This window comes from Streptomyces sp. NPDC014891, from assembly GCF_043081085.1.
Taxonomy (GTDB): Bacteria; Actinomycetota; Actinomycetes; order Streptomycetales; family Streptomycetaceae; genus Streptomyces.
In genome coordinates this window covers 56,185-978,930 of record NZ_JBIBWF010000001.1, presented here as the reverse complement: position 1 = coordinate 978,930, position 922,746 = coordinate 56,185, and the positions used below count along the sequence as shown (strand labels likewise).

The 922,746-nt window shown below is 74.1% G+C and carries 755 protein-coding genes, 1 tRNA gene, 7 pseudogenes and 2 riboswitches (1 of these 765 only partly in view); of the genes and pseudogenes, 413 read left to right on the top strand and 350 right to left on the bottom strand.

Translation table 11 applies throughout. The features are described 5' to 3' along the window. Positions 1-83: 83 nt before the first annotated feature. The 3 genes from bioD to bioB all read right to left on the bottom strand — a co-directional run bounded on the left by bioD (position 84) and on the right by bioB (position 3,446). Entirely contained in the window at positions 84-815 is a 732-nt protein-coding gene (gene bioD, locus ACF09E_RS04075) for a dethiobiotin synthase (protein ID WP_392203728.1), read from the bottom strand. Positions 816-886: 71 nt separating this feature from the next. Then, positions 887-2,185: an adenosylmethionine--8-amino-7-oxononanoate transaminase gene (locus ACF09E_RS04070; RefSeq protein WP_392203727.1), complete on the bottom strand. Its 1,299-nt coding sequence runs from the start codon at positions 2,183-2,185 to the stop codon at positions 887-889. Further along, on the bottom strand, positions 2,178-3,446 hold the full coding sequence (bioB, locus tag ACF09E_RS04065) for a biotin synthase BioB (protein WP_392203726.1): 1,269 nt from the start codon (positions 3,444-3,446) through the stop codon (positions 2,178-2,180). Before bioB ends, ACF09E_RS04070 begins: the two co-directional genes overlap by 8 nt. Positions 3,447-3,589: 143 nt before the next feature. Between bioB and ACF09E_RS04060 the strand changes: the two genes are divergently transcribed. Both ACF09E_RS04060 and ACF09E_RS04055 read left to right on the top strand, forming a co-directional pair. Further along, positions 3,590-4,771: an 8-amino-7-oxononanoate synthase gene (locus ACF09E_RS04060; protein ID WP_392203725.1), complete on the top strand. Its 1,182-nt coding sequence runs from the start codon at positions 3,590-3,592 to the stop codon at positions 4,769-4,771. Positions 4,772-4,928: 157 nt separating this feature from the next. Next, entirely contained in the window at positions 4,929-5,366 is a 438-nt protein-coding gene (locus ACF09E_RS04055; protein ID WP_392203724.1) for an ATP-binding protein, read from the top strand. Positions 5,367-5,508: 142 nt separating this feature from the next. Here the strand turns inward: ACF09E_RS04055 and ACF09E_RS04050 are convergent, their stop codons facing one another. The 3 genes from ACF09E_RS04050 to ACF09E_RS04040 all read right to left on the bottom strand — a co-directional run bounded on the left by ACF09E_RS04050 (position 5,509) and on the right by ACF09E_RS04040 (position 7,461). Further along, the gene (locus ACF09E_RS04050; RefSeq protein WP_392203723.1) at positions 5,509-5,985 is read right to left on the bottom strand and encodes a C40 family peptidase; all 477 of its coding nucleotides are present in this window, start codon (positions 5,983-5,985) and stop codon (positions 5,509-5,511) included. A gap of 3 nt (positions 5,986-5,988) precedes the next feature. Next, positions 5,989-6,195, bottom strand: a riboswitch (cyclic di-AMP (ydaO/yuaA leader). A gap of 314 nt (positions 6,196-6,509) precedes the next feature. After that, a complete protein-coding gene (locus ACF09E_RS04045) occupies positions 6,510-6,815 on the bottom strand; it encodes a hypothetical protein (protein WP_392203722.1) in 306 nt (101 codons plus the stop codon). Between the two features lie 7 nt (positions 6,816-6,822). Next, positions 6,823-7,461, bottom strand: a complete 639-nt coding sequence (locus tag ACF09E_RS04040; RefSeq protein WP_392203721.1) for an ATP-dependent Clp protease proteolytic subunit — start codon at positions 7,459-7,461, stop codon at positions 6,823-6,825. A gap of 43 nt (positions 7,462-7,504) precedes the next feature. On the opposite strand from ACF09E_RS04040, the gene ACF09E_RS04035 reads away from it, so the two are divergent. After that, positions 7,505-7,783, top strand: coding sequence for a type II toxin-antitoxin system Phd/YefM family antitoxin (locus ACF09E_RS04035; protein WP_392203720.1), 279 nt, complete (start codon positions 7,505-7,507; stop codon positions 7,781-7,783). A 91-nt stretch (positions 7,784-7,874) separates the two neighbouring features. Here the strand turns inward: ACF09E_RS04035 and ACF09E_RS04030 are convergent, their stop codons facing one another. Then, positions 7,875-8,882: an ABC transporter permease gene (locus tag ACF09E_RS04030; protein WP_392203719.1), complete on the bottom strand. Its 1,008-nt coding sequence runs from the start codon at positions 8,880-8,882 to the stop codon at positions 7,875-7,877. Between the two features lie 104 nt (positions 8,883-8,986). Between ACF09E_RS04030 and ACF09E_RS04025 the strand changes: the two genes are divergently transcribed. From ACF09E_RS04025 to ACF09E_RS03990, 8 genes are all read left to right on the top strand, one after another. Further along, positions 8,987-9,613 (top strand): TetR/AcrR family transcriptional regulator, encoded by a 627-nt coding sequence (locus tag ACF09E_RS04025; RefSeq protein ID WP_392203718.1) that lies wholly within the window; start codon positions 8,987-8,989, stop codon positions 9,611-9,613. A 153-nt stretch (positions 9,614-9,766) separates the two neighbouring features. Further along, positions 9,767-10,069: an urease subunit gamma gene (locus ACF09E_RS04020; protein ID WP_361857021.1), complete on the top strand. Its 303-nt coding sequence runs from the start codon at positions 9,767-9,769 to the stop codon at positions 10,067-10,069. A 13-nt stretch (positions 10,070-10,082) separates the two neighbouring features. Next, on the top strand, positions 10,083-10,460 hold the full coding sequence (locus ACF09E_RS04015) for an urease subunit beta (protein ID WP_392203717.1): 378 nt from the start codon (positions 10,083-10,085) through the stop codon (positions 10,458-10,460). After that, positions 10,453-12,174, top strand: coding sequence for an urease subunit alpha (locus tag ACF09E_RS04010; protein WP_392203716.1), 1,722 nt, complete (start codon positions 10,453-10,455; stop codon positions 12,172-12,174). Before ACF09E_RS04015 ends, ACF09E_RS04010 begins: the two co-directional genes overlap by 8 nt. Continuing rightward, positions 12,174-12,839, top strand: coding sequence for an urease accessory protein UreF (locus ACF09E_RS04005; RefSeq protein WP_392203715.1), 666 nt, complete (start codon positions 12,174-12,176; stop codon positions 12,837-12,839). Before ACF09E_RS04010 ends, ACF09E_RS04005 begins: the two co-directional genes overlap by 1 nt. A 16-nt stretch (positions 12,840-12,855) precedes the next feature. Further along, positions 12,856-13,533, top strand: a complete 678-nt coding sequence (gene ureG, locus ACF09E_RS04000; RefSeq protein ID WP_392203714.1) for an urease accessory protein UreG — start codon at positions 12,856-12,858, stop codon at positions 13,531-13,533. Further along, entirely contained in the window at positions 13,530-14,273 is a 744-nt protein-coding gene (locus ACF09E_RS03995; RefSeq protein ID WP_392203713.1) for an urease accessory protein UreD, read from the top strand. Before ureG ends, ACF09E_RS03995 begins: the two co-directional genes overlap by 4 nt. Before the next feature lie 189 nt (positions 14,274-14,462). Further along, positions 14,463-16,043: an alpha/beta hydrolase gene (locus ACF09E_RS03990; protein WP_392203712.1), complete on the top strand. Its 1,581-nt coding sequence runs from the start codon at positions 14,463-14,465 to the stop codon at positions 16,041-16,043. Between the two features lie 50 nt (positions 16,044-16,093). Here the strand turns inward: ACF09E_RS03990 and ACF09E_RS03985 are convergent, their stop codons facing one another. Further along, entirely contained in the window at positions 16,094-17,131 is a 1,038-nt protein-coding gene (locus ACF09E_RS03985; protein ID WP_392203711.1) for an NAD-dependent epimerase/dehydratase family protein, read from the bottom strand. 99 nt (positions 17,132-17,230) lie between these two features. Beyond that, positions 17,231-17,920, bottom strand: a complete 690-nt coding sequence (locus ACF09E_RS03980) for a lysophospholipid acyltransferase family protein (RefSeq protein ID WP_392203869.1) — start codon at positions 17,918-17,920, stop codon at positions 17,231-17,233. Positions 17,921-17,999: 79 nt separating this feature from the next. Between ACF09E_RS03980 and ACF09E_RS03975 the strand changes: the two genes are divergently transcribed. Continuing rightward, positions 18,000-19,046, top strand: a complete 1,047-nt coding sequence (locus ACF09E_RS03975) for a DUF3048 domain-containing protein (protein WP_392203868.1) — start codon at positions 18,000-18,002, stop codon at positions 19,044-19,046. A gap of 26 nt (positions 19,047-19,072) precedes the next feature. Here the strand turns inward: ACF09E_RS03975 and ACF09E_RS03970 are convergent, their stop codons facing one another. From ACF09E_RS03970 to ACF09E_RS03950, 5 genes are all read right to left on the bottom strand, one after another. Further along, positions 19,073-19,285, bottom strand: coding sequence for a hypothetical protein (locus tag ACF09E_RS03970; RefSeq protein ID WP_392203872.1), 213 nt, complete (start codon positions 19,283-19,285; stop codon positions 19,073-19,075). Positions 19,286-19,469: 184 nt separating this feature from the next. Then, a complete protein-coding gene (locus ACF09E_RS03965; RefSeq protein ID WP_392203710.1) occupies positions 19,470-20,417 on the bottom strand; it encodes a cytochrome c oxidase assembly protein in 948 nt (315 codons plus the stop codon). Positions 20,418-20,532: 115 nt separating this feature from the next. Then, the gene (locus tag ACF09E_RS03960; RefSeq protein WP_361860094.1) at positions 20,533-21,558 is read right to left on the bottom strand and encodes a 6-phosphofructokinase; all 1,026 of its coding nucleotides are present in this window, start codon (positions 21,556-21,558) and stop codon (positions 20,533-20,535) included. A 193-nt stretch (positions 21,559-21,751) separates the two neighbouring features. After that, positions 21,752-22,480, bottom strand: coding sequence for a glutamine amidotransferase (locus ACF09E_RS03955; protein ID WP_361860097.1), 729 nt, complete (start codon positions 22,478-22,480; stop codon positions 21,752-21,754). A gap of 19 nt (positions 22,481-22,499) precedes the next feature. Continuing rightward, positions 22,500-23,747, bottom strand: coding sequence for a MurT ligase domain-containing protein (locus ACF09E_RS03950; protein ID WP_073902087.1), 1,248 nt, complete (start codon positions 23,745-23,747; stop codon positions 22,500-22,502). A 125-nt stretch (positions 23,748-23,872) separates the two neighbouring features. Here ACF09E_RS03950 and def point away from each other — a divergent pair, with 125 nt between their 5' ends. Beyond that, complete coding sequence (def, locus tag ACF09E_RS03945; RefSeq protein ID WP_392203709.1) at positions 23,873-24,433, top strand: peptide deformylase; 561 nt, start codon at positions 23,873-23,875, stop codon at positions 24,431-24,433. Positions 24,434-24,604: 171 nt separating this feature from the next. Here def and ACF09E_RS03940 read toward each other — a convergent pair whose 3' ends face one another. After that, entirely contained in the window at positions 24,605-25,252 is a 648-nt protein-coding gene (locus tag ACF09E_RS03940; protein WP_392203708.1) for a TetR family transcriptional regulator, read from the bottom strand. Positions 25,253-25,413: 161 nt separating this feature from the next. Here ACF09E_RS03940 and ACF09E_RS03935 point away from each other — a divergent pair, with 161 nt between their 5' ends. Beyond that, positions 25,414-26,628, top strand: a complete 1,215-nt coding sequence (locus ACF09E_RS03935) for an acyl-CoA dehydrogenase family protein (RefSeq protein WP_392203707.1) — start codon at positions 25,414-25,416, stop codon at positions 26,626-26,628. A gap of 183 nt (positions 26,629-26,811) precedes the next feature. Further along, positions 26,812-27,246 carry a DUF6221 family protein gene (locus tag ACF09E_RS03930; protein WP_392203706.1) on the top strand — a complete coding sequence of 145 codons (435 nt, stop codon included), beginning with the start codon at positions 26,812-26,814 and terminating at the stop codon, positions 27,244-27,246. Between the two features lie 70 nt (positions 27,247-27,316). Here the strand turns inward: ACF09E_RS03930 and ACF09E_RS03925 are convergent, their stop codons facing one another. Further along, complete coding sequence (locus tag ACF09E_RS03925; RefSeq protein ID WP_361860112.1) at positions 27,317-27,496, bottom strand: hypothetical protein; 180 nt, start codon at positions 27,494-27,496, stop codon at positions 27,317-27,319. 216 nt (positions 27,497-27,712) lie between these two features. Continuing rightward, complete coding sequence (locus ACF09E_RS03920; RefSeq protein WP_392203705.1) at positions 27,713-28,180, bottom strand: VOC family protein; 468 nt, start codon at positions 28,178-28,180, stop codon at positions 27,713-27,715. Between the two features lie 141 nt (positions 28,181-28,321). Here ACF09E_RS03920 and ACF09E_RS03915 point away from each other — a divergent pair, with 141 nt between their 5' ends. Next, the gene (locus ACF09E_RS03915) at positions 28,322-29,695 is read left to right on the top strand and encodes a cytochrome P450 (RefSeq protein WP_392203704.1); all 1,374 of its coding nucleotides are present in this window, start codon (positions 28,322-28,324) and stop codon (positions 29,693-29,695) included. A gap of 69 nt (positions 29,696-29,764) precedes the next feature. On the opposite strand, the gene ACF09E_RS03910 is transcribed toward ACF09E_RS03915, so the two are convergent. The 4 genes from ACF09E_RS03910 to ACF09E_RS03895 all read right to left on the bottom strand — a co-directional run bounded on the left by ACF09E_RS03910 (position 29,765) and on the right by ACF09E_RS03895 (position 34,638). Then, on the bottom strand, positions 29,765-30,973 hold the full coding sequence (locus tag ACF09E_RS03910; RefSeq protein ID WP_392203703.1) for a helix-turn-helix domain-containing protein: 1,209 nt from the start codon (positions 30,971-30,973) through the stop codon (positions 29,765-29,767). Between the two features lie 216 nt (positions 30,974-31,189). Next, the gene (locus ACF09E_RS03905) at positions 31,190-32,134 is read right to left on the bottom strand and encodes a hypothetical protein (RefSeq protein WP_392203702.1); all 945 of its coding nucleotides are present in this window, start codon (positions 32,132-32,134) and stop codon (positions 31,190-31,192) included. A gap of 93 nt (positions 32,135-32,227) precedes the next feature. Next, positions 32,228-33,868, bottom strand: coding sequence for a DUF6801 domain-containing protein (locus tag ACF09E_RS03900; RefSeq protein ID WP_392203701.1), 1,641 nt, complete (start codon positions 33,866-33,868; stop codon positions 32,228-32,230). Between the two features lie 134 nt (positions 33,869-34,002). Next, positions 34,003-34,638: a hypothetical protein gene (locus tag ACF09E_RS03895; protein WP_392203700.1), complete on the bottom strand. Its 636-nt coding sequence runs from the start codon at positions 34,636-34,638 to the stop codon at positions 34,003-34,005. 581 nt (positions 34,639-35,219) lie between these two features. Between ACF09E_RS03895 and ACF09E_RS03890 the strand changes: the two genes are divergently transcribed. From ACF09E_RS03890 to ACF09E_RS03830, 13 genes are read left to right on the top strand one after another with little or no spacing between them, the layout of a single operon-like run. Next, complete coding sequence (locus tag ACF09E_RS03890) at positions 35,220-36,236, top strand: ABC transporter ATP-binding protein (RefSeq protein ID WP_392203699.1); 1,017 nt, start codon at positions 35,220-35,222, stop codon at positions 36,234-36,236. Next, on the top strand, positions 36,233-36,997 hold the full coding sequence (locus ACF09E_RS03885; RefSeq protein WP_030316734.1) for an ABC transporter permease: 765 nt from the start codon (positions 36,233-36,235) through the stop codon (positions 36,995-36,997). Before ACF09E_RS03890 ends, ACF09E_RS03885 begins: the two co-directional genes overlap by 4 nt. A 5-nt stretch (positions 36,998-37,002) precedes the next feature. Then, entirely contained in the window at positions 37,003-37,809 is an 807-nt protein-coding gene (locus tag ACF09E_RS03880; protein ID WP_073902099.1) for an ABC transporter permease, read from the top strand. Between the two features lies 1 nt (position 37,810). Then, a complete protein-coding gene (locus tag ACF09E_RS03875) occupies positions 37,811-39,064 on the top strand; it encodes an MCE family protein (protein WP_392203698.1) in 1,254 nt (417 codons plus the stop codon). Further along, complete coding sequence (locus tag ACF09E_RS03870; RefSeq protein ID WP_392203697.1) at positions 39,061-40,116, top strand: MCE family protein; 1,056 nt, start codon at positions 39,061-39,063, stop codon at positions 40,114-40,116. Before ACF09E_RS03875 ends, ACF09E_RS03870 begins: the two co-directional genes overlap by 4 nt. Next, entirely contained in the window at positions 40,113-41,162 is a 1,050-nt protein-coding gene (locus ACF09E_RS03865) for an MCE family protein (protein WP_392203696.1), read from the top strand. Before ACF09E_RS03870 ends, ACF09E_RS03865 begins: the two co-directional genes overlap by 4 nt. After that, positions 41,159-42,253, top strand: a complete 1,095-nt coding sequence (locus tag ACF09E_RS03860; protein WP_392203695.1) for an MCE family protein — start codon at positions 41,159-41,161, stop codon at positions 42,251-42,253. The genes ACF09E_RS03865 and ACF09E_RS03860 overlap by 4 nt, the downstream gene beginning before the upstream one ends. Beyond that, positions 42,250-43,449 (top strand): MCE family protein, encoded by a 1,200-nt coding sequence (locus ACF09E_RS03855; protein WP_392203694.1) that lies wholly within the window; start codon positions 42,250-42,252, stop codon positions 43,447-43,449. The genes ACF09E_RS03860 and ACF09E_RS03855 overlap by 4 nt, the downstream gene beginning before the upstream one ends. Then, positions 43,446-44,720, top strand: a complete 1,275-nt coding sequence (locus tag ACF09E_RS03850; RefSeq protein WP_392203693.1) for an MCE family protein — start codon at positions 43,446-43,448, stop codon at positions 44,718-44,720. The genes ACF09E_RS03855 and ACF09E_RS03850 overlap by 4 nt, the downstream gene beginning before the upstream one ends. Continuing rightward, positions 44,717-45,232, top strand: coding sequence for a hypothetical protein (locus ACF09E_RS03845; RefSeq protein WP_392203692.1), 516 nt, complete (start codon positions 44,717-44,719; stop codon positions 45,230-45,232). The genes ACF09E_RS03850 and ACF09E_RS03845 overlap by 4 nt, the downstream gene beginning before the upstream one ends. Further along, entirely contained in the window at positions 45,229-46,074 is an 846-nt protein-coding gene (locus ACF09E_RS03840) for a hypothetical protein (RefSeq protein ID WP_392203691.1), read from the top strand. Before ACF09E_RS03845 ends, ACF09E_RS03840 begins: the two co-directional genes overlap by 4 nt. Before the next feature lie 26 nt (positions 46,075-46,100). After that, complete coding sequence (locus ACF09E_RS03835; protein ID WP_361859132.1) at positions 46,101-46,643, top strand: nuclear transport factor 2 family protein; 543 nt, start codon at positions 46,101-46,103, stop codon at positions 46,641-46,643. Positions 46,644-46,689: 46 nt separating this feature from the next. Next, on the top strand, positions 46,690-47,514 hold the full coding sequence (locus ACF09E_RS03830) for a hypothetical protein (protein WP_392203690.1): 825 nt from the start codon (positions 46,690-46,692) through the stop codon (positions 47,512-47,514). Between the two features lie 50 nt (positions 47,515-47,564). On the opposite strand, the gene ACF09E_RS03825 is transcribed toward ACF09E_RS03830, so the two are convergent. Together ACF09E_RS03825 and ACF09E_RS03820 are read right to left on the bottom strand one after the other, a co-directional pair. Continuing rightward, entirely contained in the window at positions 47,565-48,347 is a 783-nt protein-coding gene (locus ACF09E_RS03825; RefSeq protein ID WP_392203689.1) for a putative protein N(5)-glutamine methyltransferase, read from the bottom strand. Beyond that, positions 48,340-48,822, bottom strand: coding sequence for a glutathione peroxidase (locus ACF09E_RS03820; protein WP_361859123.1), 483 nt, complete (start codon positions 48,820-48,822; stop codon positions 48,340-48,342). Before ACF09E_RS03820 ends, ACF09E_RS03825 begins: the two co-directional genes overlap by 8 nt. A 36-nt stretch (positions 48,823-48,858) precedes the next feature. Here ACF09E_RS03820 and ACF09E_RS03815 point away from each other — a divergent pair, with 36 nt between their 5' ends. Next, positions 48,859-49,083, top strand: coding sequence for a DUF6011 domain-containing protein (locus tag ACF09E_RS03815; RefSeq protein ID WP_392203688.1), 225 nt, complete (start codon positions 48,859-48,861; stop codon positions 49,081-49,083). 117 nt (positions 49,084-49,200) lie between these two features. Beyond that, positions 49,201-50,271, top strand: a complete 1,071-nt coding sequence (locus tag ACF09E_RS03810) for an RNA ligase (ATP) (RefSeq protein WP_392203687.1) — start codon at positions 49,201-49,203, stop codon at positions 50,269-50,271. Between the two features lie 46 nt (positions 50,272-50,317). Here the strand turns inward: ACF09E_RS03810 and ACF09E_RS03805 are convergent, their stop codons facing one another. Both ACF09E_RS03805 and ACF09E_RS03800 read right to left on the bottom strand, forming a co-directional pair. Further along, a complete protein-coding gene (locus ACF09E_RS03805) occupies positions 50,318-51,181 on the bottom strand; it encodes an acyl-CoA thioesterase (protein ID WP_392203686.1) in 864 nt (287 codons plus the stop codon). Positions 51,182-51,195: 14 nt separating this feature from the next. After that, positions 51,196-53,769, bottom strand: a complete 2,574-nt coding sequence (locus ACF09E_RS03800; RefSeq protein ID WP_392203685.1) for a DEAD/DEAH box helicase — start codon at positions 53,767-53,769, stop codon at positions 51,196-51,198. A 69-nt stretch (positions 53,770-53,838) separates the two neighbouring features. Between ACF09E_RS03800 and ACF09E_RS03795 the strand changes: the two genes are divergently transcribed. Then, positions 53,839-54,630, top strand: a complete 792-nt coding sequence (locus tag ACF09E_RS03795; protein ID WP_388804770.1) for a metal-dependent hydrolase — start codon at positions 53,839-53,841, stop codon at positions 54,628-54,630. 61 nt (positions 54,631-54,691) lie between these two features. On the opposite strand, the gene ACF09E_RS03790 is transcribed toward ACF09E_RS03795, so the two are convergent. The 5 genes from ACF09E_RS03790 to ACF09E_RS03770 all read right to left on the bottom strand — a co-directional run bounded on the left by ACF09E_RS03790 (position 54,692) and on the right by ACF09E_RS03770 (position 63,578). Continuing rightward, complete coding sequence (locus tag ACF09E_RS03790) at positions 54,692-56,473, bottom strand: ABC transporter ATP-binding protein (protein ID WP_392203684.1); 1,782 nt, start codon at positions 56,471-56,473, stop codon at positions 54,692-54,694. After that, positions 56,470-58,293 carry an ABC transporter transmembrane domain-containing protein gene (locus ACF09E_RS03785; RefSeq protein WP_392203683.1) on the bottom strand — a complete coding sequence of 608 codons (1,824 nt, stop codon included), beginning with the start codon at positions 58,291-58,293 and terminating at the stop codon, positions 56,470-56,472. Before ACF09E_RS03785 ends, ACF09E_RS03790 begins: the two co-directional genes overlap by 4 nt. Positions 58,294-58,526: 233 nt before the next feature. Beyond that, positions 58,527-59,948 (bottom strand): Gfo/Idh/MocA family protein, encoded by a 1,422-nt coding sequence (locus ACF09E_RS03780; protein WP_392203682.1) that lies wholly within the window; start codon positions 59,946-59,948, stop codon positions 58,527-58,529. Between the two features lie 180 nt (positions 59,949-60,128). Next, positions 60,129-63,053, bottom strand: coding sequence for an FAD-binding and (Fe-S)-binding domain-containing protein (locus tag ACF09E_RS03775; protein ID WP_392203681.1), 2,925 nt, complete (start codon positions 63,051-63,053; stop codon positions 60,129-60,131). A 36-nt stretch (positions 63,054-63,089) separates the two neighbouring features. Further along, a complete protein-coding gene (locus tag ACF09E_RS03770) occupies positions 63,090-63,578 on the bottom strand; it encodes a MarR family transcriptional regulator (protein ID WP_361861572.1) in 489 nt (162 codons plus the stop codon). 90 nt (positions 63,579-63,668) lie between these two features. Here ACF09E_RS03770 and ACF09E_RS03765 point away from each other — a divergent pair, with 90 nt between their 5' ends. Together ACF09E_RS03765 and mltG are read left to right on the top strand one after the other, a co-directional pair. After that, positions 63,669-65,552 carry an ABC transporter ATP-binding protein gene (locus tag ACF09E_RS03765; RefSeq protein ID WP_392203680.1) on the top strand — a complete coding sequence of 628 codons (1,884 nt, stop codon included), beginning with the start codon at positions 63,669-63,671 and terminating at the stop codon, positions 65,550-65,552. 304 nt (positions 65,553-65,856) lie between these two features. Then, positions 65,857-66,753: an endolytic transglycosylase MltG gene (mltG, locus tag ACF09E_RS03760; protein WP_392203679.1), complete on the top strand. Its 897-nt coding sequence runs from the start codon at positions 65,857-65,859 to the stop codon at positions 66,751-66,753. Positions 66,754-66,760: 7 nt separating this feature from the next. On the opposite strand, the gene ACF09E_RS03755 is transcribed toward mltG, so the two are convergent. From ACF09E_RS03755 to ACF09E_RS03730, 6 genes are all read right to left on the bottom strand, one after another. Continuing rightward, the gene (locus ACF09E_RS03755; protein WP_392203678.1) at positions 66,761-67,981 is read right to left on the bottom strand and encodes an NAD(P)-binding domain-containing protein; all 1,221 of its coding nucleotides are present in this window, start codon (positions 67,979-67,981) and stop codon (positions 66,761-66,763) included. Positions 67,982-68,060: 79 nt separating this feature from the next. Beyond that, on the bottom strand, positions 68,061-69,272 hold the full coding sequence (locus ACF09E_RS03750) for an LLM class flavin-dependent oxidoreductase (RefSeq protein WP_392203677.1): 1,212 nt from the start codon (positions 69,270-69,272) through the stop codon (positions 68,061-68,063). Further along, the gene (locus ACF09E_RS03745; protein WP_392203676.1) at positions 69,269-70,303 is read right to left on the bottom strand and encodes an ABC transporter substrate-binding protein; all 1,035 of its coding nucleotides are present in this window, start codon (positions 70,301-70,303) and stop codon (positions 69,269-69,271) included. Before ACF09E_RS03745 ends, ACF09E_RS03750 begins: the two co-directional genes overlap by 4 nt. Positions 70,304-70,379: 76 nt before the next feature. After that, on the bottom strand, positions 70,380-71,111 hold the full coding sequence (locus ACF09E_RS03740; RefSeq protein ID WP_392203675.1) for an ABC transporter ATP-binding protein: 732 nt from the start codon (positions 71,109-71,111) through the stop codon (positions 70,380-70,382). Continuing rightward, a complete protein-coding gene (locus tag ACF09E_RS03735; RefSeq protein WP_392203674.1) occupies positions 71,084-71,944 on the bottom strand; it encodes an ABC transporter permease in 861 nt (286 codons plus the stop codon). The genes ACF09E_RS03740 and ACF09E_RS03735 overlap by 28 nt, the downstream gene beginning before the upstream one ends. 204 nt (positions 71,945-72,148) lie before the next feature. Then, positions 72,149-72,232 carry a putative leader peptide gene (locus tag ACF09E_RS03730; protein WP_352027631.1) on the bottom strand — a complete coding sequence of 28 codons (84 nt, stop codon included), beginning with the start codon at positions 72,230-72,232 and terminating at the stop codon, positions 72,149-72,151. 173 nt (positions 72,233-72,405) lie between these two features. Here ACF09E_RS03730 and ACF09E_RS03725 point away from each other — a divergent pair, with 173 nt between their 5' ends. From ACF09E_RS03725 to ACF09E_RS03705, 5 genes are all read left to right on the top strand, one after another. Then, on the top strand, positions 72,406-73,266 hold the full coding sequence (locus tag ACF09E_RS03725) for an ABC transporter ATP-binding protein (protein WP_392203673.1): 861 nt from the start codon (positions 72,406-72,408) through the stop codon (positions 73,264-73,266). Further along, positions 73,263-74,240, top strand: coding sequence for an iron-siderophore ABC transporter substrate-binding protein (locus ACF09E_RS03720; protein ID WP_392203672.1), 978 nt, complete (start codon positions 73,263-73,265; stop codon positions 74,238-74,240). The genes ACF09E_RS03725 and ACF09E_RS03720 overlap by 4 nt, the downstream gene beginning before the upstream one ends. A gap of 4 nt (positions 74,241-74,244) precedes the next feature. Then, entirely contained in the window at positions 74,245-76,314 is a 2,070-nt protein-coding gene (locus ACF09E_RS03715) for an iron ABC transporter permease (protein ID WP_392203671.1), read from the top strand. Between the two features lie 111 nt (positions 76,315-76,425). After that, positions 76,426-76,974, top strand: coding sequence for an FABP family protein (locus ACF09E_RS03710; RefSeq protein ID WP_392203670.1), 549 nt, complete (start codon positions 76,426-76,428; stop codon positions 76,972-76,974). A 4-nt stretch (positions 76,975-76,978) separates the two neighbouring features. After that, a complete protein-coding gene (locus ACF09E_RS03705) occupies positions 76,979-79,081 on the top strand; it encodes a prolyl oligopeptidase family protein (protein WP_392203669.1) in 2,103 nt (700 codons plus the stop codon). Here the strand turns inward: ACF09E_RS03705 and ACF09E_RS03700 are convergent. After that, on the bottom strand, positions 79,029-80,012 hold the full coding sequence (locus ACF09E_RS03700; RefSeq protein WP_392203668.1) for a LuxR family transcriptional regulator: 984 nt from the start codon (positions 80,010-80,012) through the stop codon (positions 79,029-79,031). The genes ACF09E_RS03705 and ACF09E_RS03700 overlap by 53 nt on opposite strands. A 171-nt stretch (positions 80,013-80,183) precedes the next feature. Here ACF09E_RS03700 and ACF09E_RS03695 point away from each other — a divergent pair, with 171 nt between their 5' ends. Further along, complete coding sequence (locus tag ACF09E_RS03695; protein WP_392203667.1) at positions 80,184-81,596, top strand: aminopeptidase P family protein; 1,413 nt, start codon at positions 80,184-80,186, stop codon at positions 81,594-81,596. Between the two features lie 33 nt (positions 81,597-81,629). Here ACF09E_RS03695 and ACF09E_RS03690 read toward each other — a convergent pair whose 3' ends face one another. Continuing rightward, the gene (locus ACF09E_RS03690) at positions 81,630-83,213 is read right to left on the bottom strand and encodes a serine/threonine-protein kinase (protein ID WP_392203666.1); all 1,584 of its coding nucleotides are present in this window, start codon (positions 83,211-83,213) and stop codon (positions 81,630-81,632) included. Between the two features lie 214 nt (positions 83,214-83,427). On the opposite strand from ACF09E_RS03690, the gene ACF09E_RS03685 reads away from it, so the two are divergent. The 6 genes from ACF09E_RS03685 to ACF09E_RS03660 all read left to right on the top strand — a co-directional run bounded on the left by ACF09E_RS03685 (position 83,428) and on the right by ACF09E_RS03660 (position 88,116). After that, the gene (locus ACF09E_RS03685) at positions 83,428-83,844 is read left to right on the top strand and encodes a nuclear transport factor 2 family protein (protein WP_392203665.1); all 417 of its coding nucleotides are present in this window, start codon (positions 83,428-83,430) and stop codon (positions 83,842-83,844) included. A gap of 195 nt (positions 83,845-84,039) precedes the next feature. Further along, positions 84,040-84,495 carry an STAS domain-containing protein gene (locus ACF09E_RS03680; protein WP_392203664.1) on the top strand — a complete coding sequence of 152 codons (456 nt, stop codon included), beginning with the start codon at positions 84,040-84,042 and terminating at the stop codon, positions 84,493-84,495. 21 nt (positions 84,496-84,516) lie between these two features. After that, on the top strand, positions 84,517-85,032 hold the full coding sequence (locus ACF09E_RS03675) for a PadR family transcriptional regulator (protein ID WP_392203663.1): 516 nt from the start codon (positions 84,517-84,519) through the stop codon (positions 85,030-85,032). A 131-nt stretch (positions 85,033-85,163) separates the two neighbouring features. Next, positions 85,164-86,441, top strand: a complete 1,278-nt coding sequence (locus ACF09E_RS03670; RefSeq protein WP_392203662.1) for a DUF2306 domain-containing protein — start codon at positions 85,164-85,166, stop codon at positions 86,439-86,441. After that, positions 86,438-87,370, top strand: coding sequence for a hypothetical protein (locus ACF09E_RS03665; RefSeq protein ID WP_392203661.1), 933 nt, complete (start codon positions 86,438-86,440; stop codon positions 87,368-87,370). Before ACF09E_RS03670 ends, ACF09E_RS03665 begins: the two co-directional genes overlap by 4 nt. A gap of 119 nt (positions 87,371-87,489) precedes the next feature. Then, on the top strand, positions 87,490-88,116 hold the full coding sequence (locus tag ACF09E_RS03660; RefSeq protein WP_392203660.1) for an isochorismatase family protein: 627 nt from the start codon (positions 87,490-87,492) through the stop codon (positions 88,114-88,116). Positions 88,117-88,186: 70 nt separating this feature from the next. On the opposite strand, the gene ACF09E_RS03655 is transcribed toward ACF09E_RS03660, so the two are convergent. Next, complete coding sequence (locus ACF09E_RS03655; protein ID WP_392203659.1) at positions 88,187-89,017, bottom strand: NADPH-dependent F420 reductase; 831 nt, start codon at positions 89,015-89,017, stop codon at positions 88,187-88,189. 86 nt (positions 89,018-89,103) lie between these two features. On the opposite strand from ACF09E_RS03655, the gene ACF09E_RS03650 reads away from it, so the two are divergent. From ACF09E_RS03650 to ACF09E_RS03635, 4 genes are all read left to right on the top strand, one after another. After that, a complete protein-coding gene (locus tag ACF09E_RS03650; RefSeq protein ID WP_392203658.1) occupies positions 89,104-89,451 on the top strand; it encodes an ArsR/SmtB family transcription factor in 348 nt (115 codons plus the stop codon). An 8-nt stretch (positions 89,452-89,459) separates the two neighbouring features. Next, positions 89,460-89,846, top strand: a complete 387-nt coding sequence (locus ACF09E_RS03645; RefSeq protein WP_361860665.1) for an anti-sigma factor antagonist — start codon at positions 89,460-89,462, stop codon at positions 89,844-89,846. A 183-nt stretch (positions 89,847-90,029) separates the two neighbouring features. Then, on the top strand, positions 90,030-90,377 hold the full coding sequence (locus ACF09E_RS03640; RefSeq protein ID WP_392203867.1) for an ArsR/SmtB family transcription factor: 348 nt from the start codon (positions 90,030-90,032) through the stop codon (positions 90,375-90,377). Positions 90,378-90,484: 107 nt separating this feature from the next. Next, complete coding sequence (locus ACF09E_RS03635; protein ID WP_392203657.1) at positions 90,485-90,868, top strand: VOC family protein; 384 nt, start codon at positions 90,485-90,487, stop codon at positions 90,866-90,868. 114 nt (positions 90,869-90,982) lie between these two features. Here ACF09E_RS03635 and ACF09E_RS03630 read toward each other — a convergent pair whose 3' ends face one another. Beyond that, positions 90,983-92,752, bottom strand: a complete 1,770-nt coding sequence (locus tag ACF09E_RS03630) for a serine/threonine-protein kinase (protein ID WP_392203866.1) — start codon at positions 92,750-92,752, stop codon at positions 90,983-90,985. 477 nt (positions 92,753-93,229) lie between these two features. Here ACF09E_RS03630 and ACF09E_RS03625 point away from each other — a divergent pair, with 477 nt between their 5' ends. Then, entirely contained in the window at positions 93,230-95,290 is a 2,061-nt protein-coding gene (locus ACF09E_RS03625; protein ID WP_392203656.1) for a SpoIIE family protein phosphatase, read from the top strand. 63 nt (positions 95,291-95,353) lie between these two features. Here the strand turns inward: ACF09E_RS03625 and ACF09E_RS03620 are convergent. Continuing rightward, positions 95,354-95,521, bottom strand: a pseudogene (locus ACF09E_RS03620) (DinB family protein); the annotation flags it as partial. Further along, positions 95,520-95,999 carry an Lrp/AsnC family transcriptional regulator gene (locus ACF09E_RS03615; RefSeq protein ID WP_392203655.1) on the bottom strand — a complete coding sequence of 160 codons (480 nt, stop codon included), beginning with the start codon at positions 95,997-95,999 and terminating at the stop codon, positions 95,520-95,522. The pseudogene ACF09E_RS03620 and the gene ACF09E_RS03615, both read right to left, overlap by 2 nt. Positions 96,000-96,198: 199 nt before the next feature. Between ACF09E_RS03615 and ACF09E_RS03610 the strand changes: the two genes are divergently transcribed. The 12 genes from ACF09E_RS03610 (at position 96,199) to ACF09E_RS03555 (ending at position 117,982) form a co-directional block, all read left to right on the top strand. Continuing rightward, positions 96,199-97,614, top strand: coding sequence for an FAD-dependent oxidoreductase (locus tag ACF09E_RS03610; protein ID WP_392203654.1), 1,416 nt, complete (start codon positions 96,199-96,201; stop codon positions 97,612-97,614). A gap of 162 nt (positions 97,615-97,776) precedes the next feature. After that, complete coding sequence (locus ACF09E_RS03605) at positions 97,777-98,751, top strand: hypothetical protein (protein WP_392203653.1); 975 nt, start codon at positions 97,777-97,779, stop codon at positions 98,749-98,751. Between the two features lie 372 nt (positions 98,752-99,123). Continuing rightward, positions 99,124-100,542: an extracellular solute-binding protein gene (locus tag ACF09E_RS03600; protein ID WP_392203652.1), complete on the top strand. Its 1,419-nt coding sequence runs from the start codon at positions 99,124-99,126 to the stop codon at positions 100,540-100,542. Between the two features lie 93 nt (positions 100,543-100,635). Continuing rightward, positions 100,636-101,595: a carbohydrate ABC transporter permease gene (locus ACF09E_RS03595; protein WP_392203651.1), complete on the top strand. Its 960-nt coding sequence runs from the start codon at positions 100,636-100,638 to the stop codon at positions 101,593-101,595. Between the two features lie 15 nt (positions 101,596-101,610). Next, positions 101,611-102,486, top strand: a complete 876-nt coding sequence (locus ACF09E_RS03590; protein ID WP_392203650.1) for a carbohydrate ABC transporter permease — start codon at positions 101,611-101,613, stop codon at positions 102,484-102,486. A gap of 109 nt (positions 102,487-102,595) precedes the next feature. Next, positions 102,596-104,200, top strand: a complete 1,605-nt coding sequence (locus ACF09E_RS03585) for a glycoside hydrolase family 13 protein (protein WP_392203649.1) — start codon at positions 102,596-102,598, stop codon at positions 104,198-104,200. 302 nt (positions 104,201-104,502) lie between these two features. Next, positions 104,503-106,530, top strand: a complete 2,028-nt coding sequence (locus tag ACF09E_RS03580) for a glycosyl hydrolase family 28-related protein (RefSeq protein ID WP_392203648.1) — start codon at positions 104,503-104,505, stop codon at positions 106,528-106,530. Positions 106,531-106,670: 140 nt separating this feature from the next. Beyond that, a complete protein-coding gene (locus ACF09E_RS03575) occupies positions 106,671-108,020 on the top strand; it encodes an ABC transporter ATP-binding protein (RefSeq protein ID WP_392203647.1) in 1,350 nt (449 codons plus the stop codon). Between the two features lie 101 nt (positions 108,021-108,121). Next, positions 108,122-109,132, top strand: coding sequence for a LacI family DNA-binding transcriptional regulator (locus tag ACF09E_RS03570; RefSeq protein ID WP_392203646.1), 1,011 nt, complete (start codon positions 108,122-108,124; stop codon positions 109,130-109,132). 400 nt (positions 109,133-109,532) lie between these two features. Beyond that, positions 109,533-112,910, top strand: a complete 3,378-nt coding sequence (locus ACF09E_RS03565) for a CARDB domain-containing protein (RefSeq protein ID WP_392203645.1) — start codon at positions 109,533-109,535, stop codon at positions 112,908-112,910. A gap of 175 nt (positions 112,911-113,085) precedes the next feature. Continuing rightward, positions 113,086-117,372 (top strand): discoidin domain-containing protein, encoded by a 4,287-nt coding sequence (locus ACF09E_RS03560; RefSeq protein ID WP_392203644.1) that lies wholly within the window; start codon positions 113,086-113,088, stop codon positions 117,370-117,372. 118 nt (positions 117,373-117,490) lie between these two features. Further along, the gene (locus tag ACF09E_RS03555) at positions 117,491-117,982 is read left to right on the top strand and encodes a nucleotidyltransferase domain-containing protein (protein WP_392203865.1); all 492 of its coding nucleotides are present in this window, start codon (positions 117,491-117,493) and stop codon (positions 117,980-117,982) included. 51 nt (positions 117,983-118,033) lie between these two features. Here ACF09E_RS03555 and ACF09E_RS03550 read toward each other — a convergent pair whose 3' ends face one another. Then, positions 118,034-118,489: a GNAT family N-acetyltransferase gene (locus ACF09E_RS03550; protein ID WP_392203643.1), complete on the bottom strand. Its 456-nt coding sequence runs from the start codon at positions 118,487-118,489 to the stop codon at positions 118,034-118,036. A gap of 395 nt (positions 118,490-118,884) precedes the next feature. Here ACF09E_RS03550 and ACF09E_RS03545 point away from each other — a divergent pair, with 395 nt between their 5' ends. Both ACF09E_RS03545 and ACF09E_RS03540 read left to right on the top strand, forming a co-directional pair. After that, complete coding sequence (locus ACF09E_RS03545; RefSeq protein ID WP_392203864.1) at positions 118,885-120,378, top strand: FUSC family protein; 1,494 nt, start codon at positions 118,885-118,887, stop codon at positions 120,376-120,378. Positions 120,379-120,518: 140 nt separating this feature from the next. Further along, positions 120,519-121,574 carry a lactonase family protein gene (locus ACF09E_RS03540; protein WP_392203642.1) on the top strand — a complete coding sequence of 352 codons (1,056 nt, stop codon included), beginning with the start codon at positions 120,519-120,521 and terminating at the stop codon, positions 121,572-121,574. Between the two features lie 109 nt (positions 121,575-121,683). Here the strand turns inward: ACF09E_RS03540 and ACF09E_RS03535 are convergent, their stop codons facing one another. Next, positions 121,684-122,607: a sirohydrochlorin chelatase gene (locus tag ACF09E_RS03535; protein ID WP_392203641.1), complete on the bottom strand. Its 924-nt coding sequence runs from the start codon at positions 122,605-122,607 to the stop codon at positions 121,684-121,686. A gap of 150 nt (positions 122,608-122,757) precedes the next feature. Further along, complete coding sequence (locus ACF09E_RS03530) at positions 122,758-123,777, bottom strand: N-acetylglucosamine kinase (RefSeq protein WP_392203640.1); 1,020 nt, start codon at positions 123,775-123,777, stop codon at positions 122,758-122,760. Positions 123,778-123,912: 135 nt separating this feature from the next. On the opposite strand from ACF09E_RS03530, the gene ACF09E_RS03525 reads away from it, so the two are divergent. Continuing rightward, on the top strand, positions 123,913-124,590 hold the full coding sequence (locus ACF09E_RS03525) for a uracil-DNA glycosylase (protein WP_361857815.1): 678 nt from the start codon (positions 123,913-123,915) through the stop codon (positions 124,588-124,590). A gap of 52 nt (positions 124,591-124,642) precedes the next feature. Here ACF09E_RS03525 and ACF09E_RS03520 read toward each other — a convergent pair whose 3' ends face one another. Then, the gene (locus tag ACF09E_RS03520; protein WP_392203639.1) at positions 124,643-125,725 is read right to left on the bottom strand and encodes a WD40/YVTN/BNR-like repeat-containing protein; all 1,083 of its coding nucleotides are present in this window, start codon (positions 125,723-125,725) and stop codon (positions 124,643-124,645) included. 214 nt (positions 125,726-125,939) lie between these two features. After that, positions 125,940-127,025, bottom strand: coding sequence for an NADH:flavin oxidoreductase/NADH oxidase (locus ACF09E_RS03515; RefSeq protein ID WP_392203638.1), 1,086 nt, complete (start codon positions 127,023-127,025; stop codon positions 125,940-125,942). 124 nt (positions 127,026-127,149) lie between these two features. Between ACF09E_RS03515 and ACF09E_RS03510 the strand changes: the two genes are divergently transcribed. Next, positions 127,150-127,521 (top strand): ArsR/SmtB family transcription factor, encoded by a 372-nt coding sequence (locus tag ACF09E_RS03510; protein ID WP_392203637.1) that lies wholly within the window; start codon positions 127,150-127,152, stop codon positions 127,519-127,521. A 234-nt stretch (positions 127,522-127,755) separates the two neighbouring features. Further along, entirely contained in the window at positions 127,756-128,991 is a 1,236-nt protein-coding gene (locus ACF09E_RS03505; protein WP_392203636.1) for a PQQ-binding-like beta-propeller repeat protein, read from the top strand. Positions 128,992-129,056: 65 nt separating this feature from the next. Here ACF09E_RS03505 and ACF09E_RS03500 read toward each other — a convergent pair whose 3' ends face one another. Next, entirely contained in the window at positions 129,057-129,701 is a 645-nt protein-coding gene (locus tag ACF09E_RS03500; RefSeq protein ID WP_392203635.1) for a LysE family translocator, read from the bottom strand. A gap of 304 nt (positions 129,702-130,005) precedes the next feature. Further along, the gene (locus ACF09E_RS03495) at positions 130,006-130,653 is read right to left on the bottom strand and encodes a DUF305 domain-containing protein (protein WP_392203634.1); all 648 of its coding nucleotides are present in this window, start codon (positions 130,651-130,653) and stop codon (positions 130,006-130,008) included. 287 nt (positions 130,654-130,940) lie between these two features. Here ACF09E_RS03495 and ACF09E_RS03490 point away from each other — a divergent pair, with 287 nt between their 5' ends. Then, positions 130,941-132,365: an LVIVD repeat-containing protein gene (locus ACF09E_RS03490; RefSeq protein ID WP_392203633.1), complete on the top strand. Its 1,425-nt coding sequence runs from the start codon at positions 130,941-130,943 to the stop codon at positions 132,363-132,365. Here the strand turns inward: ACF09E_RS03490 and ACF09E_RS03485 are convergent. The 4 genes from ACF09E_RS03485 to ACF09E_RS03470 form a co-directional block, all read right to left on the bottom strand. Further along, a complete protein-coding gene (locus tag ACF09E_RS03485) occupies positions 132,344-133,036 on the bottom strand; it encodes a TetR/AcrR family transcriptional regulator (protein WP_392203632.1) in 693 nt (230 codons plus the stop codon). The genes ACF09E_RS03490 and ACF09E_RS03485 overlap by 22 nt on opposite strands. A 129-nt stretch (positions 133,037-133,165) precedes the next feature. Continuing rightward, positions 133,166-133,849 carry a phosphatase PAP2 family protein gene (locus tag ACF09E_RS03480; protein ID WP_392203631.1) on the bottom strand — a complete coding sequence of 228 codons (684 nt, stop codon included), beginning with the start codon at positions 133,847-133,849 and terminating at the stop codon, positions 133,166-133,168. Between the two features lie 86 nt (positions 133,850-133,935). After that, a complete protein-coding gene (locus ACF09E_RS03475; protein WP_392203630.1) occupies positions 133,936-134,877 on the bottom strand; it encodes a M56 family metallopeptidase in 942 nt (313 codons plus the stop codon). Between the two features lie 121 nt (positions 134,878-134,998). Next, positions 134,999-135,610, bottom strand: a complete 612-nt coding sequence (locus ACF09E_RS03470) for a DUF5134 domain-containing protein (RefSeq protein WP_392203629.1) — start codon at positions 135,608-135,610, stop codon at positions 134,999-135,001. A gap of 170 nt (positions 135,611-135,780) precedes the next feature. On the opposite strand from ACF09E_RS03470, the gene ACF09E_RS03465 reads away from it, so the two are divergent. The 6 genes from ACF09E_RS03465 to ACF09E_RS03440 all read left to right on the top strand — a co-directional run bounded on the left by ACF09E_RS03465 (position 135,781) and on the right by ACF09E_RS03440 (position 141,178). Then, the gene (locus tag ACF09E_RS03465) at positions 135,781-136,332 is read left to right on the top strand and encodes a GNAT family N-acetyltransferase (RefSeq protein ID WP_361863203.1); all 552 of its coding nucleotides are present in this window, start codon (positions 135,781-135,783) and stop codon (positions 136,330-136,332) included. Positions 136,333-136,489: 157 nt separating this feature from the next. Beyond that, a complete protein-coding gene (locus tag ACF09E_RS03460) occupies positions 136,490-137,905 on the top strand; it encodes a DUF6421 family protein (protein ID WP_392203628.1) in 1,416 nt (471 codons plus the stop codon). A gap of 32 nt (positions 137,906-137,937) precedes the next feature. Further along, on the top strand, positions 137,938-138,702 hold the full coding sequence (locus tag ACF09E_RS03455) for an SDR family NAD(P)-dependent oxidoreductase (protein WP_388796456.1): 765 nt from the start codon (positions 137,938-137,940) through the stop codon (positions 138,700-138,702). After that, positions 138,699-139,778 carry a low specificity L-threonine aldolase gene (locus ACF09E_RS03450; protein WP_361860209.1) on the top strand — a complete coding sequence of 360 codons (1,080 nt, stop codon included), beginning with the start codon at positions 138,699-138,701 and terminating at the stop codon, positions 139,776-139,778. The genes ACF09E_RS03455 and ACF09E_RS03450 overlap by 4 nt, the downstream gene beginning before the upstream one ends. A gap of 72 nt (positions 139,779-139,850) precedes the next feature. Next, a complete protein-coding gene (locus ACF09E_RS03445) occupies positions 139,851-140,459 on the top strand; it encodes a transglutaminase family protein (RefSeq protein WP_392203627.1) in 609 nt (202 codons plus the stop codon). Positions 140,460-140,485: 26 nt separating this feature from the next. Continuing rightward, positions 140,486-141,178, top strand: a complete 693-nt coding sequence (locus tag ACF09E_RS03440; RefSeq protein WP_392203626.1) for a B3/4 domain-containing protein — start codon at positions 140,486-140,488, stop codon at positions 141,176-141,178. Between the two features lie 117 nt (positions 141,179-141,295). Here the strand turns inward: ACF09E_RS03440 and ACF09E_RS03435 are convergent, their stop codons facing one another. Further along, positions 141,296-142,018: a lysophospholipid acyltransferase family protein gene (locus ACF09E_RS03435; RefSeq protein ID WP_392203625.1), complete on the bottom strand. Its 723-nt coding sequence runs from the start codon at positions 142,016-142,018 to the stop codon at positions 141,296-141,298. 206 nt (positions 142,019-142,224) lie between these two features. Here ACF09E_RS03435 and ACF09E_RS03430 point away from each other — a divergent pair, with 206 nt between their 5' ends. The 5 genes from ACF09E_RS03430 (at position 142,225) to ACF09E_RS03410 (ending at position 146,775) form a co-directional block, all read left to right on the top strand. Beyond that, positions 142,225-142,584: a TlpA family protein disulfide reductase gene (locus tag ACF09E_RS03430; protein WP_392203624.1), complete on the top strand. Its 360-nt coding sequence runs from the start codon at positions 142,225-142,227 to the stop codon at positions 142,582-142,584. A 197-nt stretch (positions 142,585-142,781) separates the two neighbouring features. After that, the gene (locus ACF09E_RS03425) at positions 142,782-143,312 is read left to right on the top strand and encodes a flavin reductase family protein (protein ID WP_392203623.1); all 531 of its coding nucleotides are present in this window, start codon (positions 142,782-142,784) and stop codon (positions 143,310-143,312) included. Positions 143,313-143,511: 199 nt separating this feature from the next. Then, positions 143,512-144,297 (top strand): electron transfer flavoprotein subunit beta/FixA family protein, encoded by a 786-nt coding sequence (locus tag ACF09E_RS03420; RefSeq protein WP_392203622.1) that lies wholly within the window; start codon positions 143,512-143,514, stop codon positions 144,295-144,297. A 54-nt stretch (positions 144,298-144,351) separates the two neighbouring features. Continuing rightward, positions 144,352-145,314: an electron transfer flavoprotein subunit alpha/FixB family protein gene (locus ACF09E_RS03415; protein WP_392203621.1), complete on the top strand. Its 963-nt coding sequence runs from the start codon at positions 144,352-144,354 to the stop codon at positions 145,312-145,314. Between the two features lie 171 nt (positions 145,315-145,485). Next, positions 145,486-146,775 carry a DUF6986 family protein gene (locus ACF09E_RS03410; RefSeq protein WP_392203620.1) on the top strand — a complete coding sequence of 430 codons (1,290 nt, stop codon included), beginning with the start codon at positions 145,486-145,488 and terminating at the stop codon, positions 146,773-146,775. Positions 146,776-146,824: 49 nt separating this feature from the next. On the opposite strand, the gene ACF09E_RS03405 is transcribed toward ACF09E_RS03410, so the two are convergent. After that, the gene (locus tag ACF09E_RS03405) at positions 146,825-147,859 is read right to left on the bottom strand and encodes a LacI family DNA-binding transcriptional regulator (RefSeq protein ID WP_392203619.1); all 1,035 of its coding nucleotides are present in this window, start codon (positions 147,857-147,859) and stop codon (positions 146,825-146,827) included. A gap of 194 nt (positions 147,860-148,053) precedes the next feature. Between ACF09E_RS03405 and ACF09E_RS03400 the strand changes: the two genes are divergently transcribed. Next, entirely contained in the window at positions 148,054-148,998 is a 945-nt protein-coding gene (locus ACF09E_RS03400; RefSeq protein WP_392203618.1) for an ROK family protein, read from the top strand. A gap of 92 nt (positions 148,999-149,090) precedes the next feature. Here ACF09E_RS03400 and ACF09E_RS03395 read toward each other — a convergent pair whose 3' ends face one another. After that, positions 149,091-149,273: a hypothetical protein gene (locus ACF09E_RS03395; protein WP_148001444.1), complete on the bottom strand. Its 183-nt coding sequence runs from the start codon at positions 149,271-149,273 to the stop codon at positions 149,091-149,093. A 155-nt stretch (positions 149,274-149,428) separates the two neighbouring features. Between ACF09E_RS03395 and ACF09E_RS03390 the strand changes: the two genes are divergently transcribed. After that, positions 149,429-150,463 (top strand): NUDIX domain-containing protein, encoded by a 1,035-nt coding sequence (locus ACF09E_RS03390; protein ID WP_392203617.1) that lies wholly within the window; start codon positions 149,429-149,431, stop codon positions 150,461-150,463. 32 nt (positions 150,464-150,495) lie between these two features. On the opposite strand, the gene ACF09E_RS03385 is transcribed toward ACF09E_RS03390, so the two are convergent. Both ACF09E_RS03385 and ACF09E_RS03380 read right to left on the bottom strand, forming a co-directional pair. After that, a complete protein-coding gene (locus tag ACF09E_RS03385) occupies positions 150,496-151,197 on the bottom strand; it encodes an MBL fold metallo-hydrolase (RefSeq protein ID WP_392203616.1) in 702 nt (233 codons plus the stop codon). An 85-nt stretch (positions 151,198-151,282) separates the two neighbouring features. Further along, complete coding sequence (locus ACF09E_RS03380; RefSeq protein WP_392203615.1) at positions 151,283-152,647, bottom strand: dipeptidase; 1,365 nt, start codon at positions 152,645-152,647, stop codon at positions 151,283-151,285. 333 nt (positions 152,648-152,980) lie between these two features. Here ACF09E_RS03380 and ACF09E_RS03375 point away from each other — a divergent pair, with 333 nt between their 5' ends. Further along, on the top strand, positions 152,981-154,447 hold the full coding sequence (locus tag ACF09E_RS03375; RefSeq protein WP_392203863.1) for a geranylgeranyl reductase family protein: 1,467 nt from the start codon (positions 152,981-152,983) through the stop codon (positions 154,445-154,447). A 97-nt stretch (positions 154,448-154,544) separates the two neighbouring features. On the opposite strand, the gene ACF09E_RS03370 is transcribed toward ACF09E_RS03375, so the two are convergent. Further along, positions 154,545-155,039 (bottom strand): nitroreductase family deazaflavin-dependent oxidoreductase, encoded by a 495-nt coding sequence (locus tag ACF09E_RS03370; RefSeq protein WP_392203614.1) that lies wholly within the window; start codon positions 155,037-155,039, stop codon positions 154,545-154,547. Positions 155,040-155,273: 234 nt separating this feature from the next. On the opposite strand from ACF09E_RS03370, the gene ACF09E_RS03365 reads away from it, so the two are divergent. The 3 genes from ACF09E_RS03365 (at position 155,274) to ACF09E_RS03355 (ending at position 158,051) form a co-directional block, all read left to right on the top strand. After that, positions 155,274-155,969 (top strand): TetR/AcrR family transcriptional regulator, encoded by a 696-nt coding sequence (locus tag ACF09E_RS03365; protein WP_392203613.1) that lies wholly within the window; start codon positions 155,274-155,276, stop codon positions 155,967-155,969. Positions 155,970-156,084: 115 nt separating this feature from the next. After that, positions 156,085-157,389, top strand: a complete 1,305-nt coding sequence (locus tag ACF09E_RS03360) for a sensor histidine kinase (RefSeq protein ID WP_392203612.1) — start codon at positions 156,085-156,087, stop codon at positions 157,387-157,389. Then, positions 157,386-158,051 carry a response regulator gene (locus tag ACF09E_RS03355; protein ID WP_392203611.1) on the top strand — a complete coding sequence of 222 codons (666 nt, stop codon included), beginning with the start codon at positions 157,386-157,388 and terminating at the stop codon, positions 158,049-158,051. The genes ACF09E_RS03360 and ACF09E_RS03355 overlap by 4 nt, the downstream gene beginning before the upstream one ends. Positions 158,052-158,073: 22 nt before the next feature. Here ACF09E_RS03355 and ACF09E_RS03350 read toward each other — a convergent pair whose 3' ends face one another. Next, entirely contained in the window at positions 158,074-159,642 is a 1,569-nt protein-coding gene (locus tag ACF09E_RS03350) for an MFS transporter (protein ID WP_392203610.1), read from the bottom strand. An 87-nt stretch (positions 159,643-159,729) separates the two neighbouring features. On the opposite strand from ACF09E_RS03350, the gene ACF09E_RS03345 reads away from it, so the two are divergent. Beyond that, the gene (locus tag ACF09E_RS03345) at positions 159,730-160,128 is read left to right on the top strand and encodes a MarR family winged helix-turn-helix transcriptional regulator (RefSeq protein WP_392203609.1); all 399 of its coding nucleotides are present in this window, start codon (positions 159,730-159,732) and stop codon (positions 160,126-160,128) included. A gap of 206 nt (positions 160,129-160,334) precedes the next feature. On the opposite strand, the gene ACF09E_RS03340 is transcribed toward ACF09E_RS03345, so the two are convergent. Beyond that, a complete protein-coding gene (locus tag ACF09E_RS03340) occupies positions 160,335-161,561 on the bottom strand; it encodes an MFS transporter (protein ID WP_392203608.1) in 1,227 nt (408 codons plus the stop codon). Positions 161,562-161,846: 285 nt separating this feature from the next. Here ACF09E_RS03340 and ACF09E_RS03335 point away from each other — a divergent pair, with 285 nt between their 5' ends. Continuing rightward, the gene (locus ACF09E_RS03335; RefSeq protein ID WP_392203607.1) at positions 161,847-162,080 is read left to right on the top strand and encodes a hypothetical protein; all 234 of its coding nucleotides are present in this window, start codon (positions 161,847-161,849) and stop codon (positions 162,078-162,080) included. A 665-nt stretch (positions 162,081-162,745) separates the two neighbouring features. Next, positions 162,746-163,972 carry an ROK family protein gene (locus ACF09E_RS03330; RefSeq protein WP_388796508.1) on the top strand — a complete coding sequence of 409 codons (1,227 nt, stop codon included), beginning with the start codon at positions 162,746-162,748 and terminating at the stop codon, positions 163,970-163,972. 19 nt (positions 163,973-163,991) lie between these two features. Here the strand turns inward: ACF09E_RS03330 and ACF09E_RS03325 are convergent, their stop codons facing one another. Next, positions 163,992-164,465 (bottom strand): SRPBCC family protein, encoded by a 474-nt coding sequence (locus tag ACF09E_RS03325; RefSeq protein WP_392203606.1) that lies wholly within the window; start codon positions 164,463-164,465, stop codon positions 163,992-163,994. A gap of 150 nt (positions 164,466-164,615) precedes the next feature. On the opposite strand from ACF09E_RS03325, the gene ACF09E_RS03320 reads away from it, so the two are divergent. Next, positions 164,616-165,386, top strand: a complete 771-nt coding sequence (locus ACF09E_RS03320; RefSeq protein ID WP_392203605.1) for an SAM-dependent methyltransferase — start codon at positions 164,616-164,618, stop codon at positions 165,384-165,386. 46 nt (positions 165,387-165,432) lie between these two features. On the opposite strand, the gene ACF09E_RS03315 is transcribed toward ACF09E_RS03320, so the two are convergent. Continuing rightward, complete coding sequence (locus ACF09E_RS03315) at positions 165,433-166,035, bottom strand: DUF4865 family protein (protein ID WP_392203604.1); 603 nt, start codon at positions 166,033-166,035, stop codon at positions 165,433-165,435. A 54-nt stretch (positions 166,036-166,089) separates the two neighbouring features. Next, positions 166,090-166,674 carry a TetR/AcrR family transcriptional regulator gene (locus ACF09E_RS03310; protein ID WP_392203603.1) on the bottom strand — a complete coding sequence of 195 codons (585 nt, stop codon included), beginning with the start codon at positions 166,672-166,674 and terminating at the stop codon, positions 166,090-166,092. 203 nt (positions 166,675-166,877) lie between these two features. Between ACF09E_RS03310 and ACF09E_RS03305 the strand changes: the two genes are divergently transcribed. Next, entirely contained in the window at positions 166,878-167,177 is a 300-nt protein-coding gene (locus tag ACF09E_RS03305) for an SHOCT domain-containing protein (RefSeq protein WP_392203602.1), read from the top strand. A 195-nt stretch (positions 167,178-167,372) separates the two neighbouring features. Here the strand turns inward: ACF09E_RS03305 and ACF09E_RS03300 are convergent. Both ACF09E_RS03300 and ACF09E_RS03295 read right to left on the bottom strand, forming a co-directional pair. After that, positions 167,373-167,921 (bottom strand): annotated as a pseudogene (locus tag ACF09E_RS03300) (ATP-binding protein); the annotation flags it as partial. A gap of 250 nt (positions 167,922-168,171) precedes the next feature. After that, entirely contained in the window at positions 168,172-168,492 is a 321-nt protein-coding gene (locus ACF09E_RS03295) for a hypothetical protein (RefSeq protein ID WP_392203601.1), read from the bottom strand. A 187-nt stretch (positions 168,493-168,679) separates the two neighbouring features. Here ACF09E_RS03295 and ACF09E_RS03290 point away from each other — a divergent pair, with 187 nt between their 5' ends. Further along, positions 168,680-169,822 carry a PLP-dependent cysteine synthase family protein gene (locus tag ACF09E_RS03290; RefSeq protein ID WP_392203600.1) on the top strand — a complete coding sequence of 381 codons (1,143 nt, stop codon included), beginning with the start codon at positions 168,680-168,682 and terminating at the stop codon, positions 169,820-169,822. Here ACF09E_RS03290 and ACF09E_RS03285 read toward each other — a convergent pair. The 3 genes from ACF09E_RS03285 to ACF09E_RS03275 all read right to left on the bottom strand — a co-directional run bounded on the left by ACF09E_RS03285 (position 169,782) and on the right by ACF09E_RS03275 (position 171,643). Beyond that, positions 169,782-170,282, bottom strand: coding sequence for an SRPBCC family protein (locus tag ACF09E_RS03285; RefSeq protein ID WP_388796531.1), 501 nt, complete (start codon positions 170,280-170,282; stop codon positions 169,782-169,784). The genes ACF09E_RS03290 and ACF09E_RS03285 overlap by 41 nt on opposite strands. 96 nt (positions 170,283-170,378) lie before the next feature. Then, positions 170,379-170,819 carry an SRPBCC family protein gene (locus ACF09E_RS03280; RefSeq protein ID WP_392203599.1) on the bottom strand — a complete coding sequence of 147 codons (441 nt, stop codon included), beginning with the start codon at positions 170,817-170,819 and terminating at the stop codon, positions 170,379-170,381. After that, positions 170,816-171,643 carry a DeoR/GlpR family DNA-binding transcription regulator gene (locus tag ACF09E_RS03275; protein WP_392203598.1) on the bottom strand — a complete coding sequence of 276 codons (828 nt, stop codon included), beginning with the start codon at positions 171,641-171,643 and terminating at the stop codon, positions 170,816-170,818. The genes ACF09E_RS03280 and ACF09E_RS03275 overlap by 4 nt, the downstream gene beginning before the upstream one ends. Before the next feature lie 134 nt (positions 171,644-171,777). Here ACF09E_RS03275 and ACF09E_RS03270 point away from each other — a divergent pair, with 134 nt between their 5' ends. Further along, on the top strand, positions 171,778-174,192 hold the full coding sequence (locus ACF09E_RS03270; protein ID WP_392203597.1) for a hypothetical protein: 2,415 nt from the start codon (positions 171,778-171,780) through the stop codon (positions 174,190-174,192). Here ACF09E_RS03270 and ACF09E_RS03265 read toward each other — a convergent pair. The 4 genes from ACF09E_RS03265 to ACF09E_RS03250 form a co-directional block, all read right to left on the bottom strand. Further along, entirely contained in the window at positions 174,162-176,567 is a 2,406-nt protein-coding gene (locus ACF09E_RS03265; protein ID WP_361856329.1) for a right-handed parallel beta-helix repeat-containing protein, read from the bottom strand. The two genes, ACF09E_RS03270 and ACF09E_RS03265, sit on opposite strands and share 31 nt — an antisense overlap. 606 nt (positions 176,568-177,173) lie before the next feature. Beyond that, complete coding sequence (locus ACF09E_RS03260) at positions 177,174-177,998, bottom strand: MOSC domain-containing protein (RefSeq protein WP_392203596.1); 825 nt, start codon at positions 177,996-177,998, stop codon at positions 177,174-177,176. Between the two features lie 55 nt (positions 177,999-178,053). Continuing rightward, positions 178,054-178,557, bottom strand: a complete 504-nt coding sequence (locus tag ACF09E_RS03255) for a DUF6643 family protein (protein WP_388796552.1) — start codon at positions 178,555-178,557, stop codon at positions 178,054-178,056. 409 nt (positions 178,558-178,966) lie between these two features. Next, a complete protein-coding gene (locus tag ACF09E_RS03250) occupies positions 178,967-180,214 on the bottom strand; it encodes a glycosyltransferase (RefSeq protein ID WP_392203595.1) in 1,248 nt (415 codons plus the stop codon). Positions 180,215-180,272: 58 nt separating this feature from the next. Between ACF09E_RS03250 and ACF09E_RS03245 the strand changes: the two genes are divergently transcribed. From ACF09E_RS03245 to ACF09E_RS03205, 9 genes are all read left to right on the top strand, one after another. Further along, positions 180,273-181,067, top strand: coding sequence for a glutamate racemase (locus ACF09E_RS03245; RefSeq protein WP_388796558.1), 795 nt, complete (start codon positions 180,273-180,275; stop codon positions 181,065-181,067). 349 nt (positions 181,068-181,416) lie between these two features. Continuing rightward, on the top strand, positions 181,417-181,989 hold the full coding sequence (locus tag ACF09E_RS03240; RefSeq protein ID WP_392203594.1) for a hypothetical protein: 573 nt from the start codon (positions 181,417-181,419) through the stop codon (positions 181,987-181,989). 185 nt (positions 181,990-182,174) lie between these two features. Continuing rightward, positions 182,175-183,869 carry an apolipoprotein N-acyltransferase gene (gene lnt, locus ACF09E_RS03235; RefSeq protein ID WP_392203593.1) on the top strand — a complete coding sequence of 565 codons (1,695 nt, stop codon included), beginning with the start codon at positions 182,175-182,177 and terminating at the stop codon, positions 183,867-183,869. Between the two features lie 126 nt (positions 183,870-183,995). Continuing rightward, complete coding sequence (locus tag ACF09E_RS03230; RefSeq protein WP_392203592.1) at positions 183,996-184,478, top strand: NUDIX domain-containing protein; 483 nt, start codon at positions 183,996-183,998, stop codon at positions 184,476-184,478. 179 nt (positions 184,479-184,657) lie between these two features. Next, positions 184,658-186,535, top strand: coding sequence for a helix-turn-helix domain-containing protein (locus ACF09E_RS03225; RefSeq protein ID WP_392203591.1), 1,878 nt, complete (start codon positions 184,658-184,660; stop codon positions 186,533-186,535). A gap of 104 nt (positions 186,536-186,639) precedes the next feature. Beyond that, positions 186,640-187,698: a tRNA (adenosine(37)-N6)-threonylcarbamoyltransferase complex transferase subunit TsaD gene (gene tsaD / locus ACF09E_RS03220; protein WP_392203862.1), complete on the top strand. Its 1,059-nt coding sequence runs from the start codon at positions 186,640-186,642 to the stop codon at positions 187,696-187,698. A gap of 144 nt (positions 187,699-187,842) precedes the next feature. Next, on the top strand, positions 187,843-190,488 hold the full coding sequence (alaS, locus tag ACF09E_RS03215) for an alanine--tRNA ligase (RefSeq protein ID WP_392203590.1): 2,646 nt from the start codon (positions 187,843-187,845) through the stop codon (positions 190,486-190,488). A 181-nt stretch (positions 190,489-190,669) separates the two neighbouring features. Further along, positions 190,670-191,491: a class I SAM-dependent methyltransferase gene (locus ACF09E_RS03210; protein ID WP_392203589.1), complete on the top strand. Its 822-nt coding sequence runs from the start codon at positions 190,670-190,672 to the stop codon at positions 191,489-191,491. Positions 191,492-191,703: 212 nt separating this feature from the next. Continuing rightward, positions 191,704-193,059 (top strand): lamin tail domain-containing protein, encoded by a 1,356-nt coding sequence (locus ACF09E_RS03205; protein ID WP_392203861.1) that lies wholly within the window; start codon positions 191,704-191,706, stop codon positions 193,057-193,059. A gap of 69 nt (positions 193,060-193,128) precedes the next feature. Here the strand turns inward: ACF09E_RS03205 and ACF09E_RS03200 are convergent, their stop codons facing one another. The 6 genes from ACF09E_RS03200 to ACF09E_RS03175 form a co-directional block, all read right to left on the bottom strand. Continuing rightward, entirely contained in the window at positions 193,129-193,791 is a 663-nt protein-coding gene (locus ACF09E_RS03200) for a deoxynucleoside kinase (protein ID WP_392203588.1), read from the bottom strand. Between the two features lie 188 nt (positions 193,792-193,979). Then, positions 193,980-194,546, bottom strand: a complete 567-nt coding sequence (locus ACF09E_RS03195; protein WP_392043818.1) for an antibiotic biosynthesis monooxygenase — start codon at positions 194,544-194,546, stop codon at positions 193,980-193,982. A gap of 151 nt (positions 194,547-194,697) precedes the next feature. After that, entirely contained in the window at positions 194,698-195,219 is a 522-nt protein-coding gene (locus tag ACF09E_RS03190; protein WP_392203587.1) for a diadenosine tetraphosphate hydrolase, read from the bottom strand. A 117-nt stretch (positions 195,220-195,336) separates the two neighbouring features. Next, positions 195,337-195,690 carry a UBP-type zinc finger domain-containing protein gene (locus tag ACF09E_RS03185; protein ID WP_392203586.1) on the bottom strand — a complete coding sequence of 118 codons (354 nt, stop codon included), beginning with the start codon at positions 195,688-195,690 and terminating at the stop codon, positions 195,337-195,339. Continuing rightward, entirely contained in the window at positions 195,687-197,234 is a 1,548-nt protein-coding gene (locus ACF09E_RS03180; protein WP_392203585.1) for an ATP-binding protein, read from the bottom strand. The genes ACF09E_RS03185 and ACF09E_RS03180 overlap by 4 nt, the downstream gene beginning before the upstream one ends. Beyond that, on the bottom strand, positions 197,231-198,907 hold the full coding sequence (locus ACF09E_RS03175; RefSeq protein ID WP_392203584.1) for an FAD-dependent oxidoreductase: 1,677 nt from the start codon (positions 198,905-198,907) through the stop codon (positions 197,231-197,233). The genes ACF09E_RS03180 and ACF09E_RS03175 overlap by 4 nt, the downstream gene beginning before the upstream one ends. A gap of 255 nt (positions 198,908-199,162) precedes the next feature. Between ACF09E_RS03175 and ACF09E_RS03170 the strand changes: the two genes are divergently transcribed. Continuing rightward, on the top strand, positions 199,163-201,049 hold the full coding sequence (locus ACF09E_RS03170) for an AMP-dependent synthetase/ligase (protein WP_392203583.1): 1,887 nt from the start codon (positions 199,163-199,165) through the stop codon (positions 201,047-201,049). A gap of 30 nt (positions 201,050-201,079) precedes the next feature. On the opposite strand, the gene ACF09E_RS03165 is transcribed toward ACF09E_RS03170, so the two are convergent. From ACF09E_RS03165 to ACF09E_RS03135, 7 genes are all read right to left on the bottom strand, one after another. Then, a complete protein-coding gene (locus tag ACF09E_RS03165; RefSeq protein ID WP_392203582.1) occupies positions 201,080-202,486 on the bottom strand; it encodes a M1 family metallopeptidase in 1,407 nt (468 codons plus the stop codon). Between the two features lie 44 nt (positions 202,487-202,530). Continuing rightward, positions 202,531-206,433 carry a Pls/PosA family non-ribosomal peptide synthetase gene (locus tag ACF09E_RS03160; RefSeq protein WP_392203581.1) on the bottom strand — a complete coding sequence of 1,301 codons (3,903 nt, stop codon included), beginning with the start codon at positions 206,431-206,433 and terminating at the stop codon, positions 202,531-202,533. 213 nt (positions 206,434-206,646) lie between these two features. Further along, positions 206,647-207,273 carry a maleylpyruvate isomerase family mycothiol-dependent enzyme gene (locus ACF09E_RS03155; protein WP_392203580.1) on the bottom strand — a complete coding sequence of 209 codons (627 nt, stop codon included), beginning with the start codon at positions 207,271-207,273 and terminating at the stop codon, positions 206,647-206,649. A 66-nt stretch (positions 207,274-207,339) separates the two neighbouring features. Beyond that, a complete protein-coding gene (locus ACF09E_RS03150) occupies positions 207,340-209,652 on the bottom strand; it encodes an alpha-N-acetylglucosaminidase (protein WP_392203579.1) in 2,313 nt (770 codons plus the stop codon). Positions 209,653-209,691: 39 nt separating this feature from the next. Continuing rightward, on the bottom strand, positions 209,692-211,281 hold the full coding sequence (locus ACF09E_RS03145) for an MFS transporter (protein WP_392203578.1): 1,590 nt from the start codon (positions 211,279-211,281) through the stop codon (positions 209,692-209,694). Between the two features lie 206 nt (positions 211,282-211,487). After that, complete coding sequence (locus ACF09E_RS03140) at positions 211,488-213,143, bottom strand: ADP-ribosyltransferase domain-containing protein (RefSeq protein WP_392203577.1); 1,656 nt, start codon at positions 213,141-213,143, stop codon at positions 211,488-211,490. A 139-nt stretch (positions 213,144-213,282) separates the two neighbouring features. Beyond that, positions 213,283-213,951: a macro domain-containing protein gene (locus ACF09E_RS03135; RefSeq protein ID WP_392203576.1), complete on the bottom strand. Its 669-nt coding sequence runs from the start codon at positions 213,949-213,951 to the stop codon at positions 213,283-213,285. 145 nt (positions 213,952-214,096) lie between these two features. On the opposite strand from ACF09E_RS03135, the gene ACF09E_RS03130 reads away from it, so the two are divergent. Both ACF09E_RS03130 and ACF09E_RS03125 read left to right on the top strand, forming a co-directional pair. Beyond that, entirely contained in the window at positions 214,097-214,399 is a 303-nt protein-coding gene (locus tag ACF09E_RS03130) for an ArsR/SmtB family transcription factor (protein ID WP_392203575.1), read from the top strand. Continuing rightward, a complete protein-coding gene (locus ACF09E_RS03125) occupies positions 214,396-214,788 on the top strand; it encodes a VOC family protein (RefSeq protein ID WP_392203574.1) in 393 nt (130 codons plus the stop codon). The genes ACF09E_RS03130 and ACF09E_RS03125 overlap by 4 nt, the downstream gene beginning before the upstream one ends. A gap of 31 nt (positions 214,789-214,819) precedes the next feature. On the opposite strand, the gene ACF09E_RS03120 is transcribed toward ACF09E_RS03125, so the two are convergent. From ACF09E_RS03120 to ACF09E_RS03100, 5 genes are all read right to left on the bottom strand, one after another. Beyond that, the gene (locus tag ACF09E_RS03120) at positions 214,820-215,755 is read right to left on the bottom strand and encodes a sulfite exporter TauE/SafE family protein (protein ID WP_392203573.1); all 936 of its coding nucleotides are present in this window, start codon (positions 215,753-215,755) and stop codon (positions 214,820-214,822) included. Further along, the gene (locus ACF09E_RS03115) at positions 215,752-216,339 is read right to left on the bottom strand and encodes a rhodanese-like domain-containing protein (protein ID WP_392203572.1); all 588 of its coding nucleotides are present in this window, start codon (positions 216,337-216,339) and stop codon (positions 215,752-215,754) included. The genes ACF09E_RS03120 and ACF09E_RS03115 overlap by 4 nt, the downstream gene beginning before the upstream one ends. A 92-nt stretch (positions 216,340-216,431) precedes the next feature. Beyond that, positions 216,432-217,814 (bottom strand): rhodanese-like domain-containing protein, encoded by a 1,383-nt coding sequence (locus ACF09E_RS03110; RefSeq protein WP_392203860.1) that lies wholly within the window; start codon positions 217,812-217,814, stop codon positions 216,432-216,434. Positions 217,815-218,079: 265 nt separating this feature from the next. Continuing rightward, complete coding sequence (locus tag ACF09E_RS03105) at positions 218,080-219,498, bottom strand: choice-of-anchor A family protein (RefSeq protein ID WP_392203571.1); 1,419 nt, start codon at positions 219,496-219,498, stop codon at positions 218,080-218,082. A 63-nt stretch (positions 219,499-219,561) separates the two neighbouring features. Beyond that, a complete protein-coding gene (locus tag ACF09E_RS03100; protein WP_392203570.1) occupies positions 219,562-220,425 on the bottom strand; it encodes a peptidoglycan-binding protein in 864 nt (287 codons plus the stop codon). Between the two features lie 532 nt (positions 220,426-220,957). On the opposite strand from ACF09E_RS03100, the gene ACF09E_RS03095 reads away from it, so the two are divergent. Genes ACF09E_RS03095 through ACF09E_RS03075 form a run of 5 tightly spaced genes read left to right on the top strand, consistent with a single transcriptional unit; the run spans position 220,958 to position 225,274 of the window. Further along, positions 220,958-222,454: a sensor histidine kinase gene (locus ACF09E_RS03095; RefSeq protein WP_392203569.1), complete on the top strand. Its 1,497-nt coding sequence runs from the start codon at positions 220,958-220,960 to the stop codon at positions 222,452-222,454. Between the two features lies 1 nt (position 222,455). After that, positions 222,456-222,863: a roadblock/LC7 domain-containing protein gene (locus ACF09E_RS03090; RefSeq protein ID WP_229312772.1), complete on the top strand. Its 408-nt coding sequence runs from the start codon at positions 222,456-222,458 to the stop codon at positions 222,861-222,863. Next, positions 222,860-223,216: a DUF742 domain-containing protein gene (locus ACF09E_RS03085; protein WP_361858629.1), complete on the top strand. Its 357-nt coding sequence runs from the start codon at positions 222,860-222,862 to the stop codon at positions 223,214-223,216. The genes ACF09E_RS03090 and ACF09E_RS03085 overlap by 4 nt, the downstream gene beginning before the upstream one ends. Then, positions 223,197-223,820, top strand: coding sequence for an ATP/GTP-binding protein (locus ACF09E_RS03080; RefSeq protein WP_361858632.1), 624 nt, complete (start codon positions 223,197-223,199; stop codon positions 223,818-223,820). The genes ACF09E_RS03085 and ACF09E_RS03080 overlap by 20 nt, the downstream gene beginning before the upstream one ends. Further along, the gene (locus ACF09E_RS03075; protein ID WP_392203568.1) at positions 223,817-225,274 is read left to right on the top strand and encodes a cytochrome P450; all 1,458 of its coding nucleotides are present in this window, start codon (positions 223,817-223,819) and stop codon (positions 225,272-225,274) included. Before ACF09E_RS03080 ends, ACF09E_RS03075 begins: the two co-directional genes overlap by 4 nt. 54 nt (positions 225,275-225,328) lie before the next feature. On the opposite strand, the gene ACF09E_RS03070 is transcribed toward ACF09E_RS03075, so the two are convergent. Further along, the gene (locus ACF09E_RS03070) at positions 225,329-226,375 is read right to left on the bottom strand and encodes a hypothetical protein (protein WP_392203567.1); all 1,047 of its coding nucleotides are present in this window, start codon (positions 226,373-226,375) and stop codon (positions 225,329-225,331) included. Positions 226,376-226,722: 347 nt separating this feature from the next. Here ACF09E_RS03070 and ACF09E_RS03065 point away from each other — a divergent pair, with 347 nt between their 5' ends. From ACF09E_RS03065 to ACF09E_RS03055, 3 genes are all read left to right on the top strand, one after another. Beyond that, positions 226,723-227,304 carry a helix-turn-helix domain-containing protein gene (locus tag ACF09E_RS03065; protein ID WP_392203566.1) on the top strand — a complete coding sequence of 194 codons (582 nt, stop codon included), beginning with the start codon at positions 226,723-226,725 and terminating at the stop codon, positions 227,302-227,304. 341 nt (positions 227,305-227,645) lie between these two features. Next, positions 227,646-228,812, top strand: coding sequence for an alanine--tRNA ligase-related protein (locus ACF09E_RS03060; protein ID WP_392203565.1), 1,167 nt, complete (start codon positions 227,646-227,648; stop codon positions 228,810-228,812). Positions 228,813-228,935: 123 nt separating this feature from the next. Next, positions 228,936-229,475 carry a hypothetical protein gene (locus tag ACF09E_RS03055; protein ID WP_392203564.1) on the top strand — a complete coding sequence of 180 codons (540 nt, stop codon included), beginning with the start codon at positions 228,936-228,938 and terminating at the stop codon, positions 229,473-229,475. Between the two features lie 24 nt (positions 229,476-229,499). On the opposite strand, the gene ACF09E_RS03050 is transcribed toward ACF09E_RS03055, so the two are convergent. Further along, on the bottom strand, positions 229,500-229,985 hold the full coding sequence (locus ACF09E_RS03050) for a VOC family protein (protein ID WP_392203563.1): 486 nt from the start codon (positions 229,983-229,985) through the stop codon (positions 229,500-229,502). A gap of 627 nt (positions 229,986-230,612) precedes the next feature. Between ACF09E_RS03050 and ACF09E_RS03045 the strand changes: the two genes are divergently transcribed. From ACF09E_RS03045 to ACF09E_RS03015, 7 genes are all read left to right on the top strand, one after another. Further along, entirely contained in the window at positions 230,613-232,901 is a 2,289-nt protein-coding gene (locus ACF09E_RS03045; protein WP_392203859.1) for a SpoIIE family protein phosphatase, read from the top strand. A 64-nt stretch (positions 232,902-232,965) separates the two neighbouring features. Continuing rightward, complete coding sequence (locus ACF09E_RS03040) at positions 232,966-233,655, top strand: transcriptional regulator (RefSeq protein WP_392203562.1); 690 nt, start codon at positions 232,966-232,968, stop codon at positions 233,653-233,655. Between the two features lie 129 nt (positions 233,656-233,784). After that, the gene (locus tag ACF09E_RS03035) at positions 233,785-234,666 is read left to right on the top strand and encodes a hypothetical protein (RefSeq protein WP_392203561.1); all 882 of its coding nucleotides are present in this window, start codon (positions 233,785-233,787) and stop codon (positions 234,664-234,666) included. A 287-nt stretch (positions 234,667-234,953) separates the two neighbouring features. After that, entirely contained in the window at positions 234,954-238,277 is a 3,324-nt protein-coding gene (locus ACF09E_RS03030) for a type 2 lanthipeptide synthetase LanM family protein (RefSeq protein ID WP_392203560.1), read from the top strand. 171 nt (positions 238,278-238,448) lie between these two features. Continuing rightward, positions 238,449-238,649, top strand: coding sequence for a hypothetical protein (locus ACF09E_RS03025; RefSeq protein ID WP_361859865.1), 201 nt, complete (start codon positions 238,449-238,451; stop codon positions 238,647-238,649). A gap of 71 nt (positions 238,650-238,720) precedes the next feature. Continuing rightward, positions 238,721-241,822, top strand: coding sequence for an AAA family ATPase (locus ACF09E_RS03020; RefSeq protein WP_392203559.1), 3,102 nt, complete (start codon positions 238,721-238,723; stop codon positions 241,820-241,822). Positions 241,823-242,056: 234 nt separating this feature from the next. Continuing rightward, positions 242,057-243,952: a BTAD domain-containing putative transcriptional regulator gene (locus ACF09E_RS03015; RefSeq protein ID WP_392203558.1), complete on the top strand. Its 1,896-nt coding sequence runs from the start codon at positions 242,057-242,059 to the stop codon at positions 243,950-243,952. Positions 243,953-244,018: 66 nt separating this feature from the next. Here ACF09E_RS03015 and ACF09E_RS03010 read toward each other — a convergent pair whose 3' ends face one another. The 6 genes from ACF09E_RS03010 to ACF09E_RS02985 all read right to left on the bottom strand — a co-directional run bounded on the left by ACF09E_RS03010 (position 244,019) and on the right by ACF09E_RS02985 (position 252,166). Further along, the gene (locus ACF09E_RS03010; protein WP_392203557.1) at positions 244,019-246,268 is read right to left on the bottom strand and encodes a prolyl oligopeptidase family protein; all 2,250 of its coding nucleotides are present in this window, start codon (positions 246,266-246,268) and stop codon (positions 244,019-244,021) included. Then, positions 246,265-247,812, bottom strand: coding sequence for an MFS transporter (locus ACF09E_RS03005; protein WP_392203556.1), 1,548 nt, complete (start codon positions 247,810-247,812; stop codon positions 246,265-246,267). Before ACF09E_RS03005 ends, ACF09E_RS03010 begins: the two co-directional genes overlap by 4 nt. After that, positions 247,809-248,741, bottom strand: coding sequence for a DUF6895 family protein (locus tag ACF09E_RS03000; RefSeq protein WP_392203555.1), 933 nt, complete (start codon positions 248,739-248,741; stop codon positions 247,809-247,811). Before ACF09E_RS03000 ends, ACF09E_RS03005 begins: the two co-directional genes overlap by 4 nt. 2 nt (positions 248,742-248,743) lie before the next feature. Beyond that, positions 248,744-249,892, bottom strand: coding sequence for a radical SAM protein (locus ACF09E_RS02995; protein ID WP_392203858.1), 1,149 nt, complete (start codon positions 249,890-249,892; stop codon positions 248,744-248,746). An 86-nt stretch (positions 249,893-249,978) separates the two neighbouring features. Beyond that, positions 249,979-250,989 carry a DUF6895 family protein gene (locus tag ACF09E_RS02990; protein WP_392203554.1) on the bottom strand — a complete coding sequence of 337 codons (1,011 nt, stop codon included), beginning with the start codon at positions 250,987-250,989 and terminating at the stop codon, positions 249,979-249,981. After that, positions 250,961-252,166, bottom strand: a complete 1,206-nt coding sequence (locus tag ACF09E_RS02985) for a glycosyltransferase (protein WP_392203553.1) — start codon at positions 252,164-252,166, stop codon at positions 250,961-250,963. The genes ACF09E_RS02990 and ACF09E_RS02985 overlap by 29 nt, the downstream gene beginning before the upstream one ends. A gap of 615 nt (positions 252,167-252,781) precedes the next feature. Here ACF09E_RS02985 and ACF09E_RS02980 point away from each other — a divergent pair. The 6 genes from ACF09E_RS02980 (at position 252,782) to ACF09E_RS02955 (ending at position 259,817) form a co-directional block, all read left to right on the top strand. Further along, on the top strand, positions 252,782-253,933 hold the full coding sequence (locus ACF09E_RS02980) for a radical SAM protein (protein WP_392203552.1): 1,152 nt from the start codon (positions 252,782-252,784) through the stop codon (positions 253,931-253,933). After that, positions 253,930-254,715 carry an iron-containing redox enzyme family protein gene (locus ACF09E_RS02975; RefSeq protein ID WP_392203551.1) on the top strand — a complete coding sequence of 262 codons (786 nt, stop codon included), beginning with the start codon at positions 253,930-253,932 and terminating at the stop codon, positions 254,713-254,715. Before ACF09E_RS02980 ends, ACF09E_RS02975 begins: the two co-directional genes overlap by 4 nt. Continuing rightward, positions 254,712-254,930 (top strand): aroma-sacti cluster domain-containing protein, encoded by a 219-nt coding sequence (locus tag ACF09E_RS02970; protein ID WP_361863109.1) that lies wholly within the window; start codon positions 254,712-254,714, stop codon positions 254,928-254,930. The genes ACF09E_RS02975 and ACF09E_RS02970 overlap by 4 nt, the downstream gene beginning before the upstream one ends. Positions 254,931-255,029: 99 nt before the next feature. Next, positions 255,030-258,359, top strand: a complete 3,330-nt coding sequence (locus ACF09E_RS02965; protein ID WP_392203550.1) for an adenylate/guanylate cyclase domain-containing protein — start codon at positions 255,030-255,032, stop codon at positions 258,357-258,359. Then, the gene (locus tag ACF09E_RS02960) at positions 258,356-259,207 is read left to right on the top strand and encodes a S8 family serine peptidase (protein ID WP_392203549.1); all 852 of its coding nucleotides are present in this window, start codon (positions 258,356-258,358) and stop codon (positions 259,205-259,207) included. Before ACF09E_RS02965 ends, ACF09E_RS02960 begins: the two co-directional genes overlap by 4 nt. 25 nt (positions 259,208-259,232) lie before the next feature. Beyond that, positions 259,233-259,817: a GAF domain-containing protein gene (locus ACF09E_RS02955; RefSeq protein WP_392203548.1), complete on the top strand. Its 585-nt coding sequence runs from the start codon at positions 259,233-259,235 to the stop codon at positions 259,815-259,817. Between the two features lie 57 nt (positions 259,818-259,874). Here the strand turns inward: ACF09E_RS02955 and katG are convergent, their stop codons facing one another. The 3 genes from katG to ACF09E_RS02940 all read right to left on the bottom strand — a co-directional run bounded on the left by katG (position 259,875) and on the right by ACF09E_RS02940 (position 266,297). Beyond that, complete coding sequence (gene katG / locus ACF09E_RS02950) at positions 259,875-262,034, bottom strand: catalase/peroxidase HPI (RefSeq protein WP_392203857.1); 2,160 nt, start codon at positions 262,032-262,034, stop codon at positions 259,875-259,877. A gap of 337 nt (positions 262,035-262,371) precedes the next feature. Beyond that, complete coding sequence (locus tag ACF09E_RS02945; protein ID WP_392203547.1) at positions 262,372-263,982, bottom strand: DUF4139 domain-containing protein; 1,611 nt, start codon at positions 263,980-263,982, stop codon at positions 262,372-262,374. A gap of 8 nt (positions 263,983-263,990) precedes the next feature. Then, entirely contained in the window at positions 263,991-266,297 is a 2,307-nt protein-coding gene (locus ACF09E_RS02940) for a DUF4139 domain-containing protein (RefSeq protein WP_392203546.1), read from the bottom strand. Positions 266,298-266,509: 212 nt separating this feature from the next. On the opposite strand from ACF09E_RS02940, the gene ACF09E_RS02935 reads away from it, so the two are divergent. Together ACF09E_RS02935 and ACF09E_RS02930 are read left to right on the top strand one after the other, a co-directional pair. Further along, positions 266,510-267,991, top strand: a complete 1,482-nt coding sequence (locus tag ACF09E_RS02935) for a glutamate--cysteine ligase (RefSeq protein WP_392203545.1) — start codon at positions 266,510-266,512, stop codon at positions 267,989-267,991. Positions 267,992-268,027: 36 nt separating this feature from the next. After that, positions 268,028-269,401, top strand: coding sequence for an MFS transporter (locus ACF09E_RS02930; protein ID WP_392203544.1), 1,374 nt, complete (start codon positions 268,028-268,030; stop codon positions 269,399-269,401). A gap of 63 nt (positions 269,402-269,464) precedes the next feature. Here ACF09E_RS02930 and ACF09E_RS02925 read toward each other — a convergent pair whose 3' ends face one another. Beyond that, a complete protein-coding gene (locus ACF09E_RS02925) occupies positions 269,465-270,382 on the bottom strand; it encodes a S1 family peptidase (RefSeq protein WP_392203543.1) in 918 nt (305 codons plus the stop codon). 776 nt (positions 270,383-271,158) lie between these two features. Between ACF09E_RS02925 and ACF09E_RS02920 the strand changes: the two genes are divergently transcribed. The 5 genes from ACF09E_RS02920 to ACF09E_RS02900 all read left to right on the top strand — a co-directional run bounded on the left by ACF09E_RS02920 (position 271,159) and on the right by ACF09E_RS02900 (position 277,352). Next, positions 271,159-272,985 (top strand): glycoside hydrolase family 15 protein, encoded by a 1,827-nt coding sequence (locus ACF09E_RS02920; protein ID WP_392203542.1) that lies wholly within the window; start codon positions 271,159-271,161, stop codon positions 272,983-272,985. Between the two features lie 106 nt (positions 272,986-273,091). Further along, entirely contained in the window at positions 273,092-273,667 is a 576-nt protein-coding gene (locus ACF09E_RS02915) for a PadR family transcriptional regulator (RefSeq protein WP_392203541.1), read from the top strand. 59 nt (positions 273,668-273,726) lie between these two features. After that, a complete protein-coding gene (locus ACF09E_RS02910; RefSeq protein WP_392203540.1) occupies positions 273,727-275,457 on the top strand; it encodes an acyl-CoA dehydrogenase family protein in 1,731 nt (576 codons plus the stop codon). A 188-nt stretch (positions 275,458-275,645) separates the two neighbouring features. Next, positions 275,646-277,136, top strand: coding sequence for a SulP family inorganic anion transporter (locus ACF09E_RS02905; RefSeq protein WP_392203539.1), 1,491 nt, complete (start codon positions 275,646-275,648; stop codon positions 277,134-277,136). A 131-nt stretch (positions 277,137-277,267) separates the two neighbouring features. Next, positions 277,268-277,352 (top strand) — tRNA-Leu (locus ACF09E_RS02900). Between the two features lie 83 nt (positions 277,353-277,435). Here the strand turns inward: ACF09E_RS02900 and ACF09E_RS02895 are convergent. Beyond that, the gene (locus ACF09E_RS02895) at positions 277,436-278,185 is read right to left on the bottom strand and encodes a GntR family transcriptional regulator (protein ID WP_392203538.1); all 750 of its coding nucleotides are present in this window, start codon (positions 278,183-278,185) and stop codon (positions 277,436-277,438) included. 296 nt (positions 278,186-278,481) lie between these two features. Between ACF09E_RS02895 and ACF09E_RS02890 the strand changes: the two genes are divergently transcribed. The 6 genes from ACF09E_RS02890 (at position 278,482) to ACF09E_RS02865 (ending at position 285,122) form a co-directional block, all read left to right on the top strand. Then, positions 278,482-279,600, top strand: a complete 1,119-nt coding sequence (locus tag ACF09E_RS02890) for an ABC transporter substrate-binding protein (protein ID WP_392203856.1) — start codon at positions 278,482-278,484, stop codon at positions 279,598-279,600. Then, the gene (locus ACF09E_RS02885; protein WP_392203537.1) at positions 279,600-280,499 is read left to right on the top strand and encodes an ABC transporter permease; all 900 of its coding nucleotides are present in this window, start codon (positions 279,600-279,602) and stop codon (positions 280,497-280,499) included. The genes ACF09E_RS02890 and ACF09E_RS02885 overlap by 1 nt, the downstream gene beginning before the upstream one ends. Further along, positions 280,487-281,425 carry an ABC transporter permease gene (locus ACF09E_RS02880; protein WP_392203536.1) on the top strand — a complete coding sequence of 313 codons (939 nt, stop codon included), beginning with the start codon at positions 280,487-280,489 and terminating at the stop codon, positions 281,423-281,425. The genes ACF09E_RS02885 and ACF09E_RS02880 overlap by 13 nt, the downstream gene beginning before the upstream one ends. Positions 281,426-281,427: 2 nt before the next feature. Further along, positions 281,428-282,525 carry an ABC transporter ATP-binding protein gene (locus tag ACF09E_RS02875; protein ID WP_392203535.1) on the top strand — a complete coding sequence of 366 codons (1,098 nt, stop codon included), beginning with the start codon at positions 281,428-281,430 and terminating at the stop codon, positions 282,523-282,525. Next, a complete protein-coding gene (locus ACF09E_RS02870; RefSeq protein ID WP_392203534.1) occupies positions 282,522-283,217 on the top strand; it encodes an HAD family hydrolase in 696 nt (231 codons plus the stop codon). The genes ACF09E_RS02875 and ACF09E_RS02870 overlap by 4 nt, the downstream gene beginning before the upstream one ends. Positions 283,218-283,529: 312 nt before the next feature. Next, positions 283,530-285,122, top strand: coding sequence for a TROVE domain-containing protein (locus tag ACF09E_RS02865; protein WP_392203855.1), 1,593 nt, complete (start codon positions 283,530-283,532; stop codon positions 285,120-285,122). Here the strand turns inward: ACF09E_RS02865 and ACF09E_RS02860 are convergent. From ACF09E_RS02860 to rox, 5 genes and pseudogenes are all read right to left on the bottom strand, one after another. Further along, positions 285,085-285,367, bottom strand: a pseudogene (locus ACF09E_RS02860) (DUF6891 domain-containing protein); the annotation flags it as partial. The gene ACF09E_RS02865 and the pseudogene ACF09E_RS02860 overlap by 38 nt on opposite strands. A gap of 14 nt (positions 285,368-285,381) precedes the next feature. Further along, positions 285,382-286,389: a HEAT repeat domain-containing protein gene (locus ACF09E_RS02855; protein WP_392203533.1), complete on the bottom strand. Its 1,008-nt coding sequence runs from the start codon at positions 286,387-286,389 to the stop codon at positions 285,382-285,384. A 3-nt stretch (positions 286,390-286,392) separates the two neighbouring features. Further along, a complete protein-coding gene (locus ACF09E_RS02850; protein ID WP_392203532.1) occupies positions 286,393-287,064 on the bottom strand; it encodes a HEAT repeat domain-containing protein in 672 nt (223 codons plus the stop codon). Positions 287,065-287,174: 110 nt separating this feature from the next. Continuing rightward, positions 287,175-287,870, bottom strand: coding sequence for a 4'-phosphopantetheinyl transferase family protein (locus tag ACF09E_RS02845; RefSeq protein ID WP_392203531.1), 696 nt, complete (start codon positions 287,868-287,870; stop codon positions 287,175-287,177). A gap of 138 nt (positions 287,871-288,008) precedes the next feature. Then, a complete protein-coding gene (gene rox / locus ACF09E_RS02840; protein ID WP_392203530.1) occupies positions 288,009-289,436 on the bottom strand; it encodes a rifampin monooxygenase in 1,428 nt (475 codons plus the stop codon). Positions 289,437-289,822: 386 nt separating this feature from the next. Between rox and ACF09E_RS02835 the strand changes: the two genes are divergently transcribed. Further along, entirely contained in the window at positions 289,823-291,241 is a 1,419-nt protein-coding gene (locus tag ACF09E_RS02835) for an amidase (protein WP_392203529.1), read from the top strand. A gap of 63 nt (positions 291,242-291,304) precedes the next feature. On the opposite strand, the gene ACF09E_RS02830 is transcribed toward ACF09E_RS02835, so the two are convergent. Then, positions 291,305-291,634, bottom strand: a complete 330-nt coding sequence (locus ACF09E_RS02830; protein ID WP_361863393.1) for a plasmid stabilization protein — start codon at positions 291,632-291,634, stop codon at positions 291,305-291,307. A 137-nt stretch (positions 291,635-291,771) separates the two neighbouring features. Continuing rightward, positions 291,772-292,362, bottom strand: coding sequence for a DUF6328 family protein (locus tag ACF09E_RS02825; protein WP_392203528.1), 591 nt, complete (start codon positions 292,360-292,362; stop codon positions 291,772-291,774). Between the two features lie 247 nt (positions 292,363-292,609). Between ACF09E_RS02825 and ACF09E_RS02820 the strand changes: the two genes are divergently transcribed. Continuing rightward, complete coding sequence (locus ACF09E_RS02820) at positions 292,610-293,005, top strand: STAS domain-containing protein (RefSeq protein ID WP_392203527.1); 396 nt, start codon at positions 292,610-292,612, stop codon at positions 293,003-293,005. Between the two features lie 31 nt (positions 293,006-293,036). Further along, entirely contained in the window at positions 293,037-293,594 is a 558-nt protein-coding gene (locus tag ACF09E_RS02815; protein ID WP_392203526.1) for an ATP-binding protein, read from the top strand. A gap of 178 nt (positions 293,595-293,772) precedes the next feature. Here the strand turns inward: ACF09E_RS02815 and ACF09E_RS02810 are convergent, their stop codons facing one another. After that, positions 293,773-294,681, bottom strand: a complete 909-nt coding sequence (locus tag ACF09E_RS02810; RefSeq protein WP_392203525.1) for a SigB/SigF/SigG family RNA polymerase sigma factor — start codon at positions 294,679-294,681, stop codon at positions 293,773-293,775. 202 nt (positions 294,682-294,883) lie between these two features. Between ACF09E_RS02810 and ACF09E_RS02805 the strand changes: the two genes are divergently transcribed. Continuing rightward, positions 294,884-295,318, top strand: a complete 435-nt coding sequence (locus ACF09E_RS02805; RefSeq protein WP_392203524.1) for an ATP-binding protein — start codon at positions 294,884-294,886, stop codon at positions 295,316-295,318. Here ACF09E_RS02805 and ACF09E_RS02800 read toward each other — a convergent pair. After that, complete coding sequence (locus ACF09E_RS02800) at positions 295,312-295,767, bottom strand: STAS domain-containing protein (RefSeq protein WP_392203523.1); 456 nt, start codon at positions 295,765-295,767, stop codon at positions 295,312-295,314. The two genes, ACF09E_RS02805 and ACF09E_RS02800, sit on opposite strands and share 7 nt — an antisense overlap. A gap of 144 nt (positions 295,768-295,911) precedes the next feature. Here ACF09E_RS02800 and ACF09E_RS02795 point away from each other — a divergent pair, with 144 nt between their 5' ends. Continuing rightward, a complete protein-coding gene (locus ACF09E_RS02795) occupies positions 295,912-296,457 on the top strand; it encodes a helix-turn-helix transcriptional regulator (RefSeq protein ID WP_392203522.1) in 546 nt (181 codons plus the stop codon). Between the two features lie 34 nt (positions 296,458-296,491). Here ACF09E_RS02795 and ACF09E_RS02790 read toward each other — a convergent pair whose 3' ends face one another. The 7 genes from ACF09E_RS02790 to ACF09E_RS02760 form a co-directional block, all read right to left on the bottom strand. Continuing rightward, positions 296,492-296,857 (bottom strand): MazG-like family protein, encoded by a 366-nt coding sequence (locus ACF09E_RS02790; RefSeq protein WP_392203521.1) that lies wholly within the window; start codon positions 296,855-296,857, stop codon positions 296,492-296,494. A gap of 78 nt (positions 296,858-296,935) precedes the next feature. Then, positions 296,936-298,306 carry a DEAD/DEAH box helicase gene (locus ACF09E_RS02785; RefSeq protein ID WP_392203854.1) on the bottom strand — a complete coding sequence of 457 codons (1,371 nt, stop codon included), beginning with the start codon at positions 298,304-298,306 and terminating at the stop codon, positions 296,936-296,938. Positions 298,307-298,635: 329 nt separating this feature from the next. Then, positions 298,636-298,839, bottom strand: a complete 204-nt coding sequence (locus ACF09E_RS02780; RefSeq protein WP_015031667.1) for a cold-shock protein — start codon at positions 298,837-298,839, stop codon at positions 298,636-298,638. 214 nt (positions 298,840-299,053) lie between these two features. Continuing rightward, entirely contained in the window at positions 299,054-299,836 is a 783-nt protein-coding gene (locus ACF09E_RS02775; protein WP_392203520.1) for a DUF817 domain-containing protein, read from the bottom strand. 147 nt (positions 299,837-299,983) lie between these two features. After that, positions 299,984-301,429, bottom strand: a complete 1,446-nt coding sequence (locus ACF09E_RS02770) for a glyceraldehyde-3-phosphate dehydrogenase (protein WP_392203519.1) — start codon at positions 301,427-301,429, stop codon at positions 299,984-299,986. 76 nt (positions 301,430-301,505) lie between these two features. Further along, a complete protein-coding gene (locus ACF09E_RS02765; RefSeq protein WP_392203518.1) occupies positions 301,506-302,537 on the bottom strand; it encodes a serine hydrolase domain-containing protein in 1,032 nt (343 codons plus the stop codon). A 119-nt stretch (positions 302,538-302,656) separates the two neighbouring features. Further along, positions 302,657-304,432 carry a VanW family protein gene (locus tag ACF09E_RS02760; protein WP_392203517.1) on the bottom strand — a complete coding sequence of 592 codons (1,776 nt, stop codon included), beginning with the start codon at positions 304,430-304,432 and terminating at the stop codon, positions 302,657-302,659. Positions 304,433-304,611: 179 nt separating this feature from the next. On the opposite strand from ACF09E_RS02760, the gene ACF09E_RS02755 reads away from it, so the two are divergent. The 5 genes from ACF09E_RS02755 to ACF09E_RS02735 all read left to right on the top strand — a co-directional run bounded on the left by ACF09E_RS02755 (position 304,612) and on the right by ACF09E_RS02735 (position 312,606). Then, complete coding sequence (locus ACF09E_RS02755) at positions 304,612-305,373, top strand: IclR family transcriptional regulator (protein WP_392203516.1); 762 nt, start codon at positions 304,612-304,614, stop codon at positions 305,371-305,373. A 45-nt stretch (positions 305,374-305,418) separates the two neighbouring features. After that, entirely contained in the window at positions 305,419-305,748 is a 330-nt protein-coding gene (locus ACF09E_RS02750; RefSeq protein WP_361856927.1) for a putative quinol monooxygenase, read from the top strand. A 189-nt stretch (positions 305,749-305,937) separates the two neighbouring features. Then, a complete protein-coding gene (locus tag ACF09E_RS02745; protein ID WP_392203515.1) occupies positions 305,938-306,972 on the top strand; it encodes a LacI family DNA-binding transcriptional regulator in 1,035 nt (344 codons plus the stop codon). 151 nt (positions 306,973-307,123) lie between these two features. Beyond that, positions 307,124-311,833 carry an aminotransferase class I/II-fold pyridoxal phosphate-dependent enzyme gene (locus tag ACF09E_RS02740; protein WP_392203514.1) on the top strand — a complete coding sequence of 1,570 codons (4,710 nt, stop codon included), beginning with the start codon at positions 307,124-307,126 and terminating at the stop codon, positions 311,831-311,833. Beyond that, entirely contained in the window at positions 311,833-312,606 is a 774-nt protein-coding gene (locus ACF09E_RS02735; protein ID WP_392203513.1) for a class I SAM-dependent methyltransferase, read from the top strand. Before ACF09E_RS02740 ends, ACF09E_RS02735 begins: the two co-directional genes overlap by 1 nt. On the opposite strand, the gene ACF09E_RS02730 is transcribed toward ACF09E_RS02735, so the two are convergent. Both ACF09E_RS02730 and ACF09E_RS02725 read right to left on the bottom strand, forming a co-directional pair. Next, complete coding sequence (locus tag ACF09E_RS02730) at positions 312,585-313,679, bottom strand: glycosyltransferase family 4 protein (protein ID WP_392203512.1); 1,095 nt, start codon at positions 313,677-313,679, stop codon at positions 312,585-312,587. The genes ACF09E_RS02735 and ACF09E_RS02730 overlap by 22 nt on opposite strands. A gap of 515 nt (positions 313,680-314,194) precedes the next feature. After that, positions 314,195-315,007 carry a glycosyltransferase family 2 protein gene (locus ACF09E_RS02725; RefSeq protein ID WP_392203511.1) on the bottom strand — a complete coding sequence of 271 codons (813 nt, stop codon included), beginning with the start codon at positions 315,005-315,007 and terminating at the stop codon, positions 314,195-314,197. Between the two features lie 164 nt (positions 315,008-315,171). On the opposite strand from ACF09E_RS02725, the gene ACF09E_RS02720 reads away from it, so the two are divergent. The 5 genes from ACF09E_RS02720 (at position 315,172) to ACF09E_RS02700 (ending at position 322,558) form a co-directional block, all read left to right on the top strand. After that, positions 315,172-317,013, top strand: coding sequence for a glycoside hydrolase family 15 protein (locus tag ACF09E_RS02720; protein ID WP_392203510.1), 1,842 nt, complete (start codon positions 315,172-315,174; stop codon positions 317,011-317,013). 76 nt (positions 317,014-317,089) lie between these two features. Next, positions 317,090-318,160 carry a phosphatase PAP2 family protein gene (locus ACF09E_RS02715; protein WP_392203509.1) on the top strand — a complete coding sequence of 357 codons (1,071 nt, stop codon included), beginning with the start codon at positions 317,090-317,092 and terminating at the stop codon, positions 318,158-318,160. A 43-nt stretch (positions 318,161-318,203) separates the two neighbouring features. After that, entirely contained in the window at positions 318,204-320,423 is a 2,220-nt protein-coding gene (locus tag ACF09E_RS02710; RefSeq protein WP_392203508.1) for an NADP-dependent isocitrate dehydrogenase, read from the top strand. Positions 320,424-320,553: 130 nt separating this feature from the next. Next, on the top strand, positions 320,554-320,844 hold the full coding sequence (locus tag ACF09E_RS02705; RefSeq protein WP_361860344.1) for a hypothetical protein: 291 nt from the start codon (positions 320,554-320,556) through the stop codon (positions 320,842-320,844). Positions 320,845-320,941: 97 nt separating this feature from the next. Beyond that, positions 320,942-322,558 (top strand): sigma-70 family RNA polymerase sigma factor, encoded by a 1,617-nt coding sequence (locus tag ACF09E_RS02700; protein ID WP_392203507.1) that lies wholly within the window; start codon positions 320,942-320,944, stop codon positions 322,556-322,558. A gap of 21 nt (positions 322,559-322,579) precedes the next feature. On the opposite strand, the gene ACF09E_RS02695 is transcribed toward ACF09E_RS02700, so the two are convergent. From ACF09E_RS02695 to ACF09E_RS02680, 4 genes are all read right to left on the bottom strand, one after another. Continuing rightward, entirely contained in the window at positions 322,580-323,401 is an 822-nt protein-coding gene (locus tag ACF09E_RS02695; protein ID WP_392203506.1) for a CAP domain-containing protein, read from the bottom strand. A gap of 441 nt (positions 323,402-323,842) precedes the next feature. Continuing rightward, complete coding sequence (locus tag ACF09E_RS02690) at positions 323,843-324,715, bottom strand: universal stress protein (protein ID WP_392203505.1); 873 nt, start codon at positions 324,713-324,715, stop codon at positions 323,843-323,845. 157 nt (positions 324,716-324,872) lie between these two features. Then, on the bottom strand, positions 324,873-326,234 hold the full coding sequence (locus ACF09E_RS02685; protein WP_392203504.1) for an acyl-CoA dehydrogenase: 1,362 nt from the start codon (positions 326,232-326,234) through the stop codon (positions 324,873-324,875). A 157-nt stretch (positions 326,235-326,391) separates the two neighbouring features. Beyond that, a complete protein-coding gene (locus ACF09E_RS02680; RefSeq protein WP_361862946.1) occupies positions 326,392-326,847 on the bottom strand; it encodes an Rrf2 family transcriptional regulator in 456 nt (151 codons plus the stop codon). Between the two features lie 431 nt (positions 326,848-327,278). On the opposite strand from ACF09E_RS02680, the gene ACF09E_RS02675 reads away from it, so the two are divergent. Beyond that, positions 327,279-328,139 (top strand): glutathione S-transferase C-terminal domain-containing protein, encoded by an 861-nt coding sequence (locus ACF09E_RS02675; RefSeq protein ID WP_392203503.1) that lies wholly within the window; start codon positions 327,279-327,281, stop codon positions 328,137-328,139. A gap of 78 nt (positions 328,140-328,217) precedes the next feature. Here the strand turns inward: ACF09E_RS02675 and ACF09E_RS02670 are convergent, their stop codons facing one another. Then, positions 328,218-329,255 carry an NAD-dependent epimerase/dehydratase family protein gene (locus ACF09E_RS02670; protein ID WP_392203502.1) on the bottom strand — a complete coding sequence of 346 codons (1,038 nt, stop codon included), beginning with the start codon at positions 329,253-329,255 and terminating at the stop codon, positions 328,218-328,220. A 141-nt stretch (positions 329,256-329,396) separates the two neighbouring features. Between ACF09E_RS02670 and ACF09E_RS02665 the strand changes: the two genes are divergently transcribed. Continuing rightward, the gene (locus ACF09E_RS02665) at positions 329,397-329,639 is read left to right on the top strand and encodes a DUF5133 domain-containing protein (protein ID WP_361862261.1); all 243 of its coding nucleotides are present in this window, start codon (positions 329,397-329,399) and stop codon (positions 329,637-329,639) included. A gap of 142 nt (positions 329,640-329,781) precedes the next feature. Then, positions 329,782-332,160, top strand: coding sequence for an ATP-binding cassette domain-containing protein (locus tag ACF09E_RS02660; protein WP_392203501.1), 2,379 nt, complete (start codon positions 329,782-329,784; stop codon positions 332,158-332,160). A gap of 62 nt (positions 332,161-332,222) precedes the next feature. Here ACF09E_RS02660 and ACF09E_RS02655 read toward each other — a convergent pair whose 3' ends face one another. Continuing rightward, positions 332,223-333,575: a D-alanyl-D-alanine carboxypeptidase family protein gene (locus ACF09E_RS02655; RefSeq protein ID WP_392203500.1), complete on the bottom strand. Its 1,353-nt coding sequence runs from the start codon at positions 333,573-333,575 to the stop codon at positions 332,223-332,225. Positions 333,576-333,905: 330 nt separating this feature from the next. On the opposite strand from ACF09E_RS02655, the gene ACF09E_RS02650 reads away from it, so the two are divergent. Next, positions 333,906-335,828 carry an NAD-binding protein gene (locus ACF09E_RS02650; protein ID WP_392203853.1) on the top strand — a complete coding sequence of 641 codons (1,923 nt, stop codon included), beginning with the start codon at positions 333,906-333,908 and terminating at the stop codon, positions 335,826-335,828. A gap of 240 nt (positions 335,829-336,068) precedes the next feature. Continuing rightward, positions 336,069-337,274 (top strand): cytochrome P450, encoded by a 1,206-nt coding sequence (locus ACF09E_RS02645; RefSeq protein WP_392203852.1) that lies wholly within the window; start codon positions 336,069-336,071, stop codon positions 337,272-337,274. A 42-nt stretch (positions 337,275-337,316) separates the two neighbouring features. Here ACF09E_RS02645 and ACF09E_RS02640 read toward each other — a convergent pair whose 3' ends face one another. The 5 genes from ACF09E_RS02640 to ACF09E_RS02620 all read right to left on the bottom strand — a co-directional run bounded on the left by ACF09E_RS02640 (position 337,317) and on the right by ACF09E_RS02620 (position 342,338). Beyond that, entirely contained in the window at positions 337,317-337,562 is a 246-nt protein-coding gene (locus tag ACF09E_RS02640; protein ID WP_392203499.1) for a hypothetical protein, read from the bottom strand. Between the two features lie 62 nt (positions 337,563-337,624). After that, positions 337,625-338,101, bottom strand: coding sequence for an NUDIX domain-containing protein (locus ACF09E_RS02635; protein ID WP_392203498.1), 477 nt, complete (start codon positions 338,099-338,101; stop codon positions 337,625-337,627). 43 nt (positions 338,102-338,144) lie between these two features. After that, positions 338,145-339,359 carry an FAD-dependent oxidoreductase gene (locus ACF09E_RS02630; protein ID WP_392203497.1) on the bottom strand — a complete coding sequence of 405 codons (1,215 nt, stop codon included), beginning with the start codon at positions 339,357-339,359 and terminating at the stop codon, positions 338,145-338,147. Between the two features lie 40 nt (positions 339,360-339,399). Beyond that, positions 339,400-340,827 carry an FAD-dependent oxidoreductase gene (locus ACF09E_RS02625; RefSeq protein WP_392203496.1) on the bottom strand — a complete coding sequence of 476 codons (1,428 nt, stop codon included), beginning with the start codon at positions 340,825-340,827 and terminating at the stop codon, positions 339,400-339,402. Next, entirely contained in the window at positions 340,824-342,338 is a 1,515-nt protein-coding gene (locus ACF09E_RS02620) for an FGGY family carbohydrate kinase (protein ID WP_392203495.1), read from the bottom strand. Before ACF09E_RS02620 ends, ACF09E_RS02625 begins: the two co-directional genes overlap by 4 nt. A gap of 302 nt (positions 342,339-342,640) precedes the next feature. On the opposite strand from ACF09E_RS02620, the gene ACF09E_RS02615 reads away from it, so the two are divergent. Together ACF09E_RS02615 and ACF09E_RS02610 are read left to right on the top strand one after the other, a co-directional pair. Continuing rightward, a complete protein-coding gene (locus ACF09E_RS02615) occupies positions 342,641-343,615 on the top strand; it encodes a hypothetical protein (RefSeq protein ID WP_392203494.1) in 975 nt (324 codons plus the stop codon). 62 nt (positions 343,616-343,677) lie between these two features. Next, positions 343,678-345,213: an amino acid permease gene (locus ACF09E_RS02610; RefSeq protein WP_361857898.1), complete on the top strand. Its 1,536-nt coding sequence runs from the start codon at positions 343,678-343,680 to the stop codon at positions 345,211-345,213. Between the two features lie 81 nt (positions 345,214-345,294). Here ACF09E_RS02610 and ACF09E_RS02605 read toward each other — a convergent pair whose 3' ends face one another. After that, on the bottom strand, positions 345,295-346,056 hold the full coding sequence (locus ACF09E_RS02605) for a GntR family transcriptional regulator (RefSeq protein WP_392203493.1): 762 nt from the start codon (positions 346,054-346,056) through the stop codon (positions 345,295-345,297). A gap of 184 nt (positions 346,057-346,240) precedes the next feature. On the opposite strand from ACF09E_RS02605, the gene ACF09E_RS02600 reads away from it, so the two are divergent. Further along, on the top strand, positions 346,241-347,581 hold the full coding sequence (locus tag ACF09E_RS02600) for a DUF2252 domain-containing protein (RefSeq protein WP_392203492.1): 1,341 nt from the start codon (positions 346,241-346,243) through the stop codon (positions 347,579-347,581). Positions 347,582-347,637: 56 nt separating this feature from the next. Here ACF09E_RS02600 and ACF09E_RS02595 read toward each other — a convergent pair whose 3' ends face one another. The 10 genes from ACF09E_RS02595 to dhaK all read right to left on the bottom strand — a co-directional run bounded on the left by ACF09E_RS02595 (position 347,638) and on the right by dhaK (position 357,387). Continuing rightward, positions 347,638-349,029 (bottom strand): FAD-dependent oxidoreductase, encoded by a 1,392-nt coding sequence (locus ACF09E_RS02595; protein ID WP_392203491.1) that lies wholly within the window; start codon positions 349,027-349,029, stop codon positions 347,638-347,640. Between the two features lie 101 nt (positions 349,030-349,130). Beyond that, complete coding sequence (locus ACF09E_RS02590; RefSeq protein ID WP_392203490.1) at positions 349,131-349,667, bottom strand: PadR family transcriptional regulator; 537 nt, start codon at positions 349,665-349,667, stop codon at positions 349,131-349,133. Between the two features lie 32 nt (positions 349,668-349,699). Further along, the gene (locus ACF09E_RS02585; RefSeq protein ID WP_392203489.1) at positions 349,700-351,715 is read right to left on the bottom strand and encodes an FAD-dependent oxidoreductase; all 2,016 of its coding nucleotides are present in this window, start codon (positions 351,713-351,715) and stop codon (positions 349,700-349,702) included. 248 nt (positions 351,716-351,963) lie between these two features. Further along, a complete protein-coding gene (locus ACF09E_RS02580) occupies positions 351,964-352,824 on the bottom strand; it encodes an energy-coupling factor ABC transporter ATP-binding protein (RefSeq protein ID WP_392203488.1) in 861 nt (286 codons plus the stop codon). Beyond that, positions 352,821-353,570, bottom strand: a complete 750-nt coding sequence (cbiQ, locus tag ACF09E_RS02575; RefSeq protein WP_392203487.1) for a cobalt ECF transporter T component CbiQ — start codon at positions 353,568-353,570, stop codon at positions 352,821-352,823. Before cbiQ ends, ACF09E_RS02580 begins: the two co-directional genes overlap by 4 nt. A 6-nt stretch (positions 353,571-353,576) precedes the next feature. Continuing rightward, on the bottom strand, positions 353,577-354,095 hold the full coding sequence (locus ACF09E_RS02570; RefSeq protein ID WP_392203486.1) for an energy-coupling factor ABC transporter substrate-binding protein: 519 nt from the start codon (positions 354,093-354,095) through the stop codon (positions 353,577-353,579). Beyond that, complete coding sequence (locus tag ACF09E_RS02565) at positions 354,092-354,790, bottom strand: energy-coupling factor ABC transporter permease (protein ID WP_392203485.1); 699 nt, start codon at positions 354,788-354,790, stop codon at positions 354,092-354,094. Before ACF09E_RS02565 ends, ACF09E_RS02570 begins: the two co-directional genes overlap by 4 nt. A 28-nt stretch (positions 354,791-354,818) precedes the next feature. Then, a riboswitch (cobalamin riboswitch) is annotated at positions 354,819-355,051 on the bottom strand. Between the two features lie 82 nt (positions 355,052-355,133). Beyond that, positions 355,134-355,571, bottom strand: a complete 438-nt coding sequence (locus tag ACF09E_RS02560) for a PTS-dependent dihydroxyacetone kinase phosphotransferase subunit DhaM (RefSeq protein ID WP_392203851.1) — start codon at positions 355,569-355,571, stop codon at positions 355,134-355,136. Between the two features lie 158 nt (positions 355,572-355,729). Beyond that, positions 355,730-356,368: a dihydroxyacetone kinase subunit DhaL gene (gene dhaL / locus ACF09E_RS02555; RefSeq protein WP_392203484.1), complete on the bottom strand. Its 639-nt coding sequence runs from the start codon at positions 356,366-356,368 to the stop codon at positions 355,730-355,732. A gap of 26 nt (positions 356,369-356,394) precedes the next feature. After that, a complete protein-coding gene (gene dhaK / locus ACF09E_RS02550) occupies positions 356,395-357,387 on the bottom strand; it encodes a dihydroxyacetone kinase subunit DhaK (protein WP_392203483.1) in 993 nt (330 codons plus the stop codon). 446 nt (positions 357,388-357,833) lie between these two features. On the opposite strand from dhaK, the gene ACF09E_RS02545 reads away from it, so the two are divergent. From ACF09E_RS02545 to ACF09E_RS02530, 4 genes are all read left to right on the top strand, one after another. Next, complete coding sequence (locus ACF09E_RS02545) at positions 357,834-359,633, top strand: hypothetical protein (protein WP_392203482.1); 1,800 nt, start codon at positions 357,834-357,836, stop codon at positions 359,631-359,633. Between the two features lie 170 nt (positions 359,634-359,803). Further along, on the top strand, positions 359,804-362,884 hold the full coding sequence (locus ACF09E_RS02540; protein ID WP_392203481.1) for a BTAD domain-containing putative transcriptional regulator: 3,081 nt from the start codon (positions 359,804-359,806) through the stop codon (positions 362,882-362,884). A gap of 136 nt (positions 362,885-363,020) precedes the next feature. Continuing rightward, a complete protein-coding gene (locus ACF09E_RS02535) occupies positions 363,021-363,209 on the top strand; it encodes a hypothetical protein (protein WP_392203480.1) in 189 nt (62 codons plus the stop codon). A 97-nt stretch (positions 363,210-363,306) separates the two neighbouring features. Continuing rightward, complete coding sequence (locus tag ACF09E_RS02530; RefSeq protein ID WP_392203479.1) at positions 363,307-365,343, top strand: BTAD domain-containing putative transcriptional regulator; 2,037 nt, start codon at positions 363,307-363,309, stop codon at positions 365,341-365,343. 72 nt (positions 365,344-365,415) lie between these two features. On the opposite strand, the gene ACF09E_RS02525 is transcribed toward ACF09E_RS02530, so the two are convergent. Both ACF09E_RS02525 and ACF09E_RS02520 read right to left on the bottom strand, forming a co-directional pair. Further along, entirely contained in the window at positions 365,416-366,165 is a 750-nt protein-coding gene (locus ACF09E_RS02525) for an ABC transporter permease (protein ID WP_392203478.1), read from the bottom strand. A gap of 2 nt (positions 366,166-366,167) precedes the next feature. Then, entirely contained in the window at positions 366,168-367,133 is a 966-nt protein-coding gene (locus ACF09E_RS02520) for an ABC transporter ATP-binding protein (RefSeq protein ID WP_392203477.1), read from the bottom strand. Positions 367,134-367,217: 84 nt separating this feature from the next. Between ACF09E_RS02520 and ACF09E_RS02515 the strand changes: the two genes are divergently transcribed. Then, on the top strand, positions 367,218-368,441 hold the full coding sequence (locus ACF09E_RS02515) for a sensor histidine kinase (RefSeq protein WP_392203476.1): 1,224 nt from the start codon (positions 367,218-367,220) through the stop codon (positions 368,439-368,441). A 2-nt stretch (positions 368,442-368,443) separates the two neighbouring features. Beyond that, positions 368,444-369,094 (top strand): response regulator, encoded by a 651-nt coding sequence (locus ACF09E_RS02510; RefSeq protein WP_392203850.1) that lies wholly within the window; start codon positions 368,444-368,446, stop codon positions 369,092-369,094. Between the two features lie 146 nt (positions 369,095-369,240). On the opposite strand, the gene ACF09E_RS02505 is transcribed toward ACF09E_RS02510, so the two are convergent. Together ACF09E_RS02505 and ACF09E_RS02500 are read right to left on the bottom strand one after the other, a co-directional pair. Further along, on the bottom strand, positions 369,241-370,284 hold the full coding sequence (locus ACF09E_RS02505; RefSeq protein WP_392203475.1) for an LLM class F420-dependent oxidoreductase: 1,044 nt from the start codon (positions 370,282-370,284) through the stop codon (positions 369,241-369,243). A gap of 65 nt (positions 370,285-370,349) precedes the next feature. Then, positions 370,350-372,038, bottom strand: a complete 1,689-nt coding sequence (locus tag ACF09E_RS02500) for a class I adenylate-forming enzyme family protein (protein WP_392203474.1) — start codon at positions 372,036-372,038, stop codon at positions 370,350-370,352. Between the two features lie 237 nt (positions 372,039-372,275). Here ACF09E_RS02500 and ACF09E_RS02495 point away from each other — a divergent pair, with 237 nt between their 5' ends. Beyond that, on the top strand, positions 372,276-373,415 hold the full coding sequence (locus tag ACF09E_RS02495) for a CaiB/BaiF CoA transferase family protein (protein ID WP_392203473.1): 1,140 nt from the start codon (positions 372,276-372,278) through the stop codon (positions 373,413-373,415). Further along, entirely contained in the window at positions 373,412-374,566 is a 1,155-nt protein-coding gene (locus tag ACF09E_RS02490; RefSeq protein ID WP_392203472.1) for an acyl-CoA dehydrogenase family protein, read from the top strand. Before ACF09E_RS02495 ends, ACF09E_RS02490 begins: the two co-directional genes overlap by 4 nt. 133 nt (positions 374,567-374,699) lie before the next feature. On the opposite strand, the gene ACF09E_RS02485 is transcribed toward ACF09E_RS02490, so the two are convergent. From ACF09E_RS02485 to ACF09E_RS02465, 5 genes are all read right to left on the bottom strand, one after another. Then, positions 374,700-375,728, bottom strand: a complete 1,029-nt coding sequence (locus ACF09E_RS02485; RefSeq protein ID WP_392203471.1) for an ornithine cyclodeaminase — start codon at positions 375,726-375,728, stop codon at positions 374,700-374,702. After that, positions 375,728-376,804: a PLP-dependent cysteine synthase family protein gene (locus tag ACF09E_RS02480; RefSeq protein ID WP_392203470.1), complete on the bottom strand. Its 1,077-nt coding sequence runs from the start codon at positions 376,802-376,804 to the stop codon at positions 375,728-375,730. Before ACF09E_RS02480 ends, ACF09E_RS02485 begins: the two co-directional genes overlap by 1 nt. 5 nt (positions 376,805-376,809) lie before the next feature. Continuing rightward, complete coding sequence (locus ACF09E_RS02475; RefSeq protein ID WP_392203469.1) at positions 376,810-377,712, bottom strand: DUF2236 domain-containing protein; 903 nt, start codon at positions 377,710-377,712, stop codon at positions 376,810-376,812. 54 nt (positions 377,713-377,766) lie between these two features. Continuing rightward, entirely contained in the window at positions 377,767-378,786 is a 1,020-nt protein-coding gene (locus ACF09E_RS02470) for a hypothetical protein (protein ID WP_392203468.1), read from the bottom strand. Between the two features lie 87 nt (positions 378,787-378,873). Beyond that, positions 378,874-380,304, bottom strand: a complete 1,431-nt coding sequence (locus ACF09E_RS02465; protein ID WP_392203467.1) for an aldehyde dehydrogenase family protein — start codon at positions 380,302-380,304, stop codon at positions 378,874-378,876. Positions 380,305-380,563: 259 nt separating this feature from the next. Between ACF09E_RS02465 and ACF09E_RS02460 the strand changes: the two genes are divergently transcribed. From ACF09E_RS02460 to ACF09E_RS02425, 8 genes are all read left to right on the top strand, one after another. Beyond that, positions 380,564-381,340: a thioesterase II family protein gene (locus ACF09E_RS02460; RefSeq protein ID WP_392203466.1), complete on the top strand. Its 777-nt coding sequence runs from the start codon at positions 380,564-380,566 to the stop codon at positions 381,338-381,340. 161 nt (positions 381,341-381,501) lie between these two features. Continuing rightward, complete coding sequence (locus ACF09E_RS02455; protein WP_392203465.1) at positions 381,502-381,786, top strand: phosphopantetheine-binding protein; 285 nt, start codon at positions 381,502-381,504, stop codon at positions 381,784-381,786. Continuing rightward, a complete protein-coding gene (locus ACF09E_RS02450; RefSeq protein WP_392203464.1) occupies positions 381,783-383,186 on the top strand; it encodes a TrpB-like pyridoxal phosphate-dependent enzyme in 1,404 nt (467 codons plus the stop codon). The genes ACF09E_RS02455 and ACF09E_RS02450 overlap by 4 nt, the downstream gene beginning before the upstream one ends. Further along, entirely contained in the window at positions 383,183-384,382 is a 1,200-nt protein-coding gene (locus tag ACF09E_RS02445) for an acyl-CoA dehydrogenase family protein (RefSeq protein ID WP_392203463.1), read from the top strand. The genes ACF09E_RS02450 and ACF09E_RS02445 overlap by 4 nt, the downstream gene beginning before the upstream one ends. Then, positions 384,366-385,958: an amino acid adenylation domain-containing protein gene (locus tag ACF09E_RS02440; protein WP_392203462.1), complete on the top strand. Its 1,593-nt coding sequence runs from the start codon at positions 384,366-384,368 to the stop codon at positions 385,956-385,958. Before ACF09E_RS02445 ends, ACF09E_RS02440 begins: the two co-directional genes overlap by 17 nt. Then, the gene (locus ACF09E_RS02435; protein WP_392203461.1) at positions 385,955-386,773 is read left to right on the top strand and encodes an alpha/beta hydrolase; all 819 of its coding nucleotides are present in this window, start codon (positions 385,955-385,957) and stop codon (positions 386,771-386,773) included. The genes ACF09E_RS02440 and ACF09E_RS02435 overlap by 4 nt, the downstream gene beginning before the upstream one ends. Next, a complete protein-coding gene (locus tag ACF09E_RS02430; RefSeq protein ID WP_392203460.1) occupies positions 386,760-387,617 on the top strand; it encodes an enoyl-CoA hydratase/isomerase family protein in 858 nt (285 codons plus the stop codon). The genes ACF09E_RS02435 and ACF09E_RS02430 overlap by 14 nt, the downstream gene beginning before the upstream one ends. 12 nt (positions 387,618-387,629) lie before the next feature. After that, complete coding sequence (locus ACF09E_RS02425) at positions 387,630-388,562, top strand: TauD/TfdA family dioxygenase (RefSeq protein ID WP_392203459.1); 933 nt, start codon at positions 387,630-387,632, stop codon at positions 388,560-388,562. A gap of 83 nt (positions 388,563-388,645) precedes the next feature. On the opposite strand, the gene ACF09E_RS02420 is transcribed toward ACF09E_RS02425, so the two are convergent. Together ACF09E_RS02420 and ACF09E_RS02415 are read right to left on the bottom strand one after the other, a co-directional pair. Next, entirely contained in the window at positions 388,646-389,890 is a 1,245-nt protein-coding gene (locus tag ACF09E_RS02420; RefSeq protein WP_392203458.1) for a hypothetical protein, read from the bottom strand. Beyond that, positions 389,880-390,947, bottom strand: a complete 1,068-nt coding sequence (locus ACF09E_RS02415; protein WP_392203457.1) for a polyprenyl synthetase family protein — start codon at positions 390,945-390,947, stop codon at positions 389,880-389,882. Before ACF09E_RS02415 ends, ACF09E_RS02420 begins: the two co-directional genes overlap by 11 nt. A 230-nt stretch (positions 390,948-391,177) precedes the next feature. Between ACF09E_RS02415 and ACF09E_RS02410 the strand changes: the two genes are divergently transcribed. The 9 genes from ACF09E_RS02410 to ispG all read left to right on the top strand — a co-directional run bounded on the left by ACF09E_RS02410 (position 391,178) and on the right by ispG (position 433,592). Continuing rightward, complete coding sequence (locus ACF09E_RS02410; protein WP_392203456.1) at positions 391,178-405,400, top strand: amino acid adenylation domain-containing protein; 14,223 nt, start codon at positions 391,178-391,180, stop codon at positions 405,398-405,400. After that, entirely contained in the window at positions 405,397-423,579 is an 18,183-nt protein-coding gene (locus tag ACF09E_RS02405; RefSeq protein ID WP_392203455.1) for a non-ribosomal peptide synthase/polyketide synthase, read from the top strand. The genes ACF09E_RS02410 and ACF09E_RS02405 overlap by 4 nt, the downstream gene beginning before the upstream one ends. Beyond that, entirely contained in the window at positions 423,579-424,823 is a 1,245-nt protein-coding gene (gene ccrA / locus ACF09E_RS02400) for a crotonyl-CoA carboxylase/reductase (protein ID WP_392203454.1), read from the top strand. The genes ACF09E_RS02405 and ccrA overlap by 1 nt, the downstream gene beginning before the upstream one ends. 97 nt (positions 424,824-424,920) lie before the next feature. Beyond that, positions 424,921-425,130, top strand: coding sequence for an MbtH family protein (locus tag ACF09E_RS02395; protein ID WP_392203453.1), 210 nt, complete (start codon positions 424,921-424,923; stop codon positions 425,128-425,130). Positions 425,131-425,134: 4 nt separating this feature from the next. Continuing rightward, positions 425,135-425,758: a 4'-phosphopantetheinyl transferase family protein gene (locus ACF09E_RS02390; protein ID WP_392203452.1), complete on the top strand. Its 624-nt coding sequence runs from the start codon at positions 425,135-425,137 to the stop codon at positions 425,756-425,758. A gap of 47 nt (positions 425,759-425,805) precedes the next feature. Then, positions 425,806-429,534: an ABC transporter ATP-binding protein gene (locus tag ACF09E_RS02385; protein WP_392203451.1), complete on the top strand. Its 3,729-nt coding sequence runs from the start codon at positions 425,806-425,808 to the stop codon at positions 429,532-429,534. Then, complete coding sequence (locus ACF09E_RS02380) at positions 429,531-430,556, top strand: 4-hydroxy-3-methylbut-2-enyl diphosphate reductase (protein ID WP_392203450.1); 1,026 nt, start codon at positions 429,531-429,533, stop codon at positions 430,554-430,556. The genes ACF09E_RS02385 and ACF09E_RS02380 overlap by 4 nt, the downstream gene beginning before the upstream one ends. Before the next feature lie 17 nt (positions 430,557-430,573). Next, on the top strand, positions 430,574-432,394 hold the full coding sequence (locus ACF09E_RS02375; RefSeq protein ID WP_392203449.1) for a 1-deoxy-D-xylulose-5-phosphate synthase: 1,821 nt from the start codon (positions 430,574-430,576) through the stop codon (positions 432,392-432,394). A gap of 40 nt (positions 432,395-432,434) precedes the next feature. After that, the gene (gene ispG, locus ACF09E_RS02370) at positions 432,435-433,592 is read left to right on the top strand and encodes a flavodoxin-dependent (E)-4-hydroxy-3-methylbut-2-enyl-diphosphate synthase (RefSeq protein WP_388796963.1); all 1,158 of its coding nucleotides are present in this window, start codon (positions 432,435-432,437) and stop codon (positions 433,590-433,592) included. Between the two features lie 99 nt (positions 433,593-433,691). Here the strand turns inward: ispG and ACF09E_RS02365 are convergent, their stop codons facing one another. Beyond that, the gene (locus ACF09E_RS02365) at positions 433,692-434,576 is read right to left on the bottom strand and encodes a LysR family transcriptional regulator (protein WP_392203448.1); all 885 of its coding nucleotides are present in this window, start codon (positions 434,574-434,576) and stop codon (positions 433,692-433,694) included. 119 nt (positions 434,577-434,695) lie between these two features. Here ACF09E_RS02365 and ACF09E_RS02360 point away from each other — a divergent pair, with 119 nt between their 5' ends. The 12 genes from ACF09E_RS02360 (at position 434,696) to sbnB (ending at position 449,994) form a co-directional block, all read left to right on the top strand. Beyond that, positions 434,696-435,550: an alpha/beta fold hydrolase gene (locus ACF09E_RS02360; protein WP_392203447.1), complete on the top strand. Its 855-nt coding sequence runs from the start codon at positions 434,696-434,698 to the stop codon at positions 435,548-435,550. A gap of 604 nt (positions 435,551-436,154) precedes the next feature. Then, a complete protein-coding gene (locus ACF09E_RS02355) occupies positions 436,155-437,435 on the top strand; it encodes a condensation domain-containing protein (protein WP_392203446.1) in 1,281 nt (426 codons plus the stop codon). 281 nt (positions 437,436-437,716) lie between these two features. Next, the gene (locus ACF09E_RS02350) at positions 437,717-440,182 is read left to right on the top strand and encodes an ATP-grasp domain-containing protein (RefSeq protein ID WP_392203445.1); all 2,466 of its coding nucleotides are present in this window, start codon (positions 437,717-437,719) and stop codon (positions 440,180-440,182) included. After that, complete coding sequence (locus tag ACF09E_RS02345) at positions 440,179-441,483, top strand: MFS transporter (RefSeq protein ID WP_392203444.1); 1,305 nt, start codon at positions 440,179-440,181, stop codon at positions 441,481-441,483. Before ACF09E_RS02350 ends, ACF09E_RS02345 begins: the two co-directional genes overlap by 4 nt. A 57-nt stretch (positions 441,484-441,540) precedes the next feature. After that, positions 441,541-441,852 carry a hypothetical protein gene (locus tag ACF09E_RS02340; RefSeq protein ID WP_392203443.1) on the top strand — a complete coding sequence of 104 codons (312 nt, stop codon included), beginning with the start codon at positions 441,541-441,543 and terminating at the stop codon, positions 441,850-441,852. Between the two features lie 23 nt (positions 441,853-441,875). Further along, complete coding sequence (locus tag ACF09E_RS02335) at positions 441,876-442,568, top strand: SDR family NAD(P)-dependent oxidoreductase (protein WP_392203442.1); 693 nt, start codon at positions 441,876-441,878, stop codon at positions 442,566-442,568. Beyond that, a complete protein-coding gene (locus ACF09E_RS02330; RefSeq protein ID WP_392203441.1) occupies positions 442,568-443,938 on the top strand; it encodes an AMP-binding protein in 1,371 nt (456 codons plus the stop codon). Before ACF09E_RS02335 ends, ACF09E_RS02330 begins: the two co-directional genes overlap by 1 nt. Further along, a complete protein-coding gene (locus tag ACF09E_RS02325; protein WP_392203440.1) occupies positions 443,931-444,551 on the top strand; it encodes a hypothetical protein in 621 nt (206 codons plus the stop codon). The genes ACF09E_RS02330 and ACF09E_RS02325 overlap by 8 nt, the downstream gene beginning before the upstream one ends. Before the next feature lie 18 nt (positions 444,552-444,569). Next, positions 444,570-446,282: a chloramphenicol-biosynthetic FADH2-dependent halogenase CmlS gene (gene cmlS / locus ACF09E_RS02320; protein WP_392203439.1), complete on the top strand. Its 1,713-nt coding sequence runs from the start codon at positions 444,570-444,572 to the stop codon at positions 446,280-446,282. A 220-nt stretch (positions 446,283-446,502) separates the two neighbouring features. Next, positions 446,503-447,855 carry a cation:proton antiporter gene (locus ACF09E_RS02315; protein WP_392203438.1) on the top strand — a complete coding sequence of 451 codons (1,353 nt, stop codon included), beginning with the start codon at positions 446,503-446,505 and terminating at the stop codon, positions 447,853-447,855. Positions 447,856-448,052: 197 nt separating this feature from the next. Beyond that, positions 448,053-449,018: a 2,3-diaminopropionate biosynthesis protein SbnA gene (gene sbnA, locus ACF09E_RS02310; RefSeq protein WP_392203437.1), complete on the top strand. Its 966-nt coding sequence runs from the start codon at positions 448,053-448,055 to the stop codon at positions 449,016-449,018. After that, positions 449,011-449,994 (top strand): 2,3-diaminopropionate biosynthesis protein SbnB, encoded by a 984-nt coding sequence (gene sbnB, locus ACF09E_RS02305; RefSeq protein ID WP_392203436.1) that lies wholly within the window; start codon positions 449,011-449,013, stop codon positions 449,992-449,994. Before sbnA ends, sbnB begins: the two co-directional genes overlap by 8 nt. Here the strand turns inward: sbnB and ACF09E_RS02300 are convergent. Then, positions 449,984-450,700: a 4'-phosphopantetheinyl transferase gene (locus ACF09E_RS02300; RefSeq protein WP_392203435.1), complete on the bottom strand. Its 717-nt coding sequence runs from the start codon at positions 450,698-450,700 to the stop codon at positions 449,984-449,986. The two genes, sbnB and ACF09E_RS02300, sit on opposite strands and share 11 nt — an antisense overlap. A 36-nt stretch (positions 450,701-450,736) precedes the next feature. Here ACF09E_RS02300 and ACF09E_RS02295 point away from each other — a divergent pair, with 36 nt between their 5' ends. Beyond that, entirely contained in the window at positions 450,737-451,588 is an 852-nt protein-coding gene (locus ACF09E_RS02295) for a metallophosphoesterase family protein (protein ID WP_392203434.1), read from the top strand. A 248-nt stretch (positions 451,589-451,836) separates the two neighbouring features. On the opposite strand, the gene ACF09E_RS02290 is transcribed toward ACF09E_RS02295, so the two are convergent. Continuing rightward, positions 451,837-453,738, bottom strand: coding sequence for an NAD-binding protein (locus ACF09E_RS02290; RefSeq protein WP_392203433.1), 1,902 nt, complete (start codon positions 453,736-453,738; stop codon positions 451,837-451,839). A gap of 247 nt (positions 453,739-453,985) precedes the next feature. Here ACF09E_RS02290 and ACF09E_RS02285 point away from each other — a divergent pair, with 247 nt between their 5' ends. Then, positions 453,986-455,824 carry an APC family permease gene (locus tag ACF09E_RS02285; RefSeq protein ID WP_392203432.1) on the top strand — a complete coding sequence of 613 codons (1,839 nt, stop codon included), beginning with the start codon at positions 453,986-453,988 and terminating at the stop codon, positions 455,822-455,824. Between the two features lie 187 nt (positions 455,825-456,011). Here ACF09E_RS02285 and ACF09E_RS02280 read toward each other — a convergent pair whose 3' ends face one another. Further along, positions 456,012-456,350 (bottom strand): hypothetical protein, encoded by a 339-nt coding sequence (locus tag ACF09E_RS02280; protein WP_392203431.1) that lies wholly within the window; start codon positions 456,348-456,350, stop codon positions 456,012-456,014. Between the two features lie 483 nt (positions 456,351-456,833). Here ACF09E_RS02280 and ACF09E_RS02275 point away from each other — a divergent pair, with 483 nt between their 5' ends. Beyond that, positions 456,834-457,742: a YihY/virulence factor BrkB family protein gene (locus ACF09E_RS02275; protein WP_392203430.1), complete on the top strand. Its 909-nt coding sequence runs from the start codon at positions 456,834-456,836 to the stop codon at positions 457,740-457,742. A gap of 49 nt (positions 457,743-457,791) precedes the next feature. Here ACF09E_RS02275 and ACF09E_RS02270 read toward each other — a convergent pair whose 3' ends face one another. The 3 genes from ACF09E_RS02270 to ACF09E_RS02260 form a co-directional block, all read right to left on the bottom strand. After that, positions 457,792-458,706 carry an SDR family oxidoreductase gene (locus ACF09E_RS02270; RefSeq protein WP_392203429.1) on the bottom strand — a complete coding sequence of 305 codons (915 nt, stop codon included), beginning with the start codon at positions 458,704-458,706 and terminating at the stop codon, positions 457,792-457,794. Positions 458,707-458,770: 64 nt separating this feature from the next. Beyond that, positions 458,771-459,277, bottom strand: a complete 507-nt coding sequence (locus ACF09E_RS02265) for a DUF4383 domain-containing protein (protein ID WP_392203428.1) — start codon at positions 459,275-459,277, stop codon at positions 458,771-458,773. A gap of 86 nt (positions 459,278-459,363) precedes the next feature. Beyond that, positions 459,364-459,585: a hypothetical protein gene (locus ACF09E_RS02260; protein WP_392203427.1), complete on the bottom strand. Its 222-nt coding sequence runs from the start codon at positions 459,583-459,585 to the stop codon at positions 459,364-459,366. A 225-nt stretch (positions 459,586-459,810) separates the two neighbouring features. Here ACF09E_RS02260 and ACF09E_RS02255 point away from each other — a divergent pair, with 225 nt between their 5' ends. Next, positions 459,811-461,931 carry an MMPL family transporter gene (locus ACF09E_RS02255; protein ID WP_392203426.1) on the top strand — a complete coding sequence of 707 codons (2,121 nt, stop codon included), beginning with the start codon at positions 459,811-459,813 and terminating at the stop codon, positions 461,929-461,931. A gap of 62 nt (positions 461,932-461,993) precedes the next feature. Here ACF09E_RS02255 and ACF09E_RS02250 read toward each other — a convergent pair whose 3' ends face one another. Continuing rightward, positions 461,994-462,377 carry a DUF6479 family protein gene (locus ACF09E_RS02250; RefSeq protein ID WP_361850988.1) on the bottom strand — a complete coding sequence of 128 codons (384 nt, stop codon included), beginning with the start codon at positions 462,375-462,377 and terminating at the stop codon, positions 461,994-461,996. A gap of 304 nt (positions 462,378-462,681) precedes the next feature. On the opposite strand from ACF09E_RS02250, the gene ACF09E_RS02245 reads away from it, so the two are divergent. After that, positions 462,682-463,275, top strand: a complete 594-nt coding sequence (locus ACF09E_RS02245; RefSeq protein WP_392203425.1) for an RNA polymerase sigma factor — start codon at positions 462,682-462,684, stop codon at positions 463,273-463,275. On the opposite strand, the gene ACF09E_RS02240 is transcribed toward ACF09E_RS02245, so the two are convergent. After that, the gene (locus ACF09E_RS02240; RefSeq protein WP_392203424.1) at positions 463,232-464,638 is read right to left on the bottom strand and encodes a glycosyltransferase; all 1,407 of its coding nucleotides are present in this window, start codon (positions 464,636-464,638) and stop codon (positions 463,232-463,234) included. The genes ACF09E_RS02245 and ACF09E_RS02240 overlap by 44 nt on opposite strands. 193 nt (positions 464,639-464,831) lie before the next feature. Here ACF09E_RS02240 and ACF09E_RS02235 point away from each other — a divergent pair, with 193 nt between their 5' ends. The 8 genes from ACF09E_RS02235 to ACF09E_RS02200 all read left to right on the top strand — a co-directional run bounded on the left by ACF09E_RS02235 (position 464,832) and on the right by ACF09E_RS02200 (position 476,209). After that, on the top strand, positions 464,832-466,874 hold the full coding sequence (locus ACF09E_RS02235; RefSeq protein WP_392203423.1) for a glycosyltransferase: 2,043 nt from the start codon (positions 464,832-464,834) through the stop codon (positions 466,872-466,874). Between the two features lie 311 nt (positions 466,875-467,185). Continuing rightward, positions 467,186-469,549, top strand: a complete 2,364-nt coding sequence (locus tag ACF09E_RS02230) for a collagenase (RefSeq protein ID WP_392203422.1) — start codon at positions 467,186-467,188, stop codon at positions 469,547-469,549. Between the two features lie 171 nt (positions 469,550-469,720). After that, the gene (locus ACF09E_RS02225; RefSeq protein WP_392203421.1) at positions 469,721-470,878 is read left to right on the top strand and encodes an NAD(P)/FAD-dependent oxidoreductase; all 1,158 of its coding nucleotides are present in this window, start codon (positions 469,721-469,723) and stop codon (positions 470,876-470,878) included. A 32-nt stretch (positions 470,879-470,910) separates the two neighbouring features. Then, positions 470,911-471,225: a (2Fe-2S)-binding protein gene (locus ACF09E_RS02220; protein ID WP_361859149.1), complete on the top strand. Its 315-nt coding sequence runs from the start codon at positions 470,911-470,913 to the stop codon at positions 471,223-471,225. Next, complete coding sequence (locus ACF09E_RS02215) at positions 471,206-472,750, top strand: NAD(P)/FAD-dependent oxidoreductase (RefSeq protein ID WP_392203420.1); 1,545 nt, start codon at positions 471,206-471,208, stop codon at positions 472,748-472,750. The genes ACF09E_RS02220 and ACF09E_RS02215 overlap by 20 nt, the downstream gene beginning before the upstream one ends. Positions 472,751-472,851: 101 nt before the next feature. After that, on the top strand, positions 472,852-473,715 hold the full coding sequence (locus ACF09E_RS02210; RefSeq protein WP_392203849.1) for a dihydrodipicolinate synthase family protein: 864 nt from the start codon (positions 472,852-472,854) through the stop codon (positions 473,713-473,715). A 107-nt stretch (positions 473,716-473,822) separates the two neighbouring features. After that, on the top strand, positions 473,823-474,827 hold the full coding sequence (locus ACF09E_RS02205) for a proline racemase family protein (RefSeq protein ID WP_392203419.1): 1,005 nt from the start codon (positions 473,823-473,825) through the stop codon (positions 474,825-474,827). Next, positions 474,824-476,209, top strand: a complete 1,386-nt coding sequence (locus ACF09E_RS02200) for an aldehyde dehydrogenase family protein (RefSeq protein ID WP_392203418.1) — start codon at positions 474,824-474,826, stop codon at positions 476,207-476,209. The genes ACF09E_RS02205 and ACF09E_RS02200 overlap by 4 nt, the downstream gene beginning before the upstream one ends. A 2-nt stretch (positions 476,210-476,211) precedes the next feature. On the opposite strand, the gene ACF09E_RS02195 is transcribed toward ACF09E_RS02200, so the two are convergent. Further along, entirely contained in the window at positions 476,212-476,919 is a 708-nt protein-coding gene (locus ACF09E_RS02195; protein WP_392203417.1) for a TetR/AcrR family transcriptional regulator, read from the bottom strand. Positions 476,920-477,131: 212 nt separating this feature from the next. Here ACF09E_RS02195 and ACF09E_RS02190 point away from each other — a divergent pair, with 212 nt between their 5' ends. Further along, positions 477,132-478,358 carry a saccharopine dehydrogenase family protein gene (locus tag ACF09E_RS02190; RefSeq protein ID WP_392203416.1) on the top strand — a complete coding sequence of 409 codons (1,227 nt, stop codon included), beginning with the start codon at positions 477,132-477,134 and terminating at the stop codon, positions 478,356-478,358. 97 nt (positions 478,359-478,455) lie between these two features. On the opposite strand, the gene ACF09E_RS02185 is transcribed toward ACF09E_RS02190, so the two are convergent. The 5 genes from ACF09E_RS02185 to ACF09E_RS02165 all read right to left on the bottom strand — a co-directional run bounded on the left by ACF09E_RS02185 (position 478,456) and on the right by ACF09E_RS02165 (position 482,046). Beyond that, complete coding sequence (locus tag ACF09E_RS02185) at positions 478,456-479,046, bottom strand: snapalysin family zinc-dependent metalloprotease (protein WP_392203415.1); 591 nt, start codon at positions 479,044-479,046, stop codon at positions 478,456-478,458. Between the two features lie 287 nt (positions 479,047-479,333). Then, positions 479,334-479,702 carry a PRC-barrel domain-containing protein gene (locus ACF09E_RS02180; RefSeq protein WP_392203414.1) on the bottom strand — a complete coding sequence of 123 codons (369 nt, stop codon included), beginning with the start codon at positions 479,700-479,702 and terminating at the stop codon, positions 479,334-479,336. Positions 479,703-479,888: 186 nt separating this feature from the next. Beyond that, on the bottom strand, positions 479,889-481,082 hold the full coding sequence (locus ACF09E_RS02175) for a hypothetical protein (protein WP_392203413.1): 1,194 nt from the start codon (positions 481,080-481,082) through the stop codon (positions 479,889-479,891). Positions 481,083-481,159: 77 nt separating this feature from the next. Continuing rightward, positions 481,160-481,315, bottom strand: a complete 156-nt coding sequence (locus ACF09E_RS02170) for a DUF6131 family protein (RefSeq protein ID WP_187283895.1) — start codon at positions 481,313-481,315, stop codon at positions 481,160-481,162. Positions 481,316-481,350: 35 nt separating this feature from the next. Further along, positions 481,351-482,046 (bottom strand): nucleotidyltransferase family protein, encoded by a 696-nt coding sequence (locus ACF09E_RS02165; RefSeq protein ID WP_392203412.1) that lies wholly within the window; start codon positions 482,044-482,046, stop codon positions 481,351-481,353. Between the two features lie 167 nt (positions 482,047-482,213). Here ACF09E_RS02165 and ACF09E_RS02160 point away from each other — a divergent pair, with 167 nt between their 5' ends. The 8 genes from ACF09E_RS02160 to ACF09E_RS02125 all read left to right on the top strand — a co-directional run bounded on the left by ACF09E_RS02160 (position 482,214) and on the right by ACF09E_RS02125 (position 486,983). After that, a complete protein-coding gene (locus ACF09E_RS02160; RefSeq protein ID WP_392203411.1) occupies positions 482,214-482,786 on the top strand; it encodes an SRPBCC family protein in 573 nt (190 codons plus the stop codon). A 92-nt stretch (positions 482,787-482,878) separates the two neighbouring features. Then, positions 482,879-483,577, top strand: a complete 699-nt coding sequence (locus ACF09E_RS02155; RefSeq protein ID WP_392203410.1) for an HAD family hydrolase — start codon at positions 482,879-482,881, stop codon at positions 483,575-483,577. Further along, positions 483,574-483,825, top strand: a complete 252-nt coding sequence (locus ACF09E_RS02150) for a hypothetical protein (protein WP_392203409.1) — start codon at positions 483,574-483,576, stop codon at positions 483,823-483,825. Before ACF09E_RS02155 ends, ACF09E_RS02150 begins: the two co-directional genes overlap by 4 nt. An 86-nt stretch (positions 483,826-483,911) precedes the next feature. Continuing rightward, positions 483,912-484,673 carry a metallophosphoesterase gene (locus ACF09E_RS02145; RefSeq protein WP_392203408.1) on the top strand — a complete coding sequence of 254 codons (762 nt, stop codon included), beginning with the start codon at positions 483,912-483,914 and terminating at the stop codon, positions 484,671-484,673. Between the two features lie 77 nt (positions 484,674-484,750). Further along, positions 484,751-485,254 (top strand): hemerythrin domain-containing protein, encoded by a 504-nt coding sequence (locus ACF09E_RS02140; RefSeq protein ID WP_392203407.1) that lies wholly within the window; start codon positions 484,751-484,753, stop codon positions 485,252-485,254. A 115-nt stretch (positions 485,255-485,369) separates the two neighbouring features. Then, positions 485,370-486,071 carry a 2-phosphosulfolactate phosphatase gene (locus ACF09E_RS02135; protein WP_392203406.1) on the top strand — a complete coding sequence of 234 codons (702 nt, stop codon included), beginning with the start codon at positions 485,370-485,372 and terminating at the stop codon, positions 486,069-486,071. 164 nt (positions 486,072-486,235) lie between these two features. After that, a complete protein-coding gene (locus tag ACF09E_RS02130) occupies positions 486,236-486,439 on the top strand; it encodes a cold-shock protein (protein ID WP_030213732.1) in 204 nt (67 codons plus the stop codon). 178 nt (positions 486,440-486,617) lie between these two features. After that, entirely contained in the window at positions 486,618-486,983 is a 366-nt protein-coding gene (locus ACF09E_RS02125; protein WP_392203405.1) for a DUF1801 domain-containing protein, read from the top strand. A gap of 40 nt (positions 486,984-487,023) precedes the next feature. Here the strand turns inward: ACF09E_RS02125 and ACF09E_RS02120 are convergent, their stop codons facing one another. The 3 genes from ACF09E_RS02120 to ACF09E_RS02110 all read right to left on the bottom strand — a co-directional run bounded on the left by ACF09E_RS02120 (position 487,024) and on the right by ACF09E_RS02110 (position 488,967). Next, on the bottom strand, positions 487,024-487,920 hold the full coding sequence (locus tag ACF09E_RS02120) for a LysR family transcriptional regulator (protein ID WP_392203404.1): 897 nt from the start codon (positions 487,918-487,920) through the stop codon (positions 487,024-487,026). After that, on the bottom strand, positions 487,905-488,102 hold the full coding sequence (locus ACF09E_RS02115) for a hypothetical protein (RefSeq protein WP_392203403.1): 198 nt from the start codon (positions 488,100-488,102) through the stop codon (positions 487,905-487,907). Before ACF09E_RS02115 ends, ACF09E_RS02120 begins: the two co-directional genes overlap by 16 nt. A gap of 169 nt (positions 488,103-488,271) precedes the next feature. Next, positions 488,272-488,967, bottom strand: a complete 696-nt coding sequence (locus ACF09E_RS02110) for a type 1 glutamine amidotransferase domain-containing protein (RefSeq protein WP_392203402.1) — start codon at positions 488,965-488,967, stop codon at positions 488,272-488,274. 217 nt (positions 488,968-489,184) lie between these two features. Here ACF09E_RS02110 and ACF09E_RS02105 point away from each other — a divergent pair. From ACF09E_RS02105 to ACF09E_RS02095, 3 genes and pseudogenes are all read left to right on the top strand, one after another. Then, positions 489,185-489,367, top strand: a pseudogene (locus ACF09E_RS02105) (diaminopimelate decarboxylase); the annotation flags it as partial. A gap of 130 nt (positions 489,368-489,497) precedes the next feature. Beyond that, a complete protein-coding gene (locus ACF09E_RS02100; RefSeq protein WP_392203401.1) occupies positions 489,498-490,328 on the top strand; it encodes a maleylpyruvate isomerase family mycothiol-dependent enzyme in 831 nt (276 codons plus the stop codon). Between the two features lie 188 nt (positions 490,329-490,516). Continuing rightward, the gene (locus ACF09E_RS02095) at positions 490,517-490,816 is read left to right on the top strand and encodes a DUF1876 domain-containing protein (protein WP_392203400.1); all 300 of its coding nucleotides are present in this window, start codon (positions 490,517-490,519) and stop codon (positions 490,814-490,816) included. Between the two features lie 147 nt (positions 490,817-490,963). Here ACF09E_RS02095 and ACF09E_RS02090 read toward each other — a convergent pair whose 3' ends face one another. From ACF09E_RS02090 to ACF09E_RS02065, 6 genes are all read right to left on the bottom strand, one after another. Further along, positions 490,964-491,584 (bottom strand): CBS domain-containing protein, encoded by a 621-nt coding sequence (locus ACF09E_RS02090; RefSeq protein ID WP_392203399.1) that lies wholly within the window; start codon positions 491,582-491,584, stop codon positions 490,964-490,966. Positions 491,585-491,726: 142 nt separating this feature from the next. Further along, on the bottom strand, positions 491,727-493,790 hold the full coding sequence (locus ACF09E_RS02085) for a discoidin domain-containing protein (protein ID WP_392203398.1): 2,064 nt from the start codon (positions 493,788-493,790) through the stop codon (positions 491,727-491,729). Between the two features lie 135 nt (positions 493,791-493,925). Next, positions 493,926-494,519 (bottom strand): TetR/AcrR family transcriptional regulator, encoded by a 594-nt coding sequence (locus tag ACF09E_RS02080; protein ID WP_392203397.1) that lies wholly within the window; start codon positions 494,517-494,519, stop codon positions 493,926-493,928. Positions 494,520-494,568: 49 nt separating this feature from the next. Next, positions 494,569-495,147 carry an exonuclease domain-containing protein gene (locus ACF09E_RS02075; protein WP_392203396.1) on the bottom strand — a complete coding sequence of 193 codons (579 nt, stop codon included), beginning with the start codon at positions 495,145-495,147 and terminating at the stop codon, positions 494,569-494,571. A 110-nt stretch (positions 495,148-495,257) separates the two neighbouring features. Continuing rightward, on the bottom strand, positions 495,258-495,929 hold the full coding sequence (locus ACF09E_RS02070; RefSeq protein WP_392203395.1) for a GntR family transcriptional regulator: 672 nt from the start codon (positions 495,927-495,929) through the stop codon (positions 495,258-495,260). Between the two features lie 121 nt (positions 495,930-496,050). Then, positions 496,051-497,250 carry a CaiB/BaiF CoA transferase family protein gene (locus ACF09E_RS02065; RefSeq protein ID WP_392203394.1) on the bottom strand — a complete coding sequence of 400 codons (1,200 nt, stop codon included), beginning with the start codon at positions 497,248-497,250 and terminating at the stop codon, positions 496,051-496,053. A 136-nt stretch (positions 497,251-497,386) separates the two neighbouring features. Between ACF09E_RS02065 and ACF09E_RS02060 the strand changes: the two genes are divergently transcribed. Then, complete coding sequence (locus ACF09E_RS02060) at positions 497,387-498,595, top strand: acyl-CoA dehydrogenase family protein (RefSeq protein WP_392203393.1); 1,209 nt, start codon at positions 497,387-497,389, stop codon at positions 498,593-498,595. A 46-nt stretch (positions 498,596-498,641) separates the two neighbouring features. Here ACF09E_RS02060 and ACF09E_RS02055 read toward each other — a convergent pair whose 3' ends face one another. Beyond that, complete coding sequence (locus ACF09E_RS02055) at positions 498,642-499,145, bottom strand: FBP domain-containing protein (RefSeq protein ID WP_392203392.1); 504 nt, start codon at positions 499,143-499,145, stop codon at positions 498,642-498,644. A gap of 98 nt (positions 499,146-499,243) precedes the next feature. Beyond that, the gene (locus tag ACF09E_RS02050; protein WP_392203391.1) at positions 499,244-500,743 is read right to left on the bottom strand and encodes a DUF6777 domain-containing protein; all 1,500 of its coding nucleotides are present in this window, start codon (positions 500,741-500,743) and stop codon (positions 499,244-499,246) included. Between the two features lie 149 nt (positions 500,744-500,892). On the opposite strand from ACF09E_RS02050, the gene ACF09E_RS02045 reads away from it, so the two are divergent. Further along, entirely contained in the window at positions 500,893-502,230 is a 1,338-nt protein-coding gene (locus ACF09E_RS02045; RefSeq protein ID WP_392203390.1) for a streptophobe family protein, read from the top strand. Between the two features lie 58 nt (positions 502,231-502,288). Here the strand turns inward: ACF09E_RS02045 and ACF09E_RS02040 are convergent, their stop codons facing one another. After that, positions 502,289-502,684, bottom strand: coding sequence for a RidA family protein (locus tag ACF09E_RS02040; protein WP_392203848.1), 396 nt, complete (start codon positions 502,682-502,684; stop codon positions 502,289-502,291). A 156-nt stretch (positions 502,685-502,840) separates the two neighbouring features. Between ACF09E_RS02040 and ACF09E_RS02035 the strand changes: the two genes are divergently transcribed. Beyond that, positions 502,841-503,812 carry a helix-turn-helix transcriptional regulator gene (locus ACF09E_RS02035; RefSeq protein WP_392203389.1) on the top strand — a complete coding sequence of 324 codons (972 nt, stop codon included), beginning with the start codon at positions 502,841-502,843 and terminating at the stop codon, positions 503,810-503,812. 178 nt (positions 503,813-503,990) lie between these two features. Here ACF09E_RS02035 and ACF09E_RS02030 read toward each other — a convergent pair whose 3' ends face one another. Genes ACF09E_RS02030 through ACF09E_RS02020 form a run of 3 tightly spaced genes read right to left on the bottom strand, consistent with a single transcriptional unit; the run spans position 503,991 to position 508,528 of the window. Further along, entirely contained in the window at positions 503,991-504,974 is a 984-nt protein-coding gene (locus tag ACF09E_RS02030; RefSeq protein ID WP_392047920.1) for a serine/threonine-protein kinase, read from the bottom strand. Further along, complete coding sequence (locus ACF09E_RS02025; RefSeq protein WP_392203388.1) at positions 504,974-505,774, bottom strand: hypothetical protein; 801 nt, start codon at positions 505,772-505,774, stop codon at positions 504,974-504,976. The genes ACF09E_RS02030 and ACF09E_RS02025 overlap by 1 nt, the downstream gene beginning before the upstream one ends. Before the next feature lie 24 nt (positions 505,775-505,798). Beyond that, positions 505,799-508,528 carry an FHA domain-containing protein gene (locus ACF09E_RS02020; RefSeq protein ID WP_392203387.1) on the bottom strand — a complete coding sequence of 910 codons (2,730 nt, stop codon included), beginning with the start codon at positions 508,526-508,528 and terminating at the stop codon, positions 505,799-505,801. 103 nt (positions 508,529-508,631) lie between these two features. Here ACF09E_RS02020 and ACF09E_RS02015 point away from each other — a divergent pair, with 103 nt between their 5' ends. Then, on the top strand, positions 508,632-509,306 hold the full coding sequence (locus ACF09E_RS02015) for a TetR/AcrR family transcriptional regulator (protein WP_392203386.1): 675 nt from the start codon (positions 508,632-508,634) through the stop codon (positions 509,304-509,306). Here the strand turns inward: ACF09E_RS02015 and ACF09E_RS02010 are convergent. Further along, positions 509,270-510,082, bottom strand: coding sequence for a class II aldolase/adducin family protein (locus ACF09E_RS02010; RefSeq protein WP_392203385.1), 813 nt, complete (start codon positions 510,080-510,082; stop codon positions 509,270-509,272). The genes ACF09E_RS02015 and ACF09E_RS02010 overlap by 37 nt on opposite strands. 288 nt (positions 510,083-510,370) lie before the next feature. Between ACF09E_RS02010 and ACF09E_RS02005 the strand changes: the two genes are divergently transcribed. Together ACF09E_RS02005 and ACF09E_RS02000 are read left to right on the top strand one after the other, a co-directional pair. Continuing rightward, positions 510,371-511,063, top strand: coding sequence for a ThuA domain-containing protein (locus tag ACF09E_RS02005; protein WP_392203384.1), 693 nt, complete (start codon positions 510,371-510,373; stop codon positions 511,061-511,063). Between the two features lie 178 nt (positions 511,064-511,241). Further along, positions 511,242-512,639 (top strand): NADP-dependent succinic semialdehyde dehydrogenase, encoded by a 1,398-nt coding sequence (locus ACF09E_RS02000; protein WP_392203383.1) that lies wholly within the window; start codon positions 511,242-511,244, stop codon positions 512,637-512,639. Positions 512,640-512,704: 65 nt separating this feature from the next. Here the strand turns inward: ACF09E_RS02000 and ACF09E_RS01995 are convergent, their stop codons facing one another. Both ACF09E_RS01995 and ACF09E_RS01990 read right to left on the bottom strand, forming a co-directional pair. Beyond that, complete coding sequence (locus tag ACF09E_RS01995) at positions 512,705-513,730, bottom strand: PHP domain-containing protein (RefSeq protein ID WP_392203382.1); 1,026 nt, start codon at positions 513,728-513,730, stop codon at positions 512,705-512,707. A 16-nt stretch (positions 513,731-513,746) separates the two neighbouring features. Beyond that, positions 513,747-515,828, bottom strand: coding sequence for a SpoIIE family protein phosphatase (locus tag ACF09E_RS01990; RefSeq protein ID WP_392203381.1), 2,082 nt, complete (start codon positions 515,826-515,828; stop codon positions 513,747-513,749). Between the two features lie 186 nt (positions 515,829-516,014). Between ACF09E_RS01990 and ACF09E_RS01985 the strand changes: the two genes are divergently transcribed. The 5 genes from ACF09E_RS01985 (at position 516,015) to ACF09E_RS01965 (ending at position 523,930) form a co-directional block, all read left to right on the top strand. Beyond that, positions 516,015-519,512: a BTAD domain-containing putative transcriptional regulator gene (locus ACF09E_RS01985; RefSeq protein ID WP_392203380.1), complete on the top strand. Its 3,498-nt coding sequence runs from the start codon at positions 516,015-516,017 to the stop codon at positions 519,510-519,512. A 168-nt stretch (positions 519,513-519,680) separates the two neighbouring features. Then, the gene (locus tag ACF09E_RS01980; RefSeq protein WP_361858592.1) at positions 519,681-519,881 is read left to right on the top strand and encodes a hypothetical protein; all 201 of its coding nucleotides are present in this window, start codon (positions 519,681-519,683) and stop codon (positions 519,879-519,881) included. Between the two features lie 249 nt (positions 519,882-520,130). Further along, positions 520,131-521,321 (top strand): acyl-CoA dehydrogenase family protein, encoded by a 1,191-nt coding sequence (locus tag ACF09E_RS01975; protein WP_392203379.1) that lies wholly within the window; start codon positions 520,131-520,133, stop codon positions 521,319-521,321. A gap of 288 nt (positions 521,322-521,609) precedes the next feature. Beyond that, a complete protein-coding gene (locus tag ACF09E_RS01970; RefSeq protein WP_392203378.1) occupies positions 521,610-522,311 on the top strand; it encodes a DUF485 domain-containing protein in 702 nt (233 codons plus the stop codon). After that, positions 522,308-523,930, top strand: a complete 1,623-nt coding sequence (locus tag ACF09E_RS01965; protein ID WP_392203377.1) for a cation acetate symporter — start codon at positions 522,308-522,310, stop codon at positions 523,928-523,930. Before ACF09E_RS01970 ends, ACF09E_RS01965 begins: the two co-directional genes overlap by 4 nt. Before the next feature lie 87 nt (positions 523,931-524,017). Here ACF09E_RS01965 and ACF09E_RS01960 read toward each other — a convergent pair whose 3' ends face one another. Further along, positions 524,018-524,299, bottom strand: a complete 282-nt coding sequence (locus ACF09E_RS01960) for a pyrimidine/purine nucleoside phosphorylase (protein ID WP_392203376.1) — start codon at positions 524,297-524,299, stop codon at positions 524,018-524,020. Between the two features lie 227 nt (positions 524,300-524,526). On the opposite strand from ACF09E_RS01960, the gene ACF09E_RS01955 reads away from it, so the two are divergent. The 7 genes from ACF09E_RS01955 to ACF09E_RS01925 all read left to right on the top strand — a co-directional run bounded on the left by ACF09E_RS01955 (position 524,527) and on the right by ACF09E_RS01925 (position 534,347). Continuing rightward, positions 524,527-525,897 (top strand): FAD-binding oxidoreductase, encoded by a 1,371-nt coding sequence (locus ACF09E_RS01955; protein ID WP_392203375.1) that lies wholly within the window; start codon positions 524,527-524,529, stop codon positions 525,895-525,897. A gap of 94 nt (positions 525,898-525,991) precedes the next feature. After that, on the top strand, positions 525,992-526,855 hold the full coding sequence (locus ACF09E_RS01950) for an oxygenase MpaB family protein (protein WP_392203374.1): 864 nt from the start codon (positions 525,992-525,994) through the stop codon (positions 526,853-526,855). Positions 526,856-526,881: 26 nt separating this feature from the next. Next, positions 526,882-529,161: a tetratricopeptide repeat protein gene (locus ACF09E_RS01945; protein WP_392203373.1), complete on the top strand. Its 2,280-nt coding sequence runs from the start codon at positions 526,882-526,884 to the stop codon at positions 529,159-529,161. A gap of 130 nt (positions 529,162-529,291) precedes the next feature. Next, positions 529,292-530,872: a phytoene desaturase family protein gene (locus ACF09E_RS01940; protein WP_392203372.1), complete on the top strand. Its 1,581-nt coding sequence runs from the start codon at positions 529,292-529,294 to the stop codon at positions 530,870-530,872. Between the two features lie 291 nt (positions 530,873-531,163). Continuing rightward, positions 531,164-532,198, top strand: a complete 1,035-nt coding sequence (gene tdh, locus ACF09E_RS01935; protein WP_392203371.1) for an L-threonine 3-dehydrogenase — start codon at positions 531,164-531,166, stop codon at positions 532,196-532,198. 3 nt (positions 532,199-532,201) lie between these two features. After that, positions 532,202-533,401, top strand: coding sequence for a glycine C-acetyltransferase (locus ACF09E_RS01930; RefSeq protein WP_392203370.1), 1,200 nt, complete (start codon positions 532,202-532,204; stop codon positions 533,399-533,401). A 37-nt stretch (positions 533,402-533,438) separates the two neighbouring features. Next, the gene (locus tag ACF09E_RS01925; protein ID WP_392203369.1) at positions 533,439-534,347 is read left to right on the top strand and encodes a LysR family transcriptional regulator; all 909 of its coding nucleotides are present in this window, start codon (positions 533,439-533,441) and stop codon (positions 534,345-534,347) included. An 18-nt stretch (positions 534,348-534,365) separates the two neighbouring features. Here the strand turns inward: ACF09E_RS01925 and ACF09E_RS01920 are convergent, their stop codons facing one another. Beyond that, positions 534,366-536,171: a serine hydrolase gene (locus ACF09E_RS01920; protein WP_392203368.1), complete on the bottom strand. Its 1,806-nt coding sequence runs from the start codon at positions 536,169-536,171 to the stop codon at positions 534,366-534,368. A 172-nt stretch (positions 536,172-536,343) separates the two neighbouring features. On the opposite strand from ACF09E_RS01920, the gene ACF09E_RS01915 reads away from it, so the two are divergent. From ACF09E_RS01915 to ACF09E_RS01905, 3 genes are all read left to right on the top strand, one after another. After that, positions 536,344-537,453 (top strand): NAD(P)H-dependent flavin oxidoreductase, encoded by a 1,110-nt coding sequence (locus ACF09E_RS01915; RefSeq protein ID WP_392203367.1) that lies wholly within the window; start codon positions 536,344-536,346, stop codon positions 537,451-537,453. Next, positions 537,450-539,006 (top strand): acyl-CoA synthetase, encoded by a 1,557-nt coding sequence (locus tag ACF09E_RS01910; protein ID WP_392203366.1) that lies wholly within the window; start codon positions 537,450-537,452, stop codon positions 539,004-539,006. The genes ACF09E_RS01915 and ACF09E_RS01910 overlap by 4 nt, the downstream gene beginning before the upstream one ends. A 283-nt stretch (positions 539,007-539,289) precedes the next feature. Continuing rightward, positions 539,290-539,994 (top strand): GNAT family N-acetyltransferase, encoded by a 705-nt coding sequence (locus ACF09E_RS01905; protein WP_392203847.1) that lies wholly within the window; start codon positions 539,290-539,292, stop codon positions 539,992-539,994. A gap of 76 nt (positions 539,995-540,070) precedes the next feature. Here ACF09E_RS01905 and ACF09E_RS01900 read toward each other — a convergent pair whose 3' ends face one another. Beyond that, positions 540,071-540,976 (bottom strand): nitroreductase/quinone reductase family protein, encoded by a 906-nt coding sequence (locus tag ACF09E_RS01900; protein ID WP_392203365.1) that lies wholly within the window; start codon positions 540,974-540,976, stop codon positions 540,071-540,073. Between the two features lie 153 nt (positions 540,977-541,129). Between ACF09E_RS01900 and ACF09E_RS01895 the strand changes: the two genes are divergently transcribed. Together ACF09E_RS01895 and ACF09E_RS01890 are read left to right on the top strand one after the other, a co-directional pair. Then, complete coding sequence (locus ACF09E_RS01895) at positions 541,130-541,534, top strand: MarR family winged helix-turn-helix transcriptional regulator (RefSeq protein ID WP_392203846.1); 405 nt, start codon at positions 541,130-541,132, stop codon at positions 541,532-541,534. A 41-nt stretch (positions 541,535-541,575) separates the two neighbouring features. Then, on the top strand, positions 541,576-542,673 hold the full coding sequence (locus ACF09E_RS01890; protein ID WP_392203364.1) for a calcium:proton antiporter: 1,098 nt from the start codon (positions 541,576-541,578) through the stop codon (positions 542,671-542,673). On the opposite strand, the gene ACF09E_RS01885 is transcribed toward ACF09E_RS01890, so the two are convergent. Beyond that, a complete protein-coding gene (locus tag ACF09E_RS01885) occupies positions 542,663-545,062 on the bottom strand; it encodes a penicillin acylase family protein (RefSeq protein WP_392203363.1) in 2,400 nt (799 codons plus the stop codon). The two genes, ACF09E_RS01890 and ACF09E_RS01885, sit on opposite strands and share 11 nt — an antisense overlap. A 157-nt stretch (positions 545,063-545,219) precedes the next feature. Between ACF09E_RS01885 and ACF09E_RS01880 the strand changes: the two genes are divergently transcribed. Further along, positions 545,220-546,737: a fatty acyl-CoA synthetase gene (locus tag ACF09E_RS01880; RefSeq protein ID WP_392203362.1), complete on the top strand. Its 1,518-nt coding sequence runs from the start codon at positions 545,220-545,222 to the stop codon at positions 546,735-546,737. A gap of 76 nt (positions 546,738-546,813) precedes the next feature. Here ACF09E_RS01880 and paaK read toward each other — a convergent pair whose 3' ends face one another. Then, positions 546,814-548,103, bottom strand: coding sequence for a phenylacetate--CoA ligase PaaK (gene paaK, locus ACF09E_RS01875; protein ID WP_392203361.1), 1,290 nt, complete (start codon positions 548,101-548,103; stop codon positions 546,814-546,816). Between the two features lie 194 nt (positions 548,104-548,297). Between paaK and ACF09E_RS01870 the strand changes: the two genes are divergently transcribed. Both ACF09E_RS01870 and ACF09E_RS01865 read left to right on the top strand, forming a co-directional pair. After that, positions 548,298-549,515: a cytochrome P450 gene (locus ACF09E_RS01870; RefSeq protein ID WP_392203360.1), complete on the top strand. Its 1,218-nt coding sequence runs from the start codon at positions 548,298-548,300 to the stop codon at positions 549,513-549,515. An 87-nt stretch (positions 549,516-549,602) separates the two neighbouring features. After that, entirely contained in the window at positions 549,603-550,376 is a 774-nt protein-coding gene (locus tag ACF09E_RS01865; protein WP_392203359.1) for a GNAT family N-acetyltransferase, read from the top strand. A gap of 18 nt (positions 550,377-550,394) precedes the next feature. On the opposite strand, the gene ACF09E_RS01860 is transcribed toward ACF09E_RS01865, so the two are convergent. Beyond that, positions 550,395-551,210, bottom strand: coding sequence for a pentapeptide repeat-containing protein (locus tag ACF09E_RS01860; RefSeq protein ID WP_392203358.1), 816 nt, complete (start codon positions 551,208-551,210; stop codon positions 550,395-550,397). A gap of 102 nt (positions 551,211-551,312) precedes the next feature. Here ACF09E_RS01860 and ACF09E_RS01855 point away from each other — a divergent pair, with 102 nt between their 5' ends. Then, complete coding sequence (locus ACF09E_RS01855; RefSeq protein ID WP_392203357.1) at positions 551,313-552,833, top strand: alpha/beta fold hydrolase; 1,521 nt, start codon at positions 551,313-551,315, stop codon at positions 552,831-552,833. 184 nt (positions 552,834-553,017) lie between these two features. Beyond that, positions 553,018-553,431, top strand: coding sequence for a VOC family protein (locus ACF09E_RS01850; RefSeq protein WP_392203356.1), 414 nt, complete (start codon positions 553,018-553,020; stop codon positions 553,429-553,431). Between the two features lie 101 nt (positions 553,432-553,532). On the opposite strand, the gene ACF09E_RS01845 is transcribed toward ACF09E_RS01850, so the two are convergent. After that, positions 553,533-555,170 (bottom strand): acyl-CoA synthetase, encoded by a 1,638-nt coding sequence (locus tag ACF09E_RS01845; RefSeq protein WP_392203355.1) that lies wholly within the window; start codon positions 555,168-555,170, stop codon positions 553,533-553,535. A 164-nt stretch (positions 555,171-555,334) separates the two neighbouring features. Between ACF09E_RS01845 and ACF09E_RS01840 the strand changes: the two genes are divergently transcribed. The 8 genes from ACF09E_RS01840 to ACF09E_RS01805 all read left to right on the top strand — a co-directional run bounded on the left by ACF09E_RS01840 (position 555,335) and on the right by ACF09E_RS01805 (position 564,328). Continuing rightward, positions 555,335-556,144 carry a crotonase/enoyl-CoA hydratase family protein gene (locus ACF09E_RS01840; RefSeq protein WP_392203354.1) on the top strand — a complete coding sequence of 270 codons (810 nt, stop codon included), beginning with the start codon at positions 555,335-555,337 and terminating at the stop codon, positions 556,142-556,144. A gap of 58 nt (positions 556,145-556,202) precedes the next feature. Next, positions 556,203-557,156 (top strand): OB-fold domain-containing protein, encoded by a 954-nt coding sequence (locus tag ACF09E_RS01835; RefSeq protein ID WP_392203353.1) that lies wholly within the window; start codon positions 556,203-556,205, stop codon positions 557,154-557,156. Next, positions 557,153-558,220, top strand: coding sequence for a thiolase domain-containing protein (locus tag ACF09E_RS01830; RefSeq protein ID WP_392203352.1), 1,068 nt, complete (start codon positions 557,153-557,155; stop codon positions 558,218-558,220). The genes ACF09E_RS01835 and ACF09E_RS01830 overlap by 4 nt, the downstream gene beginning before the upstream one ends. Then, positions 558,213-559,379, top strand: coding sequence for a thiolase domain-containing protein (locus ACF09E_RS01825; protein WP_388797186.1), 1,167 nt, complete (start codon positions 558,213-558,215; stop codon positions 559,377-559,379). The genes ACF09E_RS01830 and ACF09E_RS01825 overlap by 8 nt, the downstream gene beginning before the upstream one ends. Before the next feature lie 36 nt (positions 559,380-559,415). Then, positions 559,416-559,832, top strand: a complete 417-nt coding sequence (locus ACF09E_RS01820; RefSeq protein ID WP_392203351.1) for an ACT domain-containing protein — start codon at positions 559,416-559,418, stop codon at positions 559,830-559,832. Positions 559,833-560,612: 780 nt separating this feature from the next. After that, the gene (locus ACF09E_RS01815; RefSeq protein WP_392203845.1) at positions 560,613-563,387 is read left to right on the top strand and encodes an ATP-binding protein; all 2,775 of its coding nucleotides are present in this window, start codon (positions 560,613-560,615) and stop codon (positions 563,385-563,387) included. Between the two features lie 56 nt (positions 563,388-563,443). Continuing rightward, complete coding sequence (locus ACF09E_RS01810) at positions 563,444-563,944, top strand: hypothetical protein (RefSeq protein ID WP_388797191.1); 501 nt, start codon at positions 563,444-563,446, stop codon at positions 563,942-563,944. Between the two features lie 18 nt (positions 563,945-563,962). Continuing rightward, positions 563,963-564,328, top strand: a complete 366-nt coding sequence (locus tag ACF09E_RS01805) for a S4 domain-containing protein (RefSeq protein WP_361851320.1) — start codon at positions 563,963-563,965, stop codon at positions 564,326-564,328. 53 nt (positions 564,329-564,381) lie between these two features. Here ACF09E_RS01805 and ACF09E_RS01800 read toward each other — a convergent pair whose 3' ends face one another. The 3 genes from ACF09E_RS01800 to ACF09E_RS01790 all read right to left on the bottom strand — a co-directional run bounded on the left by ACF09E_RS01800 (position 564,382) and on the right by ACF09E_RS01790 (position 570,157). Beyond that, on the bottom strand, positions 564,382-566,580 hold the full coding sequence (locus ACF09E_RS01800; RefSeq protein ID WP_392203350.1) for a germacradienol/geosmin synthase: 2,199 nt from the start codon (positions 566,578-566,580) through the stop codon (positions 564,382-564,384). Positions 566,581-566,739: 159 nt separating this feature from the next. After that, positions 566,740-568,734, bottom strand: coding sequence for an N-acetylmuramoyl-L-alanine amidase (locus ACF09E_RS01795; RefSeq protein ID WP_392203349.1), 1,995 nt, complete (start codon positions 568,732-568,734; stop codon positions 566,740-566,742). 295 nt (positions 568,735-569,029) lie between these two features. Next, entirely contained in the window at positions 569,030-570,157 is a 1,128-nt protein-coding gene (locus ACF09E_RS01790) for an aminoglycoside phosphotransferase family protein (RefSeq protein WP_392203348.1), read from the bottom strand. A gap of 233 nt (positions 570,158-570,390) precedes the next feature. Between ACF09E_RS01790 and ACF09E_RS01785 the strand changes: the two genes are divergently transcribed. After that, positions 570,391-571,884, top strand: a complete 1,494-nt coding sequence (locus ACF09E_RS01785) for a hypothetical protein (protein ID WP_392203347.1) — start codon at positions 570,391-570,393, stop codon at positions 571,882-571,884. Between the two features lie 129 nt (positions 571,885-572,013). Here the strand turns inward: ACF09E_RS01785 and ACF09E_RS01780 are convergent, their stop codons facing one another. Next, entirely contained in the window at positions 572,014-573,492 is a 1,479-nt protein-coding gene (locus tag ACF09E_RS01780) for a PP2C family protein-serine/threonine phosphatase (RefSeq protein ID WP_392203346.1), read from the bottom strand. A gap of 389 nt (positions 573,493-573,881) precedes the next feature. Here ACF09E_RS01780 and ACF09E_RS01775 point away from each other — a divergent pair, with 389 nt between their 5' ends. After that, positions 573,882-575,093: a hypothetical protein gene (locus ACF09E_RS01775; protein ID WP_392203345.1), complete on the top strand. Its 1,212-nt coding sequence runs from the start codon at positions 573,882-573,884 to the stop codon at positions 575,091-575,093. Positions 575,094-575,185: 92 nt separating this feature from the next. Next, entirely contained in the window at positions 575,186-575,695 is a 510-nt protein-coding gene (locus tag ACF09E_RS01770; protein WP_392203344.1) for a GNAT family N-acetyltransferase, read from the top strand. A 16-nt stretch (positions 575,696-575,711) separates the two neighbouring features. Here ACF09E_RS01770 and ACF09E_RS01765 read toward each other — a convergent pair whose 3' ends face one another. Then, the gene (locus tag ACF09E_RS01765; RefSeq protein WP_392203844.1) at positions 575,712-576,263 is read right to left on the bottom strand and encodes a YdeI family protein; all 552 of its coding nucleotides are present in this window, start codon (positions 576,261-576,263) and stop codon (positions 575,712-575,714) included. 287 nt (positions 576,264-576,550) lie between these two features. Between ACF09E_RS01765 and ACF09E_RS01760 the strand changes: the two genes are divergently transcribed. Beyond that, positions 576,551-577,489 (top strand): PfkB family carbohydrate kinase, encoded by a 939-nt coding sequence (locus ACF09E_RS01760; RefSeq protein WP_392203343.1) that lies wholly within the window; start codon positions 576,551-576,553, stop codon positions 577,487-577,489. Here the strand turns inward: ACF09E_RS01760 and ACF09E_RS01755 are convergent. The 3 genes from ACF09E_RS01755 to ACF09E_RS01745 form a co-directional block, all read right to left on the bottom strand. Continuing rightward, positions 577,467-578,756 carry an ATP-binding protein gene (locus tag ACF09E_RS01755; RefSeq protein WP_392203342.1) on the bottom strand — a complete coding sequence of 430 codons (1,290 nt, stop codon included), beginning with the start codon at positions 578,754-578,756 and terminating at the stop codon, positions 577,467-577,469. The genes ACF09E_RS01760 and ACF09E_RS01755 overlap by 23 nt on opposite strands. Positions 578,757-579,091: 335 nt before the next feature. Continuing rightward, a complete protein-coding gene (locus ACF09E_RS01750) occupies positions 579,092-579,445 on the bottom strand; it encodes a DUF805 domain-containing protein (protein ID WP_392203341.1) in 354 nt (117 codons plus the stop codon). A 192-nt stretch (positions 579,446-579,637) separates the two neighbouring features. Continuing rightward, complete coding sequence (locus tag ACF09E_RS01745) at positions 579,638-579,997, bottom strand: SPW repeat protein (RefSeq protein ID WP_361857331.1); 360 nt, start codon at positions 579,995-579,997, stop codon at positions 579,638-579,640. A gap of 365 nt (positions 579,998-580,362) precedes the next feature. On the opposite strand from ACF09E_RS01745, the gene ACF09E_RS01740 reads away from it, so the two are divergent. Next, positions 580,363-580,731: a cupin domain-containing protein gene (locus tag ACF09E_RS01740; protein ID WP_361857329.1), complete on the top strand. Its 369-nt coding sequence runs from the start codon at positions 580,363-580,365 to the stop codon at positions 580,729-580,731. 84 nt (positions 580,732-580,815) lie between these two features. Then, complete coding sequence (locus tag ACF09E_RS01735) at positions 580,816-581,325, top strand: DinB family protein (RefSeq protein WP_392203340.1); 510 nt, start codon at positions 580,816-580,818, stop codon at positions 581,323-581,325. Between the two features lie 216 nt (positions 581,326-581,541). On the opposite strand, the gene ACF09E_RS01730 is transcribed toward ACF09E_RS01735, so the two are convergent. After that, positions 581,542-581,907, bottom strand: coding sequence for a hypothetical protein (locus ACF09E_RS01730; protein WP_392203339.1), 366 nt, complete (start codon positions 581,905-581,907; stop codon positions 581,542-581,544). Between the two features lie 47 nt (positions 581,908-581,954). After that, entirely contained in the window at positions 581,955-582,929 is a 975-nt protein-coding gene (locus ACF09E_RS01725) for a LysR family transcriptional regulator (protein ID WP_392203338.1), read from the bottom strand. A gap of 257 nt (positions 582,930-583,186) precedes the next feature. Here ACF09E_RS01725 and ACF09E_RS01720 point away from each other — a divergent pair, with 257 nt between their 5' ends. After that, the gene (locus ACF09E_RS01720; protein WP_392203337.1) at positions 583,187-584,422 is read left to right on the top strand and encodes an MFS transporter; all 1,236 of its coding nucleotides are present in this window, start codon (positions 583,187-583,189) and stop codon (positions 584,420-584,422) included. A 56-nt stretch (positions 584,423-584,478) separates the two neighbouring features. Further along, positions 584,479-585,993, top strand: coding sequence for a carboxylesterase/lipase family protein (locus ACF09E_RS01715; protein WP_392203336.1), 1,515 nt, complete (start codon positions 584,479-584,481; stop codon positions 585,991-585,993). A 19-nt stretch (positions 585,994-586,012) separates the two neighbouring features. Here the strand turns inward: ACF09E_RS01715 and ACF09E_RS01710 are convergent, their stop codons facing one another. Both ACF09E_RS01710 and ACF09E_RS01705 read right to left on the bottom strand, forming a co-directional pair. Further along, complete coding sequence (locus ACF09E_RS01710) at positions 586,013-586,435, bottom strand: universal stress protein (RefSeq protein WP_361857311.1); 423 nt, start codon at positions 586,433-586,435, stop codon at positions 586,013-586,015. A 1-nt stretch (position 586,436) separates the two neighbouring features. Then, on the bottom strand, positions 586,437-587,936 hold the full coding sequence (locus ACF09E_RS01705; protein ID WP_392203335.1) for an APC family permease: 1,500 nt from the start codon (positions 587,934-587,936) through the stop codon (positions 586,437-586,439). 168 nt (positions 587,937-588,104) lie between these two features. Here ACF09E_RS01705 and ACF09E_RS01700 point away from each other — a divergent pair, with 168 nt between their 5' ends. Further along, positions 588,105-588,806: an RraA family protein gene (locus tag ACF09E_RS01700; RefSeq protein ID WP_392203334.1), complete on the top strand. Its 702-nt coding sequence runs from the start codon at positions 588,105-588,107 to the stop codon at positions 588,804-588,806. 60 nt (positions 588,807-588,866) lie between these two features. Here the strand turns inward: ACF09E_RS01700 and ACF09E_RS01695 are convergent, their stop codons facing one another. Together ACF09E_RS01695 and ACF09E_RS01690 are read right to left on the bottom strand one after the other, a co-directional pair. After that, on the bottom strand, positions 588,867-589,304 hold the full coding sequence (locus ACF09E_RS01695) for an OsmC family protein (protein WP_392203333.1): 438 nt from the start codon (positions 589,302-589,304) through the stop codon (positions 588,867-588,869). Between the two features lie 107 nt (positions 589,305-589,411). Beyond that, positions 589,412-590,155, bottom strand: a complete 744-nt coding sequence (locus tag ACF09E_RS01690) for a type 1 glutamine amidotransferase (RefSeq protein ID WP_392203332.1) — start codon at positions 590,153-590,155, stop codon at positions 589,412-589,414. A 430-nt stretch (positions 590,156-590,585) separates the two neighbouring features. On the opposite strand from ACF09E_RS01690, the gene ACF09E_RS01685 reads away from it, so the two are divergent. After that, positions 590,586-590,984 (top strand): hypothetical protein, encoded by a 399-nt coding sequence (locus ACF09E_RS01685; protein WP_392203331.1) that lies wholly within the window; start codon positions 590,586-590,588, stop codon positions 590,982-590,984. A 68-nt stretch (positions 590,985-591,052) separates the two neighbouring features. On the opposite strand, the gene ACF09E_RS01680 is transcribed toward ACF09E_RS01685, so the two are convergent. Both ACF09E_RS01680 and ACF09E_RS01675 read right to left on the bottom strand, forming a co-directional pair. Continuing rightward, on the bottom strand, positions 591,053-591,898 hold the full coding sequence (locus tag ACF09E_RS01680; protein ID WP_392203330.1) for a hypothetical protein: 846 nt from the start codon (positions 591,896-591,898) through the stop codon (positions 591,053-591,055). Between the two features lie 188 nt (positions 591,899-592,086). Continuing rightward, entirely contained in the window at positions 592,087-592,803 is a 717-nt protein-coding gene (locus ACF09E_RS01675) for a FadR/GntR family transcriptional regulator (protein WP_392203329.1), read from the bottom strand. Positions 592,804-592,935: 132 nt separating this feature from the next. Between ACF09E_RS01675 and leuA the strand changes: the two genes are divergently transcribed. Together leuA and ACF09E_RS01665 are read left to right on the top strand one after the other, a co-directional pair. After that, positions 592,936-594,669 (top strand): 2-isopropylmalate synthase, encoded by a 1,734-nt coding sequence (gene leuA, locus ACF09E_RS01670; RefSeq protein ID WP_392203328.1) that lies wholly within the window; start codon positions 592,936-592,938, stop codon positions 594,667-594,669. A gap of 317 nt (positions 594,670-594,986) precedes the next feature. Continuing rightward, positions 594,987-595,718: pseudogene (locus ACF09E_RS01665) on the top strand (ABC transporter ATP-binding protein); the annotation flags it as partial. A gap of 7 nt (positions 595,719-595,725) precedes the next feature. Here ACF09E_RS01665 and ACF09E_RS01660 read toward each other — a convergent pair. Next, complete coding sequence (locus ACF09E_RS01660; RefSeq protein WP_392203327.1) at positions 595,726-596,100, bottom strand: MerR family transcriptional regulator; 375 nt, start codon at positions 596,098-596,100, stop codon at positions 595,726-595,728. 61 nt (positions 596,101-596,161) lie between these two features. On the opposite strand from ACF09E_RS01660, the gene ACF09E_RS01655 reads away from it, so the two are divergent. Next, the gene (locus tag ACF09E_RS01655) at positions 596,162-597,472 is read left to right on the top strand and encodes an MFS transporter (protein ID WP_392203326.1); all 1,311 of its coding nucleotides are present in this window, start codon (positions 596,162-596,164) and stop codon (positions 597,470-597,472) included. A gap of 74 nt (positions 597,473-597,546) precedes the next feature. On the opposite strand, the gene ACF09E_RS01650 is transcribed toward ACF09E_RS01655, so the two are convergent. Both ACF09E_RS01650 and ACF09E_RS01645 read right to left on the bottom strand, forming a co-directional pair. Further along, positions 597,547-598,386, bottom strand: a complete 840-nt coding sequence (locus tag ACF09E_RS01650) for a hypothetical protein (RefSeq protein WP_392203325.1) — start codon at positions 598,384-598,386, stop codon at positions 597,547-597,549. After that, a complete protein-coding gene (locus tag ACF09E_RS01645) occupies positions 598,386-599,657 on the bottom strand; it encodes a VWA domain-containing protein (RefSeq protein WP_392203324.1) in 1,272 nt (423 codons plus the stop codon). Before ACF09E_RS01645 ends, ACF09E_RS01650 begins: the two co-directional genes overlap by 1 nt. A 127-nt stretch (positions 599,658-599,784) precedes the next feature. Here ACF09E_RS01645 and ACF09E_RS01640 point away from each other — a divergent pair, with 127 nt between their 5' ends. The 8 genes from ACF09E_RS01640 to ACF09E_RS01605 all read left to right on the top strand — a co-directional run bounded on the left by ACF09E_RS01640 (position 599,785) and on the right by ACF09E_RS01605 (position 607,092). Beyond that, the gene (locus ACF09E_RS01640) at positions 599,785-600,840 is read left to right on the top strand and encodes a helix-turn-helix domain-containing protein (protein ID WP_392203323.1); all 1,056 of its coding nucleotides are present in this window, start codon (positions 599,785-599,787) and stop codon (positions 600,838-600,840) included. Between the two features lie 138 nt (positions 600,841-600,978). Next, positions 600,979-601,338, top strand: a complete 360-nt coding sequence (locus ACF09E_RS01635; RefSeq protein ID WP_392203322.1) for a hypothetical protein — start codon at positions 600,979-600,981, stop codon at positions 601,336-601,338. Positions 601,339-601,375: 37 nt separating this feature from the next. Beyond that, a complete protein-coding gene (locus tag ACF09E_RS01630; RefSeq protein WP_392203321.1) occupies positions 601,376-601,915 on the top strand; it encodes an RICIN domain-containing protein in 540 nt (179 codons plus the stop codon). Between the two features lie 137 nt (positions 601,916-602,052). Continuing rightward, complete coding sequence (locus ACF09E_RS01625; protein WP_392203320.1) at positions 602,053-602,499, top strand: hypothetical protein; 447 nt, start codon at positions 602,053-602,055, stop codon at positions 602,497-602,499. A 74-nt stretch (positions 602,500-602,573) separates the two neighbouring features. Continuing rightward, the gene (locus ACF09E_RS01620) at positions 602,574-603,485 is read left to right on the top strand and encodes a hypothetical protein (RefSeq protein ID WP_392203319.1); all 912 of its coding nucleotides are present in this window, start codon (positions 602,574-602,576) and stop codon (positions 603,483-603,485) included. Next, positions 603,486-605,126, top strand: coding sequence for a peptidoglycan-binding protein (locus ACF09E_RS01615; protein WP_392203318.1), 1,641 nt, complete (start codon positions 603,486-603,488; stop codon positions 605,124-605,126). Further along, entirely contained in the window at positions 605,123-605,836 is a 714-nt protein-coding gene (locus tag ACF09E_RS01610; protein WP_392203317.1) for an ABC transporter ATP-binding protein, read from the top strand. Before ACF09E_RS01615 ends, ACF09E_RS01610 begins: the two co-directional genes overlap by 4 nt. After that, on the top strand, positions 605,830-607,092 hold the full coding sequence (locus ACF09E_RS01605; RefSeq protein WP_392203316.1) for an ABC transporter permease: 1,263 nt from the start codon (positions 605,830-605,832) through the stop codon (positions 607,090-607,092). The genes ACF09E_RS01610 and ACF09E_RS01605 overlap by 7 nt, the downstream gene beginning before the upstream one ends. A 49-nt stretch (positions 607,093-607,141) precedes the next feature. Here the strand turns inward: ACF09E_RS01605 and ACF09E_RS01600 are convergent, their stop codons facing one another. From ACF09E_RS01600 to ACF09E_RS01560, 9 genes are all read right to left on the bottom strand, one after another. After that, entirely contained in the window at positions 607,142-607,873 is a 732-nt protein-coding gene (locus ACF09E_RS01600; protein ID WP_392203315.1) for a flavodoxin family protein, read from the bottom strand. 145 nt (positions 607,874-608,018) lie between these two features. After that, positions 608,019-608,822, bottom strand: a complete 804-nt coding sequence (locus tag ACF09E_RS01595; protein ID WP_392203314.1) for an N-formylglutamate amidohydrolase — start codon at positions 608,820-608,822, stop codon at positions 608,019-608,021. A 37-nt stretch (positions 608,823-608,859) separates the two neighbouring features. Continuing rightward, entirely contained in the window at positions 608,860-609,288 is a 429-nt protein-coding gene (locus ACF09E_RS01590) for an ATP-binding protein (protein ID WP_392203313.1), read from the bottom strand. 337 nt (positions 609,289-609,625) lie between these two features. Beyond that, complete coding sequence (gene thpD / locus ACF09E_RS01585) at positions 609,626-610,522, bottom strand: ectoine hydroxylase (RefSeq protein ID WP_392203312.1); 897 nt, start codon at positions 610,520-610,522, stop codon at positions 609,626-609,628. Positions 610,523-610,597: 75 nt separating this feature from the next. Next, on the bottom strand, positions 610,598-611,014 hold the full coding sequence (locus tag ACF09E_RS01580) for an ectoine synthase (RefSeq protein WP_392203311.1): 417 nt from the start codon (positions 611,012-611,014) through the stop codon (positions 610,598-610,600). Positions 611,015-611,065: 51 nt separating this feature from the next. After that, on the bottom strand, positions 611,066-612,331 hold the full coding sequence (ectB, locus tag ACF09E_RS01575; protein ID WP_388798099.1) for a diaminobutyrate--2-oxoglutarate transaminase: 1,266 nt from the start codon (positions 612,329-612,331) through the stop codon (positions 611,066-611,068). A gap of 52 nt (positions 612,332-612,383) precedes the next feature. Continuing rightward, positions 612,384-612,914, bottom strand: coding sequence for a diaminobutyrate acetyltransferase (gene ectA, locus ACF09E_RS01570; protein WP_392203310.1), 531 nt, complete (start codon positions 612,912-612,914; stop codon positions 612,384-612,386). A 365-nt stretch (positions 612,915-613,279) separates the two neighbouring features. Further along, complete coding sequence (locus ACF09E_RS01565; RefSeq protein ID WP_392203309.1) at positions 613,280-614,083, bottom strand: endonuclease I family protein; 804 nt, start codon at positions 614,081-614,083, stop codon at positions 613,280-613,282. Between the two features lie 230 nt (positions 614,084-614,313). Then, entirely contained in the window at positions 614,314-614,778 is a 465-nt protein-coding gene (locus tag ACF09E_RS01560; RefSeq protein WP_392203308.1) for an Lrp/AsnC family transcriptional regulator, read from the bottom strand. A gap of 118 nt (positions 614,779-614,896) precedes the next feature. Between ACF09E_RS01560 and ACF09E_RS01555 the strand changes: the two genes are divergently transcribed. From ACF09E_RS01555 to ACF09E_RS01545, 3 genes are all read left to right on the top strand, one after another. Continuing rightward, positions 614,897-616,000, top strand: coding sequence for an asparaginase (locus ACF09E_RS01555; protein ID WP_392203307.1), 1,104 nt, complete (start codon positions 614,897-614,899; stop codon positions 615,998-616,000). A 187-nt stretch (positions 616,001-616,187) separates the two neighbouring features. Continuing rightward, on the top strand, positions 616,188-616,403 hold the full coding sequence (locus tag ACF09E_RS01550; protein WP_392203306.1) for a hypothetical protein: 216 nt from the start codon (positions 616,188-616,190) through the stop codon (positions 616,401-616,403). Positions 616,404-616,566: 163 nt separating this feature from the next. After that, entirely contained in the window at positions 616,567-618,210 is a 1,644-nt protein-coding gene (locus tag ACF09E_RS01545) for a GMC oxidoreductase (RefSeq protein ID WP_392203305.1), read from the top strand. Between the two features lie 76 nt (positions 618,211-618,286). Here the strand turns inward: ACF09E_RS01545 and ACF09E_RS01540 are convergent, their stop codons facing one another. The 3 genes from ACF09E_RS01540 to ACF09E_RS01530 form a co-directional block, all read right to left on the bottom strand. Beyond that, on the bottom strand, positions 618,287-618,775 hold the full coding sequence (locus ACF09E_RS01540) for a carboxymuconolactone decarboxylase family protein (RefSeq protein ID WP_392203304.1): 489 nt from the start codon (positions 618,773-618,775) through the stop codon (positions 618,287-618,289). Further along, positions 618,772-619,851 (bottom strand): dihydrodipicolinate reductase, encoded by a 1,080-nt coding sequence (locus ACF09E_RS01535; RefSeq protein WP_392203303.1) that lies wholly within the window; start codon positions 619,849-619,851, stop codon positions 618,772-618,774. The genes ACF09E_RS01540 and ACF09E_RS01535 overlap by 4 nt, the downstream gene beginning before the upstream one ends. Positions 619,852-619,944: 93 nt before the next feature. Next, entirely contained in the window at positions 619,945-620,385 is a 441-nt protein-coding gene (locus tag ACF09E_RS01530; protein ID WP_392203302.1) for a GNAT family N-acetyltransferase, read from the bottom strand. A 201-nt stretch (positions 620,386-620,586) separates the two neighbouring features. On the opposite strand from ACF09E_RS01530, the gene ACF09E_RS01525 reads away from it, so the two are divergent. Next, positions 620,587-621,396: a hypothetical protein gene (locus tag ACF09E_RS01525; protein ID WP_392203301.1), complete on the top strand. Its 810-nt coding sequence runs from the start codon at positions 620,587-620,589 to the stop codon at positions 621,394-621,396. 58 nt (positions 621,397-621,454) lie between these two features. Here ACF09E_RS01525 and ACF09E_RS01520 read toward each other — a convergent pair whose 3' ends face one another. Next, entirely contained in the window at positions 621,455-622,837 is a 1,383-nt protein-coding gene (locus tag ACF09E_RS01520) for an NAD(P)/FAD-dependent oxidoreductase (RefSeq protein ID WP_392203300.1), read from the bottom strand. A 241-nt stretch (positions 622,838-623,078) separates the two neighbouring features. Here ACF09E_RS01520 and ACF09E_RS01515 point away from each other — a divergent pair, with 241 nt between their 5' ends. Further along, positions 623,079-623,648: an NADPH-dependent FMN reductase gene (locus ACF09E_RS01515; protein WP_388797286.1), complete on the top strand. Its 570-nt coding sequence runs from the start codon at positions 623,079-623,081 to the stop codon at positions 623,646-623,648. 27 nt (positions 623,649-623,675) lie between these two features. On the opposite strand, the gene ACF09E_RS01510 is transcribed toward ACF09E_RS01515, so the two are convergent. From ACF09E_RS01510 to ACF09E_RS01500, 3 genes are all read right to left on the bottom strand, one after another. Then, positions 623,676-624,854, bottom strand: a complete 1,179-nt coding sequence (locus ACF09E_RS01510) for a YncE family protein (RefSeq protein WP_392203299.1) — start codon at positions 624,852-624,854, stop codon at positions 623,676-623,678. 195 nt (positions 624,855-625,049) lie between these two features. Further along, on the bottom strand, positions 625,050-625,631 hold the full coding sequence (locus ACF09E_RS01505; protein WP_392203298.1) for a dienelactone hydrolase family protein: 582 nt from the start codon (positions 625,629-625,631) through the stop codon (positions 625,050-625,052). 124 nt (positions 625,632-625,755) lie between these two features. Next, on the bottom strand, positions 625,756-626,079 hold the full coding sequence (locus tag ACF09E_RS01500) for a hypothetical protein (RefSeq protein ID WP_392203297.1): 324 nt from the start codon (positions 626,077-626,079) through the stop codon (positions 625,756-625,758). A gap of 191 nt (positions 626,080-626,270) precedes the next feature. Between ACF09E_RS01500 and ACF09E_RS01495 the strand changes: the two genes are divergently transcribed. The 7 genes from ACF09E_RS01495 (at position 626,271) to ACF09E_RS01465 (ending at position 633,027) form a co-directional block, all read left to right on the top strand. Further along, positions 626,271-627,479 (top strand): RNA ligase, encoded by a 1,209-nt coding sequence (locus ACF09E_RS01495; protein ID WP_392203296.1) that lies wholly within the window; start codon positions 626,271-626,273, stop codon positions 627,477-627,479. A gap of 3 nt (positions 627,480-627,482) precedes the next feature. Next, positions 627,483-628,400, top strand: a complete 918-nt coding sequence (locus tag ACF09E_RS01490) for an AAA family ATPase (protein ID WP_392203295.1) — start codon at positions 627,483-627,485, stop codon at positions 628,398-628,400. A gap of 62 nt (positions 628,401-628,462) precedes the next feature. Next, positions 628,463-629,191, top strand: coding sequence for a ribonuclease H (locus ACF09E_RS01485; RefSeq protein WP_392203294.1), 729 nt, complete (start codon positions 628,463-628,465; stop codon positions 629,189-629,191). Between the two features lie 295 nt (positions 629,192-629,486). Continuing rightward, the gene (locus tag ACF09E_RS01480) at positions 629,487-630,170 is read left to right on the top strand and encodes a GNAT family N-acetyltransferase (RefSeq protein ID WP_392203293.1); all 684 of its coding nucleotides are present in this window, start codon (positions 629,487-629,489) and stop codon (positions 630,168-630,170) included. Positions 630,171-630,383: 213 nt separating this feature from the next. Further along, positions 630,384-631,472, top strand: a complete 1,089-nt coding sequence (locus tag ACF09E_RS01475) for an enoyl-CoA hydratase/isomerase family protein (RefSeq protein WP_392203292.1) — start codon at positions 630,384-630,386, stop codon at positions 631,470-631,472. Further along, complete coding sequence (locus tag ACF09E_RS01470; RefSeq protein ID WP_392203291.1) at positions 631,469-632,398, top strand: glutaminase; 930 nt, start codon at positions 631,469-631,471, stop codon at positions 632,396-632,398. Before ACF09E_RS01475 ends, ACF09E_RS01470 begins: the two co-directional genes overlap by 4 nt. Before the next feature lie 161 nt (positions 632,399-632,559). Continuing rightward, positions 632,560-633,027 carry an NUDIX domain-containing protein gene (locus ACF09E_RS01465; protein WP_392203290.1) on the top strand — a complete coding sequence of 156 codons (468 nt, stop codon included), beginning with the start codon at positions 632,560-632,562 and terminating at the stop codon, positions 633,025-633,027. Here ACF09E_RS01465 and ACF09E_RS01460 read toward each other — a convergent pair. The 11 genes from ACF09E_RS01460 to ACF09E_RS01410 all read right to left on the bottom strand — a co-directional run bounded on the left by ACF09E_RS01460 (position 633,012) and on the right by ACF09E_RS01410 (position 646,395). Next, on the bottom strand, positions 633,012-633,788 hold the full coding sequence (locus ACF09E_RS01460) for a class I SAM-dependent methyltransferase (protein ID WP_392203289.1): 777 nt from the start codon (positions 633,786-633,788) through the stop codon (positions 633,012-633,014). The genes ACF09E_RS01465 and ACF09E_RS01460 overlap by 16 nt on opposite strands. 80 nt (positions 633,789-633,868) lie before the next feature. After that, positions 633,869-636,541 carry a LuxR C-terminal-related transcriptional regulator gene (locus ACF09E_RS01455; protein WP_392203288.1) on the bottom strand — a complete coding sequence of 891 codons (2,673 nt, stop codon included), beginning with the start codon at positions 636,539-636,541 and terminating at the stop codon, positions 633,869-633,871. 99 nt (positions 636,542-636,640) lie between these two features. Continuing rightward, positions 636,641-637,528: an alpha/beta hydrolase family protein gene (locus ACF09E_RS01450; protein ID WP_392203287.1), complete on the bottom strand. Its 888-nt coding sequence runs from the start codon at positions 637,526-637,528 to the stop codon at positions 636,641-636,643. Positions 637,529-637,780: 252 nt separating this feature from the next. After that, on the bottom strand, positions 637,781-639,172 hold the full coding sequence (locus ACF09E_RS01445) for an aldehyde dehydrogenase family protein (RefSeq protein ID WP_392203286.1): 1,392 nt from the start codon (positions 639,170-639,172) through the stop codon (positions 637,781-637,783). Positions 639,173-639,204: 32 nt separating this feature from the next. Next, the gene (locus ACF09E_RS01440; protein WP_392203285.1) at positions 639,205-640,983 is read right to left on the bottom strand and encodes an asparagine synthetase B family protein; all 1,779 of its coding nucleotides are present in this window, start codon (positions 640,981-640,983) and stop codon (positions 639,205-639,207) included. Positions 640,984-641,169: 186 nt separating this feature from the next. Continuing rightward, positions 641,170-641,721 (bottom strand): hypothetical protein, encoded by a 552-nt coding sequence (locus ACF09E_RS01435; RefSeq protein ID WP_392203284.1) that lies wholly within the window; start codon positions 641,719-641,721, stop codon positions 641,170-641,172. 43 nt (positions 641,722-641,764) lie between these two features. Continuing rightward, a complete protein-coding gene (locus tag ACF09E_RS01430; RefSeq protein ID WP_392203283.1) occupies positions 641,765-642,688 on the bottom strand; it encodes a hypothetical protein in 924 nt (307 codons plus the stop codon). Further along, a complete protein-coding gene (locus tag ACF09E_RS01425) occupies positions 642,685-643,785 on the bottom strand; it encodes a hypothetical protein (protein WP_392203282.1) in 1,101 nt (366 codons plus the stop codon). The genes ACF09E_RS01430 and ACF09E_RS01425 overlap by 4 nt, the downstream gene beginning before the upstream one ends. Next, entirely contained in the window at positions 643,782-644,831 is a 1,050-nt protein-coding gene (locus tag ACF09E_RS01420; RefSeq protein ID WP_392203281.1) for a hypothetical protein, read from the bottom strand. The genes ACF09E_RS01425 and ACF09E_RS01420 overlap by 4 nt, the downstream gene beginning before the upstream one ends. After that, positions 644,828-645,574 carry a cupin domain-containing protein gene (locus ACF09E_RS01415; protein WP_392203280.1) on the bottom strand — a complete coding sequence of 249 codons (747 nt, stop codon included), beginning with the start codon at positions 645,572-645,574 and terminating at the stop codon, positions 644,828-644,830. Before ACF09E_RS01415 ends, ACF09E_RS01420 begins: the two co-directional genes overlap by 4 nt. Before the next feature lie 146 nt (positions 645,575-645,720). After that, the gene (locus ACF09E_RS01410; RefSeq protein WP_392203279.1) at positions 645,721-646,395 is read right to left on the bottom strand and encodes a lysophospholipid acyltransferase family protein; all 675 of its coding nucleotides are present in this window, start codon (positions 646,393-646,395) and stop codon (positions 645,721-645,723) included. A 65-nt stretch (positions 646,396-646,460) separates the two neighbouring features. On the opposite strand from ACF09E_RS01410, the gene ACF09E_RS01405 reads away from it, so the two are divergent. The 3 genes from ACF09E_RS01405 to secD all read left to right on the top strand — a co-directional run bounded on the left by ACF09E_RS01405 (position 646,461) and on the right by secD (position 649,677). After that, positions 646,461-646,598: a hypothetical protein gene (locus ACF09E_RS01405; protein WP_392203278.1), complete on the top strand. Its 138-nt coding sequence runs from the start codon at positions 646,461-646,463 to the stop codon at positions 646,596-646,598. Between the two features lie 54 nt (positions 646,599-646,652). After that, complete coding sequence (locus ACF09E_RS01400; RefSeq protein ID WP_392203277.1) at positions 646,653-647,150, top strand: hypothetical protein; 498 nt, start codon at positions 646,653-646,655, stop codon at positions 647,148-647,150. A gap of 142 nt (positions 647,151-647,292) precedes the next feature. Continuing rightward, a complete protein-coding gene (secD, locus tag ACF09E_RS01395) occupies positions 647,293-649,677 on the top strand; it encodes a protein translocase subunit SecD (RefSeq protein WP_392203276.1) in 2,385 nt (794 codons plus the stop codon). A gap of 129 nt (positions 649,678-649,806) precedes the next feature. On the opposite strand, the pseudogene mgt reads toward secD, so the two are convergent. After that, a pseudogene (gene mgt / locus ACF09E_RS01390) lies at positions 649,807-651,052 on the bottom strand (macrolide-inactivating glycosyltransferase). 183 nt (positions 651,053-651,235) lie between these two features. Here mgt and ACF09E_RS01385 point away from each other — a divergent pair. From ACF09E_RS01385 to ACF09E_RS01375, 3 genes are all read left to right on the top strand, one after another. Next, positions 651,236-651,946: an NPP1 family protein gene (locus ACF09E_RS01385; protein ID WP_392203843.1), complete on the top strand. Its 711-nt coding sequence runs from the start codon at positions 651,236-651,238 to the stop codon at positions 651,944-651,946. Between the two features lie 167 nt (positions 651,947-652,113). Continuing rightward, the gene (locus tag ACF09E_RS01380; protein WP_392203275.1) at positions 652,114-653,169 is read left to right on the top strand and encodes a hypothetical protein; all 1,056 of its coding nucleotides are present in this window, start codon (positions 652,114-652,116) and stop codon (positions 653,167-653,169) included. 152 nt (positions 653,170-653,321) lie between these two features. Next, positions 653,322-654,506 carry an alpha-hydroxy-acid oxidizing protein gene (locus ACF09E_RS01375; RefSeq protein ID WP_392203274.1) on the top strand — a complete coding sequence of 395 codons (1,185 nt, stop codon included), beginning with the start codon at positions 653,322-653,324 and terminating at the stop codon, positions 654,504-654,506. A 177-nt stretch (positions 654,507-654,683) separates the two neighbouring features. Here ACF09E_RS01375 and ACF09E_RS01370 read toward each other — a convergent pair whose 3' ends face one another. From ACF09E_RS01370 to ACF09E_RS01345, 6 genes are all read right to left on the bottom strand, one after another. Beyond that, on the bottom strand, positions 654,684-655,106 hold the full coding sequence (locus ACF09E_RS01370) for a heme-binding protein (RefSeq protein ID WP_392203273.1): 423 nt from the start codon (positions 655,104-655,106) through the stop codon (positions 654,684-654,686). 106 nt (positions 655,107-655,212) lie between these two features. After that, positions 655,213-656,484: an MFS transporter gene (locus ACF09E_RS01365; protein WP_392203272.1), complete on the bottom strand. Its 1,272-nt coding sequence runs from the start codon at positions 656,482-656,484 to the stop codon at positions 655,213-655,215. A 211-nt stretch (positions 656,485-656,695) separates the two neighbouring features. Continuing rightward, a complete protein-coding gene (locus ACF09E_RS01360; protein ID WP_392203271.1) occupies positions 656,696-660,226 on the bottom strand; it encodes an ATP-binding protein in 3,531 nt (1,176 codons plus the stop codon). A 106-nt stretch (positions 660,227-660,332) separates the two neighbouring features. Next, positions 660,333-661,583, bottom strand: coding sequence for a hypothetical protein (locus ACF09E_RS01355; protein WP_392203270.1), 1,251 nt, complete (start codon positions 661,581-661,583; stop codon positions 660,333-660,335). Further along, on the bottom strand, positions 661,580-664,393 hold the full coding sequence (locus ACF09E_RS01350; RefSeq protein WP_392203842.1) for a dynamin family protein: 2,814 nt from the start codon (positions 664,391-664,393) through the stop codon (positions 661,580-661,582). The genes ACF09E_RS01355 and ACF09E_RS01350 overlap by 4 nt, the downstream gene beginning before the upstream one ends. Positions 664,394-664,550: 157 nt before the next feature. After that, positions 664,551-666,566, bottom strand: coding sequence for a dynamin family protein (locus tag ACF09E_RS01345; RefSeq protein ID WP_392203269.1), 2,016 nt, complete (start codon positions 666,564-666,566; stop codon positions 664,551-664,553). Between the two features lie 129 nt (positions 666,567-666,695). On the opposite strand from ACF09E_RS01345, the gene gvpC reads away from it, so the two are divergent. Beyond that, a complete protein-coding gene (gene gvpC / locus ACF09E_RS01340; RefSeq protein WP_392203841.1) occupies positions 666,696-668,246 on the top strand; it encodes a gas vesicle protein GvpC in 1,551 nt (516 codons plus the stop codon). Between the two features lie 236 nt (positions 668,247-668,482). On the opposite strand, the gene ACF09E_RS01335 is transcribed toward gvpC, so the two are convergent. The 4 genes from ACF09E_RS01335 to ACF09E_RS01320 form a co-directional block, all read right to left on the bottom strand. Beyond that, complete coding sequence (locus tag ACF09E_RS01335) at positions 668,483-669,028, bottom strand: hypothetical protein (RefSeq protein WP_392203268.1); 546 nt, start codon at positions 669,026-669,028, stop codon at positions 668,483-668,485. Continuing rightward, on the bottom strand, positions 669,025-669,816 hold the full coding sequence (locus ACF09E_RS01330) for a hypothetical protein (RefSeq protein ID WP_392203267.1): 792 nt from the start codon (positions 669,814-669,816) through the stop codon (positions 669,025-669,027). The genes ACF09E_RS01335 and ACF09E_RS01330 overlap by 4 nt, the downstream gene beginning before the upstream one ends. 183 nt (positions 669,817-669,999) lie before the next feature. Next, the gene (locus ACF09E_RS01325) at positions 670,000-670,821 is read right to left on the bottom strand and encodes an RNA polymerase sigma factor (protein WP_392203840.1); all 822 of its coding nucleotides are present in this window, start codon (positions 670,819-670,821) and stop codon (positions 670,000-670,002) included. A gap of 277 nt (positions 670,822-671,098) precedes the next feature. Beyond that, entirely contained in the window at positions 671,099-672,283 is a 1,185-nt protein-coding gene (locus ACF09E_RS01320; protein ID WP_392203266.1) for a serine hydrolase domain-containing protein, read from the bottom strand. A 560-nt stretch (positions 672,284-672,843) separates the two neighbouring features. Between ACF09E_RS01320 and ACF09E_RS01315 the strand changes: the two genes are divergently transcribed. The 7 genes from ACF09E_RS01315 (at position 672,844) to ACF09E_RS01285 (ending at position 683,653) form a co-directional block, all read left to right on the top strand. Then, entirely contained in the window at positions 672,844-675,333 is a 2,490-nt protein-coding gene (locus tag ACF09E_RS01315; protein ID WP_392203265.1) for an RICIN domain-containing protein, read from the top strand. Positions 675,334-675,518: 185 nt separating this feature from the next. Further along, positions 675,519-675,953: a hypothetical protein gene (locus tag ACF09E_RS01310; RefSeq protein ID WP_392203264.1), complete on the top strand. Its 435-nt coding sequence runs from the start codon at positions 675,519-675,521 to the stop codon at positions 675,951-675,953. Positions 675,954-676,332: 379 nt separating this feature from the next. Beyond that, positions 676,333-676,836 (top strand): hypothetical protein, encoded by a 504-nt coding sequence (locus tag ACF09E_RS01305; protein WP_392203263.1) that lies wholly within the window; start codon positions 676,333-676,335, stop codon positions 676,834-676,836. Next, on the top strand, positions 676,806-678,230 hold the full coding sequence (locus ACF09E_RS01300; RefSeq protein ID WP_392203262.1) for a hypothetical protein: 1,425 nt from the start codon (positions 676,806-676,808) through the stop codon (positions 678,228-678,230). Before ACF09E_RS01305 ends, ACF09E_RS01300 begins: the two co-directional genes overlap by 31 nt. After that, complete coding sequence (locus tag ACF09E_RS01295) at positions 678,227-679,597, top strand: VWA domain-containing protein (RefSeq protein WP_392203261.1); 1,371 nt, start codon at positions 678,227-678,229, stop codon at positions 679,595-679,597. Before ACF09E_RS01300 ends, ACF09E_RS01295 begins: the two co-directional genes overlap by 4 nt. A 22-nt stretch (positions 679,598-679,619) precedes the next feature. Next, positions 679,620-680,741 (top strand): AAA family ATPase, encoded by a 1,122-nt coding sequence (locus ACF09E_RS01290; protein ID WP_392203260.1) that lies wholly within the window; start codon positions 679,620-679,622, stop codon positions 680,739-680,741. Further along, a complete protein-coding gene (locus ACF09E_RS01285; protein ID WP_392203259.1) occupies positions 680,738-683,653 on the top strand; it encodes a hypothetical protein in 2,916 nt (971 codons plus the stop codon). The genes ACF09E_RS01290 and ACF09E_RS01285 overlap by 4 nt, the downstream gene beginning before the upstream one ends. A 57-nt stretch (positions 683,654-683,710) precedes the next feature. Here the strand turns inward: ACF09E_RS01285 and ACF09E_RS01280 are convergent, their stop codons facing one another. The 3 genes from ACF09E_RS01280 to thpR all read right to left on the bottom strand — a co-directional run bounded on the left by ACF09E_RS01280 (position 683,711) and on the right by thpR (position 687,303). Continuing rightward, entirely contained in the window at positions 683,711-685,027 is a 1,317-nt protein-coding gene (locus ACF09E_RS01280) for a phytase (RefSeq protein ID WP_392203258.1), read from the bottom strand. Positions 685,028-685,535: 508 nt separating this feature from the next. Further along, entirely contained in the window at positions 685,536-686,453 is a 918-nt protein-coding gene (bla, locus tag ACF09E_RS01275; protein ID WP_392203839.1) for a class A beta-lactamase, read from the bottom strand. A gap of 229 nt (positions 686,454-686,682) precedes the next feature. Next, a complete protein-coding gene (thpR, locus tag ACF09E_RS01270) occupies positions 686,683-687,303 on the bottom strand; it encodes an RNA 2',3'-cyclic phosphodiesterase (RefSeq protein ID WP_392203838.1) in 621 nt (206 codons plus the stop codon). A gap of 313 nt (positions 687,304-687,616) precedes the next feature. Here thpR and ACF09E_RS01265 point away from each other — a divergent pair, with 313 nt between their 5' ends. Then, a complete protein-coding gene (locus ACF09E_RS01265; RefSeq protein WP_392203257.1) occupies positions 687,617-688,075 on the top strand; it encodes an SRPBCC family protein in 459 nt (152 codons plus the stop codon). 13 nt (positions 688,076-688,088) lie between these two features. Here the strand turns inward: ACF09E_RS01265 and ACF09E_RS01260 are convergent, their stop codons facing one another. The 3 genes from ACF09E_RS01260 to ACF09E_RS01250 form a co-directional block, all read right to left on the bottom strand. Further along, positions 688,089-688,889 carry a YqjF family protein gene (locus tag ACF09E_RS01260; protein ID WP_392203256.1) on the bottom strand — a complete coding sequence of 267 codons (801 nt, stop codon included), beginning with the start codon at positions 688,887-688,889 and terminating at the stop codon, positions 688,089-688,091. A 114-nt stretch (positions 688,890-689,003) separates the two neighbouring features. Continuing rightward, entirely contained in the window at positions 689,004-690,203 is a 1,200-nt protein-coding gene (locus tag ACF09E_RS01255; protein ID WP_361857525.1) for a S8 family serine peptidase, read from the bottom strand. Between the two features lie 238 nt (positions 690,204-690,441). Then, positions 690,442-703,878 (bottom strand): amino acid adenylation domain-containing protein, encoded by a 13,437-nt coding sequence (locus ACF09E_RS01250; RefSeq protein WP_392203255.1) that lies wholly within the window; start codon positions 703,876-703,878, stop codon positions 690,442-690,444. Positions 703,879-704,318: 440 nt separating this feature from the next. Between ACF09E_RS01250 and ACF09E_RS01245 the strand changes: the two genes are divergently transcribed. Together ACF09E_RS01245 and ACF09E_RS01240 are read left to right on the top strand one after the other, a co-directional pair. Continuing rightward, on the top strand, positions 704,319-704,762 hold the full coding sequence (locus ACF09E_RS01245; protein ID WP_392203254.1) for an SSI family serine proteinase inhibitor: 444 nt from the start codon (positions 704,319-704,321) through the stop codon (positions 704,760-704,762). Positions 704,763-705,213: 451 nt separating this feature from the next. Next, the gene (locus ACF09E_RS01240; protein WP_392203253.1) at positions 705,214-705,999 is read left to right on the top strand and encodes a hypothetical protein; all 786 of its coding nucleotides are present in this window, start codon (positions 705,214-705,216) and stop codon (positions 705,997-705,999) included. An 83-nt stretch (positions 706,000-706,082) separates the two neighbouring features. On the opposite strand, the gene ACF09E_RS01235 is transcribed toward ACF09E_RS01240, so the two are convergent. The 5 genes from ACF09E_RS01235 to ACF09E_RS01215 form a co-directional block, all read right to left on the bottom strand. After that, a complete protein-coding gene (locus tag ACF09E_RS01235; RefSeq protein WP_392203252.1) occupies positions 706,083-707,246 on the bottom strand; it encodes an oxygenase MpaB family protein in 1,164 nt (387 codons plus the stop codon). 36 nt (positions 707,247-707,282) lie between these two features. Further along, complete coding sequence (locus tag ACF09E_RS01230; protein ID WP_392203251.1) at positions 707,283-708,296, bottom strand: polyprenyl synthetase family protein; 1,014 nt, start codon at positions 708,294-708,296, stop codon at positions 707,283-707,285. Positions 708,297-708,327: 31 nt separating this feature from the next. Continuing rightward, entirely contained in the window at positions 708,328-708,606 is a 279-nt protein-coding gene (locus ACF09E_RS01225) for a polyprenyl synthetase (RefSeq protein ID WP_392203250.1), read from the bottom strand. Positions 708,607-708,934: 328 nt separating this feature from the next. Beyond that, positions 708,935-710,938: a HEAT repeat domain-containing protein gene (locus ACF09E_RS01220; RefSeq protein WP_392203249.1), complete on the bottom strand. Its 2,004-nt coding sequence runs from the start codon at positions 710,936-710,938 to the stop codon at positions 708,935-708,937. Between the two features lie 430 nt (positions 710,939-711,368). Beyond that, positions 711,369-714,191: an alpha/beta hydrolase family protein gene (locus ACF09E_RS01215; protein WP_392203248.1), complete on the bottom strand. Its 2,823-nt coding sequence runs from the start codon at positions 714,189-714,191 to the stop codon at positions 711,369-711,371. Positions 714,192-714,694: 503 nt separating this feature from the next. Between ACF09E_RS01215 and ACF09E_RS01210 the strand changes: the two genes are divergently transcribed. Both ACF09E_RS01210 and ACF09E_RS01205 read left to right on the top strand, forming a co-directional pair. Beyond that, the gene (locus ACF09E_RS01210) at positions 714,695-715,348 is read left to right on the top strand and encodes a class I SAM-dependent DNA methyltransferase (RefSeq protein ID WP_392203247.1); all 654 of its coding nucleotides are present in this window, start codon (positions 714,695-714,697) and stop codon (positions 715,346-715,348) included. Positions 715,349-715,357: 9 nt separating this feature from the next. Further along, the gene (locus tag ACF09E_RS01205) at positions 715,358-715,792 is read left to right on the top strand and encodes a VOC family protein (protein ID WP_392203246.1); all 435 of its coding nucleotides are present in this window, start codon (positions 715,358-715,360) and stop codon (positions 715,790-715,792) included. Between the two features lie 77 nt (positions 715,793-715,869). Here the strand turns inward: ACF09E_RS01205 and ACF09E_RS01200 are convergent, their stop codons facing one another. The 5 genes from ACF09E_RS01200 to ACF09E_RS01180 all read right to left on the bottom strand — a co-directional run bounded on the left by ACF09E_RS01200 (position 715,870) and on the right by ACF09E_RS01180 (position 722,255). Beyond that, positions 715,870-716,397 (bottom strand): NUDIX hydrolase family protein, encoded by a 528-nt coding sequence (locus ACF09E_RS01200; RefSeq protein ID WP_361858437.1) that lies wholly within the window; start codon positions 716,395-716,397, stop codon positions 715,870-715,872. Positions 716,398-716,596: 199 nt separating this feature from the next. Beyond that, on the bottom strand, positions 716,597-718,615 hold the full coding sequence (locus ACF09E_RS01195) for an ATP-binding cassette domain-containing protein (RefSeq protein WP_392203245.1): 2,019 nt from the start codon (positions 718,613-718,615) through the stop codon (positions 716,597-716,599). 397 nt (positions 718,616-719,012) lie between these two features. After that, positions 719,013-720,518, bottom strand: coding sequence for a multicopper oxidase family protein (locus ACF09E_RS01190; protein ID WP_392203244.1), 1,506 nt, complete (start codon positions 720,516-720,518; stop codon positions 719,013-719,015). Further along, positions 720,515-720,961 carry a hypothetical protein gene (locus ACF09E_RS01185; protein WP_392203243.1) on the bottom strand — a complete coding sequence of 149 codons (447 nt, stop codon included), beginning with the start codon at positions 720,959-720,961 and terminating at the stop codon, positions 720,515-720,517. The genes ACF09E_RS01190 and ACF09E_RS01185 overlap by 4 nt, the downstream gene beginning before the upstream one ends. A 172-nt stretch (positions 720,962-721,133) precedes the next feature. Beyond that, complete coding sequence (locus tag ACF09E_RS01180; protein ID WP_392203242.1) at positions 721,134-722,255, bottom strand: amidohydrolase family protein; 1,122 nt, start codon at positions 722,253-722,255, stop codon at positions 721,134-721,136. Between the two features lie 82 nt (positions 722,256-722,337). On the opposite strand from ACF09E_RS01180, the gene ACF09E_RS01175 reads away from it, so the two are divergent. Next, positions 722,338-722,880, top strand: coding sequence for a MarR family winged helix-turn-helix transcriptional regulator (locus tag ACF09E_RS01175; protein WP_392203241.1), 543 nt, complete (start codon positions 722,338-722,340; stop codon positions 722,878-722,880). A gap of 166 nt (positions 722,881-723,046) precedes the next feature. Here the strand turns inward: ACF09E_RS01175 and ACF09E_RS01170 are convergent, their stop codons facing one another. Then, entirely contained in the window at positions 723,047-723,418 is a 372-nt protein-coding gene (locus ACF09E_RS01170; RefSeq protein WP_392203240.1) for a DoxX family protein, read from the bottom strand. Positions 723,419-723,598: 180 nt separating this feature from the next. After that, complete coding sequence (locus tag ACF09E_RS01165; RefSeq protein WP_392203239.1) at positions 723,599-726,868, bottom strand: LamG-like jellyroll fold domain-containing protein; 3,270 nt, start codon at positions 726,866-726,868, stop codon at positions 723,599-723,601. Between the two features lie 890 nt (positions 726,869-727,758). Between ACF09E_RS01165 and ACF09E_RS01160 the strand changes: the two genes are divergently transcribed. From ACF09E_RS01160 to ACF09E_RS01135, 6 genes are all read left to right on the top strand, one after another. Next, positions 727,759-728,850, top strand: coding sequence for an ABC transporter substrate-binding protein (locus tag ACF09E_RS01160; protein WP_392203238.1), 1,092 nt, complete (start codon positions 727,759-727,761; stop codon positions 728,848-728,850). Between the two features lie 535 nt (positions 728,851-729,385). Then, positions 729,386-731,122 carry a sugar ABC transporter ATP-binding protein gene (locus ACF09E_RS01155; protein WP_392203237.1) on the top strand — a complete coding sequence of 579 codons (1,737 nt, stop codon included), beginning with the start codon at positions 729,386-729,388 and terminating at the stop codon, positions 731,120-731,122. Beyond that, on the top strand, positions 731,119-732,093 hold the full coding sequence (locus tag ACF09E_RS01150; protein ID WP_392203236.1) for an ABC transporter permease: 975 nt from the start codon (positions 731,119-731,121) through the stop codon (positions 732,091-732,093). The genes ACF09E_RS01155 and ACF09E_RS01150 overlap by 4 nt, the downstream gene beginning before the upstream one ends. Beyond that, on the top strand, positions 732,090-733,139 hold the full coding sequence (locus ACF09E_RS01145; protein WP_388797423.1) for an ABC transporter permease: 1,050 nt from the start codon (positions 732,090-732,092) through the stop codon (positions 733,137-733,139). Before ACF09E_RS01150 ends, ACF09E_RS01145 begins: the two co-directional genes overlap by 4 nt. Positions 733,140-733,317: 178 nt before the next feature. Continuing rightward, positions 733,318-734,418, top strand: coding sequence for a LacI family DNA-binding transcriptional regulator (locus ACF09E_RS01140; protein ID WP_392203235.1), 1,101 nt, complete (start codon positions 733,318-733,320; stop codon positions 734,416-734,418). A 123-nt stretch (positions 734,419-734,541) separates the two neighbouring features. Beyond that, positions 734,542-735,633: an aldose epimerase family protein gene (locus ACF09E_RS01135; protein ID WP_392203234.1), complete on the top strand. Its 1,092-nt coding sequence runs from the start codon at positions 734,542-734,544 to the stop codon at positions 735,631-735,633. Positions 735,634-735,909: 276 nt separating this feature from the next. Here the strand turns inward: ACF09E_RS01135 and ACF09E_RS01130 are convergent, their stop codons facing one another. Continuing rightward, a complete protein-coding gene (locus tag ACF09E_RS01130; RefSeq protein WP_392203233.1) occupies positions 735,910-736,371 on the bottom strand; it encodes a hypothetical protein in 462 nt (153 codons plus the stop codon). A gap of 467 nt (positions 736,372-736,838) precedes the next feature. Here ACF09E_RS01130 and ACF09E_RS01125 point away from each other — a divergent pair, with 467 nt between their 5' ends. The 3 genes from ACF09E_RS01125 to ACF09E_RS01115 all read left to right on the top strand — a co-directional run bounded on the left by ACF09E_RS01125 (position 736,839) and on the right by ACF09E_RS01115 (position 740,019). Next, positions 736,839-737,489 (top strand): DUF4360 domain-containing protein, encoded by a 651-nt coding sequence (locus ACF09E_RS01125; RefSeq protein ID WP_392203232.1) that lies wholly within the window; start codon positions 736,839-736,841, stop codon positions 737,487-737,489. 242 nt (positions 737,490-737,731) lie between these two features. Next, positions 737,732-738,868 (top strand): tetratricopeptide repeat protein, encoded by a 1,137-nt coding sequence (locus ACF09E_RS01120; protein ID WP_392203231.1) that lies wholly within the window; start codon positions 737,732-737,734, stop codon positions 738,866-738,868. A 23-nt stretch (positions 738,869-738,891) separates the two neighbouring features. After that, a complete protein-coding gene (locus ACF09E_RS01115; RefSeq protein WP_392203230.1) occupies positions 738,892-740,019 on the top strand; it encodes a polyprenyl synthetase family protein in 1,128 nt (375 codons plus the stop codon). A 132-nt stretch (positions 740,020-740,151) separates the two neighbouring features. Here ACF09E_RS01115 and ACF09E_RS01110 read toward each other — a convergent pair whose 3' ends face one another. Further along, entirely contained in the window at positions 740,152-740,730 is a 579-nt protein-coding gene (locus tag ACF09E_RS01110) for a CGNR zinc finger domain-containing protein (protein ID WP_392203229.1), read from the bottom strand. Positions 740,731-740,786: 56 nt separating this feature from the next. On the opposite strand from ACF09E_RS01110, the gene ACF09E_RS01105 reads away from it, so the two are divergent. Then, complete coding sequence (locus tag ACF09E_RS01105) at positions 740,787-741,989, top strand: MFS transporter (protein WP_392203228.1); 1,203 nt, start codon at positions 740,787-740,789, stop codon at positions 741,987-741,989. 15 nt (positions 741,990-742,004) lie between these two features. On the opposite strand, the gene ACF09E_RS01100 is transcribed toward ACF09E_RS01105, so the two are convergent. From ACF09E_RS01100 to ACF09E_RS01085, 4 genes are all read right to left on the bottom strand, one after another. Further along, the gene (locus ACF09E_RS01100; protein ID WP_392203837.1) at positions 742,005-742,586 is read right to left on the bottom strand and encodes a SixA phosphatase family protein; all 582 of its coding nucleotides are present in this window, start codon (positions 742,584-742,586) and stop codon (positions 742,005-742,007) included. A 188-nt stretch (positions 742,587-742,774) separates the two neighbouring features. Next, positions 742,775-743,740, bottom strand: coding sequence for an LLM class F420-dependent oxidoreductase (locus tag ACF09E_RS01095; protein WP_392203227.1), 966 nt, complete (start codon positions 743,738-743,740; stop codon positions 742,775-742,777). Between the two features lie 165 nt (positions 743,741-743,905). Then, positions 743,906-744,520: an SRPBCC family protein gene (locus ACF09E_RS01090; protein WP_392203226.1), complete on the bottom strand. Its 615-nt coding sequence runs from the start codon at positions 744,518-744,520 to the stop codon at positions 743,906-743,908. A 98-nt stretch (positions 744,521-744,618) separates the two neighbouring features. After that, complete coding sequence (locus ACF09E_RS01085) at positions 744,619-744,999, bottom strand: STAS domain-containing protein (protein WP_392203225.1); 381 nt, start codon at positions 744,997-744,999, stop codon at positions 744,619-744,621. Between the two features lie 563 nt (positions 745,000-745,562). Between ACF09E_RS01085 and ACF09E_RS01080 the strand changes: the two genes are divergently transcribed. Then, on the top strand, positions 745,563-746,135 hold the full coding sequence (locus ACF09E_RS01080) for a type 1 glutamine amidotransferase domain-containing protein (protein ID WP_392203224.1): 573 nt from the start codon (positions 745,563-745,565) through the stop codon (positions 746,133-746,135). A 136-nt stretch (positions 746,136-746,271) separates the two neighbouring features. Here ACF09E_RS01080 and ACF09E_RS01075 read toward each other — a convergent pair whose 3' ends face one another. The 3 genes from ACF09E_RS01075 to ACF09E_RS01065 all read right to left on the bottom strand — a co-directional run bounded on the left by ACF09E_RS01075 (position 746,272) and on the right by ACF09E_RS01065 (position 749,327). Continuing rightward, positions 746,272-747,567 (bottom strand): cation:proton antiporter, encoded by a 1,296-nt coding sequence (locus tag ACF09E_RS01075; protein WP_392203223.1) that lies wholly within the window; start codon positions 747,565-747,567, stop codon positions 746,272-746,274. A 146-nt stretch (positions 747,568-747,713) separates the two neighbouring features. Next, positions 747,714-748,055: a hypothetical protein gene (locus tag ACF09E_RS01070; RefSeq protein ID WP_392203222.1), complete on the bottom strand. Its 342-nt coding sequence runs from the start codon at positions 748,053-748,055 to the stop codon at positions 747,714-747,716. Positions 748,056-748,136: 81 nt separating this feature from the next. Beyond that, positions 748,137-749,327 carry a zinc-dependent alcohol dehydrogenase gene (locus tag ACF09E_RS01065; RefSeq protein ID WP_392203221.1) on the bottom strand — a complete coding sequence of 397 codons (1,191 nt, stop codon included), beginning with the start codon at positions 749,325-749,327 and terminating at the stop codon, positions 748,137-748,139. Positions 749,328-749,506: 179 nt separating this feature from the next. Between ACF09E_RS01065 and ACF09E_RS01060 the strand changes: the two genes are divergently transcribed. Further along, entirely contained in the window at positions 749,507-750,133 is a 627-nt protein-coding gene (locus tag ACF09E_RS01060; protein ID WP_392203220.1) for a flavodoxin family protein, read from the top strand. 140 nt (positions 750,134-750,273) lie between these two features. Here the strand turns inward: ACF09E_RS01060 and ACF09E_RS01055 are convergent, their stop codons facing one another. Continuing rightward, a complete protein-coding gene (locus ACF09E_RS01055) occupies positions 750,274-751,989 on the bottom strand; it encodes a PP2C family protein-serine/threonine phosphatase (RefSeq protein WP_392203219.1) in 1,716 nt (571 codons plus the stop codon). Between the two features lie 74 nt (positions 751,990-752,063). Then, entirely contained in the window at positions 752,064-752,387 is a 324-nt protein-coding gene (locus ACF09E_RS01050; RefSeq protein WP_392203218.1) for a plasmid stabilization protein, read from the bottom strand. Positions 752,388-752,680: 293 nt separating this feature from the next. Between ACF09E_RS01050 and ACF09E_RS01045 the strand changes: the two genes are divergently transcribed. Further along, positions 752,681-753,367: a HemK2/MTQ2 family protein methyltransferase gene (locus ACF09E_RS01045; RefSeq protein ID WP_392203217.1), complete on the top strand. Its 687-nt coding sequence runs from the start codon at positions 752,681-752,683 to the stop codon at positions 753,365-753,367. 82 nt (positions 753,368-753,449) lie between these two features. Here ACF09E_RS01045 and ACF09E_RS01040 read toward each other — a convergent pair whose 3' ends face one another. Next, positions 753,450-753,701: a DUF6213 family protein gene (locus ACF09E_RS01040; protein WP_392203216.1), complete on the bottom strand. Its 252-nt coding sequence runs from the start codon at positions 753,699-753,701 to the stop codon at positions 753,450-753,452. A gap of 170 nt (positions 753,702-753,871) precedes the next feature. Beyond that, the gene (locus ACF09E_RS01035; RefSeq protein ID WP_392203215.1) at positions 753,872-754,381 is read right to left on the bottom strand and encodes a GNAT family N-acetyltransferase; all 510 of its coding nucleotides are present in this window, start codon (positions 754,379-754,381) and stop codon (positions 753,872-753,874) included. 251 nt (positions 754,382-754,632) lie between these two features. On the opposite strand from ACF09E_RS01035, the gene ACF09E_RS01030 reads away from it, so the two are divergent. Both ACF09E_RS01030 and ACF09E_RS01025 read left to right on the top strand, forming a co-directional pair. Next, entirely contained in the window at positions 754,633-754,881 is a 249-nt protein-coding gene (locus ACF09E_RS01030) for a CDGSH iron-sulfur domain-containing protein (protein ID WP_392203214.1), read from the top strand. Next, complete coding sequence (locus ACF09E_RS01025; protein WP_392203213.1) at positions 754,881-755,912, top strand: iron-containing redox enzyme family protein; 1,032 nt, start codon at positions 754,881-754,883, stop codon at positions 755,910-755,912. The genes ACF09E_RS01030 and ACF09E_RS01025 overlap by 1 nt, the downstream gene beginning before the upstream one ends. Positions 755,913-756,136: 224 nt before the next feature. Here the strand turns inward: ACF09E_RS01025 and ACF09E_RS01020 are convergent, their stop codons facing one another. Together ACF09E_RS01020 and ACF09E_RS01015 are read right to left on the bottom strand one after the other, a co-directional pair. Further along, positions 756,137-756,655: a DUF5709 domain-containing protein gene (locus ACF09E_RS01020; RefSeq protein WP_392203212.1), complete on the bottom strand. Its 519-nt coding sequence runs from the start codon at positions 756,653-756,655 to the stop codon at positions 756,137-756,139. A 95-nt stretch (positions 756,656-756,750) separates the two neighbouring features. Then, positions 756,751-757,707 carry a TIGR03557 family F420-dependent LLM class oxidoreductase gene (locus tag ACF09E_RS01015; RefSeq protein WP_392203211.1) on the bottom strand — a complete coding sequence of 319 codons (957 nt, stop codon included), beginning with the start codon at positions 757,705-757,707 and terminating at the stop codon, positions 756,751-756,753. Between the two features lie 240 nt (positions 757,708-757,947). Between ACF09E_RS01015 and ACF09E_RS01010 the strand changes: the two genes are divergently transcribed. After that, positions 757,948-758,730 carry a VOC family protein gene (locus tag ACF09E_RS01010; RefSeq protein WP_392203836.1) on the top strand — a complete coding sequence of 261 codons (783 nt, stop codon included), beginning with the start codon at positions 757,948-757,950 and terminating at the stop codon, positions 758,728-758,730. A gap of 79 nt (positions 758,731-758,809) precedes the next feature. Beyond that, the gene (locus ACF09E_RS01005) at positions 758,810-758,983 is read left to right on the top strand and encodes a hypothetical protein (protein WP_392203210.1); all 174 of its coding nucleotides are present in this window, start codon (positions 758,810-758,812) and stop codon (positions 758,981-758,983) included. Here the strand turns inward: ACF09E_RS01005 and ACF09E_RS01000 are convergent. Beyond that, entirely contained in the window at positions 758,973-759,929 is a 957-nt protein-coding gene (locus tag ACF09E_RS01000) for a LysR substrate-binding domain-containing protein (RefSeq protein ID WP_392203209.1), read from the bottom strand. The two genes, ACF09E_RS01005 and ACF09E_RS01000, sit on opposite strands and share 11 nt — an antisense overlap. A gap of 186 nt (positions 759,930-760,115) precedes the next feature. Here ACF09E_RS01000 and ACF09E_RS00995 point away from each other — a divergent pair, with 186 nt between their 5' ends. From ACF09E_RS00995 to ACF09E_RS00940, 12 genes are all read left to right on the top strand, one after another. Then, on the top strand, positions 760,116-761,531 hold the full coding sequence (locus ACF09E_RS00995) for a 2-hydroxymuconic semialdehyde dehydrogenase (protein ID WP_392203208.1): 1,416 nt from the start codon (positions 760,116-760,118) through the stop codon (positions 761,529-761,531). Next, the gene (locus ACF09E_RS00990) at positions 761,528-762,343 is read left to right on the top strand and encodes a 2-keto-4-pentenoate hydratase (protein WP_392203207.1); all 816 of its coding nucleotides are present in this window, start codon (positions 761,528-761,530) and stop codon (positions 762,341-762,343) included. Before ACF09E_RS00995 ends, ACF09E_RS00990 begins: the two co-directional genes overlap by 4 nt. Continuing rightward, positions 762,340-763,083, top strand: coding sequence for a 2-keto-4-pentenoate hydratase (locus ACF09E_RS00985; protein ID WP_392203206.1), 744 nt, complete (start codon positions 762,340-762,342; stop codon positions 763,081-763,083). The genes ACF09E_RS00990 and ACF09E_RS00985 overlap by 4 nt, the downstream gene beginning before the upstream one ends. Then, positions 763,080-763,523, top strand: a complete 444-nt coding sequence (locus ACF09E_RS00980; protein WP_392203205.1) for a RidA family protein — start codon at positions 763,080-763,082, stop codon at positions 763,521-763,523. The genes ACF09E_RS00985 and ACF09E_RS00980 overlap by 4 nt, the downstream gene beginning before the upstream one ends. Then, entirely contained in the window at positions 763,520-764,092 is a 573-nt protein-coding gene (locus ACF09E_RS00975) for a 3-hydroxyanthranilate 3,4-dioxygenase (RefSeq protein WP_392203204.1), read from the top strand. Before ACF09E_RS00980 ends, ACF09E_RS00975 begins: the two co-directional genes overlap by 4 nt. Then, a complete protein-coding gene (locus ACF09E_RS00970; RefSeq protein ID WP_392203203.1) occupies positions 764,089-765,111 on the top strand; it encodes an amidohydrolase family protein in 1,023 nt (340 codons plus the stop codon). Before ACF09E_RS00975 ends, ACF09E_RS00970 begins: the two co-directional genes overlap by 4 nt. After that, positions 765,108-766,022 (top strand): acetaldehyde dehydrogenase (acetylating), encoded by a 915-nt coding sequence (locus tag ACF09E_RS00965; protein ID WP_392203202.1) that lies wholly within the window; start codon positions 765,108-765,110, stop codon positions 766,020-766,022. The genes ACF09E_RS00970 and ACF09E_RS00965 overlap by 4 nt, the downstream gene beginning before the upstream one ends. Beyond that, positions 766,019-767,077, top strand: coding sequence for a 4-hydroxy-2-oxovalerate aldolase (gene dmpG, locus ACF09E_RS00960; RefSeq protein WP_392203201.1), 1,059 nt, complete (start codon positions 766,019-766,021; stop codon positions 767,075-767,077). Before ACF09E_RS00965 ends, dmpG begins: the two co-directional genes overlap by 4 nt. Before the next feature lie 97 nt (positions 767,078-767,174). Continuing rightward, positions 767,175-768,431, top strand: coding sequence for a kynureninase (kynU, locus tag ACF09E_RS00955; RefSeq protein ID WP_392203835.1), 1,257 nt, complete (start codon positions 767,175-767,177; stop codon positions 768,429-768,431). Positions 768,432-768,598: 167 nt separating this feature from the next. Further along, positions 768,599-770,365: a hypothetical protein gene (locus ACF09E_RS00950; protein ID WP_392203200.1), complete on the top strand. Its 1,767-nt coding sequence runs from the start codon at positions 768,599-768,601 to the stop codon at positions 770,363-770,365. 95 nt (positions 770,366-770,460) lie between these two features. Next, entirely contained in the window at positions 770,461-771,918 is a 1,458-nt protein-coding gene (locus ACF09E_RS00945; RefSeq protein ID WP_392203199.1) for an amino acid permease, read from the top strand. Positions 771,919-772,208: 290 nt separating this feature from the next. Then, a complete protein-coding gene (locus tag ACF09E_RS00940; RefSeq protein WP_361854505.1) occupies positions 772,209-772,853 on the top strand; it encodes a dihydrofolate reductase family protein in 645 nt (214 codons plus the stop codon). Positions 772,854-772,929: 76 nt separating this feature from the next. On the opposite strand, the gene ACF09E_RS00935 is transcribed toward ACF09E_RS00940, so the two are convergent. Next, the gene (locus ACF09E_RS00935) at positions 772,930-773,187 is read right to left on the bottom strand and encodes a WhiB family transcriptional regulator (protein ID WP_361854508.1); all 258 of its coding nucleotides are present in this window, start codon (positions 773,185-773,187) and stop codon (positions 772,930-772,932) included. A gap of 130 nt (positions 773,188-773,317) precedes the next feature. After that, positions 773,318-774,229, bottom strand: a complete 912-nt coding sequence (locus tag ACF09E_RS00930) for a LysR family transcriptional regulator (RefSeq protein WP_392203198.1) — start codon at positions 774,227-774,229, stop codon at positions 773,318-773,320. Between the two features lie 146 nt (positions 774,230-774,375). Between ACF09E_RS00930 and ACF09E_RS00925 the strand changes: the two genes are divergently transcribed. After that, positions 774,376-775,425 carry a YncE family protein gene (locus ACF09E_RS00925; protein ID WP_392203197.1) on the top strand — a complete coding sequence of 350 codons (1,050 nt, stop codon included), beginning with the start codon at positions 774,376-774,378 and terminating at the stop codon, positions 775,423-775,425. Positions 775,426-775,509: 84 nt separating this feature from the next. Here the strand turns inward: ACF09E_RS00925 and ACF09E_RS00920 are convergent, their stop codons facing one another. Next, complete coding sequence (locus ACF09E_RS00920; RefSeq protein ID WP_392203196.1) at positions 775,510-776,340, bottom strand: alpha/beta fold hydrolase; 831 nt, start codon at positions 776,338-776,340, stop codon at positions 775,510-775,512. A gap of 485 nt (positions 776,341-776,825) precedes the next feature. On the opposite strand from ACF09E_RS00920, the gene ACF09E_RS00915 reads away from it, so the two are divergent. Continuing rightward, complete coding sequence (locus tag ACF09E_RS00915; RefSeq protein WP_392203195.1) at positions 776,826-777,257, top strand: subtilase-type protease inhibitor; 432 nt, start codon at positions 776,826-776,828, stop codon at positions 777,255-777,257. A gap of 194 nt (positions 777,258-777,451) precedes the next feature. Here the strand turns inward: ACF09E_RS00915 and ACF09E_RS00910 are convergent, their stop codons facing one another. From ACF09E_RS00910 to ACF09E_RS00900, 3 genes are all read right to left on the bottom strand, one after another. Next, the gene (locus tag ACF09E_RS00910) at positions 777,452-777,832 is read right to left on the bottom strand and encodes an FKBP-type peptidyl-prolyl cis-trans isomerase (RefSeq protein WP_392203194.1); all 381 of its coding nucleotides are present in this window, start codon (positions 777,830-777,832) and stop codon (positions 777,452-777,454) included. Between the two features lie 186 nt (positions 777,833-778,018). Next, the gene (locus ACF09E_RS00905; protein WP_392203193.1) at positions 778,019-778,789 is read right to left on the bottom strand and encodes a hypothetical protein; all 771 of its coding nucleotides are present in this window, start codon (positions 778,787-778,789) and stop codon (positions 778,019-778,021) included. Then, entirely contained in the window at positions 778,773-780,005 is a 1,233-nt protein-coding gene (locus ACF09E_RS00900) for a hypothetical protein (RefSeq protein WP_392203192.1), read from the bottom strand. Before ACF09E_RS00900 ends, ACF09E_RS00905 begins: the two co-directional genes overlap by 17 nt. A gap of 244 nt (positions 780,006-780,249) precedes the next feature. Between ACF09E_RS00900 and ACF09E_RS00895 the strand changes: the two genes are divergently transcribed. The 3 genes from ACF09E_RS00895 (at position 780,250) to ACF09E_RS00885 (ending at position 782,368) form a co-directional block, all read left to right on the top strand. After that, positions 780,250-780,684: a DUF6228 family protein gene (locus tag ACF09E_RS00895; RefSeq protein ID WP_392203191.1), complete on the top strand. Its 435-nt coding sequence runs from the start codon at positions 780,250-780,252 to the stop codon at positions 780,682-780,684. Between the two features lie 131 nt (positions 780,685-780,815). Beyond that, positions 780,816-781,550, top strand: a complete 735-nt coding sequence (locus tag ACF09E_RS00890) for an SOS response-associated peptidase (RefSeq protein WP_392203190.1) — start codon at positions 780,816-780,818, stop codon at positions 781,548-781,550. 167 nt (positions 781,551-781,717) lie between these two features. Beyond that, positions 781,718-782,368 (top strand): DUF4232 domain-containing protein, encoded by a 651-nt coding sequence (locus ACF09E_RS00885; RefSeq protein ID WP_392203189.1) that lies wholly within the window; start codon positions 781,718-781,720, stop codon positions 782,366-782,368. Positions 782,369-782,412: 44 nt separating this feature from the next. On the opposite strand, the gene ACF09E_RS00880 is transcribed toward ACF09E_RS00885, so the two are convergent. The 7 genes from ACF09E_RS00880 to ACF09E_RS00850 form a co-directional block, all read right to left on the bottom strand. Further along, entirely contained in the window at positions 782,413-783,642 is a 1,230-nt protein-coding gene (locus ACF09E_RS00880) for a PP2C family protein-serine/threonine phosphatase (protein ID WP_392203188.1), read from the bottom strand. 306 nt (positions 783,643-783,948) lie between these two features. Beyond that, positions 783,949-785,190, bottom strand: a complete 1,242-nt coding sequence (locus ACF09E_RS00875) for a cytochrome P450 (protein ID WP_392203187.1) — start codon at positions 785,188-785,190, stop codon at positions 783,949-783,951. Continuing rightward, entirely contained in the window at positions 785,187-786,416 is a 1,230-nt protein-coding gene (locus tag ACF09E_RS00870) for a cytochrome P450 (protein WP_392203186.1), read from the bottom strand. Before ACF09E_RS00870 ends, ACF09E_RS00875 begins: the two co-directional genes overlap by 4 nt. Next, the gene (locus ACF09E_RS00865; protein WP_361854561.1) at positions 786,413-787,045 is read right to left on the bottom strand and encodes an ATP/GTP-binding protein; all 633 of its coding nucleotides are present in this window, start codon (positions 787,043-787,045) and stop codon (positions 786,413-786,415) included. The genes ACF09E_RS00870 and ACF09E_RS00865 overlap by 4 nt, the downstream gene beginning before the upstream one ends. Then, entirely contained in the window at positions 787,026-787,379 is a 354-nt protein-coding gene (locus ACF09E_RS00860) for a DUF742 domain-containing protein (RefSeq protein WP_361854564.1), read from the bottom strand. The genes ACF09E_RS00865 and ACF09E_RS00860 overlap by 20 nt, the downstream gene beginning before the upstream one ends. After that, positions 787,376-787,777, bottom strand: coding sequence for a roadblock/LC7 domain-containing protein (locus tag ACF09E_RS00855; RefSeq protein ID WP_361854567.1), 402 nt, complete (start codon positions 787,775-787,777; stop codon positions 787,376-787,378). The genes ACF09E_RS00860 and ACF09E_RS00855 overlap by 4 nt, the downstream gene beginning before the upstream one ends. After that, positions 787,777-789,393: a sensor histidine kinase gene (locus tag ACF09E_RS00850; RefSeq protein ID WP_392203185.1), complete on the bottom strand. Its 1,617-nt coding sequence runs from the start codon at positions 789,391-789,393 to the stop codon at positions 787,777-787,779. Before ACF09E_RS00850 ends, ACF09E_RS00855 begins: the two co-directional genes overlap by 1 nt. Before the next feature lie 367 nt (positions 789,394-789,760). Between ACF09E_RS00850 and ACF09E_RS00845 the strand changes: the two genes are divergently transcribed. The 6 genes from ACF09E_RS00845 to ACF09E_RS00820 all read left to right on the top strand — a co-directional run bounded on the left by ACF09E_RS00845 (position 789,761) and on the right by ACF09E_RS00820 (position 796,954). Next, positions 789,761-791,260, top strand: a complete 1,500-nt coding sequence (locus tag ACF09E_RS00845) for a DHA2 family efflux MFS transporter permease subunit (protein ID WP_392203184.1) — start codon at positions 789,761-789,763, stop codon at positions 791,258-791,260. 264 nt (positions 791,261-791,524) lie between these two features. After that, a complete protein-coding gene (locus ACF09E_RS00840) occupies positions 791,525-792,877 on the top strand; it encodes a DUF5685 family protein (RefSeq protein ID WP_392203183.1) in 1,353 nt (450 codons plus the stop codon). Positions 792,878-793,145: 268 nt separating this feature from the next. Next, positions 793,146-793,523: a hypothetical protein gene (locus ACF09E_RS00835; protein ID WP_392203182.1), complete on the top strand. Its 378-nt coding sequence runs from the start codon at positions 793,146-793,148 to the stop codon at positions 793,521-793,523. A 69-nt stretch (positions 793,524-793,592) separates the two neighbouring features. After that, on the top strand, positions 793,593-794,174 hold the full coding sequence (locus tag ACF09E_RS00830) for a carbonic anhydrase (protein ID WP_392203181.1): 582 nt from the start codon (positions 793,593-793,595) through the stop codon (positions 794,172-794,174). Beyond that, positions 794,171-795,694 carry a SulP family inorganic anion transporter gene (locus ACF09E_RS00825; protein WP_392203180.1) on the top strand — a complete coding sequence of 508 codons (1,524 nt, stop codon included), beginning with the start codon at positions 794,171-794,173 and terminating at the stop codon, positions 795,692-795,694. Before ACF09E_RS00830 ends, ACF09E_RS00825 begins: the two co-directional genes overlap by 4 nt. 141 nt (positions 795,695-795,835) lie before the next feature. Beyond that, complete coding sequence (locus ACF09E_RS00820) at positions 795,836-796,954, top strand: PP2C family protein-serine/threonine phosphatase (RefSeq protein ID WP_392203179.1); 1,119 nt, start codon at positions 795,836-795,838, stop codon at positions 796,952-796,954. Between the two features lie 87 nt (positions 796,955-797,041). Here ACF09E_RS00820 and ACF09E_RS00815 read toward each other — a convergent pair whose 3' ends face one another. The 3 genes from ACF09E_RS00815 to ACF09E_RS00805 form a co-directional block, all read right to left on the bottom strand. Then, complete coding sequence (locus ACF09E_RS00815; protein ID WP_392203178.1) at positions 797,042-797,563, bottom strand: molybdopterin-dependent oxidoreductase; 522 nt, start codon at positions 797,561-797,563, stop codon at positions 797,042-797,044. A gap of 148 nt (positions 797,564-797,711) precedes the next feature. Further along, positions 797,712-800,519, bottom strand: coding sequence for a molybdopterin-dependent oxidoreductase (locus ACF09E_RS00810; protein WP_392203177.1), 2,808 nt, complete (start codon positions 800,517-800,519; stop codon positions 797,712-797,714). Continuing rightward, positions 800,516-801,352 (bottom strand): FAD binding domain-containing protein, encoded by an 837-nt coding sequence (locus ACF09E_RS00805; protein WP_392203176.1) that lies wholly within the window; start codon positions 801,350-801,352, stop codon positions 800,516-800,518. Before ACF09E_RS00805 ends, ACF09E_RS00810 begins: the two co-directional genes overlap by 4 nt. 225 nt (positions 801,353-801,577) lie before the next feature. Between ACF09E_RS00805 and ACF09E_RS00800 the strand changes: the two genes are divergently transcribed. Beyond that, positions 801,578-803,116 (top strand): PucR family transcriptional regulator, encoded by a 1,539-nt coding sequence (locus ACF09E_RS00800; RefSeq protein ID WP_392203175.1) that lies wholly within the window; start codon positions 801,578-801,580, stop codon positions 803,114-803,116. A gap of 140 nt (positions 803,117-803,256) precedes the next feature. On the opposite strand, the gene ACF09E_RS00795 is transcribed toward ACF09E_RS00800, so the two are convergent. Next, entirely contained in the window at positions 803,257-803,379 is a 123-nt protein-coding gene (locus ACF09E_RS00795) for a hypothetical protein (protein ID WP_361850925.1), read from the bottom strand. After that, a complete protein-coding gene (gene lanKC / locus ACF09E_RS00790; protein WP_392203174.1) occupies positions 803,376-806,084 on the bottom strand; it encodes a class III lanthionine synthetase LanKC in 2,709 nt (902 codons plus the stop codon). Before lanKC ends, ACF09E_RS00795 begins: the two co-directional genes overlap by 4 nt. Before the next feature lie 269 nt (positions 806,085-806,353). Between lanKC and ACF09E_RS00785 the strand changes: the two genes are divergently transcribed. Beyond that, a complete protein-coding gene (locus ACF09E_RS00785; protein ID WP_392203173.1) occupies positions 806,354-806,611 on the top strand; it encodes a hypothetical protein in 258 nt (85 codons plus the stop codon). Positions 806,612-806,669: 58 nt separating this feature from the next. Here the strand turns inward: ACF09E_RS00785 and ACF09E_RS00780 are convergent, their stop codons facing one another. Both ACF09E_RS00780 and ACF09E_RS00775 read right to left on the bottom strand, forming a co-directional pair. Continuing rightward, a complete protein-coding gene (locus ACF09E_RS00780) occupies positions 806,670-806,840 on the bottom strand; it encodes a hypothetical protein (protein ID WP_392203172.1) in 171 nt (56 codons plus the stop codon). Next, positions 806,837-807,265, bottom strand: coding sequence for an STAS domain-containing protein (locus ACF09E_RS00775; RefSeq protein ID WP_392203171.1), 429 nt, complete (start codon positions 807,263-807,265; stop codon positions 806,837-806,839). Before ACF09E_RS00775 ends, ACF09E_RS00780 begins: the two co-directional genes overlap by 4 nt. 297 nt (positions 807,266-807,562) lie before the next feature. Here ACF09E_RS00775 and ACF09E_RS00770 point away from each other — a divergent pair, with 297 nt between their 5' ends. Next, positions 807,563-808,297: a DUF4232 domain-containing protein gene (locus ACF09E_RS00770; protein WP_392203170.1), complete on the top strand. Its 735-nt coding sequence runs from the start codon at positions 807,563-807,565 to the stop codon at positions 808,295-808,297. A gap of 202 nt (positions 808,298-808,499) precedes the next feature. Next, a complete protein-coding gene (locus ACF09E_RS00765; RefSeq protein ID WP_392203834.1) occupies positions 808,500-809,543 on the top strand; it encodes a PP2C family protein-serine/threonine phosphatase in 1,044 nt (347 codons plus the stop codon). Positions 809,544-809,549: 6 nt separating this feature from the next. Here the strand turns inward: ACF09E_RS00765 and ACF09E_RS00760 are convergent, their stop codons facing one another. Then, positions 809,550-810,791 carry a hypothetical protein gene (locus ACF09E_RS00760; RefSeq protein ID WP_392203169.1) on the bottom strand — a complete coding sequence of 414 codons (1,242 nt, stop codon included), beginning with the start codon at positions 810,789-810,791 and terminating at the stop codon, positions 809,550-809,552. Between the two features lie 109 nt (positions 810,792-810,900). Next, the gene (locus ACF09E_RS00755; protein WP_392203168.1) at positions 810,901-812,556 is read right to left on the bottom strand and encodes an endo-1,3-beta-xylanase; all 1,656 of its coding nucleotides are present in this window, start codon (positions 812,554-812,556) and stop codon (positions 810,901-810,903) included. 304 nt (positions 812,557-812,860) lie between these two features. Between ACF09E_RS00755 and ACF09E_RS00750 the strand changes: the two genes are divergently transcribed. The 6 genes from ACF09E_RS00750 (at position 812,861) to ACF09E_RS00725 (ending at position 819,885) form a co-directional block, all read left to right on the top strand. Then, complete coding sequence (locus ACF09E_RS00750) at positions 812,861-814,141, top strand: extracellular solute-binding protein (protein ID WP_392203167.1); 1,281 nt, start codon at positions 812,861-812,863, stop codon at positions 814,139-814,141. A 42-nt stretch (positions 814,142-814,183) separates the two neighbouring features. Beyond that, a complete protein-coding gene (locus tag ACF09E_RS00745) occupies positions 814,184-815,128 on the top strand; it encodes a carbohydrate ABC transporter permease (protein WP_392203166.1) in 945 nt (314 codons plus the stop codon). Between the two features lie 56 nt (positions 815,129-815,184). Continuing rightward, entirely contained in the window at positions 815,185-816,102 is a 918-nt protein-coding gene (locus ACF09E_RS00740) for a carbohydrate ABC transporter permease (RefSeq protein WP_392203165.1), read from the top strand. Between the two features lie 29 nt (positions 816,103-816,131). After that, positions 816,132-817,880, top strand: coding sequence for a family 43 glycosylhydrolase (locus tag ACF09E_RS00735; RefSeq protein ID WP_392203164.1), 1,749 nt, complete (start codon positions 816,132-816,134; stop codon positions 817,878-817,880). 92 nt (positions 817,881-817,972) lie between these two features. Then, entirely contained in the window at positions 817,973-819,148 is a 1,176-nt protein-coding gene (locus ACF09E_RS00730; protein WP_392203163.1) for a LacI family DNA-binding transcriptional regulator, read from the top strand. Further along, positions 819,145-819,885, top strand: a complete 741-nt coding sequence (locus ACF09E_RS00725) for a class I SAM-dependent DNA methyltransferase (protein WP_392203162.1) — start codon at positions 819,145-819,147, stop codon at positions 819,883-819,885. Before ACF09E_RS00730 ends, ACF09E_RS00725 begins: the two co-directional genes overlap by 4 nt. 78 nt (positions 819,886-819,963) lie before the next feature. On the opposite strand, the gene ACF09E_RS00720 is transcribed toward ACF09E_RS00725, so the two are convergent. After that, positions 819,964-820,830 (bottom strand): helix-turn-helix transcriptional regulator, encoded by an 867-nt coding sequence (locus ACF09E_RS00720; RefSeq protein WP_392203161.1) that lies wholly within the window; start codon positions 820,828-820,830, stop codon positions 819,964-819,966. Between the two features lie 141 nt (positions 820,831-820,971). Between ACF09E_RS00720 and ACF09E_RS00715 the strand changes: the two genes are divergently transcribed. Further along, positions 820,972-821,751 carry an NAD(P)H-dependent oxidoreductase gene (locus tag ACF09E_RS00715; RefSeq protein WP_392203160.1) on the top strand — a complete coding sequence of 260 codons (780 nt, stop codon included), beginning with the start codon at positions 820,972-820,974 and terminating at the stop codon, positions 821,749-821,751. A 109-nt stretch (positions 821,752-821,860) separates the two neighbouring features. Here ACF09E_RS00715 and ACF09E_RS00710 read toward each other — a convergent pair whose 3' ends face one another. Both ACF09E_RS00710 and ACF09E_RS00705 read right to left on the bottom strand, forming a co-directional pair. Continuing rightward, entirely contained in the window at positions 821,861-822,301 is a 441-nt protein-coding gene (locus tag ACF09E_RS00710; protein ID WP_392203159.1) for a VOC family protein, read from the bottom strand. 144 nt (positions 822,302-822,445) lie between these two features. Next, a complete protein-coding gene (locus tag ACF09E_RS00705) occupies positions 822,446-823,333 on the bottom strand; it encodes a LysR family transcriptional regulator (RefSeq protein WP_392203158.1) in 888 nt (295 codons plus the stop codon). A 139-nt stretch (positions 823,334-823,472) separates the two neighbouring features. Between ACF09E_RS00705 and mgrA the strand changes: the two genes are divergently transcribed. From mgrA to ACF09E_RS00690, 3 genes are all read left to right on the top strand, one after another. Then, the gene (gene mgrA / locus ACF09E_RS00700) at positions 823,473-824,465 is read left to right on the top strand and encodes an L-glyceraldehyde 3-phosphate reductase (protein ID WP_392203157.1); all 993 of its coding nucleotides are present in this window, start codon (positions 823,473-823,475) and stop codon (positions 824,463-824,465) included. A 114-nt stretch (positions 824,466-824,579) separates the two neighbouring features. Further along, positions 824,580-826,124 carry an acyltransferase gene (locus ACF09E_RS00695; RefSeq protein WP_392203156.1) on the top strand — a complete coding sequence of 515 codons (1,545 nt, stop codon included), beginning with the start codon at positions 824,580-824,582 and terminating at the stop codon, positions 826,122-826,124. Then, the gene (locus ACF09E_RS00690; protein ID WP_392203155.1) at positions 826,124-826,723 is read left to right on the top strand and encodes a hypothetical protein; all 600 of its coding nucleotides are present in this window, start codon (positions 826,124-826,126) and stop codon (positions 826,721-826,723) included. The genes ACF09E_RS00695 and ACF09E_RS00690 overlap by 1 nt, the downstream gene beginning before the upstream one ends. A 318-nt stretch (positions 826,724-827,041) precedes the next feature. Here the strand turns inward: ACF09E_RS00690 and ACF09E_RS00685 are convergent, their stop codons facing one another. Continuing rightward, complete coding sequence (locus tag ACF09E_RS00685; protein WP_392203154.1) at positions 827,042-828,043, bottom strand: GAF domain-containing protein; 1,002 nt, start codon at positions 828,041-828,043, stop codon at positions 827,042-827,044. A 596-nt stretch (positions 828,044-828,639) separates the two neighbouring features. On the opposite strand from ACF09E_RS00685, the gene ACF09E_RS00680 reads away from it, so the two are divergent. The 7 genes from ACF09E_RS00680 (at position 828,640) to ACF09E_RS00650 (ending at position 837,645) form a co-directional block, all read left to right on the top strand. Further along, positions 828,640-830,574, top strand: coding sequence for a beta-ketoacyl synthase N-terminal-like domain-containing protein (locus tag ACF09E_RS00680; protein WP_392203153.1), 1,935 nt, complete (start codon positions 828,640-828,642; stop codon positions 830,572-830,574). Next, a complete protein-coding gene (locus tag ACF09E_RS00675; RefSeq protein WP_392203152.1) occupies positions 830,571-832,100 on the top strand; it encodes an amino acid adenylation domain-containing protein in 1,530 nt (509 codons plus the stop codon). The genes ACF09E_RS00680 and ACF09E_RS00675 overlap by 4 nt, the downstream gene beginning before the upstream one ends. Positions 832,101-832,182: 82 nt before the next feature. Continuing rightward, the gene (locus ACF09E_RS00670; protein WP_392203151.1) at positions 832,183-833,367 is read left to right on the top strand and encodes an NAD(P)/FAD-dependent oxidoreductase; all 1,185 of its coding nucleotides are present in this window, start codon (positions 832,183-832,185) and stop codon (positions 833,365-833,367) included. A 220-nt stretch (positions 833,368-833,587) separates the two neighbouring features. Continuing rightward, on the top strand, positions 833,588-836,236 hold the full coding sequence (locus ACF09E_RS00665; RefSeq protein ID WP_392203150.1) for a nitrate- and nitrite sensing domain-containing protein: 2,649 nt from the start codon (positions 833,588-833,590) through the stop codon (positions 836,234-836,236). A gap of 36 nt (positions 836,237-836,272) precedes the next feature. Further along, complete coding sequence (locus tag ACF09E_RS00660; RefSeq protein WP_392203149.1) at positions 836,273-836,704, top strand: roadblock/LC7 domain-containing protein; 432 nt, start codon at positions 836,273-836,275, stop codon at positions 836,702-836,704. Then, positions 836,697-837,068: a DUF742 domain-containing protein gene (locus tag ACF09E_RS00655; protein WP_361863573.1), complete on the top strand. Its 372-nt coding sequence runs from the start codon at positions 836,697-836,699 to the stop codon at positions 837,066-837,068. The genes ACF09E_RS00660 and ACF09E_RS00655 overlap by 8 nt, the downstream gene beginning before the upstream one ends. Next, positions 837,049-837,645: an ATP/GTP-binding protein gene (locus ACF09E_RS00650; protein WP_361863575.1), complete on the top strand. Its 597-nt coding sequence runs from the start codon at positions 837,049-837,051 to the stop codon at positions 837,643-837,645. The genes ACF09E_RS00655 and ACF09E_RS00650 overlap by 20 nt, the downstream gene beginning before the upstream one ends. A 126-nt stretch (positions 837,646-837,771) precedes the next feature. Here the strand turns inward: ACF09E_RS00650 and ACF09E_RS00645 are convergent, their stop codons facing one another. From ACF09E_RS00645 to ACF09E_RS00620, 6 genes are all read right to left on the bottom strand, one after another. After that, the gene (locus ACF09E_RS00645; RefSeq protein WP_392203148.1) at positions 837,772-839,775 is read right to left on the bottom strand and encodes a hypothetical protein; all 2,004 of its coding nucleotides are present in this window, start codon (positions 839,773-839,775) and stop codon (positions 837,772-837,774) included. A gap of 201 nt (positions 839,776-839,976) precedes the next feature. Then, positions 839,977-841,470 carry an MFS transporter gene (locus ACF09E_RS00640; RefSeq protein ID WP_392203147.1) on the bottom strand — a complete coding sequence of 498 codons (1,494 nt, stop codon included), beginning with the start codon at positions 841,468-841,470 and terminating at the stop codon, positions 839,977-839,979. Positions 841,471-841,515: 45 nt separating this feature from the next. Then, on the bottom strand, positions 841,516-842,745 hold the full coding sequence (locus ACF09E_RS00635) for an aromatic acid exporter family protein (RefSeq protein WP_392203146.1): 1,230 nt from the start codon (positions 842,743-842,745) through the stop codon (positions 841,516-841,518). Between the two features lie 161 nt (positions 842,746-842,906). After that, a complete protein-coding gene (locus tag ACF09E_RS00630) occupies positions 842,907-844,931 on the bottom strand; it encodes a S9 family peptidase (protein WP_392203145.1) in 2,025 nt (674 codons plus the stop codon). Then, on the bottom strand, positions 844,904-846,688 hold the full coding sequence (locus ACF09E_RS00625; protein WP_392203144.1) for an N-acetylglutaminylglutamine amidotransferase: 1,785 nt from the start codon (positions 846,686-846,688) through the stop codon (positions 844,904-844,906). The genes ACF09E_RS00630 and ACF09E_RS00625 overlap by 28 nt, the downstream gene beginning before the upstream one ends. Before the next feature lie 247 nt (positions 846,689-846,935). Continuing rightward, a complete protein-coding gene (locus tag ACF09E_RS00620; RefSeq protein WP_392203143.1) occupies positions 846,936-848,105 on the bottom strand; it encodes a glutamate--cysteine ligase in 1,170 nt (389 codons plus the stop codon). Positions 848,106-848,491: 386 nt separating this feature from the next. Between ACF09E_RS00620 and ACF09E_RS00615 the strand changes: the two genes are divergently transcribed. Further along, entirely contained in the window at positions 848,492-849,337 is an 846-nt protein-coding gene (locus ACF09E_RS00615; RefSeq protein WP_392203142.1) for a class II glutamine amidotransferase, read from the top strand. Positions 849,338-849,352: 15 nt separating this feature from the next. On the opposite strand, the gene ACF09E_RS00610 is transcribed toward ACF09E_RS00615, so the two are convergent. Both ACF09E_RS00610 and ACF09E_RS00605 read right to left on the bottom strand, forming a co-directional pair. Further along, positions 849,353-852,277 (bottom strand): ATP-binding protein, encoded by a 2,925-nt coding sequence (locus ACF09E_RS00610; RefSeq protein ID WP_392203833.1) that lies wholly within the window; start codon positions 852,275-852,277, stop codon positions 849,353-849,355. A gap of 167 nt (positions 852,278-852,444) precedes the next feature. Further along, complete coding sequence (locus ACF09E_RS00605; protein ID WP_392203141.1) at positions 852,445-852,945, bottom strand: hypothetical protein; 501 nt, start codon at positions 852,943-852,945, stop codon at positions 852,445-852,447. 368 nt (positions 852,946-853,313) lie between these two features. Here ACF09E_RS00605 and ACF09E_RS00600 point away from each other — a divergent pair, with 368 nt between their 5' ends. The 4 genes from ACF09E_RS00600 (at position 853,314) to ACF09E_RS00585 (ending at position 856,318) form a co-directional block, all read left to right on the top strand. Then, positions 853,314-854,027 carry a hypothetical protein gene (locus tag ACF09E_RS00600; RefSeq protein ID WP_392203140.1) on the top strand — a complete coding sequence of 238 codons (714 nt, stop codon included), beginning with the start codon at positions 853,314-853,316 and terminating at the stop codon, positions 854,025-854,027. 236 nt (positions 854,028-854,263) lie between these two features. After that, positions 854,264-855,478: a metallophosphoesterase gene (locus tag ACF09E_RS00595; protein WP_392203139.1), complete on the top strand. Its 1,215-nt coding sequence runs from the start codon at positions 854,264-854,266 to the stop codon at positions 855,476-855,478. Between the two features lie 219 nt (positions 855,479-855,697). Further along, positions 855,698-855,871, top strand: coding sequence for a hypothetical protein (locus ACF09E_RS00590; protein WP_392203138.1), 174 nt, complete (start codon positions 855,698-855,700; stop codon positions 855,869-855,871). Between the two features lie 105 nt (positions 855,872-855,976). Next, positions 855,977-856,318 (top strand): DUF5713 family protein, encoded by a 342-nt coding sequence (locus ACF09E_RS00585; RefSeq protein ID WP_392203137.1) that lies wholly within the window; start codon positions 855,977-855,979, stop codon positions 856,316-856,318. A 115-nt stretch (positions 856,319-856,433) separates the two neighbouring features. Here ACF09E_RS00585 and ACF09E_RS00580 read toward each other — a convergent pair whose 3' ends face one another. After that, positions 856,434-857,171 carry a VOC family protein gene (locus tag ACF09E_RS00580; protein ID WP_392203136.1) on the bottom strand — a complete coding sequence of 246 codons (738 nt, stop codon included), beginning with the start codon at positions 857,169-857,171 and terminating at the stop codon, positions 856,434-856,436. 86 nt (positions 857,172-857,257) lie between these two features. Between ACF09E_RS00580 and ACF09E_RS00575 the strand changes: the two genes are divergently transcribed. Next, positions 857,258-857,809 carry a 2'-5' RNA ligase family protein gene (locus ACF09E_RS00575; RefSeq protein WP_392203135.1) on the top strand — a complete coding sequence of 184 codons (552 nt, stop codon included), beginning with the start codon at positions 857,258-857,260 and terminating at the stop codon, positions 857,807-857,809. A gap of 78 nt (positions 857,810-857,887) precedes the next feature. Then, the gene (locus ACF09E_RS00570) at positions 857,888-858,694 is read left to right on the top strand and encodes a hypothetical protein (RefSeq protein ID WP_392203134.1); all 807 of its coding nucleotides are present in this window, start codon (positions 857,888-857,890) and stop codon (positions 858,692-858,694) included. Positions 858,695-859,027: 333 nt separating this feature from the next. Here the strand turns inward: ACF09E_RS00570 and ACF09E_RS00565 are convergent, their stop codons facing one another. The 3 genes from ACF09E_RS00565 to ACF09E_RS00555 form a co-directional block, all read right to left on the bottom strand. Continuing rightward, entirely contained in the window at positions 859,028-859,591 is a 564-nt protein-coding gene (locus tag ACF09E_RS00565; RefSeq protein ID WP_392203133.1) for a HutD family protein, read from the bottom strand. A gap of 97 nt (positions 859,592-859,688) precedes the next feature. Continuing rightward, positions 859,689-860,027: a thioredoxin family protein gene (locus ACF09E_RS00560; RefSeq protein WP_392203132.1), complete on the bottom strand. Its 339-nt coding sequence runs from the start codon at positions 860,025-860,027 to the stop codon at positions 859,689-859,691. A gap of 36 nt (positions 860,028-860,063) precedes the next feature. Next, positions 860,064-861,125, bottom strand: a complete 1,062-nt coding sequence (locus ACF09E_RS00555; RefSeq protein WP_392203131.1) for an alpha/beta hydrolase family protein — start codon at positions 861,123-861,125, stop codon at positions 860,064-860,066. Between the two features lie 148 nt (positions 861,126-861,273). Here ACF09E_RS00555 and ACF09E_RS00550 point away from each other — a divergent pair, with 148 nt between their 5' ends. The 3 genes from ACF09E_RS00550 to ACF09E_RS00540 all read left to right on the top strand — a co-directional run bounded on the left by ACF09E_RS00550 (position 861,274) and on the right by ACF09E_RS00540 (position 864,262). Continuing rightward, complete coding sequence (locus tag ACF09E_RS00550; protein ID WP_392203130.1) at positions 861,274-862,197, top strand: LysR family transcriptional regulator; 924 nt, start codon at positions 861,274-861,276, stop codon at positions 862,195-862,197. A 227-nt stretch (positions 862,198-862,424) separates the two neighbouring features. Then, positions 862,425-863,294, top strand: coding sequence for an endonuclease/exonuclease/phosphatase family protein (locus ACF09E_RS00545; RefSeq protein WP_392203832.1), 870 nt, complete (start codon positions 862,425-862,427; stop codon positions 863,292-863,294). Positions 863,295-863,491: 197 nt separating this feature from the next. After that, on the top strand, positions 863,492-864,262 hold the full coding sequence (locus ACF09E_RS00540; RefSeq protein ID WP_392203129.1) for a GNAT family N-acetyltransferase: 771 nt from the start codon (positions 863,492-863,494) through the stop codon (positions 864,260-864,262). Between the two features lie 64 nt (positions 864,263-864,326). Here ACF09E_RS00540 and ACF09E_RS00535 read toward each other — a convergent pair whose 3' ends face one another. Together ACF09E_RS00535 and ACF09E_RS00530 are read right to left on the bottom strand one after the other, a co-directional pair. After that, positions 864,327-864,875, bottom strand: a complete 549-nt coding sequence (locus ACF09E_RS00535; RefSeq protein ID WP_392203128.1) for a hypothetical protein — start codon at positions 864,873-864,875, stop codon at positions 864,327-864,329. 203 nt (positions 864,876-865,078) lie between these two features. After that, positions 865,079-866,713: an ABC-F family ATP-binding cassette domain-containing protein gene (locus ACF09E_RS00530; protein ID WP_392203127.1), complete on the bottom strand. Its 1,635-nt coding sequence runs from the start codon at positions 866,711-866,713 to the stop codon at positions 865,079-865,081. Between the two features lie 576 nt (positions 866,714-867,289). Between ACF09E_RS00530 and msrA the strand changes: the two genes are divergently transcribed. Together msrA and ACF09E_RS00520 are read left to right on the top strand one after the other, a co-directional pair. Beyond that, positions 867,290-867,808 (top strand): peptide-methionine (S)-S-oxide reductase MsrA, encoded by a 519-nt coding sequence (gene msrA / locus ACF09E_RS00525; RefSeq protein ID WP_392203126.1) that lies wholly within the window; start codon positions 867,290-867,292, stop codon positions 867,806-867,808. Between the two features lie 97 nt (positions 867,809-867,905). Next, the gene (locus ACF09E_RS00520; protein WP_392203125.1) at positions 867,906-868,079 is read left to right on the top strand and encodes a hypothetical protein; all 174 of its coding nucleotides are present in this window, start codon (positions 867,906-867,908) and stop codon (positions 868,077-868,079) included. Positions 868,080-868,184: 105 nt separating this feature from the next. Here ACF09E_RS00520 and ACF09E_RS00515 read toward each other — a convergent pair whose 3' ends face one another. Further along, a complete protein-coding gene (locus ACF09E_RS00515; RefSeq protein ID WP_392203124.1) occupies positions 868,185-868,745 on the bottom strand; it encodes a helix-turn-helix domain-containing protein in 561 nt (186 codons plus the stop codon). A 190-nt stretch (positions 868,746-868,935) separates the two neighbouring features. Here ACF09E_RS00515 and ACF09E_RS00510 point away from each other — a divergent pair, with 190 nt between their 5' ends. Both ACF09E_RS00510 and ACF09E_RS00505 read left to right on the top strand, forming a co-directional pair. After that, on the top strand, positions 868,936-870,060 hold the full coding sequence (locus tag ACF09E_RS00510; protein WP_392203123.1) for an aryl-sulfate sulfotransferase: 1,125 nt from the start codon (positions 868,936-868,938) through the stop codon (positions 870,058-870,060). After that, a complete protein-coding gene (locus ACF09E_RS00505; RefSeq protein ID WP_392203122.1) occupies positions 870,057-871,445 on the top strand; it encodes a uracil-xanthine permease family protein in 1,389 nt (462 codons plus the stop codon). The genes ACF09E_RS00510 and ACF09E_RS00505 overlap by 4 nt, the downstream gene beginning before the upstream one ends. 23 nt (positions 871,446-871,468) lie before the next feature. Here the strand turns inward: ACF09E_RS00505 and ACF09E_RS00500 are convergent, their stop codons facing one another. From ACF09E_RS00500 to ACF09E_RS00485, 4 genes are all read right to left on the bottom strand, one after another. Continuing rightward, positions 871,469-872,017: a rhodanese-like domain-containing protein gene (locus ACF09E_RS00500; protein ID WP_392203121.1), complete on the bottom strand. Its 549-nt coding sequence runs from the start codon at positions 872,015-872,017 to the stop codon at positions 871,469-871,471. Positions 872,018-872,183: 166 nt separating this feature from the next. Beyond that, positions 872,184-872,624, bottom strand: coding sequence for an SRPBCC family protein (locus ACF09E_RS00495; protein ID WP_392203120.1), 441 nt, complete (start codon positions 872,622-872,624; stop codon positions 872,184-872,186). 131 nt (positions 872,625-872,755) lie between these two features. Further along, positions 872,756-874,012, bottom strand: coding sequence for an NAD(P)/FAD-dependent oxidoreductase (locus ACF09E_RS00490; RefSeq protein WP_392203119.1), 1,257 nt, complete (start codon positions 874,010-874,012; stop codon positions 872,756-872,758). 166 nt (positions 874,013-874,178) lie between these two features. Next, positions 874,179-874,751: a GNAT family N-acetyltransferase gene (locus ACF09E_RS00485; protein WP_392203118.1), complete on the bottom strand. Its 573-nt coding sequence runs from the start codon at positions 874,749-874,751 to the stop codon at positions 874,179-874,181. 69 nt (positions 874,752-874,820) lie between these two features. Here ACF09E_RS00485 and ACF09E_RS00480 point away from each other — a divergent pair, with 69 nt between their 5' ends. From ACF09E_RS00480 to ACF09E_RS00465, 4 genes are all read left to right on the top strand, one after another. After that, complete coding sequence (locus ACF09E_RS00480) at positions 874,821-874,991, top strand: hypothetical protein (protein ID WP_392203117.1); 171 nt, start codon at positions 874,821-874,823, stop codon at positions 874,989-874,991. Positions 874,992-875,080: 89 nt separating this feature from the next. Beyond that, positions 875,081-875,575 carry a hypothetical protein gene (locus ACF09E_RS00475; RefSeq protein ID WP_392203116.1) on the top strand — a complete coding sequence of 165 codons (495 nt, stop codon included), beginning with the start codon at positions 875,081-875,083 and terminating at the stop codon, positions 875,573-875,575. Beyond that, positions 875,475-875,996: a TetR family transcriptional regulator gene (locus ACF09E_RS00470; RefSeq protein WP_392203115.1), complete on the top strand. Its 522-nt coding sequence runs from the start codon at positions 875,475-875,477 to the stop codon at positions 875,994-875,996. The genes ACF09E_RS00475 and ACF09E_RS00470 overlap by 101 nt, the downstream gene beginning before the upstream one ends. Positions 875,997-876,111: 115 nt before the next feature. Beyond that, positions 876,112-877,002: an oxygenase MpaB family protein gene (locus tag ACF09E_RS00465; RefSeq protein WP_392203114.1), complete on the top strand. Its 891-nt coding sequence runs from the start codon at positions 876,112-876,114 to the stop codon at positions 877,000-877,002. A gap of 84 nt (positions 877,003-877,086) precedes the next feature. Here the strand turns inward: ACF09E_RS00465 and ACF09E_RS00460 are convergent, their stop codons facing one another. From ACF09E_RS00460 to ACF09E_RS00450, 3 genes are all read right to left on the bottom strand, one after another. Continuing rightward, positions 877,087-877,392, bottom strand: a complete 306-nt coding sequence (locus ACF09E_RS00460) for a WhiB family transcriptional regulator (RefSeq protein ID WP_361848186.1) — start codon at positions 877,390-877,392, stop codon at positions 877,087-877,089. A 243-nt stretch (positions 877,393-877,635) separates the two neighbouring features. Then, positions 877,636-878,910: an MFS transporter gene (locus ACF09E_RS00455; RefSeq protein WP_392203113.1), complete on the bottom strand. Its 1,275-nt coding sequence runs from the start codon at positions 878,908-878,910 to the stop codon at positions 877,636-877,638. 320 nt (positions 878,911-879,230) lie between these two features. Continuing rightward, positions 879,231-879,791 (bottom strand): SMI1/KNR4 family protein, encoded by a 561-nt coding sequence (locus ACF09E_RS00450; protein WP_392203112.1) that lies wholly within the window; start codon positions 879,789-879,791, stop codon positions 879,231-879,233. Between the two features lie 252 nt (positions 879,792-880,043). On the opposite strand from ACF09E_RS00450, the gene ACF09E_RS00445 reads away from it, so the two are divergent. Continuing rightward, entirely contained in the window at positions 880,044-880,853 is an 810-nt protein-coding gene (locus ACF09E_RS00445; RefSeq protein WP_392203111.1) for a hypothetical protein, read from the top strand. Positions 880,854-880,896: 43 nt separating this feature from the next. On the opposite strand, the gene ACF09E_RS00440 is transcribed toward ACF09E_RS00445, so the two are convergent. The 3 genes from ACF09E_RS00440 to ACF09E_RS00430 all read right to left on the bottom strand — a co-directional run bounded on the left by ACF09E_RS00440 (position 880,897) and on the right by ACF09E_RS00430 (position 885,199). Beyond that, positions 880,897-881,646: a pyridoxamine 5'-phosphate oxidase family protein gene (locus ACF09E_RS00440; RefSeq protein WP_392203831.1), complete on the bottom strand. Its 750-nt coding sequence runs from the start codon at positions 881,644-881,646 to the stop codon at positions 880,897-880,899. Positions 881,647-881,735: 89 nt separating this feature from the next. Continuing rightward, positions 881,736-883,130, bottom strand: a complete 1,395-nt coding sequence (locus tag ACF09E_RS00435) for a globin domain-containing protein (protein WP_392203110.1) — start codon at positions 883,128-883,130, stop codon at positions 881,736-881,738. A gap of 374 nt (positions 883,131-883,504) precedes the next feature. Then, positions 883,505-885,199: an alkaline phosphatase D family protein gene (locus ACF09E_RS00430; RefSeq protein WP_392203109.1), complete on the bottom strand. Its 1,695-nt coding sequence runs from the start codon at positions 885,197-885,199 to the stop codon at positions 883,505-883,507. A 229-nt stretch (positions 885,200-885,428) separates the two neighbouring features. On the opposite strand from ACF09E_RS00430, the gene ACF09E_RS00425 reads away from it, so the two are divergent. Continuing rightward, entirely contained in the window at positions 885,429-886,373 is a 945-nt protein-coding gene (locus tag ACF09E_RS00425) for a nucleoside hydrolase (protein ID WP_392203108.1), read from the top strand. Between the two features lie 45 nt (positions 886,374-886,418). Here ACF09E_RS00425 and ACF09E_RS00420 read toward each other — a convergent pair whose 3' ends face one another. Then, positions 886,419-888,383, bottom strand: a complete 1,965-nt coding sequence (locus tag ACF09E_RS00420) for an acyl-CoA dehydrogenase (protein WP_392203107.1) — start codon at positions 888,381-888,383, stop codon at positions 886,419-886,421. 127 nt (positions 888,384-888,510) lie between these two features. Between ACF09E_RS00420 and ACF09E_RS00415 the strand changes: the two genes are divergently transcribed. The 4 genes from ACF09E_RS00415 to ACF09E_RS00400 all read left to right on the top strand — a co-directional run bounded on the left by ACF09E_RS00415 (position 888,511) and on the right by ACF09E_RS00400 (position 891,021). Beyond that, positions 888,511-889,041, top strand: coding sequence for a cytochrome b (locus tag ACF09E_RS00415; RefSeq protein ID WP_392203106.1), 531 nt, complete (start codon positions 888,511-888,513; stop codon positions 889,039-889,041). Between the two features lie 203 nt (positions 889,042-889,244). Beyond that, a complete protein-coding gene (locus ACF09E_RS00410; RefSeq protein WP_392203830.1) occupies positions 889,245-890,150 on the top strand; it encodes an SMP-30/gluconolactonase/LRE family protein in 906 nt (301 codons plus the stop codon). A 121-nt stretch (positions 890,151-890,271) separates the two neighbouring features. Further along, entirely contained in the window at positions 890,272-890,466 is a 195-nt protein-coding gene (locus tag ACF09E_RS00405) for a hypothetical protein (RefSeq protein ID WP_388797813.1), read from the top strand. A gap of 339 nt (positions 890,467-890,805) precedes the next feature. After that, positions 890,806-891,021, top strand: a complete 216-nt coding sequence (locus ACF09E_RS00400; RefSeq protein ID WP_392203105.1) for a DUF6243 family protein — start codon at positions 890,806-890,808, stop codon at positions 891,019-891,021. Between the two features lie 124 nt (positions 891,022-891,145). Here the strand turns inward: ACF09E_RS00400 and ACF09E_RS00395 are convergent, their stop codons facing one another. Together ACF09E_RS00395 and ACF09E_RS00390 are read right to left on the bottom strand one after the other, a co-directional pair. Then, positions 891,146-893,587, bottom strand: a complete 2,442-nt coding sequence (locus ACF09E_RS00395) for an ABC transporter substrate-binding protein (RefSeq protein WP_392203104.1) — start codon at positions 893,585-893,587, stop codon at positions 891,146-891,148. Positions 893,588-893,775: 188 nt separating this feature from the next. Further along, positions 893,776-896,739: an ATP-binding protein gene (locus tag ACF09E_RS00390; protein ID WP_392203103.1), complete on the bottom strand. Its 2,964-nt coding sequence runs from the start codon at positions 896,737-896,739 to the stop codon at positions 893,776-893,778. A 676-nt stretch (positions 896,740-897,415) separates the two neighbouring features. On the opposite strand from ACF09E_RS00390, the gene ACF09E_RS00385 reads away from it, so the two are divergent. Further along, positions 897,416-899,023 (top strand): S8 family peptidase, encoded by a 1,608-nt coding sequence (locus ACF09E_RS00385; protein ID WP_392203102.1) that lies wholly within the window; start codon positions 897,416-897,418, stop codon positions 899,021-899,023. Between the two features lie 186 nt (positions 899,024-899,209). On the opposite strand, the gene ACF09E_RS00380 is transcribed toward ACF09E_RS00385, so the two are convergent. After that, complete coding sequence (locus ACF09E_RS00380; protein ID WP_392203101.1) at positions 899,210-899,779, bottom strand: RICIN domain-containing protein; 570 nt, start codon at positions 899,777-899,779, stop codon at positions 899,210-899,212. Between the two features lie 235 nt (positions 899,780-900,014). After that, positions 900,015-901,022, bottom strand: coding sequence for an ArsR/SmtB family transcription factor (locus ACF09E_RS00375; RefSeq protein WP_392203100.1), 1,008 nt, complete (start codon positions 901,020-901,022; stop codon positions 900,015-900,017). A gap of 240 nt (positions 901,023-901,262) precedes the next feature. Here ACF09E_RS00375 and ACF09E_RS00370 point away from each other — a divergent pair, with 240 nt between their 5' ends. From ACF09E_RS00370 to ACF09E_RS00345, 6 genes are all read left to right on the top strand, one after another. Then, a complete protein-coding gene (locus ACF09E_RS00370; protein ID WP_392203099.1) occupies positions 901,263-901,658 on the top strand; it encodes a hypothetical protein in 396 nt (131 codons plus the stop codon). Between the two features lie 187 nt (positions 901,659-901,845). Then, on the top strand, positions 901,846-902,289 hold the full coding sequence (locus tag ACF09E_RS00365; protein WP_392203098.1) for a hypothetical protein: 444 nt from the start codon (positions 901,846-901,848) through the stop codon (positions 902,287-902,289). Next, a complete protein-coding gene (locus ACF09E_RS00360) occupies positions 902,289-904,352 on the top strand; it encodes a DUF6571 family protein (RefSeq protein ID WP_392203097.1) in 2,064 nt (687 codons plus the stop codon). The genes ACF09E_RS00365 and ACF09E_RS00360 overlap by 1 nt, the downstream gene beginning before the upstream one ends. Next, positions 904,349-904,867: a hypothetical protein gene (locus tag ACF09E_RS00355; RefSeq protein ID WP_392203096.1), complete on the top strand. Its 519-nt coding sequence runs from the start codon at positions 904,349-904,351 to the stop codon at positions 904,865-904,867. Before ACF09E_RS00360 ends, ACF09E_RS00355 begins: the two co-directional genes overlap by 4 nt. 120 nt (positions 904,868-904,987) lie before the next feature. After that, positions 904,988-905,299, top strand: a complete 312-nt coding sequence (locus ACF09E_RS00350) for a hypothetical protein (RefSeq protein ID WP_392203095.1) — start codon at positions 904,988-904,990, stop codon at positions 905,297-905,299. A 62-nt stretch (positions 905,300-905,361) separates the two neighbouring features. Further along, complete coding sequence (locus ACF09E_RS00345; RefSeq protein ID WP_392203094.1) at positions 905,362-906,111, top strand: hypothetical protein; 750 nt, start codon at positions 905,362-905,364, stop codon at positions 906,109-906,111. Positions 906,112-906,141: 30 nt separating this feature from the next. On the opposite strand, the pseudogene ACF09E_RS00340 reads toward ACF09E_RS00345, so the two are convergent. Further along, positions 906,142-906,477 (bottom strand): annotated as a pseudogene (locus ACF09E_RS00340) (response regulator transcription factor); the annotation flags it as partial. Between the two features lie 204 nt (positions 906,478-906,681). On the opposite strand from ACF09E_RS00340, the gene ACF09E_RS00335 reads away from it, so the two are divergent. From ACF09E_RS00335 to ACF09E_RS00325, 3 genes are all read left to right on the top strand, one after another. Beyond that, entirely contained in the window at positions 906,682-907,110 is a 429-nt protein-coding gene (locus ACF09E_RS00335; protein WP_392203093.1) for a VOC family protein, read from the top strand. Positions 907,111-907,390: 280 nt separating this feature from the next. Beyond that, positions 907,391-908,581 carry a cytochrome P450 gene (locus tag ACF09E_RS00330; protein WP_392203092.1) on the top strand — a complete coding sequence of 397 codons (1,191 nt, stop codon included), beginning with the start codon at positions 907,391-907,393 and terminating at the stop codon, positions 908,579-908,581. A gap of 19 nt (positions 908,582-908,600) precedes the next feature. Further along, positions 908,601-908,792 (top strand): ferredoxin, encoded by a 192-nt coding sequence (locus tag ACF09E_RS00325; RefSeq protein WP_148001411.1) that lies wholly within the window; start codon positions 908,601-908,603, stop codon positions 908,790-908,792. Between the two features lie 140 nt (positions 908,793-908,932). Here ACF09E_RS00325 and ACF09E_RS00320 read toward each other — a convergent pair whose 3' ends face one another. Both ACF09E_RS00320 and ACF09E_RS00315 read right to left on the bottom strand, forming a co-directional pair. Then, positions 908,933-909,673: a class I SAM-dependent methyltransferase gene (locus ACF09E_RS00320; protein ID WP_392203091.1), complete on the bottom strand. Its 741-nt coding sequence runs from the start codon at positions 909,671-909,673 to the stop codon at positions 908,933-908,935. Between the two features lie 151 nt (positions 909,674-909,824). Beyond that, on the bottom strand, positions 909,825-911,033 hold the full coding sequence (locus ACF09E_RS00315; RefSeq protein ID WP_392203090.1) for a hypothetical protein: 1,209 nt from the start codon (positions 911,031-911,033) through the stop codon (positions 909,825-909,827). A 204-nt stretch (positions 911,034-911,237) separates the two neighbouring features. Between ACF09E_RS00315 and ACF09E_RS00310 the strand changes: the two genes are divergently transcribed. After that, entirely contained in the window at positions 911,238-911,891 is a 654-nt protein-coding gene (locus tag ACF09E_RS00310; RefSeq protein ID WP_392203089.1) for a CatB-related O-acetyltransferase, read from the top strand. Positions 911,892-911,903: 12 nt separating this feature from the next. Here the strand turns inward: ACF09E_RS00310 and ACF09E_RS00305 are convergent, their stop codons facing one another. Beyond that, positions 911,904-913,331 carry a hypothetical protein gene (locus ACF09E_RS00305; RefSeq protein ID WP_392203088.1) on the bottom strand — a complete coding sequence of 476 codons (1,428 nt, stop codon included), beginning with the start codon at positions 913,329-913,331 and terminating at the stop codon, positions 911,904-911,906. Positions 913,332-913,647: 316 nt separating this feature from the next. On the opposite strand from ACF09E_RS00305, the gene ACF09E_RS00300 reads away from it, so the two are divergent. Further along, a complete protein-coding gene (locus tag ACF09E_RS00300; RefSeq protein WP_392203087.1) occupies positions 913,648-915,477 on the top strand; it encodes an alkyl/aryl-sulfatase in 1,830 nt (609 codons plus the stop codon). 51 nt (positions 915,478-915,528) lie between these two features. Here the strand turns inward: ACF09E_RS00300 and ACF09E_RS00295 are convergent, their stop codons facing one another. The 4 genes from ACF09E_RS00295 to ACF09E_RS00280 all read right to left on the bottom strand — a co-directional run bounded on the left by ACF09E_RS00295 (position 915,529) and on the right by ACF09E_RS00280 (position 920,042). After that, positions 915,529-916,386 (bottom strand): phosphatase PAP2 family protein, encoded by an 858-nt coding sequence (locus ACF09E_RS00295; RefSeq protein ID WP_392203086.1) that lies wholly within the window; start codon positions 916,384-916,386, stop codon positions 915,529-915,531. 64 nt (positions 916,387-916,450) lie between these two features. Next, positions 916,451-917,404, bottom strand: coding sequence for a YihY/virulence factor BrkB family protein (locus tag ACF09E_RS00290; protein WP_392203085.1), 954 nt, complete (start codon positions 917,402-917,404; stop codon positions 916,451-916,453). Further along, complete coding sequence (locus ACF09E_RS00285) at positions 917,404-919,272, bottom strand: diacylglycerol kinase family protein (RefSeq protein WP_392203084.1); 1,869 nt, start codon at positions 919,270-919,272, stop codon at positions 917,404-917,406. The genes ACF09E_RS00290 and ACF09E_RS00285 overlap by 1 nt, the downstream gene beginning before the upstream one ends. Positions 919,273-919,469: 197 nt before the next feature. Further along, positions 919,470-920,042: an HPP family protein gene (locus ACF09E_RS00280; RefSeq protein WP_392203083.1), complete on the bottom strand. Its 573-nt coding sequence runs from the start codon at positions 920,040-920,042 to the stop codon at positions 919,470-919,472. 236 nt (positions 920,043-920,278) lie between these two features. Here ACF09E_RS00280 and ACF09E_RS00275 point away from each other — a divergent pair, with 236 nt between their 5' ends. The 3 genes from ACF09E_RS00275 to ACF09E_RS00265 all read left to right on the top strand — a co-directional run. Continuing rightward, a complete protein-coding gene (locus ACF09E_RS00275; protein WP_392203082.1) occupies positions 920,279-920,551 on the top strand; it encodes a DUF6296 family protein in 273 nt (90 codons plus the stop codon). A 17-nt stretch (positions 920,552-920,568) separates the two neighbouring features. Continuing rightward, positions 920,569-920,877, top strand: a complete 309-nt coding sequence (locus tag ACF09E_RS00270; RefSeq protein ID WP_392203081.1) for a DUF3040 domain-containing protein — start codon at positions 920,569-920,571, stop codon at positions 920,875-920,877. A 213-nt stretch (positions 920,878-921,090) separates the two neighbouring features. After that, positions 921,091-922,746 carry the 5' portion of a phosphoketolase gene (locus tag ACF09E_RS00265; protein WP_392203080.1) on the top strand. 792 nt of this gene lie beyond the right edge of the window, so 1,656 of the gene's 2,448 nt are visible here — the first part of the coding sequence; its start codon is at positions 921,091-921,093; its stop codon lies beyond the right edge, outside the window.

Genomic DNA, 922,746 nt, shown 5'->3' with positions numbered 1-922,746 from the left:
CCACGAGCGGCGTGCGCCGCCGCGGTCCCCGCGGTGCACGCCCGGCGGGGCGCGCCGACGCACCCCGGTCGCGGGCCGGACGCTCAGGCTCCGGGGTACGGCTGCGTGAACCGCTCCCGGAAGGCCTCCCCGTCCCACCTGCCGCCGAGTTCCGGCCCCAGCCAGTCGGCCGCGGCCGCCCGGAAGTCCGAGGGGTCGAGCGAGCCCGACCCCTCCGGCACGGCCCCGAGCAGCGGAGCACCCGCCTCCCTCGGCAGATCCGCCAGGTTGCAGCGCATCGCCAGGTCCGGCGCGTCCGGCCAGCTGCCGATCACCACGCCCAGCTGGGCGATCCCGCGCGCGCGCAGCGCCTCCGCGGTCAGGGTCGCGGAGTTGAGCGTCCCGAGACCGGCCGGGACCACCGTGAGCACCGGTGCGCCGAGCAGCGCGGCGGCGTCGGCGAGGGTGCCGCCGTCCTCGTCGAAGCGGACGAGCAGCCCGCCGGCCCCCTCCACGAGCACCAGGTCGTACTCCCCGGCCAGCTTCCGGGCGGCCTCGGCGACCTCCCCGGGCCCGACCGGGGCGAGCCCCGCCCGCCTGGCGGCCGTCCCCGGGGCCAGCGGCTCCGGGAAGCGCCCCAGTTCGGCGGAGCCCGCCGCGCCCGAGAGCCGGACGACCTCGTCCGCGTCCCCGCGCTCGTCCGGCCCGACGCCGGTCTGCGCGGGCTTGAGGACGGCGACCGTGCGCCCGGCGGCCGTGGCGAGCGCCGCGACCGCGGCCGTGACCACGGTCTTGCCGATCTCGGTTCCGGTACCGCTGACGACGATGATTCCCACTGTTCTCCTCGATCCGGCCGCCGGTCCGTCTGTCCGTTCCCGCGGCCTGTCCGTTCCCGCGGTGCCGGTGGTCAGCCCGCGCTCGCCGCCGCGCACACGGCGGCGCAGATCCGGGCCAGGTCCTCGTCTCCCGTCACGTACGGCGGCATCGTGTAGATCAGGTCGCGGAACGGCCGCAGCCACACGCCCGCCCGCACCGCCGCCGCCGTCGCCGCGGCCATGTCGACGTCGTGGTCGAGCTGGACGACGCCGATCGCGCCGAGCACCCGCACCTCACGGACGCCCGGAAGGCCGGCCGCCGGGGCGAGCCCGGCCCGCAGGCCGGTCTCGATCCGCTTGACCTCGACCTGCCAGTCCCGGGAGAGCAGCAGGTCGATCGAGGCGAGGGCGACGGCCGACGCCAGCGGGTTCCCCATGAACGTCGGCCCGTGCGCCAGGACGGGAACCTCGCCGCGCGAGATCCCGTCGGCCACCCGGCTCGTGCACAGCGTCGCCGCCATCGAGACATAGCCGCCGGTCAGCGCCTTGCCCACGCACATCACATCGGGGGAGACCCCGGCCTGGTCGGCGGCGAAGAGCGTGCCCGTCCGGCCGAAACCGGTCGCGATCTCGTCGAAGACGAGCAGGACGTCATGCGCGTCGCACGCCTCGCGCAGCACCCGGAGGTACGCCGGGTCGTGGAAGCGCATCCCGCCCGCGCCCTGCACGACCGGTTCCACGATCACCGCGGCCAGCTCGTGCGCGTGCTCGGCGATCCGGGTCCGCAGCAGCTCCGCGTACGACTCCTCGTAGGCGGCCGGCGGCGCGTCCACGAAGACCTGCCGCTGGAGCACCCCCGCCCACAGCTCGTGCATCCCGCCCTGCGGGTCGCACACGGACATCGGCTGCCAGGTGTCCCCGTGGTAGCCGCCGCGCCAGGTGAGGAGCCGCTGCTTCCCGGGACGGCCCAGCGAACGCCAGTACTGCAGGCACATCTTGGCCGCGACCTCGACGGAGACCGAGCCCGAGTCGCTGAGGAAGACGTGCCGCAGCGGCTCCGGGGTGATCTCCACGAGCCGCGCGGCGAGCCGGACGGCCGGCTCGTGCGTGAGCCCGCCGAACATGACGTGGCTCATCTTCTCCAGCTGGCCGCGCACCGCCTCGTTGAGCACGGGGTGGTTGTAGCCGTGGACCGCCGACCACCATGAGGACATGCCGTCGACCAGCTCGTCCCGGCCCTCCGCGGGCTCGGCGAGCCGGAGTCGCACGCCGGACGCGGACGCGACGACCAGCGGCTCCGCGCGGCCCGGCATGGGGCCGTACGGATGCCAGACGTGCGCCCGGTCTAGGGCGAGGAGTTCGCCGGTGCCGAGGGGCGCGCCGTCAGGCATTCGGCGCGAGGTCCGTGCCGGCGCCCCGGCGGCGCACGGCCACCAGGTCGGTGCGGGCGTCACCCGCCGAGGCCACGGCGGGCGCCGAGGCCACCGCGGGCGCCGAGGCCTCGGCCGGAGCCGCGTGACCGCCGCAGGGGCCGCAGCCCCCGCCCTCCTCGCCGTGCGGGCCGCAGCCGACCGGGGCCCCGGAGCCGCAGCCGCCCGAGGACGCCGTGCCGCAGCCGTCCGTCGCGCCCGCCGCGGCGAGCGCGTCCGCGCGGTGCTTCGGCAGCGTCGTCGTGCCCGCGCCCTCCACCTCGAAGCCCGCGTCCGCGATCATGTCCAGGTCGGCCTGGCCGGCCTGGCCCTCGCTCGTCAGGTAGTCGCCGAGGAAGATCGAGTTCGCGATGTTCAGCGCCAGCGGCTGCATCGACCGCAGGTGCACCTCGCGACCGCCCGCGATCCGGACCTCGACGTCGGGGCAGACGAACCGCACCATCGCCAGGATCCGCAGACACCGCTGCGGGGTCAGGTTCCACTCCTTGGCGAGCGGCGTCCCCTCGAAGGGGATGAGGAAGTTGACCGGCACCGAGTCGGAGTCGAGCTCGCGCAGCGCGTAGACGACGTCGACGAGGTCCTCGTCCGTCTCGCCCATGCCCGCGATCAGTCCCGAGCAGGCGGACAGACCGGCGGCGTGCGCCTTCTGCACGGTGTCCACCCGGTCGGCGTACGTGTGGGTCTTGGTGATCCCCGCGTACGTCGCCTCGGACGTGTTCAGGTTGTGGTTGTACGCGTCGGCGCCGGCGTCCTTGAGCCGCTCGGCCTGGCCGTCCGAGAGGAGACCGAGGCAGGCGCACACCTCGATGCCCTCGTTCTCCTCCTTGATGGCCTCGATGGTCCTGCCGACCCGCTCGACGTCCCGGTCCGTCGGACCGCGGCCGCTCGCCACCAGGCAGACCCGCTTGGCCCCGCCGGCGACACCCGCGGCGGCGGCACGGGAGGCCTCGTCCGGCTTCAGCCAGGTGTACTTGAGGATCTCGGCCTTCGAGCCGAGCCGCTGCGAGCAGTACGAACAGTCCTCGGGGCACAGGCCCGACTTCAGGTTCACCAGGTAGTTGAGCTTCACCCGTCGCCCGAACCACTGGCGGCGCACCTTCCCGGCCGCCGCCACCACATCGAGCAGTTCGTCGTCGGAGGTCGCCAGGACGGCGAGTGCTTCTTCACGGCTCGGCAGCTCGCGCCGCAGCCCCTTGTCCACCAGCGTGTTCAGCAGGTCCATAAGCGCTGATCCTCGCCTACCGCCCACCCCCGGGCCAAGGAGGAACTGAACAAACGCCCCCGAGAGAGGTGTGTGGATGACCACATCCCGACCTCGGCACCCTGAGGTTAGGGTCTGTGCGCTGCCTACAAAAGGATCGCCGCATGCCACAGGCCGAGGACGCACGGGCCGCGGGCCCCCGCCGCACCGCGTTCGACTGGACCGACGCCGAGGCGCGCCGCCGGGCCGACGCGGGTCTGGTCCGCACCCTGCGGCCGCGGGCCGCCGACTCGGACCTGCTCGACCTGGCGGGCAACGACTACTTGGGCCTCACCCGCCGTCCGGAGGTGACCGGGGCGGCGGCCGAGGCGGCCCGCCGCTGGGGGGCGGGGGCCACCGGCTCCCGGCTGGTCACCGGCACCACCCGGCTGCACACCCGGCTCGAACGGGAACTCGCCGAGTTCTGCGGATTCGAGGCGGCCCTCGTCTTCTCCTCGGGCTACACCGCCAACCTCGCCGCGCTCACCGCGCTCGGCGGCCGGGACTCCCTGATCGTCTCCGACGCGGCCAACCACGCCTCGATCGTCGACGGCTGCCGGCTGGCCCGCGCCGAGACGTCCGTCGTGCCGCACGCCGACCCCGAGGCCGTACGCAAGACCCTCGGCGCGCACCCCGGCCGGCGGGCGCTGGTCGTCAGCGACTCCGTCTTCTCCGTCGACGGCGACAAGGCCCCGCTCGCGGAACTCGCCGAGGCCTGCCGGGCACACGGCGCCGGGCTCCTGGTGGACGACGCCCACGGCTTCGGCGTCCTCGGCGATGGCGGCCGGGGCGCCCTGCACGAGGCCGGACTCGCGGGCGCCGAGGACGTCGTCGCGACCCTGACCCTCTCCAAGTCCCTCGGCAGCCAGGGCGGCGCCGTCCTCGGTCCGGCCCGGGTGATCGAGCACCTGGTGAACGCGGCCCGCACCTTCATCTTCGACACGGGCCTCGCCCCGGCCGCCGTCGCCGGCGCGCTCGCGAGCCTGCGGCTGATCCGGGCCGAACCCGGTCTCGCCGAGCGGGCCCGCACCGTCGCGGCCACCCTGCACCGGCTGCTCACCGAGGCCGGCCTCACGGCGGCCCGGCCCGACGCGGCCGTGGTGTCGGTGCGCGCTCCCTCCCCGGAGGCCGCGCTCGGCTGGGCCGCGTCCTGCCGCGAGCAGGGCCTCTCGGTCGGCTGTTTCCGGCCCCCGTCGGTGCCCGACGGCATCTCGCGGCTGAGGCTCACGGCGCGGGCCGATCTGACGGACGCGCAGATCGACGCGGCGGTGGCGACGGTCCTGCGCACCGCGCCCTCCGCCGGGTAGCGGCCAAGAGCGGTCCCGGGCAGCAGAGTTCACCGCTTCGGGCGACAGATGGGGACATATCTTGGTGGAACGCCGCACGGCGCGGCGCGATCGGTGGCACTCTGACGCGAAGCGCAATCCGGGGCGTTGGCCCCGGTGGGAAAGGGACAGCGTCGCCATGGCAGATCACCAGGAAGCATCCGTCACACTGCCGAGCGATCCCGCCTCGGTCCCCACGGCCCGGCGGTTCGTCGCCGGGGTCCTCGCGGACTGGGGCCTGGACGATGCCGCGGAGATCGCGGACGCCATCCGGCTGATCGTCTCCGAGCTGGCGACCAACGCCGTGCTGCACACCCTGGGCCAGTCGCCGACCTTCACGGTCGACGTCCGCCTGGAGCGCGAGGAGCAGTTGTACATCGGCGTCACGGACAGCCATCCGCGCCGTCCGCGCCGCCTCCCGGCGGCGGTCCAGCAGGACAACGGCCGGGGCATGGTCATCATCCGCGTCCTGGCCGCGGAGGCCGGCGGCCGTCTGTCGGTCACGCCGACGGACGACGGGGGCAAGACGGTCTGGATCACTCTTCCCTGGACCGCGGTCCCGCTGGCCAGCTGTTAGTCCCCTGGCGCGCGGTCCCGCCGACCTGCTGTGAGGAGGAGCCCGGCCCGGACGGCCGGGGTTCCCGGGGTCGTGTTCCGTCGGTCAGGGGCACGGCGGCGCCACCGCACCCCCCCACGGACGAACCGCTACCGCCGCCTGATCAGCGGACGCGGCCGTAGTAGACCTTCGACGACCAGATCCTGTCGAGCTTCACCCAGGAACCCGTCTTGGGCGAGTGCCAGATCTTGCCGCTGCCGGCGTAGATGCCGACGTGGTACACCCTTCCGCCGGAGTGGAAGAAGACCAGGTCCCCCTTCTGCCTGGTGGAGGCGGAGATGTGCCGGGTCTTGTTGTACTGCTGCTGCGCGGTGCGGGGCAGCGACTTGCCCGCCTTCTTGTACGCGTAGAGCGTCAGACCGGAGCAGTCGAACCGGGAGGGCCCGCTGCTTCCGTACCGGTACGGAGCTCCCTTCTTGGACGCGGCGACGCTCAGTGCCTTGTTCGCGTGCGTGGTGGCTGCCTGGGCCTCGGCCGACGCGCCGGGTGCGAACAGCGTGCCGCCGACGGCGGCGAGGGTGAGAGCCGAGACGGCTCCGGCCCGGGACAGCAGGGACGGGACGTGCATCTGCGCAGTCATGCGCAACCCTTCGTCAGCCGCCTGCGAAGGATGACCTGTCGGGTTCGGGCTGGCGAAGATGCCCGGCCGCTGACGCGGCTTCACCCCGAGGGACGATCCCGCTGCCGGAACAGCGCGTACGCCCCGTGAAAATCGGGTCCTCCACTCCTGCCGATCCACTCCTGTCGACCAGACGTCCGGGACAGCGGCAGGACTCGGCGTCCGCCCGGACCGCCCCGCCGCGGTGGCGGGGGCTTGTCGTCGACAGGGATCTTGACCCACAACAGGGCCGAAATCCGAGCTGAAACGGCGATATGTGAGGCTCCTCACGACTGATCCATTCGGGTGGACAGAGCGCCTTTGTGATCTTCGGAGGTAGGGCCGACGAGCCTCGCACCAGCGGCGGAACGCCCCATTCCGCCACATGCGTACACCTGCTGTGCAAGTCACCCGGCACATATGTCGACTCGTCGACTACGCCGAACGGGGGAGCGAATCTGCGGCGTGCGTCGGCCGTCCGGACCTGGACACGACACGCGGTCCTGTCAACTCGCGGGGGTCTGCGGGACGGTGACGCGGCCGGTTCGGCGCTCGCCGTCCAACACCCGCAGGGCGCGCGCCAATGTGTCCGCGTGCACCTCGCTCTCGCCCCGCAGGTGCATCAGCGTCACGGCCCGCAGCAGCGCCTCCGCCCGCCCCACCAGGGCCTGGGCCGCACGCAGGGCGCCGTAGGTGTGCGCGCCCCGGGACGGATTGATCTTTCCGAGCAGGTCGACGACCTCCAGGTAGGCGTCGACGAGTTCCCCCTCGGCGCGGGTCAGCGCGGGCAGCGGCGGCAACTCGGGGACCACGGCCGGGTCACCGGGCCGTGCCGCCGGCGACCGCGCGCCGGCTCGTGATCACGTGGTCCACCATGCCGTACGCGAGCGCCGCCGGGGCGTCCAGCACCGTGAGCCGGTCGAGGTCGGCCTCGACGCGGTCCCGCTCCCGGCCGGTGTGCTCTGCCAGCATCCCCGTCATCAGCGCGCGCAGGCGGAGCAGTTCGCGGGCGTGGATGTCGAGGTCGCTCGGCTGGCCCTGGAGCGGCTCGTCCATCGCGGGCTGGCGGAGCGTCACCCGCGCGCCCGGCAGCATCATGCGCTTGCCCGGGGTGCCGGCGGCGAGCAGTACCGCGGCGGTGGAGACGGCCTGGCCCAGGCAGGTGGTCTCGACGTCGCAGTGGAGCGAGCGCAGCGTGTCGTAGATGGCGGTCATGGAGCTGACCGAGCCGCCGGGAGAGTTGATGTAGAGCGAGACGTCCTGGTCGGGTCCCGCGTGGTCCAGGTAGAGGAGTTGGGCGATGACGTCGTTGGCCGACGTCTCGTCGATCGGCGTCCCGAGGAAGACGATGCGGGATTCGAGGAGCTTCGAGTAGGGGTCGAGGGTCCGGGTTCCGTGGCTGGTGCGCTCGGTGAACTCGGGCAGGACGTGGCGAGCCTCCATGGCGGGTACCTCCATCGGTAAAAAATGTACAGGACGTACAGACCGTAAGATGGGGAGCATGACCTACGAGATCCCGGTGACGCAAGCGAGAGCGGAGCTCGCCGACCTGATCAACCGAGTCGTGTACGGCGGCGAGCGCGTGGTCGTCACCCGCCACGGGAAGCCGCTCGTCGCCCTGGTCTCCGCCGCTGACCTGGAAGAACTCGAAGCGGCCGAGAAGCCCGCCGACGAGCAGGTGATCAGCTCCGTCTCCGCCCTGCACTCCCTCGACTCCGCTACCGGCGAACAGCGTCGCTTCGGCATCGCCGCGCACCACCGCGAGCCCGGCGGCTCCTGACGCTCCGTCCGCGCACGCGGAAGAGCCGCGTGCCCCCGTCCGCTACAGCGGGGGCACGCGGCCGTCTTCTTCGCCCTGCCGGGCGGGCGAGTCAGCCCGCGCGCGCCGGGGCCGGGACCGCCACGGGCGGCTGCTCCACCGGTGCCGGACGGCTGCGCATGCCTCCCGCCACCGTCGCCGCGAGGCCCGCCGCCGCCCAGAGGGCGAGGACGAGCAGCGGGCCGCCCGCCGCCGCGCCGTCGAAGGACGAGACGGACCGGAGGGCCGAACCCGCCGCGCCCGGCGGCAGCCAGCCGCCGATGACCCCCACCGGGTTCGGCAGCAGCTCCGGCGCGCTCGCCACCCCCGAGAACGGGTTGCCGAGCAGGATCATCAGCAGCGCGCCCAGCCCGAGGCCCGGCTTCCCGATCAGCGCCGCGAGCCCCGCGAAGGCCGACCCGATCGCCAGGACGGTGAGGCCCAGGACCCCGGCCTCCGCCCACCAGTTCCCGCCCAGTGCTCCGAGCCAGCTGTGCGCGAGGGCCGTGCCGACGACGCCGGCGAGCGCCGCCGCACCCGCGAGCGCGCCCGCCGCCCGTCCGCCGCGCAGCCCCAGGAGGGTGACGACGACCCCGGCCGCCGCTCCCGCCAGGGCGAGCGGCAGCAGGCTGGAGGAGAGGACGGCCCCCCGCGGGTCGCCCGCCGGGGCCGCGACCACGTCCGTGACCTCGACCGGCGTGCCGCCGGTGGCCTGGGCGGCGAAGGCCTCCCGCAGCAGTCCGGCCACCACGGGGCTCGCCGCGGACGCGGTGAGCAACTCCGTGCCGCCGGGGGTCACGACCACCGCTCCGTATACACGGCGGTCCTCTATCGCGGCGCGTGCCGCGGCCCCGTCCTCGTAGCGGTGGACCTCGAAGGCGCCTTCGTGACGGGCGAGACCGCGCTCCACGGCGGCGGCCGCCGGGGCGGGCCCCGCGACGCCGATCGGCAGGTCGCGGGGCGCCGTACGCGCCGCCGGCCAGGCGAAGGCCCAGAGGGTGAGGGCGACGACGACGGGGATGAGGGCCATCGCCGCGATGGTCCTGCGCCCCGCGCCGAAGGCGGTGGCGTTGGCGGACATGGGGTCCTCGATTCAAAGAGAAGGATCGTTCGTTTTCGAGTGTCCACACTGTCCTGCGGACCCCGGGAGTTGTCAAGAATGAATATTCGTTTTAGGTTCGTGGCATGGCTCGTGTCTCCCAGGAACACCTCGACGCCCGGCGGCGCCAGATCCTCGACGGGGCGGGGCGCTGCTTCGCGCGCAACGGCTTCCACGCCACGTCGATGCAGGACGTGCTGGGCGAGGTCGGCCTGTCGGCCGGCGCCGTCTACCGGTACTTCCGCGGCAAGGACGAGATCATCGCGGCCATCGCGTCCGAGGCGTTCGCCGGGATCCGGGGCGCCTTCGAGGAGGCGTCCCGGACCACCCCGCCCCCCACTCCCGACGTGCTGATCGGCGCGGTCTTCCGGCTCTTCCTGGAGGAGCGGATCGAGGGCGCCGACGGGCAGGCCTTCGCCCGGCTGATCATCCAGGTGTGGACGGAGACCCTGCGCAACGAGCAGCTGGCGAAGACCCTCGGGGACGGGTACCACGGCATGCGGGTCGCCTGGACGGACCTGGTCGCCGTGTACCGCGAGAGCGGCGTCCTCTCCGCCGACGTCCCGGCCGACCACCTGGCCCGCACGCTCATCGCCGTCGTCCAGGGTTTCATCGCCCAGCAGGCCCTCTTCGGGGACGTCTCCGTCGAGGTCCTGGAGGACGGTCTGCGCGGACTGATGGCCATGTCCGTCGATCCGGTCGGACGATCATGAAAGAGCAAAGCCGCAGTTAACGAGCCGGAAAAACTTCCGCCCTAACGTGCAATGTCTGGCCGCGAGCCGCATCTCCGCAGTTCAACAAGGTGTTGACGGTCGGTAGGGTCCGCAGCTGCCGGGTGTCCCGGTCGACGACTGTGAGGTGGAAGAGTGCAACTGAGCCCGCACGAACAGGAACGCCTGCTCATCCATGTGGCCGCCGACGTGGCCGTCAAGCGCCTGGCCCGCGGCGTGCGCCTCAACCACCCCGAGGCCGTCGCCCTGCTCACCTCCCACGTCCTCGAAGGCGCCCGGGACGGCCGTACCGTCGCCGAACTCATGGCCTCGGGACGCAAGGTGCTCACCCGCGACGACGTCATGGAGGGCATCCCCGAGATGATCCACGACGTCCAGGTCGAGGCCACCTTCCCGGACGGCACCAAGCTCGTCACCCTCCACGACCCCATCGTCTGAACGGGCCGCGCAGATGATCCCCGGAGAGATCCTGTACGCGGAGGGACCCGTGACCCTCAACGAGGGCCGCCCCGTCACGCGACTGACCGTGCTCAACGCCGCCGACCGGCCCGTCCAGGTCGGCTCCCACTACCACTTCGCCGAGGTCAACCCCGGCCTGGACTTCGATCGCGCCGCCGCGCACGGCCTGCGGCTGCACATCGCCGCCGGCACCGCGGTCCGCTTCGAGCCGGGCATCCCGGTCGAGGTCGAGCTCGTCCCGCTCGCCGGCCGCCGGATCGTGCCCGGCCTGCGCGGCGCGACCGCGGGCCCGCTCGACCGGACCCCCGCCGGGGCCCGGGGCGACGCGGCCGCCGAGCCTTCCCGAGCCGAGGGGGCCGACCGTGCCTGACCTGCAACGCGCCGTCCACGCCGACCTGTTCGGCCCCACCACCGGCGACCGCATCCGGCTCGCCGACACCGACCTCCTCGTCGAGATCGAGGAGGACCGCAGCGGCGGCCCCGGCCGGGCCGGCGACGAGGCCGTCTTCGGCGGCGGCAAGGTGATCCGCGAGTCGATGGGACAGGCCCGCACCACCCGGGCCGAGGGCGCCCCCGACACGGTGATCACCGGCGCCGTGGTCATCGACCACTGGGGCGTCGTCAAGGCCGACATCGGCATTCGGGACGGCCGGATCACCGCCCTCGGCAAGGCCGGCAACCCCGACACCATGGACGGCGTCCACCCCGACCTCGTGATCGGCCCCGAGACCGAGATCATCGTCGGCAACGGCCGGATCGTCACGGCCGGAGCCGTCGACGCCCATGTCCACTTCATCTCGCCGACCGTCGTCGAGCAGGCCCTCGCCACCGGCGTCACCACCCTCGTCGGCGGCGGAACGGGACCGGCCGAGGGTACCAAGGCCACCACGGTCACCCCCGGCCCCTGGCACACGGCCCGCATGTTCGAGGCCCTGGACGGCTTCCCCGTCAACATCGGCCTGCTCGGCAAGGGCAACACCATGTCCCGGGAGGCCATGCACTCCCAACTGCGCGGCGGGGCCCTGGGGTTCAAGATCCACGAGGACTGGGGGGCGACCCCCGCCGTGATCGACGCCTGCCTCCGGGTGTGCGAGGAGACCGGCGCCCAGCTCGCCATCCACACGGACACCCTCAACGAGGCCGGATTCGTCGGCGACACCCTCGCCGCCATCGCCGGACGGACCGTCCACGCGTACCACACGGAGGGCGCCGGCGGCGGGCACGCGCCCGACATCATCACCGTGGTCTCGGAGCCGTACATCCTGCCCAGCTCCACCAACCCGACCCGGCCGCACACCGTCAACACCATCGAGGAACACCTCGACATGCTGATGGTCTGCCACCACCTCAACCCGGCCGTCCCCGAGGACCTCGCCTTCGCCGAGTCCCGGATCCGGCCCTCCACCATCGCCGCCGAGGACGTCCTGCACGACCTGGGCGCCATCTCGATCATCTCCTCCGACTCCCAGGCCATGGGCCGTATCGGCGAGGTGGTCCTGCGCACCTGGCAGACCGCCCACGTCATGAAGAAGCGCTGCGGAGCCCTGCCCGGGGACGGCCGCGCCGACAACCACCGCGCCCGCCGCTACGTCGCCAAGTACACGATCAACCCGGCCGTCGCCCAGGGCATGGACCACCTCATCGGCTCCGTCGAACCCGGGAAGCTCGCCGACCTGGTGCTCTGGGAACCCGCCTTCTTCGGGGTCAAGCCGCTCAGCGTCCTCAAGGGCGGCCAGATCGCCTACGCCCAGATGGGGGACGCCAACGCCTCCATCCCCACCCCCCAGCCCGTCCTGCCCCGGCCCATGTTCGGCGCGCTCGGCAAGGCCGCGGCGGCCGGCTCGGTCAACTTCGTCGCCCAGGCGGCGATCGAGGACGACCTCGCACAACGCCTGGGCCTGAACAAGGAGTTCACCCCGATCCGCAGCACCCGCCGGGTCTCCAAGTCGGACATGAGGCAGAACGACGCGATGCCCCGGGTCGAGGTCGACGCCGACACCTTCACGGTCACGATCGACGGCGACGCGGTCGAACCCGCACCCGCCGCCGAACTGCCCATGGCCCAGCGTTACTTCCTCTTCTGATGACACAGCGCGCCGCACTCCTCGTGCTCGCCGACGGCCGGTTCCCCGCCGGCGGGCACGCCCACTCCGGCGGTGCCGAGGCCGCGGTCAGGGCCGGCCGCATCCGGGACGCCGCCGGACTGGAGGCCTTCTGCCGCGGCCGGCTGCACACCACCGGCCTCACCTCCGCGGCGCTGGCCGCCGCGGCGGCCCTCGGACTCGACCCGGTCGACCTCGACGCGGCGGCCGACGCCCGCACCCCGTCGCCCGCCCTGCGCACCGCCGCCCGCCGGCTCGGACGCCAGCTGATGCGGGCCGCCCGCGCCGCCTGGCCCTGCGCCGAACTCGACGCGCTCGCCGCCGCGTTCCCGCGCGGCGCCCACCAACCGGTCGTCCTCGGCGTCGCCGCCCGCGCCGCCGGGCTCGGGCCCGAGGACGCCGCCCACTGCGTCGCGTACGAGACGGTCGGCGGCCCCGCCACCGCGGTGGTCCGCCTGCTGGGCCTGGACCCCTTCCAGGCCACCGCCGTCCTCGCCCGCCTCGCCCCCGCCATGGACCTCGTCGCCGAGGAGGCGGCGCGCGCCGCACGGCAGGGCGTCGACGCCCTGCCCGCGGCCTCCGCGCCCCTCCTCGACATCACCGCGGAGCAGCACGCCTCCTGGCCCGTCCGCCTCTTCGCCTCCTGACCCCTGGAGTTCTCCCATGCACCTCGACCACGGCCACACCCACCACGGCGCCGTCTCCGCCGACGCCCACCGCCCCGACGGCACCCGCCGTGCCCTGCGCATCGGCCTCGGCGGACCGGTCGGCTCGGGCAAGACCGCCACCGTCGCCGCCCTCTGCCGGCTCCTGCGCGACACCCTCTCCCTCGCCGTCGTCACCAACGACATCTACACCCGCGAGGACGCCGAGTTCCTGCTCCGCAACGCCGTCCTGCCGCCCGAGCGGATCCAGGCCGTGGAGACCGGGGCCTGCCCCCACACCGCCATCCGCGACGACATCTCCGCCAACCTCGAAGCCGTCGAAGAGCTCGAGGACGCCGTCGGCCCGCTCGACCTCATCCTCGTCGAGTCCGGCGGCGACAACCTCACCGCCACCTTCTCCAAGGGGCTCGTCGACGCCCAGATCTTCGTCATCGACGTGGCCGGCGGCGACGACATCCCGCGCAAGGGCGGCCCCGGCGTCACCACCGCCGACCTCCTCGTCGTCAACAAGACCGACCTCGCCCCCTACGTGGGCTCCGACCTGGAGCGGATGGCGCGCGACGCCAAGGAGCAGCGCGGCGACCTGCCCGTGGCCTTCACCTCGCTGCGCGCCGAGGGCGGCGTCGCCCCGGTCGCCGACTGGGTCAGGGCGCAGCTCGGGGCCTGGACCGCGTGAGCCTGCGCGCCACCGCGCGGCTCACCGCCGACGCCGACGGCGGCCTGCCGCTGCTCGTGAGCGACGGGCCCCTCGCGCTCCGCCGGACCAGGGCCTCCGGCCCGTACACCCGGGTCACCGTCGTCGGCGCGATGAGCGCGCCGCTCGGCGGGGACCGGCTCGCCGTCGAGACCGAGGTGCGGGCCGGGGCGCGGCTCCTCGTCGACTCGGCGGCCGCCACCCTCGCCCTGCCGGGCCGGAGCGCCGAACCCGCCGCGTACGACGTCCGGATCGGCGTCGGGGAGGACGGGGTGCTCCGCTGGCTGCCGGAGCAGGTGGTCTCGGTCCGCGGCTCCGACCTGCGGATGCGGACCGTCGTCGAGCTGGCCGCCACGGCCCGCCTGGTGCTCCGCGAGGAGCAGGTCCTCGGCCGCCACGGGGAGCCGCCCGGCACCCTCGTCACGCGCCTCACCGTCCGGCGTGCCGGGCGGCCCCTCCTGGACCAGGAGCTGGCCTTCGGTCCGGGCGCCCCCGGGGGCTGGGACGGCGGCGCGGTCCTCGGCGGTCATCGGGCCACCGGTCAACTCCTCGTCGTCGACCCGGCCTTCGAGGAGAAGCCGGTCCACCCGCGGCTGATCGGCGAGCACGCCGCCGTCACCCCGCTCGCCGGCCCGGCGGCCCTGGCCACCGCCGTCGCCCCGGACGCCCTGGCGCTGCGGCGCCTGCTCGACGACGCCCTGTCCGAACTCGCCCCGTTCTGAGGCTGTTCGGACGGTCTGTGGCGGTGCGGTGAGGTCACCGCTGAGCGGTACACCGTTCACCGGTTATTGGTTCGGCAAAGAAACACGTGCTCGCCCTTTCATCGGGAGGCTCCCGGACGAAAGGATCCCCCGGACAGCCAACACACAGCGCCGCCACGGGGGGTGGCGCTCCTCCTGGGGGAGTACACGTTGAGACGTACGGCAATGCTCGGCTCGGCCGGCACCCTGATAGCGGGCACGCTCGTCGCGGGCGCGCTCGCGGCCCCGGCGGCGAACGCCGACAGCAACCGCCACCTGCGCGACGCCGAGTCGATCGGTGTCGCCGTCGCCGCGGCGCGCGCCGCCCAGGCGGGCATCGACTGGCAGGACTGTCCGGCCGACTGGGGCCTGGAGAAGCCGATCCAGTGCGGCTGGGTCACCGTCCCCGTCGACTACGCCAAGCCCAACGGTAAGAAGATCAAGATCGCGGTCGACCGGATCAACGCCACCGGCACCCCCTCCGAGCGGCAGGGCGCGCTCCTCTACAACCCCGGCGGCCCCGGCGGCTCCGGCCTGCGCTTCCCGCGCCGGGTCACCACCAAGAACGCCATCTGGGCGGGCGCCGCCAAGGCCTACGACTTCGTCGGCTTCGACCCGCGCGGCGTCGGCAAGTCCGCCCCCATCTCCTGCGTCGACCCCGCCGAGTTCGTCAAGGGCCCCAAGCCCGACCCGGTCCCCGACAGCGAGGCCGACAAGCGCGCGCAGCGCAAGCTCGCCGCCGAGTACGCCCAGGGCTGCGCCGAGAAGAGCGGCGACATGCTGCCCTTCATGACCACGCCCAACACCGCCCGCGACCTCGACGTCATCCGCGCCGCCCTCGGCGAGAAGAAGCTCAACTTCGTCGGCGTCTCCTACGGCACGTACCTGGGCGCGGTCTACGGCACCCTCTTCCCGACCCACGTCCGCCGCATGGTCCTCGACAGCGTCGTGAACCCCTCGACCCGGAAGATCTGGTACGAGGTCAACCTCGACCAGGACATCGCCTTCGAGGGCCGGCTCAAGGACTGGATGACCTGGGTCGCCCGGAACGACGCCACCTACCACCTCGGCGACACCCTCGCCGAGGTCCAGCAGCAGTGGGTGACCCTGCGGGCCGCCGCCAAGAAGGCGCCCCTCGGCGGCAAGGTCGGCCCGGCCGAACTCATCGGCTTCTTCCAGAACGCGCCCTACTACGACTCCATGTGGGCCCCGGTGGCCGAGGCCTGGAGCGCGTACGCCGCGGGCGACCCGCAGCCGCTCATCGACAACGCGGCCTCGGACCCCACCGACACCGCCGGCAACGCCGCCTCGGAGAACGGCAACGCCGTCTACACCGCGGTCGAGTGCGCCGACGCCCCGTGGCCGACCAGCTGGAAGACCTGGGACCGGGACAACAGCCGGCTCCACCGGAAGTACCCCTTCATGACCTGGGCCAACGCATGGATGAACCTGCCGTGCGCCACCTGGTCCGCGCCCCGCCAGCGCCCGACCGAGGTCAAGACCGGCAAGGGCCTGCCGCCGGTGCTCATCGCCCAGTCCGAGCGCGACGCCGCCACCCCGTACGCCGGCGCCGTCGAGCTGCACAAGCGGTTCAAGGGCTCGCGCCTGATCACCGAGCGGGACGCCGGCTCGCACGGCATCACCGGCCTGGTCAACCCCTGCCTCAACACCAAGGTCGAGGCCTACCTGCTGACCGGCAAGCTGGACGCCAGGGACCAGACCTGCGCCCCGCACGCCACCCCGACGCCGTGACCGGCTGACGGCCCGGTGGGGGCGGGACGACCGTCCCGCCCCCACCGGGGTCACCCCCGGGAGGCCAGCCAGGCGTCCTCCGCCGCGTAGTCGAACAGGTCCACCCCGTACTTCGCGAGTCCCGGGAAGGCCTCCCGCCACTCCCGTCCCGCGAGCCGCTCGGTCAGCCACGCGACCGTCTCCGGCAGCGCGTCGGCGTACGACACCACCGGCCGGTACCCCAGCTCCCGCTCCGCCGCAGCCATGTCGTAGACCACGGACCGCGGGGCCGTCCACGGGGTGGCCCCCACGACGTCCCCCGGCGGCGCGCCCTCGATCAGCACCGTCTCGCTCTCGAAGCCCATGACCGCGTCGACCGCCGCCCCGATCTCCGCGACCGTCGGCGCCTCCGGATCCCCGCCGTTGAGCACCCGGCTGCCCGGACTCGCCGCCGCCAGCCGGACGAGCTCCGCGAGGTTGTCCACGTGCACCGGGTGGAACCGGGACGCCCCGCCGTACGCCAGGGGGCGCACCGCCCGCCCGTCGAGGACCCGCTTCACGAACCACAGCTCGCGCGGCCCGGGGGAGTACGGCCCGTGGATCGCGCCGGGCCGCAGCACCGTCGTCGGCAGCGCCGGGCCGGCCGCGAGCACCTCCCGCTCCAGCGCCACCTTCCGCGTGCCGTAGGTGCCGTCGCCGGGCGCCACCGTCCGCCAGTCCTCCGGGATGGGCAGCGGGTAGTCGGGGAAGCCGTCCGGCCGGTCCTGGGTGTCGAAGCTCCGTCCCCGCGCGTCCTCGTAGACGGCGCCGCTGGACACCACCACCGCCGACCCGATCCGGTCCGCGAGCCCCGTCACCTGCCGCCCGTGCCCCGCGTCGTACCCGACGACGTCCACCAGCACGTCGCAGCCCTCGCCCAGTCCGGCCGCGAGCGCGCCGTCCTCGTTCCGGTCGAGCGCCACCGACCGGACCTCGTCCGGCCACCTCGCGTCCCTGCCGCCGCCCCGCGAGGCGGCCGTCACCTCCCAGCCGTCCGCGACGAGCGCCCGCACGGCCGCCCGCCCCACCTGTCCCGACCCACCCAGCACGAACACGGTTCCCTTGGTCATGATCGTGACGCTACGGCCGCCCGGCGCGGCGGCCCAGCGGTTTGCGCCGAGCGCGGATCCGCTCACAGCGTCCGCCGCCCGGGAACCCCGGGCCGCGGCTCAGTCGTCCGCCCGCGGCTCCGCCGCCTTCACGTCGGCCGCGTAGGCGTCCACGTACTCCTGTCCGGACAGCCGGAGGATCTCGTACATGATCTCGTCGGTCACCGCGCGGACCACGGTCCGCTCGCCCGCCGACCCGGCGAAGCGGGAGAAGTCCAGGGGCTCCCCGAACCGGATGGTGACCCGGCGGATCCTCGGCACCACCTTGCCCGGCGGCTGGATCTCGAAGGTCCCCACCATCGCGCAGGGCACCACGGGCACCCCGGCCGTCAGCGCCATCACCGCCACGCCCACCTTGCCCTTGTAGAGCCGGCCGTCGTGCGAGCGGGTCCCCTCCGGGTAGATGCCGAGCAGCTCACCCCGGTCCAGCACCCCGAGCCCCTCCCGGATCGCCGCCTTGCCCGCCTCCTTGCCCGAGCGGTCGACCGGAATCTGCCCGGCCGCCCGGAAGAACGCGGCCGTGAGCCGGCCCTTGATCCCCGGCCCCGTGAAGTACTCCTGCTTCGCAAGGAACGTGATCCGCCGGTCGAGCACCACCGGCATCAGGAAGTGGTCGGAGAAGGACAGATGGTTCCCCGCGACGATCGCGGCCCCTTCTTCCGGGATGTGTTCGAGACCTTCGATCCGCGGCCGGAAGAGCAGCCTCAGCAGCGGTCCCAGCAGTACGTACTTCATCAGGTGGTAGAACACCCGCGACCCCCGTTCGTCGTCCGTCATGCCCGTTGTACGCGCGCACGCGCCCGTGGTCCACTGGTGGGGGAGCGTCATGATGACCGGCGAGCGAGGAATCGGACGCCCCGGCCGCGTCCTCACCGCGCTGCTGTGCGCGGTGGCGGCGGCCGGGCTCTACGGCTGCTCCGACGCGGGACGGCCGGAGCCGTCCCCCACGCCCACGCCCGTACCCGCCACCACCGCGCCGCCGCCCACGACGGCGCCGCCGGCCACGACCCCTCCCGCCGCCTCCGGCCTCTCCCCGTTCACCGGGCTCCCGGCCCGGTCCGCCCCCGTCCTCGCTGTCAAGATCGACAATGTGGCCGCGGCCCGCCCGCACACCGGGCTCGGCGACGCCGACGTCGTCTACGTCGAGCAGGTCGAGGGCGGCGTGACCAGGCTCCTCGCGGTCTACTCCTCCCGCCTGCCCGAGCGCGTCGGACCCGTCCGCAGCGCCCGCGAGTCCGACGTGGAGCTGCTCGCCGCCTTCGGCCGCCCGGTCCTCGGCTACTCGGGCGCCCAGTCCGCCCTCGACCCGCTCCTGCGCGCCGCGCCCCTGGACCCCGTCACCGAGTCCACCAGCCCCGGCGCCTTCCGCCGCTCGGCGGACCGGGCCGCCCCGCACAACCTGTACCTGCGCCCCGGGCGGGCCCTCGACACCGTGGCCGCGCCCCAGGAGGCCCGGGACATCGGCTTCCGCTTCGGCCCCGCCCCGGCCGGCGGCACCGCGGTCCCGGCCGAGACCGTCCGCTACCCGGCCGCCCGCTACACCTTCACCTGGTCCGCCTCCGACCGGACCTGGCGGGTGGCGATGGACGGCCGGCCGGCCCGCGACACCGCCACGGGGCCCCTCGCGCCGTCCACCGTGGTCGTGCAGCACGTCACCGTCCGCCCGTCCCGCTTCCACGACGTCACCGGCGCGGTCTCGCCGTACACCGAGACCGTCGGGAGCGGCACCGCGACGGTCCTGCGCGACGGGCGCGCGTACCCGGCGCGCTGGTCCCGTACGGCGGCGGCGTCGGGCACCGCGTTCACGACCCCGGACGGCGCGCCGCTGGCCTTCGCACCGGGGCAGGTCTGGGTGGTCCTCGCACCGCGCGGCTGACCACGCGGCACCCCGGCCCGACGGGCTCAGGGGCTTGCCGGCCCGGGACCGGCCGGCGGGCGGCGGCGCGGTCCCGCCGAAGCCGCGCTGTCCGACGCGGCGAGGCCGATCGTCGCCACCGCGAGCACCACCGAGCCGAACCAGAGCCATCCGCTGCTGCCGAGCGCGACCGTGTACGCGGTCGTGAGCACCACCGCGGCGCAGGTGAGCACCGCCATCGTCTTCGTGCCACCGGACATGAGTCCGCCCTCCTCCCGACCGAGGTCGTGGAAGCCGTCCAGCCCATCGTGACCCCCCAGGCGGGGCGCGCGCTACTCCCCGGACGCTCCGGCGTGCGCCGGACATGCCGCCGGGCCCGGCTCCGGACCCCGTACGAGGTCCCGCGCCGGGCCCGGAAAGGGGCCGCTCACCGCACGCCGGGCGTCACCGCCGGGCCTGGAGCGAGGCGAGGTACGCGTTGTACGCCTCCAGCTCCTTGTCCCCGTCCCGGTCGGCGGCCCGGTCCTTGCGGACCGCCTGCCGCTGCTCGGAGTGGTACCACTGGTAGACCAGCGCGATCAGCACCAGCACCGACGGGATCTCGCTGAACGCCCAGGCGATGCCGCCGGCCGCGTTCTGGTCGGTGAGCGCGTCGATGCCCAGCGAGGCCGGCGGGTTCTGGTACGCCTTCACCATCGGCTCCGAGGCCATCATCAGAGCGATGCCGAAGAAGGCGTGGAACGGCATGCCCGCGAACAGCTCCAGCATCCGCATCACGTAGCCCGGCCGGTGCGGGCCCGGGTCGACGCCCATGATCGGCCAGAAGAACACCACGCCGACCATCAGGAAGTGCACCATCATGCCGATGTGACCCGGCTTCGAGCCCATCAGGAAGTCGAACAGCGGGGTGAAGTAGAGCCCGTAGAGGCTCGCGATGAACATCGGGATCGTGAAGCCCGGGTGCGTGATCACCTTCATGTACCGGCTGTGCAGCAGCTTCAGGAGCAGCTCGCGCGGGCCGGTCGAGCCGCGGCCCGCCACCGGCAGCGCCCGCAGGGCCAGCGTGACCGGCGCGCCGAGCAGCAGCAGGATCGGCGACAGCATGGAGATCACCATGTGCTGGACCATGTGCACGCTGAACATGACCATGCCGTAGTCGTTGAGCTTGGTGCACATGACGAGCGCGATCGTCAGCACGCCGACCGTGAAGAACACCGTCCGGCTCACCGGCCACGCGTCCCCGCGGCCGCGCAGCCGCGCCACGCCCCAGCCGTACAGACCGAGCGCCGCGAGGCAGCCGATCAGGAAGAAGGGGTCGGGAGAGAACTCCAGCCCCCGTCCCAGCGTGAACGGCGGCAGATCCATGGTCATGCCGTGCCCGCTGTGATCCATCGTGTGCACTCCTGGAGCCCGATTCGCGCTTGTTGTCCGCACCAGACTAGAACCGCCCCCGGCCGCGACTGCGACCGGGGGCGGTGTCGTGCGCGCGCGTCCGCGCGGGTGTGCGTCAGATCACGCACTCGGCCTCTGCGTAGCGGTCGGCGGGGACCGTCTTGAGGCTCTCCACGGCCTGGGCCAGCGGGACCATGGTGATGTCCGTGCCGCGCAGGGCCGTCAGCATGCCGAACTCGCCGCGGTGGGCGGCCTCGACCGCGTGCCAGCCGAAGCGGGTCGCGAGGACGCGGTCGTACGCGGTCGGGGTGCCGCCGCGCTGGACGTGGCCCAGGATCACGGGACGGGCCTCCTTGCCGAGGCGGCGCTCCAGCTCGACGGACAGCTGGTTGGCGATCCCGGTGAACCGCTCGTGGCCGTAGATGTCCGTGCCCGCGGTCTTGAAGTCCATCGAGCCCTCACGGGGCTTGGCGCCCTCGGCGACGACCACGATCGCGAACCGCTTGCCGGCCTCGAACCGCTCGCCCACCCGGGCCGTCAGCTCGTCCATGTCGAAGGGGCGCTCGGGGACGACCACGGCGTGCGCGCCGGCGGCCATGCCGGAGTGCAGCGCTATCCAGCCGGTGTGACGGCCCATGACCTCGACGACCAGGACGCGCTGGTGCGACTCGGCGGTGGTCTTCAGCCGGTCGAGGGCCTCGGTGGCGACGGTCACGGCCGTGTCGAAGCCGAAGGTCACGTCGGTGGAGGCGATGTCGTTGTCGATCGTCTTGGGGACGCCGACGATCGGGAGACCCGCCTCGGAGAGCAGGTTCGCGGCCTTGAGGGTGCCCTCGCCGCCGATCGGGATGATCGCGTCCAGCCCGAGGTCCGCCACGTGGCCGCGGGCGCGCTCGACGCCGTCGACCAGGTGCGCCGGCTGGACCCGCGAGGAGCCGAGGATGGTGCCGCCGCGGGCCAGGATGCCGCCGACCGCTTCGAGGTCGAGCTTGCGGTAGTCGCACTCCAGCAGGCCCTTCCACCCGTCGTGGAAGCCGATGACCTCGTCGCCGTGGTCGACGACGGCGCGGTGCACGACGGATCGGATGACAGCGTTCAGACCGGGGCAGTCTCCGCCGGAGGTGAGCACGCCAATGCGCATAGCCCGAAAACCTTTGCAACGTGGGCCGACTCCCGGACCACGTCGTCCGGCTGGATCCCCGCCACCCTATCGTCGCAGGGTGGCGGGGCCGAACCGGATGTCCGCACAGTGGACAACGTACGTTCGTACGAGAGGCCGCCGGAGCCGTGCGTGCCGCCTCTCCGGGCCCGTCCGGCGCGGGCCGTCCGGACCGCTACGCGGGCTGCGTGGCGGCCGCGATGCGCTCGGCGCGCAGCGCCTCGTACCAGCGGTCGTCCGTCGGCGGCAGCGCGTTCACGTCGAGGGCCAGCTTCAGGAGCAGGTCCGCGATCTGCGGGTTGCGGGCCATGACGGGACCGTGCATGTACGTACCGAAGACGGTGTCGTTGTACGCGCCCTCGGTGCCGTCGCCGGTCCCGTTGCCGTTCCCGAACACCGTCCGCGCGAACGGCCGGGCGGTCGGGCCGAGATGGGTGATGCCCTGGTGGTTCTCGAACCCGGTCAGCTGGGGGAGGCCGAGGCGCGGGTCGATGTCGCCGAGGACGTCGCCGACGCAGCGGGCGCCCTCGCCGCGGGTCGTGGTGACGTCGAGCAGGCCGAGGCCCGGCTGCCGCTCGCCGACGTCGTTGACGAACTCGTGCCCCAGGATCTGGTATCCGGCGCAGACCGAGAAGATGATCGCGCCGTTCGAGGCGGCCCGGGACAGGCCGCCGTCCCGGAGCAGCCGTTCGGCCGCGAGCCGCTGCGGGCGGTCCTCGCCGCCGCCGATCAGGTAGATGTCGCCCGAGGTCGGCACCGGCTGGTCGCTGCGGACGTCGACGCGCTCGACGCTGAGGCCGCGCTGTTCGGCACGGCGCTGGACGACGAGCACGTTGCCCTGGTCGCCGTAGGTGCTGAGCAGGTCCGGGTAGACCCAGACCAGGCGCAGGCTGCTGTCACTCATGCTGCAAGTCCTCTACGGGTCAGTTGCCGACGCGGCGGCGGACGTCCTGGAAGGCGGTGTAGTTGGCGATCAGCTCGATCTGCCCGGGCGGGGCCATCGCGACGGCCTCGTCCAGCGTCTCGCAGACGCGGAAGTCCACACCCGCGACCTCCAGGCGGACCGCGAGGTCCAGCCGGCGGTCGCCGATCACCATGATCGGGTGCCCGGCGAGCCGGCCGTAGTCCACGTCCCACAGCCAGGAGGTGTCCGTGCCGTCGGCGCCGCGGGCGTTGACGGAGAGGATCACCGGGGCCGGCGGTCCGTCGATGAGCGAGAACGTCTCCAGCCAGCCGGCCGGGTTCTTGGCGAGCAGCAGGCGCAGCTCACGGCCCTGGAAGGACACCACGTCGTAGCGTCCGGCGACGGCCTGCACCGCGTACATGCGCTCCAGGGCGACCTGCGGCGGCACCCCGAAGACGGCGGCGACGGCGGCGGAGGTCGCGGCGTTCGCCTTGTTGGCGCGGCCGGGCAGCTGGAGCCGGATCGGCCAGGCGGAGCCGTGCGGGTCGAGCACGTGGTCGCCGCTGAGCGCCCAGCTCGGGGCGGGGCGGCGGAAGCCGCACTCGCCGCAGAACCAGTCGTCGCCCGGGCGCTGCATCACACCGCCGCAGGCGGGGCACGACCAGGCGTCGTCCTTCCACTCCTGGCCGGCGGCGACCCACACCACGTTCGGCGAGGAGGAGGCGGCCCACACGATGAGCGGGTCGTCGGCGTTCGCGACGACGACGGCCTTCGTCCCGTTGAGGCCCTCGCGCCACTTCTCGGCGAGCATCCGGGTCTCGGCGGCGCGGTCGAGCTGGTCGCGGGAGAGGTTGAGCAGCGCGATCACCTTGGGCGTGGTGTCGCGGGCGACGCCGGCCAGGTACTTCTCGTCGACCTCGATGACGCCGTACTTGGAGTCCGAGCCGCCGGCCAGCGCCGAGGTGATGCCCGCGGGCATGTTGGCGCCGAGGGCGTTCGAGACGACCGGGCCGGCGGCGCGCAGGGCCTCCGCGATCAGCCGGGTCGTGGTGGTCTTGCCGTTGGTCGCGGACACCAGGACGACGTCCAGATGCTGGGCGAGCCGGCCGAGGAGGTCGGGGTCGAGCTTCAGCGCCACCTTGCCGCCGATCACCGATCCGCTGCCGCGCCCCGCCGCACGCGACACCGCGGCCGCGGCCCTGCCCGCCGTCACGGCCAGCTTGGCGCGCGGCGACAGCGGCTCTGGATTACCGGGGTGTCCTGACATCGTTCTTGTTCCTCCTTGCGTCGGTCCGGGCTCAGCCTATCGAGATCCGGCCAGCAGCCCGAACAGCGGCACCGTGGTGAGACACCCGAAACAGCCAGGTCACGGCGGACCGTACCCTTACGGCCATGCGAAACCGCCCCATCCCCGGCAGTTCCGGCCTGGTCCGAGCGATGACTCTCCTCGGCGACCCCGTCCTGCACACGCCCTGCGCGCCCGTCACCGACTTCGGGCCCGAACTCGCCCGGCTCGTCGAGGACATGTTCGCCACGATGTACGCGGCGAACGGCGTCGGCCTGGCGGCGAACCAGGTGGGCGTCGGCCTGCGGGTCTTCGTGTACGACTGCCCGGACGACGAGGAGACCCGCCACCTGGGGCACGTCGTGAACCCGCGCCTGGTCGAGGCGGACGGCGACGTCGTGCGGGGCCCCGAGGGCTGCCTCTCCCTGCCGGGGCTCGAAGCCCCGACGCCCCGTTACGACCGGGCGGTGGTCGAGGGGGTGCGCCTGGACGGCACGCCGGTCCGGGTGGAGGGCACGGGCTTCTTCGCCCGCTGCCTCCAGCACGAGGCGGACCATCTGGACGGCGGGGTCTACGCGGACCACGTCACGGGGTGGCGCAAGTCACGTCTGATCCGCGCGGTCCGCAAGCAGCCGTGGGGCGGCGGGGTCGGGGTGCTGGAGACCTGAGGCCCCTGCGGGGCGGCGGTGGCGGAGGCCCGAGGGCCGCGCCCGCAGTGCCCCGGGGTCCGACGGCACCGGCGGGAGTCCGGCCCGGGCCCGAGGGCGGCGTCGCCCCTCGCCGGGCCGGAGCCGAGGGCGGCGTCGCCCCTCGCCGGGCCGGTCCCGGCGAGACGCCCCCTAGAACCCCGGTCCGCCGGGGCGGTCGGACGCCTGGGCGAGGCGGCCCCAGAGGAGGTCGGCCAGGCTGCGCACGAGTTCGGCGCGCGAGCAGGGGCGCTCGCCGAGCCACCAGTCGCCGGCCGCGTGCATCATGCCGACGATGCCGTGCCCCCAGATCCGGGCCTGGGCCTCGGCGCCGGGGCCCAGGTCGATGCGCTCGGCGATGACCTGGCCGAGCTCCTCGCCCATGCGCCGGAGCAGCGGGGCGGAGTGGCGGCCGACGTCGAAACCCTGCTCGGCCTGGTGGGATTCCTCGGCGGGGTGCATGAGGAAGCGGTAGACCTGGGGCATCGCCTCGATCGAGGCGAGGTAGGTGTCGAGGGTGGATTCGACGCGGCGGCGGCGGTCGGACGGCGCGTCGAGGGCGGACCGCAGGGCGGCGAGGAGGGCGTCCGTGTGGCGGATGGCGAGAGCGCGGTAGAGGCCGCCCTTGTCGCCGAAGTGGCGGTAGAGGATCGGCTTGGTGATGCCGGCCTCCGCCGCGATCGCGTTCATGGAGGCCTTGGGGCCGTCCCGGAGCACCACCCGGTCCGCCGCCTCCAGCAGTTCGCGTCGCCGCTGCTCGGCGGGCGTCTGCTGGTCGGTGGTCCGGTGTGCGATGTCCATGTGCGTGTCTCCCCGCCCGTGCGATTCGTGAGGCTGTCGCAACGTAACACCCGGCCGGTGTCCGGTGCCGGTCGGCCGAACCGCTCCACCGCAGGTTGACAGCCCGTACCGACCGGTAACAGACTGGTGTTACCGCAAGTAACGTACTGCTGGGAGGGAATATGGGCGAGTTCACGCTCGAACTCAACGATGACCAGAAGCAGGTCCGCGACTGGCTCCACGGCTTCGCCGCCGACGTGATGCGCCCCGCGGCCGCCGAATGGGACGAGCGTGAGGAGACTCCCTGGCCGATCATCCAGGAAGCGGCGAAGATCGGCATCTACTCGCTCGACTTCTACGCCCAGCAGTTCTTCGACCCCACCGGCCTCGGCATCCCCATGGCCATGGAGGAGCTCTTCTGGGGGGACGCCGGCATCGCCCTCTCCATCGTCGGCACCGGCCTCGCCGCCGTCGGCGTCCTCGCCAACGGCACCGAGGAGCAGATCGGCGCCTGGGTCCCGCAGATGTACGGCGACGCGAACGACGTCAAGGTCGCCGCGTTCTGCTCGTCCGAGCCCGACGCCGGATCGGACGTCGCCTCGATGCGCACCCGCGCGGTCTACGACCAGGCCACCGACGAGTGGGTGCTCAACGGCACCAAGACCTGGGCCACCAACGGCGGCATCGCCAACGTCCACGTGGTCGTCGCGGTCGTCGACCCGGAGCTCGGCTCCAAGGGCCACGCCTCCTTCATCGTGCCCCCGAACACCCCCGGCCTCTCCCAGGGGCAGAAGTTCCAGAAGCACGGCATCCGCGCCTCCCACACCGCCGAGGTCGTCCTGGAGGACGTCCGCGTCCCCGGCCACTGCCTCCTCGGCGGCAAGGAGAAGCTGGACGAGCGGCTGGCCCGGGCCCGCGAGAAGGCGAAGGCCGGCGGCGAGCGCGTCAAGAACGCCGCCATGGCCACCTTCGAGGCCTCCCGCCCGGCGGTCGGCGCCATGGCGGTCGGCACGGCCCGCGCCGCCTACGAGGTCGCCCTCGACTACGCGCGGACCCGCGTCCAGTTCGGCCGCCCGATCATCGAGAACCAGGGCGTCGCCTTCCAGCTCGCCGACATGGCCACCCAGATCGACGCCGCCCGCCTCCTGGTCTGGCGCGCCTCCTGGATGGCGACCGCCGGCAGGCCCTTCACCGCCGCCGAGGGCTCGATGTCCAAGCTGTACGCGAGCGAGGTCGCGAAGAAGGTCACCGCCCAGGCGATCCAGATACTCGGCGGCAACGGCTACACCCGCGAGTACCCGGTGGAGCGCATGCACCGCGACGCGGCCATCTACACGATCTTCGAGGGCACCAGCGAGATCCAGCGCATGGTGATCAGCCGGGCCATCGCCAAGTAGCCGGTCCCACACCGGATCCGGCCCGGTTCCGCACGGCGGGCGCGGCGCCGGCCCGGTCGTGCGGAACGCTCCCGGCGGGCCGGCGGCTGCTCGTACAGTGAGGCCATCCGCCCGCGTCCGCACACCGACGCGGCACCCGTACCCGGCGCGCCGCACCGGGGCGGACGCCATCCGGAGGGTCCCGTGGACGAACTGATCGCCTTCCTCACGGCTCGCTACGACGAGGAGACCGCGGCCGCGGCACGGCTCGGCGACACCGGGGAAGGCCTCCATCCGTGGGAGATCGTCCGGGAGGAGTCCGGGGACGGCGGCGGCCGAGCGTACCTGAGGGTCGCCCGGGCGCGCGTCCTGACGGAGATCCTCGCGAAGCGACAGCTGCTCGCGGCCTCGGCCGTCACCTGCCCGCCCGCGTGCGGCCGGGACGGCGAGCACCTGTTCGGCGGGTCGTGCGCGCTCCGCTGGATGGGACCGGTCGAGGAGGCGGACGGCCGGCGCTGGATCCGGGACGACACGGGCGCCCGGTTCACGGCCCCACCGGTGACGCCGGACTGGACCCTCCGCGTCCTCGCCCTGCCGTACGCCGGGCACCCGGCCTACCGCGCGGAGTGGCGCCCCTAGGGGCCGTCTTGCCGATCAGGCCTGATCAGGCGCCGGGCGCCGCGATCACCCCTGGACCGGTACGGCCCGTCTAGGCGGCGAGCCCCTGGTCCGTCTGCGTCGCCTCGGCCCACGCGGCCACGAGTACCTGATAGATCCGCTGCTCGTCGGCGGTCAGTGCGCGGCGCTGCTCGCCGGCGCGCGCCCACAAGGTGCGGATGGCGTCGTTCAGGGCTTCGGGGCTCGGGGTCTCTCTGTGGCGATCGGACATGCGTACAAGGCTAGGCCCAGGGAGCGGTGAACCGTGCACCATTCGAGCGTGCGTTCCGCCACGCTCCGGCGTTCGGCGGCCCCGTTCCGGCCGTCCGGGGCGGGGTGGCGGGCCGCTCGCCGGCCGCCCCGCGGCACCGCGGGGCGGGCCGGTGGTGTCGGTCACGTGGTGTCCGACACGTCCGCCGCGACTCCCGGCCCGCTCCGGAGGGCGCCCTCAGACCAGGCAGAACTCGTTGCCCTCGGGGTCCTGGAGGACCACCGCGTAGTAGTCCATGCCGTTCGGCTCGTCCATCGTGTACAGGATCGTCGCGCCCAGGGCCGTGAGCCGCGCCACCTCGCCGTCCACCCGCTCCCGGCGCACCGCGAGCGGGACCCCGCGGCCGCCCCCGACCTTCAGGTCCAGGTGGACGCGGTTCTTGACGGTCTTAGGCTCCGGGACGCGCTGGAACCACACCCGGGGACCGGTGCCCGCCGGGTCCACGATGGACTCCGGGAGCTCCCCGGCGTCCCCGCCCAGTTCGTCCTCGGGGACGCCGATCGCCTCCCAGTACGCCCGCCAGGTGGCGTGGCCCTCCGGCGGCGGATCCGGCACGTAGCGCAGGGCCTCCAGCCAGAACGGCACCAGCCGCTGCGGGTCCGCGCAGTCGATCGTCAGTTGCAGGGTCATCTCGGGTCGCTCCATGCGGCGAGCCTCCCAGACGGCACTGACAACCGCCCGGTTCGAGCCGACCGGCCGGATTCGGCCCGCCGTTCGAGCATCCCTACCGGTGGGTCACCCGCTGCGGGACAATCACCCGTCAGGCGACGATCGAGGGGAACGTTCATGGCCACCACCACCGGTACCGAGGCGCCCGAACTCACGGGACTCCCGCTGCTCGGCTCCCTGTTCGACCTCAAGAACGACTCCCTGGGCACCTTCCTCCGCGCCCGCCGGGACCACGGCGACGTCGTGCGGATCTCCGCCGGCCCGCCCGGGATCCGCACCACCGTCTACGGCGTCTTCTCCGCCGCGGGCGCGCAGCAGGTCCTCGCCGGCGAGTCCGCCAACTTCCGCAAGGACAACGCCTTCTACCAGGAGGTCCGGGAGTCCTTCGGCAACGGACTGCTCACCAGCCAGGACGAGGACTACCTCCGCCAGCGCCGGCTCGTCCAGCCCCTCTTCACCCGCCGCCGCGTCGACGGCTACGCCGCCGCCGTCGCCGCGGAGACCACGACCCTCATCGAGGAGTGGCGGGACGCCGGCGCCGGCACCGTCGACGTCCTCCAGGCCATGACGCGCCTCTCCCTGCGCGCCGTCGCCCGCATCCTCTTCGGCACCGACGTCGACGCGGCCGTCGAGATCGTCGAGGACAACTTCCCGGACGTCGGCGCGTACGTCCTGCGCCGCGGCTACTCGCCGCTCAACGTCCCCCGCGACTGGCCCACCCCGGGCAACCGCCGCGCCGCCACCGTCCACCGGGCGCTCTACGAGGTCTGCGACCGCATCATCGCCGAGCGCCGGAGCTCCGGCGGCGCCCCCGGGGACGGACAGGACCTGCTGACCCTCCTCGTCGAGGCCGAGAGCGCCGAGGACGGCAGCTTCGACGCGACCGAACTGCGCGAGCAGGTCCTCGTCTTCCTGCTCGCCGGTCACGAGACCACCGCCACCTCGCTCGGCTTCGCCCTCCACCTGCTCGCCCTCCACCCGGAGGAGCGGAAGCGGGCCCACGAGGAGGTCGACCGCGTGCTGGCCGGCCGCACCCCCGGGGCCGGGGACCTCGACGCGCTGCCGTACGTCACCCGGGTCCTGAAGGAGGCCATGCGGCTCTTCCCGGCCGCCCCGGTCATCGGCCGCCGGGCCGTCGAGGCCACCGTGGTCGGCGGCGTCGCGATCCCGGCGGGCGCGGACGTCATCGTCGCCCCCTGGGTCACGCACCGGCACCCGGACTACTGGGAGGACGCGGAGCGCTTCGACCCCGACCGCTTCACGCCCGAGGCGGAGGCCGCCCGCCCCCGCTACGCCTGGTTCCCCTTCGGCGGAGGCCCGCGGGCCTGCATCGGCCAGCACTTCTCGATGCTGGAGTCGGTGATCGCCCTGGCGATGATCCTCCAGCGCCACGACCTGGAGGCCGTCGACACGGTGGTCCCCGTGGCCCCCGCCATCACCCTCCAGGCAGCGGGCCCGGCCCGCTGCCGCCTCACGCCGAGACGGCCCTGACCGGTGCCGCAGGGGCTGGAAGGTCCCTCCTCGCGCCGCCCGCCGCTCGGCCGGGGGGTCGTCCCCGGTTCAGTCCTTGCGGCGGCCGCCCAGGTGGAGGGCGCGCAGGGCCGCTTCCAGGGCGAAGCGGTGGTCGGGGTCGAGGAGGCGGTCGCCGAAGTGGCTGTCCAGGTTCCGCAGCCGGTAGCGGACCGTCTGGGCGTGGACGCCGAGGAGTTCACCGACCTGTTCGGCGGGCGCCCGGGTGGAGACGTGGACCCGCAGGGTCTCGATCAGCCGGTCGCGCCGGGTCCCGGACAGCTCGTCGAGCGGGGCGAGTTCGCGGCGGGCCAGCTGGTCCACCAGGGCCGGGTCCGCGAGCAGCCACAACGTTGTCAGGTGCTCCTCGCAGTGCACCAGCGGCGCGTCGGCGACCACGCCGTCGTCGATGAGCTGGAGGACCCGGCGGCCCCAGCGGAGGGAGTGGGCGGCCTGCGCCGGCGGCACCGTCAGGCCGACGACGGCCGACGTGCCGGCCAGGGCGGAGCCGAGCATCGCGAGGCGGTCGGCGGTGAGCGGGCCGGGGATCAGCAGGTACGGCTGGGGGAGGCTGAGGTCGGCGAGGACGTCCCGGTCCAGCCCCGCCTGGACGAGCTCGGCGAGCGGCGGACGCAGGGCGACCAGCGTGCACTCGGCGGGGAGCTCCCAGGAAGCGTCCCGGCACAGTTCGGCGATCGTCGCGCGGGGCAGCGGCGGCCCGGCGACGACCAGGTGGAGTAACTGTCTTCGCAGTGCGGCCACATCGGACACCGCGCGGGTCTGCACCATGACGTAGCCCTCGCGCGACAGGGCCTCCAGCTCGTCGACGTACGCGAAGAGGGCGTCCGCGAAGGCGAGGATGAGGGTGGGGGAGAGGTTGTACGTCCGGCCGATGATCTTGGCCCGGCGCAGGGCGACGCGCGCGCCGAGGCGGTAGGCGCCCAGTAACGTGTCGAGGTCGCGGCCCTCGTAGGCCTCCACCCGGCCGAACTTGCGGAGCAGTTCGTCGCGGAGCGCCGAGTTGGTGCCGGGGTCGGCCACCCGTTCCACGAAGGCGGCGAGCGCCTGCTCGACGCCCTGGCGGATCGCGTCCGAGTGCGGCCCGTTGAAGAGGTGGGCGTACACGGGGTAGGTCCGCTGGACCTCCATGCCGATCTCCTTGATGAGGCCGGGTATCTCCGGCCTCATCAGGGCGGCGAACTCCCTGGGGAGCGGTTCGAGCGGTTCACCGATGTCCGGCGACTGGGTGATTGCGGGCATGAACCGATCCCTTGCTCTCCTACGCGACCGGTGGGGGAGCGACGGTGCGGAGCCCAGCCTGGCGTGGTGGGCGCCGCCTTGGTCGTCAGGTGCGTACCAACGTGATCTGCTGAAGCTAGGTCACCTGCTGTGTGCTGTACACACGTTGCGCAAGAGTTGGCGTGCCTAAGGGGTACGCGCTTACCTAGTAGGCCGGGAATCGACCCTGGATGGCTGTTACCGCACGGCTGAGTGCCAGTTCCGGGAGAGGGCCTTGCCGGCGTCGGGGGCGGCGAGACCGGGGGCGAAGAGGCCCGTGAGGTGGGTCTGGGTGTTGTTGAGGGTGAGGCTGTTCTTGCCGGCGGCGGAGGGCAGTCCGGTCTTGAGGTTGACGGCGGCGTCGATCACGCCGAACCAGCCGAGGCCGCAGCCGCTGGCGCCGGGGACGGCGAAGGTCTTGTCGCTCTGGGTGGAGCCGAGGATGTTGAGGCGGCTCATGTCGCCCTCCTCGTTCGGGGAGCCGTCGCCGTTGAAGCGCTCGACGCCGAAGTCGGGCGAGGTGAGGTTGCTCGGGCGCAGGATGATCGGGTTGGTCTTCGTCCCGATGTAGCAGTTGCTCCCGAGGAACGGGTTCTCCAGGCGGATGCGGACCGGGATGGACACGATCGGCTTGTCGGTGAGGACGCCCGCGATCTGGTCGAAGTCCGAGGGCGTGCCGACCGACTCCATGGTGGCGGTGATCTTGTTGAGCTTGGCGTCGGTGAGCTGGCGGCAGATGTCGGTGATGAACGGGATGTCGCTGGGACACATCAGACCGAGGAGGCCGCCGGGGACGTTGGCCGGTGCGGCGATCAGCGCGCCGCCGGCCGGGGCCGCGACCGTGCTGGTGCCGTCCGCGTTCTGGACGACGCCGATCTGCAGGTTGGTGCTGCCGGTCGGCACGGTGGTGTTGCCCAGCTTGATGGAGCCGCTGACGGAGTACGACACGACGCACTGCGGCGAGGTGTCGAGTCCGTCGGACGCCAGCATCGCCGCCGCGTCGACGGGGCAGCGGTTGGACGGCCCCCAACTGCCGTTCAGCTGCGGGGCGGCGGCCGTCGCCGAGCCGATGGAGGCGAAGGCGCCGAGCGCGGTGAGGGCGGCGAGGGTGGCGAGACGGGTCCGGGAGGAGACGAGGGGCATGGCGATGCCTTTCGTTGAGGGGGTGCGGGGCGGGGTGGTGCGGGTGCGGCGGGGTTCGGGGGCGACGGCCCGGGGGTGGCCCGGGCCGTGGTCTCAGCGCTCGGGCTTGGGGACCACGTACGGCTGGCGGTCCGCCGTGCACTGGCCCTCGGTGGGCACCTCCACGCCCACCGCGCAGGTCTGGCCCTGGATCTGGCGGATGTGGTTGCCCGGGCCGGAGATGGCGGCGGTGAGGAGCCGGTCGAGGTTCTCGCCGCCGGCGCCGCAGCCCTTGAACGCGGGGACCGTCACCTCGCCGGTGAGCGGCCCGCCGCTGGTGAGGACGTAGCCGGTGGCGTCGGTGCCGTTGAGCAGCTGGCCCTTGCCGAGCAGGACCAGGTGGTCGCCGGGGTACTTGTCGGGCTGGGGTTCGGGCGAGGCGAGCGGGGTGGCCGTGCGGCAGTCGGGACCGACGTCCAGCGGGGTGCCGTTGACCTCGACGTCGAGCACGCGCAGCACGAGGGGCACCCGGATGTAGGTCTCCGCGATGTTGTCGGGGAAGACCAGGAGGACGTCCGACTCGACGACGAGCGGGCCCGCCTGCTCCAGCACCAGGGTCGCCGTGGTGGGCGCGAAGCCGAAGGTCAGGAAGGTGGACGTGAAGGGCGGGGACTGCTTGCGCCCCTGGTAGAGGAGCGAGCCCTCCGACTTCTGGAGCAGGTGCAGGGTGCCGTCCGGACGGAAGTCGATCACCGGCTCGCCCTGTTCGAGCTGGACGCAGGAGACCGGGATGAGCGAGGCCCCGTCGAGCTTGCGCACGTTGGAGTAGCCGGTGATGTACGCGGAGAGCGAGGTGGACGTCGGCTTCTCGGTGACGCAGGGCGGCGCCTTCGGCCGGACGGCGGGGGCGCCGGGCTTGTCCTCGGCGGCCACGCGCGGGCCCTTGCCGGGGACCGCGGGGGACGCGGGGGCCGGTGCTCCGGTCGTCCCGCGTGCCGTCTCCCGGCCTACCGGGGCCCCCGTCTGCCCGGGGGGCGCGGCGGAGGGCCGGGCCGGGGCGGAGGGCGGGCCCGGGGAGGGGACCGTCGGGGGCGTGCTCGGCGGGCCGGGGCTCGGGGTGCCGCTGGAGCCTGGCGTGACGGGGATCGAGGCGAGCAGCGTCCGGTCCTCCGCGTCGGGTCCGGGGACGCAGCTGACCGCGAGGGACGCCGGACCGGTCGGCGTGCCGTCGGCCTTGCCCGGGGCCAGCCCGACGGTGAGGTTCCCGGCGCGGAGGGTGAGCTCGCCGGGGGTGTCCGTCGTGAGGGCGGGGACGTCGCCGGTGCCGGTGAGGACGAGCGGTCCGTCGCCGGGGACAGGGGTGGGCGGGGCCGTGCCGAGCCAGCCGACGTCGGTGCCGGCGCCGTTCTGGCCCACGCCGACCGTGAGCGCCGTCTCCGCCCGCACGGTGGCGGCTTCGAGGGCGGTGAGTTCGGCCGCGACCGCGGCCGGGAGTTCCAGCGTCGTGCTGACGTCGGCCGCCTCGATCGTCCCGCCGACGGACACCCGGTCGGGCAGGGTCGCCCTGATCCGCACCGTCGCCGGCTGCGGACCCGAGGGCAGGGTGCAGAGGTAGGGGAGCCGGGTGTCGACCTCCTGCGGACCCAGGGCCACGGCCGCCGCGGGGAGGAGGGGGGCGAGTGCCACGAGTGCGGCGATCGCGGCGCCGCGCGTCTGGGCGCGGCCGGGCCGCAGGGCGGCTCGCTGGCCTCTCATCTGGTGCTCCGCTCGGATAGTGCGCGCGGGCGTCGGGTGCGCGGGCGCGAAGGGAGGGAAGTCCGTCGGGGGCGCGGACGGCCCTCGTCCGCCCGGCCGGGGTCGCCGGCCGGACGGACGAGGGCGCGCACTGCTTACGGGTTGGAGCCGACGATCGTCGGGATGGTGGTCGTGTTGGCCACCTTGACGAGGTAGTCGCCCTTGAAGAGCGGCTTGGCGCCGACCGGGACGGCGGAGCCGCAGTTGGTCGAGGAGACGACGGTGAGCTCGCCGGTGACGCTGTTGACCGCCAGCTTGCCGGTCGAGTTGGTGTACGTGCCGGAGGCCTTGCCCGTCACGCGGAAGACGCAGGCGCCGACCGTCACCTTGGCGTCGACGTTGCCGACGTAGCCCTTGGTGACCCCGGTCGCGGCCGTGTAGTCCTGCGCCACCAGGGTCCACGGGGTGGTCGCGACGGTGGTCACGTTGCCCAGGACGCTGGTGCAGGGCGCGCCGGTGGCGCCGAAGGCGATGGCGCTGATGGAGGCGACGGTGGCCGGGTTGCCGGTGGCGCTGGCCATGCTGCCCGAGGCCTTCGAGTTCGTACACGTCATCGCGATGCCGTTGACGCTGAGGACGACGTTGCCGCTGTTGGTCGCGGTGAAGCTGGCGGGCGACGGGTTGACGGTCCAGACCGTCGACGGCACGGCCGAGGCGGGGGCGGCGGCGAGGGCGAACGCGGCGGTGGCCGCCCCGGCGACGACGGCGAGGTTTCTGATCTGCTTCTTCATGGGTCCCGGACTCTCCTTGTGGATTGACCAGCTGAGGGTGCGACCGCGGTGGGGGGAGCGGCCGGCGGCCCGGTATTTCTCGGCCGCGAAACCTGACGTTACTTGCGAGAAACTTAGCTGAACAATGGCGCAGTCCATGATTCTTTTGAGAAGGCTATTCGCCTGTCAAGCGGGTGAGCGGTGGCCGGAATCGCCTTGGTTCCGGGGTGCGTAATGTCGACAATTCTGATCGATCAGGGATGGCTGGAATCAGCAGTGCTCTCCCTGGTGACAAGCGGGGATCGGGAATTGTCTCCGGAATGACAAACACGGGCCCGCTCCGCACCTGTCGCCGAAAACTCCGGATCCGGTATTGCCGGGGGAGGTTACTCGGCCGTAACGTTCCCGGGGCGGCGAACGGAGCCGCAGGTCGGCACAGTCATGTGTCGTCCCGCAGACAAAGAACGACAAGGACTTTGTCTCCGTGGTGACAAAGAGCGGAGCGGATCAAGGATTTTGCGCCACGCCTCTTGTCCAAGTGATCCGCACCGACTTAACGTGCGCCCGCGGCGCACCCCCGACGCACGCTTGCTGGAGGTGGGATGGGAATCGAAGTAGTCGTTGAGGGTCTGACCATGTCCTTCGGCAAGCAGAATATCTGGCAGGACGTGACCCTGACCTTGCCGGCCGGAGAGGTGAGCGTGATGCTCGGCCCCTCCGGTACCGGGAAGACGGTCTTCCTGAAATCACTCATCGGGCTGCTCAAACCCCAGCGGGGCCGCGTTCTCATCAATGGCGTCGACATGGTGAGCAGCCCGGAACGGGACATCTACGAGACCCGGAAACTCTTCGGCCTCATGTTCCAGGACGGTGCCCTCTTCGGCTCCATGACCCTCTTCGACAACATCGCCTTCCCGCTGCGCGAGCACACCCGCAAGCGGGAGTCCGAGATCCGCCGCATCGTGATGGAGCGGATCGAACTCGTCGGCCTGCTGGGCGCGGAGGGGAAGCTCCCCGGCGAGATCAGCGGCGGCATGCGCAAGCGCGCCGGTCTGGCGAGGGCCCTGGTCCTCGACCCGCAGATCGTGCTCTGCGACGAGCCGGACTCCGGCCTCGACCCCGTCCGCACCGCCTACCTCTCACAGCTCCTCATCGACCTCAACGCCCGCATCGACGCGACGATGCTGATCGTCACCCACAACCTGGACATCGCCGCCACGGTCCCCGACAACATGGGGATGTTCTTCCGGCGCAACCTCGTCACCTTCGGCCCCCGCGAGGTCCTCCTCACCAGCGAGGAACCGGTCGTCACCCAGTTCCTGGCCGGCCGCCGCGAAGGACCCATCGGCATGTCCGAGGAGAAGGACGCGGCCCTCCTCGCCGCCGAACTCGACGGCACCGCCGGCCGGCCCGCGGCGCCCCGCGCCATCGTCCCCCAGCTCGAACCGTCCCCCGGCCTCCCGCCCCGCGCCGCCGTGGGGCGCCGCCGGGAGCGCGTCCTCGGCATGCTCGACCGACTGCCGCCCGCCGCCCAGGCCGCCATCCGCGACACCTACGCCAGGGACGACACGGCGTACACCCTGCCCAAGCGGGAGCGGATCACCGGGAGCGGCTCGTGATCACCGGCGCGCTGCGGCAGACCGGCCGGCTCTTCGCCCTCGCCGCCGAGGTCACCCGGGCCGTCTTCCGGCGCCCGTTCCAGTTCCGCGAGTTCGTCGAGCAGTTCTGGTTCGTCGCCAGCGTCACCATCCTGCCCGCCGCGCTCGTCTCCATCCCGTTCGGCGCCGTGATCGCCCTCCAGGTCGGCTCGCTCACCCAGCAGCTGGGTGCCCAGTCGTTCACCGGCGGCGCCAGCGTCCTCGCCGTCATCCAGCAGGCGAGCCCCCTCATCGTCGCCCTCCTGATCGCCGGCGCCGGCGGCTCCGCCATCTGCGCCGACCTCGGCTCCCGCAAGATCCGCGAGGAGCTCGACGCGATGGAGGTCATGGGCGTCTCGCCCGTGCAGCGACTGGTCGTCCCCCGCGTCCTCGCCACCATGGCCGTCGCCGTCCTGCTCAACGGCATGGTCTCCGTCGTCGGCACGCTCGGCGGCTACTTCTTCAACATCATCCTCCAGGGCGGCACCCCCGGCGCCTACCTCTCCAGCTTCTCCGCCCTCGCCCAGCTCCCCGACCTCTACATCAGCGAACTCAAGGCCCTCATCTTCGGGTTCATCGCCGGCATCGTCGCCGCCTACCGGGGACTCAACCCCCGCGGCGGCCCCAAGGGGGTCGGCGACGCCGTCAACCAGTCCGTCGTCATCACCTTCATGCTGCTGTTCTTCGTGAACATGGTGCTGACGGGCATCTACCTGCAGATCGTCCCGCCGAAGGGAGGCTGAGACCGATGGCCTCCCCGTTCGTCTGGCTCGACCGGTCCGGTGACCAGCTCCTGTTCTACGTCAAGGCCCTGCTCTGGGTCCCGCGCACCCTGCGCCGCTACCTCAAGGAGGTGCAACGCCTGCTCGCCGAGGTCGCCTTCGGCTCCGGCGGCCTCGGCGTCATCGGCGGCACCATCGGCGTCATGATCGCGATGACGCTCTTCACCGGGACCGTCGTCGGCCTCCAGGGCTACGCCGCCCTGGAGCAGATCGGCACCGCGGCGTTCACCGGCTTCGTCTCCGCCTACTTCAACACCCGCGAGATCGCCCCGCTCGTCGCGGGGCTCGCCCTCTCCGCCACCGTCGGCGCCGGCTTCACCGCACAGCTCGGCGCCATGCGGATCAACGAGGAGGTCGACGCCCTCGAAGGCATGGGCATCCGCTCCATGCCCTACCTCGTCACCACCCGCATCATCGCCGGAGTCGTCGCCATCGTCCCGCTGTACGCGATCGGCCTCCTCTCCTCCTACCTGGCCTCCCGCTACGTGACGGTCCTGTTCAACGGCCAGTCCCAGGGCACGTACGACCACTACTTCAACCTCTTCCTGTCACCGACCGACGTCCTGCTGTCGGTGCTGAAAGTGCTGATCTTCAGCGTGATGGTGATCGTCGCCCACTGCTACTACGGCTTCCGCGCCTCCGGCGGCCCGGCAGGCGTCGGCATCGCGGTCGGCCGCTCCGTCCGCAACGCCATCGTGCTGATCAGCGTCACCGACTTCTTCCTGTCGCTGGCCCTCTGGGGCGCGACCACGACCGTGAAGGTGGCGGGGTGACATGAGCGACCCACGTGCCGAGACCCTGCGCCGCCGGTTCGCCGGCGTGGTCTTCCTCCTGGTGCCCGCCCTGCTCGCCTGGCTCGCGATCGCCGTCTACGAGAAGGAGTTCACCGACTCCGACCCCGTCGTCGTCGAGACCGGCAGCGTCGGCAACGAGATGCACCTCGGCGCCGAGGTGAAGCTCCGCGGCGTCGTCATCGGCGAGGTCCGCGCCATCGACGCCACCGACGCCGGAGCCCGGCTCACCCTCGCCATGCGCCCCGGCAGCCTCCGCCACGTGCCCTCCGACGTCCGCGCCCAGATGCTCCCCACCACCCTCTTCGGCGAACGGTTCGTCGCCCTCGTACCCCCCGGCGACTCCACCGCCGCCCCCCTCGCACCCGGCGCCGTCATCCCGGAGGACCGCTCCAGCAACGCCGTCGAACTCCAGCAGGTCCTCGACAACGTCCTCCCGCTGCTCACCGCCGTCCAGCCGCAGAAACTGTCGGCGACCCTGTCGGCAGTCTCCCGGGCCCTGGAGGGCCGCGGCGACACGCTCGGCGACACCCTCACCGAACTCGACGCCCACCTGCGCGAGTTCAACCCCCAACTGCCCGCCCTCACCCGCGACCTGAAAGAACTCGTGAAGGTCAGCCACGTCTACGCCGACGCCGCCCCCGACATCGTCACGGCGCTCACCGACTTCACCACCACCAGCGGCACCCTCGCCGAGAAGGAGGCCGACCTCGCCGGCACCCTCGGCGCCACCACCAGGACGGCCCAGGACCTGACCGCCTTCCTGCGCCAGAACAAGGACAACATCATCCGGCTCAGCGCCACCGGCCGGCCCACCCTGGAGCTGCTCGCCGAGTACGCGCCGTCCTTCCCCTGCACCCTGCGCACCCTCGCCCAGTTCGTGCCGGCCATGGACAAGGCCCTCGGCAAGGGCACCGACCAGCCGGGACTGCACGTCGACGTCACCACCGTGCCCTCGCGCGGCGCGTACGTCCCCGGCCGGGACACCCCGTCGTACGGATCCGGCGGCGGCCCGCGCTGCTACCCCGTGCCCTACCTCGGCATCCCGGTGGCCCCCGCCGCACGGGCGGCGGCCGCGGCCGACCAGAACCTCGGCCCCGCCAACTCGCCGCAGGAGAACGACCTCGTCAACGAACTCCTCGCCCCCGCGGCGGGCAAGCGGCCCGGCGACCTCCCGGACTGGAGCAGCACGCTCGTCGGACCGGCGTTCCGCGGCGCGGAGGTGACCCTCGGATGAGCACGCGACCCGCCCACACGCGCCGGCGCGGACTGACCGGCACCGTTCTGAAGTCCCTCGCGTTCGTCCTGGTCACGGCGCTGGCCACCGCGCTCCTCGGCCTCAGCATCGCCAACACCGGCGTCGGCTCCGCCACCCGCTCCTACAAGGCGCTGTTCACCGACGTCACCGGACTCGTCAAGGGCGACTCGGTGCGCATCGCCGGAGTCAAGGTCGGCGAGGTGACCGGCGTACGCGTCGTCGAACGGCGCACCGCGGAGGTCACCTTCTCGGTCCGCGAGGACCGCTCCGTGCCCCGCTCGGCGACCGCCGCCGTCAAGTACCTCAACATGGTCGGGCAGCGCTACGTCTCCCTCGGCCGCGGCAGCGGCGACCTCACCGGCACCCTGCACGACGGGGACACCATCCCCCTCGACCGCACCACCCCCGCCCTCGACCTGACCCTGCTCTTCAACGGGTTCAAGCCCCTCTTCGAGGGACTCTCGCCCGCCGACGTCAACGACCTCGCCGGATCGCTCGTGCAGGTCCTCCAGGGCGAGAGCGGCACCGTCGACAGCCTGCTGCGCCACATCGGCTCCCTGACCCGCACGGTCGCCGCCAAGGACGAGGTGATCGGCCAGGTCGTCACCCACCTCAACACCGTCCTCACCACCCTCAACAACCGCGAGGCCGCCTTCGACGACCTCGTCGTCACCCTCCGGAAACTGGTCACCGGCTTCAACACCGACCGCAAACCCCTCGGCGAGGCCGTCCAGGCCGTCGGCGCCCTCACCACGACGACCGCCGGGCTCTTCCAGGAGGCCCGGGCACCCCTCAAGAAGGACATCCGCGAACTCGGCCGGCTCTCCGGCACCCTCGGCGCCCACACCCCCGCCATCGAGTCCTTCCTGGCCAACACCCCCGCCAAGATGACCGCCCTGGCCCGGCTGTCCTCGTACGGATCGTGGTTCAACCTCTACCTCTGCGAGGCGCGCGTGACCGGCGTGGGAACCTCCGACGGCTCGAAGCCGCCGACCGGGATCGCCGTGACCGAACCGAGGTGCCGCGGATGAGCCCCCGCCCCCGGTTCAAGCCGGCCAAGGAACGCAACCCCGTCGCGGTCGCCGTCGCCGGACTGCTCCTCCTCGCCCTGATCGCCGCCCTGGCGTTCAACGTGGAGCGCCTGCCCCTGGTCGGCGACGACACCACCTACAGCGCCGACTTCTCCGAGGCCGCCGGACTCGACGCAGGCGACGAGGTCCGCATCGCCGGCGTCAAGGTCGGCAAGGTCACCGAGGTCACCCTCGACGGACCCAAGGTCAAGGTGGCGTTCGAGGTCGGCGACGCCTGGGTCGGCGACCGGTCCACCGCCGCCATCGCCATCAAGACCCTCCTCGGCGAGAAGTACCTGGCCCTCGACCCCCTGGGCTCCGAACGACAGGACCCCGGCACCCGCATCCCGCAGTCGCGCACCACGTCCCCGTACGACGTCACCCAGGCCTTCCAGGACCTCAGCGGCACCGTCGACGCCCTCGACACCGCCAAGCTCGCGGAGAGCTTCGAGACGATCTCCGACACCTTCAAGAACTCCCCGCCGCACGTCCGCAACGCCGCCACCGGCCTCTCCGAGCTCTCCCGGTCGGTCTCGAAGCGCGACACCGAACTGGCCCGACTCCTCGCGAACAGCCGGAAGTTCACCAAGACCCTGGAGGACAAGAAGTCCAGCTTCGAGATCCTCATCGAGGACGGCGGCTCCCTGCTCGGCGAACTCCGGCAGCGCCGCGACGCCATCCGCGCCCTCCTCAAGGGAAGCCGGGCGCTCGGCACCGAACTCAGCGGCGTCGTCGCCGACAACGACCGCCAGCTCGGCCCCACCCTCAAGGCCCTCGGCCGGGTCACCGGAGTCCTGGAGCGGAACAGCGGCCGGCTCGACGAGACACTCGCGCTGATCGGCCCGTACTACCGCCTCGTCGGCAACACCCTCGGCAGCGGCCGCTGGTTCGACAGCTACCTGTGCGGCGTGGTGCCCCGCGCCTACCTGCCCGACACCTCGCAGCCCACGACCGGATGCCTGCCGCCGCGACCCAAGGCGACGGCCAAGGGGAGCGGTGAACGATGACCAGTCCCAGAAAGCCCCTCGTCGCCGGCCTGGCCCTCGCGGTGCTCGCCGCCTGCGGCCTCGTCGCCGTCCGCGTCCTCGACGACGAGGGCACCCGGATCACCGCCTGGTTCGACCGGGCGGTCGGCATCTACGCGGGCTCCGACCTGCGGGTCCTCGGCGTGCGCGTCGGCGAGGTCGAGTCCGTGGAACCGCAGGGCACCCGGGTGCGGGTCCGGCTCCTCCTCGACGAGGGCGTCCGCGTCCCCGCCGACGCCCGGGCCCTCGTCGTCGCCCCCAGCATCGTCGCCGACCGGTACGTGCAGCTCAGCCCCGCGTACAGCACCGGCCCGACCCTCTCCGACGGCGCCGAACTGCCCGCCTCCCGCAACCGCACCCCCGTCGAGATCGACCAGCTCTACGACTCCATCACCGAACTGAGCCGGGCCCTCGGCCCGGACGGCGCCAACTCCGCCGGCGCCCTGTCCGAACTCCTCGACACCGGCGCCAGGAACCTCAAGGGCAACGGCGCCTCCATCGGCACCTCCATCAAGGAGTTCGGCAAGGCCGCCAAGACCCTCGACGGCAGCAGCGAGGACCTCTTCACCAGCCTCGGCCAGCTGCAGACCTTCACCACCATGCTCAAGGACAAGGACGGCGACGTCCGCACCGCGCAGGAACGCCTCGACGAGGTCGTCGGCTACTTCGCGGAGAACAAGGACGACCTCGCCGGCGCCCTCAAGGAACTCGGCAGGGCACTCGTCCAGGTCAAGGCGTTCATCAGGGACAACCGCGGCGAGCTCAAGAAGAACGTCGACCGCCTCGTCCCCCTCACCCAGACCCTCGTCGACCAGCGCGCCTCCCTCGCCGAGGCACTCGACGTCGCCCCGCTCGCCGCCGCCAACGTCGTCAACGCCTACAACAAGGACACCCGCACCCTCGACGGCCGGGCCAATCTCAACGAGATCAGCATGGGCGGCTCCCTGCTGCCGCTGCCGGTCGCCGGAGGCTCCGCGTCCACCGGCGGATCCGCCGGGCCGGGCGGCGCGGCCGGACCTGGCGGCCCCACGCCGGACACCTCCGCGCCGGCCGCCGGAGAGGGGGACCGATGAGAGGCCCCACCCCGCGGGCGGCCGGAGCGGCCGCCGCCGGCGCCGTCGTGCTCGGCCTCGGGCTCGCCCTCGTCCTCGGGGCGACCCCCGGAAACCCCTTCCGCTTCGACGGCATCGAGGACCTGCCCCTGCCCGGCGGAGCCGACCTCGGCCCCCACCCGTACACGGTCACCGCGGAACTCGACGACGTCCTCAGCCTCGTGCCGCAGTCCGCGGTCAAGGTCAACGACGTCGCCGTCGGACGCGTCACCGCCATCGAACTCGGCTCCGACAACTGGTCCGCCCGGGTCACCCTGAAGATCAACGGCGACGTCCGGCTGCCCGCCGACGCGGGCGCCCGGCTGGAGCAGTCGAGCCTCCTCGGCGAGAAGTACATCCAGCTCGTCGCCCCGCCGAAGGACGGCGGCGGACGGCTTGCCGACGGCAGCGTCATCCCGCTCGCCCGCACCAGCCGCAACACCGAGGTCGAGGAGGTCTTCGGCGCCCTGTCCCTGCTCCTCAACGGCGGCGGCGTCAACCAGCTCAAGACGATCACCCGCGAACTCAACGCGGCGCTCGGCGGACGCGAACCCGAGGTCCGCTCGATGCTCCGGCGGGTCAACACCCTCGTGAAGACACTCGACGCCCACCGCGGCGACATCACCCGCGCCCTCGACGGCATCAACCGGCTCTCCGCCACCCTCGCCGGCCGCAAGAAGGACGTCGACACCGTCCTCACCGACCTCTCGCCCGGCCTCCGGACGCTGGAGAACCAGCGGGGCTCCCTGCTGACCATGCTGCGCGCCCTGGACACCCTGTCCGGGGTCGCCGTCACCACCATCGACGCGAGCAAGAAGGACATGGTCGCCGACCTCAAGGCACTCGCCCCCACCCTCACGGCACTCGCGGACGCCGGCGCCGACCTGCCCGACTCCCTCCAGGTGCTGCTCACCTACCCCTTCACCGACGAGGTGCTGCGCGGCGTCAAGGGCGACTACCTCAACACCTACCTGCACCTCGCCGCCGCCCCGGGGACCGAGGTGATCCCGCCCCTGATCCCCCGGACCGGCACCACGCCCACCCCGGCGCCCACCCCGTCCGACCCGGCACCGGCCGCCCGCCGCGGAACCGGGCCGGGCAGCGGGACCCCGAGCACCGCCACACCCCTGCCGCTGCCACCGGCGGCCCCGCCGAAGGACGGAGGGCGGTCCCGGTGATCACCCGTACCGTACGGCTCAAGAACCTCGCGTTCCTCGTCGTCGCCGTCCTCGTCCTCGGCTTCGTCGGCGTCCGCTACGCCGACCTCGGCCGCTACGCCGGCATCGCCGACCACTACACCGTGCGGGTCCACCTCGCCCGCACCGGCGGTCTGTTCACCCACTCCGACGTCACCTACCGGGGCGTCTCCGTGGGGCGGGTCGGCGACATCGGCCTCACCGCCGAAGGCGTCGTGGCCGAACTGCGCATCAAGAACTCCGCCCCGCCGATCCCCGCCGACGCACGGGCCGTCGTCGCGGGCCTCTCCGCCGTCGGCGAGCAGTACATCGACCTGCGCCCGGAGAGCGACGGCGGCCCCTACCTCGCCGACGGCGCCCGCATCGAGCAGTCCGACACCCGCGTACCGGCACCCGTCACCGACGTCCTCGCCGGCATGAACGACCTCACCTCCTCCGTCCCCCTGGAGTCCCTCCGCACGGTCGTCGACGAGCTCGGCAAGGCCTTCGAGGGCCACGGCGACGACCTCCAGGTCCTCCTCGACAGCGGCAGCCGCTTCGTCCAGGCCGCCGACACGGCCCTGCCGGCCACCACCCGCCTCATCGAGGACGGCGAGGTGGTCCTGCGCACCCAGGCCGAGGAGAGCCGCGCCATCAGGGACTTCGCCACCGGAGCCCGCACCCTGGCCGCCACCCTCAAGACCTCCGACGCCGACCTGCGCCGCCTCCTCGCCGTCACCCCCGACGCGACCGGACAGGTCAGCGGACTCCTGCGCGATCTCGACCCGAGCCTGGGCGTCGTCCTCGCCAACCTCCTGACCACCTCGGAGATCGCGGTCACCCGGCAGCGCGGCATGGAGGAGCTGTTCGTGAAGTACCCGGCGGCCGTGTCCGCCGGAGCCACCGCCGTCGAGGGAGGCCGCATGAACTTCGGCATGGCCGTCACCTTCTTCAAGCCGCTGCCGTGCACCGCGGGATACGGCGCCACGCGCTACCGCAACGGCCTCGACCTGGGCACCGCGCCCGCCCTCAACACCGGGGCGGCCTGCACGGGCTCCGCCGCGGCGGGGGTCAACGTGCGCGGCTCGGCCCAGGCGCCCAAGGGCGGCCCCGTGCCCGCCCCGGCCCGCCCCGGCTCCCTGCCCTCGGGGGCCGCGGGCGCCACGCGGGGCGCCGGGCAGGCCCTGCCCGGCGCGCTGGCCCTGCCCGGCCAGAACGGCGGGCCGACGGACATGGCGGGGCTCCTCGGCCTGGGCACCGGGAGCGCGCGATGAGGCGGGGCCGGATCCTCGGCGCCGTCGCCCTCGTCGCCGCCCTCGGCTTCTGCGGGACCGGAGCCTGGACCTACGCGCAGGCCCGTGGCGACGAGAGCCTGGCCTTCGGCCGCGAGCGGGACACGGCACTCGCCGAGGGCCGGGACCGCCTCACCGTGCTCCACACCCTCGACGCCTCGACCCGCGAACGCGCCGAGGCCGGCGTCCGGGCCTGGCGCGAGGCCTCGACCGGACCGCTCCGCACCGAACTGGGGCGCACCGCGCCCGCGGTGGGCGCCTCGGCCCGGGCGACGGTCACCGAGGCCGCCGTGACCGCACTCGACGCCCGGGCGGGTACGGCGAAGCTCATCGCGACCGTCCGCGTCGACGTCACCCCGCGCGGCGGCGGCGCGGCGTCCACCGACCGCAAGCGCCTGGAGGCCGTCCTGACGCGCACCGGCGAGGACACCTGGCGGGTCGCGGCGCTGAGTGCCGTCCCCGTCGCCGGAGCGGAGAAGGGGGAGAACGAATGACGCGGCTCCTGCGAAGGTCGGCGACGGCCGGGTCGAGCGGAACGCCGGGAGGGACCCCGGAGGGGACCGAGCGGACGGCGGCCGCGCGTGGCGGCACGGCGGACGGGACGGGCACCGCGGACGACGCCGGCGCGGCGGGCGGGTCCGCGGCCGCCGACGAGCACGAGCACGAGCACGGGGCGGGCGACGGGGCCGCGGCCGACGACACGCCCGGGTCCGGTACGGCGGCCGGGTCCGGAACCGCGGCCGGGTCCGGAACCGCGGACGGGACCGGGGCCGCGGCCGGCGACGGCGAGCCCTCCGCGGGGCGCACCGTCCGCGTCCTCCCCGCCACCTGGCGGCGAGCCGCCCTCGCCGGGGCCGTCGCCGTGCTCCTCCTCGCCGGAAGCGCCTTCTTCTACGGTGCCCACCGGCTGGGCGACACCCCCTCCGCGCGCAACCAGGCGCTCACCGACGCCGGGGCCACCGCCCGGGTCGGCGGTGACGTCGGAGAGGGCCTCGCCCGGATCTTCTCCTACACCCCCGAGAGCAACGACGGCGTCGAGCGCTCCGCCGGGACCGTCCTCGCCGGGCGGGCCGCACGCCAGTACACCGATCTGTTCGCCCAGGTCCGCGCGCGGCTCGTCGAGCAGCGGATCACCCTCGCCACGCAGACCGTCCGCACCGGAGTGATCGAGCTCGACGGTGACCGGGCGCGCCTCCTCGTCTTCCTCGACCAGGTCTCGCGACGGGAGGGACCGGGCCGTGACGGCGGGACGACCACGTCCGCCGCGGCCCAACTCACCGTCACCGCACGGTTCCAGGACGACCGGTGGCTGATCGTCGACATCAAGGCCCGCTGAGCATGAGCGGGAGACGGGAGCACCCCATGACACGCCCGGTCCGCACCCCGGCGGGCAGCCGCCCGGCCCTGGCCGCGGCCCTCGTGCTCGTCCTCGCGGCGGGCGCCTCGGCCGCCTGGGCCGGGCGGGACTGGTACGCCGCGGCCCACGACGACTCCGCCGCGTACGCCGTGCAGCGCGACGAGGCGCTCGCGGCGGGGGAGCAGGCCGTGCAGAACCTGAACACACTGGACCATCGACGCGTGGAGCAGGGCCTCGACCTGTGGGAGTCCTCCACGACCGGGGAACTGCACGAGCAACTGGTCGAGGGGCGCGAGGAGTTCACGGGTCAGGTCCGTACGGCCAGGACGGTGACCACGGCCCGGGTGCTGTCCGGCGCCGTCACGGAACTCGACGACCGGGCGGGGCGGGCCCGGCTGCTCGTCGCCCTGCGCATCACCGTCACGACGGCCGACAGCAAGAGCTCCGACAAGGACAGCCGGATGCTCGGCGAACTCACCCGCACCGACGGCGGCTGGAAGCTCAGCGCGCTGGGGCAGGCCCCCGTGGGCGGTTCGGCGGCCGGCTGACCCGGCCGTACCGAGACCGCCGCCCGCACCCGAAAGGACACGCACGATGCCGACGCCCCGCCACCACCTCAACCGCCAGCGCCGCCGCCAGGCCCTCGCCGACCCTCCGGCATCGGCCCTCCGGTCCCGTACCTCCGCCGGTGTCCTCACGGAACCGGCCCTCCCGGACGGGGAGGAGCCGGAGCAGCGGGAGAAACGGGCGGAGCGACCCGCACGGCGCGGCGCGGACCGGGACGGCGGCCGCGGCGGCCGGAGCAGCGCCGGCCGGGAGACGAGCAGCCGGGAGGACGGTCGCCGGGAGAGGACCGGACCGGAGAGGACCGGCCGGGTCCTGCTCGCCTCCCTGTGCGTCCTGACGCTCCTGCTCGGGGGCTTCGCCGGCTGGGCGTTCAGCCGGGCGGGGGAGCTCCGCGACGACCCCGCGCGCGGCAACACCGCCCTCACGGACGTCGCCCGCACCAGTGAGATCAAGGGCCAGACGGGCGCCGCCGTCGCCGCCCTCTTCTCGTACGACCACGCCGACACCGCCCCCTTCGAACGGGCCGGCCGGACGCTCCTCACCGGCAAGGCCGTCGACCAGCACCGGACGCTGCTCGCCGGGGTGCTCGCCAAGGCGGCCCAGCAGAAGACGGTGATCACGACGACGGTCACCGACAGCGCGGTCGAGCGGATCGACGGCGGCCGCGCCCGTGTCCTCGTCTACGCCGACCAGAGCAGCGTGAGCACGGCCGGCACGCCGGCGAAGGGCAAGGCCGGGGCGGGTGCGAAGAACGGTGACCAGGGGGTCTACGCGGGCGCGATGTTCGCCGTGGACGTCGTCCGCCGCGACGGCCGCTGGCTCGTCGAGAACATCGACACGTTCGGCCGCTGAGCCGCCGAGCGGCCCGGAAGACCGTGCCCCGGCCGGCGCGGCCGGCCCGGTCAGCCCGGCCGGGTCGCGAGGAGCACGGTCGCGTAGAGCTCCTCGCAGCGGAGGATCCGAGGCTCCAGGCCGTGCCCGGCGACCGCCTCGGCCGCCCGCTCCGCCTGCCGCTCGCTCGTCTCCACCAGCAGGCCGCCGCCCGGCGCCAGCCACTCCGGGGCCTCGGCGGCGACGCGGCGCAGCACGTCGAGGCCGTCCGGACCGCCGTCGAGCGTGACGAGCGGCTCGTGGTCGCGGGCCTCGGGGGGCAGCAGTCCGATGTCGCCGGTCGGGACGTACGGGACGTTGGCGACCAGGACCTCGACGCGCCCCCGCAGCTCCGGGGGCAGCGGGGCGAACAGGTCGCCCTCGTGGACCCGGCCGCCGCGCGATTCCACGTTCCGGCGGGCGCACCGCACGGCCGCGGGCTCGATGTCCGAGGCGTGCACCTCGGCGCCCTCGACCCGGTCGAGCAGGACGGCGCCCGCCGCGCCGGAGCCGCAGCACAGGTCGACGCAGACGGCGCCCGGACGGGCCCGCTCCACGGCGTGGCCGATCAGGAACTCCGTACGGCGCCGGGGCACGAACACCCCGGGGTCCACCTCGACGCGCAGCCCGGCGAACTCGGCCCAGCCGACGACGTGCTCCAGCGGCAGGCCCGCGGACCGCCGCTCGACCATGCGGTCGAGCGCGGCGGGGCCGCCCGCCGCCGCGCGCAGCAGCTCCGCCTCCTCCTCGGCGAAGACGCAGCCCGCTGCGCGCAGCCGCTCGACGACCCCGTCGCCGCTCAGGACGTCAGACAAGCCGGGCCTCGATGGCGGAGACGATCTCGGGAGCGCCGGGCTCGGTGCGGGGACGGAAGCGGGTGATCGAGCCGTCGCGACCGATCAGGAACTTCTCGAAGTTCCACTGGACGTCGCCGGCCTCGCCGTCGGCGTCGGCGACCTTGACGAGCTCGGTGTAGAGCGGGTGGCGGTCCTCGCCGTTGACGTCGGTCTTCTCCAGGAGCGGGAAGGAGACGCCGTAGGTCGTGGAGCAGAAGGTCTGGATCTCCTCGGCGCTGCCGGGCTCCTGGCCGGCGAACTGGTTGCAGGGCACGCCGAGCACGGTGAAGCCGCGGTCGCCGTACTCCTTCTGCAGCTGCTCCAGGCCCTCGTACTGCGGGGTCAGACCGCACTTGGAGGCGACGTTCACGACCAGGACCGCGCGGTCGCCGTAGTCGGCAAGGGAGACCGGCTCGCCGGTCAGGGTCTTCAGCGGGATGTCGTACAGGCTCATGGACTGCTCCTCGTCGGAATAGGGTTTGATCTCAGCATGGGAGACGAACCACTGGCAATCTCGATCGATTCCGCACCGGAGGCAGGACCGCGCAGGATCCTGTGCCGGCTGTGCGGCCGGCCCCTGACCGGCGCCGACTCCCGCCGCACCGGTCTGGGGCCCACCTGCGACGCCAAACTGCACCCGCCGGCGCCGGACGTCCGCACCCGCCGCCACGAGGTCGACCAGGACGCGCTCCCCGGCATCGACGAGGAGCTGTAGCGGCACCGCGCCGGAACCGCGTGACGCTAGCAGCCGGAAAACCCGATCGCCCAGCCCTTTCCCGGTCGGCACAGTGGGCCCCGATGAAACCGAAACCCGAGCACCCGGAGTCCTGAGATGTCGACCCTGCGCGTCACCGCCGAAGTCCTGACCGTCCATCCCCATCCGAACGCCGACGCCCTGGAGCTGGCGCAGGTCGGCCTCTACCGCGCCGTCGTCGCCAAGGGCGCGTACCGCACCGGGGACGCCGCCGTCTACATCCCCGAGCAGTCGGTGCTGCCCGCCGCGCTGATCGAGGAGCTGGGACTCACGGGGCGGCTGGCCGGCGGCAAGGCGGACCGGGTCAAGGCGGTACGGCTGCGCGGGGAGCTGTCGCAGGGGATCGTGTGCCGGCCCGGTGCCCTCGCGGAGGTCGACCTGGCGGGGGCCGCGGCCGAGGGGACGGACTTCGCCGAGGTGCTGGGGATCACGAAGTGGGTGCCGCCGATACCGCCGACCATGAGCGGTGACGTGGAGGTCGCGCCCGACCTGCTGCACTGGGTCGACATCGAGAACCTCCAGCGCTACCCGGAGATCTTCGAGCCGGGGGAGCAGGTCGTCCTGACGGAGAAGCTGCACGGCACGGCCTGCCTGCTGACGTACCTCGCCGATGAGGACCGCGTCCAGGTCTCCTCCAAGGGCTTCGGCTCGAAGGGCCTGGCCCTCCAGGAGGACCCGCGCAACCTGTACTGGCGGGCCGTCCACGGCCACGGCCTGCCCGCCGTCGCCGAGCGGCTGGCGAAGCGGCTCGGCGCCCGCAGGGTCGGCCTGTTCGGAGAGGTCTACGGCTCCGGGGTGCAGGACCTGGCGTACGGCGCGGACGCCCGGTCCGAGACCGTCGGCTACGCGCTGTTCGACGTGTCGGCCGAGATCGACGGCCGGGTGGTGTGGCTGGACCCGGCCGAGGTCCTGGAGGCCGGCGAGGTCCCGCTCGTCCCGCGGCTGTACTCCGGTCCGTACGACCTGGACACGGTGCTGGTCCACGCGAGCGGCCGGGAGACCGTCTCGGGGCGGGAGGCGCACCTGCGGGAGGGCGTCGTGATCCGGCCCGCGACCGAGCGGTACAGCCCGGTCCTCGGGGGCCGTGCCATCGCCAAGGCGGTCAGCCCGGCCTACCTGACCCGCAAGGGCGGCACCGAGTACGAGTGACGGTCCGGGCCCGGGTGGTGAGCGGCCGCCCGGGCCCGGGACCGGCTCAGAGCTTGCGGAACAGCCCCTCCTGGACCACCGACACCAGGAGCTGCCCCTCGCGGTCGTAGATCCGGCCCCGGGCGAGTCCGCGGCCGCCCGTCGCGATCGGGGACTCCTGGTCGTACAGGAACCACTCGTCGGCACGGAACGGCCGGTGGAACCACATCGCGTGGTCGAGCGACGCCATGTCGAAGCCGCGCGGGCCCCAGAGCGGCTCGACCGGGATGCGGACCGCGTCGAGGAGCGTCATGTCCGAGGCGTACGTCAGGGCGCAGGTGTGGATCAGCGGGTCGTCGCCGAGCGGCCCCACCGCCCGCATCCACACCGCGCTGCGCGGATCCGCGCCCCTGACCTCGTCCGCGGTCCAGCGCAGCCGGTCCACGTACCGGATGTCGAAGGGCTGCCGGCGGGCCATCCGCTCCAGCGCCTCCGGCAGCGCGCCGAGGTGCTCGCGGATCTCGTCCGCGAGGTTCGGCAGGCTCTCCGGGTCCGTCAGGTGCCGCGGCGGCAGCTGGTGCTCGAAGGCGCCGTCCTCCGGCTTGTGGAAGGAGGCGGTGAGGTTGAAGATCGTCCGGCCCTCCTGGACGGCCGTGACCCGGCGGGTCGTGAACGACCTGCCGTCCCGTACGCGCTCCACCTGGTAGACGATCGGCACCCCCGGCCGCCCCGGCCGCAGGAAGTAGGCGTGCAGCGAGTGCACCGGCCGGTCGCCCTCGGTGGTGCGGCCCGCCGCGACCAGGGCCTGTCCGGCGACCTGCCCGCCGAAGACCCGCTGCAGCGACTCCTGCGGGCTCCGCCCGCGGAAGATGTTGACCTCGATCTGCTCCAGGTCGAGCAGATCGACGAGCCTCTCGGCGGGATTGGTCACGTCCGGTCTCTCCTCTACAGCTGTCCGACGGACGTCACGCGGACGACCGCGCGGCCCTCCTCGTCGGAGGCCGCGAGATCCACCTCCGCGCTGATGCCCCAGTCGTGGTCGTCGTTCGGGTCGGCGAAGGTCTGCCGGACGCGCCACAGGCCGTGGGCCGCGTCCTCCTCGATGGCCAGCAGCTTCGGGCCGCGCGCGTCCGGGCCCGTCCCGAGGTCCTCGTACTCGTCCCAGTAGGCGTCCATCGCCTCGCCCCAGGCGTCCGCGTCCCAGCCGGCCTCGGCGTCCATCTCGCCGAGCGCGGTCAGGTTGTCGAGCGCGGCCAGCTCCACCCGGCGGAACATCGCGTTGCGCACCAGCACGCGGAAGGCGCGGGCGTTGGCGGTGACCGGCTTGACCTGGTCGGCCTTCTCCTGGGCCTCCTCGGCGGTCTGGATCTCCGGATTGGCCAGCTGCTCCCACTCGTCGAGCAGCGAGGAGTCCACCTGGCGGACCATCTCGCCGAGCCAGGCGATCAGGTCCTCCAGGTCCTCGGTCTTGAGGTCGTCGGGGATGGTGTGGTCGAGCGCCTTGTACGCGCTCGCGAGGTAGCGCAGGACGATGCCCTCGGTCCGCGCCAGCTCGTACCAGGAGGTGAACTCCGTGAAGGTCAGCGCCCGTTCGTACATGTCGCGGATGACGGACTTCGGCGACACCGGGTGGTCGCCGACCCACGGGTGTGAGGTCCGGTAGACGTTGTACGCGTGCCAGAGCAGCTCTTCCAGCGGCTTCGGGTACGAGATGTCCTGGAGCCGCTCCATGCGCTCCTCGTACTCGACGCCGTCCGCCTTCATCTGTCCGACGGCCTCGCCGCGGGCCTTGTTCTGCATGGCGGCGAGGATCTGCCGGGGGTCGTCCAGGGTGGACTCGACGACCGAGACCATGTCCAGGGCGTACGAGGGGGACTCCGGGTCGAGCAGGTCGAAGGCGGCCAGCGCGAACGTCGACAGGGGCTGGTTCAGCGCGAAGTCCTGCTGGAGGTCGACCGTGAGACGGATGGTGCGGCCCTCGGCGTCCGGGGTGTCCAGCTGCTCGACGACACCGCCGTCGAGCAGGGAGCGGTAGATCGCGATGGCCCGGCGGATGTGGCGCAGCTGGGCCTTGCGCGGCTCGTGGTTGTCCTCCAGGAGCTTGCGCATGGCCTCGAAGGCGTTGCCCGGGCGGGCGATCACCGACAGCAGCATGATGTTGGTGACCTTGAACCGGGAGGTCAGCGGCTCCGGCTCGGCCTCGATGAGCCGGTCGAAGGTGGTGTCGCTCCAGGCGACGAATCCCTCCGGCGCCTTCTTGCGGACCACCTTGCGGCGCTTCTTCGGGTCGTCGCCGGCCTTGGCGAGCGCCTTCTCGTTCTCGATGACGTGCTCGGGTGCCTGGGCGACCACGTATCCGGCGGTGTCGAAGCCGGCCCGGCCGGCCCGGCCCGCGATCTGGTGGAACTCACGGGCCCGCAGGGTCCGGACCCGGTTGCCGTCGTACTTCGTGAGGGCGGTGAACAGCACCGTGCGGATCGGCACGTTCACGCCCACGCCGAGGGTGTCCGTCCCGCAGATCACCTTGAGGAGACCGGCCTGCGCCAGCTTCTCGACGAGCCGCCGGTACTTAGGCAGCATGCCCGCGTGGTGGACGCCGATGCCGTGGCGGACGTAACGCGAGAGGTTCTGGCCGAACTTGGTGGTGAAGCGGAAGTTGCCGATCAGCTCGGCGATCTTGTCCTTCTCCTCGCGCGTGCACATGTTGATGCTCATCAGCGACTGCGCGCGCTCGACGGCCTGCGCCTGCGTGAAGTGGACGATGTAGACCGGCGCCTGCCTGGTCTCCAGGAGCTCCGTCAGGGTCTCCGTGATCGGGGTGAGCACGTACGAGTAGGAGAGCGGCACCGGACGCGTCGCCGAGCGGACCACCGAGGTCGGCCGGCCCGTGCGCCGGGTGAGGTCCTTCTCGAACATCGACACGTCGCCGAGCGTCGCCGACATGAGGACGAACTGCGCCTGGGGGAGTTCCAGGATCGGGATCTGCCACGCCCAGCCGCGGTCCTGCTCGGCGTAGAAGTGGAACTCGTCCATGACGACCTGGCCGATGTCGGCGTACTTGCCGTCCCGCAGCGCGATCGACGCGAGCACCTCGGCCGTGCAGCAGATCACCGGCGCGTCCGCGTTGACGGAGGCGTCGCCGGTCAGCATGCCGACGTTCTCGGTGCCGAAGATCTTGCACAGGTCGAAGAACTTCTCCGACACCAGCGCCTTGATCGGCGCGGTGTAGAAGGTCACCTGGTCGTTCGCGAGCGCGGTGAAGTGGGCAGCCGCCGCGACCAGCGACTTTCCCGATCCGGTGGGGGTGGAGAGGATCACGTTGGCCCCGGAGACGACCTCGATCAGCGCCTCTTCCTGGGCCGGGTAGAGCGTGATGCCCCGGTCCTCGGCCCAGGAGGAGAAGGCCTCGAAGAGGGCGTCGGGGTCGGCGGTCGGCGGCAGCTGATCGATAAGGGTCACACCCCCATCTTGCCTGGATTCCGACCGGATGAGGGAACCGGCCACCGCTATGAAGATCACGGGCGATAGGCTCGTCCGTCGACCGGTCGTCAACTGGGCGCCGGCAGGGGAGAAACGGGGCGGGCAACCATGATGGGACCGGCGCACTCGCTGTCCGGAGCGGCGGCCTGGCTGGGTGTCGGAGCGGCCGCGGCCGCCTACGACCGACCGATGCCGTGGCCGGTTCTCGTCGTCGGCGCGCTCATCTGCGCGGGGGCGGCCCTCGCCCCCGACCTGGACCACAAGTCGGCGACGATCTCGCGCGCCTTCGGACCGGTCTCGAAGGCCCTGTGCGAGATCGTCGACAAGCTGTCCTACGCCGTCTACAAGGCGACCCGCTCCACCACCGACCCGCGCAGGTCGGGCGGGCACCGGACCCTCACCCACACCTGGCTCTGGGCGGTCCTGATCGGCGGCGGCGCGTCCGCCGCCGCTGTCACCGGCGGCCGCTGGGCGGTCCTCGCGATCCTCTTCGTCCACCTGGTGCTCGCCGTGGAGGGCCTGCTGTGGCGGGCCGCCCGGATGTCGAGCGACGTCCTGGTCTGGCTGCTCGGCGCGACCAGCGCGTGGATCCTGGCGGGCGTCCTCGACCAGCCGGGCAACGGCGCGGACTGGTTCTTCACCGCCCCCGGCCAGGAGTACCTGTGGCTGGGGCTCCCGATCCTGCTCGGCGCCCTGGTCCACGACATCGGCGACGCGCTGACCGTCTCCGGCTGCCCGATCCTGTGGCCGATCCCGGTGGGCCGGAAGCGCTGGTACCCGGTCGGCCCGCCCAAGGCCATGCGCTTCCGGGCCGGCAGCTGGGTGGAGCTGAAGGTCCTGATGCCGGCGTTCATGCTGCTCGGCGGGGTGGGCGGCGCCGCCGCTCTCGGGTTCATCTAGCGCACGGGGGAGGGGCCGCGCCGGTGCTCCGGCGCGGCCCCTCCCCCTGTTCCCCCGTACGTCAGCCGTGCCACGACCGCCACAGCGCGGCGTACGCCCCGTCCGCCGCGACGAGTTCGTCGTGGCTGCCCAGCTCGCTGATCCGGCCGGACTCGACCACCGCGATCAGGTCCGCGTCGTGCGCGGTGTGCAGCCGGTGCGCGATCGCCACGACCGTCCGCCCGTCCAGGACGCGGCCCAGGGAGCGCTCCAGGTGCCGGGCCGCCCGCGGGTCGAGCAGCGAGGTCGCCTCGTCCAGGACCAGGGTGTGCGGATCCGCCAGGACGAGCCGGGCCAGGGCGATCTGCTGGGCCTGAGCCGGGGTCGTCGCACGGCCGCCCGAGCCGACCTCGGTGTCCAGCCCCTCGTCCAGCCCCCGCGCCCAGGACTCCGCGTCCACGGCGGCGAGCGCAGCCCACAACTCGGCGTCCGAGGCGCCCGTCCGGGCCAGCAGCAGGTTGTCCCGGAGGGAGCCCACGAACACGTGGTGCTCCTGGTTCACCAGGGCCACGTGCTCCCGGACCCGCTCGGCCGGCATCCGCGACAGCTCGGCCGCGCCGAGGGTGACGGAACCGGCCCGCGGCCCGTAGATGCCCGCGAGGAGCCGGCCGAGGGTGGACTTGCCGGCGCCGGACGGACCGACGAGGGCCAGCCGGGTGCCGGGCGCCACCTTCAGGGACACCTCGTGCAGGACGTCGACGCCCTCGCGGTAGCCGAACCGGACGTCGTCCGCCCGGACGGCCCGGCCCTCCGGCCGCACCTCGGCGTCGCCCGCCTCCGGCTCGATGTCGCGGACACCGACCAGCCGGGCCAGGGACACCTGCGCGACCTGGAGCTCGTCGTACCAGCGGAGCACGATGCCGATCGGATCGACCAGCATCTGGGAGAGCAGCGCGCCCGTCGTCAGCTGCCCGACGTCGATCCAGCCCTGGAGGACGAAGACACCGCCGAACAGCAGCACCGCGCACAGCACCGTCACATGGGTGAGGTTGACCGCGGGGAACAGCACCGAGCGGAGGAACAGCGTGTACCGCTCCCAGGCCACCCACTCCGAGATGCGCCGGTCGGACAGGGCGATCCGGCGCGCGCCGAGCCGGTGCGACTCGACCGTGCGGCCCGCGTCGACCGTCTCGGCCAGGGCGGCGGCCACGGCGGCGTACCCCGCGGACTCCGAGCGGTAGGCGGCGGGCGCCCGCCGGAAGTACCAGCGGGAGACCACGACGAGCAGGGGCGCGGCGACCAGCGCGGCGAGTGCGAGCGGCGGCGCCGTGACGGCGAGGCCGCCGAGCAGCAGCCCCGCCCACACCACGCCGATGGCCAGCTGGGGCACGGCCTCGCGCATCGCGTTGGACAGCCGGTCCACGTCGGTCGTGATCCGGGAGAGGAGGTCGCCGGTGCCGGCCCGCTCCAGGACGCCCGGCGGCAGGCCGACCGCACGGACCAGGAAGTCCTCCCGCAGGTCGGCCAGCATCTCCTCGCCGAGCATGGCCCCGCGCAGCCGGACCAGCCGGACGAAGACGGTCTGCACGAGCAGCGCGACCGCGAACAGGGCGACCGTGCGCTCCAGATGGAGGTCGCGCGCCCCCGAGGCCAGCCGGTCGACCACCGAGCCCAGCAGGTACGGGCCGGCCATCGAGGCGATCACCGCGACCGCGTTCACCCCGACGAGCAGGGAGAACGCCCGGCGGTGGCGGCGCAGCAGACCGCGCGCGTAGTCGCGGACGGTCGCGTGGGCGGCGACGGGCAGTGTCGTCGCCGTCGTCGGGGCCGCCGGGTCGTACTCCGGAGGCGCCAGGCCGATCATGCCGATTCCCCTTCCAGTGCTTCGAGTGCGTCGGTCGCGTCGAGCGCGCCGGCCGGGGCCGGCACGGCCCGCTCCTCGTCGGTCTCGCGGGTGACGACCGCGCGGTAGCGGGGCTCACGGGCGAGCAGTTCGCGGTGGGTGCCGACGGCGACCGCCTGGCCCTCGTGGACCAGGACGACCCGGTCGGCGCGGTCCAGGAGCAGCGGCGAGGAGGCCAGGACCACCGTGGTCCGGCCCGCCCGCAGGGCGCCGATGCCGCCGGCCACCCGGGCCTCGGTGTGCGCGTCGACCGCCGAGGTGGGCTCGTCGAGGACCAGCACCTCCGGGTCGGTGACCAGCGACCGGGCGAGGGCGAGCCGCTGGCGCTGGCCGCCCGAGAGCGACCGGCCCCGCTCGGTGATGCGGGTGCGCATCGGGTCGCCGTCGGAGTCCGCGGACGCCTGGGCCAGCGCGTCGAGGACGTCGCCGCACTCGGCGGCGGCCAGGGCCCGGTCCGGCGCCACCCCGCCGGAGCGGGGCACGTCCAGGAGCTCCCGGAGGGTGCCCGAGAGCAGGACCGGGTCCTTGTCCTGGACGAGCACCGCCGTGCGGGCGGTGTCCAGCGACAGCTCGTCGAGGGGGACCCCGCCGAGCAGCACCGAGGTGTGGTCGCCGCCCGGGTCCGCCGGGTGCCCGCCGAGCCGGTCGGCCAGCCGCCCGGCCACGTCCGGGTCGCCGCAGACGACCGCGGTGAACCGCCCGGCCGGAGCGAGCAGTCCGGTCAGCGGGTCGTAGAGGTCGCCGGTCGCCGCCGCGTCCCCGTCCGCGGCCGTGGCGGGACCGGTCGTGCGGGTCAGCGCCAGGACCCGGGCGGCCCGCTTCGCGGACGGCCGGGAGAAGGAGAAGGCCATGGCGATCTCCTCGAAGTTGCGCAGCGGGTGGTAGGTCAGGGCGACCGCGCTGTAGACCGTGACCAGTTCCCCGACCGTGATCCGCCCGTCGAGGGCGAGGCGCGCGCCGTACGCGACCACGACGATGAGCAGGATGCCCGGCAGCACGACCTGGATCGCGGAGATCAGCGCCCACATGCGCGCGCTGTGCACGGCCGCCGTGCGGACCTCCTGGGAGGCGGCGCGGTAGCGGCCGAGGAACAGGTCCTCGCCGCCGATGCCGCGCAGCACGCGGAGCCCGGCGACGGTGTCGGAGGCCAGCTCGGTGGCCCGACCCGCCTTCTCCCGCTGGAGGTCGGCCCGGCGCGTGGCGCGGGGGAGCAGCGGCAGGACGGCGAGGGCGAGGACCGGGATGCCGACGGCCACCACGACGCCGAGGGCGGGCTGGTAGACGACGAGGCCGACGCAGATGACGACGAGTACGACGGCGCCCGCGGCGAACCTCGACAGGGCCTCGACGAACCAGCCGATCTTCTCGACGTCGCCGGTGGACACGGCGACGACCTCGCCGGCGGCGACCCGCCGGGTCAGGAGCGAGCCCAGTTCGGCGGTCTTGCGGGAGAGGAGCTGCTGGACCCGGGCCGCGGCCGTGATCCAGTTGGTGACGGCGGTGCGGTGCAGCATCACGTCACCCACCGAGATCGCGGCGCCCAGGACCACCAGCAGCACTCCGGCGAGTCCGAGGCGCCCGCCGTCGCGGTCCACCACCGACTGCACGGCGATGCCCATGCCGAGGGGCAGTCCGGCGATGCCCAGGTGGTGCAGGAGCCCCCACAGCATGGACTTCACCTGCCCGCCGAGCTGCTGACGGCCGAGCCACACGAGGAACCGGGTGCCCGAGCGGACATCGGGGACCCCTGGGTCGGCGAAGGGAAGGTCTCGAATCTGCATGGCGTCCCAGGGTCTCCGGGTCTGGTCTGGGGGAACGCGCGCCGAGGGGGTGCGACGGCGGGGGAAAGCGGTGCAAGGTTCGCGTCTTCCCCCGGGAGCGGCAATCGATTTTCCACAGGGGCGAACAGATCGCGCCATGTCCGCTCACCGTCCTCTGGACCGCACGGGGGCGGTCGGTGCCCGGCCGCGGAGGCCGGGCACCACCCCGTTCGGCGGGACCGGGACCCCGCCCGTCAGGCGGGCTTCACCGAGTCCACGCCCGAGCGGGCCCGCTGCCATGCGCCGCGCGTGAAGTCGGGGATCTCCTGCGGCGCTCCCTGCGCGTTGATCGAGGCGTGGCTGAGCGGCACGGGAGCCGTCCAGGTGGCGGCGTCGTAGACGTCGAAGTCCGGCGGCAGCCCGAGCTGCATGCACTGCATCAGGCGGTAGACCATGAGGTAGTCCATGCCGCCGTGGGCGCCCGGCGGGTCGGCGTGCTCCTTCCAGAGCCAGTGGTCGAACTCGGCCGCGTACGACGAGAAGTCGGCCCACTGGTCGTCCGTGTGGTCCGGCTCCAGGTAGATCCGGGCCGGGTAGTCCTCGAAGACGCCCCGGGTGCCGCCCAGGCTGTTGACCCTGCTGTACGGGTGGGGGGTGGAGACGTCGTGCTCCAGGCGGATGACCCGGCCCAGGGCCGTCTGGACCAGGCTGATCGTCCGGTCGCTCCCGACGTACGTCTCCTTCCAGCTGGGGTCGCCGGCCGGCACGTGCTCGCGGCGGTACTCGGCGAGCCCCAGCGCCGGGGTGCCGAAGCTGCTGATGCTCACCGCCCGGTCGCCCCGGTTGATGTCCATGTACATGGCGACGGGGCCGAAGCCGTGGTTGGGGTAGAGGTCGCCCTTCAGCTGCGTGTGCCACCGCCGGCGCCACGGGCCCTCGTAGTACGTGGGGGAGAACATCAGGGCGCGCAGGTCGTGGTTGTACGCCCCCGCCCCGTGCAGCAGCCGGCCGAACCTCCCGGCGTGCGCCATCCGCAGCACCCGCATCTCGTTCCGGCCGTAGCAGCAGTTCTCCAGCTGCATGCAGTGGCGGCGGGTCTGCTCCGACAGGTCGACGAGTTCCCAGAGTTCGTCGAGGCGCATGGCGACCGGGCACTCGACGCCGACGTGCTTGCCGCCCAGCATCGCCGCGCGGGCGATCGGGAAGTGGGTCTCCCAGGGGGTGGCCACGTACACGAGGTCGAGGTCCGTGCGGGCGCAGAGCTTCTCGAAGTCGTTCTCGCCGTTCGCGTAGACGGCGGGGGCGGGCCGGCCCGCTGCCACGACCGCCGCGGCGGCCTTCTCGGCCTTGTCGCGCACGGGGTCGCAGACGGCGTTCACCCGGACGCCGGGGAGCGAGAGGAAGTGACCGATCATGCCGGCGCCCCGGTTGCCGTAGCCGACGATGCCGACCCGGACGGTGGAGCGGCGTTCGAAGGGGACGCCCGCCATGGTGGCCCCGAGGCGCCGCCGCCCGGCGGCGGGGTCGGCGACCGGCGCGGCGGCCGGAGCGGCCGGGGTACCCGGGGTGGCCGCCTCCGCGGCCGGGGCGCCGAGGGCGCCGAGCGCGAGTCCCGCGCCGGCGGTGGCCCGGAGGACCCCGCGGCGGCTCGGCTCGTGCGGTGGCTGCTCGTTCACGGAACCTCCCGGAGCTGTGGCACGGCTGACTCACGCATCCTGCGACGGGTGATGTTCCGGATCTCGCACCGAGCCGTACCGGGCGCCCACCCTCACCCGAACGTACGAAGGGCCCCTCGCCGCGGGGGCGAGGGGCCCTTCGAGCGCCGGGAACCAGGTGGCGTCGGGACCCGGAGGACGTCAGGGGCGGGTCGCGTGCTCCAGGGCGAGGAGCACCGATGCGTAGCTGCGGCCCGTCGCCCGGTCCATCCCGATCTCGCACATCCGGTTGGCCGAGAGGTGCGCGTCGAAGGGGCGGGCGGTCACCTCGGCGGCCTCCCGGGCCGTCGCCGCGGCCGTCAGCTCCGGGTGCAGCATCCCCCGGTCGCCCGCGAAGGCGCAGCAGCCCGCGTCGGAGGGGACGACGACCTCGTCGGCGCAGGCCCGCGCCAGCTCCGTCAGCCGGTCCTCGTCGCCCAGATGCCGCATCGAGCAGGTCGGATGGACCACGGCGGAGCCCACCCGGCGGCGCACCTCCAGCCGGGGGAGCAGCTCGTCCGCCGCCCACACCAGCGAGTCCACCACCGTCATCCCGGCGTGCAGCGCCCGGTTCTCCTCCGTCAGGTACGGCACGACCTCGTGGGCGATGCCCAGGGTGCACGAGGAGGCGTCCACGAGGAGCGGCAGCGTCCCGCCCGCGGTCCACCCCCAGGCCGCCTCCACGATCCGGTTCGCCATCACCTCGTTGCCCCGCTCGTACCCCTTCGAGTGCCAGATGGTGGCGCAGCAGGTTCCGGTCACGTCGTCGGGGATCCACACCGGCCTCCCGGCGCGGGCCGACAGCGCGACCACGGCCTCCGGCAGCGAGGGGCCGCGCATCCCCTCCGGGTTGCCGAAGATCCGGTTCACACAGGCGGGGTAGTAGACGGCGACGGCCGCGGGGCGGTGGGTGCGGGGCAGCCGCCGGGCCGCCGCGCCGGGGATCTCGGGCAGCCACTCGGGGACGAGGTCCGGGCTGACCGCCCGGCGGGCCAGGCCGGTCACCGAGGCCAGGACCCGGTCGCCGATCCGGTCGGCGGCGGCGACCGCGAGCCGCGCCGAGGCCTCCGCCGCGCGGAAGTTCCTCGCGGCCAGGGCGGCCACCCGCTCCTCGCGCGCGCTGTGCCGCTCGTGCCGGAACTCCTTCATCAGCGCGCCCGTGTCGATGCCGACCGGGCAGGCGAGCTTGCAGGTGGAGTCCCCGGCGCAGGTGTCGACGGCGTCGTAGCCGTAGGACTCCAGGAGCCGGGCCTCCACCGGGGAGCCGGCCCGCTGCCGCATCATCTCCCGGCGCAGCACGATCCGCTGGCGCGGAGTGGTCGTCAGGTCCTGGCTGGGGCAGGTCGGTTCGCAGAAGCCGCACTCGATGCAGGGATCGGCGATCCGCTCCACGGCGGGGATCGTCTTGAGGCCCCGCAGATGGGCGTGCGGGTCGCGGTCCAGGACGATCCGCGGGGCCAGCACCCCGTCGGGGTCGATGGCCTCCTTGACCCGCCACATCAGGTCGGTCGCCTGGGTCCCCCACTCCAGCTCCAGGAACGGGGCGATGTTGCGGCCGGTGGCGTGCTCCGCCTTCAGGGAGCCGTCGAAGCGCTCCACGGTGAGCTTGCAGAACTCGTCCATGAAGGCCGCGTAGCGCTCGACGTCGGCCGGGTCGGCCGCGTCGAAGGCGAGCAGGAAGTGGAGGTTGCCGTGCGCGGCGTGACCCGCGACGGCGGCGTCGAAGCCGTGCCGTGACTGCAGGTCGAGCAGCGACTGGCAGGCCTCCGCCAGCCGGGCCGGGGGAACCGCGAAGTCCTCGGTGATCAGGGTCGTGCCGGAGGGCCGGGAGCCGCCGACCGCCGTCACGAAGGCCTTGCGGGCCTTCCAGTAGCCGGCGATCCGCTTCGGGTCGGTGGTGAAGGCGTTCTCCACGGAGGCCACCGGGGCCACCAGGCGCAGACCGGGGAGGACCTCGTCCGCCGCCCGTTCGTACGCCTCCCGCGCCGCCGCGTCGGGCGCGCGGAACTCGACGAGGAGGGCCGCCGTCTCCTTGGGCAGCTCCGCCCAGTCCGCCGGGACGCCCGCCACGCTCACCGAGGCCCGCAGGGTGTTGCCGTCCATGAGCTCGACGGCCAGCGCGCCGGCCGCGTTGAAGAGGGGTACGGCCTCGGCCGCCGCCGGCAGCGAGGGGAAGAACAGCAGGGCCGAGGACACCTCGCGGTCCAGCGGCAGGGTGTCGAAGACGACCTCGGAGATGAAGCCGAAGGTGCCCTCCGAGCCCACCATGAGGCCCCGCAGGATGCGCACCGGGGTGTCGCCGTCGAGGAAGGCGTCGAGCCGGTAGCCGTTGGTGTTCTTGATCGCGTACTTGGCGCGGATCCGCGCGGTCAGCGCGGGATCGGCCTCGATCTCGGCCTTGAGGCGCATCAGCTCCGCGCAGAGGCGCGGCTCGGCGTGCGCGAGCTCCTCGTCGGCGGCCGGGTCGGCCGTGTCCACCACGGTGCCGCTCGGCAGCACGAAGGTGAGCGAGGAGACGGTCCGGTACGAGTTCCTGGTGGTGCCCGCCGTCATGCCGGAGGCGTTGTTGGCTACGACTCCGCCGATCGTGCAGGCGATCGCGCTGGCCGGGTCGGGGCCGAGGACCCGTCCGTGCGGGGCGAGGGCGGCGTTGGCGCGCACGACGGTGGTGCCGGGGCGGATCCGGGCCCGCGCACCGCCGTCCAGGACCTCGACGCCGGCCCAGTGGCGGCGGACGTCGACCAGGATGTCCTCGCCCTGCGCCTGGCCGTTGAGACTGGTCCCGGCGGCCCGGAAGACCACTTCGCGGCCCTTGCCGTGGGCGTACGACAGGATCGTGGAGATGTCGTCGATGTCCTCGGCGACCACCACGGCCTGCGGGACGAAGCGGTAGGGGCTGGCGTCGGAGGCGTACCGCACGAGGTCCGAGATCTTCGAGAGCACCTTCTCGGCGCCGAGGAGCTCGGTGAGCTCCTCGCGCAGCCGCCTCGGCGTCCCCCGCGCCTGGAGCTCCGGCACGCGGTCCGGGGACGGACTCCGGTTCGCGCCGGGGCGGAGGGCCTGCGGGTTCGGCTCGAACAGCGGCATGTCACGGCTCCGTTTCGCGCGTCCGCGTGCCCGGGGTCAGCAGCCGCCCTCCGGGCCGGGGTCGACCAGGGCGGACAGGAGACCTCCGAGTGCCTCGCGCTGTGCGGCGGTCAATGGAGCAAGGATGTCCTCTGCGGCCGCCCGGCGCGCGCTGCGCAGCTCCCGCAGCGTGGCGCGGCCCGCGTCCGTGAGCTCGATCCGCACGACCCGGCGGTTGCTCGGATCGGGCACCCGCCGCACCCGGTCGACGGCCTCCAGACCGTCGACCAGACTGGTCACCGCACGCGGGACGACCTCCAGGCGGGCGGCGAGGTCGGCCATCCGGGGCGGCTCCCCGAAGTGCGCGACCGTGCGGAGCAGCCTGGACTGGGCGGGTGTGATGCCGACCGGCTCCAGGTGACGCTTCTGGATCCGGTGCAGACGCCGGGTGAGGCGCAGCAGCTGCTCGGCGAGGAGGCCGTCGGCGCCCTCGGTGTCGGGTTCCCCCGAACGGCCGGAGCCGGTCGGAACGGCGGAGGTGCTCATGCGGGAACAATATCAGGACCTCGTTCATTGTGAGTATAGGTAACAATGAGCTAAGCTCTCGACGACATCGCCGAACCCCCGAAGGAGCCCATGCGCCCCCACGACCAGTCCGACTGGACGCCCCCGCCGCGCGACCCCGGCCAGCCCAAGGAGCCCGCGCAGCTGCGGCGCATCCTGCGGCTCTTCCGCCCCTACCGCGCCCGCCTGGTACTCGTCGGCCTCCTGGTCGGCGCCGCCTCGCTGGTCACGGTCGCCTCCCCGTTCCTGCTCAAGGAGATCCTCGACACCGCCATCCCCCAGGGGCGCACCGGGCTGCTCAGCCTGCTCGCCCTCGGCATGATCGCCACCGCGGTGCTGACCAGCGTCTTCGGCGTGCTCCAGACCCTGATCTCCACCACCGTCGGACAGCGCGTCATGCACGACCTGCGCACCGGGGTCTACGAGCAGCTCCAGCGGATGCCGCTCGCGTTCTTCACGCGCACGCGTACCGGCGAGGTCCAGTCCCGCATCGCCAACGACATCGGCGGCATGCAGGCCACCGTGACCTCCACCGCCACCTCCCTCGTCTCCAACCTCACCGCGGTCGTCGCCACCGTCGCCGCGATGCTCGCCCTCGACTGGCGGCTCACCCTCGTCTCGCTGCTCCTGCTCCCGGTCTTCGTGTGGATCAGCCGGCGCGTGGGCGACGAGCGCAAGCGCATCACCACCCAGCGCCAGAAGCAGATGGCGGCCATGGCCGCGACCGTCACCGAGTCCCTCTCGGTCAGCGGCATCCTGCTCGGCCGCACCATGGGCCGCGCCGACTCCCTCACCGCGTCCTTCGCCGAGGAGTCCGAGCGCCTCGTCGACCTGGAGGTGCGCTCCTCCATGGCAGGGCGGTGGCGGATGTCCACCATCGGCATCGTCATGGCGGCCATGCCCGCCCTGATCTACTGGGCCGCCGGCATCGCCCTGGGCTCCGGCGGCGCCGCGATCTCGCTCGGCACCCTCGTCGCCTTCGTCTCGCTCCAGCAGGGCCTCTTCCGTCCCGCGGTCAGCCTGCTCTCCACCGGCGTGCAGATGCAGACCTCCCTCGCGCTCTTCCAGCGCATCTTCGAGTACCTCGACCTGCCCGTGGACATCACGGAGCCCGCCGAGCCCGTCCGCCTCACCCGGATCCGCGGCGAGGTCGGCTTCGAGAAGGTGGAGTTCCGTTACGACCCGGAGGGCACCGGGCGGCCCACCCTGGACGCCGTCGACCTGACCGTGCCCGCCGGGGGCAGCCTGGCCGTCGTCGGCCCCACCGGATCCGGCAAGTCCACCCTCAGCTACCTGGTGCCGCGGCTGTACGACGTCACCGGCGGCCGCGTCACCCTCGACGGGGTCGACGTGCGCGACCTCGACTTCGACACCCTCGCCCGCGCGGTCGGCGTCGTCTCCCAGGAGACGTACCTCTTCCACGCCTCGGTCGCCGACAACCTCCGCTTCGCCAAGCCCGACGCGACCGACGAGGAGATCGAGGCCGCCGCCCGCGCCGCCCAGATCCACGACCACATCGCCTCGCTGCCCGAGGGGTACGACACCCTGGTCGGCGAGCGCGGCTACCGCTTCTCGGGCGGCGAGAAGCAGCGCCTCGCCATCGCCCGCACCATCCTGCGCGACCCGCCCGTCCTCATCCTCGACGAGGCCACCAGTGCCCTCGACACCCGCACGGAGCACGCCGTGCAGCAGGCCGTCGACTCCCTGTCCGCCGGCCGGACCACCGTCACCATCGCCCACCGGCTCTCCACCGTGCGTGACGCCGACCAGATCGTCGTCCTCGACGCGGGCCGGATCGCTGAGCGCGGCACGCACGACGAGCTGCTCGCCCTGGACGGGAAGTACGCGGCCCTCGTGCGGCGGGACGCCCGGAGCGCCGGCGCGGCGACCGGGGCCGCATCCGGGGTCGGTGCCGAACAGACGAACGTGGGAGCGGTTGTTCCCCAGAACGTGTGATCGCTCCGGAATTCGTTGCCCCAGGCACACACGGCGTCGGATGATTGCGGTGCGCGATCGACGGGCTGCAGACCGTCACCGCGCGGTCCCGATCACGCACCGGTCCCACGGTGCACCTGTACGAGGAGAAGCACCACCATGAACGTCATCACCAACCTGCTTGCCGGCGTCCTCCACTTCCTGGGCTGGCTCGTCTGACGATCGCAGTGCCCGGCGCCGCCGGTCCCCCGTCCCAGGGGACCGGCGGCGCCGCCGTGTGCACGGCCTCCCGGGATTCCCGTGCGCGCCGGGTTAGCGTGCGGCCATGACGTACCGGCCGCCGTCCCCGTACGCACCCCCACGCCGCCGCCCCTCCCTCCGCACCCGCCTCCGGCCGTCCCGCCGCCGCCCCCGGCTCACCCGCCGCGGCCGCCTGGCGCTCGTCCTCGGAGTCCTCGTCGCGGTGGCCGCGGGCGTCACCCTCCCGCTGCTCCTGACGCGGGACGAACCGCCCGTCGAGCAGCCCCGTGCCTTCCTCGTCCCCGAGGGCTGGCGCGCCGGCCAGGTCTACACCGCCGTCGACCGGGCGCTCGGCCTGTCCCGCGGCACCGCCCGCACGACCGCGACCGCGCCCGCCACCGCTCTGCCGCTGCCCGCGGCAGCCGGCGGGAACCCCGAGGGCTACCTCTTCCCCGCCACGTATCCCGTGCTCGACGCCACCACCCCTGAGGAACTGCTCCGCTTCATGGTGGACACGGCGGGGAAGCGCTTCGGGACCGACCGGATCGCCCAAGGGGCGCGGGCGCACGGCATGAGCGTGTACGAGACGGTGATCGCGGCCAGCATCGTCCAGGCCGAGGCCGACAACCCGGAGGACATGGCCAAGGTCGCCCGGGTCGTCCACAACCGGCTGGCCCGGGGCATGGCCCTGCAGATGGACTCGACCCTCAACTACGCCCTCGGCCGCAGCACGGTGGACACCTCGCGGGAGGACACCCGTCTCCGGAGCCCCTACAACACGTACGCGCGCAAGGGCCTGCCGCCGACTCCCATCGGCAATCCGGGGGACCAGGCCATGGACGCGGTGCTCCGCCCGGCCGACGGGGACTGGCTCTACTTCGTGACGGTGGCGCCCGGGGACACCCGGTTCACCGCCGACTACGCGGTCCACCGGGCGAACGTCGCCGAGTTCAACGCCAACCGGGGCGCCGAGAAGGGCTGAGCGGGGTTCAGCCGGCGGCCGTCGCCGGAGCGGGCGCCACGGCGCCCCCGGGGTAGGCCGCCGGAGGGGCCGGGGCCGGGGACGGGACCGCCGGAGGCGCCGCCGGGGCGGCCGGCCCGGCCGCTGTCTCGCGGCGCAGCAGACGCCGTACGTCCGAGACCGCCGCCCGCCCGGCCCGGTTGGCGCCGATCGTCGACGCCGAGGGGCCGTACCCCACCAGGTGGACGCGCTCGTCCCGGACGGCGCGGGTGCCCTCCACCCGTATGCCGCCACCCGGCTCGCGCAGCCGCAGCGGGGTGAGGTGGTCGATCGCGGCCCGGAAGCCGGTTGCCCAGAGGATCACGTCCACGTCGACGGTCCGCCCGTCGTCCCAGGCCACCCCGGTCGGCGTGATCCGGTCGAACATCGGGAGGCGGTCGAGGATCCCCCGCGCGCGGGCCGCGCGGATCGCGTCGTTCAGGGGGAGTCCGGTGACCGAGACGACGCTCTTCGGGGGCAGACCCCGCCGCACCCGCTCCTCCACCAGCGCCACGGCGGCCCGTCCCTCCGTCTCCCCGAACGGCCCCTCGCGCCAGACCGGCTCGCGCCGGGTCACCCAGAAGGTCTCGGCGGCGACGTCCGCGATCTCCATGAGGTGCTGGGTGCCCGAGGCCCCACCGCCGACGACGAGGACCCGCAGACCGGTGAACGCCTCGGGGCCGGGGTAGCCCGCGGTGTGGAGCTGCCGTCCGCGGAAGGTCTCCTGGCCCGGATAGCGCGGCCAGAACGGGCGGTCCCAGGTGCCGGTGGCGTTGATCAGGGCACGGGCCGCGTAGGTCCCCTCGGAGGTCTCGACGAGGAGCCGCCCCGCCTCGCCGTCCCGTACGGCCGTGACGTCCACGGGGCGGTGGATCCGCAGGTCGAAGGTCTGCTCGTACGCGTCGAAGTATCCGCCGATCACCTCGGACGAGGGCCGGTCGGGGTCGGCGCCGGTGAGTTCCATGCCGGGCAGCGCGTGCATCCCGTGGACCTTGCCGTACGTGAGCGAGGGCCAGCGGAACTGCCAGGCTCCGCCGGGCCGCGGGGCGTGGTCGAGGACGACGAAGTCCCGGTCCGGTTCCAGTCCGCCGCGCCGCAGGTGGAAGGCGGCCGAGAGTCCGGCCTGCCCCGCGCCGATGACGACGACGTCCACCGGCCTCGGCGGCAGCGCCGCCGTGCCCCCTGCCTCTTCGACCCCGTAATCGTTCACGGTTCTACCAACAGGGGCGGGGGTGCGGATCTTCCCCGCACCCCCGCCCCCGCTCGTCGCCCGGCGAACCGGCTGCCGGCTACCGCCCGCCCGCCACGAGCAGCGGGGCGCCGCCCGGCGCGGAGGCGGGCCGGCCGTTCGCGGCCGGGACCCCGAGCAGCGGGGAGGGGACGGCCGCCGGCAGCAGACCGCGTGCGGCCAGCTCCGGCCGCACGCCTTCGCCGAACCAGTACGCCTCCTCCAGATGGGGGTAGCCGGACAGGACGAAGTGCTCCACGCCCAGGTCGTGGTACTCCTCGATCCGGTCCGCGACCTCGGCATGGCTGCCGACCAGCGCGGTGCCGGCCCCGCCCCGCACGAGCCCGACCCCCGCCCACAGGTTCGGCGAGATCTCCAGCCGGTCGCGGCCCAGGGAGCCGCCCTCGTGCAGGGCCAGCATCCGCTGCTGGCCGACCGACTCGCTGCGGCTCAGGACCTGCTGCGCGGCGGCGATCGTCTCGGCGTCGAGATCGGAGAGGAGCCGGTCGGCCGTCGCCCAGGCCTCGCGCGACGAGTCGCGGGAGATCGTGTGGAGCCGGATCCCGAAGCGGACCGTGCGGCCGCGCTCCGCCGCGAGCTCCCGGATCCAGTCGATCTTCTCCTTCACCTGCCACGGGGGCTCGCCCCAGGTCAGATACACGTCGGCGTGCTCGGCGGCCACCGGACCCGCGGCGGCAGAGGAGCCGCCGAAGAAGATCTCGGGCAGCGGGTCCGGCGGCAGCGCCGTGAGTCCGCCCTCGATCGTGAAGTGCTCGCCCTCGTAGTCGAACGGCCGGCCGCTCCACGCGCCCCGCACGACCGACAGGAACTCCGCCGTGCGCGCGTACCGCCGGTCGTGGTCCAGGTGGTCGCCGAAGCGGCGCTGCTCGGCCGAGTCCCCGCCGGTCACCACGTTCAGCAGGAGCCTGCCGCGGGTGATCCGCTGGTACGTGGACGCCATCTGGGCCGCGAGGACCGGCGAGATCACCCCCGGCCGGAACGCCACCAGGAACTTGAGCCGCTCGGTGTGCTGGGCGAGCGCCACCGTGGTGAGCCAGGCGTCCTCGCACCACGTGCCGGTCGGGGTCAGCACGGCTTCGAAGCCCAGCTGTTCGGCCGCCTTGGCGATCTGGATCAGGTAGTCGATGTCGGGGGCCCGCACCCCGGACACGGCGCGGTCGCGGGTGATCCCGCCGCCCGTGTAGGCGTGCCGGTCGACGAGGGTCCGGCCGTCTCCGCCGGTGGGCAGGAACCAGTTCAGGTGGACGGTCACGAGGAGGCCTTTCCGTAGCTGCGCGCCGGCGTGGTGGACGGCGGCAGGTTCTTGTTGAAACGGGTGTCGACGTAGTCGGCGAAGCGGAACGTGCGGGGGATGAGGCCGAGTTCGGCGAAGGTGTCGGCGATCTTCTGCTCGGAGGCGACGGCCGCGTCGTCGAGGGCGACCGCGATGCGGGTGCCGTTGCTGCGCTTCACGGCCGCCAGCGCCACCTCGTAGGGCAGTCCGGTCTCTTTCGCCCAGACCTTCGCCCAGGCCTCGGGGTGCTCGAACACCCAGTCCTGGGCGCGCCGCAGGCGCTCGACGAAGTCACCGACGGCCTTCGCCTTCTCGGGGTCGGCGAGCGCCGAGGGGGCGGCTACCTGAAAGCCGAGGCCGTTGGTGAGCCCGCGCCCGTCGGCGAGGACCCGGCCCTTGCCGCTCAGCAGCACCTGCGAGGTGTACGGGTCCCAGGTCGCCCAGGCCTCCACCTTGCCGCTGGTGAACGCGGCCAGGGCGTCGGCCGGTTGGAGCAGCGACACCCGGACGTCGTCCGGCTTCAGGCCCGCCTTGCCGAGCGAGGCGACGAGCTGGAAGTGGGCGGAGCTCCCCTGGGCGACGGCGACCCGCTTGCCCTTCAGCTCCGCCACGGAGCGCACGGGCGAGTCCTTAGGGACGAGGATCGCCTCGCCCGCGGAGTCGCCGTGGGTGGCGGCGACCACCGTGATCTTCGAGTCGGCGCCCGCGGCGAACACCGGTGGTGTGTTGCCGACCGATCCGATGTCGACGGCCTTGGCGTTGACCGCCTCCAGGAGGGGTGGTCCCGAGGTGAACGTCGACCAGGTGATCCGGTACGGGAGGTCGTCGAGTTCGCCGGCGGCCCGCAGCAGGGCCTCGGACCCGCCCTTCTGGTCGCCGACGTTCAGGACGAGGGAGCCCTTGCCGTCGGAGTTCGAGGACGAGCCGGCCGCGGAGGCGCCGGAGCAGGCGGAGGCGAGGAGCGCGAGCGGCACGAGCAGTGCCGCGGTGGACAGGCGGAAGGACTTCACGGGGACTCTCCTGGGTGAGGGACGGAAGGGAAGGGAGTGGTGGACCGGACGGTGCGCGTCCTGCGCGGGCCGCGGGTCAGACCGGCTGGGGGGCCGACCGGGTCTCGTGGACGCCGAGTTCGGCGAGCAGCCGGGTGCGGAGCGCGGCCAGGGCGGGATCGCCGGGGGAGCGGGGGCGGTCCAGGTCCACGGTGGTGTCGTAGGCGATGACCCCGTCCCGCATGACCAGGGCGCGGTCCGCCAGTTGGAGGGCCTCGTCCACGTCGTGGGTGACGAGCAGCACCGTGCAGCCGCGCCGCTGCCACAGCTCGGCGACCAGACGCTGCGCCGTGATGCGGGTCAGGGCGTCGAGGGCGCCGAACGGCTCGTCGAGCAGCAGGAGGTCGGGGTCCCGCACCAGGGCGCGAGCGAGGGAGGCCCGTTGGGCCTCGCCGCCGGAGAGGGTCTTCGGCCAGGCGCCCGAGCGGTGGCCGAGGCCGACCTCGGCGAGCGCCTGCTCCGCCACCGCGCGGCCCGGCTTGCCGGGCAGCCCGAGGAGCACGTTGCGCCAGACCCGCTTCCACGGCATGAGGCGCGGCGCCTGGAAGGCGACGGCGCGGCGGCGCGGGACGAGGACGGTGCCGGAGATCTCCCGGTCGAGCCCGGCCAGCACCCGCAGGAGCGTCGACTTGCCGCAGCCGCTGTGACCGAGGAGGGCGGTGAACTGCCCGGCGCCCAGGGTGAGATCGAGCCCGTCGATGACGGGGCGGCCGTCGAAGGACCGGGTGAGGCCCTGGACGGTCACTGCCCGGTGAAGGTCGGTCGCCATTGCAGCAGCAGCCTTTCGAGAGTACGGACGACGGCGTCGGCGAGCAGGCCGAGGAAGGCGTAGACGACGAGGCAGACGACGATCACGTCGGTCCGGAAGAACTCCCGCGCCTGGTTCATGAGGAAGCCGATGCCGGCGTCGGCGTTGATGGACTCCCCGAAGACCAGCGCGAGCCAGGCCGTCGCGAGGGAGTAGCGCAGGCCCGTCATGGCTCCGGGCAGCGCCCCCGGCAGCACCACGTGCCGGACGAGCCCCCAGCGTCCGAGGCCCAGGGACTGCCCGGCCTCGACGAGTTGGGCGTCGACGCCGCGGATGCCGGCGTACACGTTCAGATAGAGGTGGAAGGCGACGCCGAGCGCGATGAGCGCCACCTTGGGGGCCTCCCCGATGCCCAGCCAGATGATGAGGAGCGGGATCAACCCGACCCAGGGCACGGTCCGGAGCATCTGGACGGGGGCGTCGACGAGGTCCTCGCCGAGCCGGGAGAGCCCGGAGACCAGGGCGAGGGTGATGCCGGCGATCCCGCCGATCAGCAGTCCGGCGGCGACGCGCCGCAGGGAGACGCCCATCGCGGTGGGCAGGGTCCCGTCGCCGATGAGCTCGCCGGCGGCGCGGGCGATGGTGCCCGGCGAGGCGAGCGCCTCGGGCGGCAGCACTCCCGTCGCGCTGAGGGTCTGCCACAGGGCGAGGAGCAGGACGGGGCCCACGGTGCGGCGCAGCCAGCGCGGCACGGCGGGGGCGCGGCCGGGACCGCGCTCGGGGGTGAGCGGCTCCAGATCCGGTATAGGCGATATATCGGGCGGAGTGGAGGGAGGGGCGTGGTCGACCGTCATGGCGGGACTCCGGGGGAGTGGGGCGGGAGAGGACGTGGGGGTACGCCTCGGCGACCGCGGGCGGCGCGGGGCGAGCGCGGGCGCGGATGCTCAGGTGGTCGGCGGGGGTACGGCTACGGCGCGCACGCCCCGGCTCCCCGGCGCCCGGCCGTGCGGGCGTGCGGGGTCAGGGGGGTGACGGTGCGTCGGAGGCGTGGAAGGGCGTCAGCGACCGCGGCGACACGCGGCGGAGGCCACCCGCAGCAGGTCGATGTGACCGCGCGTGGTGAGCAGGGCTGTACGCAACATGGCGCGAAGGTAGCGACGCGCGCGCCCCGGGTCAACGGTGTCTCGGAGCGTGGACGTGCCACGACCGCGGAAGGGAAACAAGACAGCGGCGGCAGCTTGGCCGGAATGCGCCTTGCGCCCTCGACCGGAGGCCCCCTTTTGCCTATCGGTAAGGTTAGGCTAACCTCCTCGACGTGCAAGCAGGTGAAGAGACCGACGCGACTCCCCGTCCCCCCGGTCATGAACTCTCGGCCACGGGCGTCACCGTGGCGTACGAAGGCGTCGACGTCGTCCACGACGCCGCCATGACGCTGCGCCCCGGCGAGGTGACGGTCCTCGTCGGACCGAACGGCAGCGGCAAGTCGACGCTGCTCCGCACCCTCGCGCGCCTACAGCCGGCGCGCTCCGCCGCGCTCCTGCTCGACGGGGCCCTGGACGCCCTCGCGCTGAGCCCCCGTGAGTTCTCGCGGCACGTCGCCCTGCTCACCCAGGGACGCCCCACCCCCAGCGGGCTGACCGTCCGCGACCTGGTCGAGTTCGGCCGCTACCCCTACCGGGGACGCTGGGGCCGGGCCGACCCGGGCGGCACGGCCGCCGTGGACCGCGCGCTCGCCATGACGGGCGTCACCGAACTCGCCGAGCGCGGCGCCGAGCACCTCTCCGGGGGCCAGCTCCAGCGCGTCTGGCTCGCCGGCTGCCTCGCCCAGCAGACGGGCGTGCTGCTCCTCGACGAGCCCACCACCTACCTCGACCTGCGCTACCAGGTCGAACTCCTCGACCTCATGCGCGACCTGGCGGACGACCACGGCATCGCCGTGGGCGCCGTCCTCCACGACCTCGACCAGGCGGCGGCCGTCGCCGACCGGATCGTCCTGCTCGACACGGGACGCGTCGTCGCCGACGGCAGCCCCTCGGACGTCCTCACGCCCGAGCGGCTGACCGACACGTACGGCATCCGCATCGAGGTCGACACCGATCCCCTCACCGGCCGGCTCCGCACCCGTGCGCTGGGCCGGCACCACTCGCGAAGCGAAAGGCTCAGCAGCACCTCATGAGACGCCTCCTCCTCACCACGGCGGTCGCCACCACCGCGGCCCTCACCCTCACCGCCTGCGGCACCACCGAGCCCGCCGCCGACGACGCGAAGAAGACCACCGAGCGCATCACCCTCACCGACGCCACCGGCGCCAAGGTGGAGCTCGACGGTCCCGCCAAGAAGGTCATCGGCACCGAGTGGAACGTCGTCGAGCACCTCATCGAGCTCGGCGTCGACCCGGTGGGCGTCTCCGACGTCAAGGGCTACAAGACCTGGGACACCGCCGTCCCGCTGAAGAACGAGCCCAAGGACATCGGCACCCGCGGCGAGCCGAGCATGGAGACCATCGCGGCCCTCAAGCCCGACCTCATCCTCGCCACCTCCGACCTGCCGCCGGCCGCCGTCAAGCAGCTGCGCAAGATCGCCCCGGTCCTGGAGGTGAAGGCCGCCGACGCCGCCGACCCGATCGGCGCCATGACCAAGAACCTCGACCTGATCGCCAAGGCCACCGGCACCACGGACAAGGCCACCGAGCTCAAGAAGCAGTTCGAGGCGAAGCTGGAGGAGGGCCGCAAGGCCCTCGCCGACGCCAAGCTCGCCGGTGCGAAGTACGCCTTCGCCGACGGGTACGTCGTCTCCAACCAGGTCTCCCTCCGCCCCTACACCAGCGGTTCGCTCATCGGCGCCGTCAACGAGAAGCTCGGCCTGAAGAACGCCTGGACGGTCAAGGGCGACCCGGCCTACGGTCTCGGCGCCACCGACGTCGAGGGCCTCACCAAGATCGGCGACGTGCAGTTCGCCTACATCGGCAACGACGGCGACGCCTCCAGCAACCCGTTCACCGGCGTCCTCGCCAAGGACAAGGTCTGGACCTCGCTGCCGTTCGTCAAGAAGGGCAACGTCCACCGCCTGCCCGACGGCGTCTGGATGTTCGGCGGTCCCGGCTCGATGAACAAGTACGTCGACTCCGTCGTCGCCGCCCTGACGAAGTAGCACCATGGCCGTCACCGCAACCACCCCCGCCACCCGTCCGCCGACGGCCCCGTCCCGGACGGGCGCGGCCCCGGTGACGGCCGCTCTCGTCCTCCTCGTCGCCGTCCTCGCGGTCGTGGACCTCACCCAGGGCACGGCCGCGGTCGGCGCCGCCGAGGTCTGGAAGGCGCTCACCGGCCAGGCCGACGCGACGGACGCGTCCGTCGTCGTCGCCTCCCGGCTGCCCCGGATGGCCGCGGGCCTGCTCGTCGGCGCCGTGCTCGGAATGGCCGGCGCCGCCCTCCAGGCCGTCAGCCGCAACGTCCTCGCCTCACCGGACACCCTCTCGGTCAACGCCGGCTCCTACTTCGTCCTCGGACTCGCCTCGGCCACCGGCGTCTCGCTGCCGCTGCTCGCCTCCTCCGGCCTCGCGTTCGTCGGCGGTCTCGCCGCCGCCGCCGTCGTCCTCGGCCTGTCCGGCCTCGGCACCGGCACCGTCCGGCTCGTCCTCGCCGGCAGCGCCCTCACACTCGGCCTGACCGCCGTCACCGAAGGACTCCTGCTGCTGTTCCCCCAGCAGACCGAGGGCATCTACCACTGGAACCAGGGCAGCATCGCCCAGAGCGGCTTCGACGGCGTCCTCCAGATGCTGCCGATCGCCGTCGCCGGCGTCCTCGGACTCCTGCTCCTCGGCCGCCGGATCGACGCCCTCGCCCTCGGCGACGACGCCGCCCGCGGCGTCGGCGTGCCCGTCCGCGCCACCCGGCTCACCGCCGTGGTGCTCGCCGCGCTCCTCTCCACGACCGCGGTCACCCTCGCCGGACCCATCGGCTTCGTCGGACTGTGCGCGCCCGCGCTCGTCCGGCCGCTGGCCCGGCGCTTCCGAGCCTTCGCGCGGACCCGCGGCGGCCTCCCGGTCGCCGGACTCACCGGCGCCGCCCTGGTCCTGGGATCCGACGTCATCCTGCGGGTCCTGGTGCCCGCGGACGTCGCCGTCGCCGTCCCCACGGGCGTCGTCACCAGCGTCGTCGGCGCGGTCTTCCTCATCGTGATGGCGACCCGCACCCGGGACACGGCCGCGGCCTCCGCGCCCGACCGGCTGCGCCTGCGCAGCCGCACCGCCTTCCTCACCACCACCGCCGTCCTGGTCGTCGTCCTCGTAGGCGTCACCGTCGCGGCCCTGCTCCTCGGCGACGCCAAGCTGCTCTTCGGCGACCTCCTCAACTGGGTGCAGGGACAGGCCGGCCGGACCACCGCCTTCGTCCTCGAGACCCGGGTGCCCCGCGTCCTCGCCGCGCTCCTCGCCGGCGCCGCCCTCGCCCTGGCCGGCACCCTCGTCCAGGCCGTCACCCGCAACCCGCTCGCCGAACCCAGCATCCTGGGCGTCTCCGGCGGAGCCGCGCTCGGCGCGGTCCTGCTCGTCACCACCGTGCCCATGGTCGGCTCCTGGGGCGTGGCGGGAGCCGCCTTCGCCGGGGCCGCCGCCAGCTCCGTCCTCGTCTTCGGGCTCGCCGCCAAGGACGGCTTCCGGCAGAACCGGCTCGTCCTCGTCGGCTTCGGCGTCGCGACCGGCGCCGCGGCCCTGATCAGCCTCCTGATCATCCTCACCGACCCGTTCAACGCGACCAAGGCGCTGACCTGGCTCTCGGGCTCCACGTACGGGCGGACGACGCCCGACATCGTCCCCCTCGCCGCCGTCCTGGCCGTGGGCGTCGTCGTCGCGGCCGCCCGCCGCACCGAGCTCGACCTGGTGTCCCTCGACGACGACACCCCGCGGCTCCTCGGCCTGAACCTGGGCCGCGGCCGCCTCGGCTTCCTGGTCCTCTCCGTCCTGCTCACCGCCACCGCCGTCGCCGCCGCCGGAACGATCGGCTTCGTGGGCCTCGTCGCACCCCACGCGGCCCGCGCCCTGGTCGGCCGCCCGCACGCGCGCGTGGTCCCGGTCTCCGTCCTCCTCGGCGCGGTCCTCGTCTGCGCCGCCGACCTGGTGGGCCGCACGGTGATCGCCCCCGCCCAGCTCGGCGCGGGCCTGATGACGGCGGTCATCGGCACGCCGTACTTCCTCTACCTGCTGGTACGGAGCCGGCGCGGCTAGGCCGCGTCATGCCGATCGGGTCGGGCTCACGGGGAGCGCCGCGCCGCCGGACCGGAGGGCGGACGACCTAAGCTGCCCTCCGGCACAGGCCTCGACCCAGGAGTACGCACCATGACCGACCGCGACCGGCAGCACCCGTACCCCGACGCCCTCCGGCCGGACGCGGCGCCGGCCCCGCACGAGCTCCTCGTCCCGGTCGCCGGGCTCCTCGGCACCTGGACCGGCACCGGGACGGGCGGGTACCCGACGCTCGACGAGGACTTCGCGTACGCGCAGCAGGTCACCTTCAGCCACGACGGCCGCCCCTTCCTCCACTACGAGGCGCGCGCCTGGCTGATCGACGCGGACGGCGCCCCGGTTCGCCCCGCGGCCCGGGAGAGCGGCTGGTGGCGCCTCAAGCCCGAGGGCGTCATCGAGGCCCTCATCACCCAGCCCACCGGCATCGCCGAGATCCTGGTCGGCCGCGTCGAGGACGGCGCGATCGACCTCACCACCCACACCGTGGCCCTCGCCCCCACCGCCAAGAACGTCGAGGCCACCCGCCGCCGCTACACCCCGGCGGACGAGGACACCCTGGACTTCGTCCACGACCTGGCCGCGGTGGGACACCGGCTCCAGCACCACCTGTCGGCCCGGCTGCGACGCGAGGACGGGAAGTAGACCCATGCAGAGCCCGAACGACCACGACCCGTACCTGTGGCTGGAGGACGTCTCCGGAGAGGCGGCGCTCGCCTGGGTGGCCGAACGGAACGCCGAGACCGCCGAGGCGGTCTCCGCCGACCCCGGGTTCGCGGGGCTGAAGGCACGCCTGCGCGACGTCCTCGACGCCTCCGACCGGATCCCGTACACCGTGCGGCGCGGCGAGCACCTCTACAACTTCTGGCGCGACGCCGACCACCCGCGCGGAGTCTGGCGGCGGACCACCCTGGAGCGGTACCGCGCGGACGACCCCGAGTGGGAGGTGCTCCTCGACGTCGACGCGCTGGCCGCCGCCGAGGACGAGAAGTGGGTCTGGGACGGCGCCCGGGTCCGCAGGCCGGCCTGCGACCGGGCCCTGGTGCGGCTCTCGAGGGACGGCGGGGACGCCGTCGTCGTGCGCGAGTTCGACCTCGCCGCGAAGGAGTTCACCGCGGACGGCTTCACGCTGCCCGAGGCCAAGACGCGGATCGGCTGGGCCGGAGACGACGCCGTCCTCGTCGGTACGGACCTGGGCCCGGGATCGCTCACCGACTCCGGCTACCCGCGCACCGTCCGCCGCTGGCGCCGCGGCACACCCGTCGAGGACGCGCCCCTCGTCTACGAGGCCGACCCGGCGGACGTGGCCGCCTGGGGCTACCGGGACACGACGCCCGGCTTCGAGCGGGAGTTCGTCGGCCGCTCCCTGGACTTCTACCGCAGCGAGACGTACCTCCTGCGGCCCGACGGCACCCTCGCCCGGATCGACGTGCCCGAGGACGCGAGCGCCTACGCCCACCGCGAGCACCTGATCGTCACCCTCAAGTCCCCGTGGCTCGGGCAGCCGACCGGCTCGCTGCTCGCCTTCGGCTTCGACGCCTTCCTGGCCGGCGACCGCACCCCCGAGGTGCTGTTCACGCCGGACGCCCGGACCGCCCTCGCCGGGCACACCTGGACGCGCCACCACCTCCTCCTGGAGACGATGCGGGACGTCAGCACCCGCATCGAGGTGCTCACCCCCGGAGAGGCCGGCTGGACCCGCGAGCCGCTCGTCGGGGTGCCGCCGCTCTCCGCCGTGAGCATCGTCGACACCGACCCGGACGTCTCCGACGAGTACTTCCTCGACGTGTCCGGCTTCCTCCAGCCCTCCAGCCTCCACCACGGCCGGATCGGCGGCGGCTCCGAGGTCCTCAAGCAGGCCCCGCACCGCTTCGACACCACCGGCCTCACCGTCGACCAGCACTTCGCGACCTCCCGGGACGGCACGCGCGTCCCGTACTTCGTCGTCGGCCCCGACCGCACCGCGGAGCCCGGCCCCGGGCCCACCCTGCTCTACGGCTACGGCGGCTTCGAGGTCTCCCTCACCCCCTTCTACGGCGGGGTGATCGGCCGGGCCTGGCTGGAACGCGGCGGCACCCACGTCATCGCCAACATCCGCGGCGGCGGCGAGTACGGACCCGACTGGCACCAGGCCGCCCTCGGCGCCGAACGCCCGCGCGCCTTCGAGGACTTCGCCGCCGTCGCCGAGGACCTGGTCGCCCGCGGCATCACCACCCCGGCCATGCTGGGCGCCAAGGGAGGCAGCAACGGCGGCCTCCTCATGGGCGCCATGCTGACCCGCCGTCCCGAGCTCTTCGGCGCGATCGTCGCCCAGGTCCCGCTCCTCGACATGACCCGCTTCCACAAGCTCCTCGCGGGCGCCTCCTGGATCGCCGAGTACGGCGACCCGGACGACGAGGCCGACCTCCCCCACCTGCTCGAACTCTCCCCGTACCACCGGATCGCGGCGGACCGGGACTACCCTCCGGTCCTGCTGATGACCTCGACCCGCGACGACCGCGTCCACCCCGGGCACGCCCGGAAGACCGCGGCCCGGCTGCGGGAGCTCGGCCACCGGGTCCTCTTCCACGAGAACACCGGCGGGGGACACGCGGGCGCCGGGGACAACGAACAGGCCGCCCACAACAGCGCGCTCGTGCACACCTACCTGTGGCAGCGGCTCGCGGCGGGCACGACGGCGCCCGCCATCCCCGGACCGCTCACAGCCACCCCGACCGCTGCGCCTGCAGCGCCATCTGGAACCGGCTCGTAGCGCCGAGCCTGGCCATCAGGACCTGCACGCGACGGAAGAGCGTACGACGGCTGACGCCGATCTCCCGGGCGATCACCTCGTCGCCCGCGCCCGCCGCGAGCAGCCGGAGCAGCCGCCGGTCGGCGGGCAGCAGCCCCGCCGGCCGGGCCGAACGCCCGTGGAACGGCAGCGCGTTCTGCCACGCCTGCTCGAACAGCGCGACCAGCGCGGACAGCAGGCCGCAGGGCTGGACCACCAGCATCGTGTTGTACACGTCCGTCTCCCTGATCGACAGGGCGACCAGGGCGTAGGCGTCGTCGATGATCACGAGCTTGACCGGCACCGACGGAAGGACCCGGGCCTGCTCGCCGGCCTCGACGCACGGCTCGATCGAGTGCTCCAGCCGCCCGGGGTGCTCCAGGGACTCCCGCGAGTACACGACCCGCTGGGTCACCCCCCGCGCGAGGGTGGCCAGCGCGTCCTCCGTGGCCCCGACGAGGGGGAAGTACGGCGGCGAGTCGAACTGCCGGATCTGCTCCCGGGCGCTCGCCCACGCCTGCCGCATCCGCAGCCCGATGGCGTCCCCGGTCACGACCTCCACCAGGGGGTCGTGGTACCCGGCGAGCCGCTGCCGCCGGAACGACTCGAACGCGCCCCCGACGGTGATCCGGGACGCGTCCAGCTCGGCCGCCCGCCGCCGCCCGAGGATCTCGAGCCCCGCGGCCGGCGGCACCGGGGCCACCACGTCGGACCCCTCCTCGGCGGCACTGGCGAGACCGCAGTCGACCAGCTCGCGGTACGCCTCGGCCAGCGCCCGCTCCCCGAGCCCGGCCGCATCCCCCACCGCACGCAACGGCGCGGGCCCGCACTCCAGGAGCACCCGGTACACCAGGGAGGCCTCCTCCCCGATCCCCAGCAGCCGCAGCGCCTCACCGAGTCTCTCGTTCGCCATGCCCCGATTATCGACTGCGCCGATCCGGGGCCGGCACCCGCGCCGTGCCCCCGGATGGCCGATTCGTGCCAGTGGCGGTTCTCGGCAACCGGGGCCCCCGGCGGGGAGTACCTTCCGGGGGTCGCCGGACCGCGGCGGTCGAGGAATCCCATCCGGAAGAAGGTGCAGGACGTGGCGAAGGGTCGCAAGAACGGCCTCTACGAAGGCGTCTCCGAGGAGCTCTCCACCCTGATGAGGTCGGGCTGGGCGGACACCGAGCGGCGCGGGCTCGTGCCCGACGAGCAGGCGCCGTACGCGGCCCGCCGGCGCGCGGCGCTCTCCGCGCGCTTCCCCGGCGAGCGGCTCGTCATCCCCTCCGGCAACCTCAAGACCCGCTCCAACGACGACACGTACCCCTTCCGCCCGTACACCGGGTACGTGCACCTGACCGGTGACCAGGCACGCGACGGCGCCCTCGTGCTCGAACCGCGCGCGGACGGCGGCCACGACGCCTACTGCTACCAGCTGCCGCGCGACGGCCGCGACGACGACGAGTTCTGGATCGGCTACACGGCCGAGCTCTGGATGGGCCGCCGCCGCTCGCTCGCGGAGGCCGGGACGGTCCTCGGGCTGCCCTGCCGCGACGTCCGCAAGGCCGCCGAGGACCTGGCCGCCGCCACCGGCGTCCCCACCCGGATCGTCCGCGGCGTCGACCCGGCGCTGGAGGCGGCGGTCACCACGGACGAGGACCGGGACGACGAGCTGGAGGAGGCGCTGTCCGAGCTCCGGCTCGTCAAGGACGCATGGGAGGTCGGCGAGATGCGCAAGGCGGTCGACTCCACCGTGCGCGGGTTCACCGACTGCGTCGGCGAGCTGTCGCGGGCCGTCGCCTCGTCCGAGCGGTGGATCGAGGGCACCTTCTTCCGCCGGGCGCGGCTGGAGGGCAACGCCGTCGGCTACGGCTCCATCTGCGCCGCCGGGGAGCACGCCACGATCATGCACTGGACGGAGAACGACGGCCCGGTCCGGCCCGGCGAACTGCTGCTGCTCGACGCGGGCGTGGAGACCCGCTCCCTCTACACCGCCGACGTGACCCGCACCCTCCCGATCAGCGGCACGTTCACCCCGGTCCAGCGCCGGGTGTACGACGCCGTGTACGAGGCGCAGGAGGCCGGGATGGCCGCGGTCAGGCCGGGGGCGCCGTACCGCGACTTCCACGAGGCCGCCCAGCGCAGTCTGGCGGCGCGGCTCGTGGAGTGGGGCTTCATCGAGGGCCCCGCCGACCGTGCGTACGCGCTGGGCCTCCAGCGCCGCTTCACCATGGCCGGCACCGGGCACATGCTCGGCCTGGACGTCCACGACTGCGCGCAGGCCCGCACGGGGGAGTACGTCGACGCCGTCCTCGTGCCGGGGATGGTGCTCACCGTGGAGCCGGGGCTGTACTTCCAGCCCGACGACCTGACCGTGCCGGAGGAGTGGCGGGGCATCGGCGTCCGGATCGAGGACGACCTGCTCGTCACCGAGGAGGGCCACGAGAACCTGTCGGCGGGCCTTCCGCGCTCCTCGGCCGAGGTCGAGTCGTGGATGGCGCGTTTCGCCGGCTGACCCGGTCCGGGGAGCGGACCGCGGCCCCGGCGGTCAGGGAGAGGCCGTCGAGGTCGCGATCGGCCTGCGGATCTCGGCGCGTATCCTCCGGGTCTCCTCCGCCGCCGCTTCGAGGGGGGCGCTCGGGGTGAACCGGATCGCGACGGTCGAGTTGGGGTCGCCCCAGCCGCACACGGTCTTCGCGTCCACCGTCGTGCAGCGGATGTCGACGTCCGAGCCGGGCGGCCTGATCGTCCGGGGCGGATCGCCGACGGTCTCGCTGCCCGTGACGGTCATCGCGTCCATCAGGCCGTCCCGGTGCTCCTCCGGATCCTTGTACCGTCCGGACGATCCGTACACCTCCACCGTGCGGAACGCGACCCCCTTCTCGGTGCCGGTGCTCGTGACGGTGTAGTCGGCGGAATAGTGCGTCGCCCCCTTCTGGCCCATGTCGTCCGGCAGCGGGTCCGGGGGAAGCCGGGACTCGACGTCGCGCCCGTAGGCGCCGTCGACCATCGATTCGGGCAGCACGAGCTCGTGCGTGGCCGGGGGGAAGGAGCTGTCGTCGTACGCGTAGACGGCGTACCCCGCGCCGCCGAGCACGAGCAGTGCTCCGGCGGCGGCCGCGACGACCCGACCGACGGGCCGCTTGTCCGGAGGAGACCCGGGGACCTCCACCGCTGCTCCCGGGCGGGCCGGGACGGTCGCCGCGCCGGCGAGGCCCCCGGCCGCGACCGGTGCCGCGGCCGACACGGCGGTCGGCGCCGGCGAGGGCGCCGGCGGGGGTGTCGCCGGGGAGACCTCGGTCGCCGGGTGGGCGGCCGCGTCCGGCGCCGGCCCCGCGGTGCTCATCGGGGCGAGGAGGTCCAGCAGTGCCCGGGGAGTGGGCCTTCGCTCCGGGTCCTTGGCCAGGCATGCGGCCGCCACCGGGCGGATGCCCGGCGGCAGCGCCGACAGGTCCGCCGGCTCGTGCACGGCCCGGTACATCAGCATCATGGGGGTGCCCTCCCCGAACGGCTGTCCTCCGGCCGCCGCCACCAGCACCCCGCCCAGCGCGAACACGTCGGCCGCGCCGCCCACTTCGAGCCCCTGGGCCTGCTCGGGAGCAAGGAAGCCGGGGGTGCCGAAGGCTGCCCCGGTGGAGGTCAGCCGGGTCGCCTCCAGTGCCCGGGCGATGCCGAAGTCGAGCACCCGTGGACCGTCTTCGGCCATGATGATGTTGCCGGGCTTGAGGTCGCGATGGATCAGGCCGCACCCGTGGATGGCCTGCAGCGCCTCGGCCAGCGCCGCGCCGAGCAGCCGCAGTCGGGCCTCGTCCATCGGGCCCCGCTCGGCGATCTGCCGGGCGAGCGTCGGCCCCGCGATGTACGCGGTCGCGAGCCAGGGAGCGGTCGCGTCCGGGTCGGCGTCGACCACCTGGGCCGTGTGGAACCCGCCGACCCTGCGGGCGGCGTCGACCTCCGCGCGGAACCGGGCACGGAAGTGCGGATCGGCGGCCAGCTCGGGGCGCGCCACCTTGACCGCCACGGTGCGCCCGCCCCGCGACCGTGCCAGGTACACCGTTCCCATGCCGCCGGAACCCAGTTCGCGCTCCACGGCGTAGTCGCCGATGCGCTCCGGCAGGTCGACGCCGTCCACTCGCCACCCCCTGTGCGGCACGCCCCCGTGGGAATGCCGCGGGCCAGTATGGCCGACCCGCCGCCCGTCGTCACTCGCGGACGATCACGTTTCGGGCGTACGCGGTGGGGCTTCGTACGCGGCGCAGAGGCGGGGGCCTCGGGCCCCTGGACGTCTTCCGGACGATGAGGTTAGCTGCATCTGCACCTAATCAAAAAGTTGCATAGGAGTTGTCATGCATCCCTTCCGCGTCGCCGTCGAGAACCGTGACCACGCCGCCATCGAGGCCCTCCTCGCCGAGGACGTCGTCTTCACCAGCCCGGTGGCCTTCCGTCCGTACCCCGGCAAGGCCATCACCGCGGCGATCCTGCGCGGGGTCATGCGGGTCTTCACCGACTTCGCCTACGTGCGCGAGATCGCCGGCGAGGACGGCCGGGACCACGCCCTGGTCTTCACCGCGAAGGTCGGCGACATGGAGATCAACGGCTGCGACTTCCTCCACTTCGACGAGGACGGGAGGATCGACGACTTCACCGTCATGGTCAGGCCGCTCTCCGCCGCGCAGGCGCTCTCGGCCGCCATGGGCGCCCAGTTCGACCGCATCAAGGCGGAAGCGCTCGCCGAGGCGGGTGCCGACGGGGGCGGGCACTGAGCGGCCGGACCGTGTCCGGGGGCGCCGCCCCCGCACCCCCGGGTGCGCAGACGTACGCACACCGGTCGCCCGTACGAGGGGAAGGGGCGCCCGCATTCACCGATTCAGGTGACAGCGGCCGAGGCGAAACGTCCCTTCCCGGAGAGCGGCGGCCAGGCTCGAAGCGACACACGGAGCCACCCTGTGGAGCACCCGATGCAGCTGATTCCCCGTCATGACCCCTGTCTGGCCGTCCGTTCCATCGGCGGCGTCACCGTCGCCGCCCTCCGGGGCGAACTCGACCTGGTGCTCGTCCGCCATCTGCGGCCCGATCTCGACGCCCTGGTGCGGGAGTCCGACGCCCTGACCGTCGACATCCGGCGCCTCGCCTTCTGCGACGCCACCGGCCTCGGCCTGCTCGCCCAGTGCGCCGCGGGCACCCGCCGGCGCGGAGCGCGCTGGCGGCTGCTCTGCGACCAGCCGCGGATCCTCCGGCTCATCCGCCTGACCGCGCTCGGCGAGGTCCTGTGCCCGGAGAGCGATCCGGTCGGGGTGCTCCCGTTCGCGTGGGAGGAGGGACCGGTGGCCGCGCTGCCGGCGGTCGGCGCCCTCCGCTGGGACCCGGCCGGCCCCCGCCCGTACCGCCCCGGCGCGCGCCGCCCCCTCCCGTAGTCCGCGCGATACCGTCGACGCATGTCTGAAGTCCGCCTGACCACGCCCTCCTTCCTCGTCCTCGGGATCATCGACAAACTGGGCGAGGCCAGCCCGTACGACGTGAAGGTGGAGGCCGCGCGGACCGTGGCGCCGTTCTGGTCGATGCCGCACGCGCAGGTCTACGCCCAGTGCGACCGGCTCCTGGAGGCGGGGCTCCTCTCGGAGGCCAGGCAGCCCGGCGGGCGGAACCGGCGGCTGATGCGGCTCACCGACGAGGGGGCGGCGGCGCTCCGGGGCTGGCTGGCCGACCCCGCCTTCGTGCCGGTCGAGGCCCGCGAGCGCGGCATCCTCAAGCTCTGGTTCGGGGCGAGCCCCGCCGTCCACGCCCCCGTCCAGATCGAGGAGCACCGGCGGACCCTGGACGCGTACGAGGCCCTCGCCGGCGAGGTGGGCGAGCTGCTGACGCGCGGGCAGCGCGAGGCCCTGGAGTTCGGCATCCGGTACGAGCGGATGATGGTCGACTTCTGGGGCTGGGTCGAGGACCGCGAGACCTGATCCCCGTTTCCGCGCCGGGCAGTCGTTACCGACCGGTTGACCCCGGCGGCGCCCCGCCCTACCTTCCTCCATAGTCCAGAAGTGACTATCGCGGCCGGGTGGCACGCGAGGCTGCGGAAGGGGGATGCGCCGTGGGACGTCCGAGGAGCGACACGGGGACCAGGTGGGGGCGGGCGTCCGCGCTCGCCGTGACGGCGGTCTGCCTCGTGTACGCGCCGATCGCCATGACCGAGCTCTGGCCGTACGCCACCCCCGGGGCACCCGCCCTCGGCGAGTGGCTCCTCGGCCGCACGGTCTCCGCGGAGTTCGTGGCCGACGCCGTCCGCGACCGGATGGGGCCGTACACCCGCAGTCTGGTCCCGCTGATCGTCCACTCCGTCCTGGGCGGCCTGCTGATGCTCCTCGGCCCGGTGCAGCTCCTGTCGGCGGTGCGCCGCCGGATCCGTCTGCACCGGGTCCTCGGAACCGTCTTCGCCGTCACCGTGTACGTGTCGATGGGCGGCGCCGCGCTCTACCTCCTGCGCACCCCGCCGGAGGAGGCCTTCAGCGGCGCCTCGTTCTGGATCGTCCTCGCGACGATCCTGGTCGGCACCGTCGGCAGCGTGACCTTCGGGGTCCTCGCCGCCCTGCGCGGCCTCCCGGACCTGCACCAGCGCTGGCTGCTGCTCTGCTACGGCTTCCTGATGACCGCTCCGCTGCTGCGCCTGGAGTGGGGAGCGCTGCCCGCCCTGTACCCCGGACTGCCCCTCCAGGACGTCAACCGCGTCGCGATCATGCACCTCGGTGCCCTCGTCGCCTTCGGCGCGCTGCTGGCGTCGCGTGCCCTCGACCGGCGCACGGACGTCCCCGGCCTGACCGGCACCTGGGCTCCCGGCCCGGTCCTCGCCGCCGCCCACGTCCTCGGCGCCGCGGGCCTGGGATGGATCGCCCACGCGCTGCTCGGCCAGGGGACGCAGGGGCGGCGGATGCTCGTGGCCTACCTCGTCCCGTACGTCCTGATCTACGCCGTCGTCGCGGTCCGGGCGGCACGGGCCCGCGCCCGCGGAGCGGCCTGGGCGCGCGAGGAGTGGCGGCTGCACCTGGCGGCCCAGTGCCTGGCGCCCGCCTTCTCGGCGCTGACCGTGCCGGTCCTGGAGCGGACGATGGGCCTCGACCGGCTCACGTCCCTGATCGCGGGCGTCGGCATCGGCGCCGGGATGCTGTCGTACGCGGCGGTCACGGTGGTGAGCCTGCGGGTGCTGCACGGGCGCGAGGTCCTCAGGCGGCGGGGCGGGTCCGCCGGCCGTCCGGCCGACGCGACGACCGGAGCCCCGGACGACGAGGGCGGCGACGGGACGGCCGTCGGTGCGCGCGCCGGTGCCGGGACTCCCGCCGGTGTCCGCGCCGGCGGGAAGGAGAGCGCCGCATGACCGCGAGGAGGGAGCTGTCGCCCGGGATCGTCGTCCTCGGCGCCGTCGTCGGCGGCGTCAGCCTCGCCACCGGGGCGCTGCTGGCCGTGACCAGCCTGTTCGGCTACGCGGCGGGCGCCTGGGTCTCCCCGGATGCGCTGAGCCCCGGACTCGTCGGGGCGGCGATGGCCGGGGTGGCGCCCGCGCTCCTCAACCTCGGGCGGACCCGCGCCTGGGAGGAGGCACGGAGCCTGGTGCTGCCGACGGTGATCGTGCTGGTCGGCCTGTTCGCCGTGAGTGTGGTGAACGGCCGCTCGCTCCGGGCCGTCGAGGGCGGTCCGCTGTTCGTCGCCCTGTTCAGCCTCGGCTGGGTCGCCGTGCTCGGACTGCTCGCCCTGGGGGCGGTGGGCTGCCTCCTCGCGCAGTACCGGCGGCCGCCGACGTCCTCGGTCGGCCCGACGGCCGGATCCACGGGCGCGCCGGAGCCGACCGGAGTTCCGCTGCCCGGCTGGTCGAAGCCGCCGCTCGCCGTCGTCGGCTCGGGATGGCTCGGCATCGGCGCGGGGCTGCTGGTCCTCCCCGGCTTCTGGGGCGCGCTCGTGCCGTGGACGGTGAACCGGGCGGACGCGCAGGGCCTCGGCGTGTGGGCGCTCGCCCTGGGCGTCGGCGTCCTCGCCGCGCTCGCCGAGGACGATCTGACCCGTATCCGCCCCGCGCTGCGGGCCGTGCCGCTGATCGCGCTCGCCGCGGCCGTCGTCCTCGCGGTCCACTTCCGCTCGGTCGACTGGACCTCGGGTCCGGGCGCCTCCCTCGTCGCCCTCGTCACCGGGCTGCTCACGACCGGCCTCTCGGGTCACTGGCTGCTCGCCCGCGCCGGCCGCCGGGCGGGTGCCGCGCCGTCCGGCACCGGGTCCGAAGCGCCTGCGGCGACCCCGGAGGGCACGGCCTAGGGGGCGCCTTGCCGGCCAGGCCGGATCAGGAACGCGCCCCCCGGGAACGCGCGCTGCCCGAGGGCGGTACGGTCCGAAATCACCTGGCAGCAGGGGCCGGTGGGCGGGATCATGGCCGGATGAGCCAGTACGCCGAGACCGCACCGCCCCCCGGGGAGACCCCGGACCTCCCGCCCGTGGACGCCCTGATCGTGGTGGACGTGCAGGCGGCCTTCGTCACCGGTGACGGGGCGGTGCCCGCGGCCGCGCGGCTCGTCGACCGCACGGCCGACCTCCTCGCGCGCGCCCGCCGGGACGGGGCGCTGGTCGTGCACCTGCAGAACGACGGCGAGCCCGGCGCGGAGGACGAACTCCACACGCCGGGCTGGGAGCTGCACCACCCCGTGGAGCCCGGGCCGAGGGAGCTCGTCATCCGCAAGCCGCACGACGACGGCTTCGAGGAGACCGCGCTGGGCACCGTGCTCGCCGACGCCGGGGTGCGGGCGATCGCCGTCTGCGGCGTGATGTCCGAGATGTGCGTGTACGCCACGGCGCGCACGGCTCTGGCGCGCGACTACCGGGTCGTCGTCCCGCACGACGCCCACGCCACCCAGGACGTGCCGGCGGCGCCCGGCATCAGCGAGGCGGTCCCCGCGGCGACGGTGTCCCGGGTCGCGGCCTACGCCCTGGGCAGCGACGCGGAGACCACCGTGCGGGCCTCCGACGTCACGTTCGCGGCCCCCGTCCCCGCCCCGCCCGTCGGCTGAGACCGGTGGGGGAGCGGGGACGGCAGGGGGCCCGGTGCCGGCCGCCGTATCGCCGCCGGCCGGTGCGCGGTCAGCCGCGGAAACCCTCGGGGCGCTCGGGCGAGGCCTCCGCCAGTGCCTTCACCACGCCGTCCACACCTTCCCGCAGGCCGTAGACGGGGGTGTCGGGCTGCTGGCGCCAGGAGTCGTCGATCCCGCCCGCGTCGACCGAGTCGAAGCCGAGCTCGTCGACGAGGAGCCGCACCTTCTCCTTCGCCGCCGCGTCGTCGCCCGCCACCGGCAGGGCGAGGCGCTCCGGGTCACCCGCCGGGCGCGGCCGGTCCAGGATGTCCTGCGCGTAGGTGCCGTTGAACGCCTTGACGACCGGATGGCCGATCCGCTGCTCGGTCCAGCGGCTCTCCGTCAGGCCCCCGTCCTCGATCGCGGCGATCCGGCCGTCCCGCTCGCGCGGGTAGTAGTTGCCGGTGTCGATGACCGCGAACCCCTCCGCCGCGCCGTCGAGGAACCCGGCCGGGAGGTCGGGGACGTTCTTCAGCGGGACCGTCACGACGACGATCTCGGCGCCTCGCGCGGCCTCCGAGGCGGTGACGGCGCGGGCGCCGGTCTCCTCGACCAGTGCGGCGAGGGTCTCCGGGCCGCGCGAGTTGGCCACGGACACGTCGTGGCCCAGGGTCGTGAGGCGGCGGGTCAGATTGCCGCCGATGTTGCCGGCGCCGATGATGCCGATCTTCATGGTGCTTCCTTCTGTCCGTTCCGGTCTTCCGTCCCGGCTGCCCGCTCCGGTCCTCTGGTGCAGCCACCGCGACCCGGCGTCTGTTCCCGGCGTCGCGGGCCCGTTTCCCGTGCCGTCGGGACCGGACCGTCTCAGAACGTGACATAGGTAAATTGCACAATCCTGCAATTCGATACATCCTGGTCGGGCCGCGCCCGTGGTTGCCCGCCGGACCGCGGCGACCGCCCGCGCACCCCGCGCCCCCGGAGGACACCGTGCCGGTTCCGCTGCACCAGGCCAAGGCCGGGCTCTTCCGCATGCTGGGCCATCCCGTGCGCGTCCGGGTCCTCGAACTGCTGCAGGGCGGACCCCTGCCCGTCCGGGACCTCCTCACCCGGATCGACGTCGAGCCGGCCGCGCTCTCGCAGCAGCTCGCCGTGCTCCGCCGCTCCGGCATCGTGACCGCCACCCGCGAGGGCTCCACCGTCGTGTACGCCCTCGCCGCCGGCGACGTGGCCCCGCTCATGCGGGCCGCCCGGCGGATCCTCGCCGGGATCGCCTCCGCCCCGCCGCCCCAGCGGCCCACCCGTGCCTCCGCAGCGACCGCCGTACGAGAAGGATGACGACGCACATGACCATCGAATGGCGTTACACCGTCCAGCAGGACCTGGGCGTGCTGTCCCTGGCCGGCTTCCTGGGAGCCGACGCCGTGAGCCGGTTCAGCGGGGCCGTGGGCTGGGCGGTCGCCCGCGGCACGGGACCGGTCGTCCTCGACCTGACCCGGCTGCGGGGCTGGTCGGCCGGCGGCCAGGTCGCCGTCGCGCAGGCCGCGCTCCGGCTGCGGGCGGCGGGCCGCGCCCTCGAACTGGCCGCGATACCCGCCGACGGATCCCTGGTCCCGGCGGGCGAGGGACCCCCCGTCCCGATCCACCGCGACCTGGCCGCGGCGCTCGCCGCGCACCGCGACGCGGGCGCCGAGCAGCGGGCCTGGCGCAGCGACGCCTGGCCGACCGCCTGATCCGCACCGCCGACGCCGCGCGCACCGTCCGATTCCGGTCAGGCGGGCATCCGGACGCCGGACGGACCCGGCAGGTTCCGGCCATGATCCGGTCCGGCGCCGTCCCTGGTGGGTTTCCGCCGCGGCAGGGGCGAGGATGGGGCCATGCTGCAGAGTGCCGGGTCGACGTGCGGGGTGGGTGCGATGAGTGTGTCGCTCTACCGATTGAAGGCCGAGTTCTTCAAGACTCTCGGACACCCCGTCCGCATCCGCGTCCTGGAGCTGCTGAGCGAACGCGAGCACGGCGTCGCCGAGATGCTCCGTGACACCGGCGTCGAACCGGCCTATCTCTCCCAGCAGTTGGCCGTACTCCGCCGGGCCGACCTGGTCGTCGCCCGGCGCGAGGGAACCGCCGTGTACTACGCGCTGACGAGCCCTCAGGTGTCCGAACTGCTGCGGACCGCACGGCTGATCCTCTCCGGCGTCCTCGCCGGCCGGGCGGAGCACCTCGACGGCCTGCGGGCCCCGGCGCCCCGGGAGGAGAACCCCTGACGGATCCCGCCCGGCACGCGTACGCGCGGTCCGCGGTGCTCCCGGCCCGCCTCCGGATCAAGCCCCCCGCTTGTCGGCGGGTGGCGGCGTGCGTCACGCTGAGCAGCATGTACGCAGTGGTGCAGAACGTCGCGATCGACTGTACGGATGCCTATGGCCTGGCTCGGTTCTGGAGCGGGGTGACGGGCGGTCCGCTGGACCCGGAGAGCGGACCGGGCTCCCCGGAGACCCAGGTGGAGCTCCCCGACGGGCCGGTCCTCTACTTCCAGCAGGTGCCGGAGGCGAAGACGGTCAAGAACCGTCTCCACCTGTGCCTGCGCCCGACGACCTCGCGCGACGAGGAGGTCGAGCGGCTGCTGGCGCTGGGCGCCACCCTCGCCGCCGACCACCGCGACGCCGACGGCACGGGCTGGGCCGTCCTCGCCGACCCCGAGGGCAACGAGTTCTGCGTCCTCCGCAGCACGTCCGACCGCGCGGCCACCCCCGCCTGAACGGGGACCGCCCGGCCGCGCACCGCCGCCCGGGCCGGGACCGTACGTCCTCCCGCGCGGCGGGGCGGGTTCTCGGCGCGGGCGTCGTCGCGAAGCCGGCGGCGTCCGCGCGGGTCAGTTCTCGCGGGGGTAGGTCGCCGTCACCCGGCCCTTCGCGTCGGCCGTCAGATAGGCGGAGCCGTACCCGTCGGACAGGTAGACGCTCATGCCCGGCTTGGTCCCGAAGACGGACGAGGCGGGGTTGAGCAGGAAGTACCGGCTGGTGGGCTCGTCGATCCCCAGCTCCTTGTCCGCCCGCTTCATCAGGGCCGGCAGGACGTCCCAGTCGAAGTCGTTCAGGTCGACCGGGACCGAGCCGGGGAAGGCCGTGCCCGAGCCCTGGCGGACGGCGGCGTCCTCGCCCCGGTACATGTACCGGTCGTACCGCTTGGTACTGCCCTTGACCACCGACTCGGCGATCGCGTAGTCGGGGTACACGACGAAGCTGGTGACCATGGTCCCGCCGGACGCCTCCTTGATCGCGGCGATGGCGGCCCGGATCCCGGCGGGCGTCAGGAGGTCCTTCTTCACCGGCCCGGAGTCCTCCGACGGCTCCGTCGACGGGGTCGTCCCCGCGGTCGGCGTCGCGGACGCGCCGGGCCCCTGGGCGACCGGGCTCCGGTGCGACGGGGACGTGCCGGTCGGCCCGCTCCCCGGGTCGTCCGGCCGCCAGTCCCACGACAGGGCGGCGACCGGTATCCCCACGGCGAGCACCACGGCCGCGGCCGCCCCCACGACCTTGCCGGTACGCCGGCGCGGGCCGCCGCCGGCCGAGGCGGCGGAGGGCGCCGTCGCGGGGGAGCCCGCGGAGGACGCGAACCCGGCCGGAGGGACGGTCGGCGGAGGCCCGAAGGAGCCCGGGACGCCCTGGGACGGCGACGGGGAGAAGCCCGGAGCCCCGCCCGCGGCCGCCGGAGGGGCCAGATGGAACGAGGTCGTCCCGCCCGCGCCGTACGGCGGCCCCCCGGTCCCCGCGGGGCCGCCGTAGGGTGCCGCGCCGGCGCCGTCCACGGGGGCCGGCGGCCTGTCCCGCACCGACTCCGCATCCCTCGGCGCGACTCCGCCCGCCGCCGGGTCCTGCGCCGCGACCGCCGCGAGCACGCGGTCGAGCTCCGCCGCGTCCGGCCGCGCGTCCGGCTCCCGGACCAGCAGCCGGGCCAGGACGTCCGTGAGCGCGCCGGCCCGCCGCGGCGGCGGCACGTCGTCGGAGAGGACCGCCGCCAGCGTGGCGAGGGTGTTCTCCCGGCGCAGCGGGTGGTGGCCCTCGACCGCCACGTACAGCACCATGCCGAGCGACCACAGGTCGGAGGCCGGACCGGTGCCGCCGCCCCCGCGGATCCGCTCGGGCGACATGTAGTCGGGCGAGCCGATGATCGAGCCCGAGGCGGTCAGGACGGTGTTCTCCTGGATCGCGGCGATCCCGAAGTCGGTGAGCACCGGCCGCCCGTCGGGGCGCAGCAGGACGTTGGGCGGCTTGACGTCGCGGTGCTCGATGCCCCGCTCGTGGGCGGCCCGCAGGGCGGAGAGCAGCTCGCGGCCCAGCACGGCCGCCTCGACCGGGGTCAGCGGGCCGCGGTCGAGCCGGTCCTGGAGCGATCCGCCGGTGACCAGCTCCATCACGAGCCAGGGGTAGGTGCCCTCGCCCGCGTCGACGATGTGGTGGATGGTCACCACGTTCGGGTGGTCGATCCGGGCGAGGGCGCGCGCCTCGCGCAGGACGCGCTCCCGGAGGGTCCGGGCGCCCTCGACGTCGTGCGCCGCGAGCGCGGGGTCCGGCGGCCGCACCTCCTTGACCGCCACGTCACGGTGGAGCGCCAGGTCGCGGGCGCGCCAGACCGTCCCCATCCCACCCCCGCCCAGCCGCTCCACCAGCTCGAAACGACCGTCGATCACTCTGTTCACTCGTACCCCTGTCCCCCGGGCGGCGGGCCGAGGCCCGGTCCCGCCCACTTCGCCGTACTCGTCGACCCGGTGGCGCCCGGGCGGCCCGCAGGACCCCGGTCCGTGGTGCCGTCCCGGCCCCGGGCCGTCCGTGCCACCGCCCGCGGCGCCGGCCACCGCCTCCGCCCCCGGCCGGCACCGGCGGCGGACCCGGCCTCCGTGTCGGCGACGACCGTACCGCCCCGCGCGCGATCCCCGGGCACCGGGCGGCCCGTCCCGTCCCCGGCATCCCCCTCCCACCCGGGCCCCGCGCCGTCCGCACGCGCCGCGCCCGACCCATCGATCGGCCGCACCGGGCAGCGCTCGCCCCCGACTCCTCGGCTAGGGTGATTCGACAGGGAATGCGCCCCCAGGGGCCGGGCCGATGCGTAGGTCGATGCGTTGGAGACTCACGAGCCGTCGAGCAGGGTTCCACAGCCGCCCCGGGCGGCCGTCGGGGACGCGGGCGTGCTCCGCGAGCTGCTCCCGATCGCCCTGTGGCGCGAGGACGCCGAGGGGCGCATCGTCGAGTGGTCGCTCGCCGCGCAGGACCTCCTCGGGCACCGCCCCGAGCACGTGCTCGGACGGCTCGCCACGCCGCTCCTCGTCCCCGACGCCAACCGGGAGCTCGCCGAGCGGCTGACCCTGCGCGTCCAGGCCGGCGAGACGATGGTCGGCACCCTGCCCGTCCGGCACCGCGACGGCCACACGATCGCCATGGAGATGTGGATCGTGCCCGCCGCCGACCCGGCCGGCCGCCCGGGCGCCCTGCTCATCGCGGTGGAGACCTCCGAGGTCCTGCGGATGCGGGAGAACCTCGCGGCGATGGAGAGCCTCTTCACCCAGTCGCCCATCGGGCTTGCCCTGCTCGGCCCCGACCTGCGGTTCCTCCGGGTCAACGACGCGCTGGCCCGGATGAACGGGGTGCCCGCCCCCGAGCACGTGGGCCGCCGCCTCACCGAGGTCGTCCCCGGAGTCAACGCCGCCTCGCTCGAATCCCTGATGCTCCAGGTCATGGAGAGCGGGCACGCCGTCGTCGACGCCCGCCGCGTCGGCCGCACCCCCGCCGACCCCGACCGCGACCACATCTGGTCCTGCTCGTACGCCCCGCTCGTCGACCGCGCCGACCGGCGGTCGCTCGGCCTCATCGCCTCCCTCGTCGACATCACCGAGAGCCAGGAGGCACACACCGAGGTCGAACGGGCCCGCCACCGCTTCGCCCTGCTCGCCGAGGCGGGTGCCCGGATCGGCACGACGCTGGACCTGCGGCGCACGGCGGAGGAGGCGGTCCGCTTCCTCGTGCCGCAGCTGGCCGACTCGGCGGACGTGCAGATGCTGGAGTCCGTCCTCGAACCGGACGACCCGGTCGCGTCCACGCGCGGGGTACTCCGGCGCCTCGCCGCCCGCTTCCCGGACCCCACGGCCCCGACCGCCCTGCTCGTCCCCGGCCAGACCTTCCAGATCCCGCTGGACTCCGTGTACGAGGAGGTCGTCGCCCGGGGACGGCCCACCGACCTCCACACCACCGACATCCCCGAGCTCTTCACCGACCCGCGCACCGAGGCGCTCCGCACCTACTTCGCCACCCGCATCGGCTCGGCCCGCCTCGTCCCCATGGTCGCCCGCGGCCAGGTGCTCGGCTCGGTCACGGTGACCCGGCTGCGCACCCGTGAGCCCTTCGACGCCCAGGACCGCGTCCTCATCGACGAGGTCGTGGCCCGCGCCGCCCTCAACATCGACAACGCCCGCCTCTACACCACCCAGCGGGAGGCCGCCCTCACCCTCCAGCGCAGCCTCACCAACAGCGAGCTGCCCGCCGTCACCGGGCTCGAACTCACCGGCCGCTACCTCCCCGCGAGCGCCCACGACGTCGGCGGCGACTGGTTCGACGTCATCGCGCTGCCCGGCGGCAGGACGGGGCTCGTCATCGGCGACGTCATGGGACACGGCATCCACGCGGCCGCCGTCATGGGCCAACTGCGCACGGCGGTACGCACCCTGGCCCGCCACGACATCCCGCCGGCCGAGATGCTCGGCTCCCTGGACGCCGTCGTCGCCGACATCGGCGAGGACACGATGGCGACCTGCGTGTACGCCGTCCACGACCCGGCCACCGCCGGCTGGGTCATCGCGCGCGCCGGGCACCCGCCGCCGGCCGTGGCCGACCCGGACGGGACGGTCACCTTCCTGCACGGCCGGCCGGGGACCCCGCTGGGCACGGGCGCCCACGACTTCGCCACCCAGGAGGTCGCCCTGGGCGCCGGCGGTCTGCTCGTCCTCTACACGGACGGCCTCATCGAGGCCCGCGACCGCGACCTCGACGAGGGGATGCGCCAGCTCGGCCGCGCGCTGCGGCACCTGGACCGTCCGCTGGACGTGCTGTGCGACGAGATCCTCAAGAGACTCCTGACGGGGCCCGCGCAGGACGACGTGGCGATCCTGATGGCCCGCACCGTCGACTGAACTCCCGCACGGAGTAGCCGAGTCGGCGCCGGTGACGGAGGGACGCCCCGGGGAGGGCCGGGGTCAGTCGCCCACGTGCCGGAGCCGGTACAGCTCGCGCAGGAGGGCGATCTCGGCCCCGTGGTGCAGGAGTTCCTGGTTCACCCACCAGACGGTCTCCAGGAACGGGTCCTCGGGATCACTGCCGTGCGGGTACGTGCAGTGGCCGACGGTGTCGAGCGTCGCGTCGTCAGAGGGGATCCGGACGTCGGCCGACCGACTCGACCAGCGGGAGCAGCCGGTGGGCCACCCGCTCCCGCAGGGCGATCTCGGTTCGGGTGCGGACCACCCCGGGCAGTCGGATCAGGCGCTGGATGACGTCCTCCAGGTGTCCGGCGTCGCGGGCGACCACGCGGGTGAGGAGGTCGCCGCCGCCGGTGATGGAGAAGGCCTCCACGATCTCCGGGACGGCCCCGAGGGCGTCGCCGACCTCGTCGAGGTGCCCCTGGGTGACCTCGACGTGCACGAAGGCGAGCACCGGGTGGCCCAGGGCCGCGGGGGAGAGGACCGGGCCGGTCGCGGTGATCACCCCGTCGCGCTCCAGCCGGTCGATCCTGGCCTGGACGGTGCCCCGTGCCACGCCCAGGATCCGCGCGTACTCCCGCACGCTCGTGCGCGGCTGCTCGATGAGCAGCCGCAGGATCCGGGTGTCGAGCTCGTCCACGGCCATGTTTCAGGGGCCTCCTCTGTGCAGCGGTCCGGTACGGGATACCTGGGTGGTGAATCGTTTCACTCCGGTACGGAACGCGCTCCTCCAGGGTGCCCCGGGCCCACGGGAGTGGCCGGAACGGGACGGCGGCCGGACGCTGGAAGGAGACAGCGGGGGAACGCCGCGTGCCGGCCGCCGGGCACCGCGGAGAGGAGCGATCATGCGACGCGGATCCGGGACCCCGTACGGGATGACGTCGGCGCCGCCGCCCGGCACCCCCCACCCGCCCCCGGACGGCGACCTCGTCGCCGACGTCGCCGTCGTCGGCGCCGGGGTGGCCGGGGTGTGCGCCGCACGGGAGCTGGTCCTGGCCGGGGCCGACGTGGTCCTCCTGGAGGCCGACCGGGTCGCGGCGGGGGTGACCGGGCACGCGTCCGGCGCCCTGACCTCCCTCCACGGCCTCTGCTACGCCCGCCTGCGGCAGCGTCTGGACGTGGAGGCCGCCGCCCTCTACGCCGACGCGCAGGAGGACGCCCTGCGCCGGGCCGTGGGCCTCTGCGCGGACCTCGACGTCGACGCCGACGTCGAACGCAGGCCCGCCTTCACCTGCACCGCCGACGAGGGGCACGCGGCCGGGATCCGGGAGGAGGCGCACGCCGCCGCGGAGGCCGGTCTGAAGGCGACCGCCGTCACGGAGACGGGACTCCCGTTCCCGGTCGCGGCCGCCGTGCGGGTGGAGGACCAGCTGCAGCTCCACCCGCGCCGCCTCCTCCTCGCCCTCGCGGACGACGTCGTCGCGCGCGGCGGACGCCTCCACGAGGGGACGCGGGTCACCGGTCTCCACGACGGCGCCGAATGCCGCCTGGACGTGGCGGGCGGAACCGCGGTCCACGCCCGGGACGTCGTCCTCGCCACCCACTTCCCGCTCCGCTGCCACGGCAGCCTCCTGGTGCGCCTGTCGGTGCGGCGCGAGCTGGTCGTCGCCGCGTCCGTGGACGCGCACCACGCTCCGTACGGCATGTACCTGGCCGTCGACGACGACGGCACCCGTTCGGTGCGGTCGGCCCCGCTGCCGGACGGCAGGCGCCTGCTGATGGTGGCCGGTGAGGCGTCCGAGCCGGGGAGCGGGGCCGTGCGCGAGCGGTACGACCGGCTGGAGGCATGGGCCCGCGGGCGTCTGCCGGGCTTCGCCGAGGCCCCGGAGACCCACCGGTGGGCGGCCCAGGACGTGTACACGCCGGACGGGATGCCCTGCGTGGGCCACGAGCACCCGGACACCCAGCACGTCTTCCTCGCCACCGGCTTCGGCGGCTGGGGCCTCAGCAACGGCATCGCCGCGGGCCCGCTCCTCGCCGCCCACGTGACCGGCGCCCCGCGCCCCGCCTGGACGGAGCTGGTCGACCCGCGCCGCCACCTGCCGGTACGGGAGATCCCCGGCGTGGTCCGCCGCCAGTCCGAGGTGGCGCGCCACTACGCGGCCGGTCGGCGGACGGCCCCGCGCTGCACCCACCGGGGCTGCGAGCTGGGTTTCGACGAGACCGAGGGAACCTGGGAGTGCCCCTGCCACGGCTCGCGGTTCGCGGCCGACGGCAGCGTCCTCCAGGGTCCTGCCACCCGCCCGCTGGACGAGACCTGAGCGACGCCCCGGGCGCCGGCGAGACGGTCCGACGGTCCCGGAGCCCGCACCCTGGGACAGGCCGACCGGTCATCCGCCCGCGAGGGTGATCGGACCGGGCATCCGGCGGAGGCGGCGAGCGGGATCCCCGTCTCCGGGCACGGGCGGCGCAGAGTGGGCCCCGTGGATGTCGAGGAAGTCGCCGAGGAGCTGTACGGGCTGAGGCCGGCGGAGTTCGTGGCCGCGCGGGACACGTACGTCGCCCGGGCGCGCGCGGCCAAGGACGCGCGGGCCGCCAAGGCCGTCGCCGCGCTGCGGCGCCCGTCCATCGCCGCGTGGGCGGCGAACCGGCTGGCGCGGCAGCGGCAGCGGGAGGCCCAGCAGTTCCTCGCCCTGGGGACGACCCTCAGGGAGGCGCACCGGACGCTCGACGCCGAGCAGCTGCGGGCGGCGGGTGCCCAGCGGCAGGAGCTGATCGCCGCGCTCGCCCGCACGGCCGCCGCGCTCGCGGGCGAGGCGGGGCTTTCCGTGAGCGACACGGTGCAGCACGAGATCGAGCAGACCCTGCACGCCGTCCTCGCCGACCGGGACGTGGCCGAGCAGTGGGCGCGGGGGCGGCTCGTCAGGACGCCCGAGGCGGCGGTCGGCTTCCCCGCGGTCGCTCCGGAGGCGGTGCCGCCCCGTCGGCCTCCGGTCCCCCCGTCGGCAGCCGCCTCCGGAGCCGGGACGGCGGGCGGGCGGGCGCAGAAGCGCGACCGCGCGGGGGAGGGCGAGGATGCGGCGGGAGCAGACGGCCGGTCGGCCGCGGGGCGGAAGCCCGCCCGGGGCGAGGACACGCGGCGCCGGCGCGCGCTGGAACGAGCCCGTACGGAGGCGGGGGACGCCGACGGCGAGGTCGCCCGGCGGGAGCGCGAGCTCGCCGGGGCGCGTGAGGCCCGGCAGGCCGCGGTGGAGGAGGCCGACTCCTCGGCCGAGCGGGTCGGCCGGCTGGAGCGCGAGCTGCACGAGGGGCGACGGGCCAGGCAGGAGGCGCGGACGGCGGCCACGGCGGCGGGCAAGGAGGTGACCGCGGCGGAGCACGCCCTGCGGGAGGCCCGCCGGGTCGCCGCCCAGAAGGCCCGTGCGCTCCAGGACCTCGAGCGGCGGGACGAGGCCTGACGGAGCCGGGGGGGAGGCGTCGGGGAGCCGCGGCGGTGGGTCGGCGGTGGTGGGTCGGGTACGTCAAGGTAACGGATGCCTGGAAGAACTTGAAGAGATCTTGCAAATGACGCACTGCATTCCGCAGGTCTCGGTGTGGTGACAACCCAGCGCCCTGGCCGCCCCCGGCCTCACCTCTCGGTGCGCCGGTCCTGCGTGGCATAGGTCCCCACTCCCAACAGCCCGACAGGAACCGGGTTGTCGAGCAATTACGAAATGAGCGCGATATCTTGCGTTCACTTGTTGGGGGTGGTTGAGTGTGCCGCGCCCCACCACGCAGTCGCCGACTCCGGTGAGGCGACCTCCACGTTCTTGCCCGAAGGGGACCACTCGATGAGAAGTGCCAGGCTCCGCCGTACCCGCCGCGCCAGCGCGGTCACCCTCGTCTCCGCGATGACGCTCACCGCTCTCGCCGCCTGCGGCACGAGCAGCAGCGACGACGACGGCGGCGGTACTTCGCAGCAGACCGGCTCGTCCGACGCCTCCGCTCCGCTGGATCCCAAGACCAAGGTGTCCCTCACGATCGACTGCATGCCCCCGGCGGCCAAGGCGGCCGAGCTCAAGGAGTGGAAGGAGGACGTCGCCGAGTTCAACAAGACGTACCCGAACGTCACCATCGAGGGCCGCTCCACCCCCGGTCAGTGCCTGGAGCCGCCGCGCTTCACCGCGATGCTCAAGGCCAAGTCGCAGCCGGACGTCTTCTACACCTACTTCACGGACCTCCCCCAGGTCCTGTCGGAGAACGGCGCCGAGGACATCTCCGCGTACGTGACCGACAAGACGGTCCCGGGACTCAAGGACATCGACCCGAACGTCCTCGGCACCCTCAAGCAGGACGGCAAGCTGTACGGCCTGCCCACCAGCAACTACACGATGGGCCTGCTGATCAACCGCAAGCTCTTCAAGGACGCCGGCCTCGACCCCGACTCCCCGCCGAAGACCTGGGAGGAGGTCCGCGCCGCCGCGAAGAAGATCGCGGGCCTCGGCGAGGGCGTCTCGGGCTTCGGCGAGTACAGCGCCGGCAACACCGGCGGATGGCACTTCACCGCCCAGATGTACAGCCTCGGCGGGGACATCGTCGACGCGAGCGGCAAGAAGGCGGCGTTCAACAACGAGATCGGCAAGCAGATCGCGAAGAACCTCCACGCCATGCGCTGGGAGGACGACAGCATGGGCAAGACCCAGCTGCTCAAGTGGGGCGACCTGCAGAAGCAGATAGCCACCGACAAGCTCGGCATGTTCCTCGCCGCCCCCGACGACATCACGTACATGGTCCAGCAGCTGGGGGCCAAGTACGAGAACTTCGGCATGGGCCCGATCCCCGGCGGCAAGAACACCCTGGCCGGCGGCAACGGCTACATGATCAAGAAGGGCATCTCGCCCGACAAGGTCAAGGCCGGCATCGCCTGGCTCAACTTCAAGTTCACCACCGTCGGCAAGGGACAGTTCGACTGGGCCCGCACCAAGGCCGACAGCCTGCCGGTCGGCCTCCCGCAGCCGAACTTCTGGCTGAACGAGTCCAAGACCGAGGACGACGCCTCCCGCGTCCAGAACGCCACCATGCCGGTCGCCAACTTCAAGGCGTTCATGGACAGCCCCGTCCCCGGCAAGGCCGAGCCGCCGAAGGCCCAGGAGGTCTACAAGGTGCTCGACAACGTGATGTCCGGTCTCCTCACCAACAAGGACGCCGACGTCGACAAGCTCCTGTCGACCGCCGAGACGCAGGTCAACCAGGTCCTGGCCAACCAGTGACGGAACCGGGCGGGGCGGGCGTCCTCCACGCCCGCCCCGCCCGGAACGCCCGACCCGCCGGCAGACCCGGCAGTCCCGTACCGAGGAGCACGCATGTCGGCCCCGAGCCTGACCCCGAGCAAGGCGGCGCGTCCCCGCCACTCCACGCCGCGCCAGCAGGGCCCCGGCGCCCCCGGCGGCGCCTTCGCCAAGAACCTGCGGCGGAACCTCACCGCCCACGGCTTCCTCATCGGCGCCGTCCTCTGCTTCGCCCTGTTCTCCTGGTATCCGATGGTCAGGGAGTTCCTCCTGGCCTTCCAGAAGACCGAGAGCGGCGAGTCCGTCTGGGTCGGACTGGACAACTTCCGCACCGTCTTCAACGATCCGGCCTTCTGGCAGGCCTGGGGCAACACCCTCTGGTACACCGCCCTCGCCCTGGTCCTCGGCTTCGCCGTCCCGTTCGTCCTGGCGATCACCATCAACGAGTTCCGGCACGGCAAGAGCTACCTGCGGCTCCTGGTCTACCTGCCCGTCATGCTCCCGCCGGTCGCCGCGGTCCTGCTCTTCCAGTACCTGTACGACCCGGGCTACGGCCTCCTCAACGAGCTGCTCGCCCTCCTCCACCTGCCCGAGCAGCAGTGGCTCCAGGACGCGGACATCGCGATGTTCTCCCTCGTCCTCGCCTCGACCTGGATGAACATGGGCGGCGCGACCCTGATCTACCTCGCCGCGCTCCAGGGCATCCCGGGCGAGCTGTACGAGGCCGCCGAACTCGACGGCGCCGGCCTGTTCCGCAAGATCTGGCACGTCACGATCCCGCAGACCCGCCTCATCCTCTCGCTGATGCTGCTCATGCAGATCATCGCGACCATGCAGGTCTTCGTCGAGCCGTTCCTGCTCACCGGCGGCGCCGGACCCGAGGGGTCCACCACCACGGTCGTCTACCTCATCTACCAGTACGCCTTCAACTTCAACAACTACGGCGCCGCGGCGGCCCTCGGCCTGCTCCTGCTCGTACTGCTCGCCGGCTTCTCGGCGGCGTACGTCAAGCTCAGCCGCGCCGAGGAAGAGTAGGACCGGGAGACCAGCATGTCCACACGTACGCTCATCTCGCCGGCCGTCCTCGCCAAGAGCCGCGGCAAGCGCCTCTACTGGAGCGCCTTCGCCCTCGTCACCGGCGGCTTCACCCTGGTGTTCCTCGGCCCTCTGTACTGGCTGATATCCAGCGGGTTCAAGGACACCCAGGAGGTCGTCAGGACCCCGCCCAGCCTGGTGCCGGAGAGCTTCACCCCCGAGAACTACAGCCGCGCCTGGGAGGTCATGGACCTGTCCTCGCTGCTGCTCAACACCTTCTACTACGCCTTCGGCGCCCTGGCCTTCCAGCTCGTCCTCGACGTCGCGGCGGCCTACTCGCTCTCCAAACTGCGTCCGGTGCTCGGCAAGGCGATCCTCGGGCTGATGCTCGCCACCCTGATGATCCCGGCGACGGTCCTCGTCGTCCCCCAGTACCTGACCGTCCTCGACGTGCCGATCGTCGAGCGGAACCTGCTCAACACCCCGTGGGCGATCTGGCTGCCGTCCGTCACCAACGCCTTCAACATCTTCCTGCTGAAGCGGTTCTTCGACTCCATCCCGAAGGAACTCCTCGACGCCGCCTCCATGGACGGCGCGAGCCCCATGCGGATCCTGTGGTCGATCGTCCTCCCGATCTCCCGGCCGATCCTCGGCGTGGTGTCGATCTTCGCGGTGGTCGGCGTGTGGAAGGACTTCCTCTGGCCGATGCTCACCCTCCCCGACCCGGCGAAGCAGACCCTCAACGTGGGCATCTACTCGCTCTCCAACGGGGTCCCGGTGAACATCCTCATCGCCGCCCTCACCATCGCGTCCCTCCCGACGCTGCTCGTCTTCCTCGTCTTCCAGCGCAACATCATGGGCGGCCTCACCGCCGGCAGCCTCAAGGGCTGACCCCGCGCCACCGCCCTCCTCCCAAGCCTTCGCCGCCGTCCCGGCCCATCCTGCCCCCGCTCTCCGGGACGGCGGCGAAGAACCCCGACCTGCCCGAAAGGACCGTTCCGTGGCAGCCTCCTCGCCGTCCCGCACCGCCGACTGGTGGCGCGACGCCGTCATCTACCAGGTCTACCCGCGCAGTTTCGCCGACGGCGACGGCGACGGCACCGGAGACCTCGCGGGCGTCCGGGCGAGACTGCCCCACCTCGCCGAACTCGGCGTCGACGCCGTCTGGTTCACCCCCTGGTACGCCTCGCCGATGGTCGACGGCGGCTACGACGTCGCCGACTACCGCGCCATCGACCCCGCCTTCGGCACCCTCGACGAGGCCGAGAAGCTCATCGCCGAAGCCGCCGAACTCGGCCTGCGCGTCATCGTCGACATCGTCCCCAACCACGTCTCCGACCAGCACGCCTGGTTCCGCGCCGCCCTCGCCGCGGGACCCGGCAGCCCCGAACGGTCACGCTTCCACTTCCGGCCCGGCCGCGGCGAGCACGGCGAACTCCCGCCCAACGACTGGCCCTCCCAGTTCTCCGGCACCACCTGGACCCGCGTCCCCGACGGCGAGTGGTACCTCCACCTCTTCACGCCCGAGCAGCCCGACCTCAACTGGTCCCACCCCGACGTGCGCCGCGAGCACGAGGACGTCCTGCGCTTCTGGTTCGAGCGCGGCGTCGCCGGCGTCCGCATCGACTCCGCCGCCCTCCTCACCAAGGACCCCGACCTCCGCGACTTCGTCGAGGGCGTCGACCCCCACCCGTACATCGACCAGGACGAGATCCACGACGTCTACCGCTCCTGGCGCGCGATAGCCGACGCCTACGACGGCGTCTTCGTCGGCGAGGTCTGGCTCCCCGACGCCGAACGCTTCGCCCGCTACCTCCGGCCCGACGAGCTCCACACGGCCTTCAACTTCAACTTCCTCGCCTGCCCCTGGGAGCCGGACCGGCTCCGCCGCACCATCGACGACACCCTCGCCGAGCACGCCCCGGTCCACGCCCCCGCCACCTGGGTGCTCTGCAACCACGACGTCACCCGCACCGCCACCCGCTACGGCCGCACCGACACCGCCTTCGACTTCGCCACCAAGGCCTTCGGCACCCCCACCGACCTGGAACTCGGCACCCGCCGCGCCCGCGCCGCCGCGCTCCTCACCCTGGCCCTGCCCGGCTCCGTCTACCTCTACCAGGGCGAGGAACTCGGCCTGCCCGAGGCCGACGTCCCCCGGGACCGCATCCAGGACCCCATGCACTTCCGCTCCGGCGGCAGCGACCCCGGCCGCGACGGCTGCCGCGTCCCCCTCCCCTGGGAGGCCGAGGCACCCTCGTACGGCTTCGGCGCCGGATCGGACCCGTGGCTCCCGCAGCCCGCCGACTGGGCCCGCTACGCCGTCGACCGGCAGCGCTCCGACACCGACTCCATGCTCACCCTCTACCGCACCGCCCTCGAACTGCGCCGCACCGTACCCGGCTTCGGCGACGGCCCGCTCAGCTGGCTCCCCGCCGGGGACGGCGTCCTCGCCTTCGCCCGCGACCACGGCCTGATCTGCGTCGTCAACCTCTCCCCGGACGCCGCGGAACTCCCCGCCCACTCCGGACTCCTGCTCTCCAGCGGCCCCCTCGCCCCCGACGGCGCCCTCCCCCCGGACACCGCCGCCTGGCTCCGCGCCTGAACCGGGACCGCTCCGGCAGCCCCGCCCCCGCCCCGTCCGCCCGCGGGCGCGGACGGCGGCCCGAGGAAAGACCCCACCGTGCGGCCGAGGCCGCTCAGCCGACTCCGTCGGCCACGGCGCACGGTGGTCGAGGCCGGGACCTGACCCGGCCGTGACGGAAGCCCCGATCCCGTTCCGTGGGGGGCCGGGAGCGGGGCTTCCGTGCGCGCGGCGCACCCTCCCCATCCGGTCGCCGCGTGCCTCGCCCCACCGCGGCGACGCCCGTCCGCCGCGGGTCCCCACCGTCCGAGAAGCGAGCCCAGATGATCCCCAGCCGCGTCCGTCCGCGGGTCCGCGCCGGTGCCAGAGCCACCGCCGTCGCCTGCGCCCTCCTCTGCCTCGGCCAGACGGCCGCCACCACCGCCGGCGCCGCCCCGGGCCCCCGGTCCGGTACGCCCGTCACCACCCGCGCGGCACTCGACCCCGTGCTGGTGGCCGGACGCGGCGCCGACGTCGCCTTCGACGAGCAGGAGGCGGAGAACGCCCGCTCCACCGGCACCGTCATCGGCCCGGACCGCACCCCGTACACCCTCGCCTCGGAGGCCTCCGGCCGGAAGGCGGTCCGGCTCGTCCCCGGCCAGTACGTCGAGTTCACCCTGCCCCGCGCGGCCAACGCCCTGACCGTGCGCTACAGCATCCCCGACGCGGCCGGCGGCGGCGGGATCACCGCCCCGCTGGACGTCTCCGCCGGCCGCGACCGCCGCACGATGACGCTCACCTCGCAGTACTCCTGGCTCTACAACCAGTACCCCTTCACCAACGACCCCGGGGCCGACCTGCTCCACCCGGACTGGTGGCTCGCCGAGTGCTCCTGCGTGCCGGCCGCCACCACGCCCGTGCCCGAGTTCCCCAAGCCCTTCCGCCCCACCCACTTCTACGACGAGCAGCGCCTGCTCCTCGGCACCACCCACCGTGCGGGGGAGAAGATACGGCTCACGGTGCCGGCCGGCAGCCCGGCCGCCTGGACGGTCATCGACCTCCTCGACACCGAGCTGGTCGCCCCGCCGCACGTCGAGCGGGGCGGCGTCGACGTGCGCCTGCTCGGCGCCGACCCCACCGGCCGCCGGGACGCGGCCCCCGCCATCGAGCGGGCCATCGCCCTCGCCCGCCGCCTGGACCGCCCCGTCTACCTCCCGCCGGGCACCTTCCGCGTCGACCGGCACATCGTCGTCGACGACGTCACCCTCGTGGGCGCCGGCAACTGGCACACCGTCCTCAAGGGCCGTCAGGTCACCCTCGCCGAACCCGCCCCCGACGGCTCCCGGCACACCGGCGTCGGCCTCTACGGGAAGCCCGCGGCCGAGGGCGGCAGCCGAAACGTCCACCTGCGCGGGTTCGCCATCGAGGGCGACGTCCGCGAGCGCGTCGACACCGACCAGGTGAACGCCGTCGGCGGGGCCATGAGCGACTCCACCATCGACGGCCTCCACCTCCACCACACCAAGGTGGGCCTCTGGTTCGACGGCCCGATGCGGAACGTGAAGGTCGTGAACAACATCATCACCGACCAGATCGCCGACGCCCTCAACTTCCACACCGGGGTCACCGACTCACTCGTCCGCAACAACTTCATCCGCAACACCGGCGACGACGGCATCGCCCTCTGGTCGGAGAAGACCGCCGACGCCCGCAACACCGTCGCCCGCAACACCGTCCAGTCACCCACCCTCGCCAACGGGATCGCCGTCTACGGCGGAGCCGACACGACCGTCGCCGGCAACCTCGTCGCCGACCCCGTACGCGAGGGCAGCGGACTCCACGCGGGCGCCCGCTTCGGCGCCGAACCCTTCACCGGGACGCTCCGCTTCACCGACAACACCACCGTCCGGGCCGGCACCCTCGACCTCAACTGGCGGATCGGACTCGGGGCCCTCTGGTTCTACGCGCTCGACGGCTCGATCGACGCCGACGTACGGGTCACCGGGGACCACTACCTCGACTCCACCCACAACGCGATCATGCTGGTCAGCGAATACGGCGTGAAGGACCGCTACGGCATCCCGTCGGTCCACTTCAAGGACATCCGCGTCGACGGCACCGGGAACTCCGTGGTCAGCGCCCGTACGGCCGGCTCGGCGACCATCGAGAACGTCGACGCCCGCAACGTCGGAGCCGTCGGGGTCAACAACTGCGGCTCGTTCCACTTCCCCTCCACGGGTTCGGAGTTCACCCTCGCCGACCGCGGCGGCAACGACGGCGGCTGGCTGGCGCCCTGGCTCCTGCCCAACACGATCACCTGCGACGACCGGCCGCCGGTCGTCGCACCCCCGGCGCCCTCGCCCTGGTCCTGACGGCACGGGCGCCGGCGGGGGAGCCCCCGATCCTCCGGTGGGCGCGGCACCGTGCCCGCGCCCACCGCGGCGCCCCCGCCGGCGGCCTCCCAGGACGGGCGGCGCCCCTCCCATCCCACCGACGCCAGGCGGAGGTCCGCATGAGCCGCACCATCACGCTACGGAACGTCAGCAAGAGGTTCCCCGACTCCGGCGCGCCCGTGGTGCGGAACCTCTCGCTCACCGTCGGGCCCGGCGAGTTCCTCGTCCTGCTGGGGCCCTCGGGCTGCGGCAAGTCGACGGTCCTGCGCATGATCGCCGGCCTCGAGGACATCAGCGAGGGCGAGCTGTACCTCGACGACCGGCTCGCGAACCACATGACCGCCCGCGAGCGCGACATCGCCATGGTGTTCCAGAACTTCGCGCTCTACCCCGCCATGACGGCACGCGAGAACATCGGCTTCCCGCTGCGGCTGAAGGACCCCGCGGCCGACCCCGACCCGCGCGTGGTGGCGACCGCCCGGATGCTGTCCGTCGAGGACCTGCTGGACCGAAGACCCGGCCAGATGTCCGGCGGTGAGCGGCAGCGGGTGGCCATGGGGAGGGCGATCTCCCGAAGACCCTCGGTCTTCCTGATGGACGAACCGCTCTCCAGCCTGGACGCCAAGCTCCGCGGTCACCTGCGCGCCGAGATCGCGCGGCTGACCGCGGAGCTCGGCGTGACGACGGTCTACGTCACCCACGACCAGGCGGAGGCGATGTCGCTGGGCGACCGCGTCGCGGTCATCCGCGAAGGGGTCCTCCAGCAGGTCAGTCCGCCCAGGGAGCTGTACGCCCGGCCGGCGAACGTGTTCGTGGCCGCCTTCGTCGGGACTCCGCGCATCAACCTCCTCGAAGGCCTCGTGCACGCCCCGCTCGGCGGGCCCATGCGGCTCGTCCTCGGATCCCAGAGCCTGGCGCTGCCCGAGCCGCTGAGCGTCGACCACCAGTTGCTCCGCATCCAGCAGGGGCTCCGCATCACGGTCGGCCTGCGCCCGGAGGCCGTACGCCTCGCCGCTCCCGGCCGGGCGCGACCGGGCGAGGTGCCGCTGGTCGGTGTCGTGGAGCACGTCGAGTACCAGGGACACGAGGTGCTGGTGCACTTGGACACCGGCTCCCGGCCGGCGTCCGTGGCCGACCTGGAGGCGGCCCGCTCCCGTGCGGCGCCCCGGCGCCGGGGCGATCCGTGGTGGCGCGGGTTCGGCCGGGGCGCGGCCCGGAGGGTGACCGCCCCGGCCGGGCCGCCGCATCCCCGGGCCGAGGAGCGGGACGCGGCCGGCGGTCTCGCGGACGGGGAGCGCCGCGGCCGTGCGCACAGCGACCTGGTGGTGCGGACCGGACCCCAGGGACGGCCGCCGCGGGTGGGTGCCCAGGTCCCGCTGCTGGTGGATCTGGAGCGGCTGTACGTCTTCGACCACCGGGGGGACAGGATCTGTCCCGCGCCGGACGCGCCGGCCACCCTGGGGCGGTGACGGCGGGGTGTCCCGGAGCATCGCACGGTTTGCGCTGACCGGTTTCATCGGTCGTCAGATTGGCGCAATTCTCTTGCGTTGTTTGCGCTAGAGTTGCGTGTATGACGCGACGACTTGCTCAGGTGGCGAAGAAGGTGGGGGTCAGCGAGGCGACGGTGAGCCGTGTCCTCAACGGCAAGCCCGGGGTCTCGGAGGCGACCCGGCGGTCCGTGCTGACGGCGCTCGACGTGCTCGGCTACGAACGGCCGACGCAACTGCGGGGCGAGCGGGCCCGGCTCGTCGGCCTCGTGCTGCCCGAGCTCCAGAACCCGATCTTTCCTGCGTTCGCCGAGGTCATCGGTGGTGCGCTGGCGCAGCAGGGGCTCACCCCGGTGCTCTGCACCCAGACCAAGGGGGGTGTCTCCGAGGCCGACTACGTCGAACTGCTGCTCCAGCAGCAGGTCTCCGGAGTGGTCTTCGCCGGCGGGCTCTTCGCGCAGGCCGACGCCCCGCACGACCACTACTACCGGCTGGCCGAGCGCAGCATCCCCGTCGTCCTCGTCAACGCGTCGATCGAAGGCCTCGACCTGCCCTGCGTCTCCTGCGACGACGCCGTCGCCATCGAGCAGGCCTGGCGGCACCTCGCCTCGCTGGGCCATGAGCGGATCGGCCTGGTGGTGGGCCCGGAGGACCACATTCCGTCGCGCCGCAAGGTGGAGGCCGCCCGCGCGGCCGCCGTGGCGGCCGGCATGCCCTGGTCCGACGACCTCGTCGAGCGGTCGATCTTCTCGCTGGAGGGCGGGCAGGCCGCCACCGCGCGCCTCCTGGCCCGCGGGGTGACCGGCATCGCCTGCGGCAGCGACCCGCTGGCACTCGGCGCGATCAGGGCGGCCCGGCGGCGCGGGCTCTCCGTGCCCGGGGACGTCTCGGTGGTCGGTTTCGACGACTCCGCCCTCATGACCTGCACGGAACCGCCGCTGTCGACGGTCCGTCAGCCGATCGAGGCCATGGGCCGGGCGGCCGTCGACCTGCTCATCGCGCAGATCCGGGGCACGCAGCAGCACCCCGGCGAGCTGCTCTTCGAGCCCGAGCTCGTCGTCCGCGGATCGACCGCCCCGCCGACCCCGCGCTGATCCGCCGGGGCACCGCCCCCGCCCCCTGGATTGATCCTCAACTCGCTTCGTAGCCAACACAACTGACCGCCTCTCACCCGACGGCACCGGTGTCACCGCCCCGCGCGGCTCCGACACCGGTGCCGTCGGCGTTTCCGAAACATGACGGATGTTTGCAAGTGAACGAGGACCGTTGACAAAGTCGTCATCCAGTAGAAACCTTGCGGGCTGACGGCGCAAATGAGTCACAGAGTTACTCAAGAAGATGGCTAGCTGTCATTCGATCCTTGTCGGAGTCATGTCGGGCTCCTGGCGCGTGACCCTGTCGAACTCGTCCGAGCTCCCCGGCCGCGTGCCGCGCCGGGGGACCGCACGCACGGAGACGGGCCACGGGCCACGCCCGCATCGCGGAGAGGTCACCATGAGAGGCATACATCCGAGCAGGCGTCTGGGGGTCGGTCTGCTGACGGCAGGCCTGATCTCCGTAGGACTGCTCCCCGTCCCCGCGCAGGCCGCGGGCGAGACCAACCTCGCCCTCGGCCGCGCGGCGACGGCCGGCGGTGCGAACGGCGGCTACCCGGCCTCCAACGTCACCGACGGCAGCCAGCAGTCCTACTGGGAAGGCCCGTCGGGCTCCTTCCCGCAGTGGGTCCAGGTCGATCTGGGCACCCAGGTCGACCTCGACCGCCTCGCGCTGAAGCTGCCCACCGGCTGGGAGGCGCGCAACCAGTCCCTCGCCGTCCTCGGCAGTGCCGACGGCAGCACCTTCAGCACCATCACCGCGGCCCAGACCCGGTCGTTCACACCGTCCGCCGCCAACACGGTCGCCCTCGACCTGCCCTCCGCGACGGCCCGCTTCGTCCGGGTCCAGGTGGCCTCCAACACGGGCTGGAACGCCGCGCAGCTCTCCGAACTGGAGATCTACGGGGAGGCCGACGGCGGCGACCCGGGCGACCCGCCGCCGGTCACCGGCACCAACCTGGCGCGGAACAAGCCGATCGAGGCCACGTCCACGACGCAGAACTACACCGCCGCCAACGCCAACGACGACAGCACCTCCACCTACTGGGAGTCGGCGGGCCACCCCGCCTCGCTGACCGTCAAGCTGGGCTCGGACGCCGAGGTCGAGGCCGTCGTCGTCAAGCTCAACCCGGACGCCGCCTGGGGACCGCGGACCCAGTCCCTCGAAGTCCTCGGCCGGGCCTCGGCGGCCGGCGGCTTCACCACGCTGAAGGCGCGCGCCGACTACGTCTTCAGCCCCTCGGCCGGGCAGAACACCGTCACCATCCCGGTCACCGGCCGGGTGTCCGACCTGCGGCTCACGGGCTTCTCCAACACCGGCGCCCCGGGCGTCCAGGTGGCGGAGATCCAGGTCCTCGGCAAGGCCGCGCCCGCCCCCGACTTCGTCGTCAACGACCTGACCTGGGAGCCGGTCACCCCGTCCGAGGCGGACGAGGTGACCGCCAAGGTCACCGTCCGCAACGCGGGCACGGCCGCCGCAGCGGCGACGACCGTGAACGTCAGCGCCGAGGGCACGGTCGCGGGATCCGCCCCGGTGCCCGCGCTCGCCGCGGGCCAGTCGACGACCGTGAACGTCCCCATCGGCAAGCGCCCGATGGGCTCCTACACGGTCTCGGCCGCCGTCGACCCGACGGACACGGTGCCCGAGCTCGACAACGGCAACAACAGCCGTACCGCGACGACCAAGCTGACGGTCTCCCAGACCCCCGGCCCGGACCTCACGGTCACCGGCATCACCCCCAACCCGGCCACCCCCGCCGTCGGGGCGCCCGTCTCCTTCACGGTCGCCGTGAAGAACCGCGGCACCTCCGCGGTCCCGGCCGGCAGCGTCACCCGGCTCACGGCGGGGACGACCACCCTGTCGGGCACGACCCCGGCCATCGCCGCCGGCGACACCGCGAACGTCGCCCTCAGCGGCACGTGGACGGCCACCAACGGCGGGGTCACGCTGACGGCGACCGCCGACGCCACCGGCACCGTCGCCGAGACGAACGAGAACAACAACGTCTTCGGCCGCTCCCTCGTCGTGGGGCGCGGCGCGGCCGTCCCGTACACGGAGTACGAGGCGGAGAAGGCCAGTTACCGTGGCTCGCTGCTGTACACCGACTCCACCCGCCCGTTCGGCCACACCAACTACGCCACCGAGTCCTCCGGCCGCGAGTCGGTGCGCCTCAACTCCACGGGCGACTACGTGGAGTTCACCTCCACCAACGCCGCGAACTCCATCATCGTGCGGAACTCCATCCCGGACGCCCCGGGCGGCGGCGGCCAGGAGGCCACGCTCAGCCTCTACGCGAACGGCCAGTTCGTGCGGAAGCTGACGCTCTCCTCCAAGCACAGCTGGCTCTACGGCAACACCGACCAGCCGGAGGGGCTCACCAACACCCCCGGCGGTGACGCGCGGCGGCTCTTCGACGAGTCCAACGCCCTGCTGACCCAGTCCTACCCGGCCGGCACGAAGTTCCGCCTCCAGCGGGACGCGGGCGACACCGCCGCGTTCTACGTCGTCGACCTGATCGACCTGGAGCAGGTCGCCCCGCCGGCCGCCAAGCCCGCCGAGTGCGTCTCGATCACCGAGTACGGGGCCGTCCCCAACGACGGCATCGACGACACCGACGCCCTCCAGCGCGCCGTCACCGCCGACCAGAAGGGCGAGATCCCCTGCGTGTGGATCCCGGCCGGCCAGTGGCGGCAGGAGCAGAAGATCCTCACCGACGACCCGCTGAACCGCGGCACCCACAACCAGGTCGGCATCCGGGACGTCACCATCCGCGGCGCCGGCATGTGGCACTCCCAGCTCTACACGCTGACCCCGCCGCACCTGGCGAACGGCATCAACCACCCGCACGAGGGCAACTTCGGCTTCGACATCGACGACAACACCAAGATCTCGGACATCGCGATCTTCGGCTCGGGCACGATCCGCGGCGGTGACGGCAACGCCGAGGGCGGCGTCGGCCTCAACGGCCGCTTCGGCAAGAACACGAAGATCAGCAACGTCTGGATCGAGCACGCCAACGTCGGCGTCTGGGCGGGCCGCGACTACTCCAACATCCCCGAGCTGTGGGGGCCGGGCGACGGCCTGGAGTTCACCGGCATGCGGATCCGCAACACCTACGCCGACGGCATCAACTTCGCCAACGGAACCCGCAACTCCACCGTCTACGACTCCTCCTTCCGCAACACCGGCGACGACGCCCTCGCGGTGTGGGCCAGCAAGTACGTCAAGGACACCTCCGTCGACGTCGGCCACGACAACCACTTCCGCAACAACACCGTCCAGCTGCCCTGGCGGGCCAACGGCATCGCGGTCTACGGCGGTTACGGCAACACGATCGAGAACAACGTGATCGCCGACACCATGAACTACCCGGGCATCATGCTCGCCACCGACCACGACCCGCTGCCCTTCACCGGGCAGACCCTCATCGCCAACAACGCCCTGTACCGCACGGGCGGCGCGTTCTGGAACGAGGACCAGGAGTTCGGCGCCATCACCCTCTTCGCCCAGGGGCCGGACATCCCGGGCGTGACCATCCGCGACACCGAGATCCACGAGTCGACGTACGACGGCATCCAGTTCAAGACCGGCGGCGGCGCCATGCCGAACGTCAAGGTCACGAACGTCAAGATCGACAAGTCGCTCAACGGCTGCGGAGTCCTCGCCATGAGCGGTGCCCGCGGCAGCGCCACCCTCACGAACGTCACCGTCACGAACTCCGCCAAGGGCGACATCTGCTCGCAGCCCGGCACGCAGTTCGTGTTCAACCAGGGCTGATCCGACCGGCCCCGCGGCAGCGAGGGCCGGCGCCCGACCCCGGCGGGGCACCCGGATCCATGTCCGGGCGCCCCGCCGGCACCCCCGCACCCCCCCGCACGTCCCGCCTTCCACCACCCCCGTGCCGTGCCCGCCCGTACCCCCGGGCGGGCGCGGGACCGAGAAGCGAGGAACGATGAGAACCCCCACCTGGCGATCACGGTGCCTGAGCGCCGCGATCGCGGCCAGCCTGCTGAGCCTGGGAGGCCCCCTGACGGCCGCCCAGGCGGCCGGCGGACCCAACATCGCGCTCGGCGACGCCGCCGCCGCGAGCAGCGCGCAGTCCGGCTACGGCGCCGGCGGCGTCACCGACGGCGACCAGGGCACGTACTGGGAGAGCGCCGGCTCCGGCCTGCCCCAGTGGGTCCAGGCCGACCTCGGCGCCTCCACCCGCGTCGACGAGGTGGTGCTCAAGCTGCCGGCCGGCTGGGAGACCCGGAACCAGACCCTGTCCCTCCAGGGCAGCGCCGACGGCACCAGCTTCAGCACCCTGAAGAGCTCCGCCACCTACACCTTCAGCCCCGGCTCGGCGAACACGGTCACCATCGCCTTCCCGGCGACCCAGGCCCGCTTCGTCCGCGTCAACGTCACCGCCAACAGCGGCTGGCAGGCGGCCCAGCTCTCCGAGCTGGAGGTGCACGCGGCCGAGGGCTCCTCGGCCAACCTGGCCGCGGGCAAGACCCTCACGGCCAGCAGCCACACCGAGGTGTACGCCGCGCCCAACGCCAACGACGGCAACCGGGCCAGCTACTGGGAGAGCGGCAACAACGCCCTGCCGCAATGGCTCCAGGCCGATCTCGGCGCCGCCGTGGCCGTCAACCGCGTCGTCCTGAAGCTGCCGGCCGGCTGGGGCGCCCGCAGCCAGACCCTGAAGATCCAGGGCAGCACCAACGGGACCGCCTTCACCGACCTCTCGGCGTCCCAGGCCCACGCCTTCAACCCGGGCAACGACAACACCGTGACGATCACGCTGGACTCCACCACCACCCGCTACGTGCGGGTCCTGGTGACCGCGAACACCGTCCAGCCCGCCGCGCAGATCTCCGAGCTGGAGGTCTACGGACCCGCCACCGGCGACACCCAGGCCCCGACCGCCCCCGCGAACCTGGCCTACACCCAGCCCGCCACCGGGCAGATCAGGCTCACCTGGAACGCCTCGACCGACAACCAGGGCGTCACCGCGTACGACGTCTACGCCAACAACGTCCTGCTCACCACCGTCGCCGGCGACGTCACGACCTTCACCGACAACCGGCCGGCCGGCCAGACCGTCTCGTACCGGGTCCGGGCGAAGGACGCGGCGGGCAACCAGTCCGGCGACAGCAACACCGTCACCCGTGTCGGCGACGCCGGGGACACCCAGGCCCCGACCGCCCCCGCGAACCTCGGCCTCACCGAGCCCGCGAGCGGCCAGGTCAGGCTGACCTGGACCGCCTCCACCGACGACAAGGGCGTCACGGCCTACGACGTCTACGCGAACAACGTCCTCCGCGGCAGCGTCTCCGGCAGCGTCACCACGTACACGGACACCCAGCCGGCGAGCGCCACCGTCACGTACCACGTGGTGGCCAAGGACGCGGCCGGCAACACCTCCGCGGCCTCCAACAGCGTCACCCGCAACGGCAGCGGCGGAGGCGGCTCCAACCTCTCCGTCGGCAAGGCGATCGAGGCGTCCTCGGCCACGGGCGGCTTCACCGCGGCCAACGCCAACGACAACGACACCGCCACCTACTGGGAGGGCGGCGGCAGCTACCCGCAGACCCTCACCGTCAAGCTCGGCGCCAACGCCGACGTCGACCGGCTCGTGCTGAAGCTCAACCCGGCCCAGGCCTGGCAGTCCCGCACCCAGACCATCGAGGTCCTCGGCCGCGAGCAGAGCGCCACCGGCTTCACCAGCAAGGTCGCGGCCAAGAGCTACGCCTTCGACCCCGCGAGCGCCAACACCGTCACCGTCCCGCTCACCGGGCGCCTCGCGGACGTCCAGCTCAGGTTCACCGCCAACTCCGGCGCCCCGGCGGGCCAGCTCGCCGAGTTCCAGGTGGTCGGCGTCCCCGCGCCCAACCCGGACCTCACCGTCACCGGGCTGTCCACCACGCCCGCCGCCCCGGAAGAGGACGACCCGATCACCGTCTCCGCGGTCGTCCGCAACGACGGCTCCGCGCCCGCATCGGCGAGCCGGGTCGCCGTCCGCCTCGGCGGCACCAAGGTCGCGACCGGGCAGGCCCCGGCCCTGGCCCCCGGAGAGCAGGCCACCGTGCCGGTCTCCGTCGGCGTGCGCGCCGCGGGTACCTACGAGCTGGGCGCCGTCGCGGACGAGGCGGGCGAGGTCCTGGAGCAGAACGAGACCAACAACGCCTACACCCGTCCCACCGCCCTCGTGGTGAAGCCCCTCGCGAGCGCGGACCTCGTCGCCACCTCCGTGACGACCGTCCCGTCCAGCCCGGCCGCCGGGGACTCGGTGACCTTCAAGGTCGCCGTGAAGAACCAGGGCACCGAGGCGACCTCCACCGGCTCCCACGGCGTGACGCTGGAACTGGTCAACGCCCAGGGCGGCGTGGTCAGGACACTGACCGGGGCGCACAGCGGCGCACTCGCGGCCGGCGCGTCGACCGAGGTGAGCCTCGGCACCTGGACCGCCGTGAACGGCTCGTACACCGTCCGCACCGTGCTCGCCGACGACGCGAACGAGCTCCCGGTGAAGCGCGGGAACAACACCCGCACGCAGCCGCTCTTCGTCGGCCGGGGCGCGAACATGCCCTACACGACGTACGAGGCGGAGGACGCCGCCACCGGCGGCGGAGCCTCGGTCGTCGGCCCCAACCGCACCATCGGCGACATCGCCGGCGAGGCGTCGGGCCGCAAGGCCGTCACCCTGGACGCGACCGGCGAGTACGTGGAGTTCACCACGCGCGCGGCCACGAACACCCTGGTCACCCGCTTCTCCATCCCGGACGCCGCGGGCGGCGGCGGGATCGACTCCAGCATCAACGTCTACGTCGACGGCGTGTTCAAGAAGGCCCTGCCGCTCACCTCGAAGTACGCCTGGCTGTACGGGGCCGAGGCCGGCCCCGGCAACGACCCGGGCTCCGGCGCCCCGCGCCACATCTACGACGAGGCGAACCTGATGTTCGGGGAGACGATCCCCGCGGGCAGCAGGATCAGGCTGCAGAAGGACGCCGCCAACACCGCCGCCCACTACGCGATCGACTTCGTCGACCTTGAGCAGGTCGCGCCGGTCGCCAACCCGGACCCGGCCGCCTACACGGTGCCGGCCGGCTTCGGCCACCAGGACGTGCAGAACGCGCTGGACAAGGTCCGGATGGACACCACCGGAAAGCTCGTCGGCGTGTACCTGCCGCCCGGTGACTACCAGACCTCCAGCAAGTTCCAGGTCTACGGCAAGGCGGTCAAGGTCGTCGGCGCCGGCCCCTGGTACACGAAGTTCCACGCGCCCTCGACTCAGGACAACACCGACATCGGCTTCCGCGCCGAAGCCGCGGCGAACGGCTCGCTCTTCAAGGGCTTCGCCTACTTCGGGAACTACGTGACCCGCATCGACGGACCGGGCAAGGTCTTCGACTTCGCGAACGTCGCGGACATCGTCATCGACGACATCTGGAACGAGCACATGGTCTGCCTCTACTGGGGCGCCAACACCGACCGGATGACGATCAAGAACTCGCGGATCCGGAACCTCTTCGCCGACGGCGTCAACATGACCAACGGGTCGACGGACAACCTGGTGTCGAACAACGACGCCCGCGCGACCGGCGACGACAGCTTCGCGCTCTTCTCGGCGATCGACGCCGGCGGCGCGGACATGAAGAACAACGTCTACGAGAACCTCAGCACGACGCTCACCTGGCGCGCCGCGGGCATCGCGGTGTACGGCGGCTACAACAACACCTTCCGCAACATCCACATCGCCGACACCCTGGTGTACTCCGGCATCACCATCTCCTCGCTGGACTTCGGCTACCCGATGAACGGCTTCGGGACCATCCCGACGAACTTCGAGAACATCTCGATCGTCCGGGCCGGCGGTCACTTCTGGGGCAACCAGTCCTTCCCCGGGATCTGGGTCTTCTCCGCCTCGAAGGTCTTCCAGGGGATCCGGGTCAGCCACGTGGACATCGTCGACCCCACCTACAGCGGGATCATGTTCCAGACGAAGTACACCGGCTCGCAGCCCGAGAACCCGGTGAAGGACACCGTGTTCACCGACATCTCCATCACGGGCGCGAAGCGGAGCGGTGACGCCTGGGACGCCAGGTCCGGCATCGGCGTCTGGGCCAACGAGATGCCCGAGCCCGGCCAGGGCCCGGCCGTCGGCGAGGTGACGTTCAACTGCCTGCGCCTCCAGGACAACGCCGAGAACATCCGGAACACGACCAACTTCAAGATCAACATCAACCCCTGCTGAACCGCACCTCCCGAGCACAAGGACACCGGCGCCCCCGCATCCAGCGGCGGGCGCCGGCCCCGTGCCCGCGGTAAACCGCTCGCGGCGCCGCGCGAACCCTCCTAGCCTGCGTCGGATGATGAGCGCTGACGACGTACGAGCCGTCCTGGACCTGCTGCGCCGCGCGGGGGCGGACGTCTGGACCGGCGGGGGATGGGGCGTCGACGCCCTGATCGGCGAGCGGACCCGGGACCACCACGACCTGGACCTGATGCACCGCGAGGACCAGGAGGAGGCCGTGCTGACGGCCCTTCGCGCGGCCGGCTTCGCGGAGACCCTCGACCAGAGGCCCGTCCGCTTCGTCATGACGGCCCCGGACGGGCGCGAGATCGACCTCCACCCGCTGGTCTTCGCCGAGGACGGTTCCGCGGTCCAGGCGTCGCCCGAACCGGGGAAGCCCTTCCCCTACCCGGCCTCTGCCTTCGTGACCGGCACCATCGAGGGCACCCCCGTGCCGTGCCTCTCGGCCGAGCAGCAGGTCTTCTTCCACCAGGGCTACGAGCCCCGGGACCGCGACCTCCACGACATGGCCCGACTGCGCCACGCCTTCGGCATCGCCACGCACTTCTGAACCGGGCGGCTCCGGTCGCGGGCGTCGCCCCGCGCCCGGCCGCCCGCGCCTCTACCCGGCGCGGCCCCCGCACAGGTAGAACAGCTCGGGATCGCCTTCGTCGAGGCCGTGCAGCAGACCGACGGGGCTCCAGCCCGCCCGCCCGAGCAGCCGCTGCATCGGCTGGTTGGAGACGTTGGTCGAGGTGAACAGCTTGGGCGTCGTGCACGAGGCCGCCGCGGCCTCCAGCAGGCGCCGGCCCACCCCGCCGCCACGGGCCGCGGGGGCCACCGTCAGCAGCGTGACGAAGCCGTGCCCGAAGAAGGTGTACTCGACCACGCAGTAGCCCAGCGGGCCCGCGGAGCCCTCCGCCATCGAGGCCAGGCCCTGCCCGCACCACCGGCGGATGCCCGCCCGCCGGTCGGCGTCCCCCTCGGCGGCGATCGTGTCGACCTCCATCAGCGCGTCCGCGTCCGCCGCCACCGCGGGGCGCACGACCACCTCGTCGAGATGCTCCCGGTCTGCCATGGGCGGATTCTGGCACGGGTCGCCGCGGCACGGTGCGGGTCCGCCCGCGGGCGGACGCCGGGGCGCCGCGGCGACGGGGCGGTGCGCCGCGGAGCCGCGGACCGGCGGGCGGGCCGGTGCGTGGGCCAATGGCCCCCGTCCGGTCACCCGAACCGGCGGGTGGCCGGGCCGATGGCCCACCCATCGGCCCGCGAGTTGAGCCGACGTACCCCCTTCGGGCTATCCTCGTAGCCATCACACACCTTCGGCGCCGCGCAGCGCCGTCCGGCGACGAGGCCGGACCGGCCCGCGGTGCCTTCGTCGTGTCCGAGCCCCCACCACCCCCGGGGACGCCCGCACGCGGCGAGGAACACAGATCAAGGGGGGCGGGATTGGCCGCCGTGCGCTCGTACTTCATGGCCCCGGACCCGGGGCTCGTCCGGCTCAGGGTCTCGCTGCGCGCCGTCCTCGGCATCGCGCTCGCCGTCGCCCTGGCCGAGCTGCTCGGCCTCTCCCTCGTCGCCTCGATCACCGCCGGCCTCGCCGCGCTGCTCGCCCTCTTCACGGTCGCCGACCCCACGGTCCGCCGCCAGGCCGTCACCACCGCCCTGCTGCCCGCGGCCGGATTCCCCGTCCTCGCCCTCGCGACCCTCCTGCACGGCACGCCGACGCTCCGCGACGCCGCCTGGCTGCTCGTGATCTTCGCCGGCGTCTACGCCCGCCGCTGGGGCCCGCGCGGCCACGCGCTCGGCATCTTCGCCTTCATGCAGTTCTTCGTCACCCAGTTCCTGCACGCCGTCCCCGCCCAGCTCCCCGAGCTGTACGCGGCCACCGGCGTCGCCCTGGCCGCGGCCGCGGCCGTGCGCTTCGCGCTCTGGCCCATCGAGCGCCGGGTCCCGCCGCCGGCCGTCCCCGCCGCCCTGCCCGGGACCGGCCTCGCCCGGTCCACCACCCGCCAGGCAGTCCAGGTCACGGTCGCCTCGGGGGCCGCCCTCGTCATCGGGCAGTTCCTCTCCGAGGAGCGCTGGTACTGGGCCGTCGGCACCGTCTGGTGGATCTTCGTGAACACCGCCTCGCGCGGCGAGACGCTCGTCCGGGGCTTCCGCCGCGTCCTCGGCACCGTCACCGGCATCGTCGGCGGGTTCCTCGTCGCCGTCCCGCTGGGCGGCACCCCCGTCGCCACCGCCCTGCTGGTCGCCGTGTGCGTGTTCGGCATCTTCTACACGGCCGCCGTGTCCTACAGCTGGATGATCCTCGCGGTCACCGTGATGGCCAGCCTGCTCTACGGCCTCCTGGGCGTCCTCGACGGGCCGCTGCTCCTGCTCCGCGTGGCCGAGACCGTCGCCGGCGCCGTCTGCGCCGGCCTCGCCGTGACCCTGGTCCTCCCCGTGCGCACGCACACCACGAACGACACCTGGATCCAGCGGGCGCTCCTCTGCGTCCGGTCCGCCACCTCGGCCGCCGCCCGGCGCCTGGCCGGCGACGAGGCCGCCGACCCGACCCCGCACGCCGCCGAGCTGGAGGCGCTCCTCGGACGCGTACGGCTCTCGGTCGCCCCGCTGGTCCACCCGCTCACCCCCTTCAGGGGACGCAAGCAGCGGGCCCGCCGCGTGCTCGTGCTCCTGGACGAGGCCGCCCGCGAGGTCCGGGGGCTCGTCTCCGTGGCCGCCGACCCGGACGCCTCCCACGACGCCCGCCTGGCCGCCGCCTGCTGGCGGGTCGAGGCCGCCGTCGAAGCCCTGATCTCCCGCCAGGAGGCCGCGGCCGAGCCGGACGGCCACGTCCGGACCGAGGGCGAGACCCACCCCGGCGCTCCCGCCCTCGCCCACGCGAGGGGCCTCGCCCGGGTGCTCACGGAGCTGGACGCCCCGCTGCGGACCTCGCCGGGCGCGTGGCTGCTGCGCTCCTGACCGGCACGCCCCGCCCCGGCCCCGCCGGCCGGGGCCGCCGGGCCGCCTCCCACCCCACCGCTTTGGTCTAGACCGCCTGCTACCGTCGGCCGCACGCAGGCCGGTCGACCGCGACCGGCCGCGGGGACTGGGGAGGCGCCGTGGGCGACACAGGGACGGTTCAGGACCGGAGCGCGGTACGGGCGTACATCGGCTCCTTCACCTCGGCGGGCGGGCGGGGCGTCCTCGCCGCCGACGTCGACCCGGAGACGGGGGCGCTGACCCTCACCGGCGGCAGCGACGCCGTCGCCGATCCCTCGTTCCTCGCCCTCGCCGGCCCCGTGCTCCACGCCGTGTCCGAGACCGGGGCCGGAGCCGTCGCCGCCTTCGACGTCACCGGGCCGGCGCCCCGGCCGCTCGGCGCCCCCGTCCCCGTCGACGGCGAGGCCCCCACCCACCTCTCCCTCGCCGCCGGGCACCTCCTCACCGCCAACTACACCTCCGGCAGCGTCACCGCCCTGCCGCTGGCGCAGGACGGCACCGCCCGCCCGGCCGCGGCCGTCCTCCGCCACGAGGGCGACGGCCCCGTCACCGCCCGCCAGGCCGGCCCGCACGCCCACCAGGTGCTCCCCGACCCCAGCGGCCGCTGGATCGTCAGCGTGGACCTCGGCACCGACTCCGTGCGGATCTGCGCGCTCGACCCCGCCACCGGAGCCCTCACCCTCCACACCGAGACCCCGCTGCGCCCCGGCACCGGACCGCGCCACCTCGCCTTCCACCCCGCCGGGACGCACGCGTACGTCCTGAACGAGCTGGCGCCCACCCTCACCGTCTGCCGCTGGGACGCCGAGGCCGGCGTCCTCGAACCCCTCGGCGAGACCTCCGTCGTCCCCGAGGGCGCCCCCGGCCCCAGCTACCCCTCCGAGGTCGTCGCCGCCCCCGACGGGCGCTTCCTCTGGGCGGCCGTGCGTGGCGACGACACCCTCGCCGTCCTCGCCCTCGCCCCCGACGGGGCCGCGGCGACCCTCGTGGCCACCGTGCCCTGCGGCGGCACCTGGCCCCGCGACCTGACCCTGGACCCCTCCGGCCGGTACCTGTACGCGGCCAACGAGCGCTCCGGCGACGTGACCTGGTTCGCCCTCGACCCCGAGACGGGCATCCCCGCGCGCGCGGGCTCCGTCGAGGCGCCCGCCGCCTCCTGCGTCGTCCTCGGCTGAGACCGGACCCCGTCCGCCGGGACCGCGCGGTCGACCGGCGAACGCCGAGGGGCCCGTACCGGACATCCGGTGCGGGCCCCTCGGCGTACGGGCGGGGTGGTGGGCGCCCTCAGAGCGAGGACGCGCCCTGCGGCTGCTGCGGCGGGATGCCGAGCGCGGCCGTGTACTGCGAGAGCACGAGCTTGCCGATCGCCGGGTAGGCCCCCAGCGGCTCGGCGGAAGCGCAGCCGGCCTCCTTCGAGGCCTCGTCGAGCAGACCGTCGGCCAGCTCCGGGCCGATGAGGTACGGCGCCAGCGCGAGCTGCTCGGAACCGGCGCCGCGCAGCTGCTCGGCGACGGAGGCGATCGAGCCCTCCTGGTCGAGCGCGGCGGCGATCACCGGCACCGCGAGGCGGGCGGCCAGCAGCATGCCGGTGATGCCCGCGGCCTGGACGGCCTCCTCGCCGCCCACGGTGGCGAGGATGATGCCGTCGGCGGCCGTCGCGACCGTGAAGAGACGGGCGCGGTCCGCGCGGGCCAGACCCGCCTCGGAGAGGCGCACGTGCAGCGCTTCGGCGAGCAGCGGGTGCGGGCCGAGGACGTCGGTGAGCTCGGCGGTGTTGCCGGCGTCCATGACCGCCTGGCGGATGTGCCGCGTCTGCGCGCTGTCCGGACCCGCGAGCAGCGGCACGACGACCGCGGACGGGCCGGTGGGCGCGCTGACCTCGCGGCCGGCGGCCACGGCCAGCTCGTACCGCTCGGTGCGCAGCGTGGCGGCGACCGTCAGGACGGTCGCGAGCGAGGGGAACTCGCTGTCGTCGCCCTCGACGAAGCCGATCAGCGCGTCGAGGCCGGGCAGCTCGGAACGGGCGATGCTCACGACCTCCTCGGCCAGCGAGCGTATGGCGGCGGAGGGCGCGCCGGGCACAGCGAGAACCAGTGCGGGAGCGCCCTCGGGCGCCGCCGCGGGTTCGGGGCGACGGTGCCGCCCGGACTGACGGGGTCGAGGCATTCGTACAGGCAGGCCGGAAGCAGGCCCAGTGGGGGAGCTCATGGCGCCGCATGCTACTGGTTTCGCCGGGGGCGGCGTCGGCTGAGGTACGATCATGCGCCTTCTGCCCCCCTATGTCCCCCTCGGTTCCGTCCGGAATGCGGTCTCCGCACTCGCCGGAGCGCGACGCACCGTCTCCCACCTGGGCGGATGTCAGCGCTCGGGGACGTCCCCGCCGAACAGCCGCAGCAGCGAGGGGTCCTCCGGGAGCCGCAGCGTGCCGGTGGCGAGGGCCGCCGCGAGCCCGACGGCCCCGGCCAGCGGGTCCCCGGCGGGATCCGCGGTCCGGGCCTCCGGAAGCCGCCGGCCGAGCTCCGCCCGCAGCGGTACGAGCAGCGGGTCCCCCAGTCTGAACAGTCCGCCGGTCAGCGCCACCAGGGCACCCGGCCCGGCCGGGCACGCGGCCTCGGCGGCCTCGGCGATGTGCCGGGCGGCCCGCGCCAGGATGTCCGCCGCCACGGGGTCCTCGGCGGCGCACCGGGCCACCTCGGGGGCGAAGGAGGCGAGCACCGCGGGCCGGTCGGTGCGGGGGTAGAGCGCCCCCGGCAGCCCGGCCGCGGGACCGAAGGTCTTCTGCGCCAGGGCGAGCAGGGCCGCCGATCCGCCGCTCCGCCCGTCGTACGCCCGCAGGGCCGCCTCCAGGCCGGCCCGGCCGATCCATGCCCCGCTGCCGCAGTCGCCGAGGAGGTGCCCCCAGCCGTCGGCCCGCCGCCAGGACGCGAGATCCGTGCCGAGCGCGATCATGCCCGTACCGCCCGCGACGACGGCCCCCGGCCGCTGCCCGAGCGCGCCGGCGTAGGCGGTGACGGCGTCGGCCGCCAGTGCGAGCCGACGCACCCCCCAGGCCTCGGCGAAGGCGCCGGGCAGTTCGGCCCGGAGCTCGTCCCCGAGGGTCGCCATCCCGGCGGCCCCGACGGCGACGGCGACGACCGGACGCCCGCGGTGGGACTCCGTCAGGGTGCGCACGGCCGGCAGGACCTGGTCGAGGAGGTGACGGGCGGAGATGCCGGCGGGGCCGGTCCGGACCGGCTCGCGCGAGGAGCGGACGCCGAGCACCGTCCCGTCCGCCGCTCCGGCCAGGGCGATCCGGAGCCCCGACCCCCCGGAGTCGACACCGACGACGAGGGCGTCGGCCGGGCCGGACCCGGAGGCGGCGGAGGGGACTGGGGGCACGGTGCACCGTCCTCGGGCTGTGAGGGGGGTGAGGGGCGTGGGGCGGGAGAGGCGGGGAAGTGGCCGGAGTCTAGGGGGTGCCCCGCGGCCGCGGGCGAACCGGGGTGTCACTGTAGGCCGGTAGAGTGACGGACCGTGACAGCGCGACCTTTGAACGAACTGGTGGAGCCCGGCTGGGCGGAGGCTCTGAGCCCCGTGGCGGGACGCGTGGCGGAGATGGGCGACTTCCTGCGTGCGGAGATCGCCGCGGGCCGCACCTACCTGCCGGCCGGACAGCACGTCCTGCGGGCGTTCCAGCAGCCCTTCGACGACGTGCGGGTCCTGATCGTGGGTCAGGATCCCTATCCGACGCCGGGAATGGCGATCGGACTGAGCTTCGCCGTGGCGCCCGAGGTCCGGCAGCTGCCGGGCAGCCTGGAGAACATCTTCCGGGAGCTGCACACCGACCTCGGGCTGCCCCGGCCGTCGAACGGCGACCTGACGCCCTGGACCCGGCAGGGCGTCCTCCTCCTCAACAGGGCGCTCACCACCGCCCCGCGCAAGCCGGCCGCCCACCGGGGCAAGGGCTGGGAGGAGGTGACCGAGCAGGCGATCCGCGCCCTGGCCGCGCGCGGCAAGCCGCTGGTGTCGATCCTGTGGGGGCGCGACGCGCGCAACGCCCGCCCCCTGCTCGGCAGTCTGCCGGCGATCGAGTCCGCGCACCCGTCCCCCATGTCGGCGGACCGCGGCTTCTTCGGCTCCCGCCCCTTCAGCCGGGCCAACGACCTCCTGCTGGAGCAGGGCGCCCAGCCGGTCGACTGGCGCCTGCCCTGACCTGCCGCGGCCCCTCCGGCGCGGGAGGGGCCGCGGCACATCGGGCGGCGGCTCAGACGACGGCCGCCCGGACGCACAGCACGTCGGGCAGGTGCTCGGCGAGGAGCTGCCAGGTGTCGCCGTCGTCGGCGCTCGCGTACACCTCGCCGTTGCGGTTGCCGAAGTACACGCCCGCCGGATCGGCGTCGTCCGTGCACAGCGCGTCGCGCAGGACGGTGCCGTAGTGGTCGCCCTCGGGCAGCCCCCGGCTCAGCGGCTCCCAGGTGGCTCCGGCGTCGGTCGTGCGGTAGACGCGGCACCGGCGTCCGGCCGGGACCCGGTCGGAGTCCGCGGTGATGGGGAAGACGTAGGCGGTGTCCGGCCGGTGCGGGTGCGCCGCGACCGCGAAGCCGAAGTCCGAGGGCAGCCCCGCGCCGATGTCCGTCCAGGTCGCGCCGGCGTCGTCGCTGCGGAAGACGCCCCAGTGGTTCTGCAGGTAGAGCCGGTCGAGATCGCCGGCATCCTGGGCGATCTTGTGGACGCACTGCCCGAAGACGGGGTTCGGGTCCGGCAGGAACACCGCCGACACCCCCTTGTTGGAGGGCTCCCACGCGTTCCCGCCGTCCTGGGACCGGAACACCCCGGCGGTGGACACGGCGACGGTGACGGCCGACGGGTCGCGCCGGTCGGTGACCACGGTGTGGACGGCCTCGCCGCCGCCGCCCGGCTCCCACGCGGAGCGGGTCGGGTGGTCCCACAGCGGACGGACCAGTTCGAAGGACTCCCCGCCGTCCCCGGAGCGGAAGAGGGCGGCCGGCTCGGTCCCGGCGTACACGACCCCGGGGGAGTGCTCGGGCGCCGGGTGCAGCTGCCAGACGCGCTCCAGGGAGGCGCCGGTGTCCTCGGGGAACTTCACGGCCGGCCGTGCGGGCTCGGTCCAGGTCCTGCCGAGGTCGTCGGAGTGGAAGACGGACGGGCCCCAGTGGGCGCTGTCGCCGCCGACGAGGAGCCGCGGGGCCGGCCCGCGGGTGTCGATGGCGACCGAGTAGACCGCCTGCGCGGGGAAGGCCGGATCGTCGAACTCCCATCGGCCGTCGTGCCTGCGGCCGATGAAGAGTCCCTTGCGGGTGCCTACGGTGAGGAGTACGTCGGGCATGGCTGCCAACCTCCAGGACGCCGTTGTCGCGGACTCCGGCCAGTCTGCACCCGGCCACTGACAACGTCTTCCGGACACTCCCGGATCCCACGGGCGCGAAGCCGCCGGCGACCGCGGGAGCGCCCGCCGCCGACCGCGGGAATACCGGCCCGCCGGCCCCGTGCCCGCCGCCGGCCCCGTGCCCGGCGGCGGGCGCCGTCCTCGGCCGCCGGGCTCAGATCGCCCAGGCGTACTGCGGCGGGGCCTCGTGCGTCGAGGTGCCGAGGTCGCGGGCGGCGCGGCGGGCCCAGGAGGCGTCGCGCAGCAGCTCGCGGCCGAGGAGGACGGCGTCGGCCTCGCCGTTGGCGACGATCTTCTCCGCCTGGTCGCTCTCGGTGATCAGGCCGACGGCGGCCACCGGAAGTCCGGTCTCGGCCTTCACCCGGGCCGCGAAGGGGACCTGGTAGCCCGGGCCGACGGGGATCCGCGCCGGTCCGCCGTTGCCGCCGCTGGAGACGTCGAGGAGGTCGACGCCGTGCTCGCGCAGGAGCGCGGCGAACCGGACGGTCTCGTCGGCGGTCCAGCCCTGCTCGTCCAGCCAGTCGGTGGCCGAGACGCGGAAGAAGACGGGCAGTTCCCCGGGCCACACGGACCGCACGGCGTCGACGACCTCCAGGGCGAACCGGGTCCGGTTCTCGAAGGAGCCGCCGTACGCGTCGGTGCGGTGGTTGCTGTGCGGGGAGAGGAACTCGCCGATCAGGTAGCCGTGGGCGCCGTGCACCTCGACGACCTGGAAGCCGGCGTCCAGCGCGCGGCGGGCGGCGTCCGCGAACTGGGCGGTGATCTCCCGGATCCCGTCGACCGTCAGCTCGGTCGGCACCGGGTGGCCCTCGGCGAAGCGGACGGGGCTCGGTCCGACGGGCTGCCATCCGGGGCCGCCCTCGGGGACCGGTCCGCGGCCCTCCCAGGGGCGCTCGGTCGAGGCCTTGCGCCCGGCGTGTCCGAGCTGGATGCCGGGCACGGTGCCGTGGTCGGCGAGGAAGGAGGCGATCCGGCGCAGGGCCTCGGTCTGGGTGTCGTTCCAGAGGCCGAGGTCCGCCGGGCTGATCCGGCCCTCGGGGGACACGGCGGTCGCCTCGACCAGGATCAGCCCCGTGCCGCCGGTGGCCCGGGAGGCGTAGTGGGCGAAGTGCCAGTCGGTCGCCACGCCCGCGTTCGGTCCGGTCGTCTCCGCCGAGTACTGGCACATGGGCGCCATCCACACCCGGTTGGGGACGGTCAGCGACCGCAGCGTGTAGGGCTCGAAGAGGGCGACGCTCATGACGGACTCCGTTCGGAATGCCTCGTGGGGACGCTAGTACGGTAACCATCGTAGTACGGCATCTGTCAAACTACGAGGGTTCTCGTACAATGACCGGTATCCCGGATGAAGTGGAGCCGCCGCCATGACGACCGCCACCAGCCCTCGCGCCCTGGAGCACCCCCCGCGCGACCGGATACGCCTGGAGGCGGTGCTCCACGCGCTCTCCGACCCGGTGCGGCTGCAGATCGTGCGGGACATGGCGCGCGAGCGCACCGAACTGAGCTGCTCGTACTTCGACCTGCCGGTCACCAAGTCCACGACGACGCACCACTTCCGGGTGCTGCGCGAGGGCGGAGTCATCCGGCAGACGTACCGCGGTACGGCCAAGCTCAACGCCCTGCGCGAGGAGGACCTCGAAGCGCTCTTCCCCGGCCTGCTCGCCACGGTCCTGGCGGCGGCCGTCGCCCAGACCGACCGCGACGCGACGGCCCAAGCCCACGGGAGCGGCGCCTAGGGGGACTTGCCGATCATCGGTCGAGCCGGACGAGGGTGCCGGCCGGCCTGGTCGGACACGGGATTCCGCGGTGTGCTGTATGACTTCGACGGGGTCGAGGTCGTCCGGTGGTGGTCGCCCGCCTACGCTGGTTCAGCCGTCCGCGATCTTCGTGGACGCCGGTGTCGGGGGTGAGTGCTCGTGAACGCGTCACTGCGGAGTCGTCTGCTGCCGATAGGAGCAGCTGTCGGATTGGTGTCGGCTCTTACCGCGTTCGCGTGCTTCGTGCTCTCGTCGGAGGGGTACCTCCCCGGCGACGGCATGTCGCGTGTCTGGGACACCCCGGCGGACCGAGACGTTCCGGATCACGGCAACGCGAGCTGGCTGCACGACGATGTCGTCGCCCGTGCCCGCTTCGACGCCGTCACCGGTTTCGACGTCTCCACCGGCCGTGAACGATGGGAATACGCCGTCCCGGACGTGGCGGAGATCTGCGCCACCAGCGCCACGGCCGACCGCGACGGGATCGTCGTCATAGCCTTCGGGACCGAAAGCGGGACGGGTACCGCGGCCGGCGGCTGCGCCACGGTGGCGGCGATCGACCTCGACACCGGTGAGGAGCTCTGGCGCACCTCGGCCCCCTCCGCCTCCTCCCTGACGGGGAACCATGACCTGGTGGCCGTCGGCGGGGGAGTGGCGGTCGTGCGCGAGACCCGGCCCGACGGGGACACCGCGATCCGTGCCTTCGACGCGACGGCAGGCACGCCGCGATGGACCGCGAAGCTGTCACCGGCCTGCGGACCGCAGGGGGTGGGGGCGAGTGAACACCAGGTCGTCGCGGTGCTGGAGTGCGAGGGGAGCGGTCTGCGGCTCGCCGCGTTCAGCCTCGCGGACGGCACGGCCCGGTGGTCCGTCCCCCTCGACACCCGTCGGCCACTCGCACCGGAGGCGGCGGTGTCGCTGCGCTCGGTCGAGCCGCTGGTCGTCCACGCCGAGGCGCCCCAGGAACGAGGGACTCACGCGTTCTTGGCGTTCGCCTCCGACGGCAAGCCGCGAGGACGGATCGACCTCACGGGAGAGTACGGGGAGATCCAGAAGGACGGTGCCGCGAAGGTCGCCATCGCCGACGACCGGCTCATCGCCGTCGCCGAGTACCCCTACGAGTCCTCCACCCGCGAACAGATCGTCGCGTTCGACCTGGACACCGGAGAGCCGGTCTGGCGCCACGGCCTCGAGCTGAACGACACCGCCGCGCTCCATGAGGGCGCCGGGAGGGTCACGGCGGTTGTCGAACCACCGGGTAAGAAGCGGAGGGACGAGGACCTGTACGTCTTCGACACCCGTACCGGCCAGAAGAGGGACGTCCGCAGCTTCCGCGAGGACGTCGCCCGCTCCTGGCTTCAGGCCCTGTACGTCCATGAGAACGGACTGGTGGTGGCCGTCCGCTGGGGCTCCATGACCAACCCCTTCACGGCGTACAGGACGTGGTGAACCGCGGCGCTGCTCATCGGGAGAACGACGAAGGGGCGGAAGGGCGCATGACCGGCTGTGCCTGCTCAGGCCGAGACCGGTGTACGGGACAGGGCGGTGCGCAGCGCGAAGAAGCCGAGCAGGCCGCCGGCCGCGAACCGCTGGGCGGTCATCACGCGCGGCCGGGCGGCCAGGAATCCTGATACCCGTGCCGCGCCCAGCATGATCAGGCCGTTCACGGTGATGCCCACGATGATCTGCACGGCGCCGAGCTGCAGGAGTTGCGCCCAGTCCGGACCCGCCTGGGGCTCCATGAACTGCGGCAGGAGAGCGGCGTACATGAGAGCGATCTTGGGATTGAGCAGGTTGGTCAGCAGTCCCGTCGAGAACAGCCGGGCATCGGAGACCGGGGGCAGGTCCCGGGCGGGTCCGAAGGGCGAGCGGCCGCCGGGCTTGAGCATCTCCCAGGCCAGATAGGCCAGGTAGGCGGCCCCGGCGAGCTTGACCACGGTGAACGCCGGCGGCACGGCAGCGAACAGCGCGGAGAGTCCCGCGGCCGCGGCCACCAGGTAGCACAGGAATCCCACCGCGGTCCCGCTCAGGCTGACCCAGCCGGCCCTGCGGCCCTGGGTGATCGCGCGGGAGGCGAGGTGGATCATGTTCGGGCCCGGGGTCAGCGCCATGCCGAGTTCGATCAGGGCCACTCCGCCCGCCGCGGTCAGGCTGATCACCGGTCGACTCCCGATCCTTCGCCGTATGCCCTCGAAAAGGGCAGCGCCCGTCCGTGACAGGCGGCTGCGACGCCTCCGTCGTGCCTGCGGCGCCACCCTGAGAGTACGACCCTGCCGTTCGACGCCTTCGCGCGCCCCTCTCTCTCGTGCGCAGTGGGCCAGTGGACCAGTGGACCAGCGGCCCGGCACGCGCTGCGCCAGGGATCGACTCCCGACCGGAGCCCGGGCCCGGCTCGCGGTCACGTGCGACCGCCGGGACCCGAGCGCCCGCGCGCCCGGGGCCCTCCTTCCGTCCCCCGCTTCCCTAGAGGTCCCGCATCCTGCCGATCTCCGCCGTCTGCTGGGCGATCACGTCGTTCGCCATCTCCTCCACGAGGACGTTGTTGCCCTCGCTCAGCACCTCGGCCGCCATCGTCACGGCCCCCTCGTGATGGGTGATCATCAGCTTCAGGAACAGCTCGTCGAAGGCCTTCCCCTTCGTGGCGCCCAGCTGCTTCAGCTGGGCCTCCGTCGCCATCCCCGGCATCGTGTGATGGTCGTGGCCCGCCTGTTCGCGCGGCCCGCCGTTGTTTTTCAGCCAACCTTCCATCGCGCCGATCTCGGGCTTCTGGGCGGCGGCGATCCGCTCTGCCACCTTCTTCACCTGAGGGGAGCCCGCCCGCTCCGGGGCGAGCGCGGTCATGGTCAGGGCCTGCCGGTGGTGCACGATCATCATCTGCGCGTAGGTGAAGTCCGCGCCGTTCGGGCTCTCGTCCGGCAGCAGCCGGGCCGCCTCCTCGGGGGATATCCGCCGGGCCGGTTCACCGGGTCTGCCCGGCGCGACCACCGTCCCCGCCGACTTCCCGGCCTCCGGGCCACCCTTGTCCGGCCCCGACTCGCAGGCGGTCAGGGCGAGTACGGCGACGGCGGACAGGGCCACGGCGACGACGGCACGCTGACGGCGGATCAACAACGCGACCTCCAGATGTTCTTGCGGGGACAGTGACCGTTCCTAGCACTTTTCTCGGGGCTACCGATCAAAAACCTTCATGACGTCTGTGTTGCCATCTGTTGAGATGTGCACGGCAAGGAAGATACTGCCGGGGTCCCACACCCGTTCACAGCTGAACGGACACCCAGGAGGACGGAGTGACTTCGTTGCGTACCCCGCGTACCACGGCCACCACGCGCGACCCGCGTGCCGGGCTCAGACGCCTGGGCGTGGCATCCGCCGCGGCCGGACTATTGGCCACCCTGCTCATGGCGGGCCCCGCCACCGCGACCCCCGACCCCGGCGACGTCCCGGTCCAGGGCAAGGTCTCCTCGGAGCAGGCCGCCGAGGCGCGCTCCGCGATACGGAGCGGTGAGATACCCGGCGTGGACGAGATCGTCCACAGCTCGAACATCGAGCACCTCGCCAACATCCCGAAGGACGCCCTCCCGGGCACCAACTCGGACCTCGCCTTCCAGGGCAGGTACGCCTTCGCCGGCAACTACGACGGCTTCCGGATCTTCGACATCAGCAACCCGAAGTCCCCGAAGACCGTCGCCCAGGTCCTCTGCCCGGGCTCCCAGAACGACATCTCCGTCTCCGGGGACCTGCTCTTCCTTTCCACGGACTCCTCCCGGAGCGACGACTCGTGCGCCAGCACGTCGCAGCCCGCCACGGTCAAGGAGTCCTGGGAGGGCATGAAGATCTTCGACATCAGCGACATCCGCAACCCGCGGTACGTCGCCGCCGTCGAGACCGCGTGCGGTTCGCACACCCACACGCTGGTTCCCAAGAAGCGGGACGTCTACGTCTACGTCTCCTCGTACTCGCCGAACGCCGCCTTCCCGGACTGCCAGCCCCCGCACGACGGCATCTCGGTCATCAAGGTGCCCCGCAAGTCCCCCGAGAGGGCGGCGCTCGTCGGCTTCCCGGTGCTGTTCCCGGGCGAGGGCCCGGACGGCGGCGGCAACCCGGGCGGCCCCACCAACCCGGGCGTCTCCAAGACCACGGGCTGCCACGACATCACCGTGCTGCCGGAGAAGGACCTCGCGGCCGGCGCCTGCATGGGTGACGGCATCCTCTTCGACATCGAGGACCCCGAGCACCCGCGGGTCATCGACCAGGTCCAGGACAACGTGAACTTCGCGTTCTGGCACTCCGCCACCTTCAACCAGAAGGCGAACAAGGTCGTCTTCACCGACGAGCTCGGCGGCGGCGGCGCGGCGACCTGCAACGCCGAGGTCGGCCCGAACCGCGGCGCCGACGGCATCTACGACATCGTCGGCAAGGGCAAGAAGAGCAAGCTCGTCTTCCGCAGCTACTTCAAGATCCCGCGCCACCAGGCCGACACCGAGAACTGCGTCGCCCACAACGGCTCGCTGATCCCGGTCAAGGGCAAGGACCTGATGGTCCAGGCCTGGTACCAGGGCGGCATCTCCGTCTGGGACTTCACCGACTCCCGCAAGCCCAAGGAGATCGCCTACTTCGAGCGCGGCCCGCTGTCCGCCACCACCATCGCCACCGGCGGCTCGTGGTCCGCGTACTACTACAACGGCCACATCTACTCGAACGACATCGCCAAGGGCTTCGACGTGCTGAAGCTCTCCGACCGCCGTACCGACCCCGCGAAGCGGATCCGGATGGACGAGCTCAACGTCCAGACCCAGCCGGACTACTTCGACTTCGACGACTGACCGGAGTCGTGAGCGCCGGCCGTCGCCCGCCGACGGCCGGCTGACGTCCTGACCGCGGGCGCGCCGTCGGGCGGACCCCCGTCCGGCGGTGTGCCCGCCTCCCAGTCCAGGTCGTAGCGGTGGAACAGCTCCGACCGCAGGCGTGCCAGCGGCATCTTGGCGCCCGGGAGCAGCACCGCCACCACCGCCCCCATCAGCAGCGCGCGCAGCATCGGGTAGTCGGTGTCCACGTCCTCGGAGCCGTACCGGGTGACCGTGTCGCGCAGCAGGAACGCCAGGCGCTGCTGCTCCTCGCACTGCACGAACCCCTCGGCCTGCAGGATGCCCGCCATGTGCGTCCGCATCAGGGTGGGCCGCGCCGCCGCCAGCCCCAGGATCGCGTCGATCGCACGCGCCATGCGCTCGCGGCCGTCCTCCGTGCGCGGCTCGCGCTCCAGCGCCTCCTCCAGGGTGAGGTGCATCAGCCGGTGCACCGCCGCCTGCAGGAGCTGCCGCTTGCCGGGGAAGTAGTACGAGATCAGCCCCCGTGCCGAGCCCGCCCGCTCCGCGATGTCGCCGAGCGTGGTCGCCTCGTAGCCGCGCGTGTCGACCAGCTCCACCGTGGCCTGCAGAATGCGCTCCCGCGACCTGCGGCGAAGCTCTTCATTGACCGATGGGCTACGCGGGGACATGCTGGACTCCTGCGTTGACTGGCTGCCAGCCAATATACTCGGCGCATCCCGTCGGCATGCCTGCGTGGCAGACCGCCGGGAATGCCGTCTGTTCTGGGCGACACGGGGGATCGTCCAGAACAGACGGCTTCATCGCGTGTCTCCCATGCTGCTCCCGTCACCAACCGCGTCCCCGGGGCCGGTCCGGGAGAGGCGCCGCTCGTTCCAGCGGTACGTCAGGATCGCCACGGCCACGCAGCACCAGCCGAGCAGCCAGCCCCCGACCACGTCCGAGGGCCAGTGCACGCCCAGGTAGAGCCGGGTCCAGCCGACCCCGAGCACCGAGACGACCGCGGCGGTGGCGAGGGCGCCCCAGCCGCGCCGGTCCTCGCGCCAGTGGAGCGACAGGACCCACAGCAGCAGCCCGCAGGTCACCATGGCCGTCATCGCGTGCCCGGAAGGGAAGGCGGCGAAGCGCGCCGAGTCGACCGGGTCGGTCCACTGCGGCCGGTCCCGTCCCACCAGCGTCTTGAGGCCCTGCTGGAGTCCGACCGCGAGCAGGCTCGTGGCGCCGACCCAGACGGCGAGGCGCCGCTCGTGGCCCCACCACAGCAGCACCACGGCCGCGGCGGCCAGCGCGCGCATCGTCCAGGGGTCCCACACCCAGTCGCTGAGCACGCGGTGCACCCGGGTGAGCCCGGGGTGGGCCACCGCGTCCCGGTGCAGGGCCTCGACCACCGCACGGTCGAAGGAGAGCAGGGGGTCCCAGCCGACGGCGACGAGGGCGAGCAGCAGGAGGGCCAGGACTCCGGAGACCACGGCGGAGGAGCGCATGCGTCGATCCTGCCCGATGGCCGGCTCCCCGCCGTCCTCCGCCCCCGCGCGCGCCGTCGCGCCCGCCCGGACCGGCGGGCCCGCCGTCACCCCTGGCGCAGCGCGCTGAGCGCGGGGACGAAGGCCACGAGCACCGGGACCACCGGCACGAGGGAGGCCGCCGCCGTGAGCCGCAGCCGGCGGCCGGCGGTGAGCCGGGGGGCCGCGGTCAGCAGCCGGTTCACCCGGCGCGGCAGGTCGCCGTACGGTGCCTGGCCGGGGCCGAACACGCCCCGTTCCTCGTTGAGTTCGACCAGGGCCAGGGCGATCGTGAGCCGCCCGAACCGGCGTGAGGCGACATCGTCGGCGGCCAGCTCCACCAGCCGGTGCATCTCCTCGCGGAAGGCCGCGAAGACCGGGATCCCCGGGAATCCGGCGGCCAGCGCCGCCGAGGAGTGCAGCAGCCAGTCGTGCCGGGCGCGCGCGTGTCCCTGCTCGTGCGCCAGGACCGCGTCCAGCTGGCGCCCCTTCAGGCGCCGCAGCGCCGCGGTCGTGATGACCAGCTGGGGCGTGCTCCCCGCGAGCCACCAGGCGTTCGGCCGCTCGCCCTCCAGGACCACGAGGCGCTCGCCGCCCTGCTGCTCGCCGGGGAGCAGGGGCGCGCGGACGAGGAGTTCGCAGCGGCGCTGCCTGCGGCGGGAGCGGGCCTGGCTGAACTCCCGGCCGAGCATGGCCCCGGTCCAGACCCCGCCGGCGGCCAGCGCCACCGCGAGCACGGCGGACCAGGGGCCGGTCGTGCCCAGCTGGTACGCGTCGATGACCGCGCGCGGCGCGGGGGCGAAGATCTGGCCCCGCACGGCCTGCCAGGCGGTCGACGCGCTGAACGTCATGGAGAGCGCGAAGCTCAGCAGCACGGCGCCGACCACGCACTGCCACACCCAGAGGGCCACCACGGGTTCTCGCTCGACCCAGTCCGCCCGGGAGAGCAGCCGGGGGGCCGCGAGGGCGGTCAGGAGGCCGAGCAGGAACAGCGCGAGGGAGACCCACATGCGGCCAGCCTATGAGCGCCGTACTGGTCGGGGGTATGCCCCGGCGCGGCAAGTGACGTACGCCACGGTTTGGTTGGGCCCCGTCGGCTCCTTCGCGGGGTGGCGGGGCGCCGGGTGGGGCTCAGAGCGCCACCAGCATGGCCAGGGTCGCGAGCGCCATCGACAGCCGGCAGGCGAGGGCCAGCTCGGGCCGGGCCGCCCAGGCGGGCCGCGGGCCGGCGTCGCGGGCCGCCGGGACTCCGACCGGCGGGACGCCCGCGCCCGCCGCGCCCGGCGCGGGCACCCCGCCGGGCACGAGCCGCGCGCCCGTGTGCAGCACGTAGACCGTGAAGTAGAGGAGGAGCGCGCCCGTGAGGACGGGGGTGCCGCCCACCCCGCCCGCCGTGTGCCCCGCGTGCGCCCCCGCGCCCGGCGCCGCCATGGACACGGCCATGTAGACCATGGCGAGCGAGCCGACGACGTGGTGCAGATGGTGGCCGCCGCGCCGGACCGCGGCGAGGCCGTGCAGCGCGGCGCCGCCGAACACCGCCGCGTACACCGCCCAGCTCCACTCCGGAGGCGGGAGCGCCGCGGACGGCAGCGCCATCGACGCCATCCCGAAGCCCATCAGCGTCTCGCCGGCCGCCGCCCGCCGCTCCTCCCCGGAGCAGGCGCGCATCCGCAGCAGGCAGGAGAGGCCCGTCACCGCGCAGAGCGCGACCATCAGCCAGCCGGGCAGGGCCGGTCCGTGCACGGCACACCACCCCCTCGACGCCGTCCCCTCCCCGGAGGATGCCCGCGGCCGGTCGGGCGCACCCGGGCGCACGGGCGCGCACAGGCGTACGAGGGGGAGCGAAAGGGCGGGCGTTAGGCTCGGGACGATCGCGTACGGCGATCGTCAGCACCGAGGGGAGCCCCGTTCACATGGACACCGCCACGTCGCAGGAGACCGGCAGGATCAGCTACCGCGAGGCGGTCCTGGACGATGTCCCCGCCCTCGTCCCGCTCGTCGAGTCGGCCTACCGCGGCGACGCCAGCCGGGGCGGCTGGACCACCGAGGCGGACATCCTCCAGGGGCAGCGCACCGACCCCGAGGGCGTGGCGGCCGTGATCACCGCGCCCGACAGCCGGCTCCTGGTCGTCGAGCGCGACGGCGGGATCGTCGCCTGCTGCCAGCTGGAGCACCGCGGCGAGGCCGCCTACTTCGGGATGTTCGCGGTCCGCCCGGAGCTCCAGGGCGCGGGTCTCGGCAAGCAGATCATCGCGGAGGCCGAACGCCGGGTCCGCGAGCTGTGGGGCGCCCGCGAGATGCACATGACGGTGATCTCCGTGCGCGAGGAGCTGATCGCCTGGTACGAGCGCCGCGGCTACCGGCGCACGGGGCGGATGACCCCCTTCCCGTACGGCGACGAGCGCTTCGGCCTGCCCCAGCGCGACGACCTGGAGTTCGAGCTCCTGGTGAAGCCGCTGGGCTGACGAAGGCGACGGAAGAGTGGCTTCCCCCCTGATTGACAGGAAAAACTTCTGTGATCAGGGGGGTCGCACAGGATAATTTCCCTTGCCCCCTCTTGTGGCTGAGAACCGTCCACGGTTACGGTGTCTTAACGCGAGGTTCTCCTGTGGAGGAAGAGGCATGACGGAAATTCTTGTGCAGGACGTGACTGGTGGGGCGATATCCACCGCCGCCCGGGTGATCGACCACCCCGCCTGGCCCGAGCTCAAGAATGCCGTGGAGGAGTTCCGTACCTGGCAGAGCGCGGACGGCTCCATCGACTTCGAGCGCGAGGGCGCGCCCGCCAGGGCCCTGGCCGAGCTGACCCTGGACCGGGTCGCCGCCGCCGTCGAGCAGCTCTCCCCGCTCGTCCCGCACGACGACGCCTACCACCGCGCCCTCGTTGCCGACCTGCGCCAGTGGGCCGCGAGCGGCTTCGCCGTCCCGGACTTCCTGGACTCGCTGCTCGCCTTCCAGCCGGCCGCCGACCGCGTGGACGGGCTCCAGCACCTGGTGCTCTTCCCGATGTACACGCAGAACGGCAACCCCGACCGCAACCTCGAAGCCGTCGTGCTGCGCATGGTCTGGCCGGAGTGGCTCGCCGAGCTGGAGCGCACCCGCTACGACAACCCGCTGTTCTGCGGGATCACCTTCGAGGACTTCACCGCCGGGTACGACACCAACTCGGCCGTCCTCTTCCCGGAGACCATCGCCGTCCGCGAGGCCCCCGAGCGCTTCACCTGGGGCGGGATCTTCTGCGACCGCGAGGCCGCCCGCTTCCGCAAGGTCACCGAGGCCGCCGTCGACACCCTCGGCATCGAGCTGCCCACCGACATCGCCGCGATGATCGACGACCAGGAGCGCTGCGAGAAGGCCTTCGTGCTCTGGGACATGGTCCACGACCGCACCCACAGCCACGGCGACCTGCCCTTCGACCCCTTCATGATCAAGCAGCGCCAGCCGTTCTGGATGTACGGCCTGGAGGAGCTCCGCTGCGACCTCACCGCCTTCAAGGAGGCCGTGAAGCTGGAGGCCGAGGGCAACACCCACGGCCGTGACGTGCAGTACGCGGTGCTCTTCGACCGGATGTTCCGCTTCCCGCTCTCCGGCGACCGCAACCGCAACTACGACGGTCTGGGCGGCCAGCTCCTCTTCGCGTACCTCCACAAGAACGACGTGGTGCGCTGGACGGACAACACCCTCAAGATCGACTGGCAGCGTGCCCCCGAGGTCACCAACCAGCTCTGCGCCGACATCGAGAAGCTCTACCGCGACGGCATCGACCGTCCCAAGCTCGTCCACTGGTTCAAGGCGTACGAGCTCGTCTCCACCTACCTGGCCCCGCACCCGGGCTCGAAGTGGGCCAAGGGCCCCGACGCCCTCGACCTCTCCCTCCCGCCCCGCAAGCTCGTCGACGACGTGCTTCCGGACGAGTTTCCCCTCAGCATGTTCTTCGAGGCCCTCGCCAAGAAGCTGAAGGGCGTGATCGCCGACACGAAGGGGATCACCGCCGCCGGAGTCTCCCGGACCGAGCAGGCCGAGCGGGCCGCCGCGTGAGCGCTCGTACCGACGACACGGAGGAGTCGCCCATGACCGCCAACGGAAACGGCGGGCCGCTCGACGGCGCCGTCATCGCGGTGGCCGGTGCGGCCGGCCCGGCCGGCCGCGCGACCCTGATGCGCCTGGCCGAGGCCGGTGCGACCGTGGTCGGCGCCGACGCCGACCCGGCGCGCCTCGCGGAGGCGGTCGACGCCGCGGGCGAAGCCCACGGCGGCGCCGCCAAGGTCGTCGGCGACACCGTCGACCTGCTCGACCTCGACGCCACCCGCGACTGGGCCGCGAAGACCGAGAAGGAGTTCGGCCGCATCGACGGCCTGGTCCACCTGGTCGGCGGCTGGCGCGGCAGCTCCTCCTTCACGGAGACGGACATCGCGGACTGGGACTTCCTGGAGAAACTCCTCATCCGCACCGTCCAGCACACCTCGCTCGCCTTCCACGACGGTCTGCTGCGGGCCGGCGGCCGAGGCCGGTACGCCCTGGTGAGCCAGGTCGGCGCGCACAAGCCGCTCGCCGGCAACGCCGCGTACAACGCGGGCAAGGCGGCCGCCGAGGCCTGGACGCTCGCGATGGCCGACTCGTTCCGCAAGCTGGGGGGCGACGACGGCCCGCAGGCCGCGGCTGCGATCCTGGTGATCAAGGCATTGGTGCACGACGCCATGCGCGCCGAACGCCCCAACGCGAAGTTCGCGGGCTTCACCGACGTGAAGGACCTGGCCGACGAGATCGCCGGGCTCTGGGACAAGCCCGCCCAGGAAGTGAATGGACAGCGTCTGTGGCTGACCCCCAAGCCGTGACCGCGGCCCTCGGCCCCAGGACCGACGCGCGTCGTCACCACGACCCGTCGGTCCGGGGCTTCGCCAGCGACAACTACGCCGGCGCCCACCCCGAGGTCCTCGCGGCCCTCGCCCTCGCCAACGACGGCCACCAGGTCGCCTACGGCGAGGACCAGTACACCGAGCACCTGCAGCGGGTCATGCACGGCCACTTCGGCCCCACCGCAGAGGCCTTCCCCGTCTTCAACGGCACCGGCGCGAACGTGACCGCCCTCCAGGCGCTCACCGACCGCTGGGGCGCCGTCGTCTGCGCCGAGTCCGCACACATCAACGTGGACGAGGGTGGCGCGCCGGAGCGCATGGGCGGCCTCAAGCTGCTCACCGTGCCCACCCCGGACGGCAAGCTCACCCCCGAGCTCATCGACCGGCAGGCCTGGGGCTGGGAGGACGAGCACCGGGCGATGCCGCAGGTCGTCTCGATCACCCAGAACACCGAGCTGGGCACCGTCTACACGGTGGACGAGATCCGCGCGATCGTCGAGCACTCCCACGCCAAGGGCATGAAGGTGCACCTCGACGGGGCCCGGATAGCCAACGCCGCCGCCTCGCTCGACGTGCCCATGCGCGCCTTCACCAACGCGGTGGGCGTCGACGTCATCTCGTACGGCGGAACGAAGAACGGCATGCTCTTCGGCGAGGCGGTCGTGGTCCTGAACCCCGACGCGGTGAGCCACATGAAGCACCTGCGCAAGCTGTCCATGCAGCTCGCCTCGAAGATGCGCTTCGTGTCGGTGCAGCTGGAGGCCCTCCTCGCGAAGGACCTGTGGCTGCGCAACGCCCGGCACGCCAACGCCATGGCGCAGCGGCTCGCGGCCGGGGTGCGGGAGGTCGACGGGGTGGAGATCCTCTACCCCGTGCAGGCCAACGCGGTCTTCGCCCGCCTGCCGCACGAGGTCACCCGCCGCCTCCAGGAGCGGTTCCGCTTCTACTTCTGGGACGAGGCGGCCGGCGACGTGCGCTGGATGTGCGCCTTCGACACCACCGAGGACGACGTGGACTCCTTCCTCCAGGCGCTGAAGGAGGAGCTGGCCCGCTAGGATCTGCATGAGTATGCGGCCGGATGGAAAGTCATTGACTTCCGTCCGGCCGTCTCCGTACGCTCCCCTCGTATGGAGCGCAGCGAACTCGTCCAGCAGAACCCCGACATCACCGCCTATCTGGCCGCCGGCGAGGCCGTCGACCACGAGCATCCGGCGGTCCGGGCCGTCGCCCGGCGGCTCGCCGAACGCCACCCCGACGCACACGCGTACGCGGAGGCGGCCTACCGGTATGTGCGCGACACGGTCCCGCACTCCGCCGACGCCGACGACCCCCGGGTCACCTGGCGCGCCTCCGACGTCCTGGTGCTGCGCACCGGGATCTGCTACGCCAAGTCGATCGCGTACGCCGCCCTCCTGCGCGCCCACGGCATCCCGGCCGCCCTCTGCTACCAGCGGCTGGCCGAGGACGACGGCTCGCACCCCGTTCTGCACGGCCTCGTGGCCGTCCTGCTGCCGGGGGAGCGCCACTGGGCCCGCCAGGACGTGCGCGGGAACAGGCCCGGCCTGGACGCCCGGTTCTCCCTGGGTGAGGAGCGGCTGGCCTGGACCGTCCGCCCGGAGTGCAACGAAGTGGACTATCCGGTGCTTTACACTGAACCGCCCACGGTCGTGCTGGCTGCGCTGCGCGCCGCGCCGGACCGGCCGTCCCTCTGGCGGACGCTCCCCACCGAGCTCTGACCCCGGACACCAGCGAACGGCGGACCATGACTCCCACGCTCACCGTCTCCGACGAGGTGCGCACCCTCGTGCCCGGCTTCACGGCCCTCGTGGTCGAGGCACACGGCCTGGTCAACGGGCCCGGCGACGAGGTCTCCTCGGCCCTCCTCGACGACGCCGCGCGCCGGCTCGCCGTGCGGCTCGACGGCCGCACCCCGGACCAGGACCCGCACATCGCCGCCTGGCGCGCCGCGTACACCGCGTTCGGCGCCAAGCCCTCCCGCACCCGCAACTCCGCGGAGGCGCTCGCCCGGAGGGCGCTCGCCGACGGCAGACTGCCCCGCATCAACCGCCTCGTCGACGCCTACAACGCGGTGAGCGTCGCCCATCTCGTCCCGGTCGGCGGCGAGGACCTGGGCCGGATCAAGGGCGCCATGCGCCTGGTCCGCGCCGTCGGCGACGAACCCTTCGTCACCGTCGCGGGCGGCGCGGAGACGGTCGAGCACCCCGAGCCCGGGGAGATCGTCTGGTGCGACGACGAGGGCGTGACCTGCCGCCGGTGGAACTGGCGCCAGGGTCCCCGCACCCGCATCGACGACGACACCGTCGACGCCTTCTTCCTCCTGGAGGCGCTGCCTCCGATGACCCGGGACGAGCTCCTGGCGGCGGGCACCGAGCTGGCGGAGTCGCTGGAGCGGCTCAGCCCGGGAGCCCGGATCACCGTCCACGCGCCCCGGTGACGACGCGGCGGGCCGCCCCCGGCGCCGCACCGCCGTCGGCCCGGCACGTCCCTTCCGCCGGTCGCAAGGCGGCCGTGCGTCAGCCGGGACACCGGCCGGTCGGAGGCCCGGCGTGCGTCAGCCGGCGTCCTTGACCTCGGCCGGCGTCGGCGCCGTGCCCCCGAGGTGCGCGGGCACCCACCACGTGTCGTTCGCGTCCTTGGGGCGGACCGGGTAGGCCCGCTGCGCGGCTTCCAGGAGCTCCTGGACGCGCCCGCGCAGCCGCCGGGTGATGGCGCCCGCGTACTGGTCGGCGGGAGCCTCCATGGGCTCGCCGACGCGGATGGTCACCGGGATGTGGCTGCGCTTGAAGTTGCGCGGCCGGCCCTTGGTCCACACCCGCTGCGTGCCCCAGAGCGCCATCGGGACCAGCGGGACCCCGGCCTCCTGGGCGAGTCGCGCCGCACCCGTCTTGAAGGCCTTGAGCGTGAAGGACTGGGAGATGGTCGCCTCGGGGAACACGCCGATGATCTCGCCCGCCTTCAGCGACTCCAGGGCGTGCCGGTAGGCGTGCTCGCCCGCCGAGCGGTCCACCGGGATGTGCTTCATGCCGCGCATCAGCGGCCCCGAGACCTTGTGGCGGAAGACCGAGTCCTTCGCCATGAAGCGCACCAGGCGCTTCTGCGGGAGCGCGGCCAGGCCCGTGAAGATGAAGTCCAGATAGCTGATGTGATTGGAGACGAGCACCGCGCCGCCCGTGCGCGGGATGTGCTCCGAACCCTGCGTGTCGATCTTCAGGTCGAGCGCCTTGAACATCGTCAGAGCGGCGCCGATGACCGGCCGATACACGAGTTCTGCCATCGGAGAGGAACCCTTCTTCTGTGCCTGGGGAGGGTTCTCCCGGCGAAGTTACGCAGCCGTAGGTTTTCGGCTTTGGGCAGATCGTGCCCCATGAGGGCCGCCGAGACCAGCCCAGGCGGCTTCGTACAGGGAGATTCTCGTCACTCGCGGTGGCCATGGCGGGAATCGATCGCCCTCGTGCGACGCTGGACCAGGGGAGACGGCCGATGGAAGAGGGGGCAGGGGTGACCGACACACCCGGAACCGACACACCCGGAACCGACACGCTGGGACCCGAGGTGCTCGGGTCGCCGCTGGGGGAGCGCGCCACCCTCGTCCAGTTCTCCACCGCGTTCTGTCAGCCCTGCCGGGCCACCCGGCGCACGCTCGCCGAGGTCGCCGCGATGGTCCCGGGCGTCGGGCACGTGGAGATCGACGCCGAGGAAAGGCTCGATCTCGTGCGCGGACTCGGCATCGCCAGGACCCCCACCGTCCTCGTCCTGGACCGGCACGGCCGCGTCGTCCGCCGGGCCACCGGACAGCCGCGCCGGGCCGACGTCATCGCGGCCCTCGGGCGGGCGGTCTGACGCGGTGACACTTCTCCCATCATCCGGTACGCACTTGACTGCACGCGGCAACGATCGCCACTCTGACGGGGTGCCCCAAGAACTCCTTCTCTACGGCCGGACCCATGTGGACCTGGCCCGCAACGCGAGCGCGCGCTGTCCGGGCGTCTGACGACCCCCGGACCTCTCTCATGCCGCCCTCGCAGAAGGACAACTCCATGACGGTCACGCCCGATCTCCGACCCGCCGCCGCTCCCACCGTCGGCGCGCCCCGGCAGGCCTCGCCCGATCTGCTCCGCTCCGTCTTCCGCCGGCACGCCGCCGGCGTCGCGGTCGTCACCGCGCACGGGGAGCGCCCCGTCGGCTTCACCGCGACCTCGCTCAACTCCGTCGCCGCCGAACCCCCGCTGCTCTCCTTCGGGGTGGGCACGACCTCCTCCAGCTGGCCGGTGCTCGCCGAGGCCGAGCACATCGGCGTCCACATACTGGGCGAGCACCAGCAGGAGCTCGCGGCCACCTTCGCCCGCAGCGGGGCCGACCGCTTCGGCGCGGGGACGCGCTGGAGCGTGGGGCCCGAGGGCGTTCCGGTGCTCGACGGCGTCCTGGCCTGGCTCGTCTGCCGCGTGGTCGCGCGGGTGCCCGCCGGGGACCACCGGATCGTGATCGCCCAGGCGGTCGCGGGGGACCCGGACGGGGCCGGCCGCCCGCTGCTCTACCATCACGGTCGCTTCAACGCGCTGCGCGACTGAGAGTTCCCGCGCGCGCCGCTCTCCGCGCGTTGGGCAGATCACATCGCTGAGCGCTTGCTTACTGGTAACGGACTGGGTGTACTGGCGAGTAATATTCCGGTCGGGGCGTCCGGCGCCCCGACCGGAAACCCGCCCTTCAGGCGCCTATGCTGCGAGCAACAAGGCAGCCCCGTTATGACGATGCAGTAGGAGAGCCGGCGTGAGCTTGAGGATCGTTGTCTGTGTGAAGTACGTGCCCGACGCGACCGGAGACCGTAAGTTCGCGGACGACCTGACGGTCGACCGCGACGACGTCGACGGTCTGCTGTCGGAGCTCGACGAGTACGCTGTCGAGCAGGCACTGCAGATCGCCGAAGAGGCGGACGACGCCGAGGTCACCGTGCTGACGGTCGGCCCCGAGGACGCCAAGGACGCGCTGCGCAAGGCGCTCTCGATGGGCGCCGACAAGGCCGTCCACGTCGAGGACGACGACCTGCACGGCACCGACGTCATGGGCACCTCGCTGGTGCTCGCCAAGGCGATCGAGAAGACCGGCTACGACATCGTCATCGCCGGCATGGCCTCCACCGACGGCACCATGGGCGTCCTCCCGGCCATCCTCGCCGAGCGCCTGGGCGTCCCGCAGGTCACCCTGCTCTCCGAGGTCTCCGTCGCGGACGGCGTCGTGAAGGGCCGCCGTGACGGCGACACCGCCTCCGAGCAGCTGGAGGCCTCCCTCCCGGCGGTCGTCTCGGTGACCGACCAGTCGGGCGAGGCGCGCTACCCCTCCTTCAAGGGCATCATGGCCGCGAAGAAGAAGCCGGTGGAGTCCCTGGAGCTGGACGACCTGGACATCGACGCGGACGAGGTCGGCCTGGCCGGCGCCTGGACCGCGGTCGACTCCGCCGCCGAGCGTCCGGCGCGCACCGCCGGCACGATCGTCAAGGACGAGGGCGAGGGCGGCAAGCAGCTCGCCGAGTTCCTCGCGGGCCAGAAGTTCATCTAAGGCTCGCGCGAGCCCCTCAGACCGCCCCTTTCGTTCGCAGGAGATTGAAGTCCCATGGCTGAGATTCTCGTCTACGTCGACCACGTCGACGGAGCCGTCCGCAAGCCCACCCTGGAGCTGCTGACCCTCGCCCGCCGCATCGGCGAGCCGGTCGCCGTCGCGCTGGGCAACGGCGCCGCCGACACCGCGCCCGTCCTGGCCGAGCACGGTGCGGTGAAGGTCCTCACGGCCGACGCCCCCGAGTTCACCGACTACCTCGTCGTCCCCAAGGTCGACGCCCTCCAGGCCGCGCACGCGGCCGTCTCCCCGGCGGCGGTGCTCGTCCCGTCCTCCGCCGAGGGCAAGGAGATCGCCGCCCGCCTCGCGGTGCGCATCGGCTCCGGCATCATCACCGACGCCGTCGACCTGGAGGCCGGTGACGAGGGCCCGGTCGCGACGCAGTCCGCGTTCGCCGCCTCCTTCACCACCAAGTCGCGCGTTTCCAAGGGCACGCCGGTCATCACGGTCAAGCCGAACTCGGCTCCCGTCGAGGCCGCCCCGGCCGCCGGCGCCGTCGAGGCCCTCGCGGTCTCCTTCGGCGAGCTGGCCACTGGCACCAAGGTGACCGCGCGCACCCCGCGCGAGTCCACCGGCCGCCCGGAGCTGACCGAGGCCGCGATCGTGGTCTCCGGCGGCCGCGGCGTCAACGGCGCCGAGAACTTCGGCGTCATCGAGGCCCTCGCCGACTCGCTCGGTGCCGCCGTCGGCGCCTCGCGCGCCGCCGTGGACGCCGGCTGGTACCCGCACGCCAACCAGGTCGGCCAGACCGGCAAGTCGGTCTCGCCGCAGCTGTACATCGCCTCCGGCATCTCCGGCGCGATCCAGCACCGCGCGGGCATGCAGACCTCGAAGACGATCGTCGCGATCAACAAGGACGCCGAGGCGCCGATCTTCGACCTCGTCGACTACGGCGTCGTGGGCGACCTCTTCGACGTCGTCCCGCAGCTGACCGCTGAGGTCGAGTCCCGCAAGGGCTGATCTGGCTCCGCAGGGCTGACCTGCGCTTCTGTACGGCCCGGGGGCCGCGTGGTGAGGATCGCCGCGCGGCCCCCGGTCGTTTCGGACAACCATTGACTCAGGTCCCGAGGGGCTACTAACTTCACCATACGGATTGTTGATTCCGTGAAGCGGAAAGATGGAGGATCTGGGATGGGTCAGCAGGAGAAGGTGTCGACGAGCCTCGCGGGCGCGGTCAGCGAGGGCATCAGCGCCTCCCTCGCGGCGGTGGACGCCGAGCTGGACCGGCGCTACCCGGGAGACCCCGGCACCCGCCAGCCCGTTCACACGGTCTACGTCCCCGGAAACCTCTTCGACGCCGGCACCGTCCGCTCCTGGGGCGACCAGGCCCTCGCCGCGCTCGACGAGCACGCCCCCGACGCGGCCTCCTTCGCGGCCGTCCTCGGCCTCTCCGACGCCCTCGCCGAGGACGTCCACGCCCGCGTACGGGCCAAGCTGGAGCGCGAGCCGATCGAGGACCTCCGCGTCGACTTCGAGGACGGCTACGCGGGCGCCGACGAGGACCAGGACGCCGCCCGCGCCGCCCGGCTCATCTCCGAGGCCTACCGGAACGGCACGGCCGCCCCGTACATGGGCATCCGGATGAAGTGCATGGAATCGGCCGTCCGCGACCGGGGCATCCGCACCACCGACGTCTTCCTCACCGGCCTCCTGGAGAACGGCGGCCTGCCCGACGGTCTCGTCCTCACCCTCCCGAAGGTCACCTACCCCGAGCAGGTCTCCGCCTTCGTCCGCCTCCTGGAGGAGTTCGAGAAGGCCCACGGCCTGGACGCCGGACGCCTCGGTTTCGAGATCCAGATCGAGACCAGCCAGTCCATCCTCGCGACCGACGGCACCGCCGCCGTCGCCCGCATGATCGGCGCCGCCGAGGGCCGCGCCACCGGTCTGCACTACGGCACCTTCGACTACAGCGCCTGCCTCGGCGTCTCCGCCGCCTACCAGGCCAGCGACCACCCGGCCGCCGACCACGCCAAGGCGATCATGCAGGTCGCCGCCGCGGGCACCGGCGTACGCGTCTCCGACGGCTCCACCAACGTCCTCCCGGTCGGCTCCACCGAGCACGTCCACGAGGCCTGGCGCCTGCACTACGGCCTCACCCGCCGCGCCCTCGCCCGCGCCTACTACCAGGGCTGGGACATGCACCCGGGGCACATCCCCACCCGCTACGCCGCCGTCTTCGCCTTCTACCGCGAGGGGTTCGAGGCCGCCGCCAAGCGCCTCTCCGCGTACGCCAACCACGCCGGCGGCGACGTCATGGACGAGCCGGCGACGGCCAAGGCGCTCAGCTCCTACCTGCTGCGCGGCATCGACTGCGGCGCCCTCGACACCGCCGAGGTAAACGCCCTCACCGGCATGGACCGGGCCGCCCTCGACCGCTTCGCGGCCCCGCGACGCGGTGACCTGACGGCCTCCGCCGAGTAGTCGCCGCCCCGTCGGGGCCCGCCGCGCCGGCGGCCCCGACGGACCCCGCTCAGCGGGCCGTCGGCGGGATCTCGCCCGAGCCGCGGGCCACCAGCGTCGTGCCGAGCACCACCCGCTCCGGTGCGTCCTCGACCCCGTCCAGGCGCCGGAAGAGGCGCTCCGCCGCCGTCCGGCCGAGGGCCGCCGCGTCCTGGGCGATCACGGTGATGCCGAGCAGGTCGGCCAGCTCCATGTCGTCGAAGCCGACCAGTGCCACCGGCCGCGGATGCCCCGCGAGGGTGCGGACCACCGTCACCATCACCCGGTTGTTGCCCGCGAACAGCGCCGTCACCGGCTCCGCGGCCGCCAGCATGCCCCGTACGGCCGCCGCCACCCGCTCCGGCTCCGTGGAGCCCGGCGAGACCCAGGCCTCGTCGACCGGCAGCCCCGCGTCCTCCATCGCCGAGCGGTAGCCGCGCAGCCGCTCGGACGCGGTGTGGATGCGGGGCCGGTCGCCGATGAAGCCGATCCGGCGGTGGCCGTGCGCGATCAGGTGTGCCACCCCGTCGCGCGCCCCGCCGAAGCTGTCGGACAGCACGGCGTCGACGTCGAGCCGCCCCGCGGGGCGGTCGACGAAGACGGTGGCCACGCCCGCCCTGATCTCGGGCTCCAGGTACCGGTGGTCGTCGCCCGCGGGAATGACGATCAGCCCGTCGACCCGCCGCGCGCAGAGGGCGAGCGCCAGCTCCTGCTCCCGGTCGGGGTCCTCGGCGCTCGAACCGTTGATGAGCAGTGCCCCGTGCGCCCGGGCGACCTCCTCGACCGCCCGGCTGAGCGGCCCGTAGAACGGGTCGGCGAGATCCTCCAGGACCAGACCCACGGTCGCCGTCCTGCCCTTGCGCAGGACCCGCGCACTGTCGTTGCGGCGGAAGCCGAGGATCTCGATGGCCTCCTGGACCCGCCGCTCGGTGTCCGGGGTGACCCCGGCCTCGCCGTTCACCACCCGGGACACCGTCTTCAGACCGACGCCCGCGCGCGCGGCGACGTCCTTCATCGTGGGCCGGTTGCCGTAGCGGTGTTCGGTGCGGCGGGCGATGTCGGCCACGGTGCGCGGTTCCTCCGTCGATGGCGGGTCGTCCGGCCGGAGGGGAGTGGTGCGGCCGGTGGTACGGGGCGTCCGATCGACGCCCTGGCCGCATCATAGGGCCTGGACAACGTTGTCACAGGTGGGGAGAATGGACGGAACGGGACCCGAAGGACCCGGTTCCGCCTCCGCCGCCGACGGGAGACCCCTCGCCCATGCAGACCGATCCCGCCGCGGATCCCGCCGACGGCCTCGTCGTCGCCCTCGACATCGGGGGAACCAAGATCGCCGGCGCCCTGGTCGACGGAACCGGGCGCATCCGCGTCCGCGGCCGGCGGCCCACGCCCGCGCGTGAGGACGGCGAGACGGTGATGGGCGCGGTCGAGGAGGTGCTCGCCGAGCTCGCGGTCTCGCCCCTGTGGGAGTCCGCCGCGGCGGTCGGCATCGGCAGCGCCGGGCCGGTCGACGCGCACCGGGGGACCGTCAGCCCGGTCAACGTGCCCGGCTGGCGCGACTTCCCGCTCGTCGAGCGGGTCCACAAGGCGGCCGGGGGCCGCCCCGTCACCCTGGTCGGCGACGGCGTCGCCATGACGGCGGCCGAGCACTGGCTGGGCGCCGCCCGCGGTCACGACAACGCCCTCTGCCTGGTGGTCTCCACCGGGGTCGGCGGCGGCCTCGTGCTCGACGGCAGACTCCACCCGGGCCCCACCGGAAACGCCGGCCACATCGGCCACATAGCGGTGGACCTGGACGGCGAGCTCTGCGCCTGCGGCGGACGCGGCTGCGTCGAACGCATCGCCGGCGGCCCGCACATCGCCCGCCGCGCCCTGGAGAACGGCTGGCGCCCCGGCCCCGACGGCGACGCCTCGGCGGCCGCCGTGGCCGCGGCCGCGCACGCGGGCGACCCGGTCGCGCGGGCCTCGTTCGAGCGGGCGGCCCAGGCCCTGGCGGCGGGCATCGCCGCGACGGCGACCCTCGTCGAGATCGACATCGCGGTCGTCGGCGGCGGAGTGGCGGGCGCCGGCGAGGTGCTCTTCGCGCCGTTGCGCCGGTTCCTCGCCGCGTACGCCACCCTCGACTTCGTCCGGGACCTGACCGTGGTCCCGGCCCTCACGGGCACCGACGCGGGCCTCCTGGGCGCCGCCGCGGCGGCCTCCTGACCCGGCTCGGGCGCCGGGGGGCTCGACCGGCCGCCCCGGACCCGGCCGCCGGGCCCCACCGCCGCCGCTCGGGCCCGGCCGGACGGCCCGGGTCACTCCTCGCGTACGCGCTCCGGCGTCCGCTGCTCGACGATCACCAGGAAGGTGTCGGACTCCAGGTCCATGACGACCCGGGCCGGCACCCCCTCGTCCCGCCGCGCCCCGGCGAACTCCTCCGCCGGCCAACTGCCCCGCGGGCCGCCGGCCGGAAAGCGCTCCAGAACCCTACGGCTCATGCTCCGCACCCCCTCGTGCTCGACGTTCTCAACGACACCCGCGCGGAAGTGTCACGCACATGCCCACGGGGACGCATATGCCAGGACATGCGTTCGTGGTTTTCGTGGCAGGGTGTTGGGGGCAATCCACAGGGGGCCGTCGAAGAGGGGGAAACGTGATCGTCTGGGTCAACGGTGCGTTCGGCGCGGGGAAGTCCAGCACCGCGCGCGAACTGGTCGATCTGATCCCGAACAGCACGCTGTACGACCCCGAGGTCACCGGCGGGGGCCTGCGCGGCCTCCTCCCGGCCAAGCGGCTCGCCGAGGTCGGGGACTACCAGGACCTGCCGATCTGGCGCCGACTGGTGGTCGACACGGCCGCCGCCCTGCTCGCCGAGGTCGGCGGCGTCCTGGTCGTCCCCATGACCCTGCTGCGCCAGGAGTACCGGGACGAGATCTTCGGCGGGCTGGCCGCCCGCCGCATCGACGTCCGCCATGTGCTGCTCGCCCCGGAGGAAACGATCCTGCGGCAACGGATCGACGGCCGGTCCGAGTACGGCGACCCCGACGTCGACGCCCGGGTCCGCGCGTGGTGCCACGGCCACCTCCAGCCGTACCGGGACGCGCTCGACTGGCTCACCGAGGACGCGTACACCGTCGACACCTCGGCCCTCACAGCGGCCGAGGCCGCCCGGTCCGTCGCCGACGCCGTCCTGGCCGGACGCGCCGCCCCCTGCGGCATCGTCCAGACCCCGGAACCCACCGGCCAGACCGTCGCCGCCGGAGTCCTGCTCTTCGACGACCGGGACCGCTTCCTCCTGGTCGACCCCACGTACAAGCCCGGCTGGGAGTTCCCGGGCGGCGTCGTCGAGACCGGCGAACCCCCGGCCCGCGCCGGGATGCGCGAGGTCGCCGAGGAGATAGGCCACGAACTCGACACCGTGCCCCGCCTCCTGCTGGTCGACTGGGAGCGCCCCCAGCCCCCGGGACACGGCGGGCTCCGGCTCCTCTTCGACGGCGGCACCCTCGGCCCCGCCGACACCGAACGCCTCCGGCTGCCCGGCGCCGAACTCCGCGACTGGCGCTTCGTCACCGAGGAGGAGGCGGCCGACCTCCTGCCCCCCGTCCGCTACCGCCGCCTGCGCTGGGCCCTGCGCGCCCGGGAGCGCGGCACCGTGCTCAACCTGGAGGCCGGGAACCCGGTGGGCTGACGGCCGGCCCGCCGGGTTCCCGCCGGGGGCGGTCAGGCCGCTGCCGTCGCTGCCGCAGCGGTGAGCCGCGCCGCCGTGTCCGAGGTCACCGGCGCACCGTGGCCGCAGCACAGCACCGAGGGCTCCAGCTTCGCCAGCAGCCGCATCGACGCGGCGGCCGCCGCGCGGTCGACGTGGAACACACCGAACATGACGTCCGGCACCGACGCCACCGTGTCCCCGGCGAACAGCACCCCGTGGCGCGGCAGGTGGACGGCGAGGGAGCCGGCGGTGTGGCCCGGCACGTGCACCACCACCGCGCCGTCCCCGAAGTCGAGCACCTCGCCGTCCCGGACCTCCCGGTCCACCCGGGTCGGCGGGGCCTCCGGGACGGTCAGCCCGTGCGCGAAGAGCGGCACCTCCCAGTCCAGGAGGTGCGGCTCCGGCACCGGCGCCTCGCCCCGGATCACCGGCGCGTCGAGGCCGTGTGCGAGGATCTCCGCCCCGTGCCGGTCCGCCAGCTCCTGGGCCGCGCCCACGTGGTCCCGGTGGCAGTGGGTCAGCACGATACGGCGCAGCCGGTCGGGGTCCAGGCCGGCGGACCGTATCGCCGCCGCCGTCTCGTCGGCGGTGCCGGCCCAGCCGGCGTCGATCAGGGTCAGCTCACCGTCGTCCTGCCAGAGGTAGGACTGGCCGACGGAGTGGTCGAGGAGGAGCAGTCGCGGGGTGATCCTGGTCGGTTCGATGGATGCCATACGGCGAACCTACGCATCCGCGCAGGTCCGCCGTGCTCCTCTACGCTCTCCGCGAGCTTCGCCGAACGCTGAACGGCGTCGGGCGTCAGTTCTGCTTCGAGCGCGCGTAGTTGACCAGGAAGTGGGCCTCGGCGACCGAGAGCCGCTCCAGCTCCTCCGGCGACACGGACTCGTTGGGCGCGTGGATCTGCGCCTCCGGCTCGCTCAGACCGATGAGCAGGATCTCCGACTCCGGGTACAGCGAGGCCAGCGTGTTGCACAGCGGGATCGAGCCGCCCATGCCCGCCGTCTGCATCTCCTGGCCGGGGTACGCGACCCGCATCGCCTCGGCCATCGAGGCGTACGCGGGGCTCGACGTGTCCGCCTGGAACGGCTGGCCCTGGCCGACCTGTTCGAGGGAGACCCGGGCGTTCCACGGGGTGTGCTTCTCGATGTGCGCGAAGAGCAGCTTCGTCACCTCGGCCGAGTCCAGGCCCGGCGGCACGCGCAGGCTGATCTGGGCGCGGGCCGACGACGGGATCGACGGGGTCGCCCCGGCCACCGGGTGGCAGTCGATGCCGATGACGGTGACGGCGGGACGCGCCCAGATACGGTCGGCGACCGTCCCGGCGCCCGGCAGCGTCAGCCCGGCGAGGACCTTGGCGTCCTGGCGGAAGTCCTCCTCCGGGTACTGCAGTCCCTCCCACACCTGGTCGCCCGGCAGCCCGTCGATGACGGTCGAGCCGTCCGGGCCGCGCAGCGAGTCCAGGACGCGGATCAGCGCGGCGAGCGCGTCGGGGGCCGCGCCGCCGAACTGACCGGAGTGCAGGTTGCCCTCCAGGGTGTCGATCCCCACCCGGATCATCGTCATGCCGCGCAGGGTCGCGGTCACGGTCGGCAGCCCGACCCGGAAGTTGCCCGCGTCGCCGATCACGATGGCGTCGGAGGCGAGCAGTTCGGGGTGCTGCTCCGCGTACCGCTCCAGGCCTCCGGTGCCCTGCTCCTCGGAACCCTCGACGATCACCTTCACCGTCACGGGGACGCCGCCGTTCGCCTTGAGGGCGCGCAGCGCGAGCAGGTGCAGGATGAAGCCGCCCTTGCAGTCGGCGGTGCCGCGGCCGTACCAGCGGCCGTCCCGCTCGGTCAGCTGGAACGGCGGCGTGAGCCAGGCGGACTCGTCCAGTTTCGGCTGCACGTCGTAGTGCGCGTACAGCAGGACGGTCGGCGCGCCGGCCGGGCCGGGCAGGACGCCGTAGACCGACTGCGAGCCGTCCGGGGTGTCCAGGAGCGCCACGTCCTGGAAGCCCTCCGCGCGCAGCGCGTCGGCGACCCAGTTCGCGGCGCCCTCGCACTCGCTGCGAGGTGCCACGGCCTCGTCCGCCACCGACTCGAAGGCCACCAGCTCCGTGAGCTCGGCCTTGGCCCGGGGCATCAGTGACCGGACGGTCTCGGCGATCGGATTCGAGGTCATGGGCACGCTCCTGGTGGGTGCGACGTTTACGACGTAGGGACGGTGTTCGGCGTAGGTCGTGGTACGGCGAACGCACCGCCGATCCTACGGCGCGGGCCTCTGGCTACCGCGCCGTAGGATGCGTCAGGAGCAGACCACCGGTCGGATCAGGAGCAGAAGGACATCGTGAGCAGCGAGCAAGCGGAGAACGCCGGTCCGGAGAACACCGCGCCCGGGGGTGCGGCTCCCGAGGGCCTCACGGACGCCGTGCCGGACGAGCCCGCGGGCGCCGCGGACTCCCCGGCGCCGGACGCCGGAGCCCCGGCCGAGGAGGCCCCGGACGTCGTGGCCGCCGTGACCTCCCCCGAGGACGCGGACGACGCGGACACCGAGGTCTGGGACGTCGTCGTGGTCGGCGCGGGACCCGGCGGCGCGTCCGCGGCCTACGCGGCCGCGGTGGCCGGCCGACGGGTGCTGCTCCTGGAGAAGTCCGAGCTGCCCCGGTACAAGACCTGCGGCGGCGGCATCATCGGCCCGTCCCGCGACTGCCTGCCGCCCGGCTTCGAACTGCCCCTCCAGGACCGGGTGCACGCCGTCACCTTCTCCCTGGACGGCCGCTTCGCCCGGACGCGCCGCTCGCGGAAGATGCTCTTCGGGCTCATCAACCGGCCGGAGTTCGACGCCCAGCTGGTCGAGCACGCGCAGAAGGCCGGCGCGGAGCTGCGGACCGGCGTCACGGTGACCCGGGTGGAGCAGCACGGCCCGGCGGTGCCGGACCGGCGGACGGTGGCCGTGGTCCTGGCGGACGGCGAGACCGTGCTGGCCCGCGCGGTCGTCGGCGCCGACGGCAGTGCCAGCCGCATAGGCGCGCACGTCGGGGTGAAGCTCGGTCAGGTCGACCTCGGCCTGGAGGCCGAGATCCCCGTCCCGCCGTCCGTGGCCGAGGACTGGAAGGGCCGTGTCCTCATCGACTGGGGTCCGATGCCCGGCAGTTACGGGTGGGTCTTCCCCAAGGGCGACACCCTGACGGTCGGCGTCATCTCGGCCCGCGGCGAGGGCGCCGCCACCAAGCGGTACATGGAGGACTTCGTCGCGCGGCTCGGCCTCTCCGGCTTCGAGCCGACGATCTCCTCGGGCCATCTGACGCGCTGCCGCACGGACGACTCGCCGCTCTCCCGCGGCCGGGTCCTGGTCTGCGGCGACGCGGCCGGGCTCCTGGAGCCGTGGACCCGCGAGGGCATCTCGTACGCGCTCCGCTCGGGCCGGCTGGCCGGCGAGTGGGCGGTGCGGGTCGCCGAGGCGAACGACGCGGTCGACGCCCGGCGCCAGGCGCTGAACTACGCCTTCGCCATCAAGGCCGGCCTCGGCGTCGAGATGGCCGTCGGGCGGCGGATGCTCGCCGTCTTCGAGCGCCGGCCGGGACTGCTGCACGCGACCCTGACCGGGCTGCGCCCCGCCTGGAACGCGTTCGCCGACATCACCCGCGGCTCGGCGACGCTCGGCGGGATGGTCCGTTCGAACGGCATGGCGCGGCGGGCCCTGGAGATGCTCGACAAGCGCATGGACACCTCGTCGGGCGTCGGCCCGGCGGGCCGGGGCGTCGGCAGGGCCGAGCGCCTGGCGCCCGGGGGCGAGGACGTCGTGGAGGCGCAGGACGGGGCCGGGGCCGGGCTGGCGGCGGACGCGGCCGATCCGGCCGCGGAGCCGGAGGCGACGGCCGACGTGACGCCGGGAGCCGCTGCGGAGGCGGACGCGGGCACCGGGCGGTCGGTCGAGGCCTCCGCGAAGCCCGAGGCCCCCGAGGCTCCGGGAGCGGTCTGAGGGTTCGGACCGCGGGCGCGCACGGGCGCCCCGCGTAGGCGCGCGCCGACGCGCGTCGAGTGAGTGAGGCCGACGGGCTCCGCCGCTCCGGCCGGCTTCACGCGGCGGGTGTGGCGGGGCCCGTCGGCGTGATGCGGAAGACCGGGTGCTTGGGGGCGACGGCACGCAGCTCCTCGTCGGAGGAGTCGGGGCCGACGCCGCCGAAGAAGACGCCGACCTCGGCCTTCCAGCGCTCGAGGTAGGCCCGCAGCAGGACCGGCTTGTCGTCGTCGGCGACCTCGACGGCGGTGAAGTCCTGCACGTGCTTGCCGAGGATCAGCTGCCCGCCGCCCGCGGCCCGCATGTTGTGGGTCCACTGGACGTGGCCGCGGGGGGCCACGAGGTAGCGCTCGCCGTCCACGGTCAGCAGGTTGACGGGGGTGCGGCGCCACTCGCCGCTCTTGCGGCCGCGGACGGCGAGCACCCGGGAGCCCCAGACGCTGATGCCGCGCCGGGTCGCCCAGGCGACCGCGGGGTTGAGGACGTTCACGGTGAACCAGCCGGGCTTCATGACGTGGGCGGCGGGGGTGGAGCCGGTGGGCCGTGCGGACATGGTTCCTCCTGCGGACGTCCGGTACCGGGGCGGTGCCGGGGTGGCGTGGGCGGTGCGGGGCCGGTGCGGGTCGGGTGGTGCCGGGCGAGGGCGGGGCGACGGCCTTGCCGCCGGCCTCGAAGCAATGTGTGAGCACTGCTCTCGCTCGGTTCGAGTGTGCAGGAAAGGCCGCTCACATTCAAGAGCAGTGCTCTCGTTTCGTATCGGCGATCCGAAAGTGGCACACTGCTCACCATGACGACCGTCCGAGGAGCCCGCGCCCGCGCCCGCATCGAGATCACCGCCGCCATCAAGGACGAGGCACGCACCCAGCTGGCCGCCGAGGGCGCCGCCAAGCTGTCCCTGCGGGCCGTCGCCCGGGAGCTGGGCATGGTCTCCTCCGCCCTCTACCGCTACTTCCCCAGCCGCGACGACCTCCTCACCGCCCTGATCGTCGACGCGTACGACGCGATCGGCGCCGCCGCGGAGGAGGCCGCCACCGGCGCCGCCGGAAAGCGCCCCCTCGACCGGTGGACCGCCGTCTGCCGGGCCGTCCGCGCCTGGGCTGTGGCCCACCCCCACGAGTACGCCCTGATCTACGGCTCCCCGGTCCCCGGCTACCGCGCGCCCCAGGACACGATCGTCCCCGCCGCCCGTGTCGGTCTCGTCCTCATCGAGACGGCGCGGAGCGCGCACACGGGGGAGGGGGTCGCCCCGCCCGTGCTCCCGGAAGGGCTCCGCCCCGAGGCCGCCCGCCTCGCCGCCGACGTCGCCCCGGACCTCCCCCCGGCCCTCGCCGTCGCGCTCGTGGCCGCCTGGTCCCAGCTCTTCGGGCTGGTCTCCTTCGAGGTGTTCGGACACTTCCACAACGTCGTCGAGGACCGCGAGACCTTCTTCGCGACGGCCGCCCGCCGCCTCGGCCAAGACGTGGGGCTGCTCCCACGGGGCTGACACCGGGCGACGGACACCCCGCGCGGTCCGGCCGCCGTCTACTCCGCCGGGAGTACGGGTGACCACCCCGTCGGGCCGACGTCCGCACGGGTGCCGCGCGGTTAGCGTGGCGGACATGGATCAGGAGCGGAGGCGGGAGCCGGGGAACGGGCACGCCGGCCCGACGACGCGCGCGCCCGGCGGGCGGCGGACGCGTGAACGCCGGTCGAGCCCGGCCCGGGCCGCCGGTCGCGCGACGGGCCGATGGCAGCGCGGAGCCAGCGACGGTGGCCTGCCCTGGCGGTCCACGGTCCTGATCGCCGTGGTCGTGATGGCGGGGACGGGGTTCGCCGCCGCCGGCCAACCGGACCGGGAGGCCCTCGACGCCCTCGGGCGCGCCCTGCTGCTCCTCGGCGCGGCGCCCCTCCTCCTCCGGCACCGGCGGCCGGTGGCGGTGGTGTTCGGCGTCGCGGCCGTCACCCTCGGCTACCTCCTGGCCGGTTACCCGTACGGGCCGGTGTTCGCCCTGGTCGCCGTCGCCTGCTTCGCGGCCGTCGTGCACGGGCACCGGACCGCCGCGGCCTGGGCCCTCGGCCTGCTGTGGGCCGGGCATCTGCTGCTCGCGCACTGGCTGTACCGCTGGCTGCCCCCGGCAGGGGACGGCCGGGACCCCTGGGGGCAGGAGCTGCCCGCGGCCGCGTTCGCCGTCGCCGTGCTCGCGGCCTCCGAGACGGTCCGCGTGCGCCGCGAGCAACGGGCGCAGCTGCGGGCCGACCGCGCCGCCGCCGAGCGGCGCCGCGCCGACGAGGAGCGGCTCCGCATCGCCAGGGAACTCCACGATGTGCTCGCCCACTCGATCTCCGTGATCAACGTGCAGGCCGGGGTCGGCCTCGCCCTCCTGGACTCCGACCCCGAGCAGGCCCGCACCGCGCTGACCACCATCAAGGCGGCCAGCAAGGAGGCCCTCGGCGAGGTGCGGCAGGTCCTCGACACCCTCCGTACCCGCGGTGACGCGCCCCGCGCCCCGGCCCCCGGGCTCGGGCGGCTCCCCGAACTCGTCGAGCAGGCCGCGGCCGCGGGCCTCACCGTGACGGTCGCGACGGCCGGCCCGCGTGCCGAACTGCCGGCCGGCGCCGATCTCGCCGCCTTCCGCGTCGTCCAGGAGGCGCTCACCAACGTCGTCCGCCACTCCGGTTCGCGCACGGCCCGGGTGCGCCTCGGCTACGGGTCCCGGCAGCTCGACCTGACGGTCGACGACGACGGCCCCGCCACCGGCACCGAGGCGGGCGGCAGCGGAAACGGCCTCGCCGGCATGCGGGAGCGGGCCGCGGGCCTCGGTGGCACCATCGAGGCGGGTGCCCGCCCGGACGGCGGCTTCCGCGTCCACGCCGTCCTCCCGTTCCGCCGCGAAGACCCCCCGCCACCCCAGGAGACCCCGTGATCCGAGTACTGCTCGCCGACGACCAGTCGCTGGTCCGGGCGGGGTTCCGCGCGCTGCTCGACGCGCAGCCGGACATCGGGGTGGCGGGGGAGGCCGCCGACGGCGACGAGGCCGTGGAGCGGGTGCGCGCCCTGCGCCCCGACGTCGTCCTCATGGACATCCGGATGCCGGGCGTCGACGGTCTCGCGGCGACCCGGCGGATCACGGACGAACCGGACCTCGCCGGGGTCCGGGTCGTCATGCTGACCACCTTCGAGCTCGACGAGTACGTCTTCGAGGCGATCCGCGCGGGTGCCTCCGGCTTTCTGGTCAAGGACACCGAGCCGGAGGAACTGCTGCGGGCCGTGCGGGCGGTCGTCCACGGGGACGCGCTGCTCTCCCCGGGCGTCACCCGCCGCCTCATCGAGGAGTTCGCGGCCCGCTCGAAGGCCCCGGGGGCGACGGCGGCCCTCGGGGCCCTGACCGAGCGGGAGCGGGAGGTCATGGCGCTGGTGGGCATCGGCCTGTCGAACGAGGAGATCGCCCGTCGACTGGTCGTCAGCCCCCTCACCGCCAAGACGCACGTGAGCCGCGCCATGGTGAAGCTGGGCGCCCGCGACCGCGCGCAACTCGTGGTCCTGGCCTACGAGTCCGGCCTCGTCCGCCCCGGCTGGCTGGGCTGACCGCCTCCGCGGCCTCCTGGATCTAGTCGAGCGCCGCCGCCTTCGCCGTGCCGCTCGCGGCGGGTGCGCCGTCGGCGGCCGCGGTGCTCGCGGGTTCCGCGGCCGTGCCGTTCGCGGACGGCGTGGAGCGGGCCACGACGACCGATGGTTCGAGCGGCCGTTCCCGTCGGGTCCGCAGGCCCGGCAGGGTGACGAGCAGACCGGCCAGCGCGATGACGGTGACGACGGCGAGCCCCGGCCGGAAGTCGTCGAGGACGGCCTGCGGGGACGCGGTGCCCTCCCCGCCGTCCGCGGTGATCACGGCGGTCACGACGGCGAGGAAGAGCGCGCCGCCGACCTGGATCGAGGTGTTGAGAAGCCCCGAGACCATGCCCTGCTCGCGGTCGTCGACGCCGTTGGTGGCCTGGATGTTGAGCGAGGGGAAGACCAGTGCGCAGGCCGCGCCGAGCAGCAGCATCGACGGCAGGATGACGGCGGCGTACTGCGGAGTGAGGGAGATCCGGAGGAAGAGGGCGTACGCGACGACGAGCAGCGTGAAGCCGGCGGCGATCACCCGGGGCGTGCCGAAGCGGTCGACGATGCCGCCGATCTTCGTGGAGGAGAGCGCGACGAGCACGCCGGCCGGCAGGAACGCGAGGGCCGTCTGGAGCGCGGACCAGTGGAGCAGCGACTGCATGTACTGGGTCACGATGAACTGGAAGGCGACGTACGAGCCGAAGAAGGCCGCCGCGCCGAGCTGGGCCCGCACCTGCGAGCCGGAGCGCAGCACGCCGAGGCGTACGAGCGGGGCGGGGCTGCGGCGCTCGATCAGGACGAAGGAGACGAGCAGGGCGGCGGCCACCGCGAAGGACAGCAGGGTGCGCGCGGAGGTCCAGCCGGTCTCGGGGGCCTGGACGACGGTGAAGACCAGCAGCAGCATCGCGGCCGTGCCGGTGACCGCACCCGGCAGGTCGTAGCCGCCGGTGGACCTCTCGCGGGCGCTGTGCGGGATGAGACGGAGCGCGAAGACCAGGGCGACGAGGGCGACGGGGGCGGGGAGCAGCATCGTCCAGCGCCAGCTCAGCTCGGTGAGCAGCCCGGACAGGACCAGCCCCATCGAGAAGCCGGTGGCGGCGCAGGTGGTGTAGATCGACAGGGCCCGGTTGCGCTGGGGGCCCTCCTTGAAGGTCGTGGTGATGATCGACAGACCGGCCGGGGCGGTGAAGGCGGCGCTGAGCCCCTTGATGAAGCGGCTGGCGATCAGCAGGGGCCCGGAGTCGACCAGCCCGCCGAGCAGCGAGGCCAGGGCGAAGACGGCCAGCGCGACGAGGAACACCCGGCGGCGGCCGAGCAGGTCGGCGGCGCGGCCGCCGAGGAGCAGCAGCCCGCCGTAGCCCAGGATGTAGCCGCTCACGATCCACTGCAGGGTGGCGGTGGAGAGGCCGAGGTCGGTGGCGATCGAGGGCAGGGCGACGCCGACCATGGAGACGTCGAGGGCGTCGAGGAACATCGCGGCGCAGAGGACGAGCAGGGTGCCCCAGAGGCGCGGACTCCAGCGTTCCTGCGCGGAGTCGGGCACGCCGGCGGGCGTGTCGGTGAGCGGAGAGGTCATGGGCAGGACAGTACATGCACGTGCATTGAATGCAAGTGCATTTAATTCTCGTGCAACAAAAGGGTGCGCCTCTGCTACCGTGCGCCCATGGCAGCGAACAAGTCCGAACGCGCGCTCGTGGACGAGTGGCGTGACGTCCTCGCCCTGCACGCCCGTACGACCTGTGAGCTCGACCGGGCCCTGCATCCGTACGGCCTCGGGGCCAGCGACTTCGAGGTCCTCGACGTCCTCGCGGAGGGCACGGCGGAGGAGGGCCCCTGCTCCTGGCGCGTCCAGGAGCTGGCCGGGCGGGTCCACCTCAGTCAGAGCGCGCTGTCCCGGCTGGTCGCACGGCTGGAGAAGGACGGCCTGGTCCTGCGGGGGATGTGCGCGGAGGACCGGCGCGGCGTCCAGGTGAAGCTGACGGAGAAGGGCCTCGCCCGCCACGCCGAGGTCAAGCCGCTCCAGCGCGAGGTGCTGACCCGGATGCTGGACGGGGCGGTCTGACCGCTCCCCGCCTCGGGGCCGGCTGATCGCGGAGGTCTCGCGCCACAGCCGGGCGGGATCCTGGTCGCCGGCGAGCGTCACGGTGTCGGCGCGCCCGGCCGGTACGAGGTGCGCGCGGGACCACGAGGTCCGTCGCCCGGCGGTGCGCCCTCGAGACCTGCCGGAGGATGTCCCGGATCCGCCGGCCGGGGGGCCGGGCCGCGGGGTCACCTCGGCCGGGCGGCTCCGGCGTTCCGTGCCCAGTAGCCCATGGCGGCCGCGCCGGCGGCGAGGACCGCGACGGTCGTGAGCGCCACCGGCAGGGAGAACCAGTCGGCGAGGAACCCGATCGACGGCGGGCCGAGCAGCATGCCTCCGTAGCCGAGCGTGGACGCCGTCGCCACGCCCCCGGGTCCGGCGACGGCGCCGGCGCGGGCCACGGCGACGGGGAAGATGTTGGCGAGCCCGAGGCCGGTGATCGCGAAGCCGAGGAGGGTGGCCCAGATGCTCGGCGCCAGCGCGCCGAGCAGCATCCCGGCGGCGGCGGTGGCCCCGCCCAGGACCAGGGTCCGGGTCTGGCCGAGCCGTTCGAGCAGGGCGGTGCCCGAGAGGCGTCCGGCGGTCATGGTCAGCGCGAACACGGAGTATCCGGCGGCGGCCACCCCCGGGTGTGCGCCGAGGTCCTGCTCCAGGTGGAGGGCTCCCCAGTCGGCGAGCGCTCCCTCGCCGTACGCCGTGCACAGCGCGATCACCCCGAAGACGAGCACGATCCGCCGCGATCCGCCGGACCGCCCGTCCCGCGGACCGGCCGCGGGAGCCAGGGACTCGGGCGGCGGAGCGGGGGCGGGGTGGCGCAGGAGGACGGGTCCGGCGGCGGCGGTGAGCGCGAGTCCGACCACGGTCAGGCCGAGGAGGTGGGCGGTGGGGGACAGGCCGCCGGCGAGCAGCCCGCCGAGTCCCGCCCCGATCATGCCGCCGAGGCTGAACGCGGCGTGGAAGCTCGGCATCACCGGCCGCCGGAGCGCGGTCACGAGGTCGACGGCCGCGCTGTTCATGGCGACGTTGATCCCGCCGTACGCGGCCCCGAACACGAGCAGGACGAGGCCGAGGGCGAGCGGCGACCGGGTCAGGGCGGGCAGGGCGACCGACAGGGAGAGAAGTACGGCGGTGGCCACGGTGACGGCGTGCGAGCCGTAGTGGCGGCAGAGCCGACCGGTCAGCGTCATGGTGACGACGGCGCCGGCGGAGACTCCGAGCAGGGCCAGGCCGAGGTCGCCGGCCGAGGCGCCGGTCTGCTGCTTGACGGCGGGGATCCGGACGACCCAGCCGGCGAACAGGAAGCCGTCGAGGGCGAAGAACAGGGTCAGGGCGACGCGGAGGCGGGACAGGGGGTGAGTGGCGGTGTCTCCGCCGGAGCTCCCCGGGACCGTCCGTACTTTGTTTAGTAGCGGCACAAACTCAGGATAGGGGGATCCTCCGGCCTCAATCAAGCGAGCGGTCGCCGGACGCCCGCTTGGACGCACGCGCGCGTGGCGGCCGTCCGGGTGACCAAGGCCAGGTCATCGTGGTGAAGGTGGTGCCCAACGAGCCGTTGGAAAGCATCGTTTCTGCGCGAGTCCGACCCCGGGAGCGGGCTACCCGGCATTGGAGTGAGACGCCGTGTCTCGCGTTTTCCGCAGGCGTTTGACCGGCAGACGAGCGCCTTCCGGCACGTCATTCCGAGATCTTGAGGAGTAGCTATGCGTTCTCTCGCCGCGTCTGTCCTGGCCGTGGGCATCCTGCTGGGCGGCGCCGGTGGCGCGCTCGCCAACGACGGATTCGGAGCGGGGTACTACTCCGCCGGCGGCGCGGGCTTCAGCTCGCACTGCGCGGTGGCCGGCGTCCCGGCCGTGTACGGAACGATCTTCACGGGCTCCTGCTCGGAGAAGGCCTGGGAGAAGGGCGCCGAGGGCGCCTTCCTCAGCGCGCACTGACCCGGTGCCGCAGCCGGCCCGGGCGGGGTGCAGGCCTCGCCCGGGCCGCCGTGCTCCGGAGGCGGACCGCACCGGAGGACGAAGCACGTCGCGTCGGGGCGGCCGGACGGGGAATCCGGCCGCCCCGCACGCACGGCCCCGGCGGACGCACGGGACGGGGTCTGCCGGGGCGCGGCGGCACGGGCGCGACCGCGGCAGACGGGCCGCCCGGACTTGCGTCCCGCGACCGGCCGACCGCGGCCGACTGACCGCGGCCGACGGGCCGCCCCGACACCGTCCCACGACCGGGTCGGACGGGCCGCCCGGACTTGCGTCCCGCGACCGGCTGACCGCGGCCGACGGGCCGCCCCGACACCGTCTCCTGACCGGCCGACCGCTGCCGACGGGCCGACCCGGCTCCGTCTCCCGGCCGGCGGCCCCGAACCCCGGCCCCTGTGCGGGAACCCTTCCGGCCGGCGGCCCCTGACCTCGTCCCCCCCCCCCCCCCCCCCGGCCAGGTGCCTCCCGGGCGGTCGTCGACCCCGTACATCCGTCGAACCCGCGGCGGCGCGCCGGCGGATTCGGGGCGTCCCGGCCGGGCGGGGGTGTCGTCCCCGGGCGCGGCCTGCCCCGGTCGGGGCGCCCAGGGGGACGGCCCACCCTCCGATCATGGGAGACTCCACCCCATGAACGGCAAGGCGACGACGACCCGGACACGGCTGGACAGGGGGCGCAACGCGCTCGGCCCCGCGCTGGAGCTGGTGCACACCGGCAGGGCTCCGACCAGGGCCGTCCTCACCGCCGAGCTGGGTGTCACCCGGGCCACGGCCGGCGCGGTCGCCGCCGAACTGGAGGCCCTCGGCCTCATCCGCGTGGACTCCAACCCCGGAGCCGCCGCGGGTTCCCAGGGCCGCCCCTCCCACCGCCTCGCCGTCGACGAGAAGGGCCCCGTCGCCCTCGCCGCCCAGGTCCACGCGGACGGCTTCCGCGCCGCGCTCGTCGGCCTCGGCGGCACCCTCGTGGCCACCGTCCCCGGCTGCGTCACCGTCTCCGCCGACCCCGCCCAGGTCCTCGGCGAGGTCGTCGAGGCCGGGGTCGCCCTGCTCAGGGACAGCGGCCGCCGCTGCGTCGGCGCCGGGCTCGCCGCCCCCTCCGCCGTGGCGGAGCCCGAGGGCACCGCGCTGAACCCGCTGCACCTCGCCTGGCCCGCCGGGGCGCAGGTCCGCGAGATCTTCGCCGAGCGGGTACGGGCCGCCGGCATCGACGGCCCCGCGTTCACCGGCAACGACGTGAACCTCGCCGCCCTGGCCGAGCACCGCCACGGCGCCGGCCGCGGAGCCCGCGACCTGCTCTGCGTGGCCACCGGCCACCGGGGCGTCGGCGGGGCGCTCGTCCTCGACGGGCGCCTGCACACCGGAAGCGCCGGCCTCGCCCTGGAGGTCGGCCACCTCACGGTCAACCCGGAGGGCCGTCCCTGCCACTGCGGCAGTCGCGGCTGCCTGGACGTCGAGACCGACCCGCTCGCCTTCCTCACGGCGGCGGGCCGTGCCCCCGGGCCCGAGGTGTCCCTGCTCCAGCAGTCCCGGGACCTGCTGCGCACCAGCCCCGACGACCCGGGCGTACGGGTCGCGGTGGGGGAGCTGATCGACCGTCTGGGCCTCGGCCTCGCGGGCCTGGTGAACATCCTCAATCCGGACCGGATCATCCTCGGCGGGCTCCACCGCGAGCTCCTCGACGCCGATCCGGAGCGCCTGCGCGCCGTCGTCGCCGATCGGAGCCTGTGGGGCCGCAGCGGAGGCGTACCGATCCTCCCCTGCACCCTCGACCACAACAGCCTCGTCGGCGCGGCCGAGCTGGCGTGGCAGCCGGTCCTGGACGACCCGCTGGCCGCGCTCGGCCGCGAGCCGGTCTGACCTGCCCCGCGCCGGGCGGTCACGCCCCCGGGTCGGGCCGCCCCTCGGCCAGCGCGGCCAGCCGGTCCAGGGCGGTCCGTGTGCCGGTCTCGTTGTCGTCGGCGGGCACGCCGTCGGGCACTCCCTCGTGCAGGAGGACCACCTCCGTGCCGCCCTCCAGGGCGATCAGGGTCGTGGTGAGGGTCATGGGCCCCTGGAGCTGTGGGTCCGAGGTCTCGAACTCGGTGATCTCGACGACCCGTTCGTCCGGGAGCAGTTCCACGAAGCGCCCGTGGTACGTGTCGGTGCGGGCACCCGTCTTGCCCGTGCCGTCGGCGGTGTCGTAGGTGAGGGAGACCCGGAAGGTCCCCCCTTCGCGTGCGTCGAACTCGTGGACCTCGCAGCTCATCCCGTACAGCACCCGCCATCGGGCGACGGCGTCGGGATCGAGCAGCGCCCGGTAGACGGCCGAGGGCGGGGCGTCGACATGGCGGGACACGCGCGTGGTGTACACGGCTCCCACGCTAGGCGGAATCCCTCCCCGACGCGAGACACTGCGCCCCGGAACCCCTCGCGTCCGGCGGCCGGGCGGGTCGGCCGCGGACCGCCGCCCGGTGCGATATCCCGTGGTCCGGGGTGCGTCGGCACCGTACCGTTCCCGTCCATGATCTCTTCCGAATCCGGTCCTCCTCCGCGTCTCGGCGGTCTCACCTTCCACGGCCCGCTCTCCGAGGCCCGCGCCGCCCGCATGGTCGGGCGGCTCGCCGCCCTGAAGCCCGCCGACGTGCTCGACATCGGCTGCGGCTGGGGCGAGTTGCTGCTCCGCGTGGTGGCGGCGGCGCCGTCCGCCTGCGGCACCGGCATCGACGTCGACGGCGAGGACCTCGCCCGCGGCCGGGCCCTCGCCGAGGCCCGTGGCCTCGGCGACCGCGTCGCGTTCGTCGAGGAGTCGGCGCTCGGCACCGACCGGGGCCCCGTCGACGTGGTGCTCTGCCACGGATCGAGCCAGGCGCTCTGCGACCCCGGACAGCCGCACGACCTCGCCGCCGCACTGGGCGAACTCCGCCGTCTGGTCAGGCCCGGAGGGCACGTGGTGCTCGGGGAGTGCTTCTGGGAGCGCCCGCCCACCGACGAGGAGCTGGCCGGCATGTGGCCCGGCGCGCACGAGGGGGAGCACACCTCCCTCGGAGCCCTGGTGGACCTGGCGGTCGCGGCCGGGTTCCGGCCCGCGTGGATCGAGACGGCGACGACGGAGGAGTGGGAGGAGTTCGAGTCGGGCTACCGCTACGACACCGAACGGTGGCTCGCCGCCCACCCCGACCACCCGCTCGCCGCGGAGACCCGCGCGCGCGTCGACCGGCAGCGCTCCACCTGGGTGAACGGCTACCGCCGCGTCCTCGGCATGGCCTACCTGACGCTCGTCGCCGTCGGCTGACGGCGGGGCGGCGGCCCGCCGCGGCCGGCTCCGCGTGGCCCCCGGCTCACCACTGCCGGCCCGCCCCCAGCCGGTCGCGGTCCGGCGCGGACAGGTGGAGCACGCGATAGCGCTCGCCCTCCTCGGCGGCCGACTCCGGCCCGTCGGGCCGCCCGGCCCCGGCCCACAGGGTGAAGGCGAGCAGCTCCCAGTGACGCGGATCGACCGCCAGGGCGGACGCCACCACCCCGTCCCGCCGGGCCTCGCGCGCGTGCCGGGCCAGGGCGTCCTCCACGGCCCGGCCGGGCGCGACGCCCTCACCGAGCGGCGTCCTGCGACGCGTCGCCGTGGCCGGCGCCGCACCGGACGCGGGCCCCTCCTCGTAGGCCAGGCCCGTCCAGTGCTGCACCACCGGCCGGCCGAAGTCGTCCACGATGCCCTGGAATCCGGGGCCCCAGAGGAAGGCGTTCATGCCCTCGGGGGCGGCCCAGAGGTAGAAGGGCGCGTACTGGTTGACCGGCGCCCCCTCCCCGCGCTCCCGCACCAGGTACGCCTTCAGGCCGAGCCCGGGGAAGGCGTCGAGCAGATGGCCCCGGGTGGCCACCCGCTCCTCGATGATTCCCATGTCGTAGTCGGCGGGCAGGGTGATCTCGTACTGCATGACGTGCACGGAAGGCTCCCGTCGTCGCGGGTGGAAGGGTGGCGTGGCAGGCGCGCGCCGCGTTCAGTGCCCGGTCGTACGGGGGGCGAGCAGGCCGAGCAGTCCGCGCACCGCGCGGTCGAAGGAGTCCCGTGTCCCCGCCGCACGCGCCGAGACGTAACCGCCCTGCACGGTCGCCAGGATGGTCGCGGCGACGTCCTCGGCGTCGAGCCGGGTGCCGAACTCGCCGTCGTCCAGACCCTCCTGGACGACGGCGGCGAGCCGTGCCCGCACGCGCCCGAGCACCTCGTCGACCGGTGTCCGCAGGACGGGGTCGGCGATGATCTCGGGGTCCATGGTCAGCCGTCCCACCGGGCAGCCCCGCAGCACGTCCCGCTCCCGCAGCAGATAGGCCTCGATACGGGAGTACGCCGTGCCGCCGCCGCCCAGCACGGCCTCCACCTCGGCGCCCAACTCCTCGGCCGTCCGCCGGATCGCGGCGAGCGCCAGGTCGGACTTGCCCGCGAAGTGGTGGTACATGCTGCCCTGACCCGCCCCCGCCGCCTGCTGCACGGCCTTGGGGCTGGTCCCCACGTACCCCCGGTCCCACAGGAGTGCGCGGGTCGCCTCGATCAGTCGCTCCGGGGTGCTCATGACCGCACTGTACATACCAGTAGGTACAGAACGGAAGCAGGGGACGGAGCCCCGGTGTACTCCCTCCGTCGTACACGCGGTGCCGCTGCCCGTACGACGCGCCGGGACCCGGTCCCGAGGGAGTCTCGGAGCGCAGGGCAAGACCACCGCAGCGCACCGGCCGAGGCGCCCCCGCCACGGGGCCGCCGGGCCGTGGTGCACCGAGGAGCTGAAACCCCATGAACACTCTCGCGCACACGGGCCCCGGCCCGTGGGTCCTCCTCTTCCCCCTCGTCTGGGCGGCGGCGATCGTCGGCATCGTCACGGTCGCCCGCCGCGCCGGATGGCGCCGCGGGCGCGGCCCGTGGCGCGACGGCGGACCCGGCCGGTCCGACGGACCCGCCGGAGACTCGCCCATCGCCCTCCTGGGCCACCGCTTCGCCGCCGGGGAGATCGACGAGGACGAGTACTGGCACCGACTGACCGTCCTGGAGGAGCAGTTCGGCCGGCGTCCCGACACCGGGGGAAAGCGGGCATGACCGTCACCGGGACGTCCCTTCGGGCCGCCCCCGCGTCCGTGTCGTCGACGCCGTCCAGGTCTACGGGCGCGGCGACACGGAGGTCAGGGCCCTCGACGGGGTGAGCCTTGGTGGGCCGGTTCGTCGGCCCGCGCGGCCCGCCGGCACCCGGCGGGCCGTCGCGACGGCGGTCGCCGGGGCGAGGACGGGGGCCGGGGCGGCGGCCGGTTCGGCCGGAGCGCTGAGCGGGACGCCCGGGAAGGACGCGTACGAGGGGAAGGCGGCGTCGGCGACGGGGACGTACACGGCGCCGGCGCGGGTCTCGACCGGGGCCGCGGGCGGCGGCGCGGCGAGCGTGAACCACACCACCTTGCCGTCGGCTCCGCACGGACGGACGCCCCAACTCTCGCTGAGCGCACCGACGATGGCGAGGCCGCGACCGGAGGTGGCCAGCTCCTCGCCCACGTCGTACGCGTCGAGGGGGTCCTGGCAGGCGACCGACTCCGGTATGCGGGGGTCGTGGTCGCGGACGGACACCGTGAGGCGGTCGAGCAGGAGCTCGATCTCGACGGTGCACCGCTTGTCCGGCCGGGCATGCCGGTGGACGTTCGTCAGAAGCTCGGTGACACCGAGCACGGCATGGTCGACCAGCGCGTCGAGCTGCCAGTGGCGAAGATGGGCGGAAACGATTCTGCGGATCTGTCCGATCCGCGACGGCAGGGCCTGGAGCTCCACCGCGTAATACCTGCTCGGCTCGCTGATCACGGCTGCGACTCCCCGAAGTAGTCCGGAAGAAGACGAAGATTCGGATCTCACATGCGGTACAGCAGGGTGGTGGACTGAGCTCAGTGTCACCACCGGTCAACCCTCGGTGAGGTGCTACCAGCCTGGACCAGCGGTGAACGTCCCGCAACTCACGGCGATCCGCGGCGCAGTCCGGTCCCGGAGCGCGGCTCGGGGAGGCCCGGCGGCCCGCGGTTCCGCGCGGCGGCCCGGCGTGGCCCCGCCGTGCAGGTCAGCGGCGTCCGGCCGCCCGCTTGAGGGCCGCCAGGAAGCGCCCCGACCCCTCGGCCCGGCCGGGGCCTTCGTCGCCGTCGTCCTCGTGCAGGGTGAGCCGGTAGCGCGTGCCGTTCACGGTGGCCACCGCCTCGTCGGGTTTCGCGAACCAGGGGCGGCCGGCCCGGACCGCCGTCACCGGCGCGCTGTCGATCTCGCTGCCGTAGCTCGTGAGGAGGGCGAGCCGCCCGTCCTCGATCCGCACCTCGCCGGCGCGCGTCAGCGAACGCGGCCAGCGGTCGATCCGCACGCGCCTGGCGCTGAACTCGGGTTCCGCCATGCCGTTCCGCCCCTTTCACCCGGTTGCCGCCTCCAGTGTGCCGGGCCCTCGCGGCCTGCGCCAGAGGCCCTTCCCGAAGGGCTCCTCAAGTCATCCCTATGGACAGTCAAAGGAAACGTTTGCCCAGGTGGGAGGGGTATTGTCGGCGGTGGGGGAGTACGTGGGACGTGATCGAGGAGAAGCGCGGATGAGCACCACCGGGAACAGTGTGGAGAGCGGTGCCGCCGCGGCGGCGGTGACCGTGGACGTCGACCGCTCCGATCCGGCCTACCGGTCCTGGCTCAAGGAGGCCGTCCGGAAGGTCCAGGCCGACGCCAACCGCTCGGCCGACACGCACCTGCTGCGGTTCCCGCTCCCCGAGAAGTGGGGCATCGACCTCTACCTCAAGGACGAGTCCACCCACCCCACCGGCAGCCTCAAGCACCGCCTCGCCCGCTCCCTCTTCCTGTACGGGCTCTGCAACGGCTGGATCCGGCCCGGCAAGCCCGTCATCGAGGCCTCCAGCGGCTCGACCGCCGTCTCCGAGGCCTACGTCGCCAAGCTGATCGGCGTCCCCTTCATCGCGGTGATGCCCCGGACGACCAGCCCCGAGAAGTGCCGGCTGATCGAGTTCCACGGCGGGCAGTGCCACTTCGTCGACGACTCGCGGACCATGTACGAGGAGGCCGCCGCGCTCGCCGAGCGCACCGGCGGCCACTACATGGACCAGTTCACCTACGCGGAGCGGGCCACCGACTGGCGCGGCAACAACAACATCGCCGAATCGATGTACCAGCAGCTCAGGTTGGAGCGCTACCCGACGCCCGCCTGGATCGTGGCCACCGCGGGTACCGGCGGCACCTCGGCCACCATCGCCCGCTACGTCCACTACATGCAGCACGACACCCGCATCTGCGTCGCCGACCCCGAGAACTCCTGCTTCTTCGACGGCTGGACGCACCACGACCCGCACGCCACCGCCGACTGCGGCTCGCGGATCGAGGGCATCGGGCGCCCCCGGATGGAGCCGAGCTTCGTGCCCGGGGCCGTCGACCGGATGATGAAGGTGCCCGACGCGGCCAGCGTCGCCGCCGTCCGCGCCCTGGAGTCCGCGATCGGCCGCAAGGCGGGCGGCTCCACCGGCACCGGCCTGTGGAGTGCCTTCAAGATCGTCGCCGAGATGGTCGCCCACGAGCGGACCGGCAGTGTCGTCACCCTGATCTGCGACGGCGGCGAGCGGTACCTCGACAAGTACTACTCCGACGACTGGCTCGCCTCGCAGGGGCTGGACATCGGCCCCTACAGCGCCGCTATCGAACGCTTCCTGGCGACGGGGGCCTGGCCGGAGTGAGCCGCCGGTCGAGCCGGCGGGCGGCGTCCCGGAAGGACAGCCCCACGCCCGGCCCCGCGAGGCGCAGGGCCAGCCGGAACGGCGGGGCGCCGTCGGCCGCCATGACCCACCGCAGCCGGGTGCCCCGGCCGGCGGGGGAGAGGGTCCACTCCTCCGCGAGGGCCGCCATGCCGGGGGCGTTGGTCGAGTCGACCCGGTAGGCGTACCGGGTGTCCGGCTCGGCGGCGAGGATCGTCTCCTCGAAGACGATCCCGCCCCGGAGGCGCACCGTACGGCCCGCGCCGTCGGCCGACGGGACGGCCGAGGCCACCGCCGTGAACCAGGAGGGCATGCTGCCCACCTCCACGGCGAGGGACCGGTAGACGGTCGGCGGCGGAGCGGCGAGCGTCGCCGAGAAGACCAGACGGACGGGTGCGGACGCGGTGAAGTCGAGCTCCACCGGCCTCAGTCGGCGTGCCATGGACCAACCCTCCCCAGGAAGGAACCGGACGGAAGCGAAAGGGCACCCTAGCTGACGCGTTGTCAACAGCACAGGGGGTGCGGAGGGTGGCCCGCCTCACCCGTTCCGCAGCAGCCCGTCCACCGCCCGGCCGAACAGGGTCCGCCCCGCCAGGCCGAGCACCGGGTCGAGGACCCGCGGCACGCCCCGCACCGTCAGCTCCTCCGTCCACACCACCCGGCTCCCGCCGTGCGGCGCCCCGTACACCTCCACGAGTGCCCAGCCCCGCACCACCCGACCGGACTTCTCCAGGCGGCACACCCCCGGCCGGCCGGCCGCGGGCGGCTCCCAGCGCACGACCTCCATCGGGTCGTCGAAGGACAGCCGGCCGATGCCGGTACGGGCCGTGAAGCGGGTCCCCGTCCGGTTCGGGCCCGGGGTCAGGACCCTCGTCCGGGTCAGCGGCACCTGCCGCCCGTGCGCCGGCCAGTCCGTCAGCCTGCGCCACACCTCCTCCGGAGCCGGTGACACGGTCCGCTCGACCCGGAAGAGGCTCATGCCTGCTCCTCGCCCGCCACCGCGAGCCCCGGCAGGTGCTCCGCGACCTCGGTCCGCACCTCCCCGGGCAGCCCCCGGTCCGTCACCCAGGTGTCGACCTCGTCCAGACCGGCGAACGAACTCAGGCCCACCGTGCCCCACTTGGTGTGGTCGGCCACCACCACGACCCGGCGCGCCGACCGCATCAGGCAGCCGTTCGTCTCGGCCTCCGCCAGGTTCGGCGTCGAGAGCCCCGCCTCCACCGAGATGCCGTGCACCCCGAGGAACAGCAGGTCGAAGTGGAGCGAGCGGACCGCCCGGTCCGCCACCGGCCCCACCAGGGCGTCGGACGGCGTGCGCACCCCGCCGGTGAGCACGACGGTGGCCGCCCCGCGCCGCGACTCCCCGCCACCACTGGTCAGTTGGGCCTCGTGGAAGACGTCCGCGACCCGGACCGAGTTCGTCACCACCGTCAGGTCCGGCACCTCCAGCAGATGCCGCGCCAGGGCGTACGTCGTGGTGCCGCCGGACAGGGCGATCGCGCTGCCCGGGGCGACCATCCCCGCCGCCGCCCGGGCGATCTCGTCCTTGGCGCTCGGTTCGAGCACCGACTTGGCCTCGAAACCCGGCTCGTGGGTACTCGCCTCGACCACCGGAACGGCCCCGCCGTGCACCTTCGCCAGCATGCCCTGCCGGGCCAGCGCGTCCAGGTCGCGACGGATCGTCATGTCCGAGACGCTGAGGCGCCGGGTCAGCTCGTTGACCCGTACACCGCCACGCCGCCGTACCTCGTCGAGGATCAGGGCGCGCCGCTGCTCCGCGAGGAGGTTCTGGTTGTCAGTCACCGCCGGGGCCGGTCCTTCCGCAGGGGACAAGGGGATGAGTGTCGGATTCGGTGAGGAACGGTGCGCGGGCGCACCTTCGTCCGCGATCCTGGTGCCGACGTCGCATCTTCCCACTCTGAGAGGAAGTCCCCTCAGTGTCCCCTGCCACACCCGCTCCGGAGAGCGGCGGCGCGGCGCTCGAACTCCTCGTCCACGGAGTCGGCGGAGCCACCCCCCAGGACATGCTCGACGACCCGAGGACCGTACGCATCACCGGCGACCGGACCGCCGCGATGCACCGGCGTGCCGAGGACCTGGACGCCGAGGACCACCCGGAGCGGTACGCCGCCGGCCCGGTCCCGGAGGCGTACGTCTGGTCCAACCTGACCTCGGGCGACGGCGCCCGCGCCCTGTGGCTGCTCCTCCTGCCCTTCATGGTCGCCAACCTCGCGCACTGGATGCGCCCGCCGTCCCGGGGCCGCCCGGCCCTCGTCCGGCTCTACGGGGTCCTCGTCCGGCTCGTCGCCCTCACCCTCACGGTGCTGCTCACCGCCGCGGCCTGCGAGGTCGCGCTCGACCTGACGGCCTGGCAGTGCGCCGCGAGCGCCGCCTGCACCGACGCGTACTCCTGGCTCGGCTTCCTCTCCGAGGCCCGGGGCGGCTGGTGGTCGGCGCCCGGCCGCCGCCTCGCCCTCGCCGCCCTGGTGCCGACCCTGCTGGTCGGCCTCCTCTGGTACCTGTCGAACCGGACGTGGAGCGCCTACGAGGCCCAGCGCCCGCCCACCGGCTACGACGAACCCGGCGCGCCGTCACCGGCCGGGTCGGCCGACACCGAGAGCGCGGACCGCGGCGACGAGGGCCCCGGCCCGGTCGGACCGCGGCCGGCCCTCGGGCGCCCCGGGTTCTGGTACGGACGCCGGCTCGTGGCGCGCCTCCGGGCCGCCCACACCGCCGCCGGGTTCCTCACCGTCGCCGCCGCCCTCGCCACGGCCGCCGCCCGGCACGACGCCACCGCCGCAGGCGTCGGGGCCGTCCTCGGCCGGGCCCTCCTGGCCGCCGTGGCCGCCCTCGCGCTGCTCGTCCTCTGGGTCGTCTGCCACCGCGGCCGCAGCGAGCGCCGCCTCGACTTCCGCGTCGAACGCGCCCTCGTGTCCTGGCTGCCCGGCGCCTCGCTCGCCGTGCTGGCGCTCGCCGTCCTGTACGCGGGCTGGGCGCGGCCCGGCTGGTCCTCCGCGGGGGCGCTCCCCGGAAACAACGTCGCCTTCGGCGGCCTCACCCTCGCCCAGGGCGCCCTCGTCGTGGCCCTCGGCGTCGTCGCCGTGCTCCTCCAGCGGCCCCGGGGGGACAGCAGCCGGACCGCGCTCCGCGGACTCGGCGGCCCCGCCGTCGCCATGCTCGCCTGCGCCCTCGCCGGGGTGATGTCGGGCGGCGTCGCGCAGCGCGTCGCCGACTGGCTCGACGGGCCCGCCACTCCCGGCATGGGCGACCGGGGCCCCAGGATCGGCCCGCCCGTCCTGCTCAGCTGGCAGGCCTCGGTCATCCCCGTCCTGATCCTGCTGCTCCTCGTCCCCGCCGTCCTCCTCGCCGTGCGGACCGTGCTGGCCGGACGCCGGCTGCGCGCCCGGGTCGAGGCCGACTACGCGGCGGCCGACGAGCGCGACCCCGTCCGCACCGGCCAGATCGCCGCGGGCCGGGCCCGGGCCTCGCTCACCGACTCCGCGCCCGTCCTCGTCGGCGTCGTCTCCGGAGCCACCCTCCTCCTCGGAGCGGGGTCCGTCGCCGGCGCCTGGGCCAGCGGGAACGTCCCCGGCCGGGCCTTCGACGGGGCCCACCCGGCGATCGCCTCGCTGGCCACCGCCACCCAGGCCATCGGCTCCTGGATGATCGGCTTCGGCTTCCTGCTCTTCGTCACCTGGGGGCGCCGCGCCTACCGCGACGCCTCCGCGCGCCGCACGATCGGCATCCTCTGGGACGTCGGCACCTTCTGGCCGCGCGCCGCCCACCCGTTCGCCCCGCCCTGCTACGCGGAACGGGCGGTGCCCGACCTGACCTGGCGGATGAGCTCCTGGACCAGGAGCACCGGCGGCCGGCTCGTCATCTCGGGGCACTCGCAGGGCAGCGTGCTCGCCGCCGCCGCGGTCTGGCAGCTGCCGCCCGCGACCCGCGGCCGGGTCGCGCTGCTCACCTACGGCTCACCGCTGGAGCGGCTCTACGGCCGCTGGTTCCCGGCCTATTTCGGCCCCGAGGCGCTGCGCGGGCTCAACCGGACGGTGCACTGCTGGACCAACCTCTACCGCGCCACCGATCCCATCGGCGGACCCGTGCGGGTCCCGGCCGAGGACGGCCGCCCGGCCGTCGACGCGGCGGTCCTGCTCGACCCGGTCGCCTACGGCCGCACCCGCGCGCACCCGCTCCCGGAGCCCATCCTCGGACACTCCGACTACCAGGCCGACCCGGCGTTCGCCCGCCGCAGGGGTGCCCTGCTCGACCGGCTGCCGCCGGCCGTGCCCCACCAGCGGGAGCCGAACCCGGCTGCCGATCAGGGGAGTTCGGGCAGGTCCTCCGGATAGAGCAGGGTGAGGTCGTCCGTGCTCGCCTCGGCGAGCTCGGCGACCCGCCCGGCGTGCCGCTCCACCATCGACTCGAAGGTCTGCCGCGCCGTGCGCCCGTTGCCGAAGGCCGGGCCCTTGGGCAGCTTCGTGAAGTACGCGAGCAGCGCCTCGTCGGTGCCCGGGGCGAGCCGGTACTCGTGCTCGTCCGCCTGCTGGCCCACGATCCGGAGCAGCTCGTCCGGTTCGTAGTCGCCGAAGGTGATGGTCCGTGAGAAGCGGGACGCCACGCCGGGGTTGACGGTGAGGAAGCGCTCCATCTCCGCCGTGTAGCCGGCGACGATGACCACCACCGCGTCCCGGTGGTCCTCCATCAGCTTCACGAGCGTGTCGATCGCCTCACGGCCGAAGTCCCGGCCCGAGTCCTCCGGGGACAGCGCGTACGCCTCGTCGACGAACAGCACTCCGCCGCGCGCCCGGTCGAAGGCCTCCTGGGTGCGGATCGCGGTCGAGCCGATGTGCTCGCCCACCAGGTCGACCCGGGAGACCTCCACCAGGTGCCCGCGCTCCAGGACGCCGAGCGAGGCCAGGATCTCGCCGTACAGCCGGGCCACCGTGGTCTTTCCCGTGCCGGGGTTGCCGGTGAAGACGAGGTGCCGGCGGACCGAGGCCGCCTTGAGCCCCGCCTCCTGGCGCCTGCGCCCCACCTCGATCATGTTGGTGAGGGTGCGCACCTCCAGCTTGACGCTGTCCAGGCCCACCAGCCCGTCCAGTTCGCCGAGGACGTCCTGCGAGGACCGGGCGTCGACGACCGGAGCGTCCGGGACCGGCGGGGCCGCCACGACGCGCGGGGCGGGGACCGTGCCGAGCAGTCCGCCCGTCTGGGTGGCCGTCAGGACCGTGCCGCCCTCGGGCACGGAGGAGCGGACCGCGCTCTCGTCGCTGGTGCAGTCCTCGGCGCTCGCGCCCTCCTCGGGGAACTCGTACCCGCCGCGGGCGCAGCGCTCCGTGCGGCACTTGCGCAGGGTGGTCCGGCAGCCGTCGGTGACGTGGAACCCGTATCCGCCGCTGCCCGTGACCCGGCAGCCGGTGAAGGAGCCGCGGCCCTCCGCCGACACGTAGAAGCCGGCCTCGGCGGGCGAGGTGACCGTGCACCGGTCGATCGTGGGGTCGGCGCCCTTGGTGACGATGACCCCGGTCTGCACGGAGTCGATGGTGCAGCCGCCGAGCGTGCCGCCGCTGCCGTGGTCCCGGAACCAGGCCCCCGTCGACGCCTCCCTGATCCGGCAGTCGTCGAGCTGTGCGGTGGCCCCGTCGCTCACCGACACCGCGGTGTTCCGCACCTGCGACAGATCGCTGTCGACGACGTCCACGCGCGACCCGCGGTCGAGGACGAACAGCGCGTCGGGCACGTCGTGCACCCGGCAGGCGTCGAGGACGGCGGTCGCCCCGTCGCTCACCCACACCGCCGGGTAGTCGCCCGTGCTGTCGTGGATCTCGCACTGGTTGGCGTCCACCCGCGTCCCCGGGTCCCAGACCGAGAGGCCGTTGCGGCCGAAGCGGCGCACGGTGGACCGGGTGAGCGTGAGGACGGAGCGGGAACGCAGGTCGACGGCGTTCTCCGGGACGTCGTGGATGTCGCAGTCGGAGAGGGTCAGCACCGCGTCGGTGTCGAGCGTGATGCCGTCCCCGGAGGTGCGGTGCACCGAGGAGTCGGAGAGGTGCGCGGTGGCGCGGGCCGCGATCTGGAGTCCGGCGCCCTTGATCTCGTACACCTCGCAGCCGACGCCCTCCAGCCCGCTGCCCTCGCCGGTGACGGCGATCCCGGCGCCGGAGGCGTGGTGGACCCGGCAGCGTTCGAACCGGGGGTGCGCGCCGCCCCGTACGGAGACGCCCGCCTGCCCGGCGGAGACCACCTCGCACTCCTCGAACACCCCGCCCGCCCCGTCGACCACGGCGATGCCGACCCCGGCGGGATTGTCGACGGTGCAGCGGCGGACCGTCGGCCGGGCCGTGCCCCGCACCTCGATCCCGGCCGCCGAGCGGGTCATGATGCGCAGGTCGAGGAGCTCGGGGGTGCCGTCCTCGACGAGGAGGGCCGGGGCGGCGACGTCCTGGCCCTCGATGTGGAGGTCCTGGACGGTGACGGAGGCGCGCAGCGTCAGCGGCACCCCGTCCGGCGGGGCGATCCGCACCGAGCCGATCGCGCCCTCGGGGCCGCGCAGGGTGACCGCCTGTCGCACCACGAGGTTCTCCCGGTAGGTCCCGGGGGCGATCGTGAGCACGTCGCCGTCCCCGGCCGCCTCGAGTGCGGCGGCGAGCGAGGGGTACTCACCCGTGCGGCGCCGCCACCGCGATGTGCCGGTGTGCGTCACCTGGACCGTGCCCTGTGCCATGGGTGTGTCCTGCCCCCGCCTCATGCCTTGCCGCTGATCCGATGCCCCACCGTAGCGCGCGCGGGGGCACCGGGTTGACGGGTCGTGGACGCGGGCGGGCACCCGTACGGGATGGGCACCGGGCTCATGTCACGCCCGGTCAGGGGACGGTCGCCGATGGTCGAGGTCGGTCGGGCTCGATCGGTCCGCGGCCGCCGGGCGCCGGGTCCCGCTCCGTGCCCGCGGACCGTCGCCGTCAGCCGCCGGTCCCGGCGCGGCCCCAGTCGGGTCCGGCCGCCGCCCAGGCGCGGTCGAGGCGGGCTTACCGGGTCAGGACCAGCCGGCGCACGGCGAGCCGCCGGACGACCTCCACCAGGAGGCCGGCCGACAGGGCGGCGGTGAGACCGGCCACGATCGCGTGGGCGCGGGCGGTGACCGCGCCGATCGGCGCGGCGACGGGACGGCCGTCCCGGTCGGTCCAGAGGGGGAACGCGGCGCCGGGGGCGGGCTGCCCGCCCGTCGGGCCGGGGAAGTGCGACGGGGGTCCCGCGGCCGGAGGCGGGGCGGCCGGGCGCGGCGGAAGGGCGTCGGGGTGGGGGAGCGGTGGCCGGGCACGGCCGACCGGGCTCAGTCCAGGATCTTCACCTCGTCGCCGACCCGGACGGTGCCGGTGTGCTCGGGGACGAGGTTCTGGCCGAAGACGACCCGGCCGTCGCTCCTGCGGTGCCGGGCGAGGGTGCGCAGCGGTTCCTTGCCGCGCGCGGCGGTGAGCTGGTCGGTGGTGGTGACGACGCAGCGCCCGCACGGCCGGGCGACGCGGAAGGAGACCTCACCGACGGCGAGGCGCGTCCAGCCGTCCTCGGCCCAGGGCGCGGTGCCCTCGACGACCAGGTTCGGCCGGAAGCGGTTCATCGGGAGAGGGCCCTCGTGGGCGTGGTCCCCCTGCGCGACGAGGGAGTTGAGGGCGTCCAGGGATGCCGTGGTGGTGACGAGCAGCGGATAGCCGTCCGCGAAGCTCACGGTCTCGCCGGGCAGCGCGTAGTCGGGGTCGACCGGGCGCCGGTGCTCGGGCGCGTCCATGTGCACGAGCCGGAACTCGCCCTCAAGGAAGGCCGAGAGCCAGCCGGCCGCCTCGGGGCCGGCCGGCACGGCTTCCACCGGCTTGTCGAAGATCTCGACCGTGACCGTGGACGAGGGGTGCGGTACCTCGACGGTCAGCGGCGGGTGACCCGGCGCGGAGAGGATGATCGCTCCGCCGGGCAGCGGCTCCGCCGCGGCCAACGCCATCCGGGGGTGACGGCGTTGGGTCACGACCTTGTCCGCCGCGTCGACGACGGCCCAGCGGCGGTCGCCGGCCAGGCCCCAGGGCTGGACCCCGGCCTCGGTGGCGGCCAGCGCGCGCATGCCCTTCACCGGATGGACGTGGACGGAGCGGAGCACAGGAGTCGGCATGCCGTCATCCTGCCAGCCGCTCCGGATCCGACGTCCGGCGGAAGGTGAAGGCCGGTCAGTAGCCCCCGCCCTGGTAGGGGCGGTTGTACGGGTCCTCGTACTGCATCGGCGCGGGCGCCGGCCGGGGTGCGGCCGGTCGCATCGCCTCGTACCCCGCGGGGGCGGGGCGCGGCGGCTGCGCGTACTGCCCCGCCTGGAAGCCGCGCGGGGCCGCCTGCTGCTGCGGGATGTACGGGGTGGGGGCGTGCTGCAGGGGCACGGGGGCCATCTGCTGCGCCGGCTGCGGGTATCCGTAGCCGTTGCCGTAGGAGGGCTGCGGGCCGGGTGCCGCCGGGAGGGCGGGCAGGGCCGCGGGGAGCGCCGGCAGGTAGGAGCCGCTGGAGGGGAAGCTGCTCCCGGTGGCCGGGAAGCCGCTGCCGGTGTCGTAGGCGGCGGGCACTCGGATCGGGGCGATCTGAGGCGTGCCCCGCTCCGCGACCAGGGAGTCGTAGATCGGGGTGTCCGGGAAGGACGGCGCGGTGTGGTAACCGCCTCCATAGGTGGAGCGGGGGGAGGTCATGGCACATAAGTTAAGCCCACGATGTGCTGGTTGGGGAGCCTGATTAGAGGGTTGTTTGACGGGCTTGCGGAAGAACTGGATCCCCAATCCGAGCGAACATGCCAAAAACGGGCGGCGGAACGTCTCAAGATCATGTAAAAGCCGAGTTCGGAGGGGGTTACCGGCGGGTCCGGAGCCCCGGAGCGCCCGGCCGCGCCCGGGCATGAAGAACAGATAAAGAAAGGGTGCCCGGAAGGGGTGCGCGGAGTGATCATGGGCATGCTTAACCGTCAATCCGCGGATCTCCGGGGCGATGTGTACACGCCGAATTGACGGCGCTACTCCCCGTGTCGGGAAAACTATTTCCGTTAAGGAGCGGCCCGCCCGCCCGAAGCGGTGTCACCCTCGGGCCCCGCCGCGGAAGTGACGGTCATTCGCCCGGAGCGGCGTCCCGGCACGCATCGGGAACGGCCCCGGGCCGCGCGTACGTCCGGCCCTTCCACGCCGCGCCGACCCCCCGGCAGTGCCGGACCGCCGAGTCCACCGTCATCAGGAGGTACAGGAACGCGGTGAAGGGGAGCAGCGGAGCGAGCCAGGACGGCTGACGGTAGTAGCGGAGCATCGGCAGGTACGTCCCCGCCATCACCGCCCAGGCCGCGCCCCCCGCCCACGCCGCCGTTCCGTCCCCCCGCACGGCCCCCGCGCACAGGGCCGCCGGCGGCACCAGATAGACCAGCACGAGTCCGGCCACCGTCCCCAGGAGCAGCAGAGGGTTGTGCCGCAGCTGCGCGTACGCGCTGCGGGCCACCATCCGCCACAGGTCGCCCAGCCCGGGATAGGGGCGCACGCTGTCCACCCGGTCCGCGAGCCCCAGCCAGATCCGGCCGCCGGTCCGCCGCACGGCACGCGCCAGCGACACGTCGTCGATCACTGCCTGCCGGATCGCCTCCGGTACGTCCGCCGCCACCGCCGTCTCCGTCCGCAGCAGCACGCACCCGCCCGCGGCCGCCGTCGCCAGCGGGCGCGGCCGGTTGATCCAGCGGAACGGATAGAGCTGGGCGAAGAAGTAGACGAAGGCCGGCACCACCAGCCGCTCCCAGAGGCTCGCCACCCGCAGCCGCGCCATCTGCGACACCAGGTCGAGTCCGTTCGCCTCCGCCGCCGACACCAGCAGGCGCAGGCTGTCCGGCTCGTGGGCGATGTCCGCGTCCGTCAGGAGGAGGAACCCCGGCTCACGTGTGCGCGCCAGCGCCATCCCGCTCCGCAGCGCCCACAGCTTCCCCGTCCAGCCCGGCTCCGGCTCGCCCGGCGACACCACGGTCAGCGGCAGCCCGCCGCACCGCACCGCGAGCTCCCCGGCGAGGCGCCCCGTGCCGTCCGTGCTCCCGTCGTCCACGAGGATCACCTCGGCGACGCCCGGATAGTCCTGGGCCAGCAGCGACGGCAGGCTCAGCGGCAGCACCTCGGCCTCGTCGCGGGCCGGCACCACGACGGCCACCCGGGGCCACCCGTCCGGCTCCCCGGGGCCCCGCCCCGCCCCGTCGCCGGAGGCCCGCCGGCCCCCGTCCCGGGGCGCGGGCGGGAGCCGCTGGTCCGTGCGCCAGAAGAAGCCCTGGCCGAACAGCAGCCAGACCCAGACGGCCAGGGAGGCGAGCGCGAACCAGGCGAGGGTGCTCATTCGCGGCAGTCTGCCCCAGATCGCGGGCCCCGGAACGCTCATCGGCTAGGGTGACCGGGTGAAGATCGCGCTCATGGACTCCGGGATCGGCCTCCTCGCGGCAGCGGCCGCGGTGCGGCGGCTCCGGCCGGACGCCGACCTCCTCCTCTCGAACGACCCCGACGGAATGCCCTGGGGACCGCGTACCCCCGAGGACCTCACGGAGCGCGCCCTCGCCGTCGCCCTCGCCGCGGCCGAGCACCGTCCGCAGGCCCTGATCGTGGCCTGCAACACCGCCACCGTGCACGCCCTCCCCGCCATCCGCGCGGCCCTCGAACCGGACATCCCCGTCATCGGAACCGTCCCGGCGATCAAGCCCGCGGCCGCCGGCGGCGGCAAGGTCGCCATCTGGGCCACCCCGGCCACCACCGGCAGCGCCTACCAGCGGGGTCTCATCCGCGACTTCGCCGACGGCGCGGACGTCACCGAGGTCCCGTGCCCCGGACTCGCCGACGCCGTGGAACACGCCGACCCCGACGCCGTGGACCGGGCGGTCGTCGCCGCCGCCGCGCTCACCCCCCGGGACGTCCGCACCGTCGTCCTCGGCTGCACCCACTACGAGCTGGTGGAGGAGCGGATCCTCGCCGCCCTCCAGGCCCGGGGCCGCGCCGGACTGCCCCCGCTCGTCTTCCACGGCTCCGCCGAGGCCGTCGCGGCGCAGGCGCTGCGCCGGGCCGGCGCCCAGCCCGCTCCCGACGCCGACCCCACCGGCGGCCTCTCGGTGCTCCTCAGCGGACGCCCGGGCCGGCTCCCCGCCACCGCCCTCGGGTACGCCGAGGGCCGCCTCCTCGCGGCGGCGGCCGCCGCCCACTGAGCCGCCGGGCGGCGACGCCTGCTGAGCGGGGGGCCCGGCGCCCGCGGATCGGCGGGCTCCGACGTCCATCGACCGCCGGGCCGCGGGCCCGGCGAGCGCGGGCCCCGACGCTCAGCGAGCGCGGGGCGCGGACCTCCGCGGACGGCCGGGCTCCGACATCGGCTGAGCGCCGACCCCGACGCCCCCTCACCCGGCCGCGGACGAGGCGACGCCACCCGGCCGCGGACGAGACAACGGTCACGCCTCGGACGGAGCCGCCCGCCCCCCGTCGAGGTCCGCTCACCCCGCGTGCCCGGACGGCCTCGCTCCGTCGCGCTGTTCCGGCCGATCCTGGGTACTCTTTCCCGATATGAGGGACCTTGCCCGGAATCAGTACACCGATGAGCGGTCGCCCGCCGTCTGGACCGGACGCGCCACGAACCGCTTCCAATGGGTCGCGGCGGTCGCCGGCGCCGCCTGCATGGGCCTCGGCGTCGCCATCGCCGTCGAGTCGGCCTGGACCTCGGGCATCGCGCCCCTCCTCATGGCCGTGATCGGCTGCGTCGCCGCCGGACTGCTGGTCCTCTTCGGCACCCTCGCCTTCGTCCACGTGGCCGTGAAGGTGGACGACAGCGCCATGGAGGTCCGCTGCGGTCACATCGGCGTGCCGCGCCGCCGCATCCTCCTCTCCCATGTCGTCGGCGCAGACTTCGAGCCGAGCGTCACCCCCCGCCACTGGGGCGGCTGGGGCTACCGCTGGCGCCCCGAGCAGGGCACGGCCGTGGTCGTCCGGCGGGGCGAGGGCCTGAGCCTGCGCCTCGGTGACGGACGGACGTTCACCGTCACCGTCGACGACGCCGAGTCCGCGGTACGCGTCATCCGCGACCGCCTCCGCGGCATGGCCCCGCCCGCGCCGCCCACCCCGACCGGCCGCCCCGTCTGACCCGCCGACGGCGCCGCCACGGGCCTCGGCCCCCGCCGAGCCGGCTTCCGGGACCCGGCCCGACAGGGCGGGAATCCCGCGGGCCGTCCGAGTCCGTTCGCGTCCGTCCGAGCCCGTTCACCGGGCCACACGCCCGGGACTCCCGCCCGCCGGTGCCGACAGGAACGACCCGTAGACTCCGCAAGGTGAGCGCCACCATCACCCCCGTCGACGCGTCCGCAGCCGACACCGCACCCGCACCGTCCTCCCGGCTGCGGCGGTACGCACGGCCCGGGGCGGCTCTGCTGTCCGGACTCCTGCTCTACCTGAGCTTCCCGCCGCGTCCCCTCTGGTGGCTCGCGCTGCCCGCCTTCGCCCTGCTCGGCTGGAGCCTGCGGGGCCGCCGGCTCCGTGCCGGATTCGGCCTCGGCTACCTCGCCGGGCTCGGCTTCCTGCTGCCGCTCCTCGTCTGGACCGGCGAGGAGGTCGGCCCCGGACCCTGGATCGCGCTGGCCGCGGTGGAGGCGCTGTTCATCGCCCTCGCCGGTCTCGGCATCGCCGCGGTCTCCCGGCTCCCGTGGTGGCCGTTCTTCGCCGCCGGCGTGTGGATCCTCGCGGAGGCGGCACGCGCCCGCGTGCCCTTCGGCGGCTTCCCCTGGGGCAAGATCGCCTTCGGTCAGGCGGACGGGGTCTTCCTCCCGCTGGCCGCCGTCGGCGGCACTCCGGTGCTCGGCTTCGCCGTCGCCCTCTGCGGCTTCGGCCTGTACGAGGCCTGCCGGCAGATCCGCACCCGCCGGGCCGCGGGCGCGCACACCGGAACCCCTGACGAGACCGCCGCCCCGGCCCGCCGGGACGGCGCGCCCGACAGCGGCGTCGAGCCGGCGGCCGGATCCGGGCCCGGCCGGCTCCCGCGCGGACCGCTCGTGGCCGCGGCGCTCGCCGTCCTCGTCCCCGTCACCGGCGCCCTCGCCGCACTGCCGCTCGTCGACGACTCCGCCGAGGACGGCACCGCCACCGTCGCCGCCGTCCAGGGCAACGTCCCCCGCCTCGGCCTCGACTTCAACGCCCAGCGCCGGGCGGTCCTCGACAACCACGTCGCCCGGACCCGCGAGCTCGCCGCGGACGTCAAGGCCGGCCGCGCCCCGCAGCCCGACTTCGTCCTGTGGCCGGAGAACTCCTCGGACATCGACCCGTACGCGAACGCCGACGCGGCCGAGGTCATCGACGGCGCCGTCCGCGCGATCGGCGTACCGACCGTGATCGGCGCGGTCGTCGCCCCCGAGACCGGCAAGCTCCGGAACACCCTCATCGAGTGGGAGCCGGACCGCGGTCCCGTCGCCACCTACGACAAGCGGCACGTGCAGCCCTTCGGCGAGTACATCCCGATGCGCCCCCTCGTCCGCCTCTTCAACAGCAACGTCGACCGGGTGAGCCGCGACTTCGGGGCCGGCACGAAGATCGGGGTCTTCGATCTGGCGGGCACCCGGGTCGGCCTCGCCACCTGCTACGAGGCCGCCTTCGACTGGGCCGTACGCGACACCGTCACCCACGGCGCCCAGCTGATCAGCGTCCCCAGCAACAACGCCACCTTCGGCCGCAGCGAGATGACCTACCAGCAGCTCGCCATGTCGCGGGTGCGGGCCGTCGAACACAGCCGCTCGGTGGTCGTCCCCGTGACCAGCGGGGTCAGCGCGGTCATCCGCCCCGACGGCGAGATCGTCGCGGAGACGAAGATGTTCACCCCGGACGTCCTGGTCGAGAAGGTGCCGCTGCGCTCCTCCCTGACCCCGGCGACCCGGATGGGCACCCTGCCCGAGGCCCTCCTCGCGGCCCTCGCCGCCGCCGGCCTCGGCTGGTCGGCCCTCCGCGCGGTACGGGCCCGGCGCACCCCCGCGCAGTAGAACGCGGTGGGACGGCGCCGTCCCGCGCAGGGCGCCGACCGGGCCTCCCGCGGGCCGACCGCTGGTGGCCCGGCCCCCGACAGGGCCGTCCGCTGCCGGACCCGCGGGTGATCTAGGGTCGGTGCCATGGCTACCCCTGACTTCATCCGGGCCCTGCGTGAGACAGCCGGCCACCAGCTCCTCTTCCTGCCCGGAGTGAGCGCCGTCGTCTTCGACGACCGGGGCCGGGTGCTGCTCGGCCGCCGCGCCGACACCGGGCACTGGGCGATCGTCGGGGGCATCGTCGAACCGGGGGAGCAGCCCGCCGACTGCGCGGTGCGCGAGGTCTTCGAGGAGACGGCCGTGCACTGCGAGGCCGAGCGGATCGTGCTCGTCGAGACCCTGCGCAAGCCCGTCGTCTACGCCAACGGCGACCAGTGCCAGTTCGTGGACGTCACCTTCCGCTGCCGCGCCGTGGGCGGCGAGGCCCGGGTCAACGACGACGAGTCCCTGGAGGTCGGCTGGTTCGACCTGGACGACCTGCCCGAGATGAAGCGCTTCTCGCTGATGCGGATCGAGAAGGCGCTGGCCGACGAGCCCACCTGGTTCCGCACCGCGGCGACCGGCTGAACCACCGGCCCGAGGCGCGTCGACGGGCGAGGGGACGCTCCCCGGGTCACGGAGCGCGCGTGCGCGGCACCGCCCCCGGAGCCGTAACCGACCCCGGCGCGGCCGGCGGCGCGCCGACCCCGTGAAGGTCGTCCACCAGGGGTGGTGCGACCCCATGGTCGGCAGGTATCCCTGTGTCCATGTCCCACGAACCCGTCTCCTTCCTCGAACTCCTCGCCAAGGGAGCCGCGACGGAGGCCTACGACCGGCCCGTGCTGCTCGCCCGCGCGAGCGGCGCCGGCCCCGAGACGCTGGCCGAACTCGAACAGGCCAAGCAGCTCGCCCTGCGGGTCCGGGCGGAGCTGGAGGGTCGGCGGAGGCGCGAGGCGGAGCTGTCCGCGCTCTTCGAGACCGCCCACGACCTCGCGGGACTGCGGGACCTCGACGCCGTGCTGCGCGCCATCGTCCAGCGCGCCCGGTCCCTCCTCGGCACCGAGGTCGCCTATCTGAGCCTCAACGACCCGGTGGCGGGCGACACCTACATGCGGGTCACCGAGGGCTCCGTCTCGGCGCGCTTCCAGCAGGTCCGCCTCGGCATGGGAGAGGGCCTCGGCGGGCTCGTCGCACAGACCGCCCGCCCGTACGTCACGGACGACTACTTCGGCGACGCGCGCTTCCAGCACACCCGGACGATCGACACGGCGGTACGGGACGAGGGCCTCGTCGCCATCCTGGGCGTGCCGCTCAGCCTCGGCGCCCAGGTCATCGGCGTCCTCTTCGCCGCCGACCGCCGGGCCAGGGTCTTCGAGCGGGAGCAGGTCGCCCTGCTCTGCTCCTTCGCCGCGCACGCCGCCGTCGCCATCGACACCGCCAACCTCCTCGGGGAGACCCGCTCGGCCCTCGCCGAGCTGGAGCGCGCGAACGGCATCATCCGCGAGCACAGCGCCGTCATCGAGCGGGCGTCCGAGGTCCACGACCGGCTCTCCGAACTGGTGCTGCACGGCGGCGGCGTCCACGACGTCGCCCACGCCGTCTCCGAGGTCCTCGGCGGCACCGTCGCGTTCACGGAGGAGTGCGCCGGGACCGCTCTCGGCGCCGGCGGCCACGCGGTCCGCGAGGACGACGACTGGATCGCCGCCGTCTCCGCCGGAGGCGAGACCCTGGGCGCCCTCGTCCTGCACGGCCGACCGGAGCTCGACCCCGTCGACCAGCGCACCCTGGAGCGGGCCGCCCTCGTCACCTCTCTCCTCCTGCTCGCCCGCCGCTCGGCGGGCGAGGCCGAGCAGCGGGTGCGGGGCGAGCTCCTCGACGACCTCCTCGACGCCCCCGACCGCGACCGGCTGCTGCTCCGCGAGCGGGCGGCCCGGCTCCGCACCGACAGCGAGGCACCGCACGTGGTGCTCGCCGCGCGCATCGACCGGGACGGCGGGCCGTCCGAGCCGGACGCCGGCGGCCGCGAGAGCGCCGACCGGCAGCGCCTCTGGTCCGCGGCGACACACCTGGCCGCGACCCGCCGCGGACTCGCCTCCGCCCGCGACGGCGGAACGGTCCTGCTGCTGCCCCTCGGCCCCGGCGAGAGCGCCGCCGACCTCGCCCGGCAGACCGCGCACGGTCTCGGCTCCACCCTGCGCGAACCGGTCACCGTGGGCGCCTCTGCCCCGGTACGGGCCCCGCTCGACCGCCCGGACCAGGTGGCCGTGGCGTACGCGGAGGCCCGCCGCTGCCTCGACGCGCTCCGGCTCCTGCACCGCTCCGGACAGGGCGCGGCCGCCGAGGACCTCGGCTTCCTCGGGCTTCTCCTCGCCGACAGCCGGGACATCGACGGCTTCGTCGACCGCACGGTCGGCCAGGTCGTCGCGTACGACCGGCGGCGGGGCACCGACCTCGTCCGCACCCTGGACGCCTACTTCGCGAGCGGCATGAGCCCCGCCCGAACCAAGGGCGCGCTCCATGTCCACGTCAACACGGTGGCGCAGCGCCTGGAACGGGTGGGCCGCCTCCTGGGCCCCGACTGGCAGTCCCCCGCCCGCGCCCTGGAGATCCAGCTGGCGCTGCGCCTGCACGCCCTCGCGGACTAGGTGCCCACCCGTCCCACCGGCACCGGGGCCGCCCCCGGCTCCTTATTGCACATATATTGCAGATGCAAGACGAGTGCATAAGGAGTGGCGCAGTGGGTGGACCGATCGTCCTGGGAATCGAGTCGTCGTGCGACGAGACGGGCGCGGGGATCGTGCGGGACGGGAAGCTGCTCGCGCACGTCGTGGCGTCGAGCATGGACGAGCACGCCCTCTTCGGCGGGGTGGTGCCGGAGATCGCGGCGCGGGCGCACCTCCAGGCGTTCAACCCGGTCGTGCGGGGAGCCCTGGAACAGGCGGGGCTGCGGCTGGGGCAGATCGACGCGGTCGCCGTCACCACCGGTCCCGGCCTCTCCGGCGCCCTCCAGGTCGGTCTCGCCGGGGCGAAGACCCTGGCCTACGCGGCGGGCGTGCCGCTCTACGGGGTGCACCACCTGGCCGGTCACGTCGCCGCCGACACCCTGGAGCACGGCCCCCTGCCCACCCCGTGCGTCGTCCTCATCGTCTCCGGCGGCCACACCTCCCTCCTGCTCGTCCGGGACCTCGTGCGCGAACCGATCCTGCACCTCGGCGACACGCTCGACGACGCGGCGGGGGAGTGCTTCGACAAGGTCGCCCGCATCATGGGCCTGTCCTACCCCGGCGGGCCGGCCATCGACCGGGCCGCCCGGGACGGCGACCCGCGTGCGGTCGACTTCCCCCGGCCCCTCACGCGGCCCGGCGACGACCCGTACGCCTTCTCCTTCTCCGGCCTCAAGACGGCCGCGGCCCGCTGGGTCGAGAAGCACCGCGCCCAGGGCCTCGACCTGCCCGTCGCGGACGGGGCCGCCGCCCTCCAGGAGGCCGTCGCCGACGTCCTGACCCGCAAGGCGCTCGCCGCCTGCGCGGCGTACGACGTCGGGACGCTCATCGTGGTCGGCGGCGTCGCCGCGAACTCCCGTGTCCGCGGCCTGGCCGAGCAGCGCTGCGCCGCCGCCGGGGTGGAACTGCGCGTGCCGCCGATGACGCTCTGCACGGACAACGGCGCCATGATCGCGGCCGTCGGCGACCTCCTCGTCCGGTCCGGCGCCGAGCCCGCCCCGCTCGGCGTGTCGATCGACCCGTCGGCGCCCCTGGAGTACGCCTCCCTCACCCCGCTGCCCGCGCCCCCGGTCCGAGCCGCCTGATGAACGCCCCGTCCGACAGGTCGCCGCCGGCCGCCGCCACCCGCTCCCGGGAAGCCGGCCGCGTCGCCCTCCCCGGCCCCCGACACCCGGCCCGCACAGCCGCCCCTCGCCCCCTCTGACCTCTCCACCGGAGCAGTGAGACCCTTGCGTACCGCCGACATCCGCCAGCGCTTCCTGGACCACTTCGCCGCCCGCGGCCACACCGTCGTCCCCAGCGCCCCGCTGCCCACGCCCGACCCGACGCTGCTGTTCGTCAACGCGGGCATGGTGCCGTTCAAGCCCTACTTCACCGGCGAGGCCGCCCCGCCGTGGCAGCGGGCCACCAGCGTCCAGAAGTGCGTGCGCACCCTGGACATCGAGGAGGTCGGCAGGACCACCCGGCACGGCTCCTTCTTCCAGATGAACGGCAACTTCTCCTTCGGGGACTACTTCAAGGAAGAGGCCATCGCCCTCGCCTGGGACCTGTCCACGAAGCCGCAGGCGGACGGCGGCTACGGCCTCGACCCGGAGCGGATCTGGGTGACGGTCCACCACTCCGACACCGAGTCCCGGGGCATCTGGCGCGCGGTCGCCGGGCTGCCCGACGAGCGGATCGTGGAGCGCGGCGACGAGGACAACTTCTGGTCCATGGGCGTCCCCGGCCCCTGCGGGCCGTGCTCCGAGCTGTACTACGACCGGGGCCCGGCCCTCGGCCGCGAGGGAGGCCCCGCGGTCGACGAGGACCGGTACATGGAGTTCTGGAACCTGGTCTTCATGCAGTACGAGCGCGGCGCCGGCCCCGGCAAGTCCGGCTACCCGATCCTCGGCGAGCTGCCCCGCCGCAACATCGACACCGGCATGGGCCTGGAGCGCATGGCGACCCTCCTCCAGGGCAAGGACAACCTCTACGAGATCGACGAGACGCGTCCGGTCCTGGACCGGGCCGCCGACCTGGCGGGCGTGCGCTACGGGGCCGCCGCGGAATCCGACGTCCGGCTCCGGGTCGTCGCCGACCACGTCCGCACCGCCCTCATGCTGCTCGCCGACGGCACCGCCCCCGGCAACGAGGGCCGGGGCTACGTCCTGCGCCGCATCCTGCGCCGCTCCGTGCGCTCCATGCGCCAGCTCGGCTTCCACGACCCGGCCCTCCCCGAACTGCTGCCCGTCGCCCGCGACTGCATGGCCCCCTCCTACCCGGAGGTCGTGGAGGCGTACGCGCGCATCTCCGACCAGGCGTACGGCGAGGAGGACGCGTTCCGGTCCACCCTCCGGCAGGGCACCACCGTGCTGGACACGGCCGTCGCCAAGGTGAAGGACGAGGGCGGGCGTTCGCTGCCCGGCGCGCAGGCGTTCCTGCTGCACGACACGTACGGCTTCCCCATCGACCTCACCCTGGAGATGGCCGCCGAACAGGGCGTCGAGGTCGACCGCGACGGCTTCACCGCCCTCATGAACGCCCAGCGCGAGCGGGCCCGCGCCGACGCGCGCGCCCGCAAGTCCGGCGGCGCGGCCGACACCGCGGCCCTCCGCACCGTGCTCGACTCCCACGGGCCGACGGACTGGCGCGCCTGGGACACCCTCACCACCGAGTCCCGTGTCCTCGCGCTGCTCGGCACCGAGGGCCCGGTCCCGGTGGCCCGCACCGGCGACCTCGTCACCGTGATCCTGGACCGCACCCCCTTCTACGCCGAGTCCGGCGGCCAGGACAGCGACGCCGGCCTGCTCTCCGGGGCCTCGGCGGAGGCCGAGGTCGTCGACGTCCAGCGGCCCCTGCCCGGCCTGGTCGCCCACCAGGTGCGGATCACGGCGGGCGAACTGGCCGTGGACGACACCGTGCACGCCGCCGTCGACCCCGAGTGGCGGCTGGGGGCCCGCCAGGCCCACTCCGGCACCCACGTCCTGCACGCGGCCCTCCGCGAGGTCCTCGGCCCGACCGCGCTGCAGTCCGGCTCCTACAACCGTCCCGGACACCTCCGCCTCGACTTCCCCTGGCGCGGAGCCCTCTCCCCGGCCGTCCGCTCCGAGGTGGAGGAGGCCGCCAACCGCGCCCTGCGCCGCGACCTCCCGGTCGGCGTCCGGTGGATGACCCTCCCCGAGGCGAAGGAGCTGGGCGCGCTGGCCCTCTTCGACGAGACGTACGGGGAGAAGGTGCGGGTCGTCGAGATCGGCGGGGCCTGGTCGCGGGAGCTGTGCGGCGGTACGCACGTCGAGCACGCCGCGCAGGTCGGCACCGTCGCCCTCACCGCGGAGTCCTCCGTCGGCGCGGGCATGCGCCGGCTGGAGGCGGCGGTCGGCATCGAGGGCTTCGGCTACCTGGCCCGCGAGCGCGACCTCGTCGCCCGCATCGCCGAGCAGCTGAACGCACCCCGCGCCGAACTCCCCGAGCGGATCGCCGGTCTCCTCGACCGCCTCAAGGCCGCCGACCGGGAGAACGCCCGCCTCCGGCAGCAGGCGACCACCGCCCGCGCCGCCGAGCTGGCCGGGCGCGGCGACGACGCGGGCGGCGTCCGGGTCGTCACGGCCACCGCCGAGGGCGGCGCGGACGAGGCCCGGGCCCTGGCCACCGCCGTCCGCGACCGCCTGCCCGTCGGCACGCCCGGCGCCGTCGGCATCGGTACGGGCACGGGCGTGGTCGTCGTCGCGCTGAACAAGGCTGCCCGCGAGGCCGGCCTGAACGCGGCCGCGCTGGTCAAGCAGCTCCTCGGCGGCCGGGGCGGCGGCTCCCCGGAGCTGGCCCAGGGGCGCGGACCGGACGCCGACGGCCTCACCGACACCCTGGCGGCACTGCCCCGCGTGATCGCCGCCCGCTGACGCGCGCGCGGGAGGGCACGGCCCGCCGCCGTGCCCTCCCCGCCGCGCTGCGCAGCCCCGACCCGGCCCGGCCCGCGGCGTCGGGACCGGTCCGGCCCGTGCACCCTTTCGGGTCGCACCGGGCCGGCGCCGTCGACAGCGACGGAGCCCGACGCCAGACTGGTTTCCGGAGGTGACGCGGGTGGAGCAGGTGGAGATGCGGGCCGCGGTCCGGGAGACGTACGGTCCGGCCGACCTCAGTTCGGTGCCGGTGTTCGCCGGCGGATTCATCAACTTCGGCTCCTGGCGGTCGATCGACCTCGCCGGGCCCCTCACGGTCGACGACCGGGTCCGCAGCCAGCAGGACCTCTACCGCCGGGTGCTCGACGCCGCCGGGCCGCTCACCGGCCGGCGGATCGTGGAGGTCGGCTGCGGTCTCGGCGTCGGCTGCGCCCTCGCCCTGCGCGAGTACGGCCCGGAGCGGGTGACCGGAATGGACATCCACCCCGAGCAGCTGGAGCGGGCCCGCCGGACCAACGCCGAGCTGCTGGCGGCCTCGCCCCCGGGGCTCCGCCTCGTCCGGGGCGCGGCGGAGCACATGCCGTTCGGCGACGGCGAGTTCGACTGCGTCTACAGCGTCGAGGCCGCCCAGCACTTCGACGACATGGCCGCCTTCACCCGTGAGGCGGCCCGGGTGCTGCGCCCCGGAGGGCGAGTGGTCGTCGCGAGCTTCTTCACCCCCGGCACCGACCCGGAGAGCGGAGCACGGCTCGCGTCCGCCCTGGAGACGTTCGCCGACGGACTCGACATCGCGCGTCCCGTCACCCTCGTCACCGACGCCCTCACCCGGGCGGGCCTGGCGGACGCGCGGGCCGTGTCGATCGGACCGGACGTGTGGCCGGGCTGGGACCGCTGGCTCTCGGACCAGTGGGAGCCGGGCACCTGGCCGCGCAACTTCCTCACGGCGTACGAGCGGCGCGACCTCGACTACTACCTCGTGACGGCGACCCGCCCGAGGGCCTGACCCGGCACGGCCGGCCGGCGCGGTGCGGCGCCTCCTGCCGTTCGGCAGGCGTTCACCCGGCAACGGGCCGGACGCCGGACGGCGTTCGGCGTCGGGCGTGATTCTCGTGACGCCCTTCGCCCCTCTTCCAGGACGGACCCCCCGTGCCCGAAGAACGCGCTCCCCGGAGCCGTCGCCTCCTCCCGATCCGCGTCGCCGTCGCCGGTGCCACGCTGCTCGCCGCCGCCTCCCTGGTCGCACCGACCGCGCACGCCGCCCCGGCCGACGACGTCCGGATCAACGAGGTGGTGACCACCGGCGCCGTGGACGACTCGATCGAGCTGTACAACAAGGGAGCGGCCGCGGTCGACCTCTCCGGCTGGGTCCTCAAGGACGACGACGCGAGCCACACCTTCACCGTCCCGGCCGGGACGACCCTCGCCCCCGGCGCGGCGCGCGCCTTCACGGTGGCCTCCTCGTTCGGCCTCGGATCCGGCGACAAGGCCCGGCTCTACCTGCCCGGCGGCAGCACCCTCGTCGACAGCTTCGCCTGGAGCGCGCACTCCGCCCCCTCCTGGTCGCGCTGCCCCGACGGCACGGGCGCCTTCGGGAAGGCGGCCCTGACGCTCGGCGCCCCCAACGACTGCGGCTCCGGCGGCGGTACGAACCCGGTCGCCTGGCCCGGTGGCGGCTCGGTCGCGACGGCCGACGCGACCGACGTCTTCGGCGGCGACCTCAGCGGCCTGTACCAGGAGGGCTCCGTCCTCTGGGCCGCCCAGAACTCCGGCAGGCTGTGGCGCCTGGTCCGCGACGGCTCCGGCGGCTGGCGCCCGGACACCGCGAACGGCTGGAGCAGCGGCAAGACCCTGCGCTACCCCGGCGGCAGCGGCAGCCCCGACAGCGAGGCCGTCACCCTGACGGGCGCCGGGGCCGCGGGCGGCGCGTACGTCGCCACCGAGCGCAACGGCGACGCCTCCGGGACCAGCCGGCTCTCCGTCCTGCGCTACGAGGTCGCCGCCGGCACCGGCGGCACCCTCACCGCCACGAAGGAGTGGAACCTGACCGCCGGCCTCCCGGCGGTGGGCGCCAACGTCGGCTTCGAGGCGATCACCTGGATCCCCGACGGCACCCTCGTCGCGGCCGGGTTCAAGGACCAGTCGACGGGCACGGCCTACGACCCGAGCCGGTACGGCGCGCACACGGGAGGGGTCTTCCTGCTCGGCGTGGAGGGCACCGGAGCGGTCCACGCGTACGTCCTCCAGGACGGCGGCGGCGCCACCCGCGTCGCGACGATCGCGAGCGGCACGGCCGGCGTGATGGAGCTCCAGTGGGAGCCGCAGGCCGCCCGGCTGTGGGCGGTCTGCGACGACACCTGCGGCGGACTGCACCGGACCCTGAAGATCGACGCCACGGGCGTCTTCGCGCCGGTGGCCTCCTACCAGCGCCCGAGCGGCATGCCCGACCTCAACAACGAGGGCTTCGCCCCGGCCGGGGCCGACGAGTGCGTCGGCGGCAGCAAGCCGGTCTACTGGGCCGACGACGGCAACACCGGCGGCCACGCCCTGCGGCGGGGCACGATCAGCTGCTGAACCGCGGCGGCGGGCGGTCCGGCGGGCGCCGGGTCCGCCCGCCCCCGGGCGGGGCGGTCCCTGCCGGGGTCAGGCCCGGCGGGTGGCCGCCGCGAGGGCGTCCCTGACCTCCCGCGCCACGCGGTCCGCGTCCTCGGGGTTGTTGACGACGTCCGTGTGGTTCATGTCGATCACCAGGACGTCGCTCGCCGAGTAGTGCTTGTGCACCCAGTCGTCGTAGCCGGACCACAGGGTCCGGTAGTACTCGACGAGGCCCTCGTCCTGCTCGAAGTCCCGGCCGCGCAGACCGATGCGGTGCAGCACGGTCGCGAAGTCGGCCTTGAGGTAGACCATGAGATCGGGCGCCTTGCGGTAGGGCAGGCCGTCGATCTCGCGCATCATCTCGCCGAGCAGCCCCTCGTACACCTGCATCTCGAGGGAGGTGATCCGGCCCAGGTCGTGGTTGACCCTGGCGAAGTACCAGTCCTCGTGGATCGACCGGTCGAGGACGTTGTGGCCCTGCTTGTAGGCCTCCTTGATCGCGGCGAAGCGGGTCTGGAGGAAGTACAGCTGGAGGAGGAACGGGTACCGCTTCTCCTGGATCTCCTCGGGGCTCGCCGTGTAGAAGAGCGGGAGGATCGGGTTGTCCTCGACGCTCTCGTAGAAGACGTCGCTGCCGAGATCCTTGGCGATCAGCTCGGCCACACTCGTCTTGCCGATTCCGATCATGCCGCCGACGCAGATCACGGACATACCTCACTTCTCCCTGGGAGTCTTCCTTGCACGGGCGGGTGAGCCGGATGAGCCGGGAACTCCGCACCGGTGAGACGCACGTCGGTGGTCACCCGATTCCCCGGGATCTTCGTGATCAGCGTCGTCGGCCCCGAGGCCGCCCTGAATCTTAGATGACGAACGCGCCCGGGCGTCCGCCCCCGCGGGGGCTACGGGGTGAGCCAGCGGCGCAGCAGCCGGCTCACGGCGGGCATCGCCACATACGTCATCAGGACGTTGAACACGCACGCCACGACGGCGCTGCTGACCAGGAGGGGAAGGCCGGTCAGCCGGGGGATCAGCAGCAGGCTGCCCAGGACCGAGATCGGGTAGATCGCCAGGGTCGCGCTGATCGCCATCTTCCACCGGGGCGGCGCGGGCCGGGTCGAGCCCGGCTTCGCGAACCACGTCTCCATGCCGGTCAGGGTCCGCCGGGCGATCTCCGTGTGGTGGTGGCCCTCGCAGTCGGCGAACCAGGACGCCCGCTCCGGCGACTCCTGCCACGCCCGGCACGCGGCCTCGTCCCGGAAGCGGTGGACGAGGAACCACGGGGCGTCGCCGCCGGAGGAGCGGAAGAAGCCGTAGCCCAGGTGACCGGGGAAGGCGGCGGCGCTCTCCAGGATGCCCTTCGCCCAGAGCTCGAAGGCCGCCTCGTAGCCCGGTTCGACCCGGCGGGCTATGAGGAGGGTCACCTCGCCGGTGTCGGCGGGGACGGCGGTGTGCTCAAGGCTGGTCACGCTCACAGGAACTCCATCCGATCGCGCCGCGCCCGGCCGTACTCTACGCAGGGCCCGCCGCGCCCGGTCAACCGCCGGTCACACCCCGCTCGCGGCGACGCACCCCCCCGGCACGACGCGGCCCGGTCGCCGGTCCGGGCCGGGTCGGCGATCACGGGCCGGTGAGGCGGTCCAGCTCGTCGCCGATCGCCTCGCGGAGGGCGTCGTGCCGCGGGCCGAGCGCGTACGCCTCGTCGCTCCAGCGCTCCCTCGGGTACAGCCACACCGGCATCGCCACGCGGTCGTCCGGCTCCCAGGAGTACCGGGGCCAGACGTGGGCGTGCAGGAAGCCGTCGGCGTTGCCGAGGATCTCCAGGTTCACGCGCCGGAAGGCGGGGTCGAGCCGCCGGCAGGCCCGCTCGACGGCCTCCCCGAGGCGATCCATGTCGGAGAGGAACCGCAGGCGCCGGTCCCGCGAGAGCTCCGACAGCCGCTGAACGCCGGGGTCGTCCACCAGGAGCACCGAGTACCCGGGGAGGAACTGGACGTCCCCGATGACCGCGAACCCGGCGTCGAGCCGGCGGAGCACCGAGGGGTTCGCACCGCGCAGCGCACTGCCGATGCGGTCCGACCGCCAGCCGCCCGCCTCGCCCGTCGTGTCGTTCGCCGTGCTGTTCGTGATGTCGTTCGCCATGACGCCGGACCCTACCGGCGCGTGGTCGGCGGCCGGTCCTGCCCGGTCAGGGCCGTTCGGCGGCCGGCCCGGCCCGCGCCGCCCGGGCGGCCGCGGCTCCCGGAGCGGGGCCTCCGCTCAGGGGTTCAGGTGCTGCCGCCAGTCGTCCGGGACGCGGCCGACCGGCCCGGGAGCCGGCTGGTCGGCCGGGTGGCCGCCCGGCGGGGCCAGCGCGGGGCCGCCGTCGTACAGGTCGTCGGTGGCGTAGTTCCAGAACCAGTCCTCGCCCGGTTCGAAGCTCTGCACGAGCGGGTGACCGGTGGACTTCCAGTGGGCGGTGGCGTGTCGGGCGGGGGAGGAGTCGCAGCAGCCGACGTGCCCGCACTGGGCGCAGCGCCGCAGGTGGAACCACCAGCCGCCGACCGCGTCGCAGTCCGTGCAGCCGGTCCCGCTGGGCGGGACGCTCGGGTCGAGTCCCTCGATCTCGGTCATGCGCGCTCCTCGTCGGTGCGGGCGCCGGTCCCCGTGGCGGTACCGGGCTCTGGATCGGTCCCCGGATCGGTCTCCGCCCGGGTCTCGGGGGCGGTCAGCGGCAGCAGCACCTGGAAGCGGGTGTCGCCCGGGACGGACTCGACCTGGAGGCTGCCGTGGTGCTTGCTCACCACGATCCGCCAGGAGATGTCCAGACCGAGACCGGTGCCCTCGCCGACCGGCTTGGTGGTGAAGAAGGGGTCGAAGATGCGGCTGCGGATCTCCTCGGGAACGCCGGGCCCCGTGTCGCGGAACTCCACGAGCAGCCGGTCGCCCTCGCGGGCCGTGCGGACCGTCAATGTCCCCTCGCCCCCGGTGCTCCGCATGGCGGACACCGCGTTGTCGATGAGGTTGGTCCACACCTGGTTCAGCTCCGCCGGGTACGCGGGCACGTCGGGGAGGGAGCGGTCGTACTCCTTCACGACGCGCACCCCGGAGCCGATCTTCCCCGACAGCATCAGCAGGGTGCTGTCGAGGAGTTCGTGGACGTCCACGTCGCGGTGCGGGGCCCGGTCGAGCTGCGCGTACTGCTTGGCCGCGTCCACCAGGTGGGAGATGCGGTCGGTGGAGTCGCCGATCTCGTCCATCAGCAGCTCGGTCTCGACCGTGTAGTTGAGCCAGCCGACCGCCCCCGGCAGGACGTCCTCGGCCACGGTCGCCGCCACCTGCTCCAGCCAGTCCGTGTCGAGACCGGCCTGGACGAAGACGGGCGCGTACCGCCAGCCCTCCTGGATGCCGTGGTCCTCCAGCCAGTCGGCGAGCTCGTCCTCCCGGTCGGAGGCCTCCAGCGGGCTGAGCGCCGGTGCCTTGGCGACCCGCTCCGCGGTGCGCTCCTGGATCTCGATCAGGTCGGCGAGCGCCTCCCGGGAGTACGGGCCCCGGGCGATGACGGACAGCTTGTGCCGCATCTTGCCGACCCGCTCCCGCAGCGCCGCAGTGGCCCGCACGGCCGCGGCGGCCGGGTTGTTGAGCTCGTGGGTGAGGCCGGCGGACAACGAGCCCAGGGCCAGGAGCCGTTCGCGCTGGCCGATGGCGCGCTGGGTGTTCTTGGACCCGAAGAACAGCCCTTCGAGGAGGTGCACCGCCATGGGGAACCACTCGGCCATGATGTCCGCGAACGACTGCGCCGGCATGACGAAGAACCGGGTGGGCTCGGTCACCCGCAGGGAGTTGTTGTACGTCTGGGGCACCCGGTCGCCCAGGTACGCCTGCATGGCGCCCGCGTACACACCGCGCTGCGCGGTCCGGCTCACCTCGACGTCGTCGCCGCCGACCCTGCGGTACAGGACGACGGTGCCCTCGATCATCACGTAGAAGCAGGTCGCGGGATCGCCCTCGGTGTAGACGGGCCCGGGCCGGAAGAGCTCCACCCGCCCCTCGGCGCACAGCCGGTCGAGCTGCTCCGGCGAGAGCTTCTCGAACAGGAACAGCGAGCCGATCTCGTGCCGGTCGCAGGGCAGCACCCGGCCGCCCGTGTCCTGACCGCCCGTGTCCTGACCGGTCATGACTGCTCCAGATAGCGGTGGACGAGCATCACGGCCATGGCTCCCTCTCCGACGGCGGAGGCGACGCGCTTCGCGGACTGGGAGCGGGCGTCGCCCGCCACGAACACCCCGGGGACGTTCGTCTCCAGGTGGTAGGGCGGCCGGTCGAGGCCCCACTCGGCCGGCGGCCGCCCGTCCGGCGTGAGGTCGGGGCCGGCCAGGATGAACCCGTGCTCGTCGCGCAGCACCGTCCCGTCGAGCCAGTCGGTCAGCGGTGCCGCGCCGATGAAGACGAACAGCCACTGGGCGTCGACGTCCTCGGTGTCGCCGGTCACGGCGTCCCGCAGGGTCAGCCGCTCCAGGTGCTCCGCGCCGTGCGCCGCCTCGACGACCGTCCTGGGACGCACGGTGATGTTCGGCGCCTCCTCGATCTGCTGGATCAGGTAGTACGACATCGTCGCCGCCGGCGACTCCCCGCGGACGAGCAGCGTCACCGACTTCGCGCCCCGGGCGAGGAACACCGCGGCCTGCCCGGCGGAGTTCGCGCCGCCGACGATGTACACGTCCTGGTCCTCGCAGGAGGACGCCTCGGTGAGGGACGAGCCGTAGTAGACGCCGCGGCCGGTGAGGTCCTCGCACCCGGGAGCCGGGAGCTGCCGGTAGGACACCCCGGTCGCGAGGATCACGCTGTGCGCGGCGACCTCGGTTCCGTCCGAGAACCGCACCACGCGGGCCGCGCCGTTCGCCTCCAGACCGGTGACCTCGCGGGCGGTGAGGATCTCGGCGCCGAAGCGGCTCGCCTGGCGGCGGGCCCGCTCGGTGAGCTGCCCGCCGGACACGCCGTCCGGGAAGCCGAGGTAGTTCTCGATCCGGGAGCTCTGGCCGGCCTGCCCGCCGGTCGCCGACCGTTCGACCAGCACGGTCCGCAGCCCCTCGGAGGCTCCGTACACCGCCGCGCCGAGCCCGGCCGGTCCGCCGCCGATGACGACCAGGTCGTAGAAGTCGGCGGCCGGGGTCGTCGCGAGCCCCACGTGGGCGGCGAGCCCAACCGCGTCCGGTTCGACCAGGACCGTGCCGTCGGGCGTGATCACCAGGGGCAGCCGGTGGTCGTCGGCGCCGGCGGCGGCGAGGAGGCGCAGGCCCTCGGGCTCGTCGGAGGAGTACCAGCGGTACGGCACCTGGTTGCGGGCCAGGAACTCGCGCACCGACGAGGAGCGCGCCGACCAGCGGTGGCCGACCACCTTCGTCGCCGGCACCGGACGGTGGTCGCTGGAGCGCCAGGCCGTGAGCAGGTCGTCCACCACCGGGTAGAGCTTCTCCTCCGGCGGGTCCCAGGGCTTCAGGAGGTAGTGGTCGAGGTCGACGACGTTGATCGCGTCGATGGCCGCGTCGGTGTCGGCGTACGCGGTCAGCAGGACGCGACGGGCCCCCGGATACACCCCGAGGGCCTGTTCGAGGAACTCGATGCCGTTCATCCGCGGCATGCGGTAGTCGGCCAGGAGCACGGCGACCAGATCGCCCCGCAGCTTCAGCTCGCGGAGCGCGTCGAGCGCGGCCTCGCCGGACTCGGCGCGCACGACGCGGTAGCCCCCGCCGTAGCGGCGCCGCAGGTCGCGGGCGATGGCACGGGACACTCCCGGGTCGTCGTCCACAGTCAGGATGACGGTCCGTGCCGCGTCGGTGGCCTGTGCCATGCGTCTCCGCCCTGCTCGCCTCGGCCGGCCGGCACGGCGGGCTGCCGACGCCGGCTCCCGCCCATCGTATGTTCGATCGCGGAGGACCGCCCGGGACGCGGGAACCCGCCGGGGACGCGGTATCCCGCCCCGGGGGACCTTTCTCCGTCCGCTCCCTTACGCACCGGGCGCTCTTCCGCCTAGCCTCGCCACAGCCCGTACGTCACCGGCCGGTCGCCCGACCGTCGCCGGGCGCTCCGGCCCCGGGGGGTTGAGTTGAGTTCCGCGCCGCACCTGCTCGAAAGCCGCCCGCCGTCGATGGCGCACATCCTCCTCTCCCGGGTCGGGGCCACCCCGGACCGGGAGGCCTACCGCCACCCCGTCGCGGCCGGGAACGGCCCGCCCGGCACCGAGGAATGGCACTCGCTGACCTGGGCGCAGACCGGCGAGCGCGTGAAGGCGATCGCGGCCGGCCTGCTTACCCTCGGGCTGGCGCCGGAGGACCGGGTGGCCATCTCCTCCTCGACGCGGATCGAGTGGATCCTCGCCGACCTGGGCATGATGTGCGCCGGCGTCGCCGCCACCGCGGTCTACCCGAGCACCGACGGCGAGGAGACGGCGTACATCCTCGCCGACTCCGGGAGCCGGGCGATCTTCGTGGAGAACGCCGAGCAGCTGGCCAAGGTCGCCGCCCACAAGGCCGGGCTGCCCGCGCTGGCCACCGCCGTCGTCATCGACGCGCCGGCGGACCCGCCCCGGGCCGAGGGGCTGGACGTGCTCACCCTCGCCGAACTGGAGCAGCGGGGCGCGGCGCACCTGAAGGAGCACCCGGACGCGGTCGACACCAGGGTCGAAGCCATCCGCCGCGACCAGCTCGCCACCCTCATCTACACCTCGGGCACGACCGGCCGCCCGAAGGGCGTGCGCCTGGCGCACGACTGCTGGTCCTACCAGGCCGCCGCGCAGGAGGTCAGCGGACTGCTGCTGCCCGACGACGTCCAGTTCCTGTGGCTCCCGCTCTCCCACGTCTTCGGCAACGCCCTGATCGCCGGCCAGGTGAAGACCGGCAGCGTGATCGCCGTGGACGGCCGGATCGACCGCATCATCACCAACCTCCCCGTCGTCCGGCCCACCGTGATGGCGTCCGCGCCGAGGATCTTCGAGAAGGTCTACAACGGCATCGCCGCCCGCTCCAGGGCCGAGGGCGGCCTGAAGCACCGGATCTTCCTCTGGGCGGCGAGGATCGCCCGCGACCACGCCAGGACCGGGCAGGAGACCCTGGTGGCGACGGGACGGCGCGCCGTGCCCCGGTGGCTGGCCGTGCAGCACGCGGTGGCGGACCGGCTCGTCTACGGCAGGATCCGGGCGGCCTTCGGCGGCGCGCTCCGCGGCAGCGCCTCCGGCAGCGCGGCGCTCGCCCCCGACATCGGCTACTTCTTCGCCGGGGCGGGGGTGCCCGTCCTGGAGGGCTACGGCCTGACGGAGACCAGCGCGGCTGTCACGGTCAACCCGGTCGAGGACTTCCGGGTGGGCACCGTCGGCCGCCCCCTGCCCGGGACCGAGGTCCGCATCGCCGAGGACGGGGAGATCCTGCTGAGGGGGCCCGGCGTGATGCGGGGCTACCACAACCTGCCGGAGCGGACCGCCGAAGTGCTGGACGCCGACGGCTGGTTCAGCACCGGTGACATCGGCGAGATCGACAAGGACGGCTTCGTCCGGATCACCGACCGCAAGAAGGACCTGTTCAAGACCTCGGGCGGCAAGTACATCGCGCCCACGGAGATCGAGAGCCGCTTCAAGGCCGTCTGCCCGTACGCGAGCAACATCGTGGTCATCGGCAGCGACCGGAACTACTGCACCGCGCTGATCGCGCTCGACGAGACCGTGATCATGCCCTGGGCGGAGGCCGAGGGCCTCGGCGGGCGCGGCTACGCGGAGGTCGTCTCGTCGCCGGAGGCGCACGCGCTGATCGACGGCTTCGTGCAGCGGGTCAACGGCGGCCTCCAGCGCTGGCAGACGATCAAGAGGTTCGCGGTGCTCCCGCGCGACCTCACCGTCGAGCACGGCGAGCTGACCCCGAGCCTCAAGGTCAAGAGGCCCGTGGTGGAACGGACGTACGCCGACGTCGTCGAGGCGATGTACGAGGGCGCCTGGGAGGCCTGACACCGGAGGAGCCCGTGAGGGCGTCGACCCCTAGGCAGAGGCCCTGCCCAGACCCCCGGATCCGCCGTTCGTCGGCGGGTACGAGGGGCGTGCCGGTATCGACGGGGAGCCGTGCGGGGCCGGGAGGGGCGGCAGGGCAGGCTGCCGCAGCCACGCCGTGAGCAGGGCGTCGACCGGCTCGGCGGCGTAGCGGGACACGTGCGCCGCGAACGACGCCGTGGTCACCACGCCGTGGCGGTGCACGGTCGCCCAGTCGCGCAGCATGCGGAAGAAGGCCTCGTCGCCCAGGGCGCAGCGGACCGCGTGCACGGTCAGGCCGCCGCGCTCGTACAGCCGGTCGTCGAACATCAGCTTGCGCCCCGGGTCGGCGAGCTTCAGGTCCTGCGGCAGCCCGGCGAGGAACCGGTGGGCGACGGCCGCCAGTTCGTGCGCCGTCCGGCCGCCCGAGCGCTCCGACCAGAGCCACTCGGCGTACTTGGCCAGGCCCTCGTTCAGCCAGATGTGCCGCCAGTCGGCGATGGTCACGCTGTTGCCGAACCACTGGTGCGCGAGCTCGTGCGCGACCAGGCGCTCGGAACCGCGCGCGCCGTCCACGTGGTTGGCGCCGAACAGGGAGAGCCCCTGGGCCTCCACCGGCACGTCCAGCTCCTCGTCGGCGACGACCACCGCGTACTCGCCGAACGGGTACGGCCCGAAGAGCTCCTCGAACAACCGCATCATCGCGGGCTGCCGGGCGAAGTCGCGGGAGAAGCGGGACAGCAGGTGCGCCGGCACGTGGGCGCTCTGCGGCACCCCGCCGAGCCCCGGGTCCCCCAGCAGCACCGTCTGGTACATGCCGATGGAGAGCCCCACCAGATAACTGGACGTCGGCGCGGCCTGCTCGTACACCCAGGTGGTCGTGCTGGCCTTGGTCGTGCGGGTGAGCAGCCGCCCGCCCGCCACCACCGTGTACGCCGACGGCGTGTTGACCGAGATCTGGTACGAGGCCTTGTCGGCGGGCCGGTCGTTGCACGGGTACCAGGAGGGCGCGCCCACGGGCTGGCTCGCGACCAGCGCGCCGTCGGTCAGCTCCTCCCAGCCCAGCCCGCCCCAGGGGCTCCGCACCGGCTTGGGGTTGCCCGCGTAGTGCACCTCCACGGTGAACGCGGCGCCCGCGGTCAGCGGCTTGGCCGGGCGGACCCGGAGCCTGCCGCCGCGGTGGGTGTAGTGCGGGGCCCGCCCGTTCACCAGGATCCGGCCGACGCGGAAGTCGGACAGGTTCAGCTGGAACTCGGTGAGCGGCGCCCGGCCGGCGATCGCGCTGAGCCGCGCCGTCCCCGCCAGCCGGTTGGGGCCCGGCCGGTACTCCAGAGCGAGTTCGTACCGGTGCACGCGGTAACGGGAGTCGCCGTGGTCAGGGAAGTACGGGTCCGTCGCCGTCGTCCGCTCGCCGCTCACTGCCGCTCCCGCTCCCTGCCCTGTGCCGTGCCCGTGCTGCCCGTTCAGGGCCGCCACGCCTCGATCGGATTGCCCAGCCAGCGGGTGTCGGCGGGGACGGATTCCCCGGCCATCACGAGCGAGGCGGGACCCAGCGTGCTGCGGGCCCCGACCGAACTGCCGGGCAGGACGATGCCGCCCGGGCCCAGGGTGGCGCCCTCGCGGAGAACCACAGTATCCGTCCTCAAGATCCGGTCGTGGAAGAGGTGCGTCTGCAGGACGCAGCCGCGGTTCACGGTGGCCCCGTCGCCGAGGGCGACCAGATCTGTCTCCGGCAGCCAGTAGCTCTCGCACCACACCCCCCGGCCGACCCGGGCCCCGAGGCCGCGCAGCCACAGGGTGAGCAGCGGGGTGCCCGGCACGGCCCCGACCAGCCACGGAACGGCGAGGACCTCGACGAAGGTGTCGGCCAGCTCGTTGCGCCACACGAATCCGGACCACAGGGGGTGCTCGCCCGTCCGGTGCCGGCCCACGAGCAGCCACTTGGCGGCCACCGAGAGCAGGCAGGCGGCCGCTCCGGCGCCGAGCAGGACCGGCCCGGACAGCAGGGCCGCGGTCAGGAGACCCGCCTCCGCCGCCAGGGCGCACAGCGTCGCCGCGGTCAGGACCGCCAGGGCGGCCGAGGCGAACACCGGGAGCAGCCGGCAGAGCTCCACCAGGCCGCGCGCCCAGAGCAGCCGGGCGGGCGGGTCGTACGTCCTGCTGAGGTCGGAGTCCGCCGCGGACCGCGGCAGCCGGACCGGCGGCAGGCCCAGGTACGAGCTGCCCTTCTTGGCCTTCTTCGGCGTCGCCGAGAGCACCCCCACCAGCCCGTCGTCCGGCACCGTGCGGCCCGGCGCGGTCATGCCGGAGTTGCCGAGGAAGGCCCGGCGGCCGATCTCGGAGTGCCCGATCCGCACCCAGCCGCCGCCCAGCTCGTACGGGGCGGTCAGGGTGTCGTCCGCGAGGAACGCGCCCTCGCCGACCGTGGTGAGGCTCGGCAGGGCGAGCACCGTGGACACCTCGGCCCCCCGGCCGATCCGCATCCCGAGCAGCCGCAGCCAGACCGGCGTGATCAGCCCGGCGTACAGCGGGAACAGGGTCTCCCGCGCCCGGTCCATCAGCTGGGTCACGGTCCACGCCTGCCATGCGACCCGGCTGTGCGTCGGATGACTGCCGGTCCGCAGCCCGAGGCTGAGCAGCCGCACGGCGACGAGCACCAGCGACGCGTACGCGAGGCCGTAGGCGAGGGCCCCCGGCACCACGGCGACCAGGGCTCCCCGCAGGGCCCCGGAGAGCCCGGCGCCGGCGGGCACGAAGCGGGTCGCCACCAGGAGCGCGGGCAGGGCGGCGAGCACCGGCAGCAGCGTGAGCAGGAAGCCGGTCGCGCCGTAGACCGCCCGCCAGCGGAGCGGGCGCGCCGGGCGGTCCCCGGGCCAGTTCCGCTTGGCCTTGCCGAGCTTGCCCGCGGGCGCCCCCGCCCAGCGCTGCCCGGTCGGGATCTGCCCGGCCACCGCGGACCCGGGGGCCACCTCGGCCCGCTTGCCGACCCGCGCCCCGGGGAACAGCAGGCTGCGGGTGCCGACCACGGCGCCCGCCCCGACCTTCACCGGTCCGATCTCCAGCCGGTCGCCGTCCAGCCAGTACCCGGAGAGGTCCACCTCGGACTCCACCGCGCAGCCGCGCCCCAGCTTGAGCATGCCGGTGACCGGCGGCAGCGAGTGGAGGTCCACGTCGGGCCCGACCTTGGCGCCCAGAGCCCGCGCGTAGCGCTCCAGCCAGGACCCGGTGAGCGAGGTCGCGCCGGACAGCTCGGCGAGCCGTTCGGCCGTCCACAGCCGCAGGTGCACCCGGCCGCCGCGCGGATGGCGGCCCGCCCGCACCCCGCGCAGCAGCAGCCGCGCGCCGCCCGCCGCGATCGCGAGCCGGCCGGGCGGGCTGAAGAACAGCGCCGCCCCGGCGGCCACCAGCCACCACGAGGCGGTCGGCGCCCACGGCGCGGACCCGGACCACGCCAGCACGTTGCCCAGGGCGAGCAGGGCCACCGTCCAGCGGAGTCCGACGACGGTGAAGAGCGGCACCAGCAGGAGGGACTGGAGCAGGCCGGCCCGGAACGGGACCGGGGGGATCGTCCGGACGGCCCCGTCGTCCTGGACGGACCGCTCCAGCCGCCGGGCCAGCTTGCGCAGCGTGGGCTGCTGGTAGACGTCGACGACGGCCGCGCTCGGATAGCGGGTGCGGAGCCGGGTGGTGAGCTGTGCGGCGGCGAGGCTGCTGCCGCCGATGGCGAAGAAGTCGTCGGCGGCGCTCGTGACGGCCACCCCGAGGGTCTCGCTCCACTGCTCGGCCAGCCAGGCCTCCGTGCCGTACAGCTGCTCGGCGGGGCCGGCGGTCTCCAGGTCGGGCAGGGGCCACGGCAGCGCGTCCCGGTCGACCTTGCCCGACGTACGGGTGGGCAGCTCGGCGACCGGGGCGAGGAGCGGCACCAGGGCCGCCGGGAGCTCGGCGCGCAGCCGCTCGACCGCGGCGGCGCGGTCCCAGCCCTCCTGGGTCACCAGGTACCCGACGAGCAGCTGGTTGCCGCTGCGCGCGGTGCGGACGGCGGCGGCCGCCCCGGCGACACCGGGCAGCCCCTGGAGGGCGGAGTCCACCTCGCCCAGTTCGATGCGGCGGCCGCCGAGCTTGATCTGCTCGTCGCCGCGGCCGAGGAAGACCAGGCCCTCGGGTTCGGCCCGGACCAGGTCGCCGCTGCGGTAGGCGCGCTCCCAGCCGAGGGCCTCCAGCGGCGCGTACTTCTCCGCGTCCTTCTCGGGATCGAGATACCGGGCCAGCCCGACGCCGCCGATGACCAGCTGGCCGCTGCCGCCCATCGGCACCGGCTCACCGGACTCGTCGACCACGGCCAGCTCCCAGCCGTTCAGCGGGAGACCGATCCTGATCGGCTCCGCGCCGGTCAGCAGGGAGGCGCAGGCGACGACGGTGGCCTCGGTGGGCCCGTACGTGTTCCACACCTCGCGGCCCTCGGTGACCAGCCGCTGGGTCAGTTCCGGCGGGCAGGCCTCGCCGCCGAAGATCAGCAGCCGGACCTCGGCCAGGGTCTCCGGTTCCCACAGCGCGGCGAGCGTCGGCACGGTGGAGACCACGGTGATCTCCTGCTCCACCAGCCAGGGGCCGAGGTCGGCGCCGCTGCGCACCTGCGACCGGGGGACGGGGACCAGGCAGGCGCCGTAGCGCCAGGCCAGCCACATCTCCTCGCAGGAGGCGTCGAAGGCGACGGAGAGCCCCGCCATCACCCGGTCGCCGGGACCGATCGGCTCGTCGACGAGGAACAGCGCGGCCTCGGCGTCCACGAACGCGGCGGCGCTGCGGTGGCTGACGGCGACGCCCTTGGGCCGGCCCGTGGAACCGGAGGTGAAGATGATCCACGCGTCGTGCCCGGGTCCGGGGCGTCCGGCCGGGGCGCGCTCGCCCTCGCGGCCGGTGGCGTCGATCCGGCCCCCGCCGCCGACGACCGCCCGTACCCCGGCCTCGCCGAAGACCAGCTCGGCCCGCTCGTCCGGGTCCTCGGCGTCGACCGGCACATAGGCCGCCCCCGCGGCGAGCACCGCGAGGATCGACGCGTACAGCTCGTTCGTCCCGGACGGCACCCGGATCCCCACCCGGTCGCCGAGCCCCACGCCGGCCGCCGCCAGCCCCCGGCGCCGGTCCTCCACCTCGGCGGCGAGCGCCCGGTAGGTCAGCTGCGCGGTGCCGTCGTCCAGGGCGAGTTCGTCGGGGTGGGCCCGTACCGACGCCTCGAAGACGTCGACGAGGGTGCGCACCGGGGCCGCCGGGCCGGCGGAGAACCGGGCCGACTTGTCGGCCTCCTCCTCGCGGCCGTCCGCGTCGTGGAGCAGAGCGGTCTCACCGTGTTCGGGTGTGGCTGCCATCGGACCTCGCGTCTCGTTCCCGGCAACGTCCGGGTCGCCGGCGGAGCCCGGGTCTGCCCGGGTTGTTCCGTTCCGACGCCAAACAGCCCGCCAGTCTAGTGTGTCGGCCCGGATTCTCCGGGCGACACCTTGCGCGTGGCTGGTGCCCGGCGGTATAGGAGGCGTCTTCCGGCTGACCGTGCGGTGGCCGGCACCGCCCGGTCCCGCGCCGGCTCAGGCACCGGCCGACAGCACGGCCGTCCCCGGGCCGCGGAGGTCCTCCAGCACCGCCGCGCGCCCGGTCACCGCGAGCAGCAGGGACAGCGCGGGCCCCTCCGCCTCCGGCCCGGCGCCGAGTGCCAGGCCGGTGTCGGTCGCGGTGATCCGGACGCGGGACAGCAGTTCCTTCGCACCGCCGAAGGCGACCGGGGTACGGGCCTGGAGGCGCAGGGCCCGCTCCACGGCCCGCGGCGGGTACGAGCGGGTGAGGCCCAGGGGGCGGCGGATGTCCTCCCCGTGGACGAGTTCCTCCACGAGCCTGCTGTCCAGGGGCGCGGGCGGCGCCGAGGTCCTCGGCGCCGCCCGGCGGAACCGGTCCAGGGTCTCCGCCGGTGTGGCCCCGCGCTCCCGTTCCACCCCGCGCGTGTTCAGGCGGTCGAAGTCGAACCGCGCGCGCACCAGGCCCGCGAGGAATCCCAGGCGGGTCGCCCGCGCGTTGTCGACGAGATGGGCGAGCACGTCGTGCACGGTCCACCCCGCGCAGAGCGACGGGCGCCGCCACTGCTCGTCGTCGAGGCGCGCGAGGTCGCCGATCAGCGCCGCGCGCTCCGCGTGCACCAGGGGCCAGACGTCGTCCGTCACGGTGTCTCCTTCGTGTCCGTCGGTGTCACTGCCGACACGGGGAAGGACCTCCGGAACGGCCGGAACTCATCGGCGGGCCGCGGCCAGTGCCGTCCGGACCTCGCCCGCCAGGGCGACGGGGTCGCCCGCGGGCTCCGTCGGATAGCTCTGGCGGCTGTGCGCCCAGGCGTCGTCGCGGGCGAACCAGTCGATCGCGGCCGGCGCCGCCCCGGTCTCGAGCGCCCGGTCGAGCCCCGCGAAGTAGGCGGCCCAGCGCGGCGCGTGGACGTCCTGGACGAGCCCCGCCCACTCGCGGTTGGCGTAGTCGCGCAGACCGCCCGTCTCGCTCGGCCCCCGGTCGCCCCAGGTGGTGAGGATCGAGCGGGCGTCGTACTCCAGCCGGTCGCGCTCCGCCGGATCGGCCCCCCAGGAGCGCGCGTCCTCGAGCCAGGGACCGACCAGGAACCGCGGGTCGGAGCCCACGAGCCGGCCGAGCAGCTCGTGGTGCGCCTGCCACTCCCGCACCAGCGTGCGGAAGCCGCTCAGGTCCTTGCCCTCGTAGGCGGCCCGGATACGGGGCAGCAGGACCCTGCTGCGGTTGGTGAGCGCCTGCCGGGCCACGTCCACGAGGTCGAAGCGGTACGCGTCCGTGGTCCGCAGCGGGGCGGCCACCCGGAGGAGTTCGCCGAGCGCCCGCTCGACCGTGGCGGCGTCGTACCGCATGGCCTTCGGGCTCCACTTGGCCGCGGTCGACGCCGTCAGCGACGGCCGTGCGGCGAAGAGGCTGTCCTGCGGCTCGCTCCAGGTGCCGGTCTGCAGGGTGTACGGGCCGCGGCGCAGCTCCTCCCACGCGGCGGCCGCGTGCGGGTCCGCGCCGCCGTAGCGGCGGGCGGCGTACGCGGCGAACCAGCTCTTCTGGTCGATCGGCCCGGACCGCCAGGCGAGCGCGGTGAAGAGGTCGAAGGCGGCGGGGTTCCCCCCGGTGCCCTCGGGGAGGTACGCGATGCCGCGCAGCGCGCTGCCCTCCGTGCCGAGCCAGGCGTGGAAGCGGTCGAGCCAGGCGCCCGTGTTGGCGCCGATGCTGGTGTGCCCGCCGAAGTTGGGGATCGTGCCGAAGGCGTACGGCGTGCCGCCCCAGCGGGCCTCGCGGTCGAGTCCGTCGTACCGGTCGGAGAGTCCGTCTACGATCAGCACCCGGCTGCGGTCGACGCCGCTCAGGAGGGCCGGGGCCGGGTTGTCCTGCCAGCCGAGCATGACCCAGGTGGCACCGGGACGCGCGGTGTCCAGGGCGCGCTGGACGGCTCCGGCGGCCGCCGCGACGTCGACCCCGCCCGCGCTGCCGCCCTCGTGCAGCAGGTCCATCTTCACCATGTCGCTGGGGCCGAAACGGGCCTGCTGGAAGCGGTAGTAGGAGGCGGCGAGCCGGTCGAAGACCGGCCCGGTCGGGTCCAGCCAGGCGGGCCGGTCGAAGCCCACCCACCGGCCCTGCGGCACGGTGACCGCGCCGTCGTTCCGGCCCGCGAAGTCCGCGGGCACGGTGCCGAAGAACCCCGGCAGCACGGGCGTCATCCCCAGCGACCGGAGGTGGTGGGCGATCCGGGCGCCGAGCGCCGCGCGGGCCTCCACCAGCTGCTCGGAGACCGGCCCGGCGAAGCCCGACAGGTTCTGCAGCAGCCACCAGCCCTGATGGGCCGGGCCGGGGATCCACGCGCGCAGCTCCGCCGCGCTGTAGCCGAACTCCTGGAGCGCCCGGTAGTACGGGTACTCGCCGCCGGTCGGGACGAAGACCTCGTTCACGCCGTGCAGCGCCATCAGGTCGATGTCGTGCTGGTAGGAGGCGAAGTCGCGGTAGGCGCCGGAGTACCCCTCGTCGGTGTCGTTGAGGGCGTAGCGGTGGGGGACGGACGCCGACCGGCTGAGCGTCCCGGTGACCGCGGGGAGCGTCGCGGGCAGCCGGCCGACGCTGGAGCCGGGCCAGCCGAGGTCGACGCCCGCGACCTCCTCCAGGTACCGGCCGACGCCGGTGAGCAGCGTGGCCGGCGACGTGCCCCGGACCACGATCGCCCCGGCCCGGCCCGAGACCGTGAAGGAGTCGCCCGACGGGGACTCCTCGACGGGCACCAGCGTGAACTGCGCGGCCCGGGACGGCAGCAGGCGCTCCAGGGCGGCCCGGGCGGGCGCGGGGTCGAAGAGGGCCGCCGGGCCGTGGGCCGCCGTCGGGCCGGCGGGCGACGGCGCGGCCGCGGAGGCGGTGGCGCCCGGCAGGGGGCGCACCCCGGGCGCGGCCGCCGCCAGGGCGGCGAGCACCGCGACGGCGAGGGCGGTGCGCCGGCGGCGGGCGGGGGCGCCGCGGCGGGTCGCGAGGAGGGAGCGGCATCGGGGGAACAGGCGGCGGCCCATGTGGCTCCTGCGGGGAAGTGGTCGGCGGCTGGGCGGGGTTCAGCGGTCGGGGGTGCGCTCGGTGACCCGCGTCCCAGGGTGGGCGAGCGCGCACAGGAACGCCACGGCCAGGGCGATCGCCATGCCGTAGAACACCCATTGGTTGGCCTCGGCGAAGTCCATCCGGATCGCGTCCCCGGCCCCCTGCAGGGCCTTCGCCACCGGCCCGTCGCCGGGGGGCCCTTGGCCGTCCGGGTGGCCGGTGACGGCCTCGGCGACCTTCTCGGCCGTGGCCGACGCCTCGGCCCGCGGCAGACCGCGGGCCTGGAGCGTGGCGGTGATGCGGTCCGTGGAGACATGGGCCAGCAGGGTACTGAAGACGGCCATCCCGATCGCGGCGGCGTAGTTCCGGATCGTCTGGGTGATCCCGGTGACCTCGCCGTACGAGGCGCCGATGGCCCGGTTGACGGCGTCGGTGGAGGCCGGGGCGAGGAGGAAGCCGATGCCGGCGCCGGCCATGGCCGCGTACGGCCACTGGTCGTGCATGGACAGGTCGGTCATCTTCTGGGCCCACAGGTAGAACCCGACCGCGCCGAGCGCGCAGCCGATCTTCATCGCCGGCCGGGCGCCGCGCTTGTCGAGGATCCGTCCGCCCCACTGCGAGGCGATGCCGAAGCCGATGAAGAAGTAGAGGAGGAACAGCGCGGCCTGGTTCGGCGAGGCGCTCAGCGAGACCTGCGCGTACACGGAGGAGAAGAAGAACACCGGCACGAAGGCGAGCATCGCGAAGAACAGGACGAGGCTGTCCACGGTGAAGGCGCGGTCCCGGAAGACGTCGAAGTCGATCAGCGGGTGCGTGGTGCGCCGCTCGTAGCCGTAGAACAGGACGAGGACGAGCAGGCCTCCGACGATGCAGGCCCAGGTCGCGACGCTGCCCCAGCCCCAGGACGAGGCCTGCTGGAAGCCGAGCACGCTCAGTCCCATGCCGACGGCGACGAGCGCCGCCCCGACGACGTCGAGCCGCTCGGGGCGGCGGCTCTCGGGGATCCGGGCGAGCAGGGCGAGGACGATGGCGACGACGGCCACCGGCACGTTGACCCAGAAGATCGCCCGCCAGGTCCACGCGGTCAGCCAGCCGCCGAGCAGGGGCCCGACGGCGGTGAGGGCGCCGGAGAGCCCGAAGAAGAGGGCGAGCGCCCGGCCGCGCCGCTCGACGGGGAAGACGGCGATGACGACGGCGAGGGCCGCCGGGAACATCAGGGCGGCGCCGAGGCCCTGGGTGGCGCGGAAGACGATCAGCCAGGTCTGCGCGAAGTCGCCTGCCGGGACGCAGCCGCACAGCACCGAGGAGAGGACGAAGACCAGGGTGCCGATCAGCATCACCAGGCGGTGTCCGAAGAGGTCGGAGAGCCGGCCGCCGAGCGCGAAGAACGCGGCGAGCGACAGCAGGTAGGCGTTGACGACCCACTGCATGCCGGAGGCGGAGAGGCCGAGCTCGGAGGTGATGTTCGGGGCGGCGATCGAGACGATGGTCTGGTCGATGAAGGTCATCGACACCGCGAAGAGCATGGCCGCCAGCGCGAGGTTCTGACGGGGCGCCCGGGCGGCCGTAGGACCGGTCGGTTCGGGGTGCGGGGAAGTACCTGCCATGTACGGATGATCGTCCCGGGTCACCGTGCGTGCATGCCGGAGCCGCCGACCGAGGGGGCGGCGGCTCCGGACGGGTGAACCGCGCGGGCGGATCCGCGTCTGTGCGGGTGAGGTCCCCGGTGACGGGTGGCCCGGTCCGTGGGGTGAGTCGCCTCGACGGGTGAGACGCCTCCGTGCGGGGAAGGCGCCTCCAGTGCGGGCCCGGCCTAGGACACCTGCCCCTGGCCCTCCAGTTCGGTCAGCCGCACGGTGCAGAGTCCTCCGCGCTCGGACGTCACCTCCGTCACCTTCAACCGGGTGCCCGGCGCGAGGATGTACTCCTCCTCGCCCGTGAACGCGGAGAACCGGCGGATCGCCACCGCGCGCGCCGGGGTGACCTCGAACAGGGTCCGCCTGCCGCGGCTGCCGAGGAACGCCTTCGCGACGCCCAGCTCGGACGTGCAGGACGACACGCCCCACCACGTCACCGTCCGCCCCTGCGGGTACTGCGACCGCAGGTCCAGGGCCACGCCGCGCCACAGCGGCCGGGTCTGCGCCGGAAGCGCCTCCACCGCCGAGAACAGCAGCCGCAGGTACGGCAGGTAGGGCACCAGCCGCCGCCGGTCCGGGGACCGCAGGACGGCGTTGATCTCGCGGTAGAACGCCGACTCGCAGGTGTACAGGTGCAGGGCCGCGATCGCGTCCGCGGACAGCCCCTCCCCGGCGGCGCCCGCGCCGGCCGCCTCCGCCTCGGCGATCCGCGCCTCGCCGAACGTGCTCGACCTCTCGATGTGGCGGTCCAGCCGGGCCAGGACCCGCGACACCGGCTCGACGGCCGTGCGGAAGTCCATCAGCGGGGTGTCGGACACCCCGGTGACGGCGGGCAGGACGAGCCCCTCGTCCTTGACGCTGGTGAGCCGCTCCAGATAGAGCTGGTGCAGCTCCATGGTGGAGGCGATGAAGGCCCCCATCCGCTCGGCTACGTCACCGCGCGGCGCGCCGCCCGCACCGGCCGGCTGCCGGTCCCAGCCCTTGCCGGGCAGCCAGTCGACCGGCTCGGCGCCCACCGCCGCCAGGGCGTCGTTCACCTGGGCGAAGTGGTCCCCTTCGCAGAAGGCGTCACCCTGCGCGGCCGGGTTCGCGTGGTCGAGGTGCCGCACCTCGACACCCGGGTACTTCTTCTCCAGGCGCTGGACGACCCGCTTCAGGTTCCGGGCGTGCGCACCCCACCAGGCGAACACGACGCCCCGGTCCTCCGCCGCTGCGTTCTGCTTGGCGCGGAGGATCTCCTCCACGATCTGCTCGGCCACCGGCCGCCAGAAGGCGGTGTGGCGATCGGTCGGCACGGCCCCGTCGGCGCTCGCGGTGAGCGAGGCGTTGAGCAGGAGCACGCCCTGGGTCAGCATCGCCTGGAACCACTCGGGCGGTGCGACGGTGTCCTCCTTCTTCAGGAGGGCGCGGACGTCGGCGATCGGGGTCTTCTTGACGATGCCGTACTTCCACATCGCGGCCGCCTTGATGAGGCAGCGGATGCTGACCACGCGGCCGAACTGGCTGTCCTTCCAGTCGTGGAAGGTGTTGTCGAACATCGCGATGCCGGTCGCGCTCTCCGGCCGCGGGTAGGGGTTCTGACCGAAGGCGACCACCTTCCACCTGTGCGGCGGGTGGGGCTTGAGGGCCTGGAAGGTCAGTTCGCGTACCGGTACGACCTCCGGACTGCGCTGGGGGCCGATGAAGTCCGCCGCTCCCGGCAGTCCCTCGATGACTGGCGCCAGCAGCGGCAGCCAGGGTTCGCCGCCGCCGGTGAAGAGGTCCGCGAGGGCCAGGGGGTCGCCGGCGGGGGAACCCGCGTCGCCCGGGGTGGTCGGAGAGGCGTCGCTCACGAGGTCGGAACTCCCGGAGATCGGACCGGCCGCCGCTGCGGGCGCGCCGGAATGCTGTGCGGGTGCGGGTGCGGGTGCGGTGGCGTCGGCGCCGGCGGTCTTCGCGTCCTGGGCGGCGACGGTCTGCGGGGGCGTGGCGTCAGCGGCGAAAGGAGGGACGCCGCGGGACGTCGATCCGGACCCGCCGCGCGGACCCCGCTCCCTCGATGTCGTCGAGCCGGCCGAGCACCGCGGCCCGCAGCTCGTCGTAGTCCGCGAAACCGTGGTCGTGGTAGAGGGTGTACCCCGTCCACATCAGGTTCGCGCACACCCCCGCCGGCACCCGGCCGGTCTGCGCGCCCATCCCCACGAGCGCCACCGAGCGGATGCTTCCGGGCTTCGCCCGGTTCTGCAGGTGGATCGCCTGGAACGCCGCGGCGCAGGCCAGAGCCACGTTCATCGTCTCGCTGACGTTCTGCGAGGACTGCCGCATGGTGGGCGTCGAGATCAGATACCGGGGCACGGCCGCTCCGGAGGGCACGCACACCGCACTGCCCACCGGCAGGCTCCCGCCGAACCGGTCGCGGATCGCCCGCTGCACCCTCACCTGGATGCCGGCCCCGAGGTGCCGCTTCACGACGGCGTCCACGCCGCCGTCCATCCGGCCCCGGGCGTTGGTGGGGGAGACCCAGGCGTCGACGTCCACGTCGAGCAGGGAGCCCCTCCGGATCTCGACCTCGGGCGTGTCCGCGAACGCGGACCGCCAGGCGGCCACCACCTCGTCGTTGACATCGACCAGCACCACCCTCAACGCACGCTCGACACGCACGGATTCGCCCCTCTCGTCCAACCGATCGAACAAGATCGAAGCTATCGCGAGGCACTGACAACGCGGCCGCGGCGAAGGGCGCCGGACGACCGGGCGGCTCCGCCCCGACTTGATAGGCAAGTGGACGCTTGCCTATGCTGGCGTGGTGGCCGACGATCTCTTCAAGGCACTGGCCGACCCCACCCGACGGACCATCCTCGACGAGCTGACGCTGAAGTCCGGGCAGACGCTGTTCGAGATCTGCGCCCGGCTGAGCATGAGGCACGAGCTCGGCCTCTCGCGTCAGGGCGTCTCCCAGCACCTCGCGGTGCTGGAGGCGGCCGGGCTCGTCGAGACCAGGCGGGAGGGGCGCTACAAGTTCCACGACCTGAACACGGCCCCGCTGCGGCACATAGCCGAGCGCTGGCCCGCACCCCATCCGCCCGGACCGCAGGAGAACACCCCATGAAGATCCATCTCACCAGCGTCTTCGTCGACGACCAGGCCGAGGCCGAGCGCTTCTACACGGAGATCCTCGGCTTCGTGAAGAAGCACGACGTCCCGCTGGGCGGCACGGACCGGTGGCTGACCGTCGTCTCGCCCGACGCGCCCGGCGGCACCGAACTCCTCCTGGAGCCCGCCGGGCACCCCGCGGTGAAGCCGTACCGCGACGCGCTCGCCCAGGACGGCATCCCGCTCGCCCAGTTCGCGGTGGAGGACGTGCGGGCGGAGTTCGAGCGACTGACCGCCCTCGGGGTCCGCTTCACCCAGGAGCCCCTGGAGATGGGGCCCGTCACCACCGCCGTCTTCGACGACACCTGCGGCAACCTGATCCAGATCGCGTCCGAGCCCCGGTAGGGCAGGCGGCCTTGCGCGCCCCGCGCCCCCGTCAGGGGTACCGCGGGGCCCGTCGCAGGCGGGAGGCCGCCAGGGCCGTGACCCCGCTTCCCAGACCGGCCCCGAGCACGCCCCAGGTCACCGGGTGCGTCCAGGCGGCAGCGGGCAGCTGCCCGGCCAGGACGGAGGCCGCCATGACGACGGTGAACCAGCCGAAGGCGGCCCGCAGGGCGTCCGGCGGGATGCGGCCCGCGAGCCGCGCACCGAACGTGCCGCCCAGCACGGCGGCCGCTGTGACGGTCAGGGCGAGGCCCCAGTCGACCGTCACGTCCGCGAGATGGCCGGCGAGCCCGGCGAAGGAGTTCATCGCGATGGTGAGGAGCGAGGTCCCGACCGCCACCCCCGCCGGCAGTCCGCCGAGGAGCACGAGAGCGGGAACGACGAGGAACCCGCCGCCGGCGCCGACCAGCCCGGTCACGGCCCCCACGGCCAGGCCCTTGACGGCCGTCCCGCCGAGGGCGGGCCGCCGCTCCTCCGCCCGCGCCGGGTCGCCGGACGCGTCCCGGGACGCCGCCGTGATCCCGTCGGCGCCCGCGCCGGCCGGGCAAGCCCCGCCGCCCGCGCCGGACCCGCTGCGCGGCCTGCGCAGCATCGCGACCGCCGTGGCCAGCGTCAGCAGGGCGAAGCCGACCAGGAGGACGGTGCCGGGCACGTACGCGGCCAGGCGCCCGCCCCCGTACGCGCCGGCCATGCTGAACGCGCCGAAGAGCAGACCGGTGCGCACCTGGACCCGCCGTGCCCGAGCGTGCGGGACCAGGGCGGCCAGGCTGGTGACGCCGACCACGAACAGCGAGGTGGCGATGGCCTCCTCGGTGCCCCGGCCCGCCAGGTACACCAGGATGGGCACGGTCAGGATCGACCCTCCGCCGCCCAGCACGCCGAGGCTGACGCCGACGAGCAGGGAGGCGCCGACGAGGAGCACCGTCACGGCGTGCTCCGCAGCTCCGCGCTCACCGAGCGGACGTCCCGGCGGGGGCCGCGGTTGTACGGCAGCCGGGAGAGCAGGACGCCCATCAGACAGGAGTCGCTCATGGCCGCGTAGGTCAGTCCCGCGCCGATCGCCGTCCCGATGAGGTGGACGCCCGGCACCAGGACGCCGACGAGGCCGGTGGCGAGGACCACGGAGCCGGCGACCAGGCGGACCTGCCGCTCCATGTCCCAGCGCTCGGGGCCGCGGTTCACCGGCGCTCCGGCCGCCTCCCAGGCGCTCACGCCGCCTTCGAGGACGCGGAGGTTCGGCAGCCCCGCCCCGGCGAGCGCCTGCGCGGCCTGCGCGGCCCGGGCCCCCGACCGGCAGACCAGGACGACCTCCTCGTCGAGGTGGGCGAGGAGGTCGGCGCGGTGCTCGCGCAGGGTGTCCAGGGGGACGTTGTACGAGCCCGGGATGTGGACGGTACGGAACTCCCCGGGCGTGCGGACGTCCAGCAGGCGCGGGGCGCGTCCTTCCCGGACGAGCCCGTGCAGGGCGGCGGCGCCGAGGGAGGGCCTGGTGGGCGGGGGTGTGGCGGTCATGCGGGACTCCTGGGGGGTGGGGACCCCGCCGGGCGCGGTCCTAAGGGTGCCGCGGGGGAGCGGTGCCGCCCCGGGCGGTCGACGGGGTGGGGTCAGGCCTGGGCGGGTGCGGCCGCGTAGAGGGCCGCGTATCCGCCGAGGACGTCGGAGACGTCGGCGAAGCCCCGGTGACGCAGCAGGCTCGCCGCGACGGAGGAGCGGTGGCCGCCCGCGCAGTGCACCACCAGGGGCCGGTCCGCGGGCAGCTCGGCGGTCCGCCGGGGGAGTTCGCTCAGGGGGATGTGCAGGGCGTCGTCGAGGAAGCCGACCGCCTCGCGCTCCCCGCGGGTGCGGACGTCGATGAGCAGGGGAGGGCGGTCGCCCGCGAGCGCCGCCCGGAGCCGGACGGCGGTGAGCCGGCTCGCCGGGGCGACCTCGTCGGCCAGCTCCTCCAGGGCCGCCTCCGGGTCGCGCAGATGGCCGGCCACGCGGTCCAGGCCGATCCTGGCGAGTCGGGTGACGACCTCCTCCGCGCGGTTCTCCGGCGCGATGACGAGCAGCTCGTCGGCCGGGTCGAGGACCGTGCCGGCCTGTTCGGCGAACCGGCCGTCGGCCGGCACGTTCACCGCTCCGCGCAGATGGCCCGCCGCGAAGTCCTGGGGGGTCCGCGCGTCGACGACGACCGCGCCCGAGCGCCGCAGCCCGGCGAACTCGGCCCGGGAGAGCGGGCGTGCCGCCGACGCGTCGTAGCGGTCCCGGTCCCTGCGGTTGAGGTCGGCGTCGTAGGCGAAGTAGCCCGGTGCGGCGGGCTGCCCCGCGGTGACCAGCGCGACGAAGGCGTCGCGGCTCATCGGCGCGCAGGCGTAGTTGGTGGCGCGCTGCGCCCCGATCGTGGACCGCCGCTCGGTGGAGAGGTTCTTGCCGCAGGCGGATCCGGCCCCGTGCGCGGGGAAGACCCGCACCGCGTCGGGGAGCGCCATCAGCTTGTTCTGCACGCTGTCGTGGAGCATCGCGCCGAGCTCCTCGGCGGTGACGCCGACGGAGGCGAGCAGGTCGGGGCGGCCGACGTCGCCGATGAAGAGGGCGTCGCCGGTGAGGACGCCGTAGGGGACGGCGTCGTCGGCGTGCTCGTACACGAGGACGCTGATCGACTCGGGGGTGTGCCCGGGCGTCTCCATGATCTCCAGGACGACGTCGCCGAGGACGATCCGCTCGCCCTCGGACAGGGTGCGGATCGGGTACTCGGTCTCCGCCCGGCTGCCGTAGCCGATCCAGGCGCCGGTGCTGTCGGCCAGTTCGAGGTGGCCGGCGACGAAGTCGGCGTGGAAGTGGGTGTTGACGACGCCGACCACGGTCAGGCCGTGGGCCCGGGCGTCCGCGAGGTACTCCGCGACGTCCCGGCGGGGGTCGACGACCACCGCCCGGCCCGTGCCCTCGTCGGCGATCAGGTAGGACGCCTGGGAGAGGCAGTCGAGGTAGTACGGGGCGAAGAACACGGCGATCCTTTCGTGTGTCATGCACGGATCGGGGTATCCCTGGGCCTTGGATACCCCCCTGGGTATGAGATCGACCGTACGGGGGAGCGTCGCGGCAAGTCAAATACCCCCCTAGGTATCTGCGCCGAGAGGGGTGGGGGGCGCCCCGAAGGACGAGGCCGCCCTCCGGCCGGGACGGGGTCCCGGCCGGAGGGCGGCCTCGTGGAGTACTCGTGGTGCGGGCCCGTCCGGGGAGGGGCCCGCCGTCAGGTCACCGGGTCACCGGTCAGTGGCGGGCACCTGCCCGGCGGCGGAGGACGACCACGAGGATCGCGGCGCCGGCCGCGCCCAGGGCCGCGGCGGCGACGGCATACGGCGTGAGCTGGGCGCCGGTGGTCGCGAGGGAGCCATCGCCGGGTCCGGTGGCGGACGGCGAGGGCGTCGTCCCGGGCGCTGCGGGGGCGGAGCTCGTCCCGGCCGGCGGTGTGGAGCCGCCGGGGGTGGTGGTCTCCGGGGCGCCCGGAGTCTCCTCCGAGGGCGTCGGGGAGGAGGGGGCGGGCGACGAGGCGGTGGGCGTCGGGGAGGACGAGGTCGGCGTCGGGGTCGCCGTCGGGCCCCCGGGGGTGGGCTTGCAGGTGAACGTGGAGGACCCGGTCCACGGGTAGTTGTGGGTCTCGTTGCCCGTGCCGTGGGTGCGCAGGTCCCCGCCGACGTAGACGCGGCCGTTCGTGCTGGCGGTCAGGTCCGCCGAGGCCTCGGGGGCGAGGATCGACCCCATGAAGTTCCCCCCGCCGCGCAAGGTGAGCGAGGGGGCCGCCTCGAAGTTGTAGAGGATCCGCGAGGCGGCCTCGCCGAAGTGCGCGGACGTGTAGGCGTCGACGCGGTCGCCGTTGAAACCGACGGACAGCGGGGCGATGCCCACCGCCTGACGCCCGGTCACGTTCACGACCACGGCGGACTGCCCGGGGATCGCGAGGAAGTCGAAGGACGTGGCGCCGTCGAGCTCCTTCGCGGAGATCTCGAACACCTGCGGTCCGTCTGCGGCCGGGCCGCCCCGGAAGGTGACGGTGTCCCCGCTGCGCGCGGTCGTGCCCGTGGGCTTCAGCGCCCCGAGGGCCGCCGACTCGTCCCGCACGGTGCCGGCGAACCCGCCGTACGGGGCGAGGGCCGCTCCGGCGCCCGTGCCCTCCGTACGGCTTCCGCCGTTCGTCTCCAGCCTGCCCTTCTCGTCGAGGGAGCCGCCGACGCGGACGGCGCCGCCGTGGCCGGTGGCGGAGGTGAGGCCGTGACCCACGTCGACCGTCGTCCCGGCGGCTATCGACAGGTCCCCGCCGACGGCCAGCATGACCGAACCGGCCGGCGGCACGATGCCCGAACCCGCCCCGGCGCGGCCGACGTTGAAGACGCCGCCGGACGCCTTCGCGAAGGTGGCGTCGCCGCCGACGACCAGCAGGCCCTCGGCCTCGGCGGACGCGCCGTCGGCGGTGTAGTCGCCGCCGGCGAAGAGCGACACGTTGGTGTCGGTGAACCGCGGTTCGTGACCGATGCCGGGTTCCTCGCCGGGGGCCGGGCAGGTCCGGGTCCCCGCCGGGGCGGGGGTGGCGGCGGGCGCGGCGAGGGCGGGGCCCGCGGCGGTGGCGCCGAGGACGACGCCGAGTGCCACGGCGGTGCTCAGCCGAAGGCCCGTTCTTGCGGTGGTGCTCATGTGCTGGTCCTTGTCTGGAGGGCGCGGGGAGGTGGCGCGAGGGTGCGGTGGTGGTGGGTGGACTCAGTCGGTCTCGGCCCGCAGGGCGGAGCGGGTGAGGGGGCCGTAGACGCCCGGTCGCTCCGGGATGTTCCGGGCGATCTGGAAGCTGCTCAGGGCCTCGCCCACGTACGTGGTGAAGACACCGTCGGCCGAACCGAGGTAGAGGAAGAGCCGCTGGAGCCGCCGCTGGAGGTCGGCGACCTCGGGGCCGGTGCTGCCCACGGCGAGATCGCTCGACCCGGGCCGCGGAGGGCGCGGGGAGCGCTGGGGGCGGTACGAGGGGGACGGCGGCGGGGGAGGCGCGGTCGTGCGGGCGGGGCCCGTTGTGCGCGTGGCCGGGGAGCGGGGCGGAGCCGACGGCGAGGGGGCGGCCGTGGAGGGCGCCGGGATCGCGGGCGGGGTGATCCGCGCGGAGGCCGCGGGCGTGCCCGCCCCGGAGGCGGCGGATGCGGCGGGTGCGTCGGACGAGCGGATCGGGCGGGGCGCCGCGGCCGTCGCCAGGTCGGGGAGCGGCAGCGAGAGGCCGGGCGGCGCGTCCGGACCGGGCTTCGGCTCCGCGGAGAGCCAGACCGTCAGGGCCCCCGCGAGCCCAGCGGAGAGCACGCCCGTGACCACCAGCGGCAGCGATGCCGACCGCCGCGCGGCCGGTGTCGGGCGGGCCGCGCGGGACCGCCGCGGGGCGGAGGAGGGGGCGGCGCCGTGCGCGGTGGCCGGCGGCATCGCCACGGGGGCGTCGAAGAGTTCGATGTCCTGCCCGCGTACCCCCGCGCCGACGAGGTCCGGCCCGGCGATCATCCCGAAGACGCGGTCGGACGGGCGCTCCGGGTGCGCGGACTCCCGGGTCGCGGTCGTGGCCGCTGTGGTCAGGGCAGCCCTGTGGCGCATCGCGTGCTCCAGATGAGGTGAAGCCGAGTGGGATGGGGTGAAGTCGTGGAGATCTTGACCATCGTTCAAAGGGGGCGTCAACTGCTGTCCAACCACCGCGAAACGACCTCTTCGCGACCTTGCTCCTTAAAGGATATTTAAGGCGTGGCGCACGTCACACGGGGCGGGTCGGGAGGTCGTCCGTTCCCGCGTCCCGGAGAAGGGGGTGCGCGCAAGGCGGTCGTCTGTTCGGGGGCCGTGAAATCTGATGAATAGGCGCCTCGATGTGATCGGTTCATTGCATTTTCCGAGCAGTGAACGGTCGTTATATGAGTCGAGATTGACCACTGGAGGCAGCCCTTCCAGCACGGACCCATGGCGAACCCGAACTGACTATGCTCCCCCGTGTGTTGCGCTGCGGTCACAGCGAGTCATGAACGCTGTGGTGTACGCGGACGGAAAAGGGCACTCGCCCGAATGAAGCCCGATTCGTTCCGGTCGGTGCATCGCATCACCTCAGTCCGTTCGTTCCAGACTGATTAGGGACCCCTTGATGGTTCGTGCAGGTTCGTTTTCCAGAGCCCGGCCACCCGCGGTCGATCGCGTTTGGCTCCTTCCCCCCGGAGTTCTGGCCGGAGCCTTTGCCCTGGCGTTTCTCTTCTCCTCTGCGCAGATACGGACACCCGTCGCCTGGTGCGGACTGGCCGCGGTCGCGCTGACGGCCGTCACGTCCGCCCTGACCGCGCGCCGACTGCGGTCGGGAGAGGCGTCGCGCCACGAGCGCGCGATCGTCGACGCGCAGGAGTACTACGCGCAGCGCGAGGCCGCACTCCTCGGCCGGCTGGCCGACCAGCGCGCCACCACCGTCTGGCTCGCCGAGGAACTGCTCCCGGCCGCGGTCGCCCGCATGAAGAAGGGCGACCCCGCCTCCGAGATCCTGCGGTCCGTCGACTTCGGCCAGCACCTCGACGAGGAGTTCACCGAAGCCGTCCGCGGCGCCCTCCAGACGCTCCTGGAGGCCGTGGAGGCCGAGGAGTACACCAGGGACGCCTCACAGCGGGCCCTCGTGGCCGTCGCCCGCCGCGTCCAGGCGATCGTGCACCAGCTCGCCAAGGACCTGCACGCGATGCAGATCCTCCACGGCACCGACCTGGTGGTCTCCCGCGGTCTCCAGGGCGTCGACCATCGCACCGCCCTGATCGGCCGCCTCGCGGCCAGCATCGCGGTCCTCGGCGACGCCCGCCCCGGCCGGCAGTGGTCGAAGGCGATCCCGCTCTACGACGTCCTGCGCGGAGCCATGTCCCGCATCGTCGACTTCCCGCGGGTCAAGCTCCAGTCGGTGACCGCCGTGGCCGTCGTCGGCCCCGGAGCCGAGCCGCTCATGCACCTGCTGGCCGAACTGCTCGACAACGCCACCACGTTCTCGCCCCCGCACACCCCGGTCGAGGTGTCCGCGAGCGAGGTGCCCTCCGGCATCGCCATCGAGATCGAGGACCGCGGCGTCGGACTCACCGAGGAGGTCCGGCAGCGCGTCGAGCGCATCATGGCCCAGTCCGCGTCGGGCATCCACCTGGCCGGACTCGGCGAGGTCACCCAGCTCGGCCTGCCCGTGGTCAGCCGCCTGGCCCGCGAGCACGGCTGCGAGGTCGACCTGCGCACCTCCGCCTACGGAGGCGTACGGGCCGTGGTGCTGGTCCCGCGCAATCTGATCACCACGGTGCCGCAGTCCGCCGTGCGCTACCCCCAGCCGCCCGCCCGGCGGCGCACGGGAGGCCCGGTCCTGCCCCGGCCGACGCCCCCGGTCGACGTCCCGAAGGAGTCCGCCGAGGTCGGGAAGACCGTCAACGGACTCCCGCAGCGGCGGCGCGACACCCCCGTCCAGACCCCGATCGTCCAGGTGGGCCCCACGCCCCCCGCGCCCTCCGCGTCCCGTCGGCCCACCGGCACGACCCGCCAGCCGGGTCTGATGTGGGAGGCCTTCAACGGCGACAAGCGAGGGGCCGCCGCACCCTCCCCTTCACTCAGCGAGCCTTCAGATGAGGTCGAGTAACATGCTGCCACTGCCGAACATGGACTGGATGCTCAAGGAGCTCGTGGGCGGCGTCCCGTACGTACGACACGTCGTCGTGCTGTCGGCGGACGGCCTGTGCATCGGGCAGTCGAACACGGAGCCCGACACGGCCGACGCGATCGCCGCCGCCTGTTCCGGCATCCAGAGCCTGGCGAGGGCCATCGCCCAGCGGTTCCCCGAGGGGGACGGCTCGACGCGGATGGTCGGCATCGAGGCCGACGGCGGTTACTTCTCCCTGATGGCGGCCGGGCCCGGCGCCTACCTCGCGGTCCTCGCCGACGACCAGGTCGACGCCGGTCTGCTCGGCGACCGCATGCGGACCCTGGTCGTGCGGATCGGCCAGCACATGACCAGCCCTCCTCGTGAGGACGTCGGGCAGGCGATGTGACATCGGAGAACCAGGACCCCTGGAATGAAACCGATCCCGTTCCGCTCTACGTCATTACCGGGGGCTCGGGCTCCGCGGCCAACACCTTCAATCTGGTCACCCTCATCGCGACGCGCTCCGAGCCCGACGCGGCGATGCAGCCCGAGCAGGCAGCCATCCTCACGATGTGCGCCTATCCGCTGTCGGTGGCCGAGGTCTCGGCCTACCTCAGCCTTCCGTTCAGCGTCGTCACCACGCTGCTCTCCCAACTCGTCGAGGACGAACGGGTCGAGGCCATCGCACCCGTGCCCGTCGCGGCGTTCCCCGAACGCGGCCTGCTGGAGGCGGTGATCCATGGACTACGCAAGCTCTGACGTACGCGATGCCGGCCCACGCGGCACAGACATGCCGCTGCCCCACAGCGCCAGGGGCGTCAAGGTCGTGGTCGTCGGAGGCTTCGGGGTCGGCAAGACGACCATGGTCGGGGCGGTCAGCGAGATCCCGCCCCTGACCACCGAGGAGACCATGACGCAGGCGGGTGTGGGCATCGACCACAACCCCGGCGCCCAGGGCAAGAACACCACCACCGTCGCGATGGACTTCGGACGGATCAGCATCAACGAGGAGCTGATCCTCTACCTGTTCGGGACCCCGGGGCAGGAGCGCTTCTGGTTCCTGTGGAACGGCATCTTCGAGGGCGCGCTCGGCGCCGTCGTGCTCGTCGACACCCGCAGGATCGAGGTCTGCTTCGAGGTCATCACCCGCCTGGAGGACCGCCGCGTCCCCTTCGTCGTCGCCGTCAACACCTTCCCGGAGGCCCCGCACCACCCCGTAGACGACCTGCGCACCGCTCTGGCCCTCAGCGAATCCGTGCCCATCGTCACCTGTGACGCACGGGACCGGGCGTCCTGCCGCGACGCCCTGCTCTCGCTGATGGTCTACCTGAGTAACCTCGCCGCCGCCCAGGAGACCGTATGACCCTCCCACCCGCCGAACACACCACAGAGACGCCCGGGACGATCCCCCCGCCGGGCTGTCCGGCCCACGTCGCCACGGGACCCGGGGGAGCGACCCGCCTCTACGGCGGCGCCGCCGAGACGGACCCCATGGGCCTGTACGAGGAACTGCGCGCCAAGCACGGCCCGGTGGCGCCCGTGCTGCTCGACGGGGACGTCCGCGCCTGGCTCGTCCTCGGCTACCTGGAGAACCGCGACGTCGCCAGCCGGCCCACCCAGTTCTCCCGCGACCCGCGGGTCTGGCACGGCTGGCGCAGCGGCGAGATCGACCCCGCCACCTCCCCGCTCGTCCCGATGATCGGCTGGCGCCCCGACTGCGTCTGCGCGGACGGCGAGGAGCACCAGCGGCTGCGCGGCGCGGTCACCGCCGGCCTCAGCCAGTTCGACCACCGCGGCATCCGCCGCCACATCACCCGCTTCGCCCACCAGGTCATCGACACGTTCTGCGAGGACGGCGAGGCGGAGCTGGTCGGCCAGTTCACCGAGCACGTCCCGATGCTGACGCTGACCCACCTGCTCGGCATGTCGGACGAGGCGGGACCGCGACTCGTCCACGCCGCACGGGACCTGTTCAAGGCGACCGAGACCTCGCTCGCCAGCAACGCCTACGTGCTGGAGAGCCTCGCGCAGCTCGTCGATGCCAAGCGGGTCCGCCCGGGGCAGGACATCGCGTCCGCCCTGATGGCGCACCCGGCGAACCTCTCGGACGAGGAGGTCCAGCACCACCTGCGCCTGATCCTCCTGGCCGGGTACGAGACGACCGCCAACCTCATGTCCAACGTGCTGCGGATGGTCGTCACCGACCCGCGCTTCCGCGGCTCGCTGGCCGGTGGGCAGATGACCCTGCCGGAGGCGGTCGAGCAGGTCCTCTGGGACGAGCCCCCGCTGATGGTGTGCCCCGGCCGCTGGGCCAACGGCGACACCACCCTCGGAGGGCAGCAGATCAAGGCGGGGGACATGCTCCTGCTCGGTCTCGCCGCGGGCAACGTCGACGAGGCCATCCGGCCCGACCCCTCGACGCCGGTGCACCACAACCGGGCGCACCTGTCGTTCAGCGCAGGTACCCACGAGTGCCCCGGCCAGGACATCGGCCGCATCATCGCCGACACGGGCATCGACATCCTGCTCACCCGGCTGCCGGACATCGCCCTGTCCGTCCCCGAGGAGGACCTCGCCTGGCGATCCTCCACCTGGGCCCGGCACCTGACGGCCCTGCCGGTGAGCTTCGCCGCCCGCGCGCCGCAGCACTTCGACGTCCCCAGCCCGCTGCCGGCCCCGCCGGCGCCGAGCGTGGGGATGCCCGAGGCGCCGCCGTGGCAGACCGCCGCGGCCGGTCCCGCGGCCGGGCCCGAGCACCGGCCCGCGTCCCGCCCCTCGTGGCGGGCGCGGCTCAGGCGCCTGTTCCGCTGGGGGTGAGGACGCCCGTCGAGGGGGCCGCCGGCCCGGTCCGCCGGTGTCCCCCTCGGCGCGTCAGGAGCGCTGCCGCTGCTCCGGGACCGAGAGGTCGGCGGCGGCGTAGCGGGGCGCCCCCGTGTACCAGGCGTGCAGACCGCTGAGGAAGCCGCACGCCCCCTGGAGCCAGGTCTCCAGCTCCGCCCGCTCCTCGTGGTCGAGCCCCGACCGCCTTACCAGCTGCGGCAGTTCGCTCTGCCGCAGGTGCTCGAAGTCGCGCAGCCGGGTGTTCACCAGGTTCAGCGCGGCGGGTACGGCGTCGTGCAGGGCGATGCCCAGCGACGTGCCGAGGACGACGACCAGGTTGTTGACGTCGTGCTCCTCGTGCACCTCCCGCTCGTACGAGGCCAGGTCGTTGGCCAGTCCCATGTAGTCCATGAACGCGTCCAGCAGGGCCCGCACGGTCCGGCTGTACCGGATCTGCTCCGGGATGCGGGCCCCGGTCGCCAGCTCGACGGAGTACGGGGCGGTGTGCGCGGCGAAGCTCTCGCGCCGGAACGGGGCGTACTCGATCAGATGGGGGACGCGCCCGCCGCGGCTGTTGGCGAGCTCCTCCACCCCCGCGTCGACGTACCGCACCAGGGCGCGGTTGAACTCGTGCCGCCAGTGCGCGAGTCGGGGCGGGAAGAACTGCCGCTGCAGATCGGCGATGCCCCGCTCGACCGGGTTCGTCGGCTCGGGCGTCCGGGCGCCGTGGTCCGGCCGCAGGAACTCGTGGAGCCGCGCGGTGAAGGCCACGGCGCCGGGCAGGTCACCGGTCTGCTTGAAGGCGGCGGCGAAGTAGTCGTCCCAGGCCAGTGCCCAGATGTTGAAGCGGTGGTTGAGGCGGAGGTCGGCGAACGAGGCGTCGGGCAGGGCCCAGGCGGTCAACTGGTCGACCGTCATGGCGTGGAACTGCGCGCGGGTCCATATCGGGGGGTGGCCCGACGGCCCCTCCTGGCCGTCCAGCATGCCCATCGCGCGCGCCCAGGTCTCGCTCTCCTCGTGCAGGGCCGACAGATACGGATTCACCCGCAGCGGATAGGGCATCCACAGACGGGGCTGCTCGGGAGCGCGCACGGTCATGGGGACCAACCTCCTTCTTCGTTCGGCCGCGGAGGGACGCGGTGGGCTGTGTGTTCTCCCGCTCGTGGCGACGGCCGCACTGCCGTGACGCCGGACGATGCCCGGCCCACGGCCCTCCAAACCTGCCCGCCAGGCACGATCGTCAACCCCTCAACTGTTCCTGACCAGTATTCAGAACAGCTTCATGCGGAAGGAAACGATCCCTGCGGAGAACGTTCCGTAATTCTGCGCACACTGTCGTCATTCTTCCCAGGCGTTTCCACCCCCGACGACCGGGAGGACGGGCTGGTTCGGATGCATGCCCCGACGGTAGGCAGACCTTGCGGAATGGGCATACGGTGATGCCCATGACGCAAGAAGATGGTGAGCTGGACAGCCTGGTGCGCAAGAGGATCCGCGCCCTGCGGGTTGCCCAGGGCTGGTCCCTGGAGGAACTGGCCACCCGCGCGAACCTCAGCCAGTCCTCCCTGAGCCGGATCGAGAACGGCCGGCGACGTCTGGCCCTGGACCAGCTGGTCACCCTCGCCCGGGCCCTGGACACCACGCTCGACCAGCTGGTCGAGACGGCCACCGACGACATCGTCACCAGCCCGATGATCGACGGGGCCCACGGGCTGATGCGCTGGCCCATCAAGGCGGAGCCCGGCATGACCGTCGTACGCCAGCGGATGACGGAACCCCCGCCGGACAGTCCCGCGCGCCTGCGGGCCCACCCGGGGCGCGAGTGGCTGGTCGTCCTCTCCGGCACCGCCGTCCTGCTGCTCGGCAACCGCCGCTTCCGCGTGGAGACCAACCAGGCCGCGGAGTTCCCCACGATGCTGCCGCACGCCATCGGCGCCGAGGGCGGCCCGTGCGAGATCCTCGGCATCTTCGACCGCGACGCGCGACGCGGCCACCGCGCCGAGAAGGACCCCGGCGGGACCCCGTAGGCGGTGTCCTGCCGATCAGGCCGGGCTCGCGACGTCCGGCCTGACCGACAAGACACCCCTCGGCACCCGCCCCCCCGCGGGAGGCCCGCCTCCCGCGACACGAAAACGGGGTGCCCGAGGGATGGCGGCGCGCTACGGTCGTGCGTATGAACGTCACCGGCCGAAGCCTCACCGCGACCGCGCGAGCGACCAGCTCGCCGGTTGCCGCCGCCTGACCTTCCCCCTCCCCCCGGCGACCGGAAACGGCCCGCCGGTGGCTCCGCGGCGCTCTCCGCCCGCTTCGACGACCGTGCCGGCCCGTTCTCCGGCGCCTCCCTTGCCGTACGCGAAGGAGTCGTCCCATGAAGACCGAGCACCTCGTGCGCACGTTCGTCGAGTACTTCGAGGAGCGCGGGCACCACCGCATCACCGGATCCACCCTGCTGCCGCCGCCCGGCGACCCGGTCCTCTTCACCACCTCCGGCATGCACCCGCTCACCCCCTACCTGGAGGGACGCCCGCACCCGGGAGGACGGCGGCTGGTCAACGTGCAGCGCTGCCTGCGCACCACGGACCTGGACGAGGTCGGCGACGCCACCCATCTGACCGTCTTCGAGATGCTCGGGACCTGGTCCCTGGGCGACTACGAGGGCCCCCAGAGCCTCGCCTGGGGACACGACCTGCTCACCGAGGGCCTCGGCGTCGACCCCAGCCTCCTCCACGCCACCGTGTACGCCGGGGACGAGCGGACCGGACAGGACAGCGCCTCGCTGGACCTCTGGCAGAGCCGCGGCGTCCCCGTGGAGCTCACCCTCACCGACAACTGGTGGTCCAACGGGCCGACCGGCCCCTGCGGCCCCGACTCGGAGATCTTCCTGTGGAGCGGGGACACCCCGCCCCGCTCCACGCCCACCCGGGACGAGCGCTGGGTGGAGGTGTGGAACCACGTGACCATGCGCCACCGGCGCCTCGACGACGGCTCCCTCCGCCCCCTGCCGCAGCGCAACGTCGACACCGGACTCGGCCTGGAACGGCTCGCCTCGCTGCTCCAGGGGAAGCGGTCCGTCATCGACTGCGACGTCTTCGACCCCTGGCGCCGGCTCGTCCCCGGCGTCTGGACCCTGGACGAACCGACCCGGCGGCTCGTCCACGACCATCTGCGCTCGGCCGTCGTGATCGGCGGCGACGGGGTGCGCCCGGGCAGCACCGGACGCGGTTACGTGCTGCGCCGACTGGTCCGCCGGGTGCTCACCGCCCTGTGGCGGGACGATCCGACGCGGAGCGTCGGGGACCTGCCGCCCGGTCTCGTCGAGCACACCCTGGACCACTTCCGCCAGGACACGGACCCGGGCGAGATGCGCCGGATGCTCCTCGACGAGGAACGCCGGTTCCGGCGGCTCCTGGAGCGCGGCCGGCAGGTGCTCGCCCGGCCGCGGTTCCGCGGCCCGCTGGACGAGGAGGACCTGCGCTACCTCCACGACACGCACGGCCTGCCCCGGGACCTGGTCACCACCCTGCGGGGGGAGTGAGCGGACGGCCCCCGCGGATCCCGCCGCGCCGCCGGCAGCCCGCCGTGACCGGGTTCACCCGTGACGGTGGACCCGGTCCGTGCCGCCCCCGCGCGCCGGGCCGGATCGTGCACGGTGATCCCCATGCACCCCCGCCGCACGACATACCTGATGTTGTCCGTCCTCCTCACCGCCGGCTGCGTCGCCGTCCCCCGTCCGCCGTCGCCCGAACCCCGGCCCGTGCCCGCCGGTCCGGCGCCGGCCGCGGAGAGGCCGCCGGTCCCGCTTCGGGCCTGGCCGGTGCCCGCGCAGCCCGTACCGCACGAGGAGATCGCCGTCACGGAACCCCTTCCCGGGGATCCGTCCGGCGCGCCGCGGGCCCGGCCGGGATCCCGCGAGCAGGCCGGTACCGCCGCCGGGACCGTGACGGAACGGCGGACCGCGGCGCCGCCGGCCCGCCGGACCGCGCGGACCGAGCGCGAGACGCGGCCGTCCGCCGGGAGGCCACGTGCGTCCGAGCCGAAGGACCGGGCGGCATCCCGCCCGAAGGCGCCCGCCGCCCCGCGCGGGTCGCGTCCGGCGGCCGAGGGCGGCCCGGCCATGCGCCGACTGTGCCGCCAGGCCCAGGACATCGACGCCCCCATGGGCGCGGCGGAGCTGTGCCGGGGCCTGTACGGCCGCTGACCGCGGGCCCGTACGGCCGGTGGATCAGGTGCCGTCCGCCTCGGTGTCCAGGGACTCCAGCGCCTCCTCGGCCCGCCTGCCTACCTCCTCGTCCGACACGTCCTCGACGTGGGAGGCGACGTTCCAGCGGTGCCCGAAGGGATCCTCGAACCGGCCGGTGCGATCGCCGTAGAACTCGTCCCTGACCGCCGCCAGCTCCTTCGCGCCGCGGGCGAGGGCCCGGGCGAACACCGCGTCGACGTCCTCCACGTACACATGGAGGGTGATCGGCGTGCCGCCGATCGCCCTGGGGGAGCGGAACCCGATGTCCGGGAACTCGTCGGCCAGCATCAGGACCGAGTTCCCGAGCGCGAGCTCCGCGTGGCCGATCCTGCCGTCGGGGGCCTGCATCCGCATGCGCTCCTCGGCGCCGAGCACGGCCACGTAGAAGTCGATCGCCGCCGCCGCCCCGTCGACGCAGAGGTAGGGAGTGACCCGCGGGTACCCCTCGGGGATGGGTCGTACGGTCACGGTCTCCGCCTCTCCCGTCACGGGCGGCCGCCACCGGCCGCCACCACCGCCCATTGACGGCCAGGCACCCGGCCGGGGGCTGGCGCCGCGCGCGGGCCCGCCCCCGGGATGCCCCGAACAGCGGCAGCCGGACCGGCGGCGCACCGGGGGCGGCCACGGGGGTGCGCCGCCGCACGCCCGGCTCCGTCGCGCGGGCGCCCGGCGGCCGACGTATCGTCCGAATATGCGTGACGGGCGCGTGTGCCGCCGACGACCGCGTACCGGGCCGCCGGGCCCGGCGACGTGGGCCGACCCGCGCGGCGCGCCTGCCGTGGACCCGCGCCGTGCTCCGGTCGCCGTCCTGCGCCGCGCTCCTGCCGCAGACCCCCGTCGTCCTCCGGCCGTCGACCCGCGCGGGGCTCTGGCGGCCGACCGGCGCGGTGCTCCGGTCGCCGTCCTGTGCCGTGCCGCGGCCGTGGACCCGCGCCGCGCTCCGGCCCTCGACACGTGCCACACTCCTGCCCTCGACCCCCGCCGCGCTCCGGTCGCCGGTCCGTGTCGCGTCGCGCGGGCGAGCGCCTGGGACGGGTGAGGCTCGTGGGCGGGAGTGCGGGCAGCGGGCCGGAGGACGTCTTCGCCGACGGCCGGATGGCCGCCGTGCTCACCGGCCTCATGCGCGACACCGAGGCCTCGGTGGGGCTGGTCTACCTGCTGGTCCCGGGCGAGCGGATGCTGCGCCTCGTGCTCCTCTCGGGGCTCTCCCGGGAGATCGCCGCCCCCTGGGTGCGGATCCCCGCAGACTCCCCGATCCCGGTCGCCGACGCCATCCGGGAGCGGAGGACGGTGTGGCTGGGCGGCCGCGAGGAGGTCGCCCACCGCTATCCGCGGATCGGCATCGTGCTGCCCTACGACTTCATGCTGGCGGCCGCGCCCGTCGCCGACGACACGACCGTGTGGGGCGGTGTCGTCCTGCTCTGGCCGGTCTCGCACCCGCCGCAGCTGGACGCGCGGGAACACGCGACGCTCGACGCCCACTGCCGCCTGGCGGCCCGGCTGCTGCGCCGCGCCGCCGACCAGGATCCCCCGCCGCCCCACCCCGCCGAACCGCTGGTCGTCCACCCCGAGCGCCCCTCCGAGGCCGATCCCGCGCTCGCGGCGGCCGCCTTCGACCTGGCGGAGCGGCTGCCCGTGGGGTGCTGCGCCCTGGACCTCGACGGCCGCATCACCTTCATCAACACCGCCGCCGCCGAGCTGGTGAACGCCGGCGCGGCCGCGCTCCTCGGGAAACGGCCCTGGGAGACGCTGCTGTGGCTGAACGACCCCGCCTTCGAGGACCGCTACCGGGCGGCCGTCGTGACACGCCGGCCGACGTCCTTCGTCGTGGCGCGCCGACCGGAGCGGCCGCTGCTCTTCGAGCTCTATCCGGACGCGACCGGCATCAGCGTGCTCATCGTCCCCACCGCGGAGGAGGCCGCGCCGCCCGCCGGACCCCCGCCCGCCGAGGGCGACGTCCCCGGGCCCGAGCCCGGACCCGAGCCCGAGCCCGGCCCCGGCCCCCCGCCCGTCCCCGGATCGCCGACGGCGCCCCCGGCCGCGACGGCGCCGGACCCGGCACCCGCCGCCGGGCCGCGGGCCCCCGCCGACGCACCGCCCCTCCGGGGGGCCGCCGCCCGCCACGCGCCCGGCACCGTCCCGGTGCTCCCGACCCGGCCCGGCGAACCGGTCGGTGCCACCGCCGTGTACCAGCTGATGCATCTCGCGGCCTCCCTGGCGGAGGCGGCCGGTGTGCGCGACGTGGTCGAGCTGGTCGCCGACCAGATCGTGCCCGCGTTCGGTCCGGAGGGCCTCGTCGTGATGACCGCGGGCGAGGGGCGGCTCCGGGTCATCGGGCACCGCGGCTACAGCCGCGCGTTCGTCGACCGCTACGACGGCAAACCGCTCACCGCGCCGGTCGCCGACGCCCAGGTGCTCTCCACCGGAGTCCCGCTCTTCTTCCCCAGCTACGAGGAGCTCCGCCGCGCCCATCCGCACGCCCCGCGCTACGAGGGCCGCCACGCCTGGGCGTTCCTCCCGCTGATCGCCTCCGGCCGTCCCGTGGGCTCGCTGATCCTCTCGTACGCACAGCCGCGCCCCTTCCCCTCCGCGGAGCGCGCGCTGCTCACCTCGCTGGCCGGGCTCATCGCCCAGGCGCTGGACCGGGCCCGGCTGTACGACGCCCACCACTCCATGGCGCGCAGCCTCCAGACCGCGCTGCTGCCGCACAGCCTGGCCCCGCTGCCCGGACTGGACGTCGCCGCCCGCTACCTGCCGGCGGGCCACGGCATGGACATCGGCGGGGACTTCTACGACCTCGTCCGCGCGACCCCCGCCTCGGTGGTGGCCGTCATCGGGGACGTCCAGGGGCACAACACGACCGCCGCCGCGCTCATGGGACAGGTGCGGACCGCCGTCCACGCGCACGCGACGGCCGGGGCGTCGCCCGGCGACATCCTGGCGCGCACCAACCGGCTCCTCGACGACCTGGACGCGGACCGCTTCACCAGCTGCCTGGTCGCCGAGTTCGACCTCGCCCGGCACCGGCTGCGGCTGGCGAGCGCGGGCCATCCGCCGCCGCTGCTCCGCCGGGCCGACGGCGGTGCGGAGGTGCTCGCGGTCCCGCCGGGGCTCCTCCTCGGGATCGCGACCGACGTCACCTACGAGACGGTGGAGTTCCCCTGGGACCCGGGTTCCGTCCTCGCCCTGTACACCGACGGCCTCGTGGAGGCGCCGGGCCTGGACATCGGCACCGCGACGGCGGACCTGGCGGAGCGGCTCGGGGTGTCCTCCGCGCCCGATCTGGACCGCCTCGCCGACGAGTTGACCCTGCACGTCAGGGACGGCGCCCACCGCACCGACGACGTGGCCCTGCTCCTGGTGCGCAGGCCGCCGCCCGGCTGATCCGGCGAGGCCCGTCCCGTCCGGGCAGGTCCCCGCCCGGACCCGGCGACCTATGCTCTGACGTGTGGTGAACCCCAGCGATCTCCAGGACCCCTCGGCCGGCCCCGTCGTCTCCGCCCCCGAGCTGCTCGCGCTGCACGCGGTCCGGCTGAAGGGAGTGGCCGGCGACGCGGAGGCGGCGGCGCGCTACGGGCTCGACGCCGAGGTGGTGCGGGAGGCCCTGCTCGACCACGAGGCGAGGGGCTGGGTGACCCGGCGCGCGTTCGCGGGGACGCGGGGCTGGACCCTGACGGACTCCGGCCGGGTCGAAGGGGAGCGCCTGCTCGCGGGTGAGCTGGCGCGGGCCGGACTCGGCCCCTTCGTCCGGGAGCGCTACGAGACCTTCCTGGCCCACAACGCCCGCTGTCTCCGGGCCTGCACGGACTGGCAGGTGCGGGCGGACGGCACGGGACGGCTCGCGGTGAACGACCACGGGGACGCGGCCTGGGACGGGCGGGTGCTCGACGAACTCACCGCGCTGGGAAGGGTGATCGAGGGGCTGACGGAGGAGCTGGGGGCCCGGATCGACCGCTTCGCCGGGTACGGTCCCCGCTTCACGGGCGCGCTCGCGAGGGTCCGGCGCGGCGAGCTGTCCTGGGTCGACCGGGTCAAGGAGGACTCCTGCCACACGGTGTGGATGGAACTCCACGAGGACCTGCTGGCCACCCTCGGCATCGCGCGGGGCGAGGAGCCGGCGGTCCCCGCCGGGACCTGAGGGGACGCCGGGAGCCGCCGTTCCACGGGTGGGGCGACCCGGTGGAGCGGGCCCGTCCGGGATGCGGGAGGATGGGCGCCGGAGGGGATTTGAATGCGTTCAGAAACTGCGGGGTCCGGTCCGGCCGGGATGGGCGACAGATTCGGTGAGGTACTGCTGACCTCGATGGCCGTGCTGTTCGTCGAAGCGGTGGTCGCGGTACCGGCCCTCGTCGTCTGGGGCGACACCCAGGAGGCTCCAGGGCCGACGTACAACCCCCTGGGGATCCTGCTGCTGTCGGTGCTGTTCCCGCTCGGAGCCGGCGTGGGGGCCGCGTTGTCCCTCGGGCTCGTCATGCCGCTCCTGGCCGCTGCCGAGTGGCTCGGGCGGCGGACGTCCGCGGGCGACGTGTGGTGGTGGGTTCCGACACTGGCCGCCGCCGGTGCCGCCGTGCCGGTACTCGTCCTCGCCGTCCTGGCGGAGGCCGGTCCGGTGGCCGCCCTCGCCGGCTGGCTCGCGGCGGTCGCGGCGCTCACCGCCCCGGCCCTCGCCGCCCGCGTGATGCTGCTTCCGCGGCGCCCGCGCCTCTCGGTCCCGGCCATGTTCGGACGAGTGGCGCTGTACGGCACGCTCGCCGTGGTCACGGCCTTCACGCTCGCCGGGATCGCGCTGTACGCCGGCGTCGGATACGAGCCCCCGCGGCTGAGCGCCGCACGCGTGGCCGGCACCTGGTCCGACGGCAGGGGCGGGACGCTCACCCTCGCGGCGGACGGCAGGGCCACGACCACCCGCGTCGAGACCTTCGACCACGCCGCACCGTTCGAGCCGCGGGTGCGCCCGTGCACGGGCGCCGGCACGTGGACCTACGACCCGGGTACCGGGCCGGCGTCCCAGCGGGTCACGGTGTCCGTCGACGGCTGCACCATGGACGACTGGCTGGTATCGGGCGACGCCGAACGACCGAAGCTGTACGTCACCTACGGCGACCCCGACGAGGGCCACGCCTACATCCTGCTGCACGACGGCCGTTGAACCCACGGCACGGCGGTCGCCGAACCCACGGCACGGGGGAACGCCCCCGGCGCCTGCCCGATCGCCGCGCCGCCCGGGCCGCGCGTGGGTGCCCCACGCGGACGGTCCGCCCCCGCCGCGGCACCGCCCCCGGCCGGACGTCCCCCACGGACGGGGGCGCCGCCGACCGCCCGACCGCGCACCGGCGAAAACATGGGGGCTCGTTCCCCATGCCCCGCGGGCCCACCCCGTACGAGGATCGGCTCCGGCCCGGAGCACCCGCCCGGGAGGCGGTGCGAGGAGGAGCGGTGGCGGTGACAGCCGGGTACGAGTGGGCGGCGAACCCGCTGTCCGCGGTCGAGCGCTGGTGGGACGGCGGACTCGTCGGCGGCGACGCGGCCGAGGAGCGCCCCGACTGGGCCGAACTGGCCGAGGAGGCCGTGGCCGCCGCCCCGGCGACGGCCGTGGCCGATGCCCCCCGAGCCGCCCCCGCCGACGGTGACCTCGCGGCCGCCGGTCCGCCCGAGGGCCGCGCCCCCGCGAGCGACGGAGGCGGCCCGGCCGCCGCGCCGCCCGCCGGCCCCCTGCCCGGTCTCAGCGGGTTCGCCTGGGTCCTGCGGCCGTTCACCCGCTGCGCGGGGGACCGGCTGGAGCGGCGCCTGTCCCGCGGGGCGCGCGAACGCGTGGACCTGACCGCCGTACGCGACGACCTGGAGCGGCGGCTCGGCGGCAGACTGGCGCGGGCCGCGGCGCGTACCCTCGTCCTCGAACTCCACGAGGCGCGCGGCGCGGGACGCCTCGCGGGGGAGGACCCGCGGGCCCGGTTCCGGGACTTCCTGGCCCGCACCGCGTCCCGGCGCGGCCTCTCCGACCTGCTGGCCGGCCGCCCGGTCCTCGCCCGCATCCTCGGGCGCGCCGCGATCGACGCCGCGGACGCCGTGGCGGAGGCCCTGGAGCGGCTCGCGGACGACCGAGCCCTCCTGACGGCCTCCGGCCCCCTCGCCGGGGCCGGCGACCCGGGACCGCTCGTCGGCGTCGAACCGGGCGCCGGCGACGGACACCGGGGCGGGCGCAGCGTGATGCTGCTGCGCTTCGCCGACGGCACGCGGCTCGTCTACAAGCCGCGCCCCCTCGCCGTGCACCGCCGCTTCAACGCGCTCGTCGACCGGTTCAACGCGCTCCCCGGCACCGCGGACCTGCGCACCCTGCGGCTGCTCGACCGGGGCGCCTACGGATGGGTGGAGTTCGTCGCCGCACGCCCCTGCGACTCCGCGGCGGAGATCGAGACCTTCTACCGCCGCCAGGGCGCGCTGCTCGCCCTGCTCCACCTGCTCGACGGAACCGATCTGCACCACGAGAACCTGATCGCCGCCGGCGCCCACCCCGTACTCGTCGACGTGGAGACCCTGTTCCACCCGCCGCTGCCCGGCTCCGGCACCGCCGACCCGGCCGCCCGCGCGCTGCACGACTCGGTGTACCGCGTCGGGCTGCTCCCGCAGCTCCTGCTCGGCGACCACAGCGCCCTGGACGTGTCGGCCGTCGGCGGCGGCCGCGCGGGCGTCTCGCCCGTCGAGCGCGCCGACTTCGCCGACGCCGGCACCGACCGGATGCGACTCGTCCGAAGGCCCGGGACGTTCGGCGAGTCCGCCAACCTGCCCCGCGTCGCGGACGGCGGACCGGTCGACCCGGGCGCCCATGTCGACTCCCTCTGCGCCGGGTTCCGGGCCGCCTACACGGCCGTGGGCGCGGCCCGCGACGAACTGCTGCGCCCCGGCGGCCCGCTGCGGGCCTTCGCCGAGGACGAGGTGCGGGTGGTCCTCCGCCCCACGTGGGTGTACACGCTCCTGCTCGACGAGTCGACGCACCCCGACCTCCTGAAGGACGCGGACGCCCGGCAGCGGGTCCTGGAGACCCTGCGGACCGAGCAGTTCGGCCCCCTCCTCCCGTCCCGCGTGGTCGACGAGGAGATCGCCCAGCTGTGGTCGGGCGACGTGCCGCTGTTCACCGCGCGACCGGGCCGCGCCGGCCTCCGGGGCACGCCGGGACGGCCGCCGGTCGACCGGACGGACCCCCCGGGGATCGACCGCGTCGCCGCGCGACTGGGCGCCCTCGACACCGTCGACCGCCAGGACCAGGAGTGGATCGTGCGGGCCGCGATGGCGACGACCTCGCGGGTCCCCGCGCACCGGCCGGCCGCGGTCCGGCGCACCCGTACCGCGGGCCGCGCACCCGAGCCGGACCGGCTGCTCTCGGCGGCCCGGTCCGTCGGCGACCAGCTGGTCTCGCTCGCCTACCGCGAAGGACCGCGCAGCAACTGGATCGGCCTGGAACTCCTCGACGACCGCTACTGGCAGATCGGCCCGATGGCCGCCGACCTCGCCGGCGGCTACACCGGACCCGCCTTGTTCCTCGCCCAGTTGTCCGCGCTGACCGGCGCAGCACACTACGCCGAGGCGGCGCGTACGGCCCTGGCGCCGGTCCCCGGACTCCTCGACGTGCTGCGCGCCCGGCCGGAGGAGCTGGGCGCCGTCGGTTCCGGGGCTCTCTCAGGCCTCGGCGGCATCGCGTACGCCCTCGGCGAGACGGGGCGCCTGCTGGGCGATCCGGAGGTGGGCGACTGGGCGGAGGGAGCCCTGCGGTTGGCCGCCGCGGCGACCGCGACCGAAGCGGAGCACGGGGTGGGCTCGGGGCTCGCCGGCGGTCTCGCGGCACTGCTCTCCGCGTGCCGCCCGGCGCGCACCGACCGAGGGGCGGCGAACCGTGCGGGGGCGCGAGCCGGCACGGGTGACGGTGCCGACGCGTGGCTCGCGCGGGCCGCGCGGGCCTGCGCGGACCGGCTGCTGGCCGTCTGCTCCACCACCGGCCCGGCCGACTCCGGATCCGCCCCGCGCGGTCGGGGGTTCACACAGGGCGCCGCCGGCATCGGCTGGGTCCTCCTGCGGTACGCGGAGGCCGAGGCCGCCGCCGAGGAAGCGGCCCGGGCGGGGGCCGGCGCCGCAGGGCAGGACCGCACCGGCGCCGCAGCCCGCGCCCGGACCGCCGGCCCGGCCGCGGGAGGCGCGGGGCCGGAGGGCGCCGCGGGGGCCGGGCGTCCGGCCGCCGAGCGGTACCGGCTCGCGGGACTGTCCGCGCTCCGCGCCGCCGTCGGCGCCGACGGTCCGGGACGGGCGCCGGGGGAGGACGGAGACCGCAGGGGAGTCCCCGCCCCTCTCCCGGACGCCGGCCCCGCCACCGCCAGGGCTTCGGCCTGGTGCCGGGGGGACGCGGGCATCGCGCTCGCCGTGCTGGACGCCCCCGGAGCCCTGGCGGACCCGCGGCCGGCCGCCTGGGCCCGCGCGACCGCCGAGCGGCTGGGGCGGAGCGGCGCGGCGCCCGACGACAGCCTCTGCCACGGCGAGGCGGGCCTGTGCGAACTCCTCGGCCATCCGGCGCTCCCCGAGGGTCGGGCCCACTGGATCCGCCGCGCGGGGGCGCTCCTGGCGTCCGTGGAGGAGAGCGACGCCAGGAGCGGCGCCCCGGACGGAGTCCCGCATCCCGGTCTGCTGACCGGACTCGCGGGCATCGGCCACGGGCTCCTCCGGGCGGGCTTCCCGGAACGCGTACCGTCGCTCCTCCTCCTGCGGGGAACGTAGGGGACGGGAACCGGAAGCCCCACCGACCGCACCGACCGCTCCACCCGCATCACCAGCACCGACCGCTCCACCCCCACCGACTGCACCACCCGCACCGACCGCTCCACCCGCACCACCGGCACGACAGGGCACGACCACCACTCCCGCGGACACGAAGGACGAGTGAGGACCATGCAGATCAGTGACTCGGTGACGTACGTCAACGGCGGCGCCGGCGCGGAGGCCGCGGCCCAGGACGACCCGATCGGCGAGGTGACGCTCGTGACCGGTGGCCTGCTCGGGCGGCGCGGCCGCCTGCTCCGCACGGCCGATGTGGAAGCGGTCGCCTCGTGGGACATGCCCTACACCACCGGCACCATCACCGTGTCCTGACGCGCGAGCGGTGTGGGCCGGGAGCCTCCGGCCCACTGCCGTGCACGAAAAGGATCAAGTAGCCTGCGGACATGCGTGCGACGTCGTCGGTCATCGTGGGGCGGGACGCCGAGATCGGGTTACTGGACGAGGCCCTGGAGAGCGCCCGGAGGGGTGCCGGACGGGCCGTGTTCCTTGTCGGCGAGGCGGGGATCGGCAAGTCCAGGCTGGCCGGTGAGTGCGCTCTCCGCGCCTACGACCGCGCCATGCCGGTGCTCCGCGGGCGCGCCACCTCCACCGGACTCGTCGTCCCCTTCCGGCCCCTGGCCGAGGCGCTCTCCTCGAGCTTCCGGGCGGCCGGCGCACCGGACGACCCGGAACTCGACCCCTACCGGCCCGCCTTGGCCGGCCTCGTGCCGGAATGGCGGGCCGCGGCGGCGACGCCCGGCTACACGATCTCGCTCGTCGAGCTGGCCGAGGCGCTGCTCAGGCTGCTCGCCGTGCTGGGCCGCGAGCGCGGCTGCGTGATCCTCCTGGAGGACCTGCACGACTCCGACACGGAGACGATCGCGGTCGTCGAGTACGTCGCCGACAACGTGGCGGACCTCCCCGTCCTGCTGGTCGGGACGCTCCGGCCCGATCCCGGACCGGCGTCCGACCTCGCGCTCGCCGCCGAACTGCGCAACTCCGCCTCGGTGACGGAGCTGGAGCCCCTGGACGAGACCGCCGTACGCACCATGGTGGACGCGTGCCTGGACGCCGCCCCCGGCGAGGTGCCCCCGGCGGCGCACCGGCACCTCGCGCAGCGCGCCGGCGGGAACCCGTACCTGGTCGAGGTGCTGCTGGCCGACCTGCTGGACCTCGGGCGGCTGAGCCGGGCGGAGGGCGGATGGCTCCTCGCCGACCACGGCGAGGCGACGGTCCCCACGGGGGCGGTGCGCAGTTGGGCGCGCCGGCTCGCCCGGCTCGACGAGCCGGTGCGCGAACTCCTCCTGATCGCCGCGACGCTCGGCGGCCGGTTCTCGGTCGGCGCGCTGAGAGCGGTGACCGGACTGGACGACCGGGCCCTCTTCGCCCACCTGCGGTCCGCCTCCGAGGCCGGGATCATCGCCCCGGACGGAGCCGCCCACGACCACTACACCTTTCGCCACGTCCTGACCGCGGACGCGCTCAGGGCGTCCCTGCCGCCCGCAGAGCAGGCCGCGCTGGCGCGCCGCGCCGCCTCGGCGATCGAGGAGCACGCCGGGGCGTCGCTCACCGGCGGCGGCGCGGACGAGACGAGCGGGGAGCAGAGCCAGCTGGTGGCCACCCTGCGCCTCGCGGCCGGCGACAAGGTCGCGGCCTCCCGGCAGTTCGCCCAGGTCGGCCGCCAGATGCTCGACGCCGGGGCCTCGGGCTCCGCGGCCGTTCTCCTCGAACGGGCCCGGGGCCTCGCGGCCGAGGGGGAGCGGGACGAGGTGACCGTACAACTCGCCATCGCGCAGGCGGAGTCCGGGCGGGTCGACGAGGCGTCGGCGCTGCTCGACGACCTGGCCCCGGTGCCCGCCGGGTCCCCCGCGGCGGAGGAGCGGGCCCAGGCGCACACCCAGGTCGCCTGGGTGGCGACGATGGCCGAGCAGCAGCAGGAGGCCCGCCGCCGGATCCGGGCGGCCCGCGCCCTGCTCGGGGCCGACCCGCGCCCGGAGCAGGAGGCGGCGCTCGTGGTCGTCGAGGGCCATCTGGCCCTCCTCCCCGATCAGGAGGACCGGGACGGCGAGCCGGCCGGCCGGGACCCCGTCGACCCGGACCCCGCCGACCGCGACCCCGCCGACGGGGACCGCGGGCCCGGGGCCCGGGGGCGGGGCGGCCGGGACCGGCTGCGGCAGGCGGAACGTTCCGCCAGAAGTGCCGCGCTCACCGCCGAGCAGCGCGGCCGCCCCGTGGTGGCCTGCCAGGCGTGGCAGCTCCTCGCCCTGCTGTCCCGCCGGCGCGGCTTCGACGAGGCCGACGCCTGTCTGGTGCGGATGCTGGAGGTCGCCGAGAAGCACCGGCTCGCGGTGTCGCGGGCCGAGGCGCTGGTCCGGCTCGGGACCAACGCCTTCATGCGGACCGGCGAGGCCACCCAGCTGGAGACCGCCCGGGCCGCCGCACACGAACTCGGCTCCCTCACCGTGCTCCAGACCGTCGACGGACTGCTCGCCATGCAGAGCGTCCTCGCCGGCCGGTGGGACCGGGCACGTGAGATCGTCGACCGCTCCGTGGAGGCCAGCGCGCGCCTCCAGAACCACTCGGCCCACCGCTACCTGCTCCTCGTCGACGCCACGCTCGCCGCCCACCGGGGCCGGGCCCGGGAACAGGAGCGCGCCCTTGCCCGGTTCCGCCGGGCGGGAGGCGAGGAGTCCATGCTCGTACCGCTGCAGCGCGGACTCTGCCAGGCCGTCGGGGCGCTCATGGCGGAGGACCGCGGGCGGGCCACGGCCGAGCTGGACACGGCACGCGCCTGGGAGCGGGAGCACCCGAGCTTCTTCTACCTCAGCGGCCGGTACGGACTCCGCCCCCTGCTGCGGATCCTCGACGGCGACGGCCCCGACGGCGGGGACGGCGGCCGCGAGGCGTACCGGGAGGCGCTCGCCTCGCCGGGCGGCCAGCTGGCGTGGAACCGGTTGTTCCTCGGGATGGCGGACGCGGTCCTGCGCGGCAGGTCAGGGGATCCGGCCGGCGCCCGCCGGGCGGTCGAGGAGACCGGCCGTGCGGCGGCGGTGTTCCCGCAGGCCTGGCACCTCGCCCTCCGGCTGGTCGCCGAGGCCGCGCTCGCGGACGCCTGGGGCGAACCGGTCGCCTGGCTGCGGACCGCGGAGGAGTACTTCCACGAGGCCGGCGTCCCACCGGTGGCCGGGGCCTGCCGGGCACTGCTGCGGCAGGCCGGCGTCAGCGTGCCGCAGCGCCGGGGCGGCCGCGAGCGGATCCCCGCGGAGCTGCGCACCGCCGGCGTCACACCGCGCGAGTACGAGGTGTTCGTGCTGCTCTTGGAGCGCCCGGGGAACCTGCAGATCGCCCAGCGGCTGTGCATCTCGCCCCGGACGGTGGAGAAGCACATGGCGAGCCTCATGGCCAAGACCGGCTGCGTCGACCGCTCGGCGCTGTGCGCCCTGTCGGCGGAGCGGGCGGAGGACGGAGGGGCCGCGGCGCTCGCCGTCCACCGGCCCACGGTCTGACCGGAACGGCCGCGCGACGCCCGCGTCTCCGGGCGGTGCACGACCGGGGCCCGCGACGTGGGGGCGCGGCGGACCCGGGATGGGGGGAGTTCCGGCAGACATGGGGGTCGCGTCCCCCAGGACGCGGCCGGGGACGGTGCGACTGTGCGGGTCCGGTACCGATGTATGAAGGTTCCGCGCGCCGGATCATCGAGCAGACCGACCAACTCCCGTCACCATACGGAGGTTCGCTCGATGCCGAGTCCGTCCGCGCAGCCCGCCGCCTCACCCGGCGCACTCCGGTTCACCGTCCTCGGCCCGCTCGCGGTCCATCGGGACGGCCGGGAACTGCCCCTCGGCCCGTTGAAGCAGCGCATGGTGCTGGCGACCCTGCTCGCCGCCGCCAACGCGCCCGTCTCCGTCGACGCGTTGACCGAGGCGGTCTGGCCGGACGAGCCCCCGCGGACCGCCCGCAAGAACATCCAGGTGTACGTGAGCGCCCTGCGCGCCCTGTTCTGCCCGGGCGCAGGGGACACGGGCGACCGGCCGCGGCTCACCCACACGTGCGGGGGCTACGTCCTGCGCGCGGCGGAGGACGAGCTCGACCTCCTGGAATTCCGCTCCCTGGTCCGGGCGGCCGAGGGCCGGCCTCCCCGGGAGGCCGCGCAGCTGCTGGGACGGGCCCTCGGCCTGTGGCGGGGCGCCCCGCTCGGGGACGACCTCCGGCAGTCGCCCGCCCTGGCCGAGGAGGCCGAGCGTCTGCGGCTGCGCCACGTGGCGGCCTACGAGAGCTGGGCGGAGGCCGAACTGGAGCTCGGTGGCGCACCGGCCGTGGTCGAGGGGCTGCGCGATCTGGTGGAGCGCCACCCGCTGCGGGAACGGCTCCGCTCGGCCTGGATGCGCGCACTCAGCGGCACGGGCCGCCGGCCCGAGGCGCTCGCCGTCTACGACGACTACCGCCAGCTGCTGGCACGGGAGTTGGGGCTGGAGCCCAGTGGAGCCATGACCGCCCGCTACCGGGCCGTCCTCGCCGGCGACACCCGGTCGGGCGCGGGCGCCGGCGCCCCGCCGAGCGGCGGAAGACCCGCCGCACCACCCGTACCGGCGGTGCTGCTGCCGCCCGACCTGGTCGACTTCACGGGACACGGCCAGGAACTCCACGACGTCCTCGACCTGCTGGAGGACGGCGACGCCCCGGCCACGGCCGGCCCGGGCGGCACCGGCCGGAGAGGCGGCGCGGCGGGGGACACGGGCGGGGTCGTGCTGCTGTCGGGCCCCGCCGGCTCGGGGAAGACCGCGCTGGCGGTGCGGGCCGCCCACCTCCTCGCCGCCCGGTTCCCCGAGGGCCGCCTCTGCGTCCCCCTCCGGGACGCGGACGGCGCCGCACGCCCCCTCTCCGCCGTCCTCGCGGAGCTCGGCGAGCGGACGGGGCGGACCGCTGCGCCGAGCCCCGAGGCCTGGCGGGAGTGGCTGGCCCGCCACCGCGTCCTGGTGATCCTGGACGACGTGCCCGAGGAGCGTGCCGTGCGCGCGCTGCTCCCGTGCGGCGGACGCGGCAGGGTCCTGCTCACCGCCCGCGGCCAACTCGGCGGACTGGCACCGGTCCACCGGATCACCGTCCCCCCGCTCGACACGGCCGACGCCGTGCAGCTGCTCACCGGGCTCGTCGGCCCGCGGCGGGTCCGGGCCGACCGGGAGGCGGCGCTGCGGATCGTCCGCGCGTGCGGCGGGTCGCCGCTGGCGGTCCGGGTCAGCGGCATGCGGCTCGCGGTGCTCCGCCACGTCCCGCTGCGGGAGTTCGCCGACCGGCTGACCGATCCCGCGGGGGCCCTGGACGAGCTGACCGCGGGGGACGTCTCCGTGCGGCAGCGGCTCGCCCACGGCTGGGAGGCGCTCCCGGAGGACCGCGGCCGGGACGCCGGCCGGCTGGCCGCGGGCACCGGGGACGGTCCGTTCGGCCTGACGGAGGCGGCGGAGGCACTCGGCTGCGACGAACGGCACGCGGTGCGGGTGGTGGAGGCGCTCATCGACGCCGGCATGGTCACGTCGCCGGGCGGCGAGGTCACCGCACACGCGGTGCAGTACGACATGCCGCACCTGATCCGGCTCTACGCCCGCGGCGTCGGCCACGGGACACCGGTGCTCACCTAGGGGGTGTCGATCCCGCACCCGGGCGGTCGCGACGGCGGGGCCCGGAGCGGGCCCCGCCGTCGCCGGTCACCGGGGCCCGGCACCCGCCCGCGGGGCCGGGAGGCCCACGTGGGACGCGAGGAAGGCCAGGCACTCCGCCTGGAGCGCCGCCGCGCGGGACGCGGCCCGGTCGCCGTGGCCGACGCCCTGTTCGAGCCGGAGCAGCACCGGGCCCGGGCCCGAGGTGGCGTGCTGGAGCGCGGCGCACATCTTGCGTGCGTGCAGGGGGTCGGTCCGGGTGTCACCGTCCGCGGCGGTCAGGAGCACCGCCGGGTACGCGGTCCCCGGCGCGACCCGGTGGTACGGCGAGTAGCCGAGCAGCACCGGCAGCCCCTCCGGGTCCTGCGCGCTGCCGTACTCGGGCCTCCAGCTGGGGCCGAGGCCGGACCGTTCGTAGCGGACCATGTCCAGGAGCGGCGAGGAGCAGACCACGGCGGCGTACTTCCCCGGTTCCTGGGTGAGCGCCGCGCCGACCAGCAGCCCGCCGTTGGAGCCTCCCATGATCGCGATACGGCCGGGCTCGGTCCAGCCCTCCTCGACGAGCCGGTCGGCCGCCGCGGAGAAGTCGTCGAAGGTGTTCTGCTTGTGCGCGCCGCTCCCGGCCCGGTGCCACGCCTCCCCCTCCTCGCCGCCGCCGCGCAGCCCCGCCCAGGCGAACACCCCGCCCGCCCGGACCCAGGCGAGGACCTGTGCGCGGTAGCGGGGCGACATCGTGCGGCCGAAGCCGCCGTACCCGGTGAGCAGCGCCGGGCGCGGCCGGTCCGGGCGTCCGGCGGGGGAGATCACGAACATCCGCACGGTCGTTCCGTCGTGCGAGGGGAACGCGACCTGACGCGTGACGGCCCCGACCGCCGCCGACCCGCCGGCCGCGGTCACCGGGGCCGGACGGGAGGCCCGGCCGGCCCGGGCACCGTCCGGGTCCCAGCGGGTCAGGCGGTGCGTCCGCGCGTCGAAGTGGAGGATCTGCACGGGGGTGACGAAGTCCGTGTACGCGAACCAGGCCTCGTGGCCGTCGGCCGAGGCGGAGAAGTCGCCGACCGCGCCGGTGCCGGGGAGCGGCACGGTGGCGACCGGCCGGCCCTCGGCCAGGTCGTGGAGCGTCACCTCGGCCACGGTGTCGCGGGTCCAGGCGACGAGTCCCAGCGGGTGCGCGAGTGCGGGGCCGGAGAGCACCGTCAGATGGGTCAGCACCGCGTCCGGCCGCTCGGGGACGACCTCCTCCCAGGCGTCGGGGCCGCGTTCGAGGGCGTCGGGCCGGCACGCGACGACCCGGCCGCGCTCCGCGCCGCGGTCGGTCCGCAGCCACATCCGGTCCGCCGGCCCGGTGCCGGGCACGGCGTGCAGCCGGGTGGCGGCGCCCCTGCCCTCCTGGACGGGCCGGAGCAGCGGGCGGTCCGGCGGCGCGGCGGACAGGTCGGCCACGTGGACGTCCGTCCCGCGGCCGGTCCCGAGGGTGGCCGTGATGCCGAGCCAGTGTCCGTCCCCCGTCACGGAGACGGCGTAGAACTCGGTCTTGTCCCGCCCCTCGCCGAAGACCACGGTGTCCGTCTCCGGGGACGTGCCGAGCCGGTGCAGACAGACCCGGCGGTGGTAGCGCTCCTCGCCGGGGTGCAGCCGGGGGTCGAGCCGGCGGACGTAGTAGAAGGCGCGTCCGCCGGGCAGCCAGCCGACCGACGACTTCCGCACCCGGTCCAGCGGTCCGTCCACGACCTCCCCCGTGGCCACGTCGACCACCCGCAGCAGGGAGTCCTCCGTGCCGTCCCGCGACACCTGATAGGCCAGCAGGTCGCCCTCCACGGAGGGCTCCCAGGCGTCGAGCACGGTGCGGCCGGTCGGATCGAGCGCGCCGGGGTCGAGCAGCACCCGCCCGGCGGCGGCCGGGGGAAGGGCGGTCGCCGGGTCGGGACCGGTGGGGGCGCCCGCCCCGGCCCCACTCCCCCCCGCCGTGGTCTCGGCCACCATCAGCACCGGATGCTCCTGGCCCGGCTCCTGCCGCAGCCAGAAGACCCTGCCGCCGCGGACCTCGGGCGTCCGGATCCGGACGCCGGCGCCGAGCGCGGCGACCTCCGCCTCCCACCGCTCCAGACCGGGCCAGGCCGCCCGCTCCACCGCGTACAGGGCGTCCTGCTCGGCGCTCCAGCGGCGGGTCGCGGCGCTGTCGGCCTCCTCCAGCCACCGGTACGGGTCGGGGACGCGCACCCCGTGCAGCTCCTCGACGACGTCCTGCCGCTCCGCCTGCGGGTACGGGTGCCGTGTCGGTCGGGCGTCGGTGGTCACTCCGGTCTCCCTCGTTCGTCGTCGTGCGGACCGCGGCCGCGCGGTCCGGCCGCGGCGGTGGCGTCGACCGTGAGCGCGTCGGCCCCGTCCGGTGCCGGCTCCGCCTCGTCCCCCTGCTTCCCGGCGGCGCCCGGAGCGACGTCCGCGCCGTCCCCTGCGGCGCCCGGAGCGACGTCCGCGCCGTCCCCAGGGGACTCACCGGCGTCCTTCGCCGCCGTCCCCGTCCCCGTCCCCGGCAGCGCGAGCCACGCGAAGACGCCCGACAGGACGACGACGAGTCCGGACACCGCGAAGATCGTGTCGATGGGGCCGAACCGGACCCCGGCGACCGAGCCCGCGACGTCGGTGAGCACCGAACCGGCGAGCCAGCCGGACAGGACGGCGGCCAGCATCGACGCCAGCTTCGTGACCGGGTAGAACACGGCCATCACCCGCCCCCGGAGGTCCGGGGGCGCCGCCGCGAGCAGCAGCGGTGCCATCGCGGTGTTGAGGACGGTCAGCGGGACCGTGAAGACGAAGAGCAGCGCGATGCCGCCCAGGAAGGTGGTCTGCCGCGAGTACGCGATCAGCAGCACGCCGCTGACCAGCAGGCTGATCCAGGTGCTCCGGCGCGCCCCGAGCCACTGCACGACCCGGCCCCCGCTCAGCGCGCCGGTGATGCCGCCGATGCCCATCGCCATGCCGATGTAGCCGTAGAGGTGGGCGTCGGCGTCGAGGTTGTCGGTGGTGAAGAAGACGTTCAGGGTGCTGAGCGCCCCGAGCCCGAACTGCCCGATGACGGCGAGCAGGAGGAGCACGACCAGGAAGCGGCTGCGGGCGAAGAAGCGCACGCCGTCGGCGAACTCGCCGCGCAGGCTGGGCCGGCGGCGCGCCGGTGCCGGGCCGCTCGCGGCGGCCCCGGAGGCGGAGGCCGCGCGGCCGGCCGTGGCGGGCGGGACCTCGATGGACCGGATCGCGACGTACGACACGGCGTACGTCACCGCGTTGAACAGCAGGGCCCACTGGATGCCCGCGGCGAACAGCAGCGGCGCGGCGAGCGGGGGGCCGATGATCCAGGCGGTCTCGCCGGTGGCCTGTCCGATGCCGGCGGCGCGGGCGCGGTCGGCGTCCCCCTTCACCAGGTCGGCGAGGATCGCGAAGCGGGCCGGCGAGAAGAACTGGCCGGAGGCGTGCAGCAGGAGCACCGTCGCGTAGACGAGGGCGAGCCACACGCCCACCGGGAGCGCGTCGGTCGGCAGCAGGGAGACGAGGGTCAGCACCACCACGAGCGCCCCGCGCACCACCTCGGTGCGCAGGAGCGTGGCCAGCTTGTCCCAGCGGTCGACGAACACGCCCGCGAGCGGGCCGATGCCGAGGACGGCGACGCTCGACGCCATGAGCACGCCGCTGACCGCGAGCGGCGCCCAGGCCTCGTCCTTCGCCAGGACCGTCGCCACCCACAGGACCAGCGTCGTGCTGAAGACGGCGTCCCCGACGGAGGAGACGGCCTGGCCGAACCAGAGGCGCGTGTAGTCGCGGTTGATCAGGGTGAGGCGCGGCGTCATGGGAGCCTCCTCGGCGACGTGACGACGGACGCCATGAGGGCCGTCACCAGGGTGGTGTGGTACGCGCTCCGGAAGAACGCGCCCGCCGGGGCGCCGGGTTCGGCCGCGCGCGCGGGCGACCTCCCGGGCAGCGCCCCGTCGGGTCGCTGGGCGTGCGCGAGGCACTCCACCGCCGCGGCTCCGGAGGGCGTGCGCAGGGGGTCCTCCCCGAGGACGAACTGGGTGAGGACGAGCTCCGCCGCCAGGTCCCAGAGGTCCTCCGCGACGCAGTGGCCCAGCATCGCGTGCGTCAGGGAGCGGGCGTGGTCGAGGTCGGCGCCGGAGAGCCCGGGGTCGACGCGGCCGAAGTCGCCGAGGTAGAAGGCGGTGTGCGTGAGGGCGTACGCCTGCGGGACGGTGAGCGGCGCGGCCGGGACCCCCGGGGCCGAGGGGGCGGCGGCCCGGAAGGCGACCAGCGGGCTCCGCGGGAGCAGCTCCGCGTACGGCTCGATGCCGTGCCGGAGCCCCGCCTTGTCGGCGTAGTACCGGACCTCGGCGCGCAGGTACGGCGACTTGCCCTCCGGGCTGAGGAAGCCGGGGTCGAGCGCCGCGAGGGCCTGGCGGCAGGGGGTGGTGTCGATGCCGTCGGGCGCGAGCGCGGCGTAGACAAGCCGGTACGTGGAGGTGTACGCCGGGCTGTCCTCGAAGAGCCGGGGGAAGTCCGGGTCCTGCCAGAGCTTGCGGACGAGCGCGGTCGCCGGGGCCAGCGGATCCGGGGCGTCGCCGGGCCGCCCGGCCCGGTGGCAGAGCAGGCCCAGCTCCAGCGCCGCCTTGGCCCTCGCGTGGTGCGTCGAGGGGACGGTAGCCCGGAACGGGTCGAAGTGGTCGAGGTTCCCGACCAGCCAGTCCAGCGTGCCGGCGGCGAGCTGCTCCAGTGCTGAGGGCAGCATGGCTACAGGCGCCCCGTCTCGTGCAGGTGGTCCAGCAGGGCGGTGTCGACCGTGTCGCGGAACCTGGCGAGGGTACGGGCGTCCTCGTCGTAGCTGTAGAGGTCCTGGCAGGCGATCCACCGGTCGCCGGTGCCCGCGCCGGGCCGGTAGCCGTCGGTGACCGTGCCGACCTCCCAGTCGGGTTTGCCGGCGGTCTCCCAGCAACTGGCCAGGGTCCCGTCCGCGCTCACCACCGCGCCGTAGCGCCCGTCGGCGTGGCCGCAGGTGACGCAGGTCTTCCGGCCGCCGGGGCGGTTCACGGCGAAGCCCAGTGCGAGGGCCCTGCGCTGCCAGCGGGTGAAGGCCGCGGAGAGTTCCCCGTTGTGCAGGAGGCTGTTCGCGTAGCCGACGCCGACATCGCCGATCCGGGCGAAGTACAGGGTGCAGCGCGCCGGGTCGAGCGCGGCGCCGAGCCGGTCGATCAGGGCGTCGACGCCGTGGAAGGTCTCCTGGGAGACGTTGACCCGCAGGGTCCAGCGGAGCGGTGTGGCCTCGGAGGCCTTCACGATGTTCCGGACGATCTTGTCGAAGGTGCCGCTGCCGTCCGCCCGGCCGACCCTGATCCGGTCGTGGTCGTCGCGGTCGCCGTCGAAGGTGACCTGGACGGAGGTCAGGCCCCGGTCGTGGAGCCGGCGGGCCAGGGACGGGGTGAGCAGGGTGGCGTTCGAGATCATCCAGGCGGAGGTGGGGGCGAGGTCCGCGGCCCGCTCCAGGAGTTCGAGGCAGCCGCGCGGATTGAGCAGGGGCTCGCCGCCGAACAGCAGGATCCGGAGCTTCTCCAGGCCGGCCTCGGCCATCCGCTCCCCGGTGAACCCGAGGATCGAGGTGATGGTCTCCGAGGTGAGCCGGGTCCGGGCGATCCGGGGCGGCCGGCTGCCGCCCGCCAGGTCCTGGGCGGTGTTCTGGAAGCAGTAGCCGCAGCCCAGGTTGCAGTGGGTGCTGGTGAGGACGGTGAGGGCGTAGGAGCGGATCGCGACCGGGGTGAACATCCCGCTCGCCCGCAGCCGCCGCTCGGCCTCGGGGCGCAGGCCGCCGTCGGGCGTGACGTGGCGGTCGGCGAGCCGGGCGACGCCGCCCGGGCCGAGGAACCACCAGGTGCGGTCGCCGCGCAGGAGGCGCGCTCCGGAGGAGGCGAGGTCGGTGCCGGGCGCCGGGGCGGAGTCCGCCGCCCGTGCCGTGACCGTCGACTGGTCGATGCTCACCGCGTCGCCTCCCGTACCGCCGTCGCCGCGGGGGCGCCCGAGCCGGCCGGGCTTCCCACACCGCCGGCCGCGGGGCCGCGGAGGGCGGCGGCGGGCCGGCCGCTCCCGACGACCAGCGTGGTGAGCGCGGTGACCAGGGTCGCCTGGTACGACTTCCGGAAGTACTGCACGGGCGTCGCGTCCGCCGGGGCGCGCCGGACGACGGACTTGCCGGGGATCGCCCCGTCCGGCGCCTGCACCTCGGCGAGCATGCGGATGCCGGCCGCCCCCGAGGGCGTGCCGAGGGGGTCCGCGCCCAGGCAGTACTGCGCGAGGACCAGCTTGCCGACGAGGTCCCACTCGCCGAGGCCCAGGCAGTGGTGTGTCAGCCGCTCCACGACCTGGAGGGCCTGCTCGCGGGCCTCGTCGCCGAGGCCCGCGTCCCGCAGGCCGAAGTCGGTGAGGTAGAAGACGGTGTGGGTGACCACGCAGGCGTCCAGGTCGGCCACGGGAAGGGTGGCGGCCCGGGCCGTCAGGCTGGCCGCGTACAGCTCCGCGTAGGAGGCGAACGCGTGCTCCGCGCCCGCGAGATCGGCGTAGAACCGGGCCTCCAGGTGGAGGTACGGAGCCTTCCGCCCGGCTGCGAGGTAGCCGTCGCGCGCCAGCCGGGCCAGGACGGCGCGCCGGGCCTCGGCGGCGGTCCCCGCGGGGACGAGCGCCGCGTACATCAGCTCGAACTGCCGCGCGTACCGCGCGTCGAGGGTGAGGAGCCGCGGGAAGTCCGGCCGCTGGAAGGCCCGTTCGACGATCGCGGTGGTCTCCCGCAGGGCGGTCTCGTCCGGTGCGGAATCGTTCCAGTAGCGGCGGAGCAGCGCCAGCTGCAGGAGCGCCTTGACGCGCGGGGTCACCGGCAGCTCCGCGTGGCCGGCGGGGGAGTCCAGGTACCCCGCGTGCCGGGCTATCCAGTGCCGCGCGCCCATGGACAGGCTCGCCACGGCCTCATCGAGGCCGACTGATCGCGTACTCATGGTTCTCCTTCGGGATCGCGGATGCCTGAGCCACCCGCTCGACGATGTCGGCCGCGCGGGCCGCGCCGTCCGCCGCGGCCAGCCTGTCGCCGAGCGCTCGGGCTCGGGTCCGCAGTCCTTCGTCGCGCGCCGCCGACTCCAGCAGCGCCGACAGGTCCACGGACGGGTTCTGCGGGTCGCGCACGGCCACGCCGGCCCGCACGCAGGCGCCGGTCAGCAGTGGCTGTTCGGAGCCGTTGGGGGAGAGCGCGAGGGGGCGGCCCCGCAGCAGGGCCGACAGGACCGGTGCCGACGTGCCGTTGGCCAGCACCAGGTCGGCCGCGTCGACGAGGGGTCCCATCCACGGCTTCCGTACGAGCAGGATGTCGGCGTCCGGAGCGGGCGCGGGGTCGGTCGACCGGCCCTGCTCGACCACCGCCCGGAAGGGGCCGCCGGTGAAGGCCTCGTTGAGCCGAGGCCACAGCGTCCGGCCGCCGAAGAAGCGGCCCAGGTGCACGTAGACGACGGGCCGGCCACCGCCGGACCGCGCCAGGTGCTCCTCGACCGTCTCCACCTCGCCGGGACCCGGCGCGGGCTCCCAGGCCAGGGGCCCCACGTGGTGGACCCGGTCGGGCAGTTCGGCCCCCGGGTACTCCAGCTCCGGATCGCCGCGGAGCAGGAGCGCGTCACCGAGGAGCGGATCGTCCCCCCAGCGGGAGGACCGCCCGGACAGTCCGGTCTCCTCCCGCACGGCGGCGTGGAGCTCCAGGCTGTCCCGCGTCCGGCTCTCCCGGGTCCTGCCGAGGGACGGCTCCCCCTCGCCGCCGCGCCGGTAGTCCCACAGGTGGACCGAGAGCCCGACCACGACCACCGGGATGTCCAGGGTCTCGGCGGCGAGCAGGGCGCCGTTGCACAGCACCGAGGTCACGAGGGCGTCGGCCCGCGCGGCGCGGGCCGCGCGCAGGACCGCCCGGTACTGGGCGGCGCCGGTACGGCCCCACCACGTGGCGGAGAAGGCCCGGTGGCCGCCGAAGTCCTCGGCCGTCGCGCAGGGAAGTCCGGCCTCGGCCACGACGGGCCCGGCGGAGGACCGGGCGAGCACACCGACGTCATGGCCGCGGCGGCGCAGCTCGCGGCCGGCCGCGAGCGCCGGGTAGAGGTAGCCGCCGTCGCTGAGCGGGCAGAGCAGGATCTTCACGACGTGCGCGCTCCCTCGGGATCGGGCGGGCGAGTGGCCGCGGGCCCCCCGGTTCCTGGCGTGATCCGCCGAGAACCGGGTGGCCCGCGAGGTACTCAGGGCGAGACGCGTCGCGTCAGGAGATGTCGCTGGAGTTGTTGATGATGCAGCCGGCCTCGTCCTCCTCGGCCTCCCCGTGCGCCACGACCTCGATGTCCTCGTCCTCGACCGGCTTCGGGTTCGTGTTCTCGGGCATGTTCGTCCTCCTCGTTTGGCGGCGTCGCTGCGCCGGCTGGGAAAAACGTACGAACGACGGGTATGGGAACGCCTGGTCGGCGGTTGGACGCCGGTATACGCCGACGACGCGGCCCCGGCACGCCCCCGCGGCGGGCGCCGAGGCCCCCGTCAGGCCGCCGCACCGGGACGCCCGCGGCCCGTCAGCCCCCTCCCGGCCAGGGACTTAACCGATCGCCAGGCGTTCGTGAACCGGAAGCCTGCCGCCCCGGGCCACGATCCGGGCATGCTCCGCGCGCGCCACGGGTGCGGCGGTCACGGACCGCACACCGGCCGACGGCGGGCCCGGGGCACGCGCCCGTGCACCGGGCCCGGGGCGACCCCACGGCAGAGGAGGCGGACATGGAACTGGCGGAGCTCATCGGCCTGCGGCCGGTACCCTGCGGGGGTCTCATGGTCGCGCTGACCCGCCGCTGCCCCCTCAGCTGCGCCCATTGCTCCACGAACTCCTCGATGACGGCCTCCGAGGAACCGGACCGCGGACAACTCCTCGACTTCCTGGCCTCGTTCGGCACCGACGACCGGCCCGAGGTCGTCATGCTGACCGGCGGGGAGCCGCTGCTGCTGCCCGAACTGGCCGCCCGCGCGGCCGGCCTCGCCCGCGCCAAGGGCTCCCGGGTGGCACTGCTCAGCGGCATGTTCTTCGCCCGCGGGGGCCGCGTCCCCGAACGGATCATGCGGACGATCACCACCCTCGACCACTTCTCGGCGAGTCTGGACGTCCACCACGAGCGCGAGGTCCCGCGCGCGGACGTCCTGCGGGCCCTCCGCGCCGTCCTCGACGCCGGGGTCCCAGCCAGCATCCACCTGACCGGCGGCGCCACCGGAGCAGACGGCGGGGACCCGTACCTCGCGGAGGTCGTCGCCGACGTGCGCCGCGCCTTCGGCTCCCGGATGCCCCTGCTGGTCAACGAGGTGCGGCCGCTCGGCCGCGCCGCCGGCCTCGTCCGGCCGACACCGCGCGGCCCCGACGACGGCCTGGCGGCCCCCTGCACCCTCGCCGCCTGGCCGGTCGTCGCCTTCGACGGGACGGTCGCCGCCTGCTGCAACCAGTGGACCGTCGACCGGCGCCCCGTCCCCCCGCACCTGCGCCTCGGACACATCGCCGACGACGACTGGCCGACCGTCCGCGAACGCTCCCTCGGCTCCCCGGTGCTGCGGATGCTGCGCGCGGTCGGCCCGCGGCGGCTGCACGCCCGCTACGAGACCGCGCCGGCCCCGGACGGCTACTGCCGCAGTTGCCACGCCCTCGCCGACCGGCCCGCCGTCCTCGCCGGCGCCGCCCGCGACGCCGGCGGCCGGGTCGGCGAACTCCTCGACCGGCTCACCACGCAGGAACAGCGTGCGGCGGGCCCCGCCGCACTCCTCCGGCGCATGGGCTGCGCGCGCTACGCGCACCTGGTCGACCCCTCGTCCGGAGCGGAGTCCGCGCCCGCGGATCCCGCACCGCTCACCGAAGCGCCGCCCACCGCAGAGGAGAGAAGCCCCCGATGAACGCCCTCGCCACCGCGACCACCGCCACCCCCGACACGGCCACGCCCGACGCCACCGCCGCACCCGACGCGGGAGCCGCCACCCCGGCGACCGGCACCGCGCGGACCGGGGGCACCGCCCCGGTCCGGGCCTCCCTCGCCCTGCGGACCAAGCTCGCCCCCACCGCGCCCGTCCTCCGGGCCGCCACCGCGGCCCTGTGGCGACCCGACGGCCTGCGCCCGCGGTACGTGCGCTACCTGGCCGCCATGCATCCGCTCGTACGCGCCTCGGTGCCCCTCCTGCTGCGGGCCGCCGATCGGTGCGCCGAGCGGCCCGACGACCCGGCCGCGCGGCTCCTCGCCGCGTACTTCCTCCGCCACGCCGAGGAGGAGCGCGACCACGACCTCTGGCTGCTCGACGACCTGGCCGCCGCCGGCGCGGGACCGGCCGCCGTCCCGCACCCCGTCGCCGTGGAACTCGCCGGGGCGCAGTACTACCGGATCGAGCACGAGCACCCCGTCGCGCTCCTCGGCTACATCGCCGTCCTGGAGGGCAACGCCCCCGGCCCCCGGCTCGCCGACCACCTCGCCGGGGCCACCGGGCTGCCGGGCCGCGCGTTCCGCACCCTCAGGGAGCACGCCGCACTCGACGGCGGGCACCTGGACGACCTGTACGGGGTCCTCGACGCGCTCGCGCCCGCCCCGGCCCGGCAGACAGCCGTCGCCGTCAGCGCCCTGCACACCGCGAACCTGCTCACCCGTCTGTTCCTTTCCCTCGCCGAGGACCCCGGAGGCCACCGATGAGCCACGACGCCACCCCGCACGGCACGGAGCCCACCCTGGAGGCGCTGGCCGCCGCGGGCTTCGACGTGCACGCCCTGAGCGACGAGCAGCAGGACGTGATCAGGGCACTGACCCCGGAGGAACTCGCCCTGCTCGTCGACATCCGGGGCCGCCTCGACGCCGCGGCCCCCGAGGTCCAGGCCCACGCGGACGTGGCGGGCGGCGCCCTGTTCTGACACCGGCGCCGGGGTGCCGCCCGCCGCCCGGGCGGCGCCCCGCCGAACCGCCGAACCGCCGAACCGCCGAACCCGCCGAACCGCCGACCGGAGGAACCCATGACCTGCGCCTCGTGCCGGAGCGCACTGCCGCCCGGAGCCCGGTTCTGCCCGTCCTGCGGCAGCCCGTGCGCTCCCGGGCCGGTCACGGCCCGGCCCACCGGCCGCAAGGTCGTGACGGTCCTCTTCTGCGACCTGGTCGGCTCCACCGCGCTCTCGGGGGCCCTCGACGCGGAGACCCTGAGATCGGTCTCGCTCCGCTGGTTCGACCTGATGCGGCTGCGGATCGAGGAACAGGGCGGCACCGTCGAGAAGTTCATCGGGGACGCGGTGATGGCCGTCTTCGGCGTGCCGACGGTCCGCGAGGACGACGCGCGCAGGGCGGCCTCCGCGGCCCTGGCCATGCGGGAGGCCCTCACCTGGTTCAACGCGCGCCTGGAGGAGGCCGTGGGCGTACGGCTCGACATGCGCATCGGCATCAACACCGGTCAGGCCGTGACGGGTTCGGCCACCCAGCGGCAGGCCATGGTCTCCGGCGAGGTGGTGAACGTCGCCGCCCGCCTGGAGCAGAACGCGGCGGCCGGGGAGATCCTCCTCGGCCCCGACACCCTCGCGGCCGTCGGACCCGGCATCCGCACCGTGCCGACGGGCCCCCTGCTCCTCAAGGGCAAGAGCGACCGGGTGGCCGCGCACCGCCTCCTCGCCCTGGACGACGAGGACGGCCCCGAGGCCCTGCGCCGCTTCGACGTCGACTTCGTCGGACGCGAGCGCGAGCTGGCCCTGATGGCCCAGGTGCTGGGCCGGGTGGAGAACAGACGGAGCGCCGACCGGCTCGTCGTGGTCGGAGAGGCGGGCCAGGGCAAGACCCGGCTGGTACGGGAGTGGCTGCACCGGGCCTCCGAGCCCACGCCTCTCCCCGCCGCCGTCCCCCGCCACGGGGTCGGCCGCTGCCGGTCCCGGGGCGCCCAGCCCAGCCTCGGACCCCTCGCCGACGCCGTGGCCGGGCTGCTCAAGAACACCGGCACGGTCCCGCCCTCGCCCGAACTCGACCTCCTGCACCAAGGCCTCCTCCTCGACGGGACCCCCAACCCGTCCCCCGCGGACACCTGCGCCGCCCTCGCCAGGGTGCTCGCCGAACTGTCCGGGACGCAGCCCGTCGTGCTGGTCGTCGACGACTGCCAGTGGGCCGCCCCGCCGCTCTTCGACGCCCTCGACCGGCTCCTGCGCGCCCTCGCCGACGCGCCCGTCCTCCTCGTCCTGCTCACCCGCCCCCAGCTGTTCGACACCCGGCCGGCCCTCGCCGAGGGGGCCGTCCTGCTGGGCGGCCTCTCCGACGACGAGGCCCAGCTCCTGGCGGCCGGGCTGACCGGCCGCACGGCCGGCAGCGCGCCCCTCGCCCCCCAGGTCCTGGCGCGGGTCGGGGGGAACCCGCTGCACCTGGAGCAACTGCTGGTCGCCGGCGGTCCCGTCGACGCGGACCGCGTCCCGCTGCCGCTCCAGGCCCTGATCGGGGCCCGGATCGACGCCCTCGCGCCACCCGAGCAGCAGGCCCTCGGCCTGGCGTCCGTCCTCGACGGCGACTTCACCTCCGACGAACTCCTCGCGCTCGCCGCGCCCCCCGCGGAGACGTGGACGGCGTCCCAGCTCCGCACCACCCTGCACCGGCTGGTCCGGCACCGCCTCATCAGGCCCGACGGCGGGGCGTTCCGCTTCGCCGGAGGGCTCGTCCAGGAGGTCGTCCACACCACCCAGTCCAAGCAGGACCGGGCCGACCGGCACGAGCGCGCGGCCCGCCTCGACACGGTCCGGCGGCGCGGCAGCGCGGCGGTCGGCGCCCATCTGGAACAGGCGTACCGCTACCGCGTCGAGCTGGGCGCCCAGGACCCGCACACCGACGGACTGCGCCGCCGCGCCGCCGACGCCCTCGCCGAGGGCGGCCGCCTGGCCCTCGCCCACGCGGACCCCGTCTGGGCCGCCGACCTGCTGGGCCGGGCCGCCGCCCGCTACACGGAAGGGGAGCCCGGCCGCACCAGGACCCGACGGCGGCTCGGTCAGACCCTGCTCGACCTCGGGCGCGTCCCGGAGGGCCGGACGCTGCTCGAAGAGGTCCTGGCGGAGTCCCCGACGGCCGAGACGGACACGGCGGAGGCCGTCGAGGCCGCGGAGGCCGTGGAGGCCGCCCACGCCCGACTGAGCCTGGCGTCCGTCGGCCCGCCGCCCGGCGACCCCACGGACGCCCGGGGAACGGACACCGAGCGGCGGGCGGCGCCCGCGACCGCCGCGCACGACCCGGCCGGCCCCACCGAGACGCCCGGCGACCCGGCCGAGACGTGTGTCGACCCCGCGGAGACACCCGAGGAGACACCCGCCGAGACCCCGGCCGGCGCCGCCGCCGCCACGCTGCCCGTCTTCGCCGCGGCCGGCGACGAGTTCGGCCAGGCCCGGGCCTGCCTGCGACTCGCCCAGCACGCCCAGGAGCAGGGCCGCCACCGCGACGCCGAGCGGCTCCTCGACCGGGCCCTCGGCCACGCCGTACGCGCCGACGCCGAACCGGAGCGGGCCGCGACCCTCGGAGCGATGGGGGTCTCCCTCTGGCGCGGGCCCCTGCCCGTCGCGGACGCCGTGAACCGCTGCCGCGCCCTGCTGGCCGAGCAGGGCGCCGGCCGCCGGGCCGTGCGGCTCACCCTCAACTGCCCGCTGGCCGTCGTCCTCGCCCTCCACGACGACCGCGACGGCGCGCTCGCCTGCCTCGCCGAGGCCGAGCGGCTCGCCCAGCGCCTCGGGTACGCCGAGACCGACGCCTTCCTGCCGCTCTTCACCGCGACCGTCGACGAGCTCGCCGGACGTCGCGAGGAGGCCCTGAACAGCCTGGAAAGGGCCGCCACCGCCGCGCGCGCCCTCGGCGCCACCGGACTGCTGCGCAGCGCGCTCCTCGACGCCACCCGGATCCGCCTCGACCTGGGGGAGTGGCGTACCGCCCACGGCACCCTCGCCGCCCTGGAGCAGGCGGGCGGTCCGGCCGAGACATCCCGGCCGCGCGCCGAGTCGGCCGACCTCGACGGCCTGCGCGCCCGGATCGCCGCCGAACGGGGCGAGGCCGCGGCCGCCGCCCGGCTGGCCGACCGGGCCCTCGCCACCGCCGCCCTCACCGACTCGCCCATCGTCCAGGGCCTCGCCGCCCTGGACGCGGCCCGGACGTCCCTCGCCCTGGGACGGACGGGGGACGCGGGCGAGGCGGCGGCGCGGGCCCGGCGGAGCTTCGCCGCCAAGGGGCACCTCCCCGCCGCGCGCCGGGCCGAGGAGGTCGCCCTGCGCTGCCAGGGCCGAGCGCCCCGGACCGAGCCCGTCGGCCCGGCGCCCGCCGGAACCGGAAAGGACGCACCACGATGACCACCGGTCAGCACGCGGCCCGTGCCGCGGCCCCCGCCCCCGGACTCACCTGGGGCCTGCGCGGACGCGGACCCGCCGACGTGCCCGTGGAGGCCGACCACCCACCGGAGCCGCCCGAGGGCGGCCTGCTCGGCGGGACCGGGCGCGGCGTGCGCGTCTGCGTGGTCGACTCCGGGGTCGAGCGGGACCACCCCATGGTCGGCCCCGTCGACCGGTCCTGGCGCGTCGTCAAGGACGACGACGGCGTGCGCGTCGAGGAGACCGACGAGGGCGACGCCTGCGGCCACGGCACGGCCTGCGCCGGCATCATCCGCCGCACCGCGCCGGACTGCGAGCTGTCCAGCGTCCGGGTGCTCGGCGAGCGCTTCTCCGGCAGCGGCGACATCCTCCTCGAAGGGATCCGGTGGGCCGTCCGCCAGCGCTTCGACGTCGTCAACCTCTCCCTCTCCACCAGCCGCGACCGCTTCGTGGAGGAGCTGCGCAGGCTGGCCGACGAGGCGTACTTCCAGCAGACCGTGATCGTCGCCTCCGCGCACAACACCCATGTCGAGAGCTTCCCCTGGCGCTTCTCCTCGGTGATCTCCGTGGGCAGCCACCAGGAGGACGATCCCGACCTCCACCTCTACAACCCCGAGCCGCCGGTGGAGTTCTTCGCTCCGGGCCAGCGGGTGCAGGTGGCGTGGCTCGGCGGCACGTCGATCCGCACCTCCGGCAACAGCTTCGCCACCCCGTTCGTCGCCGGGCTCTGCGCGCGGATCCTGTCCGTCCGGCCGCGGCTGACCCCGTTCCAGCTGAAGAACGCCCTGTACCTGTCCGCCGCCAACGTCCGTGTCCACGACAGCCGGTAACGACCGGCGCCGGAAGGGAATCCCCATGGCCCAGACGATCGCCCCCGCCGTGTCACCCGCGCCCCGGCCCGATCCGGCCATGGCGGAGCTTCTGCAGTCGGTCGTGGACACCGCGCGCGCCATCTTCGGCGCCGAGGCGAGTTCCATCCTGCTCCTGGAGGCGGAGGCGGACGAGCTCGTCTTCGAGGCCGTCTCCGGGCAGGGGCAGGAGTTCCTGGTGGGTCGGCGCTTCCCGGCGGGCCGGGGGATCGCCGGCTGGGTCGCCGCCTCGGGCGAGCCGATGGTCGTGGACGACCTCCACGACAGCACGTCCTTCGACCGGGACGTCGCCCGCTCCACCGGCTTCGTCCCGAACGCGCTGATGGCCGCGCCGCTCGTGCACGGGGACCGGGTCCTCGGCGTACTGGAGGTCCTCGACCCCTCGCAGCAGGCCCGGTCCAGCCTGTCCGAGCTGGACCTGCTGAGCCTCTTCGCCCGGCAGGCCGCCGTCGCCCTGCACGTCCTCACCACCCACGCGCCGCGCGGGGCGGCGCCCGCCGCCCCCGAGGACCCGGCGCGCACCGAACTCCTCCGGCTCCTCTCGGAGGCCCGCCGACTCCTGGAGGAGTGAGAGCGCCCGGGGCGCCCCCACCCGCCGTCCGGCGGGCGGGGCGCCCCGGGGCGCGGCTCAGGAGAGGTCGAACCGGTCCAGCTCCATGACCTTGTCCCAGGCCGCCACGAAGTCGCGGACGAACTTCTCGCCCCCGTCCCGCGACCCGTAGACCTCCGACAGTGCGCGGAGCTGCGAGTTCGAGCCGAACACGAGGTCGGCGGCGGTGGCCGTCCAGCGGACCTCGCCGGTGGTCCGGTCCTGACCCTCGTAGACGTTCTCGGTGGCCGCCGACGGCTTCCACTCCGTGCCCATGTCGAGCAGGTTCACGAAGAAGTCGTTGGTGAGGACCCCGGGACGGTCGGTCAGCACCCCGTGCCGGGACGTGCGGAAGCCGGTGTCCAGCGCCCGCATGCCGCCGACGAGGACCGTCATCTCCGGCGCGGTCAGCGTCAGCAGGTTCGCCCGGTCGAGGAGCAGGGTCTCCGGCGACAGCTTCTCGCCCGGCCGGAGGTAGTTGCGGAAACCGTCGGCCCGCGGTTCGAGCACGGCGAACGACTCCACGTCCGTCTGCTCCTGCGAGGCGTCGGTGCGCCCCGGCGAGAAGGGGACCGTGATGTCGTGGCCGGCGTCCTTCGCGGCCCGCTCGACGGCCGCGCAGCCGCCCAGCACGATCAGGTCGGCGAGCGAGATCCGCACCCCGTCGGAGCGGGAGCCGTCGAACTCCCCGCGGATCCGGTCGAGGGCGGCCACCGTCCCGGTCACCTCCGGGACGGCGTTGGACTCCCAGTCCTTCTGCGGCGCGAGCCGGATCCGCGCGCCGTTGGCCCCGCCGCGCTTGTCCGTGCCGCGGAAGACGGCCGCCGCCGCCCACGCGGTGGCGGCCAGTGCGGAGACGGAGAGCCCCGAGTCGAGGATCCGGGTCTTCAGGGCGGCGACGTCCGCGTCGGACACCAGCGGGTGGTCGACCGCCGGGACCGGGTCCTGCCAGAGCTGCGGCTCCGGGATCCACGGGCCGAGGTACCGGGAGACGGGCCCCATGTCACGGTGCAGCAGCTTGTACCAGGCGCGGGCGAAGGCGTCCGCGAGCTGGTCCGGGTTCTCGTGGAAGCGCTTCGCGATCGGCGCGTAGACGGGATCGAGCTTCAGCGAGAGGTCCGTGGTGAGCATCATCGGAGCGTGCCGCTTCGACGGATCGTGGGCGTCCGGCACCGTGCCCTGCGCCGCGGGGTCCGTGGGGGTCCACTGCCGGGCCCCGGCCGGACTCGTCGTCAGCTCCCAGTCGTAACGGAAGAGGTTGTCCAGGTAGCCGTTGTCCCAGCGGGTGGGCGCGGTCGTCCACGCCCCCTCCAGGCCGCTGGTGAGCGCGTCGGCGCCCTTGCCGCTGCCGCAGGTGTTGCGCCAGCCGAGGGCCTGCTGCTCGACGGGGGCGGCCTCGGGCTCCGGTCCGACGCACGAGGGGTCGACCGCCCCGTGGCACTTCCCGAAGGTGTGGCCGCCGATGATCAGCGCGGCCGTCTCCTCGTCGTCCATCGCCATCCGGCCGAACGTCTCGCGGATGTCGCGGGCCGCGGCGATCGGGTCCGGATTTCCGTTGGGGCCCTCGGGATTGACGTAGATCAGGCCCATCTGGACGGCTCCGAAAGGACCGGTGAGTTCCCGGTCCCCGCTGTAGCGCTCGTCTCCGAGCCAGGTGTCCTCGGGGCCCCAGAAGACCTCCTCGGGCTCCCAGATGTCCTCCCGGCCGAATCCGAATCCGAACGTCTTGAATCCCATGGACTCCATCGCGCAGTTCCCGGCGAAGACCAGGAGATCGGCCCAGGAGACCTTCCGGCCGTACTTCTGCTTCACCGGCCACAGAAGTCGGCGCGCCTTGTCGAGGCTGGCGTTGTCGGGCCAGCTGTTGAGCGGGGCGAAACGCTGTGCGCCGGAGCCGCCGCCGCCCCGGCCGTCCTCGATGCGGTACGTCCCCGCGGCGTGCCAGCTCATCCGGATGAAGAGCGGGCCGTAGTGGCCGTAGTCGGCCGGCCACCAGTCCTGCGAGGTCGTCATCACCTCGAAGACGTCACGCTTCAGGGCGTCGACGTCAAGGGTCGCGAACTCCGCCGCGTAGTCGAAGTCCTCGTCCATCGGACTGGCCTGGGGCGAGTGCTGGTGGAGGACCGAGAGGTCCAGCTGGTTCGGCCACCAGTCCCGGTTCGTCCTGGGGCGCGTCTCCTTGGGGGCCGGGGAGGGGATTACCGGGTTCTCGCTCTCGGACACGTACGTCCTTCTTCCTGTCGCGATGTTTCCGTCGGCCGGCCGCGTGCGCGTGACGTCGCTTGTCCGGTGTCGGGCACGGCGACTCGGCGTCCGTATGGTCGCGCACCGCGGACCGCACCGCTAAGAGAACACGCAGGGCGCCGCCGCGTAACCGGCGGGCGGAATGCGAAAAGGCGGCCGGGCGGAGATTCCGGGGCCGGGAATCTCCCCCGCCCCGGAATGCGTACGAGAAAAGGGAAATCCTATGAGCGGTCTCCGGGGAAGGCCGCGGGGGTGCGGGGCGACCTCGCCCCGCACCCCCGCCGCACCTCCCTCAGAGCCCCGCGACCCGGGAGCTCGCCGACAGCTCGTACACCAGCGTGACGGTGCGCCGCCCGCCGGGCGGCAGGGTGACGTCCCAGCGGGCGATGCCCTCGGCGTCGACCGTGTCGGGCGCCGGGGAGCAGGCCTCCTTGCGGAGCCGCACCTCCACCGCCGAGACCTCCGAGACCGGGATCCGCTCCCGGAGCACGACCACCCGGTCGTCCGACTCCCCGGGGGCCGAGAACCGGGACACGTGCAGCCGGACCGTGCGGGTGACCACCGTCCGCTGGGTGATCCCGGTGGTGTCCCGGGTCTCCTCCGTCTCCCGCACCACCCGGTGGTCGTCGCGGCTGCCGAAGGCGATCTCGACGGGGGCGCCGGGGGTGGTGAACCCGACCGTGCCCCGGCCGCCGAACCCGCCGCCGCGGACCAGGTCGACGGGTCCGGCGAGCAGCACGTGCCCGGACCGGTTGTCGAACCGCACCACCTGGGTGACCAGCGGGGACACCTCGGGGGAGCAGGCGTACTCGCTTCTGGCGGCCGTGCCGAAGACGGAGAGCGGCACCCGGTGAGCGCGGCCGTCCGAGGGCACCGAGACCGGCGCGGGGGAGTGCAGCACCCGCGTCTCCCCGCCGTCGTCCACGCCGGGCAGGCCGAGGACCGGGACGGGGCCCAGGTCGCTGACGTCCTCCTCGCGCAGTTCGACGTCGACCGTACGGCGCTCGGCCGCCGTGCGGTCCTTGAGCGTCAGCCGGTCCTCGTCCAGCGAGGGCGGCTCGGTGGCCGTGGACGACCGGGCGGTCGACAGCGTCAGCCCGACCCCGCTCCAGTCCTCCCCCGTACGCTGCCAGACCATGGCGTCCGTCTCCAGGGTCGCCTCCGGCCCGTCGAGCACCGCCCGGTAGGCCGGCCGCCACAGGGCGCACGGCACGAGGTGGCTCAGCACCAGCCCGACCGGCCCGGCCGCCGTCGCCTCCACGGTCAGCTCGACGTGGGCCACCAGCTCGGCGGGCTCCTCCTCGGCGTCGTCCACGGCCCGCAGGACCTCGTCGAGTTCGGCCCCGAGGGCGGCCGCCCGGGCGTCGGCCGCGCGCAGCCGCTCGCCGCAGGTGTCGCGCTCGGCGTCCACCCGGTCCAGCGCGCGGCTCCAGCGGGCCCCTTCGGCCTCGCCGGAACCGGCGCCCTCGCCGATGTCCCGCAGCAGGTCGGCGGCGAGTCCGCCGAGGACGTCGAGCCGGGTCCGGAGCCGCTCGCGCCGCCGCTCCAGGGCGGCCCGTTCCTCTTCGAGTGCGTGGACGCGGTGGCGCAGGGCGGAGTCGTCGTCGCCGGGCCGCGGCGCGCGCGGCTCCCAGGAACGGACGATCCGGACGTCGAGCACGGTGGCGGGGCGGCCGGCGGTCTGGCCGGCGTGCAGGGTGCGGTCGACGGCCAGCGCGGTGACCGGTCCGAGCCGCAGGCGCTGGACCCCGCCCGCCAGGTCGAGCTCGACGGCCCGCTCGATCTGGGCGCGGTCCTCCAGGCAGGTGACGGCGGTGACGGGAGCGGGGATCACGGGCACGGGCCCGTGGGCGCCGGGAGCGGCCGTGCCGCCTCCGGCGATCGTCTTCGAGTCGGTGGACATGGGGTGCCTCAGCTCCTGCGGTTTCCGCCGACCAGGGCTTTGCCGGCCGGGATGCGGATCTCGTACCCGCCGTCGAGGGCGGTGGTGCCGCCGGCGGGCAGCTCCACCCGCCAGACGCGGGTGCCCGGGGCGTGCCGCTCGGCGTCCCCGTCCGCGGGCGTCGTCCAGTCGGCCCGCTCCTCGATGCGCACGTCGGCGTCGGAGGTGACCGGCACGCGCTCGCGGATCTCGACCGGGGCGGGCCGCGCGAGCCCGTTGACCAGCTCGACGTGGACGCGGTGGTCGAGCACCGTGACGTTGTTCCGCAGACCCGCGGTCGACTCGTTCAGATGGGTGCGCCGGGTGACCCGGATGCCCTCGGCCGGTCCGAGACCCACCCTGCGGACGCCGCCGGGGGCGAGCGTGGGCAGCGCGGTGGTCAGCAGGAAGTCGTCGTCGACGGAGACCTCCACCGGTCCCGCGAGCAGCGCCTGGTCCGTGGCGTTCGACAGGACCAGGGTCGCGTACACGGTCTGCTCCACCGACGGGACGCACAGGTACTCGGTGCGCAGCCCGACGGGGATCTCCCCGACGGTGACGGTGTGCCAGGTCCCGTCCGACGGCACGTCGGCGCGGGCCGCGGCGTCGAAGCGGTGGTCGAAGGAGCCCGCGGACTCCCGCGGCCGCACGGCGTGGCCGGGCAGCGGCAGCGAGGCCACGGCGTCGGCCCGGCGGCGGTGCTCCGCGCCCACGGCGTCGAAGGACGGGCCGGGGAACAGCCGGCCCCTGCGCGCGGCCGGCTCGTCGGGGCCGGACAGGACCAGGGCGGCGTAGTCGAGCTCGTCCCCGCTCGGGCGCGGCGGTCCCGGCGGGGGCGGCGGCGGTGCCGGGACGCCCCCCGGGGGCGCGGGAGCCGAGGGGGCCATGGCGGCGGGGGCCGGAGCGCCCGCGAACGACTGACCGCCCCGCGGCCGGCCACCCGGCCGCATGGGAGCGGCCGCGCGTGCGAAGGCCTCGGGAGCGGAGCCGTACCCCCCGGGCGGCGGCGGTGCTCCGTAGGGCTGCGGGGCCGGAGGGGGCACCGGCGGCCCGGCGGAGACCGCCGGGGGCATCGGGACCGGATCGGGGACGGTCCCTCCTCCGGCGGCGGCGGGCACCGCGGGGCCGTCCAGGGGGGCGCGCCGCGCGGCGGGGCGCGGTCCCGCCGCCGCGTAGCCGGTGAAGAGGTCGGCGAGCCCCGCCGGGGGCTCGCGCCAGCCGGACGGGGCGGGGGCCTCCTGGCGGCGCCCGATGCGGATCGAGCGGAGCTTGGGCAGGTCGGTGCGGCGGCGCAGGTCGGCCGTGGCCAGGGCGATGCGGACACCGCTCCAGTCCTCGCCGGTGCGCTGTGCGACCGAGGCACGCAGCACCAGCCGCCCCGTGCCGTCGCCCTGACGGTGCGTGAGCCGGTAGGCGGGCACCCACACGGCACCCGGCACCCCGTACTCCACTTCCAGCCGCACCTCGGGTGCGTCCGGCCCCGACGCGGCCTCCTCGCCGTCCGCCGGGGCTGCTCCGCCCGTCCCCGCCACCAGGGTGAGGAGGGCGGACACGGTGGTCTCCACGTGGGGCGAAGGGGTGGCGCCGGAGGCACGGGCCAGCCGGTCCGCGGCCACCGACCGGGCGTGCTCGGCCCGGACCAGCTCCTCCTCCAGCTCCGCGAGCCGGTCGTGCAGGCCGGTGAGCCGCTCGTCGACGAAGTCGGCGAGCTCCAGCCAGGCGTCGACCGGGGTGCGGCGGTGCGGGTCGTCCCGCTTGCGGGGCGGCGGCACCGGGCGCACCGCGGCGACCTCGGCGATCAGGGCCCGCTGACGGTCCCGCCGTCCCCTGGCCGCCGCGTGCGCGTCGGTGAGCCGCTCCACCTCCTGCCGCAGGCTCTGGGAGGCGCCGGGGCCGGCGGTGAGCGGCTCGGCCTCGATCCGCAGCCGGGCCTCGGTGACCCGTACCCCGGAGTCGCCCAGGACCCGGGCGCGCAGCGAGCCGGGGTCGAGCGAGCGCGGCAGTCCCGTGACCCGCACCCGGCCGTCCGGGGGCAGGACGCCCCGCGCCAGGCGGCGGCAGAGCGCCCCCTGCGCGTACACGACGACCGAGTCGAGCTCCGATCCCCACGCCGGCGCGGTCCCGGCCGTCCCGGCCGCCCCGCTCGTGCCCGCGGTCCCGGCCGCCCCGCTCGTGCCCGCGGTCCCGGCCGCCCCGCTCGTGCCCGCGGTCCCGTCCGCCCCGCTCGTGCCCGCGGTCCCGTCCGTCCCGTCGGATCCGGCCGTCCCCGCCGTCGTTCCAGCTGTTCCAGGCGTCATGCGCCCCCGCCCCCGTTCTGTCGTGCCGTCCCGCCTCGCCCGCGGCGTGACGAAGCCTACGCCCGGGCACCGACACCCACCGAGGGCTTCGCCCGGACCGCCCGCCGCGGGCCCCGCGGGAAGGGCCCCCGGGCCGCTTCGGTGGTTGGCGGGCGCCGGGAGTGGGACGCTGGTAGCCGGGGGTCCGTGCCGACGAGACTCGGGAGGGCCCGATGGGACGTGACGTCCCGGCGCAGGAGTTCACCCGGGAGGACCGTCGCCGGTTCCGTAACAAGGTGCACGCGTGCCTCGACGTGTTCGCGCGGATGCTGCGCGAGTCGCGGTTCGACTTCGAACGGCCGCAGGTCGGCCTGGAGATCGAGCTGAACGTGGTGGACGCCACCGGTGAACCGGCCATGCGCAGCACCGACGTGCTCGACGCGATCGCCGATCCGGCCTGGTCGACGGAGCTGGGCCGGTTCAACCTGGAGATCAACCTCGAACCGCGGCGGCTGAGCGCGGGCGGCGGCCCCGACTCCTGGGAGCAGGAGATCCGCGACGCGCTCAACCACGCCGAGCAGCAGGCGGCGGGCATCGGCGCGCACCTGGTCATGATCGGCATCCTGCCGACACTGGAGCGGGACGACGCGGGTCCCTCCTCGCTCTCCGAGAACCCCCGCTACCACCTGCTGAACGAGCAGATCTTCGCCGCCCGCGGCGAGGACCTGCTGATCTCCGTGGACGGGGTGGAGCGGCTGCGTACCCGCGCGGAGACGATCACGCCGGAGGCGGCCTGCACCAGCACCCAGTTCCACCTCCAGGTGGCCCCGGACGAGTTCGCCGCCTACTGGAACGCCGCGCAGGCCGTGGCGGGCGTGCAGGTGGCGCTCGCGGCGAACTCGCCGTTCCTGTTCTCCAAGGAGTTGTGGCGGGAGACGCGCATCCCCCTCTTCGAGCAGGCCACCGACACCCGTCCCGACGAGCTCAAGGTGCAGGGCGTGCGGCCGCGGGTGTGGTTCGGCGAGCGGTGGATCACCTCCGTGTTCGACCTCTTCGAGGAGAACGCGCGCTACTTCCCGGCGCTGCTGCCCCTCTGCGACGAGGAGGACCCGGAGGAGGTCCTCGACCGGGGCGGGGCGCCGGCGCTGTCCGAGCTCACCCTCCACAACGGCACCGTCTACCGCTGGAACCGTCCCGTCTACGACGTGGTCGACGACGTCCCGCACCTCCGCGTGGAGAACCGGGTGCTGCCCGCCGGGCCCACCGTCGCCGACACGCTGGCGAACGGCGCGTTCTACTACGGTCTGGTCCGCGCCCTGGTCGACGAGGACCGGCCGGTCTGGTCGCGGATGTCCTTCGCCACCGCCGAGGACAACCTGCACACCGCCGCCCGCCACGGCATCGACGCGCAGGTGTACTGGCCGGGGATGGGCGAGGTGCCGGTGACGGAGCTGGTCCTGCGGCGGCTGCTGCCCCTCGCGGACCGCGGACTCGAACGGATGGGCCTGGAGGCGTCCCGGCGCGAGCCGCTGCTGGGCGTCATCGAGCAGCGGTGCGTCAGCGGCCGCAACGGAGCGGTGTGGCAGTCCGAGATGTTCCATCACCTCCACGACATCCACCACGCGGACCGACACGAGGCGCTGCGGCGGATGACGCAGCAGTACATCGAGTTCATGCACCTGAACGCGCCGGCCCACACCTGGCCGGTCGACTGAGGCGTACGCCGGGGGGACCGCGGGCAGGGCGTGATCATGACCGACACGCCTCCCGCGCCCGACGCGTCCACCCGCCCCGCCTCCGACGCGCCCGCGCCGTACCCGGCCGAGGCCGCCGGCCCCGGGACCGCGGGGTCGCCGCCGCGACCACCCGCCGCCCGGCGTCCGTTACGCCAGCTCCTCGCGGCCTCCGTCGGCAACGCCGTGGAGTGGTACGACTGGTACGCCTACACCTTCCTCGCCGCCTACCTCGCGCACCAGGTCTTCCCCCGGAGCGCGGGGAACTCCCTCGTCCCCCTCCTGTCGACCTTCGCCGTCTTCGCCGTCGGCTTCTTCATGCGCCCCGTCGGCGGACTCCTCATGGGCGCGCTCGCCGACCGGCGCGGACGGCGGGCCGCCCTCACGGCGACGATCCTGCTCATGGGCGGCAGCAGCCTGCTGGTCGGCCTCACCCCGACGTACGCGGCGGCCGGGGTCCTCGCCCCCGTCGTGCTGGTGATCGCCCGCCTGCTCCAGGGCCTGTCGGTGGGCGGGGAGTTCGCCGCCTCGACCACCTTCCTCGTCGAGTCGGCGGGTCCGGGCCGGCGCGGGCTGTTCTCGTCCTTCCAGTACGTCTCCACGTCCGCCGGCCAGCTCGCCGCCTCCGGCATCGCCGCCCTGCTGGTCGGCCTGCTCGGCGAGGACCGGATGTACGGCTGGGGCTGGCGCATCCCGTTCCTGCTCGGCGCGGTCTTCAGCCTCGCCGGGTTCTGGATCCGCCGGGGCGCGGAGGAGACCCGGAGCGCCGCGCAGCGCGAGGCCCCGCGGCCGGGGCTCTTCGACGCCCTGCGCCACCACCCCCGGGCCTCCCTGCTGATCGGGGGCATCACGGCCGGCGGCACGCTCGCGTACTACACGTGGACCTCCTACCTCCCCACGTACGCAGAGCTCAACACCGGTATCGACAAGGCGGACGCGCTGCTGGCGGGGACGCTCTCGCTGGCGTTCTTCGCCCTGCTGCAACCGGTCGGCGGACTGCTCTCCGACCGGTTCGGCCGCAAGCCCTCGCTGCTCTTCTTCGGCATCGGGTTCGCCGCCCTCGCCGTCCCGCTGCTGCGCTCGCTGGACGGGTCGTTCCTCTCGCTGCTCCTCGTCCAGTGCGCGGGCATGGTGCTGCTGACCGGCTTCACCTCGATCTCCGCCGCCGTCAACGCGGAGATGTTCCCCGCCCGGGTGCGGGCGGCCGGGATCGGCTTCCCGTACTCCCTGACGGTGGCGCTCTTCGGCGGCACGGCGCCGTACGTCGGCACGCTCTTCAAGGAGTGGGACGTCCCGGGGGCGTTCCCCTGGTACGTGGCCGCCCTGTGCCTGGTCTCCTCGGCGGTGTACCTCCGGCTGCCGGAGACCGCCCACCGGGACCTGGACCGCTGACGCCGAGAGGCCGGCGGTCCGTGGGGGACCGCCGGCCTCGGTGCGCCGGTCGAGACGGGTGGGCTAGAAGACGCTCACGCCGTACGCGCTCAGCGCCTCGGTCACCGGCTGGAAGAAGGTGGTGCCGCCGCTGCTGCAGTTGCCGCTGCCGCCCGAGGTGAGGCCCAGCGCGGTGGTGCCGGAGAAGAGCGCGCCGCCGCTGTCGCCGGGCTCGGCGCAGACGTTGGTCTGGATCAGACCGTAGACGACGTCGCCGCCGCCGTAGTTGACGGTCGCGTTGAGGCCGGTGACCGTACCGCTGCGCAGACCGGTGGTGCTGCCGCTGCGCTGCACCGACTGGCCGACGGAGGGGTTGCCCGCCCCGGTGATGTCGCGGTAGCTGCCGTTGTAGAGGTAGACCCGGCCGTCCGCCGCCGAGGCGTTGGAGTGCCGGATGATGCCGTAGTCGTTGGTCGGGAAGCTGGAGCCGGCCCGGGTGCCGAGCACGGTGGTGTTGCCCGAGTTGGTGTACCAGGTGCTGCCGATGTTGGTGCAGTGGCCGGCGGTGAGGGCGTAGTAGGTGGATCCGCTGCGGACGTTGAAGCCGAGCGAGCAGCGTCCGCCGCCCGCGTAGATGGCCTGGCCGCCCGCGATGAGCTTGTTGAACGTGCCGGGCGTCCGCTTGATGTCCAGGCTGCCGGCGCGGTCGCCCGCCGCCTTCTTGATCTTGGCGATCTCGGCGGCGGAGACGGTGGAGTCGGCGGTGAGGACGATCTTCCCGGTCGCCTGGTCGGTGTACCACGCGGTGCCGGGCACATCGGCTCCGCGTACGGCCTGGTCCGCGACCGCGAGTTGGGCGGCGGTGGCCCGGCCCTCCACCGCGGTGGCGGCGTTCGAGGCGGGGACTGCAAGCGCCGAGGCGGCGAGCAGGGCCGAGGCCACGGCGATCAGCCGTACGCCCTTGGCCGCGCCGCCGAGGGGGGACAGACGCTTGAGGTTCACTGGATCCTCCGGTGGGGGAGTGGGGGGAACCGCTGGGTGGGCGGTCCCGTCGGCGCCGAGCGGGCGGGCCCCGGACGAGGGAGTCAGCTCGCCATGGACCTGTCATCTCGACAGGGGAATCCTCGAATCCGGGCGGCCCGGCGACAAGGATTCCTTTCGGCCGATCTACGCGCGTTCCTGGTGCCCGAGCGCCGCGAGGGGGTCGTCGCGACGGAGGGGACGCCCCGGTGGCAGGGGGCGCGGGGCGGTGGGCAAGTGCTTACGGAAACTTGCCGACACCCCTTCAGGGGCCCTGTTCCGACGGCGGTCGAAGGCGGGAGGACACCTCCGGTGAGCGACAGGGCGTATGCCGACGCCCCAGTTCAGCCCCCGGCCCCGCGCCGGTTCCGCACCCCGGGGCCCACCGTCGCCGCGGCCGGGCGGGCGAGGGCGCCGACGGCCGCCCGGGGGCGTAGCAACCGCACAGAGCCGGGCCCCGCGGCACCCGAGGGCCAGGCGCGCGGGCAGACCTCCCGCCGCGCGCCGAAGAGACGCCCCCGCGCCGGCGCTCGGGACGCGACCGCCCCCTCAATGCCGGAATCGTGCCCTCCGTCCGGGCGACCGAATGGCCGGTTCGCGCCCTGGCCCGTCGCCGCGGAGCCGCGTACACCGACGCCCCGGCGAGGCGCGGTTCGCCCGGTCGGTCCCTCCGCGTTGCCGGTCCGCCGCACGCCGGGTTGGGTGGATCCGAGCAGTGGCACCGGAGGCCCGGAGCCGCGGGAGAATCGAGGTGGCTCGTGCCCGGGTACCCTCCGATCGCCGACCACGGACTGATCGGCGACCTGCAGACCGCCGCCCTGGTCTCCGCCGACGGCGCCGTCGACTGGTTCTGCGCCCCCCGCTTCGACTCGCCGAGCATCTTCGCCTCGCTGCTCGACCAGGAGCGCGGCGGCCACTTCAGCATCGCGCCCGCGCACGACGACGTCACCGTCCGCCAGCTCTACCTGCCCGACACCGCCGTCCTCATCACCCGGTTCCTCACCCCGGAGGGCGTCGGCGAGGTCGTCGACTTCATGCCCGTCGGCCCCCGGCCCGAGGTGCCCACCGACCGGCACCGGCTCGTGCGGGCGCTGCGGGTGGTCCGGGGCACCCTCACCTTCGACGTCGCCTGCCGCCCGCGCTTCGACTACGGCCGCGCGCCGCACACCCTCACGCTCGACGGCGCCGCCGCCGCCTTCCACGGCCCCGGCCTCGACGTGCACCTGCGCAGCAGCATCCCGCTGGAGGCCGACGGACGGGACGTCCGCGGCACCGTCACCCTCCGGCACGGCGAGACCGCCGGAATCGTCCTGGAGACCTGCGCACCGGAAGGTGCGGCCCCCGAGCCGATCACCGAGGAGGCCCTGGAGGCCGCCCTGGAGGAGACCCGGCTCTTCTGGCACGGATGGATGCGCCGCTGCCGCTACCGGGGACGCTGGCAGAGCATGGTCAACCGCTCGGCCATCACCCTCAAACTGCTCATCTACGCCCCGTCCGGCGCGCCGATCGCCGCCCCCACCATGGGACTGCCGGAGCAGGTCGGCGGCGAGCGGAACTGGGACTACCGCTACACCTGGATCCGCGACGCCTCCTTCTCGGTGCGGGTCCTCCTCGACCTCGGGTTCGTCGAGGAGGCCGACGCGTTCCGCCGCTGGCTCGGCGGGCGCGGGCGCGCTCCGAGACCGCCCGGCGGGGAGCCGCTGCAGATCATGTACCGGGTCGACGGGGACCCCCACCTCTCCGAGGAGGTCCTGGAGCATCTGTCCGGCTACCGCGACTCCTTCCCCGTCCGCGCCGGGAACGGCGCCGCCGACCAGCTCCAGCTCGACATCTACGGCGAGTTCGCCTACGCCATGACCCATTCGTCCGACCTGGCCGAGCTCGCCGGCTACGAGGGGTGGAAGGGGTTCGCCGCGCTCCTCGACTGGCTCTGCGACCACTGGGACCGGCCCGACGAGGGCATCTGGGAGACACGGGGCGGACGCAAGGACTTCACGTACAGCCGGATGATGTGCTGGGTGGCCCTCGACCGCGGCATCCGGCTCGCCACCGCGTACGCCCGCCCCGCCGACCTCGTCCGCTGGACCGCTCAGCGCGACGCGATCCTGGTCCAGGTCATGGAGCGCGGCTGGAACCCCGAGCGCCGGGCCTTCGTCCAGCACTACGACAGCGAGGTGCTCGACGCCTCCCTGCTGCTCATGCCGCTCGTCGGCTTCATCTCGCCGAGGGCGCCCTCCTGGCTCTCCACGCTCGACGCCATGGACCGCGAGCTGGTCACCGACAGCCTGGTCTACCGCTACAACCCGGAGGCGTCCCCCGACGGGCTGCGCGGCGCGGAGGGCACCTTCTCGCTCTGCAGCTTCCTCTACGTGGAGGCCCTCGCCCGGGCCGGCCGCCTCGACCAGGCCCGCTTCGCGATGGACAAGATGCTGACCTACGCCAACCACGTGGGCCTCTTCGCGGAGGAGATCGGCCGCACCGGCGAACAGCTCGGGAACTTCCCGCAGGCGTTCACCCACCTCGCGCTCATCACGGCCGCGATGGCACTCGACGAGGAACTCGACCGGGCCGCCGAGCGGGGCTGAGCGGCCCCGGACCCCGGCGCGCCGGCCGGGCCCGCGCGCGGTGAGCCGCGTCTCACCGGGCCGCCCGGACTTGCCTATGCAACGAGTTGCATAGAAGGATTCCGGTGTGGCGATCGAACACGCGATTCTCGTGTCCCTGCTGGAGAAGCCCGGGTCCGGCTACGAGCTGGCCCGCCGTTTCGAGCGGTCCATCGGATACTTCTGGACGGCCAGCCACCAGCAGATCTACCGCGTCCTCAAGCGGATGGAGACCGACGGCTGGACCGACGTCCGCGACGTGCCGCAGCAGGGCCGTCCGGACAAGAAGGAGTACACCGTCGCCGACCTCGGGCGGGCCGCCCTGTCCAGCTGGCTGCACGAGCCCATCGAGCCCGAGAGCATCCGGCACGACCTCGCGGTGAAGATCCGGGGCGCCGCCTTCGACGACCCCGCCGCGCTGATCACGGAGGTCGAGCGGCACCACCGGGCGCACACCGACCGCCTCGCCCACTACCTGGCCGGCGAGGCCCGCGACTTCCCGGCGCCGCCCGCCCCCGACGCGCCCGCGGCCACCGGCCCGCTCGACGCCGGCCGTGAGCTCCAGCACGTCGTCCTGCGCGGCGGCATCGCGTACGAGCGCATGACGCTCGCCTGGCTCGACGACGTCCTCGCCACCCTCCACCGGCTCGCCGCCACGCGCTGAGGCGCGCCCCCGCACCGCCACGACCACCACGCACCCCACCGGACCGAAAGACGGAGCCCATGGCCGACTCGCTGCTCTTCAACCCGCACACCTACGACCCGGCGCACTTCGACCCGGAGACCCGGCGGCTGCTCCGCGCCACCGTCGACTGGTTCGAGGCCCGCGGCAAGCGCCGGCTGATCGAGGACTACCGCACCCGCGCCTGGCTCGGCGACTTCCTCGCCTTCTCCGCCAAGGAGGGACTCTTCGAGACCTTCCTGACGCCCTCCGCCGAGGCCGGCGACGCCGGGGACGGGACGGACAAGCGCTGGGACACCGCCCGGATCGCCGCCCTCAACGAGATCCTCGGCTTCTACGGCCTCGACTACTGGTACGCCTGGCAGGTCACCATCCTCGGCCTCGGCCCGGTCTGGCAGAGCGACAACGCCGCCGCCCGTGCCCGCGCCGCCGAACTCCTCGCCCAGGGCGAGGTGTTCGCCTTCGGGCTCTCCGAGAAGACCCACGGCGCCGACATCTACTCCACCGACATGCTCCTAGAGCCCCTGGCCGACGGCGGCTTCCGCGCCACCGGTTCCAAGTACTACATCGGCAACGGCAACGCCGCCGGACTGGTCTCCGTCTTCGGCCGCCGCACCGACGTCGAGGGCCCCGACGGCTACGTCTTCTTCGCCGCCGACAGCCGCCACCCGGCCTACCACCTGGTCAAGAACGTCGTCGACTCCTCCAAGTTCGTCAGCGAGTTCCGCCTGGAGGACTACCCGGTCGCCGCCGAGGACGTCCTGCACACCGGCCGGGCCGCCTTCGACGCCGCGCTCAACACCGTCAACGTCGGCAAGTTCAACCTGTGCACCGCCTCGATCGGCATCTGCGAGCACGCGATGTACGAGGCCGTCACCCACGCCCAGAACCGCATCCTCTACGGCCGCCCGGTCACCGCCTTCCCGCACGTGCGGCGCGAGCTGGCCGACGCGTACGTCCGGCTGGTCGGCATGAAGCTGTTCAGCGACCGCGCCGTCGACTACTTCCGCTCCGCCGGTCCCGAGGACCGCCGCTACCTCCTCTTCAACCCGATGACGAAGATGAAGGTGACCACCGAGGGCGAGAAGGTCATCGACCTGATGTGGGACGTCATCGCCGCCAAGGGCTTCGAGAAGGACAACTACTTCGCGCAGGCGGCCGTCGAGATCCGCGGCCTCCCCAAGCTGGAGGGCACGGTCCACGTCAACCTGGCGCTGATCCTGAAGTTCATGCGGAACCACCTCCTCGCCCCGGCCGACTACGCGCCCGTGCCGACCCGGCTGGACGCGGCCGACGACACGTTCCTCTTCCGGCAGGGACCGGCCCGGGGACTGGGCTCCGTCCGCTTCCACGACTGGCGGCCGGCGTACGACGCGTACGCGACCGTGCCGAACGTCGCCCGCTTCCGCGAGCAGGCCGACGCGCTCTGCGCGTTCGTGCGCACCGCCGCGCCCGACGAGGAGCAGAGCCGCGACCTCGACCTCCTGCTCGCCGTCGGCCAGCTCTTCGCGCTCGTCGTCCACGGCCAGCTGGTCCTGGAGCAGGCGCGCCTGACCGGCCTCGACGAGGACGTCCTCGACGAGCTGTTCGCCGTGCTCGTCCGGGACTTCTCGGCGCACGCCGTGGAACTGCACGGCAAGGACTCCGCGACCGAGCCGCAGCAGGCCTGGGCGCTCGGCGCCGTCCGCCGTCCGGTGGTCGACGAGGCCCGCTCGGGCCGGGTCTGGCAGCGCGTGGAGGCGCTGTCGGGGACGTACGAGATGGCGCGGTAACGGCCCGCCGTCGAGGACCGGTCCCGGAGGCCCCCGGGACCGGTCCCGTAGAATCGTCCGCGGCGTGGGCGGCGTACGGCGGCCCCGCCGTCGTCATGTCGGGGCCGAAGGCGCCCCCGGCCCCGTTCCCCCACGCCCCGGATCCGTCCCCCGAGGGGCGTGCCCACGCGTGACAGGTTCCCCCTCCCTTGTCCTCTTCGTCCGCCCGTGCGTCCCTCGCACGCCTGCGTCCCGACTGGCTGACCGACCCCGCGGTGTGGCGCACCGAGGTGCTGGCCGGTCTGGTCGTCGCCCTCGCGCTGATCCCCGAGGCGATCTCCTTCTCGATCATCGCCGGGGTCGACCCCGCGATCGGCCTCTTCGCCTCCTTCACCATGGCCGTGACCATCGCGGTCGTCGGCGGACGACGGGCGATGATCTCCGCCGCGACCGGTGCCGTCGCGCTCGTCATCGCCCCGCTCAACCGTGAGCACGGCTTCGGGTACCTGGTCGCCGCCGTGATCCTGGCCGGTGTCTTCCAGGTGGTGCTCGGCCTGCTCGGGGTGGCGAAGCTGATGCGGTTCATCCCGCGCTCCGTGATGGTCGGATTCGTGAACGCGCTGGCCGTCCTGATCTTCATCACCCAGATGTCGGAGCTGACGGACGTCCCCTGGGCGGTCTATCCGCTCCTGGCGGCCGGACTGCTCCTGCTGGTGTTCCTCCCCAGGATCACCACGGTGGTCCCGGCGCCGCTGGTCTCCATCGTGGTCCTCACCGTCGTGACCGTGGGCGCCGGGATCGCCGTCCCCACGGTGGGGGACAAGGGCGAGCTGCCGTCCGCGCTGCCGACGCCCGGTCTGCCGGACGTGCCGTTCACCGCGGACACCCTGACGACGATCGCGCCGTACGCCTTCGCGATGGCGCTCGTCGGTCTGATGGAGTCCCTGATGACCGCCCGGCTCGTCGACGACATCACCGACACCCCCTCGGACAAGACCCGCGAGTCCGTCGGCCAGGGCGTCGCGAACATCGTCACCGGCTTCTTCGGCGGCATGGGCGGCTGCGCCATGATCGGCCAGACGATGATCAACGTGAAGGTGTCCGGTGCCCGGACCCGGCTGTCGACGTTCCTCGCGGGGGCGTTCCTGTTGGTGCTCTGCATCGTCTTCGGGCCGCTCGTCTCCGACATCCCCATGGCCGCGCTCGTCGCCGTCATGATCATGGTCTGCTTCGCGACCTTCGACTGGCACTCGATCGCCCCCGCGACCCTCCGGCGCATGCCCGCCGGGGAGATCGCCGTCATGGCGATCACCGTGGTGTGCGTGGTCGCCACGCACAACCTCGCCGTCGGCGTCGTCGCCGGCTCGGTCACCGCCGCGCTGATCTTCGCGAGGCGGGTGGCCCGCCACGCCGAGGTCACCGCCGTGACCGGTCCCGACGGCACGGTCTACCGGGTGACGGGCGCGCTGTTCTTCGCGTCGGTCGACGGGCTCGTGGACCGGTTCGCGTACGCCACGGATCCGGACCGGGTCGTCATCGACCTCTCGGCGGCCCACGTCTGGGACGCCTCGTCCGTCGCCGTCCTCGACGCGATCGCGGCGAAGTACGCGCAGCGCGGCAAGACGGTGGAGATCACCGGCCTGAACGGCCCCAGCGCCGCGCTGCACGGCCGGCTCAGCGGTGAGCTCGTGGGCGGCTGAGGGGGAGGGCCGCGGGACGCCCCGGCCGGGCCCCGCGGCCGTCCCGGAAACGAAGGTGAAGTGCAGGTCAGAGCCCTGATATATTCATCTTGTCGCCGCGAGTGATCACCACTCGCCGGGACGCACACCTTGTCCGGGTGGCGGAATGGCAGACGCGCTAGCTTGAGGTGCTAGTGCCCTTTATCGGGCGTGGGGGTTCAAGTCCCCCCTCGGACACGACGGTTCGCCGTACGAAGCGGTGGTCGGGAGCACTCCCGGCCACCGCTTCGCCGTTTCCGCCCCCGGGCCGCCCGCCCGCCTCACGTCAGCAGCGCGCCCGGGTCCCTCACCAGCGGCGCCGTGCCCACCGAGTTGCTCACGTTGAACGTCACGCTGCCCGCCCGGTAGCGGTCGTCGGTCCACTCGATCGGGCGCCCGTCCGGGTTGCTGGTGAGGTGCCGCTGGCGCAGCAGCGGGCTTCCCCTGCGGACCCCGAGGAGCCGGGCGTCGTCGCTGCCGGCCGGGACGGCGTCGATGAGGTGCTCGCCGTAGTGGGCGACGATCCCGGCCTCCTCCGCCATGCTGTCCATGATCGAGGCGCAGTCGACGGGCAGCGCCTCGACCACGGGGGCCACCCAGCCCGCGTACGCCGTGCGCTCCACCATCACGGGCTCGTCGTCCAGCAGCCGCAGCCGCAGGACGTCCAGGACCCCGCCGCCCTCCGGCAGGACCAGCCGGCGGGCCTCCTCGGGGCCGGCCGGCCGTCGCTCCCGGTGCAGGAAGCGGCTGGTGGCCCGGTAGCCCATGGCCCGGGCCCACTGGGCGAAGCTGTGGAGCTCGGCGAAGCTGTGCCGGCGCTCGCGCCGCAGGACGATGCGGCGGGCGCCCTGGCGGGAACCGACGAGGCCCTCCGAGGTGAGCAGGGCGACGGCCTGGCGCACCGTGCCGCGCGAGGCGGCCCAGCGGGCGGCGAGGTCGCTCTCGGACGGCAGCCGGGCCCCGACGGCGTACTCGCCGCTGAGGATCGAGCGGCGGAGTCCCTCCGCGATCTCCACGTAGAGCGCCGTCACGGCATCCCCCTTCCCTCGCGCGACTGCGCGCAGTCGGTCACGGCGTGTGCTGTCCCGGGATCAGCCTAACCCGACCGCACGGTCTTTTCGTGAGGTGCCCGCTCCTCCCAAGTCCACCGCATTCACCTGCTGTTCACCGCATCCGGCTCTTCCGTGAGGCGCCCGGATCCGGTCATGCCCCGTTCACTTCGCGGACAGGACACCCGGGCGAACTGAGGGCGGCTTGTTCAGACAAGTTCCTTCACTCGCCTCTGGGAGAACCCGTGCGCAGAACCCCTCTCCGCGGTGCCGCCGTGCTGCTCGGCGCCACCGTCCTGACCACCGTCACCGCCTGTGGTGCCGCACCCGAGGGCGCGGCCGGTGCCGAGGGCGGCGGGGCCGAGGCGGCCACCGCGACCTCGGCCCAGGACTTCGGCGGCATGGACGCCCTCGTCGAGGCGGCCAAGAAGGAGGGCGCCCTCCACGTCATCGCGCTGCCGCCGGACTGGGCCAACTACGGCGAACTCATCAAGACCTTCGAGACCAAGTACGGCATCAGGATCGAGAGCGAGAACCCGGACGCCGCGAGCGCCGACGAGATCGCCGCCGTCAAGTCCCGCAAGGGGCAGAAGCGCGCCCCCGACGTCCTCGACCTCGGCATCGCCTTCGCCCGCAGCGGCGCCGAGGAGGGACTCTTCGCCCCGTACAAGGTCGAGGCCTGGGACAAGATCCCCGCCGCCCAGAAGGACGAGGCCGGCCGCTGGTACAACGACTACGGCGGCTACGTCTCCATCGGCTGCGACGCCAAGCGCATCCCGAACTGCCCCAAGACCTTCGCCGACCTGCTCAAGCCCGAGTACAAGGGCAAGGTCGCACTCAACGGCAACCCGACCAAGTCCGGCTCCGCCTTCGGCGGCGTCTACGCGGCCGCCCTCGCCAACAAGGGCTCCTTCGCCGACATCCAGCCCGGCATCGACTTCTTCGGCAAGCTCAAGCGGAGCGGCAACTTCATCCCCGTCGAGTCCACCCCGGCCACGGTCGAGAAGGGGGAGACCCCCATCAGCATCGACTGGGACTACCTGAACGCCGGCTACGCCGACCAGTTCGCGGACAAGGGCGTCGACTGGCAGGTGGCCGTGCCCGCCGACGGCGTCTACGCCCAGTTCTACTCGCAGGCCGTCAACAAGGACGCCCCGCACCCCGCGGCCGCCCGCCTGTGGATGGAGTTCCTCTACAGCACCGAGGGCCAGAACCTCTGGCTCAAGGGCTACGCCCGCCCGGTGCTGCTCCCGGCCATGACCGCCGACGGCACCGCCGACAAGACCCTCGTCGCGAAGCTGCCCGCCGTCACCGGCACCCCCGCCTTCCCGGCGTCCGCCGAGCTCGACCAGGCCAAGGCCACCCTCGCCGAGAAGTGGGACAAGGCCGTCTCCTGATGTCCGACGCCTCCTCCACCCCCACCGGGGGACCCGCCGGCGGCACCCGCCGCCGGCGGCGCGGCCCGCGCACCTGGCTCGCCGCCCTCCCCCTCCTCGCCTTCACCGGCCTGTGCTTCGGCCTGCCGCTCGGCGCCCTCCTGTACGGCGCCGTGACCCGCACCGACCCCGGCACCGGCGCCACCGCCCTCACCGGCGAGCACCTGAGCCGCTCCCTCCAGGGCCCCTACCTGGGCTCGCTCGTCGGCAGCGTGCAGCTCTCCGCCCTCACGGCCCTCCTCGGCTCCGTCCTCGGCGTCCTCATCGCCCAGGCGGTCGTCACCTCCCGCTCCCGGATCCTGCGCGACGCCGTGCAGACCGCCTCCGGCGTCCTCGCCAACTTCGGCGGCGTCCCGCTCGCGTTCGCGTTCATCGCGACCGTCGGCATCTCGGGCGTCGTGACCCGGCTCGCCGACCTCGACAGCCTCGGCTGGAACCTGTACTCGTTCACCGGACTCGCCGTGGTCTACCTGTACTTCCTCGTCCCGCTGATGGTCCTGGTGATCCTCCCCGCCCTCGACGGCCTGCGCCCCCAGTGGCGCGAGGCCGCGCAGAACGCGGGCGCCGGCGGATGGCAGTACTGGCGCCACGTCGGCATCCCCGTCCTCGCGCCGTCCCTGCTCGGCGGGTTCGTGCTGCTCTTCGGCAGCGCCTTCGCCGCGCACGCCACCGCGGCCGCCCTCGTCGGAGGCTCCGTCCCGCTGGTCACCCTCAAGATCGCGGACGCACTCTCCGGGAACGTCCTCGTCGGCCAGGAGAACGTCGCGCTCGCCCTCGGCCTCGACATGATCCTCGTCGCCGGACTCGTCATGGCCGTCCACCTCCCCCTCCAGCGCAGGAGCGCCCGATGGCTGCGATGACCCCCACCGCGCGGGAGGCCGCACCACAGCCCGCCGCCCCCACGGCCCCGCCGCCCGCCCGCGGGCGGGCCCGCCGCAGGCCCCGCGTCTGGCGCGGACTCGTCCTCGCCCTCGGCGGCGCCTACTTCCTCGTCCCGCTGATCGCCTCGTTCGTGTTCACCGTGCACACGCCCGGCCGGGGCGTCTCCTTCGAGGCGTACACCGAACTGCTCGCCGCCGACGGCTTCACCGAGAGCCTCCTGCTCTCGCTCGGTCTTGCGGCCGCGACGATCGCCCTCGCGCTGCTGCTCGTCGTGCCCGCCCTCGTTGCCGTACGGCTCGGGGCGCCGCGCCTGCGGCCCGTCGTCGAGGTGGTGTGCATGCTGCCGCTGGTGGTACCGCCCATCGCGCTGGTCACCGGCATCAGCACCGTGCTGCGCTGGGGCCCCGACCACCTCTCCCGGACCCCGCTCTACCAGACGTTCCTCGCGGTGCAGAACGAGAGCTTCCCCTTCGTCCTGGTCCTCGCGTACACGGTGCTGGCCCTGCCCTTCGTGTACCGGTCCCTCGACGCCGGACTGCGCGCCGTCGACGTCCCCACCCTCGTGGAGGCCGCGCGCAACTGCGGTGCGGGCTGGCCCCACGTGATGCTCCGCGTCGTCCTGCCCAACCTCCGCCCCTCCCTCGCGGGCGCCGCCTTCCTCACCCTGGCCCTCGTCCTGGGCGAGTTCACCATCGCCTCGCTGCTCGGCTTCCGGCCCTTCGCCGTGTGGATCGTGTCCATCTCCGGGGCCCACGCCCGCATGTCGGTCGCCGTGTCCCTGCTCAGCCTGGTCGTCACCTGGCTCCTGCTGCTCCTCCTCTCCCGGGCGGGTACGGCGCCGACCGGCACACCCGGCGCACCGAGCCCCGCCCGCCCGTCCCGCACCTCGCCCAAGGAGTCCTGACCATGTCCTCGTCCACAGCGGCACCAGCGGCGGAGCGGACCGAGCCGGTCGCCCCCGGCGGGGCGCGCGTCGAGTTCCGGGGCCTGCGCCGCGCGTTCGGCGGCACCACCGCGCTCGACGGACTCGACCTCACCGTCGAGCCCGGCGAACTCCTCGCCCTGCTCGGCCCCTCGGGCTGCGGCAAGACCACCGCGCTCCGCGTCCTCGCCGGCTTCGAGCGCCCCGACTCCGGCGAGGTCCTCGTCGACGGCGCCGACATCACCCACGTCCCGGCCAACCGCCGGGACGCGGGCATGGTGTTCCAGTCGTACAGCCTCTTCCCCCACCTGACGGCCGCCGAGAACGTCGCCTTCGGCCTCCGCGTACGGAAGGCCGGGACGGCCGAGCGGCGCGCCAGGGCAGCCGAACTCCTCGGCCTCGTCGGCCTGCCCGAGCACGGCGACCGCTACCCGCACCAGATGTCCGGCGGTCAGCAGCAGCGCGTCGCGCTCGCCCGGGCGCTCGCCCTCCGCCCCCGCGTCCTGCTCCTCGACGAGCCGCTCTCCGCGCTCGACGCCAAGGTCAGGCTCAGCCTCCGTGAGGAGATCCGCCGACTCCAGCTCTCCCTCGGCATCACCACGGTCTTCGTCACCCACGACCAGGAGGAGGCGCTGTCCATGGCCGACCGCGTCGCCGTCCTCAACGCCGGACGGCTGGAGCAGTGCGCCGCCCCGGCCGAGCTCTACCGCCGCCCGGCCACCCCCTTCGTCGCCGAGTTCGTCGGCACGATGAACCGCCTCCCGGGCCTCCTCACGGACTCCGGCGAGGTGGCGGTGGCGGGCACCCGGCTCCCCGTCGACGGCGAGGCCCCGCGGCTCCGCGAGGTCGACGTCCTGGTCCGGCCCGAGAACGTCACCGTCACCGAGGCCGCCGACGGGGACGCGACCGTCGTCTCCACCTCCTTCCTCGGCTCCGTCACCCGCGTCCACCTCGACCACGCCGGTACGCGCGTCACGGCGGACCTCTCCTCCCGGACGGCCGGCGGGCTCGTCCCCGGCGCCCGCGCGACCCTCGGCCTCGCCCCGCACCCCGCGCTCGTCGCGCCGAGGGCGGAGCGGTGACCGAACTCGCCGCCGTCCTCTTCGACATGGACGGCACCCTCGTCGACACCGAGGTCCTCTGGTGGGAGGCCACCGCCGAGACCGCAGCCCGGATCGGCCACCGGCTGACGGACGCGGACGCCCCCGAGGTCGTCGGCCGCGCCGTCCCGGACACCGCGGCCCACCTCGTCCGCGTGACGGGCCACACGGACGAGGACGGCCTGGCGGCGGAACTGGCCTCCGCCTTCCAGGAGCGGGTCGACCGGGGTGCGCCGCTGCGCCCGGGCGCCGCCCGGCTGCTGGCCGGACTCGTCGCGGAGGGAGTCCCGTTCGCCCTGGTGAGCGCCTCGCCGCGGCCGGTCGTCGACTCGGTGGTCGGGGGCGCGCTCGCGCACGTCCCCTTCGCCTTCACCCTCTCGGCCGACGACACCGCGCGGACGAAGCCGTACCCCGACCCCTACCGCGCCGCCGCCCGCAGGTTCGGCGTCCCGGAGGCGGCCTGCCTGGCCGTCGAGGACTCCCCGGACGGAACGGCGTCGGCCGACGCGGCGGGCTGCACGGTCCTCGTCGTGCCGTCCATGCTGCCCGTGCCCGGGGGGCCGGGCCGGATCTTCGCGGAGACCCTGGAAGGGGTCTCGGTCGCGGGACTGCGCCGCCACGTCGCCGAAGGCCGCGGCCGGTCCGCGGCGGGCGGGACGGCGACGCGCCCGTGAGGCGCGGGGCGGCCGCCGGCTCGTCGGGGGCGGGATAATCGGTGGCGTGCGGTTCGGCGGCCCGCCTAGGTTGGCTCCCGCGACCGCGCCTCCGGTGCGCCCGGCTGCGGCTACTTCTTCCGAAAGCCAAGTGACGCCGCCGCCACCTCCGATCTCGGCGGCGCGGCCGCCCCGGCCCGGTGGACCCTACCCGGGCCGTCCTTTCCTCTTCCTCGGATCCGGGGGGATTCACTGCCTCGCTACACCCGACGCGTCTCGAAGACCTGGTCCGAGATGCTCGTGGCCCCGCACGTCGCGGCGGCCGCCCGCGCGATGCCCGTACGGCCGGCGCCCCCGGCCCCCGCCCCCGCGCACCCCACCACCTACGAGGGCGGTCCCGCCTTCACCAGGGAACCCCGCGACGAGCTGTTCCTGCTCGCCGTCGGCAACTTCGTCTCGCAGCCCGCCGGTTACGAGAGCGGCGCGGAACGCGACGGGCGCTACGCGCGGCTCGTCGGCGAACTCGCCGTGGCGGACCCCGCGTGGACCGCCGGACTGCTGCGCTGGCTCCGCGGCGAGGGCGACATGCGCACGGCGTCCCTGGTGGGCGCCGCCGTGTACGTACGGGCCCGGCTGGCGGCCGGGGCGACCGACGGCCCCTCCAACCGGTCCGTCATCGACTCCGTACTCCAACGCGCCGACGAACCCGGGGAGTTGCTCGCCCACTGGACCGCCACGTACGGGCGGACCGTGCCGCAGCCCGTGAAGCGCGGCATCGCCGACGCCGTGCGCAGGCTGTACTCGTCACGGTCCCTGCTGAAGTACGACACCGCGTCCCACGCGTTCCGCTTCGGCGACGTGCTCAACCTGGTGCACGCCGCGCCCGACCCGGCCAAGCCCTGGCAGGGCGCCCTCTTCCGGTACGCCCTGGACCGCCGCCACCACCCGGAGGCGGCCGTGCCGCCGGAGCCGGACGCCGTGCTCACCGCGCACCGCGCCCTCATGGAGCTGCCCGTGGACGAGCGGCGGGCCGTGGTCACCGGACCCGGGGGCACCGAGCGGCTCGCAGCCGCGGGCATGACCTGGGAGGCCCTGGCCGGCTGGCTGCACGGACCGCTCGACGCCGCCGTGTGGGAGGCCGTGATCCCCGCGATGGGCCCGATGGCCCTGCTGCGGAACCTGCGGAACTTCGACTCCGCGAAGATCTCGGCCGAGGCCGCGGCCTCCGTCGCCGCCCGGATCTCGGACGCCGACGAGGTCGCCAGGTCCCGGCAGTTCCCCATGCGCTACCTGGCCGCACGCAGGAACGCGCCCAAGCGGCGCTGGGCCGCCGCGCTGGAGGAGGCCCTGGGCCACTCCCTGGCCAACGTGCCGGCGCTGCCCGGCCGGACGCTGATCCTCGTCGACCGCTCTGACTCCATGTTCTGGGACGCCGTCTCGGCACGGTCCAAGCTCACCAGGGCGGCCGCGGCCGCCGTGTTCGGCAGCGCGCTGGCCCTGCGGGCCGAGCAGGCGGACCTGGTGGAGTTCGGCTGGTCCAGCAAGGAGGTGCCCTTCACCCGGGGCGAACCGGTCCTGGACGTGCAGAAGCGCTTCCACCGCCTGGGCGGCACCCACACCACGAAGGCCGTGCGCGAGCACTACCGGGGGCACGACCGCGTCCTGATCGTCACCGACGAGCAGGCCGCGCCCTGCCTCCCCGGGGGCCCGGCGGAACCGGTCCCGCCGGAGGTCCCCGTGTACACCTGGAACCTGGCGGGCTACCGGCCGGCCCACGCGCCCACCGGTCCGCACCGCCACACCTTCGGCGGGCTGACGGACGCGGCCTTCCGGATGATCCCCCTCATCGAGTCCGGCCGACGTGCCGGCTGGCCCTGGGCGGCGGACCTCAGCCGACCGGACGGCGGCGCCGGTCCAGCGGGGTGACGGTGACGGCCTGGCCGGGGCCCCGGTCCCACGCGGTGGAGAGGCCCACCGCCTCCAGGGCCCTCACCACCTCGTGCCCCACCGCGGTCGTCGTCGCGGAGGGAGCCGTCGAACCCGCCGTACAGCGGGGTCAGTCCGTGGCCCGCGGCGGCGGAGTCCGTGCACCAGGTGGGGAAGGAGACGAAGCCCCGGGCGCCCGGGGCACCCTCCGCCCCGATCTCGGACTCACCGCAGGCGCGGCAGCAGCCGGTCGCGGCTCCTAGTCCCTCTCCCTGAGCGAGCGGACGTACGTCGCCGTCAGCGCCACCGCCCGGTCTTCGTCGTGCACCAGGGCCTCCAGGGCACCTGACGCCGCGTCCCCCGGGATGTCCGCGAGGGCCTGCGCGAGCCGCCGGCGCACCGCCGGGGCGTCGCCCGCCGCCGCGAGGCGGGCGACGAGACCGGCGGCGATCCCGTCCGCCCGCCCGGGGCGCGCCGCCAGCGCGGCGAGCACGTCGGCCGCGTCGACGTCGTTCGTCTCCGCCACGACCATGTCGATGAGCGCCGGGACCGCCTCGTCCGCCCCGCGCGCCCCGAGCGCGACGGCCGCGTGCCCGCGGACCGAGGGGTCGGTGTCCCCGAGCGCCTCGTGGAGCAGCGCGGTCGCCTCGTCGCCGGTGATCTCGGCCAGGGCCTCCACCGCACGCTCCCGCACCTCGGCCGCCGGAGAGCCGAGGCCCTCCGCGAGGAGCGGGAGCGCCCCGCCGCCGCCCGGCTGCGCCAGCGCCCAGCGCAGGGCGCCGGCGACGTGCGGGTCCGTCTCGGTCAGGGCCGCCTCGACCAGCGCCTCGACGGGCACGGGGCTCTCCTCGCCCGCGGACAGTGCCGCCCGCTGCCGGCGGCCCGCGCTCTCCGACCCCAGCCCGTGCAGGAGGCCCACGATCTGCAGGACCTCCTCCCAGTCCGCGGGCCCCGCGGCGCCGATCCTGAGGAGCCGGGTGAGCAGGGCCGTCTCGGCCGCGATGCGCTCCCGCGTCCCGCGGACGAGGTCCTCGACGAGCTCCGCCGGTGCGAAGCCCGGATCGTCGAGTGCGCTCCCCACCTCCCGCAGCGACAGTCCCAGCGACCTCAGGCTCTCGATGTGGAAGATCCGCCGGATGTCCTCGCCGGAGTACTCCCGGTAGCCGGACCCGGTGCGGCCCGTCGGCCGCACCAGGCCCAGCGACTCGTAGTGCCGGAGCATCCGGGCACTGACCCCGGACCGCCGCGCCACGTCGCCGATCCGCATGCGCTACCGCTCCTCCGGGCCGGTCGTCCCGAGCACCGCCACGCGCTTGGCCTCCTCGATCGCGAACTCGAACCCGGCGTCCGGGTCGTGGAGCAGCCGCTCCGTGGCGATCGCGTGCCTGCGTGCGCCCGGGGAGCCCGCGGCCGTCACCTCCGCCAGCGTCGGCAGCGCGGCCTCGCCCAGGGCGATCAGCGCCCTGCTGAGGCTCAGCTGCGTCTCCCGCCCACCGCGCCCCAGCTGCGTCGCCAGCGCCCCGGCCAGCGCGGCCCGCTCCTCCTCGGGCGCCAGCACGACCGCCGCCCGCCACGCGCTCCGCGCCACCTCGTCGTCCGCGTCGGTCAGCAGCTCGTGCGTGATCGCCGGCCACGCACGCGGGTCGCCGATCTTGGACAGGGTGTGCAGCGCCTGGCTCCGGGCCTGGGGCCGCTCCGAGCGGACCTCGCCGAGCAGCCCCGGGAGGGTGAGGTCCGGCGCGTGCCGGGTGAGGGCCCAGGTGAGCATCTCGCGCACCGAGAAGTCGGGCTCGACCGCGCAGCGGCCGACGAGGGCGCCGACGAACCGCGGGTCGGGTGCCGTACCGGCCGCGAGCGCCGCCCGGAGCCGTACCGACGCGCGGTCGTCCGCGAGGCCCAGGAGGGCGCGTGTCACGCCCGTGTCGTGTGTGGCCATGGTCATGGGAACCACCTCCTTGCCCGCAGTCAAGACCTTGTCATCGTGTCAAGGTCAAGCGCGGCGCCACGCCGACGGTGCGGCGGGGCGCCGCCGACCCGTCCCTGGTGAGGGGCCTACGGCCGGGCGAGCGCCACCGCGGCCGCGTACGAGGGGGCGACCCGCACGTCGGTGAGCGACCAGCCGGGTACCGGGGCCGGCTCGGGGCCCATGCCCGTGTACGTACGGTCGAGGCCTCCGGCGAGTCCCTCCCCGGTGCCCTTGAGGTAGGCCTCCTTGCGGGCCCAGCACTGGGCGAACGCGGCCGGGCGGGCCTCCGCGGGAAGCCGCGCGAACTCCTCGCGCTCCCTCGGGTGGAGGCTGTCCGCCACGAGGGTCGACACCTCGGCCTCCGGGTGCGCCTCGACGTCCACGCCGACGGGCGCGGCGGCGACGCCGACGAGTGCGAGGTCGCCGCTGTGCGACAGCGAGAAGTGGAGCCCCCCGCCGCGCACGGCCGGCCGGCCGTGCGGACCGCCGCAGACCGGGCAGTCCTCCCGGACGAACACCACCTGCTCCGGCCGCGTCCCGAGATAGTGCCCGAGCAGCCGCCGGAGTCCGCCGTGGGCGGCGAGGTAGCGGGCCCGGTGGTCCTCCCGGATCAGGGCCTTCCACCGGCGGTGCTCCTCGGCGTCGAGGAGGGCGGGCGCGCCGGGGTCCTCCGTCATGGGCAGCAGCCACAGGGCCACCGTTCCGTCGGCGACGGGCAGGACGGCCGACTCGGGTGTCTCGCCGGCGCGCAGCACTCGTACGGGGGTGGTCTCCATGGTCATGCCACCATTCTGCACGGCCCGCCGGACCTGTCCGGCCGCCCACCGGCCCGGCCCACCGGCCCGCGTGCGCGGGCAGCGGGCCGGGCGGGGCAGCCGGCCGAAGCGGCCACCGGCCGAAGCGGCCACCGGCCGACGGCGTCAGCCGGTCGGCGTGCCGAACCACCTCGACAGTCCCGCGAACAGCTCCTGCTGGTCCGCGCCGGCCCAGGCCACGTGCCCGTCCGGCCGCAACAGGACCGCGGGCGCGTCCAGTTCCGCGTCGGTGTCGACGACGACGTCGACCCGGTCCGCCCAGCCGCCGACCGACAGCAGGCCGGTCCGGTCGAGGAGGAGACCGCGGCCCTCGTGCATCCGCTCGTAGAGCCGTCCCTGCTTCAGCTCCAGGTCGCGCAGCCGCCTCCCCACCGGCTCGTCGCCCCCGCCGAGGTCGTAGCGCACCGAGATCGCCGTGATCTTCTCGATCAGGTACCGGTTGACGTCCTCGAACTCCACGAGTTCGGCGAGCAGTCGGCGCACGGCCTGCGCCCCCGGCTCGGTCGACATGAGCTGGATCTGCGCCCGGGTGTTGTCCAGGACCTCCGTGGCCACCGGGTGGCGCTCGGCGTGGTAGCTGTCGAGAAGGTCCGCGGGCGCCCAGCCGGCGACCGCGGCGGCCAGCTTCCAGCCCAGGTTGAACGCGTCCTGGAGGCCGAGGTTGAGCCCCTGACCGCCGGTCGGCGGGTGGATGTGGGCCGCGTCGCCCGCGAGGAACACCCGGTCGACCCGGTACCGCTCGGCCTGCCGGGTGGCGTCCCCGAACCGCGACAGCCAGCGCGGCGCGTGCGCGCCGAAGTCGGTCCCCGCGGTCGCCCGCAGCTGCTCCTTGAACTCGTCGAGCGTCGGTGCGGCCGAGCGGTCCTCGGCCACCCCGCTCGCGGGCACGACGACCCGGTACACCCCGTCGCCCAAGGGCATGGCGCCGAACCTGAGTTGCGTCTTGCGCACCTCCGTCATGACCGCGGTCAGCTCGTCCTGCGTGACGTCCAGCTCCATCTCGCCCAGCAGCGTCTCCACGCGGGAGGGCTCGCCGGGGAACGCGACGCCGAGCAGCCTGCGCACCGTGCTGCGGCCGCCGTCGCAGCCGACGACGTACCGGGCGCGGAGCTCCTCGCCGCCGGCCAGTCCGACGGTCACGCCGTCCGCGTCCTGGCTCAGCGCGACGACCTCGCGGCCACGCCGGATCTCCGCCCCGGCCTCCACGGCGTGCTCCGCCAGCAGGCGCTCGGTGACCTGCTGCGGGATGGCCAGTACGTAGGAGTGGGCGGTGTCCAGACCGTCCGGCCACTTCTTCGCCAGGCCGGCGAAGAAGCCGCCGACCGCAACCTGCTGTCCGAGGGCGAGGAACCGGTCCAGCAGGCCGCGCTGCGCCATCACCTCGATGCTGCGCACGTGCAGGCCCTGCGCCCGCGACTGCACCGTCGGCTCGGCCTCCTTGTCCAGTACGAGCACGTGGACGCCGTGCAGCCGCAGCTCGCCGGCCAGCATCAAGCCGGTCGGACCGCTGCCCACAACGATCACGTCAAACATGGGTACCGCCCCGTTTCGATAGGTCGCGTCCATTCGGCCGCCGTCGCCCGGGCACCCGCGCCCTGCCGTGGGGGAGGGGCCTCGGGCCGTCGATCTCCGCAGGTCGACGGCGACGGCTGCAGATTCTGCAGCACGACGGGGGCCTTGCCGCAAGGCCCCCTGTGCGCTATATCTTGAGAGTGGCGAGGAGATGTTCGAACTCCTTGCCCTTTTTGTTTCTCATCCTCCGGCGCCTCCGGAGCGGCCGCCCGCGGGGCCGCCCGTTCGGCCGCGCCCGCCCGCACACGTCCCCCGAACGCCTCGGACGCCTCCGGCCACTCGCGTGTTACTGGTTGGTAGGGCATGCTGGCGGTCAACCATCCACACGGCCGGGGGCTGAGGCAGCGGTGACGACTTTCGAGGAACAGACCACGGTGCACGCGTTCCGGGACGACGCCCTGGGCGAGCACGACGCCGTCGGACTGGCCGCGGCGATCCGCCGCGGCGAGGTCGGGGCCGCCGAGGCCGCCCGGGACGCGGCCGCGCGCGTACGGGAGGTCGAATCCCGGCTCCACGCGGTCCAGACGTACGCCGACGCGCCCTCGCCCGCCGGGGCCCCGGCCGCCGGGGCCTTCGCCGGAGTGCCGACCTTCGTCAAGGACAACACCGACTACCTGGGCCTGCCCACCGGCCACGGCAGCGCGTCCTTCACCCCGCGCCCCGCCCGCGGCCACGCCCCCTTCGCCCGCCAGCTCCTCAGCAGCGGCGTCACGGTCCTCGGCAAGACCCGGCTGCCCGAGTTCGGATTCAGCCCCTCCACCGAGTACGAGGGCGCCGAACCCGTCCGCAATCCGTGGAACACCGGCTACTCGGCGGGCGGTTCGTCCGGCGGAAGCGCCGCGCTCGTCGCCGCGGGAGCGGTGCCGATCGCCCACGCCAACGACGGCGGCGGGTCGATCCGGATCCCCGCCGCCTGCTGCGGCCTCGTCGGCCTCAAGCCGACCCGGGGCCGGGTCGTGACCAACGCCCAGAGCGGCCGGCTCCCGCTGGACATCGTCTCCGACGGCATCGTCAGCCGCTCCGTACGGGACACCGCCGCGTTCCTCGCCGCCGCCGAGACCCACTGGCGGAATCCGAAGCTCCCGCCCGTGGGGCTCGTCGAGGGCCCGTCCGGGCGTCGGCTGCGCATCGGGTACCTGATCGACTCGCCGAACGGCGTCACGGCCGACGCCGTGACCCGCGCGGCCGTCCTGGACACCGTCGCCACGCTCGAACGGCTCGGCCACACCGCGGAACCGGTCGAGCTGCGCCTCGACCCGCGCTTCACCGAGGACTTCCTGACCTACTGGGGGATGCTCTCGTTCCTCCTCGGCGTCACGGGCCGGACCCTGGGCCAGGGCTTCGACCGGGGCCGGATGGACGGCCTCAGCCGGGGGCTGCGCGAGGAGTACCTGAAGGGCTGGCGGACCACGCCGGGCGTGCTGCGGCGGCTGAGGCGCACGAAGGAGGCGTACGCGGCGGCCTTCCGCGGACTCGACCTCGTCCTCACCCCCGTACTGGCCCACACCACCCCGAGGATCGGCCACCTCAGCCCGACCGTGCCGTACGCGACGCTCGTGGGGCGGATCCTCGCGTACGTGGCCTTCACCCCGGTCAACAACGTCGTCGGGACGCCGTCGATCTCGGTTCCCGCCGCCACCGCGACCGAGGACGGGCTGCCCGTCGGGGTGATGTTCTCCGGTCGTCCCGGCAGCGAACGCACCCTCCTGGACGTCGCGTTCGGCCTGGAGGCGGACCGCCCGTTCCGACGCGTCCAGGACGTCTGACGCGGCCGGCGCGGCCGGACACCCCGAGGTGTCCGGCCGCGCCGGTCCGCGTTCCGCGGGCGATCAGCCCGCGTCGTCGAGGGCGCGCTTCAGCTGCGCCTTGTTCATCTTCGAGCGCCCGTCGACGTTCCGGCGCCTGGCCTCCTCGTACAGCTGCTCGTAGGTGCGCCCCCGGGCCCCGCTGTGGGAGCGCCGGCCGCCGCGCTCGCCGGACGACATGTCCTCCAGGGAGAGCCGGCTCGCGGTCTCGGACTCGCCGTGCCGGGCGCGCTCCTTGTTCACGGTGCGGGCGGCGATCTCCGCGGCGCGCTCCTCGCTCTCGCCGCGCCGCTCGGCACTCTCCTTGATGTGCTCGTACTGCCGCTCCCGCTTGGGGCTCGATCCGCGAGGCATGACGTGCTCCTTCCCGTGGGACCCGCCGCCGGTGCGCCGGTCGCGCGTGCACCGGTCCACGTACCGGTGGCCGGGCGGCGCTCCCGTGCGGCTACCCGCCGCCGTGGACCGTACGCACCGGAACTCCGGCACCTGGCTCAGTCCTCCCGCTGCACGGTGTGCCGGGCGCGGGCCCAGAACGGCAGCGCGAACCAGCACAGGAGGTACCAGGCGAGGACGGCGCCCACCAGCCACGGCACGAACTCGTTGTCGGTGGCGACCCGGAGGATGAGGATGAGCGCGCTGGTGAGGGTGGCGACCAGCAGCAGTATCCCGGTGAAGGTCAGCCGGGACGCCCAGTCGACCGCCTTGTGCTTGATCTGCCGCCCCGACACGATCCGGTGGAAGGACACCGGGCCGATGAGCGCGCCGGCTGTCAGGAACCCGAGCACCACCGTCGCGACGTAGATCGCCTCGTCGGTCGGACCGAGCTCGGCGTACCGGGGGGTGAACACGACCGTCAGGAGGAAGCCCAGGAGGATCTGGACGCCGGTCTGCACGACGCGTATCTCCTGCAGCAGGTCCTGCCACTGACGGTCGGCGCGCTCGTCCGGCGTCTCCTGGCGCCCGCGGGGGTCGTCGTCCGTTCTGGGACGTGCGCGGCCGCCGTCCTGCGCGGATCTCTCGGCTCCACGCCGGTCCTCCTCCACCCGCACGGTCTCCCCGTGTCCGTGCTCGCGGTCCGTCATCCGTCTCACCCTCCGGTTCCAAGGGGCCGCGTGGGCCCGGGTCGTAGCACGCGTGTTCCCCGTCCGGCCGGTCGCAGCCGCTCCGCCGCTCCTCTTCGTCGGTTCGTACAAGAGTCCGGTCGGGAGCCGCCCCGAGCAGCCGCGGATGCGCCACACGGCGGGCGGCCTCCGTTCGCCGCGGCCGGACTCCCCGGCGTATCGTCGGCCTCAGTTCGGAATGCTGCGCCGACGGGAACCGGGGTGCCGGATGCCAAGGGATGCGACGGGGACGGACGTGGCCGGGCCCGACCCGGGACCCCGCCTGACAGCCGAGGTCCGGTGGCGCGGCGACACGGCCGTCGTCACCGTCACGGGGGAGCTGGACCGCGACTCCCAGGCGCTCCTGCACACCGTGCTCACCGAGGTCCTGGACCGGCGTCCCGAGCGGGTCGTCGTGGACTGCGCCCTGCTGACGTTCTGCGATTCGACCGGGCTGAACCTTCTGCTCACGACGCGGCTGGAGGCGACCGAGGCCGGCAGCCGGCTGGAACTCGCCGCGCTGCGCCCGCCCGTCGACCGGGTCTTCGACGTCACCGGTGTCGTGGCGGTCTTCACGGTGCACGACGAGCTGCCCGCGGAGCTGGCCGAGGGGGAGCACCTGTGACGAAGGACGGCGGCGCGCGGCGGAGGCACCCATGACGGAACCCGTCCGGTCCAGGGGCCAGATCCGGCGGCTCGTGCTGCGGAGCGGAGAGTCCGTGGTCGCGCGGTGCCGGGACTTCTGCCGGGTGGCGCTCGGAGACTGGGACTGGCCCGGCGCACCCCGGGACACCGGGCTCACGGAGGAGGAGCGGGACCTCGCGATCGAGGACGTGCTCCTGATCGTCTCGGAGGCCGTCACCAACGCCTGCCTGCACGCGGGCGGTCCCACGGAGCTGGTCGTCCGGCTCGTCCCCGGCGATCCGCCGCGGGGAGAGGGGGACGGGACGGCGCCCCCGGCCGGGAGCCTGCGGATCGAGGTGCACGACCGGAGCAGCAGGGTTCCGGCGTTCCGGCCCCGGGGTGCGCCGGGCCAGCCCGGCGGCAACGGCCTCATCGTGATCGACCGGCTCGCCCGGGCCTGGGGGACCGTGCCCCGGGACGAGGGCGGGACGGGCGAGCTCGGCAAGGCCTTCTGGATGGAGGTGGCGCCCCCGGTCCCGCAGAGCGGCCCGCCGCCGGCCGGCGAGGCGTCGCGGGCCGAGCCCGGCTGAGCCGCCGGGGGAGCCCTGTCCGGACGCCCCGCCCGGCTCCGGACGCCCGCCCCGCTCTGGATGCCCCGCCCGGCGACCCGCGCGACACCTCCGCGCCCCCGATACCGCTCCCGTCTCCGTAGCCGAACACGCTCGGCGGCCCCGGGTGCGGAGGGCACCCGGGGCCGCCGGTACGTGGTCAGTCCTCCGTCAGTTCCGTCCGCAGACCGCCGAGGATGCGGCTGAGCAGGCGGGACACGTGCATCTGCGAGAGGCCGAGGCGTTCGCCGATCTCCGCCTGCGTCAGCTCCTCGCCGAACCGCAGCGCCAGGATCGTGCGGTCGCGCTCGCCGAGAGCGGCGACGAGGGGCTTGAGCGCCTCCAGGTTGTCGATCTTCTCGAAGGCGTCGTCGTCGCCGCCGAGGGAGCGGGCGAGCAGGCCGGGACCGCTGTCGTCGTCGTCCGCGGGAACGTCGAGCGACCGGCTGGTGAAGCCGTTCGCGGCGATCCGGCCCTCGCGCAGCTCGGCCTGGGTGAGGTGCAGGCGGTCGCCGAGCTCGGCGGAGGTCGGCGGGCGCCCCAGCTCCTGTTCGAGGGCGTCCCCCGCCTTGGCCAGGTCGAGCCTCAGTTCCTGGAGCCGCCGCGGCACGTGCACGCTCCAGCCGGTGTCCCGCAGATGGCGCCTGATCTCGCCGAGCACGGTCGGCAGCGCGAAGGACATGAACTCGTTGCCCCGCGCGGGGTCGAACCGGTTGATGGCCTTGATCAGACCGACGGTGCCGACCTGGACGATGTCCTCCCAGGACTCGTTGGAGCGGCGGAAGCGGGTCGCGGCGTACTTGACCAGGCTGAGGTTCAGCTCGACGAGGGTGTTGCGCACGTACGAGTAGTCCGCCGTGCCCTCCTCCAGCGAGCGCAGTCGCTCGAAGAGGCCCATCGACAGCGTGCGGGCGTCCGCGGTGCTCACCGCCAGCGGGTCGGCGATCTCCGGAAGCCCGGCCAGGGGCTCGGGAACGCGACGCACGGACCCGCGGGTGCTGGGCGCCGCCCGGTGGGCCTGGCCGGCGGACGGGCCGCGGCTACGGACGGTGGTGCGGTGGTTCGTCATCAAGGCTCCTCGTCGGAGGGCCCCCACAGGCCTGTACCCGCTCTCGCCCTGCGCAACCGGTGAGACGGATGGGGACACTGGAGGAATTGCGGGGGAATGTGAGCGGCTCATCGGGGCAGGGGCCCGTTGGACGCCCGGGGGAGGGGCTGGTGGAACGGGCGGGACGACGGCCGGGGCGGGCGAGGACCGAGTGGGAGTGCCAGTGACCACAGGACATCGAACGGGATCCTCCACCTCGTACGCGGAACGGCCCGTGCTGCCGCGGGACGCCTCCGAGGCGCGCGCCTGGGTGGCGGAGGTGCTGGCGGGAGGCGCGGCCTCGACGGGCGGTCCGCCGTCCGCCACAGCGGTGGGCGACGCGCTGCTCGTGACGTCCGAGCTGGTGACGAACGCGCTGCGGCACGGGGGCGGCCTCACCGGATTCCGTGTGGAGGTCGACCGGGACGCGCTGGCGGTCACCGTCGCGGACGCGAGCCGCGAGCTGCCGCACGTGCGCCGGAGGCGGGCGCAGCGGGTCTCCGGACCGGGCGAGGGCGGCTTCGGGTGGCCCCTGGTCAGGCTGCTCGCCCGCGGGATCAGGCTGACCCTGCCGCCGGGCGGCGGGAAGATCATCGAGGTGCGGCTGCCGCTTCACTGAGACCGGCCCCTCTCCGGCGGGGAGAAGAGCCCTCCCGTGCCGGTCAGCAGGAGCAGGCGGGCCATCCGCGGGCTCGTGGGTCCGAGGGTGAACGGGGTCCGGGGGGCGGGGGCGGCGCGCCCGGCGAGGCTCCGGTGCCGGGAGGCCCGTGCGGCGTGCGCGTCCCACGCGGCCCGGGCGGCGAGAAAGGCCCGCAGGCCCGCGCAGTCGCAGAAGGTGACGCCGCCGAGGTCGAGCCTGATGCCCTCGGGGTGGCGGTCCAGCGCGGCGCGCAGGATCCGGTAGAGGCGGGGCGCGCCGGCGCTGTCGATCACACCGCCGACGGCGACGGTGCCGTCCGGTGTGGTCTCCACGGTCATCCGGGTGCCCGCGCGGGTCGCGGGCGGCAGGGCGCCGTGGTCGTCGGCGAGCGCTCGCGGAGCGGTGGGGCTGTCGGGAAGGGGGTGCATGGTGAACTCCCGCGTCCGGCCGAACCTCAGTCGGAACTCGACATTTCGTATCAATCCTCTCGTCTTGCAGATAGCACGTCAACAATCACATGAGATGAATTTCCGGTCTTGCGGCTCGTGAAAGGGGGGTCGCACAATGGGGGTATGAGCGACAGCTCCGGTGAGCGTCCGTCGTGGACCTTTTTGACGAACCACGCCCGGGTGCTCGTGGTGATCGCCCGGGACCCCGGCGTCCGGCTGCGGGACGTGGCCGCGGCGTGCGGGGTCACCGAGCGGACGGTGCAGGCGATCGTCGCCGACCTGGAGGCCGCCGGGTACCTCACCCATGCGCGCGAGGGCCGGCGCAACCGCTACCGGCTCGCCCCCGGCAAGCGGTTCCGTCACCCCCTGGAGGGCGACTACGAGATCACCGGTCTGCTGGACCTGCTCAAGGCCGCCCCGCGTAACGGCGGGACACCGGCGCGCGAGGGCGCGGCCGAGACCGTCCTCGGCTCCCGCCCCGACGTAACCGCCCCTGATGACGTCCCCCGCCCCGGCATCACCGGCCCCGAGCCCGGCTCCCGACCCGGCGCGGCCGAGACCGACGCGGACCTCGCGTCCCCCGCGGCCGCGTCCGACGCCGACCTCGCGTCCCGCCCCGGCGCGACCGTCGCCGACGGCCTCGGTCACCCCGGGGCGACCGACCCCTGACGGGACGCCCGCGCCTCCTGCCCGGCGGCGCCGCTCAACGCGGCGCGGGCACCGGCCCGCCCTCGGGCGGGCCGGGGAGAAAACGGGCCGACTTACGGGCGAGGACCGAGGCGAAGAACTCCGGTGCGTCGTCGGGACGCATCCGCGCGAGGGCCACCATGCCCGTGACCACGGCGTCGACCACTTCCTCCTGCACCTGCTCCCAGTCGTGGCTGCGGCCCTTGCGCGGGTTCACCGCCCGTACCCCGATGACGGCCTGCGCGGCCTCGCCGACCTCCTCCGCGAGCTTGAGGACCTGGAGCGACCACTGCTCCTCCGCCGAGATGCCCCGCTCGGTGTCGAGCGCCGAGAAGCGCACGGCGAGCGAACGGATCGTGTCCCACGGGTCGTCGTCCCTCACGGGGTCTCCTCTGCTGCGCTGCCGGCGGACGCGGTCCAGGGCCGGCCGGACGCGTTCCCGGGCCGGCCCCGGGGGAGCCTACTTGCCCCGGCGGATGCGCGCGGCCTGCCTCGCCTCGGCCGTCTTGCGGGCCTCGGCGGCCTTCCGCGACTCGTTCTTGGCGCGTCCCGGGCGGCCCGGGACCGTGCCCATGCCGCGGAAGGCCGCCCCGCCGCGCTTGACGCCCTCCTGGCTCGCCGCGGCTCCGTCGACGGGGATGCCCGAGGGGGTCCGGGCGCCGGTGATGCGGCTCAGGGCGGCCTCGCCCGAGCGGACCTGGGTGACCTGGGGGCGGATGCCCGCGTCCGCCATCAGCCGGGCCACCTCGCGCCGCTCCTCGGAGGTCACCAGGGTGACGACCAGACCGGACTCCCCGGCGCGCGCGGTGCGACCGCCGCGGTGCAGGTAGTCCTTGTGGTCGGCGGGCGGGTCGACGTTGACGACGAGGTCGATCGCGTCGACGTGGATGCCGCGCGCCGCCACGTTGGTGGCGACGAGGACCGGGACCTCGCCGGACCGGAAGCGGTCCAGGGTCCGGGTCCGCAGGGGCTGGGACTTCCCGCCGTGGAGTGCGGCGGCGCGCACGCCGCTGCCGAGGAGGTGCCTGGTGAACCGGTCGACGGCCGCCTTCGTCGCCAGGAACATGATGACCCGCCCGTCGCGGGCGGCGATCTCGGTGGCGGTGGCGAACTTGTCGGGCCCGTGCACGTGGAGCACGTGGTGGTCCATCGTGGCGACGGCCGCCGCCGAGGGGTCGACGGAGTGGACGACCGGGTCGCTGAGGTACCGCTCGACCAGGAGGTCCACGTTGCGGTCGAGGGTGGCGGAGAACAGCAGCCGCTGGCCCTCCGCCGGCACCAGGTCGAGGAGCGCGGTGACCTGTTCCGTGAACCCCATGTCGGCCATCTGGTCGGCCTCGTCGAGGACGGTGGCACGCACCCGGTCGAGCCGGCAGTCCTTGCGCTCGACCAGGTCCATGAGGCGGCCCGGCGTGGCGATGAGGACCTCGGCCCCGTCGCGCAGCGCCGTGGCCTGCCGGCCGATCGACATGCCGCCGACGACGGTGGCCAGTCGCAGCCCCAGGGCCCGTGCGAACGGGTCGAGCGCGTCCGTCACCTGCTGGGCGAGTTCGCGGGTGGGGACCAGGACGAGCCCGAGCGGCCTGCGGGCCTCGGCGCGCCGTCCGGCGAGCCGGACCAGCAGGGGGAGGCCGAAGGCGAGGGTCTTGCCGGATCCGGTGCGCCCGCGTCCCAGGACGTCGCGGCCCGCGAGGGCGTCGGGCAGGGTGGCGGACTGGATCGGGAACGGCGTGTCGACGCCCAGCCGGGCCAGGACCTCGTGGACCGCGGCCGGCAGGTCGAGTGCGGCGAAGGTCGCGGCGGGCGGCAGGGCTGGCGTGCCGGCCGGCAGGGACGCCCAGACGTCCTCGGCGTGAGTGCCGCGCCCGGCCCGGTCGGTCCGCCGGGCGCTCGTCGTGTCGTGCGTGTCGTGCGTGTCGTTCACGGGTCGGGTCCTCCTCGAAACGGTGCGCTTCGAGGAATTCGCGTGGGGCCGCGGGCCCGATGAATTACTGGAACGAACCGAATGCCACGGGCGTGCGGTTCCGGCCGTGCCGAGGGGATGAAATCGGCGGCCGGTCGGTGAATGGCCCGGGAAATGTGGGAAAAGTCTGGAAAATGCGACGAGCCGGGGCCCTCACCACACGGGTGAGGACACCGGCTGCGTCGGACGTGTCAACGTCAGGCGGGGAGGATGTTCTCCGCCTGGGGGCCCTTCTGGCCCTGCGTGACGTCGAAGGTCACCTTCTGGCCTTCCTGGAGCTCACGGAAGCCCGAGGTGGCGATGTTGGAGTAGTGGGCGAACACGTCCGGGCCGCCACCCTCCTGCTCGATGAAGCCGAAGCCCTTTTCCGAGTTGAACCACTTCACGGTGCCGTTGGCCATGTCATTTCTCCTTCGGGGCGTAGCCCAGGGGGCCGCACTGTGCGGACCCCGGAGTCGCCGTGATGATTGCCCCGTTCGGAAAACTGCACCGAAAACAAAGAAAGTGCCTGACGATGTCGAATCGTCAAAGGCACTTGTAAGCTTCTTTGGGAACCACAACTGCAACTGTCGTCGACTGTACCACGGCCCCTGCAGCGGTGCACGGAATTGCTCCTCAATTCTCGTGTCGCGTCTCCTGCCGGACCGAGCGGGAGGACATGGCGAGGACGAACGTGACGGTCATCAGCAGGGCCCAGGCGCCGAACTTGGCGAGGGACACCGGCTGCCAGCCGTCCAGTTGGTGCGGGTAGCTCCAGGCGCCGACATAGGTGGCCGCGTTCTCCGCGACCCAGAGGAAGAATCCGATCAGGACGAACGACAGCGCCAGTGGCATGCGGTGGTCCCGGTCGCCCACCCGGAACCGCACCCAGGTGCCGGCCGTGGCCAGGAGGAGCAGTCCGGCCAGGGCCCAGCGGGCGTCGGGCAGCCAGTGGTGGCTGAAGAAGTTCACGTACACGGCGGCGGCGAGCGCGGCCGTCACCCGCGGGCGGTAGCCGGTCAGCCGCAGGTCGAACAGGTGCCGGGCCCGGCAGACGTAGCTCCCGAGGGCCGCGTACAGGAATCCGCCGTACAGCGGCACCCCGCCGATCTTCGTCAGGGCCTGCTCCGGGTAGCTCCACGAGCCCATCCGCACCTTGACCAGTTCGAAGAGGAGCCCGGTCGCGTGGCAGGCGGCGATCACCGCGATGTCCCGCCCGGTGTCCCATCCGACCTTCCAGGCGACGACGGTCAGGGCGATCCCGTACAGCAGCAGGAGGTCGTACCGGGCGATCGGCAGCTCGGGCAGGACGGATGACACGGCGATCCCCCCGACGAGCGCGACGGCGAAGGCGCAGCACCGCACCTCCAGCAGCGCGAACCGCAGGAGCTGGCGTATTCCGGCCGTGAGCGTGTCCATGCCGGGAGGGACGCCGGGCGGCGGCGGGCGGTTTCGCCCGGTGGGCGGGGCCGGGCGCCGGGCCTCCGCGGCGCGGGCGGTGGAACGGCGACGCGCCGCACCTCCCGGGGAGGTGCGGCGCGCGGTGGTGCCGGGGGCGTCCGGTGATCAGACCGCCGGGACCGGGAAGGTCGGGTACTCCACGCCGGAGACGTGCTGGACGACCCGGATGACCTGGCACGAGTAGCCGAACTCGTTGTCGTACCACAGGTAGAGGATCGCGTTGTCGCCGTCGACCTTGGTCGCGCCGGCGTCGACGATCGACGCGTGGCGCGAGCCCACGAAGTCCATCGAGACGGCGTCGGGGGCCGTGGTGAAGTCGATCTGGCGCTTGAGCGGCGAGTGCAGCGAGACGTCGCGGAGGTACTCCAGCACCTCGTCGCGGGTGGTCTCGCGGCCCAGGCGCAGGCTCAGGATGGCGATCGAGACGTCCGGGACGGGGACGCGGATCGAGCTGCCCGTGATCGGGGCCTTGAGGTCCGGCAGCGCCTTGGCGACGGCCGAGGCGGCACCGGTCTCGGTGATCACCATGTTGAGCGGCGCGGAACGGCCGCGGCGATCCGCCTTGTGGTAGTTGTCCAGGAGGTTCTGGTCGTTCGTGAACGAGTGGACCGTCTCCACGTGGCCGCGCAGCACGCCGTACTCGTCGTCCATCGCCTTGAGCGGCGGCACGATCGCGTTGGTGGTGCAGGAGGCGCACGAGAGGATCTGCTCGTCCGGCTTGATCGTGTCGTGGTTGACACCGTGCACGATGTTCGGCACGTCGCCCTTGCCGGGCGCGGTCAGGACGACCTTGTCGATGCCGGGGCGCAGGTGCTTCGACAGGCCCTCGCGGTCGCGCCACTTGCCGGTGTTGTCGATGAGGATGGCGTTCTCGATGCCGTACGCCGTGTAGTCGACCTCGGAGGGGTCGTTGGCGTAGATCACCTTGATCGTGTTGCCGTTGGCGACGATCGTGCTGTTCGCCTCGTCGACCGTGATCGTGCCCTGGAACTGGCCGTGGATGGAGTCCCGGCGCAGCAGCGAGGCGCGCTTCACGAGGTCCTGCTCACCGCCGCCGCGGACGACGATCGCGCGCAGGCGCAGACCGTTGCCCGAGCCGGACTTCTCGATGAGGAGGCGGGCCACGAGGCGGCCGATGCGGCCGAAGCCGTAGAGGACGACGTCGCGTCCGTCGCGGCGCTCGATCTTGTTCTCGCCGGTGGCACCGGCGACGGCCTCGGCGGTGAACTCCTCCACCGTGAGACCGCGGTTGTCCGTCTTGTAGTCCGCGGCCAGCACGCCGATGTCGATCTGGCAGGGGCCGAGGTCGAGGGTCGTCAGCGTCCGGAGGAAGGGCAGCGTCTCGACGACCGAGAGCTCCTCGCCGGCGATCTGGCGGGCGAAGCGGTGGGTCTTGAGGATGCTGACCACCGACTTGTTCACCAGGGAGCGGCTGTGGACCAGGACGGTGATGTCCTGCTCCCGGTGCAGCTTCCCGATGATCGGGATCATCGACTCCGCGATCTCCTCGCGGTTCTTCCAGCTGGTGAACGAGTCGTCATTGACAGTCACAAGTTTATCTTTCGAGCTAGGCGGCGCTCATATGCTAACCCCCGCCCCGTTTGATCGATCAAGAGGGTGGCGAAGGTCACGGGAAGGCCAGCCTCCGGAACACCTCGCGGGCCCTCGCCAGCGGACCGGGGTCGCGGGTCAGGTGGAGGCGGTTGGTGAGCAGGACCGCCCAGCGGCCCCGGGTCGGCGAGACCCACATGCCCGTGCCGGTGAACCCGAAGTGCGACCAGACGTCGTCCCCGGGCTCCGTGTACGGGGCCGGATGCCAGGACAGGCCCCGGGGCGGTTCGAGCCCGCCGGTGCGCACCCGCAGCGATCCCGCCGTCCACCCGGGCGAGAAGGTGCCGGGCCGCGGGGCCAGCAGGTGGCGGAGGAAGCCGCCGACGTCCCCCGCGGTGGTGAACACCCCGGAGATCCCGCAGGCGCCCCCGAGGAGCCGGGTCGAGAAGTCGTGCACGGTCCCCTTGAGGTGCCGGCCGCTCTCCTCGTCGTACTCCGTGGGCGCGCACCGCTCCCTGAGGGCGGCGGGCAGCGGACCGTACCGGGTCTCCGCCATCCCGAGCGGCGACCAGACCAGGTCCCGCGCGAGCCGGGGGAGCGGGCGGCGGGTGAGGTGCTCGGCGAGGTAGCCGAGGATCAGGGCCGCGCGGTCGGTGTACGCGACGGCCTCCCCGGGCCGGTGCCGGAGCCGCTCGGCGAGGACGCCGTCCCGCACGTCCTGCGGGTCGGATCCGTACAGGTGCCGGAGGTTGGCGCGGAGCGGCAGGCCCGCGGTGTGGGTCAGGAGGTGGTGCGCCGTCACGTCCGCGAGCGGCCGGCCCGCCGCCTCGGGCCAGTAGTCGCCCAGGGGCGCGGTCAGGTCGAGCTTGCCGGCCTCGACGAGGACGCCGGTGACCGCCCAGACCGAGAGGATCTTGGTGAGGCTGGCGACGTCGAAGAGGGTGTCGTCCCGCATCGGTCCGCCGGGGTCCGCCGGGTCGAGCAGGCCGACGGCCCCGGCGGACAGGGTCGTCCGGGCGTCGCCGACGGCCCACACCATGCCGGGACAGACGCCCGCGCGCACGGCGTCGGAGAGGAGCCGCTCGAAGGGGTCGCTGCGCTGCGCCAAGGCGGGCCTCCGGACGGTTGAGGGCGGCCCTGGCCTGGTGGGCCGTGCTCCGGAGTCATGCCCCGGCGGTGCGGGAAGACACCCTTCCGGCCCTCCGTCTCCCGCCGGACGTCAGCCGGTCACCCGGCGTCCGCCTCCTTGTCGGGCTCCTCGACCGGCTTGCAGGTGACCTCGTCGCGGGGGGTGTAGTGGGTCTTGAACGTCTCGCGCTTGACCTCGGCGCCGTCGTTCTTGAACACCCGGTCCACCGAGATGTCGAAGCCCTCCAGCGGCGGCTGGGGCACGCAGGCCTTGCCGGTGCCCTCGGCCTTCGCGGGCTTCGTCAGGTTGGTGCGCTTCCCGGCGACCGCCTCCACGGAGTCGTACTGCTTCGTCCCGAGGAAGCTCACGGTGACGGACGAGTCCGTCGCGTTCGCCTTGATGTAGATCGGCTTGCCCGAGTCGTTGCGGAACTTGAGGTCGAGCGAGCCCCAGGCGACGGTCGCCTCCCGGCCGGCCGGGTAGCGCTCGATGTAGAAGGAGTGGGCGCCGTACTCGACCGGCTTCACGCCGGCGAAGAACATGGCGTTGAAGACGGTGGTGGCCATCGCCGAGACGCCGCCGCCGGGCGCGGAGCGGTACTGCCCGTCCAGGATCATCGTGCCGTCGACGAAACCGTTGTCCGGGGTGCGCTCGCCGACGGTCTTGTTGAAGCTCCACACCTCGCCAGGTCGCACGAGCGAACCGTTGATGAGCTCGGCGGCGCGGCCGATGTTCGTCGTCCGGTACGGGGCCGTCGGGAAGTTCACCGTGAACGACGACATCTGCTCGGTGATCCCGAGGCGCGCCAGGGACTCCGGGGTCAGCTCCGGCTGGGTGACCTTCGTGGCCACCGGGGCGGTGCGCGCGGCGTCGCCGGACCGGGTGAGCAGCGGGCGGACGGCGTCGCCGAGGGCCTTCGCGGTCACCTCGTGCCCCGGTCTGCCCTCCGTCTCGACATAGGCCTTGCCGTCCCGCACACCGAGGGTCGCCTCGACGGGCGCGCCCGTCAGGGCGGAGATCGGGTCGGCGACGTCCGGGTCGCGCAGCAGCGCCTCGGCGTCGAGGGCGGCCGTGAGCCGGCCGGCCTCGTTCTTCACGGTCAGGTGGTCGCCGAGGGTGGCGGCGGAGATCCGCAGCCGGTCCGCTCCGGCGGTGAGCGTCACCGGGCCGGAGACGGCCGGCTTCGCGTACGTGTCGAGGAAACGGGTCACCTCGGCCGCGGGCAGCTTGGGCTCGGTCAGGGCGACGGGGAGGGCGACGGGAGCGGCACCGGTGGTGGCGGGGTAGGCCGCGCGCAGCGCGTCGACCGCCTTCCCGGTGTCCAGCTTCTGCCCGGTCACGGGCCGGGTCTCGACCGCCTTGCCCGCGCGGAAGGCCACGGACCCCTCGCGCACCGTGCGGTCGCTCTTCCGGGCCAGCTCCGCCACGGTGGACTTCGCCTTGTCCGCGTCGTACGCGAGGACCGGCTCGATCTCGCGCTCGCCGGACGAGAAGAGCCGCCCGATGACGGTGAACGGGTCGCGCGCCGGGTCGGCCGCCAGCTCGGCGGTCTTCGCCACGTCCACGGTGAGTCCGGCGGACGCCGGGGCGATCGTGGAGGCGCGGTCGCCGACCCGCACGGGTATCGGCGCGCTCCACGCGGCCGGTGCCTCGGCCGCCAGCCTGGCCTGGGCCTCGGCACGGCTCATGCCGCCGATGTCCACGCCGCCGACCCGGGTGCCGGCGGATATGTCGTCGCCGGTGGCGACGAGCCCGGCCACGTACAGGCCGCCCGCCGCGACGGCGACGACGCCGGCCGCGATCGCGGCCGTCCGCAGACGCGGACGGCGCCCCTGCGGGGGCGTCGGGGCATGGTGGGTCGTGGAGCGGGGCACACGCTCTCCCGTGGCGTCGAGGAACAGGGGAACACCCGACGGTACGCCGAAAGAGTGTCTTATGCACATAAGGGTGGTTTGACCTGCGGAGATACCGAGAGGCCCGAAGGGGTCGCGGAGAGTCACCGCCGGGCCTCCGGGCGTCCCACCCTCCGGCCGGGCCCGCCTAAGCTGGAGCGATGCCCGCCCCGCCCCCGAGCCCCGGTCCCCGGTCCGTCGACCGGGCCCTCGCCGTTCTCGACGCCGTCGCCGACGCCGACCGGCCCGTCGGGGCGAAGGCGCTGGCCCGACGGCTCGGCTGCGCCCTCTCGACCGTCTACCACCTCACCGGGCCCCTGCTCGCCCGCGGCTTCCTCGTCCGCACCGCCGAGGGGTACGCCCCCGGGCCCCGCGTCCCCGCCCTGCACCGCTCCCACCAGCGGCACCACGGGCTGGGCGCCGGCACCGGCGAACTGCTCGGCCGGCTGCGGCGCGCCACCGGCGCGGAGGCCTACCACACCGCCTACCGCGACGGCCTGATCACCGTGGTCGACACCACCGCCCCCGTCACCGACGCCGCCCACCCCTTCGTGCCGGGCCCCGAGCAGCGCGCCCACGCCACCGCCCACGGCAAGGCGCTGCTGGCCGCCCTGCCGCGGCCGCTCCGCCGCCGCTACCTCGCCGACCACGGGATGGCCCGCTTCACCGAGCGGACGATCACCACGGCCGAGCGCTTCGAGGCCGAGGTGGACCGGGTGCGCGAACAGGGCGTCGCCGTGTCCGTGGGCGAGGCGGACCTCGCGTACACCTGCCTCGCCGTCGCCCTGCCCGAGCGCGGCGACGGCATCGTGCACGCGCTCTCCGTCTCCCTGCCCACCGCCGACTTCCCGCGGCTGCAGGGCGGCATCCGGGCCGCCCTCACCAGGGCGGTACCGGAGTTTCCGGCCCTGCCGGAATCCTGACCGGGCCGACTGGCCGGCCCGGCCCGGGCGGCGCAGGCTGGCCCCATGATCTTCATCGCCGTACGTTTCACCGCCCGCCCCGACCACGCCGACCGCTGGCTCGACCTGGTGGCCGACTTCACCCGCGCCACCCGCGAGGAGCCCGGCAACCTCTTCTTCGACTGGTCGCGCAGCGTCGACGACCCGAACGTCTTCGTCCTCCTGGAGGCCTTCGCCGACGCCGAGGCCGGTGCCGCCCACGTCGCCTCCCCGCACTTCACGGCCGGCCTCGACGCCATGGCCGGAGCCATCGCCACCACGCCCGAGATCATCAACGTCGAGGTGCCGCAGCAGGGTTGGGGCGCGATGGCGGAGCTCTCCCCGACCGCCTCCTGAGCCCGCACCGGCCGGGCCCCCACCCGGCCCGCCCGCAGCCCGGCCCCGCACCGGACCGGCTCCCGAGCCTCCCCGGCGCCCGGTGAACGCGTCCCGCGAGCGTCCGCGGCGCCCCACGGATCACTCCCGCCCCGCCTGATAGGTTCGCGTGCACACGAAGGCGGGGCGGGCGGCCCGAGGGGAGCGCACATGGCGGTGAGCGGGCGGCAGACCGGCAGGCCCACCCTCGAGGAGGTCGCGGCCCGAGCCGGCGTCGGCCGCGGCACCGTGTCCCGGGTCATCAACGGCTCCCCGCGGGTGAGCGAACAGGCCAAGGCCGCCGTCGAGCGGGCCGTCGCCGAGCTCGGCTACGTCCCCAACCGGGCCGCCCGCGCCCTCGCCGGCAGCCGGACCGACGCCGTCGCCCTGGTGATCCCCGAAACCGAGGCGCGGCTCTTCGCGGAGCCGTACTTCCTCGACATCATCCGCGGAGTGAGCAGCGAACTCGCCGACGCGGACAAGCAGTTGCTGCTCACCCTGATCCGCAGCGAGCAGGAGCGGCAGCGCTTCGAGCAGTACCTCGCCGCCCAGCGCGTCGACGGCGTCCTGCTCGTCTCCGTGCACGCCGCCGACCCGCTGCCCGACCAGGTCCGCGCCCTCGGCCTGCCCGCCGTCCTCAACGGCCGCCGCACCGAGGACGAACCCGTCGCCTTCGTCGACTCCGACAACACCGGGGCCGGCCGGGCCGCCGTCGCCCACCTCGCCGAGCGCGGCCGGCGCGCGATCGCCACGATCACCGGACCGCTCGACATGTACGTGGCCCGCTGCCGCCTCGACGGCTACCGCGAGGGCCTGGCACAGGCCGGACTCGACGCCGGCGAAGAGCTCGTCGCCACCGGCGACTTCACCGAGGAGGGCGGCCGGCAGGCCATGCGGCGGCTGCTGGAGCTCCGACCGGACCTGGACGCCGTCTTCGCCGCGTCCGACGTCATGGCGGCGGGCGCGCGCGGCGTCCTGCGCGAGGCGGGACGCAGGGTCCCCGAGGACGTGGCGCTCGTCGGCGTCGACGACTCGGCCGTCGCCCGGCACATGGACCCGCCGCTGACCAGCGTCCGCCAGCCCATCGAGGAGATGGGCCGCACGATGGCCCGGCTGCTCCTCCAGGAGATCGCCGAGCCCGGCGAACCGGCCGAGCAGCCCCGCCGGATGCTCCCCACGGAACTCGTGGTCCGCGCCTCCTCCTGAGCTCCGCCCGCCCGCACCCCCTCCGGGCGCGCCCGCCGCGCCGAGATGCACGGCCCCCGAGGGCCCCGGAGAATGGACACCGTACGGGGTCCCCCCACGACAAGGGCGCTTCCGACGGCGTCCGTCCGACCCGGCAAGGGGGCGGTCGACGATGTCGCTGCGCCAGCCCGACCGGCCGCACACCGCGACCGGGGCACTGCGCCGCTGGACCCTGCTGTACCTCCTGGCCGTGGCCGGACTGACGGTCGCCTACCTGGAGTTCCCGGAACGCCACACCACCCTGTGGGCTCTCATCGGCCTCAGCGGAGTCGTCGCGATCCTCGTCGGCGTCCGCCTCCACAAGCCCTCCCGGCGCTGGCCCTGGCTGGTCCTCGCCGCCGCCAACCTGGCCTTCGTGGGCGGCGACACCGCGTACAACGCCCTGGAGGCCTTCTTCGGCCAGACCAGGCCGTTCCCCTCCGTCGCCGACGCCCTGTACCTCGCCACCTACCCGCTGTTCGCCATCGGCCTGTTCGGCTTCATCCGCTACCGGGCCGTCGGCCGCGACCTCGGCGTCGTCCTCGACGCGCTCATCCTCACCTCGGGCCTCGCCCTGCTCTCCTGGGTCAACCTCATCACCCCGCTGGCCAGGAGCGAGGACATGAGCTGGACCGAGAAGGCCATCTCCATCGCGTATCCCCTGGGGGACGTGCTGATGCTGGCCATGCTGGCCCGGCTCCTCGTGCCCGGCGGCCTCAGGTCCCGGTCCGTGCAGCTCCTCGCTCTCGGCACCTGCGGGATCCTCGCCTCCGACGTCATCTACGGCACGCTCCAGCTGCGCGGCACCTGGCAGGTCGGCACCCCCTGGGACCTCGGCTGGGTCGTCTTCTTCACCGCCTGGGGCCTCGCCGCCCTCCACCCGTCGATGACCGGCCTCACCGAACGCGCGCCCGAACCCGCGCCGCACGTGGCCGAGCGGCGCCTGGCCCTGCTCGCGGGAGCCTCGCTGGTCGCCCCCGCGCTGCTCCTCTTCCAGTCCCTGCGCGACGACCGTGACCAGGACATCGCCGTCATCGCGATCTTCTCCGCGCTGATGTTCCTGCTGGTCCTCGCCCGGCTCTGGGGCATGATGAACGACCACGGCAAGGCCGAGGCGCGCGAGCGCAGCCTCCGCACGGCCGCCGCCTCCCTCGTCGCCGCCCTGAGCCCCCGTGAGGTCGCCGGGGCCGTGGAGACGGCGTCCGCCACCCTCTTCGGCCCCGGCACCGGGCACCGGACCCTCCTGCTCACCCGGGACCGCCGCGGCGGTCTCTCCGGGGTGGCCACCGCCGGCCACCCCTGGAGCTGCCGGACCGACGAGCTGACCCGGCCCTCGACCGCGGTCCGCGGGGCGCCGCCCGGGCGGCCACCGGCGGGGCCCGTGCCCCCGGGAGGCGGCACCGGCCCCACCGCCGCCGGACCCGCCCCGACCTCCGCCGGACCCGCCGCCCCGACCCTGCCCGGAACCACGTCGGCGCCGTCCGCGCACCCCGGGCCGGCGGACGGGGCGAGCGGGCCCGGGACCCCCTCCGGCGCCCACCCCGCGGACCCGTCCGGCACCCGGCCCGAGCAGCCCGGGTGCGTCTGGCCCGAGATCCTGTCCGACGGCACCCGGCTCCTGCCCGTGTCCCGGCTCGACCCGGCCGTCGCCGCCGAGCTCGCCCCCGAGCCGTACGTCCTCCTCTGCCCCCTGGAACTCCAGGCCCCGGCAGGCCCCGAACCGCTCCTCGGCGTGCTGCTCATCGCCGGCCCCGAGAAGAAGCTCGCGGAGATCTCCGGCCCCGCCCAGTCCCTCGCCTCCCAGGCGGCCCTCGCCCTCGAACGCTTCGCCCTCAGCGAGGAGGTCAACCGCCGCACCAGCGAGGCGTACTTCCGCACCCTCGTGCACAACACCTCGGACGTCATCCTCATCGTCGACGACGACGACACCGTCCGGTACGCCAGTCCCTCCGCCGAGACCCTCTTCGGCCGCACCCTGCTCCCCGGCACCCCCCTCACCGACCTCGTCGCCCCCGCCGACACGGCCGCCGCGCTGCGCGTCCTGGCCGACGCCCGTACCCGCTCCGCGGTGGACGCCCGGGACGACTGGAAGCTCCTCCACGGCGGTTCGGCCGACCTGGAGGTGGAGGTCCGCGTCAGCAACCTCCGCGACGAGCACACCGTGCACGGCCTCGTCCTCACCCTCCGCGACGTGACCGAGCAGCGGAAACTGGAACGCGAGCTGACCCACCGGGCGTTCCACGACTCGCTCACCGGGCTCCCCAACCGCGTCCTGCTCCTGGAACGGGTCGAGCGCGCCCTGCTCCGGGGCCGCCGCGAATCCACCCTGACCTGCATGCTCTTCGTCGACCTCGACGACTTCAAGGTCGTCAACGACACCATGGGGCACTCCGTCGGCGACGAACTCCTCGTCGCCGTCGCCCGCCGCCTCACCTCCGTGCTGCGGCTCACCGACACCGCGGCCCGGCTCGGCGGCGACGAGTTCGCCGTCCTCATCGAGGGCGCGCGCGAACCCCGCGACGCCGAGGCCCTGGCGGCGGAGATCGTGCACACCCTGAGCCAGCCGTTCCACCTCGCCGACGGAGCCGTCTCCGTCTCCACCAGCGTCGGCGTCGCCACGGTCCTCGACAGCGCCCACGCCGAGGAACTCCTCGGCCACGCCGACCTCGCCCTGTACGCGGCCAAGGCCGCCGGCAAGAAGCGCTGGCGGCTGTTCCACCCCGAGTTCCACTCCCGGCTCGTGGCCCGCCACGAGCTCCAGGCGGGCATGGACACGGCCATCGCCGAGCACGCGTTCGCCCTGCGCTACCAGCCGATCGTCGAGGTGAAGGACGGCGCACCGGCCGGCCTCGAAGCGCTCATCCGCTGGCCGCACGCCCGCCGCGGCATGGTCCCGCCGGACCAGTTCATCGCCCTGGCCGAGGAGAGCGGCCACATCATGCCGCTCGGCGCCTGGGTGCTCGAACACGCCGCGCTCGACATCGCCCGCTGGCAGCGCGGCCGCTCCCGGAAGTCCCCGCTGTACGCCAGCGTCAACGTCTCCGCCCGCCAGTTCCGCGACCCCGGGTTCCTCGAAGGCGTCCGCCGCACCCTGCGCTCCTCCGGGCTGGAGCCCGGCTCCCTCGTCCTGGAGCTCACCGAGAGCGTCCTGATGCGCAGGGACGCCCAGATCAGGACCACCATGGCCGCCCTGAAGGACCTGGGCGTCTCCATCGCCATCGACGACTTCGGCACCGGGTTCTCCTCGCTCAGCTACCTCCGCGAGTTCCCCATCGACGTCCTGAAGGTCGACAAGTCGTTCATCGACAACATCACCACCGACCCGCAGCAGGTGGCCCTGGTGGAGGGCATCGTGCGCATCGCCGACGTCCTCGGCCTCCAGGTCGTCGCCGAGGGCATCGAGCACGAGGAACAGCGTGCCCTGCTCGCTGACATGGGCTGCCGCTACGGGCAGGGCTACCTCTTCGCCCGCCCCATGACCGCCCACCAGGCCGAGTCCTATCTGCACCGCGCCCCGCCGTCCGGAGCGCGCCCGCCCGCCCGGCCCGCCGTCCGCCCCGCCGCCCGGGCGGCCCACCCGCCGCGCCCGTCCCGCTGGCGCGACCTCGAACACCTCCACCGCACCAGCCGCATGTGCGACGCCGTCATCGACGAGGTCGACGGACGCCGCATCAGGGTCGGCGACGACTGGCTCATCGACTTCGCCTCCTGCAACTACCTCGGTCTCGACCTCGACCCGGCCGTCATGGACGCCATCGAGCCGGAGGTCAGGCGCTGGGGCACCCACCCGAGCTGGTCCCGGCTCATCGGCAGCCCCCGCCTCTACCCCCGGATCGAGGAGCGGCTCACCGAACTCCTCGGCGCCTCCGACACCCTGCTGCTGCCGACCATCACCCTCATCCACCAGTCGGTCATCCCGCTCCTCGCCGGGACCGGACAGGTCTTCGTCGAGGCGCAGGCCCACCGCACCGTGTACGACGGCTGCGTCGCGGCCCGCGGCCAGGGCGCCGAGATCCACCGCTTCCACGCCGACCGGCCCGACGAACTGGAGGCGCTGCTCCGCGGCGCGCCCGGTGACGCGAACCGGCTCATCTGCATGGACGGCGTCAACAGCATGACCGGCAACTTCCCCGACCTGCCCACCCTGGCCCGGATCTCCCGCGAGAACGGGGCCCTGCTCTACGTCGACGACGCCCACGGCTTCGGCGTGATCGGCGAGCGCCGCCCCGGCGAGACCAGCCCCTACGGCGCGCGCGGCAACAGCATCGTCCGCCACCTCGGCGAGACCTACGACGACCTGGTGCTGGTCGGCGGGTTCTCCAAGGCCTTCTCCTCGCTGCTCGCCTTCCTCGCCGTACCCAAGTGGCTCAAGGACCACCTCAAGGTGGCGGCGGCCCCCTACCTCTACTCCGGGCCCTCGCCGACGGCCTCGCTCGCCACCGCCCTCGCCGGCCTCGACGTCAACGACGCGCGCGGGGACGAGATCCGGGCCGCGCTCCACCGCATGACGGCCCGCGTCCTCGACCACGTGCGGGGCCTCGGCATCGCCACCCCCAACATCGACGGACTGCCGATCGTGGAGATCCCGCTCGCGGACGCGGACGACCTCGACGCGGTCGCCGCCTTCCTGTGGGAGCGCGGCATCTACGTGACGCTCGCCTCCTACCCCCTCGTCCCGCGCGACCAGGTCGGCTTCCGCGTCCAGGTCACCGCCGCCAACACCGACGAGGAGATCGAGGTGCTCTGCTCGGCCCTCACCGAACTCGCCAGCCGCTTCTCCCTCCGGCGCGCCGACGCCCCGCACCCCTCCTCGGTCGCGGCCGGCCGGACCCCGGAGCGCTGATGGGCACCGTCCGGGCGCGCCGCAACCGGGACGCCGACTGGGACGTCTGGCCCGTCGCGGACTACCTCGCCGAGAACTACCGCCTGCTGCACCCCTGCGACATCGGCGTCATCCACCACCACGCCGCCGTCTACCGGGACTACACCCCCGGCAGCCTGGCCCGCACCCTCGAACTGGGCGCCGGCCCCAACCTGTACCCGCTGCTGCTCGCCGGCGCGGCGAGCCGCCGGGTCGACGCCCTCGAACCGAGCGCCGCCAACCTCCGCTATCTGCGCCGGCAGCTCGACGAGGGCCCGGACGCCAGCTGGCGGCCCTTCTACGCCCTGTGCCGCTCCCTCGACCCCGCCCTGCCCGAGAGCTGCGCCGAGGCGCTCCGCCCGGTGCGGGTGGTGCCGGGCTCCGTCGACGACGTCGTCCCCGGCACGTACGACCTGGCCTCGATGAACTTCGTCGCGGAGAGCGTCACCGAGGACTTCGAGGAGTTCACCCGCTTCTGCGACGCCTTCGTCCGTGCCGTCCGCCCCGGCGGACGGCTCCTCGCCGCCTTCATGGCACGGATGCCGAGCTACCGCATCGGCGCGGGTCCGGTGTGGCCCGCCTGCCCGGTCGACGAGGACGTCCTGCGCGTCGTCTTCGCGCCCCGTACCACCGGACTGCGGATCGACCGGGTCGCCAAGGACCCGACGCTGCCCGAGTACGGGGACACCGGCATCCTGCTGCTCACCGCCGAGCGGCCGGCCGGCCCCGGCGGTCACGACAGCAGCTCGCGGTAGAGGGACGCGTACCGGGCGGCGAACCGCTCGGGGCCGAAGTGGTCCTCGACGAGCGCCCGGCCCCGTTCGGCGAGCACCTCCCAGGAGCGCGGCCGGTCGAGCAGCCAGGCCAACTGCTGCCCGGTGCGGCGGTCGTCGCCCGTCGGCGCCCGGAGCACCGCGTTGCCGAGATCGGCGAACCGGGGGAGGTCGCTGAGGATCGCCGGGCGTCCCGAGGCGAGCGACTGGAGGACGGTCAGCGGGATGTCGACCTTTCCGCCGAGGGCCGTGGGCGGGAACAGCAGGACGTGGACGGTGGCGAGCAGTTCGTGCATGTCGTCGACGTAGCCGCGCACCTCGACGTCGCTGAGCCCCGCCGCGCCGGCCCGTTCCCGCAGGGCCTCGTCGAGCATCGCGCTGTCCTGCCCCGGCCGGCCGCGCATCGCGAGCACCAGGCGGAACCGCGCCCCCGCCCGTTCGGCCTCGGCGGCCGCCGCGATGGCCGTCTCCGCACCGCCCCGTGGGTCGTGGCGCCCCGCGAACAGGACGACCGGGAATCCCCCGGGGCGGGGGAGGTACGGCCACTCGGCCAGGTCGATCATGGGCGGGATCACCCGTACGTCGCCGAAGTGGGAGGCCCTCAGCCGCCGGGCCATCGACTCCGACAGGGCGACCGTCGTCCCCAGCGGGCGGACGCGCCGCAGGGAACGGGTGTCCGGCACCCCGGGCACGGTGTGGACGACCGGCCCCCCTCCGAGGAGCAGGGGACGCAGCCACGAGAAGGCGGGGAAGGCCCGTCCGACGCCGAGGAAGGCGTGCACCAGGTCGACGCGCCGGGCCCACACGGTGGAGGCGAGCGCCGCCTGGGCCCGCTCGGGAGGGTGCGGCAGCCCGCCGCGGGACAGGACGCGGACGGGACGGCCCCGCTCCGGCCGGAGCAGCCCGCGGGACGGCCACTGGGAGAACCAGACGAAGTCCACGTCAGGGAGGGAGTCGAGGACGTCGGCGGCGAGCCGCACCTCGCCTCCGTCCGGCCCGTCCAGCGGACCGGCGGTCAGCAGCAGGACGCGCGGGCGCCGCTCAACCCGGCGCATCGCCCGCCCCCGCCCTGCCGGCCAGGGAAGCGGCCTCGGCCCCCGCCGCGGGCATCGACTCCGCGCTCCCGGTGCCGACGGCACGGCACGGCAGGACGGCGGCGCCTCGTCGTGGTGCCCCGGCCGGCGCGTCCCCGGATCCGGCCGGCCGGTGGCCGCGGCCGCGCCGCGCGGTGCGCGTGCGGGCGTGGACGGCGCGGGCGCGGCGGCGGCGGGCGGACCCCCGCGGCCGGCACGCGCGGCTCCGGGGCGGCGGGGAGGCGGCGGTGATCCGGTCGGCGGCCCGGCGGCCCGGACGGGCGGTCGGGCGGGGCGCGCGGCGGCGGTGGTGCGGGCGGCGCCGGACGTCCGCGAACGGCCAGTCGGTCACCCGCCGCAGAGGGTGCGGCCCGGGGACCGCCGGCGTCCGGTCGAACTGGCTGGAGGTCACGACGTGCCTCTTCCGGCAACCGACCCTGCCGAGGGTCTGTCCTGAAACACTGCTCGTTCCAGCCTCTGTCCCCCCAGGACGTTCGTCAACCGGAACGCCCGCCGGGGGAGCCGCCCGGAGCGGGCCGTGCGGCGGGGCGCGAGCGCCGCGCGTGCGCGAGGCGCGACACGGCGTTGCGCGGCCGCTCCTCCAGCAGCGTGCCCAGGATCCGCGTCCCGTCGCGGAGGGTGCTCAGCCGGGTCGGCTCGTGGGGGCGCGGGCGTTCGAGACTGGGCACCTCCGCGACGCGCAGACCGTAGTGCAGGGCGTGCGCGACCAGTTCCGCCCCCATCTCGACCCCGTCCTCGCGCAGGTCGAGCAGGTCCACGAAGGGGCGCCGGAAAGCGCAGAACCCGTACCAGAGATCGGTCAGGTGCTGGCCGTACAACCGGTGGGCGACGCGCAGCAGCGCCCGGTGACCGAGCCGCCGCGAGAGCGGGTAGTCGGCGAAGTCGCCGCCCGCGATGAAGCGCGATCCCTTGACGAAGTCGTAGCCGCTCTCCAGGTAATGCAGATAGTGCGGGATCTCGTGCGGCGACATGCTGCCGTCGGCGTTCATCAGCACGACCAGGTCGCCGGTCGCCGCGAGCAGTCCCGCGTGCGGAACGTCGCCGCGGGACGCGTCCCACGCGCCGAGGCCGCGCACGGTGAGTCCGGGGCGCACCTGCCGCTCGCCGGGCGGGCCGCCGACGACGACCACGTCCCCGACGCTCGACGGCACCTGATCGAGCAGCAGGCCGAGCGCGGGCCCGGGTTCCGCGCGGCCGGGGCGGACCGTGAGGACGAGGCTCACCGCGCGCCTGCCGGAACCGGGCCCGTGGTCGGTCGAGCGGCGCAGGGGGTGCGGATCTCTACTCATGGGTACGGCCTTCCGCGCGGAGAAATGCGCGCATTTCAGAATCCTGCGCCCGGCTGACCGCGTCAAGAAATGCGGATGGATATGCGGATGGATATGCGGAGACCTCCGCATCGATGCCCCGCGCCCCTTCTGCGACGGCCTGCGTTCCGGCATAGAATCCGTTCATGGCAGGGCGAATTGAGGACTACGCCCTCGTCGGTGATCTGGAGACCGCTGCGCTCGTGGGGACCGACGGGTCCGTCGACTGGTGGTGCGCGCCGCGTTTCGACTCACCCGCGTGCCTGGCGGCCCTCCTCGGGGATCCGGGGCACGGCCGCTGGCTCCTCGCCCCCGTCGGCGGAACCCGCTGCACGCGCAGGAGTTACCGGGGCGACACGCTCGTCCTCGACACGGTCTGGGAGTCCCTCACCGGAACCGTGCGCGTCACGGACTTCATGCCCCCGCGCTCCCCGAGCGAGGACGCGGCGCGCATCGTGCGCGTGGTGGAGGGGATCGCCGGACGGGTCGACGTCCGCAGCGACCTGACCGTCCGGTTCCACCACGGGAGCATCGTGCCCTGGATCCGCTCGGTGGACCCCCGCACCGTCGCCTGGGTCGCCGGACCCGACGCCGCCTACCTCTCCTGCGGGCCCGGTGCCGAAGCCGTCGTCACCCCGGGCCGCGCCACCGCCGACTTCACCGTCACGGCCGGCCGGCGCGTCGCCTTCTCCCTCGGCTGGCGCCCTTCGCACGCCCCCGTACCCGCCCCCGCACCGCCCGCCGACCTCGACGCGGCCCTGGCCCGGACCCTCGCCCTGTGGAACGACTGGGCCGACGCGCTCCGTTACGAGGGCCCCGCCCGCGCGGCGGTCATCCGCTCCCTGCTCACCCTGAAGGCCCTCACCTACGCCCCCACGGGCGGAATCGTCGCCGCCGCCACCACCTCGCTCCCCGAGTCCCTCGGCGGGCAGCGCAACTGGGACTACCGCTTCTGCTGGCTGCGCGACTCCACCTTCACCCTCTCCTGCCTGCTGCGCGGCGGATACCGCAGGGAGGCGCTCGCCTGGAAGGACTGGCTGGTCCGCGCCGTCGCGGGCGATCCCGCCGACCTCCAGCCGCTGTACGGGGTCGAAGGGCAGCGGCAGTTGCCCGAGACGCACGCCGACTGGCTTCCCGGCTACGAGGGTTCACGCCCCGTCAGGTTCGGCAACGCCGCCGTCGACCAGTTCCAGCTCGACATCTACGGTGAGGTCCTCAACACCGTCTACTCGGCCGTCCGGGCCGGCGTCGCGCTGGACGCCCCGGACTGGTCCCTGGTCGCCTCGCTCCTGGAGTACCTCGGCAAGCGCTGGCAGGAACCGGACGAGGGCATCTGGGAGGTCCGCGGCCCGCGCCGCCACTTCGTGCACTCCAAGGTCATGGCCTGGGTCGGCGCCGACCGAGCCGTGCGCCTCGCCCGGGTCGCCGGACTCCGCGGCTCGCTGGGCCGCTGGCAGGCCCTGCGCAACGAGCTGCGCGCGGAGATCTGCGCCCGCGGCTGGAGCGACGAGCAGCAGTCCTTCACCCAGTACTACGGGAGCCACCAGGTCGACGCCACCGCCCTGCTGATCCCCCGGCTCGGCTTCCTCCCCGCCGACGACCCCCGGGTGCTCGGCACCGTCCGGGCGATGGAGCGCCTCGACGACCACGGCTTCCTGCGCCGCTACGGAGACGTGCGGGACGGCGGGACGCACGACCTCGACGACCTCGGCGGCACCGAGGGCGCCTTCGTCGCCTGCACGTTCTGGTACGCCGACGCGCTCGCCATGACCGGCCGCACCGACGAGGCCCGCGCGGTCTTCGAGCGGGTGCTCGGCGTCCGCAACGACGTCGGCCTGCTCGCCGAGGAGTGGGACCCGGTCGCCGGCCGCCAGCTGGGCAACACGCCGCAGGCGCTGAGCCACGTGGCGCTGGTGAACACGGCGTTCACGCTGTACGGCACCCGGCGCCGCGAACGTCCCGGTCCGGGCCGTCTCGCCGTGGCGTGACCACGCCCGCTCCGGGGCCGCTTCGTTCGGGTGCGTCCAGCGGGCGGGGCCGCCGCGCGTGGGTTCGAATCGGGTCATGGCTTCCTACGACAGGCCCCGCGCGGGCGGCTCCCCGAGGCCGCTGGAGACCAGTGCCACCTGGTGGTACGCCGCTGTGGCGGGCGAGGCCGCCGGATCGTTCAGCGCCCGGGTCCGCACCCGGATGCGGCGCGGCTGCCTCGGGGCCGTGCTCCTCCTCACCGTGGTCTACGCCGGACTCGTCCTCACCGCGACCGGCCGTCGCTGGGGCGACGCGGCCATGACCGGCCGGCGCGCCGACGGCGTCGCCGTCACCCTGCTCCGCGAGCACCCCTCGCTCACCGGGCTCGGCACCCTCTCCCTGGTCCTCGGCTGCGTGCTCCTGCTCGCCCTCGGGCTGATACGCAGGCGGTACGCCCTCACCGGTCTCGCCGCCGGCGGAGTCGTCACCGCCCTCGCCGTCACCGGGCTCCTCCAGCGGTACGCCCCCCGCCCCCGGGCCGCCGACGCCGGAGGGCTCCTGTCCAGCGGCTTCCCCAGCGCCCAGACCACCCTCGCCCTCGGCGTCGCGTTCGGTCTGGCCCTCGTCGTCCCCTACCGGCTGCGCAGCGTCGCCGTCGGCGCCGGCACGCTCTGGGCCGTCGCCGTCGGCGCCCACACCATCGCCGACGGCCGGCACCGCCCCGGCGACGTGATCGCCGCCGCCCTGGTGGTGCTCGCCGTCGTCTGCGGCCTCCTCGCCCTCCTCGCCCGCAAGGGCAAGGTGCGCCCCGGGGCCCGGCGGGGGCCCGCCGCACCCGGCCTCCCGGTCACCGTGCCGCTCGCCCTGATCACCGCCGCTGGGCTCGGCGCCGGCCTCTGGCTCCTCGGCGACACCCTCGCGCTGCCGGCCACCGCCCCCTACGACCCGGCCGAGCTCCGGCTCGCCCACCGCTGCGGCCAGGCCCTCGCCGCGGGCGTGGCCGCCGCCGTCGGCCTCGTCCTGCTCGGTCTGCTCCGCCGCGTCGACATCGAGGGCGCCCCCACCCCGTACCGCCTCGGCGGACCCTACGCCGAGGCCGCCGGCGCACCCGCCGACGCCGAGGTCGTGGGGCCCTTTACCGAGGACCTCGATCACGAGATATCTTGATGTCGAGCAATCTCGCAGACGCAGACGTGGAGCGGAGCACCCGGTGACTGACTCGACCATCATCTACACCCACACTGACGAGGCGCCTGCCCTGGCGACGTACTCGTTCCTGCCCGTGATCCAGGCGTACGCCTCGCAGGCCGGCGTCACGGTCGAGACGCGGGACATCTCCCTCGCGGGCCGCATCATCGCCGTCTTCCCCGAGTTCCTGGAGGAGGGCCAGCGCATCGCCGACGCCCTCTCCGAGCTCGGCGACCTGGCCAAGACCCCCGGCGCCAACATCATCAAGCTGCCGAACGTCTCGGCGTCCATCCCCCAGCTCAAGGCCGCGATCGCCGAGCTCCAGGGCCAGGGCTACGCCCTCCCGGACTACCCGGACGACCCGAAGACGGACCAGGACAAGGACGTCCGCGCCCGCTACGACAAGATCAAGGGCTCGGCCGTCAACCCGGTCCTGCGCGAGGGCAACTCCGACCGCCGCGCGCCCGGCTCGGTCAAGAACTACGCCAAGAACCACCCCCACCGCATGGGCGCCTGGACCCCCGAGTCCAAGACCAACGTCGCCACCATGACCGACAACGACTTCGCCTCCACCGAGAAGTCCGTCGTCGTCACCGCGGACGACACCCTCCGCTTCGAGTTCACCGCCGCCGACGGCACCACCAGCGAGCTCCGCGAGCCGCTGAAGGTCATCGCCGGCGAGGTCGTCGACGCCGCCGTCATGCGCGCCGCCGCCCTGCGCACCTTCCTCGGCGAGCAGGTCGCCCGCGCCAAGGCCGAGCACGTGCTCTTCTCCGTGCACCTCAAGGCCACGATGATGAAGGTCTCCGACCCGATCGTCTTCGGCCACGTCGTCCGCGCCTTCTTCCCCGAGACCTTCGCCGCGTACGGCGAGGTGCTCGCCGGCGCCGGCCTCTCCCCGAACGACGGCCTCGGCGGCGTCCTCAAGGGCCTGGAGTCCCTCCCGCAGGGCGACGAGATCAAGGCCTCCTTCGAGGCCGAGCTCGCCGAGGGCCCCGCCCTGGCGATGGTCGACTCCGACAAGGGCATCACCAACCTGCACGTGCCGTCCGACGTCATCGTCGACGCCTCGATGCCGGCCATGATCCGCACCTCCGGCCACATGTGGGGCCCGGACGGCCAGGAGGCCGACACCCTCGCCGTCCTCCCGGACCACAGCTACTCCGGCGTGTACCAGGCCGTCATCGACGACTGCCGCGCCCACGGCGCCTTCGACCCGTCGACCATGGGCTCCGTCCCGAACGTCGGCCTCATGGCCCAGAAGGCCGAGGAGTACGGCTCCCACGACAAGACCTTCGAGATCGCCGAGGCCGGCACCGTCCGCCTGGTCGACTCCGAGGGCAACGTCGTCCTGGAGCAGGAGGTCGCCCCGGGCGACATCTTCCGCGCCTGCCAGACCAAGGACCTGCCCATCCAGGACTGGGTCAAGCTCGCCGTCACCCGCGCCCGCGCCACCGGCGCCCCGGCCGTCTTCTGGCTGGACGAGAACCGCGCCCACGACGCCCAGCTGATCGCCAAGGTCCGGCAGTACCTCCCGGAGCACGACACCGAGGGCCTGGACATCAAGATCCTCTCCCCGGTCGAGGCCACGGCCTTCTCCCTGGAGCGGATCCGCCGCGGCGAGGACACCATCTCCGTCACCGGCAACGTCCTGCGCGACTACCTGACCGACCTCTTCCCGATCCTGGAGCTGGGCACCAGCGCCAAGATGCTGTCGGTCGTCCCGCTCATGGCGGGCGGCGGCCTCTTCGAGACCGGCGCCGGCGGCTCCGCCCCTAAGCACGTCCAGCAGCTCGTCAAGGAGAACTACCTCCGCTGGGACAGCCTCGGCGAGTTCTTCGCCCTGGCCGCCAGCTTCGAGCACCTCGCGACCTCCACGGGCAACGCCCGCGCCCAGGTCCTCGCCGACACCCTCGACCGCGCCACCGGCACCTTCCTCAACGAGGACAAGTCGCCGACCCGTCGCCTCGGTGGTATCGACAACCGCGGCAGCCACTTCTACCTGGCCCTGTACTGGGCCCAGGAGCTGGCCGCCCAGACCGAGGACGCGGAGCTCGCCAAGGCCTTCGCCCCGCTGGCCGAGACCCTCTCGACCAACGAGCAGAAGATCGTCGACGAGCTGAACGCCGTCCAGGGCTCCCCGGCCGAGATCGGCGGCTACTACCAGCCCGACCCGGCCAAGGCCGCGGCCGTGATGCGCCCGTCCGCCACCTTCAACGAGGCCGTCGCCGCCCTCGTCTGACCCGGCCGGAGGAGGCCCGCGCCTCCTCCGCCCCGGTGGGCACACGCGTGGCGCCGCCCCGGACGGAACTCCTCCGACCGGGGCGGTCCCGTCGGTGGCGCATCCGCCGTTCGGGTGTGAACCTGGATGGATGAGCTGGGCATCTTGGACGACCGCCGGTGTATACACCGGGCGAGGTGGGGTGCTGACCGTCGAGGCGGGCGTGGTCACGGGCGATCTGACCGTGCACACGACCTGGGCCGACAGGGAGGCACGCGTGGCCGTGCAGTACAGCGGCGCGTCCGACTGGTTCACCATGTCGGGCAGTCCCGTTCCGTGCGCGTCGGAGGAGGAGAGCCGCGATCTGCACGACGCCGTCGTGGCAGCCGTCCGGGAGGGGAACGGGGCCACGGTCCCGAACCTGCCCGTCCCACCGGCCTGACGGACACCGGCGTCGATCACCGATAAGTGTTATCCCTCCCTCGCCCGCGGGTCTCCGAACCACGGGGGACTCGCACCACGGATGAGGGAGCAGATCCATGCACAGCGACGAGCGCCGCACCACCGTGCTGGTGGAGGCCGCGAGGGCCGGTGACGCGCACGCCAGGGACGCGCTGGTCCGCGCCTACCTGCCCCTCGTCCACAACATCGTCGGCCGGGCCCTCGACGGCCACGCCGACACCGACGACATCGTCCAGGAGACGATGGTCCGCGCCCTCGACGGCCTCGGCGGCCTCCGCGATCCGGCCCGCTTCCGGTCCTGGCTCGTCGCCATCGCCATGAACGGTATCCGCCGCCGCTGGCGCGAACGCCAGCAGGCTCCCGTGCCCGGCCTCGACCGGGCCGCCGACCTCGCCGACCCGGCGGCCGGCGACTTCACCGAGGCCACCATCCTCCGGCTCGGCCTGTCCGGACAGCGCCGTGACGTGGCCCGGGCGACCCGCTGGCTCGACGAGGACGACCGCGAGCTGCTCGCCCTCTGGTGGCTGGAGGCCGCCGGGGAGCTGACCCGCGCCGAGCTCGCCGAGGGACTCGGCGGGATATCCCCGCAGCACGCCGCCGTCCGCGTCCAGCGCATGAAGGAGCGGCTGGAGACCGGCCGCACCGTCGTCCGCGCCCTCGACGCCGTCCCGATCTGCCCGGACCTCGCGGAGACCGTCGACGCCTGGGACGGCCGCCCCTCCCCGCTCTGGCGCAAACGCGTCGCCCGCCACGTCCGCGACTGCACCACCTGCTCGGCGCGGGTGTCCGGCCGCAGCGGACTGGCCCCCGTCGAGGGCCTGCTCGTCGGCCTCGGTCTCGTACCCCCGCTGGTCGCCGGGCTCGGCGAGGCGTCAACCCCCGAGGCCCTCGCGTACGACACGGCGGCGTCCGGGTCCGCCGTTCCCGATCCCGCCGCCCCCGGCCTCGGGACCCCGGACCCGGCCGCCACCGCCCCGCGGACCCCGGACCCGGCCGCCGCACACCCCGACGGGGCCGGCGGGGCCGCCCCGGACCCGGCGGCGACCGGCACCGGCACCCGCTGGACACCCCTGCGCAAGGCCGGGGTCGCCGGAGCCGCGGCCGTGGCCGTCCTCGGCGCGGTCGCCCTCCTCGTACCCCAGCCGCACGCGCGCATGGAGCCGGGCAGCCCGGTCGCCGCGCCCCCCGTGACCCCCGCCCCGACGACGCCCCCGGCCACCCCCGGCCCCACCCGCACCGCCACTCCCGCCCCCACGCCGACGACCGCGACCCCGACCCCCCGCCGCACCCCGCGCCCCACGCCCGCCCCCAGCCGCGAGGAGCGGGTCACCGGACTCGTCAACCGGCTCCGGGCGGAGGCCGGTTGCGCCCCGCTGCGCATCGACCCCCGCCTTACCGAGGCGGCCCGCGGCTACGCCCGCGACATGGCCGCGCGGGGCTACTTCGGGCATGCCAGCCCCGAGGGCGAGTACGCCGACACCCGGATCTCGGCCGCCGGCTACGCCTGGAGCGCCTGGGCCGAGAACCTGGACCGGGGGACGACCGATCCGGCCTCCGTCGTCGACGACTGGACGGACGGGTCGATGCACGAGCAGAACATGCTCGACTGCCGGTACCGGGACACCGGCGTGGCGTCGGCGCCCGGTCCCGCCGGCACGGTCTGGGTGCAGAAGCTCGCCGCTCCGGCCTCCTGACCACCCGGCCCGGCGCCCGGCTCAGCGCCGGACACCGAAGTTCTGCACCCACCAGGGGCCGTTGGCCGTCAGCGTCACCCCGACGCCGATGTCCTCGAACGTGCAGTTGAGGATGTTCGCCCGGTGGCCGGGGCTGTCCATCCAGTCCGCCATCGCGCGCGCCGGGGTCTTCGGCCCGCGGTGGATGTTCTCGCCCCAGGTCGACCACGCGTACCCGGCGCCGGTCATCCGGTCGCCCGCGTCCCGGCCCTCGGGGTCGTCGTGCTCGTAGTAGTCGCGGGCGGACATGTCGTCGGCGTGCCGCTGGGCGGCCGTCCTCAGGTGCCGCTCGGAGCGGAGCGGCCCGCACCCGGCCTTCTCGCGCTCGGCGTTGGCCAGTGCCACCACGTCCTTGACGAACCGGTCGGCCGTCTTGGCCGGCGCCGCGGCGACGGGGGCCGGGCCCTGCGGCGCCGGCCGGGGGAGCCCGGGCAGCCCGGGACCCGGTCGCTCCGGGAGGAGCGTGCCCCGCGGAGCGAGCCGCCGCTCCGTCTCGGCCTTGGGAGTCTCCGGCGCCGCGGGCGCGGCGCCGGCCGGGGTCGCCGTCCGTGCGGCGAGGGGCGGGGGCGCCGACGGGATCGAGGAAGCCGTCCGGAGCGGTCGTCCGGCCTCCGTCGTCCGGGCGTCCCCCGGCTCTCCGGCGCCCGCGGTCCGTCCGGGCCCCGTCTCCCCGGCGGCCGCCCGACGTCCGCCCTCCGGCTCCGCGCGGGCGGCCCCGGCGACGGTGGAGCGGGTCAGCACGGGGGACGCCGCCGTCGCGTGGGTGCCGGTGCTCCGGCCGGCGCCGAGGGTGGCCACGTACATTCCCGCGGCCACGGTCAGGACGGCGGCCGCGGTACCGGTGACCGTGACGACGGTCCGGAAGGCCGGCCTGCGCCGGGCCCGCCGCCCGGTGCCGCCCGCCTTCCGGTGCCGCCCGCCGGCCCGCGCCGGGACCTCGCGGGGCGGGACCTCGCGCGCCGGGGGTGTGTGCCGCCCGGCGCGGCTCCCCGGGCGGTCGTCCGCCGCCGTGCCGTCCGCCGGGCACTCCCGCGCGGCCGCGGCGGCGGACGGCGGGGCGGGGTCGGGCTGTCCGGGCCGGTCGTGGTGCCGCATGGAGCTCCGCTCTCTCGCCGTGGTCGCCGAACGGGCCGGCGCTGGGAGAGCCACCGGGGCGACGGCGGTATCACTGTCCGGCCCCGGCCACCCCGACACTCCTCGTCAACAGGACGCGTCAACCCCGCGCGTCAACCATTTCGCACCCTCTCAGCCCTGCGGGACGACCGCCACCGGACAGGGCGCGAGGTGCAGGGCGGCGTGCGCCACGGAGCCGATGCGCGGCCCGACGGCCCCGCGCCGCGCCCGTCGGCCGACCACCAGGAGCTGGGCGGCCCCCGCCGAGGAGAGCAGCACCTGTCCGGCGCTGCCCAGCTCGACGTGCTCGGTCACGGGCACGTCGGGGTAGCGCTCGCGCCAGGGGGCCAGGGCCTCCCGCAGCGCCTTCTCCTCGAAGGGGACGAGCCCGCCCGCCTCGTCGGCGAGCCGCATGGAGGCCGGGCTGTACGCGTAGAGGGTCGGCAGGCTCCACGCGCGCACGGCTCGTACGGACGCCCCGCGCGCGGCGGCGGTGGCGAAGGCGAAGCCGAGTGCGGCGGCGCTGTCCTCCGGGCTGCCGAGCTGGCCGACCAGCACGTGGCCGGCGGGCGGTTCGGCCGGTTCGCCGTCGCGGGACCGGACGGCCACCACGGGGCGGGTGGCGCCTGCGATGATCTGCTGCCCGTAGGAGCCGAGCAGGAACCCGGCGACGGCTCCGTGGCCGCGCGAGCCGATCACGAGCATCTCGGCCCGGTCCTCGGTGCCGAGGAGCGCGGCGACCGGCGTGTCGTCGAGCACCCCGGCCGTGAGGGCGAGGTCCGGGTAGCGCCGGGCGAGGGTGTCCCGCGCGTCGCTCAGCAGCGCGTCCGCGACGCGCTCCTGCGAGGCGCGGTCCTGGAGCAGGGGGAGGTCGAGCGGCTCCCACCGCCACGCGTGCGCGAGCCGTAGCGGGAGGTCCCGGTGGAGCGCCTCCCGGGCGGCCCAGTCCGCCGCGGCGAGGCTCTCCGGGGATCCGTCCACTCCTGCGACGATCTCACGACTCATCAGGCTGCCTCCGTGGGTTGCCGGGCCGGGCCGGCCGGACGGCCGGACCCGCACCTCCCAGCTTGGGCCCTTGGGCCGCCGGGGGAGAGGGCCGGACGTCCCGACATGCCGGTCCGTCCGTCCCTTCGCCGCCCCGCCGGCGCGGGGCGGGCCCCTGTCAGGCCAGCAGGGTCAGCCGCGCGTGGGTGCCGTTGAGGTAGTGGTCCCCGATGTCGCGGAGCCGGTGGGCCGCCTGGGTGGGCGCGGTGAGCGCCCGGGCGTTGCGCCAGAAGCGGTCGAAGCCGGGCCCGCCGGAGCGCGCGTCGGCGCCCGCCGTGCCGTCGACGAGTTCGAGGATGCGCGTCGTGATGTGCACGGCGGCCCGCCCGGTGACGGTCTCGGCGGCCGCCACCAGGACGGCGATGTCCGCGCGTTCCTCCACCCCGAGCGACCACGAGGCGAGCAGGCCGTGGGCCAGGGCGTCGGTCGCGCGTTCCACCACGGCCGCCGCCGCGTGCGCGGCCGTCGCCAGCTCCCCGTACGCGAGCAGGAGGTACGGATCGTCCCCGGCGCCCGGCGCCGTCCCGTCCCCGGCCGCGCCCGCCGGTGCCGGGCCGGCGTGGTCGGCGCGGCTGATGTCGCGGGCCTCGGCGAGCGCGCCCTCGGCGATGCCGAGCCCTACGTGGACCAGGAGCAGGCGCAGCAGGAGCGGGGCGAGGGTGGAGAAGGGGGCGACGGCGTGCTCGTCGTGGGGGAGGACGCCCAGGACGTCCGCCGGTCTCACCGGCACCCGGTCGAAGGTGACGCTGCCCGCGCCGGCGAGCCGCTGGCCGACCCGTTCGGCCCCGGGCTCCGTGAACACCCCGGGCTCGGCCGGGTCCACCAGGACGGCGAAGAGGTCGCCGCTGCCGCCGGGGCGGGCCCCGACGACGAGCCGGTCGGCGACGGTCACGGCGGACGCGAAGGCGCGGGTCCCGTCGAGGAGCCAGCCGCCGGAGTCGGCGGGGGTGAGCGTGAGGCCGGTGCCGGCCTCGGAGTGCGGCCCCTCGACGCCCCCGGCGAGCAGCCAGCGTCCCTCGGTGGTCCGCACGTCGAGCGGGTGGTCGTCGCCGGGGAGGGCTCCGGGATCCCGTCCCGGGCCGCCGAGGAAGCGGCTGCTCCAGGACAGCGCGTAGTGGTGGGCGAGGAGTTCGCCGACCGAGCTGTCGGAGGCGGAGATCTCCCGTACGACCGCACAGGCGGCCTGCCACTCGGCCCCGCGCCGGTTGGGACCGGGGGCCGTCAGGAGGGCGGGGAGCCCTGCCTCCTGGAGTCGTGCGACCTCGTCGAACGGCGCCTTGCCCGCCCGGTCCCTGGTGAGGGCGTCGACGGCCAGGTCGTCGGCGAGTTCGCGGGTGACGCGGGGCCACAGGGCGTCGTCGGCGGGCCGGTCGACCGGGCTCTCGCCCGGCCGTTCGGCGGCCCGGGGCACGGGGGCCGCGGCCGGTGCGGAGGCGGTGCGTATCGCTGGTCTCTTCGGCGATCTCCTCGGCGTACTCACGTCACCTCACATGGTTTCCCGTATCCCCACTGGAACAGTAGGGATAGTGGCAGAGGTGGGGTGGTCGCCCCAAGGGGCGTCCGAAAGCTGGACAGCGTCGTCTCGGAGGGTGAGAAGCAGTCAGGTCACCGCAGGTCGTGTGCGGTTGGCCGTGGGCTCAGGGGTTGGTCCACGCCTCCGGATCGTCCGCGAGCGCGACGATCGTGTCCGGCAGCTGGGCCGCCGCGACCTCCGCCAGCGAGACCCCGAGGACCTCGCGGACACCGGCCCGCAGCGCGATCCACAGGGTCAGCAGCGACTCCGCGGGACCCGTGTACGACAGGTCCGGCGGCCGCTCCCCGCGGACCGACACCAGAGGACCCTCCACGCAGCGGATGACCTCCGCGACCGAGATCGACTCGGCGGGCCTGGCCAGCCAGTAACCGCCGTTGCCGCCGCGCTGGCTCAGTACGAGACCGCCCTTGCGCATGTCCCCGAGGATCCCTTCGAGGAACTTGTGGGAGATGCCCTGGTCCTCGGCGATCGCCTCGGCCTTCAGCGGGCCCGCGTCCCGGGCGGCGGCGAGCTGGAGGGCGGCACGCACCGCGTAGTCGGCCCTGGCTGAAATGCGCATGCGCGCATTATCCCGCACACCGCCGGAGGTGGCCCGTACCGCACCCTTGACGCCGCCAGGAGCCGGTCGGACACTCAGGACGGGGAAACCGAGCGAACAGGTAGGAAACCATGGGACGCAGCGGGCGACACGACACGCCACCCGCCGCACCCCTCCCGCGCTCCCTGCCCCTCACGTCCCGCCGCCACATCGACCTGCTCCGGGTCTGCAGCGCGGCGCATCGCCGACACCGCCGGACGGCCCACCCCGCCGGCTGAGGGTCTGTTCGCCGAGGGGCACCGCCCCCGCGGGCGCAGCGTCGCGCCCCACTCCTCCTCTTCCCGTACCTCTGCCGCCTCCGCGCCCCGCGGGGACGCGCCGTCGCGCCTCCGCGACCGGCGCCGCACCGCGCGCCGCCCGGACCCGGCACCGAGCACCCTCAAGGGAGAAGCATGTCCGTCGTCCCGTCCTCGCTGCTGCCCGCCTCCGCCGTGCCCGCCTTCCGCGGCCGGATCGGCCGCGACGTCCACAGCGGCCACTACGCGGTGCCCCACCGCTACCGCCTCCACGTCGCCCCCTACGACCCCGACTGTCTGAGCATCGTCCTGACCCACAGCCTGCTCGGACTCGACGACACGCTCCCGCTGTCCGTCCTGCCCGAGACCCCCGACACGCCCGACGGCGGGTACACCGCCCTCCGCCCGCTGTACGACGCGAGCGCCCACCTCTACGAGGGACCGGCCGCGGCACCCGTCCTCAGCGACGGATGGACCGGACGGATCGTCAGCACACACGTCCCCGACATCCTGCGGGACCTCGCCCTCCGCTTCCGCGGAGACGGCCCCGACCTGCTCCCCGAGCGGCACCGCGAGGAGATCGAGGCGATCGCCGACCTCTGCGAGCGCAGCGTCAACCGGGCCGCCCAGCGGGCCGGCGAGCTCGGACTCGACGGCGAAGCCACCCACCGGGACCCCCTCACCGTCCTCTTCGCGGCCCTCGCCGCCCTGGAGCGGCGCCTCGCCCGCCACCCGTACGTGCTCGGCGACGCGCCCACCGCGGCCGACGTCCAGGTCTGGGTCACCCTCGTCCAGCTCGACACCGTCCACCGCTGGCACCTCGACGCCGCCGCCATGGACCGGGTCGCCGGACACCCCGCCCTCTGGTCCTACGCCCGACGCCTCGCCGCCCGTCCCGAGTTCGCCCGCGGGCTCGACATCGACGGCATCCTCCGCCGCCACCGCACGCACTGCCGCGGCCGCGAGGCCGCCGGCGCGGGCATCCGCCTCGTCGACTGGTCCGGCGCGACCGGCTGACCCGCCGCGCCGCCGGGGGCGTCCGACGGGAGGGGCGCCGGGGGCACCGCACCCGGCCGCCCGGGGACGCGCCCCGGCTCAGCCGATGCGGTGACCCGCCAGCGGACCCGTGTCGTCGCCGGCCCCCGCGCGGACCCCGCGCAGGAACTCCTCCAGCACCGCCGCGGACCCGCGCGACGGCTCCCACTCCAGCTCCTCGCGTGCCCGGTCGGTGGCGAGCAGCGGCATGTGCCGCAGGGCGTCGAAGAGATCGGGCGACGCCGAGGCGAGCCGCAGCCGCCAGGCCGCCGCCAGGGCGCCCCGCACGGCGCCCGCCGGCACCCGCACCGGTCTGGCGTCGAAGAGTTCGCCCAGGACCGCTCCGTCGAGCACCGGATCCGCGGCCAGGTTGAACGCGCCGCGGACGTCCCGCAGCAGCGCCCGCCGGTAGGCGTCGGCCGCGTCGTCCGTGTGCAGCACCTGGAAGCGGAGCCCGTCGAACTCGGGGAGCACCGGCAGCAGATCGGGCCGCAGCAGCTGCCCCGGGAAGAAGCGCCCGGCGAAGATCCGCCGCTGCCCGCTGGCCGACTCCTCCTTGAAGAGGAACGCCGGGCGCATCCGTACCACCCGGGTCTGCGGGTGGTCCCGCTCGAAGGTGTCGAGGACCCGCTCCAGATAGGCCTTCTCCCGCGTGTACGCGGCGCCGGGCCAGCCGTGCGTCGGCCATGCCTCGGACACCGGGGCGCCGTCGGCGGGCCCGGGGGAGTACGCCCCCACCGACGAGGCGTGCACCAAGACCGGCACCCGCGCCGCCGCGACCGCGTCGAACAGGCGCACCGAGCCCAGGACGTTGGTCCGCCAGGTCTCCACCGGATCGTGGGTCGGCCCGAAGCGCCAGGCCAGGTGCACCACGGCGTCCGCGTCGGCGAGATGCCGGGCCAGCAGCGGCTCGTCGCCCTCCCGTGACAGGTCCACCTCCGCCCACTCCACCCCGGGCAGGTCCAGGCCGGGCCGCCGCCGGGCCAGACCGAGGACCGAGCCGACGCGCGGCTCACGCGCCAGGAGCCGGACCAGGCTGGTGCCCACGTTGCCGGTGGCGCCGGTGACGACCACCCGCGAGATGTCGCTCGAGTTCATGTCTCCGACCCTCCGCCATGCGCGCCGGAACCGCACTCCGGGGGGACTCCGCGGACCGTCCCGTCACGGAGCGTGTCCGTGTCGGTCGCGGGGGTGGCCGACGACCGGGACGATGGAGCGACTCAGGAGAAGGAGGACGCCATGCTGCTGCCCGACAGGAACACGGTCGACCGGCTGCTCCGGCACTACCGCGCCCAGGAGCGGACCGTGCTGGACCGGCCGTGCGACCTGTCGGCGCGCCGGCGCTTCGAGGACACGGCGTACACGCTCTGCGTCCTCATGGGGGAGCGGACCGCCAGGGAGGCCGCCGACGCCGCCGAGCGCTTCGTGGCGGGCGGGCGCCCGGCGCCGCGCCAGGCACTGGAGGGCCTCCCAGGAGCCTGACCCGGTCATCGGTCAGGAAGCGAGAAGCGTCCGCGTCCGGCCGCCGCTAGCGTGGCTGCCACGGACCCCGCGATACGGCCGCCGTCGTACGGGACGCACCGCGTCGGTCCGCCACAGGCCCCGCGCGACAGCTGGAGAGACGATGAGCAAGGCCCCCAGGGCGGACAAGCAGCCGCACCCGGCCGACCGGCACGACCTGATCCGGGTCCACGGCGCGCGGGAGAACAACCTCAAGGACGTCAGCATCGAGATCCCCAAGCGCCGGCTCACCGTCTTCACCGGCGTCTCCGGCTCGGGCAAGAGCTCGCTCGTCTTCGACACCATCGCCGCCGAGTCCCAGCGGCTGATCAACGAGACGTACAGCGCCTTCGTCCAGGGCTTCATGCCGACCCAGGCCCGGCCCGAGGTCGACGTGCTCGACGGCCTGACGACGGCGATCATCGTCGACCAGCAGCGGATGGGCGCCGATCCCCGCTCCACCGTCGGCACCGCCACCGACGCCAACGCGATGCTCCGCATCCTCTTCAGCCGTCTCGGCAAGCCCCACATCGGCCCGCCCAGCGCCTACGCCTTCAACGTCCCCTCGGTCAGGGCGAGCGGCGCCATCACGGTCGAGCGCGGCGCCAAGAAGACCGTCCGGGCCACCTTCAACCGCACCGGCGGCATGTGCCCGAACTGCGAGGGCCGCGGCACGGTCTCCGACATCGACCTCACCCAGCTGTACGACGACTCCAAGTCACTCGACGAGGGCGCGCTCACCATCCCCGGCTACACCCCCGGTGGCTGGAACTACCGCCTCTACAGCGAGTCCGGACTCGTCGACCCCGCCAAGCCGATCCGGAAGTACACGAAGAGGGAACTCCAGGCCTTCCTCCACCACGAGCCCACCCGCATGAAGATCGCGGGCATCAACATGACGTACGAGGGGCTCGTCCCCCGGATCCAGAAGTCGTTCCTGGCCAAGGACAAGGAGGGCATGCAGCCCCACATCCGGGCGTTCGTGGACCGGGCCGTCACCTTCACCACCTGCCCCGAGTGCGAGGGCACGCGCCTCGCCGAGGGCGCCAGGGAGTCGAAGATCAAGCGCGTCAGCATCGCCGACGCCTGCGCCATGCAGATCAGCGACCTCGCCCAGTGGGTCCGGGGCATCAAGGAGCCCTCGGTCGCGCCCCTGCTCACCGCGCTCCAGCTGACCCTCGACTCCTTCGTGGAGATCGGTCTCGGCTACCTCTCGCTCGACCGGTCCGCCGGCACGCTGTCCGGCGGCGAGGCCCAGCGCGTGAAGATGATCCGCCACCTCGGCTCCTCGCTCACCGACGTCACCTACGTCTTCGACGAGCCCACCGTCGGCCTGCACCCCCACGACATCCAGCGGATGAACGAACTGCTCCTGCAACTGCGCGACAAGGGCAACACCGTGCTCGTCGTGGAGCACAAGCCCGAGACCATCGCGATCGCCGACCACGTCGTCGACCTCGGTCCCGGCGCCGGCACGGCGGGCGGCACCGTCTGCTTCGAGGGCACGGTCGACGGGCTGCGGGCCGGCGACACCGTCACCGGCCGGCACTTCGACGACCGCGCCTCCGTGAAGGACTCCGTGCGGGAACCCACCGGCACCCTGGAGATCCGCGGCGCGACGACCCACAACCTCCGTGACGTCGACGTCGACATCCCGCTCGGGGTCCTCACCGTCTTCACCGGCGTCGCGGGCTCCGGCAAGAGTTCGCTGGTGCACGGCTCCCTCCCCGCGCGCGACGACGTGGTGTCGATCGACCAGAGCCCGATCCGCGGCTCGCGCCGCAGCAACCCGGCGACGTACACCGGACTCCTCGACCCGATCCGCAAGGCCTTCGCCAAGGCCAACGGCGTGAAGCCGGCGCTCTTCAGCGCGAACTCCGAGGGCGCCTGTCCCACCTGCAACGGCGCGGGCGTGATCTACACCGACCTCGGGATGATGGCAGGGGTCTCCTCGACCTGCGAGGACTGCGAGGGCAAGCGGTTCCAGGCCTCGGTCCTCGAATACCTCCTCGGCGGCCGCGACATCAGCGAGGTCCTCGCGATGCCGGTGTCCGAGGCGGTGGAGTTCTTCGGCTCCGGCGAGGCGAGCACCCCGGCCGCCCAGCGCATCCTCGCGCGCCTCGCGGACGTCGGGCTCGGCTACCTGAGCCTCGGCCAGCCCCTCACCACACTGTCGGGCGGCGAGCGCCAGCGGCTGAAGCTGGCCACCGACATGGCCGAGAAGGGCGGGGTCTACATCCTCGACGAGCCGACCACCGGGCTGCACCTCGCCGACGTCGAGCAGCTGCTCGGACTGCTCGACCGGCTGGTGGACTCCGGGAAGTCGGTCATCGTCGTCGAGCACCACCAGGCGGTCATGGCCCACGCCGACTGGATCATCGACCTCGGCCCCGGGGCCGGCCACGACGGCGGCACGGTCGTGTTCGAGGGCACCCCCGCGGACCTGGTGGCCGCACGGTCGACGCTCACGGGCGAGCACCTCGCGGCGTACGTGGGCGCCTGACCGGACACCCACCGGACGGCCCTCGGCCCCCGACACCGACGGGGGCCGAGGGCCGTCACCGATCAGTCCGCCCGCCGGGCCGCCCGGCGCCGCCGCCCCCACAGGAGCAGCGCGGCCGCGCAGGCCGAGCCCACCAGGCCCAGCGGGAGGCCGGCCGACGCGCCCGAGGACTCCGTACCCTGCGCCGGGGCCTCGGCGGGCGCGGCCACCGCCACCGCCTCGGCACCGGCCCGGGGCGCCCGCCCCTCCGGGCCCGCCGGGCGGTCCTCACGGGCCACCGACACCGGCCGGGTCTCCGCGGTGGCCGCCGGCTTCGGCTGCTCGGGGAGCAGCGAGCCCACCGGCCGGACCCGGTCCGCCGCCGCGAAGCCCCAGTCCAGGAGCTCGCGCGCCTCCTCGTACACCGCGAGCCCACCGCCGCCCTGCGGGTTCATCACCGACACCACCAGCGTCCGGTCGCCGCGCCGGGCCGCCGAGATCAGGGTGTTGCCCGCGTTGCTCGTGTAGCCGTTCTTGATGCCGATGAGCCCCGGGTAGCGGGCGACACCGTCCGCTCCGGTCAGGAGCCGGTTGGTGTTGGCGATGCCGTACGACCAGCTGCCCGCGGGGAAGTCGGCGTAGGCCGTCGAGCAGTACCGGGTGAACGCCGGGTCCTGGAGCCCGGCCCTGCCGAACACCGCCAGGTCGTACGCGGACGACACCTGCCCCGGCGCGTCGTACCCGTCGGGGGAGACCACATGGGTGTCCAGCGCCCCCAGCGACCTGGCCTTCTCCTGCATCCGCCGGGACATCGACTCCCAGCCGCCGTTCATCGCGGCCAGCACGTGCACCGCGTCGTTCCCCGAGCTGAGGAACACCCCGTTCCACAGGTCCGACACCTTGTACGTGTACCCCTCCTTCACCCCGACCAGGCTGCTTCCGTCGCCGATCCCGGTCAGCTCGGAATCGGCCACGGTGTGCTGCTCGGAGGGCTCGTGGCCGGGCAGCGCCGTCAGGGCGAACAGGGCCTTGAGGGTGCTGGCCGGCGGCAGCTTCCGGTGCGCGTTCCGCGCGGCGAGCACCTCGCCCGTGGCCCCGTCCGCGACCACCCAGGACAGCGCGGACGGCGAGGGCACGGCCGGCGCGTCCGGCAGCGGCTGCACCTGCGTGCCCTTCCGGTCGAGCCGGGCCCGGTCGACGGGCCGGCGGACGGGCGGCGTGGGCTCCCGCCGCGCGGTGTCCCGCGACCGGAGCGACGAGGGCACCCCCGCGGAGGCCGCGCGCGGAGCGCCGGTCGCGGAGGACATGGAGGCCGAGGCCGAGGTGGCGGCCGCGGCCGACGGGACGGGAGACGCCACGGCCGAGGGAGCGGGCAGCACGAGCAGCACCGCCGCGGTGCCGGCGGCGGCATGACGGACAGCTGACATGACGATCATTCAGTCACCGTAGGGAGGCGGCGGCGCGCCCGCAGATCGAAGTGCGCCGACCGGGGGAGCGGCTGCGGCGGACGGCGGCGCGTCGTGCGCCCGCACGGGTGGTGCCACCCGCGGTGTCCCGCTGTCGGCGGGGCAGGGCATGCTGGTGACGTGCCCTCACCACCCCACCAGGACAACGCCGTTCCGGCCGGCGGCGCCGGAGCGCCCGCCGCCGCACCCTCCTCCCGGACCGTGCCGGGACCCGCCGGGCCCCCGGCCTCCGGCGGCGGCCCCCTCGGCGCGCCCGCCGGCCGCGCCGAGCGGCCGCCGGCACCCACCGGCACCGGGCACATGATCGTCTGCGGCGACGACGCCCTCGCCCACCGCCTGGCGGGGGAGCTGCACGAGGTGTACGGGGAGCAGGTCACCCTCCTCGTCCCGGTACGGCCCGACGCCCCGCGTACCCCCGCCGCCCGCACCGGCCGGGCGCTGGCCCTCTTCGGACGGGTCACGGCCGCCGTCATCCGCACCACCGGCACCCCCGGCACCGCCGCCCCGCACGGGCCCGGCGCCGACGGCGAACCCGCCGGGGCGCTGCACGTCGTCGAGTCGGCCGAGGCCGACGACCGGGCCCTGACGGACGCCGGCGTGGAGCGGGCGGCCGCCCTGGCCCTCGTCCACGAGGACGACGAGACCAACATCCGGGCGGCCCTCACCGCCCGCCGCCTCAACCCCCGGCTGCGCCTGGTCATCCGGCTCTACAACCGCAAGCTCGGCCAGCACCTCGAAACCCTCCTCGACCAGGCCGCCGCCGTCGCGGAACCGGGCCTCGACCCCGAGGAGCTCGACGCCGCCACCACCGTCCTCTCGGACGTCGACACCGCCGCCCCCGGCCTCGCCGCGGCCGCCGTCGCCGGCACCAGCAAGGTGGTCCAGGCCGGAGGGCTCCTCCTGCACGCCGTGGAGCGGCTGCCCGCCCCCGGAGCGGCCCCCGACCCGGGACGGTGCACGCTGGCCCTGCTCTCCGCCACCACCGGCGACCCGGCGGGCTGCGAGGGGTCCGAGCGGAGCGGCGACGCGGGACCCCGGCTGCTGCCGGACGACCGGACGGTGGCCGCCGCCACCGGCCGCGCCGCCGTCACCCTCGAAGCGGTCACCGCGGCGGGCCCGGCACCCGCCGCCGCCCGGATCGCCGCGTCCGCGCTGCCGGTCGCCTCGCTCTTCTCCCGCCGGCTGAGGTGGTCGCTCGCCGGGGCGGCCGCCGCCGTCCTCGCGCTCGCCCTGGCCTCCACCGTCACCACCGGCGACCACCCGCTGCACGCCGCCTACCTGACGCTCCTCGACATCTTCGCCATCGGCGACCCGGCGGTGGGGGAGCCGACCAGCCGCCAGGTCCTCCAGATCCTCGCCGGGTTCGTCGGGCTGCTCCTGCTGCCGGTGATCGTGGCCGCCCTCATCGAGGGCCTCGGCACCTTCCGCACGGCCACCGCCCTGCGCCGCCCGCCGCGCGGCCTCTCCGGACACGTCGTCCTCCTCGGCCTCGGCAAGGTCGGCACCCGGGTCCTCGCCCGGCTCCGCCGGCTGGACATCCCCGTGGTCTGCGTGGAGTCCGACCCGGAGGCCCGCGGCATCGCGGTCGCCCGGCGACTGCGCGTCCCCACCGTCATCGGCGACGTCGCCGAGGAGGGCGTCCTGGAGGCGGCCCGCATCGACCGCGCCCACGCCCTGCTCGCCCTGACCAGCGTCGACATCACCAATCTGGAGGCCGCGCTCTCCGCCCGCGCCGTCAGCCCCGAACTCCGGGTGGTCCTGCGCCTCTACGACGACGACTTCGCCACGGCCGTCTTCCGCACCCTCCGCACCGCCCATCCGGCCGCGCTCACCCGCAGCCGCAGCGTCTCCCACCTCGCCGCCCCCGCCTTCGCCGGCGCCATGCTGGGCCGTCAGGTGCTCGGCGCCGTCCCCGTCGAGCGGCGGGTCCTCCTCTTCGCCGCGGTGGACGTCGCCGACCACCCCCTCCTGGACGGCCTGACGGTCGCCGAGGCCTTCCACCCCGGAAAGTGGCGCGTCATCGCCCTGGACGGCGTGGCCGTGAGACCCGGTACGGGCCGGGACTGGCGCCTGGACCCCGACCGCGTCCTGAAACCGGAGGACCGGGTCGTCGTGGCGGCCACCCGCCGGGGCCTGGCCGAACTCCTGGGCCGCCGCGGCCGCCCCGCCGCGTCGCCCGACCCCCGACCCCCGGTCAACCCCGTACGAACGGGCCGGGGTTGACCGTAGGATGCGGCTTCACCGACCGCCCGACCCCGGCCCGCCGCCGGGGGCGGCCTCGCGGGGCGTACGGGGGCGGCGCCGCGCGCGACCGCCCTCCCGCCGCGCGGGCCCCGTCCCCGGGGACCGCGGCGCCCTGTTCCCGTACCGCACGCGCCCCCGTCGTCAGGAGCTCCGCCCGTGGACACCTCGTCAGTGAACGCCCCGCACCCCGCCGCCCCGGGCGAGCGCCCGGCCCACCTCATGGACCCGTCCGGCGGCTGCCCCCACGCGGACAACGCCCGCCTCCTGGCCGCCGGGGCCGTCACCCCGGTGATCCTGCCCGGCGGGATCGACGGCATGGCGGTCCTCGGCCACGACGCCCTCCGGGACTTCCTCTCCCACCCCGACGTGGCCAAGGGCCCCCAGCACTTCACCGCCCTGGCCGAGGGCCGCATACCCGAGGGCTGGCCGCTGCGCACCTTCGCCACCGTGCCGGGAATGATCACCGCGGACGGCGCCGACCACCGCCGCCTCAGGACCCTGGTGAGCAGCGCCTTCACGGCCCGCCGGGTGGAGCGGCTCCGCCCGCGCGTCGAGGCGGTCACCGCCGGTCTCCTCGACGGGCTCGCCGAAGCGGCCGCCGCCGGCGACGGCGTCGCCGACCTGCGCCGCCACTACGCCCTTCCGCTGCCGCTCGGCGTCATCTGCGAACTGCTGGGCGTCCACCCCGCGCACCAGGACCGGCTGCACCACCTCTCCGCACTGGTCGTCGCGACCGACACCACGCCCGCGCAGGCGGTCGCCGCCAATCGCGACCTCGTCGAACTCCTCGCCGCCATCGCCGCCGACAAGGCCGCGGACCCCGGCGACGACCTGACGAGCGCGCTCCTCGCCGCGCGGGACGAGGAAGGGGACCGGCTGGACCAGGCCGAGCTGATCGGCACCCTGCTCCTGCTGATCGTCGCGGGGCACGAGACGACCCTGAACCTGCTCACCAACGCGGTCCGGGCCCTCTGCACCCACCGCGACCAGCTCGCCCTGGTCGTCGAGGGACACGCGAGCTGGGCGGACGTGGTGGAGGAGACCCTCCGCTGGGACAGCCCCGTCAGCTACTTCCCGTTCCGCTACCCCACCCGGGACCTGACGGTCGACGGCACCCTGATCCCGCGGGGCACGCCCGTCCTGGCCGGCTACTCGGCGGCGGGCCGCGACCCCGGCGCGCACGGCCCGGACGCCGACCGCTTCGACGTGACCCGCACGGCGACGGCGAAGCACCTCTCGCTCGGGCACGGCCCCCACTACTGCCTGGGCGCCCCGCTCGCCCGGATGGAGGCCACCCTCGCCCTGGAGGCCCTCTTCACCCGCTTCCCGGACCTGGACCTGGCCGTCCCGGAGTCCGCGCTGCCCCGCCACGCCGGCTTCGTCGGCAACAGCGTCAGGACGCTCCCGGTCCGGCCGGGCATCTGACGGCCCGGCGGACGAGCGGCCACACCGGCCGCCGGGCGCCGATCACCCCGCCCTCCCCCACGCATGCGTAGGGGAGGTGCGCAGGGAGGAGACCAGACGCATCAGGCGTGCCTCGTTCCCCACGAGACCGGCGGCCCGCAGCGCCTCGTCCGCCTCGGCCATCGGATGGGTGAGCATCACCCCCGCGTACGGGGCGAGCTGCGGATCGGTCAGCACGGCCTGGGTGGATTCGAGCAACCGCAGATAGGCCTGGGCGGCCGCTCGCTCGCTCGCGGTGATCGTGGTCATGTCGGGCTCCCTCTCGACAGTTCGGCGCTCACCACCCTCTCGTACGGGTCTGACAATCGCGCTCAGCCCCGCCCGTGGATCTGCTCCATCAGCCGGTCCAGGAAGACCCGCTGGCCCTCCACGAGCAGCGGGGCGGCCACCTCGGGGAGGAACCAGCCGACGCGGTCGATCTCGGGGAACTCCCCCTGCACACCGGACCGGGGCGGCCACTCCATGGTGAACGTGCCGGGGGTGATCCCGGCCGGGTCGAGCGTCCCCTCGACGGCCCAGACGGTGACGAGCTTTCCGTTGCGCTGCCGGGACTCGCCGAGGTCCAGCCACGCGCCCTCGGGCACGGGCAGTCCCAGCTCCTCCTCGAACTCCCGGCCCGCCGCCGCCTCAGGGGTCTCGCCCGGCTCGTACTCCCCCTTGGGGATCGACCAGGCCGACTGCTCGCGCGACGCCCACAAGGGCCCGCCCATGTGACCGATCAGCACCTCGACGCCACCGTCCGCCGTACGACGGAAGACCAGCAGGCCCGCACTGCGTTTGTCAGACATGCGGTCCAGTCTGGCCGACCGGGCGGCGCGGCGCGGGCGCGCCTCACCCTTCGGCGCCGACCACCACCGGACCGCCCGCGGGATCCACCCCGTCCGCCCACCCGGGCGGCACCCGCACCGAGCGCCGGGGGAGGAGCGGACCGTCGAGCCGCACCCGCCCGACCGGGCCGCCGTCCTGGGTGAAGGTCAGGACCGGGCGCAGGAGCCGGCGCACGGGCCGCACCAGCAGCGGCGATGCCGCCGGCCCGAGCAGACCGGGCGTCACCCACCGCAGCGGACCCGCCGTCACCACCCCCACCGGCACCCGGCCCTCCGGCCAGGGCCGCCCCGCGAGCAGCTCGGCGACGGCCGCCGCGGCGGCCCGGCCCTCGGCGGCTGCCGCCACCGCCGGCTCCGCACCGCGCAGCAGGTTGCCCACCGCGAAGACCCCGGGGACGGCGGTCCGGAAGGCGCCGTCGACCGCGGGGCCCCGGCTGCCGGACGCGAGCGGCAGGCCGCCGGTCCGGGCCAGTTCGTGGTCCGGGATCCAGTCCCCGGTGAAGACCACGGTGTCGCAGCGCAGGGTGTGCCCGGCCACCCCCGCCCCGGTCCGCACCGCGACCCCGGCCAGCCGGCCGCGACCGAGGAGTTCCGTCACGATCGCACCGGACAGCACCGGCACGGACCCGAACGCCGAGCCTCTCACCGGGTGTTCGCAGACGACCGCCACCACCTCGACCCCGGCGGCGCGCAGCGTCCGCACGGCGCTCCGGGCCACCGGATCGCCGCCGACGACCACCGCCCGCCGCCCGATGAGCCCGGGCCGGGACCCGAAGCGGAGGACCAGCCGCTGGAGCTCGCCGGTGGTCAGCACCCCGGCGGGCCGCGAGCCGGGGACCAGCCGTGCGGCGCGGGGCCGTTCGCGGGCTCCGGTGGCCAGCACGACCGCGCGGGCCCGGATGCGCTCCAGCCCGGTCGGCGCGGTGACGTCGAGGGTGAGCGGCCCGGCCCACCCGGTGGCGGACACCCCCGTACGGACGGCGGCCCCGGCGCGCAGCGCCGCGCGCACCGAGCGGCGCGCGTACCCGGGACCGTCGAGCGGGCGGCCCCGCGCGTCCGCGCCGAACCCCGGGCGGGCGCAGTGCCGCGGAACCCCGCCGGCCGCCCGCTCCCGCTCCAGGACCTCGACGCGCCCCGCGCCCGCCGCGGCGAGCCGCGCGGCGGCGGCCAGTCCGGCGGGTCCCGCGCCCACCACGAGCACGTCGACCGTGCGGTTCACCGGAACCCTCCTCGTACCCGTGCGCCCTCACCCATACGGTTCACCGCGTCCCCCGGCGGTGCTCCGTGTGCTCCTCGAACAGGGCGCGCACCTCCGCGCCGCAGTACTGCCCCTGGCAGCGGCCCGCACGCGCGCGCGTGCGGCGGCGCAGTCCGTCGAGGCCGGCCGGCGGGATCGTGGAGGTGAGCGCGGACCGGATCTCCCCGCGGGTCACCCGCTCGCAGTGGCACACGACCGCGCCGAAGTCCGGGTCCCGGGCGATGAGAGCGGCGTCCCGGTAGGGGCGGGGGAATGCCTCGCCGAGGTTCGGCATCCGGAGCGGGGCGAGCGGCCGCTCGGGGCCGGGGTCGAGTCCGCAGTCGGCGAGCAGCCCACGGACGTGCTCGGCGACGGAGAGGGAGGCGGTGAGCCCGGTGGACCGGATCCCTCCCACGGTGACGTACCGGAGGCCGGGGTGCGCGGCGATCCGGTAGTCCTCCTGCCCGGTGGCGGCGCGCAGCCCCGCGTAGACGGCGGTGACCTCCTCGTCGAGCAGGGCGGGGAGGACGCGGCCGCCCTGCTCGCGCAGCCCGGCGAGCCCCTCCGCCGTGGTGCCGGTGGCGGTCTTGTCGTCCAGGTCCTCGGCGGTGGGCCCGAGGAGGACGTTCCCGTACACCGTCGGCGCGATCAGCACGCCCTTGCCGAGCGGACCCGGCACGGGCAGCAGGATGTGCCGGACCAGGTCGCGGGCGAGCCTGTCGAAGACCAGGAGCTGCCCCCGGCGCGGGGTGACGGCGAAGTCCTCGCGGCCGACCAGTGCGTCGAAGGAGTCGGCGTGGAGTCCGCAGGCGTTGACGAGATGGCGGGTCCGCAGCACTCCGCGACGTGTCACGAGCCGGTGGTGCGGATCGCCCGTGCGGACCGCCTCCACCCGGCACCCGAGGTGCAGGTCGACGCCCGAGCGGACGGCCTGGGTGGCGTAGGCGAGCGTCGTGGTCCACGGGCAGATCACCGACTCGCCCGGCACGGCGAGCGCGGCGAGCGCCCCCGGGCCCAGGTGCGGCTCGCGTGCGCGGAGTTCGGCGGCGCCGAGCGGTTCGGTGGCGCGGTGCCCGTTGAGCGCGGCCTTCGCCGCGAGCCGGGGGAGGGCGGCGCGCTGCTGCTCGTCCCAGGCGACGAGCAGGGCGCCGACGGGCTCCACCGGGATCCCGGTCTCCCGCGCGTACGCGGAGAGGAGGCCGTGCCCCTCCCGGACGAGCCGTGCCTCCAGGGTGCCCGGGAGGGCGTCGAAACCGGTGTGCAGGATCGCGGTGTTCGCCTTGGAGGTCCCGTCGCCGACATCGTCCGCCGCCTCCACGAGGGCGACCCGCAGCGGGTGGCGGGCCAGCGTCCGCGCGATCGCGGAGCCGACGACCCCGGCGCCGACGACCACCACGTCGTACGTGGCGTCGGCGCCCGTGGGGAGGGGACCCGTCCGCGTGACGCTCATGAGGGGCCGGATCCGGAGCCTGTGCCCGCATCGGAGACGGCCGTCGAGCCGGAGCCGGAGCCGGATTCGGCGCCGGAGCCCGTCCGCTCGACCAGCGCCGCCACCTCCGCCCGGAACCGGCCGAGTCGTTCGGCCGCCTCCGCGGCGGAGATCCGCGGTTCGTAGACCGCCGAGGGCTTCCAGTCCGGGACGGCCTCGCCGATCGCGAGTCCCCGGTCGTGTCCGAGCCGGGCGACGGCGCCGACGCCGAGCGCCGTCGCGTCGGGCAGCGAGGAGACCTCGACGGGCCGTTGGAGGAGGTCGGCCTGGGTCTGCATGAGCAGCGCGGACCGGGTGAGGCCGCCGTCGGCGCGCAGCGAGGTCAGCGGGGCCCCGCGGTCCGCGGCGACGGCGGAGGCGAGGTCCACGACCTGGGCGGCGATGCCCTCGCACAGGGCGCGGACCAGATGACCCGGTGTCGTGTCGAGGCCGAGGCCGGTGAGCGAACCGCGGACGTCGCCCCGCCACCAGGGCGCGGCGAGCCCCGCGAGCGCGGGCACGAACACGACGCCGCCGGAGTCCGCGACCCCGCCGCCCACCGGGTCGATCTCGGCCGCGCCGGCGATGACACCGAGGTCGGTGAGCCAGCGCACGGCGGAGGCGACCGTGTACACCTGCCCGTCCAGGCAGTGGGCGACCTGCCCGCGGAGCCGCCAGGCGACACAGCTCACCAGGCCCGAGGACGCGCGCCGGGGCACGGCGCCGGTCTGCGCGAGGAGGAAGGCCCCCGTGCCATAGGTGCACTTGGCGGCGGCCGGTTCGCCGGCGCTCTGCGTGAGCAGGGCCGCCTGCTGGTCGACCAGGAGGCCGGTCAGCGGCAGCGGCGGGCCGAAGGCGGTCGTGGTGCCGACCGGACCGTCGCAGTCCACGACGTGGGGGAGACGCTCGCCGCCGAGGCCGTACAGGTCGAGTGCGGTGTCCGACCAGGCGACGGTGTCCAGGTCGAGGAGCCCGGTGCGCCCCGCGGTGGCCGCGTCGGTCACGAAGGCGCCGGTCAGCCGGTGGACGAGCCAGGAGTCGCTCGTCGTGACGACGCCGGCGCCGGTGGCGTGGCGGCGGATCCAGGCCATCTTGGGCGCGGCGAAGTAGGGGTCGAGGGGGAGGCCCGTCAGCTGTCTCAACCGCGTTCCGTGGAGGGCGAGATCGGCGCAGACCGAGGCGGCCCGGCGGTCCTGCCAGACCAGGGCGTCGGTGAGCGGTTCGCCGGTGGCGGGGTCCCAGGCGAGGACCGTCTCGCCCTGGTTGGCGAGCCCCACGGCGACGACCGGCGTGCCGGCCTCGGCGAGTGCGGTGCGCCCCGCGGCGACCACGGAGTCGTACAGCTCACGCGGGTCGACCTCGACCAGGCCGCCCGGCAGGTGGCGGGGCCGGACGGGGGCCGTCCCGCTGCCGAGGACTCCGCGCCGGGGACAGAGGACGAGGGCCTTGGTGCCCGAGGTGCCCTGGTCCACGGCGAGTACCGGGCCCGTCATCGTGCTGCTCCCGTCCCTGGACGTTCGGTGATCATCCGGTCACCGAAAAGGGTCAGGGTGCCGCCCTCGCCGCGGTCCGTCAAGCCGCGGAGGCCGACCGCGTCAGGTCCACCGACGAACCTGACAGTAAGTCAAATTCAGTCGTTGGCTTGATAATTACCGTCACAAAAGAAAGTGGACCGGTCGCATCCAGAGCCCTCTATAGTGATCGCCGATCAACGGCCGGGACGCCCGCCGGGGGACTGACCACCCCCTCCCATCCACCGAGGACCCATGTCATCCACACCACGCACCACCCCCTGATGGCCGGACACGGCTTCAGACCCGTCTACCACCCCGCGGGCCACGACCACGCCCTGCGCAACGCCGTCCAGGACTTACGGACTGGGCGCTGGGTGGCGATGGCGCGGCTCCTGGACGAGACGACGGGCTGGGACGGCTGGACGCGGCGCACCCAGGTCCTCGCCGCCGTCGCCGCCGGCACCGACGTCGTCCACATGTGGCGCACCGAGCAGCCCGGAAGCCTCGCCGCCACCGTGATGCACAGCCGCGTCACCGTCGAACGGGCCGTCCGGGCCCACCGCGCCGGCCACGCCCGCACCCGGGAGCTCTGGCAGGAGGCCTGGACCGCCTGCCGGGAGGCCGCCGACCTGGCCCCCGACGATCCGGTGCCGTGGATCGGCCTGATCGCCCTCGCCGCCCTCGACGGCCGGCAGCGCATGGAGGAGCACCGGCTGTCCCCGCCGGCCCCCATGCTGTCGCCCGGTCCGTGGGGCCTGCTCGCCGAGGCCGAGAAGCGCGACCCGCACAACCGCGAGGCGCACCACCGGATGCTCCAGTTCGTGTACGCCCGACGGCCCGGCCCCCTCTCCGAGGCCGTCAACTACGCCCACTGGGCCGCCTCCTCGGCGCCCGTCGGCTCCGCCCTGCACGTGCTCCCGCTGTACGTCCGCGTCGAGCGCTACCGGCGCGAGCGCGGCCACGAACGCGCCCTCGACCTGCACTGGGTCGCCGAGGACGCCGTCCGCGAGGCACAGCGGGCCCTCGACGCGTGGTTCCTCTTCTGCGCCACCGAAGAGGCCTCCCTGCTCGACCTCAACCACCTGGCGCACGCCCTGTTCGGCGCTCTCCGCTTCGCCGACGCGGCCCGCGTCCTCGAAGCGCTCGGCCCGTACTACACGACCCTCCCGTGGGCGTACCGGACTCCGCGTCCGGACGACCGCACGCTCGCGGAAGAGGTCTTCCTGCGCGCCCGCGCCCGCTGTCTCGGCGGCTGAGTCCCCGTCATCCGCCCCGCACCGCCCCCCACTCCGCTCACCCCCCGTCCCCGGAGGAACGCATGTCCCGCACGGCCCCCGACCCCACCGACGCGCTGCGCAAACCACCCCCGGCCCAGGACGAGGAGGCGCGGCTCCGGGAACTGGGCTACCAGCCCGTCCTCGCCCGCCGCATGGGCGGCTTCGGCAACTTCGCGATCAGCTTCTCGGTCATCTCCGTGCTCTCCGGGTGCATGACCCTGTACGGCTTCGGCCTGGGCACCGGGGGCCCCGCCGTCATGCTGTGGGGCTGGGTCGGCGTCGGCCTCTTCGTGCTGTGCGTGGGCCTCGCGCTCGCCGAGGTCACCAGCGCCTACCCGACCTCGGGCGCGCTCTACTACATGGCCGACCGGCTCGGCGGACGCCGCTGGGGCTGGTACACCGGCTGGCTGAACCTGCTGGGCCTGCTCGGCGCCATCGCGGGCATCGACTACGGCGCCGCCCTCTTCACCGGCGCCTTCCTCAACCTCCAGTGGGGCTTCGAACCCACCGCGGGCTCCACCTTCCTGATCTTCCTCGCGATCCTGCTGCTCCACGCCGTCCTCAACCTCTTCGGCGTCCGCCTGGTCAGCGTGCTCAACTCGATCAGCGTCTGGTGGCACCTCGCGGGCGTGGCCGTCATCGTCGGCGCCCTGGCGTTCGTCCCGGACCGGCACCAGTCCGTCGACTTCGTGTTCACCGAGTTCGTCAACGACACCGGCTGGGCCAACCCGTTCTACGTGGCCGCGATCGGCCTGCTCCTGGCCCAGTACACCTTCTCCGGCTACGACGCCTCGGCGCACCTCTCCGAGGAGACCTCCAACGCCTCCGTCGCCGCCTCCCGGGGCATCGTGCGGGCCATCTGGGTCTCCTGGCTCGCCGGGTTCGCCCTCCTCGCCGGGCTGACCTTCGCCATCCAGGACTACTCCGCCACGCAGAACAGCGCCACGGGCGTCCCGCCCGCCCAGATCTTCCTGGACGCGCTCGGCACCGGCGGCGCCACCGCCCTGCTCCTCGTCGTCATCGTCGCGCAGCTCTTCTGCGGCAACGCCGAGGTGGCCGCCGCCAGCCGCATGGTCTTCGCGTTCAGCCGCGACAACGCCCTCCCCGGATCGACGATCTGGCGCAAGGTCAGCGGCCGTACCCAGACCCCCGTCCCGGCCGTCTGGCTCTCCGTCGCCGTCGCGGCGGTGCTCGCCCTGCCGTCGCTGTACTCCGCCACCGCGTACGGCGCCGTCACCGCGATCAACGTCATCGGCATCACGCCCGCCTACGCCATCCCGATCTACCTGCGCCTGCGCGCCGGCAAGCGGTTCACCCCCGGCCCGTGGAGCCTGGGGCGCTGGAGCAGGCCGATCGGCTGGACGGCCGTCGCCTGGGTGGCGTGCGTGACCGTGCTGTTCTGCCTGCCGCAGAAGTCCCCGGTGACGGTCGACACCATGAACTACGCCGTGATCGCGCTGGCCGTCGTGCTGGTCCTGGCGAGCGTCTGGTGGTACGTCGCACGCCGCTCGTACGGCACGCCGACGACGTACGGCAACGCCCGCGAGGAGGCGGAGATCTCCGAGGGCATCATCTGACGGAGCACCGGGCCGCGCCCGGACCCGCGCCGTCGGGGGAGCCGGCCCCCGTCCCCGTACCGGACGGGGACCGGCTCGCCGTCAGGCGCTGAACTCGTACGTCCAGGCCGCGGACTGGGCGGAGAAGTCGATGTCCGTGATCTCCAGCGCGCGACCGTGCTGGTCGCTCACCACTCGGTGGACGAGCAGCCGGGCCGCGCCGCCGCCGGCCGCCGTCGCGGTCGGTCCCGGCACACCGACCGACTCCCGGTGCGTGACCCGCAGGCCCGCCTGGTGCATCCAGTGGTAGAGCAGCCGCAGATCGGGCTGCCGTCGCCCGTCGCGCCCGCGCCGGTAGCGGGCGAGCTGCGGGATCTCGGTGAGCGCCGGCCGGGAGAACCAGGACACCGCCCGCTGGAGCGCCGTCCCCTGCGGTCCGAGCACCACGTGCCGGTGGACCAGCGTCGGCTCGCCCGGCGCGAGCAGCAGCCGCGCCGTCAGCGGCGTGGGCGCGGGCTCCCAGGTGAGCGAGGCCCGGACCAGCGCCTCCGCGGCGCGGGGGCCGCCGGGGAAGGTCCGCCGGACGGCGCTGGGGGCCGGGGCGGAGACCTCGCTCCCGCCCTCCGTCCCGGAGGCGGCGAAGGTGCCGCGCCGGTCGGTCACCACGAGTCTCTCGTCCCGGAGCAGCTGGAGCGCACTGCGCACCGTCTGCCGGTTGACGTGGTAGCGCTGGGACAGGGATCGTTCCGAAGGAAGCCTGGCGCCGGGGGAGATGCGGCGGTGGGCGAGGTCCTCGCGCAGCGCGGCGGCGACCCGGAGATAGAGCGGCGCTTCTGCCGCCGCCTCGGATTCGGGCTCGGCCATGTTCAACCCTCTCTTCACTCAACGTGACCACATGGGCCGTGTGGGTGATCAATTCCTATCATTGGTCTAAACCATTTTGCCAGTGCCGCCCCGCAGAGTGGCCGAAACGAGCGAGTCGCCTTGTAATGAGGTGCCAGGTGACGGCGGTGGGACCGCGACCGACGGGAAAGGCGGGTGAGGCCGGATGATGACACCGTCCGCGCGTGCCGAGCGGGGCAGGGCGGCCCGCAAGCGCGTCCCCCGCTCCTCCCACGGCCGCTGGATACCCAGCTCGCAGCGCCCCGACCCGGTCGACGTGCTCGAACGCCAGGCCCTCGACCGGCTGCCCGAGCTGGCACCCCTCCGCTACGGGCGGATGGCGTCCTCGCCCTTCGCCTTCCTGCGCGGCGCGGCCGCCGTCATGGCCGCCGACCTCGGCGCCCAGCGCCACACCGGACTCACGGTCCAGCTCTGCGGCGACGCCCACCTCCTCAACTTCGGGGTCTACGCCTCACCCGAACGGACGCTCCTCTTCGACGTGAACGACTTCGACGAGACGCTCCCCGGACCGTTCGAGTGGGACGTGAAGAGGCTCGCCGCCAGCGTCACCGTCGCCGCCCTCCAGAACGGCGGCAGCCGCCCCAAGGCGCACCGCGCGGCGCTCGTCGCCGTGGAGTCGTACCGGAGCACCATGCGCCGCCTCGCCGACCTGGGGGAACTCACCGTCTGGTACGAGCGGATCGCCGCCGACGACCTCGTCCCGCTGGTCCGGCGCGACGAACGCGCCCGGTTCGAGAACCGGCTCGCCCGCGCCCGCCGGCGCACCAGCCTCCACGCCCTCGCCAAGCTCACCGAGACCGACGCGACCGGCGCCCGGCACATCGTCGACGACCCGCCCCTCCTCGAACGCACCACGGACGTCGACCGCGTCACCCTCGGCAAGATCTACAACGACTACCGCAGCTCCCTCGCCGAGGACCGGCGGGTCCTCCTGGACCGCTTCCGCTTCCTGGAGGCCGCCCGCAAGGTCGTGGGCGTCGGCAGCGTCGGCACCCGCTGCTTCGTGCTCCTCCTCGAAGGCCGCGACGACGGCGACCCGCTCATCCTCCAGATCAAGGAGGCCGGCCGGTCCGTCCTGGAGCCCTACCTGGAGCCGAGCGCGTACGACCACCAGGGGCACCGCGTGGTGTCCGGACAGCGCCTCATCCAGGCCGCGAGCGACATCTTCCTCGGCTGGATGACCGGCCCCGAGCGACGCCACTTCTACTGGCGCCAGCTCCGCGACATGAAGGGCTCCGCCGAGGTCGAGTCCATGTCCCCCGCGATGCTGCGGGACTACGCGCGGCTCTGCGGACGCGCCCTCGCCCGCGCCCACGCCCGCTCCGGCGACCGCATCGCCATCGCGGCCTACCTCGGCGGCTCCGACGTCTTCGACCGCGCGCTCGCCGACTTCGCCGTCTCCTACGCGAGCCAGAACGCCGACGACTACGCGGCGCTCGGCGGGGCCATCGCCGCGGGGATGGTCACCGCGGCGCCCGGCGCCTGAGGAGCCGCCGCCCGCCGGCCGGGGCCTCACCAGGGGCCCCGGCCGGCCGCGCGCCGCTACGCGTCCCGCCGCAGGGGCGGCTCCGAAGGCGTCCCGGGAGCCGGCCCGAACAGCACGGCCCGCGCCACCGAAGGGGCGAAGAGGCGCGTCAGCGGAGCCGTCAGGGTGATCGCCTCGCGGTACGGCGCCCCCACCGCCGGATCGCCCGCGGCCCGCTCCACCACCCGACCCAGGTACCAGCCGACGCCCCGGTCCAGCGGACCCGGCCGGGCCGCGTCACCGGTCGCCCCCGGCATCTTCTTGTCCGCGCCCGCCGAGATGTCCCAGGCCTGCCGCGAGGCGTCCAGCAGCGCCCGCTGCACCCTCCGGGTCGTCGGGGTGCGCTTCGGGTCCGCGAGCGCCGCGCGCAGCGCGACCGCGGTGAGGGCGGCCACGGCCATGCCCTGCCCGTAAATGGGGTTGAACGCGCACAGCGCGTCGCCGACGGCCAGGAAGCCGGCCGGACGGCGGCCCGGGCGGTCGTACCGGCGCCGGACGTTCGCGGTGTTGCGGAAGCCGTACACCGGGGACACCGCCTCGGCCCGCGCCATCCAGTCGCTGATCACCGGGTGCGGCAGCCGCTTCGCGAACTCCTCGAACGCGCCCTCGTCCGTGGGCGGTTCGTCGCCGCGCAGCCCCGATAGGGTCACCAGGTGGTGGCCGTCGCCCAGGGGCAGCACCACACCGCCGTACACCTGGGCGGGGTTGGGCACGATGTAGTAGCCCCGGGCGTCGCTGTCCCCGTCCTCGGCGGGAGCGCGGTACACCCGGGTGCCGTACGCGAGCCCCGTGTCCAGGGTCTCCTCGTGCGGAGCCTCCGCGCCGATCCCCGCCAGCCAGTCGCCGGCCCTGGTGGACCGCCCGGAGGCGTCCACCACCAGGTCGGCGGCGAGCGTACGGGTCTCCCCGCCGGCCCCCTTGCCCCGCTCGCGCAGCCGTACGCCCCTGACCCGCGAGGAGTCACCGGTCAGACCCACGGTCTCGGTGCCCTCGACCAGTTCGATCCGGGGATCGGCCAGCACCCGCCGCCGCACCAGCCACTCCAGCTGCGGCCGCGAGCCGGTGTAGTGGTGGACGGTGGCGGCCGTGCGGCGGAACCACCTGCCGTTCTGCCACTGGACCATGTCGCCCGGAGCGCCCACCGCGGGCGCGCCCAGCCCCGCAAGCTCGTCCGTGAACCCCGGCAGCAGCTCGTCCAACGCCCGCTGCCCGCCGGCGATCAGGACGTGCAGGTGCCGCCCCTGCGGAACGCCCGCCCGCGCCTCCGGCCCCTCGGGCAACCGGTCGCGCTCGACGACCGTGACCCGCTCCGCGTGCTCGGCGAGCACCCGGGCGGCCAGCAGCCCGGCGAGACTTCCCCCGATGACCACCGCGTGACGCGTCGCGCGATGCCCCAAGTCGTCGGCCATACCCGCCCTTTCGTGTCGTGGATCTCCAACGTCCCAGTATCCACGGGGCCACGCGCCGAAGGCCGCCACCACCACACCGTTTCGGCCGCGCGGCGGCGGTCCTACTCCGCGCCCAGTTCCGCCAGCGCCCCCGTCAGCCACTCCACCCAGAAGCGTTCCATCTCGATCCCGCCCCGCAGCACGAGATGGCGCAGTCGGTCGGGTTCCGAGTGGCGGCGCTCGTTCGGGAAGTCGCGCGCCTCGATCGCCAGGTACTCGTCCAACTGCTCCCGGTGCAGCGCGAGGTGGCGGTTCAGCTCGGCGCGCAGGCCCGAGGCGCCGACGACCGCGGCCGCCCGCATCCGGAGCAGCAGCGCGGCCCGCATCGGCTTCGGGTCCTCCGACCTCGCCACCCACGCGCCGAGCTCCTCGCGGCCCGCGGGCAGCACCTCGTACTCCTTGCGCTGCCCCCGCACCGGCACCGGGGAGGGCAGGGCGCGGATGTGCCCCGCCTCCTCCAGCCTGCCCAGCTCGCGGTAGATCTGCTGGTGCGTGGCCGACCAGAAGTAGCCGATCGACCTGTCGAAGCGGCGCGTCAGTTCGAGACCGGAGGACGGCTTCTCTAGCAGAGCGGTCAGGATCGCGTGCGGGAGGGACATGAGCGCATCCTAGGAGCGGCCGGCCACCGCGGTCACAGGCCTGCCGCGAGCCGGGTGCCCTGGTCGATGGCCCGCTTGGCGTCCAGCTCGGCGGCCACGTCGGCGCCGCCGATCAGGTGCGCCGTGCGGCCGGCCGCGATCAGCTCCTCGTAGAGGTCGCGGCGCGGCTCCTGGCCCGCGCAGAGCACGACGGTGTCGACGGGCAGCAGCTGCCGCTCCCCGCCGATCGTGAGGTGCAGGCCCTCGTCGTCGATCCGGTCGTACGACACCCCGGCGACCATCGCGACGCCGCGGTGCTTGAGCTCGGTGCGGTGGATCCACCCGGTGGTCTTGCCGAGACCGGCGCCGACCTTGGACTCCTTGCGCTGGAGCAGGTGCACCTGGCGCGGCGGCGCGGCACGCTCCGGGGTGCGCAGGCCGCCCCGGTTCTCGTAGGAGGTGTCGACGCCCCACTGGCGGAAGTACGTCTCGGGGTCCTGGCTCGCGCCCTCCCCGCCGTCCGTCAGGAACTCCGCGACGTCGAAGCCGATGCCGCCCGCGCCGATGATCGCGACCCGCTCGCCGACGGGCGCGCCGTCCCGCAGCACGTCCAGGTAGCTGAGGACGCTCGGGTGGTCCACGCCCGCGATGCCGGGGGTGCGGGGCGAGACGCCGGTGGCGACGACGACCTCGTCGAAGTCGTCCAGGTCGCCGGCCGAGACCGGGGTGCCGAGGCGCACGTCGACCCCGCGCTCGTCGAGCTGGACGCGGAAGTAGCGGAGCGTCTCGTCGAACTCCTCCTTGCCGGGCACCTTCTTCGCGATGTTCAGCTGGCCGCCGATCTCGGAGGCCGCGTCGAACAGGGTCACCGAGTGCCCGCGCTCGGCCGCCGACACCGCGCAGGACAGCCCCGCCGGGCCCGCGCCGACGACGGCGATCCGCTTGGTGCGGCGGGTGGGGGAGAGGACCAGTTCGGTCTCGTGGCAGGCGCGCGGGTTGACCAGGCAGGACGTGATCTTCAGGTTGAAGGTGTGGTCCAGGCAGGCCTGGTTGCAGCCGATGCAGGTGTTGATGGTGTCGGCGCGGTCGGCTGCGGCCTTGGCGACGAAGTCCGGGTCGGCGAGGAAGGGGCGGGCGAGGGAGACGAGGTCGGCGCGGCCGTCGGCGAGGATCTCCTCGGCGACCTCGGGGGTGTTGATGCGGTTGCTGGTGACGAGCGGCACGGAGACCTCGCCCATCAGCTTCTCGGTGACCCAGGTGTAGGCGCCGCGCGGCACGGAGGTGGCGATGGTGGGGATCCGCGCCTCGTGCCAGCCGATGCCGGTGTTGATGATGGTGGCCCCGGCCGCCTCGATCTCCTTGGCGAGCCGGACGACCTCCTCCAGGGTGGAGCCGCCGGGCACCAGGTCCAGCATGGAGAGGCGGTAGACCAGGATGAAGTCCTCGCCGACGCGCTCGCGGATCCGGCGGACGATCTCCAGCGGGAAGCGGACGCGGTTCTCGTAGGAGCCGCCCCACCGGTCGGTGCGCTGGTTGGTCGCGGCGGCGATGAACTCGTTGATGAGGTAGCCCTCGGAGCCCATCACCTCGACGCCGTCGTAGCCGGCCTCCTTGGCGAGCACGGCGCAGCGGGCGTAGTCCTCGACGGTCTGCTCGACCTCGGCGTCGCTCAGCTCGTTCGGCACGAAGGGGCTGATGGGGGCCTTGAGGGCGCTGGGCGCGACGAGCGCGGGGTGGTAGGCGTACCGGCCGAAGTGCAGGATCTGCATCGCGATCCGGCCGCCTTCGGCGTGCACGGCGTCGGTGATCAGCCGGTGCTCGGCGACCTCGTCCGCGGTGGTGAGCTTGGCGCCGCCGTCCCAGGGGCGACCGGCGTCGTTGGGCGCGATGCCGCCGGTGACGATGAGGCCCGCGCCGCCGCGGGCCCGCTCGGCGTAGAAGGCCGCCATGCGCTCGAAGCCGTGCTCGGTCTCCTCGAGCCCGACGTGCATGGATCCCATGATCACCCGGTTGGGCAGGGTGGTGAACCCGAGGTCGAGCGGGTTCAGCAGGTGCGGGTACGGGGTCATGGGGGCGCCTCCTCGCGCAGGATCGTCGCCCTCAGTTCTAGGGGACCCCCACTCGTTATGCAACTAGTTGCAGAAGATTCGGGACGTGACCTCTACTACTCGGTAGCTTTATCGGGTGGCGCCCTGCGCACGGCGCCGCGCGGTCGCCGGACCGGGGCGGAGCGCCGGGCGGGTGCCCTGTCGAGCACGGGGCGCCGGCCGGCGCCGGGATTCCGGCCGCGCCGGGCGCGTGGCGCCGCGACCTCGGCCTACTCCGTCCCGCGCGACGACGCCGCCGTCCCGAGCCAGGCGTCCAGCTCCTCCGGCGCGCGCGGCTCGGCAGCCCCCTCCGGGAGCAGGCCGTGGCCGCGGAGCAGCCGGGCCACCGCCGTGCCCCAGGGGCGGCGCAGCCGGGCCTCGGCGAGCAGCACGTCGTCCGCGAGGAGCTCCGCGACCGGTCCGGTCCGCAGCCCCGACGGAGCGAGCACCGCGGCCTCGTCCGCCCAGCGCAGCGCCAGGTCCACGTCGTGCGTGGCCATCAGCACCGTCGTGCCGCCCTCCCGCAGCCGCCCGAGCGCGTCGAGCAGCCGCTCCTGCCCGTGCGGGTCGAGACCCGCCGTCGGCTCGTCCATGATCAGGACGCGCGGCCGCATCGCCACCGCTCCCGCGATCGCCGCGCGCTTGCGCTGCCCGTACGACAGCAGATGCGTCGGCCGGTCCGCGAGCGCCGTGATGTCCAGCGCCGCCAGGGCCTCGCGCACCTGCCGCCGTACCTCGTCCTCCGGCAGCCCCAGGTTCGTCGGACCGAACGACACGTCCTGTTCCACGGACGCGGCGAACAGCTGGTCGTCGGGGTCCTGCACCACCAGCTGGACGGTGGTCCGCAGCCGGGTCAGGCCCTTCCGGTCGTACGCCACCTCCGCGCCGTCCAGGCGCAGGGTCCCGCTCGCACACCGCAGGCCGCCGCTGAGCAGGCGCAGCAGGGTCGTCTTGCCGCTGCCGTTGCGGCCGAGCAGGGCCACCGCGCGTCCCTCCGCGACGGCGAAGTCCACACCGGTCAGCACCGGAGGCCCGTCCTCGTAGGCGAAGCCGGCCTTCACCAGTTCCACGACAGGGGTCGGAGACGTCACGGAAGGAGCCTTTCCAGTACGAGGGTGACGGCGACGAGACCGGTGAGCAGGCCGCCCGTCGCGGCGAGGAACGGGCGGGAGACCGCGCAGGCGGGTACCAGGACCCGCAGGGTCCCGTCGTATCCGCGTCCGGCGAGCCCCGACTGCAGGCGCTGGGCGCGGTCGAAGGCCCGCACGAAGGCGGTGGCGCCGAGGCCCGCGAGCGAACGCCAGGTCGCGGCCCGCGTGGTGTGCCCGAGCCGGGCCGCCTGGGCCTGCCGGATCTTGGACATCGCGTCCAGCAGCATGAAGATGATCCGGTACATCACCAGCGCCACGTCCACCACCGGCGCCGGCACCCCCGCGCGTACCAGCCGGGGGAGGACGTCGGACACCGGCGTCGTGAAGGCGAAGAGGAGCACGCCGAGCGACGCCGACGCCGTCCGCAGCAGCAACTCGCCCGCGTGCACCGGGCCGTCGGGAGCGAGGGAGACGAACCCGCGGGAGCCGCCCACCTCGAAGAGCAGCGGAATCGCGCCGGTGACGCAGAACCCGAGCGGGATCCGGAACGCCCGCCACAGCGCCCGGCCCGGCACACCGGCCGGTCCGAGCAGCACCGCGAGCGTGGCCGCCGCCACGAGCGCCGCGCCGGGCCACGGCGGCAGGCCGACCGCGCACAGGGTGAGACCGAAGCCGAGGAACGCCTTCTCGGCGGGATGGCGGCGGCGCCAGCGACTGCTGTGCGCCGCCGCGTCGATCGGCAGCATCCGGGGCTACGCGCCCGGTCCGCGGCCGGATCCTCCACCGGCGGCCGGCCCTCCGCCGCTACCGTCCCCGGCCGCCGTCGTGGCCGTCCGCGAGGCACCGGCGGCACCGGGTGCGCCGGCCCCGGGCAGGTCGGACGCACCGGCCCCGGCCCCTTCGGCCCCGGCCCCTTCGGCCCTGGTCAGGTCGGCCCCGGGCAGGTCGGCCCCGGAACCCTCCGCGACGGCTCGCGCCGCCCCCTGCCGACGGCCGCGGCGCAGGCCGAAGTAGTACGCCAGGACGCCGGCGCCGAGAGCGGCCTGCAGGGCGAACAGCGCGGACTCGATCTCCCCGGACGGGGGTTCGTAGAGCGGGCTGAACCACGGTTCGTAGTCCGGCCGCAGCTCCGTGATCGCGGTCTCGGCCTCCGCGTCCGCCCCGGCGAAGGGCTCCTCCTTGTGGTCGCCGAGCCCCAGGGCGAGCGGCAGCACCGCGAGCGCGGCGACGACGAGCAGCAGCAGGGTGTTGATCTTCGCGTTCCGGCTCATCGCGCGGCCGCCTCCTCGCGTCGCTCCGACGTGCGCCCGGCGAGGACGCCGAGCCGGACCAGTTCGCCCTTGCTGGACTGGGTGAGCAGGCGCATCACCAGCACGGTGAGCAGGCCCTCGCTCACGGCGAGCGGGATCTGCGTCACGGCGAAGATCCCGCCGAACTTGGCGAGCGCGCCGGGGATGCCGCTGCCCGGGTCCGGGAAGGCGAGCGCCAGCTGGACGCTGGTCACGCAGTAGGTCGACAGGTCGGCGACGAACGCGCCGAAGAACACGGCGACCATCAGCGGCGCGCCGAACCGGCGCAGCAGCACGTAGGCGCCGTAGCCCGCCCACGGCCCGACGATCGCCATCGAGAAGACGTTCGCGCCGAGCGTGGTCAGGCCGCCGTGGGCGAGCAGCAGCGCCTGGAACAGCAGGGTGATGGTCCCCAGGACCGCCATGATCGGCGGCCGGAACAGTATCGCTCCCAGACCCGTACCGGTCGGATGGGAGCAGCTGCCGGTCACCGAGGGCAGCTTGAGTGCCGACAGGACGAACGTGAAGGCGCCGGCGGCGCCGAGCAGCAGCGTGGACTCCGGGTTGGACCGCACCTCGCGGGTCAGCGCGCGGACCCCGTGGACGACGAACGGCGCGGACGCGACGCCCCAGGCGGCCGCGTGCACAGGGGGTAGGTACCCCTCGGCTATATGCATGGTCGGGAGACCCTCTCCAGCACCTCGTGGATGGACAACGCACCCTGGCCGGTCTCCTGGCTGACGGTCATTCCGTCCGGCTCCGCCTTCCCACACCACGAGGGTCTCCCGACGTGGTCCAGTGGCTTCCCGAGGGCGTTCCCCGGGGGTGGAGCCGGACCTCCCGATCACAGTGGCGAGGGCCGCACCGGTACCGCACCGGTTTCCCGTACACCAAGGCCCTGCGACATTAGTGCGTTGACCTGCTGGATCACAACAAGGCCGGTACCGGGTGCGGCCCCACGCCCACTCCCCGCAGTCGGCCCGGGCGGCACCGGACGACCGCCGGGGGCCGCTCCCTCCGTCAGTCCTTGCGGTACGCGTACGCCTCCGCCGCGGCGGCCGCCACGGCGTCCAGGTCCCCGCCGGCGCCGGCGGTGACGCAGGCGGCGACCGCGCCCTCGACGAACGGCGCGTCCACGAGCCGGGCGCCCTCGGGCAGTTCGTCGCCCTCGGCGAGGAGGGCCTTCACGGTCAGCACCGCACTGCCCAGATCGACGAGGAGCACCACTCCCGCGCCGCGGTCGGCGGCCTTCGCCGCCTCGCAGATCAGCGCGGAACTCGTCCCGAGACCGCCGTCGGGGGTCCCGCCGGCCGGCACGACCGGGGCGAGGTCGCCGCCCCCGGCGAGCCCGCGGGCCAGCTCGGCGACGGAGGCCGCGACGGCCGCGCTGTGCGACACGAGCACGATGCCGACCGGACGGCCGCGGTCGGTGCCGCCGGTCCCGCTCTCGTCGCTCACACCGTCGGTCCGACTCACGCCGCTCACACCGTCCGTCCCGCTCACGTCACGCACTCCGTCGGTACGACTCACGCCACGCACACCGTCCGTCCCGCTTTCGCCGCTCGATCCGTCGTTCCCGCTCCCGCCGCTCAGCCCTCCGCTCTCGCCCCCGCCGCTCATGCCGTCCCCTCGGCGGCAGGGTGCTCCTCGCCGCGGGCGACCTCGTCGAGGGCGGCGAAGAGCAGCGCCGAGGACGTGGCCCCCGGATCCTGGTGCCCCACCGACCGCTCGCCCAGATAGCTGGCCCTGCCCTTGCGCGCCCGCAGGGGTACGGTCGCCAGGGCGCCCTCCGCGGCGGCCGCGCGCGCGGCGCCGAACGAAGCGCGCAGCCCGTCCACCGCCGGCGTGAGCGCGTCGAGCATCGTCTTGTCGCCGACCTGCGCCCCGCCGAGCTGGGACACGGCGGCCACTCCCGTACCGAGCGCCTCCGCGAGCTGTTCCCGGGTGACGCGCGGGTCGTCCCCGAGGGTCTTGCCGGTACGGCGGAGGAGCGTGCCGTACAGCGGTCCCGAGGCGCCGCCCACGGTGGAGATCAGCTGCCGGCCGGCTGCGGTGAGGGCGGCGCCCGGCGTCGCGGGCGGGTCCTCGCCCAGGGCGGTGGTCACGGCGGCGAAGCCGCGCCGGAGGTTGGCGCCGTGGTCCGCGTCGCCGATGGCCGAGTCGAGCTCGGTGAGCCGGTCCGCCTCCCGGTCCACGGACTCGGCCACGGCGGCCAGCCAGCGCACGAGGAAGGCGGCGTCGAAGGTCTGCGTCATGTCGGGCTCCTGTTCCCTCGTCCGTCTCACCGGCCCCAGCGCAGCGCGGGCGTCGCCACGGGGGCGTCCCAGAGGCGCAGGAGCTCCTCGTCGACCTCGCACAGGGTGACCGAGCAGCCGGCCATGTCGAGCGAGGTCACGTAGTTGCCGACGAGGGTCCGGGCGACCGGCACCCCGCGTTCGCCCAGGACGCGCTGGACCTCGGCGTTGAACCCGTACAGCTCCAGGAGCGGTGTCGCGCCCATGCCGTTCACGAGGGCGATGACGGGGCCCGAGGGGCGGAGGTCCTCGACGACGGCGTCGACGGCGAAGTCGGCGATCTCCCGGGAGGTCATCATCGGGCGCCGCTCGCGACCGGGTTCGCCGTGGATCCCGACGCCCAACTCCAGCTCGCCCTCGGGGAGGTCGAAGGTGGGGCTGCCCTTGGCGGGGGTCGTGCAGGCACTGAGGGCGACCCCGAAGGAGCGGGAGCGCTCGTTGACCCGGCGTGCGATCGCCTCCACGCGCTCCAGCGGAGCGCCCTCCTCGGCGGCGGCTCCCGCGATCTTCTCGACGAAGAGGGTGGCACCGGTCCCGCGCCGCCCGGCCGTGTACAGACTGTCCGTGACGGCGACGTCGTCGTCGACCAGGACCTTGGCGACCTGGATGCCCTCGTCCTCGGCGAGCTCGGCCGCCATCTCGAAGTTCAGCACGTCACCGGTGTAGTTCTTGACCACGAACAGCACGCCGGCTCCGCTGTCGACGGCGGCGGAGGCCCGCACCATCTGGTCGGGCACGGGGGAGGTGAACACCTCGCCGGGACAGGCGGCGGCCAGCATCCCGGGCCCCACGAACCCCCCGTGCAAGGGCTCGTGCCCGGAGCCCCCGCCGGACACCAGCGCGACCTTGCCGTCCAGGGGCGCGTCCCGCCGCACCACGACCCGCCGCTCCACGTCGACGGTGAGCTCGGGATGAGCGGCGGCCATCCCCCGCAGCGCGTCGGCGACGACGGTCTCGGGGACGTTGATGAGCATCCTCATGGTTACCTCCTGATGGGACTGGCAGGCATGTGACTGAGCAGGCTTCTCGCAGGTCAGGGTAGCTGGAGTGACTTATTGATCTTGTCGGTTCGTGTGCCCCGGGGCGGTTTCGCGCGGTACCGATGCCGACCCGTCGCCGACGCGCCTGACCTGTCGTCAGGGGCGGCTTGTCCTGGGTGCACCGGGCATGTGGGCATGATGGGCAATTATCGGCTGAGGGGTGTGGTCGCGCACGGGTGCGTCGCTGCCGGAGAGTCCGGTTCTGCGCCGACCGGCTTCGTGTGGTGGAGGGCCCCCGCCCGGCACGGCGGGCGTTCGCCGGCAGGTGGAAACCGGCCACGCTATATCCCGCGTTGATCGTTTTCCTATCCCCGTGCCCTTTCATCGAGTCCGGGGGTGTGAAGCCCCTCGACACCGCCAGTGATCCAGGGGACAGGAGCCGACGCATGCGTCCGCGATGGAGTGACGACGACCGGCCTCATGAGGGGGCCGCGCCACGGGGCGCCGCGGACGGCGACGCCGACGTCGAACCGCCGGCCGGGGGGACGGAGGCCGGACCGGTGCCGGGCGGGCGGCTGCTGATCGCCGGCGAGGACCAGGTGCTCCGGGCTCTCGCCGGGGCCGCGACGCGGGCCGGGTGCCGCGACGTCCTGGTCCGCCGGACGGGCGGGGGTGACGCGGAGGCGCCCGGCACCACGGAGTGGACGGCGGGGGAGACGCTCAGCGCCGCCGACGCCGTGCTCCACGTCGCCCGGTCGACGGCCGAGTTGGCCGCCACGGCCGACCGGTGCGCCGACGCCGGCGCGTGGCTGGGGCAGGTGCTGGTCTACGGCGACGAACTGTGGACCGGCCCCCTCGGTCCCGCGGACCGCACCGCGGCGGCCTCTGCCTGGCGGCGCCTGCGCGGTCTTCCGTCGCGGGTCCCGCCCGCCGCGCCGACGGGGGCCGCGCCGGTCGACCCCGGCGCCGCGCTCGACCCGGGGCGAGCCGAGTGGATCGCCGACCTGCTCCTGAGCGCCTGGCTGGGCCGCGGCGGCACGGGGACGGCGGGCACCGTGGCGGGCCATGGACCCGCGGGGGCGGGCACGGCGCGCGGCGCTGCGACCCCGGGAGCGGGAGAGGCCGGGGCCCCGGACGCGGGGATCGTCGGGGGGCCGGGGGACGACGGAGGCGTCTGTCTCGTACGGACCGACCTGCGGACCTCGTCCGGCGGCCGGCACCCCGTGGTGCCGTTCCCCCGGCCCGGCCGATCGGCCACCCGCGCGGGCACCGAGACGGGGGCGCGGGCCGCGTTCCTCGGGCGGATCGGCGGTCCGGCCGTCGATCCCGCACGGCTGCTGGAGCGGATCGAGGCGGTCGCGGACGCCAGGACCGGGCTCCTCGGGCCGGTCCCGGAGGCCACGCAGGGGCCGGCCGGCCTGTGGGGGTGCGCGGTCGCGGTGCCCGACCCGTTCGGCCCGCCGTCCGCCGACGCGCCGGGCGTCACCGTGTGGGGTCACGGACGGGACGCCCACGGCGCCCGCCTCGCGGCGCTGCTCGACGCGCTCGCCGCGTACGGAGCCCTGGCCGCCGCCCCGGACGCCCGGGGCGGCGGTGAGGTCTGGGGCCTCGACCTCGTCACCGACCGGCTGCGCCGGGTCCGCGCCGCCGAGGCGTCGCCGGCCCCGGCGCCGGGCGCGCCGTACCGGCTGCCGACGGGCGTGGCGGCCGGGCTCACCTGGGCGGCCGCGGTGGAGGCCGCGCTGACCACGCACTGCGAGGCGCTGGTGGTCCACCGGCTCGTCCAGCCGGACACACGCGTCCCCCGGCTCGTGCTTCCGGACCACGCGGGCCCCGCCGCCCTCCGCGCGCTGCGCGCGGCGGGTGAGCCGGTGGTCCACGACCTGACCGCGCTGGTCTCCGTGCCTGCCTGCGCGGTCCGGCTCGGGGACGACACCGTCGTCGGCGTCGCCGCGACGTGGGACGAGGCCCTCGCGGCGGCCGCCGAACGAGCCCTGCTCGCCAGGGAGAAGGACGTTCCGCCCACCGCCTTGGGCCCTTCCGTCCCGACCGTCCCCTCCGTCACCCCGGACCGGGAGACGGCCGGCGGGCCGCTCCCGGTGGAGGGCGCCGCGTCAGGGCGGGCGGGGCTCGTCGAGGTGCTCCGGGCCCGGGGACGGGCCCCCGTCGCGGTGCTGCTCGACCACGATCCGCAGGCCGTCCGCCTCCTCCCGTATCTCGTCCATGTGACGCTGATGGACGGCTGACGTCCCCTCATGCCCGGTTCGTGCCCGATGCCGGGCACGGGTTGCGAAACATTCCAGGATGTCAGGTGCCGCATACCTGCAGGCCGTGTAATGATCGCGGGGCTGACGCCTGGCGTCGGGTCACTGTGCGACGGGGGGTCGCGTAGCCGCGAGTGCAGAAGGCAGGATCCATGGGGGGGTCGATTCGGTTCCGCGTGCTCGGAGCCGTGTCCGTGTACCGGGACGAGAAACCGATCACCATCGGGTCTCCGCAGCAGCAGGCGCTGCTCGTGGCGCTGCTGCTGCGCTGCGGCAGGGTCGCCTCGACCCAGGAACTGATCGCCTCGGTCTGGGGCGAGGAGTCCCCGGGCTCGGCGCTGGCGAGCCTGCGCACCTACGTGTGGCGGCTGCGCCGGCTCCTGGAGGAGGACTCCGCCGCGCCCCGGCTGCTGCTCTCCCAGCCCGACGGCTACCGCTTGGTCGTGCCGCCGCTCTCGGTGGACCTGCACCGTGCCGAGCAGCTCGCAGCCGAGGCCGGGCGGGCCCGGGCCGGAGGCGACGACGAGGCCTGCGGCCGGCTGCTGGCCGAGGCGCTCGGCCTCTGGCAGGGCGCGCCGCTGGCCGGCGTGCCCGGCCCGTACGCCGAGCAGCAACGGGCCCGCTTCACGGAGCTGCGGATCGGGCTGGAGGAAAAACGTTTCGCGCACGAGCTGGAGGCGGGCCGGCACGGCGCGGTCATCCCCGACCTCACCGTGTTCACCCAGGAGAACCCGCTCCAGGAACGGCCGTACGGCTTCCTCATGCGCGCCCTGTACGCCTCCGGACGGCAGGCGGACGCGCTGGCGGTCTACGCGCGTGCCCGGCGCGTCCTCGCCGAGGAGCTCGGCGTCGACCCCGGCCCCGAACTGACCGCGCTGCACGAGCGGGTCCTCGCGGGCGACCCGCTCCTCGACGTCTCGGTCCGCAGCCCCCGGCCGGCCACGGCCGTCCCCGAAACCCCCCGTCCGCCGACTCCCGAGGATCCACCGCCCTCCCCGGCGTCCCTCGACGCGGACCCCTCCGGCCCTCCCGCCGCCGACCCGCCCGCCCCCGGCACCACCCCCGCGCCCGACCCCGAGTCCGTCGCGCAGACCCCCGCCCGGCCCGCCCAACTCCCCGCCGACGCATTTGACTTCACGGGGCGCGCCGAACAGGTCGAGGAGCTGAGCCGGGTCCTCACCGCCCCCGACCGGACCTCGCTCCCGGTCGCGTCCATCAGCGGCATGGGCGGCCTCGGCAAGACCACCCTCGCCCTGCGGGTCGCCCACCGGATCAAGCACGAGTTCCCCGACGGGCAGCTCTACGTCGACCTGCGCGGCAGCGGTCTCGAACCCGCCGACCCGTCGGCCGTCCTCGGCAGCATGCTCGCCGCGATGGGCGTGGCCCCGCACGCGCTCCCGGCCATGACCGACGACCGCGCCCGGCTCCTGCGCACCCTGCTCGACGGTCGGCGCATGCTGCTGCTCCTCGACAACGCCCGGGACCCCGCGCAGGTGGGTCCGCTGCTGCCCGGCTCGGCGGGATGCGCCGTGATCGTCACCAGCCGCACCCGGCTCGTCGGCATCCCCAGCGCGGTGACCGCCGTCGCCCTCGAGGCCTTCGCGACCGGCGAGGCGATCGAGCTGCTCACCGCGATCGTCGGCGCCGCACGCGTGGAGGCAGAGCCCGACGCCGCGGACGACCTGGTGAGCGCGTGCGGGCACCTCCCGCTCGCCGTCCGGATCGTGGCCGCCCGCCTCGCAGCCCGGCCGCGCTGGCAGCTGGAGACCATGACCCGCCGGCTGGCCGACGAACGCCGCCGGATCGGCGAGCTGCGCGCCGGAGACCTGGCCGTCGCGGCGACCTTCGAACTCGGCTACCGCCAGCTCCCGCAGGAACAGGCGTGCGTCTTCCGGCTCCTCGCGCCGGTGGCCCGTCCCAGCATCGGCCTGGAGGTGGCCGCCGCGGCCCTCGGCCTCGACGCCTACGACGCCGAGGAGATCCTGGAGTCGCTGGTCGACGCGGCCATGCTGGAGGCGCCGCAGCCGGGGCGGTACCGCTACCACGACCTCGTCTGGGCCTTCGCGCTCCAGCTCGGCGTGCCGCCCGGCGACGGCGGCGGCGAGGCCGGCATCCCCGTACTGGCACCGCTCCTCGACCATCTGCTGGCCGTCGGCCGCGCCGCCTTCCAGTGCATGGTGCCCGGCAACCCGGACGGCGTCTTCCTCACCTCCGACCCGGCGCCCGCGCCGCCCTTCGCCGGGCTCGCGGAGGCCCGCGCCTGGGTGACCGCCGAGTTCGAATGCCTCACCCACGCGTTGACGCTGGCCGCCCGCAGCCCCGCCGGGTCGGCCCCGCGGATCCTGCGGGTCGCCGCCGACCTGCTCATCGCCCTCACCCCCTTCGGCAAGGACGTCCCGTACGGGCAACTCGCCTCCGCCGCGCAGGCCCTGGCCGAGACGGCCGCGCAGCGCGGCGACGACCACGTCGCCGGGCGGTCCCGCTTCGTCTGCGGGAACGCCGCGCTGCAGAGCGCCCGGCTCGGCGAGGCCGAGCAGTTCGCCCGGCTCGCGGCCGAGGCGTGCGAGCGGGTCGGAGACCGGGTGATCCTGCGTCAGACGCTCAACGACCGCGGTCTGATCGCGCAGTTCCAGCACCGCTACGAGGACGCGGTGCACTTCTACGACCAGGCCATCGAGCTGGCGGTCGCGCTCGGGCACCGTTCGGGCGAACTGGTGACGCGGCTCAACGCGGCGCAGGCCCGGCTGCGTGGCGGTCGTGCGGAGGAGGCGCGCGTCGCGTGCGACGAGGCGCTGGCCGCGCTGCGGGAGGTCGAGGACCACCACGGTGCCGCCTACGCGCTGTACGTGCAGGGCATGGCGCTGCACGAACTGGGCCGGCACGACGAGGCGGTCGCGAGCTACGCCCGGTGCCTGGACCTGTGCGAGGCCTGGCAGATCCGCGGACAGGAATCGCAGGCCCGCCACCGGCTGGCCGAGACCCTGAGGGTCACGGGACGCCGGGAGGAGGCCCTCAAGGAGGCGGGGCGGGCGTTGGTGCTGTGCGAGCAGCGCGGCGCGGCACGCGACCAGGGGCTCGCCCTCCTGGTGCTCGGCCGGACCCTGGCCGACCTCGGCGACACCGGGGCCGCGGAGGTCCGCGCCCGCCAGGCCCACCTGCTCTTCACCCGGCTCGGGCTGCCCGACGCCGACCACACGGCCGCTCTCCTCACGGCCCTCGGCGACCTGCTGTGAAGCTGCCCCGGCATCCCCGGCGGCAGGAATATATCCCCAGGTCAGAGCGGATATCCAGGATCTATCCAGCGTAGATCGGCAGGCGGCAGAGTCTGACTCGCCAGCACGAACGACGAGCGAACGGAAGACCGAGCACATGCGAGCGACCACCTCCACCCGTCCCACCACCCGCGCCCTGCGCACCGCCTGCGTCGCGATCGCCGCGGTGCTCGGCCTCTCCCTCCTGGCCGTCGTCGAGCACCAGGTCACGGCGCCCGCGACGAACACCGTCGCGGCCGAGGGCCCGATCATCGACGACATCCACGAGTGGGACAGCCGCGGCTGATCACGCCGGCGCGGTCCGTCGCCCACGACGGGACGGACGGCGAAACGAACGACCATGCCATGGGGGAGTCATGACGGGTGGTAGTCCGGCGACGGCGTTGGCTGAACGAGACGTCGCCACCCTGGTCCGCGCCGCGCGGGCCCGCAACGGGGTCAGTCAGCGGGACCTCGCCGAGAAGTCCGGGATCGGTCTGCGGACGCTCCGCGAGATCGAGCGGGGCCGGGTCAGGGCCCCGAGATCCGGATCGCTGCGCAGAATCGCCGAAGCCCTGCACGAACCCGCCCTGCTGGCGCAGGCCGGAGTCGCCGCCGCTGCCGACGAGGACGTCCCCGAGGACGCCCCGCTGGTCCTGAGGATCCTCGGCAGGATGTCCGCCACGCGCGGCGACGCCGAACTGCTCACCGGAACGCCGAAGCAGCGGACCCTGCTCGGACTGCTCGCGCTCAAGGCCCACCAGGTGGTCGAACGCGACGAGATCATCGAAGTGCTCTGGGACGGCGAACTGCCCGACACCTTCGGTCAGTTGATACACACCTACATCTCACGCATCCGGCTCGCGCTGGACGCGCACGCCCTCCCCGACATCGGCCGCACCGCGGTCGTGCGGCACGGCGGCGGCTACGAACTCCGGATCGAGGGGGACAGCCGGCTCGACGTCCGGGAGTTCGTCCGGCTGACGGACGAGGCCGCGCGGGCCCGCGCCGGCGACGACCCGGTCCACGAGCAGGCCCTGCTCTCCGAGGCGCTGGGGCTCTGGCGCGGCCGGCTCCTGGAAGGCGCCCCGCCGCGGCTTGCCCGGCACGCCGCCGCCGTCGAGCACGGCCGGCTGCGCGTCGCCTCCGCGCTGCGCCTCGCCGATCTCGCCCTCGCCCGCGGGCAGCACGAGGAGGTGCTCGCCCAGGTCGGGCCGATCGCCCGGCACGAGACGCTGCACGAGGGCCTGCACGCCCGGCTGCTCGCCGCGCTCGCCGGTTCCGGCCGCCGGGCGGAGGCGCTGGAGATGTTCGCCGCGGTCGCCCGCCGGCTCCGCGCCGAGAGCGGCATCGAGCCCGGCGCCGAACTCCGCGAGGCCCAGATGACCGTGCTGCGGGAGGACGCCCGGGCCGGGACCGTGAGCACGGAGCGGCCCGCCGGCCGTGCCGACGCCCCGCGCTCCGTCCAGCTTCCGCAGAGCGTCGGGGACTTCGTGGGCCGCGTCGAGCACTTCCAGGTCCGTCAGTACCTGACCGGGCAGGGGCCGCTGGCCGCGTTCGGCGCGGCGCCGGTCGCCGCCCTCCACGGGCCGGCCGGCGTCGGGAAGTCCGCCCTGACCGTCCAGATCGCCGCCGCCGTCGCCCGCCACTTCCCCGACGGCGTCCTGCACGCCCGGCTGCGCTCCGGCGCGCCCGACGAGGTCCGTACGGCGCTGCGCGGCTTCGCCCGGGCCCTGGGCGTACCGGCGGCCGGGCTGCCCACCGGACTGCCCGAACTCGCGGCCCTCTACCAGGAGGCCGTGGCCGGACGCCGGGTCCTGGTGGTCGTCGACGACGCGCCGGGGGAGCGCGCCGTGCGCCCCCTGCTGCCGACCGGCCCCGGCGGCGCCGCCCTGCTGGCCGGACGGACCCCGCTGCCCGGCCTGGAGGGCGCCCAGCACTTCCGCGTCGAGCGCTTCACCGCCGACCAGTCCGTCTCCCTGCTCGCCCGGATCGCCGGCGAGCGGCGGGTGCTGGCCGAACGGACGGCGGCCGAGACCCTGGCCGAGCTGTGCGACGGGATCCCGCTGGCCGTGCGGATCGCGGGCATGCGGCTCGCCGCCCGCCCGCACTGGACCCTGGCCCGGCTGGCGGACCGGCTGGCCGACGAGGACCGGCGGCTGTCGGAGCTGGTCGCCGGCGACCTGTCCGTACGGGAACGGCTGACGTCCGCGTACGAGGGTCTGGATCCCGTGCTCCGTGACGCCGTGCGCGCGCTCGCCCGGTCCGAGGGCCGGGCGTTCACCCCGGACGGCGCGGCCGCGGTGCTGCGGTGCGGCGGGCACCAGGCGGAGGACCTCCTGGAACGGCTGGTCGACCACCAGCTGTTCGAACCCCCGGTCGGCGCCGGCGAGGAGTACGCCTTCTCGCCCCTGGTGCGCCTCCACGCCCGGGAACAGTGAACGGCGTGAGGGGACGGTCGTCGATGCCCACCGTCCCCGTCCCCTCACGCGTCCCTCACGGCGGCCGGACGCTCACGCGTCGCGTGTGCGGAGCGTCAGCCAGCCGCCGACCGCCGCCGCCCCCGCCCACACCCCCATGACCAGGACCCCGGTCATGGGGCCGTAGGGCGCGGCGGCGGCGGGGTCGAGCCGCAGTCCGTACTGGCCCGCCCGGTCCGGCAGGTACCAGGCCAGCTCCTGCAGGCCGGGGATCTCCGCCAGTACCGGGGAGACCAGGAACAGCACGGGGATCAGGACGCCCATGGAGAGCATCAGACTGCGCAGCATCGCCGTGAACCCCATGCACATGACCGCGAGCAGCGGGAAGTACAGGGCGCCCACCACGATCGCCCGCACCGTGCCGGCGTCGCCGAGCGCCGCGCCGTGCTCGCCGAGCAGACGCTGCGAGAGGAGGAACGTGGACAGCGAGGCGACCGCGCCGGCCACCAGGGCCAGCACCGCCCCGACGGTGAGCTTGGCCGCGTACATCAGACCGCGCCGGGGCACCGCCGCCAGCGACACCCGGATGGCGCCGTTCTGGTACTCGTTGCCGACCACCAGGACGGCGAAGGCGATCACCACGACATGGGCGAACAGGATGCCGTAGTAACCGAGCTGCACCGGGTCGAAGCCGGGGCCGTCCGCCTCCTCCGGGCCGACCGACCCCGTCACGCCGGCACCGATGCCGACGAGCAGGGCGGCGGCCAGCGGCAGCGACCACAGGACCGCACGCACCGAGCGGATCTTCGTCCACTCCGAGCGGAGCACCGCGTCGACAGACATCGTCAGACCACCTCTCCGAGGGGTCGCCCCCCGTACTCCACCGAATCGGCGGTCATGCGCATGAATGCCTCCTCCAACGAGTCCTCCACCTGGACCAGCTCCAGGACGGCGGCCCCCTCGTGAGCCGCGCAGCGGCCGACGTCGGCGGCCTCCGCCGCGTACACCTCCAGCGCGTCGCCGTCGCCGGGCACCACCCGCAGCCCCTTGCGTTCCAGGGCCCCACGCAGCCGCTCCGGCTCGTCGGCCCGCACCCGCACCCGGGAGCGGCCGTGCTCGGCGGCGAACTCGGCCATGGACACGTCCGCCAGCAGCCGGCCCCGGCCGATCACGACCAGCCGGTCCGCGAGCAGCGCCGTCTCCGTCATCAGGTGACTGGAGATCAGCACCGCCCGGCCCCGGTCCGCCAGTCCCCGCAGGAAGTGCCGCAGCCAGCGGATGCCCTCGGGGTCCAGACCGTTGACCGGCTCGTCGAGGATCAGCACCGCGGGGTCGCCGAGCAGCGCCGCGGCGATGCCCAGGCGCTGGCGCATCCCCAGCGAGAAGCCGCCGATGCGGCGACGGGCCGCGGAGTCCATGCCGACCTGCTCCAGCACCTCGTCGACCCGCCCCGGCGGTATGCGTCCGGCGTGGGCGACGCAGAGCAGATGGTCGCGCGCGGTCCTGCTCGGATGCGCCGCCTGTGCGTCCAGCAGCGCGCCGACGTGGCGCAGCGGCTCGACCAGCCGGGCGTACGGCCGTCCCGCGACCAGGACCTCGCCCGCGGTGGGCCGGTCCAGTCCCAGAATCATCCGCAGGGTCGTGGACTTCCCCGCGCCGTTCGGGCCGAGGAAGCCGGTGACGGAACCGGCCCGCACCTGGAAGGTGAGGTCCTTCACCACTGTCCGGTCGCCGTACGCCTTCACCAGGCCGCGTACGTCGACGGCCGGTGCGTCGCCCGCACCGTGCGCCGTTGCGTTGTCCCTGTTCATGTCCTCAAGCCAACCGTGCGGCGGTGCCGGACGGATCCCCCGGCGGCGGGAGTCACCTCCCCCCGGGGAGGGAGTTGATCCACCATGAGACGTCTGCCGTCGACGCTCTACGACGCCCTGCGCCAGGGCCGCACGTACGCCCGGGGGCTCCACCTGCTGCTCGGAGCGGCCGTCGGGCCCGTCTGCGTCCTGATGTGGCCCGGGATCACGGAGAGCCTGGCGCGCACCCTCGCGGCCTGTGCCCTCGTGCCGGTGGTCCCCCTGCTGCTCCTCGGCCTGGTGCCGGGGGCGCGGCGGGCGGAGGGGATCCAGGCGCGCCTGCTGCTCGTTCCGGACGACGAGGACGACATCGGTCGCGCCCCGGCCCGGAGCCTCTCCGACCGCCTGCGCACCAGCGTCTGGCTGGTGCTGCGCTGCTGGTGGGGACTGCTCGTCGCCAGCGTCGTGGCCCAGCTGCTGTCCGTCACCGGAACGCTGGCGTCCGCGCCCGCCGTCGAGGCCTCCCGCACGATCCTCGGCGTCACCGTCCCCGGCGGCCACCGCCACATCTGGTACCTGGGCCTCGTGCCGCCGCTGCTCGTCGCCGTGTTCGGACTGGTCGTGTGGGCCGGGAACGCACAACTCGCGCTCGCCCGAAAGCTGCTGGGGCCCTCGACGGCCGAACGGCTGGCGGTCGCGGAGCGCCGCGCGGACGAACTCCTGGCCCGCAACCGGCTCGCCGGCGAACTCCACGACTCCATCGGCCACGCCCTCACCGTCACGGTGCTCCAGGCGAGCGCGGCCCGCGAACTCATCGACGCCGACCGTGACTTCGTCCTCCGGGCGCTGACGGCGATCGAGGACACCGGCCGCCGGGCCATGGACGACCTGGAGCGCACCCTCGGCTACCTGAAGGACGAGGAGCGGGGCGTCCGCACCGTGCGGCCCACGCTCGCGGACATCGGACAGCTCCTGGAGGCCAGCCGCGCGGCGGGCGTCACGGTGCGCTCGCGCACGGCCGCCGACGTGGACGCCGTGCCGGGCGTCGTCTCCCGCGAGGCGTACCGCATCCTCCAGGAGGCGCTCACCAACGCGATGAAGCACGCCCCCGGTTCACCCGTGGACGTCGAGCTCGCCATCACCGGCGAACAGGTGAGGCTCACCGTCGCCAACCGGCTGGTCGAGCAGGTGCCGCAGGCCTCCGGCACCGGCAAGGGGCTGCGCAGTCTGCGGGAGCGCGCCGCGCTGCTCGGCGGCCGCGCGAGCGCCGGAGCCGCCTCGGGGCGCTGGACCGTCAGCGCCCGTCTCCCCCTACGCTTGGAATCGTGATCATGGAAATCTCCGTCCTCCTCATCGACGACGAGGAGCTCGTCCGGGCCGGCATGTCCGCCATCCTGGGCAACGCCCCCGGCATCACCGTGGTCGGCGAGGCGTCCGACGGATGCGAGGTCGTGCCGCTCGTCCGCAGGCTGCGCCCGGACGTCGTCGTCATGGACGTGCGGATGCCCACCGTCGACGGCATCACCGCGACCCGCGACCTCATGGCCGCCGTCCCCGACCCGCCGAGGGTTCTCGTGATCACCACGTTCGAACGCGACGACTACGTCTACGAGGCGCTCAGGGAAGGGGCGTCGGGCTTCCTGCTCAAGCGGTCCCGGCCCGCCGAGATCGTCCAGGCCGTCCGTACGGTGGCGACCGGGGACTCGGTGCTCTTCCCCGCCGCGATCCGCTCGCTGGTGCGGGGGCGTCAGGCCCGTGAGCCCGGGGACGCGCTGGCCCGCGCCCAGCTCACCGAGCGGGAGGCGGAGGTGCTGCGGCTGATGGCGCAGGGCATGTCCAACGCGGAGATCGCCGAGCGGCTGTTCCTGGGGGTGCAGACGGTCAAGACCCATGTCAGCGGCACTCTGGCGAAGCTGGGGGCGCGCGACCGGACACAGGCGGTGGTCCTCGCGTACGAGTCGGGGTTCGTCGCCGTGGGCTGACGGAGGCGACAGTCTCGACCGGGCCGGCCGGATCGACCGGGCCGACCGGGCCGGCCGGACCGGCCGAGCTGGAGGACCGAGAGGGCCGGGGCTCCGGGCCCGACGGGGCTACGGGGCTTCGGCGCTCCGTGGCCGGCGGCGCCCCGTCAGCCGGTGATGTCCTTCAGGCGGGAGACCACCGTCGCCTCGGACTCGCCCTCCTGCGGCACGGGCACGACCTGGAGGTGGGTGACCCCGGACTCGCGGTAGGCGTCCAGACGGTCCCGCACGTAGCTCTCCGTGCCGCAGATCGTGGTGGCCTCGAGCAGCGCGGCGGGCACGGCTGCCGCGGCCCCGGCCCTGTCCCCGGCCCGGAACAGGCGCTGGATCGTCTCCGCCTCACGGGCATAGCCGTACCGGCTGACCAGGTCGTAGTAGTAGTTGTGGCGGGGCGCGCCCATGCCCCCGACGAACAGCGCGAGCTGGCCGCGGGCCAGCTCCCGGGCCCGCTCGGCGTCCGGACCGATCGCGAGCAGACCGCCCGCGGAGATCTGGAGCGGTCCCAGCTCGGGCCCGCGGGCCGCTGCGCCCTCCTTGAGGGCCGGGCCCCACACCCGGTCGCACCACTCGGGGACGAAGAAGAGCGGCAGCCAGCCGTCGGCGGTCTCCGCGACCATCCGGACGTTCTTCGGGCCCAGCGCCGCCACCCACACCGGGACGGTCGGGCGGACCGGGGCCGTCAGCAGCCGCATCGGCTTGCCGAGGCCGGTGCCCTGCCCCTCGGGCAGCGGCAGCGTGACCGTGCGCCCCTCGTGACGCACCGGCTCGTCCCGTCGCCAGAAGGCGCGCATGACCTCGATGGTCTCGCGGGTCCGGGCCACCGGGGCGGCGTACGGCACCCCGTGCAGCCCCTCGACGACCTGCGGGCCCGAGGAGCCGAGGCCGAGGTGGCAGCGTCCGCCGGACAGGGCGTCGACCCCGGCCGCGGTCATCGCCAGCAGGGCGGGCGTCCGGCTGAAGACGGAGAGGATGCCGGAACCGATCTCGATCCGCTCCGTACGGGCGGCGAGGAAGCCCATGAAGCTGGGCGCGTCGTAGCCGTACGCCTCCGGCACCCAGACCAGGTCCAGGCCGGCCCGCTCCAGTTCGGCGACCTGACCGGCCGCGGCGACGATGTCGGTGTCGTACTTCAGCTGCATGGAGATCTTCATGACGTGGGCTCCGGGGTGCGTCAGCGGGATGACGGGAGGTCGGGGGAGGCGGTCCGCGGGGCGGTTCAGGCGCGGGGCGCGTCGAGGCGGGGGAGGGAGCCCTCGGCGATCAGCTCCTGGACCCGGAACTTCTGGATCTTGCCGGAGGCGGTCAGCGGCAGCCCGTCCGCGAGGTACCACCGGACCGGGATCTTGTGCGGGGAGAGCTGCTCGCGGCAGCGGGCGACGCACTCCTCGACGTCCGGGCCCTCCGGGCGGTCGGCGGTGGGGAGCAGCACCGCGGCGACGATCTCGCCCCACCGGTCGTCCGGCACCCCCACCACCAGGGCGTCGCGGACGCCCGGCAGCGTGCTGAGGAAGGACTCGACGGGGCCGGGCGCGATGTTCTCGCCGCCCCGGATGATCAGGTCGCTCAGCCGGCCCTCGATCCGGACCGCGCCGGTCGCGTCCATCGACCCGATGTCGCCGGTGTGCAGCCAGCCGTCCGCGTCCACCTTCCGGGCGGTGGCCTCCGCGTCGCCGTAGTACGCGAGGAGCTGCTGGTAGCCGCGGGCGCAGATCTCGCCGGGGACGCCGAGCGGCTGCACCCGACCGGTGTCCGGGTCCACGATCTTGCACGCGACGTGCGGCAGGGGGCGGCCGACGGTGCTGGTCTTGTCCTCGGCGGTGTCGTCCGGCCGGGTCAGCGTGACCACGGACGCCAGCTCGGTCTGCCCGTACAGGTTGAACACCGTGGTCGAGAACAGCTCCTCGGTCTCGGTGATGAGCTGCGGGCGGACCGGTGCCGCTCCGGTGAGGACGGAGGAGAGCCGGGCCGGCGCGCCGTCGGCGGCGCGGGCCACGTCGTTCAGCGCGGTCAGCACCGTCGGAACACTGGTGAGCACCGCGCCGGGGGAGCGGCGCAGCACCTCGAAGAGGACCTTGGGGTCGAAGCGCTCCAGGAGCGTGAAGACGCCGCCGCTCCACAGCGGCCCCAGGCAGGAGATGACACAGCCCGCGGTGTGGAACATCGGCAGCGGGGAGACCACGGTCGCGCCGTCGTGGACACCGAGACCCTCGAAGGTCAGCCGGGCCACGTTGACCACGGACCGGTGGGAGAGCAGCACCGCCTTGGGGAGGCCGGTGGTGCCCGAGGTGAACTGGATCTGCGCCGGGACGGCGGCGACCTCCTCCGGCGAGGGAAGCGGCGCGGCACCCCGCAGCGACTCCCACGCCGCGAGCGGCACGACGTGCCGCAGACCGGGCATGTCCGGGGCCACCGTGGCCACCGTCGCGGCCATGTCGTAGCCCCGGACCGCGTCGGCGTGGATCAGCATCTCGGCCTCGGAGGTGCGCAGGGCGTGGGCGAGCTCGCCGGCCCGCAGCGCCGGGTTGAGCGCCACCAGGGTCACCCCGGCCAGCGCCGCCGCGTACGCCACGATCGGCCACTCCGGGACGTTCGGCGCCCACAGGGCGACCCGCGCGCCGAGTCCGACGCGCTCCCGCAGCCCGCCCGCCACGCTCTCGGCCTCGGCGAGCAGCTCGGCGTACGTCCAGGTGCGCGGTGTGGCGCCGTCGTCGGGGACCGACTCCAGGGCCGGGGCGTCCGGGCGGCCGGCGGCGACCTCGCGCAGCAGGGAGCCGACGGTGTGCTCCGAGAGCGGCGCCGCGGTGTCCGCGGGGCGGAGCGACTCGGCGAGCGGGGCGGCGAGGTGCGGAACCCCGTCGAGCGGCATGTCGGTGCGCGGGGCGGCCGGTGCGGTGCTGAGCTGCATGGTGACTCTCCTCGGCGTGGGCTGCCGGTCCGTCCGGCGCTGGTCCCATCCCACCCCGCGGGCCCCCGGTGCCGGATCCCCCGGCGGCTGGAAGGGGTTCCCTCCGGCGAGGGAACCGCTCGGGGGAGGCAGGAGCCGTGCAGATTCCGTCCAGGGCCCGCCGTCCGGTGGCGGGTAGCGTGCGCCCGCTTGTGCCCGCCCCTCGACCGGAGGCCGCGGGAGCGAAAGGAGTCGCAGGTGGACGTGACGGCGGGCTGGCCGGCCCTGGACGGCGTACGGGTTCTCGATCTCTCACGGCTGCTGCCCGGGGGATTCGCCACGGTGCTGATGGCCGACCTCGGCGCCGACGTGGTCAAGGTGGAGAGCCCGGACGGCGGCGACTACGGCCGGCTGGTCGATCCGGAGACGTTCGCCGCGCTCAACCGCAACAAGCGCTCCCTCGTCCTGGATCTGCGCGAGCCGTCCGAACGGGAGACCCTGCTACGGCTGGTGGAGCGCAGCGACGCCGTCGTGGAGAGCCACCGTCCCGGCGTCCTCGACGCCATGGGCCTGGGCTACGAGCGGCTGCGCGAGGCCAACCCGCGGGTGGTGCTCTGCTCCATCACCGGCTTCGGACAGGACGGGCCCTACGCCGCCCGGCCCGGCCACGACCTCAACTTCCTCGCCCTGTCCGGCTTCTTCGCCGTGCCCCACCGCCCCGGCGAGCGCGTCGACCGGGTGGGCCTCAGGATCGCCGACCTCGCCGGAGCGATGTACGCGGCCCTCTCCACCGCGGTCGCGGTCGCCTCCGCCCGCGCCACCGGCCGCGGCCAGCACCTCGACGTGTCCCTGCACGAGGCGGCCGCCGCCTGGGCCGGACCGCTCGCGCTGCCCCTGCGCACGCTGTCCGACCCGGCCGAGAGCCCTCTGGTCACCGGCGACAACGACGTGTTCACCGCCGCGGACGGCGGCCGGATCGCCCTCGCGACCTTCGAGGACAAGTTCTGGCTGACCTTCCGCAAGGCCTTCGCCGGCGAGTTCCCCGAGCTCGACGACGACGCGTACGACCGCCGTACGGCGCGCACCCGCGCCCGTGGACGGATCCGGGAGATCCTCACCGGTGTCTTCGCCCGCCGCGACCTGGCCTGGTGGTGCGCCGCGCTCGCCGCCCTGGACCTGCCCTGGGCGCCGGTGTACGAGACGGCCGACGCGTTCCTCGCCGACGCGCACGTCGCCGCCCGCGACCTCGTCGGGACCCTGCCGGGATCGGCGACCGAGGAGCCGCGCCGGCAGGTCCGCTTCCCCGTTCTGTTCGGCGAAGGACTGGACTCGCTGCGCGGCGCCGCCCCCGGGCACGGCGAGCACACCGCCGAGATCCTCGCGGAGCTGGTCCGATGAGCGGGCACGGCACGTTCGCGGAGAGCGCCGAGCACCGGGCGCTGCGGGAGGCCGTCGCCGCGTTCGCGCGCGGCCGGGGTGACGGCGGTCCCGACCCGCGCACCCCGGGCGAGCTCTGGACGGAGGCCGGACGGCTCGGCTACCTCGGGGTCAACCTCCCGGAGGAGTACGGCGGCGGGGGCTGCGGCATCACCGAACTCTCCCTCGTCATGGAGGAGTTCGGTGCGGCCGGAAACCCGCTGCTCATGCTGGTGGTGTCGCCCGCCATCTGCGGAACGGTCATCAGCCGCTTCGGCACCCCGGAACAGAAGCGCCGCCTGCTGCCCGGGCTGGCCGACGGCACCTCCCGGATGGCCTTCGGCATCACGGAGCCGGACGCCGGGTCCAACTCCCACCGGCTGACCACCACCGCCCGCCGCGACGGCACGGACTGGCTGCTCACCGGCCGCAAGGTCTTCGTCTCCGGGGTCGACGAGGCCGACGCCACCCTGGTCGTTGGCCGGACCGAGGACGCCCGGACCGGCCGCCTCAAACCCTGCCTGTTCGTGGTGCCGCGCGAGGCGCGCGGCTTCGCCCACCACGAGATCCCGATGGAACTCGGCGCCCCGGAGAAGCAGTTCGAACTCGTCCTGGACGACGTGCGGCTGCCGGCCGACGCGCTGGTCGGCGAGGAGGACGCGGGGCTGCAGCAGCTCTTCGCCGGACTGAACCCCGAACGCATCATGATCGCCGCGTTCGCCGCCGGCCTCGGCCGCTACGCCCTGGACAAGGCCGTGGACTACGCCCGCACCCGGCAGGTGTGGTCCGCCCCGATCGGCGCCCACCAGGCCGTCGCCCACCCGCTCGCCCGGCTCCACATCGAGCTCGAACTCGCCCGGCTGATGACCCGCAGGGCCGCCGAACTCTACGACGCGGGCGACGACATGGCCGCCGGCGAGGCCGCCAACATGGCCAAGTACGCCGCCGCCGAGGCGTGCGCCCACTCCGTCGACCAGGCGATCCACACCCTGGGCGGCAACGGTCTGACGACCGAGTACGGGCTCGCCTCCCTGCTGACGCTCTCCCGGGTGGCGCGGATCGCCCCGGTGAGCCGGGAGATGATCCTCAACTTCGTCTCGCACTACACCCTGGGGCTGCCCAAGTCGTACTGATCCAGGGCGCCCCCACGACCGTGGCCCCCGCCGGTGATCCGGCGGGGGCCACGGTCGTGGGGGCGCCGGGCGCGGTGGGGGACCGCGAGCGGCGGGGGGCCGTACGGCGGGGGGACGCCGTACGGCCCCCGGTTCAGTGCGGCAGGGAGAGGCCGACGCCCTGCTCGACCGCGCGCGCGTACACGGCGGCGGCCAGGGCGATGTCCTGGACGCCCATGCCGAAGGGGTTGATCACCACCCGATCGTCCTCGGCGACCGTGCGCGGGTAGTCGCCGGCGAACAGCTCCGGCAGGGAGGCGTCCACCGAGCGCCCGCCCGTGGGGGCGGCCGTCCCCGGCCCGGAGACGCGGCCGGCCCGGGCCAGCCTGCCGAGCAGCCGGTGGTCGTCGTCGACGACCAGGTCCCAGTCGTCGACGAACAGGTGGTCGCAGCCCAGCAGCAGGCTCTCGGCCGCGTCGTCGAGGGACACGTTGACGAAGGTGCCGCCCGCCGGCACCCACTCCAGCTCCACGTACGGCTCGGTGGTCGTCGTCACCGCGACCGTCACCTGGGCGCGCTCGACGGCGGAGCGGGCGTCCGGGGTCACCGTGACGGCGACCGCCGGGTGGGCGGCGCGCCAGCGGGCGGCGAGCTCCTCGGCCCGGTCCGCGTCCCGGTCGTGGACGATCAGTTCCTCGACGCCGGGGCAGGTGCTCGCCAGGAGTTCCCGGTGGACCTCCGCCTGCCGGCCGCAGCCGAGGAAGGCCACCCGCCGGACGGCCGCCAGGTCGCGCACGGCGCGCAGTGCCGCGATCGAGACGCCGGCGGTGCGCAGCGCGCTGATCCGGCCGCCCTCCATGATGCAGACCGGTCGCGCCGTCTCCGGGTCGTCGAGGACGACCAGCCCGGCGGCGCGCGGCCGGCCGAGGAGGTGGTTGCCCAGCGAGGCGTTGATGATCTTGCAGCCGTAGGCGCCGTCGGCCCAGCCGGGCAGGACGAGGCTGCGCGCCGACGCCCCGGACGGGGTGGTCCAGCGCAGCGCGGCCTCCGGGGTGAGCCCCGCCTCCTTGCGCCGGTAGGCGAGGAGCGTGTCGCGCGCCAGGTCGGCGACGGGCAGCCCGTCGCAGAGCCGGGCCACGTCGGCGCTGTCCAGATAGGTGAGCGTGTCGTCGTACGGTGTCATCAGTGCGTTCCCTTCGGGGGGTTCGACGGTCTCCGCGGGTGCGTCGGCGCGGGCGCGGCGGGCTCCCCCGCCCGCACCCGGTCCAGCAGGTCCAGCGCCGCGCGGATCTCGCCCGCGCAGCCCGGACCGCCGTCGGCGGGGGCGTCGCGCAACTGCGGGTACTTCTCCCCGCTGTCCGGACAGACGCAGGCGATCTCCCGCAGCGACGGGTCGCCGATCGCCCGGGAGACGGCGGCCAGCACCGCGGCGCCGCCGCTGCCGCCGAGGGAGATCCCGGTCCGCCGGGCGATCAGCGCACAGGCCGCGGCGGCCGCCTGGTCCGTTAGCCGCACCACGTGGTCGACGTGGTGCGGCTCCACGAAGCCCGACACCTGTCCGGAGCCGAAGCCCATGAGCTTGAACGGCCGGTCGGAGGGGGCGCCGCCGAGCGCCGAGGAGCCCACCGCGTCGACCGCGACGACCCGGGTGTCCGGGGCGTGGTCGCGGAAGAACCGCGCGATGCCCGCCAGCGTGCCGCCGGTCGACACGGCCACGGCGACCGCGTCGAACCGGCCCTCCGGCGCGGCCTTCATCAGCTCCGCGGCGGTCTGCCACTCGTGCACCCCGGGGTTGGCGGGGCTCGCGTACTGGTCGGTCCACACGGCGTCGGACCCGGCCGAGACGATCTCGCGGACGGCGTCGAGCCGCGCCCCGAGGGTCCGGCCGCCCGGCACCTCGCGGACGGTCACGACGTCGGCGCCGTACGCGCGCATCCGCGCGACGCTGGCCGGCGGCGTGCTCGGCTCCACGACCAGGGTGCACCGGTAGCCGCGCTGTGCGCAGAGGCCGGCGAGCGCCACGCCCAGGTTGCCGGAGGTCGACTCGACCACCCGCATCCCCGGACGCAGGGCCCCGCTCGATTCCAGGGCGTTCAGCAGGGCCTCCGCCGTGCGGGCCTTGATCGACCCGAAGGGGTTCTCGGCCTCCAGCTTCAGCCAGATCCGCACGGTCCGGTCGCGGAACGGGACGACGACCGGCCGCAGGGGCGTGTCGCCGATGGCCGCCAAGGGCGCGGCGGGAACTGTGGTGTGGGTCATGGTGCTCAGTCCTTGAGGCTGTCGACGCGGGTCGTCGGCTGCTGCCGCGCGGGCGGGACGGTCCGCTGGGGACCGATGTCGGCGAGGTCGTAACCGTGCGGGTAGCCCGGGTACGTCCGCGCGGTCGGCCGGGTCATCAGCCGGGCCATGAGCCGCGGCGCGACGCGCTCGGCCCCCGCGTGGCCGCGGAGCCCGGCGCGGTGGACCGCCCGCACCCAGCGGGGCGGGGTGGACATGCCGAGGGCGTCCAGCGCGGGCGCGTCCAGCCGGCACGGCAGCGTGGCCGCGACCAGGTCGCTGACCGGGCGCCGGTACCAGGAGGCGTACAGGCTCAGGATGTTGGTGCCGACGCGGTGGTTGCTCGCGGCCCGCTGGAAGCGGGCCCCCTCGTACTCACGGTTGAACTGCTCGAACGACTCGTAGTCGGTGGGGAGTTCGCGGATGTTCATCCGCTTGCCGACCCCGGTGAAGAAGTAGAAGGCGGCCAGCCGCTCCGTCTCGGAGGTGCGCCGCCAGGCCCAGCGGTCGATCCAGCGCACCGGTTCGAGGATGAACGTCGACAGGACGTACAGCATGTCCTCGTTGGCGATGTCGAACCTGCGGTGCGCCTGGTTGATCTGCCGGATCGCCTGGTGCCCCCGCGGGGAGTCGTAGCCCCCGCGGACCAGTTCGCCGAGCAGGATGCGGGTGTCGTCGTACCGCTTCTGGGCCCGCAGGGCGAACTCGCCGCTGCCGTCCAGGACGTCGGAGATGGCCGGCACGCAGCAGGTGCGCCAGATGGCGACCTCAAGCCCGCGGCCGTAGTCCCAGGGGAACTCGCTGTCGGAGGATATGCGGTGGATCTCCTGGTGATCCGCCTTGGGGTCGAGGGTCTCCAGATGTCTGAGTGTCGCGTAACGGTCTCGCATGCGTACCCCGTTCACGGTGGGTCACGGTGGGGGAAGTCGGTGCAGGCCGCGCGCCTACAGCGGGGTGGAGCCCGCGGTGCTGACGACCTCGGGCCGCGTGGGGTCGAACCGCAGCGTCTCGAAGCGCCACTGGAGCTGGCCGGTGAGCCAGCTCCGCAGCCCCGCGACGTGGCGCTCCAGGCGGTCCGCCGGGAAGAGGGCGCGCTGGGCGGGCGTCAGGTGCTCCGCGAAAGAGGAGCTGAGCGCGGTGAACCGGTCGAAGCGGTCCTGGACCATCTCCCCGACGGCGTCGGCGGCGGTCTGCAGGTCCGTGCCGTGCGCGTGCCGGTGGACCAGGACCAGGTTGTGCGGGTCGCCGAGCAGCGCCTCCTTCTCGCAGCTGAACAGGTCGTTGGTCCACAGGTCCGCGTCGGACAGCGCCGCGTTCATCTCGGCGAAGGCCGGGAGCCCGTAGATCTCCTCCGGCACCTCGAAGTGCGTGGTGACCTCGATGAGGTCGAGGTACGGCATGAGTGCGCGGCCGCGGTGGGCGATGTACTCGTCCAGCCCGGGGACGCGGCCCGTGAGCCGGTTCTCCGACTCCCACACGCAGGTGTCGAAGAAGGCCCCGATGTGGGCGGCGAGGCGCCGGCGCCAGGCCGGCGAGGTGAGGGGGGCGGTGCGGCGCCAGAGGTCCGCGTAGGCGGGGCGGAACACCTCGGTGAGGGAGTGCGCCGCCGGGCCGGCCTCGTCGTCGACGGAGCCGTCCTCGGTGAACCAGCCGAGGACCTCGTCGCAGACCTCGCGCAGCCGCTCCGGCTCCGTGCCGAGGGAGGTCTCGTCGAACTGGTCGTCCAGGACCAGCATGCAGCTGATCCAGTCGGTCACGAGCTGGAGCTCCTCCGCTCCGCTCTGCGGGTACGCCCTGCCCATCAGGGTGCCGAGCAGGGAGCGCTCGTGATGGCGGCGGGCGGCCTCGTCGGGGGCGAGGCCGAAGCGGGCCACGAAGGCCCGGGCTCCCGCCTCCGCCCGGTCGGCGAACGGACTGAGCTCCGGAGGGAACTCCACGCGGAGGTGCGGCATGCGCAGGGACACGGTGTCACCCGTCGTTTCGGTTCGAGGTGCAGGGAAGTGGGGGTGGGGAAGAAAGGGGGCCGGGTGCGGTGGAGTCCACGGTCCCGGTCAGGACGGCAGCTGGACCGCCTTGACCTCCTGGAACTCCTGGATGCCGTGGCGGCCGAGTTCCCGGCCGATGCCGGACTGCTTGTAGCCCCCGAACGGAGCGGCGGCGTTGAACTTCGCGCCGTTGACGTCGACCTGGCCCACCCGCAGCCGCCTGGCCACGGCGACCGCGCGGTCCTGGTCGCCGGACCACACGGTGGCGGCGAGGCCGTAGTCGGAGCTGTTCGCGAGCGACACCGCCCCGTCGTCGCCGTCGAACGTCATGACCGCGAGGACGGGACCGAAGACCTCCTCGCGGGCCAGCGGCGAGGAAGGGCCGACGTCCGTCCACACGCTCGGCGCCACGTAGTGCCCGGTCGCCGGCAGCGCGGCCGCGGCGTCCTGGCCGGCGACCTGACGGGCACCCGAGCGGACGGCCTGCGCCAGATGGCCGAGGACCCGCTCGCGCTGCCCGGCGGAGGCGAGGGGGCCCAGCAGGGTCGCCGGGTCCTCGGGGTCACCCGGCACGTAGCCGGCGACGACCGAACGGGCGATGTCCAGCGCCTCGTCCAGTCGCTCCCGCGGCACCAGCAGCCGGGTGCGGGCGGTGCAGGTCTGCCCCGCGTTGTGCAGGGCGCTGCGGACCCCGTCCTCGACGGCGGCGGCCAGGTCGGCGTCCGGCAGGACCACCGTGGCGGACTTGCCGCCCAGCTCCAGACAGGTCTTCTTGACCGTACGGGCCGCCGCGGCACCGACCTTCCGGCCGGCCTCCAGCGACCCGGTGAAGGACACCAGGTCGACGCCGTCGTCGGCGGACAGCGCGGCGCCCGCCGTCGCGCCCCTGCCGGGCACGAGGTTGAAGACGCCCGGCGGCAGCCCGATCCCGTCGATGAGCGTCGCCAGGAGGTACGAGGAGAGCGGGGCGAGTTCGCTCGGCTTGAGGACGAGCGTGCAGCCCGCCGCGACGGCCGCGCCGATCTTGGCGACCGCCTGGTGCAGCGGGTAGTTCCACGGGGTGATGGCGCCGACCACGCCGACCGGCTCGCGCACCACGAGGGAGTGCCCGATCCGCTCCTCGGCGGTGGCCGCGGCGAGCTCCGCCGTGAAGCCGTCGAGCACCCGCACGGGCAGGCCCGCCTGGACGCGCCGGGAGAACGTGAGGGGCGACCCCATCTCCCGCGTGACGGTCTCCGCCAGCTCGTCCTGGTGCTTCACCAGGGCCTCGCGCAGCGCCGTCAGCGCCGCCGCGCGCTCCTCGACGCCGGTCGCCGACCAGCCGGGCAGGGCCTGGCGGGCGGCGTCCACCGCGTGCCAGACGTCCTCGCTGCCGCAGTCCGGGACCTCCCCGACGATCCCCAGGGTCGCCGGGTTCTCCACGGGGAGCGTGCCGGTGGCGCGCGGGGCGGTCCACCGGCCGCCGACGTAGACCTGGTGCAGAGGGAGGGAATTCATGGCGTGACGAGTCTCTTTCGGCAGGATCGAATGAGCTGAATTCCTCCGGCGACGGGCGGCGGGGAGAGAATTCACGACGTGACGGCGGACCAATGTACGGAGTCCGGACACCCGCGGACTGGATGAATTCTGTATGGCGAACTGCCGCCCGAATCGGGTGGTGACGAGCCGTGAAATGGCGTTAGGGTGCGGTACTTGAAATGCCGGGGCGAGTGAGTTCCCGGCGGTTCGAGAAGCCCAGGGAAGCAGGCCGCCAGTGATGACCAGCCCGGTACGTGCCCCGCATGCCGCGAGCCCGGACGGGCGCTGGCTGCGCCGGCCCCGCCCGGTGACCGCGCCGAGGATCCGCCTGGTGTGCCTGCCCCACGCGGGCGGTACCGCCGGCGCGTTCTACGGCTGGGCCGACGCCCTGCCGGACGACGTGGAACTCGTCGCGGTCCAGTACCCGGGGCGGCAGGACCGCTTCGGGGAGGAGTGCGTCAGTGCCATGGGCCCGCTCGCCGACCGTGTGGCGCGCGAGCTCCTGCCGCTGTTCGACCGGCCGGTCGCGCTGCTCGGCCACAGCATGGGCGCGGCCCTCGCGTACGAGGTCACGCTGCGTCTGGAGGCGCTCTACCGGGCTCGTCCGCGCCACCTGTTCGTCTCCGGACACGGCGCGCCGCTCAGCCCGCGGGGCGGCCGCGCACTCCACCTGCAGGACGACGACGCCATGGTCGAGGGGCTGCTCGCGCTCGGCGGCATGGACCCGGCGGTGGTCGCCGAGCCGGAGCTGCTGGCCCTGCTGCTGCCGTCGTTCCGCGGCGACCTGACGCTGATCGAGACCTACCGGCCCACCGCGGCGCGGCCGGTGACCGTGCCGGTGACGGCGTACGTGGGGGACGCCGACCCGGGCGTGCCCGTCGCGCACGCCGCCGCCTGGTCGGACGCGACGTCCGGGGAGTTCTCCCTGCGGGTCTTTCCCGGAGATCATTTCTCCCTCGTGCTGGGGAGCGAGATCGTCACGGACGTCTCCCGTCTTCTCGCCGCCCCCCGCTGATTCCCCGGCGACCCTCGGCACCGGCTTTTCCCGTCTTTCCCCGACTTCCTTGCGCACCGGTCTCAGGCCGTCACGGAATCTCCCCTCCGGTGTCGTTCCCGCGCGACCCGCACGAAGTCACCCCGACCTGACGTATTTCCTGTTCCAAGGAGCCTTTCGACATGCTGCCCGACGACGACGTGGCCACGAAGGTCCGCGCACTCATGGTCGACGCCCTCGATCTCCGCCTCGACCCCCGGGACATCGGCCCCCAGACGTCGCTCTACTCTCCGATGATCCAGCTCGACTCGCTCAACCTCCTCCAGCTCCTGCTCGCCGTGGAGAACGAGTTCGGCGGCCACATCGAGGACGAGGACGTCATGGAGGCCGACCTGGAGACCGTCGGCGACCTGGTCGCGCTCGTCCGCCGGCACATCGCCGGCCTGCGGACGGAGACCCCGGCATGAAAGCCGTGCGCAACCAGTACCTCCTCGACGAGGACGACGTCCCGACCCACTGGTACAACATCCTCGCCGACCTCGACGTGTCGGCCTCCGACGTCCGCCGGGCCCGGCCCGCCGCGGGACCGGACGCCGACGCGCAGACGGCCGACCGCGGCTCCACCGGCGCCAACATCCCGCTGTCCATGTACCGCGGCAGCGTCGGCACCGAGCGCCACGTGAAGATCCCCGACCCGGTGCGCGCGCAGTACCAGCGCTGGCGCCCCACCCCGCTGATCCGCGCCCACCGCCTGGAGCAGGCGCTCGACACCCCCGCGCACATCTACTACAAGTACGAGGGGGCCAACGCCTCCGGCAGCCACAAGCTGAACTCCGCCCTCGCGCAGGCCCACTACTACAAGAAGGCCGGCGTCCAGGAGATCACCACCGGCACCGGGGCCGGCCAGTGGGGCACCGCGCTGTCCATGGCCTGCCACGCCCTCGACCTCGCCTGCACCGTCTTCATGGTCAACTGCAGCTACCGGCAGAAGCCCTACCGCAGGGTCCTCATGGAGCTCAACGGCGCCCGCGTCATCCCGAGCCCGAGCGGCACCACCGAGGCGGGCCGCGCCCTGCTGGCCGCCTCGCCCGACGGCGACGGCAGCGTCGCCATCGCCAACGCCGAGGCCCTCGAACACGCGCGGAGCGTCACCCGCGGCGCCTTCTCCGTCGGCAGCGGCGAGAACCACGTCCTGCTGCACCAGACGGTCATCGGCGAAGAGGCCCTGCTCCAGATGGAGATGGCGGGCGAGTTCCCCGACGTCGTCATCGGCGCCATGGGCGCCGGCAGCAACTTCGCCGGTCTCGCCTTCCCCTTCCACCGCGAGAAGCTCCGCACCGGCGCCGGGACCCGGCTGGTCGCCGTGGAGCCCGAGGCGTGCCCCAAGATGACCCGGGGCCGCTACGCCTGGGACTACAACGACTTCTCCGGCACCACCCCCATGACGAAGATGTACACCCTCGGCCACACCTTCGTCGCGCCCGGCGTCCACGCCGGCGGACTGCGCTACCACGGCGCCGCCCCGCTGGTGAGCGCCCTCTACGACCGCGGCCTCATGGAGGCCGTGGCCTACGGACAGAAGGAGGTGTTCGAGGCCGGGGCGTTCTTCGCCCGCACGGAGAACCTCATCCCCGCCCCCGAGTCCGCGCACGCCGTCAAGTGCGCCGTCGACGAGGCCGTACGGGCCCGCGAGGAGAACCGGCCGCGCGTCATCCTCTTCAACGTCAGCGGCCACGGGCTGCTCGACCTCTCCGCGTACGACCAGTACCTGGCGGGCACCCTGGAGGACCACGTGGTCTCCGACGGCCACATCGCGGCCTCGCTGGCCGGGCTGCCCGCCCTCGACACGGTCGGCGGCCACCCGTGAACCTCAGCCCCACCGAGGAACAGACCGCCCTCGCCGACCGGTTCCGCCTGCTCGGCCGGGACCTCGGCGCCGACCTCCCGGCCCGGGAACGCACCGGGACGCTCCAGCCCGGCGACTGGCAGCGCTGCGCCGACGCCGGAGTCCTCGGCCTCCCCGTGCCCCGCGCGTACGGCGGCCTCGGCCTGGACCCGCTGACCTGCGCCCTCGCCCTGGAGGGCCTGGGCGAGGGCTGCCGCGACAACGGCCTCATGATCGCGCTCGGCGCGCACATCTGGGCCGCGGAGATCCCGCTGCTGCTCTTCGGGAGCGAGGAGCAGAAGACGCGCTACCTCCCCGGGCTCTGCGACGGCCGGCTGATCGGCGCACACGCCATCACCGAGGCCGCCTCCGGCTCCGACGCCCTCTCCCTGACGGCCACGGCCCGCCGCGACGGCGACCACTACGTCCTCGACGGCGCCAAGCGCTTCGTCACCAACGCGCCCCTCGCCGACGTCTTCCTCGTGTACGCCACCGTCAACCCGGCCCTCGGGTTCACCGGGGTCACCGCCTTCCTCGTCGACCGCGACCAGCCGGGGCTCACCGTCGAGACCCGCTACGAGAAGGCCGGCCTGCGCACCGCCCCCTGGGGAGAGATCACCCTCGAAGGCTGCCGGATCCCGCTCTCCGCCCGGCTCGGCGCGGAGAAGCAGGGCTCCCGCGTCCTCGCCGCGACCATGGCCTGGGAACGCTCGCTGATCCTCGCCCCGCTGCTCGGCGCCATGGGGCGCCAGATCGACGAGTGCGTGCGGTACGCGCGCACCCGTGAACAGTTCGGCCGGAACATCGGCAAGTTCCAGTCCGTCTCCCACCGCGTCGTCGAGATGCGGATCCGGCTGGACGAGGCCCGCCTGCTCACCCACCGGGCCGCCTGGGACCTCGGACGGGGCGTCCCCTCGCACTACCCCGAGGCCGCCCAACTGCGCACCAGCGAGTCCGCCGTCGAGACCTTCCTCGACGCCCTGCAGGTGTACGGCGGACTCGGCTACACCACCGACACCGACGTCGAACGGAATCTGCGCGACGCGCTCGGCACCCGGATCTCCTCCGGCACCTCCGACATGCAGCGGCTGGTCATCGCCGAGAAGCTCGGCCTGACCACCCGCGCCCGCGCCGCGTCCCCCCGCCCCGCAGGAGCCCTCCATGCGCACGCTGAATGAGCTGCTGACCCGCGCCGCGGCCGCCCGGCCCACCGCCGAGGCCGTCCGCCACCGGGGCCGCTCCACCGACTACGCCGCCCTGGACCGGGCCGCCACCGCGCTCGCCGCGACCCTGCGCGAGCAGGGAGTCCGCCCCGGAGACCGGGTGGGCCTGTGGTTCGGCAAGTCGACCGAGACCCTCGTGACCCTCCACGCCATCCTCAAGTGCGGGGCCGCGTACGTCCCGGTCGACCCGGCCACGCCCGTGGGCCGCGCCGCGTACATCCTCGACGACTGCGCCGTCGGCTGCCTGGTCACCGACGCGCCCCGGCTCGCCCTGCTCCACGAGCACGGGCTCCCCGCCGCGCTGCGCACGGCCGTCCTCGTCGGCGACGAGCCGGCAACGGCCGACGCGCCCGCGCGGGCGGACCGGACGGCGCTCCGGACGACGAACTGGGACCGGGCCGTGGACCGGCCGGTGCCGGAAGGGTTCGCGCCCGCGGACGTCGGCCCCGACGACCTCGCTTACATCCTCTACACCTCCGGATCCACCGGCACGCCCAAGGGCGTCATGCTGTCCCATCGCAACGCGGCGGCGTTCGTCGACTGGACCGTGGCCGAGTTCGGGCTGACCGCGGAGGACCGGCTGTCCTCCCACGCCCCCGTCCACTTCGACCTGTCCGTCTTCGACGTCTTCGCCGCCGCGAGCGCCGGCGCCTGCCTCGTCCTCGTGCCCGAGCACCAGCGGGCCCTGGGCCCGGCCCTCAACCGGCTGGTCGCCGAGGAGGGCATCACCGTCTGGTACTCGGTGCCCGGCGCCCTCATCCGGATGCTCGACGCCAGGAACCACGCCCTGCTGGGGACGTCGCGGCTGCGGACCGTGCTCTTCGCAGGCGAACCGTTCGCCCTGAAGCACCTGCGGCGGCTGCGCGCGGCACTGCCGGAGGCGTCCCTGCACAACCTCTACGGCCCGACCGAGACCAACGTCTGCACCCACCACCGCGTCACCGACGACGACCTCGCGCCCCGACGCACCGCGCCCCCGCCCATCGGCCGCCCCTGCCCCTTCGCCGACACCCGGCTGCTCGGCCCGGACGGGCGGGCCGTCCCCGACGTCCCCGGCGCCGAGGGCGAACTCTGCGTCACCGGCGACTCGGTGATGCTCGGCTACTGGGGCCGCCCCCCGCTCGCCGAGGCAGGGGGAGCGGCCAGGACCCACCGCACGGGCGACCTCGTCCGGTCCCTGGAGGGCGGCGGCTACCTCTACCTCGGCCGCCGCGACCACATGATCAAGATCCGGGGCCACCGGGTCGAACCCGAGGAGATCGAGGCCGTGCTGATGCGGCGGCCCGACGTCCACGAGGCCGTCTGCGTCGCCGTCCCGGACGCCGACGGCAACCAGGAACTCCGGGCCCACGTGGTGCCCGCCGACGGCGCGGCGCCCGAGGCCGCGGAGCTGCGCGCCCACTGCGGAGCTACCCTCCCGCGCTACATGGTCCCGGCCGCCTTCCACCTCGCGGGCTCCTTCCCCCGCACCTCGACCGGCAAGATCGACCGCCGGGCGCTGGCCGCCCCCGCCCTCCGGGAGCCGGCGTGACCGCCCGCGTGCTCACCCTGCGCCGGCCCAGCCAACTCATCGGCCGCGACAAGGGCGTCAACGTCGTCCTGCCCGGCGACTACAGCGAGGACGGACCGCCCCACCCCGTCCTGTACCTCCTGCACGGCTACGGCGGCAGCAAGGAGACCTGGCTGGTCAACACCCGCCTCGTCGACCTCGTCGGCGACAGCCGGACCATCGTCGTCCTGCCGCAGAGCGGACGCCGCTGGTTCGTCAACGACCACGCCGGACTGCGCTACGAGGACCACCTCGTCCACGAACTCGTCCCGGAGATCGACGCCCTGTTCCACACCCGCGCCCACCGCTCGGGACGCGCCGTCGGCGGCTTCTCCATGGGCGGGGCCGCCGCGCTCTTCCTGGGGCTGCGGCACCGCGACACCTTCGGGGCCGTCGCCTCGCACGCCGGGGCCTTCGAGGCGCCGCTGCGGACCGGGGACCCGTACGCCGCCTTCCGCTCGGACCCCGCCTTCGCCATGCCGACCGTGGAGAGCCACGAGCGGGTCTGGGGCCCGCCCGGCAGCGAGACCCGGCGGCGGTACGACCCGTACCGCCTCATCGGGCAGGACAGCGGCACCCCGCCGCCCGCCCTGTACCTGGACATCGGCACCGAGGACCACGACCGGATGCGGGCCATGAACCGCCGGGTCCGCGACGCGCTGCGCGAACGCGGCCACGAGGTCACGTACCACGAGCGGCCCGGCGGCCACGACTGGCGGTTCGTCGACGGAGCCCTGCCGGCCTCGCTGGAGTTCGTCGCCCGCCACACACAGGAGCGGACCCGTGAACGCATCTGAACCCTCCCTCCTGGTCACCCGCCCGCTGCCGGGCGTCGTCACGGCCTCCCTGAACCGGCCCGCCCGCAGGAACGCCCTCGACGAGGACCTGTTCGCCCGCCTCGCGGAGCTCTGCGCCGCCCTGCGCGCCGACCCCTCCGTACGGGTCCTCGTCCTGACCGGCGCGGGGGACACCTTCTGCGCCGGGTACGACATCGACGAGGTCGGCCGGATCGCCTCGCTGCCCCCGCTCACCCTGCTCGACCTGCTGCACCGGCAGGCCGAGGCGATCACCGGGCTCACCGGGCTGCCGCAGACCGTGATCGCCGCCGTCGACGGCGCCGCCGTCGGCGCCGGGCTGTCCCTGGCACTCGCCGCCGACATCCGGCTCGCCGCGCCCGGCGCCCGCTTCCGGGCCTCCTTCGTGCAGATGGGGCTCTCCGGCGGCGACATGGGCGCCTCATGGCTGCTGCCCCGGCTCACCGGCCTCGGCTTCGCCTCCGACATGATGCTCACCGGCCGGTTCGTGGCCGCCGACGAGGCCCTCGCCCGCGGTCTGGTGAGCCGGGTGACCGCCCCCGGCGAACTCGCCACCGGGGCACTCGGCCTCGCCGCCGAGATCGCCGCGCACAGTCCGGTCTCGCTGGCCCTCACCAAGCAGGTCCTCCAGGCCAACACCGACGCTCCCTCCCTGGCGGCCGCCCTCGCACGGGAGGCCCCCGTCCAGGTCGTCGCCGCCCACTCGCCGGACGTCCACGAGGCGGTCGCCGCCTTCCGTGACCGCCGCGCCCCCGACTTCGGGGCGGACCGGCCGACGAACCCCCCTCCCGCCGGGGACGCCGTCCCTGCGGCGACCCCCTCCTGAAAGGAACCCCGCGTGACCACCGAGAACGCCTGGCAGCCCCGGATCCTGCGCCCCGCCGACGTGGGCGCCGACGCCACCCCGCAGGGGCTGGAGGAGTACCTGCGGGCCACCGACGTCGGCCGGCTCCTGACCGAGGAACGCGCCGTCTACCTCCGCGGCTTCGGCATCACCGCCGACACCTACGACGGCGCCGCCGACCGGCTGCTGGCGAACCGGCTCGCGTACGTCCACGGCAACTCGCCCCGTACCAAGGTCGGCCGCAACCTCTACACCTCCACCGAGTACCCGGCAGAGTTCGAGATCTCCATGCACAACGAGATGTCGTACGCGCACACCTGGCCCGCGCGGATCCTGTTCTACTGCGACGTGGCCGCCGCCACCGGCGGTGCGACCCCGCTCGTCGACGGCCGCCTGTGGCTGGAGTCCATCGACCCCGAGGTCCGGGCGGCCTTCGCCCCCGGCGTCCGCTACACCCAGAACCTCCACGACGGCATGGGCTTCGGCAAGAGCTGGCAGGCCACCTTCGAGACCGAGGACAGGGCCGAGGTCGAGGCGTTCCTCGACGGGGCCGAGGCCGAGTGGAGCTGGCAGCCCGACGGCACCCTCCGGGTCACCCAGCTCCGCCGCGCGACCCTGGAGCACCCGGTCACCGGCACGGAGGTCTGGTTCAACCAGGCCGACCAGTGGCACATCGCCGGACTCGGCGACGACGCCGCCGCGCTCGCCGAACTCATCCCCGAGGACGAGCTCCCGCAGAACGCGTTCTTCGCCGACGGCAGCCCCATCCCGGCCGACTACATCACCCACGTCCAGGAGATCGGCATGAAGACCGCCGTGGACGTCGCCTGGGAGGCCGGCGACCTGCTGCTCGTCGACAACGTCGCGGTCGCGCACGGCCGCCGCGCCTTCACCGGGCAGCGCCGCATCCTGGTCGCCATGGCCTGATCCGCGACCGCCCGTGCGGACGCCTCGAAGGGCCGGCCCGAGCGGGCCGGCCCTTCGAGGCGTTCACCGTGGGGGAGGGGCCGTCAGGACGCCCACCGGTCGAGGGCGGCCAGGAACGCCGGCACGTCGTCCGCGATCCGGCCGGAGGCCGCGAACCGCCGCGACGGCAGCCCCTCGACGACACGGCGCAGCGTCTCCTCCGTCTCCCGGACGACCGGGGAGAAGTCGAGCCGCAGCAGTTTCGCCACCGCGCCCAGGGTGCTGCGCGGCCCCGCGCCCAGGACCTGCCCGGCGCGTCCCCCGGAGGACGCCGGTGCCTCGCCGTCCCGGTCCACGAAGACCACCAGGTCCACCGGCAGCGGCCGCGCGGGCAGGGGCCCGCCCCCGGGGCGCACCGGAAACAGGTATTCCCGCCCGCGGTGGTCCGCGGGCAGCTCCGAGGCGTGCCCCTCGACCGGCGTCCCGGTGACCCGCTCGATGAGGGCCCGGTCGTCCGGGTGCGCCCGGCACTCCCACGCGCCGCTCAGGAACAGCGGGACGACGGCGCGGTCCGCCGTCACGAACACCAGGTCCTCCGCGACGACCCGCCAGCCGTGGGCGAAAGCCGCGAGCCCGAGGGTGGACTTGCCCGACCCGGACGCCCCGGCGAGCAGCACGGTGAACCCGTCGTCCCGGGTGACGGCCACGCCGTGGATCAGTGCCATCCCGCCGCTCAGCATCAGCGGGGCGATCAACGCCATCCGCGCCAGCTTGCGCCGGAACGCCTCGTGGCTCGCGGACACCTCCACGAGCGCGCCCGGCGCACGGCCGGCGACGGGCGGGGCGCCGGCGGCCTGTGCTTCGCCGGCCGTCCCGCGGCCGGGGTCGGGCGAGGCCGTCAGCAGACCGGCCGTGCCCGAAGACTCCCGGGCCGGCCAGTGGATCCACCGCTCGTCCCCGCTCTCGCCGTACGCGGCCCAGGGCCCTCCCCGCGCGGGCGGCGGCTCCCCGGGCGGCGGGCGGTACGCGTCCACCGCCCGCACCCGCAGCCGGACCGCCCCGGGGCCGGGGACCGGTCCGGCGCCGCGGGCCAGCGCCCCGGCGAAGACGTCGAGCCCCTCGACGGGGTCGACCGCGTCCCAGAACGATCCCGGCGTGCCCGGCGGCACGGCGAAATCCCAGTCCGCGACCACCCGTTCGGAGGCGAGCCGCCCGGAGGCGGCGGGACGCCGACGACCGGACGCGGCCCCGTCGGCGGACGCGCCGTCCACGGACACGCGGTCGGTGGACGCGCCCTGGGCGGCCCGGCCCGGAGCGGCCGGGGCCGGCAGGCTCAGGTCACTTGTCACGGTAGGCGGCCTGCCTCGCCATGGTGTGGAGCGCGGCGGCCCAGTCCGGTTCCAGCGTTCCGCGCACCGCGGCCCGCGCGGTCTCGATCCGCTCCCCGATCACCGCCTCCACCCGGTCGCGCACCCCGGTCCGGACGAGCACCTCGTGCAGCCGCTCGGGGGCGACGCCGGCGAGGTCGTCGCCGACCAGCTCCCGCACCTCCTCCTCGTGGCGCAGCGCGATCGACATCAGCAGCGTCATCTTGTGCTGCTTGAAGTCGAGCTGGGCGGGCTTGCCGGTCACGTCGGAGCTGCCGAACGCGTCGAGCAGGTCGTCCCGGAGCTGGAACGCCTCGCCGAGCGCGAGACCGTACCGCTCGAACGCGGGCTGCAGCTCCGACGCGCCGGCGAGCTGCGCCCCCATGGCCAGCGGACGGTAGACGGTGTAGCGCCCGGACTTGAACAGCGCGATCCAGCTGGACAGTTCGGGGTCCGGCACGAAACGGGCCGCGGCCCGCACGTCCAGGAACTGGCCGATCATCAGCTCCGTGCACAGCTCGCCCCAGATCCGGCGGGCGTGCGGGGGGCAGTCGGCGAGGAGCCGCTCCGCGTACACCAGCGCGAGGTCGCCGGCGAGGACGGCGACGCTCTCGCCGTACCGGCGCGGCTCGCCGCGCCAGTCCCGCTCGGTGTGCAGCGTCGAGTGCACGACGTGCGCGGTCGGCTCGTTGCGGCGCAGCCCCGAGTCGTCCATGACGTCGTCGTGGAGCAGGGCGAAGGTGTGCAGCAGCTCCAGGGCGGCGGCCACGTCGACGATGACCTGCTCCTCCGGGTCGCCGCCGCCGGCGAGATAGCCCGCGACGCAGAACGCCGGGCGCAGACGCTTGCCACCGCTGCCGACCATGCGGGTCACGCAGTCGATCAGCTCGGCCGAGTCCTCGTTGAGCGCCGCCCAGGAACGGCGCTCCTCGGCGAGGAATTCATGAATACGTCGCTCCACCCGCGCCAGGACGCGGTCGCGTGTCTCACGGGCGGCGACACCGGTGAATTCCGGACTCACCGGAAAGGCAATGGACATACGGATCTCCTGATGGCGGATAGACCTCAACAGGCTCTTTCTCGCACACCCAAGCTCCCCCGAAAAGAGGCAGCTTGGCGTATAGGCGCTGTCCAGAGGGGTCGGCGGTGCGCGCACTACCGTTCAGCGCAGTGTGCAGACCACGTCTGCGAGAAACCACTGACCTGATTGTTCTTGCGGTGTGCCAGGAGTCGCCTGTCGCGCACCTGATAGGTGGATGGCGAGGAATCATGGACCGGTCTCAGTCTTTTGCCGACGGCGAGCAGCGGCTTCCGCTGACCGGGGCTCAGGCAGGGGTGTGGTTCGCGCAGGCCGTCGAACCCGACAGCCCGATCTTCCGCGCGGCGGAGTACCTGGAGATCCACGGCACGCTGGACACCGCGCTCTTCGAGCGGGCGCTGCGCCGTATGACCGCCGAGGCGGACGCCCTGCACATCCGGTTCGTCGACACCGACGAAGGCCCCCGCCAGGTCATCGGCTCCGAGCCCGCCTGGACCCTGCGGACCGTCGACGTCTCCGGCGAGGCCGACCCCCGTCGCGCCGCCGAGGAGTGGATGGGCCGCGACCTGCGCCGCCGCATCGACCTGACCGGCTCACCGCTGTTCACCTACGCCCTGTTCAAGGCCGCCGAGGACCGCTGGTTCTGGTACCACGCCTACCACCACATCCTGCTCGACGGCGTCGGAGCCGCCCTCCTGGTCCGTCGTGTCGCCGACGTCTACACCGCGCTCGCCACGGGAGCCGATGCCGGCCCCACCCCCTTCGGCTCGGTCCGCACCCTGCTCGCCGAGGACGCCGCGTACCGCGCGTCGGGTGACCTCGCCGACGACCGGGAGTTCTGGCGCGGCCGGTACGCCGACCAGCCCGAGCCGGTCGCCCTCTCCACCCGCCCGCTGAAGCCGTCCGCCGACTTCGTCCGGCGCAGCGCCGAGCTGCCCGAGGACGTCCGCGAGGATCTGGTCCGCGCGGCGGAGCAGGCCGGCACCGCCCGTTCCCGCGTCGTCATCGCCGCCACCGTCGCCTACATGCACCGCATGACCGGCCTGACCGACATCGTGCTCGGCCTGCCGGTCACCGCCCGCCCCGGGCCCGAGTCGCGCACCGCTCCCGGCATGGCGGCCAACGTCGTCCCGCTGCGGGTCGCCGTCGACGACGCCACCACCGTCGGCGAACTCCTGGAGCGCACCCGGGTCGCGCTGCGCGGCCTCGTCGCCCACCAGCGCTACCGCGGCGAGGAGCTGCGCCGCGACCTCGGCCTGCCCAACGACCACCGCCGCTTCTTCGGCCCGCTGCTCAACGTCGTCCCGTTCGACTACGACCTCAGCTTCGCGGGTCTGCGCGCCGACGCCCACAACATGTCGCTTCGGCTCATCGAGGACCTCGCCGTCTCCGTGTACGACCGCCGCGACGGCGGCGGCATCCGCGTCGACTTCGACGCCCACCCGGAGCTGTACGCCCCCGCCGAGCTCGCCGCCCACCAGGACCGCTACCTGCGGTTCGTCGGCCGGATCGCCCGTGCGCTCGACGAGCCGGGGACGCCCCTCGGCCGGATCGGACTGCTCGGCGAGGAGGAGCGGGACGCGGCCCTCGCCCGCCCCGCCGCGGTCGGGCCCCCCACCGACGGCCCCACGCTCGCCGCCCTGTTCGAGCGCCAGGTCCTCGCCTCCCCCGACGCGCCGGCCCTCGCGTTCCAGGACACCGTCCTCGACTACGCCGAGCTGAACCGGCGCGCCAACCGGCTCGCCCGGCTGCTCGCCGCCCGCGGCGTCGGACCCGAGGACCGGGTCGCCCTGCTGCTGCCGCGCTCCGCCGAGTTCGTCGTCGCGATCCTCGCCGTCGTCAAGGCCGGAGCCGCGTACGTCCCCGTGGACCCGGGCTACCCCGAGGCCCGCGTCGCGCACATCCTCGGCGACGCGGCCCCCGTCCGCGTGCTCGTCGACGCCTCCACCGCCGCCGTCGCCGAGGCCGCCGGGCGCACCCCGCTCGCCCTCGACGACCCCGCAGTCACCGCCGAGCTGGCGACGCTCTCCGGCGCCGACCTCGCCGACGAGGACCGCACCGCCCCGCTGACCGCCGCGCACGCCGCGTACGTCATCTACACCTCCGGCTCCACCGGCCGCCCCAAGGGCGTCGTGGTCACCCACGCCGGACTGCCGGGTCTCGCCGACACCTTCGTCCGGCGGCTCGACGTCCGTCCGGGCAGCCGAGTCCTCCAGTTCGCCTCCATGGGCTTCGACGCGATGGTGCCCGAGCTGTGCATGGGCCTGCTCGCCGGAGCGACCTTCGTCCTCGCCCCCGCCGAGCGGCTGCTGCCCGGCGACCCGCTGGCCGCGTTCGCCCGCGAGGCCGGGATCACCCACGCGATCCTGCCGCCGTCGTCGCTGGCCGTCATGGACCCCGCCGCCGACCTGCCCCCGGGCATGACCATCCTCATCGCCGGCGAGGCCGCCGGCGAGGAACTGGTCTCCCGCTGGGCGCCCGGCCGGCTCTTCGTCAACGGCTACGGCCCCACCGAGACCACCGTCTGCGCCACCATGAGCGAGGCCCTCGACGGCTCCCGCACGCCCCCCATCGGCGACCCCATCGCCGAGACCCGCGTCTACGTCCTCGACAGCGCCCTGCTGCCCGTGCCGCCCGGCGTCACCGGCGAGCTGTACGTCGCCGGCCCCAGCCTCGCCCGCGGATACCTCGGCCGCTCCGCGCTCACCGCCGAGCGGTTCGTCGCCCACCCCTTCGGCCTGCCCGGCGAGCGCATGTACCGCACCGGCGACCTCGTCCGCCAACTTCTCGACGGATCACTGGAGTTCGTCGGACGCGCCGACGAGCAGACCAAGATCCGCGGCTACCGCGTCGAGCCCGGCGAGGCCGAGGCCGCCCTGCTGCGCCTGCCCTCCGTGGCCCAGGCCGCCGTGACCGTACGCCGGTCCGCCGACGGCACCCCCGCGCTCGCCGGATACGTCGTCCCCGCAGCCGGCACGGCGGCCGGACCCGACCCGGCCGCCGTCCGCGACGCGCTCGCCGAGGTCCTGCCCGGCTACCTCGTCCCCGCGACCGTCACCGTCGTCGACGCCATCCCCGTCACGCCCAACGGCAAGGTCGACCACAGGGCCCTGCCCGAGCCGGGCCCGGCCGCCACCGGCGCGGGCAGGGAGCCGAGCACCCCGCTCGAACACGCCCTCGCCGCCCTGTTCGCCGACGCCCTCGGCCAGGACGCCGTCCTCGCCGACGACGACTTCTTCGCCCTGGGCGGCCACTCCCTCATGGCCGCCCGCCTCGCCCGCCGGATCTCGGCCGAACTCGGCCGGGACTGCGGCGTCGAGGCCCTCTTCGCCGAGCCCACCGTCCGCCGGCTCGCCGTCCGCCTCGAAGGAGCGACCTCCGGGCGCCCCGCGCTCACCCCCGCGCCCCGCGACGGCGACCTCGCCCTCTCCTACGCCCAGCAGCGCCTGTGGTTCCTCGACCAGCTCGAAGGTCCCAGCGCCGCGTACAACATCCCGCTCGTGCTCACCCTCGACGGCACGCTCGACCGCACCGCCCTCGGCGCCGCGCTCGGCGACCTCACCGACCGCCACGAGATCCTGCGCACCGTCTACCGCGAGACCGACGGCGTCGCCGCCCAGCACATCCTGCCCGCCGGCGACGCGCCCCCGCTCACCGTCCGCACGGCGAGCGACGACACCCTGGACGCCGAGCTGTCCGCCGCAGTAGCCCACCGCTTCGCCCTCGCCGGCGAACCCCCGCTACGGGCCACCCTGTTCGCCCTCGCCCCCGACCGGCACGTCCTGCTGCTCCTGCTCCACCACATCGCCGCCGACGCGGGTTCCCTCGCCCCGCTGCTCGGCGACCTCACCGACGCCTACACGGCCCGCCGCGCCGGTCGCGTCCCCGCCCGGGCCCCGCTCGCCGTCCAGTACGCCGACTACGCGGCCTGGCAGCGACGCGCCCTCGGCGACGAGAGCGATCCCGACAGCTCCGCCGCCCGCCAGATCGCCTTCTGGAAGCGACAGCTCGACGGCCTGCCCGACCACCTCGACCTGCCCGCCGACCACCCCCGCGGCGCCGGTTCGGCAGCCCCCGCCGACCTGGTCGCCCTCGACCTCGACGCGGCCGCCCACCGCCGCCTCGCCGCGCTCGCCCGCGCCACCGGCACCAGCACCTTCATGGTCGTCCAGACCCTCGTCGCCACCCTGCTGACCCGGCTCGGAGCCGGCACCGACATCGCCCTCGGCACGCCCGTCACCGGCCGCCCCGAGGACAGCCTCGACGACCTCGTCGGCTTCTTCACCAACACCCTCGTGCTGCGCACCGACACCTCCGGCGACCCCACCTTCGCCGAACTCCTCGCCCGCGTCCGCACGAGCAACCTGGACGCCTACGCCCACCAGGAGCTCCCCTTCGAGCGGCTGGTCGAGGTGCTCAACCCGGCCCGCTCCACCTCCCACCACCCGCTGTTCCAGGTCATGATCTCCATGGACAGCTCGGAACGGTCCCAGCCCGCCGTCGACGGGCTCGCCCTCGGCCTGGTCGACGTGCCCACCGGCACCGCCAAGTTCGACCTGTCGTTCAACGTCCGCGAGCACCGCGGCCCCGACGGCGACGAGGCCGGCCTGTTCCTCGCCCTGGAGTTCCGCACCGACCTCTTCGACCGCACCACCGCCGAAGCGGTCCTGGCCCGCCTCGCCCGGCTCGCCGAAGCCGCCACGGCCGCCCCCGACACCCGCATCGGCAGCGCCCCGCTCCTCTCCGACGAGGAGACCCACCGCCTCCTCGTCGCCTGGAACGACACCGCCGCGCCCGAGACCATGACCGACGTCGTGGGCCGCGTCCGCGCCGTCGCCGCCGAGCACCCCGAGGCCGTCGCCGTCACCGACGACCACGGCGACGTCACCTACGCCGCGCTCATGGACCGCGTCGACCGGCTCGCCGCCCGGCTGCGCGCCCGCGGCGCCCGCCGGGACACCGTCGTCGCCGTCCTCGCCGACCGCGGCGCCGCCGCGATCACCGCCTTCCTCGGCATCCAGGCCGCGTCCGCCGCCTACCTCCCCCTGGACACCCGCGCGCCGCACGAACGGAACGCCTCCCTGCTCGCCGACGCCTCCCCCGCCTGGCTGCTCACCGGCCCCGGCCACGAGGAGACCGGCGCCGCCGTCACCGCCGGAACCGGGACGCAGGCCCTCGCGGTCGACGAACCGGCCGGCCCCGCCCCGGCCGCCGACCCCACCGCCCCGGCCGGCGACCAGCTCGCGTACGTCATCTTCACCTCCGGCTCCACCGGCCGCCCCAAGGGCGCGATGGTCCACCACCGCGGCATGAACAACCACCTGCTCGCCAAGGTCGACGACCTCACCCTCACCGGCGCCGACACCGTCGTGCAGAACGCCCCCCTCACCTTCGACGTCTCCGTCTGGCAGATGATCGCCCCGCTGCTCACCGGCGGCCGCGTCCTGGCGGTCGGCCGGCTCCTCGCCGCCGACCCGCTGGGGCTGTTCCGCCTCGTCGGCCACGACGGGGTCACCGTCCTGGAAGTCGTCCCCTCCCTGCTGCGCGCGGCCCTGGACACCTGGGACGAGGGCGCCGAGGTCCCCGCCCTGCCCGCCCTGCGCTGGCTCGTCGTCACCGGCGAGGAACTCCCCGCCGACCTGTGCCGCCGCTGGTTCGCCCGCTTCCCCGGCATCCCGATGATGAACGCGTACGGACCCACCGAGTGCTCCGACGACGTCACCCACGCCGTCCTCACCCCCGACACCCTCGACGAGCGGCGCATCACCGCCCCCATCGGCCATGCCGTCCGCAACACCACCCTCTACGTCCTCAGCGACGAGCGGCAGCTCGTCCCGCCCGGCACCGCCGGCGACCTGTACGTGGCCGGCGTGGGGGTCGGCCTCGGCTACCTCGGCGACCCCGAGCGCACCGCCGCCGCGTTCGTCCCCGACCCGTTCGCCGCCGACGGCGGCCTCATGTACCGCACCGGCGACCTCGTTCGCCACCGCCCCGACGGGCAGCTGGAGTTCATCGGCCGGCGCGACGCCCAGGTCAAGATCCGCGGCCAGCGCATCGAACTCGGCGAGGTCGAGGCCCACCTGCGGGCCCTGCCCGGCGTCACCGACGCCGCCGCCGCGGTCGTCCCCGGACCGGGCGGACACCGCCACCTCGTCGGCTACGTCGTCGGCGACGACGACGTCCGCGCCCTGCGCGAGGCCCTCGCCGCCGCCCTGCCCGAACACCTCGTCCCCGCCGTCCTCGTCGCCCTGCCCGCCATGCCGCTCACCCCGAACGGCAAGACCGACCGCAAGGCCCTGCCGGCCCCCGACTTCACCACGGCCGAACGGCGCGCCCCGCGCACCCCGCAGGAGGAGATCCTGTGCGGCGTCTTCGCCGACATGCTCGGCCTCGACCGGGTCGGCCTGGACGACGACTTCTTCGCCCTCGGCGGCCACTCCCTCCTCGCCACCCGCCTCGTGGCCCGGATCCGCACCGCCCTGGACACGGACCTGGAGGTGGCGGCGATCTTCGAGACGCCGACCGTCGCAGGTCTCGCCGCCCGGCTCGCCGTCGCGGGACCGGCCCGCGGCGGCCTCGCCCGCCGCGAACGCCCCGACCGGCTCCCGCTGTCCTACGCCCAGCGGGGCCTGTGGTTCCTCAACCGGATGGACCCCGCCGACGGCACCTACAACATCCCCCTGCTGCTGCGGCTCTCCGGTCCGCTCGACCACGACGCCCTGCGCCGCGCCCTCGCCGACGTCGCCACCCGCCACGAGAGCCTGCGGACCGTCTTCCCCGAGACCGACGGCGTCCCCCGCCAACTCGTCCTGGACCCCGAGCGGGCGCGCCCCGTCCTCGACGTCGTCACCGCCGCCGGCCCCGACGCCGACGCGCTCGTCGCCGAAGCCGTCGGCCGCGGCTTCGACATCACCCGCGAGGCACCGTTCCGCGCCCGGCTCATCGAGATCGGACCCGAGACCCACGTCCTCGTCCTCGTCGTCCACCACATCGCCGGCGACGGCTGGTCCACCGCCCCGCTCGCCCGCGACCTCAGCGTCGCCTACGCCGCCGCCCTCGGAGGCCGCCTGCCCGACTGGACCCCGCTGCCCGTCCAGTACGCCGACCACACCCTGTGGCAGCGTGAGCGGCTCGGCGACGAGAGCGACCCGGACAGCGTCCTCTCCGCCCAGACCGCCTACTGGAAGGACGCCCTCGCCGGCCTCCCCGAGGAGCTCGCGCTCCCGACGGACCGGCCCCGGCCCGCGCTGCCCAGCCACCGCGGCGGCCTCGTGCCCTTCCAGCTCGGCCCCGAGACCCACCGCGCCCTGCTCGGCCTCGCCCGCGCCCACGGCGTGACCCCCTTCATGGTGCTGCACGCCACGCTCGCCGCCCTCCTCACCCGCCTCGGCGCCGGCACCGACATCCCGATAGGCGGCTCGGTCGTCGGCCGGGGCGACGAGGCCCTCGACGACGTGGTCGGCTTCTTCGTCAACTCCCTCGTGCTGCGCACCGACACCTCCGGCGACCCCACCTTCGCCGAACTCCTGGAACGCGTCCGCGCCGCGGACATCGCCGCCTTCGCCCACCAGGACCTGCCGTTCGAACGGCTCGTGGAGGCGCTCAACCCGCGCCGCTCGCTCAACCGCCACCCGCTGTTCCAGATCAAACTCGTGCTGCAGAACCTGGACCGCCCCGAGGTCGACTTCCCGGGCCTGCGTGCCGAAGTCGCCCCGATCGACCCCGACATGGCCAAGTTCGACCTGCTCCTCTCCGTCGCCGAACGGTACGACGAGCACGGTGAACCGCAGGGTGTCGAGGCCGCCGCCGGCTACTCCGCCGACCTGTTCGACCGGCCCACCGTCGAGGCCCTCGCCGGCCGCTTCGTCCGGGTCCTCGAATCCGCCCTCGACGACCCGCACCGCCCGCTCGCCCGGCTCGCCGTCATGGACGGCAGCGAACGGCACGACCTGCTCGTCACCCGCAACGCCACCGTCCACGACACCCCCGACACCACCCTCCCGCAGCTCTTCGAGGCACAGGCCGCCCGCACCCCGGACGCCCCCGCCGTCGTCTGCGGCGACGAACGGCTCAGCTACGCCGGGCTCGACGCCCGTGCCAACCGCCTCGCCCACCTGCTCCTCGCGGACGGCGTCGGCCAGGACACCCTGGTCGCCCTCGCCCTGCCCCGCTCCGCCGACGCCGTCGCGGCCATGCTCGCCGTCGGCAAGGCCGGCGCCGCCTACCTGCCGCTCGACCCCGAACACCCCGGCGAGCGCGTCACCCGGCTCCTCGCCGACGCCCGGCCCGCCCTCGTGCTCACCACCGCCGCCACCCTGGACGCCGCCCCGCACCTGGCAGCCGCCGGTGCCCGCGTCCTCGTCCTGGACGCCCCCGACACCGCCGACGCGCTCGACCGCGCCCGCACCGACGCACCGGCCGCGTCCGACCGCACCGCGCCCCTCACCCCCCACGACGCCGCGTACGTCGTCTACACCTCCGGCTCCACCGGCACGCCCAAGGGCGTCGTCGTCGAGCAGCGGTCCCTGGTGGACTACGTGGTGCGCTGCGCCGCCGAGTACCCCGGCCTGAGCGGACGCACCCTGCTCCACTCGCCGCTCTCCTTCGACCTCGGCCTCACCACGCTCTACGGCACCCTCCTCGCCGGCGGCTGCCTCCACGTCGGCGACCTCGACGAGACCCTCGACGTCCCCGGCGGCCTGACCTTCCTCAAGGCCACGCCCAGCCACCTGCCCCTCCTCGACACCCTGCCCGACGAACTCTCCCCGACCGCCGAGCTGATGACCGGCGGCGAGGCCCTGCACGCCGAACAGCTCGCCGCCTGGCGCGCCCGGCACCCGCAGGTCGCCGTCGTCAACCACTACGGCCCCACCGAGACCACCGTCGGCGTCCTCGACCACCGCGTCCCGGCCGGCGCCCCGCTCGCGGCCGGACCGGTCCCGCTCGGCCGCCCCATGTGGAACACCCGCGCCTACGTCCTCGACGCGGCCCTGCTCCCCGTACCCGACGGCGTCACCGGCGACCTCTACATCGCCGGGACCGGCCTGGCCCGCGGCTACCTCGGCCGCCCCGCCGGCACCGCCGAACGGTTCGTCGCCGACCCCTACGGACCCTCCGGCGCCCGCATGTACCGCACCGGCGACCGGGTCCGCTGGAACTCCGCGGGCGTCCTGGAGTACGTCGGGCGGGCGGACCACCAGGTCAAGGTCCGCGGCTTCCGGATCGAACTCGGCGAGGTCGAGGCCGCCCTGCTGTCCGCCCCCGGCGTCCGCCAGGCCCTCCCGCTGGTCCGCGAGGACCAGCCGGACGACAAGCGGCTCACCGCCTACGTCGTCCCCGCCCCCGGCGAGCGGCTCGTGCCCGACCGCGTCCGCGCCCACGTCGCCGAGGTGCTCCCCGCGTACATGACGCCCGCCGCCGTCGTCGTCCTCGACGCGCTCCCGCTCACCGCCAACGGCAAGGTGGACCGGGCCGCGCTGCCCGCCCCCGAGTCCGCCGGCGGACCGGTGACCCGCGCCCCGCGCACCCCGGAGGAGGAGATCCTCGCCGGCCTCTTCGCCGACGTCCTCGGTGTCGCACGCGTCGGCGTCGACGACGACTTCTTCGCGCTCGGCGGCCACTCCCTGCTCGCCATGCGCCTGCTCAGCAGGATCGCCTCCACCCTCGGCGTCCGTGTCGGCGTCAAGGCGCTCTTCGACGCCCCCACCGTCGCCGGCGTCGCCACCCGGCTCACCGCCCCCGGCGAGACGCGCCCCGCGCTCGTCCCCGCCGACCGAGGCGACCGCGTCCCGCTCTCCTTCGCCCAGACCCGGCTGTGGTTCCTCAACCGGCTCGAAGGCCCCAACGCCACCTACAACGTGCCCCTCGTGCTCCGCCTCACCGGCACGCCCGACCGGGCCGCCCTGCGCGCCGCCCTCCGCGACGTCACCGACCGCCACGAGAGCCTGCGCACCGTCTTCCCCGAGACCGACGGCGTCCCCCGCCAGCACGTCCTCGGACCCGTCGAGGGCGCCGCCGTCCTCGACGAACACACCGTCCCGGCCGCCGAGCTGGAGCAGGCGATCACCGACACCGTCCTCGGCGGCTTCGACCTGACCGTCCAGCCGCCGCTGCGGGCCCGCCTGCTCACCGCCGACGCCGACGGCGACGGCGTGCTCGTCCTCGTCACCCACCACATCGCCAGCGACGGCTGGTCCCTCACCCCGCTGCTCGCCGACCTGTCCCGGGCCTACACCGCCCGGACCCGCGGCGCCGCGCCCGCGTGGGAGCCGCTGCCCGTCCAGTACGCCGACTACACCCTGTGGCAGCGCAGCGTCATGGGCGACGAGACCGACCCCGACAGCCAGCTCACCCGCCAGCTCCACCACTGGAGGGACGCCCTCGACGGCCTCCCCGAGGAGCTCGACCTGCCCACCGACCGGCCCCGGCCGGACGTGGCCACCTACCGCGGCGACAACGTGCCGCTGGAGCTCGACGCCGAGACGCACGCCGCGCTCGCCGCGCTCGCCCGCGCCCACGGCGTCAGCCTCTTCATGGTCCTCCAGGCCGGCCTCGCCGCCCTGCTGACCCGGCTCGGCGCCGGCGGCGACATCCCCATCGGCACCCCCATCGCCGGACGCACCGACGACGCCCTCGACGAACTCGTCGGCTTCTTCGTCAACACCCTGGTCCTGCGCACCGACACCGCCGGCGACCCGACCTTCCGCGACCTGCTCGCCCGGGTCCGCGAGACCGACCTCGCCGCGTACACCCACCAGGACCTGCCCTTCGAGCGGCTGGTGGAGGAGCTGAACCCGGTGCGGTCGCTGGCCCGCCACCCGCTCTTCCAGATCATGCTGATCCTCCACAACACCGCCCGGGCCGAGATCGACCTGCCCGGCCTGCGGGTCGAGGTCGAGGGCGCCGACGCCCCGGTCGCCAAGTTCGACCTGTCCGTCAGCCTCTGGGAGCGGCACACCGCCGACGGCGCCGCCGACGGCATCCTCGGCCGGATCGAGTACGCCCTCGACCTGTTCGACCGCTCCACCGCGGAGACCCTCGCCACCCGGCTCCAGCGGCTCCTCACCGCCGCCGCACACACCCCCGAGCTGCCGATCAGCGGCCTCGCGGTCCTCGACGACGCGGAACTCCACGACCTCCTCGTCGTCCGCAACGACACCGACCACCCGCGGCCCGAGGCGTCGCTGCCCGAACTGTTCCACCGCCAGGCCGCCCGCACCCCGGAGGCCATCGCCCTCGTCCGAGGCGACCTCGCCCTCACCTACGCCGAACTCGACGCGCGCTCCGACCGGCTCGCCCACACCCTGCTCGGCCGGGGCGTCCGCCCCGAGGACCGGATCGCGCTGCTCCTCACCGACCGGGCCGCCCACGTCGTGGCGACCCTCGCCGTCGCCAAGGCCGGCGGCGTGTACGTACCGCTCGACGCACGCAGCCCCGAGGCCCGCACCCGGCGGATCCTCGACGGCACCGCGACCGTCCTCGTCCTCGCCGAGACGGCCACCGCCGGCCGCGTCCCGGACGGCTCCGCGCCGGTCCTGCTCCTCGACGAAGGGCTCCCGCCGGCCGGCGCGCCCCGCGCCGGCCTCCCCGCGATCCACCCGGACCGGCTCGCGTACGTCATGTACACCTCCGGCTCCACCGGTGAGCCCAAGGGCGTCGCCGTCACCCACCGCAACGTCGCCGGGCTCGCCCGCGACCGCTACTGGGGCCACGGCACCGACGACCGGGTGCTCATGCACTCCCCGCCGTCCTTCGACGCCTCCACCTACGAACTGTGGGGCCCCCTCCTCAACGGCGCCCGGATCGTCGCGACCGACGGGGACGCCACCGACATCGCCGCCCTGGCCGCCACCATGACCCGGCACCGCGTCACCGTCGGCCTGTTCAGCGAGGGCGTCTTCCGGCTCCTCGCCGAGAACCACGCGGACGCCTTCCGCGACCTGCGCGACATCTACGTGGGCGGCGACACCGCGTCGGCGACCGCCGTCCGCAAGGTCCTGGAGCAGACCACCGGCGCCCGGCTCACCAACAGCTACGGCCCCACCGAGACCACCCTGTGCGTCGTCCACCACGCCCTCACCGACGAGGACGTCGCCCGCAACGCCTTCCCCATCGGCCGCCCGCTCGACAACACCCGCGTCTACGTCCTCGACACGGCCCTGCGGCCCGTCCCCGACGGCGTCACCGGCGAACTGTACGTCGCCGGGGAGGGCCTGGCCCGCGGCTACGCCGGCCGACCCGGCCTCACCGCCGAACGCTTCACCGCAGACCCGTACGGACCGCCCGGGTCACGCATGTACCGCACCGGAGACCGAGTCCGCTGGCGGGCCGACGGCGCCCTGGAGTTCGCCGGCCGCGCCGACGCCCAGGTCAAGGTCCGCGGCTTCCGCATCGAGCTCGGAGAGGTCGAGGCCGCCGTCGCCGCCCACCCGGCCGTCGCCCAGACCGTCGTCGTGGTCCGCGAGGACCGCCCCGGCGACAAGCGCCTGGTCGCCTACGCCGTCCCGGCCACCGGCCGGGCGATCGACCCCGACGCGCTCCGCGCCCATGTCGCGGCCCTGCTGCCCGACTACATGACGCCCGCCGCGTTCGTCGAACTCGCCGAACTGCCCCTCACCCGCACCGGAAAGCTGGACCGCCGGGCCCTGCCCGCACCCCGGTACGAGGGCGGCGGCGACCGTGCCCCGCGCAACGAGCGCGAGCAGCTCCTCTGCGGCCTCTTCGCCGACCTGCTCGGCGTCCCCCGGGTCGCCGTGGACGACAACTTCTTCGCCATGGGCGGCGACAGCATCGTCTCGATCCAGCTCGTCAGCCGGGCCCGCGAGGCCGGACTCGTCCTCACCCCTCGCGACATCTTCCAGCACCAGACCGTCGAGGCCCTCGCCCTCGCCGCGACCGCCCAAGGCACCGACACCCCGCACACCCCCGACGACGGCACCGGCACCGTGCCCGCCACCCCGATCATGGAGTGGCTGCGCGGCCTCGGCGGCCCCGTCGAGGGCTTCAACCAGTCCGTCCTGCTCCGCACCCCCGCGGGCCTCGGCGAACCGGCCCTGATCGCCGCCGCCCAGGCCGTCCTCGACGGACACGACCTGCTCCGCGCCCGCCTCGACCGGACCGCGACCGGCCCGTGGACCCTGGAAGTCCCGCCCGCCGGCAAGACCGACGCCGCCGACCGCGTCACCCGGATCGACATCACCGACGTCCCCGACGACGCCCTCGCCCCCGTCCTCACCGACCACGCCGAGACGGCCCGCCGGGCCCTCGACCCCGACCGCGGCGACATGTTCCGCGCCGTCTGGTTCGACGCCGGGCCCGACCGCGCGGGACGCCTCCTGATCCTCGCCCACCACCTCGTCGTCGACGGCGTCTCCTGGCGCGTCCTCGTCCCCGAACTCATGACCTGCTGGACCGAAGCCGAAGCCGGCCGCGGCACCCGGGTCGCCGCCGCCCGCACCTCCTTCCGCACCTGGGCCCGCCACCTCGCCGACCGCGCCGTCACCGGCACCGCCGAGGCCGAACTCCCGCTGTGGGAGCGGATGACCGCGGAAGCCGACCCGCCGCTCGCCGGCCGCCCCCTCGACCCCGCCGTCGACACCCACGCCACCACCCGCCGCCGCTCCCGCACCCTCCCCGCCGACCGCACCGAGCCCCTGCTCACCACGGTGCCCACGGCGACCGGGACCAGCCCCGACGAGATCCTGCTCACCGCCCTCGCCCTCGCCCTCGCCGAATGGCGGCGCGGCCGCAGGCGCGGCGCGCCCGGCGCCGGACCCGTGCTCCTCGACGTCGAGGGCCACGGCCGCGGCGACGACGACGGCGCCGAACTCTCCCGCACCGTCGGCTGGTTCACCACCATGCACCCGCTGCGCCTCGACCCCGGCGTCCGATGGCACGAAGTCCGCGGCGGAGCCCCCGCAGCCGGAGCAGCCCTGCGCCGGGTGAGCGGCCAGATCCGCGCGGTGCCCGCCAAGGGCGCCGGATACGGCCTGCTCCGCCACCTCAACCCGCGCACCGCCGAGCTCCTCGCGGGCGGCGCCGAACCGCAGATCGGCTTCAACTACCTGGGCCGCGTCCGCACCGACCACTCCGCCGGCACCGCCGACTGGGGCGCCGCACCCGAGGACGTACGCATCGCCCCGACCGACCCGGACCTGCCGTTCGCCCACAGCCTGGAGGTCAACGCGGTCACCCACGACCGCCCCTCCGGACCCGAACTGACCGTCACCTGGACCTGGCCCGGCGGACTCTTCGACGAGGCCGACGTCGAGTCACTCACCGGCCTCTGGTTCGAGGCCCTGGACGCCCTCACGCGGTACAGCACCGCACACGCCGCCGCCGCCGGCGGCGCCCCCCGCAGTCTGACGACATCCGACCTCTCCCTGGCAGACCTGGACCAGGACGAGATCGACGAGCTCGAGGCCGACCTGGCCGACCTGGAGGATCTGACGTGACGCACACCAGCCGACCGGCCCGCAAGCCGTCCGGACTCGAGGGCGTCCTGCCCCTGTCCCCCCTGCAGGAAGGCCTCCTGTTCCACTCCCTGCTCGACGACGGCGAGGGCCCCGACGTCTACGCCGTCCAGCTCGCCGTCGACCTGGAGGGACCGCTCGACGCGAACCGCCTCAAGGACGCGATGGCCGCCCTGCTCCGCCGCCATGCCAACCTGCGCGCCGGATTCCGCTCCGTACACTCCGGGAAGCCGGTGCAGTTCCTCCTCCGCGAGGTCGACCTGCCCTGGCGCGAGGCCGACCTCACCCGGCTGCCGGCGGAGGAGAGGGAGGCCGAACTCGTCCGCCTCGCCGACCGGGACCGCGCCGAGCGCTTCGACCTGGCCGCGCCGCCGCTGATCCGCTGCCTCCTGATCCGCCGCGAGGAGAACCTGCACCGGCTGGTCGTCACCAACCACCACATCCTGCTCGACGGCTGGTCCATGCCGGTCCTGCTGCGCGAACTGTTCACCGTGTACGAGCAGGGCGAGCAGGCCCTGCCCCCCGTCACCCCGTACAAGAACTACCTCCGGTGGCTGGCCGCCCAGGACCGCTCGGAGACCGAGCAGGTCTGGCGGCGCACCCTCGACGGCGTCGAGGAGGCCACCCGCCTGGCCCCCGCCGACGCCGGCCGCGAGGCCCGCATGCCGGAGCGCGTCGAGTCCCTGCTCCCCGCCGACCTCGGCGACGGCATCGCGGAACTCGCCGCCTCCGGCGCGGTCACCCTGAACACCGTCGTCCAGCTCGCTTGGGCCGTCGTCCTGGGCCGCCTCACCGGCCGCGACGACGTCGTCTTCGGCACCACCGTCGCCGGCCGCCCGGCCGAGGTGCCCGGTGTCGAGTCCATGGTCGGCCTCTTCATCAACACCGTCCCGGTGCGCGTCGCCCTCGACCACGACGAACCGTGGTCGAAGGCCCTCACCCGCGTCCAGAACGAACAGGCCGACCTCGGCCCGCACCAGCACCTCGGCCTCGCCGAGATCCAGGCACTCGCCGGCGTCGGCGAACTCTTCGACACCACCGTCCTCGTCGAGAACTACCCCGTGGACCCGGCCGCCGAGGGCACCCGGCTCGACTCCGGGCTGCGCCTCGTCGGCGCCAAGGGCCGTGACGCCACCCACTACCCCCTCACCCTCGTCGTCTCCCGCACGGCCGCCGGCGTGCAGGTGCGCCTCGACTACCGCCCCGACCTCTTGGACCACGCGTCGGCCGAACGGATCCTGCGCCGCCTGGAGCGCGTCCTGCGTGCCGCGGTCATGGACACGGACCGGCCCGTCGGCGCGATCGACGTCCTGGACGCCGTGGAGCGTGAGTGGCTGGTGGGTGGTGTGAACGGGACGGGTGCGGTGGTGCCGGTGGATGTGGTGCCGGTGTGGTTCGCGGAGTGTGCGGGGCGGGTGCCGGGGGCTCTGGCGGTGGTGTGTGGTGGGGTGCGTCTGTCGTATGGGGAGTTGTGGTCCCGTGCGGTGGGTGTGGCGAATGAGCTTGTGCGTGTGGGTGTGGGTCGTGGTGCGGTGGTGGCGTTGGCGGTGCCGCGTTCGGTGGACGCGGTGGTGGCGATGCTGGGTGTGGGTCTTGCGGGTGGGGCGTTCCTGCCGCTGGATCTGGACTTTCCGGCCGACCGCATCGCGTACATCCTCTCCGACGCCCGGCCCGCGGTCATCCTCTCCACCCGCGACACCGCGGACCGTCTTCCCTCCGAGACGACAGTGCCGCTGGTGCTCCTCGATTCCGTCGAGCCCGCTGCCGAACTGGTGGTGGAGTGTGCGGTGTCGGGGGAGGACGCGGCGTACGTGCTGTACACGTCGGGTTCGACGGGCCGCCCGAAGGGTGTGGTGGTGCCGCATGGCTCGCTGCGGAACTTCCTGTGGTCGATGGGCTCGCAGGTCGGGCTGTCGGAGGGGGAGAGGTGGCTGGCGGTCACGACGTTCGGCTTCGACATCTCCCTTCTGGAGGTCTTCCTGCCGCTGGTCTCCGGCGCCGTCGTCGTCATCGCGGATCGTGACGTCGTCCGCGACCCGGCGCAGCTGGGACAGCTGGTGCGTTCCGAGGACGTGTCGGTGATGCAGGCGACGCCGAGCCTGTGGCGTGCCCTGATGGAGACGGACCCGGAGGCCGCGCGGGATCTGAGGATCCTGGTCGGTGGCGAGGCCGTGGACGGGGCCCTGGCGGGTGTGCTGGCGCGGGCCGGTGTGTCGGTGTGGAACATGTACGGTCCGACGGAGACGACGATCTGGTCGACCAGCGCGGTGTTGACGGGTGATGGTCGTACGCCGATCGGTGTGCCGATCGCCAACACGCGGGTCTATGTCCTCGACGGCCGGCTGCGTCTCGTCGCTCCGGGTGTGGCCGGTGAGTTGTACGTCGCGGGTGAGGGTGTGGCCCGTGGTTATCTGGGTCGTCCGGGTCTGACCTCGGAGCGGTTCGTCTCCGATCCGTTCGGTGAGCCGGGTGCCCGGATGTACCGGACCGGTGATCTGGTGCGTTGGTCGGATGCGGGTGTGCTGGAGTTCGTCGGCCGTGTCGATGACCAGGTGAAGGTGCGGGGTTACCGGATCGAGCTGGGTGAGGTCGAGTCGGCCCTGTCGACGGTGGAGGGCGTCGCCCGTGCTGTCGCGATGGTCCGTGAGGACACGCCGAACGACCGTCGTCTCGTCGGTTATGTGGTTCCCGCCGAGGGATCGGTGCTGGAGGCGGAGTCGGTCCGTCGTGCGGTGGCCGGGCTGCTGCCGGAGTACATGGTCCCCTCAGCCGTGGTCGTCCTGGACGCGGTCCCGCTGACCCCGAACGGCAAGACCGACCGCAAGGCTCTGCCCGCTCCGTCCGCCTCCGGTGCGGTCCGTCGTGAGGCGCGTTCGGCGCAGGAGGACATCCTCTGCGGTCTGTTCGCGGAGATCCTGGGACTGTCCCGGGTCGGGATCGACGACAGCTTCTTCGACCTCGGCGGCCACTCGCTCCTCGCGACCCGGCTCGTCTCCCGCATCCGCACGGTCCTCGGCGTCGAACTCCCCGTCCGCGCACTGTTCGAGACCCCCACCGTCGCCGCCCTGGCCCGTCACCTCGACGGCGGCGCGGCGGCCGCGCGCACCGCCCTCGTCCCGCAGCCGCGTCCGGCCGAGATCCCGCTCTCCTACGCGCAGCGCCGCCTGTGGTTCATCAACCAGCTGGACACCGACAGCCCGCTCTACAACATCTCCCTGGGCCTGCGCCTGCACGGCCCGCTGGACGCCGTCGCGCTGGAGACCGCGCTGGCCGACGTGGTGACCCGCCACGAGTCCCTGCGGACGGTCTTCCCCGCACCCGGCGGCGTGCCCACGCAGGTCGTGCTCGACGCCGAAACCGTCGCGGGCCGGATCCTGGGGACCGCCGAGGTCACGGAGGACGAGGTCGCCGCGCAGGTCGCCGTGACCGTCCGCCATGGTTTCGACCTGGTCGAGGAGACCCCGCTGAGGGCCACCCTGCTCACCGTCGGCCCGGACGAGCACGTCCTCGTGCTGGTGCTGCACCACATCGCCGGCGACGCCTGGTCCATGCGACCGCTCGCCCGCGACCTGGGCGACGCCTACACCGCGCGTACCGAGGGCGGGGCGCCGGAGTGGGCGCCGCTGCCGGTCCAGTACGCGGACTACGCGCTGTGGCAGCGCGAGGTGCTCGGCGACGAGTCCGACCCCGACAGCGAGGTCGCCCGCCAGCTGGCCCACTGGACGCGGACCCTCGCCGGCCTGCCCGACGAGCTGCCCCTGCCGACCGACCGCCCGCGCCCCGACGCCTCCTCGCACCGGGGCGAGCGGATCCGCTTCGAGCTGGACGCCGCCCTGCACCGGCAGCTCCTGAGCCTCGCGCGGGAGTCCGGCACCAGCCTGTTCATGGTCCTCCAGGCGGCCCTGGCGAGCCTGCTGAGCCGCCTCGGCGCGGGGACGGACATCCCGATCGGCACCCCGGTCGCGGGCCGCACCGACGACGCCGTGGAAGAGCTGGTCGGCTTCTTCATCAACGAGCTCGTGCTCCGCACGGACACCTCCGGGAACCCGTCCTTCCGCGACCTCCTCGCCCGGGTCCGGGAGACCGACCTCACCGCGTACGCCCACCAGGACGTGCCGTTCGAGCGACTCGTCGAGGCCCTGAACCCGCCCCGCTCCCTCGGCCGCCACCCCCTGTTCCAGATCGTCCTCGCCCTGCAGAACACCGCGCAGCCCACCCTGGAGCTGCCGGATCTGACCATCGGCGCCGAGCCGGGCAGCGGCGGCGTGGCCCGCTTCGACTTGTCCTTCGGCCTCAACGAGCGACTCACCGCCGACGGCGCGCCCGCCGGCCTCGACGCCCTCGTCGAGTTCGCCACGGACCTGTTCGACCGGGCGACGGTGGAGGCGATGGCGGAGCGGTTCGTCACCGTCCTGAAGGCCGTGGTCGCGGACGCCGACCGCCGGATCGAGGATCTCGACATCCTCGGTGCCGCCGAGCGCGAGCTGCTGCTCTACGGCTGGAACGACACCGCCCGCCCCCTGCCCGACCTGCTCGTGCCGCGGATGATCGAGGCCCAGGTCGCCCGTACCCCGGACGCGCCCGCCGTGACCAGCGGCGACGTGACGCTGACGTACGCGGAGCTCGACGCGCGGGCGAACCGCCTCGCGCATCTGCTCATCGGGCGGGGCGCGGGTCCGGAGTCGGTCGTGGCGATCGCGGTGCCGCGGTCCCCGGAGATGATCGTCGCGGTGCTCGCCGTGCTCAAGTCCGGCGCGGCCTACCTGCCCGTCGACACCGAGTACCCCGCCGACCGCATCGCCTACATGCTGGCCGACGCCGCACCCGCCCTGGTGGTCACCGCCCAGGACGTCGTGCCGCACCTGCCCAAGGGCGCCACCCAGCCGCTCCTCGTCCTCGACGCCCCGGCGACCGTCGCCGACCTCGCCGGGCAGCGCGCGGACGACCCCGCCGACGCGGACCGCACGGGCCCGCTGCTGGCCGACCATCCCGCCTACGTGATCTACACCTCCGGCTCCACCGGCACCCCCAAGGGCGTCGTCGTCCGCCACGCCGGCCTCGCCGACTACGTCGCGGGCGCCGGCGCCGACTACCAGGGCGTCGCCGGAACCGTGCCGCTGCACTCCTCGGTCTCCTTCGACACCACGGTGACCTCGCTGCACGTCCCGCTCACCGTCGGCGGCCACATCCGGCTCACCGACTTCCTCGAAGGGGCCGTCGAGCAGGACTTCAGCCTGGTGAAGGTGACACCCAGCCACCTCGGCATGCTCGCCGACCCCGCCGAACCGGCCGAGGCCGGCACCGAACTCCTCGTCGCCGGCGAGGCCCTCACCTCCGCCGCCGTCGCCCCCTGGCGCCGCCGGCACCCGGACGGCGCGGTCTTCAACGTCTACGGCCCCACCGAGACCACCGTCAGCGCCGTCCAGCACCGCGCCGCCCCCGGCGAGGAACTGCCCGACGGAGCCGTGCCCATCGGCCGTCCCCTGCGCAACACCCGGGCGTACGTCCTCGACCGGCGGCTCAGCCCCGTCCCGGCCGGAGTCCCCGGTGAGCTGTACCTCGCCGGCGAGGGCGTGGCCCGCGGCTACTTGAACCGCACCGCGCTCACCGCCCAGCGCTTCGTCGCCGACCCGTTCGGCCCGGCCGGCACGCGGATGTACCGCACCGGCGACGTGGTCCGCCACCGGGCCGACGGCAGCCTGGAGTTCGTCGGCCGCGCCGACGACCAGGTGAAGGTCCGCGGCCACCGCATCGAACTCGGCGAGGTCGAGGCCGCGCTCGCCACCGTCCCCGGTGTGGCCCGCGCCGTCGCCGCCGTCCGCGAGGACACCCCCGGCAACCGCCGCCTGGTCGGCTACCTCGTTCCCGTCGAGGGCGCCGCCCCGGACGGTGAGACGGCCCGCCGCCACGTCGCAGCCGCCCTGCCCGAGTACATGGTCCCGTCGGCGGTCGTCACCCTCGACGCGGTGCCGCTCACCCCGAACGGCAAGACCGACCGCAGGGCGCTGCCCGCCCCGCAGCAGACCGCGGTGGCACGCGGCAGGGAACCGCGCACCCCGCAGGAGGCGATCCTGTGCGGCCTGTTCGCCGACGTCCTCGGCGTCGGCCGGATCGGCATCCACGACGGGTTCTTCGCGCTCGGCGGCCACTCCCTCCTCGCGACCCGGCTCCTCAGCCGCATCCGCTCGGTCCTGGGCGTGCAGCTCGGCATCCGGGCCCTCTTCGAGGCCCCGACCGTCGCCGGCCTCGCCGAGCGCCTCGACGGCGCCGGCACGGCCCGCCCGGCCCCCGCCCCGACCGAGCGGCCCGACACCGTCCCGCTGTCCTTCGCCCAGCGCCGCCTGTGGTTCGTCAACCAGATGGACCCGGCGAGCCCGCTCTACAACATCCCGATGGTCCTGCGCCTGTCCGGCGACCTCGACCGCGCGGCCCTCGGCGCCGCGCTCGCCGACCTCGCACGGCGCCACGAGAGCCTGCGGACGGTCTTCCCGGCGACCGACGGCGAACCCCGCCAGGCGGTCCTCGACGCGGAGGCCCAGCCCGTCGGCCTCACCGTCCTGGACGGCCCGGACGGCGGTTCCGCCGGACCCGAAGACGCGCAGGCCCGCATCGCCGCGCTGCTCCGCGACGGCTTCGACCTGACCAGCGAGGTCCCGCTGCGGGCCACGCTGCTCGCCACCGGTCCGGCCGAGCACGTCCTCGTCCTCGTCCTCCACCACATCGCCGGCGACGCCTGGTCCCTCGCCCCCCTGGCCACGGACCTCTCCACGGCCTACCGGGCCCGCCTCCGCGGAGAGGCCCCGCAGTGGACGCCGCTCCCCGTCCAGTACGCCGACTACACGCTGTGGCAGCGCGAGCAGCTCGGCGACGAGACCGACCCGGACAGCGAGATCGCCCGCCAGCTCGCCCACTGGACCGACGTGCTCGCCGGTCTGCCCGAGGAGCTCGCCCTGCCCACCGACCGGCCCCGGCCGCCGACCGGTGCCCAGCGGGGAGCGAAGCTGCGCTTCGCCCTCGACGCCCAGCTGCACCGCCGGCTCCTGGCCCTCGCCGGCTCGACGGGCACCAGCCTCTTCATGGTCCTCCAGGCCGGACTCGCGTCCGTCCTCAGCCGGCTCGGCGCGGGCGACGACATCCCGATCGGCGCCCCGATCGCCGGCCGCACCGACGACGCCCTCGACGACCTCGTGGGCTTCTTCCTGAACACCCTGGTCCTGCGCACCGACACCTCCGGTGCCCCGTCCTTCCGCGAGCTGCTCGCCCGCGTCCGGGACACCGACCTCGCCGCGTACGCCCACCAGGACCTGCCCTTCGAGCGCATCGTCGAGGCGCTCAACCCGCAGCGCTCGCTCACCCGTCACCCGCTCTTCCAGGTGACGCTGACCGTCCAGAACTCCCGCGACGCCGCCCTCGAACTGCCCGGCCTCACCGTGTCCGCCGAGGCCGGCACGTCCTCCTGGGCACGCTTCGACCTCTCCCTCGGCCTCGGCGAACGCCACACCGCGAACGGTGTCCCGAACGGCCTCGAAGGCGTCGCCGAATACTCCGCCGACCTCTTCGACCGCGCCACCGTCGAGACCGTCGTCGCCCGCCTGGAGCGCCTGCTCCGTGCCGCCGTCGCCGACCCCGACCGCTCCATCGGCGACATCGACGTCCTGGACGCCGTGGAGCGTGAGCGGCTGGTGGGTGGTGTGAACGGGACGGGTGCGGTGGTGCCGGTGGATGTGGTGCCGGTGTGGTTCGCGGAGTGTGCGGCGCGGGTGCCGGGAGCTCTGGCGGTGGTGTGTGGTGGGGTGCGTCTGTCGTATGGGGAGTTGTGGTCCCGTGCGGTGGGTGTGGCGAATGAGCTTGTGCGTGTGGGTGTGGGTCGTGGTGCGGTGGTGGCGTTGGCGGTGCCGCGTTCGGTGGACGCGGTGGTGGCGATGCTGGGTGTGGGTCTTGCGGGTGGGGCGTTCCTGCCGCTGGACCTGGACTTCCCGGCCGATCGCATCGCGTACATCCTCTCCGACGCCCAGCCCGCGATGATCCTGTCGAACCACGAGGCTGCCGGCCGACTGCCGGAAGGATCCGCCGTTCCCGTACTGCTGCTGGACGACATCCAGCCCGCTGCCGAACTGGCGGTGGCGTGCGGGGTGTCGGCGGAGGACGCGGCGTACGTGCTGTACACGTCGGGTTCGACGGGCCGCCCGAAGGGTGTGGTGGTGCCGCATGGCGCGCTGCGGAACTTCCTGTGGTCGATGGGCTCGCAGGTCGGGCTGTCGGCGGGGGAGAAGTGGCTGGCGGTCACGACCTTCGGCTTCGACATCTCCCTCCTGGAGGTCTTCCTGCCGCTGGTCTCCGGCGCCGTCGGCGTCATCGCGGATCGCGAGTCGGTGCGTGATCCGCGGCGCCTGGGCGCTCTGGTGCGCTCCGAGGACATCGCGGTGATGCAGGCGACGCCCAGCCTCTGGCGCGCGCTGGCCGAGACGGACCCGGAGGCCGTGGAGGGGCTCAAGGTCCTGGTCGGTGGGGAGGCCATCGACGTGGTCCTCGCTGATGCACTGGCGCGGGCCGGTGTGTCGGTGTGGAACATGTACGGTCCGACGGAGACGACGATCTGGTCGACCAGCGCGGTGTTGACGGGTGATGGTCGTACGCCGATCGGTGTGCCGATCGCCAACACGCGGGTCTATGTGCTCGACGGCCGGCTGCGTCTCGTTGCGCCGGGTGTGGCCGGTGAGTTGTACGTCGCGGGTGAGGGTGTGGCCCGTGGTTATCTGGGTCGTCCGGGTCTGACCTCGGAGCGGTTCGTCTCCGATCCGTTCGGTGAGCCGGGTGCCCGGATGTACCGGACCGGTGATCTGGTGCGTTGGTCGGATGCGGGTGTGCTGGAGTTCGTCGGGCGTGTCGATGACCAGGTGAAGGTGCGGGGCTACCGGATCGAGCTGGGTGAGGTCGAGTCGGCCCTGTCGACGGTGGAGGGCGTCGCCCGTGCTGTCGCGATGGTCCGTGAGGACACGCCGAACGACCGTCGTCTCGTCGGTTATGTGGTTCCCGCCGAGGGATCGGTGCTGGAGGCGGAGTCGGTCCGTCGTGCGGTGGCCGGACTGCTGCCGGAGTACATGGTCCCCTCAGCCGTGGTGGTGTTGGACGCGGTCCCGCTGACTCCGAACGGCAAGACCGACCGCAAGTCCCTCCCTGCTCCCAGCACTTCAAGCGTCGTGCGTCGTGAGGCGCGTTCGGCGCAGGAGGACATCCTCTGCGGTCTGTTCGCGGAGATCCTGGGCCTGTCCCGGGTCGGGATCGACGACAGCTTCTTCGACCTCGGCGGCCACTCGCTCCTCGCGACCCGGCTCGTCTCCCGCATCCGCACGGTCCTCGGCGTCGAGCTGCCGGTCCGCGCACTGTTCGAGACCCCGACCGTCGCCGCCCTCGCTTCCTGCCTGGAACGGGGCGGGGAGACCAGGCCCGCCCTCGTCGCGCGGCAGCGGCCCGCCGACATCCCGCTGTCCTTCGCGCAGCGGCGCCTCTGGGCCCTGAGCGGGCTCGGTACGACGGCCGGTACGTACAACATCCCGATGGTCACCCGGCTCCGCGGCCCGCTGGACGCCGTCGCGCTGGAGACCGCGCTCGCCGACGTGGTGACCCGCCACGAGTCGCTCCGCACGGTGTTCCCCGCGACGTCCGGCGGCACGCCCACGCAGGTCGTGCTCGACCCGGCCGAGGCGCGCCCGTACCTGCACGTCGTCCGGGTCGCCGAGTCCGATGTCGAGGCGGCCGTGGCCGCGGCGCAGCGCACGGACTTCGCCCTCGACACCGATCTGCCGCTGCGCGCGCAGCTGTTGGAGGTGGGCACGGACGACCACGTCCTCGTCCTGGTGCTGCACCACATCGCCGGCGACGCCTCCTCGATGCGGCCCCTGATCCGGGACCTGGCCACCGCGTACACCGCGCGTACCGAGGGCGGGGCGCCGGAGTGGGCGCCGCTGCCGGTCCAGTACGCGGACTACGCGCTGTGGCAGCGCAAGATGCTCGGCGACGAGTCCGACCCCGACAGCGAGATCGCCCGCCACCTCGCCCACTGGACGCGGACCCTCGCCGGCCTGCCCGAGGTGCTGGCGCTGCCCACCGACCGGCCCCGCCCGGAGGAGGCGGGCCACGAGGGCGGACTCGTGCCGCTCACGCTCGACGGCGAGCTGCACGCCGGGCTGCTCGACCTCGCCCGCTCCAGCCGGACCACCGTCTTCATGGTCCTCCAGGCGGCGCTCGCGACCCTGCTGACGCGGCTCGGCGCGGGGGAGGACATCCCGCTGGGCACGCCGGTGGCCGGGCGCGGTGACGAGGCCCTCGACGACCTCGTCGGCTTCTTCGTCAACACGCTGGTGCTGCGTACGGACACGTCCGGCAACCCGTCCTTCCGCGACCTGCTGTCCCGGGTCCGGGAGACCGACCTCGCCGCCTACGGTCACCAGGACGTGCCGTTCGAGCGGGTCGTGGACGCGGTCGCGCCGCGCCGGTCGGCCGCGCACCACCCGCTGTTCCAGGTCATGCTCTCCCTGGACAACGTCTCGCGGGCCGACGTGAGCCTCGCCGGGCTGACCGTCGACGCCGTCGGCGAGCCGGCCGGCGACGGGGCCGGGCGGGCCAAGTTCGACCTGTCGGTGCGGCTCTCCGAGCAGCGCTCCGACGAGGACGGGCCGGCCGGCCTGCACGGCACCGTGGCCTACGCGGCGGACCTGTTCGACCGGGCGACGGTGGAGGCGATGGCGGAGCGGTTCGTCACCGTCCTGAAGGCCGTGGTCGCGGACGCCGACCGCCGGATCGAGGATCTCGACATCCTCGGTGCCGCCGAGCGCGAGCTGCTGCTCCACGGCTGGAACGACACCGCCCGCCCGCTCCCGGACCTCCTGATACCCGGACTGATCGAGGCCCAGGTCGCCCGTACCCCCGACGCGCCCGCCGTGACCAGCGGCGACGTGACGCTGACGTACGCGGAGCTCGACGCGCGGGCGAACCGCCTCGCGCATCTGCTCATCGGGCGGGGCGCGGGTCCGGAGTCGGTCGTGGCGATCGCGGTGCCGCGGTCCCCGGAGATGATCGTCGCGGTGCTCGCCGTGCTCAAGTCCGGCGCGGCCTACCTGCCCGTCGACACCGAGTACCCCGCCGACCGCATCGCGTACTTCTTCGAGGACGCCCGGCCCTGCCTGGTCGTCACCAGCACCCGGGCCGAGGAGCGGGTGCCGGCCGCGGCCGCCGTCGGCCGGATCGTCGTCGACGCGCCGGACACCGTGGCCGCGCTCGCCGCCCAGCCGGCGCGGAACCCGGTCGACGCCGACCGGACCGCCCCGCTGACGGCCCGCACGCCCGCCTACGTGATCTACACCTCCGGCTCCACCGGCCGCCCCAAGGGCGTCGTCGTCGAGCACGGCGGCATCCCCAACATCGTCCTGGCCCGCACGGGCCCGTACGCCATGGGCCCCGGCAGCAGGGCGCTGCAGTTCGCGTCGCTCAGCTTCGACGCCGCGATGTCGGAGATCTGCACCCCGCTCTCCGCCGGAGCGTGCCTGGTCCTCGGTCCGGCCGACATGCTGCTCCAGGTCGCCGAACTGCCCACGCTGCTGCGCGAACAGGGCGTCACCCACGCGACGCTGCCTCCCGCGGTGCTCGCCCAGCTCACGCCGGCGAACCTGCGCACGGTCCGCACCCTCGTGACGGCGGGCGAGGCCGCCCCGGCCGGCCTGGTCGCCACGTGGGCGCCCGGACGCCGCATGTTCAACGCGTACGGTCCCACGGAGACCACGGTCTCCTGCACCATGGCCGGGCCGCTCGCGCCCGAGGCCGGCGTGCCGCCGATCGGCGGCCCGCTGCCCAACACCCGGGTGTACGTGCTCGACGACCGGCTGCGTCCGGTCCCGGTCGGCGTCCCCGGCGAGCTGTACGTCGCCGGGATCGGCGTGGCCCGGGGCTACCTGCGGCGCCCCGGGCTGAGCGCCGAGCGGTTCGTCGCCGACCCGTTCGGGACGGCGGGCAGCCGGATGTACCGCACCGGCGACGTCGTCAGCCGGATGCGCGACGGCCGGCTGCGGTTCGTCGGCCGGGCCGACGGCCAGGTGAAGCTGCGCGGCTTCCGCATCGAACTCGGCGAGGTGGAGGCCGCCCTGACGGGCGCACCGGGTGTCGCGCGTGCCGTGGCGACCGTACGGGAGGACCGCCCGGGCGTCCGTCAGCTCGTCGGCTACCTCGTGCCGGACGCCGGGGCCGGAGTCGACCTCGGAGCGGTACGGACCCACCTGCGGGCCACCCTGCCCGCACACCTGCTGCCGTCCGTCCTCATGGAGATCGAGCGGGTTCCGCTGACCGTCAACGGAAAGACCGACAAGGCGGCGCTGCCCGCCCCCGAGCAGCCCGCGACCGCCCCGGCGGCGAACGGGTCCGCGGAGCCGTCCGCCGGCGACGACCCGCGGGCCCTGCTCCGCCGGATCGTCGGAGAGGTCCTCGGACTGGCCGACGTCGGCGCCGACGACAACTTCTTCGCCCTGGGCGGCGACAGCATCAACGCCATCCAGGTCGCCGGCCGTGCCCGCCAGGCCGGCCTCGTCCTCACCCCGCGGGACATCTTCCGGCACCAGACCGTCGCGGAGCTGGCAGCCGCGATCCGTCCCGCCGCCGCGGACGCCGCGCCCGTCGCCGACGACGGCGTCGGCGCCGTCCCCGGCACCCCGGTCGTCCGCTGGCTCCACCAGCTCGGCGGCCCGTTCCAGGGCCTCAACCAGTCCGTGGTGCTCCGGGTTCCCGGCGGCCTCGGCCAGGACGAACTGACCCGGGCCGTCCAGGCCGTCGTCGACCACCACGACGTGCTGCGTGCCCGGCTCACCGGCGCCGCGCTCGGCCTGCCGTGGAACCTGGAGACCGCCCCGCGCGGCACCGTCGACGCCCGGACCTGCGTCACCCGCGTCGACGTCCGGGACGCGGCGGCCGACGCCGCCGACCTCGCCGCCGCCGTCTCCGCACACGGCGAGGAGGCCCGCCGCCGGCTCGACCCGGAGAACGGCGTCCTGCTCCAGGTCGTCTGGTTCGACGCCGGCCCGGACGAGCAGGGCCTCCTCCTCGTCCTCCTCCACCACCTCGTCGTCGACGGCGTGTCCTGGCGGATCCTGCTGCCCGACCTCGCCGACGCCTGGCAGGCGGCCCGCGCGGGCCGCGACCCCCGGCCCGCGCCGGTCGGCACCACCTTCCGCCGCTGGGCGCAGGCCCTCGTCCTGGAGGCGCAGAACCCGGCCCGAATCGCCGAACTCCCGCTCTGGCGACAGCAGACGCAGGGCGACGACCCGCTCCTCGGCGCCCGCCGCCTCGACCCCGCCGTCGACACCCGGGAGACCGCCGAGCACCTGACGGCAGCCCTGCCCGCGGACCTGACGACGGCGCTGCTCACCGACGTGCCCGCCCGGTTCCGCACCCAGATCAACGACGTGCTGCTCACCGGCCTGACGCTCGCCGTCGCCCGCTGGCGCCGCCGCTGGACCCAGGACGCGTCCCACGCGGTCCTCATCGACATGGAGGGCCACGGCCGAGAGGAGCTCGACGAGACCCTCGACCTCTCCCGCACGGTCGGCTGGTTCACCAGCCGCTTCCCCGTGCGGCTCGACCCCGGCCCCGTCGACCTGGACGACGCGCTGGACGGTGGCGCGGCGACCGTCGCCGCCCTCGGACGGATCAAGGAGCAACTGCGCGCCCTCCCCGACAACGGACTCGGCTACGGCCTGCTCCGCCACCTCAACGCGGACACCGCGCTCGCCTTGGCGGGCGCCGCCACCCCGCAGATCGGCTTCAACTACCTGGGCCGGGTCGGCAGCGGGGCCGACACCCTCGGCGAGGCTGGCCCCGCCGGCTGGTCCAGCGCGTCCGACCTGCGCATCCCGCTGCTCCCCGCCGACCCGGGCATGCCGTTCGGCCACGCGGTCGAGATCAACGCGGTCACCCGGGACGGCCACGACGGGCCGCGGCTCCACGTCACGTACTCCTGGCCCGCCGGACTCTTCGACCGCGCCGAGATGGCGGAGCTCGGCGAGCTGTGGTTCACCGCCCTGCGCGCCCTCGCCGACCCCGGCCAGTCCGAGCGCGGCGACACGTTCACCCCCGGCGACCTGCCGACGTCCGGGCTGACCCAGCCCGAGATCGACGGCTTCGCCGCCGCCCCCGGCGGTCTGGAGGACGCCTTCGCGCTCACCCCGCTCCAGGAGGGCCTGTTCTTCCACGCCCTCCAGGCGGACGACAGCGGCACCGACGTCTACACCGTCCAGCTCGTTCTCGACCTGGACGGCCCGCTGGACCCGGCGGCCCTGCGCGCCGCCGGACAGACCGTCCTCGACCGGCACCCCAACCTGCGGGCGGGCTTCCACCACCGCGCGGACGGCGCGGCCGTCCAGGTCGTGCCGCGCGCCGCTGCCCTGCCCTGGACCGAGACGGACCTCGGCGCGCTGCCCGACGACGCCGCGCAGGGCGAACTCGTCGCGCTCACCGAGGCCGCCCGTGCCCACCGGTTCGACCTCAGCCGGCCGCCCCTGGTCCGCTTCCTGCTGATCCGCCTCGGCGACGAGCGCCACCGGCTGGTCATCACCAAGCACCACATCCTGCTCGACGGCTGGTCCATGCCGCTGTTCCTGCGCGAACTGGTCACCCTGTACGAGAACGGCGGCGACGCGGCCACCCTGCCCGCCCCCGCCCCGTTCCGCGCGTACGTCGACTGGCTCGCCGCGCAGGACCGCACGGCCGGCGAGCGGGCCTGGCGCGACACCCTCGCCGGGGTCGAGGAGCCCACCCTGCTCGCCCCCGGCCGGGGACCGGCCGGGCCCGCGCTGCCCGAGCAGCTCGTGCACGACCTGTCCCCGGAGCTCACCGCCACCCTCCAGGGGCACGCGGCCCGGGCCGGCGTCACCATGAACACCATGGTCCAGACGGCCTGGGCGCTCGTCCTCGGCCGGCACCTCGGCCGCGACGACGTCCTGTTCGGCACCACCGTCTCCGGCCGGCCGCCGGAGCTCCCCGGCGCCGAGAACATGATCGGCCTGTTCATCAACACCCTGCCGGCACGGGTCCGCTTCGACCGCTCCGAACGCTGGAGCGCCGCCCTGGCCCGCGTCCAGGACGAACAGACCGCCCTGCGCACCCACCAGTACCTCGGTCTCGCCGACGTGCACCGGATCGCGGGCCTCCGGCCGCTGTTCGACACCGCCCTCGTCTACGAGAACTACCCGCTGCCCGAGGACACCGAGCGCTCCCCGTCCCGGCTCCGCGCCACCGCGGTGCAGGGCCGCGACGCCGCCCACTACCCGCTGCTGCTCGTCGCGTCGCTGCGCTCGCAGGGCCTGCGGTTCCGTCTCGACCACCGGCCCGACGTGCTCGGGGAGGCGACCGCCCCCGCCCTGCTGGAGCGGCTGACCCGCGTCCTGGAGTCGGTGGCCGCCGATCCCGAGCAGCCGGTGGGACGCGTCTCGGGGCTCTCCCGGGAGGAGCGGCGCGCGCTCGCCGACGGCGGCACGCGGACCCCGCTCGCGGCCGGCGACCACGGCGCCCCCGGCGACACGATCCACGGCCGGGTCGCCGCCCTCGCCGCCCGCACCCCGGACGCCACGGCGGTGTCCCAGGGGGACGAGCGGCTCACCTGGCGGGAGCTGGACGAGCGGGCCAACCGGCTGGCACGGCTGCTGCGCGAGCTGGGCACCGGCCCGGAGGACCGGGTCGGCATCCTGCTCGACCGGTCGCCGCTGCTGGTCGTCGCCTTCCTCGCCGTCCTCAAGGCAGGCGCGGTCTGCGTCCCGCTGGCGCCCGCCCACCCCGCGCAGCGGCAGCGGACCGTCCTGGAGCGCGCCGGCGCGCGCCTGCTGCTGACCGACGCGGCCCGCGCCGCCGAACGGGCCGGCGCGCCCGACGACGGGGTGACGGCCGTCGCCGTCGACACCGACCCGCGTCCGGCCCGCCAGGACCCCACGGACCCGGGCGTGACCGTCGAGCCGGAGCGGCTGGCGTACGTCATGTTCACCTCCGGCTCCACCGGCGTTCCCAAGGGCGTGGCGGTCACCCACCGTGACGTCGTCGAGCTCGCCGACGAGCCCTGCTGGGCCCCGGGTGCCCGGGAGCGGATGCTGTTCCACTCGTCGCACGCCTGGGACGCCGCCCTGCTGGAGCTGTGGGGGCCGCTGCTGAACCACGGCACGGTCGTCGTCGCCCCGCCCGGCGAGACCGACCTGAAGGAGCTGGCCCGGCTCCTGGCCGACGAGCGGGTCACCGGACTCTGGCTGACGGCCGGCCTGTTCCGCTGGCTGGCCGAGGAGGAGCCGGACTGCTTCGCCGGCGTCCGCGAGGTGCGCACCGGCGGTGACGTCGTCCCCGCCGACGCCGTCCGCAAGGTCCTCGCCGCCTGCCCCGGCACCGTCGTCAGCAACGGCTACGGGCCCACCGAGACCACCGTGTTCGCCACCCACCACATCATGCGGGCGGGCGACCCGGTCCCGGACAACGTGCCGATCGGCGTCCCGCTGCACGGGATGTCCGCGTACGTGCTCTCCCCGGAACTGCAGCCGGTGCCCGCCGGAGCCGTCGGCGAGCTGTACCTCGCCGGCTCCGGGCTCGCCCGCGGCTACGAGAACGACCCCGCGCTCAGCGCCCGTTCCTTCGTCGCCGACCCGTTCGGGAGCCCGGGGGCGAGGATGTACCGCTCCGGAGACCTGGCCCGCCGCCGCCCGGACGGCACCCTGGAGTTCGTCGGCCGGGCCGACGACCAGGTGAAGCTGCGCGGATTCCGGATCGAACTCGCCGAGGTCGACGGCGCCCTCGCGGCCCTGCCCGGCGTGGCACACGCGGTCTCCCTGGTCCGTGAGGACCGGCCCGGCGACAAGCGTCTCGTCGCCTACGCCGTGCCCGCGCCCGGCGGACCCGCCCCGGACCCCGCGGAGCTGCGCGCCCGGCTGGCCGAGACGCTGCCGGACTACCTCGTCCCGGCCCGGATCGTCCCGCTCGACGTCCTGCCGCTGACCGCGAACGGCAAGCTGGACAGGGCGGCGCTGCCCGCCCCCGCCGAAGGCGCCGCGCGCACCGGCCGCGGCCCCCGCACCCCGCGCGAGGAACTGCTGTGCGGCCTGTTCGCCGACGTCCTCGGCGTCGACGCGGCCGGCATCGACGACGACTTCTTCGCCCTGGGCGGCAACTCGCTGCTCGCGGCCGGACTCGTGAGCCGCGTCCGCGCCGTCCTCGGCGTCGAACTGGGCATCCAGGCCCTGTTCCTGGCCCCCACGGTCGCCGGACTCGCCGCCGCCCTCGACGGCGAGGACCCGGCCGCCGGAGCGCTCGACGTCCTGCTGCCGCTGCGCACCCGGGGCGACCTTCCGCCCGTCTTCTGCTTCCACGCCGCGGGCGGCCTGAGCTGGCGGTACGCGGCCCTGCTGCGGCACCTGCCGGCCGGCCACCCGGTGTACGGCCTCCAGGCCCGTGCGTTCGCCGAGCCCGGCCACCGCCCGGCGAGCCTGGAGGAGGCCGCCGCCGACTACGTGGAGCAGATCCGCGCCGTCCGGCCGACCGGCCCCTACCACCTGGTGGGCTGGTCGCTCGGCGGGCTGGTCGCCCAGGCGGCGGCGGTCCTCCTCGAGGAGGCCGGCGAGGAGGTCGCCACCGTCGCGGTCCTGGACTCCTACCCGGCGCGGCCCGGCGACCCGTTGACCGTTCCCCCGGCGCCGCAGGTCCTCGGCGCCCTCCTCGACGCGGCGGGCGTCGGCCCGGACCGCGGCGACGAGGAGCTCACCTCCGCGGCGGGCGCCGAGCTCCTGCGGGCCCGCGGCGGACCGCTCGCGGCGCTGCTCGCCGACCGCGTCGGCGCCCTCGTCGACGCGTACCGCACCGGCGTCGAACTGCGGGCGGGCTTCGCCCCGCGCCGCTTCGGGGGCGACCTGATCCTCTTCGTCGCGAACGGCGGTGCGGGCGGACGGAGTTCCCGACCCGGCCCTGAGCCCCTCCCCGCGGCCGCCGCGGCGGAGAAGGCCGACCGCTGGCGCCCGCACGTCGCCGGCACCATCGCCGTCCACCCGGTCGACTGCCGTCACGAGGACATGCTGCGGCCCGAACCGCTGGCCGTCGTCGGCGGCGCGATCGCCGCCCATCTGAACAACCGCACCACACGGAAGGACATCTGATGACCCGGGAGTTGTACGCGCTGGGGGAGACACCGCCCCTGGGCGAGGTGCCCCGCTTCATGCACGCCGGCGTGATCCGCCGCGAGCGGTACGGGCCGCCCGAGCAGTCGATCCAGGTCGAGACGGTGGAGGTGCCCCCGGTCGGCCGCGGGCAGGTCCTCATCTGGGTGATGGCCGCCGGCATCAACTACAACGGCGTCTGGGCCGGACTCGGCACCCCCGCAGACGTCATCGCCGACCGCCGACGGGCCGGCGACCCGCTCGACTTCCACATCGCCGGATCCGAGGGAGCCGGCGTGGTCTGGGCCGTCGGCGAGGGGGTGAAGCAGCTGCGGGTCGGCGACCACGTCATCGTCGGCGGCGTCGCCTGGGACGAGTCGGCCCCCGACATCCGCCTCGGCACCGACCCGACCGCCTCCCGATCCCAGCGGGCCTGGGGCTACGAGTCGAACCACGGCTCCTTCGCCCAGTTCACCGTGGCCGACGAGTACCAGTGCCACAAGAAGCCCCCGCACCTCACCTGGGAGGAGGCCGGCTGCTTCCTCGGCGGCGGCTCCACCTCGTACCGCATGCTCATGGGCTGGCACCCGCACACGGTCCGGCCGGGCGACCCCGTCCTCGTCTGGGGCGGCGCCGGCGGCCTCGGCTCCATGGCGATACAGATCGTGAAATACTTCGGCGGAATTCCCGTCGCCGTGGTGTCGGACGACGACAAATTCGACTACTGTAAGCGCCTGGGGGCGCACGGAGTCATCAATCGGAACGAATTCGACCACTGGGGCCGGCTGCCCGATTCGAGCGACACCGTCGCCTACCGGGAATGGCTTTCGGGGGTCCGTTCCTTCGGCCGGGCCTTCTGGGACGCGCTCGGCGAGCGCAGGGACCCCGCCATCGTCCTGGAGCACCCGGGCCGGGCCACCCTCCCCACCTCGGTCTACGTCTGCGACCGGGCCGGCATGGTCGTCACCTGCGCCGGGACCAGCGGCTACAACGGCGACATCGACCTGCGGTTCCTCTGGATGTTCCAGAAGCGGCTGCAGGGCTCGCACGCCGCCAACGTGCGCCAGACCGCGGCGATCATCGAGCTCGTCGCGGCCGGCCACATCGACCCCTGCCTCAGCCTCGCCCTGCCGTTTGACGAGATCGGCCGCGCGCACCAGATGGTCTACGAGAACAAGCAGCCGCCCGGCAACGTGGCGGTCCTCGTGAACGCGCCGGAACCCGGCCTCACGGATATGTGCTGAATTCTCTCTGAAAAGGGTTGCCGATCTTTCTCGGGTTGGTTAGAAAGAATGGCGACGGAAACAACAGATCGCTTCACAGAAGGAAAAGGGAAAAGAAATGACGAACCCGTTCGAGAACGCCGACGGCCGCTACCTCGTCCTCGTGAACGACGAGGGCCAGTACTCCCTGTGGCCGGACTTCGCCGAGGTCCCGGCCGGCTGGGAGGTCGCCCTCGGGGAGAGCGACCGCCAGACGTGCCTCGACCACATCGAGGCCCACTGGACGGACATGCGCCCCAAGAGCCTCGTCCGCGCGATGGCATCCTGACCCGGTGACCGGCCCCGATGCCGTCACGGTGCTCTGGGGCCCCGTCGCCTCCGGCGAACGGCGCGCGGCGCACACCACGCTGCTGCGCGCCGCCGCGGAACTCACCGGCAGCCCGCTCCACCGCATCGGGTTCGCCCACGACCCCGGCGGCCGCCCCCGGCTCACCGGAGACGCAGCCCGGCTCCACGTGAGCGTGAGCCACAGTCCGGGAGCCCGGGCCGTGGCACTGGCCCGGACCCCGGTCGGCGTCGACATCGAGACCGTACGGCCGCTACCCGCCCTCGCGATGGCCCGGCGCTGGCTCGCCCCCGCCGACGCCGACTGGGTCGGCCGCCTCCCCGCGGCGGACCGGGTCCCCGCCTTCTACTGGCTCTGGACCCAGAAGGAGGCCGTCGGCAAGGCCCGCGGCCACGGACTCGCCCACGGCGGGCTCACCCAGCCGCTGCCCCACCCCGCGCACTGGCCCCCGCCCCCCGCCGCGGACACGCCACCCGCCCTGTGCGCCCTGCCCGGCACGACCGGGGCCGCCTGCACGGTCCTGCCCGCCGGCACCGGCGCGCACGTCCTCGCGGTGGCCGCACTCGGCGCCCCGGGCACCCCGGTCGACCTGCGCCGCTGCGAGGCATGACCCCCACCGCGACCCCACCCACCACCCTCACGAGAGGAGGCCCCGGGATGACGCACCCCACCGACGACACCGACCGGGGTTCCTGGACCGGACGGCTCACCCGCCGCTGTCTGCGCCACCGGCGCAGCGTGCTCGTCGCGGTCCTCGCCGCGCTCCTCGGAACCGCGACCAGCGCCCTCGTCCCCCTCGTCACCATGGTGATCGTCGACGACGTCGTCCTGCGCCCCACCCGGTCCGCCGCCCTGTGGACCGGCGCCCTGCTCGCCCTCGCCGCGCTCGGCTACCTCGCCGCCCACCTCCGCCGCCACCACGCCGGACGGCTCGCCGCCGACGTCCAGCACGACCTGCGGGTCGACCTGATCCGCTCGCTCTCCCGCCTGGACGGCGCACGCCGCGACGAACTGAGCACCGGTCAGCTCCTCGGCCGCTCCTCCGGCGACCTCAACATGGTCTTCGGGCTCGTCTCCACCCTGCCCACGGCGATCTCCAGCGCGGCCCTCCTGCTCGTCTCCCTCGTCCTCATCGCGCTGCTCTCCCCGCTCCTCGCCCTGGTCGCACTCGCCCTCGTCCCCGCCCTGTGGTTCATCGGCCGGCGCAGCCGCACCTGGCTCTACCCCGCGACCTGGTACGCCCAGAACCAGGCCGCCGCCGTCGCCGGCGTCGTCGCCAGCTCCACCGCCGGCATCCGCGTCGTCAAGGGATTCGGCCAGGAACAGCGGGAGAGGGACCGGCTCGCCGACGCCGCCCGGCGGCTCTTCGCCGGCCGGATGCGCGCCGTACGGCTCAACGCCCGCTACGGGCCCGCCCTCCAGTGCGTCCCCTCCCTGGGACAGGTCGGCGCCCTCGCCGTCGGCGGCTGGCTCGCGGCCCGCGGCGAACTCAGCCTCGGCGCCCTCCTCGCCTTCTCCTCCTACCTCGCCCAGCTCGTCGGCCCCGTCAAGACCCTCGCCGCGCTGCTCACCATGGGCCAGCAGGCCGGCGCCGGGATCGAGCGGGTCCTCGAAGTGATCGACACCCGCCCGCTCCTGACCGAGGGCACGACGCGGCTTCCCGAAGAAGGCGCCCTCGGCGTCGAGTTCGACCGGGTCACCTTCGCCTACGGCGCCGGCCTGCCCGTCCTCACCGACCTCTCCCTCCGCGTCGAACCCGGCGAGACCCTGGCCCTCGTCGGCGCCCCCGGGTCGGGCAAGTCCACCCTCGCCCTGCTCCTCTCCCGGTTCCACGACGTCTCCGAGGGAGCCGTGCGGATCGGCGGCGCCGACGTCCGCGACCTGACCTACGCCTCCCTGCGCGGCGCCGTCGCCGGCGTCCCCGAGGACACGGCCCTCCTCACCGGAACCGTCCGCGAGGCCATCGCCTACGGCCGGCCCGACGCCACCGACGCCGAGATCCACGCCGCCGCCCGCACCGCCCAGGCCCACGCCTTCGTCACCGCCCTGCCCGACGGCTACGCCACGGTCCTCGGCGAACGCGGCGCCCTGTCCGGCGGACAGCGCCAGCGCCTCGCCCTCGCCCGCGCCCTTGCCGCCACCCCCCGCGTCCTCGTCCTCGACGACGCCACCTCCGCCGTCGACGCCCGCGTCGAACAGCGCATCCACGACGCCCTGCGCGACCGGGCCGGGGACCGCACCACCCTGATCGTCGCCCGCCGCCGCTCCACCCTCGCCCTCGCCGACCGGATCGCCGTCCTCGACCACGGCCGGATCGTCGACCACGGCACCCACCACGAACTCACCGCCCGCTGCCCGCTCTACCGCACGATCCTCCAGCACGAGCCGGACACGGCCCCGGCCGACGAAGCCGCCGCCCCGCCGCAGGCCCCCGCCGGGCACCGGAAGCGCCCCGCGCCGACCACCCCGAAGACCGCCACCGCCCCGCACTCCGCCGCCGCGCGTCGCATGCACGCCCGCGTCGCGGCGCTGCCGCCGGCCCTCGACCTCCCCGGCGTCGACGAGACGGAAGCCGCCCGCGACCCCCGGACCCACGGCGACGGGAAGTTCGGACTGCGCCACCTGCTGCGCGGCCACCGCCTGCCCCTCGCCCTCGGCCTCGCCCTGGTCGTCGCCGACGCGCTCGCCGGACTCACCCTGCCCCTCGTCCTGCGCCAGGGCATCGAGGGCGGTGCCCACCGCCTCGCCCTCGGCGTCGTCGCCACGGCCTCCCTCACCGCGCTGGCGCTCGTCCTCGCCCAGTACGCCGTCCAGTGGGCCGCCGTCCGGGTCACCGGACGCACGGGGGAGCGGCTGCTGTACGGCCTGCGCATCCGGGTCTTCGCGCACCTGCACCGCCTGGGGCTCGACCACTTCGAGAGCGAGGCGTCCGGCCGCACCCTCACCCGGATGACCACCGACGTCGACTCGCTCTCCTCCTTCCTCCAGACCGGTCTGATCGGCGTCCTCGTCAGCCTCCTCACCCTGGCCGGCGTGCTCGTCGCGCTCGGCGCCGCCGACGCCGGGATGCTCCTCGTCGTCCTCGCCGTCCTCCCGCCGATCGCCCTCGCCACCGTGGCCTTCCGCCGGGCCTCCGCCCGCAGTTACGCGGACGCCCGGGAACGGCTCGCCGTCGTCAACGGAGCCCTCCAGGAGAGCGCGGCCGCCATGCGCACCGTGCAGGCGTTCCGCCGCGAGGACTCCGTCGTCACCGCCTTCACCCGGCACAGCGACGCCTACCGGCGCGCCCGCGTCCGCGGCCAGCTCCTCTCCGCCCGCTACTTCCCCTTCATCCAGCTCCTCGCCGCCTGCGTCACCGCCGTCGTCCTCGCCGTCGGAGCGCACCGGGTGGCCGCGGGCACCATGACGGTCGGCGCCCTCGTCGCCTACCTCCTCTACCTGGACCTCTTCTTCGTCCCGGTGCAGCAGCTCTCCCAGCTCTTCGACGGCTACCAGCAGGCCCAGGTGTCCCTGCTGCGGATCCGGGACCTCCTCCGGCTGCGCAGCACCACCCCGAACGCCGCGGACGCACGCCCCGTCCGCTCCCTGCGCGGCGAACTGGTCTTCGACGACGTCGACTTCCACTACCGCGACGGGCGCCCGGCGCTGACCGGGATCCGGCTGCGCATCCCGCAGGGCCAGACCGTCGCCTTCGTCGGCACCACCGGCGCCGGAAAGTCCACCCTCGTCAAGCTTGCCGCCCGGTTCCACGACCCGACCCGCGGCACCGTCCGCGTCGACGGGACCGACCTGCGGGACCTGGACCTCACCGCCTACCGCAAGCGGCTCGGCGTCGTCCCCCAGGAGCCCTACCTGTTCGCCGGAACCGTCCGCGAGGCCATCGCCTACGGCCGGCCCGACGCCACCGACGCCGAGGTCACCGACGCGGCCCGCAGGGTCGGCGCCCACGACACCCTCAGCGCCCTCGACTCCGGCTACGACCACCGCGTGACCGAAGGCGGACACAACCTCTCCGCCGGACAGCGGCAACTCGTCTCGCTGGCCCGCGCGGAACTCGTCCGCCCCGACATCCTCCTGCTCGACGAGGCCACCGCCGCCCTGGACCTCGCCACCGAGGCCCTGGTCAACCGGGCGACCGAACGCCTCGTCAGCGGCCGCACCGCCCTGATCGTCGCCCACCGCCTCAGCGTCGCCTCCCGCGCCGACCGCATCGTCGTCGTCGACGACGGCCGCATCCGGGAGGACGGCACCCACGACGAACTCCTCGCCCTGGACGGGACCTACGCCGCACTGTGGCGCGCCTCGCAGGGGCACCCACCCGCGGCGTTCCCCGCCCCGCGCCCCGCACCCCGCACCCACGACTCCTACGAACGGAACGCTTCATGAGCGCCACCATCCGACCGGCCGGCCCGGACGCCCCGGCCGACCACCGGCCCCCGCGCGTCGTCCTCGCCCAGCCGCGCGGCTTCTGCGCCGGAGTACGCCGTGCCATCGGCATCGTGGAACGCGCCCTCGACCTCCACGGCGCCCCGGTGTACGTCCGCAAGGAGATCGTCCACAACCACCACGTCGTGGCCGAGCTGGAGAAGCGGGGCGCCCGCTTCGTCGACAGCGAGGAGGAGGTGCCCGAGGGCGCCGTGTGCGTCTTCTCCGCCCACGGGGTCTCCCCGGCCGTCCGCAGCGGCGCCGCCGACCGCCGGCTCGAAGTCATCGACGCCACCTGCCCCCTGGTCTCCAAGGTCCACCAGGCCGCCGTCCGCTACGCCCGCGACGGCCGGACCATCCTGCTCGTCGGCCACGCCGAGCACGAGGAGGTCGAAGGCGTCCGCGGCGAGGCCCCCGAGCGCACCGTGGTCGTCGAGAACGAGGACGACGTCGCCGCCCTCGACCTTCCGGACGACACACCCGTCGCCTACCTCACCCAGACCACCCTCTCCTTCGACGAGACCCGCCGGGTCGTCGACGCCCTGCGCGCTCGCTTCACCGACCTCGCCGGCCCCGCCGACGGCGACATCTGCTACGCCAGCCAGAACCGCCAGAACGCCGTCAAGTCCCTCGCCCGCCACAACGACCTCGTCCTGGTCGTCGGCTCCCGCAACTCCAGCAACTCGATCCGCATGGTCGAGGTCGCCCGCGAACACGGCAGCGCCGCCCACCTCGTCCCCGACGCCGGCCACCTCGACGAGACCTGGCTCGCCGGGGTCTCCAGCATCGGCATCAGCTCCGGCGCCAGCGCCCCGGAGATCCTCGTCCGCGGCCTCGTCGACCGGCTCGCCGCACTCGGCTGGCACGACGTCGAACTGGACGACGGCATCGCCGAGGACGTCGTCTTCTCCATGCCCGCCCGGCTGGCCGACCCGGTCACCGGCCGGGTACCCCGGACCCCTCTGGCCGATGAGGCCCTGTGACCAGAACAGGATCTGTCATGACGTCGATCGCATCGGTCCACGGACCCGACGACCTCCGCGCCCTCACCCCCGCCCAGACCGAGGAGCTCGCCGCGGACATCCGGCGCCTCCTCGTCGAGGAGGTCACCCGCACCGGCGGCCACCTCGGCCCCAGCCTCGGCGTCGTCGAGCTCACCCTCGCCCTGCACCGGGTCTTCGAGTCCCCGCGCGACCAGATCCTGTGGGACACCGGGCACCAGACCTACCCCCACAAGATCATCACCGGACGGGCGGAGGCCTTCGGCACCCTGCGCCAGCCCGGCGGACTGTCCGGCTACCCCTCGCGCGCCGAGTCCCCGCACGACCTCATCGAGAACTCCCACGCCTCCACCGTCCTGTCCTACGCCGACGGCCTCGCCAAGGCACACCGGCTGACCGGTGCCACCGACCGCGCCGTCGTCGCCGTCATCGGCGACGGCGCCCTGACCGGCGGCATGGCCTGGGAGGCACTGAACAACCTCGCCGACGGCGCCGACCGCCCGGTCGTCGTCGTCCTCAACGACAACACCCGCTCCTACGCCCCCACCGTCGGCGGCATCCCCGCCCACCTGGCCCGCCTGCGCACCGAGGACCGCCCCCCGCAGTCCGTCTTCGAGAGCCTCGGCCTCGCCTACGTCGGCCCCGTCGACGGCCACGACATCGAAGCCCTCGAAGAGGCCCTGCGCCATGCCGCCGGACTCGGCCGGCCAGTCGTCGTCCACTGCCTGACCGAGAAGGGCCGCGGCCACGCCCCCGCCGAACAGGACGAGGCCGACCGCTTCCACGCCGTACGCCCCCGCCCCGCCGCCCGCACCACCCCCCGCCCCGCCCCGGAACCGGCCTGGACCGACGTCTTCGGCGACGAACTCGCCGCCCTCGGCGCCCGGTGCCCCGACGTGGTCGCCCTCACCGCGGCCATGCTCGCCCCCACCGGCCTCACCGCCTTCGCCGAGCGCTTCCCCGACCGCACCTTCGACGTCGGCATCGCCGAGCAGCACGCCGTCACCTCCGCCGCCGGCCTCGCCCTCGGCGGACTCCACCCCGTCGTGGCGGTGTACGCCACCTTCCTCAACCGGGCCTTCGACCAGATGCTGCTCGACGTCGCCCTGCACCGCGCCCCGGTCACCTTCGTCCTGGACCGGGCCGGTGTCACCGGCGACGACGGCGCCTCCCACAACGGCATGTGGGACCTGTCGCTGTTCCAGATGGTCCCCGGCCTGCGCGTGGCCGCCCCCCGCGACGCCGCCACCCTGCGCCGCGCCCTGCGCGAGGCCCTCGCGATCCAGGACGGCCCGACCGCGCTGCGCTTCCCCAAGGGCTCCACCGGCCCCGACCTCCCCGCCGTCGCCACCCTCGACGGCATGGACGTCCTGCGCCGCACGGACTCCGACGCCCCGGACGTCCTGCTCGTCTCCGTCGGCGCGATGGCCGGGGTGTGCCTGGAGGCGGCCGACCGCCTCGCGGAGCACGGCTTCGGCGTCACCGTCGTCGACCCCCGCTGGATCGCCCCCGTCCCCGCCGCCCTCGTGGAACTCGGCCTCGGCCACTCGCTGGTCGCCACCGTCGAGGACGGCGGCCGCAGCGGCGGCGCCGGCGCCGCCCTCGCACAGGCCCTCGCCGACGCGGGCGCCCGCACCCCCGTCCGTACCTTCGGACTGCCCCAGCGCTTCCTCGACCACGGCCGCCGCGACGACATCCTCGCCGCCCACGGACTGACCGGCCGCCACATCGCCCGCGCCGTCGTCGAGGCCCTCGCCGGCCGCGACGACTCCGTCTCCATCGGCGACCTGGCACCCCAGCCCGTCGGCGCCGACCAGTGAACCGCCCGGCCCCCACCCCCACCAGAGCAGGAGACACCCCATGACGGTCGCGCTCGGCATCCCGTCGATGCCCGCCCCGGTACTCGCCGCCCGCCGCCCCACCCGCCAGCTCCAGGTCGGCAGGGTCGGCGTGGGCAGCCGGTCGCCGATCTCGGTGCAGTCGATGACGACCACACTCACCTCGGACGTCAACGCCACACTCCAGCAGATCGCCGAACTCACCGCCGCGGGCTGCGACATCGTACGGGTGGCCTGCCCCTCCCAGGACGACGCGGACGCACTGCCCGCGATCGCCGCCAAGTCGCCGATCCCAGTGATCGCGGACATCCACTTCCAGCCGCGGTACGTCTTCGCCGCCATCGAGGCGGGCTGCGCCGCGGTCCGCGTCAACCCCGGCAACATCAAGAAGTTCGACGACCGGGTCGCGGACATCGCCCGGGCCGCCAAGGACCACGGCACCCCCATCCGCATCGGCGTCAACGCCGGGTCCCTGGACGCCCGGCTGCTGAAGAAGCACGGCAGGGCCACTCCCGAGGCCCTGGTGGAGTCCGCGCTGTGGGAGGCGGGCCTCTTCGCCGAGCACGACTTCCACGACCTGAAGATCTCCGTGAAGCACAACGACCCCGTCGTCATGGTCCGCGCCTACGAACTCCTCGCCGAGGCCTGCGACTACCCCCTGCACCTCGGCGTCACCGAGGCCGGCCCCGCCTTCCAGGGCACCGTCAAGTCGGCCGTCGCCTTCGGCGCGCTGCTGCGCCAGGGCATCGGCGACACCGTCCGCGTCTCGCTCTCCGCGCCTCCGGTCGAGGAGGTCAAGGTCGCCGACCAGATCCTCCAGTCGCTCAACCTGCGCCCGCGGAAGCTGGACATCGTCTCCTGCCCGTCCTGCGGCCGCGCCCAGGTCGATGTCTACAAGCTCGCCGCCGAGGTGAGCGCCGGCCTGGAGGGCATGGAGGTGCCCCTGCGCGTCGCCGTGATGGGCTGTGTCGTCAACGGCCCGGGCGAGGCCCGCGAGGCCGACCTCGGCGTCGCCTCCGGCAACGGCAAGGGCCAGATCTTCGTCAAGGGCGAAGTCGTCAGGACCGTACCGGAGTCGAAGATCGTCGAGACCCTGATCGAGGAGGCGCTGCGGCTCGCCGACGCCTTCGACACCACCACCCTGGGCACCGGCGTCCCCGAGGTGACGGCCGTGGGCTGACGCCCCGGGCCTCCACTGCGGCGAGGGTGTCCCGCTCCCCGGGCGGGCACCCGTCCGCCCCGAACGCCCGGAGGAGAGCGGCGCGATGACCGACCCGCCTCACGGGACGAGTGCGTGGTCCAGGAACGCCCGGGCGACCGGAGTGCAGTCGTCGAGAGAGGGCACGGCCAGGGCGAGGGTCCTGCAGATCGGCAGGTCCAGAGGGCGGACGACCGCGTTGCCGAGATCTGTGGGCAGGCCCAGGGTGGGCACGATGCTGACCCCGAGACCGGCGTCCACCATCGCGATGATGGCCGACAGTTCGCCCGCCTCGTAGGCGATGTTGAGGGTGCCGCCGGCCTGATGCACGCCGCTCAGGATGACCGGACGGCATCCGCCGGTCGTCAGGATGAACGGCTCGTCCGCCAGCGCTCGCACGGCGACGGTCTGCGCCGAGGCGAGTGCGTGTTCCCTCGGCAGCAGCGCGACCATGGTGTCCGCGCCCAGCGGCACGGTGTGCACCCCGGGCTCCGGGAGGATGACCACGCCCACCTCCGCGGCTCCGTTCCCCAACCATGCGCGGATCTCCGGGCTGTAACCTTCCAGAACGCGCACGCTCACCTGGGGGTAGCGGTCACCGAACGAGCGCAGTCGAGCGGCGATCAGGGTGCCTGTGGCGCTCGGAAGACTCGCCAGCCGCAGGGAGCCCGCCACTTGCCCGGCCGCGGCCGCCACGTCGGAGCGGACCAGATCGAAGTGCCGGATCGTCTCGCGGGCCCGGGAGACGGCGCGCTGCCCGGCCTCCGTGAGGGCGATGCCTTCGCGACGCCGCAGCAGCAGCGCGGTGCCGAGATCGGCCTCCAGTGCCGCGATCGACCGGCTGACGTGTGGCTGAGACATACCGGTCTGCTCCGCCGCGGCAGTGAACCCGCCGTACTCGGCGACGGCCAGCAAGACCCGCAAGTGCGACAGTTGCACCCACTCCACCCCCTGTGGTTCGACCACTCACCAGCAGGTATGCCGATGGGTCCATACCTGCATGCCGGTGATGGTATTTGACGGGCATATATTCCGGCCAGGAAGGTCATGACCTCGAACGTTGAGTTCACGACTCCGGAGGCGACATGTCGTCCATAGCCGTCACTCGCAAGGCCGTCGACGTGGACGGTCTGCCCGCCAGCTACCTCACCGCGACCGGGCCGGACGGCCCCGCCGGCCGCCCGACCGTCCTCCTGCTGCACGGGACCTACTGGAGCCGGGTGTGGCTGCCGGTACTGACGGATCTGGCGGCGGCGGGGCTGCGGCCCATCGCCGTCGACCTGCCCGGGCTCGGCCAGTCGGCAGGCGAACTGGATGCCGAGTCCGCCACTGTGCCGGCGCTCGCCGACTGGGTGCGACGCTTCGCCGCGGCCGTCGGGGCCGACGAGCCGCTGCGGGTGGCGGGTCACGACATCGGAGGAGCGGTCGCCCAGCACCTCGCGGTCGGAGGGGGCACCGAGGTGGCCGGGCTGGCCCTGGTCAACTCGGTCACGTACGACTCGTGGCCGGTGCCGGGAGTGGAGCGGTTCCGGAACCCCGAAGTGGTGGCCGCCACGACCGTGGAGGAGCTGCTCGCCGCCCGGCGCACGGCGGTCACCGCCGCGCTGGGCCGGCCTGCCGCCGAGGAGGAGATCTCCGATTACCTCGAACCCTGGCGCAGCCGGCGCGTGGGGCGTTCCTGGATGGCCCTCGCCGGCGCGGCCGACAGCCGCTACACCCTCGACCTGGTTGCGGCACTGCGTCGCTCGGAGACGCCGAAGCTGCTCGTGTGGGGAGAGGACGACGGCTTCCAGGGCATCGCGTACGCCGAGCGCTTCGCCGAGGAGATGCCGCACACCGACCTGGTGCGCGTTCCGAACGCCGGGCACATCCCGATGGAGAACGACGCCAAGGCCGTCGCGGCGGCGCTCGCGGCGTTCTTCGCTCCGCACGGGGCGTGACCTGAGCGCGGGACGCGCTCCGGGGAAAGACGCCGAGGTATCAAAGGCGCTATCTCGTGGAATCAATGCCGCAGACCGAATGTGAATCGGAAATGTCCACCTCGGCCTGAAGGCGGAGTTCCATTTCCGCACTTACTGGGAAACCGTCTCGGAAAGCGGACGCCTCTTGACCGTACTCCGCCGGTGATCTAGGTTCAGACCATTGCAGCTGACATATTCCATTCGGACCCTTCGGTGCTGTTCGAGCCATGCGATGAGGCTGGTCGGAAACGGCTTCCGATGTCTGTGCGCATCCTTTGTCAAGGGTTGATCATCGGCGATCGAGTGTTGGCGCTGGCTCCGTGGATTATGGCTCCTTTCTACTAGCGATACCTTGAGGCTGGGCGTACTTTCGCGTATGCCCCGTGCCAATGGCGCCACGTCGGTTCTCAGGTATCTATTTCGGATCTCGAGAAGTTCTGTCCGGGGCCGGGTCGATCGCCCGAAGCCCTGGCGAAATAGATGCTGATCCGGACTGTGGTGAAACCCTGGCGCAAGACGACCGAGCAGAGGCATCGACGTCGCGACAGGTCCCATTGACGTCACGGCACGAATGGTTACTCATATGTACGCGAATGAAGTCGCCAGGGCTCCCCTCACCTTCGGGCAACTCTCGCTTGTGCGCTCCATCCGGAACATCGATCCCCTGGCGGCCAACCTCCCCCAGGTGTGGGAACTGCCGGAGGGGACCACGTCCCGGCAGGTCGAGGAGGCCCTGACCGTCCTGCTGGAGCGTCACGAGGCTCTGCGCACGCGGTACCAGGACCTCGACGGCGAGAACCCCACACAGATCGTTCTCGCGCCGCAGCCGGTCACCATCGCCGGCCCGCCGCAGGAGACCGACGCGACGAAGGCGGCGGATTCCCTCGGCGGCACGCCCTTCGACCTCGCGACCGAACCGCCCTGGCGCATGACCCTGGTCACGGAGAACGGTGCCCTCCGGTGGCTGGCCATCTGTCTCCACCACATCGCGACGGACGGCTGGTCGGTCAACCAGTTGCAGCGCGAGCTCCAGACGCTGCTCACCGTGGGGGCACTCCCCGGCGGTGAGGTCCCGACCTGCCGGGCACTGGCGGAGGAGCAGTGGTCCGACGCCAACGAGACACGCCGAAAGTCGGCCCGCAGGCACTGGCAGAAGGTCTTCCGCGGAGCACCGGCCATGGTGCGCGACCAGGCGCCCGAGTCGGTCAACGGCCGCTGGGGCCGCTACGGCACGGTGGAGCAGACCGAGGCCGTCCACCGGATCGCCCGGGCCCACCAGCTCTCGCTTCCGTCGGTCGTCCTCAGCGCCTACTGCCGCGCCGCCGCCCGGTACGACGGCCTGGACGAGATCATGGTCGCGGTCTTCACCAACAACCGCAGCGACCCGCGCTGGGAGAAGCTGCTCACGACCCAGGACCAGCTCATCCCCCTCATCGTCCCCGTCGGCCGGGACGAACCGTTCGGCGCCTTCGCAACCAAGGTCCACTGGGAGCTGTTCAAGTCCTACAGGCACGGCGAGCACCATGTCGACGACCTGCTGGACATCGCCGCCGAACACGGTTTCACGGGCACCGTGAACGGCTGCTTCGACGGATCGGCGAGCGGTCTCTTCACCTACTTCTTCAACTACATGGGTGAATACCAGAAGGACCGGCTCTCCGTCCCGGAAGGCCTGGAGACCGGCACCACCGGCCGCAACATCGGCGCGCCGCTCTACCTCCAGGTACAGGAGGGCGACGCCGTCGTCTCGACACTCCAGGAGAATTCCTCCTCGGTCGATTACGAGAGGATCACCGGAATTCTCCGCCTGATCGAGGAGATCCTCCTCACCGCCGCCCGGGCAGAGGACGCCCAGCCCGCGTAGTCCCGGCCGCTGATTCCGCGGCCTCCGTCGCGACATCGCCGGCAGACGAGGGCGACGGCTCTCTGTGTGTCTTTCTCTCACTCGGAATGGAGCCTGGGCGGAAGACCGTGACCGCCCGGAGGATTCCGCCTCCGTATTCCACGGCGTCAGGACGGACACAACGCCGCTGACGCCCCCGGGGACGACCCGATTCCCAGCCACCGAAGAGCCACCGACCGGTCGGACCACCAGTCGCGTATCACCGAATGCACTGCCCTGGAGGAATAGTGTCGAACCATGTCATGATCCTGCATCAATGGACCGATCGTTTCGCGGAGTACGAGTCGTACATCGACCACGCCGCCCACACGGTCACGTACATTGCCGCACCATGGTCGATCGACTCGATTCCCGGTACGGCCGCCGCGGTGAAGCAGATCGCCAGCACGGAGGACGCGGCCCTCCTCAGGGGAGCCGTCGACCAGCTCATCGCCGACTACGGCGTGCCTCACCGCATCGTGGCGCTCAACGAATCGGACCTCGACCTCGCCGCCGTCCTCCGCGAGGAACTGGGTGTCCCGGGCCAGACCCCGGAGGAACTCGCGCCGTTCCGCGACAAGCTGGTCATGGCGGAACGCCTGACCGAGGCCGGCGTCGCCGTCCCCGCGACCGCGCACGCTGCCGACCACCAAGTGGTGCACTCGTTCGCAGAGGAGCACGGCTGGCCCGTCCTTCTCAAGCCCGCGTGCGGTACGTCCAGCATCGGCGTCACGCGCCTCGACTCCGCCGCGGACCTCGCCGCGTTCGTCTTCCCGCCCGACGAGTTCCTCCTGGTGCAGCCCTACCTCCCGCACGAGATCCTGCACGTCGACGGGGTCGCCCTGGGGGACGGGGCGGGGCTCGGAGCCTGGCGGGCGTCCCGCTACGTCAACACCTGCTTCGACTACACCAAGGGCGAGCCGCTGGGATCGGTCGAGATCGACGACCCGGTACTCCTGGCCCGCGTGGAGGACTTCACCACGCGCACCACCGCCGCCCTCGGCGGTGGTCCCGTCGTCTTCCACCTCGAGCTCTTCGTCGCCGGCCCGCAGGACGCGCCGGAGGTCCGGTTCCTGGAGATCGGAGCCCGGCCCGGCGGTGCCGAGATCCCGTTCCTGTGGCGCGAGATCCACGGCATCGACCTCATGAAGGCCACCTTCATGATCCAGATGGGGGAACCGGTCCCCGACGAGGCGCGTTCGTTGCCGCCTGTCGAGGAGACCGAGCGCGTCGGCTGGCTGCTGATGAAGACGCCGGAGGTACGGCCCTGCCGCGTCATCGCGTCCGAGCTTCCCCTGTCCGGCGAGGAGGGCCCGTACGAGACCGTCCGCCCGATCCGGGGACAGACGATCGTCGCCACCCCTGGGTACGAGCACGGCTACGAGAACTCCGGAGCGCGCTTCCGGTTCCGCGGGCGCTCCAGCGCCGAGGTGCTGGCCAAGGTCGAACGGACCGTCGCCGCATACGACTTCCGCTGCCGCCCCGTCGACCCGGCAGCGCCCGACCTGGTCGTCTTCGTGGGCTCCGGCGAGCGCGTCTACCGCGAGTACGCGTACAAGGCGGTCGCCGGAGGTGCCCGGATCGCCCTCGTGAGCACCTCGGACGCGACCTGGGAGCACACGTACATCACGGGTCACCGGCGGGTTCCCGACACCGGGCCCGACTCGCTGGTGGAGGCGATCGGCGATCTCTTCGCGGAGCACGACGGCAACGTCGGCGTCATGACCTGGGCCGAGGTCCTCCTGGAGGACACCGCCGCCGCGGCCGCGCGGCTCGGGATGCGCCACATGTCGCCGGCGGCCGCCGCGAACTGCCGGGACAAGCTCTCCACCCGGACCCGTCAGACCACCGGCCTCGTCCGGTTCGCCCGCGTCGACACCGAGGAGCAGGCACTGGAGGCCGCCGAGTCCTTCGGCTATCCGGTCGTCGTCAAGCCGCGCTCCCTCGCGGGCAGCGTGGGCGTGGCCCAGGCGAACGACCGGGAGGAACTCGCCGAGCACTTCGCCATGACCTCGGCGAGCAGCTTCCCCGGACTCACCCCGCTCGGCGGCTCGATCGTGGAGGAGTACGTCGACGGCCCCGAGATCAGTGTCGACTCCGTCGTCTTCCAGGGCGACGTGCAGCCGGTGAACGTGGCGCGCAAGCGCCTCGGCTTCGAGCCCTACTGCCAGGAGGTCGGACACCTCGTCGCCCCCTGGCGCGACGAGGAATGGGCCGACGAGGTGCGGCGCATGCTCGTCCAGACCCACCGCGACCTGGGTATCACCGACGGCGTGACGCACGCGGAGGTACGGCTGTCGGCGTCGGGGCCGAAGCTCATCGAGCTCAACGGCCGGCTCGGCGGCGACTTCATCCCCCTCCTCGGCCACCTCGCCACCGGTGTCGACCTGACGTCCGCCGCGGTGTCGATCGCGCTGGGGCACCGGCCCGACACCGAGCAGTCGCGCGACCGGTGCGTCGAGATCAGGTTCCTCTTCCCGGCCGAGGACGGGACCGTCGAGGCCGTCGACACCGCGGCCGCCGAAGAGCTCGACGGGGTCGTGGAGGTGGTGCGTCTGGTGCAGCCGCCCATCCCGCTTCAGCTGCCCCCGCGCGGGCTGGAGCCGCGGGTGCTCGCCGTCATCGTCACCGGCGACAGCCCCGAGGAGTGCCGCGGCATCCTCGACAAGGCGGAGTCGCTCATCGACATCCGGCTCACCCCGCTCTCGCCGACGGCGGCCGAGCGATGATCAGGAGGTCCGTCAAGAAGCTGGTCGGCGACTACTCGCTCCCCGGGCGGAACCACCGCATCATCGCCGTCGGAGTCGTCGTCAACGCCTCCGGCAGCGGGTTCTACCTGACCGGCAGCACGCTGTACTTCCTGAAGGGCATCGGCCTGACCGCGGCCCAGGTCGGACTCGGACTGACCATCGCCGGCCTCGTCGGATTCCTGACCACGGTCCCCGTCACGCTCCTCGCGAAACGTCTCGGCCCGCTCACCCTGCTGCGGTCGCTCCAGTTGTGGCGCGCCGCCTGGCTGGTGGCGCTCGCCTTCTCCGAGGGCATGGCCACGTTCACCCTGTGCGCCTCCATGGTCATGGTGTCGCAGGGGCCGATCTTTCCCATGGTCCAGATCCTGGTCAACACGACCGCGGGCAGCGCCGACCGTACCCGCATGCTCGGTGTGATCAGTTCCGTCATCAACGTCGGCATGTCGATCGGCACCCTGGCGGCGGCACCGCTGATCTCGATGGGCGGACTGCCCTGGCTGCGGTCGGTGATCCTGGCCGGAGCCGCGTGCAGCGTGTTGTCCTCACTGGTCTTCCGGCTCCTGGACGTCGACACCTCGTCCGCGGAGCCGACCGCGCAGAAGTGGTACGCCGGCCTCGTCGACGTCGCGAAGGACCGCACCTACCTGGCCCTCTCCACCGTCAACGGCATCCTCTTCCTGCACCCCGTCCTCCTCGGCGTCGCCATCCCGCTGTGGCTCGTCGAGGCCACGAACGCCCCCGAGGCCCTGCTCAGCGTTCTCCTCTTCCTCAACACCGTCCTCGCGATCGTCTTCCAGGTGCACTTCGCGAAGAACATCAGGAGCACCGCGGACGGCACCCGCTCCCTCCTGCGGTCCGGCCTGACGCTCGGCCTCTTCAGCCTGGCGCTGATCCCGACGCTGTACACCGACGTCTGGCTGAGCATCGCGATCCTGGTCGTGGCGACCATCCTGCTCACCTGCGGCGAGCTGTTCCAGGGCGCGGGGGCGTGGGAGCTGTCGATCCGCCACGCACCGGAGTCCAAGCGGGCCGAGTACCTGGCCGTGTTCAGCCTCGGTGGTTCCATCGCGAACATCGTGGGCCCCGCTCTCGTCGCGGTGCTCATCACCTGGGGAGCGTCCGGAATGGTCGTCCTCGCGTCGCTCTTCGCCGTCGCGGCCGGTCTGATCACGGCGGTCGGCGGCAGGCTCGCGCGCTCCGAGCCGGCAGAGGCGGTGCCCGGAGCATCCGCCACGGGAGCTCCCTCGGCCGGCGCGCCCTCCGCGGAACCGGCCCCCTGAGAGTCCCCACCCGCCCTCCGGCGGCGACCCCCTGAGTCCAGAGAAGGAAAGAAGACCATGCAGGAAAAGCTCCTCGCCCTCATCCTCGGCGTCATCGAGGAACTGAACGAGAGACGCGACGAGAAGATCCCCACGGACAATCCCATGGAGGTGAGCTTCTACGGGAACTCGGCCGTCTTCGACTCGATGCAGCTGGTGAACTTCCTCGCGCGCGTCGAGGAGGCGATCGAGGACGAGTACGACGTCGAGGTCTCACTGACCTCCGAGAAGGCCGTATCGCAGCGGATCAGCCCCTTCAGCAGCGCCCGCCGACTCATCGAGTTCGCCATCGGTGAGCTCGAGGAGGCCGGCGTCACGGCAGACGCCTGAGCGGCGGCGAGACCGTGGCGACCATGCTGATCACCGGGACCCGCACCGGGATCGGAAAGTCCTTGGCGGAGCACTTCCTGGGGCGCGGGTACACCGTGATCGGTTGCAGCAGACGTTCCTCCACGATCGAGCACCCCGCGTACCGCCACTTCGAGGTGGACCTGACCGAATCGCAGCAGCTGAAGCGCATGTTCCGGGCCGTCCGGCAGGAGTTCGGCCACCTCGACAGCGTGGTCAACAACGCCGGGACCGCGACCATGAACCACTTCATGCTGACCCCCGAGGAAACGACCCGGAAGATCTTCGACATCAACTTCTTCGCGATGCTCGGGTGCAGTCGCGAGGCGACCAAACTGCTGCAGAGGAGCGAACGGGCGAGCACGTCCATCCTCAACATCTCGACCGTCGCCGTCCCGTGGGCCCTCGACGGCCAGCTGGTCTACGCGGCGAGCAAGAGCGCCGTCGAGCAGGCGACCCGGGTCATGAGCAAGGAACTGGCGTCCTTCGGCATTCGAGTGAACGCCCTGGGGCTGCCGATCGTCAGGACCGTCCTGACACGAACGCTTCCGGACGAGGCGAGGGCGAACGCCCTCGCGCGGCAGACCATCGACCGCATGTGCGAGTTCGATGACCTGGTCGGGCCGGTCGAGTTCCTGACGTCGGAGCGGTCCGGATTCGTCACCGGCGAAACGCTCTATCTGGGAGGAGTGCACTAGTGCGCGACACACTGACGGCCCGGCTGAGGAGCCTGGACGACCGCGCCGCCGTCGTCGACCGCGGCCTCACCCGTTCCTACGGGGAACTGGCCGACGAGATCGACCGGCTGGGGGCGCTGTTCGATGCCTCCGGCATGGACGCGGGGGCGACGGTCGTCCTTCATGGCGACTTCTCCTTCTCGCAGATCGCGGCGTTCTACGCCCTCTACCTGCGGCGGAGCATCGTCGTCCCCGTCGTGTCCTTCACCGAGGCCAGCCACGAGGCGGTACGGACCACCTGTCGTGCCGAGTACGTCGTCGACGTGGGCGACGACGTGACCGTCGAGCGCTGCGATCCGGCCGGCGGCGAGGCGTCCGAGCGCGTCGACTCCCTCCGGGCCGGCGGGGAGTCGGGTCTCATCCTGCTCTCCAGCGGCTCGACGGGGAAGCCGAAGGCGATCCTCCACAACCTCGACGCGATCTTCGCGGAGAAGGCGGATGCGCCCGAGCACGTCAGCCGGACTCCCCGCAACGTCCTGCTCTTCCTGCTGGCCGACCACATCGGCGGGATCAACTCGCTCCTCGGGGTTCTGCGTTCGCGGGCGAGCGCCGTCATCCCCGCCGAGCGGACCCCCGGTGAGATCTGCGCGCTCGTCGAGAAGTACGGCATCCGGCTGCTGCCGACCAGCCCGACCTTCCTGAACCTCGTCCTGATCGGCGGGTTCCACGAGAAGCACGACCTGTCGAGTCTGAAACTCATCACGTACGGGACCGAGCCGATGCCCGAGGAACTCCTCAAGCGGGTGCACGCGGCGCTCCCGGGGGCCCGACTGCTCCAGACCTTCGGGACGAGCGAGACCGGCATCTCGACGACCAGCAGCAAGTCCTCCTCCAGCACCTCCTTCCGGATCGAGGACGACGGATCCGAGTACCGCATCGTCGACGGCGAGCTCCAGCTGCGGACGAGAACCCAGTTCCTCGGATACCTGAACTACTCCGACGAAGCCGTCACCGAGGACGGCTGGTTCCGCACCGGCGACCTGGTCGAGGAGACCGGGGACGGCTACATCAGGGTCAAGGGCCGAGCGGCCGAGGTCATCAACGTCGGGGGCGAGAAGGTCCTTCCGCTCGAACTGGAGTCCGTTCTCCTCGGCAGTCCCGAGATCTCCGACTGCGTGGTCTTCGGCATGCCCAACTCCATCACCGGTCAGGCGGTCCACGTCGAGGTGGTACCGGCCGGAGACCTCTCCAAGGCCGAACTGCGGCGCCACATCAGGGACTTCCTCGACGGCAAGGTCGAGCCGTTCAAGATGCCGGCCAAGGTCACCATCGTCGCCCAGACGGCCTTCTCGGCCCGCTTCAAGAAGGACAGGAAGCTGAACCGTGGCTGACGTCGTGCTCCTCGGAGCCTCCAAGTTCGCCGCCGAAGTCGCCCGCTACGTGAGTGGCGCGGGGCACTCCGTCGACCGCTTCCTCGCCCTCCCCGGGGAGGAGATCACCGTTCCGGAAGGACGGTGGGAGGACATCTCCAGGGAGGCGCTGCCCGACGGCACCCCGGTCGTCCTGGCCGTGGCGGACATGCGGCTCCGGGCGGTGGCCGTCCGGGACTACATCGAGGCGTGGAACCTCGACGCCGTCAACGTGGTCGACTCCACCTCGACCGTGGAGGAGGGCGCCCTGCGGGGGGTCGGGAACGTCATCGGCCCCGAGAACTACGTAGGGGTCAACGCCACCCTCGGCAGCTTCAACGTCCTCCACTACAAGTCGAGCATCGGCAACCACTCGCACGTGGGCTCGCTGAACTTCATCTCGCCGAACTTCCACACCGGCAACACGGTCACGATCGGCTCCGGGAACTTCATCGGCATCGGCTGTCAGCTGGCGCCAGGCGTCACGGTCGGTGACGACTGCCGCATCCAGGCGGGGCTCACCCTCTTCGAGGACGCCGTGGACGCCCGTTCCTACCTCGCGCCCAGCCGCATCAAGTCCCTTCCCATCCAGTAGACCCGTAAGGACATCGCGATGAACCAGCAGCGTGTGGCCATCATCGGAGCCGGCCCGACCGGCTGTGCGGCGGCCCTCACCCTGAACAGGCTCGGCCACGAGGCCGTGGTCTTCGAACGGGGCTCCTTCCCGCGCTACCGGGTCGGAGAGTCCTTCCTGCCGGGCTCCCTCTCGATCTACAACCGCCTCGGCCTGGAGGACAAGATCAAGGAGGCCGGCTTCCTCAAGAAGCCGTCGGCGACCTTCCTCTGGGGCAAGGGGGAGGTGCCCTGGACGTTCTCCTTCTCCACCCCGAGGACCGCCCCGTGGGTCCTCGACCACGCCATCCAGGTCGATCGCGGCGAGTTCGACCTCATGCTCGTCGACGAGGTCCGCGAGCGCGGCATCCCCCTCCACATGGACACCCCCGTGACCGACGTGGACATCTCCGACCCGGATCGCGTCACCGTCTCGTACAAGCTCGCGGGCGAGACCACGGACGACACCTTCGACTACGTCATCGATGCCGGGGGCTCCGGCGGACCGCTCGCCCGCCGGCTGAAGAAGCGCCGCTACGACGAGTACTTCCGGAGCTTCGCGATCTGGTCGTACTTCAAGAAGGCCGACCCGTTCGAGGGCGACCTCAAGGGCACCACCTTCTCCATCACCTTCGAGGACGGCTGGGTCTGGATGATCCCGCTCAAGGGCGACGTGTACAGCGTCGGCCTCGTGGTCGACCGCTCGAAGGCCGACGAGGTCAAGGAGCGCGGCTACGAGGAGTTCTACACCTCGACGCTGGCGAAGGCCGACCGCGCCATGGCCATCCTCGACGGGGCCGAGCGCTGTGACCAGGTGCGCATCGTGCACGACTGGTCCTACGACTCGGAGCAGTACTCGGACGCACGCTGGTTCCTCAGCGGCGACGCCGCCGCCTTCACCGACCCGCTGTTCTCGCAGGGTGTCCAGATGGCCGCCCAGTCGGCGGTGTCCGCCGCGGCCGCCATCGACCGCCTCAGCGCACACCCCGACGAGGCCGAGACCGTGCACGCCTGGTACACCCGCGCCTACCAGGAGACCTACGAGAAGTACCACGAGTTCCTGGCCGCCTTCTACACGATGGCCTCGTTCAGCGAACCGGACTCCGAGTTCTGGTCCAAGCGCCGGATCCGCGAGTCCGACGACGACCGTGTCGAGCGCCGCCGCTGGTTCGGCAATCTGGTCGACGCGGAAGACGGCTCGGGATGGTCGGCCGAGGTGTTCCGGGAGCGCGCCACCACGATGATGAGCATCGGGCGCCACCAGCGGGACGGACTGAGCTCCGAGTTCTCCGACGACGAACTCGTCCCCGCCCGCGTGCAGTGGGTCGCGAACCTGAACAAGGCGCTGCGGAAGATCACGCGGCTCGAATGGGTGGGGGAGGAGGTCCTCCTCAAGCCCTACTACAAGATCGACCCGATCGACTTCCGCCTCATGCCCAAGCAGGTGGTCGCGAACGAGTCCGGCCGCGAGATGGTCAAATGGCGCCTGGACGAGCGGCACCAGAAGATCCTCCAGCGCATGCAGCAGGAGAACTTCGGCTTCAAGGAGCTGGAGAGCGAGCTGGCCGGTGCCGACGGCGGCGACGTCAGTTCCCAGATCATCATCCGCCTCTTCGAGGCCGGCCTGCTGCGCGGCTTCGACAAGAACGGCGACCGCGTCGTCATCCAGGACCGCCTCCGGTTCGACGGCGTCGGGACCGAGTACGAGGTGTAGGGAACCTCCCCCACCCTCTCCCCTCCGCGCGCAGCCCACACCTCGGCGGGTCCGTCTCCCCGGTCCGGCGTGACGCCGGCCCCCGGACGGGGCTGAACGCCCCCCCACATGACCGCGACGCGTCACCGCCCGACCGGCGACCTGCCGCCCCCCCACGGGCGGTCGTCGCCGGCCGTTTCCCTCAGCGACATCGACAGAGAGAACACGTATGTCTAGATCCGTGCAGATCGCTGCCGCGGTCACCGACAAGAACCTCGAACTGGTTCTCAAGGTGCTTCCGGCCATCGTCGTCATCATGGCCGCCTCCTGGGCATGTGGCCGCCTCGCCCTGATGGTGAAGCAGCCACGCGTGCTCGGTGAGATGGTCGCCGGCGTCCTCCTCGGACCGACGCTCCTCGGTGCCGTGTGGCCCGATGGACAGAAGTTCATCTTCCCGCCCGAGGTCAAGCCGATCCTCTACGTCCTCAGCACCATCGGCCTCACCCTGTTCATGTTCCTGGTCGGCGTCGGCTTCGACCACAGTGGCGGCACCAACGGGAAGCAGGAGGCCAGACGAGCCGGTCTGCTGGCGGTCTCCGGCATGGTCCCCTCGCTGCTGCTGGGCGGAGCCGTGGGCTGGTTGACGTACGACAGCCTGTCCAAGCCCGGCGTCGGCAGTATCGAGTTCATGCTCTTCCTCGGCGGCGCCCTGTCCATCACCGCCTTCCCGATGCTGGCGCGCATCCTGTACGAGCGGAAGCTGCAGAACACCTCGCTCGGCCGGATGACCCTCCTCGGGGCCTCCTTCGACGACGCGGCCGCCTGGTGCTTCCTCGCCGTGATCTCGGCCATGCACGCCGACGCCGGCGGAGCGAAGGCCCTCGTGACCATCGGCCTCTCCGTCGCCTTCGTGGCCGTCATGCTCCTGGTCGTGCGCCCCCTCCTGAAGCCGCTCGGCGAGCGTGTCCAGCGGACCGGAGAGTTCGGCCTCGACCAGATGTACCTGGTGCTCGGCGTCGTCATCGCCGCCGGCTTCTTCACCGACTACATCGGCATCTACTCGGTGTTCGGAGGATTCGTCGCAGGCCTGGCCATGCCGAATCACCCCGCGTTCCGCGAAGCCGTGCTCAAGCGCATGATGGACGTCGTCACCACCCTGCTGCTCCCGATCTTCTTCACCTTCTCCGGGCTGAACACCCAGCTGAACGGCCTCGGCGGGTGGGCCGTGATCGGGCCCTTCCTGCTCATCCTCGTCGCGGGGTTCGTCGGGAAGTACTTCGGCTGCGGCCTCGCGCTGCGCGGGGCGGGCCTCTCGTGGCGCAAGTCCCTCGCCATCGGGGGTCTGATGAACGCGCGTGGCCTGATGATCCTGATCTTCATCAACATCGGTCTGGCGCAGGGAATCATCGGCCAGGAGGTCTTCTCCATGCTGGTCCTCGTCGCCGTCATCACCACCGCCCTCGCCATGCCGCTCTACCGGTGGGCGATGCCCGACCACGTGGAGCGGGAGATGCTGATCGAGGAGGGAGTGCTCGTGGAGCAGGCTCCGGAGCCCCGCGGCGACCAGCGAGAACTGGTCGGGTCCGCCGGCTAGACCGCTCTTCGTGGCTGCGGGGTGCCGGACCGCTCGGCCGTCGGGCGCCCCGCCCCCGACGCGCGGCAGCACCGCATCCGTATCGGCCGGTCGGTGCGGGTCGTCACGATCGACGTGACATGCGATCCGACACTTCGTCGATTCCCAGAGCCTCGATCGTTCGGCCTGCTCTGCACCCGCTGTTGGAAGGATGTCCGATGATTTACCAGAACGCGACAGAGATCGTTCACGACGACGTCTTCCTGGCGCTCCCTGACTTTCTGCCCGGCTCGGACGTCTTCCTGAAGATCGAGGGGCTCAACCCCGCGAGCTCCATCAAGTTCAAGGCCGCGATCAACCTCGTGGAGCAGGCCGAGAAGGCCGGGACCCTGGTTCCCGGCATGAGCCGGGTCGTCGAGTCCTCTTCGGGAAACCTCGGAATCGCCCTCAGCATCGTCTGCGCGATCAAGGGCTACCCGCTGACCGTCGTCGCGGACCTGAACACGGTCGATTCGGCGGTGCTGGCGATGGAGGCACTCGGGGCGGAGGTCGTCATCATCGACGAGCCCGACGCCAACGGGGGGTTCCTCGTCCAGCGCCTGGCTCTCGTGGCCGAGATGCTGAACGCCGACCCGCACCTGGTGTGGCTGAACCAGTACAAGAGCCGGGCGAACGTGGAGGCGCACAGGGACACCACGGCCCGCTCGATCGACCGGGAGTTCGGCCCCATCGACTACCTCTTCGTCGGTGTCGGCACCTCGGGAACGCTGATGGGATGCCTGGAGTACCGGCGCGAGAACGGCCTGTCGCACCGCATCGTCGGTGTCGACGCCGAGGGATCGATCACCTTCGGCGGCAGCGCCAAGCGCCGCTACATCCCGGGGCTCGGCTCCAGCCGGCTTCCGGAGATCTACTCCGACGACGGCACCTTCCACAAGGTGCTCGTACCGGAGAACGAGAGCGTGGCGCAGTGCCACCACGTGGCTCGCGCGTACGGCCTCCTGGTCGGAGGATCGACCGGCACGGTACTCGCGGGGGTGCGAAGAATGCGGGACGACATACCTCCCGGCTCCCGGGTCGTCGTGATCTCCCCCGACCTGGGAGACAAGTACCTCTCCACCCTCTACTCCGAACGGTGGCTGAACGACCACCCGACCCTGATCAAGGAGCACAGCAGTGTCTGACTTCATCGTCGTCGCCGGTCCCGACATCGCCGGCATCCTCGGCGGCGACAAGGCGAAGGTCCGGGACATCGTCGCGTCGACCTACCGCCTCCACGACGCGGGCGACACCATCAACCCGGACAGCTACTTCCTCCGCTTCCCGCACAAGCCCGACTCCCGGGTCATCGCGCTCCCCGCCTACATCGGGGCCGACGTGAACCGGATGGGCATCAAGTGGATCTCCAGCTTCCCGGGCAACCTGTCGCGCGGCATCCCCCGGGCCTCGGCGGTGCTGATCCTCAACGACTTCGAGACGGGCCGCCCGCTGGCGTGCCTGGAGTCCGCGCACATCAGCGCCGCACGCACGGCCGCGTCGGCGGCGGTCGCCGCGGAGAGGCTGTGCACGAAGGCCGGCATCACCGTGGGCGTCGTCGGCACCGGGGTGATCGCGTCCACCATCCTCGACCACCTGCACAGCTCCACGGTCGACATCGCCCACGTCATCGCCCACGACCTCGACCAGGAGCGGGCCGAGGGATTCGCGGAGCGGGTGCGCGCCGAGACCGGACTGGACGTCGGCCCGGCCGGACTCGATGCGGTGCTGAAGGCCGACCTGGTCGTCTTCGCGACCACGGCGGGCGAGCCCTACGTGGACGTCGACCACCGGTTCACGCCGGACCAGGTGGTCCTCAACATCTCCCTGCGGGACCTGCCCCCCGAGGTCATCCTGGCTTCCACCAACATCGTCGACGACATCGACCACTGCCTGAAGGCCGACACCTCCCCGCACCTGGCAGAACAGGCCACAGGGAACAGGGAGTTCGTCCACGGCACGCTGGGCGGTCTGCTGAACGGGACGTTCGAGGTCCCGAGCGGAAGGCCCGTGATCTTCTCCCCGTTCGGACTGGGCGTGCTCGACATCGCCGTCGGCAGCTACGTGATGGACCGAGCTCTCGAAGCGGGAAAGGCCACCGTCATCGACGGATTCACCGAATGACCGCCGAGGTCACGACGTGGCCCTCGGCAAGGGGGCCGCTGACCGCCCAGCGGCCGAGGACCCTGGGCACGCCGGCAGCCGTGCCCTCCGGCGAGTCCGGTGGCACGCTCGCCGTGAAGGTCCCTGCGGCCGGGTCGATGGCGATGGCGCAGTCGCGGATGTCGAACCACCGCCGGGTCACCGGGAACCACGCTTTGTAGACGCTCTCCTTGGCGCTGAACATGACCCGGTCCCACGCCACTTCCGGATGCTCCGAGCGCAGCACGGCCAGATGGTCCGACTCCTCCGCGCCGGCGATCCTTCTGAGCGCAGGGGTGGGGAGGCGGTCATGGGGCTCGGCGTCGATGCCCAGGGCGAGGACGTCGGCGGTGGCCGCGACGGCAGCGGCCCGGTACCCGTCACAGTGGGTCAGACAACCGGTGTACCCGGATGGCCACGTCGGGTACTGGACCAGGAACTCGGCCCCGGTCGCGGTGGGGATCAGCGGACCGAGTGGTGCGCCCATCGACGCCAGGGCCCGGCGGGCGCACCACCGGACGTCCTGGAACTCGCGGCGACGGAGCGGGGCGGCCCCGGCGATGTATTCCGCCTCAGCCGGGAACAGAGTGAGCTCATGGCCGACCGCCCATGACTCCACGCCTGTGACATCGACCGGAAGGACGTGCGAGAGGAGACGCGCAGCCTGGTCGCCGGAAGGTGGGTGCATGGTGTCGGTTCCTGAGCGAAAGGGGAGGTGAACGGTGTGAAAGCGAAGCCCAAAGGTAGCAAGCAGCTCCTGGCCATCAGTGACCTTCACATCGGCTACAAGGAGAACCGCGCTCTCGTCGAGAGGATGCATCCCGGCTCTGACGAAGACTGGCTGCTGGTGGCCGGTGACGTCGCCGAGACCACGGCCGACGTCCACTGGGCCCTCGAGACGCTGGCGAGCCGATTCCACCGGGTCGTCTGGACTCCGGGAAACCACGAACTGTGGGCCCACCCGCGGGATCCCGTCACGCTGTGCGGCGCCGCCCGCTACGAGCACCTGGTGGACCTGTGCCGTGAGCTGGGTGTGACGACCCCCGAAGACCCCTATCCCGTCTGGGACGGGCCCGGCGGCCCGGTGGCCGTGGCACCGCTGTTCCTGCTCTACGACTACAGCTTCCTGCCCGCCGGCTGCACCGGCAAGGACGAGGGACTGGCCTACGCGAGGGGCACGGGCGTCGTCTGCAACGACGAGTACCTCCTGCATCCCGACCCCTACCCGAGTCGCGAGGCCTGGTGCCGAGCCCGGGTCGCCGAGACCGAGCGCAGACTCGCCGAACTTCCCGACGACCTGCCCACCGTCCTCGTCAACCACTACCCGCTGGATCGTCATCCCACGGATGTCCTGCGGTACCCGGAGTTCGCGATGTGGTGCGGCACGCGACTGACCGCCGACTGGCACCGCAGATTCCGTGCGGTCGCCATGGTCTACGGCCATCTCCACATCCCGCGGACCACCTACCACGAGGGCGTCCGCTTCGAGGAGGTGTCGGTCGGGTATCCACGCGAGTGGCGCACGCGCCAGGAGCCACCAGGCGCGCTCCGCCGGATACTGCCGCTAGAGTCATGACGGGCTGACGGTTCCGCAGGCGGTTCGGGTGCCGCCCGGACGCATGCGTCCGGGCGGCAACGGCTCCCTTGCGGACGGGGAGGGGATTCAGCCCGCGCAGTCCAGTGACTTCCGGACGGCGGGAAGGCAGCTCCCGCTTCCGTACCTGCACGGCGTCGGTGTCCGGCGGGACAAGATCAGCCGTCTTGGCGTGGTTCTGACGTGCAAGGCCGGGTCGGTGTCGCGGGGAGGGCCGACCCCGCCCGGTGTCAGCCCTCCGGGATACCCGGCAGGTGTGCCGAGTCCGGCGTGGGTGTGCCGAGCAGCTCGGCGAGTCCCCGGCGTGTGGTGGCGACGACGACCCGGTCCTCGGCCCGGAGGACATGGCCCGGGTGGAGATCCCACAGGAGTGAGGGATGCCCCTCGTCCTGACCGGAGTTGGCGAGGTCGGGCGACCGGGACCCGGGCCTGGCGGTGTCGAGGGCGATGACGCGCCAGGCGCCGGGTCGGAAGGCCTCGGAGACGGTACGGCCTTCCAGCTGGGGGTGACCGGCGACCAGCAGTGCGGCGAAGAGCAGCACCTTGCGCTCCACGAAGATGGCCCCGAGGATCTGGCGGCCCATCACGGCTCCGGCGAAGGCGGGCGCGGCCAGGTGGGAGACGCTGCGGCTACGGGTGACGGCTTCGGGGTGCGCCGACCGCAGTGCGCGGTACACCGCGGTGGCGAAGTCGTCGTCGTACAACCGGAGTGCGACCCGCAGGTCGTTCTTGATCGTACGGGCGGCCAGCGTGGCCTCCAGGTTGGTGGTGTCGGAGCTGGTGAGGGCGAGCAGGGCGTCCGCCCGATGGACGCGTGCGGTGCCGAGTACCCCGTCCTCGGTGACGTCGCCGAGGACCACCGGGACCCCCAGGTCCCGGGCGAGCGGGATGCCACGAGCCTCCGGGTCCTGTTCGACACAGACGACGGGTATCCCGAGTTCGTGCAGGCGGCCCAGGACTCGGGCACCGATCTTGCCCAGCCCCAACAGGACGATGTGTCCCTGAAGACCCCGGGGAGGACGGCGCAGCGCACCGGTCGTGCGGAAGGTGCCGAGGGCCTCCAGCCCGCCGGCGACGAGGAGGGGGAGCAGGGCCAGGCCGACCAGGCCGGACAGCAGCTGGAGCACCTGCCGTGTGGTGGTCTCCTCCAACGCGGGATCGTTGATGGAGAACAGGTCGAGCAGGGTCAGGTAGGCGGCGTGCACGGGGTCGGCGTCCGTGAGCGCCGTGGTCGTGACCGTGAGTGCGAGAACCGCGGCGACGATCCCCGCGAGCGACCACCTCAGCCGGACGGAGAACATCTCGCCGAGGGGAGCGCCCCGCCGGGAGAGCCGGCGGGCGGGAAGAGCGGGCCCCTCGCGCCGCACCGCCTCCAGAACCACCGTGCCGCGCCCGGTGCTGCTCTCCACGGCCACGTCGGCGGGAAGGAGTTCAGGCCCAGGGGTGCCGCTCGCGTCGGAGCCGTCGGAGCCCGCCGGATCGGCGGTGGTCGACGTGAGCAGGGCCAGGGTGCAGAGGCCGGGGGCGGGAACCTCACCCCGGCCGGGTGCGGGACGCTCGGCGGCGCGCAGGAGCAGTCCGTCGGCCTGGACGACCTTGTTCGTGTCGGCCACGGCGGTGGCCACCAGCGAGGGAGCGGCGGTGTCCGCGTCCGAGAGTACGGTGGTGGACGCCTCCAGCACGCTCCGGTCCATGCCGGGCATGGCCACCAGGGCCGCCTGGTCGAGGAGTTCCTCCAGGTGCTGGCCCAGCTTGCGGTTGTACATGCGGACCACCAGGCGCAGGCCCGGGCTCAGGCGCCGGGCGGCGAGAGCGGCGCGCAGATTGGTCTCGTCGTCCTCGTAGAGGAGGGCCAGCGCGGTCGCGCGGTGCGCCCCGGCGCGCAACAGCGCCTCCTTGGTGGGCGCGTCAGCCGCCACGAAGCGCACGGGCGGTACGGCGAAGCCGGACGCGGGGCCCGTGAGCTCCCCGTCAGGCCGTTCGTCCTGCACGCTCTCCGGGTGGACGAGGACGACGCGCTGCCGGTAGACCCCGCGTAGTTCGGCGGACAGCCGGTGAGCGAGTGCGTCGTCGCCGCAGACGACCATGTGACCACCGGTTTCCGACTCCTCCTGGTGCGGCAACGCCACCATGTTCCCCCCTGACGTCGTGAGACGGTCCCCCCGATCATCCCGTACCTGGGTCGGAGGTCCCTTCGCCTCATGATCGCGTACGCGCGATCGCGTGCCCCCTGTCGGGACAGGACCTGGTGTCCGGCAGCTCTGCGTCAAGGACGCGTGAAGAGCGCGATACCCGGCGCAAAGAACGCGCCAGGACGTGCGGGAACGACTTCGGCCGGGGGACACCCTGAGCGGACCTGAGTGCGAAGGAGAAACCCGCATGTCCGCTCTGACCACCGAGAACGGGGCCACGCCCGTGGCCGAGGAGCCCCCGGATACCGGTGGGCGCCACAAGCTGACCGCTGTCACGGGGCTCGCCGCCCTCTCCCTGGACGCGATGGCCTCGGTGGCGTACGGGCCCGAGGCGATCGTCCTGGTCCTCGCGGCGGCCGGCGGGTACGGGCTCGGTTTCACGCTGCCGGTGACGCTGGCCATCGCGGGCCTGCTGGCGGTCCTGGTGGCCTCGTACCGGCAGGTCATCGCCGCGTTCCCGGACGGCGGCGGTTCGTACGCGGTCGCCAGGGCCCATCTGGGCCGACGCACCAGCCTCGTGGCCGCCGGTTCGCTGGTCCTGGACTACGTCCTGAACGTGGCCGTGGCCGTGACGGCCGGCGTCGCCGCTCTGACCTCCGCCTTCCCCGGCCTGTACGGCGACCGGCTGTGGATCTGCCTGGCCGTCCTCGTCCTGATCACGGGCGTGAACCTGCGCGGGATCGTCGACTCGGCCCGTGCGTTCATCGCCCCGACCGCCGTCTTCATCGGCGCGATCCTGGTGCTGATCGTCGTCGGCCTGTTCCGCGACGCCCCCGTCTCCACGGCCGCGTCCGAGGGCCACGCCTCCGTCCTCGCCGACGACGCCACCACCGTCGGCGCCCTGCTCCTGCTGAAGGCCTTCGCCTCGGGCTGCTCGGCCCTCACCGGCGTCGAGGCGATAGCGAACGCCGTGCCGTCGTTCCGCGCCCCGGCGGCCCGCCGGGCCATGCGCGCGGAGGTCGCGCTCGGCGCGCTCCTCGGCGTCATGCTGATCGGCCTGTCCGTCCTGATCTCCCGCTTCGGACTCCAGCCGGTCGAGGGCGTCACCGTCCTCGCCCAGCTCGCCGACGCCTCCCTCGGCCACAACTGGGCCTTCTACGTGATCCAGTTCGCCACCATGGTGCTCCTGGCACTGTCCGCGAACACCTCCTTCGGCGGCCTTCCCGTCCTGCTGAAGCTGCTCGCCCGCGACAACTACCTGCCGCATGTCTTCGGACTCAAGGCCGACCGCCAGGTCCACCGCCACGGTGTCGTCTGGCTCGCCGTCGTCTCCGCCGCCCTGCTCGTCTTCTCCGGCGGCGACACCAACACGCTCGTGCCGCTCTTCGCGATCGGCGTCTTCGTCGGCTTCACCATCGCCCAGACCGGCATGGTCCTGCACTGGCGCCGCGAGCGTGGTCCCCGGTGGGCCGCGAAGGCCGTGCTCAACGGTCTCGGGGCCGTGCTCACGGGGGTGTCCGCGGTGGTCGTCACGGCCACCAAGTTCCACGACGGGGCCTGGCTGATCGTCATCGCGCTGCCCCTTCTCGTGGCTCTCCTCGAGACGGTCCACCGCGCCTACGGGCGGATCGGCGAGCGGCTCGGCGTCGGCCGGATCCCCGAACCCCCGCACCGCGAGCGCTCCCTCGTCCTGGTCCCCGTCTCGTCCCTCACCCGCCTCACCAGCGAGGCCCTCACCGCTGCCGTCTCCCTCGGCGACGAGGTCCGCGCGGTCACCGTCTGCCACCTCGACCCCGAGGACCAGGCGGCCACCGAGGCCCTCGAACGGGACTGGGCCCTGTGGAACCCCGGCGTCCCCCTCGTCCGGCTCCCCTCCGAGCGCCGCTCGCTCGGCCGGCCCATCACGGCCTACGTCCGCGGCCTGGGAACGACCGAACCCGGCACCCGGGTCACCGTCCTCATTCCGGAGGCGGAACCCGAGCGCCTCTGGCAGCGGGCCCTGCAGAACCAGCGGGGCGCGGTCGTCGCCCACGCGGTCCGCCGCGACACGGAAGCGGTCGTCTGCCGACTCCGCTTCCGCTGCTGACACCGGCCGCCGCTGTCAGCCTTGTCACGGGCAGATTCAGGACGCCGTCGCAGGCGTCCTGACGGGGGATGCCGCTACCCCCGCGTCCACGACGTGATTCCGGCTGATCGTGGCGGGCCCACGCACTCGTCCGGCAGAAGCGCCCCCTCAACGACCCAGGCCGTGAAGGGGCGCGTGGATGGCACGTTCAGCAGCGTGGCACCGTCTTCTGGTCGGCGACCAGCGAGGCGTGGACGAAGCCGATCCAGTTGTTGGTACCACCGGACTGCACAGTCGAGTAGAACCAGCGGTCCGTCGCGTAGTTGCCCGTGGCCCACTGGCCCGTCTTCCAGCACATCATGTCGACCATCCGCCCATTGGGCGCGGTGCCGATGATGGCGCTGTTGGTCGTGGCCTGTGTGCGCACGTATGCCTGGCCGCTGTTGGACGAGATGTAGCTGCCCGTCCAAGCTGACGCCGGAGTGGTGATGCCGAGGGTGGCTGCGCTGACCGCAGCCACGAACCCGAACTTCAGAGACTTGCGCACTGGCCCTCCAAGGTCCCGTCGATCGTGGATGAGTCAGCTAATCGGACAGTCGGCTTTCTGCGGGATGGCGCGTCACGGGGCGCGCGATGCTTCACGAGCGCGTTGAGGGGCGCATTGCGCCTTCGGAGCCTTGAGAGCGGTCGAGCCGGTCCTGCTCGGGAGTCAGGTGGCGGCGGGGCCGGTGAAGCCCTGGCACCTCTGCCGTGCCTCGAGTGGAGCTTGGCCGGCTCAGGGGCCTCGGGGCAGCGATCCTCTCCAGGGCCGGAGGCGCCGAGGGGTGGGGACGGGCCGAGCAGGCTGCCGCTACGATCGACGGGGTCGGTAGCGGCTGATCTCCACATCCTCGACCTGCGCTCCGGATGTCGAGGGGCCCGACAGCTGCCGAGCGCTCACGGTCCTCAATGCCGGAGCGCAGCCCGCGACCGCCCCCTCACGAGATCGACACCCGTGCACGCATGATCCACCCCACACATCGGATTCCGCATGTCCGCTGACACGAGACCATCGCCTCCTGGAACCGCGGACACCGTCTGCAGCCGTTCACGGACCTGGTGGTCGGCCTTGCGTCGCACTCCCGCCACGCTGTGGAAGGACGACATCACCGACTACGCGGCCGCCCTCACCTACTACGCCATCCTGGCGATCCTTCCCTCACTGCTGGTCACCGTCCTGGCCTTCGGCATGTTCAGCCCCGACACGGCCGAACAGTTCATCGGGGGCGTCACCCAGTACGCACCCGGCGAATCCGGCACCGAGCTGCACGGCCTCCTCGTCGGCGCTCTCGACCGGCACGCGGCTGCCTGGCCCCTCCTGGCCGCGGGCACCGCCAGCGCGCTGTGGTCCGCCTCCAGCTACGTGGCCGTCTTCCGGCGCGCTCTGCACCACATGCTGCGCGTGCCCGATCAGCGCTCCACCTGGCGCAAGGCCCACCGCATCCTGGTCACCTCCTTCGCCATGCTGCTGCTCCTCGCCGTCAGCGCCCTCATCCTGATCCTGACCGGTCCCGTCGTGACCTCCATCGGCCGCCTGCTGCACCTCGACAGCGCCGTTCCCCTCGTGTGGAGCCTCCTGCGGTGGCCACTCCTGCTCGTCCTGGTCGCGATCCTGGTGGTCATCCTCTTCCGCACGGGGCCCGCTCCGACCAAGGACCGCCGCCTCAGCCTGCCCGGCGGCGCCCTCGCGGCCGCGCTGTGGCTGACCGTGTCCGCCGGCTTCGCCGTGTACACGTCCCTGCTGGGCACCTACAGCCGCCTGTACGGGTCCCTCGCCGGAATCGTCGTCTTCCTCATCTGGCTCTGGCTGTCCAACCTCGCCCTGCTCACGGGTGCGCAGCTCTCCGCGGAACTCCACAAGGGGCCCGGCGGACGCGAGCAGGACGCCTCTTCGGGCTGAGGCCGTGTTCGGCGGGTGGCCGGCACGCCCGGCCCCGGGTCGCCCTCCCTCAGCGTTCCCGTCCGTTCCCGCTGTCCTCCGCGGTGCGCCGGCCCAGGGACGCCTCCTCGATGCGACCGCCGCGGCCCAGGAGGCCGGTCTGTTCGAAGGGGTGGGCCGCCATCAGGCGGGGCAGTTCCCGGCGTGACATCAGGTCGACCGCCAGCGGGAAGAACGGCCGTCCCAGCTGGGCGAGCCGCAGCCACGGCGGGGCGTAGACGGCGGCGGCGCGCCGGTCGATGCCCCGGGCGATCCAGGTGGAGACCTGCGCCACCGGGTAGACGCGGCGGGCGGGCGCGGGCATGTGGCCGCGCAGTTCCCGGAGGACCGTGTGCCGGTCGACGTCGCGGACCATGTCCGTGTCGGTCCAGTGGAGGTACGCGACGCCGACGCCGACGCCCAGGTGCGCGACCTCCGCGCGCAGCGACCGTGCGAAGGCCTCCGCGCCGGCCTTGGACGCGCAGTAGGCGCTCATCATCGGGGCCGACCCGAAGGCCGCGGTCGAGGCCACCTGGAGGAAGTAGCCACGGGTCGCGCGCAGGCCGGGCAGGTAGGAGCGGGCGGTGATGGCGCTGCCCACGAGGTTCACGTCGACGACGCGGCGCCACGTCTGCGGGTCGGAGGTCTCGAAGGGGCCTCCTTCGGCGACGCCGGCGTTGGCGACGACGACCGACGGAGCGCCCAGGTGCCGCTGCACGTTCTCGGCGGCGAATCCCATCGCGACGTCGTCGGTGACGTCGACCTCGACCACATGGGCCGGCGTACGGAGCGTCTCGGCCACCGATTCGAGTGTCGAGGCCTCCCTGCCGAGGAGCGCGACGCGCATGCCCCGGTCGGAGAGCTGCCGCGCCAGGTCGGCGCCCAGGCCACGGGCCGCGCCCGTGACCACCGCGGCGCGTCCGTCCAGTTTCCAGGAGCCCGTCATGACCATCTCCCTTGCAGACGGGGGCCGTACCGCGCCGGCGGCGCGTCGGCCCCGGTCGTCGGTCTCATCGGCTGCGACCGGTGTGCCGGACGCCCGTCTCCCGGGCGGCCTCCTGCGCATGGCGCTCGCGCCAGTAGGGGTTGTCGTGGGACAACTTGCTCGACACGCGTCCGTACATCCCGAACGTCATGACGAGCAGGCCCATGACGAAGCTGAAGACCACGTTCGTCATGCCGAAGTCGAGGAAGTTCGCCGGCTTGTCGAGGACGAACAGGTGGTAGAAGCCGCTGAGCAGGAACAGCCCGCCCACCAGCATGTTCAGGGAGGAGGCGAAGTTGCCCCCCACGACCGCCCCGGCCAGCAGGGCGAGGCCCACCACGACCGAGATCACGCTGAGCGCGGTGTTGCTCGTCATGCCCGCGATGCGGTCCCCGGAGGTGTCGAAGGAGCTGAGGGCGTTCGCGAAGCCGAGGCCGCCGAAGGTGAGCAGGATGCAACCGCACAGGGCCGCGCCGGCCCGGTACACCGTGGCCAGGTGGTGGTCCACGGGGAGTTCGTCCTGGAGTTTCACGGCCTTCCTCCCGGAGTAGGCACGCCGGCTCGGGGTGAGCCTCACCCGTTCTTCGGCCGGTGGCCCGTTCCGGATGCACGAAGGGGTCAGGACGCCCCGTTCGGCGTCTCGTGCCGGGCGGCGAGTTCGGCGTCGAGCGTCCGCAGGAAGGAGGCGATCGTCGTCAGCTGCGCGTCGTCGAAGCGGCCGCGCGCCGTCTCGGCGGCCCGCGCCAGGGGGCCGGAGTACCGGCGGGCGAGTGCGCGGGCCTCGGGAGGGTAGACGAGGTGGACGACTCGGCGGTCGGCGCTGTCGCGGACGCGCCTCACGTGTCCGGAGCGCTCAGCCGGTCGAGGCGGACCGTCACCGCTCCGCAGCAGGACGGCGTAGGCGAAAAGGTCGTCGGCCTGCCCGCGCGGATCCGGAGGGGCCGGATCTGGAGACGATGGCTGCATACCTCAAGCATAGTGTTACTCAATGATTGAGATAGTTTATGGTCGAGATGGTTTTGCTTCCCTGCACCCCTTTCTCTCACCCGCCCCGTTAGGGAGTCGATGAACAGCGCACGTCGACCGGTCCGATGGCTGGTCCCCCTCGTCCTGGTGGTTGTCTGGCTCGGCCTCGGAGGAGCCTTCGGCTCCTACGCGGGGAAGCTCGGCGAGGTCTCCACCAACGACCAGGCCGCCTTCCTGCCCCAGAACGCCGAGTCCACTCGGGTGATCGAGCAGCAGAAGGCCTTCAACCAGCAGGAGACCCTTCCCGCGATCGTGGTCTGGACGGCCGACGGCGGCGGCGCCGTCTCGCCGGCCCAGCAGAAGGCGGCGACCGCCGCCCTGCAGTCGCTCACGGACACGGAGGGCGTCGAGGGGCCGCCCTCGCCCGCCTTCCGCTCGGAGGACGGGGAGGCGCTCCAGGGCGTCGTGCCGCTCGCACCCGACCTCGGAGAGGAGCTCGGCGACGTCCTGGACGGGATCCGGGCCGCCGCGGACAAGGTGCCCGGCACGCAGGCCCAGCTCGCGGGCCCGGCCGCCACCCAGGGAGACCTCGGCGACGCCTTCGCCGGCATCGACGGAATCCTCCTCGGGGTGGCGCTGGCGGCGGTGCTGCTGATCCTGCTGCTCGTGTACCGCAGCATCCTGCTCCCCTTCCTCATCATCATCAGCTCCGTCTTCGCCCTCGGCGTCGCCAGCGCGATCGTCTACGTCCTGGCCGACCACGACGTGGTCCGGGTGGACGGCCAGGTGCAGGGCATCCTGTCCATCCTCGTGATCGGCGCGGCCACCGACTACGCGCTCCTGCTCACGGCCCGCTTCCGCGAGGAGCTCGCCGCCACCGGCGACCGCGCGGCGGCCGCCTGGGCCGCGACCCGCGGCTCGTTCGGGGCCATCACCGCCAGCGCCGCAACGGTCGCGCTCGGCCTGCTCGCCCTTCTCCTGAGCGACCTGACCAACAACAGGGCCCTCGGACCGGTCGGCGCGATCGGCGTGGTCTGCGCCCTCTTCACGACCCTCACGTTCCTTCCCGCGGTGCTCGCCCTGATGGGCAAGGCCGCGTTCTGGCCGGCCAAGCCGAGGTCGGCCGACGCGGAGACCGGCGGCCACGGCATCTGGCGGCGCGTCGCGCACCGGGTGGACGCCCGACCGCGGCAGTTGTGGATCGTGACCACCGCGATCCTCCTCGTCGCCGCGGCGTTCTTCCCGGCCCTCCAGTCCAAGGGCGTTCCGCTCGACGAGCTGTTCGTCAACGACGCCCCGTCCGTGGCCGCGCAGCAGACCCTGGGCAAGCACTTCCCCGGCGGCTCCGGCCAGCCGGCGGTCGTCATCGCCGACGCCGACCGGCGGGACGCGGTGCGCGAGGCCGCCTCCGACACCCCGGGAGTGGCCCGCGCCGAGGTCGTCACCCGCACCCCCGGCGGAGAGCCGCTCGTCGTCGACGGCAAGGTCCGCATCGACGCGACCCTCACCGACTCCCCGGACAGCGACGCCGCGAAGGCGGCCGTCCAGGACCTCCGCGACGCTGTCCACGCCGTTGACCCGGACACCCTGGTGGGCGGCTACACGGCTCAGCAGTACGACACCCAGCGCACCGCCGAGCACGACAAGAACCTCATCATCCCGGTCGTCCTCGCGATCATCCTCGTGATCCTGATCGTGCTGCTCCGCTCGCTGCTCCTGCCCGTCCTGCTGGTCGCCACCGTGGGCCTCAACTACCTCGCGACCCTCGGCATCGCCGGGATCGTCTTCGAGCACGGGTTCGGCTTCTCGGGCACGGACGCCTCCGTCCCCCTGTACGGATTCGTCTTCCTCGTCGCCCTCGGCGTCGACTACAACATCTTCCTCATGTCCCGCGTCCGCGAGGAGACGCTGAGACTGGGCACCCGGCAGGGCATGCTCCGCGGGCTGATCGCCACCGGCGGAGTCATCACGTCGGCGGGGGTCGTGCTGGCCGCCACGTTCGCCGCGCTCATCGTCATCCCGCTGGCGTTCCTCGCCCAGATCGCCTTCATCGTCGCCTTCGGCGTGCTGCTCGACACCATCGTGGTCCGCTCGCTCCTGGTGCCCGCCCTGGTGCGCGACATCGGGCCCGCCGTCTGGTGGCCGAGCCGGCTGGCGCGCGAGACCGACGACGAGCGGCCGGAGCCCGTCGCGGTCGGAGGCGGACAGAAGGAGGACTGACCCCGACCGGCCGTCGCGTGCGGACCAGCCGCCGCACGTGACGGCCGGTCCGTCCGTACTCCTCAGTCGCCGTGCCCCGTGCCGCCGCTGCCGAAGCCGCCGCTGGAGATGCCGCGCCACTTGCGCTTCTCCTCGCTCGGCGGCTCGGTGTCGGCCTCACCGGAGTTCTTCAGGTTGTACGGCATGAGGCGGTGCTCGCCGTCGGTCTGCGGCATCTCCGCGGGCTTGCGGTACTCCGTCGCCTCGCCCGGCAGCGCACCCGTGTCGGGGCGGTGGGGATGGGACGCGGGGTCGGGGGGCGGCAGCTCCTTGTTCTTCACCCTGATGCCGAAGACGAAGGCGCCGATGAGGACGGCGACCACGATGAGGCCGCCGAGCACCTGGGCGAGACCGGACTGCCAGACACCGGCCGCCAGCACCGAGGTGTCGAGGATGTGCGCGTGCATGAGGCTGTCCCCTTCGTCGAGACCGTTCCGGACACCGTGCGGAGGTCCGGCGGACGGCGCCGCGCTCGGCGCCGACATCCCTCCTTCCGCCCGCGGACCTGCGACGGATGCGCGCCCCGCCCCGTACCGCCCCCGGAAGCCGGCGCACCCCACCAACGGCCCAGCCCGTATGGCGCCCGCCGGGAGGACCGTGGTCCGCTGAACCGGCGGGCACCCCTGGGCCGCGGCCTCGTCCCGAGGGACCCACTACGGCCGGCGGCATCGCGCACCCGCTCCCTTTCCCCGGTGCATCCGGAGACGGCCCGTGTCCGAACGTCCGCCCGCTCCCGAGTGCGGGTACTGCCGAGAACACACCCGGGAGGAACCGCACGGCGACACCGTGCGGGAGGCCTTCGACGCCCTCTACGCGCACTGGTACCCGCAGGTGCTGCGGTGGGCCAGACGCCGCTGCCCCGACGCGCACGAGGCCGAGGACGTCGTCCAGCAGGTCTTCACGGACGCCTGGCTGCACTCGGCCCGCTACTGCCCCCGCCGCGGCGAACTGGGCCCCTGGCTCTACGGCATCACCGCCCACAAGGCGACCGACGCGACGGCCGCCTCCGTTCGCCGGTACGAGGTGTTCCGCCGGCTCGCCCGGAGCCGCCCCGCCGAGCCCGTGGACGACTGCGCGCGGGCGGTCGAACGGCTCGGCATCACCGGTGCCGCGGCGGCCCTGCCTCCCGGGCGCCGCGAGATCCTCTTCCTCGCCCACTACCTGGATCTCACCCAGCCGGAGATCGCCCGCAGGCTCGGCCTGCCCCTGGGGACGGTGAAGAGCCACACCCGCCGCGCGCTGAAGGCCCTCGCCCAGCTCGTCACGGAACGGGACGGACCGGGGCCGCGGTCGCGGCGGCCGTGACCCCCGCTCCCGCCATGGTCCGCACCAGGCTCCGGGCCATCCAGTCCGGTCCCCGGCGCCGTACGGCCCGCGCCCAGCGCGACAGGCCGGCGGGGGGTTCGGCGAGCAGCCGCCGCAGGGCCGTGCCCACCGCGTGCGGGTCGAGGCGCGACGGGTCGAGGGCGAGCGCGAGCCCGGCCCGCTCGGCGTCGTGCGCGATCGAGAACTGGTCGCTGGAGAAGGGCAGGACGAGCGCCGGGGTCGCGGCCGCGAGGCACTCGGTGAAGGAGTTGTTCCCGCCGTGGTGCACCATCGCGTCGACCTGGGTCAGCAGCCACCGCTGCGGTACGACGTCCGCGACGTGCACGTCCGGCCCCGCCGGCTCCGCGAGGTCCGTGGCGCCGTCGCCCGCCGCGACCACCACCGCGCACCCGGGGACCCGGGCGCGGACCGCCCGGACGAGCAGCTCCAGCACGTCGGCGCGGGCCGAGAGGAAGGTGCCGAGAGCGATCAGCACCAGGTGCCGGTGGGTCGCCCGCAGCCGCCGCACCACATCCTCCCACTCCGGACCGGGGGACGGCTCCCGGACCGGCGAGCAGTGCCCTCCGTAGAGGAAGCGGGTCCCGCTCCGCGGCCGCTCCGGAAGCCACGGGAAGCTCGGGTAGTTGAACAGGACCGCGTGCCGCGAGGCGAGCGCGAAGGCCCGCCCCGGCGGCCGTTCCGGGGCGTGGGTCCGGGCGACCTCCGCGAAGCGCCGGGTGAACGCCACGTCGTTGGCCCGGGCGGCCCGCCGCAGTGCGGCGAGACCGTCCTCGGTCGGGCGGATCGCCGGCGGCCAGGCGTACGGCACCCCGAAGAGCGCCTCCGGCGCGTGGGGCAGATACGTCGGATGGCCCGGGCAGAACGTGGCGAACGGGAGACCGAGGCAGTGCAGGGCCAGGGTCACGGGGTAGCTCAGCTGATCCACCACGTACCAGTCGGGGGCCCAGCGCTCCTGCACCTCCCGGATCCCCTCCAGGACCCGTCCCGGGTCCGCCAGCATGTCCTCGCCGCGGTGGCGCGACTGGGTCAGCAGCGCGGCGACGGCGCCCTGCCGGGTGGACCCGAGGAACTCCTCCAGGCGCTCCGTCTCCCGGGCGCCCTGCCGGGTGCTCCGCGCGACTCCGGTGTTCGCGTTGCGCGTCACGGTCAGCGGTACGAACCCCACCCCCGCGGCCTCGGCGAGGGGGGCGAACGCGGGGGCGGACACGAACAGCACGTCGGCCCCCGTTCCGGCGAGCGAGCGGGCCAGGACCGACAGGGGCTGCGCGTGCGAGAGGAACGGGGGGCTCACCACGGCGACCCGCGGTGCCCGGCCCGCGCCGGCGCCTTGAGAGGGCTTCATGCCGCGTCTTTCGGCCCGCCGGTACGCCGTGGATGCACTCCTGCACCCCTGCACCCCTGCAACCCCTGCGCCCCCGCACCCTCCTTCGCCCCGCCCGCGCCACGGGCGCCCATGCGCCGGTCCCGCTCGTGCATCCGTGCGGCGGGGCAGCGGCGAATCACTCCAGGCCGACCGTCGTCGTCGAGGAGAACCCATGTCACGAGTCCCCTCCGCCCCCGCCGTGACCGGCGGCGCTCCGGCCGGTTCCCCGGCGGGGCCGCCCGACCCCTTCGTGGCGGCCCGGGCCGGCGGGCGGACGGGGGCCGCCCAGGGTGCGCCCGCGTGGCGCGGCCCCGAGCCCCGTCTGCTCGCCGAACTCGTCCGGGCCGAGTACGGCCCCCTCGGTGCCGCCGACGGCCCTCCCACGCTGGCGACCCCCGCCGACCTGGCACTCGCCCGGTTCCGGCACCGCGTGAGGGCGGGCCGGATCCCGTCCCCGGCGGAGTGCGTCCGGATCCTCGGCGGCTGCGACCACGGCGCCGCCGCCGTCTTCGACGTATGGCCGGACGTCGTGCGCCGACACGGTCCGGAGCGGGCCGCGCGGGCCCTGCGCGGCTGCCTCCTCGTGGCGCACGGATCCCGGGGGACCGCGCCAGCACTCGACCTGGCCGCGGCCACGGGCCTGCGCCCGATGCGGCGGTCCGAACTGCTCCCGCTCTGCGCGGCGGGGGACCGGGGCATACGGCACGCCGCCCTGCGGCTGCTCACCGCCGACGGCACGGCCCTCTCGGCGCCGGGTGTGACCGGCGCCCCGGGGGACGCGTACGAACGCCTCTTCCACGAGGCCCTGCGGAACGCGCCGCTGCGCCGCACCGGCTCCGTCGGCCTCCGCCCCGGGATGTTCGTCGCGCAGTCCATGCTGATGGGCGACCTCGACCGGCCCGGCGAGGGCGCGAGCGGAGGGCTCGGCGTTCTGCTGGGCTCCCTCGGCGACGCCCTCGCGCGCACCGACCGGGTGGGCGGCGTCCTCACCGTGGTGACGGCCTGCGTCCCGGAACTGGAGGCGGACCCCGCCCTCCTGCGCCGACGCGACCGCGGCCACTGGGTCCTCAGGATTCCCGTCGACAGTCCCCACCCCCTGCGCGCCGACGAGGCGGGACGCCACCGGGAGGCCATGGCCTGGTGGGCGACGCGGCTCCTCACGTCCATCGGCAGGCCGATCGACGTGCTGCACGTCCGCTACGCCGACGACGGCTCCCTCGCCCTCGCCGAAGCCGCGCGGAGGGCGGGCCTCGGCCTGGTCTTCACCGCCACCCCCGACCCCCACCGCCAGGTGACCGAGCGTCATGACACCGCCGCCCCGGACCCGGTCGCGCTCCGGCAGGACCTCCACCGGGTGTTCGTCGCGGACCGGCTGGTCGAGCGGGCCGACCGGGTCGTCGGCATCGCCGGAGGGGGCCGGGGTACGGCGGAGCTCCTGCGGTACTTCCCCCGGCTGGCCGCGCGGGGCCGCGAAGGGGTGCTCAGCGCCCCGCCGGAGGGCATCGCCCCCTACCGGGCGTCCGCCGCCCGGGCCCGGCGGAGCGGGCTGGTGCTGGGCAGGATCGACGCCCTGGCGGCGGCGCATCCGGCGGACAGACCGGTGGTGCTGCTCAGCGTCGGCCGGCTGCACCCCGTCAAGCAGCAGGACCTCCTGGTCCGCGCCTGGATCGAGTCCGGGTGCCACCGGGAGTCGCTGCTCGTGGTCGTCGGGGGGAGCGCGACGTCCACGGACCCGGTGGAACGCGCCATGCGCGCGCGCATGGACGAGGTCCTGGCCTCCTGCGACGAGGCCCGCGAGCGGCTTCTGCTGCTCCCGGCCCTGCCGAACCCCGACGTGCGCATGCTCGAACGGTCGCTGGCCGCTCCGTCCGGCCGGTTCCGCGCCCGGTACGTGTGCCCGAGCGCCAAGGAGGAGTTCGGGCTCGCGGTCCTGGAGGCGATGGAGGCGGGGCTGCTCGTGGCCGGACCCGTGCGGGGCGGTGTGCCCGCCTACCTCGTCGACGGGCACAACGGCATCCTGATGGACACCGGGAGCGCGGTCTCCCTCGGCGCGGGCCTGCGGCGCCTGGTCCAGGTCGAGGACGACCGGGCCCGGTCGATGGCCGCCCACGCCCAGCGCCTCGTCCGGTCCACCTACTCGTCGACGGCCATGGCCCGGGCCCTGGCGCACCACTACACGGCCGTGACCGAACGCAAGCGGCGCAACGCCCTGTGAGGGACAGCGTCTTCTGAGGGGAGGGCTCCGCGGGGGCCCACTCCGGGGGGCTTCCGCGACGCCTCCCGAGCCGTGATCGGGTGAGTCGTACGGTGCCCGGAAACGGCTATGAAGCGGACCCGGGTTCCGTCGCGTCGCGCACCCCCTCGGTGGACCTCGGGCAACTCAAGGGCACTCAGGGGTTGTCAGTGCAATTTCACATTACTATGTTACACCGCACACGGCTTGATGAGTCCTCGTCAAAGACCGTGCGCACCACAACAGTTCTCGTCACATCCCCTTGACGAACCCCCACCCCACATGGAGTTCTGTTGTCCATCCCCAGACGCGTGCGCGCGTCCCTGCTCACCTCCGCCGTCGCGGTCACCCTGCTGGCCTCCTCGGGCCAGACCGGAGTGTCCGCCGCCGACGCGGACGCCCGTACCGCCGCCGTCCCCGCGGCGTCCACCGGCGCCCCGGGACCCCGGGCCGAGCGCGGCGGCAACCCGTACGACGAGGTGGAGCGCCTCGCCACCGCGCCCCGCAGGACCTTCGGGCCCGCCCCCGCCCCCGGGATGCTCGCCACCGGCCGCGTGCCGGGCCGGGCTCCGGCCGAGGCGGCGACCGCCGCCCGGAGCCTCGCCGCCGCCCCCCGGACGACCGCCGCCGGCGTCCCCTGCACCCTCGACGGGATCACCGGGCTCGGCCCCGAGCGGTTCGCCGACTTCCTCGCCGACCCCGCCGTCCTCGCCGACGGCTGTCTGCGCGGACTCGTCTGGACCTGGGACGCCCGGCTCGCTCCCGTCATGTCCGACGCCCACGTCCAGGCCGTCGCACGCCGGATATCAGGTCTGGCCGCGGCCCACGACGGCCGCAACTCCTCCCACCTGGAGGAGATGTTCACCTACCTGCACGCCGTCGCCTACCACGACTACGCACGCGACGAGATCGACACCACCGACGCACCCACCGTGAACGCGGTCCGCCGGGCCGTCGCCGACTTCGGCGACGCGGCACGCACCTTCGACGTCACCAAGAGCAACGCCCTCACCCTGCGCGAGGCCCTCTACGCGGCCAGTGCCCCCGGACTGCGGCAGCACCAGCTCGGACTGATCAAACGGGTCCTCGCCACCATGGACCCCGCCCACCCCGCCACCCACCTCGACCCCTCCTGGGCGGGGGCCGCGCTCGCCGCCCTCTCCGTCAACTACCTGGGGGTCTACCCGGGCAACCAGGACGCCGCCTTCCAGGCCGCGGCCGCCGCCGACCCCGCGTACCGCGCCGTCTTCAAGGCCTTCGTGGGGTACGCCCACCTCAAGGGCACCGTGAACGACTGGGTCGCCCGCGACGCGCTGGGGGAGTACGGCCGCTTCGGCGAGATCCCCAGTCTGCGGACCGCCGTCATCGCGGACCTCGGCGGCCTCCTCGGCCAGGTCGTGAACACCTTCGGCCGGGGCGGTCAGCAGTGGGCCAAGGTCGTCTCCTGGCTCAACTACTTCGACGCGTGCAAGCCGTACGGCGTCTGCAAGGCCGACATCGAGGCGCAGATCTTCCCGTACACGTACACCTACGACAACGGCGCGATCAAGGTCCGCACCGGACTCGACCGGGCCACCGTCGACCAGCTGTACTACGCGAGCAAGCAGGTCAAGGCGCAGTTCCACCGCGTGCTCGGCAGCGAGCAGCCGCTCGCCGGCGACCCCCACACCACCCTCACCATCGTCCTGTACGGATCCCGGGCCGACTACGAGAACTACCACCCCGTCCTGACCGGGATGGACACGAACAACGGCGGCATCTACATCGAGCGCGGCGCCACCTTCTACACCTACCAGCGCCGTGTCCCGCAGGACTCCTCCCTGACGCTCGAGGAGCTCTTCCGTCACGAGTACACGCACTACCTCAACGGCCGCTACGCCGTGCCCGGCTTCTTCGGCGAGGGGCCCTGGTACCAGGGCGACCGCACCACCTTCATGGACGAGGGCACGGCCGAGTTCTTCGACGGCGCCACCCGCGACGACGGCATCAAGGTCCGCAAGTCCCTGGTCCGCGGCATCATCGGCGACACGGCCGGCGGCGGCCCCCGGATGAACCTCCGGCAGATCCTCAACGCCACCTACGACGGCGACGGCTTCCGCTTCTACAACTACGCCGGCACGTTCTTCGAGTTCCTCTGGACCGAACGGCCTTCGCTGATCCGCGAGATGTACACCCATCTGCGGAACGACGACGTCGCCGGATACGACGCCTGGCGCACCCGCCTCGGCGGCGACGCCGGCCTCCAGAGCGCCTACGACCGCTTCCTCGACGCCCAGATCGCCCAGGTCGACAGCCTCTTCGTCCCCCACACCACGTTCACCCCGAACGCGCAGCTGCGGGACTCCGCCCCGGCCTCCGTGAGGTCCGCCTTCGCCACCGCCACCTCCAACACCCCCGACTGCGTGGAGAACGGCGACCCGGGCAAGCGCCGCTTCGTCTGCACCGGCCGGATCACCGCCAACCTGTCCGACGCGGGCAACGCGGACCGGACCTTCAAGGACATGTCCGAGACGGTCGACTACTTCCTGCTCGACCGCGCGGGCGCCGCCTCGAACAACCTGGCCGACATGAACTGCTCCTTCGGCGTCGTCGACATCTGGGCCAACAGGGTCGCCGGCACGTCGAGTTACCGCTGTGAGGGCCCCCTCCGCAGCTGAGCCGTCCCCTCCCGCCCGGGCCGGTCCCCTCCACGGGAGGGGACCGGCCCGGCGCGTCGCCCGCACCGCCCCGGGTGCGGGAGTTCCTCACCGCGGGGCGTACGGAAGAACTCCCGTACCAGTCCTGTCGAGGATCTTGGCAGAGTCAGTGCCATGTGAAATATTACTGCCGTGCCCACGAGAGAAACCTCGGACGTCATCGTCGTCGGCGCCGGCGTCGTCGGCGCCGCCTGCGCCCACTACGCGGCCCTCGCCGGCCTCTCCGTCACCGTCGTCGACCGGGGTCCCGTCGCGGGCGGCACCACCGGAGCGGGCGAGGGCAACCTGCTGGTCTCCGACAAGGAGCCCGGCCCCGAACTGGACCTCGCCCTCCTCTCCACCGCACTGTGGACCGAACTCGCCGACCGGCTCCCGCCGTCCGTCGAGTACGAGGCCAAGGGCGGCCTCGTCGTCGCCTCCGACGCCCCGGGACTGCACGCCCTGCGCGCGTTCGCCGCCCGCCAGGAGAAGGCGGGCGTCGTCGCGCGCGAGGTGTCCGGTGACCGGCTCCACGACCTGGAGCCCCACCTCGCACCGGGCCTCCCCGGCGGCTTCCACTACCCCCAGGACGCCCAGGTGATGCCCGCCCACGCCGCCGCGCAGCTCCTCCGAGCCGCCGGCGACCGGGTCCGCCTCGCGCTCGGTGAAGAGGTCACCGGCCTCCTCACCGGCGCGGGCGGGGCGGTCCGCGGGGTGCGGACCGCCACCCGCGAACTCCACGCCCCGCACGTCGTGAACGCCGCCGGTACCTGGGGCGGCGCCCTCGCCGCCCTCGCCGGAGTCCACCTCCCCGTCCTTCCCCGCCGCGGCTTCGTGCTCGTCACCGAACCCCTGCCCCGCGTCGTCCGGCACAAGGTGTACGCCGCCGACTACGTCGCCGACGTGGCCAGCGGCTCCGCCGCCCTCCAGACCTCCGCCGTCGTCGAGGGCACCCCCGCGGGACCCGTCCTCATCGGCGCCAGCCGCGAGCGCGTCGGCTTCGACCGGACGCTCTCCACCGAGGTGCTGCGCCGTCTCGCCGCCGGGGCCACCGCGCTCTTCCCGGTCCTCGGCGGCGTGCGAGCGATCCGGACCTACCCCGGCTTCCGCCCCTACCTGCCGGACCACCTCCCCGCCATCGGGCCCGACCCGCGCGTCCCCGGACTGCTGCACGCCTGCGGCCACGAGGGCGCCGGGATCGGCCTCGCACCGGCCACCGGACGACTCGTCGCGGCCGCCCTCACGGGCACCCGACCTCCCCTGGACGCACACCCGTTCCGCCCCGAGCGGTTCGACACCGCCGCCCCCTGAGGCCCGCACCCACCGTCACGAGAGGAGGGCCCGTGGCCCGCACCCCCATCGGCCTCGTCGGGGCACAGCCCGACCCGCCGTTCGAGATCACCTTCGACGGCCGGCCCGTCACCGCCCTGCCGGGCCAGACCCTCGCCGCGGCCCTCTGGGGCGCGGGCATCCTGGCCTGGCGCACCACCCGGGACGGAGCACGCCCGCGCGGCGCGTTCTGCGGCATCGGCCAGTGCCACGACTGCCTCGCCACCGTCAACGGAGAGCCCAACCGCCGTGCCTGCCTGGTACCGGCCCGCCCCGGCGACGCGATCACCACCCAGGAAGGACACGGCCATGACCGGCTCGGCGTCTGACCCCCAGGACGCGGCAACGCCCGCCCCGCCCATCGCATCCGCCCCGGGCGCGCCCTACGACCTGCTGGTCGTCGGCGCGGGCGCCGCCGGGCTCGCCGGCGCCGCCACCGCCGCCGAACGCGGACTCTCGGTCGCCCTCGCGGACTCCTCGGAGCAGACGGGCGGCCAGTACTACCGGCACCCGGCCCCCGGGCTGGGCGCGAACCGGCCCGAGGCGCTCCACCACGGCTGGTCCGCCTTCGCCGATCTGCGCCGCCGCCTCGCGGCCGGCCGCGTCGACCACCTGGCGGGCCACCACGTGTGGTCCCTCGTACGGGAGGCCGACGGCACCTGGTCGGCCCACGCCCTCACCGGCCCCGACGGCACCGCGGACACCCCCGTGCGCATCCGGGCCCGTGCGCTGCTGCTCGCGACCGGAGCGTACGAACGCCACCTGCCCTTCCCCGGCTGGACCCTGCCCGGAGTCGTGGGCGCCGGGGGAGCGCAGGCCATGCTCAAGTCCGGCCTGGTCCTGCCCGGCCGGCGCGTCGTCGTGGCCGGCAGCGGACCGCTGCTGCTCGCCGTGGCCTCCTCCCTCGCCGCCGCGGGCGCCCGGGTGCCCGCGCTGGTCGAGGCGGCGGGGTACCTGCGGTACGGGCGGGCGCCCCGCGTGCTCGCGGGCAACCCGCGCAAGGCGGTCGAGGCACTCGTCCACACCGCCGCCCTGGTCCGCCACCGTGTCCCCGTACGCCTCGGCAGCGCCGTGACCGAGGTCCACGGCACCGACCGGGTGGAGGCCGTCACGGTCGCCCGCGTCGACCGGGCGTGGCGCCCCGTCCCGGGGACGGGGCGCCGGATCGCCTGCGACGCGCTGGCCGTCGGGCACGGCCTGGTGCCCCAGATCGACCTGGCCGTGACCGTCGGCTGCGCCACCCGCGCACGGCCCGACGGCACCCTGGGCCTGGCCCTGGACGACCACCAGGAGAGTTCGGTGCCGGGCCTGTGGGCCGCGGGCGAGACCGGGGGCGTCGGCGGAGCCGAACTCGCCCGCACCGAAGGCGAACTGGCGGGCCGGGCGATCGCCGCCCGGCTCCTCGGCGACCGCGCCGGAGCCGGGGCGGCCGCGGGGCTCCGGCGGCGCCGGGACCGCCTGCGGGCCTTCGCCGACCTCATGTCCGCGGCGCACGCCCCGGGCCCCGGCTGGCCGGAGTGGCTGACCGACGACACGGATGTCTGCCGCTGCGAGGAGGTCCCGGCCGGCGCCGTCCGCGCGGCCGTTTCCGACCTCGGCGCACGCGACGCACGCACCGTCAAACTCCTCACCCGCGCCGGCATGGGCTGGTGTCAGGGACGCGTGTGCGGGACCGCCGTGTCCTGCCTCGCGGCCGCCGGAGCCACCCCCGAACCACCTGCCGAACGGCGCCCGTTCGCCGTCCCCGTCCCCCTGGCGACGCTGGCCGCGCTCGACGGCCCGCCCCCCGCCGGAGAACCGGCCGAGCCCACTACCCGCCAGGGGGTGCCGTGCCGACCAGACCCCGCTCCCTGATCCGCCCTGATCGACAGAACCCCCAGCACTCGCACCCCACCGAAAGGATCGCCGCCGTGAACAGCACGCTCTGGACCGCCGACCGCCCCTGGCGCGGCATCATGGTCGCCACCACCCTCCCCTTCAAGGACGACCTCACCGTCGACTACGACGCCTACGCCGAGCACGTCGCCTGGCTCCTCGCCAACGGCTGCGACGGCGTCGTCCCCAACGGCTCCCTCGGCGAGTACCAGACCCTCACCGCCGACGAGCGCGCCCGGGTCGTCCGCACCGCCGTCGAGGCCGCGGGCGACGGCGCGCGCGTCATGCCCGGCGTCGCCGCCTACGGCAGCGCCGAGTCCCGCCGCTGGGCCGAGGACGCCGCCGCGGCCGGATGCGGCTCCGTGCTGCTCCTGCCGCCCAACGCGTACCGCGCCGACGAGCCCTCGGTGCGCGCCCACTACGCGGAGGTGGCCGGGGTCGGCATCCCGGTCGTCGCCTACAACAACCCCATCGACACCAAGGTCGACCTCGTCCCGCGCCTCCTGGCCGGGCTCCACGCCGACGGCAGCATCGTCGCCGTGAAGGAGTTCAGCGGCGACGTCCGCAGGGGATACGAGATCGCCGAACTCGCGCCCGAACTGGACCTGTTGATCGGTGCCGACGACGTCCTCCTGGAGCTGGCGACGGCCGGGGCGGTCGGCTGGGTCGCCGGCTACCCCAACGCCCTCCCCGCGACCTGCGCCGAGCTGTACCGGGCCGCCGTGGCCGGCGACCTGGCCACCGCCCGGCCGCTCTACTCCTCGCTGCACTCCCTGCTGCGCTGGGACTCCAAGGTCGAGTTCGTCCAGTGCATCAAGCTCTCCATGGACATCGCCGGCCGTCGCGGCGGTCCCAGCCGCCCCCCGCGCCTCCCGCTCAGCGGCGCGACGGCGACCGCCGTACGCCTCGCCACCGAGAAGGCCGTCGCCGACGGCCACCGCTGACGGCACCCCCGCGGGCCCGCCGACCACCGGGGAGCCCCGACCGGGGCCGCCCCCCGCCGGGGCGACCCGGCCGCCGGCCGTCCCGACCGTCCACCGAGAGGAACCCCGTGCGTACCCGTCACGTCTTCCACGCAGTCGACTCCCACACCGAGGGAATGCCCACCCGGGTCGTCACCGGCGGCGTCGGGGTGATCCCCGGCGCCACCATGGCCGAACGGAGGCTCCACTTCATCGAGCACCTCGACCACCTTCGGACCCTCCTCATGTGCGAACCGCGCGGCCACGCGGCGATGAGCGGCGCGATCCTCCAGCCGCCCACCCGGCCCGACGCCGACTACGGCGTCCTGTACATCGAGGTCTCGGGCCTCCTGCCGATGTGCGGACACGGCACCATCGGCGTCGCCACCGTCCTCGTCGAGACCGGCATGGTCCCGGTCGTCGAACCGGTCACCACCGTCCGCCTGGACACCCCGGCCGGCCTGGTCTCCGTCGACGTACGGGTCGAGGACGGCGCGGCGAAGTCCGCCACCTTCACCAACGTGCCCGCCTTCAGCGTCGGCCTGGACCGCACGGTCGACGTCCCCGGGCACGGCAAGGTCACCTACGACCTCGCCTTCGGCGGCAACTTCTACGCCTTCGTCCCCCTCGACGACCTCGGCCTGCCCTTCGACCGTGACCGCAAGGACGACCTCCTCGCCGCCGGACTCGCGGTCATGGACGCGATCAACGCATCCCCGGACCGCCCCGCGCACCCCACCCGCCCCGAGATAGCCGGGCTCAAGCACGTCTACCTGACCGCCCCCGGCTCCGACGCCACGCACTCGCGGCACGCCATGGCCATCCACCCCGGCTGGTTCGACCGCTCGCCGTGCGGCACCGGCACCAGCGCGCGCATGGCCCAGCTCCACGCCCGCGGCGAACTCCCGCTCGACCGCGACTTCGTCAACGAGTCCTTCATCGGCACCCGGTTCACCGGCCGGCTCACCGCCGCCACGGAGGTCGGCGGCCTGCCCGCCGTCGTCCCGACCGTCACCGGCCGCGCCTGGCTCACCGGCACCGCCCAGTACTTCCTCGACCCGGACGACCCCTTCCCCGGAGGCTTCCTGCTGTGAGCACCGACAGGTCCACCCTCACGTCCCGCAATCCGTCGGACCCCGCCGACGTCCTCCTGCGCCTGCCGGCGCCGGGCGCGTTCGCCGTCGCCGACGCCGTCGAGCGGGCCCGGGACGCCCAGCCGGGCTGGCTGCGCGCCGGCGCCGCCGCCCGCTCGGCCGGGCTCGGCGCCGTCGCCGCCGCGCTGGAGGCCGCCGCCGACGAACTCACCGCCCTCGCCGTACGGGAGGTCGGCAAGCCCGTCGCCGAAGCCCGCGCCGAGGTCGCCCGCACGATCGCCGTCTGGCGCTACCACGCCCAGGCGCCCTTCGAGCCCACCGGATCCGTCCACGAGACCGCGACCGGCCCCGGGCTCCTCCTCCACCGGCGCCGCCCGCACGGTGTCGCCGGGCTCGTCACCCCCTGGAACTTCCCCTTCGCCATCCCGAGTTGGAAGGCCGCGCCCGCGCTCGCGGTCGGCAACACGGTCGTCCTCAAGCCGGCGCCCGAGGCCACCGCGTGCGCCCTGCGGCTCGGCGAGATCGTCGAGAAGGCCCTGCCGGAGCGGGTGTTCACCGTGCTGCCGGGCGGACCCACCGAGGGCCACGCCCTGGTCTCCACGGCCGACGTCGTCTCCTTCACCGGCTCCACTCCGGTGGGGCGGGCCGTCGTCCGGGAGGCGACGGCCCGGGGAGTCCCCGCGCAGGCCGAGATGGGCGGTCTGAACGCGGCGATCGTCCTGCCCGACGCGGACATCGGGCGGGCCGCGGCCCACATCGCCGCCGCCGTCGCCGGATTCGCCGGGCAGAAGTGCACCGCCACCAGCCGGATCGTCGCGGTCGGCGCCGCGCTCGACCCCTTGCGCGAGGCCCTCGCCGAGGCCTTCCGCGCGATCCGGACCGGCGACCCGGCCGACCCGGTGACCGTCTGCGGACCGCTCGTGCACGAAGCCGCGCGGGACCGGGTGGCCGAGTCCTGGCAGGGGCTCCCCGTCCTCGCCGGCACCACCGTGCCCGACGGACCCGGCTGGTACGCGGCCCCGACCGTGGTCGAGAAGGTCCCGCCGAACGACCGGCTGCTCCAGGAGGAGGTCTTCGGCCCCGTCGCCGCCCTGCTCCCCGCCGACGACCTCGCCCACGCGGTGCGGATCACCAACTCCGTCCCCTACGGCCTCGTCACCTCGGTCCACACCGCCGACCTCGACGCGGCCCTGTACGGGCTGGACCTCGTCGACACGGGCATGATCCGGATCAACGCCCCCACCACGGGCGTCGACTTCCACCTGCCGTTCGGCGGGGCGAAGCGGTCCGGCCACGGTCCGCGCGAGCAGGGCAGGGCGGCCCTCGGGTTCTACACGTCCTCCCGGACGTACACGCTGGCGCCCGCGGGCGCCGGGACGTGACGTCAGGCCCCGTCCCGCGCGAGCTGCGCGGCCGTGTGGTCGAGCAGCATCTCCAGGACCGCCGGGTAGGCGCTGTGCGGCATGCTCCGGGCGAGGTGCTCCGCCGTGGCCGCGATGTGCGGGTGCGAGGCCGCCGGCAGACGCGCGTAGGTCGACCGCCACATCGCCTCGTCCTCGGCGCGCGCCTCGTCGGTCAGGGCCAGTGAACCCGCGTCCAGGGCGGCGAAGGCGAGGCTCTGGTCGATGAACGCGTGGAACGTGCGGACCGCCGCCGGGTCGGACAGCCCGGCGCCCCGCAGGATGCCGAGGACCGTCTCGTCCACCGCGATCTCGCGCGGCCGGCCGCTCACCCGGCTGGCGGTGAGCACCGCCGCCTGCGGATGGGCGAGGTACGAGGCGTGGACGGCCAGCCCGAGGGCCCGCAGGTCCGCCCGCCAGACCCCGGTCTCCGCCCATCCGTCGAGCGCCCGGCCCATCAGCTCGTCGCCGATGGCACGGGTCAGGTCGTCCATCCCGGCGAAGTACCGGTAGAGGGTGCTGGGGTCGGCGCCGACCGCCGTCCCCAGGCGGCGGGCCGTCAACCCGGCGCCCCCGTGCTCCCGCAGCACGCGCAGGGCCGCCCGCACGTAGATCTCCTCCGACAGCACGGCCCCGCCGTGCGTGGGCCGCCGCCGACGGCGCGCGCCCTCCGGTACCACCTGCTTCGCCACGCCCGCTCCCTCGCCTCCGCCGCCCCGTCGCGGGCCCGTCGCCCGGCGGACCCGCCCTCCGTGCGGCGGTCGCGAGCCCCCGAACGCGCGTCCCGGCCCGCGACACGGCCCGCGACACGCCTTATGCCAACGCCATTGACCTTAACCTGTCCCCTCCCGTTGCATCAGCCCTGCCCGGAGGCGTCCGCCTCCCGCAAGGAAGGTTGAATGACGTGCGCGTACTTCTCGTCGGCGCGGGCGGTGTCGGCACCGCCGCCACCCGCATCGCGGCCCGCAGGGACTTCCTCGGTCACATGGTGGTGGCCGACTACGACCTGGCCCGGGCCGAGGCCGCCGTCGCCGCCCTGGGCGGGCACGGCGACCGCTTCAGCGCGCTCCGCCTGGACGCCTCCGACCAGGAGGCGGTGCGCCGGGCGCTCGCCGAGCACGATTGCGACGTGCTGCTCAACGCCACCGACCCCAGGTTCGTGATGCCGCTCTTCCGGGCCGCCCTGGAGGCGGGTACCCACTACCTGGACATGGCCATGTCCCTCTCGGCGCCCCATCCGGACCGCCCGTACGAGGAGTGCGGCGTGAAGCTCGGCGACGAGCAGTTCGAACTGGCGGGGCGCTGGGAGGAGAGCGGCCGGGTGGCCCTGGTGGGCATGGGCGTCGAGCCGGGGCTGTCCGACGTGTTCGCCCGCTACGCCGCCGACGAACTCTTCGACGAGATCGAGGAGATCGGCATCCGCGACGGCGCGAACCTGACCGTCGAGGGCTACGACTTCGCTCCGTCCTTCAGCATCTGGACCACCATCGAGGAGTGCCTCAACCCGCCCGTGGTCTACGAGCGGGAGCGGGGCTGGTTCACCACCGCCCCGTTCAGCGAGCCCGAGGTGTTCGACTTCCCCGAGGGCATCGGGCCGGTGGAGTGCGTGAACGTGGAGCACGAGGAGGTGCTGCTGGTCCCGCGCTGGGTCGACGCGCGGCGCGTGACCTTCAAGTACGGACTCGGCGACGACTTCATCGCCAAGCTCAAGACGCTCCACGAACTCGGCCTCGACTCCACCGCCGAGGTGACGGTGCCCGGCGGGGACGGCCCGGTGGGGGTCTCGCCGCGCGACGTCGTCGCGGCCTGCCTCCCCGACCCGGCGACGCTGGGCGAGCGGATGACCGGCAAGACCTGCGCCGGCACGTGGGTGAAGGGCACGAAGGACGGGGCGCCCCGCGAGACGTACCTGTACCACGTCGTCGACAACCAGTGGTCGATGAAGGAGTACGGCTCGCAGGCCGTCGTCTGGCAGACGGCCGTCAACCCCGTCGTCGCCCTGGAGCTGCTGGCGACCGGCGCCTGGACCGGGCAGGGCGTCCTCGGCCCGGAGGCCCTTCCGCCGCGGCCCTTCCTCGACCTGCTCACCGCCTACGGGTCCCCGTGGGGGCAGCGCGACGACGTCCGGTGATCTCCGGACGCTCCCCGGGCCGCGTCCTGGCGGCCGGGGGAGGGGCACGGGGTCGGTGGACCGGCCGGTCCACCGACCCCGCACCACGGGCTGCGGCTTACGGGGCGTCGACCAGGACCCGGCCGTCGACCGCGAAGCGCGCGGCCGCCCCGTTCGCGTAGAAGGACTCCACCCGGGCCTGCTCGGTCGCGTTGGGGACGGCGTTCAGGCAGGCCGTGCCGGCGCTCGACCCCGACATGAGCTGCGAGCACGGGCCGGGCTTGGTGTCCGGGAGGCCGAGGCTGTGTCCGAGCTCATGGGCGGCGATGCGGGTCTTGTCGTACCCCTGGGTCACGGCCTGGCTCCCGAGTTCGACCCGGACCTGCCGGCCCGGACGCACGGGACCCAGCTGGGCCTGCGGCCATCCGGTGGTCGCCACGATCACGATCTCCGCCCGGGTGCCCGGCGCGGCCTCGACCAGCCTCACGTTGTCGACGTGGGCGTTCCAGGAGGCGACGCCCGCGGCGATGGCGGCCTCCCAGCCTCCGGCCCGGCTGTCGTCGTAGCGAAGTGTCACCACGGCGGCCGCGCCCGCCGTCGCCGGTTCGCCCGTCGGGGCGGGTGCGGCGTGCGCCGTCGTCGCCGTCGCCGTCGCCAGGACGACCGCGACGGAGGCGGTGGCCGTCCTCAGCCATGTGTAGAGCGGCATGCTGCTCCTTCACTCGTGGGGGACCCGGTCCCGGCGGGACCGGGAGTGCGGGAGGCGGGCGTGGGTCCGGTCCGACCCGGGGCGGTCGGACCGCCCGTCCTCCGGGGCTCCTCGACGGTATGCCGCCACCACCCGATCCGTCATGTACCTGTCAGGCCATTCTCGTGGGGCCCGTATGACGGCGGGAGCGGTCGCGCGGGTGTGCCGGAGGCCCGGACTCGTCGAGTCCGGGCCTCGCGGTGCGATCGGTCCGGCGCGGGTCGGACCCGCCCGGGCGAACGCCGTTCTCAGACCAGGCGGTTGCCGAACGGGCCGCCCATCACGTAGTACGTGCTCAGCTCGCGGCGGTAGTCGGGGTCGTGCAGATGGAGGTCGCGCTGGAACTCCGGTGCGTCCTTGATCTGCTCCTTCGTCCCGTCGACGAAGATCTTCCGCTCCTCCGTGTCGATCCGGACCACGGTGCCGGCCGGCAGGAGGATCTCCCTGCCGAAGATCCAGACACCGGTGTCCACGACCAGATAGGCGTCGTCGACCTCGTCGGAGTGCTTGTCCACCTTCCCGATGCTGCCGTCGGTCGCCTCGACCTTGTAGCCCGTCAGATCGATACCGGACAGGTGGCCCGCGCTGGACTTGTAGCTCCACACGTTCTCGGTCACGCGCAATCAACTCCTCCGGTAGGCGGGGGACGCCGGCTGCTGAGCTCCGCCGTCCCCTTCTCCGTGCTCGGTGCGCGGCGGTGCTTCGCCCGCCCGGATTCCGCCTGCCCCGGCCCGGCCGACCCATGCCCCGGCCCGGCCGACCGGCCCGCAGCCTCCCGTCGGCGTCGGACACGCCGCCCGCGGCTACGTGGGGCGCGGAACCGGGGTCTCCGCGGTCCCCGCCGCGCGGGCGGCCGGCAGCGTGATGCCCTGCTCCTGGGCGGCGTGCCCGGGGCGCAGGGTCCAGGGAACGCTGCCGGTACCCGTGAGCCAGCCGTCCCGCACCAGGTGCTCGACGACGAGGCCGCGGACCTCGCGGCTCACCTTCCAGCCCATGCCCCTGCCCAGCTGCCGGAACGACGGGCCGTGGCCGTGCCGGGCGCGGAAGTCCACGGTGAACGCGGCGGCCTCCGGGCCCGGGGCGGGGTGCCCCTCCCGCCACTGCCGGAGACGCACCAGGGCGGGCGGGGCCGCGGGGCCGGCCGGGGCGGACGTCGTGAAGGCCTGGGCGACCGCAGGGACGGTCAACGCGCACAGGGCGCAGCCCTCGACGCTTTCGACGTGCCGGCGGAGGGCGGGGCTGGCGGCGTCCTTCCACGCCGCCCAGGCCTCCGGGTCGAACCGGAACCTCCTGCGCGCGGCGGGGGAGCGGTCTCCCGACCCGGCGGCGTCGTCGTCCTCGGCGGGCACGCGCACTCCCGCCAGATGACCCACCCGCGGGTCGAGGCGGTAGGCGTCGCCGGAGAGTTCGGCGAGGAAGCCCTTCTCCAGAAGGGCCGGAAGGGTGGGCAGGCACGCGGCGGGGAGGTCCGCGGGAAGGGGTGCGAGCCGCCCTGCGGTGCCGTGGGCGGCGAGGTACAGGGCCGCGAGCCGCGCGGCCGGGGGCAGCTTCCTGAGCGGCTTGGCCGACATGGTCTTCGCCGTCCATCCCGACACGCGGGAGCGGCTCTCCCGTCCCAGGGGAAGGGGGTGGTCGACCTCGGTGGACAGTTCGGGGACGGTCACGGGGGTCGGCGGAGCCGCGGGACCGCTGTCGAAGACCGTGTCCGCGATCTGCCATCCGAGGCTTCGGAGGGCGGTGACGGCCTCGTGCGGATCACTCAGCCGGAGGGCGTTCAGGTCCATCCCGGTGACGTTGCCCACGCCGCCCCGCGCGGCCCGGATCGTCACCATGACGGCGAAGAGCCGGGCCTCGGGTCCGGGGAGGGGCAGCGAGGCGACGTGGCCCAGGAGTCTGCGGGCCGCCCGCCCCCGTTCCTCCGAGAGGAGGAGGGGGAGGGGTTCGGGCTCGCCGACCGCGGCGACGGACTGGGGGGCGTGGGCTGCTGACGTCTGCACGCCACGCCCAACGGCTGTACGGGGCCGGGGTTACTCTCCGGCGGTCCGCCGACCGGGCGCGCCCCGCCCGGAGGAGGTCACCAGTAGTGGCGCCGGCCGCCCACGGCGTGTCCGAGGGCTCCGAGGATCCACAGGACGGCGCCGATGGCGACCAGGATGATGCCGATGGTCCACAGGATCGAGATGCCGGCGGCGAATCCGATGATGAGGAGGATGACTCCGAGGAGGATCATGGTGTGCCTCGCTCTCTGGTCTCGTTGTCTCGCGGTTAGCCGTTTTCCGGCGGCGTAAACACCGGTCCCGGCGGATCGGGTGTGGGGGACGGGCGTTCCGGGGCGTCCTCGCCGCGCGGCAGGACGTCGAGGAGTTCGAGCAGGTACAGGAACGCGGCGGCCATGGGCGCGCCGTCGGTCTCCTCGCGTACGCGTGCCCAGGCGACGCGCTCACGCAGCCCGCGGGCCACGGGCAGCAGGGGGCCGAAGTCGCAGTGGTGCTCGGACAGGGCGAGGAGCCGGGAGACCACGAGGTCGGTGGGGTCGAGCACCGGCATGTGGACGGAGTCCACGGGGAGGGTCGCGGCCCTGGCGAGGAGTTCGGCGGTGACCGGCCGGCCCGCGAGGGAGAAGATCAGGTCGATGTTCTCCCCGCCCGAGCGGGCCTTCACCAGCCAGTCCTCGGGAGGGTCGACGATCCGTACGCCGTGCTCGACCAGGGCCGCGGTGACGGCGTCGGCGTCCTCCCGCCGTACGGCGAAGTCGGTGTCGTGCTGGAGGCGGACGGGGATGCCGTGCGCGTACACGGCGACGCTGCCGACCAGCGCGAACGGAAGCCCGGACGCCTTGAGGACGGCGCCGACCTCCTTCGTCGTCTCCAGGATCGCCTGGGTGTGGTCCACGGGCAGCGCGACCGTGCGGTCGCCCGCTCCCCCCTCCGCCTGAGAGGCCCGGCCCTCCACGAGGTTCATGTCCGCTCCCGTCGTAGCGACTGCGTCGACACCGCGCGACTTCCCGGATCGCCCGTCCCCAATCACCGGAGGCGCGCCGCCGGCGTGCGGGCACGCATGAGGGGTGGGGGGACGGGTAGCCGCGGGGGTGACCGCGGCTGCCCGCGAGGTGCGGAGGAGGAAGGGCCATGAGCACGACGGTGAAGCAGACGATCGACGTGGACGTCCCGCTCGGGGCCGCGTACGATCAGTGGACCCGTTTCGAGGACTTCCCGACGTTCATGGAGGGCGTCGAGGAGGTCCGGCGGACCGACGACCGGCACAGTCACTGGCGGACCAGGGTAGCCGGGGTGCGGCGCGAGTTCGACACCGAGATCGTCGACCGGCGCCCCGGCGAACGCGTCGCGTGGCGCACGGTGGCCGGGGACGTCCGGCAGGAGGGCGTCGTCAGCTTCCAGTCCCTCGACGAGGCGCACACCCGGGTCCGGGTCGCCCTGGAGGTCGAGCCCCACGGCATGGCGGAGAAGGCGGCCCATGTGATGGGCGTGCTGGACCGCCGGGTCAAGGGAGACCTGAAGCGGTTCAAGAGCCACGTCGAGGAGCACGCCCACGCGCCCGGCGCCCGGCGCGGTCCGGTCCGCCCCGGTGGGGCCGCACGCGCGGGCGCACCGGAGACCGGCGGCGACACCCCGGTCCGGCCGACCCCGCAGGAGGCGAAGGAGGCGTGGCCGCTGCCGCCCCCGCCCGACGACCGGCTGTGACGAAGGGCCCGCCCGTGCCCCGTACCCGCTCCGGGAACGGTCCGGAGGGGCGCGCCGACCAGGAACACCCGCCGCCCCAAGGAGCCGCAGACATGAACCGCGCCGCGCTCTTCGACGTCGACGGAACCCTCGTCGACTCCAATGCCCTGCACGTCGTCGCCTGGTGGGAGGGACTGCGGCAGAGCGGCCACCCCATCCCCACGCATGCCGTCCACCGGGCGATCGGACTGCCCGGGGAGAAGCTGCTGGACCATCTGCTCGGCCCCGACCGGGACCGGTCGGAGGACGATCGCCTCAGCGCCGCCCACGACACCGTGTACGGCACGTGGTTCGAGCGGCTCCGGGCCTTCGGGGGCGCGGCGGACCTGCTGCGGACCCTCGTGGGCAGCGGCTGGCAGGTGGTCCTGGTGACCTCGGCGAAGGACCGGGAACTGGAGGCCCTGCGCGCGGCGCTGGACGCGGACGACGCGATCGCGGCCACGGCCACCTCCGACGACGTGGCCGAGGGCAAACCCGCGCCCGACCCGATCGAGCACGCGCTCTCGCTGGTCGGCGCGTCGGCGGAGCAGGCGGTGTTCGTCGGGGACAGCGTGTGGGACATGAAAGCGGCCCGGCACGCGGGTGTCGTCCCCGTCGGCCTCCTGTGCGGCGGCCTTCCGCGCGCGGACCTGCGCGAGGCGGGCGCCGTCGCCGTGTACGACGATCCGGCCGACCTCCTCCAGCACCTCGGTACGGCGCCGTTCGCCACCGTGGGGGACGCCGGGGCGTCCCGGGAAGGGAGCGCAGGATGAGCGGCGGGGAGTACGGGTACCAGATCGCCCGGTTCAGGGAGCGGCTCACGCACGGCGAGGTGGCGGAACTCGGTGTCCGGATCGAGGTGCGCGGGGAGGTCGTCCTCCTGACGGGTACCCTCCCGACGGCCGACCGCCGGGACGAGATCCTCCGGATCGCGGAGGCCGAGCTGGCGGGGATCCCGTTCCACGAGGACCTCGTGGTCGCCGGCGCGGATCCGCCCGACCGTCTCGAGGAGCTGCGGTGAGTCCCGGCGGGCCGGGCGCGCCCGAACGGGGCGGAGGACCGGCATCTGGCGGAGGGCAGGGAGCGCACGGGGCGCACGAGGGGCCCGTGGTGCGGGTGGCGGCCGTCGGCGACATCCACCTGGGCGAGGAGTCCGGGGGCCTGCTGCGGCCCTCCTTCGCGACCCTGCCGCTCTGCGCCGACGTCCTCCTGCTCGCCGGGGACCTCACCCGTCACGGCACGGTCGCCGAGGCGGAGGTGGTCGCGGAGGAGGTGCGGAACCTGGGCGTCCCGGTCGTCGCGGTCCTCGGGAACCACGACTACCACGCGGACCAGGAGGAGGAGGTGGCCCGCGTCCTCACCGGTGCGGGCGTCAGCGTCCTGGAGGGCGCGAGCGTGACCCTCCCGGTCGGCGGCGGCACGGTCGGGATCGCCGGTGCCAAGGGATTCTGCGGAGGCTTCGCCGGCCGCAGCGCGGGCGAGTTCGGCGAACCCGTGATGAAGGAGTTCGTCCGGACCGCGCGCCGTGCCGCCGACGGCCTGCACCGGGCCCTCGCGGAGCTGGCCTCGGACGGGTGCCGGGCCAGGATCGCCCTCACCCACTACGCGCCGGTCCCCGACACGCTCGCGGGCGAGCCGACGGAGATCCACCCCTTCCTGGGCAGCTACCTCCTCGCGGAGGCCATCGACGCGTCCGGCGCCGACCTCGCCGTCCACGGACACGCCCACCTGGGCACGGAGCACGGCCTGACGGCCGGCGGCGTCCGCGTCCGCAACGTCGCCCAGCCCGTGATCGGCCGCGCCTTCGCCCTCTACCACCTGCCCCTCACCCGGACGGGTGGCGCGATTGACCCGGAGGCGCGGGGGTAGCCGCCGGACCGAGGACCCCCGGCCATGATGGCTTCGCCAGGAGAGGGCCGGAATCGCCGATGAGCAGGGAGAACGACGTGAGCCACGGAAGCAAGGAAGCCCGGGATGTCGTCGCGGTCATCCTGGAGGACCACCGCACCATGGAGGACCTGTTCCGCCGCATGCGGAGCGTCGAGTCCGACCGCGCCGCCGCGCTGGAGGAGTTCTCCGCCCTGCTCGTGGCGCACGGCGAGGCCGAGGAGGCCAAGGTGTACGGGGCGCTCAAGCGCTTCCGCGACATCGACGACGACGAGGTGGAGCACGGCTCGGAGGAGCACGCCGAGGGGAACGAGGCGCTCCTCGCCCTGCTGGAGGTGGAGGAGGTCGGCTCCGACCAGTGGGACGCGAAGCTGGAGGACCTCGTGGAGGCCGTCACGCACCATCTCGACGAGGAGGAGCGCACGATCCTCAACGGCGCCAGGGAGAACGTCCCCGACGAGCGGCGGGCCGAACTGGCGACGGCGTTCCTGGAGGAGCGCGCCGGTCAACTCGCCTCGGGATGCGGCGACATCGAGAACGTGCGCAAGATCGTGAACAGGTGAGCCGAGGTCGCGCCCGACCGGCCGGGCAGTCGCGAAGCCCCCGGCGGTGCGTCCCTGGGCGCGATGTCTCGTGGACCGTGCACGCGGTGACGCCCCCATGGGCGATCATGGACGGATGGACGCTCGCTTCCTCGGGATCGAAGAACTGACCGACGTGCCGTCGGTGGCGGTCGTGATCGACGTCATGCGCGCTTACACGGTGGCCGCCTGGGCCTTCGCGCGAGGGGCGGAGCGGATCGTCCTCGCGGAGTCGCTCGACGACGCGCTCGCCCTCAAGGCCCGCCACCCGGAGTGGGTGGCGCTCAAGGACGGCCCGCCCGCGCCCGGCTTCGACGCCGTCAACTCGCCGGGCCTGTTGCGCACCCTCGACCTCGGCGGGCGGACCGTCGTGCAGAAGACCACGGCCGGTACGGTCGGCGCCCTCGCGGTCCGGGACGCCTCCCTGGTCCTGTGCGCCGGCTTCGTCGTCGCGGAGGCGACCGCCCGGGTCCTCCGGTCGGGGGGCCACGACCGCGTCACCTACGTGGTCACGGGGGAGGGCGGCCGGGCGGAGGAGGACCTGGCGTGCGCGCAGTACATCGCCCGGAGGGCCGCCGGGACCGCGACCGACCCCGCCGCGTTCCTCGGCCGGGCGGGCGCGTCACGCGCCGCCGCCGAACTGACGCAAGGGGTGCGCCAGGGCGCCCACCCCGACGACGTGGCCCTCTGCGTCGAGCTCGACCGGTTCCCCTTCGCCATGGTCGCGACCCCGGAGGACGGGCTCATGGTGCTCCGCCCGCGGACCGCGCCCGCGCCGGCCGGCGGCACCGCCGGCTGACCCCGCCGGGCCCCGTCGGCCCTCGGCCGCCGCTTCGGATGTAACAAGATCGGATCGGTGGGTGTAGGCGGCGATGTGGCGGGGGAAGACCCGAGTGGCGCCCGTGGAAGGGCGTCGCGACGGCCCCACCCCGGACCGTCGCCGGACTGACCAGAAGGACGAGCATGGCCAGCGGCACCGTGAAGTGGTTCAACTCCGAGAAGGGCTTCGGCTTCATCGCCCAGGACGGCGGCGGACCGGACGTCTTCGCCCACTACTCCAACATCTCGGGCAACGGCTACCGCGAGCTGACCGAGGGCGAAGCCGTGACCTTCGACATCACCCAGGGCCAGAAGGGCCCGCAGGCGGAGAACATCGTCCGGGGCTGACCCGGACCGCCCCGGCGGACTCGTCCTCCTGACGGCGACCGTCGTCGACGGCGCCCGCACCCCGTGCGGGCGCCGTCGCGGTGCGGTGCCACCGGCGGTGCCCCGCCGCAGGGCGGGCGACGACGCGGGGCTGCTCGCCGGCCGGGCCGTGGAGGCCTCCGGTCGGTAGGCTCGTCCCATGGTGCAGAGCAAGGCGGAGGACGTCGACGAATACCTGGCCGAGGCGCCCGCGCCCCAACAGGCCGCCCTGCGGCGGCTGCGGGAGCTGTGCCGCCGGGAACTGGACGGCTTCACCGAGGCGATGGCGTACGGCATGCCGGTCTACACGCGGGACGGCAGCGCTCAGATCGCCTTCGCCGGCCAGAAGCAGTACGTCTCCTTCTACCTGATGCGCGGCGACGTCCGCGACGCCTTCGCCGAGCGGCTCGCGGGGCAGGACATGGGCAAGGGGTGCCTGCGCTTCAGGAAGCCCGAGCACATCGACTACGACCTGGTACGCGACCTCCTGAAGGCGACGGCGGCGCGCCCCGGCCCGGTCTGCTGACGCCCTCCCGCGCGAGCCCGTTCCGACCCCTGTCGCACTGTCACCAGGAGCGCCCGGCCTCGATCAGGAGGTTGCGGACGCGGGTGACGCCGGGGGCGGCCGGGCGTCCCGGACGCTGGACGAGGTAGGCGGTGTTGATGGGCGGGTCGTCCGGCCGGTGCAGGGCGACGAGCGAGCCCGAGGCCAGTTCGGCCGCGCACAGGTAGCGGGGCAGCACGGTGAAGCCGGCCCCCGCGGCCACGGCCGCCAGGACACCGCGGAGGTCGGGCACGGTGACGGCGGCGGGGCGGGAGAGCCGGCTGCCGAAGACATGACGCCAGTACCGGCGAGCCATCGGCACGTCCTCGGCGTACGCGACCAGCGGGACGGCGTGCAGGGCCGCCGGCCCCTCGGCGGCCACCCGGTCCCCCAGGAGATCGGCCCAGACGGGGGCGGCGACGAGGACGAACTCCTCGTCCGTCAGCGGCACGGCGGTCAGCGCCCGCCCGCGCGGCCGGAAGGTCGCGATCACCAGGTCATGGCGCCCCGCGCGGAGTTCGTCGAGCAGCGGCTCGGTCAGGCCCGGTGTGATCCTGAGCCGCACGCCCTCCGCCGCCAGGGGCGCCAGGGCCGGCAGGACCCGGGTGCAGAGCAGCTCGGCGGGGCCCGCCAGGTGCACGGGCGCGGCCGGTTCGTCGGGTGCGCTGTCCTGGCCGGTCGCGGCGGCGAGCGCGTCGAGGGGTGCCGCGACGCGGGACGCCAGATCGTGGGCCACGGAGGTCGGGGCCGCCCCGCGCGGCAGCCGTTCGAACAGCTCGCGGCCCGTCCGCCGCTCCAGGGACCGGATCTGGGTGGTCACCGTGGGCTGCGACAGCCCCAGCAGCCCGGCGGCCGCGGTGAACGAGCCCGAGCGGTAGACCGCGAGGAAGGTGCGCAACAGGTTCAGATCGGGCGCCACCCCACCAGCGCCGTGGGCCGCCCCACCAGCGCCGTGGGCTGGGCGACCCGCTTCCTGGGCCTGGTGTCGGGGCTCGTGAGCCGGGCCACCGGCGCCGTCGGCCGCGCGACCGGCTTCGCGGGCCGGGCCACCGGCTCCGCGGGCCGCCGCGCCGGAGCGGGCGGCGCCGCCCGGTCGTCCATCAGGATCCGTATGCCTCACGCGGGAAGCCTACCGGCGGGCCTATGGGTACGGAGGCGCTTGCACCCCGCACCCCCGTCGGGGTGCGGACCGGCGCCCCGTACCCCGAGGGGTGCGGGGCGTCGGTCCGCCCGGGGCCGCCCGGACGGGCGGCCCGTACAACCGGTCGTCTCAGCCCAGTTCCCTCAGGACCCGGTCCGCGAGCGGGGCCGAGGACGCCGGGTTCTGGCCGGTCACGAGGTTGCGGTCGACGACCACCTTCGGCGCCCACGGCTCGCCGGCCTGGACGTCGACGCCGGCCTCGACGAGCCGGGTCTGCAGCAGCCACTTCGCCTTGTCGGCGAAGCCGGACTGCGCCTCCTCGTCGTTGGTGAACGCGGCCACCTTGTAGCCGGCGAAGGCGTTGGTGCCGTCGTCCCTGACGGCGGCGAGCAGCGCGGCCGGACCGTGGCAGACGACGGCCAGCGGCTTGCCGGAGTCCAGGGCGTCGACCAGCAGCCGGCCGGAGGCGGCGTCGACCGCGAGGTCCTCCATGGGGCCGTGTCCGCCCGGGTAGAACACGGCCGCGTAGTCGGCCAGGTCCACGTCCTCCAGACGGACCGGGTGCCGGAGCGCGGTGAACGAGTCCAGGACGGCGGCGACCTCGTCGGCGCCCTCCTGGCCGCCGTTGAACTCCGGGGCGAGGCTGCTCCGGTCGACGGTCGGGACGACGCCGCCGGGAGTGGCGACGACGACCTCGTACCCGGCGGCCGTGAACGCCCGGTACGGCGCGGCCGCCTCCTCGGCCCAGAAGCCGGTCGGGTGCTTCGTCCCGTCGGCCAGGGTCCAGAAGTCGGTACCGGTCAACACGAAGAGGATCTGCGGCATGAGGGCTCTCCCGGGAGGGTGCGGGCCGGGTTCCGGCCCGAGGAGCGGTGCACCGGCGCCCTCGCGGGCCGCCGGTGTGGCGATGTCCTCGAACGTAGCCCCGTCCCGGAGACCTTTCCAATGCGGAATCCCATGGCTGCCATGGGAAGTCCGATGGCTCAACGGGAATACGTACGGCCCTCCCACCTGCGGAAAGACGCGAGGGAGCCCCGGCTCCGCCGACACCCGCCCGGGCGACCTCCTCGCGGTCCCCGTGGCCGGCGTGTACCACCTCTCGACGGCCTCCTCGTGCAACCTCGTGGGCCGCCCTCCCGTGGTCGCCGTCCTCGACGGCCGCGCGCGCCTCCTGGTGCGCAGGGAGACGCCGGAGGACGTGCGGGCCCGGGACGTCGGACTGTAGGCGCCCCCGGGCCCCGGGAGGACCGGCGGTAAAGCCTTCGCCCCGACCGGCGCCGCGAGCGCTACTCGCTGGTACGGTCCCTCACCAACCGGCGCTCACCCTGGGGCCGCCGGGCCGGGAGGGGTGTGCGGTGACGGTGGAACGTGTGGGGGCGGTCGGAGTACTGCCCGAGGGGCTCTCCGAGGCGATACGGGGGACGGCCGAGGACATCGCCGCGGTGCTGCGCGCCGCCCCAGGCGGAGGCGGCGCCGGGCTGCGCCCCGTGCCGCGGTCCGCCTGGACCCTGGGGGAGGCCGCCGCGCACCTGGCCCAGGCCAACGCACTGATGGCCGACCTGGCCGCCGGGCACGAGCGTCCCTACGGCGACGGCACCCCGGGGAGCCTCGCCGCCGCCAACGAACGCGCGCTCGCCGGTTTCGCGGAGCGGGCCCCCGGCCCGCTCGCCGAGATGATCACCGACCGGGCCGAGGCCTTCCTCACGTCCGTGGCGGAGCGCGACCCGGAGCAGCTCCTCGCCACTCCGCTCGGCGCCCAGCGCCCGGCGGTCCTCGGCTCGTACCTCCTGACGCACATGCTGGGGCACGGCTACGACCTGGCGCTCGCCGTCGGCCGCCCCCACATGCTGGACGCGCGCCGGGTCGCCCTCACCCTGCCGTTCATGATCGAGGCGATGCCCCGGGTGACCGACCCCGCCGCCGTCGCCGGCCTGACCGCCCGCTTCGCCGTGCGGCTGCGTGGCGGGCCGGCCTTCGGCGTCCTCGTGGCCGACGGAACCGTCGAGGTCACCCACGAACCACCCGCCCGCCCGGACTGCACCATCCTCACGGAGCCGGTGGCCTTCCTGCTCCTCGCGCTGGGCCGGGTCGACCCCTGGCCCGTGATCGCCCGGGGCAGGGCGCTCGGCTGGGGGCGCAGGCCCTGGCTCGCCCCCCGATTCCCGCGGCTCTTCCGGGCTCCGTAGGGGGTGTCCTGCCGCCCGGCAGGACACCCCTGGGGCCGTCGGCCCCTCCCGCGGCGTGCCGCTCGGCCCGCGCCGATGGATCCTGGAGGTATCGGAAGGGGCCGCGCCCCGGTCACACGGGGCCGGCTGTGCGAGGAGGCAGGGCCGTGCCCGGTCGTGAGGGGCCCGGCCGTGCGAGGAGGCAGATCATGTCCCGCACCCTGGAATGGACGGTCGGCGTGGAGCTGGTCGAGGACGACGGCAGGACCAGGGCCGAGGCCCGGCTCCTGACCGGCAACTCGACCCTCACGGGTCACGGCTCCGCCCGCTGCAACCCGTCGGACGCCGACGTGCCGGCGATCGGTGACGAGCTGGCCGCGAGCCGGGCGATGAAGGACCTGGCCGGCAAGCTGATGCGCGAGGCCAACCGGGAGATGGAGGCGGCCGGCGCCGGCACGGTGCCCCGGCACACCGGACCCGGCTACGGCTGGCCGGAGGCGGTCTCCTGACCACCCCGCCGCCCGCGTAGCCCGCGGGGCCCGCGACACGACGGCCCGTCGCCGTACGCCCGGCCTGCCGCGTCGGGACTTCTGCGTCCCGACCGCCAGGCCCGGCCCTTGCGTGCCGACCGGTCTCCGCCTCCCCGTGGACGCCTCCTACTGGGTGTCCGCCACCGTCAGGTCGCCCTCCGCGTCCTCGTACGCCAGCCGGTCCACGACCTCCACCACCCCGTCCACGGCCTCGCACAGCCGGACGAGGACGGGGCCGATCCCCGCGCGGTCCAGGGTGCCGCTCAGGGTCACCAGGCCCTCGTCGACGTCGATGTGGACGGCCGAAGGGGAGAGCCCCAGGATGCGGACGACCACGTCCTCGCGGATCTCCTCCTGGATGGAGCGGTCCCGGCGCAGGAAGAGCTGGAGCAGGTCGCTGCGGCTCAGCACCCCGATCAGGCACCCCTGCGCGTCGACGACGGGCAGCCGCTTCACCCGGTGCCGTTCCATGAGCCGGGCGGCCTCGACGGCCGTCCAGGAGGGCCTCGCCGTCACGACGGGGCTGGACATCATCGCCTCCGCGGTGCTGGGCCCGCCCTTCGCCGTGTGGCGCCGCAGCAGGTCGGCCTCGGAGACCACGCCCACGGGCCGGTTCTCCTCGTCGACCACCGGGACGGCGGTGATGCCGTACTCGTCGAGGAGCCGCGCGATCTCCTTGAACGACGTCCCCGGCTGGACCGCCACCGCGGTCGGCGTCATCAGGTCGGCGACACTGCGGTGCCTCATCGTCCGTTCCGTCCCTTCTGCGTTCCGGAGTCCATGATCTCCTACCGGACGCCGGAGCGGGACAAGGGGGCCGACGAAGGGGCGGAAACCGGCGGGTGCCGGCCGGACCGGGGAACGGTCCGGCCGGCCCCCGCCCCTCCGCTCAGGCCCGGTGCACCGCCACCTCGTAGAGCGAGTAGCCCCACTTGGTCGCCCGCCGCTCGCCGTGGATCCGTACGTAACGGGCGGACGTCGACGGGAACGCGGCCGTGTCGTAGCCGCCGTCACCGGCGTCCGTGGACCAGACCGTCCGCCAGTCCGTGCCGTTCTCCGACACGTCGATCCGGTACTGGCGCGCGTACGCGCGCTCCCAGTCCAGGGTGACCCTGCCCACCCTGCGGACGGCCCCGAGGTCCACGCCGATCCACTGGTCGTCCGACCAGTCGCTCGCCCAGCGCGAGCCGGTGTCGCCGTCGAGCGCCCGGCCCGCCGCGTAGCTGGTGAAGGGGTTCCACTCCGAGGAGCTCGCCGAACCGGCCGCGCCCCTGGCGAGGTTGACGCCCGGCTCGTGGTCCTCGGTCGCCTTCCACGTGGTCAGGTACGACTCCGCGCCGCGCGCCAGCTCGTCGACGACGCCCTGCCCGCCGCTGAGCCGGATCTGCTCGACCCAGTCCGGCACCAGACCGTTGTGCGCCGCGCCGTCGGTGTTGAGGTCCCAGGTGCGCTCGCCCGTCACCTGACGGTCGATCACCGAGCCGCCGTCGAAGCTGCGGAAGGGATACTTCACCGCGTTCGGCGCCCCCTCGCCGACCGGGGCCGGCCAGCCGCCGACACCGTTCATGTCGGTGCCGTAGCCGAGACCGACCTTGTACTTCGCCCGCAGCGCGGCCTTCTGGCCCGCCTCGCCGACGAAGCCCTCCGCGCCGTGCATGTACTGGGCGACGAAACCGCCCAGCTTGTACAGGCGCTCCGTCCAGTCCAGGTCCATCCAGCTGTGGCTGGACAGGACGCCCGGGTACTCCTCCGACTCGAGGATGTCGAGCGCCCGCCCGGCGGCCTTGACGCTCATGTGGTCGAGCTCCAGCATCATGCCCCGGTCGATCATGCCCCGCAGGGCGTGCTCACCGAGCCGGGTCAGGCCCCGTGTGTTGCACTTCGCGTCCGCGGCGTACGACGGCGTGGTGACCCCCGGCGGCAGCTTGGCCGCCATCACCGGCGCGGCCGCCAGCCCGATCGGGTTGTCGTGCTGCGGGCCCGCGCACTTCTCCGTGGCCCAGAAGGTGCCCGTGGACAGGAACTGCCCGATGTTGACCGCGGTGCCGATGGCACCCGAGTCGAAGCGGACACCGCACAGCGCGTTGTCGAACTTGTGGCACAGGAACATGCTGCGCACCCCGAGCCCGTACAACTCGTCGAGGCCGCGGTCGATGTCCTCCTTGCTGCACTGGGCCACGTCGAGGATCTGCTTGCAGCCGAACGGCTCCGAGGTCTCGACGCCCAGGACGACCGCGAGCTTGCCCTGCTCGACCACCGAGCGCGCCTGCGCCGCGGACGTGACGATGCGGAACCAGCCCTTGCCGGGCCCGCCGTACATCCCGTCCACGTAGTCCTGGAGTTCGTACGTCTTGCGGGCCTGGAGGCGGATCGACGTCATCTCGTCGCAGCTCCGGTCCCGGGGCAGGATCGAGCAGATGAGGCCGTTCGTCACCAGGTCGTTGACGAGCACCCGCTGGCCGCCGCGCCAGGCCCGCTCCACCCACGCGTAGTAGTTCTGCTGGTGCGTCAGGGAGTTGTGCGCGGGCCAGTCCTTGAAGGTGGGCCAGCCGACCGGGTCGTGGTGGCCGTCGGCCCCGCCGGTGATGTTCTCGAACAGCGCCCCCGAACCGTCGGGATAGTGCTCGGGACAGTCCTTCAGCGCCTCCGCCGCGCCGGCCGGGGAGAAGGTCTGGCCGCAGATGAGCCGGCCGCCGAACCCCTCGTTGGACATCAGGTGGTTGTGGGCGTCGACGAAGCCGCGCACCTTGCCCTGCGCGTCCGTCCCGGTGAACGGAGTGCCCGTGACGTTGATCTGCGAATCGGCCGCGGGCCGTGACGTGGGCTCCCACCATCCGCCGGCGGCGGCCGCCGCGGGGACGGGACCGGAGCCGAAGAGGACGGCGGCCAGGGCGAGGAACAGCGCGAGAAGGGCGGGCCTGCCGCCGGTCCGGCGCGAATCGGGTCGGGTCATGGTCAGCGATGCCTCCGGACGGTGGGGGAGTACCGGGCGCCCCGAGGATCGCGGTGCCGACGGACCGAGTCAATAGTCCGGGACAGATGACCTGTTGATGGTCATGGGACGTCCACGCGGTCGGCACGCCGACCGTCACCCCGCGATGAGGACCACCAGTTGATCCGCCGTCAGGTCGAGCAGCGTCGCCGCCGCCTTCTCGTCCCCGACGACCAGGTACTGGAGCGTGAGGCCGTCGATCGCCGCCGCCAGGTACCGGGCGATCGTCTCCACCGGCACGCCCGGCTCGATGTCCCGCATCGAGCGGACCTGCTCGACGAGCGCGCCCGCCGACGCCACGTACCGCTCGTACTGGGCCCGTGCCAGATGCTCGAACCCCGGCTCCCGCAGGGCGAACTGGGTGAGGTCGTAGGTCAGCATGTGCTCACCGGGACGGGCCGTGACGTGGTCCCAGTACGTCTGGAGCGCGCCCCGCACGGTCTCGCGCAGGGTGGCGCCCGGCTCGACCGCCGACATCACGAGCGCCACGTAGTCGCTGTTGATCGTCTCGATCGCCGCTTCGAGCAGAGCCTGCTTGGAGTCGAAGCAGTAGTGGAAGACGCTCAGCGACACCCCCGCCTCTGCGCAGATCGACCGGGTGGTGGTCCGCGCGACCCCGTCCCTGGTCATCGCCCTGATCGCCGCGTCGACCAGCTGCCTGCGTCGTTCGGCCGACGGCATCCGCCCCATGGTTCCTCCTCGCGTCCGGCGCCAGGGTAACCGCAGGCCGCGAAGCCGCCTATGGAACGTCCACGGCGCCGGCCGCCGGCCACGCGCCCCGCTCCGCGAGCCGCAGGACCAGCGCCGCGATGTTCCATGCGTCGTCCTCGCCCCGGTGGTGCCGTCCCTCCAGGGGCAGCCCGGCGACCTCCAGGGCGCGCGCCATGCCGGGGCGCCGGGGAAGGACGTACGCCTCCGTGAACACCGCCTTGGCGTTGGTGTGGCGGCGTCCGAAGGGGTACGGGGTGCCGGAGACCCGGCACTGGTGGGCGAACTGCTTGCGGTCGTAGTCGCCCCAGCTCGCCCAGGGCCGCACCCCCGCCTCGTACGTGGTCGCGAGGAGCCGGCAGGCGGCGGCGAAGTCCAGCCCGGTGTCGACCTCGGCCTGCGTGAGCCCGGTCAGTTCGGTGCAGAAGGCGCTGACCCGCGAACGGACCGGCCGCACCAGGATCCGGTGCCGCGAGACCCGCTCGCCCGCGCCGGGATCGACCACGGTCAGTCCGATCTCGATGATCTCGCTGACGGCGCCGGGCGGCGGCTGCCCGTCCCAGCAGGTCGCCTCGACGTCCACGATGTTGACCAGTCCCCCGTACTCCATGGCGCGAGCTTAGGGGGTGTCGGGCCGGGCCCGCCCGGCAGTTTCCCCGCGGACGGGTCCGGCGCCCGCCCGGCGGCCCCGCGCCACCGGCGGCACCCGGCCCCGGGGGCTCAGTCCCGCTCCAGGTCCAGGACCTCGCGCAGGGCCGCCACCGCGTGCGCCCGGTGCTCGTCCAGCCATCGGACCGTGGCCTCCTCGTCGCCGTGCCGGAGCGCCGAGATGACGGCGCGGTGCTCGCGGACGGCCTGCTTCCGGTGCGGGGCGTCGGCGTAGTACAGGGAGCGGTAGGCGTCGGTGGAGTCCCAGAGGGTCGCGATCAGACGGACCAGGCGCGGCATCCCCGACGCCTCCACGAGGGTGAAGTGGAAGAGGCGGTTCGCCGCGGCCATCGCCGGCACGTCGCCCTCCTCGGCCGCCCGCTCCACCTCACGCTGGATCCGTTCGAGGGCGGCCACGATGCCGTCCGGCATCAGCCGCACCGCCCTGCGCACCGCCTCCGTCTCCAGAAGCTCGCGGATCCGGTAGATCTCCTCCAGGTCGGCCAGCGACAACTCCGCCACGAAGTAGCCCCGGTGGACGTGGTGGACGACCAGGCCCTCCGCCTCCAGGGCCTTGAGGGCCTCGCGCAGCGGCACCCGGCTCACCTCGTACCGGGCGGCGAGCGCGTCCTGCCGGATCTGCCCGCCGGGCCGCAGTTCGCCGCTGGTGATGGCGCGCCGCAGTTCCTCCAGGACGAACTGCTGGGCGGTCTGCGGCCGCCGCTTCTGCACCGCGCTGCTCATCGCCTGTGACCTTCCGATTCCTCGTACCGCACCGGATGATCTCCCCACCGGTGCCGACCATCTTCCTACGCGTTCCCGGCCGCCGACCCTGCGCTTCCTCCGCTCCGCCCCGCGCGCGCGGTCACGGCCGTTCCGGTCCGCGGCCCTCCGCGGTCCGCCCGAGGGAGGCGCGCACACCCTCCGTGTGCTCGCCGAGACGCGGGGGAGCGGCACGGTACGCCGGCGGGGTCGCGCCGAACCGGACCGGATGGGCGACCTGGCCGGGGCCGGCCGCGGACTCCGGCACCCGCGGGGCGAGCCCCAGCCGGTCGGCGAGGTCGAACGCGGCGGCGAGGTCGTTGATCGGTCCGCACGGCACCCCCGCCGCGGTCAGCTCCTCGAACCAGCCGTCGGCGGTACGGGTCCCCAGCGGCCCGGCGAGCGCGGCCACCAGCGCGTCGCGGTGGGCGACCCGGGCGGTGTTGGTCGCGAAGCGCGGGTCCTCGGGGAGCCCGGGAAGGCCGAGGCGCTCGCACAGCACCCGGAACTGCCGGTCGTTGCCCACGGCGATCACGAGCGGCCGGTCCCGCGCCTCGAACACCTCGTACGGGGCGATGCTCGGGTGCCGGTTGCCCATGGCGCGCGGCACGACCCCGGCCCCGAGGTGGGCGGCGGCCTGGTTCGTGAGGGCAGAGAGGAGGGAGGAGAGCAGGGACACCTCGATCCGCTGGCCCTCGCCGGTGCGCTCGCGGTGGCGGAGGGCGGCGAGGACCCCCATGCCCGCGTGCAGCCCGGTGACGACGTCGACCAGCGCGACCCCGGCCTTCGTCCCCTGACCGTCCGGCTCACCGGTCACGCTCATGAGGCCGCCCATCGCCTGGACCAGCAGGTCGTAGCCGGGCAGCGCGGCGCCCTCGCCGGTGCCGAAGCCGGTCACCGAGCAGTAGACGAGCCCCGGGTTGGTCGCCCGCACGGCCTCGTGGCCGAGCCCGAGCCTCTCCATCGTGCCGGGGCGGAAGTTCTCCACCAGGACGTCCGCCCGGTCCACGATCGCGCGCGCCGTGGCCAGGTCGCCCGGGTCGGTGAGGTCGAGTGCGACGGAGCGCTTGTTGCGGTTCACCCCGAGGAAGTAGGTGGCCTCGCCGCCGGCGAACGGCGGGCCCCACGCACGCGTGTCGTCCCCGGAGCCCGGCCGCTCGATCTTGATCACGTCCGCGCCCAGGTCGGCGAGGAGCATCGTCATGTACGGCCCCGCGAGGACCCGGCCGAAGTCGGCGACGACGATCCCCGACAGGGCGCCGGCCGGCGTCGGCCCCGGCGTGCCCGGCTGGTCTGCGCGCATCCCGCTCTCCCTCACTGGCGATCGGATCCGATCGGACCGTACGGCCGGGATATCGGATTTTCAATACTGGATCCAATATCCGGCTGGGGGCTACGCTTCGCCTCGCCGAGTTGCCACAGCCGCCAGGAGGCCGTCCGTGAAGTCGTCCCAGCCGCAGTCGTCGTCGCAGTCCAGCTCCGCCCCGGTCCACCCCTTCGACCTGCTCGCCGTCGACGGACTGCTGACCGACGAGGAACGCGAGATCCGCCGCACCGTGCGCGCCGTCGCCGACCGCGAACTGCGCCCGCACGTCGCCGAGTGGTTCGAGGCGGGCCGGATCCCGGCCCGCGAGCTCGCCCGCACCCTCGGCGGCATCGGCGTCCTCGGCATGCACCTGGAGGGCTACGGCTGCGCCGGCACCAACGCCGTCGCGTACGGACTGGCCTGTCTGGAACTGGAGGCCGTCGACTCGGGCCTGCGCTCCCTCGTCTCCGTCCAGGGCTCGCTCGCCATGTACGCGATCTGGAAGCACGGCTCCGAGGAGCAGAAGCAGCAGTGGCTGCCGAAGATGGCGGCGGGGGAGTACATCGGCTGCTTCGGCCTCACCGAGCCCGATGCCGGCTCCGACCCCGGCGCCATGCGGACCAACGCCAAGCGTGACGGGTCCGACTGGATCCTCAACGGCACCAAGATGTGGATCACCAACGGTGCGGTGGCCGACGTCGCGGTCGTCTGGGCCCGTACCGAGGACGGCGTACGGGGCTTCCTCGTCCCGGCCGGCACCCCCGGGTTCAGCGCCCCGGAGATCACGATGAAGCTGTCGCTGCGGGCCAGCGTCACCAGCGAACTGGTCATGGAGGACGTCCGCCTCCCGGCCGACGCCGTGCTGCCCGGGGCCAGGGGTCTCTCCGGCCCGCTCGGCTGCCTCAACGAGGCCCGCTTCGGCATCGTCTTCGGCGCCCTCGGCGCCGCCCGCGACTGTCTGGAGACGGCGATCTCCTACGCCCGGGACCGGGTCGTCTTCGCCCGGTCCCTCGCCTCCTACCAGCTGACGCAGCAGAAGCTCGCGGACATGTCCGTCGAGCTCGGCAAGGGCATGCTCCTCGCCCTCCACCTGGGGCGGCTCAAGGACGCGGGCACCCTCACCCCCGAGCAGGTCAGCGTGGGCAAGCTGAACAACGTGCGCGAGGCCATCGCGATCGCCCGCGAGTGCCGGACGATCCTGGGCGCCAACGGCATCACCCTGGAGTACCCGGTGCTGCGCCATGCCAACAACCTGGAGTCGGTGCTCACCTACGAGGGCACGAGCGAGGTCCACTCCCTGGTGATCGGCAAGGCGCTCACCGGCGAGCAGGCCTTCCGCTGAGCCGGTCCTCCGGGGGCCGGCCCGGCGGGTCGCTCCCGGGGCGGATTCACCCGGCCGTCACGCGGTCGACGAAGGCGTCCAGGTTGCCCATGAGGCGGGCGACCTGCTCGTCCACCGTCAGGGACTCCTCCTGGCGCCGGCCGCGCAGCCTGGGCTGCCGCTTGCCCCGCACGTACAGGGAGCAGGCGAGGTCGGCGCAGAGGTACGTCCCGACCGTGTTCCCCTCGCGGCCGCGCGGGCCGGCGAGGGGTGCCACGAGCAGCGTGACGCCGGATGAGGCGTGCCCGGTCAGGCAGACCTGGCACATGCTCGACTTCATGGCGCTGGTCCGTCCGGCGGCCGGGACCCGCAGGCTCACCCCCACCGGACCGTCCGCGCGGGGGACGACCAGATGGGCGCGGAGCGGCGCACCGGGGTCGACCCAGCCGAGGAAGTCCAGGTCCTGCCAGGGGAGTTCGCCGAAGTCGAGCGGCAGCTTGAGCCGGGCCGCCTCGCCCTTGGTGCAGTTCACGAAGGACGAGCGGATCTCTTTGTCGGTCAGTGGTTCCACTCGATGGACGGTACACGGACCCCGGTCGCCGGGCATCTGAATAAGCCGCCGCCCGCAAAGGCCCCGGGTCCGCCGTGCGGCGGACCCGGGGCGACCGCTCAGACCACGGACGGGGTGCCCGCCCCGGCGGCGGACCGCGGCGCGGCCCGCGGACCGGGGGCGGGAGCCGGGGCGGAGTCCGCACCCGGCGGCGCCGGCGGCGAGCCAGCCGCGCTGGACCCGGTCGAGGCGCTGGACAGGCCCGCCGAGCTCTCCGTGACCGGCGCCGACTGCGGAGCCGGCGAGTCGGCCGGGGGCGAGGTGTCGTCCGGCGGGGTGGTGTCCTCGGAGGGCGGCGGCGTGTCGCTCGACGGGGGAGTGTCCGAGGGTGAGGTCGGCGCGGACGTCGACACGGACGGGGAGAGCGTCTCCGGGCACGGCGAAGGCGTCACGCCGTCGACCGGCGCCGGGGTCTCGTCGCCCGTGACCGTCACGCACGGCACCGGGGACGGCGGGGAGACGGACGGGGACGTCGAGGCGGAGGTCGAGGGGGAGGTCGGCGGCTTGGGCGGCTCGGTCGGCTTGTCGTTCCGGCCCCGGTGGTCCCCCTGCTGCCGCGCGAACCAGCTGTCGTCCTGCACGTCGTACACCACGAAGACGTTCACCACGGTCACCGAGGGCGCCACCACGACCACCTGGTCGGCGTCGTAGCCCTGCCAGGGCGTGCCCGTCGTCCGCGGCGACTTCTGCGCCACCGGCGGGGTCAGCGGGTTGCCGCAGGCGCAGCGCACCCGGGGCACCCCGCGGTCGTCGACCAGGACGGCCGTCCCGGCCTGGAGCACCGACTGGTAGGTGGTCGCGGCCCCGTCCCGGTAGCCGTGGTTCGTCACCCGGGTGTCGGCCCGGAGCTGGAGCGGCGTCAGGGAGCGCAGATAGCCGGGCACCTGGTTCGCCTGGATGCCCAGGGTGGAGGCGAAGGCCGCGTTCTTGGCCGGCTCGGCGGAGAGGTAGCGGACCTGCTGCTCCACGTCGCAGCTGGCCACCGACTGCGTACCGCCGTAGAGGCCGGGGGTGGAGCCCGACACCTCGGTGGTCGCCTGCGAGGTGCGGGGCGGCAGCGAGGCGGGCGAGGCGGACGCGGCGTCCGTCCGGGCCGTCGACTTGGTGAACGGGTCGGGGCCCGTCGCGGCCGCGTTCTGGAGGAAGACCTCGCCGCCCCCGGAGCCCGCCGTGTCGTTCTTGTCGTCGGGGCTGTTGGTGAGCACCACGACCAGGGCGACGGCGGCGACCACGACGGCGGTGACGGAGGCGACCTTGGGCACGGACCGCCACCACGGGGTCTTGCCGGGGCCGCCGTTCCCGGACCCGCCCGGGCCGCCGGTGCCGCCGGACCCGCCTCCGCCGCCGGAACCGCCGGAACCGCCGGAACCGCCGGAACCGCCGGACGAGCCTCCGGAGCGCCCGCCCGAGGAACCACCGCCGCCCGGGCCGCCGGGGGGCGGTCCGGGGGGCGGTGGGTGACCGCCGGATCCTGGGCGTGCGCCCGGGCCCGAGAGGGGGCCCGAGGGGGGACCTGCGGGAGGAACCGACGGAGGGCCGGACGGCGGGTGGGACGTCACTTTTTTCCCTTTCTTCCGTTCCGGGCCCATTGTGTGCGCCGATCGGTGGGTACCCGCAAGCGGAGGACCCGACCGGATCCCCCGCCGGGGCGGGGCCCCGCCCCGGCGGGGCCCCGCCCCGCAAGCGGCCGACCGCGACCGGTACTAGCGTGGGCAGGGTGAGCAGTCGGCTCCCCACCTCCCCCGCGCCCGGCACCGGGCCCCTCGCCCGCGTCGGCCTGCACAGCCTGGCCGCGGTGGTCGCCGGTTACGTCGCCATGGGCGTCACCGCGGCCCTCGGCCTCTGGGCGGCCGGTGCGGCCGACCTGCCCGGGGGCTTCACCGCGGTCCTCGCCGCCGTCGTCGTCATGGCCTCGGGCGGCCAGGTCGAACTCTCCGGCGACGCCGGCGCCCTCGCCGGGACCCGCGCCGAACTGACCGCGATGCCGCTCACCGTCACCCTGGTGGGCGCACTCGTCACCGGCTACTGCTTCCTGCGGCCCCTGCGCCACCACGCCGTGGCCGGCACCCGCGAGCTCGCGCTCCGGGCCGCGAGCACGGTCGTCCTCTGGCTCCTCGCCCTGACGGGGGTCTCGGCCGTCGCCCGCCACGACTTCCCCCTGACCTTCGGCGGCGATGAGGAACAGGGCTCCCTGACGGACCTCTTCGGCGAGCTGCTCGACGCGGTGAGCCCCACGGTGGGCTTCCGTACCGTCCTCGGCCCCACCCTCTTCTACGGGCTCCTGTGGATCCTCGGGGTCCTCGTCGTCGCGCTCCTCGTCTCCCGCAGGACCCCGCTGCCGCCCCGGCTCGTCCGCTTCCACGAACCCGTGCGGCCCGCGGCGCACGCGATGCTCCTGCTGCTCCTGGCGTACGTGGTCGTGGGCCTCGTCGCCGGGCTGGTGGTCGCCGCGACGAGGGGCCACGCGGCGGAGACCTTCGCGGTCCTCCTCCTCGGCCTGCCCAACGTCTCCTGGCTTGCCCTCGGCGTGGGCATCGGCGGCTCCTGGGAGGGCAGGGTCGACGGCCCGTTCGGCCTGCCCATGCCGCAGGTCCTGGACGCCGTGCTGCGCCAGGGCGACCGCACGGACCTGTCGACGATCGACCTGGGCTCGCTGGCCGCGGAGGACGCGCGCGCGTGGTGGCTGCTCCCGGTGGCCGCCGTCCTCGTCCTCGCGGCGGCCTTCGTCGCCGCGGTCCGCTCCCCTGCGAGGATCAGGCCGTGGCAGCACTCCCTCCACCTGGGCATCGCCTTCGCTCTGACCATGCTGGTCGTGGCGCCGCTGACCCTGGTCGAGGCGCGGCTGGGCCTCTCGGTCCTGGGCATCGGCGAACTGGACTCCCTCGGCGGCGAGGTGATCCTCCGCCCGAACGTCTGGAGGACGGTCGGCTTCGCCCTGCTCTGGGGGCTGTTCTTCGGATTCCTGGGCGGCCTGCTCGCCACCCGCGTCCGCCGCGGGGGCGCGGTCGAGGACACGGTGAGCCCGCCACCCCCGTCGGCGACATAGCGTGCCGCCCCGCCCGCCGCCCGGAGCCGCACGGCTCGGGGCGACGGGCGGCGCCGCGTCACGCGACGGCGGTTCCCTCCAGTTCGACCACCTGCCCCGGGATCGCCAACCGGGTCACCCCCAGCATGGTGGTGGCCGGAGCCACCCCGGCCGCCCCCAACCGGCCCGCCAGCCCCCCGTAGTGGCGGACCAGCAGGTCCACGTCGGTGGTGTAGACGGTGAGCCGTACGAGGTTCGCGAGAGACATCCCGGCCGCGGCGAGCACGCCCTCGACGTTGTCCGCGCTCAGCGCCAACTGCGCGGCCATGTCCCCCTCGTACAGGGGCTCGCCCTGCTCGCTCATCGCGGTCTGCCCGGAGACGTACAGGGTCCGGGTGTGCCCGGAGACGAGCTCACCCTGGTTGAACCCCCATTCCGTCGACCACGCCACCGGGTTGACCGCCACTCGCTCCATCGCCACGTCAGCTCCGTTCGGTTCGCCGCCCCGCCTCGGGTCGAGGCGGGGGAGTAGGGGCGCCGGCCTCGCGGTCCGCACCGCTCCGACGCCGTGGTGACGAGCCTCCCAACGCATCACGACACCCTCTGTCATGTATTCCGTTAGCGTTCTCGCATGCGCGCCGACCGCCTGGTCTCCCTGGTGCTCCTGCTGCGCCAGCGCGGCCGCCTCACCGCGGACACCCTCGCCGCCGAACTCGGGGTGTCCACCCGCACCGTGCTCCGCGACATCGAGGCGTTGTCCGGCGCCGGAGTCCCGGTCTACGCCGAACGGGGCCGCCACGGCGGCTTCGCCCTGCTCCCCGGATTCCGCACCGAGCTGACCGGGCTGAACCACGATGAGGCCCTCGCCCTGCTGACCGCCGCACCGGGGCGCGAGGCGCGGGCGTTCGGCCTCGGACCGGCGCGGGCCTCCGCCCTGCGGAAGGTGCTCGACGCGCTGCCCGACGCCCACCGGACCAGCGCGAGTGACGCGGTCCGGCGGTTCCTCGTCGAGCCCGAGGCGGACCTGCTGTCCCGCAGGCGGACCGACGACGAGCTGCCCGGCGCCACGATGCTGGAGGTCAGACGCGCGGTGCTGGCCGGTCACAAGCTGCGCATCCGCTACGCGGCCACGGGGCAGGCGCCCGAGTGGCGCACCGTGGACCCGATCGGCCTCGTCACGGTCCGCGACCGCGGCTACCTGCTGGCCACCCGGGCCGGTGAGGACCGCACCTACCGGCTGTCGCGGGTCCTGGCCGCCGAGGAACTGGCCGAGCCGGCGGAACGGCCCGACAGCGTCGACCTGGACCGGGTCTGGCGGGAGCGCTCCGCGCGCTTCCTCGGCGACGGTCACCTGACCGTACGGGTACGGGTGAACCCGGCGCGCCGCGAGGAACTCCTGGACACCGCGGTGGCCGTGCGCGCCGAGGAGGCCGACGGAGACGGCGGACTGCGCCTGGAGCTGACCTACCAGGACGCGCGGCACGCCGAATGGGCCCTGTGGCAGCTCGGCCCGGACGCGGAGGCACTGTCCCCGGCGTCCCTGCGCACCGCACTGCACCGGCGCGCCGCGGCCCTGGCCGCCCGGTACGAGGACCCGGCCTGAGAGGAGCCGGGCCACCGGCCGGCTGCCCGGCCACCGGCCGGCCACGAACACCGGACGACGACCGGATCCCGGCGCCGCGGCGCGGACGCGCGGGACGCACGCGGTCGGTGCACGCGGGCTCGGGCAAGCGGGCTCGTGCACGCGCGCGGGGGCGGTCCGATCGCCGCGGACCGCCCGGCTACAGCCCGCGGAAGACCGGCCGTGCCCAGACCGGCGGATCCCGTGGCGGGGTCAGCGGCTCGGGGCTCCTCGGCACGACCGGCCCGCCACCTCCCGCGATCAGCGCCCCCCGCAGCTCCGCCACGAACTCCAGGCACGTCCCGTACCGCTCCTCCGGCGTCTTCGCGAGCGCCTTCGCGAACACCGCGTCCGCGGCCTCCGGCAGCCCCGGCCGGACCTCGGAGAGCGGCGGCGGGGGATCGTACTGCTGCGCCCACAGCACCGCCCAGTCCGTGTCACGGCGGAACGGCGGCGCTCCCACCAGCGTCTCGAACACCACACAGGCCAGGCTGTACACGTCGCACCGGCCGTCCACCGGCTTCCCCGAGATCTGCTCGGGGGCCACGTAGTCCAGGGTGCCGACGAACTCGCCCACCGTCGTGAACCCGGTCAGCGACAGGGACTTCTTCGTCAGCCCGAAGTCGGTGAGGTAGACGTGCTCCGGGTGATCCCGGTCCGTGCCCTCGGCGACCAGGATGTTGCCGGGCTTCACGTCCCGGTGCACCAGGTCGTGGGCGTGCGCCGCGTCCAGGGCCGAGGCGACCTGGACGGCGATCCGTCCCGCCTTCCCCGGCGGCAGCGGCCCCTCGCGGTCCAGCAGGGCGACCAGGTCCTGCCCCGCCACGTACCGCATCGCGATGTAGAGCACGCCCTCCGTCTCGCCCGCGTCGAAGACCGGGACGATGTGGGGGTGGTCGATCGAGGCGGCGACCCGGGACTCGTGCGCGAACCGCTTGCGGAACGTGTCGTTGCGGGCCAGTTCGGGGGCGAGCAGCTTCAGCGCGACCGTCCGGTCGAGCCGGAGGTCCCGCGCCCGGTACACGACCGCCATTCCGCCGCGGCCGATCTCGCTCTCCACGCGGTAGCCCGCGATCTCCTTGCCGAGGAGCCCGGAGGCCCGGCCCGCGGGCAGCTCCGGCTCACCGCCCGCCGCGCCCGCCATCACCCCTCACCGTCCTTCCGGGGCGGCGGCCGCTCCACCACCTGGGTGGGCGGCGGCGCGGCGGTCTCGGCGGGGGCCGGCGGCGCGGCGGTCGCGGGGGCCGCAGGCGGGTCGCTCCCGGGGGCCGGCGGCGGGTCGCCCAGCACCACCACCTGGGTCGGCTCGTACCCCGGGGAGCCGGCCGGCCGATCCTCCCCGGCCGCCCCCTCCGTTCCGTCGCCCTCCTCCGCCGCGTCGGCCCCGCCGGGCCGTGTCGCGTCCTCGCCCGGGGAGGCCGGGGCGGCCGGGGAGGCGATCGAGGGTGCCGACGAGGCCGCGTACGTACTGAGCCCCACCCCGTCGCAGTACACCCACCGCTCGTGCTCCGCGTCGTACAGCCACACCGACTCGCCGTCGACGACCATGCCCACCCGCAGCCCGCGCGTCCGCTGCCGGAAGTCCTCGCCGTCCAGGCGCCCGGCTCCCAGTGCCTCCGCCGCGCGCCGGTAGCGGCCGAGCGCGTCCTCGGCGCGGGCGATCAGCGGGCGCGGGTCGGCTGTCCTGGCGGTCGGCTGCCCCGCCGCCGGCGGGTCGTCCGGGACGGTGACGAGGAGCCGGGCGTCGACCCAGGCGGTCCAGCCGTTGGAGCAGAGCACCCGCCCCCAGTCGCCGGCCCGCTCCTCCAGGCGCACCGGCAGGAACGCGTCGAGCGGCGTCGTCGGCAGCCCCGGGTCCGGCGCCTGCCACGCTTCGAGCCCGTCGCGCGGGACGACGTGGGTGGGCCGGAAGTCCGGCACGTACTCGGGTACGGGGACGCTCACCTGACCACCTCCGCGTGCACGGGCCTACCTCCGCATGACGACCGGCTCGTGGCGGCGCAGGAGACGTGCCACGAGGAGGCCGATGACGAGACAGAGCACCACCATCATGCCCATGTCGAACAGCCAGGCCGCCGCGGTGTGGTCCATCAGCGGGTCCGCCGTCTTGTCGCTCGGCGAGACGGTCCCGATGTCGACCGTGGCGCCCATCGCCGCGAACGCCCACCGCGAGGGGACCAGCCAGGCGAGCTGTTCGAGGACGGGCGTCCCCCGCACGGTCAGGAGCGCGCCGCAGAAGACCACCTGGACGATCGCGAGGAGGACGAGCAGCGGCATCGTCACCTCCTCCTTGCGGACCAGGGCGGAGACGAGCAGCCCGAGCATCATCGCCGTGAAGGACAGCAGTGCGACGGCGAGGGTGATCTCCACCAGGGGCGGCATCAGGACGCCCTTGCCGCCCGGCACGTTCAGCGGGACGCCGATCAGGGCAACCAGCGTGAGCACGACCGCCTGGACGACCGTGATCGTGCCGAGGACCACGATCTTGGAGGCGAGGTACGCCGAGCGGGACAGGCCGACGGCTCTCTCGCGCCGGTAGATCGTGCGTTCCTTGACCAGCTCGCGCACGGCGTTCGCGGCGCCGGTGAGGACGCCGCCGACGCAGAGGATGAGCAGGACGTTGAGCGTCGACTCCTGGTTGAAGCCGCCCTCGGACAGGGCCCGGGCCATCGCGCCCATCACGAACGGCAGCGCGATCATGATGGCCAGGAACGTGCGGTCGGCGGAGAGCGCGGCCGTGTACCGGCGGACGAGCGTCCGCAGCTGGGAGCCCCAGCTCTGCGCCTTCGGCGGCGGGGCGGGCTCCCGCTCCTCCGCCGCGGATCCCGGCACCGGGACGTTCGGGCGGGCCGTGGCGTCGGCGACGTACCGGCGGTGGAAGCGGGAGGACCGGTACAGGCCGGCCCAGTCCCGGTCCCGGTCGTTCTCGAAGGCCTCGAAGGCCTCCGGCCACTGGTCGAAGCCGAAGAACTCCAGGGACTCCGAGGGCGGCCCGTAGTAGGCCACCCGGCCGCCCGGGGCGAGGACGAGCAGCCGGTCGCAGACGTCCAGGCTGAGCACGCTGTGTGTGACGACGACGACCGTCCTGCCGTCGTCCGCGAGGCCCCGCAGCATGTGCATCACGGACCGGTCCATGCCCGGGTCGAGGCCGGACGTGGGCTCGTCGAGGAAGAGCAGCGAGGGCTTGGTGAGCAGTTCGAGGGCGACGCTCACCCGCTTGCGCTGGCCGCCCGACAGGCTGTGGATCGGCTGCTGCGCGCGCTCGCCGAGACCCAGCTCCTGGATCACCTCGTCCACCCGGGCCCGCCGCTCGGCGGGCTCGGTGTCCTCGGGGAACCGCAGCTCGGCGGCGTAGCCGAGAGCCCGGCGCACGCTCAGCTGGAGGTGCAGGATGTCGTCCTGCGGGACGAGCCCGATGCGCTGCCGCAGCTCGGCGTAGTCCCGGTACAGGTCGCGGCCGTCGTACAGCACCGTGCCGCGGTCGGCGGGGCGCTGCCCGGTGAGGGCGCCGAGGAGCGTCGACTTCCCGGCGCCGGACGGGCCGACCACTCCCAGCAGGCACTTCTGCCCCACGGGGAACGAGACCTCGTCGAGGAGCGTCTTGCGTCCGTGGTCCACCGTGACGGCGAGCGACTGGACGTCGAGGGAGACCTCGCCGGTGTCCGTGAACTCGACCAGCTGGCCGCCGATCAGGCAGAACGCGCAGTGGCCGATGCCGACGATGTCGTCGGGGGTGACCCGGGCGTCGACGACGGGGGCGCCGTTGAGGTAGGTGCCGTTGTGGCTGCCGAGGTCGTGGATCCAGTAGGTGCCGTCGGGGTGGGCGCGCAGTTCGGCGTGCCGCCGGGAGACCACGAGGTCGGGGACGACCACGTCGTTGTCGGGGGCGCGGCCGATCCGGATGCTGTGGGCGGGCAGCGGCCGCACGGAGGTCGGCTGCCGGAAGGTGCCGGTGGCGGCGGGGTGGGAGACGGAGGAGGGGCGGGGCGGGGGTGCGTCCCTCAGGATGCCGGGGGCGGGTGCGGGCGCCTCGGGCGGAGCCGGCGGGGCGGCGGCCACCGGTGTGGGGACGGAGGCCTGCTCCGGCGCCTCGGGGGCCTGCGGAGTCGGCGTCGCCTCCGGGGTCTCCGGGGCCTCCGGAACGGGGGGCGGCGGTGCGGCCCGTACCGGCTCGGGCCGGTCGGCCGGCGCCGGTCCCGCAGCCGCGGGCATCTCGGCCGGCGCGTCCGGGTGGGGTCCGGGAGGGGTGTCGGCGGGCGGCGGTGGGGCGGCCTCCGGTGCGGGTACGGCCTCCGGCGTGCGTACGTCCATCGGGGCGGGCGGTGTCTCCCCGGCGGCCTGATCCTCCGGGGCCGCCCCCGCCGCGGCCTCGGCCGCTCCCGAGGACAGCACCGCCCGGGGCCCGTCCTCCGGATGCCCGAACCGCACGACGGTCCCGGGGCCCACCGCGCGGGGCCCGTCCATCCGCAGGCCGTCGGTGAAGGTGCCGTTCGTGCTGCCCTCGTCCACGAGGGTCCAGCGTCCGGCGGCCGCGCTGAGCACCGCGTGGTGCCAGGAGGCACGGGCGTCCGCGAGCACGATGTCACTGGTGGGGTCGCGCCCGATGCGATAGACACGGCCCGGACTCATCCGGGTCGTGTCCCCGTCGATCTCGAGGACCAGCTGGGGCGCCGCGGGCGCGACGGGCCGCTCTCCCATGCGTGAATTTTATCCGCCGGTGGTCGTCCCTGCCCGGGATGGGGCCGCCGGTAGGGTGGGCGTCCGCCGCAGGACGCGGCCCCGGAACGACGAGGAGGCGCCCGTGCCGAAAGGTGTCACCAGGAGGCGGCCGCGTACCCGCGCGGCGCTGCTGAAGGCCGCCCTGGAGACCTTCGCCGAGCACGGCTTCCACGCCACGACGATCGAGCAGGTATGCGAGCGGGCCGGGTACACCCGGGGCGCGTACTACTCGAACTTCGCGAGCAAGGAGGAGCTCTTCCTCGCCCTCTTCGACGAGCACAGCGACCGGATCGTCCGGCGGCTCGCCGAGTCGATCGACGCGCTGACCGCCGACGAGTACACCCTGGACCGCCTCGCGGAGCTGGCCGCCCGGGTCGAGCCGGACGAGCGGGACTGGTACCTCGTCACCACCGAGTTCACCCTGCACGCCATCCGCGACCCGCAGGCCGCCTGGGTGCTCGCCCGCCACGACGCCCGGCTGCGGGCCGAGATCGCCCGCGGGCTGACCCTCGTCCTGCGCCGCGCGGGACGTGAACTCACCGTGGACGCCGACCGGTTCGCGCGGCTCCTCATCGCCCTGCGCGAAGGCGGACTCGCGCAGAGCTACGTGGAGCCGGCGGAGCTGCCGCCGGGCAGCCTGGAGCGTCAGTTCCTCGTCCCGCTCCTGGAGGCGTCGACACGGCGGATCCCCGGCGCCGACACCGGTGCGGGGGACCGGGGTCAGTCGAAGAGGTCCGGGTCCGACGCCGCGATCTGATCCCACAGCGGGCGCGCCTGAAACCAGCCGGCGAGATGCCCGCCGATCTGCCCGCGGGTGAGCAGGGCCGTCTCGCGGTCGATGTGCTGCGGTGTGCCCGCGGCCGCGGCCATCGCGAGGAGCTGGGCCTGGCAGGAGCGCTCCATGGTGACGAACCACCACACGGCCTCGGCGACGGACCGCCCGACCGTCAGGAGCCCGTGGTTCTTGAGGATGACCGCCTTGAAGCCGCCCAGGGCCTTCGCGACCCGCTCGCCCTCCTCGGTCTCGTTGACGACGCCGCGGTAGTCCTCGTAGAGGCCGTGGTCCTCGAAGAAGGCGCAGGCGTCCTGGGTGATCGGGGCGAGCGGGATCCCGAGGCTGGAGAACGCCTTGCCGTGCAGGGAGTGCGAGTGCGCCGCGGCGATCGCGTCGGGCCGGGCGGCGTGGACCCGCGAGTGGATGACGAACGCGGCCCGGTTCACGGGCCTGCGCCCCTCCAGGACGGTCCCCTCGTGGTCCACCAGGATCAGGTCGGAGGCCTTGATCTGGCCGAAGCTCATGCCGAAGGGGTTGACCCAGAAGGCGTTCGGGTCGCCCGGATCGCGGACGGTGATGTGCCCGGCGACCCCCTCGGAGAAGCCGAACCTCCCGAAGATCCGGAAACCGGCGGCGAGTTGCTCCTTGCGGTACCGGCGTTCCTCCTCGACGGAGTCGAAGGCGGGCGGCAACGGCAGCACGGCCCCTTCGGGCAACGGCCCGACGGCGGCGGCGAGCGCGGGCGGCACGGTGCTCATGACGACTCCTCGATGAGCGGGCGACGCCCCCGAGGCGGGGCGCGCCCCGACGGGGCTGGGCGCGCCAAAAGATACAGAGACGCATCCGATACGACAATGGATCGACATCCGGGTGGGGAGGATCGCCCGTACGTGTGGGGAGGTGCTCCGGCTGATGCGCGGAAGGGCGGTGTTGCGGCCGCGGAGCCCTGGCCGCTACGGTCGACCCCCACGGATAGAAAGCGCTTGCTGTGCGTACAGCCCCCGCACCTCACGTCCCCTCCCGCACCCTCGCCCCGGAGTCACCGCGTGACCAGCCCCGACGTCCTGATCTACACCCGCACCGCGGGCTACCGTCACGCGTCGATCCCCGACGGGGCCGCCGCGCTCGCGGAGCTCGCGGAAGGGCTCGGGCGGGGGGCCGAGGTGTCCGGGGACCCGGGGGTGTTCACCGCCGAGCGGCTGGCCGGGTGCTCCGTCGTCGTCCTGCTCTCCACCACCGGGAACGTCCTGACCCCCGAGGGGCGCACCGCCTTCGAGGCGTACCTGCGGGGCGGCGGTTCCCTGCTCGCCGTCCACGCGGCGGCCAACGCCGAACCCGACTGGCCCTTCTACGGCGAACTCCTCGGCACCCGCTTCGACGGGCACCCCGAGGTGCAGCCTGGCCTCGTCCTCGTCGACGACCGCGACCATCCCGCGACCGCCCCGCTGCCGGCCCGCTGGGCCTGGACCGACGAGTGGTACAACTTCACGTCCGACCCGCGGCGGTGCGCCGTCCCCGGTGCGCACGGGGCCGGGCGGACCGGGACTCGGGTCCTCGCCCGGGCCGACGAGACCTCCTACCGGGGCGGCACCCACGGGGACGACCACCCGCTCGTCTGGTGCCGGGAGATCGACGCCGGGCGGGTGTTCTTCACCGCGCTGGGCCACGCCCCCGAGGCCTACCGCGACCCCGCCTTCCGCGCCCACCTCTCCGGCGCCCTCGCCTGGCTCACCGACTGAGCCGGCACCGGAAGGTCCCCGAGGGCGCCCGGCGGGCGCTCCGGGCCGCACCTTTCGACCGCCGTGTCCGCGCAGGTCGCCGCCGCTTTCGGGTCATCCCACCGCCCCGCCCCTGTTGCGCCGGGCGCCGCTTCGCGGAAACGTGCAGTCGGGGACCGATGTCAGGAGGAGACACGCCATGGCCATCGCCACCGTGAACCCGGCGACCGGCGAGACGCTGCGCGTCTACGAGGCCCACGGGCCCGAGGAGGTCGAGCGGCGCATCGCCGCCGCTCACGAGGCCTACCGCCAGTACCGGACAACCTCCTTCGCCGAACGCGCCCGCCTGCTGCGCGCCGCCGCCGGTCTCCTCGACGAGGACACCGAGGACATCGCGCACACCATGACCGTCGAGATGGGCAAGCCCATCGCCGCCTCCCGCGCCGAGGCCGCCAAGTGCGCCAAGGCGATGCGCTGGTACGCCCGCAACGCCGAGGAGCTGCTCGCCGACGAGCACCCGGCGGAGAGCGACGTCCAGGACTCCGGCGCCGACCTCGCGCGGGTCCACTACCGGCCCCTCGGCCCGATCCTCGCCGTCATGCCGTGGAACTTCCCGCTCTGGCAGGTGATCCGGTTCGCCGCCCCCGCGCTCATGGCGGGCAACACCGGCCTCCTCAAGCACGCCTCCAACGTGCCGCGGACGGCGCTCTACCTCGGCGACCTGTTCCGCCGGGCCGGATTCCCCGAGGGCTGCTTCCAGACCCTGATGATCGGCTCCCGGGACGTGGAACGCGTCCTGCGGGACCCCAGGGTCGTCGCCGCCACCCTCACCGGCAGCGAGCCCGCCGGCCGGGCCGTCGCGTCCGTCGCGGGAGACGAGGTCAAGAAGACCGTCCTGGAGCTCGGAGGCAGCGACCCCTTCATCGTCATGCCCTCCGCCGACATCGTCGGAGCGGTCAAGACGGCCGTCACCGCGCGCGTCCAGAACAACGGCCAGTCCTGTATCGCCGCCAAGCGGTTCATCGTCCACCGGGACGTCTACGACGACTTCTCCGAGCGCTTCACGGCCGCCATGAACGCCCTCACCGTCGGCGACCCCCTCGACGAGTCCACCGACGTCGGCCCCCTCGCCACCGAGCAGGGCCGCACGGATCTGGAGGAGCTGGTGGACGACGCCGTCCGCCGCGGCGCCACCGCGCTCTGTGGCGGCCACCGTCCGGAGGACCCGGAGCTCGCCCGCGGCTGGTACTACCGGCCCACCGTCCTGGCCGGCGTCACGCCGGAGATGCGGATCCACCAGGAGGAGGCCTTCGGGCCGGTCGCCACGGTGTACGCGGTCGGCGACATCGAGGAGGCCGTGGCCGTCGCCAACGACTCGCCGTTCGGCCTCAGCTCCAGCGTCTGGACCCGCTCCCCGGAGGACGTCGCCTTCTTCGTCCGCGACCTGGAGGCCGGCGGCGTGTTCGTCAACGGCATGACGGCCTCGCACCCCGCCCTCCCCTTCGGGGGCATCAAGCGTTCCGGCTACGGTCGCGAGCTCGCCGGGCACGGCATCCGCGAGTTCTGTAACGCGACGACGGTCTGGCAGCGCGCCTGACGCCGCCCCACCGCCCGGCCGGCCGTCCGCGCCACCGCCCGACCGCGCGCGCCACCGCCGGATGCTCAGCTCCCCGCCCACTCCAGCAGCCGGTCCGCGGACCAGGTGTTGATCACCCGCTCCTCCGGCACGCCGCACTCCTCGGCCCGCGCGCAGCCGAGGATCTGCCACTCCAGCTGACCCGGCGCGTGCGCGTCCGTGTCCACCGCGACGTACGCGCCCGCCGCCACCGCGAGCCGCAGCAGCCGCCGCGGCGGGTCTAGCCGCTCCGGCCGGCTGTTGATCTCGACGGCCGTCCCGGACTCGGCGCACGCGGCGAACACCCGCTCCGCGTCGAACTCCGACTCCGGCCGCAGCCGCCCGCCCGCCACCAGCCGGCCCGTGCAGTGCCCGAGCACGTCCATCAACGGGTCGCGCACGGCCCGTTCGAGACGGCGGGTCATGGCCCGCGCGTCCATCCGGAGCTTCGAGTGGACCGAGCCGACCACGAGGTCGAGGCGGTCGAGCAGCTCAGGTTCCTGGTCGAGGGAGCCGTCCTCCAGGATGTCGCACTCGATGCCGGTGAGCAGACGGAACGGCGCCCACTCCTCGTTCAGCCGGGCCACCACGTCCAGTTGCTCCCGCAGCCGCTCGGCCGAGAGCCCCCGCGCCACCGTGAGCCGGGGCGAGTGGTCGGTGAGGACCGCCCACGCGTGGCCGAGCGACGCGGCCGCACGTCCCATGTCCTCGATCGAGGCGCCGCCGTCCGACCAGTCCGAGTGCAGATGGCAGTCGCCGCGCAGGGCCGCCCGCAGCGCCTCGCCCCCGCCCGCCGGATCGGCGGTCCCCAGGGACTCCTCCAGCTCCTCCTCCAGCCCGGCCAGGTACGCGGGGACCCGTCCGTCCAGCGCCTCGCTCACCACCGCCGCCGTCTTGGGCCCGAGGCCCTTCACCGACTGCAGGGTGCCCGCCGCCGCGCGCCGGGCCGCCTCTCCCTCCGGCAGGGCGGAGACCGCGGCGGCGGCCGTACGGAAGGCCCGCGCCCGGTACCCGGGTGCCTGGGCGCGTTCCAGGAGGAACGCGATGCGGTTCAGGGCGGCCACGGGATCCACCGTGCTGCTCCCTTCCTCAGACGCCGTTCACGACGTCGGCCGGCACCTCCGACGGACCGATCTCGCACCACACGGCCTTGCCCTCGCCGCGCGGCTCGACACCCCACCGCGAGGCCAGCGCGTCGAGCAGCAGCAGTCCGCGGCCCGAGGTGGCGGCCTCGCCGGGGGTACGCCGGCGGGGCCAGGCGCTCGACCGGTCCTGCACCGACAGCCGTACCCGCCGCACCGGTTCGGGGAGCACCTCCAGCGTCAGCACCGCGCCGCCCTCGGTGTGCAGCAGCACGTTCACGAGCAGCTCGCCCGTCAGCAGCTCGGCGTCGTCGGCCAGTTCGGTCATGCCCCAGTCGCGCAGCGCCTGCCCCACGGCCGCGCGCGCGTCCGACAGGCCCTGCGGGTCGGCCTGGTGGATGTACTGGTGGATCCGCGGCGCCCGGGGGGTGCCCGGGTCCGGGCTGCGGCGCAGCACGAGGAGTGCCACGTCGTCCCCCGACCCCCAGCGCTCCCACAGGCGCTCGGAGAGGTGGTCGGCGAGCGCCTCCGCCTGCGGGGGGCCGCTGCCGATCGCCCCGGAGAGCGCGGCGAGACCGGTCTCGATGTCCGATCCGGGCTGCTCCACGAGACCGTCCGTGCACAGCACCAGCGTCTCCCCGGGCACGAGGTCGAGCCTTGTCTCCGGGAACTCCTCGTCGCCGAAGACCGTCGCGAGCCCCAGCGGCAGTCCGCCCCGCAGCTTGGGCCGCCCGACCCGCCCGTCGGTGTGCCGGATCAGCGGCCCCAGGTGCCCGGCCCGTACGGCGCGCAACGTGCCGCTCCCCAGGTCGACCTGGGCGTACGTGCAGGTCGCGAAGCGGTTGGTGTCCAGCTCGGCGAGGAAGCGGGAGGCGCGGGCGAGCACCGTCGAGGGGGCGTGGCCCTCACCGGCGTAGGCGCGCAGGGCGATGCGGAGCTGGCCCATGATGGCGGCGGCGTGCGTGTCGTGCCCCTGGACGTCGCCCACGACGATCCCGACCCGGCCGCGGGGCAGCGGGATCACGTCGTACCAGTCGCCGCCGACCTGCCGCCCGCTCCAGGCCGCGTGGTAGCGCACGGCGATCTGGCCCCCCGCGAACTGCGGGATACGGCGGGGCAGCATCGTCGCCTGGAGTCCGGTGGCCAGCTCCCGCTCCTCGTCGAAGAGGATCGCCCGCTGGAGCGACTGGGCGACGATCGCCGCGAGCCCGAGGGCGAGGTTCCGCTCGTCGGCGTTGAACGAGGTGCGGCCCCGGTAGAACAGGGCCATCCCGCCGAGCGAGCGCGCCTGCGCGACCAGCGGGAGGTAGCAGGCTGCCCGGAAGTCGAGCCGGCCCAGGTACGGGGCCAGCTCGGGGAAGTCCCGTCCGAGCGAGGGGAAGGAGGAGGCGAACCGGGGCCGCCCGCTCAGCACCGCCTCGGCGAGCGGCATGCCCCGGTCGAGCCGGCGGACCCGGAAGTCGTCGAGCACGCCGAGGGTCTCGCCGCTGAGCGCGATGATGTTCAGCGAGCCGTTCTCGACGAGCCCGAGCGCCAGGCCGTCCGCGCCGAGCCGGGCGAGTCCGCCCGGGCCGGTCAGGGCGGCCGTCACGTCGTCCACGGTCACCGCGCGCGACAGGGCGGCCGTGGTCCGCTCCACGATGTTCGTCTGGACCTCGCGGCGCTTCTCCAGCTCCTGCACGAAGGCGAAGCGGGTCAGCTCGGCGGTCGTGTCCCGGACGACGCCGACGATCCGCCGGGCCCGCCCGTCCGGCGAGCGGAGGATCCGCGCCTGCACGTGCGTCCAGTGGGGTGGTCCGTCGTCCTGGGGGATGGGGAAGTGCGCGGTGTACGAGACCTCGCCGCTGGTCACCGCCTGCCGGACGACGCCTTCGAGCCGGGCGCGCTCGTCGGGCGCGAGCCGGGCGATCAGCGTCACCGGCCGGCCGTCGTAGGCGCCCGGGACCACGCCGAAGACCAGCAGCCCGGCCTCGTCGACATCGATGGTGCCCGTGTCGAGATTCCAGTCGAAGCTGCCGGTCCGGTCCATGGCGAGCCACTCGGCGGGCCCGATCTCGCCATTGCGCGTACGCCGGTCTTCATCGGTCATCCTCCCCATTGTCGAACCCGCGCCCCGCCGACGCCATGGCGATGACACGGCGTGGCGCGAGTTCCTCGCGGCGGTGGCGGGGGAGACCGGCGGCGGGAGCGGCCCGCGGGTCGCTCCCGCCGCACCGGTCCCGGCAACCACGTGCACCCCACGGGCCCCGCCGCGCCGTCGGGGCAGAATGGGCCGGTGCAGCCGCCCTACCGTGTTCTCGGTCCGTGTCAGGCCCTCCGCACCGACGACGGGACGGAGGCCGTCCTGGGCGGCGCCCGGCTCCGCGCGCTGCTCACCGCCCTCGCAGCGGCCGGAGGACGGGCGGTGGGCACCCGCGCGCTGATCGACCAGGTCTGGGGCGGTGCCGGCGGAGGGGAGCCGGACCGAACGGCGGCGCTCCAGGCGCTCGTCGGCCGGTTGCGCCGGGCGGCGGGCCACGACGTCGTCGTCTCCGGCCCCGGCGGCTACCGGCTGGCCGCGGAACCGGACGCGGTCGACCTCCACCGCTTCGAGCGGCTGGCCGCCGAGGGCGCCGCCGCGCTCGGCGCGGGCGACCCGGCGCGGGCCGCCGGCCTCCTCGACGAGGCCCTCGCCCTCTGGCGCGGCCCCGCCCTCGCGGACCTCCCGGGCCGGGACGCGGACCCGCTGGTCGTCCGGGTCGAGCAGCGGCACGCGCAGGCCCGGCGCGACCGGCTCGCGGCCGCACTGGACCTGGGGCGGGCCGCGGAGGTCCTGGCGCCGCTCGCCGCCCTGGCGGCCGGAGAACCGCTCGACGAACCCCTCCAGGCGCTGCGGATCCGCGCCCTGCGCGCGGCCGGGAGGCCCGCCGAGGCCTTGGCCGCGTACGAGGAGGTCCGCGCGGGGCTCGCGGACCGGCTGGGCACGGACCCGGGACCCGGACTGCGCGCCCTGTACGCCGAGCTCCTGGCGGACGGTACGGCGACACCGGCGGCGGCCACGAGGCCGCCCGGCAGCGGGCCGGAAGACGCTCCCGCGGACGCCGCCGCGGGCGGGCCGGGAGGCGCTCCGGCGAGCGCCGCCGCGGGCGGGCCCGGAGGCGCGACGGCGAGTGAGCCGGGTGGCGCTGCCGTGAGGGGGGCGGTCGGCGCGTCGGCGTGCGAGCCGAGGAGCGCGGCCGCCGGCCGGCCCGGAGGCCGCGTCGCGACCGGGCCGGGCACGGCGGCGGGTCTTCCCGCCCGGCTCACCTCGTTCATCGGGCGTGAGGAGGAGCTGGGTGCGCTCGGCGCGGACTGGGCCGTCCGGCGGCTCGTCACCCTCACCGGGCCCGGCGGCGTCGGCAAGACGCGGCTCGCCCTGGAAGCGGCCGGGGCGTACCGGGACGGGACGGTCCACCTCGCCGAACTCGCCTCCGTACGCGAGGAGTCCGGGGTCGCCCCGGCCGTCCTCGGCGCGATCGGCGCCCGGGGGACGCACGGCTGGCACCGCTCGGGGGTCGTGGTGGCCGACCCGGAGGACCCGTACGCCGAGATCGTCGAGCACTGCGCGGGGCGGCGGATGCTGCTCGTCCTCGACAACTGCGAGCACCTGGTCGCGGCCGCGGCCGAGCTGGTGCACGTGCTGCTCGCGCGGTGTCCGGGGGTGCGGGTGCTGGCGACGAGCCGGGAGCCGCTGGGGGTGCCGGGGGAGGCGGTGCGGCCGTTGGGCCCGTTGCCGGCCGGGACGGCGTTGCGGCTGCTGGGGGAGCGGGGTGCGGCTGCCCGTCCGGGGTTCGCGGTGGGCGAGGACCTCGGCGCGGCGGAGGAGGTGTGCCGTCGGCTCGACGGGTTGCCGCTGGCCATCGAGCTCGCGGCGGCGCGGCTGCGGTTGTTGTCGGTGGGCCAGATCGCGGAGCGGTTGGACGACCGGTTCCGGCTGCTGACCTCGGGGGCGCGGACCGTGCTGCCGCGGCAGCAGACGCTGCGGGCGGTGGTGGACTGGTCCTGGGAGTTGCTGGATGCCCCGGAGCGGACGGTGCTGCGGCGACTCGCGGTGTTCACGGGGGGCGCGGACCTGGCGGCGGCGGAGGCGGTGTGCGGAGGTGCCGGGGCGGGGGAGGTGCTGGAGCTGCTGGGTGCCCTGGTGGACAAGTCGCTGGTGGTGGCGCGGCCGGGCCGGGACGGGATGCGGTTCCGGTTGCTGGAGACGGTGGGAGAGTACGCGCGGGAGCGGCTGGCGGAGTCGGGGGAGGAGGCGGAGGCCGAGCGGCGGCATCTGACGTACTACCGGGAGCTGGCCCGGACCACCGAGCCCGCACTCCGCGGCTCCGGACAGGCCGAGGCCGTCGCTCTCCTGGAACGGGAGCACGACAACCTGCGCGGCGCTCTGCGGACGGCCGTCGCGCTCGGCGCGGAGCAGGAGGTGCTCTGCCTCGTCCACTCCCTCAGCTGGTTCTGGCAGCTGCGCCACCACCAGGCCGACGCCCGCGCGTGGGCCGTGGAGGCGGGCAGGCTCGGACCCGATCCGTTCCGGGAGCCCGTGCGCCCGGCCGAGCCGTTCGACGGCCGGTGCACGGACGTTCCGCCGCCCTGGACCGGCGAGCGCCTCCGGGAGGCCCGGCGTGGCGGGCGGCTCTACGCGCTCGCGACCGAGGGGGGCCGGGGCGCCGCCGCCTTCGAACGCACCGGGACCCGGGCGCGGCTCGCCGCCGTGGTCTCCGCGTACCGTCCCGGCCTGCCCCAGACCTGCCGCCAGCCCGGGACGATGTGGCACTTCGCCCGCCTGATGGCGGGGGAGTCCACCGGCCTCGACGAGGTCCTGACGGCGGTCGTCGACGCCTGTCGCGACCACGCCCCCGGCTGGGACCTGGGCTTCGCCCTGCTCGTCCGGGCCAAGCTCGTCGTGCGCGGCCCCGCCGACGCGGCCGAGGCGCTCGCCCTCTTCGAGGCCGCGGGCGACCCCTGGGGCATCGCCGAGTCCCTCGCCGCCCGGGGCGAGGCCCACGAGCGCGCCGGACGGCTCGCCGAGGCCGCCGAGGACTACCGGCGGGCCGCGGAAGCCGCCGAGCGGGCCGACGCGCGCTCCCAGGTGCCGCTGTCCACCGCGCGTCTGGCGGCCGTACGGCTGCGGCTCCGGCCGGAGGGGGACCCGGCGGCCGAGCGGCTGCTCGTCGAGGCCGCCGACGCCGCGGGCGAGTGGGGCGCGGAGGCCGCCGGCACCGCCCGGATGCTGCTCGTCCAGCACTACGCCCACACCGGGCGGACCGCTCCCGCCCGGGAACAGCTCGCCCGGCTGGCGGGCGAGTTCGGGGAGTCGACCCCGTCGCTCTTCCTGGGACTCGCCGGCGGGGCCTCGGCCTGGCTCGACTGCCTCGACGGCGCCCACGGACAGGCCGTGGAGCGGCTGGCCGGCGCCGTCGCGGACCTGGAGCCCCTGGCCCACCTGGTCGCCCCGTACCTGCTCGTCACCCAGTTCGCGACGGCCGCGTGGGCGTTCGGCGGGCGGGGCGGGCCGGGCGACGCGGAGACCGGGGCGCGGCTCCTGGGCGCCTACGACGCCCACGCCGGCTCGTCCACGGGCGGCGGCTTCCGCCCCTTCACGTCCGGGACCGAGTCCCTGATCAGGGCGCGGGCCGAGGAGACGCTGCGCCGGACGCTCGCCCCGGAGGCGTACACCCACTGTCACGGGGAGGGGAGGGGACTCACCCTCCGCGCGGCGGCGGAACTCGTCGGGGACCGGGCGGCGGCGGGCCGGTGAGCGGTCGCTTCGGGCCGCGCCGGCCCGGACCGGCCGGGCTCGGGGCCCCCGCGGCCGGCCGCTCACGGGGCGCGGCGCGGGCGGGCGGGGGCGCCCTCTGCTCCCGGATGCGGACCTACGGGCCGGACACGAGAATGGCGAGTGCCGGACGAAATCGTAGGAGGCGGCATGAACGCTGAGCCCGACAAGACGTCCCCGGGGGACTTCCCCACGCCCGACCGGCTGCTGCATTCCGGGTCGGAGGGCGAGTTCACGGCCGAGGACCTGGTCCTCGCCTCCGGTCGTGACGTGACTCCCAAGACCCTCGCCTGGGCGGAACGCCGCATGGCGGAGAAGGGTCGCGCCTCCATGGACGAGTTGCTGCCGTAGGCGGCGCCGACCGTCCGCGCCGGTCCGCGGGACAGCGGACGGTCCCCCGAGCACTCCCTCGACCCGCCACCCCCGGCCCCGGTTCGGCAGCTGCGAACCGGGGCCGGGGGCCGTCCGGGACCGCCCCGAGGCTTCCGCATTTGTGGAACACGTTCTACCGTGGCCGCCGTCGCGCGTCGCACCACCCGGGTGACGCCGGGGACCCGCAGGACCGCCGCCGCAGGACAGCCGCCACGGGAGGCCCGCCCCATGCACCTCGCCTACACGCCCGCGCAGAACAGCCTGCGCGCCGAACTCCGCGCGTACTTCTCCGCGCTGGTCCCCGAGGACGTCCACACCCGTTACGCGGATCCGGCGGCGCAGAAGCGCTTCTACCGGGAGACCGTGCGGCGGCTCGGTGCCGACGGCTGGCTCGGGGTCGGCTGGCCCACCGAGTTCGGCGGGCGGGGGCTGACCCCGATGGAGCAGTTCATCTTCTTCGACGAGGCCGCGCAGGCGGGCGTGCCGCTCCCGCTCATGGCGCTGAACACCGTCGGGCCGACGATCATGCGCTTCGGCACCGACGAGCAGAAGGCGTACTTCCTGCCGCGCATCCTCTCCGGCGAGATCGACTTCGCCATCGGCTACAGCGAACCCGACGCCGGCACCGACCTCGCGGCCCTGAAGACCCGCGCGGTCCGGCGGGGGGACGAGGTCACCGGTACGTACACCGTGAACGGCCAGAAGATCTGGACGACCAACGGCGACACCGCCGACTGGGTCTGGCTCGCGGTCCGCACCGACCCCGAGGCGCCGCCGCACAAGGGCATCACGATGCTGCTCGTCCCGACGAGCGACCCCGGCTACTCGTGCACGCTCATCAACACCCTCGCCTCGCACGACACCACCGCGAGCTACTACGACGACGTCGAGGTCCCCGCCTCCCGCCGTGTCGGCGAGGAGAACAAGGGCTGGCGGCTGATCACCAACCAGCTCAACCACGAGCGCGTGACCCTGGCCGCCCACGGCACCATGGCGATCCGCGCCCTCCACGACGTCCAGCGCTGGGCCGCCGCCACCCCGCTCGCCGACGGCCGGCGCGTCATCGACCTGCCCTGGGTCCGCCGCACCCTCGCCCGCACCCACGCCCGGCTCGACGCGATGAAGCTCCTCAACTGGCAGATGGTGAACGCCGTCCAGAACGGCACCCTCACCCCCCAGGACGCCTCCGCCGTCAAGGTCTACGGCTCCGAGGCCCGCCGCGACGCGTACGCGGCCCTCATGGAGGTCGTCGCCGCCGCGGGCGCACTCAAGGAGGGCTCGGCGGGCGCGGTCCTCCACGGCGAACTGGAACGCGGCTACCGCTCCGCCGTCATCTTCACCTTCGGCGGCGGCAACAACGAGATCCAGCGCGAGATCATCTCCTGGATCGGCCTGGGCATGCCCCGCGTCCGCCGGTAGCGGCCGCGCCCGGGGCCCGCGCACGCGCACGTGCCTCCGCCGGCGGGCCACGGCCGGGTCGCGCCCCGGTCCCGGGCCGACCCGAGGCACGGCCCCGAGACCCGCCCGTGACCTGCGGAAAGATCCACAGCCGGGTTTCCTCCGGTTTCGTCGCGACGCGCACAGGATCGTCACCGAACCGACATACCGAGCGGTCGGGATCCCCTTACGAGAGAGCTATACCCATGAGTAACGTTCGCGGACCACCGGCGCCACCCGCCCGCCCCCAGGCGGCAAGGAGCAAGATCGATGTCGTACCACCAGCCTTTCCCCGGCCCACCGCCCGTCCCCCAGCGGAACGCCGGGCGGCACCGCCACGAGGCGGCGCCGCACTCCCGGGAGGGCGGATCGCCGTCCCGGGGCGCCGATCCGCAGACAGGCCGGGAGCCGTCCGCGCGAGCGTGGGAGCCCGCGCCGCAGGCCTGGGAGTACTCGCCCCACGGCGGAGACCCCGCGCGGCGCCACCAGGACGTCGCGCAGCAGCAGCGGGGCTCCGCACACCAGGCCTGGGACTCCGCACACCAGGCACGGGACTCCGCTCGGGAGTCCTGGGACGCGACCCCGCCGCCGCGACCGCCCGCCGCCACCAAGGACCGGGACGATCTGCACCTGCTCGGATCCGCCTACCGCAGGCTCCGCCGCGTCGCCACCTTCACCGCGCTCGGCTACTTCGTCGTCTTCCTCTTCCTGTCCGGCTACGCCCCCTCGCTGATGACCGGCAGCATCACCGGCGGGCTCACCACCGGTCTGGTCCTCGGCCTCCTCCAACTGCCCGTGGCACTGGGCGCGATCGCGGTGTACGAGCGGATCGCGCGCCGCCGCGTCGACCCGCTCGCCGCCACGATCCGCGCACGCGCCGAGCGGGCGGCCGCGGCGGCCGCGCCCCGGCCGGAACGCCCGAGCCGCTCCGCACGTCCCGTGTGGCAGTCCGCCGGAGGTGGCCGCGCATGACCGGCTTCAGTCCCGAGGCCCAGACCATGTCGCTGATCGCGTTCATCGCGGTCATCACCGTCACGCTGCTGCTGTGCGTGATGACCGGCCCCGACCGGGACGACCTGGGAGACTTCTACACCGGATACCGCTCGCTCTCCCCCGTGCAGAGCGGCCTCGCGATCGCCGGCGACTACATCTCCGCCGGGACCGTGCTCGGCACCATCGGCATCATCGCGCTCGTCGGCTACGACGGCCTCACGCTCGCCCTGAGCACCGTGCTCTCGCTGGTCCTGATGATGTTCCTGCTCGCCGAACCCCTGCGCAACGCAGGCCGGTTCACGATCGGCGACGTCCTCACCCGGCGCCTCCCCGGCCCGGCCGTGCGGATCGTCACGGCCGCGGTGACCCTGACCGCGCTGCTCCCGCTGGTGATCTTCCAGCTCGCGGGCGCCGGCGACCTGCTCTCGGTCGTCCTCGGCTTCGACTCCGACGGCTTCAAGACCGGGGCGATCGTGTTCCTGGGCGTGCTGATGATCGCGTACGCGGCGATCGGCGGCATGAAGGGCACCGCCTTCATCCAGATCGTCAAGACCGTCGCCCTGCTCGGCTCGTCCCTCGCGATCGCCGCGCTCATCCTCCACCGGTTCGACTTCAGCCTGCCCTCCCTGCTGGACGCGGCCAAGCGCGGCAGCGGGGCGGGAGACGCCTACCTCGCCTCCGGCCTGCAGTTCGGCGGCGACCGACTCGACATGATCAGCACCCAGTTGACGGTCGTGCTCGGCGCCGCGGTGCTCCCGCACATCACCATGCGCATGTTCACCGCGCGCAGCGCGGCAGCCGTGCGGCGCTCGATGTCCTGGGCCGTGTCGACCGTCGTCGTGACCTGCCTGCTGATCGCCGTCATCGGCTTCGGCGCGGCGGCGATCGTCGGCCACCAGGGCCTCGTCGCCGGCGACCCGCAGGGCAAGACGGCCTTCCTCATGGTCAGCCAGGCCGTCATGGGGGCGGAGCAGACCACCGTGGAGACCCTGCTCTTCACGGCCGTGGCGACCGCCGTCTTCCTCACCCTGCTGGCCTCGGTCGCCGGGATCACCCTCGCCTGCGCCAACACCCTGGCGCACGACCTCATCACCCACGGGCTGCGCCGGAAGACGTGGCTGAAGGGCTCCACGGAGATGGCCGTCGCCCGGATCGCCGCGGCGGGCGTGGGACTCGTGGCGATCGCGATCGCCGCCGGCGCACGGCACCTGAACCTTCAGGCCCTGCTCACGCTGTCGTTCTGCATCGGCGCCTCCGCGGTCGCGCCGGCGCTCGTCTACAGCCTCTTCTGGCGCCGCTACTCCCGTACGGGACTGCTCTGCACCCTCATCGTGGGCAGCGTCTCCGCGTTCCTCCTCATGACGGGCAGCAACCTGGTGTCCGGATCGCCCCAGGCGATCTTCCCGCACCGGGACTTCAACTGGTTCCCGTTCACCACGTCGGGCATCCTCTCGGCCCCGCTGGGCTTCCTCGCGGGCTGGCTCGGCACGGTGCTCCGCGAACGCGATCCGGCCGGCCAGCGCATGAGGTACGAGGCGGTGGAGGAGACGATCCTGGCCGGCACCCCGGTCCCGAACGGCGCCCCCGGGTCCCGCTAGGGGTGTCCTGGCGCCGGGCCCCTCGCGGAGGCGGAACGACCGGAGGAGCCGGGGGCCGTTCACCGGGGCCCGCGCGCTCCGGGAAGGTCAGCGGTACTCGCAGAGGTACGCGGTCTCGACCGCGACCCGCAGCTGGAACCGGCTGTCGCCGGGGACCTTGAAGCGGTCTCCGGCGGCGAAGGTCTCCCACTCCTCGGCGCCGGGCAGCAGGACCGTGAGCGCGCCGCTGACCACGTGCATGATCTCCGCGGCGGCGGTGCCGAACTCGTACGCGCCCGGAGCCATGACGCCGATGGTCGCGGGACCCTGCTCCTGCGTGAACGCGATCGACTTGACCGTGCCGTCGAAGTACTCGTTGACCGTAAACATGGGCATCCTCGATTGAATCGAACAGACGGGGCGGCGGGGGTGCGGGTGCGGCGGCCTCCGGCCACGCGTACCGGCACTGTAAGGGCCCGCGGCGAGCCGGCGAATCCCGGGCCGCTCCGGTCTCACCTGCTGGACCGGGCGCGGCCCCGTTCCGGGTTCCCGGGCTCCGGTTGAGGCCCGGCGCCATCGGCGTAGCGTGGAGATGATTCGAACGAGGAGCGGTGGCCATGGGCAAGCTCTCGAACGACCTGCTGCGCGAACGGGTCCGCGGAACGGTCGTCACGGCCGACGACGAAGACTTCGACGAGGCGCGCACGGTGCACAACGCCATGATCGACCGACGACCCGCCGTCGTCGTGCGCTGCGCCAACGCGGGCGACGTCATGGCCGCGGTCGACTTCGCCCGCGAGAACGGGCTCGACCTGGCGGTCCGGGGCGGCGGGCACAGCGTGCCCGGCTTCGGCACCTGCGACGACGGGGTGGTGGCCGATCTCTCCGGGATGAAGGGTGTCCGCGTCGACCCCGTGCGGCGCACGGCCCGCGCGGAGGGCGGGGCGACCTGGGGCGACTTCAACGCCGCCACGTACCCCTTCGGCCTCGCCACCACCGGCGGGATCATCTCCACCACCGGCGTCGGCGGACTCACCCTCGGCGGCGGCATCGGCTACCTCGCCCGCGGGCTCGGCCTGAGCTGCGACACCCTCGTCTCCGCCGACGTGGTCACCGCCGACGGCCGGCTCCTCGTCGCCGACGAGGAGCAGAACGCCGACCTGTTCTGGGCCCTGCGCGGCGGCGGAGGCAACTTCGGCGCCGTGACCTCGTTCGAGTACCGGCTCGCCCCCGTCAAGGACGTCTACGGCGGACCGATGCTCTTCGAACTCGAGGACGCGGCCACCGTCGTCCGCTCCTTCGCCGAGTACATCGCCGACGCCCCGGAGCAACTGGGCGGATTCCCCGCCTTCCAGATCGCCCCGCCGCTCCCCTTCATCCCGGAGGACCGCCACGGCGACACCTTCGCCCTCGTCGTCGCCTGCTGGGCCGGACCGCTCGACGAGGGCGAGAAGGCCCTGCGGCCCCTCCGGGACATCGCGCCGGTGGTCGCCGAACACGTCGGGCCCATGCCGTACCCGGCACTCAACAGCGCCTTCGACGCCCTCGTACCGCCCGGCCTCCAGCACTACTGGAAGGCCAACTTCGTGTCCGAGCTGACCGACGCCGCCATCGAGGCCCACGTCGAGCACGCCGCCGGGCTGCCCGCGGTGAACTCCACCGTCCACATCTACCCGATCAACGGCGCCTGTCACCGGGTCGCCCCGGACGCCACGGCCTTCGCCTACCGGGACGCCTCGTTCGCCACCATCATCGCCGGCATGTGGCCGGACCCCTCCGCCAACGAGGCCAACGTCGGCTGGGTGCGCGACTACTACGCCGCCACCGCCCCGCACTCCGAGGAGGGCGGCTACGTCAACTTCATGTCCGACGACGACCGCGGCCGGATCAGGGCCAACTACGGGGCGAACTACGACCGTCTCGTCGAGGCCAAGCGGACCTACGACCCGGGAAACCTGTTCCACCTCAACCAGAACATCGAACCCTGACCCCGCAGGACGGGAGCCACCGGGCCCCGGCCGCACGACCGGTTCCGCCGCGCCGGTTCCGTCGTAGCCTGAACGGCATGAGCGAGGACGCTTCATGAGTGCCGACCCGGGGCTCTTCGGACCCCGTTCCGTGACCTGGCAGGTGCACAGCGACCCGGTGATGTGGATCGCGGGGGTGCGCGCGCTCTGGCTGCAGGCGCTGCACCCCGTCGCCGTACGCGGAGTCATGATCAACAGCAGCTTCCGCACGGACCCCTGGGGGCGGCTCATGCGGACCGCGGACTTCGTCGGGACCCTGAGCTACGGGACCACCGAGGCCGCCGAGGCGGCCGGGGCGAGGGTCCGGGGAATCCACCGGCGCCTCGGGGTGGACGACCCGGAGCTGCTGCTCTGGGTCCACTGCGCCGAGACCGACTCCTACCTCTCGGTCGCCCGCCGCTCGGGGATCCCCCTCACCGACGCGCAGGCCGACCGGTACGTCGACGAACACCGCACCGCGGCCCGGCTGGTCGGACTCGACCCCGCCGCCGTCCCCGGGTCCACCGCCGCCCTCGCCGCCTACTTCGACGGGACGCGTCCCCGCCTCGCCGCGGCCGAGGACGCCCGCACCGTCGAGGACTTCCTGCGCCGTCCGCCCGTCAAACCCGTGCTCGTACCGGCGCGCGAGGTGATCTGGCGGCGCGTCGCCGCCCTCGCGTACGACACTCTGCCCCCCTACGCCCACGAGCTCTACGGCCGCCCCGCACCGCCCCCGGAGACCGTCACCCGCCGACTCGTCGCCACGGCGGGCCTGCTCCGCCGCGTCCCCGCCCGCCTGCGCTGGCGGCTGCCGCCGCGGCACATCCTCCGCGCCATGGACCGCCTCGGCCCGGGCAGCCGGCCCGACCCCTTCGTGTACCCCGCCCCGTACCCACTGTCCGAACCGCCGTCCATACTGGAGGAGCCGGGGAAGGCGTAGGAGATCGACGGGGGCGGCAGCACACGATGGGGGACTCCAGACTGATCCAGGGCCGGTACCGCCTGCACGAGGTCATCGGCCGCGGGGGCATGGGCGAGGTGTGGCGCGCCACCGACGAGGCGCTCGGCCGCGGGGTCGCCGTGAAGTGCCTCAAACCGATCGGGCCGCAGCAGGACCCCCAGGTCCTCACCGTGGTCCGCGAGCGGTTCCGGCGCGAGGCCCGGGTGGCCGCCGCGCTCCAGCACCGGGGCATCACCGTCGTGCACGACTTCGGCGAGTACGACGGCGTGCTGTTCCTCGTCATGGAGCTCCTGGAGGGGCGCAACCTCAGCCAGCTCCTCGCCGCCAACGCCCAGCACCCGCTGCCGGTCCAGGACGTCGTCGAGATCGCCGACCAGGTCGCCGACGCCCTCGCCTACACCCACCGCCACGGCGTCGTGCACCGCGACCTCAAGCCCGCCAACATCATGCGGCTCCGGGACGGCACGGTGAAGATCTGCGACTTCGGCATAGCGCGCCTCGGCGCCGACGTCGGCTTCACGTCCAAGCTCACCGGCACCGGCATCGCCATGGGCACGCCCCACTACATGTCCCCCGAGCAGATCGGCGGCGGCGAGGTCGACCACCGCAGCGACCTCTACTCGCTGGGATGCGTGCTGTACGAGCTCGCCACCGGCGTCCCGCCCTTCGACCTCGGCGACTCCTGGGCGATCCTCATCGGACACCGCGACACGGTGCCGAGCCCGCCGCGCACCCACCGTGCCGAGCTCCCCGACTACTTCGACCGGATCGTCGTCGACCTGCTCGCCAAGGCCCCCGCGGAGCGTCCCGCCGACGCGGGCGACCTGCGCCGCCGCATCGTGACCGGGCGGATCTCCCCGCCCCTGCCGGGAGCCGGTCCGGGAGGGCACCCGCACGCCGGGGCGACCGTCGTGCCGGGCCCCGGTGTCCCGTCCACGCCCCCGCCCGGCCCGGGCGCCGACCCGGCGGCCACCGCCCCGATGCCCGCCTGGCTCCGGGCCGTCACCGGCGGACACCGCCCGGCCGAGGCCACCGCGCCTCGCCCGGCCGCGCACGACTCCGCCGCGGCCGTCCTCACCACCGAGTGGACGACCGCCGGAGCGGGGACCGGCACGCCCCCGCGCGCGCTGCCCGCGCCCGTCCCCGCCGCCACCGCCGAGCTGATCGCGGTGCTGGCCGGCCGGTACCGGGCGGGCATGGGACTCGGACGGCTCGGCCGCTGGGACGAGGCCGAGTCGGTGCACCGGTCCGTCGCAGAACACCGCGCGGAGGTCCTCGGCGAGGACCACCCGGACACCCTGGCCAGCCACTACGAGGTCGGCTTCGCCCTCGCCCGGCTCGACCGCCCCGCCGACGCCCTGCGCGTCTTCGGCGCGGTCGCCGCCGCCCGCGCGCGCGTCCTCGGCGAGGACCACCCCGACACCCTCGCGGCCACGCAGGAGCGGGCGTACGCGCTCGGCCGCCTGGGCCGGCACACCGAGGCGCACGAGCTGTACGTCACGGTGCTCGCCGCCCGTGAGCGCACCGTGGGCCCCGACCACCCGGACACCCTGCGCTGCCGGCACAACCTGGCCTTCACCCTGGGCCGCCTGGGCCGCCTGGAGGAGTCCTACCGCGCCGCGCACGAGGTCGCGGAGGCACGCGCCCGGCTCCTGGGCGAGGACCACCCCGACACCCTCGTGACGCGCCGCGAAGTGGCCCACATCCTGGGGCGGCTGGGCCGCGCAGACGAGGCACTCGCCGCGTACCGGGCGGTCGCCGACGCGCGCGCCGCCGCCCTCGGACCCGACCACCCGGACACCCTCACCGCCCGCTACGAGACCGGCGTCCTCCTCGGCCGGCTCGGGCAGGCCGCCGACGCGCTGGGCGTCTGCCGCGACCTCGTCGACGCCCGCACCCGCGCACAGGGAGCCGACGGCCCGGAGACGCTCCGCGCCCGGCACGCGCTCGCCGTCAACCTCGGCCGGCTCGGCCGCTGGCCCGAGGCGCTCACCGCCTCGGAGGACGTCCACGCCGACCGGCGGCGGGTCCTCGGGCCGGACCACCCGGACACCCTGCTGAGCCTCCGCGAGACCGCCGTCGCCCTGGGGCGCCTCGGCCGCTGGGAGGAGGCGCTCGCCGCGCACGGCGCGGTCGCCGGGGCCCGCACCCGGTTGCTCGGCCCGGCCCATCCCGACACCCTCGCCGCCCTGGACGACGAGGCGCACTGCCTGGAGCGCCTGGGCCGTCACGCGGAGGCCGCCGCCCTCCACCTGAGAGCGGCCACCCTCCCGCCGCGGACCTGAGCCCCCAGCCCGGGGCCGGGGCCGACGGGAAGCACCGGGGCGAGAGCCCCGGACCGGGGTGCCCACAGACCCGAGGCGAAGCCCCGCGCCGTCCCCTTTCGTGGTCGCCGCCCCCGTGTGAGCATGAGCCATGACTGCCCCCGACGCGCTCCCGGACCGCCGGCCCGCCTCCCGCTCGTACGACGCCGTCGTCGTCGGCGGGGGCCACAACGGCCTCGTCTCCGCCGCCTACCTCGCCCGAGCCGGGCGCTCCGTCCTCGTCCTGGAACGGCTCGGCTCCACCGGCGGGGCGGCCGTGTCCACCCGGCCGTTCGCCGGGGTCGACGCGCGCCTCTCCCGGTACTCGTACCTGGTCTCGCTCCTCCCCGAGAAGATCGTGCGCGACCTCGGGCTGCGGTTCGCCGTGCGGAAACGGTCCGTCTCCTCCTACACCCCCCAGGGAGACGGAGGCCTCCTCGTCGGCGGGGGCGCGGCGCGCACCCGCGACTCCTTCGCCCGGCTCACCGGGTCCGACCGCGAGTACGAGGCCTGGCAGGCCTTCTACGCCCGCACCGCCCGAGCCGCCCGCCGGATCTTCCCCACCCTCACCGAGCCCCTCCCCACCCGCGCCGTCCTCCGGGACCTGGTGGACGACGCCGACACCTGGCGGATGCTCTTCGAGGAGCCCCTGGGAGCCGCCGTGGAGCGGGAGTTCGCCGACGACCTGGTCCGCGGCGTCGTCCTGACCGACGCCCTCATCGGCACCTTCGCCGACGCCCACGATCCGACGCTCCTGCAGAACCGCTGCTTCCTCTACCACGTCGTCGGCGGCGGCACCGGCGACTGGGACGTACCCGTCGGCGGCATGGGCGCCCTCACCGACGCGCTCGCCGACGCCGCCCGCGCCGCCGGCGCGGAGATCCGGACCGGCCACGAGGCCACCCGGATCGAGACCGACGGACGGCGTGCGGCGGTCACCTTCCGCACCGCCGACGGCGAGGGCACCGTCGAGGCCGGCCACGTCCTGGTGAACGCCTCGCCCCGCGACCTCGCCGCGCTCCTCGGCGACCCGCCGCCGCCCGCCCCCGAGGGCGCCCAGCTCAAGGTCAACATGCTGCTGACCCGGCTGCCCAAGCTCCGCGACCGCTCCGTCGACCCGCACGAGGCCTTCGCCGGCACCTTCCACATCGCCGAGGGGTACGGACAGCTCGCCACCGCCCACGCCGAGGCCTCCGCCGGCCTGCTGCCGTCCGCGCCGCCCTCCGAGATCTACTGCCACTCCCTGACCGACCCGACGATCCTCGGCCCCGGACTCGCCGCCACGGGGCACCACACGCTCACCCTGTTCGGCCTGCACACCCCGGCCCGGCTGTTCGCCGCGGACAACGAGGGCACCCGCGCGGCGCTCCTCGCGGCGACCCTGGAGCAGCTGGACGCCCACCTCGACGAGCCGCTCGCCGACTGCCTCGCCCTCGACGCGGACGGCCGGCCCTGCATCGAGGCGAAGACCCCGCTCGACCTCGAACGGGAGCTCCGCCTCCCCGGCGGGCACATCTTCCACCGCGACCTGTCCTTCCCGTACGCGGAGGAGGACGGGGGCGCGGTCGAGGGCCGGTGGGGCGTGGGGACCCGCCACGCCAACGTCCTGCTGTGCGGCGCGGGCGCCGTCCGGGGCGGCGGGGTCAGCGGCATCCCCGGCCACAACGCGGCGATGGCGGCGCTCGGCCACTGACCCCCGGCCGTCCGCCCGTCCCCGAGCCGTCCGCCCGCCCCGAGCCGGGGCCCGCCCGGGGACGGGAGGGCGCAGGGCCCCGCGGCCCCCACCCGACGGGGGCCTCTCCGTTCGGACGCGTTGACGTCGCCCCGCCCCCGCCTGTGGTGTGAAGCTGATCTGCGAGCGCGGTTAAGAAATCCTCGATGGACCGCGAGCGCTCCGTACGGAAGATTCTCTTCCAGGGATCTTGGGCGCGCTGCCGCGCCCGGACCCGCACATCACAGGACACGCACGTCGGGAGCCGTGGCATTGAAGGCGTTGGTCAAGCTGAAGGCGGAGCCGGGACTCTGGCTCACGGACGTGCCCGAGCCGGAGACCGGCCCCGGAGACGTGCTGATCAAGGTGAAGCGGACCGGGATCTGCGGGACCGACCTGCACATCCGGTCCTGGGACGGCTGGGCGCAGAAGACGATCGCCACGCCGCTGACCGTCGGCCACGAGTTCGTCGGCGAGGTCGTCTCCGTCGGCCGTGACGTCGCCGACATCGCCGTCGGCGACCTGGTCAGCGGCGAGGGCCACCTCGTGTGCGGCAAGTGCCGCAACTGCCTGGCCGGCCGCCGTCACCTGTGCCGGGCGACCGTCGGGCTCGGCGTCGGCCGGGACGGCGCGTTCGCCGAGTATGTGGCGCTGCCCGCGTCGAACGTGTGGGTGCACCGCGTCCCCGTCGACCTGGACATCGCCGCGATCTTCGACCCCTTCGGCAACGCCGTGCACACGGCGCTGTCCTTCCCGCTGGTCGGCGAGGACGTGCTCGTCACCGGCGCGGGCCCGATCGGCATCATGGCCGCCGCCGTCGCCAAGCACGCCGGTGCCCGCAGCGTCGTGATCACCGACGTCAGCGAGGAGCGCCTGGCCCTGGCGCGCAAGACCGGCGTCACGCTCGCGCTCGACGTCTCGGAGCACACGATCGCCGACGGTCAGCGCACCCTCGGGCTCAAGGAGGGCTTCGACGTCGGCCTGGAGATGTCCGGCAACCCCCGCGCGATGCGCGACATGGTCGCCAACATGACCCACGGCGGCAAGATCGCCATGCTGGGCCTGCCCAGCGAGGACTTCGCCGTCGACTGGGCGAAGATCGTCACCTCCATGATCACGATCAAGGGCATCTACGGCCGCGAGATGTTCGAGACCTGGTACGCCATGTCGGTGCTCCTGGAGGGCGGGCTCGACCTCTCGCCCGTCGTCACCGGGCGCTACGCGTACACCGACTTCGAGGCCGCCTTCGACGACGCGGCCTCCGGCAAGAGCGGCAAGATCATCCTCGACTGGACTGCGGGAGCCTGACCCATGTTCGATTCCGTACGCGACGACATCCGCGCCACCCTCGACGAGATCGAGAAGGCCGGGCTGCACAAGCCCGAGCGCGTCATCGGCACCCCCCAGTCGGCCACCGTCGCCGTGACGTCCGGGGGGCGCCCGGGCGAGGTGCTCAACTTCTGCGCCAACAACTACCTGGGCCTCGCCGACCACCCCGAGGTCGTCGCCGCCGCCCACGAGGCGCTGGACCGCTGGGGCTACGGCATGGCGTCCGTCCGCTTCATCTGCGGCACGCAGGAGGTGCACAAGGAGCTGGAGGCGCGCCTCTCCTCGTTCCTCGGCCAGGAGGACACGATCCTCTACTCCTCCTGCTTCGACGCCAACGGCGGCGTCTTCGAGACGATCCTCGGCCCCGAGGACGCGGTCATCTCCGACGCCCTCAACCACGCGTCGATCATCGACGGCATCCGCCTCTCCAAGGCCCGCCGCTTCCGCTACGCCAACCGTGACATGGCGGACCTGGAGCAGCGGCTGAAGGAGGCCCAGGAGGGCGGCGCCCGCCGCAAGCTCATCGTCACCGACGGCGTCTTCTCCATGGACGGCTACGTCGCCCCGCTCCAGGAGATCTGCGACCTGGCCGAGCGCTACGACGCCATGGTCATGGTCGACGACTCGCACGCCGTCGGCTTCGTCGGCCCCGGCGGCCGCGGCACCCCCGAACTGCACGGCGTGATGGACCGCGTCGACATCATCACCGGCACCCTCGGCAAGGCCCTCGGCGGCGCCTCCGGCGGCTACGTCGCGGCCCGCGCCGAGATCGTCGCCCTGCTGCGCCAGCGCTCGCGCCCGTACCTCTTCTCGAACACGCTCGCCCCGGTGATCGCCGCCGCCTCCCTCAAGGTCCTCGACCTGCTGGAGTCCGCAGGCGACCTGCGCGACCGGCTGCGCGCCAACACCGAGCTGTTCCGGACCCGGATGACCGCGGAGGGCTTCGACATCCTCCCCGGCGACCACGCCATCGCCCCCGTCATGATCGGCGACGCGTCCGAGGCCGGCCGCATGGCCGAGCTCCTCCTGGAGCGCGGCGTGTACGTGATCGGCTTCTCCTACCCGGTCGTGCCGCAGGGCCAGGCGCGGATCCGCGTCCAGCTCTCCGCCGCGCACTCGACGGAGGACGTGAACCGGGCCGTGGACGCCTTCGTCGACGCCCGCGCGGCCCTGCGGGGCTGAGGCGCTCGCAGGCCCTCCGGCCTGCGAGACTGGGGGAATGATCGAAGCGCGGCGGTTGCACATCCTCCGTGCGGTGGCCGACCACCGCACGGTCACGGCGGCGGCCGCCGCGCTCTATCTCACCCCCTCCGCCGTGTCCCAGCAGCTCGCCGCCCTGGAGCAGGAGACCGGCCACCGCCTGGTCGACCGCAGCGCCCGCGGCGCCCGCCTCACCCCGGCGGGCGAGATCCTGCTGAGCCACGCCAACGCCGTCCTGGCCCAGCTGGAGCGCGCCGAGTCGGAGCTGGCCGCGTACGGCTCCGGCGAGGCCGGCACGGTCACGGTGGCCGCCTTCGCCACCGGCATCGGGCTCGTGGTGGCCCCGGCCATCAGGGCCCTGGCCGGCACGGCCCCCGGGATCCGGGTCCGGGTGCGGGACGCCGAGGGCGACGAGAGCCTGATGATGGTCCTCGACCGGCAGGTCGACGTGGCCGTCGCGGTCGAGTACCGGGGCGCGCCGGGCGAGGACGACGCCCGCCTCACCCGCGTCCCGCTCTACGCGGAGCCCTTCGACGCGGTCCTGCCGCCGGGCCATCGGCTGGCGGCGGGGGAGCGGGTCGCGCTGGGCGACCTCGCGAAGGACGCCTGGATCGGCCAGTCCGCGGGCAACCCCTGCCACGACGTCACCGTCCTGGCCTGCGAGTACGCCGGGTTCACGCTGAATCCGGAGCACTCGTCCGACGACTTCCGGGCCGTCGTCGCCCTCGCGGCCGCGTCGGCCGGGGTGGCGCTCGTCCCGCGGTCGGCGCTGCGCGGCATGGAGCTCGCGGGTGTGGAGGTCCGCCCGATCGAGGGCGTCGTCCCGACCCGGAGGGTCTTCGCCGCCGTCCGCCGGGGCGCGGAGGACCATCCGCTGATCAGCCCGGTGCTGACCGCCCTGGGCGAGGCGTCGGGTCCCGGCGTCTGACGGAGGGACCCGCCGGGGTCAGTCGGCGGACCTGGTCCAGCCGTCCGCCGCGATCCGGGCTCCGTCCGCCGGTCGCGCCTCGTCGAACACGGGGCGTCCCGCGGCGTCGAGGAGCCGCAAGCGGTCCACGTACACGCCCCGCCCCACGTACCGCTGGTCCGTCGTGTACCGCCAGCGCAGCGGGGACGGGGGCCCGGTCAGCGCGGCGGACACCGTGTGCCAGACGCGCCCCGACCAGCCGCTCGCGGCGCCCGTCGGGTGCCCGGTGCGGCCGTCCGCGGTGAAGGGCACCGGCCGCCAGGTGGTGCCGCCGTCGGCCGAGGCCTCCAGGACCACCGGGTCGGTGCCCGGCTCGGTGTCCCACCACAGCGCGCACTCCAGGCGGGCGGCGCCCGGCACGGGCGGGAGGGTCAGCGTGGCGGTCGCGGCGCTCGCCATGCCGGAGAACCAGGAGGCGCGGCCCCGGTCGGGGCGGACGGGGACGGCGCGGGCCAGCTGGTTCGCCGCGGCGACGCGGGGTGCGGACCCCGAGCGCCAGGAGCGCACCGGGTGCACGGAGTTGCCCAGGACGATCAGGAAGGTGTCGGTGGTCGGGTCGAGGACCAGGCTGGTGCCGGTGAAGCCGGTGTGACCGGCCGTCCGGGGGGTGGCCATCGCGCCCATGTACCAGTGCTGGTAGAGCTCGAAGCCCAGGCCGTGCTCGTCGCCCGGGAACCCGGTGTTGAAGTCGGTGAACATCAGCTCCACCGAGGCGGCGGAGAGGATGCGGGCCCGGCCGTACGCGCCCCCGTTGAGGAGGGCGCGGGCGAGGATCGCGAGGTCCCAGGCGCGGGAGAAGACCCCGGCGTGGCCCGCCACCCCGCCCAGGCTGTGGGCGTTCTCGTCGTGCACCTCGCCCCGCACCATGCCGCGGTCGAGACCGGACCAGGGCGGGCGGGCGTCCTCGGTCGCGGCGATCCCGGGCCGCCAGGAGAGCGGTGGGTTGAAGCGCGTGCGGTGCATCCCGAGCGGAGCGGTGATCTCGTCGTGGAGCAGGGAGTCCAGACCGCGACCCGTGACCTCCTCCAGGATCAGCTGGAGCGTGATCAGATTCAGATCCGAGTAGAGGTACGCCGAACCCGGCGGGTTCGCGGGCACCTCGTCCCAGATCAGCCGCAGCTTCCCCTCCCGCGTCGGCGCCTCGTACAGCGGGATCCAGGCCCGGAACCCCGAGGTGTGGGTGAGGAGCTGACGGACCGTGACGTCCTGCTTGCCTCCGCCGCCGAACTCGGGGAGGTACGCGGTGACCCGCGCCTCCAGCTCCAGCGTGCCGCGCTCGATCTGCTGCACGGCGAGGATCGAGGTGAAGAGCTTCGAGACCGACGCCAGGTCGAAGACGGTGTCCTCCGCCATCGGGACCTGTTCGTCCACCGGCAGTTCCACGCCGGTGTCGGTCCTCTCGTCGTACGCCGCGTACCGCACGGCCATGCCGATCGGCCGGTGCAGGGCCACCGTCCCGCCCCGGCCGGCGAGCAGCACGGCCCCCGCGTACCAGGGGTGGACGGGGGAGGGGCCGAGGAAGGCCTCGGCGTCCGCGACCAGCCGGTCCAGGTGCTCCGGCAGCAGTCCCGCCCGTGCGGCCGACCCGCGCCGCAGGGTGGTCCGGCGCGCGCCGGCGGCACCCCCGCGGGCCGCGTCCCCGCGTGCCGGTCCGGGACCCGGTTCCGGCGAGGCGGCCGCGGCCCCCGGGATCGATCCGATCACCAGCGCACCTCCCAGGGCGAGGACTCCGCCGCCGAACGCCCGGCGGCTCGGGCCCCGGTCCCACCCGGACTCCTCCGTCATGTCCACCCTCTCCCACCGTCCCTTGAAAGAAAACTTCAGCCACGCCGGAAAGATCTGAAACTTTCCTACCGGAGTCGGGGGCGACGGCGGAAGCGTGCGGCGCCGCTAAGAATCTGACGATCCATCAGAAAATCTCTTCCCTCCGTCGCGCCGCTGCGGCATCCTGCCGCCCATGAAGACGGAGCTGAGTCGCACCCTGGGGATCGAGCACGCCATCTTCGGCTTCACGCCCTTCCCCGCCGTGGCCGCCGCACTGACCAGAGCCGGCGGGTTCGGCGTCCTCGGCGCGGTCCGCTACACCGCCCCCGACGACCTCGCCCGCGACCTCGACTGGATGCAGGAGCACACCGACGGCCTGCCCTACGGCCTCGACGTCGTGATGCCGGCCAAGAAGGTCGAAGGAGTCACGGAGGCCGAGGTCGAAGCCATGATCCCGGAGGAGCACCGGGCCTTCGTCCGGGCCACGCTCGCCAAGCACGGGGTTCCCGAACTCGCCGAGGGCGAGGAGTCCGGCTGGCGCATCACCGGCTGGATGGAGCAGGTCGCCCGCAACCAGCTCGACGTCGCCTTCGACTACCCGATCCGACTCCTCGCCAACGCCCTCGGCTCCCCGCCCCCCGACGTCGTCGCCCGCGCCCACGACCACGGCGTCCTCGTCGCCGCCCTCGCCGGCAGCGCCCGGCACGCCCGGCACCACGCCGACGCCGGCATCGACGTCGTCGTCGCCCAGGGCTACGAGGCCGGCGGCCACACCGGGGATATCGCCTCCATGGTGCTCACCCCCGAGGTCGTCGACGCCGTGTCCCCGCTGCCGGTCCTCGCCGCCGGCGGCATCGGCAGCGGCGAGCAGATCGCCGCCGGCCTCGCCCTCGGAGCCCAGGGCGTCTGGCTCGGCTCGATCTGGCTCACCACCACCGAGGCCGAACTGCACTCCCGGGCCCTCACCGCCAAACTCCTCGCCGCCGGATCCGGCGACACCGTCCGCTCCCGCGCGCTGACGGGGAAGCCGGCCCGTCAGCTCCGCACCGAATGGACCGACGCCTGGGACGACCCGGCGGGGCCCGGCCCGCTCCCCATGCCGCTGCAGGGGCTGCTCGTCGCCGAGGCCGTCTCCCGTATCCAGCGGTACGAGGTGGAACCCCTCCTCGGCACCCCCGTCGGCCAGATCGTCGGCCGGATGAACTCCGAGCGCAGCGTCCAGCAGGTCGTGGACGAGCTCACCCGCGGCTTCGAGAAGGCCGTCGAACGCGTCAACCGCATCGCCGGACGGAGCGAGTCATGAGCCAGTCAGCCGCAGCCACCGGATTCTGGGCGCAGGCCACCGCCGACCCCGGCCGCACGGTCCTCGTCGCGCCCGACGGCGAGGAGTGGACCGCGGGCCGGCTCCATGCCGAGGCCAACCGGCTGGTCCACGGCCTGCGGGCGGCGGGCCTGGAGCGCGGGGACGCGTTCGCCGTCGTCCTGCCCAACGGCCCGGAGTTCCTCACCGCCCATCTCGCGGCCGGTCAGGCCGGGTTCTACCTCGTCCCGGTCAACCACCACTTCGTCGCCCCCGAGACCGCCTGGATCGTCGCCGACTCCGGTGCCAAGGTCCTCGTCGCCCACGAGCGGTTCTCCGAGGCCGTGACCCTCGCCGCCGACGAGGCCGGGCTCCCCTCCACCCACCGCTACGCCGTCGGCGCGATCCCGGGCTTCCGCCCGTACGCCGAACTGCTCGACGGCCAGGACGAGGCGCCGCCCGCCGACCGCACCCTCGGCTGGGTCATGAACTACACCTCCGGCACCACCGGACGGCCCCGCGGCATCCGCCGCCCCCTCCCCGGGAGGCTCCCCGAGGAGACCCACCTCGGCGGCTTCCTCGGCATCTTCGGCATCCGGCCGGCCGACGGGAACGTCCACCTCGTCTGCTCGCCGCTCTACCACACGGCGGTGCTCCAGTTCGCCGCCGCGGCCCTGCACATCGGGCACCCCCTGGTCCTCATGGACCGGTGGACGCCGGAGGAGATGCTCCGTCTGATCGACCGCCACGCCTGCACCCACACGCACATGGTCCCCACCCAGTTCCACCGCCTGCTCGCGCTGCCCGAGGAGGTGCGGAACCGCTACGACGTCTCCTCGATGCGGCACGCCATCCACGGCGCCGCGCCGTGCCCCGAGCACGTCAAGCGGGCCATGATCGACTGGTGGGGGCGGTGCGTGGAGGAGTACTACGCCGCGAGCGAGGGCGGCGGTGCCTTCGCGACCGCCGAGGAGTGGCTGAAGAAGCCCGGCACGGTCGGCCGGGCCTGGCCCATCAGCGAACTCGCCGTCTTCGACGACGACGGCGTCCGGCTGCCGCCCGGCGAACTCGGCACCGTCTACCTGAAGATGAACACCGGCGGGTTCCAGTACCACAAGGACGAGGCGAAGACCGCGAAGAACCGCATCGGCGACTTCTTCACCGTCGGGGACCTCGGCCTCCTCGACGAGGACGGCTACCTCTTCCTGCGCGACCGGAAGATCGACATGATCATCTCCGGCGGGGTCAACATCTACCCCGCCGAGATCGAGGCCGCCCTCCTCGCCCATCCCGCCGTCGCCGACGCCGCCGCCTTCGGCATCCCGCACCCCGACTGGGGCGAGGAGGTCAAGGCGGTCGTCGAGGCGGCCGAGGGGCACGAGCCCGGCGCGGCGCTCGCCGAGGAGATCCTGGCCCACTGCGCCGACCGCCTCGCCGGCTTCAAGCGCCCGAAGTCGGTGGACTTCGTCGCGACCATGCCGCGGGACCCCAACGGAAAGCTCTACAAGCGCCGCCTGCGCGACCCGTACTGGGAGGGCCGGGAACGCCCGCTCTAGGGGTGTCCTGCCGGTCGGGCCGGACCCCGCGAGCCCGGCCCGACCGGCGAGACACCCAGGACCTGTCGTCGACCTCCCGTCCGTCCCGCGACGCCGTGCCCTGGTACGCCGCGGAGCGGCACCCGACCCGGCCCCGGGCCGCCGGACCGTGCGGCCCGGGTGGTGTCCTGCCGATCGGGCCGGGCTCGGCAAGATCGGCAGGACACCCCTAGACTTCGTGCCCGAGGCGTCCCCCGCGGTGGCCGCCGCCCTGGTCGGCACGGAGTTCGAGAGGCACCCCACGATGGCGGATCGCGATCCCTTCGTCCTTGACGACCCCGTGGGGGAGTCCCTGCGGGGCCCGCACGCGCACCTCGCCCGCCGCGTCGGCGGGGCCGCGACCTATCTGCCGGACGTCTCGACCTTCGCCGCCGTGTCCGCGGACCCGGATCCGGCGCGTTGGGCCGACCTCGTGGAACTCCTCGGCCGGGACGCGTTCGCCGACCTGTTCAGCTGCCCGGTCCTCCCGCCGTCGGACTGGGAGCCGGTCTTCGTCCTGGAGGGCCGCCAGATGATCCGGCCGGAGGGCGCCGACGCCCTGTCCCCGGGCGACGAGGCGGACGGACCCGTGGTCGAACTCGGCGCGGACGACGTGCCCGAGATGCTGGAACTCGTCGAACGCACCAGGCCCGGACCGTTCTGGTCCCGCACACCCGAGCTCGGCACCTATCTCGGCATCCGGGAGAAGGGCGAGCTCGTGGCCATGGCCGGCGAGCGGCTCCGGCCCCCGGGGTGGACCGAGATCAGCGCGGTCTGCACCGCGCCCGAGGCCCGGGGCCGGGGTCACGCGGCCCGCCTGGTGGGCGCGCTCGCGGCGCGCGTCGAGGCGCGGGGCGAGGGGGTCTTCCTCCACGTCGCCGAGGCCAACACCGGGGCGATCGCGCTGTACGGGAAGCTGGGCTTCGTGACGCGCCGCCCGGTGACCTTCCGCGGCTTCCGCACCCGGTAGCACCCGCCCCCGGCGCCGGGCCGGGCCTGCCGCCTCGCGAGCCTACGGGCGAGGAACGGGCCCGCCGCCCGCGGACTTACGGGCGAGCAACCGGCCCCGTACGGGTCAGCACCGGCACCAGTTGCGCCTCCTCGTGGGCGAAGTGCTCCTCCAGCCGGGCCGCGAGCCGGTCCACCTCCGCCCGGAGGGTCGCGGGAGCGGCGTCCGAGGCGAGGAGTGCCTCCAGCTCCTCCACCGTGCGGGCGACCACCCGGTGCTCCTCGCGCATCCGGTCCAACGCCCCGGACAGCTCGGGGAACTCGCCCTCCAGGAGGTCGAAGGCGCTGTCCTCGTTGTGGTGGTGGGCGTGCAGCGCGCCGCAGAACGCCAGGCAGTGGCGGGCGAGCTGCCCGCCGAGCGCCGGGGTGCTCCGTACCACCGAGGCCGCGCGCGCCGCCGGGCTCCCCGCCTCCGCCGCGGCGGAGTCCAGCTCCTCCCGCAGTGACAGCAGTTCGGCCCGCAGCTCGGCGTGGACCGTGACCAGGCGGTCGGCGATGGCCCGGTGCCGGGCCGGGTCCCCGAGGTCCACCCGGTGCAGGGCGACGACCGGGATGATCCGGTCCGTGGCGGCCTGGTAGGCGGCGAAGCCGGGGTCGCGGGCGGCCTGCTCCGCGTACAGCCGGTCCCGCTCCCCGCCCTCCGTCACCACCGCCGTCGCCCCGAAGCGCTCGACGGTCCCCTCCGGCGTGCCGATCTCGACGGTCACGTACGGGTGGGCAGTGAGGTTGTGGAACCAGGCGGGGTGCTTCGGCCCGCCGGCGTTCGACGCGAAGACGAGCAGCCGCTCCCCGTCGCGCGCGTACACGGCCGGGTTGGTGTGCGGCCGTCCGCTGCGGGCGCCCGTGGTGGTGAGCAGGAGCAGGGCCGCGCCCTCGAACATCCCGCCCACCCGGCCGCCGTCGGCGCGGAACTCCTCGATGACCTGTCGGTTGAGATCAGGCATGGCTGTGCCTTCCGGTAGCATCGATTCCTAAGGATCTATTTGCTTTGAAAGCAAAGCTAAAAGGGAGGGTGCACGGTGTCAACCGCACACGAGGGGGACGAGGCCGCCGCCGGGCCGGAACTCGACGAGGCCGTGCGCACCTTGCTGCTGCTCATGCCTCGGATGGTCTCGCGGGCGAAGCGCATCAGGATTCCCGAGGAACTGCAGACGCTCACGCTCGCGCCCCGTCACCTGTCCCTGCTCGCCTATCTCCTCTTCGACGGGTCGCTGAGCGTCAACGAGCTCGCCGCCCGCCTGGAGATCGCCCCGACGACCGTGAGTCTCATGGTGGGCGACCTGGCGAAGAAGGGCGTACTGGAACGGGTCGAGGACCCCGCCGACCGCAGGCGCAAGATCGTCTCCATCGCGCCGGCGCACGCCGCCGCCATCGACGGCTGGCTCGGCCGCAGCGCCGACGCCTGGCGCTCCGCCCTCGCGCCGCTCGACGCGGCGCAGCGGCGGATGTTCCTCGAGACCCTCACCGCGTACGAGCGCGGCCTCAGCGACCCCCTGGAATGACCGAACCGGGCGAAAGCCCCCTTTGTGGCAGGATGCGGATCATGAGTTCGAGCACGGCGTCATTGACACGGCAGTGGACCACCTGGGGGCCGGTGGTGGCCGCACTTGCGCTTGTCGGGGCCTGGGGGCGCGACCTCCCGGGATTCGCCGTCGGGTTCATCGCGCTCTGCCTCATCGCCGCCGTGCTCGCCGCGGTCCACCACGCCGAGGTCATCGCCCACCGGGTGGGCGAACCGTACGGCTCGCTCGTCCTCGCGGTGGCCGTCACCGTCATCGAGGTCGGGCTCATCGTCTCGCTGATGGTGGGAGGCGGCGAGAAGACGTCGACCTACGCGCGGGACACCGTGTTCGCCGCCGTCATGATCACCTGCAACGGCATCGTCGGCCTCTCGCTCCTCGTGGCCGCGCTCCGCAACCGGATCGCCGTGTTCAACGCCGAGGGGTCCGGAGGCGCACTGGCCACCGTCTGCACCCTGGCCACGATGACGCTCGTCCTGCCCACCTTCACCACCAGCCACCCCGGTCCCGAGTTCTCCGGTGTCCAGCTCGCCTTCGCCGCCGTCGCCTCCCTCTGCCTGTACGGCGTCTTCGTCGGTGTCCAGACGGTCCGTCACCGGGATTACTTCCTGCCCGTCCCGCGTCCCGGCCACGATACGGAGGACGACCACGCGGACCCGCCGACCCGGCGCGACGCCTGGACCAGCCTCGGGCTGCTCGTGGTCGCCCTCGTCGCCGTCGTCGGCAACGCCAAGGTGATCTCCCCGACGATCGAGGACGGCGTCCAGTCGGCCGGCCTGCCCAAGGCGGTCGTCGGTGTCGTCATCGCCCTGATGGTGCTGCTGCCCGAGACCCTCGCCGCCGTCCGCGCGGCCCGCAGAGACCGCGTCCAGACCAGCCTGAACCTCGCCTACGGCTCCGCGATCGCCAGCATCGGCCTGACGATTCCGGCGATCGCGCTCGCCTCGATCTGGCTGTCCGGGCCCCTGGTCCTGGGCCTGGGTCCGCTCCACATGGTCCTGCTCGTCCTCACCGGAGTGGTGAGCGCCCTGACCGTGGTGCCCGGACGGGCCACTCTCCTCCAGGGCGGCGTCCACCTCTCGATCTTCGCCGCCTTCGTGTTCCTGTCGTTCAGCCCCTGACGACCACGACCCGCAGCGCGGGCGAGCGCAGGATGTCCTTCTCGCAGAACCGGGAGGTCACCCAGCGCCCGCCCGCGTACAGCCGCGTCTGGTCGCTGTAGTGCGGCGACGTCGGGTCCGACGACTGCGCGTACGAGAGCAGAGTGCGGGCCACCGGGCACCGGCCGCCGTCCCAGCCGACCGCCTGTACGTGACTGGTCCCGTGCGCGACCTCCGTGTAGCCGCCGCCCGACGGGTTCCACACCGGCTCCGTCTTGTTCCAGACGCCCAGCGACTCGGTGCCGCCGCTCACCGGGATGCGCGTCCCGTTCCGCACCACGAACTGGTGGGCGCCCAGCGGCGCGTCCAGCGCGATCCCCGCCGCCCGCAGCTCCGCCACCGCGTCCGCCAGGGCCTTCGCGAAGCCCGGGGCGTCCGTGTCGAGGGTGTTCGGGGTGCGGACCGGATCCGCCGGAGAGAACGGCACCTTCCACTGCCGGGCCGTCGGCACCGTGGCCGTGAACTTCCGCCAGAACCGGTCGAAGAGCAGCGCGCCCCGGCTGTCCGTGTTCACCGTCCGGTCCCAGGCCCCGATCACCCGGCAGGCCTCGGGGTCGCCCGGCAGCGCCGTCTCGCAGGCCCGCGCGGCGTCCGCCGCCGCCAGGTCGCCGGCCGGGGCGCGGTTGGCGAACTGCTGGCGCTGGAGGTCGGACACCGTCAGGTCGCCCCGCGCGGCCATCGCGGCCACGTCCTCGATCCCGCCCCTCGTGCGCAGCGAGCGCGGGGTGCCGATCGTGCCGAAGATCCGCTCGTAGCCCGCGAGGGGCCGCTCCGCGTTGGTCAGCCAGGCGCTGTCGTTGGAGTTCGCCACGTACGGGGTGTCCCGGAGCACCGGCATCCTCGCCGGACCGAAGACCCCCGGCTGCACCGCGTCCGGGTCCGAGCCGAGCGCGCAGTCCGACCGCGCGCCGTCGAGCACCGCGACCCCCGAGGCGGGGTACGTGGCCCGGCCGAGCGGCGTCGAGCAGCGGGCCGCGAGCTCGTCGGTGATCCGGGGGAGGACCTGCGACTGGCTGAAGAAGGAGTGGCCCGCGGAGTCCGCCGCGATCGTGTTGACCCAGGGCAGCCCCTGTGTGCGCCGCAGGGTCTCGGCGACGTCCGCGGTGGAGCGTGCCCGGCCGAACCCGAGCGCCGTGTCGGAGCCGCGCAGGTTGCTCGCGTTGGGGTCGTTCAGCGCGTACGCCGTGCCCGCCGTCCACGGCAGCGGGAGCTGCGTGCCGAGGCCGCCGACGACCGGGCCGTACCGGGTCCACCACTGGGTCCGGGTGACCGGGGCCGCGCCCCTGACCGGGACGGTCACCCGGCGCGGGGTCATCCGCTCCGGCCGCCCGTCCACGAGGTACGCCGTCGGGTCGCCCGGGACGAGCGTCAGCTGGTGCAGGTTGAGCGGGACGCCGGTGGCCACCGTGTGGCTCCAGGCCACCTTGTCGTTGAAGCCGATGTTGACGACGGTCGTGCCCAGGAGGGAGGCGCCCGAGACGTTCAGTTCGCCGGGGATGGTCTGCTGCGACTGCCAGAACCGGCGGCCGCCCTGCCACGGGTAGTGCGGGTTGCCGAGGAGCAGTCCCCGCCCGTTCGCGGTGGCGTCCCCCGAGAAGGCGACGGCGTTGGAGCCCATCGTGGCGTTCTCGGCGGCGAAGAGTTCCCGGGCGGCCTCCGCCGCCCGCTCCGGATCGGGGACCGGTCCGGAGGCGCCGGCCCGGCCGGCGGCGGTGGCGGCCGGCGGAGCGGCGGCGGTGATGCCGTCGACGGCACGGCCCTGGCCGCCGAGCACCGAGACGGCGAAGCCGCGCCGGGCCACGTCGAGGGCGGTCACCGGGCGGACCCAGTCCGCCCCGGCGCAGGCCGGATCCGAGACGCGGTTCTTGCGCAGCCAGGCGTTGTACCCGGCCGCCCAGCCCCGCATGAGCTCCTTCAGGTCCCGGCTCGGGCCGGCCGGCGCGGGGGTCGCGAGCAGTGCCTCCACGGTCCCGGCGTCCTTCACGCCGCGGAAGTACAGATCGCTGGAGAGGTTGGTTGCGGCGGACGAGAGGGAGCCGTCCGGGGCGGCGTCCGCGCCGAAGTGCCGGGATCGTTCCCCGTTCACCGTCAGGAAGCCGTCGGCGAGCGTGCACACCTGGTCGGCGGCCTGGGCCCAGCCCGTTCCGAACCCGAGGTTCGCGTAGTCGCGGGCCACGATGTGCGGGATGCCGTACTCGGTGTACCGGATGACCGCCGACAGGCCGCGGTCGGAGGGGTGGTGGCCCCGGTCCCCGGTGTCTGCGACCGCCGCGCCGGGCAGCGCGGCGGAGACCACGGCGAGGGCGGACGCGGCGAGCGCCCACTGCTTCAGGCGGGTACGGAGGTGCAAGGTGCCTCCCAACGGACGGACGGGCAGGACGGGTTGGACCATGCACGCAGGTGCGCGGCCCCGTGTCAACATCCCGTTCGGTATCCGAGGTCCGCGCCGGTGCGGCGCGGCCGCACGGTACTTGACCTTCCGCCGGGTGCGCGCGGAGGATCGCGGCATGGACCGACTCCTCAGCCGCACCGTCGACGGCGTCCTGCGCATGAGCGCCCGGCGCGTCCCCGACCGGGTCGCCGTCCGCCACGCCGGCCGGACCTGGACGTACGCCGAGCTGGACGCGGCCGTCTCGACGGCCGCGGCGGTCCTGCGCGCGCCGCACCACGGGCTGAGCCTGCCGGAGGGCGCCCGGGTCGCGACCTACGGCCACAACTCGGACGCCTACCTGATCGCGTTCCTCGCCTGCTCCCGGGCGGGGCTGATCCACGTGCCCGTCAACCAGCACCTGACGGGCGGGGACCTGGCGTACCTCCTGGAACAGTCCGAGGCCTCCCTGGTCCTCGCCGACCCCGCCCTCGCGGGCCGCGTACCGGACGGGTTCGCGGTCAAGGCGCTGCGGGACGCACCCGGTTCGCTCCTCGACGCGCTCGCCGAGCCGGAGGAGTACGACGCCGACCGCGACGCCCGGGACTGCGTCCAGCTGCTCTACACCTCGGGGACCACGGCCCTGCCCAAGGGGGCGGCGATGTCCCACCGCGCCCTCGTCCACGCGTACGCGAGCGCGATCGAGGCGCTGGACCTCCACGAGGACGACCGGCCGGTGCACGCGCTGCCGCTCTACCACTCTGCCCAGATGCACGTCTTCCTGCTGCCCTACCTGGCGGTCGGCGCCGAGAACACCCTCGTCGACGGCCCCGACCCGGCCGTGCTCCTCGACCTGGTCGAGGCGGGTCTCGCCGACAGTCTCTTCGCCCCTCCCACGGTGTGGATCGGCCTCACCGGCCACCCCGACTTCGCGCACCGCGACCTCTCGGCCCTGCGCAAGGCCTACTACGGGGCCTCGATCATGCCCGTCCCCGTCCTGGAAGGGCTCCGCGCACGGCTGCCCGGACTCCGCTTCTACAACTGCTTCGGCCAGTCCGAGATCGGCCCCCTCGCCACCGTACTCGGCCCCGACGAGCACGAGGGGCGGATGGACTCCTGCGGCCGGCCCGTCCGGCACGTCGAGGCCAGGGTCGTCGACGAGAAGGGCGGGGACGTGCCCGACGGCACCCCCGGCGAGATCGTCTACCGCTCCCCGCAGCTCTGCGACGGCTACTGGCGCAAGCCCGAGGAGACGGCGGCGGCCTTCCGGGACGGCTGGTTCCGCTCCGGTGACCTCGCCGTCCGCGACGCCGAGGGCTACCTCACGATCGTCGACCGGGTGAAGGACGTCATCAACTCCGGGGGCGTGCTGGTCGCCTCACGCCAGGTGGAGGACGCGCTCTACACCCACCCGGGCGTCGCCGAGGTGGCCGTGATCGGCCTCCCCGACGACCGCTGGATCGAGGCGGTCACGGCGGTGGTCGTCCCCCGCGGCGAGGTCACCGAGGCGGAACTCCTCGCCCACGCCCGTGCGCACCTCGCCGCCTTCAAGGCCCCCAAGCGCGTCCACTTCCTGCCGGAGCTGCCCCGCAACGCCAGCGGAAAGATCCTCAAGCGGGACCTCCGTGACCGGTACGCGGCCGGTCGGGCCGGCTGAGCCGGTCGTCCCGCCGGGCCGTCCCGGCGTACGGGAGGCTGTCGTCACGCGCGTTCCACCGGACGACGGGGCCCGGCTACGCCGTCTTCCGCAGGTCCACGATCCGCTTGATCTTCCCGACCGAGCGCTCCAGCGTCTCCGGGTCGACCACCTCGACCGCGACCGAGACCCCGATCCCGTCCTTGACCGCGGCCGCGATCGACCGGGCGGCCTCCGCGCGCTGCTCGGACGTCGCGTCCGCGCGGGCCTCGGCCCGTACGGTCAGGGCGTCGAGCCGGCCCTCGCGGGTCAGCCGCAGCTGGAAGTGCGGGGCCACCGCCGGGGTGCGGAGCACGATCTCCTCGATCTGGGTCGGGAAGAGGTTCACCCCGCGCAGGATGATCATGTCGTCGCTGCGTCCGGTGACCTTCTCCATCCGCCGGAACACCCGGGCCGTCCCCGGCAGCAGGCGGGTCAGGTCGCGCGTCCGGTAGCGGACGATCGGCATGGCCTCCTTGGTGAGCGAGGTGAAGACGAGCTCGCCCTCCTCGCCGTCCGGCAGCACCTCGCCCGTGAAGGGGTCGACGATCTCCGGATAGAAGTGGTCCTCCCAGACGTGCAGGCCGTCCTTGGTCTCCACGCACTCCTGCGCCACACCGGGGCCGATCACCTCCGACAGGCCGTAGATGTCGACCGCGTCGATCGCGAAGGCCTCCTCGATCTCCTTCCGCATCGCCTCCGTCCAGGGCTCGGCGCCGAAGACGCCGACCTTCAGGGAGGTGGACCGCGGGTCCACGCCCTGCCGCTCGAACTCGTCGAGGAGCGTCAGCATGTAGGAGGGGGTCACCATGATGATCTCGGGGCGGAAGTCCTGGATGAGCTGGACCTGCCGGGCCGTCATGCCGCCCGAGGCGGGGATCACCGTGCACCCGAGCCGCTCCGCGCCGTAGTGCGCGCCGAGTCCGCCGGTGAACAGGCCGTATCCGTACGCCACGTGCACCTTGTGCCCGGGGCGGGCTCCGGCGGCGCGCAGGGAGCGGGCGACGACGTCCGCCCACAGGTCGAGGTCGCCGTCGGTGTAGCCGACGACGGTGGGGCGGCCGGTGGTGCCGCTGGAGGCGTGGATCCGCCGGATCCGGGACTGGTCGACGGCGAACATCCCGAAGGGATAGTGGTCGCGCAGGTCGGTCTTGGCGGTGAAGGGGAAGCGCGCCAGGTCCGCGAGCGTACGGCAGTCCTCGGGGGTCACCCCTGCCGCGTCGAAGGAGCGCCGGTAGAAGTCCACGTTCGCGTACGCGTGCCGCAGGGTCGCCCGCAGCCGCTCCAGCTGGAGGGCCGCCAGCTCCTCGCGCCCGAGCCGCTCGCCGCTGTCCAGCAGTTCCGTCATCGCGCCACTCCTCCACGGTCGTAAAACGGACGACCGATCATTCGGTCGATCCGTTCCCGGCCAGTAAAACCGGAGGTACCGGGGGGTTGGCAAGAGGCGCGGGTGAGGTTCCCCGCCCTCGTCCCCGTCACACCTTGGGGTCTTTCACCTCATTCCGGGCAGCGGAGGCGGCCCCGCCGGGGAAGGGTGCCCCCGTGACCACCACCAACGACGCGGACGCCCCGCAGGCCCACTTCTGGGCCGTCCCCGACCTCACCGGACTCGACTTCGACCCGCTGCTGGCCAGGCTGCTGCACGAGGACCCGGTGACCCGGGTCCGGCTGCCGCACGGCGAGGGCCACGCCTGGCTCGTCACCCGGTACGAGGACGTCAAGCTCGTCTCCGGCGACCCCCGCTTCAGCCGGCAGGCCGTCCGGGGCCGGTCCATCACCCGGGTGGCCCCGCACTTCGTCCCCATGGAGGGCGCCGTCGGCTTCGCCGACCCCCCGGACCACACCCGGATGCGCCGGGTCGTCGCCCGCGCCTTCGGCCCCCGGCCGCTGAAGGCCCTCCGGGAGCACGCCCAGCAGGTCATGGACCGGCTCCTCGACCGGGTCGACGAGCACGGCGCCCCCGCCGACCTGGTGGCACTCGTCCACCGCCCCTTCCCCCTCGCCGTCGCCGGCGCCCTGATGGGCGTCCCGGAGGGCGACCAGACGCTGATGGCCCGCTGGTCCGACACCATCGGCTCCGCCGTCACCACCGGCCGCAAGGAGGGCGAGCGGGCCAAGGCCGACATGGGCCGCTACTTCACCGAACTCATCGGGCGCAGCCACGGCACCGGCCGCGAGACCCTCGCCGCCGTCCTCGCGGACGCCGTCGACGACAGCACCCTCACCGAGCGGGAGGCCGTCGGGCTGGCCGTCCTCGTCCAGATCGGCGGCGTCCACGCCGTCCGCGGCAACAGCGCCGGCATGGTCTACGCGCTGCTCACCCACCCCGAGCACCTGGCCCGGCTGCGCGCCGATCCCGCGCTCGTCCCGCGCGCCGTCGACGAGCTGCTCCGCTACATCCCGCACCGCAACGCCGTCGGCCTCTCCCGGATCGCCCTGGAGGACGTCGAGGTCGGCGGGGTCACCATCCCGGCCGGCGACCCGGTCTACGTCTCCTACCTGACGGCCAACCGCGACCCCGCCGTCTTCGCCGACCCCGAACGCCTCGACTTCGACCGCCCCTACAACCCGCACGTCGCCTTCGGACACGGCCCCCACCAGTGCCCCGGCGCCGCCCTCGCCCGCATCGAGGCCGAGGTCCTGGTCGACTCCCTGTGGACCCGCTTCCCCGACCTGCGGCTCGCCCTGCCCCCGGACCGGCTCCGCTGGCAGCGCGGGGCCCTGATCCGCGGCCCCGAGGCCCTCCCGGTCACCTGGTGACCGGAGACGGACGACGGACGGCGCGAGACGCCGGGCCCGGCCGAAACCCTTTGCCCGGGCCCGAACCGGAGTGCTGGAGTGACCGGCATGGAACCCCAGCACCTTCGTGACCTGTACGACCGCCAGCTCCGCCGCGAGGCCCGTCCCGACGGCCCCGGCTGCCGGATCGAGCGCGTCGGCGGCGTCGTCCGCCAGACGGGACCCGCGCACGCCTGGAACGGCGTCCTCTGGTCCGGCCTGACCGCCGCCGACGCCGACCGCGCCGTCGCCGCTCAGATCGACCACTACCGCGCCGCCGGCCTGTCCTTCGAGTGGAAGCTGTACGCCCACGACACCCCTGGCGACCTCGGGGCCCGGCTGGCCGCCGCCGGGTTCACGGCCGACCCCCCGGAGACCCTGATGGCGGCCGAGGCCGCCGACCTGCCCGGCTCCGTACCGCTGCCCGACGGCGTCGAACTCCGCGCCGTCACCGACGCGTCCGGGGTACGGCAGGTGGCCGAGGTCCACCAGCGCGCCTTCGGCACCGACAGCAGCCGGCTCGAACGACAGCTCCTGGACCGGCTCGCTGCCGACCCCGACACCGTCACCGCCGTCGTCGCCCTCGCCGACGGCGAACCCGTCAGCGCCGCCCGCCTCGAACTCTGCCCCGGCACCGACTTCGCGGGCCTCTGGGGCGGCGGCACCGTCGAGGGCTGGCGCGGCCGCGGCCTCTACCGCGCCCTCGTCGCCCACCGAGCCCGCATCGCCGCCGAACGCGGCCACCGCTACGTCCAGGTCGACGCGGCCGACACGAGCCGCCCCATCCTGGAGCGCCTCGGGTTCGGCACGCTGTCCACCACGACCCCCTTTCTGTACGGCTGACCGACCGGTCGCCCCGGCTCAGGAAGCCCAGTGCGCGGGACGCTCGAACCCCTCCGGAAGGCGGGTGGCGGCGTCCCCGCGCGCCGCGTTCAACTGGGGCTGCGTCAGGAAGAGCGCGCCGGTCAGATCCGCACCCGACAGATCGGCGTCCCGCAGGTCCGCGCCGATCAGATCCGTGAGCGACAGATCGGCACCCGTCAGATCGGCGGCGATCAGCAGCGCCCCGCGCAGATCCGTGCCGCGCAGCTTCGCCCCGCGCAGCCGCCTGCCGATCAGATCGGCACCGCGCCGGCTCCCGGGCCTCCCGCCGGCGGTGCCGCGGACCAGCTCGCTCGTCTTCAGCAGCAGCCGGTTCACCTCGGCCCGCACCTCCGGCACCGCCAGGGCCACCAGCTCGTCCGCCGAGCCTCCGACGAGGGCCTCGACCCGGGCCAGCGCCCCGCGCAGCTCGCCGTGGACGGGACGGGCCGCCGGCCGGTCCAACGCCTCCGTGAGGTAGCGCAGCAGTTCGTGGAGCTGGCGCATCACCTGGAACACGTCGTACATCAGGCCCGCGGTCTCCGGCGCCTCGCGCCAGGAGACACCGCCGAAGGTCACCTGGGAGACCCGCTGCCCGGCGCCGAAGCAGTCGTACACCGTACAGCCCTGGAAACCGCTCGGCCGCAGCCTGGTGTGGATGCCGCAGCGGAAGTCCTCGCGGAGGTTCCGGCAGGGCTCGCCCGGCGCCTTGTCCACGGCGAAGTCCGCCGATCTGGCGAAGGGCAGAGCCACGCAGCACAGGCCGAAGCACGAGGCGCAGTCGCCCCGCAGCGCGGATTCCCGGGTCTCGGGCACGTCGAATGCTTCCTTCGCTGGTCGGGGACGGTGCGCCCACCGTATCGCGGCCGCCGCCAACCCGGTTGCGAAGATCGTCGGCGGGCGGTGAGGATCGGCCGCATGCCGATGTTCACCTCGTACGACGGAACCGAACTCGCCTACCGGACCGAGGGACGGGGCGAACCCCTGGTGTGCCTCGCGGGCGGACCGATGCGCGACGCCGCCTACCTCGGGGACCTGGGCGGGCTCACCGCGCACCGCACCCTGGTCCTGCTCGACGCCCGGGGGACGGGGGCGAGCGCCGCACCGGCCGATCCCGGCACGTACCGCTGCGACCGGCAGGTCGGGGACGTCGAGGCGCTCCGCCGCCATCTCGGTCTCGAGCGTCTCGACCTGCTCGGCCACTCGGCCGGGGGGAACCTGGCCACCCTGTACGCCGCCGCCCACCCCGAGCGGATCCGCTCGCTCGTCGTCGTCACCTCCGCCGGTCGCGCACTCGGCGTCCACACCACCGACGAGGAGTGGGACGAGGCCGCCGAGGTCTTCGCCGACCGACCCTGGTACCCGCGGGCCAGGGCCGCGCTCGACGCGATCGGCCCGGACACCCCGCCGGCCCGCGTCCGCGAGATCGTCGCCCCCTTCGGCTACGGCCGCTGGGACGCGGCCGCCCAGGAGCACGCCGCCGCCGAGGCCGGGCAGGCGAACGACCTGGCCGCCCCGGTCTACCACGGGGAGGGCGCGTACACCCCGGAGGCGACCCGCCGCGCACTCGCCGCGCTCACCGCGCCGGTCCTCGTCCTCGCGGGGGAACACGACCCGGGCCCCACCCCGGCCAAGGCCGCCGAGGCCGCGGCCTTCTTCCCGAACGCCGAACTCGTCGTCCTGCCCGGCGCCGGGCACTTCCCCTGGGTCGACGACGCCGACGCGTTCGTCCGTCCCGTCGCCGCGTTCCTCGATCCGGAGGTCCGCACCGTCACGGTCCACGGGGTCCGCCTCGCCTACCGGGTGCGGGGCTCCCGGGGCGCCCCGCCCGTGGTCCTGGTCCACGGGCGCGGCGAGGACAGCACCACCTGGGCGCGGATCGCGGCGGAGCTCTCCGCCGACCACCGGGTGTACGCCGTCGACCTGCGCGGCCACGGCCTCAGCGACCGGCCCGGCCGCTACGGATTCGACACCTTCCGCGACGAACTCGGCGGCTTCCTCAAGGCTCTCGGTCTCGCCGGGGCCACGGTCGTCGCCCACTCGATGGGCGGCGGGTCCGCCTGCCTCCTCGCGGCCGCGGAGCCGGACCTCGTCGGACGGCTGGTCCTGGAGGACGTCCCCGTCTTCTTCCCGCTCGACCCGCCGCGCCCGCCGGCCGTACGCCCCGAGGGGCCGCTCGGCTTCGACTGGGAGATCGTCCCGTCCACCGATGCCCAGCTCAACGCGCCCGACCCGGCCTGGCGGGAGGAGCTCAGCGCGATCAAGGCCCCGACGCTCGTCGTCGCGGGCGGCCCGACCAGCCACGTCCGCCAGGACCGGCTCTCCTGGCTGGCCGACCGCATCCCCGACGCCCGGCTCGTCACCGTCGACGCGGGCCACCTGGTCCACACGGACGCGCCGGACGCCTTCCTCGCCGCGCTGCGGAGCTTCGGCCTCTAGAGCCGCACCGGACCGCACCCGTCCGCATCGCCGCGCGGCCCGGCGCGGCGGTCGGTGGCCCGATCGGGCCAGGCGCGCGGCGTGCCGCGGCCGATCGGGCGGGGACCGGGGGAGGATCGGAGGGACGGCGCCCCTCGGACGTGTGTCCGGCACCGTCCACGGCGCGACACGACAGGAGTCAGGTGTGACCACTCGTCTCAACCCCTACCTCAGCTTCCCCGGTGAAGCGAAGCAGGCCATGGAGTTCTACCAGGAGGTCCTCGGAGGGACCCTCACCCTCAACACCTACGGCGGCGCCGGGGGCGAGGCGCCGCCCGGGTACGCCGACAAGATCATGCACGGCATGCTGGAGACGCCCAGCGGCTTCACGCTGATGGGCGCGGACAGCCCGCCCGGCATGGAGCAGACGCCGGGGAACGGCTTCGCGGTGAGCCTGAGCGGCGACGACGCCGGGGAACTGCGCGGCTACTGGGACGGGCTGGCCGCCGGCAGCACGGTGTCCGTCCCCCTGGAGAAGCAGATGTGGGGCGACGTGTTCGGCATGTGCACGGACCGCTTCGGGGTCACGTGGATGGTGAACATCAGCGAGCAGGGCTGATCCGGGCGGGCCGGGCCGGGGGCCGGGCCGGGGCCGGCGGCCGGTCGGATCCGGAGGCGGACCCCGCCCGCCCGGGAGCCTTCCGCCCGGGCCGGCCTTCCTCAGGCGGGTGACGCCCCCTCCTGGTCCGCCTCCACCGCCACGGAGCGGGCCCAGCGGTAGTCCGCCTTCCCGCTGGGAGAGCGCTGGATGTGGTCGGTGAGCACCAGCTGGCGCGGGACCTTGTACCCCGCCAGGCGGGGGCGGCAGTGGGTCTGGAGCTCCTCCAGGCCGAGCGCGGGCGCGTCCGCGCGGAGTTGGACGACCGCGGCGACGTGGTTGCCCCAGCGGGCGTCCGGCACTCCGGCCACCAGGGCGTCGTACACGTCGGGGTGGGACTTGAGGGCCTGCTCCACCTCCTCCGGGTAGACCTTCTCGCCGCCGGTGTTGATGCACTGGGACCCGCGGCCGAGGACGGTGACCACCCCGGTCTCGTCCACGGTCGCCATGTCGCCGAGGAGCACCCACCGGACCCCGTCCGCCTCGAAGAACGTCTCGGCCGTCTTCCCGGGATCGTTGTAGTAGCCGAGCGGAACGTGGCCCCGCTGGGCCAGCCGGCCGATCTCGCCGGGAGCGACGGGGGTCCGGGTCGCCGGGTCCACGACCCGGGTGCGTTCGTTGACGTGCAGCCGGAAGCCCCTGGCCGGACCCGAGTCGTCGGTGGCGCGGCCGTTGGAACCGGACTCGGTGGAGCCGAAGTTGTTGAGCAGCAGCACGTCGGGCATCAGCTCCTGGAGCTGGGCCCGCACGGTCTCGGACATGATCGCCCCGGACGAGGACAGGCTGAACAGGGCGGAGAGGTCCGTTCCCTTGAGCGGCCCGCGCAGCGCGTCCACGAGCGGTCGCAGCATGGCGTCCCCGACCAGGGAGATGCTGGAGACCTTCTCCTTCTCCAGGGTGCGCAGGACCTCTTCCGGCACGTACTTGCGGTGCAGAACGACCCGTTGGCCGTAGTTGAAGGCGATGAACGCGGTCAGCGTGGAGGTGCCGTGCATCAGCGGCGGCGCGGGGAAGAAGGTGATGCCGGCGCCGCCGGCCGCGACCCGCTCGGCCAGCTCCTCGGGGCGCTTCACGGCCTCGCCCGCGGGGTCCCCGCCGAACAGCCCGGCGAAGAACAGGTCCTCCTGGCGCCACAGGACGCCCTTGGGCATCCCGGTCGTCCCGCCGGTGTAGATGATGAACAGGTCGTCGGCCGAGCGGGGACCGAAACCGCGCGCGGGCGAGCCGGCGGCCTCCGCCTCCGTGTACGGGACGCAGTCGAGCGCGGGCGCTCCCCCGGGCGGGGTCCCCACCCGCACGAGGTGCCGCAGCTTCTCCGTCTGCGGCAGCGCCGCCGCGACCCGGTCGGTGAACTCGGCGTCGAAGACGAGCGCGGCCAGGTCGGCGTCCCGGTAGAGGTAGACGAGCTCCTCCTCCACGTACCGGTAGTTCACGTTGACCGGCACGATCCGCGCCTTGAGGCAGGCGAGGACGGTCTGCAGGTACTCGACGCCGTTGTACAGGTGGAGGCCGAGGTGCTCGCCCGGCCGGATGCCCGCGTCGGTGAGGTGGTGCGCGATCCGGTTGGCCGCCTCGTCGAGCTCGGCGTAGGTGAGCCGGCGCTCCTCGCCGGTCCCCGGATGGTCGACGTACACCAGCGCCTCGCGGTCGGGGACCGCGTCGACGACCGATTCGAACAGGTCGGCAAGGTTGTACTCCACCGTTCCTCCTGACCCCGGTTCGCACTGACTCGGCGGTCATTAGAGCGCCGACCGGCGAAGGGCGGAAGGGGGTGCGCAGAAGAATCTGACTGAGTGTCAGAAAACTATTGAACTGGGTCCCGTGCTCCTGCAACCTGTTCCAGAACTGGAGACGGGAGACCCCCATGAGTGGCACCGGCGGCACCGAACACCTCGACGTACGGCGCGAAGGCGCCACGCTCGTCCTCACCCTGAACCGGCCCGAGGCCAAGAACGCCCTCTCGCTGCCGATGCTCGTCGGCCTCCACGACGGCTGGCTGGAGGCCGATGCCGACGACGGCATCCGCTCCGTCGTCCTCACCGGAGCGGGCGGCTCCTTCTGCGCGGGCATGGACCTCAAGGCCCTGGCCGGCAAGGGAATGGAGGGCGAGCGGTACCGGGACCGGCTCACGGCCGACCCCGACCTCCACTGGAAGGCGATGCTGCGCCACCACCGCCCCCGCAAACCCGTGATCGCCGCCGTCGAGGGCTACTGCGTCGCCGGCGGCACCGAGATCCTCCAGGGCACCGACATCAGGGTCGCCGCCGCCTCCGCGACCTTCGGCCTCTTCGAGGTCAGGCGCGGCCTCTTCCCGATCGGCGGCTCCACGGTCCGCCTGCCCCGGCAGATCGCCCGGACCCACGCCCTCGAAATGCTCCTCACGGGCCGCCCCTACACCGCGGCCGAGGCCGCCGCGATCGGCCTCGTCGGCCGCGTCGTCCCCGACGGCACCGCGCTCGACGCGGCCCTCGACATCGCCGAGCGGATCAACGCCTGCGGACCGCTCGCCGTCGAGGCGGTCAAGGCGTCCGTGTACGAGACCGCCGAGCTGACCGAGGCCGAAGGGCTGGCCGCCGAACTGAAGCGCGGCTGGCCGGTCTTCGACACGGCCGACGCGAAGGAGGGGGCGCGGGCCTTCGCCGAGAAGCGGCCGCCGCGGTTCCGGCGCGAGTGAACGGACCCCGCACCGCGGCCCCGGGCCGCCCCACCACGACCGCCACCAAGGAGTGCCCATGACACCCCCGCCGGAGACCCTCCGCGCCCCCCTCGTCGTCGAGTTCCCCTTCACCCGCTCCCTGGGACCCGTCCAGTCCGCCTTCCTCACCGGCCTCCGGGAGCGGACCGTCCTCGGCGTCCGCACCGCGACCGGCGAGGTCCTCGTCCCGCCCGTCGAGTACGACCCCGCCACCGCCGCCGAACTCCGCGACCTCGTCGAGGTCGGCACCACCGGCACCGTCACCACCTGGGCCTGGAACCCCGCCCCCCGGCCCGGACAGCCCCTCGCGACCCCCTTCGCCTGGGCCCTCGTCCGCCTCGACGGCGCCGACACCGCCCTCCTGCACGCCCTCGACGCCCCCGGCCCCGAAGCGGTCCGCACCGGCATGCGGGTCCGCGTCCGCTGGGCCGCCGAACGGACCGGCGCCATCACGGACATCGCGTGCTTCGAGGCGTACGAAGGCGACCCGGCCGCCGGACCCGCCCCCCACGACGGCCGGTTCGCCGACCCCGTCACCGGCATCGTCGCCGCCGCCCGCCTCGACTACACCTACAGCCCGGGCCGCGCCCAGACCCGCTACCTGCGCGCCCTCGCCGAACGCCGGACCGTCGGCGAGCGCTGCCCCTCCTGCGCCAAGGTGTACGTCCCGCCCCGCGGCGCCTGCCCCACCTGCGGAGTCGCCACCACCGACCAGGTCGAGGTCGGACCCCGCGGCACCGTCACCACGTACTGCATCGTCAACATCAAGGCCGCGAACCTCGACATCGAGGTCCCGTACGTCTACGCCCACATCGCCCTCGACGGCGCCGGGCTCGCCCTCCACGGCCGCATCGGCGGCATCCCCTACGACCAGGTCCGCATGGGCCTGCGCGTCGAGCCCGTGTGGAGCGAGGACGGCCGCTACCCCGACCACTACCGGCCCACCGGCGAACCCGACGCCGACTACGACACCTACAAGGAGCTGCTGTGACGCCGCACCGGCCGGACCGAGAGGTGGCGATCGTCGCCTTCGCCCAGAGCGACCACCGCCGCCGCACCGACGACCTCTCCGAGGTCGAGATGGTCATGCCCGTCCTCCACGAGGTCCTGCGGCAGACCGGCCTCAAGACCTCCGACATCGGGTTCACCTGCTCGGGCTCCTCCGACTACCTGGCCGGCCGCGCCTTCTCCTTCACCATGGCCCTCGACGGCGTCGGCGCCTGGCCGCCGATCTCCGAGTCGCACGTCGAGACGGACGGCGCCTGGGCGCTCTACGAGGCCTGGGTGAAGCTCCTCACCGGCCAGGCCGACACCGCCCTCGTCTACTCCTACGGCAAGGCCTCGCCCGGCTCCGTCCGGGACGTCCTCACCCGCCAGCTCGACCCCTACTACCTGGCCCCGCTCTGGCCCGACTCCGTCTCCCTCGCGGCCCTCCAGGCCCAGGCACTCCTCGACGCCGGCGCCACCGACGAACCCGCCCTCGCCGCGATCGCCGCCCGCAGCCGCGAGGACGCCACCGCGAACCCGCACGCCCAACTGCCCGGCGCCCGCCCCCAGGGCGAGTACCTTGTCCGGCCGCTGCGCACCGGGGACTGCCCGCCCATCGGCGACGGAGCCGCCGCCGTGATCCTCGCCGCCGGCGACCTGGCCCGCGAACTCTGCGCCCGCCCCGCCTGGATCCGCGGCATGGACCACCGCATCGAGGCCCACTCCCTCGGCGTCCGCGACCTCACCGACTCGCCCTCCACCCGTCTCGCCGCCGAACGCGCCGGAGCCTTCGAGGCACCCGTCGACACCGCCGAACTCCACGCGCCCTTCACCTCCCAGGAGATCGTCCTCCGCCGGGCCCTCGGCCTCGGCGACGGGGTGCGGATCAACCCCTCCGGCGGAGCCCTCGCCGCCAACCCCGTCATGGCCGCCGGCCTCATCCGCCTCGGCGAGGCCGCCGCCCGCATCCACCGGGGCGACTCCGACCGCGCCCTCGCCCACGCCACCTCCGGGCCCTGCCTCCAGCAGAACCTGGTCGCCGTCCTGGAAGGGGACACAGATGCCTGAAGAGCCCGTGGCCGTCGTCGGCATCGGCCAGACCAAGCACGTCGCCGCCCGCCGGGACGTGTCCATCGCCGGACTCGTCCGCGAAGCCGCCGTCCGCGCCCTGGAGGACGCCGAACTGACCTGGGCGGACATCGACGCCGTCGTCATCGGCAAGGCGCCCGACTTCTTCGAGGGCGTCATGATGCCCGAGCTGTACCTCGCCGACGCGCTCGGCGCGGTCGGCAAACCCATGCTCCGGGTCCACACGGCGGGCTCCGTCGGCGGCTCCACCGCGCTCGTCGCCGCCAACCTGGTCGCCGCCCGGGTCCACCGGACCGTCCTCACCCTGGCGTTCGAGAAGCAGTCCGAGTCCAACGCCATGTGGGGCCTCTCCCTGCCCGTGCCCTTCCAGCAGCCCCTGCTCGCCGGCGCCGGAGGCTTCTTCGCCCCGCACGTGCGCGCGTACATGCGGCGCACCGGCGCCCCCGACGCCATCGGCTCCCTCGTCGCCTACAAGGACCGGCGCAACGCGCTCAAGAACCCCTACGCCCACCTCCACGAGCACGACCTCACCCTGGAGAAGGTGCGCGCCTCCCCGATGCTCTGGGACCCGATCCGCTACTCCGAGACCTGCCCCTCCTCCGACGGCGCCTGCGCGATGGTCCTCACCGACCGGACGGGCGCGGCCCGTTCGCCCCGCCCGCCCGCCTGGCTGCACGGCGGCGCGATGCGCAGCGAACCGACCCTCTTCGCCGGAAAGGACTTCGTCTCGCCGCGGGCGGGGCGCGACTGCGCGGCCGACGTCTACCGGCAGGCCGGCATCACCGACCCCCGGCGGGAGATCGACGCGGTCGAGATGTACGTGCCGTTCTCCTGGTACGAGCCCATGTGGCTGGAGAACCTCGGCTTCGCGGAGGAGGGCGAGGGCTGGAAGCTCACCGAGGCGGGCGTCACCGAGATCGACGGCGACCTCCCCGTGAACCCCTCCGGCGGAGTGCTCTCCACCAACCCCATCGGAGCGTCCGGCATGATCCGCTTCGCCGAGGCCGCGCTCCAGGTGCGCGGCGAGGCGGGCGAGCACCAGGTCGACGGCGCCCGCCGGGCCCTCGGGCACGCCTACGGCGGCGGAGCCCAGTTCTTCGCGATGTGGCTCGTGGGGGACACCCCGCCCACCGGCTGAACCGCGCCGGACCTCCGGGCGCCTACCCTGGCGGCCATGAACGCGGAACGTGACCTGACCCGGCTCCTCGCCGGGATGCGGCCGGAGCTCGACCCCGCCCGTTACGTCTTCACCACGGTGGACGGCCCCGCCCCGGCCGGGGTCGCCCCCGTGGTGACCGTCGCCGAGGACGAGGGCCTCACCCTCGTGGTGCGCCAGGAGGAGGCGGACGCCGCAGCCCTCCCCTACGACTACGTGGCGGGGCGGATCACCCTGCGCGTGCACTCGGCGCTCGACGCCGTCGGCCTGACCGCCGCCGTCGCCGCGGCGCTCGCGGCCGAGGGGCTCAGCTGCAACGTCGTGGCGGGCTTCCACCACGACCACCTCTTCGTGGAACACGCCCGCGCCCAGCAGGCCTTGGCCGTACTCCACCGGCTCTCGGCGGACGGAGGACCCTCCCAGGGGGTGTCCTAGGCGTGCAGGGGGCGCACGGTGCGCCCGCCAGGACCGCACCGACGCCCCTCCGGCCCCGACGGCCCCGAGGGGCAATCGCGTTTCGGCCACCGGCACGTCCCACGGGCCCGGCGGGGCGCGCGGAACGGCGCGCCGGGTATCGGACGTTCCGTCCCGCCCCCGCCGACGGGGAGCGGCAGGTCACCCCGTCCGACGCCACCGTCCTGACCACGGCGGACGCGACCGCGACCGCCGCCGGACGGGTGATCTCCACGGTCCCGCGCCGCGCCGAACGCGCCGACGACGACACGGCGTGCCTTTGCTTGGCCGTTTGACCGTCCCAGCTCACTCCATCGGGCGTACGCTGGGACTTTCGCGGGGCTTCCCGCTTGGCGCCCCTGACCGTGCGCCGGGCGCGCGCCCCCTGTGTGGGGGTGGAACGTGGCACGTCAGGACGGCAGGTCGGCCCGACAGGGGAGCGGCCTGATCGAGCGTGAGGCGGCGCTCACCGCGGCCGAGGAGGCGCTCGACCTCCTGACGGGTCTCGGGGACGAGCCGCCGTGGCCGGTCGCCGTACCCTCGCCGCGCGAGACGCGCGGCCCGCACCTGGTCGCGGTCCCCGACCGCACCGCAGCCGATGACCCCGATCCGGCGACCGGCCCCCGGAGCGCCCACTCCGAGTCCGCCCAGGCCCCCACCGGCCGGGGCGGACTCCGGCCCGTGCCCGACGGCGGCCTCGCACCCGGCCCCGGACCGTCCGCCCCGACCACCGACCGACCCCCGGTCGTCCGCCGCGGCGGCATCCTCGCCTACGCCGCCCCCGCCGGCCTCGGCAAGACCACCCTGCTCACCGAGATCCGCCGCCGGGCCGGCGCCCGCGGCTGCACCGTGCTGTCCGCGCGCGGCGGCGACCAGGAGCAGCGGGTCGCGTTCCACGTCGCCCGGCAGCTCCTCCAGCCCCAGCTGGCCCACGCCTCCGACGCCGAACTGCGCGAACGCCTCGGCTCCTGGTACGACATCGTCGGTCCCGCCCTCGGGCTCCGCGCCTCCGCCGAAGGCTCGCCGCCCGACCCGCAGGGCCTGCGCGACGGACTCGACTGGGTCCTCACCCACCTGGCCGTACGCCGGGCGCCCCTCGTGGTCGTCCTGGACGACGTCCACTGGGCCGACCCCGAGTCCCTCGGCTGGCTCGCCGCGTTCGCCCCGCGCGCCGAGGAGCTGCCCATGCTCCTGGTCGTCGCCTACCGGCCCGACGAACTCCCCGAGGAGGGAGTGGAGTTCACCGGACGCCGATCCGGGCAGCGCCCCCTCGGACTCGCACCCCTGACCTCGTCCGCCGTGGCCAAGCTGGTCCGCGACCGGGTCGGGGAGCACGCCGACGACAGCTTCTGCCGCGACTTCTGGTCCGTCACCGCGGGCAACCCCTTCGAGGCGGTCGAACTCGCCGCCAAGGTCTGCGACCGCGGCCTCGAACCCACCGCCGACGGCGCCCACGAACTCCGCGACCTCTCCGCCGCCCTCAAGGGCACCGGACTCGTCACCCGGCTCGAACGGCTCGGCCCCGCCACCGTCCGCCTCGCCTGGGCCTGCGCCGTCCTCGGCACCGAGATCTCGCCCCAGCTCGCGGGCGCCGTCGCCGCCCTCGGCGGCGAGGCGGTCGCCGACTGCGCCGCCCGCCTCCGCGAGGCACGCGTCCTCGCCGAGGCCGAAGGCGCCGACGACCCGCTCCAGTTCGTCCACCCCCTCATCGCGACCACCGTCTACCGGTCCATCCCCGACGCCACCCGCGTCGCCCTGCACGGCCAGGCCGCCTGGGCCGTCGTCGACGCCGGCCTCGGCCCCACCGCGGCCGCCCGCCACCTCCTGGAGACCCATCCGGAGGGCGACCCCTGGGTCGTCAACCAGCTGCGCGCCGCCGCCGGCGAGAACCTCCGGGCCGGCGCCCCCGACGCGGCCCGCCGCTTCCTCGCCCGCGCCCTGCGCGAGCCGCCCGCCTACGACGACCGGGCCGCCGTCCTCTACGAACTCGGCTGCTCCTCGCTGCTCACCGAGCCCGTCACCACCGTCAACCACCTGCGGGCCGCGCTGGAGGAACCGGTCGCCGACCCGGCCCTGCGCCACGGCATCGTCTACCGCCTCGCCCAGGTCCTCGCCCACAGCGACCGGCTCGTCGAGGCCTCCGAACTCCTCGGCGAGGAGGCCAGGAAGGCGACCGACGCCCGCAGCCGGCTGCGGATGCAGGCCGAGAAGTTCATGTGGGACGCGCTGCGCGCCGACGAACCGGAGTCGCCCGCCCGGTCCCGGCGCCTCGCCGCCCTGGCGGAACGCCTCACCGGCCGGGACGTCACCGAGCGGTACATCATCGGACTCCGCGCCTGGGACGCCACCCTGCGCGCCGAACCCGCCTCCGTCGCCCTCAGGGAGGCGGAGCGCGCCCTCGAAGGCGGCCTCACCTGGGCCGACGAGAGCCGAGGCTTCGAGGTGCCGGTCCTCGTAGCCCTCCTCCACCTCTACGCCGACCGGCCCGGCCGCGCGGAGGAGCTGTTCGCCGCCGGAACCGCCGAATTCGAGAAGCAGGGCTGGCGCGGCGCCCACCTGGCCTTCGCCTACACCCTCATCGGCTACATCCGCTTCCGCCGAGGCCGGCTGATGGAGGCCGAGGACTTCGCCCGCGCCGGACTCCGCCTCGCCGAGCGCGTCGGCGCCCGCACCCCGGCGCTCTGGTACGCGACCGGCGTCATGATCGAGGTGCTCATCGCCCGCGGCCGCACCGACGAGGCCGTGGAGGTCGCCCGCGAGCACGACTTCGGCGAGCCGTTCCCCGCCGCGGTCACGATCCCCGACTGCGAGACCGTCCACGCCGAACTGCTGCTCGCCACGGGCCGCACCAAGGAGGCGGCCGAGGCGCTGGCCGCCGTCGGCCGACGCCTGGACCCGCGCGGCAAGCGCAACCCCTCCTGCTGCCCCTGGCAGCTGCACCTCGCGCTCGCCGAGGCCGCGACCTCCCCGGCGAAGGGCCTCGCCACGGCCCACGAGGCCGTCGCCCGCGCCCGCCAGTACGGCGCGCCCTCCGCGATCGGCCAGGCGCTCCGCGTCACCGCCGAGGTGTCCGAGCCCGCCGACCGCGTGAAGCTCCTGGAGGAGTCCGTCGACTGGCTCGACCAGTCGCCCGCCGCCTACGAGCTGGCCCGCTCCCTGGTCGCCCTCGGCGCGGCCCTGCGGCGCACCGAGCGCGCGGCGGAGGCCGCCGAGCACCTCTACCGGGGGCTGGAGGCCGCCCAGGACTGCGGGGCCGACGCGCTCGTCGAGACGGCCCGCGCCGAGCTCGCGGCCGCCGGACTGCGACCGCGGGCCCTGCACCCCGCCGGCACCGACACGCTCACCGCCCGTGAGCGCGCCGCCGCCGACCTCACCGTCCGCGACCAGGACGCGTCCGCCGTCCTGGGTGTCGACGGCCCTGCCGTGGCCCGGCTCCTCTCGGCCGTCTACCGCAAGCTCGGCACCGACCGCACCGGCCTCGCGGAGGCCCTCAGGAACACCGGACGGGAGCCCCGGGACCCGGCGGGACAGGGCTGACCGGCCGGAGCCGCCCGGCGCGTCGCATCGTGCGCCGGGGCACGTACCATGGCCGTATGTCCTTCCTCCGCCGCCGCAGCGCCGCCACTCCCGCGGGCCCGGACTTCGATGTCCTGGCCATGGACCCGGGGGACTGGCCCGGCAATCTCGGTGCCGGCCTGCTGCCCGCGCCCGACGGCTCCTGCCAGGGCGTCTTCCTCCGGTACGACCTGTTCGGCGGCCGTGGTCCCGCGATGATCATCGGCAATCTGCCCGAGGGCTCGCCGGCGCGCGAGCTGGCCGACGGACAGGTCCCCTTCGAGGTGGCCCAGCTCCTCGCCGCCCTGGAGAACGACGAGCCGGTCGAGGTCCTCGACACCGAGGACGTCCCCGTGATGCAGGGCGACAACCTCCTGATCGTCCGCCGCCTCAAGCTCTCCGAGAGCCGCATCTCCTGCGTCCAGTTCGACCGCAGCGACAACGTCCTGGTGACGATCGCCAGTTGGGACCGGCCGATCACCGACGACCTCTACGCGCTGCTCAAGCCGCTGCCCGCCGAGCTGTTCCAGCAGGGCTGACGGGGAGGCAGGGGGCCGATGAGCGCACGCGTCGACAGCTGGATCTGGGCGGTCCGCCTCACCAAGACCCGGGCCCAGGCCGCGGCGGCCTGCCGGGCCGGGCACGTCAAGGTCAACGGCGAACGGGCCAAGCCCGCCCAGTCGGTGAAGCCCGGCGACGAGGTCCGCGTCTTCCACGGCGGCAGGGAGCGGATCGTCGAGGTCAAGGAGCTCCACACCAAGCGGGTCGGCCCGCCGGTCGCCGTCGAGGCGTACGTCGACAACAGCCCGCCCCCGCCGCCGCGCGAGCACGTGGCCGTGGCCGCCGTGCGGGACCGGGGCGCCGGGCGCCCCACCAAGCGCGACCGCCGCGAACTCGACGAGCTGCGCGGCCGCAGCTCCTGACCGCCGGGGCGCGGAGCCGTCCACGGAACCGCTCCGCCCCCCGTCCGCGCCGCTCAGACCCTCACCGGGCCCAGCAGGTCCGCCATCCGAGCCGCCGACGTGCCGAGCCCGGTCGGGCCGCGCCGCAGCAGCGCCGCCCCGCTGCCCGCGTACACGTCCGCCGCCCCGTAGCGCCGTACCATCCGGTGCCAGTGCAGGATGCCCGCGAGCCAGTCCTCCAACTCCCGCAGGTACGCCTCGAAGGCGGCGCGCTTTGCCGCGTCGAGCCCGAAGTCCTCGTACATCACCGGGACCTCACGCGCCTTGAGATGCTCGTACTGCCGCAGCCGGCCCCGCATCAGGTCGTCGACCATGGCCACCGCCGTCGGGTAGTCGCAGTCGAAGAACGTCTGGAGCACCAGCACCCCGTTGTGGACCTCGCCCTCGACCTCGATCTCCTTCTGGTAGGAGAAGAGGTCGTTGATCAGGGTGCCGTAGTCCATCACCGCGTTCTCCAGGGCGCGCACCGTCCCCGAGCGGTACAACTCCGGCGGCAACACCTCCTGGTGCCGCAACCGGGCCATCAGCGTGGTCAGTTCGGAACCGAAGGTGCTGCGGCGCATCTCGATGTAGTCGACGGGGTCGGGCACCCGGTGCTGCGCCTGGTTGTGCAGCTCCCACAGCCAGCTGTCCAGCATGACGTCGAGCGCCTGGCGGAGCTGCGTGCGGGCCCCGGCCGTCATCGGGCCCGCGGTCCGGGCCCACAGGTCGGCGAGCGAGCGCTCCAGCGGATTGGCGGCGAGCGCGGCCCCCGCCACCGGATCCTCCACCGGCAGGCAGGACTTGAGCCGTGCGGTCTGCTCCTTCGCGCCCCGCAGGTCGCGCGGGCGGCCGAAGACGGCGGGGTAGTAGTCGTCCCCGTAGGTGCCCCAGGTCAGCCACTCGGCGCTGAGTTCCAGCTCCTCCGGGGTGGCGTCCGGGTCGAGCCCCGCCGAGCAGAGCGCCAGGTCGAAGCCCTCGGCGGTCGGCCGGTCCCAGAGGTCGTCCAGGAGCCCGAACCGCTCCGCCCAGTCGAGCGACAGCCGGCGCGCCTCGGCGTGGTGCGGGCTGAGGGCGAGCGGGTAGGGCAGGTCGAACTCGGGGAGCAGCGAGGCCCCCACCCGCTGGTGCGGCACGTGGGTGAGGGACCGCAGCCGTGACGCCGCCGGGCGCCCGAAGAGGGTGCGGATGTCGAGCGCGGAGGTGCCGAGGACCCCGTCGAGGTGCGAGGGGCCGCCCACCATGCCCTCGTTCATGTACCGGCTGGAGCGCATGTGCCACTCGTGGCCGCCGGACTGCCAGTCCTGCAGCCCCTTCGCGTACGCGGCGACGGCCGCGCACTCGGCCGCGTCCAGGCCCTTCTCGGCGGCGAGGAGCGGGACCTCGGTGAGGGCCGTGTTCTCGAACTGCTGGAGCCGTGAGGTCAGCAGGTCGTTGACGGCGTCCGCCGCCTCCTGGGTCGTACAGCCGAGGAACTTCTCCAGCACGAGCACGCCGTTGCTGTTCTCGCCCTCGTCCTCCACCTCGCGCTGGTACGAGAACAGGTCGTTGCGCAGGTGGACGGCGTCCGAGAAGGCGTCCCTGAGAACCCGCAGCGGGCGGGAGTACGCGACCCGGGCCGGCACCTCGGCCCCCGCCGCGTACTCGACGAGCCCGGCCGACCAGGGCGCGCCGCCCACCTTGCGCCGCATCTCGATGTACTCGACGGGGTTGGCGATCCGCCCGTCGTTGATGTTGTCGAGCTCCCAGAGCGACTCGTTCAGCAGGTGCTCGGTGGCCTCCGCGAACCGCACCCGCCAGCCCTCCGACATGGAGGGGACGGTCCGGAGCCAGAGGTCGGCGAGCCCCGCCTCGACCGGGTTGGTCGGCTCGGGCATGCCCGCCGCCGGGTCCGCCGGCATGAACAGCGGCAGCCGGTCCAGGTACGTCTTGCCGCCCGCCCGGTCCTGGGGCCGCTTGAAGACCTCCAGGAAGTGGTCGTCGAAGAAGAAGACCCAGGTGTACCAGTCGGTGACGAGGTTCAGGGCCTCCTCTCCGCAGTCGGGATGGGTGTACGCGCAGAGCAGCGCGTAGTCGTGCGAGTCGAGGTCGTGCTGCTCCCAGACCCCCGAGCCCTCCAGCATCCCCATCGACCGCGCCCAGTCACGGGTGTGGGTGCGGGCCGCCTCCACGTGGGGGTTGAGCCGTGCCGGATACGGGACATAGAAATCCGGCATAACGAAGGGCTGAGGCATCTGCTGGTGGGCCTTCCGGTGAGCGGGGGGTGTGTCGGGCCCACCTTTACCCGTGACCCGTACGGCGCACGCGATCTCCTGAATAGTCCTATGAACGCCGGAGAGGTGGTGCCGGACCGCTCCTCCGGCGCCACCCCTCGGCTTTCGGCCAGGCCCTGGTCAGGCCCGGAAAACCCGCACGTCAGCAGCCTTGACGAAGGCCACGCGATGGCCGAACTGGATCTGGTAGTACTCCTCCTGGCCTCGAACGACCGTATGCCCGCTGCTGTCGAACACCGGAGCGAAGTAGTACTCGCCCGGGGTCCGGTCACCCACCACGTACCGCTGGCCGGCGAGCAGCGCGTACGGCAGCGGCGACACCGCCTGGACCGGCACGCCCGCCGGGTACGCCGAGGCCTCCGGGTACGCCCGCCCGTACACCGGGACCGACGCCAGGCCCTCGCGGGGCGTCAGGACGAGCCCCCGCGCGTTCACCGCGGTCGGCTCCTTCACGGGATTGCGGAACCAGGCCTTCTGCCCGAGGTACCAGACCGCCGTCCAGTCGCCCCTGCGCTCCGCCACCGCGTAGCTCTGCCCGGTCGAGGCGCGGGCCCCCGTGTCGTTGACCCCGGTGGTCGAGTCCTGCCCGCCCGGCCGCAGACCGATGTCCCTCACCAGCGGCGAGTCGGCGCTCGGGGCGGTGTGCAGCCGCACCGCCCCGCTGCCGTGCGGCGCGCACGCCTCGCCCGCCGAGACGCAGCCCGTGTAGACCGGCCGGTGGTCGCCGTAGTCGGGCCGGATCGTCACCACGCCGGCCCGGGGACCGGCGCTCGGCGTGATCGGCCGGCCGAGCAGCTCGAAGTAGTGGGCCCAGTCCCAGTACGGCCCCGGGTCCGTGTGCATGCCCGCGATCGTGGACGCCACCGTCCCCGGCACGTTGTCGTGCCCGAGGACGTGCTGCCGGTCGAGCGGGATGCCGTACCGGGCGGCGAGATGGCGCACGAGCCGGGCCGACGAGCGGTACATCGCCTCCGTGTACCAGGAGTCCGGCGCGGTGAGGAACCCCTCGTGCTCCAGGCCCACGGACTTGGCGTTCACGAACCAGTTGCCCGCGTGCCAGCCGACGTCCTCGAGCGCCAGGTGCTGCGCGACGTGCCCGTCGGACGAGCGCAGCGAGTACTGCCACGAGACGTACGTCGGATCCTGCACCAGTTGCAGGGTGACGTCCCAGGTGGCCTCGGTGTCGTGGATGACGATGTAGTCGATCGACTGCGAGGCGGGCCGGTTCGCCTTGTCGTGGTTCCCGTAGTCGCCGTCGCCGAACTCCTCGTACGGCGCCGGGATCCACTCGCAGGCCACCGTGCGCGGGCACTCCACGGGGCCGTCGGCGGGCGGCCGCAGACCGAGGCCGGCGAGCTGACCGGTGTCGGGCGCGACCGCGGGGGCGGCCGCGAGGGACACCGTCTGCCCGGTGTCCGTGGTCCGTGACGCACCGGACCGGATCACGTCGAACACGTCACCGGCGTACGTGGCGGCGGTCGCCGAGTCGTCGGCGCCCGAGTACGCCGCCACCGCCCCGAACCAGTCGGCCGGGTCCGTGCTCGCCGGCCGGCCCGACGCCCGCTGGGCGGCGGCGAGCAGCGCCGCCCCGCCCTCGATGTTGGCGGCCGTGCGCGTCCGCAGCTCCTCGGCCGGGATCCCGGACAGCTCCGAGGCCCGCTCCAGGGTGCGCAGCCGCGCGGGCAGGGCGGAGGCCGACGGGACGGTGGCGGGCCGGGGCGCCTCCGCGGCGGTCCGCGCGCCGCGCGAGGAGTCCCCGCGCGCGTCCTCCGTCCCCTCCGAGTGGTGCGGGGGCGCCTCGGTCAGGGCGGTGACCGCGTCCGTCAGGTGCATCGGCCCGTAGCCGCCGGTCACGCTCGGCGCGCCCCCGTGGGCGTCCCACCGCGACTGGAGGTACGAGACGGCGAGCAGCACGCTCTCCGGTACGCCGTGCCGTGAGGCCGCCCGCGCGAACTGGTCCTGGAGGGCTCCCGGCTCGGCCGCGTCGGCACCCGCCGGCGGCGCGGCGGACAGCAGCGGGAGCAGCAGGGCGGCGCAGGCGAGGACGCCCGCCGCCCTCGGCGCACGGCGCCGCGGTGCGGATCCCGGGAGACCCGGGGACGTGGAACGGGGCAAGGCAGCCTCCAGAGGCGGGGGGTGACACCGGGGCGTGCGGGACCGAACCCGTACAGGGGTATCGGGTCCCGGACGATCCGTCAATCACCCGGTCCACGGCCGAAGTTCCCACGTCAGCGCGGGGATGGAGGCCGTCCGGAGGAGTTTCGCGGAGACGGGTCCCGGGCCTGGGACGCGTCAGTGGAGTGGACCAATGGCCCGGTCTCCCGCCGGGGCGGGAACGCCGGTGCGCCGCGTCCCGGTGTGTCGGCACCGGGGCACGGCGCACCCCCCGTTTCGTCGGCCGGGCCGCCCTTCAGCGTGTCCCGACCGCCGCGCGCACGGCCCGCCGTGCCATGGCGCAGTCGTCGTGCAGCCGCCTCAGCAGCAGCCGCTGTTCCTCGCCGGGCGCGAGCGCGCCCGTGGGCACCGGTACGGAACCGGCCGGCGGAGCCTCCTTCATGGTGCGCTGCACCGCCGTCTCGTAGGTCCGGATCTCCCGCGTCAGCACGATCATCAGGTTCACCAGGAAGGCGTCCCGGGAGGCCGCTCCCGCCTGCTGGGCGAGCTGGCTGATCTGCCGCCGGGCGAGCGGGGCGTCGCCGAGCACCGCCCAGAGGGTCGCCAGGTCGTAGCCGGGGAGGTACCAGCCCGCGTGCTCCCAGTCGACGAGGACGGGTCCGGCGGGGGAGAGGAGGATGTTGGAGAGCAGGGCGTCACCGTGGCAGAACTGGCCCATGCCCTGCCGCCCGCCCGCGTGCGCCAGACCGTGCAGCAGCTTCTGCAGGTCGTCCCGGTCCCGGTCGGTGAAGAGCCCGAGCTCGTGGTAGCGGGCGATCCGTGCCCCGTAGTCCAGCGGAGCGTCGAACGTCCCCGCCGGCGGGCGCCAGGCGTTGAGCCGGGCGATCGCACCCAGCGCGGCCCGGACGTCGGCCTGGGGCGGCGCCTCGACCGGGTGGCGTGAGAGTGCCGCCGCCCGCCCGGGCATCCGCTCGATCACCAGCGTGCAGTTCTCCGGGTCGGCCGCGATCAGCCGCGGCGCCCGCACCGGCGGACGGTGGCGGACGAAGGAGCGGTAGGACGCTATCTCGTGCTGGAACCGCTCGACCCACGCGGGGGAGTGGTCCAGTAAACACTTCGCGACCGCCGTCGTCCGCCCGGTCGTCCCGACGATCAGCACCGACCGCCCGCTGCGCCGCAGCACCTGGACGGGGTTGAACTCGGGGCAGATGCGGTGGACGGACGCGATCGCGATCTTCAGCTGCGCCCCCTGGGGGCCTGACAGATCGATTCTTCCGCTGATCGGCTGGGTACCCGTGCCGGCCACCCAGCGCCGCGGCCGTACGGCCTGCGGGGCGGGTGCGAGGTAGGGTCCGCCGCCGGCCGGGACGATGCGGTGCTGCGGCCGGGGCGGGGCGGACACGGAGGACGATGCTGTGTACATGGAGGTGACAGATCCCTTCGTGCGCCGACGAGTTGCGTGCGTCGCCCCGCCCGCCCCCGGTCCGCACCCTGGGGAATGAGGGCCGGTCGGCGGGGCGGGGTGGCGCATTCCTACCTGACACCCGCGCGCGGGTGGCGGAACATCTCGCGGACCCTGGCGAAGCCTGGCGAATTGTCGCCAGGCCTATGACAGGGGGCTACTGTCAACTCAGCCGAGAACCTGGGGGCTTAGACGTGACCGGACAAACCAACACCCGCCTGGCAGACCTGTTCGGCCTGGCCGGATGGTCCAAGGGCGAACTCGCGAGACTGGTCAACCGGCAGGCGGCGGCCATGGGCCACCCCCAGCTGGCGACCGACACCTCGCGGGTGCGGCGGTGGATCGACCGGGGCGAGACCCCGCGCGATCCGGTCCCCCGGGTGTTGGCAGCACTGTTCACCGAGCGACTCGGCCGTGTCGTGACCATCGAGGACCTCGGGTTCGTACGACACGGGCGCAGCGGAAAGCGGCAGGACGTCAGGAAGACGGAGAACCCTGACGGGCTGCCCTGGGCACCCGATCGTACGGCGGCGGTCCTCACCGAATTCACGGGAATGGACCTCATGCTCAACCGACGCGGCCTGGTGGGCGCGGGTGCCGCGCTTGCCGCCGGCTCCGTACTCAGCAACGCCATGCACGACTGGCTGCAGACCGACCCCGCTCGCCAGGGTGTCTCCCAGCGGGCCTCCGATCCCCTCCACGCCGACCCCGCCGGGTTCGACCGCTACGAGGCCGCCCCCATCGGGTCGGAGGAGATCGAGGCGCTGGAGCACTCGGTGGAGGTGTTCCGTGCCTGGGACGCGTCCCGGGGCGGCGGTCTCCAGCGCAAGGCGGTGGTGGGCCAGCTCAACGAGGTGGGCGGCATGCTCGCCTACCGCCACGCCGACCACCTCCAGCGGCGCCTCTGGGGCGTCGCCGCCAACCTGGCCGTCCTGGCCGGCTGGATGTCCCACGACGTGGGCCTGGAACCCACGGCGCAGAAGTACTTCGTGATCGCCGCCCACGCGGCCCGAGAGGGCGGCGACCGGCCGAGGGCCGGTGAGGCCCTGTCCCGGGCGGCCCGCCAGATGGTGCACCTGGGCCGGCCCGACGACGCCCTCGACCTGATGAAGCTCGCCAAGGACGGCTCGGGCGAACGCGTCTTGCCCAGGACCCGGGCCATGTTCCACACGATCGAGGCCTGGGCGCAGGCCTCGATGGGCCGGGGCCAGGCCATGCGCCGGACCCTCGGCGAGGCCGAGGACCTCTTCGTGTCCGACCGGCGCGACGAGGAGAACCCCAGCTGGATGCAGAACTTCGACGAGGCCGACATGCACGGCATGCAGGCCCTCGCCTACCGCACCCTGGCCGATCACGATCCCGCCGCGGCCGTCCCCGCGCAGCGCCACGCCAAGCTGGCGCTCGAACTCCGGCGCGGCGGCCACGACCGCTCGAAGCTCTTCGACCACATCTCGCTCGCCTCGGCCTGCTTCATCGCCGACGACCCCGAGCAGGCGGACCGGTACGCGCGGCTCGCCCTGATGTCCATGGGGGAGACCTCGTCCCACCGCACCTGGGACCGGCTCCGCGAGATGTACCGGCTGACCGGGCAGTACGCCGGCTACGCGAGGATCGAGCACCTGCGCGAGGAGATCGAGCTGGCCCTGCCGCGCTCCCCGGTCAACCGGCCGAGGACGGGGCAGGCCTGAGGGCCCGGGCGCCGGCCCACCGGCCCCTCGTGCGGCCGCCGCACGCGCGCGTCGCCGGGCCGCCGCGGGGCGGCTCGCTGGAGTCGTCGCGGTGCCGAGGCGGGTCGACGGGCGGGCGGGACGGGTGGTTCAGCGGCCGACCCGGACCACCATCACGCAGGCGTCGTCCTCGCGCTGCTCCTCGCCGAACTCCTCGACCACCGCGCGGACGCCCTCCTGGGCGTCCCGCGCCCCGACGAGCCGTGCGCCGAGGGCGAGCAGCCGTCGGGTGCCCGTGTCGTCGTCGGGGCCGCTGCCCCGGGTGAGCCCGTCGGTGTGCAGGACGAGGAGGTCGCCCGGGGCCAGCGGGGTCTCGGCCTCGCCGTACACGGTCCCCGTCGTCGCCCCGAGGAGCACGCCCTCGGGGCGCCGCAGGACGTGGCCCGTGCCGTCGCGGAACAGCAGTGGGGCGGGGTGGCCGGCCTGCGCCCAGGTCAGCTTCTGGGTGACCGGGTCGTAGCGGCAGCACATCGCGCTGCCGAGCGCGGGCTGGACGGAGGTCTCCAGGAGCTGGTTCAGATGGGCCATCAGGGCGCCGGGCCGGATCCCGGCCACCGCCATCCCGCGCAGGGCGCCGAGCAGCATCGCCATCGAGGAGGTCGCGGCGACCCCGTGGCCCGTCAGGTCGCCGACGGTGAGGAGCGCGTCCCCGTCGGGCAGGGCCAGGGCGTCGTACCAGTCGCCGCCGATCAGTCCGGTGCTGGCGGCGGGGAGGTAGTGGGCGGCCACGTCGAGGGGTGCGGGGCCGTCGTGGGCGAAGCGGAGCGAGCCGCGCCACGGCGGGAGAACCGCCTCCTGCAGCTCGACGGCGACCCGGCGCTCGGTCTCCTCGATGTGGCGGCTGCGCTCCAGGCTGTCCCGGCTCTCGCGGACGGCCCTTTCGCTACGCCGTAGTTCGCTGACGTCGCGCAGCACGGCCCACATCGAGGCGGTGCAGCCGTCGGCGTCGAGGACGGGCTCGCCGGTCATGTGCACGGTGCGGACGCAGCCGTCGGTCCGCACGATGCGGAACTCCCCGTCGATCGGCTTCCCGTCGATCAGACAGTCCGTCACCATGCCCTGCAGGACGGGCTGGTCCTCGACGAAGACCATCGTGGGCATCTCGTCCAGCGACATGGGACCGTTCTCGCGCGCGCGTCCGAAGATCTGGAACAGTTCTTCGGACCAACTGACCTCGTCGGTCAGGAGGTTCCACTCGGCGCTGCCGACGCGGGACAGCAGGGATCCGGTGCGCTGCGGGGGCAGCTCGCCGTAGGCGGTGCCGGGATCGGTGGGGCGCGCGGTGTCGAGGGCCGGCTCCGCGGGCCCCTCGGTGTCCACGGTCCCGGTCTGTTCGGGAACACCCGTCCGGAGTTGCCCCAAGTGTGCGCCGAGGTCGTCGAGTTGGTGGACGGCCAGGTCGCAGAGAGCGCGCTGCCAGCGCTGCTGGGGGTCGTCGTCGTTCACCACGGCGTCCCGGCGCACGGCGACGAGCTCGCCGCGCAGGCGGCGGGTCTGCGAGATCAGCGCGTCGACCGCGCCCGGCTCCGGCTGCTGGGCGGGGTGATCCGCGAACAGTGGGGACGGCATGTCGTACTCCGATACAGGCGCGGCGCGGCCAGGCCAGGTGTGAAGGTGAGGCCCGTACACGACTGTTGCACAGCCCGGGACGGCCCGTAAGGGATTTGGCAACACTCGATCCGGTGGTGCTTCCGGCATATGTCAAAGGCCCAGCGAATTTCGGCCGGTGGACGACGGGTTACGGTGCGGGGGTGGTGAACGACGACGGAAACGGCACGGTGAGCACGCGGACAGCGGCCACGGGCGGGGCGGGCACGGGAACGGGAGCGGGCACGACGGGGTTCTCCGGTACGGCAGTGACGGGTGTGGCGAACGGGGTGCCTAAGGGTGGGACGGCACCGGCGGGAGTGACGGGCACGGGCGGCCCGGCGACCCCGACGACTCTTCCGGCCGCCCCGATGACTCTCACACCGACCCCCGCGATTCCCGCGGCGCCCATCGCCCCGATGGCGGGTGTCGCGCCGGTGGTCATGGCGTCTCCGCCGACGGTCGTGGCGTCGTCGCCGGCGGGCGCGGCGCCCCCGCCCCGGGCCGGGGCGCAGACGACGGCCGCCGGCACCGCGTTCCTGCTCGCCGCCGCTCCCGCCGGCCGCGGGCGGGCGATGGACGCGGCGTCCGTCCTGCCGGCCCTCGCCGCCGTGCCGCCCGGCGTCCTCACCGGCACCTCCACCGCGACCCTCGTCGAACTCGCCGACCCGCTCGACCCGCAGACCGTCCTCACCCGTCTGCGGGCCGCGGCGGCGAGCCCCGGCCCGCTGGTGGTCTGTCTCGCCGGGCAGCTCCATCTCGACCGCCGACAGCAGCTGACCCACCTCGCCCTGGCCCGGACCACCCCGGCGACCCTCCGCTACACCGCGCTGCCCTGGCACTGGCTCGCCGTCGAACTCGCCGTCCGCGCGCCCGGCACGACGACCGTCGTCGCGGACCTCGCCGCCGACCCGGCGGTCTGGGAGCGCCTCACCGCCGACCCGGGTCTCCTCAGGCTGGGACCCGGACCGACCCTCTACGGGAGGGTGGTCCCCGCCCAGCGCCGCGGCGAGCCCCTCGCCCCCGCCTACCTGCGAGCCTGGGCCGAACTCCGGCGCTCCGGCGCACGCCTGCCGTACGCCACCCTCCACACGGAGTCCGCCGCCCAGGCGGCCGCGGCCTCCCCGGAGTCGGTCCTCCTCGCACCGGCCCCCGCCCCCGCGCCGGTCGCGGAGCAGGACCCCCACCCCGCGATCCTGGCCGCCGCGGCGGCGGGACGCCACGGCGAGGCGGCCGCCGTGGCCTCGGCCTGGGAGAGCGAGGCCCTGCGCCGCCACGGACCCCGCTCCCCGGAGGCCGTCCACTGGACGGAGGTCCGGGCCGACCTCGCCCGCCTCGCCGGGGACCCCGCCCGCAGCTGCGAGTTGTGGCTCTCCGCCGCCGAGGCCCGGCTCGGGCTGGGGCAGCCGACGGACGACACCGACGTCGAGGGAGCCGTGGACCGCGCCCATCACCAGTGGGAGCGGATCGGCGACCGGGCGCGGGCCCGCGCCCTCGGCCCCCAGCTCATCGCCCTGCGCCGCCGCGTCCCGGGCCGCCGGCCCGGAGCGCTGGCCGCGCTGACGCGACGCATGGCGGAATGAGCCCGCGACGGTCCTCCCGTACGGAAGACCTCCCGGGCCGCGTCGACGACCGGGGCCGACGGGCGGCTGCCCGGGCTGAGATGATCGGAGGCATGGCCGCCTCGCCCACCTCCGCCCCGACACCCGGAACCGCGCCCCTCGTCACGGAGCGGCTCCTGCTGCGCCCCGTACGCACCGCCGACGTGCCGGCGGTCACCAGGCTGTGGACGGACCCCGAGGTCAGACGCCATCTCGGCGGCCCGGTCACCGGACAGGTCGTCCGGATCCGGCAGCGGAGGGTCGTCGGAGCACCCGGCGTCCACGCGGTGGTGCGGTCGGCCGACGACGTCCTGCTCGGCCTCGTCACGGTGGAGCCCGCGGCGCGCGAGGGGGAGACGGAGGTCTCGTACCAGTTCCTGCCCGAGCACTGGGGGCACGGCTACGCGCGGGAGGCGGTCGGTGCCGTCGTCGAGGCGACCCTCCGGGACACCCCGAGCGTGGTCGCGCTGACCCAGGAGGCCAACGTCCGCTCCCGGCGCCTCCTGGAGGCCGTCGGCATGGCGCACGTCTCGTCCTTCGTCGAGCACGACGCCCACCAGGTGCTCTACCGGCGCCGCCGCTGAGGCGTCCCGGCGCGCCTCACCGCACCTTCTCGCCCGCCGCCATCGCCGCCACCATGCGCTCCAGCCGCTGCGCCCGGCCCTTCTCCGTACAGGCCTGCCAGAGCCGCATGATCACCAGGTACTGATCGGTCCTGCCGAGCCCGTCGAAGAAGGCCTTCGCGCCGGGGTCGGCGGCGAGGGCCGCCGCGAGGTCGTCCGGCACGGTCGCCTCCGCCTGTGAGGGATACGCGGACTCCCACCGGCCGTCCGCCTGGGCGGCCCGCACCTCCGCAAGGCCCGGCTCACGCATCCGGCCCGCCGAGGTGAGCACCGCGACCTTGCGGACGTTCACCTGCGACCAGAGGCTCCGGGCGCGCCGCGGCGTGTACTTCTGCAGGTAGTAGGCGTGGTCGCCGCCCTTGCGCTGCCCGTCGATCCAGCCGAAGCAGAGCATGCAGTCGAGGATCTCCGGATTGGTCAGGGACGTACCGCCCCCGCCCTTCTTCGCGATCCTCAGCCAGACCCCCGCCCGGTCCGCGTGGTGGTCCTCCAGCCACGCCTCCAGCTCCTCGGTCCCGGTGACGGTCATCAGCTCGAGTCCCTCGTACTGCTCCACCGGAGCGGTCCCCCTGTCGTCGCCGGCCGTCGCCGGCCTCGCGTTCCGCGCGCGGGCCGTGGCGGTTCTGCGCCGCCCGCCGCCGCTCCGACCCCGCGGGGGAGCGCCGGTGACCACGATAGGGCGTCGGGCGCCCGTGGCGGGGGACGCCCCGGCGGCGCCCGCCGCGGCCGCGTACGATCTGCGGACCGTCCGCCAGGGGCGCCCGCGGCGAGGTCCGCCTCGACGGGCACCGCATCCTCGACAAGGAGCCGCGACCCATGTCCTTCCTGGTGATCGGCGAGTGCGTCGCCGACATCGTCCCCGCCCCGGCCGGCTCCGGCGCCGCCGACCGCGTCCACCCGGGCGGCAGCCCCGCCAACGTCGCCCACGGCCTCGGGCGGCTCGGCCGGGACGTCACCCTGCTCACCCAGCTCGCCGACGACGACGCCGGACGGCTCATCGAGGCCCGTCTCAGGGCCGCCGGCGTACGGGTGGAGGTCGGCGAGCGGCCCCCGCGCACCCCCTCGGCGGTCGTCGGGCTCGACGCGGACGGCCGGGCCGCCTACCGCTTCGACATCGCCTGGACGCTGACCGGCGGAGCGCCCGCCGGCCCGGCACCCGACCACCTCCACATCGGCTCGATCGCCGCCGTCACCGCGCCCGGCGCGGCCGCCGTACTCGCCGAGACGGAGCGGCTGCGGGCGCACGCCACCGTCAGCTACGACCCCAACGTGCGTCCCGCCCTCATGGGCGGGCACGGGGCGGCCGTGTCCCGCGTCGAGCGCTGCGTCGCGCTGAGCGACGTGGTGAAGGCGAGCGACGAGGACCTGGCCTGGCTCTACCCGGACGAGGAGCCGCGCGCGGTCGCCGCCCGCTGGCGGGGCCTCGGGCCCGCCCTCGTCCTCGTCACCCGGGGCGCGGCCGGCTCGTTCGCCCTCGGCCGGGATCACCTGGTCGAGGCCGAGGCGCTCCCGGCCGCCGTCGTCGACACCGTCGGCGCGGGCGACTCCTTCATGTCGGCCGTCCTCGACGGGCTCGCCGGACGGGGCCGGGACGCCCTGGGCGCGCTCGGCGCCGACGACCTCGACGCGCTCCTGCGGCGCGCGTCCGCCGCGGCGGCGGTCACCGTCTCCCGGGCCGGCTCGCAGCCGCCGGACCGGGCCGAACTGGAGGCCGTGCTCCGGGGGGACGCCCTCAGGTCCGGGCGTGCGAGGTGATGTCCGAGGCGAACTGCTCCACCATCTCGGGGGTCACCGTGGGCCGGCACTCCCCGATGGCCGCCAGGTAGTCCGCCGTGCTGGCGCCCGGTGCGGGACCGTCCCCGCCCCGGGCGCCGACGGCGAGCAGGTCCCGCTCGAAGGAGGCCTGGGCGGCGATCCGGGCGGCGTGCTCGATGTCGGCCGGGGTGAACAGGTCGCTCGCCAGGACCAGTTCGTCGACGTCGACCTCCGGCCTGCTGTCGGTGTACCTGGCCCAGATCGCCGCCCGCGCCGCCTTGTCGGGGGTGCCGATCGGGATGAGGTAGTCAAACCGTCCGGGCCGCAGGAACGCCGGGTCGAGCGAGCGGATCGAGTTGGTGGCGCAGACCAGCAGCCGCTCGTCCCGCTCCCGGAACCCCGGTATCAGCTTGAGGAGTTCGTTCGTCACCCCGTGCATGCCGCCCGGTTGCGCGGGCTCCGAGCGCACGGGAGCGATCTCCTCGACCTCGTCGATGAAGACGAGGACCCGCTCCAGCTCCGCGATCCGGGCGAACGCCGACCGCAGCGCGGCGGCGAGGTTGCCCTCGTCGGCCAGGCGGGACGGGAGGATCTCCACGAACGGCCAGCCGAGCCGGGAGGCGATCGCGCGGGCGAAGGTCGTCTTGCCGGTGCCGGGCGGGCCGAACAGGCATATCGCGCGCGGCGGCCGCACCCCGTGCCGGCCGGCCCGCTCCGGTTCGGCGAGCGGCAGCACCACCCGTCGTTCGATCAGGTCCTTCTCCCGCTCCATGCCGGCGACCTTGGTCCAGAGGTCGCCGGGGAGCAGCCGCCCGCCCAGGTCGTCGAGGAGTCCTGCGGCGGGGCCGTGCAGCGGCTCCACCTTCTCGAAGTACGCCACGGCCGGCTGGCGGGTGTACCCGGCGTTGAGGAGGCCCTCGCCCAGGAGTTCCTCCTCCGGCAGGACGTACGCGATCCTCCCGACCCGGGCCGCGACCAGCCGCCGCTCCAGTTCCACGAGGAGCGCGCTGGCGAGGCCCCGGCCGCGCCAGGCCGAGGCGATCGCGATGCGCATGACCCACGCCCGCTCGCCGGAGACCGAGGCGAGCGCGGCGCCGATCGGCACGCCCTGGTGGACGGCCACCACGGCCGGCTGGCGGCCGGTCAGGGCGCTGATGCACTCGGCCAGCGAGAAGACGGACTCCTGCCCGAGCTCCGCGGTCGTGTCGATCAGATGGACGACGGCGGCGAGATCGCTCTCGCGGTAGTCGTGGATGTGCCAGTTCACCGGTGGTACCGCCCCTCGTTGGTGCCGTTGCGGCGAGGCTAGGCGGGGGTCCCGGTGCGGGTCGTGCGCCATCCTGCACAAGGGGACCCGGCCGAACGCGCCGCGGCGGCTCTATGCGGCACCGGTCCGCACGGTGGGGCGGCACGTGGCGCCGGGCCGGGGATGCGGAGGAAACGCGGAAAGGCCCCCGGAGGAATCTCCGGGGGCCGTACACATGGGCCTTCAGCAGGCCGTTCCGAGGACCGCGGCCTTCAGGGGGCCGGGGTCCGCGGCGGACCGTGGCCTTCGGCGGGGCGGGGCTTCGAGCGACCCGGACCCGTCGGGGGCCGGGACCGTCAGTAGGCCGGGGCCAGCTTCGGGTTCGGGCCGTGGGCGTTCTGCTGCTGCTCGCCCTCGGAGGCCGTGAAGACGATGAGGATGATGAAGCCGACGAGCGGCACCAGGCCGATGAGGACCCACCAGCCCGAGCGGCCGGTGTCGTGCAGACGGCGGACGGTGACGCCGAGGGACGGCAGGAGGACGGCGAGCGAGTAGATCGTGCTCAGCAGCGAGAAGTCGATCGCCGTGCCGATGATCGCGAGGACGATCGAGACGATGATGTTGAACAGCTGGAACATCCAGAATTCTTTGCGCCGTGCCCGGCCGCTGAAGACGGCGTACTTCTTGATGACGTCGAGGTACCAGTTCACTTTGTCCCCCCAAGGACCGGGTATGCGAGCGGGAGAGCCTGTCCCTGTGGAGCAAGCTTTACGCAGAACTTAGGTGGCTGAAACCGCGTGGGTCAATTCGTTACCGGGCAGTGGCCGTTCCGGAGGCGGAGAAGAGCGAACGGCGGCACCTCCGGGAGGGGAGGGGCCGCCGTTCCGGAAGGGGATCCGGCCTCACGTCCTTCGCTTGGTCATGAGCAGTCCGCCGGCCGTGAGGGAGAACAGGCAGACGCACGCGCCGGTGATGACGTTGCTGAGGACGGTGCCCGTGTCGGGGCTCGACCCGACCACCCACGGAGCGATGATCAGCCACGCGCCCATCAGCAGGACGACGAAGTTGAGGTCCTGGGAACGCTCGGGAACCATCGACATGCACAGGCCGAGCACCGCGAGGGCGATGCCGACGACCAGGTTCGCGGTGGCGAGCGCGGGCTGGGTGGCGGAGAAGTGAACCGTCCACGCGGAGATCGCGGCGTAGATGCCGGCGAGGATCACGAGCTCCTCGACCGCCGCGACACCTCGGGTCTGGAGCATACGGGCATATCGGTCCCGCATTTCCGGCGCATCGGGGTGTCCCGCGATATCACCGGGACGGTGAGAGACGTCGGCCATACGACTCGCCTCCTTCTGGCGTCATGCACGTCTGACCGCACTTGCGGCGAATGCTGCCGCTGCTTCATTGTGCTCTTATCTGGCCTTTATGTGTAGGTCTGTCCGGTAAGGGATATGCACAGAATTCGAGCTCCGCATATGCGCGGATCCACCAAAGGCAGAGCGCTGTTCACAGAGGTCCCGGCAGGAGACGAAAGGGCCCTTCTCGCGGCCGTGTGCGCCGCGGGGCCCGGGCGTAGCCTGGAAGTGGACTCGGGGCCCGACCTCTCCACCGCCGGGAGCCGATGATGACCGGCATCGTCAGAAGGAACTTCGACGCAGCGGACGAGACCCGCCCCTTCGAGGACGGCAAGGGCAGGCTCGACCTGCTCCACGGGGAACGCGGCCCGGTCGGCCGGGCGGTGTTCGAGCCGGGCTGGCAGTGGTCCAAGCACGTCGGGCCGATCGCCGGCACGGAGAGCTGCCAGGCGTCCCACGTCGGGTACGTGGTCAGCGGCCGGATGAAGGTCGTCATGGACGACGGCGAGTCGGCGGAGTACGGCGCGGGGGACTACATGGAGGTCCAGCCCGGCCACGACGCCTGGGTCCTCGGCGACGAGGCCTGTGTCGCGGTGGACTGGACGGGCTTCGGCGACTACGCCCGGCCTTCCGGCTGACCGTCGCGGCGGCTGACGGGCGCCGATCGCCGGAACGGTGAAATCCGCAGGCGGGAGCGAGGATCACGGCGGCACAATGCCCGCATGACCATCCAGGATCAGCGCGCGACCGTGCCCCGCACGGGCGACGAGCGCGCCACGCTCACCGCCATGCTCGACTTCCAGCGCGACACCCTCGCCCTGAAGTGCCGGGGACTCTCCCCGGATCAGCTGCGCAGGCGGGCGATCGCCCCCTCCGGACTCTCGCTCCTCGGACTCGTCCGCCATGCCGCCGACGTCGAGCGCGGCTGGTTCCGGAACGTCCTCAACGGCGAGGGGATCCCCAGCCACTGGACCCCGCCCGGTTCCACCGACTGGGCCGAGTTCGACGTCGACGGGGCCGACCCGGACGAGGCCTTCGCCGTCTGGCGGAAGGAGTGCGACCACTCCCGCGCGATCGTGGCCGCCGCGCCCTCCCTCGACGTCACCGGGACGCACGAGGCGGAGACGTACTCCGTGCGCTACGTCCTGGCCCACATGATCGAGGAGTACGCGCGGCACAACGGCCACGCCGACCTGCTGCGCGAGCGCCTCGACGGCTCGACGGGGGAGTGAGCCGGGCGCCCGCGATGCCCGCGACGCCCCGGCACCTTGCCGCCCGTCACCGCCCCGGCACTTCGACGCCCGCGGCGGCGCCTCGGTCCCGACGCCCCAGGGGGCCTCGCGGTCCCGACGCCGCTCCGGCGGCCCGGGGTTCGCGTCCTGCCGTGCGGTGACGGGACCCCGCGGAGGCACCCGCCGCGGAGCGATCCCCTGACGGGGCGCCGACATTCAGCCGAAGGCGTCCGTGACGCAGTCGGCCGCGCAGCCCCCGTGCTCGAACCGCCGGCGCAGCGCGGCCGCCGCGTGCCGCCGCTCCACCTCGGCGTACCCGTAGCGGTCCTGCGTCGTGCGGACGACCGCCTCCACGGTGACGATGGCCGGTTCGCCCTCGCCGGCGGACCGGCGGGCCCGCTCGATCACGTGGTCCGCGGCCCGCTGCAGGTCGCGGGCGTACTCCCGCTGCGCCACGGACCGCGCCCGCGAGGCGGCGAACGGCCGCACCGCGCGCCCCTTCCAGACCACTCCGGCGACGATGAGTCCCACGCCGAGCAGGAAGACGAGCGCGCCCACGACGGCGTCGGGCTTCCACTCCACCACCGGCCGCCTTCCGCTCCGCCGCGACTCTGCCGGGCGTGCAGATTCTAGGGCTCCGGGGGCTGATCGCGGGGCCGTGCCCAGTCGGGTGTCCAGATGTCGCCCCGCTCTCCGTCCGACGGCGTCGCCCCCGGCGCCCCGGGAGAGGCGGCCAGGTGCGCGCGGAGGGCGAGGAGCGCGGGGTGAGGGTTGTCCACGACCCACAGAAGTGAGTGCGGGTAGACCGGAGTCGGCCTGTGCACGGGGACGCGCCGCAGGTCGTGGCCGGCCGGCCAGACGAGACGGGTCCCCGCGCCGACGAACGTCGCCAGCTCGGGGGAGTCCGCGATCGTGTCGAACAGGGCCTCGGGGCCGAAGTCCGGGCCCGTCACCTCGATGGTGAGCCCGAACGCGGCGGCCAGGTCCGCGTAGTAGGCCGCCCACTCGGTCCCCCCGACGATGCCGGGAATCCAGATCCGATGGCCCGCGAGCTCGGCGAGCGGCACCGAGCGCGCGCCCGCGAGCGCGTGCCCGGGCCCCGTCAGGAGTTGCAACGGCTCGTCCAGGACCGGCCGTGCGCCGATGCCCTCGGGCAGCCGCCGGCCCGGCATGGTGACCGCCCGGAAGGACGCGTCGATCGTGCCGGCCGCCAGGGCGGCGACGGCCGCGTCGGCGTCGAAGAGGGTCACGACGTCCAGCTCGGTCTCCGGATGCGCCCGGTGGAACCCCCGCAGCAGGCCCGCCGTCGCCAGCCTCCGGCCGATCACGTCGACCCGCAGCGCCCGCCGCTCGGGCCGCACCGAGGCCAGCGCCCGCGTCTCGGCGTGCAGCAGGGCGCGCGCGTGCGGCAGGAAGGCCTGGCCGTCGATCGTCACCTCCGCGCCGCGCGCGGTGCGGGCGAGCAACCGCACGCCCAGCTCCCGCTCCAGCGCGGCGATCCGCTTGGACACGGCCTGCTGGGTCACCGCGAGCTCGGCGGCCGCGTCCCGGAACCGCCCCGAGTCCACCACGGCCAGGAAGGTGCGCACGGCGTCGAGGTCCATACCCGCAGCCTAGGGGTGTCGTGTCGATCAGGCCGGGCTCGCGGGGCCGGGCCTGATCGGCACGACACCCCCCTACGGACCCGCCGTCGGGCGCCGCGCGTCCCGCCTCCCCTCGTTTCGACTCGTTCCGACACGTCCGACAACCACGGGTTGTCCCGCAGCCGTCCCGTGGTTGTTTGATCTGCGGCTGCTCCCCTCGCTTTGATGGGCGGCCGGTGGCGTGCGGTGGCGCGGACCTTCGGCGGAGAGGCGCGGGCATGGCGGGCGGAACGTCCCTCGGGCGGGACTTCGGGTGGCTGTGGGCGGCGTACGCGGCCGGCACCCTCGGGACCTGGGTCGCCTTCAACGCCCTCCCGCTGCTGGCCGTCACCGTGCTCCACGAGGGCTCCGCTGAGGTGTCCGCGCTGGCCGCCGTCGGCGCGGCCGTCGGCGCGGCGGTCGCCCTGCCGCTCGGCCCCTGGGTGGAGTTCCGCCGCAAGCGCCCGGTGATGGTCGCCATGGACCTCGTGCGCTGCGCGGCGGTCCTGAGCGTCGCCGGCGCGTACGCGCTGGACCGGCTCGGCTTCGCCCAGCTGCTCCTCGTCTCCGCCGTCGTGGCGGCCGCCGACATCACCTTCGGCGCGGCCTCCGGCGCCTGCCTCAAGGCCCTCGTGCCCGCGGAGGGACGCCTCCTCGCGCAGGCCCGCCTCGAATCCACGACCTGGACCGCGACGGTTCTCGGCCCGCCGCTCGGCGGCGCGCTGGTCGCCCTCCTCGGCCCGGTGGCGACCGTGCTCGTCGACGCCGTGAGCTATCTGCTCTCGGCGCTGGGCATCCGGGCCATCCGGGCGCACGAGCCCGTCCCCACCCGCACGCGGGGTCCGGCGGCGGGCCTGGGCGACCTGCTCGAAGGGTGGCGTCACCTCCTCGCCCAGCCCGTCCTGCGGCCGCTGTTCCTCAACGCCGTCCTGGTCAACGGGCTCATCATGGCGACCTCGCCGCTGCTCGCCGTCCTCATGCTCGGTCCGCTCGGCTTCGCCCCCTGGCAGTACGGGCTCGCCTTCGCGGTGCCCTGCCTCGGCGGCCTCGTGGGCGCGCGGCTCTCCCGGCCGCTCGTCGCGCGGTACGGGCGACACCGCGTCCTGCGGGTCTCGGGGACGCTCCGGGCGTGCTGGCCCGTCGGTCTCGTCCTGGTGCACCCGGGGGTGACGGGGCTGCTCCTCGTGATGGCCGTCGAACTGGTGCTGATCACGTGCATCGGGGTGTGGAATCCGGTCCTGGCCGCCCACCGCCTCGACCTGACGCCGGCCGACCGCGTCGTCCGCACCCTCACCGCCTGGTCCGTCGCGGCGAAGGCCTCGATCGCCGCCCTGACGGCGCTCTGGGGGGTCCTCGCGGCGATGGTCGGAGCGCGGGCGGCGATCGGCCTCGCCGGTGTCCTGCTGCTCACGACGCCTCTCCTGCTGCCCCGGCGGGACAAGGCGGCGATCGCGTGCGTTGACACGTGTAAGTGAACAGTGGCAGGCTCCTGCCGGGCCTCGTGTGCCCCCGCGCAGAAGGAGCAGCACCCATGAGCAGCACCGGCAGCACCGCCACGACCGGCACCCCCGCGTCCACTGCCGCGCCCGACAGCACCGGCGCCGACGGCACCACCGTGACCACCGACCGAGGACCCGTCCGGGGCGCCCGCCGGGCCGACGGCAGCCTGCGCTTCCTCGGCATCCCGTACGCGCAGCCGCCCGTCGGCGACCTGCGGTTCGCGGCGCCCGTGCCGCCCGAGCCGTGGACGGAGCCCCTGGACGCCACCGCGTACGGCCCGACGGCCCAGCGCCGGCCCTTCGCGGAGATCACCACGATCCCCGAGCCCACCGTGCCGGGCGCCGGGATCCTCAACCTCAACGTCTTCACCCCCCGCGCGGACCCGGCCGCCGGGCTGCCCGTCCTCGTCTGGATCCACGGCGGCGGGTACGTCGCCGGATCGGCCGCCAGCCCCTGGTACGACGGGGCCGCCTTCAACCGGGACGGCGTCGTCCTCGTCTCGGTCGGCTACCGGCTCGGCATCGAGGGCTTCCTGCACCTGGACGACGCCCCCGACAACCGGGGCGTGCGCGACTGGATCGCCGCCCTCTCCTGGGTCCGGGACAACATCGCGGCCTTCGGCGGGGACCCCGCCAAGGTCACCGTCGCCGGGCAGTCGGCGGGCGGCGGCGCCGTCCAGACCCTGCTCGCGGTCCCCGCCGCCCGGGGCCTGTTCCGCGGCGCCCTCTCCGTGTCGGGCGCCGTTCCGCGGCCCGACGGCCCCGAGGCCGCCCGGGCGGCCGCCCGGCTCCTCACCGCCCGCACCGGCGTCCCGGCCACCGCGGCCGCCCTGCGCGACCTGGCCGACGACGAGCTCCTCGCGCTCCAGGACCGTCTGAACGAGCCGGGCCCCGACCGCGAGGGCCTGCCGCCGATGCTGTCCTTCGCCCCCTTCGCCGACGGCGAGCTCGTCCCGCTGCCCGTCCACGAGGCCCTCACCACGGGCGGGGCGGGCGCGGACGTGCCGCTGATGCTCGGGTTCACCGAGCACGAGTTCACCCCGTTCCCCGCGCCCGGACCGGAGGGCCCGCCGCTGCCCGTCCTGCTCGGCGGACTCGGCCTCGCCCCGGACCGGGTCGACGCCTTCACCGCGGCCTACGCGGAGACGGGACCGGAGCGGCTCTTCGGCCAGGCCCTGACCGACGCCACCTTCCGGGCACCGAACCTCGCCGTCGCCGAGGCCCGCGCCGCCCGCGGCCGGCCCACCTGGCTCTACGAGTTCGCCTGGCGCTCACCCGCCGCGGGCCTCGCCTTCCACTGCGTCGACCTGCCCTTCGCCTTCGACCTCCTCGACGCCGACGGCGTCCCGGCCGTCGCGGGGGACGCGCCGCCGCGCGGCCTCGCCGACGCGATGCACCGCGCCTGGGTCGCGTTCGTGACCGACCAGGACCCCGGCCCCGACTGGCCCCGCTACACCACCGGCGGGCGCGCCACGCGGATCTGGGCCGCGGAACCCCGCGTCGAGGAGGACCCGCTCGGCCCGCTCCGGGCGCTCTGGCTCGACTGAGGACGGGGCCCCCGCGCCGTCAGGCGCGGGACTCCGGCGGCACGCACAGCACCGGCACGGTCGACATGTGGAGCAGCTTGTGAGGCGTGGAGCCCAGCAGCGCGCCGCGCATCGGACTCTCCCCCCAGCTGCCCACCACGATGACCCGGGCCGCGTGACGGGTCGCCGCGTCGATCAGGGCCTGGGCCGGGTTCTCGTCGAGCACCTCCACGACCGTCGGGACACCCGCGCGGTCCGCCTCCGTGACCGCGTGCTCCAGGCCCGCGCGACCGGTCTGCCGGATGGCGTCGTAGTGGGACCGGTACTCCTCGCCCAGCGGACCGGGCGCCGCCGCGCCGTAGACCAGGACCAGCCGCTCGTCGAAGGCGGCGGCCACCTCGACCGCGATGCGCAGCGCACGGGCCGCGCCGGGGGACTCGTCGTAACCGAGCACGACCGACATCTCAGCGCTCCTTGCCGTGCACCAGGTCGGGGTCGGCCACGCTCGGCCGCTCCTCCCAGAAGACGGGCGACCGCAGCCGCCACACGATCATGATGACCACCCCGGTGAGGGCGATGCCGATACCGATGACGAGCGGCGGCCCGAGGCCGAACCACGAGGTGCCGCTGTACGAGTTCGCGGGATCGGACATGTCGGAGACCGACCTCACCAGGAGCCAGGTCAGGAGCCCGGCGCCGACGAGCGGGCCGAGGCCGATGAGCAGGAAGTTGTGGACGCTCTCGAACAGGTGGCGCCGGTAGTAGACGGCGCACGCGATGCCGGTGAGCGCGTAGTAGAAGGCGATCAGCAGCGACAGGGCGGTCAGCGAGTCGAAGAGGGCGTTGGTGCTGATCTGGTTCACCACGAGGTACCAGGCGATGGCGATGCCGGCGACCCACCAGGTGCTCACGTCGGGGGTGCGGAACCGAGGGCTGATGTGGCCGTAGTGCGCGGGCAGCGCGCGCCGGCGGGCCATGGACAGCGCGGTCCGGGAGGCCGGGATGATCGTCGTCTGGGTGGAGGCGATCGCGGAGGTCGAGACGGCCAGCAGCAGGACCCAGTCCCAGCCGCCCAGCACGTCGGTGGCGAGCTGGGCGAAGATGAACTCCTCCTCGCCGGCGTTCTCCGCGAGGAACGTCGGACCGGCGTACGCGACCACCGCGAACCCCACCGACACGTAGGTGACGAGCAGGATGACGGTCGACCAGAGGCCGGCCTTCCCGGGTGCGGTCGCGGAGTTCTCGACCTCCTCCGTGAGGTTGACCGCGGACTCCCAGCCCCAGTAGATGAACACGCCGAGCAGCAGCCCGCCGGTCAGCGCCGCGCCTCCGGCGCCGAAGGGGTTCAGCCAGCCGAGGGCCGGTTCGACGGAGTCGTACGCGCTCGTGCCGTCGTACACCTTGTACAGCGCCACACCCACGAAGACCAGCAGGAAGGCGACCTGCGCCAGGATGAGCACGTTCTGCACGTGGGCCGACAGCTCGGTGCCGATGACACAGACGGCCGTCATCACCAGGATCAGGAGCACGGTGAGGGACTGCCGTACGAAGTCGTTGTCCACCCAGCTGTCGAGGCCGAAGGAGAGCAGCGCGAAGCTGACGGCCACGTCCGCGAGGGAGCCGACGACCAGGACGCCGGTCATCGCGATGGCCCAGCCGCCGAGCCAGCCGGCCCACGGCCCCATCGCGCGCGTGACCCAGGAGAAGGTCGTACCGCAGTCCTGGTCGACCTTGTTCAGGTAGTAGAACGCGGACGCGATGAGCAGCATCGGGACGAAGGACGCGAACATCACGCCGGGCGCGTAGATCCCGGCGAGCGCGACGATCGGGCCGATGACCGCGGCCAGGGAGTACGCGGGGGAGGTGGAGTTGAGTCCGATGACGAGGGCGTCGACGAAGCCGATCGCGTTCGCCTTCAGTCCCGCCGGGCGTTCGGCGGGCCGGGAAGCGTCCTCTGCGGCCATGGTGCCTCGCTCTGGAGAGGGGTGACTTCATCGTAGGGAGGCGCCGCCGGGCCTGCACGCCAGGAGCGCCCGGCCGGGTGCTCCCGGCGGGGGCGGGCCCCGCGGAACGGCGCCCGGTAGCATCGCGCAGCCCGGCCGTACCGCACGCGTCACCGAACGGAGCGCCCCATGCCGCAGGATCCGGTCGACTTCACGGAACTCTCCACCCCGCTCGTCGCCGACGCCTGCGTGCGCCTCGGGGAACCGCTGCGCGCCGCGCCGGCCGGGATCCTGCCCGTCGCGGCGGGGCAGCGGGTCGCCGGGCGGGCCCTGCCGGTACGGCACTACGGCAGCGTGGACGTCTTCCTGGAGGCCTTCACCCTGGCCGGACCCGGTGACGTGCTCGTCATCGACAACGCCGGCCGCCGCGACGAGGCCTGCATCGGCGACCTCGCGGTCCTGGAGGCGCGAGCCGCGGGCGTCGCCGGGATCGCCGTCTGGGGCCTGCACCGGGACACCCCCGACCTGCTCCGCATCGGACTGCCCGTCTTCTCCTACGGGCGGTACGCGCCCGGCCCCGTACGCCTCGATCCCCGGGACGCCGACGCGCTGACGGCCGCCCGGTTCGGCGAGCACACGGTGACCGCGGAGGACGTCGTCCTCGCCGACGACGACGGCGTGCTCTTCGTGTCGGCCGTCCGGGTGGGGGAGGTCCTGGAGACGGCGCGCACCCTGGCGCGTACGGAGCGGGAGCAGGCGCGCCGCATCGGGGCGGGGGAGACGCTCCGCGCCCAGACCCGGTTCGACGCCTATCTGGCGGCCCGGGCCGCGGACCCCGCCCGCACCTTCCGGCAGCACCTGCGCGCGACGGGCGGCGCGATCGAGGAGTGAGCGGGGAGCACGGCCGAGCGCCCGGGCGGGTACCGCGAAGCGGCCGCCCCGGCCCGCGGGTCAGCCCTCGAAGCCGACGGTGCCGTCCGGGAGGATCGCCTCCACGCGCGCGCCGTGCTCCACGGTCCGGCTGACCGTGCAGAACTTCTCGTGGGTCAGCCGCACCCCGCGGGCGAAGACCTCCGCCGCCTTCGGGTTGCTGTCCGGGAGCTCGAACTCGTAGCTGACCCGGATCCGGCCGATCCGGCCGTCGTCCTCCGGCCCGGAGACCGACTCCACCACGATCTTCAGGTCGTCGTGGTCCACGGCCCGCGCGGTCCGGTCGACGACGAGGCCGCCGCAGCCGCCCATCGCCGCGAGCAGCAGCTCGACCGGGGTGAAGGAGGGCTGCGCGTCGGCGTCGTCCGCGGCGGCCATCCGGACCTCCGCGCCCCGGTCGTTCCGGGCGGTCCAGTTCCGGTACCCGGTGCGGACGGTCTCGATCCGGTAGTCGGCCATGGCGACGGTCTCCTTCGTTGGGGGGTGCCTCCCCGTACGGTACGACCACCGGGGCGCGCCGCCGCACGTGCGGGGGTGGTGGTGCGGGGTGTGCGCCGGCCCGGGTGCTACCGCCGCGGGTCGGCGAAGGCTCCGACCACCGCGCCCCAGGCCTCCGCCACCGTGCCCCACACCGCGCGGAGCACGGGCTCCGTCTCCCGCACCGAGGCGACCGCGGTCGCCGGGTCGAGGCCCGCCTCCCGGATCCGAACCCCGTCCTCGGCCGCCCACCCCGCGACGGTGCCCCCGTCCGCCTCCGGATGGAACTGCACGGCCCACGCGGCGGCGCCGACCCGGAACGCCTGGTGCGCGCACGCGTCGCCGGTGAGCAGCGGGACCGCGCCGGGCGGCAGCCGGTCCACGTCGTCCCAGTGCCACTGGACGGCGGGTGCGCCGTCCGGCAGCCCGCCGAGCACGGGGTCCCCGGTCGCGGCCGGCAGCCTTCGGAGCGGCACCGCGCCCACCTCCGGCGCGTGGGGGCGCGGTACGACCGAACCGCCCAGGGCATGGGCGACGATCTGGCCGCCCAGGCAGATCCCGAGCAGCGGGACCTCCGTGGCGACGGCCTCGCGGACGAGCGCCCGGGTCCCGGGCAGCCAGGGGGCCGCGGCGTCGTCCTCGCAGTTCACCGAACCGCCCAGGACCAGCAGACCCGCGTGGCCGCCGAGGTCGTCCGGCAGTTCGTCGCCCTCCCAGGCGCGCACCACGTCGAGCCGGAGACCGCACCGCGCGAGCCGCTCGCCGACGATCCCGGCTCCCGCCTCCTCCTCGTGCTGCACGACGAGGACGGCGGCGGGCCGGGGCACAGGCACGGAGGTGAGGCCGGTCGCGGCCGCGTCGGCCCCGCCCCTTGTGCTCGGGCGGGACGTCGTACTCGGCCCGTCCGCCGCACGCAGCCCGTCCGCCGGCGCCGGCACGTCCGCCGACGCGGCCCCGCACCCGGGTGCCGACCCGCCCGTCCATGCCGTGCGCGCCGCCTCCTCGGCCCCTGCCGCCGCCACTCCTGTCGTCTCCGTCGTCACGGTGCCTCCGCCTCCGATGCTCACCCTGGTGCCCGACCCGCTGCTCCACCCGTCCACCGGGCACACGCGGTGCGCCCGGACCCCCGAGCATCACTGAAGAATCGTTTGTGCGGGAGGCCCTGGCGGGAGTTCCCGCGCGCCCGCGGCTGAGTAGCGAGGCGCGCCGGTCTGAGTACCCGGACCGATACCCCGCCCACCCGCGTCCTGCTGGACTGTGACCATGAGCTTCGACGTCCGCCGAAACCGGCCCCTCCAGCGCGCCACCGCCACCGGCGCGGCCCTCGCCGTCGCCCTCGGCCCGGTGGTCGTCGGCGCGTTGCTCGCCCGGTCGGTGGGCGGCGACCCGATGGCGTCCGTCAACGCCCTGATCGCGGGCGGCGGTCAGCGCGCGCGGATCGCACCGGCCCAGCTCCGCCCGACCGCGCTGCGCCGCTCGGCGGCACGCCTCCGCGCCCGGGCGGACCGGGGAGGCCTCCGCCCGCGCCGAGCCGCGCACAGGGCTTCGCTCGCCGGTCCCGCCCGCGCGACGCGGTTCCCCCGCAGGGCGGCCGGGTCGGCGAGCCGGTTCGCGCGGCAGGAGGAAACCCTGCGGCGTCTTCTCGTCGGCGTGCGGTCCTAGACCGCCTCCCACCGGCCCCGACCCGCACACCCCGCGTACCACTCGGTTCCGCGCGGGCGCGCTGCCCGCTACTGCGCCCAGTCGAAGACGCCCGACTCCAGGTCGATCTGGGCGTTGCCGCCGCCGAAGTTGACCCCGCCGACGCCGTCCTCCAGCTCGAAGACGTACGGCGTCAGGCCCTCCGGCAACGTCTGGCAGGGCATCACCGTCCCGCCGAGGTGCGAGACGCCCTCGACGGACGACCAGAACGCGTCGAGATCCTTGTCGTCCGAGGACCAGGCCTCCACGTAGCCGCCCTCGCCGTCCTCCGCCGGGGCGATGCCGGTGTTCGGGTCGCCGGTGCGCTCCCCGATCCAGACCGTGGTCTCGGGGGCGCTGTCGTCCCAGGCGTTCTGGCCGCGGCTGTACTTGTCGCCGAGGCCGTCCGGCCGGATGTCGGCCGGGGGATCCGTGCGGGGCGCGGCGAACTCCGCGGCGGTGAGCCAGATGAGCGCGTGCGCGCCGCCGATCATGTCCTCCAGGTCCTGCTGACGGGGGTGGCGGGCCGCCGCCGTCGCGGCCACCGCGGCGAGGAACGGATCGGCGGCCTGCTCCGGGGTGGGCGCGGTGCCCGCCAGCAATTCGTCGACGCCCTCGATGTCGTCGGCGACGTGGTCGTCGGCGTGGAAGAAGGAGACGGCCACCAGGTCCTGGCCCTTGCGCCGGTAGTCCTCCGGCAGTTCGAGGGTGATGACATGCGTCATCGGCAGTCCCGTGACAGGGCTCCGGGGCCAGGAGGCCGCTCCGATGCCGGGCGCACGACCGCCGCACCACCCGGCGACGCGGGCCCCGGGCAGATCGATCTCGACGAGCTTGCCGGGCCGGACCGACAGCGCGTCCACGGACTCTCCGAACCCCAGGTCGTATGCCTTCACCGTGTTCCTCGTTCATTCCGTTCGACTGCGACGGTGCTCAACCTACGCGAGGCCTCCGACAGTCCCCGTCCCCGTCGTTCCCGCTCGGTCCCCCGAGCACCCGAACCACCGGGGCACCTGGCCTGACCGAAGCCGACCCGCCCAGGGGCCAGGCCCGGGCCGGCGGGTCCGGGCGCCGGGCAGGCGGGTCAGGCCGGGGTCCCCGGCGCCGCGCCGGGGCCCTTGAGCAGGGCCAGCGTGGACTCCAGTTCCGTACGGGCGAGCCGGGCGGCCTCCTCCGCCTCGCCCGACTCCACCGCGGCGACCAGCGCCGCGTGCGCCTCCTCCCCGTGCCGGGGGTCCCGCCCCCGCAGGTCGAGCAGGTCGAGGAGGTCGATCAGGCCCTGGCGCAGCACGGGGGCGAACTCCGCGAACAGATCGGTGAGGACGGGGTTGCGGGCCGACGCCACGATCGCCGCGTGCAGGGCGATGTCCGCGTCCACGAACCCCGCGTCGTCGCCGCCGCCGGCGGCGCTCCGCCGGCCGTCGAGAGCCTCCCGCATCGCCGCCACGTCCTCGTCGGTCCTGCGCAGCGCGGCGAGGCGGGCCGCCTCCACCTCCACCAGCATCCGCACCTCGTACACGTCCGTCACCGCGGCCGCCCGCAGCCGGGTCGGCCAGTCCTCCGCCGGCCGGGTCGCGGTCACGAAGACCCCCGCGCCCTGCCGCGGCTGGACGAGACCGGCGCCCGCGAGCGCGCGCAGCGCCTCGCGGACGGTGGAGCGGCCCACGCCGAGTTCCTTCGCGAGGGTCGTCTCGCCGGGGAGCCGGGTGCCGACGGGCCAGTGCCCCCCGGTGATCTGCTCGCGCAGCCGCTGGGCGGCCTGCTCGACGAGGGGGCTGGGACGCAGGGCGCCGAGCGGCATGGGAGTCACCTGATTCTCCGGATCGCGGAAGCACGGGAACGCGAGAGCGCGAGAGCGCTGCCGTGAATCTATCCCGGAACTTGTCTGAGGAGTACTTGTCTGAGGAGCTGAGGGGTGGGTACGGTGACGGCCATGATCCGCAACCCCCAGCGTCCCGGCCCCATGCCGTACCACCGCTACCGCCCCTTCCAGGAGCGCGTCCACGTGCCCGCCCTCGACCGGAGGTGGCCCGCCGCCCGCATCGACCGCGCTCCCCTCTGGGTGCCCGTCGACCTGCGCGACGGGAACCAGGCGCTCGCCGAGCCGATGGACACCGACCGCAAGCACCGCTTCTTCGACCTGCTGGTGCGCACCGGCTTCAAAGAGATCGAGGTCGGCTACCCCTCCGCCAGCCGCGCCGACTTCGACTTCGTCCGCCACCTCGTCCGGCTCACGGCCTCCGGCGCCGTCCCCGACGACGTCACGCCCGTCGTCTTCACCCCCGCCCGTCCCGAGCTGATCGAGCGGACCTTCGAGGCGATCGACGGGCTGCCGCGGGCCGTCGTCCACCTCTACATCGCGACCTCGCCGGTCTGGCGCGACACGGTCCTCGGCCGCGACCGCGCCGAGGTCCACCGGACCGTACGGGAGGCGGCGACCCTCATGGCGCGGCTCGCCGCCGCCCGCCCCGACGCCGACCTCCGCTTCCAGTTCTCCCCCGAGACCTTCAACCTGACCGAACCCGACTACGTCCTGGAGGTCTGCGACGGGCTCACGGAGCTCTGGGACGCGAGCCCCGACCGGCCCGTCACCCACAACCTGCCGGCCACCGTCGAGATCGCCACCCCGAACGTGTACGCCGACCAGATCGAGTACATGCACCGGAACCTCGCCCGCCGCGACGCGGTGATCCTCTCCGTGCACCCGCACAACGACCGCGGCACCGGCGTCGCCTGCGCCGAGCTGGCCGTCCTCGCCGGCGCGCAGCGGGTCGAGGGCTGCCTGTTCGGGAACGGTGAGCGGACCGGCAACGTCGACCTGGTGACCCTCGCCCTGAACCTCTACGCGCAGGGCGTCGACCCGATGCTCGACCTCTCCGACATCGACGCCGTGCGCGAGGTCGTCGAGTACTGCAACCGCCTCCCCGTCCACCCCCGCCACCCCTACGCGGGCGAGCTGGTCCACACCGCCTTCTCGGGCACCCACCAGGACGCCATCAGCAAGGGCCTCGCCCGCCATGCCAAGGACGCCGCCGAGGCGGGCGTCCCACCCGAGCTCGCCCCCTGGAACGTGCCCTACCTGCCGCTCGACCCCGCCGACCTCGGCCGCGGCTACGAGGCCGTCATCCGCGTCAACTCCCAGTCGGGCAAGGGGGGAGTGGCCCACCTCCTGCGCACCGGGCACGGCCTCGACCTGCCGGAGCGGATGCGCCCCGACGTCTCCCGCGCCGTCCAGGCCGTGACCGACGACAGCGGTCGCGAGGCCACCTCCGACGACCTGTACGCGGTCTTCCTCGCCTCCTACCTCGCACCGGGCCGCGGCGCGGGCCCCGTCGTGCTGGAGAAGTGGAGCACCGGCCACGACGCGGAGCACGGGCACCGCTTCACGGGGGTGCTGACCGTCGACGGACGCGGGGCACCCGTGGAGGGCCGGGGCAACGGCCCGCTGTCCGCCCTGACCGACGCCCTCGCCGGAGCCGGAATCGCCGTGGACGTCCTGGACTTCACCCAGCACGCCGTCGGCGCGGGCAGCGGGGGCGAGGCCGCCGCGTACGCCTCGTGCCGGGTCGGCGCCCGCACCGCGTGGGGAGCGGGCCTGGACACCTCCGTCCTCACCGCCTCCGTGCAGGCCGTGGTGTCGGCCGTGAACCGGGCGTACGCCCGATGACGGGGCTCGCGCCGAGGCCGTCGCCACCGGCACACACGCGGCCGACCGTCGAGGACCCCCCGCGGGACCCCGGATTCGGCCCCGCACCCGCCCCCGGGCCCGGCCCTGGATCCGAGCTCGGGCTTGGCCCTGGACCCGGGGCCGCACCCGGGCCGCCGGGCGCGCGGACGACTGCGCCGCGCCTCACGGCGGCGGCCGCGTCGGCCGGCCCCAGTCCCGGCCCCGGCCCCGAGGTCGAGGCGGCGGCCGGCCCGGGCGCGGGTGCTCCACCGGTCCTCCGGGCCGAGAGCGCCACCGTCGTACGGGACGGCGTCCCGATCCTCGACGACGTCACGCTCACCGTCCGGCCCGGTGAGCACTGGGCGCTGCTCGGGGCGAACGGCGCCGGGAAGACCACCCTGCTCGGGCTCCTCGGCGCCCAGACCCATCCCACCCGGGGCCGGGTGGAGGTCCTCGGCCGGCGCCTGGGCCGGGTGGACCTGCGGGAGCTGCGCACCCTCATCGGCCACGTCACGCCCCGGCATCCGCTCCGCTCCGCCCTCGCCGTCCGCGACGTCGTCCTGACCGGGGCGACCAACTCCGTGGAGCGACCGCCCCGGTGGCGGCCGACGCCCGCCCAGGAGGAACGGGCCGACCGGCTGACCGACACCCTCGGACTCGGCGACCGGCGGGCCGCCCGCTGGCCCACCCTCTCGCAGGGCGAGCGCGGCCGGGCCCTGATCGCCCGCGCGCTGATGCCCGAGCCCCGGCTCCTCCTCCTGGACGAACCGGCCACCGGTCTCGACCTGCCCGGCCGCGAGCAGCTGCTCGACGCGCTCGACGCCCTGGGCGCCGGACACCCCTCCCTGGCCACGGTCACGGTGACCCACCACCTGGAGGAACTCCCCTCCGGCACCACCCACGCCCTGCTCCTCCGGGGCGGGCGGGTCCTCGCCCAGGGGCCGGTCGGCGAGGTGCTCACCGGTGAACTCGTCGGCGCCTGCTTCGGGCTGCCGCTCGCCCTGGAGCGGCACGGCGGGCGCTGGAGCGTACGGACCGCCCGCGGCGCGACGGGGGTCAGGCCGGCGACTCCGTCTTCCCCCGCACCGCGTCCAGGTACTCCGCCACCGCGTCCCGGTTGCGGGTGAGGCAGCGGATCCGCTCGGTCATCCGGTCCCGCTCCTGCTCCAGGGTGGCCAGCATCTCCGGGGTGGCGTCCGGGAAGTGGATGATCCGCGGCTTGTTCAGGCAGGGCAGGATCTGCTTGATGATCCGGGTCGGCAGACCGGCGTCCAGCAGGCCCCGGATCTGCAGGACCCGGTCCGGGTTCGACTCGTCGTAGTCCCGATAGCCGTTCGGCAGCCGGTCCGCGACGATGAGGCCCTGCTCCTCGTAGTAGCGCAGCAGCCGGGGCGGTGTTCCGGTGCGCTCCGACAGTTCCCCGATCCGCATGGGCGCCCCTCCAGGGACTCGCTTGACCTTCACACCGATGTGAGGGTTCGAGCATAGATCCATGGCCAACGACTCGACAGCGGCGGCCCGTTCCGCCGCGCCCGCCGCCCGGACCTCCACCGCCCCGCCCGCCGCGGAGCCGGCCCCCGCCGCCCCGTCCGACGCGCCCGCCCCGCCCGCCGCGGACCGGACCACCGCTCCCGCCCCGGCAGCCGCCTCAGGGCGGCTGCCGCTGCTCGCGCTGCTCGCCCTCGCCACCGCCGTCTTCGTCACCAGCCTGACCGAGACCCTCCCCGCCGGAGTCCTGCCCGCCATGAGCGCCGACCTCGGGGTCGGCGAGGCCGCCATGGGACAGGCCGTCACCGTCTACGCCCTCGGCACCGCCCTCACCGCCGTCCCGCTGGCCGCCCGCACCGCCGCCTGGCGCCGCAAGCGCCTGCTCCTCACCTCCGTCGCCGGATTCGCCGCAGCCAACACCGTCACGGCGCTCTCCTCCTCGTACGCCCTCACCATGGGCGCCCGCTTCCTCGCCGGGGTCGCCGCCGGCGTGGCCTGGGCCCTGCTCGCCGGCTACGCGCGGCGCATCGCCCCGCCGCACCTCCAGGGCCGCGCCGTGGCCGTCGCCATGACCGGCATCCCGCTGGCGCTCTCCCTCGGCGTACCGGCCGGGACCTTCCTCGGCGAGGCGGTGGGCTGGCGGGCGGCCTTCGCCGCCATGACCGTGATCGCCGCCGTACTCCTCGGCTGGATCGCCCTCGCCGTCCCCGACCTGCCGGGCGGGGAGCGCGGCGGGCGGGCACCGGTCGCCCGGACGCTGCGGGTGCCCGGTGTCCTCCCCGTCCTCGCCGTGACGTTCACCCTCGTCCTGGCCCACACCGTGCTCTATACCTACGTCTCCGCCTACCTCGGCCATCTCGGTCTGGCCGGCTCCACCGGGCTCGTCCTGCTGGTGTTCGGCGTGGCCTCGCTCGCCGGGATCTGGTTCACCGGACGGCACATCGACCGCCGGCTCAGGGCCCTGACCCTCGGTGGCACGCTCCTCGTGGCCGTGGCGGCCGCCGCGCTCGCCGTCCCGGCCGGCGGCACCGCACTCGTCCTGGCGGCCGCCCTGCTCTGGGGGCTCGGCTGGGGCGGCGCGCCCACCCTCCTCCAGACGGCCGCCGCCGAGGCGGGCGGCGCGCACGCCGACACCGCCCAGACCCTGCTGGTCAGCCTCTGGAACGCGGCCATGGCGGCGGGCGGCGTCGCCGGCGGCCTCCTGCTCGACGCCCTCGGGGCGGGCGCCCTGTCCTGGAGCGTGCTCGTCCTCCTCGTCCCCGTCGTGGCGATCGTGGCGGGCGCGCGCGCCCACGGATTCCCGGCCCGCCGGTGAGGCGCCCGGGGAAGGCCCGAAGGCCCCCACCGCGCCGATGCGGTGGGGGCCTTCGAGTGGACGGGGCCGACCGGTCAGGCGGCCGGCGGGACCCGCGACGGGCGGCCGCCGCCGCGCGTCAGCACATAGCCGCCGATGCCGGCGAGGGCCGCGAGTATGCCGCCCGCCGCGGTCCAGAGCCAGCGGTCGGACCACCAGCCGGAGGACCAACCGTCCTCCGGGGCCGCGGCCTCGACCGCGGACGGGCGGCCGGCCTCCTCGTCGGCCTCCGCCAGGTCGGCGGTCTTCGCCCCGGGCACCAGGGGCGCGGCGAGCGCCCCGTCGGTCGCGTAGGCGCCGCCCTTGTCGACGGTGCCGACGCCCAGCCGCGCCGTGAACGGCTGACCGAGGTCCTCGTCCGGCAGCGCGGCCGCGGTCAGCCGCACGTAGTAGCTGCCGGGCAGCGGATCGTCCGACCAGGCGTCGGCGGAGGCGCGGACCGGGCGCAGCACGCAGGTGAGCCGCACGGTCGCGGTCTCCTTCGCCGCGGCACGGGACTGCGTCCCGTACATGCAGGGCTGGCGGCGCCGCAGCCCGTCGTAGACGTCGACCCGCCAGGTGGCGGAGCCGTGCCGCAGGGCGGAGTCGGGCAGGGTGACGGTGGCGTCCACCGTCGGCCGCTGCCCGGTGTCCGCGGGAAACACCCAGTACAGGTAGTCACCCGTGGCGGCCTGCGCCGTGGCCTGCTGCCCCGGGAGGAAGCGGGCCGCCGTGCGGAAGGTGGTGCCGGCCTCGGTCGGCCCCGCCGTGGAGCGGCTGTCCTCGCCGGACGACGGCGAGGGGGACGGGGAGTCGGCCAGGGCCGCCGGGGCGACCGGCCCGAGCAGGGCGGCTCCCGCGAGGGCGGCCGCGGCGAGCGCGCGTACGGTACGCATCAGTGGGTCCTCCAGACGGCCACACGCCAGCGGGACAGCCAGCCCCAGAGCAGACCGGCCACGAAGCCGACGAGCACCAGCGCGCCCAGCAGCCACCAGCCCCGGCCGAGGCCGAAGGAGGCCACGTCCGAGGCGGTCGACGGGCCGTCGACGACGTCCACCGTCAGCTCGACGGGCATGCCCGGGGTCGTCTTGACCGACGGGGGAGCGGAGAACGAGTTGCTGACCTGGAGGCAGACGGCCTCGGCGGCCGGCTTGCCGTCCTCCGCGTCGTCGAGCTCCGGCTTCGGATAGCGCAGACCGGTCGAGATCACGTCGGTGCGCCCGTCGCCCGCCTCGGAGCCGCGGACGATCTCCCGGCCGTGCCGGGTGACGGCGCGCAGCAGGACGCCGTAGTCGTTGTTGACGGCGCGGTCGGCCGACACGCTGACGGAGGCCCGGAGTTCCTGGCCGGGCAGCAGGTCCACCCGGTACCAGCGGTGCTGGCCGAAGGACTCGCGGTCGGTGTACAGGCCGGGCTTGAGCTGCGGCGCGTCGGCGCAGCGCAGCGCGCCCTCGGTGGCCACGGGGGTGACGACCGGGTCGGCCGCGCGGTCGACCAGCTGCCGGACGCGGCGCGAGAGCTCCTCGGTGCGGTGGACGGAGGTGTACGTGCCCCCGGTGGCCTCCGCGATGCAGGTGAGCTGCCGGCGGGTCTTGGCGTCGGGCACCAGCCCCAGGGTGTCGATGACGAGGTGGATGCCCTTCGCCGCGATCTCGCGCGCCACCTGGCACGGGTCGAGCGGGGCGCAGGTGTCCTCGCCGTCCGTGATGAGCACGATCCGCCGGGTGGCCTCACCGCCCTCCAGGTCCTCGGCCGCACCGAGGAGCGCCGGGCCGATCGGGGTCCAGCCCGTCGGGGCCAGGGTGGCCACCGCGGTCTTCGCCTCGGTCCGGTCGAGCGGGCCCACCGGGTAGAGCTGCCGGGTGTCCTTGCAGCCCCGCTTGCGGTCCTGGCCCGGATAGTCGGCGCCCAGGGTCCGGATGCCGAGCCGGACCTCCTCGGGCACCGCGTCGAGGACCTCGTTGAAGGCCTGCTTGGCCGCGGCCATGCGGGACTTGCCGTCGATGTCCTCGGCCCGCATGGAGCCGCTGACGTCGAGGACCAGCTCGACCTTGGGGGGTTCCTTCTCCGCCGGCGCGTCCGCGGTCGCGCCCGTCGGCAGGAGCGCGACGCTCAGGGCGGCGAGCAGCGCGCAGGCCCCGGTCGCCAGCCGTTTTCTCGTGATCATCGCCGGATCGTATTGATGATCCTCCGACAATCCAAAACCGGGGGTGGGCGCCGGAGGCCGGAGTGCGGGTGTGTGGCGGTCGGGTGAGAGGCTTGTGGGCGGGCGCGCCGAAGTGTGGGGGGAACACGTGGGTTTGCCGACGACGACCGATGTCGCCGAGGTGGGGGAGGACACGTTCGACTGGTTCCGCGAGACGGTGTCCCGGGCCGTGATGCCCGTCATGCTCAGCACGCGCCGTGCCTCCGACTTCCGGGCGAGCATGGCGGACCTGGACCTCGGCACGGCGCGGCTGGCCGCCGTGGCCTGCTCGCCCGTGGTCTCGCGCCGCACCCCGACGCACGTCCGGCGTGCGGATCCCGAGCACCTGCAACTGGCGCTCGTCGGCAGGGGCGAGGCGTGGATCTCCCAGCACGGCGGCGCATCGCTGGTGTCCGGCGCCTTCGTGCTCACGGACACCTCGCGCCCGAGCGAGGGGGTGTGCACGGCGGAGCGGACCGAGACGATGGTCCTGCAGATCCCCCGCCGCGCGCTGCCGCTGCGCCCCGACCGGGTGGACGGCCTGCTCGCACGGAGCCTCGCCGCGGACACGGGGTCGGGCGCGATCCTCGCCGACTTCCTGAAGACCCTGCACGCGCGCGGCCCGCAGTGCCGCCCCGAGGAGCTGCGCTCCATGGGATCCGTCGTCCTCGACCTCGCCACCGCGTTCCTCGCGCGGCAGCTCGGCGACCCCGGGGAGGCGACCGCCGAGGCGCGGGCGCAGGAGACGCTGCAGCGGATCTACCGCTTCGTCGACAGCAACCTCGGCGACCCCGCCCTGACGCCCGAACTGATCGCCGACCGGCACAACATGTCCGTGCGGGGCCTCTACCGCCTGTTCGGCGACCAGCCCCGGACCGTCGCGGCGCACATCCGGCAGAGCCGGCTGGAGCATGCCCACGCCGACCTCGCGAGCGCGGAGCTGAGCAGCCGGCCCGTTCAGACGATCGCGGCCCGCTGGGGCTTCTCCAGCGCGACCGGGTTCAGCAGGGCCTTCCGCGAGGCCTACGGAATGACCCCCGTCGAGCACCGCACGCTGTCCCTGTCCGCACCGTGGCACGCAGGGGACAGAGATCCGGCAGGCCATGCACACCACCGCGCGTCCCACGCGCCTACATTCTCCGCTGGAGACAGCGCCACAGTGTGAACGGAGGCACGGGACACCAGCCCCGGCCCGACGCCCGGCACGCCATCGACAGTGGCACCGGCCTGTGACAGTCGCGTCTCCAGGCCCCTCGCCCTCTCGCGAGGAGGCATCCGGGATCCAACCGCATGGGGGACGAGCATGAGCGTGCGCACGAAGGCCACCACCACGGTCGCGGCAGCGGCCCTGGCCTTTGCCGGAGTGCTGGGATCCGCCGGCCCGTCGGCCGCCGGATCGAACGGCCAGCAGATCCACTTCCACGACGCCGGCACCGTCGTCTACTCCGTCCGCGTCCAGGGCTACAACCAGAGCGGCGAGTCGGTGTCGGGCTGCTTCACCACCCCGAGCCGGGACACCTGGATCAGCGGCTGGTGGTGGAAGGGGGAGGCCAGGGTCACCTTCTACCGGAACAACTCCTGCTCCTTCGCCACGTACCACGGCGAAGAGACGGTGTGGGTCCCCGCCGTGCAGAGCGGTGACTGGACGACCGTCTCCTCCTGAGGCGGCGCTGATCCACCGAGACGAGAAGGAGATCGGAATGCGTATGACGACCGCGCCCGGCGGACTCGTCCGCCGGGCCGTCGGGCTGATCGCGGCGAGTGTGCTGGTGTTCCTGTGCCTGCCCGCGTCGCCCGCGTCCGCCGCGATCGGCAGCGACTGGCAGCGGCTCACCAACCTGAACGCGAGCAAGTGCCTGGAGATCGCCGACTGGAGCACCGCGAACGGCGCGGCGGCCCGGCAGTGGGGCTGCCACCTGGGCCACAACCAGCAATGGTGGTTCGCGGGCAACGGCACCCTGATCAATGCCAAGAGCGGCAAGTGCCTTGAGATCGCCGACTGGAGCAGGGCGAACGGCGCTCCGGCCCGCCAGTGGGACTGCCACGGCGGGGCCAACCAGCGGTGGGAGTGGGCCGGTACCACCACGCCCGACGGACTCGACGTGATCGCCCTCTTCAACGTGAACAGCGGCAAGTGCCTGGAGATCGCGGACTGGAGCCGCGCCGACGGCGCCGCGGCCCGCCAGTGGGACTGCCACTACGGGGACAACCAGCTCTGGTACGCCGGAGACATCCCGTAGGACGCCGGCGGCCGCCGAACCGACGCGGCCGCACCGCACGAGTCCACCGGCCGGGACCGGGTCCCGAGCCGTCACCTCACCCACCACACCTTTCACCACAGCCGTGTCATCGGCATGGATCGAGAAGAGAAGACCTCATGATGAGACGCGTTTCGGCGATGGTTGTCGCCGTCGCCTCCCTGTTCAGCGCGGGCGTCACCCTGGCCGCGCCCGCGCAGGCCTACACCTGCACCCCTGACAACGCCTGTCTCTACTCGGACTCCGACTTCACGGGGTACGTGCGGGACGACTACAGCTCCCGTACCAACTGGGGGAACATCTACTACTCCGGCACCCCCAGCATCCCGCTCTACGCGGGCGACAACTTCCTGTTCAACGTCAGCTCCATCGACAACTGGGACGCGGACACCCGGGTCTCGGTGTACTACAACTCCGCGCACTGGGGCCCCTGCTTCAAGATCGCGGCCTACGGCTACGTGTCGAACATGGCCTACATCACGCTGAGCAACGGCAAGTCCGCCAACGACGTCATGAACTCGCACCTCTTCGGCGACAACTGCTCGGGCACCGTCTACAACTTCTGACCGCCGGCCCATGACCGCGGTGGGGCGGAGGCTCATTCCGCCCCACCGCACATCCACTCTCTCCAGGGGTTTCCTTGCGTTACACGCGTCTCGTCATCGCCGCCGGGGTCGGCACACTGCTCCTCACCGGGTGCGCGGAGAGCGGCCGGGAAGACGCGGACGCCGACACCCGCGGGGGAGCTTCGGCGGTCCGGGAGGTCGTCACCGAGGCCGACATCGTCCTCCCGGTGTCCGCCTACTTCTTCACCCCCGAGCAGCAGGCGCGAGTGGACACCGCGCACGCCACCCTGGCCGCCGACTGCATGAAGCGGTTCGGGTTCGACTGGCCGGTCGCGAAGGCCCAGCCCGCAGAGGTCGTCAGCCGCCGGTACGGCGTGGTCAGCGAGAAGGTCGCCGCCGAGCACGGCTATCACATGATCCCGGTCGCGGGCGGTGACGAGCACGCGGAGGGCGCGGTGTCCGGCGGCGCCGAGCTCCCGCCCGAGGCGTACATGGTCTACGGCGCCAAGGGAGGGAAGGCGAGCCCGGGCGGCAGCTACCGGGGCAAGGACGTTCCCGAGGGCGGCTGCGTGGGCGAGGCCAGCCGCACGCTGGGGCTCGACAAGGTGCAGAACCCCAAGAAGGGCAGGATCGGGCTGCTCAGCATCGACTTCACCAGCTTCGGGCAGGCGCAGCGGATGCCGGAGTTCACCAGGGCGGAGGACGCCTGGGCCTCCTGCATGAAGAAGGCTGGCTACCGGCACACCGCCTTCCTGCAGCCCGGTGAGAAGTACACCGGTCGGGGAAGCACCGCCTCGCCGCAGGAGAAGGCCGTGGCCAAGGCCGACGTGACGTGCAAGCGGGACACCAAGCTGGCCACCGTGCTGCTCCGCCTCGAAACGTGGATCCAGAACGACTACATCGAGCAGAACGCCGCCGGCTTCGCCGAGATCAAGAAGGACCAGGTCGCGGTCATCAAGGCGGCGGACAAGGCACTGGCGAACTGAATGAGCAACGACACAGAGCCCTCCCCGGGGGTGTCCGAGGCGAGCGGCTGCATGGACGACGGCACACGCAACGGGCGACGCCGGCTCGCCCTCATCGCGGCGGGCGCGGTCGCGCTCACCGGCGCGGGCTTCGGCGCCTCCCTGCTCGTCAAGTCGCCCGCCCAGGCCGCGGCGGACTCCCGGCCCCCCGCCCCGTCCGTGATCACCGCGCCGGTCGAGTACCGGACCCTGGCCTCCTCGGTCATCCTCCGCGGCACGGTGGTCGCCGGCCAGAGCGTCGAGATCGCTCCCGGCGGCGCGGCCGAGGGAGGCAGTCCCACCGTCTCCAAGCTGCCCCTGAAGGCAGGGGACCCGGTCCGGGCCGGGCGACTCCTGGTCGAGATCTCCGGCCGCCCCGTCATCGCGCTCCAGGGCACCGTCCCGCTCTACCGGGACCTCAAGCCGGGCGCCCAGGGCAGTGACGTGGGCCGGCTCCAGGACGCGCTCCACCGGCTCGGCCACTCCACCTCCCCGGACGACCGGGGGCGCTTCGGCGAGGCCACCAAGGCCGCGGTCACCGCGCTCTACACCTCGCTCGGCTACGAACCCGTCGAGGTCGGCGGAGCCGAGGGCTCGGCCACCGTCACCGCGGCCGAAGCACAGGTGACGGCGGCCGAACGCGCCGTGGACGACGCCGAGGACGCGCTGAGGACCGCCGAGACCGCCGAGGCCGCCGATCGGCAAGCGGAGGCGGCGGAGGCCGGCTCCCGCTCCGGATCCGGCTCCCGGGGCGCCGGGGGCGACTCCGACGCCCACGCGGCTCCCGGCGACACCGCCTCGGGGGACGCCCCCGCCGACTCCGGACGGGACGCCGCCCGGACGGCCGGCTCCACCGCGGGTTCGACCACCGCGCGGGACGGCGGCGGGCGCGATCTGAGCGCCCTGCGCAAGGCCGTCGCACGCGCGCGCGAGGACCTGGCCACCGCCCGAGAGGGTCTCGCCGCCGCGCGGGCGGCCTCCGGACCCATGGTCCCCTCCGGAGAGGTCGCCTTCCTGGAGAGCTTCCCGGCACGGGTGCAGGACCTCCCCGTACGGCTCGGAGCGAAGGCGCAGGGCGCCGTGATGACCGTCGCCGCGGGCCCGCTGGTGGTGCACGGATACGTGCCCGACCACCAGAAGGGCCTCATCAGGGCGGGCCAGAAGGCCGAGATCCTCTCCGAGGTCGACGGCGCCGACGCCACGGCCTCCGTACGGTCCGTCGCCACCACCCGTACGACCCCGCGTCCCGACGGCGACCCGCAGGAGGGACAGCCCGCCGGTCCGCAGGCCGACGCGGACGGCTACCTCATGACCCTGGCGCCCGCCCGGCCGCTGGACGCCCGGTGGACCGGGCAGAACGTCCGCCTGACCGTCCAGGCCGCCACGACCCGGGGCAAGGTCCTGGTCGTCCCCGTCACGGCGGTGTCGGCCGGCGCCGACGGCTCCACCGCGGTCACCGTGGTCGAGGCCGACGGCACGCAGCGCCGCGTCACGGTGCGGCCCGGCACCTCCGGCGACGGGAACGTCGAGGTGATCGCCCTGGACGGCGGGACCCTCGGCGAGGGGGACCGGGTCGTGACCGGCGTCCCGGCGGACACCGCCGCGCCGGAGCCGACCGGATGACCGCGTCCCCGGCCCCGTCCGCACCCCCCGTCATCGAGTTCCGGCAGGTCGGCCTCACCTACCCGGGCCCCCCGCCCACGCAGGCCCTGCGACCCGGTGATCTCACCGTCCGACGGGGCGAGTTCATCGCCGTCGTCGGACCGTCCGGATCGGGCAAGTCCACGTTCCTGAACATCGCCGGACTCCTCGACACCCCCACGACGGGCACCCTCCTCCTCGACGGCATCGACACCGGCCGGCTCGGGGACGCCGAACGCACCACTCTGCGCGGCCGCCGCATCGGCTTCGTCTTCCAGGCCTTCCACCTCCTGCCGCACCGCAGCGCCCGCGAGAACGTCGAACTCGCCATGGTGTACAGCGGTGTTCCGCGCGAGGAGCGGACCCGGAGAGCCGGCGAGGCGCTGTCGCGGGTCGGCCTCGGACACCGGACCGAAGCGCTTCCCACCCGGATGTCCGGCGGCGAACGCCAGCGGGTGGCCATCGCGCGCGCCCTGGCCGCCCGGCCTTCCCTGCTCCTGTGCGACGAGCCGACGGGCAACCTCGACACCGGAAACGCCGACGCGGTGCTCGGGCTCCTGGAGGCCCTCAACGCCGAGGGCATCACGATCGTCCTCATCACGCACGATCCCGCCGTGGCCGCCCGCGGCCGACGAACCGTCACCATCCGGGACGGCGTCCTGACCGAGAACGAGCAGGCCCCCGCATGCTGACCCGCACCCGGGAGGCGACCCCCGCCGCGCCGCCGGCGCCCGTCGGGCGTTCCGCGTTCGCCCCGCGCGACCTGCTGGCCGAGGCGCTGGCCGGCATGCTCCAGCGCCCCGCCCGCTCCGCGCTCACGATGCTGGGCACCGTCCTCGGCGTCGGCGCCTTCGTCGCCGTGCTCGGGCTCACGGCCACCGCCTCCTCGCAGATCGACGCCCGGTTCAACGTGCTCTCGGCGACCGAGGTGACCATCGAGGACATCGCCCGCGAACAGGACGAGTTCGCCGACGCGGCGTTCCCCGACGACGCCTCGGACCGTGTCGAGCGGCTCAACGGCGTGCGGCACGCGGGTGTCCTGTGGTCGGTGCAGTCCCGGGGGACCGGCACCGGACTCACCGTCGCCGCCGCCCCGGTGGGCGACGCCGCGGGCGAACCCCTCAACGTCGTGGCCGCCTCCTCCGGCGCCCTGCTGGCGGCCGAGCCCCGGCTCTCCCAGGGGCGGCTCTACGACGACTTCCACACCGCCACGCGCCAGCGGGTCACCGTCATCGGCTCGGGCATCGCCGCACGGCTGGGGATCACCACCCTGGAGACGAGACCGGCGATCTTCATCGGCGGACAGCCGTTCACCGTGGCCGGCGTCGTCGAGGACGTGCAGCGCCGGCCGGACCTGCTCCTCGCCGTCCTCGTGCCCGAGACCACGGCGGTCGAACTCTGGGGCCGGCCCGCCCAGGGCGCCAGGATGCTGATCGCCACCGAACTCGGCGCGGCCGGTCAGGTCGCGGGTGAGGCCCCGACGGCCCTGCGCCCCGACCACCCGGAGTACTTCAGGGCGATCCCGCCGCCCGACCCGAAGAGCCTGCGGTCCTCGGTGACCTCCGACCTCGAACAGCTCTTCCTGCTGCTCGCCGCCGTGTGCCTGGTCATCGGGGCCGTCGGCATCGCGAACACCACCCTGGTCGCGGTCCTCGAACGCACCGGGGAGATCGGCCTGCGGCGCGCGCTCGGCGCCCAGCGGCGGCACGTCACGGCCCAGTTCCTCGCCGAGTCGGGGACGCTGGGCGGATTCGGCGGGCTCGTCGGTACGGCTCTGGGCACCCTGGCCGTCCTGGCGGTCGCCCTGATCAGGGAATGGACGCCGGTCATGCATCCGGCGGTGCTGGCCACCGCCCCGCTCATCGGCCTCGCGACCGGGGTCGTCGCCGGGATCTACCCCGCGCGCCGTGCCGCCTCCGTACAACCGGCGGAAGCGCTCCGCGGCTGACGGGGGACGCGCGGCCGACGGCGCTCCGGACCTCCGCTCCGGTCCGTGCTCAGCGGTGCTCGGGGTTCTCGAAGTCGAACCGGCAGCCGGCGTCCCACTCGGCGCGCTGGTTGCCGTGGGCGGGGATGCCGCCGCCGTCCTTGAGCATCCTGGCCAGGTGGAGCTGGTTCCAGGTCATGAAGGTCGTGTTGCGGTTCGTGAAGTCGTTCTCCGGCCCGCCCGAGCCCTCGTCGAGATAGGAGGGGCCGGGGCCGGCCGGGCCGACCCAACCCGCGTCCGCCTGGGGCGGAATGACGTAGCCGAGGTGCTGGAGGCTGTAGAGGACGTTCATCGCACAGTGCTTGGCGCCGTCCTCGTTGCCGGTGATCAGACAGCCGCCCACCCGGCCGTAGTAGGCGTACTGACCGTGCTCGTTGAGGATCGACGAGCAGGCGTAGAGCCGCTCGATGACCTTCTTCATGACCGAGGAGTTGTCCCCGAGCCAGACGGGCCCCGCCAGGGTCAGGATGTCGGCGGCCATCACCTGGGAGTAGATCACCGGCCATTCGTCGGTCTCCCAGCCGTGCTCCGTCATGTCCGGCCAGACACCGGTCGCGATGTCGATGTCCACCGCCCTGATCACGTCGACCCGCACGCCCTGGCGTTCCATGATCCCGGTGCTGAGGTCGATCAGCCCCTGGGTGTGGCTGCGCTCCGGGGAGCGCTTCAGGGTGCAGTTGATCACCAGGGCGCGCAGGTCGGCGTACGACGTCGTCGGGTCCGGCACGGATTCCTCCTCCATACGCTCCGGGCGGACGGGCGGCACCGGAGATGTCCCGGTACAGCTCAGCAGCCCTTCGGGCCGGGCGCTCGTGGAGCTGGGCCGGTCGCCTGACGGCCCGGCCGCCGTGACCGGCCCCGCGAAGCCGCTTCCGGGTGGGGAGCCGCTACGCGGGCGGGTGCGAGGGCACCGCGTCGACGAGCGCGGCGAGGGCCGCCCCGAGCGCCTCGACCCCGGGGCCCGGTCCGCCCCCCGGCGCGGTCGGGTAGAGGTCGCGGCGGATCTCGATCATGAGCGCGGCGACCCGCGGATCCTTGCCGTAGCAGGACAGCGGTACGTACGTCCCGGCGAACGGGGTGTCCGTGGCGAGGCCCCCGAAGCCGCCGAACGCCTCCCGGGCGGCGTCCAGCAGGGCGGGCGGCGTGTGGAAGGCGTCGGTGCCGAGGCAGATCGGCGGGCGCGCCCCGTCGCCGTGCAGTTCGTACGGGAGCGGGTCGGCCGGGTACGAGTGGACGTCGACGACGACGGCCCGGCCGGTCGCCGCGAGCCGCTCGGCGACGGCGGCCTCCATCGCCTCGGCGTACGGCGTGAAGTAGCGGTCGAGCAGGGGCGCCGGGTCGAACTCCGTGGGCCGGAGCGCGGCACGGTGGGTGGTCCGCGTGTACACCGCGCCCATCCCCACGGCCAGCATCTCCTCGCGCTCGTCGGGGAACCGCTCGGGGTCGACCACCAGCCGCGACAGGCGGTTGACGAACCGCCACGGGGTCGCGCCCGCCGAGGCCGCGGCGAGCGCGGCGATCTCCGCGGTGTGCGCGTCGGTGATGTGGTCGAGCTCCCGCTCCAGGCCCGCGTCGTCGAGCAGGATGTCCGCGCGCACGTCCGGGGGTATGACGCGGGAGGAGTGCGGGACGTGGAGGAGGACGGGGGAGTCCGGGGCGCCGGCGAGGACGTCGTACGAACGTGAGGTCATCGGTCCACCCTTCCACAGCCCGCCCGCGCCGCGGTGGTCACAGGCGGTCGACCGTGACCACCGCGTGGACAGTCTTCCCGTCCGGTCCCGACTCCACGGTCACCTCCCGGCAGAGCCGGAGCACGATCGGCCAGCCGTAGCCGCCGGGGTGCAGATGCTCGCCCCGCTGGTACCGGGGCTCCTCCGGGCTGGCGTCGGACACGGACACGGTGACCCGGTCGCGTTCGACCCCGATGCCGAAGCCCGTGACGCCGCCGGCGTGCCGGTGGGCGTTGGTGACCAGCTCCGACGTGACGAGGAGCAGGTCCTCGATCTGGGCCGGACACAGGGGCCCGAGTCCCGCGAGGGTGTGCCGGACGAACTGCCGTGCGTCGGCGGGGGTGCGGACCGTCGACGTGCCTTCGTCGACGGCGTCGAGCGGGTCCGCCCCGAGGGCCGGGGGCAGGGTGTCGCTCCAGGTCTTCATCACGGATCCCTTTCTTCCTGTTTCTGACGCTTTCCTCATCAGGTGATGCGTTTCGTCTTCCCGGTCGGCGTGGAGTGAAGCCTCCCTCCCGCCGTGAACGGGCCGCCGAATCGGCCCGGGAGTGACCGCCGGAAGCGGGGGTACGCGGACCCGGATCCCTGATTTCACGGCGCCGCGGGAGACCGGTCGAGCCGAGGGGGGCGGGACGCGCTGAGGGGCCGGTGCAGGCCGGAGAATCGGCCTGCACCGGCCCCTCAGCGGGCCGGACTCGGGTGGCGGACGCCACGGTGGTCACCTCCACCGCCGTCCGCCGTCGCCCTCGGGGGCGCACGGAGCGTCAGGAACCGTCCCACGACGGCGCCGCGATGTACGAGGGCCGCCGGACGGGCGCGGAGAAGGGCGCCTCCGGCTGGTTCTCGACGCTGTTGAAGACGAGGAACACGTTGCTGCGGGGGTACGGGGTGATGTTGTCGCCCGACCCGTGCAGGGCGTTGCAGTCGAACCAGGTCGCGGAGCCCGCCGGACCCGTGAAGTGGCGGATGCCGCAGGCCTCGGCGAAGGTGGTCAGCGCCTCGTCGGACGGCGTGCCGGCGTCCTGCATCTGCAGCGACTTCTTGTAGTTGTCCTTGGGCGTCTCGCCCGCGCAGCCGAGGAACGTCCGGTGCGAGCCCGGCATGATCATCAGGCTGCCGTTGGTGGTGTGGTTCGGCGTCAGCGCGATGGACACCGACACGGTCCGCATCCTCGGCAGGCCGTCCTCGGCGTGCCAGGTCTCGAAGTCGGAGTGCCAGTAGAAGCCGCTGGCCCCGAAGCCGGGCTTGACGTTGACCCGGGACTGGTGGACGTACACGTCGGAGCCGAGGATCTGGCGGGCGCGCCCGACGATCCGGGGGTCCTCGGCGAGCCGGCCGAAGACCTCGCTCATCCGGTGGACCTCGAAGACGGAGCGGATCTCCTGGGAGCGGGGCTCGACGACGGAGCGCTCGTCCGCCCGCACGAGCGGGTCGGAGACGAGCCGGTCCAGCTCCGCCCGGAGCACCTCGACCTCGTCGGGGGTGACGATCTCGTCGACGGTGAGGAAGCCGTCGCGGTCGTACTCCTCCAGCTCGCGCGTCCAGAAGGGGCCTGCCATGCCGGGCTCGGACCACACCACGGGGTCCTTGCGGCCGATCAGCTCTTCCTTGGGGCCACGGGTGGGGTACAGGTCGACGGGGCGGGTGGGTGCGGAGGGCATGAGGGAGCGTGGTTCCTTTCGCTCGGGAAGCCGGTGCGGCGTTTCGGTGTCGGTGTCGTCCGGTGTCGTCCGGGCTCAGGCGTCGTCGGACGCGGGAGCGGGCTCGGTCAGCAGGGGGTAGACGCCGTTCTCGTCGTGGTCCTCGCGGCCCGTCACGGGCGGGTTGAAGACGCACAGGCAGCGGAAGTCCGACTTGACCTTGAGGGTGTGGCGCTCGTGGCCGTCGAGCAGGTACATCGTGCCGGGCACGATCGTGTACGTGCGGCCCGTCTCGTGGTCGGTGAGCTCGGCCTCGCCGGCCGTGCACACGACGGCCTCGACGTGGTTCGCGTACCACATGGCGGTCTCGGTGCCGGCGTAGAGCACCGTCTCGTGGAGGGAGAACCCGACGCGTTCACGGGCCAGGACGATGCGCTTGCTCTCCCAGGTGCCCGACGCGGCCCGCACGTGCCGCTCGGTGTTCTCCAGCTCGTCGAAGGTACGGACGATCATGGGGTGGGGCTGCCTTTCGGTTCGTGGGTCGGTTCGTCGGTTCGGAAGGGGTCAGGCGGTCCGGCGGACGGCGCGGGCCAGGATGCCGAGGCCCTCGTCGAGCTCGTCGTCCGTCGCGGTCAGCGGCGGCAGCAGCTTGACCACCTCGCTGCGGGGGCCGGAGGTCTCCACGAGGAGGCCGTTCTCGAAGGCGTCGCGGCACACGGCGTCGGCGCGCTCCCCGTCGGCGAACTCCATGCCCCACACCAGACCGCGGCCGCGGACGGACAGGGCCATGCGTCCGTCGGTGCCGCACAGGTCGAGGAGGGCGCGCTCCACCCGGTCCGCCCGCTTCAGGGTGCGCCCGCGGAGGGCGCCGTCGCGCCAGTACGCGTCGAGGGCGGCCGTCGCGGTGACGAAGGCGGGGTTGTTGCCGCGGAAGGTGCCGTTGTGCTCGCCGGGCTGCCAGACGTCGAGCTCCGGCCGGAACAGGCAGAGCGACATCGGGAGGCCGTAGCCGCTGATGGACTTGGAGAGGGTGACGATGTCGGGCGTGATGCCCGCCTCCTCGAAGGAGAAGAAGTCGCCGGTGCGGCCGCAGCCCATCTGGATGTCGTCGACGATGAGGAGCATGTCGTGGCGGCGGCAGAGCTCCGCGAGAGCGCGCAGCCACTCGGCCCGGGCGACGTTGATGCCGCCCTCGCCCTGGACGGTCTCGACGATCACGGCCGCGGGGTGGTCGAGACCGGAGCCGGCGTCGTTGAGGAGGCGCTCGAACCACATGAAGTCGGGGAGCTGCCCGTCCAGGTAGTCGTCGAAGGGCATGCGGATGGCGTGGTGCAGCGGGACGCCCGCGCCGGCCCGCTTGGCGGCGTTGCCGGTGACGGCGAGCGAGCCGAGCGACATGCCGTGGAAGGCGTTGGTGAAGGAGACGACCGTCTGCCGGCCGGTGACCTTCCGGGCGAGTTTCAGCGCCGCCTCGACGGCGTTGGTGCCCGTCGGACCCGGGAACATCACCTTGTAGTTCAGGGCGCGGGGCTCCAGGACCGTGGAGTGGAAGGTCTCCAGGAAGTCGCGCTTGGCGGTGGTCGACATGTCGAGCCCGTGGGTGACGCCGTCGCTGCCCAGGTAGTCGAGGAGGGCCCGCTTGAGCACGGGGTTGTTGTGGCCGTAGTTCAGCGAACCGGCCCCGGCGAAGAAGTCCAGGTAGGGACGTCCGTGCTCGTCGTACAGACGGGTGCCGCTGGCACGCTCGAAGACGACGGGCCAGGCGCGGCAGTAGCTGCGGACCTCGGATTCGACGGTCTCGAAGACGGTGGGCGTGGCGATGTCGGTCAGGGTCACGAAGTCTCCAGAGTGTGGTTCGAATGTGGCGTTCGCGGGCGACGGATCAGGAGCGCGGGGGACCGAGCGGGCCGATGCGGTACAGCACCTCGGACTCGTGTCCCGCCGCGGGGAACGCGGAGGCCGGGAACAGCTCCTCCTGCGTCACCTCCGCGCCGTGTCGGCGTGCGAACGACCGGAACAGCCGGTCGGAGGCGAGGTTCCCCGGGGTCACGGTCGCCTCGATCCTGCTGATCCTGTGCTCGGCCGCGACCTGCGCGGACAGAGCGTCGAGCAGGGTCCCGGCTACCCCGCTTCCCCGGTGCGAACCCTCGACGGCGATCTGCCAGACGAAGAGGGTGTCGGGCTGGTCGGGGCGCAGGTAGCCGGTGACGAAGCCGATGGGCCGGCCGGAGGCGTCACGGGCGACGGTGGTCGTGTCGGCGAAGTCGCGGCACCACAGGAGGTAGCTGTAGGGCGAGTTGAGGTCGAGTTCGCCCGAGCCGCGTGCGATCCGCCAGAGCTCGGCGCCGTCCGCGATCGTCGGGGGAGTGGTGCGGGCGGTCGTGGTGGTCAGGCCTGTGGTCAACGGGGTCATGGGCGCCGAAGCTACCGAGTGGATCTCGGAACTTCCTGGTCCGAGGGGGTTGTTGTGGACGCTCCTGTGTGATAGATGCGGCGACGGCTTTTGCAGCGCGAAATGTGTCCTGCGTCTCACGGAAAAGGGTGACAGAAGGGGGCGAAGTGACCGTTTATAACGGGTGGGTAACGCCTTCCGGGTGTGTCGCCCCTTCGCGCCAAGGGCGTGAGAACATCCGCCATTTCACGTTTGAAGGGGGCCGCAGTGGTCAGGCGTAGGGGCCCGTTCGCGTAGGTGGCCCGCGGGGGCAGGCCCGGAACGCGGCGGAGCCGGGCCGGGTGCGACGACCCGGCCCGGCTCCGCACGCTGCTGCGGCCCGCGGCCTACCAGATGGCCTCCACCCACTCCGGGTGGTCGATGAACGGGTTCCGGTTGCCCTGGTAGGTGTTGTAGATGACGTCGTTGCGGCGCTCCTCGAAGGCGCTCGGCGGGTCCTGCTCGTTCCACTGCTTCAGGACCGAGAGGCGGCCGTGGAAGCGGACGCTTCCGTTGGTGGTCGACTCGTTGGGCTCCAGGTCGGCCCAGGCGTCGTCGCCCTCGTACCGGACGGCCATGTAGAGGATCATCCGGGCCACGTCGCCCTTGTCCGCGTCGCGCGGCTCGAAGGAGTTGCTGTCCGTGTAGCTTCCGGGGGCTCCGCCGACCGGGCTGCCGCCGTTGTCGAAGTCCTTGTTGCCGCGGATGCTGTTGACCTGGACGTCGGCCGCGCGCAGATGGTGCAGGTCGGTGCCGGGGCCGGCCGAGGTGCCGAAGTTGCCGTGGGACTGGGCCCAGGTGTGCTCGCGGTTCCAGTCGCCCACGTCGCCGCCGTTGAGGCTCTTGCTCCGCGAGGTCCCGCTGTAGAGCAGGATGACGTTGTTCGTGTTGGCGGGGTCCTGGTCGGCGACCTTCAGTGCGTTCCAGACGGCGTCGTACGAGATCTTGCTCTGGCTGCTGATGATGGTGTGCAGCGAGGACTTGAGGCTCGTGCCCGTCTTGCCTATCGCGTTCTTGTAGTAGGTGCTGTCGTACGCGGTGGTGGTGGCGCCGGCGGGGGTAGCGGCGACCGTGGGGAGCGTGACGCCGACGAGGGTGGCGGCGGCGGTCGCCGCCCACACCTTCCAGCTGCCGATCCGCACAACGGACATGGGGGGCCCTTTCCCGGGGACGGTACGCGGGGACGGCGGCCGTCGGCTCAACGGTGACGCTGTCTACGCGTGTTGACTTCGTGTCACCGGGAGAGTGGCACACGACAGGTACCTGTCATGTAACGGGGAGGGGGCTGTTCCATGACGAGTTCGTATAGGGCGGAACCCCAGGCCCCGTCGCCGGACGAGTCCCCGCCGGCCCGGGTTCCGGGCGCGCCGAGCCGGCGGCCTCAGTCGCCCCGGACGTCCACCGGCATGCCCTTGGGCTCCTTGATGCGCTTCATGATGATCTGCGAGTTGACCTCGGTGACCCCGGTGAGGGTGGTGAGCCGCTCGATCCACAGCCGCTCGTACGCCGCGAGGTCGGCGACCGCGATCCGCAGCAGGCAGCCGGGACTCCCGAACAGCCGGTAGGCCTCGATGACGTCCGGCACGTCCTGGAGCGCCTCCTCGAAGGCCTCGACGGTCTCCCGGTCGCGCCGCACCTCCACCGAGACGAGCACCTCGAAGCCCCGCCCGAGCGCCTCGGGGTCGATGATCGCCCGGTACCCCTGGATGACCCCGTCCTGCTCCAGCTGGCGCACCCGGCGCAGGCAGGGTGAGGGGCTGAGCCCCACCCGCTGGGCCAGTTCCTGGTTGCTCAGCCGGCCGTCGTCCTGGAGCTCGCGCAAGATGTGGAGATCGATTCGGTCCATGACGCAATTATCTACCACGATGAAACGGTACTGCGGCGGATTTCGCAATCGTATTGCGCACCTTCTGTTCTATCGTTGCCGAGCAGGTTGATTCAGGTGCGGAACGAGGGCGGCAGGCATGAAGCGGACGAACGACGGGGGAGCGCGCCGGATCGTCGTCATCAGCACCGGCGGCACCATAGCCAGCCGCTGGCAGGGCACCGGTTACGCGGCCGACGCCTCCGGCGACGACGTCCTGGCCACCGCCCCCCTGCCCGAGGGCGTCACCGTCGAGGTCGTCGACCTCTTCAACGTCAACAGCTCCCGGATGACCGCGGCCCACCAGCTGGCCCTGCTGCGGACCGTCCACGAGACTCTCGCCGACCCCGGCGTCGACGGCATCGTGATCACCCACGGCACCGACACCCTCGAAGAGACCGCCTTCTTCCTGGACCTCCACCACACCGACGCCCGGCCGGTCGTCCTCACCGGCGCCCAGCGCCCCTTCGGCACCGGCGACGGGGACGGTCCCGGCAACCTGTACGACGCGCTCCAGGTCGCCTCCTCCGTCAGCGACCTCGGTGTGCTCGTCGTCTTCGACGGACGCGTCCACGCCGCCCGCGGCACGGTCAAGACCCAGACCCTCGCCGCCGACGCCTTCTCCGACCCCTCGGCCGACCGCCTGGGCCGGGTGGGCTTCTCCCGTGTGGACATCGAGCGGCAGCCGGAGCGCCCCGCGCCGCTGCCGCTGCCCGCCGCCGCGGACAAGGCCGACCCCGGCGCCCCCGGCGCCGTGCCGCTGCCCCGGGTCGCGATCGTCACGCACCACTCGGACGGCGACCCCTTCCTGCTGAACGCGGCCGTCGACGCCGGTGCCCGCGGCATCGTCCTCGTCGCCACCGGTGCCGGCAACGCCACGCCCGAGATCGCCGCCGCCGTGGCCGACGCGGTCGCCCGCGGCGTCCTGGTGGCCGTCACCACCCGGGTTCCCGCCGGCCCGCTCGCCGAGATCTACACCGGTGGCGGGGCCGTCGACCTCGTCGCCGCCGGAGCCCTGCTCACGGGCACGCTCCGCGCGGCGCAGGCGCGGATCGCGGTCCTGGCGACGCTGCTCGCCGGGGACGGCCACGGCGCGGGCGACACCGCCCTGCTGCGGCGGCTCCTCGACGGGCCCGTCCGCGCGGAGCCCGCCCTCGCCACCGGCGGCTCCCGCTCGGCCTCGGCGGTCGCCGCCCGCGCCTGACCCGGCGCACCCCAGAACCCCGGCTCGCGGGCGGCGCACCCCCCCCCGCCCGTCCGCGAGCCGGAGCCAACCTCCGCAGCCGGCGCCCCCGCGGTCACCCGACCGCGCCCGCCGCGGCGCCGAGCCGCGCCCGCCCGTCCGCGTCCGCGCTCCCGGTCCGCCCGCCCGCGGCACAGGACCCGCCTCCATGGCGCCCGCACCGGCCCCGCAGCCCGCCCCCGTCCGCCGCGAGCGCGACCTCCTCGGCTACACCGCCGCCACGGCCATCGCGCGGGAGGCGCTGGCCACCGGACGCGGAGTCGTCGCACTCACCCTGGAGAAGGGTGTGCTGCCCGCCGACCGGCTCGCCGAGCTGCTCACCCCCGAGCGCCTCACCGGAGCCCCGGGTCCGGCCCGGGCCTGACCCTCCCGCTCCCGGCCCGGAGCCCCGGGCCGGAAGAGGGGCTCCGGGCGGCCGGCCGCCACGCTCCGGAACCTGGCCGGAAGTTACCCGTCGGTTTCTCGTGACTTCCCCGATGGTCGACAGTAGAACAAGTTCTCATTCGCCCCCGAGTGAGGAACGTCACATGAGCGAAAACCCCCTGCCCGCAAAAGGATTCGGCGGCGTGAGCCGCCGCCGCTTCCTCGCGGGAACAGGTTCTGTTCTCGGTGCTGCCGCCCTCGTCGGCCCCGGCACCCCGGCCCAGGCCGCAGCCCGCCTCGCCGACACCCCCATCCCCACCGGCGCCCACGTGCCCGCCCTCGTCATCGGCACCGGATACGGCGGCTCGGTGGCCGCCCTCCGGCTCGCCCGCGCGGGCGTCGCCGTGCACATGGTCGAGATGGGCATGGCCTGGGACACCCCCGGTCCCGACGGCAAGATCTTCGCCAACACCACCCGGCCCGACTACCGCTCCTTCTGGCTGCGCACCCGCACCAAGCAGCCGCTGAGCAACTTCCTGGGCTTCCCCCTCGACAAGGACGTCCCCCGGTACACCGGCATCCTCGACGCCGAGGACTTCGCCGGCATCACCGTCTACCAGGGCAGGGGTGTCGGCGGCGGCTCCCTCGTCAACGGCGGCATGGCCGTCACCCCGCGCCGCGAGAACTTCGCCGCCATCCTGCCCACCGTCGACGCCGCCGAGATGTACGCCACCTACTATCCGCGCGCCAACGCCGGACTCGGCGTCACCGGGGTGGACCAGGCCTGGTGGGAGAGCGCCGCCTGCTACCAGTACGCCCGCGTCGGCCGCAAGCACGCCCAGCGCTCCGGCTTCCCCTTCGTGTTCGTCCCCAACGTCTACGACTGGGACTACATGAAGCGGGAGGCCGCCGGCGCGGTCCCGAAGTCGGCCCTCGACGGCGAGGTCATCTACGGCAACAACGCCGGCAAGAAGACCCTCCAGAAGACCTACCTGGCCCAGGCCGCCGCCACGGGCCGCGTCACCGTCTCCGCCCTGCACAAGGTCACCTCCGTCACCCCCGCGGCCGGCGGCGGCTACACCGTCGCCATCGACCAGATCGACACGACCGGCGCCACCCTCGCGAGCAAGACCGTCACGGCCGACAAGGTCTTCTTCGCCGCCGGAAGCATCGGCACCAGCAAGCTCCTCACCCGCCTCAAGGCGACCGGAGCGCTCCCCGCCCTCAACAACGAGATCGGCAAGGGCTGGGGCGACAACGGCAACGTCATGTGCGGCCGCGCCAACCACATGTGGGACGCGACCGGCAAGCTCCAGTCCGCCATGCCCACCGCGGGCATCGACAACTGGGACGCGGGCGGCGCCTTCGCCGAGGTCGCCCCGCTGCCCACCGGAATCGAGACCTACGCGTCCTTCTACCTCTCCATCACCAAGACGCCCCACCGTGCGGAGTTCACCTGGAACCCGGCCACCGGCAAGGTCGACCTGAGCTGGGACCGCGCCTGGAAGCAGACCTCCATCGACGCGGCGAAGACCATCTTCGACAAGATCAACTCCAAGGAGGGCACGATCTACCGCACCGACCTCTTCGGTGTGTACAAGATCTGGGGAGACCACCTCACGTACCACCCGCTGGGCGGCGCGGTCCTGGGCAAGGCCACCGACAACCACGGACGCCTCCACGGCTACTCCGGGCTGTACGTCATCGACGGATCCCTGATCCCCGGCAACGCCAGCGTCAACCCGTTCGTCACCATCACGGCCCTCGCCGAACGCAACATCGAGCGCATCGTCGCCGAGGACTTCTGAGCACCGGGGACGGCCCCGCGCGCGCCGTACGGGAAGGGCCGGCCGGGAAGCACCCGGCCGGCCCTTCCGCACCCGATCAGTGGGTCGGCAGCACGCAGACCTCGTCGAGCCCCAGCACCCGGTTGAGCCGCCCGAACGCCAGCCACGAGCCCAGGCTCATCGTCAGCTCCACGATCTCCGCCTGGCTGTACCGGGCCGTCATCCGGGCCCAGAACTCCTCGTCGAGCCCGTGGTGGTCCAGCGCGTACCGCTCCGCGTACTCGGCTGCCAGCCGCGTCCGCTCGTCGAAGGACTCCGAGACCTCCGTCTCCCGCCACGCCGCGACGACCTCGTCGAAGCCCTCCTCGACCTTCACCCCGTCCCGGTCGGTGCGCCAGTCCAGGCAGAAGCCGCAGCCGTTGATCTGCGCGATCCGCAGCCGTGCCGCCTCGAACTCGCGCAGCCCGAGCGTGGTGTGGGCGTACACCGACAGCGAGAAGTTCGCCGCCGCCGTCCCGATCTCCGGGACCATGTCGCCCCACACGTACCCGATCGGCTCCTGGCCCCCGGGAATGTCGATGATCATCGCGGACTCCTCCCCAGCTTCCCCACCGCCGGCCGCAGCGGCACGTCCAGCGCGTCGTACAGTCCCGGCTCCGCGGCCACCAGCCAGTCGATCGCGCCGACCAGCCGGCCCACCGCCGTCGCGTTCCCGCCCGCCGAGCGGTTCTCGCCCTCGGCGGTCGCCGCCACGGTCACCTCGATCCGGGGGCTCCCCTCCACGATCACCCGGTGCGCCCCGGCGCCGTCCGGCGGCACCGGCCAGTCCGGCGCGCACGAGGAATGGATCCGGGTCACGTGCTCGATCACGATCCGGGGCTCCCCGCCGACGATCCCCTGCACCTCGAAGCGGATCGCGCCCTGCGTGCCCGCCTCGAAGACCCCCATCGTCCGCGTCTTCACGGTCGACTCCAGCGGGCGCCGGGCCACCGTCTCGCGGATCTCGTCCAGCTCGGCGCCGAGCGCGCGCGCCATCAGACGTATCTGCCCGCCCCACACCATCGTCGGCACCGACGGCAGCAGCATCGGCGGCTCGTACTCCAGCGGCCTGCCCATCCCGATCAGGTCCCGGACCGACTCCTCCTGCTCGTACGTCGAGTAGTCGAAGATCTCCTGGCAGCGGATCACGTCCACGGTGCTGCCGAGCCCGCTCACGAGCAGCGGCAGGACGTCGTTGCCCCAGCCGGGGTCCACCCCCGACACGAAGAGCGAACCGCCGCCCTCGGCGACGGCCGCGAGCACCGGATCCCGGAACTCGGGCGGCGCGTTGCGCTGGTCGTAGAGCGGATACAGCGCGGGGGTCACCACCACCGCCCCCGACCGCACCGCGCGCGCCACGTCGTCGAGCGCCCCGTCGGGCCGGGTGTCGCCCGAAGCCGCGTACACCACCGCCCCCGGCCGCCCGTCGAGCACCGCGCCCACCTCGTCGACGGCCGCGACCCCGAGGTCGCGGCCGAGTCCCGCCAGCCGGCCCGCGTCCCGTCCGACCTTCGCCGGATCGGAGACCAGCACCGCTGCGAGTTCCAGCCCTGGATGGGCGTCCACGGCGCGGATCGCCGCGCGCCCGACGTTTCCGGTACCCCACACCACCGTCCGAATCATGCGCGGAGGGTAGCGCCGGGCACCGGAGGTTCCCATACCCGCGACGGAAAGATCTGACGAATCGTCAGATCTGTTGGCGGGGGCGGCCGGACATCAGGGAAGCCGCAGCGTCACGAACGGCACCGTGTCGCCCGGCAGCAGGTAGCGCTCGACCTCCACGAAGCCGCGTGCGAGCGCGAACCGCAACCCCTCCTCGTTCGAGGCGAGCACCACCGTCTCCACGCCCTCCCCGCTCAGCGTCCGGGCGTGCGCGAGCCCCCGCTCGTACAGCGCGGTCCCCACGCCCCGCCCCCGGAACCCGGGCAGCGTCCGCGCGATGACCGTCGCCGCCGCGGTCTCCTCGTCCGGCGGCCGCACGGTCGAACAGCCCACCGCCGTCTCGCCGAGGTACGCGACGTCCAGCCGGTTGCGCCCGGCGCGCTCGCGCACCTGCTCGGGGGAGAGGACGGCCGTCGGGATGATCGTGTTGTGGACGGCCCGCCAGTCCGCGAGCCGCGCCTCGCCGAGAGCCGGCTCGATTCGAAGATCGTTCATCGGAGCAGGAAAGCGCGCCTCAGCGACCCCGGTCAACCACATGGCCCACCGCCCCGGTCGACCGCACGGCCCACGGCCCCGGTCCGGCCGCACGACCCCGCCGGACGCGGCCGTACGGGTGAGGGCGCGGGACCCGCCGCAGCGCCGCCCGCCGATCGGGTACGCATCCACGCATTGCCCCCCGGCCAGGAGGAACCGTCCATGCCCGTCCACAAGGGCGCCACCGCACTGCTCGGCGCCGGCACGCTGTGCGCGGCGCTGCTGCTCAGCGCCTGCGCGAGCACCGCGCCCCCCGCCCCCGCCGCACCCGCGGCCACGGCCGCCTCCGTCCCGCCCGCGTCCGACGCCCGCCCGGCGGGAGCCGCGCCCGGCGGCCCGGGGGAGCCGGCGAGCAGCATCGCCTCCGCGCCCGTCCCCGACCCCCGGATCCCCGGCATCGGCCCCGCCACCCAGGCCCTCGTCCCCGACGGCACCGGCCAGGCCCTCGTCGTCACCGGCTCCACCGCCGACGACAACACCTCCACCGCGACCCTCTACGAGCGGAACCCCGGCGGCGGCTGGACCGCGACGGCGGGACCCTGGCCCACCCACAACGCGCTGCGCGGCTGGACCGCCGACCACACGGCCGGCGACCTGCGGACCCCCATCGGGGTCTTCCGGCTCGACGACGCGGGCGGCCGGCTGTCCGACCCCGGCTCCCGCCTCCCGTACGACCAGGACCCCGAGTTCGCCATCAGCGGCACGGGCCTCTCCGGCGAGCCCCTCGAAGGCTCCTTCGACCACGTCATCGCCATCGACTACAACCGCGTCCCCGGCCGGAGCCCGCTCGACAAGGAGCGTCCGCTCGGCGCAGAGAAGGGCGGCGGGGTCTGGATCCACGTCGACCACGGCGGCCCCACCCAGGCCTGCATCACCCTCGAACGCGAGCCGCTGCGCCGTCTCATCCGGGCGCTCGACCCCGCCGAGGAGCCCGTCATCGTCATGGGTCCCGCCTCCGACCTGGCCGGCTGAACCGCTCCGGCGGACACCGCGGGCGCGCGCCGGGCGGGCACACCCGGCGCGCGTGCCCTCACTTCCCTCCGCCGCTCCCGACCGCCCCGCGGAACGGGCCGGTGTGCAGCCGGACCTGCTCAGGGGTCAGATACGCGTCGGTGTACTCGAAGTCCCGCAGCGTCCCCGACTTCGACGCCAGGAACCCGGTCCGTACGAAGTCGTCCCCGGCGACGGCGTTCAGCAGCCAGTTCGTCATCACCCGGGTCTTCGCCACGTTGGTCCGCAGCGCCCCCCAGTGGTAGGCGCGGGCGACGGCCTGCGCCGGCGCCCCGTGCAGTTCCACGCCGAGCGGCTTCGAGACGCCGTCCATCCCGCCGAGGTCCACCACGAGCCCCAGGTCCTTGTGCACGTACGGGTGGGTCGGCTCGCGGCGGAGCGTCGACACCAGGTTGTCGGCGACGGCCTTGCCCTGCCGCATCGCGTGCTGGGCCGTCGGCGGGCAGATCGCACCCTCCTCGCCCTTGGCGAGGTCCGGTACCGCCGCCGCGTCCCCGAGCGCCCACACGCCGTCCAGCCCCGGCACGGCCATCTCGGCCGACACCACGAGCCGCCCCTTGAAGGTCTCGGCGCCGAGCGTGCCGATCAGCGGGCTCGCCGCGACCCCGGCCGTCCAGATGAGGGTCCGGCTGGGCAGCACCCGGCCGTCCGTGAGCGTCACCGCCTCGTCGTCCACCGAGGCCACCGACACGCCGAGCGACACCTCGATGCCGCGCTTCGTCAGGATGTCCGTCGCCGCCGCGCCCAGCTTGTCGCCCAGCTCGGGCATGAGCCTCGGCGCGATGTCGACCAGGTGCCACTTGATGAGCTTCGGGTCGATCCGCGGATACCGCTTGGCCGCGTTGTGGGTGAGCAGCTGGAGGCAGGCCGCCGTCTCCGTGCCCGCGTAGCCGCCGCCGACGACCACGAACCGCAGCCGCGCGGCCCGCTCGTCCTCGTCGTTGCTCGCGTCCGCCAGGTCCAGCTGGGCGATGACGTGGTCCCGGATGTACACGGCCTCGGCGAGGGTCTTCATCCCGCGGGCGTGCTCGGCGAGCCCGGGGATGTCGAAGCTGCGGGTCACGCTGCCGGGCGCGAGCACCAGGTGGTCGTAGGGCTCGGTGACGTACTCCCCGGCGATGGTCCGCACCACGCAGACCTTCGCCGCCGTGTCCACGCCGACCACGCCGCCCGGCACGATCCGGGTGCGGTGCCGTTCGCTGCGCCGCAGTGACAGGGCGACCGACTGGGGGGTCAGCACCCCCGCCGCCACCTGGGGGAGCAGGGGCAGGTACAGCTGGTACGAGAACGGGGAGAGGAGCGTGAGCTGCGCCTCCCGCTCCGCGAGGCGCCGTTCGAGCCGCCGTACGCAGGCGACTCCGGCGAATCCGGCGCCCACCACGAGAATCCTCGGTCGCGTCACGCTGTCCGCCCTTCCGTAGGAGCGTGCAAGAAGCCATCGCATCGGGATGATCAAGCCGCAGAGGAAATTTTCATCCGACTACCCGGGATGCACCCTTTCTATCGCCAAAGGCGGCGGATCGCCCTTCGGAGCGGTCCGCCGCGGTCCCGGCGGCCCGGTCGCAGCGGCGCCGGGTGCGGGTTACGTTGCCGAAGGCCCCGCGCGGGCGGCCGGACCCCTCCCGGAAGGCGGAACACCACGCATGACCACGTACAAGGTCGGCTACTTCGTCGGCAGCCTGTCGAAGGACTCCATCAACAGGATCCTCTCCCGGGCCCTGCTCCGGGTGGCGCCGCCGGGAATGGAGTTCCAGGAGATCCCCATCAAGGACCTCCCGCTCTACAACCACGACTTCGACGCCGACTACCCGCCCGAGGGCCGCGCCCTCAAGGAGGCCATCGCGTCCGTCGACGCCGTCCTCTTCGTCACCCCCGAGTACAACCGCTCGCTGCCCGGCGGCCTCAAGAACGCCATCGACTGGGCCAGCCGCCCCTGGGGCACCAACTCCTTCACCCACAAGCCGTCGGCGGTCATCGGAGCCTCGCCCGGCAAGATCGGCACGGCCGTCGCCCAGCAGAGCCTCCGCTCGGTCCTCAGCTTCTGCAACTCCCCGCAGATGAACGCCCCCGAGGCCTACATCCAGTTCGTCCCGGGGCTCTTCACCCCGGACGGCGAGGTCACCGACCCGACGACCCAGCAGTTCCTGACCGACTTCATGGCCGACTTCAAGACCTTCATCGAGCGGGTCCTCACCGTCCTGCCCCAGCGCTGACGGGGCAGCGCACCGGCGCCGCGAGGCTCAGAGGACGACGATCCCCAGCGGCCGGGAACCCGCCGGGAGGCGCCGGGTGTCGCCCGACTCCAGGTCGACGACGCTCAGGCCGTCCCAGAAGCCGTCGCGGGTGAACCCTCCGGTCACATAGGCGGTGCGGCCGTCCGCGGAGACCGCCACGTCCTCGTGCGGCCCGTCGAGCGGGTAGACCCGCTCGACGCCGTCCGGCCTCCGGACGGTCAGCGAGGGTCCCTCGTCCTCGTCCGGATCGATCGGCCCCGTGCCCACCGTCAGGAGCGTGCCGTCGGCGGTCACCGTGGTGCCGTGCTGGTGGGTGTCGGCGGTCATCGGCTCGACGGTCGTCCGGCCCGTCCGCGGGTCGACGACCGCGAGCCGCTCGCCCTCGAAGGGCAGGAGCAGCTTCCCGTCCGACGGCCGGACGGCCGTGTAGTGGGGCTTCAGCCAGGAACCGAGTCCGCCCTCCGTGCCGTACGGGGCGACCTCCACCCGGCGCGGTACGAGGGTCCCGGCGTCGACGACCGTGACGTCGAAGGAGTCGTGGTTCGTCGCGTAGACCTCGCCGCCGTCGCGGGACACGTCCACGTCGAAGGGGCGCCGGCCGACCGGCACCGTGTCCGTCACCCGCAGGGCCGCCGTGTCGATCACCTCCAGGGCGCCGTTCCCGCCCGGCACGTTCACCCCCACGTACACCCGGCGCCCGTCCGGCGCGAGGGCGATGCCCATGCCGCCGCCGCGGTACTCGCCGGTGGTCGCCGGACCCGTGGCGGTCTCGTAGCGGACGAGCGCGGTCCGCTTCCGGGTCGCGGTGTCCACGACCGCGACGCCCTCGGCGGTCGCCACCCAGGCCCGCCCGTCCTCGCCGAGCGCCAGGCCGTAGGGCGCGGTGCCCACCTCGACCGAGCCCGTGGCACCCCGCGCCGGGTCGACGAAGGTGACGGTGTCGGAGCCGAAGTCGGTGACCAGCAGGGTGCCGGCGACGGGCCGGCCGGCGGGGGAGTGCGTCCCCGCCGCGGGAGCCCGGGAGGCGGAGGGGGTGCCGCCGGCGGATTCGCCGGCCGGTGACGCGGGACCCGGCGGGGAGGACGCCTCCCCGGACCCCTGCCCGCAGCCGGCGAGCAGGACCAGAGCCACGGCCACGGGCAGGAGCACCCGGGCGGTACGGGGCGCACGGCGGTTCTTCGGCATGACGGACTCCTCGCGACGGCGGACACGGGCGGCCCGTCCGGGGACAGGTCCGCACCCTGCCCCGATCCTCCGGCCGCCTCAGGCCCGGTACGGTCCGCCGCCCGGCCCCGGTCCGCCCGCGGGACGGACGACACGGGGGTCGACCGATCGGACGACCCCGGCCGGGCCAGGCGGTGTCCGGCCGATCGGGCCGGATCAGCGCGCGACGCCGTCCAGCAGGCAGAGCGCCCGCTCCAGGCAGAGCGCCGTCGCCTCCGGCGCGAAGGACGGCGCCCCGCGCTCGGCGAACAGATGCGCGTCCCCCGGGTACAGGAAGAGCCGCCGGTCCGCGGCGTCCGCGACCAGCGCGCGGGCCGCCGCCAGATCGCCGTCGTCGACGAAGAAGGGGTCGGCGTCCATCCCGTGCACCTGCACGGGGACGCCCTCAGGCCACTCCGCGCCGAACTCGGACACCGGCACGCAGGCGCTGAACAGCAGGGCCCCGAGTGCCCCAGGTCGCGTCTGCGCCAGCTTCTGCGCGGGCAGCGCGCCGAGCGAGAACCCGGCGTAGACGATCTCCGCGGGCAGCTCCGCGGCCGCCTGCTCGCCGCGCCCCAGAAGGGTGCCGAAACCGACCTCCTGGGCGTGCCCCACGCCGCTCGTGAGGTCGGTGAAGGTCCGGCCCTCGTAGAGGTCGGGAGTGTGCACGGTGTGCCCCGCCCGCCGCAGCTCCTCGGCGAACGCGCCGACTCCCGCGGTCAGCCCGAGACAGTGGTGGAAGAGCAGAACCTCGGCCATGTCGTCATCCCCAGTCGTCCGTACGCGGCCCCGCCCGTGCGGCACGGACCGTCCGCCAGCAGCATGACCCATGGCACCGACAACGCCCGGAACGAGTGTGAGGGGCGGCCCCGGGGGCGACCGGCTAGCGCATCGGCCGGTGCGGCAGGACGGCGCCCGCCTGGCCCACGACGCCCGAGGGCCCGCCGACCCCCATCGGACCGCCGACGCCGGGGTGCGGAGCGGCACCCTGGGGCGCCACGGCGCCCTGGTGCACCGGGAGCGCGCCCGCCCCCGCGTGCGCGACGACGCCCTGCTGCGGTCCCTGGGCGCCCTGCGGCGGCACCTGGATGACCCGGCTCAGGTCCCGCATGACCTCCTCGGCGGCCTGGCGGACGTCACCCGGAACATCCCCCCGCTCCCGTATGAGCTCGGCGTAGATCGGTGCCGTGCCGTCCGCGTGGTTCATGGGGCTCGCTTCCTTCGTCTGCGCCGGTGAGGTCACCGACGGGGAGACGGCGAGTCTACGGGGCACCACCGACAGCCCCCGGAGCGAGCCCCCGCACACCGCCCGGCGCAGCGCCCCGGGCCCCCGAAAACCGCTGTCCTCCCCGGCTCCGAACGCCGACAATGGATCATCGAACACCCGGGAGGGACCCCATGAGCCAGGCGACCCTGACTCTGCACGACCTGATGCCGTCCGAAGAACTCGCCGCCGCGCTCGCGGACGGGCACGTGACGCGCAAGAGGCACCCCGAGCTGCCGCTGTCGATCTACACGTACACGCGCGCGTGCCAGTACGCCCAGCACTGGAACCGGGCCACCACCCGCTGCCGCGGCCTCGTCGCCGACGACACCACGGGACGGATCGTCGCACTCCCCCTCCCCAAGTTCTTCAACGTCTCCGAACACGCCGCCGGCCGCCCCTACGCCCCGCCGCTGCCCGACGAGCCCTTCGAGCTGTACGACAAGGTCGACGGCAGCCTCGCCGTGGTCTTCCACTACGACGGCCGCTGGCACGTCGCCTCCAAGGGCTCCTTCACCAGCGCCCAGGCCACCTGGGCGCAGCGCCGGCTCGACGCGGCCGACACCGCGGGCCTGGCGCCGGGTGTCACGTACCTCGCCGAGATCCTCTACCCCGGCAACCGGATCGTCGTGAACTACGGAGGGCGCCGCGACCTCGTCCTGCTCGCCGCCTTCGGCCGCGACGGCACCGAGGTCCCGCTGGCCGAGGCCGCCGACGGCTGGCGGCCCCTGGGGTCCGTCGTCCGCACCTGGCCCGCCATGGGCATCGCCGAACTCGTCGCCCTGACCGAGTCCAGCACCCTCCCCGGCGGCCACCGGGCCACCGGCACCGACGCCGAGGGCTTCGTGCTGCGCTTCGCCTCCGGCCTGCGGGCGAAGGCCAAGCTCGCCGAGTACGTGCGCCTCCACAAGGTCCTCACCGGCGTCACCGAGCGCGACATCTGGCGCGGCCACGGCATCCAGCGCTTCGCCGCCCTCCCGGCCGGCGAGGTCGCCAAGGGCATCGGCTGCTCCGTGGCCGAGGTCGAGGCGGACGGCGGCAAGCCGCTCGACGCCCTCCTGGAGCAGGTGCCGGACGAGTTCGACGCCTGGGTGCGGGAGGTCGTCTCCGGCCTCGAAACGGCGGCGGCCGAGCGCGAGCGGGCCGTCGAGGACGCCTACGCCCGCCTCGCCCACCTCGCCGGCGACCGCGGTGCCTTCGCCCGCGCCGCCGCCGAGGTGCCCGACCGCGGACTGCGGGCCGCCCTCTTCCTGCGCCTCGACGGGCGCCCGACCGACCTCCTCGTCTGGCGCGGACTGCGCCCCGAGGCCTCCGACCCCTTCGCCCACGACCAGGAGAACTGAACCGTGCCTGTCGTCCACGTCATGACCGGCCTCCCGGCCTCCGGGAAGACGACGGCCGCCCGTGCCCTGCAGGCGGCCGCCGAAGGGAACATGCGGCGCGTCAACCTCGACGACCTCCGCGCCATGCTCGACATCCCCTCGCCGGACCGGGAGCGGTCCCACCGGCACGAGCAGACCGTCCTCGGCATCCAGGACGCCGCCGTCCGCGCCGCCGTCGACGACGGCTTCGACGTCGTCGTCGACAACACCCATCTGACCCCGTACATCCCGAAGCGGCTGAAGGCCGCCGTGGGCGGTCTCGCCACCTTCGCCGTACACGACTTCACCGGCGTCCCGGTCGACGAGTGCGTCCGGCGGGACGCCGAGCGCGAGCGGCCGGTCGGCGAGGAGATCATCCGCATCCTCGCCGCGAAGCACGCCAAGGCCACCCGGGGCGGCTGGCGGCTCACCGCGGAGTGGCTCGGCGACCGCCCCGCGCTCGGTGCCCCCTACGTGCCCGACCCGAGCCTTCCCACCGCCGTCATGTGCGACATCGACGGCACCCTGGCCCTGCGCGTCGACCGCGGCCCGTACGACTTCACGCGCTGCGACCGCGACCTGCCCAACGCCTCCGTCCGGGACGCCCTGCGCGCCTTCCGGCAGGCCGAGGGGGACCGGGTCGTCCTCCTGTCGGGCCGCAGCGAGGACCACCGCGAGATCACCGAGGCCTGGCTCGCCCGGCACGGGGTGCCGTACGACGAGCTCTGGATGCGGGCCTCCGGCGACGGCCGCGGCGACGACCTGGTGAAGGCCGAGCTGTTCGACGCCCATGTGCGCCACCGGTACGCCGTCCGCGTCTCGCTCGACGACCGCGACCGCGTCGTCGCGCTCTGGCGCCGGATGGGACTGCCCACCTGGCAGGTCGCCTACGGCGACTTCTGACCCGTACCGCACGGCCCCGGGGGTGGGACCGCCCACCCCCGGGGCCGTGTCAGGATCGTGGGATGGGAGAAAAGATCATCGCGGCGTGCGACGGCGCGTCGAAGGGAAATCCCGGGCCCGCGGCCTGGGCATGGGTCATCGGCCGCGCCGACGGTGCGATCGACCGCTGGGAGGCCGGGCCGCTCGGTCGCGCGACCAACAACGTCGCCGAACTCACGGCTCTGGAGCGACTGCTGGAGACACTCGACCCGGCGACGCCGGTCGAGGTCCGCATGGACTCGCAGTACGCCATGAAGGCCGTGACCACCTGGCTCCCGGGCTGGCGGCGGAAGGGCTGGAAGACCTCCTCGGGCAGCCCCGTGGCCAACAAGGACCTGGTCGTCCGGATCGACGCGCTCCTCACCGGCCGCTCGGTCGACTTCGTCTACGTGCCCGCGCACCAGGTCGACGGCGACCCCCTCAACGACGCGGCCGACCGCGCGGCCAGCCACACCGCACGCACCCAGGAGCCCGCGAGCTCGGCGGCCGGAGCCCCGCTGCCGCCCCCGGAGAGCCCGACACGCGCCTCCGCGCCCCGCACGCGCTCCTCAGCGCCGTCCGGCTCCGCCGGTGCCTCCGCGGCCGGGTCCGCAGTGGGCTCCGGCGGAGCTTCCGGCGCCCGCCGGACGCGCTCCTCCGGGGCCACGCTGAAGGCGAGGTTCCCGGGCCGCTGCCGCTGCGGCAAGGCCTACGACAAGGGCGAGACCATCGCGAAGAACCCCGACGGCTGGGGTCATCCCGCCTGCGTCTGACCCCCTCCCGACCCGGTGGCCGTCCGACTGGCGGGCGGCCCCGTCCGGTGCTTGAGACCGGCCCGCGCGGGCACGGGCCGGTCTTCACCCAAGCGTGTCACCGGGTTCGCCGGGGGTTCTGTTCTCCGAGCGCCTGTGGCTGCATACTGTCCTCCTCGCCACCGGTGACGAACCGTTTTACCTGCTCATTTGTCGCTCTCTGACGTGGTCGGCACCGGCGAGAACCTCCCTCCTGCTGCCGCCGCGGCGACCCCTCGGCGGAAGCTTTCCCTGCCCGTGAAAGACCCGAGGTTCCGTGCCAGTACCTGTTCTCCTGACCGGGCGCTCCGTGCGCCTGGAGCCGCTGGCGATGCGGCACGCCGAAGCCCTCGCCCGGGCCGGCGGGGCGGACCGATCGGCCTACGCCTTCACCCCCGTACCCGACGGCCTCGAATCGGCCCTCGACTACATCGCCCGTGCCCTGACAGATCAGGCGGCAGGACGATCCCTGCCCTTCGCTCTGGTCAGTACGGCCGACGAACGGGTCGTCGGCTCGACCCGGTTCCTCGAACTCGACTACTGGCGGGGGCCGCTGGTCTGGCCGCCCGTCCCCGGCATGCCCCACGGAGACCCGCTGACCTCCGTGCCGGACGCCGCCGAGATCGGCAACACCTGGATCGCGGGCGACGCCCGGGGGACCGGCATCAACACCGAGGCCAAGTACCTCATGCTCCGGCACGCCTTCGAAGCCTGGGGCGTACGGCGCATCACGATGCGCGCCGACGCCCGCAACACCCGCTCCAGAATCGCCATCGAGCGCCTCGGAGCGAGCTGCGAGGGGGTGCGCCGCGCCCACTCGCGCGGCCTCGACGGAGCCGTCCGCGACACGGCCTTCTACTCGATCCTCGACGAGGAGTGGCCGACCGTCCGCGACATCGTCGAGCTCCGCCTCTCCACCCCCCGCCAGGTGCGCGTCCCGCAGGACCTGCTCCCGGCCTGAACCCCTCCACGACCGCCGCGACGGACGCCCCGCTCCCCGTCGCGGCGGTCGACCCCTTCGCGGCCCCTCCGCTCCGGCGCCCGCCGTCGGACGCCCCCGCGCGGGGCGACTGACCAGCGCGGATCCCTCCCCATGACCCGCTGGGCCGCGGCCCGACCCGCCCGGTACCGTGAGCGCGACAGCCACCCGCGCCACCGAAGGGACCGAGCGATCGTGCCGACCGGAACCGCCGACGTACTCCTCCGCACGGAGGGCCGGGCCGGCTTCCTCACCCTGAACCGGCCTCGCGCGATCAACGCGCTCACCCACGCCATGGTCCTCGCCGCCGACGAGGCCCTGACCGCCTGGGAGCGCGACCCGGGCGTCACCACCGTCGTCATCGAGGGCGGGGGAGAGCGCGGCCTCTGCGCGGGCGGCGACATCCGCGCCATCCACGACGACGCGCGCGCCGGCGGCTCCGCCTCCGCGGACTTCTGGCGGGACGAGTACCGGCTCAACGCCCGCATCGCCCGCTACCCCAAGCCGTACGTCGCCCTCATGGACGGCATCGTGATGGGCGGCGGCGTCGGCCTCTCCGCCCACGGCTCGGTCCGCGTCGTCACCGAACGCTCCCGCGTCGCCATGCCCGAGACCGGCATCGGCTTCGTCCCCGACGTCGGCGGCACCTACCTCCTGGGCCGGGCCCCCGGTGAACTCGGCACCCACCTCGCCCTCACGGGCGCGCCCGTCGGCGCCGCCGACGCGATCCTCACCGGTCTCGCCGACCACTTCGTCCCCTCCGCGGAACTTCCCTCCCTGGTCCGGGACCTGAGCCGGCTCCCCGCCGACGAGGCCGTCGCCCGGCACGCCGCCGCCGCCCCGCCCGGCGTCCTCCCCGACCAACGCGACTGGATCGACGCCTGCTACCCGGCCGAGAGCGTCGAAGCCGTCGTGCGGCGCCTCCTCGACTCCGGCGTGCCCGCCGCCAAGGAGACGGCCGCCACCCTCCTCGCGAAGTCCCCGACCGCCCTCAAGGCCACCCTGGCCACCCTGCGCCGAGCCCGGACCCTCACGACCCTGGAAGAGGTCCTCGACCTGGAGTTCCGGGTCTCCTGCGGCTCCCTCACCGGCCCCGACCTCGTCGAGGGCATCCGCGCCCAGGTCGTCGACAAGGACCGCAACCCCCGGTGGACCCCGGCCACCCTCCCCGAGGTCACGGACGAGGCGGTCGAGCGCCTCTTCGCCGAACCGGCCGGCGGCGACCTCGGACTCGCCGCCGCCCGGCGGGCCGCCGCGGAGCGAGGACCACGGGACCGCGTGTGACCACGACCGCCACCACCTCCTTCCAGCCCGTCCTCGACCGCATCGCGGAAGAGGTCGCCGCCCTCACCGACCGGGGCAGCCCGGCCGACTACATCCCCGCGCTCGCCGCCGGCGACCCCACCGACTTCGGCATGGCCGTGGCCGGACTCGACGGCACCGTCTGCGGGGTGGGCGACTGGCGTCGCCCCTTCTCCACCCAGTCCGTCACCAAGGTCTTCACCCTCGCGCTCGCCCTCGCCGGAGAGGGCGACGCGCTCTGGGCCCACGTCGGCCGGGAACCCTCCGGCGATCCGTTCAACTCCCTGGTGCAGCTGGAGTACGAGAACGGCATCCCCCGCAACCCGTTCATCAACTCCGGCGCCCTCGTCGTCACCGACCGCCTGCACCGGCTCACCGGCGACGCCTCGGGGAGCCTCCTCGCCTTCCTGCGCGCCGAGAGCGGCAACCCGGGGCTGGCCTTCGACACCGACGTGGCCGCGTCGGAGGCCGCCCACGGGGACCGGAACGCGGCCCTCGCCCACTTCATGGCCTCCTACGGCAACATCACGGGACCGGTGCCCGACCTGCTCGACGAGTACTTCCGCCAGTGCTCCCTCGAAGCGTCCTGCGCCGACCTGGCCCTGGCGACCGGTTTCCTGGCCCGCCACGGCGTGCGCTCCGACGGCACCCGGCTGCTGAGCCTCAGCCAGGCCAAGCAGGTCAACGCCGTGATGCTCACCTGCGGGACGTACGACGCCGCGGGCGAGTTCGCCTACCGGGTCGGCCTCCCGGGCAAGAGCGGGGTCGGCGGCGCGGTCGTCGCCGTCGTGCCCGGGCACTGCACCCTGTGCGTCTGGAGCCCCGGCCTCGACGCCCGGGGCAACTCGGTCGCCGGCGTGACCGCCCTCGACCGCTTCACGACCATCACCGGCCTGTCGGTCTTCTGACCCGCGGCCCACCCCGCCCGCTCCCGGCCCGTCCCCGCGGGCGCGGCCCGGATCCGCCCGGCCCCCGCCGCCCCTCCGCGGTCCGGGAACGGGCATTTCCCCCGGTCGGGGTGGGCATGCTGCCGGGGTGTGCTGGACCGCCCGGACCGAGGAGGACCCGTATGACCGTCCCGACCCGTATCCGCACCTCCGCGAAGGCCGTCGTCCTGCACGAGGGAGCCATCCTCCTCACCCGGAACCTCTGGAACGGCAGGGAGTGCCACTTCCTCCCCGGAGGCGGCCAGGAGACCGGCGAGGTGCTGCCCGACGCGCTCCGCCGGGAGGTCCTGGAGGAGACCGGACTGACCGTCGAGGTCGGCCCGCTCCTCTGGGTCCTGGAAGGCTGGACGGAGGACACGGCCGGCCTCGCCTCGGAGAACTTCCACCGGGTCGAGATCGTCTTCCTCTGCAGCGTGGAGGGCAGCGCCGAACTCGTCGGCGGCACCGAGCAGGACATCGACCAGATCGGCCTCGACTGGGTCCCCCTGGAGAGGATCGCCTCCCTCGGGACCCTGTCGCGCCGCTACCGCGACCACCTGACCCCCCTGACGACCGGCACCGTCCCCCGCGCCGCCTACCTGGAGCGCTGAGGGGCCTCCGGCCTGCGGGCCTCCACCAGGGTCCGCGCGGAGTGGGCCACGAACGGACCCTCCGCACGGATCAGCCCGTCGAGTTCGCGCAGCCGGGGCAACCGGGACTCCACGGTGAACCCCGGCACGATCCAGACGACCTTGCGCAGGAACCACACGACCGCCCCGATGTCGTGGAACTCCATCCGCAGCCGCTCGGAGCGCAGGCCGACGATCTCCAGACCGGCCTCCCGCGCCGCCGCGGCCTCGTCGTCGGGGTGACGGTGCCGGGCCGCCTCGGGCTGCGGACCCAGGAAGTACTCGACCAGCTCCCAGACGCTCGCGGGGCCCACGTGCTGGGCGAGGTAGGTGCCGCCGGGCCGCAGCACACGGGCGATCTCCGCCCACCAGACCGTGGCCGGGTGACGGCTGGTCACCAGATCGAACGCGGCGTCGGCGAAGGGCAGCGGCGGCTCGTCGGGATCGGCGACGACCACGGCTCCCCGCGGGTGCAGCAGCGCGGTGGCCCGCGCGAGGTTGGGCGGCCACGACTCGGTGGCCACCATCGCCCGCGGCAGCGCGGGAACACCGGCGAGGACCTCCCCGCCTCCCGTCTGGACGTCGAGGGCGGCCGAGGCACGGGCGAGCCGGTCGCCGAGCAGCCGGTGATAGCCCCAGGAGGGCCGCTGCTCCGTCGCCCGTCCGTCGAGCCAGGAGAAGTCCCAGCCGTCGACGGACGCCTCGGAGGCCTCCGAGACGAGTTCTTCGAAGGTACGTGTCATCCCCTCATCATCCGTGCGGGACGGCGGCACTGCCCCGGCGACCTGCCGGAACCCGCCCGAGGGAGGCGCCGCCGACGGCGTCAGCGGGCCGCCGGCCGCGCGGCCGCGTCCCACCCGTCCACCACTCCGGGGAGCTCCACCCGGGAACGGATGCCCAACCGGGCGAACACGCCGCGGAGATGGTGGTCCACGGTGCGGGGGCTGAGGCACAGGTGGTCGGCGACCTCCTGGTTGGTGGCGCCCCGCGCGACCAGACGGACGATGCGCTGCTGCTGCGGGGTCAGCTCCCGGGGCGCACCGGGCCCCGCCGCCCCGCCCGAGGCGCCTCCCGTCGCACGGAGTTCGGAGCGCGCGTGCGCGGCCCAGCCCTCCGCCGCCGCCCGCTCGAAGGTCACCAGGGCGTCCCGCAGCGGACCGCGCGCGTCCCCCGGCCGCCTCCGCCGCCTCAGCCACGCGCCGTACGCGAGCAGGGTGCGGGCCCGCTCGAAGTCGTTCCCGGAGCCGTCGTGGTGGCGCACCGCCTCGCGGAACCAGTACGCCGGAGCCTCGCCCTCGGCGAGCAGGGCACGGCAGCGCGCCGACTGCGCCCGCGCCGGCCCGTCGACGCCCAGGGCCGCCCAGGCCGCGTACTCCCCGGCCGCCGCCCGCGCCTCCACGACCCGGCCGGCCGCGACCGCGGCCTCCACGAAGCACGGGACCACCAGCATCCGCAGCGCGAAGTGACCGCCCCGGGGACCCGGCCGGACCAGCGGCACGAGCCGCGCGGCCGCCTGTGCCGCCAGCCCCCGACCCAGTTCGTCCCGGGCCAGCGCCCACTCCGCGAGCGTCGCGGCCTGCACGAGGCCGTGCGGTCCCGCGGTCGCCAGTGCGCGCCCCGCGTGCTCCGCGACGGCGGGACCGTCGCCCTCCACGGACGCCACCAGCGCCAGGACGGCGTGCTGGTGGGCCGCCACGTTGTACTGCCCCGTCGACTCCGCCGTCCGCAGCCCCTCCCGCGCCGTGCCCGCGGCCCGGCCGTACCGCCCGGCCCGCAGTTCGGCGTAGGCGAGCTGTTCGAGCGCGTGCGGCAGCAGGGCGGTACGGTGCTCCGCCCGCGCCCGGACCAGCGCCCGGGCGTGGATCCGGGCCGCCGCCGCGGTGTCGCCGATGACCAGCGCGGCCGACCCGGCCCGGAGCAGCAACCGGGGGTCGTCCGTGCCCCCGTCCCCCTCCACCACCCGGGTCAGGGCCGTGCGGGCCTCGTCCAGACGTACGGTCAGCGCCGCGCTCAGCCCCTCGGCGAAGTCGCGCTCCAGCCCGCGCACCTCCTCCCCGCCGTCGAGGGCGGTCAGGCACGCCGCCACGTCGCCGCCCGCCCAGGCCGCCTCCATCGCCAGGAACCGGGCGTCGGACGCCTCCACCGGCGCCCGCCCGCGCAGCAGTTCCGCCGCCTGGAGGAGTGCCTCGTGGGCGTGCATCACCGGGCCGCCGGCCAGGGCGGCGAGTCCCCGGACCAGTTGGGCACGGCCCCGGGCGAGCGGCGAGAGCCCGCGGACGCCCGCGGGCGGCCCCAGCCGATCGGCACGATGACCCGCGCCCCGCGCGAGCGCCGCTCCGACCGCCGTACGGTCCGCCGGAGGTGCCTGGCCCACGGCCGTACGGTCCGCCGGGTCCGACCCGTCCGCGGCGGGGCCGAGCGGCGCGGGGGAGGCCGGGTCCCCGGGCGGGCCGGGGACGCGGGGCCCCTCCCGCCAGGGCGTCCGCGCCGAGGCGAGCGCCGCGCGCCCGAGGAACGGGTCGTCGAAGCCGACCGCCCCGCCCCCGCGCCGGCACAGGAGTCCGTCCGCGACCAGTCCCTCCAAGGGCTCGGCCGGGGCGTTCCGCCCCCGCGCCCGGGTGGCCGCCGAACCGCCGTCCCCGCCGACGGCGGCGGCCGCCGACCCCGTGCCGCCCGACCCGGTCCGGCCCGCGAGAGCCACCACCGCGACCGTGCCGAGCAGCCGGCGGGACGCGGCGGGCAACCGCGCCAGGAGACCCCCGTATACCTCGACGAGCACCGAGTCGTCGACCGCGGGCCGCGGCAGGGGCAGCGCCCCCGTCAGCTGGGGCGGGGTCAGCCGGCGTACCGTCGCGGTCAGGACACCGGGATGCCCCGCCGCCTCGTCGAGCAGCCGCTCGCCGACCGGCCCCGCGGCGGCGACCAGCGGGCACAGGTCGTCGAGCAGCGCCCGCGCCCCGGCCGCGGTCAGCCTGCCCAGCCGCACCGTCGCCGCGCCGGGCACCTCGGGGAGCCGGTGGTGGCGCGCGGCCGACACCAGCCACCCCGTCCGGTCCGGCCGGCCGCCGGACTCCTGCCAGGCGGCGGCCAGGGCGGCCCGGGAGTGCGCGTCCCACAGGTGGAGGTCGTCCAGACAGATCAGTACGGCCGTCTCCCCGGCGACGAGGGCGGCGACGGCGCGGGCGAGTCCGCCCTCGCCCCGCGCGACCCGCAGCGCCCGGCGCCCGGCTGCCGGGGTGGGGGCCAGCGCCGCGAACAGCGCCCGCGCGGCGCTCCACGGGCCGCGGTGGTGGGGCGCGGCGACCCGGTGGGCCGTACCGGGAAAGTCGTGCGCCGCCCGCGAGAGGAGGGCGGTGCGCCCCTCTCCGGGACTGCCCGTGACGAACAGGACGCCGCCGCGTCCGGCCGTGACGCCGGCCGACAGGCGGGCCACGGCGGCGAGTTCGGCCGCTCGGTCGTACAGCCGCGGGCCGGCGGTGTGCGTCGCTCCGCTCACGGCGGTCACGCTACCGACCAGCGGGGGACGGCGGAAGGCTCCCGGGTCTGGGCAGCGGCCCAGACCCGGGAACCGGGCTCTGTGACGGTGCACAGAGCGTCAGGAGCCGAGCGGGCAGGTGCCCCGGTACTCGTCGATCGTCAGACTCGGCCGCGGCAGCGGGCACAGGAACTGCTCGTAGCGGGTGTCGTCGTCGACGAAGCGCTTCAGCCAGGACAGGCTGTACTTCGCGATCGTCGTGTTCGAGGAGTTCGGGGTGAAGTGCGTGGCGCCGTTGAGCTCCAGGTACGCCTTGTCGAGGGAGCCGGGCAGGCTCTCGTAGAACGGTTCGGAGTGGGTGGCGACGGGGGCGATCGTGTCTCCGTCGGCGCCGATGACCAGCGTGGGCGTCGTGATCTCCGGCCAGGTCTTGTCCGTGTTCCACGCGGTGAGCGGGACCGCCGCCTTGAGCGAGGGCCGGCTCTTGGCCGCTTCGAGCGTGCCGCCGCCGCCCATCGAGTGCCCCATCACACCGAGTCGGCCCGCGTCGACGCGGCCCCGTACCGCGCTGCGCTGGGTCAGGTAGTCGAGGGCGGCGAGGAGTTGCCGTCCGCGGCTGTCGGGCTGGTCGACCGTGGTGAGGGTGTCGATGGTGAAGACCACGAAGCCCTGCGAGGCCAGCCGCGGCCCGAGCCAGGCGATGGAGGACTGGTAGGCGGTGAACCCCGGCGAGATCACCACGGCGCCGAAGGTCCCGTCGCTCGTGGACGTCGGGTAGTAGACGGTTCCGCCGCCGAAGCCGCTGACCGCGAGCGAGGAGACGGAGGTCTCGCCGACGGCGTACGGGCCTCGCAGGGCTTCGACGCTGCTCTGGGTGGGAGCGGGACCGCGCTCGTACGGATTGGCGGCGGTGGCGCCCGCGGGTGTGGAGCCGGCGGCCTGGGCGCCGGGGGCGAGCAGCAGGGTCAGGCAGGCGGCGGCCGTGGCCGCGCCGAGGTGTCGTGTCACGACGGAGTCGTCCTCTCGTGTCGTGGGGCGGCCGCCGCCCGAGCATCCGGGCGGCGGCCGCGCCGTGATCTGGCCCGGCCACTGTCCGGGCGGCCCGCCCCGGAGGCATCGGCAGAACCACCGGCCTTCTCCGGACACGGCGGGCGGACCCCGCCCCCGTCCCGGGGCGGGCGCCCGATGACGGGAGGACATCGCGAAGACGGGCAGCGGGACGACGGGACGATCGCCGGCCCTGACCCGCGGCCGCCGCCCCTATCCCCGCAGCCGGACCGTCACCGTCTTCGGGCGCTGGTACTCCTGGAGGGCCAGCGTGCTCAGGTCGGTGCCGTGGCCCGACGCGCCGCGTCCGCCGTGGGGCAGTTCCGCCGTCTGCACGAGGTGGCAGTTGACCCAGGTCTCGCCCGCGTCCAGGGCGGCGGTCAGCTCCAGACCGGCCGTCAGGTCGGTGGTCCACACGCTGGCCGCCAGTGCCTGCGGGACGCCGTTCGCCAGGGCCAGGGCGGCCGCGACCGACTCGGCCCGCTGCACGGTGAGGAGGGGGCCGAACACCTCCTCGGTGACCGCCGGGTCGTCGTCCGGGAGGTCGGCGAGCACCCGCGCCGGCCGCCAGATCCCCGCCTCCTCGCCCGGCGCGGGCGCGATGCCCGCGGCCGCGTTCCGCTCGGCGCCGGACGCCGCGACGAGCCGGTCGTACCGCTCCGCCTGCTCGGGGTTGTTGAGGGGACCGAAGTCCCGGCCCGCCAGCCTCCCGCCCATCGCCGCCGTCAGGCCCTCGACGGCGGCCTCGTAGTTCTCCGGCAGCGTGATGACCCGCGCGGGGGCCGCGCAGCTCTGCCCGGCGTTGTACGTGACGGCGTCGGCGAGCGACTCCCAGGTGTCGGCGGGCGCGTCCGGGAGGACGATCGCCGGCGCGTTCCCGCCCAGCTCCAGGCTCACCCGCCGGGTCCCGGCCCGGACCGCGACGTCGGCCCCCGCCCGGCCGCTTCCGGTGAACGCCACCATGTCCACCGCGGACTCGACGAGCAGCCTGCCCGTCTCCCGGTCGCCGGGGAGGTGGACGAGGACGTCGGGGCCCAGCGCGAGCGCGGCGTGTTCCGCCAGCAGCTCCAGGCCGTCCGGTGTCGTCTCGGCGGACTTCGCCACCACCGTGTTCCCGGCCGCCAGCGCCGGCGCGCAACGCCAGGCCGCCATCAGCAGCGGGTAGTTCCACGGCACGACCACGCCCACCACACCGACCGGCTCCCAGCGCACCCAGCTCTCGTGGCCGGCCACCAGCCGGCCCGCGGCCGGCGCGGTACGGGTCCGCGCGGCCGTCGCGAAGAACCGGAAGAGGTCCGCGACCTGCTCGATCTCCCCTGCCGTCTCCGCCTCCGGCTTGCCCGTCCCGGCCCCCTCGCGGACCGCGTACTCCGCCGCGTGCTCCTCGACGAGTCCCGCCAGCCGGTCCAGGCGCCGGCCCCGCTCCCTGGGGGTCAGGGCGCTCCAGCCGGGCAGGGCGGCCCGCGCGCCGGCCACGGTGGACCGGACCTCGGGCAGCCGGGAGAGCACCGCCGTCCCCCTCGGCGCCCCCGTGCGGGGGTCGGTCAGCGCGGTCACGGCGGGGGAGCCGGTCGCATCGCGGGTCGTCCGGGCGTCGGTGGTCATACGGGGCCTCTCGTCCTTCGGGTGGTGCGGGTTCAGATGTCGTACGAGCGCAGCCAGAGCTCCAGGGTGAGCACCAGCCACAACTTGCCGCCCTGCCGGGGCAGCAGGGCGACGCCCTCGCCCCGCAGCCAGGCCCGGACGGTCTCCGGCCGGAACAGCCCGCGCCGCCGGGACGTCGGCCCGAGGAGCAGGTCCTCGCCGAGCTCGCGGAGCGGCCCCGTCAGCCACTGCTGCACCGGGACCCGCATGCCGCTCTTGGGCCGGTCGACCACGGTGCCCGGGAGCAGGTCCCGCACGGCTTCCTTGAGGATCCACTTCTCGGCCGTGCCGCGGAGCTTGAAGGACGGCGGGGTGGCGAAGGCGTGGTCGACGACCGCGCGGTCGAAGAGCGGGGAGCGGCCCTCCACCCCCTGGGAGGACGTCAGCCGCTCCACCTTGGTGAGGATGTGGTGGGCGCCCTTGGTCCGCAGGTTGCAGTGGAGCAGCTGGTTCAGGAGGTGCCCCATCCGGTACGGGCTGCCGCCCCCGGCCGTCAGGTAGGGCGCCACGTGCCGCTCCAGCGGAGGGGCGTCCCGCAGGGCGTCGAGCGCCGGACCCGTCAGCAGCTCCGGGAGATCGGTCCAGCACTTGCGGTACGCGCGCAGGTACGCGGTCGCCCGGTCCTCGTCCCACGGCGCTCCGGGGGTCCGGTGCATCTCCTGGACCAGCATGGGCAGGTTCTTCGGTCCGCCGAAGACGGGGTCCCCGCCCTCGCCGTTGAGGACGACGGAGGCGCCGTCCGCGGCCACGGCCTCGGCGAGCATCAGGTTCGGCACGGTCAGCGGGTCGCCGACGGGGCTGTCGAGCAGCGCGGCGGCCTCGGCCAGGCGGGCGGCCACCGCCGCGCCCGAGACGTCCAGGACCCGGTGCCGGGTGCGGCAGTGCGCGGCCACCAGGCCCGAGTAGCCCAGCTCGTTGGGCAGGTCGTCGCCGAAGCTGATCGAGTAGGTGTGGACCGGGTGGCTGTGGAGCTTCGCCGCCAGGGCCGTGACCAGGGAGCTGTCGACGCCGCCCGAGAGCAGCACGGCGGCCGGCTCGGCGGCGGGCAGCCGGTTCGCCGTCGCCCGCTCCAGCAGGGCCCTGAGCTCCAGGACGTGGCCGGTCGGGTCCTCCGGGGGCGGCCCGTCGATCCGCTCCCGGGGCTCCCAGTGGACGGACTCGGTGGACGTCCCGTCCCGGTGCAGCCGCAGCACCCTGCCGGGCAGCACCTCCCGTACGCCGGTCAGCAGGGTCTCCTCGCCGGGCAGGTAGGCGAAGGTGAGGAAGGAGCGCACCGCCGACAGGTTCATCGAGGTGCCCAGGGCCGGCCAGCGGCGCAGTGCGCGCAGCGAGGTGGAGGCCGTCCAGGTGTCGTCGGCCCGCGCGTAGAACAGGGTGCGGGCACCGACGTGGTCGCGGATCAGGACCAGGTCGGGACCGTCGAGCACCGCGAGCGCGAACATGCCCTCGGCCAGCGCCACCCCCGCCTCGCCGAGCAGCGCCCAGCAGTGCAGGAGCAGTTCGGCGTCCGGGCAGTCGGGCGGCGGCGGGGCGGCCCGCTCCGCGAGGGCGGCGAGGAGCACCGGACGGTTGTGCAGGGTGACCTCGCCGACCGCGGTCCGCCCGTGAGCGGTGAACGGGCCCTCGGCGCGGCCGTGTTCACCGGGGAGCAGCGCGAGCTCGGCGCCGGCGACCCCGACCGGGATCCGGCCGGGCCCAGGGCCGCCCATCGCGTCGAGATGGGCGCGGGCCCGCCCGGTGGTGGGGGCGAGGCAGACGCACAGACGTGCCACGAACTGCTCCTCAGGAGGCTGTTACCGGTGGTGCGGTGGACGGCGGGGCGGGGACGGGCCCCGAGCCGACGGCGCGGGGGCGGCGGGCGGGACCTCGGATGCGGGGGCGTGATCCGCGCCGGGGCGTCCTCGGTCCCCGGCGGCGGACGTGCGGGCGCCGCGGCCCGGGTCGGCCGGTGGTGTCGGTCAGCCGAAGTCGTCGTCGTTCCAGGCGTCCCCGTCGCCGTCCCAGTCGGAGTCCCAGTCGTTCCCGTCCCCGGAGCCGTCGGACCCCGCGTCGGAGGATCCGCTGCCCCCGTCGCCTCCGCCGCCGGACTGCTGGGCCTGTGCCTGCTGCTGCCGCAGCTCCTCCTCCTGCTCGGGGGAGAGGCTCAGCGGCGGGAGCTGGGCGGCGGTCACGGCGAGGGAGGCCACCCCGAGCCCGGCGAGGACGACCCCCATCCGGCCGCCGAAGGAGCTGCGGTTGACCAGGAGCCGCTCGCCGCGCCCCCACAGCGTCCGGCCGTAGCCGATGTCCCGCGCGTAGGTGACGGTGCCGTCGGCGAGGCTGCGCTTGATGATGCGGTCGCCGAGGAGCTCGTCGGTGCCGGAGCCGCCGCGGTCGTCGTGCCAGTCCACGACGTGCGGACGACCGGGGGTGCGCCGCCGCCACTCCTCCGGGCCGTTCTCGTAGCGGCGGTGGACGGTGCCGTCGGCGAGCAGTTCGTCCGTGTAGCGGATCTCTTCGGGACGGTTCATGGTGTGCGTACCTCGGGTCGGTGGGAGGGGGCGCCGGGACGGGTCACGCGGCGGGCCAGGTCATGAAGCCGGTTCCACGCAGTCCGCGCAGGCCGCTCCAGAGGGAGTCGCGGGGAGGGCGCGGCCCGCGGGTCAGACGGAGCACCGTGCGTACCAGCCGGCCCGGGGGCACGGCCGCCAGCTCCGCGAACCGGCCTCCGGCCAGCCAGTCGGCCTCCCGTGCCCGCAGCGCCGCGGGCAGGGCGGCCAGTTCGGCCGGACCGGGCGCGGGACCGCGGCCGGCGGGCAGCCGCAGGGCGGCCGCGTGACGCGGCACCAGACCGAGGGACACCACCCGCACGCCGGGTGCCGGGCCCAGGCCGGACCGCACCCGGGCGGGGAGTGCGGCACCGGCCGCGGAGGCGTCGTGCAGGACGTACACGGTGGCGCCCTCGGCCCGCCGCAGGGCGGCGAGCAGCCGGGGATCGAGCGGAAGCGCGTCCGTCGCGGCGAACACCGGGCAGGCCGCCTCCAGATGGACGTGGTTGGCGAGCAGCATCCCGGCGATCGAGCGGTCCTGGCAGAGCAGCAGCCGGGGCAGTCCGTAGTCGTAGAGGTCGGGCTCGGCGGCCCCCGGCCCCTCCGGGTGTCCGGCCGGACCCGCCGCGGGGGCGGGCCGGAGCCGGGCGACCGGCGGGGGCGGGAGGAGCCCCGGCACGTTCTCCCGCCCGTACGCCTCCAGGGCACGGGTGAAGACGGGCAGCCGCAGCACCGGGGCGGGCGTCCCGGGGAGCCGCCGCAGGAGCGCCTCGCCGGGGCTCAGGACGCGGCAGGTCTCGTAGTACAGCTGGCGCTCGGTGAAGCGCAGCCCGCCGGGCGCCGCGGCGCGGGCCGCGGCCGCGGCGATCGCCCGGCCGGTCAGCCCGTCCACGGTCCGGGCGACCGGCCCCCGGGCGGGGCGCGGGGTCGTAAGGGGGCGCTTGCTCATCCGGAGGTGGCTTCCTTCGTGGAGGACGGGGCGTCGGTCCCGGCCGGCGCCCCGGCCGGCCAGGTGAGGAACCCGTCGGTGGAGCGGAGTGCGGCGGGCCGGGCGGTGAGCGCCCGTGCCACGGCCGCGGTGACCGCCGATTCCAGGCGGAGCGGGGGGACCGCGGCGAGCGGGCTCCAGAGACCGTCCGCCAGCCACGCGGCGTCCGCCTCCGGCAGACCGGCGACGGCGCGGAGGTCCGCCGCGTCCACGGACGTGCCCGACACCCGGTGGACCGCGCCCTCGCGGGTCCGGACCGCGGCGACGGGGAGACCCGCGTCCACCACGACCCCGCCCGGCCGGGCGAGGCGGAGCAGCGGGGCGAGGAGTGCCCCGAGGGCGCTGGCGTCGTGGAGCACGACCACGGGGAGCCCGGCCGGCACGTCCGCGAGGGACGCGTGCGCGATGTTCGGCGGGGACTCGACCAGCCGTATCCGCAGTCGCGCCGGCAGGTCGTTGGCCCGGAGGAACACCGCGACCGCGTGATCGGTGCAGAGGAGGACGGCCCGGGGCCGTCCGGTGGCGGACGCGCGGGGTTCGGGCGCCCGGGGCCCGTCGTCGACCACGCCCGGCGGCAGTTCCCCGTACGTGCGCTGCCAGGGGCCGGTCATGAGCTGCCGGAAGACGGACTCCGTGGGGGAGACGCTCCACCAGGCCGCGCTCGCCGGCCGGTGGCGCAGGGACGAGGCCACCACCACGGCGATGACGGTGGCCGTGACGCCGAGGGCCGCCGCCCAGCCCTGGACGAGCAGGCCGACGCCGAGGGCCGGCAGGGCGACGCCCAGGGCGACCGCCCAGCGGACGCCGGGCCGGATCCCGCGTGCGGGTTGCGCGGCCATGACGGCGGAGGACGTCCGGCAGAGGTACCAGAGCTGGGTGACGGTCACCTTCAGCCGGCCGCCGTCGGTGGCCTGTTCGGCGATCCGCCGGATCCGGAGGTCGTGCATGCCCCGGCCGTGGACCCGCGGATCGAGCGCGAACAGACGGCGGCAGCGGGCGCACCGCTGGCCGGTCCGTTCCCGGGCGGTCAGCCGCTCGGCGCAGTGCGGGCAGATCACCGGCCACCCACCGGATCCGGCCCGGCCGCCTCGGGCCAGGTGAGGAAGCCGAGTTCGGCGGCGCGCCGCCGCTCGGGGTCGGTCCCGCGCCCCACCCGTTCGGCGACCCGGTCGACGACGGCGAGCAGCCGGGCCGGCGGCAGCCCGACGAGCGGGAACCGCCAGCCCTGCCCGAGCCACTTCAGGTCCTCGGGGGAGTAGCCGCCCTGCTCGGCGAGGAACCGCAGGTCCGCCGGGCGCGGCTTGCGCCGCGGGTCCCGGTACGGAACGGCCGAGGGCAGGGCCCGTACGGTCCGCAGCGGGGGTCCCGCGTCGAGGACGGTCCGGCCCGGCAGGGCCTCGCGGAGGCGGGGGACGAGGAGTTCGCCATCCGCGTCGGTGTCGTGGAGCGCGAGGACCGGCCCGTTCGACGGCGCCGCCACGGCCTCGGCGACGCTCCGGACCACGGCGAGGCCGTGGCGGGCGGGCAGTCCGTCGGCGACGAGGAAGGCGATGACGGCGGGGTCGGGGCAGACCAGCACCGCGGTCGTCCCGGCCGTGCCCGGCGGGCCCCCGGCGGGACGCGCGGGGTCGAGCACACCGGGCGGCAGCGCCCGGTACACCGACCGCCACGGGGAGAGCACCTGCCTCGGGAAGGACTCCCGGGAGACCGGCGGCAGGCCCCGGCCCGCGCCGAGGGCCCGGGCCGCGGCGACGCCGAGGCCGACGAGGAGCAGCGCGGCGGAGCCGATCAGGAGGAACGGCTCCTCGGCGAAGAAGGCGATGACGGTGACGAACCCGGCGACCAGGAAGGCCGTGCCCATGCAGCCCTCCCCGTACTCGGTGCCCCGGAGGCGCTTGCGGGAGAGGGCGTACCAGAGCTGGTCGGGGACGATCCCGATGCGTCCGCCGTCGGTGAGGGCGGTGGCGACGCGGCGGACCCGGAGGTCGTTGAGCCGGAGCGGGTTGGTCTTGGGGTCCAGCGCGTAGGCGCGTCCGCAGTGGCCGCAGCGGTTGCCGGGACGCTCCTTGCGGAGCAGGTTGCGCTCGCAGTGCGGGCAGATCACCGGGGCACCTCCAGGGCGGTGGCGACCCGGCGCAGCCGGGCGGCCAGCCGCTCGCGGACCGTGGTGGCGGCGATGCCGTGGATCCGCTGGGCGCGCTCGATGTCGCGGAGTTCGGCCGCGAGGGCCCGGTAGTCGGTGAGGAGGTCCATGACCGGCGCGGTCCCGCCGCCGGCGCGGGAGCCGGCGGTCGCCGCCGCCCGCCGCTCCGCCTCGTCGGCCGTGATCGCGTAGTCCTCGTGGTCGATGCCGTAGCCGGTGTTCGCCGCGAGGATCGTCAGCGGGGAGTCGCCGCGGTTGGCGAACGAGTGCGGCATCATCTCCGGGATCCGGATCAGCATGCCGGGTGCGAGCGGGACGTCGGCGACCCGCCCGCGGGTCTCGTCGTACAGCCCGCAGGAGGCGTGGCCCAGGCTCAGGACGAAGTGCTCACCGCCGTGCGCGTGCGGGGTGAAGGCGCTGCGCGGACCCACCACGCCGAGCTTCACGGTGGCGTTCGAGGGGCGCTCCGGCGAGGTGGCCGCGTCCCCGACCAGGTAGTGGGCGAACTGCCCGTCGTCGATGAACCGCAGGAACTCCCGCTCGGGCCCGAGCTCCCGGCTGCCGTCCCGGTCGGCGAGCAGGATGCCGCCGTCCGGCCGCAGGTGGTACAGCTCCACTCCGCCGGGCAGGTCCCGCGGAACCCGGCCCGGTTCGTCCGGTATCCGGTCCTCTGCTCGTGCCGGTCGTACGCGTCGTGCCGCCATCGCGCCTCCCCCTGACGCCCGTTGTGCGTGCTCTCGCACCCTCGCCGATGGTAGATCGCCGGCTGCCGACAGCGGGAGTCCCCCGAGTGGCCCCGGGGTGGCCCCGGGGTGAACGGCCCTCTTCGGGCCGGGTCCCCGGGTCCTGCTCAGCCCCGCCCGTCCGCCGTCGCCGCGGGCTCGCCGAGCGCCCCGGCCGCCGTACGCCAGGCCGCCGTGACGGCTCCGTGGGCCAGCTGCGTCGCGGTCGTCACGTCGGAGGGCAGCCGCAGCGGCGCACCGATGTGGACGTGCAGGCACGGCCGACGGACCGGCGCGGTGAGCACCCCGGCGATCTGCTTCACCCGCCCGCCCGAGGTGATGCGCCGGGCCCCCGCCTGCCCGATCGGCACGACCGGGCGCCCGGTCGCCCCGGCGAGCCGGGCCAGTCCGGTGCGGAAGGCCTCCGGCGGGTTCTCGCCGGAGTCCGGCCGCGTCGGGATGCGGCCCTCGGCGTACAGCATCACGTGCCGTCCCGAGGCGAGCGCCACGGCCGCGTGGTCGAGCGCCGCGGCGGCGTGGGCCGAGCCGCGGTGCACGGGCACGTACCCCTCGCGGGAGAGGGCCCGGCCGAGCAGCGGGATCCGCCACAGCCCGGCGGTGGCGAGCAGCACCGGCTCGACGGCGAGCCGCTTGCGGAGCGCCGCCAGGACGAGCGCCGGGTCGGCCGTCGAGGTGTGGTTCACGACCAGGATGCTGCCCGGTTCGAGGCGGGCCGCGGGGTCGGCGGTGACGGTCAGTCGGCAGAAGAACGGGACGACGTGGGCGGCGAGACGGCTGAGCACGAGGGGCCCCCTGGCTCCGAGGACGGGCTGACCCGCTCATCGTGCGAGAACGGCCCGGCCCCCGCATGAGCACGCGTACTCAGCTCCCGTACTCGGTCGGCGCGGTGGCGGGCGCGGTGGCGCTCGCCCACACGGGGCGGGCCGGACTCGCCGTCGAACCCCTCGCGGTCCGGGGCGGACGGCCGGGCGACGACAGGGTCTAGGCTGAGGCCCGGGAATCCGGGGCCTTCGACGGGCCGTGGGAGGGGAGGGGCACGGTGGGTCGTTCGACGCGGCGACTCGTCGCCCTGCTGCCCGCGATGCTCTGCGCCGTCTGGTCCCTCCTCGTCCTCCCGGCGGCGACACCGACCGGCCACCCGGCCGCGGCCGGCCACGCGCCGGCCGGGACGCCGGTCTCCGCCCCGGCCGGGACACCGGTCTACGCGCCGGCTGGCACGCCGGTCTACGCCCCGGCCGGCACGCCGGTCTCCGCGCCGACCGGGACGCCGCACTCCGCGCCGGCCCACGGCGCCGGCGCCCGCGCCTCCGCTCCCGAGCCGCACTTCGCGCCCACCGCCGTCGTGCGCCTCCCCGCCGCCGTCGAGAACCCCGTACGGATCCCCGTCACGCCCCCGGGCGCGGCCGCCGTACCGCTCGACCTCTCCCTCCCGGCCCGCGGCGTCCTCGCCGGCGACCCCCGCCGCGAGCGCGCACCGCCCGGCGCGGCCCACGACCCGCGGGCCCCGCGCGGCCCTCCCTCCACCCGGCACAGCTGACGTTCCCCGCGTCGCCGTCCGGGCCCTCGGCATGCCCCGGACCGGTCCACGACGCGCATCCACCCACACGTCCGGCACGGCCGGCGCGCTCCGCCCCGCTGCGGGCGCGCGCCGCCGCCGTGCGCCGCCCGTTGGAGCCTCTGTGTCCTCTAAGTCCTCTCGTTCCTCTCGTTCCTCTCGTTCCTCTCGTTCCACGATCTGGCGTGCGCTGCTCGCGCTCGCCGTCGTCGCCCTGTCCCTCTGGATCACCCTGACCACCCCGCCCCGCCTCGGACTCGACCTCCGCGGCGGGACCCGCATCGTCCTCCAGACCGAGGACGGACCCACCGTCCGCGCCGACGCCGCGTCCACCGACCGCGCCCTGGAGGTGCTCCGCAAGCGCGTCGACGGGCTGGGGGTCGCGGAACCCTCGCTCGCCCGCTCCGGCGAGCGCCGTATCGTCGTCGAACTCCCCGGACTGCGCGACCCGCGCCAGGCCGCCGAGGTCATCGGCCGGACGGCCCAGCTCACCTTCCACGCCGTCACCGGCGAGGCCCGGGGACCGGCCGGCCCGGACGCGAACGCCGGATCCGGCGGCCGGAGCGGGGCGTCGCGCGTCCTCGCCGACCCCGACGCGCCCGGCCGCTTCCTCGCCCTCGCCGCACCCGCCCTCACCGGCGACGGCGTCAAGAGCGCCGACGCCGTGCTCGACACCACGAGCGGCCGCGGCTGGACCGTCGACCTCGTCTTCCGCGACGGAGCCGCCGGCACCTGGGCCGGGCTGACCGGCGACGCCGCCTGCGCGGCGCCCGGCGACCCCGCCCGCAGGGTCGCGATCGTCCTCGACGACCGCGTCGTCTCCGCCCCGGCCATGCAGACCGGCGTCCCCTGCGGCTCCGGCATCGGCGGCGGGTCCGCACAGATCACCGGCGGATTCTCCGCCCAGGACGCCCGCGACCTCGCGGCCCTCGTGCAGGGCGGAGCCCTGCCGGTCCCGGTGACGACGATCGAGCAGAGCACCGTGGGCCCGACGCTCGGCGCCGAGGCGATCCGCGCCAGCGCCTGGGCCGCGGTGATCGGTCTCGCCTGCACCGGGATCTTCGTGATGGCGGTCTACCGCCTCCTCGGCGTCCTCGCGACCGCCGCGCTGCTCCTCTACGGCCTGATCTCGTACGCCGCCGTGGTCGCCCTGGGCGCCACCCTCACCCTTCCCGGCCTCGCCGGCTTCGTCCTCGCCATCGGTATCGCCGTCGACGCGAACGTCCTCGTCTTCGAGCGGGCCAGGGAGGAGCACGCGGCCCTGGGCCGGGCCGGGAACGGCCGGGACCTGCGGCGCCCGCTGACGACGGCGTTCGGCAAGGTGTGGAGCGCCGTCGCCGACTCCCACGTGACCACCCTGCTCGCGGCGGGCCTGCTCTTCGTCTTCGCCACCGGCCCCGTCAAGGGCTTCGGGGTCACCCTGGCGATCGGCGTCCTGACCTCGCTCCTGACCGCGATGGTGGTCACCCGCCTCCTCGCCGACCTCGTCCTGCGCCTGCCCGCGGTCCGCCGCAGGCCGGCCGTCACCGGCATGGCCGGACTCGGCCGGCTGCGCACCCGGCTGACCCGCCGGGTGCCGCGTCTGATGGCCCACCGGCGCCGCTGGCTGCTCTCCTGCGCCGGACTCCTGCTGGCGGCCCTCGCCGGAATCGGCGTCCGGGGCGTGGAGTTCGGCGTCGAGTTCACCGGCGGCCGCGTCGTGCAGTACGCGGCCGAGCGGCCCGTCGACGCGGACGCGGCGCGAGCGGCGATCACGGAGGCGGGCTTCCCCGACGCCGTCGTGCAGACGACCGGCGACGGCGACGTGTCGGTCCGCGTCCGGGAGAGCGGCGACGGCGAGCAGCGGGAGATCCGGGAGGCCCTCACCGGCGTCGCGGGACCGGTGGAGGTGGAACGCGACGATCTGATCGGCCCCAGCCTCGGCGGCGAGCTGCGCACCCACGCCCTCCTCGCCCTCGGCCTCGCGGTCGCCGCCCAACTCCTCTATCTGACCGTGCGGTTCCGCTGGACGTACGCGACGGCGGCGGTGGCCGCCATGACCCAGGACGTGCTGCTGGTGATCGGCCTGTTCGCCTGGCTGGGGAAGCCGGTGGACAGCGTCTTCCTCGCCGCGCTCCTGACGGTCGTCGGCTACTCGGTCAACGACTCGGTGGTGGTCCTCGACCGGCTGCGCGAACTGCGGCGCCGGGGCGGCGGCGTCCCGCTCGCCGACCTCGCCGACCGGGCCGTCGCCCAGACCCTCCCCCGTACGGTCAACACCGGTATGGGCGCGCTGTTCGTCCTGGTGGCGCTCGCCGTGCTGGGGGGCGACTCGCTCGCGGACTTCTCCGTCGCCCTGCTCGCCGGTGTCGTGCTCGGCATGGCGTCCACGGTGTTCACGGCGATGCCGCTGGCCGTGGTCCTGGAGTCGGGCGACCCGGCGGCGGCCACGGCCTCGGGCGGCGAGTCCGACCGGCCGCGGCGCGCGGCCGGGGCCCGCGGCCCCGACCGCTCGGGCGCGGTGGTCTGACCGGGGCGGGGCGGGCGGCGCCCGTTCGTCCCCGTGCGGTCCGCACCCACGGGGAGGAAGGGGCACCCGCCGACTCCGGCGGGCTCGGCTCCGGTCGGCCCGCCGCCGCCCGGTTCGGCTTCGCGCGGGTCACCGTCCCGTGAGCTCGGCCTCGATCAGGTCGGCGGCCCGGCGGGTGCCGCCCTCGCGGGCCATCGACTCCCGGATCTCGCGGGCGCGGCGCGGTACTTCGGGGTCGCCGAGGAGCGCGAGCAGGTCCTTGCGCAGCCGCTCCGGGGTGACCTCGTCCATGGGCAGGTGCCGCGCGACGCCCAGGGCCTGGAGCATGTCGGCGTTCCCGAACTGGTCGACGGCCTGCGGGACGGCCACCATGGGCGTGGCCGTGGCCAGTCCCTCCTGGCTGCCTCCCGCGCCCGCGTGGGTCACGAAGGCGTCGGCCTGCCGGAGGATCGCCAGCTGGGGGACCCAGGAGTGCACCTCGACGTTATCCGGGACGTCGCCGAGTTCCTCCGGGTCCACGAACTTCCCGATCTGGAGGACGACATGCCAGCCGGGGAGGCCGGCGAAGGCCGCCACGCAGTCGCGGTAGAAGCCGGGCTGCTTGGTGAAGGAGGAGCCGAGGGAGACCAGGACCACGGTCTCCGCGCCGGCCGGCCGCTCCCAGCCTCCCTGGTCGGCGCGCTCACCCTGACAGGCGCCGACGAAGGTGTGGACGGACTCGTCGACCCGGTCGGCGTGCGGCTGCAGGGCCTTGGGGATGAGGACGAGCGCGCGGCCCGGGCGGGCGACGAACCTCTCCGGGTCGGTGTCGATCCCGTGCTCGGCCAGCCAGGCCTCGAACCGCGCGTAGTACGCCCTGCCGCGCGGTGAGGCCTTGAGCTCGGCGGTCATCGGCGCGGCGACCTCCTCCTCGTACCCCTCCCACGGCACCAGGTTGGGCCAGAGGGAGACCGCCGGTACGCCCCAGGTGTGGGCGAGGACGCGGGCCGGATAGGAGGTGATGTCGTGGAGGACGAGGTCCGGCTCGTCCCCGTCGAAGGCGGCGGCGAGCTGGGGGAGGGCCTGCACGGCATCGCTCAGGAAGGGTTCGAGGTTGTCGATCAGTTCGGTTCCCCAGGCGTCCGGGTCGTCGTCGGTCGGGAGGGTCGAGGTGTAGACGACGGGCGTGGCCCCCGTCTCCGCGACCTTCTCGGCGAAGGACGCGGGGACGGCGTAACTGACGCGGTGGCCGCGGGCGACGAGCTCGCGGATCACCTCCAGGCTCGGGTTCACGTGGCCGTGCGCGGCGATGGAGAACATGGCGATGTGCGCGGGGGACGCGGTGGTGGTCATGACGCCCACCATAGATGAGACGATACGTCTCGTCTAGTCGAATCCCGCGGACGGGGCATCGGGTTCGCCGTGGATTCGGTCCGCGTTCGCGGTCCGGCCCCTCCTGTGAGTGATCTGTCCATGCCAAGATGTGGGCTGTCGCATCATGCCGCCCGACCCAGGGGACACAGTGAAGACACAGGTGTACGCCACCAGGGGCGCCCTCGCCCTCGCCGCCGCCCTCACGATGACCATCGCCCTGCCCGGCAGTGCGTTCGCCGCACCGCCCCCCGCCCTCCCGGCCAACGCCGACGCCCTGGAGCAGACCTTCCAGCCGGCCTTCGACTACGACACCGACGGCTGCTACTCCACCGCCGCCATCGGACCCGACGGCACCCTCAACGCCGGGCTCAAGCCGTCCGGCACCGTGAGCGGCCAGTGCCGCGACTCCTGGGACCTCACCCAGACCAACGGCTACTCCCGCGCCAAGTGCAACAACGGCTGGTGCGCGATCCTCTACGGCCTGTACTTCGAGAAGGACCAGGCCGTCTGGGGCAGCGGCCTCGGGGGCCACCGCCACGACTGGGAGCACGTCGTGGTCTGGGTCCAGAACAACCAGGCCCAGTACGTCTCCACCTCCGCCCACGGCGACTTCAACACCTACGGCCGGGACTCCATCCGCTGGGACGGCACCCACGCGAAGGTCGTCTACCACAAGGACGGGATCGGCACCCACTGCTTCCGCCCGGCCAACTCCAACGACGAACCGCCCGAGAACCACCAGCACGCCTGGCAGTTCCCCGCCCTGGTCGGCTGGAACGGCTACCCGGCGGGCCTGCGCGACAAGCTCACCCAGGCCGACTTCGGCAGCGCGACGTTCGGCCTGAAGGACGGGAGCTTCGCCTCCCACCTGGCCGAGGCCAAGCCGGCCGGCATCCCCTTCGACCCGTACGCCTGACCTCGCCGCCCGGGTCCCGGACGGGCCTGACCTGCCTCAACACCCCCGGATCCGCCGTGCGATCATGCGAGGGCCCCGGGGGTGGGCCACCCGGTCGGGTGTGTGCGATACGAGGAGTGGGCCGTGAACCGGCGTGGGGAACAAGGCGATTCGTCCCACCGGACGACGTGTGGGAGCAGTTCCTGAAGGACTCCGTGGCGGGCGTCGCCGACGCGCCCGAGGAACCGTCCGCCCGGGCACGGGAGGTGACCGAGCGCCTGCGCAACACGCCCTCGGACGAGAATGGTTGGCGCACCTACACGACCACCCCGGCCCGGCGGCGCGGGAAGGGCCGGTACCTGTTCGGCCTGCTGGCCGCCGCGGCGCTGCTGGTCGCGGCGTTCGACCCGTGGGACGTGATCGGCTCCTCGGACGACGGGACGGCCGGCGCGCCGCTCGCCCAGGAGTCGGAGCGTCCCACCGGCGCGCCGCCCGTGGAACCGGCCCGACTCGCCACGCTCGACCAGCCGTTCAGGGGATCTCCGGCCGCCCGCTGGGCGGACGGCGCGGCCGGGATCAGCGTCCCACCGGCCCGGGCGACCGGCTGGATGAGCACGGCACAGGTGGAGAAGGCCCTCCGGCAGACGCGCGACTTCCTCGTCGCGTCGAGCCTGGACCCGGCGGTGCTCCGCGGCGAGCGCCCCGCCCGGGCGATCGCCCTCGTCAACCCGCACCAGACGGACTTCAAGGACTACCTGGCCGCCGCGTTCACCGCCCCGACCGAGGACGACGACCCGCTCCTGCTCTTCAGCCGCTTCCAGCCGTCCCACGCGCGCCCGGTCGGCGACGTCGTCAAGGCCCGGGGACGGATCACCTTCCGGGAGGGCGAGCGCGGCGCCCTGCTGGTGACCACCGACGTCACCTACGTCTATCCCGTCGTGTCCGCCGCGCCCGGCAGCGACGAGGTGGTGCGCACGATCGTCCGGCGCGAGGTCGTGGTGAGCTGGGACGACCCCGCGAAGGTCGTCACCGAACGGGGCACGCTCTCCCTCGTCTCGTACAAGGTCGACATGACCAACGGCGGCTGCGACACCGGCGCCGGCTGGTTCGCCCCCGAGTTCGGCACGCGGCGGGCCGGGGACGGCGCCGACGGTGAGACCGTCGATCCCTACGACCGGAGCAAGCCGGTGTTCGGCGACCCCGGCAGCCCCGACGACGGATGCAGGACCGCGTCCCGCTCCTGACCACCGCCCCTGCCCGGACCCTCCCGCACGCACCCCGTACATTCCCGGCCGCCGTTCCATGGTCACGGGCGCGCGCGGAGGGCACGATGGGGGCCGACCGCGGCCGGGCGACCCGGGCGCGCCGACAGGAACCGGAAGGGACACGTCACCCCATGCCCCAGCACTACGGCGACTACCAGCACGAGATCTACTTCGACGGACTCTTCGGCGTCCTGCCCACGCAGCCGATGACCTTCGCCGAACTGGAATCGAGGGCGCGGGCCGCGCTCCCGCCCTCGCTGTGGTCGTACGTGGCGGGCGGCGCGGGTGACGAACTCACTCAGGAGGCCAACGCCGACGCCTTCCGCGCCTGGGGGCTCGTGCCGCGCATGATGGTCGGCGCGGACCGGCGCGACCTGTCCGTCGACCTGTTCGGTCTGAAGCTGCCGTCCCCGCTGTTCATGGCGCCCGTCGGCGTGATCGGCCTCTGCGCCCAGGACGGCCACGGCGACCTGGCGACCGCCCGCGCCGCCGCCCGGACCGGCGTGCCGATGGTCGCCTCCACCCTCACCGTCGACCCCATGGAGGACGTCGCCGCCGAGTTCGGCGACACTCCCGGCTTCTTCCAGCTGTACACGCCCACCGACCGCGACCTCGCCGAGAGCCTCGTGCGCCGCGCCGAGGCCGCCGGCTTCCGGGGCATCGTGGTCACCCTGGACACCTGGATCACCGGCTGGCGGCCCCGCGACCTCGCCACCGGCAACTTCCCCCAGCTGCGCGGGCACGCGCTCGCGAACTACACCTCCGACCCCGTCTTCCGCGCCCGCCTCGCGAAGAGCCCCGAGGAGGATCCCCGGGCGGCCGTCCTGGAGTGGGTCGGCATCTTCGGCAAGCCGCTCGTCTGGGAGGACCTGGCCTGGCTCCGCTCCCTCACCGACCTGCCGATCGTCCTCAAGGGCATCTGCCACCCCGAGGACGTCCGCCGCGCCAGGGACGGCGGCGTGGACGGCATCTACTGCTCCAACCACGGCGGTCGCCAGGCCAACGGCGGGCTGCCCGCCCTGGACGCGCTCCCCGACGTGGTCGCCGCCGCCGACGGACTCCCGGTCCTCTTCGACTCGGGCGTCCGCAGCGGCGCCGACGTGGTCAAGGCCCTCGCGCTCGGCGCCACGGCCGTGGGGGTCGGGCGCCCCTACGCGTACGGTCTCGCCCTCGGCGGCACCGACGGCATCGTGCACGTCCTGCGTGCGCTCCTCGCCGAAGCCGACCTGATCATGGCCGTCGACGGTTACCCCACCCTCGCCGACCTCCGTGCGGACGGCGCCCTGCGCCCGGTCCGCGCGCGGGCGCGGGAGTGAGCGCGAGCGGGCCGACGTTCCGGAGCCCGGCGCCGCTGCCCCCTTCGGACGCCCTTCTCCGTGCCCTGCACGAGCCGCCCGATCCGCCGCTGCGGCCGCTCCCGGCGACGGTGGCGGACTCCTTCCCGGTGTCCGCGTAGCGGCGCGGGCGGTGGGGGCCGCCCGCGCCGCGCGGGATCAGGCGAGGGCGGCCGTGGCGGCGACCGCGAAGGAGTGGTCCTGCTCGGGTGCGCCGCCGCCGACCCCGACGGCGCCGACGAGGACGCCGTCCCGGTGGACGGGGACGCCGCCGGCGATGAAGAGCAGCGGGCGGTCCAGGGCCGTGGTCAGCGAGTGGAAGGGCCCGTCCGGCTTCACCAGGTCGACGAGACCGGCGGTGGGGGCGTCGAGCTGGAGGGCGGTGTACGCCTTGCGGGTGCTCGTCTCGCCGGAGATCAGTACGGCGCGGTCGTCGCGGCGGAAGGCGAGGAGGTGGCCGCCGGCGTCGAGGACGGTGACGCTGACGGTGACCCCGGCGGCCTCCGCGGCGTCACGGGCGGCGGAGAGCAGGGTCTCGGCGTCCTGGGTGGTCAGCGGGGCGACGGCGGTGCGGGCGGTCATGGCACTTCTCCTGGGAATGGGATGGGGATGGGGGTGGGGGTGGGGATGGGATCGGGTGTGAGGTGGGCTGTGGGCTGTGGGCTGTGGGCTGTGGGTAGGGGGTGGGTCAGCGGCGTGCGGGGACGAGGGCCTCGGCGTCGCCGCCGGCGGTACGGCCCGAACCGGCGCCGTTCGCAGCGGAACCGGCGGTCTCCGCGGAGACCGGGCCGGACACGAGGGCTTCCGCGCTCGCGGGAGCCCGGCGTTCCAGGGCCGCGGACCAGAGGGCGAGGCCCAGAGCGGCGGCGGCGAGGAGCGCGCCGACCCAGTTCGGGGCGGTGTAGCCGAAGCCGGCGGCGATCACGAGGCCGCCGAGCCAGGCCGCGAGGGCGTTGCCCAGGTTGAAGGCCCCGATGTTGACGGCGGAGGCCAGGGTGGGCGCGCCGTGGGCCTGGTCCAGGACGCGCTTCTGCAGCGGCGGGACGGTGGCGAAGCCGAGCGCCCCGACGAGGAGGACGGTGATCGCGGCGAGGATCTTGTGGTGCGCGGTCACCGTGAACAGCGCGAGCACCACCGCCAGGCCGCCGAGGGCCACGTACAGCATGGGCATCAGCGCACGGTCGGCGAAGCGGCCGCCGAGCAGGTTGCCGAGGAACATGCCGATGCCGAAGAGGACGAGCAGCCAGGTCACCGAGCCGTCCGCGTAGCCGGCGACCTCGGTCATCATCGGCGCGATGTAGGTGATCGCGGCGAAGACACCGCCGAAGCCGAGCACGGTCATCGCCATCGCGAGGAGCACTTGCGGGTTACGGAACGCCTTCAGCTCGCCGCGCAGGCGGGCGCCCTCGGGGCGGGGCATGGCCGGGACGAGCTTCGCGATACCGAGCAGCCCGACGACACCGAGCGCGGCGACGATCGCGAAGGTGGTGCGCCAGCCCAGGGCCTGCCCGATGAACGTGCCGAGCGGCACGCCGACGATGTTGGCGACGGTGAGCCCGGTGAACATGGTGGCGATGGCGCCTGCCTTCTTCTCCGGCGCGACCAGCTCGGCGGCGACGACCGACCCGATGCCGAAGAACGACCCGTGGGCGAGTGAGGCGACGACGCGGCCGGTCAGCATCACTCCCAGGTTCGGGGCGAGCGCAGACAGCAGGTTGCCGAGCACGAACAGGCCCATGAGCAGCATCAGCATGTGCTTGCGACTGACCTTGGCCCCGAAGACGGTGAGCAGCGGCGCGCCGATGACGACGCCGAGGGCGTAACCGGTGACGAGCAGGCCGGCAGCAGGGATGGAGACACCGTAGTCGGCGGCGATGTCGGGCAGCAGTCCCATGATCACGAATTCGGTCGTGCCTATGCCAAAGGCTCCGACCGCAAGAGCGAGTAGTGCGAGCGGCATGGCTCGCCCCCTTCCTGAATTGCTTGAGGCATCTCTTTACGCGCCTCAACAATAATTGCACACGCGCCATATGTGCAACCGCAGGTAGTCGGTGTGCTCTCGGTGGTGGGGGCTGGCGGCGAAGGTCCTGGCGCGGGGCCGGCGGCGGCTGAGCGGGACTCGGCACCGGGCTCGCGCGATCCGTACCGTCCCGCATCCTCTCCTCGGGCTGCTACCGCGGACCGGGGGTGCGGAGCGCGGTGAGGGTCTGCTCGCACTCGGCGCTCCGCGGCGGCGCGGGGCGACCGTCGTGGGCGGGCGCGGTGGCGTTGACGGTCATGCAGTAGAGCAGGGTGTCGCGGGCCCGGCCCTCGGGCAGGAACGCGCAGGCGTCGGGAAGGTGTTCCTCGGCAAGGGCGCCGAGCTGGCGCAGGCGCGTGTCGAGGGGAACGGGGCGGTTCGCGCAGGCGCCGACCGCCGTGGCGAAGGCGGGCAGCCGGGGAGCGACCAGGGGCAGGGCCTGGCAGCGTCCGGGGCAGTCGGCGCAGCCGGGGAGTTCTCGGGGCGGCCGGGCGGAGATGGTGGCACCCAGGGCCTCCCGCACCTCGGCGAGCAGCTTCCGGGCCGCCGTGTCGAGCCGCTCGGCTGTGAGCCAGCCGTCGCAGAGCCTGGCGAGGTGGCGCGCGGCCCGGTCGCGTGCCAGGAGGTGTTCCGCAGCGTCATCGGCACCGGTCGGGCCGTCGGCGGCGGGCAGCAGGGCGGCGAGGTGTCGCCAGGCCGCCTGGGCGAACGTGCAGTAGGCCGCTCCGTGGTCCGGTGTCCGGGCCGGTTCGGCGTGGAGGCCGTCGCGCCAGCCGGTCCAGCTGTCCCAGAGCTGTTCCGGGGTGCCGAGGAGCAGCCGTGCGAAGAAGGGAGCGAGGGCCCGGTCGGTGGCCGGCCGACGGCCGGGGCGGTCGGCGAGGTGCAGGACGGTGCACGGTGCGGGGCAGTGGCGGCAGCCGCCGTGGCGGTGCAGATAGGAGCGGTCGGCGCGGGTGAGTGCGCCGGTGGTACCGGACCCGCTGTCCGCGGCGGGGACCGTCGGGCCCGGCGTCGTGGGGCCCGCATCGCTGCCGCCGGGAGTTCGGGGCACGCGGACGAGGACGGCGGAGCCGATCCGTTCCTCGTGCACGACCGCCACGCCCGGCGGCAGGGTGGCGAGGTGGCGGCTCTGCTGCTCGGTGAGTCCGACCGCGGCGGCCACGACCGCGCGGTCGTCCACGGCCGCGAGCCGGTGCAGGATCTTGACGTTGGAGTTCTTGACGACGTCGGGTGCGAGTTTGGTGGGAACCTGGTCGGCGACGATGAACCCCTCGCCGTGGGCGCGCATCTCCGCGAGCATGTCGGTGAACATGGCGACGGCCTTCGCCTGGGCGTCGGGCACGTCGGCGCCGGAGGGCTGGCGCGCCGCCCGCAGCAGCCGATGGGCTTCCTCGATGAGGGTCAGATGGCGCAGTTCCTCCCCGTCGGCCCCGCCGTCGGCCCCGCGCGACTCGGCGTACTCGTGGAGCCTGCACAGGAGCAGGGCCATGACGAAGGCCTTCTCCTCGTCGTCGCCGAGGTCGCGCAGCTCGATGACGGCGGGCCGGGTGAACAGGTCCTCGACGGGTACGGAGCGTCGGGTGTCCAGGGCCATGCCCTTGGCGCCCACGAGCAGGCTGCCGAGTCGGGAGCGCAGGGCCGCGCCGAGGTTCTGGTGGACCTCCCTGCCGTAGCCGCGCCGGTCGAGAACCTCCTCGATCTTGGCGTGCAGGTCTCGGATGCTGGGGGTGAGAGCGGCGACGTCCGGGGCGGAAGGACGGCGTCCCAGGACCTCGTTGGCGGAGGTGTGGAGGTCCCAGCCGCGTTCGCCGTACACCTCCAGCATGGCCTCCTCCAGGACGTAGGACATGCCGGCGAACATCGGGAAGGACGCGTTGAAGACCGCTTTGAGCAGGTCGATGTGGCGGGACAGGGGGATCGAGGCCACGGGCACGAACGGGTTGAGGCGCAGCGGCAGTTCCGCGTCCGGGCCCATTCCGTACACGCGGAGCCGGCCGCGGAGCGCGGGGTGGCGGGCCAGGTGCCGGTACTCGGCCTTGGCCGGTTCGATGACCAGGAACGGGATGCCCAGCTCGGTGTAGGCGTCCAGGAGCAGGTTCTTGGCGGTGGTGGTCTTGCCGTAGCCGGTCATCCCGGCGATGAGGACGTGCCGGTTCAGGGCGGGGCCCGACAAGGTGACCGGTGCGTGCTCGTGCCCCCGGGAGTCCAGGAGCCGTCCGACGGTCACGGCCGGACGGACGGGCGGTGGGGCGGACAGGGCGTACTCGGCGATGTCGACGGTGGGCAGGCCGGGAACGGGGCGGCGCGGCATGCCGACCAGCAGGGCGAGTTCGGCCGAGGTCATACAGGTGGCGAGGGCGTCGTAGGCGGGGCCCAGCGGGTGGCCGGGGCCGCCGCTGGGGGTGAGCGTGAGGATCTCGCCGCCCGTCACGGCCGGGCGCAGGGTGCCGGCGGGCAGGGTCAGGACGCGCAGCGGGTCGAGGGCGGTGGCCTCGCCGCTGCACATGCCGCGCAGAGCTCCGGCCGCCAGGGCGAGGGTGCCGTCGCTGTCGGCGGCGAGATAGACGGCGGTGCGCCACCAGCCCTGGGCGCGTGCGGCTTCGAGCCGTTCGATGTGCCGCTGGAGCAGTTGCTCGCACGCCTCGGCGGTCACGTTGAGGACGTCGATGCCCTCGCTCGTGGAGCTGGAGTGGCTCTTGGTGGTCTGCACTGCCGCGCGGGCGCCAGGGGCTCCGGTGGCGAGCTGGTGCAGCACGGGGGCCGCGGTGCGTGCCATGTGCGCGCCGGGCAGGACGCCGACGATGGAGCAGAAGGCGGCCAGGGCGGACAGTTCGGCGGTCAGACCATGGGCGGGAGCGGCGGACTCGCCGGTCGAGATCGAACTGCTCTCCGCATGCTGCTTGCTGACGGTCCGTCGGACGAGTGCATGGATCTCGCTCCGCATCCGGCGGCAGTGGTCCAGGGTCCGGTCGAGATCGTCGGCGGGGAGCGGTTCCGCGGCGACCACCAGGGCGTAGCGGCGCGCTCCGAGTACGGTGGCGAGGTGGTCCAGCGACTGGAAGGCGGCGGGGGTCCGGCCGTGCAAGGGCGCGGGGATGCCGGTGACCAGGGCGAGGGCCGGCGCGGTGCGCAGGAAGGCCGAGAGGCCCGCGTAGGAGCCCTCGTCCGGGGCTTCCGGCGGACCGAGGACGAGCCCGGGGACGTGTGCGCCCAGCACTCCCGCCTGGGCCTGGAGGAAGTCCTCCGTCGAGCCGCGCGAGGCGCCCGGCAGCCGCCGTCCGCCCCAGTGGATCCGGTGCCCGTGCCCGTCGCCGTGCATGGCGACGCTGAGCAGGTGCCCGGCGCCGTGGCACGCGGTGAGCGCCTGAGGGACGGCATCGGCCCAGGCGTACTCGGCCGGGGGCTTGCCGAGGGCGCGGATCTCGTGCAGGCGGGGGTGTGCGGCGGAGGGTGTGGTCGCGGAGGTGTGGCCGGGGGCGCCGATGATCCAGTGGGCGGGGTCGAGGTCGGTCAGGTAGCGGCGTTCCAGCATGGCGAGCAGCAGGGGTGCGAGGTTCTGGGCGGCCTCGTCCGCCGGAGCCGGCGCCGGTCCGACGGGTGTGCCGGGGGAGGCCGCCGTGGAGACGAGGGCCTTGTGGGACGGAGGCGGGGCACCGTGACCCTGCGGTGGCACGGACGTCATCGGAACTCCTTCGGAGATGGCCCGGCCGTCGGACCGGGGTGGGGATGCCTCGCGTTCTGGGGGGCGGGCGCGGCTCCCGGGGGCCGGGCGGGAAGGGAAGGCGGAATCAGCGCAGCCACGGGGGCAGGTTCTCGTCGTCCTTGCGCCGGTCGGTCCCCTCGTCGACGAGGTGGCCGGTGTGGTCGCCGAGGACTGCGGCGGGTGTCGTCCCACCGGAGCCGGAGCCGGAGCCGGAGCCGGAGCCGGAGGCCGCGGCTGCGGTGAGGTCCACCGCCGTGTCGGCGGACGGGGCGGTCAGGTACGGGGCCGTGGCGGCCGGGTGGAAGTACTCGCGCAGCTCCGGCCATCGGGCGGCGCCCACCGCGAGGTCGGTGTACGGGTCCGGGCTGCGCCAGACGGGGGCCGGGCCACGGAGGGCGTCATGGACGAACGGCCAGGCCGCACCCGCTCCACCGAGCAGGATCAGGCTCGGACGGGAGGCCGTACCGGATACGGAGGCGACGCGTTCGGCCACGGTCCGCAGCGCTTCGACGGTGTCCGCGACCTCGGGCCGCCGGGCGAGGTCGTCGCGGCTCAGGACCAGCCGCTCGAACAGCTGTCCCGCGAGCGCGCCGGCCCAGGGAACGGGTGCGCCGGAGTGGAGTTGAGCGGCGTACTCCCGCACCGAGTCCAGCAGGGGCAGCAGATCGCCCGCCCTGGCATCCTCCCGGCAGCGGGCGAGAACCTCCCGAGCCACCATGAAGCCCCACGGCCCGGCGCCGACGTCGAGGAGGGATGCGCCGGCGGGCCGGAGGCGGAGCGGCCGGCCCTCCGCGCACTGCACCTGGTAGGCCTCGACCGCCGTCGACCGTTCGGCGCACACCACCGCGAGCAGGATGCTCCGGTCCGGCAGGGTGCCTCCGCCCGCGAGCCAGCGGCAGGCCAGCGCCTGAGCGGGGCCGATCCCGACCGGGGTGCCGAGACCCGCCTCTTCCAGGCGGCGGGCCGCGTCCTGGGGCGTGCCCGGTCCGGCACACAGGACCGGCCGGAGAGCGGGCTTCCGGTCGCTCCGCGGCAGGCCGAGACAGCGGGCGGTCCGCTCGCGCACCCCGTCCAGAAAGTCCGGGGACCAGGGGTCGGTGCGCCACACCGTCAGCAGGTTGGCGTCGGCCGGGCCCTCGCCCAGCGCACGAAGGGCGGCGGGACTGCCCCAGGTGCGCTCCGAGGATCCGGGCTCGTGACGGCAGGCGTTGGGTACCAGGGTGCGGAATCCGTCGCCTAGAAGGCAGACCCGGGTGCCGCCGGGGACGGGCCGCCCCTCGCCGAGCGCCAACGTGCTCCAGGTGTACTGGAGATCGATGCCGAGCACGCCGCTCATCCGGTCCCCTCCGATCGGTCCGGGACCTGGGGGCAGTAGGAGGCGGCACGGTCCACCAGGTGGTGTCGCAGTGCGTGCAGCGCGTCCGAGGCTCGCGGCCGGCCCTGGAGCAGTGCCTCGGTCTCCTCGGCCGCAGCCTGGAGCAGGGTGGCCACCCTGCCGTCGCGGGCGGCGGTCACCGCCGGAGCTCCCAGGCGGGAGACACCGTCCATCAGGGCACGGGCCTGCGGGCCGCCGTACCCGTCGCGGTCGGCCGCCGCCGCGCGGGCACTGACGAAGGCCAGCTCTGTGGGCAGGGCACCGTCCAGTGCCGTTTCCAGGCGGTCGCGGTGCTGTTGCGCCCGGGTGGTGAGGTACTCCTGCCAGCGTCCCGGGGTGTCCTCCGCCAGGAAGACGTTGACCAGCACGGCGACGGAGTCCGGCCCGTGCCGCTCGCGGTGGCCGCGCAGGAACTCCTCCTCGACGGTGGACATCGGCTGCCGCGAGTTGACCACCCACACCAGCACGTCGCTTTCGGCGGCCATCGCGAGGGACCGGGCCGTCATCTCCGCCGTGTCGTTGATGCCCGGCGAGTCCATCCAGCGCGTCTCGGGCGGGAGCGGCGAGCGGGCGAGTTCCAACAGCAACCGGCGCTCACCCCCGACGACCTCGGAGCGGTAGAGACCGCTGCGTGAGATCAGGGAGACGACCCTGGCGATCGATTCGGTGGTGCGCAGCAGGTCCTGACTACGGTGCCCGTCGAAGAAGGTGAACCGGTCGACCGGACCACTTCTGATCTCGCACGGCACACCGGTCTCGGGGATCTCGCCGACCGGGAGCAGCGGGCGGCCGATCAGACAGTTGATCAGGGAGGACTTGCCGGAGCTGAAGTGGCCGCCGAACACCACCGTGACCGTCCGGGCGTCCAGGACCTCCTGGGCCCGGGCCAGGGCGGGCGCGATCCGGTCGCGGTGGAACGCGGCGTGGTGGCGGGCCAGATCCTGGGCGAGCCCCGGCGGGAGGGCGAGATCAGGGCGCGGGCGCGGGGGCTCGGAGACGGCCGGCCGCACCGGCCGACCGGTGACGAGCGCCTCCTGGAGCCGTCGCAGGCGACCGGCGACCGCGGTGCCGATGCCGGTGAGGCGGGCCTGCTCCCGGTCGAGTTCCGCCTGCCGCTGCCGACACCCGTCCACCAGGGCGCGGATCTCCCCCTCCACCCCGGCGACCGCCTCGGTGACCTCCGCCGTCAGCGTGGCCTCCAGGGCGTCGACATCCCGCCGGAGCCGTACGACCACGGCTGGGATCAGCTGGCGGCACAGGTCCCGCAGGGCGCTGCCGCCGAGGGAGACGGCCTGTGCCCTCAGCCGCTGCTCCCCGTCCGTGTCGCCGACCCCGTCGCCGTGCAGCGCGGCCGAGGCCGTGGACGCCCCGAGTCCCCGGGGGCCGGCAGCACCCGCCGCCGGACCCGCCGCGGACGACTCGGCCATGAACCCGTCGCCGACCACCCCACGCGCCCAGCCCGCCGGGGTGTCGGCCGCGGCGGCGCCGGGTCCCCGGAACCCGGCGGGGAGGAAGCCGCCCGCCGCCGACAGCCACCGCGGGCGGAAGCCGGCCGGCGGTTCTTCCCCGGCCGCGGACTCCAGCCCCGTCAGCTCCCGGCGGAGGACCGCGTACGGGCGGGCGATCGCGGTCAGCTCCCTCTCCAGGTCGCCCGACAACTCCTGAGCCAACGGGACGAGCACCGCCTGGGCGTCCTCCTCCGCCCACCGCGCCAGACCGTCGGCGACGTACTCCCGTACCGAGTGCGCGATCGCCTTCGCCGTCCCGTCCTGCGGCGCCGTACCCGGCACCGGGCCGAAGGCCGCCCCGGCACCCGCCACGAAGGGCCCCAGCCCGTCGCTCAGGACGTCGAAGCGCCGTTCGAGGCGGGCCGAGAGGGCGGCCTCGGCCTGGGTGCGGTAGCGGCAGAACAGCGCGGGCAGCGCCGCGGGACGGTTCCCCCTGTCCGCCAGGCCGGTGAGCGCCGACGCACAGGCGTCGCGGAGCCGGGACTGCTCGGCACGGGCCGCCCGGATCCGCTGCCGGACGTGCTGCTCGACGGGCTCGGCCAGGCGCGCGGCCTGGGCGGCGTACTTCCCCAGACGGGCCGGACGCCGCTGCTCCAGCAGGAAGTCGGCGAGCCGCCGCTCCAGTTCCGCCAGACCGGACGCCTCCACCTCGGCCCTGTTCCCCGCCTCCACGGCTGCCCGGGCCCGCTCGGCGTCCACGAAATGGATCCCGTACGAGGCCGGGTCCTGCCCCGACCACGCCGGACCACCCAGCTGATCACGCACGTGCATGTTCCACACGTATCCCTTGACACGATCGTCGGCCGGCCGTCCGTGGTAGAGGTTGACCACCCTGAAGACCTTCGTCCCCTCGGGCGCCGGATCCGAGGCGCCGGCCGATCGGATCGCCCCGCTCAAGGCAGCGCAGTGGTACACCCTCAACACCGCGTCGCAGTGCTGCACGGCCCTGTCCGCGATACCGGTGAGGGCCGGACGTCCGGCCGGACCCGAACCCGAGACCTCACGGAAGACGACCCCGGCCTGGCGCGAGAGCGCGGCCGTCAGGGTCGACTTGCCGCTCCTGAAGCCCCCCACCACCAACAGCTCGAACGTGTCACCGTCCAGCTGCTCCGCCGTCGCCTCCAGCCCGGCGGCGGTCTCCGCCATCTCCAGCTCCCGTGCCGATACGGCCAGGTCCCTGATCGCCGATCCCACCTCCTGGGAGGTCTGCCGCGCAGTCCCGTCCACCCTCTCGGCAAGCGTGCCGCTGCTCTGCTGGTCCATCACGGATCCCTCCTCCGCGCCCGTATGTGCCCGGCCCGTGTCCCGGGCGCCCGCCCCCCTGATGCGGGCGACGGGCGCCGTGGCGGGCCGTGTCGGTGCGGATCGGCCTCGGTGCCGCGCGGAGCGCGCGTGCGGCCGACCCGGAATCGCTACGTCGTCACACCTGCTGTGCGGTGCTCAGCGCCTTCTGGAGCTGGAACAGATGACCGGCGACCGCGGCCTTGAGCTCGCCGAGCCGGGCGAGCTGCTGTTCACGCGCCTGCTGGTCGCGCTGGTTCTCCTCCACCATGAGGCGGATGCTGCGCTCCTCCTCGTCGATGGCCGCCACGATGTCGGCCGTCACCAGGACCTCCAGATCGTCGAACTGACCCCGGATCTTCTGGCCCACCTCCCCGATGAGCTGCGAGGGAAGGTCCCGAAGGGCGTTGTCGGCGTCCGCGACGGCCTTGTCCTTGAGCCGCCTCTCCAGGTTCAGGCTGCCGACCCCCAGACTGCCGACCAGCGACGCGGCCATGACCACGGGGATGACCACGGGGGCCGCGGGGCTGACTCCCAGCACGCCCAGCAGGAAGGCGGCGCCGAACGCCCCGCCCGCCCCGCCCGCGGCGCCCCGCCAGCCCACGGTGCCCCCGGCGACCGCACCGCCGAGACCGCCGACCAGGAAGCCGCCCGCCGCCGACGCCCATCGCTCGAGGGTGCCGACCAGAGGCTTGTCGCCGGAGGCGAACTCCCAGCCGGTCAGCTCCAGATGAAGGGCCTCGAACTGCCGGCCGATCGTCGCGATCTCCTTCTCCACCTCGCTCGACAAGTCCTTCAGCAGTGGCGCGAGCACCTCCTGGGCGTCCTCCTCCGCCCACTGCGCCAGACCGTCCGAGACGTACTGCTGGACCGACTGCGCGACCACCGACGCCGCCTTCTTCTGCTGCACCACCCCGAGCATCCGGCCGAGATTGACCTCCACGTCGTTCACATGGGCGCTCAAGCCCTTGCGCATGGCGGCGATGCGGCTGATGAGGCTGCTGGCGAGGGCGTCCTCGGCCTGGGTGCGGGAGCGGCTGAACAGCGCCGGCAGCGCCGCCGGACGGTTCCTGATGCTCGTCAGCTCGGGCAGCACCGCCGCGTACCGCTCGCGCAGCCGGGACTGGTCGGTGCGGGCCGCCTGGATCCGCTGCCCGATGTGCTGCTCGATGGGCTTGGCCAGGTGCGTGGCCTGAGTGGTGTACTTCTTCAGATGGACGTGGTGCCGCTCGTTCAGCAGGAAGTCGGCGAGCCGCCGCTCCAGTGCCGCCAGACCGGATGCCTCCACCTCGGCCTTGTTCCCCGTGTACACCCCGACCCGGGCCCGCTCGGCGTCCACGAAGTAGATGCCCTGCGAGGCCGGGTCCTGCCCCGACCAGGCCGGACCACCCAGGTGATCACGCACGTACTTGTTCCACACGTATCCCCTGATCCGGTCGTCGGCCGGCCGCCCGTGGAAGAGGTTGACCACCGTGAAGATCCCAGTCCCCTCACGCACCAGGTCCGAGGCGTTCATCAACTCGTTCTGGCCCATCAGCACGTCGCTGCGGTACACGATCAGGGCCGCGTCGCAGCGTCGCATGGCCTCCTGCGTGACCTTGGTGCGGGTCGGATGCTCGTCCAGGCCCGGCGAGTCGAAGATCATCACACCGGCCTTGCACAACCGGGCCGGGAACCCCATGTCGAAGGCACTGATGTTGCGGAACCGGCGGTCGTTCTCCGCCTCGTCCACGTCCAGAACGGACTCCCGCAGATAGCGCTCCAGGGACCACCGCTCGGGCTTGCCCTCGAAGTGGTACGCCTCCACCTGGGGCTTCTCGCTGTAGCGCACACCCGTCAGGACGGCGGTCGCCGGCAGGTCGTCGACGACCATGGGCCCCTGGTGCCCCTTCAGGTCGACCGGGTGGGTGACTCCTCCCAACAGGGCGTTCAGCAGGGTCGACTTGCCGTTCTTGAAGCGCCCCATGACCATGAGGTTGAACGTGTCGGCCCTCAGCTGCTCCGCCGTCGCCACCAGACGGTCGACGGTCTCCCGCATCTCCAGCTCCCGGGCCGACGCCACCAGTCCCTCGATCGCCGAGTGCGCCTCGTCGGTGGCCTGTCGCGCGGCCTTCTCCATCATCTCCGCGAGCGTGCCGTTCCTCTGCTGTTCCATCACGGATCCCTCCTCTGGGCGGGCGGCCGGACGCGTCCGGCCCGCCCGTTCCGGCGTGCTGACGACGGCCCACGTACGGGGCCGTGTCGGTGGTCGTGGTCGTGAGAGCGCTGTGGACGTGCCGTAGGGGTGCTGCCGGGCGGGCCGCCGCGCAGGGGTGGCGGCCCGCCCGCGTGGGGCGGAGACGGGTCCTGCCTCGTGGGGCGGAGCCCCGGGAGGGCTCCCGGGTCAGAGCACCGCGGCGAGGCGGGTCCGCAGGTCCGCCAGGTCCGCCGCGGCCTGCGTGGACGCCTCGGCCGGCCCCGGCTCCGGCCCCGTGTCCGGCCGCGAGGCGGACGGGCCGTCGGTCGCCGGGACCAGGGCGTCCACCGTCCGTACGCAGCGCTCCAGGGTCCGCTCGACCTCGCGGCGCACGGCGTCCGACTCCCGGCGGACCGTCGACGACAGGGTGCCGGTCGCGGCGGCCATCGCGTCACGGATCATCCGCCTGCCCCGCTCGCCGCAGCGGGCGACGTGGTGACCGGTCTGCGTGCGGCGCAGCGCACCCCCGGCCACGGCACCGACGCCCGCCCCGAGGACGGTGCCGACACCGGTGGTGACGGCGGCTCCGGCGATCGCGGCTCCCAGCACACCGCCCAGCACCACCTGCGGGGTCAGGCCTCCGGAGCGCCCGCGGTCCGACGGAGCCGCCGCCGCGCCGGTCGGCAGCGCGGAGTCCAGGGTCAGCACGGGAGGGCGTCCCACGGTGCCGGGGTCGGCTCCGCAGCCGACCAGCGCCTGGTCGAGGTCCCGGTAGAGACTGCTCATCGCGTGGTCGGCCCGGGCCGCGTGTGCGCGCAGCCCGGGGCCCGCGGTGACGGCCCAGTCGTGGACCCGCCGATCCAGCAGACCGCCGATGAGGCGGTCGGCCCGGGCCCGGTCGGAGAGTTCCTCGCGGTGCTCGCGCAGGAACGGTTGCAGGTCGCGGAGCAGGTCCTGTTCCAGCATCTCCAGCGTCGCGACGGCCTGGCTCTCGGCAGCGGAGGTCTCGGCGGCGAGCCGGCGCAGGAGTTCCGCGCCGCCGTCCGCCAACAGGCTTCGGGCCGAGGCCGCGCGGCCGGCGAGCCGGGCGTCCTCCGCGGTGACGGCCGCCGCGGGCGAGGGACGGGTGTGGTCGTCGGACTGCTTCACGGCACTGCCGGCGAGGTCGAGCAGCCGGGCCGCCCGGGCTGCGCCCAGCAGGGGCGGAACGCTGCCGGGGTTCGTCAGCCGGTCCACCAGCGTGGCGGAGTCCTCGTCCAGGCGTTCCCGTACGGCCGCGGACGTGGGGGCGTCGCTCGCCCAGAGGAGGCAGCCCGGAGCCGCGGGGTCGTGGCCGGTCGGCTGCCCGCCGGACCCGTCGCCGAGCATGCGCCGGGTGCGTCGTGTGGCCCGCTCCAGGTCCTCCGGGCCGTCCAGTACCTCGGCGCCGGTGAGGACCACCAGAACGGAACCGCCCGGTCGGGTGGCCAGGGCGGCCGCGGCCTCCGCGGCCGGCAGGTCGAGGAGTTCGGCGCAGCCGAGGGCGAGAACGACCCGGTTGGCGTGCAGCGCCGGGGTGTCGTCGACGTGCAGCGATGCCAGGGGCAGCGCGCGTACTGCGATGCCGTCGAGCCGGGAGCGCAGGTCGGTGGCGAGAGCCTCGGCATCCGCCATCGGTGAGGCGCAGATCAACACGGTCGGGTCGTCGGGCGCGGGCAAAGCGGCGGCGGCCTCGGCGACGGCGGTCCATCCGTGGCGTTCGGCCGCCGCGGCGATGTCGGTCTGGAGGGCCTCCAGGAGAGCGGCCGGGGTCGCCGCGTCGCTGTCGGCGGCGGTGCGTACGGGGTCGGGTTCGGGGCGGTCGGTGTCGGCGGCGGTGCGTATGGGATCGGGTCCGGGTCGGTCGGTGTCGGCCATCACTGCTCCAGCCAGGCGTAGAAGTCGGGTGTCAGGGCTCGGGACCAGGCGCGGCACTCCGCAGGGAGCACCAGGCCGAGCACCGCGGACAGGTCGGCGCGCAGGTCGGCGTCACCGGAGTCGGCGTCGCCGGCCAGGAAGAGGGGGAGAGCGCGGTCCATCAGGGAGTCGAAGAGCCGCTGGTCCTCACGGACGGCGGACAACCGGCGGCCGCCGGACGGGACCGTGACGGGGTCGCCGAGCGGGGTGGCGGTGAAGGGAGCGACGGAGACCAGGGCGTAGGCGAGCAGCCGGGGGTTGCTGATCCCGACGGCCCACCAGCGGTCGGGCGGTGCGATGCGCATCGGCTGCCGCGGTGCCCGGACGGCGGGTGCGGCGAAGACCGCGTAGGCGGGTTCGCCCCAGCGGCCGGTGGGCAGCGGGGGACAGACGTAGTGTTCCAGCGGTACTTCGGCCGTGTGGGCGGCCGATTCGGCGAGTTGTGCGCGGGCGTTCCCGTAGGGCGTGAGGGGGAGGCGCCGCTGCGGCGTGTCCGGGGTGCTCACGGCTGTGTCCTCTCACCGGCGTCGGTGGTGGTGGTCGATGTCGTGGGTGGTGTCGCGGACGCGACGGGTGGGGCGGTGCCGTCGGCGGTCAGGGTGTGGACCAGGTCGGTGACGACGCACCGACCGCCCGCCGCCAGCCAGGCTTCCGCCATGGTCGTCGCGTCGACGAAGCGGGCCGCCTCCTGGGAGCTGTCGTTGACGATCATCCCCCGTATCTCGCCGGTGTCCGGGTTCCGGGCGACGCCGATGGGGACGACCGCGTGGTTCGCCCTGCCGCCCTCCCAGTAGTCCGCGTCGTCCCACAGCACACCGGCGTTGGCCGCGATGACGACTCCGTGGCCGTGTTCCAGCCGCTCCGCCAGGTCCTCCAGGGAGTCCGCGGTCTCGACATGGGCGGGCACTCCGAAGTCGGCGAGGATGCGGCACTGGTCGCTCGGGGTGGTGCCGCCGCGCATCTCGGCCGGCCCCTTGGTCTCGCACAGTCCCCGGGCGATGGCGTGGGCCACGACGTCGGCCTCGGTGACCTCGATGCCGAACTGCCTGAGCACGCCCTCGCAGCTGCACAGTCCGCAGGTCCCCAGGAAGCCGAACGGATTGTCCCCCTGCCGGTGCGTGTGGTCGGCGAAGGTCTCGACGTCACCGATGATCACGATCTCCCGGCCGTCGGGAAGGGTGTCGAGGCGGTACGGAACGTCCGGCACCAGTTCCGCGAGGGAATCGGCGAGGTCCGACGGCAGTTCGCGCAGCTCATCGAACGGTTCCGGGGATGACTCTGACTCGTAGTCCACTGTCCCCTCCGTAGGCGGTGGTCGGTTCGTCGGTGGTCGCGGCTTCGGTGTGCGGGCTCTCGGCTCGTGAGGTGTGCGGGCCTTCGCTCTGTTTGGACCCGGGCCCCCGGTGTGCCATAACCGACTTCGCGGAATTCCCCGGAAAACTTTTCCGGGGAGTTCCGGCGGGTGCTCCCGGAGGGTTCAGAGGGCGTCGACGGAGAGCTGACCGGCGACCTTGCGGCAGGCGGCGCGCAGGACCGTGAGCCAGTTGCGGGGACGGCGGTCGGCACGGCGTTCCAGGACGACGCTCCGGAACACCTCGTACTCGGCGGTGGTCAGGGGATCCTCCGGTGCCGCCCGGGCCCGCCGCGCCGCACGGGCGAGTTGATCCGGCCCTCCCAGCAGCTCCGGGTGGTGGACGAAGAGCGCCACCCGCAGTTTGCCGACGGCCCGCGAGTGCGTCACCGCGCAACTCGCACCCGGCAAGCCCAGCTGCGCGCCCACGCGGTCCCAGTTGTGGTCGGGCAAGGACAGCCGGGCCCGGACGACGGCGTACTCGGTGGGGTTGAGCCCGCCGTCCTTCCAGGCCCGCTCCGCCAGTTCGAGCAGCCGCCCCTGGAGCGGCGGCCCGGCCGGCTCCGGCGCCTCGGCCGGGATCTCCGACTCCTCCGCCCCCAGTGGCACCTCCCGCTGACGGAGGCGCTGCTGACGGACCGCCAGTCTGGCGCTCTCCCGCACGGCGATCGCCATGACCCAGGTCGGGAACGAGGCGTCACGACGGAACGTGGCGTAGCCCCGCCAGGCCCGGACGGCCACCATCTGGCACAGATCCTCGGCGTCCGCCTGGTGACGCATGCGGGCCCGGGCGTAGGCGAGGACCTGAGGCCGGACGGCTTGCCACTCCCGTGCGAAATCGTCGTTCCGGGCGCTTAATCCACCCTCGCTGGACGTGTCGCCGCCCCCCCAGTTCCATCCCCGCTCCGGACGGCACGACGACCATGCGCGTCCGCAGACCCCCTGCACGTAGGAAGCCGACCGCACTCGGGCGGCCTTGGCAGGAGACCAGGATAGGGGGACATGTGCCGCCTTCACGGTGTTCTTCACAAGTTCGGTCTCAGCCGGGTGGCGGACGCCTCCCACGGCGGCGCCCCCCTCAACCGGCGGTCGCGGGCGGGTGGCCGGCCGACCACGACAACCGCCAGGCCGTCGTCGGCCGCTCGCTGCGATCCGCCGGCCCACGCCGGGCGGTGTGCGGCGTGGGCCGTCGGCCCGCAGGTCCAGTCGTGGCGGCGCCCGCCGGTCAGTCCTCCTTGAGGAGGGCGCAGGCGAAGTCCTCCTGCACGGTGCGCAGTCGGGCCAGCAGAGCGGGCTTCACCCTGGGGCTGGTCTGGGTGTTGATCGAGAAGGTCAGCGAGCGGGTGCCGTCGGGGCTGGCGGCCATCAGCTGGGTGTAGCCCGCCGTGTTGCCCGTGTGCCCGTAGAGCACTCCGCAACGGGTCGTGTACTGGAAGATCGCCAGCCCGGCGGCGTTCGTGCCGGGGCCCGGCGGCTCGGAGGTGTCACCCGGCCGGAAGGCGAGCTGCTCCTCGCGCGTGCGCCGCGAGAGCAGGCCGGGGCCGGCGTAGGCGCGGATGAAGGCGGTCAGGTCACGCGGGGTGGAGACGATCCCGCCGGAGGCCCAGGCCCCGGAGGCGCCGAACGCCTCGCTCACGTCCTCCGGGCCGGCCGGCGGGTCCACCGCGTAACCGTGCAGGTAGGGCCGCGGGAGCCGGTACCCCAGCGGGAGGCTGGTGCGGCGCAGTCCGAGCGGGCGGTACACGAGCTCCTTGAGGAGGTCCTCGTACGAGCGGCCGGTCGCCGCCTCCGCCATGAGCGCCACCGCGATGTTGTCGGAGTTGGAGTACTCGTACAGCGCGCCCGGACGGAAGAGCAGCGGCTCGTCGGCGACGAAGTCGAGGAGCCTGCGCGGGTCGAAGACGTGGTGCGGGTCGGCGGTGAGGATCGCCGCGAACTCGGGGGAGGCCGAGTAGTCGGGCAGCCCGCTGGTGTGCGCGAGGAGCTGGCGCAGCGTCACGGCGCCCCAGGCCGCGGGCTGTCCGGGCAGCCGGTCGGCGATGGTGTCGTCGAGGGAGAGCCGGCCCTGGTCGACCAGCCGGAGGGCGACGGCCCCGCTGAACGCCTTGGCGGCGCTCGCGATCCGCATGTGGTCGTCGGGGCGCGGCGGGCGGCCGGTGGCGGTGTCGCCGACGCCCGCGGTGTACACCTGGGTTCGGTCGTCCCTGGTGAGCAGGGCGATCACGCCGGGCGGGCCGTCGGCCTGGGCCACGAGCCGGTCGAGCTGCCGCTGCAGGCGCGGGTCGTGGTGCGGCGGGTGGCCGCCGGCGGCCTGCGCGGGCTGGAGCAGCGTCGCACCGAGCGCGGCGGCGGTGAGGACGACGGCGGCCGCCAGCGAGCGGGGGCGGCGGCCACGGGTGCGGAGGAGCACGTGCGGATCTCCCTGGGTGCGAGGGGCGGGCCGGCGCCCCCGGCCCTGGGCCCCGGGCCGGGGACACCCGGCCGGGGTATCCGCCTGCCTAGCAGAGCGCGAGCCGCCCGCGTCGGCGGCACGCTCCGGCCAGGGCCGGTCGGCCGACGCGACCCACCGGAACGGGGCGCCACGGGCCGTGCGCCCCGCCCGGCCCCTCCCGAGTCGGAAAGTCCAAGCGCCGCGGCGATTCGTCCCTATGAGGCGTGACGCGGGTGCGAGCAGTCTGAGTGCCGCCACGCACGGCCGTGCCGCCGGGTGCGCAGCGGACGGAGGTCCCGCCGCGTCCCCGGCCGGCCCGGCCCGGCCGTCCACCGCCCCTCCCCGCGCCCTCCCCACTCCTCGCCCTCCCCGCGCTTCCTCCCCTCGTCGTCCAGCCCCGCGCCGCACCCCGCGCACGTACGCCCCCACCTTCACCCCCGCCCGGTCGCGCCTCCGTCCGACCGTTCGTCGGCCGTCCCCGAGGACACCGCACCGTCACGGAGCCCTCCCCCTCCGGGCTCCTCCGAACAGGGAGAACCATGCCCATGCGTCACAGCAGACTCGCCGGGACCCTGGCCGCCGCCGCGCTGGTCGTCACCGGCGGCAGCGCACTGGCGACACCCCCCGCGTCCGCGGTCCCCGCGGCGCCCGAGGCCGCGACCTACACCGTCACCGTCGGTGCCAAGGGCTCCTGGACCCACCCCGACGACACGCCCGCGGGCACGTACATCGACAAGGACGGCACGTTCTACTTCCAGCAGGCGCACGCGCTCTACGGCGCGAACGACCCCCGGAAGTGGACCTTCTACACCGGAACGAACTTCGACACCGCCACCCGGTCCGCCGCCCTCAGCGACGCGGTGAACCCGGCCAACCCCGACGACCGCAACGACGACACCACCTGGCGCTGCGACAACAGCCCCACGGGAGTGGAGTCCACCCCTGCGCCCTCCACCGGTTCCTACGCGCACCGCAACTACTGCGACCTCGCCGGGGTCTGGGTCGATCCGGACACCGGTGACTGGTACGGGCTCGTGCACAACGAGTTCACCCCGCAGCCCTTCGGCGACGGCGTCCACTACGACGGCATCGACTACGCCGTCTCCAGGGACCAGGGGCGGACGTGGAGCATCAGGGACCACGTCATCACCTCGCAGCACAGCACCGCACGCGGCGACACCACGGCCTTCCCGCGGCAGACGTACCACTACGGCACCGGTGACCAGCGCCTGTTCGTCGACACGGCGTCCGGCTACTTCTACGCCTTCTACGGCTCCCGGATCGTGAACAAGGGCGGCGGCTGGGCCGCGTTCTACGGGCACGTCGCCCGCGCCCCGATCGCGTCCAAGATGGCCCCCGGATCCTGGCGGAAGTGGTACGACGGAGCCTGGTCCGAGCCCGGCGTCGGAGGCCGGGAAAGCACCATGGTCCCGGTCGGCACCGGGAGCACCACGGGGTACACCCCGCCGTCGAAGGAGTACGACCCGGCCAACACCGGCACCGTCGCCCAGCAGGTGGCCGCCGGCCTGACACCCCCGACGTCCCCGCTGTTCGTCATGGACATCACGTACAACGCCCACCTCGGCCTGTACATCGGCCAGCCCCAGGCGGTCGACCAGAGCGGGAACGCCTCCCAGGAGATCTACGCCACCGACAACCTCGCCACCCAGAAGTGGTTCCGCCTCGGTGACACCGGCGGCTACAGGAACGCGTCCTGGTACCGCTGGTTCCTCGATGCCGGGAACAGGACCGGCTCCGGCATCGTCGGCAAGGACTTCCGCTCGTACTGCTCCTTCGGCTGCTCCGGCGGCGCCTCCGCCGAGTACGTCAACCTGACGATCCGCACCACCGAGCCCGCCGCGCCCGTCGACGCGACCAGGGCCTACCGCATCACCAGTGCCGGCGGCCGCGTCCTCGCCGAGGCCGCGGGCGGCGCCACGACCTCGCTCGCCGCCGCCACGGGATCCGCCCTCGAATCCTGGATCTTCACCCCGAACGGCGACGGCTCCCACCGCATCGCCAACGCCTCGTCCGGCCGGCTGCTCGGCGTGAGCACCGCCTCCACCGCCACCCGGGCCTGGGGCACCAGGCCCACCGTCACCGCCGCACCGGCCGGCGGCCCCACCGTCGGCCAGCAGTGGTTCGTCCTGCGGGGCACCTCGCCGACCGACGGCACCCCCACCGGCACGTACAGGATCGTGAACCGGTACAGCGGACTCGTCGTCGGCCTCTCCGCCGACTCCGCCCGGCCCGCCGAGACCACGCCCACCCGCACCTGGAGCAACACCACGGGGAACGCGGTCGGCGGCACCCGCACGGCCGGGGAGCAGACCCTCACCCTGACCCCCACCGGCCAGGCCCCCGAGACGGTGACGGTGACCCATCCGGGCGATCGGGCGACCACCGTGAACAAGGCCGTCTCCCTCCAGATGACGGCCGTCGACTCCGCCGCGAAGCCCCTGGCGTTCACCGCCTCGGGGCTGCCCGCCGGGCTCGGCATCAGCACCGGCGGACTGATCACCGGAACCCCCACGACGGCGGGCACGTCCACGGTCACCGTCACCGCGTCCTCCGGCACCGCATCCGGCACGGCCACGTTCACCTGGTCGGTGACGGCCGCCCTCGACGGAGTCCGCACCCTCACCGCCGCGGGCAAGGCGCTCGACAACCCCGACCACAGCACGACCGCCGGCACCCGGCTCATCACCTGGGCGCCGACCGGCGGCGCCAACCAGCAGTGGAGGTTCACCCAGCAGGCGGACGGCACGTACGAACTCAGGAACGTCGAGTCCGGGCTCTGCGCCGACGTCGAGGGCGGCTCCACCGGCGCGGGCGCCCGCGTCATCCAGTGGACCTGCACCAAGGGGGCCAACCAGCGCTGGAACGTCGTCCGCCGGTCGACGGGCACCCACACCGTCGCCTCCGCGGCGAGCGGGCTGCTCCTGACCACCGCCTCGGCCGCCGACGGCGCCGCGGTCACCCAGCAGCCCGACACGGGCGCGACGTTCCAGTGGTGGACCATCACCTGACGCGCCCGGCGCGTCCTCGCCGAAGAACTCGGCGTCGACCCACCGCCGTGCCCGGCCCGCCGGTGCCCCGGTGAACCACCGGGCCCCGGCGGGCCGCCGCCGCGCCGGGCGGCCGCCGACGGCCCGCTCACCCGTTCGGCGTAGTTGAGCGATCGCCTCAGCGGCGGCGGCCGGACGATGACCCCATGAGCCAGAACACCGCACCCCGCCCGCCCGGCGCCGACGCAGGCGCCCGGGGCACCGCCGGGGGAACCCTGTTCGCCGGTGTCCTCCTCGCGGTCATCGGCATCCTGGACGTCCTCCAGGGCATCGTCGCGATCGCCAAGGACGACGTCTACGCCGCCGTCGGCGACTACGTCTTCGAGTTCAGCCTGACCGGCTGGGGCTGGACCCACGTCATCCTGGGCGTCCTCGTCGGCCTCTCCGGCGCCGGCATCCTCATGGGCTCCGAGTGGGGGCGGATGGGAGGCATCACCCTCGCCGGTCTGAACACCGTCGCCCAGTTCCTCTTCCTGCCGTACCACCCCTGGTGGTCGCTGTTCTCGATGGCCCTCTCCATCGTCGTGATCTGGGCGCTGGCCACGGACCACACCAGCTTCGGGAAGCACGGCACCTCCTGACCGCCTGACCGGCTGCCGGCGCACCGCGCCGCGAACGGCGTACGGCCCCGATGCCCCGGAGCCGTACGCCGTCGTCGTCCTTCGCCTCGCCCCACTCCTCCTGCGTGGCGAACAGCCTTCCGTACACCGTCCCGAACACGTCCTGCCCGGCCGCCGCCTCGATCGCGAGAGCGGCGGCCGTGCTGTCGTGCCGGCCCGGCACGGGGACGTGACGGGCGACGAGGCCCCCGCCGAACGGCCCGGCGGCGCGCCTGCCTTCCGGCCACGGGGAGCGCGGACGCCGGGGGGCCGCGGGCGTTGTCAGTGGGCGGGGTTAGGTTCGTTCCTGTTCCGCCGCAGCGGTGTGAACATCCCCTTCGACGTGCATGGGAGAGGTACGTTGCCGGTCTGGGAGCAGTCGAGTACGGCGCGGGTGGTACCGCCCGCGCGACCGAGGAAACTCGCCAAGGTGCCGTTCGTCGAACTGGCCGACGGACGCCTGCAGGGCGTCGTGTCCAGCGGGTCCGACGCGGGGCGCGTGTACGTGTCCTCGATCGCGACCGGGACGTACACGTTCGCCTGCAGCACGAACAACAACCGTCCCTGCGGCGGCGCCCGGGGCGGCTTCTGCAACCACATCCGGGCCCTCGTCGCCGAAGCCGTCCTGCAGTACGGGGCCGACCGCGTCGCCCGGTACCTGAAGGCCGACCCCGCCGACCCCGGCGCCGACGCCCACCAGCTCGTCGCGCTGATGACCGCGACGCGGCCCGCGCAGGGCGACACCGCCGCGGCCGCCCCGGTGTTCAGCCGCTTCCTGCGGCACCTGGCCTACCTGGAACTGGCGCCGTCCACCGCACCGCTGCCCGAGATGCAGTGGTTCCCGCCGACGAGGACGGTCGCCTGATGCGCACGGACCTGTTCACCGACCCCGTCGACGGGCTCGACGAGGCGCTGTCCGCCGTCGACTCCTTCGACCGGGCACTCGTCTCCGGCCTCCTCCGGCCGCAGCCCGACCAGGCCGCGGGCCTGGCCGCGCTCGCCGCCGCCGTCGGCGGCACCCCGCTGGCCGCCGCGGTCGCCGAAGCGGCCGACAAGGCCGCCGCCGGAGCCGCGGGCGAGGACCACCTCGTGGCGCTCGCCGCCGCCCGCACCGCCCTCATGGGCTCCGTCCACGACGCCCTGACCGAACGCGTCGCGGACATCACCGGCCGGCACCCCGCCGAACGGACCGACCCGCGGGCCCCGTCGGAGGAGCCCGGCGCCAACGTCCTCGCCGCCGCCCGCGCCTGGCTGTGCGACCTCGCCCGCGCCGGCTGGCAGGGCATCGACCACGAACTGGTCGCCGGCGCCGCGCCCGTCGTCTCCGCGATGCTGCCGGACCTCCGGATCCGCCGGCAGGCCACCCTCCTCGACGGCTTCGCCGCCGAACTCGCCGCCTCCTGCCCCGGGGCCACCCTGGACCGCGTGCCGGTGCGCCGCTGGGCCGACCTGTGGACCCGCGCCCTCCTCCTGACCCTCCCGGGTGCCACCAGGACCCCTGCCGCGGCCCCCGCGACCGGCCGCCTGCTGCCCCTCGGCATCGACCTCCAGGAGCACGCGACCGCGGTACAGGCCCAGGTCCACGCGGTGTTCGAACCCGCCGACGGCACACCACCGCGCCTCGTCCGCGCGGCGGTGTCCGCGCCCAAGCCCGACACCGTGGTGGGCGCGGGCCTGTGGCAGCTGCTCAGGCCGCACATGTCGCTGCTCGGCGCCGTGGGGGAGGGCCGCGCCGTCGCACTCGACGGCATGCCCCTCACGGACGAGGGCGACCTCGTCTGGGACGACGAGCGGGCCCGTACGGGAGAGCCCGCCGACCCCTTCGGCACGGCCCGCGTCGCGCTGGCCACCGCCACCGACCCGGTGACCGCCCCGCTCGACCGCCACCCGGCGCGGATCGCGGCCCCCGTCCTCCTGGAGGGCTACACGGCGGAGGAGGACGGCGAAGGCCGCCCGGTCCTCGCCCTCGCCGGCCACCGGCTGCCCGTCGACACCGACCGCATCCCCACCGCGGGTCCCCTCACCCCGGAAGCCGTCGCCGCGTCCGGAGCGTGCCTGGGGCTGCTCCGCTGGGACGCCGGGGAGTTCGTCCTCCAGCCGCTGGCCGTCGAGACGACCGTCCGGAAGAAGACGGTCGCCGTCCACGCGGGCGCGTGGGCCGGAGGCACCGCCGACAAGACCGGCGCCCGCGCGGAGAAGGCGGCCACGGACTCCGTCGCCGTCCTGCGCGAACGAGCCGGAAAGCTGCTGCGCGCATGACCGACCCCGCGTCCCCCGACCTCCCGCCGCTCCGGCCGTCCGCGCCCGACCCCGACGACAACCGACGCCAGGTCCTGTACTGGCGCCTCCTCGCCCGTCTCTTCGACCCCGAGGAGCAGGCCGCCCTGGAGTCGGCGAGCCTCGCCGTCGTCGAGGACATCGGCCTGCCGTCCGCACTGCTCGACCCGGGCGCGTCCGTCGACTCCGTCGTCCAGCGCCACCCCGAACTGGCCGACGAGCTCGACGGGCTGATGACGCCGGACCCCGAACCCGACGGCGCCCGCGACCGGGCCGCCGAGGTCCGGCGCGCCGCGCTCGCGTCGAAGCTCCTGCTCAACGTCTTCTCCACCGGATCGGGCACGGTCTCCGCCGGGCAGCTGGCCCGCTGGCAGTCGGACGCCGGCTGGCTGGAGCGGTCCCTCGGCCGCCCGCCCGGCGGGCTGCGCGGCGGCCCCGGAGCGGACGCCGACGGCCCCGGAGCCGGGCTCGAACTCGGCGACGTCGAGGCCGACCTCGTCCGCCGGATGCACCTGCGCGAGGTGCTGGCCGATCCCGCGCTCGCCGCCCGGCTCACCCCCAGCATGTCGCTGATCGAGCAGCTCCTCCGGGACAAGGGGAACCTCTCCGGCGTCGCCCTCGCCAACGCCAAGGCCCTCATCCGGCGTTACGTCGAGGAGGTCGCCCAGGTCCTGCGCACCCAGGTCGAGAAGGCCACGGTCGGCGAACTGGACCGCTCCGTCCCGCCCAAGCGGGTCTTCCGCAACCTCGACCTCGACCGCACCATCTGGAAGAACCTCACCAACTGGAGCCCGGAGGAGGAACGGCTCTACGTCGACCGCCTCTACTACCGGCACACCGTCCGGCGGACCACCCCGCAGCGCCTCGTCGTCGTCGTCGACCAGTCCGGCTCCATGGTCGACTCCATGGTCAACTGCACCATCCTCGCCTCGATCTTCGCCGGGCTGCCGAAGGTGGACGTCCACCTCATCGCGTACGACACCCGTGCGATCGACCTCACCCCCTGGGTGCACGACCCGTTCGACGTCCTCCTGCGCACCAACCTCGGCGGCGGCAACGACGGCCCCGTCGCGATGGCCATGGCCCGCCCGAAGATCGCCGAGCCGAAGAACACCGTCATGGTGTGGATCTCCGACTTCTACGAGTTCGACCGCTCGCAGCCGCTGTTCGAGGGCATCGAGGCGGTCCACCGGTCCGGAGTCCGGTTCATCCCCGTCGGCTCGGTCACCAGCTCGGGCCGGCAGGAGGTCAACCCCTGGTTCCGGGAGCGGTTCAAGGCCCTCGGCACCCCGGTCGTCTCCGGCCACATCGACAAGCTCGTGCACGAACTCAAGACCTTCCTCACCTGAGCCTGCCCAGAAAGGCCTTCCCATGTCCGACCTGCTCCGCGCCCCCGCCGAGATCAAGTACGCCGAGGAACTCGACTGGCTCGAGTCCATCGACGACAGCCCCAAGCCGTTCTCCTGGCGCCTCTCCCCGAAGATGGTCCGCCTCTTCATCCTCGGCTCCGAGCGGGCCGACGGCCTGGACCGGGAGGTGACGCAGAAGTGGTTCGGCGACCGCAGCTTCGTGGAACGCTCCATCGTCACCCTCGCCTCCGACCGCGGCCTGCTCCTCATCGGCGACCCCGGCACCGGCAAGAGCTGGCTCGCCGAACTCCTCTCCGCCGCGATCAGCCGCAACTCCACCCAGGTCGTCCAGGGCACCGCGGGCACCACCGAGGACCACATCAAGTACTCCTGGAACGTGTCCATGGTCATCGCCAAGGGCCAGTCCCGCGAGTCGATGATCCCCTCCCCGATCATGACCGCGATGGAGACCGGCACCATCGGCCGCTTCGAGGAGCTCACCCGCTCCCCCAGCGACGTCCAGGACGCCCTCATCTCGATCCTCTCCGAGAAGTACATCTCGGTGCCCGAACTCGACAGCGCGGGCGGCGAGAACATCGTCTTCGCCCAGCCCGGCTTCTCGATCATCGCCACTGCCAACAGCCGCGACCGCGGCGTCAACGACCTCTCCTCCGCGCTCAAGCGCCGGTTCAACTTCGTCCGCATCCCGGTCGTCACGAACAAGAAGAGCGAGGCGGAGATCGTCCGCTTCCGCACCGAGGAACTGCTGCGCCGGCACGCGATCGAGCTGGACGTGCCGCCCACCCTCCTCGACGTCCTCCTCCAGAGCTTCGCCGACCTGCGCGCCTCCGCCGCCGCGGCCGGCAGCGACGACGAGAAGCTGGAGTCCGCCCTGTCGACGGCCGAGCAGATCGGCGTCCTGGAGGACGCCGTCCTGCACAGCGACTTCTTCGGCGAGCGCACACTGACGGCCCGCGCCCTCGCGTCCTCCCTGGTGGGCACCCTCGCCCGCCGCGAGCCCGAGGACCTGGCCATCCTCAACAAGTACCTGCACGGCGTCGTCGAGCCCCGGGGCAAGGAGCAGGGCGGCTCCTGGCCCGAGTTCCTCGAAGGCGGCCGCGAGGCGATCGCGAAGCTGGCATGAGCGACACGACCGAGAGGCCCGCGAGCCCCTCCTTCGCCGCCCTGCGCGGGCAACTCCACGACGCGGCGGCCGAGTTCGCCGGAGGCCGGGACGCGCTGGAGGAGATCCTGCTCGGCATGGTCGACGACGTCGACCGGGCGGCCGCCGAACCGCTGGAGATCTTCCCGGTCTGCCACCACTCGCCCGCCTCCGCCCTCGCCATGGCGAGCCGGCTCCGCGAGAAGCAGCCCAAGGTCGTGTACCTGGAGCTGTGCGAGGACATGGGGCCGCTCCTCACCGAACTCCGCAACTGCCGGCTGCCGGTGGCCGTGCAGGCCTTCGCGAGCGAGATCGACGGCTTCCCGCCCGACTGGGCCCCGCTCTCGGTCGTCGCCCCGATCACCGAGGCCTCCGCCGAGTACCAGGCCATCGCCTACGCCCTCGACACCCCCGGTGTGGAGCTCGTCCTCGTCGACCGCTCGTCCGACCACGTCTTCCAGTGGGACACCCGGCGGCCCGCCGACGACGGTACGCCCGCTGCCGAGACCGGGGCGGAGCCCGAGGCCGCCCTCCACGGGGAGGCCGTCGGCGTCGAGATCGGCGACCTCCGCCCGCGCTTCGCCGAACTGGAGGAGCACCTCCTGCGGCACGGCAAGGTGCGGCACTGGTCGGAGTGGTGGCACCAGTACGTCGAGGTCCCGCTCGGCGACAGCGACCACGACACCTACCGCCAGGTCATGTTCCTCATCGGCAGCCTGTTCCGGCGGCTCGCCCCCGGCGGGGGCGACCGGGTACGGGTCGACGAGGACCGCGAGCGCTACATGTGGACCCGGATGCGCGAGCACCTCGCCGCGACCGGCACCGACCCCGCCGACTGCCTGTACGTGTGCGGGGCCTTCCACGCGGCCAGCCGCGTGACGGAGTTCGGCATCGGCGGCACCGGCGACTTCACCGTCTCCCCGCGGACCGCCACCACCTGGCAGTACGGGCTGATCCCCTCCAGCCACGCGGCGATCGAGGCCCAGTTCGGCCTCGCCTCCGGCTCGGTGTCGATCGCCGCGACCGAGTGGGCGAAGAACCTCAAGCGCACCCGGGTGCGCCCGTACCGCCTGGAGGGCCAGGCCGGCGCGCGGAAGACGGCCGCCCGGAAGACGGCGGCGAAGCCCCCCGCCCCCGCGCCCACCCCCGTACCGGCGGAGGACCGGCTCACCGGGTTCCTCCGGCAGCCGCCCGTCCTCCACGGCCTCGACGAGGCCGAACTCCTCGGCTGGTCGGTGGACATCGTGCGCGCCGCCCGCCGCAGCGGCTACCAGGCCTCCACCGCCGACGCCATCGCCGTCTTCGAGACCTCCATCCTGCTCGCCGGAATGCGGGACCGGGCCAAGCCGACCCCGTACGACTTCCAGGACGCGGCGGTCACCTGCATCGAGAAGGACACCGTCCCCGGCCGCCGGGACGTCCGGCGGCTCGTCGAGATCATGATGGGCGGCGACCGGATCGGCCAGGTCGGCTACGAGGCGCTGCCGCCGCTCGCCCGCGACGTGCACGACCGGCTCGTGCCCCTGGAACTGAACCTCCAGCAGCGCGGGGTGCGGCGGGCGCTGCTCGACATGGCGTCCCGGCCCGAACTGCGCGCCTGCTCCGACGTCCTGTGGATGCTCCGCCGCCTGCTGCCGCCGGGCGCGGCCCGCACGGTCATGGGGGAGCGGCGCCTCGGCGAGCGCTCGATCCAGGAGTCCTGGGACCTGTCGCTCGGCACCCACCAGCGCGCCCTCATCGAACTGGGCTACGAGGGAGTGAGCCTGGAGCAGGTCCTGGAGCAGCGGCTGCGCCGCACCGCCTACGGGCCGCGGGCCACCACCGCCGAGGTCCTCGCGGCCGTCGAGGACGCCACGCTCCACCTCGGCGGCCGGCGCCTCGCCGACGAGCTGGGAGGCCGGGCCCTGGAGGTCCTCGTAGGCGAGCGCACCGTGGACGGAGCACCGGAGGTGCTGCGCCGGGTGCGCGGCCTGCTGGCCTACTACCGGACCAGCGAGCCGGTCCTCCCGCCGTGGATCGAGTCCTTCGTCAGGGCCGGGTACGCGCACTACTGCACGCTGCTGCCGACGGCCTTCCGGGACGAGGACGCGACCGTGGGACAGGTGGCGGCGATGCTGGGCTTCCTGTTCAGCATGGAGAGCCTGGCGCTGTCGCTCGGCTGCGACCGCACTCAGCTGGAACTCGCGGTCGCGCAGTCGCACCCGGGCGACCCCGCGAAGACCGCCCTGCTGTGGGCCGCGGAGGTCCAGCTCGGGACGCTGTCCCGGGGCGAACTCCGCGGCCGCTGCGACGAGCTCCTCGGCAACCCCCTGGTAGTGCCCTCGTACCCCCGCTACCTCAGTGGCTTCGTGCACGCGCTCGAGCCGGTGCCGGGCCTCGCGGACGTCGTCGTGGAGGCCGTGTCCAACGCCTTCGGACGACTCCCCGACCCCGTCCTGCTGCCGTGGCTGCCCACCCTCATCACCACACTGAGGTCGAACGCCGCCGATCTGGCCCCGCTCCTGATCCGCGAGGCCGGCCGGATCTTCCCGGCCCGGCTCGCGGCCCTGGACACCTGGATCCCGCCGTGGCGCGCGCACCCGGTGGCCCCGGCCCCGCCGGGCGCCACCACGGCCCGCGGTGCGGCGCTGCTCCCGCGGCATCCCGGCACCTGCGACGCGCTCGCGGACCTGCTGGGCGTCACGGACGGGTGGGGCCCGGCGGGCGCGCCGCCCGAGGACCCGGCGGGAGCGGCGCTCCTGTTCGCCCACCCCGCGGCCTGCGACGCTGTCGCGGATCTCCTGGGCTGCGACGGGTCCTGGGCGGCGGGGGCCACGACGGCGGGCGCGCCGTCCCTCACGGCCCGGCATCCGGCCACGGCGCACGCGGTCGCCGCGCTCCTCGCGGCGCCGTGACGGCGCACCGGCCGCCGGACGGTCGGCGGCCGGTGCGGGCGCGAGGCGAGCCGGGGGTCAGTGGTCGAGAGCCTCCAGGACCGCCCCGAGGTCGACGAACTTGAAGCCGGTCGCGGGGCGGTGGCCGTCGCCGGGGGTGTCGTGGCCGTCCTGCACGACGAGCAGCCCGTTCGGGTACTTCGGGCCGAGGGGGGCGTTCAGGGCGGCGGCGCCGTCGCACTCCTCGGACCCGTCGAGGGCCCCGCTCGCGGACCCGACGCGGAAGCCGCCCTCGTACTCGTTGCGGTCGGCGAGCTCCCGGTCGTAGGCGGCGAAGGTGTCGTCGCCCTGGCTGGAGGCGAGCAGGTGACCGTCGCCGCCGCGCTCGGTCACGAGCGTCAGTCCCTCGACGTCCGAGGAGATCCGGGTGCCGCCGTAGCCGGGGTCGGCGCCCGGCGTGCACTCCTCGGTCTCCTCGTCGTAGACGCCGGGGACGCCGTACTCGCGGACCCGGTCGACCAGCCTCGGGGTGCCGGTGAGGTCGGCGCGGAGCCGCCAGATCCCGACGTCCTCCTGGCCCGCGTACAGGATGCCCGCGGCGGGGTCGACGACCATGCCCTCGACCTGCGGCTGTTCGCCGGGCTCGCCGCACGGGGTCCACGACGTGCCGTTCGGCAGCCGGAACGAGGCGGGCAGCTCCAGGGTGCGGACCGTGCGGTAGGAGACCTTGCCGCCCGCGGTCGGGAGGAGCCGGAGCAGGGTGACGGCGGTCCGCTCGCGCCGGCTGACGAGGGCGTAGGCCGTGCCGGACGCCGGGTCCGTCCAGGTGGCCAGGCCGTACGCGGTGCGCTGGTCGTTGATCTCGGCCTGGTCCCGGGAGAAGACGGCCGGGGCGGCGGGATCGGTGACGTCGGTCAGCGGACCGCCGGCGCGGTCGCGGTCGATGCGGTAGAACCGCAGCCGGTCGTGGCCGCGGTCGCTGGTGACGGCGAGGTCGGCGCGCCCCGAGGAGAGCCGGAGGCCCTGGACGAGGTCCACGTTGTTGAACCGGCCGGGGGAGTCGTCGGGTCCGGCCGCGGGCGGCGCCGCGATCGTCTGGACCGGTCGCGCGTCGAGGTCGTAGACGCGCAGCCCGCCCTCCTTCGCGGTCGCGACGACGAGGCTGCGGGCGGGGGCCGCGGGGTTGCGCCAGATGGCGGGGTCGTCGGCGTCGGCGTTGCCGCCCGCCTCGTCGTCGTGCAGTACCGGGGTCTCCGCGCGCGGCACCACGACCGGCAGGGAGCGGGCGGGTCGGTGGTGGCGGGCGTCGGCCCGGGCAGGCACGGCGAGGGCGGCCGCGGCGAGCGCCGTGGCGGCGGCGAGCACGAGCGGTCGGACGGTACGGGGGCGAGTCACGCAGGTCTCCTCTGAAGGGGGCTCGTACGACCTGCGCGAGCGTGCTGCCCTTCCGTGTCCGCCCGGCGGCCACCGCCCGGCCGGAGCCGCGAACTCCAGGTGCACGCCCGATGAACCGGGCACGGGCAGCGGGGGGCGACACCCCCTCGATCCCAAGACCCCGAACCCGCAACCCTCCAGCTCGGTAAGGGTTCCCCGGGACCGATCGGGGGGAACGGGCCGCAAGCGGCCAGGAACACGGACGACCCGTGGGCCTGGTCCCGTCCGCTCGAGTTCGGACGGGAGCCGGCCGGATAACCGGCGGCCCACGGGTCGGGTGACTGCGTGGTTTTCGGCAGACGACCTGCCGAGGTGCACAGAGTGCGACGGCAGGCCGTTAGCCCGCAGTCACCTCACGAATCCGAAAAGAAACCATGTTCTCGGATCACCTCCTTTCAGCGTGTGACCACAGCCTAGGAAAGGCCGCGGCGGCGCTCAAGCGATTTATTCGAGCGATTTCCGAGCCGGGTCAGGGACGGCCCAGTTCCGCCGCCACCAGTGCCGCGGCGTCGGCCACGAGGGCGTCGACGGGCGCCGCGTCCTCCGCGAACCGCGTGGACAGCACGGTGAGCACGACGGGCCCGCCGTCCGGCTTCCAGGCGACGCCCGCGTCGTTGTTCCCCCCGTAGCGGCCGCCGCCGGTCTTGTCGGCGAGGAGCCAGTCGGCGGGCAGTCCCTTGCGGAACCGCTCGGTACTGGTCGTGTTCGCCAGCATCCACGCGGTGAGGCGTTCCCGGTCGTGCCGGGGGAGCGCGGTGCCGAGGATCAGGCGCCCGTAGCTCCGGCCGGCGGCCCGGGGGGTCGTGGTGTCGGTCTCGCGCCAGGGCTCGGCCGAGTTCAGCTCGGGCTCCCAGCGGTCCAGGCGGGTCGTGCGGTCCCCGATCGAGCGGGCGAAGCGCGTGACGGAGGTCGGGCCGCCCAGCTCGCGGAGGAGCAGGTTCGCCGCGGTGTTGTCGCTGAAGCGCAGCGTGGCGTCGCAGAGCTCGGAGACGGTCATGCCGTGGGCGATGTTCTCGGCGCGCTCCGTCACGGGGGACCAGCCGGAGCGCTTGACGTACTCCGCCGTGTAGCGGATGCGCCGGGCGAGGAAGGAGCCGTCCCGGTCGAGGTCGCGCAGGACGGCGGCGACGGCGAAGGTCTTGAAGACGGAGCACATGGGGAAGCGCTCGTCGGCGCGGTACGCGACGGAGCGGCCGGTCCGCACGTCGTGGGCGAACACCCCGAGCCGTGCGGCGTGCCGTTCCTCCAGCTCGCGGAGCCGCGTGACGAGGCCCTCGGCGCCGGGCGACGAGGCGGACGCCGTCCCGCCGAGCGGTATCGCGACGGCGAGGGCGGCGCCGGCCCCGAGGCCGAGCACGCCGCGACGGGACGGATGGAATCCGGTGATGGACAAGGTGTTTCCCTTTCCCGAGCGATCACTGCACAGGAAGACACGCGCGGGCACCCCCGGCCGGTTTCGCCGGGCCGCACCCGGGGTCGTGACCGCGGCCGCTCCGGGGAAGCCCTCGCGTCGACCCCGGGGGACCCGCCGCGGGGCCCCGGCCCGGATCCGCCCGCGCCGACGTCGCCGCGGGCGCTCAGCCGCAGGTCTGCTTCAGGTGGACGTCGGGTGTGCGTCAGTCGGTGCGGAACGCCCAGGACTCGATGTCGCGGTACCGGATCGGCCCCGGGCCGCGCCCGAAGTCGCTGCCGACCAGGTGGAGCCGCTCCGCCGGCCAGCTGCGTCCGGCGAAGCCGGTCAGACCGGCGGCCAGGGCCGACGCGCTCGACGGGTCGTCGCGGCGGGCGCGGGCCAGCGTCAGGTGGGGGCGGAGCGGCCGGTCCTCGAAGGGGATGCCGCACGCGGTGACCACACCGCGGACGTCGGCGGCCAGCCGGTGGAGCCCGTCCAGGTCGCCGTCGATCCCGCTCCACAGCACCCGCTCGTCGAAGTGCCCGCCGCCCCGCAGGGACAGCTCCACCGGTCCGCGCGACGCGGCGAGGTCCGCGAGGGGCGTCCGCAGCGGCGGTACGGCGTCGACCGGCAGCTCCCCGAGGAAGGCCAGGGTGATGTGCCAGTCCTCGACGCGGTTCCACCGCATCCGCGGGTGGGTCTCGTACGCGGGGCCGAGCACCCGCTCCAGCTCGTCCTTGGCCTCGTCGGGCGGTGCGAGGGCGACGAAGACGCGCACCGTCGCCGCCCGGTCCGGCTCGCCCGCACCGGTCGCCGCGCCCGGCCTTCTCCGCACCTCGGCCATGTCCCGTTCCCCGCTCACGCCGCCCGTCCTCCTCGCCCGGCCCCCTCCGGGCCGGGCGGGGGCGGTCGTTCCTGACGTGAGCGTACGCGCCGACCGGGCCGTACCCGCCGGGGCCCCGGCCCGCCCGGGTCCCGCGGTGCGCGTCCGCGCCGGGCGCGTACCGGTGCCGGGCGCACCTCGCTCGCCGGGCGAACCGCCCCGCGGTCACGTAGGGTCGTGCTGCCACTACGACAACGGCGGTGGTACGACGAGGAAGGACCCTCGTCGCCGCAGGCGCGGGCGGGGGCGCCGCCCGACCGATCCGGGGTGCCCCGTGACAGGACAGTTCGAAGCGACGTTCGAGGTGGACCGGCCGGTGGAGGAGGTCTTCGCCTTCCTCTCCGACGGCCGCAACGATCCCGAGTTCAGCCCCCGGGTGCTCGGGATCGAGCGGGTCCCGGACGGCCCGACGGCCGTCGGGACCGTCTTCCGGAGCACGGTCAAGGACGCCGGGATGAAGACGCGGAGGGAGTTCCGCATCACCGCCCTCGACGCCCCCGTGAAGATCCGCTGGGCCGAGGAGTCCAAGAACCTCGTGACGGCCCGCGAGGGCGGCTACGACCTGGAACCGCTCGCCGGAGGCCGGACGCAGGTGCGGATCTACAACGTCCTCGAGGGTCACGGCCTCGGCAGGCTCCTCACGGGCCTGGCGCTCTCCGCCGCCCGCAAGGACGCCCCCGGCTTCGGCGCCCGGATCAAGGCGGCGGCGGAGGCGGGGATCGCCCCGCGCTGACGCGACGGGCGGACTACCGGTCCGCGTCCCTCTGCCGCGGGACCCGCGGGACCCGCGCGCCGCGCGGGTCCCGCGGCGGGGCACTGAAGCGGACCGGGACGCCCGGCGAGTACAGGACGCTGGCGGGCGGTCCGGCCGGCCGCTCCAGGCCGGCGGCGGTGAGCAGCGTCTCGTCGCAGTCGAGCAGCCGGGCGCGGTGCAGGGGCCAGCGCGGGTGGGTGTTCGGGAGGTAGAGCGGCCGCCCGCGGAACGAGCTGTGCATGCCCCAGCGGGCGGTCAGGAAGTGTTCGAGGGCGGTGGGCTCGGCCACTGGTTCGCCGACCTCCACGCTGATCGCGCTGCGCGCGCCGCGCGGGCCGGGCCAGCGGCGACTGCTCGTGTACGTCACGGTGGGGCCGTCGCTCCGGACGCTCATCCTGGACCAGACGTAGGGGATCCGGAACGCCCACCGGCCGACGGCCACCGGGATGAGGCGCGACGCGTCGAGGGAGCGGAAGACGACGCCCCGGCGTCCGTGGGCGTCCACGGAGTACAGCCGGACGTTCGTCTCGGGGAAGGAACCGAGGTAGGGGACGCCGGGGAGCCGGAACCAGCCGACCCGGTGCATGCGGAAGGCGACCAGGCCCACGTAGGTGACGCCGTCGTGGGTGTCGGGCACGGTTCCGGGCGGCAGGAGCGGGGCCACGTCGGCGGGGTCCGCGGCCCAGTGCAGGAACGCCAGGTCGAGCCAGGACTGGGTGAGCAGGGTGCGGTCCGGGCGGTGCGGCGGGTCGGCCGATATCGGCTCGGGGAGCGCGGCGGGCTGCGGCGGCATGCCGACAGTATCGGACACCGCGCACGCGGAGGTGGCCCTCCACGGGTGTGTGGAGGGCCACCTCTTCAACGGGCGCCGGGGGCACGGACGACCCCGGCGTTCGTGGTGGTGCGGTTACGGCGTGACCTTCAGGAGCTTGTTGGCGGTGCCCGCGGAGGCGTTCTTGATGGCGTCCGGGGTGGCCGCACCGGTCAGTGCGGTGGCTGTGTCGGCCGGCGTGGCCGACGGGTTGGCCGCCAGGTAGAGAGCGGCGGCACCCGCGACGTGCGGGCTGGCCATCGACGTTCCGGAGATCGTCTTGACGCCGGTGTCACTGTCGTTCCAGGCCGAGGTGATGTCCGAGCCGGGAGCGTAGATGTCGACCACGGACCCGAAGTTCGAGAAGTCCGACTGCTGGTCGTCCTTGGTGCTGGAGGCCACGGTCAGCGCCTCGGGCACCCGCGAGGGCGAGCCCTGGCCGGCGTCCGAGGACTCGTTGCCGGCCGCCACCGCGAAGGTGACACCGGAGTCGATGGCCCGCTTGACCGCCGCGTCCAGGGCCTCGTCGGCGCCGCCGCCGAGGCTCATGTTGGCGACCGAGGGACCCGAGTGGTTCTCGGTGACCCAGTCGATGCCCGCCACGACCTGCTCGGTGGTGCCGGAGCCGTTGTCGTCCAGGACGCGGACGGCGACGACCTTGGCCTTCTTGGCGACTCCGTGGGAGGTGCCGGCGATGGTGCCCGCCACGTGCGTGCCGTGGCCGTTGCCGTCGTCGGCGGACTGGTCGTTGTCCACGGCGTCGAAGCCGTGGGTGGCCCGGCCGCCGAAGTCCTGGTGCGAGATGCGGACGCCGGTGTCGATGACGTACGCGGTGACGCCCTCGCCGCCGTTGTCCGGGTACGAGTACTTCTGGTCCCCGGCGGTGTCGGCCTGGTCGATCCGGTCCAGACCCCAGGACGGGGGCTGCTCCTGGGTCTCCTTGATGCTGAAGCGCTTGTTCTGCACGACGGTGCCGACCGCGGGGTCGGCGGCGAGGCGCTTGGCCTCGTCGACGGACAGGTCGGACGCCGAGAAGCCGTTCACCTCGGAGCCGTAGGAGCGGACGAGCTTGCCGCCGTACTTCTTGGCGAGGTCCGCCTTGTTCGCGGATGCGTCGAGGATGACGACGAAGCTGCCCTCGACGGCGCCCGGGGCGCCGAGTCCGTGGACGGTGCCCTCGGCCGGAGTGGCCGCTCCGGCCAGGTTGCCCGCGAACAGCGCCGCGGCGGCCGCGGCCGCCGTGCCTGTGGCTATGGCCGCGTTGCGAAGTCCGTGGGATCGCTTGTGAGTTGCCATGAAAGTGGATCTCTCCTCGTGTTGACGTGTGGGGCGTCAAACGTTCGAGAGAACCCTGTTCGGATTGGCAGGAGCAAATCAAGACCGAACCCGGGGTAAAGCGATATTCAACAAGGTTTCTTAAACAGCTCTCCGCATCGCCTTCACGACCCACACGCCCCCTGGCCAAGTCCTCCCTGAAACGGTCACGTTCGACGGCGCAGCGATCAGCGGGCGCCGGTCGCCCCGGCGGCGCATCTCACTCCGTCGGTCCCTGTTCGGCGGGATCCGGCCCCCGCCGGGCCGGAAAGCCCGCGAGGTCGTCGTCCTCCGCAGCGACGGCATGGCCCAGCAGGTGCAGCGGACCCGCGGTGACCCCGGCCGCCGCCATGCCCCGCCAGTAGGCCCCTGCCAGCCGCGCGTCCACCAGCCCGTGCACCAGCGGCAGTTCCGGATCCGCGGCGTGCAGCAGCGACTCCAGGCGGCACGAGGCGATCGTGCCGGGAAGCCACGAGCGGGCGGCGTATGCGGCCGCGACGGCGGGCGGCAGCCCCGGTGCCGTACGACGGACGACGGCCTCCCCACGACCGGCGGCTCCGCCGGAACCGTCCGCCCCCACCGGGCCCGGGGCGCCGACGGACAGCAGGCCGCCCCCGACGATCAGGACGTCGCGCCGCTCGCGCATCCGCGCCAGCGCCTCGGCTGTGTCGAAGCAGTGGGGGAAGGAGTCGTCGACGACGATCGTGCCCGGCCGCAGCCGTGACACGTCGAGGACCGCCCGACCGCCACTGACGGCCGTGACGAGGAGGTCCGCCGCGTAGACCGCTGCCGGAAGCGCGGACGCCCCCGACTCGTGGACCTCCACGTCCCCGGCGAGCCCGCGGCCGGCCAGGTCCTCGGCGAGCGCCCGCAAGCGTGCCGCGCTGCCCTCGACGTCGCACAGGATCAGCCGCGCGGGCGGCACGGGCGCGAGAGTCAGGAAGAGTTCGAGCGACGAGCTCCCGATGGAGCCCAGGCCCACGACGGCGACGGTGAGATCCCCGAGATCCCCGATACCGCTCAGGTCGTCGTGCTCGCCGTGGCCCCCGAGGCCACCACGGCTGCCGGCCCCGACGGCACCCTGAGGATCCCCGGCGTGGTCGAGCCCTTCACCGGCGTCGGACCCTCCGGTTCCCGCGAGCGAGCGGCCCGTTCGGGCGAGGGCCGCGTGGACGGTCTTGACCACGGACACCGCGGTCGCCGCGTGCCCGGTCGTCACCGCCGTCGGTCCCTCCGTCTCCCGCAGCACCCCGAAGCCGTACGCGGTCAGCGACGGGATCATGCCGGCGAGCGAGACGGACCGGGCCCCCAGCGCCGCCGCGTGTTCCACGGCCCGCGCCGTCCGGGCGGCGAGGTCGGGTGTCGACGCGAGCTCGTCGGCGAAGAGCGGAAGGCACACGAACCCCGAGCGACCCAGGGGCGTGTCGATCTCCTCCACGAGCCGCGCGTGTCCGTCCGGGAAGAGCGCCTCCCGCAGCCACTCGCGCGGATCGGTGACACCGGCCCCCGCCTCGCCGCCCGCGCGGAGGCCGCCGGCCCCCGCCGGCGCCGACAGCTGAGCGGGCGGCGGGAGGTACCCGACGAGCGCGGAGTCCAGGACGTCCCGCGCCGGGTGCGCGTCGGGAGCGGAACGCCGTACGTCCTCCGGCACCGCGTCGCACGCGGCCATCGCACCCCGCAGGGCCTTCGCGAACGCGGTGAACGCCGTGTCGTCGGGGAACGCCGTCGCCGACGCGCGGAGCGTCACCCGCAGCTCGCCCTCCCCGACCGGACGCACCGCCAGGAAGGTGTCCGTGCCGACCGGCGGCGGCGCGAGCTCCGCGTCGGTCTCGTCCCACCGCACCCTCAGTGTGTCCCCGCTCATCGGCCCCAGGGCGGAGAAGTCCAGGAAGGTGAAGAAGAACTGGGCCGCGGACGGCAGTCCGCCGCCCTCGCCCCCGAGCGGCGGAACGCCCTGGGAGCGGGCCGCCTCGACCTCCGCCACGACCGCCCGGAGGTCCTCGGCGAACGTGCGGTCACCGGTCCCGGGGCCTGCCGGGGAGCCCGGCCCGGCGGGCCGCAGTTCCCTCCCGCCGCCGGGCCTCAGGGGAACGGCGGCGGCGTACGGACCGAACGCCAGGTGCGCGTCGGGATGCGTGTCGTCGCGGCCGGAGACCGCCAGCCCGAGGATGAGGTCCGTCTGCCCCGTCGCGTCGGCCAGCGTCCGGTAGTACGCGGTCAGGACCGGGGCGAAGAGCGTCGTACCGGCGCCGGTCGCGCACCGCCGCAGCGCGGAGACCGCGGCTGCGTCCAGGGTGAATCCGGTCGAGCGGTGGGGCCCGGCCGCCGCGGGGCCCTCGGTAGGCGACCGTTCCGCGGTACGGGCTCCGAGGACGGGCCGGGAGTACGGTCGGGCGAGCCGGTCGGCGCGCTCGGAACGCCCGGACGGGACGACGCCGGACGCGTCACCGGATGCGGGGGCGCGGTCCCGGAGGGACCGGACATGGTCGCGGAACGTGCCGCGCAGCGGCGGGAGTTCGCCGGGCTCGCCGCGGAGGACACGGTCATAGGCGGCGAGCAGCTCCCGCCCGAGCAGCGTCACGCTGTAGCCGTCGCCGATGAGGTGGTGGGCGTGGACGACGAGCGCGTGCTCGTCGGGCCCGAGGGTGAGCACCCGCAGGCGGAGCAGCGGCCAGGCCCAGGTCTCGAAGCGCCGTTCGCGTTCCTCGGCGATCCGTGTCGCGAGGAGGTCCGGCTGCGCGAGGGTCTCGAAGGCGACCGGCAGCCGGAGGCTGGGCGGCAGTTCCTGCTGGACCGGCGGCCGCACTCCGGCGGGGAACACGGTCCGGAGCATCGGATGGCGCGCGACACAGGCGTCGACGGCCTGCTGGAAGACCTCCGGCCGCAGGGGGCCGTCCACCCGCAGGCAGGCGAGCCACGCCGTGGGCGAGTCGGGCGCCATGGCCTCGGCGAGCAGGAACCCGCGCTGGGACGGCGACAGCGGGAAGGGCGTGGGGAACGCGGTAGGGACGGGGGAGTGGGCAGGGGAGTCCGCGGGTGAAGGGGAGGGGCGGGGCGGGCCGCCGTGCGCGCGTGGCTCGGTGCCCGCGTCCACCGCAGCGGTCCCCTCGGGCCCGTCCGCCGGGCCCCGGTCGATCGCGGCGGCGAGCGCCGCGAGTGTCCGGTGCGCGTACACGACGGTGGGCCGGGGCAGCGCGGGAATCGTCTCGCGCAGCCGGGCGAACACCTGGAGCACCAGCAGGGAGTCGCCGCCGAGGGCGAAGAAGTCGTCCTCGCGGCGCAGCGCGTGGACCTCCGCGTCGAGGAGTTCGGACCAGACGCGGGCCAGTAGCACCTCGGTCGGCGTGGCGGGCAGGGATCCCGCCGACGGACTCAGGGATCCGTCGGTGTCCCCGGCCGGGGGCTTCAGGGCGGCGCGGTCGATCTTCCCGGTTCCGGTCAGGGGCAGGTCGTCGGCGAGGTGGATCCGGTGCGGCAGCATGTAGTCCGGCAGGGTCCGCGCCAGGTGGGCGCGGAGCGCCGTCGACGTGGGCCCGGGCACGCCCGGCAGGCACTGCACGAAGGCGGCCAGCCGTTCGTCGCGGTGGACCACGGCGGCCCGGGCCACCGCCGGATGGCTCAGCAGCACCGACTCGATCTCGCCGAGCTCCACCCGGTGCCCGCGGATCTTCACCTGGTCGTCGAGCCGTCCGAGGAACTCGACGACGCCGTCCTCGCCGCGCCGGACGCGGTCGCCGCTGCGGTACCAGCGGCGCCCGTCGCGCACGGTGAACGCGGCGGCGGTCAGCTCCGGCGCGTGGAGGTAGCCGGGGGTGAGCCCGACCCCGGCGATGAGCAGTTCGCCGGGCTCGCCGGGCGCGCAGCGCCGCAGCCCGTCGGGCGTGACGACGTCGACGTCCGTGCCGGTGAGGGGGGTGCCGATGGGCAGGGTCCGTACGTCGTCGGCGGGTCGGGTGTCGATGAGGTGGAAGGTGGCGTTGATGGTGGCCTCGGTGGGACCGTAGAGGTTGGCGATCCGGTGCCCCGGCCCGAACAGGTCGTACCAGCGGCGCACGTGGGAGGGCGGGAGCGCCTCCCCGCCGACGTGGATCCAGCGAAGGGCCGACAGGTCGGGTGCGGGCCCGCCCTCCCGGACGCGCGCCTCGGCGGCCTCCAGGAGGCGGGACCACAGGCTCGGGACGGAACTCCACACCGATATCCGGGCCTGTTCGACGCGGTCCAGCAGGGCTTCGGGGTCCCGGAGGAGCTGCCGGGGGAGGGTGACGACGGCGGCCCCGACGAGGAGGGGCGCGAGGAGCTGGCGCACCGACGCGTCGAAGCAGAGCGAGGCCGTCTGGGCGAGGCGGTCGCCCGCGTGGTAGCCGAAGGTGTCCAGGGCCCAGTCGAGGTAGTTGGTCATGGAGCGGCGCGTGATGGGGACCGCTTTGGGGCGACCGGTGGAGCCGGAGGTGAAGATGACGTACGCGAGCGAGTCGGGATCGTGGGAGGGCGACGCGTCTTCCGGGGCCGCGTCGCAGGGCATCGGCACCGGGGCGGTGTCGTCGGCCGCGACCAGGGCGAGCCCCGCCTCGGCGGCGAGCCCGGCCGCCGCGTCACGGGTCGCCGCGTGGCACACGAGCACTCCCGCGCGGGACCGGCTCAACTGGTCGGCGAGGCGTGCGGGGGGATGGGCGGCGTCCAGCGGAACCCAGCCGGCACCGGCGCGCAGGATGCCGACCACACCGGTGACGGCGTCGGCGCCCGGCTCGACGAGCAGCCCCACGAGGTCGCCCGGGACCACACCGCGAGCCCGCAGGCGGGCGGCGAGGGCGGCGGACGTCCGGTCCAACTCGGCGTAGCCGAGGGTGTCTCCGTCGGTGTCGACGGCGATCGCGTCCGGTGTGGCCCGGAACCGGGCGAGCAGCCGGGCGACGATGTCGCCCGACGGGCGCGGGCCGGAGTCGACCTCGCCCGGGATCGCCGTGTCCGGGCCCCCGGTCGTGGCCGGAGCATCGACCGCCGTCGTGGCTGTCGTAGTCGCCGCCCGCGCGATCGGGGCGGGCGCCGGAGTCGGAGCCGGAGCTGGAAGCGGCGCCGGACTCGTAGCCGATGCCGAGGCCGGACCCGTAACCGATGTCGAGGCCGGACCCGTAGCCGAAGCCGAAGCCGGAGGCCCGCCGAGTCCGGCCGCCCCCGTGAGTTCGGCGAGGTGCTCCGCGGCGAGGCGCGCGACGGTGGCCGGGGCGAAGAGCCGGGCGGGGAAGTTCCAGGAGAAGGCCAGCTCCCCGTCGGACTCCCAGCACAGCAGCCCGAGCCGGGTCGCCGCGGAGGCGGTTCCGGCCGACGTCGGGCGGACCTCCACGGGGCACCGGGGATCGAGAGCGACCGGGAAGCGGGCGAAGCTGAAGGACGCGGGCGCGGCGGTACGGGGCCCGGCCCCGTCCGCCGGCAGCAGCCGGGCCAGGTCGAGGCTCGTGAGCAGGCCGTGCCGCTCGCTCTCCGGCCACGCGTCACGGAGCCGTACGGCGAGCGCGTGCACCGAGTCCTCGGGGCCGACGAGGACGGGAACCGGGAGGGTGTCGGCCAGCGGTCCCACCAGCCGGTCGATGCCCGGCAGTCGCGCCTCGCGACGGGCCCTCGCCACGTTCACGGTGACGTCCTCCCGGCCGCCGCTCCACCGCGAGAGGCAGCGCGCGTACGCCGCGAGGAGCAGGTGGAAGAGCGACACCCCGTGGGCGGCGGCCGTCTCCTGGAGCGCGGTCGACAGCGCGGGCCCCGGGGTCACCTGGTGGGCGAGGAGCGGGGGTTCGGGGAGGCCCAGCGGATCACCGTCGTACGGGAGGGCGAGCGGCTCCCCCTGCCGGCCGAGGACACCGCGCCAGTACGCCCGGCTCTCGGTGAGGGCCGACTCGGAGCGCGCGGACCGCTCATGGGCGTGGAACGCGGCGAAGTCGGTAAGGAGCGGCGGGAGTTCGGGCGTGGCACCCTGTGCGAGGGCGGTGTAGAGAGTCCAGAGTTCCTCGCCGAGGACGTTCAGGCTGAAGCCGTCGGCGGCGGCGTGGTGCACCACGAGCACGAGCCGCAGGAACGCCTCGCGGGCTTCCCCGGTGACGGCTGCCTCTGCGGTCCCGCGGGCCTCCGCGGTCCCCTCGGCCTCGGTGGTCTCATCGGCCTCGCGGCGTCCGCCGGGGACGCGGGTCCCCCGCGTCCCGCGCGCGAGCACGGCGCGCAGGGGCCCCTCGGCGGTGAGGTCGAACGGCCGGTTGCGGAGGGCCTCTTCGAGCTCCGCGAACTCCGCCTCGGCGTCACGGTCGCCGGGCAGGTCGCGGACCTCGTACCAGTCGGGCATCCCGTCGTGACCGTGCGAGGCCGGTACGGCGGACTGGACGGGGCCCGAACCGCCGGGGAGGACCCGGATGCGCAGCATGGCGTGCCGGTCGGCGAGCGAAGCGAGCGCCCGGCCGAGCAGACCGGGGTCGAGGGGGCCGCGGATGTCCTGGGAGACGTACCCGTAGGCGGGCACGTCCGGGTACAGGCCGCCCTGCGTGTGGAAGGCGAGCTGGACCGGAGTCAGGGGGAAGGGGGCGCCGTCGTCGGGGGAGGGCGCCGCGGCGGGGCGCGCGGGGGCGGGGGAGAGGGGTGCCGAGTCGCCGAGCGCGCGGGCGAGTTCGCCGAGGGTCCGGTGCTCGAAGAACAGCGTGATGGGCAGGGACCGGTCAAGCTCCCGCTCCAGTCGCTTGACGAGGTCGACGGCCATGAGCGAGTCGAGGCCGAGAGCGAGCAGCGGCACGTCGTCGCCGAGGACGTCGGCGGAGACGTGGAGCGCCTCGGCCAGCAGCCGCCTCAGGAGGGGCGTCACTCCGCCGGCGCCGATGCCGATGCCGGTTCCGGTGCCCGTCGCCTGCCCGGCGGGTACGGGCACGGCTGCGGGCCGGGTGTCGAGCGCCGACGCCGCCACGGGGGCGGACGGTTGCGTCGCCACGGCCGCGGCCCTCCGCGTGGACGTCGACCCGGACGTGGCCGTGTGCGGGGAGCGAGGGACAGCCTGTGCGCCGGTGGGGGCCGGTGGCCGGGGTGCCGTGGCCCCGTGTCCGAGGTCGGCGACGAGGAGGTGAGCGGCGTCGATGCCGCCGGCGGTGTGCAGCGCCGCCAGCGCCTCGCCGGTCGTCAGCGGCCGCGGCCCGCGCGTGCCGCCGGAGGCGAGTCCCGTCCCGGCGAACGCCGCGAAGCCGACCGCCTGCCAGGGCCGGCCGGCGGACCGTTCGGCGGCGGCGAAGGCGTCGAGGTAGGCGTTGGCGGCGGCGTAGTCGCCGATCGCTCCCGCGAGCCCGGGAAGGACGGCGGAGACCGAGGAGAACGCCACGCACAGGCCGGGGCGCAGGTCGTGCTTGACCAGGCCGCGGGCGAGCAGGGCGGTGCCCCGCGTCTTCGCGGCCAGGGCGTCGGCGATCTCGTCGGGCGTCTTGGCCCGCAGCGTGCCGGGCCGTACGACTCCGGCGGCGTGGAGGAGGACGTCGAGTCGCGGCAGAGCCGCGAGCAGCGTGTCGACGTCTGCGGGGCGGGAGACGTCGGCGGCGCGGTACTCCACGGTGGCGCCGAGCGCCCGGAGTTCCCCGAGGAGCCCTGCGGGCGGCTCGGCCGCACGGCCGGTGAGCAGCAGGGTCGGCCGGCCCCTCCCCGCGAGATCGCGGGCCAGCGCGGCTCCGACGCCGCCGGTGCCGCCGGTGATCAGGTACGTCCCGTGGGGCGGCAGCGCGGACTCGTCCGAGGCGGCGCTAGGGGCCGCGGGCCGGGTCGTCCGGCCCAGGCGTCGTCCCGCCCGCCAGGCGACGGCGGGCGCGGGACGGAGGTCCCCGGCGTCGTCGGACACGGCGGGCCCGGAGGTCAGTTCGCGGTCCAGGGCGTCGAGCCGCGCGTCCGTCCCGTCGAGGGAGGAGAGGTCGACGCTGTGGGCGAGCACCCCGGGGTACTCCTCGGGCAGCGCCAGGGCCAGTCCGGTCAGGACGGCCTGGGCGGGGTTGGGCCGCTCGGCTCCGGCCCCGGTGACGTGGACGTCCTCGGTGACGAGGAGGACACGCGGCCGGTGCGCGGCGAGCTCCGGCAGCAGTCCCCGCAGGCGGTTCGTCAGGGCACGGTGGGCCGCGTCCAGGGCGTCGGCGTCGGGGCCGTCGGCCGGATCCGGCGCGGGGCCGGGACCGGCGAGCAGCACGACGACCTCGGGCGCGACGGTCGCACCCGGAGGCGTGTCACCGGTCGTGACTGCCGCCGGGTCGGCCGGCCGGTCCTCCGCGTGTAGGACCGCGACTCCGCGCGCCTCGAGCCGGTCCGCGAAGGCCCGGGAGAGCTGCGAGTCCGGCCCCGCGAGGAGGACCGAACGCGGCCCGGGCGCGACGGTCGCCGGGGCGTCGTCCCACTCGATCAGGTGCAGCAGCGGCCGTGCAGCGGTGGCCGGCCGGTAGCGGCGCCTCTGGAAGGGATAGGTGGGTACGGGGATCCGCGTCCGTCCGGCGTCGAGCCCGGCGCGGTCCAGAGGCACGCCCCGCTCCCAGAGCCGGCCGACGGCCTCCAGGAGCCCCCGGGCGCCGTCCCGGTGCCCCGCCGCGAGGGCCAGCGCCCCGCTCCCGCGCGGGTGCGCGGCCGCGACGGCGCGCACGGAACCGCCGAGCGTGGCGGCGCCGAGCTCCACGAAGGCGTCGTAGCCGTCGTCGAGCAGCCGCTGCACGGTGGCGCCGAAGCGCACCGGCTGCCGGGCGTGGGCCCGCAGATGGGCCGGGTCCAGGACGGGCTGCCAGTCGGCGGTGACCGTGCTGATCAGGGGCGTCGCCGCCCCCTGCGGCCGGAGCGGCGAGAGGCCCCGTGCCGCTTCGGCCAGCGCGTCGAGCGCCGGATCCATGAGGGACGAGTGGAAGGCCCGGGACACCCCGAGCCGACGCGCCGCGACGCCCCTGCCGGAGAGGACGGCCACGGCGTGGTCGACCGCGGCCGGCGTCCCGGCGAGGACGACCTGGTCGGGACCGTTGACGGCCGCGATGTCCAGGCCGCCCCGGGCGGCGGCCACCACGTCCGCGACCGCCCGCTCGTCGCAGCGGACGGCGGCCATCGCGCCCGGGGGGCACAAGTCGGCCATCAGACGGCCGCGTTCGGCGGCGAACCGCACGGCGTCGGCGAGCGGCAGCGCCCCCGCCACGCACGCGGCGGCCAGCTCGCCGACGCTGTGCCCGGCGACGGCGTCCGGGACGACGCCCCAGGCCCGGACCTGACGGGCGAGCGCGACACCGTAGGCGACGAGGAGGGGTTGGGCGACGTCGGTGCGGGCCGCCGCGTCGGGCGACACGTCGTCGAGGCACCAGGCGGCGAGGCTGCGCCCGGCGATCGTCCCGGCATGCCCGGACGCCTCTTCCAGCGCGGCGCGGAAGGCGGGCGCCTCGTCGTGGAGCACACGGGCCTGCTCCCGCGGCCGTACGCCCTGCCCGGGCAGCAGCAGGACGAGGCGGGCACGTGACCGTACGGGCGTGCGGAACGGCCGGTCCCCGTCGCGTACGGAGCCGGGTCGAGCCGAGTCCGGCTGTACGACGCCGGGCCGACCCGAGTCGGGCCGTACGAAGTCGAGCCGTGCGGCTTCGAGTCGGGCGGCCAGGTCTCCGTCGGCGACCAGTGCGAGACGGTCGGGACCCTCGTCGCGCGCCTCGGCGACGGCCGCGCAGACGTCCCCCTCGTCGAGTCCGGGACGCTCCCTGAGATGGGCGGCGAGGTCGGCGGCTGCGGCGCGCAGCGCCTCGTGCCCGTGCGCCGACAGGGTGAGCAGCCGGGGCTGCCGGGGGCCGGTACCGGCGCTCCGGCCTCCCGCGAATCCGCCCGCCGAGGGGCCTTCCGAGCCGCCCGCCGAACGGTCCTCCGAGCTGCCCGCCGAACGGTCCTCGGAGCTGCTCGCCGAACGGTCCTCCGAGCTGCCTGCCGAGCGGTGCGCCGTCCGCTGCCCCGCAGGCGCCCGCCGCTCCGGGAGGCTCCGGACCGGGGCCTCCTCCAGGACGGCATGCGCGTTCGTCCCCCCGAACCCGAAGGCGTTGACGCCCGCGAGGAGCGGTCCGGGCGCCTCCCAGGCGCGGACGGCTTCCACCAGCTCGAATCCGGCGCCGGCCAGGCCGGGCGACGGCGCGGGCGGCGCGGTCCGCAGCGGTGACGGGGGCAGGCGCCGCTGCCCGAGCGCGAGGACCACCTTCACCAGGCTCGGCATGCCGGCGGCGTTGAGCAGATGGCCGATGTTCGCCTTGACCGAGCCCAGCATCCGGAGCCGCCCGTCGGGCAGCGGCGGAAAGGCGTGGGCGAGCGAGCGCACCTCGACGGGATCGCCGATCGGCGTGCCGGTTCCGTGCGCCTCCACGTACGACACGTCCTCGGGTGCGACACCGGCGTCGCGGTACGCCTCCGTGATGACCTCGCGCTGGGTCAGGGGGTTGGGCGCCATCAGGCTGAGGGAGCTGCCGTCGTTGTTGACGGCGGTGCCGCGCAGCAGGGCGAGGACGGGGTCCCCGGCCCGCTTGGCCTCGTCGAGCCTGGTCAGCACCAGCGCCGCGCCGCCCTCGCCGGGGACGAAGCCGTCGGCCGCCGCCCCGAAGGCGTGGCAGCGCCCGGTCGGGGACAGCGCCTGGGCCTTCTCCAGGAGCGCGTACCCGGCCGGGGTGAGGTTGAGATGGACGCCGCCGACCACGGCGAGGTCGCACTCGCCGGCCTGGAGGCTGCGGCGCGCCAGGTGGAGGGCGACGAGGGCGGAGGAGCAGGCGGTGTCGACCGCGAGGGCGGGCCCCGTCAGGTCGAGGCAGTGCGCGACGCGGGCGGCGACCATGTTGGGGAGGTTCCCGGTGAGGGCGGCGGCGGGCAGCCCGTCGGGGCCGTGGGCCTCTTCGAGGATGCGCCGGTATCCGCTGTCACCGGCGGCGACGAACACCCCCACGCGCCGCCCGCGTCGCCGCGGCCCGGCGTATCCGGCCCGCTCCAGGGCCTCGTGGGCGAGCTCCAGCAGGATCCGCGCCTGCGGGTCGGTCGCCCGCGCCTCCTCCTCCCCGATGCCGAAGAACCCCGCGTCGAAACCGTCGGGTTCGTCGAGGAACGCGCCCCGGCGGGCGGGCCCTTCGGCCGCGCCGGTCCACCTCCCGACGGGTACGGGGGTGACGGCGTCGTAGCCCTCGAGAAGCCGTTCCCAGAAGGCCTCGGGCGTGTCGGCGCCGGGGAGGCGGCAGGCCAGCGCGGAGACGGCGATCACGGGCTCGACGGTCCGCCCGGCCCCGTGCGGAACCTCCTGCCCGGACGCACGGCGCGGACCCGGCAGCCCGCCGGAGCAGCCGTGCGACGAGGAGCCCGCGTCCGTCGTGTCGCGTGGCGGCACCCCGGCAGCCCCCGGTCCACCGGACGTGCCTCCGGCGAGGACCAGTCCGGCCAGGGCGGCCACGGTGGTGTGCTCGCGGACGTCGGAGGGCCGCAGCTCCAGGCCGAACGCGTCCTCCAGTCCCGCCAGCACCTCCATGGCCTTCAGGGAGGAGCCCCCGAGGGCCCGGAAGTCGTCGTGCGCCCCGACGGCCCGCTCGGGCAGCCCGAGCGTCCGCGCCCAGACGTCGCGTACGACGGCTTCGACGGCGGGACGGGACAGGGGCACGGCAGGCGAGGCGGGGACACCGGGCGCGGCTGACACGAGCGGGGCCCCCGGGTCGGCCGTGGGGCGGGAGTCGGTGACCGGGTCGGCCGTGGGGCGGGAGTCGGTGACCGGGTCGGCCGTGGGGCGGGAGTCGGTGACCGGGTCGGCCGCGCGGCGGGAGCCGGTCACCGGGTCGGCTGTGGAACGGGAGCCGGCCATCGGGGCGGCGGCCGAACCGAGGTCGGCGACCGTGGCGGCCTCCGAGCCGGAGTCGGTGCGAGCAACGGCCCGCAGGGAGCCGGTGACCGTTGCGGCCGCCGTCGGCGCAGCCGTGGACTCCGCCGCGGGTTCCTCCGGCCCGGGGGCGGTGAGGGAGCCCCTCCCCGACACCCCCAGCGCGGCCCGTTCCGCGATCTCCGGGTACTCCCCGCCCTCGAAGCGTTCGCGCAGCAGCCCGCGCCGGACCTTACCGCTCGTCGTGCGCGGCAGCGCGCGCGCCGGCAGCGCCAGCACCCGTACGTCGTCGTGCCCCAGGGCCTGCCGCACCCGTTCGCGGACGGCACTCAGGAGGGCGGGGGTCACGGCCGGGAGGGGAGTCGCGGGGGCGAGGAGGACCACCACGCGCTCGCCTTCGCCGCCGGGGCCGGCCGACCCCACGACCGCGACCGGACACCTGTCCAGTCCCGGTGTGCGCGCCGCGACCTCCTCCAGGTCCGCGGCGTGCAGGGTGCGGCCGTCGACGAAGAGGACGTCCTTGGACCGGCCGGTCACGCAGAGGCGGCCCTCGCGCAGGAACCCCAGGTCGCCCGTGCGCAGCCATGCGCCGCGGAACGATTCCGCCGTCGCCTCCGGGGCGCCGTGGTAGCCGCGGGCCACCTGGGGGCCGCGCACCTCGATGTGGCCGACCCGCCGCTCGCCGACGAGGTGTCCGGCGTCGTCGGTGATCCGCACGGAGCAGCCGTGCACGGGGCCGCCGACGTCCATCAGCTCCACCGCGTCTGGGCCGGGCGCGGTGTCCACGGCGAGGCCGCTGCCGAGCGCGGCCCTGTCCAGGGCGAGCGGCCGGGCGATCTCGCCCGGCGGCGGGAAGGTGACGGCGAGGGTGGACTCGGCGAGGCCGTACACCGGCGTCGGCGCGCTCGCCGGGAGCCCCGTCGGACGCATCCGACCGGTGAACGCCCGCCACACGGACGGCGAGATCGGCTCCGCGCCCACGAGCATCATGCGGACGCAGGAGAGGTCGAGGTGCCGGAGCGCGTCCGCGGGCACGCGCCGTTCGACGAGCGCGAGGGCGAAGTTGGCGGCCGAGAGCAGCGTGGCGCGGTGCCGTGCGGCGGCCTCCAGCCACCGCAGGGGCCGCTTGGCGAACGTCAGCGGTTCCAGCCGCACCTGCTTGACACCTGCCGACAGCGGTACGAGGTGGGTGCCGATGAGCCCCATGTCGTGGAAGTAGGGCATCCACGTGGCCAGCACGTCGGCGGGACGGATGCCGGCCGCGGCGCGGATCTGCGCCAGGTTGGCGAGCACGGCCGCGTGCGTCAGCTCGACGCCCTTGGGAGCGCCGGTGCTCCCGGAGGAGAACTGCAGGAAGGCCACGTCGTCGGGGGCCCGCTCGGGCAGCCGCGCGGGTGCGGGACAGGCGCGGAGGTCGTCGAGGAACAGGGGAACGGAGGAGGCAGGCAGGTCGTCGAGGAGTCGTACGGTGGACCGGCCGACGGCCACCGGGGGCTCACCGAGGAACTCGGCCACGGCCCGTACGCGCCGCGGGTCGGGGGCGAGCGGCACCGGGACGAGCCCGGCGGCGACGGCACCCCAGAAGAGCGGCAGGAACTCCTCGCTGCGCTCGACCGGCAGCAGGAGAGGGCTCCCGGGCGCGAGGCCGGAGTCGAGGAGGCCGCCGGCGACGCGCAGGGCGGCGTCGAGCAGTGCGCGATGGCTGACGGAGTGCTCCGTGCCGTCGCCGCCGACGTGGACGATCACCTGGCCGGGCGCGGCGTCGGCCGCTCCCGCCAGCACGTCCAGCAGTACCGTCCCGCCGTTGCCCCGCATCAACGCCCCCGTGCATCTGCCCGCGGGTGGGCCGCTCCCGCAGTCCCTGCGAGGAGGACCGCCCCCGGTCGTGTCTGTTCAGATCTGTAGCTGGATTGAACCGGTGTGAACCAGATCGGTCTGGAGTGGTCCGTTCAGGTCTGCGGTCATCATGACTGATCAACGAGCCTGCCGTAGCCACGGACCAGGGCCGAGCACCGGTGGGCCGTCGGGATCGGCCGGGCCCACGCGCCACAGGGCCTGCCGTCGACCGCGGCTCGTGACAGGCCGGGCCCCAGGACAGTCCCCGACCGAGGCCGTCGCGTGACCTCTTCGGCGGCTCCGCGGTTGAGGCCCGGGGCGGCGCCTCCGCGCGGCCCCGTATCCGTCTCGCCCGGTCGGCCCGGGACCGGCCCCCGGGTCGCACCCGACCCGCCGACCTCCGTCACCCGGAGCCTTCCTTGCCGCGTTTCACAGGCCCTGCCCTCGCCCTCGCGCTCGCCCTCGCCGCCCTCTCCGCCTCCGCCACCACCGCCCCGACGGCCGCCGCCGACCCGGGCGCCCCGGCCTCCGCCGACCGTCTGACCCTGTCGGTGACGCACAGCGGCACCCCGGCCGCCGACGGCACCGTCCACCTGACCTGCCACCCGGCGGGCGGGACGCACTCCGCGGCGCAGGCGGCCTGCGACCGGCTCGACGACCTCACCACCTGGGGCACGGATCCCTTCGCGCCGGTGCCGCCGGACTCGCTCTGCACGATGCAGTACGGAGGGCCCGCCACGGCCCGTGTCACGGGCACCTGGGCGGGCCGACCGGTCGACGCCGTCTTCTCCCGGTCCGACGGCTGCGAGATCGCCCGCTGGGACGGGTTCGTCCCCGTACTGCCCGACCTGGCGGGCGCCTGACCGGAAATGAGTCCGTTCTGTCACAGCCCGGCGATTCGTCCCGTATGACCTTGCCCGCTCGTTCGCTGCGTCCGCAGACTCCCTGCCGGGCGCGACAGATCGGACCTCCACGAACAGGGAGCGGGCCAGAACCATGCATGTCATCCGAAACCGCCGGACGGCGGCCGCCGCCGGCTTAGTGGCCTCCGTGCTGCTCGCCGGGCTGCCGACCACGGCCGGCTCCGCGTCAGCCGCCCAGAACCCGCAGCCTGCACCCGCGGCGCGGGAGGCGGGGCCGGCCCGGCCGGCACAGCCGCCGCGGACGGCACCGGTCGCGCCGTCAGTCCGCGCGTCCCAGGACGCGCCGTCCGCACACGACCCCCGGGTGCCACGCCGCCGGGGCGCCCTACCCGCCCTCGGCCGCGTCCTCGTCAATCCGGCCACCGTCGACATCAGGCTGCCCTTGGACAGCGTGACCGACACGACGGCGGAGTGGCGTGCGTCCGCAGTCGCCCAGAACCGGCTGACCACCCGGTGCATGGCGCGGTACGGCATCCCGTACGTCCACCCGGATCCCGCGCCGGTCACCGGGCCCGACGATCCCCACCGCTACCTCTTCGGCTTCGCGGACCCGGTGTTCGCGGCGGCGCACGGCTACGACCGGACCGGCGGCGTACCGCGTCCGCCGCGTCCGGAGGCGCCGCCGCTCACCGACGACGGCCACACCGCGCTGTACGGCCACCGGCCGAGCGACCCGCCCCCGACGACGGGCCCCCTCTCCGAGGAGGAGGCGCGGGAGACGAACACCGGGATCACGGTCGGAGGCCTGAGCGTGCCGGTCCACGGCTGCGCGGGCGAGGGCTACCGGACGCTGTACCTGCCCATCCGCACGAGCATCGACTCGCCCTTCCCGTTCATGCTGTCCTCCGAGGCCCACGCCCGCGCCAAGGCCGATCCGCGGATGCGGCGCGTCTTCGCGCTCTGGTCGCGCTGCATGGCCCGCCACGGATACCCCGGCATCACGGACCCCTACGAGGTGACGGCGGTGTACGACTTCGGCGACGACCCCGGCGGGCCCGCCGCCGTCGCCGCGGCCGTCCGCGACGTCGCCTGCAAGCAGAAGGTCAACCTGGTCGGCCTCGGTGCCGCCCTGGAGACGGCCTACCAGAAGCAGGTCGCGGCGGAGGTCGCGGACGACCTCGCGGCCTACCGCGTTCAGCGGGCGGCCCGGCTGGCACGGGCCGCCGTGCTCGGCTGACCCCCGCGCGGCCGGCGCCCCGCCCGGCCGACGCCCGGTCCGGGCCCGACGGGGCCGGCTCCGTCCCGCCGGTACTCCGGGCCTCACCCGGTGAACGTGGCGGACGGCGGGGTCCAGCGGCGGGCGCGGGGCGGGCCGTCGGGGACGCCGTACTCCTTCCTCAGCTGTTCGGGGATCGCGTAGTGCATGACGCGGCCCCGGGTGAGCGAGGACAGTTCGAAGACCGTGGTGAGGTGCCCGAGCCGGTCCAGGGCCCAGGCGCCGAGCGGTGAACGGTCCTCGATGGTCTCCAGGACGCCCAGCAGCCGGGGCACCGCCTTGACGGCGGTGTCCCAGGGCGTGCGCGGGACCTCCAGCCAGTCGGCGCTCGTGTCACCGATCAGGTACCGCACGAGCGCCGACACCACCGGGTCGAGCAGCGTCCCGGGAACGACCTCCTCGTAGAGGTCGATCAACTGCCGCGTCAGCCGGGCCCCTTCCGGCGACGGCCCCATGTACCGCACCATGTACAGGTCGAGGAAGCGGCGCGCGTCCGCCAGGGACGTGGGCACGGCCTCCTGGTCGACCCCGAGCATCGCGCCGACCACGCGCCAGGCGTAGAAGTACGCGTCGGCCCCCTCCTCCGTCAGGTGGATGCCGAGCCGGTGCAGACTGTCGAGGACGAGCAGCGAGAAGAACATCTGCCCGCCGATCATGTCCTCCTGACAGATCGGCACCCCCAGCGTCCCCGTGTCCCAGCGGTCCTCGCGCCTGAGGTGGTGGCGAATGGACGCGTGCAGCAGCCGGACCTTCTGCGCGGCCGGGATGAAGCGGCTGCCGGCCTCGAAGGCGTCGGGCCGCATCAGGTAGACCGTGAACTGTCCGGTCGCCGCCATCCGGGTCGACGGGTAGTCGAGGCCGTGGGTCGCCGACAGCAGCTTCGCCACCCGGGGGACGAGGTAGCAGGCGGGCATGGACGCGAACGACAACGCCGTGGCGATGTGCACGTTGTTGTCGACGAAGAACAGCCGCGCCCGTTCCATCTCGTCCCAGTCCACCCAGGAGGGCGGGGCCTGCGTCGCCTCAAGGTACTCCCTGGCGACATCGGGCAGCCCCTCCGGAACGGGCGATCCGGCGGTGGAGAAGAACCGCATGAGGGTGTTGAAGGTGCCCGTCTCGCCGCGCTCGAAGAGGGTGGCGACAGTGGCGTCGGCGAGTGCGTCGCCGCTCTCCCGGAGGGCGTTCATCGAGGTCTCGGTGTGGAGCACGGTGGAGTCCTTCGTGTGCGTGGGTTCCGACCCTGGTCAGGAGGCGCGGACCGCGGCCGCACGGGCCAGGGCGGTCAGGGCGCGGGTCGCGGGCGCCGGTACGGCCAGCTCGTCGAGGGCGCCGAGGGCCTCCTCGACCCGGGCGGCGATCATGCTCTCGACCCGCTCGGGTGCCTTGAGGCGCCGCATCACGGCGCGTACGGACTCGAGTCCCTCCTCGTCGAGGTCCTGCCGGCCCAGCAGGGCGCGCAGCCGCTCCCGCTCGGGCCGTTCGGCGACGCGCCACGTCTCGGCGAGGAGCGCGGTGGGCCGGTGGCCGCGCACGTCGTCGGCGTTGGCCTTGCCCGTGTGCCGCGCGTCGCCGAACAGCCCCAGCAGGTCGTCCCTCAGCTGGAAGGCCTCGCCCAGCGGCAGCCCGTACGCGCTGTACCCCGCGCGCAGCCGGTCACCCGCCCCGGCCAGCAGGCCGCCGATCAGGAGGGGCTGCTCGACGGTGTACTTGGCCGTCTTGTAGCGCACCACCTTGAGCGAGGCCGTCGTGTCGGGGGCGGCGCCGGTGTGCAGGATCTCCAGGCACTCCCCGGCGATCAGGTCCCGGGCCAGCGCGGCCCACAGCGGACGGGCCCTGCCGAGGTAGGCGGCGGGCAGGCCGCTCGTGGCGAACAGCTGACCGGCGAGCGACACGAGGAGGTCGCCGACGAGCATCGCGAGCGACCGGGCGGCGTCGACGGGCCGCGGGTGGTGCCGCACGGTCTCCCGGAGGGCCGTGTGCGCCGTCGGCCGCCCGTGTCGCAGCGGACTGTCGTCGATGAGGTCGTCGTGCACCACGGCGGCCGCGTGCACCAGCTCCATCGAGGCCGCCGCCCGCACCAGCGCGTCGCTGTCGGGCTGACCCGCGGCCCGCCAGCCCCAGTAACAGAAGGCCGCCCGGAGCCTCTTGCCGACCGCGACCGACGCCTCGACCTCACCGGCCACCGGGCCGAGCGCCGGATCGACCGCCGCCAGCAGGTCGGCCTCGTCGGCGACGAACCGGTGCAGGACCGCGTCCACACGCGCCCTGAACGCGCCCGGATCCCAGCCCTCAGTCACTCTCGGCCGCCCGCCGGACCAGGGCGTGCCGGGCGAGCACCTCCAGGTGCGCCGGGGGCGCGGACGCGTAGCGGTCCAGGACGAGCCGGCCGCGTGCCGTGAGGTCCCGCTCGGCCTCCGCGACGAGCTCCGCGGCGTCCGAACGCCGGGCGAGCCCGCGGACGGCTCCGAGCGCGGACCCCAGCGCGCCCGCGGCGATGTCGGCCAGTCCCGCGGCCAGGAGCACCGCCTGCTCCCCGGGACTCCCGCGGTGCCCGGTGTCTCGTGTCATGGCGACTCCCCCTCAGCAGTGGCCGGTACGGCGGCACGGCGGCACATCGAGGTGTCGACACGGCGTTGTGCCGACCCCGCGACATGCCGACTCCCCGACGTACCGACATGGCGACACGGCGATGAGGCGACGCCGGTCACGCGCCGCCGGTACCAGCGTCCCGGGAGCGCGGGCGGGGTCGGGCGGAAACTCACGAACGAGTGATCACTCCGATGGGGCGTACGGATTCGCGGATCGACGCCGCCCAGGGGCCGGCGGCCCGGCCGGCCCGGAGGTCCGCCCGGAGGCCGCCCCGGTGGCGGGGGCCGGCGACCGGACCGGGTCCCGGCTAGGCCGTGGTCTCCTCCCGCTGCCGGCGCAGTGTCGCGACCATCCGCGCGGCGACCGGCTCGGGCAGTCCCGGGTTCCGGGCCGCCTCGGCCGCCGTGTCGCTGCTCCGGAGCAGCGGGACCAGGGTCCGGGCGGGCAGCGCCGGATGCCTGGCGGCGGCGTGTCGCACGTGCTCGTGCGGGTCGTCGAGGAGCCACACCGCCGACGCGGCCGACAGCCGGGCGTCCGTGGCGGCCCGGAACCGGACCTCCTCGTTCGGGTCCCGGCTGAGGCGGTCCACGAGCTCCGCCGTCGACTCCGGGTCGTCGAGGGCCAGTTGCCGCATCCGAGGGTTCGGATCGTCGGCGTACCGGAGCAGGTCACGGCGCGGGAAGTTCGGGTGGCTGCGGGGGCGGCCCGGAGCGCTGAGGCTGCCGTTCCACCACTGCCACACCCGCAGCAGCATCTCGGCGGGCGCGTCCTCGCACGACTCGGCGAGGAAGAGCTGCACGACGCGGTCCTCGTCGTGCGCCAGCGACGCGACCACGTCCGGGGGCAGCCGTCGGGCCCGCGCGACGCTCCGGCGGACGAGCGGATGCGTGGACGCGGCCAGGCGCCGCATGGCGTCCGGGTCCTCGTGCAGCGCCTGCACCCAGTCGAGCGTGTTGCTCCGCGTGCGGGGGTCGAAGTCGACGGCGATGCCCGCCCGCTGCTCCTCGGTGAGATCGGGACGCGTGGCGACCACCGACCGTACGCCTTCGTCGGGATCACGGGCGAGGACGGCGAGCAGGTCGCCGTCCAGCCACGGGTTGCCCGCGAGGGCACGGCGCCGGCCGGGATCGGAGTGACGGGCCAGATGCTCCGCGAAGTCGCGCGCGAGCAGGCAGTGCTCCACCGCGCCCGGGCCGAGCCCCGCCGACTCGTGGACCGACCGGGACAGCGGGTGGTCCCGGTGGTGCCGGAGCAGCGCCGCACGGCGGACCGCGGCGTCGGGGTCGTCGACCAGGGCGAGCCGGACCGCGGCCGGCAGTCCGGACCAGGCAGCCCCGTCGCACGCCGAGGCGCGGACCGCGGGGTCGGCATCGCCCGCCAGCACCCCTAGCAGGTGCGCGGGCAGACCCGTCAGCCGGGCCGCCTCCTCCCGCACCTTCGCGGACGGGTCCCCGGCGAGTCGTGCGTACGCGGGGGCGGTGAGCTCGACGCGCCGGTCCGCGGCGAGCAGGGTGAGGATCCAGCGCTGCCGGTCGTCCTCCTCGGCGAGGACCAGCCGCGTCCACTGCTCCGCGGTGAGGTCGGGCTGGACCTCGGCCAGCAGCCCGCGGACCTTCCAGTCCGGGTGCGCGATCGCGGCCTCGACCACCGGCGCCGGGAGGGGGCGCCACAGGAGGTGGTGCGTCAGCCCCAGCAGGTCCGCGCGGAGTTCGTCGGAGACGGCCGGGTTGCGCACGAGGCCGTGCGCCCATTCCTCGCGCGCCTTCACGGCGGGCCCGGGTCCCCGGAACAGCCGCTCCCAGGCGGCCTCGCGCTGCTCCGCGGTCTCCGTGGCCTCGGCGCGGGCGCTCGCCTCCCGCTGCGCGACGAGACCGTCCAGTGCGACGAGCCAGACGTCGTGCTCCTCGCAGGTCGCCCCGACCAGGGCGTCGCCGTCGGTGGAGAGCGTCACGAACTCGGGCCGCCCCGGCCGCTCGCCGAGGACTCCGGCGAGGTCCCAGTGTTCGGTGAGCCGGACCCGCGTCCAGCGCCGCGGTCCGTCGCCGGACGACCCTTCGGCGACGTCGACGAGGAACGCGCCGTGCGCCCCGACCACTCCGTGCTCGACCGCCAGCCGGTGCCACTGACGGTTGAGCTCGGCGACGAGCTCGGGGGAGTCGTAGGGGACGGCCACGGCCGGCGTCGCCTCGATCGAGATGACCGGGCGCCAGGCGGCCCACGGCCTCATGACCTCCTCCACCCGGCCTTCGCCGACGATCTCCAACCCGGCCCGCCGCAGCCGCTCCATCCGTCGTTCCCGTCCGCCCGTCATGTTCCTCATCCTGCCGTAGCCCCCGCCCCGACCTGCGAGGGACCCCGACGGCCGACGGCGGGACCGGCCGAGCGCCGCGGTGCGCCGGACGCCACGTCAGGCGGGCACCGCCCGCGGTGAGAGCCCGTGTCCGCCGGTCGTCACCTCTGCTCCACCGCCCCGCGAGGCGGGCCGGTGCGCCGAGCGTTCCGGGGGCCGTACACGACGACAGGCGGCCAGCACACGAAGACAGTCGGGCAGCACACGACGACAGGCGGCCAGCACACGAAGACAGTCCGGCAGCACACGACGACAACCGGGCGTACCCGACGACAAGCGGGCACCGGCCCCGCGAGGGACCGGTGCCCGCCTGCGTCACTCCTGGTCCACCGCCCCCGCGAGAAGACGAAGGCCGTCGGCCCCGCCGCCTCGGCGGGGGTCGGCGCGCCGCCTACGACGCGTCCCGCACCCGCCCCGTGAACTCGGGCCCCGGGACGGGCTCCCAGCCCGCGTCGTAGGTGGTCAGCCGGGCCCGCAGCGACTCGACCGGCTCGCTCAAGCCGTCCCGCGCCGTCGGCAGCCTCACCTCGGCGGTCGTCGCGCCGACCGGAACGGACACCGGCAGGTTCAGCCCGCCGAACGCGATCCCCGACAGGGGGACCGGCGGGCTCGGCAGCTGGCCGAGCTGCTCCCGCAGCCAGGTCGGGTCGAGGTCCGCCGTGGACAGCTCGGTACCGTCGGCCGGCGGAAGGAACTCGACGTGCCCGCCGATCTCGGCGTCGGCCGGGGCCGACAGCGTCACCCGCCACACCAGCGGGGCGCCCTCCGCGACGTCGTCGGCGACCGGCGTCACCCCCACCGTCGGCATGGGGTCGTCGTTCCGCACGGTCACCCCGCCGCGGTGCGCCCCGACCACGGTGCCGCGCACCGCCTTGACGAAGGCGTCGTGCGTCACGTCCCGGCCGAAGCGGTCGTTGCCCCGTACCCGCACCGGGACGACGATGTCCTGCCGCCCCGGGCGCACCGTCACCACGCGGGAGGTCTGCTCGCCCGAGGCGGGATCGGCGACGAACAGCCGGACCTGGCCACCGCCCCGGCCGGACACGCGCACCGGCACCCGGTAGGTGCGGACCCCCGAGTCGCCCTCCGCGACCGTCAGGCGCCCCACGTCCACCCGCGCCGCCGGGGCGGGACGGACCGCCGGAGTCCCGGGGCGCCAGCCCCAGGCGTCCATCAGCCACGCGCGGCCGGAGGCCCCGCGCGGAGTCAGTTCGAGGGCGGCGACCCGCTTCAGGTCGAGACCTGACCGGGTGGCGGCGGACAGCGGTACGCGCACCTCGCGCGCCCAGTACGAGGTGGTCCGCTCGCTGCCCGGCAGCCCGTCCACCCGGACACGGCCCAGCTGCGCCCGGCGCCCCGAGGCGTCGGTCACGGCGACGTCCAGCTCGGTCCCCGCGGTGTTGGGCGGGACGATCACCCGGAGCGCCAGGAAGGAGGAACCGGTGAGGGAGACCGGCCGCGCGGAGCGGACCGCGACCGGGGTTCCGGGACGCGACCACGTCAGGGCCACGGCGTCACGGCCCGGTTCGGGGACCGCATCCCAGTACGCGAAGTGCGGTGAGGAACCGCCTGCGTCGCCGGCCAGACAGGCACGGTCGGAGTCGGGCGCGACCTGGGCGCACAGCCTGCCGCCGCTGCCGGAGACGGTGAGCGCCGAGGAGCCGGGCACGAAGGCCGGCGTACGGTGCGCGCCGACGGCGTGTGTGAGGGCGCGTACCGGGCCGGCTGAGGGCATCCGGCGGCCGGTGCCGTCGAGGAGCGGACGGGCCCGGTCGTCGCCCGCGACGAACAGGCGGGCGGCCGCGGCGATGTAGGAGGCGCCGGCGGTCTGCTGCTCCGCGGCGGTGAGACGGGTCCTCGTGCCGGGCGAGCAGACGGGATCGGGCTGCTCGTCGGACCAGAAGTCGTCGGAGGCCGGCGCCTGCGCCTGGCCCGGGGTCCACTCGCTGTTGAAGAAGTTGTGGTTGGCGCCGACCATGTAGACCGCGCTGTGCAGCGCCGCGCCCCGGCTCACCCCGCGGGTGCCGTCCACGAAGTTCTGTCCCTGGAGGTCGGAGACGTCGCCGTCGCAGCCCGGCAGGACGGTCATGGAGGGCACGTCCGCCGCCGGGTTGTTGCCGAAGATCGTGGGTCCGATCGGCACGGTGCCCAGGATCTTCCACCGGACGGGGCCCCGGTGGCCGTCCTGGTCGGCGGGCGGCGGGGTGAGGCTGTCGACGGCGGCCCGGTTGACGCCCTCGCCGCCCCGGGAGTGGCCCACGAGCAGGACCCGGGACAGGTCGGCGGCGGAGGTGCCCCGTACGGCCGCGGGGGCGGAGGCGCGGTCGGCGGACCAGTCGGCCCACTGCGCCAGGTGTCGGCGTATCAGCGACGAGCGGGCCTGCGCGCCGCCGTCCTCGGCGCGGAAGTCCTGCCCGTTGATGCCGTTGGCGGATATGGACAGGGTCACGTAGCCCTGGGAGGCCAGCAGCCGTTGGGCCCGCAGGTACCCCTGGTGGCTGGGGATCGGCTTCGATCCTGCCGCGCAGGGCCAGTCGCCGGTCACCTCCTCCGTCCCCGGGATGTAGCACGTGGCGTGGCGGCCGTGGAGGAACAGCGCGACGGGCCGCTTCCCGGGCGCCCCCGCGGGGCCGACGACCGTGGCGCGCATCTCGACGGGCTCGGGGAACCCGGGCAGCCGCACGGACTTCAGGTCGTACGCGCCGGTGACGGTCCGGTAGCGGCCCGGAGCACCGGGGTCCACCCCGTTCGCGGGAAGCGGCGCGCCCGGCGCCGCGGCCCGGGCCGGGGGAGCGAGGCGCGCGGAGCGGCCGGGCCCGGCCGCGTCGAGGCGGCGCCCGGCGGCCGTGACCCGCAGCCCGGTGGACTCCGTGAGCCGGGTGTCGCCGAGGGGCAGCCGGAAGGAGCGCCCGTCCCGGTCGGCGACCGGGTGCCCCAGGAAGCGGTTCCCGGCGTGGAAGGCGAGGCGGGAGTCACCCATGGGGACGGGCTCGGGGGACGTCCACACCAGCTGCCGGTTCGCCCCGGCACCGGTCAGCCGCCACCCCTCGGGCAGCCCGGAACCGCCGGGCAGGCCGCCCGGCGCGGCCGGGGGCGCTCCGGGGGACGGCGGGCCTGCGGGCGGCGAGGGCTGCGCGTACGCCGCCCCGGACGCCACCGAGGCGAAGGCGAGTAACGCCGCGGCGGCTGCCACGCCGCGTGTAGCACGTATCACAACGGTCTTCCTCACGGTCGGACTTCGTGGGGACCGGGAGGCACACGGCGCGCCGCGCACCCACGTCGCACGAGCGCCCCGCCCGTTGCGGCCGCTTCGCCCTCCCCGGCTCCCTCTCTCGCCCCCGGAGGATGCGGAGGACGGCCGCCAGGTTGCCTGCGGTCGGCAACGCCGGGGCGGATGACGGGGATCGGAGGCCCGGGTGGCGGGATTCTCGCCGCGCATCCGCGCTGCGGCGTCCGCCGCTCGACCTCCTGGGCGAGGTCCGGTCCCGGGAGTTCGGGTCTCGCGGTGGCCGGCGACATCACGCCGCGCGGGTACGAGCCGAGTGCGCGGCGGTCGGCACCGCGGTCGCTCGCCGCCACCGCGACCGCGTGGTGGTCAGGGCCCGCGACTTCGCGGCCGGTACCTGGCTGAAGCAGATCATGGTCCCGCTCGCGACCCGGGTGTGACGACCGGGGGCCGCCGACCGGACGGGCCGCGCCTCCCGCTACGGTCTCCGGATGACCGAACTCACCAGCCTGGGCCCGACCCGTGACGCCTACGACGCCGTCGCCGCCGTCTACGCGGAGCAGTTCCACGACTCCCTCCGCGACCGTGCCGTGGAGCGCGCCCTCCTGGGCGCCTTCGCGGAACTGGTGCGCACGAACGGCGACGGCGAGGTCGCGGACCTCGGCTGCGGGCCGGGCTACGTCACCGCGCACCTGCACGGCCTGGGTCTGCGGGCGTTCGGCGTCGACGCCTCGCCGGAGATGATCGGACTGGCACGCGCGGCCCACCCGGAACTGCGTTTCGAGATCGGTTCGATGGGGGCGCTCGCCGTCGCCGACGGCGCACTGGCCGGTGTCCTCTCGCGCTGGTCCGTCATCCACCTGCCGCCGCACGAACTTCCGCCCGTCCTCGCGGAGTTCTCCCGGGTCCTGGCCCCGGGCGGGCATCTGCTGGTCGACTTCCCGGCCACGGACGGCCCCGAGCACGAGACGCAGAGCTACGACCACACGGTGGCCACGGCCTACCGCTGGAACCCCGACCGACTCGCCGCCCTCCTGCGGGAGCACGGCCTGACGGAACTGACCCGGACGACGATCGCACCACGTGCCACGGACCGCAGGCAGTTCAACGAGATCCAGCTCCTGGCCCGCAAGGAGTCCTGTTAGGGTGCGCCGATGTCAACGATCAGGCAGATTCAAGTGACCATCGACTGCGCGGAACCCGCGCGTCTCGCCGCCTTCTGGTGCGAGGCGCTGGGGTACGTCGTGCCGCCGGTCCCGACCGGGTTCGACACGTGGGAGGAGTACCACCACTCCCTGCCGCCCGAGGAGCAGGTCGTCTACTTCGCCTGCAGCGACCCCTCGGGTGTGGGCCCCCGTCTGCTCTTCCAGCGCGTTCCCGAGGGGAAGATCGTCAAGAACCGGGTGCACATCGACGTACGGGCCGGTCTCGGACTCGTGGGCGACGAGCGGCTGGCCACGCTGGAGGCCGAGTGCGCCCGCCTGATCGCGCTCGGCGCCGTCCATCTGCGCACGATGCTCGCCGACGGCGAGAACGAGTCCTGCATCGTGATGCAGGACATCGAGGGCAACGAGTTCTGTCTCGACTGAGACGGGCCACGACACGGCCGCGCCGCCGCCCGGTCCGGGCAGCGGCGGCGCGACGTCGCTCTTCGTCGGTCCGGGGCTCAGTAGGCGTGTCCCACATGCGCGATGGCCTGCTTCAACAGCGCCCCGCGGCCGTCCGGCATCTCGTTCTGCACGGCCGGGGAGGCGGCCTCCTGGGGGCTGAACCAGACGAGGTCCAGGGCGTCCTGCCGCGGCCGGCAGTCCCCGCTCACGGGCACGATGTACGCCAGCGAGACCGCGTGCTGACGGGGGTCGTGGTACGGCGTGACCCCCGCGGTCGGGAAGTACTCGGCGACCGTGAAGGGCTGCAGCGACGGGGGGACGCGCGGCAGGGCCACGGGCCCGAGGTCCTTCTCCAGGTGGCGCAGGAGGGCGTCCCGGACGCGCTCGTGGTGCATGACCCGGCCCGAGACCAGGGTGCGGCTGATGGTGCCGTCCGCTCCGATCCGCAGGAGCAGACCGATGCTGGTGACTTCGCCGCTCTCGTCCACGCGCACGGGCACGGCCTCGACGTACAGGATCGGCATCTGGGCCCGAGCCGCGTTCAGCTCGTCGGTGCTCAGCCAGCCGGGCGTGGTCTCTGTCATGTCGGACATCGCTTGATCATACTTACCCGGATGCCCCTCGGCCTAGGGCGCGTGTCTGCCAGGCGGGTGGGAGTCCCCGCGGACCGGTGCGTCCCGCCCCCGGTCCGCTGATGTGTTCGGCGGGCGATCCGCACACCCGGGGCGGCACGGTGCACGGCGGAGGAGCGGTCGCTGCCGCGGCGAGCGTCGGGAAGGCCGGTCATGGTGTGGTCTCCTCGGCTTCCTCACGGGCGCCCGGGACGCCCGGGGGGTTCGTGGGGTGTGCGGGGCGGGGCGGTGTCGTGGGGCGTTCGAACTGGCGGGCCTGCAACTCGTACGCCTCCCTGAACGTCCCCGTCCCGGTGGCCGGGTCCATGAGTTCGGCGAAGGTGCCGCGCTCGACGACCCGGCCCTCGTCGAGGACGTAGATCATGTCGGCGTGGCGTGCGCTCGCCAGGCGGTGGGTGATCAGGACGGTCGTCTGGCCCTGGTCGGACAGCTGGTGGATCTGGTCGAAGACCCGCTGCTCGGCGGCCGCGTCCAGGGCGCTGGTGGGCTCGTCGACGATCAGGACCGCGCCGTCGCGGTGCCGGGCCCTGGCCAGCCCGAACTTCTGCCACTGGCCTCCGGAGATCTCCTGCCCGCCCTTGTAGCCGCGGGCGAGGAGCGAGTCCCAGCGGCGCGGGAGTCCCGTGACGACCGCGTCCGCCCCCGAGTACACGGCGGCCGGTGCGACGGCCGCGTCGTCCATGGGGGCCGACGTCCGCCCGATGCCGATGTTGACACGGGCGGTGAACGGCCACCGGAAGAAGTCCTGGGCGACCATCGCCACGCGCGCGAAGACCTGCGCCCGGTCGGCCTCCGCGGTGCTCACCCCGCCCCACAGGACCCGTCCGCTGTCGGGCAGCCGGGCCCCGCTGAGCAGGCTGATCAGGGTCGACTTCCCGGCGCCGTTGCTCCCGACCAGGGCCACGGTCCGGCCCCGGGGGATGCACAGGTCGACCTCGGTGAGCGAGGGCCTGTCCTTGCCGGGATAGGTGAAGGTGACGCCCTCGAACCGGATCTCGTCCACCTGCTCGGGAAGGTCGCGACCGCCGGTGGGAATGGCGCGCCGGACGGCCTCCGTGCACAGCGTCTCCAGGTCGGCGACGAACAGCGCCTCCTCCTGGACGTCCGTGACCCGCAGGACGAGGTCGGTGATGCCGGCGGAGCCGGTGCGGATCGCCAGGACCGCGGTCCCGGCCACCGCGAGGTCCATGCGGCCGTGCCACAGCAGCAGTCCGAGGACGCCGTAGGTGGCGACGGTCGCGACGCCGCGGGCCGAGTCCGCCAGGACGTGCGTCCGCGCCCCGGTCCACGCGAGCCGCGTCTGCTCGCGTTCGCTCGTCCGCGCCATCTCCCGGAAGTGGGTGAGGAGGAAGGGAGCCACGTCGTGCACCCGGATCTCGGCCGCCGCCCGCTGGTCGATCAGGAGCTGGCTGATCAGTTTGGCGGCCCGGACGTGCTGGACGAAGCGGTGCCAGCTGACGTACCGGTGCCGGGCCATGGTGAGCGAACCCCACGCGCTGGGGAGCGCCATGCACACCAGCAGCGGCAGGAGCGCCCAGTGCAGCACCGCGAGGACGCCCGCGGCCGCGGTCAGGGAGATCGCGGAGGTCACCACGGCGGTGCAGTAACCGACCATCCGCCGGGCCGAGTCGGCGCCCCACTGCGCGGAGTCCATCAGCTTGTGGAAGGCGTCGTCCTCGATGGCCTCCAGCTCCACCCGGGCCACCAGCCCGAGATAGCGTTCGGTCGCCACCCGCTGGGCCTTCGGCTCCAGGATGCCGATGGCGGCGGCCGATGCGGACTGGAAGGCCGAGCCGAGCACCGCGAGGAGGGCGACCAGCGCGAGCGACGGAAGCGCCGCGCGGAGCCTTCCGGTGATGTCGCCCGACGCGAGCAGTTCCACGAGCAGGGAGTTGACCGCGATCAGGGACACGGCCTGGGTGACGCCGCGGGCGACCTCGCAGACGGCGACCGTGGCGAACGCCCTCTGGTCGGCCTCCCGGGCGAGTCGGATCGCGACCGCGACCTGCCGGGGGAGTGCCGCGGCCATCTGCCGCAGACCGAGCCTCAGCCAGGCGCCGTCGTGGCTGCCCCAGCCGAACTCGTAGGTGAGTTCGCCCCCGAAGAGCAACTCCTCGGAGGGGGAGGGGCCGTCCGCCGAGGCGGGGGCGTCGACCTTGCCGTCGGTCATCCCCACCACCGCCCGCCCGGTCGGGCCGTGCGGGAGACCCGAGCGGTACGACGGGGTCGCACCGGCCCGGACGAGGGCAGGAGGGGCACGGGATCGGCGGCGGGAGGAAGAACGGTCCGGGGATTCGGAAGGGGGTACACGGCGGCCTCCGGGAGGGTGCGTGGGGGTTCACCGGGCTCAACGACGACCCCCTCCGTCTCGAACACATGACTTTTGGACGGGCTGCGCACCCCGACTCCCGGCGAAAGCACGTTCGTTCCGGCTACACCGACCCTTGCCCGGTCTGCCTCGGGCCCGGACCCGGGCGTGGCCGAAACGCCGATGCCGCGCCCGGCGACCCGTGTCCCGCGGAGCCGTTCCGCTCCGCGGGACACGAGGGTGCCGGAGGGGAGAGCGGTCAGTGGCGACCCGTGTGCGGGGCGACAGGCGCGACAGGCGCGGCGGGGGTCTGCCCCGGGTCCAGGACCATGAACTGGCCCATCATTCCCTGGTCTTCGTGGTACAGCATGTGGCAGTGGTACATGTACGGCACGGTCGGATCCGCGTAGTCGGCGAACCGCATGACGAGCCGCATCGTGGTGCCCGGCGGCAGGAGGACGGTGTCCTTCCACCCGGCCAGGTGCGCCGGGGGTGTCCGGCCGTCGACGGTGAGCACCTGGAACTGCACGTCGTGCACGTGGAAGCTGTGGAGCGTTCCGTCACCGCTCCGGACCTCCCAGACCTCGGTGGTGTCCCTGAGGACGGTGAGATCGACGCGTTCCGGCGACATCCGCCGTCCGTTGATCGTGTGCTCGGCCAGTTCGAAGACCCGCCGCCGGCCCGCCTCGTGGGCCGGGATGCGCGGTACGTCCGCGAGCCGTGCGGGAAGGCGCGCGGAGGGGATCAGGATGTCGGCCGCCCGCAGCTGGAGCACGTCGAAGCGGTCCGCGCCGCCGTCGCGCTGGACGAATCCCGCGCCGGTGTCGGGATCGGAGCTGCGCAGGACGACGCGTTCGCCCGGTGTGAGGGCGACGACGATCTCGGCACGTTCTCCCGGGGCGAGCTGGACGTGGTCGGTGCGGTGGGGTGCGGCGAGCAGCCCGCCGTCGGTGGCGACCAGGTCGAAGCCGCGCCGGTCGGCGAGGTGGAAGCGGAAGACGCGCGCGGTGGAGCCGTTGAGCAGGCGGAGCCGGACGCGCCGGGTCGTCACGTCGAGGTAGGGGCCGAGCGTGCCGTTGACGAGGATCCGGTCGCCGAGGAATCCGGTCGTCCCGGCCATCGGCTCGTCGGGATCGAGCACGCCGTCCGGGAGCCGGCGGTCCTGCACGATCAGGGGGATGTCGTCGATCCCGTATCGGTGGGGCAGTTCCGGCGGCGCCGCGTCGTCGTCGATCAGGAACATGCCGGCCAGGCCGCGGTAGACGTGCTGTGCGGTACGGCCGTGGGGGTGCGGGTGGTACCAGAGGGTGGCCGCCTGTTGGCGCACCGTCCAGGAGGGCGACCAGGTGGAGCCCGGCCGGATCGTCTGGTGCGGTCCGCCGTCCATGGAGGGCGGCAGGTGCATCCCGTGCCAGTGCAGCGAGGTGGCCTCGTCCAGGGTGTTGGCGGCGTTGATCCGTACCGTCTCGCCGCGCGCGGCGCGCAGCGTGGGACCGAGGTGGGCGCCGTTGATCCCCCAGGTGCGGGAGGGGCGGCCCGGCGTGAACTCGGTGCGGCCCGCGGCGATCGTGAGGTCGAAGACGCGCCGTCCCCGCGCGTCGGTACGGGAAGGGGCGAGGGGCGGGGTGCGGAGCGGCCGGTCGAACGCCACCCGGCCCCAGGTGTCGACACGGCGGCCGGCCCAGGAGGCCGCGCCGCCGAGGACGGGCAGGGCGAGTGCGGATCCGCCGAGGATCCGCAGCAGGGTGCGCCGGGGGAGGGTCATGCGGCCGCACCCGCGTTCCGTGCCGCGACCGGTGACGGTGGCCGGGCGTGCAGCGGGGGCAGGGCGCGTATCCGCATGAGCGTCATGACGGAGACGCCGAACATGAGGACCCCGAGCGGGACGTGGAGCTCGCGGACGTGGGCGAAGCCGAGCGCGGCCTGCGCGAGGGTGAACAGCGGCAGCGGCGCGGCCTGGAGGACCGTGCGCGTCGCGACGGCGCCCCGGCGCCGGGCGGCGACGGCTGCCGCGAGGTGCAGCGCCACTGCCAAGACGACGGCTCCCGCCATGGTGCCGTGCGCCGAGCGGCCGACGGGAACGGAGGCCAGGAGCAGGCCCGCCGACACGGCCTGGACGAGGAGGACCGCGGCCTGCGCCGCCGCGGTGGCCCGCAGGACGCGCAGGACGCGGGGCGGGCGTGGGGGTGGAGCGTGCTGTTCCGACATGGGTTCACTCACGTTCGTCAAGGAGGGAGAGGAGAAGGGAGGGAGGGGAGGCGAGGCGGGAGGGGCACGCGGTCTGCGGTCTGCGGTCTGACGTCAGACGGCAGACGGCAGACGCCGGAGGTGCGTCGGGCGTCGGGAGGCGCGCGTAGCGCGTCCGTCGTCGCCGGGGGTGTCAGCGGGCCTGGCGCACCCCGCGCCGCCAGACCTCGGCGATGGCGCGGACGGCCGTGACGTCCCGGGTGGGGTCCCCCTCGACGAGGAGGAGGTCGGCCCGCAGGCCCGGGGCGATCCGGCCGCGGTCGCGGAGCCCGAAGTGCCGGGCGGGGGCGGCCGTGGCGGCGTGCAGGGCCTGGACGGGAGTGAGGCCGGCCGTCGTCAGGAGTTCGAGTTCGCGGTGCATGCCCTCGCCGTGGAGGGGGGCGAAGGGTGTCGCGTCGGTACCGGCGAGCACGGTCGCTCCGGCCGTCGCGAGGGCCGCGACGACCTCGGTGGCGTACGCGCCGCGGTCGGGTCGCCCGGCGCCGGAGGCCTCGGCGTAGGAGAGGGTGCTGACGACGAACGCGCCCTGCTCGGCTGCCTGTTCGGCCAGCTCCCGGGTGGGAGGCGCGCCGGATCCCTCGGCCCACCAGGCGTGCGCGAGGCCGTCGACCCCGGCGGTGAGCGCCGTCGCGGCCTCGGCGGCCGTGGCGGCGTGGGCGATGGTCCGCAGCCCCGCGTCGCGGGCCGCCGCCACGAGGGCCGCCGCGGTGGCGGCCCCCAGGACGGGGAGGCGGCTTCCGGCCGTCTCCCCGTCGTCGATGACGATCTTGAGGTAGTCGCTGCCCTCGCGGACGCGGGCGGCGACGAAGGCGGGTGCGTCCTCGGGGCGGGAGACGGTGTCGAACGGGCCGACGGCGTCGCCGAACCCGTCGGCCATGAGGGACATGAGCGGGGCGGGGTGCCCGCCGGGGGCGGTGGCGAGGACCCCGGAGCTGCGCAGGTCGGCAACGTCGTCGCGCGAGGCGGCCAGGGCCCGCTGGCGGCGGAGGTTCGCGGGCAGGCAGAACATGTCCAGTTCCGTCGTGACGCCGTGACGCAGGGCGGCGGCGAGGCTGCCGTCGAAGGTGTGGGTGTGGGCGTCGATCAGTCCGGGGAGCAGCGTGCGCCCGGTTCCGTCGATCTCCACGTCGGCGGGCCGTGCGCGGTCGGGGACGGCGATCCGGTCGCCCTCGACGAGCACGTCGGCGCGTTCGCGGACGCGGGCGCCGTCGTAGACGCGGACGTCGCGGATCAGCGTGCGGGCAGGGGTGGGCACCACGGCCTCCTGGAGGGTCGGCAGTTAGTTCGCTCGCTGATAGTACTCCCGCTAACTATCTCCGGGTGAATAGGATGGGGGCATGAGCGGAGACGAGGGCGCACCCGGCGGCGAGGGTCGCGGCGAGCGCGACGACGAGGACGTGGTCGACCGGATCGCGGCCGACTGGAAGCGCGAGCGCCCCGACCTCGATGTGACCCCGCTGGCCTTCGTGGGGCGGATCGCGCTCGTCGCCGAGACCCTCGTCGGCCCCGTGGGCGAACGGGCCGTGGAGCGCCACGGGATCAACAAGGGCGACTTCGACGTGCTCGCCACGCTGCGCCGGCGCGGAGCGCCCTACAGCGTGATCCCGTCGGTGCTGTCGGCGGAGTTGATGATGTCCCGCGCCGGGATGACGAAGCGGCTCGACCGTCTGGAGGGGGCCGGTCTCGTCCGGCGCACGCTGGACGCCGAGGACCGGCGCAGCTTCCGCGTCACCCTCACCGAGGAGGGGCTCGCGGTGGTCGACGCCGCGCTCACCGGTCTCGTGGAGTCCCTGGGGGATCTCGTCGCGGACCTCGACCAGGACGAACGGCGGCACCTCGACGACGCCCTGCGCACGCTGCTGCGTTCACGCAAGGGCTGAGCGGCCCGGCGGAGGCCCGGGCGCGCGGGGCTCCCCGGCGCCGGCGGCCGGGGAGTTCCAGGGCGCGGGCCGTCGCCCGCGCGGGCCGAGCGCGAGGGTCCTCGCCGGCGCGGGCCGAGGGGGTGGGCCCGGGGTGCGGGCCGGCCTCGCGGTGGTCCTTCGGCTGTCAGGCCCCGGTGCGGCCGACGCTGCGCGCCCACAGGATCAGGGGGACCTGGAGGGGCAGCCGGCCGTAGGCGATCGCCCGCGCCTTGGGCGAGCGATCCCGCCAGTCGTACGCCATCTTGACGTGGGCTGGGAAGACCCCGGCGAAGAACAGGGCCGTGGCGCGGGCGCTCGCCCCGCGGGTCGCGGGCACCGCGAGGCCGGCGGCGAGGGCCAGTTCCACCACCCCGCTGACCTGGGTCCAGGTCCGCGGTTCTCCCGGCAGGGACTTCGGCACGATGGCGTCGAACTGCTTCGGGCGGGCGAAGTGGGCGACCCCCGCCGTGGCGAGCAGGCCGGCGAGCAGGAGGGCGGAGCGGGTGGACCGTGACATCGGATTCCTTCGGGGGCGAGGCTGCGGCCGACGGTGACCCCCGTACCCTACCGGCCGGTAAGTACGGAGCGGACGTCCCCCGGCACGCAGACGGCTCCGCCCGTACGCCCGGCCCGAGGGGCCGAGGACGTACGGGCGGAGCAGCTCACTGGTGGCGCGGGACCGGCGCCGCCCCGCGGGTCACGGCTTCTGCTGCGAGTGGAGGGCGGCCACCTCCTCGGAGGTGAGCGCCTTGTCGAAGGCGCGGACCTCGTCCACCGAGCCCTTCCAGAAGTCGACGTTCCCGCCGCCCCACTTCGCGCGGCCCACGGACAGCGGACCGGTGCCGACCTCGGCGGGGCCGGGGGTCGCCGTCGCCACGAGGGCGCCGTCGACGTACAGCCTGATCTCGTTCCTCGCGGTGTCGCGGACCCCGACCAGGTGGTACCAGCGGCCTGTCTCCGGCGTGGTCGCGTAGCGGGCGCGGATCCCGCCGGGCGTGCTGAAGGCGAAGGCGCCCTGGCCGTACTGCAGGTAGAAGGGGTTCTCCTGGCGCCGGCCGTCCTGGCTGACCGCGGTCGCGTAATTGCCCGGCAGGGAGTCCAGCGTCGCCCAGGCCGACACCGAGTAGTCGGCGGTGGTGTCGATCACGGGACCCGCGGTCTCGGCGTACCGGCCCTGGCCGTCGAACCTCAGCGCGCTGCCGCGGACCCCCGGCGCCCAGGCCGTGCCCTCGGACAGCTTCAGGTCCGCGGCGTTCGGGCCCGCGTCCCGCGCCGTCGTCCCGGTGCCCTCGTCGAGGGACCACGACCCGCCGCCCGTCAGCCGGTCGCGGTCGCCCGCCGCCGCGCCGGCCGCGATGACCTTCCGGTTGATCTCGCGGACCCGCCCCGGATCGACCTTGATCTCCCTGCGGTCGTACGTGTACAGGCCGTTCAGCTCGTTCTCCAGGTCGGAGATCTGCGTGTAGATCGAGCCGGAGAGCTCGGCGCCGGCGGCTTCGAGGTAGTACTTCTCCGTGTTCTCGACGTACTTGCGGGTGAGCGCCTCCTTGTCGGCGACGCCGCTGTAGATCACGGTCGGCGCGCCGGGCCACATGTGCCCGGGGGCGCGCAGGGTGAACCCGCCGTGCTCGCCGTCCATGGCGGCCCGCCGGGCGTCGGGGAAGGCCGGGTCGGTGTTGTTGTAGTCGTGGTGGTCGATGATGTCGCCCTTGCCCGAATCACCCTTCGAGTTGCAGCAGTTGACCCCGCTGTGGGCGTTGACGACGCGGGACGGGTCGGCAGCCTTCACGGCCTCGGCGATCCGCCCGGACTCCTCGCGGTCCCACTCGCCCCAGCCCTCGTTGAAGACGATCCAGCCGATGACGGAGGGGGAGCTGTGGTGCTGGCGCATCATCTCGCGGCCCTGGTCGACGAAGGCCCGGTGGCCCGTCTCGTCGGTGAGGTCGCCCGAGACGAAGTCCTGCCAGACCAGCAGGCCGAGCCGGTCCGCGTGGTAGAACCAGCGCGGCGACTCCACCTTGATGTGCTTGCGTACGGCGTTGAAGCCGAGCTTCTTGTGCGCCTCCAGGTCGAAGGCGAGGGCCTTGTCGCTCGGCTGGGTGTAGAGGCCGTCGGGCCAGAACCCCTGGTCGAGGGTGGCGAGGGAGTAGATCGGCTTGCCGTTCAGCACCAGTTTCTGGAAGCCGCCGACCTTCTCCACGGAGATCTTCCGCATGCCGAAGTAGCTCTCGACGGTGTCGCTGGACCGACCCTGGACCAGCTTCACGTCGAGGTCGTAGAGGTACGGGTCGTCCGGGCTCCAGAGCCGCTGACCGGCCACCGGCAGCCGGAGCTCCGTGTTGGCCGGGCCGCTGACCCGGCCGACGACCTTGCCGCGGGCGTCCCTGGCGACGGCCTCGACGCGCGCGCCGGACGTGGCGTCGTCGGACGCGACGGTGACCGCCAGGCTGCCGGTGTCGATGTCGGGGGTGGTGACGACGTCGTCGATGGAGACCGGGGCGACCGGTTCCATCCAGACGGTCTGCCAGATGCCCGACGACTGGGTGTAGAAGATGCCGCCCGGGTTGGTGGACTGCTTCCCGGTGGGCTGGTTCCGGCCGCCGGTGTCGGTGACCGCGACGACGACCTCCTGGGGGCCGGTGCCCTTGATCGCGTCGGTGACGTCGGCGCTGAAGCCGTTGTAGCCGCCGGTGTGCTCGGCGACCTGCTTGCCGTTGACCCACACCCGGGCCTGGTAGTCGACGGCGCCGAAGTTGAGCTTGAGCCGGTTCCGGGTGCCGCCCGTGCCGACCTTCCAGTCCTTCGGCACCTCGACGAGGCGGCGGTAGAACATGTGGTCCTCGTGCCGTTCGACGCCGGAGAGCTGCGATTCGACCGGGAACGGCACGACGATCTTCTCGTCCAGGTCCTTGCCGAAGACCGGCTGTTCGCCCGCGTCGGCGCCGGCGAACTGCCAGGGGCCGTTGAGGTTCTTCCACCTGCCGCGCACCTGCTGGGGGCGCGGGTACTCGGGGAGCGGATTCCTCTCGTCCAGCCGGTCGCCCCACTCGGTGGTGAGCCGGTGGGTGGAGGAGTTCTTCGCGGAGCGGACGATCTGCGGGACGGTCTCCCCGCCGTTCCTCAGGCCGCCCTTCCCGTCGTAGTCGACCCTGACCCGCTGGCCCTTCTGGATCGGCTCGGAGAGCGTCACGAGGACGGAGTTCCGGTCGCCCGGGGCGACCGCGACCGAGCGGATCGGCATGGGAGTGGTGTCGGCCTCGACCGTGAGGTGCTCCTTCACGGCGGCGAGGCCGGAGACCCTGCCCTCGAACCGGGCACGCAGCCGGCGCCCGCTCCCGTCCACGGTCAGGTCGACCGGATAGACCTCGAAGTCGGCGGGCGGGGTGAAGGCCGACTCCGGTACGAGCTCCTTGGCCGTCGTCGGTGTCGACCAGCGCAGGAACATGTTGGCGCCGCCGGTGTCCTGGAACATCTCCAGGCGGAAGTCGTGCTTCTCGCCGGCGGCGAGCCGGATCGCGGCGCTCGTCTGCTCCTTGTCCCAGTCGGGGACCCAGTGGTCGATGACCGGCTCGCCGTCGATGAAGAGCCGGAAGCCGTTGTCGCCGATGCCGTAGAAGGTGTAGTCGCCGGTGGCGGGCGCCTCGATCCGGCCCGTCCAGCGGGCCGTGGTGTGCTCCGAGCGGCCGGTGAGGTTCTGGAAGGTGCCGGTCAGGCCGGAGAAGTCGACCTGCGGGTCCAGGGACGTGCCGCCGAGCGTGGCGAAGTCCCGGGCGCCCGGCGCGGACATGCTGTAGTACTCGCCCTTCAGGCCGTGCACCTCGATGGCGGCGTTCTCGGCGGGGGAGGCGCTCGTGCCGCGGGGCTGTTCGGCCGCCGCGGCGGCGGGGAGCAGGGCGCTGCCGGGCAGCACCAGGGCCGCCGCTGTCAGCAGGGCCCACAGTCTGGTGCGGGAGTGTCGTGGTGTCATTCGGTCTTTCCTCGTGGCGGAGGGGAATCGGAGCCGTACCGGACGGGGGCATGGCGGCTTAACCGCCGTGCCGTGCCGCGGGGTCGCGAGGCGGGCGGGGAGGGGAAGAGGGGGCGGGTCGGTGTCGGCGGGCGGTCGGGCCGGCGGGGCCCCGTCCCGGGCCGAGGCGCCCGCGCGGTCGGCGTACGACGGGCGTGCGGAGGCCGTGCGGAGGCCGTGCGCGGGCCGGGGGAGTCGTGCCGGGCGGCGGACGTGGTGTGCGGTGGCCGGACGGGGGTGTCGGATGGTGCTGTACGGAGTTCCCGTACGGGGTCGTGCGCGGCGTGCTGAGTTCTCGTGCGGAGTTCTCGTGCGGCGCCGGTGCGGCCCGTACGGGGGCGTGCGGGGTGGTGCGGCGCGCCGGACCGTGGTCGTCCGGCGGTCGTGCGGTGCCACCGCGGGGGTGTCCGCGGTGGCGGGGAACCGACGGTGTCCGAGCACGACACCGTGCGGGCACGGGACGGCCGACGGCGATGGCCGACCGTCATTCCAACGTTGGAAATCGGCGTGCAGCGGAATGACAGCACGCCGTCCGGCGCCTGTCCAGACCCCTCGCACCCTTCCGTCGGGCGGGCCCGGGGCCCACCGTCCGGCGGCGGGACCGGGGCGTGAGAGCGCGTTCAGGAAACGTCGTGCCGAACCCTTGCCGAGCGCTCCACGGCGCGGTTATAACGTTGTAAAGCCGCCGACGCCGCCCGGTCATCCGAGGGTATCGAGGCCGCGTTTCCGCAGTTCGGGCTCGTCACGGCCGGGCAGGCACGTCCTTCCCCGGGCAGGACGACAACGTTTCCCATCCCCGCGCGACCGCACGCCACTCGGCGGTGCTGTCCCCCGCCAAGGAGTGTCTTGACATGCCCCTTCCCAAGAGAACTCGCGTGCTCTCCCTCGCCTGTCTCGTGGCCGCCACCACCACGCTGGCGCTCAGCGGCTGCGCCAAGTCCGAGACCTCCGACCAGGCCGGCGGAGACAGCAGCCAGGGCGCGCAGGTCGTCCAGACCCCCACGGCGTCCGCGGCCACCGGATCCGGCTGCTCGCTGACCGCCTACGGCGCCCCCAAGCTGGACCTCAAGAACGCGGTCGTCGGCTTCTCCCAGTCGGAGAAGGAGGCCAACCCGTTCCGCATCGCCGAGACCCAGTCGATCAAGGACGAGGCCGCGAAGCTCGGAGTGAAGAAGCTGCTCACCACCAACGCGCAGTCGCAGCTCTCCAAGCAGATCAGTGACATCCAGGACATGCTGGCCCAGGGGGCGCAGTTCCTGATCGTCGCCCCGCTCAACTCCGACGGCCTGGAGCCGGCCCTGCAGGCGGCGGCCGCCAAGAAGGTGCCGGTCCTCACGATCGACCGCAAGGTGAACGCGACGGCCTGCAAGGACTACCTGGCCTTCCTCGGCTCGGACTTCGTCGAGCAGGGCAAGCGTGCCGCCGACGCGATGATCAAGGCGACGGGCGGCAAGGGCAAGGTCGCGATCCTCCTCGGCTCCTCCGGCAACAGCGTGACGACCGACCGGACCAAGGGATTCGTCGACCAGATCGGGGCCGAGGCGCCCGGCATCGAGATCGTCGCCCAGCAGACCGGTGAGTTCGCCCGTGACAAGGGCCAGCAGGTCATGGAGCAGCTCATCCAGTCGAAGCCCGACATCACCGCCGTCTACGCGGAGAACGACGAGATGGCCCTGGGGGCCGTGACGGCGCTCAAGGCCGCCGGCAAGGCACCGGGCAAGGACGTCAAGGTCGTCTCCATCGACGGCACGCGCAACGCCGTCCAGGCCCTCGCCAACGGCGAGCTCAACGCCGTCATCGAGTCCAACCCGCGCTTCGGCCCGCTGGCCTTCGCCACCGCCCAGAAGTTCTACGCCGGTGAGGGCATTCCCGAGGACGTCATCATCTCGGACCGCTCCTACGACCCGTCCAACGCCAAGGCGTCGCTCGGCGGGGCGTACTGACGCCGCGTCCCCTGCCCCGGCAGTCCCCGCGGTGACCAGGCCCTTCCGGCCCCCGGATCTCTCGCTCACCCGGCACCCCGGTCACCGGGCCGCGTGGTCACCCGGCCTCCTGGAACGGTGACCGGAGGCGGGACGGGCGGGCGGCCCGGGTCACCACCGCCGAGTCGGCTCGGGTCACCACGGCCGGGCCGGCCCGGGTCACCAGGGCCGGGGCAGCCGGCCCGGGTCGCCGCGGGACCTCCCCGCCCGTGGTGCCCGGGGCGCGGCGTATGCGTCTCCACGCCTCCGGCGCCCGCCGCCCGGCGCAGCCTCCGGGGCCGGTCCCGCCCCGTACGAGACTCCCGCCCGGCGTCAGGCCGGGCGGGCGGCTCCTGGACCGGGCGGGACCCGGCCCCGGCCGGCAGGCGCGACCCCGTTCTCTCCCCTGTGCGGTGCGGTCACGAAGGGCCCGCCCCCGCCCCCCGCCGGCACCCCACCACACCCCCATCCACACCCCCACCCTCACCCACACGAACCACTCCGGAAGGCCACGCTCATGGCACCCCCCGAAGCGGCCCCGTCCGCAGTGACCGGCACCGCGCCGTCGCTCGCGCCGACGGTGCTGGAAGCGCGCGGCGTCGGGAAGCGATTCCCCGGCGTCGTGGCCCTCGACGACGTGTCGTTCACGCTCCGCGCCGGCGAGACCCATGCGCTCGTCGGTGAGAACGGCGCGGGCAAGTCCACCCTCATCAAGGTGCTCACGGGCGTCCACCGACCGGACAGCGGCGAGCTGCTGCTCGCGGACCGTCCCGTCCACTTCTCGCGCCCCTTCGAGGCGCAGCAGGCCGGCATCTCCACGATCTACCAGGAGGTGAACCTGGTTCCGCTGATGAGCGTCGCCCGCAACATCTTCCTCGGCCGCGAGCCCCGAACCCGCCTCCGGCTGATCGACTTCTCGCGGATGCACGCCGAGGCCTCGGCCCTCCTCGACGGGTTCGGCGTCGACGTCGACCCGCGCCGTCCGCTGCACACCCTGGGCATCGGCGCGCAGCAGATGGTGGCGCTCGCCCGCGCGGTGTCGGTCCGGGCCAACGTCGTCGTCATGGACGAGCCCACCTCGTCCCTGGAGCCGCGCGAGGTCGAGACGCTGTTCCGGGTGATCGGCGACCTGCGCCGGCAGAACATCGCCGTCGTGTACGTCAGTCACCGGATGGACGAGCTCTACCGGATCTGCGACCGGGTGACGGTGCTCCGCGACGGCAGGCACATCCACACCGGCGATCTGGCGGCGCTCGACCGGATGCAGCTGGTCTCCATGATGCTGGGCCGGGAGCTCTCCGAGGTGCGCAGGCACGGCACGACGAGCTTCGCCGGCGAGGGGCACGACATCGCCCGCAAGCCCGTCCTCACGGCCACCGGCATGGTCAGGAGGCACCAGCTCGACGACGTCTCGCTGGAGCTCCACCCGGGGGAGGTGCTGGGGCTCGGCGGTCTGCTGGGCTCCGGCCGGAGCGAGACGGCGAAGGCGCTCGCCGGCGCCCTGCCGCTGGACTCGGGGCGGATCGCGGTCGGCGGCGCGCCGCTGGAACGGTTCTCCTCCGCGAGCGCCATCCGTGCCGGGATCAGCCTGCTGCCCGAGGACCGCAAGGCCGAGGGCATCGTGCCGGGCCTGTCGGTGCGCGAGAACATCGTGCTCGCGGCGCTGCCCCGGCTCTCGCGGGCGGGCATCGTCTCGCGCGCGCAGCAGGACCGCGTCGTCGACGTCTTCATGCGGCGACTGCGGATCAAGGCCTCCAGCCCGGAGCAGAAGGTCGGCGAACTGTCCGGCGGGAACCAGCAGAAGGTGCTCCTGGCGCGTTGGCTCTGCCTCGAACCGAAGGTGCTGCTGCTCGACGAACCCACCCGCGGAATCGACGTCGGGGCCAAGGCGGAGGTCCAGGCCCTCATCGACGAACTCGCCCAGGAGGGGCTCGCCGTCCTCCTGATCTCGTCCGACATCGAGGAACTGGTCGAGGGCGCGGACCGGATCGTCGTCCTCAGGAACGGGGCGACGGCGGGTGAACTGACCGGGGACCAGGTGTCGGAGAGCGAGCTGCTCGCCGTACTCGCGGACCACGCACCACCCCCCGAACCCCCTGCCGCCGAGACAGCCGCCCCCGCACCCCCCGCCCCCGCACCCCCCGCCGCGCCGGCCGTCGCCGAGACGGCCGTCACCAAGGCCCTCGCCCCCCAGCCGGCCGTCACCACGTCCGGCGGCGCCACGCCCGAGGACGCCGAGGAGGACCTCCGATGACCACCCAGGTAACCGCCGCGCCGCCGGCCGGCGCCGCCGCGCGGCGCAGCGCCCCGGCCTGGTTCCAGGAGTACGGCGTGTACGCGGCGGTGGCAGCGCTCCTGCTGTTCAACGCGCTCTTCACCGAGCACTTCCTCACCGCCGACAACCTCCGCACCCAGCTCATCCAGGTCGCCCCGATCGTCATCGTGGCGCTGGGCATGGCGCTGGTGATCGGCACCGAGGGGGTCGACCTCTCCGTGGGGTCGGCCATGGCCCTCGCGGCGGCCCTGCTGCCGCTGTACCTGGGCTACGGCCTCGTCCCCGCCCTGCTGATCGCGCTGCTCGCCGGCGCCGTCGTCGGAGCGGTGAACGGCGCCCTCGTGTCCGTCGTCGGCCTGCAGCCGATCGTCGCCACCCTGGCACTGTTCGTCGGCGGACGCGGCCTCGCGCTCGTGATGGCGGACGGTCGGCTCAAGCAGATCGTCAACCCGGACCTGCTGTCGCTGGGCACCGGAAGCGTTCTCGGCATCCCGCTGGTCGTCCTGATCGCCGTCGCCCTGGCGCTCGCGGTCGCCTTCCTCGTCCACCGGACCACCTTCGGGCGCCAGGTCGTCGCGATCGGCGGCAACCGGTCGGCGGCCGCCCTCTCCGGACTCCCCGTCAAGCGCGTGCTGACCGGGGTGTACGTCCTGTGCGGCGTCCTCGCCGCCCTCGCGGGCGTCCTGGCCACCGCGCGCCTCACCGCGAGCGACCCCTCGTCCCTCGGCACCCTCATGGAGCTGTCCGCGATCACGGCCGTGGTCGTCGGCGGAACCCCGCTCAGCGGCGGGTCCATCCGGGTGCTCGGCACCGTCGCGGGCGCGCTGCTGATGCAGCTGCTGCGCGCCACGCTCGTCAAGCACGACCTGCCCGACTCCACCGCCCAGATCGCCCAGGCGGTCATCATCATCGCCGCCGTCTACGTCGCACGGGAGCGCCGATCCCGATGAACCCCACCTCCTCGCTCGCCGCTCCGGGCACCGCACCCTCGGCGCCCCACGGGAGCGGCGCCGCCGCCGACCGCGGGCGGGCCGACGTCTCCGGCCGGGAACGGCTCGCCGCGCTCGTGCAGCGCCAGGGCGTCCTCGCCGTGCTGCTGCTCGTCGTCGTGATCGCCTCCTTCGTCTATCCCACCTTCGCCACGCTGGACAACGCGCGGGGCGTGACGGTGCAGGCCTCGTTCCTGGCCGTCGTCGCGCTGGGCATGACCCTGGTGATCATCACCGGCGGCATCGACCTGTCCGTCGGCTCGGTGTTCGCGCTGGGCGGCGTGCTCGCCGCCTGGGCCTCGCAGTGGGGCATCCTGCCCGCCCTGCTCGTCCCGCTCGCGGTCTGCGGGGCGATCGGACTGGTCAACGGCCTGCTGATCGCCCGGGCCGGCATGGCACCCTTCATCGTCACGCTCGCCTCGCTCCTCGGGGCCCGAGGACTGCTGCTCGCCCTCACCGACGAGGGCGCCACCACGTACCTGGTCCCCAAGGACTCGGCGTTCGCCGAGCTCGGGCAGGGGAGCGTGGCGGGCTTCGGCTACCCGATCCTGGTCGCCCTCGCCCTGTTCGGCATCGGCGGGCTCGTGCTCCAGCGCACCTCGTTCGGCCAGACGCTGTTCGCCGTCGGCGGCAGCAGCGACGCCGCCACCCTCATGGGCCTGCCCGTGGCCCGTGCCAAGGTGACGGTGTACCTGCTGAGCGGCCTGCTCGCGGGTCTGGCGGGAGCGATCAACGCGGCCCGGCTCTCCTCCGGCGTCACGATCATCGGCGCGGGCATGGAGCTCGACGCGATCGCCGCCGTCGTCATCGGCGGGACGCTGCTGGTGGGCGGCGCCGGCTCGGTGAGCGGGACCCTGTGGGGCGTCCTGCTGCTGGCGGTGATCCAGAACCTGATCAACCAGATCGGCACGCTCAACTCCTCGTACCAGTCGGTGGTCAGCGGTGGATTCCTCATCCTCGTCGTCGTCGCCCAGCGCTACCTGTCGCGGAGCCGAAGTACCGTCTGACGAGGGACGGATCCTGCTCGGCCCCGCCCGGTCCGCCGGCGGTCCGGGCACGGTCCGGGCACGTCCCCGGGGCGGGAGCGCACCTCCGCCCCGGGCGTCCCGGGCCCCTCCCGCCAGACCCAGAGCAGATCCAGTGAGCGGATCCCGAGCGGATCCGGAGCCGAAGCAGAGGAGTGCCGTGGGCGTCAGCCTCAAGGACGTCGCGCAGCGGGCGGGCGTGTCGATCAAGACCGTGTCCAACGTCGTGAACAACTATCCCCACGTCACGCCGCAGATGCGCGCCAAGGTGCAGCAGGCCATCGACGAGCTCGGGTACCGGCCGAACCTCACCGCCCGGCACCTGCGCAAGGGACGCACCGGCATCATCGCCTTCGCCGTGCCCGAGCTGGGCAACCCGTACTTCGCCGAGCTGGCGGGCGCCATCATCGACGCCGCGGCCCAGCACGACTACACCGTCCTGGTCGACCACACTGCGGGGCTGCGCGAGCGGGAGCTGCTGGTCTGCCAGGAGTTCCGCTCGCACGTCATCGACGGCCTGATCCTGAGCCCGATCCACCTGGAGACCGCGGACCTGGTCGCCCGCCAGGAGACCTCGCCGCTGGTGCTGCTCGGCGAGCGGGAGTACGAGGCTCCGTACGACCAGATCGCCATCGACAACGTGGCGGCGGCGCGCGAGGCGGTCCGCCACCTCGTGGGCCTGGGCCGCCGCCGCATCGCGTTCCTCGGTTCCCGGACCGGCCGCGAGCGGCAGCCGGCGCACCTGCGGCTGCGCGGCTGGCGGGAGGAGCTCGTCGCCTCGGGCCTGGATCCGGCTGAGACGCTCGTGGTCGCCACGGACGGATACGGCCGGTCCGACGGTGCCACCGCCATGGCGGAGCTCCTGGACCGGGGGGAGCGGCCCGACGCGGTCTTCGCGTACAACGACCTCATCGCCCTCGGAGCCCTGCGGACGCTCACCGAACGCGGTCTCCGCGTCCCGGAGGACATCGCCGTGGTCGGCTTCGACGACATCGAGGAGGGCCGCTTCGGCGCGATCAGCCTCACCACCGTCGCCCCGGACAAGCACGCCATCGCCCGGCTGGCCGTGGACCGCCTGGTCGAGCGCCTCAGCGGCCGTCCGGCGTCCGAGCCGCGCAGGATCAGCCCCGGGTACGAACTCGTCGTCCGGGAGTCCACCGGGGGCGCTCCCGCCCCCGGTCACACCGCCGCCGGCCCTGCCGACCCCACCCCCACCGACTCCGGCCCGGCCGACGCCGACCGGCCCGCCCCACCCGCCTGACGCCGCCGCGGCCCCGTGCCCGCGGAGGCCCGCACGGCACACCCGACCGCCCCCCGCCCCCGCGCGGAGCCCCGCCACCCCGTCGCGACCCACCGCCCCACCCCCTTGCCCCGAGGACTCGCCATGCTCCGACCCACCGTCCGCCACCGGCCGTTCGGCACCGCCCCGAGCGGAGAGGACGTCGGCCTCTGGCGGCTGGAGTCCCCCTCCGGCGTGTACGCCGAGGTCCTCACGTACGGGGGCGTCCTGCACGCCCTCGGCGTCCCCGGCCCCGGGGGCGGCACGGAGAACGTGGTGCTGTCGCTCACCTCCGTGGACCAGTACGCCGAGAAGGGCCCGTACCTCGGTGCGCTCGTCGGCCGGTACGCCAACCGCATCGCCCACGGTCGCTTCACCCTCGACGGCACGACGCACCAGGTGCCGCCCAACGACCGCGGCCACGCCCTGCACGGCGGCCCCCGGGGCTTCGACGGCAAGGTGTGGGAGGCGCACCCCGTGACGGACGGCGAGACGGCCGGCCTCCGCCTGTCCCTGCACAGCCCCGACGGCGACATGGGGTTCCCCGGGGCCCTCGACGCCACCGTCACGTACTCCCTCGACGCGGCCGGCACGCTCGCCGTCGACTGCACGGCCACCACCGACCGCCCCACCGTCGTGAGCCTCACCAACCACGCCTACTTCAACCTGGCGGGAGCCGGAGACGTCCTCGGCCACACCCTCCAGGTCGCCTCGGAGGCCTACCTGCCCGTCGACGAAGGCGGCATTCCCCTCGGCCCTCTCCACGCCGTGGCGGACACCCCGTTCGACCTCCGGTCCCCCCGGCTCCTGGGGGAGTGCGTCCGGTCGACCGACGAGCAGGTCGCCCGGGCCGGCGGCTTCGACCACTGCTGGGCACTGCCGGGCCGCGAGCCGGGACCCCTCCGGTACGCCGCCCGGCTGGCGGCGCCGGCGGGCACGCGCGTGATGGAGGTGTGGACGACGGCGCCGGGCGTGCAGGTCTACACCGCCAACCACCTGGACGGCTCCCTCTCCGACGGCACCGGGCGCAGCCACGAGCGGCACGGCGCGGTCTGCCTGGAGACGCAGCACTTCCCCGACGCGCCCAACCACCCCGAGTACCCCAGCGCGGTGCTCCGCCCCGGCGGGACGGCCCACCGGCGCACGGAGTTCCGCTTCCCGCACCTCACGAGCGCGCCGGAACAACAGCCGAACTGACCTCGCGGGCACGGCGTACGGGAAGCCGGCAGGACCCCGCCTCCGGAGGGGTTCGGCCGCGAGGCGTGTGAACGACGCGATGGAGGCCCTGTGGACGTGCGGGCCCACCGCCCCCGCACCGCACGCCGCCAGGCACCACACCCCGGACCCCGTTGGACTACCTGAACAGCCAGGACGGAGACCTGACGGTCGAGCAGCGAAGGCATCGATCCCAGACGCCCTCAGCCTCTGGGCCGGCAGCTTCGGCCATGCCCTGCGGGCGGGGGCCTGGCGACGTCAGCACGTCTTCCCGATCTTCAACGCTCGTGCCCGCTCTCCCCGGTTCTCCGGGTGGATGCGCTCGGCCAGGCAGTGCCGGTGGGAGATGAGCGTGTGGCTTCCCGGACCGTCGCTGCTGCGCGAGTCCAGGACGAGGGCGTCTCCACCCGGGCCCAAGGTGATCGCTTCACCACAGAAGTCGCAGCCCCAGACCAGCGACTCCAGATCGGCAGGTCGGATGGTGAGCCGCACCGACACCGGCGGATGCCACCGGTGGATCTGCTCGACCACCGCGTCGATCCGTGAACCCACGGGTGGAAAGAGCGCGAGCAGTTCGTCGTAGCTGCTCGTGGTACCGGAGAACTGCTGGATCATGTCGATCGAGGCCGACAGGCCGGCGTTCTCGTACCCGACGATCTCGACGAGCACCCCCCACGGGTGATGGCTCATGACGCTGGCCTGCACCTTCTGGCCAGGCATGAGTGCCAGACTTTCCGTCTCGAATCTTTCCAACCGCTTTCCCATCCCTCGGGCCGGACTTCGTCGCCTGCGACGCCTGTGAGAGCCGACCCCGTCGCAGGACCCGGCAGAGTCGGGCGGCCTTCGACCGCTGCCAAGTGGCCTTCCGCGCCAAAGATGTGCGATCCGCGCGGCGGTTTATGGCCGGGCTCCATCCTGTCCCGGAGCGCGCCGGCCCCTAGCATTCGACCATCCCCGCTCGGACCGGCGGGGTGGCCGGACAGAGCTCATACGCATGATAGTTCAACCGTTGTCCGTTGGACTACCCCGCTGCGTATCCCGGCCCTTCCGATCTCTCGCGCCAGGTCCCGCCGTGGTGCTCCCCCGAGGACCGCCGCCGGGGCCCGGCGCGCCGCAGCCCGGCCCGTGGCACGGACGCAGCTGTGCGTCCCCGCCCGCCGGGCAACGAAGCACCGGATGGGAGAAGCATGAGATTTCCCCTGCTCGTGACCGGGGCGGCCGTCGCCCTCTTCGCCTCGGCCCTGCCCGCCGAGGCCGGCCCCTCGTCGATCGTCGACCCGCCGCCGGACAGGATCGTCATCGACATCGCCACGGTCAACGGCTCCGGCTGCCCGCTGGGCACCGCCGCGATCGCCGTCTCCGAGGACAACACCGCCTTCACCGTCACCTACAGCGAGTACCTCGCGCAGGTGGGCGGCGGCTCCTCCCCGACCGCGGCCCGCCGGAACTGCCAGCTGAACCTGCTGGTCCACGTCCCGCAGGGATTCACGTACGCCATCGCCAGCGCCGACTACCGGGGATACGCCTCGCTCCAGCGCGGGGCGAGCAGCACGGAGAAGGCCTCGTACTACTTCCAGGGCTCGCCGAGCACCGCCTCCCGCACCCACACCTTCCGGGGCCCCTACGAGGACAACTGGCAGTCGACCGACGACACCGACTGGGCGCAACTGGTCTGGGCGCCCTGCGGCGTGCAGCGCAACTTCAACATCAACACCGAACTCCGGGTGACCGCGGGCACGTCGGCCCCGGGCTCCACCAGCTACATGACGATGGACTCCACGGACGGTGACATCAGCACCGTCTACCACCTGGCGTGGAAGGAGTGCCCGGCCGGCTGACGGCCCGCGGCGGCCGCGGCGCCCCGCGCGCCCGGCCGCCCGCCGCCCGTCTCCCGGGAGCTCCCTCGCGCACCGCACCCGCGTACATCTCGCTGGGGACTCCCGTGCCCCGCGTCGTACTTGAGGAGGACCCGGCCGCCCCCACGGAGACGGAGATCGCGACCGAAGCGGAACCCGGGCGCCCCGACTCCGTCTTGATCCTCGCGTCGGCTTGATCGTCGAGTCGACCCGAGGAGGTTCTGATGGCAGGTCAGGTGACGGAGCATCCGGCGAGGGCGTCGGCGCCGGAATACCAAGGGGCGCTGGGGTCGCTCTCGGTCAACGCCTCTCTGCCGGAGGTGCTCGACCGCGGCGTCCGGGAGCTCCGCGCGGCGGAGGAGGCCGGGGACGCCCGGGAGGCGGCCCGTTGCGGACTGGCGGTGGCCGAGGCGTGCCGCAGGCTCGGCCGCGTCGAGGACGCCGACCGGGCGTGGAAGGCGAGCTTCCGGGCGGCGCGCTCCGCGGGCCACGAGGGAGCCATGGCGTGGGCCTTGTGGAGCGGCGGAACGCTGGCCCGCCAGCGCGGCGCGCTCAGGCTGGCCTACCGGCTGCTCGGTCTCGCGGCCGAGGCCGGCGAGCGGGGCGGGGACGTCGTCGTGCGGGGCTACTCGCTGGCGGGACTCGCCGAGACCGGCCGCATCCAGGGCGACTACGAGGCGGTCGGACGGCTGCACGAGCAGCTGCTCGCCGAGGCCCGCCGCCGGGGCGAGGCCCGGCACACCGTCTGGGCCCTGGAGGGCATCGCCCAGATGCACCGCAACACCGGTTCCTACGACCGGGCCCTGGCCCTCTTCGAGGAGGCCGCCGACACGGCGGCGCGCGCCGAGGACCGCCGCGGCTGGGCCTGGGCGCTGCGGGGCATCGCCGACGTGGTGTCCGTGCGCGACGGGGACGTGGAGCGGGCCCTGTCCCTGCTGACGCGGGCCGAGGAGGCCTGCCGGGAGGTACGCCTCGCCGGAGCCCTCGCCTACAACCACAAGATGCGGGGCAACGTGCTGTACCGGGCGGGGCGTTACGCGGAGGCCCGCGAACTCTACGCCCGGGCCCTGGAGGAGTTCCGTGCGATGGAGGAGCCACGCGGAGCGGCCCTTTCGCGACTGGGACTGGTCAAGGCCGACGCCCGGCTCGGCCGCGACGCCGCGCACACCTCCGCCGAGCTGGCGGCACTCCGCACCACGCTGGACCGCATCGGACTGCGGCACGCCCGGAACATGGTCGACAAGGCCGCCGCCGAACTCGGCCTCGGGCCCCTCCCCGAGACGGCGGGGGAGCCCGGAACGGTACTGGCGGACGTCGGCGAGGCGGCCCTGCGGAAGGCCGACGTGGAGGGGCTGCGGTGAGGGCCCTCCCGACGCCTGTCCCGGTGGCTCGCACCCCGTTCGGAGCCCCGACCCCGGCGGGCCCCGTCCGGACGCCCGGGATCCCGGCGACCGCTCTTCTGGGACGGTGCAGCGACCAGGTCCGGCCCGCGCTCGTCCAGGCCGTCGGCCGCCTCCACCCCTGGACCGGCGAGATGGCGGCGTACGCGCTCGGCTGGGCCGACCGGGACGGAGCCCCGGACCCCGCGGGGTCCGAGGGCAAGGGGGTGCGGCAGACCCTCGCGGTGCTCGGCGCGGAGGCCGTCGGCGCGGACGGCGCCGTGGCCGTCCCGGGAGCCGTCGCCGTCGAACTCGTCCACACCTTCTCCCTGCTCCACGACGACATCATGGACGCCGACGCGCTGCGCCGGCAGCGCCCGGCGGTCTGGAAGGCGTACGGGACCGGCCCCGGCGTCCTGGCCGGAGACGCGCTCCTCGCCCAGGCCGTCACGGTCCTGGCCGAGACGCCGGGCCACCGCACGGGGGAGGCGGTACGGAATCTGTGCCGGGCCCTGAACGACCTGGTGTCGGGCCAGGCGGAGGACCTGCGCTTCGAAGAGCGCCCCTGGCGCGGCCCCGGAGCGGTCCGGCCCGAGCAGTACTGGTCGATGGCCGAGCACAAGACGGGAGCCCTGCTGGGCTGTGCGCTGGCGCTGGGCGCGATCCTCGGTGGCGCGCCCGAGCGGACCGTGGCCGTGCTCGAACGCGCCGGCCGCCACCTCGGCCTCGCGTTCCAGGCGGTCGACGACCTCCTCGGCGTCTGGGGCGATCCGCGGGTGACCGGCAAGCCCGTCCACGCGGACCTCCGGCAGGGCAAGAAGACCTATCCGGTCCTCGTCGCCCTCGCCGACGGGGGCGCCGCCGCCCGCGAACTCGGCGTGCTGCTGGACTCCGTCGGGCCGATCGACGGCGAGACCGCCGAGCGGGCCGCCGCGCTCGTGGACGAGGCGGGCGGCCGTGCCGGTACGCGTGAGGAGGCGCGCCGTCACCTGGACGCGGCGCGCCGGACGCTGCGGGAGGCCCTGCCGGCGGGGCGGGCGGGACTCCCGGCCGGACACGCGGCGCTCGCGGCCGGCCGGGCGGCGCGGGAGCTGGACGCGCTGTTCACGCAGTTGCTCGACCGCACGTGGTGACGACCCGAGCCGTCCCGAGCCGTCCCGGGCCGACCCGACCCGACCCGACCCGAGCCGGCCCGGGCCCGGCCCGCCCGCGGCCCGGGAGCGGACCGTCGGCGGTCGCGCGGCGCCCGGACCGGCCGGGCGCCGTCAGGAGGGACCGCCGGGGGGCGCGGCGGCGAGGTTCCGGCGGTGAGCCGCCACGCGCTCGCGCGTCGCGCACCTGCGGGAGCAGTATCGGCGCTCGGGACCGCTGCCCTGGGCGACGAAGACGTTCTGGCAGCCGGGCGAGGCGCAGACCCTGCCGGGCGGCCGCTGGCGGTCCCAGACGAGGACGGTCAGCGCCATGCACGACGAGGCGAGGAACCACTCCTCCCAGGGAGCCTCGTCGTCGGGGTCGAGATGGGGGTGCCAGGGGCTGTCACCGTCGTGCGAGGTCAGGCGGAGCGGGCCGGTGTGCTCCCGCAGGAGGCGGTTGAGGGCCGCGGCGGCCTCGTCGACGTGCTCGGCGGCGAAGACCTGCCGCAGCAGCGACGCCGCCGCGCGCATGCCGGCGACGTCGCGCGGGGTGAGCTCCAGCGGGTCGCTCTCGCCGTACGCCCGCAGGACGGCGGCGACTTCGGCCGGGTCGGGGGCTTCGTCGGCGAGGACGTTGAGCAGGGCGGCGGTCCGCTGCGCGGTGGCCTGCACCGAGTGCCGGGTGGACCAGTCGTCACGGGGAGGGGACATGGGGTGAATGTAACGCATCTTGATGAGTTTTCAGTTACCTGCGTAACGTCACGCTCATGATGAAGCGTTACTCGCTGCCCGGCTATCTGGCCGGCGCGGTCGCGGCCCGCGCCGGCGACGAGATGTCCGGACCCGCCCTGATGCTGACGGGGTTCGCCCTGACCGGCTCGTCCGGCGACGCGGCGTCGCTCCTGGCGGCGATCACCGTCTCCGCCGCGGTGGGCGGCCCCCTGCTCGGGGCGCTCCTCGACCGGGCGGGACGGCCGGGACGTCTGCTGGCCGCGGCCCTGCTCCTGTACGCGCTGGGGCTGGGGGCGACCCTCCTCGGACTCGGCCGGCTGCCCTTCCCGCTCACCCTGCTGATCGCGGTCCTGACGGGCCTGTGGGGGCCGGCCCTCTCGGGTGGGTGGACGGCCCAACTGCCCGGTGTCGTCCCCGGGGACCGCCTGCCCCGGGTGAACGCCCTCGACGCCATGACGTTCAGCGCGGCGAGCCTGGCCGGCCCGGCACTCGCCGGCGTCGTCGCGGAGGCGGCGGGCGCGCCGACGGCCGTCGTGGCTTCCGGCGCCCTCGTCGCCACGGCCCTGCCCGCGGCGTGGTTCCTCCCGTCCCGTCCCGCCGGGCCGCGGGACGTCCGGCGGGCCTCGGTGCGCGAGGACCTCGCCGCCGGACTGCGGGTCATCGTGGACCGGCGCCCGCTGCTCGGGGCCACCCTCGCCTCGGTCGTCACCTGCGTCGCCCAGGGCATGCTGGCGGCCTGCCTCCCGCTGCTGGGCGAGCGGGTCCTGGGCGGCGCCGGCCGCGGCGCGCTGCTGCTGTCCTGCGCGGCCGTCTCGGCCATGGCGGCGACCGCGGTCCTCGCCCGCTTCCCGCGCGTGACCGCCCCCGACGTGATCGTCCGGGTCGGCGCCCTGGTGCAGGCGGCCGCGCTGCTCCTGGCGGCCTCGGGCCGACCGGTCCCGCTCGTGGCGGCCGCCCTCCTGCTCGGGATCGGCGAGGGCCCGCAGCTGGCCGCGCTGTTCACGGTCCGTCACCGCGAGTCCCCGGAACACCTGCGCGGCCAGATCTTCACCACGGGCGCCAGCCTGAAGATCACCGGCTTCGCCGTGGGCGCGGCGCTGGCCGGCCCGGCCGTGACCCGGTCCCTGACCGGCACCCTCGTCCTTGCGGCGGGGGTGGCCGTCGCGGCGGCGCTGGTCCACCTCCTGCTCCTGGCGTCCACCGCGAGGCGATCCGTGGACCGCGTGGCATCGGGCTGAGCGCCCGGTCTCCGCTCAGGACGCCCGGCGTGCCCCGCGGGGAACCGCCAGGTCCGCCAGGCGGGCGTCGCCCGCGCCGAGACCGGTCCACGTCCCGTGCCAGGTGAGCACGGCGATCGCGGAGGTGGGGAACTTGGTACGGACCCGCTCCAGGAGGCCGGCAGGCCCGGGCGGGGCCGCGTCCACCCCCGCGGCCCGGGCGGTGCCGTCCGCAGCGGCTGTCACTTCCCCGTCGGCCGCCTTCTCCGTCCCGGCGGCGAGCAGCGGCACCAGTTCCTCGAGGCCCGGATTGTGTCCGACCAGGAGCAGGGTGCCGACCTCGTCGGGCACGCCGTGGAGGACGTCGAGAAGTTCCGCGGCGTCCGCTCCGTACACCCGCGGGTCGAGACGGGTCGGCACCGGACCGTCCAGTGCGGCGGCGGCCAGTTCCCAGGTCCCGCGGGCGCGCCGGGCGGGGGAGCACAGGACGAGGTCGGGCCGCCCGGCGCTTTCCGCGAGGAACCGGCCCGCGGCCGGGGCGTCGCGCAGTCCGCGCGGGCCGAGGGGCCGGTCCCGGTCGGCGACGCCCTCCGGCCAGGCGCTCTTGGCGTGGCGCATGACGAGGAGCCGGCGCGGACGATCCCGGACGGCGCCGGGCTGCTCGGGAGTCTCGATGGAGGACGACACGTCGGGAGCGTACGGGCCCGGCGGCCGTCGTGCTACGACCGGGGGAGTGCGGGCTACGGGCGGCCGACGGGGCGCGGTGCCACGATCGGGGGAGTGCGGGCTACGAACGGCCGACGCCGTCACAGCTCGCGGAGGGCCGGCAGCAGCTCCGTCTCCGCCCAGCGGAGGAAGGGCAGTTGCTGCGCACCGCCGATCTGCACCAGGGCGAGGTCGGTGAAGCCGGCCTCGGCGTAGGCGCGGGCCGCCTCGACGACCGCCTCCACGTCGTCGCCGCACGGGATGCTCTTCGCCACGTCCTCCTCCCGGGTGTGCGCGGAGGCCTGCTCGAAGCCACCGGGCAGGGGGAGCTCGGCATTGAGCCGCCACCCGCCGAGCGCCCACCGGAACTGCTCGTGGGCGCGGGCGATCGCCGCGTCGCGGTCGGGGTCGTAGCAGACGGGCATCTGGCCGATGCGGGGCTTGCCCGCGCCCCCCTGGGCGGAGAAGTCGTCCAGCAGCGACGACTTCGGCTCGGTGGCGATCAGCAGGTCCGCGTGGCGCCCGGCGAGCGCGGAGGAACGGGGACCCGAGACGGCGATGCCGATGGGCGGAGGTGTCGCCGGGACGTCCCAGAGCCGGGCGTCGTCGACCTGGAAGTGGCGACCGTGCCGGGTGACCTGGTCGCCCGAGAACAGGTCTCGGATGATGCCGACGGCCTCGTCCAGCATGTCCAGCCTGACCCGGGCCGAGGGCCACCCCCTGCCGACGATGTGCTCGTTGAGGTTCTCGCCCGAGCCGAGACCGAGCCGGAACCGGCCCTCGGACAACAGCTGGAGCGTCGCCGCCTTCTGCGCGACGACCGCCGGGTGGTACCGGAAGGTCGGACAGGTCACGTACGTCATCAGCGGGATGCGGGAGGTGGCCTGCGCCGCGGCCCCGAGGACGCTCCAGGCGTAGGGGGCGTGTCCCTGCGAATCCAGCCAGGGGAAGGAGTGGTCGGAGATCACGGAGAAGTCGAAGCCGACGCGTTCCGCCGCCACCACGTGGTCGACCAGTTCACGCGGGCCCGCCTGCTCGGTCATCATCGTGTACCCGATCTGCATCATGCTGGGCTGCTTGCCGCGATCGCGGATTCGAAACGGGCATATCGGCTCTTCGGGGTGATTCCTGTCCAGTGCCGGGTGCTCCGGTGTACGCAGACGGCCGCCCGCCCCCGAACGGTACGGGGGCGGGCGGCGGACGTCGTAGGCGAGGCGCCGGAGCCGGCCGACTCAGACCGGGCCGGGACCGCGGTGGTCGCCGGGCGTGGGCCAGGCCCCCGGCGCATCCGGGGACGTGCTCGTCGGACCGGGCGCGCCCATCGGGCCGGGAGCCTCGCGCACCGGCGCGTCGGACGGCGTCGCCGTGCCGGTGTGGCCTCCGCCGATGTCCGAGGGGCTGACGCGGCCGCGCCAGCCGCCGGTCTCGTGGCCCTGCTCCTCGATGAAGCCCTTGAAGCGCTTCAGGTCCTCCTTGACCCGCAGATCGAGGATGCCGAGTGCGTCGCCCGCCTTCTCGGCGAGTCCGTGCGGCTCCACGTCCATGGCGAGGCTCACCCGGGTGTGGCTCTCGTCGAGCCACTGAAAGGTGACCACGCCCTTCTGCTGCACGTCGCCGCCGACCGTGCGCCACGAGATGCGCTCGTCGGGCAGCTGGTCGACGATCTCCGTGTCGAACTCACGCCGGACGCCCGCGATCTTCGTCTGCCAGTGGCAGTGCCGATCGTCGATCTGGGTGACGTCCTCCACGCCCTCCATGAAGCTCGGGAACTCCTCGAACTGCGTCCACTGGTTGTACGCGTTGCGCACCGGGACGTCCACGTCGATCGTCTGCTTCACCATGCTCATGGCGGTGTCTCTCCTGCCCGAGTCGGGAACAATACGGTGTCTTTCCGCGCGTACCCGACGATGTCGGCTGCAATCCCTGCGATGCGCGACTCGCGCTCTCAGGGGAGCGGCCGGCGGTCCGGGACGAAGGAGAACAGGCGGAGGGTGCCCGTGCGCAGGAACAGGTGGTGGAGGTGACGGGGGACGGGCCCGAGCAGGAGGAGGTTCCGGTGGGAGAAATGGGCGGTGAGCAGTTCGTGGAGGAAGGCCGAGTCGCCGAAGGTGACGCCGGCCAGGTCGAGGACCGTATGGGGAGCCCGGTCGAGCCGGGCTTCGCTGAGGGCCTCGTGCAGACAGGCCACGGTGCTGACGCCGAACGAGCCGACCAGGGTCAGGACGACCGTCCCGCGGCCGGACGCGGCCTCCCGCACCACGAGGGCCTCGCCGTCGACCCGCGGCTCCGGCGGGAGCGCCGTCACCGCCGGCGGAGGGAGGGTCATGGGGGAGGGGGGTCGGTTCTGGGTCACGGTGCTCGCATCCGGCGCAGGAGTCGGTCGATCCGGAGGGGCCGGGAGCGTGCGGCGCCCGGCCTGGGACGGTGACCCCCGGGCGGCCACCGTCTACGCGCGCGTGGTGAGCGCTTCTCCCGGGCGCCTGCCCCCTCCTCGTCGGCGCAACCGTCACCGGAGCGGTTCTCCGGTCCAGGCCGACTGCTTCCGTACGCACCCGCCGGAACGACCGGGGAGGGGAGGGGCGCCTCCGACGCGGCGGATCACCTGACCGCTCTCGTGCGCCTGTCGGACCTGTCCGACCTGTCCGATGTGCCCTATGGGCTCGCCGGTGCGTGGGGCGGCGAGGAGCGGGCAGCAGGGGAGAGAGGCAGGCGGTCCGGCTGGAGTCACCCGGTATCCCGCCCTCCGTGGAGCGTCGCCGTGTCCGCCCCGGCCCCGCGCACCGTGGCCCCCAGGCCCTCGGGAGAGGGCACGAGCCCGCCCCGGGACGGCGGCCGATCGGGAACCGCCCGGACGCCCCGGACGAAGCCGCACACCAGCAGGGAGAGAACATGTCACTCGAAGGCAAGAACGTACTGATCCTCACGACGAACTTCGGCACGGAGCAGGACGAACTGGTCCGGCCGGCCGCCGGCCTCCGCAAGGCCGGAGCCGCCGTCACCGTCGCCGCCCAGAAGGACGAACCGGTCCAGACCGTCGTCTCGGACCGCGACCCGGGTGCCGTCGTCCCGCCGGACACGACACTCGCGAAGGCGTCCGAAGAGGACTACGCCGCGGTCGTCGTGCCCGGCGGCACCGTGAACGCCGACCAGTTGCGGACCGACGCGGACGCGCGCCGCCTCCTCGCCGCCTTCGCCGAGGCCGGCAAGCCCGTCGCGGCGATCTGCCACGGGCCGTGGCTCCTCGTGGACAGCGGCCTCGCCCGGGGACGCGACCTCACCTCGTACGCCTCGCTCCGGCCGGATCTGGAGAACGCGGGCGCCACCTGGACGGACCGGGAGGTCGTCGTGGACACCTCCGGAGGGCACACCCTCATCACCTCCCGCGATCCGGGAGACCTCGACGCCTTCACCACGGCGATCGCCGACGCCCTTCGTGCGGGCGGTGGCGGGGCTCGGAACTGACCCGGACCGCACCGGGACGGAGCCGGATCCGGAGACGGATCCGGCTCCGCGTCGCGTCGAGAGGGCCGGCGCCGGTCGGCGGCCGGTCTTCACAGGTGCCTCCGAGGGGAGGACCGCGCGTCGGAGGCACCCGCCGTCAGGGGGGGGCGTCGCGCGGGCGGACGGTGCGCAGCCGGTCGAGGTGGCCGATGGCCGGTGTCGCGCCGATGCCGTGGAGGAGGACGGACAGGGACACCGTGACGGCGGTGAGCGCCCACAGGTCACGTGCCTGCCCCTCGAACCCGTGGTGGCCGAGCGCGTACGCGAGGTAGAAGAGGGAGCCGATGCCCCGCAGTCCGAAGACCGCCGTGACGACCCGCTCCCTCGGTCCCGTCACGAAGCCGAGCTGGGCGAGCCATCCCGTGAGGGGACGGACGACCACGATGAGCGCCACGGCGAGCAGGACCATCTGCCAGGTCAGGGCCGCGAGTCCGGTCGCCACCAGGTAGTGGCCGAGGAGGAAGAGCAGCCCGGCGGTCAGGAGGCGCTCGATCTGCTCGGTGAACCCGTGCAGCACCTTGTGGTAGCCGTGGCCGCGCTCCGCGGCCCGTACCGCGCAGGCGGTGACGAAGACGGCGACGAAGCCGTACCCCCGGGCGAGTTCGGCCAGACCGTAGGCGAGGAACGTCGCCGCGAGGGCGACGAACCCCTCCATGTGCTCGGACAGCCTGAGGGACGGTGCTCCCGCACGGAAGAACATCCGGCCGAGCAGCCGGCCGAGCACCAGACCGACCGCCACACCGATCGCCGCCTTCGCGACGAGGTCGACGCCGAACCACCGCGCCCAGTCCACCTCCGCCCACGTGCTTCCGGCGGCGCCGAGCGCGAGCGCCGCGAGGACGAAGGGGAACGCGAGCCCGTCGTTGAGCCCCGCCTCGGCCGTCAGCGTGAAGCGGACCTCGTCCTCGTCGTCCTCCTCGTCCGTCGGCTCACCCACGCGCACCTCCGCCGCCAGCACCGGGTCGGTCGGCGCGAGCAGGGCGCCGACCAGCAGCGCGCTCGCCCAGGGCCAGTCGAGGAGCAGCCAGGCCAGCGCCGCCGTCGCACCGACCGTGAGGGGCAGCGTGATCCCGATCAGTCTTCCCGGACCGGCCCAGGAGCGGAAACCGAAGGGCCGGTTCAGCGCGAGGCCGGCCCCCATGAGGGAGACGATCACGCAGAGCTCGGTGAGGTGCTCCACCCAGACACGGTTCGCCGACGGGTCGAGGTCCGGCACGGGGAGCGGCAGCAGACCGGAGAGCGCACCGGCCGCCAGGAACACGATGGGCATCGACAGGGGCCTGCGGCGCACGAGCCGGGGCAGGACGGCGGCGGCGAGCGCTCCGAGCCCCAGGAGCGCGTAGAGGACTCCGGTGGTCCCGGCTCCCGCCGCGAGGGTGTGGGTGGTGGACAAGCTGCGCCTTTCGTCACGGACACCGGCCCGTAAAGGCGGGATCCGGCGTCGGATCCCGCCCGTACCGGTCCGGCGGGATCCGCGCCGGGGGATCCGGTGCGCGGTCGTCCTGCCGTACCGCGCCCGAGCGGTCGCGGAGGGGGGAATCAGTCGGTCGGCTCGCCGGGGGCGGGGTGTTCGGGATGGACCGTGCCCCGCCGGGTGCGGCCCGCGGGTCCGGTACCCGCCTCGTCCGTGTCCGGCAGTTCGCCGTCCGGCCCACCCGCGTCCCCGGTCTCCCCGGGCTCCGCGCGTCTCCCGGCCTTCTCGGCCTTCTCCGCCTTCTCGGCGGGCTTCGCCTCTCGTCTGCCGCCGGCGCCCTTCGCGGGCTCCCGGGCCTCCACGGGCACGGTGATGGCCAGCGGATCCTCCCCGGCCTCGGCCTGCTGGTCCTCGCGGTCGCGCGGTATCGGTCCCTTCGACCGTTCCGCGGTCCGGGCTTCACGCATCGTGTTCACCTTTCGCCTCGTCGGTGGACGCGGCCCCCGCCGACCGCGTCGTGCGCGGATCCCCGACGGCCCGTCCGTGGGTCAACGGCCCGGTGTCAGTACCACCTTGACCATGCCGTCCTGCCTCGCCTGGAACCTCTCGTACGCCTGGGGGGCCTCGTCCAGCGGAAGGACGTGGGTGGCGAAGTCGTCGACCCCCAGCGGATCGCCGTCGTCGAGCAGCGGGAGGATGTCGTCCACCCAGTGCCGGACGTTGGCCTGCCCCATCCGGAGCTGGACCTGCTTGTCGAAGAGCGTGCGCAGGGGTACGGGGTCGACGGCGCCGCCGTAGACGCCGACCAGGCTGATGGTGCCGCCGCGCCGCACGGCGTCCACCGCCGTGTCGAACGCCGCCATGCTGTCCACGCCCGCCCTCACCATCAACCGCTTGCCCAGGGCGTCCGGGAGCATGCCGGTGGCCCGCTGGGCCGCCTTGGTGAAGGGGGCGCCGTGGGCCTCCATGCCGACGGCGTCGATGACGGCGTCCGTGCCACGGCCGTCGGTGAGGTCCCGTACGCGGTCGCCGAGCCCGTCGCCCAGCTCGCCGAGGTCCAGCGTGCGCACACCGTGCTTCCGGGCACGCGCGAGCCTCTCGGGCACGAGATCGACCCCGATGACCTCCGCGGCGCCCCGGTGGAGGGCCACCCGCGCCGCCATGTCGCCGATGGGGCCGAGCCCGAGCACCGTGACGCTCCCGCCGGGCGGGACGGCGGCGTATTCGACGGCCTGCCAGGCGGTCGGCAGCACGTCGGAGAGGTACAGATAGCGCTGGTCGGGGGCGTCGTCGGGCACCTTGACCGGCAGGGTGTCGCCGAAGGGCACCCGGAGGAACTCCGCCTGTCCGCCCGGAACCTGGCCGTACAACTTGGTGTAGCCGAAGAGGGAGGCCCCCATCCCGTACTCCGTCACCTGCGTGGTCTCGCACTGCGACTGCAGCCCCTGGCCGCACATCCAGCACGTGCCGCAGGAGATGTTGAAGGGGACCACGACCCGGTCGCCCGGCGTGAGCGTGCGGACGTCGGGACCGACCTCCTCCACGATGCCCATGGCCTCGTGCCCGAGGATGTCGCCGCTGTCGAGGAAGGGACCGAAGAGTTCGTACAGGTGGAGGTCCGAGCCGCAGATGCCGGTCGAGGTGACCCGTACGATCACGTCCGTCGGATCGGCCATCACCGGATCGGGGACGGTGTCCACCCGCACGTCGCGGTGCCCGTGCCAGGTCAACGCCTTCATGGTCCTCTCCTCACGCTCGACGGCTCCCCGAGGTTCGACAGACCCGATACGTCGCGCCTGCCCGACCCGGAGGGACATATGCCACGCCACCGCGTGCGGGTGACCGTGACGACGGCTCCGGCCCACGCTCCACGGGGACGCGGGCGATAGGAACACGAGAGGCGGGTAGCCGCTGCCCCATGAACACCACCGAGACCACACCGCTGCGTGCCGTCGCTCTCGTCTGCACGCTGTCCCCCTCCCCGGCCCGCTCCAGCTCGCAGCTGCTGGCCGAACAGACCATGGAGGCTTTGAGCGAGCACGGGGTGACCGGCACGGTGATCCGCGTCGCCGACCACGACGTGCGTACGGGAGTGGCGACCGACCTGGGGGAGGGCGACGCCTGGCCCGAGATCCGGAGCAGGATCCTCGACTCCGACATCCTGGTCCTGTCGACCCCCATCTGGCTCGGCCACCCCGCGAGCGTCACCCAGCGCGTGATGGAGCGGCTGAACGCGGAGATGGGCGAGACCGACGACCAGGGGCGGATGCTCACGTACGGCAAGGCCGCCGCCGTCTGCGTCGTCGGCAACGAGGACGGGGCGCACAAGGTGAGCGCCGACCTGTTCCAGGGGCTCAACGACGTCGGCTTCTCCCTCGCCCCGAACGCCGTCACCTACTGGGTGGGCGAGGCCATGCACAAGACGGACTACCAGGATCTCGACGAGACCCCGAAGGCCACGGCGGACGCCACCGCGGCCCTGGCGGCCAACACCGCCCACCTGGCCCGCCGCCTCAAGTCCGCCCCCTACCCGCCCGCCTCCTGACCGGAGGCCGGGACACCGCCGCCGTTCCCACGGGCCTCGGCGGCCCCGCCCGTGATGACGGACCCGCTCCCGGCCGCCGAGGCGCGCCCCGGGTGCGGGGCCGACCCACCCCGTCGCCCCGACCCCGTCACCCCACCCCCTCAGTCCACCCTGATGGCCAGGACGCACGCGTCGTCCTCGTGGCCCGCGAACTCGGGGTCGGCCAGCAACGAGTCGATCAGCCCCTGCGGATCCCGTGGGGCCGCGGCCACCGCCCGGCCCAACCGCTCGATCCCCTCCGTCACGTCCTCGCCCCGGCGCTCCACCATGCCGTCCGTGTAGAGCACCAGCAGATCCCCCGGGCGCAGCCGAGTCGACGCGGTCTCGTACGCGTACCCGGGCAGGGCGCCCAGGAGAGGGCCGCGCCGGTCGGTCGTCAGGGGCTCGACGCCTTCTCCGCGGAGCAGCAGGGGCGCCGGGTGCCCGGCGTCGGCCCAGTGCAGGACCTTCTCCTCGTCGAGATGGCCGACGACGACCGTCGCGGTCTGCCCGGCCGGATCACTGCACACCAGCTCGTTCAGCCAGGTCGTGATCTCGCCCGCGGACGCCCCCGTCTGCGCGAGCCCCGCCATCGCGTGCCGCTGCTGCGCCATCCGGGCCACGGCGTCCAGACCGTGGCCCGACGCGTCGCCGATGGCGACGAGGACCCGCCCGTCCGGCAGCAGCCGGCACTTGTACCAGTCGCCGCCCACCGCGGCGTCGGGCTCGGCCGGCCGGTAGGAGGCCGCGACCGTCAGCCCGACGGCGGCCAGGGCCTCGGAGTGGGTGGGCAGGAGCGCCTCGCGCAGCGCGTCCGCGACCCTCCGCTCGGCCTCCGACTGCCGCCGCAGCCGGTCGGACTCCCGTTCCGTCTCCGCGAGCCGCCGTCTGCTGCGGATCTGCGGTGTCAGGTCGCGGGCCACCAGGTTGACCGCCCACGCCCTGCCGTCCGTCCCGGTGACGGGCCGCCCCAGCAGGTCGAGCGTGCGGAGCTCGCCGAGCACCAGGAACCGGATCCGGGTCCAGGCGGGCTCCTCGCCCGCCAGGACCGAGCTCAGGAACTCCGCGAGCGCCGTGAGGTCGTCGGGCAGCAGCGCGTCGCACAACTGCTCCAGCGTCCACGGCATGCGCACGTCGGCGTGGAAGATGCGGCTGAGCCCCTCCGACCACGTGATCTTCCCGGACAGCAGGTCCCAGTGCCCCCACCCCATCGACGCCAGGAACTGCGCGTCGATGGTGAGCAGCTCCGCCTGGGTCTGCACGGGCTGCCACGTCGCCAGCACCTGTACTCCGCAGCGAGCCGCCGAGTACAGCAGCGGCGCCCGGTGGATCCGGCCGAGCCGCTGCTCCGTGTAGTCCACGACCAGCCCGTCGAGCGGTTTGCCGGTGTCCACGACGTCCGCGAGTGCCGCCAGGAGCCCCGAGGACGCCGCGCCGGGACGCGCCTCCAGGAACCGCTGTCCGACCTGGTGGTCCGGCGCCTCCAGCCAGTCCGCCGACCGGACGCGGTTGCCGGCCACGATGCGGAAGTCCAGCACGGCCCCCGTGTCGTCCTGGATCGGCTCGAGAAGCAGGGCCGACGCCGGAATGGCGGCCAGGACCGAGCAGAATCCGCTGCCGCCCGGCTCGTGCACCCCGCACAGGCACGGGGCCGCCCCACCTGTCTCCGGCGAGGCCGGAAGCACGGAGAGGGACTGCACCGGCGAGGCGAGCTCGTTCCCCGCCGACGTGCCGAGCGGGCGCTCAGCGTGCCGGCGCACCGCCGCGCGCAGAGCGGTGATCTCTCGGCCGATCATGTCCTTGAGCGCGTCGACGCTGTCGGGCAGGGGGAAGGTCATCGCTCGCCTCCGCGAACTTCACGACACGCCCACGGGACCGGCGCCCGCCGGGCGCCGTCCAGGGCTGTGACAGCTCAGTGGCCCAGTGACTGCTTGAGCTCGGACTTGTTCATCGAGGAACGCCCGTGGATGCCGCGGCGCTTCGCCTCCTCGTACAGCTGGTCGTACGTGGGGCCCTTCGCACCGCCCGACGAGCGCTGCCCACCACGCTTCGACGACGACATGTCCCGGGTGGAGGTCCTGCTCGCGGTCTTCGACTCGCCGGAACGCGCCCGCTCCTTGTTGACCGTGCGCGCGGCGATCTCCTCGGCACGCTTCGGGCTCTCCCCGCGGTCCTCCGCGCTCTCCTTGATGTGCTCGTACTGCCGTTCTCGCTTGGGGCTCGATCCGCGAGGCATGACGACTCCTTCCGATCTCCGCGACGTGGCACCCGACGGGCACCGCCGGCTTCCGCCCTGCCGCTGCCCCCAGGAGGGGACGCCAATCACCCGACCCTGACATCGCGACCGCCGGGGGGCGAGGCGAGTGGGCATTCGGCGGTCAGGATCGCCCGCCGCCGTGGTCGGCCCCCAGGAACCCGGAACCCGGGATCTCCGCGTCCCCGAATGAGCCGGTCAGCACGGGGCAGCCGCAGCCTTAGCCCGCCGAGCGGCCCGCCGACGGCCGCCCCGCCCGATCCCGGAGGTACGCGATGTCCACCACGGTCCGGACCCCGGAGGCGCTCCCCGGCGGCCTGGTCGCCCTGCCGAGCGTCTACCGGCCGCAGGCGGACACCCGACTGCTCGCCGGGGCGCTCGCCCGCGAGGAGGTCGGTCCGCGCACGGACGTCCTGGAGATCGGCACCGGGACCGGCGCGCTGGCGCTGAACGCGGCGCGCACGGGCGCCGCCGTCACCGCGGTCGACGTCTCCTGGCCGGCCGTCGCCACCGCCCGGCTGAACGCCCTGGTCCACGGACTGCCCCTGCGGGTCCTGCACGGCGACTTCGCGACACGCACCCGGGGAAGGCTCTACGACCTGGTGGTCACGAACCCCCCGTACGTCCCGGCGCCCGCGGCGCGGGTGCCCGCCCGGGGCGCCGAGAGGGCCTGGGACGCGGGTCCCGACGGACGCCTGGTGATCGACCGGATCTGCGGGGCCGCCCCCGCTCTGCTGCGCCCCGGGGGAGTGCTCCTGATGGTCCACTCGGAGATGTGCGGGGCGGAGACGACCGTGGACCGGCTGACGGACACGGGTCTCGCCGCCGAGGTCACGGCACGAGCCTCCGTCCCCTGGGGGCCCGTGCTGCGCTCCCGACGGGCCTGGCTGGAGCGCCGGGGCCTGGCGGACGCGGCCGAGGAACGGGAGGAGCTGGTGGTCGTCCGGGCCTGCCGGCGCTGAGGACACCGCGCCCGCCGCGTGTCCGCGGACGTGCCGGGGCCGGACCCACCGTGGTGGGTCCGGCCCCGGCACGGCTCGTCGTTCAGCCCTCTTCGGGATCGTCCTCATCGTCCCGGGCGGGCAGGAACGCGATGCACTCGACGTCGATCTGATCCGCCAGGTCGCTGAGGGAGCGGGCCAGGGTCAGGGCGGTCCGTGGGTCGAGGTCCGTCTCGCCCCGCTCCGCCGCGCCCAGCCACCCGGCCGCGACGCCTCGCAGCAGGGCGGTGACCCGCTCGGCCGGGACGAGCAGACGGTCGTCGGATGCGGAGACCAGGGGGATGAGTGCGTTCATGGAGAACCGCCCAGGGGGTGAATGCGGACAGGCGTCGGTCGAGGTGCGACTACCCGGGCTGCGGCCAGGTAGACGTGTGCCCGTCCTTGCGGCGTCCGGCCGGTCGCTGACCACGGCGGGCCGGACGCCGTGCCGGCAGCCCCTTGCCCTCCCGGCCGTCCGCGGCCGGTTCAGGTCAGGTCTGCGGCGAGGAGGTCCATGAGCAGGCCGTCGTGCCAGGTGCCGTCCGCGCCGCGTTCGTACTGCCGCATGATCCCGACGGGACGGAAGCCGACCTTGGTGTAGCAGCGGATGGCCGGGGCGTTGTCGGCGGCGGGGTCGATGACGATCCGGTGGAAGCCGAGGTCGTGGACGAGGTGCCGGGCGAGGGTCCGGACGGCGTCGGAGCCCAGGCCCCGGCCGTGGACGGCGGGGTCCAGGAAGAGGTCGATGCCGGCGTGCCGGTAGTCGGGCTCCTCCTCCGCGTACCACTGGATCATGCCGACGATCCGGTCCTCGTGGTGGATCGTCAGGCAGGTGGTGTCGGGGTCCGACAGGTCCTCCGCGACCTCGGCCTCCAGGTCGGGGTCCCCGCGCCAGCGCGCCCGCACCTCGGGCGTGGCGCGGATCGCGGCGAGGCCGGGGACGTCGTGGGGCCGGGAGGGCCGGAGTTCGAGGGCGTCGCCACGCAGCACGGTCATGTCCCGGAGCCTACGGTCGAAGGGCAGGGGGCGGCGGGTGATTTATCCGCGCCACCCTGCCGGCTTCACGGGCGGTCACAGCCCGGTGTCACCGGTCACCGCGGCGGCACACCTGTCGGGTGAACCCCCGGGATCACCGTGCCGGGGCATGAGGTGCCCCGAGCGGGGCAGCCGCAGCCTGAAGCCCGCGTCCGGGGCTCTTGCTCACGGCCGGGCGCGAGCACCGCTCCCACCCGCGGAGGAGGTACGCCGTGCCGACACCGGACACACCGCCGGAACCCGACCGGACGCCCGCGCGCCGGGTGTCCGTGGATCCGCAGGGCCCGGTCCTCGTGGAGGGCCCGGTGGAGATCGTCCTGGACGACGGGACCGTCGCCCGGTCCGACCGCTTCACCGTCGCCGTCTGCACGTGCCGTCGGAGCCGTACGTACCCCTGGTGCGACACCAGCCACCGCCGCCGCGAGCGGACCGCCCCGCCGACCGACGACAGGAACTCCTGATGCCCCTTCCGGTACGTGCCCCGGCCGCGACCGCCAGGACGGCGGCGTCCCCCCGCCTCCCGGCGGGCCGAGGAGAGCTGTCCGACGCCGTGGTGGAGGCCCTGCGCACGGCCGGCCCGCCGCGCAGCGACCCCGCGGCCGCGGCGCGCGCCGACCCCTGGGGCGAGGACCTCCAGCTCGCCCTCTACCTCCTCTACGAGCTGCACTACCGGGGCTTCGACGACGTGGACGACGCCCGCGAGTGGGACCCCGACCTGCTGCGGCTGCGCCGGGCGATGGAGGACCGCTTCCTCGACGCCCTGCGCGGCGCACTGACCGACGGGCCGCGGACCGTCGAGGACGCCTTCGCGCCCCTCCTGGTGGAGCCCGTGGACCTCTCCGGCAGCCTCAGCCACCGCCTCGCGACCGACGGGGAGCTCTGGCACCTGCGCGAGTACGCGGCCCTGCGGTCCCTCTACCACCTCAAGGAGGCCGACCCGCACGTCTGGGTCGTCCCGCGGCTCACCGGAGAGGCCAAGGCCTCCATGGTGGCCGTCGAGTACGACGAGTTCGGCGCCGGCCGCGCCGAACGCGTCCACGCCCGGCTCTTCGCCGACCTCATGGACGACCTCGGCCTGGACCACTCCTACGGCCGCTACCTGGAGCACGCCCCCGCACCGCTCCTGGCGACGGTGAACCTGATGTCGCTCCTCGGCCTCCACCGCGCCCGGCGCGGCGCCCTCGTCGGCCACTTCGCCTGCGTCGAGATCACGTCGTCCCCGGGATCGCGGCGCCTGGCCAAGGCCATGCGGCGGTGCGGGGCGGGAGCGGCCGCCGAGCACTTCTACGCCGAGCACGTCGAGGCCGACGCCGTCCACGAGCAGGTCGTGCGCCACGGCGTCGTCGGCGGACTCCTGGCCGACGAGCCCGGCCTGGAGCCCGACATCGCGTTCGGCTGCGCCGCGACCGTCCTGCTGGAGGACCGGCTCGCCGACCACCTCCGCGGCGCGTGGGACCGCGGGCAGAGCGCGCTGCGGCGCCCGCTGGACTAGATCTCCCGTCCGGGACGGCTCACGGCCCCGCCGCGGGTCGCAGACGGCCGGCAGAAGCGCGCGGGACGCGACGGGGCCGCGCAGGGGCCTGGGCGGGTCCTGCGCGGCCCCGGCCTCGCCCGGTCCCGCCCGGCTTCGCCCGGCCCCGCCCGGCCCCGTCAGGTCCCGCCCGGCCTCGCCCGGTCCCGCCCGGCCCCGTCAGGTCCGTGGCGCCGCCGCCCCGCTCACAGCCCCTCCTCGGCCTCGTCCAGCGCCGTGTCGACGTGCATCGCGGCCTCCTCGGCCGGCGCGGTGCCGTCGTCCAGGCCCACGTCCCGGGCGACGGCCCGGTCCAGGGAACCCGAGGGCGTGTCGACCGCCGTGAGCCGACCGGCGCGGGTGGCCCCCGCCTGCTCGTCGACGGGCTCGCCCTCGCCCCCGGGAAGGTCCCCGATCCCGTCGCCCTCCGGAAGCGTTCCGTCCGCGAGGTCCGGAACCTCCTGCGCGAGACGCTCGTCGAGCGACTCCCCCTCCCGCTGCTCCCGCTGGGTGGTGCCGTACCGGGTGGCGCCCCGGGGGCGCTCGGGCGGGGAGTAGCCGGGGACCGCCATGTCGTCGATCGGGTCCGTCATGAGCGCGTTGTCGGGATCGAGATCGCCGGACGGGTCGGCCCCTTCGAAGGGCTGGTAGACGTCGTCGCCGCGGGCCTCGGACGCGGACGACTCGTCGCCGCCCGTGGGGGAGGGGGACTCGTTGCGGGCCATGACCGTTCCTTTCGCTGTGGCGTCACCGATGCCGGGCGAGGCCTGCTCCCAGTCTCGCGCGGCTCGGCGGGGGCTGCCGAACACCGCCCGGCCGGTCAGCCGCCCAGGGCGGGCAGCACCTTCTCGCGGTAGGCGGTGAAGAACTCCTCCTGCCCCTGCCCGATCTGGCCGACGTACACCTCGTCGAATCCGGCGTCCACGTACGCGCGGACGGCCGCGACGTGCTCCTCCACGTCCGGGCCGCACGGTACGGAGCCGGCCACCTGCTCCCGGGTCACGAGCGCACTGGCCTGTTCGAAGTGGGCGGGCGTCGGGAGGATCTGGTTCAGTTCGCCGGGCAGCTGCTCGGTCGGCCACATGCGGTGGGCCGTCTCGACGGCCACCTCGCGGTCCTGGTCCCAGCAGACCTTGAGGCCGCCGACGACGTGTTTGCCCTCTCCTCCCGCCTCGCGGAAGGAGGCCAGGGCCTCCTCGTCCGGGCCCATGGTGACGAAGCCGTCCCCGATGCGCCCGGCGAGCGCGGCCGCCTTGGGGCCGAAGCCGGAGACGAGGATCGCGGGCGGTGCCGCGGGGACGGTGTAGAGGCGGGCGTTGTCGACCGTGTAGTGCCGGCCCCGCCGGCTGACGTCGCGGCCGGTGAACAGCTCGCGCATCACCTCTACGGCCTCCTCCAGCATCTCGGCGCGCTCGTCGAAGGCGGGCCACCGGTCGCCGAGCACGTGCTCGTTGAGGGCCTCGCCGGTGCCCACGCCCAGCGTGAAACGGCCGTCCAGCAGGACACTGGACGTCGCCGCGGCCTGGGCGGTCACCGCCGGGTGCAACCGCACGGTCGGGCAGGTCACGAGCGTGGTGACGGGCAGGTCCACCGTCTGGGACAGGGCGCCGATCACCGACCACACGAAGGGGCTGCTGCCCTGCGTACTGGTCCACGGGTGGAAGTGGTCGGAGACGGCCAGGCGGGTGAACCCCGCGTCCGCGGCCAGGCGTGCCTGGCGCAGCAACTGGTCCGGGGTGAACTCCTCGCAGGACAGGAAGTAGCCGAAGGACGTCATGCCGCGCTTCCCTTCATCTCGGTCCCCCCGGATGTCTCGGTCCCCCCAGGCCCGGCTACCCGGGCGCGCCGTCCCGAAGCTCCGGAAGCCCCCGAAGCCCGTCCGCGCCCCGCACGCGCGGCCCGACGACCGCCCCGGGTTTACGGTGGAAGGGTCCCGTCCCGCCTGTGCGAACCGAGGGTGACGGCCGTGTCGACGTCGAGCCACGAGATCGCGGGCGCCCCGTGCTGGGTCAGTCTGATGACCCGGGACCTGGAGGCCGCCAAGCGCTTCTACGCGGGAGTCCTCGGCTGGCGGTTCCGGGCCAGCGGCCTGGGAGACGGCTTCGCGGTCGCGCTCCGGGAGGGCACCCCCGTCGCGGGGATCGGCGCCCTCGCCGAACCCCTGGACGTGCCGGTGGCCTGGACGCCGTACTTCGCCGTCGAGGACGCCGACGTCACCGCGGGCCGGATCCGCGAACGCGGGGCGACGATGGCCGTGGGACCCCTCACCTTCGGCACCGGTCGGGCGGGACTGGCCGCCGATCCCGCCGGAGCGGTCTTCGGCTTCTGGGAGGGGGCCGTGGTCCCCGACTGGTCCGTGGGGAGGGGCAGCGCCCCCGCCTGGCTGGACCTCCACACGCGCGACGCCCTCGCGTCCTCGGTCTTCTACGGGCAGGTCCTCGGCTGGGCGGGGGAGGGACCGGGCCGGTGCGTGGCGTCCCACGAGCACGACCACGTCGTCCTCCGCCACGGTTCCGACGACGTCGCCCACATCAGCGGCAGTGCGGCCGAGGGGGCGTCCGACGCCGCGATCAGGCCCCGCTGGCGGGTCCACTTCCCCGTACCGGAGCTGGACGCGACGATCACCTCCGCCGTCGGGCGGGGAGGCTCCGTCGCCTCCCCGGTGGGCACCTCCGCGGCGAGCCGGTGGGTCGAACTGGCCGACCCCGACGGCGCCCGCTTCACGGTGGTCGCGCCGCACTCCCTCTCCGGGGGGACGGCGCGGACGGGCGAGGGACGGGCGGGGCCCGCCATCCCCTGACGGGCCGGAGCCCGGCCGTCGACTACGCCGCGCGTACCCGGGCAGACGGTACATCCCAGCGTCGTGAGGAGGCATCGCCATGAGTGCCAAGGAGAAGGCCAAGGCCAAGGCCGAGCAGGTCATGGGCAAGGCCATGCGGAAGACCGGCCACATCCGCGGCAAGAAGACCACGGAGATCAAGGGGGCCGCCCTCGGGCTGCGGGGCAAGGCCCGGGAGCGCAAGGAGAAGGCGAAGGACTACTTCACGAGGTGACCGCCTCCTCGTCCGCGGCCGACAGCGTCTCCCGCAGCAGGGCCGCCTCCTGCTCCAGGTGGTGCAGCAGAGCCCGGAGGGCGGGGGTGCGGGTGCGGTGGGCCGCCTCCGTCGTGCCCACTGTGCGCCCCACCGAGGGGAGTTCGACGGGCAGGGCGGCCAACCGCTCGTCGGCGCGCAGGACGAGCTCCGGCAGCAGCGCGACCATGTCCGTCTGCAGCAGCAGGGCCCGCATGGTGAGGATGGACGTGCACTCGACCCGGTCGGCGGGCAGCGCCAGCCCCCGGTCGGCGAACAGGGCCCCGAGCTCCTGGCGCAGCGCGGTCTGCTCGACCGGAAGGATCCACGGGAAGTCGAGGCAGTCCGTCAGCGTGACGCCGCCGGTCTCCACAAGAGGGTGGCCGGACCGGACCGCGAGCCGGATGCGCTCCCGGTAGAGCCGCCGCTGGCGCAGCCCGTCCCCCTCCTTGGGCGCCGGTCCCACCCGGCCGACGATGACGTCCAGTTCCCCCGCCAGCAGGGCCGGAGTGAGGACGTCCGGCGTGCCCTCCCGTACGACCACCGTGACCCGGGGCCGCTCCCGCTTGAGCTGCGCCACCGCCCGGGGGAGCAGCACGTTGGTGCCGGCGAGGAGCGCGCCCACGGTCACGGTCCCCTCCCGGCCCTGACGCAGACCGGTGAGGTGCTCGCCGGCCCGCCGCATCTCGGCGATGACGGCGCGGGCGTGCTCGGCCAGCGCCTCCCCGTAGAGCGTCGCCCGCATGCCGCGCGGCATGCGGACGAAGAGCGGCAGGTCGGCGATGCCCTCCAGCTCGCGCAGGGTGCGGGTGGCGGCGGGCTGGGTGAGATGGAGCGTCTCGGCCGCACGGCCCACGCTCCCGTGGTCGAGGATCGCGACGAGCAGGGTGAGATGCCGGAACTTCAGCCGGCCGTCCAGCAGGTCCATCGCCGGGGCTCCTCTCCGGGGGGGCGGTCGGACGCGCACGACGTTCGCATACCCGAATCGGTATGGGAAGAACGCCGTTTGGCATTGGTTGGGTATGGCTCGGTGGGTGCACGATACCGGCACACGCCGGGGCGACAGATCCGCAACCCCGGCCCGGCAGCGGAGGTCTGCAAGGTGCGCTCACCTGTGCGGCATTACGTAGGGGGCGGGTTCGACTCCTCGGGGGTCCCGTTCCCGCTCATCGACCCGACCCGCGGGACCGTCGTCGGCGAAGTGCCCGCGGCCTCACGGGAGCTGGTCGACCGTGCGGTGGGCGCGGCGCGGCAGGCCTTGCGGGGCCCCTGGGCCTCCTGGAGCCCCGCGGACCGGGCGCGGCTCCTGCACCGGGTCGCCGACGGCATCGAGCGGCGCTTCGAGGACTTCGTCACCGCCGAGTGCGCCGACACGGGCAAGCCCCGCGAGCTCGCCTCGACGGTCGACATCCCGCGGGCCGTCGCCAACTTCCGGGCGTACGCCGACCTCCTGGCCGGGCGCGCCGAACGGTCCTGGCACACGACCACCCCCGACGGCCGCGGCGCCCTGAACTACACGGTGCACAAGCCGCTCGGCGTCGTCGCCGTGATCTCGCCGTGGAACCTGCCGCTGCTGCTGCTCACCTGGAAGGTCGCGCCCGCCCTCGCCACGGGCAACACGGTGGTGGCCAAGCCCTCCGAACTGACCCCCGGCACCGCCTGCCTGCTCGCCGAGGTCATGGCGGAGGCCGAGGTGCCGGCGGGGGTCTTCAACCTCGTCCACGGCGGCGGCGCGAACGCCGCAGGCCAGTGGCTCACCGAGCACCCCGGCGTGGACGCCATCGCCTTCACCGGGGAGTCGCGCACCGGCGGGACCATCATGCGGGCCGCCGCCGCGCGCCTCGCCCCGGTCTCCTTCGAACTGGGCGGCAAGAACGCGGGACTCGTCTTCGCCGACGCGGACCTGGAACAGGCCGTGGCGGGCACCCTCCGCTCGTCCTTCACGCACAGCGGGCAGGTGTGCCTGTGCACCGAGCGGGTCTACGTGGAGCGGCCGGTCTTCGACGCCTTCGCCCGGCAGCTCGCCGCCGGCGCCGAAGCACTGACCGGATACGGCCCGATGATCTCCGCGGCCCACCGCGACAAGGTCCTCGGCCACCTCGACAAGGCCGCCGCCGACGGCGACGTCCTCGCGGGCGGCGGCGCGCCGCGCTTCTCCGACGACCGCGACGGCGGCTTCTGGGTGCGGCCGACCGTCCTCGCCGGCCTCCCGGAGGACCACCCGGCGGTCCGCGAGGAGATCTTCGGCCCCGTCGTCCACCTGGCGCCCTTCGACACCGAGGAGGAGGCCCTGGCCCTCGCCGACGCCGGCCCGTACGGGCTCGCCGCCACCGTCTGGACGGGCGACGTCAGCAGGGCGCACCGGGTCGCCCCCGCCCTCGACGTCGGCATCGCCTGGGTCAACACCTGGAACCTGCGCGACCTCCGCACCCCCTTCGGCGGCGTGAAGGCCTCCGGGATCGGCCGTGAGGGCGGCGACCACTCCCTCGACTTCTTCTCCGAACCGATGAATGTGTGCGTGAAACTGTGAGCACGCTGCACCCCGCGGTGGCCCGCGCCGCCGAACGCCTCGACACGGCGCGCCTCACCGGCGTGCCCTGCGAACCCGTTCGCGACCTGCTGCCCCCCGGCGACCTGGCCGCCGCATACGCCGTCCAGACGGCGCTCGCCGACCGACGGCGCGCCGAGGGCCGCCGCGTCACGGGCTGGAAGATCGGGCTGACCTCGGCGGCCGTGCAGGCCCAGCTCGGCGTCGACACACCGGACTTCGGCCGACTGACGGACGACATGGCCGTACCGGACGGCGCGGAGATCCCCTGGGGCACCGTGCTCCAGGCGCGGGCCGAGGCCGAGGTCGCCCTGGTCCTGGAGCACGACCTCACCCACGACCGGCACACCGTCGCCGACGTCATCCGGGCGACCGCCTTCGCCCTGCCCGCCGTCGAGGTGGTGGGCAGTCGCATCCGCGACTGGGACATCTCCGCCGTCGACACGATCGCCGACAACGCCTCCAGCGGCGCGTACGTCCTCGGCACCCGCCCCGTACCGCTGCGCGCACTCGACCTGCGGACCGCCGGCATGGTCCTCGAACGCCACGGCGAACCCGTCTCCACGGGCGCGGGCGCCGCCTGCCTCGGCCATCCGCTGCACGCCGCCGTCTGGCTGGCCGACACGCTCGTCCGGCTCGGCCACCCGCTGCGCGCCGGGGACACCCTGCTCACCGGGGCGCTCGGCCCCATGACGACCGTCGAGCCCGGTGACGTGCTCGAAGCCCGGATCGACGGCCTCGGATCGGTGCGCGCCCGCTTCGGCAGCACCGGCCCGGAGGGAGACACCCGATGAACACCACGGCACTGGCCGAAGCGCTCGACACGGCCGCACGCGAAGGGCGCCCGCTGCCCGGCGGAACGACCGGACTGGACGACACCGGAGAGGCCTACGCCGTCCAGGAGGCGCTGGTCGCCCGGCGACTGGCCCGCGGAGAGCGGATCACCGGCTTCAAGCTGGGCTTCACCAGCCGGGCCAAGATGCGGCAGATGGGCGTGTCCGACCTGATCCACGGGCGGCTGACGGACTGTATGGAGACCGCCGACGGCGGGCGGCTCGACGTCTCCGGACTGATCCACCCGAGGGTGGAGCCCGAGGTGGCCTTCCTCCTCGGCGACACCCTGCGCCCCGGCGGCGACCCCGCCGCCGCGGTCGCCGCCGTCGCCCCGGCACTGGAGGTCATCGACTCCCGCTACGACGGCTTCCGGTTCTCGCTCCCCGAGGTGATCGCCGACAACACCTCCGCCGCGGGCTACGCCGTGGGGACCTGGACCTCCCCGCGCGACCTCGGCAACCTCGGTGTCCTGCTGGAACTCGACGGGCGCCTCGCCGAGACCGGCTCCACCGCGGCCATCCTCGGGAACCCGCTGCGCGCCCTCGCCGCCGCCGCCCGCCTCGCCGGTGAACTGCCCCCGGGGACGGTGATCCTGGCCGGGGCGGCCACCGCCGCCGTACCCCTGCCGCCCGGAACCCACGTCCGCGCCACGGTCGCCGGCCTCGGCGCCGTCGCCCTCACCACCGAGGGGGACGCGTGATCGTGCCCGGCGCCGCCCCGCCCCGCGGCCGCTTCCCCCACCTCCGCCGCGCCGGCGACCTGGTCTTCGTCTCCGGCACGAGCTCCCGTCGCCCCGACGGCACGTTCGCCGGCGCGAGCGCCGACACCATGGGGGTGACGGACCTCGACATCCGCGTACAGACCCGGGCCGTGCTCGACAACATCGCACGGCTGCTGGCCGCGGCGGGCGGCGGCCTGGAGGACCTCGTCTCCGTCACCACGTACCTCGTCCACATGAACGACTTCGGCGGCTACAACGAGGTCTACGCCGAGTACTTCGACGAGACCGGCCCGGCCCGCACCACCGTCGCCGTCCACCAGCTGCCCCACCCGCACCTGCTGATCGAGATCAGCGCCGTCGCCCACATCCCGCGGAACACCGCGGCACCGCAGATCCGGAACGAGGAACCGCGCCCATGACCATGAGACCGTTCAACCTCCAGGCCTGGATCGAGGAACACCGCCACCTGCTCGAGCCGCCCGTCGGCAACGTCCAGATCTGGCAGGACGCCGACCTGATGGTGACGGTCGTCGGCGGACCCAACCGCCGCACCGACTTCCACGACGACCCGATCGAGGAGTTCTTCTACCAGCTCAAGGGCGACATGGTGCTCCGCGTCATGGACCAGGAGGGCAGCCCGCCCCGCGACATCCACATCCGCGAGGGCGACGTCTTCCTCCTCCCGCCGCACGTGCGGCACTCCCCGCAGCGCCCCGAGGAGGACAGCATCGGCCTGGTCGTCGAGTTCGCCCGCCCGCGGGGACGGCTCGACGCCTTCGAGTGGTACTGCACGGACTGCCACCACCTGGTCCACCGGAGCGAGGTCCAGCTCACCTCGATCGTCGACGACCTCCCGCCCGTCTTCGACGCCTTCTACGGCGACGAGACCGCACGCACCTGCGGCGCCTGCGGCTCCCTGCACCCCGGCAAGGACTGGCCGGAAGCCCTGCGCCCCCGCACCCGCCGCGAGGAAGAGGACGGCGCATGACCGTCGTCGACATCCACGCCCACGTCTTCCCGGAGATCGGCCGCGCCGAGTCCCGGCGGCTCACCGGCTCCGACGACGGCCCCTGGCTGCGCACCACGGACGGCCCCGACGCCGGGATGATGATGGCGGGGTCGACCGAGTACCGGCCGGTGCGCCGCACCCTGTGGGACCCCGCCGCGCGGATCGCCGACCTCGACCGGCTCGGCGTGGACGTCCAGGTCCTCTCCAGCACCCCGCTCCTCTTCGGCTACGGGCTGGACGCCGGCCGCGCCGCCGACTGGTGCCGCACCGTCAACTCCCGCCTCCTCGCCTACGGCTCCCACGCCCCGCACCGGCTGGCCCCCCTCTGCCAGGTGCCCCTCCAGGACACCGAGACGGCCTGCGCCGTGCTCAGCGAGGCGATGCGGCAGGGCTTCCACGGCGTCCACATCGGCAACCACCTCGGCGACCGCGACCTCGACCACGGAGCGCTCCTGGAGTTCCTCACCCACTGCGCCGAGGAGGACGCGGCCGTCCTCGTCCATCCCTGGGACCTCCCGGCCGGCCCGAGGTTCTCCCGGTACATGCTGGCCTGGCTGGCCGGCATGGCCGCCGAGACGCACCTGACCATCCTGTCGCTCATCCTGTCCGGCGCCTTCGAACGCCTGCCGGCCTCCCTCCGCCTGCTGTTCGCCCACGGCGGCGGCAGCTTCCCCTACCTCCTCGGCCGGGCCGACAACGCCTGGCACCGCCGCGACATCGTCCGCGCCGACAGCCCCCACCCGCCCTCGCACTACACCCGTCGCTTCTCCGTCGACTCCGCCGTCTTCGACCCGGGCGCCCTCCGCCTGCTCGTGGACGTGATGGGCGCGGAGCGGGTGCTCCTCGGCTCCGACCACCCCTTCCCGCTCGGCGAGGAGGACATCGGCCGACTGGTACGGGAGAGCGCCCTCACCCCCGAGGAGACGGAGGCCGTCCTCGGCGGCAACGCCGTCCGCTTCTTCGGCCTCACCCCGCTCCTGAAGGAGGCCGTCCGATGAAGGCAGCCGTGATCGGGTCGGGCAACATCGGCACCGACCTCCTCATCAAGATCGTCCGTGGGGCCGGGAACGTCACCGCCGCCGCGATGATCGGCATCGACCCGGAGTCGGAGGGGCTCGCCCGAGCCCGCCGGCTCGGCGTGCGGACCAGCGCCGACGGCGTGGCGGGCCTGCTCGCCCTCGACGACTTCGCCGACATCGACCTCGTCTTCGACGCCACCTCGGCAGCCGCCCACCACCGCAACGCGGCGGCCCTCGCGCCCCACGGCAAGCAGATCGTCGACCTCACCCCGGCCGCCCTCGGCCCCTACGTCGTCCCCTCCGTCAACCTCGACGAGCACCTCGACGCCCCCAACCTCAACATGGTCACCTGCGGCGGCCAGGCCACCGTCCCCATCGTCGCCGCCGTCTCCGCCGTGACCCCGGTGCACTACGCCGAGATCGTCGCCTCCATCGCCTCGCGGTCCGCCGGCCCCGGCACCCGGGCCAACATCGACGAGTTCACCGAGACCACCGCCCGCGCCCTGGAACGCGTCGGCGGCGCCGCCCGCGGGAAGGCGATCATCGTCCTCAACCCGGCCGAACCCGCACTCCTCATGCGCGACACCGTGCACTGCGTCGTCGACGACTGCGACACCGCACGCGTCGCCGCCTCCGTCCACGCGAGCGCGGCCGCCGTCGCCGCCTACGTCCCCGGCTACCGGCTCAAGCAGGAACCGCAGTTCCGCCGGCTCCCCGACGGAGACCCGCTCACCCGGCTCGCCGGCGGCGGCCGACTGCTCGTCTCCGTCTACCTGGAGGTCGAGGGCGCCGCCCACTACCTCCCGGCCTACGCCGGAAACCTCGACATCATGACCTCCGCCGCGCTGCGCACCGCCGAGCGCCTGGCCGAACGGAGCCCGGCCCGATGACCTCCGTCTACGTCCAGGACGTCACCCTCCGCGACGGCATGCACGCCGTGTCGCACCGCTACACCCTCGATCAGGTACGGGCCGTCGCCGCCGCCCTGGAGGCCGCCGGCGTCGACGCCGTCGAGGTCGCCCACGGCGACGGACTCTCCGGCTCCTCCGTCACCTACGGGCCCGGCGCGCACACCGACTGGGAGTGGCTGGAGGCCGCGGCGGAGGTCCTCGACCGGGCCCGGCTCACCACCCTGCTGCTGCCCGGAGTGGGCACGGCCGAGGACCTCCGCCGCGCCCACGCCCTCGGAGTCGCCTCCGTACGCGTCGCCACCCACTGCACCGAGGCGGACATCTCCGCCCAGCACATCGGCCTGGCCCGCGAGCTGGGGATGGACGTGGCCGGGTTCCTCATGATGTCCCACATGGCGCCCCCGGCCGAACTGGCCGCCCAGGCCCGCCTCATGGAGTCGTACGGCGCGCACTGCGTCTACGTCACGGACTCCGGCGGCCGGCTCACCATGGACGGCGTACGCGACCGGGTCCGCGCCTACCGGGACGTCCTCGACCCGGCCACCGAGATCGGCATCCACGCCCACCACAACCTCGGTCTGGGCGTGGCCAACAGCGTCACGGCCGTGGAGGCGGGCGCCTACCGCGTCGACGCCTCGCTCGCCGGCCAGGGCGCCGGAGCCGGGAACGCGCCCCTGGAGCCGACCGTGGCGGTCTTCGACCTCCTGGGCTGGGACCACGGCTGCGCGCTGTTCCCGCTGATGGACGCGGCCGAGGACCTCGTACGGCCGACGCAGGACCGGCCCGTCCGCGTCGACCGGGAGACGCTCACCCTCGGCTACGCCGGGGTGTACTCCAGCTTCCTGCGGCACGCGGAGACCACCGCCCTGCGGCACGGCCTCGACACCCGGGACCTGCTCGTCGCGGCCGGCCGCCGCCGTCTCGTCGGCGGCCAGGAGGACCTCCTCGCCGACATCGCGCTCGACCTCGCCCGCGACCACGCCACCCCCGCCGCCCCGCCGCTCACCCCCGCCCCTCTCGCACCGACGGAGTGACCCCGTGCAGACCGGAACCACCCCCGGAACCACCCCCGGAACACTCTCCGGCATACAGCCCCGAACCACCGGAGCCCCGCCCGGCGGCCCCACCGCCGTGCCGGACCCGGCCGCCGCCGCCCTCGACGGGCGGGCCGCCGCGCTCGACGCCGCCGACCCGCTCGCCCCCGTCCGCGACCGCTTCCTCCTCCCCGAGGGGATCGTCTACCTCGACGGCAACTCCCTCGGAGCCCTTCCCGCCGCCGTGCCCCCGGCGGTCGAGGACGCCGTCCACCGGCAGTGGGGCACCGACCTCATCCGCTCCTGGAACGCCAACGGCTGGTGGGACGCCCCGGTACGCACCGGCGACGCCATCGGCCGGCTGATCGGCGCGGCACCGGGCCAGGTGGTGGCGGGGGACTCCACCAGCGTCCAGCTGTTCAACACCCTCCTCGCCGCCGCCCGGCTCCGCCCCGGCCGCCGCCTGCTGCTCACCGACCCCGACCACTTCCCCACGGACCAGTACATCGCCGACTCGGTGGGGCGCCTCCTGGACCTGGAGGTCCGCCGGGTCCCGGCAGCCGAGGCCCCCGCGGTCCTCGCCGCCGAAGGGACCGACGTCGCCGTCGCCGCCTACGCGCCGGTGGACTACCGCACCGGAGCGCTCCACGACACGGCCGCCCTCACCGCCGCCGCGCACGCCGCCGGAGCCCTGGCGCACTGGGACCTGTGCCACGCCGCCGGCGCGCTGCCCGTCGAACTCGACGCCATGGAAGCGGACTTCGCCGTGGGATGCGGCTACAAGTACCTCTCCGGCGGCCCCGGCGCCCCGGCCTTCGCCTACGTCGCCACCCGCCACCAGCAGGCCTTCGACCATCCCGTCACCGGCTGGCACGGGCACGCCGAGCCGTTCGCCATGTCCGGTGCGTACGCCCCCGCCGACGGCATCACCCGGGCCCGCATCGGCACCCCCGCCCTGCTCTCGCTGGTCGCGCTGGAGGCCGCCCTGACGGCGTTCGACGGCGTCGACATGGCGGACGTGCGGACCAAGAGCCTCTCCCTCACCGGCTTCTTCCAGGAGTGCGCCGACTCCCTCCTCGACGGTCTCGGATTCACCCTGGCCACCCCGCGCGAGCCCGCCCGCCGCGGCAGCCAGGTCGCCCTCCGGCACCCGGAGGCGTACCCGCTCGTCTCCGCACTCACCGCGCGCGGCGTCATCGGCGACATGCGCGCCCCGGACCTGCTCCGCTTCGGGTTCAACGCCCTCTACCTCACGCACGCGGACGTCCTGCACGCCGTGCGCGCGCTCCGCGACGTCGCCGCCACCGGCAACCACCGCACGGACGCCCACCAGCAGCGCCCGACCGTCACCTGACCGCTTCCCCCCGATCCCCGGCCGCGCGATCCCGACGTCACCGCACCCGGGTGACCACCGCGCGACCGGTCCACGCCGGCCGGTTCCCCGCCGCGCCGGCGGGCCGCGCCGTACCCCCGCGCGCCGCCGCACGTCCGCTCTCCGCCGCCGAGACCCAAGGACAGTCCATGCGATCCCTCCGCACCAGAGCGGCCCTGGCCACGGCAGTCGCCGCCGCCACCGCCGCCACCCTCCTCGTGCCGGGCAGCTCCGGCGCCGCCCCCGCGGCCACCGCCGTCGATCCGAACGTCCCCGAGGTCTGCGCCGACCGGCGCCCCGAGCCCGCGGACCCCGGCGCGTACGGCATGCAGCTGGACGACTCCTTCCGCCACCCGGCCCTCACCCCGGTCGACGAGGAGCACGAGCACTCCTTCCCCGGCCGCAACAAGGACTACGACACCCGCTCGTACATCAAGAACATGAAGGTCGAAGCCGCCTACGAGGGGGCGGACTTCACCCCCGACCACTTCCACACCTGGCAGAACATCGTCGACTTCGACGGCCGCCGCTACATGTTCCAGTACGACAGGTCCGAGGGCCGCGTCTACGACATCACGGACGTCAGGAAGGTCCAGGTCGTCGAGCGGATGAGCCGCCAGGACGTGGACGGCGACGAGACGAGGGCCAACGGCACCTGGGCGGCCGGCGACTACTGGGGCGCCTCCACCATCCAGTGGAACAAGAAGCTCGACGCCTACGTGATGGTGCAGAGCTTCGAGGGCAAGCGGCAGATCCAGGAGCTCACGGACGACCCCGCCCACGACAAGTACAACAACCCCGACGGGGTGAGGAAGCTGCGCGAGAAGCCCGGTCTCAAGGGCTTCAAGGTCTTCCGCCTGGACGGCCCCCGCAAGAAGGACTGGAAGCTCCTCGCGACCGTCTCCACCGACGCCACGCAGAAGGACCCCCTCAGGAGCGACCCCGGCACGGCGCAGCAGGGCTCCGGATCCCTCGACACGCCGTACTGGACCGGCCAGCGGTACATGTTCATCGCCACGGCGCCCGACGACACCTACTCCCGCACCGAGTACCCGACCAACCTGCACTCGGCCGGCTACCAGTCCTGGGACATGGCCGACCCCGCCCACCCCAGACTCCTCGACACCTGGCACCTGCCGGGCCAGCGGACCGGCGAGGACGCGGCGTACCGCAAGAACCCGCGCTGCGGCAACCGGACCAGCTGGATGGGCGCGCGCATGCCGCTCTTCATCCCCAAGCCCGTCGAGCAGGGCGGGCGCTACGCCTTCGCGGCCATGGGCGGCTACGGACTGACCGTCCTCGACATCTCGAACCCGGCCGACATGAGGACCGTGAGCCACCTCGACCTGCCGCCGTCCGTCGCGGGCACCGAGGGCGACAACATCGACGTCTCCCAGTACGAGAGGACCGGCATCGTCTACTACTCCGGATACCCCCTCACCGAGGACTGTTACGAGCCCTACAAGGACGTCTACCAGATCGACGCGAAGGACCCGAAGAACCCGCGCGTCGTCGGCGTCCTGCCCCGCCCGACCCCGCCGCCGTCGGCCGGGTTCAGCGACTTCTGCCAGCGCCGCGGCAGCTTCGGCCCCAAGCGCACCGGCTCCTACACCAACCCGGGCCGACACACCCCCGGCGTCCTCGGCTACGGCTTCTACAACGCGGGCGTGCAGTTCTTCGACGTCTCCGACCCGGCCGCACCCGAGATCGACGCCTACTTCGTCCCCAAGGCGTACGGCACCGACACCCCGGACTACGCGTACGGCAACCAGACCCACGGCGTGTACGTGGAGTGGGACCGCAACATCGCCTGGGTCCTCACCAACCACGGCATCTACGCGCTCTCCTCACCCAAGGTGCTGGGCAAGCCCGACCTGGACCGGCCCGAGAGGCCCTTCCGCACCAGCGAGTTCTGAGCCACGACCCGCCCCCGGGGGCCGGTCCCTCCGGCCCCCGGCCGCACCCCCGCACGCCTCCCGCCCGGCGCCACCCGCACAGAAGGACACCTGCCATGGCCGCTCCGGAAAGACCCGCCCAGGCTCCCGCGTCGCCCGCCGAACCCGCTCCCGCGTCCCCGTCAGGCGGGGAGGACACGCCCGCGGGCGGCGGCCTCGTCCGCTCCCTCACCCCCCGGCAGACGACCATGATCGGCCTGGGCTCCGCCCTCGGCACCGGCCTCTTCCTGGGCTCCGGCTCGGCGATATCCGCCGCGGGGCCCGCGGTGATCGTCTCGTACGCGATCGGCGCCGTCCTCGTCGCGATCATCGCCGTCCTGCTCGGCGAGATGTCCGCCGCACACCCGGTGCAGGGCTCCTTCGGCGCCGTCGCACACCGGTACCTGGGCCCGTGGGCCGGCTTCCTCACCCGCTGGACGTACTGGTTCAGCGCCGTCGTCGTCATCGGCACGGAGGTCGTCGCCTCCGCGCTCTACCTCCGCTGGTGGTGGCCCGGCGTGCCGATGTCGGCGGCCATCCTCGCGGTCGCGGCGGTGGTCCTCGCCGTCAACATCATCAACGTGAAGTCCTTCGGCACCACCGAGTTCTGGCTGTCCACCATCAAGGTGACCGCGCTCTGCGCGTTCATCCTCTGCGCTGCCTTCCTCGTCCTCTTCGGCCTGCCGGACACCGGCGCCACCGGCTTCGCGCACCTCACCGACGACGGCGGCTTCGTGCCCCAGGGCGCCAAGTCCATCTGGATCGCGATGTCCGTGGTGATGTTCGCGTACGCCGGGTTCGAGGTCGTCGCCATCGCCTCGGCCGAGGCCACCGACCCCCAGCGGTCCATCCGCACCGCGATGCGGCAGCTCGCCTGGCGGCTCAGCGTCTTCTACGTCCTGGCGATCACCCTGGTCGTGGCCCTGATCCCCTGGCGGCGCCTGGCCGCCGGCGACGGCAGCGTCGAGGCGAGCCCGTTCGTCCGGGTCTTCTCCGACGTCGGCGTCCCCGCCGCCGCGACCCTCACCAACCTCGTCGTGCTGATCGCCGCGGTCTCCGCCGCCAACGCCCACCTGTACGGCGCCTCCCGCCTCCTGCACTCCCTGGGCGACGACGGCCTGGCCCCGGCGCCCCTGGCCCGTCTCACCGCGCGCGGGGTCCCGGCCAACGCCCTGGCCGCCTCCACCCTGGGGATCGCGGCCGCCGCGCTGCTCGCCTTCTACGACGTCGGCGGCGTCTTCGGCATCCTGATGTCGATCGCCCTCTTCGCGGTGCTGCTGGTGTGGCTGCTGATCCTCGCCTCCTACGTCGCCTTCCGCCGCCACCGGGACGCGCGTCCGGAGGAGTTCACGGGCTTCACCGTCCCCGGCGGCAGCAGGCTCGCGCTCGTGGCCGGGGCCGGGGTGCTGGCCGTCGCCGCCACGGCGATCGAGGTCCCGGACATGCGCCAGGCGGCCGGCATCGGGCTCGCCTTCACCGCCGTCCTGCTCGGCTGCTACGCACTGACGACCGTCCGCCGGTCCCGCAGGAGCTGACGAGGCCCGCGCGCACCGGGGAGCCGGCGGGCCGACGCACCGCGAACCCGTGGCGCGACGACCCGAGCGACCGCACACCCGGTGAGGGGGCGGGCCGGAGACCCGGCCCGCCCCCTCACCGTGCGTCCTCCCGGGCTTCCACGGAACCGGCGCCCGCCGCTCGGGTCCCGCTACGGCCGGACGGCCCAACGCCCCGGCCGGGCTGGGCGGGATTCCGCCGCGTCGATGAGTCCGGGCCTCCCGCAGGGTCTATCTCTTGACGGAGACACCCCACTCACCGGGAGCAAGGCATGGGCCTCATCACCATCGAGATGTTCGCGACCCTCGACCTCGTCGGGCAGGCACCCGGCGGTCCGGAGGAGGACCCGGCGGGCTTCCCGTTCGGCGGCTGGCAGGCGCCCCTGGTGGACGAGGTCGCCGGAGCGCAGATCGGAGCCGCGTACGAGGGCACGGACGCCCTGCTGCTGGGCCGGCGGACGTACGACATCTTCGCCGCCTACTGGCCCCACCAGGACGGCGGCGAGGACGGTGACATCGCGCGCCTCTTCAACGCCGTCCCCAAGTACGTGGCCTCCCGCGGCACGCCCGACCTGTCCTGGGCCGGCTCCACGCAGCTCGGCCCGGATCTCGCCGGGGCCGTGCGGGAGATCCGCGACCGCCACGAGAACGTCAAGGTCGTCGGCAGCCTGAACCTCGTGCAGACCCTGCTGCGCGAGAAGCTCTACGACCGTCTCGACCTGTGGCTGCACCCGGTCGTGCTCGGCGTGGGGAAGAAGGTCTTCGACGAGGGGGCGGTGCCCACCAACGTCAGGCTCCTCGCACCGCCGCAGGCGGGACCGGCGGGAACCGTGTTCCTGCGGTACGGGATCGCCGACGGTCTCCCCGTGACGGGGGACATGAGCCGGCCCGACCGCGGTCTGGGCGACGAGGGCTGACCCGTCGGGGCGGGCTCACCCGCCGGTGAAGGCCGACACACCGGCGGAAGGGCGGCGGCGAGGAGCCCGGGGGCACTCACTTCGCCGCGACCGCACGGTTGCGCAGCCGACGCTTCAGGGCGCGGCGTTCGTTCTCGTCGAGGCCGCCCCACACTCCCGTCACCTGGCGGGAGTCGTCCATGGCCCAGTTCAGACAGGCCTCCCGGACGGGGCAGCCCCGGCAGACGACCTTGGCCTCCTCGGCCTGGACCAGCGCCGGGGCGCCGGCGCCCACCGGGAAGAAGAGGTCGGGGTCGACGTTCTGGCAGGCAGCGGATGCACGCCAGTTGTCCATGTCGGATCTCCTTTCTGCGTGTACGGCGTCGTGTACTTCGGCTGACCGCTCGACGGGACTTGAAACGCCGTCGGCACACATCGACGTGACGCGTGAGGGCCGGGTGGCTGAACCCGGCCCCCTCGGAGGTTCAGCCCCAGGCCCCGTCAGCCCCCGGCGGAGCGAGGACCGCGGCGGCCAGATGCTCCCGGAACCAACGATGCCCGGGATCCGTGGAGTTGCGGGGGTGCCAGGCCATCCCGAGCTCCATGGGCGCCAGGTCGAGCGGAAGCGGGAAGGTCCGCAGCCCCAGGGCGGCGACGGTGTCGGGCAGCCAGTCGGCCAGGCCGAGCGCGACGAGGTCGGTGTCCCGGGCGAGCAGCATCGCGCTCGTGTGGCTGGGCACCACGACCGCGGTGCGGCGCCGCAGCCCGAGTTCGGCGAGCGCTCGGTCGATGGGGCCGAGGCGCTTGCCGAGCCGGGAGATCCCGATGTGGTCGGCGGCGGCGAAGCGACGGGCGTCGATCCGCCCGTCGAAGAGAGGATGATCCCGGCGGGCGACGCCGACCGGCGTCATCCGCGCCAGCCTCCGGGTCCTGACCTCCGGGTCCAGGTGCCCGAGGACGCCCAGCTCGACGTCCACCCACCCCTGGCGCAGGCCCGGGCCGCCCTCCACCGACTCCGGCAGGAACACGACGTCGACGTGCGGGGCCTCCGCGTGGATCCGCTCGGTCAGGCTCCCCGCCAGCCCCACCTGCATCAGATCGGCCGCCTGCACCGTGAAGGTGCGCCGGAGGTCCGCGGGGTCGAACCCCGGCCCGGGCCGCAGGACGCTGTCGCAGCTCCGCAGCAACGCGCCGACCTCGTCCCGGAGTTCCACGGCGCGGGGAGTCGGCACCAACCCCTGCCCGGCCCGGACCAGCAGCGGGTCGCCGACGGTCCGCCGGAGCCGGGCCAGAGTGCGGCTGACCGCCGCGGGGGAGGTCCCGAGGAGCTCGGCGGCGCGCGTCACGCTGTTCTCCTGGAGCAGGGCGTCCAGGACGCGCAGCAGGTTGAGGTCCATGCACGCTCCCGAACTGCGCTTTTGCGTCTACGGCAATGATGGGGTGCTCATCTTTGCATGGCTGCGACGGCCCGGGGCGTGAAGAGTGGGCATGCCCGCGCCACCGCGGGCATCCCTTTCTTCCTCCCTCTCCTCAAGGAGCCGCTGTGCAGTCGTGCCCCCGTACCGGTCGGGAAGGCGACGTCCTCGCCGTCGTCAGCCAGAGCGGACCGACCGTCTCGTTCTTCGACGCCTCCACCGACCGGCACCTCGGCGGCGTGGACGTGCCCGCCGAGCCGCACGAGTTGTGCTTCGACGCGACCCGGCGACTGCTGTGGTGCTCGCTGACGTACCACTCGGGCTACTACCACGCGAACGGCGGACGGCGCTCCGACCTGGCCGTCCTCGACCCCGACACCCGGCGCGTCGTCGAGATCGTCGACCTCGGCCCGGAGCACGGCCCGCACGGGCTCGCGCTCGATGCGGTCCGCGACCGGCTCTACGTCAGCGTGGAGGGTTCCGACGACCGGCCCGGCGGCGTCGTGGTGATCGACACGGCGACCCGCCGGCCCCTGGGCCGGATCGACACGGACGCGCCGGGCCCCCACTGGTTCGCCGTCGACCCGGCGGGCAGGACGGGGTTCGCCACCAACAAGGAGGCGCCGTTCGTGTCGGTCGTCGACCTCGAAGGGGGCGTCCTCGTGGCGAAGGCCGAGGTCCCGGGCAGCGAGGGCCTCGCCGTGTCCGCCGACGGCTCGCAGGTCTTCGTCGCCGGTCCCTACGCCGACTTCGCCGCCACCGGGGCCCGGTCGGCCCCCGGCATCCGTGTCCTCGACGTCCGCACCGCGTCCGTCGTCGACGTCCTGCCGACGAGGGACGTCGTCCTGCCGGTGCACCTGACGTCGACGGGGAGGCTGCTCGCGGGCGAGGTCCGCACGACGGCCGATCCGGGGTCGCGGCTCGGACGTCCGGCGCCGGGCCGCCTCACGGTCTTCGCCGCGGGCACCCGCGAGCGCCTGGGGGAGGTCGAGGTGGGGCTCTTCCCGCTGACCGTCACCTCGTCCCCCGACGGCCGCCTCGCGTACGTGTCGTGCGCCGTGTCGTCCACCGTCGACATCGTCGACCTGGAGACCCTGGAGCGCCTGACCCGGCTCGACGTCGCCAAGCGCGGCGAGGCCGGCGCCCACGGGCTCGCGTACCTCCCGCGCCCGGCCTGACCGGCACGAGGCGGCCGGTCCGGCCGGACACCGCCCGGCGGTGGCGGACGGCGGGGACCCGCGTGGTGCTCGGCGTGCCGGGCGTCACTCCTTGACGAAGGCGAGGAGGTCGGGGTTCACGGTGTCGGGGTGCGTGGTCAGCATCCCGTGGGGGAGGCCTTCGTAGCTCTGGAGCCTGCCGTTGCGCAGCAGCTTCGTCGACAGCGGCGCCGAGTCCTCGTACGGGACGATCTGGTCGTCGGTGCCGTGGGCGACGAGGACGGGCACGTCGATCTGCTTCAGGTCCTCGGTGAAGTCCGTCTCGGAGAACGCCTTGATGCAGTGGTAGTGGGCGTTGGCCGCGCCCCGCATGCCCTGCCGCCACCAGTTGTCGATCACGCCCTGGGACACCTGGGCGCCGGGCCGGTTGAAACCGTAGAACGGGCCGGTCGGGACGTCCAGGTAGAACTGGGCGCGGTTGGCGACGAGCGAGGCCCGGAAGCCGTCGAAGACCTCGATGGGCAGTCCTCCCGGGTTGGCGTCGGACTTGACCATGATGGGCGGCACCGCGCCGACGAGGACGGCCTTCGCGACCCGCCCCGGCTTGGCGCGGGCGACGTACCGCGCGACCTCGCCGCCGCCGGTCGAGTGACCGATGTGGACGGCGTCGTGGAGATCCAGCGCGTCGGTCACCGCCGCCACGTCGGCCGCGTAGGTGTCCATCTCGTGGCCGCCCGAGCTCTGGCTTGAGCGGCCGTGTCCGCGCCGGTCGTGGGCGACGACCCGGTAGCCGTGCTCCAGGAAGAAGAGCATCTGGTTGTCCCAGTCGTCGCCGCTCAGCGGCCAGCCGTGGTGGAACACGATCGGCTGTGCGTCGCGGGGCCCCCAGTCCTTGTAGAAGATGCTGGTGCCGTCCTGTGTGGTGACCGTTCCCACGGCTTTCCTCCGCCCAGAAGTACCGATGCGTCGACCCCGGTGGGTCTGTCCACGGATGGGGAGAGCCCGCGCCTCGGACGCGCCGGTGCGGCGGCCCGGGTGCGGCCCCGATGCAGAAACTTACCCGCATCGGGCATTTCTCTCATTCGGGGCATCCTGTGGGCAGGCGCCTCCGGCACCCGACGGTGAGCGTCGGTAATCGGCCGTACTGAACGACCGGTCGGTAAACCCCGGGCGTACCCGTGCAGGCCCGCGGCTGCCACGGGGTGGGAAAAGGCGTGTGCGGGGCGGGGGTGACGGTGCCCCGCGGCGGTTCTGACCTGCTGAACATTCATTCGATCACCGGCATGTGTGCGCAGGTGTCCGGATAGCGACCACGAAGATGCGATCGCTCTGTGTGTCAGACACACTCCGAAGCGCAAACGGAGCGGTGATTGCAAGGTAGCTGCCGCTTCAACTCTTCAAATCGAAAGCGAGTCCCCGTCATGCTTCGCCGTTTCGCTGCAGTCTCCGCGTCCGCTCTTCTCTGCCTCGTCGGCACCGCGGGTGCCGCGGAAGCCCGCACCGAAAGCCTGTACGCGCCCTCCGCCGTCGTCCTGAGCATCAGCAAGGGCGCCGACGCGGGCTCCGCCGCCGTCCTGCGCGCGGTCACGCTCAGCTGCGCGCCGACCGCCGCCGGCACGCACCCCGCGCCCGAGGCGGCCTGCGCCGAGCTGAAGGCCACGCACGACGGCGGCACCTTCGGGGGCCTGCTGGCGTCGCCCGCCGCCGACCGGATGTGCCCGCAGCACTTCGACCCGGTCACCGTCACCGTGGACGGCGTGTGGGAGGGGTCCCGCACCTCGTGGCAGTACACCTTCGGCAACGCCTGCGCCATGGGTGTCACCCTGAACGAGGGCGCGGCCTTCTCGTTCTGATCGACCGCCGGGGGAGGGGACCGACGACGCTCCGGCCGAGGGCCGCGTCGACGTCGGGCACCACCGGAGGGGAGCGGGCCGCACTCGAAGGGGGAGTACGGCCCGCGGTTCTCGTGGGACGGTGCGGGGCGCGGCGTACGCCCGCACCGGGGCCGGACGGATCGCCCGGCCGGCCCGCATGCGACCGCCCCGTCTCAGACGGCGACCGAGAGCAGGTCGACCACGAAGACGAGCGTGGAACCCGCCGGGATCAGCGGCGAGGGCGACCGCTCGCCGTAGCCGAGGCGCGGGGGAACGACGATCTCGCGCCGACCGCCCACCCTCATCCCCCTGATCCCCCGGTCCCAGCCCTTGATGACCCGGCCGCCGCCCACGGCGAACTTGAACGGCTGTCCCCGGTCCCAGGACGCGTCGAACTCCCGCCCGGACGCGAACGTGACGCCCACGTAGTGGACCTGGACGACGTTGCCCGGCTTCGCCTCGGGTCCGTCCCCGACGACGAGGTCCCGAACGGTCAGCTCGCCGGGAGCCTCCCCCTCCGGTACCTGGACCTCGGGCTTGGTGGGTTCGCTCATCGCAGTCTCGATCCTGTTCTCCGGGGGCCCGCGCAGGGGACCGGCCGATCGCATGGGCCCTCCATGCGGCAGACGATCACGCTACCGAGCCCCGGAGCGACGGGGACACACGCACCGGAACGCCCCGACGCCACCGGTCTTCCTCGCGGCGGCCCGACCCCCGCACGTCACGGAGTCGACCGGGCGTCAGACGGGCGGCATGAGGTCGCTCCCGCTGACGGTGTACGCCAGCGGGGGATACGCGAAGTCCGTCTCCTCGTTCTCGCGGCGCCGCAGCCGGTAGAACTCCCGCGCCTGCTCCTCGTCGGCCGGCGTGAGGGGATCGCCCCACGGGAGGCGGGCGCGACCGCCGACGAAGCGGAGGAGCGTCTTCGACGTCCGGAACGTCACGCCGAGCCACTGGTTCTCGGCGACCCGGGCGGCGGCGTCCAGGACGATGCGATGCTTGAGACGCCGATTCGAGTCGACCGAGAACGTGACGACACTGTTCTGGGCGAGCGGTATCTCGTACGTGTCGCCGTTCCCCTCCTTCGAGACGAAGACCAGCTTCCTCGGCGGGCCCGCGTCGGGGTGCCGGTAGCAGGAGAAGAGCGCGATGAACGATCCGTCCGCCAGATCCAGGGCCTGGTCGGAGTGGGCGCCCATGGTCCGGTACGCGTCCGTGTAGCGCTCGACCAGGGCGTTGTTGAAACCGACCGGACTCCCCGTGCACTCCCGGACGCGTTCCGCCAGTTCCTCGTGGACGGCCCGGAAGCGCTGCGGCGGCCGGACGTACCGACTCGTCGTCCGTACGAGAGGGACCGCGCCCGTCTCGTCGACCCGGGTGAGCACGGCGCCCCGCCGGCCCTTTCCCGTGTCCTCCAGTTCCGCCGACGCGGACAGCGCCGCGAAGGGATTCTCCCCGGCGGGCAGGACGTACGACTGGACCTCGTCGGAGATCCTAGGCCCGGGGAGCAACGTAGTCCCCCGCGTTCATGCTGAAGAGGAACCCGTCGCCGTAGTCGACGAAGTCCGTGCTGCGGTTCTCCTCCGCGTACAGCAGGCGGAGCCTGTCCATCCCGTCCTCCGTCGGCGGAACCAGCGGCACCGTGCCTCCGGCCTTCTTGAGGAAGGTGCGGCCGTCCTCGTGCACGGCCTCCGCGTTCGAGCAGCGCACCACGTATCCCAGGCGGGTGGGCAGCAGGTCGGCGTCGAGGGTCGAGGGCCGGATCTCGTGCGTGTACAGGCGGTTGGTGGAGAGCGGCATGAAGAAGACCGACCCGGGATACAGCGTCACGGTGAACTGCGGCGGCAGCGCGGTCCCGCCATGCTGTCCGGCCGGGCCCTTGAGGCGGAAGTGCAGCCGGGTCAGTGCGCTGGCCCGCTTCACACCGTGGTCGAACGCGTCCTCGGCCAAGGGCCGCAGCATGTCGAGCCGGTCGTAGAACGTGCAGAAGGCCATGATGCCGTTGACGGGCATGTCCTTGGTCTTGTCGGCGTGCGCCGAGATCTTGGCCTTGGACTGCTTGCGCTCCGCCGTCGCCCCGGTGTTGTGGTAGATCTGCGCCAGCACGTGGTTGAGCGGCGCATGGCCCCGGAAGAAGGTCGCGGCCTCGCCGTTCAGACGGTCGACGATGTACGTGTCCGTCGCGCGGAACCCCTCGGTGGGACCGGAGAGGTTCGTGGAGCACCGCAGCAGACGGAAGTGCAGTGCGTCCCCGCTCTGCGTGACCGGCGTCAGGTAGATGCCGCTGCGCCGGGCCGTGCCGGGCTTGGTGGACTCGGTCAGCGACTGGAACACGTGCTCGGCGCCGATCCGTCCGAAGAGGTCCTCCTCGGCGTCGAAGAACCGTCGGTAGTACACACCGACACCGTGGACGCCGAGAGGGACGCGGCCGAGACCGACCACGGGCCAGGACTCGCCGACACCCTCGGGGCGGCCGTGCGACAACTCCCGGACGACGAAGACCCGGTCGGCATCCCGCAGCGCGCGCTCGCCGACCTCGGCCAGGTCACCGCACAGGTAGACGGTCGCCCGCGTGAGGTCGTGCGCACCGGAGGCAAGCTCCTCCGGTGTGATGCGGCGCCCGAGGAAGTCCCTGATCGAGGCGTCGTCCTGGAGCGACGAGGGCGCGACCAACAGGGTGCGCGCGCCCTCGATGCGGGCTTCGGTCGGTACGGCTGCTCTCTCCATGGCCCCAGTATCGCGATCACGCGGGCGGTACGGGCCGGCGGCTCCGGAACCACCGTCCCGGGAAGGGCCCCTGGCCTGCCTCGGAGGGCGCGGCAGGGACCGGATCGGGTGCGGCCGGACTTCGGTGGGGGGCCGAAACACAGGTCCCGGAAGCCGACCGACCACCCGGCCCGCAGGCCTGGACGAGCGCCTGGCCGAGTGGCGGCCCATGGGGCCGGTCCCTGCGGCCGTCTAGCCTGTTCGCATGATCGACTACGACGACTCGGGCCGGCCCGTGGCGCGGATCGGCGTGCCTGGCCCCGATCACCTGCGGTTCTCGGAACCGGCCCGGCCCTACGAGAACGAACCCACCCTCGAGTTCCTCTTCACGGCCACCGGGCCCTGGGGATGCGTCGAGACCTCGGTGGAGACCTGGGACGGTGACGGCCTCGACACCTTCCTGGCCTCCCTCGCCGAGGACTTCCGGGGCTGGGAGGGAGCGCGCACCTGGCACTCCCTCTGCTACGACCTGACCCTCTCGGCGGAGCACCGCGGCCATGTCTTCCTGACCTGGGGCATCCACGACCGGGCGCCCTCCGAGGGCTGGCACTTCGAGACGACGACCGTCCACGCGGCGGGGGAGGACATGCTCCACCTCGCCGCCGAGATCCGGGCCTTCCTCGCGACCGTCCCGGAGTAGCCGGGCAGGGCCTGGTGCCGACCGGCCCTTCTCCGGACGGGGGGCCGCACGTGAGTCGTTCGGTTCGTCGGCCCATGCGGAGGACTGTCAGGTAACCCGTTCCGGTCCGCCTCTCGTGGCACAGTGGTCACATGTGCGGTCGATACGCCTCGACTCGAGGTCCCGAGGATCTGAACCGGCTCTTCCAGGTCGCCGACTGGAACCCCGAGGAGGCGCTGGCGCCCAGTTGGAACGTCGCGCCGACCGACGAGGTCTACGCGGTCGTCGAGCGTGCGGAACGGGGCGACGAGGATCGCGTACGGAGGCAACTGCGGGCCATGCGGTGGGGGTTGGTGCCGTCCTGGGCGAAGGACCCCAAGTCCGGCTCTCGCATGATCAACGCCCGGGTCGAGACCGTGCACGAGAAGCCCGCGTACCGGCGCGCCTTCGCCAAGCGCCGCTGCCTGCTGCCCGCGGACGGCTTCTACGAGTGGGATCCGGTGAAGGACGAGGCGACGGGGAAGACCCGCAAGCAGCCGTACTTCATCACCCCGTCCGACGGTCAGGTGATGGCCATGGCGGGGCTCTACGAGTACTGGCGCAACCCCGACGTCACGGGTGACGACGACCCCGACGCCTGGCTGACGACCTGCACGATCATCACGACGGAGGCGACCGACGCGGCCGGCCGCGTCCACCCCCGGATGCCGCTCGCCCTCACTCCCGAGCACTACGACACATGGCTCGACCCCCACCACCAGGACACCGACGACCTGCGCGCCCTGCTCGCGAGCCCGGCGGGCGGCCTCCTCGACGCCCGGCCGGTGCCCCCGGCCGTCAACAACGTCCGCAACAACGGCGCCCACCTCCTGGACCCGGCCACCTGACCGCTCGCGGACGGGAGCCCCGCCCCGGTGGCACCGGGAGGGGCGGGGGTGCGGGGACGGACCGTGGTGAATTCGGCAAGCGACCGTCACCGAACCGTGAAGCAGGGGCGCCAGTCTGGTGGCCACCACAGCGCGGTTCGTGCGCTGTCCTCGGGGGGAGCACCGCCATGAGCACCGTTCGCAGAACCGTCGTCGTCCTCGGCGCCCTGTCGGCGCTGGCCCTCACCGCGTGCGGTCCCACCGAGGACGGCGCCGCGGGAGGCACCGGCGTACCGCCCGCCACTCCCACGGAGACCGGGGCGCCGAAGCCCTCCGCCCCCGCCGAGTCGTCCACCCCGCCGAAGCCTTCCGCGTCCGCGACCGCGAAGCCGCCGAAGCCGGGGCCGCCGTCGGCGGATCCCGTCGACGACGTCTTCCCGTGCAGCACGCACGACCTGACGTTCAAGGCGACGCCGGCCGAGCCCACCACCAGCAGCTACCTGCTGAAGGTCACCAACAAGACGGGCAAGCCGTGCCGGGTGCTCGGCCACCCCGTCGTGACCTTCGGCTCCCTCGACGGGCATGCCGAGAAGCGCGGCTCGGCCTCCGGCATCGAGGAGGCGATCCGCCTCGCACCGGGCCAGTCCGCCTACGCGGGGCTCATGGGGGGCCTGAAGAGCAGCACGAGCCACCTGGTCGCCTCCATCTCTCTGACCATGGACACGGAGTCCGACCTGACCCAGGTACCGCTCAAGGCGTCGACGCCCGGACTGAACGTCGCCTTCGACAACTCGGTCACCGCCTGGATGGACAACGCCGAGGACGCCCTCAGCCTGTAGCCGGACCGCGCCGCGCGGCGCGGTCCGAGGGATAGGCCCGGGGTTCAGAGGCGGATGACGACCAGGGCGGTGTCGTCGGTGTTGCCGTCGGTGTTCGAGAGGTCCGCCAGGAGGGCGTCGGCCAGGGTCTCGGGGTCGGAGCGGCCGCGTCGGGACAGGGAGTCGGCGAGGCGGGCGAGGCCGGCGTCGATGTCCTCCGTGCGGCGTTCGATCAGGCCGTCCGTGTACAGCACCAGGGTCGCGCCCTCGTCGAAGGGCGTGGAGGCCTGGGGGCGGGCCACGTGGTCGGGGCGGGCGCCGAGCGGCGGATCGGTCGCCCCGTCGAGGAAGACCACGTCGCCCTCGGCCGTGAGCAGGGCGGGCGGGGGGTGGCCCGCGCTGCTGTAGGTCAGGGTGTGGCTGCCCCAGTCGATGAAGGTGGTCGCCACCGTCGACGACTCGGCCCCCTCGACGGACCGGGCGTAGATCCCGAGCACGTCCAGTGCCTGCGCGGGACCGGCGGCGACGAGCGTGGCCGCGCTCAGTGCGCTGCGCAGCTGCCCCATGACGCAGGCCGCGGTGAGGCCGTGGCCCACGACGTCGCCCACGGCCACCGCCATGCGGTCCCCGGGGAGTCCGACCAGGTCGTACCAGTCTCCGCACACGTTGAGGCCGCCGACCGCGGGCCGGTAGCGCACGGCCGCCCGGTGGTGGCCGACGGGGCCGGGGGAGGGGAGCATCGCCGCCTGGAGGGCCAGGGCCACCTTCCGCTCCCGGGCGTGCGCCTCGCGGAGCCGTTCGTTGACCTCCTGCAGTTCCCGGGAGCGCGTGTACAGCTCGGCCTCCAGCCGGCCCGCCTCGGTGCCGGCCCCCAGACCGCCGCGGGCCTGGATGAGCGGGGTGACCTCCTCCACCCGGTGCACGATCATCGCGACCTGGCCGTCCCGGTCGAGCACGGGCGCGTTGACCGGGCTCCAGAAGTGCTCGCGCCAGCTGCCCGGTTGCCGGGAGTCCTCGATGTCGTAGCGGAGCAGCGCCATGGTGTCGCGCTCGCCGGTGGCGAACACGCGGAGCATGGAGGCCTCGGTCTCGCGCATGCCCGCGGCGGCGGGGTCGTTCGGGTTCTCGGGGAACACGTCGAAGATGTAGCGGCCGACCAGCTCCGCGCGGGAGCGCCCGGCGAGCCGTGCGAAGTCCTCGTTGACGTCGACGTACACCAGCTCGGGTGTGAGCAGGGCGACCATTCCGGGCAGGGCCTGGAACACCGCTGCGTAGTCGACCCGCTGTTCGTTCATTCCGCTTTCCGCCTCCCGCGCCGACCGCACCGTGCGCGGGTTCAACGATAGGAGCGATCGAGCCGTGGCGGCCGAACTCCAGTCTTTCGAGGGCGGGGGCCGTCACCCGGTCGGCGGCAGCGCGGTTCGCCGCAGCGCCGTCCTCGTCCGCCGGCCTCTTCTGGGCGTCTCTTCCGCTGCTCCCGGACGCGTGGCACGGCCGGGCGGTGCGCCCGGCCGACCGGGGGCCGGCCCCGCGCACGCGGTCCCGCCGGGGCGAGGGTTCGCCGCCGCACCACGGCGGGCCCCCTCACCCCGGCGTCCCGCTCAGACCAGTACTACCGGAAGCTCGAACAGGTCGTTCTGCGTGACGACCGGCTTGTTCCGCAGCTCCTCCGGTGCGACGGCCAGGCGCAGATCCGGGAAGCGGGCGTACAGGGCGGGCAGGGCCACCGACGCCTCCAGCCGCGAGAGGGCGGCGCCCGGGCAGACGTGCGGGCCGTGGCCGAAAGAGATGTGACGGTTCGGCGTACGGGTCACGTCGAACGCGTCCGCCGTCGGGCCGTGCTGCTCCTCGTCCCGGCCGATCGCGCCGAAGGACACGATCAGGGCCTCGCCCTTGGGCAGGATCCGGTCGCCCACCTCGATGTCCTCGGTGGCGAAGCGGATCAGCACGTGCGAGGTCGGCGTCGACCAGCGCAGGGTCTCCTCGATGACGTTCGCCCACGGGACCTCGCCGGAGAGGACCAGCGCGCGCTGCTCGGGGTGGGTCTCCAGGGCGACGACGGCGTTCACGATGAGACTGATCGTCGTCTCGTGCCCGGCCGCCACCATCAGCTGGAGGGTGTTGGTGATCTCCTCCGTGGTGAGGCGGTCGCCGCCCTCCGATGCCTCGATCAGGGCGCTCGTCAGGTCGTCCCCGGGCTTCTCGGCCTTGCCCGCCACGATCCCCGCGAACAGCGTGCCGAGGTCCGCCATCATCTGCGGCACCTCCTCGGGCGGCGTCTGCGTCGAGAAGAACTTCTCGAACAGGGCCTTCATCCGCGGGTGGTCGACGGGGTCGACACCCATGAGGTCGCTGACCACGTTCATCGGCAGCGGGTACGCGAACTCCGCCTTGAGGTCGACGGTCTCGCCCGCCGGACGCTCCGCCAGCCGGTCCAGCATGCCCGTGGTCAGAGCCTCGATGCCCTCGCGGAGCCGCTCCACCCGTCGGGCGGTCAGCGCCTGGGCGACGAGCGTGCGCAGCCGGCGGTGTTCGTCGCCGTCCACCGTCAGCATCGACCTGCCGGGGTTGGCGAGGCCGATCAGCGGCCAGTCCAGGGGTATCTCGCCGCGCTGCCAGGCGCCCCAGACGTCGATGTCCTTGACGAGACGGGCATCGGTGAGCAGCCGCCGCGCCTCGGCGTGGCGGGTGACGGCCCAGCAGGCCACCCCGCCGGGCAGCACGACACGGGCCAGCGGGCCGGCGGCCCGCAGCCGGGCGCTCTCGCCGTCGAGGTCGGCGACGAACGGATCCAGGGCGATGGCGTCGGCGGCGGACGCGGCGTGGGCGTGCGGGCAGGTCATCCGAGGGCTCCAAGGGCGGGGGTCGGGGTGTAGGTCACGGGGAGCGCGGAGAGACCGCGCAGCCAGGGCGAGGGGCGGCGGGCGAGATCGGCCGCGGGAACCGCGAGGTCGACGTCCGGCAGCCGGTCCAGCAGCACCTCGATGCCCGTCCGCGCGATGGTCTCGGCGACCTCCTGCGCGGGGAACGGGCAGCGGTGCTCGCCGTGGCCGAAGGACAGGTAGGCGTTGTTGCCGCCGGTCAGCCCGCCGGCGTCCGCGCGCACGTGCGGGTCGGAGTTGGCCGCGGCGAGACCGAGCAGGAGCAGGTCGCCGCGGCCGATCCGGCGCCCGCCGAGGTGGGTGTCGCGCGAGGCCCAGCGGCCGGCCACGTTCTGGGTGGGGGTGTCCTCCCAGAGCACCTCGTTCATCGCCTCGCCGACGCTGTGCCGGCCCCCGGACAGCGAGGCGGCGAACCGGTCGTCGGTCAGCATCAGCCGCAGCGAGTTGCCGATCCAGTCGGCGGTGGGCTGGTGGCCGGCGGCCAGCATCACCATGAGGTCCTGGGCGACCTCCTCGACGGTGAAGCCGGCGTTGTTGCCCAGCATCCGCGAGGCCACGTCGTCGCCCGGCGCCTCCGCCTTCGCGGCGAGCAGCCCGAACATCGACTCCGCCAGGTGGCGCTGGCCCTCCAGCGCTCCCTCCTGACCGTTGATCATGTCGTTGAGGGCGGTGACGAGCCCCGGCCCCTGCTCGTCGGAGAAGCCGTAGACGCTGGCGAGGACCCGTACCGGCAGCAGCATCGCGTACTCGGCGATGATGTCGCACGACCCCTTGCCGCACAGCGCGTCGATCAGCTCGTCGGCGAAGTGCTCGGCCCGCTCCTTGAGCACGAACGGGTCGATCCCCTCCAGGGCCGAGGAGATGACGTTCGCCCGCTCGCGGTGCCGCTCGCCCACGGTGTAGAGGATCGACGGCTGCTTGCGCCCGATCATGGGCAGCAGCGGCCAGTCCGCCGGGATGGCGTCCCACTGGTTCCACAGGTCGGAGTCGCGGGAGAAGAGGACCGGGTCGCTGGTGACCTGGTGGAGCTCGCGGTAGCCGAGCACCAGCCAGGCGGGCACGTCGCCGTCCAGGACGACGGGGGCGACGGCCCCGTGGTCGCGCCGGATCTGCCGGTACAGCTCGTTGGGGTCGGTCTGGAAGCGCGGCCCGCTCAGGGGGACGGGCGGGTGCTCGGAGAGGGTCACGGGGCGGGCTCCGGGATCGGCTGCGGGACCGGCGGCGTGGCCGGGGCGACGACGGTCCGCAGGTGCTCGACGAGCGAGATGAGGACCTGCTTGCTGGACTCGCGCGAGCGCGCGTCGCAGAAGACCAGCGGTACCTCGTCGGCGAGGTCGAGGGCCCCGCGGATCTGTTCGGGGGTGTGGGAGGGACCGCCGAAGTCGTTGCAGGCGACGACGAACGGCGTCCCGTGGTGTTCCAGGCGGTCGATGGCGTACCAGGAGTCGGCGAGCCGGCGGGTGTCGACGAGGACCACCGCGCCGAGCGTCCCGGAGAACAGCCGGTCCCACAGGAACCAGAACCGCTCCTGGCCGGGCGCTCCGAACAGGTACAGGACGTTGTGGGTGTCGAGCGAGATCCGGCCGAAGTCGAAGGCCACCGTGGTGGCCGACTTCGCGGCGACTCCGGCGGTGTCGTCGACTCCCTCGCCCGCCTGGGTCATCGTCTCCTCGGTGTTCAGCGGACGGATCTCGCTGACCGAGCGGACGAGGGTGGTCTTGCCGACTCCGAAACCGCCGACGACGACGATCTTCAGTCCGTTGTCGGCGGTGCTGCGCAGGGTCTGGCGCGGTTCATCAGAGGTTACGGAGTCCAACGAGCACCTGCTCCAGGATGTCGTGATCGGGAAGGCGGTACGACGCACGGGGGTGCCGGGCGCTGATCCGGCCGGTGTCGTGCAGGTCGGCCAGGAGGATCCTGGTGATCGAGACCGGCAGTCCGAGGCCGGCCGCCACCTCCACCACGGCGGTGGGGTAGCGGCACATGCGCAGGATGGCGGCGTGCTCGGACTGCATGCCGGGGACCGGGTCGCTCTCGGCGACCACGAGGGTCACCAGGTCGAAGGCGTCGGACCCGGCGCGGCTGCGGCCGCCGGTCAGGGTGTAGAGCCGGTCGGGGGAGTCGTCCCGGCCCGGCCTGCCGCGGCTCATCCCCGGGGCCTCGCGACCAGGTGCTCGCCCAACTGCTCCACCAGTTCGGACATGTTGTGGCCCACGTGGCCGGCGTCGGCGTCCTCGTCGGCGACGACCGCGAGGTGGGCGCCCTCGCCGGCCTCCACGATGAAGAGGATGCCGCCGTAGAACTCGGCGATCGCGGAGCGGACCCCGCCGGTGCCGTCGCCGAACTCCACGGAGGCACCGTGCGACAGGCTCTGGATGCCGGCGGCGATCGCGGCGAGCTGGTCTGCCTGGTCGACGGAGAGCTCGGGGGTGCGGCAGAGCTTGAGGCCGTCACGGGAGAGCACCAGGGCGTGCCGGGTGCCCGGGGTGCGTTCCAGCAGGCCCTCGAGGAGCCAGCTGAGCTTCTCGTCGGTGGTGGAGCCGGTCATTACGAGGTGCCTTCCGGGTACGGGGGGTTCGAGGTCGGCGACGGCGTCCGCGGGGCGGACGCCGGGCCGGCCGGATCGGTGGGTGCGGAGGGGGAGTGGGGGCCGTCGCCGACGGCGGGCGCCGTCCCGGCCGCGGGACCGGCCTCGGGCTCGCCGTCCGGTCGGGGGGCGGTGCTGCGCACGGCACGGCGGAAGGTGCCGAACCGGTTCGCCGCACCGGCGGCCGCGCCGGTGCGCGGACCCTCGGCGGGCGCCTTCGCGGCGGTCTGCGGGCCCTCGGGGTGGGCGGCCGCCATGGCCCGGCCGCGGCGGCGCTGGGGGAGTCCGCTCTCGCCGAAGCGGGGGTGCTCGCCGGTGGACTCGGCCGCGCTGTCGTGCACGGTCTCGGGCTCGGCGGCGGGCGCCGGGACCGGGGCGGGCGCGGACAGGCCCCGCCCCGAGACGGGCGGCAGCGGGTCGGCGGGTGCGGCGGCGGGCTCGGCGGGCGCGTGGCTGATCAGCTCCTGCGGGAGCATCAGCAGGGCGCCGGTGCCGCCGCGCGCGGAGGGACGGAAGGACACGGTGAGGCCGTGCTTGCGTGCGAGCCGGCCGACCACGGCGAGGCCGAGGCGCGTGCCGGAGAGGCCGGCCAGGTCCTGGGGCGCGGAGCCGACGGCGGCCTCCGCGCGGCGCTGCTGCACGTCGCTCATCACGAGGCCGCTGTCCTCGACGGCGATGATGACGCCGGCCGGGACCTCCTCGACGTAGACGTGCACCTCGGCGGTGGGCGGCGAGAAGTTCGCCGCGTTGTCCATGAGTTCGGCCAGGGCGTGCATGACGCCCTCGGCCGCGTGCCCGGCGACGGCGGCGTCGCTGCTGGAGTGCAGCCGCACCCGCTGGTAGCCGCTGATCCGGCCCATGGCGCCGCGGAGGATCGACTCCATGACGATGGGGCGGGCCCAGCGCCGTCCGGACCGGGCCCCGCTGAGCACGGCGACGGAGTCGGCGAGCCGGCCGGCCTGGGCGGTGCGGTGGTCGAGGTGGAGGAGGTCGGTGAGGACGTCCTCGTCGGCGTGCCGGTGCTCCATCTCCCGGAGGTCGGCGAGCATGCTCGTCGCCAGGGCCTGCATGCGGCCCGCGGCGTTGGCCGCGGCGGCCATGGCCGCGGACCTGCCGGACTCGGCGCGGCGCAGCCGGTCTTCGAGCAGCTCGGTCTCGGCGGCGCGTTCCCGGCGCAGTGCGTCGATCTCGGCCGCGTGGGACCGGACGAGATCGTCCGTCCTGGCCGTGTGGGCCGCCCGGGCGGCTGCGGTCTCCGACTCCAGCCGTTCCTTCGCGGTGGCGGTCTCGCGCTCGGCGGCCGCGGTGAACCGGGCCATGTACACCTCCTTGGAGGCGACGTCGGCGGCCAGGGTGTCGGCCCGGCGGGCGAGTACGCGCGCGGTGCGCCCGTACCAGGTGACGGCGAAGGCCGCGGCCGAAAGGAGCAGGACCCCGCAGGCGGCGAACCAGCCGAGCGGGGTGCGGACTCCGCCCGGCGCCGCGGCGACGGCGGCGGCTGAGAGCGCACCGCCCGCGGCGGCGGTGAGCAGCGAGGCGGTCAGGGCAGGACGGAAGGGGGTGGGTGACGCCGACATCAACCAGACTCTCGGGAGCGGGCACACGGGGAAGGGAGTCGTAACGACGGCACTATAGATGCGTTGTTGATCAGTTCGGAACTCTTGTGATCGGATCGGCATTCGGTTCAGGGAATACTTTTCCGGTACTGCGCCCGAGAAGGTCCGAAGTTGCACGCTTGCCCGCAACCACGAGGCGCTGAACCCTTCCTGAAGGGCCGTTCGTTCCCGCGCCGTTCCCCGAGATGTCGGGGCGAGCCGGGAAAACGGTTTGAGCGCGAGCGGCGGTGCCGACAGGATCGGGCGACACCGATGAGTTCCTCCCGCCGCCGCGGTCTTCCGGTATGACCCGCAGCGTGCGGAGGACACTCACCCCACGGAAGGCGCCATGCAAGCACCCCTCGCGACCCCCACCCTCCCACCCGCACGCGTCACCGCCGTGCTGCGGATCCTCGTGCTGTCCACGTTCGTCGTCCTCCTCAACGAGACGATCATGGTCAACGCGATCCCGCGGCTCATGCGCGAGTTCGAGGTGACCGCGGCCGCCGCGGGGTGGCTGTCGACCGCCTTCATGCTCACCATGGCCGTCGTCATCCCGGTGACCGGCTGGTTCCTCCAGCGCGTCACGACCCGGACCGCGTACGGGCTGGCCATGGCGCTCTTCCTGGCCGGCACGACGCTGGCCGCCGCGGCGCCGGCCTTCCCCGTGCTCCTGGTCGCCCGCGTCATCCAGGCGAGCGGCACCGCCGTCATGATGCCGCTGCTCATGACGACCCTGATGACCCTCGTGCCGCCGCACGACCGCGGCCGCCTCATGGGCAACATCACCCTCGTCATCTCCGTCGCCCCCGCCCTCGGTCCCGCGGTCTCCGGCGTGCTGCTGCAGCTCGGGACGTGGCGACTGCTGTTCCTCGCCGTGCTGCCCATCGCCGGTGCCATGGCGATCGTCGGTCACCGCCGGCTGGTCAACATCGGGGAACCCCAGGCCGGACCGATCGACTGGGTCTCCGTCCCCCTGGCGGCGGCGGGCTTCGGCGCCCTGGTCTACGGCCTGAGCGGCCTCGGCGCCGGGGACGAGGCCCCGGCCGTGGTGCCCGCGGAGGCCACCACCGCCGTCGGCGCGCTGCTCGTGGCGCTGTTCGTCTGGCGGCAGCTGGCCCTCCAGCGCTCCTCGACGCCGCTGCTCGACCTGCGGGCGCTCACGTTCCGGCACTTCTCGGTCGCGCTCGCCCTGATGTGCCTGTCGTTCATGGCCCTCATGGGCGCGTTCATCCTGCTGCCGATCTACCTCCAGGAGGTCTGCGGCCTGAGCTCGCTCCAGACCGGGCTGCTCCTCATCCCTGGCGGTCTCACCATGGGACTGCTCGGACCGCAGGTCGGCAAGCTCTACGACCGGCTCGGCGCACCCCGGCTCGTCGTCCCCGGCGCGGCCCTCACCGCGCTCTGCCTGGGCCTGTTCGCCCTGATGGGGGAGGAGACCGCGCCGTGGCTGGTGCTCGCCGTGCACGTGGCCCTCAGCGCCGGCATGGCGTTCGTCTTCACCCCCGTCTTCACCTCCGGCCTGTCCGTCCTGCCCCCGCACCTCTACCCGCACGGCTCCGCGATCCTGGGCTCCCTCCAGCAGGTCGCGGCCGCCGCCGGCACCGCCCTGGTCATCAGCGTGATGTCGGGCCGCGCCGCCACGGCCGCGGCCGACGGCGCCGCGCCCACGGACGCGCTGGCCACCGGGATCCAGTGGGGATTCGGCATCGGCGCGGTGCTCGGCGGGCTCACGGTGCTGGTCGCGCTGCTGGTGCGCACCCCGCCCGTGCCCGAACCGCCCGCCGCGCCCGAGGCCCAGGGCGAGGAGGGGACGTCGCTGGACAAGACCGCGACCACCCCCGGCTAGCCGGTCCCGCGCGGACCTCCCCGACCCGTCTCCGGGGGCCCGTACCTCGTACGGCCCCTCTAGGATGACAACCGCGCCTGACGGCGCACGGGGTCGACGTCCCACGCGGCCGACGTCTCACCAGGTCTCGCGCGTGCGCGGGGTGCCGGTGACGGGCGTCGGGGCGGGGCCGTCCGGTAGCTGGTCCACGGGGGGAGATCTTCGGTGTTCGGAATCATCAGGCCATGCCGTCATCGGCTGGGCGAGGGCCTGCGTACCGAGTGGATGGCCCACTTGTGCGGGCTGTGCCTGGCACTGCGCGGGGAGTACGGGCAGTTCGCCCGGGTGGCCACCAACTACGACGGTCTGATCGTCTCGGTCCTGACCGAGGCGCAGTCGGAGCGGACCGGCGACTGGCGCCGGGGAGCCGGTCCGTGCCCGCTCCGCGGGATGCGGTCGGCGAGCGTGGCGCAGGGCGAGGGTGCGCGGCTGGCGGCGACGGTGTCGCTGGTCCTCGCGGCGGCGAAGATACGCGACCACGTGGCCGACGGCGACGGACTGCTGGGACGCCGCCCGGTGGCCCTCGCGGCCCGCCGGATCGCGAGGGGCTGGGACCGTGCCGGTGCCGCGGGCGGCGAACGCCTCGGCTTCGACACCGCCGTACTGCTGGGCGCGGTCGAGCGGCAGCCGGAGATCGAGCGGTCGACCGGCCGGGGAGGCTCGCTGCTGACGGTCACGGAACCCACGGAGACCGCGACCTCCGCGGCCTTCGCCCACACCGCCGCCCTCACGGGGTGCCCGGGCAACGCGGAACCGCTGGCGGAGGCCGGCCGTCTCTTCGGCCGCCTGGCCCACCTGCTGGACGCGGTGGAGGACCTGGACGCCGACGAGGCGTCGGGCGCGTGGAACCCGATCGCCGTGACCGGCGCGGACCGTGCCGAGGTCCGCAGGCTGTGCGACGACGCCGTCCACGGGATCCGGCTCGCCCTCTCCGACGCCGTGTTCGTCGACGGGCGGCTGGTGCAGGCTCTGCTGGGCGGGGAGTTGGAGCGGGCCGTCGACCGGGTCTTCGACCCCCGGCACCGTGACCACCGGCACGACCGCCGGACCTCTGCCCCGCGCATGCTGCCCTGGCTGGGGCTCCGGACGGAGGCGGAGCGGCCCCCGGCGACCCCGATGGACCCGGCCTGCGGAGTCGGCGCGCTCGCGGGCACGGCCCCGGACGGTGCGCCGACGGCATCGGGCCGCCCGCCGGAGGGCGAGTGCCGGCGCTGTCGGGAGTACCGCCGGCTGTGCGGCGACTGCCGGCTGTGCTTCAACTGCTGCCGTTGCGCCGACGACGGCGGCGACTCGGGCGAGGGCGACTCCTGGCAGTTCGGCGAGGGAGGCGGCGGCAGCGGCGGTTCGGGCCGGGACTCCTCGGGCCGGGACGGCTCGCGCGGTGACGGCTGGTCCGGCGGCAACGGCGGTGGCTCGGGCGGCTCCTCCGGCGGCTCCGGCGGCTGGGGCGGAGGCCACTCGGGCGGCTCGGGCGGCCACGGTGGCTCCGGCGGTTCCGGCGGCTCCGGCGGGGGTTCGGGCGACGGCTGCGGCGGCGGCGGGGGCTGCTGCAATCCGTGCAAGTGCTGCTGCGACTGACGACCGACCGGCGCTCCACCCGGCACACATGACGGAAGCGGCCCACCAGGCACCCCTGGTGGGCCGCTTCCGTCATGTCGGGACGGCCGCCCCGCCCCGCCGATGCCGCCGTTCGCGTCAACATCAGGCTGATTCCATTCGAAAACCGTCGCACAGACAGGGTGTTGTCGAGCGCCGTTCACTTGGGCGTATTACTCTTCCTTGACTCGCTGTTGGGCTTGCTTTGGTGAAGTCTGATGATGGTGTTACCAGAGGGAGGCGCACCGAGATGTCATCCGTCCGCCTGTCCGCAGTCCTCCGCGCAGCGCTCCTCCTCGTCCTCGCCCTCGCCTGCGGCGGCCCCCCACTCACCCCCGCCGGACCGGCGGCCGCCCTCCAGCGGCCCTGCGCCCAGCAGGTCGCGCCGACAGCGGCCGCCGAGTCCTCGCACACCGGAGGCGGCGAGGCGGACGCCCCCGGAGGCTCCGCCCTCCACCGCGACCGCCGACGGCCCGTCACCCTCACCGTCGCGCTCCCCGGCCACCCGCCGGCCACCCGCGCCACCCCGCTCGACGACCTGACGGCGGACCGCGCCGGCGGCGCGGACCCCCGGCCGAGACCGCTCGCCTCCCGCGACTCCGCCACGCTGCAGGTGTTCCGCTGCTGACGGACGGTGCCCACCCGCGCCGACCTGTCAGCCCGACGCGCCCCCACGGCGCGCCAGGAGGAATCATTCATGCAGCCCCTCATCGACAACGCCCGCCGATTCGGACAGCGCCCTGAGGAGTTCGCCGCACACGCTGCGGGCCAGTCCCCGGCCGTCCTGTTCATCACCTGCTCCGACTCCAGGGTCGTCCCCGCCCTGATCACCGGCGCCCGACCCGGTCAGCTCTTCGAACTGCGCACGGCGGGCGGCATCGTCCCCCCGTACGGCGCGGGCAACCCCAGCGGGGAGGCCGCCACCGTCGAGTACGCCGTCGAGGTGCTCGGCGTGCGGGACGTCGTCGTCTGCGGCCACTCCCACTGCGGCGCGGTGGGATCCCTGGTCCGCGGCGACGACCTCAGCGCGGTCCCCGCCGTACGGGACTGGCTCGCCCACGCCGCCCCCGACGGAGCCCCGGGGCGCGCCGACGACCCGGCCGTCACCGACGCCGTCCACGGCCACGTCCTCGCCCAGCTGCTGCGGCTGCGCTCCTACCCGTGCGTGGAGCGGCGGCTGGCGGACGGCCGGATCCGGCTGCGCGGCTGGTACTACGAGGTCCACACCGGTGCCGTACTGGAGTACCGCTCCGAGGCCGACGCCTTCGAGGCGCTGTGAGGAAGGACCCGCGGACGCCCCGCTCCCTCCCCTTCCTGCGGCAGGACTTCGCCGCCTCGCTCGTCGTCTTCCTCGTCGCCCTCCCGCTCTGCATCGGCGTCGCCGTCGCCTCGGGCGTACCCGCCGAACTGGGTCTCATCACCGGCATCGTCGGCGGCATCGTCACCGGCCTGATGCGCGGCAGCAGCCTGCAGGTGTCCGGTCCGGCCGCCGGCCTCACCGTCCTGGTCTTCGAGGCCGTCCGTGCCTTCGGCCTCGCCGCGCTGGGCGTCATCGTGCTGGCGGCCGGCCTGCTCCAGATCGCCATGGGCCTCCTGCGGTGGGGCCGCTGGTTCCGTGCCATCTCCCTGTCCGTCGTCGAGGGCATGCTCGCCGGCATCGGCCTCGTCATCATCGCCGGGCAGCTCTACGCCGCCGCGGGCGTCCCCGCCCCGGACTCCGGACTCGACAAGCTCACCGGCCTGCCGGGCGCCCTGGTCGAGGCCCTCGGCGACCGCGAGGCCCTCGTGTCGCTCGCCGTCGGCGCCGGCACCATCCTGCTCATCGTCGGCTGGCGGCGCATGCCGCGCCGGGCCCGGGCCGTCCCCGGTGCCCTGGTGGCGGTCCTCCTCGCCGCCCTCGCGACCGCCGTGCTGGACCTACCGGTGGCCACCGTGCGGGTCGGCGGCGTCCTGGAGGCCGTCCACCTCCCCGGGACGGAAGCGCTCTCCTCGCTCGCCGACCCGGCGCTCATCGGCACGATCCTGGCGTTCGCCCTGATCGCCTCCGCCGAGTCGCTCTTCAGCGCGGCGGCGGTCGACCGGCTCCACTCCGGACCGCGCACCGAGTACGACAGGGAACTCGTCGCCCAGGGCGTGGGCAACACGCTCTGCGGGCTGCTCGGGGCCCTGCCGCTCACGGCGGTCATCGTGCGCAGCTCGGCCAACGTGGAGGCCGGAGCCCGGACGAAGGCGTCCCGGGTGCTGCACGGGGTGTGGCTGCTGCTCTTCGTGGTCCTGCTGCCCACCGTGCTCGCGTACATCCCGCTGGCCGCGCTGGCCGGGATCCTCGTCCACGCCGGATGGAAGCTCATCCCGTTCAAGGGCGTGGTGACCCTGTGGGGCCGCCACCGGGGCGAGGCCCTCGTCCTGGTGGCCACGGCGGCGTCGATCGTGGCGGTCGGCATGTTCGAAGGAGTACTGATCGGTCTCGTCCTCTCGGTGGGCAAAGCCGCCTGGGAGGCCTCCCACCTGCGGATCGAGCAGACCGACGACGGGCGGGAGGCGGTCCGTGTCCGGCTCCAGGGGACGGTCACCTTCCTCCGGCTGCCCCAGATACTCGACAGCCTGGAGGCCCTGCCCGGCGACCGGCGGGTGGTCCTGGACCTCTCCGGAGTCCACCACCTCGACCACGCCTGTCGCTCCGCCCTGGAGACCTGGGCGGAGCGGCACAGCGGGGCCGACGCCGAGGCGGTCCGGGCGGCCACGGACCCGGAGCGGGACGAGGAGGCGAGCGCGGCCCGGGTGAGCAGCCCGGGCTGAGGCCCCGGCCTCCGGTGGGGACGGCCCGCGCCGCCGTTCCCCCGGAGGTCCGGTGCGGCGGGGGAGCCCGGCCGCGCCCCCGGCGGACCGCGGTCGTGTCCGCGGAGTGCGTGGCGCACTCCGGCATAGGAGCCTGGTGGTGTGGTGAAGCCAACGAGGCCGGCGAACGGCGCGAACCCGCGGAGCTGGCTGCGCGGGGCCCCGCCGCCCCGCTGGGTGCGGGTCCTGCCCGTGCTGCTGCTGGTCGGGGTCGCGGCGGGGTCCCTCTCCGACTCCGTCCCCGTCGACATCGGCTTCCTGCTCGGCGCGGTGCCGCCGCTGGCTGTCCTGGCTTACGGGCCGCTGGCCACGGCGCTGCTCGGCGCCTCCACGATCGTGCTCCTGACCGTTCCGTTCTTCCATCTGAACCGGCCCGGCAACACCGACCTCTTCACCCTCGGCTTCGTCGCCATGCTCAGCGTCTTCGTCTCGTTCGTCCGCGGGCGCCGGGACCAGCAGCTCGACCTGGAGCGCACCGTGGCCGAGACGGCGCAGCGGGCGATCGTCCCGGACGTGCAGCGCACGGTCGGGCCGGTGCGCTGCGCGAGTCTGTACCGCGCGGCCGAGCGCGGCACGCTGGTCGGGGGCGACTTCTTCGACGTCCGGCCCGGCCCCCACGGGATCCGGGCGGTCCTCGGCGACGTGCAGGGACACGGCCTGTCGGCCGTCGCGACGGTCGCCTCCGTCCTGGGCGCCTTCCGGGAGGCGGTGCTGGACGACGTGGACGCGGAGTCGATCGCGGCGCGGCTGGACCGCAGGCTCGTGGTGGACTCCGCGCGCACGGAGCACGCGGAGCTCTTCGCCACGGCCGTGCTCCTGGACTTCGTGCCGCACGGGCGGGAGGTCCGTGTCCTGGCCTGCGGCCATCCCCCTCCGGTCCTGGTACGGGGCGGGGCCGTGAGCACCCTGGAACTCGACCCCGGGCCGCCCCTCGGCCTCGGCCTCGCCGACGTCCTGCCCGGCACCGCCGCCACGGTGTCGCTCCAGCCCGGGGACCGGCTGCTGCTGGCGTCGGACGGCGTCCTGGAGGCCAGGGACGCCTCCGGCGCCTTCTACCCCTTCGCCGAGCGGCTGGCGCGGATGACCGATGTCGGCCCGGACCGGCTGCCCGACGAGATCTGGGCCGACCTGAGCGGTTTCGCCCCCAAGATCCAGGACGACGTCACCCTGCTGGTCCTGACCCTGGACGCGCCCGGCACGGACCGGGCCGACACCGGCTGACCCGCCGGCATCCCGGACTCCGCAGGCGCCCTGGACCTGAGAGCACGGCCCCCGGGGCTCGGCGGCGAGCCGTGCGGTGCGCCGCGCTCAGGCCACCGGCAGCACCGGCGGCAGCGCCGAGGGCAGCCGGTGGGAACCGATCCAGATCCCGGTGACCGCGCTGACGTAGCGGGCGCCGCAGCGGTCGGACGGCACGACGAGCTGCGCGCCCGCCGTGTCGAGTTCCGCGTCGTCCATGCGGGTCGCGAGCAGGACGGGTGCGTTGCCGAAGTCGGCGTCGAGCTCCGCCCACGACAGGACGGTGTGATGGCCGTCGCCGCCGCTCACGGACACCAGGAAGCGGGAGCGCTCCTTGCGGCGGGCGGCGTCGAAGCCGGGTCGCGCCGCCGCCATGACCTCGCGGAGCAGCGGTCCGGCGAAGGTGTGGTGCTGCGGTCCCGCCGTGGCGCAGTCGAACACCACCTCGGCCCGGTGCTCCTCCCACCCCTCGCGCAGGTCGGCGACGCTGAGGGTGGCGGGGGCGGCCACGTCCCCCCAGACCGCGAAGGATCCGGGAGGCGCGGACGCGGTGACGGGCAGGGCGGGGGATGCGGCGATCGGTCGGCTCATGGTCGGGTCCCTTCGGTGCGGTCGTTGCGGCGGCTGCGCGCAGTGATACCCGACCGTGGAACCGGAGAACCTCGTCTGCCATGTCGAGTGGACCAGAAGCCCGGCATTTGTGAGCTTGATACGAGAGAGCGCCTCCTATCCTCCCGGTCTATCGCCCGACACCCCGCCTCTGCCGGTCGAGGGCCAGCCAGACGCGGTCGCGGGTCACCGGAAGCTCGGTGAAGCGGATGCCCGTGGCGTCCCGGAGGGCGTTGGCGAAGGCGGGGGCGACGGGGTTGAAGGGGCTCTCGCTCATCGACTTGGCGCCGAGCGGGCCGATGGAGTCGGAGGTCTCGGTGAAGTGCACCTCGGTGCGCGGGACGTCCGCGTACTGGGGGAGGCGGTAGCGGCGGAAGGCGGCCGTGGTGACCTCCCCGCGTTCGCCGATCCGGACGTTCTCGAAGAGGGTCGCGCCGAGGGCCTGGGCGACCCCGCCCTCGACCTGGCCCCGGCACTGCATGGGGTTCATGACCTTGCCCGCGTCGGCCGCGTGGACACTGCGCAGGATGCGGATCTCCCCCGAGTCGGGGTCGACGGCGATCCGGAACCACTGCGCGTTGAAGGCCACCGAACGCGGTGACCCGCCCCAGTGCCCGTCCGCCGCCAGCTCCTCCGCCGCGCCGAGCGCGTGCGCGGCCTCGTACAGCTCCTTCAGGGTGACGGTCCGCCCGGCGCAGTCCACGGACTCGGCGCCGAGCGTGCACAGGTGCCGGGCGACCCCGCTGTGCCGGGCGGCGAGGGTGCGGAGGCGTTCGGCGAGGGAGCCCGCTGCGAGGAGGACGGCCTTGCCGGCGACGACGGTGCCGGCGGACCCGAACGCGCCGGTGTCGTGGCGGACGACGTCGGTGTCCGACTGGCGGACCGTCAGCCGGTCCTCGGTGGTGTGGAGGGCCCCGGCGGTGATCTGCTGGTGGACGGTGGTGGTGCCGTTGCCGAACTCGGCCGTGCCCACGGCGATGTCGTACGTGCCGTCCTCCAGCAGCGAGACCCGGGCGTCGGCGTAGTGCCCGCCGGGCGGCCCGGTGGCGATCATCGCCATGCCGGTGCCCTGCCCGACGAGCCACCCCTCCGGGGCCTCCTCGGCGCTGCGGTCCCCGGCGATCGCGTTCCGGACGACGGAGAGGCACTGGTCGAGTCCGTACGAGGCGATGTACAGGTCCTCCTCCTCGCCGATCGGGCTGTGCATGCCCTCGCCGGGACCGATGACGTTCCGCTCCCGGAAGACCAGCGGGTCCATGCCGAGACGCCGGGCGAGTTCGTCCATGACGGACTCGACGGCGAAGGTCACCTGCCCGAGGCCGTAGCCGCGGAAGGCGCCCGCCGGGACGACGTTGGTGTAGACGGAGTAGGCGTCGACCTTCTTGTGCGGGGCGCGGTAGACGGCGAAGGACTCGCCGACGCTGTGGAACATCACCGCCGGGCCGTGGTTGCCGTAGGCGCCGGTGTTCGACACCACCCGCATCTGCACGGCGGTGAGGGTGCCGTCGGCCCGCGCGCCCGCCTTCACGCCGATGGTGAACGGATGCCGGGTGGTCGCCCCGTAGAACTGCTCGGCCCGGGTGTACTCCAGCTTCACCGGCCGGCGCAGCTTCAGGGCGGCGAGGGTCACGATGTCCTCGGTGAGCATCTCCTGCTTGCCGCCGAAGCCGCCGCCGACGCGGCCGGCGACCACCCGGACCTCGTCCTCCGCGAGGCCGTACAGCGCGCAGAGCGCCCGCCGGGTCAGGAACGGCGTCTGGGTGGACGAGCGGACGGTGAGCCGCTCGCCCGTCCCCTCCCCCTCGCCGTCCTTCGGCTCGAAGTACGCGACGCAGCCGTGCGTCTCCAGACTGGCGTGCTGGACGCGCTGGGTGCGGAAGGTCTCCTCGTACACGACGTCGGCCTCCGCGAACCCCTCCTCGACGGAGCCGATCTCGCCGTGCACCTCTCCCGCGACGTTGTCCTCGACCCGGGCGATGCGCGCCTCCGGGCCCTTGCCGGCGTGGATCACCGGAGCCCCGGGGCGCATCGCCTCCTCGGGGTCGGTCACGTACGGCAGCTCCCCGTACGTCACCTCGATCCGGCGGCAGCCCTCCTCGGCCGCCTGCTCGCTGTCGGCGACGACGGCCGCGACCCGCTGCCCGACGTACCGCACCACGTCGTCCAGGACCCGGGTGTCGTCGGGGTCCTCGGTGGGGTGCTCGTGCCGGGCGGAGGAGTACAGCGTGGCCGGGGCGTCCTCGTGGGTCAGCACGGCGTGGACGCCGGGTACCCGGAGGGCGGCCGCGGTGTCGATCGCGAGGATCCGGGCGTGCGGGTGCGGCGAACGCAGCAGCTTCATGTGGAGCAGGCCCGGCACCTCGACGTCGAAGGTGTACCGGGCGGTGCCGGTGACGACCTGCGGGCCGGCCGGCGCCCCGACGTTGCGGCCCACCGCCTCCCCCGCGCAGGGCCGTTCGACGTGCCGGACGCCCCGGACGGCGTCCTCGATGGCGCGGTAGCCGGTGCAGCGGCAGATGTTCCCCTTGAAGGCGCGCGGGAGGTCGTCGAGCTTGCCGTCGTCGTCCGGCGTGCCGCGCTCGGCCTCCAGGGCGGCCGTGGTCATGAGGAAGCCCGCGGTGCACATGCCGCACTGGTAGCCCTGCGCGTCGAGGAACCTCTGCTGGACCGGGTGGAGTTCGCCGCCCGGGGCGGCCAGGCCCTCCACCGTGGTGACGGTCCGGCCCTCCGCCCGCACGGCGGGGTAGAGGCAGCTGTGCACGGGCTCCCCGTCGACGTGCACGGTGCACGCGCCGCAGTCGCCCGCGTCGCAGCCCTTCTTCACGCCGAACCAGCCCCGCTCCCGGAGGTAGGTCCGCAGGCACTGGCCGGCGCGCGGCTCGTCCTGGTGGGACCGGCCGTTCACCCGGAGCTGGAATCCCTCGGTCCGCGGGCTCATCGGACTCCTTCTTCCGTCGATGCGGTGAGTTCACGGCGGACTTCCTCGGCCAGGCGCAGGCCCATGTGCCGCCGCCACTCGGGAAGTCCGTGGATGTCGTCGAACCATTCGTCGGGCCGGACGGCCTCGTCGACGGCCGCACGCAGCCGCTCGCGGTCCGGCGGCAGCGGGAACCAGAGCCGGAAGGGCCGTACGGTCGCGGCGCTCACCGTCACCGCCAGCGAGCCGTCCACGGGGTCGAGGGTGCCGACGACCAGCGCGCCGGACCGCCCGAGCCCGTACAGCGAGGCCTGGCGGAACGCCGTACGGCACCCCAGGGCGCGGGCGGGCAGCGTCACGGAGCGCAGCAACTCGCCGTCCGCGAGGTCCTTCAGGCCCGCTCCGGTGATGAAGTCGACGACCTTCACCTCCCGCAGCGAGCCCCCCTGGGCCTGGAGCAGGCAGGTGCCGTCGAGCGCGGCGGTCAGCGAGATCATCGGCCCGGCGGGCAGGCCGTTGCAGAGGTTCCCGCCGACGGTCGCCATGTTCCAGATCTTGAACGAGGCGAGGAAGGCCCGGCAGCACTGCTCGAAGAGCGGCGCCGCGGGCGCGTCCAGGCTCCGCCGGCCGAAACGCGACAGCTGGGCGATGGTGCACGTCGCCGCGATCTCCAGCGAGCCGTCCTCGTGCCGGGTGAGCGGCTCCCAGCCCATCCGGCTCAGGTCGACCAGCCGCCGCAGCCCGGGCTGCGGCTCGGAGAACAGGTACGTGCCCCCGCCGAGCCACGCGTCCCCGGGCCGCCACGGCTCGCGCCGCCGTGCGTCCCGTACGTCCGCGATCGTGTTCAGATCCATCCCACCCCTGCCTCCCGACCGGTGCCTTCAGGCCAGTGAAGCCGGGGGAGACCCGCGGGACGACTGGACGCGTAGCCGGAAATCGTCCACCTCGCTCGGCCACCTCCTGGAGGTTCGACCAAGAGCTGTTCTCCCCTCTCGATCGGGCATCTACGATGACGTTTCTCGCATTCGCCTCGTGAATGTGAGTCCGGGCCCGCCCCGTGACCGCGCTAGGAGCCACTGATGCACGTCGACCATCTCCTCCGTCTCGACCGCCTCGACCTCACCCTCGTATGGGGCGACGAGACGCTGCTCGGCCAGGAGATCAGCGGCGTCACGGCGACCGACCTGGAGGACCCGGCGCGTTTCCTGCAGCCGGGGGAGGTCGTCCTCAGCGGGCTCGTCTGGTGGAGCCCGGACGGTGAGCCGGGCAAGACCGGCCGCTTCGTCTCCGCGCTGCGCGAGGCGGGCGCCGTGGCGCTGCTCGCGGGGGAGGAGACCCACGGAGAGGTGCCGCGGGAGCTCGTCGAGGCATGCCGGCGGCACCGCGTCCCGCTCATCGCCGTCCCCGCGCACACCACCTTCCGGGCGATCACCGAAGCGGTCTACCTCCGGCAGTGGGGCGAGCTCAGCCGGCGGCCCACCGACCACTTCGCCCTGCCGGAGAACGTCCGCCTGGACCTCGACCGCGCCCTGGAGAACGGCGTCTCGACGGAGGAGCTCCTCGACCGCGCCTTCGCCCATCTCGGCACCCCCGCCTGCCACCTGCTGACCAGCAGCGGCCGCACCGTCGCCCGCACGGGCGCCGCCCCGGCCCCGCTGCCCGCCGCGGTCGCCGCGGAACTCCTCCGCGGCGGGCACGGCACGACGGTCCGCGTCGAGAGCGAGGGCGCCACGGCCTACGACACCTGGCACCTCCACCTGCCCGAGGCCGGGCAGGTGCCCCCGCGGGTCCTCCAGGAGATAGCCGAACTCCTCGGCCGCCACCGCCGCCGACAGGACCTGAAGCGGGCCGTGAACGGCGCGGCCTCCGAGGAGCTCGTGGACGCGGTGGGGGCCCTGCGCTTCGACGGCCACCGCGTGCAGAGCCGGCTGGCGGCCTGCGGTCTCGGCGGCCGAAGCGCGTACACCGTGGTCGTCGCCTCCCCGGAACCGGACGTGGAGCGGGGCGACGACGGCGTCGCCGCGCTCACCGAGGCGCTGCACCACCTGCCGTCCGCCGCCGCGGTCGCCGCGGGCCACGACGGCGAGGCGGTCGCGGTCGTCGCGCTGGAGGAGGAGACGGCGACCGGCCTGCGGGCGCGTCTGGAGGAGGTGTGGCCGCTGATCCACGCCTGCGGCCCCGCCCGCGCCCTGCACGCGGGGGTGAGCACCTCGGCGACCGGCCCCTCGGAGCTCCACACGGCCCTGGAACAGGCGCGCTACGCCCTGGCGGCCGCCCGCGCCGCGGCACCCGGCGCGCCCCGCGTCGCGGCGCTCGGTGACCTCGACGGGCTGGGCGGGCTGCTGGCCGGGATCCCCCTCGACGTGCGCGACGTGTTCCGGAGGACGGTCCTGGGGCCGCTCCTCGGCGGCGCCGGCCGGGGGTCGACGGCGATGCTCCTGGAGACCCTGGAGGTGTTCCTGGCGCACGACTGCTCCTGGGCGAGGACCGCCGAAGCGCTCCACATCCACGTGAACACGGTCCACTACCGCGTCGAACGCATCGAGACCCTCACCGGCCGGGACCTGTCCCGCCTCGACCACAAGGCGGACCTGCGCGCCGCGCTCCTCTGCCACTGAGGGCCCGCGGCCGCCCCGCGCGTCGACGTCACCGTCGTACCCGCGGAACCAGCCCCGCGCGGCGAGGACGGGGACGGGGGCGACCCGGGCCCGGGCCGGTGGCGGAACCACCGGCCCGGGCCCGCCCGGACGCGGGCTCGCTACATCGGCTCGGGGAAGATGTCGCTGATGCTCCAGGCGACGCTGAAGCAGGGCGGGAGGGAGTATGCCTCCGGCTCGGTCTCCAGGGTCTGCAGCGCGAGGACCTGGCTCATGGGTGTCATGGGTGCTCTCCGTTCTCTCTGCGGGACGGTGCCGTTCGGTCACTGCCTGCCGGGGCGCGGAGGGTCGCTCCCGCCCGGGCGCTCTGGGGAGGCCGCCGGTGCGGTCGGCCGACTGCCGGCATCCGGGGCCGTGCGGGTCGATGCCCCGTCAGGAGGGGTCCCGACAGCAGGCGGTGGAGCACCAGAAGGACTCCGGCGCCTCCGCTGGACAGGTCGGCGGTGAACCGCTGCGAACCCGCGCCGAGGAAGCGGACACCGCGCCGGTGGGGGACGGCGTACTTCAGCAGGCCGGTCGCGGCGCGCACGGCGTCCCCGCGGGCGGCGTCCGTGCCGTCGAGCTCGGCGTGCTCGGTGAGGGCCCAGGTCAGACCGGCAAGCCCCCGGTGGAGTCCGGCCTCCTTCACGGTGCAGGAGACCCTGATCCCGGCGACCAGCCGCGGCAGCGCCGCCGCGCAGCGCTCGTCCGGCACGCTCGCCGCGTAGCGGGCGAGCACCGCCACCAGGCCGGCCGCGCCCGTGGCCAGATACGGCATGGCGCGGCTGAGCCGCGCGTCGTCGGAGAGCGACAGCGAGCCGTCGTCCAGGGGGAAGGACCGCTCCAGCTCCTGGTGGAGCAGCAGGCGGCCCGCCTCCAGGTAGCGGGGCTCCGCGGTCTCCCCGGCCAGCCGGTGCAGGAAGAGGGCGAGCCCGGAGCGGCCGTGCAGCAGTCCGCGGGCATCGTGCGCGCCCAGGGCCGCCGACAGGTCGGCCGTGCGCAGCAGCCGGTCTCCCGCGGCGGCGGCCCGCTCCAGGTGGCGGCTCTCCCCCGTGGTCCGGTACAGGGCCAGCCAGCCCAGGCCGACGCCCGCCCGCCCGCCGGCCAGGGTCGCGCAGGAGGCGCTGAGCGGGTGGTCGTCGGCCGTCCGGAGCAGGTCCGCGGCCTCGTCCGGCAGCCCGAGGGCGGCCAGGACGCGGGCGATGCCGGCCGTGCCGACGAGCAGTCCCGGAGGCAGGGCGTCGTGCTGGGCCAGGGTGTCGCGGCGGAGCCGTGCGCGGATCTCCGCGGGCACGGGATGTCCGGCGCGGTGCAGGGCGTGCACCACCCCCGCGGTGCCGTAGGCCAGGCACACGTTGTTGGTGCGGAACGCCTCGGGCGAGGGCGGGAAGGCCCACTCGGGCCGGTCGGGCTCGGCCGACTCCAGGAGTCCCGCGGCCACCTGACCGGCCAGCCGGGCGAGGCGGCCGCGTGCGTCGGTGTCCGGCCCGGCAGGGGAGGCCGAGCGGTCCCGCCCGGCCTGGTCCGGCGCGTCCCGCGCGGTGGGGTGGAAGGCGGTGGCCCGCCGCCACAGGTCACGAGGGGGCGCGACGTCCGCCAGGTCGCGGTGCAGCAGGGCGAGGTTGCCTGGCGCGCGTTCGGCGACCTCGTGGAACGGCGCCACGAAGGCCATCGCCACGGCCGCCATGCCGTAGCGGTCCTGCAGCAGGGGATCGGTGTCCGCGCGCAGGAGGCCGGGCGGCGGCGTGAACCCCGGCGTGCCGATTCCGGAAGGGGCCGCCGTGAGGGCCGAGGCGGTCTCGAAGTCGACCAGCCGGATCCCGCCCGAGGGGGTGATCATGACGTTGCCCAGGCTGAGGTCGCCGAACCGGAAGCCGGCCGCGTGCAGCCGCTCCAGCGCCGTGTCCAGGGCCGCCAGCAGGCGCCGGCACTCCGCGTAGTACGCGGCGACGGAGTCGCCCGTCCGGTCGGCGCGGGCGAGCGGGGAGTTCCGGCTCAGCCAGCTCACCAGCGGCTGCCCCGCGATGTGCTCGGTGACGAGGAAGTCGTGCTCCCACTCCGTGAAGTGGTCCAGGGGCTCCGGACCCACCCCGGGGGCGGCCGCGTGCAGGGCGCGCAGCACGCGGTCCTCGTGCCGCAGCCGCTGCTGCGCGTCGGTCCCGTCGAAGACCAGGCCGTTGTGGGCGCGGGCCTCCTTGAGGAAGACGGCGCGGCCGGTCCGCCGGTCCCTGGCCTCGTACGCGCCTCCGGAGTTGCTCAGCCGCACCGCGCGGGTCACCTCGTACGCGCGGATCAGGACGGGCCCCGTGTGCGGCTCCTCCTCCTGCTCGGCGAAGGGGTCCTCGATCCCCGCGGGCAGGTGGAAGGCGGGCAGTCGCAGGTCCTCGACCTCGCGGCCGGAGCCGTCGCGGACCAGTGCCTCCCGGGTCCCGTCGGCCCGCAGCGCGCTGCGGAGGCCGAAGGAGCCGTAGCGGTAGTGGACGGTCCGGGAGTCGCGGTAGCGCCGGTCGGTGAGGACGTACGGTCCCTCCTCGCCGTCGAGCGCGTCGCGCAGGCGTTCGAGCAGGCGGCGGGCGGTCGCGGTGTCCGGCGGGTAGACGGCGCAGAACTTGCCCGCCTGGGACCGTGCGGCGTGCTTGTGGTGGAGGAACAGGAAGAAGAGCCGGGCGCTGAGGTGCTTGAACGGCACGCCTTCGGAGAAGCAGATCCCGGCGACCGTGTCGAGGACGTGCTGGGCCCGGTCGAGCCGCGCCGACACGTGGATCTTCCAGCCCTGCTCGGGAAGCCCGGATCGCGGGCCGCCGCCCCAGACCGTCCAGATGCCCCGGGAGGCGCCGCGCGCCGCGGCCGGCACCGCGCCGGGGGTGAAGCGCGGCCCGGGGTCGGCCACGCCGTCCAGGGGGAGGTAGTGGTCCCGGTCGGCGAGCGCTTCTGCGAAGCCATCGAGCACGGGATCTCCTCGCGGGGTGGTGGTCGGGGGCCGCGACGGCCGGGCCCGACGCTAGGAGCGGCAGGTATGGAAACGGTTGGCCGGCGGCATGCGACCGGTATCGGGCGGCACCGCGTGCCGCGGGCGGGCGGGCGACGGCGTCGGGCAGGCGGCCGCGGGCCCGCGGACCTTGCTCCGGACAGCCCATCCCGCCGGGTTCGGCCGGCCGGGCGCTTGAATACTGGCCGTGGGCGGCCCCGACGGCGGGCGCCACGACCAAGGAGCACGAGATGACCCCTCCGCCGCCCCCGGAGTCCCCCTGCCAGATGATGGCGCGCCTGGCGCAGGAGCAGGCGACGAGCATCGGCAGGACGGAGGAGCACGCGGGGGAGCTCAGGACGAGGATCGACGGGCTGGAGGCGAAGCCGGAACCGGACGGGGCGCAGATCGGCGCCCTCCGCCTGGCCCTGGAGACGCTGGAGAAGAAGGTCGAGGACGACCGGGTGGCCCTGGCCGCCCTGGAGGACGTGATCAGGGAGAACTGCTGAGGTGCGGCCCGGCCGTCGGGGCCCGCGGGTCGGCGCGGGCCCCGACGGCGGTGCGCGTCTAGGCCGTGGAGCCGGGCAGCGAGAGCGCGACGTGGCAGTACACGAGGGTTCTGCGGGGCGCAGGCCGGGCGGCTCGGGCGCGACGGCCGTGGCGGGCGGCCCGGGGCTCCCAGTGGACCAGGAGGGCCGCTGCCAGCATCGGACCGCACGTCATGAGTATGAAGGTCATGACGTGGCCGCCGCCATCAGCGGGCCGGCCGGGGAGGCCATCGGTTCCGGCAGGTCGACCGCGGCGGCCCACAGGAGCCTTCGCAGGGCTCGGGAGCGGTTCACCAGGGTCAGCCTGCGTCCGTGCCGGGGCCACCAGTCCAGGACGTGCAGGAGGCTGGAGTCGCAGAACGTGACCCGCGCGGTGTCCAGGACGAGCCCGGTGTAGCCGTCGGCCGCGGCCGAGGCCACCAGCGCGCGCAGCGGGGCGACGCTGTGGCAGTCGATCTCTCCGGCCAGTCCGACGACCAGGGTGGCGCCGAGCGCGGTGCAGGAGGCGACGACTATGACGCCGGGCGCGGTGTCCGCGCCCGAGTCGTGCACGACGGGAAGGGCTGGGGCGGCGAGGGAGTCGGTCAGTATCGGTGCGGTGCTCGAGGTACTCACAGCTCCATCAACGCCTCGTGCCCGGTGCGGGGATTCGAGGCACGCGGCTCTTTCACCCCATGTGAGCAGCACCGATACCCAGCACGAGGGAAAGATGCCACCCGTACGAGTCAGTCGGGCGCGTCTGTTCGCCCGTCCCGTGACCAGACTGTCATGGTCACGCTATGACTGCCGGTTCGTACGAGGGCTGTAACAGACGAGGGACGCCGGTTACCAGTTCGACGCGCGCGGCCACAATGACGATGTCGCTTGCATGCGGACCGGCTCCGGGCCGGTCACGGGGGAAGTGGGATCGGCATGAACTCGAAGACGGCCGGATACGGCGCACTCCGGCGCGGCCTGCGCGGCGCCCTCCTGGGCGCGACCGTGGCCACGGCACTCCTCACGCTCACCGCGTGCCAGGGTGACGACCAGGCCGCCGCGCCGCCGACCGCGGCCCCCTCGGGCTCCGCGTCGGCCGGCGGGAGCGGACCCGGGCCGAGCGGGTCCACGGGCGACTCCGGCACCGGCAGCACCGGCCCGACGGCCACCGCCACCGGCGACAGCGGGGAAACCGGCGGGGGGAACGGGACGGAGTACCCGGACTGCGAGGCCGACGGCCTGACGACCGCCGTCGAGCTCCAGGACGGGCGGGGGGAGACCCCTCGCCGCTTCCTCCTCACCGTCACCAATGGCGCGAAGACACCGTGCGTCCTCAACGACGCGCCGATCCTGCGGCTCACGGCCGGCGACGACGCCCCGATCGTGGACCCGCTGGGCGAGCCGGACACCGAGCCCGTCGTCGTCGAGGGGGGCGGCAGGGCCTACGCGGGGCTGTACGTCTTCGGGAACGACGAGGGCGGCGAGGCGCAGTACGACCAGTCCGACCGCTTCACCGCGACCCTGGTCGCGGGCGAGGGGACCGAACTGCGCGGCACGCTGGTCTTCGACCTGCCCGACGGCCTCGACACGGTCTCCGTGGACGAGGCCGCCCGCGTGAACGGCTGGGCCGGCACCGAGGGCCTCGCGATGCGGCCGATCACCCAGCTCTGAGCGGTGGCACGCGGCCCGGACCGGACGGTCCGGGGATCCCGCCCGTGCGGCCCCGGTGCCCACGGAGCGGCCGTCGCCCCGGCCGCTCCGACCTCCCCAGCCCCTCATGAGGGCGCTATGTCCCTCTTGTATGGATATTCTGTCCGGTGTGATCGAGTCTGGACAGCTGCGGCTGGGGCTTCGCCGGCGCTACGGGCCGGGGATGCTCGTACGGCTGTCGCCGGTGATCCTGACCGTCGTGATCGCCGCGCTGGCCTACTCCACCCCGCCCGAGATGGCCTTCAGCCGCCTCCTGCCCGCCGCCCCGGCTCTCGCGGCCTCGATGTGGCCGGTCATGCCCACCGTCCTGCTCGGCACGGTCTGCCTGGTGCTGATGATCGGCCTCAGCCTCGTCTTCCCCGACCTCGGCACCTGGTGGACGGCGGCGGGGATCATCGCCGTCACCGTGGCCGCCGCGTACGGAAGCCACGTACGGCTCCAGCGGGAGCGCACCCTCCTCCAGGTGCGGCTCGTCGCGGACGCGGCCCAGCAGGTGGTGCTGGGCCCGATGCCGCGCCGCTTCCGGAACGTCGAGATCGAGTCGCTGTACGTCGCCGCGGCGGCCGAGGCCCGCATCGGCGGGGACTTCTACGAGGCCGTGGACACCCCGTACGGCGTCAGGCTGCTCATCGGCGACGTCCGGGGCAAGGGGCTGCCCGCGGTGGGAGCGGCCGCGGCCATCGTCAACGCGTTCCGTGAGGCCGCGTACAGCGAGACGGACATGATCGACGTGGCGCGCAGGCTCGACGCGAGCTGCACCCGCTACAACGGCGCCTTCCCTCCCGGAGGGACGATGGAGCGCTTCGCCACCGCGCTCCTCGTCCAGATCCCGCACGGCGGCGGGCGGATCGACGTCCTCAACTGCGGACACCCGCCCCCGCTGCTCGTGAACCGCGCCACGCTCCGCGTCCTGGAGTCGAAGGCTCCGTCGCCCCTGCTCAGCCTCGCCGACCTGATGGGCGACCACTACAGCGTGGACTCCTGCGCCTTCGCCCCGGGAGACCTGCTGCTCCTCTACACGGACGGGATCGCGGAGGCCCGCGACCGGCGCGGCGAGTTCTTCCCGCTGGCGGCCTGGACGCGCCGGCAGCCCCTGGCGCAGCCCCGGGAACTCCTCGGAGCCCTCCACCGCGATCTCCTCCGCTACACCCAGGGGCGGCTCGACGACGACGTCGCCGCCCTGGCGGTCCGGCTGCGCGAGCGCTGACCGCCGTCACCGGCAGCGTGCGGTGAACCCGTTCGCGGCGAGGCCCTGGCAGAAGGAGGCCTTGGCGGCCCCGTACCGCGAGAGACGGCCGTCCACGAACCACGTCGTGTCCGGCGGGAAGTCGAAGGTGCCGTCGTCGATGCCGTCCCAGCCGTAGCGGAAGTCGAGATCGATGTAGACGATCGAGCGGATCACTCCCCGCAGGTCGTGCTGACCGGGCAGGTTGGGGATCGGCCCCTGGTAGTTCAGGAGGCCGAAGAGCCGCTTCACCCACTGGTCCCCGCGCTGCTGCTCCAGCCCGTCGGTGCCGCCGCCGTCGGCCGTGAAGTTCATCATCCCCGCCTCGGACAGCACGACCGGCTTCTGGTGGTCGCGGGCGAACTTCACCAGCTTGAGCACGTTGGCGTCGTGGTCGAAGGCGCGCCAGACGGCGGCCGGGTTCCCGTGGGAGTCGGTGCCGATGTAGGCGTTGCGGCACTGGCTCGTGCCCACGTCGTAGTTCTGCGGCGGCGTGCCGTTGTAGAGGTAACCGCGGTCGTGGATCGGCAGGCACAGCTCGTGCGCGAAGACGGAGACGCCCATCCAGTCGACGGCCGCGTCCCCCGGGTACATCGCCTCGAACTCGCCGCGCACGGGGTGGAAGACGTACGCGAGGTTGTGGGCGGTCGAGCGGCTGTCGAGGGTGCTCGCCAGGCGGGCGAAGGCGTTCTTGTACGAGGAGCAGCTCGCGTCCGTGCAGTGGTAGAAGGAGCTGACCTCGTAGTCGAGACGCAGCCTGAACCGCGCGGCCGGGTGGGCGTTGGCGAAGGCGACCAGCCGGTCCAGGGCGGCGGTGTGCCCGCCGGCGGCGATCTCCGCGGTCACCGCCCGGGAGCGGGCCGCCTTCGCGTTCTCGTCGCCGCCGGTGAAGCCGGGCGGGTTGTCCTTCCAGCTGATCCCGACCTGGATCGTCTTCCCCGCCTGGGCGAGCATCGTCGCGTAGGCGCGGTGGGCGTCGTTCACCCAGTCGCCGCTCCGCAGCTCGTAGTAGACCGAGCCGCCGTCGGCGTCCCTGCCGAAGGTCTGGAAGTCGTCCCAGGCGGCCCGGGTCGACTGGCCGATCAGCAGCTCGGGAGCCGCGGACACGATGCCCGCGGTGTCGTCGGCGCGGGCCGCCGCGGGGCCGCCGCCCGGCAGGACGGCCAGGGCGGCGAGGGCCGCGGCGGCGAGGAACCGCGCGGCGGTCCTCAGGGGGCGTGTGCTCGGCATGGTGCCTGCTCTCCATGGGGGAGGGGGATGCGGGGCGAGGGTGAGACGGGCGCGGGTGGTGCCGGGCGCCGCCGCGGGTGCGGGGCGGCGCCCGGTGCGTGCCGGAGCCTCAGGAGGCCGTCCACGTGTAGGTCGGCGTGGTGATCTGGCTGGTCTGGGTGGTGGGCTGGTAGTGGAAGAAGTAGGTGACCGTCGCTCCGGCCGGGACCTGCACGGGCAGCTCCCAGCGCCGGTCGGCGGAGTCGTAGGAGAGGAAGTGGTTCTGCGGCTGACCGCCGTCGATCCGGTACTGCACCGTGACGAAGGAGGCCTGGAAGCCCTGCGGGGCGAACCAGATCGTGGTGCCGGAACCGCTGGTCACGCCCTGGGTGAAGCCGGGCTGCCCGGGGGTGGGGGTGGGCGTCGGCGTGGGTGTCGGCGTCGGGGTGGGTGTCGGCGTGGGTGTCGGCGTGGGCGTCGGGTTCGGGGTCGACGTGCCGTTCGCCCAGGTCGACTTCTTGATCTCCGTCAGGAAGCGCGACAGGACCGTCGGGTCCGCCTGGACGCGGGAGTCGCCCCAGTTGCCGTTCGCGCAGCCGGGTCCGCCGGCCTGGGCGCCGCCCGCGCACTGCCACTGCGTCTGGGCGTCCCAGTGGGTGTTGATGTAGGCGGCGGCGCGGATCACGTCGCGGTTGCGGTCGATCCAGTCGAAGTAGCCGGCGTGCCAGCCGTCCCAGATCGCCTGGCCGCTGGAGGCCGCCGGGCTGTTGCGGAAGATGCAGCTGGTGCTCTTCGCGCCGGTCCGCGAGCCCTGCGGGGCCGCCTCCGCGACCATGGCCGGCTTGCCGTGGGACCGGGCGAAGTCCAGGATGCGGTTCTGCAGTCCGACCGGGTCGGTGTCGTACGAGCCGCAGCCCCACTGGGACCGCACCGAACGGGAGTTGTAGAACGAGGACAGGCCGACCCAGTCCACGTACGCGTCGCCGGGATACCAGTCGTCGAGGTGAGCCGGGTCGGTGACGACGTACTTCCACTCCGGGTGGTCGGGGTGGGCGTTCACCGGCCAGGCCGCGCTCTGCCAGACGGTGGCGACGCGGGTCGCGCCGAGCGCGTCGATGCGGCCCTTGATGTACCGGAACGCCTCCTTGTAGAAGTCGGCGTTGTAGCAGTTCCACGGGCCGTCGAACTCGTAGCCGATGCGCAGCAGCACGTCCCGGTCGTAGGCCTTGAAGCGGTTGACCATCTCGTCGACCTGGGCGCGGTACCGGGTGATCAGGTTCGGGCTTCCCGCGGTGACGTCCGCGTCCGGGCGGCCGATGATCGCGCGCAGCGGCTGGTTGGTGCAGCCCGCGGTGGCGTCCGAGAGGTAGAGGCCGACGGCGAGCGAGGAGCCGGGGTACTCCCGCAGGGTGCGGGCGAAGTCGACGGTGCCGGCGCCCCAGTCGACGGGTCCGGTCATCCCGGCGAGCGGGGCGGGCGTGCCGCCGAGGACGAGGTTGGTGTAGAGGGTGACCGCCGCGGGGGCGGGAGCGCCGAGGGAGGCGTTGCCGAGGACGTCGCGGCGGTAGTCGCTCAGGGTGTCGCTGTCCTGTCCCAGGACCAGGGCGACCTTCCCGGCGGGCGGAAGACCCGGTGTCGCCGCCTGGACGGCCGCGTCGGCCGGGGACGGGAGGGCGGTGAGGGCGAGCAGGGCGGCCACGGTCGTGGCGCCCGCGGCGATCGCGCGGAGGAGCGGCTTGCGGGGTGGCGCGGCGCAGGCCACGGGAGGTGGGGCCGAGGAGGGCATGCCGGAGCCTTTCGGGCGGAGGGGGAACGGGGAAGGGGGCCGCGTCCGGTACGGGAGGCGGCGGCGGACGCATGCTGCTGCCGGTGCGCGGCCGGGTCAACGGCCTGCGGAGTTTTCGTTTCCCCCTGCTGGTCAGGACTCCGCTGCTACGAAAAGTTTCGAAGGCATTCGGCAGGCCCAAGTCGTATCCCTCCAACATCTACTGAGGCATCGTCGAAAGTTTCGCCGAAAACCTTGACAGAGTTTTCGGCCGTGCACGACTTTGGTGGCGCTCACCCGTCTCCCCGTTCCCGGAGGATCCGCCATGGGCCGTAACCGTGCCCGCAGAACCGTCGGCGCGCTCGCCGCCGCCGCCTCGCTCCTCGCCCTGTCCGCCTGCGGCTCGGGCTCCGGCGAGGCGGGCGGCAAGATCACCCTGACCGTCGCGACCTTCAGCGACTTCGGGTACAAGCCGCTGATCAAGGAGTACGAGCGCACCCACCCCAACGTGGTGATCAAGGAGCGCATCTCCCAGTTCGACCAGCACCACAACCAGCTCTCGACGCAGGTGGCCTCGGGCAGCGGAGCCGCCGACGTGGTCGCCGTCGAGGAGGGCTACCTCCCCAAGTTCCGTGCGGTGAAGGACAAGTTCGTCAACCTGGCCGAGTACGGCGCGGGCGACCGGCAGGGCGAGTACCTGCCCTGGAAGTGGCAGCAGGCCACCCTCGGCACGTCCGACTTCGTGATGGGCTACGGCACCGACGTCGGCAGCCTCGCCGTCTGCTACCGCAAGGACCTCTTCGCCAAGGCCGGCCTGCCCACCGACCGCGCCGCCGTGTCCGCCCTCTGGCCTACCTGGGACGCGTACTTCGCGACCGGTGAGAAGTTCCGTTCCAAGGTCGGGGACAAGGCCTGGTTCGACAGTTCGGGCAACATCTTCACGGCCATGATGAACCAGACCGAGTTCGGCTTCTTCGACGCGAAGGACCAGTACATCGGCGAGACCAACCCCAAGGTCAAGGAGTTCTTCGACGCGACGGCCCGGGCCACGGCCGCCGGCCAGTCCGCCAACCTCCAGCCCTTCAGCCAGCAGTGGAACACCGGCATCAAGCTGGGCCGCATGGCCACCATGACCTGCCCGGCCTGGATGACCGGACTCATCAAGACAGCCGCCGGCGAATCCGCCGCCGGATCCTGGGACATCGCCTCCGTGCCCGGCGGAGGCGGCAACTGGGGCGGCTCCTTCCTGACCGTGCCCAAGCAGGGCAAGCACGTGAAGGAGGCCGCCGAACTGGCCGACTTCCTCACCTCGGCCGCGTCCCAGAAGAAGATCTTCACCGGCCCCGTCGGAGCGCTGCCGTCCCTCGTGCCCGTCCTCGACGACCCGGACGTCCAGGGCGCGCGCCAGGACTGGTTCTCCAAGGCTCCGACCGGCAAGATCTTCGCCGCCTCGGCCACGTCCCTCAAGCCCAACTACCGCGGGACGAAGGACCAGCAGGCGCGCATCCCGTTCGGCAACGCCCTCCAGCTCGTCGAGCAGGGCAAGGCCGACCCCGCGGCGGCATGGGACAAGGCGGTCGAGGAAGCCGCCAAGAACCTGCGCTGACCCCACCCCCGCACCCGCCCGCCCTCACCCCCGGAGACATCCATGGCGGTCCAGACCCGCCCGCTCCCGACCGGTCACGCTCCGGCCCCGCGCCGCCCGCGCCCGGGCCGGAACGCGGCCCCGTACCTCCTCATCGCCCCCTTCTTCCTCGTCTTCGCCGTCTTCGGCGCCTACCCGCTGCTCCAGACCTTCTGGGTCTCGCTGCACGACTGGGACCGGCTCTCGGGACAAGGGGAGTGGGTGGGCCTGGACAACTTCCGGAGACTGCTCGGCGACACCGACTTCCTCACCGCCCTCTTCAACACCCTCAGCATCTTCGTGCTCTCCACCGTCCCCCAGCTCCTCGCCGCCCTGGGCGTGGCCTGGCTCCTCGACCGCCACCTGCGGGCCCGTACCGTCTGGCGGGCGCTGGTGCTCGTGCCGCAGTACGTGTCCGTCGTCGCCGTCGCGCTGGTCTTCTCCCAGCTGTTCGGGCGCGACTACGGCATCGTCAACTGGGTCCTCCAGGGCGTCGGGATCATCGACGCCCCCGTCGACTGGACCGCGGACACCTGGAGTTCCCACCTCGCCATCAGCTTCATGGTGATGTGGCGGTGGACCGGCTACAACGCGCTCATCTACCTGGCCGCCATGCAGGCGGTCCCCCGCGAGCTGTACGAGTCCGCGGCGATCGACGGCGCCTCCCGGCTCCTCACCTTCCGCAAGGTGACGCTCCCCGCCATCCGGCCGACGCTCCTCTTCACCGTCGTCATCTCGACCATCGGGGGACTCCAGCTCTTCGCGGAGCCGTTCCTCTTCGACCAGCAGGGCAACGCCGAAGGCGGCGCCGAGCACCAGTTCCAGACCCTGACCCTGATGCTCTACAAGTACGGCTTCATCAACAACGACGCCGGCTACGCGTCCGCCGTCTCCTGGGCGCTCTTCCTGGTCATCGCCGCCGTCGCGGCGCTCAACCTCCTCCTCGCCCGCCGCGCGGAGCGCCGCTGACCGGACCCGTCGAGCACGACCGCCCCGCCGCACCCCACCGCCCGCAGAGGAACCCCATGGCCGTCTCCGTGCCCCTCCGGCCCCACCCGACACCCCCAGCCGCCCCGACCGGCCGCCGCCTCTTCCGCACCGTGCCGAAACGGGGCCCGCGGAAGCCGGACTCGGCCGGACCGATCGCCTACCTGCTGCTCGCGGCCGTCACCGCCGCCTCCGTCTTCCCCCTCTACTGGAGCTTCGTCGTCGCCTCCCACGACGACAACTCCGTCCTCGCCGGCACCACCCCGTCCCTCGTCCCCGGCGGCCATCTGATCGAGAACATCCAGCGCGTCTTCGAGCTCTCCGCCTTCTGGCAGGCCCTGGGCAACTCCTTCCTCGTCGCCGGCACCACCGCCGTCTCCAACGTGCTGCTGTCCTCGCTCGCCGGCTTCGCCTTCGCCAAGCTCCGCTTCCGCGGCCGCGACGCCCTCCTCGTCTGCGTCGTCGCGACCGTCATGGTGCCGACCCAGCTCGGCGTCATCCCGCTCTACCTCCTCGTCACCGACCTCGGCATGTACGGGAAGATCTCGGCGCTCATCGTGCCCGCCCTCGTCTCGGCGGTCGGCGTCTTCTGGATGCGCCAGGCCGTCGAGGAGAACATCCCCGACGAACTCGTCGAAGCGGCCCGGATGGACGGCGCCGGACTCCTGCGCGTGTACTGGCACGTCGTCGTCCCCGGGGTCCGCACCACGGCGACCGTGCTCGGCATGTTCACCTTCATGTTCGCCTGGAACGACTACTTCTGGCCGCTGATCGCGCTCCCCCCGGAGAACGGCACCGTCCAGATCGCCCTCAACCAGCTCGCCGCGGGCTACTACACGGACTACACCCTGATGCTCGCCGGAGTCGTCGTCTCCGCCCTCCCCGTCCTGGTCGCCTTCACCGTCCTCGCCCGCCGGATCGTCTCCGGCGTGATGGCCGGCGCCGTCAAGGGCTGACCCCCTCCGCCACCGAAAGCAGGAGAACCATGACCGCCGCGCCCACCGCACCCGGCCGGGACCGCACGGACCCCGCGCCGCAGCCGGCGCCCGGACCACACGACGGGGCCCGCCCGGAGCCCGCCCTCGTCAACCCCGTCCTGCCCGGCTTCCACCCCGACCCGTCGATCCTGCGCGTCGGCGACGACTACTACATCGCCACCTCCACCTTCGAATGGCTCCCCGGCGTCACCGTCCACCACTCCCGGGACCTCGTCCACTGGCGGCCCCTCGGCGGGCTGCTCCGGGAGGCCCGGCTGCTCGACCTGAGCGGCCGGCCGGACTCGGGAGGCGTGTGGGCGCCCTGCCTCTCGTACACCGACGGCCTCTTCCACCTCGTCTACAGCGACGTCACCAGCCTCGCCGGTGCCTTCAAGGACGTCCGCAACCGGGTGACCACGGCGCCCGGCCTCGACGGCCCCTGGTCCGACCCGGTCCCCTTCCCGTCGCACGGATTCGACCCCTCGCTCTTCCACGACGACGGCCCCGACGGCGACGGCCGCAGCTGGGCCCTGTGGATGGAGTGGGACCACCGGCCCGGCCGGCACCCCTTCGCCGGCATCCTCCTCCAGGAGTGGGACCGCGCGAAGGGCGCCGCCACCGGCCCCGTCCACCGCGTCTTCACCGGCACCGCACTCGCCCACACCGAAGGGCCGCACCTCTACCACCGCGACGGCCACTACTACCTGCTCACCGCGGAGGGCGGCACCTCCTGGGACCACGCGGTCACCGTCGCCCGGGCCCGCGACATCACCGGACCGTACGAGGCCGATCCCGCCGGCCCGCTCCTCACCTCCCGGCACCACCCCGAAGCGCCCTTGCAGAAGGCCGGCCACGGCAGTCTCGTCGAGACGCCCGGCGGAGAGTGGTACCTGGCCCATCTGACCGCCCGCCCCCTGACCCCGCGCGGAGCGTGCGTCCTCGGCCGCGAGACCGCGCTCCAGCGCGTCGAGTGGACCGCGGACGGCTGGCCGCGCCTCGCGGGCGAACCCCCGGTACCGGGCGGCGACACCCTGCCCCGCACCGTCGTGCCGGCACCGTCACCGGTGTCCGCGCCCGCCCCCGGCCCGGAGACGCCGTCCGCCGCGTACCCCGAGGGCGACGCCCCTCCGGCCTCCCCCTGGTCCACCCTGCGCAGGCACCCCGACCCCGAGTGGATCGAGCCCCTCCACGACGGACTGCGCCTGTACGGCGGCCAGTCCCTCGGCTCGACCCACGGCCAGAGCCTCGTCGCCCGCCGCCAGCAGGCCACCCGCTTCGACTTCTCCGTCGGCCTCACGGCCCGCCCCGACTCGCCGCTCACGATGGCCGGCCTGGTGCACTACTACAACACCACGCTCTGGCACCACCTCCACCTCAGCTGGGACGACGCACTGGGCCGCGTGATCAGACTCGGGACCTGCGTGCACGGCCGCTACACCGAACCCGTACCACCGCTGCCCGCCGGGGACGGACCGCTCGAACTCCGGCTCTCCGTCGACGGCCCCGAGGGCCGCTTCTCCTGGCGCCCCGCCGGAACCGGCGCCTGGCTCCCGGTCGGCGACGCCCTGGACGTCACCCCGCTCTCCGACGAGGGCGCCACCCGCGGCGACCCGGACACCGGGCACTACACCGCCTGGGGCTTCACCGGTGCGTTCGTCGGCATGTGCGCCCAGGACCTCACGGGCGGCCGCGCCCCCGCGGAGTTCACCCGCCCCGAGTACCGCGAACGGCCCACCGGCGGGCTCGTACACCCATGACGGTACGAAGGGGGGCGGACCGCACCGACCGCTACCCTTCCGGAAAGCAGGAGACAGGCCCCCGAGGGGACACCCGGAGCGAAAGGCAGGGCATGGCGGAGGAGCGCACGGACGCGCAGGGCGGCAGGGTCACCCTGCACGCGATCGCCGCGGAGGCGGGGGTCTCCGTCTCCACGGTCTCCAAGGTCCTCAACGACCGCGCCGACGTGTCGGCCGACACCAAGGAGCGCGTCGAGGCGGTCGTGGACGCCCTCGGCTACCGGCGCCGTCCCGCCCGCCGCCGGGGCAGCGTCGTCGACCTCGTCCTCAACGAACTCGACAGCCTCTGGTCGGTCGAGATCGTCCGGGGCGTGGACGAGGTCCTGCACGCGGCCGGCGCCAGCATGGTGCTCTCCGCCGTGCACGGCCGCAGCGCCGACACCCGGGAGTGGATCGACCAGCTCGCCGCCCGCCGCAGCAGCGGCGCCATCCTCGTCGTGTCGGACCTCACCCCGCAGCAGCGCCGCCGCCTGGCGGCGCTGGACGTCCCCTTCGTCCTGGTGGACCCCGTCGGCCACGTCGACGCACTGGTCCCCACCGTCGGCGCCACCAACTGGGCCGGCGCGGTGAGCGCCACCGACCACCTCATCGAGCTCGGCCACACCCGCATCGCCCATCTGGCCGGACCCCGCCAGCTGCTGTGCAGCCGGGCCCGCGCCGACGGCTACCGGGCCACCATGGAGCGGGCCGAACTCCCCGTCCCGGCGGGCTTCGTGCCGCACGGCGACTTCAACGACACCTCGGGACGGCGCGCGACGGCCCGGCTGCTCGACGACCTCGCGGCGGCCGGGGAGGAGCCGCCGACCGCGGTCTTCGCCGCCAGCGACCTCCAGGCGCTCGGCGCCTTCGAGGAACTGCGGGCCCGAGGGCTGCGGATCCCCGAGGACGTCAGCATCGTCGGCTTCGACGACCTGCCCGTCGCCCGCTGGACGCATCCCGCGCTCACCACCGTGCGCCAGCCGCTGTTCGACATGGCGGCGATGGCCGCGAACACCCTGCTCCGCATCATCGACGGCGAACACGTCGAGAACCTCCGCGTCGAACTCGCCACCCGGCTCGTCGTCAGGGCCAGCACCGCACCGCCCGGCCCCGCGGACGGCGGTCGGCCCGCCCCGGGCACGGCGACGGAGGAGCGTTCGGCCGCGAACCCGTCGAGTCGCTCGGGGCAGGCGGCGGAAAAAATCGACTCGACAGGGCTCGTCACCGCCCGGCAGAGTGGCCGCCCGTGACGAGCAGTGAGCTGTGGACCCGTGAGACCGCCGACCGCTACGACGCCGAGGAGACCGAGACGTCCTCGGCCGCCGTCCTCGGACCGACCGTAGACTTCCTCGCCGAACTCGCAGGCAGGGGACGGGCGCTGGAGTTCGCCATCGGCACGGGCCGGGTGGGCGTGCCCCTCCGCGCCCGCGGCGTCCCGGTCGTCGGCATCGAACTCTCCGAGCACATGGCGGCCGTCCTCCGGCGCAAGGCCGACGAGGAGACGCTCCCGGTGGTCATCGGGGACATGGCCACCATCGTCGTACCCGGCGGGTTCGCGCTGGTGTACCTCGTCTACAACACCATCTCGAACCTGCTCACGCAGGACGAGCAGGTCGAGTGCTTCCGCAACGCCGCCCGCCATCTGGAACCCGGCGGCCGGTTCGTCATCGAGCTGGTCGTGCCGCCCCTCCGCTTCCTGCCGCCCGGCCAGCCGGCGGTGCCGTTCGACGTCTCGGAGCGGCACTGCGGCTTCGACACCTTCGACCTCGTCGAGCAGGTCCTCGTCTCGCACCACTTCACCCGTGACGGCGACGACGGCCGCTACCGCCGCGACGCCTCCCGGCACCGCTACGCCTGGCCCGCCGAGCTCGACCTGATGGCCCGGATCGCGGGACTCGAACTGGAGCGGCGCGTCGCGGACTGGGACGGCGCCCCGTTCGCCCAGGACTCCGCGAAGCACGTCTCCGTGTGGCGCAAGCCCGCCTGAGACGGGCGGTCGCCGTCCGGCGGTCCGGGGCGGGAGGCCGCCCCGGACCCGCGGACCCGGCGGGCGGGGCGCGGTGCTTCAGCCGACGTCCGTGGAGGTCCGGGGCCGGCGGTCCCCCGGGGCGACCGGCGCGTCCTCCTCGTCCGCGCGCAGGGTGCCGAGGAGCCGCAGGCCGTCCTCGGTGGGGGTGCCGGGGGCGGCGGACAGCACCAGCAGCTCCGTACCCGGTGCGTCCGGCAGCGCGAAGTTCTCCTGGTGCAGCTCCAGCAGGCCGACCAGCGGGTGGTGGTAGGCCTTGCGACCGTGGGTGCGGGCGCTCACGTCCGCCCGGGCCCAGAGGCGCCGGAAGCGCTCGCTGCCGATGGCCAGCTCGCCGATGAGCGAGGCGAGCCGCGGATCGGCGGGATAGGTGCCGGCGGCCAGGCGCAGGTGTCCGACCGTGTCGAGGGTGCAGGTCTCCCAGTCCGCGTACAAGCCCCGCTCGGCCTCCTCCAGGAAGATGTGCCGGGCCGTGTTGAATCCCGGCAGCGGCCGGCCGAAGAGGAGTTCGGCGAGCCGGTTCCCGGCGAGCACGTCCAACCGGTGGTTCATGATCAGTGCGGGCGCGCCGGACACCAGGTCCAGGACCCGCAGCAGCTCCGGCCGGAGCCGGCCGCTCGGCGCCTTCGCATGGTGGCGGGGCTGCCGGGCGAGCCGGTCGAGGTGTCCGCGTTCGGTCTCGTCGAGGCCGAGGACGCGGGCGAGCGCGTCGAGGACCTGCTCGGAGGGCTGGGTCGCCCGGCCCTGCTCCAGGCGCACGTAGTAGTCGACGCTGACCCCGGAGAGGTGCGCGACCTCCTCGCGGCGCAGCCCCTCGACCCGGCGGCGGCTGTCGACGGGTATGCCGACACCGGCCGGATCGACCCGGGAACGCCGCGTGCGGAGGAAGCCTGCGAGATCGTCCATGCCCCCAGTATGGGCGCGCCCGCCCCCGCGAGGGTGGCCCTGCCAATACCAGGAAGTCCCGTCCTACGGAAGAGGCGTCCCTGAACACCGGGCGGAGCGGAACCCAGGATGGAAGCAGGCAACCGATCCCCAGGAGTTCCCATGAAGACGCTCATCGTCCACGCCCACCCGGAGCCGCGCTCGCTCAACGGATCGCTGAAGGACCTCGCGGTGGCGACCCTGGAGGGCGCCGGGCACGAGGTGCGGGTGAGCGACCTGTACGCGATGAACTGGAAGGCGGTCGCGGACGCCGCGGACTACGGCGCCCACGCGTCGAGCCCGTTGCGGGTGGCCCGGGACTCGGGCCGGGCCTTCGCCGCCGGAGCCCTCACTCCGGACGTCCGCGCCGAGCAGGAGAAGCTCCTCTGGGCCGACACGGTCATCCTCCAGTTCCCGCTGTGGTGGTACGCGATGCCGGCCATCCTCAAGGGCTGGGTGGACCGGGTGTTCACCCACCGCTTCGCGTACGGCGTCGGCGAGCACAGCGACACGAAGTACGGCGAGCGCTACGGGGAGGGCACCCTGGCGGGCCGCAGGGCGCTGCTGTCGGTGACCATCGGCGGCCCGGAGGCGCACTACGCGGCCCGCGGCATCAACGGCCCCATCGACGACCTGCTCTTCCCCATCCAGCACGGCATCCTCCACTACCCGGGCATCGAGGTCCTGCCCCCGTTCGTGGTGCACGGCGCCGACCGGATGTCCACGGAGGAGTACCCGGACGTCGCCAAGGCCTGGGAGCAGCGCCTGCTCACCCTGGAGACGACCGAACCGATCGCCTACCGCCGGCAGAACTTCGGCGACTACGAGATCCCCTCGCTGCACCTGAAGGCGGGACTGGAGGCCCCGGGCCGCACGGGATTCGGCCTGCACGTGGACGGCTGACCGCCGAACGGGACCGGAACCGGACGCCGGGCGTGGAGCCGTACGGGTTCGGGACCGTTCGGCGCCGGTGACGGCTGCGCCGGCGCCCTCCGCCCGCACGCCGGCGGCCTCAGCCCAGCTGCTCGGCCAGTCCGACGATGACGCCGTCGGGACCGCGGACGTAGGCGAGCAGGTAGACGTCCTCGAAACGGGCGATGTCCCCGAGGAGTTCGGCGCCGTGCGGACGCAGCCGCGCGACGGTGTCCCGGATGTCGTCGACCGCGAACATGACGCGGTGCGTGCCCAGGACGTTGTGCGGGCGGTCCCGCGGTTCGGTGGCCGTCGCCGGGGGACTGAGGTACTTCGCCAGCTCCAGGCGGCTGTGGCCGTCCGGGGTGCGAAGCATCGCGATGGCGCAGTGGACGCCGTCGAGCCCCGTGCACCGGTCGGCCACGAGCCCCTGGACCTCCGTTCTGCCCTCCAGCTCCATGCCGAGTTCCTCGAAGAACGCCACGGCGGCGTCCAGGTCGTCGACGACGATGCCGACGTTGTCCATCCGCTGAATCGTCATGCCAGGTCCTCTCTTCGTTCGCGTACGGCCGCCGAGCGGGGCCGCTGCCGCTCCGGGGACGGAGCCGCCGACGGATTCTCGACATCCGGAGACCGCCGCACCCAGGATGCGCCCCGCGCGCCCGTGGGGCGGGCGTGCCGCGCCTCAGCGTGCCGCGCCCTCCTCCAGCAGCGTCATCAGGGCCCGGGCGGCGGGGCTGGTGGCCCGGACCGGCGGCAGGAGGGCGACGGTCTCGTAGACGGCCTCGCCGGCGTCGGGCAGGGGGACCGCGTGCAGGGACGGTCGCTTGTGCCGGAAATGCCGGGGTACGGCGGCGATCCCCAGGTCCTCCTCGACCAGGTCGAGGAGACTGTGCACGTCGTTCACCTCCAGGCTCACGGTCCGCGGTACGCCGGCGGCGGCGAAGGTCGCGTCGGTGGCCCGGCGCGGCCCCCAGCCGGGGTGGAAGTCGACGAAGACCTCCCCGGCGAGGTCGTGCGGGGACAGGGCCGAGCGGGCGGTGGCGAGCGGATGCCCCGGGTGGCACAGGAGGGTCATCGGCTCGGCCGCCAGCGGCACCGAGCGCAGCACGTCGGAGTCGGCGCGGCTCCGGTAGGCGAAGGCCAGGTCGAGCCGCCCGGCGCCGACGTCCTCGGCCAGCGCGAGCCCGCCCTCCTGCCGCAGCCGGATCTCCACCTCGGGGTGCCGCCCCCTGAACGCGGCCAGCAGCCCCGCCACGTGCACCCCGGCCACGCACTGCTCGGCCCCCAGCGAGAGCGTGCCGCGCACCACGCCCTGCACGGCCGCCACCGCCTCGTGGGCCGCCCGCACCTGCGCGAGGATCCGCTCCGCCTCGACGAGCAGCGCCCGCCCGGCCTCCGTCAGAGTGACCCGGCGGGTGCTCCGGACGAACAGCGGCGCCCGCAGGTCCCGCTCCAGGGCACGGATCGAGGCCGAGAGACCGGACTGGGAGACCATGAGCCGCTCCGAGGCCCGGGTGAAGTGCCGGTCCTCGGCGACGGCGACGAAGTGCTGGAGGTGACGCAGTTCCATGACTCAGAAGCCTAAGCGCTGAATCCCATCGGATTCTCCTGTTGGATTCATGCCCGCCCGACGGGGGACATTGGTCACCGCACGACCATCCGCGCCCCACCCGGACCACCCGGGTGCCGTCCCCTGCCCTGGAGCCGCGTTGTACACCCCCCACCCCGACCGCTACGCCGACATGCCGTACCGGCGCTCCGGCCGCAGCGGCCTGAAGCTGCCCGCCCTCTCCCTCGGCCTGTGGCACAACTTCGGCCCGGACCGGCCGGCGGAGACCCAGCGCGCCATCCTGCGCCGCGCCTTCGACCTCGGGATCACCCACTTCGACCTGGCGAACAACTACGGCCCCCCGCCGGGCGCGGCCGAATCCGCCCTCGGCGGCTTCCTGCGCACGGACTTCGCCGCCCACCGCGACGAGCTGGTGATCTCCACGAAGGCCGGATACCTGATGTGGCCCGGCCCGTACGGCGAGTGGGGCTCCCGGAAGCACCTGCTGTCCTCCCTGGACCAGAGCCTGCACCGGCTCGGCCTCGACCACGTCGACATCTTCTACTCGCACCGCTTCGACCCGGACACGCCCCTGGAGGAGACCATGGGCGCCCTGCACTCCGCCGTCCAGCAGGGCAAGGCCCTGTACGTCGGCGTCTCCAACTACTCCGCCGAGCAGACCCGCGAGGCCGCCCGCATCCTCGGCGAGCTCGGCACGCCGCTCACCCTGCACCAGCCCCGCTACTCGATGCTCGACCGGCGCCCGGAGGACGAGGGCCTGCTGGACGCGCTCGACGACCTGCGGGTCGGATCCATCGCCTACTCCCCGCTGGAGCAGGGACTCCTCACCGGACGCTATCTGGACGGCATCCCCGAGGACTCCCGCGCCGCGAGCGACAGCCCCTTCCTGAACCGGGACGCCGTCACCGAGGACCTGGTGACCCGGCTCCGCGCCCTGAACGACATCGCCGCCTCCCGGGGCCAGAGCCTCGCCCAGCTCGCCCTCGCCTGGGTGCTGCGGGGCGGCAGGGTCACCTCCGCCCTGGTGGGGGCGAGCAGCGCCCGACAGCTCGAGGACAGCGTGGCCGCCCTGCGCACCCTCGAATTCACCCCCGAGGAGCTGGCCCTCGTCGACACCCTGACCCGCGCCTGATCCGGGCCCCCGCCCGCGTCCGGCGCTCCGGGGCGCGTGCCGACCGGGTGCGACGGCGGACCACATGCGCATCGGTCATGAGGTTTCGGCATTGCGGATACTAGAGTCGCATCCATGATGGGTGTCGAGGAAGTCCTCCGGCTCACGATCGCGGCGCTGATGGCGCGGACGGGCGAGCGCCAGAACGACCTGGCCGCGGGGCTGGGCCAGTCGCAGGCCCAGGTGTCCCGCAAGCAGGGCGGCCGCGCCCACTGGTCGCTGGAGGACGTAGACCTCCTCGCGGCGCACTACGGCATGCACGTGCTCGACCTGCTGGCCGGGCCGACCCACGCGGCCGGTGTGCTGCACGGCTCGGTCGACAGCCTCCGGCCGGCCGGGACGCCGCCGCCCGTCCGCGGCGGCGCGCCCGCCGACGCCCGCGTGCCGGACCCGGCCGAGGGCCGCCCCGCGGCCACCATCCCGCCCGCGGCGCCCGTGGCCGAGGGATCGCCCTGTGTGCTGTGCGGGCAGCCCGCCCTGGAGGAACTCGACGGATTCCCCCAGCATCTGAGTGCGGAGGAGTGCGCGGAGGCCGTGGCCGCGGCGCAGGCACCCCTGGCCACGGCGCCCGAGCCCGAGACGGAGCCGGCGTCGAAGCCCGAGCCCGAGCCCGCCCCCGAGGCCCCCGTACCGCCTTCGCCAGCACCGCGGCGCAACGCCCCGGCGTACGCCTCCGGGACTCTGGTCGAGCAGATCTCCGGCCGCGTGCGGGAAGTCCTGGCGGCGCACTCCGGTGACCGGGAGTCCGCGCAGGCCGAGCTGATCAAGACCGCGATCCCCGACGTGATGACACTCCTGAAGGTCTCCCGCGTGGGCGGCCGGTACGAGCATTCGGAATTCCCGCCGACCCAGGAAATCCTTAGGAAGAAGTCGCAGAAGGGTGCCGACGAAATCTGGGAAGGCCGTCCCAAGTGGCGTCATCCCGAGTTGTTCGCCGCCGCGAAACGGGGTGAGCGCATCGAGGTGACCGCCCTCGACATGAACGCCGCCTACCTCAGTGCGCTGAAGTGCTGGCTGCCGATCGGCCAACTCCGTGAGGACACCGACGGCGTCCACGACCCGAAGAAGTCCGGCGTGCACCTCATCACGCCCGCCGAGTGGGACCGCACCGACCTCCCCGACCCGCTGGGCAACCGCAGGGAGCCCGGGGAGCTGTGGGTCAGCGAATCGACGCTCCGTCTGCTGCTCGACTGCGCCCGACAGGGCCTCGCGGACGCCCCGGTGATCCACCGCTCCCTCGTGTCCGGCGCCTCGGAGGCCCTCCTGGAAAAGCTCCGTCGCGCCCTCGCGGAATCCCGGAAGGCAGCCCTCGCGGAAGGCGACGAACTGGCGATCGCCTATGTGAAGGCCATGTACTCTAAATTCGTGTCGACCATCGGCGAATCCAGCGCGAACCGGGAAATCCGGCGCCCGGACTGGATGCACATCATCCGCGCGAAGGCGTTCGCGAATCTGTGGATGAAGGCCCACAAGGCCCACAAGGCGGGACTCCAGGTCGTGGAGATCTCCGGCACCGACGAACTCCACGTGGTGGGGGAGTGGCGCTCCGTCTTCCCGGAGGGCCGCGACCTGAACCAGGTCAAGGAGAAGGGCACCTACGTGCTGGGAGGTAGGCGCTGATGGCGGGTTCGCCCGACCTGTGGTCCCGGTGGGGGGAGTTCGGCCGGTACAACTCCCGTGGCGTCAAGGGCGGCGAAGCCCTGATCCTGGAGTTGAACCGGATCGTGTACTCCTCCGGCATCGCCTCGCCCGTCACGTCCAGGCGCGGCCTCGCCGCCCGACTGCGCTACCTCGACAGCCCCGCCGGCCGTGACGCCCTCAAGGACCAGGGCGTCACCACCCGGACCCTGCGTTCCTGGATGCGCGGCAGGTCCACGCCCACCGCGGCGAACCGCGAGCGCATCGACAGCGCCTACTGGCACCGCCGCCGGGAGAACCTGATCCGCTCCGGCTGGCTCAAGCGCCATCTGGACAACGACGGCCGCGGCCGCCGTATGGAGATCTACCCCGTCGACCAGAGCCAGGTCCCGGCGGAGCGGGCCCGCCCCACCCTCCAGCAGAGGTCGATCACCGTCCGGTACATCTGGGGCGACCTCGTCGACGCCTGGGCGAGCCAGGACGCCGACACCGTCGACGAGATCTGGGACGACGTCATCAGCGACCTCGACTCCGACTACAACGCCTACGCCCACGTCTCCTCGATCGGCATCGGAGCCTGACGCCAGGGGGCAACCCCTCCACGGCGGGCCGACCGGCGCCGGACCCAGCCGTGCCGGCATGAAGCGGTGACGAGCTCATCAAGGCGGAGGCCACTCCGCGGAACGGCTTGAATTCGACGTCGAATGTCTCGGACCCGATGTCCGGCGCGTGCTGATCGTCGTCCCCGGCGTGCGCACGGCTGGAGGTTCCGTGCGGTGGGCGAGGGCTGCGACACGGTCTCCGGGTGCGAGCGGAAGGACGGGCCCGCACCCGGAGGGGCTACCGGAACGTTCCTGTGCGGCTGCCCGGCGCCGCTCGTACGGGGGCGTCGGCGTTCATCAGGGCTGGCCGGGGAAGGGCGCGGGGTTCCCGCCGCTGCCCAGGCGCTCGAACTGCTGCTGCACGTTGGCGGAGAAGGCGTGCGGGTCGGAGACCGTGGCCGCGTTCATGGCCACCGTCAGGATGCCGCTGATCGGCGCCCTGGGGGACGTCCTGACCGGAGTGCAGAGGAAGTCGAACTCCTGGTAGCCGCCGTGTTCGGCGGTCGGCAGCGAGGTCCGGTGGGTGACCGGCTGCCCACTGTGGAAGGCGGTGTCCATCGCGTCGAAGACGCCGGCGTTGCGCAGGCCGGGCAGCTCCTCCGGGCCGGGCAGGTACTGCCGTCCCAGACCGAAGACGACCGCCTGGCGCCCGTTGGCGTAGCGCATCAGATGGCGGGGGCCCTCGGTGAGCATGATGGGGAAGGGGGCTCCGTCGAAGACGGCGAACAGCTCCTGCTGCTGGGCGAGAAGGCTGTCACGGAGCCTGAACTCCGACACGAGCGTCTGCGCGAGGTCGTGCATCAGCTCCTTCGTCTGGGCGTCCCACTGGCGGGGGGACGTGTCGGCCACGCACAGCGTGCCCAGGATCATCCCGCTGTTGTCCCGCAGCGGGGTGCCGAGGTAGGACCGCACGCCCATGTCGTTGACCAGGGGATTGCCCGCGAAGCGCGGGTAGTCGAGCACGTCGTCGAGGGCCAGCTGGGCCCCCTGGGCGACGACGTGCGGGCAGAAGCCGTAGTCGCCGGGTGCCTCGCGGGCCACGGAGTTGCTCAGGTCGAACGTGATGCCCGCGTCGGCGCTGGTCCGCTCGTCCGGGGAGGCATCGGGAGCGCGCGGCACGTACATGCCCCGGAACATCTGCGTCTGGTCGTTGATGAAGTTGACCATGGCGAGCGGCGCCCCGGTCACGGTCGCAGCCACCTTGGCCACGCGGTCGAAGGTGGCTTCCGCATCTGCCGAGTTGAGGCCAAGGGCCTGAAGGCGCTGCCGCCGGGCCTCGCCACTTGTCTGGGGATCCATGAGATCACATGAAATCAGATCGCAGAACCTGGTGGTTCGTCATCTACCCAGTTTTACAGACCGGTTGGCAGTGTCGAGGTGTACGGAGCTGCCGGGGCCGTGGCGGTCGGTCCCCTTTGAAGCCGGGAGGGCCAGAAAGAGAGGAAGAGGGTTGAATCTTCAAGATTATCCGAAAAATCCTGATGTTTCAACGGGTAGCGATCATTTCACGCCAACTGGTGGGCGGAAGGCGAGGAATCACGACACTGCATATGACAATCGTGCGGGATTGATCTAGGGCACGGGAGCGAGCGGGCCGAGGGGACGGGCGTGTGATCACAGCGACTCAGGGGCAGCAGCCCCCGTGCGTTCCGGCCGACCCGGCGGGAAGCCGCGCGACCGAGCCCTACGACACGGGACCCCGCCCGACATGAACCCCGCTCCGGTCATGTGGAGGCAGGTCCCCGAACAGCCCCAGAACCCGGGTCCGCAGGCCGTCACCTGCTGTACTGCCCGGGCACGGTCCACCGAAGTGAAGCTGCTCCAAACTGTACGTCCTGCGGTGCGGCATTGAGGGAGTTTTCTGAATGAACGGAGCGAACGCGGATGCGCGCTCAGTGGCAGTGGTCGGAATGGCCTGCCGCCTTCCGGGGGCCGGCGACATCGACGAGTTCTGGCGGTTGCTGTGCGACCGCGCCGACGCCACGGGGGAATCCCCGCCCGACCGCTACGACACCGGGTCGCTGAACTCCGCGCAGGCCGACACGGGCTCCCTCGGCGGCCGACGCGCCGGATTCGTCGACGGCCTCGCCGACTTCGACGCCGACTTCTTCGGCATGTCCAGCAGCGAGGCGGCCGAACTCGACCCCCAGCAGCGGCTCCTGCTCATGACGGCGTGGGACGCCCTTGAGGAGGCCGGGCTCCGGCCCGACCGACTGGCGGGAACCAGGACCGGCGTCTTCGTCGGCGCCACCCGCGCGGACTTCGTCGAGCGCGCCTTCCGCCACGGACCGCAGGCCATGACGGCCGTGCAGTACCTCAACTTCCGTTCGGTCATCCCGGCCCAGGTGTCGTACGCCTTCGACTTCCGCGGCCCCAGCATGCTCATCGACACGGCCTGCGCCTCCTCCCTCTACGCCGTCCACAGCGCCGTGCAGAGCCTGCGCGTACGGGAGAGCTCCCTCGCCCTGGCCGCGGGCGTGAACCTGGTGCTCCGCCCCGACGAGGGCATCATGATGTCCCACGCCGGGACCCTGTCCGGGGACGGCCGCAGCCGCTTCGGCGACGCCAAGGCCGACGGACACGCCCCCAGCGACGGCGTCGGGGTGGTCGTCCTCAAGCGCCTCGCGGACGCCCTCGCGGACGGGGACCGGGTGCACGCGGTCATCGCCGGCAGCGCCGTGGGGACGGACGGCCGCACCACGGACCAGCTCCTCAACCCCTCGCTCACGGGCCAACTTGACGTACTCCGCTGGGCGTACGAGGACGCGGACCTCGATCCGGCCCGGGTCGACTACGTGGAGGCGCACGGCACCGGCAGCCCCCTGCTCGACCCCCTGGAACTCCAGGCCCTCGGCGAGGTCCTCGGAGCGGGCCGACCGGCCGACAGACCGCTGCTGGTGGGCTCGGCGAAGTCGAACATCGGCCACGCGGAAGCGGCCGGCGGCATGGCCGGACTCATCAAGACGGTCCTCTGCCTGCGGAACGGACAGGTGCCCGCGAGCCTCCACGTCGAGGAGCCGACCCCGTACGTGGACTGGGACCGGCTCCCGGTGCGGATCCCGGTCGCCCTCCAGGACCTCCCGGCCTCGGGCCGCCCCGCGGTCGCCGGCGTGTCGAGCCAGGGCGTCTCCGCGCTCAACGCCCACGTGGTGCTGCGCCAGGCGGACCCCGCCCCCGCGCGCCCCCCGGCCGAGCCCGCCCCGGGCACCCCCTACGTCCTCGCGCTGTCCGCCCGCTCGCCCCAGGCCCTGCTCGACCTCACCGAGGCATACATCGCCCACCTCGGCACCGGCGGCCCCGGAGCCGCGCACCCGCTCCGGGACATCTGCCACACCGCGGCCACCCGCCGCACCCACCACGCCCACCGGCTGGCCGTCGTCGGATCCAGCCACGCGGAGCTCGTCCGGGCCCTCTCCCTCGGCGCCGCCGACCCGCACGGACACCCCGGGGCCCCCACCGCCCTGACGGAGGCCGTCCAGCGGTACCGCGCCGGCGAGGACGTGCACTGGGAGGCGCTGTTCGACGAACCCGGGACCGTGGTCCCGCTGCCCCGGTACCCGTGGCAGACCCGCAGGTACTGGCCGGGCGAGGACCGCGCCGTCGGCGCGGAGAGCGCGGCGGACTGGCTGCTGCGCGAGCACGCCCGCACCGACTTCGACGACGCCTCGCGGCTCGCGGACATAGGCATCGACTCCCTGGCCAGACTCCAGCTCATCGTGGAACTGACCCAGCAGACCGGCCGGGAGATAGACCCCGAGGAGGTCGGCCGCCTCGGCACCGTGGGCGAGCTCCGGGTCTGGACCGGCTCGCTCGAGGCCGGTGTCCGATGACCGAACCGCGCAACGCGTACGGCTGGTTCACCCGGTCCGTCGAACGGTACGGCGACACCCGCGTCGCCCTCGAGGTCGCCGGCCACTCCCTCACCTACCGCGGGCTCGGCGCCCTGGCCGAGGGCTACGCCGCGCAGATCCTCGCGCGCACCGGCCCCGCCCCCCGGCGCATCGGACTCCTCGCCGGGCGCACGCCCTCCGCCTACGCGGGCTACCTCGCCATCCTCCGGGCCGGCGCGACCGTGGTGCCCCTCAACCCCGAGCACCCCGCGTCCCGCACCGCGTCCATCGTCGACGCGGCCGGCCTCGACCTGGTCCTCACCGACACCCCGGGCGCGGCCGCCGGCCTGGGCGTGACGGAACTGCCGCTCGACCCCGCGTCCGCGCCCGACGTGCCCCCCGCCGACGCGTCGGCCGTCCCCGACCCGGGCCCCGAGGCCGTCGCCTACGTCATCTTCACCTCCGGATCGACCGGCGCCCCCAAGGGCGTGCCCGTCCTCCACCGGAACCTGTCCGCCTACCTCACCTCGATGGCCGAGCGCTACGACGTCGGGCCGGACAGCAGGATGTCGGCGGCCTTCGACCTGACGTTCGACGGCTCCGTGCACGACCTCTTCGTCGCCTGGGCGGCGGGCGCCACCCTGGTCGTCCCGTCCGCCGCGCAACTGCTCTCGCCGGTCGCCACGGTCAACAACCTGCGGCTGACCCACTGGTTCTCGGTGCCCTCCCTGATCTCCTTCGCGGAGCGGCTCGGCACGCTCAAGCCGGGCAGCATGCCCACCCTGCGGTGGAGCGTCTTCGGAGGCGAGGCCCTCCCGCTCCGCTCCGCGCGCGCCTGGTCCGCCGCGGCGCCGGGCAGCACGATCGAGGTGCTGTACGGACCGACCGAACTGACCGTCTCCTGCACGGCGTACCGGCTCCCGGACGACCCCGCGGACTGGCCCGCCACCCCCAACGGCACCACGCCGATCGGACGGTGCCACCCGGGCACGGAGTACCTGATCCTGGACGAGGACGACCTGCCCGCCGACACCGGCGAACTGCTCGTCCGCGGACCCCAGCGCTTCCCCGGCTACCTCGACCCGGCGGACGACGCCGGCCGCTTCCACCCGCCCGTACCGGGAGACGGCGAGGGCAAGCAGGCGGGCGCCGACCACTGGTACCGGACCGGGGACCGGGTGGCCCTGCGGGACGGTGTGCTCGTACACCTCGGCCGCACGGACCACCAGATCAAGGTGCGCGGCCACCGCATCGAACCCGGTGAGGTCGCGGCCGTGCTCCGGGAACTGACCGGCGTGCGCGAGGCGTACGTCCTCGCGGTCCCGGACGTCCACGGGACGCCCGAGCTCCACGCGGCGGTGAGCGGCGGCGACTGCGACCCGCAGAAGCTGTTCGCCGAACTCGCCGACCGGCTCCCGCCCTACCTGCGGCCGCGCCGCATCTCGGTCCTGGACAGCCTGCCCCTGAACGCCAACGGAAAGATCGATCACCGCGCCCTGCTGACCGAGCTGTCCCCCGCACGCTGACCGCCGCCGCACTGGGCCCGACCGGGGGGAGACGGGCCCAGCGCGAGGCGGTTCAACCCACCATTCCTATGAGGCAGCACCCATGTTCGACGTCATCGTGGTCGGCGCCCGCGTCGCCGGCTCCGCCACCGCCCTCCAGCTCGCACGGGCGGGGCACCGCGTCCTGGTCCTCGACCGCGCCACCTTCCCCTCCGACACCCTCTCGACGCACCTGATCCATCAGCCGGGGATCGCCGCCCTGGCCCGGTGGGGCCTGCTGGACGAGCTGCGGGCCACCGGCTGCCCGCCCCTCGAGAACGTCGTGTACGAGGTCGGCGGCGTCCGCCTCGAAGGATGCGGACGCGGCGTCGACGGCCAGCGGGCCGCCTACGCGCCCCGCCGCCACATCCTGGACCCCCTCCTCGCCGAGGCCGCGGCCAGGGCCGGCGTCGAGATGCGACTGAGCTCCCGCGTGACGGGCCTCCTGCGCGACGAGACCGGCCGCGTCACCGGCGTGGAGGGCACCCACGCCGGAGCGCCCTTCCGGGAGCGGGCCCGACTCGTCGTCGGCGCGGACGGCATGCGGTCCACCGTCGCCGACCTCGCCGGTGCCCCCATCACCTTCGAGCACCCCCGACTCACCTGCGCCTACTACTCGTACTGGCAGGGCGTACCGGCCGACCTCGAACTGTACGAGGCACCCGGCCGCTGGGTCGCCGCCGTCGCCACCCATGAAGCCACCCTGGTGCTGACCTACTTCCCCCAGGCGCGCTTCGAGGAGGTCCGGGCCGACGCCGAGCGCCACCACATCCGGCAGATCCACGCCACGGCCCCCGCCCTGTACGACCGTCTGCGGGGCGCCACCCGGATCGAGCGCCTGCGCGGCACCGGCGACCAGCGGAACTTCTTCCGCCAGGCGTCCGGGCCGGGTTGGGCCCTGGTCGGCGACGCGGGCCACCACAAGGACTCCATCACCGCGCGCGGCATCAGCGACGCCTTCCTCCAGGCCGAACTGCTCGCCCGGCACGTCGGAGGACGGCTCGACGCCGATCCCGCCCTCCTCGACGAGGCGCTCGACGCGTTCGGGAAGGACCGGGACGCCGCGCTGCGACCCGGCTACGAGGCGACCCTCGCCGTGGCCCGCCTCGACGAGCAGCACCCCAGCCGCCTGGCCATGCTGCGCGCGATCCGCCAGGATGCCGAACTGACGTCGATCTACTTCGACATGGTCGCCGGCACCGCCACCATCGGCGACCTCTACACCCCGAAGCTGCTCGCCCTGCTGTGACTCCGCCCATTCGGTGCAATCGCTCGGCAACTCGCCTTGTGAATGGATCTGTTGAGGGCACCGGATGGCAACGGACGCGGCGGACTCCCGTCATGGACTCCTGATACGGTGCGGCATGATCACTGCCGCGCTGCTCCGTGTCCAGGCGCCACGCCGCAGGAATCAGGACCGCTGAGCATCAACTTCACTGTCGTCAGCTCGCTGCGAGGATTCAATTCAGATGTCAGGCACTAGCGACCCGAAGGCGCGCCACCGGCTTGCCCCGCGCAGGTCTCTCCGCAAGCAGCTGATCATGCCGATCGTCGCACCCGCCATCGCCCTCACCGGTCTGTGGGGCTACACGGGCGTCGGGCTGGCCAGTGAACAGATCCAGCTGCAGGACGACGCCGAACGGACCGGCACCACCGGCGGCGGCGCGCTGAGCGTGGTCTCGGCCCTCCAGCAGGAGCGTCGCCTCACGGCCCTGTGGCAGGCGGGCCGTTCCGAGGCGGCGCGGACCGCCCTGGACCAGGCGCGCACCCGGACGGACACCGCGGTCGTGGACTTCCGGGCCGGCCTGGCCACCGTGGACGGTGCGCTCGGCGCGCCGGCCCGGAGCCTCGGCGCGTCCCTGGACACCCTGGCCGGACAGCGCGAGGCGATCGACGCGCGCACCCTCTCCTCCGAGGACGCCTTCCGGCAGCTCACCGACGTCATCCGCAGCGGCACCGACCTGATCGGCTTCGCGGTGCGCAGCGAGGACGGCCCGCTGTCCCAGGGCGGCAACGCCACGGCCACCCTGGTCCGCATGGTCGAGATGCTGTCGCGCGAGGACGCCCTGCTGACCGCGGCGCTTCCCCAGCGCAGCATGTCCGCGGCGGCCCGGCAGCAGTTCGGCCACTACCGCGACGCCCAGCGCGAGATCCAGGCCTCCCTGGCCGTCGGCGACCTGCCCGAAGCGGCCCGCGCCCGCTACACGCAGATCGCCGCGTCCGAGTCCTCGTCCACCGTCGTGTCGATCGAGGACGCGGTCGCCACCGGAACGGCCACCGGCCTGCCGGACTCGGCGAACGCCTGGCGGAACGACGCCGACGCCCTCGTCACCGACCTCCAGGGCCTCGCCGCCGGCTCCCTGGACGAACTCGCCGACACGGCGTCCGGCCGCGCCACCGGCCTGCTCATCGGCCTGCTCGCCGGCACGACCCTCACCGTGGGCCTCCTCACGGCCGGCGCGGTCCTCGGCCTCCGGGCGCGCCGCTCGACCCTCGACGCGGTGACGGAACTCCAGCGCCGCACCGAGGAGATGGCCCGGAACTGGCCGCAGACGCTGGCCCAGTCCGAACGAGGGGAACCGCTCGCCCCCCTCCCCGACGAGCCGCACGCCCTCGTCCCCGGGGAACTCCAGCACCTCGGAGCCGCGATCGACCGGCTCCAGCACGCCGCCGTCGACACCGTTCTCAGCCAATCCCGCGGACACGCCGGCGCCGAGAAGGTGCTGGGTCAGCTCACCCGCCGCACCCAGACCCTGATCCACCGCCTCATCGCGCTCCTGGACGACCTGGAGCGCAAGCACGGCGACTCCGACCTCCTCAAGGACATCTTCAAGGTCGACCACCTCGCCACCCGTGTGCGACGGCACGCGGAGAATCTGGTCATCCTCGGCGACACGCCCCCGAGCCGCCGGATGACCGAGCCGGTGACCATCACCGACGTGATGCGCAGCGCCGTGGCCGAGACCGAGCACTACACCCGCGTCAAGGTCGAGAACCTGCCCGCGACCAAGCGCGTGGCGCTGGCCGGCCGCGCGGTCGCCGACGTCACCCACCTGCTCGCCGAACTCGTCGAGAACGCCACCAACTTCTCCCCGCCGTACACCCAGGTCGTCGTCAGCGCGCTGCACGTCGCCGAGGGAGTGGCCCTGCACGTCGAGGACCACGGACTCGGCATCCCCGCCGACCAGTTGGCCCAGGCCAACCACATCCTCGCCCACCCCCAGAAGCCCGACATGGCGGCGCTCGGCGCGGACCCGCGACTCGGGCACTTCGTCGTCGCCCGCCTCGCCCAGCGCCACCGGATCCGGGTCGAACTCCGCGCCTCGGTGTACGGCGGCACCCTCGCCATCGTCTTCCTGCCGGCCCACATGCTGGAGGAGCTCGACTCCCCGGTCATGGACCAGCTCCGGGCCGCCGCCCAGGTCTCCGGGCACGTCGTCACCACCGGCTCGGTTCCGCCCCCGCAGGTCACGTCCTCCACGGGACCCGCGCCCGCCGTGGTGGCCCCCCCGGTACCGCAGCCGCAGCCGATGGCCGCCGCGTCCGACACGGTCGGGCTGCCCGTGGGCAACGAGATCCACAGCCGGGTCGCCGACAGCGGGGACCTCGACGACAGCGCCGCCGGCCACGTCTGGGACTCGCCCGGCGGGTTCCCGGACTACACCGGCTTCCCGACGTACGGCGGCGCCGGACTGGTCTCGCCCCACTCCACGGACCAGCCCGAGCCCGTCCCCGCGCCGCACCGGCAGGACGCCGCCGTACCCCCGCAGCCCGCCTACGCGCCCCGGCCGCCGGCGGGCGACCGTCCCGCGCCGCCCGCACCTCCCGCGGCCGTCCCCCCGGCTCCGCCCGCCGCCCCCCGCCCGTACGCCCCCCAGGGCGCCGGCGGGTCCGACCTCCAGCAGCCCAGCGCCCTCCCCAAGCGCACCCGCGGCTCCAGCCTGGCCGTGCAGCTGCGCCGCGAGGCGGCGGACGCGGGCAGCCGGATGGACGACGACGGCGGACGGCCGCCCAACCCCGAAGCATCGGCCCGCATATTCGCCGCGATCCGACGAGGGATGGATCAGGCCACCGGAACCCATCACTTTCCTGGCGCGGGCGATCGACAGGCAGACTGACAGCACGTTGGACTTGACGAACCGTGAAGGATGGAAATGACTGAAGTTGCCACCAGCAGGCAGCTGGACTGGGTCCTGGACGATCTGGTGGGACGCATCCCGGAGATCCGCTGCGCCATCGTCCTGTCAGGCGACGGTCTCTTGATCGGAAAGTCGAGGGACCTGCGCAGGGACGACGCCGAGCGGCTCTCCGCCCTCGCGTCCGGCCTGCACAGCCTTGCCCGGGGTACCGCGCAGTACTTCCGCGGCGGAGCGGTCCAGCAGACCGTCATCCAGATGGAGAACGCCTTCCTCTTCATCACCGCGGCCGGACAGGGCGCGCGACTCGCCGCCCTCGCCTCGCAGGAGGTCGACGCGGGGATGATGGCCTACGAGATGGGAACCATGGTGAAGCAGGTTGGAACCTACCTCAGTGCCGCCCCGCGTCTCTCCGCCCAGCACGCCGTCGCACACGTCCAGGATGCCTGAGACACACGGGCTCGACGGGTCGCCCACTGGACGTCATCTCCGGCCGTACACCATCACCGGTGGGCGCACCCGCCACACGCATTACCACTTCACGCTGATCACTCAGGTGCTCACGCGGGCGGCGGACCCCGAGCGTCCGAACCGGACGCCGGAAGCGGCGCAGATCCTCGATCTGTGCCGCCACCGGGCCGTGGCCATCGCCGAGATCGCCGCGCACCTGGATCTGCCCGTAAGCGTTGTCAAGGTCCTCTGCGGCGATCTGCTCGCCGACGAGGACGTCATCGTGCAGGCGCCACCCTCACAGTCCGACAGGCCGAGCGTGGAACTCATCGAAAGGGTTATCGATGGCATCCGCCAGCTCTGAACCAATTGCTCTCCCCACCGCCGTGAAGATCCTCGTCGCGGGCGGCTTCGGCGTCGGCAAGACGACGATGGTGGGGTCGGTGAGCGAGATCGCCCCGCTGGAGACGGAGGAACGGCTCACCCAGGCCGGGCAGAACGTCGACAGCCTCGCCGGAGTCGAGGGCAAGACGTCGACCACCGTCGCCATGGACTTCGGCCGCATCACCATCAGCCCCGAACTCGTGCTGTACCTCTTCGGCACCCCGGGGCAGGAGCGGTTCTGGTTCATGTGGGACGAGATCGCCTACGGCACGCTGGGCGCGCTCGTCCTCGCGGACACCCGCCGACTCGACGCGTCCTTCGGCTCCATCGACTTCTTCGAGGAACGGGGCATCCCCTTCGCGGTCGGGGTGAACTGCTTCAACGGCGAGCGGGCCTGGACCACCGACCAGGTGCGGGCCGCCCTCGACCTCGACCCGGCCGTACCCGTCGTGATGTGCGACGTCCGCACACGCGAGTCCAGCAAGGAGGTGCTGCTCGCCGTCCTGGAGGCCGCTCATCGCCGCGCGTCCCCCCAGTTCTCGACGAGCGCGCCCTGACGGACCGGCGGGAGGTGGAGGCCGGCGACGAGGCCGGGCCACCGACCGCCGCCGCACCCTCGGAGCGGCCCGGCGGGCCCCCGAGATCCCCGGCGCCCGCAGGGCTGCCGGCGGCCGGGTCGCGCGTCACGAACCGCCGGATCCCGTCTCCGGCTCGCCCCACCCCGGCAGCCTTCCCGGACCGGGCATCGTGCCGGTCAGCCGCACCTGACCGGTCGCGTCGGTGCGGACGGCGAGGAACTGCCCTCGTACGGAGGCGGTGACGGGACCGTCCGCGGTGATCCCGGTCAGGGCGCGACTCCCGGCGGCGAGGTAGTAGCGCGCCCCCGACGGTGCCGTCCAGTACGTCCCGGCCAGCAGGTGCTGGCCGAAGCGGCTGCACGCCGCCGTGTCCTCGGGCGTCGGTCCCGGGACCGGCACCGGACGACCGCGCGGGTCGGGTCCCTCCCAGGCCACCGTGACGCGTCCGCGCCCGTTCCAGAGGTCGGCGCGCGTGCACGTCCACGTCGCGGGTCCGGCCCGCTCCGGAAGGGCCTGCCGGGCGAACTCCCAGCGGTTCACTGCGCGTACGCCGGTGCCGCGCAGTCCGGGCAGTGTGCACGCGGAGCGGGCCCAGGCGGCCAGGCCCGCGGCCGACGTGGCCTCGCGCGGCTGCCGGGCCGGTGCTCCGGTGCCGGGGGCGGGGGTCCACGTCAGATGGGCGGGGCTCAGCTCCCCGAGGTCCGTCAGCAGGAACGAGTGGTCCTCGACGATCCGGGTGGACGACCTCACCTGGAGTGCGGGCACCCGCCCGCAGTCGGCCGCCGGCGGGGGGACCGGGCCGGTGAGGCCGTCCCCGGACACGGGCAGCGCCGCGGCCGGCACGTCCGGCCGCAGGAGGTCGCGCACCGCGCTCTCGTCGATCCAGGGGGCGAGCAGGAAGCGGGTCCCGAGACGCGTCCTGGCGACCGCGACGGCCGCTCCGGTGGTCACGTCCGCGTCGTCGGACCGGGCCAGTTCGAGGACCTGGCCGCCCCGGCCGGCGAGGGGTTCGGCGTAGCGGATGAGGCGTTCGCCGTCGTGCAGGAGGACCACGGCGGAGCCGTCGACCGAGCCGGCGAAGAGAAGTCGGGGCGGCGCGGCGGGCGGGGTCGTCGGGGTGCTCGGTGTGAACGACACCCGCACGCCCCTGCCGTCGCCGGTGCCCCGTGTCCAGGCGTCCAGGGCGCGCGACAGAAGGGCCGTGTCCCCGGTCCGCGCCCCGCGGGCGGGCCACTGCGTGAGGTCGACGCGGGCGGTGTCGGACCAGCGTTCGGGGGGCGTACGGACGAGGAACCGGGGGTCGGTCGCCCGGGCGGACGCGGCGGCCAGCGCGGTGACCGGCGGCGCGGGCGTGGGCGGTTCGGGCCGCAGGGCGACCAGGACGCCCGCGGAGGCGGAGAGCACCAGGGCGGCGGCCACGAGGGCGGTGAGGCGCCTCCGCTGCCGGCGGCGCAGCAGGTCCGTCGGCCGTGCCTGCACGACGCAGGGGTCGAACTCCGCGCCGCTCAGGAGCGATTCGGCATCCGTGCCGACGATCGAACGGAGGTGCTCGGCGGCGTGCAGGGCCTCCTCCGGGGCGGCGACGCCCGCGGCGGCGAGGACCGGGGCCGCGGACCGGGCGCCGAGTCCTTCGAGGACCCGCAGGGCGAAGGCCGCCCGTACCTGGGGGGTCACCGTGGCCAGAGCCGTGTCCAGCGCGAGCTCGTCGACGCCCCCGGCCCGGGGGAAGAGCCTCAGCCCGAGGACGGCGGGGAGCGGGTTCCTCCAGAGCGCCCGCCGGGGCCGGGCGGCCGTCCGCAGCGCGGCGGACACGACGGCCTCCCGCAGCCAGGCGAGGACGGGTCCCGCTTCGCCGCGCTGCGCGGGCACCGTCGGGGCCGGACGCGCGCCGTGGCCGGACGGGGCCGCCGATGCGAGGGACTTCTGCACCAGCGCGTGCGCCGTGAGCACCCGGCGGTGGCGGCCGAGGGAGGGCGGGAGGATCAGATGGGCGAGCCGGACGAGCCGGGGATAGTGCTCGACGAGCGCCGCCTCGGCGTCGCCGCGGGCGGGCCGGGGAGCCGCGGTGGGAGGTATGGCCGTGCCGTCGAAGGTGTCGTGGGGGTGCATGACTGTGCAAACGAGACGCGCGGGAAGCGGTCACCCCGGACGGATGATCTGACAGTCCCCCGGACGCGTGCGTGGCCCCGCGCAGGGGCGGCGGGCGGCCGTCCGGCGCCACCCCGCACCGCCGCGGTCCCGGCGAGGACGCGGGTCGCCCCGGAGCCGTCGTCGGCGCGGCTCCGGGGCGACCGTTCGGGAAGGGCCGGCTCAGTTCCCGGCGGTCTTCTCCTCGGCCCGCACCGCCGAGAGGGGTTCGGCGATGTCCTCCAGCGACCGGCGCTCCGCGTTGACCGCGAGGAACGCCGCCACGATCCCCGCCGCGCACATCAGCGCGGCGCCGATCTGGAAGGCCAGCGCGGTGTCCCCGACGACCCCCGACTCGGTCAGCTCGGCGAACACCAGCGGTCCGCTGATGCCGCCGGCCGCCGTCCCCAGCGCGTAGAAGAACGCGATGGCCATGGCGCGGGTCTCCATCGGGAAGATCTCGGAGACGGTCAGATAGGCGCTGGAGGCGCCCGCCGACGCGAAGAACAGCACGACGCACCAGCAGGCCGTCAGGGTCGTCGCCGACAGCGAGCCGCGGTCGAAGAGCCAGGCGGTCCCGAAGAGCAGCAGGCCCGACAGGAGGTACGTGCCCGCGATCATGATGCGGCGGCCGACGGTGTCGAAGAGCCTGCCCAGCAGCAGCGGTCCCAGGAAGTTGCCCGCCGCGATGACGGCGAAGTAGTAGCCGGTGCTGCCCGTGGGCACGTCGAAGAAGGTGATGAGGATGGTGCCGAAGCCGAAGGTGATCGCGTTGTAGAGGAAGGCCTGCCCGATGAAGAGGGCGAGGCCGAGGGCGGCGCGGCGCGGGTAGCGGCCGAAGACCGTCTTCGCGATCGTGCCGAAGCCGATGCTTTTGCGCTGGTGGATGGTGATCTCGCCGGCCGGCGGGGGCAGCTTCTCGCCCTTCTCCTCCTCGATCTCCTTCTCCACGGCGGTGACCAGCGTGTCCGCCTCCTCGCCGTGGCCGTGGATGAACTGCCAGCGTGGACTCTCCGGCACGTGCTTGCGCACCAGCAGGATGACGAGCCCCAGGACGACGCCGAGGGCGAAGCTGAGGCGCCAGCCCAGGTCCTTCGGGAAGATGTCGGTGTCGAGCATGACGATCGACAGCAGCGAACCGCCGATCGCGCCCAGCCAGTAGCTGCCGTTGATGATGAGGTCGACGCGCCCCCGGTACAGGGAAGGGATCAGCTCGTCGATGGCGGAGTTGATCGCCGCGTACTCGCCGCCGATGCCGAAGCCGGTGAGGAAGCGGAAGAGGAAGAACCACCAAGACTCGAAGGACAGGGCCGTCATCGCCGTGGCGCCCAGATAGACCGCCAGTGTGATCATGAACAGCTTCTTGCGGCCGTACCGGTCGGTCAGCCACCCGAAGAACAGCGCGCCCGAACAGGCTCCCGCGACGTAGAGGGCCGCGGCCACGCCCGTCACCTGCGCCGCGGTGATGTCGAGGCCGCTGCCCTCCTCGGCCAGCCGGCCGGCGACGTTGCCGACGATGGTGACCTCGAGGCCGTCGAGGATCCAGACGGTGCCGAGGCCGATGACGATCATCCAGTGCCAGCGGGACCACGGAAGCCGGTCGAGCCGGGCCGGTACGGCCGTGGTGACCGTTCCCGTTCCCGTCCCCGAACCCGGGGAGGACGGAATGGCAGGCATGGGTTCTCCTCTCGTCGCCGGTGCGGGTACCCCCGTCCGGACCGATCATCCGTCCGCGCGGGCGGGCCGGCGCGGGCCCCGGCGGTCGCGGAGGGCGAGGCGCCGCCGCCGGTCGCTGCGCTCGCGCACCCGGCGGTCCAGCTCCTCCATCAGGCGGCGGCCCCGGTGCTCGGGGTCGAGTTCGTCGAGGATCCGGTCGACCTCGCTGAGCAGCGCCCCGTACAGCTGCCACCGGCCGGCGTCGGCGAGCGCGAGCGCGAGGAGCCGTTCGGCCGCGTGGTCCCGGCAGACCCGGGCGGCCCGCAGTTCGCCCGCGAGCCGGGTCTCCGCGGCCTCGGCGTCCTCGCTGCCGCGCGCGGTGACCAGGACGGCGAAGCTGACGAGGGCGTCGGCCGTGTACTGGGCGGTCTCCCGCAGGGCGAGGGCGGTCGGCGCGGGCAGCAGCCGGCGCCCGTCGCGGTGCTTCGCCAGGTCGGTGAGGGTACGGGCGAGGACCCGCAGCACGACGGCGCAGATCTCCAGCGTGTCCAGCCCGGTCCGCAGCACCACCCGGTGCATCAGGCCCTCCTTGACGCGGGGGTTGAAGCGCAGGCTGTCCTCGGCCGTCCGCAGGGCACCGTCGACGTCCGCGACGTCGTTGTCCAGCCGGCGGGCCGCGTGGAGCCGGTCGGCGGCCTCCTCGACCCGGGGCGCGCCGGTGAACTCGTCCGCCACGTCGAGGAGCAGCAGCCGCATCCGCCGGGCGAGGTCCTCGATCGACCCGCCCGCCGTGTCGACCCAGACGGGAGGGGCGAGGAACAGGTTGAACAGCATGCCCACCACGGCGCCGATGAGGGTCTCCAGGACGCGGTCCCAGGCGGTGACGGAGACCTGCGTGACGCCGAGGACGAGCATGGCGCTGATGGCCACCTCGGGCACGAACTCCTCGACCTTCACCATCCGGCCGATGAGCAGCGAGGCGAGGATGACGAGGGCCAGGCTCCACCAGGAGAGGCCGACCACGACGCTGAACGCGATCGCGATGAGGACGCCGACGACGACGGAGGTCACCCGGCGGAGGCTCGTCGTCACGGTGGAGTAGAGCGTGACCTGGACGACCAGCAGGGCCGTCAGGGGAGCGGTGAGGGGCACCGGTTCACTGCTGAGCCGGAGGGCCACGACGTAGCTCAGGGTGGCCGCCGCCGTGGACCGCACGGTCTGGACGGCGAAGGGGTCGCGACGCAGGCGCCCGAGCAGCCCGCCGAGCCGGCCCTTCCGTCCCTCGCCGCGCGCCACGCCCCACCTCGTCCCGTCGCCGCCCCGCAGGGGCCGTCGGAACGAGCGCCTGCCCGGGCGGTCCCCGGCCCATGCACGGGTACGCCCGGGCGGACGAGGGATCACCCCCGAGGCGGGTACGGAGGGAGCCGAACGGGGCGGCCGCGGGCCCGCCGCGCGGTTCAGCCGACGAGCCACCGCTGCATCCACTCCGCCGCGGCACGGCGGAACAGACGCCGGTTGTCGGCGCGCCGGAAATCATGGCCCTCGTCCCGGAGCAGCAGCAGTTCCGCGACGAGTCCGCGTGCCCGGGCCGCCCGGACGATCTGCTCGGACTCGCCGGGCGGCACGTTCGTGTCGTGCTCGCCGTGCACGGCCAGCAGCGGGACCCGCAGGGCGTCGACGCGGCTCATGGGGGACAGGGCCCGCAGCAGCGCGGCGTCCCGTTCGGGGTGGCCGTACTTGTGGACGGCGGACTCCGCGAGCCACGGCTCCGTCCCGGCGTAGAACGTGGCGAAGTCCGACATCCCGCAGACCGTGACGCCGGTACGGAAGAGGTGCGGGTGCCACACGAGGGAGGCGAGGGTCAGATAGCCGCCGTACGAGTGCCCCATCACGGCGAGCCGGCGCGGGTCGGCGAGGCCGGACGCGACCGCGTGGGTCGCGCAGTCGGCGACGTCGGCGATCGCCGCGAAGCGGCCCTCGCCCAGGTCGGCGTCGACGAAGGACCGGCCCCAGCCGGAGGAGCCGCGCACGTCGGGCGCGTAGACGTCCAGGCCGCGGCCCAGCAACTCCTGGTAGAGCGGGTCGAAGACCGGGCGCTCCTGTTCCTCGGGGCCGCCGTGCAGATGCAGGACGCACGGGGCCGGCTCGCCCGCGGCCCTGCCGGGGGCCCGGTGGTACCAGCCGCCGAGGAGCAGCCCGTCGCGGGCCGTGGCACGCAGCGGCGCCGGCCGGACCGGCGGGCGTCGTCCCGGAACGGACGCGGCGTCGCTCGCCGACCACGGCGTCCGTGCCAGGGGAGCCGCACCGGGCACGGACCACACCCCGGGGCGTCGCCGGGATCCGGAGAGCGCCACGACCAGACCGCCGGGACCCGCCTGGGTCACCCGGGTGACCACCTCGTGCGGCAGCTCCACCGCGCGCGGGGCGGGCGGGTGCGCCCCGTCGCCGGTCAGGGGGAGCGTTTCGAGCACGCTCGTGCCGCCGTCGTTCCAGGCCAGCGCCGCCCGCCGGCCGTCCTCGGCGAGGGCGAGGAGTTCGAGGTCGCACGTGTCGCGGCCGGCCACCACGACGAGCTCCTTCCGCTCGCCGGCGCCGTCCAGGTGAAGTGCCATCAGGGCCGCGAACTCGCGGTCGTGGTCGCTGCGCAGCCACACCGTGCGCCCGTCGGCCGAGAAGCGGCCGATCCACGGATCGCCGTCCGCGACCGGCAGCGCGCACGCCGGGGTCTGGTCCGCCGTGCGGACGACCACGGCCTCGCGCCGCCCCCGGGGTCCGCGGCGCAGCAGCGCCAGGCGCCCGTCCCGGCCGACGTCGCACACCCGGAGCGTCGCCGCGCCGGTCTCGTCGGCGACGAGCCGGGGCGCCTCCGTCCCGGTGGGGTCGACGAGGTACGCGGTGAGGCGGTCGCGCACGGGCTCCGCCGTCCCAAAGCCCGCACCGCCCGCGGGCGCGGAGTCGAGGAGGGTGGCGGCCCCGTCCCGCTGCGTCCAGGGGGCGGGCCGCTCCGCCGGGACGCCGCCGCCCGTCGGTTCCGCGACGGTCACCGCGAGGGCCGAGCCGTCGGGGGCCCAGCACCCCAGGTAGGCCGAGCTTCCCGGCTCCGCGCCCGCCAGGATCCGGCGGCCCGAGCCGTCGGGGCGGACGCAGAGCACGCGCGTGTGGCCGCTGCCGCCCGGCGCCACGGTGTACGCGATCCACTCGCCGCCCGGGGACCAGGAGACCTCCGTGACGGGGTCGGGACCGGTGTCGAGCAGATGCGCGTCGTCGCGTCCCACGGGCGCGGTCCAGAGCTGCGGCGCGCCCTCGCGGTCGCAGACGAACGCGATGTGCTCGCCCCGCGGATCGGGGGAGGGGTACCAGCAGCCGTGGGCGACCCGCGGCCGGGGTGTGTCCCGCGGCCCGGCCGCGTCGGCGAGCCGCTCCACCACCGGGGCGGTCGCTGCGGGCTCGTCCGTCAGCTGATCGCGTGGGTCTGCAGCCATGTCTCCAACAACGCCACGTGCCACAGGGCGTTCGCCCCTCGGTTCGTCCGGTGCTCCTCGGGTGCCGCGAGGAGGGAGTCGACGTACTCCGGGCGGAAGACGCCGCGTGCCCGGGCCTCCGGCGCGGACAGGGCCTCCCGCACCCGTTCGAGGACGGGCCCCGCCATGTGGCGGATGGCCGGCACCGGGAAGTACCCCTTGGGACGGTCGACGACGGCGCGGGGCAGCAGCGTGCGGCCGACCTGTTTCAGGACGCCCTTGCCGCCGTCGGCGAGCTTGAGCTCCGGCGGGCAGGCCGCCGCCAGCTCGACCAGTTCGTGGTCGAGGAACGGCACCCGCGCCTCCAGGCCCCAGTCCATGGTCATGTTGTCGACGCGCTTGACCGGGTCGTCCACGAGCATGACGTGCGTGTCGAGCCGGAGCGCGGCGTCCAGCGCGGTCTCGGCGCCGGGCACGGCCATGTGCGCACGGACGAACTCCGCGGACACGTCGTGGTCGGCCAGCATGTGGGGCTGCAGGATCCTCGCGAGGGCGTCGTGTGGGCGGTCGAAGTAGACCTCTCCGTAGCGCCGGGGCTCCTGGTCCCGCTCGACCTCCGCCAGCGCGGGGTACCAGTGGTAGCCGGCGAACACCTCGTCGGCGCCCTGGCCGCTCTGCACGACGCTGATCTCCTTGGACACCAGTTCCGACAGCAGGTGGAAGGCGACGACGTCGTGGCTCACCATCGGTTCGCTCATGGCGGCGATCGCGCCGTCCAGGGCGGTGGAGACGCGGTCCGAGGGCACCATCAGCTGGTGGTGCTCGGTGTCGAAGCGGCGCGCGACCCGGTCGGAGTAGACGAACTCGTCGCCCTCCTCGCCGGCCTCCGCCTCGAAGCCCACGCTGAACGTCGCCAGGCCGCGCTGGCCCTCCTCGGCCAGCAGGGCCACGATGAGGCTGGAGTCGAGGCCGCCCGACAGGAGCACGCCGACCGGTACGTCGGCGACCGTCCTGCGGTGGACGGCGGTGCGGAGCGCGGCGAGGACCGCGTCCCGCCAGTCGTCGGGGCCCATCCCGGCGAAGGCGCTGTTCCGCGTGTACGAGGGCTGCCAGTAGCAGCGGTCGCGGCGGGTCCCGTCGGGCTCCACGACCCGTACGGTGGCCGGCGGGAGTTTGCGGACGCCGGTGAGGACGGTGCGCGGCGCCGCGACGGTCGCGTGCCAGCTCATGTACTGGTGCAGCGCCACCGGGTCGAGCGAGGTGTCGACCCCGCCGCCCGCGAGCAGGGCCGGCAGGGTGGAGGCGAAGCGGAGCCTGCCCGGGCGCTCGTCGAGGTAGAGCGGCTTGATGCCCAGGCGGTCGCGGGCGAGCACGAGCCGGCCCGTCTCCTGCTCGACCAGCGCCACCGCGAACATGCCGACGAGGTGCTCCACGAAGCGGACGCCCCACTGGCGGTACGCCTTGATGACCACCTCGGTGTCGGAGCCGGTGACGAAGGCGTGGCCCAGGCCCCGCAGTTCCTCACGGAGCTGCCGGTAGTTGTAGATGCAGCCGTTGAACACGCAGGTCAGCTGTGCGTCGCTGTCCGTCATGGGCTGGGCTCCGCGCGCGGACAGGTCGATGATCTTCAGGCGGCGATGGCCGAGCGCGACCGGTCCCTGCGCCCACATGCCGCGGCCGTCCGGGCCGCGCGCCGCCATGCGGTCCGTCATCCGCTCGACCGCCGCCAGGTCGGGTCTCCCTCCGTCGAAGCGGATCTCGCCGCTCAGGCCGCACATGGGGCACCTCCCGGACGGGCGGGCACCCGGGCGGGGTGTGGAGGCGTCCGGGGCGGCGGGGCGGTGGGAAGGCCGCGTGTCCGCGCGAGGCCGGTCTTCCTCCTACGGGGCTGCGACGTCGGCATGCTGTTCACTCCTCGCTCTGCCGTCGGGGGAGGGCAGAGGGTCGTCCGCCCGCGCCGCGGGTCCGCGGGCGTGCGGTCCGCTCGGGGCGGTGGTGGTTCCGCGGGGCAGGGGAGCCGGCAGGTCATCTCCGGTCGGCCTTCGCCGGCAGGGTCCGTGCCCGGGGCCGGAGTTCTCCGCGGCGCGCGTCGGGCCGGGGGTCACCCGTTCCGTACGCGCCGCGGGTCTCCGCCAGCAGCAGGTCCACGGCCGCGAGCAGGTCCTCGTCGGCCGCCGCGCGGCGGATCCGGTGGGCGGCGCTCCCGCGGGCCAGCGCCTCCTCGGCCAGGCTCCGCGCGAGATCCCAGTCGCCGTGCGCCTCCAGCGTCGGGCGCAGCGTGCGGAGCAGGCCGCGTACGACCTCGGGGGCCGCCGCGGGCCGGCGGGTCACGGGGTCGATCAGATCGCCCTCCAGGCCGGACCGTGCCGCGCGCCAGGTGGCGGAGCGCAGCCATGCGTGACGGTCGTCGCATCCCTCTGCCGAGGCGTCCGCGCAGGCGTCGACGACGAGCGCCCGGAACAGGGCCGCGATCAGCACCACGGTCTCCACGCGGGGGCAGGCGTCGCAGACGCGGAGTTCGAGCGTCGGCAGGTGGTCCGAGGGACGGACGTCGTAGTAGATCATTCCGGGGTCGCTGATGACGCCGGAGTCGATCAGTTCGTCGACCGCCTCGTCGTACTCCGCGGCGTCGGCGAAGCAGCCGGGCGGGCCGGAGGTGGGCCAGCGCTGCCAGATCATGGTGCGCCAGCTCGCGTACCCGGTGTCGGCGCCGAGCCAGAAGGGGGAGCTCGCGGACAGCGCGAGGAGCGGCGGGAGCCACGGGTTGATCGCGCAGAGCGCCCGTACGGCGGTGTCCTTGTCGGGGACGTCGACGTGCACCTGGGCGCCGCAGATCAGCTGTTCGTCGGCGACGCGCCGGTACTCCTCGGTCATGGCGTGGTACCGGGGCTCGTCGGTCGCCGGTACGGCTCCGAGCCGGGCGATCGGGGCCGCGCCCGCCGCCATGATCGCCAGGCCCTGGGAGGAGGCGGCGGCGTTGAGACGCCGGCGGGCCGCGGACAGGTCCGCGTAAAGGTCGTCGAGGCGCGTGTGCACGCCGCTGTTCGACTCGACGACGGACTGGGGGAGCTCCTGGGTGAAGTCGTCCCCGTGCGGGGAGAGCCGCCCGAGCACGGCGTCCGCCCGCGGTGCCAGGGAGCCGGTCTCGACATCGATCACATGGAACTCTTCTTCGACACCTATGCGGACGGTCACTGCGTCTCCTGTGCGTTCGACGTCCTTCGGGCGGATGCACTTCAGGCCGGCGCCCGGTTCGGGCCTGTTGTGCGACTGCCCCGGACGGGCCACCCCAAGCATTGTCCGCTCATCTGCCGAATCATGCGCTCGTTAGAGCGAGTGGAGGCGTGGCACGCCGGTACCCGCCAGGGGTACGCCTCCCCGTGTCCCGAGGGGCGTCCAGGGGGCCCTCGAAACCGCCCCGATCCGTTCCGGACGCCTCACCGCGCCGGCGCACGCCCCCGCGGTGGACCGGCCGACCCGCCCGGTCCGCCTGGCGCGGCCCGCGGGCGGCGCCGAGAATGGGAGTTCGACGAGTCGACAGACGCAACCCCCGAGGCGCCCGGAGACCCAGGTGATCAGCGATGTGCCGATGGCTCGCGTACGCGGGAACGCCCGTCCTGCTCGACACCATCCTCTACAAACCGGCCCACTCGCTGATCGACCAGAGCCGGCACGCGAGACTCGGCGTGGAGACCACGAACGGTGACGGCTTCGGAGTCGGCTGGTACACCGGCGAGAGCAGCACCCCCGCCCTCCTCCGGGACGTCGGACCCGCGTGGAACAACCGCAACCTCAGGGAACTCGCGGACCACATCCGCTCCCCGCTGTTCTTCGCGCACATCCGGGCGTCGACCGGGTCGGCCGTCCAGCAGTCCAACTGCCACCCCTTCCGGCACGGACGCTGGATGTTCATGCACAACGGAGCCGTCGACGGCTTCCACCGCCTCCGCCGGGACCTGTCCCTCCTGATCGACCCCGAGCTCTACGCCGACCTCGAAGGCACCACCGACTCCGAGGTGATGTTCTACCTGGCGCTCACCTTCGGCCTGGACCGGGACCCGCCCGCCGCCGTCGCACGGATGGCGGGCGCGGTCGAGAGCGTCGGCCGACGCCACGGCGTCGAGTTCCCGCTCCAGATGACCCTCGCGATCACCGACGGGGAACGCCTCTGGGCCTTCCGCTACTCCACCGAACGCGCCTCGCGTTCGCTGTTCGAGAGCAACCGCGTCGAGGACCTGCGCAAGCTCCATCCCGACGTCGCGTTCCTGCGGGACATCTCGCCGGAGTCGCGCCTCATCGTGTCCGAACCCCTCGACGACCTGCCGGGCGCCTGGAACGAGGTGCCGGAGGGCAGCTGCCTCGTCATCCAGCCCGGCGCCGACGAGCTGCTGCCCTTCGCCCCGGTCGGAGCCGTCGAAGCGAGCTGAGCCCGCCGGCCGGACTCAGGAACGGGCCATCAAAGCGGCCAGGGCCGCCCGCGTCGACACCTCCGCCTTCCGGAACACCCGGGAGAGATGGGTCTCGACGGTACGCGGACTCAGATAGAGCCGCGTGGCGATCTCCTGGTTCGTGAGCCCCTCCGCCGCCAGCCCGGCGACCTCGCGCTCCCGCGCCGTCAGCGAGGTCAGCCGAGGCGGGCCGGAGTCCTCACGGAGGGCCGGCGGGCGCGTCGTCTCCGCGAGCCCGACCAGCAGACCCGCGCCGCCGGCGGCCGCGAGCCGGTGCCCCTGCCGCCACATCGCCGCACCCCGCGCCCCGGACCCGGCCGCCGCCGTCGCCGGAGCCGCGAGCAGCAGCGAGCGGGCCTCCCAGAACACCGCACCGGCCCGCGCGCACTCCGCCACGGCCTCCGTGAGCAGCTCCGCCGCCCTGCCGGCGTCGCCGCAGTGCAGGGCGAGCTGCGCCGCGCTCCGCATCGCGGAGGCCCGCTGCACCGGCAGACCCAGCGCGTCGGCCTCACGCCGGGCCCGCTCGGCCCACCCGGACGCCGACTCGACGTCCCCGGTGAACAGGGCAGCGGTGACGAGGAGTTCCGACAGGAGGGGGCGCATCGAGGGCTGCAGACCCCGCAGGTCGCCGCCCCCGGCGCGCAGGAGTGCGTCCAGGGCCCGGTGCGGGTCACCGCCCGTGAGAGCCGCGTAGCCGAGCATGCACCAGGCCATCGAGGCCCGCCAGTTGTCGCTGGGTCCCATGGCGGCGACGGCCTCCTCCGCGGCCGCCAGGGCCTCCGCGTCACCGGGAGCGGACGACGCGACGCGCACCTGGGCCTTGTTGGCCAGGACGAAGGCCAGCAGCTCGCCGCTGCCGATGCCGCGGGCGATGTCTTCGGCCTCGTCCGCGAGTTCCCGCGCCGAATCGAGCCGGCACGTCTGGATCCGTACGTGCGCCTTGCACAGCAGCAGAAGCGGCAGGAGGTAGATCTGCCCGCTGCGCCGGGCGATGCCGAGACCCCGGTCCGCATGGCGTTCCGCGTCGACGAACCGGCCCAGGAAGGCCTCGGCCCATCCCAGCCGCCCCAGCGGCTCGCACAACGCGGTGAGGTCGTCGTCGGGCAGCCCGTCCAGCAGTCCGGCCGCCTGTGCCGCGTACGCGCGCGCCGCGGCCACGTCCCCCTCGTACGCCTCGCCGAACGCGGCCACCGCCAGGGCCCCCGCCTCGCCCCGCTCGTCACCGAGCGCGCGGGCGTCCGCGAGGGTACGCGCGACCTCGTCCCGCATCTGCGGATAGGAGGCGTTGTGCGGTGCGGACGAGCTCAGTTCGAGGCCGATCGCCACCCGGTCGGACGGCGAGGGCCGCCCCCGCAGCTCGCGGCGCAGCAGGGCGATCGCCTCGGGGTAGCGGCCGAGATGCCGTTCCGTCGAGGCGCACAGCAGGACGGCCGCCGTCCTGACACCGCTCTCGCCGGGACCGGCCGTGCTGATGACCTGGTGCAGGAGGTCGCGGCTCTCCCGCAGCCCGCCGGCGACACCGAGGGCCCGCGCGCGCCGCAGCATCAGATCCCGCCGCTCGGGCCCGCGCTCCTCGGTGTCGGGCAGCAGGCGGAGCGCGACACCGAGCCAGTGCGCGCAACTCGTCGGAGCCGAGCCCTCGGTCTGCGCGGCCGCCTCCCTCAGCACCGCGTACGCACGCGGGTCCCACGTCGTCACCGACCGCTCGACGTGCCGGGCCAGCTCGACGGGAGGGGCACCCCTGCGGGCCAGCTCGACGGCGGCGGCACGGTGGATCTCGACGCGCCGCCGCACCGCGGTCGACTCGTGGACCAGCGTCCGCAGCACGGGATGACGCAGCACCGTACGGCCCCCCGGGCCCGGCCGCACGAGGTCGCGTCCCGTCAGCGCGCCCAGGTCGTCGTCGAACTCGGCACCGGTCCGCCCGGTCACGCCGCGGACCACGGACGGCACCGCGTGGTCTCCGAGCACGGCGATCACCTCCAGAGTCCGGTGCTGGTCAGGGGTGAGCGGGGTCAGCTCGTCCCACAGCAACGCGGCCAGACCGTCCGGAAGTTCGCCGATCGCCCGGGTCCCACCCGTCGCGCCGGACTCGTCGGAGGAGGCGGGAGCGGGGGAGGACGCGCCCGAGGCGACGCGCTCGCGGGCGGTGTCCTCGCGGTGCGCCTGCACCAGGGAGAGGAAGTAGAGCGGATTGCCCTCCCCGGCGGCGTACAACTGCGCCGCCCGCGCGGGCGGCAGGTCCGGGGCGAGCCCCTCGACGCACTCCCGCTCGCCGAGCGGCGCCAGCCCGATCCGCAGGACCGCCTCGGTGTCGGCCCCACGGGCGAGCGCCGCGCCGAGCGCCGTCGGCGTCTGCCGGTCGCGCCGGGCGACGACGAGGACCACCGGTCCGGGGACGGGATGCCGGACGAGATGGTCGAGAAGCTCCAGGGAGGCCGGATCGGCCCAGTGCACGTCGTCCAGAGCCACCACCAGCCCTTCGCCGCACCCGAGTCGTGCCAGCAGCGCCGCCACCGAGCGGTGCAGCCCGAAGCGGTCGGCGGTCGCCGGCCCGCGTTCCGGGACGGACGGTTCGCCGCCCGGGCCGCGGAGGACACGGGACAGCGCGTCGAGGAGGTCGGGGGCGTGCGGGCGACGGGGGTGCAGATCGGCGAACGCGTCGGCGAACGGATGGAACGGCAGGTGCCGTTCGTACTCCGCCGCGCGACCGCGCAGCACCGTGATGCCCCGCCGCCGGGCCCGGAGGGCGAACTCCGTCATGAGCCGGCTCTTGCCGATCCCGGCCGCACCGGTGATGTCGACGACGGCCGGCGCCCCGCGCCCCAGCCGCTCGATCACCGTGTCGAGCAGCCCCGACTCGGCGGCACGCCCGACGAGGGGACTCCCGCTGTCGCGATGCGGGGCCACGTCGTCCACGGCTCCCACGCGCGTGATCTCTCTACCGAACGGCACGGCAATGTCTATCACGTCGGACGAAGACACGTTCGAGCCTCGGGGCACGCGGTGACGGAACGTCCCTGTACGGCCTGCGGGTTCGCCGGGCGCGGTGTCGCGGACCGCGGCACGGGAGGGACCCCGTCCGCTCAGCCGCCCAGGGCGAGGGCGACGGAGGCGACGAGGCTCACCAGGACGCCGAACACCAGGGCGGCGATCTCGGCGACGATGAGGACCAGGACGTAGTCGCTGCTGTGACTCCACCTCGCGTCGCGCGCGCAGGCGCGGAACGACAGCGACAGAGCGAGGAACGGTCCGAGGATCAGCCCGGTCGCGGTGGTCCAGCGGCCGAGCGCGTACCCCGACATCTCATGGGCCCGCCCGCGCGCCATCCGTACCTCCACCCTGCTGCCCGGCCGGTGCCGCGAGGCGGCCTTGTCGAGCGTCACCTCCCGTCGGGGCTCGCCCGCCGCACGGGGTGTGTACGTCCCCGTGCAGTCCGTGCCGTCCTGGTAGCCCTGCGCGTCGGTGGCGTCGTAGCAGGCGCTGACGGTGATGACGCCGTCCACGGGACCGACGCCCAGGACGGCGGCCAGATGGGGTGCGGGCAGCAGCCAGATCAGCCACCCGGCGACGGCCAGACTCGCCACCGCTCCGGTCCACCCCGCTCTCCGCGCCCACGTCCCCGCCTCGCGCCCCACCCCGCCCCCCTCCGGACACCGCACCTCACGGCACCTGCCGGTGACGACTCTGCCGCCCACCGGGGCTCCGCACGTCCGTGGTTTCCCTGACACCGACTACGCAGTTCGACACGCGCGACCCGATCCGCGCCCCTCCGGCCCTGACCGGCGAGCCCTCCCGCACGCCCCCTCGCCCGCCGTTACGTGGCGATGTACGTGGTTCCCCCGACGCTCGGGGCCGCGCGCCCTGCGAGCATCGCCCCGTGAGCTGCGGCGCAGCCCTGTGCCCGCTGCCTCCGGCAGTCGGCTCCCCCCCCCGTCGAACAAGAGGTGCTTCCGTGTCCCACCGTGTGCTCGTCTCCTCCGTCCTCGGAGTGCTCCTGGCGTCGTCCCTCACCGCCTGCGGATCCGCGGCGGACCAGGACCCGGGCGCACGGAGCTCTGCGTCCGCGGGACGTACCGCGGACGCCGGCGGGGCGTCCGGATCCGGTGCGGGCGCGTCCTCGGACTGTCCCGACAAGCACACGGCCAGCGTGCCCGACGACAAGTACGGCGGAACGGCGGAGATCGACCTCTGCGCCCGCCCCGCGGTGCACCTGACAGCCGTCAGCGCGGACTGGGCCAGCGTCTACAGCCGCCCCTCCGTCAGCCCGCCCCTCAACATCATGCCGGTCTCCTGCACGGACGAGTCCGAGGAGAGCTGCCGGGTGATCAAGGTGACCGACACCGCACTGTGCAACCAGGCGAAGCCCGACTGCCATCCGCGGCGCGGCGAGGAGGTGCCCGTGCTCTGCTCGGCCGTGGACAAGCTGAACTCCGACCGGCTGTACTACGGCGTCCTCCTCGACAGCAAGCGCCTCCTGGCCATGGGGACGGACCACGACCGCACGTACACCTCCGACTTCACCGACAAGGGCGACATCCCCGTGGGGTACGTGGACGCCCGGCGCCTGGCCGAGGTGCGGGCCGACGTGCCCGTGTGCGACGGAGCCCTGCTCCACGGCTCGGGAGCCCGTACCCAGGCGCAGATGCAGGGGCTGCCGCTCGACTGATCCGGGCCCGGGGGCTCCCGCCGAACGGCTCGGGGGAGCCCGCTGGCCCGCTCCCCGCGCGACGGCGGACAATGGGTGGTCCGAGACATGCAGACCGCTGTGGCCGGAGCAGGATCAGGCCATGGGCGGCGGATCCTGTCGAAGCCCTGCGGCGGCCGGCCCGTCGACCGCCGCCGCGGCCGTCGTCCGGTTCCGCCACGGGCGCGACCGCCGTGGAGAACCCCAGGAGGGGCACCGTGACCGAGACCAGCGACACGCGATCCGCCACCCAGGAGGCGCCGCCACGGAGCCTTTTGCAGCGCGTGATGCGCTACCTCCCGCTCGTCGCGCCGGTCCTGCTGTGGGCCGTGCCCTGCTGGGTCCTCGTCCACACGGGCCAGCACTGGCCGCTCCCCGTCACCCTGGCCGGCACCGCCCTGTTCGTCCTCGGCCTGGTCGGGATGCCGCTCGCGATGGCGCGCGGACACGGCCGACGGCAGCAGGACGGGGCGGCGATCGTCGGTGACTCGCTTCTCGGCGGCATCTGGGTCCTGTTCACCTGGTCCGTCCTCTTCGGCGTCCTCCTGCGGCCCGCGCTGTCCCTGGCCGATGTCGGCGACGGACAGGACCGGGCACGCATCGTCACCTGGGCGGTCCTAGGCGTGACGGCCGTGCTGCTCGCCTGGGGCTCCGTGGAGGCCCGGCGCGTGCCCCGCGTGCGCCGGCTCGACGTGGAACTCCCGCGGCTCGGAGCCGGACTGGACGGCACCCGGGTCGCCCTGATCACCGACACCCACTACGGCCCGCTCGACCGCGCCCGCTGGTCGGCACGCGTCTGCGAGACGGTCAACGGCCTGGAGGCCGACGTCGTCTGCCACACCGGCGACATCGCCGATGGCACGGCCGCACGCCGTCGTGCCCAGGCCGCTCCGCTGGGCACCGTGCGGGCGACCTGGGGGCGGGTGTACGTCACCGGCAACCACGAGTACTACAGCGAGGCCCAGGGCTGGGTCGACCTGATGGACGAGCTGGGCTGGGAGCCGCTGCGCAACCGCCACCTGCTGCTGGAACGAGGTGGGGACACCCTCGTGGTCGCCGGCGTCGACGACGTCACCGCCGAGGCCTCCGGACTGGCCGGCCACCGCGCCCACCTCGCGGGGGCCCTCGACGGAGCCGACCCCGACCTGCCCGTCCTCCTCCTCGCGCACCAGCCCAAGTTCATCGACCGTGCGGCGGCGCACGGCGTCGACCTCCAGCTCTCCGGTCACACCCACGGCGGCCAGATCTGGCCCTTCCACTATCTGGTCGGCCTGGACCAGCCCGCCCTCGCCGGCCTCAGCCGCCACGGCGCCCGCACCCTCCTCTACACCAGCCGCGGCACCGGCTTCTGGGGCCCGCCCTTCCGCGTCTTCGCCCCGAGCGAGATCACCCTCCTCGTCCTCCGCTCGCCGCAGGGGCCGACGCCGGCGTAGGGGGCGCACACGACCGGGTCCGCGCAGGCCCCGTCGAGCCGGGAGCCGGGCGCGGCCCGGCCCGGGTCTGTCCCTGCGACGAAATCCGGCGGAACACCGTTTCGGACACCGCGCGGGCGGCAAGCCGCCAGGCATGGGGCGGGTCGGCGCACGCCGCCGGTCCTTCCCGCCCCTGCTCCCCACGAGGGGCGCACCCCGGGAAACGGGAGGTGGAACGCCATGGGAATCGTCAAGGCCGCACTCACGCGGATCAGCGGGCTCATGAAGGAGTCCGACGGGAAGGCGCTGCAGAATCCCGACCTCCGCGCGGAGGGACGCCGACTGCGGGAGGACGGCAAGGCCGAAGCAGCCGCTGAGCGGAAACGGCGAGAGCGCGGGCAGCACCCCCGCTAGCGCGAGATTCCGGCCTCGGCCGGCGGGCCTGCTCCCGGGGGCGTCGTTGTCAGTGGGGCCCTGCATGATCGGCCCATCAGCCGTCGCCGAGGGTGGGGATGCAGCATGCCGATCATGAACAACCAGGTGGCGGGTCACGCGTTCCTGCGACCGATGTACGACGACGCGTACTTCCCCGACCGGGTGGTGGCCCTGGGCGAGGCGATCCTGCTGGGCCTGTGCGCACGCGTCGAGGCCGAGCGCCCTTCCGACCTCCCGAGCCTGTACGCGCTCACCCGGGCGGCGACGGAGGAGTTCAACGTACTGGAGGAGGAGTTCGTGGCGGCCGGGAGCGAGATCGAGACGGTCGCGCGCGAGTCGATCTGTGAGGAGTTCTCCTTCGTGGCGTCGGCCTACGGGTTCCCCGGCGCGGATGCGGAACAGCTGACCGCCGGCCGCGACTGGTGAGGAGGCCGGAGCCGCCGGGAGGTTCCACGAGTGGGCCGGTGCCGCCACGCGGGCCGGGCCCCCGGGTCCCGGCCGCCCAGGCTCGGCCGGCCCGCTCCAGGCGGCCCACTCGCGCTCAGCGGGGTGTGAGCAGGCAGAACTCGTTGCCCTCCGGGTCGGCCAGGATCGTCCAGTGGATCTCGGACTGGTCGACGCCGGGGTCGGTGGCGCCCAGGGCGCGCAGCCGGGCCGCCTCCGCCGCCAGGTCCTCACCGGGGTAGGGCGCGACGTCGAGGTGGACGCGGTTCCACACGGACTTGCTGTCGGGGGTGCGTACGAGCTCCAGGTACGGCCCGACGCCCAGGGCGGACCGGAGGGTCGCGCGGTCGTCCGCCGCCTCGTGCAGGGTCCAGTCCATCGCCCCGTCCCAGAACAGGGCCAGCGCGCGCGGGTCGGCGCAGTCGACGACCACGGCGGCGATCGGCCCGGTGTCCCGGTAGACCGACCGGGGCTCCAGGACGCAGAACTCGTTGCCCTCCGGGTCGGCCATCACCACCCAGGGGACGTCGCCCTGCCCCACGTCGGCGAGCGTCGCGCCGAGGTCCTTCAACCGGGCGACCAGCTCGGCCTGATGATCCGGCGAGGTGGTGGCGAGGTCGATGTGCACCCGGTTCTTCACCGTCTTGACCTCGGGGCGGGCGATGATGTCGATGCAGACGGCCGCGGGATCGGGGTAGGCGAAGCCCAGGGGTTCGAGGTTGGTGACACCGGGCCCCTCGCTGTCGACACCCCAACCGAGGGCCTCCGCCCAGAACCGCCCGAGCGCGGCATCGTCCTGGGCCTTCACGTTGATCTGCACGAGTCGTGTTGCCATGCCCGGGATCCTAGGAGCCGCGGGACCGCCGCGGCGACCGGAGAACGGGCCGCGCGCCCCCGGCGGAGCTGACACCATGCGGTGTCATGGCAGACGACACCCCCAGCGGGTTCCAGGCGGGGCAGACCGCCCTCATCGTGCGGATTCCCGAGGCGGAGCCGGCTGTCCGGGCGTGGCGTGAGCGGTTCGGCGGCTCGGCCCGGGTCGAGGTACCCGCTCACGTCACCGTGCTGTTCCCGTTCCTCGAAGCGAGCCGGGTGGACACCGGCGTCCACGCCGCTCTGGCGGACGTGCTGGGGGGCCATCCCGCGTTCGACGTGCGGTTCGAGCGGTGCGGGCGGTTTCCGGGAGTCCTTCACCTCGTCCCCGAGCCCGACGCCCCGTTCCGGCGGCTCACGGAGGCGATCGTCGGCCGCTGGCCCGAGGCGCCGCCGTACGGCGGCCGGTTCGGCGAGGTCGTCCCGCATCTGACCGTCGCCCAGGGCGAGGACGACGCCTTCCCGGCGGCGGGCGAGGCCGACTTCGCCCCAGGACTTCCCTTCTCGTCGCACGTCTCGGCGGTCGAGCTCATCGCCCACGACGGTGTGGAGTGGCGGGTCCGGGAGACGTTCCCGCTCGCCGGCCCCGGCATGCCCTGAGAGCGCTCGACCGGAGCCGCCGCAGGCCGCGGCCGACGGCGCGTTAGGCTGCCGGCAGTCGGTGAACGGGGGCATGACATGTGGCGGCGAGGCATACGGGCGGTCACGCTCGGCGCGGTCCTGGTGGGGGGCCTCGCCGGCTGCGGTTCCGAGATCGCAGGAACGGCCGGGAATGCCGGGACCGCCGGTACGGCGACCGCCGCCGGCACGGCCTGGACGCGCGCCGCCCCGATGCGCATCGACGGCGTGTCCACCGCCGACGGCGGCCGGTCGCTGGTCGTCGACGCCGACGTGCCCGATGGGGCAGGCCCCTGTGTGCGCGACCTGAGCGGGCGGGTGGACACCGTCGAGAACGGCACCGTCTACGTCACGGTCACGTTCGAGTCCCCTTCCCAGGACCGGGAATCCGGCTGCACCGGCACGCGGCGGGTCCAGGCGGAGGTGGCCATGGACGAGCCGCTGGGCTCCCGCACGGTCATGGTCAACAGCCGGGACGTGTACACCCCCGCCGGCGCCACTCCGCCCGCGCTGCGTGCCTGCGGCGAGAACGGCTGCGACCCCACACCTCCGCGCTGCACCTCGGCCTCCTACCGGCAGGCCGTCGACGACACGGACATCCCCGCGCACACGAGCTGGGACGCACGCGGCTGCGACGACACATGGCTTGTGCTGGACCTGTCGACCCGGATGGGACCGGCCTGCGGTGACCCCGGCGACGGCTGCCCCTCCTCGGCGATCTCCCAGCGCTGGTTCTACCGGGCCGAGCCCGCGGGCTGGCGACCGGTCACCATGAACCGTGAGGCGGGCTGTGCGGGCATCCACCGCACCCTGCCGGAACTGCCTGAGCGCCTCTGCACGTCGCTGCCGCGACTCGACCGGGACTGACCCGCCCCGAGGCCTCAGGCCCGTCGCCCGCCGCCAGGGCCCGGACCTCGGGATCGGGATGGTCGACGAGGCGGCACAGGCCGGTGCGGGGGAACGCGGGCAGGGCCGGCAGGTGCGGCCGGTGCGCCGGGCGCGCGACGAAGACGTCCAGGAGGAGGCGCGGCGGGGCCGGCGGGTGGTGGCAGGCCAGGTGGATCCGTACCGCCTCGTCGTCGTCCAGGGCCAGTACCGCGACGAGTTCCGCGGGCAGCCCCGGCCGGCTCGCCGCCACCTCGTCGCCGGCCCCGGCCGCGCACGGGGCCTCGGGACGGCCACCCAGGGGCCTGCCCGGAGTCATCCCGTCGGCGCGAGATCCGCCCAGAGGGCCGAGGCGTCGGGGGAGAGGGGGGTGAGCCCCGCCCGCACCGCGTCGTCGCCCGCGTCCCACCACGAGCCTCCGCCCGGACCCACCGCGTCGCTGCCGGCCTGCCACCTGCCGCGGAGCGCGAGGAGGACTCCGGCGTGTCCGGTCCGCGGGACGATCCGGTCGGTCACGCGTTCCACCCGAGCCGCCCAGCGGCCGCGCCGCACCATGACGTTCAGTACCCGGCAGCTCCCGCCGGAGAGTTCGGCGGAGAGTTCGAGGTCGCCGGCGAAGGCGAACGGCTCACCCGCGTGCTCCAGGAGACGGTCGAACACCCCCGGACAGCTCAGCCGGACTCCTCGGCCCGACAGCAGGGTGAGCGTGCGGTCGACCCCGCCGAACGCCGAGAACGGTCCGTCCCGGTCGATGTCGGCGACGCTCGCCCGCCACTGGAACTCCTCGGCCCCTGCCGGCCGGGAGACGATCTCTCGCGTCACCCCACCGCCGTTGCGCCACCGACCGGGCGTCAGCGTCTCGAGGTCGAAGGGGCGCATGGGCGAACTCCTGGGGCTTCGGGTGGTGCGGGGCCGGTTCGACCCCGCCGGTGCGGCGACATCAGGCCGACGGCATCCGGCCGCCGGTCTTCCACGCTCAGAGGTGCCGGTCGAGGAACTCCCCGACCTCGCCGGTGCTCATGGGGCCCGCGCGGTGCGCCACCGCCTCCCCGTCCCTCACCAGAGCCAGGGACGGCGCCGAGGTGATCCCGTACCGCTTCGTCGCCGCCGGGCAGCGCGTCATGTCGGCGCGTACGGCGGTCACCCGCCCCGCGTACGCGTCGGCGATCCCGCCCACGACGAGGTCCATCGCCCGGCAGGCGTCCAGCGCCTTGGGCCACGTCCCGATGAAGTACGCGAGTACCGGGACACCACTCGCGCCGAGGATGAAGTCGAACTCCGCATCCTCACGCGGCTGATGCATCCGCTTCGCCATGACACTCCTGACCTCGTGTTCCGTCGTCCACCCCCATCATCCCCGAGCGGAACCGGCCGCGCCCCCGACCCGGTCCGGACACCGGCCCGGTCTCCCGTCCGACCCGCCTTCCCAAGGCTCCCGCAGCGCGTGCGCGAGGTGGTCGCAGAGGACGGGCAGCCAGTCCGGGCGCGCGTTCCCGAGGAGGTGGTCGCCGTGCGGGACGGTCAGGTACGAGGCCCGCGGCGCCAGCCGGGCCAGTGACTCGCCGTTCGCGACACCGGGCATGACGTCCTCGCCGCCGTCCACCACGAGGAGCGGCGCCGCGATACGGGGCGCCAGGTCGGTGAGGTCCACGCACCGGGCGAACTCCCGGGCCTCCCCGGCTCCGCCGGTACGCCCCGCCAGAAGCTCCCGAATCCCCGGGGACAGCCGGTCCCAGTCGAGCCGGAAGGGGCCGCTCACGGTCGCGACGGCCGCCACGCGCGGCTCGAACGCGGCGGCCCGGGCGGCGAAGTAGCCCCCCAGGCTCATCCCCACGAGCCCGACGCGCGCGGCCCCCAGCGCGTCGGCCACCCGGCCCACGACCCGCTCGTAGTCCGCCGTGAAGGTGCTGGTGGCCGCGAGCACCCCTTGGCCCGGACCGTCCAGGGCGAACACCGCCAGGCCCCGGGCCAGCAGCGCGGACGCGAGATCGAGGAACTCCTCCTTCGCCGAGTTCAGACCCGGCACCACGATCACGGTGCCCGGAGCGTCGGCCGGTCCGCGCAGCCAGCCGGTGAACCCGTCCCCGCTCACCCGCCGCGCGCCCGGCTCCAGCAGCGCGAGAGCCCTGCCCGCCGCCTCGTCCGCCGCACGCGCGGCACGGTCGGCGTCCGGATACGGCGCCAGCGTGGCCACGTGGAACCATCGGGCCGCCGCCAGCAGGTGCTCGCCCGCCGAGCGTGCCGAGCACGCGTCCGCCGCGCGCCGGAGGTGGCCGTCTCCGGCGCCCACGCAGGCGGGGCCCCAGTCGGCGAGGGAGCCCAGCCCCGCCACGAGACGCCGGTACTCATGGGGGTCCACGCCTGCGCCGAGGACGCGGGTCCACTGGTCGGCGGCGAACCGGGCGGCGCTCATCGGGTTCCTCCGGTCGTCGGTACGGCCCTGCCACGTCCCACGGGAGTCGGTTCTCGCATGGGCATGATCGAACCTCGCCCACGGCCCGCCGATCCAACAACGAAGCGGCATGATCGACAACCGATGGTTGTCGCCTAAGGTGGCGGCCATGGATCTCGACGTCGCCCAGGTGCGCGCCTTCGTGCGCACCGCCGAGGAACTCCACTTCGGCCGGGCGGCGGGGACGCTCGCGATCTCCCAGCAGGCGCTGTCGAAGCGGATCGCGCGGCTGGAGTCCCTGCTCGGCACCACACTCCTCCACCGGGGCGGCAGCAGCGTACGTCTCACCGCGGCCGGGCAGCGCTTCCTGCCGCCCGCGCGGCAGGTCGTGGCCGCCGCCGACGCGGCGGTCGCGGCGGTGTCCGGGACGGAGCAGCCCCTGCGCGTCGACGTCTGGGGCCACCTCTACGCCCCGCTGCGGAGCCTGGCGCGGATCGCGGGACGCGCCGGCGAACTGGTCCTGGGGCACGGCCGCGACCTGCCCTCCGTGGCGACGGCGCTGCTGCGGGGCGACATCGACGCGGCGTTCGGCCGCGTCCATCCTCCCCTGCCCGAGGGGCTGACCCACCGCCTCGTCCGCCTCGAACCGGTGGACGCCGTCCTGAGCGCGGACCATCCGCTGGCCGCGGAACCGGCCCTGCGGCCGGAGCAGTTGCGCGACGGCACGCTGTGGGCGCCGGGCGCCCTGGACCGGCTGGACTTCCTCCGGTGCTTCGTCGAACGGTTCGGGATCCGCGGAACGACCGAGGGCGTCAACCTCGGGCTCGCGCACTTCCTCGCCGAGGTGGCGGCCGCTCCGCGCGGCTTCTCCCTGATGCCCGCCGACGTGCCGCTGCCGGAGGTCCCCGGACTGCGGTCCGTTCCCCTGGTCGATCCCACTCCGCTGTACGCGTGGTCGCTGCTGTGGCGCTCGGGGAGCGGCCACGCGGGGCTGCGCGGACTCGCCGCGGCCTGCGCGGAGGAGGCGGGGCGCAGCCGGTGGCTGGAGTACGACCCGGAACGGGACTGGCTGCCGGGCCCGCCGCCGGCGTGACCGGAAACCGAATCACCGGCCGCGTCGTCTTGGGAACGGGGCGGACGGCACGACGGACCAAGCGGGCAGAGGACACGGTGGACACGGACACGGACACGGGTACGGGCGCAGATCCGGACACGGTGGCGCGCCCGGGCAGGGACGCGAGGGCGGCGGCGAAGGCGCGGCCGGCCTGGCGGGCGCGCGGGCGGCTCACGGCCGGGCTCGCGGTGCTGACGGCCGGAGCGATGGTGTTCCACGGCGTGGTGCCGAACTCCGCGGGCCGCGTGGGCAGCCTGGTCGAATCGTTCCTGCCCTGGCTCGGCCTGCCGGTCGTCGCGCTGCTCGCCGCGGCGCTGCTCCGCCGCTCGGCCGTCGCCCTGGCGGCGCTGCTGCTGCCCACCGCCGCCTGGACGTACCTCTTCGGCGGGCTGCTGCTGCCCGGCGGGGAGCCCGGGCCCGACGACCTGCTCGTGGTGCAGCACAACGTCAGCGACGAGAATCCCGACCCGGCGGGCACGGCCCGTGCCCTGGCCGACGCCGCCCCCGAACTCATCGCCCTGCAAGAACTGGTGCCGCCGGCGCTGGCGGTCTACGAGGAGGTCCTCGCCCCGGCCTACCCGTACCACGAGGTGCGCGGCACCGTCGGGCTGTGGTCACGGCATCCGCTCACCGACGCCGGACCGCTCGACATCAAGCCGCGGGGAATCGCAGGCCCTTGGAGCCGCGGGCTGCGGGCCGTGGTCCGCACTCCCCGGGGCGAGATCGCGGCCTACGTCGCACACCTGCCCTCGGTTCGGATACGGGGGACGGGCCTGGCGTCCGCCTCGCGCGACGAGAGCGCCGGGCTGCTGGGCAGGGCCGTCGCGAGGGAGCGGACGGAGCGGGTCGTCCTGCTCGGCGACCTCAACGGCACGGTCGACGACCGCGGGCTCGCACCGCTGACCTCACGGCTGGACACGGCGGAGCGCGGCTTCGCCTTCAGCTTCCCCGCCGCCTTCCCGGTGGCCCGGATCGACCAGGTCATGACCCGCGCGGCGACCGTCCGCCACCTCCGCACGCTGCCGGCGACCGGGAGCGACCACCTGCCGGTGGCCGGCCGCATCACCCTGCGCTGAACCGACGTCCACCGGTGCCCGCCCACCGTTCGGGACGGCGGCGCCCCCGACCCACCGGAGCTCGCCGCACCCGACGGCGACAACTCGCCTCGCCGGCACGGGCACACGTGCGTCCGTGGTTCACTCGTCACACGTTCCGCACACCTTCGGCGAAGTGAGGGCCACCGTTGACCGTCCACGGGGATTCGATCGAATCGATGGAACAACTGACCGTGGCCTGGCGGACCATGGTGCTCGACCGGGACGGGGCCGCGGACGTCCGCGACCTTCCCGGCATCGCCGTGCGCTGGGCCGACTGCCGTTTCGCCTTCTGGAACTGCGTCACCCTGACCGACGTGGGAGCCGACGCGGCGCTTCTGGAGCGGCGTGTGCGCGAGGCCGCCGACGTCATGCGCGCGAAGAGGCGGCAGGGCTTCCTGTGGGTGTTCGAGGACCTGATCGCGGAGGAGGCCCGCGCGGGCCTGGAGCAGGCGGCCGACCGGGCCGGCCTGGTGCACGCCTTCCCGGGCACGGGCATGGCCGGGGACCTGGCACCCCTCCCGGAGCCCGTCCACCCGGACCTGACGTTCGTGCGCGTGTCGACCGACGAACACCTGGAGGCGTACGCGGACATCAACTCCCGGGCGTACGGCTTCTCCCTGGAGGACGGCCGGGACGGCATCGCCGGCTCCGCGCTCTGGAAGCAGCGGGTGCACGCCTACCTCGGCCTGAGGGACGGCGTACCCGTCACCTGCGCGGCGACGGTGGAGGCGGACGGCCGACTCTTCGTCGTCCTCGTCGCCACGGACCCGGAGTGGGAACGGCGAGGGTACGGCGAGGCCGTGACGCGGAAGGCGCTGTACGAGGGTGCCCGAGCCACCGGTCTGACGCGTGCCACCCTGCACGCGACCGTCGCGGGGGCGCCGGTGTACCCGCGCATCGGTTTCCGGCCGAATTCGCCGATGCGTTTCTTCGCGCTGAAGGGCTGAACGGGCCCGCCGGGCGGCTCGTACGGGACGCCTGGCATCCCGGCCGGGACGACGGACGGGCGTCTCAGCCGACCTGCTCCGGCTGGACGAGGGTGTACATGACGGACCGCTGCTGCTTGTGACGCTGGATGCGTCCCTTGGCGACGAGGGACTCCAGGGTGTTCCGTACGACCTGCGGAGTCGGGGTGCGGTCCGGGTGCCGCGTCAGGAGTTCGTCCCGCAGCTCCTTGGCCAGCCGCGGCTCCTCGTACCTGCCGAGCAGCTCAAGGAGAAGCCCCCCGAGCAGGGGCTGACGGGACGGCTTCTTCGCGGTGGCCTCGGGGGTGCCGGCCGCCGGGGCACGCCTGGGCGCGGCGGAGCGGCGCCCGCGGGAGCCGGCGGCCGGTCGCCCGGCCCGGGCGACGACCGGCTCGGCCTGCGACTGCTGGGGGAGCCGGGACGGGACGGCGGATCCCTCGTACTGCTGGGCGAGCTTGAGGATGTCGGTGAGGAGGGCCTCCTCGTGCCGCAACGTCGTGAGCCGCTCGGCGAGCTCCTGCTGCAGACGGCGATTCTCCGCCAGATCCGACCCGGCCTGTTCCACCAGACGGGTGGCGGTCGACTGGTTGGTCACGGTGCACTCACTCCCTCGGGACGCGTGGTGCTGCGCATGGTACCCACGCCCGGGGCCCGGCGCGGGTACCTCGGCGCCGGACGGCGGGCCCGGTGTGGCCACCTCCACGGGATCCCCTCCACGTGAGCACATGCCTCGACGTACCCCTGTGCTCACGTGTTCGTCCGTCCGGGCCGACGTCCGCCGACGCGAGCGCCGGCCGCTCACCCCACGGGGTCTCCCGTCTCCGTGAGCGTGCCGTCCGCCAGCCGCAGCCGGCGGTCGACGCCGATCCCGGCGAGGAACCGCTCGTCGTGGCTGACCACGAGGAACGCCCCCTCGTAGGAGTTCAGCGCTCCCTCCAGCTGGCCGACGCTGAGCAGGTCGAGGTTGTTCGTCGGCTCGTCGAGCAGCAGGAGGTGCGGCGCCGGTTCCGCGTACAGGACACAGGCCAGAGTGGCGCGCAGCCGCTCCCCGCCGGAGAGCACGCCGACCGGCAGGTGTGCCCTCCTGCCCCGGAAGAGGAAGCGGGCGAGGAGGTTCATCCGTTCCGCGTCCGGGCGCTCGGGGGCGGACGCGGCGAAGTTCTCGGCCACCGTCCGGTCAGGGTCGAGGAGGTCCAGCCGCTGCGACAGATAGGCGACCCGGCCGTCGTTGCGCCTGATCTCGCCGCCGTCCGGGGCGAGGTCGCCGGTCACGAGGCGCATCAGGGTCGTCTTTCCCGCGCCGTTGGGGCCGGTCAGGGCGATGCGCTCCGGGCCGCGGACCGTCAGGTCGACGCCGCCGGCGGCGAAGACGTCCCGGCCGCCGAGCCGCACCTGCATGCCCTGGCACAGGAACAGGTTGCGGCCCGCGGGCACGTGGGTGTCCGGCAGCTCCAGGGTGAGGAGCTGGTCGTCGCGGAGCGCGCGTCCGGCCTCGTCGAGGCGGGACCTGGCCTCGCTCACGCGGGATGCGTGCACCTGCCCGGAGCGGCCCGCGGACTCCTGCGCGCCTCGCTTCATGGTGCCCGCGAAGATACGGGGCAGGCCTGCGCTCTTGAGGTTCCGGGAGGCGTTGCTCATGCGTCGGTCGGCGCGTTCGCGGGCCTGCTGCATCTCCCGCTTCTCCCGCTTGAGGTCCTGCTCGGCGTTGCGGACGTTCTTCTCCGCCACCTCCCGCTCGGCCCGCACGGCGGCCTCGTACGAGGAGAAGTCGCCGCCGTGCAGCCGCAGTTCCGAAGCGCCGAGTTCGGCGATGCGGTCCATGCGGTCGAGGAGCGCCCGGTCGTGGCTGACCAGCAGCAGGCAGCCGGCGAAGTCCGAGAGCACGTCGTACAGCTGGTGCCGCGCCTCCAGGTCGAGGTTGTTGGTCGGTTCGTCGAGCAGGAGCACGTCGGGGCGCTTGAGCAGTCGGGCCGCGAGGCCGAGGGAGACCACCTGGCCGCCGCTGAGCGTGCGTAGGGTGCGGTCCAGTGCGAGATCGGCGAGGCCGAGGCGGTCGAGCTGGGCGCGGGTGCGCTCCTCGATGTCCCAGTCGTCGCCGATCGTGGTGAAGTGCTCGTCCGCGACGTCGCCGGACTCGACGGCGTCCAGAGCGCGGATCACCGCCGCGACGCCGAGCACCTCGGCGACGGTGAGGTCACTGGTGAGGGGAAGGCTCTGCGGCAGGTAGCCGACGATGCCGTCGGCCCGCACGGAGCCGGCCGCGGGTGCGAGCTCGCCCGCGACGAGCCGGAGCAGGGTGGACTTCCCGGAACCGTTGGGGGCGACCAGCCCGGTACGGCCCTGGGGCAGGCTGAAGGACAGGTCGTGGAAGACGGGGGTGTCGTCGGGCCACGAGAAGGAGAGGTTCGAGCAGACGACTGCGACGTCGGACATGGGGGAGACCTCGGAGGGACGGAGGGCAGAGCTCTGCCCAGGGCAGACAGGGGGAAGGGGGTACGACGGGACGGACCACCTCGGCAGCGCTCCCGAGCGCCGGCCGGTGGCCGTCAGAACCGGGTCTCACCCGGAGATGTCGTCCTCACCCACCACGTCTGTGACTCCTCGATGCACGGATACACGGTCTACGTGACGGGAAAGCCTAGCAGCCGGTCGACGCGACGCCCTGGTGATTCCGCCCGTACGCGAGCCTTCCGGTGCGGGGAGGGGACAGCCGTCACACGTGTCTTCTCCCGCGGGCGGCGACACACCTCATGAGGGCGCGTCCGAGAGCCGCCGCACCTGCCTCGGGACGACGTCGGTGACCCTCGTCCGCAGGCGTCCGCCGGACGGCGGCGAAGCGGTCCCGACGCCGCAGGCGTCACCCCGGCCTTCACGGCCTCCGGCCTGCGGAAACGGACAAGGAGAGCCCTCCGGTGACGGTCGAGGGGGTGACTATGATGAGGGAGGACCCGGCCGCACACGCGCGGTGCGCCGGGTGCCGGCGGACCCACGGACGGAAAGGTGAGCGGCATGAGCGACGTCTCCGAGGAGAGGGCCCTGCTGGCCGGCGGGTGCTTCTGGGGCATGCAGGACCTGATCCGGTCGCTGCCCGGAGTGCTGCGCACCCGGGTGGGCTACACCGGGGACGAGGACAAGCCCCACGCGACCTACCGCGACCACGGCCGGCACGCGGAGGCGATCGAGATCTTCTTCGACCCCTCGGTCACCGACTACCGGACGATCCTGGAGTACTTCTTCCAGATCCACGACCCCACGACCAGGAACCGTCAGGGCAACGACGTGGGGCTCAGCTACCGCTCCGCCATCTACTACGCCGACGACCGGCAGCGGTCCGTCGCCCAGGACACCATCGCCGACGTCGACGCCTCCGGTCTGTGGCCCGGACCGGTGGTCACCGAGGTCGAGCCGGCCGGTGCGTTCTGGGAGGCCGAGCCGGAGCACCAGGACTACCTGCTGCGCTACCCGGACGGCTACACCTGCCACTTCCCGCGTGCGAACTGGCGCCTGCCCAGGCGTGACGCCTCCTGAGCGGGCGCCGGCGGCAGGACGCACGAGCGTGCACGGAGCGGAGAGGGGCGGGGCGCCGGACAGCGGGAGGCGCGGGTTCCCCGACAGCCCGGCGTGGATGTGTCTGAGCATCCTGGTCTTCGGCTGGGCCGCGGGCAGCGGCGGCACTCCGTTCCCGGTGCGCATCGCCGCGGCGCTCCTGCTGGTCGCGTGGGCGGGCCTGTCGGCCCGGCATCTCCTCCGCCGGTCCCGCGACCGCGAACCCTCCCCGCCGGACGCCCCGGCACCCTGACCGGCGCCCGCCCTCCCCGGCCCTGACGCCCCTGCGTACGGGTGGACTTCGGGGGCCGGGCCCGGTACCGGGCCCCGACGCCCCGCCGTCGGGGCCCCGTCGCCGTCAGGGCTCCAGCACCTCCACGTGGTCGCCGACCGCGACCACGAGGACCCGCGAACCCGGCTCCGTGGTGCGCCAGCGGTGCCGCACGCCCCCGGACACCAGGAGCGTGTCCCCGCGCCCCAGCCGGTGGATCCGGCCGTCGGCCTCCACCTCCACCGAGCCGTCCGCCACGTACATCAACTCGTCGTTGCGGTGCCGGAACTCGCGATCCGCCTCGTGCTCGCCGACGAACTCCAGCGCGTGGATCTGGTGGCGTCCCCGTACCACCGGGCGGACGCGTGCCTCCCGGTCCAGGCCGCTCTCGTCGCCGGCGCGCACCACGTCGACCGCGCGCGTCTCGTCCGACGCCGCCAGCAGTTGCACCGCCGTGGTGCCGAGCGCGTCCGCGATCCGTTGGAGCGACCGCATGCTCGGGCGTGCCCGGTCGTTCTCGATCTGGCTGAGGAACGGCGAGGAGAGGCCGCTGAGCCCCGCCACGTCGGCGAGCGTCAGATCGAGCGCCCTGCGCCGGCGGCGTACCGCAGCCCCCACCCGCGGGGCGTCCGTGCTCTCGGCGTCCATGGTGTTCCCGTCCTTCCCCCGCCCGGCGGCGCCGTTCTCCCTGGTCGACGGCGCCTGAAGGCACCCTACGCGGCGCACCGCGGGAACTCGGGAACGGTTTCGTACTCCCGACACACGCCCGTCACACAACGCTCCTAGGGTCAAAGTCAGTTGTTCTCATCAAAGAAAGTTTGAAGCGAGGAGCGCGAACGTGCCCACCATCGACCAGAACTCACGCCGCCGTCGTCCCGTCGGCCTCATCGCCCTCGACGAGACGGCCGTGTCCGACGGCTACACCCTCTACGCCCCGCTCACCGGAACCGGCGAGGTCTACCTGATCGACCTCCACGGCCGTGTCGTCCACCGCTGGGACCTGCCGTACCGCCCCGGCCGCCACGCCCGCCTGCTCGCCGACGGCACCCTCGCCTACAACGGCGTCCTTCCGGGCGAGCCCGCCCTCTTCCCCATGTGGCACAAGTACCGCGGCGGCGTCATGCTCCGCGCCGCGCCCGACGGCACGGTCCTGCGGGAGCACCGCGACCCGCTCCAGCACCACGACGCCCACCACCTCGACGACGGACGCGTCCTCTACACCGCCCTGGAGCCCCTGACCGGCGCCGAGGCCGCCGGCGTGCGAGGCGGTGTGCCCGGCTCCGAGGCCGGGGGCGACACCGTCTGGGCCGACACCGTCAAGGAGGTCGGCCCGGACGGCGAACTCCTCTGGTCCTGGCGGGCCTCGGAGCACCTCGACCGCGCGTCCTACCCGCTGCACGAGGCCTACGCCCGCGAGCACTGGCCCCTGATCAACAGCGTCACACCCCTGCGGGACGGCAACATCCTGGCCAGCCTCCGCAGCGTCTCGGCGGTCGTCGTCATCAGCCGTGAGACAGGGGAGGTCCTCTGGCGCAGCCGTCCCGGTGCGGTCAGCCAGCAGCACGCCCCCACCGAGCTGGAGGACGGCCGACTGCTCGTCTTCGACAACGGCGTCTTCCGACCGGGAAGCGACGTCCCCTACTCCCGCGTCATCGAGATCGACCGGACCAGCGGCGAGATCGCGTGGGAGTACCACGACCCCGCGCGCGAGTTCTTCTTCGCGCCCTTCATGGGATCGGCGCAGCGCCTGCCGAACGGCAACACCCTCGTCACCGACTCGCCGTCGGGGCGGCTCTTCGAAGTGACCGAGGACGGCTACCTCTGCTGGGAGTACGTCGTCCCGCACTTCGCCGGCTACGGCGAACAGGAGGTGCGGGGCCTCTTCCCGTCCGAGCCCAACGCCGTCTTCCGCGCCTACCGGTACGCGGCGGCGGACATCCCCTGGCTGGAGGCGACGTCGTGACGAGCACCCCGGAACCCCCGTCCCTCTCCACCCGGAAGCCCGGGCCGGCACCCGCCCCCGGGGCCGCGGTCGAAGCCGTCGACGCGCCGGTCCCCTGGCGGAGACTGGTGCCGCTCTCCGCCCAGCACGTGCTGGCGATGATCGCCGCCCCCGTCTCCACCGTGTTCCTCGTCGCCGGCACCCTGAAGATGCCGCCCGCCGCGACGGCCTCCCTGCTCAGCGCGGTCCTGCTGCTGTGCGGCGCGGGCGCCCTGCTGCAGTCCCTCGGCGTGTGGCGGATCGGCGGACGCCTCCCGTTCGTCATGCTGCCCGGCGGCGCGGCGACCGCGCTGTTCCTCCAGATCGCCCAGGAGCACGGGGCGGCGACCGCCACCGGAGCCGTCCTCCTGGCCGCCGCACTGCTGCTGGCCGTCCTGCCCCTGTACGCCCGTGTCGTACGGCTCTTCCCACCCCTGGTCATGGGCGTCACCGTGCTCCTCATCGGGATCGCGATGATCCGGGTCGCGGCCCGGCTCGTCACGGGCCCCGACGGCACCGGCGAGCCCCGCGCCGTACTCCTCGCCGCGCTCACGGTCGCGGCCACCGTCGCCGCGTACGTGTTCCTGCGCGGCGTCTGGCGCCAGACCTCCGTCCTCATCGGCATGGCCGCGGGCACCGTGGTGGCCGTGACCACCGGTCTGGGCTCCTTCGTCCCCGCCGTCGGCAGCGGCTTCGCACTCCCCGCCCTCCTGCCCTTCGGGACACCGCGGTTCGACCTGCTGGCCGCCCTCCCGCTCCTCGTGTTCAGCCTCACCACCCTGGCGGAGATCACCGGACAGACCGTGCTCAACAGCGAGACCGTCGGCCGCGTCCCCGCTCCCGAACGGGACGTCCCCCGCGTCGCCCGGGCCGACGCCGTCGTCTCCCTGGCCGGCGGGCTGTTCGGCACGTCCCTCATGGTCACCAGCGCCGAGAACATCGGCATCGGCCGGCTCACCGGGGTCCGCAGCCGCTTCGTCACCGCCGGGGCCGGAGCGCTCCTCGTCGTCCTCGGCCTGGCCACCCCCGTGTCCCGGGCCCTGGCCGGCATACCCGAGGCCGTCGTCGGGGGCTCCGCACTCGTCGTCTACGCCGTGATCGCCGTCATGGGCGTCGAGATGCTCCGCCGCGCCGACCTGTCCGGCAGCGGCACGGGCTCGCTGACCGCCGCGCTCGCCCTCACCGTGGGACTGCTCCCGCTCCTCACCCCCGACCTGTACGCGGGATTCCCGGGCTGGGCGCGGACCATCCTGGGCAGCGGCGTCGTCGCGGGCACCCTGACCGCCGTCCTCCTCACCCTGCTGCTCGGCCGTTTCGCCCCCGGAAACCGGGAGCCCGCGCCGCCGGACCCCCACGCACGGAAGTGAACCCCCGGACGCGGGGGAGCGCGTCAGCCGGCCGAAGCCGTGCCGCGCCGGTTGAAGGGAAGGCGGCCCAGCACGACCGCCATGCCGCAGGTGTCCGTGACCGCCGAGAACACCAGGCCCCCGGCGACTCCCGCCGACAGCACCTGGAACGCGGGATGGACCAGCAGCCCGAGCACCAGGCCCACCAGCACCAGGGTGCCCGCGGCGAAGCGCACCTGGCGCTCCATCCCCCAGATCCGGCCCACGGCCCCCGGCGGATACTCCAGCGGGTGACCGGCCGAGGCCCATCCCCGCGTGCCGCCGGTGAGGCTCGCCGCCGCGAGGCCGTGGGAGGCGAGGGCCGCGACGGCCTTCTCGGACCGGGCACCGGACGCGCAGACCAGCAGCAGCGGCCCGCGCGCGGTGGAGTCCCGCAGCTCCGGCAGCCGTTCCTCGATGCGCTCAAGGGGGACGTTGACGGCGCCGGGCAGCCGCCCGGACGCGAACTCGCCCGGCGTACGGACGTCGACGACGCTCAACTCGGGCAGCCGCGCCTCTGCTTCGCCGACGGTGAGGGAGGGGGATGCGCTCATGACGAACCTGCCCTTGGCAGTGACCGGGGACGACCCCGCACCGGGAGCGGCGGGGTCCGTGTCCGGGACACTAGACGTCCGCCCCCGTCAGGAGGCGACGGCGCCCCCCACTGCCACGAGCCCGCCATCCCGCCGCCACACCCCCGCAACACCACGGGCCGCGCCGTCACGTGCGGTGCTGCGTGGCCGCCGTCGGGAGGCGTTCGGCGACCTCGTCGCCCAGGCGCTCGAACTCGGACCTCAGGAAGGGGCCGGCGAGCCGCGCCAGGCCCTTGAACCGCAGCGACGCCCGGTAGTCGAGGCGGGTGACCGACGGGGACGCGGCCTCGAACGAGAGGTCGTCGGTGGCGGTCACCGTCTTGTTCTCCCCGACGAACACGAGCCGCGACGGCTCCCGCTCCACGAGCCGGTACTCCAGCTCCGTGGTGCGGCCGCGGAACCGGGAGGTGTTGCGCCAGCGGGCCCCGGGCCGCACGGGTCCCTCGTCCAGCCGCACGCACCGTACGGTCCCGGGATCCCACTCCTCGGTGCGGCTGAAGTCCTCCAGATAGGCGACGAGCTCGTCCAGGGGGAGCCCCACCACGAAGCTCCGTTCCACCGTGATCACCGTATGACCTCCGCCTTCTCGCGACCGTGACCGTCCCGGACGGGCGCCTGCCCCCGACGCCTGCCCCGAACCATTCCCGGTCCGGCCCCGGAACGGATGCACCCCCACCTCCAGGGGGTTCCGGCCGGGCGCTACCGCGACCCTCCGCGCCTCAGGTCGGCCAGCACCTCCCGCGCCGCCCGGGTGCCCGAGGCGAGGGCTCCCTGGAGCGAACCGGTGGCCCGGTGGTCACCGCACACGTACCGGCCCGGCCCGACCCGGCTGGTCCGGGACAGCGGGTGGGGCGCGGGCATGGCGGGCAGGGCGTCGTGGACGGTGACGCGGTGGACGAGCTCCCACGCCCCCGTGTCCGTCCCGTACACCTCGCCCAGGGCGCGGACCACGGCGTCCACGGCCGGGGCGTCGGGCGCGCCGAGGACCGAGGTGGAGACCAGCGCCCTTCCGTCGGTGGAGTACCCGGGGTGGACGGCGGTGAGGACGCAGCTGTTCAGGAAGCGGCGCCGCGAGTCGACCACGAGGACGGGTTCGGCCAGCGGCGGCTGTGCCGCCGCGTGGTAGAGCGTGGTGACGGTCCGGCCGCGCGGGACGTCGAGCCCCGGCAGCAGCTCGCCGGCCGCCCGCTGGCCGGTCGCGACGACGACGGTGGGGGAGCGGACCTCGCCCCCGTCGGCGAGTGCGACGCCCTGCGGAGTGAGGGCCGCGACCGGGGTCCCGGTGCGCAGCACGCCGGGGCGCAGGCGGGAGGCCAGCTGGGCGGGTACGGCTCCGATGCCGTCCGCGGGGAGGCACAGCGTGCCGCGCAGCATGCTCCGCCACACGAAGTGGAAGAACCGGGCCGACGTCTCGAGGTCGTCCTCCAGGAACACCCCGGAGAGGAAGGGCCGGAAGAACGTCTCCACGAGTTCGGGGGAGACGCCCGCGGCGGCGAGCGCCGTGAGGGTCGTGGTGTCGGGCCGGGCCCGCAGCCGTCCGGCCGGGGCGAGCACGTCGCGCGCCGTCAGCGCGCTCAGGGCGAGCAGGTCGCGCCCGGACGCCAGCCGCCCGGGCAGCAGGTCGGCGCTCTCGCGGAAGCGGCGACTGGGGTCGGTGAACCGGCGCATCCCGTCCTCGGTCTGCACGAGGACGCCGGGCGTGAACGGCCGCAGCCGCAGGGCCCGCAGGTCGAGGCGCCTCTTCACCTGCGGATAGGACGTGTTGAAGACCTGGAAGCCCCGGTCGACGGTGAAACCCGCGACGCGGTCCGTGCGCATCCGCCCGCCCACGGTGTCGTCGGCCTCCAGCAGCCGCACCCGCAGCCCGCCGGCCCCGAGGTCCGCGGCGCAGGCGAGCCCGGCGGCCCCGGCCCCGACCACCGTCACGTCGTACCGCTCGTCGTCCGTCGTCCCCATGCAGACCGTCACTCCTCGTCCCTCGTACCGGACTTGCCGCCGGCGGCCCGGGACCGCCCGCGGGCCGCCACGTTACGCCGGGCGGGCCGCCCCCGATCCGGGGCGCGCCGCGCGGACCGGGCCGGCCGGCGGACCCGCACGGGCGCGGGCGTCGCCGGGCGGCCGGTCAGCGCAGGTCGAGCCGCATCAGGACCCGGGGGTGTCCGGCCAGCACCGAGGTCGTGTCGGCCGCGTGGACGAATCCGGCCCGTTCGAAGTTCTTGCGGAGCCCCGGGTACGCCATCGTCAGATCGACGTTGGCGTCTCCGCTGTCGAGCGGGTACGCCTCGACGGCCGGCGCACCGTGGGCGCGGGCGAACGCGACCGCGCCGTCGATCAGGGTGTGCGAGATCCCCTGCTTGCGATGGCCGGGGCGGACACGGATGCACCACAGCGACCAGACCGGCAGGTCGTCCACGTACGGGATCTTCCGGCTGCGGGCGAAGGACGTGTCGGAGCGGGGCGCCACGGCGGCCCAGCCGACCGGCTCGTCACCGTCGTAGGCGAGCACACCCGGCGGGGGCTCCTTGCGGCAGAGGTCGGCGACGTACTCCCCGCGGGCCGGCCCGCGCAGCTCGTTGTTGAGCTTGGACGGGATCCGGTAGCTGAGACACCAGCAGACCGTGGCCCCGGGCGACTTCGGGCCGACGAGGGCGCGGACGTCCTCGAAGTCGGAGGCCGGGCGAACCGAGAGCGTCATGGGACCACGATGCCACGGCGTACCGGGCGCGCGCCGCCGCGCCGTAGGGTGATCCTCAAGGGGGCTGGTATGGATCAGCAGGAGTGGGACGACGACAGCGCGTACCGGTCGGCCGTCCGGCGGACGCGGATCACCATGGCCTTCGCCCTGGTGGCGACGCTGCTCCTGCTCGGGGGCGTGGCCGTCGCCGTCTTCGGGATGTCGCTGCTCCTGGACCTCCTGGACTCCCCCAGTCGGTGAGGGATCCCCTGGAGATCTCCCGGACAGGGCCCTGACCTGGGAGGAAACCCGTTGGTGACCGCCTCGGCCGGTGGGATACAACGGACCGCATGACGGTCTTCCTCTGCGCGAAGTGCGGCGCCGCACTCACCCCGGACCTCCGCCGGCTGCCCGACGTCCCGGACGTCTCCACGCACGAGAAGGACCGCGGCGGCGAGGGCCGGCTCGCGCCGTCGACCGTCCCGCGGGGCTGCTACGCCGTCGACCCCGAACCCTGGGGCGCCCCGTTCGAGGAGGCGGAGGCAGGCGCCCCGGAGATGCGGGGGAGCCGCGCGCTGCTCGTGCCGCCCGACCTGACGGGCACGGTGTCCGCCGGTCCCCGGGACTCGGTGATCGTCCATCCGGAGGACGTGCCGACCCTGCGGCTGTCCGGCTCCCCGGGCGTCCACCACGGCTGCTGCGGACCGCTGGGCACCGGAGGTCGCAACATGTCGTGCGCGTGCGGTGCCCGGGTGGCCACCCTGGCCGCCGACTGCATGGGCCCCCACGAGCTGCACCTCGACCCCCTGCGGACGTACGGCCTCACGGTCGACGCCCCGACGTGAGCAGGCGGCAGCGCCGCACGGCCGCGCCGACGAACTGGCCCTCCTGGAACCGGCCGGTCATCCCGACCACCCCGCCGGGCTGGCGGCGGCCGTCGAACGGATCTGGACCTGGCTCGCCGCCGAGGAGCACCGGCCGCTGCTGCGCCTGTGGGCCGAGGCGTACGCGCGCTCCCTCACCCAGCCCGACGGGCCGTGGGCCGGTTTCGCCCGTGCGACGGTCGAGGACTGGCTCGGCGTCCTGGCCGGCTTCCAGCCACCGCCGGAACGGGACAGCGAGGCCGGAGCCGTCCGCCGTACCCTGGCCCTGGCCGTCCTCCGCGGAGCCCTCCTCGACCTCCTCGCCACGGACGACGAGCGACGCCTCGACGCGGCCCTCGCGCACCAGCTCACCCTGCTGCGCGCCGATGAGGAGAGCGGCTGACGACCGTGTGCCGGCGTCCTCGCATGCGCGACGAGCCGCCCGGAGCGTCGGCTCGCGGTGGCCGTTCGGCACACGCGGGCCTGCCCTTCCCGTGGGTGCGCGCGAGGATGGAGGGGTGAACACGTCGGAGAGGCCGGGCCCCGGGCTGCGGGAGCGGATCGGGACCAGCCTGTTCAGCCATGTCGCCGGGCCCACCGGGCCGGCGAACCGGGCCCGCATCCACGGTGCCCCCGGCCCTCGCTGGTTCGGGCCCGAGCGGCCCATCCGCACCGTCCACGGCGACGCGTCCATGTTCATCGGCGGGCTCAGCGCCCTCCTCCTGCAGTCCCTGCACCCGCGGGCCATGGCCGCGGTGGCCGGACACTCCGGCTTCCGGGGCGACCCGTGGGGACGCCTCCAGCGGACCAGCACCTTCCTCGCGTACACGACGTACGGCACGGCCGAGGACGCCCAGCGGGCCGTGGACCGCGTCCGCGCCGTGCACGAGGGCATCAGGGGGACCACCCCGACCGGCGAGCCCTATCACGCCGCCGACCCCCACCTGCTGTGCTGGGTGCACGTCGCCGAGGTGGACAGCTTCCTGCGTGCGCACCAGCGGTTCGGGTCCCACCCGCTGGACGGCGCCGGGTGCGACGGGTACATCGCCGACGCCGCGCGGGTCGCCCGCGCCCTCGGCATCCCCGATCCGCCGTGCGACCGCGCCGCGCTCGCCGTCCGGCTGGCGAGCTACCGCCCCGAACTGCGCGCCACGCCGCAGGCCCGTGACGCGGCCCGCTTCGTCCTGCGGGAACCCCCGCTGCCGTGGCCGGCCCGGGGCCCGTACGCGGTCCTGGCCTCGAACGCGGTCCGGCTCCTGCCGGCGTGGGCCCGCTCGCTGCTGGATCTCCACACGGCCCCGTATCTGCCGGACGGCCTCGTGCGGCTCTCCGGCCAGGCGCTGACCGGGTCCATCCGCTGGGCGATGGGCTCCCTGCCGCCCCGCGAGGCGGCCGGCGGGCCGCGCTGACGCGGTGCACTGCGGCAGAGCCGTGTCCTCAGGGCACGCGGACCCTGTTCCGCCCCGGTGGGTCCGGGGCCGCGCTCCTCCCGTTCACGCGGAGGCGCGACTCGACGCCGCAGCCGCCCCCGCGCCGCGCTGCCGCCTGGCCGCGTCCAGGAGCCGCGCCCAGGACTCCACCGTGGGCCGGCGCTTCAGCAGCGCCCGACGCTCCCGTTCCGTCATCCCGCCCCAGACACCGTGCTCGATCCGGCGGTCCAGCGCGTGCGCCAGACACTCGGCCTTCACCGGGCAGCCGGTGCACAGCGCCTTCGCCCGGTTCTGTGCCGCTCCCTCGACGAACAGCTCGTCCGCGTCCACCGTCCGGCACAACGCCGACACCATCCAGCGCTCGTCCATGTTCCCCCGCCCCGACCCCGCACCGCCTCTTCGGTGGGCGGCGCTGACAGAGCAGGGACGCTACGGAGGCATGTGCCAGCGGTCTACAGCTCGCCCCACGCTTCCCCCTTTCGAGTGACAAGCGCAGACGGGCCCCGGCCACCTCCCACAGGCATCCGGCCAACAGGGAGCCGTTCCCGTCGCCTTGCGGCCGCCCGACGGCCCCCGGCCGCGCCGACGTGTCGCCCGGGGGAGGGAGGACCGTCATCCTCCGGGCGCCTCCCGTACACGTACCGGCGCGTCGCCGTCCGCGCCGGCGGGCTCCGGCCAGGTGTCCCGGCGTACGCGGTGGAGCTGGACCACCAGGACCGTGAGCGCGGCGACGACACCCCCGAGCGTCATGACCGCGGCGGGCGAGGTGCGGTCGACGACGCCGCCCGCGAGCCACGCGGCCAGCGCGATGGTCGCCTGGAAGGACGCGGTGAAGAGCACGGACGCCGCCTCGGGAGCCTGCGGTGCCGCCTTCGCGAACCACGTCTGGGAGCAGACGGGTACGGCCCCGTAGGCGACGCCCCACACGACGAGCAGGACCAGGGCGCCGGCAGGCCGGTTCCCCAGGACGGGAAGCAGCAGGGTCCCGGCCGCGATGAGCACACCGGCCAGGGCGAGTACGAGTCTGGGGCGGCGGACGACGTGCGCACCGCCGAGGAAGTTGCCGACGACTCCGGCCGCCCCGTAGACCAGCAGGAACACGGTGATCGTCCCGGCCCCGACGCCGGTGGTCCGTTCCAGGAACGGCGTGACGTAGGTGTACGTCCCGAAGTGCGCCAGGACGATCAGGAACGTCACGAGCAGCGCGAACCGCGTGTGGACGCCCTTCAGCAGGCCGCGGAGCACATTCGCACGGGTCGCCGTGAGGGGCGGCAGCGGCGGCATCACCAGGGCGAGCATCACGAGGACGGCGAAACTGAGAACACCCGTCAGGGCGAAGGCGGTCCGCCAGCCGGCCAGATCACCGACGAAGGTTCCTGCCGGGACTCCGAGGACGGAGCCGAGCGGAACGGCCGAGAAGATCACCGCCGTCGCGCGGCCGACGGACCCGGCGGGTACGAGACGCTCGGCCAGGCCGGCGCTGATGGACCAGAAGCCGCCGATGACCACGCCGACGACGATCCGGGAGACCAGCACGAGCCAGTACCCCGGCGCCACGGCGGCCATGACGTTCGCCAGCGCCAGCAACAGCAGGAACGCGCACAGCATCAGACGACGGTCGACGCCCGCGAACGCCGTCGTGACCACGGGCGCGGAGAGGGCGGCGAGGAGACCGGGCATGGCCATCATGAGCCCGGCCGTGCCGTCGGAGACGGCGAATCCGGCACCGATCCGGGTCAGCAGACCGATCGGCAGGATCTCCGTGGTGACGATCAGGAAGATCCCGAGCATCACCGCCACGACGGCCGGCCACCCGCCGGCCGGGGCGCGGCCGGGCGGTCCGCTTCCGCCGGTGTCGGGTGTGGTGACGAGGCGCGTCGAGGTCATGGATTCCGTCCTGGGGCGAGGGAGTGCCGTACGGAATCGATCCAACAGGCGCGGCGCGCGGGAAGCTGGCAGCTAAACGACGCGACCGTTCCCCGCGCTGAGGGTGCGCGTGCGATGCGAGATCGGGGGGTGTGGGCGGTGGGATCGAGGGCAGGTGGGGGGTGAGCGCGTGGGACCGCTCAGGATAGGCAGGGTCGGTCGGACACCCCTTCCGACGGACCCTTGGATGGTGGAACGGCCCGCACCGGGTGGTGGTGCGGGCCGTTCGTCGTTCGACGCGAGCGTCCCCCAGCGGGCGGGAGGCGGGGAGGGATCCGGTCTCACAACCAGACGAGTCGTCCCTCGGAGATCTCGCAGACCGGCAGAGTTCCGTCGGCGATGCTCCGGAGCCTCTCGGCTACCGAGTCGAAGTAGTGCGCCAGTGACGCGTATTCGCCCGTGACCGTGCTCTCGCCCACGAACCACCGGCCGATGCGTCCGTCCCGCACGTCGATGAACTTTCCCGTCCAGCCGTCCCGGTCCGAGAGGAAGGGGATCCACTCGTTGCGCCAGAACGGATGCTCCGGCTGGTCCGGGGGGTCGAACCCGGCAGCTGTGGAGCGATTCGCGTAGAGCCCCTCCATCGCCCGGATGCCCAGGAAGAAGCTGCCCTCGTCCGGGAAGCCGTCGAAGCCGCAGCATGCGACGTCGTCGTCCACCTCCTCCTCGGGAAGATCCAGATTGTTCCGCAACAGCCAGGCCCGCAGGTCTTCGTGGAGGGCGAGTCCCATCCGTTCCTCGGCGGCCGCGAGCATCTGCTCCGTGGCGGGTCCCGGCAGATCGGCGTGATCGGCCGGGGCGAGCTCCCGGAGAAGGCTCATCACATGTGACCAGCTGTCCATTCCACCTGTCCCCCTGTACGTACGCCCCTCGGGAGCGTCCCTTCTCGTCCCATGGGCCAGACGATGTGACACGTGTGCCGCGTCCGTCAACCAGGTGGCGGGACGGCACAAGGACGCACTTCGCGAACGGGTCGATGTCGGGTGCCTGCCGAAGGGGTGTGAGGTGCGTGCACCGCGCTCCCGCGACACTCGCTTGACCAAGGGGTTCGTGTGGCTGAAAGTGGACCTCCTGATCGACTGGGGTGGGGAATCATGACGCACGACGAGTACGCCGACCGCTGCAGAGAACTGTTCGCGGTGGGAGGGTTCGCGGAGGCCCGGAAGGCGGCCGAGGCGGGTCTCGAGGAACTCGGGCCGGATCCGGTGCTCTACCGGTGGCTCGGCCTCGCCCACGCCGCTGAGGACGAGGACGACCACGACACCGAGGCGGAGAGGGCCTACCGGAGCGGGCTCGCGCGCTGGCCGGACGACCTCGGGCTGCTCGTCTCCTACCTGGAACTGTGCCTGCGGGCCGACGGATGGACGTATCCCGGCCGGGTCGCGCGGGTGAGTGGCCTCAAGGAGCGGATCGCGAGCCTGGCCACCGAGGGTTCGCCCGAAGCGGCGCAGGTGGAGGCCGCACTCGACTGGGCGGGTCGGGGGTACTGGGACGACGTACGGGAACGGGCGGACGTCGTGCGGGCCGAGCGGGCGGCACAGACGTCCCAGAGCGTCGGCGTCGCCGAGGCCTTGCAGCGGGGCGGTCAGGAGCCCGCTCACCCCGAGGACCTGAGGGCCGCGGAGGTCGCCGCCGCGCTGGAACTGCTGGCCGGTCCGTGGCAGGCGCCGCTGCGGCTCCTGATCCGCCACCGGGTGGCCGCGTACGTCATCGCGTTCGTGCTGGTCTTCGCCACGAACAAGGCACTCGTGATGACCGGGACGGTCTCCTTCAGCGTGTGGGGCTGGATCTGGTTCGCGCCGTTGCTCCTGGCGGACTGGAAACTCAAGCAGGCCAGGCAGCTGGCCCGGGAGCGGGTGATCGCCGCGATGCAGAGCCGTCACGCGGAAGCGGCCTCCGGCTGACGGGCGTCGCCGAAGCCGGACCTTCGGCGACGCCGGTCGGGGCTCAGACGGAAGTGCTCCTGCTGAACCAGCCCCTGAACGGTGTCGCCTCCGGCGGTGACTCCGTCCCGGCGGTGACGCGTGCCGGTGAGCCGTGGCCGTACCGTTCCGCCCGGGCCAGGACCCGCTCCGCCTCCGCGCGCCAGGTCGCCGCGTCCGCGTCCGGGCGGGGCGGGGGCAGATACGGGCCGCGTTCCGGTGCTTCGAGGGCCGCGCCGAAGAAGTCGCCGCCCTTGCGCTTGACGTCGTCTGTGCCCCACGAGCGGCCCTGGCCGCGTGCGGGTGCCTTCTGGAGGTGGGGGATGTGCTTCGCGCAGTGGATGTACGCCTCCTCGACGGTGATGACCACCCACACCAGCGCCCGCCGGCCCGGTACCTCCTCGACCGGGAGCCAGGGGTGCTCGCGGCGGATCTCGTCGTCCGTCAGACCTCGCGCGGTGCCGTTGACGTGGAGCCCGATGCGGTCCCGGAGGAAGTCGACCATGAGGATGCCGACCTGCGGGTTCTCCTCGATGTTGCCCAGGCTCGCATGGACGCCGTTGCCCCGGTACTCGGGGTAGGCGAGCGTCGCCTCGTCTAGGACGTGGAGGAAACCGGGCGGCCCCGCGCGGAAGGTGTTGTCGCAGGCGCCGTGCCGGTCGGCGGTGGCCAGGAAGAACATCTCCTGCCGGTTCACGAAGGCGCGCATCCGCGGGTTCAGCCGGTCGAGGACCTGGTCGGCGTAGAAGCGGTCCGCGCGGTCCGTGGTGCCCATGCGCTGCTGGACGAGGTGTTCGCCGTCACTGCCCGGGCGCGTGGTCCGCAGGGTCGTCCGTTCCTGCTGAGCGGCGTGTTCAGAGGGTGTCACGTCGTTGCCCCGACCAGTTCTTCGATGGAGTCGTGCCGTATGCGGTGGGTGGGCACCCCGATGCCCACGAGGGTGTCGACGCTGCGGCGGATCATTCCGGGCGGGCCGGAGAGGTACGCGTCGTACGTGTGCCAGGGGCCGAACTCGCGCACGGCCTCGGGGATGCCGCCCGACAGCAGGCCGACGGGCCCGTCGTCGACGACGGGGCGCACCGACAGCCAGGGGTGCGACTGCTGCAGCCGGAGCATCGTGTCGATGTCGTAGAGGCCCTGGTTCCTGCGGGCGCCGTAGAACACGTCGACGGAACGGCGCCGCCCGTGCTGCGCGACGTCCTCCACCAGCGCCTTGATGGGCGCTATCCCGGTGCCGCCGCCGAGGCACAGCAGGCCGCTGTCGCTCGTGTGGTCCACGGTCATGGAACCGGCGGGAGGACCGAGCCGGACGACGTCGCCGGGGCGCGCCCGGTGGACGAGGGCGTTGGAGACCCAGCCCGCCGGCACGGCCTTCACGTGGAAGGACAGCAGTCCGTCGGAGCGGGGAGCGGAGGCGAAGGAGTAGTGCCGCCAGACCCGCGGCCACCAGGGGGTCTCCAGGGCCGTGTACTGCCCGGCGAGGAAGGGGTACGGCCCGTCGGGGCGGACCGTGACGATCGCGATGTCCTTCGTCCGCATGACGTGGGCGACCACCTCCGCCTGCCACCAGGCGGGCGCGCGGAGCTCGTCCTCGGTCGCCGCGTCGATCATGATCTGGGAGATCGTGGTGTACGCGCCGACCCACGCGGCCTCGGTTCTCGGGCCCCATGTCTCCGGGGCGTGCCGGGAGAGGGCGCCGATCAGTGCCTCGCCGACGGCCGGATAGTGCTCGGGGAGGGTGCCGTACTTCCGGTGCCCGCGGCCGAGGTGGGTCAGGTACGTGGTCAGCGTGACCGGGTCGTCGGCGTGGGTCGCGGCGGTGAGCAGGGCCTTGAACAGCCGGTCGCGCTGGGTGTCCATCGCGGCGGGGAAGAGGTCCCGCAGGCCGGGGTGGCGGAGGAAGAGCAGGGCGTAGAAGTACGAGGTCACCTTGTCGGCGATCGGCTCGATCTCCGCCATCGTGCGGCGCAGCAGGTCCGTCGCGGACGGAGTCGATGCGGATGCGGATGCCGGAGTGGAAGCCGACGCGGGTGCCGAAGCGGGGGCCGACGCAGGGGCGGCGGTACGGGGCGGCGTCGGGGCCGTCGGGCGTTCCGCCGGGTGCCCCGGCGTCGCCGGGGTCCGGTCCGTCTCCGGGTTACCGGGGCTCCGGGTCCCCTGCGTACCCGACGGGCCGCGTCCGAACCATCCTCCGTCCTGGCCGCCGGCAGCGGCATCGGAGCCGTACCCGGCGGCCGACGGGGTGGTCGGAACTTCCATCGGTCTGCCTCGCCTCGAACGTCTTCGGTCGGTCTTCGTCCCCGGGGTCTGCATGTGCCCCGATTTCCTTCGCTCACAACGTTCGACGAATACGCGTACGGGTGAACGGGGCCGACCATACCCCGCCCCTCGGAATTCCGCGGATTCCCGCGAACGCAGCTCGGTAGAAGGCATTTCTGCTGTTCAGAGGCTGGTTACTAATGAGTCGCAAGTGGTTTCAACCGTTTGTGGAACAGCGGTGACGGTGAATTCGCCGACCGAAAACTCACGCCGTGTCCCGAACTTCTCCACATCTCGGTCGCAGATCGTCCACGGCTCGCGGCCCGGCCCGCCTCGGGCAGGCCGGACCGCCCTCGCCCACGGCGTCGGGACGGTCAACCTCCCTCGGTCAGCGGCCGGTCGAGCACCCCGGTGAGCCGCGCTCCCGCCCGGTCGGTACCGCGCCGCCCGCGCTTCGCGCCCGCCGACGCCTTCTCCAACCGCAGCCGCGCGGTACGGCCGCGCAGGGTCAGCGTCATCAACTGGTTGCCGAACCACGGCCCGCCGTCGCGCTCCCACCGGATCGCCGGCCTCGCGACGCGCCCGTGACGGGCGAGGAGGTGGCCGATCTGCTTGGCGAACCGGCTCCAGCCGAAACGGAACGCGACCCTCATGGGCGCGGGCACCGAGTTGTGCAGCGGCGAGCACGTGAACTGGTAGACACGGGAGCGCACCGGAGGACCGGAGGTCCATACGGGCTCCGCCACGTACGCGTGGTGCACGTCCCCGGAGAGCACGCTTACCGTCGCCGGGGCCGCCTCCGCCCTCCCCACCTCGGCGAGCGTGTCCGTCAGCCTCGCGAACGACGCGGTGAACGCCGCCCAGTGCTCCAGGTCCGCCCGCCGGCGCAGCCACTCGCCGAAGCGTGCCCAGCGCGGTCCGCGCTCGCCCCGGCAGAGCGCCGCGTGCCAGCCCTCCGCGAAGTGGACCATCGGCGGCAGGAGCCACGGCAGCGAGGTCCCCACCAGGAGGTGGTCGACACCGTCCAGGTCGTCGAAGGCCTGCGCCCGCAGCCAGGCCGCCTCCTCCGCGTCCAGCATCGCCCGGTGCTGTTCCTCCAGCACCCGCGCCGCCCGCGTGTCGACCATCAGCAGCCTGGTCCGGCCGAAGTCCCTGCGGTAGCTCCAGCGCACCGAGGCCGGGTCGGCGTCGGCCCGTTCCGCGAAGGCGCGCAGAACGGCCGTGCCGTCGTCGGCCGCCAGCACCGCCGCGTACAGCTCGTCCTCGGCGAGCTCGGCGGGGGAGAGGTTCCCGAGGTGCTGGTAGACCCAGTACGACATCAGGCCGCCGGTGATCCGCTCGTGCCACCAGGGTGTCTCCCGCATCTCGGCGACCCAGGCGGCGCTCGTGTTCCAGTCGTCGATGACGTCGTGATCGTCGAAGACCATGCAGCTGGGCACGGTCGACAGCAGCCAGCGCAGTTCGGGGTCGCCCCAGGACTCGTCGTAGAGCCGGGTGTACTCCTCGTAGTCGGCGACCTGGTCCGGCGGGGCCGAGGCGCCCGTTCCGGCGCTCGCCCGGTGCCGGGCGATCCAGGCGCGGGTCTCGGCGGACGTCTCGTCCGCGTACACCTGGTCCCCGAGGAGGACGAGCACGTCGGGACGTCCGGACTCCGGGTCGGCGGAGAGGCGGGCGGACAGGGTGTCGAGGACGTCGGGGCCCACCGGATCCTCGTGGCCCTCGGCGGGAGCCGCCCACCGGCACGAGCCGAAGGCCACCACCGCGCCCGTCGAGGGGACCGCCGGCGTGTGGATGGTGCTGGGCGGCTGGACCGAGTCCGCGAGGGGCCAGACCCGCTCGCCGTCGAGCAGCACCTCGTAGGTCGTCGCGGACCCCGGGGCGAGCCCGGTGACCACGACCAGCGCGTAGTGGTGGCCGTTGACGCGGAACGTGGCGGCCGAGCCGCCGGCGCCGCCCGGGCACCGGACCTCCGCCGTGCACGCCCGGTCGGTCTCGACCCACACGGTCGCGCTCGTGCCCGACTCCCAGTCCACGTGCCGCAGGAGCGGGCCCAGCCTCAGACCGGCCATCACGCATCCCCTTCCGGTGCTTCTCGCGGTACAGAACGACGTCTTCGTACGGTACTGAAGGACGGCGGGCCAGGATCCGGGGCGACGCCGGGCCGTCGTACGCGCGGAGCCCCGCACCGCGCCCGCACGCCGCTCCCGGCCGTCGCCCGCGCCACCGCCATCCCGAGGTGCTCCTTCACATCGGCCGCGCCCCCTTCGCGCGACTGCCCCCGTATGGGACGGTGACACCATGCCCATCCCCGTGATCCTCGACTGCGATCCCGGTCACGACGACGCCTTCGCCATCCTTCTGGCGGCCGCGCACCCCGCCGTCGAGCTGCTCGCCATCACGACCGTCGCGGGCAACCAGACCCTGGAGAAGACCACGCTCAACGCCCGCCGGGTGTGCTCGGTGGCCGGTATCCGCGGCGTACCGATCGCCGCGGGCCGGGCCCGACCGCTGCACGGGCCGCCCCGCACCGCGGGGAACATCCACGGCGACTCCGGCCTGGACGGTCCCGGCTTCGGAACGGGCGCGCCCGAGGTACCGGAGGACCCGCGGGGCGCACTCGCCCTCGTCCGGGACACGCTGCTCGCGCATCCGGTCCCGGTGACGCTCGTGCCGACCGGCCCGCTCACCAACATCGCCGTACTCCTCCTCGCCCACCCCGAGCTCGCGTCCCGGATCGACCGGATCGTGCTGATGGGCGGCTCGACGGACCGCGGCAACGCCACGCCCGCCGCCGAGTTCAACATCCTGTGCGACCCCGAGGCCGCGGACATCGTCCTCCGCAGCGGGGTGCCGGTGACCATGTTCGGTCTCAACGCCACCCACCAGGTGCGGGCCACCCCCGAGGTCGTCGACCGCATCGCCGCGCTCGGCACCCCGCTGAGCGGGCTCTGCGTCGACCTGCTCACCTACTTCGCCTCCACCTACCGCGAGGTCTACGGATTCGACGCGCCCCCGCTGCACGATCCGCTCACCGTCGCCCACCTGATCGACCCGTCGCTGGTGAGCCTCGTACGCGCCGCGGTCACGGTGGAGCTGACCGGCACCCACACCCGCGGCGCGACGGTGGTGGACCTGCACGGCGTGACCGGCGCTCCCGCCGACGTCGAGGTCGGCATGGAGGTCGACGCGGACCGCTTCTGGAACCTGATCGTGGACGCCGTCCGCGTCCTCGGCGGCGGGTGAACCGGCCGGCGGCACCGCGGGAGCGGAACCGGCCGGCCCGCCCGGTCAGCCCACGAGGTCCGGGGCGCGCAGCATCTCGGGCGGGATGCCCCAGGCGTCGACCAGGTCGACCGCGAGCGGCCGGACCTTGCGGCACAGGTCGTTCACCTCGCGGCTGATCGCCTTCGAACGCTGCACGGTCAGCCGGCCGTGCTCCATGAACCAGGCCCGGTCCGCCTCGATCGTCGACAGGGCGAACAGGTCGCACAGCAGGGCCAGCGCGGCCTTCTCGCCGCCCTCGGGCATCGCGCGCACCTTCTCGACGAACGCCTCCGTCACCAGCCGCTCCACATGGGCGCGGGCGAGCGCGACGACGTGGTCCTGCACCTGGGAGAAGACCGTGCCCGGGTCGCGCTTCTGGTCGGTCCCGCTCTTGATCCGGCGGGCCAGGCCGGCCAGCATGTGCTCCTCCCGGAAGCGGACCATGGCGAGCTGGTAGTCGGAGTCGAGCAGACCGGCCTCCCGGTCCCATGCGTCGTCGCCGGGCAGCAGGTCGCGTACGCGTTCGAGCAGCTTGTGGACGGAGGCCCGTTCCAGGACGGTCTCGACGGCGAGGCCGGTGACGAAGCGGACCACGCCCGCCTGGTCGAGGTCCTCGAACGCGCTCGCCTGATCGGTGAGCAGCCCCTTGGCGACGAGCTGCAGGAGGACGTGGTTGTCGCCCTCGAAGGTGGTGAAGACGTCGCTGTCGGCCTTGAGCGCGGCGAACCGGTTCACCGCCAGGTAGCCCGCGCCGCCGCAGGCCTCGCGGCACTCCTGGACGACCCCGGTGGCGTGCCAGGTCGCGAGCGCCTTGAGCCCGGCCGCGCGGGATTCGAGCCGGCGCCGCTCCTCGGGGTCGTCGGAGACGCCGGAGAAGACGTCGTGCAGCTGTGAGCGGACCACGTCCTGGGCGAAGTGCAGCGCGTACGTCCGGGCGATCAGCGGCAGCAGGCGGCGCTGGTGCAGGCCGTAGTCGAGCAGCACCTGCTCCCCGGCGTCCGCGGCCGCGGAGAACTGCCGCCGCCGCACGGCGTACTTGGTGGCGACCGCCAGGGCGACCTTGGAGACGCCGATGCCGGCGCCGCCGACGCTGACCCGGCCCTGCACCAGCGTGCCGAGCATCGTGAAGAAGCGGCGGTGGGGGTTGTCGATCGAGCTCTCGTAGACGCCCTCCGGGCTGACGTCGGCGAACCTGTTGAGGAGCGCCTCGCGCGGCACCCGCACGTCGTCGAACCGGATCCGGCCGTTGTCCACGCCGTTGAGCCCCATCTTGCGGCCGTCGTCCTCGATGCGGACGCCGGGCGCGGGCTCGCCGCCGACCCGGACGGGCACGACGAAGGCGTGCACGCCGTGGGAATCGCCGGCCACCTCCAGCTGGGCGAAGACGACCGCCAGCTCGGCGTGCCGGGCCGCGTTGCCGATGTAGTCCTTGCGCGCCTCGTCGCCGGGCGTGGTGATGACGAACTCCCGGCGCGCGGCGTCGTAGCGGGCGACGGTGCCGAGGGCCTGGACGTTGGAGCCGTGCCCCGTCTCCGTCATCGCGAAGGAGCCCATCAGTTCGCCCGTGATCAGCCGGGGCAGATAGGCGTCGTGGTGGCGCTCGGTGCCGAGGTGCAGGATCGCGCCGCCGAACAGGCCGAACTGCACGCCGACCTTCACCAGGACCGAGAGATCACCGAAGGCCAGCGTCTCGAACGCGGCGATCGAGGCGCCGACGTCGCCGCCACCGCCGTAGGCGGCCGGGAAGCCCATGCCGGTCTGCCCGGTCGCGGCCATCTCGACCACCACCTCGCGCACCCGTTCGCGGAACGCGTCGATGCCGAGTTCCTCGGCGTCCTCGAGGACGGAGGCGTACCGGGACAGGTTGGTGCGTACGAGGCCGCGGATCCCGGCGTACTCGCCGTCGAGAACGGCGGAGAGCGCCGGGACGTCGATCTCGGGCTGGACGTATCCGGTCACCGTGGTGGTGGAGGTGTTGTCGAGGGCCATGGGGCTTGGCTACCCCGCCGCGAAAGGATCAACCAGCCGCGACGGGTGGCAGGGCCGGCGGAGGGGCCGCCTGGGGAGTGGCGCGTGGCAGCGGTGCGGCGGGGGCGCGGTGGGCTGTGATGGGGGCATGGACAGGAACGCCGGCTATCGGCCCCTCACGAAGGCCCTCCACTGGGCTGCCGCCGCCGCGCTCGGCGCGCAGTTCGTCGTGGGCTGGGCCCTGGACGCCTCGGAGTCCGGGCGCGGGCGCGGTCGGGGCCGCGGGGGTGAGTCCGGCCGGGGCCGGGGCCGTGGCGGAGGGTACGAGGCCTTCGGCGACGACGCGCTGCTGACGACCCACGTCCTGCTGGGCGCCGCCATCATCCTCCTGGGGGTGGCGCGACTTCTGTGGCGCCGCCACACCGGTCTGCCGCCCTGGGCGCCCACCCTCACGCGGGCCGAGCGCCGGCTGGCCCACTCCACGGAAGTACTGCTCTACGCGCTCACCTTCGTCGTCCCGGTCACCGGCCTGGTCCTGCTCGCCTCGGACGACGACGACCTGCTGGGGGTGCACGTCACCGCGCAGGTGCTGCTGCTCACCGCGATCGCCGTCCACGTCGGACTCGTCCTCAAGCACCAGCTCCTCGACCGGGACCGGCTGCTCCGTCGCATGCTCTGACACCGTGGCGGACCGGTCCCGGTCGTCGGCGACGGCCGGCGTCGCGGGTGTCCGGGGCGTTGGAGTGGCCCGCGGGCCGGTGGGCGGCGTGGTTCCCGGACGGGTGGGGGCCCGTTCCTAGGGTCGGGGGCAGGCTCGGCACTGGGCGGGCCGCTCGCACCCGAGGGAGAGTCATGCCAGGTACCCCGGCCCGGTCCGCAAGGATGGCGTCCGTGCCCCCGCAGGGTCGTACGAGGCACCGGTGGGCCCGCCGACTGGCCACCGCGGTCGGTCTCGTCGCGCTGTGCGCGCTTCCCCCGACCCCGGCGGGCGCGACCCCGCCGGGGGACGGTCGGCCCTCCGCGCACGGCCCCCTGTACGTGTCGGACTACGGTGACAACAGGGTCGTCTCCCTGTCCACGAGCGGCGGCGGGCAGGCGACCGTCCCCTTCGACGGACTCGTCCGGCCGACGGGCCTGGCCGCGGACGCGGCGGGCCGCCTCTACGTGTCGGACACCGGGAACAACCGCGTCGTGGTGAGGACGGCCGACGGCGCCCAGTCCACCGTTCCCACCGACGGCCTGTCGCGCCCCCTGGGGCTCGCCCTCGACCCGGCCGGAACCCTCTACGTCGCCGACAGCTTCAACGACCGGGTCGTGAAGGTGTCGGCGGGCGGCGTCCAGACGACCGTACCGACCGACGGGCTGCTGCACCCCTGGGGGCTCGCGCTGGACGCCGCCGGGAACCTGTACGTCTCCGACTTCGTCAACGACCGCGTCGTGAGGGTCGCCGCCGATGGAAGCGGACAGTCGACGGTGCCCACGGTCGGCCTCTCCCAGCCGACCGGCCTGGCGCTCGGCGCCGCCGGGGACCTGTACGTGTCGGACAGCGGGAACAACCGGGTGGTGAGGATCGCGGCGGGCGGGGGACAGACCACCGTCGCCGTCGACGGACTCAGCGACCCCCTCGGCCTCGCGCTGGACGGCTGCGGCGGCCTGTACGTCGCGGACGGCTTCAACAACCGGGTGGTCCGCGTCCAGGAGACGGGCGGCGGCCAGACGACCCTCCCGGCCACCGGCCTGAGCACGCCGACAGGCCTGGTCTTCCTGCCGAGCGGCACCCGTCCCTGAGGCACCGCGGTCGTGGCCGCCGGCCGCCGGGCGAACGACGCCCGGCGGCCGTCCCGTGCACCCCGGTGTGCCGCGGAGGGGCGGGGGCATACGGACGACACCTCTCGAAAGGAGCCCCGCCATGCTCGGCATAGCAGCCGCCGTCCTGTTCTTCGTCTCGTTTCTGATCAACGCCGCGGACATCGGCACCAACGACGTCTTCACCTCGGCCAACGTGATGCTCCTCGGACTCATCGCCCTGGCCCTGCACCTCTCGGGCGTCGGAGCCGGCGGCTCCCACCACTCCACCCGCCGCCGCCCCTGGTCCCGTTCCTGACGCGGCACGCGGCGGCCGCGCCGTGAAGGTCAGGTCGACACACGGACCGCAGACTGTCGACCTCTACTCCAGGGTGATGGACGGGACTCGACCGGCGGCCGCCACACGCCCCCCGGCAGTGCGCCGCACGACCCCGTTCATCGACGTCACCCTGGGGCCCGGGGTGGTCAGGGTGACGCGGACGCCGCGGCGTCGGTGGGACCGGGTAACGTCATGGCCAGGGGCTTTCGGACGGCGATGCACGGGTGAGAGCGTGACGGGCCCCTCCTCACGGCCTCCGGCGCCGCGGTCCGTCCCCCATCGGCGCATCCGCAGACCACCTCACCAACGGGAGAACCCGTGACCGACAGCAAGAACATCAACAACCCCGTGGGCCAGGGCGGCGGCCAGCGCAAGAAGCTGTCCCGCTCCGAGCGGCAGAACAACGGTCCGCACCGCAACCAGGACCGCCGGGTCGCCGCCGACCAGAAGGCGGAGCTGGTGCGCAAGATGCGGGAGAAGGCGCGCGCCGCCGAGGAGGCCGAGCAGACGTCCGGCGACACCGCCGCGGGCTGACGGCGCCGGAGCCACGGGGTGGCATCGCAGAGGGAAGGGCCCGGACCGCACGGCGCGGTCCGGGCCCTTCGTCGTTCTCGCCTCGTCGTCGTACCGGCCCGGCCGTCCTCCGCCGGGGGCTGTCTCAGGGGGCGGCGGGACCGGTCGTCACGGCCTTCCAGCTGCCGCCGTCCGCCCGGTACACCGTCAGCGGCCGGTTCACGGCGTCGCCGAATCCGTCGAAGGCCACCGGTCCGGTGACGCCGCTGAAGGAGAGCCGGCCGACGGCCCGTGGCAGCTCCTTCCTGGTGTCGGCGGCGAGCTTCCCCTCGTGGGTCGCGGCGACGGCCTTCACCGCCTCGATGACGGCCCAGGTCGCGTCGTAGGCGTAGGGGCCGTACCAGCCGGGCGGCTGGGAGTAGCCCGCCTTCCGGTAGCGGTCGAGGTAGTCGCGTCCGGCCGCCGACTCCGTGGCGGGGGCGCCGATCTGGGTCGCGAGGTCACCGTCGGCCTGCGGGTTGTCCGTGAGGTACTGCTGGTCGAAGACGCCGTCCCCACCCATCAGGGGCGCCGTCACCCCGGCCTGCCGGAGCTGCCGGGACAGGGGCGCGGCGGCGTCGTAGAACCCGCCGAAGTACACGGCTTCGGCCCCCGACGACCGCACTCTGAGGGCGAGTCCCGCGAAGTCGCGTTCCGCGGGGTCCACCTGCTCGGTGCCGACGACCGTCCCGCCGAGCCTCCGCCACTCCGCCGTGAAGCCGGAGGTGAGCGTGGTCCCGTGGGCGCTCGCGTCGTCGACCACGTACACCTTGGTCTTCCCGGTGCCGTGCAGGTGCCGGGCGGCGAACGGCCCCTGGTCGACATCCGTCCCGATCGTGCGGAAGTACGTGGGGTACGGACGGGCGCGGGTGCCCGAGGCCCAGCCGGTGCCCAGGGTGAGGGCCGGGTTGGTGTTGGCCGGCGACACGTTGACGACGCCCGCGCGCGACAGGGCCGGCACCAGGGTGGCCGCGACCCCCGAGCTGACCGGCCCGACGACCCCGACCAGCTGGTCGTCGTCGACCAACCGGGCGGCGTTGGCCGCGCCCTTGGCGGGGTCGGCCGCGTCGTCGACGGCGGTGATCTCGAAGGTCACACCGGGGACGTGGCCGTTCTCGTTGGCCGTCCTGACGGCCAGTTCGGCGGAGTTCCTGACCCCGGCGCCCATCGCCGCGAGCCCGCCGCTGAGCGGCGCGTCCACGCCGATCCGCACCGTGACGGAGGAGGCGGCCGGACCGCTGCCGCCCGTCCCGCCGCCCGGTGTGTCGTCGTCACGGGTGAGGGACCAGGTCAGGAGGGATCCCGCCGCGAGCACGGCGAGGGACGTGCCCAGGACCGTGGCGCGCCGGGTGAGGCTCCGCCGTCCCACGGCCGCCCCGAACCCGTCCTCCGGCCGTGCCGTCGTGCCGACGGTCGGCGACGGCCCGTCCGTCGGCGCGGGGACCGGCGGGGCCTTCGGCCGCTCCGGGGTGGGCCGGGGCGCCGGTTCGGCGGCGGACCCGGCGGAGTCGGCGACCGTGGGGGTCGGTACGGACGGCGTCGACGAGGGCAGCCGCTTCGGCATCGTCGGTGCGGAAGCCTGCTCCTCGGAGGGGGAACGCCCCGCCACCGCGTCCGGGGCCGACCGCGGACCGGACACCGGACCGGACACCGGACCGCGCCCGCCGTCCTGCTCCGGCGCCCCTGCCCGGCCGTCTCCGTGCGACGCGTCCGCGCCCGGCGCAGTGCCCGCCAGTACGGCCCCCAGCATCTCGGCCGCCTCCGCGGCGCCCACCCGCTCGCCCGGGTCCTTGGTGAGGAGGGCGTCCAGTACGGGGGCCAGCGGGCCGGCGTGGACGGGCGGCCGGTGCGGACGCGTGAACACGGCCACGGCGAGGGCGTGGAGACCTTCCGCCTCGAACGGCGGGTGCCCCTCGACGGCGTGGTACAGGGTGGCGCCGAGTGCCCACAGGTCGTTGGCCGCGGTCGGGCGCTTGCCGTCCAGCTGCTCCGGCGGCATGTACTGCGGGGTGCCGATGACCATGCCGCTGTGGCTCAGCTTGGTCGTGGCGTCGGCGAGGTGGGCGATGCCGAAGTCGGTGAGGACGACACGGTCCTTGGCCAGCAGCACGTTGTCCGGCTTGATGTCGCGGTGCACGATCCGGGCCGTGTGCGCCTCGGTCAGCGCGTCCAGGACGGCCGCGCCGATCTCGGCCACCCGCCGTACGGGCAGTCGGCCCTCGCTGCGGATCGCGGCGGCCAGCGACCTGCCCCGCACCAGCTCCATGACGATGACCGGGGCGCCCCGGTGCTCCACGACGTCATGGACGGTGATGACGCCCGGGTGGCTGAGAGTGACCGCCGCGCGGGCCTCGCCGGTGAACCGCCGGAGCAGCGCCGCACGGTCGTCGTCGCTCATGCCGGGCGGGAAGAGGATCTCCTTGACGGCGACCTCGCGTCCGAAGAGCTGCTGGTCGAGGCCACGCCACACCCGGCCCATGCCGCCCTGGCCGATGAGTTCGACCAGTTGGTACCGGCCGGCGATGAGTTCGTGGTTGTGCTCGGTCACGCGCACACTCTAGGTCCTGGTGGGCCGTTCAGGTGACGGAAAGACAGCCTGACCGGACTCCTGGTGACGGAGACGGCGGACGGGGGCAGAGGCAGGGGGTGGCGCGAGCGGGGACACGCCGGACCGGGGGAGCACGGACCGAGCCGCGACGGGGCGGTCCCGCCGCGAGGCCCGCTCCGCCCGCGCGGTCACGTGCCGACGCCGCCGCCGTACGGGGGAACGGGACTCGGCACCGGGTCCGTCTCCCGCGCCGGCGGCAGGGCGATGTCGGCCCGCGACGAGGCGTTCTGCTTCCGCATGATGCGCGCCACGTGGTGCTCCACGGTGCGCGTGGACAGCACCAGGCTCTCCGCGATGTCCCGGTTGGCGCGCCCGCGGACGACGAGGCGGGCCACCTCCTCCTCGCGCGGCGACAACCGGTCGCCGTAGCCGAGCCGGCCCCGGCGGTGCGTGGTGACGATGGCGTGGCGCCGCAGCAGCCGTTGGCAGCGGGCGACGTCCCAGCGGGCGCCCAGCCGCCGGTAGACCTCGACCACGTCCTGCACCTCCCGGGCCGCCGTCTCCCCGTGCAGGCCCAGCAGGCACCGGCCCCTGGCCTCCGCCGCGCGGGCCGCGTCGAGCGGGCGGCCGAGCCGCCGCCACCGTGCCTCCGCGTCCGCCAGCAGGCCGACCGCCTCGTCCGGACGGTCCGCCGCCTCCGCGAGCAGCGCCCTGCACACGGCCAGGGCCGCCCGCGCCGCGGGTGCGTCGGCGGTCGCGGACCCGGCGGCGAAGTCGGCGACGAGCTGCCGGGCCCTCGCGTCACGGCCGCTCTCGCGGAGGGCCTCCACGGCGACGGGCAGCACCTCGCCGGCCCACACCCAGCCCCGGGTCCGTTCGATCCGGCTCAGGACGTCCTCCACGGCCTCGCAGGCCTGCTCGGGGCGCCCGGCCTCCAGATGGATGCGGGCCGTGGCGGCGGCCGACGCGGTGAGGATGAAGCCGGTGTCGTAGCAGGCGGTGCGGGCGGCCCGGGCGAGGTCGTGGCGGGCCCGGGGCACGTCGCCGAGGGCGTGCAGCGCGACCAGTCCCCGGACGAGCATGGCCTCGGAAGTGAGGTCGGGGATCTCCTGGAGCTGCCGGGTGGTGCGGTCGGCGGCCGTGTGCAGCCCGTCCCAGTCGCCGCCGTGCCAGGCGAGCACCAGGCGGGCGGTCTCGACGAGTCCCTCCAGGTAGGGGCTGCTGGAGTCGGCGAGCCGGCCGACGGCCCGGTCGAGGAAGTCCCGGCCGCGCGTGCCGTATCCGAGGGCGCTGGCGGCGTGCGCCAGGTTGGTCCAGCCCCGGGCGTGGTGCGCGGTCTCCATCGCGGACGCGGCCGGGCCGCGCAGCGCCTCGGCGGCGCGCCAGGCGCGCGGGTCGCCCACGAGCATCAGCGCGGTGGCCCGGTTGGCCGCGATGGCGGCCCGGGCGACGGGGTCGGCCACCTGCTCCGCGAGCGCGTCGCCGCGGTCCAGCCAGTGCCGGTGCCGGTCGAGGGGCCAGCCCTGGATGGAGGGGATGGCGGCGACGGCCATGGCCCGCGCGGCGGTCTGCGGATCGGACGCCTCCAGGTCGGGGATGGCGCGGGCGACCTCTTCGAGGCTGTCCAGCGCTCCTCCGCTCTGGTTGCGCAGGACCACGCTCAGATGGAGCCGGATCTCACCGCGCAGGCGCGGCGGCGGATCGTCCTCGTCGAGGACGGTGCGCACGGCGGCGACCACCTGCGCGCCGGCGCGGGCCAGTTGCGCGGTGCGGGCCAGTTTCGCGGCGGTCCGCACCCGCCCCGCCGCGCCCGGGTCCTCCGTGACGGCCCGGGCGTAGAGACGGGTGGCGGTGGCGTAGTCGCCGGTGGAGGCCGCGCGGTCGGCGGCGGCCACCAGGCACCGCACGCCGTCCTGGACGCGTCCGGCCGCGGCGTACAGCCGGGCGAGGTCGACCAGCGGCAGCGGCCCGTCTCCACCGCGGTGCAGGGCCCGGGCCGCGCGCAGGCTGAGCCGCGCCGCGCGGGGCCCGGGTACCCGGGCGAGCGCGGCCCGACGGTCCAGCGGACTACGGAAGGACAGGCGCGGCCCCTCCGTCCGCAGCACCGACCGCCGTACGCACGCGTCGACGGCCGCCTCCGCCCGTTCCGGTGCGCACTCCGCGACGTCGGCGAGCACGTCGAGGCCGACAGGCCGGCCGAGGACGGCCGCCGCGGCGACGATCCGCCGCGCGTCCTCCGTGAGCGGCGCGCACCGCCGGGCGAACTCCCGGCCCACGCGCCCGGGTACCCCCGCCTCCCGTACGGCGTCCAGGATCCCGCCGTGGTCCGCGGCCTCGGGCGCGTCCGCGCCCGGCAGTCCGGCCGCATCCCCCAGGAGTGCTCCGACGGCTCCGGGCAGGCCGCCGGAGAGCCCGTGCACCAAGGTCGCGAGCTCCGGCAGTTCCTCGGCGCGCACCGATGACCGCCGGGCCGCCCACCGGCGGACGAACTCCTCGGTGTCCGCCGCCGTCCAGGGGTGGACGCGGATCTCCTCGCAGTGCGCTCCTCCCGCGGCGCGGACGCCGAGGACCGGGAGCCCCGGGGCCGCGTCCTCCGTGACGACCAGCCGCAGACCGGGCGGCATCGCGTGCGTCAGGTGGCCGAGCAGCCCGAGGGTCGCCGGGTCGGCGTGGTGGACGTCCTCCAGGACCAGCACGGCGTCGCCGAGCGAGGCGAGCAGGGCCCTCACCGCGCGGGGCAGCAGCCCCCGCCGTACCTCCGGATCCGCCGCGGACACGGGCGGCCGCGGCAGCCGGTCGACCAGCTCGGGGACGAGGAGACCCACGACCCCGGCGACCGACGGCAACGGCTCCGGAGGGCCCGGCCGGTACGGCAGGCCCGCGAGGGCCGAGGTCACCGCCTCGAACGGCACCGGGGCCGCGTCGTCCCAGCACGTCCCGCGCAGCTGCGTCCACTCCGCGAACTCCGCCGCGCCGAGCACCTCGTCGACGAGCCGCGACGTCCCCGACCCGGCGTCACCCCGGACGACCACGATGCCCCGCCCCGCGCGCAGGGCCTCCCGCAGCCGTCGTGCCTCCTGCTCGCGTCCGACGAACCCGCCCCCCTCGGGCCGTGCTTCGCCGTGTGGGGTGTCGATGGGACGTCTCTCCACGGCTCCGCCTTTCGCCGGCCACATGCCCGGAGGCCGCGTCGAAGGTCGTGGCGGCCCTGTCGAACCGGTCTCCGCGCGCGCCCCGACCGGGGCCGCCGCCGAGCCGCCCGCCCGGGCAGGTGGGTCTCGCTGGACGTGGTCTACCCGCAGCGGGGCCGCCGTCGCAATAGGGGGTGGCTACCCACGGAATTCCACGGACCGGCCGCGTCGCCGCCGGCCGTCACGCGTCGGCGTCGCCCCCACCGCTCCTCGGCGTCGCCCTCGCCACTCTTTGGGTAGCGCTACGGATTGCTGGGCTCCCTCCCGGTGGCCGAAGCTCTGGGCGGTCCGGTCGCACCGGCCCCGTCCACCCCGGTCCCCAACCGGCGGCGGCACGGGGTGGCAGCACCCCACCCAGCCGAACGGCGCGGCCGGACCAGTGCGGAGCGGAGCCCGCTCCGTGCGACACGTCACCCCGTCCCGTCGCCCGGGCGCCGCCATCAGAGGCGCCCGTACCACCGCCACCGACCGCTGATTGTCATGATCCCGACCAGGATCGACGTCCCGGCCGTGCGGCGGCCCCTCCGGGCGCGCCCTCCCCACCCCTCGACGGAGCGCGCCCGGACCCACCGGCGTGACGGATGCCGCCCTCCGGACGCCCAGCCGGGTCCGGACACCTCCCACGAAGGAAGCACTCATGGAGTTCGACGCTCGCGCCCTCCGGCGCCTGCTCGCCATCAGTACCAGTGCCGCCCTGCTCGCCGTGGCCTCCGCGGCCACCGCCGCGACGGCGGCGCCGACGCCGCCCGGCGGCGGCGAAGGCCGCATCGTCGGCGCGGACCGCCCCGGCGCCGTCCAGGGCTCCTACATCGTCACCTTCAAGGACTCCGTCGCCCGGGCCGACGTACCCGCCTCCGCGAAGGCACTGGCCCAGCGGCACGCGGGCAGTCTGCGTTACACGTACACCGCCGCCCTGCGCGGGTTCGCGGTGCGCATGACGGAGAGCGAGGCGCGGGAACTTGCCGCCGACCCCACCGTGGCCCGGGTGGAGGCCGACGCGGTGGCGTACGCGGTCGACACACAGCCCTCGCCGCCCTCGTGGGGCCTGGACCGCGTCGACCAGCGCAACCTGCCCGTCGACAAGAGCTACACCTACGGGACCACCGCGGCCAACGTGAACGCGTACATCGTGGACACCGGCATCCGCATGAGCCACCGCGACTTCGGCAACCGCGCCGTCAGCGGCTACGACTTCATCGACAACGACTCCAACGCCTCCGACTGCCAGGGCCACGGCACCCACGTCGCGGGCACCGTCGGGGGCGCCTCCTACGGTGTCGCCAAGGGCGTCAAGCTGATCGGCGTCCGCGTGCTGAACTGTCAGGGCACCTCGGGCGACACCTGGGCCCCGGTCCTCGCCGGCATCGACTGGGTCACCAAGAACGCGGTCAAGCCGGCCGTGGCCAACATGAGCATCGGCGGCGGCAAGACCCAGTCGGTGAACGACGCCGTGGCGGCCTCCATATCCTCCGGGGTCACCTGGGTCGTCGCGGCCGGCAACAACAACGCCGACTCCTGCTCCTACTCCCCGTCCTCCACCCCCTCGGCCATCACCGTCGGCGCCACCAACAGCCGCGACGCCCGCGCCACCGGCTGGTCCAACGGCCAGGGTTCCAACTACGGCTCCTGCCTGGACGTCTTCGCCCCCGGCGACAGCATCGTCTCCTCGTCCAACTCCGGTGACACCGCCTCCCAGACGATGAGCGGCACCTCCATGGCGGCCCCGCACGTCGCGGGCGCGGCGGCCCTGCTGCTCGCCGCCAACCCCACCTGGACCCCGGCCCAGGTCCGCGACAGGCTCGTCGCCGACGCCACCCCGGACAAGGTCACCGACGCCCGCACCGGCTCCCCGAACAAGCTCCTGTACACCGGTGCCGGTGACACCACCCCGCCGCCCGGCGGGAAGAAGTTCGAGAACACCGACGACTACCAGATCCGTGACAACGCCACGGTGGAGTCTCCCGTCGCGGTCTCCGGGGTCACCGGCAACGCCCCCTCGAACCTGTCCGTCACCGTCGACGTCCGCCACACCTACCGCGGCGACGTGCGGCTCGAACTGGTCGCCCCCGACGGCACCGCGTTCCTCCTGAAGGACTACAACTCCTCCGACAGCGCCGACAACATCCAGGGCACCTTCACCGTCAACGCCTCCGGCGAAGCGGCCAACGGCTCCTGGAAGCTCCGCGCCACCGACAACTGGGTCAACGACACCGGCTACATCAACGCCTGGTCGCTGCAGTTCTGACCCGATCCCGCCCCGCGCCGACACGCGGTCACCGCACCTGAGACCGGCCCTCTCCCCGGCGCGTTCCGCCGGGGAGAGGGCCGGTCACGGGCGTGTTCGCCGGTCATCGGTGTGGCCGCCGGTCGCCTGACGTGCTCGCGGACGGCGGGCGCGGGCGCCGGTGGAGGCCCGCCGGACCGCCGCGGCTCAGCGCCAGGTCTGGTTGCGGTTGTACGAGCACGGGATCGTCCGCAGCCCGAACTGGCTGTCGTCCAGGCACTCGCCCGTGGCCTGGCTCTCGAACGTCACCCGGTCGCCGCTCTTGTGCGCGAACCAGCTCTGCTCGCGCGAGGAGTTGCAGGCCCGCGTGTCCAGCGTGTAGCCGTCGTCGAACAGGCACTCGTTGGTCGCGAGGTTCCGCAGCTGGCGGGTGGCGTCACCCCACACGTGCACGTTCCACTTCTGGTAGACGCCGCCGTTGCAGCCGTAACCGCGCAGGCCGAACTGGTGGCTGTCGTCGAGGCAGGACCCCGTGGCCATGTTCGCGAACGTCTGGACCACGTCGGCCGCCCCCGGGACCGCGGCCGACGACCCCGTCGTCCCGAGGGCCCCGGACGACGGACCCGTGGCCCGTACGGCCTCGGCCGCGGCCGTCGAAGGCGCGTGAGCGGCCGGCCGGGCCACCGGCTGCGCCGACACCGCACCGGTGCCCACGGCGAGGAATCCGGCCGCCGTGAGCAGCGCGAGGGCCCCCTGGTGGAAGGAATGCGAACGCATCTCTCTTCGTCCTCTCGTCATGCCGCCGCGAAAGACGCCGGCGGCTCCTCGTCAACCGGGCTCTGCGGCACGCCGGTCGACTCGTGGCGTGGCCCGTTGACGCGGCTCACCGTAGGGACGCGAAAGGTGGAGGGGCCATGTATTCGAGCCTGGTCGAAAGCATGGGAGTGGCCCGCCGACCTCATCCGCCGCGCTGCGTCGCGGTGCGTCGTGGTGCCCGGCCCCGGGCGACCGGTCACCGCACGGGGCGCGAGCCCGGCTCCAGCAGGGCCATGCCCATCGAGGTCACGGTGTGCAGGACCGCCTTGCCCTCCCGCCGGGTGGTGACCAGGCCGGCGTTGCGGAGCACGGACGTGTGGTGGCTCACCGTCGCCGGTGCGATGCCCAGCCGACGGGCCAGATCCGTGGTGCTGCGCCCGACGGCCACCGACTCCAGGATCGCCGCCCGCGTCCGGCCCAGCAGGTCCTCCAGCGCCTGACCGGCGGAGGCGTCACCGCCGCCGTCCCACAGCGTGCCGCCCACCAGGGCGGCGGACACGGTGGGAACGGCGAGGACGGGCGGCTCGGCCGGATCGAGCACGGGCACCATCAGCTCCGCGCCCCCGGAGGAGAACACCGTGGGGGCGATGACCAGCCCGCGCCCGTCGAGCCGGATGTCCGCGTCCCGCGGATGCTCCAGTTCGAGGACCGGGGGCCTCCAGCGCAGCAGCGGCCCGCACACCTGCCCCAGCAGACGCTCGACTCCGCCTTCGGCCATAGCGTTCGCATACGCACCACGGACCTCGGCGAGATGTGCGCGTATCCCGCCTGCGTATGGGGCCACCGTCACGCCGTGGCAGGCCCGGAGGGCCGCGGTGACCTGGAGCCAGGCCTCACGGTCGCCGTCCACCAGATTCCGGGCCCAGGCACGGTCCGCGCGCCGGAAGCGGATGTTCTCGAACTCGACGCGGAGCAGGTCCCGAGGAGCACCGAGCAGACGGTCCACCGCCTCCTCGATGGACATCGAGTCCCCGGCCAGGCTCCACACGTCCACCTGCGGCCCCAGGGACGGCAGCAGCGCGAGAAGGGGACGCGCGCGCTCGTCCACGCGCCCGCGGACCGCGACCTGCCAGCGGCGGAAGCCGAGCCCGGCGCCACGGCCGTGCAGCAGTCTGAGGCTGTCGAGGGTCTCCGCGGCCGCCCCGATGCCCCCGGCGACCCGGACCCGCATCAGGTCCTGGTCGGTGAAGTGGATCCGTTTCACCGGACGTGCCGTTCCTGTGTTCCCGTTCGCACACATCAGTCTCGGGCGCGGGCAGAGCCCCGCACAACGACCGAACAGGCCACACACCGCACACGGCCCCGTCGTGAACGAGACACGTACCGCAGATCCCCCCGGCGCACCCCGCGTCCGGTCGGCCCGGGCCGACCGGACGCGGCTCCCTCCCGGTGAGGCATGATTTCCGGGTGCCCCAACGGCGGGGTGAGGTGGAGGAGACGAAGCATGCTCGAATGGAAGCCGATCAGCTCGGGCCTCCGGCCGGTGCCCAGTGCTGTGGCGACCCCCTCGGTGTGGGCCGTGAGCTCCGTCGTCGCCCTCGCGCTCGTCACCGCGTTCAACTTCCTCGACGGCCACTCGGACCCCACCGTCGACCTCTTGGCGATCTCCGTCGTCGTGGCCCTGGTGAGCACCGGAGCCCGTCTCGCCGCCGCACCGGGCACGGCGCTGCTCTGCTGGCTCGCGCTGAACGGGTTCGCCACCGCACCCATCGGCGAGATCACCTGGGAGACCTCGTACGACATCGCGCGCATCGCCTGCCTGCTCGCCGCCGCGACCGCCGGAACCGTCCTGGCCCGTCTCGTCCACGCACGCGCCGCGTACCGGCGGCTGACGCCGTAGGACCGCGCGAAAGATGGGTGTCAGCACCTATGGAACCCCCCGACCATGATCGGAAAGGCTGATCCCGGGTGCGGCCGCCCGCGGACGGGAGCGGTCGGCCCGGCCCCGAGGCCGCACCTGCCCCGAGCCGTACGGGCGGTGTGACGCGCCGGGGCAGCTCTTTCCGATCAGACACGGGGGTGTCGATTTGTCGTTCGACGACGAGTGGGCCGGCATCAGGACGGCGGCACAGGAGGGGCGGACGGCGACGCGTCTGAACCAGCTGGACGGCGGAGGCGGCGGGGGAGCGGGGCAGGGCGGCAACCTCAGGGTCGAGCAGTCCGACCTCGCGGCCGTCGGCGACGCGGCCTTCAAGCTCCACCAGCGGCTGGACACCGACGGCGACCACGCCAAGTCCAGCACGCAGGACGCCGGCACCGCGATGAAGCAGGACTTCGCGCTCGGCCCGGCGCTGACCACGCTCGCCGAGAAGTGGAACGAGCAGGTGAACACCTTGCTCGACGCCTGCGGTCACATCTCCAACCACCTCGAGTACTCGAAGAAGACCCACGCCGACGACGAGCACTGGATCGCCACCCGGTTCAAGTTCGAACAGCTCGACGCGGGCTTCGAGGAGAGGGCGCGGCACTGATGGATCTCGACGCACTCAGGTTCGGCGACTTCACGAAGCTCGGCACGGCCGCCGGCGACTGGGAGGCCATGGGCAGGAAGCTCTGGGAGCTGGAGTCCGACGCCCGGGACGACCTCGGGGGGAAGGCGGCGAAGGCCGACTGGCAGGGGGTGAACGCCACCGTCACCAAGGAGTTCATCGGCAAGACCGCCAAGGAGTTCGCCGACGCCGCCACCCAGGCCACCAGCATCGCCAACATCCTCAAGGACACCCACGGCGAACTCGTCGGCTACAAGGAACAGCTGAACACGGCCGTGGAGCAGGGGCTCTCCCGGAACCTGACGGTGGTCGGCACCGGCGACGGCGGCTTCACCGTCACCATGAACATCCACCCCGACCGCGCCGCCAAGGGGCACGAGGTGCCCGAGCACACCCAGGCCGACGTCAACGCCCTGCGGGACCAGGTCCAGAGGATCCTGGAGCAGGCGACCGAGAGCGACAGCACCGCGGCACAGGCCTTGACCATGCTGGTCAGCCAGACTCCGTACGGCTTCTCCGACGCCGCCTACTACAACCGCGACCGTGCCGCCGACGCGATGAAGGACGCGGAGCGGATCGCGAACCTCCTCAAGAACAAGGGGGACGACCTCACCCCCGAGGAGTTCGACCGGCTCAACAAGGACCTCGCCGCCTACAAGGACGACCGGCTCTTCCAGGAGAAGCTGGCGACCGTCCTGGGCCCGCGGGGCGTCCTCGAGTTCTGGGCCGACCTGTCCGACCCCTCCGACGGGGGAACCCTCCAGCGGGCGCGGCTCAATGAACTGGGCGACTTCCAGCAGAACCTGTCCCTCGTCCTGGCCGGTGCGACCCAGTCCGACAGCCCCGCCATGCGGACGTGGGAGAACGACATGGTGAAGCTCGGCGAGGAGCGGGTGCAGACGCGCGGCAGCCAGGTGTACGGCTACCAGCTGATGAGCAATCTCATGCGGACCGGAGACTGGGACAACCGCTTCCTCAACGACTACGGCAACGCCCTGGTCGCGACCGAGAAGAAGATGAGGCTGCCCGCCCACTACTGGAACGCCGGCGCGCCGCCGATGCCGAAGATGAACTTCATCGGCGAGGACTTCGGCCGCGACCCGATGACCGGGTTCATGACGGCCCTGGCGGCCAGTCCCGACGCGGCCACCGAGTTCTTCAACGCCACACATCCCGACGACAACGCGAAGTACGTCCTCGGCGACCGGCAGACCTTCGACGACACACCGCTGGACACCAAGGACGGCAACTCCGCGCTCGACGCGACCGGCGCCGCGCTCGCCGCGGCCGCCACCGGGATGAACCCCAACGATCCGACGGCGCCCCAGGTCGACCTGACGCCGGAGCACCGGAAGGTCCTGGACCGCTCGCTCGACATGCTCGCCGGGCGCGGCGACGACTTCCCGTCGGAGATGCGCGACGACATGGCGAAGGTCCTCTCCCGGCACAGTGACGTCGTCCACCACTCGGCCAGCTCGCTCTCGGACGACGACCAGGACCCCAGGCAGCTGGACCGCTCCCCACTCCTCGAGGTCACCAAGCAGATCTCCCGCGACCAGAACGCCTACGGCATGCTCAACGAGGCCATGAACCGCGAGATCCTCGCCGACATCCACAGCGACCACCCGAGCGACCCCAAGGAGACGCTGCAGCGCGGCGGCGCAACCGTCGGCTTCCTGGAGGAGGCCCGCTACCAGGCGCTGAAGACCGACAAGGCCGACCCGTCCTGGGAGGCCAAGTGGCTCTACCACGGCTTCGGCGGAGCGGCGAACTTCATCCCGGTCCTCGGGGACGCCGCCCAGCGCGGGGTCGACGCCCTCGCCTACCAGTGGCAGCTCGACGAGCAGGAGCGGATCAACAAGGGGATCCAGGAGCAGAACGGCAAGACGTTCGACTTCCGGGAGAACCAGCTGCGCGCCCTCTCGCAGGAGTGGGCCAAGGCCAACCCCGGCCACGCCAACAACGCCTACACACTGGAGAACGAGATCAACCTCGCCGCTCTGAACGGGAACAGCCGCGCCAAGGGCCTGGCGGGTGACCAGTGAGGCGCCGCCCGCTCGCCGCCCTGGCCGTGCTCGCGGCACTGACCGCGGCCGGGTGCACCGAGGTGCAGGGGGAGTACGCGACACCGGCCGAGCTGTGCGGCGTCCCCGTCGATCCCGACGCGCTCGAACCCGTCCTCCTGCCGGGGCAGAAGCTGACGACGAGCGCGTCGCACGCGAACGCGGAGACGCGCCGCTGCGACGTCTCCGTGGACGGCAGCCGCATCCTCACCGTCGAAGGCCGCCTCGCGCCCCCGACCGAGGACTACCGGGTGACGTGGGACTGGCAGATGCCGCAGGGCGAGAAGGTGAGCATCGGCGACGAGGCACGGAGCACCGACACGATCGTCGCGGCCGCGGCGAGGTGCGAGGTCGAGGGCGCGGAACACGTCTTCGTGGCCCGCGCCGAGCGCTTCTACCCCAGGAAGGACGACACCGCCGAGCGCCGGCAGGCCCTGATCCGCCTCATGACCGCGTACCTGCCCGCCGCGCAGAGGGCGGCGGACTGCACGGGCTGACGCGACCGGCACGGCGGAGGCGCCGCACCCGGCAGGAGGCAGCCTTCGCCGTACGAGCGGAGGGGGCCCGGGCCGGTACGGCGCGGATCCGTGTAGCGTCGGGGCCAGGGGGGGGACCGGATGACTTTCGACGTGAACGAACCGCAGTCCGTGCGAGAGGAGCGCTTCGCCGCGGAACGGGCCGCACGCAGACGGGCACGCAAGGCCGCGCGCCTCGACTCACGGGGAGCCCACATCGGCGCGGCCGCCGTGGCCGTGGTCCTGCTCGTCCTCGCCTGGTTCGGCAAGCCGGCCGCCGTCGCCGTCGTGGGCGGAGTCTTCCTGCTCTGGTTCGCGGCGGCCCTCGCCTGGACCTACGCCGACGGGGACCACGGCCGCCACGCTCTGCAGCGCGCGTACAACATCACCTTCGGCTGGGGAGACGGACTGTGAACCTCCCCTCATCGCGCCCTGGCCCGCCTCCGTTGCCAGAGCCCGATCCTCGGACCCGCGACGTGGTTCCCGACTACGCGGGCATGGACTCCGTGGTGGCCGACCTGGTGCTGCCCGCCGGTGCCCCGATGCACGTCATGAGCACGCTGGAGACGTCCCGCGAGCTGATCCGTCATTCGTACTACCGGTACGAGTTCGCCACCGTGGCGGTCACCCACTCCCTGGTCGCCCTGGAGCACGTCCTCACCGAGCGGTCGGCGGTCCGCGAACCGCTCGAGGCCCTCGTCGAACGCGCCGCCGAGGCGGGACTCTTCCCCGCCGATCTCGCCGCCGAACTCCACCGGGGGCGGCTCCTGCGCGATGAGCTCGTCCAGGGCACTCGGACGAGCGCCGCCGTCGGCCCGCTCGGGGCGTTCCTCCTGGTGCGTGCCGTGTTCCGGGCCGTCTCGCTGGTCCTCGGACCGTCTTCCGCGGCCGAGGCGGCGGCCGCCGATCCCACCGGAAGCCGGCCCGAGGACCGGCTCGCCCTGTTGTGGGAGGAACACCTGCGCGCCCCGTACCCCGACAGCTTCCGTGGCGTCGCCGTAGGGGGCGTGGAGTTGGTCCTCCTGGACGCCGACGTCGCCGGCCTCGTCCAGTGCGAGCTCCACGGGGTGCTCGACGACGCCGGCGTCGCGACCCTGTGGGCGTGCATCGCCGACCTCGACAAGGCGGTGCCCCTGATCGACTCGGAGTACTGCGGCGCCTACTTCGCGCGACTCCGGACGATGGCCGGGCTGGTGTCCGCCCGTCACGTCCCCGCGGCCACCTGACACGCGCAGCCGCCCCGCGGCGTCCGTCGTTCAGTGACCCGCCGGGCGGACGAGGCCGGTGTCGAAGGCGAAGACGGCGGCCTGGGTACGGTCGCGGAGGCCCCGTTTCACCAGGATGCGGCTCACATGGGTCTTCACCGTCTGCTCGGCGACGACGAGACGGGTCGCTGTCTCGCCGTTCGACAGGCCCTGGGCGACCAGGGCCAGGACCTCGGTCTCCCGTGCCGTCAGGGCTCCCACCCGGTCCTTGTGCGGGCTCCGCGGGGGAACCGAGAGCCGGGAGAACTCCGCGATCAGCCGTTTCGTGAGGTCGAGGGCGAGCAGTGTGTCGCCCCTCGCCACCACCCGTACCGCCTCCGCGAGTTCGCGTCGGCGTCGCCGGGGCATTCGGCGCGCGGTCGATTGACGGCGCACTCGTGGAACGCGACGATCCGCCGGTCGAGCGGAGCAAGTCCCGTCCCCCTGCGCAGTACTGGGCTCGCCCGAGCCGGGTCGCGCCGCGCGCCCCGCGACTTTCGGACAGGTTCCGGCCATGGGTATGGCCGTGGTCCCGCGGGGCAGACGAGGGGCATGCCTGTTCTCAAGACGAGCGTCCTCGTCCTCGACTCCACCGATCCCGAACCCCTCGCGCGCTTCTACGCGGAACTCCTCGGCGCCACCGTCCGACCCGCCGGAGGCGACAACGACCTGCTGCTCGTCTCGGGCCACGAGGGCGTGGTGCTCGGCATCCGCCGTGACCTCGGGCAGGCGCCGCCGAGCTGGCCGCGCCCCGAGGACTCCCAGCAGGCCCACCTGCAGATCTTCGTCGCCCCCGACGCCCTCGACGAGGCGGAGCGCGAGGTCGTGTCGCTCGGCGCTCGGCCCATCGCCGTCGAGCACGACGGAACGCGGACCGACCGGCGCACCGACGTGCGCCGCTACACCGACCCCGGTGGTCACGCCTTCGTCCTGACCACGATGGCGCCGGTCGTCTCAGACCCGACCGCCCAGGTCTCCTGACGGTTCGACCGGGGCTCTCCGCCCAGGGCCCGGTCGCCCGGATCGGGTCCGCGGCCCGATCCGCCGCACACGCGGACACACGCCCTGCGCGTGGACAGAACGACCACCCAGCCCCCTGAATCCGGGGGCGGAGTACGGCGCGTACGTCGCGCCCCCGCCGAATGGATGACCACGTTCCGGTGGAATGGCCGAACTCTGCGTAGACCAGATAGGTGCCTGAGGCATGTAGTGGATACGGCATCAATCTCCGAGCCGCCGATTCGCCCCTTGCGAGGCCCCCATGACGGAAGCCGTGGCGTTCCCCCAGAACCGGACCTGCCCCTACCACCCGCCCACCGCCTACGACCCGTTGCGCGAGGAGCGCCCGCTGTCGCGGGTGACCCTGTGGGACGGCCGCTCCGTGTGGCTGGTCAGCGGGCACGCGGCCGGCCGCACCCTGCTCTCGGACCCACGCCTGTCCACCGACTCCACCCGCGCCGACTTCCCGCTCACGACCGAGCGGGCGGCAGCCCTCCGCCGGCGCAGGCGCGCCGCGCTCCTCGGCTGGGACGATCCCGAGCACAACGTCCAGCGCCGCATGCTGATCCCGAGCTTCACGCTCAAGCGCGCCGAGCGGCTGCGCCCCCGCATCCAGGAGACCGTCGACCGGCTCCTCGACGCGATGGAGGCCGAGGGGCCGCCGGCCGAGCTGGTGAGCGCCTTCGCACTGCCGGTGCCCTCGATCGTGATCTGTGACCTCCTCGGAGTCCCGTACGAGGACCACGACTTCTTCGAGAAGCAGTCCGCTCGACTGCTCCGGGGGCCGACGGGCGCGGACACCGAGGACGCGCTCGCCCGGCTGGAGGACTACCTGGGCGATCTGATCGAACGGAAACGGCGCACGCCCGGCGAGGGCGTGCTCGACGACCTGGTGGCACGGCAGCAGGAGACCGGCGGCCCCGACCGCGAGGAGCTGGTCCAGCTCGCCACCATCCTGCTGATCGCCGGGCACGAGACCACCGCGAACATGATCTCCCTCGGTACGTACACCCTGCTGCGGCACCCCGAGAGGCTGGCCGAGCTCCGGGCCGACCCAGATCTCGTCCCCGCGGCCGTCGAGGAACTGCTGCGGTTCCTGTCGATCGCGGACGGGCTGCTGCGGGTCGCCCGCGAGGACGTGGAGGTCGAGGGGACGCTCATCCGCGCGGGCGAGGGCGTGGTGTTCTCCACCTCCGTCATCAACCGGGACGGCGCCGCCTACGCCGATCCCGACAGCCTCGACTGGACGCGATCGGCGCGGCACCACCTGGCCTTCGGCTTCGGCATCCACCAGTGCCTCGGACAGAACCTGGCGCGCGCCGAGATGGAGATCGCGCTCGGGACGCTGCTGCGCCGGCTGCCGGGGCTGCGGCTGGCGGACCCCGCGCAGGAGATCCCGTTCAAGCCCGGCGACACGATCCAGGGAATGCTCGAACTCCCCGTCACGTGGTGACGGTGAAAGGACTCAGCGGATGCGCATCTCCATCGACGGGGACGTCTGTATCGGCGCCGGACAATGCGCCCTGACCTCTCCTGACGTCTTCACCCAGGACGACGACGGGTTCGGGCAGGTGGTCCCGGGCCAGGACGGGGGAGGCGGAGGGCCACTGGTCCGCGAGGCCGCCCGCGCCTGCCCGGTCCGGGCGATCAGCGTCGAGGCGTAGAAGGGCGACGGGAGACGGGAGCCCGCCCACCGGGCTGGCGCCTGTGGGGCTCGCGCCCACCGGGCCGGCGCCTGCCGGGCTCGCGCCTGTCGGGTTCGCGCCCGGCGGGCGTACTCCCGGCCGTCGCGGCGCAACGAAACTCACGCCTTGTGGGTCACCCAGAGCAGCTCCGCCGGCCAGCGGTGCGCCCAGTCGGGCGGGTCGGTCTCGTTGTAGCCGTTGGGTGTCCCGGCCTCGGGGCGCGGTTCGACGAGGTCGTCGATGACGAGACCCGCGCCGCGCAGCACCCTGACCCAGTCTCCGTAGGTGAGCTGATAGCTGGTCGCTCCGTCGCCCTCGCCGATGGCGCCGAGCCCGAAGTAGTCCTGCCGCAGCGTCGTGGTCACGCGGGCCGCCGCCTCGTCGTAGCAGGCCTCGAACCAGGGGCTCGCCACGTTGAAGACCAGCCGTCCACCGGGGCGCAGGACGCGAGCCGCCTCCGGGACGGCCAGGTGCGGGGGCGCCCAGCTGAGCCCTCCGAAGTCGCAGAACACCAGGTCGAAGCCGGCGTCGGCGAAGGGAAGCCGTTCGGCGGCGCCCTGCACCAGGGCGTAACGGGCCGCGCCCATCGCGTCGGCCGCGGCGGCGAGCTGGGCCTCCGACAGGTCGAGTCCGACCACGGCGGCGCCCTCGGCCGCGAGCGACCTGGACCACTGCCCGGCGCCGCAGCCGAGTTCGAGCACCCGCTTCCCGGTCACGTCACCGAGGACGCCCAGGCGCGCGTCGGGCACGGAGTACATGCCCCACAGCCGGGGGGAGGCGCCGATCTGCGGGTCGTGCGCGTGCTGGTAGGAGCTGCTGATCCGGTTCCAGAGCCGCCGGTTGGCGGGGATGCTGTCCACGCGCCGACTCCAGCACCGTCGTGCCGGGGCGGTCAACAGAAGAGGCGGCGGGAGTCGTCGCTCCCGGTCCGTCGCCCCGTCCCTTCCCCCAGCAGGCCTCATCCGCACCCTCCCTGGCGGTCCCCCCGTGGTCCGCCGGCCAAGACACCCCTTAGTCCTGCCAGGCGAAGAGCAGCTCCTCCACCGTGAGGGGGGCCCGCGCGCCGAAGGAGTAGACGCACAGGTCCGTGACCCGGACCGCTCCCGTCGCGTCGTCGATCCAGCGGAGGCCCGCCGACGCGAGGGCCCGCATCGCTGCTTCGGGAAGGCGATCCTCGGCGGTCGCGAACGGGCCGACGGTGCTGATCAGCAGCCGGTGCCCGCCGGCCTCGACGACGTGGTACGTCCCGTCCCCCTGCTGGTGGTCCTCACCGCACGAGACCGGCGGCTTCGGCTCCAGGCCTGCCGCCGTGAGGGCCGCCGTCGCCCGTCGCAGCAGGTCGTCCACATCGGGGCGGGGAGGCGGCTCGGCACAGAGGGCCTCCAGTCGCCACCGCGGGTCGCTCGGACGCTCGCACCCCGGGGCGTACTCGTGGACGATGGCGCCGCGCAGCTCCTCGTCCAGTCCCTCGACCTCCACGCGGGGACGCCCCAGCCGCTCGTACACCGCCCGCGCCTCGGCCCGGTCCTCCGTGAGCCGGTGGAGCGCGCAGGCCGCCCAGACCTTGGCCTCGGTCGTCCGCGGCTCGTCGAGCCAGGCCCTCAACCGGTCCGCGTCGGTGGCGAGCGCGTGGGCGGCGTGGGCCACCCGCCGGTCCGGGTCCGCGAGGGCGTACGTGACGTCCTCCTCGGCGCGGTACCGCATCCAGACGCGGAACTCCCGGTCCTCGGGGCGGTCCTCGCCGAGTTCGGCCAGGACGACGTCGACTCCGTGCCGGCCCACGAGGCCGTCCAGGCCGGCGTCGCCCGCGTCACGGGCGTTCCGCCACGGCGAGGCGGCCAGCGTCGCCAGCTCGCGCGCGGCCGAGAGGTCGCCGAGCAGGCCCCGCGCCTCGAGGAAGGCCGCGGCCATGCCGTAGGCCGGGTCGGCCGCACGGTCCTCGTGTCGCAGCCACGGCAGCAGCTCCGCCCGGTCGGAGAGCAGGCCGAGGAGGGCCCTGCGCACCTCGGCGGTGTCCGAGGGGTCCTGGACGCGCGCGATCAGGCCGGGGACGTACGCCTCGGGCACCCGGCCGGTGAGCGCCGACACGCACGACCGGCGGCGCCACCACGGCTGCCGGGGATCCACGGCATACCGGGCGAGTTCGCCCGCGTCGACCTCATGCAGGGCCGCCGTGTCCTCGAATCCGGCCCGCGGTACCAGGGCCTCGATGCTTCGCATCCTGGGATGCTACGGCCCGGGCGACTCGCCGAGCAGGTCGTCTCCTCCGACGCCCGTGCAGGCGCCCGTCCGGCGGGGAGTCCCGGCGGGGAGTCCCGGCCGGGCCGCCCGGCGGTCCGGGTACGGTCGGGATCGGCGCTGTGCCGGCGTCTCGACGCGACAGCTGTCCCGCAAGGTCGACGACGGAGAGGAACCGCCCCCGCGATGCCGCTTGTTCCCGCTGATCCCACCGTGCTCCACCCGATGCCCGAGCACCCGCGCGTGGTCCTGCTCAAGCCGTTGGTGAAGTCCCCGCTGATCGACGTCGGCGACTTCTCGTACTACGACGACCCGGACGACCCGACCGCGTTCGAGACGCGCAACGTCCTCTACCACTACGGCCCCGAGCGGCTCGTCATCGGGAAGTACTGCGCCCTGGGCACGGGCACGCGCTTCCTCATGAACGGCGCCAACCACCGTATGGACGGCCCCTCCACCTTCCCGTTCCCCACCATGGGGGGTTCCTGGTCGGAGCACTTCGACCTGATCACCGGACTGCCCGGGCGGGGCGACACGGTCGTCGGGAACGACGTGTGGTTCGGCCACGGCGCGACGGTCATGCCCGGCGTCCGTATCGGGCACGGCGCGATCGTCGCCGCCGGCGCCGTGGTGACCGCCGACGTCCCCGACTACGGCATCGTCGGCGGCAATCCCGCCCGGCTCATCCGGACCCGCTACGACGCCGAGGACATCACCCGCCTGCTCGCCGTGGCCTGGTGGGACTGGCCCGTCGCACACATCACCCGGCACGTACGGGCGATCATGTCGGGAACGGTCGCGGACCTGGAGGAGGCGGCCGCCCGGCTCGACCGGCGCTGACTCCAGGGGGACTCAGCCGGAGTGGTACCCCCACCGGGCGGCGCCGTCCTTGCCCATGTAGCACTTCGCCGGACGTCCGTCGGAGGTCGTCGCCGTGGCACCGACCGGGGAGCAGAACTGGCCGAATCCGACGCCGGATCCGCCACCGGACCCACCGCTCGTCCCACTCGTACCGCCAGAGCCGCCTGAGCTCCCGGAAGAGCCCGAGCCTCCACCGTCGCCGCCGCTCCCCGACATACCGCCGCGTGAACCAGAACCAGAACCAGACCCGGAACCAGAACCAGACCCGGAACCCGATCCGGAGCCGGAAGCGGACCCGTGGTCGCGGGACGGTCGAGGCCGTGGGTCGGGAGTCCCGTCCCCCTGCGCACCCGACGAGGAACCGGGCTTCGGCCGGGGTTCGGGCTTCGGCTCGGGTTTCGGGCTCGGCGCCGTGCAGGAGAGCCCCGGACCGAGGAGCCACAGGTCGACCTGTGTCGTGACGGGCACCTCGATGCCCCCCTCCGGCTGCTGACGGCACACCTGCCAGTCCGCCAGGTCCCGGCGCGGCCGGTCGTCCAGACGCCGACCCGTGTGCGTGTGGAAGCGCGTCACACGGTCGAGGTCGAGTGCCGCGAGGGCACGTGACGCGGCGTCGAACCGCTCGCCGACGAGGTCCGGCATCACCACGCGCCGGGTCCCGTCGAGAGCGGTGGGGCACGGCTCCGCCTCCGGGGCCGCGTACAAGGTCAGCGCCCTGCTGCCCGGGCGGGTCGGCTCACCGGCGGCGGGGGTCTGGAAGCAGACGCGCCAGTCCGCCCGCGCAGCCGTCACCGGCCGGTACGCGGACGTCGCGTCGGCGGCCGTCACCCGCCACGATCCGCGGCGTGCGGTCGCGGCGGCCGTGGCCAGGGAGGTGCCCCGGAGGTCGGGCACGGTGTCGGCGTGGTCCGACCCGCCCTGCGCCACGGCCCCCGGCTGACCGGGCCCGCCGACCCCGGCGACGAGCACCGCCGCGACGCCGACGGCCACCGACACCGGATGCCGCCGTATCCAGGTCGAGGTCCGCTTCCGGCCGCGGGGGCGCAGGGGCGAGTCCCACGGCAGGAGGGCGCCCGCCGCTTCGAGCAGCTCGCCCTTCGGGTCGAGCTTCGAACCGTGCAGCTTGTGCGGCCTTCCGCCCACCAGGACGTCGACCGCGTCGAACATGCCGTACGAGCTCCGCAGGATCACCGGCGGCCCGGGCACGCGGGTCACCTTCGGCGCGAGGAGGTTGCGGAAGAGGAGGAGGGCCTCGCCGGTGAGCACGGCGTAGCCCCAGCCGTCGTGGTAGACGGACCGGACGACCTCCCCGGCCCCGAGCTCCCGCAGCAGGACCTTCTGGTGGCTGTCGGAGAGGGTGATGCCCTCGCCCGCGGCGACTGCGGCCGTACGAGGATCCCCGGCCAACGGATCGGACACAGACTTCCCCACGCTCGGAGCGACGACGGACCGCCCGGGGCAGGCCGAGCGGCCGTCCCGAACGTACGGATGCTAGCTGCTGCCCGGAGAACTCCCTGGTCCGGGCCTGGTCCTGTACCGCAGGGGGCGTGGAACCCGCGTGCCCAGTGGCGACGATCGCCGCCGCCGGTCGGCGTCCGGCCTCCGCCCCGATCGACATGCGGCCCGGTCGGGGCGGTGGTCAGATGGTTCGGACAGGCGATCGGTTCGGACACCCATGCGTCGGACGCGGGTGACCGGTACAGGCACGCGGTACGGCGGATCGGAGCACGCGCGGATGAGCGACACCCTGCCCTCCTTCGACGACACGACGGACGTCGAGGACGCCGACCGCGGCTTCGTCGCCCCCCTCGACCCCGGCGTGGTCGCAGCCGCCGACGGCCGGGTCGTCTGGGACAACGACGCCTACGGGTTCCTGAACGCCGAATGCCCGGACACCGCGCACCCGAGCCTCTGGCGCCAGAGCGGCCTCTGCGCCCGCCAGGGGCTGTACGAGGTGACCGACGGCGTCTACCAGGTGCGGGGCCTCGACCTCTCCAACATGACCCTCGTCGAAGGCGACCGCGGAGTCGTCGTCATCGACCCGCTGATCTCCGCCGAGACGGCGGCCGCCGCGCTCGCCCTCTACCGGGCGCACCGCGGCGACCGGCCCGTCACGGGCCTGATCTACACCCATTCGCACGGCGACCACTTCGGCGGCGCGCGCGGGGTCCTCCCGCACGGCACCGAGCAGGGCGTCCCCGTCCTCGCTCCGGCCGGCTTCCTGGAGCACGCCGTCAGCGAGAACGTGTACGCCGGGGGAGCGATGGGCCGGCGCGCCGGCTACATGTACGGGGTGATGCTGCCCACGTCACCCGACGGCCAGATCGGTGTCGGGCTCGGTCAGGGCACCTCCACCGGCACCTTCACCCTCGTCCCGCCGACCGTCGAGGTCACCCGGACCGGCCAGGAGGAAACCGTCGACGGGGTCCGCATCCTCTTCCAGCTCACGCCCGGCACCGAGGCGCCCGCCGAGATGAACTTCCTCTTCCCCGACCGGCGTGCCCTGTGCCTGGCCGAGAACGCCACGCACACCCTGCACAACGTGCTCACCCTGCGCGGCGCCCTGGTCCGGGACAGCAGGATCTGGGCGAGGTACCTGGACGAGGCCGTCGAGTACTTCTACGGCCGCTACGACGTCGCGTTCGCCTCGCACCACTGGCCGACGTGGGGCCACGACGACGTGGTGCGCTTCCTCCACGAGCAGCGGGACGTGTACGCGTACCTCCACGACCAGACCCTCCGCATGCTCAACGAGGGGCTCACCGGCGTCGAGATCGCCGAACGGATCCGCCTCGCGCCGGCCCTGGAGAAGGCCTGGCACGCCCGCGGCTACTACGGCTCGGTCAGCCACAACAGCAAGGCCGTCTACCAGCGCTACCTCGGCTGGTTCGACGGCAACCCGGCGCACCTCTGGGAACATCCGCCCGTCGAACTGGCCCGCAGGTACGTGGAGGTGGCCGGGGGACCGGCCCAGGCCCTGGCCAAGGCCCGCTCGTACGTCGAGGCGGGCGACCTGCGCTTCGCCGCGACCCTCCTCAACCACGTGGTCTTCGCGGACCCGGAGGACACGGAGGCCAGGGAGACCCTCGCCGACGTCTACACGCGCCTCGGACACGGCGCCGAGAACGCCACCTGGCGCAACTTCTACCTCACGGGAGCCAAGGAACTCCGGGAGGGCCCGCGTTCCGAGATCGTCGATCTGGCCAACCCCGAGATGATCATGAACCTCACGGTGCCCATGCTGATCGACTCCCTCGCCATCCGGATCGACGGCCCCCGGGCCTGGGACGAGGACCTGACGATCGACCTCCTCGTCACCGATCCCGCCGACGAGCGGCACAGGCACCGCCTCACCCTCCACAACGGCGCGCTGACCCACCGGGTGAGCACCGCACCGCGCACTCCGGCCGGCCTCGTCCTGACGCTGACCAAGCGGCAGCTCCTCGACGTCCTCGCGGGCGGAGGGCTGGACGGGGTGGAGACCGAGGGAGACGCGGGACTGCTCGACCGCCTCCTCTCGTACGTGACGACGCCCGATCCGAACTTCCCTGTCGTCACCCCCTGAGACGTCGGGGCGCACCCGCCCGGACGGTGGCGGGGGCGCCGGGCCCGCGTCTCAGCCGGAGTGGGGGGTCCGGGGCGGGTCGTGCGGCTCGTCCGACGGGGCCGGCACAGGGTGCAGGTCCAGGGGCGGTTCCGGCGTGGCCGACGACAGTTCCGGTTCCAGGCCCTGCGCGGGCGTCGTGCGCCGGCGTCCGGTGTCGAGCCGCCAGGCCTCGAAGACCAGGGTGGTCGCCGTGACGACGGTGATGCCGAGCAGCCAGCCCCCGACGACGTCGCTCACCCAGTGCACGCCGAGCGCGACCCTCGTGTAGCCGACGCCCAGGACGGCGACGACCGCGACGACCCACGGCAGCGGCCGCCAGGCCCGGGGCACCAGGGGGATCAGGATCAGCAGGAGCACGGCACAGGAGGTGGTCGCGGTCATCGCGTGCCCGGAGGGGAAGGAGAAGCCGGGAGCGTGGGACACCGGATCCGGCAGGTGCGGGCGGGCCCGTTCGACCATGAGCTTCGTCAGCAGTCCGATGAGCCCGCCGGCCACCGCCGTGACGGACGCCCAGGCCGCGAGCCGCCACGCCCGGCGGGTCAGCAGCCACACCACCACGGCGGCGACGAGCAGACGCATCGTGACCGGATCCCACACGTAGCTGGAGAAGAACTCCAGGACCCGCACCCAGCCCGGGTGTTCGAGGGCGGTCTGGTGCAGCCGCTCGGCGGTGGTCCGGTCGAGCCGGTGCAGCGGCGCCCACTGCGACTCGACCAGCACCAGGGCGAGCGCGAACGGGACGGCCACCACGGCGGTGGCGACCGCCGCCAGGACGAGCCGGGTCCCGAAGGTCGCGTCGGCACCGAGGTGACGGGGGTTCAGGGCCCGGACGCCGGGCCTCGGGGCTCGCGTGGTGCGCTGTGCCATGGGGAAGCAGACTTCCTTACGTGTCGTGGGGAGCAGCCGGAACCGGCTCCCGGGGGAGGGGTGCTCAGACGCCGGGATCCCGGCCCACCGGCTCCTTCACACCGGCGCGCGTCGCCTCCAGCTGCGCGGCGAAGGAGAGGCCGAGGAAGAGGGCGAGCGAGGTCAGGTAGGACCACAGCAGCAGGGAGACGATCGCGCTGAGGGGGCCGTAGATGGTGGTGAACGAGCCGCTGGCACCGACGTACAGGCTCAGCGCCCAGGTCGCCGTGAGCCACAGGATCAGATAGACGACGGCGCCGAAGGCCAGCCAGGTGTAGCCCGGTTGGGCGCGGCGGGGTGCCATGCGGAAGATCGCGCTGGTCGCCAGGATGGCCAGGATGATCCCGATGGGCCAGCGCAGGATCTCCCAGGCCCGCACGGTGTCGGGCCCGAAACGGTAGACCTCCGCGAACGAGTGGGTGAGGTCGCTGCCGAGGACCGTGACGACGAAGCTGAGCCCCAGGGGGAGCCCGGCGAGCGCCGCCATCACCAGCCCCCGCACGTACTTGTGGAGGAACGGCCGGTCCCGCTCGTTCCCGTAGATGCGGTTGGCACCGCGCTCCACCTGGCACAGGCTCGTCGTCACGTTCATCAGGGAGAACAGCAGCCCGAGCCAGAGGGCCGCCTGGCCGCCGTCGTCGGCGTGCCGCCGGCTCTCGCGCAGCGCGTCGTCGACCAGCTGCTGGCTGGGACCGCTGGTGATCCGGCTGATCGTCAGCTGCGCGACCCGGCCGATGTCCTCGGTGTGCAGGACGCTCGACAGACCGATGGCGGCGATGGCCAGCGGCACGATGGACAGCACGGTCTGCAGGGCCAGGGCGCGGGAGTGGCTGAAGCCGTCGGCGTAGCGGAACCGCACGAAGGAGTCCCGGGCCAGCCGCCAGCCCCCGTAGCGGCGCAGTGCGGCCCACGCCTCGTCGCCGGACAGCTCCTCGCCGCGGACGTCACGTCGCTGCGGCACACGGGTCGCGGTTCCCATCACGCACCTGCCTGGGTGCGCCGCGGTGCGAGCGGCGCGAGGACGTCGGACGGGACGGGACGGTCCGGGGCTCCGGCGGGGGTGGGCACGGCACCGTCGACGCGGCGCGGGGCGGCGGCTTCCGGCCGGAGGGGGGTGGCTCCCGGAGCGCGCGGCAGGCGTACGCGCAGCGCGCCCGGCTCCGTCTCCACGACCAGCCGCCGTCCGTCGGCCACGGTGTCCCCGTCGATCTCACGAGGTTGCGCCGTGGCGAACCGGATGTCGACGTGCCGGCCGCTGTAGTACGTCAGGGCCCCGCCGGCCACGGTCCGGCGGCCGGAGACCGCGGGGTCGGCCGCCGGTCCGGTCCGCTGCCGGGACGCGGCGGAGCGGGGGCGCAGCGCCCGGGACACGAGGTGTCCGGTCGCGGCGAGCCAGCCGGCCGCGCCTTCCGGGTCGAACAGCACGACGTCGACGCGTCCGCTGTCGGCGCGGGCCCCCGGCAGCAGTTCGAGTCCGCCCTGCAGCGTGCCGACGTTGCCGACGACGACCATGCGGGCGCGGTGGCGGCGGCGCGGACCGCCGTCCACCCGGAGGGTCACCCGGGTACGGGGGTCGCCGAGGTGCCGGGCCGCCGCGAGGAGGTACGCGAGCCAGCCCAGCCGGGCCTTGAGGGCGGGCGAGGCGTCGCGGACCATGGCGGCGTCGAAGCCGGCCCCCGCCATGACCGTGAACCGCGCGGGCTCGATTCCGTCGCCGCTCACGCGTCCCACGTCGATGCCGGAGCAGCCACCGTCCAGCGCCTCGGCCAGTGCCGTCGCCGGATCCAGCGGGAGCCCCAGGTTGCGGGCGAGCAGGTTGCCGGTGCCGCAGGGCACGACGGCGAGCGCGATCCCGGTTCCGGCCACCACGTCGGCGCAGGCCCGCACGGTGCCGTCGCCGCCGCAGACGACGACCAGGTCGGCGCGGTCCTGCGCGGGCCCGGCCGCCGGGAGCGCGGCGCAGACCTCGGCGAGGTCGCCGCTCGGCCGCTCGGCGGTGGTGTCGATCCACTGCTGCCGGCGGTGGCCGTGGGATTCCAGGACGGCGCGGACGCGGTCGGCGAGCGGCTGGTCGCAGGCGTGCGGATGGCGGACGACGACGACCGGGCCCGCCGCGGGAGCGTCCGGGGGAAGCGAGGGAGAGGCACCCGGGGAGGAGGGGCGGCGGCCGCCGTCGTCCGCGGTCTCGGACCGGCGTCCGGCGAGGAGCACCGACCCGACCACGAGCAGCGTCAGCGAGCCGTTGAGCAGGCCGCCGGCGACGTCGGTGGGATGGTGCATGCCCCGGTACAGCCGCGACAGACCGACCAGCGGCGGTACGAGCACCAGCGCCGTCACGACGACGTACCGCCACGGGCCCCGCAGGCGCCGCAGCGCCAGCACGGCGAGGCCTCCGAACAGGGCGGTCGAGGCCCCGACATGACCGGACGGGAAGCTCGACGTCGGCGGCGCCGCGTCGAGGTGCGGCACATCGGGGCGGTCCCGCTGCACGAAGAGGGTCACGACCACGAAGATCGCCGACTGCAGGGCCACCGAGGCACCCAGGAACAGTGCCTCCGGCCAGCGGGGCCCGGACGGCAGGAGGAGCAGCGCGAGGACGCAGAGCAGGGCCACGGCGATGATCGCCTGGGTCCCTGCCAGCATCGACAGCCCGCCCGTCAGGGTGTCGCCGAGAGCGGTCCGACCGGCGGCGAGAGCGCGGTTGACCCGGTCCTCGGCGGGCGTGACCAGGTCGGCCACGGAGGTCCGGGTCAGCAGCAGCCCCAGCCCCACCATCAGGCTCACCTGTGCGGGGACCAGTATGAGAAGCCGGGAGGGTCTCGCGGCCTCGTCCGTCTGTGTCGTCATGCCAGACCGCTTTGCCCGTCGCGGCCGGATGATGCCGTCCGTTCCGAGCAGCGCCCGTGGCGCCGCCGAGCAGTGCCCGGGAAGCCGGTGACCGTGCCGCACTCCCCGCGGCGCCCGGCCGCGCGGGCCCCGCGCGGTCTGCGCCCCTGCCGGCCACCGCGGTCAAGGGGACCGCACCCGGGCGGGCCGAGGCGCGCTCACCACCAGTAGGCGGGATACCTCGCGGCGCCGCGTCGCACGCGGGACGCGGCGTACGCGGTCAGGACGAGCAGGACGGTGGCGCCGAACAGCAGGGGGACGAACCGGCCCGGCGAGGGACTCTGGAGCACGATGATGACCGCTGTGGCGCAGGCGGGGGAGTGCGGGGTCCGGGCCAGTGTCGTCAGGGCCAGGGTGACGCCCGCGGCGAGGGCGGCGGCCCATGCGTTCCCGTGCCCCGCGACGGCCACGGCGTACCCCGCGGCGGCGCCGAGCATGTGGCCGATGATCACGCTCCGCGGCTGTGCCAGCGGCAGCGCGGGGGCGCAGTGGACCAGCGCCGCGCTGGCGGCGAGCGGCGGTATGAGCACGGGCTCGTGGAGGACGGCGCCGATCCCGACGAGTGCGAGGAGGGCGGCCGTGGCGGCGCTCACGTTGTGGGCGGCGGCCGCGGGCGCCGGCCGGGCGGGCGCACGGCCCGCCAGCCGGGCCAGCGGAGCGCGGCGGGCAGGCGGGACGGTGGGGGAGTCGGCCAGGGCGGGGTCGGGAGGCGGTGCGGTGTCGGTACTCATGCGAGGCGGGAGTTTCCGGGGCAGGCGGCAGGAGCGCCGTACGGGACGGCGTGGGGCGGTCGGTCACACGGGCTCTGTGGTCGACAGTCGGCCCGGTTCCGCGCCCGACCTGGTGCGGCGGGGAGCCCTCGCACCACTCTAACCAGCGGCTTCTCGGCCGCTCGGCCGGGGGTGGGGTCCGGCGGGGACCCTGCCCGGCAGAAGCGAATCAGGCCATCCCGCGTAAAATATGCTGAATGAGCCCACTCCGGTATGAGCTGGTGTTCTCCGACGACACGGCGTCGGCCGAAGACGTCGTCCTCGTCGAGCGCACCCCTGTGAAGGGGCCCGGCGGCCACCCCGTCTACGCCGATCCCAGCGGCATCATCCGCGCGGAGATCAGCGACCGGGACGAGGTCCGCGTCCTCGCCTCGGGCGGGCACCAGATGCCCGCGCAGAACGTCCTGGCCCGCCGCGTCCCGGACACGGATCCCGGGGGTCCCGACGGCCCCTCCCCTTCCCCTGCCTGACGTGGACGGGAGCAGCCATGGACGGCCCCCACCTCTCCCCCGGCGAGCGGAGTCTGCTCGCCGCCATCGAGCGCGGCCTCTCCGACGACCGGCGCCTGGAGCGCCGACTGCGGACCATGCGCACCGGCCGGGCCCGCCGTGAGCGCCCACGCCTCCTGCCGCTGGCGACCCTCGCCCTCGCACTCGTCTCCGCCACGCTGATGGCCCTGGGGGTGCTCTCGTCGTCGATCCCGCTGATCGGCGCCTTCGCCGTCGCGTGGACCGCCACGGTGGTGTGCGGCGCCTGCTGGCTCCGGCGGATCTGGAGAACGGCCGGCGGGTCGTGAGCCGGGGGACGGCCGCCGTCCGGTCCGGCGCGGGAGACGGCTGACCGTCCCGGGGCGTACTCCCCGTCGCCGTACCCCTCCCCGACCACGGCGATTCCGTTCGGCATCGGGACTCGGGGGCAGACGCCCTGTGACACCCCGCAGGCCCGTCCGCGGGCGGCCCGTCGCGGGTCCGCCGAGCGGTCGCGCCCGCCGACCGATGGAGGAGGCACGATGCGCAAGGCGACACCGGCCGACGGGGAGTCCCCGCCGGCCGTCGACGCGCCCCTGGGCGACGAGGAGCTCGCCGCCCTCGACGCCCACTGGAGGGCGGCGAACTACCTGGCCGTCGGGCAGATCTACCTCATGGACAACCCTCTCCTCCGCAGGCCCCTCGAACCGGAGGACGTCAAACCGCGCCTGCTGGGCCACTGGGGGACGTCCCCGGGGCTCAACCTCGTCCACACCCATCTCAACCGTGTGATCCGGGCGCACGACATCGACGCCCTGTGCGTCTGGGGCCCCGGTCACGGCGGACCCGCCGTGCTGGCCAACTCCTGGCTGGAGGGAAGCTACAGCGACGTCTACCCGGACGTGTCCCGGGACGAGACGGGGATGGCCAGGCTGTTCCGGCAGTTCTCCTTCCCCGGCGGCGTGCCGAGCCACGTGGCACCCGAGACCCCGGGCTCCATCCACGAGGGCGGCGAACTGGGCTACTCCCTGTCGCACGCCTACGGCGCCGCGTTCGACAACCCCGACCTCCTGGTGGCGTGCGTGATCGGCGACGGCGAGGCGGAGACCGGACCGCTCGCCGCGTCGTGGCACTCCGACAAGTTCCTCGACCCGGTGCACGACGGAGCCGTCCTGCCCGTCCTCCACCTCAACGGCTACAAGATCGCCAACCCCACGGTGCTGGCCCGGCTGCCCAGGGAGGAACTCGACGACCTCCTGCGCGGCTACGGCCACGACCCCCTCCACGTGACCGGACACGATCCCCGCGACGTGCACCGGCAGATGGCCGCCGCCATGGACACGGCGATCGGCCGCATCCGCGCCATCCAGACCGGGGCCCGCGAGGGCCGGGCCGACGACCACCGGCCCCGGTGGCCGATGATCGTCCTCGACACCCCCAAGGGCTGGACGGGCCCGGCGGAGGTGGACGGCAAGCCCGTCGAGGGGACCTGGCGCTCCCACCAGGTACCCCTGCCCGAGGTACGCGAGGATCCCGGGCATCTGCGGCAGCTGGAGGAGTGGCTGCGCTCCTACCGGCCCGAGGAGCTCTTCGACGACCGAGGCGCTCCGCGGGCCCAGGTGCTCGCCTGCCTGCCGAGCGGTGAACGACGGCTGGGATCCACGCCGCACGCCAACGGCGGCATCCTGCTGCGCGACCTGCCCGTTCCGCCCCTGGAGGGCCACGCCGTGAAGGTCGAGCGGCGGGGGAGCGCGCGGCACGAGCCGACGGCCGCCCTGGGCAGTCTGCTGGAGGGCGTCCTGTCGGCCACCGCCGACCGCCGTGACTTCCGCCTCTTCGGCCCCGACGAGACCGACTCGAACCGGCTCCAGGCGGTGTACGGCGCCGCCGGCAAGGCCTGGCAGGCGTCGGTCCTGGACACCGACGAGCACCTCGACCGGCACGGCCGCGTCATGGAGATCCTCTCCGAACACACCTGCCAGGGCTGGCTGGAGGGGTACCTCCTCACCGGCCGCCACGGCCTCTTCTCCTGCTACGAGGCGTTCGCCCACATCGTCGACTCCATGGTCAACCAGCACATCAAATGGCTGACGACCTCCCGCGCCCTCCCGTGGCGGGCGCCCGTCGCCTCGCTCACCTACCTGCTGACCTCCCACGTATGGCGCCAGGACCACAACGGCTTCTCCCACCAGGACCCG

What these genes read in the sequence shown, in the direction of transcription:
- ACF09E_RS04070 (WP_392203727.1), bottom strand. Translation starts at nt 2,185, where the DNA reads ATGCCTGACGGCGCGCCCCTCGGCACCGGCGAACTCCTCGCCCTAGAC.
- bioB (WP_392203726.1), bottom strand. Translation starts at nt 3,446, where the DNA reads ATGGACCTGCTGAACACGCTGGTGGACAAGGGGCTGCGGCGCGAGCTG.
- ACF09E_RS04060 (WP_392203725.1), top strand. Translation starts at nt 3,590, where the DNA reads ATGCCACAGGCCGAGGACGCACGGGCCGCGGGCCCCCGCCGCACCGCG.
- ACF09E_RS04055 (WP_392203724.1), top strand. Translation starts at nt 4,929, where the DNA reads ATGGCAGATCACCAGGAAGCATCCGTCACACTGCCGAGCGATCCCGCC.
- ACF09E_RS04050 (WP_392203723.1), bottom strand. Translation starts at nt 5,985, where the DNA reads ATGACTGCGCAGATGCACGTCCCGTCCCTGCTGTCCCGGGCCGGAGCC.
- ACF09E_RS04040 (WP_392203721.1), bottom strand. Translation starts at nt 7,461, where the DNA reads ATGGAGGTACCCGCCATGGAGGCTCGCCACGTCCTGCCCGAGTTCACC.
- ACF09E_RS04035 (WP_392203720.1), top strand. Translation starts at nt 7,505, where the DNA reads ATGACCTACGAGATCCCGGTGACGCAAGCGAGAGCGGAGCTCGCCGAC.
- ACF09E_RS04030 (WP_392203719.1), bottom strand. Translation starts at nt 8,882, where the DNA reads ATGTCCGCCAACGCCACCGCCTTCGGCGCGGGGCGCAGGACCATCGCG.
- ACF09E_RS04025 (WP_392203718.1), top strand. Translation starts at nt 8,987, where the DNA reads ATGGCTCGTGTCTCCCAGGAACACCTCGACGCCCGGCGGCGCCAGATC.
- ACF09E_RS04015 (WP_392203717.1), top strand. Translation starts at nt 10,083, where the DNA reads ATGATCCCCGGAGAGATCCTGTACGCGGAGGGACCCGTGACCCTCAAC.
- ACF09E_RS04005 (WP_392203715.1), top strand. Translation starts at nt 12,174, where the DNA reads ATGACACAGCGCGCCGCACTCCTCGTGCTCGCCGACGGCCGGTTCCCC.
- ureG (WP_392203714.1), top strand. Translation starts at nt 12,856, where the DNA reads ATGCACCTCGACCACGGCCACACCCACCACGGCGCCGTCTCCGCCGAC.
- ACF09E_RS03985 (WP_392203711.1), bottom strand. Translation starts at nt 17,131, where the DNA reads ATGACCAAGGGAACCGTGTTCGTGCTGGGTGGGTCGGGACAGGTGGGG.
- ACF09E_RS03975 (WP_392203868.1), top strand. Translation starts at nt 18,000, where the DNA reads ATGACCGGCGAGCGAGGAATCGGACGCCCCGGCCGCGTCCTCACCGCG.
- ACF09E_RS03970 (WP_392203872.1), bottom strand. Translation starts at nt 19,285, where the DNA reads ATGTCCGGTGGCACGAAGACGATGGCGGTGCTCACCTGCGCCGCGGTG.
- ACF09E_RS03965 (WP_392203710.1), bottom strand. Translation starts at nt 20,417, where the DNA reads ATGGATCACAGCGGGCACGGCATGACCATGGATCTGCCGCCGTTCACG.
- ACF09E_RS03960 (WP_361860094.1), bottom strand. Translation starts at nt 21,558, where the DNA reads ATGCGCATTGGCGTGCTCACCTCCGGCGGAGACTGCCCCGGTCTGAAC.
- ACF09E_RS03955 (WP_361860097.1), bottom strand. Translation starts at nt 22,480, where the DNA reads ATGAGTGACAGCAGCCTGCGCCTGGTCTGGGTCTACCCGGACCTGCTC.
- ACF09E_RS03950 (WP_073902087.1), bottom strand. Translation starts at nt 23,747, where the DNA reads ATGTCAGGACACCCCGGTAATCCAGAGCCGCTGTCGCCGCGCGCCAAG.
- def (WP_392203709.1), top strand. Translation starts at nt 23,873, where the DNA reads ATGCGAAACCGCCCCATCCCCGGCAGTTCCGGCCTGGTCCGAGCGATG.
- ACF09E_RS03940 (WP_392203708.1), bottom strand. Translation starts at nt 25,252, where the DNA reads ATGGACATCGCACACCGGACCACCGACCAGCAGACGCCCGCCGAGCAG.
- ACF09E_RS03935 (WP_392203707.1), top strand. Translation starts at nt 25,414, where the DNA reads ATGGGCGAGTTCACGCTCGAACTCAACGATGACCAGAAGCAGGTCCGC.
- ACF09E_RS03925 (WP_361860112.1), bottom strand. Translation starts at nt 27,496, where the DNA reads ATGTCCGATCGCCACAGAGAGACCCCGAGCCCCGAAGCCCTGAACGAC.
- ACF09E_RS03920 (WP_392203705.1), bottom strand. Translation starts at nt 28,180, where the DNA reads ATGGAGCGACCCGAGATGACCCTGCAACTGACGATCGACTGCGCGGAC.
- ACF09E_RS03915 (WP_392203704.1), top strand. Translation starts at nt 28,322, where the DNA reads ATGGCCACCACCACCGGTACCGAGGCGCCCGAACTCACGGGACTCCCG.
- ACF09E_RS03910 (WP_392203703.1), bottom strand. Translation starts at nt 30,973, where the DNA reads ATGCCCGCAATCACCCAGTCGCCGGACATCGGTGAACCGCTCGAACCG.
- ACF09E_RS03905 (WP_392203702.1), bottom strand. Translation starts at nt 32,134, where the DNA reads ATGCCCCTCGTCTCCTCCCGGACCCGTCTCGCCACCCTCGCCGCCCTC.
- ACF09E_RS03900 (WP_392203701.1), bottom strand. Translation starts at nt 33,868, where the DNA reads ATGAGAGGCCAGCGAGCCGCCCTGCGGCCCGGCCGCGCCCAGACGCGC.
- ACF09E_RS03895 (WP_392203700.1), bottom strand. Translation starts at nt 34,638, where the DNA reads ATGAAGAAGCAGATCAGAAACCTCGCCGTCGTCGCCGGGGCGGCCACC.
- ACF09E_RS03890 (WP_392203699.1), top strand. Translation starts at nt 35,220, where the DNA reads ATGGGAATCGAAGTAGTCGTTGAGGGTCTGACCATGTCCTTCGGCAAG.
- ACF09E_RS03880 (WP_073902099.1), top strand. Translation starts at nt 37,003, where the DNA reads ATGGCCTCCCCGTTCGTCTGGCTCGACCGGTCCGGTGACCAGCTCCTG.
- ACF09E_RS03875 (WP_392203698.1), top strand. Translation starts at nt 37,811, where the DNA reads ATGAGCGACCCACGTGCCGAGACCCTGCGCCGCCGGTTCGCCGGCGTG.
- ACF09E_RS03870 (WP_392203697.1), top strand. Translation starts at nt 39,061, where the DNA reads ATGAGCACGCGACCCGCCCACACGCGCCGGCGCGGACTGACCGGCACC.
- ACF09E_RS03865 (WP_392203696.1), top strand. Translation starts at nt 40,113, where the DNA reads ATGAGCCCCCGCCCCCGGTTCAAGCCGGCCAAGGAACGCAACCCCGTC.
- ACF09E_RS03860 (WP_392203695.1), top strand. Translation starts at nt 41,159, where the DNA reads ATGACCAGTCCCAGAAAGCCCCTCGTCGCCGGCCTGGCCCTCGCGGTG.
- ACF09E_RS03855 (WP_392203694.1), top strand. Translation starts at nt 42,250, where the DNA reads ATGAGAGGCCCCACCCCGCGGGCGGCCGGAGCGGCCGCCGCCGGCGCC.
- ACF09E_RS03845 (WP_392203692.1), top strand. Translation starts at nt 44,717, where the DNA reads ATGAGGCGGGGCCGGATCCTCGGCGCCGTCGCCCTCGTCGCCGCCCTC.
- ACF09E_RS03840 (WP_392203691.1), top strand. Translation starts at nt 45,229, where the DNA reads ATGACGCGGCTCCTGCGAAGGTCGGCGACGGCCGGGTCGAGCGGAACG.
- ACF09E_RS03835 (WP_361859132.1), top strand. Translation starts at nt 46,101, where the DNA reads ATGACACGCCCGGTCCGCACCCCGGCGGGCAGCCGCCCGGCCCTGGCC.
- ACF09E_RS03830 (WP_392203690.1), top strand. Translation starts at nt 46,690, where the DNA reads ATGCCGACGCCCCGCCACCACCTCAACCGCCAGCGCCGCCGCCAGGCC.
- ACF09E_RS03820 (WP_361859123.1), bottom strand. Translation starts at nt 48,822, where the DNA reads ATGAGCCTGTACGACATCCCGCTGAAGACCCTGACCGGCGAGCCGGTC.
- ACF09E_RS03815 (WP_392203688.1), top strand. Translation starts at nt 48,859, where the DNA reads ATGGGAGACGAACCACTGGCAATCTCGATCGATTCCGCACCGGAGGCA.
- ACF09E_RS03810 (WP_392203687.1), top strand. Translation starts at nt 49,201, where the DNA reads ATGTCGACCCTGCGCGTCACCGCCGAAGTCCTGACCGTCCATCCCCAT.
- ACF09E_RS03795 (WP_388804770.1), top strand. Translation starts at nt 53,839, where the DNA reads ATGATGGGACCGGCGCACTCGCTGTCCGGAGCGGCGGCCTGGCTGGGT.
- ACF09E_RS03790 (WP_392203684.1), bottom strand. Translation starts at nt 56,473, where the DNA reads ATGATCGGCCTGGCGCCTCCGGAGTACGACCCGGCGGCCCCGACGACG.
- ACF09E_RS03785 (WP_392203683.1), bottom strand. Translation starts at nt 58,293, where the DNA reads ATGCAGATTCGAGACCTTCCCTTCGCCGACCCAGGGGTCCCCGATGTC.
- ACF09E_RS03775 (WP_392203681.1), bottom strand. Translation starts at nt 63,053, where the DNA reads ATGCCGCTGTTCGAGCCGAACCCGCAGGCCCTCCGCCCCGGCGCGAAC.
- ACF09E_RS03770 (WP_361861572.1), bottom strand. Translation starts at nt 63,578, where the DNA reads ATGAGCACCTCCGCCGTTCCGACCGGCTCCGGCCGTTCGGGGGAACCC.
- ACF09E_RS03765 (WP_392203680.1), top strand. Translation starts at nt 63,669, where the DNA reads ATGCGCCCCCACGACCAGTCCGACTGGACGCCCCCGCCGCGCGACCCC.
- mltG (WP_392203679.1), top strand. Translation starts at nt 65,857, where the DNA reads ATGACGTACCGGCCGCCGTCCCCGTACGCACCCCCACGCCGCCGCCCC.
- ACF09E_RS03740 (WP_392203675.1), bottom strand. Translation starts at nt 71,111, where the DNA reads ATGGCGACCGACCTTCACCGGGCAGTGACCGTCCAGGGCCTCACCCGG.
- ACF09E_RS03735 (WP_392203674.1), bottom strand. Translation starts at nt 71,944, where the DNA reads ATGACGGTCGACCACGCCCCTCCCTCCACTCCGCCCGATATATCGCCT.
- ACF09E_RS03730 (WP_352027631.1), bottom strand. Translation starts at nt 72,232, where the DNA reads ATGTTGCGTACAGCCCTGCTCACCACGCGCGGTCACATCGACCTGCTG.
- ACF09E_RS03720 (WP_392203672.1), top strand. Translation starts at nt 73,263, where the DNA reads ATGAGACGCCTCCTCCTCACCACGGCGGTCGCCACCACCGCGGCCCTC.
- ACF09E_RS03715 (WP_392203671.1), top strand. Translation starts at nt 74,245, where the DNA reads ATGGCCGTCACCGCAACCACCCCCGCCACCCGTCCGCCGACGGCCCCG.
- ACF09E_RS03710 (WP_392203670.1), top strand. Translation starts at nt 76,426, where the DNA reads ATGACCGACCGCGACCGGCAGCACCCGTACCCCGACGCCCTCCGGCCG.
- ACF09E_RS03705 (WP_392203669.1), top strand. Translation starts at nt 76,979, where the DNA reads ATGCAGAGCCCGAACGACCACGACCCGTACCTGTGGCTGGAGGACGTC.
- ACF09E_RS03700 (WP_392203668.1), bottom strand. Translation starts at nt 80,012, where the DNA reads ATGGCGAACGAGAGACTCGGTGAGGCGCTGCGGCTGCTGGGGATCGGG.
- ACF09E_RS03685 (WP_392203665.1), top strand. Translation starts at nt 83,428, where the DNA reads ATGCATCCCTTCCGCGTCGCCGTCGAGAACCGTGACCACGCCGCCATC.
- ACF09E_RS03680 (WP_392203664.1), top strand. Translation starts at nt 84,040, where the DNA reads ATGCAGCTGATTCCCCGTCATGACCCCTGTCTGGCCGTCCGTTCCATC.
- ACF09E_RS03675 (WP_392203663.1), top strand. Translation starts at nt 84,517, where the DNA reads ATGTCTGAAGTCCGCCTGACCACGCCCTCCTTCCTCGTCCTCGGGATC.
- ACF09E_RS03665 (WP_392203661.1), top strand. Translation starts at nt 86,438, where the DNA reads ATGACCGCGAGGAGGGAGCTGTCGCCCGGGATCGTCGTCCTCGGCGCC.
- ACF09E_RS03660 (WP_392203660.1), top strand. Translation starts at nt 87,490, where the DNA reads ATGAGCCAGTACGCCGAGACCGCACCGCCCCCCGGGGAGACCCCGGAC.
- ACF09E_RS03645 (WP_361860665.1), top strand. Translation starts at nt 89,460, where the DNA reads ATGACCATCGAATGGCGTTACACCGTCCAGCAGGACCTGGGCGTGCTG.
- ACF09E_RS03640 (WP_392203867.1), top strand. Translation starts at nt 90,030, where the DNA reads ATGAGTGTGTCGCTCTACCGATTGAAGGCCGAGTTCTTCAAGACTCTC.
- ACF09E_RS03635 (WP_392203657.1), top strand. Translation starts at nt 90,485, where the DNA reads ATGTACGCAGTGGTGCAGAACGTCGCGATCGACTGTACGGATGCCTAT.
- ACF09E_RS03630 (WP_392203866.1), bottom strand. Translation starts at nt 92,752, where the DNA reads ATGGGGACGGTCTGGCGCGCCCGCGACCTGGCGCTCCACCGTGACGTG.
- ACF09E_RS03615 (WP_392203655.1), bottom strand. Translation starts at nt 95,999, where the DNA reads ATGGCCGTGGACGAGCTCGACACCCGGATCCTGCGGCTGCTCATCGAG.
- ACF09E_RS03610 (WP_392203654.1), top strand. Translation starts at nt 96,199, where the DNA reads ATGCGACGCGGATCCGGGACCCCGTACGGGATGACGTCGGCGCCGCCG.
- ACF09E_RS03600 (WP_392203652.1), top strand. Translation starts at nt 99,124, where the DNA reads ATGAGAAGTGCCAGGCTCCGCCGTACCCGCCGCGCCAGCGCGGTCACC.
- ACF09E_RS03595 (WP_392203651.1), top strand. Translation starts at nt 100,636, where the DNA reads ATGTCGGCCCCGAGCCTGACCCCGAGCAAGGCGGCGCGTCCCCGCCAC.
- ACF09E_RS03590 (WP_392203650.1), top strand. Translation starts at nt 101,611, where the DNA reads ATGTCCACACGTACGCTCATCTCGCCGGCCGTCCTCGCCAAGAGCCGC.
- ACF09E_RS03580 (WP_392203648.1), top strand. Translation starts at nt 104,503, where the DNA reads ATGATCCCCAGCCGCGTCCGTCCGCGGGTCCGCGCCGGTGCCAGAGCC.
- ACF09E_RS03575 (WP_392203647.1), top strand. Translation starts at nt 106,671, where the DNA reads ATGAGCCGCACCATCACGCTACGGAACGTCAGCAAGAGGTTCCCCGAC.
- ACF09E_RS03570 (WP_392203646.1), top strand. Translation starts at nt 108,122, where the DNA reads ATGACGCGACGACTTGCTCAGGTGGCGAAGAAGGTGGGGGTCAGCGAG.
- ACF09E_RS03565 (WP_392203645.1), top strand. Translation starts at nt 109,533, where the DNA reads ATGAGAGGCATACATCCGAGCAGGCGTCTGGGGGTCGGTCTGCTGACG.
- ACF09E_RS03560 (WP_392203644.1), top strand. Translation starts at nt 113,086, where the DNA reads ATGAGAACCCCCACCTGGCGATCACGGTGCCTGAGCGCCGCGATCGCG.
- ACF09E_RS03555 (WP_392203865.1), top strand. Translation starts at nt 117,491, where the DNA reads ATGAGCGCTGACGACGTACGAGCCGTCCTGGACCTGCTGCGCCGCGCG.
- ACF09E_RS03550 (WP_392203643.1), bottom strand. Translation starts at nt 118,489, where the DNA reads ATGGCAGACCGGGAGCATCTCGACGAGGTGGTCGTGCGCCCCGCGGTG.
- ACF09E_RS03545 (WP_392203864.1), top strand. Translation starts at nt 118,885, where the DNA reads ATGGCCCCGGACCCGGGGCTCGTCCGGCTCAGGGTCTCGCTGCGCGCC.
- ACF09E_RS03535 (WP_392203641.1), bottom strand. Translation starts at nt 122,607, where the DNA reads ATGAGCTCCCCCACTGGGCCTGCTTCCGGCCTGCCTGTACGAATGCCT.
- ACF09E_RS03520 (WP_392203639.1), bottom strand. Translation starts at nt 125,725, where the DNA reads ATGCCCGACGTACTCCTCACCGTAGGCACCCGCAAGGGACTCTTCATC.
- ACF09E_RS03515 (WP_392203638.1), bottom strand. Translation starts at nt 127,025, where the DNA reads ATGAGCGTCGCCCTCTTCGAGCCCTACACGCTGCGGTCGCTGACCGTC.
- ACF09E_RS03510 (WP_392203637.1), top strand. Translation starts at nt 127,150, where the DNA reads ATGACGACCGCCACCAGCCCTCGCGCCCTGGAGCACCCCCCGCGCGAC.
- ACF09E_RS03490 (WP_392203633.1), top strand. Translation starts at nt 130,941, where the DNA reads ATGGCGGGCCCCGCCACCGCGACCCCCGACCCCGGCGACGTCCCGGTC.
- ACF09E_RS03485 (WP_392203632.1), bottom strand. Translation starts at nt 133,036, where the DNA reads ATGTCCCCGCGTAGCCCATCGGTCAATGAAGAGCTTCGCCGCAGGTCG.
- ACF09E_RS03480 (WP_392203631.1), bottom strand. Translation starts at nt 133,849, where the DNA reads ATGCGCTCCTCCGCCGTGGTCTCCGGAGTCCTGGCCCTCCTGCTGCTC.
- ACF09E_RS03475 (WP_392203630.1), bottom strand. Translation starts at nt 134,877, where the DNA reads ATGTGGGTCTCCCTCGCGCTGTTCCTGCTCGGCCTCCTGACCGCCCTC.
- ACF09E_RS03465 (WP_361863203.1), top strand. Translation starts at nt 135,781, where the DNA reads ATGGACACCGCCACGTCGCAGGAGACCGGCAGGATCAGCTACCGCGAG.
- ACF09E_RS03460 (WP_392203628.1), top strand. Translation starts at nt 136,490, where the DNA reads ATGACGGAAATTCTTGTGCAGGACGTGACTGGTGGGGCGATATCCACC.
- ACF09E_RS03455 (WP_388796456.1), top strand. Translation starts at nt 137,938, where the DNA reads ATGACCGCCAACGGAAACGGCGGGCCGCTCGACGGCGCCGTCATCGCG.
- ACF09E_RS03445 (WP_392203627.1), top strand. Translation starts at nt 139,851, where the DNA reads ATGGAGCGCAGCGAACTCGTCCAGCAGAACCCCGACATCACCGCCTAT.
- ACF09E_RS03440 (WP_392203626.1), top strand. Translation starts at nt 140,486, where the DNA reads ATGACTCCCACGCTCACCGTCTCCGACGAGGTGCGCACCCTCGTGCCC.
- ACF09E_RS03435 (WP_392203625.1), bottom strand. Translation starts at nt 142,018, where the DNA reads ATGGCAGAACTCGTGTATCGGCCGGTCATCGGCGCCGCTCTGACGATG.
- ACF09E_RS03430 (WP_392203624.1), top strand. Translation starts at nt 142,225, where the DNA reads ATGGAAGAGGGGGCAGGGGTGACCGACACACCCGGAACCGACACACCC.
- ACF09E_RS03425 (WP_392203623.1), top strand. Translation starts at nt 142,782, where the DNA reads ATGACGGTCACGCCCGATCTCCGACCCGCCGCCGCTCCCACCGTCGGC.
- ACF09E_RS03415 (WP_392203621.1), top strand. Translation starts at nt 144,352, where the DNA reads ATGGCTGAGATTCTCGTCTACGTCGACCACGTCGACGGAGCCGTCCGC.
- ACF09E_RS03410 (WP_392203620.1), top strand. Translation starts at nt 145,486, where the DNA reads ATGGGTCAGCAGGAGAAGGTGTCGACGAGCCTCGCGGGCGCGGTCAGC.
- ACF09E_RS03400 (WP_392203618.1), top strand. Translation starts at nt 148,054, where the DNA reads ATGCAGACCGATCCCGCCGCGGATCCCGCCGACGGCCTCGTCGTCGCC.
- ACF09E_RS03395 (WP_148001444.1), bottom strand. Translation starts at nt 149,273, where the DNA reads ATGAGCCGTAGGGTTCTGGAGCGCTTTCCGGCCGGCGGCCCGCGGGGC.
- ACF09E_RS03385 (WP_392203616.1), bottom strand. Translation starts at nt 151,197, where the DNA reads ATGGCATCCATCGAACCGACCAGGATCACCCCGCGACTGCTCCTCCTC.
- ACF09E_RS03380 (WP_392203615.1), bottom strand. Translation starts at nt 152,647, where the DNA reads ATGACCTCGAATCCGATCGCCGAGACCGTCCGGTCACTGATGCCCCGG.
- ACF09E_RS03370 (WP_392203614.1), bottom strand. Translation starts at nt 155,039, where the DNA reads ATGTCCGCACGGCCCACCGGCTCCACCCCCGCCGCCCACGTCATGAAG.
- ACF09E_RS03365 (WP_392203613.1), top strand. Translation starts at nt 155,274, where the DNA reads ATGACGACCGTCCGAGGAGCCCGCGCCCGCGCCCGCATCGAGATCACC.
- ACF09E_RS03360 (WP_392203612.1), top strand. Translation starts at nt 156,085, where the DNA reads ATGGATCAGGAGCGGAGGCGGGAGCCGGGGAACGGGCACGCCGGCCCG.
- ACF09E_RS03350 (WP_392203610.1), bottom strand. Translation starts at nt 159,642, where the DNA reads ATGACCTCTCCGCTCACCGACACGCCCGCCGGCGTGCCCGACTCCGCG.
- ACF09E_RS03345 (WP_392203609.1), top strand. Translation starts at nt 159,730, where the DNA reads ATGGCAGCGAACAAGTCCGAACGCGCGCTCGTGGACGAGTGGCGTGAC.
- ACF09E_RS03335 (WP_392203607.1), top strand. Translation starts at nt 161,847, where the DNA reads ATGCGTTCTCTCGCCGCGTCTGTCCTGGCCGTGGGCATCCTGCTGGGC.
- ACF09E_RS03330 (WP_388796508.1), top strand. Translation starts at nt 162,746, where the DNA reads ATGAACGGCAAGGCGACGACGACCCGGACACGGCTGGACAGGGGGCGC.
- ACF09E_RS03320 (WP_392203605.1), top strand. Translation starts at nt 164,616, where the DNA reads ATGATCTCTTCCGAATCCGGTCCTCCTCCGCGTCTCGGCGGTCTCACC.
- ACF09E_RS03310 (WP_392203603.1), bottom strand. Translation starts at nt 166,674, where the DNA reads ATGTACAGTGCGGTCATGAGCACCCCGGAGCGACTGATCGAGGCGACC.
- ACF09E_RS03305 (WP_392203602.1), top strand. Translation starts at nt 166,878, where the DNA reads ATGAACACTCTCGCGCACACGGGCCCCGGCCCGTGGGTCCTCCTCTTC.
- ACF09E_RS03295 (WP_392203601.1), bottom strand. Translation starts at nt 168,492, where the DNA reads ATGGCGGAACCCGAGTTCAGCGCCAGGCGCGTGCGGATCGACCGCTGG.
- ACF09E_RS03290 (WP_392203600.1), top strand. Translation starts at nt 168,680, where the DNA reads ATGAGCACCACCGGGAACAGTGTGGAGAGCGGTGCCGCCGCGGCGGCG.
- ACF09E_RS03285 (WP_388796531.1), bottom strand. Translation starts at nt 170,282, where the DNA reads ATGGCACGCCGACTGAGGCCGGTGGAGCTCGACTTCACCGCGTCCGCA.
- ACF09E_RS03280 (WP_392203599.1), bottom strand. Translation starts at nt 170,819, where the DNA reads ATGAGCCTCTTCCGGGTCGAGCGGACCGTGTCACCGGCTCCGGAGGAG.
- ACF09E_RS03265 (WP_361856329.1), bottom strand. Translation starts at nt 176,567, where the DNA reads ATGGCACAGGGCACGGTCCAGGTGACGCACACCGGCACATCGCGGTGG.
- ACF09E_RS03260 (WP_392203596.1), bottom strand. Translation starts at nt 177,998, where the DNA reads ATGCCGACTCCTGTGCTCCGCTCCGTCCACGTCCATCCGGTGAAGGGC.
- ACF09E_RS03255 (WP_388796552.1), bottom strand. Translation starts at nt 178,557, where the DNA reads ATGACCTCCCCCCGCTCCACCTATGGAGGCGGTTACCACACCGCGCCG.
- ACF09E_RS03250 (WP_392203595.1), bottom strand. Translation starts at nt 180,214, where the DNA reads ATGAGCACCCTCGCCTGGTTCGCGCTCGCCTCCCTGGCCGTCTGGGTC.
- ACF09E_RS03240 (WP_392203594.1), top strand. Translation starts at nt 181,417, where the DNA reads ATGAGGGACCTTGCCCGGAATCAGTACACCGATGAGCGGTCGCCCGCC.
- ACF09E_RS03230 (WP_392203592.1), top strand. Translation starts at nt 183,996, where the DNA reads ATGGCTACCCCTGACTTCATCCGGGCCCTGCGTGAGACAGCCGGCCAC.
- ACF09E_RS03225 (WP_392203591.1), top strand. Translation starts at nt 184,658, where the DNA reads ATGTCCCACGAACCCGTCTCCTTCCTCGAACTCCTCGCCAAGGGAGCC.
- ACF09E_RS03200 (WP_392203588.1), bottom strand. Translation starts at nt 193,791, where the DNA reads ATGTCCGTGATCTGCGTCGGCGGCATGATCGGAATCGGCAAGACGAGT.
- ACF09E_RS03190 (WP_392203587.1), bottom strand. Translation starts at nt 195,219, where the DNA reads ATGGCGAACGACATCACGAACAGCACGGCGAACGACACGACGGGCGAG.
- ACF09E_RS03185 (WP_392203586.1), bottom strand. Translation starts at nt 195,690, where the DNA reads ATGACCGAGATCGAGGGACTCGACCCGAGCGTCCCGCCCAGCGGGACC.
- ACF09E_RS03180 (WP_392203585.1), bottom strand. Translation starts at nt 197,234, where the DNA reads ATGACCGGTCAGGACACGGGCGGTCAGGACACGGGCGGCCGGGTGCTG.
- ACF09E_RS03175 (WP_392203584.1), bottom strand. Translation starts at nt 198,907, where the DNA reads ATGGCACAGGCCACCGACGCGGCACGGACCGTCATCCTGACTGTGGAC.
- ACF09E_RS03160 (WP_392203581.1), bottom strand. Translation starts at nt 206,433, where the DNA reads ATGGCAGCCACACCCGAACACGGTGAGACCGCTCTGCTCCACGACGCG.
- ACF09E_RS03150 (WP_392203579.1), bottom strand. Translation starts at nt 209,652, where the DNA reads ATGGGCCGCCGCCTGTTCCCCCGATGCCGCTCCCTCCTCGCGACCCGC.
- ACF09E_RS03145 (WP_392203578.1), bottom strand. Translation starts at nt 211,281, where the DNA reads ATGGCAGGTACTTCCCCGCACCCCGAACCGACCGGTCCTACGGCCGCC.
- ACF09E_RS03125 (WP_392203574.1), top strand. Translation starts at nt 214,396, where the DNA reads ATGAAGATCCATCTCACCAGCGTCTTCGTCGACGACCAGGCCGAGGCC.
- ACF09E_RS03115 (WP_392203572.1), bottom strand. Translation starts at nt 216,339, where the DNA reads ATGACCGCCACACCCCCGCCCACCAGGCCCTCCCTCGGCGCCGCCGCC.
- ACF09E_RS03105 (WP_392203571.1), bottom strand. Translation starts at nt 219,498, where the DNA reads ATGAGCACCACCGCAAGAACGGGCCTTCGGCTGAGCACCGCCGTGGCA.
- ACF09E_RS03100 (WP_392203570.1), bottom strand. Translation starts at nt 220,425, where the DNA reads ATGCGCCACAGGGCTGCCCTGACCACAGCGGCCACGACCGCGACCCGG.
- ACF09E_RS03095 (WP_392203569.1), top strand. Translation starts at nt 220,958, where the DNA reads ATGGTTCGTGCAGGTTCGTTTTCCAGAGCCCGGCCACCCGCGGTCGAT.
- ACF09E_RS03090 (WP_229312772.1), top strand. Translation starts at nt 222,456, where the DNA reads ATGCTGCCACTGCCGAACATGGACTGGATGCTCAAGGAGCTCGTGGGC.
- ACF09E_RS03080 (WP_361858632.1), top strand. Translation starts at nt 223,197, where the DNA reads ATGGACTACGCAAGCTCTGACGTACGCGATGCCGGCCCACGCGGCACA.
- ACF09E_RS03075 (WP_392203568.1), top strand. Translation starts at nt 223,817, where the DNA reads ATGACCCTCCCACCCGCCGAACACACCACAGAGACGCCCGGGACGATC.
- ACF09E_RS03070 (WP_392203567.1), bottom strand. Translation starts at nt 226,375, where the DNA reads ATGACCGTGCGCGCTCCCGAGCAGCCCCGTCTGTGGATGCCCTATCCG.
- ACF09E_RS03065 (WP_392203566.1), top strand. Translation starts at nt 226,723, where the DNA reads ATGACGCAAGAAGATGGTGAGCTGGACAGCCTGGTGCGCAAGAGGATC.
- ACF09E_RS03060 (WP_392203565.1), top strand. Translation starts at nt 227,646, where the DNA reads ATGAAGACCGAGCACCTCGTGCGCACGTTCGTCGAGTACTTCGAGGAG.
- ACF09E_RS03055 (WP_392203564.1), top strand. Translation starts at nt 228,936, where the DNA reads ATGCACCCCCGCCGCACGACATACCTGATGTTGTCCGTCCTCCTCACC.
- ACF09E_RS03045 (WP_392203859.1), top strand. Translation starts at nt 230,613, where the DNA reads ATGGCCGCCGTGCTCACCGGCCTCATGCGCGACACCGAGGCCTCGGTG.
- ACF09E_RS03035 (WP_392203561.1), top strand. Translation starts at nt 233,785, where the DNA reads ATGGGCGACAGATTCGGTGAGGTACTGCTGACCTCGATGGCCGTGCTG.
- ACF09E_RS03025 (WP_361859865.1), top strand. Translation starts at nt 238,449, where the DNA reads ATGCAGATCAGTGACTCGGTGACGTACGTCAACGGCGGCGCCGGCGCG.
- ACF09E_RS03020 (WP_392203559.1), top strand. Translation starts at nt 238,721, where the DNA reads ATGCGTGCGACGTCGTCGGTCATCGTGGGGCGGGACGCCGAGATCGGG.
- ACF09E_RS03015 (WP_392203558.1), top strand. Translation starts at nt 242,057, where the DNA reads ATGCCGAGTCCGTCCGCGCAGCCCGCCGCCTCACCCGGCGCACTCCGG.
- ACF09E_RS03005 (WP_392203556.1), bottom strand. Translation starts at nt 247,812, where the DNA reads ATGACGCCGCGCCTCACCCTGATCAACCGCGACTACACGCGCCTCTGG.
- ACF09E_RS03000 (WP_392203555.1), bottom strand. Translation starts at nt 248,741, where the DNA reads ATGCTGCCCTCAGCACTGGAGCAGCTCGCCGCCGGCACGCTGGACTGG.
- ACF09E_RS02990 (WP_392203554.1), bottom strand. Translation starts at nt 250,989, where the DNA reads ATGAGTACGCGATCAGTCGGCCTCGATGAGGCCGTGGCGAGCCTGTCC.
- ACF09E_RS02980 (WP_392203552.1), top strand. Translation starts at nt 252,782, where the DNA reads ATGGAACTGGCGGAGCTCATCGGCCTGCGGCCGGTACCCTGCGGGGGT.
- ACF09E_RS02975 (WP_392203551.1), top strand. Translation starts at nt 253,930, where the DNA reads ATGAACGCCCTCGCCACCGCGACCACCGCCACCCCCGACACGGCCACG.
- ACF09E_RS02970 (WP_361863109.1), top strand. Translation starts at nt 254,712, where the DNA reads ATGAGCCACGACGCCACCCCGCACGGCACGGAGCCCACCCTGGAGGCG.
- ACF09E_RS02965 (WP_392203550.1), top strand. Translation starts at nt 255,030, where the DNA reads ATGACCTGCGCCTCGTGCCGGAGCGCACTGCCGCCCGGAGCCCGGTTC.
- ACF09E_RS02960 (WP_392203549.1), top strand. Translation starts at nt 258,356, where the DNA reads ATGACCACCGGTCAGCACGCGGCCCGTGCCGCGGCCCCCGCCCCCGGA.
- ACF09E_RS02955 (WP_392203548.1), top strand. Translation starts at nt 259,233, where the DNA reads ATGGCCCAGACGATCGCCCCCGCCGTGTCACCCGCGCCCCGGCCCGAT.
- ACF09E_RS02945 (WP_392203547.1), bottom strand. Translation starts at nt 263,982, where the DNA reads ATGTCCACCGACTCGAAGACGATCGCCGGAGGCGGCACGGCCGCTCCC.
- ACF09E_RS02940 (WP_392203546.1), bottom strand. Translation starts at nt 266,297, where the DNA reads ATGACGCCTGGAACAGCTGGAACGACGGCGGGGACGGCCGGATCCGAC.
- ACF09E_RS02935 (WP_392203545.1), top strand. Translation starts at nt 266,510, where the DNA reads ATGGGACGTGACGTCCCGGCGCAGGAGTTCACCCGGGAGGACCGTCGC.
- ACF09E_RS02930 (WP_392203544.1), top strand. Translation starts at nt 268,028, where the DNA reads ATGACCGACACGCCTCCCGCGCCCGACGCGTCCACCCGCCCCGCCTCC.
- ACF09E_RS02910 (WP_392203540.1), top strand. Translation starts at nt 273,727, where the DNA reads ATGGCCGACTCGCTGCTCTTCAACCCGCACACCTACGACCCGGCGCAC.
- ACF09E_RS02885 (WP_392203537.1), top strand. Translation starts at nt 279,600, where the DNA reads ATGTCCGACGCCTCCTCCACCCCCACCGGGGGACCCGCCGGCGGCACC.
- ACF09E_RS02880 (WP_392203536.1), top strand. Translation starts at nt 280,487, where the DNA reads ATGGCTGCGATGACCCCCACCGCGCGGGAGGCCGCACCACAGCCCGCC.
- ACF09E_RS02875 (WP_392203535.1), top strand. Translation starts at nt 281,428, where the DNA reads ATGTCCTCGTCCACAGCGGCACCAGCGGCGGAGCGGACCGAGCCGGTC.
- ACF09E_RS02865 (WP_392203855.1), top strand. Translation starts at nt 283,530, where the DNA reads ATGCCCGTACGGCCGGCGCCCCCGGCCCCCGCCCCCGCGCACCCCACC.
- ACF09E_RS02855 (WP_392203533.1), bottom strand. Translation starts at nt 286,389, where the DNA reads ATGCGGATCGGCGACGTGGCGCGGCGGTCCGGGGTCAGTGCCCGGATG.
- ACF09E_RS02850 (WP_392203532.1), bottom strand. Translation starts at nt 287,064, where the DNA reads ATGACCATGGCCACACACGACACGGGCGTGACACGCGCCCTCCTGGGC.
- ACF09E_RS02845 (WP_392203531.1), bottom strand. Translation starts at nt 287,870, where the DNA reads ATGACCATGGAGACCACCCCCGTACGAGTGCTGCGCGCCGGCGAGACA.
- rox (WP_392203530.1), bottom strand. Translation starts at nt 289,436, where the DNA reads ATGTTTGACGTGATCGTTGTGGGCAGCGGTCCGACCGGCTTGATGCTG.
- ACF09E_RS02830 (WP_361863393.1), bottom strand. Translation starts at nt 291,634, where the DNA reads ATGCCTCGCGGATCGAGCCCCAAGCGGGAGCGGCAGTACGAGCACATC.
- ACF09E_RS02825 (WP_392203528.1), bottom strand. Translation starts at nt 292,362, where the DNA reads ATGACGGACCGCGAGCACGGACACGGGGAGACCGTGCGGGTGGAGGAG.
- ACF09E_RS02820 (WP_392203527.1), top strand. Translation starts at nt 292,610, where the DNA reads ATGCCAAGGGATGCGACGGGGACGGACGTGGCCGGGCCCGACCCGGGA.
- ACF09E_RS02815 (WP_392203526.1), top strand. Translation starts at nt 293,037, where the DNA reads ATGACGGAACCCGTCCGGTCCAGGGGCCAGATCCGGCGGCTCGTGCTG.
- ACF09E_RS02810 (WP_392203525.1), bottom strand. Translation starts at nt 294,681, where the DNA reads ATGACGAACCACCGCACCACCGTCCGTAGCCGCGGCCCGTCCGCCGGC.
- ACF09E_RS02800 (WP_392203523.1), bottom strand. Translation starts at nt 295,767, where the DNA reads ATGCACCCCCTTCCCGACAGCCCCACCGCTCCGCGAGCGCTCGCCGAC.
- ACF09E_RS02795 (WP_392203522.1), top strand. Translation starts at nt 295,912, where the DNA reads ATGAGCGACAGCTCCGGTGAGCGTCCGTCGTGGACCTTTTTGACGAAC.
- ACF09E_RS02780 (WP_015031667.1), bottom strand. Translation starts at nt 298,839, where the DNA reads ATGGCCAACGGCACCGTGAAGTGGTTCAACTCGGAAAAGGGCTTCGGC.
- ACF09E_RS02775 (WP_392203520.1), bottom strand. Translation starts at nt 299,836, where the DNA reads ATGGACACGCTCACGGCCGGAATACGCCAGCTCCTGCGGTTCGCGCTG.
- ACF09E_RS02755 (WP_392203516.1), top strand. Translation starts at nt 304,612, where the DNA reads ATGCCCGCCCCGCCCCCGAGCCCCGGTCCCCGGTCCGTCGACCGGGCC.
- ACF09E_RS02750 (WP_361856927.1), top strand. Translation starts at nt 305,419, where the DNA reads ATGATCTTCATCGCCGTACGTTTCACCGCCCGCCCCGACCACGCCGAC.
- ACF09E_RS02745 (WP_392203515.1), top strand. Translation starts at nt 305,938, where the DNA reads ATGGCGGTGAGCGGGCGGCAGACCGGCAGGCCCACCCTCGAGGAGGTC.
- ACF09E_RS02740 (WP_392203514.1), top strand. Translation starts at nt 307,124, where the DNA reads ATGTCGCTGCGCCAGCCCGACCGGCCGCACACCGCGACCGGGGCACTG.
- ACF09E_RS02735 (WP_392203513.1), top strand. Translation starts at nt 311,833, where the DNA reads ATGGGCACCGTCCGGGCGCGCCGCAACCGGGACGCCGACTGGGACGTC.
- ACF09E_RS02730 (WP_392203512.1), bottom strand. Translation starts at nt 313,679, where the DNA reads ATGCGCCGGGTTGAGCGGCGCCCGCGCGTCCTGCTGCTGACCGCCGGT.
- ACF09E_RS02725 (WP_392203511.1), bottom strand. Translation starts at nt 315,007, where the DNA reads ATGAGTAGAGATCCGCACCCCCTGCGCCGCTCGACCGACCACGGGCCC.
- ACF09E_RS02720 (WP_392203510.1), top strand. Translation starts at nt 315,172, where the DNA reads ATGGCAGGGCGAATTGAGGACTACGCCCTCGTCGGTGATCTGGAGACC.
- ACF09E_RS02715 (WP_392203509.1), top strand. Translation starts at nt 317,090, where the DNA reads ATGGCTTCCTACGACAGGCCCCGCGCGGGCGGCTCCCCGAGGCCGCTG.
- ACF09E_RS02705 (WP_361860344.1), top strand. Translation starts at nt 320,554, where the DNA reads ATGAGCTGGGCATCTTGGACGACCGCCGGTGTATACACCGGGCGAGGT.
- ACF09E_RS02700 (WP_392203507.1), top strand. Translation starts at nt 320,942, where the DNA reads ATGCACAGCGACGAGCGCCGCACCACCGTGCTGGTGGAGGCCGCGAGG.
- ACF09E_RS02695 (WP_392203506.1), bottom strand. Translation starts at nt 323,401, where the DNA reads ATGTACGTGGCCACCCTCGGCGCCGGCCGGAGCACCGGCACCCACGCG.
- ACF09E_RS02690 (WP_392203505.1), bottom strand. Translation starts at nt 324,715, where the DNA reads ATGAGTCGTGAGATCGTCGCAGGAGTGGACGGATCCCCGGAGAGCCTC.
- ACF09E_RS02680 (WP_361862946.1), bottom strand. Translation starts at nt 326,847, where the DNA reads ATGCGCATTTCAGCCAGGGCCGACTACGCGGTGCGTGCCGCCCTCCAG.
- ACF09E_RS02675 (WP_392203503.1), top strand. Translation starts at nt 327,279, where the DNA reads ATGTCCGTCGTCCCGTCCTCGCTGCTGCCCGCCTCCGCCGTGCCCGCC.
- ACF09E_RS02670 (WP_392203502.1), bottom strand. Translation starts at nt 329,255, where the DNA reads ATGAACTCGAGCGACATCTCGCGGGTGGTCGTCACCGGCGCCACCGGC.
- ACF09E_RS02665 (WP_361862261.1), top strand. Translation starts at nt 329,397, where the DNA reads ATGCTGCTGCCCGACAGGAACACGGTCGACCGGCTGCTCCGGCACTAC.
- ACF09E_RS02660 (WP_392203501.1), top strand. Translation starts at nt 329,782, where the DNA reads ATGAGCAAGGCCCCCAGGGCGGACAAGCAGCCGCACCCGGCCGACCGG.
- ACF09E_RS02655 (WP_392203500.1), bottom strand. Translation starts at nt 333,575, where the DNA reads ATGATCGTCATGTCAGCTGTCCGTCATGCCGCCGCCGGCACCGCGGCG.
- ACF09E_RS02650 (WP_392203853.1), top strand. Translation starts at nt 333,906, where the DNA reads ATGATCGTCTGCGGCGACGACGCCCTCGCCCACCGCCTGGCGGGGGAG.
- ACF09E_RS02645 (WP_392203852.1), top strand. Translation starts at nt 336,069, where the DNA reads ATGGACCCGTCCGGCGGCTGCCCCCACGCGGACAACGCCCGCCTCCTG.
- ACF09E_RS02640 (WP_392203499.1), bottom strand. Translation starts at nt 337,562, where the DNA reads ATGACCACGATCACCGCGAGCGAGCGAGCGGCCGCCCAGGCCTATCTG.
- ACF09E_RS02635 (WP_392203498.1), bottom strand. Translation starts at nt 338,101, where the DNA reads ATGTCTGACAAACGCAGTGCGGGCCTGCTGGTCTTCCGTCGTACGGCG.
- ACF09E_RS02625 (WP_392203496.1), bottom strand. Translation starts at nt 340,827, where the DNA reads ATGAGCGTCACGCGGACGGGTCCCCTCCCCACGGGCGCCGACGCCACG.
- ACF09E_RS02620 (WP_392203495.1), bottom strand. Translation starts at nt 342,338, where the DNA reads ATGACGGGCCCGGTACTCGCCGTGGACCAGGGCACCTCGGGCACCAAG.
- ACF09E_RS02615 (WP_392203494.1), top strand. Translation starts at nt 342,641, where the DNA reads ATGGCCGGACACGGCTTCAGACCCGTCTACCACCCCGCGGGCCACGAC.
- ACF09E_RS02610 (WP_361857898.1), top strand. Translation starts at nt 343,678, where the DNA reads ATGTCCCGCACGGCCCCCGACCCCACCGACGCGCTGCGCAAACCACCC.
- ACF09E_RS02605 (WP_392203493.1), bottom strand. Translation starts at nt 346,056, where the DNA reads ATGGCCGAGCCCGAATCCGAGGCGGCGGCAGAAGCGCCGCTCTATCTC.
- ACF09E_RS02600 (WP_392203492.1), top strand. Translation starts at nt 346,241, where the DNA reads ATGATGACACCGTCCGCGCGTGCCGAGCGGGGCAGGGCGGCCCGCAAG.
- ACF09E_RS02595 (WP_392203491.1), bottom strand. Translation starts at nt 349,029, where the DNA reads ATGGCCGACGACTTGGGGCATCGCGCGACGCGTCACGCGGTGGTCATC.
- ACF09E_RS02590 (WP_392203490.1), bottom strand. Translation starts at nt 349,667, where the DNA reads ATGTCCCTCCCGCACGCGATCCTGACCGCTCTGCTAGAGAAGCCGTCC.
- ACF09E_RS02585 (WP_392203489.1), bottom strand. Translation starts at nt 351,715, where the DNA reads ATGACCCCGTACCCGCACCTGCTGAACCCGCTCGACCTCGGGTTCACC.
- cbiQ (WP_392203487.1), bottom strand. Translation starts at nt 353,570, where the DNA reads ATGCTGCCGATCGACGCGGCGGCGCACAGCAGTCGCTGGCGCCGCCGC.
- ACF09E_RS02570 (WP_392203486.1), bottom strand. Translation starts at nt 354,095, where the DNA reads ATGAGCCGGAACGCGAAGATCAACACCCTGCTGCTGCTCGTCGTCGCC.
- ACF09E_RS02565 (WP_392203485.1), bottom strand. Translation starts at nt 354,790, where the DNA reads ATGCATATAGCCGAGGGGTACCTACCCCCTGTGCACGCGGCCGCCTGG.
- dhaL (WP_392203484.1), bottom strand. Translation starts at nt 356,368, where the DNA reads ATGACGCAGACCTTCGACGCCGCCTTCCTCGTGCGCTGGCTGGCCGCC.
- dhaK (WP_392203483.1), bottom strand. Translation starts at nt 357,387, where the DNA reads ATGAGGATGCTCATCAACGTCCCCGAGACCGTCGTCGCCGACGCGCTG.
- ACF09E_RS02545 (WP_392203482.1), top strand. Translation starts at nt 357,834, where the DNA reads ATGCGTCCGCGATGGAGTGACGACGACCGGCCTCATGAGGGGGCCGCG.
- ACF09E_RS02540 (WP_392203481.1), top strand. Translation starts at nt 359,804, where the DNA reads ATGGGGGGGTCGATTCGGTTCCGCGTGCTCGGAGCCGTGTCCGTGTAC.
- ACF09E_RS02535 (WP_392203480.1), top strand. Translation starts at nt 363,021, where the DNA reads ATGCGAGCGACCACCTCCACCCGTCCCACCACCCGCGCCCTGCGCACC.
- ACF09E_RS02525 (WP_392203478.1), bottom strand. Translation starts at nt 366,165, where the DNA reads ATGTCTGTCGACGCGGTGCTCCGCTCGGAGTGGACGAAGATCCGCTCG.
- ACF09E_RS02520 (WP_392203477.1), bottom strand. Translation starts at nt 367,133, where the DNA reads ATGAACAGGGACAACGCAACGGCGCACGGTGCGGGCGACGCACCGGCC.
- ACF09E_RS02515 (WP_392203476.1), top strand. Translation starts at nt 367,218, where the DNA reads ATGAGACGTCTGCCGTCGACGCTCTACGACGCCCTGCGCCAGGGCCGC.
- ACF09E_RS02510 (WP_392203850.1), top strand. Translation starts at nt 368,444, where the DNA reads ATGGAAATCTCCGTCCTCCTCATCGACGACGAGGAGCTCGTCCGGGCC.
- ACF09E_RS02505 (WP_392203475.1), bottom strand. Translation starts at nt 370,284, where the DNA reads ATGAAGATCTCCATGCAGCTGAAGTACGACACCGACATCGTCGCCGCG.
- ACF09E_RS02500 (WP_392203474.1), bottom strand. Translation starts at nt 372,038, where the DNA reads ATGCAGCTCAGCACCGCACCGGCCGCCCCGCGCACCGACATGCCGCTC.
- ACF09E_RS02490 (WP_392203472.1), top strand. Translation starts at nt 373,412, where the DNA reads ATGAGCGGGCACGGCACGTTCGCGGAGAGCGCCGAGCACCGGGCGCTG.
- ACF09E_RS02485 (WP_392203471.1), bottom strand. Translation starts at nt 375,728, where the DNA reads ATGACACCGTACGACGACACGCTCACCTATCTGGACAGCGCCGACGTG.
- ACF09E_RS02480 (WP_392203470.1), bottom strand. Translation starts at nt 376,804, where the DNA reads ATGACCCACACCACAGTTCCCGCCGCGCCCTTGGCGGCCATCGGCGAC.
- ACF09E_RS02475 (WP_392203469.1), bottom strand. Translation starts at nt 377,712, where the DNA reads ATGCGAGACCGTTACGCGACACTCAGACATCTGGAGACCCTCGACCCC.
- ACF09E_RS02465 (WP_392203467.1), bottom strand. Translation starts at nt 380,304, where the DNA reads ATGAATTCCCTCCCTCTGCACCAGGTCTACGTCGGCGGCCGGTGGACC.
- ACF09E_RS02460 (WP_392203466.1), top strand. Translation starts at nt 380,564, where the DNA reads ATGACCAGCCCGGTACGTGCCCCGCATGCCGCGAGCCCGGACGGGCGC.
- ACF09E_RS02455 (WP_392203465.1), top strand. Translation starts at nt 381,502, where the DNA reads ATGCTGCCCGACGACGACGTGGCCACGAAGGTCCGCGCACTCATGGTC.
- ACF09E_RS02450 (WP_392203464.1), top strand. Translation starts at nt 381,783, where the DNA reads ATGAAAGCCGTGCGCAACCAGTACCTCCTCGACGAGGACGACGTCCCG.
- ACF09E_RS02440 (WP_392203462.1), top strand. Translation starts at nt 384,366, where the DNA reads ATGCGCACGCTGAATGAGCTGCTGACCCGCGCCGCGGCCGCCCGGCCC.
- ACF09E_RS02415 (WP_392203457.1), bottom strand. Translation starts at nt 390,947, where the DNA reads ATGTCCATTGCCTTTCCGGTGAGTCCGGAATTCACCGGTGTCGCCGCC.
- ACF09E_RS02410 (WP_392203456.1), top strand. Translation starts at nt 391,178, where the DNA reads ATGGACCGGTCTCAGTCTTTTGCCGACGGCGAGCAGCGGCTTCCGCTG.
- ccrA (WP_392203454.1), top strand. Translation starts at nt 423,579, where the DNA reads ATGACCCGGGAGTTGTACGCGCTGGGGGAGACACCGCCCCTGGGCGAG.
- ACF09E_RS02395 (WP_392203453.1), top strand. Translation starts at nt 424,921, where the DNA reads ATGACGAACCCGTTCGAGAACGCCGACGGCCGCTACCTCGTCCTCGTG.
- ACF09E_RS02385 (WP_392203451.1), top strand. Translation starts at nt 425,806, where the DNA reads ATGACGCACCCCACCGACGACACCGACCGGGGTTCCTGGACCGGACGG.
- ACF09E_RS02380 (WP_392203450.1), top strand. Translation starts at nt 429,531, where the DNA reads ATGAGCGCCACCATCCGACCGGCCGGCCCGGACGCCCCGGCCGACCAC.
- ACF09E_RS02375 (WP_392203449.1), top strand. Translation starts at nt 430,574, where the DNA reads ATGACGTCGATCGCATCGGTCCACGGACCCGACGACCTCCGCGCCCTC.
- ispG (WP_388796963.1), top strand. Translation starts at nt 432,435, where the DNA reads ATGACGGTCGCGCTCGGCATCCCGTCGATGCCCGCCCCGGTACTCGCC.
- ACF09E_RS02360 (WP_392203447.1), top strand. Translation starts at nt 434,696, where the DNA reads ATGTCGTCCATAGCCGTCACTCGCAAGGCCGTCGACGTGGACGGTCTG.
- ACF09E_RS02355 (WP_392203446.1), top strand. Translation starts at nt 436,155, where the DNA reads ATGTACGCGAATGAAGTCGCCAGGGCTCCCCTCACCTTCGGGCAACTC.
- ACF09E_RS02350 (WP_392203445.1), top strand. Translation starts at nt 437,717, where the DNA reads ATGATCCTGCATCAATGGACCGATCGTTTCGCGGAGTACGAGTCGTAC.
- ACF09E_RS02345 (WP_392203444.1), top strand. Translation starts at nt 440,179, where the DNA reads ATGATCAGGAGGTCCGTCAAGAAGCTGGTCGGCGACTACTCGCTCCCC.
- ACF09E_RS02340 (WP_392203443.1), top strand. Translation starts at nt 441,541, where the DNA reads ATGCAGGAAAAGCTCCTCGCCCTCATCCTCGGCGTCATCGAGGAACTG.
- ACF09E_RS02335 (WP_392203442.1), top strand. Translation starts at nt 441,876, where the DNA reads ATGCTGATCACCGGGACCCGCACCGGGATCGGAAAGTCCTTGGCGGAG.
- cmlS (WP_392203439.1), top strand. Translation starts at nt 444,570, where the DNA reads ATGAACCAGCAGCGTGTGGCCATCATCGGAGCCGGCCCGACCGGCTGT.
- sbnA (WP_392203437.1), top strand. Translation starts at nt 448,053, where the DNA reads ATGATTTACCAGAACGCGACAGAGATCGTTCACGACGACGTCTTCCTG.
- ACF09E_RS02300 (WP_392203435.1), bottom strand. Translation starts at nt 450,700, where the DNA reads ATGCACCCACCTTCCGGCGACCAGGCTGCGCGTCTCCTCTCGCACGTC.
- ACF09E_RS02290 (WP_392203433.1), bottom strand. Translation starts at nt 453,738, where the DNA reads ATGGTGGCGTTGCCGCACCAGGAGGAGTCGGAAACCGGTGGTCACATG.
- ACF09E_RS02285 (WP_392203432.1), top strand. Translation starts at nt 453,986, where the DNA reads ATGTCCGCTCTGACCACCGAGAACGGGGCCACGCCCGTGGCCGAGGAG.
- ACF09E_RS02275 (WP_392203430.1), top strand. Translation starts at nt 456,834, where the DNA reads ATGTCCGCTGACACGAGACCATCGCCTCCTGGAACCGCGGACACCGTC.
- ACF09E_RS02270 (WP_392203429.1), bottom strand. Translation starts at nt 458,706, where the DNA reads ATGACGGGCTCCTGGAAACTGGACGGACGCGCCGCGGTGGTCACGGGC.
- ACF09E_RS02255 (WP_392203426.1), top strand. Translation starts at nt 459,811, where the DNA reads ATGAACAGCGCACGTCGACCGGTCCGATGGCTGGTCCCCCTCGTCCTG.
- ACF09E_RS02250 (WP_361850988.1), bottom strand. Translation starts at nt 462,377, where the DNA reads ATGCACGCGCACATCCTCGACACCTCGGTGCTGGCGGCCGGTGTCTGG.
- ACF09E_RS02240 (WP_392203424.1), bottom strand. Translation starts at nt 464,638, where the DNA reads ATGAAGCCCTCTCAAGGCGCCGGCGCGGGCCGGGCACCGCGGGTCGCC.
- ACF09E_RS02235 (WP_392203423.1), top strand. Translation starts at nt 464,832, where the DNA reads ATGTCACGAGTCCCCTCCGCCCCCGCCGTGACCGGCGGCGCTCCGGCC.
- ACF09E_RS02215 (WP_392203420.1), top strand. Translation starts at nt 471,206, where the DNA reads ATGACCGGCTCGGCGTCTGACCCCCAGGACGCGGCAACGCCCGCCCCG.
- ACF09E_RS02210 (WP_392203849.1), top strand. Translation starts at nt 472,852, where the DNA reads ATGGTCGCCACCACCCTCCCCTTCAAGGACGACCTCACCGTCGACTAC.
- ACF09E_RS02185 (WP_392203415.1), bottom strand. Translation starts at nt 479,046, where the DNA reads ATGCCGCTCTACACATGGCTGAGGACGGCCACCGCCTCCGTCGCGGTC.
- ACF09E_RS02170 (WP_187283895.1), bottom strand. Translation starts at nt 481,315, where the DNA reads ATGATCCTCCTCGGAGTCATCCTCCTCATCATCGGATTCGCCGCCGGC.
- ACF09E_RS02165 (WP_392203412.1), bottom strand. Translation starts at nt 482,046, where the DNA reads ATGAACCTCGTGGAGGGCCGGGCCTCTCAGGCGGAGGGGGGAGCGGGC.
- ACF09E_RS02160 (WP_392203411.1), top strand. Translation starts at nt 482,214, where the DNA reads ATGAGCACGACGGTGAAGCAGACGATCGACGTGGACGTCCCGCTCGGG.
- ACF09E_RS02155 (WP_392203410.1), top strand. Translation starts at nt 482,879, where the DNA reads ATGAACCGCGCCGCGCTCTTCGACGTCGACGGAACCCTCGTCGACTCC.
- ACF09E_RS02150 (WP_392203409.1), top strand. Translation starts at nt 483,574, where the DNA reads ATGAGCGGCGGGGAGTACGGGTACCAGATCGCCCGGTTCAGGGAGCGG.
- ACF09E_RS02135 (WP_392203406.1), top strand. Translation starts at nt 485,370, where the DNA reads ATGGACGCTCGCTTCCTCGGGATCGAAGAACTGACCGACGTGCCGTCG.
- ACF09E_RS02130 (WP_030213732.1), top strand. Translation starts at nt 486,236, where the DNA reads ATGGCCAGCGGCACCGTGAAGTGGTTCAACTCCGAGAAGGGCTTCGGC.
- ACF09E_RS02125 (WP_392203405.1), top strand. Translation starts at nt 486,618, where the DNA reads ATGGTGCAGAGCAAGGCGGAGGACGTCGACGAATACCTGGCCGAGGCG.
- ACF09E_RS02115 (WP_392203403.1), bottom strand. Translation starts at nt 488,102, where the DNA reads ATGGACGACCGGGCGGCGCCGCCCGCTCCGGCGCGGCGGCCCGCGGAG.
- ACF09E_RS02110 (WP_392203402.1), bottom strand. Translation starts at nt 488,967, where the DNA reads ATGCCGCAGATCCTCTTCGTGTTGACCGGTACCGACTTCTGGACCCTG.
- ACF09E_RS02095 (WP_392203400.1), top strand. Translation starts at nt 490,517, where the DNA reads ATGTCCCGCACCCTGGAATGGACGGTCGGCGTGGAGCTGGTCGAGGAC.
- ACF09E_RS02090 (WP_392203399.1), bottom strand. Translation starts at nt 491,584, where the DNA reads ATGAGGCACCGCAGTGTCGCCGACCTGATGACGCCGACCGCGGTGGCG.
- ACF09E_RS02085 (WP_392203398.1), bottom strand. Translation starts at nt 493,790, where the DNA reads ATGACCCGACCCGATTCGCGCCGGACCGGCGGCAGGCCCGCCCTTCTC.
- ACF09E_RS02080 (WP_392203397.1), bottom strand. Translation starts at nt 494,519, where the DNA reads ATGGGGCGGATGCCGTCGGCCGAACGACGCAGGCAGCTGGTCGACGCG.
- ACF09E_RS02075 (WP_392203396.1), bottom strand. Translation starts at nt 495,147, where the DNA reads ATGGAGTACGGGGGACTGGTCAACATCGTGGACGTCGAGGCGACCTGC.
- ACF09E_RS02070 (WP_392203395.1), bottom strand. Translation starts at nt 495,929, where the DNA reads ATGAGCAGCGCGGTGCAGAAGCGGCGGCCGCAGACCGCCCAGCAGTTC.
- ACF09E_RS02065 (WP_392203394.1), bottom strand. Translation starts at nt 497,250, where the DNA reads ATGCGCGCAGACCAGCCGGGCACGCCGGGGCCGACGCCGGCCGGCGCC.
- ACF09E_RS02040 (WP_392203848.1), bottom strand. Translation starts at nt 502,684, where the DNA reads ATGGAGCGAGTGGCGGTCAACCCGGTGGCGTGGTCGACGGAATGGGGG.
- ACF09E_RS02035 (WP_392203389.1), top strand. Translation starts at nt 502,841, where the DNA reads ATGCGCGCCGACCGCCTGGTCTCCCTGGTGCTCCTGCTGCGCCAGCGC.
- ACF09E_RS02030 (WP_392047920.1), bottom strand. Translation starts at nt 504,974, where the DNA reads ATGGCGGGCGCGGCGGGCGGTGAGCCGGAGCTGCCCGCGGGCCGGGCC.
- ACF09E_RS02020 (WP_392203387.1), bottom strand. Translation starts at nt 508,528, where the DNA reads ATGGGAGAGCGGCCCGTCGCGCCCGCGGCGCCCCAGCTGGTCCTCGAG.
- ACF09E_RS02010 (WP_392203385.1), bottom strand. Translation starts at nt 510,082, where the DNA reads ATGAGCACCGTGCCGCCCGCGCTCGCCGCCGCCGTCGGGCCGTTGCCC.
- ACF09E_RS02000 (WP_392203383.1), top strand. Translation starts at nt 511,242, where the DNA reads ATGGCCATCGCCACCGTGAACCCGGCGACCGGCGAGACGCTGCGCGTC.
- ACF09E_RS01990 (WP_392203381.1), bottom strand. Translation starts at nt 515,828, where the DNA reads ATGACCGATGAAGACCGGCGTACGCGCAATGGCGAGATCGGGCCCGCC.
- ACF09E_RS01980 (WP_361858592.1), top strand. Translation starts at nt 519,681, where the DNA reads ATGAACGCTGAGCCCGACAAGACGTCCCCGGGGGACTTCCCCACGCCC.
- ACF09E_RS01975 (WP_392203379.1), top strand. Translation starts at nt 520,131, where the DNA reads ATGCACCTCGCCTACACGCCCGCGCAGAACAGCCTGCGCGCCGAACTC.
- ACF09E_RS01970 (WP_392203378.1), top strand. Translation starts at nt 521,610, where the DNA reads ATGTCGTACCACCAGCCTTTCCCCGGCCCACCGCCCGTCCCCCAGCGG.
- ACF09E_RS01965 (WP_392203377.1), top strand. Translation starts at nt 522,308, where the DNA reads ATGACCGGCTTCAGTCCCGAGGCCCAGACCATGTCGCTGATCGCGTTC.
- ACF09E_RS01960 (WP_392203376.1), bottom strand. Translation starts at nt 524,299, where the DNA reads ATGTTTACGGTCAACGAGTACTTCGACGGCACGGTCAAGTCGATCGCG.
- ACF09E_RS01955 (WP_392203375.1), top strand. Translation starts at nt 524,527, where the DNA reads ATGGGCAAGCTCTCGAACGACCTGCTGCGCGAACGGGTCCGCGGAACG.
- ACF09E_RS01950 (WP_392203374.1), top strand. Translation starts at nt 525,992, where the DNA reads ATGAGTGCCGACCCGGGGCTCTTCGGACCCCGTTCCGTGACCTGGCAG.
- ACF09E_RS01945 (WP_392203373.1), top strand. Translation starts at nt 526,882, where the DNA reads ATGGGGGACTCCAGACTGATCCAGGGCCGGTACCGCCTGCACGAGGTC.
- ACF09E_RS01940 (WP_392203372.1), top strand. Translation starts at nt 529,292, where the DNA reads ATGACTGCCCCCGACGCGCTCCCGGACCGCCGGCCCGCCTCCCGCTCG.
- ACF09E_RS01930 (WP_392203370.1), top strand. Translation starts at nt 532,202, where the DNA reads ATGTTCGATTCCGTACGCGACGACATCCGCGCCACCCTCGACGAGATC.
- ACF09E_RS01925 (WP_392203369.1), top strand. Translation starts at nt 533,439, where the DNA reads ATGATCGAAGCGCGGCGGTTGCACATCCTCCGTGCGGTGGCCGACCAC.
- ACF09E_RS01920 (WP_392203368.1), bottom strand. Translation starts at nt 536,171, where the DNA reads ATGACGGAGGAGTCCGGGTGGGACCGGGGCCCGAGCCGCCGGGCGTTC.
- ACF09E_RS01915 (WP_392203367.1), top strand. Translation starts at nt 536,344, where the DNA reads ATGAAGACGGAGCTGAGTCGCACCCTGGGGATCGAGCACGCCATCTTC.
- ACF09E_RS01910 (WP_392203366.1), top strand. Translation starts at nt 537,450, where the DNA reads ATGAGCCAGTCAGCCGCAGCCACCGGATTCTGGGCGCAGGCCACCGCC.
- ACF09E_RS01905 (WP_392203847.1), top strand. Translation starts at nt 539,290, where the DNA reads ATGGCGGATCGCGATCCCTTCGTCCTTGACGACCCCGTGGGGGAGTCC.
- ACF09E_RS01900 (WP_392203365.1), bottom strand. Translation starts at nt 540,976, where the DNA reads ATGCCTGATCTCAACCGACAGGTCATCGAGGAGTTCCGCGCCGACGGC.
- ACF09E_RS01895 (WP_392203846.1), top strand. Translation starts at nt 541,130, where the DNA reads ATGCCTCGGATGGTCTCGCGGGCGAAGCGCATCAGGATTCCCGAGGAA.
- ACF09E_RS01890 (WP_392203364.1), top strand. Translation starts at nt 541,576, where the DNA reads ATGAGTTCGAGCACGGCGTCATTGACACGGCAGTGGACCACCTGGGGG.
- ACF09E_RS01880 (WP_392203362.1), top strand. Translation starts at nt 545,220, where the DNA reads ATGGACCGACTCCTCAGCCGCACCGTCGACGGCGTCCTGCGCATGAGC.
- paaK (WP_392203361.1), bottom strand. Translation starts at nt 548,103, where the DNA reads ATGACGGAACTGCTGGACAGCGGCGAGCGGCTCGGGCGCGAGGAGCTG.
- ACF09E_RS01865 (WP_392203359.1), top strand. Translation starts at nt 549,603, where the DNA reads ATGGAACCCCAGCACCTTCGTGACCTGTACGACCGCCAGCTCCGCCGC.
- ACF09E_RS01855 (WP_392203357.1), top strand. Translation starts at nt 551,313, where the DNA reads ATGCCGATGTTCACCTCGTACGACGGAACCGAACTCGCCTACCGGACC.
- ACF09E_RS01840 (WP_392203354.1), top strand. Translation starts at nt 555,335, where the DNA reads ATGAGTGGCACCGGCGGCACCGAACACCTCGACGTACGGCGCGAAGGC.
- ACF09E_RS01835 (WP_392203353.1), top strand. Translation starts at nt 556,203, where the DNA reads ATGACACCCCCGCCGGAGACCCTCCGCGCCCCCCTCGTCGTCGAGTTC.
- ACF09E_RS01825 (WP_388797186.1), top strand. Translation starts at nt 558,213, where the DNA reads ATGCCTGAAGAGCCCGTGGCCGTCGTCGGCATCGGCCAGACCAAGCAC.
- ACF09E_RS01820 (WP_392203351.1), top strand. Translation starts at nt 559,416, where the DNA reads ATGAACGCGGAACGTGACCTGACCCGGCTCCTCGCCGGGATGCGGCCG.
- ACF09E_RS01810 (WP_388797191.1), top strand. Translation starts at nt 563,444, where the DNA reads ATGTCCTTCCTCCGCCGCCGCAGCGCCGCCACTCCCGCGGGCCCGGAC.
- ACF09E_RS01805 (WP_361851320.1), top strand. Translation starts at nt 563,963, where the DNA reads ATGAGCGCACGCGTCGACAGCTGGATCTGGGCGGTCCGCCTCACCAAG.
- ACF09E_RS01800 (WP_392203350.1), bottom strand. Translation starts at nt 566,580, where the DNA reads ATGCCTCAGCCCTTCGTTATGCCGGATTTCTATGTCCCGTATCCGGCA.
- ACF09E_RS01790 (WP_392203348.1), bottom strand. Translation starts at nt 570,157, where the DNA reads ATGTACACAGCATCGTCCTCCGTGTCCGCCCCGCCCCGGCCGCAGCAC.
- ACF09E_RS01780 (WP_392203346.1), bottom strand. Translation starts at nt 573,492, where the DNA reads ATGCCGTCCCCACTGTTCGCGGATCACCCCGCCCAGCAGCCGGAGCCG.
- ACF09E_RS01775 (WP_392203345.1), top strand. Translation starts at nt 573,882, where the DNA reads ATGACTCTCACACCGACCCCCGCGATTCCCGCGGCGCCCATCGCCCCG.
- ACF09E_RS01770 (WP_392203344.1), top strand. Translation starts at nt 575,186, where the DNA reads ATGGCCGCCTCGCCCACCTCCGCCCCGACACCCGGAACCGCGCCCCTC.
- ACF09E_RS01765 (WP_392203844.1), bottom strand. Translation starts at nt 576,263, where the DNA reads ATGACCGTCACCGGGACCGAGGAGCTGGAGGCGTGGCTGGAGGACCAC.
- ACF09E_RS01760 (WP_392203343.1), top strand. Translation starts at nt 576,551, where the DNA reads ATGTCCTTCCTGGTGATCGGCGAGTGCGTCGCCGACATCGTCCCCGCC.
- ACF09E_RS01745 (WP_361857331.1), bottom strand. Translation starts at nt 579,997, where the DNA reads ATGCTCCAGACCCGAGGTGTCGCGGCGGTCGAGGAGCTCGTGATCCTC.
- ACF09E_RS01740 (WP_361857329.1), top strand. Translation starts at nt 580,363, where the DNA reads ATGACCGGCATCGTCAGAAGGAACTTCGACGCAGCGGACGAGACCCGC.
- ACF09E_RS01735 (WP_392203340.1), top strand. Translation starts at nt 580,816, where the DNA reads ATGACCATCCAGGATCAGCGCGCGACCGTGCCCCGCACGGGCGACGAG.
- ACF09E_RS01725 (WP_392203338.1), bottom strand. Translation starts at nt 582,929, where the DNA reads ATGGACCTCGACGCCGTGCGCACCTTCCTGGCCGTGGTGGACTCGGGG.
- ACF09E_RS01720 (WP_392203337.1), top strand. Translation starts at nt 583,187, where the DNA reads ATGGCGGGCGGAACGTCCCTCGGGCGGGACTTCGGGTGGCTGTGGGCG.
- ACF09E_RS01715 (WP_392203336.1), top strand. Translation starts at nt 584,479, where the DNA reads ATGAGCAGCACCGGCAGCACCGCCACGACCGGCACCCCCGCGTCCACT.
- ACF09E_RS01710 (WP_361857311.1), bottom strand. Translation starts at nt 586,435, where the DNA reads ATGTCGGTCGTGCTCGGTTACGACGAGTCCCCCGGCGCGGCCCGTGCG.
- ACF09E_RS01705 (WP_392203335.1), bottom strand. Translation starts at nt 587,936, where the DNA reads ATGGCCGCAGAGGACGCTTCCCGGCCCGCCGAACGCCCGGCGGGACTG.
- ACF09E_RS01700 (WP_392203334.1), top strand. Translation starts at nt 588,105, where the DNA reads ATGCCGCAGGATCCGGTCGACTTCACGGAACTCTCCACCCCGCTCGTC.
- ACF09E_RS01695 (WP_392203333.1), bottom strand. Translation starts at nt 589,304, where the DNA reads ATGGCCGACTACCGGATCGAGACCGTCCGCACCGGGTACCGGAACTGG.
- ACF09E_RS01685 (WP_392203331.1), top strand. Translation starts at nt 590,586, where the DNA reads ATGAGCTTCGACGTCCGCCGAAACCGGCCCCTCCAGCGCGCCACCGCC.
- ACF09E_RS01675 (WP_392203329.1), bottom strand. Translation starts at nt 592,803, where the DNA reads ATGCCGCTCGGCGCCCTGCGTCCCAGCCCCCTCGTCGAGCAGGCCGCC.
- leuA (WP_392203328.1), top strand. Translation starts at nt 592,936, where the DNA reads ATGATCCGCAACCCCCAGCGTCCCGGCCCCATGCCGTACCACCGCTAC.
- ACF09E_RS01660 (WP_392203327.1), bottom strand. Translation starts at nt 596,100, where the DNA reads ATGCGGATCGGGGAACTGTCGGAGCGCACCGGAACACCGCCCCGGCTG.
- ACF09E_RS01655 (WP_392203326.1), top strand. Translation starts at nt 596,162, where the DNA reads ATGGCCAACGACTCGACAGCGGCGGCCCGTTCCGCCGCGCCCGCCGCC.
- ACF09E_RS01650 (WP_392203325.1), bottom strand. Translation starts at nt 598,386, where the DNA reads ATGCGTACCGTACGCGCGCTCGCCGCGGCCGCCCTCGCGGGAGCCGCC.
- ACF09E_RS01645 (WP_392203324.1), bottom strand. Translation starts at nt 599,657, where the DNA reads ATGATCACGAGAAAACGGCTGGCGACCGGGGCCTGCGCGCTGCTCGCC.
- ACF09E_RS01635 (WP_392203322.1), top strand. Translation starts at nt 600,979, where the DNA reads ATGAGCGTGCGCACGAAGGCCACCACCACGGTCGCGGCAGCGGCCCTG.
- ACF09E_RS01630 (WP_392203321.1), top strand. Translation starts at nt 601,376, where the DNA reads ATGCGTATGACGACCGCGCCCGGCGGACTCGTCCGCCGGGCCGTCGGG.
- ACF09E_RS01625 (WP_392203320.1), top strand. Translation starts at nt 602,053, where the DNA reads ATGATGAGACGCGTTTCGGCGATGGTTGTCGCCGTCGCCTCCCTGTTC.
- ACF09E_RS01615 (WP_392203318.1), top strand. Translation starts at nt 603,486, where the DNA reads ATGAGCAACGACACAGAGCCCTCCCCGGGGGTGTCCGAGGCGAGCGGC.
- ACF09E_RS01610 (WP_392203317.1), top strand. Translation starts at nt 605,123, where the DNA reads ATGACCGCGTCCCCGGCCCCGTCCGCACCCCCCGTCATCGAGTTCCGG.
- ACF09E_RS01605 (WP_392203316.1), top strand. Translation starts at nt 605,830, where the DNA reads ATGCTGACCCGCACCCGGGAGGCGACCCCCGCCGCGCCGCCGGCGCCC.
- ACF09E_RS01600 (WP_392203315.1), bottom strand. Translation starts at nt 607,873, where the DNA reads ATGGAGGAGGAATCCGTGCCGGACCCGACGACGTCGTACGCCGACCTG.
- ACF09E_RS01595 (WP_392203314.1), bottom strand. Translation starts at nt 608,822, where the DNA reads ATGACCTCACGTTCGTACGACGTCCTCGCCGGCGCCCCGGACTCCCCC.
- ACF09E_RS01590 (WP_392203313.1), bottom strand. Translation starts at nt 609,288, where the DNA reads ATGAAGACCTGGAGCGACACCCTGCCCCCGGCCCTCGGGGCGGACCCG.
- thpD (WP_392203312.1), bottom strand. Translation starts at nt 610,522, where the DNA reads ATGCCCTCCGCACCCACCCGCCCCGTCGACCTGTACCCCACCCGTGGC.
- ACF09E_RS01580 (WP_392203311.1), bottom strand. Translation starts at nt 611,014, where the DNA reads ATGATCGTCCGTACCTTCGACGAGCTGGAGAACACCGAGCGGCACGTG.
- ectA (WP_392203310.1), bottom strand. Translation starts at nt 612,914, where the DNA reads ATGACCCCGTTGACCACAGGCCTGACCACCACGACCGCCCGCACCACT.
- ACF09E_RS01565 (WP_392203309.1), bottom strand. Translation starts at nt 614,083, where the DNA reads ATGTCCGTTGTGCGGATCGGCAGCTGGAAGGTGTGGGCGGCGACCGCC.
- ACF09E_RS01560 (WP_392203308.1), bottom strand. Translation starts at nt 614,778, where the DNA reads ATGGACCGAATCGATCTCCACATCTTGCGCGAGCTCCAGGACGACGGC.
- ACF09E_RS01555 (WP_392203307.1), top strand. Translation starts at nt 614,897, where the DNA reads ATGAAGCGGACGAACGACGGGGGAGCGCGCCGGATCGTCGTCATCAGC.
- ACF09E_RS01550 (WP_392203306.1), top strand. Translation starts at nt 616,188, where the DNA reads ATGGCGCCCGCACCGGCCCCGCAGCCCGCCCCCGTCCGCCGCGAGCGC.
- ACF09E_RS01545 (WP_392203305.1), top strand. Translation starts at nt 616,567, where the DNA reads ATGAGCGAAAACCCCCTGCCCGCAAAAGGATTCGGCGGCGTGAGCCGC.
- ACF09E_RS01540 (WP_392203304.1), bottom strand. Translation starts at nt 618,775, where the DNA reads ATGATCATCGACATTCCCGGGGGCCAGGAGCCGATCGGGTACGTGTGG.
- ACF09E_RS01535 (WP_392203303.1), bottom strand. Translation starts at nt 619,851, where the DNA reads ATGATTCGGACGGTGGTGTGGGGTACCGGAAACGTCGGGCGCGCGGCG.
- ACF09E_RS01530 (WP_392203302.1), bottom strand. Translation starts at nt 620,385, where the DNA reads ATGAACGATCTTCGAATCGAGCCGGCTCTCGGCGAGGCGCGGCTCGCG.
- ACF09E_RS01525 (WP_392203301.1), top strand. Translation starts at nt 620,587, where the DNA reads ATGCCCGTCCACAAGGGCGCCACCGCACTGCTCGGCGCCGGCACGCTG.
- ACF09E_RS01515 (WP_388797286.1), top strand. Translation starts at nt 623,079, where the DNA reads ATGACCACGTACAAGGTCGGCTACTTCGTCGGCAGCCTGTCGAAGGAC.
- ACF09E_RS01510 (WP_392203299.1), bottom strand. Translation starts at nt 624,854, where the DNA reads ATGCCGAAGAACCGCCGTGCGCCCCGTACCGCCCGGGTGCTCCTGCCC.
- ACF09E_RS01505 (WP_392203298.1), bottom strand. Translation starts at nt 625,631, where the DNA reads ATGGCCGAGGTTCTGCTCTTCCACCACTGTCTCGGGCTGACCGCGGGA.
- ACF09E_RS01500 (WP_392203297.1), bottom strand. Translation starts at nt 626,079, where the DNA reads ATGAACCACGCGGACGGCACGGCACCGATCTACGCCGAGCTCATACGG.
- ACF09E_RS01495 (WP_392203296.1), top strand. Translation starts at nt 626,271, where the DNA reads ATGAGCCAGGCGACCCTGACTCTGCACGACCTGATGCCGTCCGAAGAA.
- ACF09E_RS01485 (WP_392203294.1), top strand. Translation starts at nt 628,463, where the DNA reads ATGGGAGAAAAGATCATCGCGGCGTGCGACGGCGCGTCGAAGGGAAAT.
- ACF09E_RS01465 (WP_392203290.1), top strand. Translation starts at nt 632,560, where the DNA reads ATGACCGTCCCGACCCGTATCCGCACCTCCGCGAAGGCCGTCGTCCTG.
- ACF09E_RS01460 (WP_392203289.1), bottom strand. Translation starts at nt 633,788, where the DNA reads ATGACACGTACCTTCGAAGAACTCGTCTCGGAGGCCTCCGAGGCGTCC.
- ACF09E_RS01445 (WP_392203286.1), bottom strand. Translation starts at nt 639,172, where the DNA reads ATGACCACCGACGCCCGGACGACCCGCGATGCGACCGGCTCCCCCGCC.
- ACF09E_RS01435 (WP_392203284.1), bottom strand. Translation starts at nt 641,721, where the DNA reads ATGAACCGTCCCGAAGAGATCCGCTACACGGACGAACTGCTCGCCGAC.
- ACF09E_RS01430 (WP_392203283.1), bottom strand. Translation starts at nt 642,688, where the DNA reads ATGAGCAAGCGCCCCCTTACGACCCCGCGCCCCGCCCGGGGGCCGGTC.
- ACF09E_RS01415 (WP_392203280.1), bottom strand. Translation starts at nt 645,574, where the DNA reads ATGGCGGCACGACGCGTACGACCGGCACGAGCAGAGGACCGGATACCG.
- ACF09E_RS01405 (WP_392203278.1), top strand. Translation starts at nt 646,461, where the DNA reads ATGAGCACGCGTACTCAGCTCCCGTACTCGGTCGGCGCGGTGGCGGGC.
- ACF09E_RS01385 (WP_392203843.1), top strand. Translation starts at nt 651,236, where the DNA reads ATGACCATCGCCCTGCCCGGCAGTGCGTTCGCCGCACCGCCCCCCGCC.
- ACF09E_RS01375 (WP_392203274.1), top strand. Translation starts at nt 653,322, where the DNA reads ATGCCCCAGCACTACGGCGACTACCAGCACGAGATCTACTTCGACGGA.
- ACF09E_RS01370 (WP_392203273.1), bottom strand. Translation starts at nt 655,106, where the DNA reads ATGACCGCCCGCACCGCCGTCGCCCCGCTGACCACCCAGGACGCCGAG.
- ACF09E_RS01365 (WP_392203272.1), bottom strand. Translation starts at nt 656,484, where the DNA reads ATGCCGCTCGCACTACTCGCTCTTGCGGTCGGAGCCTTTGGCATAGGC.
- ACF09E_RS01360 (WP_392203271.1), bottom strand. Translation starts at nt 660,226, where the DNA reads ATGACGTCCGTGCCACCGCAGGGTCACGGTGCCCCGCCTCCGTCCCAC.
- ACF09E_RS01355 (WP_392203270.1), bottom strand. Translation starts at nt 661,583, where the DNA reads ATGAGCGGCGTGCTCGGCATCGATCTCCAGTACACCTGGAGCACGTTG.
- ACF09E_RS01350 (WP_392203842.1), bottom strand. Translation starts at nt 664,393, where the DNA reads ATGGACCAGCAGAGCAGCGGCACGCTTGCCGAGAGGGTGGACGGGACT.
- ACF09E_RS01345 (WP_392203269.1), bottom strand. Translation starts at nt 666,566, where the DNA reads ATGGAACAGCAGAGGAACGGCACGCTCGCGGAGATGATGGAGAAGGCC.
- ACF09E_RS01315 (WP_392203265.1), top strand. Translation starts at nt 672,844, where the DNA reads ATGCCCATGCGTCACAGCAGACTCGCCGGGACCCTGGCCGCCGCCGCG.
- ACF09E_RS01310 (WP_392203264.1), top strand. Translation starts at nt 675,519, where the DNA reads ATGAGCCAGAACACCGCACCCCGCCCGCCCGGCGCCGACGCAGGCGCC.
- ACF09E_RS01295 (WP_392203261.1), top strand. Translation starts at nt 678,227, where the DNA reads ATGACCGACCCCGCGTCCCCCGACCTCCCGCCGCTCCGGCCGTCCGCG.
- ACF09E_RS01290 (WP_392203260.1), top strand. Translation starts at nt 679,620, where the DNA reads ATGTCCGACCTGCTCCGCGCCCCCGCCGAGATCAAGTACGCCGAGGAA.
- ACF09E_RS01285 (WP_392203259.1), top strand. Translation starts at nt 680,738, where the DNA reads ATGAGCGACACGACCGAGAGGCCCGCGAGCCCCTCCTTCGCCGCCCTG.
- thpR (WP_392203838.1), bottom strand. Translation starts at nt 687,303, where the DNA reads ATGGCCGAGGTGCGGAGAAGGCCGGGCGCGGCGACCGGTGCGGGCGAG.
- ACF09E_RS01260 (WP_392203256.1), bottom strand. Translation starts at nt 688,889, where the DNA reads ATGCCGCCGCAGCCCGCCGCGCTCCCCGAGCCGATATCGGCCGACCCG.
- ACF09E_RS01255 (WP_361857525.1), bottom strand. Translation starts at nt 690,203, where the DNA reads ATGGCAACTCACAAGCGATCCCACGGACTTCGCAACGCGGCCATAGCC.
- ACF09E_RS01250 (WP_392203255.1), bottom strand. Translation starts at nt 703,878, where the DNA reads ATGCGGGGCAACGGCGGGACGGTACTGCTGGACGTGCTGGCGGGAGCG.
- ACF09E_RS01225 (WP_392203250.1), bottom strand. Translation starts at nt 708,606, where the DNA reads ATGACACGAGACACCGGGCACCGCGGGAGTCCCGGGGAGCAGGCGGTG.
- ACF09E_RS01220 (WP_392203249.1), bottom strand. Translation starts at nt 710,938, where the DNA reads ATGACGGGCGGACGGGAACGACGGATGGAGCGGCTGCGGCGGGCCGGG.
- ACF09E_RS01210 (WP_392203247.1), top strand. Translation starts at nt 714,695, where the DNA reads ATGACCGAACTCACCAGCCTGGGCCCGACCCGTGACGCCTACGACGCC.
- ACF09E_RS01205 (WP_392203246.1), top strand. Translation starts at nt 715,358, where the DNA reads ATGTCAACGATCAGGCAGATTCAAGTGACCATCGACTGCGCGGAACCC.
- ACF09E_RS01200 (WP_361858437.1), bottom strand. Translation starts at nt 716,397, where the DNA reads ATGACAGAGACCACGCCCGGCTGGCTGAGCACCGACGAGCTGAACGCG.
- ACF09E_RS01195 (WP_392203245.1), bottom strand. Translation starts at nt 718,615, where the DNA reads ATGACCGACGGCAAGGTCGACGCCCCCGCCTCGGCGGACGGCCCCTCC.
- ACF09E_RS01190 (WP_392203244.1), bottom strand. Translation starts at nt 720,518, where the DNA reads ATGACCCTCCCCCGGCGCACCCTGCTGCGGATCCTCGGCGGATCCGCA.
- ACF09E_RS01185 (WP_392203243.1), bottom strand. Translation starts at nt 720,961, where the DNA reads ATGTCGGAACAGCACGCTCCACCCCCACGCCCGCCCCGCGTCCTGCGC.
- ACF09E_RS01175 (WP_392203241.1), top strand. Translation starts at nt 722,338, where the DNA reads ATGAGCGGAGACGAGGGCGCACCCGGCGGCGAGGGTCGCGGCGAGCGC.
- ACF09E_RS01170 (WP_392203240.1), bottom strand. Translation starts at nt 723,418, where the DNA reads ATGTCACGGTCCACCCGCTCCGCCCTCCTGCTCGCCGGCCTGCTCGCC.
- ACF09E_RS01165 (WP_392203239.1), bottom strand. Translation starts at nt 726,868, where the DNA reads ATGACACCACGACACTCCCGCACCAGACTGTGGGCCCTGCTGACAGCG.
- ACF09E_RS01160 (WP_392203238.1), top strand. Translation starts at nt 727,759, where the DNA reads ATGCCCCTTCCCAAGAGAACTCGCGTGCTCTCCCTCGCCTGTCTCGTG.
- ACF09E_RS01155 (WP_392203237.1), top strand. Translation starts at nt 729,386, where the DNA reads ATGGCACCCCCCGAAGCGGCCCCGTCCGCAGTGACCGGCACCGCGCCG.
- ACF09E_RS01150 (WP_392203236.1), top strand. Translation starts at nt 731,119, where the DNA reads ATGACCACCCAGGTAACCGCCGCGCCGCCGGCCGGCGCCGCCGCGCGG.
- ACF09E_RS01145 (WP_388797423.1), top strand. Translation starts at nt 732,090, where the DNA reads ATGAACCCCACCTCCTCGCTCGCCGCTCCGGGCACCGCACCCTCGGCG.
- ACF09E_RS01135 (WP_392203234.1), top strand. Translation starts at nt 734,542, where the DNA reads ATGCTCCGACCCACCGTCCGCCACCGGCCGTTCGGCACCGCCCCGAGC.
- ACF09E_RS01130 (WP_392203233.1), bottom strand. Translation starts at nt 736,371, where the DNA reads ATGCCTGGCCAGAAGGTGCAGGCCAGCGTCATGAGCCATCACCCGTGG.
- ACF09E_RS01125 (WP_392203232.1), top strand. Translation starts at nt 736,839, where the DNA reads ATGAGATTTCCCCTGCTCGTGACCGGGGCGGCCGTCGCCCTCTTCGCC.
- ACF09E_RS01120 (WP_392203231.1), top strand. Translation starts at nt 737,732, where the DNA reads ATGGCAGGTCAGGTGACGGAGCATCCGGCGAGGGCGTCGGCGCCGGAA.
- ACF09E_RS01110 (WP_392203229.1), bottom strand. Translation starts at nt 740,730, where the DNA reads ATGTCCCCTCCCCGTGACGACTGGTCCACCCGGCACTCGGTGCAGGCC.
- ACF09E_RS01105 (WP_392203228.1), top strand. Translation starts at nt 740,787, where the DNA reads ATGATGAAGCGTTACTCGCTGCCCGGCTATCTGGCCGGCGCGGTCGCG.
- ACF09E_RS01100 (WP_392203837.1), bottom strand. Translation starts at nt 742,586, where the DNA reads ATGCGCCACGCCAAGAGCGCCTGGCCGGAGGGCGTCGCCGACCGGGAC.
- ACF09E_RS01095 (WP_392203227.1), bottom strand. Translation starts at nt 743,740, where the DNA reads ATGATGCAGATCGGGTACACGATGATGACCGAGCAGGCGGGCCCGCGT.
- ACF09E_RS01090 (WP_392203226.1), bottom strand. Translation starts at nt 744,520, where the DNA reads ATGAGCATGGTGAAGCAGACGATCGACGTGGACGTCCCGGTGCGCAAC.
- ACF09E_RS01085 (WP_392203225.1), bottom strand. Translation starts at nt 744,999, where the DNA reads ATGACCCTCCCTCCGCCGGCGGTGACGGCGCTCCCGCCGGAGCCGCGG.
- ACF09E_RS01080 (WP_392203224.1), top strand. Translation starts at nt 745,563, where the DNA reads ATGTCACTCGAAGGCAAGAACGTACTGATCCTCACGACGAACTTCGGC.
- ACF09E_RS01070 (WP_392203222.1), bottom strand. Translation starts at nt 748,055, where the DNA reads ATGCGTGAAGCCCGGACCGCGGAACGGTCGAAGGGACCGATACCGCGC.
- ACF09E_RS01065 (WP_392203221.1), bottom strand. Translation starts at nt 749,327, where the DNA reads ATGAAGGCGTTGACCTGGCACGGGCACCGCGACGTGCGGGTGGACACC.
- ACF09E_RS01060 (WP_392203220.1), top strand. Translation starts at nt 749,507, where the DNA reads ATGAACACCACCGAGACCACACCGCTGCGTGCCGTCGCTCTCGTCTGC.
- ACF09E_RS01055 (WP_392203219.1), bottom strand. Translation starts at nt 751,989, where the DNA reads ATGACCTTCCCCCTGCCCGACAGCGTCGACGCGCTCAAGGACATGATC.
- ACF09E_RS01050 (WP_392203218.1), bottom strand. Translation starts at nt 752,387, where the DNA reads ATGCCTCGCGGATCGAGCCCCAAGCGAGAACGGCAGTACGAGCACATC.
- ACF09E_RS01045 (WP_392203217.1), top strand. Translation starts at nt 752,681, where the DNA reads ATGTCCACCACGGTCCGGACCCCGGAGGCGCTCCCCGGCGGCCTGGTC.
- ACF09E_RS01040 (WP_392203216.1), bottom strand. Translation starts at nt 753,701, where the DNA reads ATGAACGCACTCATCCCCCTGGTCTCCGCATCCGACGACCGTCTGCTC.
- ACF09E_RS01035 (WP_392203215.1), bottom strand. Translation starts at nt 754,381, where the DNA reads ATGACCGTGCTGCGTGGCGACGCCCTCGAACTCCGGCCCTCCCGGCCC.
- ACF09E_RS01025 (WP_392203213.1), top strand. Translation starts at nt 754,881, where the DNA reads ATGCCCCTTCCGGTACGTGCCCCGGCCGCGACCGCCAGGACGGCGGCG.
- ACF09E_RS01020 (WP_392203212.1), bottom strand. Translation starts at nt 756,655, where the DNA reads ATGGCCCGCAACGAGTCCCCCTCCCCCACGGGCGGCGACGAGTCGTCC.
- ACF09E_RS01015 (WP_392203211.1), bottom strand. Translation starts at nt 757,707, where the DNA reads ATGACGTCCTTCGGCTACTTCCTGTCCTGCGAGGAGTTCACCCCGGAC.
- ACF09E_RS01010 (WP_392203836.1), top strand. Translation starts at nt 757,948, where the DNA reads ATGACCCGGGACCTGGAGGCCGCCAAGCGCTTCTACGCGGGAGTCCTC.
- ACF09E_RS01005 (WP_392203210.1), top strand. Translation starts at nt 758,810, where the DNA reads ATGAGTGCCAAGGAGAAGGCCAAGGCCAAGGCCGAGCAGGTCATGGGC.
- ACF09E_RS01000 (WP_392203209.1), bottom strand. Translation starts at nt 759,929, where the DNA reads ATGGACCTGCTGGACGGCCGGCTGAAGTTCCGGCATCTCACCCTGCTC.
- ACF09E_RS00985 (WP_392203206.1), top strand. Translation starts at nt 762,340, where the DNA reads ATGAACACCACGGCACTGGCCGAAGCGCTCGACACGGCCGCACGCGAA.
- ACF09E_RS00975 (WP_392203204.1), top strand. Translation starts at nt 763,520, where the DNA reads ATGACCATGAGACCGTTCAACCTCCAGGCCTGGATCGAGGAACACCGC.
- ACF09E_RS00970 (WP_392203203.1), top strand. Translation starts at nt 764,089, where the DNA reads ATGACCGTCGTCGACATCCACGCCCACGTCTTCCCGGAGATCGGCCGC.
- ACF09E_RS00965 (WP_392203202.1), top strand. Translation starts at nt 765,108, where the DNA reads ATGAAGGCAGCCGTGATCGGGTCGGGCAACATCGGCACCGACCTCCTC.
- dmpG (WP_392203201.1), top strand. Translation starts at nt 766,019, where the DNA reads ATGACCTCCGTCTACGTCCAGGACGTCACCCTCCGCGACGGCATGCAC.
- ACF09E_RS00950 (WP_392203200.1), top strand. Translation starts at nt 768,599, where the DNA reads ATGCGATCCCTCCGCACCAGAGCGGCCCTGGCCACGGCAGTCGCCGCC.
- ACF09E_RS00945 (WP_392203199.1), top strand. Translation starts at nt 770,461, where the DNA reads ATGGCCGCTCCGGAAAGACCCGCCCAGGCTCCCGCGTCGCCCGCCGAA.
- ACF09E_RS00940 (WP_361854505.1), top strand. Translation starts at nt 772,209, where the DNA reads ATGGGCCTCATCACCATCGAGATGTTCGCGACCCTCGACCTCGTCGGG.
- ACF09E_RS00935 (WP_361854508.1), bottom strand. Translation starts at nt 773,187, where the DNA reads ATGGACAACTGGCGTGCATCCGCTGCCTGCCAGAACGTCGACCCCGAC.
- ACF09E_RS00930 (WP_392203198.1), bottom strand. Translation starts at nt 774,229, where the DNA reads ATGGACCTCAACCTGCTGCGCGTCCTGGACGCCCTGCTCCAGGAGAAC.
- ACF09E_RS00915 (WP_392203195.1), top strand. Translation starts at nt 776,826, where the DNA reads ATGCTTCGCCGTTTCGCTGCAGTCTCCGCGTCCGCTCTTCTCTGCCTC.
- ACF09E_RS00910 (WP_392203194.1), bottom strand. Translation starts at nt 777,832, where the DNA reads ATGAGCGAACCCACCAAGCCCGAGGTCCAGGTACCGGAGGGGGAGGCT.
- ACF09E_RS00900 (WP_392203192.1), bottom strand. Translation starts at nt 780,005, where the DNA reads ATGGAGAGAGCAGCCGTACCGACCGAAGCCCGCATCGAGGGCGCGCGC.
- ACF09E_RS00895 (WP_392203191.1), top strand. Translation starts at nt 780,250, where the DNA reads ATGATCGACTACGACGACTCGGGCCGGCCCGTGGCGCGGATCGGCGTG.
- ACF09E_RS00890 (WP_392203190.1), top strand. Translation starts at nt 780,816, where the DNA reads ATGTGCGGTCGATACGCCTCGACTCGAGGTCCCGAGGATCTGAACCGG.
- ACF09E_RS00885 (WP_392203189.1), top strand. Translation starts at nt 781,718, where the DNA reads ATGAGCACCGTTCGCAGAACCGTCGTCGTCCTCGGCGCCCTGTCGGCG.
- ACF09E_RS00880 (WP_392203188.1), bottom strand. Translation starts at nt 783,642, where the DNA reads ATGAACGAACAGCGGGTCGACTACGCAGCGGTGTTCCAGGCCCTGCCC.
- ACF09E_RS00875 (WP_392203187.1), bottom strand. Translation starts at nt 785,190, where the DNA reads ATGACCTGCCCGCACGCCCACGCCGCGTCCGCCGCCGACGCCATCGCC.
- ACF09E_RS00860 (WP_361854564.1), bottom strand. Translation starts at nt 787,379, where the DNA reads ATGAGCCGCGGCAGGCCGGGCCGGGACGACTCCCCCGACCGGCTCTAC.
- ACF09E_RS00855 (WP_361854567.1), bottom strand. Translation starts at nt 787,777, where the DNA reads ATGACCGGCTCCACCACCGACGAGAAGCTCAGCTGGCTCCTCGAGGGC.
- ACF09E_RS00850 (WP_392203185.1), bottom strand. Translation starts at nt 789,393, where the DNA reads ATGTCGGCGTCACCCACCCCCTTCCGTCCTGCCCTGACCGCCTCGCTG.
- ACF09E_RS00845 (WP_392203184.1), top strand. Translation starts at nt 789,761, where the DNA reads ATGCAAGCACCCCTCGCGACCCCCACCCTCCCACCCGCACGCGTCACC.
- ACF09E_RS00840 (WP_392203183.1), top strand. Translation starts at nt 791,525, where the DNA reads ATGGCCCACTTGTGCGGGCTGTGCCTGGCACTGCGCGGGGAGTACGGG.
- ACF09E_RS00835 (WP_392203182.1), top strand. Translation starts at nt 793,146, where the DNA reads ATGTCATCCGTCCGCCTGTCCGCAGTCCTCCGCGCAGCGCTCCTCCTC.
- ACF09E_RS00830 (WP_392203181.1), top strand. Translation starts at nt 793,593, where the DNA reads ATGCAGCCCCTCATCGACAACGCCCGCCGATTCGGACAGCGCCCTGAG.
- ACF09E_RS00815 (WP_392203178.1), bottom strand. Translation starts at nt 797,563, where the DNA reads ATGAGCCGACCGATCGCCGCATCCCCCGCCCTGCCCGTCACCGCGTCC.
- ACF09E_RS00810 (WP_392203177.1), bottom strand. Translation starts at nt 800,519, where the DNA reads ATGAGCCCGCGGACCGAGGGATTCCAGCTCCGGGTGAACGGCCGGTCC.
- ACF09E_RS00805 (WP_392203176.1), bottom strand. Translation starts at nt 801,352, where the DNA reads ATGGATCTGAACACGATCGCGGACGTACGGGACGCACGGCGGCGCGAG.
- ACF09E_RS00800 (WP_392203175.1), top strand. Translation starts at nt 801,578, where the DNA reads ATGCACGTCGACCATCTCCTCCGTCTCGACCGCCTCGACCTCACCCTC.
- ACF09E_RS00795 (WP_361850925.1), bottom strand. Translation starts at nt 803,379, where the DNA reads ATGACACCCATGAGCCAGGTCCTCGCGCTGCAGACCCTGGAGACCGAG.
- ACF09E_RS00785 (WP_392203173.1), top strand. Translation starts at nt 806,354, where the DNA reads ATGACCCCTCCGCCGCCCCCGGAGTCCCCCTGCCAGATGATGGCGCGC.
- ACF09E_RS00780 (WP_392203172.1), bottom strand. Translation starts at nt 806,840, where the DNA reads ATGACCTTCATACTCATGACGTGCGGTCCGATGCTGGCAGCGGCCCTC.
- ACF09E_RS00770 (WP_392203170.1), top strand. Translation starts at nt 807,563, where the DNA reads ATGAACTCGAAGACGGCCGGATACGGCGCACTCCGGCGCGGCCTGCGC.
- ACF09E_RS00765 (WP_392203834.1), top strand. Translation starts at nt 808,500, where the DNA reads ATGCTCGTACGGCTGTCGCCGGTGATCCTGACCGTCGTGATCGCCGCG.
- ACF09E_RS00760 (WP_392203169.1), bottom strand. Translation starts at nt 810,791, where the DNA reads ATGCCGAGCACACGCCCCCTGAGGACCGCCGCGCGGTTCCTCGCCGCC.
- ACF09E_RS00755 (WP_392203168.1), bottom strand. Translation starts at nt 812,556, where the DNA reads ATGCCCTCCTCGGCCCCACCTCCCGTGGCCTGCGCCGCGCCACCCCGC.
- ACF09E_RS00750 (WP_392203167.1), top strand. Translation starts at nt 812,861, where the DNA reads ATGGGCCGTAACCGTGCCCGCAGAACCGTCGGCGCGCTCGCCGCCGCC.
- ACF09E_RS00745 (WP_392203166.1), top strand. Translation starts at nt 814,184, where the DNA reads ATGGCGGTCCAGACCCGCCCGCTCCCGACCGGTCACGCTCCGGCCCCG.
- ACF09E_RS00740 (WP_392203165.1), top strand. Translation starts at nt 815,185, where the DNA reads ATGGCCGTCTCCGTGCCCCTCCGGCCCCACCCGACACCCCCAGCCGCC.
- ACF09E_RS00735 (WP_392203164.1), top strand. Translation starts at nt 816,132, where the DNA reads ATGACCGCCGCGCCCACCGCACCCGGCCGGGACCGCACGGACCCCGCG.
- ACF09E_RS00730 (WP_392203163.1), top strand. Translation starts at nt 817,973, where the DNA reads ATGGCGGAGGAGCGCACGGACGCGCAGGGCGGCAGGGTCACCCTGCAC.
- ACF09E_RS00720 (WP_392203161.1), bottom strand. Translation starts at nt 820,830, where the DNA reads ATGGACGATCTCGCAGGCTTCCTCCGCACGCGGCGTTCCCGGGTCGAT.
- ACF09E_RS00715 (WP_392203160.1), top strand. Translation starts at nt 820,972, where the DNA reads ATGAAGACGCTCATCGTCCACGCCCACCCGGAGCCGCGCTCGCTCAAC.
- ACF09E_RS00710 (WP_392203159.1), bottom strand. Translation starts at nt 822,301, where the DNA reads ATGACGATTCAGCGGATGGACAACGTCGGCATCGTCGTCGACGACCTG.
- ACF09E_RS00705 (WP_392203158.1), bottom strand. Translation starts at nt 823,333, where the DNA reads ATGGAACTGCGTCACCTCCAGCACTTCGTCGCCGTCGCCGAGGACCGG.
- ACF09E_RS00695 (WP_392203156.1), top strand. Translation starts at nt 824,580, where the DNA reads ATGATGGGTGTCGAGGAAGTCCTCCGGCTCACGATCGCGGCGCTGATG.
- ACF09E_RS00690 (WP_392203155.1), top strand. Translation starts at nt 826,124, where the DNA reads ATGGCGGGTTCGCCCGACCTGTGGTCCCGGTGGGGGGAGTTCGGCCGG.
- ACF09E_RS00685 (WP_392203154.1), bottom strand. Translation starts at nt 828,043, where the DNA reads ATGGATCCCCAGACAAGTGGCGAGGCCCGGCGGCAGCGCCTTCAGGCC.
- ACF09E_RS00675 (WP_392203152.1), top strand. Translation starts at nt 830,571, where the DNA reads ATGACCGAACCGCGCAACGCGTACGGCTGGTTCACCCGGTCCGTCGAA.
- ACF09E_RS00670 (WP_392203151.1), top strand. Translation starts at nt 832,183, where the DNA reads ATGTTCGACGTCATCGTGGTCGGCGCCCGCGTCGCCGGCTCCGCCACC.
- ACF09E_RS00665 (WP_392203150.1), top strand. Translation starts at nt 833,588, where the DNA reads ATGTCAGGCACTAGCGACCCGAAGGCGCGCCACCGGCTTGCCCCGCGC.
- ACF09E_RS00660 (WP_392203149.1), top strand. Translation starts at nt 836,273, where the DNA reads ATGACTGAAGTTGCCACCAGCAGGCAGCTGGACTGGGTCCTGGACGAT.
- ACF09E_RS00655 (WP_361863573.1), top strand. Translation starts at nt 836,697, where the DNA reads ATGCCTGAGACACACGGGCTCGACGGGTCGCCCACTGGACGTCATCTC.
- ACF09E_RS00650 (WP_361863575.1), top strand. Translation starts at nt 837,049, where the DNA reads ATGGCATCCGCCAGCTCTGAACCAATTGCTCTCCCCACCGCCGTGAAG.
- ACF09E_RS00645 (WP_392203148.1), bottom strand. Translation starts at nt 839,775, where the DNA reads ATGCACCCCCACGACACCTTCGACGGCACGGCCATACCTCCCACCGCG.
- ACF09E_RS00640 (WP_392203147.1), bottom strand. Translation starts at nt 841,470, where the DNA reads ATGCCTGCCATTCCGTCCTCCCCGGGTTCGGGGACGGGAACGGGAACG.
- ACF09E_RS00630 (WP_392203145.1), bottom strand. Translation starts at nt 844,931, where the DNA reads ATGGCTGCAGACCCACGCGATCAGCTGACGGACGAGCCCGCAGCGACC.
- ACF09E_RS00625 (WP_392203144.1), bottom strand. Translation starts at nt 846,688, where the DNA reads ATGTGCGGCCTGAGCGGCGAGATCCGCTTCGACGGAGGGAGACCCGAC.
- ACF09E_RS00615 (WP_392203142.1), top strand. Translation starts at nt 848,492, where the DNA reads ATGTGCCGATGGCTCGCGTACGCGGGAACGCCCGTCCTGCTCGACACC.
- ACF09E_RS00590 (WP_392203138.1), top strand. Translation starts at nt 855,698, where the DNA reads ATGGGAATCGTCAAGGCCGCACTCACGCGGATCAGCGGGCTCATGAAG.
- ACF09E_RS00585 (WP_392203137.1), top strand. Translation starts at nt 855,977, where the DNA reads ATGCCGATCATGAACAACCAGGTGGCGGGTCACGCGTTCCTGCGACCG.
- ACF09E_RS00580 (WP_392203136.1), bottom strand. Translation starts at nt 857,171, where the DNA reads ATGGCAACACGACTCGTGCAGATCAACGTGAAGGCCCAGGACGATGCC.
- ACF09E_RS00575 (WP_392203135.1), top strand. Translation starts at nt 857,258, where the DNA reads ATGGCAGACGACACCCCCAGCGGGTTCCAGGCGGGGCAGACCGCCCTC.
- ACF09E_RS00570 (WP_392203134.1), top strand. Translation starts at nt 857,888, where the DNA reads ATGTGGCGGCGAGGCATACGGGCGGTCACGCTCGGCGCGGTCCTGGTG.
- ACF09E_RS00565 (WP_392203133.1), bottom strand. Translation starts at nt 859,591, where the DNA reads ATGCGCCCCTTCGACCTCGAGACGCTGACGCCCGGTCGGTGGCGCAAC.
- ACF09E_RS00560 (WP_392203132.1), bottom strand. Translation starts at nt 860,027, where the DNA reads ATGGCGAAGCGGATGCATCAGCCGCGTGAGGATGCGGAGTTCGACTTC.
- ACF09E_RS00555 (WP_392203131.1), bottom strand. Translation starts at nt 861,125, where the DNA reads ATGAGCGCCGCCCGGTTCGCCGCCGACCAGTGGACCCGCGTCCTCGGC.
- ACF09E_RS00550 (WP_392203130.1), top strand. Translation starts at nt 861,274, where the DNA reads ATGGATCTCGACGTCGCCCAGGTGCGCGCCTTCGTGCGCACCGCCGAG.
- ACF09E_RS00545 (WP_392203832.1), top strand. Translation starts at nt 862,425, where the DNA reads ATGGTGTTCCACGGCGTGGTGCCGAACTCCGCGGGCCGCGTGGGCAGC.
- ACF09E_RS00540 (WP_392203129.1), top strand. Translation starts at nt 863,492, where the DNA reads ATGGAACAACTGACCGTGGCCTGGCGGACCATGGTGCTCGACCGGGAC.
- ACF09E_RS00530 (WP_392203127.1), bottom strand. Translation starts at nt 866,713, where the DNA reads ATGTCCGACGTCGCAGTCGTCTGCTCGAACCTCTCCTTCTCGTGGCCC.
- msrA (WP_392203126.1), top strand. Translation starts at nt 867,290, where the DNA reads ATGAGCGACGTCTCCGAGGAGAGGGCCCTGCTGGCCGGCGGGTGCTTC.
- ACF09E_RS00520 (WP_392203125.1), top strand. Translation starts at nt 867,906, where the DNA reads ATGTGTCTGAGCATCCTGGTCTTCGGCTGGGCCGCGGGCAGCGGCGGC.
- ACF09E_RS00515 (WP_392203124.1), bottom strand. Translation starts at nt 868,745, where the DNA reads ATGGACGCCGAGAGCACGGACGCCCCGCGGGTGGGGGCTGCGGTACGC.
- ACF09E_RS00500 (WP_392203121.1), bottom strand. Translation starts at nt 872,017, where the DNA reads ATGAGCGCATCCCCCTCCCTCACCGTCGGCGAAGCAGAGGCGCGGCTG.
- ACF09E_RS00490 (WP_392203119.1), bottom strand. Translation starts at nt 874,012, where the DNA reads ATGGGGACGACGGACGACGAGCGGTACGACGTGACGGTGGTCGGGGCC.
- ACF09E_RS00485 (WP_392203118.1), bottom strand. Translation starts at nt 874,751, where the DNA reads ATGACGCTCTCGGTTCGCCCGGCCTCCGACTTCGAGGACGTCCGCGCC.
- ACF09E_RS00480 (WP_392203117.1), top strand. Translation starts at nt 874,821, where the DNA reads ATGGATCAGCAGGAGTGGGACGACGACAGCGCGTACCGGTCGGCCGTC.
- ACF09E_RS00475 (WP_392203116.1), top strand. Translation starts at nt 875,081, where the DNA reads ATGACGGTCTTCCTCTGCGCGAAGTGCGGCGCCGCACTCACCCCGGAC.
- ACF09E_RS00460 (WP_361848186.1), bottom strand. Translation starts at nt 877,392, where the DNA reads ATGGACGAGCGCTGGATGGTGTCGGCGTTGTGCCGGACGGTGGACGCG.
- ACF09E_RS00455 (WP_392203113.1), bottom strand. Translation starts at nt 878,910, where the DNA reads ATGACCTCGACGCGCCTCGTCACCACACCCGACACCGGCGGAAGCGGA.
- ACF09E_RS00450 (WP_392203112.1), bottom strand. Translation starts at nt 879,791, where the DNA reads ATGGACAGCTGGTCACATGTGATGAGCCTTCTCCGGGAGCTCGCCCCG.
- ACF09E_RS00445 (WP_392203111.1), top strand. Translation starts at nt 880,044, where the DNA reads ATGACGCACGACGAGTACGCCGACCGCTGCAGAGAACTGTTCGCGGTG.
- ACF09E_RS00440 (WP_392203831.1), bottom strand. Translation starts at nt 881,646, where the DNA reads ATGGGCACCACGGACCGCGCGGACCGCTTCTACGCCGACCAGGTCCTC.
- ACF09E_RS00435 (WP_392203110.1), bottom strand. Translation starts at nt 883,130, where the DNA reads ATGGAAGTTCCGACCACCCCGTCGGCCGCCGGGTACGGCTCCGATGCC.
- ACF09E_RS00430 (WP_392203109.1), bottom strand. Translation starts at nt 885,199, where the DNA reads ATGGCCGGTCTGAGGCTGGGCCCGCTCCTGCGGCACGTGGACTGGGAG.
- ACF09E_RS00425 (WP_392203108.1), top strand. Translation starts at nt 885,429, where the DNA reads ATGCCCATCCCCGTGATCCTCGACTGCGATCCCGGTCACGACGACGCC.
- ACF09E_RS00420 (WP_392203107.1), bottom strand. Translation starts at nt 888,383, where the DNA reads ATGGCCCTCGACAACACCTCCACCACCACGGTGACCGGATACGTCCAG.
- ACF09E_RS00415 (WP_392203106.1), top strand. Translation starts at nt 888,511, where the DNA reads ATGGACAGGAACGCCGGCTATCGGCCCCTCACGAAGGCCCTCCACTGG.
- ACF09E_RS00410 (WP_392203830.1), top strand. Translation starts at nt 889,245, where the DNA reads ATGGCGTCCGTGCCCCCGCAGGGTCGTACGAGGCACCGGTGGGCCCGC.
- ACF09E_RS00405 (WP_388797813.1), top strand. Translation starts at nt 890,272, where the DNA reads ATGCTCGGCATAGCAGCCGCCGTCCTGTTCTTCGTCTCGTTTCTGATC.
- ACF09E_RS00385 (WP_392203102.1), top strand. Translation starts at nt 897,416, where the DNA reads ATGGAGTTCGACGCTCGCGCCCTCCGGCGCCTGCTCGCCATCAGTACC.
- ACF09E_RS00380 (WP_392203101.1), bottom strand. Translation starts at nt 899,779, where the DNA reads ATGCGTTCGCATTCCTTCCACCAGGGGGCCCTCGCGCTGCTCACGGCG.
- ACF09E_RS00370 (WP_392203099.1), top strand. Translation starts at nt 901,263, where the DNA reads ATGCTCGAATGGAAGCCGATCAGCTCGGGCCTCCGGCCGGTGCCCAGT.
- ACF09E_RS00360 (WP_392203097.1), top strand. Translation starts at nt 902,289, where the DNA reads ATGGATCTCGACGCACTCAGGTTCGGCGACTTCACGAAGCTCGGCACG.
- ACF09E_RS00350 (WP_392203095.1), top strand. Translation starts at nt 904,988, where the DNA reads ATGACTTTCGACGTGAACGAACCGCAGTCCGTGCGAGAGGAGCGCTTC.
- ACF09E_RS00335 (WP_392203093.1), top strand. Translation starts at nt 906,682, where the DNA reads ATGCCTGTTCTCAAGACGAGCGTCCTCGTCCTCGACTCCACCGATCCC.
- ACF09E_RS00330 (WP_392203092.1), top strand. Translation starts at nt 907,391, where the DNA reads ATGACGGAAGCCGTGGCGTTCCCCCAGAACCGGACCTGCCCCTACCAC.
- ACF09E_RS00325 (WP_148001411.1), top strand. Translation starts at nt 908,601, where the DNA reads ATGCGCATCTCCATCGACGGGGACGTCTGTATCGGCGCCGGACAATGC.
- ACF09E_RS00315 (WP_392203090.1), bottom strand. Translation starts at nt 911,033, where the DNA reads ATGCGAAGCATCGAGGCCCTGGTACCGCGGGCCGGATTCGAGGACACG.
- ACF09E_RS00310 (WP_392203089.1), top strand. Translation starts at nt 911,238, where the DNA reads ATGCCGCTTGTTCCCGCTGATCCCACCGTGCTCCACCCGATGCCCGAG.
- ACF09E_RS00300 (WP_392203087.1), top strand. Translation starts at nt 913,648, where the DNA reads ATGAGCGACACCCTGCCCTCCTTCGACGACACGACGGACGTCGAGGAC.
- ACF09E_RS00295 (WP_392203086.1), bottom strand. Translation starts at nt 916,386, where the DNA reads ATGGCACAGCGCACCACGCGAGCCCCGAGGCCCGGCGTCCGGGCCCTG.
- ACF09E_RS00290 (WP_392203085.1), bottom strand. Translation starts at nt 917,404, where the DNA reads ATGGGAACCGCGACCCGTGTGCCGCAGCGACGTGACGTCCGCGGCGAG.
- ACF09E_RS00285 (WP_392203084.1), bottom strand. Translation starts at nt 919,272, where the DNA reads ATGACGACACAGACGGACGAGGCCGCGAGACCCTCCCGGCTTCTCATA.
- ACF09E_RS00280 (WP_392203083.1), bottom strand. Translation starts at nt 920,042, where the DNA reads ATGAGTACCGACACCGCACCGCCTCCCGACCCCGCCCTGGCCGACTCC.
- ACF09E_RS00275 (WP_392203082.1), top strand. Translation starts at nt 920,279, where the DNA reads ATGAGCCCACTCCGGTATGAGCTGGTGTTCTCCGACGACACGGCGTCG.
- ACF09E_RS00270 (WP_392203081.1), top strand. Translation starts at nt 920,569, where the DNA reads ATGGACGGCCCCCACCTCTCCCCCGGCGAGCGGAGTCTGCTCGCCGCC.